Source organism: Leifsonia williamsii (genome assembly GCF_030433685.1).
GTDB lineage: Bacteria > Actinomycetota > Actinomycetes > Actinomycetales > Microbacteriaceae > Leifsonia > Leifsonia williamsii.
On record NZ_JAROCF010000001.1, the window covers coordinates 2,255,816 to 3,164,216 of the forward strand.

Annotated in this window: 842 protein-coding genes, 16 tRNA genes, 1 other RNA gene, 2 pseudogenes and 1 riboswitch (2 of these 862 cut by a window edge); of the genes and pseudogenes, 427 read left to right on the forward strand and 434 right to left on the reverse strand. The window is 71.7% G+C overall.

Annotated features, from left to right (window positions below; all coding sequences use genetic code 11):
- Positions 1–476, forward strand: partial view of an SLC13 family permease gene (locus P5G50_RS10620; RefSeq protein ID WP_301209227.1) — the final stretch only. Its footprint begins 682 nt before the window's first position; only the last 476 of its 1,158 coding nucleotides appear in the window; the start codon falls outside the window, past its left edge; it ends in the stop codon at positions 474–476.
- 64 nt (positions 477–540) lie between these two features.
- Here the strand turns inward: P5G50_RS10620 and P5G50_RS10625 are convergent, their stop codons facing one another.
- Positions 541–2,595 carry a YhgE/Pip domain-containing protein gene (locus P5G50_RS10625; protein ID WP_301209224.1) on the reverse strand — a complete coding sequence of 685 codons (2,055 nt, stop codon included), beginning with the start codon at positions 2,593–2,595 and terminating at the stop codon, positions 541–543.
- On the reverse strand, positions 2,592–5,513 hold the full coding sequence (locus P5G50_RS10630; RefSeq protein WP_301209222.1) for an MMPL family transporter: 2,922 nt from the start codon (positions 5,511–5,513) through the stop codon (positions 2,592–2,594). The genes P5G50_RS10625 and P5G50_RS10630 overlap by 4 nt, the downstream gene beginning before the upstream one ends.
- A 113-nt stretch (positions 5,514–5,626) precedes the next feature.
- Between P5G50_RS10630 and P5G50_RS10635 the strand changes: the two genes are divergently transcribed.
- Both P5G50_RS10635 and P5G50_RS10640 read left to right on the forward strand, forming a co-directional pair.
- Entirely contained in the window at positions 5,627–6,304 is a 678-nt protein-coding gene (locus P5G50_RS10635; RefSeq protein ID WP_301209219.1) for a TetR/AcrR family transcriptional regulator, read from the forward strand.
- A gap of 73 nt (positions 6,305–6,377) precedes the next feature.
- Positions 6,378–7,250 carry an SGNH/GDSL hydrolase family protein gene (locus tag P5G50_RS10640; RefSeq protein ID WP_301209216.1) on the forward strand — a complete coding sequence of 291 codons (873 nt, stop codon included), beginning with the start codon at positions 6,378–6,380 and terminating at the stop codon, positions 7,248–7,250.
- 34 nt (positions 7,251–7,284) lie between these two features.
- Here the strand turns inward: P5G50_RS10640 and P5G50_RS10645 are convergent, their stop codons facing one another.
- A complete protein-coding gene (locus P5G50_RS10645; protein WP_301209214.1) occupies positions 7,285–8,085 on the reverse strand; it encodes a sugar phosphate isomerase/epimerase family protein in 801 nt (266 codons plus the stop codon).
- Between the two features lie 135 nt (positions 8,086–8,220).
- On the opposite strand from P5G50_RS10645, the gene otsA reads away from it, so the two are divergent.
- From otsA to P5G50_RS10680, 7 genes are all read left to right on the forward strand, one after another.
- On the forward strand, positions 8,221–9,741 hold the full coding sequence (gene otsA, locus P5G50_RS10650) for an alpha,alpha-trehalose-phosphate synthase (UDP-forming) (protein WP_301209449.1): 1,521 nt from the start codon (positions 8,221–8,223) through the stop codon (positions 9,739–9,741).
- Positions 9,742–9,785: 44 nt separating this feature from the next.
- On the forward strand, positions 9,786–10,592 hold the full coding sequence (otsB, locus tag P5G50_RS10655; protein ID WP_301209211.1) for a trehalose-phosphatase: 807 nt from the start codon (positions 9,786–9,788) through the stop codon (positions 10,590–10,592).
- A gap of 92 nt (positions 10,593–10,684) precedes the next feature.
- A complete protein-coding gene (ilvD, locus tag P5G50_RS10660) occupies positions 10,685–12,379 on the forward strand; it encodes a dihydroxy-acid dehydratase (RefSeq protein WP_301209209.1) in 1,695 nt (564 codons plus the stop codon).
- A 53-nt stretch (positions 12,380–12,432) separates the two neighbouring features.
- On the forward strand, positions 12,433–14,241 hold the full coding sequence (locus tag P5G50_RS10665) for an acetolactate synthase large subunit (protein WP_301209206.1): 1,809 nt from the start codon (positions 12,433–12,435) through the stop codon (positions 14,239–14,241).
- A 4-nt stretch (positions 14,242–14,245) separates the two neighbouring features.
- The gene (ilvN, locus tag P5G50_RS10670; RefSeq protein ID WP_301209203.1) at positions 14,246–14,755 is read left to right on the forward strand and encodes an acetolactate synthase small subunit; all 510 of its coding nucleotides are present in this window, start codon (positions 14,246–14,248) and stop codon (positions 14,753–14,755) included.
- Between the two features lie 36 nt (positions 14,756–14,791).
- On the forward strand, positions 14,792–15,820 hold the full coding sequence (gene ilvC / locus P5G50_RS10675; protein WP_301209202.1) for a ketol-acid reductoisomerase: 1,029 nt from the start codon (positions 14,792–14,794) through the stop codon (positions 15,818–15,820).
- A 96-nt stretch (positions 15,821–15,916) separates the two neighbouring features.
- Positions 15,917–16,657 carry a copper homeostasis protein CutC gene (locus tag P5G50_RS10680; protein WP_301209199.1) on the forward strand — a complete coding sequence of 247 codons (741 nt, stop codon included), beginning with the start codon at positions 15,917–15,919 and terminating at the stop codon, positions 16,655–16,657.
- Positions 16,658–16,681: 24 nt separating this feature from the next.
- On the opposite strand, the gene P5G50_RS10685 is transcribed toward P5G50_RS10680, so the two are convergent.
- Complete coding sequence (locus P5G50_RS10685; RefSeq protein ID WP_301209197.1) at positions 16,682–17,077, reverse strand: DoxX family protein; 396 nt, start codon at positions 17,075–17,077, stop codon at positions 16,682–16,684.
- 150 nt (positions 17,078–17,227) lie between these two features.
- On the opposite strand from P5G50_RS10685, the gene serA reads away from it, so the two are divergent.
- From serA to P5G50_RS10700, 3 genes are all read left to right on the forward strand, one after another.
- Positions 17,228–18,820 (forward strand): phosphoglycerate dehydrogenase, encoded by a 1,593-nt coding sequence (gene serA, locus P5G50_RS10690; RefSeq protein ID WP_301209194.1) that lies wholly within the window; start codon positions 17,228–17,230, stop codon positions 18,818–18,820.
- Between the two features lie 129 nt (positions 18,821–18,949).
- Positions 18,950–19,315, forward strand: coding sequence for a YciI family protein (locus tag P5G50_RS10695; RefSeq protein ID WP_301209191.1), 366 nt, complete (start codon positions 18,950–18,952; stop codon positions 19,313–19,315).
- Positions 19,316–19,343: 28 nt separating this feature from the next.
- Positions 19,344–20,603, forward strand: coding sequence for an RNA polymerase sigma factor (locus tag P5G50_RS10700; RefSeq protein ID WP_301209188.1), 1,260 nt, complete (start codon positions 19,344–19,346; stop codon positions 20,601–20,603).
- 14 nt (positions 20,604–20,617) lie between these two features.
- Here the strand turns inward: P5G50_RS10700 and P5G50_RS10705 are convergent, their stop codons facing one another.
- A complete protein-coding gene (locus tag P5G50_RS10705) occupies positions 20,618–21,205 on the reverse strand; it encodes a TetR/AcrR family transcriptional regulator (protein WP_301209186.1) in 588 nt (195 codons plus the stop codon).
- Positions 21,206–21,258: 53 nt separating this feature from the next.
- Here P5G50_RS10705 and P5G50_RS10710 point away from each other — a divergent pair, with 53 nt between their 5' ends.
- From P5G50_RS10710 to P5G50_RS10755, 10 genes are all read left to right on the forward strand, one after another.
- The gene (locus P5G50_RS10710) at positions 21,259–22,785 is read left to right on the forward strand and encodes an MFS transporter (protein WP_301209183.1); all 1,527 of its coding nucleotides are present in this window, start codon (positions 21,259–21,261) and stop codon (positions 22,783–22,785) included.
- Positions 22,786–23,013: 228 nt separating this feature from the next.
- The gene (locus P5G50_RS10715; RefSeq protein WP_301209181.1) at positions 23,014–24,081 is read left to right on the forward strand and encodes a 3-isopropylmalate dehydrogenase; all 1,068 of its coding nucleotides are present in this window, start codon (positions 23,014–23,016) and stop codon (positions 24,079–24,081) included.
- 22 nt (positions 24,082–24,103) lie between these two features.
- Entirely contained in the window at positions 24,104–25,237 is a 1,134-nt protein-coding gene (locus P5G50_RS10720; RefSeq protein WP_301209179.1) for a branched-chain amino acid aminotransferase, read from the forward strand.
- A 50-nt stretch (positions 25,238–25,287) separates the two neighbouring features.
- On the forward strand, positions 25,288–26,199 hold the full coding sequence (locus P5G50_RS10725; protein WP_301230597.1) for a ketopantoate reductase family protein: 912 nt from the start codon (positions 25,288–25,290) through the stop codon (positions 26,197–26,199).
- A gap of 116 nt (positions 26,200–26,315) precedes the next feature.
- The gene (locus P5G50_RS10730) at positions 26,316–27,083 is read left to right on the forward strand and encodes a fumarylacetoacetate hydrolase family protein (RefSeq protein WP_301209174.1); all 768 of its coding nucleotides are present in this window, start codon (positions 26,316–26,318) and stop codon (positions 27,081–27,083) included.
- A gap of 75 nt (positions 27,084–27,158) precedes the next feature.
- Positions 27,159–28,676, forward strand: a complete 1,518-nt coding sequence (gene gltX, locus P5G50_RS10735; protein ID WP_301209172.1) for a glutamate--tRNA ligase — start codon at positions 27,159–27,161, stop codon at positions 28,674–28,676.
- 4 nt (positions 28,677–28,680) lie between these two features.
- Positions 28,681–29,634, forward strand: a complete 954-nt coding sequence (locus P5G50_RS10740) for an NAD(P)/FAD-dependent oxidoreductase (protein ID WP_301209169.1) — start codon at positions 28,681–28,683, stop codon at positions 29,632–29,634.
- Positions 29,635–29,692: 58 nt separating this feature from the next.
- A tRNA-Gln gene (locus P5G50_RS10745) sits at positions 29,693–29,764 on the forward strand.
- Positions 29,765–30,023: 259 nt separating this feature from the next.
- A complete protein-coding gene (locus P5G50_RS10750; RefSeq protein ID WP_301209167.1) occupies positions 30,024–30,272 on the forward strand; it encodes a hypothetical protein in 249 nt (82 codons plus the stop codon).
- A gap of 144 nt (positions 30,273–30,416) precedes the next feature.
- A complete protein-coding gene (locus P5G50_RS10755) occupies positions 30,417–31,238 on the forward strand; it encodes a hypothetical protein (RefSeq protein WP_301209164.1) in 822 nt (273 codons plus the stop codon).
- 19 nt (positions 31,239–31,257) lie between these two features.
- Here the strand turns inward: P5G50_RS10755 and P5G50_RS10760 are convergent, their stop codons facing one another.
- The 5 genes from P5G50_RS10760 to P5G50_RS10780 all read right to left on the reverse strand — a co-directional run bounded on the left by P5G50_RS10760 (position 31,258) and on the right by P5G50_RS10780 (position 35,187).
- Positions 31,258–31,533 (reverse strand): hypothetical protein, encoded by a 276-nt coding sequence (locus P5G50_RS10760; RefSeq protein ID WP_301209161.1) that lies wholly within the window; start codon positions 31,531–31,533, stop codon positions 31,258–31,260.
- Positions 31,530–32,693 carry an acyl-CoA dehydrogenase family protein gene (locus P5G50_RS10765; protein ID WP_301209159.1) on the reverse strand — a complete coding sequence of 388 codons (1,164 nt, stop codon included), beginning with the start codon at positions 32,691–32,693 and terminating at the stop codon, positions 31,530–31,532. Before P5G50_RS10765 ends, P5G50_RS10760 begins: the two co-directional genes overlap by 4 nt.
- Positions 32,690–33,886, reverse strand: coding sequence for a CaiB/BaiF CoA transferase family protein (locus P5G50_RS10770; RefSeq protein WP_301209157.1), 1,197 nt, complete (start codon positions 33,884–33,886; stop codon positions 32,690–32,692). Before P5G50_RS10770 ends, P5G50_RS10765 begins: the two co-directional genes overlap by 4 nt.
- Positions 33,887–33,916: 30 nt before the next feature.
- Positions 33,917–34,561: a DedA family protein gene (locus tag P5G50_RS10775; RefSeq protein ID WP_301209155.1), complete on the reverse strand. Its 645-nt coding sequence runs from the start codon at positions 34,559–34,561 to the stop codon at positions 33,917–33,919.
- A 74-nt stretch (positions 34,562–34,635) separates the two neighbouring features.
- Positions 34,636–35,187: an isochorismatase family protein gene (locus P5G50_RS10780; protein ID WP_301209153.1), complete on the reverse strand. Its 552-nt coding sequence runs from the start codon at positions 35,185–35,187 to the stop codon at positions 34,636–34,638.
- A 150-nt stretch (positions 35,188–35,337) separates the two neighbouring features.
- Here P5G50_RS10780 and P5G50_RS10785 point away from each other — a divergent pair, with 150 nt between their 5' ends.
- The gene (locus P5G50_RS10785; protein ID WP_301209150.1) at positions 35,338–35,673 is read left to right on the forward strand and encodes a hypothetical protein; all 336 of its coding nucleotides are present in this window, start codon (positions 35,338–35,340) and stop codon (positions 35,671–35,673) included.
- Between the two features lie 15 nt (positions 35,674–35,688).
- Here the strand turns inward: P5G50_RS10785 and P5G50_RS10790 are convergent, their stop codons facing one another.
- The 9 genes from P5G50_RS10790 to ppk2 all read right to left on the reverse strand — a co-directional run bounded on the left by P5G50_RS10790 (position 35,689) and on the right by ppk2 (position 45,507).
- Complete coding sequence (locus P5G50_RS10790; RefSeq protein ID WP_301209147.1) at positions 35,689–36,540, reverse strand: SGNH/GDSL hydrolase family protein; 852 nt, start codon at positions 36,538–36,540, stop codon at positions 35,689–35,691.
- A gap of 180 nt (positions 36,541–36,720) precedes the next feature.
- Complete coding sequence (locus P5G50_RS10795; RefSeq protein WP_301209144.1) at positions 36,721–37,641, reverse strand: arginase family protein; 921 nt, start codon at positions 37,639–37,641, stop codon at positions 36,721–36,723.
- 40 nt (positions 37,642–37,681) lie between these two features.
- Positions 37,682–38,551 carry a hypothetical protein gene (locus P5G50_RS10800; RefSeq protein ID WP_301209142.1) on the reverse strand — a complete coding sequence of 290 codons (870 nt, stop codon included), beginning with the start codon at positions 38,549–38,551 and terminating at the stop codon, positions 37,682–37,684.
- Positions 38,552–38,684: 133 nt separating this feature from the next.
- Positions 38,685–39,284: a hypothetical protein gene (locus P5G50_RS10805; RefSeq protein WP_301209139.1), complete on the reverse strand. Its 600-nt coding sequence runs from the start codon at positions 39,282–39,284 to the stop codon at positions 38,685–38,687.
- A 36-nt stretch (positions 39,285–39,320) separates the two neighbouring features.
- Positions 39,321–40,556: a multiple monosaccharide ABC transporter permease gene (gene mmsB, locus P5G50_RS10810; RefSeq protein WP_301209138.1), complete on the reverse strand. Its 1,236-nt coding sequence runs from the start codon at positions 40,554–40,556 to the stop codon at positions 39,321–39,323.
- Complete coding sequence (gene mmsA, locus P5G50_RS10815; RefSeq protein ID WP_301209135.1) at positions 40,553–42,082, reverse strand: multiple monosaccharide ABC transporter ATP-binding protein; 1,530 nt, start codon at positions 42,080–42,082, stop codon at positions 40,553–40,555. The genes mmsB and mmsA overlap by 4 nt, the downstream gene beginning before the upstream one ends.
- A 61-nt stretch (positions 42,083–42,143) precedes the next feature.
- Complete coding sequence (gene chvE / locus P5G50_RS10820) at positions 42,144–43,265, reverse strand: multiple monosaccharide ABC transporter substrate-binding protein (RefSeq protein ID WP_301209133.1); 1,122 nt, start codon at positions 43,263–43,265, stop codon at positions 42,144–42,146.
- A gap of 183 nt (positions 43,266–43,448) precedes the next feature.
- A complete protein-coding gene (locus P5G50_RS10825; RefSeq protein WP_301209131.1) occupies positions 43,449–44,471 on the reverse strand; it encodes a LacI family DNA-binding transcriptional regulator in 1,023 nt (340 codons plus the stop codon).
- 130 nt (positions 44,472–44,601) lie between these two features.
- Positions 44,602–45,507 carry a polyphosphate kinase 2 gene (gene ppk2, locus P5G50_RS10830; RefSeq protein ID WP_301209129.1) on the reverse strand — a complete coding sequence of 302 codons (906 nt, stop codon included), beginning with the start codon at positions 45,505–45,507 and terminating at the stop codon, positions 44,602–44,604.
- Positions 45,508–45,660: 153 nt separating this feature from the next.
- On the opposite strand from ppk2, the gene P5G50_RS10835 reads away from it, so the two are divergent.
- Complete coding sequence (locus tag P5G50_RS10835; RefSeq protein WP_301209127.1) at positions 45,661–46,059, forward strand: DUF7144 family membrane protein; 399 nt, start codon at positions 45,661–45,663, stop codon at positions 46,057–46,059.
- 17 nt (positions 46,060–46,076) lie between these two features.
- Positions 46,077–46,364, forward strand: coding sequence for a DUF1905 domain-containing protein (locus P5G50_RS10840; RefSeq protein ID WP_301209125.1), 288 nt, complete (start codon positions 46,077–46,079; stop codon positions 46,362–46,364).
- On the opposite strand, the gene P5G50_RS10845 is transcribed toward P5G50_RS10840, so the two are convergent.
- Entirely contained in the window at positions 46,301–47,203 is a 903-nt protein-coding gene (locus P5G50_RS10845; protein WP_301209123.1) for a helix-turn-helix domain-containing protein, read from the reverse strand. The genes P5G50_RS10840 and P5G50_RS10845 overlap by 64 nt on opposite strands.
- 119 nt (positions 47,204–47,322) lie before the next feature.
- Between P5G50_RS10845 and P5G50_RS10850 the strand changes: the two genes are divergently transcribed.
- The gene (locus P5G50_RS10850) at positions 47,323–48,201 is read left to right on the forward strand and encodes an oxidoreductase (protein ID WP_301209121.1); all 879 of its coding nucleotides are present in this window, start codon (positions 47,323–47,325) and stop codon (positions 48,199–48,201) included.
- 37 nt (positions 48,202–48,238) lie between these two features.
- Here the strand turns inward: P5G50_RS10850 and P5G50_RS10855 are convergent, their stop codons facing one another.
- Positions 48,239–48,436, reverse strand: coding sequence for a hypothetical protein (locus P5G50_RS10855; protein WP_301209119.1), 198 nt, complete (start codon positions 48,434–48,436; stop codon positions 48,239–48,241).
- Positions 48,437–48,508: 72 nt separating this feature from the next.
- On the opposite strand from P5G50_RS10855, the gene P5G50_RS10860 reads away from it, so the two are divergent.
- Together P5G50_RS10860 and sufU are read left to right on the forward strand one after the other, a co-directional pair.
- Positions 48,509–49,786 (forward strand): SufS family cysteine desulfurase, encoded by a 1,278-nt coding sequence (locus P5G50_RS10860; RefSeq protein WP_301209116.1) that lies wholly within the window; start codon positions 48,509–48,511, stop codon positions 49,784–49,786.
- Between the two features lie 14 nt (positions 49,787–49,800).
- Positions 49,801–50,247 (forward strand): Fe-S cluster assembly sulfur transfer protein SufU, encoded by a 447-nt coding sequence (gene sufU, locus P5G50_RS10865; protein ID WP_301209114.1) that lies wholly within the window; start codon positions 49,801–49,803, stop codon positions 50,245–50,247.
- A gap of 32 nt (positions 50,248–50,279) precedes the next feature.
- Here the strand turns inward: sufU and P5G50_RS10870 are convergent, their stop codons facing one another.
- Both P5G50_RS10870 and P5G50_RS10875 read right to left on the reverse strand, forming a co-directional pair.
- The gene (locus P5G50_RS10870) at positions 50,280–50,561 is read right to left on the reverse strand and encodes a hypothetical protein (protein WP_301209111.1); all 282 of its coding nucleotides are present in this window, start codon (positions 50,559–50,561) and stop codon (positions 50,280–50,282) included.
- A gap of 356 nt (positions 50,562–50,917) precedes the next feature.
- A complete protein-coding gene (locus P5G50_RS10875) occupies positions 50,918–51,415 on the reverse strand; it encodes a MarR family winged helix-turn-helix transcriptional regulator (RefSeq protein WP_301209110.1) in 498 nt (165 codons plus the stop codon).
- A gap of 58 nt (positions 51,416–51,473) precedes the next feature.
- Between P5G50_RS10875 and P5G50_RS10880 the strand changes: the two genes are divergently transcribed.
- Entirely contained in the window at positions 51,474–52,433 is a 960-nt protein-coding gene (locus P5G50_RS10880; RefSeq protein WP_301209107.1) for a DMT family transporter, read from the forward strand.
- On the opposite strand, the gene P5G50_RS10885 is transcribed toward P5G50_RS10880, so the two are convergent.
- Positions 52,343–53,311, reverse strand: a complete 969-nt coding sequence (locus tag P5G50_RS10885; protein WP_301209105.1) for a Dyp-type peroxidase — start codon at positions 53,309–53,311, stop codon at positions 52,343–52,345. The genes P5G50_RS10880 and P5G50_RS10885 overlap by 91 nt on opposite strands.
- 344 nt (positions 53,312–53,655) lie before the next feature.
- Here P5G50_RS10885 and P5G50_RS10890 point away from each other — a divergent pair, with 344 nt between their 5' ends.
- The 3 genes from P5G50_RS10890 to P5G50_RS10905 are packed head-to-tail and all read left to right on the forward strand — an operon-like array spanning position 53,656 to position 57,642.
- The gene (locus P5G50_RS10890) at positions 53,656–54,975 is read left to right on the forward strand and encodes a quaternary amine ABC transporter ATP-binding protein (protein WP_301209102.1); all 1,320 of its coding nucleotides are present in this window, start codon (positions 53,656–53,658) and stop codon (positions 54,973–54,975) included.
- Entirely contained in the window at positions 54,972–56,705 is a 1,734-nt protein-coding gene (locus tag P5G50_RS18600) for an ABC transporter permease/substrate binding protein (protein WP_363319467.1), read from the forward strand. Before P5G50_RS10890 ends, P5G50_RS18600 begins: the two co-directional genes overlap by 4 nt.
- Positions 56,706–56,754: 49 nt before the next feature.
- On the forward strand, positions 56,755–57,642 hold the full coding sequence (locus tag P5G50_RS10905; protein ID WP_301209099.1) for an alanyl-tRNA editing protein: 888 nt from the start codon (positions 56,755–56,757) through the stop codon (positions 57,640–57,642).
- Positions 57,643–57,647: 5 nt separating this feature from the next.
- Here the strand turns inward: P5G50_RS10905 and P5G50_RS10910 are convergent, their stop codons facing one another.
- The gene (locus P5G50_RS10910; protein ID WP_301209097.1) at positions 57,648–57,845 is read right to left on the reverse strand and encodes a hypothetical protein; all 198 of its coding nucleotides are present in this window, start codon (positions 57,843–57,845) and stop codon (positions 57,648–57,650) included.
- A gap of 59 nt (positions 57,846–57,904) precedes the next feature.
- On the opposite strand from P5G50_RS10910, the gene P5G50_RS10915 reads away from it, so the two are divergent.
- Positions 57,905–58,168, forward strand: coding sequence for a hypothetical protein (locus P5G50_RS10915; protein WP_301209094.1), 264 nt, complete (start codon positions 57,905–57,907; stop codon positions 58,166–58,168).
- Between the two features lie 22 nt (positions 58,169–58,190).
- On the opposite strand, the gene P5G50_RS10920 is transcribed toward P5G50_RS10915, so the two are convergent.
- Complete coding sequence (locus tag P5G50_RS10920; RefSeq protein WP_301209091.1) at positions 58,191–59,603, reverse strand: cryptochrome/photolyase family protein; 1,413 nt, start codon at positions 59,601–59,603, stop codon at positions 58,191–58,193.
- Positions 59,604–59,613: 10 nt separating this feature from the next.
- Positions 59,614–60,252 carry an MBL fold metallo-hydrolase gene (locus P5G50_RS10925; protein WP_301209088.1) on the reverse strand — a complete coding sequence of 213 codons (639 nt, stop codon included), beginning with the start codon at positions 60,250–60,252 and terminating at the stop codon, positions 59,614–59,616.
- A gap of 87 nt (positions 60,253–60,339) precedes the next feature.
- On the opposite strand from P5G50_RS10925, the gene P5G50_RS10930 reads away from it, so the two are divergent.
- The 19 genes from P5G50_RS10930 to P5G50_RS11020 all read left to right on the forward strand — a co-directional run bounded on the left by P5G50_RS10930 (position 60,340) and on the right by P5G50_RS11020 (position 86,908).
- Positions 60,340–62,424 (forward strand): copper-translocating P-type ATPase, encoded by a 2,085-nt coding sequence (locus tag P5G50_RS10930; protein WP_301209086.1) that lies wholly within the window; start codon positions 60,340–60,342, stop codon positions 62,422–62,424.
- Between the two features lie 145 nt (positions 62,425–62,569).
- Positions 62,570–63,472: a diacylglycerol kinase family protein gene (locus tag P5G50_RS10935; protein ID WP_301209085.1), complete on the forward strand. Its 903-nt coding sequence runs from the start codon at positions 62,570–62,572 to the stop codon at positions 63,470–63,472.
- Positions 63,473–63,556: 84 nt separating this feature from the next.
- Positions 63,557–63,632 (forward strand) — tRNA-Glu (locus P5G50_RS10940).
- Positions 63,633–63,889: 257 nt separating this feature from the next.
- Positions 63,890–64,990, forward strand: coding sequence for a TerC family protein (locus P5G50_RS10945; RefSeq protein ID WP_301209082.1), 1,101 nt, complete (start codon positions 63,890–63,892; stop codon positions 64,988–64,990).
- Positions 64,987–65,796, forward strand: a complete 810-nt coding sequence (locus P5G50_RS10950; RefSeq protein WP_301209079.1) for a PP2C family protein-serine/threonine phosphatase — start codon at positions 64,987–64,989, stop codon at positions 65,794–65,796. The genes P5G50_RS10945 and P5G50_RS10950 overlap by 4 nt, the downstream gene beginning before the upstream one ends.
- A 7-nt stretch (positions 65,797–65,803) precedes the next feature.
- Positions 65,804–67,048, forward strand: a complete 1,245-nt coding sequence (locus P5G50_RS10955) for an FHA domain-containing protein (protein WP_301209077.1) — start codon at positions 65,804–65,806, stop codon at positions 67,046–67,048.
- 5 nt (positions 67,049–67,053) lie between these two features.
- Positions 67,054–68,775 (forward strand): serine/threonine-protein kinase, encoded by a 1,722-nt coding sequence (locus P5G50_RS10960; RefSeq protein ID WP_301209074.1) that lies wholly within the window; start codon positions 67,054–67,056, stop codon positions 68,773–68,775.
- Positions 68,775–69,587, forward strand: coding sequence for a hypothetical protein (locus P5G50_RS10965; RefSeq protein WP_301209071.1), 813 nt, complete (start codon positions 68,775–68,777; stop codon positions 69,585–69,587). The genes P5G50_RS10960 and P5G50_RS10965 overlap by 1 nt, the downstream gene beginning before the upstream one ends.
- Before the next feature lie 90 nt (positions 69,588–69,677).
- On the forward strand, positions 69,678–74,963 hold the full coding sequence (locus P5G50_RS10970) for an Ig-like domain-containing protein (protein ID WP_301209068.1): 5,286 nt from the start codon (positions 69,678–69,680) through the stop codon (positions 74,961–74,963).
- Between the two features lie 67 nt (positions 74,964–75,030).
- The gene (locus tag P5G50_RS10975) at positions 75,031–75,993 is read left to right on the forward strand and encodes an AAA family ATPase (protein WP_301209445.1); all 963 of its coding nucleotides are present in this window, start codon (positions 75,031–75,033) and stop codon (positions 75,991–75,993) included.
- 77 nt (positions 75,994–76,070) lie between these two features.
- The gene (locus P5G50_RS10980; protein ID WP_301209066.1) at positions 76,071–77,390 is read left to right on the forward strand and encodes a DUF58 domain-containing protein; all 1,320 of its coding nucleotides are present in this window, start codon (positions 76,071–76,073) and stop codon (positions 77,388–77,390) included.
- Positions 77,387–79,750, forward strand: coding sequence for a transglutaminase-like domain-containing protein (locus tag P5G50_RS10985; protein WP_301209065.1), 2,364 nt, complete (start codon positions 77,387–77,389; stop codon positions 79,748–79,750). The genes P5G50_RS10980 and P5G50_RS10985 overlap by 4 nt, the downstream gene beginning before the upstream one ends.
- 95 nt (positions 79,751–79,845) lie before the next feature.
- Complete coding sequence (locus P5G50_RS10990) at positions 79,846–80,364, forward strand: FHA domain-containing protein (RefSeq protein WP_301209062.1); 519 nt, start codon at positions 79,846–79,848, stop codon at positions 80,362–80,364.
- A gap of 150 nt (positions 80,365–80,514) precedes the next feature.
- Entirely contained in the window at positions 80,515–82,002 is a 1,488-nt protein-coding gene (gene leuC / locus P5G50_RS10995) for a 3-isopropylmalate dehydratase large subunit (RefSeq protein ID WP_301209059.1), read from the forward strand.
- On the forward strand, positions 82,002–82,601 hold the full coding sequence (leuD, locus tag P5G50_RS11000) for a 3-isopropylmalate dehydratase small subunit (protein ID WP_301209056.1): 600 nt from the start codon (positions 82,002–82,004) through the stop codon (positions 82,599–82,601). The genes leuC and leuD overlap by 1 nt, the downstream gene beginning before the upstream one ends.
- Positions 82,598–83,968 (forward strand): UDP-N-acetylglucosamine 1-carboxyvinyltransferase, encoded by a 1,371-nt coding sequence (murA, locus tag P5G50_RS11005; RefSeq protein WP_301209054.1) that lies wholly within the window; start codon positions 82,598–82,600, stop codon positions 83,966–83,968. Before leuD ends, murA begins: the two co-directional genes overlap by 4 nt.
- A gap of 19 nt (positions 83,969–83,987) precedes the next feature.
- On the forward strand, positions 83,988–84,767 hold the full coding sequence (locus P5G50_RS11010) for a lysophospholipid acyltransferase family protein (RefSeq protein ID WP_301209051.1): 780 nt from the start codon (positions 83,988–83,990) through the stop codon (positions 84,765–84,767).
- Positions 84,760–85,914: an NAD(P)H-dependent glycerol-3-phosphate dehydrogenase gene (locus tag P5G50_RS11015; RefSeq protein WP_301209049.1), complete on the forward strand. Its 1,155-nt coding sequence runs from the start codon at positions 84,760–84,762 to the stop codon at positions 85,912–85,914. Before P5G50_RS11010 ends, P5G50_RS11015 begins: the two co-directional genes overlap by 8 nt.
- Entirely contained in the window at positions 85,811–86,908 is a 1,098-nt protein-coding gene (locus P5G50_RS11020) for a D-alanine--D-alanine ligase family protein (protein ID WP_301209046.1), read from the forward strand. Before P5G50_RS11015 ends, P5G50_RS11020 begins: the two co-directional genes overlap by 104 nt.
- A gap of 85 nt (positions 86,909–86,993) precedes the next feature.
- Here P5G50_RS11020 and P5G50_RS11025 read toward each other — a convergent pair whose 3' ends face one another.
- On the reverse strand, positions 86,994–87,512 hold the full coding sequence (locus P5G50_RS11025) for a DUF3515 family protein (protein ID WP_301209043.1): 519 nt from the start codon (positions 87,510–87,512) through the stop codon (positions 86,994–86,996).
- A 25-nt stretch (positions 87,513–87,537) separates the two neighbouring features.
- Here P5G50_RS11025 and P5G50_RS11030 point away from each other — a divergent pair, with 25 nt between their 5' ends.
- On the forward strand, positions 87,538–88,545 hold the full coding sequence (locus P5G50_RS11030; RefSeq protein WP_301209041.1) for a thiamine-phosphate kinase: 1,008 nt from the start codon (positions 87,538–87,540) through the stop codon (positions 88,543–88,545).
- 235 nt (positions 88,546–88,780) lie between these two features.
- A complete protein-coding gene (locus tag P5G50_RS11035; RefSeq protein WP_301209038.1) occupies positions 88,781–89,107 on the forward strand; it encodes a ferritin family protein in 327 nt (108 codons plus the stop codon).
- On the opposite strand, the gene rsmD is transcribed toward P5G50_RS11035, so the two are convergent.
- The gene (gene rsmD / locus P5G50_RS11040) at positions 89,104–89,670 is read right to left on the reverse strand and encodes a 16S rRNA (guanine(966)-N(2))-methyltransferase RsmD (RefSeq protein ID WP_301209035.1); all 567 of its coding nucleotides are present in this window, start codon (positions 89,668–89,670) and stop codon (positions 89,104–89,106) included. The genes P5G50_RS11035 and rsmD overlap by 4 nt on opposite strands.
- 111 nt (positions 89,671–89,781) lie before the next feature.
- Here rsmD and P5G50_RS11045 point away from each other — a divergent pair, with 111 nt between their 5' ends.
- The 11 genes from P5G50_RS11045 (at position 89,782) to P5G50_RS11095 (ending at position 103,100) form a co-directional block, all read left to right on the forward strand.
- The gene (locus tag P5G50_RS11045) at positions 89,782–90,522 is read left to right on the forward strand and encodes a tetratricopeptide repeat protein (protein ID WP_301209033.1); all 741 of its coding nucleotides are present in this window, start codon (positions 89,782–89,784) and stop codon (positions 90,520–90,522) included.
- On the forward strand, positions 90,519–92,735 hold the full coding sequence (locus P5G50_RS11050; protein ID WP_301209031.1) for an ATP-dependent DNA helicase RecG: 2,217 nt from the start codon (positions 90,519–90,521) through the stop codon (positions 92,733–92,735). Before P5G50_RS11045 ends, P5G50_RS11050 begins: the two co-directional genes overlap by 4 nt.
- Positions 92,736–92,833: 98 nt before the next feature.
- The gene (gene coaD, locus P5G50_RS11055; protein WP_301209029.1) at positions 92,834–93,316 is read left to right on the forward strand and encodes a pantetheine-phosphate adenylyltransferase; all 483 of its coding nucleotides are present in this window, start codon (positions 92,834–92,836) and stop codon (positions 93,314–93,316) included.
- Positions 93,313–94,368, forward strand: coding sequence for an AAA family ATPase (locus P5G50_RS11060; protein ID WP_301209027.1), 1,056 nt, complete (start codon positions 93,313–93,315; stop codon positions 94,366–94,368). The genes coaD and P5G50_RS11060 overlap by 4 nt, the downstream gene beginning before the upstream one ends.
- A 3-nt stretch (positions 94,369–94,371) precedes the next feature.
- Positions 94,372–95,724, forward strand: coding sequence for a DUF58 domain-containing protein (locus tag P5G50_RS11065; protein WP_301209024.1), 1,353 nt, complete (start codon positions 94,372–94,374; stop codon positions 95,722–95,724).
- Positions 95,714–97,978 carry a transglutaminase TgpA family protein gene (locus tag P5G50_RS11070; RefSeq protein ID WP_301209022.1) on the forward strand — a complete coding sequence of 755 codons (2,265 nt, stop codon included), beginning with the start codon at positions 95,714–95,716 and terminating at the stop codon, positions 97,976–97,978. The genes P5G50_RS11065 and P5G50_RS11070 overlap by 11 nt, the downstream gene beginning before the upstream one ends.
- 77 nt (positions 97,979–98,055) lie before the next feature.
- Positions 98,056–98,565: a YceD family protein gene (locus tag P5G50_RS11075; protein WP_301209443.1), complete on the forward strand. Its 510-nt coding sequence runs from the start codon at positions 98,056–98,058 to the stop codon at positions 98,563–98,565.
- A gap of 2 nt (positions 98,566–98,567) precedes the next feature.
- A complete protein-coding gene (gene rpmF, locus P5G50_RS11080; protein WP_011185847.1) occupies positions 98,568–98,771 on the forward strand; it encodes a 50S ribosomal protein L32 in 204 nt (67 codons plus the stop codon).
- A gap of 25 nt (positions 98,772–98,796) precedes the next feature.
- Positions 98,797–99,510: a ribonuclease III gene (gene rnc / locus P5G50_RS11085; protein ID WP_301209441.1), complete on the forward strand. Its 714-nt coding sequence runs from the start codon at positions 98,797–98,799 to the stop codon at positions 99,508–99,510.
- Positions 99,488–100,408: a bifunctional DNA-formamidopyrimidine glycosylase/DNA-(apurinic or apyrimidinic site) lyase gene (gene mutM / locus P5G50_RS11090; protein WP_301209016.1), complete on the forward strand. Its 921-nt coding sequence runs from the start codon at positions 99,488–99,490 to the stop codon at positions 100,406–100,408. The genes rnc and mutM overlap by 23 nt, the downstream gene beginning before the upstream one ends.
- Positions 100,409–100,553: 145 nt before the next feature.
- Entirely contained in the window at positions 100,554–103,100 is a 2,547-nt protein-coding gene (locus tag P5G50_RS11095) for an N-6 DNA methylase (protein WP_301209439.1), read from the forward strand.
- A 101-nt stretch (positions 103,101–103,201) separates the two neighbouring features.
- On the opposite strand, the gene P5G50_RS11100 is transcribed toward P5G50_RS11095, so the two are convergent.
- Genes P5G50_RS11100 through P5G50_RS11115 form a run of 4 tightly spaced genes read right to left on the reverse strand, consistent with a single transcriptional unit; the run spans position 103,202 to position 107,974 of the window.
- Positions 103,202–103,585 carry a RidA family protein gene (locus P5G50_RS11100; protein ID WP_301209014.1) on the reverse strand — a complete coding sequence of 128 codons (384 nt, stop codon included), beginning with the start codon at positions 103,583–103,585 and terminating at the stop codon, positions 103,202–103,204.
- 50 nt (positions 103,586–103,635) lie between these two features.
- Entirely contained in the window at positions 103,636–105,243 is a 1,608-nt protein-coding gene (locus P5G50_RS11105; protein WP_301209012.1) for an N-acyl-D-amino-acid deacylase family protein, read from the reverse strand.
- Positions 105,244–105,254: 11 nt separating this feature from the next.
- Entirely contained in the window at positions 105,255–106,601 is a 1,347-nt protein-coding gene (locus P5G50_RS11110) for an alanine racemase (RefSeq protein WP_301209009.1), read from the reverse strand.
- A 17-nt stretch (positions 106,602–106,618) separates the two neighbouring features.
- Positions 106,619–107,974 carry an MFS transporter gene (locus tag P5G50_RS11115; protein ID WP_301209007.1) on the reverse strand — a complete coding sequence of 452 codons (1,356 nt, stop codon included), beginning with the start codon at positions 107,972–107,974 and terminating at the stop codon, positions 106,619–106,621.
- Positions 107,975–108,087: 113 nt separating this feature from the next.
- Here P5G50_RS11115 and P5G50_RS11120 point away from each other — a divergent pair, with 113 nt between their 5' ends.
- The 5 genes from P5G50_RS11120 (at position 108,088) to P5G50_RS11140 (ending at position 111,725) form a co-directional block, all read left to right on the forward strand.
- Positions 108,088–108,810 (forward strand): helix-turn-helix transcriptional regulator, encoded by a 723-nt coding sequence (locus P5G50_RS11120; protein WP_301209005.1) that lies wholly within the window; start codon positions 108,088–108,090, stop codon positions 108,808–108,810.
- Positions 108,807–109,724 carry a sugar kinase gene (locus P5G50_RS11125; RefSeq protein ID WP_301209002.1) on the forward strand — a complete coding sequence of 306 codons (918 nt, stop codon included), beginning with the start codon at positions 108,807–108,809 and terminating at the stop codon, positions 109,722–109,724. The genes P5G50_RS11120 and P5G50_RS11125 overlap by 4 nt, the downstream gene beginning before the upstream one ends.
- 23 nt (positions 109,725–109,747) lie before the next feature.
- A complete protein-coding gene (locus P5G50_RS11130) occupies positions 109,748–110,362 on the forward strand; it encodes a bifunctional 4-hydroxy-2-oxoglutarate aldolase/2-dehydro-3-deoxy-phosphogluconate aldolase (protein WP_301208999.1) in 615 nt (204 codons plus the stop codon).
- Positions 110,359–110,802 carry a rhodanese-like domain-containing protein gene (locus tag P5G50_RS11135; protein ID WP_301208997.1) on the forward strand — a complete coding sequence of 148 codons (444 nt, stop codon included), beginning with the start codon at positions 110,359–110,361 and terminating at the stop codon, positions 110,800–110,802. Before P5G50_RS11130 ends, P5G50_RS11135 begins: the two co-directional genes overlap by 4 nt.
- Positions 110,803–110,945: 143 nt before the next feature.
- Complete coding sequence (locus tag P5G50_RS11140) at positions 110,946–111,725, forward strand: aquaporin (RefSeq protein WP_301208994.1); 780 nt, start codon at positions 110,946–110,948, stop codon at positions 111,723–111,725.
- 27 nt (positions 111,726–111,752) lie between these two features.
- Here the strand turns inward: P5G50_RS11140 and P5G50_RS11145 are convergent, their stop codons facing one another.
- Positions 111,753–112,820 carry a GNAT family N-acetyltransferase gene (locus P5G50_RS11145; RefSeq protein WP_301208992.1) on the reverse strand — a complete coding sequence of 356 codons (1,068 nt, stop codon included), beginning with the start codon at positions 112,818–112,820 and terminating at the stop codon, positions 111,753–111,755.
- Positions 112,821–113,035: 215 nt separating this feature from the next.
- Here P5G50_RS11145 and P5G50_RS11150 point away from each other — a divergent pair, with 215 nt between their 5' ends.
- The 6 genes and pseudogenes from P5G50_RS11150 to smc form a co-directional block, all read left to right on the forward strand.
- Positions 113,036–114,265, forward strand: a complete 1,230-nt coding sequence (locus tag P5G50_RS11150; RefSeq protein WP_301208989.1) for a branched-chain amino acid ABC transporter substrate-binding protein — start codon at positions 113,036–113,038, stop codon at positions 114,263–114,265.
- Between the two features lie 112 nt (positions 114,266–114,377).
- Entirely contained in the window at positions 114,378–115,388 is a 1,011-nt protein-coding gene (locus tag P5G50_RS11155) for a branched-chain amino acid ABC transporter permease (RefSeq protein ID WP_301208987.1), read from the forward strand.
- Positions 115,385–116,545 (forward strand): branched-chain amino acid ABC transporter permease, encoded by a 1,161-nt coding sequence (locus tag P5G50_RS11160; RefSeq protein WP_301208984.1) that lies wholly within the window; start codon positions 115,385–115,387, stop codon positions 116,543–116,545. Before P5G50_RS11155 ends, P5G50_RS11160 begins: the two co-directional genes overlap by 4 nt.
- On the forward strand, positions 116,542–117,468 hold the full coding sequence (locus tag P5G50_RS11165; RefSeq protein WP_301208981.1) for an ABC transporter ATP-binding protein: 927 nt from the start codon (positions 116,542–116,544) through the stop codon (positions 117,466–117,468). The genes P5G50_RS11160 and P5G50_RS11165 overlap by 4 nt, the downstream gene beginning before the upstream one ends.
- Complete coding sequence (locus P5G50_RS11170; RefSeq protein ID WP_301208979.1) at positions 117,455–118,168, forward strand: ABC transporter ATP-binding protein; 714 nt, start codon at positions 117,455–117,457, stop codon at positions 118,166–118,168. The genes P5G50_RS11165 and P5G50_RS11170 overlap by 14 nt, the downstream gene beginning before the upstream one ends.
- Before the next feature lie 150 nt (positions 118,169–118,318).
- Positions 118,319–121,858: pseudogene (gene smc, locus P5G50_RS11175) on the forward strand (chromosome segregation protein SMC); the annotation flags it as partial.
- Between the two features lie 17 nt (positions 121,859–121,875).
- On the opposite strand, the gene P5G50_RS11180 reads toward smc, so the two are convergent.
- Positions 121,876–122,646 carry a CHAD domain-containing protein gene (locus P5G50_RS11180; RefSeq protein ID WP_301208978.1) on the reverse strand — a complete coding sequence of 257 codons (771 nt, stop codon included), beginning with the start codon at positions 122,644–122,646 and terminating at the stop codon, positions 121,876–121,878.
- Between the two features lie 30 nt (positions 122,647–122,676).
- Between P5G50_RS11180 and ftsY the strand changes: the two genes are divergently transcribed.
- The 3 genes from ftsY to ffh are packed head-to-tail and all read left to right on the forward strand — an operon-like array spanning position 122,677 to position 125,694.
- Positions 122,677–123,552, forward strand: a complete 876-nt coding sequence (ftsY, locus tag P5G50_RS11185) for a signal recognition particle-docking protein FtsY (protein ID WP_301208976.1) — start codon at positions 122,677–122,679, stop codon at positions 123,550–123,552.
- A 25-nt stretch (positions 123,553–123,577) separates the two neighbouring features.
- Complete coding sequence (locus P5G50_RS11190) at positions 123,578–124,078, forward strand: DUF2004 domain-containing protein (protein WP_301208973.1); 501 nt, start codon at positions 123,578–123,580, stop codon at positions 124,076–124,078.
- A 32-nt stretch (positions 124,079–124,110) separates the two neighbouring features.
- Positions 124,111–125,694 (forward strand): signal recognition particle protein, encoded by a 1,584-nt coding sequence (ffh, locus tag P5G50_RS11195; RefSeq protein ID WP_301208970.1) that lies wholly within the window; start codon positions 124,111–124,113, stop codon positions 125,692–125,694.
- A gap of 25 nt (positions 125,695–125,719) precedes the next feature.
- Here ffh and P5G50_RS11200 read toward each other — a convergent pair whose 3' ends face one another.
- The 3 genes from P5G50_RS11200 to P5G50_RS11210 all read right to left on the reverse strand — a co-directional run bounded on the left by P5G50_RS11200 (position 125,720) and on the right by P5G50_RS11210 (position 128,413).
- Positions 125,720–126,445, reverse strand: coding sequence for an SGNH/GDSL hydrolase family protein (locus P5G50_RS11200; protein ID WP_301208968.1), 726 nt, complete (start codon positions 126,443–126,445; stop codon positions 125,720–125,722).
- A gap of 67 nt (positions 126,446–126,512) precedes the next feature.
- On the reverse strand, positions 126,513–127,229 hold the full coding sequence (locus tag P5G50_RS11205) for an SGNH/GDSL hydrolase family protein (RefSeq protein ID WP_301208966.1): 717 nt from the start codon (positions 127,227–127,229) through the stop codon (positions 126,513–126,515).
- Between the two features lie 47 nt (positions 127,230–127,276).
- Complete coding sequence (locus P5G50_RS11210; protein ID WP_301208964.1) at positions 127,277–128,413, reverse strand: glutamate--cysteine ligase; 1,137 nt, start codon at positions 128,411–128,413, stop codon at positions 127,277–127,279.
- Between the two features lie 202 nt (positions 128,414–128,615).
- On the opposite strand from P5G50_RS11210, the gene rpsP reads away from it, so the two are divergent.
- From rpsP to rimM, 3 genes are read left to right on the forward strand one after another with little or no spacing between them, the layout of a single operon-like run.
- A complete protein-coding gene (rpsP, locus tag P5G50_RS11215) occupies positions 128,616–129,098 on the forward strand; it encodes a 30S ribosomal protein S16 (RefSeq protein ID WP_301208962.1) in 483 nt (160 codons plus the stop codon).
- A 4-nt stretch (positions 129,099–129,102) separates the two neighbouring features.
- Positions 129,103–129,333 carry an RNA-binding protein gene (locus tag P5G50_RS11220; RefSeq protein ID WP_301208960.1) on the forward strand — a complete coding sequence of 77 codons (231 nt, stop codon included), beginning with the start codon at positions 129,103–129,105 and terminating at the stop codon, positions 129,331–129,333.
- 1 nt (position 129,334) lies between these two features.
- Entirely contained in the window at positions 129,335–129,976 is a 642-nt protein-coding gene (gene rimM / locus P5G50_RS11225) for a ribosome maturation factor RimM (RefSeq protein WP_301208957.1), read from the forward strand.
- A 63-nt stretch (positions 129,977–130,039) separates the two neighbouring features.
- On the opposite strand, the gene P5G50_RS11230 is transcribed toward rimM, so the two are convergent.
- Positions 130,040–130,702, reverse strand: coding sequence for a GntR family transcriptional regulator (locus P5G50_RS11230; protein WP_301208955.1), 663 nt, complete (start codon positions 130,700–130,702; stop codon positions 130,040–130,042).
- 46 nt (positions 130,703–130,748) lie between these two features.
- Between P5G50_RS11230 and P5G50_RS11235 the strand changes: the two genes are divergently transcribed.
- Complete coding sequence (locus P5G50_RS11235; RefSeq protein ID WP_301208953.1) at positions 130,749–131,957, forward strand: MFS transporter; 1,209 nt, start codon at positions 130,749–130,751, stop codon at positions 131,955–131,957.
- A gap of 13 nt (positions 131,958–131,970) precedes the next feature.
- Complete coding sequence (trmD, locus tag P5G50_RS11240; RefSeq protein ID WP_301208950.1) at positions 131,971–132,654, forward strand: tRNA (guanosine(37)-N1)-methyltransferase TrmD; 684 nt, start codon at positions 131,971–131,973, stop codon at positions 132,652–132,654.
- Between the two features lie 81 nt (positions 132,655–132,735).
- On the opposite strand, the gene map (P5G50_RS11245) is transcribed toward trmD, so the two are convergent.
- Positions 132,736–133,500 (reverse strand): type I methionyl aminopeptidase, encoded by a 765-nt coding sequence (gene map, locus P5G50_RS11245; protein WP_301208948.1) that lies wholly within the window; start codon positions 133,498–133,500, stop codon positions 132,736–132,738.
- 113 nt (positions 133,501–133,613) lie between these two features.
- Here map (P5G50_RS11245) and P5G50_RS11250 point away from each other — a divergent pair, with 113 nt between their 5' ends.
- From P5G50_RS11250 to P5G50_RS18605, 6 genes are all read left to right on the forward strand, one after another.
- Positions 133,614–134,117 (forward strand): hypothetical protein, encoded by a 504-nt coding sequence (locus tag P5G50_RS11250; RefSeq protein WP_301209437.1) that lies wholly within the window; start codon positions 133,614–133,616, stop codon positions 134,115–134,117.
- 197 nt (positions 134,118–134,314) lie between these two features.
- Positions 134,315–134,662 carry a 50S ribosomal protein L19 gene (gene rplS / locus P5G50_RS11255; protein WP_175337439.1) on the forward strand — a complete coding sequence of 116 codons (348 nt, stop codon included), beginning with the start codon at positions 134,315–134,317 and terminating at the stop codon, positions 134,660–134,662.
- Between the two features lie 177 nt (positions 134,663–134,839).
- Entirely contained in the window at positions 134,840–135,568 is a 729-nt protein-coding gene (gene rnhB, locus P5G50_RS11260; protein WP_435870922.1) for a ribonuclease HII, read from the forward strand.
- 47 nt (positions 135,569–135,615) lie between these two features.
- On the forward strand, positions 135,616–135,939 hold the full coding sequence (locus tag P5G50_RS11265; RefSeq protein WP_018190696.1) for a DUF2469 family protein: 324 nt from the start codon (positions 135,616–135,618) through the stop codon (positions 135,937–135,939).
- 119 nt (positions 135,940–136,058) lie between these two features.
- The gene (locus tag P5G50_RS11270; RefSeq protein ID WP_301208940.1) at positions 136,059–136,415 is read left to right on the forward strand and encodes a YraN family protein; all 357 of its coding nucleotides are present in this window, start codon (positions 136,059–136,061) and stop codon (positions 136,413–136,415) included.
- Positions 136,415–138,310, forward strand: a complete 1,896-nt coding sequence (locus tag P5G50_RS18605; protein WP_363319469.1) for a YifB family Mg chelatase-like AAA ATPase — start codon at positions 136,415–136,417, stop codon at positions 138,308–138,310. The genes P5G50_RS11270 and P5G50_RS18605 overlap by 1 nt, the downstream gene beginning before the upstream one ends.
- A gap of 543 nt (positions 138,311–138,853) precedes the next feature.
- Here the strand turns inward: P5G50_RS18605 and P5G50_RS11285 are convergent.
- The gene (locus P5G50_RS11285) at positions 138,854–139,426 is read right to left on the reverse strand and encodes a hypothetical protein (RefSeq protein WP_301208938.1); all 573 of its coding nucleotides are present in this window, start codon (positions 139,424–139,426) and stop codon (positions 138,854–138,856) included.
- A 48-nt stretch (positions 139,427–139,474) separates the two neighbouring features.
- Here P5G50_RS11285 and dprA point away from each other — a divergent pair, with 48 nt between their 5' ends.
- Complete coding sequence (gene dprA / locus P5G50_RS11290) at positions 139,475–140,551, forward strand: DNA-processing protein DprA (RefSeq protein WP_301208936.1); 1,077 nt, start codon at positions 139,475–139,477, stop codon at positions 140,549–140,551.
- A 411-nt stretch (positions 140,552–140,962) separates the two neighbouring features.
- Positions 140,963–142,060: a tyrosine recombinase XerC gene (locus tag P5G50_RS11295; protein WP_301208933.1), complete on the forward strand. Its 1,098-nt coding sequence runs from the start codon at positions 140,963–140,965 to the stop codon at positions 142,058–142,060.
- 61 nt (positions 142,061–142,121) lie between these two features.
- Here P5G50_RS11295 and P5G50_RS18610 read toward each other — a convergent pair whose 3' ends face one another.
- On the reverse strand, positions 142,122–143,219 hold the full coding sequence (locus tag P5G50_RS18610) for a peptidoglycan DD-metalloendopeptidase family protein (RefSeq protein WP_363319470.1): 1,098 nt from the start codon (positions 143,217–143,219) through the stop codon (positions 142,122–142,124).
- Positions 143,220–143,352: 133 nt separating this feature from the next.
- Between P5G50_RS18610 and P5G50_RS11305 the strand changes: the two genes are divergently transcribed.
- From P5G50_RS11305 to P5G50_RS11340, 8 genes are all read left to right on the forward strand, one after another.
- A complete protein-coding gene (locus P5G50_RS11305) occupies positions 143,353–144,789 on the forward strand; it encodes a sugar porter family MFS transporter (protein ID WP_435870873.1) in 1,437 nt (478 codons plus the stop codon).
- 294 nt (positions 144,790–145,083) lie between these two features.
- A complete protein-coding gene (gene rpsB / locus P5G50_RS11310; protein ID WP_301208929.1) occupies positions 145,084–145,974 on the forward strand; it encodes a 30S ribosomal protein S2 in 891 nt (296 codons plus the stop codon).
- Positions 145,975–146,025: 51 nt separating this feature from the next.
- A complete protein-coding gene (gene tsf, locus P5G50_RS11315; RefSeq protein WP_301208927.1) occupies positions 146,026–146,856 on the forward strand; it encodes a translation elongation factor Ts in 831 nt (276 codons plus the stop codon).
- Between the two features lie 118 nt (positions 146,857–146,974).
- Entirely contained in the window at positions 146,975–147,688 is a 714-nt protein-coding gene (gene pyrH / locus P5G50_RS11320; protein ID WP_301208925.1) for a UMP kinase, read from the forward strand.
- Between the two features lie 50 nt (positions 147,689–147,738).
- On the forward strand, positions 147,739–148,293 hold the full coding sequence (frr, locus tag P5G50_RS11325) for a ribosome recycling factor (RefSeq protein ID WP_301208922.1): 555 nt from the start codon (positions 147,739–147,741) through the stop codon (positions 148,291–148,293).
- A gap of 3 nt (positions 148,294–148,296) precedes the next feature.
- Complete coding sequence (locus P5G50_RS11330) at positions 148,297–149,376, forward strand: phosphatidate cytidylyltransferase (RefSeq protein ID WP_435870874.1); 1,080 nt, start codon at positions 148,297–148,299, stop codon at positions 149,374–149,376.
- 12 nt (positions 149,377–149,388) lie between these two features.
- Entirely contained in the window at positions 149,389–149,967 is a 579-nt protein-coding gene (locus tag P5G50_RS11335) for a DivIVA domain-containing protein (RefSeq protein WP_301208917.1), read from the forward strand.
- 72 nt (positions 149,968–150,039) lie between these two features.
- Positions 150,040–150,780, forward strand: a complete 741-nt coding sequence (locus tag P5G50_RS11340; protein WP_301208915.1) for an aggregation-promoting factor C-terminal-like domain-containing protein — start codon at positions 150,040–150,042, stop codon at positions 150,778–150,780.
- 21 nt (positions 150,781–150,801) lie between these two features.
- On the opposite strand, the gene P5G50_RS11345 is transcribed toward P5G50_RS11340, so the two are convergent.
- Positions 150,802–151,452, reverse strand: coding sequence for a hypothetical protein (locus tag P5G50_RS11345; protein WP_301208912.1), 651 nt, complete (start codon positions 151,450–151,452; stop codon positions 150,802–150,804).
- Between the two features lie 38 nt (positions 151,453–151,490).
- Here P5G50_RS11345 and P5G50_RS11350 point away from each other — a divergent pair, with 38 nt between their 5' ends.
- Positions 151,491–151,796 (forward strand): hypothetical protein, encoded by a 306-nt coding sequence (locus P5G50_RS11350; protein ID WP_301208910.1) that lies wholly within the window; start codon positions 151,491–151,493, stop codon positions 151,794–151,796.
- Positions 151,797–151,821: 25 nt separating this feature from the next.
- Entirely contained in the window at positions 151,822–152,544 is a 723-nt protein-coding gene (locus P5G50_RS11355; RefSeq protein WP_301209431.1) for an alpha/beta hydrolase, read from the forward strand.
- Here the strand turns inward: P5G50_RS11355 and P5G50_RS11360 are convergent.
- Both P5G50_RS11360 and P5G50_RS11365 read right to left on the reverse strand, forming a co-directional pair.
- Positions 152,541–153,578, reverse strand: coding sequence for an AI-2E family transporter (locus P5G50_RS11360; RefSeq protein ID WP_301208909.1), 1,038 nt, complete (start codon positions 153,576–153,578; stop codon positions 152,541–152,543). The two genes, P5G50_RS11355 and P5G50_RS11360, sit on opposite strands and share 4 nt — an antisense overlap.
- A 59-nt stretch (positions 153,579–153,637) precedes the next feature.
- On the reverse strand, positions 153,638–156,340 hold the full coding sequence (locus P5G50_RS11365) for a DivIVA domain-containing protein (RefSeq protein WP_301208908.1): 2,703 nt from the start codon (positions 156,338–156,340) through the stop codon (positions 153,638–153,640).
- A gap of 184 nt (positions 156,341–156,524) precedes the next feature.
- On the opposite strand from P5G50_RS11365, the gene P5G50_RS11370 reads away from it, so the two are divergent.
- The 3 genes from P5G50_RS11370 (at position 156,525) to P5G50_RS11380 (ending at position 160,292) form a co-directional block, all read left to right on the forward strand.
- Entirely contained in the window at positions 156,525–158,384 is a 1,860-nt protein-coding gene (locus tag P5G50_RS11370; RefSeq protein ID WP_301208907.1) for a DUF8094 domain-containing protein, read from the forward strand.
- 32 nt (positions 158,385–158,416) lie between these two features.
- Positions 158,417–159,412 (forward strand): tetratricopeptide repeat protein, encoded by a 996-nt coding sequence (locus P5G50_RS11375; protein WP_301208904.1) that lies wholly within the window; start codon positions 158,417–158,419, stop codon positions 159,410–159,412.
- Between the two features lie 94 nt (positions 159,413–159,506).
- The gene (locus tag P5G50_RS11380; RefSeq protein WP_301208902.1) at positions 159,507–160,292 is read left to right on the forward strand and encodes an SDR family oxidoreductase; all 786 of its coding nucleotides are present in this window, start codon (positions 159,507–159,509) and stop codon (positions 160,290–160,292) included.
- Here the strand turns inward: P5G50_RS11380 and glgB are convergent.
- Both glgB and P5G50_RS11390 read right to left on the reverse strand, forming a co-directional pair.
- A complete protein-coding gene (glgB, locus tag P5G50_RS11385) occupies positions 160,273–162,483 on the reverse strand; it encodes a 1,4-alpha-glucan branching protein GlgB (RefSeq protein ID WP_301208900.1) in 2,211 nt (736 codons plus the stop codon). The two genes, P5G50_RS11380 and glgB, sit on opposite strands and share 20 nt — an antisense overlap.
- 62 nt (positions 162,484–162,545) lie before the next feature.
- Positions 162,546–164,534: an alpha-1,4-glucan--maltose-1-phosphate maltosyltransferase gene (locus P5G50_RS11390; RefSeq protein WP_301209429.1), complete on the reverse strand. Its 1,989-nt coding sequence runs from the start codon at positions 164,532–164,534 to the stop codon at positions 162,546–162,548.
- 231 nt (positions 164,535–164,765) lie between these two features.
- Here P5G50_RS11390 and glgP point away from each other — a divergent pair, with 231 nt between their 5' ends.
- Positions 164,766–167,336, forward strand: coding sequence for an alpha-glucan family phosphorylase (glgP, locus tag P5G50_RS11395; protein ID WP_301208898.1), 2,571 nt, complete (start codon positions 164,766–164,768; stop codon positions 167,334–167,336).
- A gap of 27 nt (positions 167,337–167,363) precedes the next feature.
- On the opposite strand, the gene ybaK is transcribed toward glgP, so the two are convergent.
- Positions 167,364–167,852 (reverse strand): Cys-tRNA(Pro) deacylase, encoded by a 489-nt coding sequence (gene ybaK, locus P5G50_RS11400; RefSeq protein WP_301208896.1) that lies wholly within the window; start codon positions 167,850–167,852, stop codon positions 167,364–167,366.
- Complete coding sequence (gene glgX, locus P5G50_RS11405; protein WP_301208894.1) at positions 167,852–169,942, reverse strand: glycogen debranching protein GlgX; 2,091 nt, start codon at positions 169,940–169,942, stop codon at positions 167,852–167,854. The genes ybaK and glgX overlap by 1 nt, the downstream gene beginning before the upstream one ends.
- Before the next feature lie 18 nt (positions 169,943–169,960).
- On the opposite strand from glgX, the gene P5G50_RS11410 reads away from it, so the two are divergent.
- The 11 genes from P5G50_RS11410 to P5G50_RS11460 all read left to right on the forward strand — a co-directional run bounded on the left by P5G50_RS11410 (position 169,961) and on the right by P5G50_RS11460 (position 183,657).
- Positions 169,961–171,145: a cysteine desulfurase family protein gene (locus P5G50_RS11410; RefSeq protein ID WP_301208892.1), complete on the forward strand. Its 1,185-nt coding sequence runs from the start codon at positions 169,961–169,963 to the stop codon at positions 171,143–171,145.
- A gap of 145 nt (positions 171,146–171,290) precedes the next feature.
- Positions 171,291–172,391 (forward strand): tRNA 2-thiouridine(34) synthase MnmA, encoded by a 1,101-nt coding sequence (gene mnmA / locus P5G50_RS11415; protein ID WP_301208890.1) that lies wholly within the window; start codon positions 171,291–171,293, stop codon positions 172,389–172,391.
- 49 nt (positions 172,392–172,440) lie between these two features.
- Positions 172,441–174,804 (forward strand): NAD-dependent DNA ligase LigA, encoded by a 2,364-nt coding sequence (gene ligA / locus P5G50_RS11420; protein WP_301208888.1) that lies wholly within the window; start codon positions 172,441–172,443, stop codon positions 174,802–174,804.
- Between the two features lie 212 nt (positions 174,805–175,016).
- Positions 175,017–176,375 (forward strand): alpha/beta hydrolase, encoded by a 1,359-nt coding sequence (locus tag P5G50_RS11425; RefSeq protein ID WP_301208886.1) that lies wholly within the window; start codon positions 175,017–175,019, stop codon positions 176,373–176,375.
- A gap of 51 nt (positions 176,376–176,426) precedes the next feature.
- Complete coding sequence (locus P5G50_RS11430) at positions 176,427–178,196, forward strand: alkaline phosphatase family protein (protein WP_301208884.1); 1,770 nt, start codon at positions 176,427–176,429, stop codon at positions 178,194–178,196.
- A 65-nt stretch (positions 178,197–178,261) separates the two neighbouring features.
- Positions 178,262–178,558: an Asp-tRNA(Asn)/Glu-tRNA(Gln) amidotransferase subunit GatC gene (gene gatC / locus P5G50_RS11435; protein ID WP_301208882.1), complete on the forward strand. Its 297-nt coding sequence runs from the start codon at positions 178,262–178,264 to the stop codon at positions 178,556–178,558.
- Between the two features lie 6 nt (positions 178,559–178,564).
- Positions 178,565–180,112 carry an Asp-tRNA(Asn)/Glu-tRNA(Gln) amidotransferase subunit GatA gene (gatA, locus tag P5G50_RS11440; RefSeq protein WP_301208880.1) on the forward strand — a complete coding sequence of 516 codons (1,548 nt, stop codon included), beginning with the start codon at positions 178,565–178,567 and terminating at the stop codon, positions 180,110–180,112.
- The gene (gatB, locus tag P5G50_RS11445; RefSeq protein ID WP_301208878.1) at positions 180,112–181,626 is read left to right on the forward strand and encodes an Asp-tRNA(Asn)/Glu-tRNA(Gln) amidotransferase subunit GatB; all 1,515 of its coding nucleotides are present in this window, start codon (positions 180,112–180,114) and stop codon (positions 181,624–181,626) included. Before gatA ends, gatB begins: the two co-directional genes overlap by 1 nt.
- 8 nt (positions 181,627–181,634) lie before the next feature.
- On the forward strand, positions 181,635–182,192 hold the full coding sequence (locus P5G50_RS11450; protein ID WP_301208876.1) for a YbaK/EbsC family protein: 558 nt from the start codon (positions 181,635–181,637) through the stop codon (positions 182,190–182,192).
- 23 nt (positions 182,193–182,215) lie between these two features.
- Positions 182,216–183,148: an oxygenase MpaB family protein gene (locus tag P5G50_RS11455; protein WP_301209427.1), complete on the forward strand. Its 933-nt coding sequence runs from the start codon at positions 182,216–182,218 to the stop codon at positions 183,146–183,148.
- Between the two features lie 53 nt (positions 183,149–183,201).
- Complete coding sequence (locus P5G50_RS11460; protein WP_435870923.1) at positions 183,202–183,657, forward strand: PaaI family thioesterase; 456 nt, start codon at positions 183,202–183,204, stop codon at positions 183,655–183,657.
- On the opposite strand, the gene P5G50_RS11465 is transcribed toward P5G50_RS11460, so the two are convergent.
- Together P5G50_RS11465 and P5G50_RS11470 are read right to left on the reverse strand one after the other, a co-directional pair.
- On the reverse strand, positions 183,654–185,369 hold the full coding sequence (locus tag P5G50_RS11465; RefSeq protein ID WP_301208872.1) for a long-chain-fatty-acid--CoA ligase: 1,716 nt from the start codon (positions 185,367–185,369) through the stop codon (positions 183,654–183,656). The two genes, P5G50_RS11460 and P5G50_RS11465, sit on opposite strands and share 4 nt — an antisense overlap.
- Positions 185,370–185,405: 36 nt before the next feature.
- Positions 185,406–186,071, reverse strand: coding sequence for an SDR family oxidoreductase (locus P5G50_RS11470; protein ID WP_301208870.1), 666 nt, complete (start codon positions 186,069–186,071; stop codon positions 185,406–185,408).
- A gap of 87 nt (positions 186,072–186,158) precedes the next feature.
- Here P5G50_RS11470 and P5G50_RS11475 point away from each other — a divergent pair, with 87 nt between their 5' ends.
- From P5G50_RS11475 to P5G50_RS11500, 6 genes are all read left to right on the forward strand, one after another.
- Positions 186,159–186,464, forward strand: a complete 306-nt coding sequence (locus P5G50_RS11475; protein WP_301208868.1) for a DUF6412 domain-containing protein — start codon at positions 186,159–186,161, stop codon at positions 186,462–186,464.
- 69 nt (positions 186,465–186,533) lie between these two features.
- The gene (locus P5G50_RS11480; protein WP_301208866.1) at positions 186,534–187,331 is read left to right on the forward strand and encodes a YidC/Oxa1 family membrane protein insertase; all 798 of its coding nucleotides are present in this window, start codon (positions 186,534–186,536) and stop codon (positions 187,329–187,331) included.
- Between the two features lie 11 nt (positions 187,332–187,342).
- Positions 187,343–187,885 carry a GNAT family N-acetyltransferase gene (locus P5G50_RS11485; protein WP_301208864.1) on the forward strand — a complete coding sequence of 181 codons (543 nt, stop codon included), beginning with the start codon at positions 187,343–187,345 and terminating at the stop codon, positions 187,883–187,885.
- Positions 187,851–188,171, forward strand: a complete 321-nt coding sequence (locus tag P5G50_RS11490) for a hypothetical protein (protein ID WP_301208862.1) — start codon at positions 187,851–187,853, stop codon at positions 188,169–188,171. The genes P5G50_RS11485 and P5G50_RS11490 overlap by 35 nt, the downstream gene beginning before the upstream one ends.
- A 2-nt stretch (positions 188,172–188,173) precedes the next feature.
- Positions 188,174–188,737: a DUF1697 domain-containing protein gene (locus tag P5G50_RS11495; RefSeq protein WP_301208861.1), complete on the forward strand. Its 564-nt coding sequence runs from the start codon at positions 188,174–188,176 to the stop codon at positions 188,735–188,737.
- A 50-nt stretch (positions 188,738–188,787) separates the two neighbouring features.
- Positions 188,788–189,444 carry a hypothetical protein gene (locus P5G50_RS11500; RefSeq protein ID WP_301208859.1) on the forward strand — a complete coding sequence of 219 codons (657 nt, stop codon included), beginning with the start codon at positions 188,788–188,790 and terminating at the stop codon, positions 189,442–189,444.
- 50 nt (positions 189,445–189,494) lie between these two features.
- On the opposite strand, the gene P5G50_RS11505 is transcribed toward P5G50_RS11500, so the two are convergent.
- Positions 189,495–190,499 (reverse strand): aldo/keto reductase family protein, encoded by a 1,005-nt coding sequence (locus tag P5G50_RS11505; RefSeq protein ID WP_301208857.1) that lies wholly within the window; start codon positions 190,497–190,499, stop codon positions 189,495–189,497.
- 95 nt (positions 190,500–190,594) lie between these two features.
- On the opposite strand from P5G50_RS11505, the gene P5G50_RS11510 reads away from it, so the two are divergent.
- Positions 190,595–191,839 (forward strand): DNA polymerase IV, encoded by a 1,245-nt coding sequence (locus tag P5G50_RS11510; protein WP_301208855.1) that lies wholly within the window; start codon positions 190,595–190,597, stop codon positions 191,837–191,839.
- A gap of 83 nt (positions 191,840–191,922) precedes the next feature.
- Here the strand turns inward: P5G50_RS11510 and P5G50_RS11515 are convergent, their stop codons facing one another.
- Positions 191,923–192,840, reverse strand: coding sequence for an endonuclease/exonuclease/phosphatase family protein (locus P5G50_RS11515; protein ID WP_301208853.1), 918 nt, complete (start codon positions 192,838–192,840; stop codon positions 191,923–191,925).
- Positions 192,841–192,944: 104 nt separating this feature from the next.
- On the opposite strand from P5G50_RS11515, the gene P5G50_RS11520 reads away from it, so the two are divergent.
- From P5G50_RS11520 to P5G50_RS11545, 6 genes are all read left to right on the forward strand, one after another.
- Positions 192,945–193,274, forward strand: coding sequence for a GerW family sporulation protein (locus P5G50_RS11520; RefSeq protein WP_301208851.1), 330 nt, complete (start codon positions 192,945–192,947; stop codon positions 193,272–193,274).
- A 12-nt stretch (positions 193,275–193,286) separates the two neighbouring features.
- Positions 193,287–193,388: riboswitch (TPP riboswitch) on the forward strand.
- A 34-nt stretch (positions 193,389–193,422) separates the two neighbouring features.
- Positions 193,423–194,046 (forward strand): ECF transporter S component, encoded by a 624-nt coding sequence (locus P5G50_RS11525; RefSeq protein ID WP_301208849.1) that lies wholly within the window; start codon positions 193,423–193,425, stop codon positions 194,044–194,046.
- A gap of 4 nt (positions 194,047–194,050) precedes the next feature.
- Positions 194,051–195,595: an ABC transporter ATP-binding protein gene (locus P5G50_RS11530; RefSeq protein WP_301208847.1), complete on the forward strand. Its 1,545-nt coding sequence runs from the start codon at positions 194,051–194,053 to the stop codon at positions 195,593–195,595.
- Positions 195,592–196,371 carry an energy-coupling factor transporter transmembrane component T family protein gene (locus P5G50_RS11535; RefSeq protein ID WP_301208845.1) on the forward strand — a complete coding sequence of 260 codons (780 nt, stop codon included), beginning with the start codon at positions 195,592–195,594 and terminating at the stop codon, positions 196,369–196,371. The genes P5G50_RS11530 and P5G50_RS11535 overlap by 4 nt, the downstream gene beginning before the upstream one ends.
- On the forward strand, positions 196,355–196,987 hold the full coding sequence (locus tag P5G50_RS11540) for a nucleoside/nucleotide kinase family protein (protein ID WP_301208843.1): 633 nt from the start codon (positions 196,355–196,357) through the stop codon (positions 196,985–196,987). Before P5G50_RS11535 ends, P5G50_RS11540 begins: the two co-directional genes overlap by 17 nt.
- A 55-nt stretch (positions 196,988–197,042) precedes the next feature.
- Positions 197,043–197,324 (forward strand): hypothetical protein, encoded by a 282-nt coding sequence (locus P5G50_RS11545; protein ID WP_301208841.1) that lies wholly within the window; start codon positions 197,043–197,045, stop codon positions 197,322–197,324.
- Positions 197,325–197,373: 49 nt separating this feature from the next.
- On the opposite strand, the gene P5G50_RS11550 is transcribed toward P5G50_RS11545, so the two are convergent.
- From P5G50_RS11550 to P5G50_RS11565, 4 genes are all read right to left on the reverse strand, one after another.
- Entirely contained in the window at positions 197,374–197,727 is a 354-nt protein-coding gene (locus P5G50_RS11550; protein WP_301208839.1) for a metallopeptidase family protein, read from the reverse strand.
- Complete coding sequence (locus P5G50_RS11555; RefSeq protein ID WP_301208837.1) at positions 197,727–198,794, reverse strand: hypothetical protein; 1,068 nt, start codon at positions 198,792–198,794, stop codon at positions 197,727–197,729. The genes P5G50_RS11550 and P5G50_RS11555 overlap by 1 nt, the downstream gene beginning before the upstream one ends.
- Before the next feature lie 70 nt (positions 198,795–198,864).
- A complete protein-coding gene (locus tag P5G50_RS11560) occupies positions 198,865–199,683 on the reverse strand; it encodes an aggregation-promoting factor C-terminal-like domain-containing protein (RefSeq protein WP_301208835.1) in 819 nt (272 codons plus the stop codon).
- A 323-nt stretch (positions 199,684–200,006) separates the two neighbouring features.
- On the reverse strand, positions 200,007–201,326 hold the full coding sequence (locus P5G50_RS11565; protein ID WP_301208832.1) for an MFS transporter: 1,320 nt from the start codon (positions 201,324–201,326) through the stop codon (positions 200,007–200,009).
- An 84-nt stretch (positions 201,327–201,410) separates the two neighbouring features.
- Here P5G50_RS11565 and P5G50_RS11570 point away from each other — a divergent pair, with 84 nt between their 5' ends.
- Positions 201,411–201,947, forward strand: a complete 537-nt coding sequence (locus tag P5G50_RS11570) for an ArsR/SmtB family transcription factor (protein WP_301208830.1) — start codon at positions 201,411–201,413, stop codon at positions 201,945–201,947.
- Positions 201,948–202,000: 53 nt separating this feature from the next.
- On the opposite strand, the gene P5G50_RS11575 is transcribed toward P5G50_RS11570, so the two are convergent.
- The 3 genes from P5G50_RS11575 to P5G50_RS11585 all read right to left on the reverse strand — a co-directional run bounded on the left by P5G50_RS11575 (position 202,001) and on the right by P5G50_RS11585 (position 203,608).
- Positions 202,001–202,076 (reverse strand) — tRNA-His (locus tag P5G50_RS11575).
- A 49-nt stretch (positions 202,077–202,125) separates the two neighbouring features.
- The gene (gene orn, locus P5G50_RS11580) at positions 202,126–202,749 is read right to left on the reverse strand and encodes an oligoribonuclease (protein WP_301208828.1); all 624 of its coding nucleotides are present in this window, start codon (positions 202,747–202,749) and stop codon (positions 202,126–202,128) included.
- Positions 202,750–202,759: 10 nt separating this feature from the next.
- On the reverse strand, positions 202,760–203,608 hold the full coding sequence (locus tag P5G50_RS11585) for an SGNH/GDSL hydrolase family protein (protein WP_301208826.1): 849 nt from the start codon (positions 203,606–203,608) through the stop codon (positions 202,760–202,762).
- A 95-nt stretch (positions 203,609–203,703) separates the two neighbouring features.
- Between P5G50_RS11585 and P5G50_RS11590 the strand changes: the two genes are divergently transcribed.
- Positions 203,704–204,009 (forward strand): YbbN family protein, encoded by a 306-nt coding sequence (locus P5G50_RS11590; protein ID WP_301208824.1) that lies wholly within the window; start codon positions 203,704–203,706, stop codon positions 204,007–204,009.
- Between the two features lie 82 nt (positions 204,010–204,091).
- Here P5G50_RS11590 and P5G50_RS11595 read toward each other — a convergent pair.
- A tRNA-Arg gene (locus tag P5G50_RS11595) sits at positions 204,092–204,164 on the reverse strand.
- Between the two features lie 43 nt (positions 204,165–204,207).
- Positions 204,208–205,512 (reverse strand): MFS transporter, encoded by a 1,305-nt coding sequence (locus P5G50_RS11600; RefSeq protein ID WP_301209425.1) that lies wholly within the window; start codon positions 205,510–205,512, stop codon positions 204,208–204,210.
- Positions 205,513–205,683: 171 nt separating this feature from the next.
- Between P5G50_RS11600 and P5G50_RS11605 the strand changes: the two genes are divergently transcribed.
- Both P5G50_RS11605 and nadE read left to right on the forward strand, forming a co-directional pair.
- Complete coding sequence (locus tag P5G50_RS11605) at positions 205,684–206,538, forward strand: LysR family transcriptional regulator (RefSeq protein WP_301209423.1); 855 nt, start codon at positions 205,684–205,686, stop codon at positions 206,536–206,538.
- 58 nt (positions 206,539–206,596) lie between these two features.
- Positions 206,597–207,439 carry an NAD(+) synthase gene (nadE, locus tag P5G50_RS11610; protein ID WP_301208822.1) on the forward strand — a complete coding sequence of 281 codons (843 nt, stop codon included), beginning with the start codon at positions 206,597–206,599 and terminating at the stop codon, positions 207,437–207,439.
- A 93-nt stretch (positions 207,440–207,532) separates the two neighbouring features.
- On the opposite strand, the gene P5G50_RS11615 is transcribed toward nadE, so the two are convergent.
- A complete protein-coding gene (locus P5G50_RS11615; RefSeq protein ID WP_301208820.1) occupies positions 207,533–208,288 on the reverse strand; it encodes a hypothetical protein in 756 nt (251 codons plus the stop codon).
- Between the two features lie 105 nt (positions 208,289–208,393).
- Here P5G50_RS11615 and msrA point away from each other — a divergent pair, with 105 nt between their 5' ends.
- The 5 genes from msrA to P5G50_RS11640 all read left to right on the forward strand — a co-directional run bounded on the left by msrA (position 208,394) and on the right by P5G50_RS11640 (position 212,359).
- The gene (gene msrA, locus P5G50_RS11620) at positions 208,394–208,921 is read left to right on the forward strand and encodes a peptide-methionine (S)-S-oxide reductase MsrA (protein ID WP_301208818.1); all 528 of its coding nucleotides are present in this window, start codon (positions 208,394–208,396) and stop codon (positions 208,919–208,921) included.
- Between the two features lie 133 nt (positions 208,922–209,054).
- Positions 209,055–209,423 carry a single-stranded DNA-binding protein gene (locus tag P5G50_RS11625; protein WP_301208816.1) on the forward strand — a complete coding sequence of 123 codons (369 nt, stop codon included), beginning with the start codon at positions 209,055–209,057 and terminating at the stop codon, positions 209,421–209,423.
- 10 nt (positions 209,424–209,433) lie between these two features.
- Positions 209,434–209,958, forward strand: a complete 525-nt coding sequence (locus tag P5G50_RS11630; RefSeq protein ID WP_301208814.1) for a DUF6993 domain-containing protein — start codon at positions 209,434–209,436, stop codon at positions 209,956–209,958.
- Between the two features lie 210 nt (positions 209,959–210,168).
- Positions 210,169–211,851, forward strand: coding sequence for an energy-dependent translational throttle protein EttA (gene ettA / locus P5G50_RS11635; RefSeq protein ID WP_301208812.1), 1,683 nt, complete (start codon positions 210,169–210,171; stop codon positions 211,849–211,851).
- A gap of 7 nt (positions 211,852–211,858) precedes the next feature.
- Positions 211,859–212,359, forward strand: a complete 501-nt coding sequence (locus P5G50_RS11640; RefSeq protein WP_301208810.1) for an acyl-CoA thioesterase — start codon at positions 211,859–211,861, stop codon at positions 212,357–212,359.
- Positions 212,360–212,459: 100 nt separating this feature from the next.
- Here the strand turns inward: P5G50_RS11640 and P5G50_RS11645 are convergent, their stop codons facing one another.
- Complete coding sequence (locus P5G50_RS11645) at positions 212,460–212,891, reverse strand: QcrA and Rieske domain-containing protein (RefSeq protein WP_301208808.1); 432 nt, start codon at positions 212,889–212,891, stop codon at positions 212,460–212,462.
- A 132-nt stretch (positions 212,892–213,023) separates the two neighbouring features.
- On the opposite strand from P5G50_RS11645, the gene P5G50_RS11650 reads away from it, so the two are divergent.
- A complete protein-coding gene (locus tag P5G50_RS11650; protein ID WP_301208806.1) occupies positions 213,024–213,536 on the forward strand; it encodes a sigma-70 family RNA polymerase sigma factor in 513 nt (170 codons plus the stop codon).
- Complete coding sequence (locus P5G50_RS11655; protein ID WP_301208804.1) at positions 213,533–214,270, forward strand: anti-sigma factor family protein; 738 nt, start codon at positions 213,533–213,535, stop codon at positions 214,268–214,270. The genes P5G50_RS11650 and P5G50_RS11655 overlap by 4 nt, the downstream gene beginning before the upstream one ends.
- 16 nt (positions 214,271–214,286) lie before the next feature.
- Here P5G50_RS11655 and P5G50_RS11660 read toward each other — a convergent pair whose 3' ends face one another.
- Complete coding sequence (locus P5G50_RS11660) at positions 214,287–215,153, reverse strand: acyl-CoA thioesterase (RefSeq protein WP_301208802.1); 867 nt, start codon at positions 215,151–215,153, stop codon at positions 214,287–214,289.
- 39 nt (positions 215,154–215,192) lie between these two features.
- Between P5G50_RS11660 and P5G50_RS11665 the strand changes: the two genes are divergently transcribed.
- Positions 215,193–215,903, forward strand: coding sequence for a DUF8185 domain-containing protein (locus tag P5G50_RS11665; RefSeq protein WP_301208800.1), 711 nt, complete (start codon positions 215,193–215,195; stop codon positions 215,901–215,903).
- 33 nt (positions 215,904–215,936) lie between these two features.
- On the opposite strand, the gene P5G50_RS11670 is transcribed toward P5G50_RS11665, so the two are convergent.
- The 8 genes from P5G50_RS11670 to pepN all read right to left on the reverse strand — a co-directional run bounded on the left by P5G50_RS11670 (position 215,937) and on the right by pepN (position 225,830).
- The gene (locus P5G50_RS11670) at positions 215,937–217,586 is read right to left on the reverse strand and encodes an FAD-binding dehydrogenase (RefSeq protein WP_301208798.1); all 1,650 of its coding nucleotides are present in this window, start codon (positions 217,584–217,586) and stop codon (positions 215,937–215,939) included.
- A 52-nt stretch (positions 217,587–217,638) separates the two neighbouring features.
- Positions 217,639–218,046 carry a globin gene (locus tag P5G50_RS11675; protein WP_301208796.1) on the reverse strand — a complete coding sequence of 136 codons (408 nt, stop codon included), beginning with the start codon at positions 218,044–218,046 and terminating at the stop codon, positions 217,639–217,641.
- Position 218,047: 1 nt separating this feature from the next.
- Positions 218,048–219,301: a mechanosensitive ion channel family protein gene (locus P5G50_RS11680; RefSeq protein ID WP_301208794.1), complete on the reverse strand. Its 1,254-nt coding sequence runs from the start codon at positions 219,299–219,301 to the stop codon at positions 218,048–218,050.
- Positions 219,302–219,366: 65 nt separating this feature from the next.
- Positions 219,367–220,044, reverse strand: a complete 678-nt coding sequence (locus tag P5G50_RS11685) for a response regulator (RefSeq protein ID WP_301208792.1) — start codon at positions 220,042–220,044, stop codon at positions 219,367–219,369.
- Complete coding sequence (locus P5G50_RS11690) at positions 220,041–221,381, reverse strand: sensor histidine kinase (RefSeq protein WP_301208790.1); 1,341 nt, start codon at positions 221,379–221,381, stop codon at positions 220,041–220,043. The genes P5G50_RS11685 and P5G50_RS11690 overlap by 4 nt, the downstream gene beginning before the upstream one ends.
- Positions 221,382–221,424: 43 nt before the next feature.
- Entirely contained in the window at positions 221,425–222,285 is an 861-nt protein-coding gene (locus P5G50_RS11695; protein ID WP_301208788.1) for an ABC transporter permease subunit, read from the reverse strand.
- Complete coding sequence (locus P5G50_RS11700) at positions 222,282–223,193, reverse strand: ATP-binding cassette domain-containing protein (protein ID WP_301208786.1); 912 nt, start codon at positions 223,191–223,193, stop codon at positions 222,282–222,284. The genes P5G50_RS11695 and P5G50_RS11700 overlap by 4 nt, the downstream gene beginning before the upstream one ends.
- Before the next feature lie 90 nt (positions 223,194–223,283).
- The gene (gene pepN, locus P5G50_RS11705) at positions 223,284–225,830 is read right to left on the reverse strand and encodes an aminopeptidase N (protein ID WP_301208784.1); all 2,547 of its coding nucleotides are present in this window, start codon (positions 225,828–225,830) and stop codon (positions 223,284–223,286) included.
- Positions 225,831–225,931: 101 nt separating this feature from the next.
- On the opposite strand from pepN, the gene P5G50_RS11710 reads away from it, so the two are divergent.
- Genes P5G50_RS11710 through P5G50_RS11725 form a run of 4 tightly spaced genes read left to right on the forward strand, consistent with a single transcriptional unit; the run spans position 225,932 to position 229,566 of the window.
- Complete coding sequence (locus P5G50_RS11710) at positions 225,932–226,420, forward strand: ribose-5-phosphate isomerase (protein ID WP_301208782.1); 489 nt, start codon at positions 225,932–225,934, stop codon at positions 226,418–226,420.
- Positions 226,420–227,424 (forward strand): Fpg/Nei family DNA glycosylase, encoded by a 1,005-nt coding sequence (locus P5G50_RS11715; RefSeq protein ID WP_301208780.1) that lies wholly within the window; start codon positions 226,420–226,422, stop codon positions 227,422–227,424. The genes P5G50_RS11710 and P5G50_RS11715 overlap by 1 nt, the downstream gene beginning before the upstream one ends.
- Before the next feature lie 13 nt (positions 227,425–227,437).
- The gene (locus P5G50_RS11720) at positions 227,438–228,076 is read left to right on the forward strand and encodes an FMN-binding negative transcriptional regulator (protein WP_301208778.1); all 639 of its coding nucleotides are present in this window, start codon (positions 227,438–227,440) and stop codon (positions 228,074–228,076) included.
- Entirely contained in the window at positions 228,073–229,566 is a 1,494-nt protein-coding gene (locus P5G50_RS11725; protein WP_301208776.1) for an amidohydrolase, read from the forward strand. Before P5G50_RS11720 ends, P5G50_RS11725 begins: the two co-directional genes overlap by 4 nt.
- Positions 229,567–229,948: 382 nt before the next feature.
- On the opposite strand, the gene P5G50_RS11730 is transcribed toward P5G50_RS11725, so the two are convergent.
- Entirely contained in the window at positions 229,949–230,431 is a 483-nt protein-coding gene (locus P5G50_RS11730) for a Dps family protein (protein WP_301208774.1), read from the reverse strand.
- Positions 230,432–230,636: 205 nt separating this feature from the next.
- On the opposite strand from P5G50_RS11730, the gene P5G50_RS11735 reads away from it, so the two are divergent.
- The 3 genes from P5G50_RS11735 to P5G50_RS11745 are packed head-to-tail and all read left to right on the forward strand — an operon-like array spanning position 230,637 to position 233,009.
- Complete coding sequence (locus P5G50_RS11735; protein WP_301208772.1) at positions 230,637–232,052, forward strand: sensor histidine kinase; 1,416 nt, start codon at positions 230,637–230,639, stop codon at positions 232,050–232,052.
- Between the two features lie 54 nt (positions 232,053–232,106).
- Positions 232,107–232,763 carry a response regulator transcription factor gene (locus P5G50_RS11740; RefSeq protein WP_301208770.1) on the forward strand — a complete coding sequence of 219 codons (657 nt, stop codon included), beginning with the start codon at positions 232,107–232,109 and terminating at the stop codon, positions 232,761–232,763.
- A gap of 33 nt (positions 232,764–232,796) precedes the next feature.
- Positions 232,797–233,009, forward strand: a complete 213-nt coding sequence (locus tag P5G50_RS11745; RefSeq protein WP_301208768.1) for an Rv0909 family putative TA system antitoxin — start codon at positions 232,797–232,799, stop codon at positions 233,007–233,009.
- A gap of 3 nt (positions 233,010–233,012) precedes the next feature.
- Here P5G50_RS11745 and P5G50_RS11750 read toward each other — a convergent pair whose 3' ends face one another.
- The 3 genes from P5G50_RS11750 to P5G50_RS11760 form a co-directional block, all read right to left on the reverse strand.
- Positions 233,013–233,264: a hypothetical protein gene (locus P5G50_RS11750; RefSeq protein ID WP_301208766.1), complete on the reverse strand. Its 252-nt coding sequence runs from the start codon at positions 233,262–233,264 to the stop codon at positions 233,013–233,015.
- A gap of 3 nt (positions 233,265–233,267) precedes the next feature.
- Positions 233,268–234,047: a hypothetical protein gene (locus tag P5G50_RS11755; RefSeq protein ID WP_301208764.1), complete on the reverse strand. Its 780-nt coding sequence runs from the start codon at positions 234,045–234,047 to the stop codon at positions 233,268–233,270.
- 159 nt (positions 234,048–234,206) lie between these two features.
- Positions 234,207–234,277 (reverse strand) — tRNA-Gly (locus P5G50_RS11760).
- Positions 234,278–234,375: 98 nt separating this feature from the next.
- On the opposite strand from P5G50_RS11760, the gene P5G50_RS11765 reads away from it, so the two are divergent.
- The 6 genes from P5G50_RS11765 to clpX all read left to right on the forward strand — a co-directional run bounded on the left by P5G50_RS11765 (position 234,376) and on the right by clpX (position 239,268).
- Positions 234,376–234,450: transfer RNA gene (locus P5G50_RS11765), tRNA-Pro, on the forward strand.
- Positions 234,451–234,510: 60 nt separating this feature from the next.
- Positions 234,511–235,926 carry a trigger factor gene (gene tig / locus P5G50_RS11770; protein ID WP_301208762.1) on the forward strand — a complete coding sequence of 472 codons (1,416 nt, stop codon included), beginning with the start codon at positions 234,511–234,513 and terminating at the stop codon, positions 235,924–235,926.
- Between the two features lie 114 nt (positions 235,927–236,040).
- Entirely contained in the window at positions 236,041–236,424 is a 384-nt protein-coding gene (locus P5G50_RS11775) for a tetratricopeptide repeat protein (RefSeq protein WP_301208761.1), read from the forward strand.
- Positions 236,425–236,514: 90 nt separating this feature from the next.
- A complete protein-coding gene (locus P5G50_RS11780; RefSeq protein WP_301208760.1) occupies positions 236,515–237,111 on the forward strand; it encodes an ATP-dependent Clp protease proteolytic subunit in 597 nt (198 codons plus the stop codon).
- Between the two features lie 28 nt (positions 237,112–237,139).
- On the forward strand, positions 237,140–237,823 hold the full coding sequence (locus tag P5G50_RS11785) for an ATP-dependent Clp protease proteolytic subunit (protein ID WP_301208759.1): 684 nt from the start codon (positions 237,140–237,142) through the stop codon (positions 237,821–237,823).
- A gap of 170 nt (positions 237,824–237,993) precedes the next feature.
- Entirely contained in the window at positions 237,994–239,268 is a 1,275-nt protein-coding gene (clpX, locus tag P5G50_RS11790; protein ID WP_301208758.1) for an ATP-dependent Clp protease ATP-binding subunit ClpX, read from the forward strand.
- On the opposite strand, the gene P5G50_RS11795 is transcribed toward clpX, so the two are convergent.
- Both P5G50_RS11795 and P5G50_RS11800 read right to left on the reverse strand, forming a co-directional pair.
- Positions 239,225–240,523, reverse strand: coding sequence for an ion channel protein (locus tag P5G50_RS11795; protein ID WP_301208757.1), 1,299 nt, complete (start codon positions 240,521–240,523; stop codon positions 239,225–239,227). The two genes, clpX and P5G50_RS11795, sit on opposite strands and share 44 nt — an antisense overlap.
- A gap of 95 nt (positions 240,524–240,618) precedes the next feature.
- Positions 240,619–242,667 carry a M3 family metallopeptidase gene (locus tag P5G50_RS11800; protein WP_301208756.1) on the reverse strand — a complete coding sequence of 683 codons (2,049 nt, stop codon included), beginning with the start codon at positions 242,665–242,667 and terminating at the stop codon, positions 240,619–240,621.
- A 75-nt stretch (positions 242,668–242,742) separates the two neighbouring features.
- On the opposite strand from P5G50_RS11800, the gene P5G50_RS11805 reads away from it, so the two are divergent.
- The 4 genes from P5G50_RS11805 to P5G50_RS11820 all read left to right on the forward strand — a co-directional run bounded on the left by P5G50_RS11805 (position 242,743) and on the right by P5G50_RS11820 (position 245,717).
- Positions 242,743–243,549, forward strand: a complete 807-nt coding sequence (locus P5G50_RS11805; protein WP_301208755.1) for a class I SAM-dependent methyltransferase — start codon at positions 242,743–242,745, stop codon at positions 243,547–243,549.
- A 109-nt stretch (positions 243,550–243,658) separates the two neighbouring features.
- Positions 243,659–244,273 (forward strand): ArsR/SmtB family transcription factor, encoded by a 615-nt coding sequence (locus P5G50_RS11810; protein WP_301208753.1) that lies wholly within the window; start codon positions 243,659–243,661, stop codon positions 244,271–244,273.
- On the forward strand, positions 244,273–245,538 hold the full coding sequence (locus P5G50_RS11815; protein WP_301208751.1) for an MFS transporter: 1,266 nt from the start codon (positions 244,273–244,275) through the stop codon (positions 245,536–245,538). Before P5G50_RS11810 ends, P5G50_RS11815 begins: the two co-directional genes overlap by 1 nt.
- Positions 245,535–245,717 carry a hypothetical protein gene (locus P5G50_RS11820; protein ID WP_301208749.1) on the forward strand — a complete coding sequence of 61 codons (183 nt, stop codon included), beginning with the start codon at positions 245,535–245,537 and terminating at the stop codon, positions 245,715–245,717. Before P5G50_RS11815 ends, P5G50_RS11820 begins: the two co-directional genes overlap by 4 nt.
- 36 nt (positions 245,718–245,753) lie before the next feature.
- Here P5G50_RS11820 and P5G50_RS11825 read toward each other — a convergent pair whose 3' ends face one another.
- The 7 genes from P5G50_RS11825 to P5G50_RS11855 form a co-directional block, all read right to left on the reverse strand.
- Complete coding sequence (locus tag P5G50_RS11825; RefSeq protein ID WP_301208747.1) at positions 245,754–246,020, reverse strand: hypothetical protein; 267 nt, start codon at positions 246,018–246,020, stop codon at positions 245,754–245,756.
- The gene (locus P5G50_RS11830; RefSeq protein WP_301208745.1) at positions 246,020–246,481 is read right to left on the reverse strand and encodes a GNAT family N-acetyltransferase; all 462 of its coding nucleotides are present in this window, start codon (positions 246,479–246,481) and stop codon (positions 246,020–246,022) included. Before P5G50_RS11830 ends, P5G50_RS11825 begins: the two co-directional genes overlap by 1 nt.
- Before the next feature lie 43 nt (positions 246,482–246,524).
- Positions 246,525–246,971, reverse strand: a complete 447-nt coding sequence (locus tag P5G50_RS11835) for a GNAT family N-acetyltransferase (RefSeq protein ID WP_301208743.1) — start codon at positions 246,969–246,971, stop codon at positions 246,525–246,527.
- Positions 246,968–249,580 carry a valine--tRNA ligase gene (gene valS / locus P5G50_RS11840; protein WP_301208741.1) on the reverse strand — a complete coding sequence of 871 codons (2,613 nt, stop codon included), beginning with the start codon at positions 249,578–249,580 and terminating at the stop codon, positions 246,968–246,970. The genes P5G50_RS11835 and valS overlap by 4 nt, the downstream gene beginning before the upstream one ends.
- 166 nt (positions 249,581–249,746) lie before the next feature.
- Positions 249,747–250,307, reverse strand: a complete 561-nt coding sequence (locus tag P5G50_RS11845) for a DUF4276 family protein (protein ID WP_301208739.1) — start codon at positions 250,305–250,307, stop codon at positions 249,747–249,749.
- 17 nt (positions 250,308–250,324) lie between these two features.
- On the reverse strand, positions 250,325–251,569 hold the full coding sequence (locus P5G50_RS11850) for an AAA family ATPase (RefSeq protein WP_301208737.1): 1,245 nt from the start codon (positions 251,567–251,569) through the stop codon (positions 250,325–250,327).
- 148 nt (positions 251,570–251,717) lie between these two features.
- On the reverse strand, positions 251,718–253,037 hold the full coding sequence (locus P5G50_RS11855; RefSeq protein ID WP_301208735.1) for an MFS transporter: 1,320 nt from the start codon (positions 253,035–253,037) through the stop codon (positions 251,718–251,720).
- A gap of 87 nt (positions 253,038–253,124) precedes the next feature.
- Between P5G50_RS11855 and P5G50_RS11860 the strand changes: the two genes are divergently transcribed.
- The 5 genes from P5G50_RS11860 (at position 253,125) to ndk (ending at position 259,538) form a co-directional block, all read left to right on the forward strand.
- Entirely contained in the window at positions 253,125–253,754 is a 630-nt protein-coding gene (locus P5G50_RS11860; protein WP_301208733.1) for a TetR/AcrR family transcriptional regulator, read from the forward strand.
- A gap of 222 nt (positions 253,755–253,976) precedes the next feature.
- Positions 253,977–257,342 carry an isoleucine--tRNA ligase gene (gene ileS, locus P5G50_RS11865; protein WP_301208731.1) on the forward strand — a complete coding sequence of 1,122 codons (3,366 nt, stop codon included), beginning with the start codon at positions 253,977–253,979 and terminating at the stop codon, positions 257,340–257,342.
- Complete coding sequence (locus tag P5G50_RS11870; RefSeq protein WP_301208729.1) at positions 257,339–258,712, forward strand: bifunctional folylpolyglutamate synthase/dihydrofolate synthase; 1,374 nt, start codon at positions 257,339–257,341, stop codon at positions 258,710–258,712. The genes ileS and P5G50_RS11870 overlap by 4 nt, the downstream gene beginning before the upstream one ends.
- Positions 258,709–259,122 carry a DUF4233 domain-containing protein gene (locus tag P5G50_RS11875; protein WP_301208727.1) on the forward strand — a complete coding sequence of 138 codons (414 nt, stop codon included), beginning with the start codon at positions 258,709–258,711 and terminating at the stop codon, positions 259,120–259,122. Before P5G50_RS11870 ends, P5G50_RS11875 begins: the two co-directional genes overlap by 4 nt.
- Positions 259,119–259,538, forward strand: coding sequence for a nucleoside-diphosphate kinase (ndk, locus tag P5G50_RS11880; protein WP_301208725.1), 420 nt, complete (start codon positions 259,119–259,121; stop codon positions 259,536–259,538). Before P5G50_RS11875 ends, ndk begins: the two co-directional genes overlap by 4 nt.
- Positions 259,539–259,605: 67 nt before the next feature.
- Here ndk and P5G50_RS11885 read toward each other — a convergent pair whose 3' ends face one another.
- Complete coding sequence (locus P5G50_RS11885; protein WP_301208723.1) at positions 259,606–260,220, reverse strand: vitamin K epoxide reductase family protein; 615 nt, start codon at positions 260,218–260,220, stop codon at positions 259,606–259,608.
- Positions 260,221–260,518: 298 nt separating this feature from the next.
- Here P5G50_RS11885 and P5G50_RS11890 point away from each other — a divergent pair, with 298 nt between their 5' ends.
- Positions 260,519–263,077, forward strand: a complete 2,559-nt coding sequence (locus P5G50_RS11890; protein WP_301208721.1) for an Rne/Rng family ribonuclease — start codon at positions 260,519–260,521, stop codon at positions 263,075–263,077.
- Positions 263,078–263,099: 22 nt separating this feature from the next.
- Here P5G50_RS11890 and P5G50_RS11895 read toward each other — a convergent pair whose 3' ends face one another.
- The gene (locus tag P5G50_RS11895; RefSeq protein ID WP_301208719.1) at positions 263,100–263,375 is read right to left on the reverse strand and encodes a DUF4031 domain-containing protein; all 276 of its coding nucleotides are present in this window, start codon (positions 263,373–263,375) and stop codon (positions 263,100–263,102) included.
- Positions 263,376–263,611: 236 nt separating this feature from the next.
- Here P5G50_RS11895 and rplU point away from each other — a divergent pair, with 236 nt between their 5' ends.
- The 12 genes from rplU (at position 263,612) to P5G50_RS11955 (ending at position 271,778) form a co-directional block, all read left to right on the forward strand.
- Entirely contained in the window at positions 263,612–263,920 is a 309-nt protein-coding gene (rplU, locus tag P5G50_RS11900) for a 50S ribosomal protein L21 (protein ID WP_301208717.1), read from the forward strand.
- A gap of 29 nt (positions 263,921–263,949) precedes the next feature.
- On the forward strand, positions 263,950–264,207 hold the full coding sequence (gene rpmA / locus P5G50_RS11905; RefSeq protein WP_301208715.1) for a 50S ribosomal protein L27: 258 nt from the start codon (positions 263,950–263,952) through the stop codon (positions 264,205–264,207).
- A gap of 88 nt (positions 264,208–264,295) precedes the next feature.
- Complete coding sequence (gene obgE / locus P5G50_RS11910; RefSeq protein WP_301208713.1) at positions 264,296–265,843, forward strand: GTPase ObgE; 1,548 nt, start codon at positions 264,296–264,298, stop codon at positions 265,841–265,843.
- Positions 265,840–266,682 (forward strand): glutamate 5-kinase, encoded by an 843-nt coding sequence (gene proB, locus P5G50_RS11915; protein WP_301208712.1) that lies wholly within the window; start codon positions 265,840–265,842, stop codon positions 266,680–266,682. The genes obgE and proB overlap by 4 nt, the downstream gene beginning before the upstream one ends.
- Positions 266,683–266,691: 9 nt before the next feature.
- The gene (locus tag P5G50_RS11920) at positions 266,692–267,972 is read left to right on the forward strand and encodes a glutamate-5-semialdehyde dehydrogenase (RefSeq protein ID WP_301208710.1); all 1,281 of its coding nucleotides are present in this window, start codon (positions 266,692–266,694) and stop codon (positions 267,970–267,972) included.
- Between the two features lie 47 nt (positions 267,973–268,019).
- Positions 268,020–268,256 (forward strand): hypothetical protein, encoded by a 237-nt coding sequence (locus P5G50_RS11925; protein WP_301208708.1) that lies wholly within the window; start codon positions 268,020–268,022, stop codon positions 268,254–268,256.
- A 12-nt stretch (positions 268,257–268,268) separates the two neighbouring features.
- Entirely contained in the window at positions 268,269–268,871 is a 603-nt protein-coding gene (gene nadD, locus P5G50_RS11930) for a nicotinate-nucleotide adenylyltransferase (RefSeq protein WP_301208706.1), read from the forward strand.
- Positions 268,868–270,295 (forward strand): hypothetical protein, encoded by a 1,428-nt coding sequence (locus P5G50_RS11935; RefSeq protein WP_301208704.1) that lies wholly within the window; start codon positions 268,868–268,870, stop codon positions 270,293–270,295. Before nadD ends, P5G50_RS11935 begins: the two co-directional genes overlap by 4 nt.
- 61 nt (positions 270,296–270,356) lie before the next feature.
- On the forward strand, positions 270,357–270,734 hold the full coding sequence (rsfS, locus tag P5G50_RS11940; RefSeq protein ID WP_301208702.1) for a ribosome silencing factor: 378 nt from the start codon (positions 270,357–270,359) through the stop codon (positions 270,732–270,734).
- A 74-nt stretch (positions 270,735–270,808) separates the two neighbouring features.
- Positions 270,809–271,108: a TFIIB-type zinc ribbon-containing protein gene (locus P5G50_RS11945; RefSeq protein WP_301208700.1), complete on the forward strand. Its 300-nt coding sequence runs from the start codon at positions 270,809–270,811 to the stop codon at positions 271,106–271,108.
- 116 nt (positions 271,109–271,224) lie between these two features.
- A tRNA-Ala gene (locus P5G50_RS11950) sits at positions 271,225–271,300 on the forward strand.
- A 109-nt stretch (positions 271,301–271,409) separates the two neighbouring features.
- A complete protein-coding gene (locus tag P5G50_RS11955) occupies positions 271,410–271,778 on the forward strand; it encodes a hypothetical protein (protein ID WP_301208698.1) in 369 nt (122 codons plus the stop codon).
- Positions 271,779–271,795: 17 nt separating this feature from the next.
- On the opposite strand, the gene P5G50_RS11960 is transcribed toward P5G50_RS11955, so the two are convergent.
- The gene (locus P5G50_RS11960) at positions 271,796–273,118 is read right to left on the reverse strand and encodes an erythromycin esterase family protein (protein WP_301208696.1); all 1,323 of its coding nucleotides are present in this window, start codon (positions 273,116–273,118) and stop codon (positions 271,796–271,798) included.
- 116 nt (positions 273,119–273,234) lie between these two features.
- Between P5G50_RS11960 and P5G50_RS11965 the strand changes: the two genes are divergently transcribed.
- From P5G50_RS11965 to P5G50_RS11980, 4 genes are all read left to right on the forward strand, one after another.
- Entirely contained in the window at positions 273,235–273,861 is a 627-nt protein-coding gene (locus P5G50_RS11965; protein WP_301208694.1) for a MerR family transcriptional regulator, read from the forward strand.
- The gene (locus P5G50_RS11970; RefSeq protein ID WP_301208692.1) at positions 273,858–274,859 is read left to right on the forward strand and encodes a hypothetical protein; all 1,002 of its coding nucleotides are present in this window, start codon (positions 273,858–273,860) and stop codon (positions 274,857–274,859) included. The genes P5G50_RS11965 and P5G50_RS11970 overlap by 4 nt, the downstream gene beginning before the upstream one ends.
- Positions 274,860–274,921: 62 nt before the next feature.
- Entirely contained in the window at positions 274,922–276,265 is a 1,344-nt protein-coding gene (locus P5G50_RS11975; RefSeq protein ID WP_301208690.1) for an LCP family protein, read from the forward strand.
- Between the two features lie 53 nt (positions 276,266–276,318).
- Positions 276,319–277,710 (forward strand): MFS transporter, encoded by a 1,392-nt coding sequence (locus P5G50_RS11980; protein ID WP_301208688.1) that lies wholly within the window; start codon positions 276,319–276,321, stop codon positions 277,708–277,710.
- On the opposite strand, the gene P5G50_RS11985 is transcribed toward P5G50_RS11980, so the two are convergent.
- Positions 277,692–278,534, reverse strand: a complete 843-nt coding sequence (locus tag P5G50_RS11985) for a UbiA family prenyltransferase (RefSeq protein WP_301208686.1) — start codon at positions 278,532–278,534, stop codon at positions 277,692–277,694. The genes P5G50_RS11980 and P5G50_RS11985 overlap by 19 nt on opposite strands.
- A 77-nt stretch (positions 278,535–278,611) precedes the next feature.
- On the opposite strand from P5G50_RS11985, the gene P5G50_RS11990 reads away from it, so the two are divergent.
- From P5G50_RS11990 to P5G50_RS12020, 7 genes are all read left to right on the forward strand, one after another.
- Complete coding sequence (locus P5G50_RS11990; RefSeq protein ID WP_301208684.1) at positions 278,612–279,628, forward strand: LacI family DNA-binding transcriptional regulator; 1,017 nt, start codon at positions 278,612–278,614, stop codon at positions 279,626–279,628.
- A gap of 155 nt (positions 279,629–279,783) precedes the next feature.
- On the forward strand, positions 279,784–281,511 hold the full coding sequence (locus tag P5G50_RS11995) for a glycoside hydrolase family 13 protein (protein WP_435870877.1): 1,728 nt from the start codon (positions 279,784–279,786) through the stop codon (positions 281,509–281,511).
- Positions 281,512–281,513: 2 nt separating this feature from the next.
- Positions 281,514–282,884, forward strand: coding sequence for an ABC transporter substrate-binding protein (locus tag P5G50_RS12000; RefSeq protein ID WP_301208682.1), 1,371 nt, complete (start codon positions 281,514–281,516; stop codon positions 282,882–282,884).
- Positions 282,885–282,892: 8 nt separating this feature from the next.
- Positions 282,893–283,828 (forward strand): carbohydrate ABC transporter permease, encoded by a 936-nt coding sequence (locus P5G50_RS12005; RefSeq protein WP_301208680.1) that lies wholly within the window; start codon positions 282,893–282,895, stop codon positions 283,826–283,828.
- A gap of 98 nt (positions 283,829–283,926) precedes the next feature.
- Positions 283,927–284,841, forward strand: a complete 915-nt coding sequence (locus tag P5G50_RS12010; protein WP_301209419.1) for a carbohydrate ABC transporter permease — start codon at positions 283,927–283,929, stop codon at positions 284,839–284,841.
- Positions 284,842–284,868: 27 nt separating this feature from the next.
- Entirely contained in the window at positions 284,869–286,083 is a 1,215-nt protein-coding gene (locus P5G50_RS12015; RefSeq protein WP_301208678.1) for a glycoside hydrolase family 3 N-terminal domain-containing protein, read from the forward strand.
- Between the two features lie 111 nt (positions 286,084–286,194).
- Positions 286,195–286,746 (forward strand): YceI family protein, encoded by a 552-nt coding sequence (locus tag P5G50_RS12020; protein ID WP_301208676.1) that lies wholly within the window; start codon positions 286,195–286,197, stop codon positions 286,744–286,746.
- Positions 286,747–286,834: 88 nt separating this feature from the next.
- On the opposite strand, the gene P5G50_RS12025 is transcribed toward P5G50_RS12020, so the two are convergent.
- Genes P5G50_RS12025 through P5G50_RS12035 form a run of 3 tightly spaced genes read right to left on the reverse strand, consistent with a single transcriptional unit; the run spans position 286,835 to position 290,158 of the window.
- Complete coding sequence (locus P5G50_RS12025; protein ID WP_301208674.1) at positions 286,835–288,253, reverse strand: NAD(P)/FAD-dependent oxidoreductase; 1,419 nt, start codon at positions 288,251–288,253, stop codon at positions 286,835–286,837.
- Positions 288,254–288,256: 3 nt separating this feature from the next.
- Entirely contained in the window at positions 288,257–289,672 is a 1,416-nt protein-coding gene (locus P5G50_RS12030; RefSeq protein WP_301208672.1) for an aspartate aminotransferase family protein, read from the reverse strand.
- A 3-nt stretch (positions 289,673–289,675) separates the two neighbouring features.
- The gene (locus P5G50_RS12035) at positions 289,676–290,158 is read right to left on the reverse strand and encodes an Lrp/AsnC family transcriptional regulator (protein ID WP_301208670.1); all 483 of its coding nucleotides are present in this window, start codon (positions 290,156–290,158) and stop codon (positions 289,676–289,678) included.
- Positions 290,159–290,313: 155 nt separating this feature from the next.
- Between P5G50_RS12035 and P5G50_RS12040 the strand changes: the two genes are divergently transcribed.
- The 8 genes from P5G50_RS12040 (at position 290,314) to P5G50_RS12075 (ending at position 305,285) form a co-directional block, all read left to right on the forward strand.
- The gene (locus P5G50_RS12040) at positions 290,314–291,564 is read left to right on the forward strand and encodes an FHA domain-containing protein (RefSeq protein WP_301208668.1); all 1,251 of its coding nucleotides are present in this window, start codon (positions 290,314–290,316) and stop codon (positions 291,562–291,564) included.
- Positions 291,561–292,397, forward strand: coding sequence for a PP2C family protein-serine/threonine phosphatase (locus P5G50_RS12045; RefSeq protein WP_301208666.1), 837 nt, complete (start codon positions 291,561–291,563; stop codon positions 292,395–292,397). Before P5G50_RS12040 ends, P5G50_RS12045 begins: the two co-directional genes overlap by 4 nt.
- Positions 292,398–292,574: 177 nt before the next feature.
- Complete coding sequence (locus tag P5G50_RS12050; RefSeq protein WP_301208664.1) at positions 292,575–294,017, forward strand: serine/threonine-protein kinase; 1,443 nt, start codon at positions 292,575–292,577, stop codon at positions 294,015–294,017.
- Complete coding sequence (locus P5G50_RS12055) at positions 294,014–299,956, forward strand: Ig-like domain-containing protein (protein WP_301208662.1); 5,943 nt, start codon at positions 294,014–294,016, stop codon at positions 299,954–299,956. Before P5G50_RS12050 ends, P5G50_RS12055 begins: the two co-directional genes overlap by 4 nt.
- Positions 299,957–300,059: 103 nt before the next feature.
- Complete coding sequence (locus P5G50_RS12060; RefSeq protein ID WP_301208660.1) at positions 300,060–301,031, forward strand: AAA family ATPase; 972 nt, start codon at positions 300,060–300,062, stop codon at positions 301,029–301,031.
- Entirely contained in the window at positions 301,028–302,368 is a 1,341-nt protein-coding gene (locus tag P5G50_RS12065) for a DUF58 domain-containing protein (protein WP_301208658.1), read from the forward strand. The genes P5G50_RS12060 and P5G50_RS12065 overlap by 4 nt, the downstream gene beginning before the upstream one ends.
- Positions 302,365–304,680 carry a transglutaminase TgpA family protein gene (locus P5G50_RS12070; RefSeq protein ID WP_301208656.1) on the forward strand — a complete coding sequence of 772 codons (2,316 nt, stop codon included), beginning with the start codon at positions 302,365–302,367 and terminating at the stop codon, positions 304,678–304,680. Before P5G50_RS12065 ends, P5G50_RS12070 begins: the two co-directional genes overlap by 4 nt.
- The gene (locus tag P5G50_RS12075; protein ID WP_301208654.1) at positions 304,677–305,285 is read left to right on the forward strand and encodes a zinc ribbon domain-containing protein; all 609 of its coding nucleotides are present in this window, start codon (positions 304,677–304,679) and stop codon (positions 305,283–305,285) included. Before P5G50_RS12070 ends, P5G50_RS12075 begins: the two co-directional genes overlap by 4 nt.
- A 26-nt stretch (positions 305,286–305,311) precedes the next feature.
- On the opposite strand, the gene ald is transcribed toward P5G50_RS12075, so the two are convergent.
- Positions 305,312–306,442, reverse strand: a complete 1,131-nt coding sequence (ald, locus tag P5G50_RS12080; protein ID WP_301208652.1) for an alanine dehydrogenase — start codon at positions 306,440–306,442, stop codon at positions 305,312–305,314.
- A 356-nt stretch (positions 306,443–306,798) separates the two neighbouring features.
- Between ald and P5G50_RS12085 the strand changes: the two genes are divergently transcribed.
- From P5G50_RS12085 to P5G50_RS12100, 4 genes are read left to right on the forward strand one after another with little or no spacing between them, the layout of a single operon-like run.
- Positions 306,799–308,013, forward strand: a complete 1,215-nt coding sequence (locus tag P5G50_RS12085; RefSeq protein ID WP_301208650.1) for an ABC transporter substrate-binding protein — start codon at positions 306,799–306,801, stop codon at positions 308,011–308,013.
- On the forward strand, positions 308,013–309,212 hold the full coding sequence (locus P5G50_RS12090) for an ABC transporter ATP-binding protein (RefSeq protein WP_301208648.1): 1,200 nt from the start codon (positions 308,013–308,015) through the stop codon (positions 309,210–309,212). Before P5G50_RS12085 ends, P5G50_RS12090 begins: the two co-directional genes overlap by 1 nt.
- Positions 309,212–310,135, forward strand: coding sequence for an ABC transporter permease (locus tag P5G50_RS12095; protein ID WP_301208646.1), 924 nt, complete (start codon positions 309,212–309,214; stop codon positions 310,133–310,135). The genes P5G50_RS12090 and P5G50_RS12095 overlap by 1 nt, the downstream gene beginning before the upstream one ends.
- Before the next feature lie 53 nt (positions 310,136–310,188).
- A complete protein-coding gene (locus P5G50_RS12100; protein WP_301209400.1) occupies positions 310,189–311,007 on the forward strand; it encodes an ABC transporter permease in 819 nt (272 codons plus the stop codon).
- Between the two features lie 67 nt (positions 311,008–311,074).
- Here the strand turns inward: P5G50_RS12100 and P5G50_RS12105 are convergent, their stop codons facing one another.
- Both P5G50_RS12105 and gabT (P5G50_RS12110) read right to left on the reverse strand, forming a co-directional pair.
- The gene (locus P5G50_RS12105) at positions 311,075–312,070 is read right to left on the reverse strand and encodes an asparaginase (RefSeq protein ID WP_301208644.1); all 996 of its coding nucleotides are present in this window, start codon (positions 312,068–312,070) and stop codon (positions 311,075–311,077) included.
- An 8-nt stretch (positions 312,071–312,078) separates the two neighbouring features.
- Positions 312,079–313,440: a 4-aminobutyrate--2-oxoglutarate transaminase gene (gabT, locus tag P5G50_RS12110; RefSeq protein WP_301208642.1), complete on the reverse strand. Its 1,362-nt coding sequence runs from the start codon at positions 313,438–313,440 to the stop codon at positions 312,079–312,081.
- Between the two features lie 36 nt (positions 313,441–313,476).
- Here gabT (P5G50_RS12110) and P5G50_RS12115 point away from each other — a divergent pair, with 36 nt between their 5' ends.
- A complete protein-coding gene (locus tag P5G50_RS12115; RefSeq protein WP_301208640.1) occupies positions 313,477–313,950 on the forward strand; it encodes an OsmC family protein in 474 nt (157 codons plus the stop codon).
- Positions 313,951–314,032: 82 nt separating this feature from the next.
- Here the strand turns inward: P5G50_RS12115 and P5G50_RS12120 are convergent, their stop codons facing one another.
- On the reverse strand, positions 314,033–314,272 hold the full coding sequence (locus tag P5G50_RS12120) for a hypothetical protein (RefSeq protein WP_301208638.1): 240 nt from the start codon (positions 314,270–314,272) through the stop codon (positions 314,033–314,035).
- Positions 314,273–314,347: 75 nt separating this feature from the next.
- Here P5G50_RS12120 and P5G50_RS12125 point away from each other — a divergent pair, with 75 nt between their 5' ends.
- Positions 314,348–314,833, forward strand: a complete 486-nt coding sequence (locus tag P5G50_RS12125) for a CGNR zinc finger domain-containing protein (RefSeq protein ID WP_301208637.1) — start codon at positions 314,348–314,350, stop codon at positions 314,831–314,833.
- A 57-nt stretch (positions 314,834–314,890) separates the two neighbouring features.
- Here the strand turns inward: P5G50_RS12125 and P5G50_RS12130 are convergent, their stop codons facing one another.
- From P5G50_RS12130 to gabT (P5G50_RS12140), 3 genes are all read right to left on the reverse strand, one after another.
- Positions 314,891–315,709: a lysophospholipid acyltransferase family protein gene (locus P5G50_RS12130; RefSeq protein ID WP_435870878.1), complete on the reverse strand. Its 819-nt coding sequence runs from the start codon at positions 315,707–315,709 to the stop codon at positions 314,891–314,893.
- 48 nt (positions 315,710–315,757) lie between these two features.
- On the reverse strand, positions 315,758–316,636 hold the full coding sequence (locus P5G50_RS12135) for a hypothetical protein (RefSeq protein ID WP_301208635.1): 879 nt from the start codon (positions 316,634–316,636) through the stop codon (positions 315,758–315,760).
- Between the two features lie 65 nt (positions 316,637–316,701).
- On the reverse strand, positions 316,702–318,048 hold the full coding sequence (gabT, locus tag P5G50_RS12140; RefSeq protein WP_301208633.1) for a 4-aminobutyrate--2-oxoglutarate transaminase: 1,347 nt from the start codon (positions 318,046–318,048) through the stop codon (positions 316,702–316,704).
- A 116-nt stretch (positions 318,049–318,164) separates the two neighbouring features.
- Here gabT (P5G50_RS12140) and P5G50_RS12145 point away from each other — a divergent pair, with 116 nt between their 5' ends.
- From P5G50_RS12145 to ispG, 4 genes are all read left to right on the forward strand, one after another.
- A complete protein-coding gene (locus P5G50_RS12145; protein ID WP_301208631.1) occupies positions 318,165–319,142 on the forward strand; it encodes an FKBP-type peptidyl-prolyl cis-trans isomerase in 978 nt (325 codons plus the stop codon).
- A 344-nt stretch (positions 319,143–319,486) separates the two neighbouring features.
- On the forward strand, positions 319,487–320,581 hold the full coding sequence (locus P5G50_RS12150) for a 1-deoxy-D-xylulose-5-phosphate reductoisomerase (RefSeq protein ID WP_301208629.1): 1,095 nt from the start codon (positions 319,487–319,489) through the stop codon (positions 320,579–320,581).
- 56 nt (positions 320,582–320,637) lie between these two features.
- The gene (locus tag P5G50_RS12155; protein WP_301208627.1) at positions 320,638–321,969 is read left to right on the forward strand and encodes a M50 family metallopeptidase; all 1,332 of its coding nucleotides are present in this window, start codon (positions 320,638–320,640) and stop codon (positions 321,967–321,969) included.
- Positions 321,970–322,064: 95 nt separating this feature from the next.
- Positions 322,065–323,204, forward strand: coding sequence for a flavodoxin-dependent (E)-4-hydroxy-3-methylbut-2-enyl-diphosphate synthase (gene ispG / locus P5G50_RS12160; RefSeq protein ID WP_301209396.1), 1,140 nt, complete (start codon positions 322,065–322,067; stop codon positions 323,202–323,204).
- Here ispG and P5G50_RS12165 read toward each other — a convergent pair.
- Positions 323,185–324,654, reverse strand: a complete 1,470-nt coding sequence (locus tag P5G50_RS12165) for an RNB domain-containing ribonuclease (protein ID WP_301208625.1) — start codon at positions 324,652–324,654, stop codon at positions 323,185–323,187. The two genes, ispG and P5G50_RS12165, sit on opposite strands and share 20 nt — an antisense overlap.
- Before the next feature lie 150 nt (positions 324,655–324,804).
- Here P5G50_RS12165 and P5G50_RS12170 point away from each other — a divergent pair, with 150 nt between their 5' ends.
- Positions 324,805–326,571: a proline--tRNA ligase gene (locus P5G50_RS12170; protein WP_301208623.1), complete on the forward strand. Its 1,767-nt coding sequence runs from the start codon at positions 324,805–324,807 to the stop codon at positions 326,569–326,571.
- 100 nt (positions 326,572–326,671) lie between these two features.
- Here P5G50_RS12170 and P5G50_RS12175 read toward each other — a convergent pair whose 3' ends face one another.
- The 3 genes from P5G50_RS12175 to P5G50_RS12185 all read right to left on the reverse strand — a co-directional run bounded on the left by P5G50_RS12175 (position 326,672) and on the right by P5G50_RS12185 (position 330,059).
- Entirely contained in the window at positions 326,672–327,718 is a 1,047-nt protein-coding gene (locus P5G50_RS12175; RefSeq protein WP_301209395.1) for an FUSC family protein, read from the reverse strand.
- 180 nt (positions 327,719–327,898) lie between these two features.
- Positions 327,899–328,969, reverse strand: coding sequence for a winged helix DNA-binding domain-containing protein (locus P5G50_RS12180; RefSeq protein WP_301208621.1), 1,071 nt, complete (start codon positions 328,967–328,969; stop codon positions 327,899–327,901).
- Between the two features lie 67 nt (positions 328,970–329,036).
- Positions 329,037–330,059: an App1 family protein phosphatidate phosphatase gene (locus tag P5G50_RS12185; protein ID WP_301209394.1), complete on the reverse strand. Its 1,023-nt coding sequence runs from the start codon at positions 330,057–330,059 to the stop codon at positions 329,037–329,039.
- A 288-nt stretch (positions 330,060–330,347) separates the two neighbouring features.
- Here P5G50_RS12185 and P5G50_RS12190 point away from each other — a divergent pair, with 288 nt between their 5' ends.
- From P5G50_RS12190 to P5G50_RS12210, 5 genes are all read left to right on the forward strand, one after another.
- Complete coding sequence (locus tag P5G50_RS12190) at positions 330,348–331,004, forward strand: TetR/AcrR family transcriptional regulator (RefSeq protein WP_301208619.1); 657 nt, start codon at positions 330,348–330,350, stop codon at positions 331,002–331,004.
- Positions 331,005–331,211: 207 nt separating this feature from the next.
- Complete coding sequence (locus tag P5G50_RS12195) at positions 331,212–332,126, forward strand: ABC transporter ATP-binding protein (RefSeq protein ID WP_301208617.1); 915 nt, start codon at positions 331,212–331,214, stop codon at positions 332,124–332,126.
- Positions 332,123–332,812 (forward strand): ABC transporter permease, encoded by a 690-nt coding sequence (locus P5G50_RS12200; protein WP_301208615.1) that lies wholly within the window; start codon positions 332,123–332,125, stop codon positions 332,810–332,812. The genes P5G50_RS12195 and P5G50_RS12200 overlap by 4 nt, the downstream gene beginning before the upstream one ends.
- Entirely contained in the window at positions 332,809–333,555 is a 747-nt protein-coding gene (locus tag P5G50_RS12205) for an ABC transporter permease (RefSeq protein ID WP_301208613.1), read from the forward strand. The genes P5G50_RS12200 and P5G50_RS12205 overlap by 4 nt, the downstream gene beginning before the upstream one ends.
- Before the next feature lie 90 nt (positions 333,556–333,645).
- Entirely contained in the window at positions 333,646–334,575 is a 930-nt protein-coding gene (locus P5G50_RS12210) for an ABC transporter substrate-binding protein (RefSeq protein ID WP_301208611.1), read from the forward strand.
- Between the two features lie 24 nt (positions 334,576–334,599).
- On the opposite strand, the gene P5G50_RS12215 is transcribed toward P5G50_RS12210, so the two are convergent.
- From P5G50_RS12215 to P5G50_RS12225, 3 genes are all read right to left on the reverse strand, one after another.
- Positions 334,600–335,292 (reverse strand): DedA family protein, encoded by a 693-nt coding sequence (locus P5G50_RS12215; RefSeq protein WP_301208609.1) that lies wholly within the window; start codon positions 335,290–335,292, stop codon positions 334,600–334,602.
- Between the two features lie 89 nt (positions 335,293–335,381).
- The gene (locus P5G50_RS12220) at positions 335,382–336,326 is read right to left on the reverse strand and encodes a M56 family metallopeptidase (protein ID WP_301208607.1); all 945 of its coding nucleotides are present in this window, start codon (positions 336,324–336,326) and stop codon (positions 335,382–335,384) included.
- Between the two features lie 5 nt (positions 336,327–336,331).
- Entirely contained in the window at positions 336,332–336,700 is a 369-nt protein-coding gene (locus tag P5G50_RS12225; RefSeq protein WP_301208605.1) for a BlaI/MecI/CopY family transcriptional regulator, read from the reverse strand.
- 98 nt (positions 336,701–336,798) lie between these two features.
- Between P5G50_RS12225 and P5G50_RS12230 the strand changes: the two genes are divergently transcribed.
- The 4 genes from P5G50_RS12230 to cydC are packed head-to-tail and all read left to right on the forward strand — an operon-like array spanning position 336,799 to position 342,711.
- The gene (locus P5G50_RS12230) at positions 336,799–338,211 is read left to right on the forward strand and encodes a cytochrome ubiquinol oxidase subunit I (protein ID WP_301208603.1); all 1,413 of its coding nucleotides are present in this window, start codon (positions 336,799–336,801) and stop codon (positions 338,209–338,211) included.
- Positions 338,212–338,230: 19 nt separating this feature from the next.
- The gene (gene cydB, locus P5G50_RS12235) at positions 338,231–339,256 is read left to right on the forward strand and encodes a cytochrome d ubiquinol oxidase subunit II (RefSeq protein ID WP_301208601.1); all 1,026 of its coding nucleotides are present in this window, start codon (positions 338,231–338,233) and stop codon (positions 339,254–339,256) included.
- 1 nt (position 339,257) lies between these two features.
- Positions 339,258–340,934 (forward strand): thiol reductant ABC exporter subunit CydD, encoded by a 1,677-nt coding sequence (cydD, locus tag P5G50_RS12240; RefSeq protein ID WP_301208599.1) that lies wholly within the window; start codon positions 339,258–339,260, stop codon positions 340,932–340,934.
- Positions 340,927–342,711: a thiol reductant ABC exporter subunit CydC gene (gene cydC / locus P5G50_RS12245; RefSeq protein ID WP_301208597.1), complete on the forward strand. Its 1,785-nt coding sequence runs from the start codon at positions 340,927–340,929 to the stop codon at positions 342,709–342,711. Before cydD ends, cydC begins: the two co-directional genes overlap by 8 nt.
- Before the next feature lie 72 nt (positions 342,712–342,783).
- Here cydC and P5G50_RS12250 read toward each other — a convergent pair whose 3' ends face one another.
- A complete protein-coding gene (locus tag P5G50_RS12250; protein WP_301208595.1) occupies positions 342,784–343,590 on the reverse strand; it encodes an aminotransferase class IV in 807 nt (268 codons plus the stop codon).
- A gap of 69 nt (positions 343,591–343,659) precedes the next feature.
- On the opposite strand from P5G50_RS12250, the gene P5G50_RS12255 reads away from it, so the two are divergent.
- The 5 genes and pseudogenes from P5G50_RS12255 to holA all read left to right on the forward strand — a co-directional run bounded on the left by P5G50_RS12255 (position 343,660) and on the right by holA (position 352,356).
- On the forward strand, positions 343,660–345,075 hold the full coding sequence (locus tag P5G50_RS12255) for an anthranilate synthase component I family protein (RefSeq protein ID WP_301208593.1): 1,416 nt from the start codon (positions 343,660–343,662) through the stop codon (positions 345,073–345,075).
- A gap of 103 nt (positions 345,076–345,178) precedes the next feature.
- A complete protein-coding gene (gene leuS / locus P5G50_RS12260) occupies positions 345,179–347,767 on the forward strand; it encodes a leucine--tRNA ligase (RefSeq protein WP_301208591.1) in 2,589 nt (862 codons plus the stop codon).
- Between the two features lie 127 nt (positions 347,768–347,894).
- Complete coding sequence (locus tag P5G50_RS12265) at positions 347,895–348,596, forward strand: ComEA family DNA-binding protein (protein ID WP_301208589.1); 702 nt, start codon at positions 347,895–347,897, stop codon at positions 348,594–348,596.
- 164 nt (positions 348,597–348,760) lie between these two features.
- A pseudogene (locus P5G50_RS12270) lies at positions 348,761–350,857 on the forward strand (ComEC/Rec2 family competence protein); the annotation flags it as partial.
- A 608-nt stretch (positions 350,858–351,465) separates the two neighbouring features.
- Positions 351,466–352,356 (forward strand): DNA polymerase III subunit delta, encoded by an 891-nt coding sequence (holA, locus tag P5G50_RS12275; protein ID WP_435870881.1) that lies wholly within the window; start codon positions 351,466–351,468, stop codon positions 352,354–352,356.
- Positions 352,357–352,461: 105 nt separating this feature from the next.
- Here the strand turns inward: holA and rpsT are convergent, their stop codons facing one another.
- Together rpsT and P5G50_RS12285 are read right to left on the reverse strand one after the other, a co-directional pair.
- Positions 352,462–352,722: a 30S ribosomal protein S20 gene (rpsT, locus tag P5G50_RS12280; RefSeq protein ID WP_301208585.1), complete on the reverse strand. Its 261-nt coding sequence runs from the start codon at positions 352,720–352,722 to the stop codon at positions 352,462–352,464.
- 154 nt (positions 352,723–352,876) lie between these two features.
- Entirely contained in the window at positions 352,877–353,767 is an 891-nt protein-coding gene (locus tag P5G50_RS12285; RefSeq protein ID WP_301208583.1) for an NAD-dependent epimerase/dehydratase family protein, read from the reverse strand.
- A 116-nt stretch (positions 353,768–353,883) separates the two neighbouring features.
- Here P5G50_RS12285 and P5G50_RS12290 point away from each other — a divergent pair, with 116 nt between their 5' ends.
- From P5G50_RS12290 to hemW, 4 genes are all read left to right on the forward strand, one after another.
- Complete coding sequence (locus P5G50_RS12290; protein WP_301208581.1) at positions 353,884–355,104, forward strand: amidohydrolase; 1,221 nt, start codon at positions 353,884–353,886, stop codon at positions 355,102–355,104.
- 85 nt (positions 355,105–355,189) lie between these two features.
- Positions 355,190–357,040: a translation elongation factor 4 gene (gene lepA, locus P5G50_RS12295; protein WP_301208579.1), complete on the forward strand. Its 1,851-nt coding sequence runs from the start codon at positions 355,190–355,192 to the stop codon at positions 357,038–357,040.
- Between the two features lie 15 nt (positions 357,041–357,055).
- Entirely contained in the window at positions 357,056–357,703 is a 648-nt protein-coding gene (locus tag P5G50_RS12300; RefSeq protein ID WP_301208577.1) for a DUF1990 domain-containing protein, read from the forward strand.
- A complete protein-coding gene (gene hemW / locus P5G50_RS12305; protein WP_301208576.1) occupies positions 357,703–358,932 on the forward strand; it encodes a radical SAM family heme chaperone HemW in 1,230 nt (409 codons plus the stop codon). Before P5G50_RS12300 ends, hemW begins: the two co-directional genes overlap by 1 nt.
- Positions 358,933–358,956: 24 nt before the next feature.
- Here the strand turns inward: hemW and P5G50_RS12310 are convergent, their stop codons facing one another.
- Together P5G50_RS12310 and P5G50_RS12315 are read right to left on the reverse strand one after the other, a co-directional pair.
- A complete protein-coding gene (locus P5G50_RS12310; RefSeq protein WP_301208575.1) occupies positions 358,957–359,340 on the reverse strand; it encodes a DUF4870 domain-containing protein in 384 nt (127 codons plus the stop codon).
- Between the two features lie 83 nt (positions 359,341–359,423).
- The gene (locus P5G50_RS12315) at positions 359,424–359,849 is read right to left on the reverse strand and encodes a DUF4870 domain-containing protein (protein ID WP_301208574.1); all 426 of its coding nucleotides are present in this window, start codon (positions 359,847–359,849) and stop codon (positions 359,424–359,426) included.
- 165 nt (positions 359,850–360,014) lie between these two features.
- Here P5G50_RS12315 and hrcA point away from each other — a divergent pair, with 165 nt between their 5' ends.
- The 15 genes from hrcA (at position 360,015) to leuA (ending at position 378,063) form a co-directional block, all read left to right on the forward strand.
- Positions 360,015–361,034, forward strand: a complete 1,020-nt coding sequence (hrcA, locus tag P5G50_RS12320; protein ID WP_301208573.1) for a heat-inducible transcriptional repressor HrcA — start codon at positions 360,015–360,017, stop codon at positions 361,032–361,034.
- Between the two features lie 44 nt (positions 361,035–361,078).
- A complete protein-coding gene (dnaJ, locus tag P5G50_RS12325; RefSeq protein ID WP_301208572.1) occupies positions 361,079–362,197 on the forward strand; it encodes a molecular chaperone DnaJ in 1,119 nt (372 codons plus the stop codon).
- A 2-nt stretch (positions 362,198–362,199) separates the two neighbouring features.
- Positions 362,200–362,928: a 16S rRNA (uracil(1498)-N(3))-methyltransferase gene (locus tag P5G50_RS12330; protein WP_301208571.1), complete on the forward strand. Its 729-nt coding sequence runs from the start codon at positions 362,200–362,202 to the stop codon at positions 362,926–362,928.
- 72 nt (positions 362,929–363,000) lie between these two features.
- Positions 363,001–363,366, forward strand: coding sequence for a histidine triad nucleotide-binding protein (locus tag P5G50_RS12335; protein ID WP_301208570.1), 366 nt, complete (start codon positions 363,001–363,003; stop codon positions 363,364–363,366).
- Positions 363,356–364,450 carry a PhoH family protein gene (locus P5G50_RS12340; protein ID WP_301208569.1) on the forward strand — a complete coding sequence of 365 codons (1,095 nt, stop codon included), beginning with the start codon at positions 363,356–363,358 and terminating at the stop codon, positions 364,448–364,450. Before P5G50_RS12335 ends, P5G50_RS12340 begins: the two co-directional genes overlap by 11 nt.
- A 10-nt stretch (positions 364,451–364,460) precedes the next feature.
- On the forward strand, positions 364,461–364,922 hold the full coding sequence (gene ybeY / locus P5G50_RS12345) for an rRNA maturation RNase YbeY (RefSeq protein ID WP_301208568.1): 462 nt from the start codon (positions 364,461–364,463) through the stop codon (positions 364,920–364,922).
- Positions 364,923–364,930: 8 nt separating this feature from the next.
- On the forward strand, positions 364,931–366,235 hold the full coding sequence (locus tag P5G50_RS12350) for a hemolysin family protein (RefSeq protein WP_301208567.1): 1,305 nt from the start codon (positions 364,931–364,933) through the stop codon (positions 366,233–366,235).
- On the forward strand, positions 366,232–367,125 hold the full coding sequence (era, locus tag P5G50_RS12355; protein WP_301208566.1) for a GTPase Era: 894 nt from the start codon (positions 366,232–366,234) through the stop codon (positions 367,123–367,125). The genes P5G50_RS12350 and era overlap by 4 nt, the downstream gene beginning before the upstream one ends.
- Before the next feature lie 76 nt (positions 367,126–367,201).
- Complete coding sequence (locus tag P5G50_RS12360) at positions 367,202–369,094, forward strand: sensor histidine kinase (protein WP_301208565.1); 1,893 nt, start codon at positions 367,202–367,204, stop codon at positions 369,092–369,094.
- Between the two features lie 8 nt (positions 369,095–369,102).
- Positions 369,103–369,807, forward strand: coding sequence for a response regulator (locus P5G50_RS12365; protein ID WP_301209392.1), 705 nt, complete (start codon positions 369,103–369,105; stop codon positions 369,805–369,807).
- 104 nt (positions 369,808–369,911) lie between these two features.
- On the forward strand, positions 369,912–370,673 hold the full coding sequence (locus P5G50_RS12370) for an ABC transporter ATP-binding protein (RefSeq protein WP_301208564.1): 762 nt from the start codon (positions 369,912–369,914) through the stop codon (positions 370,671–370,673).
- Positions 370,670–372,109, forward strand: coding sequence for an ABC transporter permease (locus P5G50_RS12375; protein ID WP_301208563.1), 1,440 nt, complete (start codon positions 370,670–370,672; stop codon positions 372,107–372,109). The genes P5G50_RS12370 and P5G50_RS12375 overlap by 4 nt, the downstream gene beginning before the upstream one ends.
- 166 nt (positions 372,110–372,275) lie before the next feature.
- On the forward strand, positions 372,276–373,598 hold the full coding sequence (locus tag P5G50_RS12380; RefSeq protein ID WP_301208562.1) for an alpha/beta hydrolase: 1,323 nt from the start codon (positions 372,276–372,278) through the stop codon (positions 373,596–373,598).
- Positions 373,595–376,132 carry a DUF2156 domain-containing protein gene (locus P5G50_RS12385; protein ID WP_301208561.1) on the forward strand — a complete coding sequence of 846 codons (2,538 nt, stop codon included), beginning with the start codon at positions 373,595–373,597 and terminating at the stop codon, positions 376,130–376,132. Before P5G50_RS12380 ends, P5G50_RS12385 begins: the two co-directional genes overlap by 4 nt.
- Positions 376,133–376,287: 155 nt before the next feature.
- Positions 376,288–378,063, forward strand: a complete 1,776-nt coding sequence (gene leuA, locus P5G50_RS12390) for a 2-isopropylmalate synthase (RefSeq protein ID WP_301208560.1) — start codon at positions 376,288–376,290, stop codon at positions 378,061–378,063.
- Between the two features lie 120 nt (positions 378,064–378,183).
- Here the strand turns inward: leuA and P5G50_RS12395 are convergent, their stop codons facing one another.
- Positions 378,184–378,933, reverse strand: coding sequence for a trimeric intracellular cation channel family protein (locus P5G50_RS12395; protein ID WP_301208559.1), 750 nt, complete (start codon positions 378,931–378,933; stop codon positions 378,184–378,186).
- Between the two features lie 32 nt (positions 378,934–378,965).
- On the opposite strand from P5G50_RS12395, the gene recO reads away from it, so the two are divergent.
- The 4 genes from recO to P5G50_RS12415 are packed head-to-tail and all read left to right on the forward strand — an operon-like array spanning position 378,966 to position 381,458.
- The gene (gene recO / locus P5G50_RS12400; RefSeq protein ID WP_301208558.1) at positions 378,966–379,757 is read left to right on the forward strand and encodes a DNA repair protein RecO; all 792 of its coding nucleotides are present in this window, start codon (positions 378,966–378,968) and stop codon (positions 379,755–379,757) included.
- Positions 379,754–380,566 carry an isoprenyl transferase gene (locus tag P5G50_RS12405; RefSeq protein ID WP_301208557.1) on the forward strand — a complete coding sequence of 271 codons (813 nt, stop codon included), beginning with the start codon at positions 379,754–379,756 and terminating at the stop codon, positions 380,564–380,566. Before recO ends, P5G50_RS12405 begins: the two co-directional genes overlap by 4 nt.
- A 29-nt stretch (positions 380,567–380,595) precedes the next feature.
- Positions 380,596–381,267: a DsbA family oxidoreductase gene (locus P5G50_RS12410; protein WP_301208556.1), complete on the forward strand. Its 672-nt coding sequence runs from the start codon at positions 380,596–380,598 to the stop codon at positions 381,265–381,267.
- Positions 381,264–381,458, forward strand: a complete 195-nt coding sequence (locus P5G50_RS12415) for a hypothetical protein (RefSeq protein ID WP_301208555.1) — start codon at positions 381,264–381,266, stop codon at positions 381,456–381,458. The genes P5G50_RS12410 and P5G50_RS12415 overlap by 4 nt, the downstream gene beginning before the upstream one ends.
- Positions 381,459–381,524: 66 nt before the next feature.
- Here P5G50_RS12415 and P5G50_RS12420 read toward each other — a convergent pair whose 3' ends face one another.
- Together P5G50_RS12420 and P5G50_RS12425 are read right to left on the reverse strand one after the other, a co-directional pair.
- Complete coding sequence (locus P5G50_RS12420; protein WP_301208554.1) at positions 381,525–382,169, reverse strand: endonuclease domain-containing protein; 645 nt, start codon at positions 382,167–382,169, stop codon at positions 381,525–381,527.
- A 357-nt stretch (positions 382,170–382,526) separates the two neighbouring features.
- Entirely contained in the window at positions 382,527–383,063 is a 537-nt protein-coding gene (locus tag P5G50_RS12425) for an aminoacyl-tRNA deacylase (RefSeq protein WP_301208553.1), read from the reverse strand.
- 33 nt (positions 383,064–383,096) lie between these two features.
- On the opposite strand from P5G50_RS12425, the gene dusB reads away from it, so the two are divergent.
- On the forward strand, positions 383,097–384,287 hold the full coding sequence (gene dusB, locus P5G50_RS12430; protein WP_301208552.1) for a tRNA dihydrouridine synthase DusB: 1,191 nt from the start codon (positions 383,097–383,099) through the stop codon (positions 384,285–384,287).
- On the forward strand, positions 384,277–385,557 hold the full coding sequence (locus P5G50_RS12435; RefSeq protein ID WP_301208551.1) for a deoxyguanosinetriphosphate triphosphohydrolase: 1,281 nt from the start codon (positions 384,277–384,279) through the stop codon (positions 385,555–385,557). The genes dusB and P5G50_RS12435 overlap by 11 nt, the downstream gene beginning before the upstream one ends.
- Positions 385,558–385,699: 142 nt before the next feature.
- Here the strand turns inward: P5G50_RS12435 and P5G50_RS12440 are convergent, their stop codons facing one another.
- Positions 385,700–386,269 (reverse strand): hypothetical protein, encoded by a 570-nt coding sequence (locus P5G50_RS12440; protein ID WP_301230601.1) that lies wholly within the window; start codon positions 386,267–386,269, stop codon positions 385,700–385,702.
- 187 nt (positions 386,270–386,456) lie between these two features.
- On the opposite strand from P5G50_RS12440, the gene P5G50_RS12445 reads away from it, so the two are divergent.
- From P5G50_RS12445 to P5G50_RS12510, 14 genes are all read left to right on the forward strand, one after another.
- Positions 386,457–387,392, forward strand: coding sequence for a DUF4282 domain-containing protein (locus P5G50_RS12445; RefSeq protein WP_301208549.1), 936 nt, complete (start codon positions 386,457–386,459; stop codon positions 387,390–387,392).
- Positions 387,393–387,435: 43 nt separating this feature from the next.
- The gene (gene dnaG / locus P5G50_RS12450; RefSeq protein WP_301208548.1) at positions 387,436–389,370 is read left to right on the forward strand and encodes a DNA primase; all 1,935 of its coding nucleotides are present in this window, start codon (positions 387,436–387,438) and stop codon (positions 389,368–389,370) included.
- 170 nt (positions 389,371–389,540) lie between these two features.
- The gene (locus P5G50_RS12455) at positions 389,541–391,172 is read left to right on the forward strand and encodes an ABC transporter substrate-binding protein (protein WP_301208547.1); all 1,632 of its coding nucleotides are present in this window, start codon (positions 389,541–389,543) and stop codon (positions 391,170–391,172) included.
- A 95-nt stretch (positions 391,173–391,267) separates the two neighbouring features.
- Entirely contained in the window at positions 391,268–392,365 is a 1,098-nt protein-coding gene (locus tag P5G50_RS12460; RefSeq protein WP_301208546.1) for an ABC transporter permease, read from the forward strand.
- 1 nt (position 392,366) lies between these two features.
- A complete protein-coding gene (locus P5G50_RS12465) occupies positions 392,367–393,419 on the forward strand; it encodes an ABC transporter permease (RefSeq protein WP_301208545.1) in 1,053 nt (350 codons plus the stop codon).
- The gene (locus P5G50_RS12470) at positions 393,416–395,104 is read left to right on the forward strand and encodes a dipeptide ABC transporter ATP-binding protein (RefSeq protein ID WP_301208544.1); all 1,689 of its coding nucleotides are present in this window, start codon (positions 393,416–393,418) and stop codon (positions 395,102–395,104) included. The genes P5G50_RS12465 and P5G50_RS12470 overlap by 4 nt, the downstream gene beginning before the upstream one ends.
- Before the next feature lie 10 nt (positions 395,105–395,114).
- On the forward strand, positions 395,115–395,960 hold the full coding sequence (locus P5G50_RS12475; protein WP_301208543.1) for an ATP-binding cassette domain-containing protein: 846 nt from the start codon (positions 395,115–395,117) through the stop codon (positions 395,958–395,960).
- A gap of 33 nt (positions 395,961–395,993) precedes the next feature.
- A complete protein-coding gene (locus tag P5G50_RS12480) occupies positions 395,994–397,016 on the forward strand; it encodes a D-isomer specific 2-hydroxyacid dehydrogenase family protein (protein ID WP_301208542.1) in 1,023 nt (340 codons plus the stop codon).
- An 88-nt stretch (positions 397,017–397,104) separates the two neighbouring features.
- Positions 397,105–397,177 (forward strand) — tRNA-Asn (locus tag P5G50_RS12485).
- Positions 397,178–397,300: 123 nt separating this feature from the next.
- Positions 397,301–397,495: a hypothetical protein gene (locus P5G50_RS12490; protein WP_301208541.1), complete on the forward strand. Its 195-nt coding sequence runs from the start codon at positions 397,301–397,303 to the stop codon at positions 397,493–397,495.
- A gap of 93 nt (positions 397,496–397,588) precedes the next feature.
- Entirely contained in the window at positions 397,589–398,794 is a 1,206-nt protein-coding gene (locus tag P5G50_RS12495; RefSeq protein ID WP_301208540.1) for a sensor histidine kinase, read from the forward strand.
- Positions 398,791–399,453 carry a response regulator gene (locus tag P5G50_RS12500; protein WP_301208539.1) on the forward strand — a complete coding sequence of 221 codons (663 nt, stop codon included), beginning with the start codon at positions 398,791–398,793 and terminating at the stop codon, positions 399,451–399,453. Before P5G50_RS12495 ends, P5G50_RS12500 begins: the two co-directional genes overlap by 4 nt.
- 76 nt (positions 399,454–399,529) lie before the next feature.
- Positions 399,530–399,898 carry an SHOCT domain-containing protein gene (locus P5G50_RS12505; RefSeq protein WP_301208538.1) on the forward strand — a complete coding sequence of 123 codons (369 nt, stop codon included), beginning with the start codon at positions 399,530–399,532 and terminating at the stop codon, positions 399,896–399,898.
- 101 nt (positions 399,899–399,999) lie between these two features.
- Positions 400,000–400,902 carry a sensor histidine kinase gene (locus tag P5G50_RS12510; protein ID WP_301208537.1) on the forward strand — a complete coding sequence of 301 codons (903 nt, stop codon included), beginning with the start codon at positions 400,000–400,002 and terminating at the stop codon, positions 400,900–400,902.
- 11 nt (positions 400,903–400,913) lie between these two features.
- Here P5G50_RS12510 and def (P5G50_RS12515) read toward each other — a convergent pair whose 3' ends face one another.
- The gene (gene def / locus P5G50_RS12515; protein ID WP_301208536.1) at positions 400,914–401,480 is read right to left on the reverse strand and encodes a peptide deformylase; all 567 of its coding nucleotides are present in this window, start codon (positions 401,478–401,480) and stop codon (positions 400,914–400,916) included.
- A gap of 41 nt (positions 401,481–401,521) precedes the next feature.
- Between def (P5G50_RS12515) and P5G50_RS12520 the strand changes: the two genes are divergently transcribed.
- The 3 genes from P5G50_RS12520 to P5G50_RS12530 all read left to right on the forward strand — a co-directional run bounded on the left by P5G50_RS12520 (position 401,522) and on the right by P5G50_RS12530 (position 403,919).
- On the forward strand, positions 401,522–402,487 hold the full coding sequence (locus P5G50_RS12520; protein ID WP_301208535.1) for a DMT family transporter: 966 nt from the start codon (positions 401,522–401,524) through the stop codon (positions 402,485–402,487).
- 88 nt (positions 402,488–402,575) lie between these two features.
- On the forward strand, positions 402,576–403,829 hold the full coding sequence (locus P5G50_RS12525; protein ID WP_301208534.1) for a glycosyltransferase: 1,254 nt from the start codon (positions 402,576–402,578) through the stop codon (positions 403,827–403,829).
- A 16-nt stretch (positions 403,830–403,845) separates the two neighbouring features.
- Positions 403,846–403,919 (forward strand) — tRNA-Ile (locus P5G50_RS12530).
- 17 nt (positions 403,920–403,936) lie between these two features.
- On the opposite strand, the gene P5G50_RS12535 is transcribed toward P5G50_RS12530, so the two are convergent.
- Positions 403,937–405,505: a molybdopterin-dependent oxidoreductase gene (locus tag P5G50_RS12535; protein ID WP_301208533.1), complete on the reverse strand. Its 1,569-nt coding sequence runs from the start codon at positions 405,503–405,505 to the stop codon at positions 403,937–403,939.
- 163 nt (positions 405,506–405,668) lie between these two features.
- Between P5G50_RS12535 and P5G50_RS12540 the strand changes: the two genes are divergently transcribed.
- Positions 405,669–406,331, forward strand: coding sequence for a fasciclin domain-containing protein (locus tag P5G50_RS12540; RefSeq protein ID WP_301208532.1), 663 nt, complete (start codon positions 405,669–405,671; stop codon positions 406,329–406,331).
- Between the two features lie 69 nt (positions 406,332–406,400).
- On the opposite strand, the gene P5G50_RS12545 is transcribed toward P5G50_RS12540, so the two are convergent.
- A complete protein-coding gene (locus P5G50_RS12545) occupies positions 406,401–407,444 on the reverse strand; it encodes a cupin domain-containing protein (RefSeq protein WP_301208531.1) in 1,044 nt (347 codons plus the stop codon).
- Positions 407,445–407,605: 161 nt separating this feature from the next.
- Between P5G50_RS12545 and P5G50_RS12550 the strand changes: the two genes are divergently transcribed.
- Both P5G50_RS12550 and P5G50_RS12555 read left to right on the forward strand, forming a co-directional pair.
- Positions 407,606–408,130, forward strand: a complete 525-nt coding sequence (locus tag P5G50_RS12550; RefSeq protein ID WP_301208530.1) for a hypothetical protein — start codon at positions 407,606–407,608, stop codon at positions 408,128–408,130.
- A 92-nt stretch (positions 408,131–408,222) separates the two neighbouring features.
- Positions 408,223–408,900: a 4'-phosphopantetheinyl transferase family protein gene (locus P5G50_RS12555; protein WP_301208529.1), complete on the forward strand. Its 678-nt coding sequence runs from the start codon at positions 408,223–408,225 to the stop codon at positions 408,898–408,900.
- Here P5G50_RS12555 and P5G50_RS12560 read toward each other — a convergent pair.
- The 4 genes from P5G50_RS12560 to P5G50_RS12575 all read right to left on the reverse strand — a co-directional run bounded on the left by P5G50_RS12560 (position 408,825) and on the right by P5G50_RS12575 (position 415,179).
- On the reverse strand, positions 408,825–410,204 hold the full coding sequence (locus P5G50_RS12560) for a M1 family metallopeptidase (RefSeq protein WP_301208528.1): 1,380 nt from the start codon (positions 410,202–410,204) through the stop codon (positions 408,825–408,827). The genes P5G50_RS12555 and P5G50_RS12560 overlap by 76 nt on opposite strands.
- Positions 410,201–414,184: a Pls/PosA family non-ribosomal peptide synthetase gene (locus P5G50_RS12565; protein ID WP_301208527.1), complete on the reverse strand. Its 3,984-nt coding sequence runs from the start codon at positions 414,182–414,184 to the stop codon at positions 410,201–410,203. The genes P5G50_RS12560 and P5G50_RS12565 overlap by 4 nt, the downstream gene beginning before the upstream one ends.
- Positions 414,185–414,245: 61 nt before the next feature.
- Positions 414,246–414,611, reverse strand: coding sequence for a hypothetical protein (locus tag P5G50_RS12570; RefSeq protein WP_301208526.1), 366 nt, complete (start codon positions 414,609–414,611; stop codon positions 414,246–414,248).
- A gap of 97 nt (positions 414,612–414,708) precedes the next feature.
- Positions 414,709–415,179 (reverse strand): NUDIX hydrolase, encoded by a 471-nt coding sequence (locus P5G50_RS12575; RefSeq protein WP_301208525.1) that lies wholly within the window; start codon positions 415,177–415,179, stop codon positions 414,709–414,711.
- Positions 415,180–415,271: 92 nt separating this feature from the next.
- Here P5G50_RS12575 and P5G50_RS12580 point away from each other — a divergent pair, with 92 nt between their 5' ends.
- Positions 415,272–415,730: an NUDIX domain-containing protein gene (locus P5G50_RS12580; protein ID WP_301208524.1), complete on the forward strand. Its 459-nt coding sequence runs from the start codon at positions 415,272–415,274 to the stop codon at positions 415,728–415,730.
- Positions 415,731–415,752: 22 nt separating this feature from the next.
- Here the strand turns inward: P5G50_RS12580 and P5G50_RS12585 are convergent, their stop codons facing one another.
- On the reverse strand, positions 415,753–416,088 hold the full coding sequence (locus P5G50_RS12585; RefSeq protein WP_301208523.1) for a hypothetical protein: 336 nt from the start codon (positions 416,086–416,088) through the stop codon (positions 415,753–415,755).
- 151 nt (positions 416,089–416,239) lie between these two features.
- On the opposite strand from P5G50_RS12585, the gene P5G50_RS12590 reads away from it, so the two are divergent.
- Positions 416,240–417,928 (forward strand): bifunctional 3'-5' exonuclease/DNA polymerase, encoded by a 1,689-nt coding sequence (locus P5G50_RS12590; protein ID WP_301208522.1) that lies wholly within the window; start codon positions 416,240–416,242, stop codon positions 417,926–417,928.
- 94 nt (positions 417,929–418,022) lie between these two features.
- The gene (locus P5G50_RS12595) at positions 418,023–418,877 is read left to right on the forward strand and encodes a DUF1684 domain-containing protein (protein WP_301208521.1); all 855 of its coding nucleotides are present in this window, start codon (positions 418,023–418,025) and stop codon (positions 418,875–418,877) included.
- On the opposite strand, the gene P5G50_RS12600 is transcribed toward P5G50_RS12595, so the two are convergent.
- Entirely contained in the window at positions 418,874–419,452 is a 579-nt protein-coding gene (locus P5G50_RS12600; RefSeq protein ID WP_301208520.1) for a PadR family transcriptional regulator, read from the reverse strand. The two genes, P5G50_RS12595 and P5G50_RS12600, sit on opposite strands and share 4 nt — an antisense overlap.
- Positions 419,453–419,658: 206 nt before the next feature.
- On the opposite strand from P5G50_RS12600, the gene P5G50_RS12605 reads away from it, so the two are divergent.
- The gene (locus tag P5G50_RS12605) at positions 419,659–420,162 is read left to right on the forward strand and encodes a DUF3145 domain-containing protein (protein WP_301208519.1); all 504 of its coding nucleotides are present in this window, start codon (positions 419,659–419,661) and stop codon (positions 420,160–420,162) included.
- A gap of 137 nt (positions 420,163–420,299) precedes the next feature.
- Here the strand turns inward: P5G50_RS12605 and P5G50_RS12610 are convergent, their stop codons facing one another.
- The 6 genes from P5G50_RS12610 to aceE form a co-directional block, all read right to left on the reverse strand.
- Complete coding sequence (locus tag P5G50_RS12610) at positions 420,300–421,535, reverse strand: beta-ketoacyl-[acyl-carrier-protein] synthase family protein (RefSeq protein ID WP_301208518.1); 1,236 nt, start codon at positions 421,533–421,535, stop codon at positions 420,300–420,302.
- Positions 421,536–421,667: 132 nt separating this feature from the next.
- Complete coding sequence (locus P5G50_RS12615; protein ID WP_021765217.1) at positions 421,668–421,919, reverse strand: acyl carrier protein; 252 nt, start codon at positions 421,917–421,919, stop codon at positions 421,668–421,670.
- Between the two features lie 55 nt (positions 421,920–421,974).
- On the reverse strand, positions 421,975–422,979 hold the full coding sequence (locus P5G50_RS12620; RefSeq protein ID WP_301208517.1) for a beta-ketoacyl-ACP synthase III: 1,005 nt from the start codon (positions 422,977–422,979) through the stop codon (positions 421,975–421,977).
- A gap of 12 nt (positions 422,980–422,991) precedes the next feature.
- Positions 422,992–423,912, reverse strand: a complete 921-nt coding sequence (locus P5G50_RS12625) for an ACP S-malonyltransferase (RefSeq protein WP_301208516.1) — start codon at positions 423,910–423,912, stop codon at positions 422,992–422,994.
- An 89-nt stretch (positions 423,913–424,001) separates the two neighbouring features.
- A complete protein-coding gene (locus P5G50_RS12630; protein WP_301208515.1) occupies positions 424,002–425,213 on the reverse strand; it encodes a PucR family transcriptional regulator in 1,212 nt (403 codons plus the stop codon).
- A 26-nt stretch (positions 425,214–425,239) separates the two neighbouring features.
- Positions 425,240–427,966, reverse strand: coding sequence for a pyruvate dehydrogenase (acetyl-transferring), homodimeric type (gene aceE, locus P5G50_RS12635; protein ID WP_301208514.1), 2,727 nt, complete (start codon positions 427,964–427,966; stop codon positions 425,240–425,242).
- A gap of 158 nt (positions 427,967–428,124) precedes the next feature.
- Here aceE and P5G50_RS12640 point away from each other — a divergent pair, with 158 nt between their 5' ends.
- Entirely contained in the window at positions 428,125–428,595 is a 471-nt protein-coding gene (locus tag P5G50_RS12640) for a peroxiredoxin (protein WP_301208513.1), read from the forward strand.
- Positions 428,596–428,632: 37 nt separating this feature from the next.
- Positions 428,633–428,708: transfer RNA gene (locus P5G50_RS12645), tRNA-Val, on the forward strand.
- On the opposite strand, the gene P5G50_RS12650 is transcribed toward P5G50_RS12645, so the two are convergent.
- The gene (locus P5G50_RS12650; protein WP_301209391.1) at positions 428,665–429,291 is read right to left on the reverse strand and encodes a TetR/AcrR family transcriptional regulator; all 627 of its coding nucleotides are present in this window, start codon (positions 429,289–429,291) and stop codon (positions 428,665–428,667) included. The genes P5G50_RS12645 and P5G50_RS12650 overlap by 44 nt on opposite strands.
- 99 nt (positions 429,292–429,390) lie before the next feature.
- Between P5G50_RS12650 and P5G50_RS12655 the strand changes: the two genes are divergently transcribed.
- The 5 genes from P5G50_RS12655 (at position 429,391) to P5G50_RS12675 (ending at position 435,572) form a co-directional block, all read left to right on the forward strand.
- Positions 429,391–430,716 (forward strand): MFS transporter, encoded by a 1,326-nt coding sequence (locus P5G50_RS12655; protein WP_301208512.1) that lies wholly within the window; start codon positions 429,391–429,393, stop codon positions 430,714–430,716.
- Between the two features lie 23 nt (positions 430,717–430,739).
- Entirely contained in the window at positions 430,740–433,019 is a 2,280-nt protein-coding gene (locus P5G50_RS12660) for a glycoside hydrolase family 3 C-terminal domain-containing protein (protein ID WP_301208511.1), read from the forward strand.
- A 99-nt stretch (positions 433,020–433,118) separates the two neighbouring features.
- Positions 433,119–433,871, forward strand: coding sequence for a methyltransferase (locus tag P5G50_RS12665; protein WP_301208510.1), 753 nt, complete (start codon positions 433,119–433,121; stop codon positions 433,869–433,871).
- Between the two features lie 68 nt (positions 433,872–433,939).
- Positions 433,940–435,007: a zinc-ribbon domain-containing protein gene (locus P5G50_RS12670; RefSeq protein ID WP_301208509.1), complete on the forward strand. Its 1,068-nt coding sequence runs from the start codon at positions 433,940–433,942 to the stop codon at positions 435,005–435,007.
- Between the two features lie 139 nt (positions 435,008–435,146).
- Positions 435,147–435,572, forward strand: a complete 426-nt coding sequence (locus P5G50_RS12675) for a VOC family protein (RefSeq protein ID WP_301208508.1) — start codon at positions 435,147–435,149, stop codon at positions 435,570–435,572.
- A gap of 41 nt (positions 435,573–435,613) precedes the next feature.
- Here the strand turns inward: P5G50_RS12675 and P5G50_RS12680 are convergent, their stop codons facing one another.
- Positions 435,614–436,327 carry a M23 family metallopeptidase gene (locus P5G50_RS12680; protein ID WP_301208507.1) on the reverse strand — a complete coding sequence of 238 codons (714 nt, stop codon included), beginning with the start codon at positions 436,325–436,327 and terminating at the stop codon, positions 435,614–435,616.
- Between the two features lie 175 nt (positions 436,328–436,502).
- Here P5G50_RS12680 and P5G50_RS12685 point away from each other — a divergent pair, with 175 nt between their 5' ends.
- Entirely contained in the window at positions 436,503–437,003 is a 501-nt protein-coding gene (locus P5G50_RS12685) for a universal stress protein (RefSeq protein WP_301208506.1), read from the forward strand.
- Positions 437,004–437,042: 39 nt separating this feature from the next.
- Here P5G50_RS12685 and P5G50_RS12690 read toward each other — a convergent pair whose 3' ends face one another.
- Complete coding sequence (locus P5G50_RS12690; protein ID WP_301208505.1) at positions 437,043–437,267, reverse strand: hypothetical protein; 225 nt, start codon at positions 437,265–437,267, stop codon at positions 437,043–437,045.
- Positions 437,268–437,422: 155 nt separating this feature from the next.
- On the opposite strand from P5G50_RS12690, the gene P5G50_RS12695 reads away from it, so the two are divergent.
- Positions 437,423–438,265, forward strand: coding sequence for a class II glutamine amidotransferase (locus tag P5G50_RS12695; protein WP_301208504.1), 843 nt, complete (start codon positions 437,423–437,425; stop codon positions 438,263–438,265).
- Positions 438,266–438,271: 6 nt separating this feature from the next.
- Here P5G50_RS12695 and P5G50_RS12700 read toward each other — a convergent pair whose 3' ends face one another.
- A complete protein-coding gene (locus P5G50_RS12700; protein WP_301208503.1) occupies positions 438,272–438,760 on the reverse strand; it encodes an FBP domain-containing protein in 489 nt (162 codons plus the stop codon).
- A gap of 242 nt (positions 438,761–439,002) precedes the next feature.
- A complete protein-coding gene (locus P5G50_RS12705) occupies positions 439,003–439,464 on the reverse strand; it encodes an iron chaperone (protein ID WP_301208502.1) in 462 nt (153 codons plus the stop codon).
- Positions 439,465–439,582: 118 nt separating this feature from the next.
- Here P5G50_RS12705 and P5G50_RS12710 point away from each other — a divergent pair, with 118 nt between their 5' ends.
- Both P5G50_RS12710 and P5G50_RS12715 read left to right on the forward strand, forming a co-directional pair.
- Positions 439,583–440,875 carry an alpha-hydroxy-acid oxidizing protein gene (locus tag P5G50_RS12710; protein WP_301208501.1) on the forward strand — a complete coding sequence of 431 codons (1,293 nt, stop codon included), beginning with the start codon at positions 439,583–439,585 and terminating at the stop codon, positions 440,873–440,875.
- Positions 440,876–440,925: 50 nt separating this feature from the next.
- Positions 440,926–441,051 carry a hypothetical protein gene (locus P5G50_RS12715; protein ID WP_301208500.1) on the forward strand — a complete coding sequence of 42 codons (126 nt, stop codon included), beginning with the start codon at positions 440,926–440,928 and terminating at the stop codon, positions 441,049–441,051.
- On the opposite strand, the gene P5G50_RS12720 is transcribed toward P5G50_RS12715, so the two are convergent.
- The 3 genes from P5G50_RS12720 to P5G50_RS12730 form a co-directional block, all read right to left on the reverse strand.
- Positions 441,048–441,776 (reverse strand): phosphatase PAP2 family protein, encoded by a 729-nt coding sequence (locus P5G50_RS12720; RefSeq protein WP_301208499.1) that lies wholly within the window; start codon positions 441,774–441,776, stop codon positions 441,048–441,050. The genes P5G50_RS12715 and P5G50_RS12720 overlap by 4 nt on opposite strands.
- Before the next feature lie 141 nt (positions 441,777–441,917).
- A complete protein-coding gene (locus P5G50_RS12725) occupies positions 441,918–442,382 on the reverse strand; it encodes an SRPBCC family protein (protein WP_301208498.1) in 465 nt (154 codons plus the stop codon).
- Positions 442,383–442,471: 89 nt separating this feature from the next.
- Positions 442,472–442,804: a DUF7882 family protein gene (locus P5G50_RS12730; RefSeq protein ID WP_301208497.1), complete on the reverse strand. Its 333-nt coding sequence runs from the start codon at positions 442,802–442,804 to the stop codon at positions 442,472–442,474.
- A 76-nt stretch (positions 442,805–442,880) separates the two neighbouring features.
- Here P5G50_RS12730 and P5G50_RS12735 point away from each other — a divergent pair, with 76 nt between their 5' ends.
- Complete coding sequence (locus P5G50_RS12735; protein WP_301208496.1) at positions 442,881–444,119, forward strand: APC family permease; 1,239 nt, start codon at positions 442,881–442,883, stop codon at positions 444,117–444,119.
- Between the two features lie 12 nt (positions 444,120–444,131).
- Here the strand turns inward: P5G50_RS12735 and P5G50_RS12740 are convergent, their stop codons facing one another.
- On the reverse strand, positions 444,132–444,935 hold the full coding sequence (locus P5G50_RS12740; protein WP_301208495.1) for an MBL fold metallo-hydrolase: 804 nt from the start codon (positions 444,933–444,935) through the stop codon (positions 444,132–444,134).
- Positions 444,936–445,119: 184 nt separating this feature from the next.
- On the opposite strand from P5G50_RS12740, the gene P5G50_RS12745 reads away from it, so the two are divergent.
- Genes P5G50_RS12745 through P5G50_RS12760 form a run of 4 tightly spaced genes read left to right on the forward strand, consistent with a single transcriptional unit; the run spans position 445,120 to position 448,520 of the window.
- Positions 445,120–445,719, forward strand: a complete 600-nt coding sequence (locus tag P5G50_RS12745; RefSeq protein WP_301208494.1) for a dihydrofolate reductase family protein — start codon at positions 445,120–445,122, stop codon at positions 445,717–445,719.
- A 33-nt stretch (positions 445,720–445,752) separates the two neighbouring features.
- On the forward strand, positions 445,753–446,097 hold the full coding sequence (locus P5G50_RS12750; RefSeq protein WP_301208493.1) for a YciI family protein: 345 nt from the start codon (positions 445,753–445,755) through the stop codon (positions 446,095–446,097).
- On the forward strand, positions 446,094–447,368 hold the full coding sequence (locus tag P5G50_RS12755; protein ID WP_435870883.1) for an RNA polymerase sigma factor: 1,275 nt from the start codon (positions 446,094–446,096) through the stop codon (positions 447,366–447,368). The genes P5G50_RS12750 and P5G50_RS12755 overlap by 4 nt, the downstream gene beginning before the upstream one ends.
- Positions 447,369–447,401: 33 nt before the next feature.
- Positions 447,402–448,520, forward strand: a complete 1,119-nt coding sequence (locus P5G50_RS12760) for an epoxide hydrolase family protein (RefSeq protein ID WP_301208492.1) — start codon at positions 447,402–447,404, stop codon at positions 448,518–448,520.
- An 87-nt stretch (positions 448,521–448,607) separates the two neighbouring features.
- Here the strand turns inward: P5G50_RS12760 and P5G50_RS12765 are convergent, their stop codons facing one another.
- Positions 448,608–449,459: a trypsin-like serine protease gene (locus tag P5G50_RS12765; protein ID WP_301208491.1), complete on the reverse strand. Its 852-nt coding sequence runs from the start codon at positions 449,457–449,459 to the stop codon at positions 448,608–448,610.
- Positions 449,460–449,575: 116 nt separating this feature from the next.
- On the opposite strand from P5G50_RS12765, the gene P5G50_RS12770 reads away from it, so the two are divergent.
- Positions 449,576–450,103: a tetratricopeptide repeat protein gene (locus P5G50_RS12770; protein WP_301208490.1), complete on the forward strand. Its 528-nt coding sequence runs from the start codon at positions 449,576–449,578 to the stop codon at positions 450,101–450,103.
- Positions 450,104–450,141: 38 nt separating this feature from the next.
- On the opposite strand, the gene P5G50_RS12775 is transcribed toward P5G50_RS12770, so the two are convergent.
- Genes P5G50_RS12775 through P5G50_RS12785 form a run of 3 tightly spaced genes read right to left on the reverse strand, consistent with a single transcriptional unit; the run spans position 450,142 to position 452,004 of the window.
- A complete protein-coding gene (locus tag P5G50_RS12775; protein WP_301208489.1) occupies positions 450,142–450,504 on the reverse strand; it encodes an antibiotic biosynthesis monooxygenase family protein in 363 nt (120 codons plus the stop codon).
- Positions 450,501–451,406: an EamA family transporter gene (locus P5G50_RS12780; protein WP_301208488.1), complete on the reverse strand. Its 906-nt coding sequence runs from the start codon at positions 451,404–451,406 to the stop codon at positions 450,501–450,503. The genes P5G50_RS12775 and P5G50_RS12780 overlap by 4 nt, the downstream gene beginning before the upstream one ends.
- Positions 451,399–452,004 carry a helix-turn-helix domain-containing protein gene (locus tag P5G50_RS12785; protein ID WP_301208487.1) on the reverse strand — a complete coding sequence of 202 codons (606 nt, stop codon included), beginning with the start codon at positions 452,002–452,004 and terminating at the stop codon, positions 451,399–451,401. The genes P5G50_RS12780 and P5G50_RS12785 overlap by 8 nt, the downstream gene beginning before the upstream one ends.
- Positions 452,005–452,207: 203 nt before the next feature.
- Between P5G50_RS12785 and P5G50_RS12790 the strand changes: the two genes are divergently transcribed.
- The 4 genes from P5G50_RS12790 to P5G50_RS12805 all read left to right on the forward strand — a co-directional run bounded on the left by P5G50_RS12790 (position 452,208) and on the right by P5G50_RS12805 (position 455,160).
- Entirely contained in the window at positions 452,208–452,987 is a 780-nt protein-coding gene (locus tag P5G50_RS12790) for a phosphatase PAP2 family protein (RefSeq protein WP_301208486.1), read from the forward strand.
- Positions 452,984–453,853: a DUF1206 domain-containing protein gene (locus tag P5G50_RS12795; protein ID WP_301208485.1), complete on the forward strand. Its 870-nt coding sequence runs from the start codon at positions 452,984–452,986 to the stop codon at positions 453,851–453,853. Before P5G50_RS12790 ends, P5G50_RS12795 begins: the two co-directional genes overlap by 4 nt.
- 116 nt (positions 453,854–453,969) lie before the next feature.
- Positions 453,970–454,686 (forward strand): class I SAM-dependent methyltransferase, encoded by a 717-nt coding sequence (locus P5G50_RS12800; protein WP_301208484.1) that lies wholly within the window; start codon positions 453,970–453,972, stop codon positions 454,684–454,686.
- 84 nt (positions 454,687–454,770) lie between these two features.
- Positions 454,771–455,160, forward strand: coding sequence for a RidA family protein (locus tag P5G50_RS12805; RefSeq protein WP_301208483.1), 390 nt, complete (start codon positions 454,771–454,773; stop codon positions 455,158–455,160).
- A gap of 48 nt (positions 455,161–455,208) precedes the next feature.
- On the opposite strand, the gene P5G50_RS12810 is transcribed toward P5G50_RS12805, so the two are convergent.
- Both P5G50_RS12810 and P5G50_RS12815 read right to left on the reverse strand, forming a co-directional pair.
- On the reverse strand, positions 455,209–455,793 hold the full coding sequence (locus P5G50_RS12810; protein WP_301208482.1) for a hypothetical protein: 585 nt from the start codon (positions 455,791–455,793) through the stop codon (positions 455,209–455,211).
- On the reverse strand, positions 455,790–458,201 hold the full coding sequence (locus tag P5G50_RS12815; RefSeq protein ID WP_301208481.1) for an ATP-binding cassette domain-containing protein: 2,412 nt from the start codon (positions 458,199–458,201) through the stop codon (positions 455,790–455,792). The genes P5G50_RS12810 and P5G50_RS12815 overlap by 4 nt, the downstream gene beginning before the upstream one ends.
- Positions 458,202–458,363: 162 nt before the next feature.
- Here P5G50_RS12815 and P5G50_RS12820 point away from each other — a divergent pair, with 162 nt between their 5' ends.
- Positions 458,364–458,993 (forward strand): HdeD family acid-resistance protein, encoded by a 630-nt coding sequence (locus tag P5G50_RS12820; protein WP_301208480.1) that lies wholly within the window; start codon positions 458,364–458,366, stop codon positions 458,991–458,993.
- Between the two features lie 74 nt (positions 458,994–459,067).
- On the opposite strand, the gene P5G50_RS12825 is transcribed toward P5G50_RS12820, so the two are convergent.
- Together P5G50_RS12825 and P5G50_RS12830 are read right to left on the reverse strand one after the other, a co-directional pair.
- The gene (locus tag P5G50_RS12825) at positions 459,068–461,065 is read right to left on the reverse strand and encodes an alpha/beta hydrolase family protein (RefSeq protein ID WP_301208479.1); all 1,998 of its coding nucleotides are present in this window, start codon (positions 461,063–461,065) and stop codon (positions 459,068–459,070) included.
- Positions 461,062–461,832, reverse strand: coding sequence for an SDR family oxidoreductase (locus tag P5G50_RS12830; RefSeq protein WP_301208478.1), 771 nt, complete (start codon positions 461,830–461,832; stop codon positions 461,062–461,064). The genes P5G50_RS12825 and P5G50_RS12830 overlap by 4 nt, the downstream gene beginning before the upstream one ends.
- Positions 461,833–461,945: 113 nt before the next feature.
- On the opposite strand from P5G50_RS12830, the gene P5G50_RS12835 reads away from it, so the two are divergent.
- The 4 genes from P5G50_RS12835 (at position 461,946) to P5G50_RS12850 (ending at position 464,679) form a co-directional block, all read left to right on the forward strand.
- Positions 461,946–462,446 carry an NfeD family protein gene (locus P5G50_RS12835; protein WP_301208477.1) on the forward strand — a complete coding sequence of 167 codons (501 nt, stop codon included), beginning with the start codon at positions 461,946–461,948 and terminating at the stop codon, positions 462,444–462,446.
- Positions 462,443–463,396 carry an SPFH domain-containing protein gene (locus P5G50_RS12840; protein WP_301208476.1) on the forward strand — a complete coding sequence of 318 codons (954 nt, stop codon included), beginning with the start codon at positions 462,443–462,445 and terminating at the stop codon, positions 463,394–463,396. The genes P5G50_RS12835 and P5G50_RS12840 overlap by 4 nt, the downstream gene beginning before the upstream one ends.
- A complete protein-coding gene (locus P5G50_RS12845; RefSeq protein ID WP_301208475.1) occupies positions 463,393–464,148 on the forward strand; it encodes a glycerophosphodiester phosphodiesterase family protein in 756 nt (251 codons plus the stop codon). The genes P5G50_RS12840 and P5G50_RS12845 overlap by 4 nt, the downstream gene beginning before the upstream one ends.
- Positions 464,149–464,307: 159 nt before the next feature.
- Entirely contained in the window at positions 464,308–464,679 is a 372-nt protein-coding gene (locus P5G50_RS12850; RefSeq protein ID WP_301208474.1) for an RNA polymerase-binding protein RbpA, read from the forward strand.
- Positions 464,680–464,718: 39 nt separating this feature from the next.
- Here the strand turns inward: P5G50_RS12850 and lnt are convergent, their stop codons facing one another.
- From lnt to P5G50_RS12900, 10 genes are all read right to left on the reverse strand, one after another.
- Positions 464,719–466,257: an apolipoprotein N-acyltransferase gene (gene lnt, locus P5G50_RS12855; RefSeq protein ID WP_301208473.1), complete on the reverse strand. Its 1,539-nt coding sequence runs from the start codon at positions 466,255–466,257 to the stop codon at positions 464,719–464,721.
- 61 nt (positions 466,258–466,318) lie between these two features.
- On the reverse strand, positions 466,319–468,751 hold the full coding sequence (locus P5G50_RS12860) for a DEAD/DEAH box helicase (protein WP_301208472.1): 2,433 nt from the start codon (positions 468,749–468,751) through the stop codon (positions 466,319–466,321).
- Between the two features lie 9 nt (positions 468,752–468,760).
- Positions 468,761–469,513: a twin-arginine translocase subunit TatC gene (tatC, locus tag P5G50_RS12865; protein WP_301209387.1), complete on the reverse strand. Its 753-nt coding sequence runs from the start codon at positions 469,511–469,513 to the stop codon at positions 468,761–468,763.
- A 43-nt stretch (positions 469,514–469,556) separates the two neighbouring features.
- The gene (gene tatA / locus P5G50_RS12870; protein ID WP_301208471.1) at positions 469,557–469,826 is read right to left on the reverse strand and encodes a Sec-independent protein translocase subunit TatA; all 270 of its coding nucleotides are present in this window, start codon (positions 469,824–469,826) and stop codon (positions 469,557–469,559) included.
- 4 nt (positions 469,827–469,830) lie between these two features.
- On the reverse strand, positions 469,831–470,178 hold the full coding sequence (locus P5G50_RS12875) for a hypothetical protein (protein WP_301208470.1): 348 nt from the start codon (positions 470,176–470,178) through the stop codon (positions 469,831–469,833).
- 10 nt (positions 470,179–470,188) lie between these two features.
- The gene (locus P5G50_RS12880; protein ID WP_301208469.1) at positions 470,189–471,163 is read right to left on the reverse strand and encodes a helix-turn-helix transcriptional regulator; all 975 of its coding nucleotides are present in this window, start codon (positions 471,161–471,163) and stop codon (positions 470,189–470,191) included.
- On the reverse strand, positions 471,156–472,208 hold the full coding sequence (locus P5G50_RS12885) for a helix-turn-helix transcriptional regulator (protein ID WP_301208468.1): 1,053 nt from the start codon (positions 472,206–472,208) through the stop codon (positions 471,156–471,158). The genes P5G50_RS12880 and P5G50_RS12885 overlap by 8 nt, the downstream gene beginning before the upstream one ends.
- 56 nt (positions 472,209–472,264) lie before the next feature.
- Positions 472,265–473,170, reverse strand: coding sequence for an FKBP-type peptidyl-prolyl cis-trans isomerase (locus P5G50_RS12890; protein ID WP_301208467.1), 906 nt, complete (start codon positions 473,168–473,170; stop codon positions 472,265–472,267).
- 60 nt (positions 473,171–473,230) lie between these two features.
- A complete protein-coding gene (locus P5G50_RS12895; protein WP_301208466.1) occupies positions 473,231–474,247 on the reverse strand; it encodes a tRNA (adenine-N1)-methyltransferase in 1,017 nt (338 codons plus the stop codon).
- Positions 474,244–474,966, reverse strand: coding sequence for an HAD family hydrolase (locus tag P5G50_RS12900; RefSeq protein WP_301208465.1), 723 nt, complete (start codon positions 474,964–474,966; stop codon positions 474,244–474,246). Before P5G50_RS12900 ends, P5G50_RS12895 begins: the two co-directional genes overlap by 4 nt.
- Before the next feature lie 76 nt (positions 474,967–475,042).
- Between P5G50_RS12900 and P5G50_RS12905 the strand changes: the two genes are divergently transcribed.
- The gene (locus P5G50_RS12905; RefSeq protein ID WP_301208464.1) at positions 475,043–475,984 is read left to right on the forward strand and encodes a proteasome assembly chaperone family protein; all 942 of its coding nucleotides are present in this window, start codon (positions 475,043–475,045) and stop codon (positions 475,982–475,984) included.
- 110 nt (positions 475,985–476,094) lie between these two features.
- Here the strand turns inward: P5G50_RS12905 and mshC are convergent, their stop codons facing one another.
- From mshC to P5G50_RS12920, 3 genes are read right to left on the reverse strand one after another with little or no spacing between them, the layout of a single operon-like run.
- Positions 476,095–477,336: a cysteine--1-D-myo-inosityl 2-amino-2-deoxy-alpha-D-glucopyranoside ligase gene (gene mshC, locus P5G50_RS12910; protein WP_301208463.1), complete on the reverse strand. Its 1,242-nt coding sequence runs from the start codon at positions 477,334–477,336 to the stop codon at positions 476,095–476,097.
- A 5-nt stretch (positions 477,337–477,341) separates the two neighbouring features.
- Complete coding sequence (locus P5G50_RS12915) at positions 477,342–478,205, reverse strand: undecaprenyl-diphosphate phosphatase (protein ID WP_301208462.1); 864 nt, start codon at positions 478,203–478,205, stop codon at positions 477,342–477,344.
- A gap of 39 nt (positions 478,206–478,244) precedes the next feature.
- On the reverse strand, positions 478,245–479,567 hold the full coding sequence (locus P5G50_RS12920) for a M20/M25/M40 family metallo-hydrolase (RefSeq protein ID WP_301208461.1): 1,323 nt from the start codon (positions 479,565–479,567) through the stop codon (positions 478,245–478,247).
- Between the two features lie 134 nt (positions 479,568–479,701).
- On the opposite strand from P5G50_RS12920, the gene P5G50_RS12925 reads away from it, so the two are divergent.
- The 4 genes from P5G50_RS12925 to P5G50_RS12940 all read left to right on the forward strand — a co-directional run bounded on the left by P5G50_RS12925 (position 479,702) and on the right by P5G50_RS12940 (position 483,071).
- Positions 479,702–479,789, forward strand: a tRNA-Leu gene (locus P5G50_RS12925).
- A gap of 71 nt (positions 479,790–479,860) precedes the next feature.
- Positions 479,861–480,820: a cation diffusion facilitator family transporter gene (locus P5G50_RS12930; RefSeq protein WP_301208460.1), complete on the forward strand. Its 960-nt coding sequence runs from the start codon at positions 479,861–479,863 to the stop codon at positions 480,818–480,820.
- A 65-nt stretch (positions 480,821–480,885) separates the two neighbouring features.
- Entirely contained in the window at positions 480,886–481,845 is a 960-nt protein-coding gene (locus tag P5G50_RS12935; protein WP_301208459.1) for a helix-turn-helix transcriptional regulator, read from the forward strand.
- Between the two features lie 104 nt (positions 481,846–481,949).
- Positions 481,950–483,071, forward strand: a complete 1,122-nt coding sequence (locus tag P5G50_RS12940) for a VIT1/CCC1 transporter family protein (protein ID WP_301208458.1) — start codon at positions 481,950–481,952, stop codon at positions 483,069–483,071.
- Here the strand turns inward: P5G50_RS12940 and P5G50_RS12945 are convergent.
- The gene (locus P5G50_RS12945) at positions 483,068–483,619 is read right to left on the reverse strand and encodes a DUF1707 domain-containing protein (RefSeq protein WP_301208457.1); all 552 of its coding nucleotides are present in this window, start codon (positions 483,617–483,619) and stop codon (positions 483,068–483,070) included. The genes P5G50_RS12940 and P5G50_RS12945 overlap by 4 nt on opposite strands.
- Before the next feature lie 139 nt (positions 483,620–483,758).
- Here P5G50_RS12945 and P5G50_RS12950 point away from each other — a divergent pair, with 139 nt between their 5' ends.
- A complete protein-coding gene (locus P5G50_RS12950) occupies positions 483,759–484,049 on the forward strand; it encodes a DUF6504 family protein (RefSeq protein ID WP_301208456.1) in 291 nt (96 codons plus the stop codon).
- A gap of 81 nt (positions 484,050–484,130) precedes the next feature.
- Positions 484,131–484,979, forward strand: a complete 849-nt coding sequence (locus P5G50_RS12955; protein ID WP_301209385.1) for a DUF3097 domain-containing protein — start codon at positions 484,131–484,133, stop codon at positions 484,977–484,979.
- Between the two features lie 3 nt (positions 484,980–484,982).
- On the opposite strand, the gene P5G50_RS12960 is transcribed toward P5G50_RS12955, so the two are convergent.
- Positions 484,983–485,426: an NUDIX domain-containing protein gene (locus P5G50_RS12960; protein WP_301208455.1), complete on the reverse strand. Its 444-nt coding sequence runs from the start codon at positions 485,424–485,426 to the stop codon at positions 484,983–484,985.
- 138 nt (positions 485,427–485,564) lie between these two features.
- Between P5G50_RS12960 and P5G50_RS12965 the strand changes: the two genes are divergently transcribed.
- From P5G50_RS12965 to P5G50_RS12975, 3 genes are all read left to right on the forward strand, one after another.
- The gene (locus P5G50_RS12965) at positions 485,565–486,290 is read left to right on the forward strand and encodes a hypothetical protein (protein ID WP_301208454.1); all 726 of its coding nucleotides are present in this window, start codon (positions 485,565–485,567) and stop codon (positions 486,288–486,290) included.
- An 87-nt stretch (positions 486,291–486,377) separates the two neighbouring features.
- Entirely contained in the window at positions 486,378–487,919 is a 1,542-nt protein-coding gene (locus P5G50_RS12970) for a DNA polymerase Y family protein (RefSeq protein ID WP_301209383.1), read from the forward strand.
- A 29-nt stretch (positions 487,920–487,948) separates the two neighbouring features.
- Entirely contained in the window at positions 487,949–491,338 is a 3,390-nt protein-coding gene (locus tag P5G50_RS12975; RefSeq protein WP_301208453.1) for an error-prone DNA polymerase, read from the forward strand.
- Between the two features lie 10 nt (positions 491,339–491,348).
- On the opposite strand, the gene P5G50_RS12980 is transcribed toward P5G50_RS12975, so the two are convergent.
- A complete protein-coding gene (locus P5G50_RS12980; RefSeq protein ID WP_301208452.1) occupies positions 491,349–492,128 on the reverse strand; it encodes an AMP nucleosidase in 780 nt (259 codons plus the stop codon).
- A 25-nt stretch (positions 492,129–492,153) separates the two neighbouring features.
- Positions 492,154–495,540, reverse strand: coding sequence for a VaFE repeat-containing surface-anchored protein (locus tag P5G50_RS12985; RefSeq protein WP_301208451.1), 3,387 nt, complete (start codon positions 495,538–495,540; stop codon positions 492,154–492,156).
- A gap of 791 nt (positions 495,541–496,331) precedes the next feature.
- On the opposite strand from P5G50_RS12985, the gene P5G50_RS12990 reads away from it, so the two are divergent.
- The 3 genes from P5G50_RS12990 (at position 496,332) to P5G50_RS13000 (ending at position 501,706) form a co-directional block, all read left to right on the forward strand.
- The gene (locus P5G50_RS12990; RefSeq protein WP_301230606.1) at positions 496,332–497,819 is read left to right on the forward strand and encodes a SpaH/EbpB family LPXTG-anchored major pilin; all 1,488 of its coding nucleotides are present in this window, start codon (positions 496,332–496,334) and stop codon (positions 497,817–497,819) included.
- 91 nt (positions 497,820–497,910) lie between these two features.
- Positions 497,911–498,903, forward strand: a complete 993-nt coding sequence (locus tag P5G50_RS12995) for a class C sortase (RefSeq protein ID WP_301208449.1) — start codon at positions 497,911–497,913, stop codon at positions 498,901–498,903.
- 181 nt (positions 498,904–499,084) lie between these two features.
- Positions 499,085–501,706: a helix-turn-helix transcriptional regulator gene (locus P5G50_RS13000; RefSeq protein ID WP_301208448.1), complete on the forward strand. Its 2,622-nt coding sequence runs from the start codon at positions 499,085–499,087 to the stop codon at positions 501,704–501,706.
- Positions 501,707–501,728: 22 nt separating this feature from the next.
- Here the strand turns inward: P5G50_RS13000 and P5G50_RS13005 are convergent, their stop codons facing one another.
- The 3 genes from P5G50_RS13005 to P5G50_RS13015 are packed head-to-tail and all read right to left on the reverse strand — an operon-like array spanning position 501,729 to position 504,874.
- Entirely contained in the window at positions 501,729–502,469 is a 741-nt protein-coding gene (locus P5G50_RS13005) for a VIT1/CCC1 transporter family protein (protein WP_301208447.1), read from the reverse strand.
- Between the two features lie 9 nt (positions 502,470–502,478).
- Entirely contained in the window at positions 502,479–502,964 is a 486-nt protein-coding gene (locus tag P5G50_RS13010) for a DUF2127 domain-containing protein (RefSeq protein WP_301208446.1), read from the reverse strand.
- Positions 502,961–504,874, reverse strand: coding sequence for a DEAD/DEAH box helicase (locus P5G50_RS13015; RefSeq protein WP_435870884.1), 1,914 nt, complete (start codon positions 504,872–504,874; stop codon positions 502,961–502,963). The genes P5G50_RS13010 and P5G50_RS13015 overlap by 4 nt, the downstream gene beginning before the upstream one ends.
- Here P5G50_RS13015 and P5G50_RS13020 point away from each other — a divergent pair.
- On the forward strand, positions 504,873–505,661 hold the full coding sequence (locus P5G50_RS13020; protein WP_301208445.1) for an SGNH/GDSL hydrolase family protein: 789 nt from the start codon (positions 504,873–504,875) through the stop codon (positions 505,659–505,661). The genes P5G50_RS13015 and P5G50_RS13020 overlap by 2 nt on opposite strands.
- Positions 505,662–505,688: 27 nt before the next feature.
- Here the strand turns inward: P5G50_RS13020 and P5G50_RS13025 are convergent, their stop codons facing one another.
- Both P5G50_RS13025 and P5G50_RS13030 read right to left on the reverse strand, forming a co-directional pair.
- Positions 505,689–507,008 carry a D-alanyl-D-alanine carboxypeptidase family protein gene (locus P5G50_RS13025; protein WP_301208444.1) on the reverse strand — a complete coding sequence of 440 codons (1,320 nt, stop codon included), beginning with the start codon at positions 507,006–507,008 and terminating at the stop codon, positions 505,689–505,691.
- 70 nt (positions 507,009–507,078) lie between these two features.
- Complete coding sequence (locus P5G50_RS13030) at positions 507,079–507,882, reverse strand: TrmH family RNA methyltransferase (RefSeq protein ID WP_301208443.1); 804 nt, start codon at positions 507,880–507,882, stop codon at positions 507,079–507,081.
- Between the two features lie 81 nt (positions 507,883–507,963).
- Here P5G50_RS13030 and P5G50_RS13035 point away from each other — a divergent pair, with 81 nt between their 5' ends.
- Both P5G50_RS13035 and P5G50_RS13040 read left to right on the forward strand, forming a co-directional pair.
- Complete coding sequence (locus tag P5G50_RS13035; RefSeq protein WP_301208442.1) at positions 507,964–508,809, forward strand: Sir2 family NAD-dependent protein deacetylase; 846 nt, start codon at positions 507,964–507,966, stop codon at positions 508,807–508,809.
- 67 nt (positions 508,810–508,876) lie between these two features.
- Positions 508,877–509,482 carry a histidine phosphatase family protein gene (locus tag P5G50_RS13040; RefSeq protein ID WP_301230608.1) on the forward strand — a complete coding sequence of 202 codons (606 nt, stop codon included), beginning with the start codon at positions 508,877–508,879 and terminating at the stop codon, positions 509,480–509,482.
- Between the two features lie 16 nt (positions 509,483–509,498).
- Here P5G50_RS13040 and P5G50_RS13045 read toward each other — a convergent pair whose 3' ends face one another.
- Together P5G50_RS13045 and P5G50_RS13050 are read right to left on the reverse strand one after the other, a co-directional pair.
- On the reverse strand, positions 509,499–510,599 hold the full coding sequence (locus tag P5G50_RS13045) for a glycosyltransferase family 4 protein (RefSeq protein ID WP_301208440.1): 1,101 nt from the start codon (positions 510,597–510,599) through the stop codon (positions 509,499–509,501).
- Positions 510,596–511,513, reverse strand: coding sequence for an alpha/beta fold hydrolase (locus P5G50_RS13050; RefSeq protein WP_301208439.1), 918 nt, complete (start codon positions 511,511–511,513; stop codon positions 510,596–510,598). Before P5G50_RS13050 ends, P5G50_RS13045 begins: the two co-directional genes overlap by 4 nt.
- Before the next feature lie 22 nt (positions 511,514–511,535).
- On the opposite strand from P5G50_RS13050, the gene treS reads away from it, so the two are divergent.
- From treS to P5G50_RS13065, 3 genes are all read left to right on the forward strand, one after another.
- Positions 511,536–513,245: a maltose alpha-D-glucosyltransferase gene (gene treS / locus P5G50_RS13055; protein WP_301208438.1), complete on the forward strand. Its 1,710-nt coding sequence runs from the start codon at positions 511,536–511,538 to the stop codon at positions 513,243–513,245.
- A 91-nt stretch (positions 513,246–513,336) separates the two neighbouring features.
- Entirely contained in the window at positions 513,337–514,020 is a 684-nt protein-coding gene (locus P5G50_RS13060; RefSeq protein WP_301208437.1) for a 3'-5' exonuclease, read from the forward strand.
- 70 nt (positions 514,021–514,090) lie between these two features.
- The gene (locus tag P5G50_RS13065) at positions 514,091–514,435 is read left to right on the forward strand and encodes a DUF4190 domain-containing protein (protein WP_301208436.1); all 345 of its coding nucleotides are present in this window, start codon (positions 514,091–514,093) and stop codon (positions 514,433–514,435) included.
- Between the two features lie 80 nt (positions 514,436–514,515).
- On the opposite strand, the gene P5G50_RS13070 is transcribed toward P5G50_RS13065, so the two are convergent.
- From P5G50_RS13070 to glgA, 3 genes are all read right to left on the reverse strand, one after another.
- Complete coding sequence (locus P5G50_RS13070) at positions 514,516–514,767, reverse strand: type B 50S ribosomal protein L31 (protein WP_301208435.1); 252 nt, start codon at positions 514,765–514,767, stop codon at positions 514,516–514,518.
- Positions 514,768–514,885: 118 nt separating this feature from the next.
- Positions 514,886–515,686, reverse strand: coding sequence for an ABC transporter ATP-binding protein (locus tag P5G50_RS13075; protein WP_301208434.1), 801 nt, complete (start codon positions 515,684–515,686; stop codon positions 514,886–514,888).
- 51 nt (positions 515,687–515,737) lie between these two features.
- Entirely contained in the window at positions 515,738–516,919 is a 1,182-nt protein-coding gene (gene glgA / locus P5G50_RS13080; protein ID WP_301208433.1) for a glycogen synthase, read from the reverse strand.
- Between the two features lie 47 nt (positions 516,920–516,966).
- Here glgA and glgC point away from each other — a divergent pair, with 47 nt between their 5' ends.
- Positions 516,967–518,211: a glucose-1-phosphate adenylyltransferase gene (gene glgC / locus P5G50_RS13085; protein WP_301208432.1), complete on the forward strand. Its 1,245-nt coding sequence runs from the start codon at positions 516,967–516,969 to the stop codon at positions 518,209–518,211.
- Positions 518,208–518,867: a phosphoserine phosphatase SerB gene (gene serB / locus P5G50_RS13090; RefSeq protein ID WP_301208431.1), complete on the forward strand. Its 660-nt coding sequence runs from the start codon at positions 518,208–518,210 to the stop codon at positions 518,865–518,867. Before glgC ends, serB begins: the two co-directional genes overlap by 4 nt.
- 28 nt (positions 518,868–518,895) lie before the next feature.
- On the opposite strand, the gene P5G50_RS13095 is transcribed toward serB, so the two are convergent.
- Positions 518,896–519,606, reverse strand: coding sequence for a beta-ketoacyl-ACP reductase (locus P5G50_RS13095; RefSeq protein ID WP_301208430.1), 711 nt, complete (start codon positions 519,604–519,606; stop codon positions 518,896–518,898).
- 61 nt (positions 519,607–519,667) lie between these two features.
- Here P5G50_RS13095 and P5G50_RS13100 point away from each other — a divergent pair, with 61 nt between their 5' ends.
- The 4 genes from P5G50_RS13100 (at position 519,668) to P5G50_RS13115 (ending at position 522,144) form a co-directional block, all read left to right on the forward strand.
- A complete protein-coding gene (locus P5G50_RS13100) occupies positions 519,668–519,979 on the forward strand; it encodes a DUF3099 domain-containing protein (protein ID WP_301208429.1) in 312 nt (103 codons plus the stop codon).
- On the forward strand, positions 519,976–520,230 hold the full coding sequence (locus P5G50_RS13105; RefSeq protein ID WP_301208428.1) for a hypothetical protein: 255 nt from the start codon (positions 519,976–519,978) through the stop codon (positions 520,228–520,230). Before P5G50_RS13100 ends, P5G50_RS13105 begins: the two co-directional genes overlap by 4 nt.
- Positions 520,227–521,084: an SURF1 family cytochrome oxidase biogenesis protein gene (locus P5G50_RS13110; RefSeq protein ID WP_301208427.1), complete on the forward strand. Its 858-nt coding sequence runs from the start codon at positions 520,227–520,229 to the stop codon at positions 521,082–521,084. Before P5G50_RS13105 ends, P5G50_RS13110 begins: the two co-directional genes overlap by 4 nt.
- A gap of 169 nt (positions 521,085–521,253) precedes the next feature.
- Positions 521,254–522,144 (forward strand): patatin-like phospholipase family protein, encoded by an 891-nt coding sequence (locus P5G50_RS13115; protein ID WP_301208426.1) that lies wholly within the window; start codon positions 521,254–521,256, stop codon positions 522,142–522,144.
- On the opposite strand, the gene P5G50_RS13120 is transcribed toward P5G50_RS13115, so the two are convergent.
- The 6 genes from P5G50_RS13120 to sufB all read right to left on the reverse strand — a co-directional run bounded on the left by P5G50_RS13120 (position 522,141) and on the right by sufB (position 527,899).
- Positions 522,141–523,739: an ABC-F family ATP-binding cassette domain-containing protein gene (locus tag P5G50_RS13120; protein ID WP_301208425.1), complete on the reverse strand. Its 1,599-nt coding sequence runs from the start codon at positions 523,737–523,739 to the stop codon at positions 522,141–522,143. The two genes, P5G50_RS13115 and P5G50_RS13120, sit on opposite strands and share 4 nt — an antisense overlap.
- 77 nt (positions 523,740–523,816) lie before the next feature.
- On the reverse strand, positions 523,817–524,146 hold the full coding sequence (locus P5G50_RS13125; RefSeq protein WP_301208424.1) for a metal-sulfur cluster assembly factor: 330 nt from the start codon (positions 524,144–524,146) through the stop codon (positions 523,817–523,819).
- Between the two features lie 29 nt (positions 524,147–524,175).
- Positions 524,176–524,970 carry a Fe-S cluster assembly ATPase SufC gene (gene sufC / locus P5G50_RS13130; protein ID WP_301208423.1) on the reverse strand — a complete coding sequence of 265 codons (795 nt, stop codon included), beginning with the start codon at positions 524,968–524,970 and terminating at the stop codon, positions 524,176–524,178.
- Between the two features lie 2 nt (positions 524,971–524,972).
- Positions 524,973–525,302: a non-heme iron oxygenase ferredoxin subunit gene (locus tag P5G50_RS13135; RefSeq protein ID WP_301209380.1), complete on the reverse strand. Its 330-nt coding sequence runs from the start codon at positions 525,300–525,302 to the stop codon at positions 524,973–524,975.
- Complete coding sequence (gene sufD, locus P5G50_RS13140) at positions 525,299–526,480, reverse strand: Fe-S cluster assembly protein SufD (RefSeq protein WP_301208422.1); 1,182 nt, start codon at positions 526,478–526,480, stop codon at positions 525,299–525,301. Before sufD ends, P5G50_RS13135 begins: the two co-directional genes overlap by 4 nt.
- Entirely contained in the window at positions 526,481–527,899 is a 1,419-nt protein-coding gene (gene sufB / locus P5G50_RS13145; RefSeq protein WP_301208421.1) for a Fe-S cluster assembly protein SufB, read from the reverse strand.
- 315 nt (positions 527,900–528,214) lie between these two features.
- Between sufB and P5G50_RS13150 the strand changes: the two genes are divergently transcribed.
- Positions 528,215–529,162 (forward strand): COX15/CtaA family protein, encoded by a 948-nt coding sequence (locus P5G50_RS13150; protein WP_301208420.1) that lies wholly within the window; start codon positions 528,215–528,217, stop codon positions 529,160–529,162.
- Between the two features lie 12 nt (positions 529,163–529,174).
- On the opposite strand, the gene P5G50_RS13155 is transcribed toward P5G50_RS13150, so the two are convergent.
- Positions 529,175–529,708 carry a GNAT family N-acetyltransferase gene (locus P5G50_RS13155; protein ID WP_301208419.1) on the reverse strand — a complete coding sequence of 178 codons (534 nt, stop codon included), beginning with the start codon at positions 529,706–529,708 and terminating at the stop codon, positions 529,175–529,177.
- A gap of 1 nt (position 529,709) precedes the next feature.
- Positions 529,710–530,630 (reverse strand): heme o synthase, encoded by a 921-nt coding sequence (locus tag P5G50_RS13160; RefSeq protein WP_301208418.1) that lies wholly within the window; start codon positions 530,628–530,630, stop codon positions 529,710–529,712.
- A 305-nt stretch (positions 530,631–530,935) separates the two neighbouring features.
- Between P5G50_RS13160 and tkt the strand changes: the two genes are divergently transcribed.
- The 7 genes from tkt to P5G50_RS13195 are packed head-to-tail and all read left to right on the forward strand — an operon-like array spanning position 530,936 to position 540,078.
- On the forward strand, positions 530,936–533,029 hold the full coding sequence (gene tkt / locus P5G50_RS13165) for a transketolase (protein ID WP_301208417.1): 2,094 nt from the start codon (positions 530,936–530,938) through the stop codon (positions 533,027–533,029).
- A 30-nt stretch (positions 533,030–533,059) separates the two neighbouring features.
- The gene (tal, locus tag P5G50_RS13170; RefSeq protein WP_301208416.1) at positions 533,060–534,190 is read left to right on the forward strand and encodes a transaldolase; all 1,131 of its coding nucleotides are present in this window, start codon (positions 533,060–533,062) and stop codon (positions 534,188–534,190) included.
- On the forward strand, positions 534,187–535,797 hold the full coding sequence (locus P5G50_RS13175; protein WP_301208415.1) for a glucose-6-phosphate isomerase: 1,611 nt from the start codon (positions 534,187–534,189) through the stop codon (positions 535,795–535,797). Before tal ends, P5G50_RS13175 begins: the two co-directional genes overlap by 4 nt.
- Before the next feature lie 32 nt (positions 535,798–535,829).
- Complete coding sequence (gene zwf, locus P5G50_RS13180) at positions 535,830–537,374, forward strand: glucose-6-phosphate dehydrogenase (protein ID WP_301208414.1); 1,545 nt, start codon at positions 535,830–535,832, stop codon at positions 537,372–537,374.
- Positions 537,371–538,333 carry a glucose-6-phosphate dehydrogenase assembly protein OpcA gene (locus P5G50_RS13185; RefSeq protein ID WP_301208413.1) on the forward strand — a complete coding sequence of 321 codons (963 nt, stop codon included), beginning with the start codon at positions 537,371–537,373 and terminating at the stop codon, positions 538,331–538,333. The genes zwf and P5G50_RS13185 overlap by 4 nt, the downstream gene beginning before the upstream one ends.
- Positions 538,330–539,100, forward strand: a complete 771-nt coding sequence (pgl, locus tag P5G50_RS13190) for a 6-phosphogluconolactonase (protein ID WP_301208412.1) — start codon at positions 538,330–538,332, stop codon at positions 539,098–539,100. Before P5G50_RS13185 ends, pgl begins: the two co-directional genes overlap by 4 nt.
- A gap of 33 nt (positions 539,101–539,133) precedes the next feature.
- A complete protein-coding gene (locus P5G50_RS13195; protein WP_301208411.1) occupies positions 539,134–540,078 on the forward strand; it encodes an alpha/beta hydrolase in 945 nt (314 codons plus the stop codon).
- A gap of 85 nt (positions 540,079–540,163) precedes the next feature.
- Here P5G50_RS13195 and P5G50_RS13200 read toward each other — a convergent pair whose 3' ends face one another.
- The 21 genes from P5G50_RS13200 to polA form a co-directional block, all read right to left on the reverse strand.
- Positions 540,164–540,529 (reverse strand): RNA polymerase-binding protein RbpA, encoded by a 366-nt coding sequence (locus P5G50_RS13200; protein ID WP_301208410.1) that lies wholly within the window; start codon positions 540,527–540,529, stop codon positions 540,164–540,166.
- A gap of 23 nt (positions 540,530–540,552) precedes the next feature.
- Complete coding sequence (gene secG, locus P5G50_RS13205; protein WP_301208409.1) at positions 540,553–540,798, reverse strand: preprotein translocase subunit SecG; 246 nt, start codon at positions 540,796–540,798, stop codon at positions 540,553–540,555.
- 144 nt (positions 540,799–540,942) lie between these two features.
- Positions 540,943–541,746 (reverse strand): triose-phosphate isomerase, encoded by an 804-nt coding sequence (tpiA, locus tag P5G50_RS13210; RefSeq protein ID WP_301208408.1) that lies wholly within the window; start codon positions 541,744–541,746, stop codon positions 540,943–540,945.
- Entirely contained in the window at positions 541,734–542,951 is a 1,218-nt protein-coding gene (locus tag P5G50_RS13215) for a phosphoglycerate kinase (protein WP_301208407.1), read from the reverse strand. The genes tpiA and P5G50_RS13215 overlap by 13 nt, the downstream gene beginning before the upstream one ends.
- 15 nt (positions 542,952–542,966) lie before the next feature.
- Positions 542,967–543,971, reverse strand: coding sequence for a type I glyceraldehyde-3-phosphate dehydrogenase (gap, locus tag P5G50_RS13220; RefSeq protein WP_301208406.1), 1,005 nt, complete (start codon positions 543,969–543,971; stop codon positions 542,967–542,969).
- A 109-nt stretch (positions 543,972–544,080) separates the two neighbouring features.
- Positions 544,081–544,707: a superoxide dismutase gene (locus P5G50_RS13225; protein ID WP_301208405.1), complete on the reverse strand. Its 627-nt coding sequence runs from the start codon at positions 544,705–544,707 to the stop codon at positions 544,081–544,083.
- A 106-nt stretch (positions 544,708–544,813) separates the two neighbouring features.
- Positions 544,814–545,794, reverse strand: coding sequence for a DNA-binding protein WhiA (gene whiA, locus P5G50_RS13230; protein WP_301208404.1), 981 nt, complete (start codon positions 545,792–545,794; stop codon positions 544,814–544,816).
- Between the two features lie 58 nt (positions 545,795–545,852).
- Positions 545,853–546,743 (reverse strand): RNase adapter RapZ, encoded by an 891-nt coding sequence (rapZ, locus tag P5G50_RS13235; protein WP_301208403.1) that lies wholly within the window; start codon positions 546,741–546,743, stop codon positions 545,853–545,855.
- A gap of 39 nt (positions 546,744–546,782) precedes the next feature.
- Positions 546,783–548,795, reverse strand: coding sequence for an excinuclease ABC subunit UvrC (uvrC, locus tag P5G50_RS13240; RefSeq protein WP_301208402.1), 2,013 nt, complete (start codon positions 548,793–548,795; stop codon positions 546,783–546,785).
- A gap of 8 nt (positions 548,796–548,803) precedes the next feature.
- Positions 548,804–551,671: an excinuclease ABC subunit UvrA gene (gene uvrA / locus P5G50_RS13245; RefSeq protein WP_301209378.1), complete on the reverse strand. Its 2,868-nt coding sequence runs from the start codon at positions 551,669–551,671 to the stop codon at positions 548,804–548,806.
- A gap of 284 nt (positions 551,672–551,955) precedes the next feature.
- On the reverse strand, positions 551,956–552,480 hold the full coding sequence (locus tag P5G50_RS13250; RefSeq protein ID WP_301208401.1) for a hypothetical protein: 525 nt from the start codon (positions 552,478–552,480) through the stop codon (positions 551,956–551,958).
- Between the two features lie 13 nt (positions 552,481–552,493).
- Complete coding sequence (locus P5G50_RS13255) at positions 552,494–553,807, reverse strand: DUF58 domain-containing protein (RefSeq protein ID WP_301208400.1); 1,314 nt, start codon at positions 553,805–553,807, stop codon at positions 552,494–552,496.
- Positions 553,804–554,931 carry an AAA family ATPase gene (locus P5G50_RS13260; RefSeq protein WP_301208399.1) on the reverse strand — a complete coding sequence of 376 codons (1,128 nt, stop codon included), beginning with the start codon at positions 554,929–554,931 and terminating at the stop codon, positions 553,804–553,806. Before P5G50_RS13260 ends, P5G50_RS13255 begins: the two co-directional genes overlap by 4 nt.
- Positions 554,921–555,484, reverse strand: coding sequence for a hypothetical protein (locus P5G50_RS13265; protein ID WP_301208398.1), 564 nt, complete (start codon positions 555,482–555,484; stop codon positions 554,921–554,923). Before P5G50_RS13265 ends, P5G50_RS13260 begins: the two co-directional genes overlap by 11 nt.
- A gap of 32 nt (positions 555,485–555,516) precedes the next feature.
- Entirely contained in the window at positions 555,517–556,263 is a 747-nt protein-coding gene (locus P5G50_RS13270; RefSeq protein WP_301208397.1) for a DUF4129 domain-containing protein, read from the reverse strand.
- A 47-nt stretch (positions 556,264–556,310) separates the two neighbouring features.
- Positions 556,311–558,377 (reverse strand): excinuclease ABC subunit UvrB, encoded by a 2,067-nt coding sequence (gene uvrB, locus P5G50_RS13275; RefSeq protein WP_301208396.1) that lies wholly within the window; start codon positions 558,375–558,377, stop codon positions 556,311–556,313.
- A 78-nt stretch (positions 558,378–558,455) separates the two neighbouring features.
- Entirely contained in the window at positions 558,456–559,058 is a 603-nt protein-coding gene (gene coaE, locus P5G50_RS13280; protein ID WP_301208394.1) for a dephospho-CoA kinase, read from the reverse strand.
- A 100-nt stretch (positions 559,059–559,158) separates the two neighbouring features.
- Complete coding sequence (gene rpsA, locus P5G50_RS13285) at positions 559,159–560,601, reverse strand: 30S ribosomal protein S1 (RefSeq protein ID WP_301208393.1); 1,443 nt, start codon at positions 560,599–560,601, stop codon at positions 559,159–559,161.
- A gap of 101 nt (positions 560,602–560,702) precedes the next feature.
- Positions 560,703–561,692, reverse strand: a complete 990-nt coding sequence (locus tag P5G50_RS13290; protein WP_301208391.1) for an epimerase — start codon at positions 561,690–561,692, stop codon at positions 560,703–560,705.
- A gap of 125 nt (positions 561,693–561,817) precedes the next feature.
- Positions 561,818–563,491 carry a DUF885 domain-containing protein gene (locus P5G50_RS13295; protein WP_301208389.1) on the reverse strand — a complete coding sequence of 558 codons (1,674 nt, stop codon included), beginning with the start codon at positions 563,489–563,491 and terminating at the stop codon, positions 561,818–561,820.
- 43 nt (positions 563,492–563,534) lie between these two features.
- Complete coding sequence (gene polA, locus P5G50_RS13300) at positions 563,535–566,207, reverse strand: DNA polymerase I (RefSeq protein ID WP_301208387.1); 2,673 nt, start codon at positions 566,205–566,207, stop codon at positions 563,535–563,537.
- A gap of 78 nt (positions 566,208–566,285) precedes the next feature.
- Here polA and P5G50_RS13305 point away from each other — a divergent pair, with 78 nt between their 5' ends.
- A complete protein-coding gene (locus tag P5G50_RS13305) occupies positions 566,286–566,690 on the forward strand; it encodes a hotdog fold thioesterase (RefSeq protein WP_301208385.1) in 405 nt (134 codons plus the stop codon).
- A gap of 21 nt (positions 566,691–566,711) precedes the next feature.
- On the opposite strand, the gene P5G50_RS13310 is transcribed toward P5G50_RS13305, so the two are convergent.
- A complete protein-coding gene (locus tag P5G50_RS13310) occupies positions 566,712–567,317 on the reverse strand; it encodes an ANTAR domain-containing response regulator (RefSeq protein WP_301208384.1) in 606 nt (201 codons plus the stop codon).
- A 37-nt stretch (positions 567,318–567,354) separates the two neighbouring features.
- Here P5G50_RS13310 and P5G50_RS13315 point away from each other — a divergent pair.
- Positions 567,355–567,437, forward strand: a tRNA-Leu gene (locus P5G50_RS13315).
- Positions 567,438–567,465: 28 nt separating this feature from the next.
- Here the strand turns inward: P5G50_RS13315 and P5G50_RS13320 are convergent.
- Together P5G50_RS13320 and P5G50_RS13325 are read right to left on the reverse strand one after the other, a co-directional pair.
- A complete protein-coding gene (locus tag P5G50_RS13320; RefSeq protein WP_301208382.1) occupies positions 567,466–567,966 on the reverse strand; it encodes an FBP domain-containing protein in 501 nt (166 codons plus the stop codon).
- Between the two features lie 65 nt (positions 567,967–568,031).
- Complete coding sequence (locus P5G50_RS13325) at positions 568,032–568,856, reverse strand: MBL fold metallo-hydrolase (RefSeq protein WP_301208380.1); 825 nt, start codon at positions 568,854–568,856, stop codon at positions 568,032–568,034.
- Between the two features lie 85 nt (positions 568,857–568,941).
- Between P5G50_RS13325 and P5G50_RS13330 the strand changes: the two genes are divergently transcribed.
- A complete protein-coding gene (locus tag P5G50_RS13330) occupies positions 568,942–569,961 on the forward strand; it encodes an LLM class flavin-dependent oxidoreductase (protein WP_301208379.1) in 1,020 nt (339 codons plus the stop codon).
- A 125-nt stretch (positions 569,962–570,086) separates the two neighbouring features.
- Positions 570,087–571,022, forward strand: coding sequence for a hypothetical protein (locus P5G50_RS13335; protein WP_301208377.1), 936 nt, complete (start codon positions 570,087–570,089; stop codon positions 571,020–571,022).
- Positions 571,023–571,025: 3 nt separating this feature from the next.
- Here P5G50_RS13335 and P5G50_RS13340 read toward each other — a convergent pair whose 3' ends face one another.
- On the reverse strand, positions 571,026–571,526 hold the full coding sequence (locus tag P5G50_RS13340) for a VOC family protein (RefSeq protein WP_301208375.1): 501 nt from the start codon (positions 571,524–571,526) through the stop codon (positions 571,026–571,028).
- A 57-nt stretch (positions 571,527–571,583) separates the two neighbouring features.
- Here P5G50_RS13340 and P5G50_RS13345 point away from each other — a divergent pair, with 57 nt between their 5' ends.
- Positions 571,584–572,360, forward strand: coding sequence for an SGNH/GDSL hydrolase family protein (locus tag P5G50_RS13345; RefSeq protein WP_301208374.1), 777 nt, complete (start codon positions 571,584–571,586; stop codon positions 572,358–572,360).
- 33 nt (positions 572,361–572,393) lie between these two features.
- Here the strand turns inward: P5G50_RS13345 and P5G50_RS13350 are convergent, their stop codons facing one another.
- On the reverse strand, positions 572,394–574,814 hold the full coding sequence (locus P5G50_RS13350) for a phosphoketolase family protein (protein ID WP_301208372.1): 2,421 nt from the start codon (positions 574,812–574,814) through the stop codon (positions 572,394–572,396).
- Positions 574,815–574,919: 105 nt separating this feature from the next.
- Between P5G50_RS13350 and P5G50_RS13355 the strand changes: the two genes are divergently transcribed.
- Both P5G50_RS13355 and P5G50_RS13360 read left to right on the forward strand, forming a co-directional pair.
- A complete protein-coding gene (locus tag P5G50_RS13355) occupies positions 574,920–575,507 on the forward strand; it encodes a GNAT family N-acetyltransferase (RefSeq protein WP_301208371.1) in 588 nt (195 codons plus the stop codon).
- Positions 575,504–576,388 (forward strand): EamA family transporter, encoded by an 885-nt coding sequence (locus P5G50_RS13360; RefSeq protein ID WP_301208369.1) that lies wholly within the window; start codon positions 575,504–575,506, stop codon positions 576,386–576,388. The genes P5G50_RS13355 and P5G50_RS13360 overlap by 4 nt, the downstream gene beginning before the upstream one ends.
- A gap of 130 nt (positions 576,389–576,518) precedes the next feature.
- On the opposite strand, the gene P5G50_RS13365 is transcribed toward P5G50_RS13360, so the two are convergent.
- The 48 genes from P5G50_RS13365 to P5G50_RS13600 all read right to left on the reverse strand — a co-directional run bounded on the left by P5G50_RS13365 (position 576,519) and on the right by P5G50_RS13600 (position 628,522).
- A complete protein-coding gene (locus P5G50_RS13365) occupies positions 576,519–577,445 on the reverse strand; it encodes an ABC transporter permease (protein ID WP_301208368.1) in 927 nt (308 codons plus the stop codon).
- A complete protein-coding gene (locus P5G50_RS13370; RefSeq protein ID WP_301208366.1) occupies positions 577,432–578,370 on the reverse strand; it encodes an ABC transporter ATP-binding protein in 939 nt (312 codons plus the stop codon). Before P5G50_RS13370 ends, P5G50_RS13365 begins: the two co-directional genes overlap by 14 nt.
- On the reverse strand, positions 578,367–579,425 hold the full coding sequence (locus tag P5G50_RS13375) for a LolA family protein (RefSeq protein ID WP_301208364.1): 1,059 nt from the start codon (positions 579,423–579,425) through the stop codon (positions 578,367–578,369). The genes P5G50_RS13370 and P5G50_RS13375 overlap by 4 nt, the downstream gene beginning before the upstream one ends.
- 197 nt (positions 579,426–579,622) lie before the next feature.
- Complete coding sequence (gene pyk / locus P5G50_RS13380) at positions 579,623–581,038, reverse strand: pyruvate kinase (protein ID WP_301208362.1); 1,416 nt, start codon at positions 581,036–581,038, stop codon at positions 579,623–579,625.
- A gap of 84 nt (positions 581,039–581,122) precedes the next feature.
- Positions 581,123–582,580 carry a glutamate synthase subunit beta gene (locus P5G50_RS13385; RefSeq protein WP_301208360.1) on the reverse strand — a complete coding sequence of 486 codons (1,458 nt, stop codon included), beginning with the start codon at positions 582,578–582,580 and terminating at the stop codon, positions 581,123–581,125.
- Positions 582,573–587,150 (reverse strand): glutamate synthase large subunit, encoded by a 4,578-nt coding sequence (gene gltB, locus P5G50_RS13390; RefSeq protein ID WP_301208359.1) that lies wholly within the window; start codon positions 587,148–587,150, stop codon positions 582,573–582,575. The genes P5G50_RS13385 and gltB overlap by 8 nt, the downstream gene beginning before the upstream one ends.
- A gap of 184 nt (positions 587,151–587,334) precedes the next feature.
- Entirely contained in the window at positions 587,335–588,327 is a 993-nt protein-coding gene (gene lgt / locus P5G50_RS13395; protein WP_301209376.1) for a prolipoprotein diacylglyceryl transferase, read from the reverse strand.
- An 85-nt stretch (positions 588,328–588,412) separates the two neighbouring features.
- Positions 588,413–589,210 (reverse strand): tryptophan synthase subunit alpha, encoded by a 798-nt coding sequence (trpA, locus tag P5G50_RS13400; RefSeq protein WP_301208357.1) that lies wholly within the window; start codon positions 589,208–589,210, stop codon positions 588,413–588,415.
- Positions 589,207–590,448 carry a tryptophan synthase subunit beta gene (gene trpB / locus P5G50_RS13405; protein WP_301208356.1) on the reverse strand — a complete coding sequence of 414 codons (1,242 nt, stop codon included), beginning with the start codon at positions 590,446–590,448 and terminating at the stop codon, positions 589,207–589,209. Before trpB ends, trpA begins: the two co-directional genes overlap by 4 nt.
- Positions 590,448–591,218, reverse strand: a complete 771-nt coding sequence (gene trpC, locus P5G50_RS13410) for an indole-3-glycerol phosphate synthase TrpC (RefSeq protein WP_301208355.1) — start codon at positions 591,216–591,218, stop codon at positions 590,448–590,450. The genes trpB and trpC overlap by 1 nt, the downstream gene beginning before the upstream one ends.
- 3 nt (positions 591,219–591,221) lie before the next feature.
- The gene (locus tag P5G50_RS13415) at positions 591,222–591,452 is read right to left on the reverse strand and encodes a DUF6704 family protein (RefSeq protein WP_301208353.1); all 231 of its coding nucleotides are present in this window, start codon (positions 591,450–591,452) and stop codon (positions 591,222–591,224) included.
- A 113-nt stretch (positions 591,453–591,565) separates the two neighbouring features.
- The gene (locus tag P5G50_RS13420; RefSeq protein ID WP_301208351.1) at positions 591,566–592,336 is read right to left on the reverse strand and encodes a Trp biosynthesis-associated membrane protein; all 771 of its coding nucleotides are present in this window, start codon (positions 592,334–592,336) and stop codon (positions 591,566–591,568) included.
- Positions 592,329–593,882 carry an anthranilate synthase component I gene (locus P5G50_RS13425; protein ID WP_301208350.1) on the reverse strand — a complete coding sequence of 518 codons (1,554 nt, stop codon included), beginning with the start codon at positions 593,880–593,882 and terminating at the stop codon, positions 592,329–592,331. The genes P5G50_RS13420 and P5G50_RS13425 overlap by 8 nt, the downstream gene beginning before the upstream one ends.
- Entirely contained in the window at positions 593,879–594,259 is a 381-nt protein-coding gene (gene hisI / locus P5G50_RS13430) for a phosphoribosyl-AMP cyclohydrolase (protein ID WP_301208348.1), read from the reverse strand. Before hisI ends, P5G50_RS13425 begins: the two co-directional genes overlap by 4 nt.
- Positions 594,256–595,020, reverse strand: a complete 765-nt coding sequence (gene hisF / locus P5G50_RS13435) for an imidazole glycerol phosphate synthase subunit HisF (protein ID WP_301208347.1) — start codon at positions 595,018–595,020, stop codon at positions 594,256–594,258. Before hisF ends, hisI begins: the two co-directional genes overlap by 4 nt.
- Positions 595,020–595,859: an ATP phosphoribosyltransferase gene (gene hisG, locus P5G50_RS13440; RefSeq protein WP_301208345.1), complete on the reverse strand. Its 840-nt coding sequence runs from the start codon at positions 595,857–595,859 to the stop codon at positions 595,020–595,022. Before hisG ends, hisF begins: the two co-directional genes overlap by 1 nt.
- 51 nt (positions 595,860–595,910) lie before the next feature.
- Positions 595,911–596,174, reverse strand: a complete 264-nt coding sequence (locus P5G50_RS13445) for a phosphoribosyl-ATP diphosphatase (RefSeq protein ID WP_301208344.1) — start codon at positions 596,172–596,174, stop codon at positions 595,911–595,913.
- Positions 596,175–596,183: 9 nt separating this feature from the next.
- Positions 596,184–596,876: a ribulose-phosphate 3-epimerase gene (gene rpe, locus P5G50_RS13450; protein ID WP_301208342.1), complete on the reverse strand. Its 693-nt coding sequence runs from the start codon at positions 596,874–596,876 to the stop codon at positions 596,184–596,186.
- Between the two features lie 50 nt (positions 596,877–596,926).
- A complete protein-coding gene (locus P5G50_RS13455) occupies positions 596,927–598,351 on the reverse strand; it encodes an RsmB/NOP family class I SAM-dependent RNA methyltransferase (RefSeq protein ID WP_301208341.1) in 1,425 nt (474 codons plus the stop codon).
- Positions 598,348–599,256: a methionyl-tRNA formyltransferase gene (gene fmt, locus P5G50_RS13460; RefSeq protein WP_301208340.1), complete on the reverse strand. Its 909-nt coding sequence runs from the start codon at positions 599,254–599,256 to the stop codon at positions 598,348–598,350. Before fmt ends, P5G50_RS13455 begins: the two co-directional genes overlap by 4 nt.
- Positions 599,257–599,343: 87 nt before the next feature.
- Positions 599,344–601,332 carry a primosomal protein N' family DNA-binding protein gene (locus P5G50_RS13465; protein ID WP_301208339.1) on the reverse strand — a complete coding sequence of 663 codons (1,989 nt, stop codon included), beginning with the start codon at positions 601,330–601,332 and terminating at the stop codon, positions 599,344–599,346.
- 2 nt (positions 601,333–601,334) lie between these two features.
- On the reverse strand, positions 601,335–602,528 hold the full coding sequence (gene metK, locus P5G50_RS13470; protein WP_301208338.1) for a methionine adenosyltransferase: 1,194 nt from the start codon (positions 602,526–602,528) through the stop codon (positions 601,335–601,337).
- Positions 602,529–602,584: 56 nt separating this feature from the next.
- Complete coding sequence (locus tag P5G50_RS13475) at positions 602,585–603,868, reverse strand: bifunctional phosphopantothenoylcysteine decarboxylase/phosphopantothenate synthase (protein WP_301209375.1); 1,284 nt, start codon at positions 603,866–603,868, stop codon at positions 602,585–602,587.
- A gap of 89 nt (positions 603,869–603,957) precedes the next feature.
- Positions 603,958–604,215 (reverse strand): DNA-directed RNA polymerase subunit omega, encoded by a 258-nt coding sequence (gene rpoZ, locus P5G50_RS13480; protein WP_301208337.1) that lies wholly within the window; start codon positions 604,213–604,215, stop codon positions 603,958–603,960.
- A gap of 63 nt (positions 604,216–604,278) precedes the next feature.
- On the reverse strand, positions 604,279–605,226 hold the full coding sequence (gene gmk / locus P5G50_RS13485) for a guanylate kinase (protein ID WP_301208336.1): 948 nt from the start codon (positions 605,224–605,226) through the stop codon (positions 604,279–604,281).
- Positions 605,219–606,076, reverse strand: coding sequence for an orotidine-5'-phosphate decarboxylase (pyrF, locus tag P5G50_RS13490; protein WP_301208335.1), 858 nt, complete (start codon positions 606,074–606,076; stop codon positions 605,219–605,221). Before pyrF ends, gmk begins: the two co-directional genes overlap by 8 nt.
- Entirely contained in the window at positions 606,073–609,363 is a 3,291-nt protein-coding gene (carB, locus tag P5G50_RS13495) for a carbamoyl-phosphate synthase large subunit (RefSeq protein ID WP_301208334.1), read from the reverse strand. The genes pyrF and carB overlap by 4 nt, the downstream gene beginning before the upstream one ends.
- Positions 609,363–610,541, reverse strand: coding sequence for a glutamine-hydrolyzing carbamoyl-phosphate synthase small subunit (gene carA, locus P5G50_RS13500; protein ID WP_301208333.1), 1,179 nt, complete (start codon positions 610,539–610,541; stop codon positions 609,363–609,365). The genes carB and carA overlap by 1 nt, the downstream gene beginning before the upstream one ends.
- 1 nt (position 610,542) lies before the next feature.
- On the reverse strand, positions 610,543–611,070 hold the full coding sequence (locus P5G50_RS13505; protein WP_301208332.1) for a PH-like domain-containing protein: 528 nt from the start codon (positions 611,068–611,070) through the stop codon (positions 610,543–610,545).
- Positions 611,063–612,385, reverse strand: coding sequence for a dihydroorotase (locus P5G50_RS13510; protein ID WP_301208330.1), 1,323 nt, complete (start codon positions 612,383–612,385; stop codon positions 611,063–611,065). The genes P5G50_RS13505 and P5G50_RS13510 overlap by 8 nt, the downstream gene beginning before the upstream one ends.
- A gap of 4 nt (positions 612,386–612,389) precedes the next feature.
- Entirely contained in the window at positions 612,390–613,340 is a 951-nt protein-coding gene (locus P5G50_RS13515) for an aspartate carbamoyltransferase catalytic subunit (protein WP_301208329.1), read from the reverse strand.
- Positions 613,337–613,918 carry a bifunctional pyr operon transcriptional regulator/uracil phosphoribosyltransferase PyrR gene (gene pyrR, locus P5G50_RS13520; RefSeq protein ID WP_301208328.1) on the reverse strand — a complete coding sequence of 194 codons (582 nt, stop codon included), beginning with the start codon at positions 613,916–613,918 and terminating at the stop codon, positions 613,337–613,339. The genes P5G50_RS13515 and pyrR overlap by 4 nt, the downstream gene beginning before the upstream one ends.
- A 96-nt stretch (positions 613,919–614,014) precedes the next feature.
- A complete protein-coding gene (locus P5G50_RS13525; RefSeq protein ID WP_301208327.1) occupies positions 614,015–614,725 on the reverse strand; it encodes a DsbA family protein in 711 nt (236 codons plus the stop codon).
- Complete coding sequence (nusB, locus tag P5G50_RS13530; protein ID WP_301208326.1) at positions 614,722–615,150, reverse strand: transcription antitermination factor NusB; 429 nt, start codon at positions 615,148–615,150, stop codon at positions 614,722–614,724. Before nusB ends, P5G50_RS13525 begins: the two co-directional genes overlap by 4 nt.
- On the reverse strand, positions 615,150–615,713 hold the full coding sequence (gene efp, locus P5G50_RS13535; protein WP_301208325.1) for an elongation factor P: 564 nt from the start codon (positions 615,711–615,713) through the stop codon (positions 615,150–615,152). The genes nusB and efp overlap by 1 nt, the downstream gene beginning before the upstream one ends.
- A gap of 112 nt (positions 615,714–615,825) precedes the next feature.
- Positions 615,826–616,263: a type II 3-dehydroquinate dehydratase gene (locus P5G50_RS13540; protein WP_301208324.1), complete on the reverse strand. Its 438-nt coding sequence runs from the start codon at positions 616,261–616,263 to the stop codon at positions 615,826–615,828.
- Complete coding sequence (locus tag P5G50_RS13545) at positions 616,260–616,649, reverse strand: hypothetical protein (protein WP_301208323.1); 390 nt, start codon at positions 616,647–616,649, stop codon at positions 616,260–616,262. Before P5G50_RS13545 ends, P5G50_RS13540 begins: the two co-directional genes overlap by 4 nt.
- Entirely contained in the window at positions 616,646–617,725 is a 1,080-nt protein-coding gene (gene aroB, locus P5G50_RS13550; protein ID WP_301208322.1) for a 3-dehydroquinate synthase, read from the reverse strand. The genes P5G50_RS13545 and aroB overlap by 4 nt, the downstream gene beginning before the upstream one ends.
- Entirely contained in the window at positions 617,722–618,240 is a 519-nt protein-coding gene (locus P5G50_RS13555) for a shikimate kinase (RefSeq protein ID WP_301208321.1), read from the reverse strand. The genes aroB and P5G50_RS13555 overlap by 4 nt, the downstream gene beginning before the upstream one ends.
- 4 nt (positions 618,241–618,244) lie before the next feature.
- Complete coding sequence (aroC, locus tag P5G50_RS13560) at positions 618,245–619,453, reverse strand: chorismate synthase (RefSeq protein WP_301208320.1); 1,209 nt, start codon at positions 619,451–619,453, stop codon at positions 618,245–618,247.
- Between the two features lie 50 nt (positions 619,454–619,503).
- Positions 619,504–620,784, reverse strand: coding sequence for a shikimate dehydrogenase (locus P5G50_RS13565; protein ID WP_301208319.1), 1,281 nt, complete (start codon positions 620,782–620,784; stop codon positions 619,504–619,506).
- Positions 620,777–622,393: an endolytic transglycosylase MltG gene (mltG, locus tag P5G50_RS13570; RefSeq protein WP_301208318.1), complete on the reverse strand. Its 1,617-nt coding sequence runs from the start codon at positions 622,391–622,393 to the stop codon at positions 620,777–620,779. The genes P5G50_RS13565 and mltG overlap by 8 nt, the downstream gene beginning before the upstream one ends.
- Before the next feature lie 25 nt (positions 622,394–622,418).
- Positions 622,419–622,880, reverse strand: coding sequence for a Holliday junction resolvase RuvX (ruvX, locus tag P5G50_RS13575; RefSeq protein WP_301208317.1), 462 nt, complete (start codon positions 622,878–622,880; stop codon positions 622,419–622,421).
- A gap of 3 nt (positions 622,881–622,883) precedes the next feature.
- Positions 622,884–625,541 carry an alanine--tRNA ligase gene (gene alaS, locus P5G50_RS13580; protein WP_301208316.1) on the reverse strand — a complete coding sequence of 886 codons (2,658 nt, stop codon included), beginning with the start codon at positions 625,539–625,541 and terminating at the stop codon, positions 622,884–622,886.
- 45 nt (positions 625,542–625,586) lie between these two features.
- Positions 625,587–625,775: a hypothetical protein gene (locus tag P5G50_RS13585; protein ID WP_301208315.1), complete on the reverse strand. Its 189-nt coding sequence runs from the start codon at positions 625,773–625,775 to the stop codon at positions 625,587–625,589.
- A gap of 59 nt (positions 625,776–625,834) precedes the next feature.
- Complete coding sequence (locus P5G50_RS13590) at positions 625,835–626,224, reverse strand: DUF948 domain-containing protein (protein WP_301208314.1); 390 nt, start codon at positions 626,222–626,224, stop codon at positions 625,835–625,837.
- A 141-nt stretch (positions 626,225–626,365) separates the two neighbouring features.
- On the reverse strand, positions 626,366–626,989 hold the full coding sequence (gene rpsD / locus P5G50_RS13595; protein ID WP_435870887.1) for a 30S ribosomal protein S4: 624 nt from the start codon (positions 626,987–626,989) through the stop codon (positions 626,366–626,368).
- Between the two features lie 192 nt (positions 626,990–627,181).
- Positions 627,182–628,522 carry a replication-associated recombination protein A gene (locus tag P5G50_RS13600; protein WP_301208313.1) on the reverse strand — a complete coding sequence of 447 codons (1,341 nt, stop codon included), beginning with the start codon at positions 628,520–628,522 and terminating at the stop codon, positions 627,182–627,184.
- A 167-nt stretch (positions 628,523–628,689) separates the two neighbouring features.
- Between P5G50_RS13600 and P5G50_RS13605 the strand changes: the two genes are divergently transcribed.
- The 3 genes from P5G50_RS13605 to P5G50_RS13615 all read left to right on the forward strand — a co-directional run bounded on the left by P5G50_RS13605 (position 628,690) and on the right by P5G50_RS13615 (position 631,458).
- On the forward strand, positions 628,690–629,493 hold the full coding sequence (locus tag P5G50_RS13605) for a peptidylprolyl isomerase (protein ID WP_301208312.1): 804 nt from the start codon (positions 628,690–628,692) through the stop codon (positions 629,491–629,493).
- 80 nt (positions 629,494–629,573) lie between these two features.
- Positions 629,574–630,803 carry a DUF349 domain-containing protein gene (locus tag P5G50_RS13610; RefSeq protein WP_301208311.1) on the forward strand — a complete coding sequence of 410 codons (1,230 nt, stop codon included), beginning with the start codon at positions 629,574–629,576 and terminating at the stop codon, positions 630,801–630,803.
- A 97-nt stretch (positions 630,804–630,900) separates the two neighbouring features.
- The gene (locus tag P5G50_RS13615) at positions 630,901–631,458 is read left to right on the forward strand and encodes a hypothetical protein (RefSeq protein WP_301208310.1); all 558 of its coding nucleotides are present in this window, start codon (positions 630,901–630,903) and stop codon (positions 631,456–631,458) included.
- Between the two features lie 19 nt (positions 631,459–631,477).
- Here the strand turns inward: P5G50_RS13615 and P5G50_RS13620 are convergent, their stop codons facing one another.
- The 12 genes from P5G50_RS13620 to pdxS all read right to left on the reverse strand — a co-directional run bounded on the left by P5G50_RS13620 (position 631,478) and on the right by pdxS (position 642,637).
- On the reverse strand, positions 631,478–633,730 hold the full coding sequence (locus tag P5G50_RS13620; RefSeq protein ID WP_301208308.1) for a RelA/SpoT family protein: 2,253 nt from the start codon (positions 633,728–633,730) through the stop codon (positions 631,478–631,480).
- Positions 633,731–633,799: 69 nt separating this feature from the next.
- Positions 633,800–634,153, reverse strand: a complete 354-nt coding sequence (locus P5G50_RS13625; RefSeq protein WP_301208307.1) for a rhodanese-like domain-containing protein — start codon at positions 634,151–634,153, stop codon at positions 633,800–633,802.
- 9 nt (positions 634,154–634,162) lie between these two features.
- Complete coding sequence (gene secF, locus P5G50_RS13630; RefSeq protein ID WP_301208306.1) at positions 634,163–635,182, reverse strand: protein translocase subunit SecF; 1,020 nt, start codon at positions 635,180–635,182, stop codon at positions 634,163–634,165.
- The gene (secD, locus tag P5G50_RS13635) at positions 635,182–636,912 is read right to left on the reverse strand and encodes a protein translocase subunit SecD (RefSeq protein WP_301208305.1); all 1,731 of its coding nucleotides are present in this window, start codon (positions 636,910–636,912) and stop codon (positions 635,182–635,184) included. The genes secF and secD overlap by 1 nt, the downstream gene beginning before the upstream one ends.
- Before the next feature lie 64 nt (positions 636,913–636,976).
- Positions 636,977–637,384, reverse strand: a complete 408-nt coding sequence (gene yajC / locus P5G50_RS13640) for a preprotein translocase subunit YajC (protein WP_301208304.1) — start codon at positions 637,382–637,384, stop codon at positions 636,977–636,979.
- Positions 637,385–637,438: 54 nt separating this feature from the next.
- Positions 637,439–638,500, reverse strand: coding sequence for a Holliday junction branch migration DNA helicase RuvB (gene ruvB, locus P5G50_RS13645; protein WP_301208303.1), 1,062 nt, complete (start codon positions 638,498–638,500; stop codon positions 637,439–637,441).
- Complete coding sequence (gene ruvA / locus P5G50_RS13650; RefSeq protein WP_301208302.1) at positions 638,497–639,162, reverse strand: Holliday junction branch migration protein RuvA; 666 nt, start codon at positions 639,160–639,162, stop codon at positions 638,497–638,499. Before ruvA ends, ruvB begins: the two co-directional genes overlap by 4 nt.
- The gene (ruvC, locus tag P5G50_RS13655; protein WP_301209371.1) at positions 639,159–639,770 is read right to left on the reverse strand and encodes a crossover junction endodeoxyribonuclease RuvC; all 612 of its coding nucleotides are present in this window, start codon (positions 639,768–639,770) and stop codon (positions 639,159–639,161) included. Before ruvC ends, ruvA begins: the two co-directional genes overlap by 4 nt.
- Positions 639,771–639,785: 15 nt before the next feature.
- On the reverse strand, positions 639,786–640,550 hold the full coding sequence (locus P5G50_RS13660) for a YebC/PmpR family DNA-binding transcriptional regulator (RefSeq protein ID WP_301208301.1): 765 nt from the start codon (positions 640,548–640,550) through the stop codon (positions 639,786–639,788).
- Positions 640,551–640,628: 78 nt separating this feature from the next.
- Complete coding sequence (locus P5G50_RS13665) at positions 640,629–641,141, reverse strand: AAA family ATPase (RefSeq protein ID WP_301208300.1); 513 nt, start codon at positions 641,139–641,141, stop codon at positions 640,629–640,631.
- Positions 641,138–641,734 (reverse strand): pyridoxal 5'-phosphate synthase glutaminase subunit PdxT, encoded by a 597-nt coding sequence (gene pdxT / locus P5G50_RS13670; protein WP_301208299.1) that lies wholly within the window; start codon positions 641,732–641,734, stop codon positions 641,138–641,140. The genes P5G50_RS13665 and pdxT overlap by 4 nt, the downstream gene beginning before the upstream one ends.
- A 3-nt stretch (positions 641,735–641,737) precedes the next feature.
- Positions 641,738–642,637, reverse strand: coding sequence for a pyridoxal 5'-phosphate synthase lyase subunit PdxS (gene pdxS / locus P5G50_RS13675; protein WP_301208298.1), 900 nt, complete (start codon positions 642,635–642,637; stop codon positions 641,738–641,740).
- 91 nt (positions 642,638–642,728) lie between these two features.
- On the opposite strand from pdxS, the gene P5G50_RS13680 reads away from it, so the two are divergent.
- Positions 642,729–644,039, forward strand: a complete 1,311-nt coding sequence (locus P5G50_RS13680; protein WP_301208297.1) for an aminotransferase class I/II-fold pyridoxal phosphate-dependent enzyme — start codon at positions 642,729–642,731, stop codon at positions 644,037–644,039.
- A gap of 7 nt (positions 644,040–644,046) precedes the next feature.
- Here P5G50_RS13680 and P5G50_RS13685 read toward each other — a convergent pair whose 3' ends face one another.
- Together P5G50_RS13685 and thrS are read right to left on the reverse strand one after the other, a co-directional pair.
- A complete protein-coding gene (locus P5G50_RS13685) occupies positions 644,047–644,616 on the reverse strand; it encodes an HIT family protein (RefSeq protein ID WP_301208296.1) in 570 nt (189 codons plus the stop codon).
- A gap of 2 nt (positions 644,617–644,618) precedes the next feature.
- Positions 644,619–646,583 carry a threonine--tRNA ligase gene (thrS, locus tag P5G50_RS13690; protein WP_301208295.1) on the reverse strand — a complete coding sequence of 655 codons (1,965 nt, stop codon included), beginning with the start codon at positions 646,581–646,583 and terminating at the stop codon, positions 644,619–644,621.
- 211 nt (positions 646,584–646,794) lie between these two features.
- On the opposite strand from thrS, the gene P5G50_RS13695 reads away from it, so the two are divergent.
- Positions 646,795–649,152 carry a cell wall-binding repeat-containing protein gene (locus tag P5G50_RS13695; RefSeq protein WP_301230613.1) on the forward strand — a complete coding sequence of 786 codons (2,358 nt, stop codon included), beginning with the start codon at positions 646,795–646,797 and terminating at the stop codon, positions 649,150–649,152.
- A 77-nt stretch (positions 649,153–649,229) separates the two neighbouring features.
- Complete coding sequence (locus tag P5G50_RS13700; protein WP_301209369.1) at positions 649,230–649,697, forward strand: DUF1990 family protein; 468 nt, start codon at positions 649,230–649,232, stop codon at positions 649,695–649,697.
- 35 nt (positions 649,698–649,732) lie between these two features.
- On the opposite strand, the gene P5G50_RS13705 is transcribed toward P5G50_RS13700, so the two are convergent.
- From P5G50_RS13705 to P5G50_RS13755, 11 genes are all read right to left on the reverse strand, one after another.
- Entirely contained in the window at positions 649,733–650,275 is a 543-nt protein-coding gene (locus P5G50_RS13705; protein WP_301208293.1) for a hypothetical protein, read from the reverse strand.
- A gap of 73 nt (positions 650,276–650,348) precedes the next feature.
- Entirely contained in the window at positions 650,349–651,767 is a 1,419-nt protein-coding gene (locus P5G50_RS13710; protein WP_301208292.1) for an FGGY-family carbohydrate kinase, read from the reverse strand.
- Positions 651,764–653,248, reverse strand: a complete 1,485-nt coding sequence (locus tag P5G50_RS13715; protein ID WP_301208291.1) for an FAD-binding oxidoreductase — start codon at positions 653,246–653,248, stop codon at positions 651,764–651,766. Before P5G50_RS13715 ends, P5G50_RS13710 begins: the two co-directional genes overlap by 4 nt.
- 41 nt (positions 653,249–653,289) lie before the next feature.
- A complete protein-coding gene (locus P5G50_RS13720) occupies positions 653,290–654,066 on the reverse strand; it encodes an SDR family oxidoreductase (RefSeq protein ID WP_301208290.1) in 777 nt (258 codons plus the stop codon).
- A gap of 2 nt (positions 654,067–654,068) precedes the next feature.
- Complete coding sequence (locus tag P5G50_RS13725; protein ID WP_301208289.1) at positions 654,069–655,565, reverse strand: NAD-dependent succinate-semialdehyde dehydrogenase; 1,497 nt, start codon at positions 655,563–655,565, stop codon at positions 654,069–654,071.
- Positions 655,562–656,503: an NAD(P)-dependent oxidoreductase gene (locus tag P5G50_RS13730; protein WP_301208288.1), complete on the reverse strand. Its 942-nt coding sequence runs from the start codon at positions 656,501–656,503 to the stop codon at positions 655,562–655,564. The genes P5G50_RS13725 and P5G50_RS13730 overlap by 4 nt, the downstream gene beginning before the upstream one ends.
- 43 nt (positions 656,504–656,546) lie before the next feature.
- Positions 656,547–657,068 (reverse strand): formaldehyde-activating enzyme, encoded by a 522-nt coding sequence (gene fae / locus P5G50_RS13735; protein WP_301208287.1) that lies wholly within the window; start codon positions 657,066–657,068, stop codon positions 656,547–656,549.
- Positions 657,068–658,006: a glycine betaine ABC transporter substrate-binding protein gene (locus P5G50_RS13740; RefSeq protein ID WP_301208286.1), complete on the reverse strand. Its 939-nt coding sequence runs from the start codon at positions 658,004–658,006 to the stop codon at positions 657,068–657,070. Before P5G50_RS13740 ends, fae begins: the two co-directional genes overlap by 1 nt.
- 83 nt (positions 658,007–658,089) lie before the next feature.
- Positions 658,090–658,863 carry an ABC transporter permease gene (locus tag P5G50_RS13745; protein ID WP_301208285.1) on the reverse strand — a complete coding sequence of 258 codons (774 nt, stop codon included), beginning with the start codon at positions 658,861–658,863 and terminating at the stop codon, positions 658,090–658,092.
- A complete protein-coding gene (locus P5G50_RS13750; protein WP_435870888.1) occupies positions 658,860–659,948 on the reverse strand; it encodes an ABC transporter ATP-binding protein in 1,089 nt (362 codons plus the stop codon). Before P5G50_RS13750 ends, P5G50_RS13745 begins: the two co-directional genes overlap by 4 nt.
- Positions 659,941–660,609: an ABC transporter permease gene (locus tag P5G50_RS13755; protein WP_301208284.1), complete on the reverse strand. Its 669-nt coding sequence runs from the start codon at positions 660,607–660,609 to the stop codon at positions 659,941–659,943. Before P5G50_RS13755 ends, P5G50_RS13750 begins: the two co-directional genes overlap by 8 nt.
- Before the next feature lie 119 nt (positions 660,610–660,728).
- Between P5G50_RS13755 and P5G50_RS13760 the strand changes: the two genes are divergently transcribed.
- The 4 genes from P5G50_RS13760 to P5G50_RS13775 all read left to right on the forward strand — a co-directional run bounded on the left by P5G50_RS13760 (position 660,729) and on the right by P5G50_RS13775 (position 664,924).
- Positions 660,729–661,577 carry an IclR family transcriptional regulator gene (locus P5G50_RS13760; RefSeq protein WP_301208283.1) on the forward strand — a complete coding sequence of 283 codons (849 nt, stop codon included), beginning with the start codon at positions 660,729–660,731 and terminating at the stop codon, positions 661,575–661,577.
- A gap of 137 nt (positions 661,578–661,714) precedes the next feature.
- Positions 661,715–662,914 (forward strand): epoxide hydrolase family protein, encoded by a 1,200-nt coding sequence (locus P5G50_RS13765; RefSeq protein WP_301208282.1) that lies wholly within the window; start codon positions 661,715–661,717, stop codon positions 662,912–662,914.
- The gene (locus P5G50_RS13770; RefSeq protein ID WP_301208281.1) at positions 662,911–663,897 is read left to right on the forward strand and encodes an alpha/beta fold hydrolase; all 987 of its coding nucleotides are present in this window, start codon (positions 662,911–662,913) and stop codon (positions 663,895–663,897) included. Before P5G50_RS13765 ends, P5G50_RS13770 begins: the two co-directional genes overlap by 4 nt.
- Positions 663,887–664,924 carry a redoxin domain-containing protein gene (locus P5G50_RS13775; RefSeq protein ID WP_301208280.1) on the forward strand — a complete coding sequence of 346 codons (1,038 nt, stop codon included), beginning with the start codon at positions 663,887–663,889 and terminating at the stop codon, positions 664,922–664,924. Before P5G50_RS13770 ends, P5G50_RS13775 begins: the two co-directional genes overlap by 11 nt.
- Before the next feature lie 10 nt (positions 664,925–664,934).
- On the opposite strand, the gene P5G50_RS13780 is transcribed toward P5G50_RS13775, so the two are convergent.
- From P5G50_RS13780 to P5G50_RS13800, 5 genes are all read right to left on the reverse strand, one after another.
- Positions 664,935–665,843: a helix-turn-helix transcriptional regulator gene (locus tag P5G50_RS13780; RefSeq protein ID WP_301208279.1), complete on the reverse strand. Its 909-nt coding sequence runs from the start codon at positions 665,841–665,843 to the stop codon at positions 664,935–664,937.
- Positions 665,844–665,846: 3 nt separating this feature from the next.
- Entirely contained in the window at positions 665,847–666,494 is a 648-nt protein-coding gene (locus P5G50_RS13785) for an MEDS domain-containing protein (RefSeq protein WP_301208278.1), read from the reverse strand.
- Between the two features lie 163 nt (positions 666,495–666,657).
- Positions 666,658–666,732, reverse strand: a tRNA-Val gene (locus tag P5G50_RS13790).
- A gap of 21 nt (positions 666,733–666,753) precedes the next feature.
- Positions 666,754–666,824, reverse strand: a tRNA-Cys gene (locus P5G50_RS13795).
- A 69-nt stretch (positions 666,825–666,893) separates the two neighbouring features.
- Positions 666,894–666,966, reverse strand: a tRNA-Gly gene (locus P5G50_RS13800).
- A 188-nt stretch (positions 666,967–667,154) separates the two neighbouring features.
- Here P5G50_RS13800 and P5G50_RS13805 point away from each other — a divergent pair.
- The 3 genes from P5G50_RS13805 to P5G50_RS13815 all read left to right on the forward strand — a co-directional run bounded on the left by P5G50_RS13805 (position 667,155) and on the right by P5G50_RS13815 (position 669,724).
- Positions 667,155–667,230 (forward strand) — tRNA-Val (locus tag P5G50_RS13805).
- Positions 667,231–667,327: 97 nt separating this feature from the next.
- Positions 667,328–668,545 carry a cobalamin-independent methionine synthase II family protein gene (locus P5G50_RS13810; protein WP_301208277.1) on the forward strand — a complete coding sequence of 406 codons (1,218 nt, stop codon included), beginning with the start codon at positions 667,328–667,330 and terminating at the stop codon, positions 668,543–668,545.
- A 171-nt stretch (positions 668,546–668,716) separates the two neighbouring features.
- A complete protein-coding gene (locus tag P5G50_RS13815) occupies positions 668,717–669,724 on the forward strand; it encodes a hypothetical protein (RefSeq protein WP_301230615.1) in 1,008 nt (335 codons plus the stop codon).
- A 51-nt stretch (positions 669,725–669,775) separates the two neighbouring features.
- Here the strand turns inward: P5G50_RS13815 and P5G50_RS13820 are convergent, their stop codons facing one another.
- The 3 genes from P5G50_RS13820 to P5G50_RS13830 all read right to left on the reverse strand — a co-directional run bounded on the left by P5G50_RS13820 (position 669,776) and on the right by P5G50_RS13830 (position 672,964).
- Positions 669,776–670,168, reverse strand: a complete 393-nt coding sequence (locus P5G50_RS13820) for a type II toxin-antitoxin system PemK/MazF family toxin (RefSeq protein ID WP_301208275.1) — start codon at positions 670,166–670,168, stop codon at positions 669,776–669,778.
- Between the two features lie 52 nt (positions 670,169–670,220).
- The gene (locus tag P5G50_RS13825; RefSeq protein WP_301208274.1) at positions 670,221–671,537 is read right to left on the reverse strand and encodes an ammonium transporter; all 1,317 of its coding nucleotides are present in this window, start codon (positions 671,535–671,537) and stop codon (positions 670,221–670,223) included.
- 152 nt (positions 671,538–671,689) lie between these two features.
- Entirely contained in the window at positions 671,690–672,964 is a 1,275-nt protein-coding gene (locus tag P5G50_RS13830; RefSeq protein WP_301208273.1) for an ammonium transporter, read from the reverse strand.
- Between the two features lie 256 nt (positions 672,965–673,220).
- On the opposite strand from P5G50_RS13830, the gene P5G50_RS13835 reads away from it, so the two are divergent.
- Complete coding sequence (locus tag P5G50_RS13835) at positions 673,221–673,493, forward strand: type II toxin-antitoxin system Phd/YefM family antitoxin (protein ID WP_301208272.1); 273 nt, start codon at positions 673,221–673,223, stop codon at positions 673,491–673,493.
- Entirely contained in the window at positions 673,490–673,882 is a 393-nt protein-coding gene (locus tag P5G50_RS13840; protein ID WP_301208271.1) for a PIN domain-containing protein, read from the forward strand. The genes P5G50_RS13835 and P5G50_RS13840 overlap by 4 nt, the downstream gene beginning before the upstream one ends.
- Before the next feature lie 10 nt (positions 673,883–673,892).
- Here the strand turns inward: P5G50_RS13840 and P5G50_RS13845 are convergent, their stop codons facing one another.
- Positions 673,893–674,330, reverse strand: coding sequence for a SufE family protein (locus P5G50_RS13845; protein ID WP_301208270.1), 438 nt, complete (start codon positions 674,328–674,330; stop codon positions 673,893–673,895).
- Between the two features lie 31 nt (positions 674,331–674,361).
- Entirely contained in the window at positions 674,362–675,261 is a 900-nt protein-coding gene (locus P5G50_RS13850) for a sulfurtransferase (protein WP_301208269.1), read from the reverse strand.
- Between the two features lie 131 nt (positions 675,262–675,392).
- Here P5G50_RS13850 and zapE point away from each other — a divergent pair, with 131 nt between their 5' ends.
- The gene (zapE, locus tag P5G50_RS13855; RefSeq protein ID WP_301208268.1) at positions 675,393–676,448 is read left to right on the forward strand and encodes a cell division protein ZapE; all 1,056 of its coding nucleotides are present in this window, start codon (positions 675,393–675,395) and stop codon (positions 676,446–676,448) included.
- 18 nt (positions 676,449–676,466) lie between these two features.
- Here the strand turns inward: zapE and P5G50_RS13860 are convergent, their stop codons facing one another.
- Complete coding sequence (locus P5G50_RS13860) at positions 676,467–677,651, reverse strand: alpha/beta hydrolase family protein (protein WP_301208267.1); 1,185 nt, start codon at positions 677,649–677,651, stop codon at positions 676,467–676,469.
- A gap of 101 nt (positions 677,652–677,752) precedes the next feature.
- Here P5G50_RS13860 and P5G50_RS13865 point away from each other — a divergent pair, with 101 nt between their 5' ends.
- From P5G50_RS13865 to P5G50_RS13880, 4 genes are all read left to right on the forward strand, one after another.
- Entirely contained in the window at positions 677,753–678,349 is a 597-nt protein-coding gene (locus P5G50_RS13865) for a DUF3000 domain-containing protein (RefSeq protein WP_301208266.1), read from the forward strand.
- Complete coding sequence (locus P5G50_RS13870; protein ID WP_301208265.1) at positions 678,342–679,541, forward strand: HRDC domain-containing protein; 1,200 nt, start codon at positions 678,342–678,344, stop codon at positions 679,539–679,541. Before P5G50_RS13865 ends, P5G50_RS13870 begins: the two co-directional genes overlap by 8 nt.
- Before the next feature lie 70 nt (positions 679,542–679,611).
- Positions 679,612–680,823 carry a thiolase family protein gene (locus tag P5G50_RS13875; RefSeq protein ID WP_301208264.1) on the forward strand — a complete coding sequence of 404 codons (1,212 nt, stop codon included), beginning with the start codon at positions 679,612–679,614 and terminating at the stop codon, positions 680,821–680,823.
- Between the two features lie 10 nt (positions 680,824–680,833).
- Positions 680,834–682,972 carry a 3-hydroxyacyl-CoA dehydrogenase NAD-binding domain-containing protein gene (locus tag P5G50_RS13880; RefSeq protein WP_301208263.1) on the forward strand — a complete coding sequence of 713 codons (2,139 nt, stop codon included), beginning with the start codon at positions 680,834–680,836 and terminating at the stop codon, positions 682,970–682,972.
- A 97-nt stretch (positions 682,973–683,069) separates the two neighbouring features.
- On the opposite strand, the gene P5G50_RS13885 is transcribed toward P5G50_RS13880, so the two are convergent.
- A complete protein-coding gene (locus P5G50_RS13885; RefSeq protein WP_301208262.1) occupies positions 683,070–683,684 on the reverse strand; it encodes a TetR/AcrR family transcriptional regulator in 615 nt (204 codons plus the stop codon).
- Positions 683,685–683,763: 79 nt separating this feature from the next.
- Between P5G50_RS13885 and P5G50_RS13890 the strand changes: the two genes are divergently transcribed.
- Positions 683,764–686,757 carry a glycoside hydrolase family 2 TIM barrel-domain containing protein gene (locus P5G50_RS13890; RefSeq protein WP_435870889.1) on the forward strand — a complete coding sequence of 998 codons (2,994 nt, stop codon included), beginning with the start codon at positions 683,764–683,766 and terminating at the stop codon, positions 686,755–686,757.
- Positions 686,758–686,847: 90 nt separating this feature from the next.
- Here the strand turns inward: P5G50_RS13890 and P5G50_RS13895 are convergent, their stop codons facing one another.
- The gene (locus tag P5G50_RS13895) at positions 686,848–687,828 is read right to left on the reverse strand and encodes an aldo/keto reductase (protein ID WP_301208261.1); all 981 of its coding nucleotides are present in this window, start codon (positions 687,826–687,828) and stop codon (positions 686,848–686,850) included.
- A 68-nt stretch (positions 687,829–687,896) separates the two neighbouring features.
- On the opposite strand from P5G50_RS13895, the gene P5G50_RS13900 reads away from it, so the two are divergent.
- Positions 687,897–688,430, forward strand: a complete 534-nt coding sequence (locus P5G50_RS13900) for a dihydrofolate reductase family protein (RefSeq protein ID WP_301208260.1) — start codon at positions 687,897–687,899, stop codon at positions 688,428–688,430.
- 69 nt (positions 688,431–688,499) lie between these two features.
- On the forward strand, positions 688,500–688,949 hold the full coding sequence (locus tag P5G50_RS13905) for a DUF1931 family protein (protein ID WP_301208259.1): 450 nt from the start codon (positions 688,500–688,502) through the stop codon (positions 688,947–688,949).
- Positions 688,950–688,981: 32 nt separating this feature from the next.
- On the opposite strand, the gene dxs is transcribed toward P5G50_RS13905, so the two are convergent.
- From dxs to dut, 6 genes are all read right to left on the reverse strand, one after another.
- Positions 688,982–690,919, reverse strand: a complete 1,938-nt coding sequence (gene dxs / locus P5G50_RS13910; protein WP_301208258.1) for a 1-deoxy-D-xylulose-5-phosphate synthase — start codon at positions 690,917–690,919, stop codon at positions 688,982–688,984.
- 83 nt (positions 690,920–691,002) lie between these two features.
- Positions 691,003–693,816, reverse strand: a complete 2,814-nt coding sequence (gene acnA, locus P5G50_RS13915; RefSeq protein ID WP_301208257.1) for an aconitate hydratase AcnA — start codon at positions 693,814–693,816, stop codon at positions 691,003–691,005.
- 140 nt (positions 693,817–693,956) lie between these two features.
- On the reverse strand, positions 693,957–696,347 hold the full coding sequence (locus P5G50_RS13920; RefSeq protein WP_301208256.1) for an HAD-IC family P-type ATPase: 2,391 nt from the start codon (positions 696,345–696,347) through the stop codon (positions 693,957–693,959).
- 27 nt (positions 696,348–696,374) lie between these two features.
- Entirely contained in the window at positions 696,375–697,166 is a 792-nt protein-coding gene (locus P5G50_RS13925) for a DUF3159 domain-containing protein (RefSeq protein ID WP_301208255.1), read from the reverse strand.
- A gap of 15 nt (positions 697,167–697,181) precedes the next feature.
- Positions 697,182–697,853 (reverse strand): DUF3710 domain-containing protein, encoded by a 672-nt coding sequence (locus tag P5G50_RS13930; RefSeq protein ID WP_301208254.1) that lies wholly within the window; start codon positions 697,851–697,853, stop codon positions 697,182–697,184.
- Positions 697,850–698,308, reverse strand: coding sequence for a dUTP diphosphatase (dut, locus tag P5G50_RS13935; RefSeq protein WP_301208253.1), 459 nt, complete (start codon positions 698,306–698,308; stop codon positions 697,850–697,852). The genes P5G50_RS13930 and dut overlap by 4 nt, the downstream gene beginning before the upstream one ends.
- Before the next feature lie 39 nt (positions 698,309–698,347).
- On the opposite strand from dut, the gene P5G50_RS13940 reads away from it, so the two are divergent.
- Positions 698,348–698,794: a DUF3093 domain-containing protein gene (locus P5G50_RS13940; RefSeq protein WP_301208252.1), complete on the forward strand. Its 447-nt coding sequence runs from the start codon at positions 698,348–698,350 to the stop codon at positions 698,792–698,794.
- 32 nt (positions 698,795–698,826) lie between these two features.
- On the opposite strand, the gene P5G50_RS13945 is transcribed toward P5G50_RS13940, so the two are convergent.
- Positions 698,827–699,120, reverse strand: coding sequence for a DUF4193 domain-containing protein (locus tag P5G50_RS13945; RefSeq protein WP_026307201.1), 294 nt, complete (start codon positions 699,118–699,120; stop codon positions 698,827–698,829).
- 204 nt (positions 699,121–699,324) lie between these two features.
- On the opposite strand from P5G50_RS13945, the gene sepH reads away from it, so the two are divergent.
- Positions 699,325–700,488, forward strand: coding sequence for a septation protein SepH (gene sepH, locus P5G50_RS13950; RefSeq protein ID WP_301208251.1), 1,164 nt, complete (start codon positions 699,325–699,327; stop codon positions 700,486–700,488).
- A gap of 15 nt (positions 700,489–700,503) precedes the next feature.
- Here the strand turns inward: sepH and P5G50_RS13955 are convergent, their stop codons facing one another.
- The gene (locus tag P5G50_RS13955) at positions 700,504–701,634 is read right to left on the reverse strand and encodes an alkaline phosphatase family protein (RefSeq protein ID WP_435870890.1); all 1,131 of its coding nucleotides are present in this window, start codon (positions 701,632–701,634) and stop codon (positions 700,504–700,506) included.
- 66 nt (positions 701,635–701,700) lie between these two features.
- Here P5G50_RS13955 and P5G50_RS13960 point away from each other — a divergent pair, with 66 nt between their 5' ends.
- The gene (locus P5G50_RS13960; protein ID WP_301208250.1) at positions 701,701–704,175 is read left to right on the forward strand and encodes a DNA gyrase/topoisomerase IV subunit A; all 2,475 of its coding nucleotides are present in this window, start codon (positions 701,701–701,703) and stop codon (positions 704,173–704,175) included.
- A 72-nt stretch (positions 704,176–704,247) separates the two neighbouring features.
- Here the strand turns inward: P5G50_RS13960 and P5G50_RS13965 are convergent, their stop codons facing one another.
- Positions 704,248–706,332: a DNA gyrase/topoisomerase IV subunit B gene (locus P5G50_RS13965; RefSeq protein WP_301208249.1), complete on the reverse strand. Its 2,085-nt coding sequence runs from the start codon at positions 706,330–706,332 to the stop codon at positions 704,248–704,250.
- A gap of 209 nt (positions 706,333–706,541) precedes the next feature.
- On the opposite strand from P5G50_RS13965, the gene P5G50_RS13970 reads away from it, so the two are divergent.
- The 3 genes from P5G50_RS13970 to P5G50_RS13980 are packed head-to-tail and all read left to right on the forward strand — an operon-like array spanning position 706,542 to position 708,616.
- A complete protein-coding gene (locus P5G50_RS13970) occupies positions 706,542–706,778 on the forward strand; it encodes a DUF7455 domain-containing protein (protein ID WP_055896232.1) in 237 nt (78 codons plus the stop codon).
- Positions 706,779–706,823: 45 nt separating this feature from the next.
- Positions 706,824–707,543: an alanine racemase gene (locus P5G50_RS13975; protein WP_301208248.1), complete on the forward strand. Its 720-nt coding sequence runs from the start codon at positions 706,824–706,826 to the stop codon at positions 707,541–707,543.
- Positions 707,540–708,616: an alanine racemase gene (locus P5G50_RS13980; protein WP_301208247.1), complete on the forward strand. Its 1,077-nt coding sequence runs from the start codon at positions 707,540–707,542 to the stop codon at positions 708,614–708,616. Before P5G50_RS13975 ends, P5G50_RS13980 begins: the two co-directional genes overlap by 4 nt.
- 54 nt (positions 708,617–708,670) lie before the next feature.
- Here P5G50_RS13980 and P5G50_RS13985 read toward each other — a convergent pair whose 3' ends face one another.
- From P5G50_RS13985 to P5G50_RS14005, 5 genes are all read right to left on the reverse strand, one after another.
- Complete coding sequence (locus P5G50_RS13985; RefSeq protein WP_301208246.1) at positions 708,671–709,387, reverse strand: type 1 glutamine amidotransferase; 717 nt, start codon at positions 709,385–709,387, stop codon at positions 708,671–708,673.
- Positions 709,384–710,658 carry a MurT ligase domain-containing protein gene (locus P5G50_RS13990; protein WP_301208245.1) on the reverse strand — a complete coding sequence of 425 codons (1,275 nt, stop codon included), beginning with the start codon at positions 710,656–710,658 and terminating at the stop codon, positions 709,384–709,386. Before P5G50_RS13990 ends, P5G50_RS13985 begins: the two co-directional genes overlap by 4 nt.
- 4 nt (positions 710,659–710,662) lie before the next feature.
- Positions 710,663–712,018, reverse strand: coding sequence for an RNA polymerase sigma factor (locus tag P5G50_RS13995; protein WP_301208244.1), 1,356 nt, complete (start codon positions 712,016–712,018; stop codon positions 710,663–710,665).
- A 253-nt stretch (positions 712,019–712,271) separates the two neighbouring features.
- Entirely contained in the window at positions 712,272–713,603 is a 1,332-nt protein-coding gene (locus P5G50_RS14000) for an MFS transporter (protein ID WP_301208243.1), read from the reverse strand.
- Positions 713,604–713,663: 60 nt separating this feature from the next.
- Positions 713,664–714,593: a proteasome assembly chaperone family protein gene (locus P5G50_RS14005; protein ID WP_301208242.1), complete on the reverse strand. Its 930-nt coding sequence runs from the start codon at positions 714,591–714,593 to the stop codon at positions 713,664–713,666.
- A 114-nt stretch (positions 714,594–714,707) separates the two neighbouring features.
- Here P5G50_RS14005 and P5G50_RS14010 point away from each other — a divergent pair, with 114 nt between their 5' ends.
- From P5G50_RS14010 to sucB, 3 genes are all read left to right on the forward strand, one after another.
- Entirely contained in the window at positions 714,708–716,216 is a 1,509-nt protein-coding gene (locus P5G50_RS14010; RefSeq protein WP_301208241.1) for a leucyl aminopeptidase, read from the forward strand.
- 107 nt (positions 716,217–716,323) lie between these two features.
- On the forward strand, positions 716,324–717,697 hold the full coding sequence (gene lpdA / locus P5G50_RS14015) for a dihydrolipoyl dehydrogenase (RefSeq protein WP_301208240.1): 1,374 nt from the start codon (positions 716,324–716,326) through the stop codon (positions 717,695–717,697).
- A gap of 64 nt (positions 717,698–717,761) precedes the next feature.
- On the forward strand, positions 717,762–719,312 hold the full coding sequence (gene sucB, locus P5G50_RS14020) for a 2-oxoglutarate dehydrogenase, E2 component, dihydrolipoamide succinyltransferase (RefSeq protein ID WP_301208239.1): 1,551 nt from the start codon (positions 717,762–717,764) through the stop codon (positions 719,310–719,312).
- Positions 719,313–719,342: 30 nt separating this feature from the next.
- Here the strand turns inward: sucB and P5G50_RS14025 are convergent, their stop codons facing one another.
- The gene (locus tag P5G50_RS14025) at positions 719,343–721,082 is read right to left on the reverse strand and encodes a hypothetical protein (RefSeq protein WP_301208238.1); all 1,740 of its coding nucleotides are present in this window, start codon (positions 721,080–721,082) and stop codon (positions 719,343–719,345) included.
- A gap of 129 nt (positions 721,083–721,211) precedes the next feature.
- Between P5G50_RS14025 and lipB the strand changes: the two genes are divergently transcribed.
- The 3 genes from lipB (at position 721,212) to P5G50_RS14040 (ending at position 723,671) form a co-directional block, all read left to right on the forward strand.
- Positions 721,212–721,901 carry a lipoyl(octanoyl) transferase LipB gene (gene lipB, locus P5G50_RS14030; RefSeq protein ID WP_301208237.1) on the forward strand — a complete coding sequence of 230 codons (690 nt, stop codon included), beginning with the start codon at positions 721,212–721,214 and terminating at the stop codon, positions 721,899–721,901.
- The gene (lipA, locus tag P5G50_RS14035) at positions 721,898–722,887 is read left to right on the forward strand and encodes a lipoyl synthase (RefSeq protein ID WP_301208236.1); all 990 of its coding nucleotides are present in this window, start codon (positions 721,898–721,900) and stop codon (positions 722,885–722,887) included. The genes lipB and lipA overlap by 4 nt, the downstream gene beginning before the upstream one ends.
- Positions 722,888–722,972: 85 nt before the next feature.
- Positions 722,973–723,671 (forward strand): DUF4191 domain-containing protein, encoded by a 699-nt coding sequence (locus tag P5G50_RS14040; protein WP_301208235.1) that lies wholly within the window; start codon positions 722,973–722,975, stop codon positions 723,669–723,671.
- Between the two features lie 85 nt (positions 723,672–723,756).
- On the opposite strand, the gene P5G50_RS14045 is transcribed toward P5G50_RS14040, so the two are convergent.
- Positions 723,757–724,179: an RDD family protein gene (locus P5G50_RS14045; RefSeq protein ID WP_301208234.1), complete on the reverse strand. Its 423-nt coding sequence runs from the start codon at positions 724,177–724,179 to the stop codon at positions 723,757–723,759.
- 136 nt (positions 724,180–724,315) lie between these two features.
- Between P5G50_RS14045 and glnA (P5G50_RS14050) the strand changes: the two genes are divergently transcribed.
- Together glnA (P5G50_RS14050) and P5G50_RS14055 are read left to right on the forward strand one after the other, a co-directional pair.
- Positions 724,316–725,740 carry a type I glutamate--ammonia ligase gene (gene glnA, locus P5G50_RS14050; protein ID WP_301208233.1) on the forward strand — a complete coding sequence of 475 codons (1,425 nt, stop codon included), beginning with the start codon at positions 724,316–724,318 and terminating at the stop codon, positions 725,738–725,740.
- A 106-nt stretch (positions 725,741–725,846) separates the two neighbouring features.
- Positions 725,847–726,185: a putative immunity protein gene (locus P5G50_RS14055; protein ID WP_363319509.1), complete on the forward strand. Its 339-nt coding sequence runs from the start codon at positions 725,847–725,849 to the stop codon at positions 726,183–726,185.
- 93 nt (positions 726,186–726,278) lie between these two features.
- Here P5G50_RS14055 and P5G50_RS14060 read toward each other — a convergent pair whose 3' ends face one another.
- From P5G50_RS14060 to glnA (P5G50_RS14070), 3 genes are all read right to left on the reverse strand, one after another.
- A complete protein-coding gene (locus tag P5G50_RS14060; RefSeq protein WP_301208232.1) occupies positions 726,279–727,805 on the reverse strand; it encodes a glycosyl hydrolase in 1,527 nt (508 codons plus the stop codon).
- A gap of 170 nt (positions 727,806–727,975) precedes the next feature.
- Positions 727,976–731,020 carry a bifunctional [glutamine synthetase] adenylyltransferase/[glutamine synthetase]-adenylyl-L-tyrosine phosphorylase gene (locus P5G50_RS14065; RefSeq protein ID WP_301208231.1) on the reverse strand — a complete coding sequence of 1,015 codons (3,045 nt, stop codon included), beginning with the start codon at positions 731,018–731,020 and terminating at the stop codon, positions 727,976–727,978.
- Between the two features lie 41 nt (positions 731,021–731,061).
- On the reverse strand, positions 731,062–732,399 hold the full coding sequence (gene glnA, locus P5G50_RS14070) for a type I glutamate--ammonia ligase (RefSeq protein WP_301208230.1): 1,338 nt from the start codon (positions 732,397–732,399) through the stop codon (positions 731,062–731,064).
- 58 nt (positions 732,400–732,457) lie between these two features.
- On the opposite strand from glnA (P5G50_RS14070), the gene panB reads away from it, so the two are divergent.
- Positions 732,458–733,309, forward strand: a complete 852-nt coding sequence (gene panB, locus P5G50_RS14075) for a 3-methyl-2-oxobutanoate hydroxymethyltransferase (RefSeq protein ID WP_301208229.1) — start codon at positions 732,458–732,460, stop codon at positions 733,307–733,309.
- 25 nt (positions 733,310–733,334) lie between these two features.
- Here panB and P5G50_RS14080 read toward each other — a convergent pair whose 3' ends face one another.
- The gene (locus tag P5G50_RS14080) at positions 733,335–733,547 is read right to left on the reverse strand and encodes an SPOR domain-containing protein (protein ID WP_301208228.1); all 213 of its coding nucleotides are present in this window, start codon (positions 733,545–733,547) and stop codon (positions 733,335–733,337) included.
- A gap of 12 nt (positions 733,548–733,559) precedes the next feature.
- Between P5G50_RS14080 and map (P5G50_RS14085) the strand changes: the two genes are divergently transcribed.
- Entirely contained in the window at positions 733,560–734,426 is an 867-nt protein-coding gene (gene map / locus P5G50_RS14085) for a type I methionyl aminopeptidase (protein WP_301208227.1), read from the forward strand.
- Here map (P5G50_RS14085) and P5G50_RS14090 read toward each other — a convergent pair.
- Complete coding sequence (locus P5G50_RS14090; RefSeq protein ID WP_301208226.1) at positions 734,413–735,891, reverse strand: MDR family MFS transporter; 1,479 nt, start codon at positions 735,889–735,891, stop codon at positions 734,413–734,415. The genes map (P5G50_RS14085) and P5G50_RS14090 overlap by 14 nt on opposite strands.
- Positions 735,892–735,958: 67 nt before the next feature.
- Here P5G50_RS14090 and P5G50_RS14095 point away from each other — a divergent pair, with 67 nt between their 5' ends.
- The 4 genes from P5G50_RS14095 to P5G50_RS14110 are packed head-to-tail and all read left to right on the forward strand — an operon-like array spanning position 735,959 to position 740,687.
- On the forward strand, positions 735,959–736,573 hold the full coding sequence (locus P5G50_RS14095) for a TetR/AcrR family transcriptional regulator (protein ID WP_301208225.1): 615 nt from the start codon (positions 735,959–735,961) through the stop codon (positions 736,571–736,573).
- Between the two features lie 9 nt (positions 736,574–736,582).
- On the forward strand, positions 736,583–737,449 hold the full coding sequence (ppgK, locus tag P5G50_RS14100; RefSeq protein WP_301208224.1) for a polyphosphate--glucose phosphotransferase: 867 nt from the start codon (positions 736,583–736,585) through the stop codon (positions 737,447–737,449).
- A gap of 23 nt (positions 737,450–737,472) precedes the next feature.
- Positions 737,473–740,001, forward strand: a complete 2,529-nt coding sequence (locus P5G50_RS14105) for a DUF4118 domain-containing protein (protein ID WP_301208223.1) — start codon at positions 737,473–737,475, stop codon at positions 739,999–740,001.
- On the forward strand, positions 739,998–740,687 hold the full coding sequence (locus P5G50_RS14110; RefSeq protein ID WP_301208222.1) for a response regulator: 690 nt from the start codon (positions 739,998–740,000) through the stop codon (positions 740,685–740,687). The genes P5G50_RS14105 and P5G50_RS14110 overlap by 4 nt, the downstream gene beginning before the upstream one ends.
- Before the next feature lie 18 nt (positions 740,688–740,705).
- On the opposite strand, the gene rnpB is transcribed toward P5G50_RS14110, so the two are convergent.
- The 4 genes from rnpB to P5G50_RS14130 form a co-directional block, all read right to left on the reverse strand.
- An RNA gene (gene rnpB, locus P5G50_RS14115) (RNase P RNA component class A) lies at positions 740,706–741,076 on the reverse strand.
- Between the two features lie 40 nt (positions 741,077–741,116).
- Entirely contained in the window at positions 741,117–741,851 is a 735-nt protein-coding gene (locus P5G50_RS14120; RefSeq protein ID WP_301208221.1) for a zinc ribbon domain-containing protein, read from the reverse strand.
- A 64-nt stretch (positions 741,852–741,915) separates the two neighbouring features.
- Positions 741,916–742,734 (reverse strand): Nif3-like dinuclear metal center hexameric protein, encoded by an 819-nt coding sequence (locus P5G50_RS14125; RefSeq protein ID WP_301208220.1) that lies wholly within the window; start codon positions 742,732–742,734, stop codon positions 741,916–741,918.
- A gap of 91 nt (positions 742,735–742,825) precedes the next feature.
- Positions 742,826–745,123 (reverse strand): purine-cytosine permease family protein, encoded by a 2,298-nt coding sequence (locus tag P5G50_RS14130; protein WP_301208219.1) that lies wholly within the window; start codon positions 745,121–745,123, stop codon positions 742,826–742,828.
- 66 nt (positions 745,124–745,189) lie between these two features.
- Here P5G50_RS14130 and P5G50_RS14135 point away from each other — a divergent pair, with 66 nt between their 5' ends.
- Both P5G50_RS14135 and P5G50_RS14140 read left to right on the forward strand, forming a co-directional pair.
- Complete coding sequence (locus P5G50_RS14135) at positions 745,190–745,999, forward strand: thymidylate synthase (protein ID WP_301208218.1); 810 nt, start codon at positions 745,190–745,192, stop codon at positions 745,997–745,999.
- Positions 745,996–746,490 (forward strand): dihydrofolate reductase, encoded by a 495-nt coding sequence (locus P5G50_RS14140; RefSeq protein WP_301208217.1) that lies wholly within the window; start codon positions 745,996–745,998, stop codon positions 746,488–746,490. Before P5G50_RS14135 ends, P5G50_RS14140 begins: the two co-directional genes overlap by 4 nt.
- Position 746,491: 1 nt before the next feature.
- On the opposite strand, the gene P5G50_RS14145 is transcribed toward P5G50_RS14140, so the two are convergent.
- A complete protein-coding gene (locus P5G50_RS14145) occupies positions 746,492–747,202 on the reverse strand; it encodes a DUF1345 domain-containing protein (protein ID WP_363319475.1) in 711 nt (236 codons plus the stop codon).
- On the opposite strand from P5G50_RS14145, the gene P5G50_RS14150 reads away from it, so the two are divergent.
- Positions 747,195–748,484, forward strand: coding sequence for an aspartate aminotransferase type Ic (locus tag P5G50_RS14150; protein WP_301208216.1), 1,290 nt, complete (start codon positions 747,195–747,197; stop codon positions 748,482–748,484). The two genes, P5G50_RS14145 and P5G50_RS14150, sit on opposite strands and share 8 nt — an antisense overlap.
- Positions 748,485–748,489: 5 nt before the next feature.
- Positions 748,490–749,005 carry a GNAT family N-acetyltransferase gene (locus P5G50_RS14155; RefSeq protein ID WP_301208215.1) on the forward strand — a complete coding sequence of 172 codons (516 nt, stop codon included), beginning with the start codon at positions 748,490–748,492 and terminating at the stop codon, positions 749,003–749,005.
- A 37-nt stretch (positions 749,006–749,042) separates the two neighbouring features.
- On the opposite strand, the gene dhaM is transcribed toward P5G50_RS14155, so the two are convergent.
- From dhaM to trpD, 4 genes are read right to left on the reverse strand one after another with little or no spacing between them, the layout of a single operon-like run.
- Positions 749,043–749,750 (reverse strand): dihydroxyacetone kinase phosphoryl donor subunit DhaM, encoded by a 708-nt coding sequence (gene dhaM, locus P5G50_RS14160; RefSeq protein WP_301208214.1) that lies wholly within the window; start codon positions 749,748–749,750, stop codon positions 749,043–749,045.
- On the reverse strand, positions 749,747–750,379 hold the full coding sequence (gene dhaL / locus P5G50_RS14165) for a dihydroxyacetone kinase subunit DhaL (protein ID WP_301208213.1): 633 nt from the start codon (positions 750,377–750,379) through the stop codon (positions 749,747–749,749). The genes dhaM and dhaL overlap by 4 nt, the downstream gene beginning before the upstream one ends.
- 44 nt (positions 750,380–750,423) lie before the next feature.
- Complete coding sequence (gene dhaK / locus P5G50_RS14170) at positions 750,424–751,425, reverse strand: dihydroxyacetone kinase subunit DhaK (protein WP_301208212.1); 1,002 nt, start codon at positions 751,423–751,425, stop codon at positions 750,424–750,426.
- A gap of 41 nt (positions 751,426–751,466) precedes the next feature.
- On the reverse strand, positions 751,467–752,516 hold the full coding sequence (trpD, locus tag P5G50_RS14175; RefSeq protein ID WP_301208211.1) for an anthranilate phosphoribosyltransferase: 1,050 nt from the start codon (positions 752,514–752,516) through the stop codon (positions 751,467–751,469).
- Positions 752,517–752,647: 131 nt separating this feature from the next.
- Between trpD and ctaE the strand changes: the two genes are divergently transcribed.
- From ctaE to P5G50_RS14205, 6 genes are all read left to right on the forward strand, one after another.
- Complete coding sequence (ctaE, locus tag P5G50_RS14180) at positions 752,648–753,286, forward strand: aa3-type cytochrome oxidase subunit III (RefSeq protein ID WP_301208210.1); 639 nt, start codon at positions 752,648–752,650, stop codon at positions 753,284–753,286.
- 27 nt (positions 753,287–753,313) lie between these two features.
- Positions 753,314–754,150, forward strand: a complete 837-nt coding sequence (gene qcrC / locus P5G50_RS14185; protein WP_301208209.1) for a cytochrome bc1 complex diheme cytochrome c subunit — start codon at positions 753,314–753,316, stop codon at positions 754,148–754,150.
- Between the two features lie 39 nt (positions 754,151–754,189).
- Positions 754,190–755,263 carry a cytochrome bc1 complex Rieske iron-sulfur subunit gene (gene qcrA, locus P5G50_RS14190; RefSeq protein ID WP_301208208.1) on the forward strand — a complete coding sequence of 358 codons (1,074 nt, stop codon included), beginning with the start codon at positions 754,190–754,192 and terminating at the stop codon, positions 755,261–755,263.
- Complete coding sequence (qcrB, locus tag P5G50_RS14195; protein ID WP_301208207.1) at positions 755,260–756,876, forward strand: cytochrome bc1 complex cytochrome b subunit; 1,617 nt, start codon at positions 755,260–755,262, stop codon at positions 756,874–756,876. Before qcrA ends, qcrB begins: the two co-directional genes overlap by 4 nt.
- Positions 756,877–756,974: 98 nt before the next feature.
- On the forward strand, positions 756,975–757,859 hold the full coding sequence (locus P5G50_RS14200) for a methyltransferase domain-containing protein (RefSeq protein WP_301208206.1): 885 nt from the start codon (positions 756,975–756,977) through the stop codon (positions 757,857–757,859).
- A 95-nt stretch (positions 757,860–757,954) separates the two neighbouring features.
- On the forward strand, positions 757,955–758,302 hold the full coding sequence (locus tag P5G50_RS14205; RefSeq protein ID WP_301208205.1) for a phage holin family protein: 348 nt from the start codon (positions 757,955–757,957) through the stop codon (positions 758,300–758,302).
- Between the two features lie 79 nt (positions 758,303–758,381).
- Here the strand turns inward: P5G50_RS14205 and P5G50_RS14210 are convergent, their stop codons facing one another.
- From P5G50_RS14210 to P5G50_RS14230, 5 genes are all read right to left on the reverse strand, one after another.
- Positions 758,382–758,804, reverse strand: coding sequence for a cytochrome c oxidase subunit 4 (locus tag P5G50_RS14210; RefSeq protein ID WP_301208204.1), 423 nt, complete (start codon positions 758,802–758,804; stop codon positions 758,382–758,384).
- Positions 758,805–758,807: 3 nt separating this feature from the next.
- Positions 758,808–760,556: an aa3-type cytochrome oxidase subunit I gene (gene ctaD / locus P5G50_RS14215; protein ID WP_301208203.1), complete on the reverse strand. Its 1,749-nt coding sequence runs from the start codon at positions 760,554–760,556 to the stop codon at positions 758,808–758,810.
- A gap of 25 nt (positions 760,557–760,581) precedes the next feature.
- Positions 760,582–761,469 carry an aa3-type cytochrome oxidase subunit II gene (gene ctaC, locus P5G50_RS14220; RefSeq protein WP_301208202.1) on the reverse strand — a complete coding sequence of 296 codons (888 nt, stop codon included), beginning with the start codon at positions 761,467–761,469 and terminating at the stop codon, positions 760,582–760,584.
- A 144-nt stretch (positions 761,470–761,613) separates the two neighbouring features.
- The gene (gene erpA / locus P5G50_RS14225; protein ID WP_301208201.1) at positions 761,614–761,970 is read right to left on the reverse strand and encodes an iron-sulfur cluster insertion protein ErpA; all 357 of its coding nucleotides are present in this window, start codon (positions 761,968–761,970) and stop codon (positions 761,614–761,616) included.
- Between the two features lie 93 nt (positions 761,971–762,063).
- Positions 762,064–763,485, reverse strand: coding sequence for a dipeptidase (locus P5G50_RS14230; protein ID WP_301208200.1), 1,422 nt, complete (start codon positions 763,483–763,485; stop codon positions 762,064–762,066).
- 41 nt (positions 763,486–763,526) lie between these two features.
- Here P5G50_RS14230 and P5G50_RS14235 point away from each other — a divergent pair, with 41 nt between their 5' ends.
- Together P5G50_RS14235 and P5G50_RS14240 are read left to right on the forward strand one after the other, a co-directional pair.
- A complete protein-coding gene (locus tag P5G50_RS14235; RefSeq protein WP_301208199.1) occupies positions 763,527–764,123 on the forward strand; it encodes a DUF3043 domain-containing protein in 597 nt (198 codons plus the stop codon).
- A gap of 1 nt (position 764,124) precedes the next feature.
- Complete coding sequence (locus P5G50_RS14240) at positions 764,125–765,066, forward strand: ribonuclease HI family protein (RefSeq protein WP_301208198.1); 942 nt, start codon at positions 764,125–764,127, stop codon at positions 765,064–765,066.
- Here P5G50_RS14240 and P5G50_RS14245 read toward each other — a convergent pair.
- The 3 genes from P5G50_RS14245 to hisD form a co-directional block, all read right to left on the reverse strand.
- Positions 765,034–766,077, reverse strand: coding sequence for a quinone-dependent dihydroorotate dehydrogenase (locus tag P5G50_RS14245; RefSeq protein WP_301208197.1), 1,044 nt, complete (start codon positions 766,075–766,077; stop codon positions 765,034–765,036). The two genes, P5G50_RS14240 and P5G50_RS14245, sit on opposite strands and share 33 nt — an antisense overlap.
- A 61-nt stretch (positions 766,078–766,138) precedes the next feature.
- Positions 766,139–766,612, reverse strand: coding sequence for a transcriptional regulator NrdR (gene nrdR, locus P5G50_RS14250; RefSeq protein ID WP_301208196.1), 474 nt, complete (start codon positions 766,610–766,612; stop codon positions 766,139–766,141).
- Positions 766,613–766,653: 41 nt separating this feature from the next.
- Positions 766,654–767,961, reverse strand: a complete 1,308-nt coding sequence (gene hisD / locus P5G50_RS14255) for a histidinol dehydrogenase (protein WP_301208195.1) — start codon at positions 767,959–767,961, stop codon at positions 766,654–766,656.
- Between the two features lie 79 nt (positions 767,962–768,040).
- On the opposite strand from hisD, the gene P5G50_RS14260 reads away from it, so the two are divergent.
- Complete coding sequence (locus tag P5G50_RS14260) at positions 768,041–768,562, forward strand: flavin reductase family protein (RefSeq protein ID WP_301208194.1); 522 nt, start codon at positions 768,041–768,043, stop codon at positions 768,560–768,562.
- Between the two features lie 79 nt (positions 768,563–768,641).
- Here P5G50_RS14260 and dnaE read toward each other — a convergent pair whose 3' ends face one another.
- The 21 genes from dnaE to P5G50_RS14365 form a co-directional block, all read right to left on the reverse strand.
- Entirely contained in the window at positions 768,642–772,157 is a 3,516-nt protein-coding gene (gene dnaE, locus P5G50_RS14265; RefSeq protein ID WP_301208193.1) for a DNA polymerase III subunit alpha, read from the reverse strand.
- A 24-nt stretch (positions 772,158–772,181) separates the two neighbouring features.
- The gene (locus tag P5G50_RS14270; protein WP_301208192.1) at positions 772,182–773,102 is read right to left on the reverse strand and encodes an RluA family pseudouridine synthase; all 921 of its coding nucleotides are present in this window, start codon (positions 773,100–773,102) and stop codon (positions 772,182–772,184) included.
- Positions 773,102–773,671: a signal peptidase II gene (gene lspA, locus P5G50_RS14275; protein WP_301208191.1), complete on the reverse strand. Its 570-nt coding sequence runs from the start codon at positions 773,669–773,671 to the stop codon at positions 773,102–773,104. The genes P5G50_RS14270 and lspA overlap by 1 nt, the downstream gene beginning before the upstream one ends.
- Positions 773,672–773,702: 31 nt before the next feature.
- Positions 773,703–774,518, reverse strand: a complete 816-nt coding sequence (locus P5G50_RS14280; RefSeq protein ID WP_301208190.1) for a DivIVA domain-containing protein — start codon at positions 774,516–774,518, stop codon at positions 773,703–773,705.
- Positions 774,519–774,669: 151 nt separating this feature from the next.
- Entirely contained in the window at positions 774,670–774,966 is a 297-nt protein-coding gene (locus P5G50_RS14285) for a YggT family protein (RefSeq protein WP_301208189.1), read from the reverse strand.
- 97 nt (positions 774,967–775,063) lie between these two features.
- Positions 775,064–775,591 carry a cell division protein SepF gene (locus P5G50_RS14290; RefSeq protein ID WP_301208188.1) on the reverse strand — a complete coding sequence of 176 codons (528 nt, stop codon included), beginning with the start codon at positions 775,589–775,591 and terminating at the stop codon, positions 775,064–775,066.
- Between the two features lie 65 nt (positions 775,592–775,656).
- Positions 775,657–776,358 carry a YggS family pyridoxal phosphate-dependent enzyme gene (locus P5G50_RS14295; protein ID WP_301208187.1) on the reverse strand — a complete coding sequence of 234 codons (702 nt, stop codon included), beginning with the start codon at positions 776,356–776,358 and terminating at the stop codon, positions 775,657–775,659.
- Positions 776,324–777,502 carry a cell division protein FtsZ gene (gene ftsZ / locus P5G50_RS14300; protein WP_301208186.1) on the reverse strand — a complete coding sequence of 393 codons (1,179 nt, stop codon included), beginning with the start codon at positions 777,500–777,502 and terminating at the stop codon, positions 776,324–776,326. The genes P5G50_RS14295 and ftsZ overlap by 35 nt, the downstream gene beginning before the upstream one ends.
- Before the next feature lie 169 nt (positions 777,503–777,671).
- A complete protein-coding gene (locus P5G50_RS14305; protein ID WP_301208185.1) occupies positions 777,672–778,562 on the reverse strand; it encodes an FtsQ-type POTRA domain-containing protein in 891 nt (296 codons plus the stop codon).
- A 102-nt stretch (positions 778,563–778,664) separates the two neighbouring features.
- Positions 778,665–780,074, reverse strand: a complete 1,410-nt coding sequence (murC, locus tag P5G50_RS14310; protein ID WP_301208184.1) for a UDP-N-acetylmuramate--L-alanine ligase — start codon at positions 780,072–780,074, stop codon at positions 778,665–778,667.
- A 122-nt stretch (positions 780,075–780,196) separates the two neighbouring features.
- Complete coding sequence (locus P5G50_RS14315; protein ID WP_301208183.1) at positions 780,197–781,288, reverse strand: UDP-N-acetylglucosamine--N-acetylmuramyl-(pentapeptide) pyrophosphoryl-undecaprenol N-acetylglucosamine transferase; 1,092 nt, start codon at positions 781,286–781,288, stop codon at positions 780,197–780,199.
- Positions 781,285–782,568, reverse strand: a complete 1,284-nt coding sequence (gene ftsW, locus P5G50_RS14320; RefSeq protein ID WP_301208182.1) for a putative lipid II flippase FtsW — start codon at positions 782,566–782,568, stop codon at positions 781,285–781,287. Before ftsW ends, P5G50_RS14315 begins: the two co-directional genes overlap by 4 nt.
- Positions 782,531–784,075 (reverse strand): UDP-N-acetylmuramoyl-L-alanine--D-glutamate ligase, encoded by a 1,545-nt coding sequence (murD, locus tag P5G50_RS14325; protein ID WP_301208181.1) that lies wholly within the window; start codon positions 784,073–784,075, stop codon positions 782,531–782,533. Before murD ends, ftsW begins: the two co-directional genes overlap by 38 nt.
- Entirely contained in the window at positions 784,072–785,184 is a 1,113-nt protein-coding gene (gene mraY, locus P5G50_RS14330) for a phospho-N-acetylmuramoyl-pentapeptide-transferase (RefSeq protein ID WP_301208180.1), read from the reverse strand. Before mraY ends, murD begins: the two co-directional genes overlap by 4 nt.
- Positions 785,181–786,590 carry a UDP-N-acetylmuramoyl-tripeptide--D-alanyl-D-alanine ligase gene (locus tag P5G50_RS14335; protein WP_301208179.1) on the reverse strand — a complete coding sequence of 470 codons (1,410 nt, stop codon included), beginning with the start codon at positions 786,588–786,590 and terminating at the stop codon, positions 785,181–785,183. The genes mraY and P5G50_RS14335 overlap by 4 nt, the downstream gene beginning before the upstream one ends.
- Complete coding sequence (locus tag P5G50_RS14340) at positions 786,591–788,135, reverse strand: Mur ligase family protein (RefSeq protein ID WP_301208178.1); 1,545 nt, start codon at positions 788,133–788,135, stop codon at positions 786,591–786,593. It lies immediately after the preceding gene.
- Between the two features lie 23 nt (positions 788,136–788,158).
- Positions 788,159–789,901 carry a peptidoglycan D,D-transpeptidase FtsI family protein gene (locus P5G50_RS14345; RefSeq protein ID WP_301208177.1) on the reverse strand — a complete coding sequence of 581 codons (1,743 nt, stop codon included), beginning with the start codon at positions 789,899–789,901 and terminating at the stop codon, positions 788,159–788,161.
- Between the two features lie 52 nt (positions 789,902–789,953).
- Positions 789,954–790,610, reverse strand: coding sequence for a cell division protein FtsL (gene ftsL, locus P5G50_RS14350; protein ID WP_301208176.1), 657 nt, complete (start codon positions 790,608–790,610; stop codon positions 789,954–789,956).
- The gene (gene rsmH / locus P5G50_RS14355; protein WP_301208175.1) at positions 790,607–791,563 is read right to left on the reverse strand and encodes a 16S rRNA (cytosine(1402)-N(4))-methyltransferase RsmH; all 957 of its coding nucleotides are present in this window, start codon (positions 791,561–791,563) and stop codon (positions 790,607–790,609) included. Before rsmH ends, ftsL begins: the two co-directional genes overlap by 4 nt.
- 101 nt (positions 791,564–791,664) lie before the next feature.
- A complete protein-coding gene (gene mraZ, locus P5G50_RS14360) occupies positions 791,665–792,096 on the reverse strand; it encodes a division/cell wall cluster transcriptional repressor MraZ (protein ID WP_301208174.1) in 432 nt (143 codons plus the stop codon).
- A gap of 252 nt (positions 792,097–792,348) precedes the next feature.
- A complete protein-coding gene (locus P5G50_RS14365; protein WP_301208173.1) occupies positions 792,349–792,732 on the reverse strand; it encodes a DUF3040 domain-containing protein in 384 nt (127 codons plus the stop codon).
- A gap of 78 nt (positions 792,733–792,810) precedes the next feature.
- On the opposite strand from P5G50_RS14365, the gene P5G50_RS14370 reads away from it, so the two are divergent.
- Complete coding sequence (locus tag P5G50_RS14370) at positions 792,811–793,929, forward strand: polyprenyl synthetase family protein (protein WP_301208172.1); 1,119 nt, start codon at positions 792,811–792,813, stop codon at positions 793,927–793,929.
- A gap of 29 nt (positions 793,930–793,958) precedes the next feature.
- Here P5G50_RS14370 and P5G50_RS14375 read toward each other — a convergent pair whose 3' ends face one another.
- Positions 793,959–794,303, reverse strand: coding sequence for an Rv2175c family DNA-binding protein (locus tag P5G50_RS14375; RefSeq protein ID WP_301208171.1), 345 nt, complete (start codon positions 794,301–794,303; stop codon positions 793,959–793,961).
- Positions 794,304–794,453: 150 nt separating this feature from the next.
- Here P5G50_RS14375 and P5G50_RS14380 point away from each other — a divergent pair, with 150 nt between their 5' ends.
- Both P5G50_RS14380 and pknB read left to right on the forward strand, forming a co-directional pair.
- On the forward strand, positions 794,454–795,590 hold the full coding sequence (locus P5G50_RS14380) for a LysM peptidoglycan-binding domain-containing protein (protein ID WP_301208170.1): 1,137 nt from the start codon (positions 794,454–794,456) through the stop codon (positions 795,588–795,590).
- Between the two features lie 85 nt (positions 795,591–795,675).
- A complete protein-coding gene (gene pknB, locus P5G50_RS14385; RefSeq protein ID WP_301208169.1) occupies positions 795,676–797,577 on the forward strand; it encodes a Stk1 family PASTA domain-containing Ser/Thr kinase in 1,902 nt (633 codons plus the stop codon).
- Between the two features lie 108 nt (positions 797,578–797,685).
- Here pknB and P5G50_RS14390 read toward each other — a convergent pair whose 3' ends face one another.
- The 3 genes from P5G50_RS14390 to P5G50_RS14400 form a co-directional block, all read right to left on the reverse strand.
- On the reverse strand, positions 797,686–799,017 hold the full coding sequence (locus P5G50_RS14390) for a class II 3-deoxy-7-phosphoheptulonate synthase (protein WP_301209361.1): 1,332 nt from the start codon (positions 799,015–799,017) through the stop codon (positions 797,686–797,688).
- Positions 799,018–799,140: 123 nt separating this feature from the next.
- The gene (locus tag P5G50_RS14395) at positions 799,141–799,830 is read right to left on the reverse strand and encodes a lysophospholipid acyltransferase family protein (protein WP_301208168.1); all 690 of its coding nucleotides are present in this window, start codon (positions 799,828–799,830) and stop codon (positions 799,141–799,143) included.
- Positions 799,831–799,858: 28 nt separating this feature from the next.
- Positions 799,859–800,812, reverse strand: coding sequence for an ROK family glucokinase (locus P5G50_RS14400; RefSeq protein ID WP_301208167.1), 954 nt, complete (start codon positions 800,810–800,812; stop codon positions 799,859–799,861).
- Between the two features lie 178 nt (positions 800,813–800,990).
- On the opposite strand from P5G50_RS14400, the gene P5G50_RS14405 reads away from it, so the two are divergent.
- Complete coding sequence (locus P5G50_RS14405; RefSeq protein ID WP_301208166.1) at positions 800,991–802,820, forward strand: AMP-dependent synthetase/ligase; 1,830 nt, start codon at positions 800,991–800,993, stop codon at positions 802,818–802,820.
- 47 nt (positions 802,821–802,867) lie between these two features.
- Here P5G50_RS14405 and P5G50_RS14410 read toward each other — a convergent pair whose 3' ends face one another.
- The 5 genes from P5G50_RS14410 to P5G50_RS14430 all read right to left on the reverse strand — a co-directional run bounded on the left by P5G50_RS14410 (position 802,868) and on the right by P5G50_RS14430 (position 810,170).
- A complete protein-coding gene (locus P5G50_RS14410; RefSeq protein ID WP_301208165.1) occupies positions 802,868–803,776 on the reverse strand; it encodes a hypothetical protein in 909 nt (302 codons plus the stop codon).
- Positions 803,777–803,948: 172 nt separating this feature from the next.
- Positions 803,949–804,794 (reverse strand): NAD-dependent epimerase/dehydratase family protein, encoded by an 846-nt coding sequence (locus tag P5G50_RS14415; protein ID WP_301208164.1) that lies wholly within the window; start codon positions 804,792–804,794, stop codon positions 803,949–803,951.
- 36 nt (positions 804,795–804,830) lie between these two features.
- A complete protein-coding gene (gene def / locus P5G50_RS14420) occupies positions 804,831–805,322 on the reverse strand; it encodes a peptide deformylase (RefSeq protein WP_301208163.1) in 492 nt (163 codons plus the stop codon).
- A gap of 74 nt (positions 805,323–805,396) precedes the next feature.
- Complete coding sequence (locus P5G50_RS14425) at positions 805,397–806,710, reverse strand: MinD/ParA family ATP-binding protein (RefSeq protein WP_301208162.1); 1,314 nt, start codon at positions 806,708–806,710, stop codon at positions 805,397–805,399.
- Positions 806,711–806,765: 55 nt separating this feature from the next.
- A complete protein-coding gene (locus P5G50_RS14430; protein WP_301208161.1) occupies positions 806,766–810,170 on the reverse strand; it encodes a pyruvate carboxylase in 3,405 nt (1,134 codons plus the stop codon).
- Between the two features lie 70 nt (positions 810,171–810,240).
- On the opposite strand from P5G50_RS14430, the gene P5G50_RS14435 reads away from it, so the two are divergent.
- Positions 810,241–811,062, forward strand: a complete 822-nt coding sequence (locus P5G50_RS14435; RefSeq protein ID WP_301208160.1) for a ParA family protein — start codon at positions 810,241–810,243, stop codon at positions 811,060–811,062.
- A gap of 117 nt (positions 811,063–811,179) precedes the next feature.
- Here P5G50_RS14435 and P5G50_RS14440 read toward each other — a convergent pair whose 3' ends face one another.
- From P5G50_RS14440 to P5G50_RS14455, 4 genes are all read right to left on the reverse strand, one after another.
- Positions 811,180–811,731: a MerR family transcriptional regulator gene (locus P5G50_RS14440; RefSeq protein WP_301208159.1), complete on the reverse strand. Its 552-nt coding sequence runs from the start codon at positions 811,729–811,731 to the stop codon at positions 811,180–811,182.
- A 133-nt stretch (positions 811,732–811,864) separates the two neighbouring features.
- Complete coding sequence (gene ftsR / locus P5G50_RS14445) at positions 811,865–812,557, reverse strand: transcriptional regulator FtsR (protein ID WP_301208158.1); 693 nt, start codon at positions 812,555–812,557, stop codon at positions 811,865–811,867.
- Entirely contained in the window at positions 812,557–813,072 is a 516-nt protein-coding gene (locus tag P5G50_RS14450; RefSeq protein WP_435870893.1) for an FHA domain-containing protein, read from the reverse strand. Before P5G50_RS14450 ends, ftsR begins: the two co-directional genes overlap by 1 nt.
- Entirely contained in the window at positions 813,059–813,712 is a 654-nt protein-coding gene (locus tag P5G50_RS14455) for a CDP-alcohol phosphatidyltransferase family protein (RefSeq protein ID WP_301208157.1), read from the reverse strand. The genes P5G50_RS14450 and P5G50_RS14455 overlap by 14 nt, the downstream gene beginning before the upstream one ends.
- 51 nt (positions 813,713–813,763) lie before the next feature.
- Here P5G50_RS14455 and P5G50_RS14460 point away from each other — a divergent pair, with 51 nt between their 5' ends.
- Positions 813,764–814,588: a DUF1295 domain-containing protein gene (locus P5G50_RS14460; protein ID WP_435870895.1), complete on the forward strand. Its 825-nt coding sequence runs from the start codon at positions 813,764–813,766 to the stop codon at positions 814,586–814,588.
- Here the strand turns inward: P5G50_RS14460 and P5G50_RS14465 are convergent.
- Positions 814,572–815,075: a hypothetical protein gene (locus P5G50_RS14465; protein ID WP_301208155.1), complete on the reverse strand. Its 504-nt coding sequence runs from the start codon at positions 815,073–815,075 to the stop codon at positions 814,572–814,574. The genes P5G50_RS14460 and P5G50_RS14465 overlap by 17 nt on opposite strands.
- Before the next feature lie 32 nt (positions 815,076–815,107).
- On the opposite strand from P5G50_RS14465, the gene P5G50_RS14470 reads away from it, so the two are divergent.
- Genes P5G50_RS14470 through P5G50_RS14480 form a run of 3 tightly spaced genes read left to right on the forward strand, consistent with a single transcriptional unit; the run spans position 815,108 to position 816,797 of the window.
- Positions 815,108–815,620, forward strand: coding sequence for a hypothetical protein (locus P5G50_RS14470; protein WP_301208154.1), 513 nt, complete (start codon positions 815,108–815,110; stop codon positions 815,618–815,620).
- A gap of 2 nt (positions 815,621–815,622) precedes the next feature.
- On the forward strand, positions 815,623–815,988 hold the full coding sequence (locus tag P5G50_RS14475; RefSeq protein ID WP_301208153.1) for an RNA-binding S4 domain-containing protein: 366 nt from the start codon (positions 815,623–815,625) through the stop codon (positions 815,986–815,988).
- A complete protein-coding gene (locus P5G50_RS14480) occupies positions 815,988–816,797 on the forward strand; it encodes a DUF72 domain-containing protein (RefSeq protein ID WP_301208152.1) in 810 nt (269 codons plus the stop codon). The genes P5G50_RS14475 and P5G50_RS14480 overlap by 1 nt, the downstream gene beginning before the upstream one ends.
- A gap of 30 nt (positions 816,798–816,827) precedes the next feature.
- Here the strand turns inward: P5G50_RS14480 and P5G50_RS14485 are convergent, their stop codons facing one another.
- The gene (locus tag P5G50_RS14485) at positions 816,828–817,214 is read right to left on the reverse strand and encodes a VOC family protein (RefSeq protein WP_301208151.1); all 387 of its coding nucleotides are present in this window, start codon (positions 817,212–817,214) and stop codon (positions 816,828–816,830) included.
- A 33-nt stretch (positions 817,215–817,247) separates the two neighbouring features.
- On the reverse strand, positions 817,248–818,198 hold the full coding sequence (locus P5G50_RS14490; RefSeq protein WP_301208150.1) for a DnaJ domain-containing protein: 951 nt from the start codon (positions 818,196–818,198) through the stop codon (positions 817,248–817,250).
- A 152-nt stretch (positions 818,199–818,350) separates the two neighbouring features.
- Between P5G50_RS14490 and P5G50_RS14495 the strand changes: the two genes are divergently transcribed.
- Entirely contained in the window at positions 818,351–818,728 is a 378-nt protein-coding gene (locus tag P5G50_RS14495; protein WP_301208149.1) for a glyoxalase superfamily protein, read from the forward strand.
- A gap of 3 nt (positions 818,729–818,731) precedes the next feature.
- Here the strand turns inward: P5G50_RS14495 and P5G50_RS14500 are convergent, their stop codons facing one another.
- From P5G50_RS14500 to P5G50_RS14525, 6 genes are read right to left on the reverse strand one after another with little or no spacing between them, the layout of a single operon-like run.
- The gene (locus tag P5G50_RS14500) at positions 818,732–819,613 is read right to left on the reverse strand and encodes a prenyltransferase (protein WP_301208148.1); all 882 of its coding nucleotides are present in this window, start codon (positions 819,611–819,613) and stop codon (positions 818,732–818,734) included.
- On the reverse strand, positions 819,610–819,933 hold the full coding sequence (locus P5G50_RS14505; RefSeq protein WP_301208147.1) for a lycopene cyclase domain-containing protein: 324 nt from the start codon (positions 819,931–819,933) through the stop codon (positions 819,610–819,612). Before P5G50_RS14505 ends, P5G50_RS14500 begins: the two co-directional genes overlap by 4 nt.
- The gene (locus P5G50_RS14510) at positions 819,930–820,268 is read right to left on the reverse strand and encodes a lycopene cyclase domain-containing protein (RefSeq protein WP_301208146.1); all 339 of its coding nucleotides are present in this window, start codon (positions 820,266–820,268) and stop codon (positions 819,930–819,932) included. Before P5G50_RS14510 ends, P5G50_RS14505 begins: the two co-directional genes overlap by 4 nt.
- Positions 820,265–821,893 (reverse strand): phytoene desaturase family protein, encoded by a 1,629-nt coding sequence (gene crtI / locus P5G50_RS14515; RefSeq protein ID WP_301208145.1) that lies wholly within the window; start codon positions 821,891–821,893, stop codon positions 820,265–820,267. The genes P5G50_RS14510 and crtI overlap by 4 nt, the downstream gene beginning before the upstream one ends.
- Complete coding sequence (locus tag P5G50_RS14520) at positions 821,890–822,795, reverse strand: phytoene/squalene synthase family protein (RefSeq protein ID WP_301208144.1); 906 nt, start codon at positions 822,793–822,795, stop codon at positions 821,890–821,892. The genes crtI and P5G50_RS14520 overlap by 4 nt, the downstream gene beginning before the upstream one ends.
- Positions 822,792–823,901, reverse strand: a complete 1,110-nt coding sequence (locus P5G50_RS14525; RefSeq protein ID WP_301208143.1) for a polyprenyl synthetase family protein — start codon at positions 823,899–823,901, stop codon at positions 822,792–822,794. Before P5G50_RS14525 ends, P5G50_RS14520 begins: the two co-directional genes overlap by 4 nt.
- Before the next feature lie 95 nt (positions 823,902–823,996).
- On the opposite strand from P5G50_RS14525, the gene P5G50_RS14530 reads away from it, so the two are divergent.
- A complete protein-coding gene (locus P5G50_RS14530) occupies positions 823,997–824,554 on the forward strand; it encodes a MarR family winged helix-turn-helix transcriptional regulator (RefSeq protein WP_301208142.1) in 558 nt (185 codons plus the stop codon).
- Here the strand turns inward: P5G50_RS14530 and P5G50_RS14535 are convergent.
- The gene (locus tag P5G50_RS14535; protein ID WP_301208141.1) at positions 824,535–826,052 is read right to left on the reverse strand and encodes an SDR family oxidoreductase; all 1,518 of its coding nucleotides are present in this window, start codon (positions 826,050–826,052) and stop codon (positions 824,535–824,537) included. The genes P5G50_RS14530 and P5G50_RS14535 overlap by 20 nt on opposite strands.
- Positions 826,053–826,132: 80 nt before the next feature.
- On the opposite strand from P5G50_RS14535, the gene P5G50_RS14540 reads away from it, so the two are divergent.
- Positions 826,133–826,474 carry a DUF7882 family protein gene (locus tag P5G50_RS14540; protein ID WP_301208140.1) on the forward strand — a complete coding sequence of 114 codons (342 nt, stop codon included), beginning with the start codon at positions 826,133–826,135 and terminating at the stop codon, positions 826,472–826,474.
- Between the two features lie 86 nt (positions 826,475–826,560).
- Here the strand turns inward: P5G50_RS14540 and P5G50_RS14545 are convergent, their stop codons facing one another.
- A complete protein-coding gene (locus P5G50_RS14545) occupies positions 826,561–827,472 on the reverse strand; it encodes a sigma-70 family RNA polymerase sigma factor (protein ID WP_301208139.1) in 912 nt (303 codons plus the stop codon).
- Positions 827,473–827,745: 273 nt separating this feature from the next.
- Here P5G50_RS14545 and P5G50_RS14550 point away from each other — a divergent pair, with 273 nt between their 5' ends.
- Positions 827,746–829,182, forward strand: coding sequence for an MFS transporter (locus P5G50_RS14550; RefSeq protein ID WP_301209357.1), 1,437 nt, complete (start codon positions 827,746–827,748; stop codon positions 829,180–829,182).
- Positions 829,183–829,256: 74 nt separating this feature from the next.
- Here the strand turns inward: P5G50_RS14550 and P5G50_RS14555 are convergent, their stop codons facing one another.
- Together P5G50_RS14555 and ku are read right to left on the reverse strand one after the other, a co-directional pair.
- Positions 829,257–830,177 (reverse strand): DNA topoisomerase IB, encoded by a 921-nt coding sequence (locus P5G50_RS14555; RefSeq protein WP_301208138.1) that lies wholly within the window; start codon positions 830,175–830,177, stop codon positions 829,257–829,259.
- 50 nt (positions 830,178–830,227) lie between these two features.
- The gene (gene ku / locus P5G50_RS14560; protein ID WP_301208137.1) at positions 830,228–831,190 is read right to left on the reverse strand and encodes a non-homologous end joining protein Ku; all 963 of its coding nucleotides are present in this window, start codon (positions 831,188–831,190) and stop codon (positions 830,228–830,230) included.
- A gap of 89 nt (positions 831,191–831,279) precedes the next feature.
- On the opposite strand from ku, the gene ligD reads away from it, so the two are divergent.
- Positions 831,280–833,277, forward strand: a complete 1,998-nt coding sequence (gene ligD / locus P5G50_RS14565) for a non-homologous end-joining DNA ligase (protein WP_301208136.1) — start codon at positions 831,280–831,282, stop codon at positions 833,275–833,277.
- A gap of 26 nt (positions 833,278–833,303) precedes the next feature.
- Here ligD and P5G50_RS14570 read toward each other — a convergent pair whose 3' ends face one another.
- Positions 833,304–834,857 carry a bifunctional phosphatase PAP2/diacylglycerol kinase family protein gene (locus P5G50_RS14570; protein ID WP_301208135.1) on the reverse strand — a complete coding sequence of 518 codons (1,554 nt, stop codon included), beginning with the start codon at positions 834,855–834,857 and terminating at the stop codon, positions 833,304–833,306.
- Between the two features lie 135 nt (positions 834,858–834,992).
- On the opposite strand from P5G50_RS14570, the gene P5G50_RS14575 reads away from it, so the two are divergent.
- Entirely contained in the window at positions 834,993–835,442 is a 450-nt protein-coding gene (locus P5G50_RS14575) for a hypothetical protein (protein ID WP_301208134.1), read from the forward strand.
- Positions 835,439–836,809, forward strand: a complete 1,371-nt coding sequence (locus tag P5G50_RS14580) for an MFS transporter (RefSeq protein WP_435870924.1) — start codon at positions 835,439–835,441, stop codon at positions 836,807–836,809. The genes P5G50_RS14575 and P5G50_RS14580 overlap by 4 nt, the downstream gene beginning before the upstream one ends.
- Before the next feature lie 54 nt (positions 836,810–836,863).
- On the opposite strand, the gene P5G50_RS14585 is transcribed toward P5G50_RS14580, so the two are convergent.
- The 3 genes from P5G50_RS14585 to P5G50_RS14595 all read right to left on the reverse strand — a co-directional run bounded on the left by P5G50_RS14585 (position 836,864) and on the right by P5G50_RS14595 (position 839,298).
- Positions 836,864–837,502: a putative glycolipid-binding domain-containing protein gene (locus P5G50_RS14585; RefSeq protein ID WP_301208133.1), complete on the reverse strand. Its 639-nt coding sequence runs from the start codon at positions 837,500–837,502 to the stop codon at positions 836,864–836,866.
- A gap of 5 nt (positions 837,503–837,507) precedes the next feature.
- Positions 837,508–838,020: a mycothiol transferase gene (locus tag P5G50_RS14590; protein ID WP_301208132.1), complete on the reverse strand. Its 513-nt coding sequence runs from the start codon at positions 838,018–838,020 to the stop codon at positions 837,508–837,510.
- Positions 838,021–838,095: 75 nt separating this feature from the next.
- Positions 838,096–839,298, reverse strand: a complete 1,203-nt coding sequence (locus P5G50_RS14595; RefSeq protein WP_301208131.1) for a citrate synthase — start codon at positions 839,296–839,298, stop codon at positions 838,096–838,098.
- Between the two features lie 52 nt (positions 839,299–839,350).
- On the opposite strand from P5G50_RS14595, the gene P5G50_RS14600 reads away from it, so the two are divergent.
- Positions 839,351–840,631, forward strand: a complete 1,281-nt coding sequence (locus P5G50_RS14600; RefSeq protein WP_301208130.1) for a citrate/2-methylcitrate synthase — start codon at positions 839,351–839,353, stop codon at positions 840,629–840,631.
- A 22-nt stretch (positions 840,632–840,653) separates the two neighbouring features.
- On the opposite strand, the gene P5G50_RS14605 is transcribed toward P5G50_RS14600, so the two are convergent.
- Genes P5G50_RS14605 through P5G50_RS14615 form a run of 3 tightly spaced genes read right to left on the reverse strand, consistent with a single transcriptional unit; the run spans position 840,654 to position 843,297 of the window.
- Complete coding sequence (locus P5G50_RS14605; protein WP_301208129.1) at positions 840,654–841,313, reverse strand: methionine ABC transporter permease; 660 nt, start codon at positions 841,311–841,313, stop codon at positions 840,654–840,656.
- On the reverse strand, positions 841,310–842,341 hold the full coding sequence (locus tag P5G50_RS14610; protein ID WP_301208128.1) for a methionine ABC transporter ATP-binding protein: 1,032 nt from the start codon (positions 842,339–842,341) through the stop codon (positions 841,310–841,312). The genes P5G50_RS14605 and P5G50_RS14610 overlap by 4 nt, the downstream gene beginning before the upstream one ends.
- Complete coding sequence (locus P5G50_RS14615) at positions 842,341–843,297, reverse strand: MetQ/NlpA family ABC transporter substrate-binding protein (RefSeq protein ID WP_301208127.1); 957 nt, start codon at positions 843,295–843,297, stop codon at positions 842,341–842,343. The genes P5G50_RS14610 and P5G50_RS14615 overlap by 1 nt, the downstream gene beginning before the upstream one ends.
- A gap of 222 nt (positions 843,298–843,519) precedes the next feature.
- Here P5G50_RS14615 and P5G50_RS14620 point away from each other — a divergent pair, with 222 nt between their 5' ends.
- The 3 genes from P5G50_RS14620 to P5G50_RS14630 are packed head-to-tail and all read left to right on the forward strand — an operon-like array spanning position 843,520 to position 845,974.
- A complete protein-coding gene (locus P5G50_RS14620) occupies positions 843,520–843,711 on the forward strand; it encodes a BatC protein (RefSeq protein WP_301208126.1) in 192 nt (63 codons plus the stop codon).
- A complete protein-coding gene (locus P5G50_RS14625; protein ID WP_301230620.1) occupies positions 843,711–844,964 on the forward strand; it encodes a cupin domain-containing protein in 1,254 nt (417 codons plus the stop codon). The genes P5G50_RS14620 and P5G50_RS14625 overlap by 1 nt, the downstream gene beginning before the upstream one ends.
- Complete coding sequence (locus P5G50_RS14630) at positions 844,961–845,974, forward strand: ferredoxin family protein (protein WP_301230622.1); 1,014 nt, start codon at positions 844,961–844,963, stop codon at positions 845,972–845,974. The genes P5G50_RS14625 and P5G50_RS14630 overlap by 4 nt, the downstream gene beginning before the upstream one ends.
- Before the next feature lie 58 nt (positions 845,975–846,032).
- On the opposite strand, the gene P5G50_RS14635 is transcribed toward P5G50_RS14630, so the two are convergent.
- The 5 genes from P5G50_RS14635 to P5G50_RS14655 all read right to left on the reverse strand — a co-directional run bounded on the left by P5G50_RS14635 (position 846,033) and on the right by P5G50_RS14655 (position 851,484).
- Positions 846,033–846,455 carry a VOC family protein gene (locus P5G50_RS14635; protein ID WP_301212910.1) on the reverse strand — a complete coding sequence of 141 codons (423 nt, stop codon included), beginning with the start codon at positions 846,453–846,455 and terminating at the stop codon, positions 846,033–846,035.
- 83 nt (positions 846,456–846,538) lie between these two features.
- A complete protein-coding gene (locus P5G50_RS14640) occupies positions 846,539–846,952 on the reverse strand; it encodes a helix-turn-helix transcriptional regulator (RefSeq protein ID WP_301212909.1) in 414 nt (137 codons plus the stop codon).
- 2 nt (positions 846,953–846,954) lie between these two features.
- Entirely contained in the window at positions 846,955–850,542 is a 3,588-nt protein-coding gene (locus P5G50_RS14645; RefSeq protein WP_301212907.1) for a TM0106 family RecB-like putative nuclease, read from the reverse strand.
- A 152-nt stretch (positions 850,543–850,694) separates the two neighbouring features.
- Complete coding sequence (locus P5G50_RS14650; RefSeq protein WP_301212906.1) at positions 850,695–851,261, reverse strand: HhH-GPD-type base excision DNA repair protein; 567 nt, start codon at positions 851,259–851,261, stop codon at positions 850,695–850,697.
- 4 nt (positions 851,262–851,265) lie between these two features.
- A complete protein-coding gene (locus P5G50_RS14655; protein ID WP_301212905.1) occupies positions 851,266–851,484 on the reverse strand; it encodes an SCO4848 family membrane protein in 219 nt (72 codons plus the stop codon).
- Between the two features lie 121 nt (positions 851,485–851,605).
- Here P5G50_RS14655 and P5G50_RS14660 point away from each other — a divergent pair, with 121 nt between their 5' ends.
- Positions 851,606–852,826 carry an MFS transporter gene (locus P5G50_RS14660; protein ID WP_301212904.1) on the forward strand — a complete coding sequence of 407 codons (1,221 nt, stop codon included), beginning with the start codon at positions 851,606–851,608 and terminating at the stop codon, positions 852,824–852,826.
- Between the two features lie 165 nt (positions 852,827–852,991).
- Here P5G50_RS14660 and P5G50_RS14665 read toward each other — a convergent pair whose 3' ends face one another.
- The 6 genes from P5G50_RS14665 to P5G50_RS14690 form a co-directional block, all read right to left on the reverse strand.
- Positions 852,992–853,858 (reverse strand): SseB family protein, encoded by an 867-nt coding sequence (locus P5G50_RS14665; protein ID WP_301212903.1) that lies wholly within the window; start codon positions 853,856–853,858, stop codon positions 852,992–852,994.
- Positions 853,842–854,570, reverse strand: coding sequence for a bifunctional 1-(5-phosphoribosyl)-5-((5-phosphoribosylamino)methylideneamino)imidazole-4-carboxamide isomerase/phosphoribosylanthranilate isomerase PriA (priA, locus tag P5G50_RS14670; protein WP_435870925.1), 729 nt, complete (start codon positions 854,568–854,570; stop codon positions 853,842–853,844). Before priA ends, P5G50_RS14665 begins: the two co-directional genes overlap by 17 nt.
- 94 nt (positions 854,571–854,664) lie before the next feature.
- A complete protein-coding gene (hisH, locus tag P5G50_RS14675) occupies positions 854,665–855,306 on the reverse strand; it encodes an imidazole glycerol phosphate synthase subunit HisH (protein ID WP_301212900.1) in 642 nt (213 codons plus the stop codon).
- Entirely contained in the window at positions 855,303–855,905 is a 603-nt protein-coding gene (gene hisB, locus P5G50_RS14680) for an imidazoleglycerol-phosphate dehydratase HisB (protein ID WP_301212899.1), read from the reverse strand. The genes hisH and hisB overlap by 4 nt, the downstream gene beginning before the upstream one ends.
- The gene (locus tag P5G50_RS14685; protein ID WP_301212898.1) at positions 855,902–857,020 is read right to left on the reverse strand and encodes a histidinol-phosphate transaminase; all 1,119 of its coding nucleotides are present in this window, start codon (positions 857,018–857,020) and stop codon (positions 855,902–855,904) included. The genes hisB and P5G50_RS14685 overlap by 4 nt, the downstream gene beginning before the upstream one ends.
- A gap of 110 nt (positions 857,021–857,130) precedes the next feature.
- Complete coding sequence (locus P5G50_RS14690) at positions 857,131–857,508, reverse strand: LysM peptidoglycan-binding domain-containing protein (RefSeq protein WP_435870899.1); 378 nt, start codon at positions 857,506–857,508, stop codon at positions 857,131–857,133.
- Positions 857,509–857,756: 248 nt separating this feature from the next.
- On the opposite strand from P5G50_RS14690, the gene lexA reads away from it, so the two are divergent.
- A complete protein-coding gene (gene lexA, locus P5G50_RS14695) occupies positions 857,757–858,440 on the forward strand; it encodes a transcriptional repressor LexA (RefSeq protein WP_301212897.1) in 684 nt (227 codons plus the stop codon).
- A gap of 69 nt (positions 858,441–858,509) precedes the next feature.
- Here lexA and hflX read toward each other — a convergent pair whose 3' ends face one another.
- Positions 858,510–860,048, reverse strand: a complete 1,539-nt coding sequence (gene hflX / locus P5G50_RS14700) for a GTPase HflX (RefSeq protein WP_301212896.1) — start codon at positions 860,046–860,048, stop codon at positions 858,510–858,512.
- A 58-nt stretch (positions 860,049–860,106) separates the two neighbouring features.
- Between hflX and P5G50_RS14705 the strand changes: the two genes are divergently transcribed.
- Positions 860,107–860,718 (forward strand): class I SAM-dependent methyltransferase, encoded by a 612-nt coding sequence (locus tag P5G50_RS14705; RefSeq protein WP_301212895.1) that lies wholly within the window; start codon positions 860,107–860,109, stop codon positions 860,716–860,718.
- Between the two features lie 124 nt (positions 860,719–860,842).
- Here the strand turns inward: P5G50_RS14705 and dapF are convergent, their stop codons facing one another.
- Positions 860,843–861,721, reverse strand: a complete 879-nt coding sequence (gene dapF, locus P5G50_RS14710; RefSeq protein ID WP_301212894.1) for a diaminopimelate epimerase — start codon at positions 861,719–861,721, stop codon at positions 860,843–860,845.
- A gap of 23 nt (positions 861,722–861,744) precedes the next feature.
- Complete coding sequence (miaA, locus tag P5G50_RS14715; RefSeq protein WP_301230653.1) at positions 861,745–862,665, reverse strand: tRNA (adenosine(37)-N6)-dimethylallyltransferase MiaA; 921 nt, start codon at positions 862,663–862,665, stop codon at positions 861,745–861,747.
- A gap of 127 nt (positions 862,666–862,792) precedes the next feature.
- On the opposite strand from miaA, the gene P5G50_RS14720 reads away from it, so the two are divergent.
- Positions 862,793–862,990 carry a hypothetical protein gene (locus P5G50_RS14720; RefSeq protein ID WP_301230657.1) on the forward strand — a complete coding sequence of 66 codons (198 nt, stop codon included), beginning with the start codon at positions 862,793–862,795 and terminating at the stop codon, positions 862,988–862,990.
- Here the strand turns inward: P5G50_RS14720 and miaB are convergent.
- The 14 genes from miaB to dapA all read right to left on the reverse strand — a co-directional run bounded on the left by miaB (position 862,963) and on the right by dapA (position 878,013).
- Positions 862,963–864,582, reverse strand: coding sequence for a tRNA (N6-isopentenyl adenosine(37)-C2)-methylthiotransferase MiaB (miaB, locus tag P5G50_RS14725; RefSeq protein ID WP_301212512.1), 1,620 nt, complete (start codon positions 864,580–864,582; stop codon positions 862,963–862,965). The genes P5G50_RS14720 and miaB overlap by 28 nt on opposite strands.
- Positions 864,583–864,636: 54 nt before the next feature.
- Positions 864,637–865,500: a regulatory protein RecX gene (locus P5G50_RS14730; RefSeq protein ID WP_301212511.1), complete on the reverse strand. Its 864-nt coding sequence runs from the start codon at positions 865,498–865,500 to the stop codon at positions 864,637–864,639.
- A gap of 31 nt (positions 865,501–865,531) precedes the next feature.
- Positions 865,532–866,605: a recombinase RecA gene (recA, locus tag P5G50_RS14735; RefSeq protein ID WP_301212510.1), complete on the reverse strand. Its 1,074-nt coding sequence runs from the start codon at positions 866,603–866,605 to the stop codon at positions 865,532–865,534.
- Between the two features lie 174 nt (positions 866,606–866,779).
- Complete coding sequence (locus P5G50_RS14740; protein WP_301212509.1) at positions 866,780–867,004, reverse strand: DUF3046 domain-containing protein; 225 nt, start codon at positions 867,002–867,004, stop codon at positions 866,780–866,782.
- A 106-nt stretch (positions 867,005–867,110) separates the two neighbouring features.
- Positions 867,111–867,413, reverse strand: coding sequence for a helix-turn-helix domain-containing protein (locus tag P5G50_RS14745; RefSeq protein WP_301212508.1), 303 nt, complete (start codon positions 867,411–867,413; stop codon positions 867,111–867,113).
- Between the two features lie 134 nt (positions 867,414–867,547).
- Positions 867,548–868,054: a CinA family protein gene (locus tag P5G50_RS14750; RefSeq protein WP_301212507.1), complete on the reverse strand. Its 507-nt coding sequence runs from the start codon at positions 868,052–868,054 to the stop codon at positions 867,548–867,550.
- On the reverse strand, positions 868,041–868,661 hold the full coding sequence (pgsA, locus tag P5G50_RS14755) for a CDP-diacylglycerol--glycerol-3-phosphate 3-phosphatidyltransferase (protein ID WP_301212506.1): 621 nt from the start codon (positions 868,659–868,661) through the stop codon (positions 868,041–868,043). The genes P5G50_RS14750 and pgsA overlap by 14 nt, the downstream gene beginning before the upstream one ends.
- Positions 868,662–868,669: 8 nt before the next feature.
- Positions 868,670–871,561 carry an FtsK/SpoIIIE family DNA translocase gene (locus P5G50_RS14760; RefSeq protein WP_301212505.1) on the reverse strand — a complete coding sequence of 964 codons (2,892 nt, stop codon included), beginning with the start codon at positions 871,559–871,561 and terminating at the stop codon, positions 868,670–868,672.
- 118 nt (positions 871,562–871,679) lie between these two features.
- Positions 871,680–872,171 (reverse strand): GNAT family N-acetyltransferase, encoded by a 492-nt coding sequence (locus P5G50_RS14765; RefSeq protein WP_301212504.1) that lies wholly within the window; start codon positions 872,169–872,171, stop codon positions 871,680–871,682.
- Positions 872,172–872,220: 49 nt separating this feature from the next.
- The gene (locus P5G50_RS14770; RefSeq protein WP_301212503.1) at positions 872,221–873,438 is read right to left on the reverse strand and encodes an ABC transporter permease; all 1,218 of its coding nucleotides are present in this window, start codon (positions 873,436–873,438) and stop codon (positions 872,221–872,223) included.
- Positions 873,435–874,151: an ABC transporter ATP-binding protein gene (locus tag P5G50_RS14775; protein ID WP_301212501.1), complete on the reverse strand. Its 717-nt coding sequence runs from the start codon at positions 874,149–874,151 to the stop codon at positions 873,435–873,437. The genes P5G50_RS14770 and P5G50_RS14775 overlap by 4 nt, the downstream gene beginning before the upstream one ends.
- Positions 874,148–875,221 carry an efflux RND transporter periplasmic adaptor subunit gene (locus P5G50_RS14780; protein WP_301212500.1) on the reverse strand — a complete coding sequence of 358 codons (1,074 nt, stop codon included), beginning with the start codon at positions 875,219–875,221 and terminating at the stop codon, positions 874,148–874,150. The genes P5G50_RS14775 and P5G50_RS14780 overlap by 4 nt, the downstream gene beginning before the upstream one ends.
- 69 nt (positions 875,222–875,290) lie before the next feature.
- Positions 875,291–876,967, reverse strand: a complete 1,677-nt coding sequence (locus P5G50_RS14785) for a ribonuclease J (RefSeq protein WP_301212499.1) — start codon at positions 876,965–876,967, stop codon at positions 875,291–875,293.
- A gap of 68 nt (positions 876,968–877,035) precedes the next feature.
- On the reverse strand, positions 877,036–878,013 hold the full coding sequence (gene dapA / locus P5G50_RS14790) for a 4-hydroxy-tetrahydrodipicolinate synthase (RefSeq protein ID WP_301212498.1): 978 nt from the start codon (positions 878,011–878,013) through the stop codon (positions 877,036–877,038).
- 210 nt (positions 878,014–878,223) lie between these two features.
- Here dapA and P5G50_RS14795 point away from each other — a divergent pair, with 210 nt between their 5' ends.
- Positions 878,224–878,649, forward strand: a complete 426-nt coding sequence (locus tag P5G50_RS14795; RefSeq protein ID WP_301212497.1) for an OsmC family peroxiredoxin — start codon at positions 878,224–878,226, stop codon at positions 878,647–878,649.
- 3 nt (positions 878,650–878,652) lie between these two features.
- A complete protein-coding gene (locus P5G50_RS14800; protein ID WP_301212496.1) occupies positions 878,653–879,555 on the forward strand; it encodes a TIGR01777 family oxidoreductase in 903 nt (300 codons plus the stop codon).
- Here the strand turns inward: P5G50_RS14800 and P5G50_RS14805 are convergent.
- Both P5G50_RS14805 and dapB read right to left on the reverse strand, forming a co-directional pair.
- A complete protein-coding gene (locus P5G50_RS14805; protein WP_435870901.1) occupies positions 879,552–879,998 on the reverse strand; it encodes a tetratricopeptide repeat protein in 447 nt (148 codons plus the stop codon). The genes P5G50_RS14800 and P5G50_RS14805 overlap by 4 nt on opposite strands.
- 10 nt (positions 879,999–880,008) lie before the next feature.
- Complete coding sequence (dapB, locus tag P5G50_RS14810) at positions 880,009–880,788, reverse strand: 4-hydroxy-tetrahydrodipicolinate reductase (RefSeq protein ID WP_301212495.1); 780 nt, start codon at positions 880,786–880,788, stop codon at positions 880,009–880,011.
- Positions 880,789–880,840: 52 nt separating this feature from the next.
- On the opposite strand from dapB, the gene P5G50_RS14815 reads away from it, so the two are divergent.
- Positions 880,841–881,335 carry a GNAT family N-acetyltransferase gene (locus tag P5G50_RS14815; RefSeq protein ID WP_301212494.1) on the forward strand — a complete coding sequence of 165 codons (495 nt, stop codon included), beginning with the start codon at positions 880,841–880,843 and terminating at the stop codon, positions 881,333–881,335.
- Between the two features lie 30 nt (positions 881,336–881,365).
- Here the strand turns inward: P5G50_RS14815 and P5G50_RS14820 are convergent, their stop codons facing one another.
- On the reverse strand, positions 881,366–881,968 hold the full coding sequence (locus P5G50_RS14820) for a histidine phosphatase family protein (RefSeq protein WP_301212493.1): 603 nt from the start codon (positions 881,966–881,968) through the stop codon (positions 881,366–881,368).
- 37 nt (positions 881,969–882,005) lie between these two features.
- Positions 882,006–883,355, reverse strand: a complete 1,350-nt coding sequence (locus P5G50_RS14825) for a M16 family metallopeptidase (RefSeq protein WP_301212492.1) — start codon at positions 883,353–883,355, stop codon at positions 882,006–882,008.
- 177 nt (positions 883,356–883,532) lie between these two features.
- On the opposite strand from P5G50_RS14825, the gene P5G50_RS14830 reads away from it, so the two are divergent.
- The gene (locus P5G50_RS14830) at positions 883,533–884,117 is read left to right on the forward strand and encodes a TetR/AcrR family transcriptional regulator (RefSeq protein ID WP_301212491.1); all 585 of its coding nucleotides are present in this window, start codon (positions 883,533–883,535) and stop codon (positions 884,115–884,117) included.
- Positions 884,118–884,122: 5 nt separating this feature from the next.
- Here the strand turns inward: P5G50_RS14830 and P5G50_RS14835 are convergent, their stop codons facing one another.
- The 8 genes from P5G50_RS14835 to P5G50_RS14870 form a co-directional block, all read right to left on the reverse strand.
- Positions 884,123–885,421, reverse strand: a complete 1,299-nt coding sequence (locus tag P5G50_RS14835) for an aldo/keto reductase (protein ID WP_301212490.1) — start codon at positions 885,419–885,421, stop codon at positions 884,123–884,125.
- Positions 885,422–885,647: 226 nt separating this feature from the next.
- Positions 885,648–886,466: an HpcH/HpaI aldolase/citrate lyase family protein gene (locus P5G50_RS14840; protein ID WP_301212488.1), complete on the reverse strand. Its 819-nt coding sequence runs from the start codon at positions 886,464–886,466 to the stop codon at positions 885,648–885,650.
- Between the two features lie 23 nt (positions 886,467–886,489).
- Positions 886,490–887,029: a MaoC family dehydratase gene (locus P5G50_RS14845; protein ID WP_301212486.1), complete on the reverse strand. Its 540-nt coding sequence runs from the start codon at positions 887,027–887,029 to the stop codon at positions 886,490–886,492.
- Positions 887,026–887,682 carry a CoA transferase subunit B gene (locus P5G50_RS14850; RefSeq protein WP_301212485.1) on the reverse strand — a complete coding sequence of 219 codons (657 nt, stop codon included), beginning with the start codon at positions 887,680–887,682 and terminating at the stop codon, positions 887,026–887,028. Before P5G50_RS14850 ends, P5G50_RS14845 begins: the two co-directional genes overlap by 4 nt.
- Entirely contained in the window at positions 887,679–888,461 is a 783-nt protein-coding gene (locus P5G50_RS14855) for a CoA transferase subunit A (RefSeq protein ID WP_301212484.1), read from the reverse strand. The genes P5G50_RS14850 and P5G50_RS14855 overlap by 4 nt, the downstream gene beginning before the upstream one ends.
- Before the next feature lie 48 nt (positions 888,462–888,509).
- On the reverse strand, positions 888,510–889,769 hold the full coding sequence (locus P5G50_RS14860; RefSeq protein WP_301212483.1) for an acyl-CoA dehydrogenase family protein: 1,260 nt from the start codon (positions 889,767–889,769) through the stop codon (positions 888,510–888,512).
- A 39-nt stretch (positions 889,770–889,808) separates the two neighbouring features.
- On the reverse strand, positions 889,809–891,962 hold the full coding sequence (locus P5G50_RS14865; protein ID WP_301212482.1) for an acetyl/propionyl/methylcrotonyl-CoA carboxylase subunit alpha: 2,154 nt from the start codon (positions 891,960–891,962) through the stop codon (positions 889,809–889,811).
- A 5-nt stretch (positions 891,963–891,967) separates the two neighbouring features.
- Positions 891,968–893,584: a carboxyl transferase domain-containing protein gene (locus tag P5G50_RS14870; protein ID WP_435870926.1), complete on the reverse strand. Its 1,617-nt coding sequence runs from the start codon at positions 893,582–893,584 to the stop codon at positions 891,968–891,970.
- 112 nt (positions 893,585–893,696) lie between these two features.
- Between P5G50_RS14870 and P5G50_RS14875 the strand changes: the two genes are divergently transcribed.
- Positions 893,697–894,314 carry an SACE_7040 family transcriptional regulator gene (locus tag P5G50_RS14875; RefSeq protein WP_301212480.1) on the forward strand — a complete coding sequence of 206 codons (618 nt, stop codon included), beginning with the start codon at positions 893,697–893,699 and terminating at the stop codon, positions 894,312–894,314.
- 89 nt (positions 894,315–894,403) lie between these two features.
- Positions 894,404–897,010 (forward strand): penicillin acylase family protein, encoded by a 2,607-nt coding sequence (locus P5G50_RS14880; RefSeq protein ID WP_301212479.1) that lies wholly within the window; start codon positions 894,404–894,406, stop codon positions 897,008–897,010.
- A gap of 85 nt (positions 897,011–897,095) precedes the next feature.
- Here the strand turns inward: P5G50_RS14880 and P5G50_RS14885 are convergent, their stop codons facing one another.
- From P5G50_RS14885 to P5G50_RS14900, 4 genes are all read right to left on the reverse strand, one after another.
- Positions 897,096–898,433: a citrate synthase gene (locus P5G50_RS14885; protein ID WP_435870902.1), complete on the reverse strand. Its 1,338-nt coding sequence runs from the start codon at positions 898,431–898,433 to the stop codon at positions 897,096–897,098.
- Between the two features lie 132 nt (positions 898,434–898,565).
- Entirely contained in the window at positions 898,566–899,684 is a 1,119-nt protein-coding gene (gene dapC, locus P5G50_RS14890) for a succinyldiaminopimelate transaminase (protein ID WP_301212477.1), read from the reverse strand.
- Position 899,685: 1 nt separating this feature from the next.
- A complete protein-coding gene (fdxA, locus tag P5G50_RS14895; RefSeq protein ID WP_301212476.1) occupies positions 899,686–900,006 on the reverse strand; it encodes a ferredoxin in 321 nt (106 codons plus the stop codon).
- A gap of 52 nt (positions 900,007–900,058) precedes the next feature.
- Positions 900,059–900,436 (reverse strand): hypothetical protein, encoded by a 378-nt coding sequence (locus tag P5G50_RS14900; RefSeq protein ID WP_301212475.1) that lies wholly within the window; start codon positions 900,434–900,436, stop codon positions 900,059–900,061.
- 107 nt (positions 900,437–900,543) lie between these two features.
- Here P5G50_RS14900 and efeU point away from each other — a divergent pair, with 107 nt between their 5' ends.
- From efeU to efeB, 3 genes are all read left to right on the forward strand, one after another.
- Complete coding sequence (efeU, locus tag P5G50_RS14905) at positions 900,544–901,419, forward strand: iron uptake transporter permease EfeU (RefSeq protein ID WP_301212474.1); 876 nt, start codon at positions 900,544–900,546, stop codon at positions 901,417–901,419.
- A gap of 119 nt (positions 901,420–901,538) precedes the next feature.
- Positions 901,539–902,723: an iron uptake system protein EfeO gene (gene efeO, locus P5G50_RS14910; protein ID WP_301212473.1), complete on the forward strand. Its 1,185-nt coding sequence runs from the start codon at positions 901,539–901,541 to the stop codon at positions 902,721–902,723.
- A 7-nt stretch (positions 902,724–902,730) separates the two neighbouring features.
- On the forward strand, positions 902,731–904,074 hold the full coding sequence (gene efeB, locus P5G50_RS14915; protein WP_435870903.1) for an iron uptake transporter deferrochelatase/peroxidase subunit: 1,344 nt from the start codon (positions 902,731–902,733) through the stop codon (positions 904,072–904,074).
- 94 nt (positions 904,075–904,168) lie between these two features.
- On the opposite strand, the gene typA is transcribed toward efeB, so the two are convergent.
- Together typA and P5G50_RS14925 are read right to left on the reverse strand one after the other, a co-directional pair.
- A complete protein-coding gene (gene typA, locus P5G50_RS14920) occupies positions 904,169–906,085 on the reverse strand; it encodes a translational GTPase TypA (protein ID WP_301212472.1) in 1,917 nt (638 codons plus the stop codon).
- Between the two features lie 80 nt (positions 906,086–906,165).
- Entirely contained in the window at positions 906,166–908,022 is a 1,857-nt protein-coding gene (locus P5G50_RS14925) for an ABC transporter ATP-binding protein (protein WP_301212471.1), read from the reverse strand.
- Positions 908,023–908,090: 68 nt separating this feature from the next.
- Here P5G50_RS14925 and P5G50_RS14930 point away from each other — a divergent pair, with 68 nt between their 5' ends.
- Positions 908,091–908,401, forward strand: partial view of a PH domain-containing protein gene (locus P5G50_RS14930; protein WP_301212470.1) — the start only. Its footprint extends 316 nt past the window's final position; 311 of the gene's 627 nt are visible here — the first part of the coding sequence; the start codon lies at positions 908,091–908,093; the stop codon falls past the right edge of the window.

A 908,401-nucleotide genomic window follows, 5' to 3' on the forward strand; every position in this document is an offset into this window, starting at 1 on the left:
CGGTGCTGCTGATCGTGGTGTTCGCGGTGCGCCGGCGCCGGGTGCTGCGGTTCGGGCTGCTGCCGTGGCAGCTGCTCCTGCTCGCGTCCGGGCTGTTCCTCGTGATCGAGGCGCTGCACAACGTCGGGCTCGGCGAGCTCCTGACGACGCTCTCGGGCAGCGGGGAGTCTCCGCTCGCGCTGCTGCGGCTCTCGCTCACCGGGATGGTCGGCGCGAACGCGGTCGACAACCTTCCCGCCTACCTCGCCCTGGAGCCCGCCGCCGAGACGCCGGCCCGGCTCGCCGCCCTGCTGATCGGCGTCAACGCCGGCCCGCTGATCACGCCGTGGGCCTCGCTCGCGACGCTGCTGTGGCACCAGCGCCTCACGTCGTTCGACGTGGAGCTGCGCTGGAGCCGCTACGTGCTTCTCGGCGCGGTCGTCGCCCCCGTCACCGTCATCCTCGCGACCCTCGCCCTCTCCCTGACCGTCGGGTAACCGCCGAGTACGCGGATTCTCTGAGTACTCGGCAGTTTTCGGGCGAATTCGCGCGTACTCGGGGCTACTCGGCGGGGAGGAGTTGGGCCGCGGTGACGATGCGACGGCGCGCGATCGCGAGCAGCGCCAGGGCGAAGCCGAGCGCCGCCCAGAGCAGCAGCCCGCCGAGGCCGCGCCACACGTCGGCGGTGCCGTCCACCACGCCCTGCAACGCGGTGATCGCCGCGTTCGTCGGCAGCCAGGGCAGCACGCCGTCGAAGAAGGCGGGCGCTGTCGAGACGATGCCCGACGCGAGGGTGATCACGACGACGAGCATCGAGACGAACCTCCCGACCCCGCCGAGCAGCGCCGTCAGCCCGTGGTTGACCGCGGCGAAGGCGATGCCGACGACGACCGCGACGCCGGCGAAGGCGAACCAGTGCCCGGCGTCGAGCTTCATCGCCGGCTCCATCACGGCCGAGACGAGCACGCCCTGGATCGCGCCGAGCACCGCGCCGGGCAGCAGCCCGTCGAGCGCGATCCGCCCGGCGGCGCGCGAGGTGAGCAGCGCGCGCCGCGACACCGCCTGCAGCACGAGGAAGGTCGCGAGCGCGCCGAGCCAGAGCGCGACGGAGGCGAACAGCGGCACGCTGGTCGTGCCGAACGCCTCCACCCCCGACGCCTTCTGGGTCACCGGCTGCGAAGCGACCGACGCGAGGTTCGTGCGCTCACCGCTGCTGTAGTTCGGCAGCTGATCGACGGCCTTGTCGAGGCCGGAGGCGAGGGAGGCCGCGCCCGACGCCGACTGCTGCGCTCCGGTCGCGAGCGGCTGCACGCCCGCGCTCAGCTGCGTGATGCCGTCGGCGAGCTGGGAGGCGCCCGACGCCGACTGCTCGGCGCCCGACGCCAGCTGCGAGGCGCCGTCGGCGGACTGCTGGGCGCCCGTGGCGAGCTGCGCCGCGCCGTCCGCGCTCTGCTGCGCGCCTCCGGCGAGCTGCTGTGCGCCGCTCGCGAACTGCTGCAGACCGCCCACCAGCGCGTCCGTCTTCGCGGCGATCTGCTCCGTGCCGGAGGCCGCGCCCGTGGCGTAGCCGATGCCGGTCTGGAGGGCGGGCGTGTTGTCCTGGACGGCCTTGCAGAGCGCACCGAGCTGTGGACTGGTTGCGATCGCGGCCGGCGTGCACTGGGTCGCCGCCGCGGCGCCGATGCCCTGCGCGCCCGTCGTGAGGTTCTGCACGGCCGTGGTCGCCGCTCCGCCGACCTGGCGGATGCCGCCCGGCAGCGCGGCAGCGGCGCTGCTGGTCTCGCCGAGCTTCGACGCGAACTCACCGGTCTGCGTCGAGAGCGTCGAGAGCCCGCCCGACAGCGACGACGCCCCGCCCGCGAGCTGCCCGACGCCGTCGGCGAGCGCAGACGCGCCCGTCGCGAGCCGGCCCGTCCCGTCGGCGAGCGCTGTCGCGCCGGAGGCCAGGGGAGTGACGCCGTCGGCGAGCTGCTGCGTGCCGCTCGCCAGCTGGGTCAGCCCGCCGGAGAGGCTCTTCGCGCCGCTCGCCGCCTGCCCGAGCTGGTCGTGCAGGGTGTTGAACCCCACGTACACGTTCTCGAGGTAGGTGCTCGTGAGCTGCTTGTTGAGCACCGAGGTGGCGGTGGTGGTGACGGCCTGGCTGATGGCCGGATCGACGAGCTTCGATGTGGAGCTGGTGCGCACGTCGATCGTCGCCTGATCCGCCGCGGCGGCGTCGCCTGCGGTCGAGGTGGCCGCACGGGAGAAGTTCTTCGGGATCGTCACCACCGCGACATACGTGCCGTCGGAGAGCCCGGCGTCGGCGTCCTTCGCGTCGGTGAGCACCCACGAGAAGTTGTCCTTCTCGGTGTCGAGCAGCCCGCCGGCGAGCTGGCGGCCGAGCGGCACGGTCTGGCCGTTCACCGTCGCCGGCTCGTCCAGGTTGACGACCGCCGCCTTCACGTCGCCGAGGCGCTCGGTGGGGTTCCAGAGCGCCCAGACCAGCAGGCCGCCGATCACGAGCGGCACCAGGATGAGACCGGCGACGGTCAGCCAGGTGATGCGCTTGTCCGAGCGCACCCGCTCCAGCGAGAACAGCGAGCGCGGGCGGCGCAGCGGGGAGGTGGGGGTCGTCATCGGGTGTTCGCCTTCTCCAGGTGGGCCGCGGCGTGGGCGGCATGGTCGGTGATGTCGGGGGAGCCGGTCGCGGCGGGGCGCGCGACGTCGTCGGCGAGGTCGTCGGCGAGCAGCACCGAACTGGGCTCGATCTCATCGGGCAGGAGGTCGTCGAGCCCGGTGGGGTCGACGCACGACACCACGAGCGCGAACGGCCGCTCGTCGACCCGCGCACGGCTCAGCGCCGCGCTCAGCTCGGAGCGGATGCGGCGCCGCTCGACGGGGTCGGTCACGCTGTCGACGGCGTCGAGCGCCAGCAGCTCCAGCCGCCCGTCGAGCGCCAGGCGCACGTCCTCGACCGGGGTGTCGGTGGCGTCGAGCCGGACGACCGCCGTGCGCGAGCGCACGGCCGAGCCGCGCGTCGGCAGCACGAAGCCGGCCACCTTCATCGTCCCGGCGCTCACCGGCGTGCGGCCGGTGACGGCCATCAGCAGGGCGAGGGAGGCCGTGCGATCGCCGCCGTGGACGACCAGCACCTCCCCGTCGCGCAGACGGAACGAGACGTCGGCGAGCAGCGGGCGGCCCTTCACCTCGACGGCCAGCCCCTCGGCGGCGGCCACGTGGCGCACGCCGGGCTCCGGCCAGTCGGCGAGATCGAGCTCCTTCTGCAGCCCCTCGCCCTCCACATCGAACGAGGGGAGGAGGCGGTCGAGCCAGCGCGGCATCCACCACGCCTTCTCGCCCAGGAGCTGGAGCACCGCGGGCACGAGCGTCATCCGCACGATGAACGCGTCGACGAAGACCCCCACCGCGAGGCCGAGCGCGATCGGCTTGATCGCGGTGTCGCCCTCCGGCACGAACGCGGCGAACACCGAGAACATGATGATCGCGGCGGCGGTGACGACCTTCGCCGAGCCGACGAAGCCGCTCTGGATGGCGCGGCGGGCGTCCTTGCCGTGCACGTAGTCCTCGCGGATGCGGCTGACGAGGAACACCTCGTAGTCCATCGCGAGCCCGAACAGCACGCCCATGAGGATGATCGGCATGAAGCTGATCACCGGCCCGACCTTGTCGACGTGCAGCAGCTCGGCCCCCCAGCCCCACTCGAACACCGCCGCGACGACGCCGAACGCGGCGCCGACCGACAGCAGGTAGCCGAGCGCGGCCTTGATCGGCACCGCGATCGAGCGGAAGACCATGGTCAGCAGCACGAGCGAGAGCCCGACGACGAGGATGCCGAACGGCAGCAGGGCCCCGCCCAGGCGATCCGACACGTCGATCTGCACGGCGGTGGCGCCGGTGACCTGGAGGTCGACCTTGTACTCGTCGAGGAAGTGCTGGTGCTTCGCCCGCAGCTCGGCGACCAGCTCGGCCGTCTTCGGGTCGTCCGGGCCCGTGGTCGGGATGACCTGCACGATGCCCGTGTCGGCGCCCTCGTTCGGCGTGGCGAGCGGCACGGCTGCCACGCCGGGCAGGTCCGCGATCTCGGCGCCGATCTTGTCCATGAGCCCGACCGGGTCGGTGCTCGAGATGATCGAGCCCGTCACGATCAGCGGGCCGTTGAAGCCGGGGCCGAAATGCTCGGAGACCAGGTCGTAGGTGGTCCGTGCCGAGTTGTCCTTCGGGAGGCTGCCGGCGTCCGGCAGCGCCAGCCGCAGTTGCAGGGCGGGCAGGGCGGCGACGCCGAGCGCCACCACCACGGCGATGATCGTCACGAGCGGGAAGCGGGTCACCGCGCGCACCCAGCCGCGGAAGAACCCGGGCGGGATCTCGGCGGCGTGGCCGAAGCCGGGGGTCGAGGAAGTGGAGGGCGTGGAGGGGGAGGCGGGGGCTGGCACGTCGGCCGTCGCCTCGTCGTCGTGTTCGGCAGCCTGCGCCTTCCGCGCCGTCTTCTCCGCCCGCTTCGCCTTCCGCCGCCCCGGCGTCAGCCGCGCCCCGGCGAACCCGAGCAGCGCCGGCGTCATCGTCAGCGCCACCAGCACCGCGATCGCGACCGCGACCGACGCGGCGAGCCCCATCGTCGTGAGGAACGGGATGCCTGCGACCGCGAGCCCGGCGAGCGCGATGATGACCGTGATGCCGGCGAAGGTGACAGCGGAGCCGGCCGTCGCCACCGCCCTGGCGACCGACTCCTCCGGATCGAGTCCGGCCTTCAACTGGCCCTGGTGCCGAGAGATGATGAACAGCGAGTAGTCGATGCCGACCGCGAGCCCGAGCATGAGCGCGAGCAGCGGCGTCGTCGACGAGATGGACCCGAACAGGGTCGCGATGAAGATCAGCGAGATCGAGAGCCCGACGCCGAGCAGGGCCGTGAGCAGCGGCATCCCGGCGGCGATGAACGAGCCGAACGTGACGATGAGCACGATCAGCGCGATCACCACGCCCACGAGCTCCGTGGCCGAGACGGTCGGCAGGCTCTGCGAGAACAGCTCGCCGCCGACGGCGACCTCCGCTCCCTCGGGCAGTGCCTTCTGCAGGTCGGCCCCCGCCTCCTTCAGCGCGTTCCTGGTCTCGGTGGAGACCGTGGTCGCCTGGCCCTTCAGCTGCACGTTGACGATCGCGGCCGAGCGGTCGTCCGAGACGAGGTTCTTCACTGTCGTGCTGTACGGCGAGGTGGCGCCGGAGACGCCCGTGATGTCGCCGATGGCCTTCACCGCGTCCTCGACGGGCTGCTCGATGTCGGCGTCGTCGACCGTGCCGCCCTTCGGGGCGACGACCACGACCTTCGCCGTCGTGCCGCTCACCTGCGGGAAGGTGCGGTTCAGCATGTCGAGCGCCTCTTGCGACTGCGTGCCGGGGATGCTGAAGCTGTTGTCGGTGCCTTGGTTGAGCAACGCGGCGCCGCCGCCGAGGAGCACCAGCAGGGCGACCCAGAGGCCGACGACGAGGGCGCGGGCGCGGAAGGCCCAGCGGCCGATCGAGTACAGGAGCGAGGACACGTGGTCTCCAGCGGTGAGGGGTCGACGGAGTGTTCGATACACCGTTGTATCCGATGAATGAGCGTATCGGATACACTTCTGTATCGGGAACCAGGCTCAGGAAGGTTTCAGCATTGGACAGCACGACACGTGAAGATGAGGCGGCGGCGGAGTCCGCCCCCGCAGAGTCCGCACGCCGGCAGCGCACCCGGTCGCGGCTGCTCGACGCGGCCTTCGACGTCTTCGCCGAGCAGGGCGTCCGCGCGGCCAGCGTCGAGACCATCGCCGAGGCCGCCGGTTTCACCCGCGGCGCGTTCTACTCCAACTTCTCCAGCAAGGAGGAGCTGTTCTTCGCCCTCATGGACCGCGAGAAGACCACCCGCCTGGAGCAGCTGGAGACGGGCGTCGCCCGCTTCTTGACGCCGCTCGTCGGCGACGGCGCGGCCGAGCTGGGCGACGCCGAGGTGGTCGAGATCATCACGCGCATCCTGGAGCTGCAGTCCGACGACCGCCGCTGGTGGCTCGTGCAGACCGAGTTCCAGCTGCTCGCCCTGCGCGACCCCGAGATCGCCGCCGGGTTCGTGCGCTATCAGGACGACTTCTACCGCGAGCTGACCGAGACCGTCGTGGCCGCGCTCACCAGCGCCCGTCGCCGCTTCACGATCGACGCCGAGGAGGCCGTGCGCGTCATCGCCGAGCTGTGCGCCAGCGGGGAGGCCAGGGCCCTGCTCGACGGCGACCAGCGCCGGTTCTCGGAGCGGCTCTCCGAGAGCGTCCCCGCCGTGCTGCTGGCGCTCACGCGGCCGGTCTGACCCCGGCATCCCCTCCAGCTTCTCCGAGTCGCCGCCCAGCGGTTCACCGGGTGCCGGGGGTAGCCTCTGTCGGATGCGACGCAGAGCCCTCCGGACCCTCACCGCCGCCGTGACCGCCGTCCTCCTGGCGGCCGGTGCGTCGGCGTGCTCGGGGCAGGCGGACGACGGGAGGCCCGCTGCCGCCGTGCCGTCGCCCGCGCCGACCGCCACGGCGACGCCCGACCCGTTCCCCACGGAGCCGCTGAGCTCCGGCACCCGCTACGTTGCGCTCGGCGACTCCTTCGCGGCGGGGATGGGCGGTGGCGACGAGCAGGGCAAGTGCCGCACCAGCCCGCACTCCTACCCGTCCGTCTTCACGAAGGAGGCGGGCGTCGACCTGATCGTCAACGCGGCCTGCGCCGGGGCGACCACGGGCGACCTCCTTCGGCGCCAGCTGATCGCGATCGACGACCGCACCGATCTGATCACGCTCAGCATCGGCGGCAACGACCTGGGCGTGGCGGCCGTCGCCGCCGACTGCTCCGCCGGCAAGGCCGTCGCCTGCCGCAACGAGCTCTCGTCCGCGCTGTCGCTGCTCGACGTGCTGCCGCAGCGCCTCTCGACCGTGTACTCGGCCGTGGCGCAGGCGGCGCCGAACGCCCGCATCGTCGTGACCGGGTACGTGGTGATGTACGACCCGGGCAGCACCTCCGGGAAGGACTTCGGGCTCCGCACCGCCATCAACGCCGCCACCGTCGGCCTCAACCAGGTCATCGAGGACGCGGTGGACGCCCAGCGCGCCAAGGGCGTGCCGATGGAGTTCGTGCGCGTGGACTTCGCCGGGCACCTGCTCGGCGACCGCGACCCGTGGATCAACCAGACCGGGGCCGACGCGTTCCACCCGACGGCCGAGGGCTACGCCCAGTACGCGAAGACGCTCGTGAAGGAGCTCGGCACGGCGGAGTGAGCGGGAGACGCGCTCGGATCGCCCCGCCGCTCCGCTACACCGCAGCCCCGGCCGCGTGCTCCCGCGCGAACGACAGCGTCTCCCGCAGCATCGCCGTGCGCTCGTGCTCCGTGCGCGCCTTGCGGGTGTTGACCTCCGCGACCACCGACCCTGTCCACGCGGAGGCGGCGAGCAGCCGCAGCACCTCGGCCACCGGCTGGCCGCCGCGTCCCGGCAGCAGGTGCTCGTCGAAGACGTGCGAGTCGTCCAGCGCCCCCGAGCCGTCGCACAGGTGCACGTGCCGCAGCCGGTCGCCGAGCGCCCGGGCGAGCTTCAGGCCGTCGAGCCCGCTGAGAGCCGCGTGCGAGAAGTCGAGCGTGACCGCGTCGCAGTCCATGCCGACCGGGTTCCAGCCGGGGGAGTATGCCGCCATCGAGCGGCCGGCGACCTTCCACGGGAACATGTTCTCGACCGCGATCGCGACCCCGGAGGCCGCCGCCGTCGAGCGCACGATCGCCAGGAAGTCGTCGACGTACCCCGACTGCCAGCGGAAGGGAGGGTGCACCACGACGGTCTCGGCGCCCACCGCGGCCGCCAGGTCGGCCGAGCGCTCCAGCTTCACCCGCGGGTCGCGGCCCCAGACGAAGTGCGTGAGCAGCAGCACCGGCGCGTGGATGCTGAGGATCGGCATCCCGTAGCGCTCGGCCAGGGCCAGCAGCGGCGCCGCCGACTGGGTCGTCTCGTCGCGGGTGACCATCACCTCCACGCCGTCGTAGCCCAGCTCCGCCGCCGCCGCGAAGGCGGCCTCGGTGCCGAGCGGGTAGACGCAGGACGTGCTCAGGCCGATGCGCATCACGGCCGCACTGTAGCCCCGGTCGCTGAACGGCTCATGACCGGCAGCGGAACGCCCGCCCCGGGCGCGCTGTGAAGGGACGCTGGTACCCTGGCCGGTACCGCCGCGAGGCGCGACCGACGAGGAAGAGGAACGACCATCACTGCGAACCCCGACACCGCGACCGACGCCTACGACCTCGTCATCGTCTCCAACCGGCTCCCCGTCGACCGTGTCGTCGACGAGAGCGGCGAGGCGAGCTGGCGGCCGTCGCCCGGTGGGCTGGTGGCGGCGCTCGAGCCGATGATGCGCTCGCAGGACGGCATCTGGATCGGCTGGGCGGGCGTGGCCGACGAGGAGATCGAGCCGTTCGAGGCCGGCGACATCAACATCCGCCCGGTGATGCTGACCGAGCAGGACCTGCAGGAGTACTACGAGGGCTTCTCCAACGACACCCTCTGGCCGCTCTACCACGACGTGATCGCGCAGCCGAGCTACCACCGCGAGTGGTGGGAGACCTACGTGAAGGTCAATCGCCGCTTCGCGGACGCCGCCGCCGAGGTCGCCGCGCAGGGCGCCGTGGTCTGGGTGCACGACTACCAGCTGCAGCTCGTGCCCGCGATGCTGCGCGAGGTGCGCCCCGACCTCGTCATCGGCTTCTTCAACCACATCCCGTTCCCGCCGTACGGCATCTACTCGCAGCTGCCGTGGCGGCGTCAGATCATCGACGGCCTGCTCGGCGCCGACGTCATCGGCTTCCAGCGCGTCGCCGACGCGGGCAACTTCTCGCGCGCCGTCCGCCGGCTGAAGGGGTACGAGACGCGCGGACCGATCATCGAGGTGCCGATCGACACCGACGACCCGGCGTCCGGCTCGCACCGGCACGTGACCACGGACCGCCGCGGCGGGCTGGTGCGCACGGTGCTCGCCCGGGCCTTCCCGATCTCCATCGACGCCGACCAGTACCAGGACCTCGCCCGCCGGCCGGAGATCCAGGCGCGCGCCCGCGAGATCCGCCAGGAGCTCGGCAACCCCCAGACCGTCATGCTCGGCGTCGACCGGCTCGACTACACCAAGGGCATCGGCCACCGGCTCAAGGCGTTCGGCGAGCTGCTCGCCGAGGGCAGGCTGAACGCCGAGGAGGTGACGCTCGTCCAGGTCGCCAGCCCCAGCCGCGAGCGCGTCGAGACGTACCGTCAGCTGCGCGACGAGATCGAGCTCACCGTCGGCCGCATCAACGGCGACTACGGCAGCCTCGGGCACACGGCCGTCGCGTACCTCCACCACGGCTATCCGCGGGAGGAGATGGTCGCGCTCTACCTCGCCGCCGACGTCATGCTCGTCACCGCGCTCCGCGACGGCATGAACCTCGTCGCCAAGGAGTACGTGGCCACCCGCATCGACGAGGACGGCGTGCTCGTGCTGAGCGAGTTCACCGGTGCCTCCGACGAGCTGCGCCAGGCGCTGCTGATCAACCCGCACGACATCGAGGGCCTCAAGGAGACCATCCTGCAGGCCGTCGCCATGCCCAAGCGCGACCGCACCCGGCGGATGCGCGCCCTGCGCCGCAAGGTGCTCACGAACGACGTGGCCCGCTGGTCCGCCTCCTTCCTCGACGCGCTCACCCGCAGCGCGCACGGCGACCACCCGCTGCAGAACCCGCCGGTGAACCGCCGCTGAGCTCCCGCTCGTCCACGACCGACCGCACCGCTCCCTGAAGGATCATGACCGCTCCCGCACCGCTCCCTCCCGCCTCCGCCGTCGCCCTCGCCTCCGCCGTCAAGCGGCTCGCCGAGACCGACCGCCTCCTGGTCGCCATGGACTTCGACGGCACGCTCGCGCCGTTCGTCGACGTGCCGCGCGGCGCCAGGGCGCTGCCCGAGTCGAAGGCGGCGCTCGACCGGCTCGAGAGGCTGCCGCGCACGTGGGTGGCGTACGTCTCCGGGCGGCCGCTCGACAGCCTTCAGACCGTGACGGAGGCCGACGAGGACGCCCTCCTGATCGGCTCGCACGGCGTGGAGATCCGGTTCGGCCGCGACGGCGTCTCGCTCGACCTGTCCGACGACGAGCGCCGCACGCTGGAGCGGCTCGGTGAGGTGCTCGGCGAGGTGGTCGACTCCCTCCCCGGGCTCAAGCTCGAGGTGAAGCCGGTCGGCTTCGGCGTCCACTACCGGCTGGTCGCCGACGAGCACGGCCCCGATGTGGTGCGGCGCGCCAGGGAGGCCGCGGCGGCGGTGAGCGACCGGCTCACGATCCGCGACGGCAAGGACATCATCGAGTTCTCGGTGCGCGGCGCCGACAAGGGCGACGGCGTGGAGCGGCTGCGCGAGTACACGGGCGCCACCGCCGTGATCTTCGCCGGCGACGACGTGACGGACGAGGACGGCTTCCGCGTGCTGCGCGCGGGGGAGGACGTCGGCATCAAGGTCGGCCGGGGCGAGACCGCCGCGCAGTACCGCGTCGCCGACGAGCACGCGATCGCGACCCTGCTGACCCTGCTGGCGGAGGCGCGCGCGGCCGCCACGGCCTGATCGCGTCTCCACAGGCCCACCCGGCGAACGGCTTCTCCACCGGTTCACATCGTGTGAACGGAGCGGCATCCGAGACGTCCTAGAGTTGATCCATGCCTGAGATCGATTGGAAGCCGCGCTCGCGCGTGGTCACGGACGGAATCGAAGCCACCACCAGCCGCGGCATGCTCCGCGCGGTCGGCATGGGCGACGAGGACTGGGAGAAGCCCCAGATCGGCATCGCGAGCTCGTGGAACGAGATCACGCCGTGCAACCTGTCGCTCGACCGCCTCGCCCAGGGCGCCAAGGAGGGCGTCCACTCGGGTGGAGGCTACCCGCTGCAGTTCGGCACCATCTCCGTCTCCGACGGCATCTCGATGGGCCACGAGGGCATGCACTTCTCGCTCGTCTCGCGCGAGGTCATCGCCGACTCCGTCGAGACCGTCATGATGGCCGAGCGCCTCGACGGCACGGTCCTGCTCGCGGGCTGCGACAAGTCCCTCCCCGGCATGCTGATGGCAGCGGCCCGGCTGGATCTCTCGGCCGTCTTCCTCTACGCCGGCTCCATCGCGCCGGGCTGGGTGAAGCTCTCCGACGGCACCGAGAAGGACGTCACGATCATCGACTCCTTCGAGGCCGTCGGCGCCTGCAAGGCGGGCAAGATGAGCGAAGAGGACCTCAAGCGCATCGAGTGCGCCATCGCCCCGGGCGAGGGCGCCTGCGGCGGCATGTACACCGCCAACACCATGGCGTCGGTCGCCGAGGCCCTGGGCATGAGCCTCCCCGGCTCCGCCGCCCCGCCGTCGGCCGACCGCCGCCGCGACTACTACGCCCACCGCTCGGGCGAGGCCGTGGTCAACCTGCTCAAGCAGGGGATCACCGCGCGCGACATCCTGACCAAGAAGGCGTTCGAGAACGCCATCGCCGTCGCCATGGCGTTCGGCGGCTCGACCAACGTCGTGCTGCACCTGCTCGCCATCGCGCACGAGGCCGACGTCGACCTCACCATCGACGACTTCAACCGCATCGGCTCCAAGGTCCCGCACATCGGCGACCTCAAGCCGTTCGGCAAGTACGTCATGAACGACGTCGACCGCCACGGCGGCGTCCCCGTCGTCATGAAGGCCCTGCTCGACGCGGGTCTGCTGCACGGCGACTGCCTCACGGTCACCGGCAAGACCGTCGCGGAGAACCTGGCCGAGATCAACCCGCCCGCGCCCGACGGCAAGGTCATGCGGAAGCTCGACGACCCGATCCACCCCACCGGTGGCCTCACCATCCTCAAGGGCTCGCTCGCGCCGGAGGGCGCCGTCGTCAAGACGGCCGGCTTCGACGCCGACGTGTTCGAGGGCCCGGCCCGCGTGTTCGAGCGCGAGCGCGAGGCGATGGACGCCCTCACCGAGGGCCGCATCTACGCCGGCGACGTCGTCATCATCCGCTACGAGGGCCCCAAGGGCGGCCCCGGCATGCGCGAGATGCTCGCCATCACCGCCGCCATCAAGGGCGCAGGCCTCGGCAAGGATGTACTACTATTGACGGACGGACGATTCTCAGGCGGCACAACCGGCCTGTGCATCGGCCACATAGCACCCGAAGCGGTGGACGCAGGTCCCATCGCCTTCGTGCGCGATGGTGATCTGATACGGGTCGATATCGCGGCTCGCTCCCTCGACCTACTTGTCGACGAGTCCGAGCTGACCGCCCGCCGAGAAGGCTGGGCGCCTCTTCCTCCGCGCTATACCCGTGGCGTTCTCGCGAAGTACTCCAAGCTCGTGCGCTCTGCAGCAGAGGGCGCGGTCACGGGGTAGTCCTTCGCCCCACCCAGCACTTCACCATTTCGTACGTAAGGGACCGATAAGGCATGTCCTCGGATGCAACCCCCAGCAGTGTGTTGCCCTCCGCGACGCCGGGCAAGGCGTCGCCCGAACAACTGACCGGCTCGCAGGCCGTCGTCCGCACGCTCGAGCTCCTCGGCGTCACGGACGTGTTCGGCCTCCCGGGCGGTGCGATCCTCCCGATCTACGACGCGATCGTCGACTCGGAGAAGATCCGCCACATCCTCGTCCGACACGAGCAGGGCGGCGGCCACGCCGCCGAGGGCTACGCGACCGCGGCCAACAAGGTCGGCGTCGCGATGGCCACCTCCGGCCCCGGCGCGACGAACCTCGTCACCGCGATCATGGACGCGCACATGGACTCCGTCCCCGTCGTGTTCATCACCGGCCAGGTGTTCTCGACCCTGATGGGCACGGACGCGTTCCAGGAGGCCGACATCGTCGGCATCACCATGCCGATCACGAAGCACTCCTTCCTCGTGAAGAGCGTGGACGAGATCCCCGCGACCATCGCGGCGGCGTACCACATCGCCGGCACGGGCCGCCCCGGCCCGGTGCTGGTCGACATCACCAAGGACGCGCAGCAGAACACCGCGCCGTTCGTCTGGCCGCCCAAGGTCGACCTGCCGGGCTACCGGCCGATCACCAAGGCGCACGGCAAGCAGATCCTCGCGGCGGCCCAGCTGCTCGCCGAGGCGAAGAAGCCGGTGCTGTACGTCGGCGGCGGCGTGATCCGCTCCCGCGCCTCCCAGGAGCTGCTGGAGCTGGCCGAGGCCACCGGCGCGCCGGTCGTGACGACGCTGATGGCGCGCGGCGCCTTCCCCGACTCCCACAAGCAGCACCTCGGCATGCCGGGCATGCACGGCACGGTTCCCGCCGTGCTGTCGCTGCAGGAGTCCGACCTCATCGTGTCGCTCGGAGCCCGCTTCGACGACCGGGTGACGGGCAACACCGCGCTGTTCGCGCCCGACGCCAAGATCGTGCACGTCGACGTCGACCCGGCCGAGATCTCCAAGATCCGCGTGGCCGACGTCCCCATCGTCGGCGATGCCAAGGATGTCATCGTCGATCTGACCGCCGCGTTCCAGGACGCGGTCCGCTCCTCCGGCGCGCCGGACACCGCGGAGTGGTGGACGTACCTCGACGGGCTCCGCGAGGAGTACCCGCTCGGCTACACGCCGACGAGCGACGGCCTCCTGGCCCCGCAGCACGTCATCCAGCGGATCGGCGAGCTGACCGGGCCGGAGGGCATCTACACCGCGGGCGTCGGCCAGCACCAGATGTGGGCCGCGCAGTTCATCAAGTACGACCGCCCCAACTCCTGGCTCAACTCCGGCGGCGCCGGCACCATGGGCTACTCGGTGCCGGCCGCGATGGGCGCCAAGGTCGCCCAGCCCGACCGGGTCGTCTGGGCGATCGACGGCGACGGCTGCTTCCAGATGACGAATCAGGAGCTCGCCACCTGCACGATCAACAACATCCCGATCAAGGTGGCGATCATCAACAACTCGTCGCTCGGGATGGTGCGGCAGTGGCAGACGCTGTTCTACGACGGCCGCTACTCGAACACCGACCTCAACACCGGTCACGACACCGTCCGCGTCCCCGACTTCGTGAAGCTGGCGGAGGCGTACGGCGCCCTCGGCATCCGCGTCACCAAGGAGGAAGAGGTCGACGCCGCGATCAAGCTCGCGCTCGAGACCAACGACCGCCCGGTCGTGATCGACTTCGTCGTCAGCGCCGACGCCATGGTGTGGCCGATGGTCCCGCAGGGCGTCAGCAACAGCTACGTGCAGTACGCCCGCGACCACAGCCCGTCCTTCGGAGAGGAGTGACCAGATGAGCACGCATGTTCTGAGCCTCCTCGTGGAGGACAAGCCGGGTCTGCTGACGCGCGTGGCGGGGCTGTTCGCCCGCCGCGGCTTCAACATCCACTCGCTGGCGGTGGGCACGAGCGAGGTCGACGGCCTCTCGCGCATCACCGTCGTGGTCGACGTCGAGGAGCTCCCGCTCGAGCAGGTCACCAAGCAGCTCAACAAGCTGATCAACGTGATCAAGATCGTCGAGCTCGACCCCGCCCAGTCGGTGCAGCGCGAGCACCTGCTGATCAAGGTGCGCGTCGACAACTCCACCCGCTCCCAGGTGCTGGAGGCGGTCAACCTGTTCCGCGCCCGGGTCGTCGACGTGGCGACCGACGCGCTCGTGATCGAGGTCACCGGCGACAGCGGCAAGACCCAGGCGCTGCTCAAGGTGCTCGAGCCGTACGGCATCAAGGAGATGGCCCAGTCCGGGCTGCTCGCGATCGGCCGCGGCTCGAAGTCCATCACCGAGCGCGTCTTCAAGAACTGACTTTTTTCGAGAACCGCACAAGAAGGAGAACCCCCAGTGGCTGAGATCTACTACGACAACGACGCCGACCTCTCGATCATCCAGAACAAGAAGGTCGCCGTCATCGGCTACGGCTCGCAGGGCCACGCGCACGCGCAGAACCTCCGCGACTCGGGCGTCGAGGTCGTCATCGGCCTCAAGGAGGGCTCGAAGTCGAAGCCGAAGGCCGAGGAGGCGGGCTTCCGCGTCCTCTCCGCCGCCGAGGCCGCGAAGTGGGCCGACGTGATCGTCATCCTCGCGCCGGACCAGGTGCAGCGTCACCTCTACGCCGAGGACATCCAGGGCAACCTGGAGGAGGGCAACGCCCTCGTCTTCGGTCACGGCTTCAACATCCGCTTCGGCTACATCGAGGCCCCCGAGGGCGTCGACGTGATCATGGTCGCCCCCAAGGGCCCCGGTCACACCGTGCGCCGCGAGTATGAGGCCGGCCGTGGCGTCCCCGTGATCGTCGCCGTCGAGAAGGACGCCACCGGCAACGCGTGGCCGCTCGTCCTCTCGTACGCGAAGGGCATCGGCGGCCTCCGCGCCGGCGGCATCAAGACCACCTTCACCGAGGAGACCGAGACCGACCTGTTCGGCGAGCAGGCCGTGCTCTGCGGCGGCGTCTCGCAGCTCGTCCAGTACGGCTTCGAGACCCTGACCGAGGCCGGCTACCAGCCGCAGGTCGCCTACTTCGAGGTGCTGCACGAGCTCAAGCTCATCGTCGACCTCATGTGGGAGGGCGGCATCGCCAAGCAGCGCTGGAGCGTCTCCGACACGGCCGAGTACGGCGACTACGTCTCGGGCCCGCGCGTCATCGACCCGCACGTCAAGGAGAACATGAAGGCGGTGCTCTCCGACATCCAGGACGGCACCTTCGCCAAGCGCTTCATCGCCGACCAGGACGCCGGCGCGCCGGAGTTCCTCGCCCTCCGCAAGAAGGGCGAGCAGCACCCGATCGAGGCCACCGGCCGCGAGCTGCGCAAGCTGTTCGCCTGGAACGCCTCGAACGACGACGACTACGTCGACGGCGAGGTCGCCCGCTGACTCAGCGGTACTGAGCCAGCAAGCTAGCCTGGGGGTGTCGCACTCGCACGAGTGCGGCACCCCTTTCGCATTCCGGTTCGCACCCAGGAGGCCCGCATGCCCCGATCCGTCGCCGTCGAGATCGCGGCGCAGGACGTCGCGGGCGTCCGCGTCGCGCTGGCGAAGGGCGCCGACCGCGTCGAGCTGTGCGCGGCGCTCGGGCTCGGTGGGCTCACGCCGTCGGCGGGCCTCGTGGCGGCTGCGGTGGAGGCGGCTGCCGCTGCCGGGCGCGCGGACTACGTCCACGTGCTGGTGCGGCCGCGCGGCGGCGGCTTCCTGTACGACGGCGACGAGGTCGCTACCACGGTGCGCGACATCCGCTTCGCCCGCGACTCCGGCGCCGCGGGCGTGGTCGTCGGAGCCCTCGACGAGCGCGGCCGGGTGGACCTTCCCGCCGTCGAGCGCTTCGTGGCGGCGGCGGACGGCATCTCCGTGACCTTCCACCGGGCGCTCGACATCGTCGCCGACCAGCGCGCCGCGATCGAGACGCTCATCGGGGCCGGCGTGACGCGCGTGCTCACCTCGGGAGGCGCCACCCGCAGTCTCGACGGCGTCCCCGCGCTCCGCGCTCTGGCTGCGGGCGCAGGCGGACGCATCCAGATCATGGCCGGCGGGGGAGTGCGCGTCGAGGACGTCCCCGCGCTCGTCGCCGCGGGCGTGGATGCGGTGCACCTGTCCGCGCGCGACACCGTGCACGGCGCCCCCAGCGGTCCGGGCGGCGGCTCCGCCGATTACGACATCACCGACCCGGTTATGGTCGGCCAGGCGGTCGCCGCGGTCGCGGCCGCGTCGCGCTGAGCCGAGCGTTCCGGCGCGGGCCGGCTACACCGGCAGTGCGCAGAAGACGCAGAGCGCGACCAGCACCACCTGCAGAACAGCCCGCGGCACGACGGGCGTCGCGAAGATCCCGAACCGGTCGGGGAACCGGGCCGCGTACGCGTTCGCCGGGAAGACCGCGATCAGGAACAGCGCGAGGCACACCGCCGCGGCCTCCCGGGTGGCGGGGATCAGCAGCCCGACGCCTCCCGCCAGCTCGCAGACACCCGTGATCGCGACGAGCGCCCGCGGCGACAGCATCCTCCACCCACGCAACGCGGGCGGGATCATCGCCGCCATCGCGCGCGACGGCCCCGGCGCGAAGTGCAGCACCCCCATCGCGACGAAGGCCGCTGCGAGCGCGATGCGGACGGTCAGCTGGACGGTCTCGAGCGCGGGCACCGTACCATCCTGCCCCGCGCACGGCCGAGCGGCGGCGTAACGCGGCGCAAGGCGGCATACGCCGCCCGCTAGAGTTAACCCGACCGCGCCCCAACGCCCGTGGCGCACTTCTCCCAAGCCAGCCCTCGCACCACTGTTAGGAACTGCCACGTGACAAAGCCGGTCGTCCTGATCGCCGAAGAACTCTCGCCCGCCACCGTCGACGCCCTCGGGCCCGACTTCGAGATCCGGAACGTGGACGGCACCGACCGGCCGGCGCTGCTCTCCGCCGTCGCCGACGCGGACGCCATCCTGGTGCGCTCCGCCACCAAGGTCGACGCCGAGGTCATCGGCGCCGCCAAGCAGCTCAAGGTCGTCGCCCGCGCGGGCGTCGGACTCGACAACGTCGATATCAAGACCGCGACCACCGCGGGCGTCATGGTCGTCAACGCCCCGACCTCCAACATCATCTCGGCGGCGGAGCTCACCGTCGGCCACATCCTGAGCCTCGCCCGCCACATCCCCGCCGCCCACAGCGCGCTCGCCCAGGGGCAGTGGAAGCGCTCGAAGTACACCGGCGTCGAGCTCTACGAGAAGACCATCGGCATCATCGGCCTCGGCCGCATCGGCGCGCTCATCGCCGCCCGCCTCCAGGCCTTCGGCACGAACGTCATCGCGTACGACCCCTACGTCACGTCGGCGCGTGCGCAGCAGCTCGGCGTCCAGCTCGTCACCCTCGACGAGCTGCTGGCGCAGGCCGACTTCATCACCATCCACATGCCGAAGACGCCGGAGACCACCGGCATGATCAGCGACGACCAGCTCGCGCTGATGAAGCCCACCGCCTTCATCGTCAACGTGGCCCGCGGCGGCCTGATCGACGAGGACGCGCTGTACCGCGCGCTCACGACGCACAGCATCGCGGGAGCCGGCCTCGACGTGTTCGTCACCGAGCCTCCCGTCGACTCGCCGCTGCTCGCGCTCGAGAACGTCATCGTCACCCCGCACCTCGGCGCCTCCACCGACGAGGCGCAGGAGAAGGCGGGCGTCTCGGTCGCGAAGTCCGTGCGGCTCGCGCTCTCCGGCGAGCTCGTGCCGGACGCGGTCAACGTCGCCGGCGGCGTCATCGACCCGTACGTGCGCCCGGGCATCCCGCTCGTTGAGAAGCTCGGCCAGGTGTTCTCGGGCCTCGCGCACAGCCCGCTCACCAGTGTCGACGTGGAGGTGCGCGGCGAGCTCGTCGACTACGACGTCAGCGTGCTCAAGCTCGCGGCGCTCAAGGGCATCTTCACCAACATCGTCAGCGAGACCGTGTCGTACGTGAACGCGCCGCTCCTCGCCGAGCAGCGTGGGATCGAGGTGCGCCTGATCACCGACTCGGTGAGCGAGGAGTACCGCAACCTGATCACGCTGCGCGGCGCGCTGAGCGACGGCTCGCAGATCTCGGTCTCCGGCACCCTCACCGGCCCGAAGCAGATCGAGAAGATCGTCGGCATCAACGGCTACGACGTGGAGGTGCCGGTCGCCGAGCACCTGGTCGTCATGGTCTACGACGACCGCCCCGGCATCGTCGCGGTCTACGGCCGCGAGTTCGGGGAGTCCCAGATCAACATCGCGGGCATGCAGATCGCCCGCACCTCGGCCGGCGGCAAGGCGCTCAGCGTGCTGACCGTCGACTCCCGCGTGCCGGAGGGCCTGCTCGAGAAGGTACGCGTCGCGATCGACGCCGACCTCATGCAGGAGATCGACATCACGGAGGCCTGAACAGCAGAGCCTGATCGGGGCGACCCGGAGCTGGACGGCCGGCGGGAAGATATTTCTCGCCGGCTGTCGATTCCGGCGGTTGACTGACGTCGTAGGGATATCGCTGTTCATACGACGTGAGGAGACACGATGTCCGACGAGTACATCCTGCTGATCCGGGAGCCAGAGTGGAGCCCGGACACCATGACGCCCGAGGAGTGGAGCGCCGGCATGGCAGGGCACAAGGCCTTCCAGGAGGCGGTGGCCGCGGCCGGAGAGCGGATCGTGGCCAGCAGCGCGCTGCAGGCCGCCGACCGCGCGACGCGCATCGCACCGGGTGCCGACGGCGCACCGGTCTACACCGACGGTCCCTTCGGAGAGACCCGCGAGGTGATCACCGGCTTCTACAGCTTCACCGCCGAGAGCCCGGCGAAGGCGCGCGAGCTGGCCGCGCTCGTGCCGACGGGGGGCTGGGTCGAGCTGTACCCGGTACTGGTGCTCGACCGGGTCGAATGACGCCGGCACCGCCGCAGCCGGGAGCCGCGTGAGGGCGGACACCCGGATCGAGCGCGCGTACCGCGACGACGCCCCGCGCATCCTGGGCGCGGTGGCGCGGACGACGGGCGACCTCCTGCTCGCCGAGGAGGCGGTGCAGGAGGCGTTCGCGCGCGCCCTCGCGGAAGCGGCGCGCGGCCGCGAGCCGGCCAACCCGGCCGCCTGGATCACGACGGTGGCGCGGCGGGTCGCGCTGGATGCGCTCCGGCGAGAGCGGACGGCCGTGCGCGCGGCGCCCGCCTTGGCCGCAGAGGCGGCCCGAGACGCCGACGTCCGTCATGCTGCGGCGCGCGCCGCCGAGACGACCGGAGGGAGCGAGGTGTTCACCGGCGACGAACGGCTGCAGCTGATCCTCCTGGTCGCCCACCCCGACCTCGCTCCCGCGGCGCGGGTGGCGCTCGCCCTGCGCTTCGTGTGCGGAGTTCCCACCGGGCGGATCGCCGACGCCTTCCTCGTGTCCGAACCCACGATGGCCGCCCGGCTGACGCGGGCGAAGAAGCGCATCCACGACTCCGGCATCCGCTTCCGCCTCGACGATCCGGGGGCGGTCGTCGAGCGGATGCCGGACGCGCTCACCACGATCCACCTGCTCTACTCCTGTGCGCACACCGCGGTGGGCGACGACGCGCGGACGGACGACCGCCTGCGTGCGGACGCCATCGAGCTGGCGCGGGACGCCCACCGCGTGGCGCCGGGTTCCGAGAGCGCCGGCCTCCTGGGGCTCCTGCTGCTGACGGAGGCGCGTCAGCCCACCCGGTTCACGGTGGACGGCGACTTCGCGACGCTGCGCGAGGCGGACCGGTCGCGCTGGGACGCCGCGCTGATCGCCGAGGGGGAGCGCTACGCGACGGTCGGGCTGGCGGGCGACGGCCGGTTCGGCCTGCAGGCCGGGATCGCCGGACTGCACGCCATCGCGCCGACCTGGGCCGCCACGGACTGGCCGGCGATCGTGCGGCTGTACGACGGGCTGGTGCGGCTCTGGCCGAGTCCGGCTGCGCGGCTCGGCCGGATCGTCGCGCTCGGCCACAGCCCCGACGCCGGACCGGAAGCCGCGCTCGGCGAGCTCGCCGCGGATCCCGGACTCGGCGGGGGTGCGCTGGCGCAGCAGGTCCACGCGGCACGCGCCGAGCTCCTGCGCCTCGCGGGCCGGCCCGCCGACGCCGCCGTCGAGCTGCGTCTCGCGGTCGACACCGCGCGGGACGACCGGACCGAGCGTTCCCTTCGTCGGCTGCTGACCGCGCTCGACTGAATCGAACGGCCGGGTCAGTCTCGGGCTGCGAGGCGGTGGACCAGCTCCAGCAGCCGCTCCAGGTCGGCCGGTTCGCTGAGCACGCCGCTGCCGGAGGGCAGGAGGGCGGTGTTGTAGTAGATCCCGTCGCCGAGCAGCATGATCGTGCGGGCGACGACCGGGTCTCCGACCGCCTCCTCCAGCACGCCGAGCCAGTCGTGCTGCATGGCGGCGAGGGCGTCGCGCGCACGCTCGTCGGCGCCCTGCGCGAGTCGCGCCACGGCGACGATCGAGCGCTCGAACTCCTGCGACTCCGGTGTCGCGGTCGCGATGGAGGTGCGGATGAAGTAGTCGACCGGCCCGTCCGGGGCCGTTCGCATCCGCTCGACGTCGTCGGCCACGCTCGCGCGCAGCCGCTCCAGCAGGCCGTCGACCAGTGCGTCCTTCGAGGCGAAGTGGTAGAGCAGGCCGCCCTTGGAGACGCCGGCGCGCGCCGCAACGGCGTCGAGGGTCGCCGCCCGCTCGCTCTGCTCGCCGAGCAGCTCCGCGAACGCGTCGAGGATGCGGTCGCGCGCAGGGCGCTGCGCGGGGGAGTGCGCCGTGGAGGAGGGGCTGGCGGGCATGACGTCATGCTAGCCCGGTTGCCACTGTACCGTCCAGACGGTACAGTAGCTCCATGACCACCACCGCCTCCCTGCCTGCCGTCACGAGCCCCCGCGCGGGCGCACGCGGCTGGGCGGCCCTCGCGGTGCTCATGCTGCCGACCCTGCTCGTCTCGGTCGACAACACGGTGCTCAGCTTCGCCCTCCCGTCGATCTCCGAGGCGCTCGCGCCCAGCGCGACCGGCATGCTCTGGATCGTCGACGTCTACCCGCTCGTGCTCGCCGGTCTCCTCGTCGCCATGGGCAGTCTCGGCGACCGCATCGGCCGTCGCCGTCTGCTGCTGATCGGCGCCACCGGCTTCGCCGCGGTCTCCGTCGCCGCCGCCTTCGCTCCGACGGCGGAGCTGCTGATCGGCGCCCGCGCGGTGCTCGGCTTCTTCGGCGCCATGCTGATGCCGTCGACGCTGTCGTTGCTGCGCAGCACCTTCCTCGACCGCGACCAGCGCCGTCTCGCCGTCGCCATCTGGGCGTCCGGCTTCGCGGCGGGCTCGGCCCTCGGCCCGATCGTGGGCGGCGTGCTCCTGGAGCACTTCCCGTGGGGGTCGGTGTTCCTCCTCGCCGTGCCGGTGCTCGTGCCGCTGCTCGTGCTCGCGCCGCTGCTGGTGGCGGAGTCCCGCGACCCGCACCCGGGCCCGGTCGACCCGATCAGCATCCTGTTGTCGCTCGTGACGATGGCGCCCATCGTCTACGGCATCAAGTCGCTCGCGGTCGACGGCGTCTCCGCACTCGCGGTGGTGGCGATCGTCGTCGGCGTCGTCGCTGGCGTGCTGTTCGTGCGGCGCCAGTTGCGGCGACCGGTGCCGATGCTGGATGTGCGGCTCTTCCGCGTGCCCGCGTTCAGCGGCGCCGTGATCATCAACCTGCTGAGTGTCGTCTCGCTGGTCGGCTTCCTGTTCTTCGTGTCGCAGCACCTCCAGCTCGTCATCGGCCTGACGCCGCTGCAGTCGGGACTCGTGCTGCTGCCGGGGCTGGTGACGATGATCGTCGCCGGGCTGGTGGTCGTGCCGATCGCGCGCCGGGTCCGGCCCGGCATCGTGATCGCGAGCGGCCTGACGCTGTCGGCGCTCGGCTACCTGCTGATCGCGCTGACCGGGGGAGCGGTGTCGTGGGGCCTCCTGCTCGCCGCGTTCGTGCTGCTCGGCGCCGGCATCGGCGCGGCGGAGACGGTCTCGAACGAACTCGTGCTCGCCACGGCCCCCGCTGCCAAGGCGGGAGCGGCCTCCGCGGTCTCGGAGACGGCGTACGAGCTCGGCGCCGTGCTCGGGACGGCGACGCTCGGCACGATCATCACCGCCTCCTACCGCGCGTCGATCGTGGTGCCGGAGGGGCTGACAGCCGCGCAGGCCCATGCGGCCCGCGAGACGCTCGGCGGTGCGACGACGGTCGCGGGAAGCCTCCCGCCGAACCTCGCCGATGAGCTGCTCGCCTCGGCGAGGGCCGCGTTCGACAGCGGCGTCGGGGTGACCGCTGCGATCGGGATCGCGCTCGTGGGGGCGGCCGGGGTGCTGGCGCTGGTCGCGCTGCGGCGCATCCGCGCCTGACCCGCGGCGCGGAAAGGGAGGCGCTCGGGTAGCGGCGAGCGGCGTGTCGCAGGGAACGGAGGAGCTCGGCGGGTGTGTGCCGCCGGGCTCCTCCCTTTCGTGGCACCGGTTTGTGTGCACAGGGCGCCGGCTGTGCGCAGGAGTCCACAGATCGCCGGACCGCGCCTCCTGAGGGCCTGGCGGCGGCGATAGGGTGGCAGGACAGCCGATCCACCGACCAGGAGTGCCATGCCTCAGAACGCGCAGACCGTCCGACTCGCCGTCATCCCCGGCGATGGCATCGGCCCCGAGGTCATCGCCGAAGCGGTCAAGGTGCTGGAGGCGGTCACGCGCGACAGCGGCCTGGCGTTCGCGCCGACGCACTTCTCGCTCGGCGCCGACCGCTACCTGGCGACCGGCGACGTGCTGACCGACGACGACCTCGACGCCATCAAGGGGCACGACGCCATCCTGCTCGGCGCGGTCGGCGGCGTCCCCGGAGATCCGCGGCTGGTCGGGGCGAACATCGAGCGCGGGCTGCTGCTGAAGCTGCGGTTCTCGCTCGACCACTACGTGAACCTCCGCCCCACGACGCTGTTCCCCGGCATCGCGAGCCCGCTCGCGAACCCCGGAGAGGTCGACTTCGTCGTCGTGCGCGAGGGCACGGAGGGCCCGTACGTCGGCAACGGCGGCGCCATCCGCCAGGGCACCCCGCACGAGATCGCCAACGAGGTCTCGGTCAACACCGCCTACGGGGTGGAGCGGGTGGTGCGGTACGCGTTCGAGCAGGCCGAGCAGCGCCGCAAGAGGCTCACGCTCGTGCACAAGACCAACGTGCTGACCTTCGCCGGCGGGCTCTGGAAGCGGATCGTGGACGCGGTCGCCGCCGAGCACCCGGAGGTGGCGGTCGACTACCTCCACGTCGACGCGGCGACGATCTTCCTCGTCACCGACCCTGCTAGATTTGATGTGATCGTCACGGACAACCTCTTCGGCGACATCCTCACCGACCTCGCGGCCGCGATCAGCGGCGGCATCGGACTGGCCGCTTCGGGCAACATCAACCCCTCGGGCGAGTTCCCCAGCATGTTCGAGCCGGTTCACGGATCGGCCCCCGACATCGCCGGCCAGCAGAAGGCCGACCCCACCGCCGCGATCCTGTCCGTCGCGCTCCTGCTCCGCCACCTCGGCGCCCGGGAGCTCGCCGAGCGGGTCGAGTCCGCGGTGACCGCCGACCTGGCCGCCCGTACGGGCGCGACGCGCACGACCGCCGAGATCGGCGACGCGATCGCCGCCCGGGTGGCGCAGAATCAGTAGACCGTCTCGTCGAAGGACACCCATGAACGCCTCCACCAGCATCAACCTCACCAGCGGCCCGACCGAGACCAGCGGACTGCTCTGGAACGTCAGCCGCAACGAGGCGGCGCGCGACGCCGCCGAGCGGGCGGCGATCCTGGCCGACCCCGGGTTCGGCAACCACTTCACCGACCACATGGTCGACCTGTGCTGGTCGGCGAAGGGAGGCTGGCACCGGCCGCGCGTCTCGCCGTACGGCCCCATCCAGCTCGACCCGGCCGCCGCCGTGCTGCACTACGCGCAGGAGATCTTCGAGGGCCTCAAGGCGTACCGCCACGAGGACGGCTCGATCTGGACCTTCCGTCCGGAGGCGAACGCGGCCCGCATGCAGCGCTCGGCCTATCGTCTCGCCCTGCCGGAGCTCCCGGTCGAGCACTTCCTCGACTCGCTCAAGCAGCTCGTCGCGGTGGACGGCGACTGGGTGCCGTCGGCGCCCGAGACCAGCCTCTACCTCCGGCCCTTCATGTTCGCCAAGGAGGCGTTCCTCGGCGTGCGCCCGGCCAACAAGGTCGCGTACTACCTGATCGCGAGCCCGGCGGGCGCGTACTTCCCGAGCGGGGTGGCCCCCGTCTCCATCTGGCTCTCCGACCACTGGTCGCGCGCCGGCCAGGGCGGCACCGGAGCGGCGAAGACGGGCGGCAACTACGCCTCCAGCCTCCTTCCGCAGGCGGAGGCTTACGAGCACGGCTGCGCGCAGGTGCTGTTCCTCGACTCGGTCGAGGGCAAGTACCTCGAGGAGCTCGGGGGCATGAACGTCGTGCTCGTCTACAAGGACGGCACCCTGGTCACCCCTGACTCGCCGAGCATCCTCGAGGGCATCACCCTCGACTCGGTGCTGCAGCTGGCGCGCGACCGCGGCCACACGGTCGAGCGCCGCCGCGTGACCATCGACGAGTGGCGCGACGGCGTCGAGTCGGGCGACATCGTCGAGGTGTTCGCTTGCGGCACCGCCGCGGTCATCACGCCCATCGGCGAGCTGAAGTCCGACACCTTCACCGTCGGCGACATCACCGCGCCTCCCGGGGAGCTGACGATGTCGCTGCGCGAGGAGCTGACCGGCATCCAGTACGGCCGCGTGCGCGACCGTCACAACTGGATGTACCGCCTCGACGCCTGAGCGCGTCACCGCATCCGCGTCACCGTTTCCATCCACCGAAGGGCGTCGAAGTGTCGGAATCAGAGACTGAATCCGGCACATCGGCGCCCCTCGGCACGTTCGCGGTCGTGGGGCCCGGGGCAGTGGGCGGGCTGCTCGCGTGGCTGCTCGACCGAGCAGGGCACGAGGTCGTGGCAGTCGGACGTTCGGCGACGGTCGAGGCGATCCGCGAGTACGGGATCGAGGTGCGCAGCGCGCAGTTCGGCGGCGGCCTCCGTCGGGTGGCGGCCGACACCGTCGTGCCGGAGGGCGCGCACGTGATCGTCGCGACCAAGGCGTACGGGCTGGAGGACGTGCTCCCCGGCATCGCGCAGGCCCGGCCCGCCGAGGTCGTCTCGTTCCTCAACGGCGTCGAGCACATGCCGCTGCTGCGGGAGGCGCTGCCCGGCGTGCCCGTCGTCGGCGCCTCGGTCGCGGTGTCGGCGCTGCGCTTGTCGCCTGCGGTGATCGACCACCGCAGCCCGTTCGTGAACATCGAGGCGCCCGAGGTTGCGGCGGACTCCGCGATCGTGCGGGCGCTGCAGGAGGCCGGCCCCCGCGTCCGCGTGCGCGGAACGGAGGCCGAGGTGCTCTGGGGCAAGTTCCGCCTGCTCGCGGCGCTCGCCCTCCTCACCTCCTACTGGCGGCAGCCGGCGGGGCCCGCGCTCAGCGAGGACCCCGAGCTGACGGAGGCCGTGGTCGCCGAGATCGTCGCCTGCTCGGCGGCCGAGGGCGTGCCGGCCTCCGAGCTCGACCTGGTGCGGGCGCTGCACAGCGTGCCGGGCGGGATGCGCACCTCCCTGCAGGAGGATCTCGCCGCCGGCGCGCCCAGCGAGCTCGACGCCCTGGGTGGGGCGCTGCTGCGGGTGGGGGAGCGGCGCGGGCTGGCGCTGCCGGGCGTCGAACGGATCGTGGCCGCGCTGGACGACGCGGCCGGGCGCTGATCAGCCCTCGCGCTGACCGGCCGGGCGCTGACCAGCCCTTGCGCTGACCAGCCGGGCGCTGACCAGCCCGGGCGCCCGCACGCGCTGCCGCCCGCTCCCGGACTAGGCTCGAACGCGTGAAGATCGCACGCTTCAGCCACGACGGCTCCATCGACTACGGCATCGTCGACGAGGACGCGCTCGTCGTCCTCGCCGGCGACCCGCTGTTCACCGGGTTCGACACGACGGGGGAGCGGGTGCCGCTCGGCAAGGTGGGCTCGCTGCTCGCGCCGGTGATCCCACGGTCGAAGGTCGTCGCGGTGGGCAAGAACTACCGCGACCACGCCGCCGAGATGGGCGGGGAGGCGCCGGAGGAGCCGCTGCTGTTCCTCAAGCCGAACACCGCGGTCATCGGCCTGGGCGACCCGATCCTCCTGCCGCCGCAGTCGCAGCAGGTGGATTACGAGGGCGAGCTGGCCGTCGTCATCGGCAAGATCGCCCGCCACGTGACGGCCGAGAAGGCCGCAGAGCACATCTTCGGGTACACCGTGGCCAACGACGTCACCGCGCGCGACCTCCAGCGCACCGACGGCCAGTGGACGCGCGCCAAGGGCTTCGACACCTTCTGCCCGCTCGGCCCCGTCATCGAGACCGAGCTCGACCCGGCGGCCGTGCTGCGCACCCGCGTCAACGGCGAGCTCAAGCAGGAGGCGCCGCTCAGCGACATGGTGCACTCCATCCCCTCGATCATCGAGTACGCCTCCAGCGTCTTCACGCTGCTGCCGGGCGACGTCATCCTCACGGGTACGCCGGCGGGAGTCGGGCCGATCGTCGCCGGCGACACCGTGGAGGTGGAGGTCGACGGCGTCGGCTCGCTGGTGAACCCGGTGCGGGCGGCGAAGTAGCGCGGGCGGCGGATCAGAGCGGGCGGCGAAGTCACGCGGGCGCGGGCGGACGCCGCCCGATAGGATCGAAGCGGTATGTCTGACATCGCTTCGCACCCCTTCTCGACCGCGACCGGCGCCGATGTGCGCGTCCGGTTCTGCCCGTCGCCCACCGGCACCCCGCACGTCGGGCTGATCCGCACGGCCCTGTTCAACTGGGCGTACGCCCGGCACACCGGCGGCAAGCTCATCTTCCGCATCGAGGACACCGATGCGGCCCGCGACAGCGAGGAGAGCTACGCCCAGATCATCGACGCGCTCACCTGGCTGAAGCTCGACTGGGACGAGGGCGTGAACGTCGGAGGCCCGCACGGCCCGTACCGGCAGTCGCAGCGCTACGAGATCTACACCGACATCATCGAGAAGCTGAAGGCCTCCGGCCACATCTACGAGAGCTTCGCCACCGGCGAGGAGATCGAGGCGCGCAACGTCTCGCTCGGCCGCGACCCCAAGCTCGGCTACGACAACTTCGAGCGCGACCTCACCGAGGAGCAGAAGGCCGCCTACCGCGCCGAGGGCCGGCAGCCCGCGCTGCGCCTCCGCGTGCCCGACGACGACCTCAGCTTCGACGACCTGGTGCGCGGCGAGATCACCTTCCCGGCGGGTTCGTTCAGCGACTTCGTCGTCGTTCGGCCGAACGGGCACCCGCTGTACCCGTTCGTGAACCCGGTCGACGACGCCCTCATGGGCGTGACGCACGTGCTGCGCGGCGAGGACCTCCTCTCGTCCACCCCGCGGCAGATCGCGCTCTACCACGCGCTCATCGACGCCGGGATCACCACCTTCGTGCCGCGCTTCGGCCACCTCCCGTACGTCATGGGCGAGGGCAACAAGAAGCTGTCCAAGCGCGACCCCGAGTCGAACCTGTTCCACCATCGCGACCGGGGCTTCATCCCGGAGGGCCTGGTCAACTACCTGGCGCTCCTGGGCTGGTCGCTCAGCCACGACCGCGACGTGTTCTCGATCGACGAGCTGGTCGCCGCCTTCGACGTCGCCGACGTGAACCCGAACCCGGCCCGGTTCGACCAGAAGAAGGCCGAGTCGATCAACGGCGACCACATCCGGCTGCTGGAGGTCGCGGACTTCGCCGAGCGGACCATCCCGTACCTCGTCGCCGCCGGCGTCGTCAGCGAGCCGCTGACGGCCTCGCAGCGCGAGATCCTCGCCGCCGCGGCGCCGCTCGTCCAGGAGCGCGTGCAGCTGCTGGGGGAGACTCCGGGGATGCTCGGCTTCCTGTTCACCACGGCCGATGCGCTCGTCGTGGAGGAGGATGCCCGCGCCTCCCTGCCCGCGAACGCCGGCGAGGTGCTCGCCGCCTCCCTCAACGCCCTCGAGCTGGTGCCGGAGGCGGAGTGGACGCACGACGACATCGAGTCCGCGCTGCGCGACGCCCTGGTGGAGGCGCTGGGCCTGAAGCCGCGCGTCGCCTTCGGCCCGCTGCGCGTCGCCGTCTCGGGCCGCCGGGTGTCGCCGCCGCTGTTCGAGTCGATGGAGATCCTCGGCAAGGCCGAGACCATCGCCCGCCTCGACCGCCTGTCGGCGGCGCTGGCGTAGCGGCATGTCGTCGTCGTCCGCGCGCGAGCGGTACGAGGTCGTCGTCATCGGCGGCGGGCCGGCGGGGCTGTCCGCGGCGCTGAACCTCGCCAGGGCGCGCCGCAGGGTGCTGCTGGTCGACGGCAACCGGCCGCGCCACGCGGCGACTCTGATGGCGCACGGCTTCCTCACCCGCGACGGCATCCCACCGCTGGAGCTGCGCCGCCTGGGCCGCGAGGAGGTCGCCGCCTACGAGAACGCGTCCGTCGTCTTCGCGCAGGTCGGCTCGGTGACGGTCGAGGCGGACGGATTCGCGGTCACCGGCCGCGGCGTGCGCGGCGGCGCCGACGTCGACGTGCTCACGGACGCCGTCGTGGTCGCGACCGGGGTGGCGGAGGCCATGCCGGCCATCCCGAGCCTCCGCGCCTACTACGGCACCCAGCTGCACAGCTGCGTCGAGTGCGACGGCTACGAGAAGGCGGGGGAGCCGCTCGCCCTGATCGGCGAGACGTCCGACCTGGCCGAGCGCGCGCTGCTGCTGACGCAGTGGACCGACGACCTGATCGTCTTCACGAACGGCGTGGCGCCCGTCGCCGAGGACGAGGAGCGCGCCCTTGCGCGGCTCGGCGTGCGCGTGGAGCGGCGACCCATCGACGACGTCGAGGGCGAGAAGGGCGTGATGACCGGCATCCGGCTCGTCGACGGCACGGTGGTACCGCGTGCGGGAGGCTTCCTGCGCCCGGTGTGGACGCCCTCCCTCTCCTTCGCAGCCTCCCTCGACCTGGAGGCGGACGCCGAGGGCTACCTGGTCACCGACCGCCACGGCCGCACGTCGCTGCCGGGCGTGTACGCCGCGGGCGAGACGACGGCTCCCGGCCCGCAGCAGCTCGTCGTCGCGGCCGGCTCGGGAGCGGTGGTGGCGGCCGCCGTCAACCGCGACCTGATCGGTCTGGCCCTGGACGAGACCGCCGTTTTGTAGTCCTGCGTCCGCGTAGGATAGAGTTGTTTCTCGTGCCCGGGCCTTGGCCCGAAGCCCTTGGGGTATGGTGTAATTGGCAACACGGCTGATTCTGGTTCAGTTGTTCTTGGTTCGAGTCCAGGTACCCCAGCTCAAGAGCCCCGGTTTTTCCGGGGCTTTTTTGTTGCCCTCAAGCAGGTCCTCGAATGCTCGATGTTCCGCCGTCAGAGCGGCTGCTGCAACGTCGACGGTGACGCGGGAGGCGAACCGGGATAGAGAGATGTGGCCCCTGCCAAGAAGCTTGGAGGTCTGTTTCACCTTCTGCAGCGCTTCGAGGGTCTGCAGGATCAGAAGGCGACCGGGTACAGGCGGTACGCACACCTCTACGCCGCCTATAAGAAGAACTGGGCGTGCATGATGGCCGCGCGAGCACCCTCTCGGAGACTCTGAACGCTTTCGTGGAGGACCAGCATCGGCAGTACATGCGCGACATGGCCGCAGCTCAGCTGGGGGAGCAGCATCGCGCCACCCGGGTCGCGCAGCTCAACGGCGTCATCAACGCCACCATGCAGGGTGCGATGATCGGGACGGTCGTGGATCAGGGCAGGAAGACGCGGGCCGCTCTGAATGCTCCCGTCACCGTGAGGCTCAAGAAGTAGCGCGAGCTCGACGTCGCCGGAGGGCGAACACCGATCCGCGGAGCTTCACGCACGTCAAGGCAACGGCGCACGAGTCGGGTGTGGTGGTGTCCGAGTGCGCGCGCGGTATCCACCGGGCGCCGTTGCGGGCACTACACTCCCGGCATGGCGTCGGGGGAGTCGCGGCAGCCGGAGTGGCCGCAGACGGAGGAGCTCCGCTCGCGCGTCGGCGCCGTGCGTCTGCTCGCCTGGATCGCCGCGCTTGTCGCGGCGGTGCCGCTGTTCGGGCTGGTCGACCTGGCGACGACGCTCGGCCTCTCGGACCCGCGGTATGCGTGGGCGATGTCGCTGGCGGCGAGCTGGGGGAGCCTCCTCACCTTCGTCGTCGCGGCGGGCTTCGGCTGGGTCGGCGCCGTGCCGCGGCGGCCCGCGCCGGGACTCGGGCTGCTCGGCCTGGCGACCCTCGGCCTGCTGGTCGGCTCTGCGCTGCTGCTCGACGCGCGGCCGCTCGGGCTCGCGGTGCCGCTCGGCGCGGTCACCGCACTGCTGGCGGTGCTCCTGCGACCGTACGTCCGGCCCTCCGTGCCCGCGTGGCGGTGGAGGCCGTCGCCGCCCGCGATCGTGGCGGCGCTGGGGGTGCCGTTGTGGGCCGGCTACGTCGTGAACACGGAGATCGCCGCATTGATCGCGCCGCCCGGCTCCGGCGACGACACCGTGGGGATCGACCACTGGCCGGTGCAGCTGGCGCTCGGAGTGGTCCTGGCGGTCGGATCGGCGCTGCTGACCGGTGCGGTGCGGCAACTGGTTCTCTGGCGCTGGTCGTTCGGCCTCACCGCGGTCGCGGTGGCGTGGGCGACGCTCGCCTACCCGGACCGCGCGGGTGCGATGCCGCATCCGGTGTGGGGCGTGCTGTTCGTCGTGTGGGGTGCGCTGCTGGCGCTGCCGAGCGGGAGGCGGGTGGAGATGCGCCGCTCCGTCAGCGGGTAGCCCGCGACGTCATGCCGACTCAGACCATCAGAGCCACCACCGGCGGAACGACGAGCGCCGCCACGGCCACGATCAGCGCCACGACGGTCAGTCGCGACCGCCGCAGCGCCACCCCGATCAGCGCGACGACCGCCGGGATCCACCCGAAGAGCAGGTGCGTGGCCAGCACGCCCAGTTCCGTCCATCCCGTCGACCGGGTCGCCAGCGACACGTCGTAGCCCACCAGCGCCGTCGCACCGACGAGCGCGACCACTGCGAGGACTGTCGCGGCCGTCGTCCGCCTGTCGCGGGTCATGCGAACGCCGCGATCCCCGTCAGCGCACGCCCGAGCACGAGCGTGTGGATCTCGTCCGTGCCCTCGTAGGTGCGCACCGACTCCAGGTTGGCCAGGTGCCGCATCACCGGGAACGCGTTGGTGATGCCGTCGCCGCCGAGGATCGATCGCGCCTCGCTCGCGATGGTGAGCGCCTCCCGGACGCTGTTGAGCTTGCCCACGCTGATCTGGGTCGGGGTGAGGCGGCCCGCCTCCTTGAGGCGGCCGAGGTGGAGGGCGAGGAGGACGCCCTTCTCGTACTCCACCAGCATGTTCGCGAGCTTCTCCTGCACGAGCTGCCGCGCGCCGATCGGGCGGCCGAAGACCTCGCGGGTCGTGGCGCGCTCGATGGCGACCTCGAGGCAGTCGCGGGCGGCGCCCATCGCGCCCCAGACGATGCCGTAGCGGGCCTCGTTCAGGCACGAGAAGGGGCCGGAGAGGCCGCGCGCGCCGGGCAGCATCGCGTCGGCCGGCACGCGCACCTCGTCGAGCACCACGTCGCACTGCACGGAGGCGCGCATCGAGAGCTTGCCGTCGATCGCGGTCGCCGAGAAGCCGGGGGTGGAGGTCGGCACCAGAAAACCGCGCACGCCCTCGTCGGTCGCCGCCCAGACCACGGCGACATCCGCGAGGGCGGCCAGGCCGATCCAGCGCTTGGTGCCGGTGAGCACCCAATCGCCTCCGTCGCGGCGGGCGCTGGTGCGCATGGCGGCGGGGTCGCTGCCGCCCTCGGGCTCGGTGAGGGCGAAGCAGCCGATGCGCTCGCCCCGCGCCATCGGCGGCAGCCACTCCGCCTTCTGCTCGGGGGAGCCGAACTTCGAGATGGCGCTCATGGCGAGCGAGCCCTGCACCGAGACGAAGGTGCGCCAGCCGCTGTCGGCGGCCTCCAGCTCGTGACAGACCAGGCCGTAGCTCACCGCGCCCGCGCCGGCGCAGCCCTCGTCGTCGAGGTGCATGCCGAGGACACCCAGTGCGCCCAGCTCGGCGACGAGCTCGCGGCGGAAGTGCTTGTCCTCGAAGTCCTGCTCGATGACCGGGCGGATGCGTTCGGCCGCGTAGGCACGCGCGCGGTCGCGCCACCCGCGCTCCTCGTCGCTGAGCAGGTGGTCGATGCTGAACGCCTCATCGAGGGTGGTGGTCACGGGTGGTCCTTCCGGGCGGGGTGGTGGTCGTCGCTGCTGTGGTGGGCAAGGCGGCCCGCATCCCTCCACCGTGCCTCGTGCGCACCGAGGAGCGGGGCGGGCGTGCGGTGCAGCGCGGGGGAGGTGTCGAGGTGGATGGGCGTGGCGGGCTGGCGGGAGGTGCGGCCTGTCTCCGGGTCTGTGGTCGTGACGGCGGCCTCCTGGCCGAGTGCGGCGGCGAAGGCGAACGCCTCCGCGACGCTGTTCACGAGCCCGGCCGGGACGCGCGCCGCCGAGAGCAGGGCGACCCACTCGGCGGCCGGACGCGCCGCCAGGACGGGCGCGACGAGGGCGCGCAACGCCTCCCGATCCCGCACCCGCGCCTCGTTGGTCGCGAAGCGCGCGTCGGAGGTGAGCGCGGGCAGACCGAGCACCCCCGCGAAGGCGGCGAACTGGCGGTCGTTCCCGACGGCCACGACGAGCTCCCGGTCGGCGGCGGCGAACAGCTCGTACGGCGCGATGCTGGGGTGGGCGTTCCCCAGGCGGCCGGGGGAGGTTCCCGTCGCCAATGTGCTCGACGCCTGGTTGGTGAGGGCGGCGAGCAGCGAGCCGAGCAGGTCGACGTCGACGCGGGAGCCGACGCCGGTGCGGTCGCGCTCGCGCAGGGCCAGCAGGATCCCCGAGAAGGCGTTGAGGCCGGTCAGGACGTCGACCAGCGCGACACCGACCTTGCTCGGCTCGCCGTCCGCCGCCCCGGTGATGCTCATGAGGCCGCCGACGGCCTGCACCAGGAGGTCGTAGCCGGGGAGCTCGGCTCCGGCGCCGCGCCCGAAGCCGGTGATGGAGCAGAAGACGACACCGGGGTTCGCGGCGCGCAGGGCCGTCTCGTCCAGTCCGAACCGCTCCATCACTCCCGGACGGAAGTTCTCGACCACGACATCGGCCGACTCCGCCAGCCCGCGGGCGGCAGCGAGACCGTCTGCCGTCGTCAGGTCGCAGACGATCGACCGCTTGTTGCGGTTGACCGCGGCGAAGTAGGTCGACTCGCCCGCCTCGTCCACCGGTGGCCGCCACGAACGGGTGTCGTCACCGCCGGGGCTCTCGATCTTCACGACGTCGGCGCCGAAGTCGGCGAGCATCATGGTGCAGTACGGGCCGGCGAGCACCCGCGAGAAGTCGGCGACGCGGATCCCCGCCAGGACGCCGTCGGCCATGCACGCTCCTTCGCTCGCTGCCGCTCCAGCCTAGCGGGGGCGCCCCGCCTCCTCGCCCGCGGTCCGCCGCGAGCGCCGGTCCAGCACCCAGGCGCGCACGCCCGCGACGATCGACGCCAGGATGACGACACCGGCGACGATGTAGGCCACCGGTCGCACGCTCGGGTCGACCGCGGCGAAGTAGCCGATCACGGTGATCAGCACGCCCCAGCTCAGCGCGCCGACGACGTTGGCCGTGAAGAACCTCCAGTACTTCATCGCGCTGATGCCGGCGATGGGAGGGATGAAGACGCGGCCCCACGGGATGTAGCGGCTGATCACGACGGACCACCAGCCGAACAGCTCGTAGAAGCGCTCGGCGCGGCGGACGCCGGCCTGCACCCACCGGCCGCCGCGGCGCGTCAGGTAGGGCCGGCCCAGCCGGCGGCCGAGCCAGAACCCGACCTGGTCGCCGAGCACGGCCGCGATGCCGACGCCGATCGCGAGCACCCAGATCGACAGCTTCGGGTTGGTGCCCGTCAGCAGTCCGGCGCCGAACAGCAGGGAGTCGCCGGTGATGAACGGGATGAACACCCCCACGAACAGCGCGGTGCCCGCGAACACCAGCCCCCAGACCGCGAGGTAGAAGACGAGGGGGCCGACGTCGCCGAGCAGGTTCGCGAGGTCGTGGGCCATGCTCAGAGCGTATCGGGCGCGGCTGGACGCCGGACGCGCTGCCGGGTCCGCCTCCGCGGGTCAGCCTCCGCGGGTCAGCCGAGCACGACCTCCGCCGCGTCGGCCACCTCGGCGGTGCGGCCCGGCGCGCGGTGGTTCGACCAGTAGAGGTTCGTGTGCGCGATGACGAGGTCGGGCGTCGGGGCACCCCAGTCGCTGAGGTCCTCTGTGGTGTGCGCGTCGCCCACGAGGGTCACATCGTAGCCGCGGACCAGCCCGCCGTGCAGGGTGGAGCGGATGCACTCGTCGGTCTGCGACCCCGCCACCACGATGCGGCCGACCCGTCCGCCCTCGAGCACCTCCTCGAGGGAGGACTCCTCGAAGGCGTCGGCGTAGTGCTTGTGGACGACGGGCTCGCCGGCGGCGGGGGACAGCTCGTCGACGATCCGCCATTCGTCGCTGCCGCGGGCCAGCTCGTCGTCGGAGTGCTGGATCCACACCACAGGGGTGCCCTCCGCGCGGGCGCGGTCCACCAGCCCCCGGATCGTCGCGACCACCTCGTCCTTTCGGTGCGCCCCGCCGATCACGCCGTTCTGCACATCGATCACGAGCAGCGCACTGCCCTCGCGTCCCTGGAGTGTCGTCATCGTCATCCCTCCCGCGCGGCATGGTACTCCGCGGAGTGGGCGGCGGGTGGGCTGCGGGTGGGCTGCGGGTCGGCTTGCGTGCAGGGGTGCTTGGTAGGGTTCCGACCGAACGCAGGACCGACGCAGGACCACACGCACGGGGGAGGCGCGATGGAGGGGGAGGCTGCGGCCGTACGACGGCTGTCCGCGGCGGTGCTCGTGCTGGTCGCCGCCGGGTACGCCGCCTGTCTCGCGGGGGTCCTGCTGTGCCCGGCGATCGTGCCGGAGCCCGCGACGTGGCTCGACGCCTCCACCATCTCCGGCGATCCCCGGCTCGGCGCCATGGCGGCCAACGGCCTCTACTGGCTGGTGGTGCTCGTCGCGGCGGCCCTGATGATCGCGGGGATCACGCTCGCGGGGCGCGCGGCGCTCCGGCAGCTGGCGGACGGCGAGCGGGTGGCGGAGGGACGGTTCCGGCCCGCGCCCGATGCCCGCGGTCATTCCTGACGGCGGCGTGCCGCGTCACTTCCCGTCCAGCGCCAGCAGCCCGCTCGACGCCAGGAGCGCGGCGATCTCGCTGTGGCCGTCCTGGTTCGGGTGGAGGTGGTCGTCGGCCAGCAGCGCCGCGTCGCCGGTGCCGTCGGGCCCGTTGAACGACGGGACGAGATCCACGCACGTCGCGCCCACGGCGGCCGCCTCCTCGCAGGTGGCGGCGTTCCAGGACGAGACCGCGTAGCCGACGACGTCCAGCGCGGCTGCGGCCGTGGCGGCGTCGGCCTCCTCCACCGCGGGGTAGCCGATCGCGATGTTGTAGTGGGTGAGCACTCCGAGGGCGGCGTCGGGGTTGAGGTCCCGCACCTGCCGCAGCACCGAGGCCAGGCCCGTGCGGCTCCGGGCGAGCTGCGCGTCGACGCATGTGCGGGCGGTCGCCGCCGCGATGGCGACCGCCTCCTGGGGGGTGGTGAAGGTGTCGGCCGGCGGAGGGCAGCCGTCCATCTCCGTGTAGAAGGGAGGCAGCTCCTGGTCTCCCAGCGAGACCAGGAGCACGTCGGCCTTCTCGATCGCGTCGGTGAGCCCGGCCGGGGCGAAGCCGAGCACCGACGCCATCCCGGTCGCCGACGCGCCCGCCTTCTCGGAGTAGTTCTCGACCAGGACCGGGCGGCCGGTCACGTCGGTGATGCTCTGCGCGTACAGGTCGGCGAAGCCGGTGCACCGGTCGCACAGCTCGGGCGCGTTGTACGGCAGGTCGTCGCCGATCACGGCGAGCCGGAGCGGTGTGCCGGTGGGCGCCGTCGTGCCGTCGGGCGCGGGGGTTCCGAGGGTGCAGGCGGCGAGCAGTCCCGCCGTCCCGGCGGCCGCTGCCGCTGCGAGCATGGCCCTCCCCACCAGCCGAGCGATGGGTGTCGCTGCTGTGCGTCCGGTGTCACGACGCCGGACCTCTGGCGATGGTGAAGTGGGCATGTCGCATCCCGGTCCGTCGACCGGATGGTACCGCCGCCTGCCACCGGGTGGCTACGGTGGGCCTGCGCGCCGGCGCGGGGACGGCCCCGGTGCTCAGCCGATCCCGGCGACGACGAGGTCGACGTAGGCGCGGAGGGTGGAGGCGTCCGGTGCGTTGCCCGGGTTGACCTCCGTGAGGACGATGCCGGCGAAGCGGTCGCTCGCAGCGAACGTGCGGAGCGCGACCTCGACCTCCGGGATCGCCAGGCCCCAGGGCGGGGCGTCGGGGTTGGGCATGTTGGCGAGCGGGAGGTGCGCGTGGCCGAGCACGTCCACGTCGAAGTGGACGACGAAGCGGTCGCCGGCGGACTCGATGGCGGCCAGCGCGGAGCGGGCGGCGGCTTCCGGGTCGTCGTGGATCCGCGCGGCGGAGAACCGCGGGATGCCCAGGTCGGAGAGCCTTCCGCGTTCGAGATCGTCGCCCTCGTCGGGCAGGGCGTCGCCGAACGACACGACCTCGGCCGAGCGGAGGAGGGGAGGGGCGCCTCCGACGCCCGCCAGCACCGGGTCGCTCTCGGGCAGGGCCAGCATGTGGGCGACGCCCATGGCATCCATGTTGCCGTAGTCGACCGTGCCGGGCGTGTGGAGGTCGGGGCCGCCGTCCACGTACAGCAGCGCCGCGGGGAGGCCGGCTCGGCGGAACCCGGCGACGACGCCGACCGTGATCGTGCAGTCGCCGCCGATCACGAGCGGGAGGGCACCGGTGGCGAGGAGGTTGGCCACCGCCTCCGCCACATCGCCGGCGACCCGCGCCGCCTCGGCGATGTTCTGCCGGTCGAGGTGGTCCGGGTCGGGGCGGCGGCGGAAGCCGGGCACGTCGCCGGCGTCGGACACGGTGTGCCCGCGCTCGCGCAGCCGGTCGGCGAGGCCCGCGGCGCGGATGGCGGCGGGCGCGAGGTCCATGCCGGGCGTGTGCCCGCCCGCGCTCGACGGGACGCCGAGGAGCGTCCAAGGGGCGGACGTCCGGGTGGTCATACCCAGGAGGTCATGTGTCCTAGGTCAGGCGGTCGGGTGGTCAGGCGCCGGAGGTCGTGCGCCGATCGGGCGCGACCGCGACGCCCTCGAGGCCGGCGCGGTCGACGCGGCGGTGGAAGCGCATGCCCGCGAGCCCGCCGAGGATGGCGCCAACGAGGCTCACGATGGCGACCGCGACGGCCGTGATGATGCCGGTGAGCGTCACGTCGCCCTCGGCGAGCGGGATGCGCGGGAAGCTGTTCAGGTTGCCGAGGATGTCGTACTGGCTGCCGAGCACGAGGCTCAGCACGGCGACGACGACCGCGATGATGACGGCCCAGAGCCACACGGCGAGGCCCTGCTTCGCGCCGTCGAACCGCGCCATCCGGCCGGCGACGTAGCCGCCGCAGAAGTACGCCACGAACAGGATCACGATCACCGCGATGGCGCCGACGAACCCGATGGTGGAGGCGTTGCGGTTCGCCTCGCTCACCGCCTCGTCGGTGCTGCCGGTGGCGCCGAGCCCGACGGCGGCGCCCGCGGCGGCGACGATGGCGGTGAGGACCACGGCCATGCCGGTCGCGGTCAGCCAGCCGAAGAAGGCCGAGCCGAACTTCATGCCGCCGAACTCGCTCCGCTCGCGCGCGACGACGTCCTCGCGGAGCGCGCGGCCGGAGGTGACGGGGGCGACGGTGGTGGCGTCGTCGGCGGCGACAGGGCGGTCGCCGACTGTGCGGGGCGTCTCGGTGACAGGACGGGTCTCGGTGACGGGACGGGTCTGGTCGACGGGGCGGGTCTGGTCGACGGGGCGGGTCTCGGTGACGGGGCGCCGGTCGTCGACGGTCCGCCCGTCTCCCACGGTCCGCTCATCTCCGACCGGCCGCTGCTGCTCCGGGATGCGCCGGTCGTCTGCGGGGATGCGATCGCTCATGGTCGTGCCTCTTCCCGTTCGCCCGCTCGTGGCGGGGTGGTCATCGGTCTGCGCGCAGCGTAGACGGATGCCGGAGGGGGATCGAGGAGGTGGACGGGGGCGGCATCCGGGGGTACGAACCGCGGCGCGAGCCCTACGCCACCTCGTGCGGCATCGGCCCGTCGTCCAGCAGGAAGTCGAGCACCGCCGCCGTGTCGGTGCGCAGCTCCGCGCCGTGGCCGAGCCGCCAGGGCGCGTCGATCGGCGCGAGCGTCCGGCCGGCGACGGCGGCGCGCACGCTGACCGGGGCGCGGGTGAGCGCGTAGAGCGCGATGCTGCCGGCGACCATCGGGTCGAGGGCGGGCACCGGGCCGAGGGAGTGGCAGCGGGCCTCGGTGCGGACGACCTCCACCAGCTCCGCGATGCCGTTCGGGCCGCCCCCGGCCCGGCGCGCCGCAGCGACTGCTGACAGCCGGACGAGCGTCGCGTCGACATCGGGCGACGCTCCCGCGACGCCATCGGCGACTCCCACCCGCCGGGCGAGCCGCTGCATCCGCGTCGCCTCCAGCCGGTCGGCGAGAACCGCGAGCAGCGCCGCGTCCGAGGTGGTGAGCGTACCGGTGGAGGGGCCCGTCGCGCGTGCGACGAGCCCCTCCAGCCGGCCGGCCGTCAGCGCCCGCCAGTCGTTGCTCACGCCGGACTCGTCCACGGGTGGACGCTGGCTGAGCGGGAGGTAGCGGGAGAAGTCGGCCATATCGGGTGCGAGCCTACGGTGTCCGGGGCTGTGGCGTCAGCGGCCGCCCGAGCGGCGCTTGTTGTAGACGTCGAACGCCACCGCGAGCAGGAGCACGAAGCCCTTGACAGCCTGCTGCCACTCGATGCCGATGCCCATGATCGACATGCCGTTGTTGAGCACGCCGATGATGAGGCCACCGATGATCGCGCCGCCGATGGTGCCGACGCCGCCCTGCACCGCCGCGCCGCCGATGAACGCCGCCGAGATCGCCTCCAGCTCGAAGCCGTCTCCGGCCTTCGGGCCCGCCAGGTTGAGCCGCGCGGTGAACACCAGGCCGGCCAGCGCCGCGAGGAAGCCCATGTTGACGAACAGCCAGAAGGTCACGTTGCGCGTCTTGATGCCCGACAGCTCGGCCGCGTGGAGGTTGCCGCCGATCGCGTAGACATGGCGGCCGAACACCGAGCGGTTCATGATGATGCCGTAGATCAGCACCAGCACGGCGAGCACGATCAGGGTCACCGGGATGCCCTTGAAGCTGGCGAGCGCGTAGGCGAACAGCGCGATGCCGGCCGAGACCAGCACGAGCTTGGTCACGAACCAGGCCAGCGGCTCCACGTCCTGGTTGTAGCTCTGCCGGCCGCGGCGCACGCGCACCTGCTGCACGACGAACGCGACGATGGCGAGCACGCCGACGCCGAGCGACAGCGGGTCGAGGTCCATGTCGCCGAACAGGTCGGTGAGGAAGCCGTTGCCGAGCGCGCGGTACTCCGACGGGAAGGAGCCGATGTTGGCGTTGCCGAGCACGACGAGAGCGAGGCCGCGGAAGATCAGCATGCCCGCCAATGTCACGATGAACGCGGGTATGCCGACGTACGCGATCCAGAAGCCCTGCCAGGCTCCCACGACGGCGCCGACCGCCAGCGACAGGATGATCGAGAGCCACCAGGGCAGGCCCAGGTTGACCGCGAAGACGCCGGAGATGGCGCCGACGAAGGCGGCGATCGAGCCGACCGACAGGTCGATGTGACCGGCCACGATCACCATCACCATGCCGATGGCGAGGATGAGGATGTAGCCGTTCTGCACGATCAGGTTGGAGACGTTCTGCGGCCGGAGCAGGATGCCGCCGGTCAGGAACTCGAACAGCACCACCACGACCAGCAGGGCGAGGAAGATGCCGTTGCGCCCGAGGTCCGAGATCACGTGCTGGATGCGGCGCGTGAAGGCGTTGTCGGGCGGGTTGACGGCCGCTCCCGCCGCCGTCTCGCTGGTGTTGTCGACCTTGGTCATCGCTGCTTCTCCTGGGTCATGAGGGTGAGGACCGCCTCGGGGGTCGCCTGTTCGATGGGCAGTTCGCCCGTGATGCGGCCCTCCGACAGCGCGTACACGCGGTCGGAGATGCCGAGGAGCTCCGGCAGCTCGGAGGAGATGACGATGATCCCCTTCCCCTGCGCCGCGAGCTCGTTGATGATGTTGTAGATCTCGTACTTGGCGCCGACGTCGATGCCGCGGGTCGGCTCGTCGAGGATCAGCACGTCGGGGTCGGCGTAGATCCACTTGGACAGCACGACCTTCTGCTGGTTGCCGCCGGAGAGCTTGCCGACCTTCGACAGCACGGTCGGCGACTTGATGTTCATGCTCGTGCGGTACTTGTTCGCGACCTCGTACTCGCGGTTGTCGTCGACCAGGCCGCCGGTGGACAGCTTGTCGAGGGAGGCGAGGGAGATGTTCCGCTTGATGTCCTCGATGAGGTTGAGGCCGTAGTGCTTGCGGTCCTCCGTCGCGTACGCGATGCCGTGCCGGATGGCGTCGGAGACGTTCCTGATCCGGATCTCCTTGCCCGCCTTGTAGACGGAGCCGGAGATGCGGGTGCCGTAGGAGCGCCCGAACAGGCTCATGGCGAACTCCGTCCGCCCGGCGCCCATCAGCCCGGCGATGCCGACGATCTCGCCCCTGCGCACGTTCAGGCTGACGTTGTCGACCACCACGCGGGACGGGTCCTGCGGGTGGTGCGCCGTCCAGTTCTCGACGCGGAGGATCTCCTCGCCGATCTCGGGCGTGTGGTCGGGGTAGCGGTGCTCGAGGTCGCGGCCCACCATGTCCTTGATGATGCGGCCCTCGGTCACGTCGCCCTTCGAGATGGTCTCGATGGTGCGGCCGTCGCGGATCACCGTGACGGAGTCGGCCACCTTGCGGATCTCGTTGAGCTTGTGGCTGATGATGATCGAGGTGATGCCCTGCTCCTTGAGCTGGAGGATCAGCCCGAGCAGGTGCGCCGAGTCCTCGTCGTTCAGCGCGGCGGTCGGCTCGTCGAGGATGAGGAGCTTCACGCGCTTCGACAGCGCCTTGGCGATCTCGACCAGCTGCTGCTTGCCGACGCCGATGTCGAGGATCTTGGTGGTCGGGTTCTCCTTGAGCCCGACGCGCGCGAGCAGCTCGGCCGCCGCCGCGTTGGTCTTGTTCCAGTCGATCAGGCCGGCGAAGCCCTTCACCTCGTTGCCGAGGAAGATGTTCTCGGCGATCGACAGGTAGGGGCTCAGCGCGAGCTCCTGGTGGATGATGACGATGCCCTCGGCCTCGCTGTCGCGGATGGAGCCGAACTCCATCACGCGGTCCTCGTAGACGATGTCGCCCTCGTAGGTGCCGTGCGGGTAGACGCCCGACAGCACCTTCATCAGGGTCGACTTGCCCGCGCCGTTCTCGCCGCAGATCGCGTGCACCTCGCCGCGTGCGACCGAGAGGGTGACGTCCTGCAGCGCCTTCACGCCGGGGAACGTCTTGGTGATGCCGCGCATCTCCAGAATGTTGCTGGTCACGTCGTATGCCTTTCTCCGGTGAAAGGCGGGCGGGGCGACCGGACGCCCCGCCCGCGGTCCGTCAACCCTTGATCTGGTCTTCGGTGTAGTAGCCGCCGTCGACGAGGACCGACTGGATCTGGTCCTTGGTGACGATGACCGGGTCGAGCAGGTACGACGGGACGACCTTCTTGCCGTTGTCGTACGTCTTGGTGTCGTTGACCTCCGGCTTGTCGCCGCCGAGCACGGCCTTCGCCATCGACACGGCCTCCTTGGCGAGCTCGCGGGTGTCCTTGTAGATGGTCGCGTACTGCTCGCCGGACTCGATCGCCTTCACCGAGTCGAGCTCGGCGTCCTGGCCCGTGATCGCGGGGAAGGAGTCGCCAGTCGTGTAGCCGGCGTCGGTCAGAGCCGAGATGATGCCGCGGGAGAGGCCGTCGTAGGGGGAGAGCACGCCGTTGACCTTGGAGCCGTCGGAGTACGTCTTGGTGAGGATGTCCTCCATGCGGCTCTGCGCCACCTCGCCGTCCCAGCGGAGCGTCGCGACGGTGTTGAAGTCGGTCTGCTTGCTCTTGACGACCAGGGTGCCCTTGTCGAGGTACGGCTTCAGCGTGTCCATCGCGCCGTTGTAGAAGAACGTCGCGTTGTTGTCGTCGGGGCTCCCGGCGAACAGCTCGATGTTGAACGGGCCCTTCGGGGCGTCGGCCGCGGCCTTGCCCTCGAGGTCGGTGAGGCCGAGACCGGCCAGCAGCGAGTTCGCCTGCTGCACGCCGACCTTGTAGTTGTCGAAGGTGGCGTAGTAGTCGACGTTCTCGGAGTCGCGGATCAGGCGGTCGTAGGCGATGACCTTGATGTCGCTGTCCGCGGCCTCCTGCAGGACGTTGGTCAGGGTCGTGCCGTCGATGGAGGCGATGATCAGGGCCTTGGCGCCCTTGGTGATCATGTTCTCGATCTGGGACACCTGGGTGGGGATGTCGTCCTCCGCGTACTGGAGGTCAACCTTGTACCCGGCCTCCTCGAGCTGCTTCTTGACGTTGTTTCCGTCGGCGATCCAGCGCTCCGACGACTTGGTGGGCATCGCGACCCCGATGAGGCCGCCGTCGCCTCCGCCGGACGATCCCGACGAGGAGGAGCATGCCGCGAGCGACAGGGCGATGGCGCCGGTGGCCAGGCCGGCTGTGATGAGGCGGGTGAGCTTGCGCACTGTGTGTCCTTCTCCGTTGAATGCAGTGGTGTCATGCCGTGTGAGCGGTCACATGAGCGCTCACATGCGGACGATGTTCGCCTATCCGACCCGATCGTGTCAACTGCGGATTCGGCGCGGCGGGCGGCAGCGGGGTCCCGACACGCCGTCACGCGCGCGTCGCGACGGCGTGTCGGGACCCCGCTAGAGCTGGCGGGCCGGGCCGGTGGAGGCGCGCACGATCAGCTCGGGCGCGGCGAACGGCTCGTCGGGGGCCGGGCGGTCCTCGATCGCGGCGAGCAGGGCCGCGATCGTGCGCCTCCCGACCTCGCCGAAGTCCTGCCGGATCGTCGTGAGCGCCGGCACGTAGAACTCCGCCTCCGGCACGTCGTCGAAGCCGATGACGCTGACCTCCTCCGGCACGCGGATGCCCGCCTCGTACAGCGCCCGGATCAGCCCCAGTGCCATATGGTCGTTGCCGGCGAAGATCGCGGTGAACGACCGGGCGCTGATCAGGTCGCGGCCGACGCGGTACCCGCGCGCGGCGCTCCAGTCGCCGAGGAGCGGCGGCCGCGTCTCCAGGTCGGCGTCGGACATCTCGCGCAGGTACCCGGTCATCCGTGCCTCCGCCTCGATCCAGTCCTGCGGGCCGGCGAGGTGCACGATCTCGGTGTGGCCGAGGTCGATCAGGTGCCGCACGGCCCGGCGGGCGCCCTCGATCTGGTCGGCGCCGAGGGCGGTGGGCGAGAGGGCGGGGGAGGCCTGGAGGGTGAAGTGCGGGATGCGCAGCCCTGCCGCCTCGATCACCCGCGTCACGCGGATCTGCGGCGCGATGACGACGAGCCCCTCGACGCCCTGCTGCAGCAGATAGCCCAGCCCGGCGCGGATCGAGTCCTCGTCATGGCCGTCGATGTTGACGGTGACCGAGAGGTACCCGGCCGCGCGCGCCTCCACCTCGATCGCCTTGATGCTCGACGCCGGGCCCCACAACACGCTCTCGGAGGTGAGGATGCCGACCGTGCGGGTACGGCTGGTCACCAGCGCCCTGGCGGCGGAGCTGGGCCGGTAGTCGAGCTCGTCCATCGCGGCGAGCACGCGATCCCTGGTCTCCGCCCGCAGGCTGGGATGGTCGTTGAGCACGCGCGACACCGTCTGGTGCGACACGCCCGCGGCGCGCGCGACGTCGTAGATCGTCGGGGCGCGCTCCGTCGGCGGCGACTCGGACATGCACGGCAACTCTCTGCTCAAGCTACTGGTGCGATCACCCTAGAGGATTCAGCCGTGTGAGCGCTAACGCCGGTCGTGCGACACGCACCCATGGGGCATCTCGCATCCGGGATCGAGGCGGTGCAGGCGCCTACTCGTCCGCCTCCTCGCGCTTGCCGCGCATGACGAGCAGCGGGTCCGGCCGCTTGACGACCTTCGTGTCCTTGCCGTCGTAGTCGAACTGGGTGAGGAAGTAGCGCATGGCGTTGATGCGGGCGCGCTTCTTGTCGTTGGAGCGGATGATCGTCCAGGGCGCATACCGGCGGTCGGTGCGGCGGAACATCTCCTCCTTCGCTGCGGTGTAGTCGTCCCAGCGGTCGAGCGAGGCGAGGTCCATCGGCGAGAGCTTCCAGCGCCGCACCGGGTCGAGCTGGCGGATGGCGAAGCGGGTGCGCTGCTCCGTGCGCGAGACCGAGAACCAGAACTTCGTGAGGTGGATGCCGGAGTCGACCAGCATCTTCTCGAACGCCGGCGCCTGGCCCATGAACTGCTCGTACTCCTCGTCCGTGCAGAAGCCCATCACCCGCTCCACCCCGGCCCGGTTGTACCAGGAGCGGTCGAACATCACGATCTCGCCCGCGGTCGGCAGGTGCTGGATGTAGCGCTGGAAGTACCACTGTCCGCGCTCGCGGTCGCTCGGCTTCGACAGCGCGACCACGCGGGAGGTGCGCGGGTTGAGGTGCTCGGTGAACCGCTTGATGGTTCCGCCCTTGCCGGCCGCGTCCCTGCCCTCGAACACGATCACCGCGCGACGGTCGTTGTCCTCCAGCCAGTACTGGAACTTCAGCAGCTCGACCTGCAGCTTGTACTTCTCGACCTCGTACGCCTCGCGGCTCATCCGCTCCTCGTACGGGTACCCCTCCTGCCAGGTGTAGACGGGGTTGCCCTGCGGGTCGATCAGGTCGGGGTCGGGGGTGTGCCCGCCCTGCACGGTGTACCCGCGCGCCCGCAGATCCTCGATGTACTCGCGGAGGTCGGTGGCGGGGATGTCGGGCACGGGGCGGGCCTCCTGGTCGGTGCTCGGGTGTGTTGGTCCGGGTCGGATGGCCCGGAGCGTACCACCGGCAGGTGCACGGCAGACGACCGGGAAACGCTCTATAGCCGTTCAGCGCGTCACCGATGCATGATGCGCCTGAGAGAGGGAGGCACGATGTCCGAGATCAAGGCAACGGGGTGGGTCAGCTGGGCCTATTTCGCCGCCGTCATGCTGTTCATCGGCGCGGCGATCGACATCTTCTACGGGATCATGGCGATCATCGGGCCGAACACCGCCTACTTCGTGGGCGCGAACGGCACGGCGAGCTTCAACGTGGCCGCATGGGGATGGTGGGCGCTGATCATCGGCGTCGGCCTGCTGCTCGCCGGCATCTTCCTGCTGCGCGGGGCGATGTGGGCGCGCGTCTTCGCGGTCGTGGTGGCGGCGCTCAACGCGGTCACGCAGCTGATGTCGCTGCCCGCGCAGCCGTGGTGGTCGATCGTCATGGTCGGCATCGACGTGCTGGTCATCTACGCGGTGACGGTGCACGGGAGGGAACTGAAGGCGGCGTAGGGCGTATCCTCCCCGCCATGGAGATGCGCTTCCGCGGGGAGCTCTGGTACTGGCGCGGGCCGGCGCCGTTCCACTTCGTGACGGTTCCGGAGGGGGAGGCCGAGCTGATCTCCGAGGTCGCGCCGCGCGTCACCTACGGCTGGGGGATGATCCCGGTGCGGCTGCGCATCGGCCGCACCGAGGTCACCACCTCGCTCTGGCCGAAGGACGGCGGCTACATCGTTCCGGTGAAGAAGCGCGTTCAGGAGGCAGAGGGCCTGGAGCTGGGGGATGTGGTGGAGGTGCGGCTCCGGATCGACGCCTGAGCCGCCTCCCCGTCTCCCTCGACCTCCTCGCGCTCTTCGCGCAGCCGCTGCAGCGCTCGTTCGCTCGCCGAGCCGGGGGCCGCGTGGTAGATGACGAGCAGCTGGCCGTCGGAGCCGCCGACGGGGAGCTTCTCGCGGCTGAGCTCGAGCATCCCGGCGCGCGGATGCAGCATGCGGGCCGTGCCGCCGCCGAGTCCGCGGACGTCGTGGCGGGCCCACAGCCTCCGGAAGTGCTCGCTCGCCAGCGACAGCTCGCCGACCAGTTGCGCGATGCGGGGGTCCTCCGCGGCGCCGGTGCCGATGGAGGCGCGGAAGCTCGCGATCAGCCCCGCGGTCGCCTGCTCCCAGTCCGGGTACAGCTCGCGCTCGGCCGGGTCGAGGAACACCGAGCGGAGGCGGTTCTCGCCGGGCCGCAGCGCGGGGGAGAGGGCGGTCGCGAGGTCGTTGGCCGCGAGCACGTCGAACATGCGGTCCTCGACGAACGCCGGCAGGCCGACCACCTCGAGCAGCTGGCGGATGCCCGCCGGCACCGCCTTCCGCTGCGACGGTCGCGCGCGCACCGGCGAGGCGGCGGCGAGTCCGAGCAGGTACTGCGTCGCCGCCGCATCGAGACCGTAGACGCGCGCCAGGGCCTCCAGCACCTGTGGCGAGGGGTGGCGGTCGCGGCCCTGCTCGAGCCGCAGGTAGTAGTCGGCGCTGATACCGGCGAGCGTCGCGACCTCCTCCCGCCGCAGCCCCGGCGTGCGGCGCACGCCCGTGACGCGCAGGCCGACGGTCGCCGGATCGACCTGCTCGCGCCGGGCGCGCAGGTACTCGCCGAGGGGGTTGGAGGGGCTCACCCGGCCGAGTCTAGGTCGGTGCGGCCCGCGCCAGCCAGGGCCCCCGCACCCCCAGTCACCTCGGGACCAGGATGCGCGGGGCACTCCCTGCCCGCGCCGGCCGCGCGCAGGCTGGACGCATGACACAGAACACCCTGCCCGGCGGCACCTACCGCGCCGGCGACCTCGACCTCACCCGCGTCGGCTACGGCGCCATGCAGCTCGCCGGCCCCGGCGTCTTCGGACCGCCCGCCGACCACGACGGCGCCATCGCCGTGCTGCGCGCCGCGGTGGAGGCGGGCATCACCCACATCGACACCGCCGAGTTCTACGGCCCCCACGTCACCAACGAGCTGATCCGGGAGGCGCTCGCGCCCTACCCGGACGCGCTGCACATCGTCACCAAGGTCGGCGCCGAGCGCGACGCCGACGGCGGCTGGCCGCACGCGCGCTCGCCGCAGCAGCTGCGCGACCAGGTGCACCAGAACCTCCGCTCGCTCGGCCTCGAACGCCTCGACGTCGTGAACCTCCGGGTCGGCGGCTTCGACCGGCCGGAGCCCGGCTCGCTCGCGGAGCAGTTCGGCGCCCTGGCAGACCTGCAGCAGGAGGGCTTGATCCGGCATCTGGGGCTCAGCACCGTCGACCGCGCCCAGCTCGCCGAGGCGCGTGCCATCGCGCCGGTCGTCTGCGTGCAGAACTTCTACAACATCGCCAACCGCGAGGACGACGCCTTCATCGACGAGCTCGCGGCCGAGGGCATCGCCTACGTGCCGTACTTCCCGCTCGGCGGGTTCACGCCCGTCCAGTCCGGCGCCCTCAGCGGCGTCGCGGAGCGGCTGGGAGCGTCGACGATGGCCGTGGCGCTCGCCTGGCTCCTGCAGCGCTCGCCGAACCTCCTGCTCATCCCCGGAACCTCGTCGGTCGCCCACCTGCGCGAGAACATCGCGGGCGCCGGGTTGGAGCTGCCGGAGGACGCGGTGGCCGAGCTCGACGCGATCGGGGCGCGGGCGGCGGCCTGAGCGCGGCGCAGACGGTTGCGGCCGGCGGCCGCGGGCCTCAGCGCCCGCGTCGCCGGCGCAGCCCGAAGCCGATCAGCACGCCGCCCCCGATGGCGACCAGCACGCCGAGACCGCGGACGAGCCACTGCACCTGGCCGGTGACCGTGTCGATGACCAGCGGAGCGGCGAGGCCGACGACGACGAGCAGGATGCCCAGGACGAAGAACCAGGGGGAGCCGTTCGTGCGTTCGACCATGCTCCGAGCCTACCGGCGGGGTTCGTAACGCACGGCGGGATTGCAGGAGCCGCTTGTATGGTTGTCACCCGTATGCGCACCGAAATTCTGGACCCGGCCCGCCTGCGTGCGGACTTCCCGATCCTCGACCGGGAGGTGAACGGGCACCCCTTCGTCTACCTCGACTCCGGCGCCACCTCGCAGAAGCCGCGCCAGGTGCTGGACGCCGAACGCGCCTTCGCCGAGCGGTACACCTCCGCCGTGCACCGCGGCGCGCACACCGTCGCGGGCGAGGCGACCGAGCTGTTCGAGCAGGCGCGCGAGCGTGTCGCCGGGTTCGTCGGCGCCCGCGCGGACGAGCTGGTCTGGACGAGCAACGCCACCGAGGGCATCAACCTCCTCGCGTACGGCATGTCCAACGCCTCACTCGGCCGCGGCGGCGCCGAGGCCGAGCGGTTCCGGCTGGGCCCCGGCGACGAGCTGGTCGTCACCGAGGCCGAGCACCACGCCAACCTCATCCCGTGGCAGGAGCTCGCCGCACGCACCGGCGCGACCCTCCGCGTCATCGGCCTCACCGACGACGGCGCCCTGCGCCTCGACCAGGCCGCCGAGCTGATCGGGCCGCGCACCAAGGTCGTCGCCTTCGCGCACGTCTCCAACGTGCTCGGGGCCGTGGCGCCGGTCTCCGAGCTGGTCGCGCTCGCGCACGAGCACGGCGCGCTCGTCGTGCTCGACGCCTGCCAGTCGGTGCCGCACCTCCCCGTCGACCTCCCGGCGCTCGACGTCGACTTCGCCGTCTTCTCGGGCCACAAGATGCTCGGGCCGACCGGCGTCGGAGCCCTCTACGGCCGCTCCGAGCTGCTGAACGCGCTCCCGCCCTTCCTCACCGGCGGCTCCATGATCACGACCGTGACGCTGGAGGGCGCCGAGTACCTCCCCGCGCCGCAGCGGTTCGAGGCCGGCACGCAGCGGGTCTCGCAGGCGGTCGCGCTCGCCGCGGCCGTCGACTACCTCGACGGCGTCGGCATGGCCGCGATCCAGGAGCACGAGGAGGCGCTCGGCGCGCGGATGCTCGCCGGCCTCGCCGAGATCCCCGGCGTGCGTGTGCTGGGCCCCGGAGCGGGCAGCGCGCGGGTCGGGCTCGCCAGCATGGTCGTCGACGGCATCCACGCGCACGACGTCGGCCAGTTCCTCGACGACCGCGGCATCGCGGTCCGCGTCGGCCACCACTGCGCGCAGCCGGTGCACCGCCGGTTCGGCGCCACGGCCTCCACGCGCATCAGCACCTACCTGTACAACACCGCGGACGAGGTGGATGCGGCCGTCGCCGCGATCGCCGACGCCCGCGCGTTCTTCGGCGTCGTGGCGTAAAGGGGAGTGACGGCATGAGCTCTGCGGACCTCCAGAACCTCTACCAGCAGGTGATCCTCGACCACGCGCGCGAGAAGCACGGCTACGGCCTGCGGCCCGACGCGGCGGCGAGCTCGCACCAGTACAACCCGACCTGCGGCGACGAGGTGACGGTCGCCGTCCATCCCGCCGCCGACGGCCGGGTCGCCGCGATCAGCTGGGAGGGCCACGGCTGCTCGATCTCGACCGCGTCGGCGTCGCTCCTCAGCGACCTCGTGCACGACGTCGAGCCGGAGCGCGTGACGGAGGCGGTCGCCGCCTTCCGCGAGCTGATGCACTCCAAGGGCGCGCTCGAGGGCGACGAGGAGGTGCTGGGCGACGCGGTCGCGCTGGCCGGCGTCTCCAAGTACGTGACCCGGGTGAAGTGCGCGATGCTGCCGTGGGTGGCGCTGGAGGACGCGCTGGCGAAGGCGTCGGTCTGAGCCGGTCGCGCTGAGCCGGTCCGCCCGTTGCGCTATGGCACCGGCGCCAGGTCGACCTCGTCGGCGATGCAGACGAGGGCCGCGGGGAGCGACGGGAACGTCGTCCCGTAGACCAGCCCGGACGGTCCCGCCGCTGTCCAGGCCGTCCCGCCGCGGCTCACCCGGCCGACGAGGTACCTGCGGTGCCCGCCGAGCACCTGGCGCTGCGCGATCGGCAGCGTCAGCGGGAACGCGTACACGTCGCCCTGGGGGCTGACGACCAGCTCCCAGCGGGCGCGTCCCGGGTTGTGCTTGCTCGTGAAGATGCGCGACATGATCGACCGTTTCTACCGCGCCGTGCGGGACCGTCGCCACGAACATGACGGCCTGTTGCGCGGGCGTCACGGAGCGTCACGCGCGCTTGACGGACCGCGGGTGACATTCGTGCCGAATGTGTGGAATGCGGGCGCCGAACCCTGCATTCGTGCCGAATGTGTGGAATGCGGGCGCCGAACCCTGCATTCGTGCCGAATGTGTGGAGCGGGCGCGCCGGAACACGCATCCCGGCCGAGCGCCGTCAGCGACACCGCGGTGTCGCCAATTGGCGCAAATGTCGGGATACCGACAGCGAGAACCGCGATTCGGCGCAAATGTCGCACAGCCGCGGGCGGACGGGCAGGCGGCGCCGACGCTACCCCTCCAGGCGGGCCAGCCAGCGGGTCAGGATGCGCTCCAGCTCGGCGGCGTCGCGGGCGCCCAGCATGTCGACCAGCCGGCGCTCGTTGGCGAGGTGGTCGGTGACCGCGGCGTCGATCGTCTCGCGGCCGCGCTCGGTGAGGGCGACGATCCTCCCGCGTCCGTCGCCGTCCGCTGCGCGGCGGGTGAGGAGGCCCGCGCGCTCGAGCCGGTCGAGGCGCTTGGTCATGCCGCCGGTGGTGATCATGGTGTGCTCGGCCAGCTCGCCCGGGGTGCGCTCGTACGGTGCCCCGGCCCGGCGCAGGGTGGCGAGCACGTCGAAGTCGCCCTCGGCGAGACCGTGCTCGGCGTAGACGGCCACGAGCTCCTCGGTGAGCCGTGCGCCGACGCGGTGCAGCCTCCCGATGACGCCCTGCGGTGCGACGTCGAGGTCCGGGCGCTCGCGACGCCACTCCTCCTGGATGCGGGAGACGCGGACGGTGGTGCTGCTCATGAGCCGAGTTTACCTTCCGGGGAAGCTTTTGCGGCGCCGCGGTACTACGATAGCTTCCATGGAAGCTATCTCACGGCTGCGCTGGGTCGCCGTCACCGCCATCGCGCCCGTCGCCTGGGGATCCACGTACGTCGTGACGCGGGCGGTGCTGCCGCCGGAGCCTCTGTGGGGAGCGGTGCTCCGGGCGCTGCCGGCGGGCCTGCTCCTGCTGCTCGTGGCACGGCGGCGGCCGCGGGGAGCGTGGTGGTGGCGATCGGCGGTACTGGGCGTGCTCAACACCGGCGGCTTCTTCGCGCTCGTCTACGCGGTCGCCCAGCTGCTGCCGTCGGGCGTCGCGGCGACGCTGATGGCGGCGGCGCCCCTCGCGATGACCGCGTTCGCGTGGCTGCTGCTCGGGCAGCGCCCGCGCCTCCTCGCCCTCCTCGGAGGCGTCGCGGGCGTCGGGGGAGTGGCCGTGATGCTGCTCGGCGGGAGGGTCGCCGCCGATCCGCTCGGCGTCGCGGCGGCCGTGCTCGCGATGCTGCTCTCGTCGCTGGGGTACGTGCTCGCCACCCGCTGGGCCAGCGGGATCGACGTGGTCGCGTCGACGGCCTGGCAGCTCGTGGCCGGTGGGCTGATCGTGCTGCCGGTGGCGCTCGTGGTGGAGGGGGCGCCTCCCGCGCTCGACGTCCCGGCGGTGCTCGGGTTCGCGTACGTGACGGTGGTCGCGACCGCGCTCGCCTTCCTCGCCTGGTTCGCCGGGCTCAGGAGGCTGGGGCCGGCGACCGCGGGTCTGGTCGGCCTGCTCAACCCGGTCACCGGTGTGCTGCTCGGGGCGGTGGTGGCGGGGGAGGCGCTCACCGGCCGCCAGCTGCTCGGCCTCGCGATCGTGCTGGCCGCCGTCGCGCTGGGGCAGCTCGGCGCGGGCCGCCGGGCCGGCGCCGCCGGTCAGTCCGCGAGCGCGTCGAGGAAGCCGCGGGTCGGGGCGAAGAACGTGGTGCCGGTGACCGCCGTCGAGAAGTCGAGCATCCGGTCGTAGCTGCCGGCGGGCTCGCCGACGAACATGCGCTCCAGCATCCGCTCGATCACCCACAGCTGCCGCGAGTAGCCGATGAAGTAGGTGCCGTACTCGCCCTGCCCCGGGCGGCCGAACGGCATGTTGTCGCGCAGGATGTCGTGCTCGACGCCCTGCTCGTCGGTGATCGTGGCGAGGGTCTTGTGCGCCTTCTGGCCGTGCTCGACGTCGTCCAGCTCGATGTTCTCGAGCTTGGTGCGGCCGATGATGCCCTCCTGCGCCGGCACGGGGAGGCTGTTCCAGCGCTCGAGGTCGTGCAGGTACTTCTGCACGACGACGTAGCTCCCTCCCGCGTGCTCCGGGTCCTCGTCGCCGACGATCGCGGAGGAGCCGAGGTCGAGCCCCATCGGGTTGGCCGTCCCGTCGACGAAGCCGAGCAGGTCGCGCGAGTCGAAGTACCGGAAGCCGACCACCTCGTCCACCACGGTCACGGCATCGCCCAGCGCCGCGAGCAGCAGGCGCTCGAACTCGAAGGTGAAGTCGTCGCGCTCGGCGCGGATGTGGAACAGCAGATCGCCCGGGGTGGACGGCGCGGTGTGGACGGCTCCGCGCACCTCCCGGAACGGGTGCAGCTCCTTCGGCGGCAGCGCGATCGTCAGCCGCGGCCAGAACTCCGCGCCGATGGCGACGTTGCAGGACAGGTGCGCATTGAGGTCGCGGAACCCCACGGTCTTCACCAGGCCCGAGAGGTCGCCGAGCACGTCCTTCACGGTCGCCAGGGCTTCCGGCGTCTGCGCGACGGTGACGACGAGGAAGACCGCCGCGCGCGAGAGCGGGGCATCGACGCTCTGCGGCTCGATCGGGACGCGCTGCCAGGAGTGATCGCCGGTCGGGTTCGCCATGGAACGAGTCTGCCGCATCCGCCGTCGGTGTGCCGAACCGGCGCGACGCCCGATTTGGCATGCTCCCGGAGGCGTTTGATACGGTCGATGACGCCTCCGCGGCGCTCCGACAGTGCTGCGCGGGGCCGTGAACCCAGCCCGCGGGAGGGGGCGCGTGGCCGCAGAGCGGCCCGCCCCGCACCGTACGGTCGGCTGGCGTGGGCGCACCCCGATGGTCGCGCCGGCGGTGCGATTCGCGCGGAGAGTCCGCGCTGGAGTCGCCGCTTGCCGCAGCACGCCGACGACCCGGGCGCGACCATCGAGCGCGCCGGCGCCCAGCAGGCGCGCGCTGTGGAGAGAAACACGTGTCAGAAACCCTGGCTGTCGAGGCGAGGAACGTCTACAAGGTCTTCGGCCGCAAGCCCCAGGAGGCCGTCCGCCGGCTGCGCGACGGCGCCGCCCGCACCGAGCTCGCCGGGCTCGGGACGGCCGCCGTCATCGACGCGAGCCTGAGCGTCCGCCGCGGCGAGATCTTCGTCGTCATGGGCCTGTCCGGCTCGGGCAAGTCGACGCTCATCCGCCTCCTGAACGGGCTGCTCGAGCCCACCGCGGGCGAGGTGCGGGTGATGGGCGAGCCGATCACCGGCGTGCCCGCCAAGCGGCTGCGGGAGGTGCGGCGCCGGCACATCTCGATGGTGTTCCAGCACTTCGCCCTGCTGCCGCACCGCACCGTGCTCGACAACATCGCCTACGGGCTGGAGGTGCAGGGCGCCCCTGCCGCCGAGCGTCGCGCCCGCGCCACCGAGGTGCTGCAGCTCGTCGGGCTCGACGGCTGGGGCGACAAGCTGCCGTCGGAGCTCTCCGGCGGGATGCAGCAGCGCGTCGGCATCGCCCGCGCACTCGCCGCCGACACCGACGTGTTGCTGATGGACGAGGCGTTCTCGGCGCTCGACCCGCTGATCCGGCGCGAGATGCAGGAGCAGCTGATCGAGCTGCAGGCGAGCCTCGGCAAGACGATCGTGTTCATCACCCACGACCTCAACGAGGCCATGTTCCTGGGCGACCGGATCGCTGTCATGCGCGACGGCCGCATCGTGCAGACCGGCACGCCGGAGGAGATCCTCACCGACCCGGCCACCGACTACGTCGCCAGCTTCGTGCAGGACGTCGACCGCGCCCGCGTGCTCACCGCCGCGAGCGTGATGGAGCCGGCCCGCGCGCTGGTGACCGTGGCGGGCGGACCGCGCGCCGCGATGCGGACGATGCGCGACCTCCAGACCTCCGCCGCCCTCGTCGTCGGGCAGGGCCGCAGGCTGCTCGGAGCGGTCCGCGACCGCGACGTCATGCGCCAGGTGCGCGAGGGCCGCGGCGACCTCTCCGAGGTGATCCGCGACGACGTGGCCGTGGTGTCGCGCGACGACGTGCTCAGCGAGCTCGTGGAGCCGTCGGTCGGCAGCGCCCTGCCGCTCGCGGTGGTGGACGGTCAGCAGCGGCTGCTCGGCGTCATCCCGCGGGTGACGCTGCTCGCCGCTCTCGGCAACGTGTCGAGCGACACGATGGAGATCCCGGTCGTGGTGGAGCCGCCCGCGACCGTGCCCGTCGACGCCATGACGACCGTGTTGCGGGAGACCGCGCCCGATTCCCCCGATGTCCCGGCCGTCGAGCGCGAGGAGGTGCGCGCATGAACGCCGACGCCTTCCGCCTTCCCCTCGGCCAGTGGGCCGACGCGGTCGTGGAGTGGGTGACCGCCACCCTCGGGCCCGTCTTCGACGTCATCCGCGCCGTCTTCACCGCCCTCTACACGGGGATGGACTGGCTGCTGCAGACGCCGCCGTTCTGGGGCGTGATCCTCATCGTCGCCGTGCTCGCCGTGTGGCTGCGCGGCTGGGTGTTCGGCGCGGGGACGGTGATCGGGCTGCTGCTGATCGCCTCCATCGACCAGTGGGCCAACGCCATGGACACCCTGGCGCTCGTGCTGGTCTCCGCGGCCATCGCGATCGCGCTGAGCGTGCCGTTCGGCATCCTCGCGGCGCGCTCCAAGGTCGCTGCGACGATCATCCGGCCGGTGCTCGACCTCATGCAGACCATGCCGGCGTTCGTGTACCTGATCCCGGCGCTCATCCTGTTCCGCGTCGGCGTGGTGCCGGGCATGGTCGCGACCATCGTGTTCGCGATGGCGCCGGGCGTGCGGCTCACCGAGCTGGGCATCCGCGGCGTCGACCAGGAGCTGGTGGAGGCGGGCCGCGCGTTCGGCTCCGCGCCCCGCCGCATCCTGCGCCAGATCCAGCTGCCCCTCGCCATGCCGTCGATCCTCGCCGGCGTGAACCAGGTCATCATGCTGTCGCTGTCGATGGTCGTCATCGCGGGCATGGTCGGCGCGGGCGGCCTCGGCCGCGACATCGTCCAGGCGCTGAGCCGGGTGGATGTCGGTCTCGGCTTCGAGGCCGGCGTCGCCGTGGTCATCCTCGCCATCGTCCTCGACCGGATGACCGCCGCGGTCGGCCGCGCCCGGTTCCGGATGCCGAAGCGCGCGCTCGCCGTGCTCGGCGCCGCGCTGATCGTCGTGGTCGGCGGCACGGCCGTGACCGCGGCCTCCAGCTCCGGCGGCGGCAAGGGGCAGGTGAAGATCGCGGTCTTCAACGGCTGGCCGGAGGGCGAGGCCGTCTCGTACCTGTGGAAGCACGTGCTCGAGAAGAAGGGGTACGACGTCGAGTTCGAGTACGCCGACGCCGGCCCCGCCTTCGCCGGCCTCAGCACGGGCGACTACGACATCGCCTACGACGGCTGGCTGCCCACCACGCACAAGGCGTACCTCGACAAGTACGGCGACGCGCTGACCGACCTGGGCGCATGGAACGAGGAGGCGAAGCTCACCATCGCGGTGAACAAGGACGCCCCCATCGACTCCCTCGACCAGCTCGCCTCCCACGCCGACGACTTCGGCAACCGGCTCGTCGGCATCGAGCCCGGCGCCGGTCTGACCGACGCGACCCAGAACAAGGTGATTCCGGGATACGGGCTGAAGGGGATGGACTTCGTCACCTCCTCCACCCCCGCGATGCTCGCCGAGCTGACCAGTGCCATGAAGGCGCACCAGAACATCGCGGTCACCCTGTGGCGGCCGCACTGGGCGTACGACGAGTTCGACCTGAAGGACCTGAAGGACCCGAAGGGCGCGCTCGGCGCGGCGGAGTCCCTCCACTCGATCGGCTCCAAGCAGCTCGCCACGAAGCTGCCCGAGGTGGCCGGCTGGGCGAAGGACTTCCGGATGGACTCCGACCTGCTGTACTCGCTCGAGAACGCGATGTTCAACAGCGGGACGAAGGACTACGACAAGGCGGTGTCGACGTGGATGGGTCAGCATGAGGAGTACGTGGCGTCGCTGACGGCGGGCGCGCGGGTCGCGTCGCGCTGACCCGGGCGGTGACCCCTGCGGCGGGGCGCTGGTCGCATAGCCTGGAGGCATGAGCCTCCCGACCACGCCGCTCCCGTCCGCCGACACCGTCGTCACCTACCCGGACGGCGCCCTCGTGTCGGCGGGGACGGTGGTCGGCGTGACGGCGCTCCCCGACGGCCGGTCGGCCGTGCTGCTCGACCGCACCGCGTTCCACGCGCTGGATCCGGTGTGGCCCGACCAGCCGGCCGACCGCGGCACGCTGACGGCGGGAGGGGCCTCCCACCCGATCGTGGACGCCGTGGTCGGCGCGACCGACGGCACGCAGCTGTACGTCGGCGACGCGCCCGTTCGGACGGGCACAGAGGGGTGGACGTTCGTCGTGTGCCACCTGGTCTCGGACGGAAGCGGCCTGGAGCCGGGCACGCCGGCGACCGTGTCGGTCGACGCGGACTACCGCCGCGCCCTGTCGGCCGGCCACACCGCCTGCCACCTGGCGTCGCTCGCCCTGAACGACGCCCTCGCCGGCCTCTGGACGAAGGACGTGCCCGGCGACGGCCGCGGCCGCCCCGACTTCGACAAGCTGGCGATCACCTCCTCCCGCATCGTGGAGAACGGCTCGGTGGACGAGTACCGCATCGGCAAGAGCCTCCGCAAGAAGGGCTTCGCCGCCGCCGACCTCGCCGACCGCCTGCAGGAGGTGCAGGACGCGGTGAACGCCGACCTCGCCGACTGGCTCACCACCGACGCCCCGGTCTCGATCGCCCGCGACGGCGAGGGCCTCTCCGAGCGCCGCTACTGGCGCTGCGAGCTCCCCGAGGGCACGGTCGAGATCGCCTGCGGCGGCACGCACCTCACCTCGCTGGGCGAGCTGGCGTCGGTGACGGTGGAGCTCACGCTCACCGAGGGGGAGGGTGCGCTGGAGCTGCGGATGGAGACGCGGGGGCGGGTGCGGTAGCGCCGCTAGTCGTCGGTGCCGGCGCCCTCGTCGGCAGGTGCCCCCTTCGTCCGCGGCAGCTCCTCCTCGCCCGGGAGGCGCTCCTGCAGCGATTCGTTGTGCTCGGCGACCGCGTCGAGGCGGTCCTCGTCGGTGTCGCCGAGCTCGGCGACCTGGCGGGTGAGCTCGTCCGCGTCGCGCGGCTCGTCGTGTCGGTCCGTCATGCCGGGCACTGTACGCGCCGAGCCTCCGGTCGTCACCCGCGGCGGGTAGGGTGCCTGGCATGGCTCGAATCGAAGCAGGAATCGTCTCGTACACCGTCTCCGGCGACTACTTCGCGCGCGTCGGCGCCGACTTCGACACCGAGGCGGTGGATGACGCCATCCTCGCCGAGGTGAACCGCCGCGTGCCAGAGGGCATCGTGGTCGAGCGCAGCGGGCGCGTGCTCGCCGACGAGGACAAGGCCGAGGAGGCGCGCAGCCTCGACTGGGACGCCATCCTCGCGAGCATCGACGTCGACCAGATCCTCGCCGACCACGCCCGCTGACCCGCACGCCGCCCGACCGGCGTCAGTCTGCGGTGCGCGCGCTCTTCACCACGTCGAACGCCGCCAGCGCCGCGCGGCGCGTCTCGGCGAGGTCGACGATCGGCTCCGGGTAGTCGGGCGTGTCCCACTCCGGCACCCAGCGGCGCACGTAGTCGCCCTGGCGGTCGAACTTCTCGCGCTGCAGCTCCGGGTTGAAGACGCGGAAGTACGGTGCGGCGTCCGCGCCGCTCCCGGCGACCCACTGCCAGTTGAACGGGTTGTTCGCCGGGTCGGCGTCGACCAGCGTGTCCCAGAACCACTGCTCGCCGTGCCGCCAGTCGACGAGCAGGTTCTTGATGAGGAACGACGCGGTCACCATCCGCACCCGGTTGTGCATGACGCCCGAATGCCACAGCTCGCGCATTCCGGCATCCACGAGCGGGATGCCCGTGCGGCCGCGCTGCCAGGCGTGCAGGGCGGCGGGGTGGAGGCGCGGCCAGGGGAAGGCATCGTACCGGCGGTGGATGTTCACGGTCGCCATGTCCGGATGCTCGTAGAGCGTGTGGTACGCGAACTCCCGCCAGCCGAGCTCGCTCTGGAAGGTGCTGACGCCCTTCGCGTTCGACCGGTCGCGCGCCGTCGCCGACGCGTGCCACAGCTGGTGCGGGCTCAGCTCGCCCCAGCGCAGCCGCGGCGACAGCCGGGAGGTGGCGTCGACGCCGGGCAGGTCGCGGTCGTCCGCGTAGGCGGCGACGTCGTCGGCGAGGAACCGCCGCAGCTGCTCGTGCGCCGCGCGCTCGCCCGGCTGCCACGTCTCGCGCAGCCCGCCGGCCCAGTCGGGGTGCGTCGGCAGCAGGCCGAGCGCCTCCAGCTCCTCCCCGTCGATGCGGGAGGCCGGGGTCAGCCGGGCGGGCGCGGCCACCGGCTTGCGTGGGGCAGGTGCGGCGAGGCAGGCCCGCCAGAACGGCGTGTACACCGAGAACGGGCCGCCCTGCCCGGTGCGGATCGTCCACGGCTCGAACAGCAGGTTCGCGCCGAAGCTCGACGCCTCCACGCCGCCCTCGCGGGCCGCGGTCTTGATGCGCTCGTCGATGCGCCGCTCCGAGCCGTACCGGCGGTTCCAGTAGACGGCGGCGGTTCCGGTCTCGCGCAGCAGGCCGCCGATCACCTGCTCGGCGGGGCCGCGCCGGATCGTGAGGGTCGCGCCCATCGCCTCCAGCCGCTCCGCCAGCGAGTGGAGGCTGTGGTGCAGCCACCAGCGCGCCGCGCCGCCCGGGGCGCGCACCTCCGGCGACCGGTCGTCCCAGACGTACACGCACAGCACCGGCCGGCCGGAGTCGGCGGCGGCGCGCAGGGCGGGGTTGTCGGCGACGCGGAGGTCGTCGCGGAACCAGACGACAGCGGGGCCGTCGCCGTGCGCGCCGCCGCCGGCGCCGCCCGCGCCGCGCTCGCTCACCGGCCGCCGCTCACAGGTCGAGCGCGTCGCCGGGCTCGAGCGGGAAGAACTGTCCGCCGCCCTGCTCGGTCGCCCAGGCGAGACGGGAGTTGGAGAGGTCCTTGCCGGCGCGCGACAGCACCATCTCGTGCACGGGGAAGCTGCGCTTCGGCTTGACGGCCAGCACGTAGTCGATGGTCTCGGCGACCTTCATCCACGGGGCGCCGGCCGGTGCGGCGAGCACGTCGACCTCCACACCCTCCGGGATGAAGAAGGAGTCGCCCGCATAGTAGAGCTCGTCGTTGATGAGCACGCCCACGTTGTCGACGACCGGGATGCTCTCGTGGATGACCGCGTGCCGCCCGCCGAAGAAGCGGAGGGTGAACGGCTCCGCCTCGACGGCGTCGCCGGGGTGCACCACGGTGATGTCGAAGTCCGCCGCCGCCTTCGCCACGCCCTCCGGCGCGTAGATGGGCACCTCGGGGTTGCGGTCGAGGATGCGGTTCAGCTGCTCGGGCGTCCAGTGGTCGGCGTGCTCGTGGGTGATGACGACGGCCGCGGTGTTCGTGGTGTCGGTGAGCGGCGACGTGAAGCTGCCCGGGTCGACGAACAGCTTGCGTCCCGACTCCTCGAGGAGCAGGGCGGCGTGTTCGAACTTGGTGAGTCTCATGGCTCCAGGAAATACCGGAACAGGGGAGCGCGCAACTCCGCCGGGCCATTGCGGAATATACCCGGTGGGGGTATCGTTCCACGGGTCATGGACGAGACGCACGAGCACCTCAGCACGCACGAGACGCACGACATGCACGCCGGCGACCACACGACGCACGAGATGCACGGCGACCACGACATGCGCGCCGGCCACGGCGACCACGCCGGGCACGATCCCGCGATCTTCCGCCGCAAGTTCTGGCTGACGCTCGTGCTCACCATCCCGACGTTGGTCTTCTCGACCGGCCTGCAGGAGATACTGGGCCTCGACGGGCCGCGGTTCCCCGGCAGCCAGTTGATCCCCGCCGCGTTCGGTGTCGCGATCTTCCTCTACGGCGGCCTCGTCTTCCTCCGCGGCGCCCGCGACGAGCTGCGGGCGCGGCGCCCCGGCATGATGACGCTGATCTCGCTCGCGATCACCGTCGCCTTCGGCTACAGCCTCGCCGTCACGCTCGGCCTCCCGGGCATGGACTTCTGGTGGGAGCTCGCCACCCTGATCCTGATCATGCTGCTCGGCCACTGGATCGAGATGTCGGCCGTGATGGGGGCGCAGGACGCCCTCGGGCAGCTCGCCAGCCTCCTGCCCGACACGGCGGAGCGGGTCGCCGATCCGCACGCCGCCCCCGAAGACGTCCCCGTCGCCGACCTGCGCGTCGGCGACCTCGTGCGCGTCCGCCCGGGCGCTGCCGTGCCCGCCGACGGGGAGATCGTCGACGGCAGCAGCGACCTCGACGAGTCCCTGCTCACCGGCGAGTCCACTCCCGTCACGCGCGGGCCGGGGGAGCAGGTCGTCGCCGGGAGCATCTCCGGCAGCGGCTCGCTCGTCGTCAGGGTGGGCCGCACCGGCGGCGACACGGCGCTCGCGGGCATCATGCGGCTCGTCGCCGACGCTCAGGCCAGCCGCTCGGGCGCGCAGGTGCTCGCCGACCGCGCCGCCGCCTGGCTGTTCTACGTGGCGCTGGCGGTCGCCGTCGTCACGCTCGTCGTCTGGCTCGCGCTGCGTCCGGACGACCCCGGTTTCGTGCTGGAGCGCGTCGTCACCGTGCTCGTGATCGCCTGCCCGCACGCGCTCGGCCTCGCGATCCCGCTGGTCGCGCAGATCTCGACCGCGCTCGGCGCCCGCAACGGCCTCCTGATCCGCGACCGGCACGCCATGGAGGACGCCCGCGCCATCGACGTCGTCCTCTTCGACAAGACCGGCACGCTCACCGAGGGGCGTCAGGGCGTCGCCGCGGTCGTCGCGACCGGGGGAGACGCGGACCAGGATGCGCTGCTCGCGCTCGCCGCAGCGGTGGAGGCGCCGGCCGAGCACCCGATCGGGCGCGCGATCGTGCAGGCGGCCAGGGAGCGCGGCCTCGCGGTCGCCCCGGCGACCGGCTTCGAGGCGCTCGGCGGCCGCGGCGCCGCGGCAGAGGTCGACGGCGAGCGCGTCGTGGTCGGCGCCCCTCGACTGCTCGCCGAGAGCGGGCTGGAGGCGGGGGAGCAGGTCGCCTTGGCCGCCGCCGCCGCCTCCCGAGCCGGGCAGACCGTCGTGTACGTGCTGCGCGGGGGCCGCGTGGAAGGCATGCTCGCCCTCGCCGACGTGGTCCGGCCGGAGTCGGTGGAGGCGGTGCGCGCCCTGCACGACCGCGGCATCCGGGTCGCCATGCTCACCGGCGACGCGCGGCCGGTGGCCGAGGCGGTGGCGGCCCAGCTCGGCATCCGCGAGGTGATCGCGGAGGTGCTCCCCGGCGACAAGGCGGGAGCGGTCGCACGCCTGCAGCAGGACGGCTCGCGGGTCGCGATGGTCGGCGACGGCGTCAACGACGCCCCGGCGCTGGCGCAGGCCGATGTCGGCATCGCCATCGGTGCCGGCACCGACGTGGCGATCGAGTCGGCGGGCATCGTGCTCGCGTCGAGCGACCCGCGCGGCGTCGCGAAGGCGGTGGAGCTGTCGCGGGCGACCTACCGCAAGATGCTGCAGAACCTCGGCTGGGCCACCGGCTACAACGTCGTCGCGCTGCCGTTGGCCGCGGGTGTCGCCACCGGACTCGGCGTCGTCGTCTCGCCGGCGTTCGGCGCGGTGCTCATGTCGGTCTCCACGATCGTCGTCGCGCTGAACGCGCAGCTGCTCCGCCGCCTCCGCCTCTGAGCCTGCTGTGCGGCCTGCCGAGCGCCTCCGCTCGCCGAGGGGCGTCGTTGCGACGGAATCCTGCTCGGATAACGACACAACGGCGGCCCTCGGCGCCGTGTCATGGTGCCGATGCGGGTGGAGCGGTATGCCATAGTCGGGAGGCATGACCGCATCCCGCAGGACCGTGGTGGTCGCGGTCAACCCGATGGCCGCCTTCGGCCACCGTCGCGACGCCGGCCCGCGGACCGTCGAGCGGCTGCGCGCCTCCGGTCGCACCGTGATCGCGGTGGAGCAGGCCAACCGCGAGCTGCTGCGCCGCGAGACCGCCAAGGCCCTCGCCGACGGCCCCGACGCGCTCGTGGTGGTGGGCGGTGACGGGATGGCCAGTCTCGGCATCGACCTGGTCGCCGAGACCGGGCTGCCGCTCGGCATCGTCGCGTCGGGGACCGGCAACGACCTCGCCGACGGCCTCGGCCTCCCCGTCGACGACACGGAGGCCGCGATCGACCGGCTGCTGGAGGCGCTGGACATGGCGCCGCGCGTGATCGACGCCGCCCGCATCCGGCACGGCGAGCTCACCACCTGGTTCGGCTGCGTGCTCTCCGCAGGCTTCGACGCGCGGGTCAACGAGCGCGCCAACCTGATGACGCGCCCGCGCGGCCGCGGCCGCTACGTGCTGGCCATGCTCCGCGAGCTGGCGACACTCCGCCCGCGCCGGTACCGCATCGTCGCCGATGGGGAGCCGATGGAGCTGGAAGCCATGCTCGTCTCGGTCGCCAACAACCCCTCCCTCGGCGGCGGGATGCGCATCGCTCCCGACGCCCGCCTCGACGACGGCCGGCTCGACCTGTTCGTGGTCGCGCGCATGTCGCGCCTGCGCTTCCTGCGGTTGTTCCCGCGCGTGTTCGCGGGCACCCACACCGACCTGCCGGAGGTCACCCTGCGCCGCGTCTCCACGGTGCGGATCGAGGCGGACGACGTGATCGTCTACGCCGACGGCGAGCGCATCGGTCCGCTGCCGGTGGAGGTGACGGTCGTCCCCGCGGCGCTGCGCGTGCTGGCCTGACGAGGGCGGCCCGACACACCCGGGATGCACCCCTCGATTTGGGCTGATCGCGGCCGATGTGGCATGATCATTGAGTTGCAAGACGGCCCCATCGTCTAGCGGCCTAGGACGTCGCCCTCTCACGGCGGTAACGCGGGTTCAAATCCCGCTGGGGTCACCAACCACCAGAAGCCCCTCCGAGCAGTGTTCGGAGGGGCTTCTGCTCTACCCGGACCGGGCCTCCGCCACCGCCGTCCGCTACCATGAGAGTTCGCGAAGGGGAGTATCCCGGACGGCCCGATCGGCGGGCCGGCGCTGTGCACGTCAGCACGGCCCGAGACCGGCCACACGGCCGGGGCAGGGCCCGGACACAGCGGCACCGAACGGTGCGGGAGAGACTTTCGGTCCGTCGTCGACGCCCTCCGAAAGGTCCCCGCTTTGGAACTCGCCCTCCCCGCCTGGTTCGAGATCGGCTCGTTCGTCGTGCTGATCCTCATCCTCGCGTTCGATCTGCTGATCGTCTACAAGCGCCCGCACATCCCCAGCCCCAAGGAGTCGACGCTGTGGGTGTCGTTCTACGTCGGGCTGGCGCTGATCTTCGCGCTGCTGATGCTGCTCGTCGGAGACGCGGAGCATGCCGGCCAGTTCCTCGCCGGGTGGCTGACCGAGTACAGCCTCAGCATCGACAACCTGTTCGTGTTCGTGATCATCATGGGCAGGTTCGCCGTGCCGAGGAAGTACCAGCAGGAGGTGCTCATGGTGGGCATCATCCTCGCGCTGATCTTCCGCGGCGTCTTCATCCTGCTCGGCGCCTCGCTGATCGCGAGCTTCAGCTGGATCTTCTACATCTTCGGCGCGTTCCTGCTCTGGACGGCGTTCAACCAGGCGTTCACCGACCATGAGGACGAGGGGCAGAAGGACAGCTGGTTCATCCGCTTCGCCCGCCGCCACCTCCGCGTCTCCACCCAGTACGAGGGCAACAAGCTGCGCACGACGGTCGCCGGGCGGCGCATGTTCACGCCGCTGATCATCGTGTTCCTGGCGCTCGGGACGACGGACCTGCTGTTCGCGCTCGACTCGATCCCGGCGATCTTCGGCATCACGCGGAGCCCGTTCATCGTGTTCACGGCCAACGTGTTCGCGCTGATGGGGCTGCGCCAGCTGTACTTCCTGCTCGGTCACCTGCTCGACAAGCTGGTGTACCTCAAGTACGGCATCGCGTTCATCCTCGCCTTCATCGGCGTGAAGCTCGTCTTCCACGCGATGCACGAGAACGAGCTGCCCTTCATCAACGGCGGCGAGCACATCGAGTGGGCCCCCGACATCAGCACGTGGACCTCCCTCGCGGTGATCGTGGCGGCCATGGTTGTCGCTACGATTGCAAGTCTGGTGAAGCTGCGGCTCAGCGGCACCACGGTCGCCGAGGCCATCCACGGCGATGACGACGACAGCGAGCCGGACGACGACGCTCGACCGGCCGACCCGGCCACGGCGGACGGCGCCGAGGCCCGGCCCACCCAGGAGGACCCCCGCACATGACCTCACTCGTCGGCGTGAGCGCCCGCACGGACGTCGGAGCGGTGCGCCACGTCAACGAGGACAGTCTGCTCGCAGAGGACCCGGTGTTCGTGGTCGCCGACGGCATGGGCGGGCACGCCAGGGGAGACCTGGCCAGCCGCACGGCCGTCGAGAGCCTGGCCCGTACCCTCGCCTCCGGCACCCGGCCGACGCCCGACGAGGTCGTCCGCGCGATCGACGAGGCGAACGCGGCCGTGCGCGCGCTGTCGGGCGCCGACGAGTCGGGTGCGGCGGTCGCCGGCACGACGCTCGCCGGCATCGTCCGCGTGCGGGTGCCCGAGCTGGCCGCCGAGCAGTGGATGGTCGTCAACGTGGGCGACTCGCGCGTCTACGCGTGGGACGGCCGCGAGCTGCGCCGGCTCACCGTCGACCACTCGGCGGTGCAGGAGCTGGTGGACGCCGGGCTGATCACCGAGCAGCAGGCCGCCGTGCATCCCGAGCGCAACGTCATCACGCGCGCGCTCGGCGCCGAGGACTTCGTCGACGCGGACAGCACGCTCATCCCGGAATCGGGCCGGCAGACCTTCCTCGTCTGCTCGGACGGCCTCACCCGCGAGCTGAGCGACGAGCGCATCGCGCAGCTGCTCGCGGAGGGTCCTGCGGACCCGGCGGCCGCGCTGGTGCAGGCCGCGGTCGCCGCGGGCGGGCACGACAACGTCACGGTGCTCGTGGTTGAATCGGTGAGCGGGGAGGACACCCCCGCCTCTGTCGACACCCGGGACCGGGCCGCGGAGCGCGCGATCGAAGACACGCAACCGAGGGGATAGCGTCCGAGTGTTCGACGTTCAGCAGACGACAGCCGGGGAGTGGGCGGTCGTCGCGGCGGGTGGTCGCGCTCTCCTGGTGGCCGACCGCGACCGCGCGCGGCTCCTCCGCTATCGCGCCGCGCTGCGGGCCGGCTTCGCCGAGACCCTCGACGCGCTGGTTGCCGGCGGCCTCAGCCGGACCCCGGCCTTCGCGCTGCTCGACACCTCCAGCGCCACTGTGCTGCTCGCCGTGCGCGGGCGCGCGTCGGCGACGATCGTGACCGGGGGAGCGAGCCGGGAGGTCCACGCCGGCACCGCCTCCAGCTGGCTCGAGACGCAGGTCGACGGCGCGGACCGGGTCGTGCTCGGCGCCGCAGGCGAGGGCCTGCCGCTCACGGACGGGATCGTCTGGGGCGACGGCGTGGGCTGGGCGGCCGCGGAGGCCGCGAGCGACGCCGAGGCGGCGGAGCCCGAGGGCGCGTCGCGCGGCCAGCGCGACACCGGGCCGGTGGAGCTGGGGGAGGCGCAGGCCGTGGCGGGGGAGACCGTGGCGCTCGTGCCCGAGGCCACGATCACCGGGATGACCGTCACCGGGTTCGCGGAGGAGACCGCGGCCGACGCTCCGGTCGCCGAGGCGGACACGACCGGGTACGACCACCTGTTCGGCGCCACCATGATGCGCTCCGTCGAGGAGGCCGCGGTGCGCCCCGAGGACGAGGGCGAGCCACCCGCGCGCATCGACCTCCCCACCTTCATCACCGACTCCTTCCCGGCCGGCGCAGCGGCAGGCTCCGGTACGGGCGGTGACCCCGCCGCCGCGGGCGACCACGACGGCATGACGGTGTTCAGCGGCGACCTGCCGCCCCGAGCCTCCCGCCCCTCCACCGAGGCGGTCGCTCCTCCGCTGCCCGCACGCCCCACCTTCTCGGTCCTGCTCTCGGACGGCCGCCGCGAGCCGCTCAGCGCCCCCGTCGTCGTGGGCCGCGCGCCGAGCGTCTCGGCGGTCCCATCGCTGCCGGGTGCGCGTCCTGTCACGCTCACGAGCGCGGAGGACGACATCTCGCGCTCGCACGTCGCCGTGTCCGTCGAGGGCGACAGCGTCGTGGTCACCGACCTCCACTCCCGCAACGGCACGCTCATCGTGCTGCCCGGCAAGTCGCCGCAGAAGCTGCGCAGCGGCGAGCCGACGACCGTCGTCGTGGGCACGCTGATCGACCTCGGCAGCGGCGCCACGCTGACCGTGGACGGCGACGCCGCGGAGGCCGGCGCATGAGGCGCATGGCGTCGCAGCCCCCGCAGCTCGACGGCTTCCACTTCATCCGGCTGCTCGGCTCCGGCGGCTTCTCCGACGTGTTCCTGTACGAGCAGGAGCTGCCCAAGCGCAGCGTCGCCGTGAAGGTCCTGCTCACCGACAGCGTCGACGCCACCGCCCGTGCGCGGTTCGTCGCCGAGGCGAACGTGATGGCCCAGCTGTCGGCGCATCCGTACATCGTGACCATCCACCACGCCGGCGTCTCGCCGGACGAGCGGCCGTACCTGGTGATGGAGTACTGCTCCGGCCCGTCGCTCGCCGACCGGCTGAAGCGCGAGCGGATCGGCGTGGAGGATGCCCTGCGCACCGGCGTCCGGCTCTCCAGCGCCGTCGCCACGGCCCATGCCGCCGGCATCCTGCACCGCGACATCAAGCCGGCGAACGTGCTCACCAACGCGCTCGGCTGGCCGGCGCTGACCGACTTCGGCATCGCCTCCGCCCTGGAGGAGCTGCCGGTGCACACCACGACCCTCTCGGAGCTGCGTCGCGACCCGGCCGACACCGGCACCAGCGGCGACCGCTCGGTCGGCCTCAGCGTACCGTGGTCGCCGCCCGAGATGTTCGCGGACGACCCCGCCCCTGACGTGCGCAGCGACATCTTCTCGCTCGCCGCGACCGTGCACACGCTGCTCGCCGGGCGAACGCCGTTCGAGGTGCCGGGGCGCTCCAACGGCACGCTCGACCTGATGGGCCGCATCGAGCGGGGCATGGTCACGCCGATCGACCGCGGCGATCTGCCCGCCTCGCTCGTCGCCTCCCTGCGCCGTGGCATGGCGCTGCGGCGGGAGGACCGGTACCAGACGGCCGTCGACTTCGCCCGCGCACTGCAGCGCGTCGAGCTGGAGCTGGGACTCGCTCCCACCAGTATCGACGTGCCCGACCTCGTGCTCGGCGCCGAGCGGCCCGCACCGGGCGACGGCGACGGCGGACAGGAGACGCGGGCGCGCTCGGTCGCGACCATCCAGGCACAGCCGCCGCGCGAGGCGGCGCAGGGCGGGAGGACGGCCGCAGGCTTCGTCGCCGTGGAGCCTCCGCGTGCCGCACCGGAACGCCCCGCCGCACCGGAACGCGCCGCCGAGCAGGAGCCGACGCGGGTGAGGGGCGTCGTCCCGGTGGAGGCGCAGCCGCCTGCGACCGCGTCGGCTCCACCCGCCGCACGGCCGGTCGAGGAGCACACCATGCTGCGTCCGCGGCGCGACGCCGCGCCTCAGGACCGCACCGACGCCGACGCCGACACCGGCGCCACCTCCGCCGACTCGGTCGAGACCCCGCGCGACCCGCGCCGCCGCGTGCTCGCCTGGGTCGGCGCGGGCGCCGCCGCGGTCGTCGTGCTCGGCGTGGCCGCCGCGATCGTCGCGAACGTGCTGGCGCCGGCCCCGCAGCCGTCGTCCACGGCTCGGCCGGGCGGCGACGATCCGATCGCGGTGAGCGTCGTGCCCGCGCCCACCCTGGTTTCGGCGCAGCGCGGCTCCGGCGGGACGTCCGCGATCTTCACCTGGAAGACCGCCGACCCGCAGGAGGGCGACCAGTACACCTGGGTCCGCGAGGGCACGACGAACCCGCCCACCGTGACCACCCGGCCCACCGCGACCGTCACCGGCATCGCGGCCGGGGCCCCGGTCTGCATCGACGTGTCGACGATCCGCGCCGGCCGCACCTCCGAGCCCCTGAAGGCGTGCGCACCCTGATGACCGACGACGCCGTGACGAACGACACCTCGACGACGACAGCGTCCGCCTCCCGGCAGGCGAAGCCGCTCACCGTCGAGTTCTGCGGCGAGCTGTATCCGGTGGCCCCCGACGCCGAGTTCGGCATCGGGCGCGAGTCCGACCTGACGATCGACGACAACCCGTACCTGCACCGACGCTTCCTCACGCTGAGCCGCGACCACGGGATGTGGTGGCTGGCCAACGTGGGCACCCTCCTCACCGCGACGGTGACCGACGCCACCGGCACCATGCAGGCGTGGCTCGCGCCAGGGGCGAAGCTGCCGATCGTGTTCCAGACCATGCACGTGATGTTCAGCGCGGGGGCGACGACGTACGACTTCACCATCACGAGCGACGAGGACTGGTTCGGCACCGCGGTCGCGGCCGACGGATCCGGCGGCTCGACCACGGTGCTGCCCATCACGCTCACCACGACCCAGCGCCAGCTGATCGTCGCCCTGGCCGAGGGCGTGCTGACGCAGACGGTGCCGGGCCGGGGAACGATCCCGACGTCGGCGGAGGCCGCGGCGCGCCTGGGCTGGAGCATGACGACCTTCAACCGCAAGCTCGACAACGTCTGCGACAAGCTCGACAAGCTGGGGGTGGCCGGGCTGCGCGGCGGCCGCGGCAAGCTCGCGACCAACCGCCGCGCCCGCCTCGTGGAGTATGCCGTGACGACGCGCCTGGTCGGTGTCGAGGACCTCCCGCTGCTCGACGCGGCACAGGATGCGGCGGCGGCCGACGAGGCCGACGAGGGCGAGCAGCCGGGGCGGCAGGGCGCGGAGGGCTGACACCCGAATGGGGAGTCCTCCCCATCTGGCCCCTGTTCGGGAGCGTGTTACCGTAGGCAGCGGTTTTTCCAGGCCGGGGGATATTCGAACGTGGCGTCGTTGAGCAAGTGGGTGCGGGAACGCAAGACCCTCGCTTTCGCGACCGCCCTCGCCGTGGTCGCCGGCGTGCCGCTGACGATCGCCGTGCTGCACAAGGGCTTCCCCGTGAACGCGGTGGAGCTGGACACGCGCGACGTGTGGGTGACGAACGGCGAGAAGCTGCTCGGCGGCCGGCTCAACCATCAGATCGATGAGCTGGACGCCGCGGTCACGGGCTCGAGCTCCGACCTCGACGTGCTGCAGGACGGCTCCTCCTATTTCCTCACCGACCTCCCGCACGGCACGGTCGACAAGATCGACCCGGCGTACGTGTCGCTCGGCGGGCGCATCCAGATCCCCGAGAACTCGCAGGTCGGCTACGGCGATGCGACGCTGTCGGTGCTGTCGCCGACGGGGTCGCTGTGGGTGCTCGACGCCTCCGGCCGCCTCGACTTCGACAAGGCCACGACCAAGCCGGTCGCCAAGGTGGGCACGGGCGCGAAGCTCGCGGTCGCCAAGTCGGGCAAGACCTTCGTCGTCGCGCCGAAGGGCCGCAGGCTCGTCACGGTGGACCACCCCGGCGCGTCCGCGACGACGGCGGCGTTCGCGGTGCCGGGGGAGTTCCAGCTCTCCGCGGTGGGCGACCAGCCGATCGTGCTCGACACGCAGGGCAACAAGCTGATCACCGGCTCGGGCACCACCGTCAGCCTGCCCGCGAAGGCGCTGCGCGTGCAGCAGCCGAGCGCAGAGGGCGACCGCGCGGTGGTCGCGACGGCGAACAGCCTCCTCTCGGTCCCGCTCGGCGGCGGCGAGGTCACCGCGTCGCCGGCCGGCAAGACGTCGACGGGAGGCGCGAAGGCGGTGAGCGCACCCGTCCGCCTCGGCGACTGCTCGTACGGCGCCTGGTCCGGTTCCGCGCGCTACCTGTACGCCTGCGACGGCAAGAAGCCGATCGGCATCGACATCGACCGGTCCGTGAAGGGCGACGACCTCGAGTTCCGCGTGAACCACGGCGTCATCGCGCTCAACAACCTCCGCGACGGCAACGCCTGGGTGGTCTCCTCCGACATGCGGCTGGTGCAGAACTGGGCCCAGCTGAAGCCCAACGACACCACCATCGAGGGCGACACCGGCGAGGAGAAGCCGGTCGTGCAGTCCTTCGCCGACACGCTCGCGCAGCGGACCTCCGTCAACCGCCCGCCGACCGCCGCCGACGACTCGTACGGCGTGCGGCCGGGGCGGTCGACCATCCTGCACGTGCTGAGCAACGACACGGACCCCGACGGCGACATCCTCACCATCACCGATCTCGCCGGCGTGCCGGCCGGTCAGGCCGACGTGCAGCTGGTCGAGGGCGCCCGCGCGGTGCAGTTCACGCCGAAGGCCGGACTGAGCGGCACGATCACCTTCCGCTATGCGATCTCCGACGGCCGCGGCGGCACCTCGTCGGCGCAGGTGGATGCGACCCTGAGGCAGGCGGCCGAGAACGCGCCCCCGGCCTCCACCCGCCCCTCCACCGGCCAGACCGAGGTCGGTCAGTCGTTCACCTACAACGTCCTCAACGACTGGGCCGACCCCGACGGCGACGACCTGTCGCTCGTCGCGGCCACCGCCACCACCGAGGACGACGTGCGGTTCAAGCCGAACGGCGACGTCACCTTCACGAGCAAGACAGGGCAGGCGGGTTCGAAGGAGGTCCGCGTCACCGTGTCGGACGGCCGCGCCTCCGCCACCGGCAGCCTGATCGTGACCGTCAAGCCGACCGGCTCCTTGGAGCCCGTCGCCGTCCCGGACTTCGGCGACGGCTTCACCGGCCGCCCGATCGTCGTGCACCCGCTCGACAACGACCAGACGCCCTCCGGCGACCCGTTGACCCTCGTCGGCGCGGCCCTCGACAGCGGTGGCCGCGCAGAGGTCACGACGGACACACAGCGCGGCACCGTGACCTTCACGGCGAATGCCGCCGGCGAGTACTACGTCGTCTACACGCTCGGGGCCGGGGCCAAGACCACCACGGGGCTGGTCCGCTTCGACATCGCCCAGCAGGGCGCGTCGGAGGCGCCGCCCATCGCGGTCACGGACAAGGCGTACGTGCGGCCGGGCGAGCCGACCTCCGTCGCGGTCCTCGCCAACGATGTCTCGCCCTCCGGCCGGGTGCTCGCCGTGCGCTCGCTGACGATCGACAAGGGCGCCGAGGACCTCAACGTGGAGGTGCTCGACAACGCGATCGTGAAGGTCACGGCGCCGACCGTGCTCACGGGCCAGGTCCAGCTCTCCTACACCGTCTCGGACGGCGTGGCCGAGTCGACCGCAGGGATCACCGTCGTACCCGTCCCTCCGCTCGTGCAGCACCAGCCTCCCGTCGCCGTCGATGACACCGTCACGGTCCGCGCGGGCGACGTCGGCACGGTGGACGTGCTCGACAACGACTACTCGCCCGACAACGCCCCCTTCGAGCTCGACCGCGAGCTGCGGGACGCCAAGGGCGCCGGGCAGGGCGCCACCGCCTTCGTCAGCGGCGAGACCGTCCGGTACCAGGCGCCCGGCACACCGGGGCAGTACAACGTGGTCTACGGCATCACCGACAAGTACGGGCAGAAGGCGCAGGCGACGGTGACCTTCGTCGTCACGGCCGCCGCCAAGGCCGGCAACAAGGCGCCGCAGCCGCAGCCGCTCACCGTGCGCGCCTTCGCCGGCTCGTCGGTGCCGGTGGAGGTGCCGCTCGACGGCATCGACCCGGACGGCGACTCCGTCACCCTCTCCGGGCTCGCCTCGCAGCCGACCCTGGGCCGCATCTCCGCCTCCGACAGCCGCTCGTTCACCTACGAGGCGTACCCCGACTCGGCCGGCACCGACACCTTCACGTACACCGTCAAGGACACCTACGGGAAGGCCGCGACCGGCACCATCACGATCGGCGTCATCCCGCGCCCCGACCAGGTGCGGCCGCCGATCGCGGTCAACGACCCGATCCAGGTCAAGCCGGGGCGCACCGCCGCGGTGCCGGTGCTCGACAACGACTCCGACCCCAACGGCTACGCCATCGCGGTGCAGAAGAAGCTGCTCCAGGTCGACGAGGGCCTCAAGGCGTCCGTCCACGGCAAGCTCGTGCTCGTGGAGGCGCCCAAGACCGAGGGCTCGTATGTCGTCCGCTACCAGATCGGCAACGGCCAGGGCGGGGTGGCCAGCGCGTTCATCCAGGTGACCGTCACGAACAAGGCCAAGGACGTGCCGCCGACCGCGGTCGACCACGTGATCGAGCCCGACGAGGTCGCGAAGAAGGACAGCGTGAAGGTCGACGCGCTCGCCGGCGCGACCAACCCCTCCGGCCTCCCGGACGCGCTGAAGGTCGCGGTCACCGGCCCGAACGCCTCCGCCGCCTCGGTCGGCGACGACGGGACCGTGACCGTCAAGCCGGGCGAGCGCCGCTTCGCCGTCGCCTACACCGTCACCGACCCGGTCACCCAGCTCGTCGGCCACGCGTTCATCATCGTTCCGCCGAAGGGCGAGGCCACGGCTCCGCCGCGGATCAGAGACGGCCTGCCGCAGCAGATCGTGACCATGAACGGGTCGAAGAGCTGGCGCCTCTCCGACATCGTGACGGTGCCCTCGGGCCGTTCGTTGAAGCTGTCCGGGGCCTCGGGAGTCAGCGCGACGAACAGCTCCGGCGACTCCTCCTACGGCGACGACCAGACGCTGACCTTCACGGCGGCCAAGGACTACCGCGGCCCGGCGGCCATCACGTTCACGGTCAACGACGGACGCGAGAGCGGCACCGACGACGACCGCCTGACCAAGCTCGTGCTGCCGCTCACGGTCGGCGACCCCGACCAGTCCGACGTCGCGCCGACCTTCACGTCGCCGAGCGAGAAGATCGAGCCGGGGGAGGCTCCGCTCCCCGTCGACCTGCGCGCGTCTGCCTTCCACCCCAACCCGAAGATCCTCAGCGCCCTGACGTTCACCGGCGGCACCTCCAGCAACCCGAAGATCCAGGCCGCGCTGAGCGGCTCCACGCTCTCGCTCTCGGCGCCGCTCGGGGTGCAGGCGGGGGAGACGGCCACGATCTCCGTGACCATCAGCTCCGGCACCCACACCATCACCGGCACGGTGAACGTGCAGGTCGTCAGCTCCAGCCGGCCCGTCGCGACGCAGAAGAACCCGCCGCAGACGAACGAGCTGCAGCGCGGCAAGACCGTGACGCTCGACGGCGCCTCCAGCGACGCCCAGTGGATCAACCCGTTCCCGGGCAAGCCGCTGACGATCACCGACGCGAAGGCGCAGAGCGCGCCCTCGGGCGTGACCGTCACGCACACCGGCTCGTCCATCACGGTCAGCGCGGCCTCCGGCGCGGCGATCGGCGCGGTCAACATCGTCTACCACGTGCAGGATGCGACGAAGGACCCCAAGCGCACCGCCTCCGCGATCGGCCAGTACCGCGTGACGGTGCACGACGTGCCGTCGAAGCCGAAGGCGCCCGACAACGCCCGCGCGACCGACGGGCAGGCGACGGTCGAGATCGCGGCGCCCGCGAACAACGGCAAGCCGATCGACCAGTACGAGGTGAGCGGCGGACCGAACCCGGTCACGGTGAACGACGTCGGCACGGTGACGATCACCGGCCTCACGAACGGCACGGCGTACGCCTTCGCCGTGCGCGCGCACAACGCGGACGGCTGGAGCGAGCTGTCGCCGCAGAGCGCGTCGGTCACACCGTACGGCACCCCGGCGAAGGTGCAGAACGCGAAGGCCTCGCGCTCCGACCAGTACGCTCCGGCGGACGTGCGGATGAGCTGGAACGCCCTCTCCGGCTCGGCGGAGACCGGCGGCGGGTCCGTCACCTACCACTACCGGTTCAACGGCGGCGGCTGGGTGGACACCAAGAACACCAGCGCGACCGCGGGCAACCAGGGTGTCGGCACCTACTCGTTCGAGGTGTACGCGACCAACGACGGGAGCGGCAAAGCCGGTCCGCACGCGAGCTCGAACAGCGTCCAGATCGACAAGAAGCCGGACCCGCCGCCGTCCATCACGCTGCGGCAGGGCGACAAGGAGCCCGGTTACGACCACAGCTTCACGTACGACGTCACGATCAACCACTTCGCGCCCAACCGGACGTTCACGATCAACTACTACTGCAACGGCGGAAAGCTGTCGTCGGCGTACTCGATCTCGTCCGACGGCAACGGCTCCGGCCACTACCGGGGGACTCCGAACGGGCTCCACCCGTACTGCGGGTACACCGGTGCGTACGTGATCGTGAACGGCGTGCAGAGCGACGTCCAGGACTGGTCGCCGTGATCGCGGCAGCGGGCGTCACGCGGACGCGCACAGGATTCAGCAACGGAAGAGAGGCACAGCAGTGGCAGTGACCCAGGAGCAGGCGGACTGGTTCGCCGGAGCGTTCGCGCAACTCGTCGCGAACGTCGACAAGGCGATCCTCGGCAAGGAGCACAGCATCCGCCTGGTGATCACGGCGATGCTCTCGGGCGGCCACGTGCTGCTCGAGGACGTGCCGGGCACCGGCAAGACCGTGCTGGCAAAGGCGCTCGCGAACACGATCGAGGGCACCCAGTCGCGCATCCAGTTCACACCCGACCTGCTGCCCTCCGACGTGACCGGCGTCACCATCTACGACCAGTCGACCGGCCGGTTCGAGTTCCACCCCGGCCCGATCTTCGCCTCCGTCGTCCTCGCCGACGAGATCAACCGCGCCAGCCCCAAGACCCAGTCGGCGCTGCTGGAGGTCATGGAGGAGGGGGTCGTCACGGTCGACGGCGTCGGCCACCCGGTGGGCTCGCCCTTCATCGTCATCGCGACCCAGAACCCGGTGGAGCAGGCGGGCACGTACTCGCTGCCCGAGGCGCAGCTCGACCGCTTCCTGATCAAGACCTCGCTGGGCTACCCCGACCACGCCACGACGGTCGACCTGCTGCTGGACGCCTCCAACCGCTCCCGGGCCTCCGCGGTCCGTCCGATCATCGCCGCGGACTCGGTGACGACGCTGGCGCAGCTCGCGTCGGAGGTCCACACGGACGCGTCGGTGATGGGCTACCTGAGCGAGATCGTCACCGCCACCCGCGACGACAAGGACTCCGCGCTCGGCGTCAGCATCCGCGGCGCCCTGGCGCTCGCCCGCGCGGCGAAGACCTGGGCGATCGCGGCCGGGCGCACCTACGTGACGCCCGACGACATCCGCGAGCTCGCGCAGCCGGTGCTGGCGCACCGCGTGATCGTCGACCCGGAGGCCGAGTTCTCCGGCGTCCGCTCGGCCGACGTCGTCGAGCGCGCGGTCGCCGCCGCGAACCCGCCCGCGTACCGGGCCGCCTGAGCGACCCCCGGCCCCCGGCCCCACACCGACCGCAGCCCGACCCCGGCCCCCGGCCGCGACCTCCCGGAGACCCCCGCATGACCACGCAGAGCCCGACCGCCCGCGGCCGCCGCCGCCGCGCGTCCGCGCTCGACCAGGCGCGCTTCGCCGGCGCCCAGGTCGCGCGCTCGCTGGGCGGCGCTGCCCGGGCGGGAGGGGCGAAGGTCGCGCCGCTCTGGCGGGCCGTGTCGTCGCGCGTCGCACCCGTGGTCGGTGTCGTCAGCGTGCTCGGCTGGATCGTGCTCGGCACCGCGGTCGTCGCGTTCGCGATCGCGTTCTGGCTGGGCTGGGCGGAGCTGCTCTTCGTCGGAGCGACCCTCCTCGCCGCCCTGCTGATCGCGACCGCGTTCGTGTTCGGCCGCTCGACCTACGCCGTGACCGTGGAGCTGAACCCGCGCCGCGTCGTCGCCGGCGACCGCGCCCTCGGCCGGCTCGGCGTCGTCAACAACGGCCAGCGGCCGGTGCTTCCGACCCGGATGGAGCTGCCGGTCGGGGAGGGACAGGCCGAGTTCACCGTGCCCCGCCTCACGCCCGGCGCCGAGACCGAGGAGCTGTTCGCCGTCCCGACCGCTCGTCGCGCGCTCATCCTCGCCGGCCCCGCGATCTCCGTGCGCGGCGACCAGCTCGGCCTGCTGCGCCGGACCACGCGCTGGACCGACCGGGTCGAGCTGTTCGTCCATCCGCGCACGGTCCGACTCGCCGCCACCGCGAACGGTCTCGTGCGCGACCTGGAGGGTCAGACCACCTCCACCATCACCGACAGCGACCTCTCGTTCCACGCGCTGCGCTCGTACGAGCCGGGCGACGACATCCGCAACGTGCACTGGCGCACCTCCGCGCGCACCGGTCAGCTCATGGTCCGGCAGTACCAGGAGACGCGCCGCTCGCAGCTGCTGCTCGCCTTCGACGCCGAGCGGGAGCGGTTCGCCTCCGACGACGAGTTCGAGCTCGGCGTATCGGTGCTCGCCTCGATCGGCGTGCAGGTCATCCGCGAGGAGACCGAGCTGCGCGCCCTCTGGCAGCGCGGCGCCATGCGCGTCGAGACGCCGACGGCGCTGCTCGACGACTCCTGCCGCATCCAGCCCGTGGAGGCGAGCGGCGCCGGCCTGCGCGAGTACCTGCGGCAGGCGACCCTGCGCCTCGCGCCGCCGAGCCTCGCCATCACCGTGGTGGGCAGCCAGGTCGAGCCGGCCGAGCTGCGGGCGGCGACCACGCTGTGGGGGCTCGACACCGAGACCATCCTCATCCGCGTCGACGAGGCGGGAGAGCCGCGGCTCGGCCGGCTCGGCCGCAGCATGCTCGTCACGGTGTCGGCGCTATCCGAGCTGCCGGCCCTCCTGAAGCGGGCGAGCCGATGACCGCCACGACCGCCTCCGTGCGCCGCGACGGCTCCGGCGCCACCGCCTCCACGCCGCTGTTCGACCGCCCGAGCACGACCACGTGGATCGACGTCGCCGTCATCGTCGGCCTGAGCCTGCTCGCCGTGGTCGGCTTCGAGCCCGCGTTCGGCCACTACGCCTTCGCCGCGGCGGCCGTCGGCGGCATCGTGGTCGGCGGAGGCGTCGCGCTGCTCGGGAGGCTGCTGCGGCTCTCCGTGCCGCTCACGGCGATCATCGCCCTGGCCGCGTACTTCCTGCTCGGGACGCCGCTCGCGCTGCCCGGCCTCGCCCTCTACGGCGTGCTCCCGTCGCTCGACAGCCTCTCCGGCCTGGTGCTGGGAGCCGTCTTCGGCTGGAGCGATGCCGTCACCCTCCAGGCGCCGCTGGAGGCCCCGCCGTACGTCGCCGTCGTGCCGTACGTCGGCGGATGGCTGGTGTCGTTCGTCTCCCTCACACTCGCCGTCCGCTGGCTGCCGCGCATCCGCAAGCCCGCGGTCGGCCGGGCGGCCGTGCTGCTGATCGGGCCCGTGCTGCTGTTCGTGGCCGCGATCCTGCTCGGCACGCGCGACCCGTTCTTCGCCGGAGTCCGCGGCGTCGCCTTCGCGGGCGTCGCCCTGGTCTGGCTGGCCTGGCGCCGCCGCCGGTTCGCGCGCGACCACTTCGGCATGGATGCCGCGGTCCGGCGCAGCCGCCTGCTCGGCGGCGCGGCGGTCGTCGTCGGCGCGGTCGTGGTCGGCGCGCTCGCGGGGACGCTGCTCGCGCCTCCCGCCGCCTCCCGGTTCGTGGTCCGCGACGAGGTGACGCCGCCGTTCGATCCGCTCGACTACCCGAGCCCGCTCGCCGGCTTCCGCAAGTACACGAAGGACCTCCAGAAGACGAAGCTCTTCACCGTCCGCGGCCTCACGGAGGGCCAGGTCGTCCGGCTCGCCACGATGGACAGCTACGACGGCGTCGTGTGGTCGGTGGCCGAGCCGGGCAGCGACACCGACGCCTCCGGCGCGTTCGAGCTGCTCGGCAGCACCATCCCCGAGCCGCCGCTGTTCGAGCCGGGCGCGACCTCCACGGCGACCATCGACATCCTCGACTACTCCGACGTCTGGCTGCCCGCCCTCGGCTACCTCGACCGCCTCGGCTTCGACGCCTACACCGGCACCGACCCGGCCGGCACCGTGCGCGTCAACACCGCAACGGGCACCACGGCGGTGACCAGCGGCGTGAAGGAGGGCCTCCGCTACACGATGCAGGCCACGGCGCAGAAGGTGCCGAACGACCGGCAGTTGCAGAAGGTGCCGCCGGCCCGGCTCACGCTGCCGTCGGTGACGAACGTTCCCGACGTCGTCTCGGCGAAGGCGGAGGAGTACGCGGGGTCGGCGACCACCGCCATCCAGAAGCTCCGCAACATCGAGCGCTCGCTCAAGAACCTCGGCTTCCTGAGCCACGGCCGCGCCTCCGACCCGGTGCCGTCGCGCGCCGGGCAGGGCGCCGACCGGATGACCGACCTGCTCACGAAGTCGCCGATGGTGGGCGACCAGGAGCAGTACGCGAGCGCCTTCGCCCTCATGGCCCGCCGGCTCGGCTACCCGACCCGCGTCGTCATGGGCTTCGCGCCCAAGGTCACCGGCGACACGACGACCGTCACCGGCAACGATGTGACCGCGTGGGACGAGGTCGCCTTCGACGGGGTCGGCTGGGTGCCGTTCTTCCCGACGCCGACCAAGACCGACGCGCCCAAGAACCAGACCACCAAGCCCAAGCTGGAGCCGCAGCCGCAGGTGCGCCAGCCCCCGCCCGCCGACCCGCGCGCCGAGGACCTGCTGACCCCGGTCAAGACCAAGGAGAACGAGAAGAAGGAGCAGAAGCACGCCTTCCAGCTCCCCGCCTGGGTGTGGGTGGTCGGCGGCATCGTCGCCGTCCCGCTCGTGCTGGCGCTCGTGCCGCTGCTCGTGATCACCCTGCTCAAGCGCCGGCGGCGGCGGAAACGGCGCTCGACCGGCCCGCCCGACCGTCGTGCGGCCGGGGCCTGGGACGAGCTGACCGACCGCTACGCCGAGCTGGGGCTCACGCTCCCGGAGCGCGCCACGCGCCTGCAGACGGCCGCAGCGCTGGCGGAGCAGTCGCGCCGCCAGGACCTCCCGCTGCCGGAGGACGGCCTCGACGACCTCGCCCGCCACGTCGACGCCGCCGTGTTCGACGGCAGCGAGGTGGCGGAGGAGCGCGTGGCCGAGGCGTGGAGCTCCGCCGACGCGACGGTGGGAGCCGCGACGAAGGCCGCCGGCCCGCTGCGTGCCCGCCTCGCCGCCTTCCGCTACCGCCGTCGCCCCCGCGCGCGCCGCGCCTGACCTGCCGCGCCTGGCCCGATCGAGTTGGCACGACATGCCGCCAGGGCTCCGCCCGAGACGGCATGTCGTGCCAACGGGATGAATAGAGTGGGGGCGTGGATGACCGTCCCGCCTTCATCGTGCCGCCGCCCGGCCTGATCCCGTCGCGCCCCCAGCAGCCTCCCGCGCCTCCCGCCGCCGAGCCGATCCGGCCGCCCGCCTCGCCCGGCACCCCTCCCGCTGCACCCGGCCGCTCGCTGCCCGCGTTCCACCCTCCGGCGCCCGGCCCCGCGGCGCCGCAGGAGACTCACGTGTGGCGGCTCGTCCTCCCGAACGGCCACCGCGTCCCGGTCACCGGAACGCTCCTGCTCGGGCGCAATCCGTCCGCCGCCGCGCACCCCGGCCCGGCCGACCCTGTCGCGCTCGAGGACCCCACCTCGACCGTGTCGAAGACGCACGCCGCCGTGGAGGCCGTCGGCGCCCTCCTGCGCGTCACCGACCTCCACTCGACCAACGGCGTGACCGTCGCTACCGCCGAGACGCAGACCCGGGCGACGCCGGGGGAGCCGCTGGAGGTGCCCGCCGGCGCCGAGCTGCGCCTGGGCGGATACCGCATGCGCGCCGAGCGCTCCTGAGCAGCACCCGGGAGCACCGGTGCTACCCTGAACAGGTGCACGCGCGTCTCCTCCTCCTTAGCCGCCGCGGCGAGTCCTAGTCTCAGGCCACCCTCGCCGCGGAGTCCGTCGACGGCTGATCCGTACGCAAGCTAGGAGTTCACGAGAACGATGACGACCGACATCAGCACAGAGCACACCGGATTCACGCGATCCGGGCGCACCCTCGCGGAGAAGGTGTGGGACGACCACCTCGTCGCCAAGGGCGAGGACGGCTCTCCCGACCTCATCTACATCGACCTGCACCTGGTCCACGAGGTGACCAGCCCGCAGGCGTTCGACGGCCTCCGCATGGCCGGCCGCCCGGTCCGCCGCCCCGACCTGACGATCGCGACGGAGGACCACAACACCCCGACCATCGGCATCGACCGCCCGATCGCCGACCTGACCAGCCGCACCCAGATCGAGACGCTGCGCAGGAACGCCGAGGAGTTCGGCATCCGCCTGCACTCGCTGGGCGACGTCGAGCAGGGCATCGTGCACGTCGTCGGCCCCCAGCTGGGCTTGACCATGCCGGGCATCACGGTCGTCTGCGGCGACTCGCACACCTCCACGCACGGCGCGTTCGGGGCGATGGCGTTCGGCATCGGCACCTCCGAGGTGGAGCACGTGCTCGCCACCCAGACGCTGCCGCTGAAGCCGTTCAAGACCATGGCCATCACGGTCGAGGGCGAGCTGCGCCCCGGCGTCACGGCCAAGGACATCATCCTCGCCGTCATCGCCAAGATCGGCACGGGAGGCGGCCAGGGCTACGTGCTCGAGTACCGCGGCAGCGCCATCCGCTCGCTCTCGATGGAGGGCAGGATGACGATCTGCAACATGTCGATCGAGGCCGGCGCCCGCGCGGGAATGGTCGCACCCGACGAGACCACCTTCGCCTACCTGAAGGGCCGCCCGCACGCGCCGGAGGGGGCCGACTGGGACGACGCCGTCGCCTACTGGAAGACGCTGCAGACCGACGACGACGCCGTCTTCGACGCCGAGGTCTACCTCGACGCCGCCGACATCGAGCCGTTCGTGACCTGGGGCACCAACCCCGGCCAGGGCGTGTCGCTCAGCCAGACCGTGCCCGACCCCACCGCCATCCAGGACGCCAACGAGCGCGCCGCCGCCGAGCGGGCGCTGGAGTACATGGACCTGGCGCCGGGCACCCCGATGAAGAGCATCCCGGTCGACGCGGTGTTCATGGGCTCGTGCACCAACAGCCGCATCGAGGACCTGCGCGCCTTCGCCTCCGTCATCAAGGGCCGCAAGAAGGCCGACAACGTCCGCGTCATGGTCGTCCCCGGCAGCGCCCGCGTGCGCATCGAGGCCGAGGCGGAGGGCATCGACAAGATCGTCGAGGAGTTCGGGGCGGAGTGGCGCTTCGCCGGCTGCTCCATGTGCCTCGGCATGAACCCCGACCAGCTCGCGCCGGGGGAGCGCTGCGCCTCCACCTCCAACCGCAACTTCGAAGGACGGCAGGGCAAGGGCGGCCGCACGCATCTCGTGTCGCCGCTCGTGGCGGCGGCGACCGCGATCCGCGGCACGCTGTCGAGCCCGTGGGATCTCGAGCATGACGGCGCGGATCTGACGACCGGTGAGAAGGTGGGCGCCTGATGGACAAGTTCGAGACCGTGACCGGCGTGGCCGTGCCGCTGCGCCGCTCCAACGTCGACACCGACCAGATCATCCCCGCGGTGTTCCTCAAGCGCGTCACCAAGACCGGCTTCGACGACGCCCTGTTCCACGCCTGGCGGCAGGACCCGGAGTTCATCCTCAACCAGCCCGCCTACCAGGGCGCGACCGTGCTGGTCGCCGGCGCCGACTTCGGCACCGGCTCCTCGCGCGAGCACGCGGTGTGGGCGCTGCGCGACTACGGCTTCAAGGTCGTCCTCAGCCCGCGGTTCGCGGACATCTTCCGCGGCAACTCCGGCAAGCAGGGCCTCCTCACCGGTGTGATCACCGAGGAGGACGCCGAGCGCCTCTGGCAGGCCATCGAGGCGCAGCCGGGAATAGCGGCGACGGTCGATCTGGTTGCCAAGACTGCGACCGTCGGCGAGGTCCAGGTGTCTTTCGACATCGACGATTACACTCGCTGGCGTTTGCTCGAAGGGTTGGACGACATCGCTCTGACCCTGCGCGACGAGGCGCGCATCTCCGAATACGAAAGCGGCCGCGCGTCATGGCGGCCCACGACCCTCCCGGTGAAACTTTGAACTCACTTCTTCAGGACGCCCAGGCAGCTGGAGCGCGCGTCGGCCTCAAGGGCGACCGCATCACGATCAACGGCGGCATCCCGCTCCGGGGCCGCATCGAGGTCCGCGGCGCCAAGAACTTCGTCACGAAGGCGATGGTCGCCGCGATCCTCGGCGAAGGCCCCAGCGTGCTGCGGAACGTGCCGGACATCAGCGACGTCCGGGTCGTCCGCGGGCTGCTCGAGGTGCACGGCGTGAAGGTGACCGACGGTGCGGAGGAGGGCGAGCTCCTGCTCGACCCCAGCGCCGTCGAGTCGGCGCACATGGCCGACATCGACGCGCACGCCGGCTCCAGCCGCATCCCGATCCTGTTCTGCGGCCCGCTGCTGCACCGGCTCGGCGAGGCGTTCATCCCCGACCTCGGCGGCTGCCGGATCGGCGACCGCCCGATCGACTACCACCTCGACGTGCTGCGCAAGTTCGGCGCGGTGGTCGACAAGCTCCCGAGCGGCATCCGCATGTCGGCCCCCAACGGCCTCCACGGCGCCAAGCTCGAGCTGCCGTACCCGAGCGTCGGCGCGACGGAGCAGGTGCTCCTGACCGCCGTGCGCGCCGACGGCATCACCGAGCTGCGCGGCGCCGCGATCGAGCCCGAGATCATGGACCTGATCAACGTCCTGCAGAAGATGGGTGCGATCATCTCGGTCGACACCGACCGCGTGATCCGCATCGAGGGCGTCAAGAAGCTCGTCGGCTACAGCCACACCGCGCTGTTCGACCGCAACGAGGCCGCCAGCTGGGCCGCGGCCGCGCTCGCGACCAACGGCGACATCTACGTCGGCGGCGCCCGCCAGCCCGAGATGCTGACCTTCCTCAACGTCTTCCGCAAGGTCGGCGGCGCCTTCGAGATCCACGACGACGGCATCCGCTTCTTCCACCCGGGAGGCCCGCTCAAGCCGGTCATCATCGAGACCGACGTGCACCCCGGCTTCATGACCGACTGGCAGCAGCCGCTCGTCGTGGCGCTGGCGAAGGCCGAGGGCGTCTCCATCGTGCACGAGACCGTGTACGAGCAGCGCTTCGGCTTCACCGACGCGCTCAACGACATGGGCGCCAAGATCCAGGTGCACAAGGAGTGCCTCGGCGGCCACCCGTGCCGCTTCGGTCAGCGCAACTTCAACCACTCCGCGGTCATCATGGGCCCGGTGGAGCTGAAGGGTGCCGACATCGAGGTTCCCGACCTGCGCGGCGGCTTCAGCCACCTCATCGCGGCGCTGACCGCCGAGGGCCGCTCGACCGTCAGCAACGTCGGCATCATCAGCCGCGGCTACGAGAACTTCATCACGAAGCTGCAGCTGCTCGGGGCGGACTTCGTCCTCGAGGGCTGATGCCACGGATAATGGGAGGGTGCCTCATCCCGACACCCCCGCTCCCGCTTCCGTGAAGCAGCGCTCCGAGAAGTCCCGTCCGTCGATCTTCTGGGTGCTCGCGGGCATCATCGTGCCCCTCGGCAGCCTCCTCGCCCGATTCCGCATCGTGGACGGGGAGAAGCTGCCGAGGCAGGGCGCCTTCATCGTCTCGCCGAACCACTACAGCGAGATCGACCCGGTGATGATGGGCATGGTGCTCTGGAAGCTCGGGAGGCTGCCGCGCTTCCTGGCGAAGGACAGCCTGTTCCGCATCCCCGTCGTCGGCTGGTTCCTGCGCAAGTCCGGCCAGGTGCCGGTCGCGCGCGGCGGCGCCGCCCGGGGCGCGGCCCCGCTCGACGCGGCGCAGAAGATCGCCGACGAGGGCCGCATCGTGGTCATCTACCCGGAGGGCACGCTGACGCGCGACCCGGACATGTGGCCGATGCGCGGCAAGACCGGCGCGGCGCGCATGGCGCTGGAGACGGGCATCCCGGTGATCCCGATGGCGCACTGGGGCACGCAGCAGGTGATGGCGCGGTACGCGAAGAAGATCTCGCTCTTCCCGCGCAAGACCATCGCGGTGAAGGTGGGCGACCCGGTCGACCTGTCGGCCTTCGAGGGCCGTCCGCTCGACGCGAGCACGCTGAACGAGGCCACCGCCGTCATCATGGACGCGATCACGCACCTGCTCGAGGACCTGCGCGGCGAGACCGCGCCCGCCGAGCGCTGGGACCCGGCCACGCACAACCAGAAGGAGACCGGCCGCTTCGATGGCTAGAGCACAGAAGGCCCGCATCCCCGTTCCCGCGGCGCCCCGCAGGATCGCCGTGCTCGGCGCCGGGAGCTGGGGCACCACGTTCGCGAAGATCCTCGCCGACGGCGGCAACGACGTCACGCTGTGGGCGCGGCGGCCGGAGCTGGCGCGCGAGATCAACGAGGTGAAGCGCAACAGCGACTACCTCGAGGGCATCAACCTGCCGCGCACGCTGCACGCCACCTCCCGGCTGGGGGAGGCGATGCGCGACGCCGAGCAGGTGTTCGTGTCGATCCCGAGCCAGTCCCTCCGCTCCAACCTGGAGGCGATGACGCCGTTCCTCGGGCCGGAGACGATCGTCGTCAGCCTGATGAAGGGCGTCGAGAAGGGCACCGGCCTGCGGATGAGCGAGGTGATCGCGCAGGGCCTCCCGGTCGACGTGGAGCGGATCGCCGTCGCCTCCGGCCCCAACCTCGCGCTCGAGATCGCCCGCGAGCAGCCGACGGCCGCCGTCGTGTCGTCGGCGAGCCTGGAGACCGCGCAGGCGGTCGCGATGGCCGCCACCAACCGCTACTTCCGCAGCTTCGTGAACACCGACGTGATCGGCACAGAGTTCGGCGGCGTGCTGAAGAACCTGATCGCGGTGGCGATCGGCATCGTCGACGGCGTCGGCTACGGCGAGAACACCAAGGCGTCGATCATCACGCGCGGGCTGGTCGAGATGACCGACTTCGCGGTCGCCTACGGCGCGGAGGCGCAGACCCTGTCGGGCCTCGCCGGGCTCGGCGACCTCATCGCGACCTGCGAGTCGTCGCTCAGCCGCAACAACACCGCCGGCCGGCTGCTCGGACAGGGGTACGCCTTCGCCGACGTGGTGAAGCAGATGAACCAGACGGCCGAGGGGCTCGCGTCGGTCGCGCCCATCCTGAGCCTGGCGGAGGCGCGCGGGGTTGACATGCCGATCGTGCGGCAGGTGAGCCAGGTGCTCGCCGGTACGCTCGATCCGAAGGACATCGCACCGCATCTGACCACGGATTCGGACGAGCCGCAGGGCGAGAGGACAACGGATGACGGAACAGGTCGCGGTCGCACTACTCTTCGGGGGGCGCTCAAGCGAGCATTCGATCAGCTGCGCGACGGCGGCGGGAGTGCTCGCCGCGATCGACCGTGACACGTATCGCGTCATCCCCGTCGGGATCACCCACGACGGCGCCTTCACCCTCCAGCCCGACGACGCCGCGCGCTTCGCGCTGAACGCCGAGGAGCTGCCGCAGGTCGAGGACAACGGGTCGCGCATCCAGTGGCCGGACAGCGTCGCCTCGCGCGAGGTTTTCGTCACCGACGCCGACGGCGCGCGCACCTCGCTCGGCGAGGTCGACATCGTCTTCCCGATCCTGCACGGGCCGTGGGGCGAGGACGGCACCATCCAGGGCCTGTTCGAGCTGGTGGGGCTGCCGTACGTCGGCAGCGGCGTGCTGGCGAGCGCGCTCGGGATGGACAAGCACTTCACCAAGACCGTGCTGCAGCAGGCGGGCATCCCCGTCGCGCCCTGGCGGACCGTCACCGCCTACGAGTGGCGCACCGCCGCGGACGAGGTGCGGGAGGCGGCGCGCACGCTCGGCCTGCCCGCCTTCGTCAAGCCCGCACGCGCCGGGTCGAGCGTCGGCGTGACGAAGGTCAAGGACTGGTCGGAGCTCGACGCCGCGATCGAGGTCGCGTTCGCCGAGGACGACCGCGTGCTGATCGAGTCGGCGGTCGTCGGCCGCGAGGTCGAGATCGCGGTTCTCGGCGGTCGTCCGGGGGAGCCGACCCGCGCCTCCGTCGCCGGCGAGATCGTCGTCTCCGGTCGCGACTTCTACGACTTCGCCGCCAAGTACCTCGACGCCCCCGGGATCGACCTGGTCTGCCCGGCCGACCTGACCGACGCCGAGCTCGCCGACATGCGCGACCTCGCCGTCCGGGCGTTCGACGCGATCGGCGGGGAGGGGCTCGCCCGCGTTGACTTCTTCCTCACGGCGGACGGCTTCGTGATCAACGAGATCAACACGATGCCCGGCTTCACGCCGATCTCGATGTTCCCGCGCTGCTGGCAGGAGAGCGGCCTCTCGTACCCCGCCCTGATCGACGAGCTGATCCAGGTGGCCCTGGCGCGAGCCGCCGCCTGACGGCCTACGAGCCGGGGCAACCGCCGAGTACGCGGATTCTCCGCGTACTCGGCGGTTTCTGGCCGAATTCGCGCGTACTCGCCGGTCAGTTGCTGGGTGTGGGCGCCGGAGTCGGGGTCAGGTCGGTGTCGAGGGTGCTGAGGCACTTCTGCGTCTGCTTGACGACGGCGATGGCGGAGGCGAACTCCGGCAGCACCGACGAGTCCGACACGCCCTGCACGTGGTCGATGATGACCTCGGTGGCGGGGGTGCGGCCGAAGGTCTGGTAGACGATCGTCTTCGCCGCCGGGTCGGTCATCAGCACCCAGTCGATGCCGTTGACGCTCACGCAGGGCTTGGTCGTCGCCCCGATCGGCGGCACGCCGCAGCGCAGCAGCACCGCGGTCGGCGACCCCCACGCGCCGGTCGCCTGCGCGTCGGTGACGCGCTTCTGCTGCCCGGCGACGGCGTCAGGGAGGCGCACGGACACCTCGGCGCAGCCGGGGTCGTTCGCGTCGGCGGCGGGCTCCAGCGAGACGGTGGGCGCACACCCGGCGAGGGCGAGGCCGGCCCCGGTGAGGAGCACGGCGAGCAGGGCGGCGAGGGCGGGGCGGCGAACGGACATCGGATTCAGGCTACCGTTTCACCTCATGGGGAACTCTGGGAGCACGACCATCCAGGACGCGTCCGAGCGGGAGGCGCTGCGCCGCATCTTCCCGCGCCTCCCGCAGTCCCGCGCGACGATCGTCGGCCCGGGCGACGACGCCGCCGTGCTCGCCGCCCCCGACGGCCGCTACGTCGTGACGACCGACATGATGGTGCACGGCCCGGACTTCCGGCTCGCGTGGTCGAGCCCGTTCGACCTCGGCTGGAAGGCGGCCGCCACGAACCTGTCCGACGTGGCCGCGATGGGCGCGGTGCCGACCGCGCTGGTGGTCGCGATCGCCGCGCCTCCCACGACCCCGCTGACGGACCTGGAGGCGATCGCCGACGGCTTCCGCGCCGCGTGCGACGCCCTCGCGCCGGGTTGCGGAGTGGTCGGCGGCGACCTCTCGGTGTCGGCGGCGCTCACGTTCGCGGTGACGGCGTTCGGCGACCTAGAGGGGCGCGCCCCCGTGCTGCGCAGCGGCGCTCGGCCCGGCGACGTGGTCGCGGTGTCCGGTCGGCTGGGTGCGGCGGCGGCCGGCCTCCGGCTGCTGTTCGCGGAGGCGGTGGACGCGTCGGGCGAGCCGGACGCCTCCCGCTTCGCCGCGGTGGCGGCCGCGCACCCGGCGGAGGTGGCGGCGCAGCTGCGCCCAGAGCCTCCCGTCGCCGACGGCCCGCTCGCCGCCGCGGCCGGCGCGACCGCCATGCTCGACCTCAGCGACGGCCTCGCCCTCGACGCCCGCCGCGTCGCGGAGGCGAGCGGCGTCGCGATCGACCTCGACCCGTCCCTGCTGCACGCCGCGGCCGCGCCCGGTGTCGACCTGCGGACGGCGCTGACCGGGGGAGAGGACCACGGCCTCCTCGCCGCCTTCCCGCCCGACACGGTCCTGCCCGGCGGGTTCCGGCCGGTCGGGATCGTCCGCGAGGGCGCGGGCCTGCTGGTCGACGGCGCCGTCTTCGACGAGCGCGGCGGCTGGGACCCGTACCTGGAATGGGACGGCGGCCGCGGCTAGCGACTCCGGAGGCGCGCGGCGACACGCCGCCTCACGGCCAGCAACTCCGGAACCCGGCCTCGCTCCGCACCGGCATCTCCGGACGTACGCCCGCGGCAGCAACTCCGGAGAGGCGGCCCGGCCCCGGCCCGATCTCCGTGCGAACCCGCCACGCCCCGGCGCGTCGCCGGAGACCTCCGGAGCTGTCGCGCAGGCTTCCCATGCGCGTACGGTGGCGGCACCGGGAGGAGCGACCATGTCCACTGATCAGTACCACGAGCCGCCCAGCGAGCTGAGCCAGGAGACCCGCACCTTCGCCCGCATGTGCGCGAGCCTGGCCGAGGAGGCGGAGGCGATCGGCTGGTACGAGCAGCGGATCGCGGTCGAGCACGACCCGGTCGCGAAGGCGATCATGCTCGACTCGCTCGCCGAGGAGTACAAGCACTTCAGCATGGAGCTGGAGTTCCTGCTGCGCGCGAAGCCGCAGTGGCGTGCGACGGCGCAGGGCATCCTCTTCACCGACGGCGACATCGTGGAGCACGGCGAGGAGGCCGAGGAGGAGGCCGAGGACGTCGAAGGCTAGGCCCGCCCCACCCACCACAGCGCGGTCTCGCCGTAGTCCTTGCGGCGCTCGACCACGAGGCCCGCGGGGAGGCTCGGCTCGCCCGTGCGCGTGCTGCGCTCCACGCAGACGACCGCGTCGGGGGCGAGCAGCGGCTCCAGCGCGGTCAGCACGGCGAGCAGCTCGGCGTCGTCGACGTCGTACGGCGGGTCGATGAAGACGAGGTCGAACGGTCCGGCAGCGCCCGCGAGGTAGGACTGCACCGACGTTGCCCGCACGTCCACCACCGGCCGGGCGGAGGCGGGAGCCGCTCGCGTGACGGCCGCCGCGTTGCGCCGGCACACCTGCGCCGCCGGAGCGCTCTTCTCGACCAGCGTCACCGCTGCGGCACCGCGGCTCGCCGCCTCCAGGCCGAGCGCGCCCGAGCCCGCGTAGAGGTCGAGCACCCGGGCGCCGCGGATCGCGTCCCGCGCTTCCAGCGCCGAGAAGGCCGCCTCGCGCACGCGGTCGCTGGTCGGCCGCGTGCCGCTCTTGGGCACCTGGAGGGTGAGCGAGCCGGCGAAGCCGGAGACGATGCGGGTCATGGCTCGACGAGCCTACCGGCCGGAGCTCGCTGCCGCCGGGCCCACCGGCGCCCAGCCGCCGGGTCGCCCGATGCACTGGTGCATCGGCCGGGCGACCGCCAGAATGTGCGCATGGAGGATCGCCTCGAGCAACCCGAGCTCGACGCGCTCTGGAGGTTCGACGATCCCGTCGCCTCCGCCGAGCGCTTCGCCATGGCCGCCGCAGAACCGTCCCGCTCCGAGTTGGTGCGCGCCGAGCTCGAGACGCAGCGCGCCCGCGCGCTGGGCCTGCAGGCACGGTTCGAGGAGGCCGAGGCGCTGCTGGAGTCGCTGGAGCCGGCGTTCGGCCGCCTCCACCTCCGCATCCTGCTGGAGCGCGGCAGGCTGCGCAGCGCCGAGGGCCGGCCGCAGGAGGCGGTCCCGCTGTTCGAGGAGGCGCTGCTGACCGCCCGTCGCGACGACGAGGTCTTCCTCGCCGTCGACGCCGCCCACATGCTCGCCCTCGCCGACCCCGAGCGCGGCGAGCAGTGGACGGAGGAGGCGCTGGCCGAGCTGCGTGCGACCGACGACCCGCGCACCCTCCGCTGGGGCGTCGCCGTGCACTCCAACCGGGCCTGGGCGCTCCTGGAGGCGCACGAGGCGGCCAGGGCGCTGCCCGAGTTCGAGGCCGCCCAGGAGTCCGCCGAGCAGTACGGCACGCCTGACCAGCTGTTCGCGACCCGCTGGAGCGTCGCCCGCTGCCTGCGGGAGCTCGGCCGCACGAAGGAGGCGCTCGCGATCCAGCGTGCCCTCGTCGCCGAGCGCCCGGAGGACACGGATGTGGCGGCGGAGCTCGCCGCGCTGACGGAGGAGGCGCATACGATCGAGTCATGACCTCTGCCTCCGCCCCGGCCATCGAGGGCGCCGTCACCCTCGACTCCCGGCTCACGGGCGTGCTCGGCGGCCGCACCGCCGGCGCGTTCGAGAAGGCGTTCGGCATGCGCACGGTCGCCGACCTGCTCTCGCACTACCCGCGCCGCTACGCCCGGCGCGGTGAGCTGACCGCGCTCGCCAACCTCCCGCTCGACGAGCACGTCACGATCGTGGCCGAGGTGCTGCGCGTGCAGGAGCGGCCGATGCGGGCCCGGCGCGGGTCGATCCTCGAGGTCAGGATCTCGGACGGCGAGGGCATCCTCACCCTCACCTTCTTCAACCAGGCCTGGCGGTCGAAGGAGCTGGTGCCCGGCGTGCGCGGCATCTTCGCAGGCAAGGTGTCGGCATACCGGGGAGCGCTTCAGCTGGCCCACCCCGACTACGAGCTGTTCGAGCCCGACGCCGAGAACGCCGTCACGCCGGGGAGCGCCGCCGCGGCCTCCTGGGCGATGACCCCCATCCCGATCTACCCGGCGACGGGCACGGTCGCGAGCTGGCAGGTGCAGAAGGCCGTCGCCCTCGCGCTCGACGCGCTCGGCCCGGTCGCCGACCCCGTCCCCGCCTCCGTCGTCGCCGAGCGCGGCCTGCTGTCGTTCCGGGAGGCGCTGGAGGGCGTGCACCGGCCGCAGAAGGACGCCCAGTGGCAGCGCGCCCGCGACGCGCTCCGGTTCCAGGAGGCGTTCGTGCTGCAGGCGGCCCTGCTGCAGCAGCGCGCCGCCTCGCGGACCGTCGCAGCCACCCCGCGCCGTGCCGCCCCCGGCGGGCTCCTGGAGCGCTTCGACGCGGTCCTGCCGTTCACCCTGACCGACGACCAGGGCGTCGTCGGCGGCGAGATCGCCCGCGACCTGGCGCAGGCCGAGCCGATGCACCGGCTGGTGCAGGGCGAGGTCGGCTCGGGCAAGACGCTGGTCGCGCTGCGCGCCATGCTCGCCGTCGCCGACTCCGGGGGCCAATCCGCGCTGCTGGCGCCGACCGAGGTGCTCGCCGCGCAGCACCTCCGCTCGATCGCCGCGATGCTCGGACCGGATCTCTCGGCCGAGCTCATGCCGACCCTCCTCACCGGCCAGCTGAGCGCCGCCGAGCGCAAGCGCGCGCTGCTGCGCACGGTGTCGGGCCAGGCCCGCATCGTGGTCGGCACGCACGCGCTGCTCGGCGACGCGGTCACGTTCTTCGACCTCGGGCTCGTGGTCGTCGACGAGCAGCACCGCTTCGGCGTGGAGCAGCGGGAGGCGCTGCGGGCGAAGGGCGGCACTCCGCCGCACGTGCTCGTGCTCACCGCCACGCCGATCCCGCGCACGGTCGCGATGACGGTCTTCGGCGACCTCGACGTGTCCACGATCGCGCAGCTTCCCGCCGGCCGCCAGGGCATCGAGAGCTTCGTCGTGCCGCTCGCCGATCATCCCCGCTGGGAGCGCCGCATCTGGGAGCGCGCCGCGGAGGAGATCGCGAAGGGCCGCCAGGTCTTCGTCGTCTGCCCGGCGATCAGTGGCAAGGAGGCGGAGGACGACGGCGAGGAGCAGCAGCCGGACGAGGGCGCAGAGCCCGGCGAGGCCCCGCGCCCGATCGCGAACGTGGAGGCGGTGGCCGCCCAGGTGCGCGCCGATCCGCTCTTCGCCGACTCCCGCATCGGCGTCCTCCACGGCCGGCTCCCGAGCGACGCCAAGGACGAGACCATGCGGGCCTTCGCGGCGGGCGACATCGACCTCCTGATCGCCACGACGGTGATCGAGGTCGGCGTCAACGTGCCCAACGCGTCCGCGATGGTCGTGCTCGACGCCGACCGGTTCGGTGTCTCCCAGCTCCACCAGCTGCGCGGACGCGTCGGCCGCGGCGGCGTGCCCGGTCTGTGCCTCCTCGTGACCGGCGCCGAGCAGGGCTCCCTCGCCCGGGAGCGGGTGGAGGCGGTGGCCGCCACCCTCGACGGCTTCGAGCTCGCCAACGTCGACCTGGAGCTGCGCCGCGAAGGCGACGTGCTGGGCAGCCGCCAGTCGGGCGGGCGGTCGTCGCTGCGGCTCCTGCGTGTCGCCTCCGACGGCGACCTGATCGCGGAGGCGCGCACAGCCGCCGAGGAGGCGCTGGAGGCCGACGGCGGCCTCGCCGCGCACCCCGCCCTCGCCGCCGCGCTGGCCCGCCGCCTCGACGAGTCGGAGCGGGCGTTCCTCGGCAAGTCCTGAACCATCCCGGCCGCTGTCTCGTGGAGTCCGTGGGCGGGTCCGCGAAGATAACGGATTCACAACGAAATGCCGGTTTCCGCGGGATAGTCTGGAGGTCTATGAACAGGATCGCCGTCGTCCCTGGATCGTTCGACCCCGTCACGCTCGGGCATCTCGATGTCATCGAACGCGCCGCGGGCCTCTGGGACGAGGTCCATGTGCTCGTCGTGCACAACCCGGCCAAGACGGCCCTGCTCCCGATCGCGCAGCGCGTGAGCCTGATCGAGAAGTCGATCGAGGACGCGGGGATCGTCGGCAACATCGTCGTCGCCTCCTGGTCGGTCGGCCTGCTCGTGGACTACTGCACCGACGTCGGCGCGCACGTGCTCGTGAAGGGCATCCGCTCGCAGGTCGACGTCGCGTACGAGACGCCCATGGCGATCGTCAACCGCCACCTCGCCGCGGTCGAGACCGTGTTCCTGCTGCCGAACCCCGCCAACGCCCACGTGTCGAGCTCGCTCGTCCGCCAGGTCTCCGCCCTCGGCGGAGACGTGAGCCCCTACGTCCCCTCCGCCGTCTACGAGTACCTGCAGGAGACATGAACAGTTACGCGACGCGCCAGCCCACCGAGTCCTCCGTCGCGCCGGAGGAGGTGGGAACCGCCGCGCCCGGCATGGACCTGGCGGAGCTGCGGCGCGCCGCCGAGCAGATCAGCGCGAACGTCGAGTCGGTGATCGACGGCAAGCACGAGGCCGTGCAGACCGCGCTCGTGGTGCTGCTCGCCGAGGGCCACCTGCTCATCGAGGACGTGCCAGGCGTCGGCAAGACGATGCTGGCGAAGTCGCTGGCGAAGTCGGTCGACTGCTCGGTGAGCCGCATCCAGTTCACGCCCGACCTGCTGCCGAGCGACGTCACCGGCGTCTCCATCTACAACCAGGCGGAGCGCCGGTTCGAGTTCAAGCCGGGCGCCGTCTTCGCCAACATCGTGATCGGCGACGAGATCAACCGCGCGAGCCCGAAGACGCAGTCGGCGCTGCTGGAGTGCATGGAGGAGCGCCAGGTCACCGTCGACGGCACGACCTACCCGCTCGCCGCGCCCTTCATCGTGGTCGCCACCCAGAACCCGGTCGAGATGGAGGGCACCTACGCCCTGCCGGAGGCGCAGCGCGACCGCTTCATGGCCAGGATCGCGATGGGGTACCCCGACGAGGGCTCCGAGCTCGCGATGCTCACCACGCGCGACACCTCAAGCCCGCTCTCCCGGATCGGACCGGTGGTGACCGCCGAGCAGCTCCGGGCGATGATGGTGACCGCACGCAGCGTGTTCGCCTCGCCGCCGGTGAAGCAGTACGCCGTCGACCTGGTGCGGGCCACCCGCGAGGACCGCGACCTGCGGCTCGGCGCGAGCCCCCGCGCCACCCTGCAGCTGGTGCGGGCCGCCAAGGCGATGGCGGCGCTCGACGGCCGCGACTTCGTGCTGCCCGACGACATCGACGCGCTGGCCGTGCCGGTGCTCGGCCACCGGCTGCTGCCCACGAGCCGCGCGCTCGGGCACCACCACGAGAGCGCGCCCGTGATCGCGGACATCGTGCGGCGGATCGTCGCCTCCACGCCGGTCCCGGTCGGCTCCGGCGCCATCGGCGGGCGGCCGTAGCCCATGCCGCGCCGCGCCACGGCGAAGCGGCCCTCCGCTCCCCGGGTCTCAGCATCTCGGGTCTCGTCGCCGCTCAAGAAGCCGCGGCCGACCGCGCGCGGCTGGACGCTGGGAGCGGTGGGAGTCGTGGCGCTCGCGTGCTCGGCGCTGTTCGGGCGCACCGACGTGCTGTTCGTGGGCGCCTTCCTCACCCTCCTCACCCTCGCGGCGATGATCTCGGTCACCTGGGACCGGCCGCGGCTGAGCGTGACGCGCAGCTTCCATCCCGACATCGTGGCCGCCGGTGACACGGCAGCCATCGTCACTACCGCCCGCAACCTGTCGTCGCGGCCCAGCCCGGCGGCCCGCTGGCGCGAGTTCGCCCCGGCGGCCGTCGCCGTGCAGCGCTCCGCGCCCTTCCCGCGGCTCGGCGCCCACCAGCCCGACACCTCCCACGGGCGCGACACGGTGGTGCTGCGGCAGGAGGTCGTGGCCGAGAAGCGCGGCTCGCACCCGGTCGGTCCGCTGATCATCAGCCGCACCGACCCCTTCGGCATCGCCTACGCCGAGTACGCGATCGGCCAGCCCCGCCAGTTCCTGGTCACGCCGCGCGTGACCCCCCTCGACCGCGGAGAACTCGACGTCGCGCACAGCGAGGGCACCGAGCACGAACTGCTCCGGCACAGCATCCCGAGCGCCGACGAGCTGATCGCGCGCGAGTACCGGCCGGGCGATCCGCTGCGCCGGGTGCACTGGCGGGCGACCGCGCGCCACGACCAGCTGATGGTGCGGCAGGAGGAGCAGCGCAGCAACCCCGAGGCCTGGCTGCTCGCCGACACCCGCGCCGGCCTCGCCGACGAGGACGCGTTCGAGGCGCTGGTCGCGCTCTTCGCCTCCGTCGCCGTGCACCTGCTCGACGAGGGCTTCGCGGTCAGCATCGTAGAGACCGCCGCGCGGCAGCTCACCGGCCGCAGCGGCGCCGGACGCACCGGCACGCTCGGCGCCGCCACGCCGACCTACGACACCGGCGGCGCCGACCGGCTGCTGCTCGCCGACCTCGCCGCGGTGGAGCCGCTCGCCGAGGCGCGCGACGACGCCGTCTCCGAGCTGGCCGCCGGCCTGCGCCGCGCCGGCCGCCCGGTGCCGGTCTTCGCCGTGCTGCTCGGCGGCACGCCGGAGCTGGGCTCCCTCGCGTCGCTGCGGCCCATGGGCGACCCGGCCGTCGCCTTCCTCGGCCCCGGCGCCTCGAGCGAGGTGGAGGAGGTGCTCGGCGACGCCGGCTGGCTCTGCGTGCCGTTCGCCGCCGGTGTCGACCCCTCCGAGGCCTGGCAGCGCGCGCTGCGGCGGCAGCGATCGGTGGTGCCCCGTGGTCAGTGAGTCCCTCGCGGTCCCGCTGGCGCGCACGCGCCGGAGGCGGATCGGCTACTGGCGGATCACCGGAGCGCTGGTCCTCCAGCTGCTCGCCGTCAGCATCGCGCTGATCGGGCTCATCCAGGGCTGGGGCTGGTGGTTCGCGCTGATGCTCACGGCCGGCGGCCTGCTGGTGCTCGGCGCGGCGCTGCGCTCGCTGGGCCTGCACCGCGGAGTCGTCCCCGTGGTGCTGCTCGCCGTGGCCGCCGGCATCATGACGGCCGCGTTCGGGCGCGGCAGCGGGCTGTTCGGGCTCGTTCCGACGCCGCGCACGTTCGAGGTCTGGGCCGAGTACGGCCGGCAGGCCCTGCTGTCGATCTACCAGCAGGGCACGCCGGCCGAGAGCCTGCCGGAGTTCCTGTTCCTCGTCGTCGGCGGCGCGTGCCTGATCGCGCTGATCCTCGACACGGTCGCGGTCGCGATCCGCACCCCGGCCTTCACCGCGCTCGGCGTCGGCGCCGTGCTCGTCGTCCCGGCGGCCCTCCTGGGAGACGGACTCGACCCGACGGCTCTCGCCGCGTCCGCCGCCGCCTTCCTCTGGCTGCTGCGCTGCGATGTGCGCACCCGGCGTCCCGGCTCCCCGCGGCCGGTCGCAGCGCTGTCGGTCGGGGTCTCCTCCGTCGCCATCGCCGCCCTGCTCGCGGGCACGGCTCCCGGCTTCGACCAGGGAGGCGCGACCCAGTTCACGGCGGGCGGCATCAACATCGGCGGCACGGTCACGCCGCTCGTCGACCTCGGCAAGGACCTGCGCCGCCCCTCCGCCGTCCGGGCGCTGACCTACACGACGACGGCGGCCTCCGGCCAGTACCTCAAGCTCGCCTCCCTCGACCAGTTCACCGGCTCGGTCTGGAAGCACCGCGCCCGCGACACCAACCGCCTGCAGGACGGCGCCGAGATCGGCCCGGTCACGGGCCTCGCCGACGACGTGCAGCGGGTCGAGATCAGCACCGACGTGCAGATCGACAACATGCTCAGCCGCTGGCTGCCCGCGCCCTACCCGGTGAAGTCGGTGAAGGGGCTCGACGGCACCTGGTCGTGGAACCCGGAGGATCTCACCATCGGCGGCGTCAACGCGACCACCCAGGGTCAGCGCTACACCGTCACCTCGCTGCTGCTGCAGCCCACCGCCGAGCAGCTCAGGAACGCGGGCGGCTTCGTGCCGGAGGAGGCCCAGCGCGACCTCTTCCTGCCCGCGAACCTGCCCGGCATCATCGGCGCGACCGCCCTGGAGGCGACGGCGGGCGCCACCTCGGAGTACGAGCAGGCCGTCGCACTGCAGGACTACTTCCGCGACAACAACTTCGTGTACTCGACGCAGACGCCGCTGCAGCAGGGGTACGACGGCGACGGCGGCCGCGTCATCGCCAAGTTCCTCGAGGTCAAGAGCGGGTACTGCGTGCACTACGCCTCGGCGATGGCGCTGATGGCCCGCTCGCTCGGCATCCCGGCGCGCGTGGCGGAGGGGTACCTCCCCGGTTCCACCAGCGGAGGGACGGCCAGCAACCCCGGCGAGTACACCGTCACCAGCGACGACCTGCACGCCTGGCCGGAGCTGTACTTCGCCGGCGTCGGCTGGGTGCCGTTCGAGCCGACGGTCGGCCGTGGCACCATCCCGTCGTACACGCGGCCCGAGAGCACGATCGTGACGCCGGTGCCGCAGTCCACCTCCGGCGCCACCTCCCAGCCGCAGCGCGTCGTTCCGACCGACCCGGCGCAGGTCGCGGGGGCGCGCGCCGCCACCCCGCCGTCGCCGCTCCAGCCCGTGCTCTCGGGGGCCGGCATCGCCCTCCTCGTGCTCGCCGTCCTGCTCACCCCGGCCGTGCTCAGGCGGGTGCGGCGCCGGTCGCGACTGCGGCGGCTGGGGGAGTCGTGGGGAGGCGCGCCGATCGTCTGGGACGAGCTGCGAGACACCGCGCGCGACCTGGGCTGGGAGGCCCCCGCCACCGAGACCTCGCGTGTCTTCGCGCAGCGGGTCGCCGCCGCCGTCCGCGGCACGCCGGGGGAGGAGGCGATGGGGAGGCTGCTGGAGGTGCGCGAGCGCGACGCGTACGGCCCGCCCACCCGGGCGGTCGCCGTCGGCCTGGCCGACGACCTGAGCCGGGTCCTCTCGGCGCTGGAGGCGCAGGCCGGGCGCGCCAGACGGGTGCGCGCCGTCCTCGTTCCTGTGTCCTTGCTGCCAGCAGGCTGGCCGCCCGCCGTCAACCCGGGGAGAGCCTCGTAGAATAGTCGGTCGTGACCACGTTCAAGAAGACTCCGTACACGGTCAATGTGTACGACCTCATCCGCCGACCCGGCGCGATGAAGGAGCAGCACCTGAGCATCCCGGTCGGCGACAAGCTGGGCGAGGGGCTCATCTCCGTGCCGGAGGGCGCGACCATCGATCTCGACCTCCGGCTCGAGTCGATGCACGAGGGCATCCTCGCCACCGGCGAGGTGTCCAGCACCGCCACCGGCGTGTGCGGGCGCTGCCTGATCGACATCGAGCAGCCCGTCCAAGTCGATTTCCAGGAACTTTTCGCGTATCCTGCTGAGGAAGCTTTCGATCATGAGGTTCACGACGACCACGTGGATCTTGAACCTCTGATCAGGGATGCGGTGGTGCTGTCACTGCCGTTCCAGCCGGTGTGCCGGCCGGACTGCCCGGGTCTCGACCCCGAGACCGGGCAGCGGCTTGCGGATGTACCGGACCACGAGCCCAAGCAGACCATCGATCCGCGCTGGTCTGCGCTCGCGGCTTTCCAGGCTTCCGACACCACCGAATCCACCAGCAGCAGCGCCCCGTCCGACGGGGCCGGAGAAGAGAGATAGACATGGCCGTTCCGAAGCGGAAGCAGTCTCGCGCCAACACCCACGCCCGTCGTTCGCAGTGGAAGGCCGAGGTCCCCACGCTCGTCAAGACCGTCGAGAACGGCAAGGTCACCTACTCCCTGCCGCACCGCGCCAAGGTCGTCGAGGACTCGGCGGGCACCGCCCTGTTCCTCGAGTACAAGGGCCGCAAGGTCGCCGACGTCTGAGCGTCACCCACAGCACGTGAGCACCGTGGTCGGCGAGAACACTGACCGCAGCACACTCTCCGAGAAGCTCGGGGTCGATATCGACCCCGAGCTTCTCGAGCTTGCGCTGACCCATCGCTCATACGCGTACGAGCACGGTGGCATCCCCACCAACGAGCGCCTCGAGTTCCTCGGCGACTCCATCCTCGGGCAGGCCGTCACCGTCAAGCTGTACCGCGAGAACCCCGACCTCGACGAGGGCGAGCTCGCGAAGCGCCGGGCCAGCCTGGTCAGCTCGGTCGCGCTGGCCGAGGTGGCCCGTGGCATCGGCCTGGGGGAGTATCTCCGGCTGGGCCGCGGCGAGAACCAGAGCGGCGGCCGCGACAAGGCGTCGATCCTCGCCGACACGGTGGAGGCGCTGATCGGTGCGACCTATCTCGACCGGGGCGGCGAGGTCGCGACCGCGCTGGTCCTGCGGCTGATCGAGCCGCTGCTGGCCGACCCCGACCGCTTCGGCGCGGCCATGGACCCCAAGACAGCGCTTCAGGAGGCCGCCGCCCGCCGCGGCGCCGGCGCACCCGTCTACACGGTCACGAACACCGGCCCCGACCACTCCAAGACCTTCCATGCGACCGTCGAGGTGGAGGGCGTGGTCACCGCGAGCGGCGAGGGCACGAGCAAGAAGCAGGCCGAGATGGCCGCCGCGCTCACCGCCTGGACCGAGCTGAGCAACCGGCGTGCCCGAGCTTCCCGAGGTTGAGGTCGTCCGCGCCGGGCTCGCCCCGGCGGTGACCGGAGCGACCATCCTCGGCGTGGAGGTGTTCGAGCCCCGCTCGCTCAAGCGTCACGACCCGCTGGCGGGCGCCTTCGAGACCCTGCTGACCGGGCGCGTCATGCAGACCCCGGTGCGCCGCGGCAAATTCCTCTGGATCCCGCTCGTCGGCACGCCGCGCCGCGCGATCGTGGCGCACCTCGGCATGAGCGGCCAGATCCTCCTGCGCGATCCGGGAACGGTGGAGGCCGGACTCCTGCGCATCCGCCTCCACATCGAGCACCCGTCGCACGGTGAGCTGTGGGTGCACTTCGTGGACCAGCGCATCTTCGGCTCGATGGCCGTCGACCAGCTCGTGCCGACCGCGGACGGCGCCCACGGCGGCCTCGGCACGGACGAGCCGCTGATCCCGACCCAGGTCTCCCACATCGCCCGCGATCCGCTCGACCCGGACTTCGACGACGCCGCCTTCGCGGCTGCCCTCTCCCGCAAGCGCACGGGCGTCAAGCGGGCCCTGCTCGACCAGACCCTGATCAGCGGAATCGGCAACATCTACGCCGACGAGTCCCTCTGGGCGGCGCGCCTCCACTACGACCAGCCGGCCGACACGCTGAGCCGGCAGAAGGTGCGCACCCTGCTCGCCGAGATCCGCCACGTGCTCGAGAAGGCCCTGGCCGAGGGTGGCACGAGCTTCGACGCCCAGTACGTCAACGTGAACGGCACCTCCGGCTACTTCGCCCACAGCCTCAACGTCTACGGGCAACAGGGCAGGCCGTGCCCTCGCTGCGGCACCCCGATCGTGCGCGAGCAGTTCATGAACCGGGGGTCGCACTTCTGCCCGCGGTGTCAGCGCCTGCGGGCCCGGCGCGAGCAATCCAGTCGATAGGATAACTCGATGTGCGCGGCGCCTACAGCGGTGCCGTTTTCGCCCCGAGGAGGCCGCAATTTCGACTGCACCACATGACCGGAGTACCGATGTATACCCGATCCTGAATGAAGAAGGAAAGTACATCTGTCTGACTGATGGAGCGCTGCTCCCGGCGACTCCTGAAGAGGCAGTTCGCCAGGGATTCATCGCGGTCTTGCGGAACGAGTACGGATACCCGGCGAACCGCATCCGGCGCGAAGTTCCGATCCATCACGGAAGCAGCGAGCTCACGGGAAAGGACGGCACAGCGGTACGGGCGGACCTCGTTGTCTACGCCGATGCTGTTGCCGCCGCCAAGCGTGACCAGGGTCGGATCACCTTCGTAGTCGAATGCAAGAAGCCTGACGTTAAGTCCGGTTATCAACAGTTGGTCAGCTACATCTTCTCCACGAATGCGCCAGGCGGTGTCTGGACGAACGGCATGGAAGGCGATGGCGCCGACACGAGGTTTTACCGCGTGGACCGGAAAATCGGGCAGCTGTTGCCCGTAGCGGAGCTTCCTCGGGCCGACGAAACCTGGGGCGCGGTCAGTCGGAGAAAGAAAGCAGAACTCGAAAAACCACACGATATCCGCCGCTTGTTCCGCTTGTGCAATAGCAAGTTGTACGGCCGCGGAATGGAGAACTACGACTTCGACCTGACGATGGATATGGTGCGGATCCTCCTCGCCAAAATCCATGATGAGTCGTCCGCCGGCGACTACCCGGACTTCTACATCTCCCAGGACGAGTATGAGAGCGCCGATGGGCGTGCGGCCGCAGCCGCGCGCGTGCGGTCGCTTTTCGAGCAGTTCGCAGAACGAAATCGCGAAGTGTTCCCCGAGGGCGAGAAGATCGAAGTGCCCGACTCGGCGATCGTCGAGGTGATCACAGTTCTACAGCCGTGGTCACTCGTCGTGGGCTATCAAGATGCCGATGATTGGGACGTGATGGGTGCGGCTTACGAGCAGTACACCCACCAAAACCTGAAGCGTCAGCGAGGTCAGTTCTTCACGAACCGGCTCATCGTCTCGGCGATGGTGCGGATCGTGGATCCCATGGTCGGAGAGAAGGTCCTCGATCCCGCCGGGGGTTCCGGGGGCTTCGTAACGGCGGCGTTCCGTTATGTTCGCCAGGCCGTCTTGGAGTCGACGCAGCCTGGCAGTCCGCAGCGTGAGCGACAGCTGGACGACGCGAAGAACGACATCTTCTTGTCCGAGATCACTCCGCGACTCGTTAAGCTCGCTAAGACCGCCATGCTGCTGAACGGAGACGGACATGCAGGCATGACGAGAGGAAATTCTCTCGGTCCGTACGAGGAGCTTGACCCGTGGATCCAGTCGCGTTGCTCCCGTGGCGTTCCGAAGGTGATCCTCTCCAACCCGCCGTTCGCAGGCCAGGGCGAGTCCCGCATCACAGATCCACATATTCTTGCCCAGTACGAGACGGCCAAGCGGACGGTCGTTTCCAGGGTTACCGGAATCCCTAGCGCAGAGCTGATGCCGCACCAGAGCCCGGAGCTTCTCTTCTTTGAGCGTTCGCTGGACTGGCTCGCCGAAGGCGGTCGAATGGGGATCGTCCTGCCCAAGGCGTTCCTCGACACGGCGCAGGCTTCGCGAGCGCGGCAGCTGCTTTTCGACAACGCGTACCTGGATGGCGTTGTCACGCTTCACAAGGACTCGTTCCAGCCCGACACCGGCGTGCGGACCTGCATCGTATTTCTGACGAAGAAGACCGCCGAGCAGCGGGAGCAGCTCGAAGATGATTACGAAATCTTCATGGCCGTCTCTCAGAAGATCGGTCAGACCTCCGAGGGAGTGCCAATCTTCGTTCTCGACGATGATGGTACGGCCACCGCCCGGATCGATCACGACCTCGATGAGATCGTGAGCGATTTCAAGGCGCTCCGTCGCGGAACTCTGGTGCCATCGCAGTTCCGATACGCCGTCAAGCGCTCCGACCTCGACGAGCGTCTGAACATCAACCCGCAGTATTACTCGCCCCACCTCAACGAGTCGATCGCGACTGTTCGCCGTTTCGATGAACTCGACGGATGGTCCGTGGTGACCCTCGGGCAGATCGAGAAAGGCATCTCGATCTTCAAAGGACCGCGTCTGAAAACCGAGAATGTGATCGTTCCGGAGGCCGAAGCCGGCAAGGAGGTTGTGGGGTACTACACGCCATCGGCGATGCTGCAGGACAAACGAGACTCCGCCAAATACGTCGATCTCGCACGAGCCAATGCAAAGCAGTTACGGAACTTCAAGACTGTCACTGTTCGGGAAGGCGACCTTCTGCTCACGCGATCCGGTTCCATCGGCAGGCTAGCCTATGTCTCGAGCGTCATGGACGGGCAGATCGTGTCCGACGACATGATCCGAGTACGCATTCCATCGGAGGAGATTCGGGCGTACGTCGCCGCATTCCTGCTGTCGGATAATGCCGCAGCTCAGATGCTGATGAACGAGTATGGCTCGATCCAGCAGCACCTGGAGCCCGGCCACGTCCGTGACCTTCTGATCCCGGTGCCGGACGACTGGGCCGACGCTGCGGAATTGGTAGCGAACGGACGCGCGTTCATGAAGGCGAAGGAAGTCTCGGATCAGGCGATGCACGCTCTCCGAATCAAGGGGTTCGACAGCGGCATCAGCGACCTTCTCGAAAACGCCTAAAGCTCGTCTGGGGGCGTTCGCAACTGCGTCAGGAACGAAGATGGCCCCCGCCCGAGATCAACGATCTCTGGCGGGGGCCATTGACTTCTCCGAGGAGGGCCTCACCCCTGCGGCAGCGCCGCCACCACGTCGATCTCGACGAGAATATTCGCCAGCTGCGACCCCACGGTCGTCCGCACCGGGTACGGCGCCGTGAAGAACTCCTCGTAGGCCGCGTTGAACTCGGCGAAGTCGGCGAGGTCCTGGAGGTGCACGGTCGACTTCACGACGTCGGCGAACGTCAGGCCGTGCACCGCGAGCACCTTCTCGATGTTGCGCAGCACCTGGCGGGTCTGGTCGCCCACGTTGTCGGCGATCGCGTTGTCGTTCGCGGCGTCCTGCGGGCCGAACCCGGCGGTGTAGAGGAAGCCGTTCGCGACGACGCCGTGGCTGTAGGGTCCGGCGGGGGCGGGTGCGCCCTCGGCGTAGAAGCCGGTCTTCGGCATGGTGTTGTTCCTTTCTGTTGACAACAGGGGTGATCCCCGAGCGGGGACGTTCAGGGGCGCCCGGCGGCGGGCAAGGGGCCGGCCCGGCGCAGGCCGCGGCCGGGCAGAGCGCCGGTCGGCTCGCCGGCGGCGAGGACCCGGACCCCGCCCACGAAGACGTCGTCGATTCCGACGGCCGTCTCGCGCGGACGCTCGTAGGTGGCGAGGTCGGCCACGGCCGACGGGTCCACGACCGCGAGGTCGGCGACCGCTCCCGGCGCGACGGCGCCGCGCCGCTCGAGGCCGAATCGGCGGGCCGGCAGCGCCGAGAGGTGGTGGACGGCGTCGGCCCAGCTCCACGCGCCCAGGTCGCGCACGAACTCGCGAAGGTAGCGGGCGAAGGTGCCGGCCGCGCGCGGGTGCGGGTGCGCGCCGATGAAGATGCCGTCCGAGCCGCCGGTGTGCGCCGGGTGCGAGAAGACGCGGGCGAGCTCGGTGCTGGAGCGCGGGCTCCGCACCGCCATCACCGCGCTGCACTCGAGCCACGACGCCGCGAGCACATCGAGCGCGAAGTCGATCGGGGTGGTGGCGGCGCGCTCGGCGGCGGCGCGCAGCGTGAGCCCGTGCGCCCAGGCGGGGCCGGGGGAGGCGATGTGTGCCAGCGTGATCATGTCGGGCCAGTCGGGGCCGAGGCTGGCGCTCTGGGACGCCCTCCGCTCGCCGACCTCCCGCAGCCAGGCGCGCCGCGACGGGTCCGCGAGCACGGCGACGGCCTCCGCGCGGGGCAGTGCCGACACCTCCGGCGGCAGGAGGGGCATGCCGAGCAGGGTGCAGCCGCGGGTGTACGGGTACGCGTCGAAGGTCGCGTCCACGCCGGCGTCCTCGAGCGCGGCGAGCTGGCCCAGGAGGATGTCGGCGTCGGCGTGGAAGTGCGAGACGTGCACCGGCAACGGCGCGCCGGCCTCCTGCTGCGCCCACCGGGCGATGTCCACGATCTCCGCGATCCCCGCCGCCGTGTTCGACTCGTAGCCGCCGCGCATGTGGGTGACGTAGACACCGCCCGCAGCGGCGACGGGAGCGCAGAGGGCCGCGATCTCGGCGGCGTCCTGGAAGACCCCGGGCACGTAGTCGAGCCCCGTCGACAGGCCGAGCGCGCCCGCGGCCATCCCCTCGGCGACGAGGGCGGCCATGCGTCGCCGCTCGTCGTCGCTCGCCGGGTGGTCGTGGCGGCCGCAGACCTCGAACCGCACGGTCCCGGCTGGCACGAGGTACCCGGCGTTGATCGGGGAGGCGCCGTCGACGGCCGAGAGGAAGGAGGCCGCACCCCCGCCGCGATAGGAGGGGTGCGGCCCGTTGATGGCCGCGAAGTACTCGGTCGCGTATGCGCCGTCGCCGGGCGCGTACGACACGCCGTCCTGCCCGGCGATGACGGAGGTGACGCCCTGGCGCAGCAGCGCACGGGTGACCTCGGGGTCGCCGAGCAGGCCGTCGGCGTGGGAGTGGGCGTCCACGAAGCCGGGGAGGACGAACCGGCCGGAGACGTCCAGCACGTCGTCGGCGGGATCGTGCCCGACCGTCCCGACCTGGGCGATGTCGCCGCCCTCGATCGAGACATCGGCGCGAACGGGCCCGTCGGCGCCGATCACCGATCCGCCGCGCAGCACGATCCGTGTGCTCATGCTGCGCCCCCTCAGAACCACGTGCGGACGAGGTCGACGACGAGGTCGGAGTCCGCCGACGCGACGACGGGCAGCAGGCGCCACTTGTCGAAGGCCGTGCACGGGTGCGACAGGCCCAGCCGGATCTCCGCCCCGATCGGCAGGTGCTCCTCCGAGCGCACGTACGAGTGCTGGTCGTTCATGGCGGACACCGTGGCCTGGAGGGGGCGCCACGGCTCCGACGCGTCGATGCGCCACGCCCGCGGGATGGGGAGCCCCTCGTCGTAGGGGAAGTCCCGCTTGCCCCCGTCGACCAGGGCGAGGCCCGGCTCCGGACTCGACACCACGCGGGCGAACCCGTGCAGGGCGTTGACGAACCGCGGTGCCTCCGCAGTCTCCCCACCCGCGCCGGAGGAGGCTCCCTCATCGAAGGGGGAGATGCCGCGGTAGAAGCCGTCGTCGTGCGTGATGTACGCGCCCGAGCGCAGGGTGAAGCGCGTGCGCCCGTCGCGGGCGGCGCCCTCCCAAACGCGCGCGACGATGTCGAAGTAGGCGCTGCCTCCCGCTGTCACCACGAGGTCGCCGTCGTCGTAGAGCGGGGCGAGCGCGCCGTGCAGGTCGAGCTGCGCCTCGAGGTACGCCGTCACGGCGGAGAGGGAGGCGGGGGAGCGGTCGTGGCCGAGGCTGCCCTCGTAGCCGGAGACACCCGCGAGGCGCAGCACCGGGGAGGCGGCGATGCGCTCGGCGACCGCGACGGCCTCCGCGGCCGAGCGCGCGCCGGTCCGGCCGCCGGCGGCGCCAAGCTCGACGCAGACGTCGACCGCGCGCGGTGCACCGCCGGCGATGAGGCCCGCCTCCATCGCCTCCACCGTGGCGAGGGAGTCGGCCCAGCACACGAACCGGAAGTCCGGGTCCGCCAGCTCGCCGGCGAGCCAGGCCAGCGACCGCGGGTCGACGGCGGCGTTGGCCAACATGATCGACGTCAGGCCGAGGTCGCGCCCGGTGCGCACCTGACCCATCGTCGCGAGGGTGATGCCGGTCGCGCCGGCGTCGAGCTGGCGCTGCCACAGGGCCGGGGCCATCGTCGTCTTGCCGTGTGGCATGAGATCGAAGCCGCGCTCGGCGCACCAGGCCGCCATCGTCGCGATGTTGGCGGTCATCGCGGCGTCGTCGAGAGCGATGAGGGGAGTCCAGAATTCGCGCAGCCGCGGCCCCGTCGCCAGGAACTCGGCGACCGTGCGGCCGACCGCCCGGTCGGGCAGGCCCTTGTCACGCGTGGTCAGCACGTCGCGTGCCGTCAGCACGTCGCGTGCCGTCAGCACGTCGCGTGCCGTCAGCACCTCGTGTGCGGTCGGGTACGCATCCTCGGCGCGGTTCATCCTGGACTCCTCCTCGCTCAGCGGGACTTCTTGACGGTAGCGGTCGCGGCCAGCTCGTGCAGGCGACCCGCGCCCTCGACATCCGGCCGGATCGACGCGCTCAGCGTGGCGATCACGCCGACGATCGAGATGACCGCCGCGTACGCGACCACCGGCCAGAACGACCCGCCCGCCGCAGCGACGAGCGCGGTGCAGATCAGCGGGGCGAGCCCGCCGCCGAGCGTGTTCGACACCTGATATCCGATGTTGACGCCCGTCGTGCGCGCCTCCGGGTCGAACATCTCGGCGAGCATCGTCGACAGCGTCGCCTGCATGGCGACACCGAACACGACGAAGCCGAGGATCTGGCCCAGCCAGATCAGCCACATGTTGCCGGTGCTGAACAGCATGAAGGCCGGATAGACCATCAGGGCGAAGCCGACGCAGCCGATGATGTACACCGTGCGGCGGCCGATGCGGTCCGAGATCGCGCCCCACAGCGGGGCGACGACGATCTGCAGCAGGCCGACGATCATCGTGCCGGCGAAGCCCATCCACGCCGGGAGGTTCTTGTCCGACACCATGAAGGCCAGCCCGTAGGTGAGCACGACGTAGCCCGCGATCGACTGCGGGAGGCCGATCAGGATGCCCATGATCGCGTTCTTCGGGTGCCGGAACGCCTCGACCAGCGGGTTCGCCTTCTTGCCGGTGGCGGCGATCTGGATCGCCTGCGTGTCGAGGAACTCCTCCGACTCCTCCAGGTGCCGGCGCAGCACCACCGCGACGATCGCCAGCACGAGCGAGAACACGAACGGGATGCGCCAGCCCCACTGCAGGAACCACGACTCGGGGGTGAGCCCGAGCGCCGCCATGAACCCGCCGGAGACGACGTTGGCGATGCCGGCGCCGCTGATCAGGAACGCGCCGTAGAGCCCGCGCCGGCCGGTGGGCGCCGCCTCGACGACCATCGTCGCCGCGCCGCCCATCTCGCCGCCGACGAAGAAGCCCTGCAGGAGCCGGAAGAACAGCAGGAGCAGCGGTGCCGCAATCCCGATGGCCTGGTCGGAGGGGATCAGGCCGATGCCGGCGGTCGCGAGGCCCATCCCGATGACGGTGCTCATGAGCACGGTCTTGCGGCCGATCCTGTCGCCGACGAGACCCCAGATGATGCCGCCCACCGGGCGCAGGAAGAAGCCGACGGCGAAGGTCGCGAACGACGCGAGCTGGGCGATCACGGGGTCGTTCGACGAGAAGAAGACCGTCGGGAAGACCGCGGCGGCCGCCAGGCCGTACAGGTAGTAGTCGTAGTACTCGATGAGGGTGCCGATGGCGCCCCCGGCGACCGTCTTGCGTTGCGTGCGGGACAGACCCCGCTGTGCGGTCACAGTCGTCATCCGAGCCTCCTTGCTGGGTGGGGTGTGTTGAGTGGGGACAAGCTAACAGGCGAATAGACATTCTGTCCAACTGCCGTATTATTTGTTCAGTACCCTACCGTCGAGGGAGAGCGATGAGGATCAGAACTGCGGCCGAGCACGCCACGGCGGCCCTCGCCGACGACGCAGCGCGTCAGACCTACGAGAGCGCCGAGGAGGTCCTGCGCCTCTACCGCCCGGTGATGCGGGCGCTCGCCGCGGCCGCCGGCCCCACGACCGAGATCGTGCTGCACAACCTCGACGGCGCCGACGTCGACCTGGGCCACACGATCGTGGCGATCGAGAACGGCCACGTCACCGGGCGCTCCGTCGGCGGCCCCTCCACCTCGCTCGGGCTCGATGTGCTGAAGGACCGCCGAGGCGACCACGACGCGTACGGCTACACCGGTCACACCAGCGACGGGCGCGAGCTGCGCTGCTCCTCGGTCTACTTCCACAACGCCGCGGGCGACATCATCGCCTCGCTGTGCGTCAACGTCGACCTCAGCCCGCTGCAGCAGGCCCGCAACGTGCTCGCCGCGCTCCTGCCGCCAGAAGGGGCCGCCCCCGATGCGCCCCGGGAGCACTTCGGCAGCGACCTGGTGAGCGTCATGGATTCGATGATCAGCGACGCGATCCGCGAGATCGGCCGCCCGGTCGAGAGCATGTCGCGCGACGACAAGATCACCGTCCTCGAGCGGCTCGACCAGCGCGGCGCGACGCAGATGCGCAAGTCGGTGGAGGCCATCGCCAAGCGCCTCGGCATCTCGCGGGTGACCGCGTACAACTACCTGGAGGAGGCGAGGGCGCGACGATGACCGCCTCCGACACGCCCGCCCTGATCGCCCTCGGAGAGACGATGGCGCTGCTCACCCCGCGCGACGCGACACGCCTCGCCGACGCGGACGACCTCCGCCTCACCATCGGCGGAGCGGAGTCGAACGTCGCCGCGCACGTCGCCGCCCACGGCCACCGCACGGCGTGGGTCAGCGCCCTGGGCGACGATGTGCTCGGCCACCGGGTGCACCGCATGGTCGCTGAACTGGGCGTCGACACCCGCTGGGTGGTCTTCGACCCGGATGCGCCCACCGGCGTCTACTTCAAGGACCCCGGCCATGGCGTCCTCTATTACCGCGCCGGTTCCGCCGCGTCGCGGATGACGGCCGAGAGCGTCGCTCGCGTCCCGCTCGACGAGGCATCGATCGTGCACGTCTCCGGCATCACCCCGGCGCTCTCCGGCGGCTGCTCCCGCATGATCGACGCGGTCATCGACCGGGTGGCCGCGGCCGACGGCACCGAGCTGAGCTTCGACGTCAACCACCGCGCGGCGCTGTGGGAGGCTGCCGCTGCCGCGCCGGTGCTGCTCGCGCTCGCGAACCGGTCCGACATCGTCTTCGTCGGGCTCGACGAGGCCGAGACGCTGTGGGGGTGCGCGACCCCGGACGAGGTGCGGGCGCTGATCCCGGCCCCCGCCCACCTCATCGTCAAGGACGGCGACGTCGGCGCGACGGAGTTCACCGCCGACGGCGCGGTGTTCGTGCCCGCCATCCCGACGGAGGTCGTGGAGGCGGTCGGCGCGGGCGACGCGTTCGCCGCGGGCTGGCTCGCGGCGCGGCTCGCGGGGAAGGGCGCGGCCGAGCGGCTGCTGTCCGGCCACCGGCGCGCCCACCTCGTGCTGCAGTCCACCGACGACGTCGTCGGCATCGCCGCAGAAGGAATCGAGACCCGATGAACGTTACAGAGAGAGGGACGACCGTGGACAACGCAGCATTCGAGGAGCTGTTCGGCGCAGCGCCGCTCATGGCGATCCTCCGCGGCATGGGCGCCGAGCGCAGCCTCGCGGTGTCGACGACGGCGTGGGACCTCGGCATCGACGTCGTCGAGCTGCCGATCCAGAGCCTGGACGACGTGGAGGCGCTGCGCGTCGTCGCGGCCGCGGCGAAGGAGCGCGGCAAGGTCGTCGGCGCCGGCACGGTGGTCTCCCTCGAGCACGTGCAGCAGGCCGTCTCCGCAGGGGCCGCGTTCACCGTCAGCCCCGGCCTCGACCTCGACGTGGTGCGCGCCTCGCACGACGCGGGCCTGCTCAGCATGCCCGGCGTCGCGACGGCGAGCGAGGTGCAGCTCGCGATGAAGGCGGGGCTGACCTGGCTGAAGGCGTTCCCGGCCTCGGTGCTCGGCACCTCCTGGCTCGGCGCCATGCGCGGGCCGTTCCCCGCCGCGCGCTTCGTCACGACCGGCGGCATGAGCGCGGCGAACGCGGGCGACTTCCTCCGCGCCGGCGCCCGCGTCGTCGCGGTCGGCTCTGCCCTCGAAGATCCGGAGCAGCTCCCGCAGCTGGCCCGCCTGCTCGACCCTGCGGCGCGGGCGTGAGCAGCGCACCGGCGCCCGCCGACCTGGAGGTGCGGCTGGCGCACGTCGAGGCGCGCCTGGCGTACGAGCTCGACATCGTGGCCGCGGCGGAGGCCGTCGAAGCGGGGGAGGCCGTCCTCGTGGACACGCGCAGGCGCGCCTCCTGGGACCACGGGCACATCGCCGGCGCCCTGCACCTCCCGAGCCCGGAGCTCGACGCGCGCATCGGCGAGCTGCCCCGCGACCGCACCCTGGTCGTCTACGGCTGGGGCCCCGGCTGCAACGGCGCGACGGCCACCGCCCGGACGCTGCTCGCGGCGGGTCTCGACGTACGGGAGCTGCTGGGCGGGTACGAGTACTGGGTGCGCAACGGCTTCCCGACGGAGGCCGCGGGCGTGGTGACGCGCGCCACGCCCGACCCGCTGGTGACGGCCGACGACGGAACAGCACGCGACCACTGAGCGACGCCGACCACTGAGCGACGCCGACCACTGAAGGCCGACCACTGAAGATCGGCGGACGCCCCACGGAGACGCCCGAACGGTCCGGGGCGTCGCGGCTACGCTGCCGAGGTCCCCGACCCCTTCCGTGAAAGCAGTCCGCCGTGTCCGACGCCCCCCTCACCTCCGCCATCCCCGTGATCCGCCCCGCGGATCGGACGCCGGGGCTGCGGCGCCGCCTCGCCGCCGAGGCGGCCGGCACCTTCGTCCTCGTCTTCGCCGTCGTCGGCACCGCGGTGTTCGCGGCAGGGTTCACCGGGGCAGACGGCATGAACGTCGGCTTCACCGGGGTGGCGCTCGCGCTGGGCCTCGGCGTCGTCGTCTCGGCGTACGCCTTCGGCCCGGTGTCGGGCGGCCACTTCAACCCGGCGGTCACCCTCGGGCTCGCGGTCGCCGGCCGGTTCGCGTGGCGGCATGTCGGGCTCTACGCGCTGGCGCAGCTCGTCGGCGCGGTGCTCGCGACAACCGTGCTGCTCCTCATCGCGGCGGGAGGCCCGCACGGCTTCCTCGCGTCCGCGCAGCAGAGCGGGTTCGCCTCCATCGGCTCCGGCCCACTCTCGCCGGGCGGCTTCTCGATCGGCTCCGTGTTCCTCGTGGAGGCCGTCGGCACCTTCGTCTTCGTGGCCGTGATCCTCGGCGTGACGAGCGCCGGCGCCGAGAACGCGTTCGCGCCGCTCGCCATCGGCCTGACGCTGACCATGCTCGCCCTGGTCTCGATCCCGGTCTCCGACACCTCCCTCAACCCCGCCCGCGCGCTCGCGTCCGCGCTCTACGGCGGCCAGGAGGCGCTGGCCCAGGTGTGGCTCGCGATCGTCCCGCCGCTGATCGGCGCCGCGATCGCCGGTGCCGTCATCCCGCGCGTCGTCGCACCGCGCGAGCGCTGACCGACGCACCGGCCGCGTGCGTCGGCCTCACAGCTCCTTCTGCCACGACCCCGTCAGCGCGTGCGGCCGGAAGCCGAACGCGCGGTTGATCGCGAGCATCGGGTCGTTCTCGTCGGCGTTCCAGGTGAGCACCCGGCGCACCCGCGGGGACCGGCGCTGCAGCTCGTGGAGGTTGTGCAGCTTCACGAGCGTGCCGAGCCGGTGCCCGCGGTGGTCGCGGGCGACGAGCGTGTCGTACTGCTCCGCCTTCTCCCCATCGGCCGGGACCGCCAGCTCGGTGTAGGCGGCGAGCTCGCCCGTCGCCAGGTGCTGCGCCGCCGTCACCAGCAGCGGCTCGTCGCGCCGGGCGAGCTCCGCCTCCTGCGCGCGCACCCGCGCGGCCGTCCACTCCTCGCGGTCCACGGCGAGCGCGGCCTGCGGCGCGTCGATCGACATCCGGGCCTTCAGCGCGGCGAACCCGTCCACCAGCTCCGCGGGCGCCGCCCCGAACCACGACACCACCCGGTAGCCCTGGACCGTGGAGGCGGTGCTCGCGAGCGCCGCCTCCCGCGCCGCCGGCAGCGGCAGCGTGAGCTCGCTGGACCGCTCGATCTGACCCAGCCGGTAGCCGTGCCGCAGGGCGAACCGCACCGACGGGTCCGCGCGTGGCAGCCCGGTCGCGCCGACCGGCGCATGCACCCACGGCCCCTCCGCCGGCAGCGACGCCACCGGATGCTCGGTGTACACGTGCACCACCCGCCGGCCGCCGTCGGCCGCGAGCTCCTCCCCGGCGCCGAGCAGTGCGGAGCCGATGCCGCGGCCGCGCAGCGCCGGCGCGACGTCGACCAGCAGGGAGGCGGTCTCCGCCTGCTCGTCGAGGGGGAACTCGGCCAGCACGCGGCCCACGATCGCGCCCTCCTCGATGGCGACCAGCACGATCTTCTCGATGTACTCCTGTGCGCTGAGCGAAGCCAGCGCCTCCTCGGCGGTCTCGACGAAGTCGTCGTTGCCCCAGAGGCCCACGGCGATCCCGTTGAGCACCCCGATCAGCTCCTCGAAGGCGGCCGACTCGGGCGTGCCGCACGCGTCAGGGAGCGGAAGACGGCGGATCTCCACGGCTGGCACCTCCTCGAGCCTCACACGCCCCAGCAGCGTAACCCCGGGACCGCGCGCGTGTGAAAAGCGGCGACCGGTTTCGTTTCGATCGTGTAAATCTGCGCGTCCCGGTCGGTTGCAAATGCTTGCATTCCCTGTAGTCTCAGCACACATATTCGTGGTGCGACGCGGCAACCACGCCGCGTTCGCGACGAATTCACGTCGAGAGGCAAGAGATGCTACGGAAGAAAGTGATCATCGGTGCGGCTGTTGCAGCGTCAGCCGCGCTGTTCCTCGCGGGATGCGCCAACCAGGCGTCGACCGGGGGGTCCACGAGCGGCGGGAGCTCGAACAAGGTCGACATCCCCGCCATCACCTCGGTGGACGTCCCGAAGGACGCCGTCCTCCCCGCGGGCGACGGAAAGGCCACCTGTCCTGCCGGCCTGACCATCGGTTACATCGGCGCGGAGACGGGCCCCAACGCCCAGCTCGGCATCAACATCTACAACGGGATCCAGCTCGCGCTCGACCAGCACAACGAGTCGAACAAGGACTGCCAGGTCGGCTTCAAGAAGTTCGACACCGAGGGCGACCCGAACAAGGCCACCGGCCCGGTCACCCAGGCCGTCAACGAGGCCGACATCATCGGCGTCGTCGGCCTCCCGTTCTCGGGCGAGTCGAAGGCCACCGGCAACATCTTCGAGCAGCAGGGGCTGGTCCACATCACCCCGTCGGCCACCAACCCCGGCCTGACCCAGAACGGCTGGAAGACCTTCTTCCGCGGCCTCGGCAATGACGCCGTTCAGGGCCCGGCGGCGGCGAAGTTCCTCACCGACCAGCTGAAGGCCAAGAAGGTCTACCTCGTCCAGGACGACTCCGACTACGGCATCGGCCTCGGCACCCAGACCTCGAAGGCGCTCGGCGACGCGCTCGTCGGCACCGACAAGGTGACCACCGGCCAGAAGGACTTCTCCGCGGTGATCTCCAAGATCATCAACGCGAAGCCGGACGCCGTGTACTACGCGGGTTACTACGCCGAGGGCGCTCCGTTCGACCAGCAGCTGGTCTCGAAGGGCTTCAAGGGCACCTTCGTCGCACCGGACGGCGTGAAGGACGACCAGTTCATCAAGCTGGCCGGCGACGCGTCGAGCAACGCGTACTTCACCTGCCCCTGCATCCCGGGTGAGCTCATCCCCGACTTCGAGGGCGCGTACAAGAAGCTCGCGAACGCCGAGCCCGGCACGTACTCGATCGAGGGCTACGACGCCACCACCGTCCTGCTCGCGGGCATCGACGCGGGCAAGACCACCCGCGCCGACCTCCTCGCCTGGGTCAAGGACTACGACAAGGACGGCCTGAGCAAGCACTACAAGTGGGACGCCACCGGTGAGCTCCAGGCTCCCGCCGTCTACGGCTACAAGGTCGAGAACGGCAAGATCGTCCCGATCGGAACCATCGGCGAATAACCGGCACGTGAGGGTGCCGCGGGCCACCACCGTGGTCCGCGGCACCCCACCGCGCTCCGCCTCCTCCCGCCGATCGGGTCCGCCCGGCCGGCACTGACCCCTGGAAGCTCGAATGCTCGAAACCCTCGCCATGCATGCCGCTGTCGGCGACAACTCCTGGATCAACTTCGACGTCAACGCCCTCATCCAGAACTTCTGGAGCGCAACCTTCGACGGCCTCACCTTCGGGGCCATCTACGGCCTCATCGCCGTCGGGTACACGCTGGTGTACGGCGTCCTCAACCTCATCAACTTCGCCCACTCCGAGGTGTTCATCGTCGGCGCGTACGGCGTCGTGATCACCCTGACCTCGCTCGGCTTCGGGCCGAGCGCCCCCAACCTCAGCCCGGCGGCCATCATCGGCGACCTCGTCCTCGCGGGACTGGTCGGCATGGTGGCGGCGGCGGCCACAGCATGGGTGCTGGAGCGCGTCGCCTACCGGCCGCTGCGCAAACGGAACGCGCCCCGCCTGGTGTTCCTCATCACCGCGATCGGCGCGTCGTTCACCATCCAGTACCTGATCTTCCTGATCCGCGGCGCGAACGCGGAGCCGGCGGTGACCATGTTCATCCCGACGCCGATCTTCGACGTCTTCGGGACGATCGTGAACAGCCAGCAGTTGATCATCGTGATCGCCTCGGTGATCCTCATGGTCGGGACCGACCTGTTCATCCGCCGCACCCGCACCGGTCGCGGCATCCGCGCCGTCGCGCAGGACGCCGACACGGCGACCCTGATGGGCGTGAACAAGGAGCGGATCATCCAGATCACGTTCATCACCGGCGGCATCCTGGCCGGCGCGGCCGCGCTGTTCTACGTGATGCTCGTTCCGTCCGGCGTCATCTACAACGGCGGCTTCGTGCTCGGCGTCAAGGCGTTCGCCGCCGCCGTGCTCGGCGGCATCGGCAACGTCCGCGGCGCCCTGCTCGGCGGCCTCCTGCTCGGCGTGATCGGCAACTACGGCCAGATCCTGCTGGGCGACTCGCAGTGGACCGACGTCGTCGCGTTCGTGGTCCTCGTCCTGGTGCTGCTGGTGAAGCCCACCGGCATCCTCGGCACCTCGCTCGGAAGGAGCCGCGCATGAGCATGACAGAAGGCCCCAAGGTCCTGCCCGACGGCCGGTCGGAGCAGGCCGACGACGCGATGGAGGCCGCGCGCGGCACCAAGCGCGGCGGGTTCCTGCAGCCGGTCCGCGACCGCTGGAACAACCTCCCGCGCCAGATCCAGTGGCTGTGGCTGCTGATCGTCGCGGCGCTCGCGTACGCCCTGCCGTACCTGAACTTCTTCCCGCTCACGACGGCTCCCGGCAACGACTGGCCGCTGGCGTGCTTCTCGATGGCGGTCTACGCCCTCGTCGCCATCGGCCTGAACGTGGTCGTCGGCTACGCCGGCCTGCTCGACCTCGGCTACGTCGCGTTCTTCGCGGTCGGGTCGTACACGGCCGCCATGCTGACGAGCCCCGACTCGCCGTTCCTCAAGATCCCGTACCTGTGGACCATCCCGGTCGCCATGGCGATCACGATGATCTTCGGCGTGATCCTGGGCGTGCCGACGCTCCGCCTCCGCGGCGACTACCTGGCCATCGTGACCCTCGGCTTCGGTGAGATCGTGCGCATCCTGGCGACGATCATCCCGGCGATGAAGGGCCAGGTCGGCTTCCAGAACGTCGGCCACCCGCCGGGGGAGAACGCGGACGGGGTCCCGATCTTCTCGAACTCGAACGGCGTGCCCTGGTACTGGCTGACGGTGACGGTGATCATCATCATCCTGCTGCTGGTCGGCAACCTGGAGCGCAGCCGCGTCGGTCGCGCCTGGATCGCCATCCGCGAGGACGAGGACGCGGCCGAGATCATGGGCGTTCCCACCTTCAAGTACAAGGTGTGGGCGTTCGCGATCGGCGCCGGCGTCGGCGGCCTCTCCGGAGCGCTGTTCGCCGGCCAGGTCGGCTTCGTGAACAACCAGAAGTTCGACGTGCAGACCTCCATCCTGTTCCTCGCGGCCGTCGTGCTCGGCGGCGCGGGCAACAAGGTCGGAGCGATGCTCGGCGGCGCGATCGTGGCGTACATCCCGCTGCGGTTCACCGCCATCGCGGACTACAAGTACCTGATCTTCGGCATCGCCCTGGTGCTGATCATGATCTTCCGGTCACAGGGCCTGTTCCCGGCGCGGCAGAAACTGCTCGCCTACGGCAGGCATGCCTATAAAGCGGTGGCCCAGGCGGCGAGAGGAGGCCTGCGATGACCGACCAGCGGACCCCCGGCTCGGCGCCCGACGAGGTGCCGGCCACGACAGAGCTCGGTGTGAACGAGGAGGAGCTGGAGGCGGCGGGCATCGACCTCGCCGTCGCCGAGGCGGCCGCCCCCGACCGCGAGATCGCGGTCGAGGTCGGCGAGAACATCGTCGAAGTGCGCAACCTGACGGTCAAGTTCGGCGGCCTGCTCGCACTCGACGACGTGTCGTTCGACATCCGCCGCGGCGAGATCCTCGGTCTGATCGGCCCGAACGGCGCCGGCAAGACGACCTGCTTCAACGCCATGACCGGCGTCTACAAGCCGACCAGCGGCGACGTGCTGCTGGAGGGCGCCTCCATCAAGGGGCAGAAGCAGCACCGGATCACCCGGATGGGACTGGCGCGCACGTTCCAGAACATCCGGCTGTTCGGCGAGATGACGGCGCTCGAGAACGTGGTGGTGGGCCTCGACGCCCGGCACCGCACCTCGGTGCCCGGTGCACTGCTGCGCCTGCCGCGGCACACCCGCGAGGAGAAGTCGGCCATCGAACGCGGCATGGCGCTGCTGGAGTTCGTCGGCATCGCCGACCACGCCGGCACGCTGTCGCGGCACCTCCCGTACGGCTACCAGCGGCGGCTGGAGATCGCGCGCGCCCTCGCCACCGACCCCAAGGTGCTCTGCCTGGACGAGCCGGCCGCCGGCTTCAACCCGGCGGAGAAGGAGGAGCTCATGGAGCTCATCCGCACCATCCGGGCCGACGGCTACACCGTGCTGCTGATCGAACACGACATGAAGCTGGTCATGGGCGTCACGGATCGGATCGTGGTGCTCGAGTTCGGGCGCAAGATCGCGGACGCCGTGCCGCACGAGATCCGCAACGACCCGCGCGTGATCGCCGCCTACCTCGGGGAGCCTGAAGATGACGTTGCTTGAGCTGAAGAACATCCGTGTGGCATACGGCCGCATCGAGGCGATCCACGACATGTCCTTCTCCGTGGAGGAGGGCGAGATCGTGACGCTGATCGGGGCCAACGGCGCCGGCAAGACGACCACGATGAAGACGATCTCGGGCATCCTGAACCCGTCGGCCGGCTCCATCACGTTCGACGGCCAGGACATCACGAAGATGAAGGCGCACATCCGCGTGGTCCGCGGGATCTCGCAGGCGCCGGAGGGCCGGGGCATCTTCCCGGGCATGACCGTGTACGAGAACCTCGACATGGGCGCCTTCGGCCGCAAGGACCGCTCGAACATGGGCGAGGACTTCGACCGGGTGTTCGGCCTGTTCCCGCGGCTCGCGGAGCGGCGCACGCAGCTCGGCGGCACGATGTCCGGCGGCGAGCAGCAGATGCTCGCCATCGGGCGCGCGCTGATGTCGAACCCGCGGCTGCTGCTGCTCGACGAGCCGTCGATGGGCCTCGCCCCGCAGTTCATCCGGCAGATCTTCTCGATCATCACCGAGATCAACAAGCAGGGAACGACCATCCTGCTGGTGGAGCAGAACGCCAACCAGGCGCTGGCCCGCGCACATCGCGCCTTCGTGCTGGAGACCGGGAGCATCACCCGCGCCGGCAGCGGCCGCGAGCTGCTCGCCGACCCCGCCATCAAGGAGGCGTACCTGGGCGTCGCCTAGCCGACCCGTGAAAAGGGAGGAGGTCGCAGCCGCCACGGCCGCGGCCTCCTCCCTTTTCCGTGCTGATGCGGCGTGTCGCGGCGTATCTCCTCCCGTTCCGCGCGGCGCTCCCCGCGGGCGGAGGCGTGAACGTCCGGTAAATTCACCTGCGTGTATCTGAAGAGTCTCACGCTCAAGGGCTTCAAGTCGTTCGCGCAGCCGACGACGTTCGCCTTCGAGCCGGGCGTCACCGCGGTGGTCGGGCCGAACGGCTCCGGCAAGTCGAACGTGGTCGACGCGCTCGCCTGGGTGATGGGCGAGCAGGGGGCCAAGACCCTTCGCGGCGGCAAGATGGAGGACGTCATCTTCGCCGGCACCTCGACCCGCGGCCCGCTCGGCCGGGCGGAGGTGCAGCTCACCATCGACAACGCCGACGGCGCCCTGCCGATCGAGTACTCCGAGGTCACCATCTCGCGCACGCTGTTCCGCAACGGCGGCAGCGAGTACGCGATCAACGGCCAGTCCTGCCGGCTGCTGGACGTGCAGGAGCTGCTGAGCGACTCCGGTCTCGGCCGCGAGATGCACGTCATCGTCGGCCAGGGCCAGCTCGACGCCGTGCTGCGGGCGACACCGGAGGACCGCCGCGGCTTCATCGAGGAGGCGGCCGGCATCCTCAAGCACCGCCGCCGCAAGGAGAAGACCCTCCGCAAGCTGGACGCCATGCAGGCGAACCTGACCCGGCTGAGCGACCTGGCGGGGGAGGTGCGCCGCCAGTTGAAGCCGCTCGGTCACCAGGCCGAGATCGCCAGGGAGGCGCAGTCCATCGCCGCCGTCGTCCGCGACGCCCGCGCGCGCCTCCTCGCCGACGAGGTGGTCGGCCTGCGCCGCACCCTCGATGACCACACCCGCACCGAGGCCGAGCGGCACACCGAGCAGATCGTGCTGCAGGAGCAGCTGGAGCAGAAGCAGCTGCGCCGGTCCCGGCTGGAGCAGGAGCAGGTCGGCGACGCCGTCGACCGTGCCCGCAGCGTCGCGTTCGCGTTGGAGTCGGCGCAGGAGCGGCTGCGCGGCCTCTACACGCTCGCGAACCAGCGGCTCGCGCTGCTCGGCAGCCAGTCGGACGCCCCCGACGACGGCCCGCGCGTCAGCCCGCAGATGGTCCAGGACGCAGCCGACGAGGCCGAGCGCCTGCGCGGCGTCGTCGCCGAGGCCGAGGCGGCCTGGCAGGCGGCGCAGGCCGCGACCCGCTCCGCCCGCTCCCGGCTCGACGCCGTCGATGAGGAGATCGCCGCGCAGAGCGCGCTCGTCTCCAAGCACGACCTGGAGATCTCGACGCTCGGCGGCCGCGCAGAGGCCGCCGCCCAGCGCCTCGCCGCGGTGCGCGGGGAGGTGCTGCGCCAGCAGAACGCGCTCGACGCCGCCGCCGAACGCCGCGACCGCGCCGCCATCGCGTTCGAGGCGCACGAGGAGGAGGCGCAGACCGAGGGCGTCGAGGGCGCCCTCGACGAGGCCTACGACATCGCCCAGGCCGACGTCTTCGAGGCGGAGGCAGAGATCGAGCGGCTGCGCGACGAGCTGCACGCGCTCGAGCGCGAGCGCGACGCCCTCGCCGCCCGCACGAGCGCGCTGTCGATGGCGCTGGACCAGAAGGACGGCTCGGCCGCGCTGGTCGCCGCCCGCCCGGCCGGCGTGCGCGGCCTCGTCGCCGAGCACGTCCGCGTGCACCCGGGCTTCGAGGCGGCCGTCGCCGCCGCCCTCGGCACGATCGCCGACGCCGTGCTGGCCGACGACCGCGACGCCGCTTTCGGGGCCGTCGAGCGCGCCGCCGCCGACGACCTGGGCCGGGTGGAGGTCGTGGTCGCCGACGCCGTCGCGCCTCCCGTCGACCTGTCCGGCGTGGCGGGCGTCGTGCCGGCCGCGTCGGTGGTGGAGGCGCCGGACGGCATCCTCGGCATCCTGGCCTTCACGGCCGTGGCCGACGACGTCGAGGCCGCCCAGGCGGCGTTCCGCGCCTTCCGCGACCGCGGCCTCCCGGCGCCCGCCACGATCATCACGCGAAGCGGCGACGTGCTGAGCGAGTACGTGCTGCGCGGCGGCTCCGGCGCCAAGCAGAGCCGTATCGAGCTGATCGCCGACCGTGACGCCGCGCAGGAGCGGTTGACCGAGGTGCTGTCGCTGATCGACCGGGCCGGCTTCGCGCTGGCCGAGCAGCGCGGTGTGCTGACCGTCGCCAAGGAGCAGTCGCAGGCCGCCCTGGCCGCCCTGCGTGAGCACGACGCACGCCTGGCCGCACAGTCGGAGGCGCAGAGCCGCCTCCGCTCGCAGCTCGAGTCGGCCGACGCCGAGGTGGGCCGCCTGACCAAGGCGCTGGAGCAGGCCGCCGAGCGCGTCGCCGAGGCCGAGACCGCCTCCGACTCCGCGAAGGCGGCGCTGGAGGAGGCACGCTCGCGTCCGCGCCCCATCCTCGACGTCAGCGCCCGCGACGCCCTCTCGGCCGAGCTCGACGCCGCCCGCGAGGCGGAGGTGGAGGCGCGGCTCGCCGTCGAGACCGCCAAGGAGCGCGTGCGCGCCGAGCAGGCCAGGGGAGCGGCCCTCGCGAAGCAGCTGGAGGCCGAGCGCGCCGCCGCCGAGGAGGCCGCCCGTCGCGCCGTCATCCGCCGCCGTCAGCTCGACGCCGCGCAGCGCGTCGTCGACGCCCTCCCGGCCGTGCTCGACTCCGCCGACCGCTCGGTCGCGCAGGCCCGCGTCGAGCTGGCCGCCGCCGAGGCCCAGCGCTCCAGCCAGAACGAGGAGCTCGCGACCGTGCGCCGCGAGGAGAACGCGCTCCGCGAGCGCCTTCACGGCATCACCGAGAGCGTGCACGGTCTCGAGCTGCAGATCTACGAGAAGAAGCTGCACCTCTCCAGCCTGCTGGAGCGCGCGGGCAGCGAGCTCGGCCTGGTGGAGGACGTCCTGGTCGCCGAGTACGGCCCCGAGGTGCCCATCCCGGTCGACCGCGATCGCGATGCGGGTGAGCCCGCCGACGACGAGGAGCCTCCGACCGTCCCCTTCGTCCGCGAGCAGCAGCAGAAGCGGCTCGCCCAGGCAGAGCGCAAGCTCGGCCAGCTCGGCCGCGTGAACCCGCTGGCGCTGGAGGAGTTCGCGGCCCTGGAGCAGCGGCACAAGTTCCTCACCGAGCAGCTCACCGACCTCACGAACACGCGCAAGGACCTCCTCACGATCATCGAGGAGATCGACGAGAAGATGCAGACCATCTTCGAGTCCGCCTTCGCCGACACGGAGGAGGCGTTCAAGCGCGTCTTCCCGATCCTGTTCCCCGGCGGCACCGGCAGCATCTCGCTGACGAACCCCGACGACCTCCTCACCACCGGCATCGAGGTCGCCGTGAAGCCGGCTGGCAAGAAGATCGAGCGCCTGTCGCTGCTCTCCGGCGGCGAGCGGTCGCTCGCGGCGGTCGCGCTGCTGATCGCGATCTTCAAGGCCCGCCCCAGCCCCTTCTACATCATGGACGAGGTGGAGGCGGCGCTCGACGACGCGAACCTCGGCCGGCTGCTGACGATCTTCGAGGACCTGCGCGAGAACAGCCAGCTCATCGTGATCACGCACCAGAAGCGGACGATGGAGATCGCGGACGCCCTCTACGGCGTCTCGATGCGGCAGGACGGCGTCTCGGCGGTCGTCGGCCAGCGCATCGCTCAGGAGCAGGCGAGCTAGCCGAGCTAGCCGAGCTAGCCGAGCAAGTTCTCCAGGGCCTCGCGCGCGCCGTCCAGCGCCTCGTCGGCGCGCTGCTCGCAGCGCTGCGCGAGACTCGGCAGGTCGTGCTCCCGCAGGTACCGCGCGAGCAGGGCCAGGTCGCGGTGGTCGCCGAGCGCGTCCTGCACCGCTTCGGCGGATGCCGACAGATGCACCGCATCGCGCCCGAGGTCGTCGGCGACGGCGTCGGCGGCGTAGCGGAGGCGCCGGGCGGCCTTCCGGGTCTCGTGGCGCTCCTCCAGGCTCTCGCCGTGGGCGTGGCGCACGCGCTTGAGCGCCTTCTTCAGCCCCTTTTTCATGACGCGCCGCGGGTGATCGCGACCGAGGTCGGAGAGCGGCGGCGCGGCGGCGAACGCGATCACATCGGCCAGCAGCCGGCGGTGTCCCCGCGAGCGCAGCCGGCTCAGCAGGTCGCGCACCGCCACCTCGTACTCCGCGCGCACCGACGCGGCCAGCGCCTCGGCGCGGTCGACGACCTCCGGGTCGGTGTCGGCCTCCAGGAGGTCCTCGAGGGCGAGCGCCCGCACCTCCAGATCCCGTGCAGCGCCCAGCCGGTCGCCGAGCTGCTTGAGCCGCTCCCGCAGCCGCGTGGCCTCCTCGCGCTCGAACGCCTTGCGGTACACCGAGAGGATGCTGCGGAGGCGGCGCACGCGCGTGCGCGCCTGATGGACGGCGTCGTCGCCGCCCGTCTCGATCGCCACGAGCTGCTCGGCGAGCTGGGCCGACACCGCCACCAGGGAGAACATGCCGACACGCTACCAACTAGTCTGAAGGGCATGGCCGAACGCACCCCCTGGTCGCTGTCGAACGCCCTCCGCGGGCTGTTCGCCAAGAAGACCATCGACGACACCACCTGGGACGACCTGGAGACGGCGCTCATCACCGCCGACTTCGGCCCGGACGTCACCGAGGCGGTCGTCGACGACCTGCGCGCCAAGGTCGAGCGGTACCACACCACCGACCCGGCGGACCTGCAGCGGATGCTGCGTGAGACGCTGGAGGAGCGGCTGTCGAAGCTCGACACCACGCTCAAGCTCAGCGAGCGCCCGGCCGTCGTCCTCGTGGTGGGCGTGAACGGCGTCGGCAAGACGACGACGATCGGCAAGTTCGCCAAGTTCCTGCGCACCTACGACCGCTCGGTCGTGGTGGGCGCGGCCGACACCTTCCGCGCGGCGGCCGTCGAGCAGCTCGCCACGTGGGCCGAGCGTGCGGGCGCCGCGATCGTCCGGCCGCAGCAGCAGGGGCAGGACCCGGCCTCCGTCGCCTTCCAGACCGTCGAGAAGGCGAAGGCCGACGGCACCGAGATCGTCATCATCGACACCGCGGGGCGCCTCCAGACCAAGGGCGGCCTGATGGACGAGCTGTCCAAGATCAAGCGCGTCGTCGAGAAGCAGGCGCCCATCTCCGAGGTGCTGCTCGTGCTCGACGCGACCACCGGCCAGAACGGCCTGGCGCAGGCGGAGGCGTTCCTGGAGCACGCCGGCGTGACCGGCCTCGTGCTCACCAAGCTCGACGGCTCGGCCAAGGGCGGCTTCGTGCTCGCCGTGCAGGAGCGCACCGGCCTGCCGATCAAGCTCGTCGGCCAGGGCGAGGGCATCAACGACCTCACCGGCTTCACCCCGCACGTCTTCGCCCAGCAGCTCGTCGGCTGAGCCGGCCGGAGGATAGGGTCGTCCCATGGCCATCGAGCACGACTTCTTCGGCGTCATCGACGAGACCGCGAGCGGTGGCCTCGCCTGGGACGACAGCGCGGAGCTCGCCGACCAGACCGTCGACGTGGAGCTGATCGCGGACGACGAGAAGGCGGTGCCTCCGTTCGCGCTCGACGCCGCGGCGGCGCTCCTGCAGGCGCTGGAGGGCTTCGACGCCCGGGCGCGCGACGCCCTCGTCGCGGAGCTGAGCTCGCGCCAATCGGCGACCACGAGCTACATCGACGAGCACGTCGACAAGCTCGGCGACAGCCTGGTCGACCTCCTCGTCTACAACTCCGGCGACATCGCGATCGACGTGCTGCGCTCCCTTCAGCTGCTGCGCGTCGTCCTGCAGCCGGACCACAGCGACGAGGACGAGGTGTTCGCGACCTTCGACTACTCCATCGCCCCGGACGAGAGCGACTCGCTGCTCACGGTGTCGTTCGACGTGCGCGGGGACGTGGTCGCGGTGGAGACGCAGAACTGACGCCCAGCCCGCCCCGGTAGACTGACAGGATCATGGCTACTTTCGGGACGCTGTCCGACCGTCTGGCGGACACCTTCAAGAACCTGCGCACCAAGGGCAAGCTCTCTCCTGCCGACGTGGACGGGACCGTGCGCGAGATCCGGCGCGCGCTGCTCGACGCCGACGTCGCGCTCGAGGTGGTCAAGGACTTCACCGGCAAGGTGCGCGAGCGCGCGCTCAGCGACGAGGTCAACAAGGCCCTCAACCCGGCCCAGCAGGTCGTGCAGATCGTCAACGAGGAGCTCGTCGCCATCCTGGGCGGTCAGCAGCGCCGGTTGGAGTTCGCCAAGCGCCCGCCGACGGTCATCATGCTCGCCGGCCTCCAGGGCGCCGGCAAGACCACGCTCGCGGGCAAGCTCGGCAAGTGGCTCGCGAAGGACGGCCACACGCCGCTGCTGGTCGCCGCCGACCTCCAGCGCCCCAACGCCGTCACCCAGCTGCAGATCGTCGGCGAGCAGGCCGGTGTCGCGGTGTTCGCGCCCGAGCCGGGCAACGGCGTCGGCAACCCGGTGCGCGTCGCCAAAGACGGCCTCAAGTTCGCCGCCGACAAGCAGTACGACACGGTCATCATCGACACCGCCGGCCGACTGGGCGTCGACGCCGAGCTGATGAAGCAGGCGGCCGACATCCGCAAGGCGACCGACCCCGACGAGGTGCTGTTCGTCATCGACGCGATGATCGGTCAGGACGCCGTCGCGACCGCCAAGGCCTTCCAGGACGGCGTCGACTTCACCGGCGTCGTGCTCTCGAAGCTCGACGGCGACGCGCGCGGCGGCGCGGCCCTCTCGGTCGCCTCCGTCACCGGCCGCCCGATCATCTTCGCCTCCACCGGTGAGGGCCTGGACGACTTCGAGCCGTTCCACCCCGACCGCATGGCGTCGCGCATCCTCGACCTCGGCGACATCCTCACCCTCATCGAGCAGGCCCAGCAGGCCTTCGACGAGGAGGAGGCGCGCAAGGTCGCCGAGAAGTTCGCGACCGACAGCTTCACGCTCGACGACTTCCTCAAGCAGATGCAGCAGCTGCGCAACATGGGCTCCATCAAGAAGATGATGGGCATGCTGCCGGGCGCCGGCCAGATGAAGCAGCAGCTCGACAACTTCGACGAGAAGGAGATCGTGCGCACGGAGGCGATCATCCAGTCGATGACGACCGCCGAGCGCACCAACCCCAAGCTGCTCAACGGCTCCCGCCGCCTCCGCATCGCGAAGGGTTCCGGCACGACGGTCACCGAGGTGAACCAGCTCGTCACCCGCTTCGAGCAGGCCGCCAAGATGATGAAGACCGTCGCCAAGGGCGGCGTGCCGAACGTCCCGGGCATGGGTCCGATCCCGGGTGCGGGCTACGCGGGCGGCCGCGGCAAGAAGCAGGCCCAGAAGAAGAAGGGCGGCTCGCGCTCCGGCAACCCGGCGAAGCGCGCGGCCGAGAACGCCCTGCTCGCCAGCGGCGGCAAGCCCGGCGGCGCCTCGACCCCCACGGGCAGCGGCTTCGGCCTCGGCGGCGGAGGGGCGCAGGCCCCGGCCGGTGGCCCCAGCGAGGAGGAGCTGGCGGCGCTGCAGAAGTTCCTGGGGCGGTAGTTACCGGGGCGGTAGGCGCGATCCGCTAGAGCGCCTTCGACAGCGGCGCCAGCTTCTCCTCGATCGCCGCCGCGACCGCGCGCTCGCCGGCCGCGTTCGGGTGGATGCCGTCCTTCTGCACCAGCTCGGGGTGGCCGGCCAGCGGGTAGCCGATGTCGAGGACGTCGCCGTCGACGCCGCGGACCGCCGCGCCGACGATGCCGTTGACCCGTGCGACCTCGGGCGGAGGGGCGTCGGCGCCCCACACCGTCGTGATGCCGATGATGTGCGCCTCGGGGAACGCGTCGCGCAGCTCGCCCAGCAGCCGATCGGCCGACTCCGTCACCTGTGCCGGGTCGGAGGCGCGGTCGTTGCGGGTCGCCGCGACGAGGATGTAGTCGGGGTGCAGCTTCAGCGCCTGGTCGACCTGGTCGGCGTAGGTGGTGCCGTTCCAGCCGGGCTTCACGAAGCCGGAGCCCGAGACCGCGAGGTCGGTGAGGCCCCAGCCGTGCTGCTCGGCGACGACCGCCGGCCACGCCTCGTCGGGTGCGACGCCCTTGCCGAAGGCGATGGAGTCGCCGATCGCGATGACCTGCGGCCGGTCGCTCTCGGCGGGGGCGGCAGCGGCGGCGGCGCCGTCGGCGGCGACGGGCCGCGCGGGTGCCGCGGTGCAACCGGCGGCGGCGAGGGCGACGAGCGCCCCGAGGGCGAGCGCCAGCGAGGCGCTGCGGCGGCGATTCGGGCGCGCGCCGCTGGGGGTTGACGAGGGCACGGTGCGAGGGTAGAACGCGAAACCTGCCAAAACCCTGTGTGCGGTGCGGCGCGTCGTCAGGCGTTGTTCACGGGCTCGGGGTGGAGGAGGCGGTTCCGGTGGTCGTCGTGACCGTCACGCCCGCGGCCGCGAGGGCCGAGCGCACCGCCATCGCAATGGCCCGCTGGCCGGCGGCGGTGGGGTGTTCGCCGTCGTCCTGCACGAGTCCCTCCTGCGAGCGATAGGGCTGGCCGAGGTCGAGCCACACGCCGCCCGCGGCCGTGACGGCGTCGCGCAGGGCCTGATCGACATCGGCGAGCTGCTCGTCCGTCGCCTCACCCGTGAGCGCGCCGTAGCCGACGATCTGCGCGTGGGGGAGACCCTCCCGCAGTTGCTGGACGGCGTCGGCGGTCGCCTGCCGCGCGTCGGCGTCGTCCGCGCCGAGGTCGTTGTCGGAGGCGCCGACGAGGACGAGCTGGGCGTCAGCGGCGATCGCCGCCGTGACCTGGGGACCGAAGTCGTCGCCGTCGCCGTCCGTCGCGACGAAACCCGCGCCGGACGAGCTGAGGTTGGAGAGCCTCCACCCGTTCTCGGCGGCGAGGAGGTCCGGCCAGGCCTCGCCGTCCTCCACGCCGAGCCCGGCGGCGATGGAGTCGCCGATCACGGCCACGCGCAGGCCGTCTGCGGGCCCGGTGGCCGTGGCGCTTCCGCCGTCGGGTGCCGCAGACGCCGACGAGCAGCCCGCGAGCGCGAGCGCGCTCACCGCCGCCAGGGCGAGCGCGGTCAGCGGGCGGCGTGCGGTCATGCGGCGAGCGTAGCCCCACAGGCTATGGGTGAGCCGAGCGGCGCCGCTCAGCCGCCGAGTCCGGAGCGCAGCTCGTGCGTCAGCGAGCTGACGACCGCCTGCAGGCTGCCGCCGTTGGCCTCGGCGACGCTCAGCTGCCGCTGGTAGCTCGCGCCGCCCTCCAGGATTCGCGGGATGGTCTGCAGCTCCTCGACGCAGCCGAGCCGCTCGGCCTCGGGGGCGAGGTCGTCCACCAGCTCGAGCAGGCACTCCGACACCAGGCGCTCGGAGCCGTCGGGCGCGACGATGATCTCGGCGTCGAGGCCGTACCGCGCGGCGCGCCACTTGTTCTCGCGCACGAACCAGGGCTGGAGCGTCATCGGCTCCTCGCCCTCGTCGAGGCGGCCCGACATCCGGTCGGTGAGGCAGTGGATCAGCGCGGCCACCGCGCCCACCTCGTCGGTGGTCGAGAGGCCGTCGCACGCGCGCATCTCCACCGTGCCCCACTTGGGCGAGGGGCGGATGTCCCAGCGGACCTCGCTGTGGTCGGTGACGACGCCGGTGGTCACGAGGTCCTGCACGTACTCCTCGTAGTTCGCCCAGGTGCCGAACTGCCACGGCAGGCCGGCGGTCGGCAGCTGCTGGAACATCAGCGCGCGGTTGGAGGCGTACCCCGTCTTCGCGCCGCCCCAGAACGGGCTGGACGCGCTCAGCGCCTGCAGGTGCGGGTAGTACGCGAGCAGCCCGTTCACGATCGGCAGCGCCTTGTCGCGGGCGTCGATGCCGACGTGCACGTGGATGCCCCAGATCATCATCTGCCTGCCCCACCACTGCGTGCGGTCGAGCAGGCGGTCGTACCGCTCGTTCGGGGTGATCTTCTGGTCGAACCACTGCGCGAAGGGATGCGTCCCCGCGCACATGAGCTCCACGCCCAGCGGGTCGGTGACGCCGCGCACGAGATCGATGAGGCCCTGGAGGTCGGCGATGGCCGCCGGGACCGTGTGGTGGACGGTGCTCACCAGCTCCACCGTGTTCATGAGCAGCTCGTGGGTGATCTGCGGGTGCTCGCGGCCGTCGGGCGTGCCCAGCTCGCGGAGGACGTCGTCGGCGATCTGGACCAGGTCGCCGGTCGTCCCGTCGACGAGGGCGAGCTCCCACTCGACCCCGATGGTGGAGCGCTCCGACGGCGAGAATTCGATCTGCATGGAGGGTATGACGTCCGTTCTCGTCGGCCGGAGGGACTCGATTGGCCCGACCGGGGCGGTATCTGACAGAATAGCTAGTTGAGTTCCCCGTACCCGACCCTCTATCCGGTGCGGCGGGATGACCAAAGACCTCCTGCCGAGTGTGCCCCCACGCCCACGGCAGTCAGCTCGACTTAACATCACTCATCGAAACAGGAGAATTGTGTCTGTCAAGATCCGCCTGAAGCGCCTGGGGAAGATCCGCGCTCCGTACTACCGCATCGTCGTCGCCGACTCGCGCACCAAGCGTGACGGCCGCGTCATCGAGGAGATCGGCCTCTACCACCCGACCGAGGAGCCGTCGCGCATCGAGGTCGACTCCGACCGCGCCCAGTACTGGCTCGGCGTCGGCGCGCAGCCGACCGAGCAGGTCATGGCGCTGCTGAAGCTCACCGGCGACTGGGGCAAGTTCAAGGGCGACAAGAACGCCGTCAGCACCGTCCGCACCGCGGACGCCAAGGCCGAGTTCGTCGCCGACGAGAAGAAGTCGTCCGTCGTGAAGCCGAAGGCCGCTCCGGCCGACGTCACCGCTGAGGCGGAGGCCGTCGTCGAGGCCGAGGTCGAGGCCGAGGAGGCCGCAGAGGCCGAGGTCGTGGCCGAGGCCGAGACCATCGCCGACGACGCCGCCGACGGCGAGAAGGCGTAACACCTTGCTCGCACCCGCGCTCACGCACCTGGTCAAGGGCATCGTCGACCACCCGGACGACGTGCACGTCGTGGCCAAGGGCTCCCCGCGTGGCGAGGTCCTCGAGATTCGTGTGAATCCCGAGGACCTCGGCCGGGTGATCGGCCGCTCCGGCCGGACCGCCAAGGCCCTCCGCACCGTGGTGACCGCGCTGGCCGACGGCCGGCGCGTCCGTGTCGACGTCGTCGACGACTGAGGTGTCGGAGCACAAACTGCCCCGCAAGGAGGTCGCTCCGCGTCCGGGCGAGACCGAGCTACGCGTCGGCCGGCTGACCAAGGCGCACGGCCTCAAGGGCGCCATCAAGCTGGAGCTCTACACCGACGAGCCCGAGAAGCGGTTCGTGCCGGGAGCGGTGTTCACCCTCCAGGTGCCCACCGCCTCCAAATGGCACGGCAAGACGCTGGAGCTGCGCGAGCTCCGCTGGTACAACGGTCACCCGGTCGGCTTCTTCGCCGGCGTGGAGGACCGCACGGAGGCGGAGACGCTCATCAAGGCGATCCTCTGGGTCAGCCAGGACGTCGCCGAGCTGCCTGACGAGGACGACGCCTGGTACGACCACCAGCTGGTCGGCCTGTCCGCACTCCGCGACGGGCAGCCGGTCGGCACGGTGGCGCGCGTCGACCACCTCCCCGCTCAGGACCTCCTGGCCATCAAGACCGACAACGGCGAGGTGCTCGTGCCGTTCGTGAAAGCGATCGTGCCCGAGGTCGACATCGCCGCGGGGACGCTAACGCTCACGCCGCCGGCCGGGCTCTTCGAGGAGCTGCCGGACGACGACGAGGGCGAGGCGCCCGAACGGGACGACTCCGAACCGGACGACCACGAGTCGCAGGACTGAACACACGAAGAGGGCGACCCGCACGGGTCGCCCTCTTCGCATGTCCGGGCTCAGCCCGCGGCGTCACCGCACGATCGCGAGGCCCCGGGCGCGCAGCCCGCGGGCATCCGCGTCGAGCGCCGCGAGCAGGCGGTCGTGGGTCGCGACGATGTGCGCGTGGATGCGCTCGGCGGCGGCGTCCGCGTCCCGACGCCCTACGAGCTCCACGATCGCTCGGTGCTCCTCCCACGCGGCGCGCCGGGTCTCCTCGGTGCGCACCTCCAGCCAGCGCGTCCGCGCCAGGCGGGTCATCGCCGACTGCACGGCGTCGGCGAAGAAGTGGTTGCCCGACAGCGCCGCCAGGCGCACGTGGAAGTCCTCGCCCGCGCGCACCGCCGCGTCGTGGCCGTGCGCGCTCTGCTGCGTGTCGAGCGTGCGTGCGATGGCGGTGATCGCGTCGTCGCCGGCGCGGGCGCAGGTGTGCCGCACCGCCGCCGTCTCGAGCGCGTCCCGCAGCTCGGAGAGCCGCCCGATCTCGCCCAGGTCGATGGGGGAGACCTGCCATCCGCGGCCCTCGTGCGCGATCAGCCCCTCCGCCTCCAGCCGCTGCAGTGCTGCGCGCAGGGGCGTGCGGGAGGCTCCGAGCTCGGCCTCCAGCCCGCGCTCGGTCACCCGCGACCCCGGCAGGCGCTCGAGCTCCAGGATCTGGGTGCGGAGGCGGTCGTAGACGGTCGACGGGTCGGTCATGACGCTCCTTTGGTATACCGACTTGGTATACCGATAGTGTATGGCCATGACCGCCCGAACACGTACCCCGCGCCCCTGGCTGATGCTGGCGTTCGGAGTCGCGGCGCAGGCCAGCTCCACGGTCTTCGTCTCGACGCCCGCGTTCCTCATCCCGCTGCTCCACACGGAGCGCGGGCTCAGCCTCGCGCAGGCCGGGCTGCTGGCCTCCGCCCCGACGCTCGGCCTGGTGCTGACGCTGATCGCGTGGGGCGCGCTGAGCGACCGGATCGGCGAGCGCTGGGTGATCGCGTCCGGGCTCGCACTGACCGCCCTGGCCGGGCTGGGCGCCATGCTCGTGTCGTCGTACCTCGGGCTCGCCGCGCTGTTCCTCGTCGGAGGGATGGCCTCCGCCAGCCCCAATGCGGCCAGCGGGCGCGTCGTGATCGGGTGGTTCCCGAAGGAGCGGCGCGGTCTCGCCATGGGCATCCGGCAGATGTGCCAGCCCCTCGGGGTCGCGATCGCGGCGGTCACCATCCCGACCCTGGCCTCCGTCGGCGGCATCGGGCTCGCGCTGCTCGTGCCGACCGCGCTGTGCGCCGTCTCGGCGGTGCTCTGCGCGGTCGGGATCGTGGACCCGCCGCGCCCGCCGCGGACCGCCGGGGCGGGGGAGGAGGCGCACCCGCAGGCCGTGTGGCGCCCGTACCGCGAGACGACGCTGCTGTGGCGCATCCACGCGGTGTCGATGCTGCTCGTGATCCCGCAGTTCACCGTCTCCACGTTCGGGCTCGTCTGGCTGGTGTCGGGGCTGCACGTGCCCGCGCTGGCGGCCGGCATCGTCATCGGCGTGAGCCAGTTCGCCGGCGCGCTCGGGCGGATCGGCGTCGGCGTGCTGAGCGACCGCGTCGGCAGCCACCTCCGGCCGCTGCGCTGGGTGTCGCTCGCGGCGGTCGTGGTGATGCTGCTCCTCGCCGCCGCCTCCGCCTTCGGCGTGGTCGCGGCGGCCATCATCCTCGTGGTGGCCGCTGTGGTGACGGTCGCCGACAACGGGCTGGCGTACACGTCCGTCGCCGAGATCGCCGGCCCGTTCTGGTCGGGACGCGCCCTCGGCACGCAGAACACCGGGCAGTTCCTGGCCGCCTCGGTCGTGGGGCCCGCGGTCGGTGCGCTGATCGGGTGGCTCGGCTACCCGGTCGCCTTCGCCATCGTCGCCCTCTGCCCGGCGGTCGCGGCGCCGCTCGTGCCGCGGGATCGTGAGCTGGCGGTCGTGCCCGCCTGAATAGACTCGATCCATGCGCATCGACATCGTCACGATCTTCCCGACCTTCTTCGATGTGCTGGACATCTCCCTGCTCGGCAAGGCCCGTGAGGCCGGGCTGATCGAGCTCGGCGTGCACGACCTGCGCGACCACACCCACGACCGGCACCGCACGGTCGACGACACGCCCTACGGCGGCGGCGCCGGCATGGTGATGAAGCCCGAGCCGTGGGGGGAGGCGCTCGACGGCATCCTGTCCGCGAGCGATGACCCGGTGGTGATCTTCCCGTCGCCGGCCGGTGAGGTGTTCACGCAGGCGACGGCGCGCGAGCTGGCGGGGGAGCAGCACCTCGTGTTCGGCTGCGGCCGGTACGAGGGCATCGACCAGCGCGTGTTCGACGACACCGCCTCCCGAGCCCGCGTCCGGCTCATGAGCATCGGCGACTATGTGCTGAACGGTGGGGAGGTGGCCACCATGGCGATGATCGAGGCGATCGGCCGGCTCATCCCGGGCGTCGTCGGCAACCCGGAGAGCCTGGTGCAGGAGTCGCACGAGGACGGCCTCCTGGAGTACCCCAGCTACACGAAGCCCGCGGAGTGGCGCGGCCACGAGGTGCCGCCCATCCTGCTCTCGGGCAACCACGGCGCGATCGCGGCCTGGCGGCACGAGCAGCAGCTCGAGCGCACGCGCCGCGTCCGCCCCGACCTCCTGCCCTGACACAGTGGCAAACCGCCGAGTACGCAGATTCTCCGCGTACTCGGCCGTTTCCGGCCGAATTCGCGCGTACTCGCGGGGTTGCTACGGAGCGGTCAGGATCAGCGGGCCGTCCTCGGTGATCGCGACGGTGTGCTCGGAGTGCGCGCCGCGGGAGCCGTCGGCGCTGCGCAGCGTCCAGCCGTCCGGGTCGGTGAAGATCTCGTCGGTCGTCTGCAGGAACCACGGCTCGATCGCGATGACGAGCCCCGGCCGCAGCGGGTAGCCGCGTCCGGCGCGGCCGTCGTTGGCGACGTGCGGGTCGCCGTGCATCGTGCGGCCGACGCCGTGGCCGCCGAACTGCAGGTTGACCGAGTACCCCTCGGCGTGCGCGACGGCTCCGATGGCCGCCGAGATGTCGCCGATGCGGCCTCCCGGCTGTGCGGCGGCGATCCCGGCCGCGAGCGCGCGCCTGGTCGTGTCGATCAGACGCAGGTCCTCGTCGCGGGGCGTGCCGACGACGACCGACACCGCGGCGTCCGCCACCCAGCCGTCGACCGCGGCGGCGAAGTCGAGGGTGAGGAGGTCGCCGTCGCGCAGCCGGTAGTCGTGCGGCAGTCCGTGCAGCACGGCGTCGTTCACCGAGGTGCAGATCACCTTGCCGAACGGGCTCGCGCCGAACGACGGGTGGTAGTCGATGTAGCAGGACTCGGCCCCGCGGCTGCGGATCATGTCGTGCGCGAGGCGGTCCAGCTCCAGGAGGTTGACCCCCTCCTTCGCGGCGGCCGCGGTCGCGGCGAGCACGTCGGCCACGAAGCGCCCGGCGGGGCGCATCTGCTCGATCTCTGCGGGGGTCCTCAACTCGATCACGCCCCAAGTCTTTCATGCGCCGACGCGCCGCGGGCGGCCTCCGGACGAGGGAGGTGCGCCCACGGCGAACCCGCAGCCCCCGCACAGCCACGCGCGGCTACTCTGGTCGCGTGATGATCCGCAGGGCGTTCTACTGGTGGCTGTTCCCCTCCGCCGTGGTGCTGCCCGCCTGGCTGCTGATCGGCTGGGCGGCGTTCAACCAGGAGAGCGGCTGGTCGCTGCTCGGCCTGCTCATCCTCTGCCCGGCCCTGTTCGTCGCGATGCTCGCGGTCGGCGGCATCGTCGTCGCGCGCCGTGGAGCCCGGCTGCGCCGAGCGGTCTCCTGGCCCATCGCGGGGCTCCTCGCGGGCTGGCATCTCTCCCTGATCGGGTTCGGGTTCTTCCTGCCAGGGGCGACGGGCTGGTTCGCCGTGCTCGCGATCCTGTTCTTCCTGGGCCTGTTCTGGCGCGCCCTCTACGAGGTCGTCACCGAGACGCGGGCGCGCGTCGCCGACACCTTCGCTGCGTACGAGCGCGCCGCCCAGCCGCAGCAGGTCGGGCAGCCGGAGCCCGTGGTCGTCGAGGACGCCGAGGTGATCGTGGTGCAGGAGCGCCGGGAGCCGCGCGCCGAGCGCTGACGCCATCCCGGCTGTTTTTGGCGATCACCCGCTCTCATGGCAGAATTGATCTTCGTGCCGCGGCCAGGCTCTGCCTCAGGGGAGCCAGCATCTCTCGCGCACACCCCAATCGAATGATCGGCTCCACGCCGCGCGTCCGCGCGACAGGAGCCCCGAGTCCGTCCCCGACCTGTGGCGGGTACAGAGAGCGAACAACCATGCACATCCTCGATCAGGTGGACGCGGCGTCCCTCAAGCAGGACATCCCCGCCTTCCGCGCCGGCGACACCGTCAAGGTGCACGTCAACATCATCGAGGGCAGCCGCTCTCGTATCCAGGTCTTCCAGGGCGTCGTCATCGGACGCTCCGGCGAGGGTGTCCGCGAGACCTTCACGGTCCGCAAGGTCAGCTTCCAGGTCGGCGTCGAGCGCACCTTCCCGGTCCACTCGCCGGTCATCGACAAGATCGAGGTCGTCACCCGCGGTGACGTCCGTCGCGCCAAGCTCTACTACCTGCGCGAGCTGCGCGGCAAGAAGGCGAAGATCAAGGAGAAGCGCGAGAACTGAGCAGCGGTCTCCGCAGCCTCTCGCGTCCTCGCGACACAGCACCACGAACTCCCGGTCCGTTCAGGGCCGGGAGTTCGTGCGTTCTGCGCGTGCGTTCCGGGGGCGCGAGCGGTCGGGCGCGTTATCCTGGCCTGGGCGCCGGAGGTCTCGGCGCCGTTGGAGGGAAGCACCGTCATGATGGCACCGGTGACGCCGTCGCTGAGGTTCGAGAAGGGCCTCTTCCGGCAGGGCGTGACGTCGATCGTCGCCGTGGACGAGGTCGGCCGCGGCGCGCTCGCGGGCCCGGTCGCGGTCGGCATGGTCGTCATCGACACCGCGGTCAAGCGCATCCCGCCGGGGCTCCGCGACTCCAAACTGCTGCCGGAGCCGGTGCGGGAGGCGCTGGAGCCGGCCTGCCGCCGGTGGGCGCTCCATCACGCCGTGGGGATCGCGAGCGCGGAGGAGATCGACACGCTCGGCATCATCCACTGCCTCGGCCTCGCCGGCGCCCGCGCCTTCACCCAGCTGCAGCAGCAGGGCGCGCCCGTCGAGGAGGCCACCCTCATCCTCGACGGCAACCACGACTACCTCAACGCGCTGCTCATGCGGCCGGCGCGGGTCGTCACCCGGATCAAGGCCGACCGCGACTGCGCGTCGGTCGCCGCAGCCTCCGTCATCGCCAAGGTCCACAGGGACCGGCAGATGATCGCGCACGACGCCGACTACCCCGGCTACGGCTGGGCGGGCAACAAGGGGTATTCGACGCCGGAGCACTTCGCCGCCATCGACGAGCTGGGTCCCACGGCGCTCCACCGTCTCACCTGGTTGAAGCCGCCGACGCTGGATCTGCCGTTCGACGGGGCCGCCGAGGCGTCGGCGGCGGACGCGGCGGAGGCCGCCCTGCGCGAGCTCGAGCTGCCCGCCTGATCCGGGCGGCACACCTTCCCGTCAGACCGGCATAGACTTGACGGACGATGGATGAGGACGAGTTCGACGACTACGACCGCGAGGTCGAGCTGGCTTTGTACCGCGAATACCGGGACGTCGTCTCGCAGTTCAAGTACGTGATCGAGACCGAGCGCCGGTTCTACCTCGCGAACGAGGTGGAGTTCGTGCGCCGCGACACCGAGCACGACTTCTATTTCGAGCTGACGATGAACGACGTGTGGGTGTGGGACGTCTACCGCGCCGACCGGTTCGTGAAGTCGGTGCGTGTGCTGACCTTCAAGGACGTCAACATCGAGGAGCTCTCGAGCAAGGAGTTCGAGCTGCCCAAGGAGCTAGCGCTCGACGAGTGACCGGCCTCTGCCGTCGGTCCTTCTCCACAGGCGCTCCTGACTTCTGAGTTCTCCACGGATTCGCGCCCGCCGCACCCCCCTGATCCCGCCTCCCGCGAGGCTGGATCCGGGAGGAAGCAATGGCATGGAAAGACGAGTTGGGTCGCCGCGGCGAAGTGGTGGCTGCGCAGTGGTTCGAGGCCCGTGGATTCACGGTGGTGGACCGCAACTGGCGATGTCGGTCGGGTGAGGTCGACCTGATCCTGCGGCGCGACGCCACGACGGTGTTCGCCGAGGTCAAGACGCGCACGTCGGTGGCGTTCGGGCATCCGTTCGAGGCGATCACGGCCGAGAAGGCGGCGCGGCTGCGCCGGCTGGCCGCCGAGTGGTGCCGCGAGCACGGGCCGGTCCCCGGTGCCATCCGCATCGACGCGGTGGCGGTGGTCGACGCGTGGAGCGCGAACCCGCAGGTCGAGCACCTGGCGGGGGTGGCCTGATGGCGCTCGCACGCACCTTCGCTGTCGCGCTCACGGGCATGGACGGCGACATCGTCGAGGTGGAGGCCGACATCTCGGCGGGCCTGCCGGCCTTCGTCCTGATCGGGCTGCCCGATGCGGCGCTCGGGGAGTCGCGCAAGCGGGTGACCGCCGCCGCAGCCAATGCGGGGTGCCCGCTGACGCAGCGCAAGCTCACGGTCAACCTGTCCCCGGCATCCTTGCGCAAGCAGGGGAGCGCGTTCGACCTCGCCATCGCGATCGCCGCGCTGGCGGCCGCCGGTGAGGTGCCCAGCGCCTCCGCCGCCTCCGCCGTCCACCTGGGAGAGCTGGGACTCGACGGCAGGCTGCGACCGGTCCCCGGCGTGCTGCCCGCTGTGCTGGCGGCTCGTGCCGCGGGTTTCCAGCGTGTGTTCGTCCCCACGGGCAACGCCGAGGAGGCCGCGCTGGTCGACGGCGTCGAGATCGTCGCCGTGCCCGGCCTTCGTGCGGCGGCCATCGCCCACGGCGCGGAGCTCGACCCGATCGAGGTGGAGGCCGTGCCCGGTCCACCGGGTGTCGTCGTCGGTCCCGCGGAGCCCGACGTCGTCGACATCGCGGGCAACGACGAGGCGGTGGAGGCTCTGGTCGCCGCCGCCGCGGGTGGTCACCACCTGGCGATGACCGGCCCGCCGGGCGCCGGCAAGACCATGCTCGCGCGGCGGCTGCCGTCGCTCCTACCCGACCTGACCCAGGAGGAGGCGCTCGAGGCGACCTCCATCCGCTCCCTCTGCGGCCTGGGCGTCGGCGGCGCGCTCGTCGTCCGACCGCCCTTCGAGGCGCCGCACCACACCGCCTCGGCCGCGGCTCTGGTGGGCGGAGGCTCGGGGCGCATCACGCCCGGCGCGATCGTGCGCGCGACGAACGGGGTCCTGTTCCTGGACGAAGCGGCCGAGTTCCCCGCCTCCGTCCTCGACGCCCTGCGCCAACCGCTGGAGCAGGGCACCATCAGCATCCACCGCGCCGCGGGTGCCGCGACGTTCCCGGCCCGCTTCCAGCTGGTCCTGGCCGCCAACCCCTGCCCCTGCGGCCGCTACGGCTCGACCGACGACGAGTGCACCTGCACCCCGATGGCCCGCCGCCGCTACCTCTCGAAGTTGTCGGGCCCCCTGCTCGACCGCATCGACATCCGGCTCACCGTCCGCCGCATGGGCCTGGCGGCGCTGCAGGCGTCGGGGGCGGGTGCGGGGGTCGCGGCTGCGCCGGCGGGGAGGGGCGTGCCTGGGGAGGGGACGGATGGCGCCCTGTCGGCGCAGGACTCGGGAGCGGGGTCGGCGGGGTCTGCTGCGTCGGCAGGGACTGCTGCGTTGGCTGCGGCTGCCGCTGCCACTGCTGCATCGGCTGCGGATTCGGGCTCGGCTGCTGCATCGGCTGTGTTATCGGCACGGGCTTCGGACGCGGCTCCGGCGGTGGCATGGGCTTCGGACTCGGATCCGGCTTCGGTCTCGGCTACCGCTTCAGCCTCGGCTCCGATCTCAGTCCCGCAGCCTCAGCATCCTCGACCTCAGACGGCTACGCCTCCACAGGGGGGAGCGATCACCGGCCACCCTCGCACGAGTGCGGCCCTTCGCGCGCGGGTGACGGAGGCCCGCGCCGCCGCCGCGGTCCGCCTTTCCGGAACTGGATGGATCCGCAACGCTGATGCTGACGGCACCTGGCTGCGCTCACCGGACCATCGGCCGGGACCCTCGGCACTGGCACCCCTCGACCGAGCCCTCGAACGCGGCGCACTCACCATGCGCGGCTACGACCGCACCCTCCGCCTCGCCTGGACCCTCGCCGACCTCGACGGCGCCACCTCCCCGACGCCCGACCACATCGGCCGGGCGCTGTTCCTCCGACGAGGGATCGACGCATGAACGCCGGCAACGCCGGGCCGCAGCCCGTCGACGACCACGACGCGGCTGGGTCTGTGGCGATCCATCCGTGCGACGTGTGCCCCCTGATGACAGTGCTCGAAACCGGGGCGCACGCGCGTCCGACAACGCCGCCTTCGGCTGAGCCCGGCTCGCACACCCGGGAGGTGAACCGTGGCTGAGCCGACCCCGCCGGGAACGCCGTGGGACCGCGGCGGCAGACGACGCCCCGCTCCCGACGCGTTCCTCAGCATCCCGTACACCCGCCTGGAAGCGCTGCTCGCCCCGGTCTCCGCTCAGAAGACGATCGAGCGAGAGCAACTGGCCGCCGTCTTCGCCCGCGGAGCCCTGACCACCGTCATCGAGCCGGGCGACACGGACGCCCACCACCTCATCGAGGCGATCGGCCCCGCCGACACCCTCCGAGCCATCGTCGAGGGCTGGGATGCGGAGCACGTCCTCGCCTACGCGGCGGGAACGTGGACGGGCGAGACGCGTGCGGAGGCAGCGTCGGTCTCCCTGGTGACGAGCGCACAACCCCGCTCGTCAGTCGCCGATGGAGCCCATGCTGCAATGGGTGCTGACACGGCGCCGGGCGCCGAGGCTGGTGTGGTTGTTGGCGGCGGTGTCGGCGCCGATGCAGGCGAGGACGTCGGTGCTGGTCCCCATGCAGGCGGAGATGCTCCTGCAGTTTCCGGTGCTGGTGCCTCTGCAGACGGGGACGTCCGTGCAGTTGTCGGTGGTGGTGTCCATGCAGGTGTCGATGTCGATGTCGACTCCGGTGCTCATGCAGGTGTCGATGCCGACTCCGGTGCCGGTGTTGATGTCGATGCCGACTCCGGTGCCCATGCAGGTGTCGATGCCGACTCCGGTGCCGGTGTTGATGCCGATGCCGACTCCGGTGCCCATGCAGGTGTCGATGCCGACTCCGGTGCCGGTGTTGATGCTGGTCCCGACGGTGGCTCCGATGCAGGTGTCGATGCAGGCTCGAGTACCGGTCGTGATCCTGGTCCAGGTGGCGATGTCGGCTCTGGTGTGCGTGCCCATATCAGTCCCGGCGCAGATGCCGGCGACGATTTCGGTGATGGTGCGGATGCTGGTCCCGGTGGTGTCGTCCACGCAGGTGTCGATGCCTCTACGAGTGTCGATGCAGCGGCGGCGCCACGCGTGACCGCGACCACCACCGGCAGTGCGGCGGCCGCTGGCGACCGGCGGGAGGTCGCCGAGAGACGGCGCGCAGTCCGCCGCCTGACGGAGGCCCTGACTCGGTGGCGGGGGCGTTTATCGCAGGGGACGGCGATCCGCGCTTTCGAATCAGCCGCCCACGTCCACGCGTATCTCCTCACGCCCGAATCGGAACGCTGGCCCGAGGGCTTAGGGCTCCTGGACGCGGGCGAACCGCTGGCGCTCTGGATCCGCGGTGACGTGGAGCGGCTGTCGGCACTCCAGCAGTCGATCGCCCTCGTGGGCGCTCGGGCGGCGACCGGCTATGGCGAGCATGTCGCGATGGAGAGCGCCGCCGGCCTCGGCGCCCGCGGATTCGCGGTGGTGTCGGGAGGCGCGTATGGGATCGACGGCGCAGCCCATCGGGCAGCCCTGGCCGCTGGTCACCCGACGATCGCCTTCCTCGCGGGCGGTGTCGACCGCCTCTACCCGGCGGGCCACAGCGACCTCCTCCGCCGGATCGCCGACACCGGCGCGCTGATCGGGGAGCTGCCCTGCGGTTCGACGCCCACACGTTGGAGATTCCTGATGCGCAACAGGCTCATCGCCGCCGTCAGCAACGCGACGGTCGTCGTCGAGGCGGGTCACCGGTCGGGCTCGCTCAACACCGCCGGCCACGCCTCGCAGATGGGCCGGCCACTCGGCGCCGTGCCGGGGCCGGTCACGTCGCCCGCTTCAGCAGGCTGCCACCGCCTGATCCGCGAGTACGCAGCGACGTGTGTCACGACGGTGGACGAGATGGTTGAGCTTGCGGACCCGCTCACGAGCGAGAACAGGCAGCCCAGGGAGCCCGGCAACGACGACCTGGAAGGCGGCGCCGATCTACAACAGGCCCCTCATGGCGACCCGGATGATCGCATCAGGAGGGCGCTCCACCGCACGACCGCGACCAGGACGGAGGATCTCGCCGCCCGCACCGGGCTGCCGTACCAGGACGTGCATGCGGCGCTGGGAAGACTCGAGGCTCTCGGGGAGGTGATCGAGCGTCCGGACGGATGGCTGACGCGACGTCCCCGCTGACCGGGACGTTGGGGTGCCGCTCCACCGTTTCGGTGATGTTCGCTCCCTCCTCTCGTGCGGAGGGCGTGCCGCGCTCGGTCCGCCTGATGGTGGGTCGCTCCGTCTGCTCGCGCGGACGCGGGCGGCGCCGTTGGTCCGCCTAGTTGGTAGGTAGCTCCGTCCGTTCGTGTGATGGGCGTCTTGCGTTGGGCCGGCCTGTTGGTGGCTCACTTCGACCTCTTGCGAGACGGGTGTGGTGTGCATGGGCAGCGTGGTTGGTCGCCTACTCCTCACTCGGCACGGGGCGTGGCGCGATTTGCCCGCCTGGTCGGTGGGTCGCCCCGTCCTCTCGCTCGCCGGGTTGGCGCGCTGAGCCAGCCCCGGTGGTGCGTCGCTCCGTCCGATCACGGCCGCGCGCGGCAGGCTGGGGGTGTGCAACTGCGAGACGCGATCGAGCGCTACCTGCGTCACCTGGAGGTGGAACGCGGGTACTCGCCGCGTACCGTGCAGGCCTACGGCTCCGACCTGGAGGCGCTCGCGGCATTCGTCGGACCTCGCGGCGTCGGAGCCGTCGGCGATCTCACGCTCGACCATTACCGGGACTGGCTCTGGGACGGCTCCCAGCGGCAGCTCGCCAAAGCAACCCTGGCCCGCCGCTCTGCGGCCGCTCGCGGATTCAGCGCGTGGGCAGCCCGCAACATCGGTCCCGCCGCCGGGGGCGGTGCCGGTGCGCGCGCCGCCGATCCCGGCACCAGATCCGGCTCCCCGAGCGGAGTGGCCGCAGAACACCCGGGAGTGAGTAAGGACGATGGCGGGGGAGGAGCCGAGCCGTCGGTGGCTGAGCCGGGCACGCCAGTTTCTGCAGGTGTTCTCCCCGGCGGCTCCGGCGCGGAGCCTGCACCGGTCGACGCCGCTGCGCGTCTCCGCGCGCCGAAGCCGGATAAGACGCTGCCCCGGGTGATCTCCCGCGCGCAGATGGACGGCATCCTGACCTCGCTCGCCGCCCGGGCCGGCGACGGTGACGCCCAGGCGCTCCGGGACGTGGCCGTCGTCGAACTGCTGTACGCGTCCGGCGTCCGCGTCTCGGAACTCGTCGGCCTCGACGTCGACGATGTGGACCTCGAGCGGCTCACGGTGCGCGTGCTCGGCAAGGGATCGAAGGAGCGGGTGGTGCCGTTCGGCGTGCCGGCGCTCGCCGCAATCCGCGCTTACCTGGCGCGCGCGCGTCCCTCGCTCGCCACGCCTCGCTCCGGGCCGGCCTTGCTGCTCGGGGCGCGCGGCGGGCGGCTCGGTCCGCGGGCGGTGTACGAGCTGATCGCTGGGCTGCTCGCCGACGTCCCCGGCGGAGGTCCTGCCGGCCCGCACGCGCTGCGGCACACCGCGGCCACGCACCTCCTCGACGGAGGTGCCGACCTGCGCGCGGTCCAGGAACTCCTCGGCCATGCGAGCCTCGGCACCACCCAGATCTACACACACGTCTCCGCCGAGCGCCTGAAGGAGAGCTACCGCATCGCACACCCGCGCGCCTGACCTCCGATCGCCTCGCCGGTGCCGGAGGGTGTTCGTTGTGGCTCGCCTCGTCTGCCGCAGCTCACCCACTCCTTGTCTTGGCCGCCCGCCCGTCCCCGCTCCGTTCCAGCGGCAGCAGCACCGAGGGCGGTAGCCGGTCGAGGAACAGCAGAGGGGAGACGTATTCGCCGTCCACCCGGACGCCGAGATGGAGGCACGCGTCACAGTGGCCGCCGGCTGCGATCGTTCCGATGGGTTCTCCGCGCTGCACGAAGGTGCCGTCGGGCAGGTCCGTCGCCACCGGTTCGAAGCTCGCGAGCACCCCGCCGCCGACGTCGAGTGTCAGGACGGGGCGGTCGACGACCGTTCCTGCGAAGTGGACCCGGCCGGCCGACGGCGCGGTCACGGTCGCTCCCGGGCCGGCGGCGAGATCGATTCCGCGATGCCCGGCCGCGTATTGCGTCGGGGGAGCGGCGTATGCCCGCGTCACACGCACCGGCGTCACCGGCCATGACCATCGTGGAGGCGCCGCATCAGACACGAAGGCGTCTGCGCCAGCGGCACCCCGCTCCGGAGTTCCGCGAACGCGGCAAGCGGCCAGGTCCGGCTCGGCGAGCACGGTGCCTGGGGCCGGCGCCTCTGCCGCCGGCTTCACGCGGCGCCTGCCGGGAAGCTCCGGCGGTGCGTCGCCGTCAGTGGCCATACCTCCGAGGGCCGGACGTCCGAGAGCACCACGCGCTTCGTCCCCGACCGGTACCCCCGATGCGCCCGGCGCGCCCGATTCGCCCGCCGCACCCCATTCGCCCGGCGCACCCGATGCGCCCGGCGCTCCCGGCGTTCCCGCCACCCCCGCCGCCCCACACACCATCGCGACCACCGCCAGCACACCCAGCAGCGCCCGCACCACCGCCCCCAGCAGCCAGTTCCGAGCCCACCGCCCCGACCACGGCCCCGACCACCGCCCCGACCACCGACCCGGCGCCCACACCCCCACATCCTCGATCACCCCGTGCCACCCCTCCCGTTCGCCACCCAACAACCCCTCCACCATCCCGGCCATCCCGTCCGCCCCGCCCCTCCATCGCCGAACCCGTGGAGAACACCTCTCTCCACACCCCTGTGGAGACCGCGCGGAGTTTCGTACGTTCACCTCGCCCGAAACACGGCGTACCGTATTCATCGCCGGTCGCTCGAAGAGGCCACCAGCCGAGGAGGGCGCCGGCGCACGACAACCGAAAAGGGATGAGATGTCTGAACAACGCAGCAGTCGCCTGACGAGTGAGAACGAACACGTACCGACCCCCACCCCCGCGATGAGGCGACGGGTGACCGGACTGGCGATCGCGGCGGCGGTCGGCGGATTCCTCTTCGGCTTCGACTCGTCGGTGATCAACGGCGCTGTCGACTCGATTCAGGAGCACTTCGCGCTCAACGCTTTCGTGAAGGGCTTCGTCGTCGCGATCGCGCTGCTCGGCTGTGCGCTCGGCGCGTACATCGCCGGCCGGCTCGCCGACCGCTGGGGGCGCCTCAAGGTGATGCTGCTCGGCGCCGTGCTGTTCCTCGTCAGCTCGATCGGCGCCGGCCTGGCGTTCTCCGTCTGGGACCTCGGCCTCTGGCGCGTCATCGGCGGCCTCGGCATCGGCATCGCGTCCGTCGTCGCCCCCGCATACATCGCCGAGATCTCGCCGAAGCAGTCGCGCGGAGGCCTGGCGTCGCTCCAGCAGCTCGCCATCACGATCGGTATCTTCATCGCGCTGCTCTCGGACGCGCTCCTGGCCGGTGCGGCCGGTGCGGCGTCGAACCAGCTCTGGCTGGGCCTCGAGGCGTGGCGGTGGATGTTCCTGGTCGGCGTGATCCCGTCGGTCGTGTACGGCATCCTCGCGCTCACCCTGCCGGAGTCGCCGCGCTACCTGCTCACGACCGGCAAGCGCGACGAGGCGCGGGAGATCTTCCGCACCCTCGTGCCCGCCGAGGACGTCGACCGCCAGATCTCGGACATCGAGCGCGCCATCGCGGAGGACGAGGAGGGCGCCAAGAGCACCCTGCGCGGCAACCGGCTCGGCCTCAAGCCGATCGTCTGGATCGGCATCATCCTGTCGGTGTTCCAGCAGTTCGTCGGCATCAACGTGATCTTCTACTACTCGACGTCGCTCTGGCAGGCGGTCGGCTTCACCGAGGGCAACTCCCTCCTGATCACGGTGATCACCTCGGTGACCAACGTGGTGGTGACCATCATCGCCATCCTGCTGGTGGACCGCGTCGGCCGGCGGCCGATCCTGCTGACGGGCTCCATCGGAATGGCTCTCTCGCTCGCACTGATGGCGCTCGCGTTCACCTTCGCGACGAAGTCGGGCGACGCGGTCTCGCTGCCGAACCCGTGGGGTCCGATCGCCCTGATCGCCGCGAACGCGTTCGTCGTGTTCTTCGGCGCGTCGTGGGGCCCGCTGGTCTGGGTGCTCCTGGGCGAGATCTTCCCGTCCCGGATCCGCGGCGCGGCGCTCGGCGTCGCGGCGTCGGCGCAGTGGATCGCCAACTTCCTGGTGACGGTCTCCTTCCCGCCGATGTCGGACTTCTCGCTGCCGTTCACCTACGGCATGTACGCGGTGTTCGCCGCCCTGTCGTTCTTCTTCGTGTTCTTCAAGGTGCCGGAGACGAAGGGCATGGCGCTGGAGCAGGCGGAGACGCTGTTCACGAACGCCCGCGGTCGCCAGCGCGGTCCGCAGGTCCGATCGAGCGGCGACTCGGCCTGATCCCGGCGGGCGGCCACGACCCGTCGTCGCCTGGTATGCTTTCGGAAGCACTCCGCTCGTCGGAGTGACTACGCGTGCCCGCACGCTCCACGATCCGGTCTTCACGACCCGGTCCGGGGCGAGGCGCGCATCCACCGGTCTCCCTCCCACTCCGAACGGTCCTTCCGCGCGGGGCGAGGGGAGCGGATGCGCGCGGGGCACCAGGTGCGACGGCCGCCGGCCGCCCGCAGAACAACCGCAGAGATCGCCTTCCGTGCCGTGCGCCGGCGCGGAGGCAGAAGAAGGAGAACGGCAATGGCCGTCGTCACCATGCGCCAGCTGCTCGACAGCGGCGTCCACTTCGGACACCAGACCCGCCGCTGGAACCCGAAGATGAAGCGCTTCATCCTCACCGAGCGCTCCGGCAGCTACATCATCGACCTCCAGCAGTCGCTGGCGTACATCGACAAGACCTACGACTTCGTCCGCGAGACGGTCGCCCACGGCGGCACCATCCTCTTCGTCGGCACCAAGAAGCAGGCCCAGCAGGCGATCGCCGAGCAGGCGACCCGCGTCGGCCAGCCGTACGTCAACCAGCGCTGGCTGGGTGGTCTGCTGACCAACTTCCAGACCGTGTCCAAGCGCCTCGCCCGCATGAAGGAGCTCGAGGAGCTCGACTTCGAGGGCACCACCAGCGGCTTCACCAAGAAGGAGCTGCTGATCAAGAAGCGGGAGCTCGACAAGCTGCACAAGTCGCTCGGCGGCATCCGCAACCTGTCGAAGACCCCGAGCGCGATCTGGGTCGTCGACACCAAGAAGGAGCACCTCGCGATCGACGAGGCGAAGAAGCTGGGCATCCCGGTCATCGCCATCCTCGACACGAACTGCGACCCCGACGAGGTGCAGTACCCGATCCCGGGCAACGACGACGCGATCCGCTCCGTCTCGCTGCTGACCCGCATCGTCGCCGACGCCGCGGCCGAGGGCCTCATCCAGCGCCACCAGAAGCCCGAGGAGGGCGCCGAGCAGGCCGAGCCGCTCGCCGAGTGGGAGCAGGAGCTGCTGCAGCAGTCGGCCGGCGAGGTCCAGGCCAGCGCCGAGACCGAGAAGAACGCCGACGCCGACCTCGCCGAGGCCAAGGCGGACTCCGCCGAGGCGATCGCCGAGGGCGAGGCCGACGCGGACGCGGACGCCGAGTCCAAGTAATCGCGATCACGCGAACCACGACACTTCACACGAGAAGGTTCCAGTCAGAACATGGCAAACATCAGCATCGCTGACATCAAGGCCCTGCGCGAGCAGCTCGGCACGGGCATGGTCGACACCAAGAAGGCGCTCGAGGAGGCCGATGGCGACATCGAGAAGGCCACCGAGATCCTGCGCCTGAAGGGTGCCAAGGGCAACGCGAAGCGCGCCGACCGCTCCACCAGCGAGGGCCTCGTCGCCGCCAAGGAGAGCGGCAACGGCTCCGCGACGATGATCGAGCTCGCCTGCGAGACCGACTTCGTCGCGAAGGGCGACAAGTTCATCGCCCTCGCCGACAAGGTGCTCGACGCGACCGCCGCCGCGGGCGCCACCACGGTCGAGGAGGCGCTTGCCGCCCCCGCCGGCTCGCAGACCGTCGCCGAGCTCATCGGTGACGAGGCCGCGATCCTCGGCGAGAAGGTCGAGCTGCGCCGCATCGCCGTCGTGAACGGCGAGCACTTCGCGATCTACCTGCACAAGACCTCCAAGGACCTGCCGCCGCAGGTCGGCGTGGTCGTCGGCTACACCGGCGACGACGCGGAGACCGCCCGCAGCATCGCGCAGCACATCTCGTTCGCGAACCCGACCTACCTCACCCGCGAGGACGTCCCGGCCGACGAGGTCGAGAACGAGCGTCGCATCGTCGAGGAGATCTCGCGCAACGAGGGCAAGCCGGAGGCCGCGCTCCCGAAGATCATCGAGGGCCGCCTCGGCGCCTACTTCAAGCAGGTCGCCCTGCTCGAGCAGGAGTACGCCCGCGACAACAAGCTCACGATCACCCAGGTGCTCAAGGAGTCGGGCCTCACGATCACCGGCTTCGCCCGGTTCAAGGTCGGGGCCTAGCCCATCGAGAAGGAGTCCGGATCGTTTCGATCCGGACTCCTTTTCTGTGCGCAGGGGTCCGCACACGCGGACCCGACGCACTAGCGTTAACGAAACACACGGAAGGACTCACACACGCATGTCGGCAGCAAATTCGAGGCGCAGGGTCCTCCTCAAGCTCTCCGGTGAGGCCTTCGGCGGCGGTCAGCTCGGCGTCAACCCCGACATCGTCAGCAGCATCGCGCGCGAGATCGCGCAGGCGGCTGAGGATGTGGAGATCGCCATCGTCGTCGGCGGCGGCAACTTCTTCCGCGGGGCCGAGCTGTCGCAGCGCGGCATGGACCGCGGTCGCGCCGACTACATGGGGATGCTCGGCACGGTGATGAACTCGCTGGCGCTGCAGGACTTCCTCGAGCAGGCCGGTGCGGAGACGCGCGTGCAGTCCGCGATCTCGATGACCCAGGTCGCCGAGCCCTACATCCCGCGGCGTGCGGAGCGTCACCTCGAGAAGGGCCGCGTCGTCATCTTCGGCGCCGGCGCCGGGCTGCCGTACTTCTCGACCGACACGGTCGCCGCGCAGCGCGCCCTCGAGATCAGCGCCGACGTCGTCCTCGTCGCCAAGAACGGCGTCGACGGGATGTACGACGACGACCCGCGCACCAACCCCGCCGCCCGTAAGATCGACCAGATCTCGCACCAGGAGGCGCTGCAGCAGAACCTCAAGGCCGTCGACTCCACCGCGCTCAGCCTCTGCATGGACAACGGCATGCCCATGCGCATCTTCGGCATCGAGCCCGCCGGCAACGTCACCGCGGCCATCCTCGGCGCCGAGATCGGCACGCTGCTCGGCTGAGCCGCCGGGCCATAGACTAGACACCACCCCATCGATCTGAAGGAGACACCGTGATCGCGGATGTGATTTCCGATGCCCGCCAGCGCATGAGCAAGACCGTGGACGCGGCGAGAGAGGACTTCGGCACCGTGAGCGCGGGCCGGGCGAACCCGGCCCTCTTCCAGAAGGTCCTGGTCGACTACTACGGCTCGCCGACCCCGCTCGCGCAGCTCGCCGGTCTGCAGAACCCGGAGGCGCGCGTGCTCCTCGTGACGCCGTACGACAAGTCGGCCCTCAAGGAGATCGAGAAGGCCATCGTCAACATGCCGAACCTCTCGGCGAACGTCGGCAACGACGGCGAGATCGTGCGCGTCACCCTCCCGGAGCTGACCGAGGACCGCCGCAAGGAGTTCGTCAAGATCGTCCGCGGCAAGGGCGAGGACGCCAAGGTCGCGCTGCGCAACATCCGGCGCAAGGCCAAGGACGACCTCGACGCGCTCAAGGGCGAGGTCGGCGACGACGAGGTGGCTCGCGGCGAGAAGGAGCTCGAGTCCCTCACCAAGACGCACGTCGATGCCGTCGACGAGGCGCTCAAGCGCAAGGAAGCCGAGCTTCTCGAGGTCTAACCGATGACCGAAGGCACCAGTCCCGGCGCGCCGAACCCTCCGGCGCCGGGCACGACGCCGCCAGCAGGGACCTCGGAAGCAGGGATGCCGGCAGGGGGAGCGGCGGCCGGTCCTGCGCGGGGGGAGCGCAGGCGCGGCAAGCCGCGTTCGCGCGACGAGCTGCGCGCTCAGGTGCAGGCGACGCGCGCCGACTTCGAGCGGCAGGTGCTCGCCCGCAAGGCGCAGCTCGACGCGACGAACGAGAAGATCGCCGAGCGCACGGGCCGCAACCTGATCCTCGCGATCATCATCGGACTCGCCGTCGGCGCGCTCGTGGTCGTCAGCCTCGTCTTCATCAAGGAGCTGTTCCTGCTCTTCGGCGTCGCGATGGCCGGCTTCGCGTCGTTCGAGCTCACCCAGGCGTTCCGCGGCGCCGGCCGTCGGGTGCCGCGCATCGCCACGGTCGTAGCGACGGTCGCCATCGTGCCCGTCACCTTCTACCTGCACGCCGGCGGCCTGCTGGTGGCGCTGGCGGCCGGCATCCTGCTGGTCGTGGTGTGGCGGCTGGTGGAGCAGCTGGTCGTGCCCCGGGCGCGGGCGGAAGGGGGTCTCGCTCTCGGCCGCGACCTCACCTGGAGCATCCTGGTGCAGCTCTACGTCGGGTTGCTCGCGGGCTTCGTGATCCTGCTCCTGGCCGAGCCGGGCGGCGAGTGGTGGGTGCTCGCGTTCCTCATCGTCGTCGTCGCCGTCGACACGGGCGCGTACGTGAGCGGCCTGTCGTTCGGCAAGCACCCGATGGCGCCGACGATCAGCCCGAAGAAGACCTGGGAGGGGTTCGCGGGCGCCGCGGCCGCCTCCGTCATCGCCGGCGTGCTGCTGTCGGTCTTCATGATCGGGGAGCCGTGGTGGTTCGGCGTGGTGTTCGGCATCGTCCTGCTGCTGACCGCGACGGCGGGCGACCTGGTGGAGTCGCTGATCAAGCGCGACCTGGGCATCAAGGACATGAGCTCGTGGCTGCCGGGGCACGGCGGCTTCCTCGACCGGCTCGACTCGATCCTCCCGTCGGCGGCGGCCACGTACGTGCTGTACCTGATCTTCCGATGACAGAATGGGGGAGTGAGCACCTTCCCCCGGAGCCCCAAGTCGAAGCTCGGATACGACGTCGAGCAGGTGGACGCGTTCCTCGAGTCCGCCCGCACCGCCTATGACGACCAGAACGGCGACCAGGGCGGCGACCACCGCGGCGACCACCGCGCGTCGCGGCTCACCGCCGCCGAGATCCGTCACACGGCCTTCTCGATGCAGAAGGGCGGCTACTCGACCACGCACGTCGACGCGGCCCTGGAGCGGCTGGAGGACGCCTTCGCCGCCCGCGAGCGGGAGTCCGCGCGCACGGCCAAGGGTGACGGCACCTGGCTCGAGGAGGCCCGCACCACCGCGCAGGAGATCCTCAACCGGCTCGACCGACCGGTCGGCAAACGCTTCGACCGCGTCAGCGTGCTGACCCTCGGCTACAACCGCCAGGACGTCGATCGCTTCGCCAATCGGCTCGTGAAGTACTTCCAGGACGGCCGTCCGATGAGTGTCGACGAAGTGCGGACCGTGACCTTCCGGGAGCAGCGTGGAGGCTACCGCGAGGTCCAGGTCGACCTCCTGCTGGACAGCGTGACCGACGTCATGCTGGCCGTCCGCTGACCCTGGCGATTGCCTGAGTGCCGTGGCGATCGCTTTGGAATCCGGGCCGATCTCCGTTATCGTCTTGTGATCGTGGGTAGACCAGCAGCAGCAGAGATCGTTCCGCTGACCCCGGCCAACCCGGTCGGAGTCGCCTTCAAGCGTCCTCGCCGCCCGCACATCCGTTCGCGGGCCGCGATCTACGGCTTCGCGTTCACCGCGGCCGTCGGCTTCGCGCTCGTCAACGTCGTCGACCCGTACTCGGGCTCCGCGGCGACCCCGGCGTATGCGGAGGCCCTCCCACAGCTTCCGACCACGTCGCGTTTCGGCGACGCCCCCGTGCAGAGCCTCACCGCCCCCGGCTCGTACACCTCGACGGTCACCCGCGAGGAGCTGACCGTGAAGCCGAAGCCCACGCCGACCCCGACGCCCACGCCGACGAAGGCGCCGGTCGCCGAGGAGAGCAGCGACGACTCGTCGGGCGACTCCGGCGGATCGGTGGCCGCAGCGCCTCCGGCCGGCACCCCCGACCCCGGCTCGGCGAAGGCGATCGCGTACGAGATGCTGCAGGCGCGCGGCATGGGCGACGACGAGTACAGCTGCCTCGTGTCGCTGTGGAACCGCGAGTCCGGCTGGAACGTCTACGCGAGCAACTCCTCGAGCGGGGCCTACGGCATCCCTCAGGCGCTTCCCGGCAGCAAGATGGCGTCGGCCGGTCCCGACTGGCAGTCGAACGCGGCCACGCAGATCACCTGGGGCCTCGGCTACATCACCGGCCGCTACGGCACCCCGTGCGGCGCGTGGAGCCACTCCGAGTCGTCCGGCTGGTACTGAGCGCCTCCTCGAACGCGCGCTTCACTCCGACGCGTCCAGCGCGCGGTAGTGCCGCCACATCGCGTTGAAGGTGCGATTCGCTAGCAGGACCGACACGACCGCGTACACCAGCGCGGCCGCGCCACCGATCAGCACGCACGCGTCGACCGGGACGCCCGCGGTGTGCAGCACCGCGCCGACGAGCACGCCCACCAGCGCGGCGTTGACGACGCTCGTGAACAGCATGCTGCTGCCGAGGAACTGGCTCACGGTGCGCCGACCGAGGAAGTAGTAGGTGTGGCGCATCCCCTCCTTGTCGTCGTGCCGCGACGCCATGAGGTAGGGCTCGATCTCCGGCGCGATCCGCACGTACGCGCTGCGCAGCCGGTTCATCGCGAGCACGTACATGAGGTCGTCCATCCCGGCGTTGAAGACGCGGATCTGCGTCATGACGCCCACCGCGGTCACGATCGCCAGCAGGACGTCGGCGAACACGGGGAAGAAGCCGGAGAAGCCGGTCGCCTGCCCGACCAGGGCGATGCTGACGAGCACGGCCGACATGAGCGTGAGGAGCATCCCGATCCGCACCAGCACCTCGCTCTGCGTGGTCGTGCGGGACGCGAGGAGGCTCCAGTGCTCTGTCGCGAGCAGCTGCGCCTGCAGGGCCGGATCGGTGCGAGCGTCGTCGCCCATGCCGAGATGGTAGCGCCGCCGCGACCTAGACTGGAGCCATGCCTCGCTCCAACCGTCCCCGTGGCCGCCACGGGCGCACGCAGCGCGAGGAGGAGCAGGAGAGCGGCCTCGACCGGCTGCTGACCGGCTGGCGCCGCACCGAGGTGAAGCGCGGCGCCACCTGGAACGTGCAGCCCGTGTCCGCCGCCCAGGCCCAGAAGGCGTACGTCTGCCCGGGTTGCGGCGGGGATATCGAGCCGGGGGTGGCGCACGTGGTCGCCTGGCGCGCCGACGGCGTACTCGGCGACGCGGCCGACCTCGCCGCCCGCCGGCACTGGCACGCCGCCTGCTGGAAGATCGCCTGAAGCACGAGGAGGACCCGTGAGCACCATCGAGATCCGCGGCGGCGTGGAGCTGCCCGCCCGGCGTGAGGACATCGAGCTGCACACGCAGGACGGCCTCACGCTCGTCGGCGAGCTGGCCGCGCCCCTGGACCGCGAACCGGTGGCGACCCTCGTGACGTTGCACCCGCTGCCGACCGGCGGCGGGTTCATGGACTCGCACATCCTCCGCAAGGCCGCCGGCCGCCTCCCGGCTCTGGCCGACATCGCCGTGCTGCGCTTCAACACCCGCGGCACCGCGTCGCCGCGCGGGCGCAGCCAGGGCGAGTTCGGTCACGGCATCGACGAGCGCTACGACGTGGAGGCCGCGATGGCCTTCGTGGGCGAGCGCGGCCTCCCGCACCCCTGGCTGCTGGGCTGGTCGTTCGGCACCGAGCTGGCGCTCATGTACGGCCGCGAGTGCCCGGTCGACGGCGTCATCCTGCTGTCGCCGCCGCTGCACCGCGCGAAGCCGGAGCACCTGGCCGCGTGGGCGGGGGACCGGCGCCCGATCGTCGCGCTCATCCCCGAGCACGACGACTACCTGAAGCCGGCGGAGGCGGCGCAGCGGTTCGCTCCGCTGCCCCAGATCGAGCTGATCGATGTGGCGGGCGGCAAGCACCTGTGGGTGGGGGAGAACCAGACCCGCACGGTCCTCAACGAGATCGTCGCGCGGCTCAACCCGGCCGCGCTGCCGCTGCCGACGGAGTGGCCGCCGTCAGCGTCCTCCTAGAGCTCGTTCTGCCGCGGGATGACGACCTGCTTGACGATCAGCAGGATCGCCGCGGCGAACGGGATGGCGACCAGCGCGCCGAGGATGCCGAGCAGCGTGCCGCCGGCCAGCGCCGCGACGACGACGAGGGCTCCGGGCACGGAGACCGCGCGGTTCATGATGCGCGGGCTCAGCACATACGCCTCCACCTGCATGTACACGAGGTAGTAGATCGCGGCCGCGATGGCCGTGGGCGGCCCGGACAGGAAGCAGACGGCGACGATGATCACCGAGCCGGTGATCGTTCCGACGAGCGGGATCAGCGAGAAGAAGAACGCGATCGACGCGAGCAGGATGGGGAACTTCGCGCCGATGACCGTCAGGAAGATCGCGCTGAGCAGGCCGTTGACGAGCGCGAGCGCGAACTGGCCCATGACGTACTTGCCGACGGAGTCCGTGATCTGGTCGCCGAGGTCGGCGACGCGCGCCCGGCGGGAGGCCGGCACCAGCTGGTAGGCCGCGCGCTTGATGCTCGGCAGCGACGCCGTGAAGTAGATGGTGAGGATGATGACGATGATCGCGCCGAAGATGCCCTGCACGATGCCGATCCCGGTCTGCAGCACCTTGGAGGTGATGTCCGGCAGGTTCTGCTGCAGCCACTGCGTGACGGCGTTGATGTTCGAGTCGTTGATGACGCCCGGGAACTGGTGCTGGAGGCTGAGGAACCACTTCTCGGCGTCGCCGTCATTCACCCAGTTGATGGTGTTCTGGACCAGCTGGCTGGCCTGGTCGACCGCGACCGGGACGATCGCCCAGACCAGGGCGACGAACGCGCCGAGGATGACGACGAGCGTGACGATCAGCGCCAGCCAGCGCGGGAACCGGCGCCGTTCGAGGAAGGCGATCAGCGGCTCGATGCCGAGCGCGAGGAAGAGCGCGGCGCCGATGTAGGTGATGATCGTCGACAGGCTGACGATCGACGTCAGGATGAGGATGCCGAGCCCGACTCCGAGGGTGCCGATCAGGCCGAGACGGAACGGGTTCTGGATCTTCATCGGTGCCCCCTGTGCCAGTGCGCCCTCGCGCGGTATGCGCCGGAGCGCGTGGTCGGTCGTCAGTCCTCGGTCGCGGTCACCTTCTCGGCCTGCTGGAGCACTCCGCGCAGGTTCTCGAAGTAGCCGGCGACGGCCTCACGCTCAATCCTAATCTGGGCGAGCCGCTCCTCCGCGTCGGCGACGAGGCGTTGCGTGCGCTCCTCGGCCTCCGCGACGAGGGTCGCCGCGCGCTCCTCCGCATCCCGGACGATGCCCGCCGCGGTGGACTCGGCGTCCTTGCGGGCCTTCTTGACCGTCTCGCGCGCCTCGGTCTCGTAGGCCTCGGCGTCGGTGCGGGCCTGCGCGGTGCGCTTGACGGCGTCCGCGAGCTGCACGTTGGCCTCGTCGAGGTACTTCTGCGTCTGCGCCACGGCCTCCTGGTGCCGGCCGAGGTACTCCTGCTCGGCCTCGTCGCGGCGGGCCTTGAGCTCGACGTCGAGGTCGATGCGCGCCTGCTCGAGCTCGTGCCGGCGGGTCTCCAGGTCGTCCAGGGTGGTGGTGCGGAGGTCGGACAGCTCGCGGTCGAGGGCGGCCCGGCGCTGCGCGGCCTCCTGCTCGAAGGCGGCGGTGCGCTCGGCGATCTCGGCCTCGAGCGCCGTGCGCGCCTCCGCGGCCTCCGCGGCGAGGGCGGTACGGACCTCTGCGGCCTCCTTCTCGAGCGCCAGGCGGGCCTGCTGCGTCTCGTCGGCGAGGGTGACGCGCGCGGCCTCGGCCTCGCGCTCCAGCTTGATGCGCTGCTGCTCGCGGTCGTCGGCCAGCTCGTTGGCGGTCGACGCGCGCTGGGCGGCGAGTTCGGTGGAGGTGCGGCGCACGTCCTCCTCGAGGGTGCTGCGCGTGCGCTCGGTCTCCTCGGCGAGGCGGGAGCGGGTCTGCTCGGCCTCGGCGGCCAGCGCGGACTTGGTCTGCTCGACCTCGGCGGCGAGGGCTGCCTTGGTGGTGGTGACCTCGGTCTCCAGCGCGGACGTGGTCTGCTCGACCTCGGCGGCGAGGGCGGCCTTGGTGGTGGTGACCTCGGTCTCGAGCGCCGACTTGGTCTGCTCGACCTCGGCGGCGAGCGCGGCCTTGGTGGTGGTGACCTCGGTCTCCAGTGCGGACTTGGTCTGCTCGACCTCGGCGGCCAGCGCCGACGTCGTGGACTCGACCTCGGCGGCCAGGCGGGCGCGCGTCTCGGTGACCTCGGCCGCCAGCGCGCTGCGCTCCCGGGTCAGCTCGTCGTCCAGGGCGGTGCGGGCGGCGTCGACCTCGGCGGCCAGCTCGGCGCGGAGCTCCGTGGCCTCGCCGTCGAGCGCGCGGCGCTGGCGGTCGCCCTCGGCGGCGAGCCTGGCGCGGGTCTGCTCGACCTCGGCGGCGAGCTCGCTCGCGGTGCGCTCGCGGTCCGCGGCCAGGCGCGCGGCCGTCGCCTCGCGCTCGGCCTGCAGCGTCGTGCGGGTCTCCGTGGTCTCGCGCTCCAGCGTGGTGCGGGTCTGCACGATGTCGTCGGCGAGCTCGGAGCGGGTGCGCTCCTCCTCCTCGGCGAGGGCCGAGCGCGTGCGCGTGACCTCGTCCTCCAGCTCGGCGCGGGTGCGGGTGACCTGGTCCTCGAGGGCGGAGGTGGTGGACGCCACCTTGTCCGCCAGCTCGGCCTCGGTGCGCTCGACCTCGTCGGCCAGTCCGGCGCGGGTGGAGGCGACCTCGTCCGCCAGCTGGGCGCGGGTCTGCTCCACCTCGGCGGCGAGGGAGGCGCGGGTCTGCTCGACCTCTGCGGCGAGCGACTTCGTGGTCTGCTCGACGTCGGTCGCGAGCTGCTGACGGGTGGTCACGTCCTCGTGGGAGAGGTCGGCGCGCACCTGTGCGGCCTCGGCGGAGAGGGCGGCGCGCTGGCGCTCCACCTCGTCGGCGAGCTCGGCGCGGGCCTGCGCCATCTCGGCGTTGAGCGCGGTGCGGGCGGCGGCCTCCTCGGCGGCGAGCCGGTCGGCGGTCTCCGCGACCTTCTTGTCGAGCTCCAGGCGCGTCTGGGCGGCCTCGCGCTCGAAAGCGGCCCGGTCGTCGGCCAGCGCGTTCTCGAGCTCGGCACGGCGGGCGGCGATGGTGCGGTCGAGGTCGGCGGCCTCGGCGCGGGCGGCCTCGGCCTCGCGCGAGGCGACCGCCTTGAGCTCGGCGGCCTCGCGGTCGGCCTCCGCGCGGACGGCCGCGGCCTCGCGCCGGCTGGTGGCGCGTAGCTCGGCCGCCTCGGTGGCGACGGCGCCGCGGATGGCGGCGGCCTCGCGCATGGCGTCGTTGAGCAGCGTCTCCTTGTCGGAGCGCGTCTTGGCGAGGAGCTCGGTGGACTCGATCTGCGCGTCCTCGAGCATGGTCGTCGCGCGGGCGGTGGCGTCCGCGATGATGCGCTCGGCCTGCTGGGCGGCGCTGCGCTTCACCTTCTCGATCTCGGCGGAGACGCCGGCGCGCAGCTTCTCGGCGTCGATGTCGGCCTGCGCGATGAGGCGGGTGGACTGCTCCTCGGCGACCCGGAGCGTGTTCTCGAGCTTCGTGCCGAGGCCGGAGTAGGTGGGGCTGCCGACCTCCTCCAGCTCAGCGTCGAGCTCCTCGATGCGCGCCTGCAGCCGCTTGATCTCCTTGGAGGAGTCGGCGGCCTGGGTGTTCGCCTTAATCAGGTCTCGGCGCAGCTCCTGGACGGCCTTGTCGACCTCGTCCTTGTCATAGCCGCGGAAGACCTGGGTGAAGTTCGTCTCATCGGTCGCCACTTGAAGTCACTCCTGGGGATGTCTCGGCGGGCCGCTCGCACGCCGCGGACAATCTTACATTTGGACACATGCACCCGCATGGGGGACTACGGTGGCGTGCAGAGAACGGTTAGATGCCTTTCAGGGTGCTCCACTATCGTTGTGTGACTGTGCCGGACCCCACCCCGGCCCACAAGGAGTTTGCTTGCGTTTCGTCCTCGCCATCGTCGCATTCGTCGTGGCCGCCGTCATGATCGTCGCCGGGATCGCCCAGCGCACGGTCTTCGCACCCCCCTCGCAGCTGACGGCGAGCGCCACGATCCCCGGCGACGCCCGATACGTGGTCATCGCCGGCTCCGCCCTGAACGCCCACCCCGGCCAGCAGACGCTGCGCCTGGAGGGCGCTCCCGACCCCGCCAAGCAGGTGGTCGCGCTCGGCCGCACCGCCGACGTCACGGCGTGGTTGAAGGGCGAGGAGTACGTGGCGGTCCGCTGGGACGCCAAGACCGGCACGCTCGTCACACGCACGGTGGAGGCTGGCGGCTCGTCGTCCGGCTCCACCTCCACCCCGACCCCGGCGCCCACCGACGGCACCGGGTCGGGCGCCACCACCGGGGACGCGGGCGCGCAGAGCGCGAATCCTGCAGGCTCCGACCTCTGGCTCGAGGAGTACGACGGGGCCGACGCGACGAAGACCAGGATGAACATCCCGGACGACGTCAGCGTGCTCGTCGCCTCCGACGGCGTCGCTCCGGCGCCGAGCTCGATCGTCCTCACCTGGCCCGTCGACACCAGCACCCCCTGGGCCCTCCCGCTGATCATCGCGGGGCTCGTGCTGCTGGTGATCGGCATCGCCCTCTACCTCTGGGGGCTCTACACGCACCGCAGGTCCCGCGGACCGCGGAGGAAGAGCGGACCGAAGATGCCCAAACTGCCCAAGGCTCCGAAGTACAAGCCGACCGCGTCCGTCGAGGCCTCCCCGCGCGGGAGGCGCTCGTCGCGCCGCGCGCGGGTGATGGTGCCCGCCGTCCTCGCCGGAGCGCTCGCGATCAGCGGCCTCGGCGCCGGCGCGGCCGTCGCCGACCAGACTCCGGCCCCCACCCCGACGCCCACCGCGACCGGGAAGCCGTCGGCCGACCAGCCCGCTCCCGCGGTCACCGTGCCGCAGCTGGAGCGCATCGTCAAGCGGATCTCCACCGCCGCCGCGGACGCCGACGCGAAGGCCGACCCGAACCTCGCCGCGCAGCGCTTCACCGGCCCGGCGCTGCAGCTCCGGCAGGCCAACTACGCGATCCGCGCCAAGAAGTCGGACGAGCCGGCGCTCCCGGCCATCCCCGCCAGCCCGATCGTGCTGTCGCTGCCGCAGGCCACCGACACCTGGCCGCGCACGGTGATCGCCGTGGTCGACACCCCGAAGGACGCGCAGGGCAACGCCCAGGCGCCGCTCGCGCTCACCCTCGTGCAGGACAACCCGCGCGCCAACTACATGGTCGAGTACGCGATCTCGCTGGAGCCGAAGGCGACCGTGCCGAACCTCGCGCCCGCGAGCATCGGCGCCGCCGTCGTGCCGCCGGACTCCAAGCTGCTGAAGCTGCCGCCGGAGAAGGTGGCGGAGGCCTACGGCGACGTGCTGATGAACGGCGACAAGAGCCAGTACGCCGCCCTGTTCAGCAAGGAGGGCGACACCCTGCGCACGGCCGTCGGCGCGGAGTGGAAGGCGAAGCAGATCGCCGACCTCCAGGCCAAGTACGGCGCGACCTCGTCGCTGACGTTCACCTCCGCCGTCGGGCCGGGCCGCGACACCGCCATGGCGACGAACGACTCGGGCGCCATCGTCTGGACCGACCTGCAGGAGTCGCAGGTGCTGAAGGTCGTGGAGGCGGGCGCCGAGGTCAACGCCGGCAACACCGCCGCCGCCCTGAGCGGCATCGCCACGTCGAAGACGGGCATCGAGTCGACCTTCGGCTACCAGCTGGCGTTCTACGTGCCGCCGGCGGGGTCGGACGCCGAGATCACGCTGCTGGGCTTCGCCCAGGGCATGGTGTCGGCCAAGGAGATTCAGTAGCAGACGCCGTCCATATCCGTACAGGAGAACCGATGAGCAACATCCCGCCCACGACGCCCACCAACCTGCGCGGTGCTGTCGATCTCAGCGCGCTCGTGAGCCGTCCGGCCCCCGGGGCGCCCGCCGCAGCGGCCGGCCCCGGTGCTCCCGCGCCGGGCGACGCTCCGGCGGCCGCGGGGGAGGCGCTGACTCTCCCGAGCCTCTACTTCGAGGGCACCGACGCGAACTTCAACGACTTCATCGAGCTGTCGATGCGCGTGCCGATCGTCGTCGACCTGTGGGCGGAATGGTGCGAGCCGTGCAAGCAGCTCTCGCCCATCCTCGACCGCGTCGTGGCCGACTACGCCGGCCGGCTCGTGCTGGTGAAGATCGACGTCGACGCCAACCCCCAGCTGTCGCAGGCGTTCCAAGCGCAGTCGATCCCGACCGTCGCGGCCATCGTCGGCGGCCGGCCGGTGCAGCTGTTCGTCGGCGCGGTTCCGGAGCCGCAGGTGCGCGACGTGTTCGAGCAGCTCCTCCAGCTCGCCGCGCAGAACGGCGTCACGGGAACGGTCTCCGTCGATGCGGACGCCGGCCTCCCGGAGGGGGAGCAGGCGGAGCCGCAGCCGGAGCCGCTTCCCCCGCACCACCAGGACGCGTACGACGCGATCGACCGCGGCGACTTCGACGCCGCGATCGCCGCATACAAGACCGCGATCGCGCAGGACCCGCGCGACACCATGGCGGTCGCCGGCCTCGCGCAGGTCAGCCTCCTCGCCCGCCTCGCCGGGAAGTCGATGGACGAGCTGCGCTCGGCCGCGGCGGCGGACCCGGCGGACGCGGAGGCGCAGCTGGGTGTCGCCGACCTCGACCTGTCGGGCGGGCACGTCGAGGACGCTTTCGACCGCCTCCTGACGCTGTTCCCGAAGCTCGACGCCGCAGGCAAGGACACCGTCCGCGCGCGGCTGCTCGACTATTTCGAGATCGTCGGCGTGGACGACCCGCGGGTCGTGCGGGCCAGGGCTAGGCTCGCCTCGCTGCTGTACTGACGCGATCCCCCTGCGGCGCGCTCTTCCCCCGGAGCAGGCCGAAGCGGCCCGGTGCTGCGGCGATTCCCCTCGTCAGCCTCTGAAAGGCCCGCGCATGCCCCGTGTGCTCGTGGTCGGCGGCACCGGCCTCGCCGGCCGAGCCGTCACCGCCGAAGCCGTCGAGCGCGGTCACGACGTCGTCGTGGCCGCCCGGCGCACCCCCGACGACGACGCCGACGCCTACGTGCCCGGCGCCGTCTACGTCACCACCGACCTCGTCACGGGCAGCGGTCTCGAGGAGGCGGTCGACGGCGCCGACGTGATCGTCGACGCGAGCAACGGCGTGGGGAGGCAGGCCGCGCACGTGTTCGCGTTCGGGGCGCAGAACCTTCTGCACACCGCAGCGCGTTTCGGGGTGAACTCCGCCGTGCTGCTCTCGGTCGCGGGGATCGACGGCTCCGGCTACGCCTACTACCGGGCCAAGGCGGAGCAGGAGCGCGCCTACCTCGACTCGCCGCTCGAGACGCGCGTCGTGCGCGCCACGCAGTTCCACGACTTCGTCACCGCGATCTTCGAGCGCGGACGCCCGTTCGGCACGCTGCTCGCGCCGTCGCGCACCCGATTCCAGCCCATCGCCGTCGCGGACGTCGCGCGCGTGCTCGTGGACGCGGCCGAGGGCGCGGGAGAACCGGGCGTCCGCACCGTCGCCGGCCCGCGCATCGAGTCGGCGCGCGAGCTCGCCGAGCAGTGGAAGCGGCACAGCGGCTCCCGCCGTCCGGTGGTGCCTGTGCGGCTCGGCGGCGCGCTCGGCGCCACCTGGCGTGCCGGGCGCAACCTGGCGCCCGAGCACGCCATCGACGGCATCGGCTACGGGGCCTGGCTCAGCTCACGCGCGGCTTGAGCCAGAGGGCACCGAGCGGAGGCAGGTTCACCACCGCCGAAGCGGGGCGGCCCATCCACGGCTCGTCGACCGCGGTCACCTGGCCGAGGTTGCCGACCCCTGAGCCGCCGAACGCCTCCGCGTCGGTGTTGAGCAGCTCCTCCCACTCCCCGGCGAAGGGCAGGCCGACCCGGTAGCCCTCGTGCGGCGCTCCCGAGAAGTTGAGCAGAACGGCGATGGGGGAGCCCTCGCGGTCCTTCCGGAGGAACGCGATCACGTTGCCGGCCGCGTCGGAGCCGTCGAGCCACTCGAACCCGGCGGGATCGTTGTCGAGCGCCCACAGCTGCGGGTGCGCGCGGTAGAGCGCGTTGAGCTGCGCGACGAGGTCCCAGAGGCCGCGGTGCGACGGTTGGTCGAGCATCCACCAGTCGAGCCCGCGCTCCTCGCTCCACTCGGAGTACTGGCCGAACTCCTGGCCCATGAACAGCAGCTGCTTACCGGGGTGCGCCCACATGAACGCCAGGAACGCCCGGAGGTTCGCCAGCTGCTGCCAGTGGTCGCCCGGCATCTTGCCGATCAACGAGCCCTTGCCGTGCACGACCTCGTCGTGGCTGATCGGCAGGAGGAAGTTCTCGCTCCACGCGTAGACGAACGAGAACGTCAGCTCGCTGTGGTGGTAGCTGCGGTACATCGGGTCCTCGTGGATGTACTGCAGCGAGTCGTGCATCCAGCCCATGTTCCACTTGAAGCCGAAGCCGAGGCCGCCGGAGCTGGTGGGGGCGGTGACACCGGGGTAGCTGGTCGACTCCTCGGCGATCATGACCGTGCCGGGGTTGCGCTTGTAGGAGGTGGCGGTGACCTCCTGCAGGAACGCGATCGCCTCCAGGTTCTCGCGTCCGCCGTGGATGTTCGGCTCCCACTCGCCCTCGTTGCGCGAGTAGTCGAGGTACAGCATGGAGGCGACGGCGTCGACCCGCAGGCCGTCGACGTGGAACTCCTCCAGCCAGTACAGCGCGTTCGCGACGAGGAAGTTGCGCACCTGCGAGTTGCCGTAGTCGAAGATGTACGTGCCCCAGTCCTTGTGCTCGCCGCGCCGCGGGTCGGCGTGCTCGTACAGCGGCCGACCGTCGAAACGGGCGAGCGCCCAGTCGTCCTTGGGGAAGTGGCCGGGCACCCAGTCCATGATCACGCCGATGCCGGCCTGGTGGAGGCGGTCGATCAGGTAGCGCAGGTCGTCGGGCGAGCCGAAGCGGCTGGTCGGGGCGTAGTAGCCGGTGACCTGATAGCCCCAGGAGCCGCCGAACGGGTGCTCGGCGAGAGGGAGGAACTCCACGTGGGTGTAGCCGAGCGCGCCGACGTAGTCGATCAGCTGGTCGGCGGCCTCGCGGTAGCCCGTTCCGGGCCGCCAGCTGCCGAGGTGCAGCTCGTAGATGCTCATGGGGCCGCTGTGCGGGTCGGTCTCGCGGCGGCGGCGCATCCACTCGTCGTCGGCCCACTCGTGGCGGCTGACCGTGATGCGGGAGGCGGTGGCGGGCGGCGTCTCGGCGGTCTGCGCCACCGGGTCGATCTTGCGCACCCAGCCGCCATCCTCGGTGAGGATGTCGTACTTGTAGATCTCGCCCTCGCCGAGACCGGGGACGAACAGCTCCCAGACGCCGGAGCCGCCCATGCTGCGCATCGCGTGCAGGGTGCCGTCCCAGCCGTTGAAGTCGCCGACCACGCGGACGGCGCGGGCGTGCGGCGCCCAGACGGTGAAGGCGGTGCCGACGACGCCGCCGAGGTCGCGCACGTGCGAGCCCAGCGCCTCCCACAGCTGCTCGTGCCGGCCCTCGCCGATGAGGTGCAGGTCGACGGAGCCGATGGTGGGGGAGAAGCGGTACGGGTCGTCCGCGGTCCAGGTGCTGCCGTCCGCGTAGCGGGCCTCGACCAGGTAAGCGCCGGGGCCGACGATGTCGATGCCCTGCCAGATGCCGTGCGCGAGGTGCGCGAGCTCGACGTGCGCGCCGTTCGGAAGCACGGCGAACACGGCCTCCGCCAGCGGGCGCAGGGTGCGGATGACCGTGATCGGGTCGGCGACGCCTGAGGCGTTCACCTGGTGCTGCCCGAGCACCGCGTGCGGGTCGTGGTACGCGCCGGTGGCGACGGCCTGGAGGGTCGCGTCGTCCAGGGCGGGCAGGTCGACGGCGGCAGCGCCTTCGGGGATCGGGGTCATCGGGGTCCTTTCGAGGCGGTGCGGTGGGACGGGCGGTGCGGCGGGGCGTGGGTGGACGGCGACTACAGCGGCTTCACGACCAGGATGTGGACCGGCTGGTCGAAGGCGTCGAGGCGCACGTAGTCGTCGGAGCCCCAGACCCAGCGCTGGCCGGTCACGGCGTCCTTCACCTCGAAGCTCGCGCCGCGCTCGATGCCGAACGCCGTGACGTCGAGGTGGACGATCGTCTCGCGCACCGAGTGCGGGTCGACGTTGGCGACGACGATCACCGCGTCCGGCTTGCCGCTGCGGGTGAACCGGCCCGGCAGGTACTTCGAGTAGACGAGGATGGCGTCGTCATCGCTGGAGTGGAGGCGGAGGTTGCGCAGCTGGCGCAGCGCCGGGTGCTCGCTGCGGACGCGGTTGAGCATCGTCAGGTAGGGCGCCAGGGAGCGTCCCTCGTTCTGCGCGCGGGCGTAGTCGCGCGGACGGTACTCGTACTTCTCGTTGTCGATGTACTCCTCCGCGCCGGGGCGGGCGACGTTCTCGTACAGCTCGAAGCCGGAGTAGACGCCCCAGGTCGGTGCGGCGGTCGCGGCGAGGGCGGCACGGATCTTGAACGCGGCCGGGCCGCCGAACTGCAGGTACTCGGTGAGGATGTCGGGGGTGTTGACGAAGAGGTTGGGGCGCAGGAAGTCGGCCGTGTCGGTCGCGAGGCCGGCGAAGAACTCCTCCAGCTCCTCCTTCGTGTTCCGCCAGGTGAAGTACGTGTACGACTGCTGGAAGCCGGCCTTCGCGAGGGTGTGCAGCAGCGCGGGGCGGGTGAACGCCTCGGCGAGGAAGACGACGTCCGGGTCGGTCGCGTTGACCGTGCGGATCAGCCACTCCCAGAAGTGCAGCGGCTTGGTGTGCGGGTTGTCGACGCGGAAGATGCGGACGCCGAGCGACATCCAGTACCGCACGATCCGCAGCACCTCGTGCCGGAGGCCGTCGTAGTCGTTGTCGAAGTTGATCGGGTAGATGTCCTGATACTTCTTCGGCGGGTTCTCCGCGTACGCGATCGTGCCGTCGGGGAGGGTCGTGAACCACTCCGGGTGCTGCTTCACCCAGGGGTGGTCGGGCGACGCCTGCAGCGCCAGGTCGAGGGCGACCTCGAGGCCGGCTCCCTTCGCCTTGCCCAGGAAGTGGACGAAGTCCTCCTCGGTGCCGAGGTCCGGGTGGATGGCGTCGTGGCCGCCCTCGGCCGACCCGATGGCCCAGGGCGAGCCCGGGTCGTTCGGCCCGGCCTCCAGGGAGTTGTTCGGCCCCTTGCGGAACGTGCGGCCGATCGGGTGGATGGGCGGCAGGTAGACGACGTCGAAGCCCATCGCGGCGATCTCGGGGAGGCGCGCGGAGGCGGTGCGGAAGGTGCCCGACTGCCAGGAGCCGTCCGGCAGCTTCCGCGCCCCCTCCGACCGCGGGAAGAACTCGTACCAGCTGCCGACGCCGGCGCGGGTGCGCTCGACCTGGATCGCACGCGTCTCGGAGAGCGAGGGGAGGCTCACCACCGGGCGCTCGGCGAGGATGGCGGCGATGCGGTCGTCGACGGTCGCGGCGAAGCGCTCCTCGACCGGCTTGGTGGAGTCGGCGGCGGCCTTCGCGGCGGCGCTCAGGTGGCGGCGCTCGGCGGGACTGCGGCGCTTGTCCTTCGCGGCGCCCGCCAGGAGGTCGTGGCCCATCCGCAGCATCAGCTCCACGTCGATGCCGGCCGGGACCTTCACCTCGGCGTTGTGCTTCCAGGTGCCGTAGTCGTCGGCCCAGGCCTGCACCCGGTAGCGCCAGAGGCCCTCGGTCTCGAGCTGCACCTCCACACCCCAGCGGTCGGTGCCCGGCTCGAGCGCGTGCATGCGGTGCTCGGTCTGCTCGCCGGAGGGGTCGAGCAGGATCAGGTCGACGCCGATGCGGTCGTGGCCCTCGCGGAAGGCGGTCGCGCGGAACGGCACGACCTCCCCGCTGAAGGCGACGGCCGGCCAGTGGCCCTCGTCGACCTGCGGGGAGAGCTGGAGGACGGGGATGCGGGTCAGCAGCGGCACGTATTCCTGCGCCGCCGCCTCCTGCGCCGCCGATCCCTGCGCCGCCGCCTCCTGCGCCGCCGATCCCTGCGGCGGGTCGGCCGGCTGTGGCACGGCGGGCGGCTGCGCCACCGCGGTCGCGGCCTGCTGCACGGCCTCGGCGGAACGGATGCTGGTCGGAGCCTTCTTCACCACCCCACGAACGTACACTCATTCACCCGGCCGTCATCAGGCTCCTCTAAGGTGGGCCGGGTGAAGGCCATCCGTAGATTCTCCGTCCGCGCCGTCCTCCCCGAGAACCTCTCCGCTCTGGAGGAGATCGCCGGCAACCTCCGCTGGTCCTGGCACGAGCCCACCAAGGAGCTCTTCGCCCGCATCGCCCCCGAGCTGTGGCAGCAGCTCCGGCACGACCCGATCGCCCTGCTCGGCGCGGTCGAGCCGTCGCGGCTGGCGGAGCTCGCCGACGATCACGGCTACGTCGAGTGGGCGAACCGCGTGCGCGACGACCTGCGCGAGTACCTGCAGGAGCCGCGCTGGTACCAGTCGCTCGGCGACGCCGCGCCGCGCTCGATCGCCTACTTCTCGCCCGAGTTCGGCATCGCGGCGGCACTGCCGCAATACTCCGGCGGCCTCGGCATCCTCGCCGGGGATCACCTCAAAGCGGCGAGCGACCTCGGTGTTCCGCTGGTGGCCGCCGGCCTTTTCTACCGCTCCGGCTACTTCGCGCAGGCGATCTCCCCCGACGGCTGGCAGCTCGAGAGCTACCCGGTGCTCGACCCCGACGGACTGCCGCTCAGCGTGCTCCGCGAGGCCGACGGCACCCCGGTGCAGATCACGCTCGCGCTGCCGGACGGCGAGCTGCACGCGCGGGTCTGGCAGGCCGCGGTCGGCCGGGTGCGCCTCCTGCTGCTCGACACCGACATCCCCGAGAACGAGGAGCGGCTGCGCTCGGTCACCGACCGGCTCTACGGCGGCGGCGGGGAGCACCGGCTGCTGCAGGAGCTGCTGCTCGGCATCGGCGGCGTGCGCGCGGTGAAGGCCTGGGCGGCGCTCACCGGCGCGCCGGACGCGGAGGTGTTCCACACCAACGAAGGCCACGCGGGCTTCCTCGGGCTGGAGCGCATCTCCGACCTGGTGGGCGAGGGGCTGAGCTTCGACCAGGCGCTGCAGGTGGTGCGCGCCGGCACGGTCTTCACCACCCACACGCCGGTGCCCGCCGGCATCGACCGGTTCGACCGGGCGCTGGTGGAGCGCTACTTCTCGACCTCCCTGCTCCCCGGGCTCGACGTGAAGGAGGTGCTCGCGCTCGGCGCGGAGGACTACCCCGGCGGCTCGGGCGACGTGTTCAACATGGCCGTGATGGGCCTGCGCCTCGGGCAGCACGCCAACGGCGTCTCCCAGCTGCACGGCGAGGTCAGCCGGCAGATGTTCAACGGCCTGTACCCGGGCTTCGACCCGCGGGAGGTGCCGATCGACTCGGTCACCAACGGCGTGCACGCACCGACGTGGACCGACCCGATGCTCCGCGCGCTCGCCATCGAGCGCCTCGGCACCGACGACACCACGCACGCGAACTGGGCGGACGCGCACGCCGTCGGCGACGCCGACCTGTGGAGCGTGCGCAACCGGATGCGCGAGCAACTCGTGCAGGACGCGCGTCACCGGGTCGCGGCGGCCTGGGAGCGGCAGAACCCGGGCGGGATCGCGCCGGCGTGGATGGCCGACCTCCTCGACCCGAACGTGCTGACCATCGGCTTCGCCCGGCGGGTTCCGACCTACAAGCGGCTCACGCTGATGCTGCACGACCCCGACCGGCTGCGCCGCATCCTGCTCGACCCGGAGCGGCCGGTGCAGTTCGTGATCGCGGGCAAGTCGCACCCGGCCGACGACGAGGGCAAGCGGCTCATCCAGAAGCTGGTGCACTTCGCCAACGAGGCCGATGTGCGCGGCCGGATGGTGTTCCTGCCCGACTACGACATCGGCATGGCGCAGCTGCTGTACCCGGGCACGGACGTGTGGCTCAACAACCCGCTGCGTCCTCTTGAGGCGTGCGGCACCTCCGGCATGAAGGCGGCCCTCAACGGCGCGCTGAACCTGTCGATCCTCGACGGCTGGTGGAACGAGTTCTACGACGGCGAGAACGGCTGGGCGATCCCGTCGGCGGACGCCGCCGGCGACGGCGCCGAGCGCGACGCACTGGAGGCGGAGGCCATGTACGACCTCATCGAGCACCAGATCGCGCCGCGGTTCTACGACCGCGACCCGGACGGCGTGCCCTCCGCGTGGGTGCGGCAGATCCGGCACACGCTCGCCACGCTCTCGTCGCCGCTGAGCGCCGAGCGCATGGTCCGCGAGTACGTCGAGCGGCTGTACCTGCCGGCGGCGGAGTACGAGAACCGTCTCACCGCCGACGACTTCGCCGCCGCGCGCGGCCTCGCCGAGTGGAAGGAGCGCGTGCGCAGCGCCTGGCCCGACGTGGCCGTCGCGCATGTCGACGCGGGCGGGGTGGACGACACCCCGCAGGTCGGCGACGAGCTGCACGTGCGCGCGCCGGTCCGCCTGGGCGGCCTGCGGCCGGAGGACGTGCGGGTCGAGCTGGTCTACGGGCGCAGCCACGAGGGCGACGACCTGACCGACGTCGCCGTGCAGGAGCTGACGGTCGACCGGGCCGTGCCCGGCGACGAGGCGGGCAGTGCGCACGAGTTCGTCGGGACGGTGCGGCTCGCCTGGGCCGGCTCGTTCGGCTACACCGTGCGCGTGGTGCCGGTGAACGACCTCCTGCTGACCCCCGCCGAGCTGGGCCTGGTCGCCGTCGCCTCCTGACCCGCGCGGCCCGCTAGCGGCTAGGGGCTAGCGGGCGATGGGGGCGTAGGAGGCGGCGGTCGCCCGGAGGAGGTCGGCGGGCGCGAGCTCGATGTCGAAGCCGCGGCGGCCTCCCGAGACGAACACGGTGTCGAAGAGCTGTGCGGTCTCGTCGACGACGGTCACGTGCCGGGTCTTCTGCCCGACCGGGCTGATGCCGCCGACCACGTAGCCGGTGCGGCGCTCGGCCACCGCCGGGTCGGCCATCGCGGCGCGCTTGGCGCCGACCGCCGCGGCGAGCGCCTTGAGGTCCAGCATCCCGGTCACCGGCACGACGCCGACGACGAGACCGAGGTCGGTGTCGGCGAGCAGGGTCTTGAACACGCGGTCGGCCTCGACGCCGAGCGCCTCCGCCGCCTCCAGTCCGAACGACGCCGCTGTCGGGTCGTGCTCGTACGGGTGCGCGGAGAACGGGATGCTCGCAGCGGTCAACGCGACCGTGGCGGGGGTGCCGGCGGCGGGGCGTGCCTTGGCCATCAGCGGGCGCCTGCGCTGTGCTGGTCCTCGTCCACCCGCGGCCCGTTCGCCCGGTACAGCTGCATCGACGTTCCGCCCACCAGCCGCGCGGTGCCGGGGGCCAGCTCGGTCGGGTCCTCCTCGATCGGCACCTCCGTCGCGCTGTCCCACAGCAGCTGGTAGGAGGTGACGCCCGGCGCCGCGGGGAGCGACACCTCCACGTCGTCCTCCACGCCGTGCACGATCAGCAGGATGCGGTTGAACTCCTCCTTGTCGGGCGTCGAGGCCGCGAGGTACTGCAGGGTGCGGTTCTCGGGGGAGTTCCAGTCCTCGTCGTCCATCCGGGCGCCCGTGGCGTCGTACCAGTCCATGTGGCTCGCGTTCGGCGTGTGCTCGCCGTCGACCGCGTACCGGCTCGGCCGCAGGGCGGGGTTGGTGCGCCGCAGCTCCAGGAGGCGCCGGGTCGTCGCCTCCATCTCGCGCTGCTCCCTGGTGCGCAGCCAGCTCAGCCAGGTCAGCTCGCTGTCGTGGCAGTACGCGTTGTTGTTGCCGCGCTGGCTCCGGCCGTACTCGTCGCCGGCCGTGATCATCGGAACGCCCGCCGACAGCAGCAGCGTGCCCATGAGGTTGCGCATCGCCTTGTGCCGGTCCAGCAGGATGCGCTCGTCGACCGTCGGACCCTCCACGCCGTGGTTGAACGAACGGTTGTTGTCGGTGCCGTCGCGGTTGTCCTCGCCGTTGCCGAGGTTGTGCTTCACGTCGTACGCGGTGAGGTCCGCCATCGTGAAGCCGTCGTGCGCGGTCACGAAGTTCACCGACGCGAGCGGGCCCCGCTCGGGCGAGAACGTGTTCGACGACCCCGCCAGGCGCGTCGCGAAGCCGCCGATGCCGACGGGGGCACGCCCGTTGCGTCGCGCCTCCGCGATGTCGGCCAGCCAGAAGTTGCGCACCCGGTCGCGGTAGCGGTCGTTCCACTCGCTCCAGCCATCGGGGAAGTTGCCCGTCTGCCAGCCGCCCAGCCCCACGTCCCACGGCTCGGCGATGAGCTTGACGTCTTGCAGCGCCGGGTCCGACAGCACGGCGTTCAACAGCGGATGGTCACGGCTGTACGCCGCATCCGCCCCACGCCCCAGCGTCGCCGCCAGGTCGAACCGGAAGCCGTCGATCTGCACCTCCTGCGCCCAGTAGCGCAGCGAGTCGAGCACCAGCCGCTGCGGCACCGGGTTCCCGAAGTCGAGCGTGTTGCCGCAACCGGTCACGTCGATGTACGCGCCGTGCTCGTCCTGCCGGTAGTAGGTCGCGTTGTCGATGCCGCGGAAGCTCGTGCGCGGGCCGCCCAGCCCCTCCTCGGCGGTGTGGTTGTACACCACGTCGAGGATCACCTCGAGACCCGCCTGATGGAGCAGCTTCACCATCCCCTTGAACTCCGCCAGCACCGCCTGCGGACCCGCCGCCTGCGCACCCCGCGAGGCATAGGGCGCGTGCGGGGAGAAGAAGTTCAGCGTGTTGTAGCCCCAGTAGTTGGTGAGGCCCTCCCGGATCAGCCGCTGCTCCGACACGAACGCCTGCACCGGCAGCAGCTCGACCGCCGTGACGCCGAGCCCCTTCAGATACCGGATGGTCGACTCGTGCGCGAGGCCCGCGTACGTGCCGCGCAACTCCTCCGGCACCTCCGGGTTCAGCCGGCTGATCCCGCGCACGTGCGCCTCGTAGATCACCGAGTGGTCCAGCGGGATGGCGGGCTTGCGCACATCGCCCCAGTCGAAGTCGTCCGACACCACGGTCGAGCGCCACTGGTCGGGACCCACCCGGGTGAGCCCCCGCGCATACGGGTCGAGCAGCAGCGTCTCCGGGTTGAACACGTTCTGCGGGGAGGTCGGACCCGACACCCGCACCGCATAGCGCCGGCCCGGCGTCAGCGACCGCGAACGACCAGACCAGACCCCGTTGGCATCCCGCGTCATCGGGATGCTGCGCGTCAGCCAGTCGGGATCGCGCTCGTCGAACAGGCACAGCTCCATCGCGTCGGCGTGCGCGGAGAAGACCCTCAGCTCACCCCCGTTGTGACCGATGCGGACGCCCAGATTGCGCAGAGGATCGGCAGAGGTCATGCGATCTAGAGTAATGACATGCCGGTCTACCTCGACCACGCCGCCACCACCCCCCTGCGCCCGGAGGCCGTCGCCGCCTTCACGGAGGCGCTCGGCGTCGTCGGCAACCCCGCCAGCATCCACAGCCAGGGCCAGCACGCCCGGCGCCTGCTGGAGGAGGCCCGCGAGACCGTTGCCGCCACCCTGGGCTGCGACCCGATCGAGGTCGTCTTCACCTCCGGCGGCACGGAGGCCGTCAACCTCGGCATCAAGGGGCTCTACTGGGCCCGCAACACCTCGACACCGCGCCCCCGCCTCCTGGTCCCCGGCGGGGAGCACCACGCCACCGTCGACACCGTCGAATGGCTGGAGCGCGCAGAGGGCGCCCGCCCCGACTGGCTGCCGCTCGACAGCGAGGGGCGCATCGCCGTGCCGGACGCTGTCGACCCCGACACCTCCCTCCTCACCTTCCTCGCCGTCAGCAACGAGGTCGGCACCGTGCAGCCCGTGGCGGCGCTCGCCGCGGTGGCGCGCGCAGCGGGGGTCCCGGTGCATGTGGATGCGGTCGCGGCGTACGGTCACCTGCCGATCGACTTCGCCGGGCTCGGGGTGGAAGCGCTGAGCGTCTCGGCCCACAAGATCGGCGGCCCGGTCGGGATCGGCGCGCTCGTGCTGAGCCGTTCCTCCACGGTCGTGCCGCTGATCCACGGCGGCGGCCAGCAGCGGCAGGTGCGCAGCGGCACGCAGGACGTCGCCGCGGCGGTCGCGTTCGCCGCGGCCGCCCGCGCGACAGAGGCCGAGCGCGAGGTGGAGGCGGTACGCCTCGCCGGGCTTCGCGATCGGCTCATTCGCGGGCTGCGGGAGGCGGTGCCTGCCGCGGTGCTCAGCGGTCCCGACCCGCTCGTGGCGCCGTCGGAGCGCGTGGCGTCGAACGTGCACGTCACCTTCCCGGATGCGCAGGGCGACTCCCTGCTCCTCCTGCTCGACATGGCGGGGATCTCGGTGTCGACCGGGTCGGCGTGCCAGGCGGGCGTTCCGGAGCCGTCGCACGTGCTGCTCGCGATGGGCCGCAGCGAGCGGGAGGCGCGCAGCGCGCTGCGCTTCACGCTGGGCCGGACGACGACCGCCGACGACATCGACGCGCTGCTGGCGGCGCTGCCGGGCGCGTACGCGCAGGCGGCGCGGGCCGGGAGCGCGGACCGGCCGTCGCGGCTGCGTGGCTGAGCGGCGGTCACTTCGGCCGGCTCCGATGGGCGACCGGTCGCACAGGGGTCCCGACACGCCGCCCGGCGGCGCGGCCGGCGGCGTGTCGGGACCCCTGTGCGGGGCTCTCGGGGAGTGGTCGGGCAGGCCGTCGTAGACTGCCGGGGTGAAGGTTCTGGCGGCGATGAGCGGGGGAGTGGACTCCGCGGTGGCGGCGGCGCGTGCGGTCGAGGCCGGTCATGACGTGGTGGGCGTGCACCTGGCCCTGAGCCGGATGCCGGGCACCCTGCGCACCGGCAGCCGCGGGTGCTGCACCATCGAGGACTCGATGGACGCGCAGCGCGCCGCCAACGTGATCGGCATCCCGTACTACGTGTGGGACTTCTCCGAGCGGTTCAAGCTCGACGTCGTCGACGACTTCATCGCCGAGTACTCGGCCGGGCGCACCCCGAACCCGTGCATGCGCTGCAACGAGCGCATCAAGTTCGCCGCGCTGCTCGAGAAGGCGCTCGACCTCGGATTCGACGCCGTCTGCACCGGCCACTACGCCGCCATCGTCACCGACGCCGACGGCAACCGGGAGCTGCACCGCGCCTCCGACTGGGCGAAGGACCAGTCCTACGTGCTCGGCGTCCTTACCGCGGAGCAGCTCGCGCACGCGATGTTCCCGCTCGGGGCGACGCCGTCGAAGGCGGAGGTGCGGGCGGAGGCCGCGGCGCGCGGACTCAGCGTCGCCAACAAGCCCGACTCGCACGACATCTGCTTCATCCCCGACGGCGACACGCGCGGCTGGCTCGCGGAGCGCGTCGGCACCGCGACCGGCGACATCCTCGACCGCGACGGCAACCGCCTGGGCAGCCACGAGGGCGCGCACGCCTACACGGTGGGCCAGCGCAAGGGCCTCAACATCGGCTATCCGTCACCCGACGGCCGCCCCCGCTTCGTGCTCGAGGTCCGCCCGGTCGACAACACGGTCGTCGTGGGCCCCAAGGAGGCGCTCGACATCGCCGAGATCGCGGGCTCCCGCTTCACCTGGGCCGGCCTCCCGCCCGCCGACGCCGCGACGCCGTTCACGTGCGAGGTGCAGATCCGCGCCCACGCCGACCCGGTGCCCGCGGTGGCGTGCGTGCGCGACGGCGAGCTCCTGATCCGCCCGGACGTTCCGTTGAACGGCGTCGCCCCCGGCCAGACCGCGGTCGTGTACGTCGGCACGCGCGTGCTCGGGCAGACGACGATCGACCGCACCGTCTCCGCCGTCCCGGCCTGAGCGCAGTCGGCCACCCGGCCGTGTCGGCGGTCGTCCGTAGAATCGGAGGGTGACCGAGACCTCCGAGACGCGCAGCACCTCCCTCGAGCCGGCCGCGGGCGCCGACGTCGATGGGCTCGACTTCGATGCGGCGCGGGCGGAGGCGGAGCGGCTCACGCAGCGCATCGAGGCCGCGCGCGTCGCGTACTACGGCGACGGCACCTCCACGCTCTCCGACGCCGAGTACGACGCCGACTTCCACCGGCTGGAGGCGCTGGAGCGCGCGTTCCCCGAGCTCGCCGGGCAGGACAGCCCCACCCAGCAGGTCGGCGCCAGCGTCGTCTCCGCCGGGTTCCCCGAGCACGAGCACGCCGAGCGGATGCTCAGCCTCGACAACGTCTTCTCCATCGAGGAGTTCCGCGACTGGGCCGCCAAGACCGCGGCGGCGGCCGGGCGGCCGGTGCGCTGGCTGACCGAGCTCAAGATCGACGGCCTCGCGATCAGCCTCGCCTACCGCGACGGCGTGCTCGAGACCGCGACCACCCGCGGCGACGGCCGCGTCGGCGAGGACATCACCGAGAACGTCGAGCTTATCCCGGCGATCCCCACGCGGCTGACCGGCAGCGGGTTCCCGCCCTTCTTCGAGGTGCGCGGCGAGGTGTTCCTGAAGTCCGTCGACTTCGAGGCGCTCAACGACCGGCAGCGTGCGCTCCAGGCGGCTTTCGAGGCCGAGGAGCGGGCGAAGGGCAAGGCCGAGGAGGCCATCAAGACCCGCTACCCGGAGTTCGCCAACGCGCGCAACACCGCCGCGGGCAGCCTCCGCCAGCGCCGCGAGAACAAGAGCGCGACCGAGCTGGAGCTGATGCGCGAGCGGCTCGGCCGGCTCTCGCTGTACCTCCACGGCATCGGCGCGTGGCAGCACCCCGAGGTCTCCGCCCAATCCGAGATCTACGATCTGCTCGCGGGCTGGGGCCTCCCGGTCTCGCCCCACTCGCGCGTCTTCGGGACGGTCGACGAGGTCGCCGGCTACATCGCCGACCGCGGCGAGCACCGGCACGACGTCGAGCACGAGATCGACGGCATCGTCGTCAAGGTCGATGAGCTGGCGCTCCATGACGAGCTCGGCGCCACCAGCCGCGCTCCGCGCTGGGCCATCGCCTACAAGTACCCGCCGGAGGAGGTGCACACGAAGCTGCTCGACATCGTGGTCAGCGTCGGCCGCACCGGCCGGGCCACGCCGTTCGCGGTGATGGAGCCGGTGAAGGTCGCGGGCTCCACGGTGCGCCAGGCCACCCTCCACAACCAGCAGGTCGTGCGCGCGAAGGGCGTGCTCATCGGCGACACGGTCGTGCTGCGCAAGGCCGGAGACGTGATCCCGGAGGTGCTCGGCCCGGTGGTCGAGCTGCGCGACGGCACCGAGCGCGAGTTCGTCATGCCGGAGGGCTGCCCGGCCTGCGGCACGCCGCTCGCCCCCGCCAAGGAGGGCGACATCGACCTCCGCTGCCCCAACTCCGAGTTCTGCCCGGCGCAGGTGCACGGCCGCGTCGAGCACATCGGCTCCCGGGGCGCGCTCGACATCGAGGCGCTGGGGGAGGTCGCGGCCTCCGCGCTCACCCAGCCCCGCGTGCCAGAGGTCCCGCCGCTGCCGACCGAGGCCGGCCTGTTCGGGCTCACCGTCGCCGACCTGTTCCCGATCGAGGTGGTCGTCCGCGACGCCGAGACGGGGCTGCCGAAGCTGACGGAGACCGGCGAGGAGAAGGTGGTCGCGCCCTTCCGCCGCCGCCGGTCCACCAAGGACGGCCCGTACGACCCGTCCTCCGCCGAGTTCGGCGGCGACGCGCTGTCCGTGCCGTCGAAGGCCGCGGTCGACCTCGTCGCCAACCTCGCCGCCGCGCGCACCAAGCCGCTGTGGCGCATCCTCGTGGCCCTCAACATCCGCCATGTCGGCCCGGTCGCCGCGCGGGCGCTGGCCGACCACTTCGGCTCGCTCGACGCCATCCGCGCGGCCTCGCGCGACGAGCTCGCCGCGGTGGACGGCGTCGGCGGCATCATCGCCGACGCGGTGCTCGCCTGGTTCGAGGTGCCGTGGCACCGCGAGATCGTGGAGCGGTGGAGCGCCGACGGCGTCCAGTTCGCCACCCCCGGCCACCCGGGCCCCGGTCACGCGGCCGCGCAGGGCGGCGTGCTCTCCGGCCTCACGGTCGTGGCGACGGGTTCGCTGGAGGGCTATACCCGCGAGGGAGCGCAGGAGGCGATCATCGCGGCCGGCGGCAAGGCGGCCTCCAGCGTCTCCAAGAAGACCGACTTCGTCGCGGCCGGTCCCGGCGCCGGGTCGAAGCTCGCGAAGGCGGAGGAGCTCGGCCTGCGCATCCTCGACGCCGCGCAGTTCAGAATCCTGGTCGAGCAGGGTCCGGACGCCCTCCCGGCGCCCTGACACCCGTCCGGGGGCCGAAATCGGTCGGCCAAAGCGCGGACAGCCCGAATGTTCTCCCCCTGAATCGGGGGTAGAACGCGCGGCCGTCGGCCATTCGCATCCCGTACATTGGGGGTGTGCGCTCGACCCGTTGCGCACGTGCAAGGGCTTAGCTCGCTGCCTTCTCGGAGGGACCCGGACGAGTGCTGGTCGGCTTTGCAGCTGTTCTGACTGTGACCTCGGTCGTCTCCGGACTGACCGGGGCCACCGCCATGCCCGCAGAGCTGCCGACGGTGCCCGCGGCGGTGTCGAATGCGACAGCCTCGCAGACCGCCACGTCTACCCCCGGCCATGTTGTCGGCGCTGTGTCGCCGAGTGCGGTCTCGACCGCGTTCCTACCGACCGCGTCCGTCGCCACCGCCCTCGGCGACGCGCCCGCGGGTTCGTCGCCGGCCCACGCGCCCGCCATCGCCGCGACCGCGCTGGGCCGCATCGCCGCGCTCGACAGTGCCGACCTCCGCTCCTACGTCAGCACCCACCCGACCGACCTGAACCGCCTGCTGGCCGACCCGCCCGCCGCCGGCGACGTCGGCCGCGTCTGGAGCCTCCTCGGCGCGGAGAAGCAGTCCGTGCTGCTGCGCGAGGCGCCGCACATCGTCGGCAACCTGGAGGGCGTGCCGTACACGGTCCGCGGGGCGGCCAACGCCCTCGACCTCAAGCAGACGATCGCGGGAGCCCGTACGTCGCTGCGCAGCGAGCACGGCAAGGCAGCCCGCATCGCGCTGCAGCACCAGCTCACAACCCTCGGCAATGTCGAGAAGGCCCTCGCAAAGAAGGACGGCGTCACCCGCACGCTCGTCGCGCTCGACACCTCCGAGGACGCGAAGGCCTCCATCGTCGTCGGCGACCTGTCGACCGCGAAGTACGTCAGCGTCCTCGTGCCGGGCATGTACATGTCGGTCGGGGAGCAGATCGAGGCCTGGGCGGAGGTCGCGCAGGACCTGCACGACCAGCAGACCGACTTCCTGCACCGCTTCCTCGGCCCGCGCGGCAAGCAGGGCGGCCCCGGCGTGGCGGTCGTCGCCTGGATCGGCTACCAGACGCCGGTCCTGACGAACATCGGCGGCCTCCAGCTGGCTCAAGAGGGTGCGGACAGCCTCGAGCGCACGCTCGCCGGCATCGAGACCCTCCGCGCCGCCGACCCGCCGTACCTCAGCGTGCTCGCCCACTCGTACGGGTCCACCGCCGCGCTGCTCGCACTGGAGCGCGGCACCGTCACCGTCGACGCGCTCGCGCTGATGGGCTCGCCGGGCAGCGACGCGCAGTCGGTCGCCGGCCTCTCCGTGCGCGACGGCAACGTGTTCGTCGGAGAGGCGCCCATGGACCCGATCGTCGACAGCGCGTTCTTCGGCAGCGACCCCGGCGCCCCGTCCTACGGCGCGAAGCACATGAGCGTCGACGGCGCGGTCGATCCGATCACGCACAGGACGCTCGCCGGCTCCAGCGGGCACAACGAGTACTTCACCGCCGGCACCGAGTGCTCGCGCAACCTGGCGCTGATCGGCATCGACCAGGGCGGGCTGGTGCTCTGACCGTTCGATGTCGGCCCCGCCCGCACTGATGCGCAGGGGATAATGGTCGGGATGGACGGGGAGACCAGCGGCGACGACCGCGCGGACGAGGCGGCACAGCGCCGCTCCTCGCGCCGGAACTTCCTCAAGGGCGCCGGCCTGTTCGCGGCGGGCGCCGTCGCCGGAGGCGCCGCGGGCGGCGCGGTCGGTGCGGCGGTCGCCGGCGGCGTGGCCGCCCAGCAGCCCGTCGCGGAGGAGGGCGAGGAGTACCCGCCGCTGCCTCCGCGCGACCGCCCCGGCTTCGACCACCTCGTCGTGCTGATGTACGAGAACCGCTCGTTCGACAACCTGCTCGGCTATCTCTACGACGAGAGGACCCTGCCGCAGGGGAAGCGCTTCGAGGGGCTGGCGTTCGGCGACCACAGCAACCCCGACCCGGCGGGCGGCCCCGACATCCCCGCGCACCCGCACCAGGGCACGACCGACTACATCATGCGCCAGCCATCGCCCGACCCGGGCGAGGTCTATCCGCACGTCAACACGCAGCTGTTCGGGATCGTCGACCCGCCCTCCAACGCCGACGCGCTCGTCCGCGACATGAAGCCGCCGTACAACGCCCCTCCGGCCGGCATGAAGCCGACCATGAAGGGCTTCGTCAAGGACTACGTCGGGGTGCTGCGCAAGGACGCGGGAGGCCGTGAGCCGACCGCGCAGGAGTACCGGACGGTCATGGGCTCCTTCACGCCCGACATGCTCCCCGTGTTCTCCACGCTCGCCCGCCAGTTCGCGGTCTACGACAACTGGTACTGCGCGGTGCCGTCGCAGACGCTGTGCAACCGCTCGTTCTTCCACGCCTCCACCTCGCACGGCTACGTCGACAACGCCGGCGAGGAAGGGCTGCGCAAGTGGTTCGACGACAAGAACGCCAGCCCGACGGTCTTCAACCGGCTCCAGGAGGCGGGCCACACCTGGCGGGTCTACTACGACGACCGCCAGCTCGTGTCGCTCACCGGCTTCATCCACGCACCCGTGCTGGAGCAGTACTGGAAGACGCACTTCCGCACGATGACGCAGTTCTACAAGGACGTGGCCGAAGGCACCCTGCCGGACTACGCCTTCATCGAGCCGCGGCTCCTCTACGACCACAACGACATGCACCCGCCGGGCGGCCCGATGACGGCCGAGGAGGTCGACGGCGAGGAGATCGTCGGAGGCGCGATCTCGGACGTGCGCGCGGGTGACCTGCTCCTGCACGAGATCTACTCGGCGATCCGGTCGTCGCGGAGCGCAGAGGGCTCCAACGCGCTCAACACCATGCTGCTGGTGACCTTCGACGAGCACGGCGGCACATACGACCACGTGCCGCCCGGCGCGGCGATCCCGCCCGACGACAGCGGGCCGGGGGAGAACGGCTTCACGTTCGACCGGCTCGGGGTGCGGGTGCCCGCCATCGCGATCTCGGCGTACACGGCTCGCAACACGATCATCCACGACGAGATGCACCACGCCGCCGTCATCGCCACGCTGGCGAAGAAGCACCGCCTCGCCCCGTTGACGGACCGCGACCGCGGCGCGCGCACGATCGAGAACGCGGTCAACCGCAGCACCCCGCGGCAGCCGGGCACCTGGCCGGACACCCATCCGGCGTACCTGCCGGCCAATCCGGAGGCGGACGCGCCGGCGCCCGGGGACGAGGACCGGCCGCTCAGCCCGCCCGGGATCGGCCTGATGGGGCTGCTCACGGCGCGCTACGGCGCTCCGGGCGAGACCGAGCCGACGACGTACAAGCAGGCCTGGGACGCCGTCCACCGGCATGGCCTCGGGCTGTTCGGCGGGCAATAGAATCGGTAGTGGCTGCGATCGCGCGGCCCGTCCATCCCGGAACAGCAGAACCAGCACGGAGACGTATGCCTGAAATCAGCGCAGAGCAGGTCGCGCACCTCGCGAACCTCGCCCGCATCGACCTCAGCCCCGACGAGCTCGAGAGCCTCACCAGCGACCTCGGCCAGATCGTGGAGGCGGTGGCCAAGGTGCAGGAGGTGGCCGGTCCCGACGTGCCGGCGACGAGCCACCCGCTGCCGCTGACCAACGTGTTCCGCGCCGACGAGCCGCGGCCGTCGCTGACGGTGGACCAGGCGCTCTCCGGCGCCCCCGCGCGCGAGGGCGACCGGTTCAAGGTCGCCACCATCCTGGACGAGGAGTAGGACCCGATGACCGATCTGACCCGCCTCCCCGCCGCCGAGCTGGCCGACCTCCTCGCCTCGCGCGAGGTGTCGTCGGCCGAGGCCACGCGCGCCCACCTGGACCGCATCGAGTCCGTCGACGCCGACGTGCACGCCTTCCTGCACGTCGCCGCCGAGAAGGCGCTGCGCACCGCCGCCGAGATCGACGGCCGCCGTGCCTCGGGCGACGCGCTCGGCCCGCTCGCCGGCGTGCCCGTCGCGATCAAGGACGTGCTCGCCACGAACGACATGCCGTCCACCTCCGGCTCCAAGATCCTCGAGGGCTGGCTGCCGCCGTACGACGCGACGGTGGTGCGCAAGCTGCGCGAGGCCGACCTCGTGCCCCTCGGCAAGACCAACATGGACGAGTTCGCGATGGGCTCCTCCACCGAGCACTCGGCCTACGGCCCGACCCGCAACCCGTGGGACCTCGAGCGCATCCCCGGCGGCTCCGGCGGCGGCTCGGCCGCGGCGGTGGCGGCCTTCGAGGCGCCGTTCGCCCTCGGCTCCGACACCGGCGGCTCGATCCGCCAGCCCGCCGCCGTCACCGGCTCGGTGGGTGTGAAGCCGACCTACGGCGGGGTGAGCCGCTACGGCGCCATCGCGCTGGCGAGCTCGCTCGACCAGGTGGGCCCGGTCTCTCGGACCGTGCTCGACGCGGGCCTGCTGCACGACGTCATCGCCGGCCACGACCCGCTCGACTCGACCTCGCTCTCGGACACCTGGCCGTCGATGGCCGACGCCGCCCGTGCCGGGCAGCGCGATGGCGCCCTGCGCGGCGTGCGCGTCGGCGTCATCCGCGAGATCGCGGGCGACGGCTTCCAGGCCGGCGTCAAGCAGCGTTTCGACGAGGCGCTCGCGGTGCTGGAGGCGGCGGGCGCGGAGGTCGTCGAGGTCTCGGCGCCGAGCTTCGAGTACGCGGTCGCCGCGTACTACCTGATCCTCCCGGCGGAGGCGTCCAGCAACCTGGCCCGGTTCGACTCGGTGCGCTTCGGCCTCCGCGTCGACCCGGAGCAGCCTCCCGTCACCGTGGAGCGCGTCATGTCGGCCACCCGCGACGCCGGCTTCGGCCCCGAGGTCAAGCGCCGCATCATCCTCGGCACCTACGCGCTGAGCGCCGGCTACTACGACGCCTACTACGGCAGCGCGCAGAAGGTGCGCACGCTCATCCAGCGCGACTTCGCCGCCGCCTTCGAGAAGGTGGACGTGCTGGTCAGCCCGAGCGCGCCGACCACGGCGTTCAAGCTGGGGGAGAAGCTGGCCGACCCGATGGCGATGTACCTCAACGACATCACCACCATCCCGGCCAACCTCGCCGGCGTGCCCGGCATGGGACTGCCGATCGGCCTCGCGCCGGAGGACGGCCTCCCCGTCGGCATGCAGCTCATGGCGCCCGCGCGCGCCGACGCCCGCCTCTACACGATCGGCGCCGCCCTGGAGCGGCTGCTGGAGGAGAAGTGGGGGCACACGCTGCTCAGCCAGGCGCCCGATCTGAGCGCCACCGAGATGTTCGCGAGCGAAGAAGGGGCCGTGTGATGGCCAAGGCGGAACTGATGGACTTCGACCAGGCGCTCGAGCTGTTCGAGCCCGTCCTCGGCTTCGAGGTGCACGTCGAGCTGAACACCAAGACCAAGATGTTCTGCGGCTGCGCCAACGAGTTCGGCTCGGGCGCCAACACGAACACCTGCCCGACCTGCCTGGGCCTGCCCGGCGGACTGCCGCAGGTGAACGAGAAGGCGATCGAGTCGAGCATCCGGCTCGGCCTCGCCCTCGGCTGCGACATCGCCGAGTCGAGCCGGTTCGCCCGGAAGAACTACTTCTACCCGGACACGGCGAAGAACTTCCAGACCTCGCAGTACGACGAGCCCATCGCCCACGACGGCGAGGTCACGATCGAGCTGGAGTCGGGCCGCGTGGTGACCATCCAGATCGAGCGCGCGCACATGGAGGAGGACGCCGGCAAGCTGACCCACGTCGGCGGCTCCGCCGGGCGCATCCAGGGCGCCGACTACTCCCTCGTCGACTACAACCGGGGCGGCGTCCCGCTGGTCGAGATCGTCACCCGGATGATCGAGGGCGCCGAGCAGGACGCTCCGGAGGTCGGGCGCACCTACGTGCGAGCCATCCGCGACCTCGTGAAGGCCCTGGGCATCTCGAACGCGCGCATGGAGGAGGGCAACGTCCGCTGCGACGCCAACGTCTCCCTCCGCCGCCGCGGCAGCACTCAGCTGGGCACCCGCACCGAGACGAAGAACGTCAACTCGCTGCGCTCGGTCGAGCGCGCGGTCCGCTACGAGATCCAGCGCCAGGCGGCCATCCTCGCTGCGGGCGGCACGATCGTGCAGGAGACGCGGCACTGGCACGAGGACACCGGCACCACCAGCGCCGGCCGTCCCAAGTCCGACGCCGACGACTACCGCTACTTCCCGGAGCCGGACCTCGTGCCCGTCGCCCCGAGCCGGGAGTGGGTTGAGGAGCTGCGCGGCACGCTGCCCGAGCAGCCGGCCGCCCGCCGCAAGCGTCTGGCCGCCGAGTGGGGCTTCACCGCGCTCGAGTTCCAGGACGTCGCCAACGCCGACCTCCTGGACGAGGTGGAGGCGACCATCGCCGCCGGCGCGAACCCCGCCGCCGCGCGCAAGTGGTGGACGGGTGAGATCGCCCGCCTCGCGAACGCGCAGAACGTCCCCGCCGGCACGCTCGTGAGCCCGGCGCACGTCGCCGAGCTGGCCGCGCTGGTCGACGCGGGCACGCTGACCGACCGCCTGGCCCGCCAGGTGCTCGAGGGCGTCGTCGCCGGCGAGGGCGCCCCGCAGGAGGTCGTCGACGCCCGCGGGCTCGCGGTCGTCTCGGACGACGGCGCGCTGATCGCCGCGATCGACGAGGCGCTCGCCTCGCAGCCCGACGTGCTCGCGAAGATCCGCGACGGCAAGGTGCAGGCCGCCGGCGCTGTCATCGGCGCTGTGATGAAGGCGATGAAGGGCCAGGCCGACGCCGCGCGCGTCCGGGAGCTGGTGCTGGAGCGCGCCGCGGCGACCGAGCCGGCGGAGTAGGAGCAGCCGTGGGCGTCTTCACCCTCGGCGGCCTGACGACCGAGCCCGCCGCCTCCCGGACCGACCTGCTGGCTCCGGCCACGCTGGCGGCCGTGGAGGCGCTGGGCTGGCTCGACCGCGTCGGCGTGGTGGAGATCGACCCGGCCGTGTCGGACACGGCCGCCACCCAGGAGCGGTTCGGGCTCGACGCCTCCACGCTGGCGAACTGCGTCGTGGTCGGCGGCAAGCGCGAGGGCGTCGAGCGGATCGCCGCGTGCGTGGTGCTCGCCACGACGCGCGCCGACGTGAACAGCACGGTCAAGCGGATGCTCGACGTGCGTAAGGCGTCGTTCCTGCCGATGGATCGCGCGGTGGAGCTGACCGGGATGGAGTACGGCGGCATCACGCCGATCGGCCTGCCCGCGGAGTGGCCGGTGCTGGTGGACGCGCGCGTCGCCGCCTCCGATGTCGTCATCATCGGCTCGGGCGTGCGGCGGTCGAAGATCCTGCTCCCCGGCGCACTGCTCGGCGAGCTGTCCGGTGCGCAGGTCGTGGACGGGCTCGGTGCGGAGGCGGCACCGCGGTGACCTCCGTCCGCGGCGTCGACCGGATGCTGGGGCCCGTGCGGTCTCGGCTGATCGAGACGCTCGCGGGCCGCTCCGACGAGGTGCCCGCCTGGGTGCTGCGGCTGGAGCAGGGGGAGGACGAGGGCTTCTTCACGCCGCAGAGCGCCGCGTGGGCCGTGCACGGCGGCATGCCCACGCTCGTCGCCGGGGTGCGTGCGCTGCTGTTGCAAGCGCTGCATCCGGGCGCGCTCGCGGGCGTGCGCGACCACTCCCGCTTCCGCGAGGACCCGCTGGGCCGGCTGGCGAACACCATCCAGTGGATCCACACCGTCACGTTCGGCAGCCGGGATCAGGCGATCGCGTCGTCCGAGATGGTGCGGAGCCTGCACCGCCGCGTGGTCGGCGCGTACGTCGACGGTCACGGCGTCGAGCGGCCGTACGCCGCGAACGACCCCGACCTGGCGCGCTGGGTGCACCTCGCCTTCACCGACGCCTTCCTGACCGCGCACGAGGGCTGGGGCGCGCCGATTCCGGGCGGTGCGGACGGCTACGTGGCCGAGTGGGCGATCGCGGGGGAGCTGATGGGCGTCGACGACCCTCCGCGCTCGGCCGCCGAGCTGCGCGCGGCGATCGACGCCGTGACGGATGCCGGGGACCTGCGCGGCGGGCCGGAGGTCGACGAGGTCGTGCGGTTCATCCGGAGGGCCCCGCTGCGGCGGATGCTGCGGCCGTCGTACCGCATCGTGTTCCGCGCGGCGGTGTCGACCCTGGAGCCGCGGCACCGGCTGCTGCTCGGGCTCCCGCCGACCGCGCCGGAGCGCATACTGCCCCTCCACGCCGCGACCGGCGCCGTGCTGCGCGGAGCCGGCGTGCTGCTGGGCCCGCGCACGCAGGCCGAGCTGGCCGCCCGCCGTCGGCTCGAACGCCTCGGCGCCCTTCCCCACCCGACGTCGTCCCTGAACGAGGAGACCCCGTGACCGAACGCCGCCGCACCGTCGAGTGGCAGGACCCGGCGCCCGGCGTCGCGGTCATGCCGACGATGACCGGGCTGGAGTACCTGCGCCGGATGATCGGCGGGCAGCTGCCTCCGCCTCCCATCACCGTCCTCATGCGGATGACGCTGGAGGAGGCCGAGGAGGGCCGCGTCGTCTTCGTCTGCGACCCCGACGAGTCGCACTACAACCCCATCGGCACCGTGCACGGGGGCCTGCTGTGCACCCTCCTCGACTCCGCGCTCGGTTGCGCCGTGCAGTCGACGCTGCCGCAGGGGATGGGCTACACCTCGATCGAGATCAACGTGAACTACCTGCGGCCCGTCTACACGCACACCGGGCCGCTGCGCTGCACGGCCACCGTGACGAAGCCCGGCAAGCGCGTCGCCTTCGCCGACGGCGTGGTGACGGACGCGTCGGGCAAGCCCGTCGCGACCGCGACCGGGTCGCTGCTGGTGTTCCCGATCGGCCCGGGGGCCGAGGCGGCCGGCTAGCGCGCCGCTTCCGCCTGGCCCTGCGGCTGCTGCGCGAGCAGCTGGTCCCGCACCTTGCGACGGATCACCTTTCCGACGATCGAGCGCGGCAGCTCCTCGACCGGGATGACGTGCTTCGGCACCTTGTACGGGGTCAGGCAGTCGCGCGCGTAGGCGCGGATCGCCTCCTCGTCGAAGGAGGCGCCCGGCTCCATCACGACCGCGGCCACGACGTCCTCGCCGCCGCGGCGGTGGGGGAGGCCGACCACGGCGACGTCGGCGATGCCCTCGTACGAGCGCAGCGCGTCCTCCACCTCGGTCGGGGAGACGTTGAAGCCGCCGGTGACGATCAGCTCCTTGATCCGGTCGACGATGCGGACGAAGCCGTCCTCGTCCATCGTGACGATGTCGCCGGTGCGGAACCAGCCGTCGGCGGTGAGCACCTTCGACGTCTCGTCCGTGCGGCGCCAGTAGCCGGAGAACACCTGCGGGCCGCGGGCGAGCAGCTCGCCCTCCTCGCCGAACGCGCGGTCGACGGAGGGGTCGTCGGGGTCGGCGACGCGCAGCTCCGTGCTCGGCAGCGGCAGCCCGACCGTGCCCGGCTTGCGGGTGGCGCCGACCGGGTTGGCCATCAGCACCGGCGAGCACTCGGACAGGCCGTAGCCCTCCACGAGGTAGCCGCCGGTGCGCTCCTCCCAGAGGTCGACGATGCTCTGCGGGAGGCTCATGGCGCCTGAGATGGCGATGTCGATGCCCGAGAGCGACACCTTGCGCTTCTCGGCCGCCTGGACGAGCCGCTCGTAGATCGGCGGGACGGCCGGGAGGAACGTCGCCGGGTGCTTCTTGACCACGTCGAGCACGAGGTCGGGGTCGAACTTCGGGAACAGCACGAGCCGTGCGCCCATGCTCATGGCGAAGGTGAGGCAGAGCGTCAGCCCGTACGCGTGGAAGAGCGGCAGGACGGCGTAGACGACCGAGCTCCCGCGTGCGATCGTCGGCACCCAGGCGCGGGCCTGCGCCGCGTTGACAGTCAGGTTGCCGTGGCTGAGCATGGCGCCCTTGGGCTGGCCCGTGGTGCCGCTCGTGTACTGGATCAGCGCCAGGTCGCCGGTCTCGGGGCGGGGGGAGCTGTCCTTGAGGCGGCGGGAGGCGGTGAGCTCCTCCCAACGGATCGTGCCGGACACCTTCGCGGTCAGCTGGTCGCGCGCCTTGCGGGCGGCGGGCACCGGCAGCTTGAGCGCCAGCCGCTTGCTCGCCGGCATGGCGCGGGTGAGGTCGACGGAGACGATGGTGCTGACGCCGAGGTCGGCCGGCAGCTCCTGCACCGTCGCCGCGACCTTGTCCCAGACGATGGCGACCGTCGCGCCGTGGTCCTCGAACTGGTGGCGCAGCTCCCGCGGCGTGTAGAGCGGGTTGTGCTCGACGACGACCGCGCCGAGCCGCAGGGCGGCGTAGAACGCGACGACGTGCTGCGGGCAGTTGGGGAGCACCAGGGCCACCCGGTCGCCCTTGCGGACGCCACGCCTGCGCAGCCCCTCCGCGACACGGGCGATCTGGTCGCCCAGCTCGGCATACGTGGTGGTCGCGCCGAAGAACTCGAGGGCGACGTGCTTGCCGTAGGTGCGGACGGACTCGTCGATGAGGTGCGCGAGGGATCCGGCGGGGACGTCGACGTCGGCGGGAACGCCGTCGGCGTAACCCGCGACCCAGGGACGATCGCTGTAGCTGGTCACGACGGCAAGCCTACGCGGGCGGGTGGCCCGCGCGCCTCAGGCGGCGCCCGCCGCCGCGCGCACGGCCTCCTCGATCGGGGTGTCGCCCGCGACGACCTCCCACTGGCGGCCGATCGACGCCGGCTCGTCCAGGCACGCGGCGATGAGGCGGGCGACGTCCTCCCGGGCGATGCTGCCGCGCGGCACGCTGTCGCCGAGCGTCACCCGGCCGGTGCCCTCGTCGAAGGTGAGCGCGCCCGGGCGCAGGATGGTCCAGTCGAGGCCGGAGTCGCGCAGCGCCGCGTCGGCGTCGCGCTTCGCCTCGACGTACGCGCGCCACTGCGGGTCGGCGTCGGCGTCGACGGGCGCGTCCGTGCCCCACGCCGACACCTGCACGAAGCGCCGGACGTCGGCCGCCTTCGCCGCGTCGGCCGACTTCACCGAACCCGCATAGTCCACCGTGCGCTTGCGCTCGACGCCGGAGCCGCCTCCCGCGCCCGCCGTGAACACCACGGCGTCGCAGCCGGCGAACGCCTCGGCCAGCTGGTCGGAGGAGGCGCGCTCGATGTCGAGCAGCACGCCCTCACCGCCGAGGCGGTACACGTCTTCGGCGTGCTCCTCGTTGCGGACGATGCCGACGAAGTCGTCGCCCCGGTCGTACAGCACCCGCATCAGCTGCTGGGCGACTTTTCCATGGGCTCCGACGATCGCAACACGAGTCATGCCTCCATCCTGCACCCGTCCGGCGCGGATGCGCTCACGGCGAACGGCGCTGGGCCGCGGCTGCCGTGGTCTGTTAGCGTCGTCCCCGTGCACACCCTCCTCGACCTGCTGACGCGGACCATCGCGTCCGTGCTCGGGTCGGTGTGGAGCACGTCCGGCCCGGCCGGTGCGCTCGCCCTCGTCGGCGTCGCCGGAGCGATCGGCCTCGTGGCCGCCGTCGCGCTCGCATCGCTGCGGTCGGTCGCCGCGCTCGCGGCGTCGCTCACCTCGCGCGTCGTGTGGTCGCGACCCGCGGAGCCGCCCGCCGGCTGGCTGGTCGAGAGCGTCGCCGATCCCGATGCCGACGGGCATCCGCGCCCGCGAGCGCCCGGGCTCTCCCTGCAGGCCGCGTAGCGCCGGACCGAGGGTCCCGCGCGCGGTCAGACGACTCCAGCGTCCGTCCGACATGCAGGGAACACACCCATGGACTTCTTCTCGTGGCCGCCGATCGCGGCCGTCCTCGACGCGGCCTACGGCTTCGTCACCGCCCTCTCCGCCGCCGTGCAGCCGTTCGCGGGCACCGCGGCGGGCCTGGTCGCCGTCGTCCTCCTGACGGTCGTCGTCCGGGCCGTCCTCCTCCCGGTCGGCGTCAGCCAGGTGCGCGCCGAGTTCGTGCGCCGCCGGCTCGCGCCCAAGCTCGCGGAGCTGCAGAGCAAGCACGGCCACGACCGCGAGCTGCTCGGCCGCAAGACCATCGAGCTGTACCAGGAGGAGCGCACATCGCCCTTCGCGGGCATGCTGCCGCTGCTCGCGCAGATCCCCGTCATCTCGCTCGTCTACGCGGTCTTCACCCACCCGAGCATCGCCGGGCACGGCAACGCGCTGCTCGACGAGCGGGCGTTCGGCGCACCGCTCGGCACCAGTTTCGTCGGGCTGACCGGCGCGGGCCCGCAGGTGTGGCCCGCGATCGTCGTCTACCTCGTCGTGCTCGCGCTGATCGCCGCCGTGACCACCGTCTCGCGCAAGGTCCTGGCGCTCCCGCAGCAGCCCGCGCCGGGCGGACCGGGCACCGCTGCGACGCCTCCCGCCGGTATGCTGCGTGCGCTGTCGTTCCTGCCGTACGTCACCGTGGTCTTCGCCGCGTTCGTGCCGCTGGCGGCCGCCGTGTACATCCTGACCAGCACCACCTGGACCGTCCTCGAACGGTCGACGCTGCGGCGGCTGCTCGACCCCGAGCGCCGCCGCCCGACCGAAGGAGGCCAGCCATCGATCTCGCACTGAAACCCGTGCCCGTGCTCCGCACCGATCGGCTGCGCCTCGTGCCGCTCGGGCCGGAGCACATCGAGGGGACGTGGGCGGCCCTCCAGGAGCCCGAATCGATGCGGCTGACCGGCACGCACGCGACCTTCACGCGTGAGGCCGTCCAGCGCTGGCTCGCCCGCCTCGCGGAGCAGGACGACCGCGCCGACTGGGCGATCGTGCTGGCCGAGACGCAGGAGCACATCGGCGAGGTCGTCCTCAACGAGCTCGACGGGGACAACCGCTCCGCGAGCTTCCGCATCGCCCTCGCCTCCCCGCGCTGGTTCGGCCGGGGGTACGGCACCGAGGCGACGCGGGCGGTGGTCGAGCACGCGTTCGGCGCCGTCGGCCTCCACCGCATCGAGCTGGAGGTGTACGCCTTCAACCCGCGGGCGCAGCGTGCCTACGAGAAGGCCGGCTTCGTCGTCGAGGGCCGCAGGCGCGACGCGCTGCTGTGGGAGGGCGAGTGGGTCGACGCCATCCTGATGGGATGCTTGAACCATGTGGAATCGCAGCCGAGCCGACCAGACGCCTGACCCCGCCGTCGCCGACGAACGAGCCCCGGGCGGCCTGGGCGTCGGCGTGCAGGTGTGGGTCCGCGAGCACGGGACGCCGTCGGGCGACGACTGGGTCGGCGAGCCGACCGGCGTGATCATCGCGCGCGGCGAGCGCGGCGTGCGGTCGGTCACGCTGCCCTCCGACCGGCTCACGACCTGGGTGGTGGCGTTCAGCGAGCCGCAGCACCGGCGCGACGGGCGCGGCCCATACGCGTCGGCCACCATCCCGGCGTCGCTGCTCGTCGCGGCCGAGCCGGCGGAGTGACCGTGGCGGCCGCGCGGGGGGCCGGCGCCGCGCTCGGCGTCGGGCTGGTGCGGGGCATCAATGTCGGCGCCTCCACCCGCGTCGCCAAGGACGACCTCGCCGCAGCCTTCGCCGACGCCGGGTTCTCCGACGTCGTCACGCTGCTGCAGAGCGGCAACGCCGTGTTCGGCATGACGGGCGCGCCGACCGTCGAGCAGGCGGCGACGGTCGAGGCGGGCATCGAGCGGCGCTCCGGCGTCTCCGCGCGGGTGGTGCTGGTCGGGGAGGAGCAGTTCCGGGAGGTCGTGGCCGCGAACCCGCTGATCTCGGTCGCCGACGACGACGCCCGTCTCCTGGTCACCTTCCTCGACCACGACCTGCCGGCGGACCTCGAGCTCCCCGCCGACGCCGACCTCGCTCCGGAGGTGCTGCGCGCGGGGGAGCGGGCGCTCTACCAGTGGTGCCCGCTCGGCATCTCGAAGTCGGTCGTCCCCGCCGCGTTCTGGCGCGCGGTCGGGCCCGTGGCGACCGGCCGCAACCAGCGCACGCTGGCCCGGATCGTCGCCGAGCTCGACCGCCGCCGCTGACGGCTCCCGGCCCTCTTCTGCCTGTCGGCGGCCGAACCTACAATGTCGGCATGTTCGTCGAGGGGACCCTTCGATGGCAGGTCACCGAGGACTGTCCCTGGGACCTGCTGATGGCCCTCGCCGTGCGCGACCTGGCGGGGCTGCATGCGGTCGGCGACCCGGTCCTCCCGCGGCTGGCGCCGGAGCCCGAGCCGGCCTTGCACACGGCGACGAGCTCTGCTGCCCGCCGCGCGACCGCGGCGGGCACGCCGGCGCCGGGAGGCGCGGAGGCCGGCGACGACATCCTCTCCCGCCAGTGGGCGGCCTGGTTCGAACGTGCGGTGCACCGCGACCGGCGGCCGCTCGGCGGGCTGCTGCACCCGCCGCACTTCGAGGCGTTCGACCGGGCGATCGAGCTGCAGGACCTCATCCTCCGCTACTACGACGTCGCCGCGCACTGGTCGGCGGAGCGGCACGCGGAGTACGCGCGGACCAGTCTGGAGAAGCACGCGCAGCGGGCCGCCGACATCGTCGACGTGGTGCGGGAGCGCGAGCACGAGCTGCGACGGCAGGCCGGATACTTCCGGCTCGACATCGACGTGCTCCCGCTGGCCGAGCCGGGCGCGTGGATCGTGGGGCCGCACACCGTCGTGGTGAGCGGCAGCCTGCGCGACGATTCGCGCGCGTTCCGCGACTGGTTCCAACCGCTCGTCGCCGCGCTGGTGTAGCGGGGGCGGGGCGGAGCGGCCGGAACCGGGTCGCGGGCGGGTGGCCCGACCTAGGCGGGGCGGCGCTCCGGCGACTTCGTCTCGGTCGTGTCGGTCACCGCGACGTCGCCGACGGCCTCGTCGATGCGGGCGAGCACGTCGCCGTCCAGGCGGATGCCTGCCGCGGCCGCGTTCGACGCCACCTGCTCCGGGCGGGAGGCGCCCACGATGGCCCCGGCGACGTTCGGGTTCTGCAGCACCCACGCCACGGCCAGCTGCGCCATCGTGATGCCGAGCTCGTCGGCGATCGGACGGAGGCGCTGCACGGCCTCCAGCACGTCGTCGCGCAGGAAGCTCTTGATGGCGTTCGCGCCGCCCTTCTCGTCTGCGCCGCGGGAGCCCTCCGGCGGCTGCTCGCCCGGCAGGTACTTGCCGGTGAGCACGCCCTGCGCGACCGGCGACCAGACGATCTGCGAGATGCCCAGCTCGGCCGAGGCCGGGACCACAGCGCCCTCGATGACGCGCCACAGCATCGAGTACTGCGGCTGGTTCGAGATGAGCTGGAAGCCGAGCTGCTTCGCCAGCGCATGCCCGGCGCGCAGCTGCTCCGCGGTCCACTCGCTGACGCCGATGTAGAGGGCCTTGCCCTGGCGCACGATGTCGGCGAACGCCTGCATCGTCTCCTCCAGCGGCGTCTCGACGTCGTACCGGTGAGCCTGGTAGAGGTCGACGTAGTCGGTGCCGAGGCGCTGCAGGGAGCCGTCGATCGACTCCATGATGTGCTTGCGCGAGAGGCCGACGTCGTTGTGCCCCTTCGGGCCGGTGGGCCAGTAGACCTTCGTGAAGATCTCGAGGGAGGCGCGGCGCTCGCCCTTCAGCGCGTCGCCGAGCACCTGCTCCGCGACCGTGTTGGCGTACGCGTCCGCGGTGTCGAACGTGGTGATGCCGGCGTCGAGGGCGGCCCGGACGGAGGCGGTCGCGGTGTCGTTCTCGACCTGCGATCCGTGGGTCAGCCAGTTGCCGTAGATGATCTCCGAGATCTTGAGCCCGGACTCGCCGAGGTATCTGAATTCCATGCGGTTCACGCTACTCCGCGCGGAGCGCGGTCCCGGGTGTCGGTCGCGGATGGCAAGCTTGTGGAGTGGGACGAGCGGACGGCACGGATCGGCGGGTGACGACCGCCGACGTCGACGACACCGGCGCCCACATCCTGCACGTCGACATGGACGCCTTCTTCGCCTCCGTCGAGCTGCTCGACCGGCCCGATGCGCGCGGCAAGCCCGCGATCGTCGGGCACGCGGGCGGGCGCGGGGTCGTGACGAGCGCGACCTACGAGGCCCGCCGGTACGGCGTGCGGAGCGCGATGCCGATGGCGCAGGCGATGCGGCTGTGCCCGACCGCGATCATCCTGCCGCCGCACTACGAGAAGTACGTCGAGTACTCGAAGCGTGTGATGGACATCTTCCACGAGGTCACGCCGCTCGTGGAGCCGCTGTCGATCGACGAGGCCTTCCTCGACGTGTCGGGCGCCGGGAGGCTGCTGGGGTCGCCCCGGCGCATCGCCGAGCTGGTGCGCTCGCGCGTCGCGGGCGAGACGGGGCTGACCTGCTCGGTGGGCGTCGCCGCGACGAAGTTCATGGCGAAGCTCGCCTCCGGCCGCGCGAAGCCCGACGGGCTGCTCGTCATCCCGCCGGGCGAGACGATCGCGTTCCTCCGGCCGCTGCCGGTCGGCGCGCTGTGGGGCGTCGGCGCCAGCACGCAGGCGGCGCTCGAGCGGATGGGGCTGCGCACGGTCGCCGATCTGGCCGATGCGCCCCTCCACGTGCTCCAGAAGGCCGTCGGCGACGCGAGCGGGCGCCGGCTGCACGAGCTCGCGAACGGTCGCGACCCGCGCCGCGTCGTCACCGAGTCGCGCGAGAAGAGCATCGGCCACGAGAACACCTTCGGCGTCGACGTCGACGACCCCGACACCCTGCGCCGGGAGCTGCTGCGGCTCTCGACGCGGGTCGGCGAGCGCCTGCGCAGCCACGGGATGCTCGGCCGCACGGTCGCGATCAAGGTGCGGTTCTCCGACTTCCACACCATCACGCGCTCGCGCACGCTGGCCGAGCCGACGAGCGTCGGCCGGCGGCTGTTCGAGGAGGCGTGGCAGATCTTCGAGGCGCTGGAGCTCGACCTGCGCCGCACGCCCATCCGGCTGATCGGCATCCGCGCCGAGCAGTTGATCGACGCGGGCGGCGACGCGCTCGCGCTGTGGGACCCGGACGAGGAGTGGCGCAGCACCGAGCAGACCCTCGACGCGGTGAGCGCCCGCTTCGGCCGAGGCGTGATCGGCCCTGCCTCCCTGGTGCGCCGCACCAAGGAGGCCGACGCCGAGTCGACGGACGGCCGCAACCCGCGCTGGGTCTCCGACTGAGACCGCCGAGTACGCGGACTCTCCGCGTACTCGAGCGTTTCGGGGCGAATTCGTGCGTACTCGGCGGCTGCCGAGGGGCGCGGCTAGCGCAGGCCGACCTCGATGCCGCGGTGGTCGCTGCCGTTGTCGGGCAGCACCGTGCTGCTGACGGTGGTCAGCCCGCGGACGAACGCGTGGTCGAGCCGGGCGAGCGGCAGCGCCGCCGGCCAGGTGAAGCCGAGGCCGAGGGCGCTGTCCGGGTTCTCGGCGAGCACGTCGGTCAGCGGAGACAGCGTGCGGTCGGTGCTCGCGGTGTTGAGGTCGCCGACGACGAGGACCCGGCCGGCGTCGTCCGCGCGGACGGTGGAGGTCAGCGCGGCCAGCATCTCGTCGCGCTGCGCGTTCTCCCCGGGGCGGACGGAGGCCAGGTGCACCGCGTACACGCTCGTCGGCGCTCCGGGCGTCGCGACGTCGACGCGCAGGGCGCGGTCCCAGCCCAGCCCGAGCGAGAGGCGCTCCTCGCCGCTCAGCGGGTAGCGGCTCCAGAGGCCGACCGTGCCGACGACCGACCGGTAGGGGTAGGCGGCGTCGAGCACGCTCTCCACCGCGGGGAGGGTCGTGCCGTCGAGCTCCTGCAGCGCGATCAGGTCGGGGGAGCGGCCGGCCAGGTCGCGTGCGATGGCGGCGGCCGACGGGTTGCCGGCCTGCACGTTCTCGCTCACGACGGTGAACGCGGGCGCTCCCGCGCTCACCGCTGGCAGGGCCGCGGCGCCGAACAGCGACCACCAGATCGCCGCGGCCGTGGCGACGGCGAGACCGGCGAACACCGACAGCCGCAGCAGCGCGCCCAGCCCGAGCAGCACGATCAGCGCGCCCGCCCAGGGGAGGAACGTCTCGATCAGGGAGGCGGCGCCCGCGGTGTCCGGCAGCGCACCGTGCCACAGCAGCAGCGCCCCGACGCCGAGCGCCGCGATCCCGGTCACGAGGCCGCGAGGGCGACGGCGGGCGCGGAGGGATGACACGCGTCCGATTATTCCGGGCGCTCCGCCGAGAACCCGTGGCGGACGCTGGACGTGGTCTGCGAACTGCCCTGGCCAGCCTGGGAGGGGCGCGGTAGCGTGAGCGCATGACCAGCATGTCTCTCCGGCTCGCCGAGACCATCAGCTCCTCCGGCATCAAGTCCGTCTACGGCGAGCCCGTCGTCGTCGACGGCACGACCATCGTCCCGGTCGCGGCCGTGCAGTTCGGCTTCGGCGCCGGCACCGCCGCCGAGGGCGAGGACGCCCCGGGCGGCGCGGGCGGAGGCGGCGTCGCCATCCCGTTCGGCGCGTACGTGAGCGACGAGACCGGTGTGCGCTTCCGGCCCAACCTGATCACGCTGCTCGCGGTCGGCATCCCGTTCCTCTGGGTGGCCGGTCACGCCTGGGCGCGCGTCATCAAGGCGCTCAAGCGCTAGACTGGCGGCGAACACGGGAGTCCGGTGAGCCGGGCTGAGAGGAAGCTGCTCCAAGCTTCGACCGTCGAACCTGATCTGGGTCATGCCAGCGCAGGGAGGCATCTCTATATCCCGTGCCCTCTTTTCCTCGAGTGAAAGGGCACGAACAGTGCAGGACACCATCACGTCCACGAGCGCGCGGCCGACCGCGCGCGTCTTCCGCTGGCGCGTCGTCGACATCGTCGTCGCAAGCGTCGTCGCCGTCGCCGCCGGCGTCGTCTTCTGGGTCTGGGGCCAGGTGCAGAACCCGATCTCGGGTCCGGTCACGGCGGTGCTGCCGGGCTTCCAGGGCATCCTGAACGGCCCGTGGCTGTTCGCGGGCGTCCTGACCGCGCTCATCGTGCGCAAGCCCGGCGCGGCGCTGTACGGCGAGCTCGTCGCGGCGACGGTGTCCGCCCTGATCGGTACGCAGTGGGGATTCGCCACGCTGCTCTCCGGCCTGGTGCAGGGCCTCGGCGCCGAGATCGTCTTCGCGCTGTTCCTCTACGCGAACTGGAGGCTGCTGCCGGCCCTGCTCGCGGGCGCCGGCGCCGGTCTCGCCGAGTCGATCCTCGACCTCCTCTACTGGTACCCGGGCGCCAAGCCGGAGTTCGCCGTGGTGTACACGATCACGACCGTGATCTCGGGCGTCGTCTGCGCCGGGCTGCTGTCGTGGCTGCTGGTGCGCGCACTCGCCCGCACCGGGGCCCTCAGCCGCTTCGCCGCCGGGCGGGAAGCAGCCGGGCGGGTCTGACGCCGTGCCGCACCAGGGACAGCCGGTCCCTGCCGCCGTCCGGGTCGACGGCTGGGGCTGGCGCTACTCCGCACGGGCCGCGTGGGCGGTGCGCGAGCTGACGCTGCGCGTCGAGCCGGGCGAGCGCGTGCTGCTGCTCGGAGCCTCCGGCGCCGGCAAGAGCACCGTGCTCGCCGGGCTGGCGGGCGTGCTGGGCGGCGAGGACGACGGCGAGTCGGCCGGCGCACTGCTGGTCGACGGCCGCGACCCCGCCCGGGCACGCGGGGTGTCCGGGCTGCTGCTGCAGGACCCCGACGCCCAGGTGATCCTCGCGCGCGTCGGCGACGACGTGGCGTTCGGCTGCGAGAACCTCGGCGTTCCCCGGGCCGAGATCTGGCCGCGGGTGCGTACGGCCCTCGACGCGGTGGGGCTCGACCTGCCGCTGGAGCATCCGACCGCTGCGCTCTCGGGCGGGCAGAAGCAGCGCCTCGGGCTGGCCGGTCTGCTCGCCATGCGTCCTGGTCTGCTGCTGCTCGACGAGCCCACCGCGAACCTCGATCCAGAGGGTGTGGCGGAGGTCAGGGAGGCGGTGGGCGCTGCACTCGCGGCCACCGGCGCGACCTTCATCGTCGTGGAGCACCGGGTCGCGGTGTGGCGCGACCTCGTGGACCGCGTGGTCGTGCTGGGCGCGGACGGCGGCGTGCTCGCCGATGGCGCGCCCGACGCTGTGCTCGCGGATGCGGCCGGCGTGCTGCGCGCGGCGGGGGTGTGGCTGCCGGACGCCGCCGTGCCCGAGCCTCCCGTCGTCGTGCCGGGGGAGCGGCTGCTCAGCGCCGAGGCTCTGGCCTTCGGCCGCGGCCCCGCGGTCGTCCGCCGGCGCCGCCGGCGACCCGCCCGCAGCGACCGCTCCGTCGACGGAGCCGCGCTGCACGCGCTGCCCGACCGCGTCGACCTGACGCTCGCCGAGGGCTCCGCCCTCGCGCTCACCGGGAGGAACGGCGCCGGCAAGTCGACGCTGGCCCTCACGCTCGGCGGACTGCTCCCTCCCCTCGACGGGCGGCTGGAGGCGGAAGCACTGCTCGCCGCCGGCGCCGCGCACGAGCCGTCCCAGTGGCGGTCGCGCGAGCTGCTCACCCGCATCGGGAGCGTGTTCCAGAATCCCGAGCACCAGCTCCTCGCCTCCACCGTCCGTGACGAGCTGGCCGCGGGGCCGCGCGCCCTCGGGCTGCCCGACGACGAGGTGCGGCGCCGGGTCGACGAGCTGCTGGATCGGCTGCGGCTGGCAGCGCTGGCCGACGCCAACCCGTTCACCCTCTCGGGTGGCCAGAAGCGGAGGCTGTCGGTCGCGACCGCGCTGGCGACGCGTCCGCGGATCCTCGTGCTCGACGAACCGACCTTCGGGCAGGATGCGAACACCTGGGCCGGGCTGGTGGAGACGATCGCCGGGCTGCGCCGCGAGGGCCACGCCGTCGTCACCGCCACGCACGACGCCGAGTTCGTGGCGGCGATCGGCGCCGAGAGCCTCCGCCTCGGAGCGGGTCGGGAAGCGGGCCAGGGGGTGGTCGCGTGACGCTCCTCGAACCGGTCAGGCAGGGTCCGCTCACGACGCTCAACCCGGTCGCCAAGCTGGGCGCCGCGCTGATCGTGACCGTGGTGCTGCTGGTCTCGATCGATCCGGTGTCCGCGCTGGTGGCGCTCGTGCTGGAGCTTGTGCTGCTGGCCTTCGCGCGCCTCCCCGTCCGGGTGGTGGTCGCCCGCACGGCGCCGCTGTGGATCGCGGCGCCGCTCGCCGGTCTGACGACCGCGCTGTACGGCGCCTCCAGCGGCACGGTGTACCTGCAGTGGTGGGCGGTGGAGGTGAGCCAGGGCTCCCTGGAGCTCGCGCTCGCGACCATGCTGCGCATCCTGGCGATCGGTCTGCCCGCTGTGCTGCTGTTCGTGACCATCGACCCGACCGACCTCGCCGACGGTCTCGCGCAGCTGCTGCGGCTGCCCGCGCGCTTCGTGCTGGGCGGACTCGCCGGCCTCCGGCTGGTCGGGCTGTTCGTGGACGACTGGCGCGCGCTCACTCTTGCCCGCCGGGCGCGCGGGGTGGCCGAGAGCGGTGCCCTGCGGCGGCTGCTCGGCCAGTCGTTCGCGCTGTTCGTCCTCTCGATCCGCCGCGGCACCAAGCTGGCGACGGCGATGGAGGCGCGCGGCTTCGGGGCGACCGGCGCCCGGACCTGGGCACGGCCGTCGACCTTCCGCGGCCGCGACTGGGCGGCTCTGGTGGTCGCGGCGGCGGTCGCGACCGCGGCCGTGTCGGTAGCGGTCGCCGTGGGGAGCTGGAATGCGTTCGGACACTGACCAGCAGGGCGCCGATCTGAGGGGCGTCGAAGCGGCGGAGGCCCTGTTCGCCGGGGTACGGGACGCCGCTCGTCGCGCGGGGAGCCGGCCGGTCGTCGTGCTGATCGACGGTCCGAGCGGAGCGGGCAAGAGCTCGCTCGCGGACGAGCTGGTCGCGGCCTGGCCCGCGGCCGGGACCCCACGCCTGGTGCGCATGGACGAGCTGTATCCCGGCTGGGACGGCCTCGACGCCGGCTCCGCCGCCCTCGGCGGCGACCTCCTCGCTCCGCTGCGCCAGGGCGGCACCGGCCACTACCGGCGCTGGGACTGGGTGCGCGACCGGCCGGCCGAGCCGGTGGCGGTGGACGCGGAGGAGCCCGTCGTGGTGGAGGGCTGCGGCACGCTGGCCGCGGCGAACCTCCCGTACGCCGACCTCACCGTGTGGCTCGACGCCGACGACGCCCTCCGCAAGCGCCGGGCCCTGGAGCGCGACGGCGAGGTGTTCGCGCGAGAGTGGGACCGCTGGCAGGCGCAGTTCGAGCGCTACGTCGAGCGGGAGCACCCGCGGGAAGCGGCGATGCTGCGGCTTGACGTCACGAGCAGGCCGCTCGGCGGGCTGCTGGCCGGTCGGGGCTGAAGGTCCGCGGCCCGGCGACTCCACCATCCGGTAGCGGAGGACTAACGTTGACGTCATGACCGACAGCACGCACTCCGACCCCGAATACATCGTCGAGTTCGCCGACGGCCCCCTGGCCGGGCAGACGGACCGCCGGTTCCTGGTCGACGGCAAGGTGGACGACCGCATCGGCGTCGTCGCCGCCGTCGAGGGCCTGGAGTCCACGTTCTGGTACATCGCGGGCGATGAGCGCACCGTCGGCCAGCTGAAGCACGTCACCTACCACTTCGACGCCCCCGACAGCGACCCGGTCGAGGCCGACCAGGAGGACGAGTCCATCTTCGGCTACGGGGCCTGAGCTCCGCACTCCGACGACTCCGGCGCCTCGCGCGCCCGGCGCCTCCCGGCTAGGCCCAGCCCAGCTCGTGGAGGCGTTCGTCGTCGATGCCGTAGTAGTGCGCGATCTCGTGCACGAGCGTGATGTGGATCTCGTCGCGCAGCTCGTCCTCGTCGGCGCTGATCGTGAGGAGCGGCTCCCGGTACAGGATGATGCGGTCCGGCATCTCGCCGAAGCCGTAGCGGTCGCGTTCGGTGAGCGCGACGCCGTCGTACAGCCCGAGCAGGTCGAGGGAGCCGTCCTCCGGGCGGTCCTCCACGACGAACACGACGTTGTCGAGGCCGTCGACCATCTCGTCGGGGAGCTGATCGAGCTCGTCGGTGACGATCGTCTCGAACGCCTCCTCGTCCAGCTCCAGCGCCATCACCAGGCCCCGGCGACGGCCGCGTGGAGGTCGAGCAGCGCTGCGGTGCGCTCGCTCGGCCCGCGACCGAAGCCGCACTCGGTCGCCACGCCGAAGCGGGGTTGGGCGGTCGCGGCGGCGCGGGCACGACGCCCTGCACCCTCCACACCGTCCTCATGGTGCAGGAGGCCGAGGTACAGCTCGGTGCCCGTCGGCACGTCGACGTCGGCGAGGGGCGCGAAGTACGCGTCGTCGTCGCGGTCGATCGGCACAGGGAGGTGCACCCAGGCGATCGGGCGCGCGGCGCCGTCGAGGATGCCGCGGGTGACGGCCGCGAGGTAGCCGGCGTCGGCCGGCTGCACGAAGTGGTGCTCCTCCACGTCGCCGTAGCAGAGGTGGTAGCCGACGTGAACGTCGTCGGGGACGGCGGCCGCCTGACGGAGCGCGCGCTCGATCACGCCGCCGAGCACGTCGTCGAACCACGGCTCGATGCGGCCCTCGAGGAGCGCGAACTCCACGGCGGTGTCCCACTGGATGGCGAGGTCCTCGTGCGGGATGCCGGCGACGATCCGGTCGAGCTCGCCCAGCAGCGCGCGTTCGTACGCGGGCTCGACGGCGGCGCGGTCCTCGGGGACGATGAAGGCGCCGGTGACGGCGGCGGGCGTCGGCAGCGAGACCTGGAATCGGACTCCCGCCGGGATCGCGCCCTCCTCGCGCAGTCGGGTGAAGGTCGCGTACGAGTCGAGCGCCGCGTCGGCGTAGCCGAGGTCGGGGAAGACCAGCTCGTCCGCCGTGACGCCGTCGTCGAGCCGGAAGGGCCGGCCGTCGAAGATCTCGCGCAGGTAGTAGGGCTCGACGGGGATGCGCGAGAGCCCCGTCATGCTGTCGAAGCGCCTGGTCTGGAACTGGATCCAGTAGAACCGCTCGCCGACCTCCCCATCCGGGATGCGGTGGAGGCGGTCGCCGAGGCGGGCGCTGACGGCGCGGAACACGCTCTCCGCGTCGGGCAGGTTGACGCTGCCGACGAGGTGCGCGCCGCGGATGACGGGGCTGCTGGCGACCGGGTCGGTCGCGTCGGGGGTGCTCACCCGCGGGAGTCTACCGGCGCCGGGCGCCGGCGGACCCCCGCGGATGTCGCGGTGCGGGCGGAGTCGAGGCTCAGTACCAGTTGACGGACTCGGAGTGCGACCAGGCCGAGCACGGCGTGCCGTAGGAGCGCGCGATGTAGTCGAGGCCCCACTTGATCTGCGTGGTCGCGTTGGTGGCCCAGTCGGAGCCGAAGCTCGCCATCTTGCTGCCGGGGAGCGCCTGCGGGATGCCGGTCGCGCCGCTGCCGGCGTTGTACGCCTGATAGTTCCAGCCGGACTCCTTGGCCCAGAGGCTGCTGAGGCACGAGAACTGGTCGCCGCCCCAGCCGTACTGCGAGGAGGCGATGCTCGCCGCGACGGACTTGGCGCTGTCGGGCGTGTTCGCGGCGGCGGCGGCCTCCGCTGCGGCCTGGGCGGCGGCGGCCTCTGCGGCGGCCTTGGCGGCAGCTGCTGCGGCGGCGGCCTCTGCAGCCTTGCGGTCGGCCTCGACACCGGCGGCGGAGAGGGCGTCGGCGGCGGCCTTGGTGCTGTCGATCGACTTGCGGAGCGCGGAGTCGTCGAGCTTGGTGAAGCTGCCGAGCCCGGCGATGGCCAGTTTGGCGGCCGAGGCGTCGGTCTTGGTCTCGTTGGCGGAGACGGTCGCCTGCGCCGAGCTGAGCGTCTGCTGCGCCTCCTTCTCGAGGCGGCTGCGCACGATGGACTCGTAGACGCCGAGCTGGTCGTGGTGGAGGCCGGTGGACTGCGAGAGCTCCCTGGTCTCCTTCTCGTTCTGCTGCGCCGCCATCGCGGGGGCGATGAGGCTGGCGGACATGAGCACCGTGGCGGCGCCGGTGACGATGCGGCCGAAGGTGACGTTGTTCTTGACGGTGTGACGGATCGTGTTGAGCATGTGTTTCCTGGATCGGGCTTCCCCGCATACCGGACGCGCCCGACTCCGGGCGCACGGCGGGACCGCGTGAAGCGGCGTCCCGGCGGGCTGGCAGCCGCACCGGCACGTGCGGAATCGGCGGTGGACCCTGCGGGTCCCGACGAGGCGCGTGCGGCGCGGGTGTGCCGGCCGTCCGGGGGGAGTGGACCCAGCTCAGGGTCTGCGTTCAGTGGTGGGGGTGAGCTGGTGGTCGGCACCGACGGCATCCGATCGCCGTCGAGAAGCCACCCTAGGCGCGGTTTCTGGACGGTTCGGGCACGGAGCCTGGCAAAGTCGTGTACACGTCACCGTTCGTCGGCCGCGGTGGCGGTAGACCCATCGGGTGTTCCTCCAGGTGCGCCGGAGACGCGATCGGCATCCTCCTCCGCGCGGCTCATCGCGCCGTCAGTGACCCAGAACATTCCTGAGAGGAGTGACAGGGTGACGAGGCCGGCGATCAGGAACACGGCCGGAAGCCCCAGGATCTCGGCGATCAGCCCGCCGACGGCCGACCCGAGGGGCATCGTCCCGAACGCCAGCAGCCGGTACGCACTGTTGACCCGGCCGAGCAGGCGAGGGGGCGTCACCCGCTGCCGCAGCGACACGGTGATCACGTTCCAGACCGAGATGGCTGCTCCGCCGAGGGCGAACAGCGCCCCGATCGCCCACAGATTCGTCGTGAACGCGGGGACCGCGAGCATGATGGCGACGGCGAAGACGGTGACGATCAGGGAGCGCGCCCGCCCGAGCACCCGTTCGCACGGCTCGGCGAGGAAGGTGCCGAGCACGCTGCCGATCGCCATGACCGTGAGGAGCAGGCCGTACTCGGGGTCGTTCAACTGCAGCGCTGAGCCCGCTCCGACGGCGTACAGCACGAAGACCGTGAAGACGGCGTTGATCGCGAAGTTGAACCCACCCACCATGACAGCGAGCACGCGCAGCAGGCGGTGCCGCCCGAGGAAGCGGAGGCCTTCGGCGATGTCGGCGCGGATGGTCGTCGTGCGGGGGTGATCGGTCGCATACCGGCCGCGCACGAAGAGCAGCATCACGACGGCCGCCACCCAGAACGCGGCGGGCGCCCCGATGGCGAGCGCGGCGCTCAGGGCCACGAGGAGCCCGCCGAGCGGCGGCCCGACGAACTGGTTGGCGGTGAGCTCGGCGGCGTACAGCCTCCCGTTCGCCCGGGAGAGCGCGTCACGGCCGACGAGCTGGGGCAGGATCGACTGCGCCGAGGTGTCGTAGACCGTCTCGGCCACGCCGACGAGGAAGGCGGCGCCGTAGAGCACCCAGATCGAGCCTCCGCCGAGAAGGGTGAGCACCAGCAGGCCGCCGAGCACCGCCGACCGCGCGATGTTGGCGATCAGCATGAGCCGCCGCCGGTCGAAGCGATCGGCGAGCGCGCCCGCGGTCAGGGCGGTCAGCAGCCAGGGGAGGGTGAAGGCGATGCCCAAGCCGGCGATGAGGGCGGGGGAGTCGGTGAAGCGGATGGCGACCAGCGGCAGGGCGACCTTGAGCACACCGTCGGCGAGGTTGGAGAGGGCGGAGGAGCTCCACAACGTCCAGTACCGTCCGCCGAGGTGGACGCGCGAGCGGGGCTTCGGCGTCGCGGCCGTCTGCGAGGGCATACCGGCAGGATCGCACAGTGATGGAGAAACCTCAATCGGTCGGGGAAACTCTATCGGAGGGTCGTTGCAGGCTAGGCTGCGGGCATGGCTGCTGATCCCGAGTCGAAGCGCCGCCCGGCGACAGTGGCGGAGCTCAAGGCGCTGTCGCACCCGGTGCGGGTGCGCATCCTGCGCCTGTGCGGCGATCGCGAGCTGACGAACAAGGAGCTGGCCGACCGGCTGGACGTCGATCCGGGCACGGTGCACTACCACGTGCGGCAGCTCGTGGCGGCGGGGTTCCTGGAGCCGGCGCCGGTGCGGACGGGGGCGAGCGGCGCGCTGGAGAAGCCGTACCGGTCGACCGGGCGGTCGTGGTGGCTCTCGGTGGCGATGGAGGACCTGGATCTCAGTCAGGGCCTCGCGCCGATGGAGGCGTTCCAGCAGGAGCTCGCGGAGGCTGGGCCGGCCTCCATCGCGACGTACGCGCGGTTCTCACTGCACCTGTCGGAGCAGGACGTCGCCGAGCTCGATCGCCGCATCGTCGCCGTGCTGGACGAGTTCATCGAGTCGGACGCGGAGCGGGCTCGGGCGGGTCGTCCGGCGCACGGCGGGATCTTCCTGCTGCACCGCTCGGTGGAGTGACGCTCAGCGGAAGGACGAAGGCCCCGTCGCTTCTCGCGATCGGGGCCTTCATTTGGGGTGAGTAACGGGGCTTGAACCCGCGACCTCCTGGACCACAACCAGGCGCTCTACCAACTGAGCTATACCCACCATGTCCTGCGTCCGGCTTCAGCGAGCCGGTCGAGGCAACTCGTCGATTCTAGTACATCCGCGGGGTCCATTTTTCCACCACGGACGCGGCGGTCGCCTGCGTCTGCTCGGTGGTGGGCCCCGGCGGGGCGACGAAGGCGGCAGAGCGGTAGTAGTCGAGCTCGCGGATCGACTCGAGGATGTCGGCGAGGGCGCGGTGGCCGCCGTTCTTCTCGGGGGCGTTGAAGTAGATGCGCGGGAACCAGCGCCGGGCGAGCTCCTTGATGGAGGACACGTCGACGTTGCGGTAGTGCAGGTGGTTGTCGAGGCGCGGCATGAACTTGGCGATGAACATGCGGTCGGTGCCGATGGTGTTGCCGGCGAGGGGAGCGGTGCGCGCGGTCGGCACGAACCTGTGCACGTACTCCAGCACTTCGTACTCGGCCTCGGCGAGGCTCTTGCCGTTCGGGATCTCCTCGATGAGCCCGGAGGTGGTGTGCATCTCGCGGACGAAGTCGCCCATGTTGTCGAGCGCGGTCGCGTCGGGCTTGATCACGATGCTGAGGCCCGGGTCGAGCACGTTGAGCTCGAAGTCGGTGATGACGACCGCGATCTCGACGAGCTCGTCGACCTCGAGGTCGAGTCCGGTCATCTCGCAGTCGATCCAGACCAGTCGATCCGAGGAGGTAGCCATGTCACCGAGTCTAGTGCCGCCCTCCGACAGCCCCCGGCGCGCCGGCCCGGCCGCCGACGGGCAGCGGCTGGGGGAGCTTCGGCCCCATCCCGTCGCCGAGCGAGATGTGGCGCAGCCGGCGGGCCACCCAGGGGAGCGCGTGGAGGCGCAGCCAGGCGCCGAGCGGGAGGTCCGGCTCGTCGCGGTCGTCGTCGTGCGGCGGAACGGGGGCGGGGGAGGCGGCGGTGCCCGTGGCGGCCGAGGTCACCTCCGCGTACGGCACGCCGAGGGTGTGCGCCGCGTGGCTGGCGAGCAGCCGGTGCCCGCGGGCGCTCAGGTGGACGCGGTCGGCGGCCCACATCCCCGGGTCGCGGAACTCGCGCACGCCCCAGACGTCGAGCACGGTGGCCTGGTGGTCGCGGGCGATGCTCCAGATGTTCGCGTTGAAGACGGCGGCGCGCCCGCGGAACGGCTTGAGGAAGAACGCGAACTGCGGGTCGAAGAGATTGGCCAGGAGCACGGTGGCGCCGCTGCGGCGGAGGGCGCCGACTCCCGCCTCCAACCGCGCCGCGAGCTGGTCGGGGTCGGCGGAGGGGCTCATCAGGTCGTTGCCGCCGATGAGCACCGAGACGAGGTCGGGGCCGAGGGTGAGCGCGTGCGGGATCTGGTCGTCGACGACGTCGGCGACCCTCCTGCCGCGCACGGCGAGGTTGGCGAACTCGAGGGTGCCGCCGGCGAGACCGGCGTCCCCGTCGAGGATGGCGGCGAGGCGGTCGGCCCAGCCGAGCCAGCCTCCCGGGCGGGCGGGGGCGGCGTCGCAGAGCCCCTCCGTGATCGAGTCTCCGAGGGCGACGTATCGCGTGAAGGTCGTTCGGCTCACGCTGCGATCCTGCGCCGGGCGGGTGACGGGCGGGTGACGCGCGCGCGGAGCGGGGCCGATCGTCGCCGCGATTTCGCCGGACGTACACTGGCAGCGTGGATTCGACACCGGCCGTTGGCCCTGCGGCAACCGACGCGGAGGTCCGCCTCACCCTCTACACGTCGGCGTTCTGCGAGCCGTGCATGCAGACGCGCGCGGTGCTCGCCGAGGCGGCCCGCCTGGTGCCGCGGCTGCGGGTGACCGAGCGCGACGTCGCCGGCAACCTGGAGTCGGCGGAGGCGGACGGCATCCGCTCGACCCCCACAGTGATCGTCGCCGGCCCCGCGGGCGATGAGGTCTTCCGCGCCGAGGGCGTCCCCACCCTCAACCAGGTCCTGCTGGCGGCGGCGAAGGCCCTCTAGGCAACAGCCGAGTACGCAGAATATGCGCGGACTCGCCACGTTTCGGTCAAATTAGCGCGTACTCGACGGTTGGGCAGTCCGGTGCCCCCGGCAGGAATCGAACCTGCGACCAAGAGATTAGAAGGCTCCTGCTCTATCCGCTGAGCTACGGGGGCGCGTCCTCCACGATATCGCAGCGCGGGAGGGCCGCCGGGCGCGTCAGAGCACGGCGCCGTTCTTGCCGCCCCGGTTGACGATGGCGATGACCGGTCGCCGTCCGCGCAGCCCGAACCGCAGCCGGAGGCTGGCGTGCCGGGCGATCAGCAGCGCCACCACGACCGCGGCGACCGCCGGGACCACGCCGGAGAGGATCATCGCGTCGTGCGGGCCCGCCGCCTCCACGATCCAGCCCATGAGCGGTCCGCCGATGGCCTGGCCGCCGAGCAGCACGAGGATGTAGAGGGAGATGACGCGTCCGCGGATCTGCACGTTCGACGACATCTGCACGAGCGAGTTGGCCGCGGTGATGAAGAGCAGGTTGCCGACGCCGATGCCGACCAGCAGCAGCGAGAAGGCGATCTCGGTGGGCGCGAACCCGGCGGCGGCCTGCACGATCCCGAGCGCTGCTGCGGTGCCGACGACCATCGACAGCCGCACGCTCGTCCGGCGGGTGGAGGCGAGGGCTCCGGCCAGCGCGCCGGCCGCGACGAGCGCGTTGAACAGCCCGTAGCCCTGCGCGCCGACGTCGAACACGTCGTTCGCGTATGCGGCGAGGAAGACCGGCATGTTGAAGGCGAAGACGGCGACGACGGCGACCATCACGATCGTCCAGAAGATCACCGGCTTGCGGCGCACGTAACGCATCCCCTCGACCAGCTGTCCCTTGCCGCGCGGCGCGGCGGGGGAGGCGTGGAGGGCCGAGCGGTCGAGCGAGCACAGCGCGGCGACCACGGCGAGGCATGCGGCGGCGTTGATGGCGAAGGACCAGCCTCCACCGACCGCGTTGATCAGCAGACCGCCCACCGCGGGGCCGATCAGCCCGCCGAGCTGGAAGATCGACGAGTTGAGGCTGATCGCGTTGCGCAGGTAGCGCGGCCCGACCAGCTCGTTGACGAAGACCTGCCGGGCGGGGTTGTCGACGACCGTCACCATGCCGAGCAGGAAGGAGATGACGTAGACGTGCCACACCTGCGTCGTGCCCGTGAGCGTGAGCGCTGCGAGGACGGCGGCGAGGAGGGCCGCGGCCGACTGGCTGGCGATCAGCAGCTTCTGCTTCGAGTACCGGTCGGTGAGCACGCCGCCGTAGAGTCCGAACAGCAGCATCGGCGTGAACTGCATGAAGACCGTGATGCCGACGGCGGCGACGCTGCCGGAGAGCTGCAGCACCAGCCAGTCCATGGCGATGCGCTGCATCCACACGGCGGTGTTGGCGACGAGGTTGCCGGCGGCGAAGCGGCGGTAGTTCGGCACCCGGAGCGAGGCGAAGGTCTCGCGCCACGGCGGCCGCGCGCTCAGCACGGGCATGGGTCCGGTCGGCGGGGCGGCTGCTGCGTGGTTCGCCACTGTGTTCCTTGCGTGTCGTATGGGTGGTGTCTGGTTCCGTAACGGGCGGCTCTTCGACCATACGCATCGGTCGGCTATTCTGTGGGCGAATTGCAGTTATAACTCCCATTGGCTTTCCGAATGGATGTGCTCGTGTTCGATCCCGTGCTCCTGCACACGTTCCTCGCCGTCGCCGACACCCGCTCGTTCACCCGTGCGGCCCAGCGGCTCGGCATCAGCCAGCCCACAGTCAGCCAGCACGTGCGCCGCCTCGAGGAGGCCGCCAAGCGCCAGCTCGTCTCGCGCGACACCCGCGAGGTGCGGCTGACCGACAACGGCGACGCGATGGCGGGGTTCGCGCGCACGATACTCGCCGCCCACGCCGAGGCCGACCGCTACTTCAGCGGCTCCGCGATGCGGGGGAGGCTGCGGTTCGGCGCGGCGGACGATCTCGCGATCACGACGCTCCCGCGCATCCTCCGGCACTTCCGGCAGCAGAACCCGCAGATCAACCTCGAGCTGACCATCGACCAGTCGGGCCCCCTGCACCGGCGGCTGACGGCCGGGCACCTCGACCTCATCTTCATCAAGCAGAATCCGGGCACCACCGAGGGCGCCGTCGTCGCGACCGACGAGCTGGTGTGGATGGGGCAGGAGAAGACGGTCGTCGAGCCCGACCAGCCCGTGCCGCTGATCGCCTACCAGGGTCCGAGCCTCAGCAGGCAGGTCGCGATCGACGCCCTCGAGCGGGCGGGCCGTACCTGGCGCATCACCTGCAACACCCGGGAGGTGAACGGCGTGCTCGCCGCGGTGCGCGCGGGCATCGGGGTGGCGGTGTTCCCGCGGTCGCTGATCCCCACGGACCTGGTGAAGGTCACCAACCGGTTCAGCCTCCCGGAGCTCGGCCATGTCGACTTCACGCTGCTGTCGAACCCGGCGGCGGCGGCAGGGCCGGTGGAGGCGCTGACGACCGCGATCCTCGCTCGCGCGGTCACCCGCGTGGCGTGACTCCGCGGGCGTGACCGCTGTTCACACTCCCGAAATCCGCCGGGGATATGGTGGGCGCATGCGTGAACTCCAGGCCAGGATCATCGACGAACTGAACGTGAGCGCCGGCATCGACCCGGCCGCCGAGGTGGAGAAGCGGGTCGACTTCCTCGTCCGCTACCTGCGGAGCACGGGCGCCAAGGGCTTCGTGCTCGGCATCAGCGGCGGCCAGGACTCGTCGCTCGCCGGACGGCTGACGCAGCTCGCGGTGGAGCGGCTGGCCGAGCAGGGCACGGAGGCCGAGTTCATCGCCGTGCGCCTCCCGTACGCCGTGCAGCACGACGAGGACGACGCGCAGCTCGCGCTGTCGTTCATCCGGCCGCAGCGGACCGTGACGTTCAACATCCAGCGCGGCACGGACGGCGTCGAGGACGAGTACGCCGACGCCATCGGCGACGACATGACCGACTTCAACAAGGGCAACGTGAAGGCGCGCATCCGCATGGTCGCGCAGTACGCGATCGCCGGCCAGCGCGGCCTCCTCGTCGTCGGCACGGACCACGCCGCGGAGGCGGTGACCGGCTTCTTCACCAAGTACGGCGACGGCGGCACCGACGTGCTCCCGCTGAGCGGCCTGACGAAGCGGCAGGGCAAGGCGTTGCTGCAGCACCTGGAGGCGCCGGCGCGGCTGTACGAGAAGGCGCCGACCGCCGACCTGCTCGACCTGAAGCCCGGTCAGACCGACGAGGAGAACCTCGGGATCAGCTACTCCGACATCGACGACTTCCTGGAGGGTCGGGACGTCGCGGACGAGGTCGCGGAGGCGATCGAGGCGCGCTACCTGGCCACCGAGCACAAGCGCCGGGTGCCGGCCAGCATGTTCGACACCTGGTGGCACGAGCGGGGCGACTTCACGAACTAGGCGGGCATGCAGAAGGGGCGCCGGCGTGATGCCGGCGCCCCTTCTGCGCTTCGGGTGGTGTGCCTCGTCGGCCTGCTGTCAGGCGGGCTGCGGTCAGGCGGGCTGGCCGAGCCGGGTGGTCGGAGCGGTGTCCGAGCCGTCGCCGTCGGCCGGGGAGGTCGTGAAGGCGGCGGTCGGGAGGTCCTGACCGGGCTGCGGCTGCGGAGCCGGGGCGGCTGCGGTCTGGGCCTGTGTCGGCGCGGCCTGGGACGCGACCGCGGGCGCCTGACCGGCGGGCGCTCCCACGAACTGGTCGTGGTGCTGCTGCGCGACCCAGGCGTCCTGCTGGGCGATCAGGGCACGCTCGCCGTCGGTGTTCTCGAAGCGCCAGCGCTCGAGGTCGTTCTGGAAGATCTTGCGGGCGCGGCGCGGGTTGTTCTGCCATTCGATGAGCCGGTCGCGGAACTCCGCGACGGCCGGGTCGAGCTGGTAGCCGAAGGTCGCCGACGCGCGCTTCATCTCGGCCAGCTGGTGGCCGGCCCAGTTGGCGGCGATCCCGGCGCCCTTGATCGGCAGCAGGCGGACCAGGATGTCGGCCTGGCCGACGGCGCGGTCCGAGAGCACCTGCTCGGCGGGCGTCAGCGAGTTCCACACCGACGCCTCCGTGGCCGCGTCGACGAGGGCCGCGATGGCCGACGCCTTCTGCTGGCGGTCCGTGCGCTTGAGGAGGCCGCGGAGGGCGCCGCGGGCGATCCACGCCGCGAGCAGCCCGGAGACGATGACGGCGACCGCGAGGACCGCCGCGTTGAAGAGCGCCGGCTGTGCGGCCGGCGACGTGAGCCAATCGACGAAGTCATTCCACCACTGCATGCGGCCGATGGTAGCGGCGGCCGGGGCCGCCTCCCGGCAGCCTCCGCGCTGTGTCTCCGAATCGCCGTAGCAGAATGGAGGGACGAGCGGATGGAGGACGTTCCCATGCAGACTTTCGTGCTGGCCGGCGGGTGCTTCTGGTGCCTCGATGCGGTGTACCGGGTGCTTCGCGGTGTGCAGGACGTGGTGTCCGGCTACACCGGCGGCACCGCGGTGGACCCGTCGTACGAGGAGGTGTGCACCGGCCGTACCGGTCACGCGGAGGCGGTCGCGGTCACCTTCGACCCGGAGGTGATCCCGCCGAGCGTCATCCTCGACGTCTTCTTCACCCTCCACGACCCGCGTCAGCTCAACCGCCAGGGCGCCGACATCGGCACCCAGTACCGGTCTGCCATGTTCTACGACGGCGAGGAGCAGCGCGAGCTGTTCGAAGCCGCCCGCGACCGTGCATCCGAGTACTGGGACGGCGGCATCGTCACGACCCTGGAGCCGCTCGGCCCGTTCTACCGTGCCGAGGAGTACCACCAGGACTTCTTCGCGAAGAACCCCGGCCAGGGCTACTGCATGGCGGTGGCGGTGCCGAAGGTGAACAAGATCCGGAAGTCGTACGCGGAGTATGTGATCGCGGCGTAGGGGCGGCCCGGAGTTCTCCACGGGCTGGCGCTCGCGACGGGCTCTCCACAGATCCGGCGACATCCTCCCGGGCGGAGTCCCGGGCCGCGAGGCTGGTCTCGCGCCCCCTCAGCGGGCGCGAGAGGAGGACTCCATGACCGACACCGTCGCCGTCCGCGGCACCATCGCGACGCCGCCGCGGCACGTGGTGACAGAGGGCGGGCTGCCGATCACCAGCTTCCGGCTGGTCACGCGCCGCCGCCGGTACGACCGCGAGAAGCAGGCCTGGGAGGAGGTCGACGGCAACTGGTACACGGTGAGCGCCTTCCGGCGGCTCGCCGTCAGCGCCGCCGAAGACCTTGCGAAAGGCGACCGGGTGCTGGTCGCCGGGAGGCTGTGCATCCGGGAGTGGGAGGGCGAGGGGGAGCCGCGCGGCATCACCGCCGAGATCGAGGCGGAGGGGATCGGGCGCGACGTCACGGCCGCCGATCGCGGTCGGCGGACGGTCAGCCACGACCCCTAGAATGCGAGATATGAGCCGCCGCCCGACCCGACGTCCCGACTCGCCCTCTCCCTCCCGACCGATCGTCGTCGGTGCCCTCGGCGCCCTCGCGCTCGCGGCCGGGCTGGCGCTGAGCGGCTGCGTGGGCGGCGCGAGTCCCGCGCCCACGGCCTCCACTCCGGCGGCGTCTTCGCCGACGGAGGGGACGCCGACCCCGGCGGCGCCCGAATTCGTGCCCGGTGGTACGGCGCAGCAGAACCAGTCCTACTTCGACCAGGTCAACCGGGCGACGCTCGCCGCCAACCCCGACGCGAAGGGGCGCGACTTCATCGACGCGCTCGTGGCAGCCGGGTTCGCGAAGGCCGACATGCAGCTGACCGTCGACACCACGACGATCGGGCTGAAGGCGAACAGCATCCAGTTCTCCGTCAAGCTCGGCGACGGCTGCCTGATCGGCCAGAACGGCGCCGACGCCGGCGGGTACAACAGCATGGTGACGCCGGTGCTCTCGACCGGTGCCTGCCTGATCGGGCAGACCCGCGCGATCGACTGGTAGGGCTGGGCGCGCAGCGCTCGCGTCGCCGCGCGGGTCGCCGCGCGCGCAGCGCTCGGGTCGCCGCGCGGCTTCGCCGACGGCGCAACCGGGATGGGCGGCTACTGACCCGCTGTGCAGACGCACCCGGTATCCTCGTACGGGGCCTCCAGCGGCCGGGCGCGCCTTCCGCGACCCGTGGCCGGGCCCGCAACACAGACTCCAGGGAGAAGAGTGGCCGAATACATTTACTCGATGGTGCGCGCCCGCAAGGCGGTCGGCGACAAGGTGATCCTCGACGACGTGACCATGGCGTTCCTTCCGGGCGCCAAGATCGGCGTCGTCGGCCCCAACGGCGCCGGAAAGTCCACCATCCTGAAGATCATGGCCGGGCTCGACCAGCCCTCCAACGGCGAGGCGAAGCTCTCGCCGGGGTACTCCGTCGGCATCCTCATGCAGGAGCCGCAGCTCGACGAGAACAAGACGGTGCTCGAGAACGTCCAGGAGGGCGTCGGCGACATCAAGCAGAAGGTCGACCGCTTCAACGAGATCTCCGGACTGCTCGCCGACCCGGACGCCGACTTCGACACCCTGCTCGCCGAGATGGGCACCCTGCAGGAGCAGATCGACGCCGCCGACGCGTGGGACCTCGACTCCCAGCTCGAGCAGGCGATGGACGCGCTGCGCTGCCCGCCGGGGGACTGGCCGGTCAACACGCTGTCCGGTGGTGAGAAGCGCCGCGTCGCGCTCTGCCGCCTGCTGCTGCAGAAGCCCGACCTCCTGCTCCTCGACGAGCCCACCAACCACCTCGACGCCGAGAGCGTGCTCTGGCTCGAGCAGCACCTCGCCAAGTATCACGGCGCCGTGCTCGCGGTCACCCACGACCGGTACTTCCTCGACCACGTCGCCGAGTGGATCGCCGAGGTCGACCGCGGCCACCTGTACCCGTACGAGGGCAACTACTCGACCTACCTCGAGAAGAAGCGCGAGCGCCTCGAGGTCCAGGGCAAGAAGGACGCGAAGCTCGCCAAGCGCCTCTCCGAGGAGCTCGACTGGGTGCGCAGCAACGCCAAGGGCCGGCAGGCCAAGTCGAAGGCGCGTCTCGCCCGCTACGAGGAGATGGCGGCCGAGGCGGAGCGCACCAGGAAGCTCGACTTCGAGGAGATCCAGATCCCGCCGGGGCCGCGCCTCGGCCAGGTCGTGATCGACGCCAAGAACCTCGAGAAGGGCTTCGGCGACCGCAAGCTCATCGACGGGCTCACCTTCACCCTCCCGCGCAACGGCATCGTCGGCGTGATCGGCCCGAACGGCGTCGGCAAGACCACGCTGTTCAAGACGGTCGTCGGCCTGGAGCCGCTCGACGGCGGCGAGCTGAAGGTCGGCGAGACGGTGCAGATCTCGTACGTCGACCAGACCCGCGGCGGCATCGACCCCAACAAGAACGTGTGGGAGGTCGTCTCCGACGGGCTCGACTACATCCAGGTCGGCAAGACCGAGGTGCCGTCGCGCGCCTACGTCTCGACCTTCGGGTTCAAGGGTCCTGACCAGCAGAAGAAGGCCGGAGTGCTCTCGGGCGGTGAGCGCAACCGCCTCAACCTGGCGCTGACGCTCAAGCAGGGCGGCAACCTCCTGCTCCTCGACGAGCCGACCAACGACCTCGACGTGGAGACGCTGTCGAGCCTCGAGAACGCCCTCCTGGAGTTCCCGGGTTGCGCCGTGGTCATCACCCACGACCGGTGGTTCCTCGACCGGATCGCGACGCACATCCTCGCCTACGAGGGCACCGAGGAGGACCCGGCGAACTGGTACTGGTTCGAGGGCAACTTCGAGGCCTACGAGGAGAACAAGGTCCAGCGCCTCGGGCCCGACGCGGCGAAGCCGAGCCGGTCCACGTACCGCAAGCTGACCCGCGACTAGGCCCGCCATGCGACTCCACGTGCCGATCAAGCTCCGCTGGAGCGACCTCGACGCGTACGGTCACGTCAACAACGCCGAGATGCTGCGCCTCCTCGAGGAGGCGCGCATCGAGGCGTTCTGGGTGACCGACGACGCGGCCGACAACGCGACCGGCGGCAGCGGCCAGGCCGTCGGCGGGTCCACCGCGGTCCTCGACGGACGGCCGGGCGCCGACACGCTGACGCTCATCGCGCGGCAGGAGATCGAGTACCTCGCGCCCATCCCGTACCTGCGGCAGCCGCTCGACGTGCAACTGTGGCTCGGGAGGCTCGGCGGCGCGAGCCTCGAGGTCTGCTACGAGGTCTGGTCGCCGGAGGGGGTGGAGCCGCGCACGCTGTACTCGCGCGCGGCGACGACCATCGTCCTCGTGGACGCCGCCAGCGAGCGTCCGCGGCGCATCAACGACCGCGAGCGCGAGGCCTGGACGCCGTACCTCGACGACCCGGTGCAGTTCACCAAGCGCGGCTGAACCCCGGCCGTCTCCTCCCGTCGTCACGAAACGCCGTCTCGCCACCGGGCGAGACGGCGTTTCGTGTCAGATGGATGGTCGCGTGGGCCCGACGCGAGACCTACGCGGTCACCGTCACGGTGTCGCCGTCGATCGTCGTCTTCAGCTCCGGCAGCGGGTCCTTCGCCGGGCCGTTGATCACGTCACCGGTCGTGGCGTCGAACTTCGAGCCGTGGCAGGGGCAGTCGAACTCCGTGCCCTGCGGCGCGACCGTGCAGCCGGCGTGCGTGCACACGGCGCTGAAGGCGACCACCTTCCCGGCGGAGGGCTGCGCCACCACGACGGGAGCCGAGCCGATGGAGGCCGAGACGGCGCCGCCGACCGGGATCGACTTCAGCGAGACCGTCGTCGATGCTCCTGCAGTCGGGCTCGCGCCGGAGCCGCTGGCGCCCCCGGGTGTGCAGGCGGTGAGCAGCAGGGCGCCGGTGCCGGCGGCGGCCGCTCCACCGAGGTGGACGAGGGTGCGGCGGGTCAGGGGCGTTGCGTCGGACATGCTGGGATCCTCCCGGTCGGCGTAGCGTTCTCCTACCGTAGACACGAGGGCTGGGCGGGAACGGTTCACCGGCTATGAACTCCGGCTGTGAACCTTTCGGCCGGTTCTCCCGTGTCATCAGTGGAGGTGACCATGCCGGATGAGGACGCGCGCCTGCTGCGCGAGCTGCACGATCAGCACGCGCCGGCCCTGTGGCGCTACGTCGTGCATCTCACCGGCGACCGGGCGATGGCCGACGACATCGTGCAGGAGACGCTGCTGCGCGCCTGGCGCAAGCCGGCCGTCCTCGACCAGTCCCAGCAGTCGGCCCGCGCCTGGCTGTACACGGTGGCGCGCAACCTCGTGATCGACGACAAGCGCAGTGCCCGCAACATCCACGAGTTCGGCACGGACACGCTTCCGGAGCGCGCGGCGGCCGACAGCGAGGCCGACGCCGTGCTCGACGCGTGGCTCGTGAGCGACGCGCTCGCGGAGCTGTCCGCCGAGCACCGCGCCGTCATCGTCCACGCCTACTACGGCGGCCGGTCCGTCGGCGAGATCGCCCGGGAGCTGCAGATCCCGGAGGGCACCGTGAAGTCGCGCCTCCACTACGGTCTGCGGGCCCTCCGGCTCGCCCTGCAGGAGAGAGGAGTGACCGAGCGATGACAACGCACGACGAGTACGCGACCTGGGACGCCGCCTACGTCCTCGGCGCCCTCGCGCCGGCGGAGCGGCGGGAGTACGAGGAGCACCTGCGCACGTGCGAGCGCTGCGCCGGCGCGGTCGGCGAGCTGGCGGGCATGCCGGGCCTCCTGAGCCGGGTGCCGCGCGAGCAGGCGGCCGCGCTGCTCGACGCCGGCGACGACCTCTCATCGACGACCTCCGGCGCCGCCTCCGCTCCCGACGGCCCCTCGGACACGGTGCTTCCGTCGCTGCTGCACCGCGCACGCCGACGCCGCACGCGCACGCGCTGGCTGGTCGCCGGCCTGTCCGTGGCCGCGGCGGCGGTGCTCGTCGGAGTGCTCGCGTTCGTGCTCCCCACGGTCCTGCCGCAGGCGCAGCCGCTGAACGAGGCCGGCCGCGTGACCATGCAGCAGGTGGAGCCGAGCGCCGTGACGGCGGACCTCCGGCTGACCTCCGAGCCGTGGGGCACCCGGATCGAGTCGCGCTGCCGGTACGCGCACGTCGACGACGAGGAGGGATACCACCCCGCGTGGACGTACGCGATGGTCGTCACCGACCGCGAGGGCCGGCAGACCGAGATCTCGACCTGGACCGCCGAGGAGGGCACCACCGCGTGGCCCACCGCGACGACGAGCGTGCCGCTGACCGACATCGCGTCGGTCGACATCCGCACCGCCCGCGACGGCACGGTCCTGCTCCGGCACACCTTCGAGTGACCTGACGGCGCGCGCGTCAGCTCGGGACGCGGATCATCGCCTCCTGCGCGACGCTCGCCACCAGGCGGCCGTCGCGGCTGTAGATCCGGCCGAGGGCCAGACCGCGGCCGCCCTGCGCGGTGGGCGACTCCTGCACGTACAGCAGCCACTCGTCGGCGCGCGCCTCCCGGTGCCACCACATCGCGTGGTCGAGGCTCGCCGCGCGCAGGCCCGGCGTGCCCCAGGCGACGCCGTGGCGGCGCATCACGGACTCCATGATCGTGTAGTCGCTCGCGTAGGCGATGGCCGCGCGGTGCAGGGCGGGGTCGTCCGGCAGCTCGCCGAGCGTCCGGAACCACACGGCCTGGTGGGCGACGTGCTCGCCCTCCACCGACACGTACACCGGGGAGGTCACGTGCCGGATGTCGAAGGGCCGCTCGCCCGCCCAGTACTGCGCCACCGGGTGCGCGACGTCTGCGAGCACGTCCGCCGTGTTGGGCAGCGTCTCGGGGTCGGGCAGCCCCTCCGGCATCGGCACCTGGTGCTCGACGCCCTCGTCCTCGGTCTGGAACGACGCGATCATCGACAGGATCGGGAGGCCGTTCTGGTACGCCTGCGTGCGCCGCGTCGAGAACGAGCGGCCGTCGTGGATGCGGTCCACCGAGAACGTGATCGGCAGGTTCACGTCGCCCGGCCGCAGGAAGTAGCCGTGCATCGAGTGGATGCTGCGGTCGTCCGCCACCGTCCGCGTCGCCGCGACGATCGACTGCGCGAGCACCTGGCCGCCGAACACGCGGCCCAGCGGCATCCACTGCGAGGGACCGGTGAAGATGTCCTCGCTGGTGCGTGCGCCGGTGTCCGTGAGATCGAGCGCGGTGAGAAGGGAAGCCAGGGGCTCGGTCACAGTGTCTCCGTCCGTCGTCTCTAGTAGTTTAGAGAGCAGATGAGCCAGTCGTTTTCTCTCGTGGACCCCCTCGCCGTCGCCGATCTGCAGACCTATCTGTCGAGGGCGGCCCGTGTCGAGGAGGGTTCCGTGCGCCTGATCGCCGGATCCGGCGTCCTCGCCGTGTACACGGCGATCCTGTACCCCCGGGGTCTGCTCGACCAGACGCCGACCGTGCTCGGGCTGCGCACCTTCGCCACCCGCGCCGATGTCGAGTTCGACGCGGTCGTGCCGATCCGGTCGCTGCTCGACCGCCTGGCCCGCGTGCGCGAGCAGGCGGAGGCGGAGGGCGAGTCCGCGGGAGAGGGCTCCGGTGCCGCCTCCGGCCCGGTGGAGGTGCGCCTGCCGCTCGAGGTGTCGACCGTGACGTGGGCCGGCATCTCGCCGCCGCGTGGTGGCTGGCGCAGGGTCGGCGACGCCGAGTACGACCTCCTCGCCGCCACGGCGAAGGCGGGCATCGCCGAGGTCGCTGAAGCGGTACCGGAGGGGCTCGGGGAGCAGCTGGTCCAGCGGGTGCGCGCCGAGGTGTGGGGCCGGCCGATCGAGGGTCTGGAGTGGGTGCCCGCGGGCGCCGCGTTCGCCGCGGAGAGCCTCGGCTTCCTCGACCCGGCCGAGCCGGTGACGCTGCACGAGACCGGCCCGTGGACGCGCATGACGACGCGCCGCGGCCACACCCTCATCCGCAGGCAGGCCTGGACGCTGCGCAGGTAAGCGGCCGCTGCGCCGCTAGCAGCGGCTGTGCCGCTAGCTCTCCCGCGCCGCCGCGCGCCCGGCCTGACGCCCGGAGAACAGGCACCCGCCGAGGAACGTGCCCTCCAGCGACCGGTACCCGTGCACGCCTCCGCCGCCGAAGCCGCTCGCCTCGCCCGCCGCGTACAGCCCGGGGATCGGCTGCCCGTCGGCGCCGAGCGCCCGCGCGTCCAGGTCGGTCTCGATGCCGCCGAGGCTCTTGCGCGTGAGGATGTGCAGCTTGACCGCGATCATCGGTCCGGCCTTCGGATCGGTGAGCTTGTGCGGGCTCGCGACCCGGATCAGCTTGTCTCCGCGGTAGGCGCGGGCCGCGCGCACGGCGGCGAGCTGGAGATCCTTCCCGAAGTCGTTGTCGAGCTCGCGGTCGCGCTGGTGCACGTGCCGGGCGACGAGCTGGGTGTCGAGTGGCACGTCGCTCAGACGCTGCATGCCGGCGAGCAGCTCGTCGAGGGTGTCGGCGACGACGAAGTCCGCGCCCTGCTGCTTGAACGCCTCCACCGGGGCTGGGGCGCCCGGTGAGAGCCGCTGGGCCAGCATCCGCACGTCCTTGCCGGTCAGGTCGGGGTTCTGCTCGCTGCCCGAGAGCGCGAACTCCTTCTCGATGATGCGCTGCGTGAGCACGAACCAGCTGTAGTCGGAGCCGGTGCGGCGGAGGTGCTCCAGCGTCCCGAGGGTGTCGAAGCCGGGGTAGAGCGGCGCGGGCAGCCGCTCGCCGCGCGCGTCGAGCCACAGCGACGACGGGCCGGGGAGGATGCGGATGCCGTGCTGCGCCCACACCGGGTCGTAGTTCTCGATGCCCTCCGTGTAGTGCCACATCCGGTCGCCGTTGATGAGGTGCGCACCCGCCTCCGCTGCGATTCCGAGCATCCGCCCGTCGACGTGCGCCGGCACGCCGGAGAGCATCTCGGCGGGAGGCGTGCCCAGCCGTTCGGGCCACGCCGCGCGGACGAGGTCGTGGTTGCCGCCGATGCCGCCGGAGGCCACGACGACCGCCGGGGCGCGCAGCGCGAAGTCCCGCACGACCTCCCGGTTGCTGGGCGCCCCGCGCCGCGCGGTGTCAGGGGCGAGCACCGCTCCGCGCACGCCGGTCACCCGGCCGTCCTCGACGATCAGCTCGTCGACGCGGTGCCGGTGCAGCAGCCGGGCCCGGCCGGAGGCGGCGGCCGCCTGCACGCGGTGGATGAACGGCTGCAGCACGCCAGGGCCGGTGCCCCAGACGATGTGGAACCGCGGGACGGAGTTGCCGTGCGCGCCCGCCGCGCCGGCTCCGCGCTCGGCCCAGCCGACGACCGGGAAGAACCGGACGCCCTTCTCATGCAACCAGGCGCGCTTCTCGCCCGCGGCGAACTGCAGGTACGCCTCGGCCCAGCGCCGCGGCCACAGGTCCTCCTCGCGGTCGAAGGCGGCCGAGCCGAACCAGTCCTGCCGAGCGAGGGCGAGGGAGTCGTGCACGCCCATGCGGCGCTGCTCCGGCGAGTCCACCAGGAACAGGCCGCCGAACGACCACCATGCCTGCCCGCCCAGGGAGGCAGCGGGCTCCTGCTCGACGATCGTCACCCTCCGCCCCGCATCGAGCAGCTCGCTGGCGGCGACGAGACCGGCGAGCCCGGCCCCCACGACGATCGCATCGGGTTCGGTGGTCATGGCGTGTCTCCTTCGGCACGTCGGGACGCCGCGCACGGGACGCGGGGGAGGATCAGTCCTCGAATGTGTTGACCATAGCGAACGCGGCGCGCTCCAGGTAGCTCCACAGCGTCTCCTCCTGCAGCGGAGGGAGGTGGAGCTCGTCGACCGCGGCGCGCATGTGGCCCAGCCAGCGGTCGCGGGCGTCGGGGTTGACACGGAACGGGTTGTGCCGCATCCGCAGCCGCGGGTGCCCGCGCTGCTCGCTGTAGGTGGTGGGCCCGCCCCAGTACTGCTCGAGGAACATGGTCATCCGCTCGGCGGCCGGGCCCAGATCCTCCTCCGGATACATCGGCCGGAGCACGGGGTCGGCGGCGATGCCGCGGTAGAAGGCGTCGACCAGGCGCACGAACGTCTCGTGGCCGCCGATCTGCTCGTAGAAGGAGGGCCCGCTGGGCGGGCCGACGGGGATCGTGGTCATGTCACTCCGCAGGGGGCCTGGTGGTGGGGGAGTCGGGGTCGTTCGGCGCGGCGGCGGGCGGTGTGCGCGGAGCGCGCGGTGTGCGCGGCCGGGGCGCGGTCGGGGTCGACTCGGAGGCGCCTGCGGCTGACGGGTCGGCGGCCTTCGTGCTCCGCGCGGCCGTCGGCGCCTTCGGCAGGCGCGCCTCCACCGCCGGCGTGATGCGGATCGCGTTCGGGTCGGGGACGGAGGCCGCCTGACGCTTCGCGGCGGCGCGCGCCTTGCGGCCCTTGAGCGGCTTCTGCTCGGTCACCGCCTGGGTCGGCCGGGTGCGCGGCGGCTTGGCCCCGGCGACGCTCGCAGCGCTGTCGAAGCCGCTGAGCACGACCGCCGAGAGCGACGGCAGCTTCACATCCATCTCGTCGAGCGCCTTCTTGAGCTGTGCGCGCAGCTCGCGCGAGACGTCGTCCTTCGCGGTGGTGCGGGTCTTGATCACGATGCGGATGACCATGGCGTCGGCCGAGATCGACTCCAGCCCCCACAGCTCCGGCTTCTCGATGATGCGCGAACGCCACTTGGGGCTCGTGGCGAGCGCGGTCGCCGTCTCCAGCATCTTCGCCTGGACCGCCTCGATGTCGGCGTCGTACGGCACGGCGAGGTCGATGATGACGCGGGCCCAGCCCTGCGACATGTTGCCGACGCGCAGGATCTCGCCGTTGCGCACGAACCAGAGCGTGCCGTTCACGTCGCGCACCTGGGTGATACGGATGCCCACGGCCTCCACCACACCGGTCGCCGGGCCGAGGTCCACCACGTCGCCGACCCCGAGCTGGTCCTCGAGGACCATGAAGAGGCCGTTGAGCACGTCGCGCACGATGTTCTGCGCACCGAAACCGAGGCCGGCGCCGATCGCGGCGGTGAGCAGGGCGAGCGAGCTCGCAGCGCTGGGCGCGACCACGCCGAAGATCATGACGATCGCGATGATGCCGACGGCGACGTTGACGATGTTGGTCAGCACCGAGCCGAGGGTGCGGGTGCGCTGCACCACCCGGACCGCCGCGAGGGGGGAGGCCACGAGCGCCTGCGTGTCGGTGACGTTCTGCTTGTTCTTCACCCCGCTGACGATCTGCTTGACCACGCGCCGGATGACGACGCGGAGGATCCAGCTGAGGAGGAACGCGCCGCCGATGATCAGGGCGACGTTGAGGAGGGTCAGCCCGGCGCCCAGCAGCCACTGGAGCACGCCCGCCCAGAAGTCCGATTCGAATACCTGCATACCGGTTCCAGCGTATCGGGCGGCGCCTTGGGGCGGGCTGGACCAGAGGGACCCGGCGGTCCGGATCAGCGCGCGACGAGCCCGTTGTCGTACGCGAAGATGACCGCGTGCACCCGATCGCGGAGGTGCAGCTTGGCGAGCACCCGACCGACGTGCGTCTTCACCGTCGACTCGGTGAGGAAGAACTTCGCACCGATCTCGCCGTTCGTGAGCCCGTCGGCCATCGCCAGCAGGATCTCGCGCTCGCGCGGCGTCAAGGCGTCGGCCGGGTCGTCGCCGGCCGCTGCGGGCGAGTCGGAGGCGGGGAGGCGGTCGGCGAACAGCTCGAGCATGGCGCGGGTCACCCGACCGGTGACCGCGGCGTCGCCGGCAGCGACCGCGCGGATGGCCGCGATCAGCTCCTCGGGCCGCGCGTCCTTCAGCAGGAAACCGCTCGCGCCGGCACGAAGACCGCCGAACGCGTACTCGTCGAGGTCGAACGTCGTGAGGATGATGATGCGCGCCGCCGGGTTCGCCGCGACGATGCGGCGGGTCGCCTCGATGCCGTCGAGGGTCGGCATCCGCACGTCCATCAGGATGACGTCCGGGCGCGCCTCCACCGCCAGCCGTACCGCCTCCGCCCCGTCGCCCGCCTCGCCGACGACCGCGAGCTCGGGCTCGGCCTCCAGCACCATGCGGAAGCCGAGGCGGACGAGCGCCTGGTCGTCCACCAGCAGGATGCGCAGGGGGCGGGAGTCGGTCATGAGTCCTCCGTCGTGGGTGAGGCGGTCGGTGCGGTCGGTTCGGTCGGTGCGGTTCCCGGCGTCTGCGCGGCCGGCACCGCCTGCCCCTCCGCGGCGGGCAGCTCGGCGTGGACGCGCCAGCCGCCGCCCGGCCGCGGGCCGGTCTCGATCCGCCCGCCGTACAGCGCGACGCGTTCGCGCAGGCCGATCAGCCCGCGGCCCGAGCCCGGCGCGACCGGTCCGTGCATGGCGGCGTCGTCCTCCACCGTGATCACGATGGTGTCGCGGTCGAAGCGGAGGGTCGCCTCCACCGTATCGGCCAGCGGGGCGTAGCGGAGGGCGTTGGTCAGCGCCTCCTGGACCACCCGGAACACCGTGAGCTGCCGCCCGACGTCGTCCGGCGGTGTTCCGGTCACCGTGATCCGCACCGGGAGACCGGCCGCCCGGAACCGCTCGATCAGCACGCCCAGCTCGGCGATGCCCGGCTGCGGCTCGTGCTCGACCGCCGTGCCGTCCTCGGCGGCGCGGAGCACGCCGAGCAGCCTCCGCATGTCACCCAGCGCGCCGCGGCCGGTCTCGGCGACGAGCCGCATGGTCTCCGCCGACCGTTCGGGCGCCGTCTGCGCGAGGCGCGCCGAGCCGTCCGCCAGCGTGATCATCACGGTCAGGCTGTGCGAGACGATGTCGTGCATCTCGCGCGCGATCCGGCTGCGCTCGGCCGCCGTGGCGATCTCGGCCTGCTGGTCGCGCTCGCGGGCGAGCTGGCGGGCGAGGTCGATCAGGGCGGCGAGGTAGCGCCTCCTGCTGCCGACCGAGCTGCCGATCAGCACCGCGAACGCCGACAGCACGAGGACGCCGAGGGCCACGATGATCGGGTCTCCGGGCCGCTGCGACAGGAAGCCGGTGGGCTGCAGCAACCGGGCGGTCAGGATCGCCGCGCCGCTGACCACGGCCAGCACCCCGAAGGCGATCCACGCCGCCCTCGCCGAGCGGTAGGCGGCCAGCGCGTACAGCGCCAGCATCGCGGGGAGGATGTCGGCCGACTCGGCGAAGACGATGGTCGCCGCGAGCGTGCCGATGGTGACGCCGAACACCACCGCCGGGTGGTGGCGCCGCGCGAACAGCGCGACGCCCGCGACCGCGGCCAGGATCGTCGTCGTGATCGTCTGCGGCGTCGGATGCGGGAGCACCGTGGCGATGCCCACCGCGACGGATGGGATCAGGTAGACGAGCGCGACGGCGGCGTCGACCAGCAGCGGATGCGCGGCGAGGAAACGCCGGACGGCCCCGGGCGGCCTCGGCAGTTCGAGGGCGCCCGGGGCCGCGGCGGCAGCGGAGGGGGTGGAGGCGGAAGTCACGCGGTCGGTGCTGTCCTCACGCTGTCGTCGTCACGCGGCGCCCTCAGGCATCCCGGCGCTGCAGCAGCACGCCGCCGACGATCAGCGCGACGAGCGCCCAGACCGCGACCGTGAGGACGTTGGCCCACGGCTCCAGCGAGCCGTTCGCGATGCCGGCCATGCCGCCGCCCGCATTGCTGAGCAGGTAGTGCTCGGCGTCAGCGAGCCACTCGGTCTTGGTCAGGCCCGTGACGATGTTGGCGATGATCGGCAGCACCAGCAGCACGCCGAGCGCTGCGGCGATGCCGCCGGCGCTCGCCTTCACGATGGCGCCGACGCCGAGTGCGAATACCGAGACGAAGCCCAGGTAGGCCCCCGCGCCGAGGATCGCCCAGAGGGTGTCGGCCGACAGCAGGTCGCCCTCGTAGCCCTTGCCGTTGAGCAGGGGCACGGCGATCGCCCAGGAGGCGGCCGACGCGATGATGCCCACGACGAACGAGACGACGAACAGCACCAGCGTCTTGGCCAGCAGCACCGGATAGCGGCGCGGGACGGCCGCGAAGGAGGAGCGGATCATGCCGGTGGAGAACTCGCCCGAGATGACGAGCACGCCGAGCACCGCGACGACGAGCGCCGAGAAGGTCAGGCCCGCGGTGGCCGCGGTGGTCACGAACATGTCGGCCTGCGCCTCCACGGCGGCCTGCTGCGGCCCGGGCACGCCGGAGGTCAGCACGTCCTTCGACGGGATGGAGGCCGACACGAGCGCCGAGACGCCGACGACGAGCACGATCGCGCTCGCGAGCGTCCAGAACGTCGAGCGCAGCGTGCGCAGCTTGATCCACTCGGAGCGGACGACGCGCGGGAAGCTGAGCCGCCCGAGCGACTGGTGGATGTGGCCGGTGGCCGGTGCGGTTGCGGTGCTCATCGGGTGACCTCCGTGCGGTATTCGACCTCGTCGTGGGTGAGTTCGAGGTAGGCCTCCTCGAGGGAGGCGCTGATCGGGGTGAGCTCGTGCAGCACGACGCCGGCGTGCGCGGCGGCCTCGCCCACCTGCGCGGCGGTGAGGCCGGAGACCTCCAGCAGCTGCGCCTCCACGCCGGTGATGGTCACGTCGGCGGAGGCGATCGCGTTGGCGAGCACCTCCGGCTGCGGCGTGCGCACGCGGACGGCGTTGCGGGTGGCCCCGGCGAGGATGTCGCCGACGGGCGCGTCGGCGAGGATGCGGCCGCGGCCCAGCACGATGATGTGGTCGGCGGTCTGCGCCATCTCGCTCATGAGGTGCGACGAGAGGAAGACCGTGCGGCCCTGCCCGGCGAGGTGCCTGGCGAACTGGCGCACCCAGAGCACGCCCTCGGGGTCGAGGCCGTTGACCGGCTCGTCGAGGATCAGCGTCGCCGGGTCGCCGAGCATGGCGGCGGCGATGCCGAGCCGCTGGCCCATGCCGAGCGAGAAGCCGCCGACGCGCTTGCCGGCGACCGCGTCGAGCCCGGTCAGGCCGATGACCTCGTGCACCCGGCGCTTCGGGATGCCGTGGGTCGCGGCCATCGCGAGCAGGTGGGAGTAGGCGGTGCGGCCGGTGTGCACGGCCTTCGCGTCGAGGAGGGCGCCGACCTCGGTCAGCGGGGAGCGGAGCTCCGCGTACCGCTTGCCGTCGATCGTGGCGCTGCCCGAGGTGGGCCGGTCCAGTCCCATGATCATGCGCATGGTCGTGGACTTGCCGGCGCCGTTCGGGCCGAGGAAGCCGGTCACCCGGCCGGGCTGGATGGTCGCCGTGATGCCGTCGACGGCGGTCTTGCTGCCGAACGTCTTGGTGAGGCGGTCGAGTCGGATCATGCGTCCAACGCTAGGGGAGGGGACCCCGTCCCGTCATCGGCCCGTGGTACGAGACCGTGCCGGGACGGGGTCCTTCCGTGGTGCCGTCCGCTACGCCTGCGCGTCCCTGGCCTGAGCGGCCAGCGCGCGCTCGACGCCGGCGAGGTTCTCGATCACGAGGCGGCGGAGCGCTGCGGGCTCCGGGTTGGCGTCCAGCCAGGCCCGGGTGGCGTCGCGCAGCTCCGCGTTCGCGAGCGGCGCCGGGTACATGCCCGCCACCAGGTACTCGGCGATCTTGTACGTGCGCGAGGCCCACACCTCCTGCAGCGCCGCGAAGTAGGGCTCGACGAAGGCCGCCAGCACCTGCTTGTCCGCCGCGCGCTGGAAGCCCATCCCGGTGAACCGCACGATGGTGTTCGGGAGGTCGTCCGACCCGAACACGGAGTCCCAGGCCGCCTGCTTGCCGGCGAGCGTCGGCATGCTCGCGCGCGCCTGGGCGGCGAACTGCGCGCCGTTGGCGGTGTTGTCGGCCGCGAGCGCTGCCGCGACCTCGTCCTCGCCCGCCGCGCCTCCCGCGACCAGCGCGATGAGCAGCTCCCAGCCGAGGTCCGTGTCGACGGTGAGACCGGGGAGGGTCGTGCTGCCGTCGCGCAGGGCGGCGATCGTCGCGAGCTGCTCGGGCGTGGAGGCCAGGGCCGCGAAGAACTTGACGAATTGGAACTGCGCGTCGCTGCCGGCCTCGGCCTGCTGCGCGAGCTCCCACAGCGCGTCGGCCGCGTGCTCCGCCGTCTCCTTCTGGCGCTCCGGGGCGACATAGGCGGTCGCCGCCAGCACCAGCTGGTTGAGCGTCGTGCGGATGGTCGTCGACTCGGTCTCCGGCGCGATGTTGCCGAGCACGAGCTTGACGTAGTCGCTCGCCGCCGTCTCGGCGTCGCGCGTGGCGTCCCACACGGCCCCCCAGACCAGCGAGCGCGCCAGCGGGCTCTCGATCGACGAGAGGTGGTCGATCGCGACTCGCAGCGACTCCTCGTCGAGACGGATCTTGGCGTAGGCCAGGTCGTCATCGTTGATCAGCACCAGCGCCGGGCGGCGGCGGCCGACCAGCTCGGCGACCTCGGTCCGCTCGCCGTCGACGTCGAGCTCGACGCGGTGGTCGCGCACGAGCCTCCCGTCGACCAGCTCGTAGAAGCCGATCGCGAGGCGGTGCGGGCGGATCGTCGGGTAGTCGGCCGGGGCGGACTGCAGCACGGCGAAGGAGGTGATGGTGCCGTCGGCGTCGACCTCCAGCTCCGGCCGGAGCGTGTTGACCCCCGCGGTCTCGAGCCACTTGCCGGCCCAGTCGGTCAGGTCGCGGCCGCTCGTGGCCTCCAGCTCGACCAGCAGGTCCTTCAGCTCGGTGTTCGAGTGCGCGTGCTTCTTGAAGTACTGCGCGACGCCGGCGAGGAAGTCGTCCTGCCCGACCCACGCGACGAGCTGCTTGAGCACCGAAGCGCCCTTGGCGTAGGTGATGCCGTCGAAGTTGACCTGCACGTCCTCCAGGTCGTTGATCGTGGCGACGATCGGGTGGGTGGACGGCAGCTGGTCCTGGCGGTACGCCCAGCTCTTCTCCATCGCGGCGAAGGTCGTCCAGGCCTCCGTCCACTCGGTGGCCTCTGCCGTGGCGAGGGTTGAGGCGTACTCGGCGAACGACTCGTTCAGCCACAGGTCGTTCCACCACTTCATGGTGACCAGGTCGCCGAACCACATGTGCGCCAGCTCGTGCAGGATCGTGACGACCCGGCGCTCCTTGATCGCATCGGTCACCTTGGAGCGGAACACGTACGTCTCGGTGAAGGTCACCGCTCCCGCGTTCTCCATCGCGCCCGCGTTGAACTCCGGCACGAACAGCTGGTCGTACTTCTCGAACGGGTACGCGTAGTCGAACCGCTCCTCGTAGAACGCGAAGCCCTCCCGCGTCTTCTCGAACACGTAGTCGGCGTCGAGGTACTCGGCGAGGCTCTTGCGGGCGTACACGCCGAGCGGGATGGTGCGGCCGTCGCGGCTGGTCAGCTCGCTGTGCACCGACGCGTACGGGCCGGCGATGAGGGCCGTGATGTAGGAGGAGATGACCGTCGTCGGGGCGAACGACCAGGTCTTCTTCCCTTCGCCGGCGTCGACCGGCTCGGGAGTGGGGGAGTTGCTCACGACGGCCCAGTGGGCGGGCGCGGTCACGGTGAAGGTGAACTCCGCCTTCAGGTCCGGCTGCTCGAACACGGCGAACATGCGCCGCGAGTCCGGCACCTCGAACTGCGTGTAGAGGTACACCTCCCCGTCGACCGGGTCGACGAAGCGGTGCAGGCCCTCACCGGTATTGGTGTAGATCGCGTCGGAGACCACGACCAGCTCGTTCTGCTCCTGCAGCCCGTCGAGCCGGATGCGGACGCCGTCGCTCACCTGCGCCGGGTCCAGCTCGACGCCGTTGAGCGTCACCGAGTGCACGGTGCGGGTGATGGCGTCGATGAAGGTGGAGGCGCCGGCCGTCGCGTCGAACCGCGCGGTCGTGGTGCTGCGGAACGTCTCCGGCCCGGTGGTCAGGTCGAGCACGACGTCGTAGCTGCGGGTGCGGACGAGCGACGCGCGCTCCTGGGCTTCGATGCGGGTGAGGTTCTCTCCTGGCAACGCTGACTCCTTGGACGAGGGGATACGGCGTGGATCGTGTCCACCGGATCCACCTTAGTGATCCAGCCTCGAGCGTCGGCGGCCTTCCCTAAACTGTCGCTATGCGCATCCATATCGCCACCGATCACGCCGGCCTCGACTTCAGCAGGCACCTGCAGGAGCATCTGAGCGCGGCGGGGCACGAGGTGGTCGATCACGGGCCGCAGGAGTACGACCCGATCGACGACTACCCCGCGTTCTGCATCAACGCGGCGAAGGCCGTGGTGCGCGACCAGCAGGCCGGGGTGGAGGCGCTGGGCGTCGTGTTCGGCGGCTCCGGCAACGGCGAGCAGATCGCGGCCAACAAGGTTCTGGGGGTGCGCGCCGCCCTCGTCTGGAACGAGAGCACCGCCGTCCTCGCCCGGCAGCACAACGACGCGAACGTCATCTCGATCGGCGCGCGCCAGCACACCGTCGAGGAGGCCACGCACTTCATCGACCTCTTCATCGCCGAGCCGTTCTCGCTGGAGGAGCGGCACGTGCGGCGCATCGCCCAGCTCGCCGAGTTCGAGGCCACCGGCGACATCGCGGGCAAGAACGTGGACCGCTGATGCCAGAGGGCCACTCCGTCCACCGCATCGCGCGGCAGTTCGCCGTCAATTTCGTCGGGCACCGCGTGGCGGTGTCGTCGCCGCAGGGGCGCTTCGCCGAGGGCGCGACACGCATCGACGGGCGGGTCATGACCGACGCCAAGGCGATCGGCAAGCAGATGTTCCTGGAGTTCGACAACGGGCTCTGGCTGCGCGTGCACCTCGGCCTCTACGGCGCGTGGGACTTCGCGGGCAATATCAGCATCGACCCCACGATCGCGAGTGCGAACGGGCGGATGGGGCAGACCAACCAGCGCGGCACCGACCTCGGCGGCGGCTCCGGCGACGACCGGGTCTTCGACGACGCCGGCGAGAACTCCCTCCACTCGATCGGGGCGCCCCGCCGCACCCGGCTGCGCATGGCGGAGTCCGAGAAGGTGGAGGCCGAGATCACGACGTTCCCGCCCGAGCCGATCGGCCAGGTCCGGGTGCGCCTCCTCACCGACACCGCGGTCGCCGACCTGCGCGGCCCGACCGCGTGCGAGGTGCTCGACCGGGCCGAGGTCGACGCGGTGATCGCGAAGCTCGGACCCGACCCGATGGTCGACTCCGGGCCCGAGGCGGAGGAGCGGTTCGTTACGACCGTCCGCAAGAAGCAGACCTCCATCGCCCTGCTGCTGATGGACCAGAGCGTGGTCAGCGGCATCGGCAACGTGTACCGCGCCGAGTTGCTGTTCCGGGCCAGGCAGAACCCGCACACCGCTGGCAAGAAGGTGCCGGTCGAGACGCTTCGCGAGCTCTGGTGCGACTGGGTGCGGCTGCTGCACATCGGCGTCGAGACCGGTCAGATGATGACGATGGACGACCTCGACGACGAGGCCTACCGCAAGGCGATGGCCAGCCGCGACGACCGGCACTGGGTCTACAAGCGCGAGGGCCTGCCGTGCCGGGTCTGCGGCACGCACATCGTCATGGAGGAGCTGGGCGGGCGCAAGCTGTACTGGTGCCCGAAGGATCAGAAGTAAGAGGAGTCGCGCGATGCGCCAGAACCCGAGCTTCACGCTCACCGACCCCGCCGAGCTGAAGCGGCTCGTGCGCGAGAACCCGTGGGCCACCTTCGTGAGCCACACCGCGGAGGGTCTGGTCGCCTCCCACTACCCGGTGATCCTCGACGACACGCGGGACGAGCTCAGCCTCCTCAGCCATGTCGGCCGCCCCGACGAGCAGCTGCACGAGCTGGGCCGGCACGAGCTGCTCGTGATCGTGCAGGGGCCGCACGGCTACATCTCGTCGTCCTGGTACGACGAGAACCCGGCCGTGCCCACCTGGAACTTCATCGCTGCCCACTTCAGCGGCGTGCCCGAGCTGCTCAGCCCGGAGGAGAACCTCGACGTGCTCGAACGCCTCGTCGACCACTTCGAGCGCGAGCTGCCGTCGCCGCGACGGATGCGCGGCACGCTGCAGGACTCGGCCTACGCCGACCGCATCTCGTCGGGCACCGTCGGCCTCCGGCTCACGCCCACGAAGGTGGTCGCCAAGCAGAAGATGAGCCAGAACCGGCCCGACCACATCGTCGACGCGATCATGACCGAGCTGGCCGGTGACGGGCCCTATGCGAGCGCCGGCCTGCTGCGCGAGATGCAGCTGGTGCACGAGCGCCGTCGCGCGGCTCGATGACCGGCGGCGCGACGGAGGTTCCCGGGCCCGACGCTCCCGCGACCCTCGTCCTGACCTCGGCCCGCCTCGTCGGCGCCACAGAGCCGGTCGACATCGTCCTGGCGGAGGGCCGCATCGTCGCGTCCGGTCCGGAGGCGGGCGCCCGCATCGGAGCGGCGGCGGAGCGCGTCGACGTCAATGGCCGCTGGGTCGTCCCCGGGCTGTGGGACGAGCACGTGCACTTCACCCAGTGGGCGCAGACCGCGCGCCGGCTCGACGTGTCGCGTGCGGCCTCGGCAGCGGAGGCGGCCGCTCTCGTTCATCGACGCGCCGCGGCGGAGCCAGGCGAGGAACCCCTGATCGGCTTCGGCTTCCACGACGCCCTCTGGCCCGACGAACCGACGCGGGCGCTGCTCGACGCGGCCGCCGGCGACCGCCCGGTCGTCCTGATCGCGGGCGACCTGCACTGCTCCTGGCTGAACTCGGCGGCAGCGGCGGTGTTCGCGCCGGGCAGCACGGAGGCGCTGCTGCGGGAGGATGCGAGCTTCGCCGTGACGAGCCTCCTCGCCTCCGCCGACGACGCGACCCTCGACCGCTGGGCGGCCGAGGCCGCCACAGCAGCGGCGCGTCGCGGAGTCGTCGGCGTGGTGGACCTCGAGTACGGCTGGAACCTCGACACCTGGGTGCGCCGCATCTCCGCCGGCCAGCAGGCGCTCCGGGTGGAGTTCGGCGTCTACAGCGACGACCTCGAGCGGGCGACCGGCCTGGGCCTGCGCACCGGGAGGATCGTGGAGGGCACCCGCGGCCTCCTCGCGGTCGGCCCCTTCAAAGTCATCTCCGACGGGTCGCTCAACACCCGGACGGCGCTCTGCCGGCACGCCTACCCCGACGGCGGACACGGCGTCGCGAACCTGACGCCGGAGGAGCTGGTCGCGCGCATACGCTTCGCCGCCCGCCACGGTCTGACGCCGGCCGTGCACGCCATCGGCGACGCGGCCAACCGGCTCGCACTCGACGCCTTCGAGGAGGTCGGCGTCGGCGGCCGCATCGAACACGCGCAGCTGATCTCCGCGGAGGACGTGCCCCGCTTCGCCCGGCTCGGCGTGGTCGCGAGCGTGCAGCCCGAGCACGCGATGGACGACCGGGATGTCGCCGACCGGCTCTGGGCGGGCCGCACCTCCGACGCGTTCCCGCTGGCGAGCCTCCTGCGCGCGGGCGCCCGGCTCACCTTCGGCTCGGACGCGCCCGTCGCCCCGCTCGACCCGTGGGCCGCGATCGCGACCGCGGTCGGCCGCACCCGCGATGGCCGCGAGCCGTGGCACCCGGAGCAGGCGATCCCGGTGGAGGCCGCCCTCACCGCCTCCACGCGCAGCACGATCGCGCCGGGGGAGCCCGCCGACCTCGCCGTGCTCGACCGCGACCCGCTCGCGGCCAGCCCCGACGGGCTGCGCACGATGCCGGTGGCGGCGACGCTCCTGGGCGGGCGCTTCACGCACGACGCGCTGGCCTGAGCCGCCGCGCGGCCCCGCAACTCCGGACGCACGCCGCAGAGCCGGCCGGGACTCCGGAGTTGCGGTCGCGCGCCCGGCGTGTCGGGCCGAGGCTCCGGAGTTGTGGTCGCGCGCCCGCGCGCCCCGCCGAGTTTCCGGAGTAGCGCCGCCGCGCCCGTAACTCCGGAGCCCGGCCCACTCTCGCGGCGTGTCGCGCCGCAACTCCGGAGGCGACCCGCCTCGCCGCTCGGATCTCCGGAGTTATGACGCTCCGCGTCTCGCCCCTCCGCAGGAACGCCGGCCCCACCCCGCGAACGCAGAACGGCCGCCACCCGAAGGCGACGGCCCGTTCCGCGACTGCGCGACTGCGCGCGTGTGCGACTGCGCGACTCGTGCGTCCCGCTTACTCGCTGATGTGCGCGAACAGGAACCAGCGGTCCTTGTCGAGGCCGCGGGCGATCTCGATGGCGACGTCCTGGCTGGTCTGGTCGAGCTCGTCCAGCTCCTTCACCGCGGTGTTGACGCTGGCGAGGGCCGCGTCGATCTGGGCGATGACCTCGGCGATCGACTCGTTCGCCGGGCGGAAGCCGGCGGTCAGCTCGGGAGTGGTGCTCTTGGCGGCGACGGTCGCGAGCCGGGCGTCGACGGGGAGGCCGAGGGCGACGATCCGCTCGGCGGCGAGGTCGGCCCAGTCCTGCGCGTGGTCGACGATCGTGTCGAGGAGCTCGTGCACGCCGATGAAGTTGGCGCCGCGCACGTGCCAGTGCGCCTGCTTGCCGTTGACGACGAGCGCCGTCAGGTCGAGCACGACCGGGGTGAGGAACTGCGCGACGCCGGCGGCGACGTCGGGGTTGGAGACACTACGGGGTGCGGCGATGTCGGTCATGAGGGTGCGTCCTTTCGTCTGCCTGCTCCAACGCTAGCGACGCCGCCGTGTTCCCACCACGAAGCGAGGGCTGCGCTAACTAAGGAATGCCTGGCCTCACCGCTGTTCCGCCCGACCTGAGAGGCGCGTCCGGGGGATATCCCCCCACCCGATCGGGCGGGCCGCCGGATACTCCGCGGCGGCCCCGGTCGCGAGGCTGGAGGACATGATCGATTCAGCCGCCTCACCCTCCGACCCCCGCGCCGCCGTCGCGTCTGCCACGCTGGACACCGTGACCACCGCCGCTTCCCCCGCTCCGGCCGCGACGGAGCCGCGCACCACCTACGGCTCGCTGTGGCGCGGAGTGCCGCGCGAGCTCGGCTTCCTCATCCTCACCATGCCCATCGCGATCGTGGGGCTGTCGGTCCTGCAGACCCTGTTCTGGACGGGCGTCGGCACGCTCGTCATCTACATCGGCATCTTCATCCTGGTCGCCACGTTCTACACCGCACGCGCCTTCGGGACCGTCGAGGTCGTCCGGCTGCGCTGGGCGGGCAGGCGCGAGATCCAGCGGCCGCGGTGGGAGCCGGCGGACCGGCCCGCCTCGTTCTGGCGGTCGCTGTTCGGCCCGTTCGTGAACGGCCACTACTGGCTGTACCTGCTGCACGGCCTCCTGATCAACCCGATCGTCAGCATCGTCAGCTGGACCCTCACGATCGTCTGGGTCTCCGTCGCGCTCGGCGGCCTGACCGGGTGGATCTGGGAGCCGTTCGTCCCGCAGGGCGACCGCGACTTCTTCCTCTCCAGCACCATCGTCGACTTCGTGTTCCAGACCCGGTCGACCTTCGACCCGCTCGTCGGCGACCGCGTCCTGTATGTCATCGCGGGCGCCGCCTTCGCGGCCACCCTGCCGTTCCTCACCCGCGGCCTCACCCTCCTGCACGACGTGATCGCCCGCGGGATGCTGGGCGCCTGGCAGTCGGAGGCGTTGAAGCGGGAGGTCGCCGACCTGTCGGCCTCGCGCGGCGCCGCCGTCGCCGCAGAGGACTCGTCGCTGCGCCGCCTCGAACGCGACCTGCACGACGGCCCGCAGCAGCGCCTGATCCGCCTGCAGATGGACATCGCCGCCGCCGAGCGCAAGCTCGCCGACGACCCGGAGGCCGCCGCTACGCTGCTCGCGGAGGCGCGGCAGCAGGCGGGGGACACGCTGGAGGAGCTGCGTGCGCTGTCCCGCGGCTTCGCGCCTCCGCTGCTCCAGGACCGCGGCCTGCAGGCCGCCGCCGAGTCGCTCGCCGCGCGCAGCCCCATCCCCGTCACGGTGGAGTCGTCGCTGGCCCCGGGGGAGCGGTTCGCGCCCGAGACCGAGCGCAACGCGTACTACGTGCTGGCCGAGCTGGCCGCGAATCTGGCGAAGCACTCGGGTGCGACGCAGGCCCGGCTGTTCCTCGACCGCACGAGCGGCGCGACCGGGCCCCTGCTGGAGGTGTGGCTCACCGACAACGGCCGCGGCGGCGCCGCCGAGGTGCCCGGCCACGGCCTGAGCGGCCTCGACGAGCGGGTGCGCGGTCTGCGCGGCGAGCTCGTCGTGGAGAGCCCGGTCGGCGGCCCGACGCGCGTCGGAGCCCGGTTCCCGCTGGGCTGAGCCGGGCCACTTAGCTGCGGAGTGCGTCACCCCTCTCGCCTCTAGGCTGGAGGGGTGACGGACTCCCGCCCCCTGCGCCTCGTGGTCGCCGACGACTCTGTGCTGCTCCGCGAGGGCCTGCTCCGGCTGTTCGACGAGGCGGGCTTCGACACCGTCGGCGCGTTCGGCGACGCGGACACCCTCCTGGAGGCGCTGCCCGACCTCGACCCGGACGTCGCCGTCCTCGACGTCCGCATGCCGCCCACCTTCCGCGACGAAGGCGTGCGCGCCGCCCTCCGCTTGCGTGCCGAGCACCCGCGGTTGGGTGTGCTGCTGCTGAGCCAGTACGTGGAGGGCACGTACGCGCAGGAGCTGCTGGCCGGCGGCAAGGGCGGCACCGGCTACCTCCTCAAGGACCGCATCGCCTCGCTCGACGAGCTGCGCGACGCGATCACCCGCGTCGCCGCCGGCGGCACCGTGCTCGACCCGGAGGTCGTGCGCCAGCTCCTGACCCGCCGCACCGACCCGATCGCCGCCCTGACGCCGCGCGAGCGGGAGGTGCTGACCCTGATGGCGGAGGGCCGCACGAACGCGGCCATCGCCTCCCGGCTCTACATCGGCGTCGGCGCGGTGGAGAAGAACGTGACCTCGATCTTCCAGAAGCTCGCCCTCGAGGACTCGGGCGACGACCACCGCCGGGTGCTGGCGGTGCTGGCCTACCTGCAGCTCTAGCCTCCGGGTGCGCGCCGGGTGTTGTATGACCGCATGGCAGGATTCGACGACATCACCAAGAAGGCCCAGGAGTTCCTGAACGACGACAAGGTGAAGGACGCCCTCACCTCCGAACAGGCCGAGGACATCAGCGACAAGCTCCTCGACGGCGTCGCCGGGGCGGCCAACAAGGTCACCGGCGGCAAGTTCGAGGACAAGATCGAAGGGGCGCGCGACGCGGCGGACAAGAAGGTGGGGGACGAATAGGCCTCACGGTCGGTACAGCGCGAGCGCGAGCAGCACGACGCCGCCGGTGAACCCGACAGCGCCGAGCGTCATGGACCTCTTGTTGGTCGGCCAGGGCTGACGGTTCTCAGCCCCGTCCCGCCCGACCGAGAACACCATGACGCCCACGCCCGTCACGACCGCCGCCAGCGCGAACGGTGCGACGACGAGCAGCATCAGGACGAAGGACAGCGTTCCTCCAACAGTCAGCAGGAGGTTTCTCGTCCGCAGCGTCATCGACTAGCCCAGCGTGATGTTGCACGCGGTCGATGGGATGACGTTGCCCGAGGCCGTGCCGGCCGATCGGGAGCACGGATCGACAACCTGCACATCCCAACCGTTGATGCCCAGGGCGAACTTGTGCTGAACGTACTGCCGCGATTGCCCGTTCACGATCCCGGTCGCTTTGCCGTCGAGCTTCACCCAACGCCACCCGGCGAAGAGCCCGTGCCCGGTGGTGGATTGGAATGCGGCTTTGGTGACCCGACCGTTGGTCACGCAGAGTTGATGCGAATGCGACACCCGCCACAGCGCCCCGCCGAAGGCGTTCGTGCCGGTGAGTCCGCCGGGGACGGACCAGCAACCGTTGGCCGGGACGCCGGCGCGGACAGTGCTGCCCCCGGTGGTGGCCATCGCTGCGCTCACCGTGAGCGCGGCGCGCGGGTCGGATGCGAACGATGCCGCAGCGGCGTCGTCGATCGGAACCGCCGGACCGCCGTCCTCGACCACCCGAACGACCACGTTCATGGCCTTGAAGAGCCTCCGCTCCCTCTTCGAGAGCTTCAAGAACGCTGCGCGCGGGTCGGCGGCCTTCGCAACCGAGCGCGACACGTCCGTCGCGGCTTCGATGTTCAGACTGGTGGGCTCCACCAAGCTCGAATCGGTCTCAGCTAGCATCGCATCGGCTTCGCTCGTGTCCTGGGTGATGGAACCTCGGGCCGCGCCGGACGCGGCGGCGCCGGACGCTCCGACGAGGGCCAAGGCAACAAGGATGGGTGCCAACGGTCTGATGATTCTCATGGTGGTGCTCGTTCCGTGGTGCTGACGGAGCCCCTTCGACCCCGCACGCCCGACCGGGCGCACCATGAGCCAAGCAGCTGACATCAGAAACATCACGTCGTCATTAATGTGGACTCAAACATTTCAGTCGAGTCGCCGACGCGCAGAACGAAGCAACGGAGGGGATGACGGGAATCGAACCCGCGTAATCAGTTTGGAAGACTGAGGCTCTACCATTGAGCTACATCCCCGAGGCGCGTCCTGGCGGACGGCCGACGACCATCGTAGTACACGGCGGGGGTCGGTCCGGTGCAGTAGACTCTTCCGTGGTCTTTCGCACCGTCGAAGCCGGGGCGTAGCTCAGCTTGGCTAGAGCGCCCGCTTTGGGAGCGGGAGGTCGCAGGTTCGAATCCTGTCGCCCCGACGAGGACCTCGTTCCTTGCGAGAAGACCATCGTCCGCAGACCCAGGAGAACCCAGACATCGTGAAGACCACGGTCGAGAAGCTCAGCCCCACCCGTGCCAAGCTCACCATCTCGGTGACGCCGGAGGAGCTGAAGCCGTCCATCGCCCACGCGTACGAGCACATCGCCGAGCAGGTGACCATCCCCGGTTTCCGCAAGGGCAAGGTGCCGCCGCCCATCATCGACCAGCGGGTCGGCAAGGCCGCCGTCCTCGAGCACGCGGTCAACGAGGGTCTCGACGGCTTCTACCGCCGTGCCATCGAGGAGAACGACGTGCGCCCGCTCGGCCGCCCCGAGGCCGACATCACCGAGTGGCCGGACGAGAAGGACTTCTCGGGCGACCTGCTGCTGACCATCGAGGTCGACGTGCGGCCGGAGGTCAGCCTCCCGTCGTTCGACGACATCACCCTGACCGTCGACGCGGCCGAGGTGGCCGACAGCGACGTGGAGGAGGAGCTCGACCGTCTGCGCAGCCGTTTCGGCACGCTCGTGACCGTCGACCGCCCGGCCAAGACCGGCGACTTCGCGCAGATCGACCTGGTCGCCACCATCGGCGACGAGGAGGTCGACACCGCGGCGAACATCTCGTACGAGATCGGCTCCGGCGAGCTCATCGAGGGCATCGACGAGGCGCTCGACACGCTGACCGCCGGCGAGACCACCACGTTCGAGGCCCCGCTCATGGGCGGCGACCACGAGGGCGAGAACGCGCAGATCACCGTCACCCTGAACGCCGTGAAGGAGCGCGAGCTCCCGGAGGCCGACGACGAGTTCGCGCAGATCTCCTCCGAGTTCGACACCATCGCCGAGCTGCGCGACAGCCTCCGCACCCAGGTGGAGCGCGCCAAGTCGTTCGGCCAGGGCACCGCCGCTCGCGACCAGCTGGTCGACAAGCTGCTGGAGCTCGTCGAGATCCCCGTTCCGGAGCAGCTCGTCGAGGACGAGGTGCACCGCCACCTCGAGCAGGAGAACCGCCTCGAGGACGACGTGCACCGCGCCGAGGTCAAGGAGTCCAGCGAGAAGACGTTCCGCACGCAGATCCTCCTGGACGAGGTCGCGCAGCAGGAGGACGTCAAGGTCAGCCAGGACGAGCTCACCCAGTACCTCGTGCAGGGTGCCGCGCAGTACGGCATGGACCCGAACGAGTTCGTGAAGATTCTCAGCGAGAACGGCCAGATCCCGTCGATGGTCGGTGAGGTCGCCCGCAACAAGGCGCTCGCGATCATCCTCGGCAAGGTGAAGGTCGTCGACACCGACGGCAAGGCCGTCGACCTCAGCGAGTTCGTCGCCGTCCCCGGCGAGGACGAGGGCGACGAGGCCGCCGACAGCGCCGCCGCCGACGCCCCTGCCGAGGAGGCCGCCGCCGAGGAGGCCCCCGTCGAGGAGAAGCCGAAGAAGAAGTCGACCTCCCGCAAGAAGAAGGCGGACGAGGAGTAAGACCGACGATGACAGGAGGGCCGGGCACCGCGAGGTGTCCGGCCCTTCTGCCATCCTGAAGCCCTGACGAGAGAAGCCCTGACGAGAGAAGCCCTGACGAGAGAGGGGAACGCGATGGCGCACGATCCGGTGGCCCTGTTCGAGGAGGCCGGCGAGCACGATGCGGCGGGCCGCGAGGAGGAGGCCGAGCCCCTGTACCGCCAGGCTCTGGCCGAGGGGCTCCCCGAGCCGTACCGCTCGCAGGCGGTCATCCAGCTCGCGAGCACCGTCCGCAACCTGGACCGGCCGGACGAGACCCTCGAGCTGCTGCGCGACCTGCTCGCCGAGCACCCCCGGCACGAGCTCGCCGACGCGGCCCACGCGTTCGCCGCGCTCGCCCTGTTCGACCAGGGTCTCCCGGCCGAGGCGCTGCGGGAGGCGCTCACCGCGCTGGCACCGCACCTCCCGCTGTACCGGCGGTCCGTCATCGCCTACGCCGCCGAGCTCGAGGACCGCTGACGGCGCGCTCTCTGCCCAGGGCGAACAGCGCCGAAACGGCGACGGCGCTCCGATAGATTCGATTCCAAGCGACAAGGAAACGGAGCGAACATGGCCGACATGGCTGCCCCCCAGCCCAGTGTTTTCGACAGACTTCTGAGAGACCGCATCATCTGGCTCGGATCCGAGGTGCGTGACGAGAACGCCAACGAGATCGCCGCCAAGCTGCTGCTCCTGGCCGCCGAGGACCCGAAGCGCGACATCTACCTCTACATCAACTCGCCGGGCGGCTCGATCACGGCCGGCATGGCGATCTACGACACCATGCAGTTCGTGCCGAACGACATCGTCACGGTCGGCATCGGCATGGCGGCCTCGATGGGCCAGCTGCTGCTCACCGCCGGCACCAAGGGCAAGCGCTACATCACCCCGAACGCGCGCGTCCTGCTGCACCAGCCGCACGGCGGGTTCGGCGGCACCGCGAGCGACATCCAGACGCAGGCCCAGCTGATCCTCGACATGAAGAAGCGGCTCGCCGAGATCACGGCGAACGCGACCGGCAAGTCGGTCGAGCAGATCAACGCCGACGGTGACCGCGACCGCTGGTTCACCGCGCAGGAGGCGCTGGAGTACGGCTTCGTGGACCACATCCGCGAGTCGGCCCTCGACGTCTCGGGCGGCGGCGGCACCGAGCAGGACAAGCAGTAGCGAACGCCGGAAGGACAAGGACAACAGAATGAACATCCCCATGCTCGGCGGTCAGACCGCCGGCGTCCAGGCCGGTGGCGGCCTGCAGGCGCCCGGCTCCCGCTACATCCTGCCCAGCTTCGAGGAGCGCACGGCCTACGGCTACAAGCGCCAGGACCCGTACGCGAAGCTCTTCGAGGACCGCATCATCTTCCTCGGCGTGCAGGTCGACGACGCCTCGGCGGACGACATCATGGCTCAGCTGCTCGTGCTCGAGAGCCAGGACCCCGACCGCGACATCGTCATGTACATCAACTCGCCCGGTGGCTCGTTCACCGCGATGACGGCGATCTACGACACGATGCAGTACATCCGCCCGCAGATCCAGACGGTCGTGCTCGGCCAGGCCGCCTCGGCCGCCGCCGTTCTGACCGCCGCCGGCACGCCCGGCAAGCGGCTCGCGCTGCCGAACGCCCGCATCCTGATCCACCAGCCGGCCGTCGGCCAGGCCGGTCAGGGGCAGGCGTCCGACATCGAGATCCAGGCGAACGAGATCATGCGCATGCGTTCGTGGCTGGAGGAGACGCTCGCGAAGCACTCCAACCGCTCGGTGGAGCAGGTCAACAAGGACATCGACCGCGACAAGATCCTGTCGGCGGACGAGGCCCTCGAGTACGGCCTGATCGACCAGGTGCTGACCAGCCGCAAGACGCTGCCGGCGCTCGTCAAGTAGCGTCAGGCTCCATCGGGAGGGGCGGCCGTCGACTGCGACGGCCGCCCCTTCCGCATGCCGGAGGACGGCCGGGCCGCGGCGCGCGACGCGAAAGGACACCGGGTGCGCGCCAATGTCGCCCGCACGGGTTAGGCTCGGACGAAGACACCCGTAGAAGGAGGGGGAGAGGGATGGCACGCATCGGGGAGAGCGCCGATCTGCTCAAGTGTTCCTTCTGTGGCAAGAGCCAGAAGCAGGTTCAGCAGCTCATCGCCGGTCCTGGCGTGTACATCTGCGACGAGTGCGTCGAGCTCTGCAACGAGATCATCGAGGAGCGGCTCGCCGAGGCGGGCGAGGAGGCGTCGAGCGAGTTCGACCTGCCGAAGCCGAAGGAGATCTTCGGGTTCCTCGAGGAGTACGTGATCGGCCAGGAGCAGGCCAAGCGCGCCCTGGCGGTCGCCGTGTACAACCACTACAAGCGCGTCCGCGCCAAGCAGACCATCACCTCGGCCGACGCCATCGACGACGTCGAGATCGCGAAGAGCAACATCCTGCTGATCGGCCCCACCGGCTGCGGCAAGACCTACCTGGCGCAGACGTTGGCCCGCCGGCTCAACGTGCCGTTCGCCGTCGCCGACGCCACCGCCCTCACCGAGGCCGGCTACGTGGGCGAAGACGTGGAGAACATCCTCCTCAAGCTGATCCAGGCCGCCGACTACGACGTCAAGCGCGCCGAGACCGGCATCATCTACATCGACGAGGTCGACAAGATCGCCCGCAAGGCCGAGAACCCGTCGATCACGCGCGACGTCTCGGGCGAGGGCGTGCAGCAGGCGCTGCTCAAGATCCTGGAGGGCACCGTCGCCTCCGTTCCGCCGCAGGGCGGCCGCAAGCACCCGCACCAGGAGTTCATCCAGATCGACACGACGAACGTGCTGTTCATCGTGGCCGGCGCCTTCGCCGGGCTGGAGGAGATCATCTCGTCCCGCGCGGGCAAGAAGGGCATCGGCTTCGGCGCCCCGCTGCACTCCAAGGGCGACGACGTCAACCTCTTCAGCGAGGTGCTGCCGGAGGACCTGCACAAGTTCGGGCTCATCCCGGAGTTCATCGGTCGGCTCCCGGTCGTGACCACGGTGACGCCGCTCGACCAGGACGCCCTCATGCAGATCCTCACCGAGCCGAAGAACGCGCTGGTCCGCCAGTATCAGCGCATGTTCGAGCTCGACGGCGTGCAGCTCGAGTTCGAGCACGCGGCGCTGGAGGCCATCGCCGACCTGGCCGTGCTGCGCAAGACCGGTGCCCGCGGGCTCCGCGCGATCATGGAGGAGGTGCTCGGGCCGATCATGTTCGAGGTGCCGTCGAGCTCCGAGGTCGCGCGTGTCGTCGTCACCAAGGAGGCCGTGCTCGAGAACGCCGCGCCGACTATCGTCCCGCACCGCCCGCGGCGCGAGGAGAAGTCGGCCTGACGGCCGGCTTGATCAAGAACTCCGGCGCCCGCGTCACCATCAGCCACGCCGGCAGGATCGCCAGGCACAGGATCGGCAGCACCAGCAGGTTCGACGTCACGGCCACGCCGATGAAGAGCGCGATCCAGCCATCCCTGGTGACCGCCAACGTCATCCCGAGCACGCCGGCCGACACCGCGACCTGCAGCGGGATGGCGGGGATCAGCGCCCACGCCAGGACGCCGATCGCCGCGCCGATGAAGACGGCGGGGAACACCCGCCCGCCGCGGAAGCTCGAGCTCGCCGCGATCAGCAGTGCCGCCAGCTTCACGACGATGATGAGGGCCAGCTCGCCCGGCGGGTAGTCGTCGCGGTTCTGCACCAGGTCGCCCATCTGATCGAGGCCCTTGAAGAGGGTGATCGGGCCGCCGAGTGCGCCGAGCAGGCCGAGCACCACGCCGCCCAGCATCGTCATCAACAGCGGATGCCGGAGCGCATGGAACGCCCGGTGGATCAACGGGAACAGGAACGCCCCGACGATCCCGAGCCCGGTGGCGATCGCGCCGATCACGACCGAGGCCAGCAGGTCCCAGCCCGTGATCGTCGTGTAGGCGGGCATCGGGATGGCGAAGTGCGGATGCGCGAGGAACGTCATCGTCAGCGACCCGGCGGCCGCGGCGACCAGCGGCAGGAACAGCTTGTCCCAGAGCGCGCCTCCGCCTTTCACCGCGGCGACGACCCCGGTGAAGACGAGCGCCGCGGCGACGGGCGTGCCGAAGAGGGCGCCGATGGTGCCGGAGGCCGCCATCAGCATGACGAGCTGTGTGGGCACCGCCTTCCACAGCCGGGCAGCGAGCGCGACGAGCAGGCTCGTGTTGATGGCGATGATCGGGTTCTCCGGGCCCAGGCTGACGCCGCCGGCCAGCGCGAGCACCGCGGCCAGTGCGAGGGAGGGCACGATGCCCGGGCGCAGGGGGGCGGCGACCAGCTCGGTCGTGGCCGAGTCGGGTCCCGCGTGGCCGGGGACGAGCCAGACCACCAGCCCGACTGCCACCCCGGTGAACGTCAGGACGAGGAAGATCCACCAGCCCGAGTGCGGGTCGACGCCGAGCATGTGCGGCAGCGCGGTCCAGATGCCGTCCTCGAGCAGGCCAGCGACCTCGTCGACGGCCCAGAGCGCGAAGGCGCTGACGACCCCGATGATCACGGCGGGCAGGCTGAGCAGCACCAGCGTGCGCGCGGTGGGCGCCGCCAGCTCCGGCTGCGTCGAGGTCATGCCCGCCCCCTCCCGCGACCCCGCTCCGGGGCGCTGGCGCTCACGTTAGAGCGTGCCGCGGGAGCGCGGCTAGGGTGCGGAGGCGGACGCCCGGCTCAGCCGTCGAGTCCGCGCCGCTTCAGCAGCGGCTCGATGACCGCGTCGCGGCCGCGGAAGTCGCGGTACGCCTCCAGCGGGTCCTTCGCGCCGCCGACGCCGAGGAGCCGCCGGCGGAACCGGTCGCCGTTCTCGCGGGTCAGGCCGCCGTTCTCCTTGAACCACTCGACCGTGTCGGCGTCGAGCACCTCGCTCCAGATGTAGGAGTAGTAGCCGGCGTCGTAGCCGCCCGAGAAGGTGTGGGCGAAGTAGGTGCTGGCGTACCGCGGCGGCACGGCGGGGTTGTCGAGCCCCACGGCCGCGAGGGCGTCGGCCTCGAACGCGGCGACGTCCGCGACGGTGTCGTCGGCGGTGATGCTGTGCCACGCCTGGTCGAGCAGGGCGGCGGCCAGGTACTCGCTGGTCGCGAAGCCCTCGTTGAACGACTCGGAGGCGTGGAGACGGTCGATCAGCTCCTGCGGCATCCGCTCGCCGGTCTCGTGGTGCACGGCGTAGTGCTCCACGATCTCCGGCCACAGCATCCACATCTCGTTGACCTGGCTCGGGAACTCCACGAAGTCGCGGAACACGTTGGTGCCGGCGAACTTCGGGTAGGTCACCCGGGCGAACAGGCCGTGCAGCGCGTGCCCGAACTCGTGGAAGAGCGTGTTGGTCTCGTCGTAGGTCAGCAGCGTCGGCGAGCCGGGGGCAGGCTTCGGCACGTTGAGGTTGTTCACCACGACGGTCGGCGTGCCGAGCAGGTCGGACTGCGCGACGAGCGGGTTCATCCAGGCGCCGCCGCGCTTGGAGTCGCGGGTGTAGAGGTCGAGGATGTAGAGGCCCAGCGCGGACCCGTCCTCGTTGCGCACCTCGAAGACGCGCGCTTCGGGGTGGTAGGCGACGAGGTCGGTCCGCTCCTCGAAGGTGATCCCGTACAGCCGCGTCGCCGCGTAGAAGACGCCGTCGCGCAGCACGCGCTCGGCCTCGAAGTACGGCCGCATCGCCGCCAGGTCGACGTCGTACTTCGCGGCGCGGACCTTGCCCGCGAGGTAGGCCCAGTCCCACGCCTCGACGGTCGCGGATCCGCCGGCCGTGTCGAGCTGCTCGGAAAGGTCGGCCTGCTCGGCGCGCGCGTTGCGGGCGGCGGGAGGCGCGAGCCTGCCCAGCATGTCGGCGACCGCCTGCGGGGTGCGGGCGGTCTCGTCCGCCGTCACGAAGGCCGCGTGCGTGTCGAAGCCGAGCAGCCGCGCGCGCTCGGCGCGGAGCCGGGTGATCTCGAGCACCAGCGGGCGGTTGTCGTTGTCGCCGCCGCGGATGCCGCGTGCGCGGGAGGCCGTCATGATCCGCTCGCGCACCGAGCGGTCCGTCAGGGTGGCGAGCCACGGGTGCCCGGTCGGCAGGACGAGGGTGACGACGTACTTGCCGTCGAGGCCGCGCTCCCGTGCGGCCTCCGCGGCGGCGGAGAGCTCTCCGGGGCCGAGGCCGGCGAGCTCCTCCGCCGAGTCGAACACGACGGCGAGCTCGTTGGTGTCGGCGAGCAGGTTCTTCTCGAACCGCGTGGTGAGGGTGGAGAGGCGCTGGTTGTACTCGCGCAGCCGCGCCTTGTCGTCGTCGCTGAGGCCGGCGCCGGCGAGCGTGAACTCGGTGCGGTAGCGCTCGATCAGGTAGCGCGACTCGGCGTCGAGGCCGAGCTCGTCCCTCCGCCCGTACAGGTCGTCGATGCGGCGGTACAGGTCGGGATTCAGCCGGATCGCGTCCTGGTGGGCGGCGAGGCGCGGCGCCATCTCCTCCTCCAGCGCGTTGGTGAAGTCGGTGGAGTCGGACGAGCTCTTGTTGAAGAACACCTCGGCGACGCGCTGCAGCGTCTGCCCCGACCGCTCCAGCGCGATCATCGTGTTCTCGAAGGTGGGGGCCTCGGGGTTCGCGGTGATCGCTTCGACCTCGGCCAGCTGCTCCGCGAACCCGCGCTCGAAGGCCGGGCGGTAGTGCTCGTCGCGGATGTCGGCGAAGGGCGGCAGCTGATAGGGGAGCGTGCTGGGCGAGAAGAAGGGGTTCGAGGAGTCTGCCATCGCCCCAGCCTACGGCCACCGGACGTTCACGTAACGTGGCCGGGAGGCCGTCGCGGCGCTCCCTAGGATGGCCGCATGGACCTCCACGAACGGTATACCCACGGCCACCACGAGAGCGTGCTGCGTTCGCACGAGTGGCGGACGCTCGAGAACTCCGGCGCCTACTTCGCCGGGCTGCTGCGGCCGGGGCTGAGCGTGCTCGACGTGGGGAGCGGGCCGGGGACGATCACGTTCGACCTGGCCCAGCGGGTCGCGCCGGGGACGGTGGTCGGCGTCGACTACAGCCACGACATCGTGGAGCACGCCAGGCGGTCCGCGGCGGAGCGGGGTGTCACGAACGTGCGGTTCGAGCAGGGCGACGCCTACGCGCTCGACGTCGCGGACGACACGTTCGACGTCGTGCACGCGCACCAGGTGCTCCAGCATGTCGGCGACCCGATCGCGGTGCTGCGCGAGTTCCGCCGTGTCACGCGCCCCGGCGGCATCGTCGTCGCGCGGGACGTCGACTGGGGCGGCACCATGTGGGCGCCGCTGCTCCCTGGCCTCGGCGAGTGGATGCGCGTCAACCAGGCGGTGCAGCGCGCCAACGGCGGCGAGCCGTTCGCGGGCCGGCTGCTGCGGTCGTGGGCGCTGGAGGCGGGCTTCGCGCGGGTCGACAGCAGCGCCTCCATCTGGTGCTTCGCCTCCGACGAGGAGCGCCGCTGGTGGGGGGAGTCGTGGAGCGTGCGCGTCACCGAGTCGGACTTCGGCCGCCACGCCCGCGACGAGGGCATCGCAGACGACGCCGCCCTCGCGGAGATCTCGGCGGCCTGGCTGGAGTGGTCGCGCCACGCGAACGGCTGGTACGGCATGCCGCACGGGGAGATCGTCGCGCACGTGTGAGGGGCGGCGATGACGACACCGCAAAGGAACCATTGCAAAGAAACTGATGCAAAGACATCGATGCAAAGAAACAGTTGCAAAGATGCCTTTGCATAGCTAACCTGGGGTCATGTCCGAAACCGACCCCACCACCGGCCACCTCTGGGACGACGCCCTCGACATGGCGGCGCTGCGCGCGCTCGCCCACCCGCTCCGCGTCGAGCTGATGAACGAGCTGTCCGACTTCGGGCCGGCCACCGCGAGCACACTCGCCGAGCGGCTGGGGGAGTCGAGCGGCTCGACCAGCTACCACCTCCGTCAGCTCGCACGCCACGGCATCATCGTCGAGGACACGGAGCGCAACTCCGGCCGCGAGCGCTGGTGGAAGATGGCCCCGGGCGGCGTCACGATCGGCTCGCCGGAGACGCTGGCCTCGCCGGCCGGCCGCGAGGCGAACGAGCTCGTGTCGCACGCCTGGCACCAGAACAACGAGCGCCGGTTGAGCAGCTTCCTGCGCCGGGGCATCGAGACCTTCGGCATGGAATGGATGGAGGCGAGCACGCTCTCCACCGCCCACCTCGAGTTGACGCGCGAGCAGCTGGTCGAATTCGGCCGCGAGTACTACGCGCTGCAGACCCGCCTCAAGGAGAAGTGGGCCGCCGACGGCGAGGCGGAGCCCGGCGACCGCAAGCGCGTGCAGGTCCAGTTCAACGCCTTCCCGCTGGTCGAGCAGGAGGACCGGTGATGGCCTCTCGCCTGGGCGCCGGCTTCGGGAGGCTGTGGACCGCCGCAATCGCGAGCAACCTCGCCGACGGCATCCTCCGCACGGCCGTCCCGCTGATCGGCACGACGCTGACCCGCGACCCGGCGCTCATCGCCGGGCTGACCGCCGTGACCTTCCTGCCATGGCTGCTCTTCGGCATCCCCGCCGGCATGCTCCTCGACCGGGTCGACCGCAGGGTCGCGATGGCGGCGGCGAACGGCCTCCGCTTCGCCGTCGCCGCCGCACTCGCGCTGCTGACCGCCGCGGGCGGGCTCACGATCTGGTGGCTCTACGTCGCGGTCCTCGTCTTCGGGCTGGGAGAGACCGTCTTCGACAACGCGACGACGACGGTGGTGCCGAGCCTGGTCACCCGGTCACAGCTGGACCGGGCGAACGGCCGGATGCAGTCGGCTGAGATCGTGGTGCAGAACTTCATCGCGACTCCCGTCGCCGGCTTCCTGTTCGCGGTCGCCCTGGTGCTGCCCGTATGGCTGACCGGTGCCGGGTTCCTGATCGCGGGCCTGCTCGCGCTCAGCATCCCGGCGGCCGCCGCCCACGCGCACGACCTCGCGGCAGAGGGGGGAGCTTCGCAGCCCCGGCCGAGGTTCGGTGCGGTGGTCGGCTTCCTCGTCCATCACCGGTTCCTGCGCGCGATGATCGTGCTCACCTCCCTGACGGCGTCGGCGCTCGCCTTCGCGCAGGGAAGCGTGGTGCTCCTGCTGCTGCAGACCTTCACGGTGCCCGCTGCCTTGATCGGCGTGATCACCGCGGGCGTCGGCGTCGGCGCTCTCGTCGGCGCGCTGGTGTCGAGCAGCCTCGTGGCGCGCTTCGGTCGCGGCCGCGTGATGTTCTGGTCGGTGCTCGTCAGCGGTGTCGGCATCCTGGGCGTCGGCGTGACCTCGAACGTGGCGATCGCCGTCTCGTCCTACGCGATCGGGGCCTTCGGCGTCGCGGTCTGGAACGTGCCGTGGGGCGCGCTGCGCCAGGCGCTCGTGCCGAACGCCATGCTCGGTCGGGCCATGGGCATCGTCCGCACCATCGGCTGGGGGCTCACCCCGATCGCCACCGTGCTCGGCGGGTTCGTCGCCCGCATCGACCTCCGGCTGCCGTTCGTCATCGGCGGCGGCGCCGTGGTCGTCCTCACCCTGGTCGCGACCCGGCTGCTGCTGGGCGCCGACCGCCACGTGCCGCGTGATGACGCGGCACCCGCCATCGAGATCCCCGTCGGAGAAGGAAGGGCATCATGACCGCCTTCGCAGCACCCGTCCGCCGCCCGTTCTCGCACCGGATCGCGCTCCGCGCCGGCCGCGCCCTCACCACGTGGGGAGCGCGCGCGCCACGGCCGCAGCACGACGCCGAGCGCGTCTCCACGATGGAGGCCGCCCGCGATCACGCCGCTCGCACGCTGCCGCAGCTGCCGCGCTGACGGCCGCTCGATCGCGGCGGCCGGGTGGAGGCGCGCTCAGACCTCGCCGAAGTCGCCAGCGTCGGTCTCGACCGTCTGGGTGATGGTGGCGGAGTCCTCGGCCGGGTTGTAGCGGATGACCGTGCCGTCGTCGAGCTCGACGACCGGCTTGCCCTCCAGCCAGGTGAGCGTCCAGCTCCAGCCGGCGGTGTCCACGTCGGTGGCGACCAGCTCCTCCTCGACGGTGGAGACGGCGTAGCCGACCACCTCCGGCAGGTTGGCGGGGGCCTGCTCGCCGACGGCCCAGCGGGTTCCGAGCTGCATCAGGCGCTCCGCTCCGCCGCGAGCGGCATCTCGTAGGTGACCCACTGGGTGCGCTCGGCCACGCTGTCGTACACGCGCTGCGCGTCCGCGTTGTCGTTCGCGGTGATCCACTGCACGACGCCGAGGCCGCGCTGCTGGGCCAGCGAGCGCGCGTGCTCCAGCAGAGCTGTGCCGACGCCGTGCTGGCGGGCGTCCTCGGCGACGAACAGGTCGTCGACGAAGAGCCCGCGGTCGCCCTCCAGCGGCCGCGCGAACTCACGCACGTGGGCGAGCCCGACGATGCGGTCGCCGTCGACCGCCACGTAGCCGCTCTCCTCGTGCTCGGGAGACGTCAGCCACGACCAGAGCAGCAGCGCCTTCTGATCGGTCAGCTCGGTGTCGTAGAACTTCGCGTACTCACCGTAGAGATCCAGCCAGGTGAAGAAATCGCCGTCCCTGACCGGTCGGATCTCGATCGACATGGGTCCCTCCGTTCGCCGTGTCTCGACCATATCCCGTCCCCGATCAGGGGACGAGGTCGTAGGTCACCCACTTGGTCTTCTCGGCGACCGCGTCGTAGAGCCGCCGGGCTGTCTCGTTGTCCTTGGCGGTGATCCACCGGACGACCGTGAGGCCGCGCTCCTTCGCCGTCTCCTTCAGCTGCGTGAGGAGGGCCGTGCCGGCCCCCGCCCCGCGCGCGTCGGGCGTCACGAAGAGGTCGTCGAGGTACAGGCCCTTGCTGCCGTCGAGCGGCCGGACGAACTCCCGCACGTGGGCCAGCCCGATCGGGGTGCCCTCCTCATCGACGGCGAAGTAGGCCTCCAGCTCGTTCTCCGGGTCGGAGATCCAGCTCCAGACCAGCAGCGCCTTCTCGTCGGTGACCGGCTGCTCGTAGAACTCGCCGTACCCCGCGTAGAGGTCGAGCCAGGTGAAGAACTCGTTGTCCTCCACACGCCTGACCGTAGCCGTCATCGTTCCTCCTCGCTCGGGGCCTGAGCAAGCAGAATATCGGTCACGGTCAGCTCGTCGGCGGAGGCGAACCGCAGTTCCGCGATTCTGCCGACCGAGCGGAGGTCGCCGGCGGCCGCCTCGACGGCCGCGATCTCGTCGGCGGGGCCGGAGATCACGGCGGAGTCGACGGGCGTGCGCTGCGAGGCCTTCGCGGCGGTCTTCGCTCCGCGAACACCGGTGAGGGCGCGACCGACGGTCGCAAGGACCTTCCGCGTGTCGGGCCAGTCGGCGGAGGCCGTCTCGGCGGCCTGCGGCCAGTCGGCGACGTGCACGGAGCCCTCCTCGAACCAGCTCCACGCCTCCTCGGTGGCGAAGGGCAGCACGGGGGCGAACAGCCGGAGGAACGCGGACAGCGCGACCCGGAGGGCCACGACCGCGGAGGCCTGCTCCGGAGTGGCCTCGCCGTACGCGCGCTCCTTCACGAGCTCGAGGTAGTCGTCGCAGAACGTCCAGAAGAACGTCTCCGCGACCTCCAGCGCCCGGGCGTGGTCGTAGTTCTCGAGCGCGGCCGTGGCGTCGGCGATCACCTCGGCCAGGTTCTGCAGCATGCTGCGGTCGAGTGGCGCGGTGACGAGCGCCAGGTCGAGCGCGGCGGGCGCCTCGAAGCCGAGGATGAACTTCGCCGCGTTGAGGACCTTGATCGCCAGGCGGCGGCCGATCTTGATCTGCGTCGGGTTCTGCGGGTCGAAGGCCGCGTCGGTGCCGAGCCGCGAGGAGGCCGCCCAGTAGCGCACGGCGTCCGAGCCGTGCTTCTCGAGGATGTCGGCGGGCGTGACGACGTTGCCCTTCGACTTCGACATCTTCTTGCGGTCGGGGTCGACGATGAAGCCGGAGATGGCGGCGTTGCGCCACGGCGCGACATCGCTCTCGAGCTTCGAGCGGAGGAGCGTCGAGAACAGCCAGGTGCGGATGATGTCCTGCCCCTGCGGCCGCAGGTCGAACGGGAACACCGCGCCGAACAGCTCGTCGTCGCGCTGCCAGCCGCCGGCCAGTTGCGGGGTGAGCGAGGAGGTCATCCAGGTGTCCATCACGTCGTGCTCGCCGACGAAGCCGCCGGCGTGACCGCGCTGCGCCTCGTCGAAGCCCGGCGCGGTGTCGGAGGACGGGTCGACCGGGAGCATCCCCTCGGTCGGCAGGATCGGCTGGTCGAAGACCGGGTTGCCGTCGCCGTCGAGCGGGTACCAGACCGGGATCGGCACGCCGAAGAAGCGCTGGCGCGAGATCAGCCAGTCGCCGGTGAGGCCGCCGACCCAGTTCTCGTACCGCACGCGCATGAAGTCGGGGTGCCAGCCCAGCTCGCGGCCGAGCTCGATCAGGCGGGCGCGGAGCGCCTCGTCGCGGGCGCCGTTCTTGACGTACCACTGCCGGGTCGAGACGATCTCGAGCGGCTTGTCGCCCTTCTCGAAGAACTTGACCGGGTGCTGGATGGGCTTGGGGTCGCCGATGAGGTCGCCGGAGGCGCGCAGCAGTTCCACCACGGCCTGCTTGGCCGAGAACACCGTCTTGCCGGCGAGCTGCGCGTACGCCTCGCGTCCCTCGGCCGACTCGATGGCCGACGGAGGCTCGCTGAGGATGCGGCCGTCGAAGCCGATGATCGCGCGGTTCGGGAGGTCGAGCTCGCGCCACCAGGTGACGTCGGTGATGTCGCCGAAGGTGCAGATCATCGCGATGCCGGTGCCCTTGTCGGGCTGGGCGAGATGGTGGGCCACGACCGGCACCTCCACGCCGAAGACGGGCGTGCGGACGGTCTGGCCGAACAGCCCCTGGTAGCGCTCGTCGTCCGGGTGCGCGACCAGGGCGACGCACGCGGGCAGCAGCTCCGGGCGGGTGGTCTCGATGTACACCGGGCCGTCGGCGCCGTGGAAGGCGACGCGGTGGTAGGCGCTCGGCTGCTCGCGGTCCTCGAGCTCGGCCTGGGCGACCGCGGTGCGGAAGGTGATGTCCCACAGGGTCGGCGCCTGCGCCTGGTACGCCTCGCCGCGCTCGATGTTGCGCAGGAACGCCAGCTGGGAGGTGCGGATGGAGTCCTGCCCGATGGTCCGGTAGGTCTGCGACCAGTCGACCGAGAGGCCGAGGCTGCGCCAGAGCGCCTCGAACTGCTTCTCGTCCTCCTCGGTGAGCCGCTCGCACAGCTCGATGAAGTTGCGGCGCGAGATCGGCTTCTGGTCGGCCGCCTTGGTGCTCTTGTTGTCGCCGCCCTCGAACGGAGGCACGAAGTCGGGCTCGTACGGCAGCGACGGGTCGCAGCGCACGCCGTAGTAGTTCTGCACGCGGCGCTCGGTCGGGAGGCCGTTGTCGTCCCAACCCATCGGGTAGAACACGTGCTCGCCGCGCATGCGGTGGAACCGCGCGACGACGTCGGTGTGCGTGTAGCTGAAGACGTGGCCGATGTGCAGCGATCCGGAGGCCGTGGGCGGGGGAGTGTCGATGGAGTAGACCCCGTCGCGGCCGGCGGCGAGGGCGCCGTCGCGGTCGAAGCGGAAGGTGCCGTCGGCCTGCCAGTGGTCGCCCCACTTGGCTTCCAGTCCTTCGAGGGCGGGCTTGTCGGGCACGGGGCCGAAGGCGCTCATGGTTCTCCGATCGATATGTGCGGCACCGTGTCCTCGAGGTGCCTGAGTATGGGGATCCCTCCCAGGCTACCCGAGAGCACGGTGCCGCCGCCGATCAGACCTCGTCGACGATGGGCGCCCTCCTCGCCGCGACGAGCGACGCGACGAGGGTGGCTCGTGGGCCCACCTATGTTGAAATCAGTTGTCCGATCGCATCCACGAGCCGAGCGAAAGACCGGGACCGCTTCGTGGCGGTGTCCACGTCGATGAGAGATGCGTAGCGTTTTTGGTCGACTGACTCCGAGTAGACCCCATTGATCAGAAGCGACGCAAAGTGGTTTTTGGGGCCTTTGAGAAGTTCAGGATTTGTCTGGAACTGTGCGTCTGGCTTGACCGCCTCGCGTCCCGCCATGGTGTCGATCGACGCCAGGAACCAAGCTTCGAACTCCCGAACCGCGGGAGCGACGAGCACCCGGCGATGGGACACGCACTCGGATGCTCGCGCCTCAAGGTCGCTGGCAAGTTGCTCGGGGTCGTCGTCGTCGCTGTCGAGGACCACCAGCACGGATTCATGTGCGACAGAGACGAGCTGAAGCGCCCGTTCATAATCACTGAATCTAGGCGAGAACCTCCCGCGCTTGACTCTCATCGGTGAGTGTTGCGGAACAATGTCGAACCTTCCGTACGCCTCGCGCGCGACTCTGGCGACCAGCGACGGCATTGCCAGGACTTCGCCGTGGCCCTCCACGATCAATCCCAACGAATTCAAAACAGGCTCGCTGGCTTCTGAGTTGTCTTGGCGAACACATCCGGCTTGACTTGTTCCAGGCGGAGGAGCTCGCCGACTGTATAGAGGTTCTCTTTTGCTGCCATACGGGTCGCTGGATCGACTTGGCCGATCGTTGTCTTTCCTCGGTCCGACTGAACTGCCAGGACGGAATCGACGTCGATGCTTGGGTGGTCGAGAAGATCGGGACTGTGCGTGGTGAGAAGAAGCTGGTGCTTCTTCGACCGCTCCAGGAGGGCGTCCATAAGGCGGTGAGCCGCTCCGGGATGAACAGCGGTCTCTGGTTCCTCAATGCTCACGAGAGGGGTGTTCTCCTGGAAGGCCGCCACCAGAACGCATAGGGCGCGCAACGTGCCGTCAGACACGTTCGAAGCCAAGAAGCTCCATGCGCGCTGATCGCCCACCACGTCCTGCTTGAATTCGACAGTCTCCTTCGGGCCGAAGGACCGAGGTGCGATCGAACGAATTCCCGGCACAACTGCTCCTAGGTACTCCGTGACGCGATCGAGCGATCGCGGAGACATCTCCCTCAGACGACGGATCACGGACGCCAGGTTGCTGCCATCCTCAGTGAGGATCTCTCCCATGTCGGGGCTCTGCAGATCTCGCACATGGTTCGGGTTGAAATTGTAGAAGCCGAAGTCTCGTAGCCCGACAGCTACCTCTTCGTATTCGGTAAGTCCACCGATTACGGAGAGGGCCAAAGAATTGCGCGCGACTCGGACGGTCGCCAAGCTGGGGCCGGTGGAACTGATGACACCGTCCACCGATTGGAAGGATGCGACCAATTCTTCGCGGCGGTAAACGCGGCAGACTTCTTTTTGAACCTCGAACGTGAAGTCCTTTTTCGCAGACACTTGATAGGCGTACTCGGCGTGTCCGCTCGGTGTGTCAATGTCGTACCGCACCCCGAAATGCGTTGGGTGGCCCGTACTACGTCGGCGAACGTCAACGATTCCGCCTCGATCGCGAATTGCATTCTCGAGGTTTGTCTGCAGCGCGTCCCGAGTGAGTCTGATCCCGTCAATGAAGTTGCTCTTGCCGGATCCGTTCGGGCCCACCAGGAGGGTCAGCCGGCTGAGTGGTACATCGCAAGCTTCGATGCTCTTGAAGTTCTTGAGAACCACACGGCGAATCGTCGGGCTCGGCCACACGCTCCCGGGAATAGGCATTTTGGCGTCCGCCAGCCCTTCTATTCCGTCATGCAAGGTCTCCAATGGCATGACACCGAATGTTACATATCGAAGATCGAATTGCAAGAGCTCTCGTTCTCGCCACCCGTCAGGCGTGATCCTAACTGTTGATCGCCGTCTTTCGGACTCGGTGTACCCGACGTCACGGTGCCACCGCCGATCGGCCGCGTGCCGCCGATCAGACCTCGTCGACGATCGGCGCCCTCCTCGCCGCGACGAGCGACGCCACCAGCGTGATCGCCGACATGATCGCGAGCACGATGCCCGGGTGCCACCAGGCGTTCCCGGTCGCCTGGCCGAACACCAGCGTCAGGGCGGGGACGAAGGAGGTCAGCAGCGCCGCGATGCTGTACGCCACCGAGAGTCCGCTGTATCGCACCTCGCTCGGGAACAGGTCGGACATCATGCCGCCGAGCCCGGCCCACGAGAGCGTGGGCAGGATCCCGCCGATGATCATGCTCGCGACCAGGATGCCGAAGGAGGCGTACTGCAGCAGGAAGTACATCGGGAACGCGACGATCAGCGTGCCGATCGCGCCGATGGCGACGACCCTCGCCGACCCGATCTTCACCGCCCAGAGCCCGAACAGCGGGATGGTCACGAGCTGCAGCAGGCCGCCGATCGTCGTGGCGACGAGGAGGTCCTGGTACTGGAAGCCGAGCACGGCCGTCCCGTAGTCCACCATGTACGTGTTCATCAGCGAGTACGAGCCGATGCCGAGCACAGCGGCGCCGATGCCGATGACGAAGCCGGAGGGCGCCTTCCGGAAGACGTCGAGCACCGGGAACCGGTCGCGAGTGCCGGTCTCGACCAGGCGGCGGAACACCGGCGTCTCGTCGATCGACCAGCGCAGGTAGAGCGAGACGAGCAGCAGCGGGAACGCGGTCAGGAACGGGATGCGCCAGCCCCATGCGGCGATGTCCTCGGTCGACAGGGTCAGCGTGAGCACGATGAAGACGACGGCGCTGAGGATGGAGCCGACCGGCGAGCCGAGCTGGGGCAGCGCCGCGTAGAACCCGCGCCGCTTGGGGTTCGAGTACTCCGTGGCGAGCGCGATCGCGCCTCCCCACTCCCCGCCGACCGACGCGCCCTGCACGAGCCGCAGCAGCACGATGGCGATGCCGCCGAACCAGCCCGCGGCGGCATACGTCGGCAGCACGCCGACGAGGCCTGTGGAGATCCCCATGAGGAGGATCGTGATCAGCAGCGTCGGCCGCCGGCCGATCCGGTCGCCGAGGTTGCCGAAGATGATCGCGCCCACCGGGCGGATGACGAAGCCGGCTGCGATGGCCAGGAAGCCGGCGAGCACGCCGCCGAAGGTGCCGAGCGGCGCGAAGAACAGCGGGCCGACGAAGAACGCGGCGAAGTACGCGTACAGGTAGAAGTCGTACGACTCGAGCGCGGTGCCGACGAACGAGGCGACGGTCACGCGGCGGGCGGTGCCCGGGGTGATGCCCGGCCGGTCGGTCTCGACGGCGGGCGCTGCTGTGGAGGTCACGGGTGTCCTTCTTGGGAGAATGGAGGAGGCGGTCTGACGGGTTCTTATCTAGACCGGGTCCAATAATGGCATGAGGGAGAACACGCGGTGGCAGACAGGCATTCCCCGGGCCGCGCGTCCGCCTCCGGCCGGCCCCGCGCCTCGTCCCGGCAGATGCTCGCGGAGGCCGCGGGCGAGCTGTTCCTCGAGCAGACGTACGCCGGCACCTCCATCGACGAGATCGCCCGGCGGGCCGGCGTGAGCCGTGCGACCTTCTTCAACTACTTCCGCGGCAAGTCCGACCTGCTCTGGCTGGAGGTGGACGAGTCGCTGGCCGGGTTCGGCGCGGTCCTCGCCGCGCAGCCCGACGACCTGGGCCCCATGGACGCCGTGCTCGCCGCGATGCTGACGCTCGCCGAGGGGTTCGGGCCGAACCGCCTCCCGCTCGCCGTGACCCAGGTGGAGGCGATGGGCACCGACGAGGAGCTCCAGGCCTCCGCCCTCCCGCGCTTCCTGCGCCTGGTCGCGCAGGTGGCGACGGCGATCGCCGCCCGCACGGGCGCCGACCCCGACGCGCTCCTGCCGCGCAGCGCGGCCACCGCGGTCGTCGGCGCGGCGGTCAGCGCCGCGGTGGTGTGGGCGCGCTCGGGAGTCGGCCGCGGGCCGCTGGCCCCGCTCGTCCGGCGCGCCGTCGAGCCGGTCTGCCGGGGCTACGCCACCGCCCTCGCGAACGGATAGAATGGACGGCACAGACTGCGACCCGGCCATCACCGGCGAGTCTTCGGAAGAACGGCGCGGCCCCGGCGGCGCCCAGTAGAACCGAACGGGTACGGCCCGTCACAGCCGACGACGAGAGGTCCCGTCCGCCACCGCAGGCGCCCGGGGCAAGCGGGGTGGTACCGCGACGGGCGTGCGAGCGTCCGGCGTCCTCGTGCAGCACATCCATCTGCCAGGAGAGAGATGCCGTACCCCAAGTCGGTCCCGTCACCCGAGGAACAGAGCGGGCAGCAGAATGCCGCCGAGGTCACGCCGAGCCCGTCGTTCCCCACGATCGAGGAGGGCGTGCTCGCTTTCTGGGAGCAGGACGGCACCTTCCGCGCCTCCATCGACAACCGCGCCGACGCCGAGGAGTGGGTGTTCTACGACGGCCCGCCCTTCGCGAACGGCCTGCCGCACTACGGCCACCTGCTGACCGGGTACGCGAAGGACGTCTTCCCGCGCTTCCAGACGATGCGGGGCAAGAAGGTGGAGCGCCGGTTCGGCTGGGACACCCACGGCCTGCCCGCCGAGCTCGAGGCCGAGCGGCAGCTGGGCATCACCGACAAGAGCCAGATCGAGGAGATGGGCCTCGCCGCCTTCAACCAGGCCGCGAAGGACTCCGTGCTCAAGTACACCCGCGAGTGGCGCGAGTACGTGACCCGCCAGGCGCGCTGGGTCGACTTCGACAACGACTACAAGACGCTAGACGTCACCTACATGGAGTCGGTGCTCTGGGCCTTCAAGCAGCTCCACGAGAAGGGGCTGGCGTACGAGGGCCACCGCGTGCTGCCGTACTGCTGGCGCGACCAGACGCCGTTGTCCAACCACGAGCTGCGGATGGATGACGACGTCTACAAGATGCGTCAGGACCAGACGGTCACGGTGACCTTCCCGCTCGTGGGCGAGAAGGCGGAGGCGCTCGACCTGACCGGCGTGCGCGCGCTCGCGTGGACGACGACGCCGTGGACCCTCCCGACGAACCTCGCGCTCGCGGTCGGACCCGACATCGAGTACGCCGTCGTGCCGTCGGGTCCGAACGGGGCCGCGGACACGCAGGGCGCGCCGGAGGTGCCGGTCCTGAGTGGCGAGTACCTGCTCGCGACCTCCCTCGTCGGCAACTACGCCAAGGACCTCGGCTACGACTCCGCCGCCGACGCCTTGGCCGCCGTGACGCGCACGTACCGCGGCGCCGACCTCGCCGACGTCGAGTACGACCGGCTGTGGGACTACTACGCCGACACCGAGAAGTGGGGCACGCAGAACGCGTGGCGCATCCTCGTCGACGACTACGTCACCGTCGAGGACGGCACCGGCATCGTCCACCAGGCCCCCGCCTACGGCGAGGACGACCAGCGCGTCACCGAGGCGGCCGGCATCCCGGTCATCATCTCGGTCGACGACGGCGCTCGGTTCCTCCCCGACGTGGAGGACGTGGCCGGGCTCCAGGTGTTCGAGGCGAACAAGCCGCTCATCCGGCTGCTCAAGGAGCAGGGCCGGCTGCTGCGCCAGGCGAGCTACGAGCACTCGTACCCGCACTGCTGGCGCTGCCGCAACCCGCTGATCTACAAGGCGGTGTCGAGCTGGTTCGTGCGCGTCACCGACTTCCGCGACCGGATGGGCGAGCTCAACCAGCAGATCAACTGGGTGCCAGAGAACGTCAAGGACGGCCAGTTCGGCAAGTGGCTGGCCGGCGCCCGCGACTGGTCCGTGTCGCGCAACCGGTACTTCGGCTCGCCGATCCCGGTGTGGAAGAGCGACGACCCCGCCTACCCGCGCGTCGACGTGTACGGCTCGCTGGAGGAGCTGGAGCGCGACTTCGGCCGGCTGCCGCTGAACGCGGCGGGCGAGCCGGACCTCCACCGCCCCTTCATCGACGAGCTGACCCGGCCGAACCCCGACGACCCGACCGGCCGTGCGACCATGCGCCGCATCCCGGACGTGCTCGACGTGTGGTTCGACTCGGGCTCGATGCCGTTCGCCCAGGTGCACTACCCGTTCGAGAACCACGACTGGTTCGACAGCCACAACCCGGCCGACTTCATCGTCGAGTACATCGGGCAGACGCGCGGCTGGTTCTACCTGCTGCACACGCTCGCGACGGCGCTGTTCGACCGGCCCGCGTTCAAGAACGTGATCAGCCACGGCATCGTGCTCGGCAGCGACGGGCAGAAGATGTCGAAGTCGCTGCGCAACTACCCGGACGTCAACGAGGTCTTCGACCGCGACGGCTCCGACGCCATGCGCTGGTTCCTCATGTCGAGCCCGGTGCTGCGCGGCGGCAACCTCGTCGTCACCGAGGAGGGCATCCGCGAGGGCGTCCGCCAGGTGCTGCTGCCGCTGTGGAGCACGTGGTACTTCTTCTCGCTGTACGCCAACGCCACCGGGTACGAGGCGAAGCGCTCGCTGACGTCCACCGACGTGCTCGACCGCTACCTCCTCGCCAAGACCCGCGACCTCGTGGAGGCCGTGACGGCCGACCTGGACGGGCTCGACTCCACCCTGGCCGCGGCCAAGCTGCGCGACTTCGCCGACGTGCTCACCAACTGGTACGTGCGTCGTTCGCGCGACCGGTTCTGGGAGGGCGTGTCGGAGGGCGACAGCAGGAGCACGGAGGCGTTCGACACGCTGTACACGGTCCTCGAGACCGTCACCCGCGTCGCCGCGCCGCTCCTGCCGCTCGTCAGCGAGCAGATCTGGAAGGGCCTCACCGGCGGTCGCAGCGTCCACCTGACCGACTGGCCCGAGGCGGCCGAGTTCCCGGCCGACCCGGCGCTGATCGACGCGATGGACCGCATCCGCGCCATCAGTTCGACCGCGCTGTCGCTGCGCAAGCAGGCCGGCCTGCGCGTGCGCCTCCCGCTCGCCTCGTTGACCGTGGTCGCGCACGACGCGGCCGCGCTGCAGCCCTTCGAGGGGATCCTCCGCGACGAGCTCAACGTGAAGGCGGTCAGCCTGGTCGAGCTGCAGGAGGACAGCGCCGCGCAGTACGGCATCACCTCCAAGCTGACGGTGAACGCCCGCGCGGCGGGTCCGCGCCTCGGCAAGCAGGTGCAGCAGGTCATCAAGGCCGCGCGCGATGGCGACTGGAGCGAGGCCGACGGCGTCGTGACCGTCGGCGGCATCGAGCTGGTGGCGGGGGAGTACGACCTCGTGCTCGAGACCGCGCAGGCCGACGGCGACGCCACGACCGCGCTGGCGCTCCTCCCGGGCGGCGGCTTCGTGCTGCTCGACACCGTGACGACGCCGGAGCTGGAGGCCGAGGGCCTGGCGCGCGACATCATCCGCGCCGTGCAGGACACCCGCAAGGCCGCCGGGCTCGACGTGAGCGACCGCATCGAGCTCTCACTCAGCTTCGAGAGCCCGGAGGACGGGGCCGCGGTCGAGGCGGCGGCGGCGGCCGTCGACATCGCGGCGGAGACGCTGGCCGGGCTGGTCGGCATCGCCGCGGGCGGCGTGGTGGAGACAGGCGCCGACGGCGAGTTCCGCAAGGAGTTCGCCGCCGGTCAGTTCGCGAACGCGGGCGCGTTCACGGTCGGCGTGGCGAAGGCGGAGGTGACGGTGCGATGAGCGACGAGTTCGACGACGACGTCCGCGAGCAGGCGGAGGCGGTCTACCAGGCGCTGCTCGCCCGGGTCGGCGAGGGGGCGCCCGAGCGGCGGCTCGACGCGACCCGGCGCGCGGTGGAGCTCCTGGGCGACCCGCAGCGCGCCTACCCGATCGTGCACATCACCGGGACCAACGGCAAGACCTCCACGAGCCGGATCACCGAGAGCCTGCTGCGCGCCTACGGCCTGCGCACCGGACTGCTGACCAGCCCGCACCTCGTGCGCTTCAACGAGCGCATCGTGATCGACGGCGAGCCGATCAGCGACGAGGACCTCGTGCGCAACTGGGAGGACGTCGCCCCATACCTCGAGATGACCGACGCCGAGCTGATCGAGGCGGGCAAGCCTCCGCTCACCTTCTTCGAGGCGCTCACCGCGCTCGCATACGCGGTGTTCGCGGACACACCCGTCGACGTCGCCGTCGTCGAGGTCGGCATGGGCGGCGAGTGGGACTCCACGAACGTCGGCGACGGGCAGGTCGCGGTACTCACCCCGATCTCGCTCGACCACACGAAGGCACTCGGCGACACGGTCGCCGAGATCGCGCGCACCAAGTCGGGCATCATCAAGCCGTCGGCCGACGTCGTCACCGCCGTGCAGCCTCCCGAGGCCCTCGATGCGATCCGGGAGGCCGTGGCGCTCAGCGAGGCCTCGCTCGCCGCCCAGCCGCGCGACTTCGACGTGGCCGCCACCCGCGTGGCGGTCGGCGGGCAGCTCGTCACCGTGCGCGGCCGTGCGGCGACCTACGAAGACGTCTTCCTGCCGCTGTACGGCGACCACCAGGCGCAGAACGCCGCGGTCGCCGTCGCCGCGGTCGAGACCTTCCTCGGGCGCGGGACGCAGCCGCTCAAGACGGACCTCGTCGAGGAGGGCTTCGCCACGGCGACCTCGCCCGGCCGGCTCCAGCTGATCGGCATCGAGCCCACGGTGCTCGTGGACGCCGCGCACAACCCGGCAGGCGCCGAGACGCTCGCCCAGGCGATGCGGAGCTACTTCGACTTCGACGAGCTGACCTTCGTCATCGGCATCCTGCAGGACAAGGACGCACGCGGCGTCGTCCGCGCCCTCGCGCCGGTAGCGACCCAGTTCTTCGTGACCGAGCCCGCCTCCGAGCGCGCGCTGCCCGCCGACGACCTCGGCGAGCTGCTGCGGGAGGAGGTCGGCGACGAGGCGACGATCGTCTACGGCGACACCATCGACGCCCTCGAGGCGGCGCGCGAGTGGGCGGCCGAGGAGCCGCGACGTGCTGTCGTCGTCACCGGCTCCATCGTTCTCGTCGGCAGCGCCATGGCGTACGCCGAGGAGCAGGGCTGGAAGCAGGCCGCGCAGTGACCGACGCTCCCGACGCCGGCGCGCCGGCTCCGGCGCCGCGCCCGCGTCGCGCCCGCGGGCTCCGCGAGCTGCTCGGCTCGATCGTGCTCGGCTTCGAGCTGATCGTGGTCTTCCTCGGCGCGCTCGTGCTGTTCGGCCTGAAGGCGCTGCCGCCGGCGGTCGCGCTCGGCGGGGGAGCGGCGCTCGTGCTGCTCATGATCGTCGCGATCGGCACGCTGCGCTGGCCGGTGGGCGTCGTCCTCGGCTGGCTCGTCCAGCTCACCGTGGTGGCCGCCGGATTCCTGGTGCCCGCCTTCTTCATCGTCGGCGCGATCTTCACCGCCATGTGGACGTACTGCATGATCGCCGCCGCACGCATCGACCGCAACAAACCGGCCGCCCCGGCCGAGAACGGAACGGAGAACCCATGACCGACGTCGAAGAGACCCTCGTCCTCGTCAAGCCCGACGGAGTCGCCCGCAGCCTCACGGGCGAGATCCTGCGCCGCATCGAGGCGAAGGGCTACTCCCTCGTCGACATCCGGATGCTGCAGGCCGACCGCACGCTGCTCGCCCAGCACTACGCCGAGCACGAGGGCAAGCCGTTCTACGAGCCGCTGGTCGAGTTCATGGAGTCGGGCCCGATCGTCGCCCTCCGCGTCGCGGGCAACCGCGTCATCGAGGGCTTCCGCTCGCTGGCCGGCACGACCGACCCGACGACCGCTGCGCCCGGCACGATCCGCGGCGACCTCGCCCGCGACTGGGGCCTGAAGGTGCAGCAGAACCTGGTGCACGGCTCCGACTCGCCCGAGTCGGCGCAGCGCGAGCTGGCCCTCTGGTTCGGCTGAGCGCCTCCCCGCAACGCACGACGCCCCCCACGGATTGCCGTGGGGGGCGTCGTCCGTTAAGGGTGGATCAGATGAACGCTCGGTGGATCCAGTCGAGCTGGATCTGCGCCAGCACGGCCACGATGGCGTAGCTGACGATGGTGATCAGCGGCACCCAGCCGTAGAGCGTCGCGAACAGCTTCCGCGCCCGCTCGCCGACCGGGATGTGCCCCTCTTTGAGGTTGTAGAGCGTCACGGCCCAGAAGGTCGGGATCGTGACCGCCCAGGTGACCATGCACCACGGGCACAGCACGTTGAGGACCGTGATCGACTGCGTGATCAGGAAGATCACGAGCGCCAGCGCGAGCACCACGCCGAGGTTGAGCAGCAGCCAGTACCAGCGCGCGAAGCGGCCGGCGGCGAACAGCCCGACACCGGCCGCGATCGTCGCCGTCCAGCCGCCGATGCCCAGCAGCGGGTTCGGGAAGCCGAGCAGCGAGCCCTGCCACGAGTTGAGGTTCTTGCTGCATCCGACCAGCACGCTGAAGTTGCAGGAGAGCTGGGCTCCCGGGTCCTCCAGCAGGTGGAACTTGTCGACGGTGAGCATGAACGCGGCCCACAGGCCGATGGCTCCGGCGACGATGAGAAGGATGGCAAGGGCGGTCGGGCGGCGGTATGGCACCGCATCGAGACGGTCTGACACCCTCGGATTATGGCATGCGCCACGCGGGCCGGACTGGGAGCGCCCAGTGGTCGCGCCCGCTCGTGCGATAATCGTCTGCAGAGTCGTCCGGCACCGCCGGTCGACGCCGACAGAAGGCTTGACGGCGCCACGCGCCGAGGAAGACCGGTCGAAGAGACCGGCACAGACAATGAGCCGGATGCCCGCCGCGCCACCAGCCGGCAGCGTCCGCGAAGGATTACGGAGGGGCCGAGCGCCTCTCCGACGGAGAGTACCCGGTGTGCGGGGGCCCGCCCACCGGTCGAGGAGTGCACCAGCGATGGTGGAGAACGAGAACAGCGACAACACGAACAGCAACGGGACCGACGCGGGGGGACGCAAGCGCAAGGGGCTCTTCGGAGCCCGTCGCGCGGTGAAGCGGACCTTCGAGCCGGTGGAGCGGGCGCAGGCGCCCGGCGGAGCCGACCCAACCGAGGTCGAGGACGTCGAGGCCGTCGAGGTCGCGGTGGAGCAGACCGCGGTCGAGGAGGCCGCCAGCGTGCCGGACGCGGAGCAGACCGCTCCGGCCGGCGACGCGCATGCTCCCGTCGACGCGGGCGGCCAGCACCTGCCGCCGGCGCTGCCCGAGCAGCACGGCCGTCACGCCGCGCCGGCGTCGGCGAGCGTCCCCGGCCTCCCGCCGACGACGCTGCTGTTCCAGGCGCCCGACCTGCCGGAGCTCCCTCCGGCGCCCCCCGCCGACGAGGAGCCCGCCGGCAGCGTCCGCCGCCGCTCCCGCCGCCGCGCAGGCGAGTCCGGCCGCGACGGCGCGGGCGACCCCGCCAACACCGTCGTCAAGGTGCGCACGCCGCGCGAGCCCGAGCTGATCACCGAGCCGCAGAAGGTCAAGGGCTCCACCCGGCTCGAGGCCAAGAAGCAGCGCCGCCGCGACGGCCGCGACGCCGGCCGGCGCCGCCCGGTCATCACGGAGGCCGAGTTCCTCGCCCGCCGCGAGTCCGTCGATCGTCAGATGATCGTCCGCTCCAAGGGCGGCCGCATCCAGATCGGCGTGCTCGAGGACAAGGTGCTCGTGGAGCACTATGTCGCCCGCTCGCAGGAGGCGTCGCTGATCGGCAACGTCTACCTGGGCCGCGTGCAGAACGTCCTTCCCAGCATGGAGGCCGCCTTCGTCGACATCGGCCGCGGCCGCAACGCCGTGCTGTACTCGGGCGAGGTCGACTGGGACGCCGTCGAGACCGGCAACCAGCCGCGCCGCATCGAGCTGGCGCTGAAGGCCGGCGACCGCGTGCTCGTCCAGGTCACCAAGGACCCGGTCGGCCACAAGGGCGCGCGCCTCACCAGCCAGATCTCGCTTCCCGGCCGCTACCTCGTCTACGTGCCGAACGGCTCCATGAACGGCATCAGCCGCAAGCTGCCCGACACCGAGCGCTCGCGCCTCAAGAAGATCCTCAAGGAGGTGCTGCCCGAGAGCGCGGGCGTGATCGTGCGCACCGCCGCCGAGGGCGCCACCGAGGACCAGCTGACCCTCGACGTCAACCGCCTCACGGCCCAGTGGGCCGACATCAGCAAGCAGGTCGAGACCGTCCAGGCGCCTGCGCTGCTGCACAGCGAGCCGGACCTGCTGATCAAGATCATCCGCGACGTCTTCAACGAGGACTTCCAGAAGCTCGTGATCCAGGGCGACGACGCGCGCCAGACGATCGAGAGCTACCTGCGCTCGGTCGCGCCCGACCTGCTCGACCGGGTGGAGGCGTACGAGGGCGAGCGCGACGCGTTCGACGAGTACCGCATCACCGAGCAGATCGAGAAGGCGCTCGAGCGCAAGGTCTGGCTGCCGTCCGGCGGCTCGCTGGTCATCGACCGCACCGAGGCGATGACCGTCGTCGACGTCAACACCGGCAAGTTCGTCGGTTCCGGCGGCAACCTCGAGGAGACCGTCACCAAGAACAACCTGGAGGCGGCGGAGGAGATCGTCCGCCAGCTGCGGCTGCGCGACATCGGCGGCATCATCGTCGTCGACTTCATCGACATGGTCCTGGAGTCGAACCGCGACCTCGTGCTGCGGCGCCTGATCGAGTGCCTGAGCCGCGACCGGACCAAGCACCAGGTGGCAGAGGTCACCTCCCTCGGGCTCGTGCAGATGACCCGCAAGAAGCTCGGCCTCGGCCTCCTGGAGACCTTCAGCGAGGCGTGCGAGGTCTGCGCGGGCCGCGGCGTCATCGTGCACCACGACCCGGTCGTGAAGCACCGCCAGCCGCAGGCGCCGCAGAACGAGCGCCGGCGCGGACGCGGCGCCAGCTCCAACGGGAGCGGCACCGGCAACGGCAACGCCGGCAACGGGCACGCGAACGGCCAGGCCGCGCACAGCACCACCGGCACGCACGCCATCACCGACGACGCCAAGAACGCGCTCGCGCAGATCGCCGCGTCGACCATCCACGCGCACGCGGAGCACGCGGAGGAGGCCGCTCCGGCCGCCGCCGTCGAGCCGCCCGCCGAGGCGCCGGCCAAGAAGCGCCGCCGCAAGGGCAAGGGCGGCCAGACCGCCGAGCAGCAGCCGCCGGCTGCGCAGGAGGAGCAGGCCACCGAGGTCACCGAGCTCGTGGAGGTCGAGGTCGAGGTCGACGTCGAGGAGGTCGCGGTGTTCGCCGAGGCGTCGGAGACGCCCGCCGAGCCGGTCCTGCCCGTCATCGACCTGCCGGAGCCCGCGCCGGTCGTGGCAGCAGCCCGGCCGTCCGCCGAGGAGACGGAGCTGCTGCTCGACTCCGTGCTCGACGCGCTCCCGCAGCCGAAGGCGCCCGGTCAGGGCCGCAGCCGCAGCCGCCGCGCCAGCACGACGGTGATCGCCGGCGGCGAGCTCGCCCCGAAGTCCGAGTAACGCGCTCCGCCACGCGCCGGCGTCAGTGCCGGCGCGTGCGGTCGCGCGCCTTCACGCGCAGTCCGCTCGCGATCAGCCGCGCCACCAGCTCCTTGCCCGGCACGGGCGTCGCCCCGGCCGCCACGAGCTCGTCGTGGCGACGGTCGGGCACGTCGTAGTGGTCGAGGTCGAAGGCGCGCTCCGGCACGTCGTTGGCCGCGGCGAAGGCGTGCAGCTCCTCCAGCGACGCGTCGCTGACCAGGTGCGACCACAACATGCCGTGGGCGGGCCATGCCGGGGGATCGATCAGGACCGTCATAGAATGATTGTAGGAACCGGGAGCCGAATTGACCGGCTGCCCGGGCCTCGGGTAAAGTAGACCGTTGGTGTGTGCCGGGCGTTGATCCGCACCGCCGTCATGGTTTTCTGAGAGCCGCTCCCGCCTCGGGCGAGCGGGCGGACTCGACAGTGATCCCCAGAACAGTGAAGAGCAGGACCAGGTCCGGGCTGAGAAGCCGCCGGGAGCTGTTCCCCGACGAAAAAAGGTACGTGAAAGTGGTTTACGCAGTTGTGCGCGCCGGTGGCCGGCAGGAGAAGGTCGAGGTCGGCACCATCGTGACGATGGACCGCATCAAGGCCGACAAGGACGGCACCGTCGAGCTGGCTGCTGTGCTGCTGGTCGACGGCGACACCATCACCTCCGACGCCGCCGCGCTGTCCAAGGTGAAGGTCACCGCGGAGGTCCTCGGCGACCTGCGCGGTCCGAAGATCGTCATCCAGAAGTTCAAGAACAAGACCGGCTACAAGAAGCGCCAGGGCCACCGCCAGGAGCTCACGCGCGTCAAGATCACCGGCATCAAGTAGCCGATACCGGACCTCGAGGAGAAGAAGACATGGCACACAAAAAGGGAGCGAGCTCCACTCGCAACGGCCGCGACTCCAACGCGCAGCGCCTCGGCGTGAAGCGCTTCGGCGGCCAGACCGTCAACGCCGGCGAGATCCTCGTCCGCCAGCGCGGCACGCACTTCCACCCCGGTGTGAACGTCGGCCGCGGCGGCGACGACACCCTGTTCGCCCTCTCGGCGGGCGCGGTGGAGTTCGGCACCAAGGGCGGCCGCAAGGTCGTCAACATCGTGGCCGCCGAGGCCTGAGCCTCCGCGCCACGCGCAGCATCATCCGGATGGGCGGGCTTCGGCCCGCCCATCCGCCGTTTCAGACACCGTAGGGAGCACCACCATCATGGCGACGTTCGTGGATCGCGTGACGTTGCATCTGCGCGCCGGCAACGGCGGCAACGGGTGCGTCTCCGTGCGGCGGGAGAAATTCAAGCCGCTGGCCGGCCCTGACGGCGGCAACGGCGGCAACGGCGGCGACATCGTCCTCGTCGCCGACCCGCAGGTCACGACCCTGCTCGGCTACCACCGCCACCCGCACCGCTCGAGCGACAACGGCGGCTTCGGGATGGGCGACCACCGCAGCGGTCAAACCGGCGAGGACCTCGAGCTGGCGGTGCCGGTCGGCACGGTCGTCAAGAGCCCGGACGGCGACGAGCTCGCCGACCTCACCGAGCCCGGCATGCGCTTCGTCGCGGCGCCCGGCGGCCTCGGCGGCCTCGGCAACGCCGCTCTCGCGACGACCAAGCGCAAGGCTCCCGGCTTCGCGCTCCTCGGCACGCCCGGCTGGGAGGGCGATGTCGTCCTCGAGCTGAAGACCGTCGCCGACGTGGCGCTGGTCGGCTACCCGTCCGCGGGCAAGTCGAGCCTGATCGCGGCGCTATCCGCTGCGAAGCCGAAGATCGCGGACTACCCTTTCACGACCCTCCACCCCAACCTCGGCGTGGTGCAGGCGGGCGACACCCGCTACACCGTCGCCGACGTGCCCGGCCTCATCGAGGGCGCGAGCGAGGGCAAGGGCCTGGGCCTGGAGTTCCTGCGACACGTCGAGCGCTGCTCCGCGCTGCTGCACGTTCTCGACTGCGCGACGCTGGAGCCCGGCCGCGACCCGCTGAGCGACCTGGATGTCATCCTCCGCGAGCTGGCCGCGTACCCGGTGCCGGAGGGCCAGCTCCCGCTCCTCGAGCGCCCGCAGCTGATCGCGCTCAACAAGATCGACGTGCCGGAAGGCCGCGAGCTCGCCGACTTCGTGCGGCCGGACCTCGAGGCGCGCGGCTATCGCGTGTTCGAGATCTCCACGGTCAGCCACGAGGGCCTCCGCCCGCTGTCCTTCGCTCTGGCCGAGGTGGTCGAGCAGGCACGTGCGCAGCAGGCAGAAGAGGAGGCCGTGCGCCCGCGCATCATCATCCGCCCGAAGGCGGTCGACGACAGCGGCTTCGTGGTCAAGGTCGAGGGCGGCTCGGACGGCCCGGTCTACCGCATCCTGGGCGCCAAGCCCGAGCGCTGGGTCGCCCAGACCGACTTCGCCAACGACGAGGCCGTCGGCTACCTCGCCGACCGGCTCGCGAAGCTCGGCGTCGAGGACCAGCTGTTCAAGTCGGGCGCCGTCGCCGGCTCGACGGTCGTCATCGGCCGCGACAACGGCGTGGTGTTCGACTGGGAGCCGACCCTGACCTCCACCGCCGAGCTGATCACCTCGCCGCGCGGCACTGACGTGCGGCTCGACGCCAACCAGCGGCCCACCCGCAACCAGCGCCGTGAGGACTACTTCGAGCGCATGGACGCCAAAGCGGAGGCGCGGGCCGAGCTGCTGCGCGAGCGCGAGGCCGGCCTCTGGCAGGACGACACCTACGACGAGAACGCGACGGAATCCGAGGAGACCGACCGGGCATGACCATCGACGACCGCAGCCAGATCCCCGCCGCCCGCCGCATCGTCGTCAAGGTCGGCAGCTCGTCCATCAGCGGCGAGAACGCGGGGCAGATCGGCCCGCTCGTCGACGCCCTCGCCGAGGCGCACGGGCGGGGCGCCCAGGTCGTGCTCGTGTCGTCGGGTGCAATCGCCACCGGCATCCCCTATCTGGCGCTGGAGTCGCGCCCCTCGGATTTGGCGACGCAGCAGGCCGCCGCGGCGGTCGGCCAGAACGTGCTCATCTACCGCTACCAGGACAGCCTCGACCGGTACGACATCGTCGCAGGACAGGTGCTGCTCACGGCGGGTGACATGGAGAACCCGACCCACCGCAGCAACGCCCGGCGGGCCATGGAGCGCCTGCTCGAGCTCCGCATCCTGCCCATCGTCAACGAGAACGACACCGTCGCCACGCACGAGATCCGGTTCGGCGACAACGACCGCCTCGCCGCGCTGGTGGCGATCCTGCTCGACGCCGACCTCCTCGTGCTGCTCTCCGACGTCGACGCGCTCTACACGAAACCGCCGCAGGAGCCGGGGGCCGAGCGCATCGAGCACGTCGCCTACGACGACGCGCTCGAGGGCGTCACCATCGGCGCGACGGGGCTCTCCGGCGTCGGCACCGGCGGCGCGCTGACCAAGGTCTCCGCCGCGCGCCAGGCCGCCGAGCGCGGCACCGCCGTCGTGCTGACCGCGACGACCCTCGTGACCGAGGCGCTGCGGGGGGAGGCCGTGGGCACGTGGTTCGCGCCGGCTCCGGTCGCCGCGTCCGGCGCCATGACGTTCCCGGTGCCCGCGTCCGAGGCTGCGGCCGCGTCCTAGACTGAGGGCATGTCCTCGACCATCGCCGCCCCCGTGTCGCTCGACGAGAAGCTTGCCGCCGCGAAGCGCGCCTCGATCGCCCTCGCCACCGCGACGACCGACCGCAAGGACACGGCCCTCCGCGCCATCGCCGACGGGGTGCTCGCGGCCTCCGCCGAGATCATCGCCGCCAACGAGCTCGACCTCGCCAACGGCCGGGAGAACGGCCTCTCCAGCGGCCTGCTCGACCGGTTGTCCCTCACCCCGGCCCGGCTGCAGGGCCTGGCCGACGCTGTGCTGCAGATCGTCGGGCTCGCCGACCCGGTCGGCCAGGCCGTGCGGGGCAGCGCGCTGCCCAACGGCGTTCACATCACGCAGGTGCGCGTGCCGTTCGGCGTGGTCGGCGCCATCTACGAGGCCCGCCCCAACGTGACCATCGACATCGCCGCCCTCGCGATCAAGAGCGGCAACGCCGCCGTGCTCCGCGGCGGCAGCGCGGCGATCGAGACCAACCGCGTGCTCGTCGGCGTGATCCAGCAGGCGCTCGCCTCCACCGGGCTCCCTGCCGACGCCGTGCAGACCATCGACGAGTTCGGCCGCGACGGAGCCGCGCAGCTGATGAAGGCGCGCGGGCTGGTCGACGTGCTGATCCCGCGGGGGAGTGCGGACCTCATCCGCACGGTGGTCACCGAGTCGACGGTGCCCGTGATCGAGACCGGCGCCGGCGTCGTCCACGTCGTGCTCGACGAGAGCGCCCGCGAGGACTGGGCCGTCGACATCGTCCGCAACGCCAAGGTGCAGCGCCCGAGCGTCTGCAACGCCGTCGAGACGCTGCTCGTGCACCGCTCCGCCGCCGACCGGCTGCTCCCTCCGGTGCTCGCCGCGCTGACGGAGGCCGGGGTCACCATCCACGCCGACGAGCGCTCCCTGCCGTACGCCGCCGACGCCTCCACCACCTCCGTCCCGGCGACCGACGAGGACTGGGCCACCGAGCACATGAGCCTCGACATCGCCGTGAAGGTGGTCGACGACCTCGACGAGGCGATCGAGCACATCCGCCGCTACTCCACACAGCACACCGAGTCGATCATCACGAACGACCTGGCGAACGCCGAGCGCTTCCTGGCCGAGGTCGACTCCGCGGTCGTGATGGTGAACGCCTCCACGCGCTTCACCGACGGCGGGGAGTTCGGCTTCGGCGCCGAGGTCGGCATCTCGACCCAGAAGCTGCATGCGCGCGGACCGATGGGCCTGCCCGAGCTGACGAGCACCAAGTGGATCGTCCGCGGGTCCGGCCAGATCCGCGGCTGAGCGGCCACTAGACTGGACTGCGGGCCTCGCCCGGAAAGGAATCACCGATGTCTCACCTGACGACCGTCCTCGCCGCTGCGGAGACCCATGTCGAGCTGCCGATCCCCGCCTGGGCGTTCGGAGCCATCGCCGCCGCCGTCTTCCTGGTCCTCCTCATCGTGGGCTGGAGCTACAAGGACGTCGCCAACCGTCACGGCCACCGCGCCGCCCCCGACGCCGCCTCGCACGCCGGCGCCCCCGGCGCGACCCACCACGGCACCGGTCACCCGACGCAGGGACACTAGTCCTCGCAACGCATGGAGCTGACGGAGAAGAGCCGCCCGCGCATCGGCGTGATGGGCGGCACCTTCGACCCCATCCATCACGGCCACCTGGTCGCCGCGAGCGAGGTCGCGCAGTCGTTCGACCTCGACGAGGTGATCTTCGTCCCCACCGGGCAGCCCTGGCAGAAGGGCGAGGTCACGCCGGCGGAGCACCGCTATCTGATGACGGTGATCGCCACGGCCTCCAACCCCCGGTTCACGGTCTCCCGCGTCGACATCGACCGCGACGGACCGACCTACACCCGTGACACGCTGCGCGACCTGCACGAGGAGCGCCCGGACGCCGAACTGTTCTTCATCACCGGCGCCGACGCCATCGCGCAGATCCTCAGCTGGCGCGATGTCGACGAGCTCTGGAAGCTCGCGCACTTCGTTGCTGTGAGTCGTCCGGGACACGACTTGAGTATTTCTGGATTGCCGCAGCAAGACGTAAGCTTGTTGGAAGTTCCGGCCCTGGCGATCTCGTCGACCGATTGCCGGAGCCGGGTGAGCAGGGGATTCCCGGTCTGGTACCTCGTACCCGACGGAGTGGTCCAGTACATCTCCAAACACCACTTGTATCGGAGCGTGGCATGACTTTGTGGCCTGATCAGCCCAACGATGCGAGCGCGCAGCCGCAGACCAGGCGACAGGCGCGCGAGAAGGAGCGCACCGCGTCGCGTCGCGCCGGCACCGCCGAGTCGACGCCGGCCGGTGAGATCCCCGAGATGACGGCCACCGCCGGCTCCGCCCAGCAGAATGCGCAGCAGCAGGCGGCCCAGCAGCAGGCTTCCCAGCAGCAGGAGTCCGCGCAGCCTCAGCCCGCGGCGCCCGAGCGTCCCGCCATCCCCGCGACCGCGTTCGCCGAGCCGCTCGTGACGCCGCCGTCACGCCCAGCGTCGGCGCAGGGTGGAGCGACGCAGGGCGCAGCACCGCAGGCCGCGCAGCAGCGACCGGCCGCCGGCTCGCCGGGCGGGCTGTTCCAGCGGGCGTCCGACCCGAAGGTGCCCGAGCCGGTGACGCAGCCGGTGTCGGTGCTCACGTCCGACCAGCCGGCCGCCTCCGGTGCCGCTCCCGAGCGCACCCTCACCCGCCGGGAGCTGCGCGCGATGCTGCAGGCGCAGGAGGCCAACCAGGCCAGCCAGAGCCCGCAGATCGCGGAGCCGGTCGCCCCGGTGGCCTTCGCATCGCCGGCATCGCCGCGCCCGCAGTCGTCCGCGCCCCAGCAGGCCGCCGCTCCGGCGCCCGCGCCGGAGGCCGAGACCCCGTCCAGCTCTGCGAAGTCGGCGTGGCCGTTCGCCCCGCTGGCCCCGTCGGCCGCACCCGCTACGGCATCCGCCGCGCACGGCGATCGCACCGACACCACGGTGACGCAGACCGCGGCCTCCGAGTCCCCGTTCACCGCGTTCGGGCTCTCGACGCCCGCGCCGGGCAGCGCGGGGGCGGCAGCCCAGCCGTCCGCAGCCCAGCCGTCCGCGGCGCAGTCGTCCGCCGCTCGACCGGCGCCCGCCGCCGACCGCGACGCCGCTCAGGAGCGTCGCCCGTTCACGCCGCCGACCGGTCACTGGTCGACGGCGGCCGAGCTCGACGACAAGAACGAGCCGATCATCTCCCGCAACGTCGGGCAGTCGACGGCCGCGACCACGACGAACGCGCTGATCCTGCCCGCGATCCCGCAGCCCGACGCGACCGCGCCGCTGACGAGCACGGGTGAGATCCTCGTCACCGGCTCGATCGACCTGCCGCGCGGAATGGGCGCCACCGGCGCGAACCCGCAGCACCTCGACTCGTCCGACATCGACCGTCTGCTCGACGGCGAGGAGAACGAGTTCAACACCTCGGAGGTGGCTCCGGTCCGTGCCTCGCGCGCGATCAGCAGCCACTCCTCGACCCGCGGGGTCATCACGCCGCCGAAGAAGCGCGGCAACACGCTCCCGGTCGTGCTCATGGTCACCGCCGGTGTGCTCGCGGTCGGCGTCATCGGCCTGCTCATCGCCGCCTATGTGCTGAGGGTGTTCTGATCTTCCTGCCCGCCGCACCGCACCCCGTACCCGTCACCGCCCCGCGACCGGAGGACCGCTCGTGACCGCATCCCCGCACGCCCTCGAACTGCTGCAGCTCGCGGCGGCCGCAGCCGATTCCAAGGGCGGCGAGGACCTCGTCGGCCTCGACGTCTCCGGTCCGCTGCCCCTCACCGACGCCTTCCTGCTCGTCACGGGCCGTGTCGAGCGCAACGTCGTCGCCATCGCGAGCGAGGTGGAGGACCGGCTCAACGAGGCGGGCGTCCGCACGCTGCGCCGCGAGGGCAAGGCCGAGGGCCGCTGGGTGCTGCTCGACTTCGGCGACCTGGTCGTCCACGTCTTCCACGAGGAGGACCGGATGTACTACTCGCTGGAGCGGCTCTGGAAGGACTGCCCCGTCATCCCGATCCAGCTCCCGGTCCCGGAGCGCGCAGAGTAACATCCGACGCCGCACTCGGCGTTCTCCCGGCTTCGCCTGAGAGTTCTCTCATGCGGAGCCGGTTCACTGTGGGCATGAAGTGTCCCACCGACAACGCGACCCTCGTCATGAGTGAGCGCAGCGGCATCGAGATCGACTACTGCCCCGAATGCCGAGGGGTGTGGCTCGACCGCGGAGAGCTCGACAAGATCATCGACCGCGCCGGCGCCGGCAGCACACCCGCCCAGCCGCAGCAGGGCTACCCGCAGCACCAGGCGCCGGTCCCGCCGGCCTACCCGCAGCAGGCGTACCCGCAGCAGCACCAGTACCCGCAGGAGGGCCAGTACCCGTACAAGAAGAAGCGCGAGAACTGGCTCAGCGAGCTGTTCGACTGATCGCTGACGCGGGCCGGGACACGCGACGCGCCCGGCCCGCGCGACCGTTTTCGCTCTGCGCCCGCCCATGTAGTACGATCGTTGAGTTGCTTCGGGAGGCCGAAGGAACACCGTACGGGTCTGTGGCGCAGCTGGTAGCGCACCTGCATGGCATGCAGGGGGTCAGGGGTTCGAGTCCCCTCAGATCCACCAACAGAAGGCCGGTCACCGCGAGACGCGGGGCCGGCCTTCGTCGTTCCTGCGCAGAGCGGAACACGCTGTCCAGCTGACGCCGTGACGAGGAGCGGCGGACGCTGGGGTGGTGAGCACCACCTCCGGTCGCCGGGCGGTCTGGGTGCGACCCCTCGGGGCCGTGGCCTGCGGCCTCCTCGCGGTCATCGTGGTCGGCTCGCTCTGGCGCTGCCCGCCGCGACGCGTCGAATCCGGCGGCGTCGCCTACGACTCCAGCAGCTACGTCGTGAGCCCGTTCAGCCGCCCGTCGGCGCAGTGCACGAGCGCGCTGCCGTGGCCCGACGACTGGTGGGCGCCCTGGGTGCTGCTCGTCGCGGTCAGCCTCGTGGCGTGGGCGCTCTTCGTGGTCGTCGGGATGCTGGCCCATTCCGAGCCGGAGCAGCCCGAGCCGGAGCAGCGCGGGCCCGGGGAGCGCGGACCCGAGGAGCGTGACCGCTGACGGGCCGCCGGCGGGAGTCAGCGCGGTGTCTCGATCCAGGTGTGCCATGGGGTGACGGTGCCCACGAAGGCCATCGCGTCGAAGGCCGCGCGCGCGTCCACCGGCTGCAGCTCGTCCCCGTTGAGGGTGCCGCTCGTCGCGTCGAGCAGGGCAGCCGCCTCGCCATCGACGCCGCGGAGGTCGACCAGGTAGGGCTCCGTCGACGCACTCGACAGGGCACCATCCAGCGACGACGGCGCGGCCGGGTTCATTCGCTGGACGAAGGGGGTGGAGTGGCCGGGCCGGTCCTCCGGCCGCGGGCGGTGCAGCCACGCCTCGCCGCCGTCGAACGCGCTGCCGATGACCACGTAGTCGGTCCCGAGGCGGTCGGCGAGATGCTCGCCGACCGTTGTCATGGGGGAGGGGACGAACGGCGGGGCGAGGAACGGCCGCTTCTGCACATGCCCGTTCGCTGCTCCGATCACCACGCGCGGCTCCCGACGCAGGATCCACTCGACGGTGTCCGCCATGGTCGCATCGCGGAGGTTCGCGCCCGGCCAGGTGCGGGTCGGGCCCGCGGTCATCGCCGCGAGGAAGGCGTCGGTCGCCTGGGCGACCTCTGCCGCACGCAGGGCCGTCTCGACCCGCTCGGGATCGGCGAGCGTGCGGAACTCCGGCCGTCGGGCGCGGAGCCGGGCGACGAGGTCGCCGATCCGCGCCGTGAGCTCGTAGCGAATGGCTGCGGGGAGGGCCAGGTACGCCTGGATGGTGATGGCGGCCTGCGCGATCCCGCTGCGGTCGCGCGGCAGATACGCGAACAGGGGGAGCAGGGTGCTGTGCGCGTGGGCGGCGTACGCGGGGTCGAGGTCGTCCAGCAGCCCGAGAGCGGTCTCCACCCCGGTCAGGGCGCTGGCGGCGGAATCGGCGAGGTCCATCCCGGAGAACCGCAGGGGCAGGCCCGAGCGGAGACGCTGCTCGCGCATCCTTGCCAGCTGGTCGAGCTGCTCCTCGCAGCGGCCGAAGCCGTACGAGATGCCGCGCTCGAGGACGCCGCGCACGCCCGCACCGCCGTCGCGGAGCCACCCGTCGACGATCGCGCCCTCGGGGAACCCGCTCTCGAGCACGAGCGCGGTGAAGCCCGCGCGGCGCGCCAGGAAGCGGAACACCCGGTGGCGCAGCTGGAGGAACTCGTGCGCCCGGTGCATCGACTCGCCGATGGCGACGACGCGGGCGTCGCCCACGATGTCGAGGAGCGGCTCCAGGTCGGTGTCGTCCTCGGCGTCCGGGTCGAGCGTGGAGAGGCGGGCGGCGTGCGCGCGCAGCCAGCGCGTGAGGGCGTCGGGGGAGTCCTGCTCGGTCACCCGACGATCGTGCCAGCAGACGTGGGCGGTGCGCCCGGGCGCAGGCGGGACGTTCGCCGACGGCGGAGACGACAAGCACTGGTAGCAGCACTACCGGTAGTGGTACTATCAGCGACATGCAGATCGGAGAGCTGTCGGAGCGGACGGGAGTCGCGCCCGCCACCATCAAGTACTACGTGCGCGAGGGCCTCCTGCCCGCCGGGGAACGGCTCGGGGGCAACCGCACGGAGTACTCCGACGCGCACGAGCAGCGGCTGCGGCTCGTGCGGGCGATGCTCGAGATCGGCCAGCTCTCGGTCGCCTCCGTGCGCGACGTCCTCGCCGCGCTCGACGAGCCGGGGGCTCCGATCGCGGCCACCTTCGACGTGGCGCAGCAGGCGCTGTCGCGCGCGGCGGTGCCGGACGTGTCCGAGCCGACCGCGGCCTCCCTGGCCCGCGTTGATGCGCTGGTGGCGCGCGCCAGCTGGGGCGACTGCGACGACAACATCGGGCGCGACATCGCCGCGCGCGTGCTCGACGGGTTCGAGCGCGCCGGCTTCCCGCTTCCCGACGACTACCTCGACCGGTACGCGGAGGCGGCGCAGGTGCAGGCGGAGGCCGACCTCGGCGCCGTCGGCCTGCTGCCCGACCGCTCGCGGATGACCGAGCTCATGGTCGTCGGCACCATCCTGGGCGACCCGCTCGCCCTCGGTCTGCGCAGGATCGCGCAGGCCGTCGTCACGAACCGGAGGAGCACGCCATGAGGACGACGTGGAAGTCGGTGTTCGCCTGGCACCGCCCGCTGATGACGGTGGCCGCGCTGATGGCGGTGTGCGCCGCGGTCAGCCTGGTCGGCCTCCTGGTCGACCATCGCGAGGTCACCGGGCTGGACGCGTGGACCAAGCCGCTCAAGTTCTCGCTGTCGATCCTGCTCTACAGCGTGACCTGGGCCTGGCTGATCGCACAACTGCCGCGCTGGCGGCGCATCGCGCACGCGACCGGGACGGTCATCGCGGTCGCCCTGATCGTGGAGCAGGCGGTGATCGTCGGCGCCGCGGCGGCCGGCACGACCAGCCACTTCAACGTGTCGACGCCGCTCGCGACGGCGCTCTGGGCGGTCATGGCGGTGTCGATCACCGTGCTCTACGTCTGCACGTTCGTCACGACGTTCACGGTCTTCTTCCTGCGGCTGCCGACCCGCTCGGCGACGCTCGCGGTGCGGGCGGGCGGCGTGATCGCCCTGGTGGGGATGGGGCTCGCGTACCTCATGACCGGTCCGACGGCGCAGCAGCTCGCGGACTTCCGCGGCATCGCGGGCGCCCACACCGTCGGGCTCGCCGACGGCGGTCCCGGGCTGCCGCTGCTCGGCTGGAGCACCGTCGGCGGCGACCTGCGCATCCCGCACTTCGTCGGGATGCACGCGCTGCAACTCCTCCCGCTGCTCGCGATCGTGCTGGCCTGGCTCGGCCGACGGGTACGGGTGCTCGCCGACGACCGCGTGCGTGTGCGGCTGATCGTGATCGCGAGCGCGGCATACGCCGGAGCGCTGGTGGTCGTCACGGCGCAGGCGCTGGCGGGGGAGTCGATCGTGCGGCCGACCGGCGTTTTCCTGGCGAGCGGCGCGACCGTGCTGATCGGCACGGTGACGGCCGTCGTGATCCTGCTGCTGCGGGCGCGGACGTACGGTTCGTGGACGGACCTTCAGCCGGTCGCGCGTCGTGGAGACCCGACCCTCAGCGGCTCGAAAGCTTCTCCTCGGTAGTATTTCGGCATCCCTGCCCACCGTCACGGCGCCCCGGGCGCGCTCGACCTCGAAGGATGCGCATGACCGACTCACCGCGCCGACAGCAGCGCCCGCGCGGACCGGCGCCGGTCCGGCACGGGCGCCTGCCCCGGCGACGCGCCGCCGGGCTGGTCCTGCGGATCGTGGCGCTGGTCGCCGCCGTGGCCGTGGTGAGTGTCGGGTCGGTGGCCGGGTACGCGGTGTGGGATGTGGCCCACTCGGTGAAGAAGGGTGTCGCCCTCGTCACGCGGTCGGGGCAGACGCAGCAGCCGGTGCCGAACGTCGGTGCGATCGAGGGCGGCGTGAATCTGCTGCTCGCGGGGACCGACAGCCGGAGCGACCTCGGCGGCATCTACGAGACGCAGGAGGAGCAGGACGCCAGCAGCGGCGCCGGCAACAACGACGTCACGATGCTGCTGCACATCGCTCAGGACCACAAGAGCATGATGGTCGTCAGCTTCCCGCGCGACCTGATGACGAAGATCCCGGACTGCCCGTCGCCGGACGGCAACGGCACCGTCGACGGCAGCTCGTACGCGCAGTTCAACACGGCGCTCTCGCGCGGCGGGCTGGCGTGCGTGGTGCTGACCGTGGAGGAGCTGACCGGCCTGAACATCCCGTTCGCGGCCACGATCAACTTCGCCGGGGTGAGTGCGATGTCGAACGCGGTCGGCGGCGTGACCGTGTGCCTGGCGTCGCCCGTGAAGGACGACTACACGAACCCGCCGCTCGACCTCCAGGCCGGGCAGCAGGAGCTGGTGGGGGACACCGCGCTGTCCTTCCTGCGCAGCCGCCACGGCGTGGGCGACGGCAGCGACCTCGGCCGCATCTCCAACCAGCAGGTGTTCCTGTCGGCGCTCGCGCGCAAGATCGTCAGCGGCGGCGTGCTCTCGAACCCGGTGCAGCTCTATGCGCTCGCGAAGGCGGCGGTGGCGAACGTGACGCCGTCGGAGTCGCTGAGCAACCCGACGACGCTCGTGCAGATCGCGATGGCGGTGAAGGACACCGGTCTCGACAACATGGTGTTCGTCCAGTACCCGACCGTCGAGGATCCGGACGACGTGAACCGCGTGGTGGTGCAGAGCGACGCCGCCGACGCGCTCAACGAGGCGCTCGTGAACGACCAGCCGGTGCGGCTCACCGGGACGACGGGCGTGGCGTCGGAGGACCCGACCGCCACGGCGACGCCGACCCCGGGCAGCACGGACGGCGGCGGCACGGACGCGGCGACCCCCGATTCCGGCGCGCCGGCAGCGCCCGGCACCGAGCAGCCGGCGGCCCCGGGCGCCACGCCGACGCCGACCGGCACGGGCGCGGTCGACCTCCCGTCGACGATCACCGGCCAGACGGCTGCACAGCAGACCTGCACGAAGGGCAACGACTAGCGGCCGTCGCGCCGCTCATTGCTTTCGTCGGTGGTGGGCGCTTGGATGAGTCCATGCCCACCACCGGACGGATGACGTCGCTGCAGCTGCGGGTCCTCCTCATCGCGATCCTCGCCAGCTTCGTCGCCTTCCTCGACGGCGCGGTCATCAACGTCGCGCTGCCCGCGATCTCGGAGGAGCTGGGCGGCGGGCTGCCGCTGCAGCAGTGGGTGGTCGACGGTTATCTGATCACGCTCGGGTCGCTCATCCTCGTGGCGGGGTCGCTGTCGGACGTGTTCGGCCGCAAACGCGTGCTCTACGCGGGGCTGATCGGCTTCCTGATCACCTCGCTGCTGTGCGCCTTCGCGCCGACCGGGGTGTTCCTGGTGGTCGCGCGGGCGCTGCAGGGCGTCGCCGGGGCGCTGCTGGTGCCGAGCTCGCTCGCGATCATCATCTCCACCTTCGACGGTCCCGCCCAGGCGAAGGCGATCGGCCGGTGGACGGCGTGGACGGGTGTCGCGATGATCGCCGGCCCGGTCGTGGGCGGCGTGTTCGTGGACGCGCTGTCGTGGCGCTGGGTGTTCGTCATCAATGTGATCCCGATCGCGATCACGCTCGTCCTCATGTTCACGCTGGGGCAGAGCGACAAGGGCAGCGGCGGGAGCGTGGATGTCGTCGGCGCGGTGCTGGGCTCGCTCGGTCTGGCGGGCACCGTCTATGCGCTGATCGAGCAGGGCGTGCAGGGCTGGTCCAGCCCTGGAGTGTGGATCCCGCTGCTGCTGGGCGTGCTCGCGCTCGTCGCCTTCTTCGTGGCCGAGACGCGGATCAAGCGGCCGATGCTGCCGCTCGGACTGTTCTCGGTGCACAACTTCTGGGTGGGCAACCTCGCGACCGCCTTCGTGTACGGCGCGCTCGCGTTCGGGCCGCTCGTCGTGACGCTGTTCCTGCAGCAGGTCGCCGGGTTCCCGGCGACGGTCGCCGGGTTCGTGTTCATCCCGTCGACGCTGTGCATGCTGCTGCTCTCCGGCTTCTTCGGCGGACTGGCCGGCCGGTACGGGCCGCGCCTGTTCATGGGCGCAGGGCCGATCGTCGCCGCCTGCGGCTTCCTGTGGCTGCTGATGCTCGGCGATGACGTCGACTACTGGCTGGAGCTGCTGCCGGGCGTCCTGCTGTTCGGGATCGGGCTCTCGATCACGGTCGCTCCGCTCACCAGCGCGATCCTCGGCTCCATCCACCACGAGCAGGCGGGCATCGGGTCGGCGGTGAACAACGCCGTCTCGCGCATCGCCGGCCTGATCACGGTCGCCATGGCGGGCCTGATCATCGGGCAGCAGCTCGACGCGGCCGGGCTGCACCGGGCGCTGCTGTGCACGGCCGGACTGCTGATCGCGGGCGGCGTGGTGTCCGCCATCGGCATCCGCAACCACGAACCCGCGGCGGAGCCGATTCAGACGGCGACGGACTGACCCGCGAGGGCGAGCATCACGACGTCGATCACGGCGCAGGCCATGACGAGCTGCATGAGCAGCCGGGTGGGGCTCCGGCGCAGGAGCAGCACCACGCCGGTGATCGCGGCCGCCAGCCCCAGCACGAGCCCGACGATCAGGACCGGGCGCACCGGGAAGCCGGGGCCGAACGTGATCAGGAGCGTCGCGGCGGCGAGACAGCCGAAGGCGACGAGGCCGCCGCGGCGGGCGCCGAGCATGTGCGGGAAGCCCCGGATGCCCGTGCGCGCGTCGTCCTCCAGATCCGGGAGCACGTTGGTCACGTGCGCGGCCACCCCGAGCAGGGCCCCCGCCGCGTAGACCCACGGCTGGGCGAGCGCCGGCTGCTCCTGACCGAGCGTCGCGACGGCGGGGAGGGCGCCGAAGCTGACCACGAAGGGCACGAACGAGAACACCGTCGACTTCAGCCCGAGGTTGTACGCCCAGCCTCCCGCGATGACGACGAGGTGGGCGAGGAGCGCGGCCCAGCCCAGCAGCAGGGTGACGACCACCGCGAGCGCGAGGGCGACGAAGGCCGAGGCGCGCACGGTCGAGACGGAGATGTCGCCACGGGCGGCCGGCTTGTCGGCGCGCTGGACGGCGCGGTCGCGAGGGGCGTCGAGCCAGTCGTTCGACCAGCCGATCGACAGCTGGCCCAGCAGTACCGCGACGGCGAGCAGCAGGAGGCGGCCGGGCGGGTAGCCGAGGCCGAGACCCACCCCGGTGGCGATCACGGTCACCACCACCGTCGGCCCGGGGTGGCTGGCCAGTAGCAGGGAGGTGGCCTTCGCCACGGGAGTCGCCATGCCGGTCATCGTAGCCGCGGCGGATGATTCCGCAAACGACTTGCGCGATCCTGCAACGCCTTGCGTACACTGTCGCCATGTCGAAGCGACTCGCCGAGGTGGCGCGCAAGGTCGGTGTCAGTGAGGCCACGGTCAGCCGGGTGCTCAACGAGAAGCCGGGCGTCTCGCAGGCGACACGTCAGGCCGTGCTGACCGCGCTCGACGTGCTCGGCTACGAGCGGCCGACGAAGCTGCGGGGTGAGCGGGCCCGGCTGGTCGGTCTCGTGCTGCCCGAGCTGCAGAACCCGATCTTCCCGGCCTTCGCGGAGATCCTCGGCGGAGCGCTCGCGCAGAACGGGTACACCCCGGTGCTGTGCACGCAGACCGCCGGCGGGATCACGGAGGCCGACTACGTCGACCTCCTGCTGCAGCAGCAGGTCTCCGGCGTCGTCTTCGTCGGCGGCGCGTACGCCCAGGAGGACGCCTCCCACGACCACTACGCCCGGCTGACCGAGCTGAACCTGCCCACCGTGCTCGTGAACGCGCCGGTGGACGCGCTGCGCTTCGCGACGGTCTCATGCGACGACTCGGTCGCGACGACGCAGGCGCTCACCCACCTGCGATCGCTGGGTCACGAGCGCATCGGGCTGCTGCTCGGCCCGCGCGATCACGTGCCGTCGCAGCGCAAGCTCGCCGCGGCGCAGCGCCTCGCGGAGAGCTGGGGGAGTCCGCTGGAGGACGGCTTCATCGTCCACTCCCTCTACTCGCTGGAGGCCGGGCAGGCCGGCGCGACGCGCCTCCTCGCCGCCGGGGTCACCGCCATCGTGTGCGCCAGCGACCCGCTCGCGCTCGGCGCGATCAGGGCGGTGCGCCGGGCCGGGCTGTCGGTGCCGGGCGACGTGTCGATCGTCGGGTACGACGACTCGGCGCTGATGAACTGCACCGAGCCTCCGCTCACGACCATCCGGCAGCCGATCGAGCCGATGGGCCGCACGGTGATCGAGCTGCTGCTGCGGCAGATCTCGAGCGATTCGGCGCTGTCGGACGAGCTGCTGTTCGAGCCGGAGCTGGTGGTCCGCGGGTCCACGGGACCGGCTCCCGCGCCCGTCGCCTGACGCAAATCCGCGCAAGAATGCGCAAGGGAATTACTCACTGTCGAGTTCTTGCGCAATCCTGTCGAGTACCTGCATGCTGAGGCGCAGCGACGAGGCCGACGCCCCGCCGCGCACCCGCGGCCCGCTGAGGGGCCGCCCGATGCGAAGGGCTCACCGTGGACCTCTCCGTGCTGGCTCCGGCCGACCGCGTGGCACCGCCGACACCTCCCGCCGACGACCCGGCGTGGTGGCGCAGCGCCGTCATCTACGAGGTGTACCTGCGCAGCTTCGCCGACGGGAACGGTGACGGCGTCGGCGACCTCGCCGGCCTCCGGCAGCACCTCGGCTACCTGCACGACCTCGGCGTCGACGCGATCTGGATCACCCCGTGGTACGCGTCGCCGCTGGCGGACGGCGGCTACGACGTGGCCGACTACCGCACGATCCACCCGGCCTTCGGCGACCTCGCCGAGGCGGAGGCGCTGATCCGCGAGGCGCTCGCCCTCGGCATCCGCACCATCATCGACGTCGTCCCCAACCACGTCTCCGACCGGCACCCGTGGTTCCGGGAGGCCCTGGCCGCCGGCCCCGGATCGCCGGAGCGCGAGCGGTTCTGGTTCCGGCCCGGCCGCGGCGAGCGCGGCGAGCAGCGGCCGACGGACTGGGTGTCGAACTTCTCGGGCGACACCTGGACGCGCGTGACGGAGGCCGACGGCCGCCCGGGCGAGTGGTACCTCCACCTGTTCAGCCCGGAGCAGCCCGACCTCAACTGGAACCACCCCGACGTGCGCCGCGAGCACGAGGACATCCTGCGGTTCTGGTTCGACCGCGGGGTCGCCGGCGTGCGGATCGACTCGGCCGCGCTGCTCGTCAAGGACCCGGCGCTGCCCGAGGTGCCGGAGGCTCCCGGGCCGGGCGAGCACCCGAATCAGGACCGCGACGAGCTGCACGCGATCTACCGCTCCTGGCGGCAGGTCGCCGAGGAGTACCCGGGCACGCGGGTGCTGGTCGGGGAGCTGTGGCTGCCGGACATCGACCGGTTCGCCCGCTACCTGCGTCCGGACGAGCTGCACACCGCGTTCAACTTCGACTTCCTGGCCCGGCCGTGGGAGGCGGGCGAGCTGCGTGCCTCCATCGAGCAGACGCTGGCCGCGCACGCTCCTGTCGCCGCGCCGAGCACATGGGTGCTCTCGAACCACGACGTGACGCGGCCGGTGACCCGGTACGGCCGGGCGGACACCGCCTTCGCGTTCGCGACGAAGCGGCGGGGCACGCCGACCGACCTGCCGCTCGGCCGTCGTCGAGCACGGGCGGCGGCGTTGCTCACCGCCGCGCTCCCCGGATCGCTCTACGTGTACCAGGGCGACGAGCTGGGACTCCCGGAGGTGGAGGAGCTCCCGGCCGACCGCATCGAGGACCCGATGCACTTCCGCTCCGGCGGCGTCGACCCCGGCCGCGACGGCTGCCGCGTCCCCCTGCCATGGCGCGGGACCGAGCCGCCGTTCGGCTTCAGCCCGGAGCTGTCGAGAGCCGAGCCGTGGCTGCCGCAGCCTCCCGAGTGGGCCGCGCTCACCGTCGAGGCGCAGCAGAGCGACCCGGCGTCGATGCTCTGGCTGTACCGGCAGGCGCTGCGGCTGCGGCGGGCGGAGCCGGGTCTCGGCGACGGGCCGCTGGAGTGGCTGGAGGCGCCGGAGGGCGTGCTCGCCTTCGCCCGCGGCGACCGGTTCGTGTCGGTCACCAACCTGTCGGACCGCGCGGTGCCCCTCCCGGAGCACACCGCCGTCCTGCTCAGCAGCAGCCCGCTCGACGCGGGACTGCTGCCACCCGACTCCACGGTCTGGCTGCGCACGGCGCAGCGGCCGGCGGAGCACCTCACCAGCAACGCACAGCGAAAGGAACACTGACGATGAAGTCACGACACACGGTCGCCGCGGTGGCGGCGGTCGCGATCGCCGGAGCGGGGCTCCTGGCCGGATGCTCGTCCTCCGGCCAGGACTCCGGCGACGGAAAGGTGCGCATCACGGTCGCGAGCCTGATCCCGGGCAGCGACAAGGCGGCCTTCACCGCCTTCGACGACCGGGTGAAGGAGTTCGAGAAGGCGAACCCCGACATCGACATCACGGCCGAGGAGTACCAGTGGACGGGGCCGACGTTCGCGACGCAGCTCGCGGGCGGCACCCTCCCCGACGTCTTCAACGTGCCGTTCACCGACTCCCAGTCGCTGCTGCAGGCGGGCCAGCTCGCCGACATCACGGCCGAGGTCGAGAAGCTGCCGTACGCCGACAAGTTCAACGAGAACGTGCTCGCGGTGGCGAAGGACGGCGACAAGATCTATGGCATCCCGTACGGTCCGTACGCCATGGGCCTGTCGTACAACCGGCAGCTGTTCCAGCAGGCCGGGCTCGACCCCGACAAGCCGCCGACCACATGGGACGAGGTGCGGCAGTACGCGAAGACCATCTCGGAGAAGGTGCCGGGCGTCGCGGGCTACATGCAGATGACCCAGGGCAACACCGGCGGGTGGGAGCTGACCACCACCGTGTACGCCCGCGGCGGCCGCATGGAGACCACGGACGGCGACAAGACCACCGTCACCACGAACAACCCGGTGACGAAGGAGGCGCTGCAGTGGCTCCATGACGTGCGGTGGGAGGACAACGCGGCCGGCAGCAACTTCCTGCTCGACTGGAGCGGCATCAACCAGGCGTTCGGCGCCGGGCAGGTCGCGATGTACCCGTCGGGATCGGACGTGCTGACCTCCCTCGTGCAGCAGAACAACGTCGACCCGGCGAACTACGGGCTGACGATGCTCCCGGTGGCGGACGACGCGGACGCCGGCGTGCTGGTCGGCGGCAACGTCGCGGCGGTCAGCCCGAAGTCGTCGCAGAAGCAGAAGGAGGCCGCGGTGAAGTGGATCGACTTCTACTACATGCAGAAGCTGCTCGACCAGGATCAGGCCGTCGCCGACGCGAAGGTGCTGGCGAAGTCCGACCAGCCGGTCGGCGTGCCGACGCTGCCCGTGTTCGACAAGGCGACCTACGACCAGAACATGGAGTGGATCAAGGGCGAGGTCAACATCCCGCTCGAGAACGTCGCACCGTTCACCGGCCCGATCTTCGACGCGAACCTCGTGCCGGAGCCGAACAAGCACACGCAGGAGCTGTACGGCGCGCTCGACTCGGTCGTGCAGGCGGTGCTGACCGACAAGAACGCGGACATCGACGCGCTGCTGACGAAGGTCGACACCGACATCCAGAAGCTCGTCGACGCCGACTGAAAGCCGTCATGACCGCGATCGACCGACCGCGTGCGCAGGTCCGCCGCCGCCGCAGCCCCCTCACCTGGCTGCGCGGCGGCGGCCTCAGCACGCTCGTCTTCCTGCTGCCGATGCTCCTGATCTTCGGCGTGTTCTCGTGGTGGCCCATCCTGCGCAGCGTGGTGATGAGCTTCCAGCACACCAACCTGGTGTCGCCGCCGACCTGGGTCGGCTGGGACAACTTCGTGCAGGTGGTGAACGATCCGCTGTTCTGGACGGCGGTCGGCAACACCGCCTGGTTCGCCCTCCTCGCGTTGATCCTCGGCTACCCGGTGCCGCTCGTCGCCGCGGTGCTCATGAGCGAGGTGAAGCGGGCGAAGGGGCTCTACAGCGCGCTCGCCTACCTCCCGGTGGTCGTGCCGCCGGTGGTGGCGGTGCTGCTGTGGAAGTTCTTCTACGACGCACGGCCGACCGGCGTCTTCAACACGATCCTCGGCTGGGTGGGCATCCCGCCGCAGCCGTGGATCCAGGATGCGGCCCAGGCGATGCCGTCGCTCGTGGTCGAGGCGACCTGGGCGGCCGCGGGCGGCACGATCATCATCTACCTGGCGGCGATCACCGGGGTCGCTCCCGAGCTGTACGACGCGGCGGAGGTCGACGGCGCCGGGATCTGGCGCAAGATCTGGCACGTCACCCTCCCGCAACTGCGGAGCGTGCTGCTGATCACGCTCATCCTGCAGATCATCGGGACGGCGCAGGTGTTCCTCGAGCCGTTCCTGTTCACCGGGGGAGGCCCGGTCGACTCGACCGTGACGATCCTGCTGCTGATCTACCGGTACGCGTTCCAGAACTCCCTGGGCGGCGACTACGGAGCGGCGACGGCGCTCAGCCTGATCCTCGCCGCGTTCCTCGCCGTCCTCTCCCTCGTCTACTTCCGCCTCACCAAGTCCTGGAGCCAGAGTTGAGCACCTCCACCCAGCTGCCGCCCGAGGTCCGCACGGTCGTCGCGGACGTGGTCGAACCCGGTGCCGTGCCGGAACCGCCCGGGCCGCCGCGGCGCGGGCTGCGCGGACCGTGGCGGCGGGCGCGGCAGGACGACGACGGTGGCCGCGGCATCCTGTCGGTCTCCGAGCGGCGCCGTCCCGGCATCCGCTGGACCACCCGGGCCGTGCACGGCGCGCTGCTGGCCCTGCTGATCGTCGTCGGGCTGGGCCCGCTGCTCTGGCTGGCCAAGGCGGCGATCACACCGACCGAGGACACCCTCCGGACGCCGATGGCGCTGTTCCCGAACGGGGTCGACTGGGCGAACCTGTCGGAGGCGTGGTCGACGGTCCACATCGACGTGCAGTTCGTCAACACGATCTGGGTCGCGGCCGGCTCGTGGGCGGTGCAGATCGTCGTCGCGACGACCGCCGGCTATGCGCTGAGCGTGCTCCGGCCGCGGTACGGAGCCGTGCTGTACGGGCTCATCCTCACGACGCTGTTCGTGCCGGCGGTGGTGCTGCTCGTGCCGCTGTACCTCACCATCCTGCAGCCGCCGCTGCTCGGGCAGTCGCTCATCAACACCTTCTGGGCGGTGTGGCTGCCGGCCGGGGCGAGCGCGTTCAACGTGGTGCTGGTCAAACGGTTCTTCGACAACCTGCCGCGCGAGATCTTCGAGGCGGCGCGGACCGACGGGGCGGGTCCGTTCCGGCTGTTCTGGTCGATCGTGCTGCCGATGTCGAAGCCGATCCTCGGCGTGGTGTCGGTGTTCGCGGTGATCGCGGCCTGGAAGGACTACCTGTGGCCGCTGCTCGTGCTGCGCGACCCCGACCTGCAGCCGCTGTCGGTGCGGCTGCCGACCCTCCAGGCCGCCATCCAGCTCGACGTGTACCTGGCCGCGCTCGCGATCTCCACACTGATCCCGATCGCGCTGTTCCTGGTCTTCCAGGGGCTGTTCCTGCGCAGCGCCGGACTCGGAGGCGCCGTCAAGGGTTGAGGGAGGGGCGCGGGCTAGCATCGAGGGATGCCCTCCCGCCCCCGCACCTCCGGTACGCGTCCGCGTCGCCCCGGCATGCGCCGCTGGGCGAGCGCCGTCGTCGCCGCCGGCCTCGTCGCGGTGCTGGCCGGGTGCAGCGGTGCCGGGGCGGCGGCCCCGACGGGGTCGGCGGGCGCTCGGCACACGGCGACCGCGACGCCGACGCCCACGCCGACGACCGACCCGGTCACGGCGTTCGCGAAGGCGCGGCTCGCCCGCATGACCCTGCAGCAGAAGGTCGCGAGCCTGTTCGTCCTCCACCAGCCGGGCACCGACGGCGCCGCGCTCGGCGCGTACGCCTCCGCGCACGGGCTGGGCGGCATGATCCTGATGGGCGACAACGTCCCGCCGACGCCGGAGGCCCTCGCGGCGCAGACGGCGGCGATGGGCGCGAGCGATCCCGACCTCCTGCCCCTCATCGCGATCGACGAGGAGGGCGGTGACGTCACCCGCCTGCCGTGGGATGCGCTGCCCGGTGCGGACACGCTCCGCGGCCAGGACCCGGCCGCCGCGACCGCGGCGTTCCGCCAGCGCGCGGCGCTGCTCGCGCAGGGCGGCGTGAACGTGAACTTCGGGATCGTCGCGGACGTGACCGCCGATCCGTCCTCCTTCATCGCGAGCCGCGTGCTGGGCGGCGATCCCGGTTCGGCGGCCGCACGCGTTGCGGCAGCGGTCGCGGGGGAGCGGGGCGCCGTGGCGAGCACGCTCAAGCACTTCCCCGGCCACGGCGAGACCGACGCCGACTCGCACCTGACCGTGCCCACCGCACCGCTCGGGCACGACGACTGGGCAGCGCGCGACGCCGCGCCGTTCCGCGCCGGGGTGGGGGCCGGGGCCGAGCTGGTCATGTTCGGGCACCTGGTCTACAGCGGGGTGGATGCGGCGCCCGCGTCGCTCTCACCCGCCTGGCACCGCATCCTGCGCGAGGAGCTCGGCTTCGATGGGGTCGCCATCACCGACGACCTCCGCATGCTGGAGGACACCGGGCTGCCGGAGTACCGGAACGCGGGCGAGAACGCCGTGCGGGCGATCGCGGCGGGCAACGACGTGGTGCTCGACGTGCTGCCGGCCGGCGCGGACCCGGCCGCGCTGATCGACCCCGTCGTGGCGGCGGTGCAGCAGGGCCGCATCCCGGCCGCGCAGGTGGACGCGAGCGCGCTGCGGGTACTGGAACTGCGCCGGTCGCTCACCGTAAAAGAGTGACACGTCAACTTTTTCTCGCCATTCCGGAATAGGATCTGGACCTATGCGCTTGCATGTACCTGTGCGGCGCGTGCCGCCCCCGCGACGGACCGATCCACAAGGAGACAGCGAATGACCATCGACATCCCCGGTTACAAGGCCGGCACCTGGACCATCGACCCCGCCCACAGCGAGGTCGGCTTCAGCATCCGCCACCTCATGATCAGCAAGGTGAAGGGCGTGTTCGAGAACTTCGACGCCACCTTCGTCACCGCCGAGAACCCGCTCGACTCGAAGGTCAGCGCCAAGGCCGACGTCGCCTCCATCAACACCAAGGACAAGAACCGCGACGCGCACCTGCGCACCGGCGACTTCTTCCTCGCCGAGGAGCACCCGACGATCGACTTCGTGTCGACCGGCGTGCGCCACGAGGGCGGCGAGTTCCTCGTCGACGGAGACCTCACCATCAAGGGCGTGACCAAGCCCGTCACGTTCGAGTTCGACTTCGGCGGCTTCGGCCAGGACCCGTACGGCAACTACAAGGCCGGCGCGACCGCCAAGACCAAGATCAACCGCGAGGACTTCGGCCTCACCTACAACGCGGCCCTCGAGACCGGCGGCATGCTGCTCGGCGACGAGGTGACCATCACCCTCGAGCTGCAGGCGGTCCTGAACCAGGCCTGATCGCTCCACCCTCGGCAAACCGCCGAGTACGCGGATTCTCCGCGTACTCGGCGGTTTTTCGTGTACTTCGCGCGTACTCGGCGGATGGTCAGTGGCCGATGAGGGGGGCGACGACGCGCGCGAGAACGGAGGGGCGGCCGGTGAGGCTCTCCTCCACGTCGGCGGCCTCCATCGCGGCGAGGCCCGCGTTCGCGCCCGCGAAGCGCAGCGGCTCGGGCTCCCAGGGGCGCGAGCGGTGGCCGACCCAGGGCAGGGCGGTGAGCGCGGTCTCCCGTCCGGTGAGCAGGTCGGCCAGCGTGCGCCCGGCGAGGTTGGTCGTGCTCAGGCCGTCGCCGACGTAGCCGCCCGCCCACGCCTCCTGCGCCTCCCTGTCGTAACCGACGCTCGCGTGCCAGTCGCGCGGGACGCCCAGCGGCCCTCCCCAGTGGTGGGTGATGCGCGCGCCTGCGGCATCCGGCAGCAGGTCGAACAGCGTGCGGACGAGGTGGTCGCGCACCCGCCGCGAGCGGTCGTACGCGGGGTCGACGGCGCTGCCCAGGTGGTACCGCGCGCCGCGGCCGCCGAACGCGATGCGGTCGTCCGCGGTCCGCTGACCGTAGACGATGAGGTTGCGGAAGTCGGTGAAGGTCTGGCCGTGCGCGATCCCGATGCGGTCCCAGACGGCGGCGGGCAGCGGCTCGGTCGCGATCATGAGCGAGTAGAGCGGGAGGATGCGCCGGCCGACCTGCGGCAGCTGCGATCCGAAGCCCTCCGTGGCGTTGACGACCGTGCCCGCGGTGACGCGGCGGTCGACCCCGCCGGATCGGGCATGGACGACCCCGTCGCGCCAGCCGACGACCTCCGTCTGCTCGGCGATCGTGACGCCCCGGGCCTCCACCACGCGGGCGAGGCCGCGGACGAGCTTGCCGGGGTGCACGCGGGCGCAGTCCGGTGTGAAGGTCGCCGCGACGGCGTCGGGCACGCCGAACCGCGACCGCACCCGCGGGGTGCCCCAGAGCGCGACGCGGTCGACACCGAAGCGTTCCGACTCCTCGTACTCGGCGCGTGCGGCGGCCAGCTGCGCCGCGCCCCGCGCGAACGTCACCGTGCCGCCGAGCGCGTAGTCGCAGTCGATGTCCTCGGCGGCGACGACGCGGCCGACCTCGTGCACGGTGTCGACCATCGCGCGGCGCTGGGCGACCGCCGCGTCGAAGCCGTAGCGCGCCTCCAGCCGGGACGCCGACCAGGGGAACAGGGCGGAGCACCAGCCGCCGTTGCGCCCGGAGGCACCGAACCCGGCGACCTCCTTCTCCAGCAGCAGGATGCGCAACCCGGGGTCGTGCTGCTGCAGGTAGTACGCGGTCCACAGGCCGGTGAGGCCTGCGCCCACGATCGCGACGTCGACCGTCGCGTCGGAGTCGAGGCCGGGGCGGGGACGATATCCGTCCTCCGCCCCTGCACCCGACGCTGCGGCACCCGACGCTGCGGCGATCGAGTCGAACCAGAAGCTGGTGCCCCGGTAGTCCATCCGTTACAGGTGGTTCGTCGCCTCGGTGAGCACCGACTCCAGGATCTGCCGGATCTCCACGAACTCGTCCGGCCCGATGGTGAGCGGCGGCGCGAGCTGAACGACGGGGTCGCCGCGGTCGTCGGCGCGGCAGTACAGGCCCGCGTCGAACAGCGCCTTGGACAGGAAGCCGCGCAGCAGGCGCTCCGACTCGTCGTCGTTGAACGTCTCGCGGGTGCCCTTGTCCTTCACCAGCTCGATGCCGAAGAAGTAGCCGTCGCCGCGCACGTCGCCCACGATCGGCAGGTCGAGCAGCTTCTCGAGCTCGGCCCGGAACAGCGGCGAGTTCTCGCGCACGCGCTCGTTGAGCTTCTCCTCCTCGAAGATGTTCAGGTTCTCCAGCGCCACCGCGGCCGACACCGGGTGGCCGCCGAAGGTGTAGCCGTGGTAGAAGGACGTCGAACCGTGCTTGAACGGCTCGTAGATCCGGTCGCTGATGATCGTCGCGCCGATGGGGGAGTAGCCGGAGGTCATCGCCTTCGCGCAGGTGATCATGTCGGGCACGTAGCCGTACTCGTCGCAGGCGAACATGTGGCCGATGCGGCCGAAGGCGCAGATGACCTCGTCGCTGACCATGAGTACGTCGTACTTGTCGCAGATCTCGCGCACCCGCTGGAAGTAGCCGGGAGGCGGCGGGAAGCAGCCGCCCGAGTTCTGCACCGGCTCGAGGAAGATCGCGGCGACCGTCTCCGGCCCCTCGAACAGGATCATCTCCTCGATGCGGTTGGCCGCCCAGACGCCGAACGCCTCGAGGTCGTCCGCCGGGGCGCCCATCTCGGCCGCGCGGTAGAAGTTCGTGTTCGGCACGCGGAACCCGCCCGGGGTGAGCGGCTCGAACATCTCCTTCATGGCGGGGATGCCCGTGATCGCCAGCGCGCCCTGCGGGGTGCCGTGGTAGGCGACGGCGCGGGAGAGCACCTTGTGCTTGGTGGGCCGGCCCTGCAGCTTCCAGTAGTACTTGGCCAGCTTGAAGGCGGTCTCGACGGCCTCGCCGCCGCCGGTGGAGAAGAAGACGCGGTTGAGGTCGCCCGGCGCGTACTCGGCGAGCCGGTCGGCCAGCTCGATCGCGTTCGGGTGCGCGTACGACCAGATCGGGAAGAAGGCGAGCTCCTCCGCCTGCTTGGCCGCGACCTCCGCGAGCCGCTTGCGGCCGTGCCCGGCGGCGACGACGAAGAGGCCGGAGAGGCCGTCGATGTAGCGCTTGCCCTGGCTGTCCCAGATGTGGTGGCCTTGGCCCTTGGTGATGATGGGGACGCCGTGGCCCTCCTCCATCACCGACTGCCGGGCGAAGTGCATCCAGAGGTGGTCCTTCGCCTTGGCCTGGAGGGCGGCGTCGCCGGAGGTGATGGGCTCGCCGAAGGTTTCTACGGTTGTCGTCATGAGTTATCGCGTTCCCCAGTTGTAGAACTGCTTGTGGAGTTTGAGATAGACGAACGTCTCGGTGGACAGCACGCCGTCGAGGGTCCGGATCTCCGAATTGAGCATGTGGATGAGGTCGAGATCGTTCTCGCAGACGACCTCGGCGAGGATGTCGAAGGTGCCGGCCGTGAGCACCACGTAGTCCACCGCCGGCATCGCCGCCAGCCGGTCGGCGACGACCCGGGTGTCCCCGCTGACGCGGACCCCGATCATCGCCTGGCGGTAGAACCCGAGCTGCATCGGGTCGGTCACCGCCACGATCTGCATCACACCGGACTCGGTCAGCTTCTGGACCCGCTGCCGGACCGCCGCCTCGCTGAGACCGACGGCCTTGCCGATCTCGGCGTACGAGCGGCGGCCGTCGACCTGCAGCTGCTCGATGATCGCCTTCGACACGTCGTCGATCTGCGGCGCCTTCGCGCCGTTCGCCGTACGAGGGGTGCTCATGGAGCGATTGTGTCAGTGGGCATGCGGTCCTGCAAGCGATTCCGCACATTCTCGGCCGATCGGCTGACGGAATCCGCAGGCGGCTGTGCGCAACGCTGAGCGGATGGAGGGCGTGGGACCGTGTCGCACGGCGGCGCGCGACTACACTCGACCGGGTGACCGCCGGCAGCTCCACCCCCTCGGCGCGCCCGGCGCGTCCCGGCGGCTACGCCCGCTACGCGCCCACCGGCGGCCCGGCGCGCTGGCTGCTGATCGCCGGGCGCCGCTTCGTGGCCGCGGTCGAGAGCACCGTCTCCGACCAGATCGTCGATGCCGTCTGGTGGCTCGCCGAGTCGGAGCTGGCGACGATCGAGTCCGTCGTCGGCGCCTTCCCGCTCTCCGGTCCGGACAGCGTCCGTTCGTTCGCGGTGGCCGAGCTCGGCGCCGCCAACGACCGCGGGGAGCGTGTCGTCACGGCTGTCGTGCGCGGTTCGGCGGCCGTCGACGTGTTCTCGGTCGGAGGCTCGCGACGGTTCTCCGCCGGCGGCGTCCAGCCGTGGGTGCTCGCCGAGTTCCGCAACGTGACCGGTCTCGTCGTCGGCGGCGACGATCACGCCACGGGGCCGGTCGCCGCGCTCACCATCGGCTCGCTGCCGCTCGGGCTCGGCGTCGTGGACGGCGAGCTGCTCGCCTGGAGCGTGGCGCCGATCGAGCGCGTGCCGCGCGCCTCTGCCGAGGCTCCTGCCGGTTCCGGCCCGGCGGCCGAGGAGACCGTGCTGCGCCAGCGCGCGCGCAGCTCCAGCGTGTTCGGCCACGTCGGCGGCGCAGGCGAGAACCCCGGCGCCGGTGAGGCGCGGCCGGTCGCGCACGAGCTGCCGGGGGCGGTCGACATCGCGGCGCCTCCCACCGCCACTCCGCCCGCACGCGCAGTCGTCCCGCCGCCCGCGCCGCGACCCGGCGGCGTGCCCGGTCCGCAGGACGCCTTCCCGCCCACCGAGCCCGTCGTGCTGCCTCCTGCCCCTCCCTCGTTCGCGCTGCGGATCGGTTCCGCGCCGGTGATCGTGCTCGACACGCCGGTGCTCGTCGGCAGGAGGCCGGCCCCGCTCCGGCTCGACACCGGCGCGGAGCCGCGCCTCGTCGCGGTCGACTCGCCGACCCAGGAGGTCTCTGGCACGCACGTCCGCATCGAGCAGGAGGGCGAGGCGGTCGTCGTGACCGACCTGCGCTCCACCAACGGCACCGTCGTCGTCTCGCCGGCCGGGCACACGACCCGGCTGCGCCCGGGGGAGTCGGTCGCCGTGCTCGCCGGGACCACGATCTCCATCGGCGACGGTAATATCATCGAGATCACCGCCGCCTCGGCCGGGCTGTGGGGGACGGACCGGCCGCCGATGCGGGAAGACCGCCGAGAAGAAGGACGCCCGTGACCCAGATCGGTCGCAGCAACAGGCGCCACACCGTCACCGTCCCCGGGACGCAGGACGCGCGCATCAGCCTCGCCTGGGCCGCGCTCAGCGACAAGGGGTATCGACGCAGCGTCAACGAGGACAGCCTGCTCGCCCGCTCGCCCATCTTCGCCGTCGCCGACGGCATGGGCGGCCACACCGCGGGCGACTTCGCCAGCACGGCGGTCGTCACCCGGCTCGCCGAGCAGGTGTCGACCGACTTCGTCGACCAGGGGGCGCTGACCGGAGCATTGCGCGCCGCCGTCGACGACATGGGCCGCGGCGTCGGCCACACCGACCTCGGGACGGGCACCACCGTGACCGGTATCGCCCTGACGCTGGCGGACGGAGCCCCGTACTGGCTCGTGTTCAACATCGGCGACTCCCGCGTGTACAGCTACCGCGACGGCACCCTGGAGCAGCTGACGCTCGACCACTCGATCGTGCAGGAGCTGCTTGATGCGGGCGCGATCACGCCGGCGGAGGCCGAGGTGCACCCGCACAGCAACGTCATCACGCGTGCCGTCGGGTTCAACGAGGACCCGGTGCCCGACTACTTCCTGCTGCCGATCGTGGCCGGCTCCCGGCTGCTGGTGTGCTCGGACGGGCTCACGAAGGAGCTGACCGAGCACGGCATCCGCTACTTCCTCGCCGAGGGCGCCTCGCCGGCGGACGCGGCGCAGCAGCTCATGGACGCCGCGCTCGGCAACGGCGGCCGCGACAACGTGACCGTCGTCGTGGTGGATGTGCTCGCGACGCCCGAGTCCGGGGCGCACCGCGAGGGCACGCCGCGGCGGGCCGCGCGGCGGCACTAGAGCCGCCGGAACTCTCCACAGGGCCCCTCGGTCCCGGTGCGATGACCCCCGAGTTGGGGGTGATTCGGTTGTCCCCAGACCAGGTCTGGGCAGCCGAGGGGCGAGGTGCCGCTGCCTACAATTGTCAGACCGTTTCCACAGCAGCGGATGCCGTCCGCGACGACCGGGAGGAGCAACGTGGCCCGGCGCCTGCCGTCACAGCCGCCGAACCTCCCCGGCTTCTCGTACGTCCGGGTGCTCGGTTCGGGCGGCTTCGCCGACGTCTTCCTGTATGAGCAGAACATGCCGCGACGCCAGGTCGCGGTCAAGGTCATGCTCGCCGAGGTGGTGACCAGCCAGGTCAAGCAGATGTTCCAGGCCGAGGCCAACCTGATGGCGCAGCTGAGCACGCATCCGTCGATCCTCACGGTGTACCAGGCCAGCGTCTCCGCCGACGGCCGGCCGTATCTCGTCATGGAGCTGTGCTCCTCCGCGATCGGGCAGCGCTACCGCTCCGAGCCGCTGGCCGTCGCCGACGCGCTGAGCGTCGGGGTGCGCATCGCGAGCGCGGTCGAGACGGCCCACCGCGCCGGCGTGCTGCACCGCGACATCAAGCCGTCGAACATCCTCACCACGGCTTACGGACACCCCGTGCTCAGCGACTTCGGCATCGCCGCCACGCTCAGCGAGGCCGACGTCACCGAGGCCATCGGGCTCAGCATCCCGTGGTCCGCCCCGGAGGTGCTGCTCGACGAGACCAGCGGCACCATCGCGAGCGAGGTCTGGTCGCTCGGTGCGACGCTGTACTCGCTGCTGGCGGGCCGCTCGCCGTTCGAGGTGCCCGGCAAGGAGAACACGTCGGCGGAGCTCATCCACCGGATCACGAAGGGCCGCCCGCTGCCGATCGGCCGGGCCGACGTGCCGCCGCGCTTGGAGCAGGTGCTGCTGCGGGCCATGTCGCGCAAGCCGTCGCAACGGCAGCGCAGCGCGCTGGAGCTGATCAGGGAGCTGCAGTCGGTCGAGGTCGAGCTCGGACTGCCGCAGACGCCGATCGAGGTCGCGATGGACGACTGGGCGCTGGCGACCGCCGACGACCCCGAGGACAGGACCCGCGTGCGCGGCGTCGTCGCCGTCGACCCCGGCTCGTCGCGGCGCCGACGGCGACGCGCTCCCGTCGAGGCGTCGTCGGGCGCTCGCGGGCCGACCCGCGCGCCCACCCGCACGATCGTGCGCGAGAGCGGGAGCGCGCCCAGCACGCGACCCAGCGCGCCGGCCCGCACGCCGCGCGCTCTCGTGGTGTCGCTGATCGCGTGCGCGGCGCTCGTCGTGGTCCTGGCCGTCATCGCGGGCGTCGTGCTCGTCAGGGCCGGTCAGGCGGGCGACATCCCCGCCGTCCGCGACCTCAGCGGCCGGGTCGCCGGGAGCACGATCGTGTTCACCTGGAGCGACCCCGGCCTCCAGGACGAGGACACCTATCAGGTCGCCGTCGACGACGCCCCGCCGAGCAGCCAGCGCTCCACGGAGTTCCGGGTGGACGCGAAGCCGGGGCAGACCGTGTGCGTCACCGTGACCGTCAACCGCTCCGGCCGCACGGGTGACCCGAGCGGCCAGAAGTGCGTCGAGCGGACGGACGGCCCGTGAGCAGGCTGGGCGCGGCGTGGTCGTGGGTCGCCGGGCACAAGTCCGTCGCCGCGACCGCGGTCTCCGGGACGGTGGTCGCCGCGCTGGTCGCGACGCTGGCCGTCGTCTCCGGCGGCTACAGCGCCCAGCACATGATGCTCGACGACGCCGCGGTCTGGGTCGCCAGCGACGCCAAGAAGTCGCTCGGCCGCGCCAACACCGAGATTGAGAAGCTCAACTCCGTCGTCGCCGGCACCGGGGAGGCGCTGGACGTCGTGCAGGACGGCGAGAACGTGCTCCTGCTCGACCGGGAGGCCAGCACGGTCGCCGCCGTCGACCCCGCGACGGCGGAGGCGGGCAAGTCCGTCGCACTGCCGCCGCGGTCGCCGCAGGTCGCGGTCGCCGGCGATCACGTCGCCCTCCTGTCGCAGACGACGGGCCAGCTCTGGCTCACCACGATGGACCAGCTCGACCAGTACAACTCCGGGTCTGCGGCGACGATCGACCTCGGCGGTCGGGCTGTCGCGGCGCTCGACCCGTCCGGCGTGCTGTTCGCCTACCAGCCGGGAACGCGCTCGGTGGTGCGCATCGACCTCACCGGTCCCGACCCGGCGACCACGACCCACAAGGTGCCGACGACGGGAGAGGGGGAGGATGTCGCCATCACCTCCGTCGCGGGGCACTGGGCGGTCTTCGACCCGGCCGAGCGGACGCTGTGGCTCGACGGACGCACCGTGAGCCTCGGCCGCCAGCTGGAGGGCGCCTCCGACATCGTGCTGCAGCAGCCGGCGGCGACCGGCTCGGCCGTCTGGCTCGCGGCGAGCACGGGTCTCGTGCGGGTTCCGCTCGACGGCTCGGACCCGAGCCGCCCGGTGACGGGAGCCTCCGGGGCTCCCGCAGCACCGGTCACGGTCGCGGGCTGCACGTACGCGGCCTGGACGGGCGGCGCGGTGTGGAGCTCGTGCGGCGGCGATGGCAAGGGGGCGCAGAGCACGCTCGAGAAGGTGCCGGGCGGGGCGCAGCTCGCGTTCCGCGTCAACCGCCAGCGGGCCGTGCTCAACGACGCGCGGTCCGGCGTCTCGTGGGCCGTGCAGAGCGGCAACACCCGCATCGACAACTGGGACGAGCTGGTCTCGAAGAAGACCACGCAGGAGCTCGTCGACCAGTCGAAGACCGACAGCGCTCCGCAGTACGAGAAGCAGGAGGAGCCTCCCGTCGCCGTCGACGACGCGTTCGGCGCCCGGCCGGGTCGCGTCACTCCGCTGCCGGTGCTGCTCAACGACTACGACGCCAACGGCGACGTGCTGACGATCGACTCGTTCACCGCCGTGCCGGAGGAGCAGGGCACGATCGAGCTGACGAACGCCGACCAGCAGCTGCAGATCTCGCTGCCGGAGACGGCGACCGGCACCATCGACTTCGACTACACCATCTCGGACGGCCGCGGCGGGACCGCGACGGCGCACGTCACGGTGACCGTGCGGGCGCCCGGCGAGAACGCGCCCCCGGTGTGCGTGCGCAACGCGAAGGCCGTCGTGCAGACCGGCGGCCGCGTCACCACCGCCGTGCTCGGCGACTGCTACGACCCGGACGGCGACTCGTTCTACCTGGCCGGAGCGAGCATCCCCGCGCCCGATCTCGTCACCTTCACGCCGCAGGGCCAGGTCGCCTACTCGGACCACGGCGACGGCGGCTCCGTCAAGGACGTGTCCCTCGTGCTCTCCGACGGACTGGCCGAGGGGACGGGCCTGCTCGCGGTGACGGTGCGGCCGCCCGGCCAGGTGCCGATCATCGCCGACCCGTTCGCCGTGCAGGCGTACGAGGGGCAGGAGGTCACGGTCCGCCCGCTCGACCACGTGCGCGGCGGCAACGGCACCGTGCGGCTGAGCACGGTCCCGACCAAGGCCGACGCCACGCTCACGCCGGACTACCAGGGCGGCACGTTCCGGTTCGAGTCCGACCAGCCGGGGACCCACAACATCGAGTACTCGGTCACCGACGGCGTGGTGACGGCCACCGGACTCGTGCGCGTGGAGGTGAAGGCGCCCCCAGGGGCGAAGACCGCCCCGATCGCGGTGCCGCACACGGCCTTCATCCGCGAGCAGTCCAGCCAGGACGTGGACGTGCTCTCGACCGACATCGACCCGTCCGGCGGTGTTCTGCTCGTCACAGGCGTGACGCCGCCCGACGCGTCGTCGGGCGTGTCGGTGCAGGCGCTGCAGCAGCGCACCCTCCGCGTCACCCTCGGCCGGCCGCTCGCCGGCCCCGTCGACTTCCACTACCGGCTCAGCAACGGGCTGGCCGACACGATCGGCACGGTCACGATCGTGCAGCTCCCGCCCCTCGCCGTGCACCAGCCGCCCATTGCGGCGCCGGACGCGATCGCGGTGCGCGTGGACGACGTGGTCGACATCCCGGTGCTGGCCAACGACGTGCAGCCCGACGGCGACGAGCTGACGCTCGACCCGACGCTCGCGACGCCGCTGCCGGCCGGAGCGGGACTGCTGTTCGCGAGCGGCGACCAGCTGCGCTACCTCGCCCCCTCGAAGCCGGGCAACTACACCGCCGCGTACCGGGTGAACGGCGAGGACGGCCAGTGGGCCACCGCCGAGGTCACCATCGCGGTGCGCGAGCGCGACGCGGCCACCAACAACCCGCCGGTGCCGAAGACGGTGACCGCCCGGGTGCTGGCCGGCGACGTCGTACGCGTCACCGTGCCGCTGTCCGGGATCGACCCCGACGGGGACTCCGTCCAGTTCATCGGTCAGGAGACCAACCCGCAGAAGGGCGCCGTCGTCGCGTCGGGTCCGGACTGGATGGACTTCCAGGCGGGGGACTACGCGGCAGGGACCGACACCTTCTCGTACGCGGTGGTCGACGCCCTGGGCGCGCGGGCCACCGGCACGGTCCGCGTGGGCATCGCGCCGCACGTCGAGGGCGCGCGCAACCCCGTCGCCGTCGAGGACGACGTGACGGCCCGCCCCGGCAAGAAGCTCAGCGTGCAGGTGCTCGCCAACGACAGCGACCCCGACGGCAGCCCGCTCACGGTGAGCGGGGTGACGCCGCTCGAGGGCACGGCGAAGGCGAAGGTCATCGGCGATCTGGTGCAGGTGAGCACCCCCGAGGCCGAGGGCACCTACGGATTCCTCTACAGCATCCAGAACGCGCGGGGAGGGACGAGCCAGGCGTTCCTCCGCGTGACGGTCAGCAAGAACGCGCCGCCCGCGCGGCCGGTGGTCGACGACACGACGCTCGGGCTGTCGGACATCCTCGGCAAGGAGCATGTCGACGTCAACGTGCTGGCGAACGTCTTCTTCGCCGACGGCGCGGTGTCTTCGCTGAAGCTGTCGCTGGTGCAGGGGTACGGCTCGGGCGCCAAGGTGACGGCCGACAAACGCGTGCGCGTGGCGATCGCGGCGGACAGCCAGATCATCCCGTTCCGGGTCGCCAACCCCGAGGACGAGTCGATCGTGGCGTACGGCTTCGTGCGCGTCCCCGGGTACGACGACGCTCTGCCGCAGCTGAAGCGCGGAGCGCCGGCGCTGACCGTCGTCAGCGAGAAGACGCTGACCATCCACCTCAACGACTACATCGTCGCGGTCGGCGGCCGGAAGGTGCGCCTGACGGATGCGGCGACCGTGCGCGCGACGCACGCCGACGGCGGCGACCTCGTGGTGAACAGCGACACCCTGCAGTACACGTCGTCGGCGCGCTACTTCGGCCCCGCCTCCATCTCGTTCCAGGTGACCGACGGCACGAGCGCCAACGATCCCAAGGGCAACGTCGCGACCATCGTGCTGCCCATCGACGTCACGGCGCGCGAGAACCAGCCGCCCGTGTTCACCGGCGCGCTGATCGACTTCGAGCCGGGGCAGTCCAAGACCGTCGACCTGGCGAAGCTGACCCGTTACCCATACGCGCAGGACCAGGACGAGCTGCAGTACAGCATCCAGGAGCCGCGTCCGCAGGGCGTCACGCTCGCCCTCAACGGGCAGAAGCTCACCGTCACCGTCGCCGCCGGCACCGCGAAGGGGGCCCGACCGTCGATCGCGATCGGTGTGAAGGATGCGGTCAACCCCGGTCAGGCCGGGCGGATCGACGTGAACGTGGTGCCGTCCACCCGGCCGCTCCCGAGCCCGCAGTCGGATCGGGTGATCGCTCCGCGCGGCAAGACGAGCACCGTCGACGTGCTGGCCAACGACCAGGCCACCAACCCGTTCCCGGGCAAGCCGCTGCGCGTGGTCGCGGTCCGCGCGGCCAGCGGGGGCCTGCCCGACGGCGTGAGCGTCACGCCGAGCGCGGACAACGCCACGCTGTCGATCACGGTGTCGCCGACCGCGGCGCCTGCCGACGCCACGCTGCAGTACGAGGTCGCCGACGCGACCGGCGACGCCGACCGCTACACCTGGGGCACCGTCGTGGTGTCCGTGCAGGACCGGCCGGCTCCGGTCTCGAACGTCCAGATCGGTGCGATCGGCGACCGCAGCCTCGCGCTGAGCTGGGTGCCGGGCGCCTTCAACAACTCGCCGATCACCGGGTTCGACGTGACCATGGCCTCCGCGGCCTCCGGCGCGGTGCTGTCGACGACCGAGTGCTCGACGACCACGTGCACGATCCAGACGCCGGGCAACGGCCCGGAGAACGCGGTGACGCTCACGGTGCGCGCGAAGAACGCGCTCGGCGCCTCCGACCCGACCTCCTACGCCGAGCCGGTGTGGTCGGACGTCGTGCCGAACGCGCCGGCGGCCGTCGGCTCCACGCCGCTCGATCACGGGCTGCGCATCACCTGGACCAAGCCGGCCGAGGCCCCCGGCGCCAGCGCGATCACCTCGTACTGGGTGACCCTGGGCGGCGTGACCAACTCGCTGCAGGTATCCGGAGCGGACCCGGTCGGCACACCCTACTCGCTGTCGATCTCCGACGCGGGCATTGCGAACGGCGCCTCCATCGGCTTCGCGGTCTCGTCGCGGAACGGCTTCTACCAGGGCCGCACGACATGGAACCAGACCCAGGGGAGCGGCGTCCCCGCCGGCGCGCCGCTCACGACGGGCGTGGCCCCGGTCGCGACGCCGAGCGAGCAGGACGGGACCACGGCCACGCTCAGCTGGTCGGGGGTCTTCAGCGACAACGGCAAGCCGGTCACCGACTACTTCGCCGCGGTGTTCCAGGGCGGGGCGATCCCCAACTGCACCGTGACCGGGGTGGAGGACGGCGCCCCGGTGCTGCGCCACGACCCGCTCTCCGGCTCGTTCAAGCAGGTCCAGGGCGGGCAGGTCCAGTTCTCGGGTCTCCAGCCGAACCAGACCTACGGCTTCGCGGTGTACGCGTACAACGGGCAGGGCTGCACGCGCAGCTCCGTCAGCACCGCGACGGTGCGGCAGGCGCCGGGCGGGGTGACCGGCGTGGTCGTCACGACCCCGGCGCAGCGAAACGGCGAGAGCACCTACGACTTCCAGGTCGACGTCAACTACCGGCACGGCAGCGGGAACAGGCCGGTCATCGACTACTCGCTGGTCCTGCCGGACGGCTCCACCGAGCCAGGGCGCTTCAACAACACGACGAGCGGCCTGGCGTCCGGCCAGAACGGCTCCCACTACGGCGTGCCCCTGCAGATCCGCATCGACAGGATCTGTGAGACGTATCCCGACGGGTCGCAGCTGTGCTCGACTCCCGGCTTCACCCAGAAGCTCGGCGTGGCGGTGAGCACGGAGATCGGCGGCACGCGGTACGACCCCGCCACGCGCACCTTCACGTGGACGTCGTGGCCGACCGGTTCGGGCTACAGCAGTGTCACCTACAGCTGCGACGGCGGCGTGACGACCGCACCGATGCCGGCCGTCGGCCAGACGGCGTCCTGCGTCGCTCCGGAGGACGTGCTCAGCCCGGAGCTGCAGGTGCGCGTGATGGTGGACGGCGACGAGTACACGCAGACATATCCCGCTTCCGGCATGGCGGGATGATGGCCCGCCATACTGTCGGAGGGGGAACCCGAGCCTCCCGACCGCAACGCCCCGACCGAACCCACCCGCATTCCGCACCCGACCGACTCCGAGGAGCCGCAGCATGACGATGACCCCCGAGCAGGCCAGCTGGTTCTCGGGCGTGTTCGACCGCCTGGTGCAGAACATCGACCGCGTCCTGCTGGGCAAGACCCACGTCATCCGGCTCGCGCTGACCGCGATGCTGAGCGAGGGCCACCTGCTGCTCGAGGACTACCCGGGCACCGGCAAGACCTCCCTCGCCCGGGCCATCGCCGAGAGCGTGCGCGGCACCACCAACCGGGTGCAGTTCACGCCCGACCTGCTGCCCGGCGACATCACCGGGGTCAACATCTACGACCAGCGGACCGGCGCCTTCGAGTTCCACCGCGGCCCGATCTTCGCCAACATCGTGCTCGCCGACGAGATCAACCGGGCGAGCCCGAAAACGCAGTCGGCGCTGCTGGAGGTGATGGAGGAGCAGCAGGTGACCGTCGACGGCGTGCGCCATCCGGTGGGCGCGCCGTTCATGGTGATCGCCACGCAGAACCCGATCGAGCAGGCCGGCACCTACCGGCTGCCGGAGGCGCAGCTCGACCGGTTCCTCATGAAGGCGTCGATCGGCTACCCCGACCACGAGGCGACGCTGCGCATCCTCGAAGGCGCGGAGCGCCGGGCGCACGAGGTCGTGGTGCCGGAGGTCGTCTCGGCGGCGACGGTCGTCGAGATGGCGACGATGGCGCGCGGCGCTCACGTCGACCCGACGATCAACGACTACGTCTCGCGGCTCGTGGAGGCCAGCCGCGACGCCGACGAGATCCGCCTGGGCGTCAGCGTCCGCGGGGCGCTCGCCCTGGTCCGTGCGGCGAAGACGCTCGCCGCCGCCTCCGGCCGTTACTACGTGACCCCCGACGACGTGAAAGCGCTGGCCGAGCCGGTGCTCGCCCACCGACTGGTGCTCGACCCCGAGGCGGAGTTCGAGGGCGTCACCGCCTCGAGCATCGTGGGCCAGCTGCTGATCGAGGTGCCGCCGCCGAGCGATCGGGCCGCCGTGTGACCACGGTCACCCGGACGCAGGCGGAGCTCACCAACGCGCGGGCCCGCATCGTCGGCGAGCGCGAAGGCGTCCTCGCCGACGCGATCGTCTGGACCGTCCGGACGAGCGCGGTGGTCGGCCATGCGGTCGCGCGCGTGGCGCGCCGGGTGAGCGGCGTCGTCACGCCGCTGGGCTGGGCCATGGCGCTCCTCACGGTCCTCGCGCTCGTCGCCGGGTACGTCTTCGGCTGGGTGGAGGCGGTGGTGCTCGGCTGGGCGGCCCTCGCGCTGCTGATCATCGCGTCGGGTTACCTCGCCGGCCGCCTCGCGTACAACGTGCGGCTGTCCCTCCCCGCCAACCGGGTCGTCGTCGGCGACCGCGCCCCGGGCGGCGTGGCGGTCCGCAACCCGCTGCGCCGCCGCCTTCCCGGCGTGCGCGTCGAGGTCCCGGTCGGCCACGGCCTCGCCGAGTTCGCCGCGCCGTCGCTGGGCGCGGGGGAGGAGCACGCCGACGTCTTCGTCGTGCCGACGCAGCGCCGCGGCATCGTGCCGATCGGCCCCGTGCGCACCGTGCGCGCCGATCCGATCGGGCTGCTGCGGCGCGAGGTGGTGTGGGCGGAGTCGCTCGATCTGTTCGTGCACCCCCGCATCATCGCGATCCCGAGCATGAGCACGGGGTTCGTGCGCGACCTGGAGGGGGCGCCGACCCGCGACCTCACCTCCAGCGACATCGCCTTCCACGCCCTTCGCGAGTACCAGCCTGGGGACGAGCGGCGCTACATCCACTGGAAGAGCACGGCGAAGACCGGCAGCTACATGGTGCGCCAGTTCGAGGAGACGCGCCGCAGTCACCTGCTCGTCGCGCTCAGCCTGTCCGAGGCCGACTACGCGACGGACGAGGAGTTCGAGATCGCCGTGAGCGTCGCCGGGTCGCTCGGCGTCCGCGCGATGCTCGACGCGCGCACCGTGTCGGTGGTCGCGAGCGCCGAGACGCCCGAGTTCGCCAAGCGGATGGTGTTCAGCTCGCGCCGGCTGCGCACCGTCAACCGGGGCTCCCTGCTCGACGACCTCTCCGGCGTGGAGCGTGCCACCGCGGCTCTGCGACTGCCCGAGCTGGCACAGGTGGCGGCGGAGGACGCGGCCGGCATCTCCATCGCCTTCCTGGTGTGCGGCTCGACGTCGACGCCGGCCCAGCTGCGTGCGGCCGCCTCGCACTTCCCGCTCGGCGTCGACGTCGTCGCGATCGTGTGCGACGAGAATGCCGTGCCATCGCTTCGGCGGGTCGCCGACCTGAGCGTGCTGACCATCGGCTACCTGGAGGACCTCCAGCGGAGCCTGGCGAAACGGCTCGCGACATGAGCCGCTTCGCCCGGCTGCGCGCCGCCGCGGTCGACATCGGTTTCGCCCTCCTCGCCGTCGGCCTCGCAGGCTGGTCGTTCTGGCCGGTGTACCAGTCGCCGGAGTTCATCATCATGCTCGCGGGGGCGCTCGTCCTCGGCGCGGCCGTCGCCGTTGCCGCGGCGCTGTTCCGCTGGCCGAGCATCGTGGTCGCGGGACTGTTCGTGCTGGTCTTCCTCGCGGCCGGCGTGCAGCTCGCCGTGCCGAGCCTGGCCGCGGCCGGCGGCCTCCTGCCCACCGCGGACGGCTTCGTGACACTCGTGCAGGCGACCTGGCTGAGCTGGAAGCAGCTCGTCACCATCACCGTGCCGGTCGGCTCGTACCAGGCGCTGCTGGTGCCCGCCTTCCTGCTGACCCTCCTGGCCACGGTCGTCGCGGTCTCGACGGCGGTGCGGTCGAAGCGGCCGGAGCTCGCGGCGATCGTCCCCGTCGTACTGCTCGTGACCGGCGTGCTGTTCGGCTCGGCAGTGGCACCCGTGCCGATCGCCCTCGTGCTCGTGCTCGGCGCGGTGCTGGTGGTCTGGCTGATCCGCTTCCGCCTGCGCCGGCGCTCCGCCGCCATCCGCGCGCTCCGCGAGCAGAGCGGCATCCGCGTGGAGACGGCCCGCGAGCGGCGCTCGACGGTGCTGCTGACGGCAGCGGGCGCCACCGTCATGATGCTCGGCGCCGGGGCGGTCGGCATCGCGGCGGCAGCGCTCGCTCCGCCTCCCGGTGACAGACAGGTCGTCCGCACGGCCGTCGAGCAGCCGTTCGACCCGCGCGACCACCCGAGCCCGCTGAGCGGGTTCCGCCGCTACCTGCAGGAGCCGGTGTCCGACCGGCCGATGCTCAGCGTCACGGGCCTGACCGGCGACAGGAGGCTGCGGATCGCGACCCTGGACACGTACGACGGCGTGACGTACTCGGTCGGCAGCGGCGACGTGACGAGCGCCTCCGGCTCGTTCACCCGGCTGCCGTACCGGCTCGACCAGTCGGAGGTGCGCGGCACGAAGACGGAGCTCACGGTCACGATCCGCGGCTACCGCGGCCCGTGGGTGCCGGGGTCGGGGCAGCTGGAGCAGCTGTCGTTCCTCGGATCCGGGGGCGCCGCGCTCGACGACGCCTTCTACTACAACGACGTCACGGGGACCGGAGCGGTGACCACGGATCTCTCCGACGGCGACATCTACACCGCCGACTCGGTGGTGAAGCCGCAGCTGACCGCCTCCCAGCTCGAGCGCGTCCAGCCGGGCTCCGCCGCCGTCCCGCGCCCGTCGGTCGTGCCGGACGAGCTGCAGTCGACCCTGCAGAAGTACACCGCGGGCATCACCGCGCCGGGCGCCCGGCTCGCCGCGGCGCTGAAGGGGCTGGCGGCCGACGGCTACATCAGCCACGGCGTCGGGCCCGACGAGCCCGCCAGCCGCTCCGGCCACGGCGCCGACCGCATCACCGAGCTGTTGACGGACGTGCCGATGCTGGGCGACCAGGAGCAGTACGCGGTCACGGCCGCGCTGATGGCGCGGCAGCTCGGCTTCCCTGCGCGCGTCGTCGTGGGTTTCGTGGCGCCGGGCGACGTGGCGGTGAACGGCCCAGTCACGTTCGTCGGCTCCGACATCTCCGCCTGGATCGAGGTGCAGACGACCACCGGCTGGGTCACCGTCGACCCGACCCCTCCCGAGCGGCCCGTGCCGCCGAAGCAGCCGGAGCAGCCGACCCAGATCTCCCGGCCGCAGACGAACGTGCAGCCCCCGATCGACGAGAACCCGCAGCGCAAGGACGAGCCACCGCAGTCGCAGGTCGACAGCGCCGACCAGAAGCCGCCGAACCCGGCGCTGGAGACGCTGCTCGGCATCCTCACGGCCGTCGGCTGGACGCTGCTGGTGCTGTGCGTGCTCGTCTCGCCGTTCCTCGCCGTCATCGCGGCCAAGTGGAGGCGGCGGTCGCTGCGCCGCTCCGCCCGCACCGCCTCCGAGCGCATCGTCGGGGGCTGGCGCGAGTTCGCGGACGCGGCGGTGGACCACGGCTACGACCCTCCGCCCTCGGCCACCCGGGTGGAGTTCGCCCAGACGATCGGCGGCGCCCGCGCCTCCGCCCTCGCCAAGGTCGCCGACCGCGCCGTGTTCAGCCCGATCGCGCCGACGCCCGAGGAGGCCGACACGGTCTGGAAGGCCGTCGACGACCTCCGCGCCCAGCTCGCGAAGCGCGACACGCGGTGGAAGCGGCTGCTCGCTGCCGTCTCCCTGCGTTCGCTCGGTTACCGTGGAGGAACACGGGAGAGGAAGGTCAGGCGATGAACTGTCGGGTGTGCGGCGCTGAGCTGGCGGAAGGCACCCTGTTCTGCGGCAACTGCGGGAGCTCGGTCACGGCCTCCCGGGTGCGGCCGCCCGAGATCGCCGACCCGCGCCCCTCCGACACGTCGATCATCTCCGAGCGGCTGCCGTCCGTCGACGACCTCCCGCCTGCGCCCGCGGTCGCGGGGCGGTTCCCCGCTGCCGATGACCTCGACGAGGACGGCCTGCCGCCGACGGAGGCCATCGTGCTGCCGCTCGAGGCGGCGCCGCCAGCACCGGCCGTCCGGCCGTTCACGCTGAGCTTCTCGACCGGGGAGTCGGTGGAGGTCGTGGGCTCCGGCCTCGTCGGCCGCCGGCCGATCACGCAGCCGGGGGAGAGGGTCGACCAGCTCGTCGCCATCTCCGACCCGGCCCGGAGCGTCTCGAAGACCCACCTGGAGTTCGGCGTCGAGGCGGGCGAGCTGTGGATCTGCGACCGCTACTCCGGCAACGGCACCGTCGCCCACCCGCTCGGTGGCGTGGCCCGCCTGTGCGAGGCGGGCCGCCGCTACCGTGTGACGCGTGGGACCCGGGTGGAGATCGGTGACCAGTGGTTCGACGTCAGCTGAGCTTCGACGTCAGCTGACCGTCTCGGTCAGCTGAGCGCCCGCTCCGCCAGCGCGTCCGCGACCTCGACCGCCTCCAGCCCATGGGCCTCCGCCACGCCGGCGTTGGTCACGCGGCCGTCGTGCACGTTGAGCCCGAGGGCGAGCGACGCGTCGGCCGCCAGCGCCGCGTGCCAGCCGCGGTTGGCGATGGCGCGGGCGTAGGGCAGGGTGGCGTTGGTGAGCGCGTAGGTGGAGGTGTGCGGCACCGCGCCCGGCATGTTTGCGACGCAGTAGAACAGCGACTGGTGGACCGTGAAGGTCGGGTCGGCGTGCGTGGTCGGGTGCGAGTCGGCGAAGCAGCCGCCCTGGTCGACCGCGATGTCGACGAGGACGCTGCCCGGCTTCATGCGCGAGACGAGCTCGCTGCTGACCAGCTTCGGCGCCTTCGCCCCGGGCACGAGCACCGAGCCGATGACGAGGTCGGCGGCGACGACGGCCTTCTCGATCTCGAAGCTGTTGGAGGCGATGGTCTTGATGCGGCCGGCGTACAGCGCGTCGAGCTCGCGCAGCCGGGCGATGTTGGTGTCGAGCACGGTGACCTCGGCGCCGAGGCCGACCGCGACGTGCGTGGCGTTCGTGCCGGCGACGCCGCCGCCGAGCACGGTCACGACGGCCGGGTGCGTGCCGGGGACGCCGGGCACCAGGAGGCCGGGGCCGCCGTTGGGCTTGAGCATCGTGTTCGCCCCGACGATGGGCGACAGCCGCCCGGCGACCTCGCTCATGGGGGCGAGCAGGGGGAGGCTGCGGTTCGGCAGCTGCACCGTCTCGTACGCGATCGCGGTGACCCGGCTCTCGACCAGCGCGCGGGTCAGCGCCTCGTCGGCGGCGAGGTGGAGGTACGTGAACAGGACGAGCCCCTCGCGGAAGTAGCCGTATTCGCTCTCGATCGGCTCCTTCACCTTGAGGATCAGGTCGGCCGCCTCCCAGGTGCTCGCGGCGTCGGGGAGGATCGTCGCGCCCGCGTCCGCGTACAGCTGGTCCGGGATGGAGGAGCCGACGCCCGCGCCCGTCTCCACGAACACCTCGTGCCCGTTGCCGACCAGATCGTGGACGCCCGCGGGGGTGATCGCCACCCGGAACTCGTTGTTCTTGATCTCGCGGGGGATCGCGACCTTCATGGGGTTCCTTCCACTCGAGGGGATTCGGCTCCACCCTAGCGACGTTGACGGACGATTTCGATAGTCCTGTCCATACTCTTCTGCTGAATCCGTCATGTCGATGGGGGTGGAGGGCGGATTCGGTCAGTCCGCCCGGTCCGGCGGTGATCCCGAGACGGACGGGTGCGGTTTCGCGCCCGAATCGAGCGATCCGGCACGGATTTCGTAAAGATCATGTTTCAAGATGGACGATCTGCCCTCGATCTGGTGCGAATACCGAAGCGGTGTGCCAGGATCGACCCACCGCGACGGCACGCCGATGTGCGTCGGCGGAGCGTCGCCCGTGGTCCGTGTTCGATCCCCGAAGGAGCACCCCCGTGAAGCCCAGGCCCCTCCCGCAAGACCCGATGGTCCGCCGCCTCGTGCTGGCCGCGCAGCAGTCGCAGCTCACGCGTCGCGGACTCCTCGCCGGCGCCACGGCCGGCGCCGCCGCCCTGGCCCTGGCTGCCTGTTCGACCGGGGGAGCCGGCAGCAAGCCGACCGCGGCCAAGGACCAGTCCGCGACCGACAAGACGATGACCTGGGCGAACTGGCAGGCGTACCTCGACCAGGACGACTCGGGCGGCTACCCGACGCTCGAGGCGTTCGAGAAGCAGTCGGGCATCAAGGTCAAGTACGACGTCGCCGTCGACGACAACAACACCTACTACGCCAAGGTCAAGGATCAGCTGGCGCTCGGCAAGGACATCGGCGCCGACACCGTCTGCCTCACCGACTGGATGGTCGCCCGGTGGATCCGCCTCGGCTACGTGCAGGAGTTCGACGCCGACGCCATCCCGAACAAGAAGAACCTCGTCTCGAACCTGGTCGACGTCGACTTCGACAAGGGCCGCAAGAAGTCCCTGCCGTGGCAGAGCGGCTTCGCCGGCATCTGTTGGAACAAGTCCAAGCTCCCGAACGGCCTGAAGTCGGTCGACGACCTCTGGAAGCCGGAGCTGAAGGGCAAGGTCGGCGTGCTCAGCGAGATGCGCGACACGATGGGGCTGATCCTGCTGCAGCAGGGCGTCGACATCTCGGGCGACTTCTCCGACGCCGACTTCGACAAGGGCATCGAGAAGCTGACCAAGGAGGTGAGCGACGGCCAGATCCGCAACATCAAGGGCAACTCGTACCTCAACGACCTGAAGTCGGGCGACACCCTCGCGGCCATCTGCTGGTCGGGCGACATCACGCAGCTCAACGCCGAGGCGGGCGACAACTGGCAGTTCGCGCTCCCGGAGGCCGGCGGCACCCTGTGGAGCGACAACTTCCTGATCCCGATCGGGTCGACCCGCAAGGCCAACGCCGAGAAGCTGATCGACTACTACTACCAGCCCGAGGTCGCCGCGGAGGTCGCGGCCTGGGTCAACTACATCACCCCGGTGCAGGGCGCGAAGGAGGCGGCGACGAAGATCGACCCGTCTCTCGCGGACAACCAGCTGATCTTCCCGGACGACGAGACGCTGTCGAAGGCGCACGTGTTCCGCACCCTCACCCCGGCGGAGGAGCAGAAGTACCAGGCCGCCTTCCAGAAGGTCATCCTGGGGGCCTGATGCCGAAGGGAGTCTTCGCCGAGTCCGGCGCCGACCTGCAGCTGGCCGGCATCACCAAGCGCTTCCCTGGCTTCACCGCCATCGAGGACCTGAACCTCACCATCCCCGCCGGGTCGTTCTTCGCCCTCCTCGGGCCGAGCGGCTGCGGCAAGACCACGACCCTGCGGCTGGTGGCCGGCTTGGAGGAGCCGACCGCCGGGCAGGTGCTCATCGGCGGCAAGGACGTCACCAAGACCAAGCCGTTCCAGCGGCCGGTGAACACGGTGTTCCAGAGCTACGCGCTCTTCCCGCACATGACCATCCTCGAGAACGTCGCGTTCGGCCTCCGCCGCCGCCGCATCTCCGACCCCGTCGCGAAGGCGCACGAAGCGCTCCGGCTGGTCGAGCTCGATCATCTTGCCGCCCGGCGCCCTGCGCAGCTCTCCGGCGGCCAGCAGCAGCGCGTGGCGCTCGCCCGTGCGGTCGTCAACCGGCCCGCCCTGCTGCTGCTCGACGAGCCGCTCGGCGCGCTCGACCTCAAGCTGCGGCGGCAGATGCAGCTGGAGCTGAAGGCCATCCAGACGGAGGTCGGCCTCACCTTCGTGCACGTCACGCACGACCAGGAGGAGGCCATGACCATGGCCGACACGGTCGCGGTCATGAACAAGGGCCGGATCGAGCAGATGGGCGCGCCGGAGGTGCTGTACGAGCTGCCGTCGACGGTGTTCGTCGCGAACTTCCTCGGCCAGTCCAACCTGTTCGCCGGGCCGGTGGTCGAGACCTCGACGGCGACGCTCGGCATCGAGGTCGCCGGCGCACGCATCCAGGTGCCGCGATCGCGGGCGCAGCGCGAGACCGGAATGGTGACGGTGGGCGTCCGGCCCGAGAAGCTGACCCTCCACGCCACCCCCGAGACCATCCCGCCCGGTGCCAACCGGCTCGGCCCCGGCCGCGTCACCGACGTATCGTTCAGCGGGGTGAGCACGCAGTATCTGGTCGACATCCCGGGCGCCGGAACGATCGTCGTCTTCGCGCAGAACCTGACCAGCGGTCCGGTCGCGGGGCTGGGCGCGAGCGTCTGGGTGGCGTGGGAGGCCGACCACACCTTCGTTCTCGCCGACCAGCCTCCCGCCGACGGCCGCTTCGTGGACGACGCCGACACGCAGGCCATCGCCGCCCAGGCGCGGGAGCGGATGCTCAACGAGCTCGAGGGGGCGTAATGGCCATCGCCGCCTTCACGGGGAGCGCGCCCCCGGCGCAGGACCAGGAGCCGGCGGTCCGGCGGCGCAGCGGCATCGCGCTGGTGCTGCTGCTCCCGGGTGTGCTGTACCTCGTCCTGTTCTTCCTCACGCCGCTGATCTCGCTCATCATCACGTCGTTCCAGGCGCCGGTGCTCGACGGCGATATCGGGCAGTACCAGACGGCGTTCCAGTGGTCGAACTACACCGACTCGATCTCCGAGTACTGGCCGCAGATCCTCCGGTCGTTCGTCTACGCGCTGATCGCGACGGCGGCCGCCCTGGTGATCAGCTACCCGCTGGCGTACTTCATCGGCGTGAAGATGCGCGGCCGGCCGGTGCTGCAGAACCTGCTGATGACGCTGGTCATCGCGCCGTTCTTCATCAGCTTCCTGCTCCGGACGCTGGCGTGGAAGGCCATCCTCAGCGACGACGCCTGGGTCGCCAGCACCCTCAAGGGGCTGTCGATCCTCCCTCCGGACGCCCACATCACCGGGACGCCGTTCTCGGTGATCTTCGGCCTCACCTACAACTTCATCCCGTTCATGACGCTGCCGCTGTACGCGACGCTGGAGCGGCTCGACACCCGGCTGCTGGAGGCGGGGCAGGACCTGTACGCGAGCAACTGGACCACCTTCCGCAAGGTCACCGTGCCGCTGTCGATGCCGGGCATCGTGTCGGGGACGCTGCTCACCTTCATCCCCGCCGCCGGCGACTACATCAACGCCTCGCAGGACTTCCTCGGCGCCGCGGACACCTCGATGATGGGCAACGTCATCGAGAGCAACTTCCTGGTGCTGCAGAACTACCCGACGGCCGCCTCCATGTCGGTGATCCTGATGGCCGTCATCCTCGTCATCGTCGGCGTCTACGTGCGCAGGAGCGGAACGGAGGACCTGCTGTGACCACCGACACCACCTCGAACATCGTCCGGCCGAGCGAGATCACGCCCGCTCCGGTGCCCGCGCGCCCCGCCCGGTTCCGGTTCAAGGGGCTCGGCCTCGGCGTGTACGCGTTCCTGGCGCTGGCCTTCCTGCTGATCCCGATCGTCTACACGTTCGTGTTCTCGTTCAACGACGCGATCAAGAACAACATCGCCTGGCGCGGGTTCACCTTCCGCAACTGGACGAACGTCTGCGACGCCGCCGGCATCTGCGACGCCTTCATGGCGAGCATCATCATCGGCCTGATCTCGACGGTCGTGGCCACGGTACTCGGGACCATGATCGCGCTGGCGCTGATGCGCTACCGGTTCCGGTTCCGGTCGCAGACCAGCCTGCTGCTGTTCCTGCCGATGGCGAGCCCGGAGGTCGTGCTCGGCGCCGGCCTCGCCGCCCAGTTCCTGAGCCTCGGCGTCAACAAGGGCTTCGGCACGATCATCATCGCGCACGTGATGTTCTGCATCAGCTTCGTCGTGGTGACGGTGAAGGCTCGCGTCGCCTCGCTCGACCCGGCGCTGGAGGAGGCGGGGCGCGACCTCTACGGCTCGCCGATCGCGGTGTTCTGGCGGATCACGTTCCCGCTGCTGCTGCCCGGCATCCTGTCGGCGGCGCTGCTGTCGTTCTCACTGAGCTTCGACGACTTCATCATCACGAACTTCAACGCCGGAGCGGTGACGACGTTCCCGATGTACATCTACATCGCGGCGTCGCGCGGCATCCCGGCGCAGGCCAACGTGATCGCGAGCGCCGTCTTCATCATCACGATCCTGGTGGTGCTGATCGCCCAGCTGACGGCGGCCGCCCGCGCCAAGCGCCTGGCGCGGACGACCGCCTAACACGACGGAGAGGTCCCGACTCGCCGTCCGAGCATGTGCCCGGCGGCGAGTCGGGACCTCTCTGCGTCTAGTAGGCGGCGCGGATCGCGCCCACCGGCTGCCCGCCGCCGAGCACGGCCAGGTCGAGCTCCGGCAGCACGGCCTCCACCGCCGCACGGTCGATCGCGCCCGCGTCGGCGAGCAGCGACAGGCCGACGACGGAGGCGGCGCGGAGGCTGCCGTCCAGCATCTTGAGCGCGACGGTCGTGCCGTCGGGGGCGGCCATGACCATGACGCCCTCGGCGCCGAGCTTGGCGAAGACATGCAGCTCGTCGATCACCACGGTGTTGGCGCGGCCGGGGCCGTCGAGCGCCCAGCCGTTCGCGAGCACGGCGTTCTTGAGCAACGCTGCATTGCGGAAGAGCTGGAACGGCGAGCCGTCGGAGGCGGTGGCGATCCGCTGGATGCCCCGCGCGAGCGCCGTCAGCGGCAGTGCGAACACCGGGGCCCCGCACCCGTCGACGCCGGTCACCGCGACCTTCTCGCCGGTGAAGCGCTCGACCGTGTCGCGGATGTGGTGCTGCAGCGGGTGCTGCGGGTCGAGGTAGCTCTCGGTCGGCCAGCCGTTCGTGCGGCAGGCGACGAGCATCGCGGCGTGCTTGCCCGAGCAGTTCATGTAGATCGGCCGCGGGCCCTCGCCGGCCCGGACGAGCTCGTCGCGGGAGGCGGAGTCTCCCGGCCAGTCGGCCGGGCAGCCCAGGGCGTCCTCGGTGAGGCCGCCCTGCGCCAGGATCGTCCGCACGACCGAGACGTGCGCAGGCGTGCCCGCGTGGCTCGCCGTGGCGAGCACCGCGCTGGTGCCCTCGAGCGCGACACCCGCGCCCATGACCGCGACCGCCTGGAACGGCTTCATGGTCGAGCGCGGGAAGACCGGCCGCTCCGGCGCGCCGAGCGAGCGCACGACGGCGCCGTCGGGGCCGAGGACGACGGCGGAGCCCACGTGCCGCGACTCCACGAATCCGCTGCGCTCGACGACGGCCAGCTCGACGGCCTCCTCGCCGGTGAAGACGGCGCTGCTGTTCACGCCGCCGCTCACAGCGAGGCGAGCGCGTCGTCGATGACCGACACGGCGTCCGCGATGAGCTCGTCGCTCACGGCGAGGCTCGGCAGGAAGCGGAGCACGTTGCCCCAGGTGCCGGCGTTGAGGAACAGGACGCCCTGCTGCGCGGCGTGCGCCACGATCGCGCTGACCGCCTCCGGATTCGGCTCCTTGGTGGTCTGCGCGGTGCCCGGCTTGACCAGCTCGATCGCGAGCATCGCGCCGACGCCGCGGACGTCGCCGATGATGTCGTACTTCTGCTGCAGCGCCAGGAGGGCCGGCTTGAGCGTGCGCTCGATGCGGGCGCCCTCGGCGAGGAGGTCGTTCTTCTCGATCTCGTCGAAGACCGCGATCGCCGCGGCGGCGGCGACCGGGTTGCCGCCGAAGGTGCCGCCGAGGCCGCCGGGCTGCGCGGAGTCCATGATCTCGGCGCGGCCGGTGACGGCGGCGAGCGGCAGGCCGCCCGCGATGCCCTTCGCGCTCAGTACGAGGTCGGGGACCAGGCCGAAGTGCTCGCTGGCGTAGTAGGCGCCGGTGCGCGCCATGCCGCTCTGGATCTCGTCGGCGATGAAGACGACGCCGTTGGCGGTGCACCACTCCTGCAGGGCGGGGAGGTAGCCGTCGGCCGGGACCATGAAGCCGCCCTCGCCCTGGATCGGCTCGACCACGAGGCAGGCGAGGTCGGACGCGCCCACGACCTTCTCGAGGTATGCGATCGTGCGAGCCGCCGCCTCCTGACCGCTGAGGCCGTCGCGGTAGGGGTACGAGCTGGGCGCGTGGTAGACGTCGCCGGCGAACGGGCCGAAGCCGGAGGCGTACGGCATGGCCTTGTAGTTCATGGCCATCGTGAGGTTGGTGCGGCCGTGATACGCGTGGTCGAGCACGGCGACGGCGCGGCGACCGGTGTGCTTGCGCGCGATCTTCACGCCGTTCTCGACGGCCTCGGCGCCCGAGTTGACGAGCACGGTCTTCTTGGCGTGGTCGCCGGGGGTGTGCGCGGCGAGCAGCTCGGCGACGCGCACGTACTCCTCGTACGGTGTGATGGTGAAGAGCGTGTGGATGACGTCCTGCAGCTGGGCGGCCGCGGCCTCCACGACGGCGGTCTCGGTGTGGCCGATCGTGGTCACGCCGATGCCGGCGCCGAAGTCGACGAACTGGTTGCCGTCGACGTCGACCAGCACGGCACCGTTCGCCTTGGCGATGTAGACGGGCAGGGCGGACGAGACACCGGTCGGGACGACGGCCAGGCGGCGCTCGTGCAGCTCCCGCGACTTCGGGCCGGGGATGGTGGTGACGATGCGGCGTTCCTGCTTCACCGAGTAGACGGGCGCGGAGGTGCTGAGGGTGTCGGTCATGATGTCCGAGTGTAGCCGGGGTGCCAGAATCGGAGCATGAAGCTCGAGCACTCGTACGCGATCGATCTGCGCTGGACAGGGGACCGGGGGAGCGGCACCAGCGGCTACAAGGCCTACGGCCGCGAGCACGTCGTGAGCGCCGAGGGCAAGCACACGATCGAGGGCTCGGCGGACCGCGTCTTCTTCGGCGACCGCGAGCGCTGGAACCCGGAGGAGCTGCTCCTGGCCGCCCTCGCGCAGTGCCACATGCTCAGCTACCTGGCGGAGGCCGCGGGGGCGGGCGTCGTGGTCGTCGGGTACACCGACGCGGCCACCGGCGTGATGGAGCAGACCGGGAACGGAGGCGGCCACTTCACGAGCGTGACGCTCAACCCGCGCGTCACCGTCGCCGACCCGGCGCAAGCGGCGCTGGCGGAGTCGCTGCACGCGCCCGCCTCCGAGAAGTGCTTCATCGCGGCGAGCGTGAACTTCCCGGTGCACCACCGCCCGGAGATCCTGACGCTGGTCTGACCCGTCACGGCCCTCCGTCGAGTTGTCACGACACGCCGTCAGGCGACGTGCCGAGACGGCGAGTCGCGCCAAATGGATGTCGTCAGGCGCAGCCGAGGCGAGGTGCGGCCGACGCGGCGGGCGCGGGAGGGGCGAGCGGCGCGGCCTGCTGCTGCGGCTCGGCGGCGGCCCAGCGGTGGATCGCGGCGACCCAGCGTTCGTCGCGCGTCAGCGGCGGTGGCTGCGGGATGCCCGACTCGTGCTGCGTGCGCAGGAGCTGCGCCTCCCGCTCCCGCTCCGCGAGGCTGTTCGTCGCGATGGCCCAGATGGTCAGCGGATGCATGATAACCCCCTATCAGCGTTGACCAGTTACTGAGGCACACGTTACCGTAACCGCCTATCGCGTTACAATGGTTGCATGCAGACGAATGCTCCGGCGGGTGCGCCCGCGGTCGGCCCCGACCTCCTGGTCGACTTCCTCAACACGCTCGACGTGGAGGACGGCACCGACCAGCTCGCCGAGGCGGCGTCGTTCCGCACCTGGGCCGACGCCCACGGCCTCGAGCCGGGGGAGCGGGAGGAGGCGCGCCGAGTGCGCGACGCGCTGCGCACCCTCGTCGACGGCGGGCAGGGATCGCTGCCCGGCATGAGCCTTCCGGTCACCGCTGCCGCCGGCGGCCTCGCGCCCGCGGCGACCACCGTGGCGGAGGCCGCCGTCGCCAGCGCGCTCGTGCTCAGCATCCAGGGCCGCCTGAGCCGCGTGAAGCTGTGCGGCGGCGAGGACTGCCGCTGGGCCTTCTACGACGCGTCCCGCAACGGCTCGCGGCAGTGGTGCAGCATGGAGGTCTGCGGCAACCGGCAGAAGGCGCGCACGTTCCGCGCCCGCAAGCAGTCCGGCGACTGACGCGGGCCAGAGCTGCTAGAGCGCCATAGCTGCTAGAGCGCCAGAGCTGCTAGGGGGCTAGAGCCGCTCGGGCCGCAGTGCCCGCTTGACTCGCTCCACGGCGCCGGCGGGCGGCGACTCGTTGTACGTGCCCGCGAGCTCCTGCCCGGTGAGCGCGTGGATGGCCGCCATGATCTCGTCGGTCGCCTGCCGGCGGGCGCGGCCCGAGTCGGCCGGGCCGAGGTGCGCGAGGTCGAGCGGCTCACCGAAGGCGACGGTGACGCGGCGGACTCGCGGGAACTTCGCGCCGACCGGCTGCATCTCGTTCGTGCCGATCAGCCCGACCGGGACGACCTTCGCGCCGGTGGTCAGGGCGAGCCAGCCCACGCCGGTACGGCCCTTGTAGAGGCGGCCGTCGAGCGACCGGGTGCCCTCGGGGTAGAGGGCGAAGGCGGCTCCGGTGTCGATGATCCGTCGTGACTGCTCCAGCGCCTCCTGCGCGGCCTGGCCCGCCCCGCGCTTGACGCCGACGGCGCCGATCGCGGTGAAGAACGCGCGAGAGACGGCGCCGCGGAAGCCGGTGCCCTCGAAGTAGTGCGACTTGGCGAGGAACTGCACCCGGCGCGGCGAGGTGATCGGGATCAGCACCGAGTCGATGAACGAGAGGTGGTTGGAGGCGAGGATGACCTTGCCGTAGCGCGGGACGTTCCGCTTGCCGACCACGTGCGGGCGGTAGACGAGCTTCGCGACGGGGGCGACGATCCAGCGGGCCACGAAGTAGAGCAGGCCGGGACGCTGGACGTCTGCGTCGGCCCGGTTGTCGGCGGCTGCAGCGCCCTCGGCGTCGTGGATGCTCACCCGTCGAGCGTAACGACGGCCACATTCCGCCGGAGGCATGGGCGCCCGCCGGAGGCATGGGCGCGGCCCGAACGCGGCATGAGCCGCTCAGCCCGGGAACGCCTTCGGCGCGTCGCAGCCGTAGCCGCCCGCGTAGAGCAGGCACGGCGGCACGAAACCGCCGAAGCGCACCGCGAGGGGGTCGCCGAACCACGTCGTGTAGAGCCGCGAGAAGTTCAAGTTGCCGTAGGTGGAGCAGTCGCCCGCCGGCCCGCTGGCGTGCGCCAGCGTCTCGTCGTTCGGCTGGTACGGCGTGTAGTTGTAGAGGTTCGCGGTCGCCTGGTTGGCGATGCGCACGCTGCTCGCGCCACAGGTGGCGTCGGGGTGGAACTGGATGCGGTTCGCGCCGATCCGGTACCGCCAGTCCCCGGGGTGCGCGGTGTACTCCCGGAACTGCCACGCCGCCCGGTAGACCTGGTTGAAGAAGCCGAAGTAGCGCTTGTCGCACTCCGCGGTGTCTGGGCAGGCGTAGCCGGTGGCCTTCTGGTAGCCGGAGGCGCTCGGCGCGGTCAGCAGCGACTGCTCCTTCTGCAGCAGCACCAGGAGCACGCGCGGGCTGATCGTGCACGCCTTCGCCACCCGGGCGATGATGCTGCTGGCCCGCTCCTTCTTCGCACCGGGGATGGCGTCGCAGCGCTCGGCGGAGGCGGGGGTGTCGGGCGTCGTCATCCGGAACTCGTCGAGACACGGCGAGTCGTCCTTGGGCCGGCAACGCCGCTCCTCCAGGAACCGCTGGATCTGACCGGCCGTCATCGCGTCGGGGTTGTAGAAGCTGTCGTCGCTGATGATCTGCCCGGGATCGAAGGGGGCGCGCTCGGCCCCGAAGGCGCCCGTCGCCGGCACGACGCCGAGCGCCGCGGCGAGCACCGTCGCCGCCGCCGCCAGGCGTGCGAGCGCAGCGGTGCGGAACGCGCCGGTGCCGAACACGCCGGAACCCCGTGAACCCGAGCGCCGTCGCCGCATCCCCCTCATGCCTCTGATCCCGGTCACGCCTAGCCGAGCCGGCCCAGCGCCTCCTCCAGCACGGTCGCCGCGTCGTCGATGAGCTCGTCGCTGATGACGACCGACGGCAGGAGGCGCAGGACGCTGTCCCAGCTTCCGGCGTCGAGCGGGATGACGCCGTTGCTGGTCGCGTGGGCGAGCACCTGCTTGAGCGCTTCCGGGTTGGGCTTCTTCGTGCCGGGCACCACGAGCTCCACGCCGAACATCGCGCCCTTGCCGCGGACCTCGCCGACGACGGGGAAGCGCTCGGCCCAGTCGCCGATGCGGGCGAGGAGGCTGCGCTCGACGCGCTGCGCCTCCGCGATCAGGCCCTCCTGCTCGATCACGTCGAACACGGCCAGCGCGGCCGCCGTCGAGACCGGGTTGCCGCCGAAGGTGCCGCCGATGCCGCCCGGCTGCACGGCGTCCATGATCTCGGCGCGGCCGGTGACCGCGGCGAGCGGGAAGCCGCCGGCGATGCCCTTCGCGGTCGTGACGAGGTCGGGCACGACGCCGTGGTGCTCGATCGAGTACCAGGCGCCCGTGCGGGCGATGCCCGCCTGGATCTCGTCGGCGACGAAGACGATGCCGTTCTCGGTGCAGAACTCCGAGAGCCGCTTGAAGTAGCCGGGGGCGGGGATGACGATGCCGCCGTCGCCCTGGATCGGCTCCACGAACAGGGCGGCCAGCTCGGTCGCGCCGATGTGGGTGTTGATGTAGTCGATGGTCCGCTCGGCGGCCTCCTCGCCCGTCATGCCCTCGGGGTCGCGGAACGGGTAGCTGATCGGGAGGCTGTAGATCTCACCGGGGAACGGCCCCATCCCGGCGCGCTCCGGCCAGGGGCGGTACGTCATCGCCATGGTGAGGTTGGTGCGGCCGTGGAAGGCGTGGTCCAGCGTCGCGATGGCGCGGCGGCCCGTGAACTTGCGGGCGATCTTCACCGCGTTCTCCACCGCCTCCGCGCCGGAGTTGACGAGGATGCTGTGCTTCTCGAAGTCGCCGGGCGTGATCTGCGCGAGCTTCTCGGCGACCTTCACGTAGTTCTCGTACGGGGTCACGGTGAAGAGCGTGTGCGTCAGCTTGCCCGCCTGCTCGGCGGCGGCCGCGGCGACCGCCGGGTGCGCGTGGCCGATCGTGGTGACGCCGATGCCGCAGCCGAGGTCGATCAGGCGGTTGCCGTCGACATCGACCAGGATGGCGCCGGAGCCGGACTCCATGTAGATGTTCGCGAGGGTGCCGGCGCCGCGGCTGACCGAGGCCACGCGGCGCTGCTGCAGCTCCACCGACCGCGGGCCGGGCAGCTCGGTGACGAGGTGGCGGGACTGGGGCACGGAGAATTCGCGGGTCATGCCCTCCATCGTAGGCGGCGCTCCCGAGCCGGCCCTCCACGGCGGGGCCGTTCGCACGGACGATCCGGCCGTTGCACGGCGGACTGTCAGCGGGCCCCTAACCGGATGGGGCAGACTTGTGCGTCGTGCGCAAGACTCTCTCCCTCCTCACCGCCGCCCTCGTCGTGACCGGGCTGGCCGCCTGCAGCTCCTCGTCGGGCGAGCCGAGTGCGAGCTCCACCCCGACCGCCGCTGCCGCCGCCTGCGAGAACGTCAAGGCGGGCGACGCCTCGAAGTCCGTGAAGGTGGAGGGCGCGTTCCGCAAGGCCCCGACGGTCAGCATCCCGTCGCCGCTCAACACCAGCGACATCGAGCGCAGCGTCGTGATCACCGGAACGGGCCAGAAGGCACAGGCCGGAGCGAGCGTCGACGTCGCCCTCGCCGCGTACAACGGCACCACCGGCAAGGAGCTGACCCCCGCCGCCGGCTTCGACGACCAGGCCGCCCAGACGGTCACCCTCGACGACAAGCAGTACGTCCCCGGCCTCGTCCGCGCGGTCGAGTGCCTGCCGGTCGGCTCGCGCGTGGTGCTGACGGCGCCCGCCAAGGACGCCTTCGGCAGCGCCGACATCTCCCAGCTGAGCCTCACCGACAAGGACTCGGTCGTCTTCGTCGCCGACCTGGTCGACGTGCTCCCCACGAAGGCGAACGGCACGACGGTCGAGCCGCCCGCGGGCCTGCCGAAGGTGACGCTGGCGAAGTCCGGCGAGCCGACCATCGCCATCCCGAAGACCGACCCGCCCACCGAGACGAAGATCGCGGTGCTGAAGCAGGGCGACGGGGACACGGTCCAGGCGAACGACACGGTGACCATCCAGTACAAGGGTGCCCTGTGGCGCAACGGGAAGGTCTTCGACGCCACCTGGACGCGGGGCCAGCCGTACACGAACAACGCCTCGCAGTTCGTCCCCGGCTTCACCAAGGCGCTGATCGGCCAGAAGGTCGGCTCGCAGGTCATCGCGGTCATCCCGCCGGCCGACGGCTACGGCTCGAAGGGCAACGGCGACATCAAGGGCACCGACACGATGGTGTTCGTGGTCGACGTCCTCAAAACAGTGCGTTGATGCCCTGGTATCTGAGATCGCGGTAGGCACGCCCGCTGCGGCGAACGCGGCGGTGTACTGGACGAGTCCAGGGTGCTCGTCCACCGGGGTGTGCATGTACCGCGGCGACGGGACGCCGATCGGCTACGACGGCACCGGGTCGCTGACCATCAAGCAGGGCAGCATCCGTTCGGTCGCCGCGGGCGAGGACGACGACCGTGAAGCTCGCTACGGGGACGACGTATGTGATCGCCGCGACGATGATGATCACCTTCCCCAACGGGCTTCAGACAGTGGTGTCGATCTCGCGCTGAGGGCGCGGCCTGCTGTCGTCCTGATGACGACGCCCCTCCTACGATGGGGGGATGGCCGACATCTCCTCCCGCCGCGTCGTCATCCTCGGGTCCACCGGGTCGATCGGGACGCAGGCGCTCGACGTCATCGCGGCGAATCCGGAGAGGTTCGAGGTCGTCGGGCTGACGGCCGGGCGCAACGCGGACCTGCTCGCCGAGCAGGCGGAGCGGTTCGGGGTGCGGGAGACCGCGCTCGGGGCCGAGGACGCCGAGCGGCTGGTGCGGTCGGTGGAGGCCGACGTCGTGCTCAACGGCATCACCGGCTCCGTCGGGCTCGGCCCGACGCTGGCTGCGCTCGAGACGGGCGCCATGCTCGCGCTCGCCAACAAGGAGTCGCTGATCGTCGGCGGCGAGCTCGTCAAGCGGGCCGCCGCTCCCGGGCAGCTGGTGCCCGTGGACTCCGAGCACTCGGCGATCGCGCAGGCGCTGCGGTCCGGGTTCCCGCACGAGGTGCGCCGGCTGGTGCTGACCGCGTCGGGCGGGCCCTTTCGCGGGCGCAGCCGGGCGTCGCTGCGCGACGTGACCCCGCGGGAGGCGCTCGCGCACCCGACCTGGGACATGGGCCTGGTCGTGACCACGAACTCCTCGACCCTCGTCAACAAGGGCCTCGAAGTGATCGAGGCGCACCTGCTGTTCGACGTGCCGTTCGAGCGGATCGATGTCACCGTGCACCCGCAGTCGGTCATCCACTCGATGGTGGAGTTCGTCGACGGCTCCACGATCGCCCAGGCGTCGCCGCCGGACATGCGCCTCCCGATCTCCCTCGGCCTGGGCTGGCCCGACCGGGTGCCGGGAGTCGGAGCCCCACTCGACTGGACGCAGGCGCATACCTGGACCTTCGAGCCGCTCGATGACGCCGCCTTCCCCGCGGTCTCGCTGGCCAAGCGGGTCGGAAGCGCGGGAGGCACGTATCCCGCGGTGTTCAACGCCGCCAACGAGCAGGCGGTCGCGGCCTTCCACGCCGGGGCGATCGGCTACCTCGGCATCCTCGAGACGGTCGAGCGGGTCGTCGACGCACACACGCCCGACGGCGAGCTGACGCGGGAGTCGCTGGCCGAGGCCGAGCGCTGGGCGCGCGCGGAGGCCGACCGGCTCATTGCCGCATAGGGCGCACCGAGCAATCACGCGGCTGCTTCCAAGGCGGTCGCGGCTACCCTGAGTCCGTGGATTCCGTGCTCCTGTTCATCCTCGGCGTCGTCATCATCCTGATCGGGCTGGCGCTGTCGATCGCGTTGCACGAGATCGGCCACCTGGTGCCGGCCAAGCTGTTCGGCGTCAAGGTCACGCAGTACATGATCGGCTTCGGCAAGACGCTGTTCTCGTTCCGCCGCGGCGAGACCGAGTACGGCGTGAAGGCGATCCCGCTCGGGGGCTACATCTCCATGATCGGGATGTTCCCCCCTGGCAAGGAGGGCGGGCAGGGCCGCAACGCCACCACCGGCTTCATGCAGGGCCTCGCGCAGGACGCCCGCCAGGCGAGCGCCGAGACCGTGCTGGTCGGCGAGGAGGACCGCACCTTCTACCGCCTCCCGGTCTGGAAGCGGATCATCATCATGTTCGGCGGCCCGTTCATGAACCTCGTCATCGGCATCGTGCTGTTCGGCGTGCTGCTCATGGGTTTCGGCGCGCCCCAGAACTCCACCACCATCGCCACGGTGAGCCAGTGCGTGCTGCCGGCGACCAGCAGCAGCCAGACGTGCTCGTCCGACGACCCGAAGGGGCCCGCGGCGGCGGCGGGCATCGAGCCGGGCGACCGGATCGTGTCGATCGACGGCACCCGCATCTCCACCTGGGCGCAGTCGACCGCGATCATCCGCGAGTCGGCCGGGAAGTCGCTCTCCGTCGTGGTCGCGCGCGACGGCGCCGAGCGCACCGTCACGGTGAGCCCGATCAGCAACAAGGTCGCGAAGACCGACGACCAGGGCAAGGTCGTCAAGGACGCCGGCGGGAGCATCGAGACGCTCACCGTCGGCTTCGTCGGCATCGGCCCGGTGCAGCAGCTCGTGCCCCAGCCGGCGACGGCGGTCCTGCCGGCGGTCGGGGCGCAGACGGAGGCGGTCTTCAACGTCTTCCTGCACCTCCCGCAGCGCATGGTCGACGTGTGGAACGCGGCGTTCGGCTCGGCCGAGCGCGATCCGAACGGCCCGATCAGCGTCGTCGGCATCGGCCGGGCGGCGGGCGAGCTGACCGCGCTCGACGGGGTGCCTGTGGTCGACAAGGCCTACACGATGATCGGGATGCTGGCCTCCCTCAACATCGCGCTGTTCGTCTTCAACCTGGTGCCGCTGCTCCCGCTCGACGGCGGGCACATCGCCGGGGCGCTGTGGGAGGGGCTGCGCCGCACGTTCGCGAAGATCTTCCGCCGCCGCGACCCGGGCCCCGTCGACATGGCCAAGCTGATGCCGCTGACCTTCGCCGTCGTGATCGTGCTGGGCGGGATGAGCGTGCTGCTGATGTACGCGGACATCGTCAAGCCGGTCAACCTCTTCGGCTGAGCGCGCCCCACGCGCAGGGCGCGCTCCCGAGCAACGCCCAGACGGTTCCCAATCGGCCGCGTAGGATTGAGGACGTGGCAGCAATCAATCTGGGGATGCCCAAAGTCCCCGAGACCCTCGCCCCCCGTCGCAAGTCCCGGCAGATCCGCGTCGGCAAGGTGCTGGTCGGCGGCGACGCCCCGGTCAGCGTCCAGTCGATGACCACGACGCCCACCACGAACATCAACGCGACCCTGCAGCAGATCGCGGAGCTCACCGCCTCCGGCTGCGACATCGTCCGCGTCGCCGTGCCCAGCCGCGACGACGCCGAGGCGCTGCCGATCATCGCGAAGAAGAGCCAGATCCCGGTGATCGCGGACATCCACTTCCAGCCCAACTACGTCTACGCGGCGATCGACGCCGGGTGCGCCGCCGTGCGCGTGAACCCGGGCAACATCCGGAAGTTCGACGACCAGGTCGGCAAGATCGCCGCCTACGCGAAGGCCGCGGGCGTCTCCCTGCGGATCGGCGTGAACGCGGGCTCGCTCGAGCCCAGCCTCCTTCAGAAGTACGGCAAGCCGACCGCGGAGGCGCTCGTCGAGAGCGCCGTCTGGGAGGCGAGCCTGTTCGAGGAGCACGACTTCCACGACTTCAAGATCTCGGTCAAGCACAACGACCCGATCGTCATGGTGAAGGCGTACCGCCAGCTCGCCGAGCGGGGCGACTGGCCCCTCCACCTCGGCGTGACGGAGGCCGGGCCGGCCTTCCAGGGCACGATCAAGTCGGCGACGGCGTTCGGCATCCTGCTCGGCGAGGGCATCGGCGACACCATCCGTGTGTCGCTGTCGGCGCCTCCCGCCGAGGAGGTCAAGGTCGGTCTGCAGATCCTGCAGTCGCTCAACCTCCGCGAGCGCAAGCTCGAGATCGTGTCCTGCCCGAGCTGCGGCCGCGCCCAGGTCGACGTGTATTCGCTCGCCGACAACGTGACCGAGGGCCTGCAGGGCATGAGCGTTCCGCTGCGCGTCGCGGTCATGGGCTGCGTCGTGAACGGCCCGGGGGAGGCCCGCGAGGCCGACCTCGGCGTGGCGAGCGGCAACGGCAAGGGGCAGATCTTCGTGAAGGGGGAGGTCATCAAGACCGTCCCGGAGTCCGAGATCGTGGCGACGCTGATCGCCGAGGCCAACCGCATCGCCGAGGAGATGGGCGACGCGGGCGCCGCCTCCGGCGAGCCGACGGTCACGGTCGGGGCGCACTGACCGCCGGGACGGGCTCGAACTCGACCTTCCCCGTCGCGATGTCCGCGGCGGTGAGCCGCACGCGCACGCGTTCACCCGGGCGCACGCCGTCCGTCCTGGGTGCCGAAGCGACCACCGCCGGCTCCTGCAGCTGGATCAGGATCGAGCCGTTCCGCACGCCGAGCACGGTCGCGTCGAACTCGGCGCCGACGTGCGCGGCCAGGAGCGCCGCCTCCACCCGCGCGATCGCCTCCGCGTCGAGACGCGACGCCAGCCTCCCCGAGGCGCCCATGATCGAGGGGAGCTGGCCGAGCGATGCCCGCGCCCAGTCCGGCACCGGACGCCCCGCGCAGAGCGCCTCGCAGACCACGAGCACCCAGCGGTCGACGAGTCGGCGCAGGGGAGCGGTGGTGTGCGCGTACGGCGCCGCGATGGCCGACTGGAGCGGGTCGGCGGGGGGCTCGCCGTCCATGACGACGTAGCCTGCGCCCCGGAAGAGCCCGGTCGCCGCCTGCAGCACGGCTCCGGCCCGCGGGTCGGCGTGGTCGAGCGTGCGCAGGTACTCGCCGTAGCCGACATCCTCGGGCCAGGGGAGGCCCAGCGCCTGCGTCTGCGTCCGGAAGGACGCGAACGCCTCGGCGGAGGGCGCCGGCATCGTACGCAGGATGCCAACCCGGGCGTCGAGCATCAGCCTGGCGGCCGCCATGCCGGTGAGGAGCGAGAGCTGCGCGTTCCAGTCCTCGACCGGCAGCGGGACGCGGCGTTCGAGGGTGTACGCGCCGTCGCGCAGCACGATCTCCTCGTCGGGCGCGTTGAGGCTCGCGCCGCCGCGGGCGCGCTCCTGCTCGATCCGCAGCGGGCCGACCTCCGCCAGCAGCGCCAGCGGCTCGGGCGCAGAGCCGTCGTCGAGGGACGCCTGCGCCTCCGCGTAGCTCCACTGCCGCTGCGAGCGGATGCGCGCTCGTGCGACCGTCACGGACGTCTCTGCGCCGTCGGCGGCGAGCCGCACGTCCCAGACGAAGGCGCTGCGCACGACGCCCGGCAGCAGCGAGCCGGCGTCCTCGCCGATCGCGGCGGGATGCAGCGGCACCCGGCCGTCGGGCGCGTAGTACGTCTCGCCGCGTCGGCGCGCCTCGGCGTCGACGGCGCCCCCGGGCGCCACCAGGGCGGGTACGTCGGCGATGGCGTAGCGCAGCCGGAAGCCGTCGCCGTCGCGCTCCAGATGCAGTGCCTGGTCGAGGTCGGTGGAGCCGGCCGGATCGATCGTCAGGAACGCGACCTCGGTCAGGTCGGCCGCGGGCACGGCGGGCGAGCCCGGCGTTGTCTGGGCCTGCGCCGCGCGGGCGGCCTCGGCCTCCGCCTCCTCCGGGAAGCCCTCCGGCAGCCCGAGCTCGTGGCGGAGGGCGGCGAGGGAGGCGCTCAGCTCGCCCTGCGCGGCCGAGGCGGTGATGCGGGTGCGGCGGTCGGGCATGTCAGCACCCTACGCTCGGCGGCGGGAGGCTCGGCGGTGGATGGGCTCGACGGCGGATGGGCTCGACGGCGGGTGGGCTCCGCGGCGGGTGGGCTCGGCGGTCGCGGCACACCGGCCCGGCGCCCCTCCCGCGCCCTCTAACATGGAACGGTGCCTACACGCCTGAGCAACTACTTCCTCCGCACCCTCCGTGAAGACCCCTCCGACGCCGAGGTCACCAGCCACCGCCTGCTGGTCCGCGCCGGGTACATCCGCCGCCAGGCGCCGGGCATCTTCGCGTGGCTGCCGCTGGGGCTGCGCGTGAAGGGCAAGATCGAGGCGATCATCCGCGAGGAGATGACGGCCGCGGGCGCGCACGAGGTGCACTTCCCTGCGCTGCTGCCGCGCGAGCCCTACGAGGCGACCGGCCGCTGGGAGGAGTACGGCGACGCGCTCTTCCGGCTGAAGGACCGCAAGGACGCCGACTACCTGCTCGCGCCCACGCACGAGGAGGCGTTCACCCTGCTGGTGAAGGACCTGTACTCGTCGTACAAGGACCTCCCGCTGACGATCTACCAGATCCAGGACAAGTACCGCGACGAGGCCCGGCCGCGCGCCGGCCTGCTGCGCGGCCGCGAGTTCACCATGAAGGACGCCTACTCGTTCGACGCGACCGACGCCGGCCTCGACGCGAGCTACCAGGCGCAGCGCGACGCGTACGAGCGCATCTTCAGCCGGCTCGGGCTCGACTACGTGATCGTGCAGGCCGACGCCGGGGCGATGGGAGGCTCGCGCAGCGAGGAGTTCCTGCACCCGACCCCGGTCGGCGAGGACACCTTCGTCCGCTCGGCCGGCGGCTACGCTGCCAACGTGGAGGCGTTCACCACGCTCGCACCGCCGACCCGCTCGTACGAGAAGCTCACCCCGCCGGAGGTGCTCGACACCCCGAACACGCCGACGATTCAGACGCTGGTCGACGTCGCGAACGCGAAGCACCCGCGGCCGGACGGGCGCGCGTGGACCGCCGCCGACACGCTGAAGAACGTCGTGCTCGCGCTCACCCACCTCGATGGCGCCCGCGAGCTGGTCGTCGTCGGACTGCCGGGCGACCGCGAGGTCGACCTCAAGCGCGCCGAGGTCGCCTTCGCACCGGCGGAGGTCGACGCGGCCACCGACGAGGACTTCGCGAAGCACCCCGGCCTGGTGAAGGGCTACATCGGTCCCTGGTCGGCCGAGGGTCCGGTGCTGGGCGAGGAGGCCTCCACCGGCATCCGCTACGTCGTCGACCCCCGCGTGGTCGACGGCTCGGGCTGGATCACCGGCGCGAACGTCCACGGCAAGCACGTCTTCGGCCTCGTCGCCGGGCGCGACTTCGGCTGGGACGGCGTCGTGGAGGTCGCCGAGGTCAAGCCGGGCGACCCCGCTCCCGACGGCTCCGGCCCGGTGGAGCTCGCCCGCGGCATGGAGATCGGCCACGTCTTCCAGCTCGGCCGCAAGTACGCGGAGGCCCTGGGGCTGAAGGTGCTGGACGAGAACGGCAAGCTCGTCACCGTGACGATGGGCTCCTACGGCATCGGCGTCACGCGCATCCTCGCGATCATCGCCGAGGAGAACAACGACGACCGCGGCCTGATCTGGCCGGAGGCGGTCGCGCCGTTCGACGTGCACGTGGTCGCCGCCGGACGCGACCAGGTCGCCTTCGACGTGGCCGAGCAGGCGACGGCGGAGCTGGAGGCCGCCGGCCTCGACGTGCTCTACGACGACCGCCCCAAGGTGTCGCCCGGCGTGAAGTTCGGCGACGCCGAGCTGCTCGGGGTGCCGCGCGTGCTGGTCGTCGGCCGCGGCGCCGCCACCGGCGAGGTCGAGCTGTGGAACCGCCGCACCGGCGACCGCCGCACGCTCCCGCTGACCGAGGCCATCGCCGAGCTGACCCGCTGACCCCGTTCGGCCGCTTAGCCGCCGAGCACAGGAAGAACGTCGCCCTTCCCCCGGATCGGCGACGTTTTTTCTGTGCTCGACGGCTGGCGGCCGGTGGCGGCTAGGCGGCGGGGTCGCCGGTGAGCTCCGAGTGGATGCGGCGGAGGTCCTCCATCAGGGAGCCGAGCAGGATCCAGTGCCGAGGGTCGGGCGTCGCGATCACCAGCGGTGCGGTCAGTGCCGGGATGCCAGCGGTCTCCGTCGACGGCTCGGTGACCGGGGCGTCGGGGTCGCGCGAGATCAGGCGCACGTCGTGCGCGGCGCGGCGCAGCTCCTCGGCGATGGCGACGAGGGTCGGCTCGCCCGCGAGCCCGTCGTCGTAATGGTCGTGCAGGGCGCGGGTCATGCCGATCGACCGGGTGAGCAGCGGTTTCAGGCGCGCGAACAGCTCGTCGTCGTGCTCGAGCTCCGCCCGGTGCCGGCCCTGGCGGGGGTTGAGGGTGAGGCTCTCGCGCGCCGCTGTGAGCGCCTGGTCGGCCTTCGCCTCCATCGGCCGCAGCAGCCGCGCCTCCAGCAGGAGCCCGTGGAGATCCGCCGCGGTCTGCGGGGTCGTCAGCGCGGTGGCCAGCCGGTCGAGCGTTGCGGCGATCTCCGCGCCGAGGCCGGTGACCGCCACGCGCGCCGGTCCGGTGAGCACGGGCGGGACGAGCGCGATGTTGACGATGACGCCGATGATCGCGCCGACGATGGTCTCGCCGATCCGCGCGAAGGCGTACTCGGGGTCGGAGGCGCCGATCGCGAGCACGAGCATGGCGCTGATCGGCACCTGATTCGCCGAGCCCGGGGTGAGCTTGAGCGCCCATGCGAGCAGCACCGAGATGACGACAGCGACGAGCACGATCCAGCTGTTCGTCCCGAAGAGCAGCGCGACGGCGTAGGCGACGACCACGCCCACGACGACCCCGATCGACCGCTCGATGGCCCGGCCGATCGACTGGTTGACGCTCGGCTGCACCACGAGGAGGGCTGCGATCGCCGCGAACACCGGCAGCTCGCCCGGGACCAGGAAACCGGCGACCAGCCAGGCGATGACCATGGCGACCGCGCTCTTGACGACCTGCAGGAACGGCGTCCTGCTGGCGGCGCGGATGCCGACGGGGAGTCTCAGAGCCACTGCTCCAGGCTAGTCCGCGCGGGCGGGCCGGCCGGGCGCGTCGCTCAGCCGTGGCGGCCGCCCGGGAGCGTCGCTCTGGGGGGACGGTCGGACGCGTCGAGCATCGGTGGCGGCGGCTCCGGGCGCGTGCGTGGGCGGGGCGGCCCCGCGCGGGCGGCCGGCCGGGCGCGTCGCTCAGCCGGCGTACCTCCGGTACGCGGCCGCCGAGCGGGCGACGGCGCGCTGCTGCGCGGCCGTGAGCGGCGTGAACGGCTCCGGCACGACCTCTGCCCCGGAGCGGCGCCAGGTGCCGGCGACGCGGCCGCGCGCGACGAGGATGGGCTGGAAGATGCCGTTGCCGCCCGGCACGATCCTCTCGAACAGCTCCTCGTCGAGCACGGCGGAGCGGTCCCGGTAGCCGAGGAGGTACTCGTCGAAGGCGGGGAGCAGCGGCACGGCCTCGCGCTCGGCGCGGGTCTCGGCCGTCGCGGCCGCGCGGTTGGCGAGCTCGGCCGTGACGAGGTACTCGGTGCCATCGACGGTGAGGGTCGTGAGCGCGTCCGCGAGGAGGGCACGGGCCGCGCGGGCACCCGTGATCGTGCCCTTGATCCACCAGACGAAGTCCTGGAGCGTCGCCGGGCCGTGGCCCGCGAGGTAGCGCAGCAGGAACTCGGCCAGCGCCTCGTCGCCGGTGAGATCGCGGCGTCGCGGAGCCCACTCGTCGAGCAGCACGAGCGCCTGCTGGGTGCGGTGCGTCGGACCCCAGCACAGCACGCCCGTCTGCGCGAGGTAGTAGATGAGGTGGTAGCCGCGCTGCCCGGTGGTGGCGATACCGGCGCGCTCCCACACCTCCTGCATCTCGGCGCGGCCCAGGCTCCGGCCGCCGCTGAGCGCGTCGACCGCGATATCGCGGGCGCGGGTGAGGTCGGCGGTGTCGAGCTCGAGCTGCCGGTGCCGGTTCGCCAGCCCCTGCACCATGCGCGCGGTCGTCACGCCGAGCATCCAGCGGAGGTCCTCCGGCGGGACGAAGTGGAGGGTGCCGCGCATCGGCCACGACCGCACGATGCGGCCGGCGTCGAGGTCGGCGAGCACGTCGGCGCGCGTTGCGCCGCCGGTGCGCACGGCCAGCGCCCAGCAGCCGGCAGCGAAGTCCTGCGCCTGCACGGCGAGGAGGCGACGGGCGACGGCGGCCGGGTCGGCCTCCCGCTCGCCGTCGATCGCGTGCGCGAGGCGCCGCATCCGGAGGAGGTCCGCTCGGCTGGCCATTGCCACAGTATGCCGTCCACCACCGACATCCGGGCTCGGATGTGCGTGGCCCAGCGGGATCCGCGGGCTACGGCAGGATGTCGAGCGCCTTCAGCTGCTCGCTGATGCCCTGGCCGTCGTTGGCGTACACCCATGGCGCGCCGAAGAGCTCGCTGTGCTTCTCGGCCTTCGAACGTCCGCCGGCGAGCACCGCCTCCCCGCTGGAGAGCTGGCGGATGGCGACAGCAGCGACGTTGCCGGGATGCGCGGTCGTGAACTCGCCGTACAGCTGCTCGTCGTGCTGGCCGTCGTCGCCGATCAGCAGCCACTTGAGGCCGGGGAACTCTTCGGCCAGCCGGGAGAGGCTCGTGCGCTTGTGCTCGCGGCCGCTGCGGAACCAGCGGTCGTGCGTCGGCCCCCAGTCGGTCAGCAGCAGGGGACCGGCGGGGAACAGGTTGCGCGACAGGAAGCGGGTGAGCGTCGGCGCGACGTTCCAGGCGCCGGTAGAGAGATAGAAGACCGGGGTTCCGGGATGGGAGGCGGCGAGCCGCTCCAGCAGCACCGACATGCCGGGCGTGGGGACGCGGGCGTGCTCGTCGAGCACGAAGGTGTTCCAGGCGGCGAGCAGCGGCCGGGGGAGCGCGGTGACCATGACCGTGTCGTCGATGTCGGAGATGATGCCGAAGGTCGCCTTCGGGTCGACCACGAACACCGGCGCCTCGAACACGCGGGTCGACTCGGGCGTGGTCAGCCGCACGGTGTGCCAGCCGGGCGTCAGCGAGACGGGGATGACCGTGTCGATCACTCCGCCGCGGTCCGGCCGGACCTCGTGCCGGTCGCCCTCGATCTCGACCGTCACCGTCACGTCCGAGACGGGCACGCTGATGAACGACCTCCAGCCCCTGATCGACTCCTCGCGCTTGCGGTGCTTGCGCTCGGCGCGGCTGCCCGGCTTCGGCTCCTTCGCCAGGACCACGCGGCCCAGGATGCGGACCCAGGTGGGAGCGCCGTAGCCGGTGTACGGCACGACCGTCGCGAGGAACCCGCGCTTGCGCGCGCGGCGGGCGCGGAACTCGTGGAAGGCGTCCTCGATGCGCGCGGCGCGGTGCATGATCGGCTCGACCGCCCGGGCGACGGGAGCGCCGGAGGCGGGGCCGCCGTGCTCCTGGCCGTGGGGGTCGGGGGTTGCGGTCATAGAGCTTCAAGTCTCTCATGGAGTGCAGGAAGACGATCACCAGCCCCCGATTTGGGGCCGATTCTGCGACGAGTTCAAGGCGATTCCCGTGCAGAAGTGAGGTTTCCCCGAATATGATCCGTTGTGTAGCGATAGGGAATCGTCGCCACACTGGGCTGGGGACCCATCACGAGAACGCAGAAACGCAGAGAAGGAGCCGCCCTCGTGCCCATCAACGATCTGGTCGCCGGTCAGAACACCGTCGGAGCCGCGCTCGTGCGCACCGAGCCGATCCAGGAGCGCAGCGCCGCCCGGATCGACGCGCTGCTGGACGCGGCCGCCGAGGTGGTCGACGAGATCGGCTTCGACCGGCTCACCACCGCGATGGTCGCCGAGCGCGCCGGCGCCTCCATCGGCACCGTGTACCGCTACTTCCCGGACCGGATCGTCCTGCTGCAGGCCCTGCGCGACCGCGCGCTGCTGCGCTACCGCCGCTCGGTGGTCGCGGCCATCCACGAGCAGAACCCCGCGCACTGGTGGAACGCGGTGGAGTGCGCGATCGACGCCTTCGTCGACATGTTCCGCACCGAGACGGGCTTCCGCATCATCCGCTTCACCGACGCCGAGCGCTCGGGAGTGCCGGAGGAGGAGGTGGCCCGCGACGTGTCGTTCGCGCGGCAGTTCGCCGACATCCTCTCCGACGAGTACGGCCTCCCCGCGGGCGAGGACCTCGCGTTCCGCCTCGAGATCGTGGTCGAGATCATGGATGCGCTGATCAACCGCGCTTTCCTCGACGACCCGGCCGGCGACGAGAAGTACATCGCCGAGGCGCGCACGGTGGCGCGCGACTACCTCGAGAAGCGGTACTCGTCGGAGGGCTGAGCACCGCCTCCGCACCGGTTCCTCCCGTCCGGGAATGTCGGCGGTCCGTGCGACGCTGCATCCGAAGAGCGTTCGGCGCCGAACACAATTCGACGCAATCGTTGTGCAACGCGACGAACGCTGTTTGGGTAGAAGGGATGGCGCCCGCCGTCCCGCCCGGGCCGAGCCGCCTGAGAGGGCGGCGCACACGAGAGGATCGGACCCGCGATGATCGAGTTCCGCTCCGTGACCAAGCGTTTCCCGGACGGCACGCTGGCGGTCGACGACTTCTCGCTCGTCGTCCCGTCACGTCGGATCACCGTGCTGGTCGGTTCGTCCGGCAGCGGCAAGACGACCATCCTGCGCATGGTCAACCGCATGGTCGACCCGACGAGCGGCGTCGTCGAGATCGACGGCGAGGACGCGCAGCGGCTGAAGCCCGTCGCACTGCGTCGCAGCATCGGCTACGTCATGCAGAACTCGGGCCTCCTGCCGCACCGCAAGGTCGTCGACAACATCGCGACGGTCCCGCTGCTGAACGGCGTGAAGAAGAAGGAGGCGCGGGCGAGGGCGCTCGAGCTCATGGACACGGTCGGCCTCGACCGGTCGATGGCCGACCGCTATCCGAGCCAGCTCTCCGGCGGCCAGCAGCAGCGCGTCGGCGTCGCCCGCGGCCTCGCGGTCGACCCCAACATCCTGCTGATGGACGAGCCGTTCGGCGCCGTCGACCCGATCGTCCGCGACGAGCTGCAGAACGAGCTGCTGCGGCTGCAGCGCGACATCGGCAAGACCGTGCTGTTCGTCACCCACGACATCGACGAGGCCTTCCGGCTCGGCGACCAGGTCGTGATCTTCCGGACCGGAGGGATCGTCGCCCAGCAGGGCACTCCCGCCGAGATTCTCGCGCACCCGGCCGACGAGTTCGTCGCCTCCTTCATCGGGGCCGACCGCGGCCGGCGCGCGCTGCACGTGGAGTCGACGCCGACGGGCTCCGTGCTCGTCGACGCCGACGGGCGTGCGGCAGGACGGCTGGCCGACGCGCCGGCGTCCAGCACCGACGGCGCCGCCGCCGGTGTCTCCGGAGCAAAGGCCGCGACCCTCCCGGTCGCGGGTGCTGCGGCGCAGGGTGAGGGCCGGACGTGAGCTGGCTCTGGTCGAACCTCGACCTGGTGTGGGGGCTCACGCTGACCCACGTCTGGTTGAGCGCGCTGCCCATCGTCATCGGCTTCGTGCTGTCCCTCCCGATCGGGTGGCTCGCGAACCGCTACGCCCTCAGCCGGCCGGCGCTGCTGACCATCGGCGGCATCCTGTACGCGATCCCGTCGCTGCCGCTGTTCGTCGCGATGCCTGCGCTGATCGGCACGCGCATCCTCGACCCGATCAACGTGGTGGTCGCGCTGAGCATCTACGCGCTCGCGCTCATGGTGCGCACGACGGCCGACGCGCTCGCCTCGGTCGAGGGCGACGTGCTGCAGTCGGCGACCGCCGTCGGCTTCTCGACCTGGCGCCGGTTCTGGGCGGTGGAGCTGCCGCTCGCCGGACCGGTGCTGCTCGCGGGCCTGCGCGTCGTCTCCGTCAGCACGGTCAGCCTGGTGAGCGTCGGGTCGCTGATCGGCGTCTCCAATCTCGGCACGCTGTTCGTGGAGGGGCTGAACCGCTACTTCCCGTTCGAGGTCGGCGTCGGCATCGTCGCCATCATGATCGTCGCGCTGGTCTTCGATCTGGTGCTCGTGCTGCTCGGGAGGCTGCTGCTGCCGTGGTCGCGGACCGACCGGCGCACGGGGCGGCTGAAGCGGTCCGCCGCCATGAAGGCGGTGACCGGCGCATGACCGACATCCTCGCCGCCTTCGGGTGGATCTTCGACCCCGCGCACTGGGCGGGCGCCAACGGCATCCCGGCGCGCACGCTCGAGCACATCTGGTACTCGTTCCTGACCCTCGTGCTCGCGTCGGCGATCGCGCTGCCGATCGGCTTCGCGATCGGGCACTCCGGGCGGCTGCGCGGGATCGCGATCGGCGCCTCCGGTGCGCTGCGCGCGCTCCCGACGCTCGGCCTCGTCGTGTACCTGGCGCTGATCATGGCGAACATCTCGATCGTGCCGCCGTTGATCGCGCTGACCATCCTCGCCATCCCGCCGCTGCTCGCCGGCGCGTACTCGGGGCTGGAGTCCGTCGACCGGCGCACGATCGACGCCGCCCGCGCGGTGGGGATGACGAGCTGGCAGGTGTTCACCAAGGTGGAGCTGCCGCTCGGTCTGCCGCTCGTGATCGGCGGCGTGCGCTCGGCGGCGCTGCAGGTGATCGCGACCTGGACCGTCGCGGCGATCCTGCCGGTCGGCGGCCTCGGCCGCTACCTCATCGACGGGCTCCCGGTGCAGAACTACGCCGAGATGCTGGGCGGCTCGATCATCGTCGTCGCCCTCGCCCTCGTCGTCGACGGGCTGTTCGCGCTGCTGCAGCGCGTCGTCGTCCCGCGCGGCGTGGCCGCGGGGCGCGTGCGCGACGTGCGCAGCAAGCAGAAGGACCCGTGGCGCCCGCTCGGTGTCACCACTCCCGGTCGGGAGCCCTTCTGAGCTCCTGAACCCGGACCTCCCGAACCCGGACCTCCTGAACCCCTACGACTTTCCCGACCCGACGCACCACACCACAGAAGAGAGAAGATCATGTTCGCATCCAGAAAGGGCCGCATCGCCGCCGGCGTGCTCGCGGCCGGCGCCCTGCTCGGGCTCAGCGCCTGCTCCTCCGGCGGGGGCGGCGCCTTCAGCACCGAGAGCGCGTCGTCGTCCGGCGACACCGTCACCGTCGGCTCGGCCGCGTTCGGCGAGTCCGAGATCCTCATGCAGATCTATGGCCAGGCGCTCGAGGCCAACGGCGTCAAGGTGGCATACAAGCCGAGCATCGGCCAGCGCGACGTCTACCTCAAGGCGCTGCAGGACGGCTCCATCGACCTGATCCCGGAGTACAGCGGCAACCTGCTGCAGTTCTACGACAAGAACAGCACCGCGACCTCGAGCGAGGACGTCTACGCCGCCCTCAACGACGCCCTGCCGAAGGGCTTCGAGGTGCTCGACCAGTCGAAGGCGCAGGACGCCGACTCCTACAACGTCACCAAGGAGTTCTCGGAGAAGTGGGGCGTCACGAGCCTCGCCGACCTCTCCAAGGTCACCGAGCCGCTCAAGGTGGGCGCGAACCCCGAGTTCGAGACCCGGCCCTACGGCATCCCGGGCCTCAAGGCGGCGTACGGCGTCTCGGCGACGCTGACCCCGATCAACGACTCGGGCGGCCCGCTGACCGTCACGGCGCTGAAGAACGGCGACGTGCAGCTGGCGGACATCTACACCACGACCCCCGCGATCAAGGACAACGGCTTCGTCACCCTGAAGGACCCGAAGAACCTGATCGCGGCGCAGAACATCCTCCCGCTGATCAACAGCGAGAAGGCGTCGTCGAAGGTCAAGGAGGTGCTCAACAAGGTGTCGGCCGAGCTCACCACCGAGGACCTCATCGACCTCAACGCAGACAACCAGGGCGACAGCAAGACGCAGCCCGACGCGGCGGCGAAGAAGTGGCTGGAGGACCACCCGATCAAGTAGGCGGGAGGCTCCTTCCGGCGGGCGTCAGCGCTCGTCGACCTGCGGCGGCTCGGGATTCCGGGCCGCCGCAGTCGTGTCCTCTGCGGCCATGTGCCGGGCCTCCCGCTTCTGCAGGATCTTCTTCACCAGGAAGACGATCACGATGAAGGCGGCGATCACGGCGACGAAGACGTAGCCCGCCCAGTGCAGCTCGCGCGAGAGCTCGCGATAGCCGCCGGCCGCGGCCGAGCCCACGCTCACGTAGGCGAACGCCCAGATCACGCAGGCCGGCGCCGTCCAGGCCATGAAGGTGCGGTAGCGCATCGGGCTCATGCCGACGGTGAGCGGGATGAGCGAGTGCAGCACCGGCAGGAAGCGGGACAGGAAGACCGCGATCCCGCCGCGCCGGGCGAGGTACGCCTCCGCGCGGTCGAAGTTCTGCGGCCCGAGCCGCCGCCCGAGCCGGCTGGCGCGGATGCGCGGCCCGAAGAAGCGGCCGAGCGCGAAACCGATCGACTCGCCGCACAGCGCCCCCACGATGACGGCGACCACGAGCCCGACGTACTCGACTGGGTTGCCGACCGCCGTGCTCGCGACCAGCACCACGGTGTCGCCGGGAACGATCAGCCCGATCAGGATGCTCGTCTCGAGCATGATCGCGACACCGGCGAGGATCGTGCGCAGCAGCGGGTCGACCCCCTGGATCAGGTCGAGCAGCCAGGTGAGCGCGTCGTTCATGAGGAGGCGGCGGTGTCGTCGCGCGGGCCGCGCGGCTGGGTGGGCATAGCGACGATGCTACTGGGCGGCACCCGGGCGGAGGCTGCGCGCTAGCTGAGCAGCACCAGCAGCGGTGGCACCGCGACCAGGAGTGCAGTGGTGGCGATCACGGTCGCGCGCAGCATCGGTCCGACGGTGCGGTGGCCGGCGACGAGCCGCTCCTCGCGGGCCAGCAGGGCTTGGCGGCGCTGTTCGGGGGTGCGCTGGTCCTTGGGGGCGCCGAGGGCCGTCCCGGCCGTGCCGGTCTCGTCGACGATGCGGATGGCGTGGGCCAGCACGGCGTCGCCCTCGGCGCGGCGCGCGGTGTCGTCGGCCAGCATCTCCAGCAGCAGCGCCACGGCATCCTGGGCCCGGGTCGCGATGGGGAACCAGGGGAGGGACCGCTTCCACGAGCGGAACGCGTCGAGCAGGAGGTGGTGCTTCTGCCGCAGGTGAGCGCGCTCGTGCGCGACCACGGCCTCCAGCTGCTCGGGGCTGAGCAGCGCGATCATGCCCTCCGAGAGCACCGTGACGCTGCGGGCGCCCGGCAGGCAGTAGGCCGCCGGTGCCGGGTGGTCGATGACCCGGGTGGCCGGCGCGTCGGGCAGGGGAGAGCTGAGCAGGGTCAGCAGCTCGAGGTGGCGGTGCCGCTGCCGGCGGCTGCGGGCGGAGGTCAGGGCCAGGTTCAGCAGGAGGTGCGCGGTGAGCAGCACGGCGGCGCTGAGCAGGAAGGCGTTGAGGAGGGTGGCGTCGGCCGGCAGGGGACCGTGGAACACCGACGCCGCTGCGCCGCCGATCCGGCTCCACAGGTCGTCGCCGAACGGCTCCAGCCCGGCCACCAGCAGCGATCCGATCATGGAGATGCCACCCGCGAGCGCGATCGACTGCCAGAGTGCGACGGCGAGCACGGGCGCGGCCGCCGGCCACTTCGCACGCGCGAGCAGCAGCGGCACCGGCCAGGCGAGGGCGATCGCGAGCAGTCCCAGCACCACGGCGGTGCCGTCGACGGCGGTCACCGGCGCTACGACGACCGGGCGTCGAGCAGGCGGCGCAGCATCTGCGCCTCCGACTCGTCCACCGACCCGACGAAGTACGCGAGCGCCTCCGTGCGGTCGGAGGAGGACTCCAGCACCTCGTGCATCAGCTCGGCGACGTGGCCGGCGCGGGTGAGGGCGGCGGAGTAGAGGTGCGGGCGCGCGTCGCGGTCGCGCGACACGAAGCCCTTCTGCTCGAGGCGGGAGAGCACGGTGAGCACGGTCGTCAGCGCCGGGGTCTTGCCGCCGTCGCGCGCGCCTGCCAGTCTGTCGCGCAGTTCGCCAGCGCTGAGCGGGGTCTCCACCGCCCAGAGGGCGTCCATGACAGCCCGCTCCAATTCTCCGAGATTCGCCACGATCCCAGGATAACCCGGCGCGGCTGGAAATGTTCTACACTCTGTAGAAGAAGAGCTTCTACGACGTGTAGAAGTTCGATCCGCGAAGGGTGTGCCGTGTGAACGAGCTCCTGGATCCGCTGCTGCTGGCCCGCTGGCAGTTCGGACTGACGACGATCTACCACTTCTTGTTCGTGCCGCTGACGATCGGCGTCGTGACCTGTGTCGCGATCTTCCAGACGGCCTGGTACCGGACGGGCAAGCCGCACTACCTGCAGCTGACCCACTTCTTCGGCAAGATCTTCCTGATCAACTTCGCGATGGGCGTCGTCACCGGCATCGTTCAGGAGTTCCAGTTCGGCATGAACTGGTCGGACTACTCCCGCTTCGTCGGCGACGTGTTCGGCGCCCCGCTGGCCCTGGAGGGCCTGCTCGCCTTCTTCCTGGAGGCGACCTTCATCGGGCTCTGGATCTTCGGCTGGGACAAGCTGCCGAAGGGCCTGCATCTCGCCACCATCTGGGTCACCGCGGTGGGCAGCGTGCTCTCGGCGTACTTCATCATCGCGGCGAACGCCTTCATGCAGAACCCGGTCGGCTACACGCTCAACGAACAGCGCGGACGCGCGGAGCTCAGCGACATCTGGGCCGTGCTGACCAATAAAGTCGCGCTGGCGGCGTTCCCGCACACGATCTTCGCCTGCTTCATGGTCTCGGCCGGCCTGATCATCGCCGTCGCCGCCTGGCATCTCTCGCGGAATCAGAATCTCGAGACCATGCGCCCCGCGCTGAAGTTCGGCGCCTGGCTCATGATCGGCGCCGGACTCGGCACGGTGCTGAGCGGCGACCAGCTCGGTCTCGCGATGGTCGAGACGCAGCCGATGAAGATGGCCGCGGCGGAGGCGCTCTACAAGACCTCGACCGGCGCCGACGCGTCGTTCTCGCTGTTCACCCTCGGCACCCCCGACGGCGTGCACGAGCTGTTCTCCATCCGCATCCCGTACCTCCTCTCGTTCCTGTCGACCCACACGCTGAACGGCACGGTCGAGGGCATCAACGACCTCCAGGCGCAGTACGTGCAGCTGTACGGACCGGGCGACTACACCCCGATCATCTGGGTCACCTACTGGTCGTTCCGCTGGATGATCGGCCTCGGGATGCTGCACATCCTCGTCGCCGTCGTCGGCCTCTGGCTGACCCGCAAGGGCCGCACCCCGAAGTACCGCTGGATGTGGCGGATCGCGATCTGGGCGATGCCGCTCTCGCTCGCCGCCATGATCGTCGGCTGGATCTTCACCGAGATGGGCCGCCAGCCGTGGATCGTGTTCAGCCTGATGAAGACGGCCGACGGCGTCTCACCCGGCACCACGGGACTCGAGGTGCTGATCTCGCTGATCGCCTTCACCGCGGTGTACGGCGCCCTGGCCGTCGTCGAGTTCAAGCTGATCAAGCGCGCAGCGCAGAAGGGCCCCGCCCCCATCGACGAGCACCTGGACGAGGCCGGCAAGCCGGTCCCGGTCGCGACGGTCTACTGAGGAAGAAGGAGCACACGACATGGATCTCGCAGTTCTCTGGTTCGGCATCGTCGCCTTCTTCTTCGTCGGCTACTTCGTGCTCGACGGGTTCGACTTCGGCGTCGGGATGTCGCTGCCGTTCCTCGGCCGCGACGACACCGACCGGCGCGTGCTGATCAACACCATCGGCCCGGTCTGGGACCTCAACGAGACGTGGGTGATCGTGGGAGGCGCCGCCCTCTTCGCGGCGTTCCCCGAGTGGTACGCCACCCTGTTCAGCGGCTTCTACCTGGCGCTGCTGCTCATCCTGATCGCGCTCATCCTGCGCGGGGTGTCGTTCGAGTACCGGCACCAGCGGCCGGAGGCGGCGTGGAAGCGGCGCTTCGACACCATGATCGTGATCGGCTCGGCCCTTCCCGCCTTCCTGTGGGGCGTCGCCTTCGCGAACATCGTGCAGGGCGTGGCGCTCGACGCGAACCACGACTACACGGGGACGCTGTTCGACCTCCTGAACGGGTACGCGCTGCTGGGCGGCCTGACGACCCTCCTGCTTTTCTTCACGCACGGCGTGGTGTTCGTCTCGCTCAAGACCGACGGCGCGATCCGCGAGCGGGCGCGCCGGCTGGCGACCCGCTCGGGAGCCGCCGCGATCGTGGTCGCCGCCGCGTTCCTCCTCTGGACCGGCATCGCGCACTTCTCGCCGCTGTTCCTGCTTCTCGCGGGGCTCGCAGCGCTGGCTCTCGTCGGCTCGTGGATCGCCAACCTGCGCGGGCTCGAGGGCTGGTCGTTCGGCCTCATGGCCGCGACGATCGCGCTGGCCGTCGTGTCGCTCTTCTCGGCCCTGTTCCCGAACGTCATGCCGTCGTCGCCGAACCCGGAGAACAGCCTCACGATCGCGAACGCGTCGAGCACCGACACGACGCTCACGGTGATGACGTGGGTCGCGGTGATCTTCCTGCCGCTCATCCTGCTGTACCAGGGCTGGACCTACTGGATCTTCCGCAAGCGGGTCACCCGCTCGCACATCCCGCAGGACGCCGGCGCGGCGGAAGCCGTGGAGGCCTGACGTGCGTCCGCTCGACCCCCGGCTGCTGCGCTATGCCACGGCCACCCGCGGCACCCTCGCCGCCGGTGCGGCGCTGACGTTCGCGCAGACCGCGCTCGTCATCGCCTTCTCGTGGCTGGTGACGCAGCTGGTGGTGCGGGCGATCGCGGGGGAGCCGCTCACGGCGCTCACGCCGCTGGTCGCCGGCCTGGCGGTCGTCGTCGCGGCGCGCGGCGCGGTGGTCTGGGCGGTCGACGCGGTCGCGGCGCGCGGCGGGGCCGCGGTGGTCGGGCAGCTGCGCGAGCGGCTCATGGCGGCGGTCGGGCGGCTCGGCCCCGCCTGGCTGCGACAGCGCTCCAGCACCGATGTCGCCCTGGTCGCCGGGCGCGGGCTGGACGCCCTCGACGGCTACTTCGGGAAGTACCTGCCCCAGCTGGTCGCGACCGCGGTGGCGATGCCCGTCCTCGTGCTCGTCATCGGCTCGCAGGACCTCACCAGCGGGATCATCGTGGTGCTGACGCTGCCGCTCATCCCCGTCTTCATGATGCTCGTCGGCTGGGCGACCCAGGCGGCGCAGCAGCGGCAGTGGGAGGCGCTGGCCGGGCTGTCCCGCGGGTTCCTCGACGTCGTGGGCGGCCTCTCCACGCTGAAGCTGTTCGGCCGGCAGCACCGGCAGGAGGCCCGCATCCGGGCGATCAGCGACGACTACCGGGTGCGGACGATGAAGGTGCTGCGCATGTCGTTCCTGTCGGGCTTCGTGCTCGAGCTGGCGGCCAGCCTCTCGGTCGCGCTCGTCGCGGTGACGATCGGCCTGCGCCTGGTCGGAGGCTCGCTCGACCTGTCGGTGGGGCTGTTCGTGCTGCTGCTGGCGCCGGAGGCGTTCCTGCCGCTGCGCAACGTCGGCGCGAGCTACCACGCCGCCGCCGAGGGCATCGAGGCGGCAGGCCGGGCCTTCGCGGTGCTGGAGGCGGCGGACGCTGCCGCCTCCGATGCCGGCGGGCGGCCGGTCTCCGTCGCCGCCACGGGGCTGGTTTTCGAGCGGGTCTCCGTCGCGTACGACGACCGTGTCGCGGTGGGGCCGTTCTCGGCGGAGGTCCGTCCCGGCGAGGTGGTCACGCTCACCGGGCCGAGCGGAGCGGGCAAGTCCAGCCTCCTGGCGGCCGTGCTCGGCTTCGCGTCGTACGCCGGTCGCATCGGTGCGGGCGGGCGCGAAGACCCGGCGGGGAGGCTCGACGCCGTCGCCTGGGCCGGTCAGCGCCCCGGTCTGATCGCCGGATCGATCGCGCAGAACGTCGCGCTCGGCGCCGCGGAGCCCGACATCGCCCTCGTGCGGCGGTCGCTGTGCGACGCGGCCGCGCCCGAGCTCGACCACGAGCTGGTGCTGGGCCCTGCCGGAGCCGGGCTGTCCGGCGGGCAGGCCCAACGGGTCGCCGTCGCCCGCGCGCTGTACCGGCTGCGGGCGGGTGGATGCCCGGTGCTGCTGCTCGACGAGCCGACGTCGGCCCTCGACGCGGAGGCGGAGGCGCGCCTCCTGGCCTCGCTGCGGCGGGTCGCCGAAAAGGGAGCCGCGGTGCTGGTCGTCAGCCATCGGGAGGCGGTGGCGGCGGCCGCCGACCGGGTGATGCGGGTGAGCGGCGCGGAGGTCATCGCGTCTCCCGCCGGGTCGAACGTCGAGCGGAAGGATGTCGCGCATGTCTGAGCACCGGGCCGGGAGCGCCGCCGTCAGCGGGAGCGCCGCCGGGCGCGGGTCCGCCCGCCTCTCGGCCGACGCCCGCGGCATCCTGCGGCAGGCGCTGCCCCCGGCGCGTCGGCTGTGGGGCGCCATCGCCCTCGGTGCGCTCAGCGCCCTGAGCGCCGTGGCCCTGCTCGGCGTCTCGGCGTGGCTGATCACGCGGGCGGCCGAGCAGCCGCCGATCATGTACCTGACGGCCGCCGTGGTGGGCGTGCGGGCGTTCGCGCTCGGGCGCGCCTTCTTCCGCTACCTGGAGCGGCTCGCCGGGCACGACGCCGCATTCCGGCAGCTCCCCGGCATCCGCACGGCCCTGTACACGCGGCTCGTGCCCCTCGCGCCGGACGGGCTGCGCGGACGCGCGGCGGGCGGGGTCGAGGTCGGCGCCGGGCGCGCTCGTGGCGACGGCGACCTCCTCTCCCGGCTGGCCGACGATGTGGACGACCTGCAGAACCATGCGCTGCGCGTCGTCCAGCCGCTGGCGACCTCGGCCGTGGTGGTGCTGGTGAGCGTCGTCGCCGCCTTCCTGGTGCTGCCGGAGGCGGGAGCCGTGCTCCTGCTGACGCTGGCCGGCGCCGCGGTGGTGGGGACGCTGATCAACCGCTGGGCGGCGGGCAGCGCCGAGCGCTCTATCGCCCCGCTGCGCGCCGACCTGTCGGCCCGCATCCTGGACCTCGTGCGCTCGGCCGACGTGCTGACCGCGTTCGGCGCGCTCGGCTCGGCGCAGCGTGGGGTCACGGATGCGAGCGACCGGCTCACCCGCGCGGTCCGGCGCCGGGCCGCCGGGCTGGGGCTCACCGCCGCCGCGGTGTCCGTCCTCGCGGGCGGCGCGACCCTGCTCGGCCTGGTCGCCGGCATCCCCGCGCTCGGCGACGGGCGGATCGACGGCCCGCAGCTCGCCGTCGTCGCGCTGCTGCCGCTGGCGGTGTTCGAGGTGTTCGGGATGGTGCCGACCGCCCTCGGCGCCTGGCGCCAGGTGCGCACGAGCGCCGAGCGCATCGCGGCGACCGCCCCCGCGGAGCTGCCGTCCGGAGTGCCCGTCGACCGCTCGGAGGCCCTCCCGCTGGCTGCTGACGGCGTGCCAGAGGTGCGCTTGGAGGGCGTATCCGCGCACTGGCCCGACGACGAGGGCGTCGACGTTCTGCGCGATGTCGACCTCGTGCTGCGGCCGGGGGAGCGGGTGCTGCTGACCGGACCGACGGGAGCGGGCAAGACGGCGCTCGCGCACCTCCTCGTCCGGTTCATCGACTACGACGGCCGGTACACGATCGGCGGCGTGGAGGCACGCGACGCTCGCCAGGACGACGTGCGCCGCATCGTCGGGCTGTGCGAACAGCAGCCCTTCCTGTTCGACGCCGACCTGCGGCAGAACCTCCTGTTCGCCAGGGACACCGCCACCGACGACGAGCTGCTCGCGGTGCTCGACCGGGTCGGGCTCGGCGACTGGGCACGCTCGCGCGTCGGGCTGGACACGCCGCTCGGGGAGCGGGGAGCGCTGGTCTCCGGCGGTCAGGCGCAGCGGATCGCGCTGGCGCGGGCGCTGCTGGCGGACTTCCCCGTGCTCGTGGTCGACGAGCCGACGGCGAACGTCGACCCCGGCGCGGCCGACCTGGTCGTGCGCGACATCCTCCGCACGGCGGCGGAGGACGGCAGGACCGTGCTGCTCATCTCGCACACGGAGGTGCCGCGCGACCTCATCACGCGCACCGCCCACCTGAGGGCCGGGACGCTGACCACTGCCGCGTGACGCCCGCCGCCCGATACTTGTCACGACACGCCGCCTCCATCCCCGTCCTGGCGGCGTGTCGTGGCAACTCGATCACCGTTCGGGGGTCGGGGAGGCCGGGAGGGGCCGCGCGAGCGTCGTGAAGCGGGCGCGCCAGGCGTCGGTGCGGGCCGGGTCCTGCGCGAGGCGCGGGCCGTCGACCCAGCGCGTGACCGCCCGGATGCCGTGCAGAGCGTTCACCGCCCACAGCACGACGCCGTCGAGCTGTGCGGGCGAGGCCTCCTCCTCGTCGACCACGACCCCCAGCGCGGCCGCGATGCCGCGGACCGTGCGGGCCGCGACGCTGTCGACCCGGGCGAGGGAGAGCGGAGGGGCGAACAGCGTCTCGCCGCGCCACCAGAGCAGCGCCGTTGTCGCGCCGTCGGAGACGAAGCCCTCGTCGAGGATCACCGCCTCCTGCGCACCCTTCCGCTGGGCGCGCTGGCGGAGCACGGAGAGCCGGTCGATGTCGGGCCCCTTCAGGTGCGGCGTGCGGCGCGGATCGTCGGCGGCGGTGGCCACGACGACCTCCCTGTGCAGCTCCGGAGCCGGCCGCAGCCGAGCGCGCAGCCGCAACGCGTCGCGCTGCCGGACCAGCTCGAGGCGCGGGAACCAGTCGCCATCGCGGGGCAGGGAAGCGATCGCGGCCTCCCAGAACCGGTCGAGGTCGGCGCGATCGCGCCAGCCCTGCTCGCGCGCCGACTCCACGAACCGGGACCGGTGCAGCGGCAGTGCGAGCACGCGCCCGCCCGAGAGGAGGAACGAGTCGGCGACCAGCAGCTCCGTCTCGACGACCTCGCAGCTGTCCTGGACCACCAGCGTGCCGCCGGCCCAGTCGGAGAGTGTGCTGACCGCATCCATCCCGCCAGGCTAGCGGCCCCGGCTGACGGCGCATTCGGCGCGGCTGCGCGCGCGCCCTAGGCTGAGTCGGTGGTCGCCCCGCTCCGCGTGCAGCAGCTCGGCGCCGGGATCGACCCGGCCGACGCGTTCGTCGTGCTGTTCGGGGACGCGGGAGGCTCGTCCGCACCAGCCACGGGCGACGCGGTGTGGCTCGACGCCGGTCCTGGCGCGACCCACGGCCGCAGCATCCTCGGCACCGGGAGGATCGTGCTGACCTCCTCGGTCGCCGACGGCACCGTGACGCTCGACGGACGCACCGGGCCGGGCGACATCCTGTCCGCGCTCCGCGAGGACCTCGCCTCCCGCCCCCGCCACGCCCCGGGGAGTCCGCTCGGCTGGTTCGGCGTACTCGGCTACGAGGCCGGCGCCGCGGCGCTGGGCATCCCGGTCGCGGCGACGGCCGCGCCGGATGCGGCCTTCCTGCTGGTGGACCGCGCCGTCGTGTTCGATCACACCACCGGCACGGCGGCGCTGATGACCACCGACGATCCGGAGGCGCTCGCCTGGGGTGAGGATGCCTCCCGCCGGCTCCACACCCTCCGCGCCACTCCCGGCACCGCCGCCGCCTACGAGCGCGCCCACCCCGTCCCTCCCGCCTCCGCGACCTGGCGCCACACCGACGCCGCGTACCTCGACCTCCTCGCCGCCTGCCAGAGCGCCATCCGCGCGGGCGACGCCTACCAGCTTTGCCTCACGAACACCGCGACCGCGGCCACCGCCGCCGACCCGCTCGCCGTGCACCTCCGCCTGCGGCGGACGAGCCCCGCGCCGCACGCCGGCCTCCTCCGGATCCAGGGCCGCACCCTGGTCAGCTCGTCACCGGAGCAGTTCCTCCTGGTGACGCCCGAGGGCCGGGTCCGCACGCGGCCGATCAAGGGCACCCGCCCGCGCGGCGCGACCGTCGCCGCCGACCTCGCCCAGCGCGCCGAGCTCGAGGCGAGCGAGAAGGAGCAGGCCGAGAACGTCATGATCGTCGACCTCATGCGCAACGACCTCGGCCGGGTGTGCGAGGTGGGCTCCGTCGCCGTGACGCGGCTGCTCGCCGTCGAGAGCTACGCCCAGGTGCACCAGCTGGTGAGCACGGTCGAGGGGAGGCTGCAGCCCGGACTCGGGGCGGTCGACGCGGTCGCGGCGTGCTTCCCCGCCGGGTCGATGACGGGCGCGCCCAAGCTCAGCGCCATGCGCATCCTGCACGACCTGGAGGCGGGCCCGCGCGGCGCCTACGCCGGCTGCTTCGGCCGGTTCGGGCTCGACGGCGGAGCCGAGCTGGCGATGGTCATCCGCAGCGTCGTCCTCGACGGCCGCACCGCGACGATCGGCGCGGGCGGCGGCATCACAGCGCTCTCCGTCCCCGCCGAGGAGGTGGCGGAGGTCCGGGTCAAGGCGCGCGCCCTGCTCGCGGCCATCGGTGCCGGGAACGCGACGGAAGCCTCCCGCGTTGACTGAGGTGAACCTTTAGTAGTCTGGATGCTCGGGCCACCCCTGCCCGACGTCTTCTCCTGCCCGCCGCGCACCGGCCGGCAGCGCAACAACACATCTTGGGAGTCACGTGGCACACCAGCAGGATTCAGGGAGCACGGCCGCGGCGGAGGCGCAGTACGACTTCGCGGCCATCCAGAGCAAGTGGCTGCCCGTCTGGGACGAGCTCCGGCCGTTCGCGACGGACGACCCGGCGGACAAGCGCCCGCGCAAGTACATCCTCGACATGTTCCCGTACCCCTCCGGCGACCTGCACATGGGTCACGCGGAGGCGTACGCGCTCGGCGACGTCATCGCCCGCTACTGGCGCCAGCAGGGCTTCAACGTGCTGCACCCGATCGGCTGGGACTCCTTCGGCCTGCCGGCCGAGAACGCCGCGATCAAGCGCGGTCTCGACCCGAACGGCTGGACCAACGACAACATCGCCCAGCAGAAGGCGAGCATGCGCCGCTACGCGCCCAGCTTCGACTGGGACCGCGTGCTGCAGACGAGCGACCCCGGCTACTACCGCTGGAACCAGTGGCTGTTCCTCAAGCTGTACGAGAAGGGCCTGGCGTACCGCAAGGCGAGCCAGGTCAACTGGTGCCCCTTCGACCAGACCGTGCTGGCCAACGAGCAGGTCGTCAACGGCCGCTGCGAGCGGTGCGACAACCTGGTCACCAAGAAGAAGCTGACCCAGTGGTACTTCCGCATCACCGACTACGCGGACCGCCTGCTCGACGACCTGAAGCAGCTGGAGGGCGCCTGGCCGTCCAAGGTGATCAGCATGCAGCGCAACTGGATCGGCCGCTCCACCGGCGCCGACGTGCAGTTCGCGATCGAGGGCCGCGAGGAGCCGGTGACCGTCTACACGACGCGTCCCGACACCCTGTACGGCGTGACCTTCATGGTCGTCGCCCCCGACTCCGACCTGGCCGCCGAGCTGGTGCGGGACGCCCGGCCGGAGGTGCGCAAGCGGTTCGAGGACTACCTGGAGGTCGTGCGCGGCACGACCGAGATGGACCGGCTGAGCACCGAGCGCGAGAAGACCGGCGTCTTCCTGGAGCGGCACGCCGTCAACCCGCTGACCGGCGAGCGCATCCCGATCTGGGCGGCCGACTACGTGCTGAGCGACTACGGCCACGGCGCGATCATGGCCGTGCCGGCGCACGATCAGCGCGACCTGGACTTCGCCCGCGCCTTCGACCTCCCCGTGCGGGTGGTCGTCGACACCACGCAGCCGGTGACGGGCGCCATGCCGATCATCCCGGTCGACCCGGAGACGGGCGAGCCGGTGCTGCCGGACGACGTGCAGCTGGAGAGCCCGGTCGAGACCGGCGTCGCGCTGACCGGAGAGGGCCGGCTGATCAACTCCGGCCCGTTCGACGGGCTGAGCAAGTCGAACGCGATCCGCCGCGTGACGGAGGCGCTGCAGGGGTCCGGCCTCGGCGCGCCGGCGAAGAACTTCCGCCTGCGCGACTGGCTGATCTCGCGTCAGCGGTACTGGGGCACGCCCATCCCGATCATCCACTGCGAGCAGTGCGGCGAGGTGCCGGTGCCGGAGGATCAGCTGCCGGTCACGCTGCCGCCGGCGGAGGGCCTGGACCTGCAGCCGAAGGGGACCAGCCCGCTGGGCGCCGCCTCCGACTGGGTCAACGTCTCCTGCCCGAACTGCGACGGGCCGGCGAAGCGCGACACCGACACGATGGACACCTTCGTGGACTCGTCGTGGTACTTCCTGCGCTTCCTGTCGCCGAACGACGCCACGCAGGCGTTCGACCCGCGCGAGGCCGAGAAGTGGGCGCCCGTCGACCAGTACGTCGGCGGCGTGACGCACGCGATCCTGCACCTGCTGTACTCGCGGTTCATCACCAAGGTGCTGTTCGACATGGGCTCGATCAGCTTCACCGAGCCGTTCACCGCGCTGCTGAACCAGGGCCTGGTGCTGATGGACGGCTCCGCGATGAGCAAGTCGCGCGGCAACCTGGTGAAGCTGTCGGAGCAGCTCGACGAGCACGGCGTCGACGCGGTGCGCCTGACGATGGCGTTCGCCGGCCCGCCGGAGGACGACATCGACTGGGCGGACGTGTCGCCGGCCGGCAGCGCCAAGTTCCTGGCACGCGCCTGGCGCATCGCCCACGACGTGACCAGCGCGCCCGATGTGGTGTGGAAGACCGGGGACCCGGCGCTGCGCCGCGTCACCCACCGCTTCCTCGCCGACGCGCCGGGGCTGGTGGAGGCCTTCAAGTTCAACGTCGTCGTCGCTCGCCTGATGGAGTTGGTGAACGCCACCCGTAAGGCGATCGACACCGGCGCCGGGCCGGCCGACGCGGCCGTCCGCGAGGCCGCAGAGGTCACCGCGATGGCGCTGAACCTGTTCGCGCCGTACACCGCGGAGGACATGTGGGCGCAGCTGGGCTACGAGCCGTCCGTGGCGCTGGCCCAGTGGCGCAAGCCCGACCCGACCCTCCTGATCGAGGAGTCGGTGACGGCCGTCGTCCAGGTCGACGGCAAGGTCCGCGACCGGCTGGAGGTGTCGCCCAAGATCAGCGCGGACGAGCTGGAGGCTCTGGCGCGCGGGTCGGAGGCGGTGACGCGCAGCGTCGGCGACCGGGAGGTCGTCAACGTGATCGTGCGGGCGCCGCGGCTGGTGAACATCGCGACGCGGGCGCGGGGGTAGGTCTCCGGTTCTGCTTCGGGCGGCGGTCTCGGGCGGCGGTCTCTCCACAGGAGGGCCGCCGCCCTTCGTTCTCCACGGATCCGTCGGTGGTGGCGTTTCGTGGTGCGCGGGTTCCTAGCGTGAGGGGATGCGTCATCGAGCGGAGTCCCCGGAGCCGGAGGGGGAGGTGGAGGCGGAGCTCCCACCTCCACGGTCGGCGCGCGTCCGGCTGGGGGTCGGGGCCGTCGTGGTGCTGCTGCTGGCGGGGCTTGTCGTCGCGGTGGTGCTGGCTGCGCTGGGGCAGCAGGGGAGCACGGTGTCCTACGGGGAGGGGAGCGCCGGGCCGGTGGCGTCGCCGGGCGCGCACGTTTCGGCTTCGGCCGGGCCGACGGCTGCCGAGCTGCTCGTGCATGTCGCGGGCGCGGTGCGTACGCCGGGCATCGTCAGCCTTCCACCCGGGGCGCGTGTCCTCGACGCGGTCGCCGCGGCGGGAGGGCTCACCGAGGGCGCCGATCCGGCTGGCGTGAACCTCGCCCGGCCGGTGGTGGACGGGGAACAGCTCGTGGTGCCGAAGGTGGGGGAGGCGCCCGCTCCGGCTGCGGCGGGTGGCGGTGGTGGTGCCGGGGGCGCTTCGGCGGGTTCGGCCGGTGGTGCTGGCGCCGTCGTCGACCTGAACACGGCGACGCTCGCAGACCTCGACGGCCTCCCGCGGATCGGCCCTGCCCTCGCCCAGCGCATCCTCGACTGGCGCGAGGCGCACGGCCGCTTCGCCTCCGTCGACCAGCTCCGCGAGGTGACCGGCATCGGCGACAAGATCTTCGCCGACCTGAAGGATCGGGTGCGCGTGTGAGCGGCGACGGCCCCGACCTCCGGCTGGCAGCACCGGCGGCCGCGATGTGGCTGGCGGCGGGCCTCGGTGTCGGGATGCCGCTGGAGGGTGCGAGCGGGCCGCTGTGGTGGGCGGCAGGCGGGTGCGCGCTGGTGTGCGCGGTGCTGGTGTGTCTGATGCTGCTCATGCAGAGGCGCGAAACGGCACGGCATGCTGCTGGGCGGCGGCGGCGGCTGCGTGCGGTTTCGTTCGCCGCGGTGGCGGCGCTCGGGGCGGGTCTGGGGTGCGCTGCGACCGCGGCGGCGACTCCCGGCCGGACGTCGGCCGTCCTCGCCTCGGCGGCCCGGGCGCGAGAGGAGGTCACGGTCGACGTGCGGGTGGATACGTCGGCCCGCCGTGTGGCGTCCGGGTTCGGAGGCGAAGCCCGCTGGCGCTGGCGGGGGACCGTGGTGCGGGTGGCCGTCGGTGGTGCCGAAGTCGCGGGCCTGGCGGTTCCGGTGACGGTGACATCAGAGGGTAGGGAGGCTCTGGGTGCGGCCGGCACTGCCGCTGGGCCACGCGACGATGCCCGCCGAGTCACGGCCTCCGTTGTCGCCCCCACCTCGAAGGACGCCCTCGTAATCGGCTCCGTCCTCCACCTCCACGGCTTCCTGACCCCGGAGCCGCCCGGCGAGCCCACCTCCTTCCGCCTCCGCGCAGGCGACGGCGGCCACGTCGTCGACCCGCCCCCGTTCTGGCTGTCGTGGGCGAGCCCGGTGCGGCAGGCGTTCGCCGACGCCGCCGCGCGCACTCCGGGCGACGGCGGTGCCCTCCTCCCGGGCTTGGCGATCGGCGACGAGACAGCGGTCCCCGTGGCGCTCGACACCGCCATGAAGGAGAGCTCCCTCAGCCACCTCACCGCCGTCTCCGGCGCCAATTGCGCGCTCGTCACCGGGCTGGTGCTCCTCGGGGCGTCATCGCTCGGTCTCGGCCGCCGGACCCGGGTCGTGATCGCGGGCTGCGCTCTCGCGGCCTTCGTCGTGCTCGTGGGGCCCAGCCCGAGCGTGGTCCGGGCGGCCGCGATGGCGGTCGTCGTACTGCTCGCGCTGATCCGCGGACGACCGGTCGACGCGCTGCCGACGCTCGCCCTGGCGGTGATCGTGCTGCTGCTGCACGACCCGTGGCTGTCGCGCGACTACGGCTTCGCGCTGTCCGTGCTCGCGACGGCGGGCCTCCTGCTGTTCGCCGCGCCGCTCGCACGGGCATTGTCGCGGTGGATGCCGCGTCCCCTCGCCTTCGTCCTGGCGGTCCCGGCGGCTGCCCAGCTCGCGTGCCAGCCGGTCCTGCTCCTGCTGTCGCCGACGATCCCGCTCTACGGCGTCCTCGCGAACCTGCTCGCCGAACCGGCGGCTCCGATCGCCACGGCGCTGGGATGCGTCGCCTGCCTCCTGCTGCCGTGGGCGCCGGCACTCGGACAGGCCGCCGTCTGGCTGGCGTGGGCACCCGCCGGCTGGATCGCCGAGGTGGCCCGGGTCGCGAGCGCGCTGCCCGGGCACGCGCTGCCCTGGCCGGACGGGTCGCTCGGCGTCCTGCTCTGTGTGGGGCTCGCCTCCGCGCTCGTGCTGGTGTGTGTGCGGCACCAGCTTCCGCGCGCTGTGGGCGTGACTGCCGCGGCAGCGATCCTGTGTGCCGTTGTCGCGTACGCGGGCACGCTCGGGGGAGGAGCCATCGGCCGCGTCGTGGCGCGCCCCGGTGACTGGGCGGTCGCGGCGTGCGATGTGGGCCAGGGCGACGCGCTGCTGCTCCGTGACGGCGACGAGGTCGCGATGATCGATGTCGGGCGAGAGCCGGAGCCCGCCACCGCCTGCCTCGACCGCCTCGGCATCGGCCGGCTCGCCCTCCTCGTCCTCACCCACTACGACGCGGACCACGTCGGCGGCCTGGCCGGCGTCGTCGACCGGGCGAAACGTGTACTCGTCGGGCCGGCGGTTCGCGATGCCGACGAGGCGATCCTCTCCCGGCTCGACGCAGCAGGCGTCCCCGTCGAGCAGGGCACGGCCGGTATGAGCGGCGCCCTCGGATCGACAAGATGGCGACTCCTCTGGCCGCCGTCCGCCCCCGCACGTCCTGGCGAACCGGCGAGCGGCGGACCGACGGGCAACGAGGGCAGCATCGTCGTCGCCGCCGACGGTCATGGCCTCCGCACCCTCTTCCTGGGCGACCTCGACGAGCGCGCCCAGGACCGGCTTCTGGCGACCGGAGCGATCCAGCCGGTAGACGTCGTCAAAGTCGCGCACCACGGCTCCGCCGACCAGAGCCCGTCCTTCTACGCCGCCATCCACGCCCGGCTGGGCCTCGTCTCGGTGGGCGCCGACAACGGCTACGGCCATCCCACCCGCCGTGCCCTCCACATGCTCGCCGAGGCGGGCACGGCGGTCGCCCGTACCGATCAGCAGGGCCTCCTGCTGGTGTCGCCGGGCGACGGAGGCCCTCGACTCTGGTCGGAGCGGCCGGCCGCGGTCTCGTCCCCGGCTGCAGCCTCGGCCCCGGCAGCGGTCCCGACGCCGGCTACAGTATCGACGCCGGCCGCTGAATTGATGCCGGCCGCTGTATCGACGCCGGCCCCCTGGCCGCAGTCTCGACCCCCGCGCAATCTCGACGCCGCGCACGCGGCCGCCCGTACCGCCCGTGCCGCCACTGACGGTGGCCCCCCGTATCCTGGATGCGGACGAGGAGGAACGTGGCGACCCGAAACACCGGCCGTGCCGGCGCGAGCCGAGGCGGCAGCAGCAGAGGCGGCGCAGCGCGCGCGGCGAGCGCGATCCCGCAGCTGCCCTGGAACCGCATTCGGGCGGCGCCCGTGGTCCTCGTCACCGGGCCGGAGGGCTTCCTCGCCGACCGGGCCACGCGGATGCTACGCGACCAGCTCAAGGCCGCCGATCCGAGTCTCGAGATCAGCGACCTCTCCGCCGCCGACTACGCGCCGGGGGAGCTGCTCACGCTCGCGAGCCCCTCCCTGTTCGGGGAGCCACGGCTGATCAGGGTGGAGGCGGTCGAGAAGTGCGGAGACGCGTTCCTCGCCGAGATGCTCGACTACATCACCGCTCCCGCGGAGGGGACAACGGTGGTGCTGCGGCACGCCGGCGGCGTGCGTGGCAAGAAGCTGCTCGACGCCATCCGCTCCGGCACGGGCGACGGCGTCGAGGTGGTCTGCTCCGAGCTCAAGAAGGACTCCGAGAAGTACGAATTCGCGCAGGCGGAGTTCGCCGCGGCCGGGCGCAAGATCACCCCGGGCGCGCTGCGGGCGATCACCTCCGCGTTCGCGGACGATCTCGCCGAGCTTGCCTCCGCCTGCCAGCAGCTGCTGTCCGACTCGGCCGAGCAGATCACCGAGGCCACCGTCGACAAGTATTACGGCGGGCGCGTGGAGACCAACGCGTTCCAGGTCGCCGACGCGGCGATCGCGGGGCGGCACGGGGAGGCGCTGGTCACGCTGCGCCACGCGCTGGCGTCGGGTGCGGATCCCGTCCCGATGGTGGCGGCGTTCGCGAGCAAGATCCGAACCATGGCGAAGCTGTCGGGGGCGCGTGGAGGCTCCGGTCAGCTCGCGCAGCAGTTCGGCCTCGCCCCCTGGCAGGTCGACCGCGCCCGGCGCGATCTGCAGGGCTGGACCGAGGACGGCCTCGGTCGCTGCATCGAGGTGCTCGCCGAGACGGACGCCAACGTGAAGGGCGGCGGCCGCGACCCGGTGTTCGCCCTGGAACGGATGGTCCGCATCATCAGCTCGCGCGGACGCGAGTAGCGGGCCCTCGCAGAAACGAGTACCCGGGCAAACGAAAACCCCCGCTCCGGACGGATCCGGGAGCGGGGGCTCGGTATGCGGGTCAGCACCCGCGCTGATCGACGATCAGAGCGCGGCGACCTGCTTGGCGATGGCCGACTTGCGGTTCGCCGCCTGGTTCTTGTGGATGACGCCCTTGCTGACGGCCTTGTCGAGGCGCTTGGAAGCGAGGCTGAGGGCGGCGACCGCCTTGTCCTTGTCGCCGGCGGCGACGGCCTCGCGGGTGGCGCGGACGGCGGTCTTGAGCTGGCTCTTGACCGCCTTGTTGCGCTCCTGCGCCTTCTTGTTGGTGCGGTTGCGCTTGATCTGCGACTTGATGTTTGCCACGGATGGTTACTTTCGTTCGAAGTGAGTATCGGAGGTGCCGCTCAGCGGGAGAGGGCCGCCGGTGCGGCGTCGTGCGGGACACCCACACGCAAGCCAACAAACAACTTTAGCAGCGGCCCGGCCTCCCGACCAAAACGCGGGCCGAAGCGCTGCGTCAGTCGGCCGTCACGGCCTCCGGCGCGTACGACCCGCTGGTGAGCTCGTCGAGCAGCGTGGGCCCGTTCGGCTCCCAGCCGAGGTCGATCCGCGCCTTCGCGCCGCGGGCCTGCTGGTCGAGCAGCAGCGCCTCGGCGAGGCCGGCGCCGAGCCGCTCCTCCGTCTCCGCCACGGGCTCCGCCTCCACGCCGCCGACGATCCGCGCAGCGGTGGCCGCCGCCTCGCCGAGCTGGCGCACGGTGGGGTTGGCACCGCTTGCGCCGATGTAGGTCGCGCCGGCGTCGCCCTGCTCGAGAGCGAGCACGTACAGCGCTGCGAGGTCGTCGACGTGCACGGTCGCCCAGTGTTGCGAGCCGTCGCCGATGAGGCGCAGCGCGGGGGCGACGCCCTCGCCGCGGGGCGCGTCGACGATGACGTTCGGCAGGCCCTTGCCGTGGCCGTAGACGATCGAGGGCACGACGACCATGCCGCGCACGCCCTCCGCGCCCAGCACGCGCGCCTCGTTCGCGCCCCGCCAGGCGGTGATCGCGGGAGGCGCGGCGGGGGAGTCCTCGGTGATGTCGCTGCTGCTTCCGTACGTCCAGATGCCGCCGGTTTGCACGAACGGCTTGTCGCTGCCCTCCAGCCCGCGCAGCACGGCGTCGATCAGCACCGGGTCGACGTCCTGGGCCGAGGCCAGGTGGATGACGCCATCGCTGTCGAGCGCCGCGCGGGCGACGAGGTCTGCATCCGTCGCGTCGCCGATCAGGGCGACCGCGCCGGCGGCCTCCACGATCGCGGCCTTCTCCGCGTCGCGAACGAGCGCGGTCACGCGGTGCCCCTCCTCGATGAGGCGGGGGAGGACGGAGGTGCCGATGAAGCCGGTCGCGCCGGTCAGAAGGATGCTCATACGAGAGGTCAACGCGCGATAGACGGCTGCATTCCACAGAACGCATGCGTCGGTGACTTCTCCACGGATTCGCGGGCGCCCGGGCCCCGCGGTGCCGCGAGCGTAGGCTCGAAGCCATGACCGGATCCACCATCGCCATCGTCAACGCCTACGTCGTCCCCGTCTCCGCCGAGCCCATCGAAGGCGGAACCGTCCTGATCGAGGAGGGCCGCATCGCCGCCGTCGGGCCGGCCGACGCGATCACCGTCCCCGACGACGCCCAGACGGTGGACGCCGCCGGCAAGTGGGTGCTGCCCGGCTTCGTGGAGGCGCACGGTCACGTCGGCATCCACGAGGAGGCCAACGGCCCCGCCGGCGACGACACGAACGAGATGACGACGCCCAACACGGCCGCGGTGCGCGCGCTCGACGCCATCAACATCGACGACGAGGGCTTCCGCGACGCCCTCTCCGGCGGTGTCACGTCGGTCGTGGTCAAGCCGGGCTCCGGCAACCCGATCGGCGGCCAGACCGTCGCCATCAAGAGCTGGGGCGGCCGCACGATCGACGAGCAGATCATCCGGGAGGCCGTGAGCGTCAAGTCGGCGCTCGGCGAGAACCCGAAGCGGGTCTACGGCGGCAAGAACCAGACGCCGAGCACCCGGCTGGGCATCGCGATGATCATCCGCGAGGCGTTCGTGGAGGCGCAGAACTATCGTGCGGCGCGTGCGGAGGCGGAGCGCGACGGCAAGGCCTTCGCCCGCGACCTCACGAAGGAGACCCTCGCCCGCGTCCTCGACGGCGAGCTGTACTGGGACCAGCACACGCACCGCCACGACGACATCGCGACCGCGATCCGGCTCGCCGACGAGTTCGGCTACAAGCTGGTCGTCAACCACGGCACGGAGGCGCACAAGATCGCCGACGTGCTGGCCGAGCGCGACATCCCGGTGATCTTCGGCCCGATGTTCACCTCGCGGTCGAAGGTCGAGCTCCGCGACCGCGCCATCGCGAACCTCGCCGCCATCGCCGCGGCCGGGGTCCGGGTCGCGATCACCACCGACCACCCGGTCGTGCCGATCAACTTCCTCGTCCACCAGGCGTCGCTCGCCGTGAAGGAGGGGCTGCCCCGGCAGACCGCGCTGGAGGCCCTGACGGTCAACCCGGCGTCGTTCCTCGGCCTCGACGACCGCGTCGGCTCGCTGACCGCGGGCCTCGACGCCGACGTCGTGATCTGGTCGGGCGACCCGCTCGACGTGAACGCGCGCGCGGAGCGCGTCTTCATCGGCGGCGCCGAGGTCTACCGCTGGGAGGACGGCGCCGGCCACGTGGTCGAGCGGTCCGAGCGCTTCGCCTGACGCGGCGCACCGAGACGACGACCCGGGCGGCGGGGCGGCGCAGGTGGCGTCGCCTCGCGCCCCGTCATGGGAGAATGGCCGCACGATGTCACCACGAGCTCTGAAGGCCCTCGAGCCGGCCGCCACCGACCCGGCCTCCATCCGCAACTTCTGCATCATCGCCCACATCGACCACGGCAAGTCGACGCTGGCCGACCGGATGCTGCAGATCACCGGCGTCGTCGCCGAGCGTGACATGCGCGCGCAGTACCTCGACCGCATGGACATCGAGCGCGAGCGCGGCATCACCATCAAGAGCCAGGCCGTGCGGATGCCGTGGGAGGTCGACGGGCAGACCTTCGCGCTCAACATGATCGACACGCCAGGGCACGTCGACTTCACGTACGAGGTGTCCCGGTCGCTCGCCGCGTGCGAGGGCGCCATCCTGCTGGTCGACGCCGCGCAGGGCATCGAGGCGCAGACGCTCGCGAACCTCTACCTCGCGCTCGAGAACGACCTCACCATCGTCCCCGTCCTCAACAAGATCGACCTCCCGGCCGCCGACCCCGAGAAGTACGCGGCCGAGCTGGCGAGCCTGATCGGCGGCAAGCCGGAGGACGTGCTCCGCGTCTCCGGCAAGACCGGCATGGGCGTGGAGGCGCTGCTCGACCGCGTCGTGCAGGAGATCCCGGCGCCCGTCGGCGTCGCCGACGCGCCCGCCCGCGCCATGATCTTCGACTCGGTCTACGACAGCTACCGCGGCGTGGTGACCTACGTCCGCATGGTCGACGGCAAGCTCCAGCCGCGCGAGCGCATCCAGATGATGTCGACGAAGGCGACCCACGAGATCCTCGAGATCGGCGTCTCGTCGCCGGAGCCGACCCCGTCCAAGGGCCTCGGCGTCGGCGAGGTCGGCTACCTGATCACCGGTGTGAAGGACGTCCGCCAGTCCAAGGTCGGCGACACCATCACGACCGCGTCCAAGCCCGCGACGGAGGCGCTGCCCGGTTACACCGAGCCGAAGCCGATGGTCTTCTCGGGCCTGTACCCGATCGACGGCAGCGACTATCCGGAGCTGCGCGAGGCGCTCGACAAGCTCAAGCTCTCCGATGCGGCGCTCGTGTACGAGCCGGAGACCTCGGTCGCGCTCGGCTTCGGCTTCCGGTGCGGGTTCCTCGGCCTCCTGCACCTCGAGATCATCACCGAGCGGCTCTCCCGCGAGTTCGGCCTCGACCTGATCACCACCGCGCCGAGCGTGATCTACGAGGTGACCACCGAGGACAAGAAGACGGTCACCGTCACGAACCCGAGCGAGTTCCCCGGCGGCAAGATCGACAGGGTGGAGGAGCCGATCGTCAAGGCGGCCATCCTGGCGCCCAAGGATTACGTCGGCGTCATCATGGAGCTCTGCCAGAGCCGCCGCGGCACCCTCCTCGGCATGGAGTACCTCGGCGAGGACCGCGTCGAGATCCGCTACACGATGCCGCTCGGCGAGATCGTGTTCGACTTCTTCGACCAGCTGAAGAGCCGCACCGCCGGGTACGCCTCGCTCGACTACGAGCCCGCCGGCGAGCAGGAGGCCGACCTCGTCAAGGTCGACATCCTCCTCCAGGGCGAGACGGTCGACGCGTTCAGCGCGATCGTGCACCGCGAGAAGGCCTACGCCTACGGCACGATGATGGCCGGGCGGCTGCGCGAGCTGATCCCGCGGCAGCAGTTCGAGGTCCCCATCCAGGCCGCCATCGGCGCCCGCATCATCGCCCGCGAGAACATCCGCGCGATGCGCAAGGACGTCCTCGCCAAGTGTTACGGCGGTGACATCACCCGCAAGCGCAAGCTGCTCGAGAAGCAGAAGGAGGGCAAGAAGCGCATGAAGATGGTCGGCCGCGTCGAGGTCCCCCAGGAGGCGTTCATCGCCGCGCTGTCGGGCGACACCGAGAAGAAGGACAAGAAGTAGGGCGAGAATAGACCCATGCGCCGCTCCTCCTTCACCGACCAGCCCGTCACGTACGGCGCCGTCGGCGGCACCCAGGCCGCGGACCTGCTCTACTACCCGCCGAAGGGCTACCGGCCGCTCGAACGCAGTGTGCGCCTCGGGTCGGGCGAGGAGCGGTTCGAGACAGCGGCGTCGGCGCTCCTGGCGTGGGGCGTGCAGCGCGGCAGCGGCATCCTCGTGACGAATGTCGAGGAGGGCACCGGCGTCCAGTACGAGGGCATCGAGTACAACGCCGACGGGTCGCCGCGCGGCATGCGCGAGCACCGCGTCGAGGAGCACGTCTTCGCCGACGACGGCACGCCCTTCATCCGCAACGGGATGACCGCGCTGCTGAAGATCCCGTTCGGGCCGTTCAAGGTCGGTGCTCCGGTCCGCGTCGTCTACGTCATCGACGAGCCGGAGCGGAAGGGCTTCGCCTACGGCACCCTGCACGGCCACCCCGAGAGCGGCGAGGAGGCGTTCCTCGTCGAGCTGCGTTCCGACGGCACGGTCTGGTTCGTCCTGCGTGCCTTCTCGCGCCCGTCCAACGCGTTCTACCGGCTCGTGGCGCCGATCCTCTCGCTCGTGCAGCGCAGCTACACCAAGAAGTACCTCCGGTCGCTGCTGCCGGCGCGCTCCGTCTGATGCCCAGCACGCTTCCCCTCGGCGATCCCGCCCCCTCCGACGGCCTCCTGCCCGCGACCACCGCCCTCGGCGCCGGCGAGCGCGACTTCGGCGTCTACCTGCACGTGCCGTTCTGCCGGGTGCGGTGCGGTTACTGCGACTTCAACACCTACACGGCGACGGAGCTCCGCGGCGTCTCGCAGTCCGACTACGCCGGCCACGCCATCCGCGAGGTGGCGTTCGCCGCGGAGGCGCTGCAGCGCTCCGGCGTTCCGGCGCGGCCCGCCTCCACCGTGTTCTTCGGCGGCGGCACCCCGACCCTCCTGCCGCCGGGCGACCTGGGCGCGATGCTGAGCGCCGTCCGCGACGCGTGGGGCTTCGCTCCCGGCGCCGAGGTGACGACCGAGGCGAACCCCGACTCCGTCGACGCGGAGGATCTGCAGCGGCTCGCCGACGCCGGCTTCACCCGGGTGAGCTTCGGCATGCAGTCGGCCGTCCCGCACGTGCTCGAGACGCTGGAGCGCACGCACGACCCGGCCCGTGTCCCGCTCGTGGTCGGCTGGGCGCGCGAGGCCGGCCTCGACGTGAGCCTCGACCTCATCTACGGCACGCCGGGGGAGTCGCTGGCCGACTGGCAGCGGAGCCTGGAGACGGCGCTCGCCTGCGAACCCGACCACCTCTCCGCGTACGCGCTGATCGTCGAGCCCGGCACGAAGCTGGCCCGGCAGATCCGCTCCGGACAGGTGGCGGAGCCCGACGACGACCTCGAGGCCGACATGTACGAGCTGGCGGACCGCACGCTCGCCGCCGCCGGCTACGACTGGTACGAGGTCAGCAACTGGTCGCGCGGCGCGGAGCACCGGTCGCGGCACAACCTGTCGTACTGGCTCGGTCACGACTGGTGGGGCGTCGGTCCTGGCGCGCACAGTCACGTCGGCGGCGTGCGCTGGTGGAACGTCAAGCACCCCGCGGCGTACGCGCAGCGGGTGCTGGCGGGGGAGTCGCCCGCGGCCGGGCGCGAGACGCTCGACGACGAGACGCGCCGCGTGGAGCGCGTGCTGCTGCTGACGCGCATCCGGGAGGGCATCCGCACCGCCGAGCTGGATCCGGAGGGTCGCCGCGCGGTGGCCGGGCTGATCGCCGACGGCCTCGTGGACGCGAAAGCCGCCCTCGCCGGGTCGGTGGAGCTGACCCTGCGAGGGCGGCTGCTGGCGGACGCCGTCGTCAGGCGGCTGCTGCCGGAGGACTGACGGCGCCCGCGAAGACCGCGAGCCTCAGCTCACGAACTTGATGGCCACCGGGTAGGTGTAGTACTCGCCCTGGTTCGCCTTCACGGCCGCGATGATCGCGAACACGATGCTGACGACCCACGCCGCGAGCACGATGAACAGGCCGACCACGACGATCGACAGGATCCAGCCCACGATGTACGCGATGAAGATCGTGATCTGGAAGTTCAGCGCGGTCGCGGTGTGCGCGCGGATGAACGGGCCGCGGTCCTTGAGGACGAGGTAGCCGATGAGCGCGGGGATCCAGCCGAACAGGATCCCCCCGATGTGGATCAGGGTGGCCCACAGCTTCTCGTCGGCCGGGCTCAGCTGCTGTGCGGCACCTCCGTACGGCGGCTGCTGGGGCGGCGGCGGGGGTGTAGCGGACATGATCTCTCCTTGGAGTGGTCGGTCGGACGCTGCTCAGCCTAGGGGTGTCGGCCGCAGTCTGAGAAGAAGCCGAGAGCGATTCGTCACTTGATGAAGCGGAAGTTCATCGGGTAGCGGTAGGTTCCGCCGCCGTTGACGCGGATGAACCCGAGGATCGACAGCACGAGGTTGACCACGTACAGCGCCCACGGGATCAGCAGGCTGAACAGCAGGTAGCCGATCCCGCCGACGAGCGGGATGGCGCCGAGCACGAGCCCGATCATCTGGGAGAGCACCCAGCCGATGATCCAGGTGATCTGCCAGTTGAGCGCCTCCTTCGACTCCTGCGCGGTCAGCCGGCCGCGGTCCTTGAAGACGAGCCAGATGATGAGGGAGGGCAGCAGCCAGAGGATGCCGCCGAGGTGGGCGAACGACGCCCACTGCTTGTCCTGCGCCGCGTCGAGCGGCGCGGGCGGGGTGGATCCGCCGTACGGCTGTTGATCGTAGGGTCTGTCGTCGGGGTGGGACATGGGCATGCCTCCTTCGCGGCCGCAGCGCTGCGAGCCGGTGCGCATACGGTAGCGCCGGGCGTGTCGCCCCGCAATCACCGATTGTCATCTGTGCGCGATATGATTAGCACTCCAGAGCATTGAGTGCCAGTTCCAGCGGATGACGAGTCGACAGGAGGGGTTCGCATGGTCTCGGAACGCAGCCTCGAGGTCCTGCGCGTGATCGTCCAGGACTACGTGGCCTCCCGCGAGCCCGTGGGGTCGAAGAGCATCGTCGAGCGGCACGCGTTCGGCGTGTCTGCGGCGACCATCCGCAACGACATGGCGGCCCTCGAGGAGGAGGAGCTGATCGCGGCCCCGCACACCTCCTCCGGCCGCGTGCCCACCGACAAGGGCTACCGCCTGTTCGTCGACCACCTGGCGGAGGCCCGGCCGCTGACCCCGGCGCAGCGCACCGCGATCGAGGCGTTCCTCGGCCAGTCGGTCGACCTCGACGACGTGCTCTCGCGCACGGTGCGCCTCCTCTCGCAGCTGACGAACCAGGTCGCGCTCGTGCAGTACCCGTCGGTGCAGCGCTCGCGCATCCGGCACGTGGAGCTGGTGCAGCTCGCTCCGCGCCGCCTCCTGAGCGTGCTCATCACCGACTCGGGCGCCGTCGAGCAGCGCGTGATCGAGCTGGCGGGCGAGCTCACCGACGAGGAGATCGCCGAGGTGCGCGGCGCGGTGAACGGCGCCGTCGCCGGCCTCTCGCTGGTCGACGCCGCGGCGCGGCTGCGGCTGCTGCCCGGCGCGCTCACCGAGCGCACGCGCACGATCGTCGAGCCCGTGGCGAGCGCGCTGCTCGACCAGATCGCGGCCAACCGGCAGGAGAAGCTCATGATGGCCGGCGCCGCCAACCTGGTGCGCACCGAGACCGACTTCCCCGGCACCATCACCCCGGTGCTGGAGGCGATCGAGGAGCAGGTGGTGCTGCTGCGCCTGTTCGACGAGATGGCGCACGAGCAGCACACCGTCGCGGTCAGCATCGGCCGCGAGAACCCCGTGATGGGGCTCGCGGAGACCTCTGTGATGTCCAGCGGGTACAGTGCCGCGGGGTCCGACGTGGCCCGCGTCGGGCTGCTCGGCCCGCTCCGCATGGACTACTCCGGCAACATGGCGGCCGTCCGCGCCGTCGCACGCTACCTCTCGCGCCTGCTCGGCGACTAGCCGCCCCGCGAGAGACAACCCACGACAAGAAGGAACAGCCTTACGTGGCCGACCACTACGAAGTCCTCGGCGTTGACCGCAACGCCACCCCCGACGAGATCAAGAAGGCGTACCGCCGCCTCGCGCGCGAGCTGCACCCCGATGTGAACCCGAGCTCGGAGGCGCAGGAGCGCTTCAAGCTCGTCACCCATGCTTACGACGTGCTCAGCGACCCGCAGCAGCGGCAGCAGTACGACCTCGGCGGCTCGGGAGGCCCTAGCGGCTTCGGCGGCGCCGGCGCCGACTTCGGCGGGTTCGGCGACATCTTCGAGACGTTCTTCGGCGGCGGGGGAGGCGCGACGCGCGGCCCCCGGTCGCGGCGCGAGCGCGGGCAGGACGCCCTCATCCGGGTGGAGGTCGACCTCGACGAGGTCGTGTTCGGCACCCACCGCGACCTGGAGGTCGACACGGCCGTCGTCTGCGAGACCTGCAACGGCTCGTGCTGCCAGCCCGGCACCGCGCCGGTCACCTGCGACATCTGCCACGGGACGGGCAGCATCCAGCGGTCCGTCCGGTCGCTGCTCGGCAACGTCATGACCTCCAGCCCGTGCGGCACCTGCCGCGGCTACGGCACCGTCATCGCGACGCCGTGCGTGACCTGCCAGGGGCAGGGCCGCGTGCGCGCGCGCCGGACCGTCCCGGTCGACATCCCCGCTGGCGTCGACACCGGCCTGCGGCTGCAGATGCCGGGCTCGGGCGAGGCCGGCCCCGCCGGCGGCCCGAACGGCGACCTCTACCTCGAGATCAAGGTCAAGCACCACGACGTGTTCAGCCGCGACGGCGACGACCTGCTCTGCACGCTGGAGCTGTCGATGACCGACGCGATCCTGGGCACGACGGCGACCGTCCACTCGCTCGACGGCGACATCCGGCTGGAGCTCAAGCCGGGCACCCAGAGCGCGGACATCATCACCGTGAAGGACCGCGGCATCACGCACCTGCGCGGCACGGGCCGTGGCGACCTGCGCGTCGGCATCCAGGTGGTCACGCCCACGAAGCTGGACCACAAGGAGAAGGACCTGATCAAGAAGTTCGCGGCCGTGCACAAGGGCCCCGAGCCGTCGCTCGCCCGGTTCCAGCAGGGGCTGTTCTCGAAGCTGCGCGACCGGTTCCTCAACCTCTGATCATGAGCTCGCTCTACCTGCGGGAGGATCTCGACGACGTCGTGGCCGGCGCGCGGCTGTCGCTGACGGGCGCCGAGGCGAAGCACGCCGCGACCGTCAACCGCACCCGGCCGGGCGAGTCCGTGCTGATCGGCAATGGTCGCGGGCTGGTCGCCACCGGCGAGGTGATCGTCGCGACGAACACCGAGCTGACCATCGACGTGGAGGCGGTGGAGCGCGTGCCGCGTCCGTCGCCGCAGGTCACGCTCGTGCAGGCGCTCGCGAAGGGCGACCGCGACGAGCTGGCGGTCCAGGCGGCCACCGAGCTCGGCGTCGACCGGGTGGTGCCCTGGGCCGCCGCGCGCTCGGTGTCGCGCTGGGAGGGGCAGAAGGTCGCGAAGGGCCGCGACCGCTGGGCGACGATCGTCCGCGAGGCCGCCAAGCAGTCGATCCGCGCCTGGACGCCCGAGGTCACCGAGCTGGCGACCTCGAAGCAGGTGGCCGCGCTGTCGGCGGGCTCGCGCCTCCTCGTGCTCGAGCCCGGCGCAACCACGCCGCTCACGACCGTCGAGCCGGACGGCCGCGACCTCGTGCTCGTGGTGGGCCCGGAGGGCGGGATCGCGCCGCAGGAGCTCGACCTCTTCCGCGAGGCGGGAGCAGAGGCGGTGCGCCTCGGCGACACCGTGCTGCGCACCTCGACCGCGGGCCCCGCCGCCCTCGCCGTGCTGAACGCGGCGCTCGGCCGGTGGTGAGGGCCGCGATCGCGCTTCCGCCGAGGGTGAACGGCCGCCCCCGCGTCGGCGGTCACCCGTAGGATGGAGGCCATGGACACTGCGGAGCCCTCGATCTTCTCGCGCATCATCGCGCGCGAGATCCCGGCCGACATCGTCTACGACGGCGAGCGGATCGTCGCCTTCCGCGACATCGCGCCCAAGGCGCCCGTGCACCTGCTCGTCGTGCCCAAGACGCAGGAGTACCGCGACGTCGTCGAGCTCGCCGCCGGCGACCCGGAGCTCCTGGCCGAGCTGGTGGCGACCGCCAAGCGGCTCGCCGACGAGCACGGCGCCGGCGACTTCCGGCTCGTGTTCAACACCGGCGCCGGCGCCGGCCAGACCGTGTTCCATGTGCACGCCCACGTACTGAGCGGAGACGCCGAGCGCCCGCTCGAGGAAGGAAGCCTTGCCGACTAGCGAACCGACGCCCGCTGCGGGCACCCCCGCCGACGGAGGGGCCGAGGCCCGGCTCAGCGTCGACGGCGTCCAGATGGTCCGGCTGCTCGGGCCCCAGGACCGCCTCCTGACCACGCTGGAGCGCCAATACCCGCAGGTGAGCGTGCACGTGCGCGGCAACGAGATCAGCCTCACCGGCGACCCCGCCCAGGTGGAGTCGGCGCGACGCCTCATCGAGGAGCTGCTGCAGATGGTCCGCAACGGGCAGGAGATCAGCCCGGCCGAGGTCACCAGCTCGGCCCGCATGCTCGAGACCGACCTCAACCTGAGCCCGTCCGACGTGCTCAGCCAGGCCATCCTCACCGCGCGCGGCAAGAGCATCCGGCCGAAGACCCTCGGGCAGAAGAACTACGTCGACGCGATCGACCACAACACCATCGTGTTCGGGATCGGGCCCGCGGGAACCGGCAAGACGTACCTGGCGATGGCGAAGGCGGTGCAGGCCCTCCAGCGCAAGGAGGTCAACCGCATCATCCTGACCCGTCCGGCGGTGGAGGCGGGGGAGCGGCTGGGCTACCTGCCCGGAACCCTCACCGACAAGATCGACCCGTACCTGCGCCCGCTGTACGACGCACTCAACGAGATGATGGACCCCGACCTCGTGCCCAAGCTGCTCGCGGCGGGCACGATCGAGGTGGCGCCGCTCGCGTACATGCGCGGACGCACGCTCAACGACTCGTTCATCATCCTCGACGAGGCGCAGAACACCACGCCCGAGCAGATGAAGATGTTCCTCACCCGCCTCGGCTTCGGCTCGAAGATGGTGGTGACCGGCGACATCACGCAGATCGACCTCCCGAACGCTGCCAGCGGCCTGCGGCTCGTGACCCGCGTGCTGAACGACATCGACGACATCCACTTCGCCCGGCTCACCAGCGAGGACGTCGTGCGGCACACCCTCGTCGGCCGGATCGTGGACGCCTACACCGACTACGACGCCCGCCAGCAGGCGCGGCACTTCGAGCGCGAGCAGGCGGCCGAGTTCGCCAACCGCGCCGAGCGCCGCCAGGGCATGACGCGCGACCACCTCCCGAAGCGACGATGAGAGCGATCCTGTGAGCATCGAGATCAACAACGAGTCCGCCATCGAGGTCGACGAGGCCGCCCTGCAGCGGCTGGCGGGCTTCGCGCTCGACATCATGCACGTGCATCCCGACGCGGAGCTGGCGATCGTGCTCGTCGACGAGGCCGCCATGGAGCAGCTGCACGTGCAGTGGATGGACGAGCCGGGCCCGACCGACGTGCTGAGCTTCCCGATGGACGAGCTGCGCCCCGGGACCGAGGACGAGCCGTCCCCGGCGGGCCTCCTCGGCGATGTCGTGCTGTGCCCGCAGGTCGCGCAGATGCAGGCCGAGACGGCCGGGCACACGCTGATGGACGAACTGCTGCTGCTGACCACGCACGGCATCCTGCACCTGCTCGGCTTCGACCACGCCGAGCCGGCCGAGGAGCGCGAGATGTTCGGCATCCAGCGCGACATCCTCGTGGGCTTCGCCCGGTACGACCGACAGCGCTAGGCGGCAGCATGCTCGCAACGCTGTTCTTCGTCGTCGCGTTCCTGCTCGTCGCGTTCGGCGGTCTCATGGCCGCGGTCGATGCGGCCCTCTCCGTGCAGTCGCGCGCCGACATCGCCGACCTCGCCGAGGGCTCCCGCGCCGAGAAGTCGCTGACGGCGATCGCGGCCGATCCCGACCCGCACTTCAACGCGGTCAACTTCAGCCGCATCATCGCGGAGACGACGGCGGCGGTGCTCGTCACCCTCGCCTTCGAGCAGATCTTCGAGGAGTGGTGGATCTCGCTGATCCTGTCGGCGCTGATCATGACGGCCGTGTCGTTCGTGCTCGTCGGCGTCAGCCCGCGCAGCGTCGGTCGCGCCAACTCGCAGCTGCTGCTGCGGCTGACGGCGCCGCTCGTGCGGTTCGTCCGCGTGGTGCTCGGCCCGATCCCGGGCGGCCTGGTCGCGCTCGGCAACAGGGTGACGCCGTCGCGGGCCCGGTCGGCGCCGGTCACCAGCGAGGAGCAGCTGCTCAGCATCGTCGACGAGGCCACGGCCTTCGACGTGCTCGAGGAGGACGACCGCGAGCTGATCCACTCGATCTTCGAGTTCAACGACACCGTGGTGCGCGAGGTCATGATCCCGCGCACCGACATGATCGCGGTCGACGCCTCCGCGAGCATCGGCACCGCGATGGGCCTGTTCTTCAGCAAGGGCGTCTCGCGCATGCCGGTGATCGACGGCGATCCTGACGAGGTCGTCGGCATCCTCTACCTGCGCGACGTCGCCCGGCTGAGCTTCGAGAGCACGCGCGGCGCCGACACCGTCACGCTGACCGAGCTGGCCCGGCCGGCGCTGTTCGTGCCGGAGTCGCAGAAGGCCGACGCCCTGCTGCGGGAGATGCAGCGCGAGTCCAACCACCTGGCGATGGTCGTCGACGAGTACGGCGGCATCGCCGGGCTGGTGACTCTGGAGGACCTCATCGAGGAGCTGGTCGGCGACATCTCCGACGAGTACGACCACGAGCTCGCGCTCGTCCAGGAGCTCGGCGACGGCCGCTACCGCGTCGCCACGCGCATGCCCATCGACGACCTCGGCGAGCTGTTCGACGAGGAGATCGAGGAGGACGACGTCGACAGCGTCGGCGGCCTGGTCGCGAAGGCGCTGGGCCGGCTGCCCGAGGTGGGGTCGACGGTCGCCGTGCACGGCCTCCGCTTCACCGTCGACCGGGTGGAGGGGCGCCGCCGGCACGTGAGCACGGTCCTGGTCGAGCGCGACCCGCACCGCGTCAAAGACCGCGAACACCACCGCCAGCACCAGGAGGAGCGCCCGTGACCGAGTACCACGCCGGCTTCGTCTCGTTCGTCGGCCGCCCCAACGTGGGCAAGTCGACCCTGACCAACGCCCTCGTCGGCGAGAAGGTCGCGATCACCAGCTCGAAGCCGCAGACGACCCGCCGCGCCATCCGCGGCATCGTGCATCAGCGCGACGGCCAGCTCATCCTGGTCGACACCCCCGGCATCCACCGCCCGCGCACCCTGCTCGGCGAGCGGCTGAACACGCTCGTCCAGTCGACCCTGGGCGACGTCGACGTGATCGGCTTCTGCGTCCCCGCCGACGAGAAGATCGGCCCCGGCGACCGCTTCATCAACGAGCAGCTCGACGACTACCCCAACGCCAAGAAGGTCGCGATCGTCACCAAGATCGACCGCGCGAGCCGCCCGCAGGTCGCCGAGCAGCTGCTCGCCGTGTCGGCCCTGCGCGAGTGGGAGGCGATCATCCCGATCTCGGCGACGAGCAGCATCCAGCTCGACACCCTGACCGGCGAGCTGATGAAGCTCCTGCCCGCGTCTCCTGGCCCGCTCTATCCGGAGGACGCGGTCACCGACGAGGGCCTCGAGGACCGCATCGCCGAGTACATCCGCGAGGCCGTGCTCGAGGGCGTGCAGGACGAGCTCCCGCACTCGCTCGCCGTCACCATCGACGACATCGTCGAGCGCGACGACAAGGACCTCGTCGAGGTGTACGCCAACCTCTTCGTCGAGCGCGACAGCCAGAAGGCGATCGTGATCGGCAAGGGCGGCAGCCGGCTCAAGGAGGTCGGGGCCGCCGCGCGCGCCCCGATCGAGCAGCTGCTGGGCCGCCACGTGTTCCTCTCGATCCGCGTGAAGGTCGCGAAGGACTGGCAGCGCGACCCGAAGCAGCTGGGCCGCCTGGGCTTCTGAGCCCGGCCGTACATCCGGAGGATGATTCCGGCCGCCCGGCGCGGTGGCGCCCACGACCTCCCCGTACCGTAGAGACATGCCCGATCGCAGCCGCCTCCTGAGCGCCGTGGCCCCGCGCCGCTGGGTGCTGGAGCCGGCGCTCGCCCTCGTGCTGTTCGTCGCGTGGCTCGCCACCGGGCTGCCCTTCGACGTCGCGGCCGCGCTCGCGCTGCTGTTCTACGGCGCTGCGGTCGCGCTCTCCCGGGTGCTGCCTGGCGTCGCGCTGGGGCTCGTCTGCCTGGCGGTGGTGGTGGAGCTGACCGAGGGGGAGGCCCTTCCCGGCGCGTTCCGCATCATCGCCGCCATCGCCGTGCTGGCGACCCTGATCGGCGTCACCGCGCACGGCGGCCGGGTGCTGCGCTGGCTCGCCCTGGCCTCCACGCTGCTGCTCGGACCCGCGATGGCGTACCTGTTCACCGTGCGCGGCGAGCTGAAGTTCGCGCAGTTCGGGCCCGTGATCGCGGGGTACTACACCAGCCAGGGCGTCGGCGTGCTGCTGATGAGCGTGCTGATGATCGTGGTGTTCGCCGCGGGCTGGCTGCTCGGCTTCCTGATCGCGCGGCAGCGGGCGGCGGCGCAGGCGGAGGCCGCTGCCGGAGGCGGTCAGGGTCAGGCCGGCAGCTCCGTGCTGCTCTGGCTCGCCTCCTCCGGCGGCGCGGAGGTGTCGGAGGACGAGCCGGACAGGCCCGGCCTCGTCCGCCGGTTGACCCGGCGCGAGCTCACGTTCGACATCGTCGGCGCCGCGCTGCTGGCGCTGTTCTGCCTGCTGGCCGACTCCACGATCCTCGTCGGGCTGACGGACACCGGAGGCGACCGGTCGGGCTTCCTGGTGCTGATCGTCCTCGTCGTGGCCGTCGCGCTGCGCCGGATGTCGCCGCCGGTCTCGCTCGCCCTCGCCTGGCTGGGCGCGGTGCTGCAGATGACCACCGGCCACAACATCCTGATCAGCGACCTCGCGATCCTCCTCGTGCTCTACGCCACCGCTGCCTACGGCGACCGGGTGGTGCGCTACGCCGGACTGATCTCGGCCGGACTCGGCGCCTTCGTCGCAGCCCTCTACCTGACCCTGACCTCGGCGCTCGGGCAGGACTACTTCGACCTGCTGTCCACCTCGCTGACGAGCCTCGCGCTGCAGTTCGCATTCCTGTTCATCGTGAGCGTCACCGTGCTGGCGCTGTCGTGGGTGCTCGGCCTGCTGATGCGCACCTGGCGCACGGCCCGGTACTCCCGCCGCGCCCGCGCCGCCGCCGAGCTCGACCGCGCGCGGGCCGTGGAGGACGTGGTCGTCGAGCAGGAGCGCACCCGCATCGCGCGCGACATGCACGACGTGGTCGCGCACTCCCTCGCCGTCGTCATCGCCCAGGCCGACGGCGCCCGGTACGCCAGGCACGCCGACCCGGAGGCCGTCGACCAGGCGCTCACCACCATCGCGGCGACGGCCCGTTCGGCGCTGACCGACGTGCGCGTGCTGCTCGCCGAGCTACGGCATTCGCAGGCCGAGGGCCCGCAACCGACCCTGGAGGACGTCGACCGGACGGTCGAGCAGATCCGCGCCGCGGGCCTCCCGGTCACCCTCGAACGCACCGGCACGCCGGCGGGCCTCGGTTCCGCCCAGCAGATCGCCGCATACCGGATCGTGCAGGAGGCGCTGACCAACGCCCTCCGGCACGGCGACACCACCCGCCCCGCCGAGGTCGTCCTCGCCGGGGTCGACCAGGGCGCCGGGGGACCGGGGCTCGCCATCACCGTGAGGAACGCCATGAAGCCGCAGCCCGCAGAACCGCCGACCACCGCAGGAGTGCCCCGCGTAGGCCACGGCCTGCCCGGGATGCGGGAGCGCGCCTCCCTCGCCGGCGGCAGCTTCAGCGCGGGGCCGGAGGGGTCGGGCTTCGTGGTGTCGGCGTTCCTGCCCGCGGGAGGGGCGGCGTGAGCGGCGGCATGAGCGGCGAGCGGGTGGAGGCCGCGGTCGAGCCGCGCATCCGGGTGCTGCTGGTCGACGACCAGGCCCTGTTCCGGGCGGGCGTGCGCATGCTGGTCGGGTCGCAGCCCGACCTGGAGCTCGCCGGGGAGGCGGCCAACGGCGCGGAGGGCGTGGAGCTGGCACGCAGCCTCCGGCCCGATGTGGTGCTCATGGACATCCGCATGCCGGTCATGGACGGGATCGCGGCGACCACGACGATCGTCGCCGACGCCGAGCGCGAGGGCCGCACGCCGCCGCGGATCGTGGTGCTGACGACGTTCGACCTCGACGAGGCGGCGGCGCGGGCGATCCGCGGTGGGGCGAGCGGCTTCGTGCTCAAGGATGCCGAGCCGGAGTTCCTGCTCGCCGCCATCCGCACTGTGCACGCGGGCAGCGCGGTCATCGCCGCGGGCGCGACGCGCGAGCTGTTCCAGTACTTCTCGGACGACCGTCCCGCGAAGCCGGAGCCCGCGGAGTTCGCGACGCTCACCTCCCGGGAGCGCGAGATCTTCGTGCTCGCCGCGCGCGGCCTCAGCAACGCCGAGATCGCGGGCAGCGAGTACCTCAGCGAGGCGACCGTGAAGACGCACATCAGCCGCATCCTCGCCAAGCTCGGGCTGCGCGACCGGGTGCAGATGGTCGTCTACGCGTTCGAGCACGGCCTCACCGGCGCGACCGAGTAGCCGTCTCTCGGTCGCGGGGCGCCGCAGGATCATCCTCGCGGCGGACCCGGGATGGCTCTCGCGCCCGATCCGCCGCCCGCGGGGCGCTCCCTAGCGTTGAGAGCATGCACACCACAACGACAGGGACGCGGCACGTCGCCCGCGTCGAGGACGCGACCAGGGTCTACGGCAGCGGGGCGGGCCGGGTGCACGCCCTCGCCGGCGTGACCCTCGGCATCCCGGCCGGCCGGTTCACCGCGATCATGGGGCCGAGCGGCTCCGGCAAGTCCACGCTGATGCACGTCATGGCCGGGCTCGACGGCGTCACCAGCGGCCGCGTCTTCCTCGGCGACACCGAGATCACCGGGCTGGGCGATACCGAGCTGACCCTGCTGCGCCGGCGGCGGGTCGGGTTCGTCTTCCAGTCGTTCAACCTGGTGCCGACGCTGGACGTGGCCGTCAACCTCCGCCTGCCGTTCGAGCTCGACGGCCGCCGCCCGAGCATCGAGGAGACGGAGTGGATGGACCACCTCGTCGACATCCTCGGCCTCGGCGACCGCCTGACGCACCGCCCGCACGAGCTCTCCGGCGGGCAGCAGCAGCGCGTCGCGATCGTCCGCGCGCTGGCGACCCGGCCCGACCTCGTCTTCGCGGACGAGCCCACCGGCAACCTCGACTCGCGCACTGGCCGCGAGGTGCTCGCCGTGCTGCGGCAGGCCGCGAGCGAGTTCGGCCAGAGCATCGCCATGGTCACCCACGACCCGGTCGCGGCGAGCTACGCCGACGGCATCGTGTTCCTCGCCGACGGCCGCGTGGTCGCCGAGCGCGAGCGCTCCACCGCCGAGGAGATCTCCGCCTACATGCTCGGGATGGAGGCGCGCGCGTGATCCGGGCCTTCCGCGCCAACGCCAGGGACCATCGCGCGACCATCCTCGTCGCCGCGCTGAGCGCCGCCTTCGGGGTCGCGCTGCTCGCCTGCACCAACATCCTCGGCGCGTACATCGGCGCGACGCAGCTGGGCGAGCACGGCTCCGTCCAACTGGCCCTGCTGCTCGTCGCCGGGGTCTTCTTCGTGATCGCCGCCTACGTCGGCGCGGTCGTGACGACCAACACGGTCGCGACCATCATCGCCGGCCGGGTGCGCACGATCGCGCTGCTGCGCCTCCTCGGCTCCACCGCCCGGGACCAGCGCCGCGCCGTCGCCGGCGAGGGCTTCGTCGCCGGGACGATCGGCGCCGCCGCCGGGGGAGCGGCGGCCGCCGCGCTCTCGCTGCTCGCCGTGCGGCTGTTCACGCTCGCCGGGGTGCTGCCGGACGTGCCGTACCCGGTGCTCACGCCCTCCCTGCTGGTCCCGGTCGTCGTGGTGATCGCGACGACCTGGCTCGCGTCCTGGGCGGGCGGCCGCCGCGTGCTCACGGTCACTCCGCTGGAGGCGCTGGGCGCGGCCCAGGAGCCGCCCGCGCGCTCGGTCCGCCGGCCGGGGCGCCTGGCCGCGTCGCTGCTGCTGCTCGTTCCCGGGCTCGCGCTGCTGGTGTTCGGCCTGCTGCTGGGGCTCGGCGTGTTCGCGGGGTCGAGGATCGACCTCCTGATCGTGCTCGGCTTCCTGGCCGTGCTGGTCGCACTGGTCGGCGGCGTGCTCTCGTTCACCGGGATCGTGCTGGCGGCGCCGTTCTTCCTGCCCGCGATCCTCCGCGCGACCGGTCTGCTGCTGGGCCGGGGCGCGGCGGGGAGGCTCGCGGCCGCCAACGCGTCCCGCAACCCCGAGCGCAGCTCCCGGACGGCGATCGGGCTCGTCATCGGCGTCACCCTGATCACCATGTTCGTCGTCGCGTCGGAGACCTGGCTGCACGTCATCCGGGTGGCCGCCGCGGCAGAGCCGGGGATGTACGCGGGCGCGGAGGAGGTGCTCACCGTCGCGATGATCGTCTTCACCGTGCTCGTCGGCTTCTCGGCGGTGATCGCCGCCGTGGGCGTCGTGAACAGCCTCTCGCTCAGCGTGCTGCAGCGTGCTCGTGAGCTGGGGTTGCTGCGCGCGCTCGGCTTCACCGCCGCGCAGGTCAAGCGGATGATCCTGGCGGAGTCGGCCCAGCTCACGGTCGCCGCGGTGCTGACCGGTCTCGTGCTCGGCACCGCCTACGGCTGGATCGGAGCGGAGTCGCTGCTCGGCAGCATCCCGGGCGGCGGCCTCCTGCCGCCGGTGGTCCCGTTGCCGTTCCTGATCGCGGTCGTCGCCGCCACCGCCGCGTTGGCGGTGTGCGCCTCGATCGCGCCGACCCGGCGCGCCACCCGTGTCGCGCCTGTGGCCGCGCTGGCCGTCGACTGAACGCCCGCTCAGACGACGGCCCGGCCGGGCAGCGCATCCCGAGGACCGGCTGCGAGTCGGCTGGAGGAGGCTGTGGTCCGGCCTGTCCGTCGGCTGTGCGAGCTATCGTGAATCGCCCTCACCGATCCGGGGGCCGCCCGACCGGAGGAAGACCCTGGACTCGCTCATGACACTGCGGATCGACGCGCCGGCGTTCCTGGCCGTCGTGTACGCCATCGCCGCCGCGCTCGCGCTCTACCTGCTGGCGCGGCGGGGGCGCCGCCGCCTGCTGGCCGGCGTGCTCGCGGCCGTCGGTGGGGCGCTCCTCGGCTGGCTCCTGGTGTGGCTGCTGGACGACGTGTTCGACGTGTTCGGCGTCGGACTCACGCCGACCACGACCGCCTGGGTCGCCGCGGGCGTCGCCGGGGTGGCGCTGGCGGTCGCGAACCTGGTCGGGTCGCGGTGGTGGCGCAAGGTCGTGGCGATCGCGAGCATCCCGCTGTTCGTCCTGGCGGCCTTCGCGGGCGTGAACGTCGACTTCGGCGCGTACCGCGACCTCGACGACGCGCTGGGGGTCGTGCCGTACCGCGGTCTCGACCTCCACCACGAGCGGGGGGAGGTCGTGGCCGGGCGCGACTGGACGCAAGCGGCGGCCGTTCCCGCCGGTGACCCGTCCGCCGGTCCCTCCGCCGATCCCGCGGGAGACCCGCCCGCGAAGGGCGAGGTGGGCACCGTGCGCATCCCGGGCGTCCGCTCCCACTTCCCGGCCCGCGAGGCGGTCGTCTACCTGCCGCCGGTCGCGCTGGGGGCGAACCCGCCGGTGCTCCCGGTGATGTACGCCTTCTCGGGCCAGCCGGGCGCTCCGTCGGACATGTTCACCGCCGGGCGCGTGGCGCAGGTCATGGACGCCTTCGCGCGCACCCACCGCGGGTACGCGCCCATCGTCGTCGCCGCCGACCAGCTCGGCGGCCCCGGCCGCAACCCGATGTGCGTGGACTCGCGCGCCGGCGGGAACGCCGCGACCTACCTGCTCACGGACGTGCGGCAGTGGATCACGTCGCACCTGCGGGTGAGCTCCGACCCGGCAGCGTGGAGCGTCTTCGGCTACTCGGAGGGCGCGACCTGCGCCGTGCAGTTCGCGACAGGGCATCCGGAGCTGTTCGGCTCGGCACTCGCCTCCTCGAGCGAGCTCGGCCCGACGCTCGGCGACGAGCGCACCACCATCGCCAGCGGCTTCGGCGGGTCGAGGGCGGCGTACGAGGCGGCCCAGCCCGCCGCCCAGATGGCCGCGCACACCCCGTACCGCGACTCCCTCGTGATCTTCGGCGTCGGGCAGAACGACGCGCGCTACCTCGCCTACGCCCGCACGCTGCACGCCGACGCCGAGAAGGCCGGCATGCGCACCGAGCTGCTGGTGTCGCCCGGGAGCGCCCACGACTGGAACACCGTGCGTTACACCCTCCGCAACGGTTTCCCCGCCATCGCCGCCCACCTGGGGTTGGGCTCGTGAGCGCGGAGCAGGTGGACGCCGGCACGGCCACCGCGCCCGCCCCCTGGTGGAGCCGCGTCTCGAGCATCGTGCGGGCCCATCCGTTCACGGCGGCGCTGATCGCGGTGCTGCTCGTGCTCGCCCTCGCCACCGGCCCGCTGCACGGGCCGCACCGTCCCCTCAGGCTCTGGCTCGGCACCGGACTCGCCCAGCTCGCCGACGGCCACTGGTGGTCGCCGTTCACGGCGGTCCTCTTCACCGACAACCTCGCGGAGCTGATCGTCGCGCTGATCGGGGCCGCCGTGCTCGTGGGGTGGGCGGAGCGGCTGATGGGCTCCTGGCGCACGGCCGTCGCCTTCGTCGTGACGCCGGTCCTCGGCGTCGCCGCCGGAGCGCTGCTGCAGGCGCTCGGCAGTGGTGCGGAGCAGATGTGGTCGCGCGGCGTGCGTGAACTGGTGGTGCTCGACGTCTTCAGCGGGATCGCGGGCACGATCATGGCGGCCAGCGCCTTCGCCGGCGTGCTCTGGCGACGGCGCATCCGCGTCATCACGCTGCTCGTCGCCGCGGTCTACCTGTTGTACTCCGGTCTCCCTGCCGACCTGTACCGGATGCTCGCGGTGCTCGCCGGCCTCGGGCTCGGCGTGCTGCTGCGGCCGGGGAAGGGACTGCAGGGGTGGAGGCGCAGCTCCCACCACGAGGTGCGCGTGCTCCTCGCCTCCGCCGTCGGCATCACCGCCCTCGGCCCGGTGATCGGGCTGCTGTCGCCCTCGCGCTACGGCCTGCTCTCGCCGGTCGGCCTGCTGTTCACCGACGCGATGCCCGACCGCGACAGCGTGATCGAGCGCTGCCAGGCGTTCGCCGTCACCCGGGAGTGCGTGCGCGCGCTGACCCTGACCCGGATGGACGGGCCGGGCCCGGTGCTGCTGTCGCTCCTGCCCCTCCTCGTGCTCCTGGTGGCAGCGGCCGGGCTGCTGCGGGGGCGCCGGTTCGCCGTCTGGCTCGCGGCGATCGTCAACGGCCTGCTGGGGCTGCTCGCGGCGCTCTACTACGGAATCCTGCCGCTCGCCGGTCAGCGACTGGCCGCATCCGGCCGGTACTGGGAGGTGTCGCTGAGCTTCGCGCTCGCGGTCGCCGTCCCGCTGAGCATCGCGGTGGCGCTCGTGGTGCTGCGACGGCACTTCCCGGTGCTGCCGTCCGGGCGCGCGGTGCGACGCTACCTGCTCACGGTCGGCGGGACCGGCGTCGGCCTGGCGCTGCTCTACGTGCTGGTCGGCTGGCTCCAGCGCGACACGGGCTTCACCCGTCCTGTCGACCTCTCCGACCTCCTCGGCGACGTGTTCGAACGGTTCGTGCCGGTCGCCTTCCTGCGGCACGAACCGGTGCAGTACCTGCCGACCACACCGCTCGCCGCCGCGGTCTACCACAACATCGGAACCGTGTTCTGGCTCGTCGCCGTCCTCGCGGCGATCCCGCCCGTGCTCGGCCGCTCGCCCTGGCAGCGCGGCGCGGCGGACACCGCGCGGGTGCGGCGCCTGCTGCGGCGCGGGGGCGGCGACGCGCTCGCCTTCATGGCGACCTGGCCGGGCAACAGCCACTGGTTCGACCCGGCGGGGGAGGGCGCGGTCGCGTACCGCGTCGTCGGCCGGGTCGCGATCACCACGGGCGGTCCCTTCGGCGCTCCGCCGCCGCATGACCGCGTGATCGAGCGGTTCGCGCGGTTCTGCGACGACAACGGCTGGACGCCCGTGTTCTACAGCGTGGAGGACGACCTCCTGCCCGTCTTCGAACGGCTCGGCTGGTCGACCATGACCGTGGCGGAGGAGACCGTCATCCGCCCCCAGCAGTGGGCGACCACGGGCAAGAAGTGGCAGGACGTCCGCAGCTCGATCAACCGCGCCCAGCGGGCCGGCATCCGCGCCGAGTGGACCGCGTACGCCTCCCTCCCGCTCGCGGTCGCCGTGCAGATCACCGACATCTCCGAGCAGTGGGCGGCCGACAAGGAGCTGCCCGAGATGGGCTTCACCCTCGGCGGCCTCGACGAGCTGCGCGACCCCGACGTTCGGCTCATGCTCGCGATCGACGGCGACGGCCGGGTGGAGGCGGTCACGAGCTGGCTGCCGACCTGGCGCGACGGCGTCGTGGTCGGCTGGACGCTCGACTTCATGCGCCGCCGCCCCGGCAGCATCAACGGCGTGATGGAGTTCCTCATCGCCGAGGCCGCGACCAGGATGAAGGCCGAGGGCGCCGAGTTCCTCAGCCTGTCCGCGGCCCCGCTCGCGCACACCGCGGGCGCTCCCGCTGACGACGCGGGCACGATGGACCGCCTCCTCGGCCACCTCAGCTCGTCGCTGGAGCCGGTCTACGGCTTCCGCTCGCTGTTCGCGTTCAAGCAGAAGTTCCAGCCCGAGCTGCACCCGCTGCTGATGGCCTACCCGGACCCGCTGGCGCTCCCCGAGATCGGCGCTGCGCTCGCGAGGGCCTACCTGCCGGGGCTGTCGGTGCGGCAGGCGGCACGGTTCGTACGACCCCAGCAACCGGCCGCCAGCCGCGCCTGAGTCGATCATCCGCCGGGCCGAGCGGCCGTGGTACCGTGTTCTCTGTGTACGGTCTGCTCCTCCTTAGCTGCCGCGACGAGTCCTAGTTCCGGGCCTCACTCGTCGCGGAGTTCGTCGTCGGCTCTCCACACCACACCGCGACCAGGAAGCAGACCATGAAGAACACGCAGGCGCCGAGCGCCATGCCGATCCACAAGTACCGCCCGTTCCACGAGCAGATCCGCGTCGATCTGCCCGACCGGACCTGGCCCTCCGCCCGCATCACCGAGGCGCCGCGCTGGTGCGCGGTCGACCTGCGCGACGGCAACCAGGCCCTCATCGACCCGATGAGCCCCGAGCGCAAGCGCATCATGTTCGACCTGCTGGTCCGCATGGGCTACAAGGAGATCGAGGTCGGCTTCCCGAGCGCGAGCCAGACCGACTTCGACTTCGTCCGGAGCCTGATCGAAGAGGACGCGATCCCGGACGACGTCACCATCCAGGTGCTGACCCAGTCCCGTGACCACCTGATCAAGCGCACGTACGAGTCGCTCGTCGGCGCCAAGCAGGCCATCGTGCACCTGTACAACTCGACCAGCATCCTGCAGCGCGAGGTCGTGTTCCGCACCGACCAGCAGGGCATCATCGACATCGCCCTGAGCGGCGCCCGGCTGTGCAAGCAGTACGAGTCGCTGGTCCCGGGCACCGAGATCTACTACGAGTACTCGCCGGAGAGCTACACCGGCACCGAGCTGGAGTTCGCGGCCGACATCTGCAACCAGGTGCTGGAGGTGTTCGAGCCGACGCCCGAGCGCAAGGTGATCATCAACCTCCCGGCGACCGTCGAGATGGCGACGCCCAACGTCTACGCCGACTCGATCGAGTGGATGTCGCGGCACCTGAACCACCGCGAGAACGTCATCCTCTCCCTCCACCCGCACAACGACCGCGGCACCGCCGTCGCCGCCGCCGAGCTGGGCTACATGGCCGGCGCGGACCGCATCGAGGGCTGCCTGTTCGGCAACGGCGAGCGCACCGGCAACGTCGACCTGGTGACCCTGGGCGTCAACCTGTTCACGCAGGGGATCGACCCGCAGATCGACTTCAGCGACATCGACCAGATCAAGCGCACGGTCGAGCACTGCAACCAGCTGCCGGTCGGCGAGCGCAGCCCGTGGGGCGGCGACCTGGTCTTCACCGCGTTCAGCGGCTCCCACCAGGACGCCATCAAGAAGGGCTTCGAGGCGATGGCCGCGCAGGCCGAGCGCGAGGGCGTCTCGGTCGACGACCTGGTGTGGGCGGTGCCCTACCTGCCGGTGGACCCGAAGGACCTGGGCCGCAGCTACGAGGCGGTCATCCGCGTCAACTCGCAGTCCGGCAAGGGCGGCGTCGCATACCTGCTGAAGGCCGACCACGCGATCGACCTGCCGCGCAAGCTGCAGATCGAGTTCTCCGGCGTCGTGCAGGCGAAGACCGACGCCGAGGGCGGCGAGGTCACCAGCGACCAGATCTGGGAGATCTTCCAGGACGAGTACCTCCCGGCGCCGGCCACCGACCCGGACGCCAAGTGGGGCCGCTTCGAGCTGGGCAGCACGAGCACGACGAACGAGTCGGGCGACCACGTCAGCCTCAGCGTCACGCTGCGCGACGGCGACACCGTCACGAAGGCCGAGGGCGAGGGCAACGGCCCGATCGCGGCGTTCTTCGACATCCTGAACGCCCGCGGCATCCAGGCGCACCTCTACGACTACTCGCAGCACACGCTGTCGGCGAGCGAGTCGGCGTTGGCCGCGGCCTACGTCGAGGTGGATGTGGACGGCGTGCGCCGCTGGGGCGTCGGCATCGACGCGGACACGACCACCGCCTCCTTCAAGGCGGTCGTCTCGGCCGTGAACCGGGCGATCCGCTCGGGCGCCGGTTCGTCGGCGGAGGCGGAGCTGGTCACGGCCTGACCCGCGCCTCCCGTCCCGTCTCCCGCAACTCCGGAGTCCCGCGGCCCTCGTGCCCGGTTCTCCGGAGTTGCGGCGTTTCCGGCGGCGTGTCGGCCCGGAGTTCCGGAGTCGCCGACCGGCCTATTGGTCCGGCTTCTCGATCCGGTACTGCGGGATCGCCCCGGTCTCGGTGCGCTCCGCGGTGCGCTGCGGGCTCGGCCGGCGGCCGAACCGCGGGAAGCGGGGCCGACGCAGCGTGCCCAGCTCGCGCTGCTCCGGCAGACTCCAGCCGAACCGCACGGCGAGCAGCCGGATGATCAGCGTCGCCACGACGCAGACGACGACCGCGATCGTGAGCGGCACGCCGATATCGAGCAGCACGACGAGGATGACCGTGCCCGCCCCCGCTGCGACCGCGTAGAGCGACCCGACGTGCATCACGGCGATCGGGAGGTTGAGCAGCACATCCCGCAGCACCCCGCCTCCCACGGCCGCCACAACGCCGACGAAGACGGCCGGCACTTCGGGCAGCCCGAGCGCCAGCGCCTTGCTCGCACCGATCGCCCCGAACAATCCGATGGTGAGCGCGTCGAGGAACGTGATCAGCGGGTCGAGCCGCCGGAACAGCCTCCCGAGCAGCATGCCGAACAGGGCGGCGACGACGGTGGCCGGCAGGTACCAGTTCGACTGCAGCGCCACGGGCGTCACGTTGAGCAGCAGGTCGCGCAGGAGGCCGCCCCCGAGCCCCGTCGCCACGCCGATGATCGCGACGCCGAGCAGGTCGAGCCTCCTGTCGCGGAACCCGGAGGCGAACAGGGCGCCCTGGAGGCTGCCGACGCCGACCGCCAGCAGGTCGCCCCAGAGCGGGATCGAGAAGGCGGCGGTCGTCACCAGTCCCTTGTATCACGCGGGATACTGGAGGGGTGCCAACCTACCGTGATGAGGCCGTCGTGCTGCGTACCCACAAGCTGGGCGAGGCCGACCGCATCGTCACCATGCTCAGCCGCCAGCACGGCAAGATCCGTGCCGTGGCGAAGGGCGTGCGGCGCACCTCCTCGAAGTTCGGCGCGCGGCTGGAGCCGTTCATGGTCGCCGACGTGCAGCTGTACGAGGGCCGCTCGCTCGATGTCGTGACGCAGGTGGAGTCGCTCGGCTCGTACGGCGCGCTCATCGCCGACGACTACGCGAGCTACACCGCCGCCAACGCGATGGTGGAGACGGCCGACCGGCTCACCGACGCCGAGGCGTCGCTGCAGCAGTACCTCCTCCTCGTCGGCGCGCTGCGGTCGCTGTCGCGGCACGAGCACGGCCCCGGGCTGACCCTCGACTCCTACCTGCTGCGCGCGCTGTCGCTGGCCGGCTGGGCGCCGAGCTTCCAGGACTGCGCCCGCTGCGGCACTCCGGGCCCGCACGACCGGCTCGTGGTGCAGCTCGGCGGCGTCGTCTGCGCCGACTGCGCGCCTCCCGGCGCCCCGCACCTCGACATGGCCACGATCGACCTGCTCGCCGCGCTGCTCACCGGCGACTGGGAGGCGGCGGAGGCCGCCGACGACGGCACGCGCTCGAAGGCCAACGGGGTCGTCGCCGCCTACACGCAGTGGCACCTGGACCGCGGGCTGCGCTCCCTGCAGCACGTGCAGCACGACCGCCGGGACGAGCGCCCGGACGACCGCTCCGCCGCCCGCCCGGGCGCTGGAGCAGAGGGAGGCGCATGAGCCCGAAGCCGTACACGCACAAGGACGCGGTCGAGTACCGCCCGCTGGACTGGACAGGGCTCTACCCGCCGGACCTCCCGCGTGCCGCGGTGCCCGAGCACGTCGCCATCGTGATGGACGGCAACGGCCGCTGGGCGAACCGTCGCGGCCTGACGCGCATCGAGGGGCATCGCGCGGGGGAGGCTGCGCTGCTCGACGTGGTGGCCGGCGCCATCCAGATCGGGGTCAAGCACCTCAGCGTGTACGCGTTCTCGACCGAGAACTGGAAGCGGTCGCCCGACGAGGTGCGCTTCCTCATGGGGTTCAACCGCGATGTGCTGCACCGCCGCCGCGACCAGCTCAACGAGTGGGGCGTGCGGGTGCGCTGGGCCGGACGCAAGCCGCGGCTGTGGTCCTCCGTCATCAAGGAGCTGCAGTTCGCCGAGCGGCTGACCGCGGGCAACGACGTGCTCACGCTGACCATGTGCGTGAACTACGGCGGCCGCACGGAGCTCGCCGACGCCGTCCGGGGGATCGCGGAGGAGGTGGCCGCTGGCCGCGTCAAGCCGTCCGCGGTGAGCGAGAAGCTGATCCAGCGGCACCTCTACATCCCCGACATGCCGGACGTCGACCTGTTCGTCCGCAGCTCGGGGGAGCAGCGCACCAGCAACTTCCTGCTCTGGCAGAGCGCCTACGCCGAGATGGTGTTCCTCGACACGCTCTGGCCGGACTTCAGCCGCACGGATCTGTGGGAGGCCGTCGCGACGTACGCGGGCCGCAACCGGCGGTTCGGCGGCGCGATCGACACGCCCACCGCAGCCGCGGAATAACTGCAGCGCTGCAGGTTGTTGCCCCTGACGTGAGCGAACCCATCAAGATCGACGTCTGGTCCGACATCGCGTGCCCCTGGTGCTTCATCGGGAAGCGCCGCTTCGAAGGCGGCAGTGGCCTCTTCGCCGGAGCCGGTGAGGGCAGGGCTGTCGAGGTCGAGTACCACTCCTTCGAGCTGTCGCCCGACACCCCGGTCGACTTCGACGGCAGCGAGGTCGACTTCCTCGCCGGCCACAAGGGCATCCCGGCCGAGCAGGTCGGGGAGATGCTGGAGCGCGTGACCGGCATCGCCTCCTCCCTCGGGCTGAACTACGACTACGACAACCTCAAGCACACCAACACCGTGAAGGCGCACGAGCTGCTGCACTTCGCGAAGGCCAACGGCAAGCAGTTGGAGCTCGCCGAGCGTCTGTTCTCCGCGTACTTCGAGCAGGGCCGCCACGTCGGCCGCATCGAGGACCTCGCCGACCTCGCGGCCGAGGTCGGCCTCGACCGCGCGGAGGCCCTGGCCGCCCTCGAGTCGTCGCAGTACCTCGAGGACGTCCGCGCCGACCAGCGCACCGCCGCCGAGTTCGGCATCAACGGCGTCCCCTTCTTCGTCATCGATGGCAAGTACGGCGTCTCCGGCGCGCAGGAGGCCCAGACCTTCGCCCAGGTGCTGGAGCAGGTCTGGACCGAGCGCCAGGCGGTGACCGCGTGAGTGCGGAGGCCGCCGGTACCGGTGCGGCCGTGGTCGGCGGTGCGCCCGCTGGCGCTGTGCCTGCCGGCGCCGAAGCCGCTGGCGGTGCGGCCGCAGGCGGTGCGGTCGCGCCGTCGCTGACGCTCCTCCCGCTCGGCGACGCCTCCGCCGCCGCCTGCGAGGGCGACTCCTGCGCCCTCCCGCAGCCCTGACCCGACCCAGCTTGATCCATTTGTCACAACACGCCGTCTCGCCCTCCGGCGAGGCGGCGTGTTGCGTCAACTCGATCGGAGAGCGGCCCGTACGCGCCTGATGGCCTCGCCGCCGCTTCCCAGCAGGTGCGACTTGTTGATACGGATGACGCGCCATCCTCGTGCCTCGATGCGCCAGAGGCGGTCGATGTCCCGCTCGTACTGGCGCGCGTCGATGCGATGCTGGTCGCCGTCGTACTCGACCGCCAGACGCTCCTGCGGATAGGCGAGGTCGGCGTGGAGCAGGCGCTCTCCGACGTCGATGGCATAGTTCACGACCGGTTCGGGGAGCCCTGCCCGCACGATGGCGAGCCGCAGGACCGTCTCCATCGGCGAGTCCGTGCGTGCTCGGATCAAGGGGAGCGCCTCACGAAGCCGGCGGACGCCGGGTCGCCCAGCGGCCGACTCCACCGCCGCAGTCAGCTCCTCATGGCGGGAGAGGGGACGCTGCCTGCGCAGGAGCGCGTCTCCGGCCAGGATCAGCTCATCCGCGGTGGCGAGCGCCGCCGCCTGACACCACGCCTCCACCGCACCGGCGACAGGAAGGCCGCGCAGATCCTCCACCGCCGCCAAGCACTGGTGACCGACGACGCCGCGACGACGTGGAGCGCGGTCGGGCCGTGCCACGGTGACGTGAAGGAGGTCGTCGATCAGTCGCGTGGCGACGGCCACACCGTGGAGTCGAAGTGCCGTGGTGTGACTGAAGCACCCTCCCGGAGGCATGACCGGGAGGTACTCGCGGCAGCGTGCGTCGAGGTCCGTTGCCCGCGCCTCCACCGACACCCGGACACCGTGGTGCGGGCGCACCAGATCGGTCCGCCGGAGGCGTTGCCGATCGACGCCGACGCGCCGCGCCTCCCTGGTGCTGAAGGGAGCGGCAACGAGAGTGCGGGGGAGAGGTGACGGTTGCATGCCGGTCACCCTGGCAGCTGAGGCCGCCGGCCGCAGAAGTTCTCCACAGGCCCACCCACGAGTTGGCACGACATGCCGTCAAGCAGCGCCTTCAGACGGCGTGTTGCGCCAAATGGATCACTCGGGGTCGGTGATGTCGGCGACCGTCGCGTCGTAGGCCGTGATCAGGGCGTCGGCGTCCACGAAGAGCGAGTAGCCGTGGGCGCCCGCGCCCATCGAGACGCGGCGGCCCGGGATCGTCGCGTCGGCGACGACCGGCCACGCCGTCGTGCTGCCGAAGGGCGTGATCGTGCCGCGCTCGTAGCCCGTCGCCGCGAGGGCGACCGAGGCGTCGGGCAGCTGCAGCTTGTTGACGCCGAGGAGGCCGCGCAGCTTCGGCCACGAGATCTTGCGGCCGCCGGGCACCAGGGCGAACACGAACGTGTCGTCGCTGCGCTTCACCACCAGCGTCTTCACGATGTCGGAGGGCTGGAGGCCGAGGAGGCTCGCCGCCTCCTCCAGGCTCCGCGCGGCGGGCCGCTCGACGATCTCGACGTCGACGCCGCGGGCGGAGGCGTCCGCAAGCACGCGCGAGCGGCCGTCGGCGGGCGATCCCGCGTTGTCCACAGGAGTCTCGGCGGTCGGGTTGTCCACGGATTCGGGGCTCTCGGCCATGCTTCAGCACGCTTTCTGGGAGAATCGAGTCAGATGTCTACCACAGCCACCCTAAGCCCAGCGCCCCAGCTGACCATCGGTCCGCTGGCTCTCGACGTGCCGGTCGTCCTCGCGCCCATGGCCGGGATCACCAACACCGCGTTCCGCCGGCTCTGCCGGGAGTTCGGCGCCGGCCTCTACGTCAGCGAGATGATCACGTCGCGCGCCCTCGTCGAGCGCACGCCCGAATCGCTGCGGCTCATCACGCACCACGAGTCGGAGACGCCGCGCTCCATCCAGCTCTACGGCGTCGATCCCACGACCGTGCGCGAGGCCGTCACGATGCTCGTGGCGGAGGATCGCGCCGACCACATCGACCTCAACTTCGGCTGCCCGGTGCCCAAGGTCACCCGCAAGGGCGGGGGAGCGGCGCTGCCCTGGAAGCTCGGGCTGTTCCGCGAGATCGTCGAGCAGGCGGTGAAGGCGGCCGGCGACATCCCGCTCACCGTCAAGATGCGCAAGGGCATCGACAGCGACCACCTCACCTACCTCGAGGCCGCGAAAGCCGCCGAGGGAGCAGGGGTCGCCTCCATCGCGCTGCACGCCCGTACCGCGGCCGAGTTCTACTCGGGCCACGCCGACTGGTCAGCGATCACGAAGCTGAAAGAGACGATCACCGGCACGCCGGTGCTCGGCAACGGCGACATCTGGTCGGCGGCCGACGCGATCCGCATGGTCGACGAGACCGGCTGCGACGGAGTCGTCGTCGGCCGCGGCTGCCTCGGCCGGCCGTGGCTGTTCGGCGACCTCGCCGCCGCGTTCCGCGCCCGCGCCGGGGAGCTGACCGCCGAGGAGGCCGCGGCGGCCCAGGCGCACCCGACGCTCGGGCAGGTGGCGGCGACGTTCCGCCGCCACGCCGAACTGCTGGTCGAGTTCTTCGACAGCGAGGAGCGCGGCTGCCGCGACATCCGCAAGCACGTCGCCTGGTACTTCAAGGGCTACCCGGTCGGCGGCGACCTGCGCGCGAGCCTCGCGACCGTCGACACGCTCGCGCACCTCGACGACCTCCTCGCCACGCTGGACTGGGAGCAGGAGTACCCGGGCGAGGCCGCGGAGGGGCAGCGCGGCCGCGCCGGCTCGCCCAAGCGCACCGCGCTCCCCGAGGGCTGGCTCGACAGCCGAGAGGTCGATGGCGCGACGCGCGCCCAGGTCGCCGAGGCGGAGGTGCACAACAGTGGTGGATAGCCTCACGACCCCCGCCGACACCCGCTCGTCGTCCGGCTACACGGAGCACGACCGCGAGCGCTGGCACCCGGAGCACCATTCCAACCGGCGCAGCGACTTCGCGCGCGACCGGGCGCGGCTGCTGCACTCGAGCGCCCTGCGCAGGCTCGCCGCCAAGACGCAGGTGCTCAGCCCCACCGCCGGGCTCGACTTCGCACGCAACCGGCTGACGCACTCCCTCGAGGTCGCGCAGGTCGGCCGCGAGCTCGCGAACGCGCTCGGGCTCGACCCCGACATCGTCGACACCGCATGCCTGGCGCACGACATCGGCCACCCGCCGTTCGGCCACAACGGCGAGCGGGCGCTCAACGCCTGGGCGAGCGACATCGGCGGGTTCGAGGGCAACGCGCAGACGCTGCGCCTGCTCAGCCGCCTCGAGCCGAAGGTGTTCGGCCGCGACGGGAGGCCGTACGGGCTCAACCTCACCCGCGCGAGCCTCGACGCGAGCTGCAAGTACCCGTGGCCGGCGACCTCCTCGGTGGCCGACCCGAGCGGTCGCGCCAAATTCGGCTTCTACGACGACGACCGCCCGGTGTTCGAGTGGATGCGCGCCGGCGCCCCCGAGCGGCAGCAGTGCATCGAGGCGCAGGTGATGGACCTCTCCGACGACATCGCCTACTCCGTGCACGACTTCGAGGACGCGATCGTCAACGGCTACATCGACGTCGCCGCCCTCAGCAGCAGGGTCGACCACGACGACCTCGTCCGCTCGATGCACGACTGGGTCGGCGGCGAGATCGGCCACGACGACCTGATCGCGGCCTTCGACCGGCTCGACAGCCTCGACATCTGGCTCGACGGCTGGGACGGCAGCCGCCGCGCCCAGGCGCACCTCAAGAACCTCACCAGTCAGCTGATCGGGCGGTTCGCGCACGCGGCCGTCCACGCCACGAAGGAGACCGCCGGGGGAGCGGACCTGATCCGCTTCGGCGCCGACGTGGTGGTGCCGGCATCGATCCGGGCCGAGATCGCGGTGCTCAAGGGCATCGTCGCCACCTTCGTGATGTCGCGGAACACGCGGCAGCCGATCTACGCGCAGCAGCGCGAGATCCTGAAGACGCTGGCCGACCTTCTCTACGCTCGCGGCCCCGAGCAGCTCGACCCCGGCTTCGCCGAGGACTGGCGCCTCGCCGCGACGGACGAGGAGCGCAAGCGCGTCGTGGTCGACCAGGTCGCGAGCCTGACCGACCAGTCGGCGCTGAGCTGGTACGAGCGGCTGGTGCAGCACTGAAGGGGGAGCACTGACGGGCGAGCGCTGACGGGCGAGCGCTGACGAGCGCGGCCGGTTCGCGGCGACGGACGCCTCGCTGAGCGTCCGGTCAACCCGTGGCCGCCGGGGTTGTATCCCCGGGCCGGGTGCAGAACGATGGAAGTCACGGCAGCGGAGGGAGACGCATGAGCACGCCACAGCCACCGTCGGAGGGCGACCGGCCGGAGGAGCCGCAGTCCGCGGCCTCGCCGAGCACCGGTGCGCCGGACGCCGCCGCCGGCGGCGCGACGGAGGGTGCGGCGGGCGCAGCTGCGGGTGCTGCACGCGCCCCGCGCAATCGTGCGGCCGCCGCGAAGCCGGTAGCTGGGTCTTCGGCCGCCGGGTCTCCGGACACCGACGCCGAGAAAGTTCCGACCTCGGGCACGCGGCGCACCTCCGCGTCGAAGCCGGTGACCGCCGGGTCGACGGCGGCAAGCGGCGCGGCGAAGCCTGCGGGTACCGGCGCGACGAAGGCCGCGAGGGCCGGCGCGGCCAAGGCTGCGGGTTCCACGGCGAAGCCTGCCGCTTCCGCGTCGAAGACCGCCGCGAGCGCCTCGAAGGCCGCTGGAGCCGGCGCGGCGAAGGCTCCCACTCCTGCGAAGACCCCTGCCAAGACTCCGGCCAAGACGACGCGCAAGCGACCCACGGTGAAGCCGGCTCCGATCTCTCCGATCGGAGAGGCTCCGGACATCATGGACGCCACCCTCTCGGCACGCACCCCGCTCGCGGGCGACGCGGCGGCGGCAGCAACGGCCTCGGCGGTGCCCGACACCTCCGCGTCCCCGGCCGAGCCGGTAGCGGCGGCGCCCGCTGCACCTGACACGACACCCCAGACCCCAACGGCACCTGAAGCCCGGACGGCACATGAGAAGGTAGGCGACGTGGTCCCTGAATCCCCGAGCGCGGCAGAGCCCCTGGCCCAGCCGGTCACCGAGCCCGCCGACGAAGCGGCTGCGGATCCCGGGATCACGGTCCCCCTCCCTGCCGGCGGCACCGCACCGGAGGCGAAGGAGCCGATCGCTGCCGGGAGCAGCTTCGGGAGCACCGGCACCACCGACAGCGTCGAGAGCGGTGACGCGGCGACGACACCGCTTCCGGTGGACGAGCAGCCCGCAGCGGTACCCGCGTCCGGGACCCGCACGGGCGTCAGCGCCAGGAACCGCTTCGCCTCCATCCTGAACTCGGCCACGCATCGTCGTAACCACACCCCGGCCGAGGAGCCCGGTTCCGCGCCCGCCGGCGCGGTCCCTTCCGGCGCTCCGGCCGTCCCCGCCACCGAAGGGCAGGAGGCGCCGACCGAGGTGCTGGTGGAGGCGCAGGCCTCCGCAGCCACGACGACCACCCCGCCGCAGGACACGGCCTCCGCCGCCACTGAAGGCGCTCCCGCCGCCACCGCGGACACCCCGGCCACCAGCGCCGGCGCCCCGGCCGCAACCGCCGCCTCCGCGTCGTCCGCCCACCCCGGCTACCCCCGCAGCGTGAACGACCTCGCCGACCGGCTCGACGACTCGCGGTTCTTCTCGTCGCTGTTCGACTTCACGTTCACCAGCTACGTGACGCGCAAGCTCGCCGGCCCCGTGTATGTGGTCGGGCTGGTGCTGATCGGGCTCGCGATCGTCGTCGGCTTCTCCAACAGCCTCGCCATCGCGATCTCGACGCATTCGCCCGCCGGGGCGTTCGTTTTCCTGCTCGGGGTGCTGATCACCCTGGTCGGCGCCATCCTCGCGGTGCTGCTGCTGCGGGTCGGCATCGAGGTGTTCTGCGCCATCATCGAGATCGCCCAGAACACGCGCCGGAGGCAGCCGCCCCGAGAGTGAGGCCCCGCGCCGTCCTGTCGGTGCGGCTCGATAGACTCGGAGCATGGCCGGCCGGATTCGACAGAGCGACATCGAAGAGGTCAAGGCCCGCACCAACATCGCCGACATCGTCGGCGACTACGTCAGCCTGAAGACCGGCGGCGTGGGCGCGCTCAAGGGGCTCTGCCCGTTCCACGACGAGAAGAGCCCCAGCTTCTACGTGCGCCCCGGCGTCGGCCGCTACCACTGCTTCGGCTGCGGCGAGGGCGGCGACGTCTACGAGTTCCTGCTCAAGCTCGACCACGTCTCGTTCACCGACGCCGTCGAGCGGCTCGCCGCCCGGCTCGGCTACCAGCTCCACTACGAGGAGGGCGGGGGAGGCCCGAGCGAGTCCGGCGCCAACCGCGCCCGGCTGCTCGCGGCCAACGCGGCGGCCGAGGCCTTCTTCCGGGAGCGCCTCGTCGCCCCCGACGCGGAGCCCGGCCGGCGCTTCCTCGGCGAACGCGGCTTCGACGCGAACGCCGCAGCGCAGTTCGGGGTGGGGTACGCGCCCAAGAGCTGGGACGAGCTGACCAAGCACCTCAAGACCAAGGGCTTCACCCAGGAGGAGCTGCTCACGGCCGGCCTCGTCTCGCAGGGCGACCGCGGCGTCTACGACCGGTTCCGCGGCCGGCTGATCTGGCCGATCCGCGACGTGACGGGGCAGACGATCGGCTTCGGCGCGCGCCGCCTGCTCGAGGACGACAAGGGCCCCAAATACCTCAACACCCCCGAGACCCCGGTGTACAAGAAGGCGCAGGTGCTCTACGGGCTCGACCTCGCCAAGCGCGACATCTCGCGCAACGACCAGGTCGTCGTCGTGGAGGGGTACACCGACGTCATGGCGTGCCACCTCGCCGGCGTCACCACGGCCGTCGCCACATGCGGCACCTCGTTCGGCGTCGACCACATCAAGGTGATCCGCCGCGTGATGGGCGACGACAACAGCCAGGGGTCGGTCATCTTCACCTTCGACCCCGACGCCGCAGGGCAGAAGGCGGCGGCGCGGGCGTTCGGCGAGGAGCAGCGCTTCTCGGCCCAGACCTACGTCGCGGTCGGCCCCGACGGCCTCGACCCCTGCGACCTCCGGATCGCCCAGGGCGACGACGCCGTGCGGCGCATGATCGACAGCCGCAAGCCGATGTTCGAGTTCATGATCCGTCAGGTCGTCGAGCGCTTCGACCTCGACACGGTGGAGGGGCGCGCAGGCGCCCTGCGCGCCGGCGCTCCGATCGTCGCCACGATCCGCGACCCCGCCTCGCAGAGCGGCTACACGCGCGAGCTCGCCCGCCTGTCGGGCGCCGACCTCCAGGACGCGACCAGAGCCGTGCGCGCCGCGCAGCGCTCGGGTCGCGACGGCTCGCGCGGCGGCGCGGGCGGCGGTCAGGAGCAGAGCCGCGGCCGCGAGGGCGCTCGCGACGGGGGCGGTCGCGGCTACGGCGGCGACGCGATGTCCGACCGCTCCGGAGGGGCCCCCGACCTCGCACCTCCTCTCGCGCCGCCGGTCGATCCGACCGACCCGACGCAGCGGACCGAGCGCGAGTGCCTGATGGTGCTGCTGCAGGTGCCGACCGAGGTCGGCGCCGAGCGCGCGGCCCGCGTCGTGCAGGTGCCGTTCGTCAACCCGACGCACGCGGTCGTGCGCGACGCCATCGCCAGCCAGCTGGCCACGCTGGAGCAGCCGGGCTGGGTCGACCGCATCCTCGCGGAGGTGCCGGTGGCGTACGCGCCGACCGTCAACGCCCTCGCGGTCGCCGCGCTGCCGCAGGCGGGCGACAACGTCGGCGGGTACGCCCGCGGGATCGTCGACGGGGTGATCGACCGCGACCTGCTGCGCGAGAAGGCGGAGCTCACCGCCCGCTTCGCGCGCACGGACCAGCAGGAGGCGGAGCTGCGCCGGTCGCTGCAGCTCGCCATGGCCTCCATCGACCGCGAGCGGATGCGGCTGCGCGGGGAGTAGGCACCCGCCGGCGATTTGTTGCGTCGGTGTAAAGATCAGGACTCGTTTCGCTCGCGGATGCGGCTTCCTGGCGCATTTCGTGTTAGGACTGACTCACGCGAGTCGGCGATGGGGCACCCGTTTGCCCCGCCGGTCTCGGTGACCCCCACACCAGGAAGAGGTATACGGATATGAGATCCGCACACAACGGCGGTCGGCGCCTGCTCGCCGTCTCCGCCGCGTTCGCGGCCACGGCGCTGGTGCTCGCCGGCTGCTCCGGGAGCAACAGCGGCTCCGGCGGCGGCGGCGGTGGCACGCTCACCATCGGCACGACCGACAAGATCACGTCGATCGACCCCGCCGGCTCGTACGACAACGGCTCCTTCGCCGTCATGAACCAGGTCTACCCGTTCCTCCTGAACTCCCCGTACGGCAGCCCCGACGTGAAGCCGGACATCGCCGAGAGCGCCGAGTTCACCTCGCCGACCGAGTACACGGTGAAGCTCAAGTCGGGTCTGAAGTTCGCGAACGGTCACGACCTCACCTCCTCCGACGTGAAGTTCACCTTCGACCGCCAGAAGAAGATCAACGACCCGAACGGCCCCTCGTCGCTGCTCGCCAACCTCGACAGCATCGACACGCCGGACGACACCACCGTCGTCTTCAAGCTGAAGATCCCGAACGACCAGACCTTCGCCCAGGTGCTCTCGAGCCCGGCCGGCCCGATCGTCGACGAGCAGGTCTTCTCGGCCGACAAGGTCACCCCCGACCAGGACATCGTCAAGGGCCACGCCTTCGCCGGCCAGTACGACATCACGAGCTACGACTTCAACAACCTGATCGCGTACAAGGCCAACCCGGACTACAAGGGCCTGCTCGGCAAGCCCGCGACCGAGAAGGTCAACGTCAAGTACTACGCGCAGTCGTCGAACCTCAAGCTCGACATCCAGAAGACCGCGATCGACGTCGCCTACCGCAGCCTCTCGGCGACCGACATCGAGAGCCTCGACGGCGACAAGAACGTGAAGGTCGTGAAGGGCCCGGGCGGCGAGACCCGCTACATCGTCTTCAACTTCAACACGCAGCCGTACGGCGCCACCACGCCGGAGGCCGACCCCGCGAAGGCGCTGGCCGTGCGCCAGGCCGCTGCCGACCTGGTCGACCGCGAGACGATCGCCAAGCAGGTCTACAAGGGCACCTACACCCCGCTGTACTCCTTCGTGCCCGAGGGCCTGACCGGCGCCACCACGGTGCTCAAGGACCTGTACGGCGACGGCAACGGCGGCCCGAGCCTCGACAAGGCGAAGGAGACCCTGCAGAAGGCCGGCGTCACCACCCCGGTCGCGCTCAACCTCCAGTACAACCCGGACCACTACGGCCCGTCCTCCGGCGACGAGTACGCGCTCGTCAAGGAGCAGCTGGAGCAGGGCGGCCTGTTCAAGGTGAACCTGCAGTCGACCGAGTGGGTGCAGTACTCCAAGGACCGCACCAGCGACGTGTACCCGGCCTACCAGCTCGGCTGGTTCCCGGACTACTCCGACGCCGACAACTACCTGTCGCCGTTCTTCATCAAGGAGAACTTCCTCGCGAACCACTACGACAACCCCGAGGTCCAGGCTCTGATCGAGAAGCAGCTCGGCACCACCGACAAGGGCGAGCGCACGAAGCTGATCGAGGAGATCCAGGCCAAGGTGGGCGCCGACCTCAGCACCCTGCCGCTGCTGCAGGGCTCGCAGATCGCGGTCGTCGCGAAGGGCGTGTCCGGCGTCGACAAGACGCTCGACCCGTCGTTCAAGTTCCGCTACGCGGCGCTCTCGAAGTAGGCGCTCCGCAACAACCCGCCGGGTCACCGGCACACGGGGGAGGCTCGCCGCTGCGCGAGCCTCCCCTCTCCACGAACCATCCACGATCGGACCCCATGACCACGACCGTCAGTTCCCCGGCGCCGGGCACCACCCCCGGCGCGGAACGAACGAAGACGAAGCGCCGGTCCGGCGGCGGCCTCGGCCGCTATCTGCTGATCCGCGCGCTTCTGATCATCCCCACGATCTTCATCCTCGTCACCGTCGTCTTCTTCCTCATGCGCTCGACGGGCGACCCCATCACCGCCGCGCTCGGCGGCAAGCTGCCTCCTGCGCAGTTGGCCCAGCGCATCCACGAGGCCGGCTACGACCGTCCGCTCTTCGTCCAGTACGTCGAGTACCTGGGCGCCCTGCTGCGCGGCGACTTCGGCACCACGTTCACCGACAACCGGCCCGTGACGGAGGTGCTCGTCACGTACGGCGCCGCGACCCTCGAGCTCGCGTTCTACGCGCTCGTCATCGCGTTCATCGTCGGCATCCCGCTCGGTCTCGTGGCCGCGTACTTCCGCGACAAGCCCGCCGACGCGACCCTGCGCGTCTCGGCGATCCTCTTCTACGCGACCCCGGTGTTCTTCGTCGGCCTGGTGCTGAAGCTGGTCTTCTCGATCTGGCTCGGCTGGCTGCCCGTCGCGGGCCGCGCCTCCACCAGCTCCGAGATCGCGATGCAGACGCTGGAGAACAAGACCGGCATCTACCTGATCGACGCGTTCCAGACCGGCGACCCGGAGGTCATCGGCGACGTCCTGTCGCACGCGATCCTCCCCGGCATCGCGCTCGGCCTGCTGACGGCCGGCGTGTTCCTGCGGCTCGTGCGCACGAACGTCATCGGCACGCTCGGCACCGACTACGTCGACGCCGCCCGATCGCGGGGCGTGAGCGAGTCGCGGCTGCTGCGCAAGCACGCGTACCGGCCGGCGCTGATCCCGATCGTGACGGTCATCGGCCTGCAGATCGCCCTGCTGCTGGGTGGCGCCGTCCTGACCGAGCGCACCTTCGAGTGGAAGGGGCTCGGCTTCCAGCTGGTCCAGTACCTGCAGGCGCGCGACTTCGTCGCCGTGCAGGGCATGGTCGTGCTGCTGGCGGTCATCGTCACGCTGACGAACTTCATCGTCGACGTGATCGCGGCGCTCATCGACCCGAGGGTGAGGTACTGAGATGGCCCGCAAGCGCAGTCTCTGGGAGCGCATCCCCGTCGTCCACCAGCTCCGGCAGAGCGTCGGCCTGCAGCGCGGCATGCTCGTGGCCGGCCTGGTGCTCACCGCCGTCTTCGTCCTGGTCGCGATCTTCGCGCCGCTGATCGCGCCGTACGGGTTCGCGCAGCTCCGCAGCGACGGCGAGGCGTTCGGCGCGCAGCAGCCGCCGAGCTCCGCGCACATCTGGGGCACCACCTCCGGCGGATACGACGTGTTCTCGCGCGTGATCTGGGGCGCCCAGACGGCGATCCTCGTCATCATCGTCGCGGTGATCCTCTCGATCGTCATCGGCGTGCTGCTCGGCCTGATCTCCGGCTACTTCGGCGGCTGGCTCGACCGCGTGCTCGTCGTCGTCTGCGACGCGATCTACGCGTTCCCGTCGCTGCTGCTGGCCATCGTGCTCGCGATCGCGATCAGCGGCGGGCAGTCGAGCCTCTGGGGCGGCATCCTCGCCGCGGCCGGCTCGATCACGGTGGTCTACATCCCGCAGTACTTCCGCGTGATCCGCGCCGAGACGGTCCGCATCAAGGCCGAGGCGTACGTGGAGGCGGCGAAGGTGATCGGCGCGAGCAACGGCCGGATCATGTTCCGCCACGTGTTCCGCAACGCCACCCGCACGCTCCCGCTGATCTTCACCCTGAACTCGTCGGAGGCGATCCTCACGCTGGCTGGCCTGGGCTTCCTCGGCTTCGGCATCGAGCCGACGGCGGCGGCCGAGTGGGGCTTCGACCTCAACAAGGCCATCGACGACGTCACGAGCGGCATCTGGTGGACCTCGGTGTACCCGGGTGTCGCCATCGTGCTCGCGGTGCTCGGCATCACGCTCGTCGGCGAGAGCCTCAACGACCTGGCGGACCCGCGACTGCGTGCGCGCCGTCGTGCGGCCGTCGCCTCCGGCCAGGTGGCCGAGACCTCCGTCGTCCCCGGCGGCCCGCTCGCGGCGGGCCCGGGCGGGGTCGACGGCCTGGAGGGCGGAGAGTCCTTTGACGAGCACGGAATCGAGGTGCGTCCATGAGCGACGTCGTCCAGATCGAGAACCTGTCGGTGACCTTCGCCTCCGACGCCGGCGCCGTGAAGGCCGTCGACGACGTGAGCCTGCGGGTCGCGCCCGGCGAGGTGCTCGCCATCGTCGGCGAGTCCGGCTCGGGCAAGACCGTCACGGCGAAGACCATCCTGGGCCTCCTGCCCGAGACGGCCACCGCCTCCGGCGCCGTCGTGCTGCGCAGCAAGGACGGGTCGAGCCAGGCCGACATCGTCTCGCTGAGCAGGCGGCAGCTGCGCGAGGTGCGCGGCACCGACGTGGCGATGGTGTTCCAGGAGCCGTCCACGGCCCTCAACCCGGTGTACCCGGTCGGCTGGCAGATCGCGGAGGGCCTGCGCGCCCACGAGAAGCTGTCGAAGAAGGCCGCGCAGGAGAAGGCGGTCGACATCATGCGCCGGGTCGGCATCCCGGAGCCGGAGAAGCGGGTCAAGTACTACCCGCACCAGTTCTCCGGCGGTCAGAAGCAGCGCATCGTGATCGCGATGGCGCTCGTGCTGAACCCCGGGCTGATCGTCGCCGACGAGCCGACCACCGCGCTCGACGTCACCGTGCAGGCCGAGATCCTCGACCTGCTGCGCCGCTGCCGCGACGAGTTCGGCGCTGCGATCGTGCTCATCACCCACAACATGGGCGTGGTCGCCGACCTGGCCGACCGCGTCGCGGTGATGTACCAGGGCAAGCTCGTGGAGGAGGCGGACGCGCGCACGCTGTTCGCCGACCCGCAGGCGGAGTACACGCGGCAGCTCCTCGGCTCCGTCCCGAAGATCGGGCAGGGCACGCTCGCCACGCGCGAGCGCGCCATCGCCCGCGCCGAGCGGCCGATCGAGGCGCCGGTGGTGGAGGCGCGCGACCTGCGCATCCAGTATCCCGGCCGCCTCGGGCGCCCCGGCTTCGTGGCGGTCGACGGCGTGAGCTTCGCCATCCGGCCGGGGGAGGTGCTCGGCCTGGTGGGCGAGTCCGGCTCCGGCAAGACAACGATCGGGCGCGCCATCGCGGGCCTGAACAAGGTCACCGGCGGCTCGCTGAGCGTGCTCGGCGTCGAGATGAACGGGGTGCGCGAGCGCCAGTTCCGCCGCGTCCGCACCGACATCGGGTTCGTCTTCCAGGACCCGGCGTCGAGCTTCAACCCGCTGCTCACCATCGCCGACGCGGTGGCGGAGCCGCTCGTGGTGCACGGCCGCGCCTCCTCTCCGGAGCAGGCGCGCAACCGCGTCGACGAACTGCTGGAGGCGGTGCAGCTGCCGCGTGCGTACGGCGACCGGTTCCCGCACGAGCTCTCCGGCGGCCAGCGGCAGCGGGCGAGCCTGGCGCGGGCGCTGGCGCTCGAGCCGAAGCTCCTCATCGCCGACGAGCCCACCTCGGCGCTCGACGTGTCGGTGCAGGCCCGCGTGCTGGAGCTGTTCGCCGACCTTCAGGCCGAGTTCGGCTTCGCGTCGCTGTTCATCAGCCACGACCTCGCCGTCGTCGACCTGCTCGCCGACCGGATCGCGGTGCTGCACCGCGGGCGGCTGGTCGAGGAGGGGACCGGCGAGGAGGTGCTGGGCAGCCCGCGCGAGGCGTACACGCAGCGGCTGCTGGCCTCCCTGCCCGTCCCCGACCCGGCGGAGCAGGCCGACCGGCGGGAGGCGTTGCGGGCCCTCACGGGTTCGAGCGCCTAGGCTCGGGAGGGTGACCTCCCAGCCCGCCATCGTCGTCAGCGACCTCTCGGTCGAGTACCCCGCGCGGGGCGTCAGCCCGTCGTGCGTCGCCCTGCGCGGGGTCAGCTTCCGGCTCGAGCCGGGGGAGATCATCGGGGTGCTGGGGGAGACGGGCTCCGGCAAGTCGACCCTCGCGTCGGTGCTCGCCGGCCGCGGGCTGCCGCTGCGCTCGTCGCTGCCCGGCCCGCGGATCAGCGGAGGCGACGCGACCGTGCTCGGGCACTCGCTCCGCAAGGCCCGCAAGCGCGACCTGGCCGAGGTCACCTTCGGCGTCGGCTACCTGCCGCAGGAGGCCGCGAGCACCCTCGAGCCGACGCTGTCGGTCAAGGACAACGTCGCGCTGCCGATCTTCGAGCGGGACGAGCACTATCCGCGCCGCGCCGCGGGGGAGCGGGCCGCGACGATGCTCGACACCGTGCACCTCCCGCTGAGCGTGCTCGACAAGTACCCGTACGAGCTGAGCGCCGGCCAGCGGCAGCGCGTCGCGCTCGCCCGCGCCCTCGTGCTCGGTCCGACCGTCCTCGTCGCCGATGAGCCGACCGCCGGTATCGACGCCACCGTCCGCGACGCGGTGATCGACCTGCTCGCGCAGCTGCGCCGGCTCGAGGGGTTCTCGGCCGTGATCGTCAGCCACGACCTGTCCGTGCTGCGCCGCGCCACCGACAAGGCCATCGTGCTGCAGGGCGGACGGCCGGTCGGCTTCGGACCGATCGCCGACGTGCTCGCGGACCCGACCCACCCCTTCGTCGCCGGTCTCGCGAAGGCGCTGCAGCCGCCGCAGCGCCGCACCGAGCGCCGGCCGCAGCGCGCGGACTGAGCCGAGCCCGCCTCCACTCACGGAATGAGGATCATGACGAACGAGACCAGCAGCCCCGCCGACCGCGCCGCCCAGCACCGCGCGGTGCTCGCCGTGGAGGCCGAGGCGCTCCTGGCCGACCGCCGCCCCGAGCCAGGCCCCATCGCCGTGCTGCCGAACGCCGAGGACCGCTTCGTGGAGGCCGTGGAGGCCGCCGGCGGCACCGTGGAGCCGCTCTCGGACCGCACGCGCGGCGTCGTGTGGCTCTCGTACCGCGAGGCGAAGGACTTCCCGGAGATCCTGCGCGAGCACCCGGGCATCGGCTGGGTGCAGCTGCCGTACGCGGGCGTCGACGCCTTCTCCGAGATCTTGGCGGAGGAGGACCGGCCGGGACTCGTCTGGACGAGCGCCAAGGGCGCATACGCGCAGCCGGTCGCCGAGCACGCGCTCGCGCTGACGCTTGCTCTGCTGCGCGTGCTGCCGAAGCGCGTGCGCGCCCGCAGCTGGGCGACCGAGCAGGAGGGCCGCTCCCTCTATGGGCTCGACGTCGTCATCGTCGGCGCGGGCGGCATCGCGCTGGAGCTGATGCGGCTGCTGGAGCCGTTCGGCGCCCGCGTCACGATCGTGCGCCGCTCCGCTGACCCCGTTCCGGGCGCCGAGCGCACCGTGACCGCCGACCGGCTGGAGGAGGTGCTCCCCACCGCAGACGTCGTCGTGATCGCCGCCGCGCTCACCGGCGGAACCCGGCACCTGTTCGACGCCCGCCGCCTCGCCGCGATGAAGCCCACCGCGTACCTGGTGAACATCGCGCGCGGCGGCCTGGTCGACAGCGACGCCCTGCTGGAGGCCCTCCGAGCCGGGACCATCGCGGGCGCCGCCCTCGACGTCACCGATCCCGAGCCGCTGCCCGACGGCCACCCGCTGTGGGACGAGCCGAACTGCCTGATCACGCCGCACCAAGCGGACACCCCTGAGATGACAGCGCCGCTGCTCGCGGAGCGCATCCGGCTGAACGTCCACGCCTTCCTCGACGACGGCCGTTTCGTCGGGATCGTCGACCCGAGCGCGGGGTACTGAGCGCCCCGGAACGCGACGCGCGCGGGATGCGCCGCCGATTTTCACCCGCGCCCGAAATGTTGCTAGAGTGGCTTCGCTGATCAAGCATTCCTCGATAGCTCAATTGGCAGAGCAGCCGGCTGTTAACCGGCAGGTTCTTGGTTCGAGTCCAAGTCGGGGAGCTGCGGGCCCTCACCCTCCGGGGTGGGGGCCTTTCCCGTTCCAGGGGCCATGCCTGTTGCGGCATACAGGCCCTGTCGACCGCACCGTCGCCTCGGCGGCCGGGCCGGACGTACGATGCGCGCATGAGCAAGCACGCGCGCACCCCCGAGAACCCCGACGACGACGAGACCGCCTACGAGAACGACGCCGACGACATCCGCCGGGCCCGGGAGCGGGAGGCGGGACTCACCGCCCTCGGCGGACCCACCTTCGGAGCCAGCCCCTACCCGGGCGGCTGGGACGACGACGGCGACTTCGACGCCCAGCACAATCCGTGAGCCCGCCGCGTACTCCCGGGGGAGTAGCCGAGAGTCGCCGGGAGCAGCCCGCGGGCGCAGCCGGGGCCGCCCGGCCGTGATTAGCATGGGGAGATGCCCTGGAACCCGCCCGCCACCAGCACGGGTTCCACGCGCCTCCCACCCTGGTTCGACCGGATGGAGGGGCGTCGCCCGCGCGGTTCGCGCTGGTTCCCCGTCGCGCTCGCGGCCCTGATCCAGCTGCCGGGGCTGCTGATCGCCCTCGCCACCGCGCGGTTCGCCGTGGTGCCGCTGATCGCGGTCGTACTCGCGTTCCTGTCGTCGGTGCTGCTCGCCTTCACGCGGCAGCGGCCGGGAACCGTGCTCGTGGCCGTCGCCGTGCTCTGCGCACCCGCGGTCGCGCTCTCGGTCGGGCCGCCCTTCGCCGCGGCACCGCTCGCCATCGCGGTCGTCGGCGCCGTCGCCCGCGGAGCCCGCGCCTGGGCGTGGTGGACACTCGCCGGGTTCGCCGTGGTCGCCCCGACCATCGCGCTGGCCGTCACCGCCAGCCTGGTCTCGATCATCCGCCCGCTCATCGTCGCGCTCGTGCTGCTGCTGCTGGTCGGCGTCGGCGAGGCGATCCGCAACCGCACCGAGCGCTACCGCGAGTTCTCGCGCCAGGTCGCCGCCCGGCGCGAGGCCGCCGCCGAGGCCGAGCGGCTCCGCATCGCGCGCGAGCTGCACGACGTGCTCGCGCACTCGCTGTCGCAGATCAGCGTGCAGGCCGGCGTCGGCCTCCACCTCTTCGACTCGCGGCCCGAGAAGGCGCGGGAGAGCCTGGAGGCGATCAAGGCCACCAGCGGCCAGGCGCTCGAGGAGGTGCGCGGCGTGCTCGGCTTCCTGCGCTCGGGCAGCGCCGGCGAGGACGGCTACGCCGCCCGGGCGCCGGAGCCCGACCTCGCCCGCATCCCCGTCCTGGTCGACACCTACCGCCGAGCCGGACTGGATGTCGCCTACCGCAACGACATCACCGGCACGCCGACCGCCGCCGCGCAGCTCGCGCTGTACCGCATCGTGCAGGAATCGTTGACGAACGCCGGCCGGCACGCGCAGGCGACCGCGGTCGACATCCATCTCGGCGAGACGGCGGGGGAGTACGTGCTCACCGTCGCCGACGACGGCCGAGGGCTGCCCCAGGACGGCCCCACCGGGGGCGGACGCGGACTGCTCGGGATGCGCGAGCGCGCCGAGCTGCTCGGCGGCAGCTTCGAGACCCGCCCCGCCGACGGCGGAGGACTCGTGGTGGAGGCGCGTCTGCCCGCCCGCGAGGCCGCCCCGTGATCCGCGTGCTGCTCGCCGACGACCAGCACCTCGTCCGCGCCGGCTTCCGCGCCCTGCTGGAGGCCGAGCCCGGCATCGAGGTCGTGGGAGAGGCCGCGACGGGGCGCGAGGCGGTCGACCTCGTGCGCCGGTTCCGTCCCGACGTCGTGCTCATGGACATCCGGATGCCCGACGGCGACGGCCTCTGGGCCACCAGCGAGATCGTCGCCGACGCCCGGCTCGCCGGCACCCGCGTCGTCATCGTCACCACCTTCGAGCTCGACGAGTACGTGGCCCAGGCCATCGTCGCCGGCGCGAGCGGGTTCCTGGTGAAGGACACCGAGCCGGTCGACCTCCTCCGCGCCGTGCGGGTCGTGGCCGCGGGGGAGGCGCTGCTCTCTCCCGGCGTCACCCGGCGGCTGATCGAGCGGGTCGCCGGCGGCCTCCGCCCGGCCCCCGACGACACGGCCACCGCCGAGCTCACGGAGCGCGAGCGGGAGGTGCTGACGCTCGTCGGACACGGCCTCACCAACACGGAGATCGGCGAGCGGCTCTACCTCAGCCCGCTCACCGCCAAGACGCACGTCTCGCGGATCATCGCGAAGCTCGGCGCGCGCGACCGCGTCCAGCTGGTGGTCATCGCGTACGAGACGGGCCTCGTGCGTCCGGGAGACGTCTGAAACGCCTCCCGCGGGAGTAGGCGGGTCACTCCGCCGGGCGGATTCGGCGGACGCCCCGGATCACGAGAGTGGTGGCATGGTCCGCGACGGTCGCGGACACCTCACGAAGGGGAAGCCCATCATGCTCGCTCTGCTCACCACCGCCACCGCCGCCACCACGGCCGCCGTGCCCTGCGTCGCCTGGGCCGGGCCGCCGTTCGGCTTCTGGTGGATCCTCATCCCGATCTTCTGGATCGCGTTGTTCGCCCTGATCTTCACCTTCGCCGGCCGCCGCTGGCGCCGGGCCGCCCGCGCCGGGTACGGGCCGTACGGGTACGGCCCGGCCGCCGCGACGCGCTCCGCGGAGCAGACGCTCGCCCAGCGCTACGCGAACGGCGACATCACCGAGCAGGAGTACCGCGCCCGGCTGGAGGTGCTGCGCGCGAACCGCGGCGACACCGCGTAAGCGCGGCGCAGGTCGCCGTCCCCCGTCGGCGGGGCGGTGCGGCCCGGATAGGATCGTCCGGGTCGCGCCGCCCCGCCGCGGTGCGCTCCCGGAAGGACCACATGCCCACGCTCCCCACCGCGTTCTCCACGACCGCCGTCGTCATCGCCGCGGCGGTCTGCGCCGTGCTCGCGGCCCTGTTCCTCGTGCTCTGGCTGACCGAGCGCCGAGGGCACCGCCGCCTCCGCGACGCCCGCGAGGAGTCCGAGTGGGACCGCATGGACCGCGAGCTGGAGCTCGCCGAGCAGGCGGGCCGCTTCCGCATCGCCGGCGAGCTCGGCGACGTCACCGTGCAGGCGGTGGGCCGGCTCGCGACGCAGGCCGAGGGCATCCGGTACGCCGCCGCCTCCGACCCGGCCGCGGCCCTCCGCTCGACGGAGGCGCTCGAGACCGGGGCGCGCGAGGCGCTGGCCGACCTGCGGCGGCTGCAGGACGTCATCCGCGACGGCGGCCTCGCCGGGCTGCCGCAGCCGAGCCTCCCGTCGGTCCGTGATCTGTTCCGGATGATGCGCGAGGCCGGCATCGCGGTGTCGTTCACGGAGGCGGGCGAGCGGTTCGCGCTGCGGCCGGGCGCCGAGCTGGCGCTGTTCCGCATCCTCCAGGTGAGCCTGGAGAACGCGCTCACGCACGGCGGGCCCGGCACCGCCGTCACGGTGGCGTTCTCATGGACCGGCGACGGCCTCCAGGTGGGCGTGGACGACGACGGGATCCGCGCGGCGGCCCGTCGGCGCGGGCTCGACCGGGAGGGCGTCGACCAGGCGACCGCGTACTCCATCGAGGACGACCTGCGTGCCGTCACCGCGCACTACGAGGGCGCCGGGCTCAACGAGCTGCGGGAGCGCGCCGCCCTGTTCGGCGGTGTACTGACCGCGAAGACGGTCCCCGGCATCGGCTTCTCGCTCACCGTGGTGTTCCCGGCGCTCCGCCACCACAACGGCATCCACGGGGTCGCGCTGCGGCGTTAGGGACTCGGGGGTCAGTCCTCCAGGTGGTCCCGGCCGGGCAGCCAGCTGAGCCCTGGCACGCCCCAGCTGTTCTTGCGCTGCGCCTTCTGCGCCGCCTTGGCGTACGGGTGGCCCAGCCGGTCGACGTAGAGCACGCCGTCGAGGTGGTCGTACTCGTGCTGGAAGATGCGCGCGAGCCAGCCCTCGGCGTGCACCTCGAAAGGCCGCTGGTCGAGGTCGACGGCCTGCAGGATCACGCGGTCGGCGCGGCGCAGTGGGAACCGCTCGCCCGGGAACGAGAGGCACCCCTCCGACTCGGAGTCCTCGTCCACCTGGCCCACCGCGAGCGGGCTCTGCCACAGCACCGGGTTGATCGCGACGCCGCGGTGCAGCACGTCGTCGTCGTCCGTCCAGCCGTAGACGAACAGGCGCAGCGGCACGCCGACCTGGGGGCCCGCGAGACCGACGCCAGGGGCCTCGTCCATCGTCTCGAACATGTCCTCCACGAGCGTGCGCAGCTCGTCGTCGAACGCCGTCACCGCGGCGGCGGGGGAGTGGAGGACGGGGTCACCGGTGATCCGGATGGGAAGGACGGCCATTCCAGAAGACTATCCGGATGATCTTTGGGTAGGGTCGTGGGGTGGGCACGGAACTGATGGACGCGCTGGACCTCTCGTACCAGCCCAGCCAGCTCCTGGGCATCCCCGTCGCGCTCGTCGGCGCGTGCTTCCTGTCCATCGGCGCGCAGCTGCAGCACCACGGCGTCGCCAAGGTCGAGGCCAACACCAGGAACGCCGAGGGAGGCCTCAGCGGCCGCCAGCTCGGCCTCCTGCTCGCCCGCCCCTCCTGGGTCGTCGGCACCCTGCTGCTCGGCCTCGCCATCGTGTTCCAGCTGGTCAGCCTCAAGCTGTCGCCGATCATCCTGGTGCAGCCGCTCGGCGTCGTCGGCCTCGTCATCACGAGCATCCTCAACGCCAAGGTCAGCGGAGTGCGGCTCAACCGGCAATCGGTGTTCGCCGTCAGCCTGTGCGTCAGCGGCGTCGGCGCGTTCGTGCTGATCGCGGCGGTGTTCGCGCGCGACCTGCCGGTCACGAGCCGGGCGCTGGTGGTCATCCTGATCGTCCTGGCAGTCGTGCTGATCGCGTTCGCGCTGCTGTTCTGGTTCCTGCGCCACCGGTTCAAGGCGATCATCTACATCGTGGGCGCCGGCGTGCTGTACGGCTTCGTCGCCACGCTCGCGAAGGTCGTCATCGACCGCGTCTCCAACGCCGAGTGGGACTGGCTGCTCGTGCTCTGCATCGTCGCCCTGCTGGCGGCGGCGGCGCTGGGCGCGTACTTCGTGCAGAACGCGTACTCGTCGGGGCCGCCGGACCTCGTCATCGCGGGCCTCACGGTCATCGACCCGCTGGTCGCCGTCACCATCGGCATCGTCGTGCTCAACGAGGCCGCCGGGGCGCCCTGGTGGGCGATGGTGGGCTTCGCCGTGACGGGCGCCATCGCGATCTACGGCGTCTTCCTGCTCGCGAAGCACCACCCGCAGACCGGTTCCGACGCGCCGGTGGCCGACCGGGTGGCGGACGCCACGCGGGAAAGCACCCTAGACTAGGCCGTTGAATCGGCCGAGCCGAGGGGTTCGGCATGCGAAGACCATCGCCGGTTCCACATCCTGGCCCACGACCGTAGGGATACACCACGTGCCTGATCCGAGCGGAACGAACAGTACCCCGCCCGCCCCGGCTCCGAAACCGCCGCTGACCATCGTCATGGGCTGCGACACCTTCCCGCCGGATGTCAACGGCGCCGCCCGCTTCGCGGAGCGCCTCTCGGCGGGCCTCGTCGAGCGCGGCCACGACGTCCACGTCGTCGCGCCCGCCGCCAGCCGCACGCACGGCACCTGGGTGGAGGAGCACGAGGGCGTCACGATGACGGCGCACCGACTGCGCAGCTGGCGCTGGTACCCGCACGACTGGCTGCGCTTCGCCCTGCCCTGGATGAGCAAGGCGAACGCGCGCCGCATCCTGGACGAGGTCAAGCCGGACGTCGTCCACATCCAGTCGCACATCGTCGTCGGCCGCGGTCTCGCGGCGGAGGCGCAGAAGCGCGGCATCCGGATCGTCGCGACGAACCACGTGATGCCAGAGAACATCGTGGAGTTCAGCCTCCTGCCGAAGTTCCTGCAGAAGACCTTCGTGAAGATCGCGTGGCGCGACGGCCGCAAGAGCTTCGACCGCGCCGAGTCGGTCACGACGCCGACCCGCCGGGCGGCGCAGTTCCTCGAGGGCGCCACCGGCCTCCGGGGCGTGCACGCCGTCTCGTGCGGCATCGACGCGCACAACTACACCCCCGACTTCACGCCGCGCACGGCGAACCGCATCCTGTTCGTCGGCCGCGTCACCGGCGAGAAGCAGCTCGACGTGCTGCTCAACGCCGTCACGCTCCTCCCCGCCTCCCTCGACGCCCGGCTCGAGATCGTCGGCGGCGGCGACCAGCTCAAGAACCTGCAGACCATGGCCGAGACGCTCGGCATCGCCGACCGGGTCACCTTCACCGGCTACGTCTCCGACGAGGAGCTGCGCCAGGCGTACACGCGCGCCACCGTGTTCGCGATGCCGTCGGTCGCCGAGCTGCAGTCGATCGCGACGATGGAGGCGATGGCCTCAGCCCTGCCGGTGGTCGCCGCCGACGCGATGGCGCTGCCGCACCTCGTCCACGACGGCGAGAACGGCCACCTGTTCCGCCCGGGAGACGCGCAGGACCTCGCCGACAAGCTCGAGAGCGTGCTCACCCTGCCCCAGGAGGAGCTGGACACGCTCAAGAACGCCTCCCTGCGCATCGTCGCCTCGCACGACATCCAGCGGACGATCAGCACCTTCGAAAGCCTGTATCGTGGGGAGCCGGTGGCCGACCCGGTGACGGACGCGGCCCCCAGCGTGCCCGCCCCGGAGTGACCGGGCGAACGCATCCGGGGCGGTAGCTCAGCTGGTCAGAGCATCGGACTCATAATCCGCCGGTCACGGGTTCAAGTCCCGTCCGCCCTACTTCTACCTTCGGGCATTCACTCGACCCGCACCAGCGTCGAGTGCCAGCCCGTCGAGCCGTTCGGGGCGATCGGGGCGCGCTTCTCCTCCTGCAGGCGTCCGTCGCGGTCGGTCGCGCGGACCGAGAGGGTGTGCGTGCCGGGGCGGGCCTCCCAGTCGAGCGCCCACTGCACCCAGGTGTCGCGGTTGACGGGGGTCGAGAGGCGCGCCTGCTGCCAGTCGCCGCCGTCGATGCGCACTTCCACCTTCCCGATCCCGACGGTCTGCGCCCAGGCGACCCCGGCGACGGTGGTACGCCCCGCCGCGACGGGCTTGTCGACGCGCGGGGTGTCGATGCGGCTGGAGAGCTTGATCGGCGCCTTCGCGCTGTAGCCGCGTGACGTCCAGTACCCCTGGTCCGCGGCGAATGTCGTGACCGTGAGCTCGCTGAGCCACTTCGTCGCCGAGACGTAGCCGTAGAGCCCGGGAACCACCATCCGCACCGGGAAGCCGTGCTCGAGCGGCAGCGGCTCGCCGTTCATCCCCACGGCGAGGATGGCGTCACGGCCCGCATCGGTGAGCGCCTCCAGCGGCGTGCTCGCGGTGAAGCCGTCCACGCTGCGCGAGAGGACCATATCGGCCGAGCGCCGCGGACGCGCGAGGGCGAGCACGCTGCGCACGGGGACCCCGAGCCAGCGTGCCGTGCCCGTCAGCGAGCCGCCGACCTCGTTCGACACGCAGGTGAGGGTGATCGCGTACTCGTCGACGCCGAGCCGCAGCAGGTCGTCGAAGCCGAGGTCGACCTCCCGCTCCACCAGGCCGCCGACCCGCAGCCGCCAGTTCGCCGGGTCCACGGCCGGGATGCTGAGCGCGGTATCGACCCGGTAGAAGTCCGCGTTCGGGGTGAAGAGCGGGGTGAGGCCCGGCACCTCCAGTTCCGCGCCGCTCGGCACGGTGACGCGCTGGGCCGGAGCCGGCAGCCGGAGCGCTTTGCGCACCGAGGCGATGGACGACGTCGCCGCCGACACGATCCGTCCGCCGACCCCTCCCGCCACCGCGAGCACCGCTCCCGCCGCGGTGAGCAGCAGGAAGCGGCGACGGTCGACCGTCGCCACGGCGTCGGATGCCGCGCCGCTCCGCCAGCGCCGCAGCCGCCCGACCAGCAGACCGACGGCGATCACCGCCACGACGCCACCGAGCAGGGCCGGCACGGCCCCGACGAGTCCGAGGCCGGAGCGGGTGGCGGCCGCCGCGGCGGCGGTCACGGCGAGGAGTCCGAAGACGACGCGCCCGGCCAGAGGGCGCCGGAGCTCCAGCAGACCCGCGACCGCGGCCACCACGACGGCCGCGAGACCGAGCGAGCCGAGCAGGAACAGCTTGTCGGACGAACCGAAGAGCTGAATGGCCAGCTCCTTCGCCCAGCGCGGCACGATGTCGATGACGAACGAGCCCACCGCGAGCAGGGGACCGGCGGCCGGGGCGATGAACGCGGCCGCCAGCTCCGCCACCCCCAGCAGCAGTCCGCCGCTCACGATGCCGGCGAGTGCGGCCCAGCCCCGCGTCGCCCACCCCCCGGTCCGGCCGCTCTGCTTCTGCGTCGTGTTCACACCGGGTGTTCGGCGCCGCGGGACGGGCGGATTGGCGGGCCGGAGTCCCGCGGCGCAGAGGCCGCGCAGAATCCCGTTCCAATCCGATCCGGCGCGGGGGCCGAACCACCGTCGAGACCTGCACCGGTCTCCCGATCGTCACCACCCTCGAAGGAGAAGCATCATGCGATCCACCGCACGACTCGCCGCGGCCGGCCTCCTCGCCGCCGCCGCCCTCGCCCTCACCGCCTGCTCGTCGGGCACCGGCTCGTCGATGTCGTCCAGCGACTCCGCCTCCGACGCGCCGATGAGCTCCAGCCCCACCGCCTCGGCGATGGACCCGGCCGCGGACCTCGTCGGCCCCGGCTGCGCGGCCTACGCCAAGCAGGTCCCGGACGGCGCCGGCTCGGTCGCCGGGATGGCGGAGGCGCCCGTCGCCACCGCGGCGAGCAACAACCCGCTGCTGAAGACGCTCGTCGCCGCGGTCTCCGGCAAGCTCAACCCCAAGGTCGACCTGGTCGACACGCTCAACGGCGGCGAGTTCACCGTGTTCGCGCCGGTCGACGACGCGTTCGCGAAGATCGACCCGGCCACCATCGACACCCTCAAGACCGACGCCGGCGCCGACACGCTGACCAAGGTCCTGACGTACCATGTCGTCCCCGGCCAGCTGTCGCCGAAGGAGGTCGTCGGCACCCACAAGACGGTCGAGGGCCAGGACGTGACCGTCTCGGGCTCCGGCGACGACCTGAAGGTGAACGACGCGAGCGTGATCTGCGGCGGCGTCCACACCGCGAACGCCACGGTGTACCTCATCGACTCGGTGCTGATGCCTCCGGCGCAGTGACCCTCGCCGCATCGCACTGACCGGCGGCGGACGTCCTCCAGGGCGCCCGCCGCCGTTCGCCGCCCGCGGTCAGGACCCGGACGGGTCCCGCGGGTTGCTGCGCGCCACGATCAGCGGGTCGACCGGCGTCTCCGGGAACCGCGGGAGCTGCCGCTCCGGGACGCCGAAGGCGGCCGACAGCACCTCGCGCGAGAACGCCGAGGCCGTGGCGCGATAGCCGATGTCGCCCGGCATCGGCTGGTCGAAGAAGATCAGGAAGTGGATGCCCTCGTCGCCGAGCGCCTCGATGTGGTGCGGGTAGGCGCGCGGGATGAAGTAGGCGTTGCCCGGCTCCAGCTCGTAGGTGTCGAGCGTGCCGTCCGGGTCGAGCACGGTCATCCTGGCGTGTCCGCTCTGCACGTAACCGAGCTCGGCCGTGACCGGGTGCCAGTGCGGCTCGCGCATCCCGGTGCCGCCGATCTCCAGGGAGTACATGGAGAGGTCCTCGAGCGCTGCCCAGAACTGCTTGCGGCCCAGCCGTGCGCTGCCGTAGTCGTAGGAGAGCGGAGGGTGCTGGCCGGCGAGGTCGAACAGGTGGGCGTTCGGGAGCCCTGCCGTGTCCGGGATGCGCGCCGGCCCCTCCCGCCGCACGATCTGCTGCGCCTGGTGCCGGTCGAATGCCGCGAAGGCGGAGGAGGGGAGGTCGTAGGTGTTGCCGAGGACCGCATCCGACATCGCGTTGAAGCTGTTCTGCAGCGAGAAGTGCTGCGGCCGATCCGACCGCAGGGCGGCGATCAGCTCAGCCGTGTCGTCGCCGACGTTCTCGATGTGGTAGATCGCGCCGGACTCCACGTGATACATCTGGCCGGCCTGCACGACGAAGCTCGCGAACTCGTCGGCGTTCGCGAGCATCGACACGAGCACGGTGCCGCGGACCACGTACGCGATCTGGTTGGCGTTGACGTTCCACTGCGGCTCGCGCACCGCGCCGGGCGCCAGCACGATGCGCTTGAGCGACATCCCGTTCAGGATGGGGAAGTCGGAGCCGGTGAGCTGGGAGATGCTGCCCGACTCGTTCTCGTAGGTGTCGGCGGCGCCGACGAGGGATGACACATGCGGTGAGCTGCTGGACATCGGTGGTCTCCTTCGCGTTTATCGTCATGACGTCTGTCATTCGACCATCGCCCATTCGACCGGCCGCGGGCAACCGTCGGGTGACGAACGCGCGAACGGCTCCGGCAGACGCGGGAGTACGCCCCTGGGCGCGGACGCGGCCCAGGGGTACCGTTCACCGCATGAACACAACCGGATGGATCGTTCTGATCGTCGTCGTCGTGGTGGTCATCGTCGTGATCGCCGTGATCGCGCTGCTGGTCGCACGCCGGCAGCGCGCCGAGGCCGGCCGCCGCAAGGCGGAGGAACTGCGCCAGTCGGCCGCCGAAGACGACCTGGCCGCCCGCGAGCGCGAAGCCAAGGCGGCCCGCGCTGCCGCGGACGCCAAGCAGGCCGAGGTGGAGGCGGAGCGGCTGCGCCGCGAGGCCGACGCCCGTCAGTCCTCCGCCGCCGAGGTGCGCACGCAGGCCGACGAGAAGCTGCGCCGCGCCGACAGCGCCGACCCGGACGTGCGGACCGACCGCCACGGCAACCGCGTCGCGGACACCGACGGAGACGGCCGCGCCGATACGACGGTGGACGGGCGCACGGCCGCGGACGGCGGCACCGCCGCGCCCGGGACGACCGGCACCGCCGCCGACGACCCGCGCCAGGGCCGCCACGAGGCCCCGCGGCTCGACGACGGCAGCGGCGGTCCCGCGCGGTAAAGGCTGACGGCCGCAGCGGACGCCGCACGCGACGGGCGCCTCGCGTCGCTACGATGACCTCCGTCGGCATCCGGCCGAGGAGGAGGTGCGTCGTGCGCGTCGTCGTCGTCCGGCACGGCTCGGCAGCCGCCTCCGAGGTCGCCCGGCGGCTCTCCGCCGGTGACCGCGAGCGACTCGCGTCTCTCGCCGACGATCCGGAGGCGGTCGCCCGCTTCCTCGCCGGGCGGCAGGCGCTCCTCACCGCCGCCGAGCGGTCCGGCTTCCCGGAGGTCGCGATCGACGCGACCTGCCCCGACTGCGGGCGCTCGCACGGGCGGCCGCGCGCGAAGGGCGAAGCCACTCTTCACCTGGCGCTGAGCCACGCGGCGGGTCACGCGTTCGCGGTCGCCGCCTCCGCCCCCGTCGGCATCGATGCGGAGGCCCTCGACACCGACCCGGCGCGGTTGCGGGAGGCGGCGGCGCTGCTCGCCCACCCCGTCGATCGGCCCCGGGCTGCGCTGCGCGCGTGGACGGCGACCGAGGCCGTGCTCAAGGCGGACGGCCGCGGCCTGCGCGTCGACCCGTCAGCGGTCCGGCTCGGCCCGCGGATCGCCGTGCTCGACGGCAGCCTCTACCGGCTCTCCTCGCGGCAGCGCGCGGGGTGCCGGGTGGCGGTCGCGCGACTGCTGGCGGCGAGCGTGCGCGTGGGGGAGGCTCAGGCCGTGAGCGAGGGGAGGCGGCGCTCGCGCAGCCAGGCGTCGAAGAAGTCCGTCAGCCCCTCGCCGGCATAGCGCGCGGCGAGGCGCTCGAAATCGGCGCTCGCCACGACGCCGAACCGGTGCTCCGCCGTCCACTCCCGCAGCATCCCGAAGAACCGGTCGTCGCCGAGGCGCAGCCGCAGCGCGTGCAGCAGGCAGGCGCCGCGCTTGTAGACGCGGTCGTCGAACATGTCGTCGGGGCCCGGATCGCCGAGCAGGAGGTCGTGCGGGGGCAGCCGCAGCCGCGCGTGGTGCGCGCGTGCCAGGGTGTTGGCGGACGGGCCTCCCGACGCCTCCGACCACAACCACTCGGCGTAGCAGGCGAAGCCCTCGTTGAGCCAGATGTCGCGCCAGCTGCCGAGGCCGACGCTGTTGCCGAACCACTGGTGGGCGAGCTCGTGCGCGATGAGCCGCTCGGAGCCGCCGCGGCCGTCGGCATGGTTGGCGCCGAAGGTGGCCATCGCCTGCGCCTCGAGCGGGATCTCCAGGGGGTCGGCGGTGACGACCACCGTGTACGACGGGAAGGGGTATGGTCCGAACAGCTCGCCGAACCGCTCCAGCATCCGCCCGACCGGGGCGAAATCGGCCAGGACGCGGCGGGCCAAGGGAGCCGGGTACGCGATGACCCAGTCGACGCCGGCGGCCCGGCGCGGCTCGACCACGTACCGCCCGATCTGCACGGCGGCGAGGTAGGTCGCGGTCGGCTCCGGTCGCTCGAAGACCCAGCGGCCCCGGCCTCCGCTCACGGCGTGGTCGATCAGCTCGCCGGTCGCGCGCACCGTGTACGCCTCCTCGGTGGTGACGCGGATGCGGTACGACGCCTTGTCGGCCGGGTGGTCGTTGCAGGGGAACCAGCTGGGCGCCCCCGACGGCTGGGCCGCGACGATGACGCCGTCGGTGAGCTCCTCCCAGCCCAGCGTGCCCCAGCGGGTGCGGCGCGGCTGCGGCGACCCGTCGTAAGACACCTCGACGCTGAACGCGTCGCCGGCGGCCAGCGGGGCGGAGGGGCGGATGCGGAGGTGCGTCTGGTTCTGCGTGAAGCGGGCCCGCTTGTCCCCGGCGACGCGCACGCGCTTCGCGCGCAGGTGCACCAGGTCGAGCACGATGGTGGTGAGCGGGTTCACGGCACGGCCGGTGATGACGGCGGTGGCGTCGAGCCGGTTCGTCGCGACCCGGTACGACAGGTCGAGGTCGTACGAGAGCACGGTGTAGTCGGGCGTCCCGGAGCGCGGGAGGTAGGCGTGACCCGGCGCGTCCGCGACGGCATAGGCGGGGCCGATCGGGCCGTGCGGTGCGGCGGAGCCGTCGGCGGCGGTGCTGGCCGCGTCGCCGGTCATCGGTCCGCCCGCGGCCGCTCGGCCCGCTGCCGGTCCGCCCGCTGCCGGTAGTCGCGGATGACGACCTCCCGCCACGGCCCGATGGGGTTGCCGCTCCAGCGGCTCCTGTCCGGCACGGTCTCGCCGCGCATGACCAGCGACGCGGGCCCGACGGTGGCGTCGGAACCGATGGCGGCGGCGGGGAGGATGACGCTGTGCGGGCCCAGCGTGCCCCCGCGCTCGATCGTGACGTGGTCCATGCTCATGATTCGATCATGGAACAGGTGCGTCTGCACGACGCACCCGCGGTTGACCGTGGAGGCGTCGCCCAGTTCGACCAGGTCGGCCTCCGGCAGCCAGTAGCTGTCGATCCACGCCCCGCGCCCGATCCGCGCTCCCAGGCTGCGCAGCCACCAGGCCAGCGCCGGGGTTCCTGCTGCGGCGGAGGCGAACCAGGGCGCGGCCACCATCTCCGTGAACGTGTCTGACACCTCGCTGCGCCACACGAACGACGACCACAGGGGGTGCTCGCCGGCCCGCAGCCTCCCGATCAGCGCCCACTTCGCCGCCGTGCTGACGAGGGCGGCCACGGCCCCCGCCACGAGCAGGACCGGTCCGCTCAGCACCACGGCCCAGACCAGCCCCCACGACTCGACCCAGGCCAGCATGAGGAACACCGCCAGGCCGATCGCGCACGTCACGAACACCGGCACGATGCGCATCAGCTCCCAGGCCGCCCTGGCCACGCGCAGCGCCGTCGGCGGGTCGTAGGTGCGGCTGAGGTCGGCGTCCTGCGCGTGCCTGCGCAGCCGCACGGGCGGCGAGCCGAGCCACGAGGAGCCGGCCTTCGCCTTGCGCGGAGCGAACGACAGCACCGCGACGAGCCCGTCGCGCGGCACCTTGTTGCCCGCGCCCGCCATCCCCGAGTTGCCGAGGAACGCACGCGCTCCGATGTCGACCGCCGCCACGCGCACGTAGCCGCCGCCCAGCTCGTACGGCGCCACGAGGGTGTCGTCGGCGAGGAAGGCGCCGTCGCGGATGCGGGTCATGGCGGGGAGGAGGAGCACGGTCGACGCCTCCACGTCGCGCCCGACCGTCGCGCCCAGCATCCGCAGCCACACCGGCGTGAACAGGCTGGAGTACAGCGGGAACAGGATCGTCCGCGCCAGGTCGAGCAGCCGCTCCGTCGACCACACCTGCCAGCCGATGCGGCTCCGGACCGGGTGCACCCCCTCCGACACCCCGAGGCCGAGCAGGCGCACGAGCACGACGACGAGCCCGGCGAGCACCGCGCCGGCGGCGAGCGTCCCCGGCACCAGCCCGAGGGCGGCGCGACCGGCGAGCTCGGGGAGCGTCGCAGCGCCCCGCGCGATCGCGGCCACGACCGCGCCTCCCGCCGCCAACGCCACCACGGGGACGAGCGAGACGACCAGCGACGCCGCCGCATAGGCGGGCACCCAGCGCGTGCGACGCGCGGGGCGCTCCGCGGGCCACCACTCGTGCGAGCGGCCCACCCGGACCGCGGGCGACCCGGCCCAGTTCTGACCAGCCGGAACCCGACCGAACACGGCCGAACCGGGCGCCACCGTCGCGTTCCGGCCGATCTTCGCGCCGGGCATCAGCGAGCTGCGGGCGCCGACCGAGCTGCCGGCGCCGATCCGCACCTCGCCGATACGCACCAGGTCGCCGTCGATCCAGTACCCGGCGAGGTCGACCTCCGGCTCGATGGACGCACCGGCGCCGATCCGCAGCATGCCGGTGACCGGCGGGAGGGTGTGGAGGTCGACGCCCGGCCCGATCGTCGCGCCGAGGGCCCGCGCGTAGTAGCTGATCCAGGGCGCGCCCGCGAGGCTGGCAGCGCCGATCTGGTGGGCGACCTGCTCGGCGAGCCAGAGCCGGAGGTGCACCCCGCCTCCGCGCGGATAGTCTCCCGGCTTCACGCCGGCGAGCAGCAGCCGCGCGGCGACGACCGAGATGGCCATGCGGCCCCACGGGGTGACGAAGACGACGAGCCCGACGATCAGCCAGCCGAGGTCCGCCTCCGGCAGCACGTCGAACCCGCCGAGCGGCCGTAGGAGGGCGGAGGCCGTCAGCAGCAGGAGCAGCCAGCGGATGCCGCTCAGGATGAACAGCGGCACGCCCAGCAGCGTCTGCAGCACCTGCATGCGCAGCGGCGTCGGCGGGACGACGTGCGTCGAGTCGGCGGACGACGACGGCGAGCTCTCGGCCAGCGCCTCCGCCATCGCGGCGAAGCGGGGATGCGCGTAGATGTCGGCGACGGTGACATCGGGGTGGCGGCGGCGCAGAAGCGAGACGAGCTGGGCCGCCGCGAGAGACCCGCCGCCGAGGTCGAAGAAGTTGTCGTCGGGCCCCTCCACCGGCAGCCCGAGCACGCTGCGCCAGTCGGCCGCCAGCTGGGCGGTGAGCGGGTCGACGTCGAGCAGGGTCTCCTCGTCGTCGCCCTCGAGCGGCCAGGGCAGCGCGGCGCGGTCGACCTTGCCGGAGGTGCGCACAGGGAGGTCGTCGACGACCGCCAGCAGCGGCACCAGCGCGGCGGGCAGCTCCTCGCGCAGCTGCTCCAGCGCATCGGCGCGGTCGAAGGCGCTGCGGTCGGGGACGGCGAGGTAGCCGACGAGGATGTCGTTGCCCGCTGTGCTCCGGCGGACCGCCGCGGCGGCGCCGGAGACGCCCGGCAGCTGCTGGAGGGCCGCCTCCACCTCGCCGAGCTCGATGCGCCGGCCACCGACCTTCACCTGGTCGTCGGCGCGGCCGAGGTAGAACAGGCCGTCGGGGTCGAACCGGACCAGGTCGCCGCTGCGGTAGGCGCGCTCCCAGCCGAGCGTCGGGAAGGGCGCGTACTTCTCGGCGTCCTTCGCCGGGTCGAGGTAGCGGGCCAGCCCGACGCCGCCGATGATCAGCTCGCCGGACTCGCCGTCGGCGACCGGACGGCCCTCGGCGTCCACGACGGCCAGATCCCAGCCGTCGAGCGGCAGGCCGATCCGCACGGGCGCGCCCGCGGTGAGGGCGGTGCCGCACGCGACGACGGTCGCCTCGGTCGGGCCGTACGTGTTCCAGACCTCGCGGCCCTCCACGGCCAGCCGGTTGACCAGCTCGGGCGGGCACGACTCGCCGCCGAAGATCAGCAGCCGCACGTTGTCGAGAGCCTCCGGGGGCCACAGTGCGGCGAGCGTCGGCACGGTCGAGACGACCGTGATCCGGTGCGCGGCCAGCCATGGCCCGAGGTCCATGCCGGTACGCACCAGCGAACGCGGCGCGGGCACGAGGCAGGCGCCGTGGCCCCACGCCAGCCACATCTCCTCGCAGGAGGCGTCGAAGGCGACCGAGAGCCCGGCCAGCACCCGGTCCTGCGGGCCGATGGGCTCGTCCTGCACGAACAGCCGCGCCTCCGCGTCGACGAAGGCCGCCGCCGACCGGTGCCGGACGGCCACGCCCTTCGGGGTGCCGGTCGAGCCGGAGGTGAAGATGATCCAGGCGTCGTCGTCGATCGCCGGCCCGTCCACCACGGCGAGCGCCGACGTGCTCGGGTGCGGGGCGTCGCCGCCGAAGAGGGGGACGGCGGGGGAGGCGGGGGCCGCCGCGTGGGACAGGTACCCGTCGTCGCCGATCACGCCGCGCACCCCGGCCTCGCCGAACACCAGCTCCGCGCGCTCCTCGGGGTCGTCGGCGTCGACGGGCACGTAGGCCGCGCCCGCCATGAGCACGCTGAGGATGGCGAGGTACAGCTGCCGGCTGCCCGAGGTCATCCGCACGCCGACGCGGTCGCCGCGCCGCACGCCGGCCTCGCGCAGCCGGGCGGCCCCGGCGATGACCCTGGCGACCAACTCGCGGTAGCTCAGGGCGCCGGCCGGGTCCTCGATGGCCGAGGCCTCGGGATGCGCGGCGGCGGTCGCGCGGAGCACGTCGATCAGGGTGCGCGGGGCGGGCGCGGCGGGGGAGCGCAGCAGCAGGGCTGCCGTGGCCGGTGCGGGGGCGTCAGTCACGGGTGGTCACGGTACGAGCGACCGGTTACCGGGAGGTGAACGCCGCCGGTGCCGGGCGCGGTCAGCCCTCGCCCAGCGCGTGCAGCAGCTGGGCCTTGTTCATCCGCGAGTAGCCCTGGATGCCCCGGGCCTTCGCGCGGTCGCGGAGGTCGCGGAACGTGGGGATGCCGGTCCCGGGACCCGTCCCCGACCCGCTGCCCGATGCTCCGGCCGGCGTGCGGTCCTTCGCGCGCTGCGCGGTGTCCTTCGCGCGCTGGGCCGCCTTCTTCGCGTCCTTGGCGGCGTGCTCCAGCTCGCGGGCCAGCGCGTCCGCCTCCTTGCGGGTCTGCTTGTCCAGCTTCTTCACCGCCTGCTGCGCGTCGGCCACCGCCTCCTTCGCCGCGGCGAGCGCCTTGTCGGCCGCCTTGTGCGCCTTGCTCTTCGCCACGACTCCTCCTCGGGTCTCGCGGGAACCTGCGCTCACGATACGTCCGGCCGGGGGTGTTGCGCGCTACCCGATCTGCACGGGCGACCGGGCGCGCGCCTCAGGAGGCACCGAGGGAGGCGAGCAGCGCGTCCAGAATGGGCCGCTGCCCCTTGCTCAGCTTGAGCCGCGCCTGCTCGATCGTGAACCAGCCCGCGTCGTCCACCTCGGGGAACTCCTGGCGCCGGCCCGAACGCGGCGGCCACTCCAGCTCGAAGGTGTTGCTGCGCAGCTCGCCGAGGGCGAAGTCCGGCGTCTCGGCGGCGAACACCACGATGGTCTTGGCGGAGGCGCGGAAGTCGCCCAGCGCGGCGTACGGCGCGTCCGGGGCGGGAACGCCCATCTCCTCCGCGAACTCGCGGCGGGCGGCGGTCAGCTCGTCGTCGTCGCCGGGCTCCACGAGACCCTTCGGCAGCGACCACGCGCCCTCGTCCTTGCGGGCCCAGAACGGGCCGCCCATGTGCGCGATCCACACCTCCACCCCGTCGTCTCCGGTGCGGTGGAGGAGGAGGGCGGCGCTGCGGACGGGCATGCGGCCAGACTATGCCCGGCTCCGGGCCCCGGCGCGTCCCGCGGCCCGGCCCTCGCGCGTCATCGCGACCGGCCGCGGACTAACGTGGAGGCGTGGACTCGGGAGACGCGTGGGTGGAGGGGCCGGACGGCCGGCGGTTCTGGGGGCGCTTCGGCGCGGCGGGACTGCTCGTGCACGACGCCCGCCGCGGGATCCTGCTGCAGCACAGAGCCGACTGGAGCCACTTCGGCGGCACCTGGGGCCTTCCGGGCGGCGCTCGGCACGCGGACGAGACCGCCGTCGAGGGCGCGCTGCGCGAGGCGGCGGAGGAGGCGGCCGTCCCTCCCGACGCCGTGAGCGTACTGTTCGAGAGCGTGCTCGACCTCGGCTTCTGGTCGTACACGACGGTCGTGGCGGCCGTGACGCGGCCGTTCGAAGCGCACATGGCCGATGTGGAGAGCATCGAGCTGCGCTGGGTGCCGGTGGAGCAGGTGGCCGAGCTGCCGCTGCATCCCGGCTTCGCGGACTCCTGGCCGCAGCTGCGGGCGCGGCTCGGCGGGCTCGCGGACTGAGACGATCAGGCGCCGGGGCGCCTCAGGAGGCGAGCTGCGGCCAGAGCAACGACCCCGGCACGTCCTCGCAGCCGTCGGGGAGGCAGGCGTACGTCCCCGCGCCGGGGTACGGCACGGCCGGGCTGTGGGCAGGCGCACCGGGATAGCCGGGGTCGCCCCGGTACCCGTGGTCCGCCTCCACGTAGAGCCGGTCGCCGCGGACGGTCCCGAGGTAGCCGCCCGACGGCGTGACGGCCTCGTCGTCGCCCCAGGGGAACCAGCCGATCCAGTCGCCGTCGGAGTTGTACAGCCAGGGCGAGCGCGGGTCGCTGCGGAAGGCTATCCACACGCCCTGGCTGTCATGCAGGTAAACGGTCATCGTCGATCGCCTTTCGGGTCGGCATCGTCGTCGTTTCGATGAATTATCCTCACGGGTCAGGCACCCTGCAAGGCGTACCGACCGCTCTCCTGAGCGCGTGTTCGATACCCGTGCAACGGGCGATGTCCGCGGTCGGCCGGAGAATGGGAGGGTGCACATCGTCCTCGACGCCTCCGGCCCCGACGCGGTCCAGGCATCGACCATCGGCGACGACGTGTCCCCGCCTCCGGCGGACCGACGCGTGCTCGCCCGCTCGGAGCTGGCGGCGTTCGTCCGCGCCCGCGAGGCGGAGGAGCCGCGGCCGCGCTGGGTGTGGAGCGACAGCCGGGTCTGGTACGCGCCGCTGCTCGCGGCCGGGGTGCGCGTGGAGCGGTGCGTCGACCTCCGGCTGTGCCACGCCATCCTGCGCGCGTCGTCGTTCACCGCGGGCACGGCACTCGCCGCCGCTCCGGTCGGCCCCTGGGACACCGCCGTGACGATCGAGCAGGAGGCCCACCCCGACGCCCACACCGCGCTGTTCGAGCTCGACGCGCCCGCGCCGGGCGCGACTCCGTCTGCCCTCGACGAGTTCCGGCAGCAGCAGGAGGCGGTGGCCGCGAGCAGCGATCCCGGCCGGCTGCGGCTGCTGCTCGCCGCCGAGTCCGCCGGTGCGCTGATCGGGGTCGAGCTGCGGCACGCGGGGCTGCCCTACAGCGCCGAAAGGCACGACGACCTCCTCACCGAGCTGTTCGGCGCCCGCCCCGCGTACGGCCGACCGGCGGTCCTGGAGGCGCTCGTCGCCGAGATCCGCGCCGGCCTGGAGGCCCCCGACCTCAATCCGGACAGCCCGCCCGACCTGCTGCGCGCCCTCCAGCGCGCCGGGATCATGGTCACCTCGACCCGCTCGTGGGAGCTGCGGCGCATCGAGCACCCCGTCATCGCACCGCTGCTGCGCTACAAGAAGCTCTCGCGCCTCCTCGCCGCCAACGGCTGGGCCTGGCTGGACAGCTGGGTGCGCGACGGGCGCTTCCGCCCCGACTACGTGCCGGGCGGCGTGGTCACCGGCCGCTGGGCCACCCGCGGCGGCGGCGCGCTGCAGCTGCCCAAGCAGGTCCGCGGGGCCGTCGTGGCCGACCCCGGCTGGAAGCTCGTCGTGGCGGATGCCGCCCAGCTCGAGCCGCGCATCCTCGCGGGGCTCTCCGGCGACCAGGCGATGGCCTCCGCCGGACGCGGCAAGGACCTGTACGAGGGCATCGTCGCCTCCGGCGCCGTCGAGGAGCGCGCCCAGGCCAAGGTCGCCATGCTCGGCGCGATGTACGGCGCCACCTCGGGCGAGAGCGGCCGGCTGATGCCGCGGCTCGCGCGCTCCTTCCCCCGGGCGGTGCGGCTCGTGGAGGAGGCTGCTCGCGCGGGGGAGCGCGGCGAGATCGTCACCTCCCGGCTCGGGCGCAGCTCGCCGCCGCCCGGCGGGTCGTGGCGCGCCGCCCAGGGCGCCGCCTCCGCCTCCGACTCCACCGCCGCCGACGAGCGCCGCGCCCGCACCCTCGCGCGCGACTGGGGCCGCTTCACCCGCAACTTCGTCGTGCAGGCGAGCGCCGCCGAGTGGGCGCTGTGCTGGATGGCCGAGCTGCGCAACCGGCTCGCCGCCCTCGCGCCCGGCGCGGAGCTGACCGACGCCCCGCACCTGGTCTACTTCCTCCACGACGAGGTGATCGTGCACACGCCGGAGGCGCTGGCCGCGGCGTCGGCGGAGGCGGTCGTGGCCGCCGCGCAGCAGGCCGGGCGGCTGCTCTTCGGCGGGTTCCCGGTCGACTTCCCGGTGACGGCCGCCGTCGTCGACAGCTACGCGGAGGCCAAGTGAACCCGCCGCGCCCGGCCGGGCCGGGATGCGCAGGGCCGGAATGCAGGAGTGTCGGTGGTGGTTCTCACCAGCGACCTGTCAGAGGATGGAGACCATGACCGAGACCGCAGCTTCCGCCGCCACCGTCGACCCGAACGAGGTGCTCGCCCGCTACCGGCGCCGCCGCGAGGAGGTCGTGACGGCTCCCCAGGGCAATCTCGCGCTGGTCAACACCCAGTGGATCACCGGCGACCCGGAGGCGCCCGCACAGCCGGTCTGGGGTGTGCCAGGGCTGTGGGCTCCGCTGCCCGCCGGCCAGTCGGGACTGAAGCTCACCGCGACGGCGGCCGACGGCATCACCGTCGACGGCGCCCCGGTCGACGGGGAGGTCGTGGTCCGCGGCAAGGACGACCCGAACCCGAGCGCCATCGTCTTCAGCGACACCGTCACCGGCTTCGTCATCGCGAGCGAGCAGGGCGAGTACGCGCTGCGCGTGTGGGACGCGAACTCGGAGGCCATCCAGGAGTTCGGCGGCATCGACGCCTTCCCGTTCAACCCGGAGTGGATCATCCAGGCCCGGTTCACGCCCATCGAGGGCGGCAAGACGGTCGGCTTCGAGCACCTGAAGGACGACGGCGCCACCCGCGAGAAGGTCATCCCCGGCGAGATCACGTTCACGAAGGACGGCGTCGACTACTCGCTGGCCGCCTTCCAGGCCGGCCGCGCGCTGCAGCTCGTGTTCGCGGACACCACCAACGGCGACTCCACCTACTCGGTCGGCCGCTTCCTGTTCGTCGTGCCCAACCCGGACGGCACCATCACGCTCGACTTCAACCTCGCCGTGCTGCCGCCCTGCGCCTTCAGCTACAACTTCAACTGCCCGCTGCCGCCGGCGCAGAACCGCTTCGCGGTGCCGATCGAGGCGGGCGAGAAGAACGTCCTGAACAAGCAGGGCGGCCTGCTCCACTAGTCGGCGGCGACGTCCTCGCGGTCGGCGGGGCGGCGGCCGCGGCGCGGGCGCTCGGGGGAGCGGGGCTGCACGAGCGCGCCAGGATGCGCCTCCAGCGCCGCCGCCACCTCGTCGAGCCATTCGATCGCGGCCTTCGCCCCCAGCTCGGCCGCGCGGTTCGCCGCCAGCAGCGCACGCGAGTCCGCCTCGTGCGTGAGCTCGCGGATGCGCTCGGCGAACGCCGCCCGGTAGTCGGCGACGACGGCGACCGGGTCGGCGCCCGCGATCGAGGCGGCGACCAGCACCTGATCCTGCATCTCGTCCCAGTCGGGCCGTGTATCGGACGGGCCGACCGTGAGCCACGCCCGCGCCGCCTCCTCGCCCGCTGCGGTGAGGGCGTAGAGGGGGAGGCCGTCCTCGGTGGCGCCCGCGGCCTCCACCAGACCCTGGTCCATCATCCGGTCGAGGGTCGAGTACACCTGGCCGGCGTTGAGCCCGCGGCGGTGCGCCGCGCGGGCGAGGAACTCGTTCTGCAGCTGCGAGCCGTAGGCGGCCCCCTGCGTGAGGATGGCGAGGAACCCGTACTGTACCGACATACTCGGTATGCTATTCCGCCGCGACGCGCCCGGGTGTGCGCGAAGCGCGGGAATCGCCGAATCACAATCTTGTAACTCCCGCGGGTCTCGGGCATGATGGTGGCAGCGACCGCGAGGTCGCCTCACAATTTCACATGCCGCGCATGCGGCTCCGGCACACCCGTTCCTGGTCGTAGGGGAAGACGCACCAACGAACGGAGGAGACCATGGCGGCACACGCAACTCGAGGAGTGCTCTACGTGCACTCCTCTCCCAGCGCGCTCTGCCCGCACATCGAATGGGCGGCCGGACGCGCTCTCGGTCGCGCCGTCAACTTCACGTGGGAAGCGCAACCGGTACTGAAGGGCGCCCAGCGCACCGAGTTCTTCTGGGACGGTCCGCAGGGCACCGGAGCGCGCCTCGCGTCCGCGCTGCGCGGGTGGGAGCACCTGCGCTACGAGGTCACGGAGGACGCCGGCCTCGGCAGCGACGGCGGGCGCTGGATGCACACGCCCGATCTCGGCGTGTTCTTCGCGCAGACAGACACCGCCGGCAACATGGTCATCCCGGAGGACCGCGTGCGCTACGCGATGGAGATCGCGGGCTCGAACGCGCTCGAGCTGCACCGCGAGCTACGGCTCGCGCTGGGCCAGGCGTGGGACGACGAGCTGGAGCCGTTCCGGCACGCGCACGACGACACGTCCGTCCTGTGGCTGCACAGCGTGGGCTGATGCCCCGAGTCTCCCGCGGCGGGCCCGGCAGCACTGCCGCCCGCCCGCGGTGACAACGACGAAGGCCCCGGTCGCAGGACCGGGGCCTTCGTCGTGCGCGTGATCAGCACTCGTGCACGATCAGCGCGCGCGTGAGATCAGTACGACCGGATCGCGACGACGGCGTTGTGGCCGCCGAAGCCGAACGAGTTGCTGATCGCCAGCTGCGGCCCGTCGCCGAGCGGCTGCGGGTCGCCCGAGACGGTGAGCGGGATCGCCGGGTCGAGCTCGGTGATGTTGATCGTCGGGGGAGCGACACGGTCGCGCACCGCGAAGATCGTGAACACGGCCTCCAGCGCTCCGGTCCCGCCTAGCAGGTGACCGGTCGACGCCTTAGTCGCCGAGACCGGGATCGTGTTCACCCGCTCGCCGAACACCTCGCGCAGCGCCACGTACTCCGACGGGTCGCCGACCGGGGTGCTGGTCGCATGCGCGTTGATGTGGGTGACCTCGTCGGGCTCGGCGCCCGCCTGGGCCAGCGCGAGGCGCACGGCACGGCTGGCGCCGCGGCCCTCCGGGTCGTTCGCGGTGATGTGGTACGAGTCGGCGGTGACGCCGCCGCCGGCGATCTCCGCGTAGATGCGGGCGCCGCGGGCGAGCGCGTGCTCCTCGGTCTCGAGCACCAGGCTGGCCGCTCCCTCGCCCATGACGAAGCCGTCGCGGTCGACGCTGTACGGGCGGGAGGCGTGCGCCGGGTCGTCGTTGCGGCGCGAGAGGGCCTGCATCGACGAGAACGACGCGACGGTGATCGGGTGGATGGCCGACTCGGTGCCGCCGGCGATGACGACGTCGGCGAGGCCCGCCTGCAGGTGCTCGTAGGCGTTCACCAGCGACTCCGTGCTGGAGGCGCAGGCCGACGCGACGGTGCGGGCGAACGCGCGCGCCTCGAAGTGCATCGACACGGCCGCGGAGGCCGCGTTCGGCATCAGCATCGGCACGGTCATCGGCAGCACGCGGCGCGGGCCGCGCTCGCGCAGGGTGTCCCACGCGTCGAGGAGGGTCCAGACGCCGCCGATGCCGGTGGCGAAGTCGACGCCCAGGCGCTCGGGGGCGACCTCGGGGCGTCCGGCGTCCTCCCAGGCCTCCATCGCCGACACGAGGGCGAACTGGCTGGACGGGTCGAGGCGCTTGGCGACGGGGCGCTCGAGCACGGTCTCCGGGCGCACCTTCGCCTCGGCGGCGAAGGTGACGGGCAGTTCGTACTGCGCGACCCACTCGTGCTCGAGGGCGCGGGCGCCCGACTCGCCGGCCAGCAGCGCCTGCCAGCTCTCAGGGGCGGTGCCACCGAGCGGGGAGGACGCGCCCACGCCGGTGACGACGATCTTCTTGGTCATAACGGCAACTCTCCGTGAAAAGGGGACATGGGCGGGCGTGGATGCCCGCCCCTCGCGCGGGCGACCCGGAACCCTCCGGCTCAGTGCCGGCCGGTCGTCGGCCGCCCGCGCGGGGAAGAATCCTGCGCGGTCCTAGGCGTCCTGCGCCTTGACGATGAACTCGACGGCGTCGCCGACGGTCTTGAGGTTCTTGACCTCCTCGTCGGGGATCTTGACGTCGAACTTGTCCTCGGCGTTGACCACGATGGTCATCATCGAGATGGAGTCGATGTCGAGGTCGTCGGTGAACGACTTGTCCAGCTCGACCGTGTCGGTCGCGATGCCGGTCTCGTCGTTGATGAGCTCGGCCAGGCCGGCGAGGACTTCTTCGGTGGACAATGCCATGGTGATATCTCCTTGAGGGGTGTCGTTGTGACCGCTGATCAGTCTAGGGCAGGCCCTAGGGGAGGACGACGACCTGGGCGCCGAAGACGAGCCCGGCGCCGAAGCCGATCTGGAGCGCCAGACCGCCGGAGAGCTCCGGGTTCTCCTGGAGCAGACGGTGGGTCGCGAGGGGGATGGAGGCGGCGGAGGTGTTGCCCGTCGTCTCGATGTCGCGGGCGATCGCGACGGTCTCCGGCAGCTTCAGCTGCTTGGCGAACTCGTCGACGATGCGCATGTTGGCCTGGTGGGGGATGAAGGCGGCGAGCTGCTCGGGCGCGACGCCGGCGGCGTCCAGCGCCTCCTTGGCGACCTTCGCCATCTCCCACACCGCCCAGCGGAAGACCGTCTGGCCCTCCTGGCGGAGCGTCGGCCACGGCTTCTCGCCGTCGCGGAACTCGGCGAGCGTGCCGTCCATCCCGACCGCGTCGGCCTTCGAGCCGTCGGAGCCCCAGATCGTCTTCGCGATGCCCGGGTACTCGCTCGGGCCGATGACGACCGCGCCTGCGCCGTCGCCCAGCAGGAACGAGATGGTGCGGTCGGTCGGGTCGACGACGTCGGAGAGCTTCTCGGCGCCCACGACGAGCGCGTAGTGCGCGACGCCGGTGCGGATCAGGGCGTCCGCCTGGGCCACCGCGTAGGTGTAGCCCGCGCAGGCCGCGTTCATGTCGTACGCCGCGGCGGGGTTCGCGCCGACGCGGTCGGCGAGCACGGCCGCCAGCGACGGGGTCTGCCGGCCGTTCGAGATCGTCGCGACGATCACGGCATCGATCAGCGCCGGGTCGACGCCCGACTTCCGGATCGCCTCCTTCGACGCCTCGGTGGCGAGGTCGACCGCGAGGACGTCGTGGCTCGCCCGCGTGCGCGTCACGATGCCGGTGCGCTGGCGGATCCACTCGTCCGACGAGTTGATCGGCCCGACCAGGTCGTCGTTCGGCACGACCAGGTCGCCGCGCGCGGCGCCGATCGAGAGGATGCGGGTGTACTGCGGCCCGTGGGACTGCTGCAGGGTGGGGTGGGTCATGCGGTGGTTCTCCTAGGCGGCCTGGTCGATGAGCTCGAAGGCGGCGGGCAGGTCGTCCGGCGTCTTGATCGCGACGCTCGGCACGCCCTTCAGGCCGCGCTTGGCGAGGCCGACCAGCGCACCGGCGGGCGCGACCTCGATGATCCCGGTGACCCCGGCCTCCTGGAACGACTGCATCGTCAGATCCCAGCGCACGGGCGACGACACCTGGCCGACGAGGAGGCGCAGGTACTCCGCCCCGTCGCTCACCAGCGAGCCGTCCTTGTTGGTCCAGAGCGGAAGCGTCGGGTCCTGCGTGCTCAGGGTGGAGGCGAAGCCCTCCAGCACCGGGACCGCCGACGCCATGTAGCGGGTGTGGAACGCACCGGCGACCTGCAGCGGGATCACCCGCGCGCGGGCCGGCGGGTTCTCGGCGAGCTGCGCGAGCGCGTCGAGGGCGCCCGCGACGACGATCTGGCCGCCGCCGTTGTAGTTGGCGGGGGAGAGGCCCAGCTCGTCGAGGCGCGCGAGCAGCTCGGCCTCGTCGGCGCCGATGACGGCGCTCATGCCGGTGGGCGTCTCGGCGGCGGCGCGCGCCATGGCGGCGCCGCGCTCGCGCACGAAGGCGACGGCGTCGGTCTCGGACAGCACGCCGGCGCCCGCGGCCGCGGTCAGCTCGCCGACCGAGTGCCCGGCGATGCCGCCGACGCGGTCGCGGCGGCCGTCGGCGAACAGCGCCGAGAGCGTGAGCAGGCCCGCCGAGACGATCAGCGGCTGGGCCACCGCGGTGTCGCGGATGGTGTCCGCGTCGCTGACCGTGCCGTGCGCGACGAGGTCGATGCCGACCGCGTCGGAGATGCCGGTGAGCTGATCGCGGAACGTCGACTCGGTGAGCCAGGGGTCGAGGAAGCCGGGGGTCTGGGAGCCCTGCCCCGGGCATACGATGACGATCACGGGTTCCAGTCTGCCAATCTTCCGCCGCGCGGAGGTGTCGGTCTCATACGAAGTTGTGTCGGGAATGACTGTGGAGGTCTACAAGCGGGTCAGCCCCGCCGCTGCGGCTCCGGCTCGCTGATCGAGCCGACGATCAGCGCCGCCTGGAGGATCAGCGCCTCCCGCGCACCGGTGGCGTCCCAGCCGATCACCTCGGAGACGCGCTTCAGCCGGTAGCGCACCGTGTTCGGGTGCACGAACAGCTCGCGGGCCGTTGCCTCCAGCGACCGGCCGTTGTCGAGGTAGCACCAGAGCGTCGTGAGCAGCTCGGTGGAGTAGGCCTGCAGGGGGCGGTAGATCCGGCTGATCAGGGTGGCGCGTGCCAGCCCGTCGCCCGCGAGCGCCCGCTCGGGGAGCAGGTCGTCGGCGTGCACCGGCCGCGGGCAGTTGCGCCACGCCTTCGCGACGGCGAAGCCGGCGAGGGCGGCCTTCGCGCTCTTGGAGGCGTCGACCAGGCTCGGCACCTCGTGGCCGAGCACGAGGTGCCCCGAGCCGAAGCCGGGCTCCAGCTGCTGCGCGATCTCCATGAAGCTGACGACGGGGGCGGCCCCGATGGCCTCCTCCGGAGGATCCGCGCTGGGGAACGCGCGCCCGATCACGAGCACGAGCCGGCTGCCCTGGACGCCGATCAGCACGTCCGCCGACATGTGCCGCGCCGTGCGGCGCAGTTGGTCGACGTCGAGGAGCTTCGGCGCGGTGCCGACGAGCACGCTGACCTCGCCGTGGCCGTGCCAGCCGAGCGCGGCGATCCGGCTCGGCAGCTCGTCGTCGTACTCGCCGGTGAGGATGCTGTCGACGACCAGCGCCTCCAGCCGGGCGTCCCACAGGCCGCGGGCCTCGGCGGCGCGCGCATACACGTCGGCCGCGGCGAACGCGATCTCGCGGGAGTACAGCAGGATGGCCTCCCGCAGCTGCTCGCCGCCGCCGGCCTTCACGCGCTCCTCGACCACCTCGACGGTGATCTTGATGAGCTGCAGGGTCTGCTGCAGGCTGACGCTGCGGAGCAGCTCGCGCGGAGCCGCCCCGAACACGTCGGCCGCGATCCACGGCGTCGACCGCGGGTCGTCGAACCACGAGATGAACGACGAGATGCCCGCCTGCGCGACCAGCCCGACGGCGCTCCGCCGGCCCGGCGGCATGTCGCGGTACCAGGGGAGCGTGTCCTCGAGCTTCTTCAGCGTCGTCGTGGCGAGCTCGCCGGAGATCTTCCGCAGCCAGGCGAGAGTCTCCGCCTTGCTGCGGCCCGCCGTCGAGCTCGCCACGCGTCCGCTGCCTGTGCCGGTCGTCGTCAGGACTCGCCGCCCGCGGTGCCGGTGGTGCCGGCGTTCACGTCGTGCAGCAGGTACTTCTCGATCGCCCACGCGGGAGCGTTCGGGTCGACCTGGCCGCGCGCCGCGAGCAGCTCCAGCGTCCGGACCACCATCGACGGGCCGTCGATCTTGAAGAAGCGGCGGGCCGCCGGGCGGGTGTCCGAGAAGCCGAAGCCGTCGGCGCCGAGCGTCGCGTACTCGCCGGGGACGAACTGCCGGATCTGGTCCGGGATCGCGTGGGCGTAGTCCGTGACGGCGACGAACGGGCCGTCGGCGCCCTCGAGCTTGCGGGTCACGTACGGGACCTGCTTCTCCTGCTGCGGGTAGAGGAAGTTGTGCTCTTCGGCCGCGAGGCCGTCCTTGCGCAGCTCGCCCCACGAGGTGACGCTCCACACGTCGGCGGAGACGCCCCAGTCCTGCTCGAGCAGGTGCTGCGCCTCCAGGGCCCACGGCACCGAGACGCCAGAGGCGAGCAGCTGGGCCTTGGGGCCCTGCACCTCTGAGCCGCGGAGCTTGTAGATGCCGCGGACGATGCCGTCCACATCCACGCCCTCCGGCTCGGCCGGCTGCACGATCGGCTCGTTGTACACCGTGAGGTAGTACATGACGTTCGGGTCAGGGTGGTTGCCGCCGTACATGCGCTCGAGGCCGGCGCGCACGATGTGGCCGATCTCGTAGCCGTACGCAGGGTCGTACGAGACGACCGCCGGGTTGGTCGACGCGAGCAGCGGCGAGTGGCCGTCGGCGTGCTGCAGGCCCTCGCCGGTCAGCGTAGTGCGGCCGGCGGTCGCACCGATCAGGAAGCCGCGCGCCATCTGGTCGCCGGCCGCCCACAGGGCGTCGCCCGTGCGCTGGAAGCCGAACATCGAGTAGAAGACGTAGACCGGGATGAGCGGCTCGCCCTGCGTCGAGTACGACGTGCCCACGTTGGTGAACGCCGCGAGGGCGCCCGCCTCGTTGATGCCGACGTGGATGATCTGGCCCTGCGGGCTCTCCTTGTAGGCCAGGAGCAGCTCGCGGTCGACCGACGTGTAGTTCTGGCCGTTCGGGTTGTAGATCTTCGCGTTCGGGAAGAACGCGTCCATGCCGAAGGTGCGGGCCTCGTCCGGGATGATCGGGACGATGCGGTGGCCGAAGTCCTTCGAGCGCAGCAGGTCCTTGAGCAGGCGGACGAACGCCATGGTCGTGGCGACCTCCTGCGTGCCGGAGCCGCGCTTGGAGATGGCGTACGCCGAGTCGTCCGGGAGGTTCAGCTGCGTGTACTTCGCGCGGCGCTCCGGCACGTAGCCGCCGAGCGCGCGGCGGCGGTCGTGCAGGTACTGGATCGTCTCGTCCTCGGCGCCGGGGTTGTAGTACGGCGGGAGGTACGGGTTCTCCTCGAGCTGCGCGTCCGTGATCGGCACGCGCATCGCGTCGCGGAACGCCTTGAGGTTGTCGAGCGTCATCTTCTTCATCTGGTGGGTCGCGTTGCGGCCCTCGAAGCTCGGACCGAGGCCGTAGCCCTTGATGGTCTTCGCGATGATGACGGTCGGCTGGCCCTTGTGCTCCATGGCCGCCTTGAACGCCGCGTACACCTTGCGGTAGTCGTGGCCGCCGCGCTTGAGGCCCCAGACCTGCTCGTCGGTGTAGTCCTTGACGAGCTCGAGGGTGCGCGGGTCGCGACCGAAGAAGTTCTCGCGCACGAAGGCGCCGCTCTCGGTCTTGTAGGTCTGGTAGTCGCCGTCGGGCGTCTGGTTCATGAGGTTGACCAGCGCGCCGTCGGTGTCGCGGGCGAGCAGGTCGTCCCACTCGCGGCCCCAGATGACCTTGATGACGTTCCAGCCGGCGCCGCGGAAGTAGCTCTCCAGCTCCTGGATGATCTTGCCGTTGCCGCGCACCGGGCCGTCGAGGCGCTGCAGGTTCGCGTTGATGACGAAGGTCAGGTTGTCGAGCTTCTCGTTCGCCGCCACCTGGAGCTGGCCGCGCGACTCCACCTCGTCCATCTCGCCGTCGCCGAGGAACGCCCAGACGTGCTGGTCGGAGGCGTCCTTGATGCCGCGGTTGGTGAGGTACTTGTTGAGCTGCGCCTGGTAGATCGCGTTGATCGGGCCGAGACCCATCGACACGGTCGGGAACTGCCAGAACTCCGGCATGAGCCGCGGGTGCGGGTACGACGACAGGCCGCCGCCGGCGTGCGACTTCTCCTGGCGGAAGCCGTCGAGCTGGTCGGCGCTCAGCCGGCCCTCGAGGAACGCGCGGGCGTAGGGCCCGGGGGAGGCGTGGCCCTGGAAGAAGACCTGGTCGCCGCCGCCGGGGTGGTCCTGGCCGCGGAAGAAGTGGTTGAAGCCGACCTCGTACAGCGTCGCGCTGGACGCGTAGCTCGACAGGTGGCCGCCGACGGCGATGCCGGGGCGCTGCGCGCGGTGCACCATGACGGCCGCGTTCCAGCGGATCCAGGCGCGGTACCGGCGCTCGATCTCCTCGTCGCCGGGGAACTCCGGCTCGTTCTCGGGGGAGATGGTGTTGATGTAGTCCGTGGTGGGGACCATCGGGACGCCGAGGTGAAGGTCCTTGGAACGCTTCAGCAGGCTCAGCATGATCTCACGAGCGCGCTCGTGGCCCTGGGCGGCAACCAGTGCGTCGAGGGATTCCCGCCACTCGGCGGTCTCCTCGGGGTCCGAGTCAGTGTTATTCACCGAGTACGGGTCCTGGTCGTTTACAGTCACCCTCGACCTCTTTCTTGTGTCGGATGGATCGTGGACGGCGTCATAGGCTGTCGGGTCACGACAACGAGTGCGCACCATCCTTCAGCCTAGCCTCAGTCGGAGGGCGTCGTTGACCGCGCGGTTGGCACCCGGCGCGGCCCGGTCTAAGCTGTCTCCTCGTGGCTCTCGAGAACGACACCCAGGCACCCGACTTCGAGCTCGTCGACCAGCACGGCCGGTCGGTGCGGCTGAGCGACTACCGCGGCAGCAAGGCGGTCGCGCTCGTCTTCTTCCCGCTCGCCTTCTCGGGCACGTGCACGGGGGAGCTGTGCGCGCTCCGCGACAACCTCGCCCTGTTCGAGGACCACCGCGTCGAGCTGCTCGCCATCTCCGTCGACTCCAAGTACACGCTGCGCGCGTGGGCCGAGCAGGAGGGCTACGACTTCCCGCTGCTCGCCGACTTCTGGCCGCACGGCGAGATCGCCAAGGAGTACGGCGTCTTCCTGCCAGAGAAGGGCTTCGCGAACCGCGCCACCTTCGTGATCGACGAGCGCGGCATCATCCGCGCCTCCTTCATCACCGCCCCCGGCGAGGCCCGCTCGATCGAGTCGTACCGCGCCGCACTGGAGCTGCTGCCCGCGCACGTCTGACGCTCGGTCGCCCGGCCGCTAGGCTGGGGCCGCACCAGGGCCTTTAGCTCAGCTGGTAGAGCGCCACGTTTACACCGTGGATGTCGTCGGTTCGATCCCGGCAGGGCCCACCATTCCCAGCAGCGTGAAGGCGGCGTCGACGGTCGCGGCCATGTCGACCGTCGGGTCCTGCAGCCACTGCAGCTGCATGCCGTCGGAGACCGCCTGCACCAGCCGGGCGAGCGTCTCGGGGTCGACCACGGGGGAGACGCGACCCGCCTCCTGCTCTCCGGCGAGGGCCTGCGTGAACATGTCGCGCAGAGCGGCGCTCCGCTCGACGAAGTAGTCGTGAGCCGGATGGGAGGGGTCGCCCGCCTCCACCGCCAGACGAGAGAAGAGCTGCACGAGCCCGGGTACCTGAGCGTTGTGCCGCACGATCCCGACGAAGCCCTCGCGCACAGCCGGTAGCGACTCGGTGCCCGTCACCTCCCCGAACCGCCGCGAGTCCACCTCGTCACGCTTGCGCAGGATGGCCGTGAACAGCTCGTCCTTGCTGTCGAAGTAGTGCAGCAGGCCGGCCTGCGACAGACCCACCGCGTCGGCCAGCTCCTTGACGGAGGCCCCGTGCCAGCCCTCGCGCGCGATCACGTCGAGCGCGGCCTCCAGGATCTCCTCCCGCTTCGCCACACCCTTCGCGTACGCGCCTCGTCGTGCCATGCCCCGAGCATAAACCCGAACGACGCTTGCTTTTGGAAAACCGAGTGACGTATGGTTTTCCCACCATTCATGGTGGATGGTGAGAGGACCCCCACGACAATGACGTCAGACACCTCCGTGCCGACCGGCGAGACCCTGCCGGAACCCGGGCCCACCGCACCCGTCACGACCAACACCTTCGTCGGCACCGCCTCCGGCAACGACGATCCGCCCGCGCCCATCAAGGGCCTGCGGCGGCTGATGGTGTGGATCATCCCCGCCAACCTCGGCATCTACCTGATCTGGGGAGCGCTGCCCGGCATCCTGCTCCCGCAGCAGATCACGGTGCTGTTCGGCCAGAAGGACCAGGTCGCCAACCTCGCCATCGTCGCCACCATCGGCGCCTTCGCGGCGATGATCGCGCAGCCGATCGCCGGGCAGATCTCCGACCGGACCCGGTCGCGCTTCGGCCGGCGCGCGCCGTGGATCATCATCGGCTCGCTGGCGGGCGGCCTTTCGCTGATCGGGCTCGCCTTCGCGAACTCGTTGGTCGGCGTCATCATCGCGTGGACGCTCGTCCAGATCAGCTACAACTTCGCGCAGGGTCCGCTGACGGCGGTCATGCCCGATCGCGTGCCGCTCAAGCGCCGCGGCACCTTCGCCGCCCTGTCCGGCATCGGCCTGATGGTCGGCGCGCTCGGCGGCTCCATCATCGGCTCGCTGTTCTTCAACAGCGTCGCGGTCGGCTACGTCTTCTTCGCCGTGTTCTCCGTCGTCGTGCTCAGCCTGTTCGTCCTCGTCAACCCGGACTACTCGAGCGCCCGCATCGAGCGCGAGCCGTTCACCCTAGTGGAGTTCCTCAAGACGTTCTGGGTGAACCCGGTCGCGCATCCCGACTTCTTCTGGGCATTCACCGGCCGGCTGCTGCTCTACACCGGCTACTTCGCCGTCACGGGCTACCAGCTCTTCCTGCTCTCCAACTACTTCAAGGTCGCCCACCCGGAGCAGATCATCCCGCTGCTCGGGATGCTGAGCCTCGTCGGCATCATCGTCTCCACCGTCATCGCCGGGCCGCTCTCCGACAAGGTGGGCCGGCGCAAGCCCTTCGTCTTCGCCTCCGCCGCCGTGGTCAGCCTGGCCTTCCTGCTGCCGTGGATGTGGCAGGACGTGACCGCCTGGATCATCATGACCGTCATCGCGGGCTTCGGCTTCGGCATGTTCCAGGCGGTGGACACCGCGCTGATGAGCGAGGTGCTCCCGTCGGCCAAGTCGTTCGCGAAGGACCTCGGCGTCGTGAACATCGCGGCCACCCTCCCGCAGACGCTCGCCCCCGGCGTCGCGGGCGCCATCATCCTCGCCTTCGGGTACTCCGCGCTCTTCCCGATCGCGATCGTCCTCGGCATCCTGGGGGCGCTGGCCGTGTGGCCGATCAAGGCGACCCGCTGACCATCACCATCGAAAGGAACCCCATGACCGACACCACGACCGGCGCGCGCGCCGATCTGACCGGCCTGACCGTCGAGGAGAAGGCGGCGCTGACCAGCGGCGAGAGCTTCTGGCGCACCAAGGCCGTCGGCGACATCCCCTCCGTCATGCTGACCGACGGGCCGCACGGCCTGCGCAAGCAGCGGGAGGGCGGCGACCACCTCGGGATCGGCGACAGCGTCCCGGCCACCTGCTTCCCGCCGGCGGTGGCCCTCGGCTCCTCGTGGGACGCGGAGCTCGCCGAGCGGGTCGGCACCGCCCTGGGCGTCGAGTCGTCCATCGAGGACGTCGCGGTCATCCTCGGCCCCGGCATCAACATCAAGCGCTCCCCGCTGTGCGGCCGCAACTTCGAGTACCTCAGCGAGGACCCGATCGTCTCGGGCGTGCTCGGCGCCGGGATCGTGCGCGGCATCCAGTCGCAGGGCGTCGGCGCATCGCTCAAGCACTTCGCGGCGAACAACCAGGAGGACGACCGGATGCGGTCCTCGTCCGACGTGGACCCGCGTCCGCTCCGCGAGATCTACCTGCGCGGCTTCCAGCGCGTGGTCGAGGACGCCCAGCCGCACACGGTGATGTGCTCGTACAACCGCATCAACGGCGTGTTCGCCTCCGAGAACCCCTGGCTGCTGACGGACGTGCTGCGCGGCGAGTGGGGCTTCGAGGGGCTCGTGGTCTCGGACTGGGGAGCGGTGAACGACCGCGTCGCCGCGCTGCGCGCGGGGCTCGACCTCGAGATGCCCAGCTCCGGCGGCATCACGGACGCGCAGGTCGTCGCGGCGGTGCGGGACGGCAGCCTCGACGAGGCGGTGCTCGACGCGTCGGCGCAGCGCAACGCCGACCTCGCCGTCCGCTGGGCGGCGACCGAGCGGGTGGAGGGTCCGCTCGACGTCGACGCGCACCACGCGCTCGCCCGCGAGGCGGCCTCCCGCTCCATCGTGCTGCTCAAGAACGACGCGGTCGACGGCGCCCCGCTGCTCCCGCTGCGCGACGACCAGTCCCTCGCGGTCATCGGCGCGTTCGCCGAGAAGCCGCGCTACCAGGGCGCCGGCTCGTCGATGATCCACCCGACCCGCCTGGACGACGCGCTCACCTCGATCCGCGCCGTCGCTCCGCAGGCCGCGTACGCCCCCGGCTTCTCGCTCGCGATCGACGCGAGCGAGGAGGAGACGCGACGGCTGCGCGAGGAGGCGGTCGCCGCCGCGGCCGGCGCGACGGTCGCGGTCGTGTTCGCCGGGCTCCCGGCGCGGCTGGAGTCGGAGGGGTACGACCGGGAGGACATCGACCTCCCGGCCGACCAGCTCGCCCTCATCGACGCTGTCGTCGCGGTCAACCCGCGCACGGTGGTCGTGCTGTCGAACGGCGGCGTGGTCGCCCTCCCGTTCGCGCAGTCGGTGCCGGCGATCGTGGAGGCGTGGCTGCTCGGTCAGGCCGGCGGCTCCGCCACGGCGGACGTGCTGTTCGGCGCCGTCTCGCCGTCGGGCAAGCTCACGGAGACCGTCCCGCTGCGGCTGGAGGACACCCCTGCGTTCCTCAACTTCCCGGGAGAGGAGGGACACGTCCGCTACGGCGAGGGCCTCTTCGTCGGCTACCGCTGGTACGACGCCCGCCGGATGGAGGTCGCGTTCCCGTTCGGCCACGGCCTCTCGTACACGACCTTCGGCTACGGGGAGGCGACGGCTGCGCCCAGGGCGGACGGCGGCATCGAGGTCCGCGTGACCGTCACCAACACCGGGGACCGCGCGGGCCGCGAGGTCGTGCAGATCTACGCGTCGCTGCCCGGCTCCCGGGTGCAGCGCGCGCCGCGCGAGCTGAAGGGCTTCGCGTCGGTGGAGCTGGCGCCGGGGGAGTCGCGAGAGGTCGCGATCACGGTCCGCCGCGAGGACCTCGCGTACTGGGACGTGCGCGCCGACCGCTGGATCGTGGAGGGCGGCGAGTACGTCGTCGAGGTCGGCGCATCCAGCCGCGACCTCCGCACGTCGGCGACGGTCGCGGTGGCGGGCGACGAGGTCCGCCTCCCGCTCACGCGCGAGTCGTCGCTCGCCGAGGTCATGGCGCATCCGGTGGCGGGGCCGATGGTCCAGCAGGCGCTGGCCGGGATGTCGCAGATGCTCGAGGGGGCGTCGGCGATCATGCCCGAGGGCGTGTCGATGGACAAGATGATGGGCTCGTTCCCGATCGGCCGCATCGGCATGATGGCCGGCGGACAGGTCAGCCCCGAGATGATCGACGGTCTGCTCGCCGCGGCGAACGCGCCGCAGCAGTAGCGCCTCCACGGGGCGCGACATGCCGTCACAGCACCCGCGTGACGGCGTGTCGGGACCCTCGCGTTCCGGCGGGGTGGGCCGTGGGGCTAGCGTGGCCGCATGCCCGACGGCCCTTACCGCTGGTTCGTCTACGCCGAGCTCGCCCTCGCCGCGGTGACCTTCGTCGCCCTCCAGTTCGTGGTCGCGCCGTACGGCGGGCGGCACGGACGGACGGGCTGGGGGCCGACCGTGCCCTCCCGCGTCGGCTGGGTGGTGATGGAGGCGCCGGCCTCCCTGCTGTTCCTGGCCTTCTACCTGCTGGGGGAGCACCGCGGCGAACTCGTGCCGCTGCTGCTCCTGCTGCTGTGGCAGGCCCACTACGTACAGCGCGCCTTCGTGTACCCGTTCCTCATGCGGTCGGGGTCGCGGATGCCGGTGCTGGTGATGGTGCTGGCCATCGGCTTCAACCTCCTCAACGCCTGGGTCAACGCGCGCTGGGTCTCGCAGTACGGCGACTACCCGGTCGGCTGGCTCGCCGATCCGCGGTTCTGGGTCGGCGTGGCGCTGTTCGCTGGCGGGTACGTGCTGAACGTGTCGTCGGATCGGAGGCTGCGGAGGCTGCGCCGGCAGGGCGACGGCTACCGCATCCCGCGCGGGGGCGGGTTCCGGTTCGTGTCGAGCCCGAACTACCTCGGCGAGATGATCGAGTGGACGGGCTGGGCCGTGGCGACCTGGTCGCTCGCCGGAGCCGCCTTCGCGCTGTACACGATCGCGAACCTGGCGCCGCGCGCGATGGCCAATCACCGCTGGTACCGCGAGACGTTCGACGACTATCCCGCCGACCGGAAGGCGCTGGTGCCGTTCGTGCTGTAGCCGCCTCGACCCCGCGATGTCGGTGGTCGCGTCTAGCGTCGGCCGGAGCAGGTGAGGAGGTGGAGGCGGTGCCCGAGAGCGTCGAGCAGTGGTGGGCGCGCCGCCAGTGGTCGAAGGGCGTGGCCGTCCCGTACGCGATCGGCACCTACCGGAGCGACTGGGAACGGTACCCGACGCTGATCCGGCAGTACCATCCCGACCTCAACCACGGCATCGTGCTCAGCCAGGTGCCGCCCGCCGCCGACGTGTACCTGCTGTGGGAGTGCGACGCGGGCCACCGCTTCATCGCGACGCCCGAGGAGCAGCGGTCCCGCCCCGGCGGCACGCGCCGACGCTCTGTGTGGTGCCCGCGCTGCACCGAGCTGGCCGTGCCGAAGCGCATCCACCTGCCGCAGCCCGACGCGGGCGTGCACATCTGCGGCCACGAGCGCGACCCGCGGAGGATCGAGGCCGACCCCGGCGACGACCGCTGCTACCTGTGCCGGCGGCTCGACCGCACCGAGCTCACCCGCGAGCAGCTCGTCAGCATGGCCGCGCCCGGCTCCCGCGTCGCGCTGTCGGCGGAGAACGGCACGGCGGCGACGTATTCGTGGCAGTGCCCCGCCGGGCACCCGGTGTACCGGGCGACGGTCGAGCGCATCCTCGGCGGCCGGCGCTGCCCCACCTGCCGCCACGCCCGCGGGGGAGCGGACGCGGTCGCTCCCGGCGAGGCGTTCGTCAGCCGCTGGGCCCCTGCGCCCGCTTCCGCGGCCGAGCCCGAGCTCAAGCGCCTGCTGGCGGAGCGGCTCGACGTCGACCTCGGACGCAACGCGGTGCGGACGGCGCGGCCGTTCCACTCGCACCTCGAGGTGTGGCCCGACATCCTCATCCCCGAGCTGCGGGTCGCCGTCGAGTACGACACGACCGGCCGGCACGGTCTCGAGCACGTCGGGCCGCGGGAGGCGTCCGACCGCGCCAAGGACCGGCTGCTGCGCGCCGTCGGCTGGGAGGTCGTGCGGGTCCGCTGCGGCAAGCTCCAGCCGATCGGTCCGCACGACCTGGTCGCCGGCGGGGTGACGGCCACGCTGGCGCAGCGGATCGTGGACCGGCTCGGCGAGATCCGGGGGGAGCTGTTCGTGGCGGCGTACCTGCGCTGAGCACCCCACTCGTGCGTGAGCACCCCACTCGTGCGTGAGCGCCCCACTCGTGCGTGACCACCCCACTCGTGCGTGTCGGGGCCGCTGGGTACTCTGGGCCGCGTACGGCTCGATCGGACCTCACGAAGGAGAACGCGTCATGCCCACGATCCTCAACCCCTACCTCAACTTCCGCGGCCAGGCGCGGGAGGCGATGGACTTCTACCAGTCGGTGTTCGGCGGCACGGTGCAGCGCAGCACGTTCGCCGACTTCCAGATGAGCGAGGACCCGTCGGAGGCCGACCAGATCATGCACTCGCAGCTCACCACCGACACCGGCTTCACGCTCATGGCCGCCGATGTGCCCGCGCGGATGGACCTCAACGAGGGCTCGTCCATCTCCATCTCGCTGAGCGGCGACGACGAGGCGCAGCTCACCGGCTTCTACGACCGGCTGGTCGACGGCGGCACCGTGATCGAACCGCTGGCGAAGGCGCCGTGGGGCGACAGCTTCGGGATGCTGGTGGACCGGTTCGGCGTGCAGTGGCTGGTGAACATCGCCGGGAGCCCGGCGCAGCCCGCCTGACCCCGCAGCCCGCCTGACCCCGTGGGCCGGGGGCGGCGCGCTCAGGCCGCGCCGTGCGCGCTCAGCCAGGCCAGCGGCTCGATGGCGGCGCCGTTGCCCGGGCGGACCTCGAAGTGGAGGTGCGCTCCCGTCGAGACGCCCGTGTTGCCGACGGCGGCGATCGCCTGACCCGCGGTGACGGCCTGCCCGGGGGAGACGAGGACCGAGCCGACCGCGAGGTGGCAGTACACGGTGGTGACGTTCTCGCCCTGCAGGTCGTGGTCGATCCGCAGGGACACGCCGCAGCCGCCGTCGTCGGAGAGGACCGCCTCGCGGACCACGCCGGCGGCGGCCGCGTGCACGGGCACGCCGGCGCCCGGCGCGAAGTCGACACCCTGGTGGTTGGTCGAGGCGCCCGCCGTCGGGGCGCTGCGCGCGCCGAACCCGTCGCTGATCGTCGCGCCGGCACCGACCGGCCAGAGCACGGCCGGAGGCGGGGGCGGCGGCGGCGTGTAGGTCGCCGTCAGGCCGTCGCGGCTGACGGCGCTCAGCTCGACGTCGGAGGCGACGGCCAGCGTCTGCGGCGAGCGCCCGTCCACGAGCGCGACGGGCGCGACGCCGGTGGACGCATGGTTCGGCGTCGCGGGCGAGGCAGCCGTCGATGCGGCCGCGGTCGCGGCCGGCGGCGCGGCATGGACCGGCGGCACGAGTGCGGTGACGGAGGCTCCGATGAGGAGTGCGGACAGGGAGATGTTGCGTGCAGTGGCAGAGATCACGAAGAAGAGGGGGGGGGGGGATCGGGTGCGGGGGGAGGATGCCCACGATGTCGGGTGCGGGCGGATGCCGACGGGAAGCGGCGTTACTCCAGTCTGACATTTCACCCTGGCCGCTCCCTGGGCGGAGCCGCAAAGAACCCTGGTGCCGTCGCTGCCGAGCCCGCACAATGAGCCCATGGACCAGCCTGCCGAACCGTCCGGGCCCGTGCTGGTGGGCGTCTGCCCCGGCCAGCCCCTCCCGGTGGTGCAGGAGGCCGCACGGCTCGCCGCGGCGCTCGACCGCCCCCTCCTCTGCGCGTACGTCACCGCCGACAGCTACCTGACGGAGTGGGACCGCGCGGCCCTGCGCGACGACGCCTCCCTGCATCCGGGCCCGCTCGACGAGGAGGACGGCCAGCACGCCCTGCACCTGGCGCGCGCCATCGACGAGGTCGCGGCCGGCGCCGGAGCGGCGTGGACGTTGCGCGTGCTCGGCGGCGACCCTCCGCACGCCCTGATGCGCCTCGCGGACGAGGCCGACGCGCGGCTCGTCGTGGTCGGCACCCGTCGCCGCGGCCCCGGTCACGCCGTCGAGAGCTGGCTCGCCGGCTCGGTCGGGACCCGGATCGCGCACGACCAGACCCGCCCGGTCGTCGTCGTGCCGGTGCTGGGCTACCGGGGACCGACGCTCACCTGAACGGGCGCAGGCTGCGCCTTCCCGCTCAGTGCTGCCGGCTCAATGCCGCAGCTCGCGCAGCGCCGCGTCGAAGTCGCGGTAGTAGGTGCGGCGGCCCGGCCGGCCGATCTCGGTGACCTCGAACATGCTGTCGAGCGCTCGGATGAACCCTCGCACCGGCGGCTCGCCGAGGGACATCACCGCGGTGTCGGAGATGCGCCACTCGCGCTCGGAGATCTCCAGCACCTCCAGCCCCAGCCGGACGAACCGCGTGCGCGTCTTCATGCCACCGATGCAACAGCACGGAGCGGGGGCGCGGGAAGGGGTTGACGGGCCCCGCCCGCCGTGATGACCGCCTCCTCCCTCCGCCCGCGATCACCCATTCCCGCGAGGGGCACCCGGCCGCTATGGTCGAGCCGACTCGAACCGGGAGGTGTCGCATGTGCCGTTGGCTCGCGTATTCGGGGGAGCCCCTGAAGCCCGCCGTCCTCATCCTGGACGCCCAGCACTCGCTGGTCGCCCAGTCGCTCAACTCCCCGCTCGGCGTGGAGACGGTCAACGGCGACGGCTTCGGCTTCGGCTGGTACCCGGAGGGGTCCGCGGCCGGGAGCGTGCCCGCGCTGTTCCACAGCATCGAGCCTGCGTGGCACGACGAGAACCTCCGCGAGCTGACGAACAACATCGCCAGCCCGCTGTTCTTCGGCCACGTGCGCGCGGCCGCCGGGCCGCCCATCCAGCAGACGAACTGCCATCCGTTCCGGTACGAGAACTGGCTGTTCATGCACAACGGCTTCCTCGACGGCTTCTCGCTGATGAAGCGCGACCTCGTGCTCGCGGTCGACGAGTCGCTGTTCCCGCTGATCCACGGCACGACCGACTCCGAGGTGATGTTCTACCTCGCGATCACGTTCGGCCTGGCGGACGACCCGATCGGCGCCATGGCCAAGACCGTGCAGTTCATCGAGCAGACGGGGGAGGCGAAGGGAGTGCACTTCCCGATGCAGGGCACGCTCGCGCTGTCGGACGGCGCGACGCTGTGGGCCTTCCGCTACTCCACCGCGCACCGCACGCGGAGCCTGTTCCACTCGGTGGAGATCCCGGCACTCCGCGAGATGTACCCCGATGCCGAGCGGCTGCAGGTGTTCGGCGACAAGGCGAAGGTCGTGGTCTCGGAGCCGCTCAACGACGTCCCCGGCGCCTTCGTGGAGGTGCCGGAGTCGACGGTCGCGATCCTCACCGACGACGGGTACAGCCACCAGCCGTTCGGCACGCCGGCCGACTGAGCGGGCTCAGCCTCCCTCGACCACCCGGCGGGCGAAGGTCGTGACCCGGTCGCGAAGCACGTCGATGCGCTGCTGCCGGGCCGCCTCCACGTCGAAGCCGAGGTAGGCGACCGGCGGTCGCTTGCGCACGTTGGCCGAGCACTCGAACCCGGCGCAGACCAGGGTGCCGAGCGTGTTGCCGTCACGGCCGGCCTTCCCGGCGCGTTTGGCGATGAAGAAGACGACCTCGTTGGGCAGGTGCACGTCCTCGCACCAGGAGCACTGCGGGCGGGCCCGCACGCCGCCGTCGGCCTGGCGCAGCATGATGCCGACCGGCCGGTCGTCGACGATCGTGACGACGTAGCCGACGGTGGGCAGCTTGCGGTCGCGCCAGCCGAGATAGTCGAGGGCGTTCCAGTCGACGGCGTCGAGGTCGGGCATCGCGATGGCGGCGCGCTCGCGCTGGGAGGTGTTGACGAAGGAGGCGCGCAGCTGCGCCTCGGTGAGGGTGAGCATGATCGTTGCCTGTCCGCTCCGCGCCCGCGGAGCCGTTGAGATGAGCACTGGGTGTGAACGATCGCGCCGCGGACCACCGGCCCGGACGGGCGTGCGGCGGAGGGGCGCGCGGTATCGCAGGCCCGGCCATACGGGCCGGGCGGGGGCAGTGCTATCTCACGCCGGCGCGTGACGCGCCGACGACCTCCAGACGCCCGACGGGCAGCGAGGGAGGGAGGGTGGACATGACAGCCAGTATAGGCTCAGCCGGCGGCGCGCTTCACGAGCGCGATCACCGCCTCCTCGTCGGCCGGCGCCAGCGCGGTGATCGCGTACGCGACGGGCCACATCGCGCCGTCATCCAACTGCGCGGCGTCGTTGAAGCCGAGGGTCGAGTAGCGGGCCTTGAACTTGGAGGCCGGCTGGAAGAACATGACCACCTTGCCGCCGAGGGCGTAGGCGGGCATGCCGTACCAGGTGCGCGGCTCCAGCTGCGGGGCGTGCTCGGCGACGATCGCGTGGATGCGCTCGGCCGCAGCGCGCTCCGCGCCGGTCAGCTCCGCGATCTTCTCCTGGACGTCGCGCTCGCCCTCCTCGCGGGTGTCCTTCTTGGTGCTGCGGCGGCGCGTGGCGGTCTTCAGCTCCTTCGACCGCTCCTTCATGGCGGCGCGCTCCTCCTCGGTGAAGGTCTCGCGCTCCGCGGGCTGCTCGGTGGTCGGGGTCATCGTCGTCTCCTCCGGTTCGGCGTGTGCCCCCAGTCTGGCGGAGGGGATGCGGTCGTGGCTTCTCCGAAACCGCTCGACCGTGCCGGAGTCGCGGCGTTCACGGGTGGAGGATGGCGGCATGACGTCGAGCCCAGGTCGCGAAGCCCAGTCCGAGGTCTACCGGGCGGGTGTGGCCGGCAGGCGGCCGCGCGTCCCGGTGTCCGGGGCCGCGCTGGAGCACGCCGCGCGGCAGCGGATGAGCCGCGCGGGGTTCGCGTACATCGCCGGCTCCGCCGGGCTCGAGCGCACCGCCGACGCCAACGCCGAGGCGTTCCGGCGCCACCGCATCGTGCCGCGGGTGCTGCGGGACGTCAGCAGCCGTGATCTCTCCGTCGAGCTGTTCGGCGTCCGCCGGCCGACCCCGCTGCTGCTCGCGCCGATCGGGGTGCTGGAGCTGGCCCGGCGCGGCGGCGACGCAGCCGCGGCCAGGGCGGCGGCAGCGCTCGGCATACCGGCGGTCCTGTCGAACCAGGCCTCGGAGCCGATGGAGGCGGTGGCCGCCGCGATGGACGCGGTGACGCCCGGCGCCTCCCGCTGGTTCCAGCTGTACTGGAGCTCGTCGCGCGAGCTGGTGGCGAGTCTCGTGGAGCGGGCGGAGGCCGCCGGCTGCGAGGCGATCGTCGTCACCCTCGACACGCATCTGCTGGGCTGGCGGCCGCGCGACCTCGGTCTCGGCTACCTGCCGTTCAGTCATGGGCTGGGTATCGCGCAGTACACGAGCGACCCCGTGTTCCAGGGGCTCGTGCGGGAGCGGGTCGCACGCTCGCGGGCGAGCGGGGAGACGCGCGCTCGCACCTCGCCGACGCCCGCGGCGGTGGCGGCGTTCGCGAGCATCCTCCGGCACCATCCCGGCGCGTTGCGTGCGAAGCTGCGGTCGGGCGAGCCCCTGGCCGCGGTGGAGACCTTCCTCGATGTCTTCGCCGATCCGTCGCTGACCTGGGACGACCTCGCCTTCCTGCGCGAGCGCACCCGCCTCCCCATCGTGCTGAAGGGCGTGCTGCACCCCGACGACGCCCGCCGCGCGCTGGACGCCGGCATCGACGGTGTGCAGGTCTCCAACCACGGCGGCCGGCAGATCGACGGGGAGGTCGCGGCGCTGGACGCCCTCCCCGCGGTGGCGGAGGCGGTCGCGGGTCGCGTGCCGGTGCTGTTCGACAGCGGGGTGCGCGGGGGCGCGGACGTGCTGATCGCCCTGGCGCTGGGCGCGACCGCCGTCGCGATCGGTCGTCCGTACGCCTACGCGCTGGCGGTCGCCGGGGAGGCCGGCGTCCGCGAGCTGCTGCGCAACACCATCGCGGAGCTCGACATCACCCTGGGCCTCACCGGGTTGCGCAGCGTGGCGGAGGTGGACGCCTCCGTACTCGGGGCGTAGTGTCGCGCGGCGGCCGACGTGGCCGCACTGATCGACGGAAGAGGAAGCCCATGAGCGACCGCGACGACAGCAAGCGCCCCGACCCCGACGACCTGCCCGACGGCACCGGCACCACGTCGGAGGACCCGGACGACGGTAAGGACACGGTCTCGGGCGGCGGCGCGGACGACCGCTAGAGACGTGCCTCGGGGTCCGGTCCGAGCGGCCGGGCCCCGGCGAGCCGCGGAAGCAGCCTCCCTGCGAACCGGTTCCAGAGGCCGCAGAAGACGATCGCGGCCGTGAGGGCGACGAGAACCGAGCCGATCACGTCTGTGAGGTAGTGGGCGCTCACGTACAGCCGGGAGGCCGCCATGACCGCCACCGCGAGCGTTCCTGCGACCGCTGCCGCCCGCTCCCAGCGCCCGCCACGGGCCAGCACCCAGCAGGCGATGGCGTAGGCGGCGACGAACGCGGTGTGCCCGCTCGGGAAGCTGTCGTGCCCGGCCTCGGCGAGCAGCGGGTGGTCCAGGAGGGCGGCGTCCGGACGCGGCTCGCCGACGAGCACCTTGAACACCTCGGGGGAGAGCCAGCCGGCCGCCGTGATGCCGCCGAAGGCCAGGGCATCCATCGGCGCCCGGCGGACGAGCAGCAGCCAGGTGCACGAGACGGCGAGGATGACCGCTGCGCCGACCGGCGAGAACACCGTGGAGAGCACCACTCCCACGATGTTCAGCAGCGTGTGCTGGTGGTCGGTCAGCTCCTCGTCGAGCGCGAGCTCGGTCCCGAGGACGCCGGGGAGCAGCTTCACCGCGAACCCGAGGGTCAGCACCGCCAACGCGCCGAGCGCGCTCAGCAGCACCCAGTGCCGCGGCTGCGGGAGCCGCCGGACGGTGCCCGTGGCGAGCGTGTTCCGTGGTGCCATGCCGTGCGCGCCTCCTGCGTCGATCCGACCGGGTCGATCCGGACGGGTGGATCCGGACGGGTCGTCCGGACGGTCGTTCCGACGCTACCGGCGGGCGCATGCGGGGGCGCCGGGAGAACGGCCGGTTGTCTGCTGAAGCGCTCAGCCTTCGTGCCGTGCGGTGGGGCTGGCGGGCGGTGCCGCCTCCACATGCGCCTTCAGCGCCGCCATCGTGCGGCGGCTCTCGGCGGCCGCCATGCGCACGAGCACCGGTTGCACGGCGCGCAGGACACCGTGCGTGGTCAGCTCGCCGATGCGGGTGACGCGCGTCAGCTCCGTCGTGCCGTCGTCGGCGACGTCATACTCGATCACCGCGTCGAGCGCGCCGGACGGCTTGCGCTGGTGGAAGCGGAGCTCGTGGTCGGGCGTGTCCGCGATCAGGGAGCCCGGCATCCTGCCCAGCATGGTGGAGTCCTGATATGTCGGATCCGCCCCCGCCTTCGTGGTGGTGCCGCGGTACACCAGCGAGTGCCGGAGCCAGGTGGGGTAGGTGCCGAGGTCGCGGAGGGCCGCGTAGATCGCGTGCGGGGACGCCGCGATGTCGATGGTGTTCACGATGCGTCTCATGGCGCCGGTCTACACCCGGCGTGCGGCCTCCGCACCAACGGGTCGTCCGCCTGAGCGGACTCGCAGACGGAGGCCCTCGGCGCCTCCGTTCAGAGCAGCTTCTCGTGCGTATGCCCGGGCGCCGGCTCCCCGTCCTCGTCGGTGACGAGCAGCCCCGACGAGCTGGAGGCGGAGGAGAGCAGCCGTTCGACCCAGTCGCGGTCGAGCTTGGGCGGCCGCGAGCCCTCGTACCGGAAGCGCAGCGGGATGCTGACGTCCATCCACACCGTGCTGCGGCCGTTGCCGCCGTCGGAGGACTCCCGCCAGCTCAGTGCGAACGACTCGCGGCGGCGCAGCTTGCTGATGATGGCGACCTCGATGTGCGCCAGGACGCGATCCTCGAAGTCGATGCGGGTCGTGCTGTCGTACATCAGGTAGCCCACGGTCGCTCCTCTCCGTCCGACACCGTACTCCCGGCTCCGCCACCGGCACGTCATCCCGCACCGGTAGGGTTCGCTCGTGGAGACGCGTCTGGCCCGCCGGTTGACCCTCGGCGACGCCGTCGTCATCGGCCTCGGCTCGATGATCGGCGCCGGCGTCTTCAGCGCCTTCACGCCCGCCGCCGCGGCCGCGGGCGCCGGTCTGCTCGTCGGGCTGGCGATCGCGGGGTTCATCGCCTTCTGCAACGCGACGTCCTCCGCACAGCTCGCCGCGCAGTATCCGACCTCTGGCGGCACCTACATCTACGGCCGGGAGCGGCTGGGCGAGTGGTGGGGCTTCTTCGCAGGGTGGTCCTTCGTGGTCGGCAAGACCGCGAGCTCCGCCGCGATGGCGCTCACCTTCGCCACCTACCTCGTGCCGGACGCGGTGGTGAAGCCGGTCGCGGTGGCGGCCGTCGTCGCCCTCACCGTCGTGAACACGCTCGGCGTCACGCGCACGGCGCTGCTGACGCGCATCCTCGTCGCGATCTCCCTCATCGCCCTCACGGTCGTGGTGGTGATCGGGCTGACGAACAGCACGCCGTCCGCCGCGGTCGCCGGGCCGCCGCTCACGGTCTCCGGCATGCTGCAGGCCTCCGGGTTCCTGTTCTTCGCCTTCGCCGGGTACGCCAGGGTGGCGACGATGGGGGAGGAGGTGGTGCGCCCCGCGCGGACGATCCCGCGCGCGATCGTCATCGCCCTGGGCATCGTGCTCGTCGTCTACGCGCTGGTGGCCGTCGCCGCGCTGCACGCCATCGGACCGGCCGGGCTCGCCGCGTCGCGGGCGCCGCTGGCCGAGGTCGCGGCCTCGGCCGGCATCCCCGGGCCCGGGTTCGTGGTCCAGCTCGGCGCGGCGGCGGCCGCGCTCGGCGCCCTGCTCGCGATGATCGCCGGCATCGGCCGGACCGGTCTCGCCATGGCCAGGCACGGCGACCTGCCGGTCTGGTTCTCGGCCGTGCACCCCCGGTTCCGAGTGCCCTACCGCGCCGAGCTCGCACTCGGGGCGGTCGTCTGCCTCCTCATCGTCATCACCGACCTGCGGGGCGCGATCGGCTTCTCCTCGTTCGGGGTCCTGCTCTACTACTTCGTCGCCAACGTGTCGGCGTTGACGCAGAAGAAGGACCATCGACGCTACCCGCGCATCCTCGCCGTCGCGGGCGCGGTCGGCTGCGTCGTGCTTGTCGCCGCGCTCCCGCTCCCGTCGATCGTGGCGGGGGTGGCCGTGGTGGCGGCGGGCGTGCTCTACCGGGCGGTCCGGCTCGTGGTCGCGCGCGGGTGACGACGCCGTCCGCTAGTCGCGCTGCGCCAGCCGCTGCACCTGCCATTCGTTGACGGCCGGCAGCCAGTCGACCGGCGCATCCGGGCCGATGCGGGGGTCGTCGGGCGTCTCGCCCGCGGCGAGCGCTCGCACGTACGCGCGGTCGAGGTCCAGCCGCTCACGCAGGGCGCGGGCGTCGCCGACGTTCCCGTGGCCGGGGACGACGACCTCCACCCCGCCGGCGATCGAGTCGAACAGGTCGAGCGCCGCGCTGTAGTCGCCGAGCGGGTCGTCGGCGCTGAGGTCGAGGAACGGCATCAGGAGGTCCGAGAGCATGTCGCCGGCGATCAGGACTCGCGCCTCCGGCAGCAGCAGCGCCGCGTGACCCGCCGCGTGACCGCGGTGCTCGAGCACCCGAGCCTCCGGGCCGTCCCAGGGGAGGCGGTCGGCGCCGTCCGGCAGCGCGGTGATCGCGCCCAGCCCCTCGACCGGGATCTCATCGGCGTACTCGGGCGGCAGGAAGGGGACGAGCTGCGAGCGCCAGTCCGGCTGGGCGAGGAACGCGGCCATCGTCTCCGCCCCCAGCGCCGTGCCGTACCGCGGCGCGTCGCCGAGGTCGGGATGCCACAGCACGTGGTCCCAGTCGGGATGGGTCGAGAAGCCCGCCACGACCGGCCTGGAGCGCTCGCGGAGGTCGTGCGCGAGGTCGGCGAGCTCGTCCGCGGTGATCCCGGGGTCGACGAGCAGCACGCCGTGCGCGCCCTCGACGACGACCGTGTTGCTCCGGATGAATGCGCTCTGGTGCACGTGAACGCCGTCGGCCACCTGATGCAGCATCCGCCGCCTCCTCTTCCCCCGCGCCTCGTCGGCTGCGTTGACGCGACCGTAGCGGGCGGCGCCGGTGAGGACAAGAGGACGGTGGAGAACACGAGAGATGTATACCTGTTGTCGAAATCGACCGACCGGCTTCGTAGCAGGAGTGAGACCGCCCGCAGGGGGCGGCGCGACAGGAGGATCACCCATGAGCACCACGCTGACAGTCGACTTCTTCTGCACCCTCGACGGCTACGGCTCCGCGAACGGCTGGCCGGGCTACTGGGGCAAGGAGGGGCCGGAGATCCGGGAGGACCGCGTGCGCACGCTGGAGGAGGACCAGGTGCTCGTGTTCGGCGCCACCACCTTCCGGCTGTTCCGGGAGTTCGTGACCGCGTTCGACGAGCCGTACTACGACCGCATGAACGCGCTGCCGAAGATCGTCTTCTCGCGCACGCTCGAGGAGCCGCTCGGCTGGGCGAACTCGACCGTGCTCCGCGAGGACGCCGTGACGGCGATCGACCGGCTCAAGCGCACCACCGATGTGCCGCTGCGCTCGCACGGCAGCATCGCGCTGAACCGCGCGCTGCTGGCAGCGGGACTGGTCGACCGGCTGGAGGTGACCGTGTTCCCGGCGATCACCGGACGCGCCGGCTACGCCGCGCTCTTCCACGACGGCGCCGAGTTCGACCTCGATCTGCTCGACACGACCGTGCTCGACGGCCGCACGGTGAAGCTCGTCTACGCCCCGCACCTCCACGAGGCCGTGCCGGAGGGCGCCGGCCCGCGGCCCCGGGCATCGCGCTAGGCCGGCGACGGCAGGGGAGAGGAGAATCCGATCATGCAGTACCTCGTCAACGTCATCGACAACCGCAGCGAGTCCGGGACGGAGGAGGAGGCGGTCGCGATCGACGCCTTCAACGACCGGCTCCGCGCGGGCGGCCACTGGGTGTTCGCGGCCGGGCTCGCCGACCCGTCCGTCTCGACCGTCATCGACAACCGCGGCGACGCCCCGCTGATCACCGACGGGCCCTTCGTCGAGACCAAGGAGTGGGCGGCCGGCTTCTGGATCATCGAGGCGCCGGACCTCGACGTCGCGCTGCGGCTGATGGTCGACGGCTCGAAGGCGTGCAACCGGCGGCTGGAGGTGCGGCCGCTGCTGGCGGAGCCGGCACCGCGCTCGTGACGGGCGCACGCGCGACCGGCGCCCGCGACGCACAGACCCACGCCGCCTTGGCGCGCGCTCACCGCGAGGAGTGGGCCCGGGTGGTCGCAACGCTCGCCAAGCGCTTCGGCAGCCTCGATGTCGCCGAGGAGGCGGCGGCCGAGGCGTTCGCGACCGCCTCCGCCCGCTGGCCCGCCGACGGCGTGCCGCCGAACCCGGGCGCCTGGCTCACCACCACGGCGACCCGCACCGCCATCGACCGCTTCCGCCGCGAGAGCATCCGCGACGCCCGGCACAGGGAGGCCATGCTCGTGCACGGCGCAGACCCCGAACCGCTCGGCGCGATCGACGACGACCGGCTGCGGCTGATCTTCATCTGCTGCCACCCCGCGCTCGGGATGGAGGCCAGGGTCGCCCTGACCCTGCGGATGGTCGGCGGTCTGAGCGTGCCGGAGATCGCCCGCGCCTTCCTCGTGCAGGACACGACCATGGGCGCCCGCATCACTCGCGCCAAGGCGAAGATCGCCGCGGCCGGCATCCCGTACCGCATGCCGGACGCCGCGGACCTCCCGGCGCGCGTCGACGGCGTGCTCGCGGTGCTGTACCTGATCTTCAACGAGGGCTACCTCCCCGGAGCGACGGGAGCGACGACGGCGACGACGGCGACGTCGCCGATGCGCGAGGAGCTCACCGGCGAGGCGATCCGGCTCACCCGGCTGGTGCATGCCCTCCTCCCGGCCGACGGCGAGGTCGCGGGCCTCCTCGCGCTCATGCTGCTGACCGAGGCGCGCCGTGCCGCGCGCGTGTCGGGGGCGGGGGAGCTGGTGCCGCTGGGGGAGCAGGACCGCACCCGCTGGGACCGCGCCATGATCGCCGAGGGCCACGCGATCGTCCGCGCGCGGCTCGACGCGGGTGAGCCTCCCGGCCGTTACCAGCTCCTCGCCGCCGTCAACGCCGTGCACACCGACGGCGCCGCGACGGACTGGGCGCAGGTGGTCGCGCTGTACGACCAGCTCACGCGGCTCGACGGCTCGCCGATCGTGCGGCTCAACCGCGCGTTCGCGGTGGGGGAGCGGGACGGCCCGGCGACCGGGCTCGCGCTCGTCGACGACCTGGCGCCCCCGCTCGACGGCTACCACGCCTTCCACGCTGCCCGTGCGGAGCTGTTGCGGCAGCTCGGGCGCACCGAGGAGGCGGCCGCGGCCTACGACGCCGCCCTCGCGCTCGCGGGGAACCCGGCCGAGCTGGCGTACCTGCGGCGGAGGCGGGAGGAGTGCGGGCGGGAGGCGTGACAGCGGTATGCACCCGGCATTACGGTGCACGGGATGACGCCAACACCGTTCCGCCTCCATGTGCCCGACGCCGTACTCACCGAGCTGCGCGAGCGTTTAGAGCACACCCGTTATGTACAGAGCATCGGCGGCGCCCGCGGGCCTTCGCCTGCCCGTCCGGCCGGGCTGGGCGGTGACCGCCTCCGGGCGCTGGTCGACCGCTGGCTGGCGTTCGACTGGCGGGGCGAGGAGGCGCGGCTCGCCGGCTACGAGCAGTACACGGCGGAGGTGCGCGGCCACCGCCTCCACTTCGTCCGGGTACGGCCGGAGCGCCCGGCGGCGGTCACCGTACCGCTCCTGCTGCTGCACGGGTGGCCCAGCGCCTTCACCGAGTACCTGCCGCTCGCGGACGCGCTGGCGGAGCGCGCGACGGACGACCTCGCCTTCGACATCGTGGTGCCGTCCCTTCCCGGCTTCGTGTTCTCCGAGCTGCCCGCCGAGCCGCTGACGCGCCGCGCGATCGGGGAGGACCTGCACGCCCTCATGACCGTAGCGCTCGGCTTCGAGCGCTACGCCGCGTTCGGCGGAGACATCGGCGGGGGAGCGGCCACCTGGCTCGGCGCGCTGCACCCGGAGGCCATCATCGGCCTCCAGCTGATCCATCCGCCGTTCCCGGACGACGAACCGCAGAGCGACGAGGAGCGCGTGTTCCTCGAGGCGTTGGAGGCGTACGACGAGTCGGACAGCGGCTACAGCGAGATCATGGGCACGCGGCCCGACACCATCGCCGCGGCCCTCGCGGACTCGCCGGCGGGCCTGCTGGCGTGGATCGCCGACAAGTGGGACGACTGGGCCGACGGCGGCCTGGCCGCGGTCGACGAGGCCGAGCTGTTCCGCGTCGCGACGCTGTACTGGGTGACGGGCACGATCGGCACGTCGTTCCAGCAGTACTTCGACTGGCCGTTGAACGAGCGACGGCCGCCGATCACCGCACCCGTCGGCGTGCTCCTCAGCAAGGAGCCGTTCCTGCGGGACTACCCGCGCTCGCTGGTCGAGCGCGCCGTCGCCGACCTCCGCTCGTTCGAGGTGCCGGAGACCGGCGGGCACTTCCTGGGCGCGGAGCAGCCGGCGGCGACGGCGGAGGCGATCCGGCGGTTCTTCGGGGCGTTGTGAGCGGAGTGCCGACCCATCGGGCCGGACGACGAGGAAGGGCGCAGGGAGAGTCCCTGCGCCCTTCTCACGTGCTGAGCAATTCGCCCGCTACACCCCGAATGTCGCCAGCCAGGCGTCGACCACGGGGATGTCGAGTCGCTGGTAGCCGCCGAGGTACCGGCAGTTCGCGGTGTACCCGTAGCTCGTCACGGCGACGATCCTGTCGCCGAGGAACACGGGGCCGCCCGAGTCGCCGAAGCAGGTCCCTCCGGTCCCGCGGGTGTCGTTCGGGTTGCCGTTGGTCTGCAGGATCTGCGGCGTGAGCTTCTGGCCGGGCATCTCCACGTAGCGGCGGAGGAGCGGGTAGGTCATCGGCTGCGGCTTCTGCGGCCCGGTCTCGGGCTTGCGCACCTCCGTGCCGTAGCCCACCGCGGTGAACAGCGTCTTCGAGAGGTTGCTGGTCTTGATGGCGTCGAGCGTGCCGACCGGCGCGATCTGCGGGTAGCCGGAGCCGAACGAGGGCACCGGCTGGTCGAGCACGATGACGCCGACGTCGTTCCAGTTGTCCTTGTCGGTGAAGTCCGAGTACGCCGGGTGGGTGTACGCCGTTCCGGAGTAGTAGCCGGCTGCGGTGATCTCGGCGGCCGTGTAGCCGGCGGCCGGGTCGGCGGCGACGGGGAAGGGCGTCGGCGGCTGCTCGGCGATCACGGAGTCGAACGTGACGAGCGTCTTGCCGAGCGTCCCCGAGGTGCAGTGCGCGGCGGTCACCACGACGGTCGGCGACACCAGCGTCGCCGAGCACCGGAACCGCCCGTCGGCGTCGTAGAACAGGATCAGGCCGACATCGGGATGTGTGTTCCCGTCGGCGGTGCCACCCGTGCTGGCGAGGGCGGGTGCGCCGACGGCCAGCCCGGCGAGTGTGGCCAGCGCGATCGCAGCGGCCAGGATTCGTTTACGCATGGACCCTCCATTGGATCTCGAAGCGGGATCGATTCTTCGAGTATGCACATCCCCTGAATGGGGGCCAAGAGCCGGTCTGCGCAGAACGAACGCGCCGGGCCTGCAAGGATACGGTCATGACGACTCCGCCCGCCGCGCAGATCGACGACGACCTCCAGCGCGCGATCGATCGGGGCTACGCCGAACGCGACCGCGACGACATGGCCCCGACGATCCGGTACTTCGAGGACCTCCTGGCCGCACATCCCGGGAATCCGGTGCTGACGTACGAGGTCGCCGGCGCCTACGACACCGCCGGCCGTGAGGCGGAGGCGCGGGTCCACTACGAGGAGGCGTTGCGGCTGGGCCTGTCGGGGGAGCCGCTGCGGAAGTGCCTCTGCCAGTACGCCAGCACCCTGCGCTGGCTCGGGGAGCTCGACGCCTCGCTCGCGACGCTCGAGCGCGCACGACGCGAGTTCCCCGACTCCGACGCGGTGCGCGTCTTCGAGGCCCTCACCCTGAACGAGCTGGGTAGAACCGACGAGGCGGTCGGCACGCTGCTGGCGGTCATCGCGCTGCACGGAGACGCGACCGACCTGGGCCGGTACGCCGTCGGCCTCGGCGGCCTCGCGGAGTGGCTGAAGGCGGGCCGGCCGGGGGAGTGACTCGCCGCTGATGCCGGAGCGGGCGCACCTGAGCCGGCTCAGCCGTCGACGGGACGGTGCTCCAGGCCGAGCGTCGGGTCGCCGTAGACGCTCCTCACCTCGGAGATCACGACCCGGTACGCGCCGAGCCACTCCTCGTTCCGCACCTTGGCGATCCGGTGCGTGTCCATCCCGACGAGCTGATTCAGGGCCTCCCGGTCGGCCCAGTAGTAGACCTCGGCGTGCAGACCGGTCTCCTCGTTGTGCCACGCCTCCTCGCCGAGGAACCCGTCGATCGCGCGGGCCCGCTCCGCGATCTCGTCGTTGAGGCGGTGGAAATCGTCGTCGAGGTCACCGATCTCGAAGATGAACGTGGAGGTGTAGGCGGGCCTGCGGGTCGCGGCCGCTGCTTCCGTGCTCATGAGCTCTCCTTCGTCGTAGCGGCTGGGACATCGGTCGTGACGGGGAGCGCGTCGCGTCTGCCGCCGCGTTGGGCGGCCGCGCCGGCGGCGACCACGATCGCGACACCGACGAGCTGCAGCACGGACGGTGTCTGTGCGAGCACGAGGAACCCGATGACGGCGCCGAACGCGGGCTCGATGGACAGCAGGGTGCCGAAGGCCGTGTGCGTCATCCGCCGCAGAGCCAGCATCTCAAGCGCGAAGGCGATCACCGGCGTCACGAGCGCGATCCCCGCCGCCGCCGGCAGCACCCACCAGGTGAACTCGCCGCCGAGCACCTGGGGGAGTCCGACCGGCAGCGTGGCGATCGCGGCGACGGGGATGGTGAGCGAGAGTCCGCTGATCCCGGCGAAACGGTCCCCGACGTGCTGGGTCAGGACGTTGTACAGCCCCCAGCACGCGCCCGCGGCCAGGGCGAACCCCACGCCGATCAGGTCGATGCTCCCGTGCCAGGGCTCAGTGAGCAGCAGCACTCCGACGAAGGCCGCGGCCGGCCACACGAGGGCGCTGCGCCGCTTGCTCATCACGCCCGCGACGGTGAGCGGCCCGAGGAACTCGATCGCGACGGCCGTCCCGAGCGGGATGCGATCCACCGCCGAGAGGAAAAAGGTCGTCATGAAGCCGGTCACGACACCCAGCGCCAGCAGAGCGGGGAGGTCCCTGCGACGCAGCGAGCGGATCGCCGGCCGGGCGACGATCCAGAGCAGCGCCGCGCCGAAGCACATCCGCAGCCACGCCGTCCCGGCAGGGCCGACCTGGGCGATCACGGGCACCGAGACGGCGTTGGACAACTGAACCGCGAGCATCGCGGCGATCGCCAGCGTCCACGGCGGCGCGACCGGCCGGCTCCGTGCCTCACGCATCGCCGCGCTCCGCGCCGGGTGCCTGGCCGACTCCCGGCTCGTAAACGCACAGCGTGAAGCGCGCGGGCGCGTCGCCGAGGTTGACGTACGAGTGGTCGTCGTCACCGAAGAAGGTCAGCGCGTCCCCGGGCCCGAGAGTGTGAGCGACCCCGTCGGACTCGACGGTGATCGACCCCTCGATGACCTGCAGCAGCTCACGGGTGCCGGGGGAGTGCGCCTCGCTCGCGTGGCGCTCGCCCGGCGCGAGGGTCCAATCCCACAGCTCCACGACGTTGGGAGGCTCCGTGCCCGCCACGAGCACTCCGCGGCCTCCCTGTGTACCGGTCCACAACGCTGCGCCGTCGCCCACACGCACCACCTTCGCCGCACGAGGCGCCGGCCGCTCGACGAGAGCGGGCAATCCGACACCGAGAGCGTCGGACAGTCGCAGCAGCGTTCCCACACTGGGGTTGACTGAGCCCTGCTCGACGTTGACCACCATCCGCCGGCTGACCTGAGCCCGCTCGGCGAGCTGATCGAGCGTCCAGCCCCGCGAGTTCCGCTCCTGCTTGACCCGCGCACCGATGACGCGCGCCAGGGTCTCCGCGTCCGCATCCATCGGTGCAGCATAGTGCACTGCGGGAGGCAACGGCAATGGGGAGTGATTTGCACATCCTCATACGTTCAAGCTGACATAATGTGCATTATCGGCGTACACGAGCGGGGTCCTGAGAGCTGCCCGAAACCGCGTCTCCCGCGTACAGTGCACAACGCCCGTCCCACGGGTCGCTGTTGCTCGCTTTCCCGAAAGGCCCGAATCCTGTGCCCGCAGCCGCCGACCTCCGCACGAGCCGTCTGTCCGACTGGAACAAACGGTTCGTCGTCGAAGAACGCTACGTCCCGGCCGCGACGCGGCGACGACTCTACGCGACGTCCGTCGCGCTGGTGGCCGTCGGACTGATCGCCTTCGTCGTGCTTGCGGCGAACGTCATGACGCACACTGGATACGAGCGCCTCGACGTACCGGTCGAGCGCTGGTTCAACGCGCAGCGCTCCGCCGAGACGACCGGGTTCATGACCGTGCTGGCGATCATCTTCGGCCCGGTGGCCATGCCGTTCATCGTGCTGATCACCGTCATCGTCTGGGCGCTGACGGCACGACATCTGTGGCGCCCGTTCCTCCTGGCGGCCGGGATGCTGACGGGCGTCCTGCTGGCGCAGCTGCTGGCGCCGCTGATCCGGCATCCGCGCCCGCCGGTGTCGCTCATGCTGATGGGACCGGATCACACGTTCTCGTTCCCGTCCGGGCACGTGCTCGGCGCCTCCGACTTCTTCCTCATCTTCGCGTTCCTGCTCGCGAGCCGGATCCAGCGGCGCTGGTTCACCGTGGCCGCCTTCGTGGTCGCCGCCGCCCTCGTCGTTCTACAGGTCGCCAGCCGTTTGTATCTGGGATATCACTGGATCAGCGACACCACCGGCTCGGTCGCACTGTCACTGGCGGTCGTCGGCGGCGTCATCGCGCTCGACACGCGCCGCACGGTCCGCGTGGAGGGCGAGCGGATCGAAGGCGGGCTCTCGCAGCCGCAGGTGGACGGCACATGACCGCAGGAAGCACCAGCGACGTCAGCGGCACCGCCGGAACCGCCGGCACCGTGCAGGCTGCCGGCGAGCACGTGCGGAGGGTCGCCCGCGGCGCCCGCGACAGCACCATCCTGCACGTCCTCGCGCGGGTCGGCTTCGCCGCCAGCGGGTTGGTGCAGGTCCTGCTCGGCGCGCTCGCCATCCAGCTCGGCGTCAACCACTTCGCCGACGCCGACCAGTCGGGTGCCCTGGAGCAGCTGGGCCGCCTGCCCGGAGGATTCGTCCTGCTGTGGGTCAGCGCCATCGGGCTCCTCTCGCTCGCGATCTGGCTCGTGGTCGAGGCGGCGGTGCTGCGCGCGGCGAAGACCTCAACGCTGTGGGCCCGCCGGCTGCGCAACCTCGGCAAGGCGGCCGCGTACGCCGCCCTCGCCCTAACCGCGCTGGGCGTCGCGCAGGGCCATCCCAGCGACGCCAGCTCCTCCACGCGGTTGCTGAGCACGCAGTTGCTGGCGCTGCCGGGAGGCGCGGCGCTGCTCGTGCTCGTCGGCCTGGCCGTGATCGGGGTCGGCGGCTACCTGGTCGTCAAGGGCGTGCGCCGGCGCTTCCTGCGCGACATCGAGCTCCCCGACCTCACCGGGATGGCCACCGTGCTGACCCTGCTCGGCGTCGCCGGCTACCTCGCCAAGGGGTTCGTGCTCGGCGTCGCGGGCTCGCTGTTCATCGTCGCCGCGGTCACCGTGCGCCCGGATGCCGCCTCGGGGCTGTACGGAGCCTTCGAGTCGCTGCTGACACTCCCCCTCGGCGTCGTCCTCCTGATCGCCACCGGCGCCGGGCTGATCGCCTCCGGCGCGTACAACGCGCTCCGCGCCTGGGTGGCGCGCTTCTGAGCGAGCGGGCGCCGCACTCCCCCGGCACCGCGCCCGGCTGGCACCGCGCCGAACCCCGCCGGCACCGCACCGCCCCGCATCCACCGCACGGCCGACCCCCGTGGCACGATCGTGGCATGACCCGTGCCTACGACGCGATCGCCGAGGGCTATGCGGCCCTGAACGCGACCAGCCTCCTCAACGAGTACTACAACCGTCCCGCCATCGCCGAGCTCGCCGGCGAGGTCGCCGGCCGGCGCATCCTCGACGCCGGCTGCGGCTCCGGCCCGATCAGCGCCGATCTGCGCGACCGCGGGGCCGTCGTGACCGGCATCGACGCCAGCGCGGGAATGCTCGACCAGGCGCGCCTCCGGCTCGGCCCGGACGCCGACCTCCTGGTCGCCGACCTCGCCGAGCCGCTGCCGTTCGCCGACGACAGCTTCGACGACGTCATCGCCTCCCAGGCGCTGCACTACCTCGAGGAGTGGGGGCCGACGCTCGCCGAGTTCCGGCGCGTGCTGCGGCCGGGCGGCCGGCTGATCGTGTCCGAGGAGCACCCCGCCGCGATCTTCCTGGCCGACCGGCTCGGCGGCGGTTCGGCCGAGTACTTCGGCGTCCGCGCCCGCACGGAGGAATGGAGTCTCGGCGGGCAGACCGCGCAGCTCGTCTTCTGGGACCGCCCGCTCCACGCCATGACCGACGCGTTCGCCGCGGCCGGGTTCCGGATCACCGCGATCAGCGAGCCGGCGCCCTCCCCCGCCGCGTACGAGCGATTCCCGGAGGCGTTCGTGGACCGCCCGAGTGGTCGGTTCCTCGCCTTCCTCCTGTTCGTGCTGGAGGCCCCGGGGGCCTGATCGCAGGTGGGGGCTCCCCCGGTGTCGGTGGTGTCCGGCACAATGCTCGGCAACCACGACCGACGACCGCGAAGGAGCGCAGCCATGTCGAGTCTCCCCACCCCCGTCGATCCCCCGACGATGCAACGCAGTCCCGCCTTCGCGCAGGCGATGATCGCCCCCGCCGGGCGCACCCTGTACGTCGGCGGCCAGAACGGCATCGACGGCGACGGCACCCTGCTCGACGGCCTGCGCGCACAGACCGAGCAGGCGCTGCGCAACGTGCTGACCGTGCTGGAGGCGGCGGGCACCGACGCCGACCACGTCGTCAAGCTCACGATCTTCCTCGCCGCCGGTGAGGATGCGAACGACGGCTACGCCGCGGCCGCGTCCGTCTGGGGCGCGCACCGCACTGCGATCACCGTCGTCGCCGTGACGCCGGTGCGGCCGGGCGTCCTGGTCGAGATCGACGCCGTCGCGACCATTCCGGAATGACCGGAGTGACAGGAATGACCGCGTTCAGCGAGCACTCCGGCTGATATTTCAGCCGCGGGTCCCCTCTCCGCGCCGCGCGCCCCTCTTGCGGCCCAGATTGGCGTCCCCCGGCCGCTCCGACTCCCCCTGCGTGTACACGCGCGGAGACCCCAGGAACGGCAGCTGGAGCCACATCGGAACCTTCGCCGCGAAGCCGACCAGCCAGAACCCGATGCCGCAGCCGACGATCAGCACCACGCCGGCCCAGAACGCGGCCGGCGCCCATGACCCGTAGAACCCGCGGGTCGCCTCGGCGAGCGTCGTCGCCAGCAGCAGCACCCCGAGGATCAGCCCGAAGCCGATGAACCCGGCGCCCGGCTTGAGCGCCTCCCCGCCGAGGATCGCCGCCACCATCAGCGGGAGCACGAACCCGGCGACCACGACGGCGATGGCGGCGTTCGCCAGGGTCTCCCCCGCCTCCCCCGACACCTCGTCGCTGAGGAAGCCCATGACGAACCCCGCGACGACGATCACTCCCATCGCGACCAGCAGGATGGCCGTCCAGCGCTTGATGAACCGGTCGCTGAACCGGTAGCGGCCCTCCGGCCGGTCTCCCGGCCGTGCGACGCTGCCGGTGGGTCGGCTCTGCTTCACGAATGCGCTCCCTTCAGGCCGGCGCCGTCGACGCCGGCTCCGCTCACGTATGCGGCCAGGTGCTGACCGGTCAGGGTGGAGGCGTCCGCGACCAGCTGCGCGGGCGTTCCCTCGAACACGATACGACCGCCGTCGTGGCCGGCTCCCGGGCCGAGGTCGATGATCCAGTCCGCGTGGGCCATCACCGCCTGGTGGTGCTCGATCACGATGACCGACTTGCCCGCATCGACCAGCCGGTCCAGCAGGCCGAGCAGCTGCTCCACATCGGCCAGGTGCAGGCCCGTGGTCGGCTCGTCGAGCACGTAGACGCCGCCCTTCTCCGCCATGTGGATGGCGAGCTTGAGCCGCTGCCGCTCGCCGCCCGAGAGCGTGGTCAGCGGCTGGCCCAGCGTCAGGTAGCCGAGCCCGACATCCTCCAGCCGCTGCAGGATCGCGTGCACCGCGGGCACGCGACCCTCCCCCGTCGAGAAGAAGTCCTCGGCCTCGCTCACCGGCATGGCGAGCACCTCGCTGATGTCCTTGCCGCCCAGCTTGTACTCCAGCACCGATGCCTGGAACCGCTTGCCGCCGCACTCTTCGCACGTCGTCGCGACGCCCTGCATGATGCCGAGGTCCGTGTAGATGACGCCGTTGCCGTTGCACACCGGGCAGGCGCCCTCGGAGTTCGCGCTGAACAGCGCCGGCTTGACGCCGTTGGCCTTGGCGAACGCCTTGCGGATCGGCTCCAGCAGTCCCGTGTAGGTCGCGGGGTTGCTGCGACGCGAGCCGCGGATCGCGCCCTGATCGACCGACACGACGCCCGCCCCCGCAGGCACCGAGCCGTGGATCAGCGAGCTCTTGCCCGATCCGGCAACCCCGGTGACGACGACGAGCACGCCGAGTGGGATGTCCACGTCGACGTCCTGCAGGTTGTTCGCCGTGGCGCCACGGATCTCCAGCGCGCCGGTCGGCGTGCGGACCTCCTGCTTCACCGTGGTGCGATCACCCAGGTGCCGCCCGGTCAGCGTGCCGCTCGCCGTCAGCTCCTCCACCGACCCCTCGAAGCACACAGTGCCGCCCGCCGGCCCTGCGCCCGGTCCGAGGTCGACCACGTGGTCGGCGATCGCGATCGTCTCCGGCTTGTGCTCGACCACGAGCACGGTGTTGCCCTTGTCGCGCAGCTGCCGCAGCAGCCGGTTCATGCGCTGGATGTCGTGCGGGTGGAGGCCCGCCGTCGGCTCGTCGAAGACGTACGTGATGTCGGTGAGCGCCGAGCCGAGGTGCCGGATCATCTTGGTGCGCTGCGCCTCCCCGCCCGAGAGCGTGCCGGAGGGCCGGTCGAGCGACAGGTAGCCGAGCCCGATCTCCACGAACGAGTCGAGGGTCTGGCGCAGCGTCGCGAGGAGGGGCGCCACGCCGGGCTCGTCGAGACCGCGCACCCATTCGGCGAGGTCGCTGATCTGCATCGCGCACACGTCCGCGATGTTGACGCCGCGGATGCGGGAGGAGCGGGCGCCCTCGTTGAGTCGCGTGCCGCCGCAGTCGGGGCAGGCGGTGTAGGTGACCGCCCGGTCGACGAAGGCGCGGATGTGCGGCTGCATCGCCTCCTTGTCCTTCGACAGCATCGACTTCTGCACCTTGGGCACCAGGCCCTCGTACGACATGTTGATGCCGCTGATCTTGACCTTGACCGGCTCCTTGTACAGGAAGTCGTGGAGCTCCTGCTCGCTGAAGTCGCGGATCGGCTTCGCCGGGTCGACGAACCCCGACTCGGCGTAGATGCGCACCGACCAGCCGTCGGCGGTGTAGCCGGGTACCGTGATCGCGCCCTCGGCCAGCGACTTCGTCTCGTCGTACAGCTCGGCGAGGTCGATGGAGGTGACGCTGCCCATCCCCTCGCAGCGCGGGCACATGCCGCCTGTGATGGTGAAGCTGTCCTGCAGCTGCGTGTTCGACCCGCGCTCGATCGTGACGGCGCGGTCGCCGCGGACCGACGCCACGTTGAACGAGAACGCGTTCGGGGAGCCGATGTGCGGCTCCCCCAGCCGGCTGAACAGGATGCGCAGCAGCGCGTTCGCGTCCGTCGCCGTGCCGACCGTCGAGCGGGCGTTGGCGCCCATGCGCTCCTGGTCGACGATGATCGCGGTGGTCAGGCCCTCGAGCAGGTCGACGTCGGGCCGGGCGAGCGTCGGCATGAAGCCCTGCACGAAGGCGCTGTAGGTCTCGTTGATCAGCCGCTGCGACTCCGCGGCGATCGTGCCGAACACCAGCGAGCTCTTGCCCGAGCCGGAGACGCCGGTGAAGACCGTCAGCCGGCGCTTCGGGAGGTCGACGCTGACCTCCTTGAGGTTGTTCTCGCGGGCGCCCTGCACCCGGATCAGGTCGTGCGTGTCGGCCGCAGCCGGCTCCGTCGTCGGCGCGATGGTCATCGGCTCCCCCTCGTGGTCGTCGCAGCCTCCACCGTAGTTCACACCGCCGACGGCCGGGGCGCGCCACCGCGCCGCGATTGCCCCCTGACAGGCGGCGCCCGCGCGCACTAGCCTCGGCCCTGAGGGGCCGCATGCGGCGGCCCGCCACGAAAGGGGTGTGCGATGACCTTCACCGATCCCGCCGACGCCGTCCTCCACGACCTGCAGCTCGACGCCAGGAGCATGACGCGGTCCGCCATCAACGGCATCCGCGCCGCGCTCGGCATCAGCGGCGGAGTCGCGGTCGTGCTCGGCGTCGTGCTGCTGTTCTGGCCGGAGAAGACGCTCGCCGTGCTCGCGATCTTCCTCGGCATCTACTTCCTCGTCGCGGGCATCATGCGCATCGGCATCGGGGTCTTCAGCCGCGGCATCGGCGGGGGCATCCGGACGCTCAACATCATCCTCGGCGTGCTGCTCGTGATCGCCGGCATCGTCGCGCTCAAGAACGTGACGGCGGCTGCGACCACGCTGGTGATCCTCGCGGTCGCCTTCATCGGCATCGGCTGGATCATCGAAGGCGTCATGGCGCTGGTGGAGTCGGGGCGCGCCGCGTCCTCGGGCTGGGCGATCGCCTACGGCATCATCAGCATCCTCGCCGGACTGGTCGTGCTCGTCCTGCCCGTGTCCTCGGCGGCATTCCTCCTGCTGTTCGCCGCGATCGCGCTGATCGTGCTCGGGATCATCGGGATCGTCCGCGCCTTCACCTTCGGTCGCGACGCCCTGCGCGCCACCTCCCCCGCCCCGGCGACCTGAGCAGCCGCCGACTACGCGCAGAATGCCCCGTGGGTTCGATCCCGCGGGGCATTCTTCGCGTACTCGATGGTTCGCTACGCGCGGTTGACGGGGCTCGGGAGGTGGTGCGCCCACCAGTCGAGGATCACGTCGAAACGCTGCCGGCGGTGGCGCGGACGGCCCGACCGGCTCAACTCGTGGTCCTCGCCCGGGAAGACGACGAGCTCCGCCTCCACGCCGTTGCGCTTGAGGGCCGCGTAGTACCGCTCCGCCTGGCTGAGCGGGCAACGGAGGTCCGCGGCCGAGTGCAGCACCAGCGTCGGAGTGGAGACCTGCCCGACCACGGCCTGCGGGCTCTGCGACCGCATCAGCTCGGGGTCGGTTCCGACGTACTCGTCGCCGAAGAAGCTGCCGATGTCGCTCGTCCCGACGAAGGCCTCCGGGTCGAGGAAGCCGCGCTCCACGATCGCCGCGGCGAACCGGTGGTCGTGCGCGATGGTCCACGCGGTCAGGTAGCCGCCGTACGACCCGCCCATGATGCCCACCCGCTCGCCATCGAGGCCGGGGACCCCGGCGATCGCCCCGTCGAGGTAGTCGAGCACGTCGTCGAGGTCGACCGTGCCCATCCGCTGCCGGATGACGCGCCCGTGCTCCTGGCCGTAGCCGGCTGCACCGCGCGGATTGCACATGACGACCGCATAGCCCGCCGCCGCGTACACCTGCGCCTCGTCGAACAGCGCCGCGGTGTACGACGCGTACGGCCCGCCGTGGATGTTGAGCAGGACCGGGTGCGGCCCCTCCCCCTCCGGCACGACGACCCAGCCGTGGATCGGGTAGCCGTCGCGGCCCGTCACGGTGAGCTCGCGCTGCGCGAGGATACCCGCCTCCCGCAGCTCCCGTGAGAAGTCCGTGAGGGTGCGGAGGCCGTCACCGGTCACGAGCGCGACGTCGCCGGCCGTCCGCGCGTCCGAGACGCTCGCGACGACGATCTCGCCGGCGACCCCGACACCCGTGACCACGGTGCGCTCGTCCGTCAGCACGCGGGACTCCCCGGCCGCGTCGACCTCGGTCAGCACGAGCGCGCCGCGCCGCCGGTCGCGGACGAGCACGGCGTCGTCGCGGGAGGCGACGATGTCGGACTCCGTCAGGTCGACGGTCTCCGGGTCGGTCAGCCGGCGCGGGGCGGCCCCGCCGGGCTCGATCGCATACAGGGCGGCGTTGCGGGCCACGAAGTCGCGCCCGGTCTCCCCCAGCTCCTGCGCCGCGTAGTACAGCACCCCGTTCAGTCCGTAGGCGACGGCCGAGGCGGAGACGGCGCCGTGCTCGCCGGTGACGTTCCGCGGCTCGGCGGAGCCGTCCACCGGCAGCAGGTACACGTCGGCGCGGAGGTCGTCGTCGCGCGTCTCGTGCCGCGCCGACACGAAGGCCAGCGTGCGACCGTCGGGCGAGAACGCGATGGTGCCGTCCTCCCCATCGCCGGTCGTCAGCTGCGCCGCCTCCGGCACGGTGGGCTCGGGAGCGGTCGAGCCGTCCGCCTCGGCCACCGGCTTCACCGGCGGCTCGCCCCACACGTCCGGCACGGCCACCACGAAGACGTGCGCCCGGCGGTCGTTCGTGTAGCCGACGCCGTTGGCCTGGTACTTGAGCGTGCGGATGCGCCGGGCGGGCTCGCTGTTCGCGTCGATGCCCTCGACGGTGCCGTAGCGCCCCTGCTCCGGCACGCGGCTGACGAAGGCCAGCGAGCGCCCGTCGGGCGCCCACGCGAACTCGGTCACGCCCAGCTTTCGGTCGGTCACGGCGACGGGCTCGCCGCCGGCGGCGTCCATCACGACGAGCTGCGGAGCAGCCGAGGGGGCCGCCCGCAGGAACGCGAGCAGCCGCCCGTCCGGCGAGAACTGCGCCGCCGTGTCGCGGAAGCCGCGGGTCAGCCGGCGCGGGGCCGCGTGCCCGGTGAGCGGGACGGTCCACAGCTGCCCGACGGTCGCGTCCGCCTCCAGCGAGGGGTGCGTGACCGAGACGACCGCGCGCTGACCGCCCGGGTGGACCGTCGGGGCGGAGACGCCGGTCAGCAGTCCGAGGTCGGCCGCCCTCATTCGGCGACCGGCGTGAAGCTCGACACGTCGCCGACGAGGCGGGTGTGGTCGGCCGGGATGGGGTCGACCGCCGCCGCGGCGATCTCGGCGGCGAACTCGCCGACGTTGTAGAGCTTGCCCGCCGCCTCCTTGCGGGCGTCGATCGCGCCCGGGTTCAGCCGGTTGAGCAGCGTCGCGGTGATGGTGCCCTCGATCATGTCGCCGGAGACGACGACGAACTCGACGCCCTTCTCCTCCAGCGTCGGGAGGAGCGCGCGGAGGGCGTCCTCGCCCGCGCGCTTGCTCAGCGCCACGGCCTCGTACTCGGGCATCGTCGGCGTCGTGCGGATGAAGTGCGCCTGGTGGCTGGTCACGAACACCACTCGCGAGCCCGCGGCGAGCAGCGGCAGTGCCGCGGTCAGCGTGTTCACCTGTGCGTCGCGGTTGAGCTGCATGGCGTAGTCCTCCGCCATGCCGGACTCCATGCCGCCGGAGGCATTGAGGACGAGGAGGTCGAGGCCGCCCCACTCGCGCTGCACGGTGTCGAACATCGCGGCGACAGAGGCCGGGTCGGTGAGGTCGGCGCCGACGACGAGCGCCGTGCCGCCCTGCTCGCGGATGGCGTCGGCCAGCTTGACCGCGCGCGCCTCCTTGTTGCGGTAGTTGATGACGACGCTCGCGCCGGCCTCGGCGAGGTACTGCGCGGTGTCGGCGCCGATCCCGCGCGACGATCCGGTGACGAGCGCGCGTTTTCCGTCGAGGGACCCGGAGGCGAGGGGGTTGGTCACGTAAGACTCCTTGAGACGTTGGGGACTGCTCCCTGAGACTACCAAGTGGGTTCCGTCTCCCGGCTGGCCCACCTGCTACGGTCGAGGCAGCAGCGCAGTGAAGGGAGCCCGTCATGGACATCCAATCCTTCGCGTGGATCGGGTGGCTCGTCCTGATCCTGATCTTCGTCGTCATCGAGATGCTGACGCTCGACCTGGTCTTCCTCATGATCGCGGTCGGCAGCGTGGGCGGCCTGGTCTCCGGCGCGTTCGGCGCGCCGTGGTGGCTGCAGCTGCTCATCGCGGCGGCGCTCTCGATCGTGCTGGTCTTCTTCATCCGGCCGCCGCTGCTGCGCGTGCTGCGGCGCGGCGGCGATCCGGCCAAGAGCAACGTCGCCGCGCTGATCGGCATGGGCGGGATCGTCGTCTCGACCGTCTCGCGCACCACCGGCCAGGTGAAGCTCGCCATCGGCGAGACCTGGACGTCGCGGCTCGCGCAGCCGCACACCGGGCCGGACGAACTGGTCCCCGGCGAGCACGTCGTCGTCGTGTCCATCGAAGGGGCGACGGCCGTCGTCGCGCCCTCCCCCGTGTCGTCGGGCGCCGACGGCATCACCGAAAGGAGCGCGTCGTGAGCGACGCCGGTCAGCTGACCACGATCATCGTCGTCTCGGTGATCGTGCTGGTCATCGTGATCTTCGTGCTGGTCACCCTGTTCAAGGCGATCCGCATCATCCCGCAGGCGCGGGCGGGGGTCGTGGAGCGGCTCGGCCGGTACCACAAGACGCTCAACCCGGGCCTCAACGTCGTCGTGCCCTTCATCGACAAGGTGCGCCCGCTGATCGACATGCGCGAGCAGGTGGTGTCGTTCCCGCCCCAGCCCGTGATCACCGAGGACAACCTCGTCGTCTCGATCGACACAGTCGTCTACTTCCAGGTGACCGACGCCCGGGCCGCCACGTACGAGATCGCCAACTACCTCGGCGCGGTCGAGCAGCTCACCACGACCACCCTCCGCAACGTCGTCGGCGGCCTCAACCTGGAGGAGGCGCTGACCAGCCGCGACAACATCAACGGCCAGCTCCGCATCGTCCTCGACGAGGCGACCGGCAAGTGGGGCATCCGCGTCTCCCGGGTCGAGCTCAAGGCGATCGACCCGCCCGCGTCCATCCAGGACTCGATGGAGAAGCAGATGCGCGCCGAGCGGGACCGCCGCGCGCTCATCCTCACCGCCGAGGGCACCAAGCAGTCCGAGATCCTCAACGCGGAGGGCCTGCGTCAGGCCGCCATCCTCCGCGCGGAGGGCGACGCCAAGGCCGCGGTGCTCCGCGCCGAGGGCGAGGCGCAGGCGATCACCACGGTGTTCGGCGCCATCCACGAGGGCAACCCCGACAACCTCCTGCTCGCCTACCAGTATCTGCAGACCCTGCCCAAGCTGGCGGAGGGCGCGTCGAACAAGCTCTGGATCATCCCGAGCGAGCTGACCGAGGCGCTCAAGGGCATCGGCCAGGCGTTCGGCGAGCGTGGCGCACGTCCGGAGGGCGACCCCGCCGCAGCAGCGCCCGGGCAGGCACCGCAGGCATGACCTTCCTCGACGGCCCGCGGCCGCGCGTCATCGCGCACCGCGGGCTCGCCCTCGACGCGCCCGAGAACACGCTGCTGGCGTTCCTCAAGGCGCTCGCGGCGGGCGCCACCCACCTCGAGACCGACGTCCACGCCTCCGCGGACGGCGTCGCGGTGATCAGCCACGACCCCGATCTCCGCCGGGTCGCCGGCCGTGAGGCCGGCGTCGGCCACCTCACCATGAGCGAGCTGCGCCGGATCGACCTCGGGCACGGGCAGGGCTTCTGCTCCCTCGCGGAGGCGCTCGAGGCCTTCCCGCAGGCGCGCTTCAACATCGACGTGAAGGACGAGCGCGCCGCGGCCCCGACCGCCGCCGCGATCCGCGACGCCCGCGCGACCGACCGGGTGCTGATCACGAGCTTCGCGAAGTCCCGGCGTGAGGCGGTCGAGCGGGAGCTGCCCGGCGTGGCCACCTCCCCCTCTGTCGCCGAGGTCGCGCCGGCCCTCGCCGCGGCGAAGGCCGGTCTCGGCTCGGCGGTGCGCCGGACGCTGCGCGGCTTCGACGCCGTGCAGATCCCCGAGCGGCGCGGTCCGGTGCAGCTCGTCACCCCGCGCACGGTGGCCGCGATCCAGGCCGCCGGCGTGGAGGTGCACGTCTGGACGGTGAACGACGCCGCCGACATGATCCGACTCCTCGACCTCGGCGTCGACGGCCTGGTCAGCGACCGCTGCGACCTGCTCAAGGCGCTGGTCGACTCCCGCACCCTCGGCTGAGCGGCCAGGAGCCGCCAGGAGCCGCCACGCGCCGCGCGCGCCCCCTGTGAGGGCACCGTGCGTTCTGTGAGAGGGCTGGGAGAACCCCGCCCCGGGAAAGAGAATCCCCAGCTTGACGGTTTATAACGGTGAGGATTCGCGCGAAGAGGAGACCACACAATGGCAGATCGCAGCTTGCGCGGAATGAGGCTCGGCGCCCAGAGCTTACAGAGCGAAGAAGGCGTCGTTTATTCACCGCGTACCCGTTATTCGTACAAGTGCACCGTGTGCGGCCAGGAGACCGACATGGTCTTCTCCGCCGAGGCGGAGGCCCCTGAGACCTGGGAGTGCAAGCACTGCGGCCACGAGGCCCGGCTGCTTGTCAACGACACCCCCGTCGAGGTGGACCACGGCGACGTGAAGACGCCGCGCAGCCACTGGGACATGCTGCTCGAGCGCCGTACGCGCGCCGAGCTGGAGGAGCTGCTCGAGGAGCGGCTGCAGTACCTTCGGGCCCGCCGCGGGACCAGCGAGCACAAGCACACCGCCTGATTCAGGCGCGCGCCTGACGTCAGGCGTCCGAGGCCGTCCTCACCGCAGGGTGAGGGCGGCCTCGTCGCGTGAGCGGCGGGCACCGGCGGCGATGAGCAGCCCGAACAGGCCGAGACCGGCGACGAGGTACTCGATCCCCCGGCTCAGGAGCGTCGCCGGCGTCGTCGTGGTGCCGAGCGGCACGTCCGCGACCATGTGACCCGGCTTGAACGGCGGGATCTGGGAGATGGTGCTCCCGTCCGGCGCGATGATCTGGCTGCTGCCCACGGTCGAGATGTTGACCAGCGCGCGCCCGGACTCGATCGCGCGCAACCGAGCGATCGCCAGCTGCTGCTGATTCTCGTCGGTCTGGCCGAAGTCGGCGTTGTTCGTCTGCGCCAGGATGACCTGGGCGCCGCCCTGCATCATGTCCGTCAATAGCTGATCGTCGACGATGTCGAAGCAGATCGAGATGCCCGCCCGCACCCCGTTCACGTCGAAGACGTTGTCCCGGGTGCCCGGCGTGTACTCCCGCTGCACGAGGTCGATCAGGTCGGGCGCGAACGGCCGCCAGAAGGCGCGGTCCGGGATGTACTCGCCGAACGGCACCGGGTGCTTCTTGTCGTAGTAGTCGACGGCTCCCTCGCCCGCCTCCCACTGCAGCGACGTGTTGAAATACTCGCCGTCGCGGTACGTGATCGTGCCGACGATGAAGGGCGCGTCCATACGGCGGCTCAGCGCGTCGAGGATCGCGGCGGTGTCGGGGTCGCGGGTCGGGTCCGGCTGGGCGGCGCCCTCGGGCCAGACGACCATGTCGACGTCCTCGTCCTCGATCTTCTGCGTCTCGGCGATCTGGCTGTCGAGCACAGCACCGGGAGGCGCGTTGTCGAAGTAGCCGGCCGGGCCGTTGCCCTGCACCGCCGCGATCCGGGTGGTCCCGGAGGTGGTCGCCGGCCAGGCCGGGATCGCCAGTACCAGCGCCACCGCACCGAGGGCGATCGCCCCGCGCCACCACAGCTGCACCCGCGTCGCGAAGGCCAGCTCGACGATCAGCGCCACCAGCCACACCATCACGAAGCTGACGCCCGAGATGCCCAGCCAGGCGACGAGCGGTGCGAACGGGCTCTGCGACTGCGATTCCGCGACCCGGCCCCAGGAGAACCCGCCGTACGGCCAGGTCCCGGTGACGTACTCGCGCAGCACCCACAGCCCGGAGACGATCACGGGCAGGAGGCCCAGCCTCCCCAGCCGGGTCGGCCACGCCCGCGGCACCCAGCGGTAGGCCAGGGTGATCAGGATGCCGCCGACGCCCCAGAACAGCGCCTCGAGCGTCGAGAGGGCGATCCACGGGATCGGGCCCAGATAGAGCGCGGTCCACGCGACGTGCACGAGGTAGAACGACTCCCCCGCCAGCCACCCGACGAGGAACGCCGAGCCGGCCCGCCGGCCGCGCTGGGCGAGGAGCACCATCGCGATCCCGACGAAGGTCAGCGGCCACCAGTCGCGGTCCGGGAACCCGGCGTCGAGCACGGGGCCCGCCGCGGCGGCCACGAGCACCGCGAGCCACAGCGGAAGCGGGGCGCGGGGCGATCGGGTCACGAAGGGAGAGCCTAAGGCATCCTGCCGAGGCCGCCTCTCAGGCCACCTCTCAAGCCGCCTCTCACGCCACAGACGAGTACGCCACGATCCCGCGGCGGATGGCCTCCAGCGCCTGCCGCGCCGTGCGGCCGACGTTGCCCTGTGCGACGAGCGAGAGCTGATCGAGCAGGTCGATCGTCTGCTTGGCCCAGCGCACGAAGTCGCCGGCCGCCATGTCGGCCTCCGACAGCACGGCGTTGAGGCTGCCTCCCTTCGCCCAGAGGTGCATCGCGAGCGCCAGCGCGGTCGACGGCGGCTCGCTGCCCGGGAGGCGGTGCTCCCGCTCCAGGTCGTCCAGCCGGCTCCACAGGTCGGTGGTGCGGTCCAGGGCGGGCCGGAACGGTCCGCGCGGCAGGTTGCGGTCGTGCGCGAGCCCCTCGTCGCGCCGCGGCTCGAACACCAGCGCGCAGGCCATCGCCGCGAGGCTCGGCGCGTCCAGCTCCTTCCACACCCCGCGGCGCAGGCACTCGGCGACGAGGAGGTCGCGCTCGCCGTAGATGCGCTTGAGCGTGCGTCCGTGCACGGTCAGGGCGGTCTGGCCGTCCTCCTCGGTCAGGTAGCCGAGCTCGCCCAGCACGTCGGAGACGCGGTCGAACACCTTGGCGACCGCGCCCGTGCGCGACTGGATCTGGGCGCTCAGCCGGTCGGTCTCGCGACGCAGCTTCCAGTACCGCTCCGCCCACCTGGCGTGCTTCTCGCGGTCGGGGCAGCGGTGGCAGGGGTGCTCCTTCATCCGCTTGCGCAGTGCGTTGAGCCGGCGCTGGCGCTTCTCCCGGTCGGCGCGCGAGGCGTGCTCCATGCTCGCGCCCTTGCGCTCCAGGTCGGTCAGCTCGCGGCGGATGCCGGAGTACTCCTTGAAGTCGCCGAGGTGGCAGGTCATGGCCTCCTCGTAGCCGGCGAGCGACTCCTCCTGCTGCCGCACCTTGCGCGCGAGGTCGACGACAGCGCGGTCGGCCTGGAACTGCGCGAACGACGACTCGAGGATCTCGCGCGTGCGCTGCCGGCCGAACTGGTCGATCAGGTTGACGGCCATGTTGTACGTCGGCCGGAAGCTGGAGTTCAGCGGGTAGCTGCGGCGGGAGGCGAGGGAGGCGACGGCTTGCGGGTCGAGCCCGTCCTCCCACTGGATCACCGAGTGCCCCTCGACGTCGATGCCGCGGCGGCCGGCGCGCCCCGTCAGCTGGGTGTACTCCCCCGGCGTGATCGGCACGCGCGCCTCGCCGTTGAACTTCTCCAGCTTCTCCAGCACGACCGTGCGGGCCGGCATGTTGATGCCCAGCGCCAGTGTCTCTGTCGCGAAGACGACCTTCACCAGCTTGCGGCGGAACAGCTCCTCCACCACCTCCTTGAAGGCCGGGAGCATGCCCGCGTGGTGCGCCGCGACGCCGCGCTCGAGGCCCTCGAGCCACTCCCAGTAGCCGAGCACAGCGAGGTCCTCGTCGAGCAGGGTGCGGCAGCGCTCTTCCACGATCGCGCGGATCTCCTCCCGCTCGTGCGCCTCGGTGAGCCGCACGCCGGCGCGCAGGGTCTGCCGCACCGCCGCGTCGCAGCCGTTGCGGCTGAAGATGAAGAAGATCGCGGGCAGGAGGTTGCGCTCGTCGAGCAGGTGCACGAGCTCGGCGCGGTCCATCCGGAAGGTGTCCGGCCGGCCGCCGCGCGAGTGGTAGCGGCCGACGTCGCGCATCTGCCGGCTGCTGAGCACCCGGCCGCCGTAGCGCGCCATCTGAACCAGCTCCGGGTTCACCCGGTTCGTGGCGGCCAGCCCCGACGAGTCGAACAGGTCGATCAGCTTGGTCCGCATGAGGATGTGCTGCTCCAGCGGCACAGGGCGCTCCTCCGACACGATCACGTCCGTGTCGCCGCGGACCGCCTGCAGCCAATCGCCGAACTCCTCGGCGTTCGACACGGTGGCGCTGAGCGAGACCATCCGCACCTCGGACGGAAGGTGGATGATGACCTCCTCCCACACGGCGCCGCGGAACCGGTCGGCCAGGTAGTGCACCTCGTCCATGACCACGTAGGCGAGGTCGGGCAGGAGGTCGGAGTCGGCGTAGAGCATGTTGCGCAGCACCTCGGTCGTCATGACCACGATGCGCGCGTGCGAGTTGATGTTGGTGTCGCCGGTCAGGAGGCCGACGGACTCGGCGCCGTACGCCTCCACGAACTCCTGGAACTTCTGGTTGCTCAGCGCCTTCATCGGAGTCGTGTAGAACACCTTGGCATACGGGTCGCGCATCGCGAGGAACACCGCGAACTCGGCGACGATGGTCTTGCCGGCGCCGGTGGGCGCGGCGACCAGCACGCTGTGGCCGTTCTCGAGGCTGGCGCACGCCTCCCGCTGGAACGGGTCGAGGTCGAACCGCAGGCCGGCCCGGAACGTCTCGAGCAGGGGCTGATTGGCGCGCTGCCGGGAGGCGGCGAAGCGCTCGGCCGGGGAGAGCTGCTGGTCGGTCACGCGTCCAGACTATGCCGCCAGTTCGGCTTCCAGCCGGGCTTGCGCCTTGACGGCCCGTCGGTCGTGCAGCCAGGCCACCCCGTAGGCGGCGAAGTACAGCAGCACCATCGGGATGGCGAGCAGGAACATCGACAGCACGTCGGCCGCCGGAGTGGCGATCGCTGTGAAGAGGACGATCAGGATGAGCGCCCAGCGCCACGACGCGATGATCGACTTCGCGCTGAGCACGCCGACGAAGTTGAGCAGCACGAGGAACACCGGCAGGACGAACGCGATGCCGACGGCCAGCACCAGCTTGAGGATGAAGTCGAAGTAGGTCTTGGCCAGGATGATCGCGGCATCCTGCTCCGGGGCGAAGCTGGTGAGCAGGCTGACGATGTGCGGCACGAGCAGCCAGCCGACCACTCCCCCGGCGATGAACAGCGGGACGGCCGTGAAGAAGAACCCGAACGCGTACTTCAGCTCTTTGCGGGTCATCGCCGGCACGAAGAACGCCCAGATCTGGTACAGCCAGACCGGGCTGGAGATGACGGCGCCGATCGTGATGGCGACCTGCATCTTGAGGTCGAAGGCGCCGGTGATGCTGTCGTAGTTGAGCATCGCATCGCGGCCCTGCTGCTCGGCGATCGCGGTGATCGGGCCCCGCAGGGCGTTCATCACGAAGTCGGCGAGGAACCAGCCGATGACGGCGCCGACCAGGAGGGCCAGCGCGGAACGGAAGAGGCGCTTGCGAAGCTCGATGAAGTGCTCGGCGAGCGACATCCGCCCTTCGCTGTTCGTGCCTCGCTTCTTGGAGGCCACCGGGCTACTTCGGCTTGGACTCGGTGGAGCTGTCGGTGCCGGTGGGGGCGGCCGGGGCGACACCCGGCGTCGCGGTGCCCGGAGTCGTGTCGCCCGTGGTGGCCGCTGCGTTATCGCTCTTGCCGTCCTTCTTCAGCTCGTCGACCTCGCCCTTGAAGATGCGCATCGACTGGCCGATGCTCTTGGCGAGGGCCGGCAGCTTGGGCGCGCCGAACAGCAGCAGGATCACGGCGAGGATGATGAGCAGGTGCCATCCGGTGAGTCCGCCGAGCATGGGTTCACGTCCTTCGAGTCGGAATCGCGATGCGGTGAGGGTCCGCACGCACGAGAAGTTTACCGCGTAGGACCCTGGCGTCCCTGCGAGCTTGCCTTGCGCGGGCACGCTCGGTCTTCGCTTGCGTGCGCTCGGCCCCGAGATGCGTGGCGTCGGCGAAGACGGCGGGGTGGAAGTCGTCGGCGAGCTCCTCGGCCCGGCGGCTCAGCACCTCCGTCTTCTCGAACAGGGCGGAGGCCTCGTCCGCGGCGGCCATGAGCTTGCGGAACAGCCACCATGCGAAGAACCCGAGCATGCCGAGCAGACCGAGCACGAGCACGGTCCAGATGAGGAGCCACGACCACCAGGGCATGCGAGCGAGCTTAGCGGTAGCGGTCGGCGCCGGCGCGGGCCCACTCCGCGACGACGCGCCGCGCCTCGGGCGGGTCGAGCACGGTCAGCACCCCGGACAGGCCGGCGACCAGACGCTTGAGGCCGTGGAAGTGGGCGACGCGCACGCTGGTGCGCACGATCCCGTCGCGCTCATCGCGGGCGGCGCCCTCCGGGATGTAGTCCTCGATCAGCGGGATGGCCGACGCCGACACCTCGACGGTGACGAGCTGATCCTCCGGCGTCCCGGTGAACAGGGTCTCGGGGAGCTTCACGTCGCCCGGCCGGTAGGTGATCGGCTCGTCCGTGGTCACCAGTCCGTCGATCCGGTCGAGGCGGAACGTGCGGATGGCGGTGCGGAGGTGGTCCCAGCCGCGCAGGTACCAGTCCTGGTCGACCGACTCGACGCGCAGCGGGTCGACGCGGCGACGCTCCCGCTCGCCGCGCGAGCTGAGGTAGTCGAACTCCAGCTGCGTGCCCGCGATCACGGCCTCGCGGATGGTCGCGAGGGCCGCGTCGGTCTCCGAGCTGGCCACGGCGACCTGGCTGGGGGCGGCGGAGGCCCCGCGCGCGAGCTTCGCCATCAGGGAGCCGATGACGTCGCGGTCGGCGTTCTCCGGCAGCGCCGTGAGGTACTGCAGGCCCGCGATCAGCGCCGCCGCCTCGCGGGCGGAGAACCGCGGCGAGTCGTCGATCGCCACCTGGTGGGTGAGGATGATCTGGTCGTTCTCCTCGAAGTCGTCCCACGAGATGTCGAACAGGTCGCCCGGCTGGTAGGCGTTCGTCTCGCCGGGGATGCCGGACACCGCGATCAGGCGCACGGCGTCGCGCAACTGGTCCTCGTCGACGCCGAAGTGCTCCGCCGCCTCCGCCACACCGACCCGGTCGCGGTCCATCAGGTACGGCACGAGCGCGAGCAGGAAGGCGAGCTTGTCCTGCGCCTGCATCGGGCGCCTGCGCTCAGCCATGCGCGGCCTCCCGTTCGTGGTCCGGTCCATCGCCCTCGTGGGCCCGCGCCGTCGCGAGGAGGCGCTGCAGCACGTTCTCGCGCAGTGCGGGCGGCGACAGCACCAGGACCTCCGGCCCGAAGGCGGCGAGCTGGTCGGCGAGGATGTTGAGGTCGGAGAAGTTGACGGTCAGCCGGAACGAGCCGGCGCCGGCGTCCGCGGGCACGGCGTCGCCGTAGCGCTTGCGCAGCCGGGTCGCCGCGTCGGTGCCGGCGGTGACCTCGATCTCGGCGACGTTCGCCTCCCAGATGCGCTCCAGCTCCGCAAGGGCCTTGGCGGCGAAGTCGTCGCCCTCCGGCTCGAAGGTGCGCGCGGTGACCTTGACCGGGCCGACGATGCGCGAGAGCAGGAAGGTGCGCGACTCCCCCGCCTCCTGGTCGATGCCCTGCAGATGCCAGCGGCCCTGGTGCTGCACGAGCGCGAGCGGCGCCACCGTGCGCAGGCGGGACGCGCTCTCGCCGGGCTTGAGGTACGGGAACTGCACGAGCGCGTGCCGTTCGAGCGCCTGGCTGAGCGGGTCGAAGGCGCTCTCGCGCACGCGCAGCCGGGGCGCGTAGCCGACCACCGGGTCGTCGGCCTCGACGCCCAGCGAGCGCAGCTTCATGAGAGCGCGGCGCGACTCCCCCGACAGCGACCCCTCCCGCCAGACGGCGGCGGCGAGCCCGAGCAGCGTGATCTCGGCCGGAGAGAAGACGACGTCCTGCGGGAGGTCGTACGCGCCCTTCGGGATGCGGTACCGCAGCAGCTGGTTGTTGCCGGCGGCCTCCGGCGACTCGACGGTCTCGAGCGGGACGCCGAGCTCGCGGATGTCGTCCTTGTCGCGCTCGAACTGCCGCTCGAGGCTGGAGTTGTCGCCGTGCGGCGCGTAGCGCTGCCGGTAGCCCTGGACCGTCGAGAGGATCTCGCTCTTGGTCAGGCCGTTCTCGGTCGCCAGCAGGGCCAGCACGAGGCTGAACAGGCGCTCCTCGACCGGGACGCGCGACGGCGAGGACGAGGATCGGGACACCCGACCATCCTAGTGCTCCGGACGCCGCGGTCAGCGGCTCGAGGGCCTCCCTGTGATCAGCGGACGCCGAGGATGTCGACCACCCAGGCGGCGGCGGGCACGTTGCCGTTCTCGGGCGCCTCGATGACCACCTGCGAGCCGACCTTCTCGCCGACCAGCGGCTTCAGGATCTCCTGCGGCAGCGCCTGGTTGAGCTGGCTCGCGCCGGTGTCGATGGTGACGATGTCGGGCGTGCCCTGCTGCCAGGTGCTGGTGACGACGTTCTTCTGGTCCCAGCCGACGGCCGTGTAGTGCAGGACGACCTCGCTGTCCTTCTTCACCGTCGCGCCGGAGCCCGCCTTCAGGACCTCGCTGCGGACCTCCTTCGGAGCGCCGCTCTGCGACGGGATGGTCACGCCCGGCTGACCGGTCGGGGCGAGCACGACGGTCGGGAATCCGTTGGCGCTCGGGCGCACAGCGCCGTTCGCGGCCGGGAGGTACGCCTTCAGCACGTCGATGACGATGATGCCGGAGGTGCTCGCTCCGCTGCCGCCCGCGTCCTTCGGCGAGAGCACGATCGCGACGCGCGAGCCGACCGGCACGCACTGCAGGCCCTTGCTGAGGGCGGCGTTGCCGCCGCCGACCGCGAGCGGGAAGGTGTCGCCGGCCTTGTACGAGCTCTGCTGCTGCACCTCGCCGTTCTCGCCGTCGAGGATCGTGTACTGCACTTCGAGCAGCTGCCCCTTGTGCACCTGCTCGCCGGTGCCCTCGCTCACGATGGTGCGCTGCGACGTGGTGGTGTCGATCGGCGTCGGGAGGTCGAAGGTCGGCTTCTCGCCCAGCTTCCCGGTCGCCGAGATCAGGTCGGACGCGGGGCCCGCCTTCAGGGCGTCGCCGCAGTCCGCGTTGGGGTTCGACGAACATCCGGTGAGCGCGACGGCCAGGAGGCCGGCGGCCACGACGAGTGCGGTTGCTCTGCGCACGGGTCCTCTTTCGATGCGATCGGTGGGGGCGCGAGGCGCTCGGCCTCACGAGTGTTCATGCTAGTCGACGGGCGGAGCGTCCTCGTCCGCTGCGTCGTCCCGGCCCTTGGCCAGGTCGGCGCTCGCGGCGGCCTCGCGCATCCGCTTCCGGAGGCTCTTCGGGCTGGACTGGCGCTCGCCGAGGGCGCCCGGGGTCCAGGCCTCGACGTCCTCGTCGGAGTAGTCCGACTTGGAGGGGCGCCGCTTCAGCTCCGGCAGCACCGTGTCCGGCGCGAGGCGGCGGGCCGTCAGCAGGAAGCCGGTGTGCGCGATCATGCGGTGGTCGGGCCGCACGGCCAGGCCCTCCACGTGCCAGCCGCGGACCATGGTCTCGTTCGACTGCGGGTGCGTGTAGTGGCCGGTGGCGCGGATCGCCTCGGCGACGCGCGAGAGCTGGGTCACGGTAGCGACGTAGCAGAGCACGACGCCGCCCGGCTTGAGCGCCCGCGTGACGACGTCGAGCGTCTCCCACGGCGCGAGCATGTCGAGCACCACGCGGTCGACGGTGCCCGGCTCGACCGCGGCGGGCAGCGCCTCCTGCAGGTCGCCGACGGTGACGGTCCAGTTCTCGGGGTCGGCGCCGAGGAAGGTGGCGGCGTTGTCGCGGGCGACGTCGGCGAACTCCTCGCGGCGCTCGAACGAGTGGAGGCGACCCTCCGGCCCGATGGCGCGGAGCAGCCACAGCGACAGGGCGCCGGAGCCGACGCCCGCCTCCACCACGGTCGCCCCGGGGAAGATGTCGGCGAGGGCGAGGATCTGGGCGGCGTCCTTCGGGTAGACGATGGCGGCGCCGCGCGGCATCGACATGACGAAGTCGGTGAGCAGCGGGCGGAGCGCGAGGTGCTCCACGCCGGCGTTGTTGGTGACGACCGAGCCGTCGGGCAGGCCGATGATCGCGTCGTGCTCCAGCACGCCGCGGTGGCTGTGGAACAGCTTGCCGGGCACGAGCGTGATGGTGTTCATCCGGCCCTTGGGCCCGGTGAGCTGCACGCGGTCGCCCGCGCGGAAGGGGCCGGAGCTGCGGCGGGTCTCGTTCATCGGGCCTCGGCCTCCGTCGAAGCGGCGCCTCTCGCGGCGGCGACGGCGGCGATGTCGTCGGCGGTGCGGCCGGCGAGCGTGTCCCACAGGGTGTGCTCGTCCGATGTGGGAAGCGGGACGATGTGCGGCACGCCGATGGCGGCGGCGCCGGAGGCGACCGCGGCGGCCAGGCCGACCAGCGAGTCCTCGATGGCGACGGCGTCGCGCGGGTCCACGCCGAGCTGCTCGGCGGCGCGCAGGTAGGGCTCGGGATGCGGCTTCGGCTGCTCCACCTCGTCGCCGCTGACGATCAGGTCGAAGGCGTCGAACGGGATGTTCTCGACGATCTGCTCGGCCATCCGGCGCACGGACATGGTGACGAGCGCCGTACGCACGCCGCGCTCGCGCAGCTCGGAGAGCAGCTCGCGCGCCCCCGGACGCCACGGCACGCCCTCGGTGGCCAGCTTCTCCTGCACGCGGTCGGTCAGCCGGTGGACGATGTCGTCGGCGGGGAGGTCGACGCCGTGCTCCCGGAGGATCTCGGCGGACGTCCACAGGCCCTGGCCGACGAGCAGCAGGCCGTCGTCGTGCGTCCATGTGCCGCCGAAGGAGCCGACGAGCTCCTTCTCGGCGGCCATCCAGTACGGCTCGGTGTCGACGAGGGTCCCGTCCATGTCCCAGAGGACGGCGGCGGGGAGCCCGGAGGAGGCCGGCACGGCGGCGGAGGTGGGTGGTGTCACGACGGACAAGTCTATCGGGACGGTCGCGGGCCTATCCTTGAGGGATGGCGGTGACGAGAGGACGAGGTGCAGCCACGTGACTGACGCGAACGGCATCCTGAGCGGTCGCATCCTGGTGGTGGCCTTCGAAGGCTGGAACGACGCCGGAGAAGCGGCCAGCGGCGCGGTGAGGACGCTCAAGGAGCAGCTCGACGTCGCGCCCATCGCCGAGGTCGACCCCGAGCTGTACTTCGACTTCCAGTTCAACCGCCCGGTGATCACCGACGACGACGGCCGCCGTCGCCTGATCTGGCCGTCCGCCGTCATGTACGGCCCCGCGCGGCAGGGCGGCACCCCGGAGGACCTCGCCGGCGACGCCGACCTGACGGTCACCGGCGAGAACGCCGACAACATCTACCTGCTGCTCGGCACCGAGCCCTCGCGCAGCTGGCGCAGCTTCACGGCCGAGATCATGGACGTCGCGCTCGCCGCCGACATCGGCGTCATCGTCTTCCTCGGCGCGATGCTCGCCGACGTGCCGCACACCCGGCCGATCTCGGTCTTCGTCTCCAGTGAGAACGCGGGCGTGCGCGCCGAGCTCGGCGTCGAGCGCTCGACGTACGAGGGCCCTGTCGGCATCCTGAGCGCGCTCGGCGAGGGCGCGGAGGACGTCGGAATCCCCACGGTCACGATCTGGGCCTCCGTGCCGCACTACGTGCACAACGCGCCGAGCCCCAAGGCGGTGCTGGCGCTGATCGACAAGCTGGAGGAGCTGGTCGACGTGACCATCCCGCGCGGCACGCTCGTCGACGATGCGGCGGCGTGGGAGGCGGGCATCGACGCGCTCGCGGCCGACGACGAGGAGATGGCGGCGTACATCCAGCAGCTGGAGCAGGCCCGCGACACCGTCGACTCGCCGGAGGCGAGCGGCGAGGCCATCGCCCAGGAGTTCGAGCGCTACCTGCGCCGCCGCGACGGCCGGGACGGCCGCGACGGCCCCGGCACCGCACGCGGCCCCGAGGACCCGCGCCGCGGCTGACGCACGCCGGTCGAGAACTCCGGTGGTCGCCTCCGGCAACGCGGCGTGTCGCGCGTCCGTCCGGAGAACGGGGCGCGGAGCGGCCGCGACTCCGGAGTTGAGAGCGCGAGCTAGAGGCGGATGCCGAGCAGCGCGTCGATCGCGTCCGGCAGCAGCGGCGTGACCGCGGCGGGCCGCGTGGCGACCCACCGATCGATCGCCGTCAGCGCGCCGGGCGTGTCGAGGTCGTGCCGCACGGCCGCACGGAGGTGCGCGAGCGCCGTGCGCTCCCGCTCGGCGGCCTCGGCGTCGACCGCGTCGGCGCGCGTCGCCGTGGCCTCCGTCCAGCGGCGGAGCCGTTCGCTCGCGTCGTCGAGCGCGTCGTCGAACCACTCCCAGTCGTCGCGGTAGTGGTGCGCGAGCAGCGCGAGGCGGAGCGCGCGCGGGTCGACGCCCTGCTCGCGCAGCCGCGAGACGAGCACGAGGTTGCCGAGCGACTTGCTCATCTTCTCGCCCTGGTAGGCCACCATCCCCGCGTGGCTGTAGACCCGGGCGAGTGGATGCCCGCTGAGCGCCGCCGCGTGCCCCGCGCTGAGCTCGTGGTGCGGGAAGACGAGGTCGGAGCCTCCACCCTGCACCGTGAAGTCGCGGCCGAGGTGCATGAGCGCGATCACCGAGCACTCGATGTGCCAGCCCGGGCGGCCCTCCCCCGCCTCCGACGGCCACGAGGGCTCGCCGGGCCGCGCCGCGCGCCACAGCAGCGGATCGAGCGGGTCGCGCTTGCCCGCGCGGTCGGGGTCGCCGCCGCGCTCGGCCGAGAGGGCGAGCATCGTCTCTCGGTCGAGACCGCTCTCCTCGCCGAGCACCCAAGCGGTCGACGTCTGCGCGGCGGCGATGTCGAAGTACACGTCGTCCTCGACGCGGTACGCCAGATCGCGGTCGAGCAGGATGCGCGTGGCACGGCCGATCTGCTCGATCACCTCGGTGACGGCCGCGTAGTCCTCGGGCGGGAGGATGCGGAGGCTCTCCATGTCGTCCCGGAACAGCTGCACCTGCTCCTGCGCCAGCTCCCGCCAGTCGACGCCGGTCTGCGCGGCGCGCTCCAGCAGCGGGTCGTCGACGTCGGTGACGTTCTGCGCGTAGTGCACGCGGTATCCGGCGTCGAGCCAGACCCGCTGCAGCGTGTCGAATGCGAGGTAGGTGGCGGCGTGGCCGAGGTGCGTGGCGTCGTACGGCGTGATGCCGCAGACGTAGAGGCGCGCGACGTCGTCGGGTCGCGCCTCCACCAGCAGGCCGGTCGCCGTGTCGTGCAGCAGCGGTGCGATGCCGTCACCGGGGACGCGCGGGATGTCGGGACGGTTCCAGGACTGCATCCGGTTCAGGCCGCCAGCACGCCGGTGGCGAGCAGGATCATCAGCAGCACGCCGAGCGCGATGCGGTAGATGACGAACGGCAGGAAGCTGCGCCGCGAGATGTAGCCCATGAAGAACGCGATCACGAGCAGGCCGACGACGAAGGCCACGGCGGTGGCGGCGGCGGTCTCGACCGGGCCGAACACCTCCGGCGCGCACGAGCCGGCGGCCGCTGCCGCCTGCGAGCACGGCTCCTTGACGGCCTTGTAGAGCTGGTAGAGCCCGCTGCCGAACACGGCGGGGATCGCGAGGAGGAACGAGTAGCGCGCAGCGGCCCGGCGCTGGTAGCCCATGAACAGACCGGCGGTGATCGTGCCGCCCGAGCGCGAGACGCCGGGGATCAGCGCGAGCGCCTGCGCGAAGCCGAAGATGATGCCGTGACCCCAGGTGAGGTCGCGCAGCCGCCGGGTCTTGGCGCCCACCCAGTCGGCGATGCCGAGCAGGATGCCGAACACGATCAGAGTGGTGGCGACGATCCACAGCGAGCGGAAGGTCGTCTCGATCGCGTTCTGGAAGAACAGCCCGAGCACCACGATCGGCACGCTGCCGATGATGACCAGCCAGCCCATCCTGGCGTCGGGATCGTTGCGCGGGATGCGGCCGAACAGCGCCAGGAACCAGCGCGACACGATCCGCGCGATGTCGCGCCAGAAGTACAGCAGCACGGCCGCCTCGGTGCCGAGCTGGATGATCGCGGTGAACTGCGCGCCCGGGTCGGCGCCGGTGCCGAGCAGCTCTCCGACGATGCGGATGTGGGCGCTCGACGAGATCGGCAGGAACTCGGTGAGTCCCTGGACGAGCCCGAGGATGAGGGCGTTGAGGAGGTCCATGCGTCCCTTCCGGAGGTGCTTTCGGTTGGTGCGGGGACGTCAGTAGCTGCGCAGCAGGTCGCGCAGGACGGTCCTCCCGAACACTAGCGCGTCGAGCGGCACGCGCTCGTCGACGCCGTGGAACATGCCGGGGAAGTCGAGGTCGGCGGGCAGCCGCAGCGGCGCGAATCCGTAGCCGGTGATCCCCAGCTTGCTGAGCGCCTTGTTGTCCGTGCCGCCCGACAGCAGGTACGGGAGGACAGGGGCTCCGGGGTCGTGGCGGTTCAGCGTGCCGGTGATCGCGTCGATCAGCTCGCCACCGAACTCCGCCTCAAGGCCGATGTCGCGGTGCATGATCCGCACCTCCACGTCGTCGCCGACGAGCGCCTGCACCTCGGCAAGCACCGCGTCCTCGTCGCCGGGCAGCGTCCGGATGTCGACCAGGGCCTCCGCGGTGTCGGGGATGACGTTGTGCTTGTAGCCGGCGTCGAGGAGGGTCGGGTTCGTCGTCGTGCGGAGGGTCGCCGTGATGAACCCCGCGGCGGTCCCGGTCCGCAGCACGATCGCGTCCGGCCCGACCTGCTCCGGATCGACGTCGAGCAGCCGGCCGACCTCGGCGATCAGCCGGGAGGTGGTCGCGGTCAGCTGCACCGGCCACTCGCGGCGGCCGATGGCGACCACGGCCTCCGCCAGCCGTGTGATCGCGTTCTCGGCGATCAGCCGGGAGCCGTGGGCGGCCCGGCCGCGGGCGATCAGCTTGATCCAGACGAGCGACTTCTCACCGGTCTGCAGCAGGTAGGCGCGCCGGCCCTCCAGGTCGATGGAGTAGCCGCCGACCTCGCTGATGGCCTCCGTCGCGCCGGCGAACAGCTCGGGGTGGTTGTCGACGAGGTGGTGCGAGCCGCGGCGGCCGCCGTCCTCCTCATCGGCGAACAGGGCGACGACGAGATCGCGCTCGGGCTGCTCCCCCGCCCGGAGGATGTCGCCCACCGCGGACAGGATCATCGCGTCCATGTTCTTCATGTCGACCGCGCCCCTGCCCCACAGCAGGCCGTCCTTGACGACGCCGCCGAACGGGTCGACGGTCCAGTTGCGCGGGTCGGCCGGGACGACGTCGAGGTGGCCGTGGACGACCAGCGCCGGCTTGTCCGGGTTGCGGCCCTCCACCCGTGCCACGACGCTCGTGCGGCCCGGGTCGGAGTCGAACAGCTGCGGCCTCAGCCCCAGCGCGGCGAGGCGCGCCTCCACGTACTGCGCCGCCTCGGTCTCGCCGTTCGACTTGCCCTCGCCGTAGTTCGTGGTGTCGAAGCGGATCAGGTCGCGGGCGATGACGGCGGTCTCGTCGAGTTCGCTGCCGTCTGCGGTGGTGGAGGCGTCGGTCATGCCTCCACGCTAACCCGGCCGCGCGGGCCGCCGCCCCGCCACGCCCGGGATGCGCGGCCGATGTGATTCGGGGGTGCCGTTTCGTGCTAATGTCTTTCTTCGGCAGCCGGGAACACCGGAAGCCGGGATCACCTGTCCGGGTGGCGGAAATGGCAGACGCGCTAGCTTGAGGTGCTAGTGCCCGTATAGGGCGTGGGGGTTCAAGTCCCCCCTCGGACACCAGCAGCACGAAGGCCCCGATCGATACGGTCGGGGCCTTCGTCGTTCCCCCCTTCGGGCATAGTGTGACCGCCGTGGCGAAGCCTCCCTCCTCCAGCCTGTTCACCGTGCTGCTCGCGCTCGGCGCCAACGTGCTCGTCGCGGTGGCCAAGTCGGTCGCCGCGGCCCTCACCGGCTCGGCGTCGATGGTCGCCGAGGCGGCGCACTCGTGGGCGGACGCCGGCAACGAGGTGTTCCTGCTGCAGGCCGAGCGCTCCTCCGCCAAGCCGAAGGACGACCGGCACCCGGGAGGCTACGGCCGCGATTCCTACGTCTGGTCGCTGTTCGCCGCGGTCGGCCTCTTCACCGCGGGCGCCGTCGTCTCGATCATGCACGGCGTCTCGCAGCTGGGCGCGGAGGAGCCGGAGACCGACTACCTCGTCAACTACATCGTGCTCGCGCTGGCGTTCGTCTTCGAGGGGGTGTCGTTCATCCAGTCGCTGCGGCAGGCCCGGTCGGGCGCGGCGGCGCGCGGCACGGGCACCGTCGAGCACGTGCTCAGCACCTCCAACCCGACCCTGCGGGCCGTGTTCTTCGAGGACGCCGCCGCGCTCGTCGGCCTGGTCATCGCGTTCCTCGGCGTGCTGCTGCACGAGCTGACCGGCAACGCGGTGTTCGACGCGCTGGGCTCCATCCTGGTCGGCGTGCTGCTGGCGGTCGTCGCCGTGGTGCTGATCGAGCGCAACCGGCGGTTCCTGCTGGGCGAGCCGGGCTCCGCGCGGGGGCAGGAGGCCGTGCTCACCGCCCTGCTCGAGCATCCGGAGGTGCAGGCGGTCAGCTACCTGCACCTCGAGTTCGTCGGCCCCGAGCGGCTGTTCGTCGTCGCCGCGGTCGACCTGGTCGGCGACGACCGCGAGTCCGATGTCGCGGCCGACCTCGCGGCGATCGCCGACGAGCTGGAGCGGGACGTCCGGATCGTGGAGGCCGTGCTGACGCTCTCGCGCCCGGGCGCTCCGTCGCTGACGCTGCCCGAGGGGGCGACCGCGCGTCTCTAAGGCGCCCGCACAGGCGGGCGGAGTTGCGGTCACCTTCCGGCCGCATCCCGCGCCACACTGGGGGCATGGCAAGCACGGGCTCCCGCATCCTCCAGCTGCTCTCGCTGCTGCAGACCCACCGCTACTGGCCGGGACCGGAGCTCGCCGACCGGCTCGGCGTCTCGACGCGCACCCTGCGCCGTGACGTGGACCGGCTGCGCGACCTCGGCTACCCGGTCGACGCGACGCGCGGGGTCGCTGGCGGGTACCAGCTCGCGGCCGGCGCCTCCCTCCCTCCGCTCGTGGTGGACGACGAGGAGGCGGTGGCCCTCGCCGTCGGGCTGCGCACGGCCGCGCAGAGCGGCATCGCGGGGGTAGAGGACGCGTCGATCCGCGCCCTCAGCAAGGTCGTGCAGGTGATGCCGTCGCGGCTGCGCCGACGCGTCGATGCCCTCCGCGTCGCGACCCTTCCCGGCCCGGTCCGCCCCGGGCCGCTCGTCGACGCGGACACGCTCACCACGGTCGCGCAGGCCTGCCGCGACGAGGAGCGGATCACGTTCCACTACACCGCCCGCGACGGCGCCGAGACCGTGCGCACGGCGGAGCCGCACCGCCTCGTCGCGGTCGGCCGGCGCTGGTATCTCGTCGCGTACGACCTCACGCGCTTCGACTGGCGCAGCTTCCGCCTGGACCGGCTGAGCGAAGCCAAGACGACCGGGGCTCGGTTCCGTCCGCGCACCCTCCCGGCGGACGACGCGGCCGAGTACGTGCGCGCCTCCCTCGCCGGTGCCGCCGACACCATCGTGATCGAGGGCGTGGTGGAGGCTCCGCTCGCCCGTGTCGCCGAGGCGATCGGCCGCTGGGCGCAGCTCGAACCGGTGGGCGACGACCGCACCCGGGCACGCATCACCGCCGACGGCCCGGAATGGGGGCTGTTCGCGCTCGCGGCGACGGGCGCGCCCTTCCGGGTGGAGGGGCCGGAGGCGGCGGTGGCGCTCGCCGCGGACTGGGGCGAACGGTTCGCGTCGGCGGCGCGAGGCCGGTGATCGGGCCTGCAGGCAGTCGAGCCGTCACCCCGAGTGCGCTGAGCGACCTCCAGCGCCGCCCGTTCCCGGCCGCGCCGGGACCGCTCCCGTAGAATCGGGGACCGATGACGACTCCCGCCGACGCCCGCACGCCCTCCGCCGCCGACCTCCGCCGCTGGCGCCGCTACCTGGCCGACGAGCGCGCAGAGGCCGCCGTGTACCGCGACCTGGCGCAGCGCCGCAGCGGTGAGGAGCGCGAGATCCTGCTCGCCCTCGCCGAGGCCGAGCGGCGGCACGAGCAGCACTGGCTCGACCTGCTCGGCGACCAGGTGGGCCGCCCGCTGCGCGGCGACCTGCGCACCCGGCTGCTCGGCTGGCTCGCCCGCCGCTTCGGCTCGGTGTTCGTGCTCGCGCTCGCGCAGCGCGCGGAGGCCCGGTCGCCGTACGCGGCCGACGCCGACGCCACCCCGCAGATGGCCGCCGACGAGCAGGTGCACGAGGAGGTGGTGCGCGCCCTCGCCGCGCGCGGCCGGCAGCGGCTCTCCGGCACCTTCCGCGCCGCGGTCTTCGGCGCCAACGACGGCCTGGTCAGCAACCTCGCCCTCGTGCTCGGCGTGAGCGCGAGCGGTGTCGCGACGCACGTCGTCCTGCTCACCGGCATCTCGGGCCTCCTCGCCGGCGCGTTGTCGATGGGCGCCGGGGAGTACGTGTCGGTGCGGTCGCAGCGCGAGCTGCTCGACGCCTCCACGCCGAACCCCGCCACCCGGTCGGCGCTCCCCCAGCTCGACGTGGACGGCAACGAGCTGGCCCTGGTCTACCGGGCGCGCGGAATGTCGCCGGAGGAGGCCGCCACGCACGCCGCCGAGGTGCTCGGCGCGCAGCGGCCGTACACGGCGCCGATACCGGTGGCCGCGGCCCCCATCTCGGCCAGCATCGCCGCCGAGGAGGCCGAGGACGAGCACGAGGCCATCGGCAACGCCTGGGGCGCGGCGATCTCGAGCTTCTGCTTCTTCGCCTCCGGTGCGCTGATCCCGATCCTGCCGTACCTGTTCGGGCTCGGCGGTCTGACCGCGGTCATCGTGTCGGCCCTGGTCGTCGGCGTCGCGCTACTCGGCACGGGTGCGGTCGTCGGCCTGCTGTCGGGCGCGTCGCCGCTCAAGCGCGCGCTGCGCCAGCTCGCCATCGGCTACGGCGCGGCGGCCGCCACCTATCTGCTCGGACTGCTCTTCGGGACGACGATCGGCTAACGCCGGCGTTGGGCGCCGCCGACGCCGTAGACGAGCGCGCCCGCGAGCGGGATCAGCAGGAACCACAACCAGCTGAACTGGTAGCCCCAGACCATCCCGGTGAGGAAGAACAGGATCACCGCGATGAACGGCATGATCGACACGACCAGCAGCCCCCAGCGGCTGCCCGGCTGCTCGGGCTGCGGGGCGCCGTAGCCGTACGGGGCGTTCTGAGCGGGCTGGCCGTACTGCCCGCCCTGGGCGTACGACGTCTGGTCCTGCGGAGTCTGCGGGAAGGCGGCTGCCGGCTGCGCGCCTCCCGGCTGCTCCGCCGCTCCGGGGTGGTGCCCGCCCGCCGGGTCGAGGTGGAGGCCGCCGGGCAGGTCGGTGAACAGCGGAGCGAGGTCGCCGCGGGTCACCGCCGACCGTGCGGCCGCGCTGCGCGACTGGAGCTCGGCGTCGTCCAGCCTCCCGGCGGTCGCGTGCGTCTGCAGGGCCGCGACCGCGCGCTCGCGCTCGTCGTTGCTGAGGCGCAGCGAGGCGCCGGCGGGATCGCTGATGTCGGACATGACGCTCAGTATGGCAGCAGGACCGGGCGGCCCGACAGGCCGTGTTCGGGGTGCGGGAGGCGCGATGCGGGGGTGCGGCCGTCGAGCGTTCGCCGTACACTGGTGTTCGAACATATGTTCGAGCAAGGAGGTGGTGCCGGTGACCGAGATCGACGAGGCGGTCGCCGTCTGGACGACGGACGACGGCGTCCCCACGCGCCTGGTCTGGCGCGCCACACGGTACCGCGTGAGCGACACGCCGACCGTGTGGGCGGAGGTGTGCACCTGGTGGCGGCCGTTCGGGGAGCATCGCTACGGCGTCGGAGCGCTGCCGCGTGAGATCGGCGGCTGGCGGTTCCAGGCGACCAGCGACACCGGCGACGCCCACGTGTTCGACGTGCGCCACGACGCCCGGGACCGCAGCTGGCGGCTGGTGCGCGTCTTCGACTGACGCGAGGCAGCGCACGGCCTTGCCCGACCAGGGCGAGCCTCCACCGCCTCCCCGCCCCGATCGCCTACCCTCGCTCGGGTGATGGACGACCGCTACGGGACCGACGTGCTGGCCGGCGACTGGAGGAACGCGGGGCGCAAGCCCGTTCCCGAGGTGGAGGCGGTGCGCGACCTCGTGATCGAGGAGGCCGGCACCGGCTTCTGCGGCGCGATCACCCGGCTGGAGACGCAGACGGTCGAGCTGGAGGACTACTTCGGCAAGAAGCGCGTCTTCCCGCTGAGCGCGGCGTTCCTCATCGAGGGCGAGCCGGTGCGGCTGGTCGTGCCGAAGCGGAACCAGGAGGGACGGACGCGCACGGCCTCCGGCTCCTTCGCCGTCGGCGAGCAGCGGGCCAGGGTCGCGCGGGCGAGCCGCATCTTCGTGGAGGGCCGGCACGATGCCGAGCTCGTCGAGCGGGTGTGGGGCGACGACCTCCGCGTCGAGGGCGTCGCCGTGGAGTACCTGGAGGGCGTGGACGACCTCGACGCGATCGTGCGCGATCTCGCCCCGGACCGCCGCCGCCGCATCGGCGTGCTGGTCGACCACCTGGTGCCCAACTCGAAGGAGAGCCGGATCGCGGAGGCCGTCGCGCGCGGTCCGTACGGGCAGCACGTGCTCGTCGTGGGCCATCCGTACGTCGACATCTGGCAGGCGGTCAAGCCCGAGCGGGTCGGGCTGAAGCAGTGGCCGACGATCCCCCGCTCGGTGCCGTGGAAGCACGGGATCTGCGCCGCGCTCGGCCTGCCGCACGAGACGCAGGCCGACATCGCGCGCGCCTGGAAGCGCATTCTCGGTCAGGTGCGCACGTACGCCGACCTGGAGCCGCAGCTGCTCGGGCGCGTGGAGCAGCTGATCGACTTCGTGACCGAGCCGGAGGCGGGTCCGCGCTAGCCGCTAGGCGTCGCCCCAGCCGTATTCGGTGTAGGTCTCGCCGCGGGCGAGCGCCTCGAGGGCGTTCCTGATGACCGGGACCACGTCGGCGGGAAGCTCGTCGAGCGGCGCCCAGAGCAGCTCGCTCGCCTTGTCGGGTTCGGCGATGCGCGGCCGCATTCCCCGCGCGAGTACGGCGGCGAAGACGAAGTCGACGTACGCCAGCCCGTCGGCGATGCCGTGCTGCACGAGCACCATGCGCACGGCGTCGGCGGGGAGGTCGAGGCCGAGCTCCTCGCGGGTCTCGCGCAGCAGCGCGGCGGTCGCGGACTCCCCCGGCTCGATGTGGCCGGCGGGGAGGGCGAGCTCCCCGTCCCGGTACCCGGTGCCGGCGCGCCGCAGCAGCAGGACGCGCCCGCGGTCGTCGCGCAGGCACAGGTAGACGGCGGCGGGATAGGTGGCGCGCATGCGCCCATTCTGCGCCGCCGCGCCCTCCATGCGTGCCGAATCCGCGGGTGTCGGCGGCCCGGGTTACCATGTTCGCCCGACGCGTCAACGGCGGAAAAAGCATTTGCCAGATTCGAACATGTGTTCGAAAATAGAGGGGTGTCCCTCGCTGTCGCATCCGCTCCCGCACCGGTCTCCGACCGGGCGCAGCAGGGCGGCCGCGGGCAGGCCGACCGCGCCCAGGTCCACGAGCTCCAGACGCGCATCCGGCAGATGCAGGCGACCAAGCTCGAGAGCCGCACCCTGGAGACGCACCCCGCGCTCGCCCCGCTGCTGCCGGGCGGCGCGCTCAAGGCCGGCGCCGCCTACGCCGTGCACGGCTCCACCACCCTGCTGATGGCGATGCTCGCCGGTCCGAGCGCCGCCGGCGCGTGGTGCGGGGTCGTCGGCATGCCCGACTTCGGCGCCGAGGCCGCCGGGCGGTTCGGCATCGACCTGGAGCGGCTCGTCCTGGTGCCGCATCCCGGCGACCAGTGGCTGACCGTGACCGCTGCCGTCGCCGACGTGCTCAGCGTCGTGGTGGTGGCCCCGCCCTCCCGCCCCCGTGACGGCGACGTCGCCCGGCTGAGCGCCCGGCTGCGGCAGCGCGAGAGCACGCTGATCGTCGCGGGCGACTGGCCGCAGGTGGAGGCGTCGCTCACCGTCGCGCGCAGCGGCTGGGACGGCCTCGGCACCGGCACCGGCTACCTCTCGGCCCGCCGGGTCACCGTCGAGGCGGCCCCGCGCGGCGGCTCAGGTCCGCGCCGCCGCGCCGAGCTGTGGCTGCCGGCGATGGACGAGAGCTTCCGCACCTCGGGGCCCACCCGGCTGGAGGCGGTGAGCTAGGTGGCGCCCGCGACCTCCCGCTCCACCGGCTCCTCCCGCTCCACCGGGGTCACCGGCGCCGCCGCCCCCGCCGTCACCCGCGCGATCGTGCTCTGGTGCCCCGACTGGCCGGTGCTCGCCGCCCGCCAGGCGCTCGACCTGCCGGAGGAGGCCCCGCTCGCCCTGATCGACAAGGGCATGGTCTACGCCTGCTCGGCCGCGGCCCGCGCCGACGGCGTCAAGCGCGGGCTGCGGCTGCGCGAGGCGCAGGCCCGCTGCCCGCAGCTCGAGACCGCCCCGTACGACCCGGTGCTCGACGCCCGCGCCTTCGAGCCGGTGCTGGAGGCGATCGAGCAGATCACGCCGGGCGTCCAGCCGGTGCGCCCCGGCACCTGCGTGCTGCGCGCCCGCGGGCCCGCCCGGTACTACGGCGGCGAGGAGGCTGCGGCGGCCGAGCTGCTGCGCTGCCTGGAGGGACTGGGCGCTCCGCACATCCGGATCGGCGACGCCCGCGTCGGCATCGCCGACGGCCCGTACGCCGCCGAGCAGGCCGCGCGCTCGACCGGCTCCTCCCGGGTGCGGATCATCCCGGCCGGAGGCTCCCCCGCCTTCCTCGCGCCCCTCCCCGTCGCGCAGCTCGGCCTGACCGACCTCACCCCGCTGCTGCGCCGGCTCGGCCTGCACACCCTCGGCGACCTGGCCGCGCTCGCCCGCACCGACGTGCGCGAGCGCTTCGGCGAGCGCGGCGAGCACGCGCACGATCTGGCGAGCGGGCGCGACGGCGCCGCGGTGGTGCCGCGCACGCCGCCGGAGCAGCTGGAGCGCGAGATCGCGTTCGAGCCTCCGCTGGACCGGGTGGATCAGGTGACCTTCGCCGTGCGGGCGACCGCCGAGCAGTTCGTGGCGGGGCTGACGAAGGCGGGGCTGGTGTGCACGTCGCTGCGGGTGGAGGTGACCGACGACGATGGCCGGGCGAGCGAGCGCACCTGGCTGCATCCGCGGCTGTTCTCCGCGCCGGACGTGGTCGACCGGGTGCGCTGGCAGCTGCAGGGCTCCGGCGCGATCGATCCCGGGCTGGCCTCCCCGATCGCCCGGGTGCTGCTGGCGCCGGAGGCGGTGGACGACATCGGGCACCACGAGGACGGCCTGTGGGGTGGAGGTGCGGACGAGCGCATCCATCACGGCCTCACCCGGGTGCAGAGCATGCTGGGGCACGACGCGGTGCTGACGGCGGCGATCGGCGGCGGGCGGGCGCCGGCGGAGCGGCAGGTGCTGGTGCCGTGGGGCGACCGGCCGGTGGGGGTGGCGCGGTCGGACCGGCCCTGGCCGGGGTCGTTGCCGGCTCCTGCGCCGTCGACGGTGTTCGAGGTGCCGCGGCCGGTCGCGGTGCTGACGGAGGACGGCGAGCCGGTGCAGGTGACCGGGCGCGGGGAGGTGACGGCGCCGATCGCGCTGTTCTCGGCGACCGGGGCGGAGCGCGACGCGCGTCCGGTGGACTCGTGGGCGGGGCCGTGGCCGGTGCGGGAGCGGTGGTGGGATGCGGCGCGTTCGAGCGCGGTGAACCGGTTCCAGCTGGTCGACGCCGCCGGCACCGCCTGGCTGCTGATCCTGACCGGCTCGGCGTGGTTCGCGGAGGCCCGCTATGACTGAGCCGGCATCGTGGCGGGAGGTGCGCTGACATGGGCTGGAACAACCCGCCGATCCCGTGGGCCGAGTTCGAGCGGCGGCTGTCGGGTCGGCGCACGACCGAGCAGAACGACGAGCGGCCCTCCTCCCGCAAGCGGCAGAAGTACGTCGCCCGGCCGCTGGAGCCGGCCGAGCCGGCAGAGGCCCACGTCCCGTACGCCGAGCTGCACGCGCACAGCACCTTCAGCTTCCTCGACGGCGCGAGCTCGCCGGAGGAGCTGATGGAGGAGGCGACCCGGCTGGGCCTCACCGGCCTGGCGCTGACCGATCACGACGGCCTGTACGGCGTCGTCCGGCTGGCGGAGGCGGCCGAGGCGTACGACAGGGTGCAGACGGTGTTCGGCGCCGAGCTGTCGCTGTCGCTGTCGAAGCCGCAGAACGGCGAGGCCGACCCGGAGGGCTCGCACCTCGTCGTCCTCGCGCGCCGGCAGGAGGGCTACCACCGGCTGGCCGCGGCGCTCACCGCCGGGCAGCTGGCCGGTGAGGAGAAGGGGCGGCCGGTGTACGACCTCCCGTCTCTGGCCGAGCAGGCGGCCGGAGACTGGATGGTGCTGACCGGCTGCCGCAAGGGCGACGTCCGGCAGGCGCTCGCGGCGCAGGGCGAGCGGGCGGCCGAGCGGGAAGTGGCGCGGCTGGTGGAGCTGTTCGGCGCGGACAACGTGCTGGTCGAGCTGATCGACCAGGGCGGCCCGCGCGACAGCACCGACAACGACGTGCTGGCCCGCATCGCCTCGCGGCTGGCGCTGCCGGTGGTGGCGACCAACAATGTGCACTACGCCTCCCCCGCCCAGTTCCCGCTCGCGACCGCGGTGTCGGCGGTGCGCGCCCGGCGGAGCCTGGACGAGATGGACGGCTGGCTGCCCGCCGCGGGCTCCGCGCATCTGCGCAGCGGGCGGGAGATGGCCGCGCGGTTCGCGCGCTTCCCCGGTGCGGTGGAGCGCACGGCCGAGATCGCCGACGATCTCTCGTTCCGCCTCCGCAGCGCCCGGCCGAAGCTGCCGAAGCAGGAGGTGCCGGAGGGGCACACCCCGATGAGCTGGCTGCGCGAGCTGACCTGGCGCGGCGCCGCCGAGCGCTACCCCGACCTCGACCGCGACCCGGCCAAGCGGGAGCGCATCCAGCGCGAGCTCGACGTGATCGAGGCGAAGGACTTCCCCGGCTACTTCCTGATCGTGCACGACATCGTGCAGTTCGCCCGCAGCCGCGGCATCCTCTGCCAGGGCCGCGGGTCGGCGGCGAACTCCGCGGTGGTGTACCTGCTCGGGATCACCGCGGTCGACTCGATCAAGTACGACCTGCCGTTCGAGCGGTTCCTGTCGAGCATGCGCGAGGAGGAGCCGGACATCGACGTCGACTTCGACTCCGACCGGCGCGAGGAGGTCATCCAGTACGTCTACGCCAAGTACGGCCGGCACAACGCGGCCCAGGTGGCGAACGTCATCAGCTACCGGCCCAAGAACGCGGTGCGCGACATGGCGAAGGCGCTCGGCTACTCCACGGGCCAGCAGGACGCGTGGAGCAAGCAGATCGACTCCTGGGGCGCGGTGCCGACCACCGACCACGACATCCCCGACGAAGTGGTGGGGCTCGCCCAGCAGGTGCTGAAGTTCCCACGGCACCTCGGCATCCACTCGGGCGGCATGGTGCTCACCGACCGCCCGGTGGGCGAGGTGTGCCCGATCGAGCACGCCCGCATGGAGGGCCGCACCGTGCTGCAGTGGGACAAGGACGACTGCGCGTGGATGGGCCTCGTGAAGTTCGACCTGCTCGGCCTCGGGATGCTGAGCGCTCTCGACTACTCGATGCGCACCATCGCGGCCTCCCTCGGCGAGGAGTGGACGCTCGACACCATCCCGAAGGAGGAGCAGGGCGTCTACGACATGCTCTGCCGGGCCGACTCCATCGGGGTGTTCCAGGTGGAGAGCCGGGCGCAGATCGGCACGCTGCCGCGCCTCCAGCCGCGGAGCTTCTACGACCTCGTCATCGAGATCGCGCTGATCCGGCCCGGGCCGATCCAGGGCGGCGCCGTGCACCCGTACATCCGGCGCAAGCTCGGCAAGGAGCCGGTGACGTACCTCCACCCGTCGCTCGTGCCGGTGCTGGAGCGCACGATGGGCGTCCCGCTGTTCCAGGAGCAGCTCATGCAGATGGCGGTCGCGGTCGGCGACTGCACAGCGGAGGACGCCGACCTGCTGCGCCGGGCCATGGGCTCCAAGCGCGGGGTCGAGAAGATCGACGCGCTCAAGGCGAAGCTATACGACGGGATGGCGCACAACGGCATCACCGGTGAGGACGCCGACGCGATCTACTCCAAGATCGAGGCGTTCGCGAACTTCGGCTTCGCCGAGAGCCACGCGATCAGCTTCGCGCTGCTCGTCTACGTCAGCTCGTGGGTGAAGCTGCACTACCCCGGAGCGTTCCTCGCCGGGCTGCTGCGCGCCCAGCCGATGGGCTTCTACTCGCCGCGCACCCTCACCGCCGACGCCCGGCGACACGGCGTCGTGGTGCAGCGGCCCGACATCCAGCTCTCCGGGGTGTTCCCGCTGCTGGAGCCGTTACAGGAAGGCAGGGAGGCGCCCACCGGCACCGACCCGTGCCTCGAGCGCGACCAGCCTCCCGTCGCCGCCTTCGACCCGTCGGCGCCCCTCGACTTCGCCGCCCACCGCCGCGACGCCGGGCACGCGGTGCGGCTCGGACTCGCCGGGGTCACCTCCGTCGGCGAGCGGCTCGCCGAGCGCATCGTCGCCGAGCGCGAGGCGAACGGCGCATACGCGAGCCTCGCCGACCTCAACCGCCGCGTCGGCCTCACCGTCGCCCAACTGGAGGCGCTCGCCGCGGCCGGCGCGTTCGAGGGCTTCGGCCTCAGCACCCGGCAGGCGATCTGGGAGGCCGGCAACGCTGCGCAGGAGCGGGCCGAGTACCTGCCGGGCACCGTCGTCACCGTGCAGCCGCCGCTGCTGCCGATGCTCTCCCCCGCCGAGCAGCTCGCCAGCGACCTCTGGTCGACCGGCATCTCGACCGACGACCACCCCATCCGCTATCTGCGCCCCGCCCTCGCCGCGCGCGGGGTGCACACGGCCGACGCGCTCGCCGCGGGCGAGTCGGGGCGGCGCATCGAGATCGGCGGCCTGGTCACGCACCGGCAGCGCCCGGCGACCGCTGCGGGCGTCACCTTCCTCAACATCGAGGACGAGACCGGGATGGTGAACGTCGTCTGCCCGGTCGGCGTCTGGAACCGCTACCGCCGGGTCGCCAGGACCGCTCCCGCGATGATCGTGCGCGGCATTCTGGAGCGCAGCGAGGAGGGCGTGGTCAACATCGTCGCGGACCGCCTCGAGTCCCTCGAGACCGGCGTCCGCACCACCTCGCGCGACTTCCGCTGACCGCCCGTTCTCAGTCGTCCTCGAACCGCAGGTGCCGCACGCTGCGTCCGCGGCGCCGCACCAGCCGCAGCGCCTCCACGCCGATCCGGATGTGCCGCTCCTGGAACTGCGTCGTCACGCCGCGATCGCTCTCGGCCGTCTTCACGCCCTCCGGGATCATCGGCTGGTCCGACACCAGCAGCAGCGCCCCGCTCGGGATGTGGTTGGCGAACCCCGCCGCGAAGATCGTCGCCGTCTCCATGTCGACCGCCATGCAGCGGGTGCGCCGCAGGTACGTCTTGAACGTGTCGTCGTGCTCCCACACCCGCCGGTTCGTCGTGTAGACCGTCCCGGTCCAGTAGTCGTGCTGGGCGTCGCGGATAGACGTGGAGACCGCGCGCTGCAGCTGGAAGGCGGGCAGCGCGGGCACCTCGGGCGGCAGGTAGTCGTTCGAGGTGCCCTCGCCGCGGATCGCCGCGATCGGCAGCACGAGGTCGCCGAGCTGGTTCTTGCGCTTGACGCCCCCGCACTTGCCGAGGAACAGCACCGCCTTGGGCGAGACCGCGCTCAGGAGGTCCATGACCGTCGCCGCGTTCGGGCTCCCCATGCCGAAGTTGATCATGGTGATGCCGTCGGCGGTGGCGTTCGGCATCGACTTCTCCCGGCCGCGCACCTCCGTGCCGTACCACTCCGCGAACCGCTCGACGTAGTCGCCGAAGTTGGTGAGCAGCACGTGCTCCCCGAACCCCTCCAGCGGCGTGCCGGTGTACCGCGGCAGCCAGTCCCGGACGATCTCCTGCTTCTCCTTCACGCGGGCTCCCCTCTCCTTGGCATAACTACACCACGAGTCGGCGGCGGCGGAGCACGACGGCACCGATGGCGACCGCGAGCAGCAGGAGGACGCCGCTGAGACCATAGCCCCAGCCCGCGTTCGCGCCGGTGAGCGGGAGGACGATCGCGGCGGCGTCGGTGATGACCAGCCTGCTCCCGGACGCCGCCGCCTCCGGATGGAAGCCCGCCTGCTGGACCGTGATCGCCTTGCCTGCGTCGATGGTGAACGGGACCGGCTCCGCCAGCAGCGCGTGACCGGTCGGCGCCACCATCTCGACGAGCAGGTACACCGTTCCGCTCGCGAGCCCGGCGAGCCTGACCGTTCCGACGGGAACGCTCGCGTCGGCCGTGAAGGTGATCTGCCAGCCCGGGTGCGCGCTCTGGATGCGCTGGTACGCGGACACGTTCGCCGGGTTCATCCGATACCAGACTCCCGCGACGGGAGACGCATCGGGCTGCACGACCACGTGAGCCGTGGAGTCGAGGCCCGCATACGGGAACACGAGGAAGCCGGCGCCGTTCAGAGGGACGTCCGTGCCTCCGTCCGAGCCGACCTTGACCACCTCGACCGGCACCGGGACGTTCCTCACGGTGATGGTCTGGCCGCTCAGCGTCACGTTCGGGTCCGTGGACATCAACACGATGCCGCCGTCGGTGAGAACCGTGAACCGCACGGGCTGGGAGAGCGGGACGTATCCGGCCGGCGCCTTCGACTCCTTCAGCTGGTAGACGCCGGAGTCGAGCTTCGCGATGCTGAACACCCCGGGAGCGGTCGAGGTGAAGCCGGGCTGACCAGCGCAGATGACCTCGGCCACGACCTCCTTGCAGACGTCGAAGGCGGCGCCGTCGATCAGCCGCCCGGTCTCGTCGATCTTGTTGACGATGAGCGGCTTGGTCGAGAGCGTCACGGTCTGGTTGCTGTCCGAGAGGTCCTCGTGGGAGGCGACCAGCCGGCCGCTGCCATCCGTCAGCCGCTCGAACGCCACGAGGGCCGCCCCGCCGTAGCCGTCGGGCACCGTGAATTCCACGGTCACCGTGCCGGATCCGGACGCCGACGCGGTGAACGTCTTCGTCGCGACGACACCGGTGGACTGGCCGGTCGCCTTGTTCATGAGCGTTCCGCTGACCGTGTAGGTCGCACCGACGACGAGATTCGCATAAGTGACGGTATCGACGACGACCCCGCCGGCCGCGTCGAGCGTGTGATCGCCGTCCGCCTTGTCCACCGCGACCGTCGCGAGACTCGCGAGCGAGACGGTCTGCGCTGTGTCGGTGATGTCCTCGTGGGCGGCGACGAGCGTGCTCGTCGCGTCGTACACCTTCTCGAACGCCACCAGCGATTTCCCCGCATACCCCGCAGGAACGGAGAATGTCACCTCGACCGACCCCGAGCCGGAAGCGGCGGCCGTGAAGGAGGCCTGCGCGGTGATCCCGGTGGAGGTCGCCGACGCCTTGTCCATGAGCGTTCCCTTGACGGTGTACGCGGCGCCGGGGGTGAGGTTCGTATAGGACACGGTGTCCTTCACCGTGCCGCCGGTCTGCACGAGCTGGTGGTCGCCATCGACGACATCGGTCGCGACCGTGGCGATCTCGGGCGTCATCGGCAGTCTGCTCACGCAGGCGAGGCCTTTGCCGCCGGCGCCGCCGGTCGCGGTCGCATACCCGTTCTTAGGGTTGACGATCGGGTTTCCCGCCGATCCGCCGTTGATCTGGAAGCTGACGTTCGGAGCCGTCGTCGCCGGGCAGGATGCCGCTGCATCTGCGAGCTCCAGCCAGATGCCGCCTCCGCCGCCGGAGCCGCCGGCCACTCCGCCGTGGTAGTTGTTCGAGGTCGCGGCACCACCGGTGCCGCCGTTCGCCGCGAGCGTGAGCCCGGCAGCCACGGTCGCGGCACGGACCCGCATCTGACCGCCGGCGCCGCCGCCGGAGCCGGAGTGAGCGCCGCCGCCGGCGGCGCTCACGCCGTTCGCGCCGTTCGTGCGGATCTGACCGCCCGAACTCGAGATGGTCGCGAAGTCGACATACACGATGCCACCGCCGGCGCCTCCCGCGCTCGACCCGGAGTCCTGCGATCCTGTGCCGCCGCCGCCGCCCATCATGAGGAGGGGGTTGGCCGCGCTGAGTCCGTTCCTGTCGTCGGGGACGGGCTGGTTGACGGCCGTGTTCCCTGCTCCGCCCGATGCGTTGTAGGGGATGTCGCCTCCTCCGGCACCGGCGCGCCCGCCGCCGAACCAGCCGCCGCCGCCACCGCCGCCGGCACCGTCGTCGCCGCCGGCAGAATTGGAGGCGGCGCCTCCACCGCCCCCGTACGACCCGCCGCCCGCACCGGCGCTGCCCTCATTCTGGGACCAGGTGGGTGACGTGCCCGTCGGACCGCCCCGCAGGCCGTCCCCGCCGTTTCCGACGCTCCGCGTGCCGCCGCCGCCCGCGCCAACCGCGTAGGTGACGTTCTTGTAATCGTCGGTGGATCCCGCTCCGCCGCCGTCGGTTCCACCGCCGCCTCCGCCGGCACCACCGCCGCCGCCTCCGCCGCCGCCGAGCATGCCGCCGCCACCGCCGGCGCCGCCGCCCGAGCCGCCGTGCAGGTCGACCGTCCAGCCGGTGGCCGCGCCACCGTTCACACCGGCAGCGGGAACGCCGTTGCCATCGGTGGCGCCGCCGGCCGCACCGCCGCCCTTGGACGTCGCGGTCGAGCCGCCACCGCCGCCGATGCCGCCGCCGGGCGCACCGCCGGTGCCCTTGTAGCCGTCGAGCCAGGACGGGACGTCGGCAGCCTTGGAACCGCGGCCTGTCGTCTGCCCGGCTCCCGACGATCGTGCGGCGACGACGGCGCTGGTGGGCGCGTTCGCTGTGGTGAATCCGGAACCGGAGGCGTCGATGTTCTTGGTGAGGGTGAGCGTCTCGCCGGCCATGGCGATGACTCCGCCCGTCCGCCCGTCCCAGGCAGCGGCCTTCACATCCGCGCTGACCGTGGTGCCGGCCCCGCCCTGCATCCGCACGAGCTGCACGGCCTCGGCCGAGGGGCTGTAGCTCGTGGTGATGGCCGACAGGGTGATGGCCGCCCCGGCGACGGCGGTGACCGTGGCGACGTCGTAATGTCCGAAGTTCGAGCCGGGCACGGAGGGCGAGACACCGGTCATCTGGATCAGCATCACCTCATCGCCGACGGCGAAGGGCAGCCCCGATCCGCGGAGCGCCCCCGTCACGGTCACCGTCGTGCCCGACACGGCGGAGACGGCTTGATACGAGTTGATGACGCCCGAGACGGACGTGTTCGCGAAGGCGGGCGGAGTCGTGACGAAGTCAGCGGTCACCGTGCCGCCTCCGAGGACGACGCCGCAGGCGAGGGAGAGCGCCAGGCTGCGGCGCAGGTGCTTGGAGTGATGGTTCATCGACGTGTTCTCTGAGATCCCGGCGGAGCGGGCGTGGTTACGGGTGGTGCGAACGGGGGTGTGGTGACGCGATCACATGGTCATCGACATCCGCGACGAGGAGCGGGCACCCCGCCTGCGCAACGCCAGCACTCCCGCTCCGGCGGCCAGGGTTGCGGAGCGGAGCAGCCGTTTCGGATTCTTCACGAAGTCCTCCTCTTCTCAACCGCGCGCGACGACGACGGATCGCCCCGCGGGAGGGCAGAGCGGGTTCGACGTTATGCCAGCCCTTCCGCCCCGTCGGCCGCTCCACGTCGCGGTACGCGCGAGGAGCGGAGAGATACGCACCACCGCCGGTACGCGCAGATCGGTACGGGTGTTCACCTATCCGCGGCGGAGGCACCGATCGCCCCGCGTCCGGGTCCTAGGATCGGGATTCTCGCCCCGTTCGGGGGTGATCGGGCGCGCCGGTGACCCTCTCGACGGTCGTTCCGCCGGCCGCCCCGGCACCGCGGCATGGCCGGCCTGACCTACGCGGGCGATGGAGCGTGCGTACACATACCGAATATCACGTACACCGCTACGATCGCGGACGTATGTCGCGAGGGATGGGGCTGCTGCATCCCCGCGTATTCCTAGGCTCGCCACGGCCCGGAAGGTCTCGCCCGGCTGTTCGCCGGTCGATCCGCGCATCCTGACGCGCACCTGACGATCACGGCACGCACCAGTACACGAACGAGTCGAAGGAACCCCTTTGCAATCACACATCACCCGGCGGGCCGTCCAGCTCGTCGCGGCCACCGCGGCCAGCGGTGCTGGCCCTCGGAATGGCCTCGGTCGCCTCGGCCGCCGTCACTCCGTCGACGATCGACGCCACCAAGAAGGGCTCGATCACGATCCACAAGTACGAGATGCCCGCCGCGGGCCCCGGTGTGGAGGCCGACGGCGCCGACCACGGCGACCTCGCGGGTCTGACCCCGATGCAGGGCGTCGAGTTCACCATCACGAAGGTGAACAACGTCGATCTCACGACGAACGCCGGCTGGAAGACCGCGACCACCCTCACCCCCGCACAGGCGCAGAGCCAGCTGTCGGCCACGAAGTCGGTGGTCACGACCGCCAGCACGGGCATCGCCAAGGCGAGCAACCTCGACCTGGGCCTCTACTACGTCACGGAGACCAAGTACCCGGCGGGCGTCACCCCTGCCGCGCCGTTCCTGATCACCGTCCCGATGACCGACCCGGCCAACCTCGACAAGTGGATGTACGACGTCCACGTCTACCCGAAGAACTCCAAGGTCGGCGGCTCCAAGACCGTCAAGGACGCCACCGAGATCGCGATGGGCGGCCCGGTCGACTGGACCATCCTCGCCGACATCCCCGCGGGGCCGGCCACCGACGGCTACCGCATCGTCGACCCGCTGGACTCGCGGCTCACCTACTCGAAGGCCGACGTGTCGCTGACGTCGGGCGGCACGCTCACCACCTCCGACTACACGGCGACCCTCGACGCCGCCACCAACACGGTCACGATCGACGTCAACGCCGCGGGCCGCGCCAAGCTGGCCGCCGCGAAGACCGCCGACGCCTCCGCCCAGGTGAAGATCGTCCTCCACACCATCGTCAACGCCGTCAGCAACGGCATCGGCGAGGACGGTCACATCATCAACGTCGGCTGGGTCTACCCCAACCAGGCCAGCTTCGTCATCAAGCCGGGCAAGCCCGGCGAGACCACCCCGGGCACCCCGACCGACCCGAACGTCCCGACCACGCCGATCCCGGTCGGCCCGGTGGACACCAAGCTCGCCGCGATCAAGATCCACAAGCGCGCCGCCGAGAACCAGAGCATGTCGCTGGCCGGTGCCCAGTTCAAGCTCTACGCCACCGCGGCCGACGCCGCGGCGGGCACCAACCCGATCACCATCGACGGCACCAGCACGTGGACCACCGGGGCCGACGGCACCGTCTCGATCATCGGTCTGCGCCAGTCCGACTACGCCGACGCCGCCCAGCTCACCTCCACCACGGACCCGAAGTACCAGTACTTCTGGCTGGTCGAGACCAAGGCCCCCACGGGCCGTGAGCTGCTCGCCGAGCCGATCAAGACCACCGCGATGGGCCTCGGCGCCAACGCCACCACCCTCGAGATCGACAACGCCAAGCACAACGACGGCTTCACGCTCCCCTTCACCGGCTCCACGCTCAGCGCCACCCTGTTCTACGGCGCTGGCGCACTCGTCCTCGCGGGCATCGTGATCGTCCTGATCCGCGCCCGTCGCAAGACGACGCAGGAGAGCTGAGTCCGTCTCCGGACCCAGCCTCCCTCCGGGGGGAAGGCCGTACGGCCTTCCCCCCGGTCCCGTTCCCTGCCCGATGAGAGGAGTGGTGATCGTGCGAGCGACCATCGTCCGGCCCCAGGGCCTGCTGATCCGGCTGCTGCTCCTGCTCGGCGTCGCCATCGGCCTCGGCCTCATCCTTTACCCCGCCGCGGCCACCTGGTTCTCGGACCGCGCCCACGCCGCACAGCTGCAGAGCTATGCCACGACCGCCGCCGGCCTCGGCGAGGCCCGCACCAACGCCTTGCTGCGAGAGGCGGCCTCCTACAACGAGCACCTTCCCTACGGGCAGCTGCGCGATCCGTACTCGACCACGGCACCCGGCACTCCCGCGACCTCCGCCTCCACGGCGTACGCCGCCTACGCCGGCCAGCTCACGGTGGCCGGCAACCAGGTCATGTCGCGCATCACCGTCCCGGCGATCGGTCTCAGCCTGCCGATCTTCCACGGCACCAGCACGCAGACCCTCGACAAGGGTGTCGGCCACCTCTTCGGTTCCTCGCTTCCGGTCGGCGGACCGGGCACCCACGCCGTTCTGACCGCGCACTCCGGCCTCGTGGACGCGACGATGTTCACCGACCTGCACGAGCTCCGGCGCGGCGACACGTTCATCGTCACCACGCTCGGCCGGGCGCTCACCTACCGCGTCGACCGCATCGACATCGTCAAGCCCGACGACATCAGCCTGCTCCGCATCGTCCCCGGCGAGGATCACGTCACCCTCGTCACCTGCACGCCCATCCACGTGAACTCGCATCGGCTCCTGGTCCGCGGCACGCGCGTCCCCGACTCCCCGGAGACGGCCCGCAGGGTCGCGGCAGCCACCGCCCCGGACGCCGGCTTCCCGTGGTGGCTGCTCCTGCTGCTGGCGCCTCTGGCGGCCAGCGCGGTCTTCCTGCTGCTTCCACAGCGACGCACCCCCGCCTCCACCCTCCGGACGCCCGCGGGTTCCGCGGAGCCCCCGGGCGTCCTCGAACAGGCCGCCTTCCCGGCCGCACTCGTCGACACGGCGCCGACGCCCGTCCAGCCGGCGTCCCTTCGCGTATGAGACCGGCCTGAGCGGCGGCGCCCGTGGAGCACGCAGTGCGCCGGCTGCCGTCGCCGCCTCCGCCGTCCCTCCCGCCCATCGTGCCGGCGGGAGCCGCCCAATCCGGCGGCGGCGGACCCTCGGCCGCCGCCCGGACGTCCGATCATCGACCCGATACCGCCCCAACTGAAGACAGAGCGAGATGTTCCTGACACCCACCCCGCCCGGCCGACCGTTCGACAAGGGGCACCGATCCCCCGACACCCGCTCCGCCGACCCGGACGCAGCAGTAATCGCCGTCCGCGAGCGACAGGCGCGCGACGCGTTCCGGCACCTCACCGAAGGGGTGTCCGTCGATGTCATCGGACCGCGCCTGTCGGGGCGCTCGACCATCGTCGACCGCGTCGAGCGGTTGTGCGCGGGCGCCGGGATGTCGACGCTCACCGTGTCGGGCGTGGCGGACGCCCTCCCCTACGACGGCGTGCGCGCCGCGCTCGCCAGGGCCGGTGCCGGGCAGCCGGCCGCGCCCGTGCCCTCGTCCGCGCTCGTCCAGCGCCTCGGGGAGCTGGGCGTCCGCGCGATCCTCGTCGATGACGCCGATCTGCTCGACGCAGCCTCGTGGAGCGCCGTGCGGCTCGCGCACCGGGCCTTCGGCATCACGCTGCTCGTCACCACCGCACCGGTGAACGGCCGCCCGGCCCGCTCCACCGCGGAGGTCGCCGGGGCCTCCGCGCACCTCCGTCTCGAGCCGCTCGACGGCAGCGCCGTGCACGACCTGCTCCAGGCGCACCTCGGCGGACAGGTGGCCCCGTCGCTGGTGGGCGGCGTGCTCATGAAATCCGGCGGCCTCGTCGGCGTCGCCTGCGCCCTGGTCCGAGCCTCGATCGGGACGGGCCGCGCCCGCCAGGGCGACGGCGCCGGGCTCGACGCCGTCGAGCCGTGGGACGACGGCCTGGCCGCGGTCTACGGCGCACTGCTCTCCGATCTGGATCCGATGGAGGTCGACGCCGTCGAGCTCCTCGCCACGATCGGGACCGTCGAGGTCGAGGCGGCGGCACGACTGGTCGGCGGCGAGCTGCTCGAACGGCTCGAGAGCGCCGGACGCGTGCAGATGTTCACCCCGCACGGCGTCCCGCTGGTCGCGGTGAACCCGCCCGGCCTCGCCGACTTCTTCGCCCGCAGCACACCCGGCATCCGTCGCCGGCGGATCATGGCGGCGATGGCGGCGCACGGCGCGGAAGCCGGTCGGATCGCGATCGATCCCCGCGCCACGGCGACGCCGGAGCCTGCGGGCGACGACCAGCTCCCCTTCATCGCCCGCATGTTCTCCGAGACGGGCGCTGCGCGGTTGCAGCGGGCACTGACGCGATGGAACTCGGCCCCGTCCGTGCACACCGCGCTGCCGGTGATCACGCTCGGGCTGGGCAGGAGCGGCGACCGTCACCTCCTGGACCGCGTCATCGCAGGAACACCGATCGACGAGTGCGCCCCGCGGGACGAGCTGACCTTCCGGTATCTCCGTTCCCGCTGGGCCGTCCAGGTGTCGCCGGAGCCGGCCGAGGCCGAGGCCGCGCTCGTCGGAGGCTGCGCCGGCTCCTTCCGGTTCCGCGACGCCCTGACCGCCCTCCTCATCGCGCTGCGCATCGAGCGCACCGGGATCAGCACGGCGGCCCTCGACGAGCTGACCGAGCTGAGCCGCGGCGACGGCGCGAACGGACAGCTCGCGCGACTCGCTCTTGCCTTCGCCCTCAGCTGCGGCGGCGACGCCGAGGAGGCCTTGCGGCTGCTGCCGGCCGACGACGCCGACGGCTCCGAGCTGCTGATCGCCCACCTCCAGGTGGGGCGCGGGCTGGCGCTCTGCGCGGCAGGGCGGTTCGTCGAGGCGTCGACGTGGGCCTCGCTGCACGTCGACGCGTCCGTCGCAGGCGGCGAGCGGATCGCGCTGGCCGGCCACGCCTACGTCGCCGTACTGTCCGCCGCGGCGATGGGGCAGCTCGACAAGGCGCTGGCGACGGCGAAGCTCGCCATCAGTCTCGGGGCGTCCGCCGGCTGTCTCCTGTTCGACACCGACAGGGCGCTGCTCAACCTGACGTCGATCATCGCGCTGCAACTCGGCAAGGATGCCGCGGCGGAATCGTTCGCCGCCCATGCCCGCTCGCTCCGGGGCGGCAGCGACGCGCTGCCGTTCAACGCCCCCGGGTTCGTGGAGGCCGCACGCCAGCTCCATCGCGGCTCCCCCGCGAAGGCGGCGGCCATGCAGCGCGTGCTGGCGGACGACCTGCACGGGCGGGGCCTGACCTTCGCGGCCGACTTCGCCACGATGCTGTCGCTCAACGCCGAGTTCGACCGTGACCTGGCCGCCCGCTTCCGCGAGCGGGGAGAGGTGCTGGGTGGTGCGCGCTACCTGGCCTACCTCGACGGCCGGTCCGCGCTCGAACGTCAGGACGCCGACGGACTGCTCGACAGCGTCCGCCGGCTCCGCGCCCACGGCGCCAGGGACGAGGCCCTCATGCTGGCGACGCACGCTCGGCGCATCCTCCGCGACAACGGGCGGAACGAGGAGGCGGAGGCGGCGGCGGCCGAGATCAGCGCCCTGCTCGAGGCGGGCGCGTCCGGCGCCACCGAGCTCGGCCGCACCCGACTCGAGCTGACCAGCAGGGAGCTGGAGCTCGTCCGGCTCGTCGGCGCGGGGCTCAGCAATGCGGACATCGCCGCGCATCTCCACATCAGCGTGCGGACGGTCGACACGCACCTGCGGAACATCCGCAAGAAGGCGGGCGCCAGCTCGCGCGACGATCTGGGGATGCTCGCGACCGGCGACTGATCGCCCCAGGCAGACGCCCGGGTCAGACGACCCCGGTGGTCCCCAGCAGCGCGCCGATGACGAACGTCGCGAGCAGCGCCAGCGCTCCTCCGATCACCAGTCGCAGGACGGACCGGCCGCGGGCGCTGCCGCCGATCCATGCGGCCACGTAGCCCGTCACCGCGAGCGCAGCGAGCACGATCACGAACGTGAGCGGGATGCGGATGACCTCCGGCAGCAGGATGGTCAGCAGCGGGAGGATGCCGCCGATCGTGAAGGCGACCGCCGACGCGATCGCCGCGTGCCAGGGGCTCACCACGTCGTCCTGGTCGATGCCGAGCTCCGCGGACAGGTGCGCGGCGAGGGCGTCGTGCTCGGTGAGCTCGAGCGCGACCTGGCGGGCCGTCTCCGGGCGCAGGCCCTTGGCCTCGTAGAGGCCGGTCAGCTCGGCGAGCTCCTCCTCGGGCATCGTGGCGAGCTCCCGGCGCTCCTTCGCGATGAGGGCGTGCTCGCTGTCGCGCTGGCTGCTGACCGACACGTACTCGCCGAGCGCCATCGAGATCGCGCCGCCCACCAGGGCCGCGAGGCCGGCCGTGAGGATGGCCGGCACCGCAGGCGTCGCGCTCGCGACGCCGACGACGACCGCCGCGACGGACACGATGCCGTCGTTCGCGCCGAGCACGCCGGCGCGCAGCCAGTTCAGCCGCTGCGCGAGCCCTTCCCGGTGCGGCTCGTCGGGATGCGCCCCGGCCACGCTGTTGTCGGGCATCTTCTCGTCGGCCATGCCCTCAGCCTAGGAAACCCGGCGGCGGATCCGGTACTCCCGCACCGTCAGCGCGACCACGAGGAGGTCGAACACCGTGAGCGCGAGCATGGTCCAGGTGAAGTGCACAACCATGCGGTAGCACTGGAACACGATGAACAGCCCGAGGAAGCCGATCATCCACGGGTAGGCCCAGAGCCGCTCGCGCAGCACCGCCCACACCAGCACGACCTTCACGATGCCGTGGGCCAGCAGGTACAGCGCGCCGAACAGCGTCGCCGAGCCGGTGAGGTGCTGGCTCGCCGTGACGAGGAGGTTCGCGAACCGGTCGTGCGGATCCTCGGCCAGCTCGTGCTGCGTCGCCCAGCGCACCACCGCGTGCACCCTCTGGGGTGACGCGAACAACAGCAGCACGCCTCCCACCAGCTCCAGCACGCCGTCGAGGCCCTTGAGGATCACCGTGATCCGGAAGGTGCGCTCCAGCGCCGCGTCGCGGCGGGAGGGCGCGGCCGTCATCCCCGGCCCAGCCGCTTCCGGAGGTACTCGATGCGCGCCTGCAGCTGCGACACGCTCGCCTGTGCGACCGCGGGGCCGCCGCAGACGCGGCGCAGCTCGGCGTGGATCAGTCCGTGCGGCTCCCCCGAGTTCTTCGAGTAGAGCCCGACCAGGCTGTTGAGCAGCTGACGCTGCTCCTTGAGGTTGCGGTGCAGCGGCGCAGGCGGGTGCCCCTCGGCCGCCGCCGGGCGCGACGAGTGCCGCCGCGCCTGCCGCTGCTGGCGCTGCATGAGGAGCTCGTGCACCTGCTCCGGTTCGAGAATGCCGGGGAGGCCGATGAAGTCGAGCTCCTCGTCGGTGCCGGGCACGGCGAAGGTGCCGAACTCCTTGCCGTCGTACACGACGCGGTCGAAGTTCGCCTCGGAGCCGAGCGCCTCGTACGCGAACAGCTCGGTGAGGGACTCGGAGGCGCGGTCCTCGCGGTTCGCCTCGGCCATCATGGCGTCCTCGGGGTTCCACAGGTCGCCCTCGGCGTTCTCGTCCGTCGGCCGGTCGAGCGCGTGGTCGCGCTCCAGCTCCAGGGCGTTCGCGAGCGCCATCAGGTTCGGCACGTTCGGCAGGAACACCGACGCCGTCTCGCCGCGCCGGCGGGCACGCACGAAGCGGCCGATCGCCTGCGCGAAGAACAGCGGGGTGGAGGCGCTGGTCGCGTAGACCCCGACCGCGAGCCGGGGCACGTCGACGCCCTCCGACACCATGCGCACGGCGACCATCCAGCGCGAGGTGCCCTTGGCGAACTCCTCGATGCGGTCGCTCGCCTCCTTCTCGTCCGAGAGCACGACCGTGACCGGCTCGCCGGAGATCTGCTGCAGGAGGTCGGCGTACGCGCGGGCGGCGTAGTGGTCGGTCGCGATGACGAGGCCGCCGGCGTCCGGGATCGCGTTGCGCACCTCGGTGAGGCGGCGGTCCGCCGCGCTCAGCACCGCGGGGATCCATTCGCCCCGCGGGTCGAGCGCCGTGCGCCACGCCTGCGCGGTGATGTCCTTGGTGTTGCCCTCGCCGAGCCGCGCCTCCATCTCGTCGCCGGTCTTGGTGCGCCAGCGCATCTGGCCGGCGTAGACCATGAAGATGACGGGACGGACGACGCCGTCCTCGAGGGCGCGGCCGTAGCCGTAGTTGTAGTCGGTGAGGGAGGTGCGGATGCCCTGCTTGTCCGGCAGGTACGTGACGAACGGGATCGGCGCGGTGTCGGAGCGGAACGGCGTACCGGTCAGCGACAGCCGCCGCTCCGCGCGTTCGAACGCCTCCCGGATGCCGTCGCCCCAGCTGAGCGCATCGCCGCCGTGATGCACCTCGTCGAGGATGACCAGCGTCTTCGCACCCTCGGTGATGTCCTTGTGCAGGCTCGGCCGCATCGCGACCTGCGCGTAGGTGACGGCGACGCCCTTGTAGTGGCGGGCGTAGCGGCCGTCGGCGTTCTTGAACTCGGGGTCGATGTGGAGGCCGACACGCGACGCCGCCTCCGCCCACTGCCGCTTCAGGTGCTCGGTCGGCGCCACGACGGTCACCCGCTCGACGACGCGGCGGTTGATCAGCTCGGTCGCGAGCCGGAGCGCGAAGGTCGTCTTGCCGGCGCCGGGCGTCGCCGCCGCGAGGAAGTCCTTCGGCTCGGTGCGGAAGTACTCGTCGAGCGCCTCCGCCTGCCAGGCGCGCAGCTTGCCCGCGGTGCCCCATGCGGCGCGCTCGGGGAACGACGGGGACAGGTGCTCTGCGGCGAAGCTGCCGGCGTGCGCGCCCGGACCGGTGCCTTCGTCGGGTGCCGGGCCCGCATCGGGCTCTGGCAGTGCTGTCGTCTCCACTTGACCCGAGTTTACCGTGCCCCCACCGACACCCCCGCCGGGCGCCGCCGCCGCGAGGCAGAATGGAGGCATGGTCGAAGCGCAGCATCCGTGGTCCCGCTACGTCGCCCTCGGCGACTCGTTCACGGAGGGCATCGGCGATCCGGAGCCGGCGAGCCCGGGCGGCCACCGCGGCTGGGCGGACCGCGTCGCCGAGGTGCTCTCGCAGCAGACGGAGGACTTCGCGTACGCGAACCTCGCCGTGCGCGGCAAGCTCATCAAGCAGATCCTCGACGAGCAGGTGGAGCCGGCCGTCGCCCTCCGCCCGGACCTCATCACGATCTCGGCGGGAGGCAACGACGTCATCCGCCCCGGCACCGACCCCGACCAGATCGCGGCGCTGTTCGACGAGGCCGTGCGGCGGCTCAGCGTCGACGGCGCGACGATCGTCGTCTTCACCGGCGTGGACGTCGGATTCTCGCCCGTCTTCCGCGGCATCCGCGGCAAGGTCGCGATCTACAACGAGAATGTGCGCGCCATCGCCGCCCGCTACGACTGCATCGTCGCGGACCAGTGGGCGCTGACCGACATCCAGGACCAGCGGATGTGGGCGCCCGACCGCCTCCACCTCGCCCCGCTCGGCCACCACACGGTCGCGAGGATGGTGCTCGCGGCGCTCAACGTCGAGAATGACCTGCAGCCCCAGCAGCCGGAGCCGCTGCCGCCGCGCACGTGGCGGCAGGCCCGCTCCGAGGACCTCTCGTGGGCGCGGGAGTACCTCGTGCCGTGGGTGCTGCGGCGCATCCGGCACCAGTCCTCCGGCGACCACATCACGGCGAAGCGGCCGCAGGCGGGGCCGTTCCTGATCAGCGGGGACTGACGCGGCCGGCGGGCGCGACGGGGTCGCTCAGGCGCCCAGCCCGCCCGGGTGCGCGAGCCTCCAGCCGAGGCCGGGGTCCGGCACGTCCTTCGCGAGCGCGAGCGGGGCGGTCTGCGTCTTCCCGTCGAGGGTGAACGACACCGAACCGACCTCGTCGCCGGCGAATCCCGCCTGCACCTGCGCCGTCTCGACCTTCACCGACACCGGCGTGTCCGACCAGACGACGAAGGTGGCCGCCTTCGTCGCGACCAAGTCGGAGGAGGCGCCCCACGGCGTCGAGTAGGAGCCGAACTTCTGCCCCTTCGCCGCGACCGTCACCTCGTGGAAGCCGGCCTTCACGCTGGTGAGCAGCGACTGCACGCCCGCCCACAGGTCGTCGTGGGTCGGCGCGCCGAGCACGACGCCCAGCACCCGCACCTTCGCCGTGCCGACCCCGACCTCCGCCGAGAAGAGCAGGCAGTTGCCGGCCTCGTCGGTGTTGCCGGTCTTGATCCCGTCGATGCCCTCGACGCCGAGGAGCACGTTCGTGTTGTCCTGCGCGCCGGCGCCCGGGAGCGTCGCGGTCTTCTGCGACACGATCGACGACAGCGCCGGGGAGGCGAGCACGAGCTTGCCGAGGCCGATCAGGTCCTTCGTGGTGCTCACGTTGCCGGGGTCGAGGCCGTCGGGGGTGGTGATCCTGGTGCCGCTGAAGCCCTTCTCGGAGAGCCAGGCGTTGGCGGCCTTCACGTAGGAGGAGGTCGAGCCGAACGCCCAGTTCACGAGCGAGATCGCGTAGTTGTTGGCCGACGGGAGGAGCATCGCGGTGAGCGCCTCCTTCTCGGTCATCGAGGTGCCGGCCTCGACCGGCGCCCACGAGCCGCCCGCGCCGACGACCTGGTTCCAGATGTCGACGTCCTCCTGCGTGAAGGAGATGCTGGGGCCCTGCTCGCCGCCGGTCAGCGGCTTCTTGTCGAGCACGACGAGCGCCGTGATCGTCTTCGTGATGCTCGCGATCGGGACGCTCTGGTCGCTGCCGTGGTACTGCGTCGCCCCCTCGTAGTCCGGCGCACTGATCGCGGCCGAGCCGTAACCGGGCCACGCGAGCTGCGCGGCGGGCTGGGTGATCGTCCCGGCGGTCGCGTTGGAGTCCAGTGCGGCGGCCGTCGCGGGCAGCGGCGCCACCATGGCGCCGAACACGTACAGCAGCAGCGCGAGCACGACCCCGGCCGAGCCGAACACCACGATCCGGCGCCGCCGGTAGACGGCCCTGCTGCGCGCGGAGGACGCGCCCCGGGGTCCTGTCTCCCGCTCCGCCTGCGTCACGGTCGGACGGCGCGGATCGGTGACGGGAGGCAGTTGTGGCACGCAGGAATTCTAATCGGGGGTCGGTATGCGCCCCCTGAGAACGCGCCAGGGGCGGCGCGACCCGTCCGGCTCACACCCGCAGCGCCCACAGCGCCACGGCGCTCGCCGACGCCACGTTGAGCGAGTCGACGCCGTGCAGCATCGGGATGGTCACCACGGTGTCGGCCGCCGCGAGCGCGTGCCGGCTGAGGCCGTCGCCCTCCGAGCCGAGCACCATCGCGACGCGCTCGGGCGGCGCCGCCGCGTAGGCGTCGAGGCTCACGGCGTCGTCGGCGAGGGCGAGCGCAGCGATGTCGAAGCCGGCCTCGTGGAGGAGCGGCGCGGCCTCCGTCCACTCCGGCAGCCGGGTCCAGGGCACCTGCAGCACCGTGCCCATGCTGACCCGCACGCTGCGGCGGTACAGCGGGTCGGCGCAGCGCGGGGTGACGAGCACCGCGTCGGCGCCGAGCCCGGCGACGCTGCGGAAGATGGCGCCGACGTTGGTGTGGTCGACGATATCCTCCAGCACCACGACGCGCCGGGCGTCGCGCAGCAGCTCGCGCGGGTCGGGCAGCGGCGGCCGGTGCATCGCCGCGAGGGCGCCGCGGTGGAGGTGGTAGCCGGTGAGCCGCTCCAGCACCTCCGCGTCGCCCACGAAGACCGGGACGTCGGGGTACGGCGCGAGCAGCGGCTCCACGTCCGGCAGCCACTGCTCCTGCAGCAGGACCGAGCGGGGGCGGTGGCCCGCTGCCAGCGCGCGCGTGATGACCTTGGTCGACTCGGCGATGTACAGACCGCCCTCCGGCTCGGTGACGCGGCGCAAAGCGACGTCGGTGAGACGGGAGTAGTCGGCGAGGCCGTCGGCGGAGAGATCGTCGATGCGGTGCAGCTGCATCGCTCCAGACTGCCAGGCGCCGGAAACAATTCCGAAAACTGGGGCGTTTAGACTGCAGGAACTGCCATCCGGAGGTCATACGTGAACACGCTGACGACGTCGCTCCCGCCCGAGCTGGCCCGCGACCTCGACCGGGCCGCCGACCTGCTGGCCGGCCGCACCTTCGCGGTGCTGACCGGCGCCGGCGTCTCCACCGACTCCGGCATCCCCGACTACCGGGGCGAAGGCGCGCCGAAGCGCACGCCGATGACGTTCCAGCAGTTCCTGAGCGACGACGGCTACCGCAAGCGCTACTGGGCGGGCAGCCACCTCGGCTACCGGCGGTTCGCCGCCGCCCGGCCGAACGACGGGCACCGCGCACTGGCGGCGCTGGAGGCGGCGGGCGCCACCAACGGCGTCATCACGCAGAACGTCGACGGGCTGCACAAGCAGGCCGGCTCGCGCCGCGTGGTCGACCTGCACGGCGCGATGGACCGGGTGCTGTGCCTGGTCTGCGGCCAGATCTTCGCGCGCGAGGCGATCACCGCCCGCATCGACGCGGCCAACCCTTGGCTCGACACCGAGGGCGCGGTCGAGATCGCGCCCGACGGCGACGCGATCGTGCACGACGTCGACGCCTTCATCGTCCCCGACTGCACGGTGTGCGGCGGCCACCTCAAGCCCGACGTGGTGTTCTTCGGCGAGTTCATCCCGCCGGAGAAGTACCGGGAGGCGAGCGCGCTGGTCCGCTCGGCCGACGCCCTGATGATCGCGGGCTCGTCGCTCGTGGTCAACTCCGGCATCCGGCTGCTCGAGGAGGCCCGGCGCCGCAAGCTCCCCATCGTCATCGTCAACCGCGGCGAGACGAAGGGCGACGGCCGCGCGACCGTTAAGCTGAACGGTGGGACGACGGAGACGCTCGTCGAGCTCTCCCGCCGGCTCGCCTAGCCGCTCCCCCGGCCGACCGGGGCCGGGCCGACCGGGGCCGGCGCGCCGCGCGTCCTGCGACGGAAGGATGCGCGTGACCCTCATCTCCCTCGTCCGCCACGGCCAGACCGACTGGAACCTCGCCAAGCGCATCCAGGGCTCCAGCGACATCCCGCTCAACGGGACGGGCCGCGCGCAGGCGGAGGCGACGGGCCGCGCGCTCGCCGGCGGCTCCTTCGGCGCGATCTACGCCAGCCCGCTGAGCCGCGCGCTCGACACCGCGCGCATCATCGCGGGCCACATCGGTCTCGGGGAGCCGCGGCCGCTGCAGGCGGTGGCCGAGCGACGCTACGGCGACGCCGAGGGCCTGACCGGCGCCGAGATCCTCGCGCGTTGGCCGGAGGGGACGCCCGTGCCCGGTCGCGAGTCGCGCGACCAGGTCGTCGAGCGCGCCCTGCCCGCGCTGCTGGAGCTCGGCGAGCGCCACGACGGCGACCACGTCATCGTCGTCAGCCACGGCGGCGTGATCGGCTCGCTCGTGCGCCATGTGACGGCGCACGCGCTCCCGGGGCCCGGCGAGGTCATCCCGAACGGCTCCGTGCACCGGTTCGTGTACGACGACGGAGAGCTGACGCTCGACCGGTTCAACCTGGGCCCGGAGGACCGGGACCTGCTGACCGCGTCGGTGATGTAGCGGCCGACCGGACGCGCTAGCGCCGCTTGCGCCGATGCGCCTCCGCGCGCCCGACCGTCGCCGTGAGCACGGTGAGCAGGTGCTCCGCCGAGGCCGCCCACGAGTAGCGGGCCGCCTGCTCGCGGGAGGCCGCCGAGCGTGCCGCCCACACCCCCGGCTCCTCGAGGTGGCGCACCCGCGCTGCCACGTCGTCCGGCGACTCGGCGTCGAAGTACAGGGCCGCGTCGCCGCCGATCTCGCGGAAGATCGGGATGTCGCTGACGACCGCCGGCGTGCCGAGCGTCATGGCCTCCAGCAGCGGGATGCCGAAGCCCTCGTCGCGCGACGCGGTGACCAGTGCGGTCGCCGCTGCCAGCGTCTCCGCGTACTCCTCGTCGCTCGCGCCGCCGTGGAACACCAGCCGCGCGCGCGGAGCGAGGCGCTCCAGCCGCTCCCGCTCGCTGTCGGAGACCCTGCTCATGAGATGGAGCTCGTACTCCGGCAGCAGCGCCGCCGCGCGCACGAGCGTGTCGACGTTCTTGTACGGCATGAACGAGCCCATGTAGACGAGCGACTTCGTCTCGGGAGCGGTCCGGGAGGCGCGCTCCTCGGCGATCTCGGGCATGTCGGCCGCGTTCGGCACGACGTAGACGGGCTTGCGGGTCAGCCGGTGGTCGGCGATCAGCTTCTTGGTCGTCTGCGACACCGTCACGACCGCGTCGGCGCGGTTGAGGAGCAGCCGCTGCGGCCACCAGGCGAGGTGGTAGAGCCGCCACAGGCCGCGCACGAAGGCGGGCAGGTCGCGCGGCGGCGTGGGGTGGCTGTAGTAGATCAGGTCGTGGACGGTCAGCACCAGCCGGTACCGCCTCCCGAAACCGCCCATGGTCTGCATCGGCGTGAAGACGACGTCGGGCTCCAGGCGGTTGACGTGCCGGGCCACCCACGGCTCGCCGACGGCGGTCGGCGACGGGATCAGCTCCCACGGGAGGTCGGGCAGCAGCTCCAGCTGGCGGTGGTCGCTGATCAGCATCGTCACGGGATGCCGCTTCGCGAGCTCGGTGACGACGCCCGCGGTGAAGCGGCTGATGCCGTCGTGCCGGCCGATGCGCGTGTAGCGGCAGTCGAACAGGATCTTCACGACGCGAGCCCTTCCGCCGCGAGGAACGCCTCGATCGCGCGCGCGGCCTCCACCGGCTTCTCGTAGTGGATCAGGTGCCCGACCCCCGGCAGCTCGACCAGCCGCGCCTGCGGGAACAACGTGCGCAGCCTCCGCTCGGCGGCGATCGGCGTGATGTCGTCGTTCACCGCGGCGACCAGGAGGGTCGGCTCGGGGATGCGCGCCGCGTACTCGCTCACGTCGTGCGACACCGAGGCGCGGAACGCCTCCAGCACCACCCGCCGGTCGCTGAACGCCGAGAAGTACCGGTCGTGCTGGTCGTGGATGAAGCGACGCAGCGCCGGGTCCTTCGTCTTCGCCATCGCGATGCTCATGACGCGCACGATCACGCGGTTGCGCAGCAGCCCGAAGCCGAGCCGCTCCGGCAGCACCGCGGCGAGCCAGTAGTAGAAGATCGCGAGCCGGGTCAGGATGCCGCGCGGGCCTTCCAGCGCCGGCTGCCCGATGGGGTTCACCAGCACGACGGCGTCGGGCCGGAGCAGGTCGTCGCCGGAGCGGGACGCGAGCGCGCCCGAGACCACGATCGAACCGAACGAGTGGCCCAGCAGCACCAGCCGGCCCTCGGGGGCCAGCGCCTCGACGAAGGCGCGCAGCCAGGCTCCGTAGCCGTCGATGTCGTGGGCGGCCTCCGTCAGCGGCGTCGACTCCCCGAAACCGGGCAGGTCGGGCGAGATCAGGCGCACGCCGCCCAGCTGCGCCACCACCGGCTCCAGACCGTGGTGGTCGCCGCGGAAGCCGTGCACGACCACGATGGTCGTCGCGGCCTCCTGGTCTCCGTAGTCCCAGTACCGGGTGGTGCCGCCGAGGAGGGGCAGCTCGCCCGTGCGGACGGGCACGCGCTGCAGGGCGTCGGCGTAAGGTGAGGGTGCGCTCATCGCCTCAAGTCTAAGGAGAACAGTGAGTTTCACCGCGCCCATCACGCTGCCAGGACTCACCCTCGACCCTCAGTGGTACCGCCGCTCCGTCTTCTACGAGGTGATGGTTCGGTCGTTCGTCGACAGCAACGGCGACGGCTCCGGCGACATCGCGGGCCTGATCTCCAAGCTCGATTACCTGCAGTGGCTCGGCATCGACGCGCTCTGGCTGCCGCCGTTCTTCCAGTCGCCGCTGCGCGACGGCGGGTACGACGTCTCCGACTTCACCGCGATCCTGCCCGAGTTCGGCACCATCGACGAGTTCCGGGAGCTCGTGACGAAGGCGCACGAGCGCAACATGCGCATCATCATCGATCTGCCGATGAACCACACCTCCGACCAGCACGAGTGGTTCCAGCAGTCGCGCTCCGACCCGGAGGGTCCGTACGGCGACTTCTACGTCTGGAACGACACCGACGACAAGTGGCCGGACATCCGCATCATCTTCGTCGACACCGAGGACTCGAACTGGGCCTTCGACGAGGCCAGGCGCCAGTTCTACTTCCACCGCTTCTTCTCGCACCAGCCCGACCTCAACTTCGAGAACCCGGCCGTGCACGAGGCCATGTTCGACGTCGTGAAGTTCTGGCTCGACATGGGCGTCGACGGCTTCCGGCTCGACGCCATCCCCTACCTGTACGAGTCCGACGAGGGCAACGGCGAGGGCGAGCCCAAGACCCACGAGTTCATCAAGCGGCTGCGGGAGTGGGTCGACCGCGACTACCCCGGCCGCGTCATGATCGCCGAGGCCAACCAGTGGCCCCGCGAGGTCGCGGCCTTCTTCGGCACCGAGGAGGAGCCGGAGTGCCACATGGCGTTCGACTTCCCGGTCATGCCGCGCATCTTCTACGCGCTGCGCTCGCAGCAGGCGAGCGAACTGGTGCGGGTGCTGTCGGAGACGACCGACGTGCCGGCCGGAGCCGCGTGGGGCGTGTTCCTGCGCAATCACGACGAGCTGACGCTCGAGATGGTGAGCGAGGAGTACCGGCAGGCGATGTACGGCTGGTACGCCTACGACCCGCGCATGCGCGCCAACATCGGCATCCGCCGCCGCCTGGCGCCGCTGCTCGACAACTCGCGCGCCGAGCTGGAGCTGGCCCACGCCCTCCTGTTCTCCCTCCCGGGCAGCCCGTTCCTCTACTACGGCGACGAGATCGGGATGGGCGACAACATCTGGCTGCCCGACCGCGACTCCTCCCGCACCCCGATGCAGTGGACCCCCGACCGCAACGCCGGCTTCTCGACCGCCGACCCCGGCAAGCTGTTCCTGCCGGTCGTGCAGTCGCTCGTCTACCACTACAACCAGGTCAACGTGGAGGCGCAGCTCGCGCAGTCGCGGTCCCTGCTGCACTGGATCCGCAACGTCATCCACGTGCGCAAGGCGCATCCGGTGTTCGGCCTCGGCAGCATCCGCGTGCTGCCGACCGACCACGAGTCGGTGCTCGCGTTCGTGCGCTCGTACGAGGGCAGCGGCACGCACTTCGGCGACCAGCCGGAGGACGTGCTGTGCGTCTTCTCGTTCGCGCACAATCCCGTCTCGGTCACCCTGGAGGCGCCCGAGCTGGCCGGGCGCACGCTCTACGACCTGTTCGGCGGCGCGGAGTTCCCGACCGTCGCCGAGGACGGCCGCTTCACGCTCACCCTCGGCACGCAGAACTTCTACTGGCTGCACCTGGAGCCGCGGCGCGACTGAGCCGGGGCATGGCCGGCTGTGGAGGGCGCGTTCCTCCACAACCGGCGCGTCGCTCCCTCGCGTGTCGGAGGGGCCTGCCTAGCCTGAGGGCATGAGCTGGCACCAGGAACTCGGCGTCTTCGATCTCGAGACCACGGGCATCGATGTGGAGTCGGCCAGGATCGTCACCGCGCACGTCGGGCTGCTCGACGCGGAGGGCGAGGTCGTCCACCGCCGCGACTGGCTGCTCGACCCGGGCGTCGAGATCCCGGCAGAGGCGACCGCCGTGCACGGCATCACGACGGCGCAGGCGCGCGAGCTCGGCATGGACCCGGCGCGCGGCGTGGCGGCGATCGTGGCCCAGCTGCGCAGCCTGTTCGACCGCGGCATCCCGGTGGTCGCCTACAACGCGCCGTACGACTTCACCCTGCTCGACCGGGAGGCGAACCGGCACGGCGTCGCTCCCCTCGTCTCCCCCGGCCCGATCATCGACCCGCTCGTCATCGACCGCGCCGTCGACAAGTACCGCCGCGGCAAGCGCACGCTCACCGTCACAGCGACGCATTACGGCGTCAGCCTCCTGGAGGCGCATGACGCCGGCGCCGACGCCATCGCCGCCGGCCGCGTGGCCCAGGCGCTGGCCCGCATCCACGCCGACGTGCTTGCCGTGGAGGCCGCCGAACTGCACCGCCGCCAGGTCGACTGGTGCAACGAGCAGGCCGCCGACTTCCAGGAGTACATGCGCCGGGTGCGCGATCCCGAGTTCACCACCTCGGGGGCGTGGCCGATCCGCTGACCCCGGCTGAACCGTGCCCGCCGGAATCGGGTCTGATGCCGAGCGCGGGAGGCTCGCTAGAGTGCGCGCCATGAGCGACACGAACAACCCTCCGCCGCCGGACCCGGCCGCCCAGCCCGGTTACGGCCAGCAGCCGTCGCCGTACGGCTACGCCCAGCAGCCGTACCCCGCCCAGCCGCACTACAACACGATGGCCATCATCGGCTTCGTGCTGTCGATCGTCGTCAGCGTGGTCGGCATCGTGCTGAGCTTCATCGCGCTGTCACAGATCAAGCGCACGGGCGAGCAGGGCCGCGGCCTCGCGATCGCCGGCATCATCATCGGCTTCGCGCAGGTCCTCATCGGGATCATCGTGACGGTCATCGTCTTCATCGCCCTCGGCGTCGCGGCGACCCAGTACCAGTACAACCCCTAGGCCCGGGCCACCGCCGACAGCAGAAGGCCCCCGCTTCGTGCGAAGCGGGGGCCTTCTCGGCGTGCGTTGGGGCCGGAGCCTTACTTGCCGAAGTTCTTGTAGCGCGAGTTGAACTTCTCGACGCGGCCGGCCGAGTCGAGGATGCGCTGCTTGCCGGTGTAGAACGGGTGCGACTCCGACGAGATCTCGACGTCGATCACCGGGTACGTGTTGCCGTCCTCCCACTCGATCGTCTTCTCGCTGGAGACGGTCGAACGGGTGAGGAAGGTCGCACCCGAGGCCAGGTCGCGGAAAACCACCGGGGCGTAGGCGGGGTGGATGTCAGTCTTCATCAGGACTTCCTTGTTGCGTAGTGTTCGGTCGGTCGTGTCCGCGCTGAACGCGAGGACGGGAAGCGTCACGGTCGCGCCGGACACGACGGTTCGGGGACCAGCTATCGAGTCTAGCAGATCAGTCGGCGATCGCCTGACGCGCGCGGGCGCTGTAGCGGCCGTCGATCTCGGTGAGCTCGACCTCGACGCCGAAGGTCTCGCTGAGGCTCTCGCTGGTGATGACCTCCTGCAGCGGGCCCTGCGCGGTGATGCGGCCCTCCTTGAGCAGCAGCGCGCGGTTGAAGCCGAGCGGGATCTCCTCCACGTGGTGGGTCACCATGACGATGGCGGGCGACTTGGGGTCGCTGGCGTAACCGCCGAGCAGCTGCAGCAGCTCCTCGCGGCCGCCGAGATCGAGGCTGGCGGCCGGCTCGTCGAGCAGCAGCATCTCCGGGTCGGTCATCACCGAGCGGGCGATCTGCACGCGCTTCTGCTCGCCGTCGCTGAGGCTGCCGAAGGTGCGCTCGGCCAGGTGCTCGAGGTGCCACTCGGCGAGCACGCGGCGGGCGCGACGCTCGTCGATGTCCTCGTAGAGCTCGTTCCAGCGGCCGGTGACCGCGTACGCGGCGGTCATCACGACGTCGACGACGCGCTCGGTACGCGGGATGCGGCGGGCCAGCGCGCTGGAGGCGAAGCCGAGCAGCGGTCGCAGTTCGGCCAGGTCGCTCTTGCCGACGGTCTCGCCCAGCACGGTCGCCTCCCCCGAGCTCGGGTGGAGGGCCGCGGCGGCCACCTGCAGCAGCGTCGTCTTGCCCGCGCCGTTCGGCCCCAGGATCACCCAGCGCTCGTCCGGCTCCACCGCCCAGTCGGCTCCCTGGAGGACGGGGTTGCCGTCCCGAGTCACGGACACGTCACGAAGTCGGAGAACGCTGCTGGCCATGGCCTCTAGCCTACCCATGCGGCGGGGCCGGGGTGACGCCGACGGACCCCCTCACACCAGGGACCGGTAGATGTCCCTGGTCTGCTCGGCGATCGCGGTCCAGCTGAAGGACGTCTCGGCGCGCTCGCGCCCCGCGGCTCCCATCTGGGCGGCGCGGGCAGGATCGCTCGCCACCTCGGTCAGGGCCGCGGCGAGATCGTGCACGAACGCCTCCGGGTCGGTCGGCGTGCCCGTGCCGTCCTGGAGCTGCTGGATGGGGACGAGCCGGCCGGTGACGCCGTCGACGATCACCTCGGGGATGCCGCCTGTCGCGGTGCCGACGACCGGCAGCCCGCACGCCATGGCCTCCAGGTTCACGATCCCGAGCGGCTCGTAGATCGACGGGCAGACGAAGACGGTGGAGGCCGTGAGCACGGCCCGCAGCTCGTCGTTCGGCAGGAGCCGCTCGATCCAGACGACGCCCTGGCGCTCGGCCTGCAGCTCCTCCACCAGCGCGGTCACCTCGGCGAGGATCTCGGGCGTGTCCGGAGCGCCGGCGCAGAGGATCAGCTGGACCTCCGGCGGCAGGAGGCGCGCGGCGCGCAGCAGGTACGGCAGCCCCTTCTGCCGCGTGATGCGCCCGACGAACACGACCGCGGGACGCGTCGGGTCGACCCCGAGCGAGCGGGCGAGCTCCTCGTCGGGGTTGGGCCGCCAGCGCTGCAGGTCGATGCCGTTGTAGACGGTGACGACCTTCGTGGGATCCAGGGCCGGGTAGGCCTTGAGGATGTCGCGGCGCATGCCGTCGCTCACCGCGATGACGGTGTCGGCGGCCTCGAAGGCGGTCTTCTCCGCCCAGCTGGAGACGCGGTAGCCGCCGCCGAGCTGCTCCGCCTTCCACGGCCGCAGCGGCTCCAGGCTGTGCGCGGTGACGACGTGCGGCACGCCGTGCAGCAGCTTGGCCAGGTGGCCACCCTGATTCGCATACCAGGTGTGCGAGTGGACGACGTCCGCTCCCCCGCAGTCCTGCGCCATCTGCAGGTCGACGCCGAGCGTCGTGATCGCGCCGTTCGCGCCGGCGAGTTCCGCCGGTATGCGGTACGCGAACGTGTCGGCCTCCTCCCGCGGCTCGCCGAAGCAGCGCACGAGCACCTCGGTGTCGGCCCGCAGGGCACGGACGAGTTCGGTGACGTGGACCCCGGCTCCGCCGTAGATGTCCGGCGGGTACTCCCTGGTCAGAAGATCGACGCGCATGTCGAGAACGCTAGTACAGCCCCCCACTTGCCTCTACTGTGGTGCTCATGGCAGCAGGCAGGAAGATCTTCGGCATCGTACTAGCGGGCGGGGAGGGCAAGCGGCTGATGCCGTTGACAGCCGACCGGGCGAAGCCGGCGGTCCCCTTCGGCGGCCAGTACCGCCTCATCGACTTCGCGCTGTCCAACCTGATCAACTCCCAGCTGCGCCAGATCGTCGTGCTCACGCAGTACAAGTCGCACAGCCTCGACCGGCACGTGTCGCAGACCTGGCGGCTCGACGGCATCACGAACTCGTACATCGCCTCGGTGCCCGCGCAGCAGCGCCTCGGCAAGCGCTGGTTCAGCGGGTCGGCCGACGCGATCCTGCAGAGCCTCAACCTGCTCCGCGACGAGAAGCCCGACATCGTCGTCGTGGTCGGCGCCGACCACGTCTACCGGATGGACTTCGGCCAGATGATCGAGGCGCACATCGCCTCGGGGGCGCCGGCCACCGTCGCGGCGATCCGCCAGCCGATCTCGCTCGCCGACCAGTTCGGCGTCATCGAGGTCGACGCGGCCCGGCCGGACCGCATCGCCGCCTTCCGCGAGAAGCCGAGCGACCCGGTGGGCCTGCCCGACTCGCCGGAGGAGGTGCTGGCCTCCATGGGCAACTACGTCTTCGACGCCGACGCGCTGATCGACGCGGTGATCCGCGACGGCGACCGGCCCGACTCCAACCACGACATGGGCGGCGACATCATCCCGGACTTCGTCTCGCGCGACGAGGCCGCCGTGTACGACTTCAACAACAACGACGTGCCGGGCTCGACCGACCGCGACCGCTACTACTGGCGCGACGTGGGGACGATCGACTCGTTCTTCGAGGCCCACCAGGACCTCATCTCCACCCTGCCGATCTTCAACCTCTACAACGACCAGTGGCCGATCTTCTCGCAGGTGGTCAACTCGCCGCCCGCGAAGATCGTCCGCGACGGCCGCGGCGCCCTCGGCACCACGATCGACTCGATCGTGTCGCTCGGCTCGGTGATCTCGGGCGCGCACCTCGAGCGCAGCGTGCTGGGCCCCTGGGCGAAGGTCGACTCGGGCGCCAAGGTCATCGACTCGGTCGTCTTCGACCGCGCGGTGATCGGGCCGAACGCGTTCGTCGGCCGGGCCATCCTCGACAAGGAGGTCGTGGTCGCCGAGGGCGCCCGCATCGGCGTCGACCCGGCCCGCGACCGGGCGCGCGGCTTCACCGTGACCGACTCGGGCATCACCGTGGTCGGCAAGGGCGTCCACGTCGTTCCATGACGAACGCGCATCACAGACCCGCACGCTGGCTCGTCGTCCTCGACGCCGACTCCACCCTGATCCACGACGAGGTGATCGAGCTGCTCGCCGAGGAGGCGGGCTCGCGCACCGAGGTCGCCGCGATCACCGAGCGCGCGATGCGCGGCGAGCTCGACTTCGAGCAGAGCCTGCGCGAGCGCGTCCGCACGCTCGAAGGGCTGCCGGTGGAGGTGTTCGCCCGCGTGGGCGAGCGCATCCGCGTGACCGACGGCGTGCCCGAGCTGGTGGCCGGCGTGCAGGCGGCCGGCGGCCGCATCGGCGTGGTCTCCGGAGGCTTCCACGAGATCCTCGACCCGCTCGGCGAGCGGCTCGGCCTCGACCACTGGCGGGCCAACCGGCTGGAGGTGCGCGACGGCGTGCTCACCGGCGAGGTGGAGGGTCCGGTGGTCGACGCCGCCGCGAAGGCGCAGGCGCTGCTCTTCTGGGCGGCTGACGCCGGCGTGCACCTGTCGCAGACGATCGCGATCGGCGACGGCGCCAACGACCTGCGGATGATGGCGGAGGCCGGCCTCGCCATCGCCTTCAACGCCAAGCCGAAGGTGCGACAGGAGGCCGACCTCGTCATCGACCGTCAGGACCTCGCGCAGGTGCTCCCGCTGCTCGGCCTGCGCGGCTGAGTCCGGCCTGCTGCCGCTCAGCGGTCGGTCAGTGCCCCATCCCGAGACCGCCGTCGACCGGGATGACCGCACCGGAGATGTAGGCGGCGTCGTCGCCCGCGATCCACGTGACGACCCGCGCGACCTCGGTCGGAGACGCGAACCGGCCCGCGGGGATGTTGCGCTTGTACTCCGCCTGCTGCGCCTCCGGCAGCTCCGCGGTCATGTCGGTCTCGATGAAGCCGGGCGCGACGACATTCGCGGTGATCCCGCGGCCGCCCAGCTCGCGCGTGATCGAGCGTGCCATGCCGACCAGGCCCGCCTTGCTGGCCGCGTAGTTCACCTGGCCGGCCGAGCCGTAGAGGCCCACCACGCTCGAGATGAGCACGATGCGGCCGAACCGCGCCTTCAGCATGCCCTTGGAGGCGCGCTTGATCACCCGGAAGGAGCCGCCGAGGTTGGTGTCGACCACCGCGTCGAAGTCGTCGTCGGACATGCGCATGAGCAGCGTGTCGCGGGTGATGCCCGCGTTGGCGACCACGACCTCCACCGGGCCGAGCTTCTCCTCCACCTCGGTGAAGGCGGCGTCCACGCTCGCGGCGTCCGTCACGTCGGCGCGCACGGTCAGGGAGCCCTCCGGCCCCTCGCCGGAGCGGGCCGTGACCGCGACGCGGTGCCCCTGCGCGACGAACTCCTGCGCGATCGCGTAGCCGATGCCGCGGTTGCCGCCGGTGACGAGCACGGTGCGGGGTGTGGTCATGGGTATTCCTTCCGAATCGAAACGGGTTCCAGTCTATGGACGTACTCTTGAGTCAACGCATATGAAGACCACACGCCCGTCTCTCACGAGCCTCCCCATGTCCCCGGACGAGGAGCGCCGACGCCGAGTCATCAAGTACTCGGTCGCCATGGGCATCCGTGTGGTCTGCCTCATCGTCGCGGTGATCGTGCCGGGGTGGTGGGCGGCCGTGCCGCTCATCGGTGCGATCTTCCTGCCGTACTTCGCCGTGGTCATCGCGAACGTCGGTGCGGAGCCGCGTCGAGACGACGTCCAGCGACCGGGCAGTATCCTGCCGATGAACCCCCCGCCTCCCCGTCCCGGTGCGGGTGACGACCGGCAGGAGGAACGGTGATCGGACTCGGCGGCGAACCGGAGCCCCTCACCTGCTCGCGCGCCGGCTGCCGCGAGCAGGCGGCGTGGCGGATCGAGTGGCGCAACCCGCGCATCCACACGGCCGACCGGGTGAAGGTGTGGCTCGCGTGCGGCGAGCACGTGGACTTCCTGCGGGAGTTCCTGGCGGCGCGCGACTTCCCGCTCGCGGTGGTGGCGCTCGACGGCGGCGCGCTCGACGACGGCGCGCTCGACGACAGGACCACCGCGTGAGCGCCCGCGAGGGCTGGCGGTTCGCGTTCTCGCGCCGCTGGCTCGGCTACCTGGCGTTCGCCATCGCGTTCGCGATCGCGTGCGGCTTCCTCTCGAACTGGCAGCTCGCCCGGAGCAAGGAGGCGGCGGCCGCCAACCACCTGATCTCGGCCAACTTCGACTCCACCCCGGTGCCGCTCGCGCAGGAGCTGCCGACGCTCGCCTCCTACTCCCCGAAGCAGGAGTGGCGGCGGGTCACCGTGACCGGCACGTACGAGCGCGACAAGGAGCTGCTCGTGCGCAACCGGCCCTTCAACGGCAGCCCCGGCTTCGAGGTGCTGACGCCGCTGCGCACGGCGGACGGCGCGCTGTTCATCGTCGACCGCGGCTGGGTGCCGACCGGCAACGACACCGACGCACCGGACTCCGTCCCGGCCGCGCCCGCCGGAACCGTGACCGTCGTGGCACGGTTGAAGGCCAGCGAGCCGGCCATCCAGGGCCGTACCGCGACGGGCGATCAGGTGGGCACCATCCAGCTCTCGGTCGTGAAGCAGAAGCTCGACGACGCCGACGTCTACACCGGCGCCTACGGCCTGCTCGACTCGCAGAAGCCGTCGCCGGCCGACGCGCCGACCCCGACCGTGACCGCGCCGCCGACCAAGGACGAGGGCCTGCACTGGTCGTACATGATCCAGTGGATCATCTTCGCCCTGATCGGCTTCTTCGGTCTCGGCTACGCCCTGCGCACCGAGTACCGGCGCCGCAACTCCGACGACCCGGCCGAGCGCGAGCGCGCCGCCGAACGGGAGCGGCGCCGCGCGCGCAAGCGGACGGACGCCGATGTCGAGGACGAGCTGCTCGACGCCGCCCGCTGAGCGGTCGGCGCTCCGGGGTGCTATCGTCGTCCCGATCGTGTTCCGACCTCAGGAGGTGAGACCCATGTACGCAGCAGCACAGTGGGCGCTCCCCTCCAGCCCACGATCGCGCGGCTGACACCTTCGCCGCCGGGAGCGCCATCCAGCGACATCGCGAAAGGCGACTCCCATGAACATCTCCTCTTCTTCGACACCCGCCCATGAGCGCGCGCTCGTCCTCGGCGGCGGCGGCGCGACCGGCAACGCCTGGCTGATCGGCGTGATCGCGGGCCTGTTCGAGGCCGGCATCGACGTCACCTCTCCGGACCTCACGATCGGCACCTCGGCCGGATCGACGGCCGCGGCCCAGCTCGGGACGGCGAGTCCGGCCGAGCTGTATGCCGCCGCGCTCGCACCGATTCCGCCGCGATCGGCGCCGAGTGGAGGCGCGCCCGCCCGCCCGGCCGTCTCCGGCCTCCAGCGCCTCACCGACCTCATCGCCGTGTCGGAGGACGCGGCGGACTACCGGCGCAGGCTGAGCGCGGCCGCGCTCGCGCAGGACCCGGCCGACCACGGCGCCTGGACGGAGCGCTGGCGCGCCATCGTGGGCCAGCGCCTGCCGCACGCGACCTGGCCCGAGCGCGCCGTCGCCATCACCGCCCTCGATGCGCACACGGGCGAAGGCGTCGTCTTCGATCGCGGCAGCGGGGTCGGACTGGTCGACGCGGTCGCCGCCAGCACCTCCAGCGGCCTCCCCTACCGGATTGGCGACGGCCTGTTCCTCGACGGCGGCTTCCGCTCGAACGCCGAGAACGCCGACCTCGCCGCCGGGTACGCACGGGTCCTCGTGCTCGCGCCCTTCGGCGGTCGCTCGCTCGCGCCCGACGCGTGGGGGATCCGCCTGGCGGACCAGGTCGACGCCCTGCGAGCAGGAGGCAGCGCGGTGGAGACCATCTTCCCCGAGTCGGAGGAGCTGTTCGGCGAGAACGCGACGGACGTCACTCTGCGCCCCGCCGCGGCACGCGCCGGCTACGAGGTCGGCCGCGCCCGCGCCGACGACCTCGTGCCCTTCTGGGACTAGGCCAGGGAGATCAGGTCCAGATAGTCCCTGTTCCAGTGGTCCTCGACCCCGTCCGGGAGGATCAGCACCCGCTCGGGGTTGAGGGCCTCCACCGCGCCCTCGTCGTGGCTGACGAGCACGACGGCACCCTCGTAGTGCGCGAGCGCGTCGAGGATCTCCTCGCGGCTGGCCGGGTCGAGGTTGTTCGTCGGCTCGTCGAGCAGCAGCACGTTGGCGCCGGAGACGACGATCATCGCCAGCGCGAGCCGCGTCTTCTCACCGCCCGAGAGCACCCCAGCGGGCTTGTGCGCGTCGTCGCCGGTGAACAGGAACGACCCCAGCACCTTGCGCGCCTCGGTCTCGGTGAGGTTCGGCGACGACGACACCATGTTCTGCAGCACGGTGCGGTCGACGTCGATGGTCTCGTGCTCCTGCGCGTAGTAGCCGATGCGGAGGCCGTGGCCGGGCTCCACCTGCCCGGTGTCCGGCTTGTCGACGCCCGCGAGCATGCGCAGCAGCGTGGTCTTGCCCGCACCGTTCAGACCGAGCACGACGACCTTCGAGCCGCGGTCGATCGCGAGGTCCACCGCGGTGAAGATCTCGAGCGACCCGTAGCTCTTCGACAGGTCGGACGCCTGGAGGGGCGTGCGGCCGCACGGCGCCGGCGTCGGGAAGCGCAGCTTGGCGACCCGGTCCACCTGGCGCACGTCGTCCAGCCCGGCGAGCAGCTTCTCGGCGCGAGCGACCATCTGGTGCGCGGCCGCCGCCTTCGTCGCCTTGGCGCCGAACTTCGCCGCCTGCAGCTGGAGGGCGCCCGCCTTCTTCTCGGCGTTGGCGCGCTCCTTCTTGCGGCGCTCCTCGTCGGCGGCGCGCTGGCGCTGGTAGTTCTTCCAGCCCATGTTGTAGATGTCGATGACCTGGCGGTTCGCGTCGAGGTAGAAGACGCGGTTCACGGTCTCGCCCACGAGGCCGACGTCGTGCGAGATGACGATGAAGCCGCCGGTGTAGCTCTTGAGGAAGTCACGCAGCCACACGACCGAGTCGGCGTCGAGGTGGTTGGTCGGCTCGTCGAGGATCATCGTGCGGGCATCCGAGAACAGGATGCGTGCCAGCTCGATGCGCCGCCGCTGACCGCCCGACAGCGTCTTGAGCGGCTGGTCGAGGATGCGGTCCGGCAGGTTGAGATTGGAGGCGATGGAGGCCGCCTCCGCCTCGGCCGCGTACCCGCCGTGCAAGTGGAACTGCTCCTCCAGCCGCCCGTACTTCTTCATCGCGGCGGCGGAGACGGCGGGATCGTCGCTCGCCATGTCCATCGTCGCCTGCTGCATGCCGAGCACGATGGAGCCGAGGCCGCGGGCGTCGAGGATGCGGGTGCGCGCGAGGTCGTCGAGGTTGCCGGAGCGCGGGTCCTGCGGGAGGTAGCCCAGCTCGCCGCTGCGCTCGACCTTTCCGGCCGTCGGCAACAGGTCGCCGGCGAGCACCTTGGTGAGCGTGGTCTTGCCCGCGCCGTTGCGGCCGACGAGCCCGATCTTGTCGCCGGCGGCCACGCGGAAGCTGACGTCCTCCATCAGCAGGCGGGCGCCGACGCGCAGTTCGAGATCGTGCACGGCGAGCACAGTGGTGTCCGTTCTTCAGTGGGTGGTCTCACACGAGAGTCCCGGCACTCGCGTGCCGGGACCCGTCGGTGATCGTTCTAGATGGCGAAGCCGAGGGCGCGCATCATGTCGCGCCCGTCGTCGGTGATCCGCTCGGGACCCCACGGCGGCATCCACACCCAGTTGATGCGGAACGCCTCGACGATGCCGTCGAGCGCCTCTGCGGTCTGCTCCTCGAGCACGTCGGTGAGCGGGCAGCCGGCGCTGGTGAGGGTCATCGAGATGATGAGCGCGTTGTTCTCGTCGTCCCAGGCGAGGTCGTAGATCAGCCCGAGGTCGACGACGTTGATCCCGAGCTCGGGATCCATGACGTTCTTCAGCGCCTCCTCGACCTGGTCGAAGAGCGCCGGGCTCAGCGTGGCGGGCATGCCCATCCCCTTCCGGTCAGTGATCCAGCTTACGCCTCGGCCAGGTCGCCGGCGCGGGCGCTGGCGGACTCGGGGGCGCCGACGTAGCGGTCGTAGCCCTCCTCCTCCAGGCGGTCGGCGAGCTCGGGGCCGCCCTGCTCCGCCACTTTGCCGGCGACGAACACGTGCACGAAGTCCGGCTTGATGTAGCGGAGGATGCGCGTGTAGTGCGTGATCAGCAGGATGCCGAGACCGGTGTTGGCCTTGGCGCGGTTCACGCCCTCCGACACGATCTTGAGCGCGTCGACGTCGAGGCCGGAGTCGGTCTCGTCGAGCACGGCGAACTTCGGCTTCAGCAGCTCGAGCTGGAGGATCTCGTTGCGCTTCTTCTCGCCGCCCGAGAAGCCCTCGTTGACGTTGCGCTCGGCGAACGACGAGTCCATGCGGAGGTTGCCCATGGTCTCGCGGACGTCCTTCACCCAGCCGCGGATCGCCGGCGCCTGGCCGTCGATCGCCGTCTTGGCGGTGCGGAGGAAGTTGGTGTTGGTGACGCCGGGGATCTCGACCGGGTACTGCATGGCGAGGAACAGGCCGGCGCGGGCGCGCTCGTCGACGCTCATGGCGAGGACGTCCTCGCCGTCGAGCGTGATCGTGCCGCCGGTGACCGTGTACTTCGGGTGGCCGGCGATCGTGTAGGCGAGGGTGGACTTGCCGGAACCGTTCGGGCCCATGATCGCGTGGATCTCGCCCTCGTTGATGGTCAGGTCGACGCCGTTGAGGATGGGCTTGGTGCCCTGGTCCGTCTCGACGGTGACGTGCAGGTCGCGGATCTCAAGAGTGGACATGATTACTGAATCGCTTTCGTAACGCTCGGGTCGATGTAGACGTCTCCGTCGATGAGTTCGACCTCGAAGACGGGGACCGGCTCGTACGCCGGGAGGTTGAGGGGCTTGCCGGTGATCAGGGAGAACTGGGAGCCGTGCGCCCAGCACTCCAGCGTCTCCCCCTCGACGAAGCCTTCCGACAGCGAGATCTCGCCGTGCGTGCAGGTGTCGCCGATGGCGTGGATGTCGCCGGACGAGTCCTTGACGACGGCGATCGGCACGCCGTCGACGAGCACCCGGGTGGCCTGGTTCTCGACCAGCTCGGCGCTGGAGCAGACGCGCGTGCCCATCAGCTCGCCGCCGCGACGGATGTGGTGAGCTCCGCCTCGATGGCGGCCTGCAGCCGATCCTGCAGCGCGGGCGAGCCGATCCGCTGCACGATCTCGAACAGGAAGCCGCGCACCACGAGACGGCGGGCCTCCTCCTCGGTGATCCCGCGGGACTGGAGGTAGAACAGCTGCTCGTCGTCGAACCGGCCGGTGGCGCTGGCGTGGCCGGCGCCGACGATGTCGCCGGTCTCGATCTCGAGGTTCGGCACCGAGTCGGCGCGGGCGCCGTCGGTGAGCACGAGGTTGCGGTTCTGCTCGTAGGAGTCGGTGCCGACGGCCTTCGGGCCGATCAGCACGTCGCCGATCCAGACGGTGCGCGCGCCCTCGCCCTGCAGGGCGCCCTTGTACGTCACGCGGCTGCGGGTCTCCGGGCCGTCGTGGTGCACGTAGACCTGCTGCTCGAGGTGCTGCGTCGCGTCGGCGAAGTAGGCGCCGAGCAGCTCGGCGTCCGAGCGCGCCCCGGCGAGGTGCGCCGACGGGTTCAGCCGCACCACGCCGCCGCCGAGGGTGATGGCGACGTGCTTGAGGCGGGCGCCCTCGGCGAGCTCGGCGAAGTGGGCGGCGACGTGGAGGGCGTCGTCGTCCCACTCCTGCACGCTCACGACCGTGAGGTCGGCGCCGGCGCCGAGCAGGAACTCGACGTTCTCTGCGAGGTGGGCGGAGCCGGAGTTCTGGAGGATGAGGGTCGCGTTGGCGCCCTCCGCCACCTCGACCACGGTGTGCGCGGCGCGCGCGGCGCCGCCGAGCGCGGAGCGGGTGAGGGTGACCTCCTTGTGCTCGGCGCCCGCGATGCGGACGAGGAGCGCCTGCTGGAAGTGCGTCCAGGCGTTGGCGGAGGCGCGGTCCTCCGGGGTGCCGGCGGTGCCGATGCGGGCGTCCTCGCGGCCGACCCACTCGGTGCTGACGCCGGAGGCCGTGGTCGCGTCGTAGACGTACGGCGAGCCGTCAAGCTCACCCGTGAGGAGGTCGGCGAGGCGCGCGACGGGCGTGTACTTCCACATCGCCTCGCGGCCGGTGACCTCGGGGAAGTCGGTGACCTCGGTGGAGGTGAACCGCTCGGAGCGGGTCTGGACGGGGACGGGCGCGCGCATGTGCTTCGGCGCCGACTGCTCGGCCTGCGCCGGAGTGGTAGCTGACATCATCTATCCGACAGAGCCTTCCATGCCCATCTCGATGAGCTTGTTGAGTTCGAGTGCGTATTCCATCGGGAGCTCGCGGGCGATCGGCTCGATGAACCCGCGGACGATCATGGCCATCGCCTCGTCCTCCGGGAGCCCTCGGGACATCAGGTAGAACAGCTGCTCCTCGCTGACCTTCGAGACCGTGGCCTCGTGCCCGAGCTGCACGTCGTCCACGCGGATGTCGATCGCGGGGTACGTGTCGGAGCGCGAGATGGTGTCGACCAGCAGCGCGTCGCAGCGCACGGTGTTGGCGGCGTGGTGCGCGTTGGCGTCGACCCGGACCTCGCCTCGGTAGCCGGCGCGGCCTCCGCCGCGGGCGATCGACTTCGAGACGATCGACGACTGCGTGTACGGCGCCATGTGGATCATCTTGGCGCCGGCGTCCTGGTGCTGGCCGGGGCCGGCGAAGGCGACGGAGAGGGTCTCGCCCTTGGCGTGCTCCCCCATCAGGTAGATCGACGGGTACTTCATCGTCACCTTGGAGCCGATGTTGCCGTCGATCCACTCCATGGTGGCGCCCTCGGCGGCGGTGGCCCGCTTGGTCACGAGGTTGTAGACGTTGTTCGACCAGTTCTGGATGGTCGTGTAGCGCACGCGGGCGTTCTTCTTGACGATGATCTCGACGACCGCGGAGTGCAGCGAGTCGGACTTGTAGATCGGCGCCGTGCAGCCCTCGATGTAGTGGACGTAGCTGCCCTCGTCGGCGATGATCAGCGTGCGCTCGAACTGGCCCATGTTCTCGGTGTTGATCCGGAAGTAGGCCTGCAGCGGGATCTCGACCTGGACACCCTTCGGCACGTAGACGAAGGAGCCGCCGGACCACACCGCGGTGTTCAGCGCGGCGAACTTGTTGTCGCCGGCCGGGATGACCGTGCCGAAGTACTCCTCGAAGAACTCGGGATGCTCGCGCAGCGCGGTGTCGGTGTCCATGAAGATGACGCCCTGCGCCTCGAGGTCCTCGCGGATCTGGTGGTACACGACCTCGGACTCGTACTGCGCGGCGACACCGGCGACGAGGCGCTGGCGCTCCGCCTCCGGGATGCCGAGCTTCTCGTACGTGTTGCGGATGTCCTCCGGGAGGTCCTCCCAGCTCTGCGCCTGCTTCTCGGTGGAGCGGACGAAGTACTTGATGTTGTCGAAGTCGATGTCGGAGAGGTCGGCGCCCCACGTCGGCATCGGCTTGCGTTCGAAGAGCTGGAGGGCCTTGAGTCGGCGCTGCAGCATCCAATCGGGCTCCTTCTTGAGCCCCGAGATGTCTTTCACCACCTCGGGAGAGAGCCCGCGACGCGCGGATGCACCCGCAGCGTCGGAATCCGCCCAGCCGAACTCGTACTGCCCAAGGCTCGCGAGTTCAGGCCGGTCGATCAGGATGTCTGACATATCTACCTCGTTTCCTACCACTCTCAACCGGATATCAGTCCGGCTCATTCCTCCGGGCGACGGCGTGCGCCGACCGCTCGGGCGTCCTGATTGTGCGGGTGGCTGGTGTGCGTACCTAAACTGATCGAGGACACGGGCGACGATGCCCCGGCCGTCGTTGCAGAAACGGCAACGCGGCACGCGCAGGATCGCGCGTTTCTCGAACCCATCGATTCTACAGGTGCGGGACGGTAATAGTAGAGGCGCGCCTGCACGTTGGCCGAGTATCCGATCCGCACGCCCCACTGCATCACCGCGAGGAGCCGCACGAACACCATGAACCGCATCATCGCCTGGCTCCCCGACCGCATCGACCGGCGCACCCGGGTCGTCGCGTGGATCTACCTGGCCGCGCAGGTGATGCTGGTGGCGACGGGCGGCGCGGTGCGGCTCACCTCCAGCGGCCTCGGCTGCCCGACCTGGCCGAAGTGCACCGCCGACTCGCTGGTCAACACGCCCGAGATGGGCATCCACGGCGTCATCGAGTTCGGCAACCGGCTGCTCGGCGGAGTCCTCGCCGTGCTGGCGATCGTCGCCTTCCTGCAGGTCGTCCGGCTGTTCCGCAGCCGTCGCGACCTCTTCCTCCTCACCCTGATCGCGGGCCTCGGCGTGCCCTTCCAGGCGGTGCTGGGCGGCATCACCGTGCTGACCGGCCTGACCTGGTGGGTCGTGGGGATGCACTTCGTCGCGTCGATCGTGCTCGTCACCCTCACGACGACGTACGTCATCCGGCTGTACGCGACCCCCGGTCCCCGCGCCCGCGCGGTGCCGGCCTGGTACGCGATCACCGCCCACGTCACGAGCCTCGCGGTCGCCGTCACCATCCTCGTCGGCATCGTGACGACCGGCGCCGGTCCGCACGCCGGCGACGCCGACACCCCGCGCAGTGGGCTGAACCCCGAGATCCTGCAGCACGTCCACGCGATCCCGGCGTACGTCACGTTCGCCCTGACCCTGGTGCTCGTGCTGGGCTCGTTCCGCTACCGCGGGACGCCCGTCCACCGCTACGCGCTGTACCTGCTCGCCGTCGAGGTGCTGCAGATCGCGGTGGGGCTGATCCAGGCCAACACCGGCCTCCCCGGCATCCTGGTCGGCGTGCACATGACCCTCGCCGCCCTGCTGGCCGCTGCGATGACCGCCGTGATCCTCTCGCTGAAGGCGCCCGTCCCCGCCGAGGGCGAGGGCGACCGTGCCTCCACGGTGAGCGGCGCCGTCCGCGCCTAGGACGCCGCGCTTCTAAGAGGCAGCGCGGAGCACGCCCGACAGCGTATCCCGCGACTCCCCGCGGAAGGGCAGCGTCCTGTGCTCGCCGGCGTCGAAGGCGAACCCCACCGCCTCCCCCAGCCTCCTGCTGCGCAGGTTGCCCGGCAGACAATCCCAGCGCAGCTCGGTGCACGCGAGGCCCGCGGGGTCGAGGGCGTACCCGATGACCACGCGCACGGCCTCCCGCATGTACCCGTGCCCGCGGGCAGAGGGGCGGAGCCAGCAGCCCAGTGAGGCCGCCCCCGCCGTCTGGTCGCGCCGCACCTCCACCGTGCCCAGCAGCGGTTCGCCTGGCGCCGTGCGGAGCGCCCAGACGAGGTAGCGCCCGCTCAGCTCGCCGTGCGGGCAGTAGCTGCGGACGAAGTACTCGGCGTCCGCCCGCGTGTACGGCGACGGGACCGGCACCCCGCGCTGCGTCTCGGGGTCGGTGCAGGCGTCGAGGACGGCGTCGACATCGTCCTCGCGCGGCGCGTCGAGGATCAGCCGGGCCGTCCTCAGCGCATGCACGTCAGAACGGTAGCAGCGGGTCGATCGCGACGGCCAGGAAGATCAGCGTCAGGTAGGCGATCGAGCCGTGGAAGACGCGCATCGGCGACACGGACTCGTGCCGGATGGCGAGGTTGTAGAGACGGTGCGACTCGTACAGGAACCATCCGCCGGCGACGAGCGACACGGCGATGTAGACGAGACCCATGTGCGCGACCGGGATCAGCAGCAGCGAGCAGGCCACCATCGCCCACGCGTAGAGGATGACCTGGAGGCCGACCACCGCGCGGCCGCGGACGACCGCGAGCATGGGGACCCCGGCCTCCTTGTAGTCCGAGCGGTACTTCATCGACAGCGGCCAGTAGTGCGGCGGGGTCCAGAGGAAGATGATGCCGAACAGGATGAACGGCGCCCAGTCGAGCGAACCGGTCACGGCGGCCCAGCCGATCAGCACCGGCATGCAGCCGGCGATGCCGCCCCAGACGATGTTCTGGGGGGTGCGGCGCTTGAGGATCAGCGTGTAGAAGACGACGTAGAGGAGGATCGCGACGACCGACAGGGCAGCGGCGAGCCAGTTCGTGAAGAACCCGAGCACGAGCACCGACGCGATGCCGAGCGCCCACGAGAAGACGAGCGCCTCCCGGTCGGACAGCTCGCCCGTGACCAGCGGCCGGTTCTTCGTGCGGCGCATGACGCGGTCGATGTCGCGATCGATGTAGCAATTGAACGCACCGGCGGAGCCCGCCGACATGTAGCCGCCGACCACGGTGGCCAGCACGACCAGCAGGTTCGGGATGCCGTGCGCGGCGAGGATCATCGTCGGGACGGTCGTCACCAGCAGCAGCTCGACCACGCGCGGCTTGGTCAGCGCGAAATACGCCTTGACCTTGCGAGCGACGCCGATGCGGCCCGGTTCGACACGGCTCTCTACAGCGACGTCCATTGCTCCTCGGTCATCCGATCGGTTGGGGGGTTCCCTCCGAGTCTACGACACGTCGTAGAGGTGCCGCCCTGCCCTACCCCGCCGCGAGGAGGCTCGCAAGCGGCTGCGGGAAGACCCCACGTTTCGTGCGTGTTACCTATACTTGGAGATGCTCGCCAGCCGAAGCCGTCGCGTGCGCGCGGTTCGTTGTAGGACTCGCACGCATTCCGCGGCCCGGCGCCGATGACGTCCACGGCGCGCACTACCTCAACCGGTGCGGGTTCCACAGACGGCCCTCACCACTTCGACGAAGGGTCAGTTTTCACGTGGCAGCTCTGCAGTGGGATCCCATTGACGACAAGGCAGTAGACACGGTCCGCGTCCTCGCGGCCGACGCGGTGGAGAAGGTGGGCAACGGTCATCCCGGTACGGCGATGAGCCTGGCCCCGGCCGCGTACCTGCTGTTCCAGAAGGTCATGCGCCGCGATCCCCGCGACCAGCACTGGCTGGGCCGCGACCGCTTCATCCTCTCGGCGGGCCACAGCTCGCTGACCCAGTACATCCAGCTGTACCTCGGCGGCTACGGTCTCGAGCTCGACGACCTCAAGACGCTCCGCACCTGGGGCTCGCTCACCCCCGGCCACCCCGAGTACGGACACACCGACGGCGTGGAGATCACCACCGGACCTCTCGGTCAGGGCATCTCCTCCGCCGTCGGTTTCGCGTATGCGCAGCGTTTCGAGCGCGGCCTGTTCGACCCGGACGCGGCGCCCGGCACCAGCCCGTTCGACCACCACGTCTACGTCATCGCCTCCGACGGCGACCTGGAGGAGGGCATCTCCAGCGAGGCCTCCTCGCTCGCCGGCCACCAGGAGCTCGGCAACCTGATCGCGATCTACGACGCGAACCAGATCTCCATCGAGGACGACACCGACATCGCCTTCACCGAGGACGTGGCGGCCCGCTACGAGGCGTACCACTGGCACGTCCAGGTCGTCGACTGGAAGAAGACGGGCGTCTACCAGGAGGACGTCCACGAGCTCCACCAGGCGATCGAGAACGCCAAGGCCGTCACCGACAAGCCCTCGCTGATCGTGCTCAAGACGATCATCGGCTGGCCGTCGCCCAAGAAGCAGAACACCGGCAAGATCCACGGCTCCGCCCTCGGCGCCGACGAGCTGCGCGCGGTCAAGGAGGTGCTCGGCTTCGACCCCGAGAAGACCTTCGAGGTCGCCGACGAGGTCATCGAGCACACCCGCAAGGCCGTCGAGCGCGGCGCGCAGGAGCACGCCGAGTGGCAGAAGGGCTTCGACGCCTGGGCCGAGGCGAACCCGGAGCGCAAGGAGCTCCTCGACCGCCTGCTGACCGGTGAGGCGCCCGCCGACCTGGAGTCGGTGCTCCCGATCTTCGAGCCGGGCAAGGACGTCTCCACCCGCGCCGCCAGCGGCAAGGTGCTCAACGCCATCGCGCCGATCATGCCCGAGCTGTGGGGCGGCTCCGCCGACCTCGCCGAGTCGAACAACACGACCATCGAGGGCGCGGCGTCGTTCGTGCCGACCGACCGCTCCACCCACGAGTGGACGGGCAACCCGTACGGCCGCGTGCTGCACTTCGGCATCCGCGAGCACGCGATGGCCGCGATCATCAACGGCATCGTGCTGCACGGCCCGACGCGCGCCTTCGGCGGCACGTTCCTCATCTTCAGCGACTACATGCGCCCGGCGGTCCGCCTGGCGGCGCTGATGAAGGTGCCCTCGATCTTCGTCTGGACGCACGACTCCGTCGCGCTCGGCGAGGACGGCCCGACGCACCAGCCGATCGAGCAGCTCTCGACCCTCCGCGCCATCCCGAACCTCGACGTGGTGCGCCCCGGCGACGCCAACGAGGTCGCCTACGCGTGGAAGACCATCCTCGAGCGCCGCGAGGGCCCGGCCGGCATCGCGCTGACCCGCCAGAACATCCCGGTGTTCGAGCGCGGCGACGGCGACGCCGAGGGCGACACCCTGGCGTCGGCGAAGAACGTCGCCAAGGGCGCGTACGTCCTGGCCGAGGCGCCGGGCGGCACGCCCGACGTGCTGCTGATCGCCACCGGCTCCGAGGTGCAGATCGCGCTCGAGACCCGCGAGGTGCTGAAGGGCGAGGGCGTCAACGCCCGCGTCATCTCGGCTCCGTGCCTCGAGTGGTTCCACGAGCAGCCCGCCGAGTACCAGGAGGCCGTGCTCCCGTCGTCCGTGAAGGCCCGCGTCTCGATCGAGGCCGGCCTCGCGCTCGCCTGGAACAAGATCGTCGGCGACCACGGCCGCAGCGTGTCCATCGAGCACTTCGGCGCCTCGGCGGACTACAAGACGCTGTTCCGCGAGTTCGGCATGACCACCGAGCACGCCGTCGCCGCCGCGAAGGAATCGCTCGCGTCGCTCTGAGCGCGGGCACATAGAGGAGATAGAAGAAGAATGACCGACACCACTCCCACCGCCCAGCTCTCCGCCGCCGGCGTCAGCATCTGGCTCGACGACCTGTCGCGCGAGCGCATCAACACCGGTGGCCTGCAGAGCCTCATCGCCGAGAAGAACGTCGTCGGCGTGACCACCAACCCGACGATCTTCGCCGCGGCGCTCGCCAAGGGCGAGGCCTACGACGAGCAGGTCCGCCAGCTCGCCGCCTCCGGCGCGTCCGTCGACGAGGCGATCTTCGAGATCACGACGGACGACGTCGCCAACGCGAGCGACATCTTCCACGACATCTACGAGCGCACGAACGGCGTCGACGGCCGCGTCTCCATCGAGGTGGAGCCCGGTCTCGCCCACGACGCGAAGGCGACCGTCGAGACCGCCAAGAAGCTGGCCGAGAAGATCGGCAAGCCGAACGTCCTGATCAAGATCCCCGCGACCGTCGAGGGCGTGGAGGCGATCGCCGACACCATCGCCGCCGGCATCAGCGTCAACGTGACCCTGATCTTCAGCCTGCAGCGCTACCGCGAGGTCATCAACGCGTACCTCACCGGCCTCGAGCGGGCCAAGGAGGCGGGCATCGACCTCGCCGGCATCCAGTCGGTCGCCTCGTTCTTCGTGTCGCGCGTCGACACCGAGATCGACAAGCGCCTGACCGCCATCGGCACCGACGAGGCGCTCGCGCTCAAGAGCAAGGCCGGCATCGCCAACGCCCGCCTGGCCTACCAGGTGTACGAGGAGTCGTTCGCGACCGAGCGCGCGAAGGCGCTCGTCGCCGCGGGCGCCAACGAGCAGCGCCCGCTCTGGGCGTCGACCGGCGTGAAGGACCCGAGCCTCCCCGACACCCTGTACGTCACCGAGCTCGTCGCCCCGAACACGGTCAACACCATGCCGGAGAAGACGCTCGACGCCACCTTCGACCACGGTGTGATCACCGGCGACACGGTCACCGGCAGCTACGCCGAGTCGAACGAGGTCCTCGACAAGCTGGCGGCCCTCGGCGTCGACTACGACGACGTGACGGCGACCCTCGAGCGCGAGGGCGTGGAGAAGTTCAACGTCTCGTGGGGCGAGCTCGTCGAGACCGTGACCAACGCCCTCGAGGGCGCGAAGTCGCAGGCGGCCGCCAAGTGACCTTCCGCATCCACGTCACCGGTCCGGCCGCGGAGGCCGTGAAGACGGTGGTGCCGCAGCTGGTGGCCGACAAGGTCGCCTCCGGCATCACCGCCCAGGACCCGGCCCTCTGGGGGCCGGCCGCCGAGTCCGAGGCGTCCAAGCGCCTCGGCTGGGTCGAGGCGGTCGCCATCTCGCGCCCGCTGGTCGCCGAGATCGACGCCCTGCGCGAGGAGCTGCACGCCAAAGGCGTGAACCACATCGTGCTGGGCGGCATGGGCGGCTCCTCCCTCGCCCCCGAGGTCATCACCCGGACGGCGGAGGCCGAGCTGACGGTGCTCGACTCGACCGACCCCGGCCAGGTGCTCGACGCGCTGCGCGACCGGCTGGAGGCGACCGCGGTCGTCATCTCGTCGAAGTCGGGCTCCACGCTCGAGACCGACAGCCAGAAGCGCATCTACGAGAAGTGGTTCCGCGACGCGGGCATCGACCCGCGCGAGCGCATCGTCGTCGTCACCGACCCGGGCTCCCCGCTCGACCAGTCGGCGCGCGAGGCGGGCTACCGCGTGTTCAACGCCGACCCCAACGTCGGCGGTCGCTACTCGGCGCTGACCGCGTTCGGCCTGGTGCCGTCCGGCCTCGCCGGCGTGGACATCGGCGAGCTGCTCGACGAGGCCGAGGCGACGCTCATCGAGCTCGCCGTCGACAACGACGAGAACCCGGGCCTCGTGCTCGGGGCCGCCATCGCCGGCACGAACCCGCTCAAGGACAAGCTCGGCATCGTCGCGGACGGCACCCACATCGTGGGCTTCGCCGACTGGGCGGAGCAGCTGATCGCCGAGTCCACCGGCAAGGAGGGCACGGGCCTCCTCCCGGTCGTGCTCGACAAGCTGGCCCCGGAGCTCGATTTCAAGCCCGCCGACCTGCAGGTCGTCCGTCTCGTCGCCAACGCCGAGGCGCACCACCTGTTCCCGGCCGACCGGCACGAGGGCGAGATCCTCGTCTCGGGCAGCCTCGGCGCCCAGCTGATCGTCTGGGAGTACGCCGTGGCCGTCGCGGGGCGCCTGCTCGGCATCAACCCGTTCGACCAGCCCGACGTGGAGGCCGCGAAGGCCGCCGCGCGCTCCCTCCTCGACAACCGGCCGGAGCCGGCCGCCCCGGCCTTCACCGCCGGCGGCATCGAGGTGCGCACCACGGGCTCGTTCCTCGGTGACGCCACGACGCTCGACGCCGCGGTGGACGCGCTGCTCGCGCAGCTCGGCCCCGACGGGTACGTGGCGGTCCAGGCGTACGTCGACCGCATCGCGCTCCCCCAGCTCGCGGGCATCCGCGATCTGCTCGCCGCCAAGGCGAAGCGCCCGGTGACGTTCGGCTGGGGCCCGCGGTTCCTGCACTCGACCGGCCAGTTCCACAAGGGCGGCCCCGCCGTCGGCGTGTTCCTGCAGATCACCGCGACGGCTCCGGAGGACCTCGAGATCCCGGACCGCCCCTTCACGTTCGGTCAGCTCATCCAGGCCCAGGCCGCGGGTGACGCCAGCGTGCTCGGCGAGCACGGCCGTCCGGTGCTGACCCTCACGCTCACGAACCCCGAGGCGGACGTCGTCTCGCTGTTCGAGGCCGTCAACTGACCAGCGGCGCGCCGCGCCGACCAAGGAGATCGATGTCCCCGGTGGAAATCACCCCGGAGTTCAACCCGCTGCGGTTGCCCTCCGATCGCCGCCTCAACCGCATCGCGGGCCCCAGCAGCCTCATCATCTTCGGTGTGACGGGAGACCTCTCCCGCAAGAAGCTGATGCCAGCGGTGTACGACCTCGCCAACCGCGGCCTCCTGCCGCCCGGGTTCTCGCTCGTCGGGTTCGCCCGGCGCGACTGGGAGGACCAGGACTTCGAGAAGGTCGTCTACGACGCGGTGAAGCAGTACGCCCGCACCCCGTTCGAGGACGACGTCTGGAAGCAGCTCGCGCAGGGCATCCGGTTCGTCCCTGGCGAGTTCGACGACGACGACGCCTTCATCCGGCTCAAGGAGACGGTGGAGGAGCTGGACCGCGAGCGCGGCACGATGGGCAATCACGCGTTCTACCTGTCCATCCCGCCGAAGGCGTTCCCGCTCGTCACCGAGCAGCTCAAGAAGTCGGGGCTCGCCGACCAGTCCGGCGACGGCTGGCGGCGCGTCGTGATCGAGAAGCCGTTCGGTCATGACCTGCAGTCGGCGCGCGAGCTCAACGCGGTCGTCGAGACGGTGTTCCCGCCGGACTCGGTGTTCCGGATCGACCACTACCTCGGCAAGGAGACGGTCCAGAACATCCTGGCGCTGCGCTTCGCGAACGAGCTGTACGAGCCGATCTGGAACGCCAACTACGTCGACCACGTGCAGATCACCATGGCCGAGGACATCGGCGTGGGCGGTCGCGCGGGGTACTACGACGGCATCGGCGCGGCGCGCGACGTCATCCAGAACCACCTCCTGCAGCTGATGGCCCTCACGGCGATGGAGGAGCCGATCTCGTTCAACGCGGCGGACCTCCGCGCCGAGAAGGAGAAGGTGCTCGCCGCCGTCCGGCTGCCGAAGGACCTCGCCACGGCGACGGCCCGCGGACAGTACTCCAGCGGCTGGCAGGGCGGCGAGAAGGTCGTCGGCTTCCTGGAGGAGGACGGGATGAACCCGGACTCCACCACCGAGACCTACGCGGCCATCAAGCTCGAGATCGGCACCCGCCGCTGGGCGGGCGTCCCGTTCTACCTGCGCGCCGGCAAGCGCCTCGGCCGCCGCGTCACCGAGATCGCGGTCGTCTTCAAGCGTGCTCCGCAGCAGCTTTTCGCGGAGTCGCAGACCAGCGCGCTCGGCCAGAACGCGCTCGTCATCCGCGTGCAGCCCGACGAGGGCGTCACCATCCGCTTCGGCTCCAAGGTGCCGGGCGCCGGCATGCAGGTGCGCGACGTGAGCATGGACTTCGGCTACGGCCACGCCTTCACCGAGGCGAGCCCGGAGGCGTACGAGCGGCTCATCCTCGACGTCCTGCTCGGCGACCCGCCCCTCTTCCCCCGCCACGAGGAGGTCGAGCTCTCCTGGAAGATCCTCGACCCGATCGAGGAGTTCTGGGCGGCCGAGGGCGGCCGGCCGGAGCAGTACCGTCCAGGAACCTGGGGGCCGCGCTCGGCAGACGAGCTGCTGGCCCGCGACGGCCGCGTTTGGAGGCGTCCATGATCGTCGACCTGCCCGCAACCACTGTCAGCAACATCTCGAAGGCGCTGGTCAAGATCCGCGAGGAGGGCGGCGCCGTCGCCCTCGGCCGCGTGCTCACGCTCGTGATCGCCACCCACCTCGGTCAGGAGGAGGAGGCCATCGAGGCCGCCAACGACGCCTCCCGCGAGCACCCGATGCGCGTCATCGTGGTCTCGACCGAGGAGGAGCGCGACGCGGGCGGCGAGGGCCGCCTCGACGCGCAGATCCGGGTCGGCGGCGACGCCGGCGCGAGCGAGGTCATCGTGCTCCGCGCCTACGGCGAGACCGCGAGCGACGAGGAGGGGCTGGTCACCGGCCTGCTGCTGCCCGACGCCCCCGTGGTCGTGTGGTGGCCCGGCGTCGCGCCGGCCAAGGTCTCGTCCTCTCCCCTGGGCCGCATCGCCACGCGTCGCATCACCGACGCGTCGGCGCAGCCGAACCCGCAGGAGGCGCTGTACCACCTGGCCGAGACGTACGCCCCCGGCGACACCGACTTCGCCTGGACCCGCCTCACCCTGTGGCGCGCCCAGCTCGCGGCGGTGCTCGACCAGCCGCCGTACGAGCCGGTCACCTCGATCGAGGTCGCCGGCGCGGCGGACTCGCCCTCCACGCTCCTGCTCGCCGCGTGGCTGCGCCTGCAGCTGCAGGCGCCGGTGCAGTACGACCTCGCGTCGCGCGCCATCGGCTCCGGCGGCATCCACGGGGTGAAGCTCGAGCGCGCCTCCGGCACGATCGAGCTGGAGCGCGAGGTGCCGAACGTCGCGAAGCTCTCCCAGCCCAACCAGCCCTCGCACGACCTCGCGCTGCCACGTCGGAACCTGCGCGACTGCCTCGCCGAGGAGTTGCGTAGGCTTGACCCCGACGACCTCTACGGTGAGGTCATCACCAAGGGTCTCGGGCTGCTCGAGGCCTCCGAAGAGGGAGCGGGCTCCAAGGCATGACGAACGAACGGCGGGTGCTCGTCCACCCCGACAAGGAGGCTCTGGCGGCGTCGGTGGCCGCACGGTTCCTGACCAAGACCATCGACATCCTCGACGACCTCGACGGGGCGAACATCGCACTCACCGGCGGGACGATGGGCATCGCGGTGCTGGAGGCGGTCAACTCCTCCCCCGCCCGCGACACCATCGACTGGACGAAGGTGCACTTCTGGTGGGGCGACGAGCGGTTCGTGCCGCGCGACGACCCGGAGCGCAACGAGCGCCAGGCCCGGGAGGCCCTGCTCGACCACATCGCGGTCCCGCCGGAGAACATCCACCCGTTCCCCGCGTCGGACGACATCGCCGACATCGACGAGGCGGCGCGCGTCTACGCCGCCGAGCTCGAGGCGTTCGCCTCGGAGGACCAGCGGTTCCCGCGGTTCGACATCACCTTCCTCGGCGTCGGGCCCGACGGCCACATCGCGTCGCTTTTCCCCGACCGCGCCGGCATCCGCGAGACGGAGGCGACGGTGATCGCCGAGCGCGAGTCGCCCAAGCCGCCGCCGCAGCGGCTGAGCCTGACCCGGCCGGTGCTGAACGCCTCCGACCGCATCTGGCTCGTGCTCTCCGGCACGGACAAGGCCAGTGCGCTGGGGCTCGCCCTCGCCGGCGCCAGCTTCACCGAGGTCCCGGTCGCCGGGGCGAAGGGTCGCAAGCGCACGGTGTTCTTCGTCGACAAGGACGCCGCGGTCGATGTGCCCGAGAACCTCATCGCACCGAGCTACTGATCGTGAGGACCACCTCCTGACCAGGCACGAACCATGACGGGCCGAGTGTCCCGGATCGCCACCGCCGCGCTGCTTGCGACGGTGGCGATCCTCATGTCCGGGTGCTCGTTCGCCGGACCGCAGCCCGCAGACACGGCGACCGGCCCGGCAACGCCGACGCCGACTCCCACCGCCAGCGTCGTCACCGGCCTCCCGTACGCCCCCGCGAGCCCGGCCGGCACCAGCGGTCACCTGCTCGACCTGTACCTCCCGGCGCCGTCCGGCCGGCCCGCACCCGTCGTCCTCTGGACGGGCGGGAGCGCCTGGCGCGCGGACGACGGCGGCAAGACCGCCCTCATGCTGGCGGAGGTGCTCAACCCCGAGGGGTACGCCGTCGTCGGCGTCAACGTACGCGCGAGCAGTCAGGCGCGCTTCCCCGCGCAGCGGAACGACCTGGCGGCCGCCATCCGCTACCTCACGTCCGTGGGGGCCCGTTACGGTCTCGACACCGACCGCATGGTGGTCTCGGGCGACTCCTCCGGCGGCTGGGCCGCGCTGCAGGCGGGGCTGACGGGGCAGCCGGTGAAGGCCGTGGTCGCGTTCTACCCGCCGACCGACTTCGCGACGTTCGACGCCCAGCTCGCCGCCTGCCGACCAGGAGGCGCGGGCTCGATCATGTGCATGACGAACCGGGGCTCCCCGATCGCCGCGGAGCTCGGCTGCGTGATGCCCGCCTGCCCGCCGGCCCGGTTGGCCGACGCGTCGCCGGTCACCCACGTCGACGCGGGCGATCCGCCCGTCCTGCTCTTCCACGGCATGCGCGACGACGTGGTGCCGTACCAGCAGAGCGTCGAGCTGGCCAACCGCGTCACGCGTGCGGGCGGCTCCGCGCAGCTCGTCCTGGCCTCGCAGCTCGGGCACGCGACGGCGCAGGACATCCTCGACGACGCGGGAGACCGCTCCCTGCTGCTCGACTTCCTCGCCGACGCCGTGCGGTGACGCGTCCGGATCCAGCCTCGCAGCGGACAGCGAAGAGCCCCGCCGGTCGATGACCGGCGGGGCTCGCGTCTGAAGCGGTGTGCGCCTAGTTGCTGGTGGGGCGGCCGCGGCGGGCGCGGAGCTGGTTGAGGGCGTCCTCGAGCAGCTGCTCCGCCTCCTCCTCGGAGCGGCGCTCCTTCACGTAGGCGAGGTGGGTCTTGTACGGCTCGGTCTTGGCGACCGACGGCGGGTTCTCCTTGTCGCGGCCGGCCGGCAGACCGGTCGACGGCGAGTCGATGACCTCGGGGATCTCCTCCTCGGGGAGGTTCGCCGCGAAGTACCGGACGGTCTCGTTGCCGAGAGCATCCCAGTACGAGATGGCGATGCGGTCCGCGTGGAAACCGCGATCCTGCTCGCCCATGGGGCCCGCGCCGACGCGCGAGCCGCGGATTGCACTTCCTCCGGATGCCATTGCTCTCCTTGGTGAGGCGCCGGTCAGGCGCTGAACTTGGTGATCAGCCCGAGGACGACGATGCAGACGATCCACACCAGTCCGAGAACGACCGTGATCCGGTTGAGGTTGCGCTCCGCGACCCCGGACGCGCCGAGGTTGGAGGTGACGCCGCCGCCGAACATGTCGGACAGACCGCCACCGCGGCCCTTGTGCAACAGGATGAGGAGCGTCAGCAGGAGGCTGGTGATGCCCAGCAGCACCTGCAGGACGACCTGGAGAATCTGCACGAGTTACCTTTCGCAATGCATCCGGACCGCGCCGGCCCGGACAAAACCAACAGCCAGTATAACCGGCCGGAGCCGCTGGGGACCGACCGATCGGTGCACGGCCGTGTCCCCGGACCGGTTCTTACGCCGGTCCGGGGCCCGTGATCAGAGGCCGACGTGCTTCTGGTAGCGGATGATCGCCGCGAACTCGGCGACGTCGAGGCTCGCGCCGCCGACGAGGGCGCCGTCGACGTTCGGCTCGCGCATGAAGCTCGCGATGTTGCCGGACTTGACGGAGCCGCCGTAGAGGATGCGCGTCTTCGCCGCGACGTCGTCGCCGAGCAGCTCGGCGATCGTCGCCCGCAGCGCCGCCGCCACCTGCTCCGCCTGCTCGGGCGTCGCCGCCTGGCCGGAGCCGATGGCCCAGACCGGCTCGTACGCGACCACGAAGTCGGCGGCCGAGTCGACCTTGGCGAGCGCTGCCTTGAGCTGGGCGACCGGCACCGCGCTGGCGCCGTGCGTCTCCAGGTCCTCCGCGGTCTCGCCGACGCAGATGATCGGCGCGATGTCGTGCTTGAGCGACGCCGCGACCTTCGCCGCCACCTGCTCGTCGGTCTCGCCGTGCAGCGTGCGCCGCTCGGAGTGGCCGATGATCACGTAGCGCGACTCCAGCGCCTGCAGGAACGCCGCCGAGATCTCGCCGGTGTACGCGCCAGACTCGTGCTCGGAGACGTCCTGACCGCCGAAGGCGATCGGGAGCTTGTCGGCCGACACGAGCGTCTGGACGCTGCGCAGGTCGGTGAACGGCGGGAACACCGCCACCTCCACCGCACTGAAGTCGTGCCCGGCGTCCTTGAGGGTCCAGGCGAGCTTCTGCACCGTGGCGATGGCCTGGAGGTGGTCCAGGTTCATCTTCCAGTTGCCGGCGATGAGCGGCACGCGCCGCACCGAGGGGCTCACTGCTGCCATCCGAGGACCTCCAGACCCGGGAGGCGCTTGCCCTCGAGGAACTCGAGGCTCGCTCCGCCACCCGTCGAGATGTGACCGAACTGATCGTCCGAGAAGCCGAGCGCGCGGACCGCGGCGGCCGAGTCGCCGCCGCCGACGACGCCGAGGCCGTCGACCTCGGTGAGCGCCTGCGCGACGGCCTTGGTGCCCGCCGCGAACGGCGCCAGCTCGAACACGCCCATCGGACCGTTCCAGAACACCGTGCGCGCGCCGCGGATGTACTCCGCGAACAGCTCGCCGGTCTCCGGGCCGATGTCGAGCCCGAGGCCCTTCGAGCCCCAGTCGGTGTCCTCGATGCCGTCGATCGGGCGCACCACGTGCTCCGCGTCGGCGCCGAACGTCGAGGCGACGACGACATCGCGCGGGAGCACGATCTCGACGCCGAGCTCCTCGGCCTTCGCCAGGTAGCCCTTCACCGTGTCGAGCTGGTCCTCCTCGAGGAGGCTCGAGCCCACCTCGTGGCCGAGCGCCTTGAGGAAGGTGAACAGCATGCCGCCGCCGATCAGCAGCGCGTTCACGCGCGGCAGCAGGTGGCCGATCACGCCGAGCTTGTCCGACACCTTGGAGCCGCCGAGCACGACCACATAGGGCCGCTCGGGGTTCTCGGTGAGCCGGTCGAGCACGTCGAGCTCGGTCGCGATGAGCGTGCCGGCGGCGCTGGGGAGCGCCTTCGCGAGCTCGTACACGCTGGCCTGCTTGCGGTGGACGACACCGAAGCCGTCGGACACGAAGGCGTCGCCGAACGCGGCGAGCTTGGCCGCGAAGGCTTCGCGCTCCGCCTCGTCCTTGCTGGTCTCGCCGGGGTTGAAGCGGAGGTTCTCGAGCAGGGCGACGTCGCCGTCGTTCAGGCCGGCGACGGCCTCCTCCGCTCCCCCGCCCACGGTGTCGCGGGCGAAGGTCACCGGCTTGCCGAGCAGCTCGGAGAGCCGCTGGGCCACCGGCGCCAGGCTGTACTTCGCGTCGGGCGCGCCCTCGGGACGACCGAGGTGCGAGACGACGACGACCCGGGCGCCCTGATTGATCAGGGCGTTCAGGGTGGGAATCGACGCCCGCACACGCCCGTCGTCCGTGATCGCGCCGTCCTTGAGGGGGACGTTGAGATCACAGCGGACGACGACGCGCTTGCCTGCGAGCGAACCGAGTGAGTCGAGTGTGCGGAGCGTCACGCCGGTTCCCGTCGGTCAGAGACGCTCGGCGACGTACTCGGTCAGGTCGACGAGACGGTTGGAGTAGCCCCACTCGTTGTCGTACCAGCTCGAGAGCTTCACCTGGTCGCCGATGACGCGCAGCAGACCCGAGTCGAAGATCGAGGAGTGCGGGTCGGAGACGATGTCGCTGGAGACGATCTCGTCCTCGGTGTACTTGAGGATGCCCTTCAGCGGGCCCTCGGCGGCGGCCTTGTAGGCGGCCTTGATCTCGTCGACGGTGACCGGGCGCGAGGCGGTGACGGTCAGGTCGGTGATCGAGCCGGTGGGCACCGGGACGCGGAGGGCGAAGCCGTCGAGCTTGCCCTTCAGCTCCGGGAGGACCAGGCCGATCGCCTTGGCGGCGCCGGTCGAGGTCGGGACGATGTTGATGGCGGCGGCGCGGGCGCGGCGGAGGTCGCTGTGCGGGCCGTCCTGGAGGTTCTGGTCGGCGGTGTAGGCGTGGACCGTGGTCATCAGGCCGCGCTCGATGCCGAAGTTGTCGTTGAAGACCTTGGCGAGCGGCGCGAGGCAGTTCGTGGTGCACGACGCGTTGGAGATGATGTGGTGGTTCTCCGGGTCGTACAGGTACTCGTTGACGCCCAGCACGAAGGTCGCGTCCTCGTCGGTCGCCGGGGCCGAGATGAGCACCTTCTTGGCGCCCGCCTCGATGTGCTTGCGCGCGTCGGCGGCCTTGGTGAAGCGGCCGGTCGACTCGATGACGATGTCGACGCCCAGGTCGCCCCACCCGAGGTTGGCGGGGTCGCGCTCGGCGAGGACCTTGATCGGCTTGCCGTTGACGACGATGTTGTCGCCGTCCAGCTCCACCGTGGCGTCGAGCCGGCCCGTGATCGAGTCGTACTTGAGCAGGTGGGCGAGGGTCTTGTTGTCGGTGAGGTCGTTCACCGCGACGACCTCGAGGTCGCTGCCCTTGGCGAGGGCCGCCCGAAGGTAGTTGCGACCAATGCGACCGAACCCGTTGATACCGATCTTGACGGACACAGATGTCTCCAGTTGCGTGATGGGGCGCCGAAGGCGGCGCTGTATGGGTGGGTGGTGGTACCGGACGGCGGCGTCCCGGGAGGGCTCCCTCCCGGGACGCCGCTCCTGGTTACGACAGTAGCAGCAGGCCCGAGGTCTTCTCGCGCGCCTTCAGGAAGCGGTCCTGGACGTCCGCCCAGTTGGTGATGTTCCAGAACGCCTTCACGTAGTCGGCCTTCACGTTGACGTAGTCGAGGTAGAAGGCGTGCTCCCACATGTCGAGCAGGAGGAGCGGCACGGTGGCGGCGGCCAGGTTGCCCTGGTGGTCGTAGAGCTGCTCGATGATGAGCTTCTGGCCCAGCGAGTCCCAGGCGAGGATCGACCAGCCGGAGCCCTGGATGCCGAGCGCCGAGGCGGTGAAGTGGGCGCGGAACTTGTCGAACGAGCCGAAGAACTCGTCGATCGCGGCCGCCAGCTCGCCGGTCGGCTTGTCGCCGCCCTCCGGGGAGAGGTTGTTCCAGAACACCGTGTGGTTGACGTGACCCGCGAGGTTGAACGCGAGGTCCTTCTGGAGCTTGTTCACGTAGGTCAGGTCGTCGGCGTCGCGCGCCTCGGCCAGCTTGGCGAGCGCCGTGTTGGCCCCGTCGACGTACGTCTTGTGGTGCTTGTCGTGGTGGAGCTCCATGATCCGCCCGCTGATGTTCGGCTCGAGCGCCGAGTAGTCGTACGGAAGGTCAGCCAGCGTGTAGTCAGCCATTAACTCATCTCCTCAAATGGGTCCCGGCGCGAACGACTCCCGCCGGGAGCGACTTTCTCAGTCTAGTGACGGGTAACCGGGGAGGCAGGGGGTTGCTTCCCGGACGTTACACCTCGTCGAGATCGGCAGGCAGGTTCGCCTCGGTGCCCGGGATGCCGAGGTCGGTGGCGCGCTTGTCGGCCATCGCGAGGAGGCGGCGGATGCGGCCGGCGACGGCGTCCTTCGTCATGGGCGGGTCGGCGTGGTGGCCGAGCTCGTCGAGGCTGGCGTCGCGGTGTGCGAGGCGCAGGTCGCCCGCGTAGCGCAGGTGCTCCGGCACATCGTCGCCGAGGATCTCGAGCGCGCGCTCGACGCGGGCGCAGGCGGCGACGGCGGCCTGGGCGGAGCGGCGGAGGTTGGCGTCGTCGAAGTTGACCAGGCGGTTGGCGGTGGCGCGGACCTCGCGGCGCTGGCGCAGCTCCTCCCAGTTGGCGACGGTCTGGGCGGCGCCCATGTGCACGAGCATCGCGCTGATCGCCTCGCCGTCGCGGATGACGACGCGGTGCACGCCGCGCACCTCGCGCGCCTTCGCCGGGATGCCGAGGCGACCGGCGGCGCCGACGAGGGCCATGGCCGCCTCGTTGCCGGGGCAGGTGATCTCCAGCGCGGCCGAGCGGCCAGGGTCGGTCAGCGAGCCGTGGGCGAGGAACGCGCCGCGCCAGACGGCGGCCAGCTCCTCGCGCGAGCCGGTGGTGAGGCGGTTCGGGAGGCCGCGGATCGGCCGGCGACGGGCGTCGAGGAGCCCGGTCTGCCGCGCCAGGGTCTCCCCGCTCTCCAGCACCCGCACGAGGTACTGGTTGGTGCGCCGGATGCCGGACGCCGAGATCACCGACACCTCGCTGCGGACGCCGTACAGCTCCGCCAGGTCCTTGCGGACGCGGCGCGCGAGCTCCGGGGTGTCGAGCTCGCTCTCGACGGCGATGCGGCCGCCGATCAGGTGCAGGCCGCCGGAGAAGCGGAGGATCGTCGCGAGCTCGGCGGCCCGCACGGTGGTCTTGCCGACCTCCACGCGGGTGAGCTCGTCCTTGACGTCGGCGGTGAGAGCCAATCGGTGTCCTATCTGTGGGAACGGCGGAGGGTGGTCGCCGTGAAACGGTGGGCCGGCATCATTCACGGCCCAGGTCGCGGTGCTTGGTGTTCACCGCCAGTCCGGGGAAGCTGCGCAACCGTGCCGCGAGCTCTTCGGCTATCGCGACGGACCGGTGCTTTCCCCCGGTGCAGCCTATCGCGATCGTGGCGTGCCGCTTGTTCTCACGCTGGTAGCCGCGGAAGATCGGGCGCAGCGCGGTGACGTAACCGGCGATGAACTCCTCGGCGCCGTTCTGCTCCAGCACGAAGTCGCGCACGACCTCGTCGAGACCGGTGTGCGGCCGCAGCTCGGGGTTCCAGAACGGGTTCGGGAGGAAGCGGGCGTCGGCCACCATGTCGGCGTCGGGCGGCAGGCCGTACTTGAAGCCGAAGCTCATGACGGTCAGCTGCACGTCGGCGGTGCCCTCCGAGGCGAACGTCTCGGTGATGTTGGTCGCCAGCTGGTGGATGTTGAGGTCGGAGGTGTCGACGATGATGTCGCTCGCCTCCCGGATCTCGCGCAGCCGCGCCCGCTCGGCGGTGATGCCGTCGAGGATGGTGCCGTTGCCCTGCAGCGGGTGCGGCCGGCGCACCTGCTCGAAGCGACGCACGAGAACGGCGTCGGACGCCTCCAGGAACAGCACGCGCACCTGGGTGCCCTCGCGCAGGCTCTGGATCATCTCGCGCAGGTCGGCGAAGAAGTTGCGGCCGCGCACGTCGACCACCGCCGCGATCCGCGGCAGCCCCGACTCGGCCCGGTTCGCGAGCTCGATCAGGGGCCGGAGCATCTGCGGCGGGAGGTTGTCGACCACGTACCAGTCGAGGTCCTCCAGCGCGTTCGCGACCGTCGAACGGCCGGCACCGGACATGCCGGTGACGATGAGCACCTCCTGCTGTTCTGTGCCGGCGCGCTCGCTGTCGTCGGTCATGGGTGCGTGCTCCTCGGGTCGCTGGTGAGTCCCTCCAGCCTACCGACTGGCGAGTCGCTCATGGACGGCGGCGGCAAGCCTCGGACCGACGCCGCGCACCTCCGCGATCTGCTCCGGCGTGGCCTGGCGCAGCTGCGCGACCGAGCCGAAGTGCTTGAGCAGCTCCTTCACCCGGGAGGGTCCGAGGCCGGGGATCTCGCCCAGCACGCTGGTGATGTCGCGCTTGCGGCGGGCGCGCTGGTAGGTGATCGCGAACCGGTGCGCCTCGTCGCGGAGCCGCTGGATGAGGAACAGCGCGTCGCTGTTGCGCGGCAGGATGACCGGGAAGTCCGAGTCGGGCAGCCAGATCTCCTCCAGCCGCTTGGCGATGCCGGCGAGCTGGATGCCCTGCACGCCCGACTCCTCGAGCGCCCGCTGGGCGGCAGCGACCTGCGGCTGGCCGCCGTCGACGATGAGCAGCTGCGGCGGGTAGGAGAACTTCTTGCGGCGCTTCTCGGCGGCGGACTCGGCCAGCTCGGCGTCGACGTCGATCGCGGGGTCGTCGCCGGCGAGGTCGGCATCGGCGACGGCGACGCTGTCGGCGTCGGCGTCGGCGTCCGCGACGAGCTCGGGCAGCTCCTCCTCCGGGCGGTCGCGCAGGTACGCCAGCCGGCGCGAGATGACCTGGTAGATCGACTCGGTGTCGTCGGTGGACTCGGGGATGCTGAACCGGCGGTACTGGTCCTTGCGCGGCAGGCCGTCCTCGAAGACCACCATCGAGGCGACGATGTTCGTGCCGCTCAGGTGCGACACGTCGAAGCACTCCATGCGCAGCGGGGCCTCCGCCATACCCAGGGCGTCCTGGATGTCGTTGAGCGCCTTGGAGCGGGTGACGAAGTCGGAGCTGCGCCGGGTCTTGTAGAGCACCAGCGCGTTCTTCGCGTTCATCGCGACCGTCTGCGCGAGGGCGGCCTTGTCGCCGCGCTGGGCGACCCGCAGCTCCACCCGGCCCGCGAGCCGGCCCCCACGCGGAGCGCCGGGGTCGCCGACCTCGCGGCGGCGCTCGGTGAGCCACTGCTCGAGCTCGGCGGCGTCCTCCGGGAGCTCGGGGACGAGGATCTCGCGCGGAGGCGCGTCCGGGCCCTCGTAGGCGTTCTGCACGACGGTCTCGACCAGGTCGCCCAGCTCGACGTCGAGCTCCTTGTCGACCACCCAGCTGCGCACACCGCGGACGCGTCCGCCGCGGACGATGAACTGCTGCACGGCGGCGGCGAGCTCGTCGTGGGCGATGCCGAACACGTCGGCGTCCACGTTGTCGGTGAGCACGACCGCGCTCTTGCCCATCGCGCCCTCGAGCGCCTGGATGGCGTCGCGGTGGCGGGCGGCGGCCTCGTAGTCGAAGACGCTCGCGGCCTCCTGCATCTTCTGCGTCAGGTCGCGGATGTAGCCGCTGTCGTTTCCGGCCATGAACGAGACGAAGTCGTCGGCCAGCTCGCGGTGCTCCTGCGGCGTGACCCGCCCCACGCAGGGCGCGGCGCACTTGCCGATGTCGCCGAGGAGGCACGGCCTCCCGGTCTGCTCGGCGCGCTTGTACACGCCGTCGGAGCAGCTGCGCACCGGGAACGCCTTGAGCATCAGGTCGACCGTCTCGCGGATGGCCCACACCTTCGTGTACGGGCCGAAGTAGCGGGCGTCCTTGATGTTGCGGTTGCGCGTGATCATCACACGCGGGATGGTGTCCCCCATCGTCACCGCCAGGTACGGGTACGTCTTGTCGTCCCGGAACTTGACGTTGAACGGCGGGTTGAACTCCTTGATCCAGGTGTACTCGAGCTGCAGGGCCTCGAACTCGCTGGCGACGACGGTCCACTCGACCGATGACGCCGTGGTGACCATCCGGCGCGTGCGTTCGTGGAGGCTGCGCAACGGCTGGAAGTAGTTGCTCAGCCGCGCGCGCAGGTTCTTCGCCTTGCCCACGTAGAGCACGCGCCGGTTCTTGTCGCGGAAGCGGTAGACGCCCGGCTGCGTGGGGATCTCGCCGGCCTTCGGCCGGTAGCTGACGGTGTCGGCCACGGCGCCCCTCAGGCTGCGCCCCGGGCGCTCTCGCCCTGGAGGATCTCCTTCAGGAAGTAGCCCGTGTGGCTGCCGGCGGTGTCGGCGACCTTCTCGGGCGTCCCGGTCGCGATGACCGTGCCGCCTCCTGCGCCGCCCTCCGGCCCCATGTCGATGATCCAGTCGGCAGACTTGATCACGTCGAGGTTGTGCTCGATGACGATGACCGTGTTGCCCTTGTCGAGCAGCCCGTTCAGCACCAGGAGGAGCTTGCGCACGTCCTCGAAATGGAGGCCCGTGGTCGGCTCGTCGAGCACGTACACGCTGCGGCCGTTGGTGCGGCGCTGCAGCTCGGTCGCGAGCTTGACGCGCTGCGCCTCTCCGCCCGAGAGCGTCGTGGCGCTCTGGCCGAGGCGCACGTAGCCGAGGCCGACGTCGACCAGGGTCTGCAGGTAGCGGTGGATGGCCGAGATCGGCTTGAAGAACTCGGCCGCCTCGCTGATCGGCATGTCGAGCACCTCGGCGATGTTCTTGCCCTTGTAGTGCACGGCCAGGGTGTCGCGGTTGTACCGCGCTCCCCCGCAGACCTCGCACGCGACGTAGACGTCGGGCAGGAAGTTCATCTCGATCTTGATCGTGCCGTCGCCCGAGCACGCCTCGCAGCGCCCGCCCTTGACGTTGAAGCTGAACCGGCCGGGCAGGTAGCCGCGGGTCTTGGCCTCCGGCGTCTCCGCGAAGAGGTTGCGGATGCGGTCGAACACACCCGTGTACGTCGCCGGGTTGGACCGCGGGGTGCGGCCGATCGGCGCCTGGTCGACGTGCACGACCTTGTCGAGGTTCTCCAGCCCGGTGACCGTGCGGTGCTTGCCCGGCAGCTTGCGGGCGCCGTTGAGCTTGTTGGCGAGCACCCGGTACAGGATGTCGTTGACGAGCGACGACTTGCCGGAGCCGGAGACGCCGGTGACCGCGACGAAGGTGCCGAGCGGGAAGTCGACCGAGACCTTCTTGAGGTTGTTCGCCTCCGCGTCGACCACCCGGATCATGCGCTTCTTGTCGATCGGCCGGCGCTTCTCGGGGATCGGGATCTCGCGACGGCCGGCGAGGTAGTCGCCGGTCAGCGAGTCGGTGTTCTCGAGCAGCTCGTCGTACGAGCCGGAGTGCACGACGTGGCCGCCGTTGACGCCGGCGCCGGGGCCGATGTCGACGATCCAGTCGGCGGTGCGGATGGTGTCCTCGTCGTGCTCGACAACGATCAGCGTGTTGCCGAGGTCGCGCAGGGCGACCAGGGTGTCGATGAGGCGGCGGTTGTCGCGCTGGTGGAGGCCGATGCTCGGCTCGTCCAGCACGTACAGCACGCCGGTGAGGCCGGAGCCGATCTGCGTCGCGAGCCGGATGCGCTGCGCCTCGCCGCCGGACAGCGTCGCCGCCGCGCGGGCCAGGTCGAGGTAGCTCAGGCCGACCTGGATGAGGAAGTCGAGGCGCACCTTGATCTCGCGGAGCACCTGGGCGCCGATCCGCGCCTCCCGCTCGGTCAGGTGCAGCTTCTCCATGAACGACCGGGCGTCGCTCAGGCTGAGCAGGGCGGCGTCGGCGATGCTCTTGCCGTGCACGAGGACCGAGAGGACCTCGGGCTTGAGCCGCTTGCCCTTGCACACCGGGCACGGCACCTCGCGCAGGTACTCGGCCCAGCGGGCGCGCTGCGTGTCGGTCTCGGCCTGGAGGTACTGGCGCTCGATGTACGGCACCACGCCCTCGAAGCCGGAGGTGTAGCTCATCTCGCGGCCGTAGCGGTTCTTCCACCGCACCTTGACCTCGAAGTTGTCGCCGTGGAGGACGGCGTCGCGGACGTTCGCCGGCAGCTTGTTCCACGGGGTCTTCAGCGAGAACTTGAGATCGCGGGCGAGGCCGTCGAGCAGCTTCTCGTAGTACTGGAACAGGCCCTTGCCCTGCGTGGTCCAGGGCACGATGACGCCCTCGGCGATGCTGGCGGTGTCGTCGCCGAGCAGGAGGTCCTCGTCGACCGCCATCCGGGTGCCGAGGCCGGAGCACTCGGGGCACGCGCCGAACGGGGCGTTGAACGAGAAGGTGCGCGGCTCGATCTCGGTCAGCTGGATGGGGTGGCCGTTCGGGCAGGCGAGCTTCTCGCTGAACGACTGCCACGCCTCCGGACCCTCGCGGTCGACGTAGTTGACCTGGACGATGCCGTCGGTCAGGCGCAGCGCGGTCTCGAGCGAGTCGGTGAGCCGGGTGAGGATGTCGGGACCGGCGACCAGGCGGTCGACGACCACCGAGATGTCGTGCTTGTACTGCTTCTTGAGCGTCGGCGGCTCGGAGAGCTGGATCTGCTCGCCGTCGACCAGCGCGCGCGAGTACCCGCTCGCCGCGAGCTCCTTGAAGAGGTCGACGAACTCGCCCTTCTTCTGCGAGATGACCGGGCTGACGACCATGTACCGGGTGCCGGCCTCCAGCTCCATCAGCTGGTCGGCGATCTGCTGCACCGTCTGGCGCTGGATGCGCTCACCGCAGACCGGACAGTGCGGCACGCCGATGCGCGCCCACAGCAGGCGCATGTAGTCGTAGATCTCGGTGATCGTGCCGACCGTCGAGCGCGGGTTGCGGTTGGTCGACTTCTGGTCGATGGAGACGGCCGGGCTGAGGCCCTCGATGAAGTCGACGTCGGGCCGGTCGACCTGGCCGAGGAACTGGCGCGCGTAGGCGGAGAGCGACTCCACGTACCGGCGCTGCCCCTCCGCGAAGATCGTGTCGAAGGCGAGCGACGACTTGCCGGAGCCCGAGAGCCCGGTGAAGACGACGAGCGAGTCGCGCGGGATCTCGAGGTCGACGTTGTGGAGGTTGTGGACGCGCGCGCCGCGCACGCTGAGGTGCGCACCGGCCATCGGTGCCGTCCCCCGCCCGCTGCTGGAACCGCTGCTGGTCACTCGGCTGTTGCTGCTCACTCGTTCCATTCTCCGCTATTCCCCGTCGTCCCCTGGCGCCTGTTCGCCCAGCGCGCACCCTACTCGGCGCACCGTGGCGTCATCGGTCGCGTCGAAACAATGTTCGATTCTATCGGACGCCGGCTGATGGTCGGCTGCGCGTCTCGTCGCCTCCGGCGCGAGTCTAGAACGGACCACCGACATGGATTGTTCCCGGGCACTCCGCGCACTCTGGTCGGGGCCGCTCAGCGCGGCGGCCGGCGCAGCAGAGGCGCCGCGAGGAGCGCCACCAGGCCCACCATCATGGCGTCGGAGACCATCGCGAGCTGGGGCAGCGGCGTCGACCTGTCCACCACGAGCAGCACGATCGCGAGCGCTTGGACCGGCAGCTGGATCAGCGCGAAGCGGCGCAGGGTCGGCAGCAGCACCGCGGGCTGCAGGCGGGCGCTCGCGGGCACGACGAGCATCCATGCGCCCATCAGATGCAGGGCGTGGAGCCCGGCGATCAGGGCGAGCACCCGCGGTGACGGCCCGCCGCTCACGAGGAGCGACGAGAACGCGAGCACACCGATCAGGACCCAGGCTGTCATCCAGCGCGGGAAGGCCACGGTGACGCCGGCCAGGGCGGCCGCGATCGCGGTCCAGGGGCGCTCCGGCACGCCGACCAGCGCGAGCCCGAGCGCGACGGCGACGAAGAGCACGCGGAGCGCCCAGCCGGGAAGCGTGGGCGTGCCCGCTGACGGCGCCTGCGTCCGCAGCGTCCCGCTCACCGCCGCCTCCCGCTCACCGTCGCCGCCCCGGCGTCGCGAGCCGCCGCAGCCGGGCGGCGCGGTCGGCGGGGTCCGCCCAGACGACCAGTTCGGCCCCGGAGGCCGCGAGCTGCTCGAGGCGCAGCCTCCGCTCGACCTCGACCGTGCGCAGCGCCAGCCGTTCGCGGACCGTGAGCTCGTGGCTGTCGCGCGGCGGGAGCACGTCGACCGCGATGACACGATGACCGGAGGCGCGCCAGGCGAGCGCGAGGTCGACCGGCTGGTCGTCGAGGAACGTCGACAGCAGGTAGACCAGGGCGCCCGGCGCGAGCCGCGGCGGGCGCACGCGGTCGGAGGCGAGCCCGGTGGCGCGGGTGCGTTCGACCGCCCGCAGCACGCGCTCGCGGTGCCGCGCGCCCGCGCGGGCGGGGACGACGCGGGAGGCCGCCGTCGCGTCGTCGAAGCCGACCCGGTCGCCGGCCGCGCTGTACGCACGGGCGAGCGCCGCGGCGGCCTCCCTGGCCAGGTCGAGGGACGAGGCGGCGGCGCGGGGATGCGGGCGCGGCCAGTCCGCGACCACGCCGGTGACGTCGTCGCGCGCGTCGAGCACCAGCTGGATCGCGGCGTCGGAGGTCGCGGTGGTCCGCCGCACGAACAGGTCGCCCTCCTGCCCCGCCCTGGCCGTCGCCCGCCAGTCGATGCGCCGGAGCCGGTCGCCCGGCCGGAACCGGTCGATGTCGCGGAACTCTCCCCCGTCGCCGGGCCTGCTGGAGACGTGCTGGCCGGTCAGCCCGAGCAGCCGCGAGGGCAGCGGGAGGCTGCGCACAGCGATCCGCGGCGGCCGCACGACGCGCTCCACCGACGCCTCGGGACCGGGCGCGCCGACCCAGGCGGCGTCGGGCCCGATCACGCGGGCGGCCAGCCCGAGCAGCCGCTGCGGCCCGGAGTGGACGGCCGACACCTCCACCCGGAGCTGCTCGGCGGCGCGCGGGGTGAGCACCGCGTCGAAGGCGGGCCGGTCGGCGGGCTCGATGCGCACCTGCAGGGCGTCGGCGCGGGCGTCGGTGCGAGCAGAACCGGCCACCGCGACGGTGGAGGCGGAGGCCGGCCGCTCCTCGTCGGTGCGGACCAGCACCTCCACCTCGACCGCGTCCGGCCCCGTCCGTGCCGGTCGCCGGTCCCAACCGAGGGCTGCGGCGAGAAGGAGCGGCGCACCGACCAGCGCGGGTTCGAGCCGGGAGAGGACGAAGGCCGCGACGAGACAGATCAGGCCGACGACGACGGCGCCGACGATCGCGGGGCTGAGCGTCCACGGCCCTCTGCTCGTACTGCGGGTGCGGTCGGTCACCGCGGCGCCGCCGCCCCGGCTTCGGCCTCGGCCGCTTGTGCGGCGCCCGTGCCGCTTCCCCGCTCGCGGAGGCCCACGGCGGGCGGACCGGCGACGGTGTTCACGACCTCGGTGACCACCTGCTCGGCGGTGACCCCGCTCGTCCACGCCTGCACGGTGAGGGTGAGCCGGTGCGCGAGCACGGGCACGGCCACCTTCTTCACGTCGTCCGGGATGACGAAGTCGCGTCCGTCGAGCACGGCCAGGGCGCGGGCGACCAGCAGCAGGCCCTGCGATCCGCGCGGAGACGCCCCGACCTCCACCGACCGGTGCCGCCGGGTGGCCGCCGCGAGGTTCACGCAGTACGCGGCGATGTCGGGGTCGACGTCCACCGCCTCCACTCCGGCCTGCATCGCGAGCAGCGTGGCCGCGTCGGTGACCGGTTCGACGGTGGCGACCTCGTGCCGCCGGGCGACACGCGCGAGCAGGATGCGCGACTCCCCCTCGGTGTCCGGGTACCCGACGCCCAGCCGCACCATGAAGCGGTCGAGCTGCGCCTCCGGCAGCGCGTACGTGCCCTCCGACTCGATCGGGTTGGCCGTCGCCATCACGTGGAACGGACGCGGGAGGGCGAAGCTTCGTCCCTCCACCGACACCTGCCCCTCAGCCATGGCCTCGAGCAGCGCCGACTGCGTCTTCGGGGAGGTGCGGTTGATCTCGTCGGCCAGGAACAGCCCGGTGAACACGGGCCCCGGCCGGAACTCGAAGTCGGCCTGCGCCGGCACGTACACGAACGACCCGGTGATGTCCGACGGGAGCAGGTCGGGCGTGCACTGCAGCCGCCGGAAGTCGAGCCCGACGGCGGCGGCCATGCTGCGCGCGGCGAGGGTCTTGCCGAGCCCCGGCACATCCTCGAACAGCACGTGACCGCCCGCGAGGAGGGTCGCGAGGGCGACGCGCAGCGGCTCCCGCATGCCGACGACGACGCTGCCGACCCGGTCGAGCACGAGGGCGCCGAGCCGGGCGACCTCCGGGACGGGGAGGGGTGCGGGTGCCGCGGATACCGGGTCGGCGGTCGTGGCGGAGGCCGGGTACGCGTCGGCAGCGGTGGTGCTGCCGTCGGTCGGGGCGGCGTCAGTGGGCATGGCGGGTGTCCTCCGGGGTGGCACGGTCGGCGGGCGGGGAGGCGGTGGTGGCGGGTCGGGAGGCCGGCGCGGCGACGTCAACAGGCCGGACGGCCGGATCCGCCGAGGGTGGCGCCAGCGCCTCCAGGCGGTCCAGCAGCGCGAGCACCTGGGGTCGCTTGGCGCCGTTGGCGGCGCCGCGGCGGAGGATCGCGGAGGCCTCTGGGCCGAGCAGCTCCGCCACCCGGGGCGCGGCGGCCGGGTCGTCGGGGTCGATGCCGCGGAGGGCGAGCGCACGGGCGGCGATCAGGCGGAGACGGCGCACGCCCTCACCCGACACCTGCCCGCCGCGCCCACCGAGCGACCACCCGAGCTGCACCACGTCGCGCCGCGAGCCAGGGCGGAGCGGCGGCTCGTCCACCCGCCAGACCATCGACGCGGCCTCGCCGAGCACGGAGAGGCAGGCGACGAGGGCGAGTACGGCGGCACCCAGTCCGGCCGCGTGAGGCGCGTCCATGCCGAGATACCAGGCGGCGACGCCGATGGCGGCGCCCAGCACGGCGCTGAGGATCAATCGCGTGAGCAGACGAGGGGGGAGGCGCCGGGTCATCGTCGACCTCCGGGCGCGGCCGCGCTCCAGGAGGCGCGCAGGCGCTCGACCGCGCCGCGCGCGGTGGCGACGTCGGCGGCGGTCACCTCTGCCTCCGAGAAGCGGACGCGGAGGTAGAGCTTCAGGAGGGTGTCTGCCGCCTCCCGGTCCGCGGCCACCCGGGCCACGACCCGCGCCGCGAACTCCGAGGGTGTCTCGGCAGGCAGGCGGCGCAGCCCTGAGTCGGCGGCGCCCTCCTCGAGTCCGACCCAGGCGCGCTCGATCGCGTCGCGCGGTTCGCGCGGCTCGGCCAGCGTCTCCAGCGCCCGGTCGAGGCCGCGTCGCACGACCGCAGGCTCCGGTTCGTTCGCGGGATCCTCCGCGTCGGGCGTGAAGCCGCCCGCGTCGGTCAGCGGCGGGAGGGGCGCCAGCGCGGGGCGGTCGAGCGCCCGTCGCATGCGGCGCCACAGCAGTGCAAGCACGACGATGATCGCGAGCGCGATGGCCGCCCACAGCAGCCAGCTGAGGTCGATGCGGACCGCGTGCAGCGCGTCCTGCTCCCCCGGCGCGTCGGTCGCGCGGCCGGTGCTCGTCGGCAGGTCCCGCATGAGCGGCGCCTCCGGGAAGAGGACGCGCGGCCCGCTGAACTCCGGCGCACCCTGGAACGCCACGGCGACGACCGCGATGGCGAGCACGGCGCCGCACCCGGCCAGCGTCCACCGCCGTCCGCCCCGCGCAGCCCTCGTCGGCCCGTCTGCACCCACCCTGCCACCGTAGCCGCTGCGACCGGCCCGCGCGTCGGGCCGACCGGTCAGCCCAGGTGACCCGCCTTCTCCATCTGGCGGAGGTCGCGCTTCAGGTCGCCGAGCTCGTCGCGCAGGCGGGCGGCCAGCTCGAACTTGAGCTCGCCGGCGGCGGCCAGCATCTGCTGGTTGAGGTCGGCGATCAGCGACTCCAGCTCGGCGGCTCCCTGGGCGGCGATACCGCCGTTGCGGAGGTTCGGCGTCGGGCTCTTGCGCTTCTGCTCGCGGCCGGCCAGGATGCGAGCCGTGTCGGCCTCCTCGCGGGCCAGCACCTCCGTGATGTCGGCGATGCGCTTGCGGAGCGGCTGCGGGTCGATGCCGTTGACGCGGTTGTACTCGATCTGCTTCTCGCGACGCCGGTCGGTCTCCTCGATGGCGCGCTGCATCGAGTCGGTGAGCACGTCGGCGTACATGTGCACCTCGCCCGAGACGTTGCGCGCAGCACGGCCGATCGTCTGGATGAGCGACGTGGACGAGCGGAGGAAGCCCTCCTTGTCGGCATCGAGGATCGCGACGAGCGACACCTCTGGCAGGTCGAGACCCTCACGGAGCAGGTTGATGCCGACGAGCACGTCGTACACGCCCGCGCGCAGCTCGGTGAGCAGCTCGACACGGCGGAGCGTGTCGACGTCGGAGTGCAGATAGCGCACCTTCACACCGGCCTCGGCGAGGAAGTCGGTGAGCTCCTCCGCCATCTTCTTGGTGAGCGTGGTGACGAGGATGCGCTCGTCGCGCTCGACCCGCAGCCGGATCTCCTCGAGGAGGTCGTCGATCTGCCCCTTCGTCGGCTTGACGACGATCTCGGGGTCGACCAGTCCGGTCGGGCGGATGATCTGCTCGACCACGCCGTCGGCCACGCCCATCTCGTACTGCCCGGGCGTCGCCGAGAGGTACACGGTCTGGCCGACGCGGTCCTTGAACTCGTTCCACTTGAGCGGCCGGTTGTCGAGCGCGCTCGGGAGGCGGAAGCCGTGCTCCACCAGCGTGCGCTTGCGCGACGCGTCGCCCTCGTACATCGCACCGATCTGCGGGACCGTGACGTGCGACTCGTCGATGACGACGAGGAAGTCGTCGGGGAAGTAGTCGAGCAGGCAGTTCGGCGCCTGCCCGGGGGCGCGGCCGTCGATGTGCCGCGAGTAGTTCTCGATGCCGGAGCAGAAGCCGATCTGCTCCATCATCTCAAGGTCGAACTGCGTGCGCATGCGCAGCCGCTGCGCCTCCAGCAGCTTGCCCTCGCGCTCCAGCTCCTGGAGGCGCTCGCGCAGCTCGTCCTGGATGGTGACGATCGCGCGTTGCATGGTCGCCGGGCTCGCGGCGTAGTGCGTCGCCGGGAACACCGACACGGCATCCATCTTGGTCAGCACCTCGCCGGTGAGCGGATGCAGCGAGTACAGCGCCTCGATCTCGTCGCCGAACATCTCGATGCGGATCGCGTGCTCCTCGTACACCGGGATGATCTCGATCGTGTCGCCGCGCACGCGGAACTTGCCGCGCGAGAAGTCGACGTCGTTGCGCTCGTACTGCATGTTGACGAAGCGGCGGATGAGCGCGTCGCGGCCGATGGTCTGGCCGACCTGCAGGGCGACCATCGCCTCCAGGTACTCCTCGGCCGCACCGAGGCCGTAGATGCACGACACGGTCGAGACGACGACCACGTCGCGCCGGCTCAGCAGGGAGTTCGTGGTGGAGTGCCGCAGCCGCTCGACCTCCGCGTTGATCGACGAGTCCTTCTCGATGAAGGTGTCGGTCTGCGGGACGTACGCCTCGGGCTGGTAGTAGTCGTAGTACGAGACGAAGTACTCGACGGCGTTGTTCGGCAGCAGCTCGCGGAACTCGTTGGCGAGCTGTGCGGCGAGCGTCTTGTTGTGGGCCAGCACGAGGGTCGGCCGCTGCACCTGCTCGATGAGCCAGGCGGTGGTCGCCGACTTGCCGGTGCCGGTCGCGCCGAGCAGCACGACGTCGGTCTCGCCCGCATTGATGCGCCCTGCCAGTTCCGCGATCGCGGTCGGCTGGTCACCGCTCGGCTGGTACTCGCTGACGACCTCGAACGGACGGACGGCACGGGTGGGTTGCATGCTTTCCAGTCTAGGAAGGACCACCGACACCGGAACCGGCTCTCGCTGAGAGCGGAACCTGTACTGGCTGTGAAGGCGTCATGGCCGCGCGCGCAGCTCCTCCCACAGCGCGTCGACCTGCTCCAGCGTGTGCTCCAGCGTGCCGTCGGTGTCGATCACGACGTCGGCGACGGCGAGCCGCTCGTCGTCGGACGCCTGCGAGCGGATGCGGCGCTCGGCCTCCGCCCGATCCATCCCGCGCAGCTCGACCAGCCGGCGGATGCGCGTGTCCGCGGCGGCGTGCGCGACCACGACCAGCTCGAACGGGTACTCGTTGGCCGACTCCACCAGCAGCGGCACGTCGTAGACGACGATGGCGTCGGGATCGGCGTCGCCCGCCGCGCGGAAGCGGGCCGTCGACTCGCGCAGCACTGCCGGGTGGGTAATAGCGTTGAGGGCGAGCCGCGCCTCCTCGTCGGCGAACACGATCGCGCCGAGGGCCGCGCGGTCGAGGCTGCCGTCGGCCGCGATCACCCCGTCGCCGAAGCGACGCGCGATCTCGGCGAGGCCCGGCGTGCCGGGCTCCACGACCTCGCGGGCGATGCGGTCCGCGTCGACGACGACGGCGCCGTGCTCGGCGAAGCGGGAGGCGATGGTCGATTTGCCGGAGGCGATGCCCCCCGTGAGTCCGATCAGCTGCACCCGACCAGCCTAGCGACGGCCGCGCCCGTTAACGCCGGAACGGCCGGCCCCCGAAGGGACCGGCCGCTCACGGATGAGACGAGGCTGTGCTGCCCGGGTCTCAGTTGTTCGAGCTGAGCTTCTCGCGCAGCGCGGCGAGGGACTCGTCGTCGGCGAGGGTGCCGCCGGAGCCCGAGTCGCTCGAGAACGAGCTGCTGCCGGTGTCGGCCGCGGCCTCTTCGATGCCCTTCGCGACCTGGCGCTTGTGGGCCTCCCAGCGAGCCTGGGCGGCAGCGTACTGCTGCTCCCACTCGTCGCGCTGGGACTCGAAGCCTTCCTTCCACTCGTTGGTCTCCGGGTCGAAGCCCTCGGGGTACTTGTAGTTCCCCTGCTCGTCGTACTCGGTGACCATGCCGTAGAGGGCCGGGTCGAACTCGGTGCCCTCGGGGTCGACGCCCTCGTTCGCCTGCTTGAGCGAGAGGGAGATGCGGCGACGCTCGAGGTCGATGTCGATGACCTTGACGAACACCTCGTCGCCGACCGACACGACCTGCTCGGCGAGCTCGACGTGCTTGCCGGAGAGCTCCGAGATGTGGACGAGGCCCTCGATGCCGTCCGCGACGCGGACGAACGCACCGAACGGGACCAGCTTCGTGACCTTGCCCGGCGCGACCTGACCGATCGCGTGGGTGCGGGCGAAGACCTGCCACGGGTCCTCCTGGGTCGCCTTGAGCGACAGCGAGACGCGCTCGCGGTCCAGGTCGACCTCGAGGATCTCGACGGTGACCTCCTGGCCGACCTCGACGACCTCGGAGGCGTGCTCGATGTGCTTCCAGGACAGCTCCGACACGTGGACGAGACCGTCGACGCCGCCGAGGTCGACGAACGCACCGAAGTTGACGATCGACGAGACGACGCCCTTGCGGACCTGGCCCTTGTGCAGGTTGTTGAGGAAGGTGGTGCGCGACTCGGACTGCGTCTGCTCGAGCAGGGCGCGGCGCGAGAGGACCACGTTGTTGCGGTTCTTGTCGAGCTCGAGGATCTTGGCCTCGATCTCCTGGCCCAGGTACGGGGTCAGGTCGCGGACGCGGCGCAGCTCGATGAGCGACGCCGGCAGGAAGCCGCGGAGCCCGATGTCGACGATGAGGCCGCCCTTGACGACCTCGATCACGGTGCCGGTGACGACGCCGTCGGCCTCCTTGATCTTCTCGACATCGCCCCAGGCGCGCTCGTACTGGGCGCGCTTCTTGGACAGGATGAGGCGACCCTCCTTGTCCTCCTTCTGGAGAACGAGGGCCTCGACGGTGTCGCCGACCTCGACGACCTCGGTGGGGTCGACGTCGTGCTTGATGGAAAGCTCGCGCGAGGGGATGACACCCTCGGTCTTGTAACCGACGTCGAGGAGGACCTCGTCGCGGTCGATCTTGACGACAGTGCCCTCGATGAGGTCTCCGTCGTTGAAGAACTTGAGCGTCTTCTCGACCGCGGCCAGGAAGTCCTCAGCGGACCCGATGTCGTTGACGGCGACCTGCTTCAGGGCCTTGTCGGTCGTTGCGGTTGTCATGTAGTGGATGCTCCGTAATGGACAGGAATCAGGCCGGGCGCGTTCGATGTGAGTGGTTTCCGCGCTCGGCAGGCGGATGTGGATGTCACAGAAGTGACGTTCTAGTCTAGCGAGCCGGAGGCGGGCGCAGCAACCCGGCGCTCGCCGGCGATGTCACGCAGCGCGGCCTCCAGGTCGGGGAAGGCGAATGCGTACCCGGCATCGAGCAGGCGCTCGGGCACCACCCAGCGACTTTTGAGCACGAGCTCGGTCTCGGTACGGATGACGGCCGAGCCGAGCTCCAGCATCCACCGCCTCGCCGGCAGCCCGAACCGGACGCCCAGCACCCGGCGGAGGGTCGCCATCATGGTGCGGTTGTCGGTCGGGTTCGGCGCCGCGATGTTGACCGGGCCTGCGATGTCAGGGCGACCGCGCAGAAACTCGATGGAGCCGAGCACGTCGGCCAGGTGCACCCAGCTGAACCGCTGCCTCCCTCCCCGCGCCCCGAAGGTGTGGAACGTCCCCGCCCGGCGCCGCGCGGCGGTGGAGAACCAGCGCCCGTCGACCTGCGGTCCGCCGAGCCCGGCGCGCGTCAGCATGCGCAGCGGCCCCAGCGCGCTGCCGTCGCCGAGCACGATGGCCATCCGGAGTGCGACGCGACGGGTGGCGGGCAGCTCGCCCGCGAACAGCTCGTCCTCCCAGGCGCGGGCGACGTCGACCGAGAAGCCGGTGCCGAGCTCGCCGGTCGCCTCGGTCATCGGCCGGTCTTCTGCGTGCCGGTAGATGGTCGCGGTGGAGGCGTTGAACCAGACGACGGGCGGCGCGTCGCTCGCGGCGACCGCCTCCCGCAGCTCACGTGTGGTCTCGACCCGCGACCGCAGGATCTCGGCGCGGTTGGCCGGCGTGTAGCGGCAGTTCACGCTCTTGCCGGCGAGGTTGATGAGGACATCGGCGCCGGTGACCGCGCGGCGCACCGCGTCGGCGTCACCCCAGCGCGCGTCGGCGCCCGCCCGCCCGATCAGGCGGACCGTCGCCCCTGCGGCACGGTAGTGCTCGGCCAGGTACCGCCCGACGAAGCCGGACGCACCGGCCAGCACGATGGTCTCCCCCACGCTCACTCCCCTCGTCGTCTCCGATCAGAACGGAGGAATCCTCTTGCGACACACCGCTGCGCGGCAGGGAACGGAGGAGATCCCAGCGCGCTCGCGCCGGACCTCCTCCGCTTCCCGCCGACCCCTCAGTCGAGCAGCGCGGCCTTCAGCGTGTCGAGGCCGACGCCGCCGATGTCGAGGGCCTTCTTGTGGAACGCCTTGATGTCGAAGGAGGCGCCCTCGCGGCGGGCGTACTCGTCGCGCAGCTGCTCCCAGATCCGCTGGCCGATCTTGTACGACGGCGCCTGGCCCGGCCAGCCGAGGTAGCGGTTCACCTCGAAGCGGACGAAGCCCTCGTTCATGTTCACGTTCTCGCCGAGGAAGCCGAACGCGTACTCGCCCGTCCAGGTGCCGGAGCCGTCGGGCAGCGGCTTCTCGAGGTGGACGCCGATGTCGAGCACCACGCGCGCGGCGCGCATCCGCTGGCCGTCGAGCATGCCGAGGCGGTCGGCCGGGTCGTCGAGGTAGCCCAGCTGCTCCATCAGCCGCTCGGCGTAGAGCGCCCAGCCCTCGGCGTGACCCGAGGTGCCCGCGATGCGCCGCCACGAGTTCAGCTGCGCCTTGTTGTACGTCGCCTGCGCGATCTGGAGGTGGTGGCCCGGGACGCCCTCGTGGTACACGGTCGTCAGCTCGCGCCAGGTGTCGAACTCGGTGACGCCCTCGGGGACGCTCCACCACATCCGGCCGGGGCGGGCGAAGTCGTCGCTCGGGCCTGTGTAGTAGATGCCGCCCTCCTGGGTCGGCGCGATCATGCACTCGAGGCGGCGGATCTCCTGCGGGATGTCGAAGTGCGACTTCCCGAGCTCGGCGATCGCGCGGTCGCTGGTCTCCTGCATCCACCGCTGCAGCGCGTCGGTGCCGTGCAGCTTGCGGGAGGCGTCCTGGTCGAGGAACGCGATCGCCTCGCGCACCGAGGCGCCCGGCTTGATCTCGCGCGCGATCGACTCCTGCTCGGCGACCATGCGCGCGAGCTCCTCGATGCCCCACTCGTAGGTCTCGTCGAGGTCGACGGTCGCGCCGACGAAGTCGCGGGAGGCGAGCTGGTAGAGGTCGCGGCCGACCGCGTCCTTCTCCGGCGCGTGGGGCGCCAGCTCGTCCTGGAGGAAGGAGGCGAGCTTCGCGTACGCGTCGGCGGACTCCTGCGCGCCCTTCGCCAGATCGGCCTTCAGGCTCTCGGGCAGGCTGCCGTCGCCGACCGCGGCGTTCTTCGTGAAGTCGAAGAAGAAGCCGGTGTCGGCGACCTGCTTCTTCGCCTGGGCGACCACCTCGCGCACCTGGCGGATGGCCGGCACGTTGCCCGAGCCGATGCCGCTGCGGAGCGTCTCGATGTACCCGTCCATGGCGGCGGGGAGGTTGTGCAGCCGCTTGGCGACGTTCGCCCAGTCGTCGGCCGTGGCGGTCGGCACGAGGTCGAAGATGTCGCGCAGCTCCTGCGCGGGCGACGCGATCACGTTCAGGTCGCGCTGCTCGAAGCCGGCCTCGTGCTTCTCGACGGTCAGCTTCAGCTCGCGGGCGAGGTCCATCTTGGTGATGCGGTCGATCTCGTCGACCGGCTCGGCTGCCTCGATCTTCGCGAGCGCCTCCTTCACCTTGGCGACGGCCTCCTCGGCGCCGGCGGGCGAGTAGTCGCCGTACTCGCCCTCGCGGCCGGGGCGGCCCAGGTAGACGTGGTACTCCGGGTGGAGCTCGAGCTGGGTGTCGACCCACTCCTCCGCGATCGTGTCGACCGGGGTGGGTTCGCGCTTCTCTGCGTCAGTCATGCTCCGAGCCTATTCGGCCCGGAGCACGACCGGCCAGCGCCGGCTAGTGCGCGGCGGCGTCCCAGTTCGCGCCGCGGCCCACCTGCACGTCGAGCGGAACGCGGAGGTCGGCGGCGCCGGCCATGCGGGTGCGGACGATCGCCTCGAGCGCGTCCCACTCCCCCGCGGCCACCTCGAAGATCAGCTCGTCGTGCACCTGCAGCAGCATCCGCGACTCGAGGCCCTGGTCGATCAGGTCGCCCGCGATGCCGAGCATCGCCACCTTCATGATGTCGGCGGCCGAGCCCTGGATCGGCGCGTTGAGCGCCTGCCGCTCGGCGTTCTCGCGCAGCACGCGGTTGGTCGAGGTGAGGTCGGCGAACGGGCGGCGGCGGCCGAAGATCGTCTCGGTGAAGCCGTCGACGCGCGCCTGCTCGACGACGTTGCGCAGGTAGTCGCGCACCGCGCCGAAGCGCTCGAAGTAGTCCGCCATCAGCTGGCGCGCCTCCGACGTCTCGATGCGCAGCTGCTTCGACAGGCCGAACGCGCTGAGCCCGTAGGCGAGGCCGTACGACATGGCCTTGACCTTGGTGCGCATGGCCGGGGTGACCTCGGCCGGATCGACGCCGAAGACGCGCGAGCCGACGAAGCGGTGCAGGTCCTCGCCGCCGTTGAACGCCTCGATCAGGCCCGGGTCCTCGGAGAGGTGCGCCATGATGCGCATCTCGATCTGCGAGTAGTCGGCGGTCAGCAGCGTCTCGAACTGCTCGCCGTAGCGGAACGCCGAGCGGATCTCGCGCCCCTCCTCCGTGCGGATCGGGATGTTCTGGAGGTTGGGGTCGTTCGACGAGATGCGGCCCGTGCTCGTGCCCGTCTGGTCGTACGTGGTGTGGATGCGGCCGTCGCCGTTCACCGACCGCTCCAGCGTCTCCACGATCTGCTTGAGCTTGGTCGCGTCGCGGTGCTGCAGCAGCAGGCCGAGGAACGGGTGCGGGCTCTTCTCCTGCAGGTCGGCGAGCGAGCCGGCGTCGGTGGAGTAGCCGGTCTTGGTGGCGCGGGTCTTCGGCATCCCGAGCTCCTCGAAGAGCACCTGCTGGAGCTGCTTCGGCGAGCCGAGGTTGAGCTCGTGGCCGACCTCCGCGTACGCCTGCGCGGCGAAGTCGTTGGCCTTGTCGGTGAGCTGGCCGCGCAGCCGCGCGAGCACCTCGGTGTCGATCGCGACGCCGTCGAGCTCCATGCGCGCCAGCACGGCGACGAGTGGCAGCTCGATGTCGACCAGCACCCCGCGGGTGCCCTCGTCGAGCGCGATCAGTTGGCCCTCGGCGACCCGGCGGATGTACCAGGCCTCGGTGGCGGGGCTGACCGCGTCGTTGATGGGGACGAGCTGGTTCGGGTCGGAGACGGGCAGCGTCTCACCGAGGACCTCGTACACCTGCTCGGCGAGCGACTGCGGCGCGGCACCGGGCTTCACGAGCCAGGAGGCGATGCGGGTGTCGAAGGCGAGGCCGTCGACCACGAAGCCGGCACGGCTGAGCGCCTTGAACTGCGGCTTGGCGTGGAAGAAGTACTTGGGAGCGCTGCTCGCGAGCCACGCCTCCAGGGCTTCGTAATCCTTGCGACCGGCGACCCACGGCACGTACACGGTGTCGTCGCCCGTCGCGAGGCCGAAGCCGGTGATGCCGGCCGGGCCGACCTCCAGCTGCACGGCGACGGGTGCGTCGCCGGCGGACGCCTTGGACAGCCAGTTGGCGAGCTCCTCGTCGACCATCGTGCGCACGACCGGCGCCGACACGGCGCCCGCGTCGCCGGCGTCGACGACGCCAGCACCGCCTCCGGTCAGCCCCTCCTCGGCCGCGGTCTTCAGCAGCCGCTCCAGGAGGGTCTTGAACTGCAGGCGGGCGAAGATGTCGCGCACCGCGTTCTCATTGAGCGGCTTGCGCTCGAGGTCGGCCGGGCCGACCGGCAGCTCCACGTCGTCGAGGAGCTTGTTGAGCCGGCGGTTGCGGAGGGCGTTCTCCTTCTGGTCGCGCAGGTTCTGCCCGACGACGCCCTTGATCTCGTCGGCGTGCGCGACGATGTTCTCGACCGTGCCGTACTGCTGCACCCACTTGACCGCGGTCTTCTCGCCGACCTTGTCGATGCCGACGAGGTTGTCGCTGGTCTCGCCGACGAGCGCGGCGATCTCGGGGTACTGGTGCGGCTCGATGCCGTAGCGGTCGCGCACCGCTGCCGGGTCGTAGACCTTGAGCTCGGAGACGCCGCGGACGTTCGGGTAGAGCAGGGTGACGTCGTCGGTGACGAGCTGGATGGTGTCGCGGTCGCCCGAGACGAGGAAGACCTTGAAGCCCTCCTCCACGCCCTTGCGCGCGAGCGTGGCGAGGATGTCGTCGGCCTCGTAGTCCTCCTTCGCGATGGTCGTGATGTTCATCGCGTGCAGGGCCTCTTCGAGCAGCGGCACCTGCCCGGCGAACTCCGACGGCGTCTCGCCGCGGGTGCCCTTGTACTCCGGGTACTCGCGGGTGCGGAACGAGTAGCGGGAGATGTCGAACGCGACCGCGATGTGGGTCGGCTTCTGCTGCTGGAGCAGATTGATCAGCATGGCGATGAAGCCGTGGATCGCGTTCGTGTGCTGCCCTTCGCGGTTGACGAAGCTGTCCACCGGCAGGGCGTAGAACGCCCGGAATGCCAGCGAATGGCCGTCGATCACGAGCAGGGTAGGCTTTTCGGAGTCTGACACCGGTCCAGCCTACAAGGGGCCGCGGACACTCCGGCGGGGCCGGCGGGAGCGGCCACGACGGCCGCGGAGAGGGCGACGATGACCGAGGACGCACTGGCCTACGTGCAGCAGAGGGGGCTCGGCCGCCTGGCCGAGAAGATGGGCATCGAGATGCTGGAGTTCAGCGTCGAGCGGTCCGTCGCCCGCATGCCGGTGGAGGGCAACACGCAGCCGGCCGACCTCCTGCACGGCGGCGCCTACGTGGTGCTCGGCGAGTCGCTCGGCTCCATGTCGGCGAACCTCTACGCGGGCGAGGGGAGGCTCGCGGTCGGCATCGAGATCAACGCCTCTCACACGCGCTCGGCGACCTCCGGCTACGTCACCGGCGTCTGCACGCCCATCCACCTCGGCCGCACGCTGACGACCCACGAGATCGCCGTGACGGACGAGCAGGGGCGCCGCTGCTCCACGATCCGGATCACGAACCTGATCAAGGAGCTGTAGCGGCCGCGCCCGCTCGGGGGACTACTTCTTGGGCGCGAGCTGCTCGATGATCGCCTGGGCGACGTCGTGCATCGTGAGGCGGCGATCCATCGACGCCTTCTGGATCCAGCGGAACGCCTCCGGCTCGGACAGGCCCATCTTCTCGTTGAGCAGGCCCTTGGCGCGGTCGACGAGCTTGCGGGTCTCGAAGCGCTGCACCATGTCGCCGACCTCGGCCTCGAGCGCGATGATCTGCGCGTGCCGGGCGAGGGCGATCTCGATGGCGGGGAGGAGGTCGTTGGGCGTGAACGGCTTGACGACGTAGGCGAGGGCGCCGGCCTCGGTGGCCCGCTCGACGAGCTCCTTCTGGCTGAAGGCGGTCAGCAGGACGACGGGCGCGATGTGGCCCTTCGACAGCCGCTCGGCGGCGGAGATGCCGTCGAGCTGGGGCATCTTGACGTCCATGATGACGAGGTCGGGGCGCAGCTCGGTCGCCAGGGCCACCGCGGTCTCGCCGTCTCCGGCCTCACCCACGACCTCGAATCCGTTGTCGCGCAGGATCTCGACGATGTCGAGGCGGATCAGGGACTCGTCCTCCGCCACGACGACGCGGCGGGGAGCAGTGGGGGTGGTTTCCTGGTCAGTCACGCGTAAAAGCCTACGGTATTGTTCAGGTGGTTCGTGCGCCGCTGTGGCGGAATGGCAGACGCGGAGCACTCAAAATGCTTTGTCCGGAAGGGCGTGTGGGTTCGAGTCCCACCAGCGGCACGACAGTCTCCGGCAGGGGCACGACGGCTCAGTTGTGGACGCCGACCACGTTCGCGGCGAAGCGCCGGGCGCGCGCGGCGAGGCCGGCGATCCGCTCCTCCACCACCGCGTCGACGTCGAAACCGACGAACTGGGGCGGCGGCGTGCGACGCACGTTCTCGCTGCACTCGAAGCCGCCGCAGACCAGCGTGCCGACGGTGTCGCCGTTGCGCCCGGCCTGGCCGGCACGGCGGGCCGACCAGAAGTAGACGTCGCGGGGATGGTGGACGTCCTGACACCACCCGCACATCGACGGGGCGGTCGACCGCATCGAGGCCTCGGAAGCACGCAGCACGATGCCGACGGGCCCGTCATCGGTCGGGACGACCACGTAACCGCGCTGCGGGAGGCGGGGGTCGCGCCAGCCGAGGTATTCGCGTCGGGACCAGTCCACCTCGTGCATCCCGGGCGGGAGCGGCAGCTCCTCGGCTTCGCTGCGCGAGCAGTTGACGAAGGACTCGCGCAGCTGCTGCGGGGTCAGGCTCTCCATCTCCACCTCCTCCTCCCATGCTTGCACAGGATCGGGAGGACGCGGCCGGAGGCGGCCGACCCCGCTCAGGTCAGGTGGTCGAAGGCGCCGCTCACCCAGCCGATGTAGCGGTCGGCGGAGCGGAGCACGGCCTCCCGCGCCTCCGTCGGGACGACGTTGCCGAGATTGCCGTACATGCGCTCGAAGGGCCGGTCGCACACCCGGTCGGCGACGCGCCGCACGACCGCCGCCGAGAGCGGGATGTCGTTCGGGAAGCTGCGCTGGAAGGTCACCCAGCGCTGCGACGGCCCGGGGAAGACGGTGTCGCCACTGAGGACGACAGCGCCGTGCACGACGCCGCGGTCCCAGTGCACGACCGCGCTGCCGGGGAAGTGCCCGCCGATCGTGCGGAGCGTGACGCCGGGCAGCACCTCCACCTCCCCCTCCCACGTCTCGATGCACGGCTCCTCGCGCTGCACCCACGCCCGGTCGGCGGCGTTCACGAGCACGGGCGGGTCGCCGAGCATGCGCGACCAGGAGGTCTGGGCTCCGAACATGTGCGGGTGGCTGGTCGCGATGACGGCGACGCCGCCGAGGTCCTGCACCGCGGTCGCGGCCGCCTCGTCGACGTACCCGGTCGGATCCCAGAGGAGGTTGCCCTCCGGCGTCCGCAGCAGCATCGCCTGCTGGCCGATGCCGAGCTTGGGCTCGCTGCGCAGCCCGTACAGGTCGGGCTCGAGCTCGTCGACGACCACGCGCTCGCCCTCGCGCTGGAGCCGCTGCAGGCTGGTCCAGCGCTGGCCGTCGGGCGGCACGTACTGCCGCTCGTCCTCGCAGATCGGGCAGGAGGCGGGAGGGTGCTCCCCCGCCGGGTACTCCACCGCGCACGCGGTGCACAGCCAGTCCGCCATGCGGCGACTCTAGCCGCCGGACCGCGCACGATGGCAGCATCGACCTGGCCGGAATACCGTCGCGACCGAGAGGATTGTCACAAGGGTGAAACGCATCGGCTTCCTCTCCTTCGGCCACTACCAGGCCGTGCCAGGCTCCACCTCCCGCACCGCGGGCGATGCGCTGCTGCAGGCGATCGACCTCGCGGTGGCGGCCGAGGAGGTCGGGGCCGATGGCGCGTACTACCGCGTGCACCACTTCGCTCCGCAGCTGGCGACCCCGTGGCCGCTGCTCGCCGCCGTCGGCGCACGCACCAGCCGCATCGAGATCGGCACGGGCGTGATCGACATGCGGTACGAGAACCCGCTCGCCGCCGCCGAGCTCGCCGCCTCCGCCGACCTGATCAGCGGCGAGCGGCTCCAGCTCGGCATCAGCCGGGGGTCACCCGAGACCGCGCTGCGCGGCTACGAGAGCTTCGGCTACGTGCCGGGCGAGGGAGAGACGGACGCCGACATGGCGCGGCGGCACACGGCGATCTTCCGCGCCGCCATCGCCGGTGAGGCGATGGCGAACGCCAACCCGCAGATGACCGGCACGACGGGCGGCCTCGCCATCGAGCCGCAGTCGCCGACCCTCCCCGACCGCATCTGGTGGGGCGCCGGCACGCGCGCGACGGCGGAGTGGACGGCCGAGCAGGGCATGAACCTGATGTCGTCCACCCTGCTCACCGAGGACACGGGCGTGTCATTCGACCGCCTGCAGGCCGAGCAGATCGAGCGGTTCCACGCCACCTGGGCCGAGATGGGCTGGGAGCGCACGCCGCGGGTCAGCGTCAGCCGCAGCATCATCCCGATCGTCGACGACGAGTCGCGCCGCTACTTCGGCGCCCGCGCCCAGGTGGAGGGGCGCGACCAGGTCGGCCACCTCGACGGCGGGCTCGCCCGCTTCGGCCGCTCCTTCATCGGCGAGCCCGAGAAGCTCGTGGCCGAGCTCGCCGAGGACGAGGCGCTCACACTCGCGGACACCGTGCTGGTGACGGTGCCGAACCAGCTCGGCGTCGACTTCAACGCCCGGCTGCTGGAGGCCGTGGTCGCGATCGGAGCGGAGCTGGGCTGGCGGGACTGACGACCGGCGCGTTCGTGCCCCGAACAGGGAACTTTGCGTCTCAGCGTTACCGGACGAAGATTGCAGTGCTGCACACCCGAAATGCAGTGCGTTATGCATGACGTCGTTCGTCCGAAGGGTGTGCCGTGCCTCGCTCCGCTCTCCGCTCCCTGCTCCCCGCCGCACTGGCGGTCGCCCTCGGGTTGTCAGCGCTGAGCGCCGCGCCCGCGTCGGCGCACGCGGTGACCGACGGCACCGCTCCCTCCGCCGTCACCGGCATGTGGGCGTGGGGCAACCCGATCGATCCCGCGACGGACGCGCGCGGGCTGGGGCAACCGGAGTTCGAGCCGGAGGCGCTGGCCGCCTTCGCACAGCAGCGCGGACTCCGCACCGTGTATCTGTCCGTGCCGTGGGCCGCGGACCAGGGCGCGTTCGCGACCTGGCTCCCGGAGGCGGTCGACGCCCTCCATGGCGCTGGTGTCACGACGGTCGCGGCGCTCGGCGGCGACCCCGCCTGGGCCGATCAGCCCGACCTCGCGGCGACCTGGACCCGCGCCGCCCTCGCGACCGCGCCCTTCGACGCCGTTCAGTTCGACGTGGAGCCGTGGATCGGTGCCCAGGACGACCAGCTGCCGGGGATCGTGGCGAAGCTCGCGACCATGTACGACACGGCGGCGGCCGCCGCGGGCGGTGTCCCGGTCGGCGCCGACCTGCCGTGGTGGCTCGCCGCGAAGCCGGGGGTGCGCGGCGCCACGCTCTTCGACGGGCTGCTGACCCACCTCGACTCCGTCGCGATCGTCGCGTTCGTCGACCACGCCGGGGGCGACGACGGCATCCTCGCGCTCGCGACGCCGGCGGCGACCGCGGCCTCCGACGCCGGAGTGCCGTTCAGCATCGGCGTCGAGACCGACACCCCGGAGGTGGCGGGAGGCCCGGCGGCGACGTTCGGCGACGACACCGCCGGCGCGCTGGAATCGCAGACGGGACTCGTCCGCCAGGCGCTGGCGAGCCTCCCAGGCTACCGCGGCGTCACGGTCGAGCACCTGCTGAGCTGGCAGTCGCTGCTCGCCCGCCAGCCGTAGCAGTCAGGCCGGCTGCCCCGCCTCGGCGGCGGCGAGCAGGCCGGCGATGTCGAGCTTGCCCATCTGCAGCATCGCCTCGTTGACCCGGCGGGCGCGGGCGCGGTCGGGGCCGGCCTGCAGCTCGAGCAGCACGCGTGGCACGATCTGCCAGCTCAGGCCCCAGCGGTCGGAGAGCCAGCCGCACTGGCTGGGCGCGCCGCCGTCCGCGATCAGCGCCTCCCAGAGCCGGTCCACCTCCTCCTGGTCCTCGCACAGCACCACGAGAGAGGCCGCCCAGGTGAAGGGGTGGCCAGGCCCGCCGTCGAACGCCTGGTACTCGACACCGCCGAGGGTGAACCGCACGACCGCGGCGCCGCCCTCCGACCCGCCGATCTCGTCGCCGAACCGCGCGACGTCGACGATGCGGGAGTCGGGCAGGAGGGACACGTAGTAACGCGCCGCCTCCTCCGCCCCCGACTCGTACCAGAGGAATGTGGTGACCTTCTGCGTCAACGGCTCCGCCATGACCGCCCCCTCGCTGTCGATGGCGTCATGCTAGCGCCGGACGGGTAGCGTTGGCATGTGTTCAGCAGCTACATCGCGATCGGCGACAGCTTCACCGAAGGGGTCGGGGACGACCTCCCCGACGGCAGGACCCGCGGCTGGGCGGACTTCGTCGCCCTCGGCTTCGCGCTCGCCTCGCCCGAACCGTTCCGCTACGCCAACCTCGCCGTGCGCGGCAAGAAGCTCGCGCCGATCGTCGCCGAGCAGATCGAGCCGGCGCTGGCCCAGCACCCGGAGCTGGTGAGTCTCAACGGCGGCGGCAACGACATCCTCCGGCCCCGCGTCTCCATCGACGAGGTCGCCCAGGTGCTCGTCGACGCGGCCGACCGGATCGTCGCCTCCGGCAGCCACATGCTGCTGCTGAGCGGCGCGAACCCGAGCGCGCACGTGCCCCTCGGCGGGCTGGTCCGCAAGCGCGGCGACGCTCTCGCGCACGCCGTGCACCGCATGCTCCCGAGGGAGAACGTGACCTTCGTCGACAACTGGTCGGACGAGGGGCTGGGCGATATCCGCTACTGGTCGGCGGACCGCCTCCACCTCAACCCGCTGGGCCACGCGCGCGTCGCGAGCAACGTGCTGACGGCGTTCGGCATCCCGGTGCCCGAGGAGTGGGGCGTCGCGGAGGTCGCGGCGACGCCGCCGGGCGAGCGCACGCGTCGCACAGCCGAGTACTACCGCACGTACGTGCTGCCGTGGGTGGGCCGCCGCCTCACCGGGCGCTCGTCGGGGGACGGCCGCGCCGCGAAGATCGCGACGCTGACGGTGGTCGACCCGACCATGCAGACACCGCTGTAACCGCTGCGGCCCGCGCGCCGGCCTCAGCCCGCGTCAGTCGTTGTCCCCGCCCGTCGTGTCGATCCGGGTGGTCCGCGTGCCGCCTCCCCACCGCCATTCGGCGACCACGGGGATGTCCTCGCCGCGCTCGCGCGTGTACTGGCGGGCCGCGAGCCGGGCGTCCTGCAGCTCCTGCCGCAGCGCCGCCTCCCGCGAGGCCAGTCCCGGTATGCGGTCGATGACGTCGATGGCCAGGTGGTAGCGGTCGAGGTCGTTCAGCATCACCATGTCGAACGGCGTGGTCGTCGTGCCCTCCTCCTTGTACCCGCGCACGTGCAGGTTGGCGTGGCCGGCGCGGCGGTAGGTGAGCCGGTGGATCAGCCACGGGTAGCCGTGGTAGGCGAAGATCACCGGCTTGTCCGTGGTGAAGAGCGCGTCGTACTCGCGGTCGTTCAGGCCGTGCGGGTGCTCGCCCTCGCTCTGCAGCCGCATGAGGTCGACGACGTTCACGACCCGCACCTTCAGCTCGGGGAGGCGCTCGCGGAGGATGGAGGCGGCGGCCAGCACCTCGAGGGTCGGGATGTCGCCCGCGCACGCGAGCACGACATCCGGCTCCTCCCCCTCGACCTCGGTGCCCGCCCAGTCGAAGATGCCGATGCCACGCGTGCAGTGCGCGATGGCCTCCTCCATCGTCAGCCAGTTCGGTGCCGGCTGCTTGCCCGCGACGACGACGTTCACGTAGTCGGTCGTGCGCAGGCAGTGGTCGTAGGTCGACAGCAGCGTGTTGGCGTCGAACGGGAGGTAGACGCGCACGACGTCCGCCTTCTTGTTCACGACGTGGTCGATGAAGCCGGGGTCCTGGTGCGAGGCGCCGTTGTGGTCCTGGCGCCAGACGTGCGAGCTGAGCAGGTAGTTGAGGGAGGCCACGGGTCGCCGCCACGGGATGCCGCGCGAGCTCTTCAGCCACTTCGCGTGCTGGTTGAACATCGAGTCGACGATGTGGATGAACGCCTCGTACGAGGTCAGCACGCCGTGCCGTCCGGTCAGCAGGTAGCCCTCGAGCCACCCCTGGCACTGGTGCTCGCTGAGCACCTCCATCACCCGGCCGCTCGGCGCGAGGTGGTTGTCGCTGTCGATCGGGAGGTACTCGGCGTTCCACTGCTTGGCGGTCACCTCGTACACGGCCTGCAGACGGTTGGAGGCCGTCTCGTCGGGCGCGAACAGGCGGAAGTCCCGCGGGTTGGCGGCCATGACATCCCGCAGCCACTCGCCGAGCACCCGCGTCGCCTCGGCCACGGTCTCGCCGGGAGCCGGCACGTCGACGGCGTAGTCGCGGAAGTCGGGGAGGCGCAGGTCCTTGCGCAGCAGGCCGCCGTTCGCGACGGGGTTGGCGCTCATCCGGCGGTCCCCCTCCGGCGCGAGCGCCGTCACCAGCGCGACGGGGGCGCCGGAGTCGTCGAACAGCTCGTCGGGCCGGTACGACAGCAGCCAGTTCTCGAGCAGCCGCGTGTGCGCCTCGGTGTCCCGCGCGTCGGCGAGCGGCACCTGGTGCGAGCGCCAGTTGTTCTCGGCGGGATGGCCGTCGATCTCCGCCGGGCAGGTCCAGCCCTTCGGCGTGCGGAGGATCAGCATGGGCCACGCGGGGCGGCCGGGCAGCTCCCCCGCCGTCGCGGCGGCCTTGATCTCCGCGATGCGGTCGAGGATCTCGTCCATCGTCGTCGCCATGCGCTCGTGGACCGCTCGCGGGTCCTCGCCGTCGAAGCCGCCGGAGACGATGTACGGCTCGTAGCCGTAGCCGCGCATCAGCGCGAGCAGCTCCTCCTCGGGGATGCGCGCCAGCACCGTCGGGTTGGCGATCTTGTAGCCGTTGAGGTGGAGGATCGGCAGCACGACCCCGTCGGTCACCGGGTCGAGGAACTTGTTCGAGTGCCAGGCGGTCGCGAGCGGGCCGGTCTCGGCCTCCCCGTCGCCCACCACCGCGGCCACCAGCAGGTCGGGGTTGTCGAAGGCGGCGCCGTAGGCGTGGGAGAGGGAGTAGCCGAGCTCGCCGCCCTCGTGGATCGATCCCGGGGTCTCCGGCGCGGCGTGGCTGGGGATGCCGCCGGGGAACGAGAACTGCTTGAACAGCCTCCGCAGGCCGTCGTCGCTGCGGTCGATCGTGCTGTAGACCTCGCTGTAGGTGCCGTCGAGGTAGGCGCTCGCGACGACGCCGGGGCCGCCGTGGCCGGGGCCGGCGATGAAGATCGTGTCGAGGTCGCGGTCGCGGATCACGCGGTTCAGGTGCGCGTAGATGAAGTTGAGCCCGGGCGTCGTGCCCCAGTGGCCCAGCAGCCGCGGCTTGATGTGCTCCTTCGCCAGCGGCTCGCGCAGCAGCGGGTTGTCGAGCAGGTAGATCTGGCCCACCGAGAGGTAGTTCGCGGCGCGCCACCAGGCGTCCAGGCGGTCCAATGTCTCGGCGTCGATCGATGCGGTCACGGTGACTCCCCTCTTCTCCGCCGCATCCTACGCGGGGGCCTTCGCAGCAGGGAGACGCGGAGGTGAACGATGACGGCGTCGGAGGGCTCCGGTATCGTCGCGGGCATGACGGACAGCGACGTGGTCATCCGCTCGGCGGGGCCCGACACGTGGGAGGCGCTCGAGACCGTCTTCGGCGAGCGTGGCGACCCGGCCGGGTGCTGGTGCCAGTGGTTCAAGCAGCCCCGCAAGGAGTGGGACGCGACCCCGCGCGAGGGCAAGCGCGACCTGCTCCACGCGCAGGTGCACGACGGCTCGCCCGGCGTGATCGCGTTCGTCGACGGCGAGCCGGCGGGCTGGTCGGCGGTGGAGCCGTTCTCGGCGTACCCGGGGCTCGCCCGCTCGCCCATCACCCGGCGGCAGGCCGACGACCCGGCGGACCCGTGGGCGGTGACGTGCTTCGTGGTGCGGCTCGACTTCCGGCGCCGCGGCGTCGCCCGGGCCCTCCTGCGCGGCGCGGTCGGCCACGCGCGCGAGCGTGGAGCGGAGGTGGTGGAGGGGTACCCCGTCGACCCGGAGGTGCGCCCCTCCCTCAGCAGCGCCGAGCGCTACCACGGGACGGTCGGCCTGTTCCGCGACGGCGGCTTCGAGGTCGTGCGGCGCCCCTCCGCGACCCGGGCGGTCATGCGGCTGCGGCTAAGCTCGACGGAGTGAGTTCACGTCGCGACCGTCTCGTCGGAGCCGGTACCCAGGTCGCGACGGAGGTCAGCATCAACTTCGGCTCGGCGCTCGCCGGACTGCTCATCCCGGTCGTCGGGGCGGTCGTCGTCGTGGCCGCCCGGCAGATCGTGACGGCGGTCGCCGTGCTGCCGTTCTACCGGCCGCGACGGGCGGAGCTGACGTGGCGTCGGCTGTGGCCTGCGCTCGCGCTCGGTGTCGTGCTGGCGGCGATGAACCTCAGCTTCTACGAGGCGGTCGGCCGCCTCGGGCTCGGGATCGCGGCGACCATCGAGTTCCTCGGCCCGTTCGCGCTCGCGCTGCTGGGCTCCCGCCGGCTGCTCGACGCGGGCTGCGCCGTCGCGGCCGCGGGCGGGGTCGTGCTGCTCACCGGGACCGAGGGAGCCATCGACCCGCTCGGCGTCGTGCTCGCACTCGTGGCGGCGGCCTCGTGGGCCGGGTACATCGTGCTGACGCGGCGGGTCGCGGTCGGGCTGCCGGGACTGGAGGGACTGAGCGTCGCGAGCGTCGTCGCGACCGTGCTGACCCTCCCGATCGCCCTGGTCGTGGTGGACTACACGCGGATCGACTGGCGGGTGGTCGGACTGCTGCTGGCGCTCGGCGTGCTGTCGTCGGCGGTGCCGTACAGCCTCGACACGTTCATCCTGCGCCGCATCACGCCGCGGCTGTACGCGGTCATCACCAGCTTCGGGCCGGTCGTCGCCACGGTGTTCGGCGTGCTGGTGCTGGGCGAGCGCTTCTCGCTCCTCCAGCTCGCCGGCATCGTCGTGGTGTGCCTGGCGGCGGGCATCACGATCGCGACGCAGCGCGACCACCCCCGGTCGGAGCTGGAGGCCGCGGCCGAGACGGTGCCCTGAGCCGCTGGGCCTCCTCCTCCACCCCGGCCCTCCCCGGCCATCCGTTTGGCGCAACGCGCCGTCAGGCAACGTCCGGAGACGGCATGTCGTGACGCATCGTTGAGGGGAAGTGACGCCGGGCGGAGGGTTGTCAGGACAGGATGTCCTTGGTCGTGAAGCGGCCGATGGCGAGGGCGCCGAAGACCGCGACGTAGCCGAGTTGCAGGAGGGCGTTGGAGGCGAACGAATCCCAAGCGATCGGGTCGCGCAGCAGGTCGCCGAAGCCCAGCCAGTAGTGGCTGAACAGCCACGGGTGCAGCGCGGAGAGCTGGGGCAGCTGGTCGAGCACCTGCGAGACGATGGCGAGCACGGCCGTCGCCGCCATCGCTCCCACCGGGACGTCGGTCAGCGTTGAGATGAACAGCCCGATCGCGCACAGCCCCGCCAGCGACACCGCGATGTAGGCGGCGATGAGCAGGATGCGCAGCAGAGCCTCCCCCTGGCTGACGGTCGCGCCCGACAGCAGCGTCACCGGTCCGATCGGGAACAGCGCGGCGCCGATGGCCGCGCCCGCCACACCGACCGTGAGCGCCGCCGCCGCGCTGAACACGAGCGCACCCGCGTACTTGACCGCCAGCAGGCGCAGCCGGCCGGCCGGGGCGATCACGAGGTAGCGCAGCGTGCCGTGGCTCGCCTCCCCCGCGATCGTGTCGCCCGCGACGACGCCCACGGTCAGGGGCAGGAACAGCGGGACGCACACGACGAGCGCCGTGAACGCGACGAACAGGCCGTTCGCGGTGATGTCGCTGAGGAACGCGGGGCCGCGGCTGCTGCCGCCGGTGATCCGCACGGCGACCGCGATCAGGACGGGGATGGCCGCGAGGGCCGCGAGCATCGCCCACGTGCGCCAGCGCCGGAACAGCACCGACAGCTCCGAGCCGAGCAGGGCCCAGCCGCCGGAGGGGCGCTCGCGGCGGGCCGTGACCGAGGCGGACGCGGTGGCGCCGGGTGCGACCTGCTGGTCAGGAGCCGCCGCAGCGCCCGGGCCACTCTCCGACGCGGCCTCACTGCTCGACATCGAAGCCCTCCCCGGTCAGCTCGACGAACCGCTCCTCCAGGCTCGACGAGCGCACGGCGAGGCCGCGCAGGCGCACACCGGCGCCCACGAGTGCGGCGGCCAGCTCCTCGACCGGGGGCGCCTCCGTCGGCAGGGGCGCTTCGAGTCCGTCGTCCCTCACCACGGCCGCCAGGCCCCGGGCGGCGAGCACGGAGGCTGCGAGCGGCCCGTCGGGCGTCTCCACGGCGATCCGGGGTCCGGAGGCGGCGCGCAACTCGTCCAGGGAGCCCTGGGCCACCAGCCGGCCCGCCCGCATGATCGCCGCGTGCGTGCACACCTGCTCGATCTCGGCCAGGAGGTGGCTGGAGACGAACACCGTCGTTCCGCCGTCCGCCAGCGAGCGCACCAGATGCCGCACCTCCCGCGTCCCCTGCGGGTCCAGGCCGTTTGTCGGCTCGTCGAGCACGAGGAGGTCGCGGTCGGTCAGCAGCGCCCCGGCGATCCCGAGACGCTGCTTCATGCCCAGTGAGTACGCGCGCACATGCTTGCCTGCGGCGTGCGAAAGACCCACCCGCTCCAGCGCCGCCGCCACGCGCGCGCCGCGCGTCGCGCCCGGCGCGTACCGGTCGGCGGTGTCGCGGCGCACCAGGTTGGCCATGCCAGACAGGTACGGCGCGAACGCCGGGCCCTCGACCAGGGCGCCGACCCGCGGCAGCACACCGGCAGCGCGGTCGGGCATCCGCTCGCCGAGCACCTCGATGGCACCCGCCGACGGCGATACCAGGCCGAGCAGCATCCGGATGGTCGTGGTCTTGCCCGAGCCGTTCGGACCGAGGAAGCCGAACACCGATCCGCGCGGGACGAGGAGGTCGAGGCCGTCGACCACCGCACGTCCCCGGAAGCGCTTGGTCAGGCCGCTCGTCGCGATGGCGGCGGCGTCGCTCACTTCGTCGCGGACTGCTGCGCCGCGGACTGGAGGGCCGACACCGGAACCGCGCCCGCGAAGACCCGGCCGTCGTCGGTCACGAACGCCGACATCAGCGACGTGCTCAGCGCACGCCCGCCGTCGACCGGCTGGGTGAGCTGTGCGAAGAGCGGGTCGCTCGTCGCCTCCGTCGGGAACGAACCGGCGGGAAGCTGCACCACCGTGGCCCAGCCCGTGCCCGTGACCGTCGGCTCCGGGTGCGGCACCGCGCCGTCCGCCGGGCGCCCGTGCAGCGACTTCTCGGTCACCGACGCACCCGCGGGCGGCGTGAACGAGAACACGTCCGCCGCGGGCCGCTTGTCGCTGAACGAGCGGAACCCGGCCTCGAAGGCGGGAGCGGAGGCGCCTCGCGCAGTCACCTGCACGCGCAGCGGGATGCCGGTCTGGCCGTCCACCGCGATCGAGACGCGTCCGACGAGGGTCGCGTCGGTGCGCGGGGTCAGCACGAGGTCGTAGGCGTCGCGGCCGGCGACGGACGTCGGCGAGCCGAGCGTCACCTCCGTCGACGGGTCCACGGCTGCCAGGAAGCGCTGCGCCAGGGCGGAGGGCGTCGTCGCCGTCGCGTCGGGCGTCGGCGCCTGCTCGCCGCGCTCGGGGACCGTCGCGTGGACGACCTTCTTGCCGGTCGACTCGTACAGCCACAGGTCGGAGCCGTCGCGGATGGCGTCGCGCTCCGCCAGCCGGTCGAGGATCTGCACCCGCAGGTGCGCAGGACCATCGGCCCAGACCTTCGCCGTGTGGTCGGCGGTCACGAGTTCGAGGACGCTGTCGGCGCTGTCATCGGCACCGCCGGTCCTGCCGGTTGTCGGAAGCTCCGGCAGCCCGAGCTCGGAGCTCTGCTCCAGCGTGCCGGAGAACGCGCGGGCGTCGCTCGCCGCGACGAGCTCGAGCACGTCCTGCGGCGAACGGGCGGGCAGATCCGCTGCGCCGGCGGCGAGCGGCGCGACGATCGCACCGGCGGCGATCGCCGCGGGAACGGCCACGGCCGGCAGCCAACGGACCCAGCGGTGCTTCATGGGTCGAGGATACCTCCGCTCCCGGCGCGCCGACCCTGCGAACTCCGTGGGAAAGCCGGAGTTCATCCCACCGGACGACCGGTGTCATCCCCTCGGTGGACACGGCCGGTGGACCGGGCAGACGGACCGCCGCGCGGAACGACGAAGGGCCCCGCACGAGGCGGGGCCCTTCGCTTCCGGCACGCCGGCGGACGGTCCTAGAGGACGTCGCCTACGCGGTGCACGCGGATGTCGTTGGTGGTGCCGGGGATCCCGGGAGGGGATCCGGAGATGATGATGACCTTGTCGCCGTTCACGGCGCGGCCGGTCGACTTCAGGGCCTCGTCCACCTGCGCGACCATCTGGTCGGTGTGGGTGACGCGGTCGACGACGAACGACTCCACGCCCCAGAACAGCGCCATCCGGCGACGGGTCGACTCCTCCGGCGTGAAGGCGAGGATCGGGATCTTGTTGCGCAGGCGCGCCATGCGGCGGGCCGACTCGCCCGACTCGGTGAACACGCAGAGGTACTTGGCCTCGACGAAGTCGGCGACCTCCACGGCGGCGAGGGTGATCGCGCCGCTCTGCGTGCGCGGGCGCGTGCCGAGCGGGGCGATGCGGTCGAGACCGTGCTCCTCGGTGGAGGAGACGATGCGCGCCATGGTCTGGACGGTGACCGTCGGGTACTCGCCAACGCTGGTCTCGCCCGAGAGCATGACCGCGTCGGCGCCGTCCAGGACGGCGTTGGCGACGTCGGAGGTCTCTGCACGGGTCGGGACCGGGCTCGAGATCATCGACTCCAGCATCTGCGTCGCGACGATGACCGGCTTGGCGCGACGACGGGCGAGCTCGACCGCGCGCTTCTGCACGATCGGGACCGCCTCCAGCGGCAGCTCGACGCCCAGGTCGCCGCGGGCGACCATGATGGCGTCGAAGGCGTCGACGATGTCCTCGAGGGCGTCGACCGCCTGCGGCTTCTCGATCTTGGCGACGACGGGGACCTTGCGCCCCTCCTCGGCCATGATCTCGTGCACGCGCTCGATGTCGGCGGCGTTGCGCACGAACGACAGCGCGATCAGGTCGGCGCCGAGCTTGAGGCCCCAGCGGAGGTCCGCCTCGTCCTTCTCGGACAGCGCGGGCACGTTGACCGCGACGCCGGGGAGGTTGATGCCCTTGTTGTTCGACACCGGGCCGGCGACGACGACCTCGGTCGTCACGACGGTGCCGTCGGTGTCGAGCACGCGCACGCGCACCTTGCCGTCGTCGATCAGGAGGAAGTCGCCCGGCTTGACGTCCTGGGGCAGGCCCTTGAACGTGGTGGAGGAGATCTCCTTGGTGCCGATGATGTCCTCGGTGGTGATCTTGAAGATGTCGCCCTCGGCCAGCTCGTAGGGACCGGCCTCGAACTTGCCGAGGCGGATCTTCGGGCCCTGGAGGTCGACGAGCACGGCGACGGGCTTGCCCGCGTCGTCGGCCGCCTTGCGCACATTGGCGTAGACGCCCTCGTGCACCTCGTAGCTGCCGTGGCTCAGGTTCATGCGCGCCACGTCCACACCCGCGTCGATGATCGCGCGGATGTTCTCATAGCTCGAGGTCGCCGGCCCGAGGGTCGCGACGATTTTGGCCCTTCTCATGCTTTACGTTCGCTCCGTGATTTCTGCGCCGTGGATCGGCGCGGGTGATTCGGTGGATTGTCCCCCGCGTCCGCGGGCTCGCGTCTAGACGAGGATGCCGCGGTCCGTGGGGCGGACCGGAGCCGGCAGCTGCGTCTCCCCTTCAAGATACCGGTCGACGGCCGCCGCCGCCGCCCGGCCCTCGGCGATCGCCCACACGATGAGCGACTGGCCGCGGCCCGCGTCGCCCGCCACGAAGACGCCCGGCTGGCCCGTCTGGTAGTCGCCGGCGCGCTGCACGTTGCCGCGCTCGTCGAACGGGAGGCCCAGCTGCGACGACAGATCGGCCTGCTCGGGGCCGGTGAAGCCCAGCGCGAGGAGGACCAGGTCTGCCGGGATCTCGCGCTCGGTGCCGGCCTTGGGGACGCGGCGCCCGTCGAGGTACTCGGTCTCGGCCACGCGCAGTGCGCGGACCTCGCCGAACTCGTTCGCGAGGAACTCGACGGTCGACGCGAGGTACTCGCGCTGACCACCCTCCTCGTGCGCCGACTGGACCTCGAACAGGGTCGGGGTCATCGGCCACGGCTGGTGCGACGGACGCTCCGACGGCGGCTGCTTGCCGATCGCGAGGTTGGTCACGCTGGCGGCGCCCTGGCGGTGCGCGGTGCCGATGCAGTCGGCGCCGGTGTCGCCGCCGCCGAGCACGACGACGTGCTTGCCGTCGGCCGTGATCTGGCCGGCGACGTCGTCGCCCGCGCCCGCCTTGTTCTGCTGGACCAGGTACTCCATCGCGAAGTGCACGCCGGCCAGGTCGCGGCCGGGGATCGGCAGGTCGCGCGGCACCATCGCGCCGGTGGCGACCACGACCGCGTCGTAGCGTGCGCGCAGGTCGTCCCAGGTGATGTCGACGCCGATGTTGACGCCCGCGCGGAAGCGGGTGCCCTCGGCCATCATCTGGTTGAGGCGGGCCTCCAGGTGCTTCTTCTCCATCTTGAAGTCCGGGATGCCGTAGCGCAGGAGGCCGCCGATGCGGTCGTCGCGCTCGTACACGGCGACCGTGTGGCCGGCGCGGGTGAGCTGCTGCGCGGCCGCGAGGCCGGCGGGGCCGGAGCCGACGACGGCGACGGTCTTGCCGGTGAGTCGCTCCGGCGGGTGCGGCTGCACCCACCCGTTCTGCCACGCCTGGTCGATGATCGACACCTCGACCTGCTTGATGGTCACCGCGGGCTGGTTGATGCCGAGCACGCACGAGGACTCGCACGGCGCCGGGCACAGCCGTCCGGTGAACTCCGGGAAGTTGTTGGTCGCGTGGAGGCGCTCGATCGCCTGGCGGCCCTCCCCGCGCCACATCAGGTCGTTCCACTCGGGGATCAGGTTGCCGAGCGGGCAGCCCTGGTGGCAGAACGGGACGCCGCAGTCCATGCAGCGGCCGGCCTGCCGGCGCAGCTGCGCCGGGTCCTGCGCCTCGTAGACCTCTTTCCAGTCCATGAGCCGGACCGAGACGGGGCGCCGCTTCGGCAGCTCCCGCTCCGTCACCTTCAGAAAGCCCTTAGGGTCAGCCACCGGTCACCTCCAGAATCCGGTTCCAAACGATCTCGCCGTCGGGGTCGAGCCCCTCGTCGACGGCCTCCTGGCGCATCTGCAGCACCGCCGCGTAGTCGCGCGGGAGCACCTTCACGAACTTCGCCACCGTGGCGTCGAAGTCGTCGAGCATGCGCTGCGCGAGCTCCGAGCCCGTCTCGGCGACGTGCTGCTCGAGCAGGTCGCGCAGGATCTCGATGTCGCCGCTGCCGAGCGGCAGCAGCTCCAGCTCGCCGCTCGCGAGCGAGTCGCGGTTGACGCGGCCCTCCTGCAGCTCGTACACGTAGGCGGTGCCGCCCGACATGCCGGCGCCGAGGTTGCGGCCCGTGCTGCCGAGGATCACCGCGAGCCCGCCGGTCATGTACTCGAGCGCGTGGTCGCCCACGCCCTCCACGACCGCCGTGGCCCCGGAGTTGCGGACCAGGAACCGCTCGCCCACGATCCCGCGGATGAACATGCTGCCCTGCGTCGCGCCGTAGCCGATGACGTTGCCGGCGATGACGTTCTCCTCGGCGGCGAAGGCGCTCTCGCGCGGCGGGCGGACGACGATCCGGCCGCCGGAGAGACCCTTGCCGACGTAGTCGTTGGAGTCGCCCTCCAGCCGCAGCGTGATGCCGGACGGGAGGAACGCGCCGAGCGACTGGCCGGCCGACCCGGTGAGCGTGATGTCGATCGATCCGGCCGGGAGGCCGTTCTCGCCGTGCCGCACCGTCACCTCGTGACCGAGCATGGTGCCGACGGCGCGCTCGGTGTTGCGGATCGGGAGGCTGAGCTCCAGCGTCCCGCCGTTCGCCAGCACGTCCTGGGCCGCGTGGATGAGCTGGTTGTCGAAGTGCTCGTCCAGCTCGTGGTCCTGGGCGCGGCCGTTGCGGCGCGGGGCGCTCTCCGGGAAGGAGGGGCCGTGCAGGATCGGCGACAGGTCCATCCCCGACGCCTTCCAGTGCTCGACGGCGCGGTCGACGTCGAGCAGCTCGGCGTGGCCGATCGCCTCGTCGAGCGAGCGGAAGCCCAGCTCGGCGAGGTACTCGCGCACCTCCTGGGCGATGAACTCGAAGAAGTTGACCACGAACTCGGGCTTGCCCGAGAACCGGGAGCGCAGCTCCGGGTTCTGCGTGGCGACGCCGACCGGGCAGGTGTCGAGGTGGCAGACGCGCATCATGATGCAGCCGGAGACGACCAGCGGCGCCGTGGCGAAGCCGAACTCCTCCGCCCCGAGCAGCGCGCCGACGATGACATCGCGGCCGCTCTTCAGCTGACCGTCGACCTGCACGACGACGCGCTCGCGCATGCCGTTGAGCATGAGCGTCTGCTGCGTCTCGGCGAGGCCCAGCTCCCACGGCGTTCCCGCGTGCTTCAGCGAGTTCACCGGCGAGGCGCCCGTGCCGCCGTCGTGGCCGGAGACCAGGATGACGTCGGCCAGCGCCTTCGCCGTGCCGGCAGCGACCGCGCCGATGCCGGACTCGCTCACGAGCTTCACGTGGACCCGGGCGCCGGGGTTGGCGCGCTTGAGGTCGAAGATCAGCTGCTTGAGGTCCTCGATCGAGTAGATGTCGTGGTGCGGAGGCGGCGAGATCAGGCCGACGCCGGCGGTCGCGTGCCGGGTACGCGCGACCCAGGGATAGACCTTGGTCGGCGGCAGCTGACCGCCCTCACCGGGCTTCGCGCCCTGGGCGAGCTTGATCTGGATGTCGTCGGCGTGCGTCAGGTACATCGACGTGACGCCGAACCGGCCGGAGGCGACCTGCTTGATGGCGCTGCGCCGCTCCGGGTCGAGGAGCCGGTCGAGATCCTCTCCGCCCTCACCGGTGTTCGACTTGGCGCCGAGCCGGTTCATGGCGATCGCGAGGGTCTCGTGCGCCTCCTTGGAGATGGAGCCGTAGCTCATCGCGCCGGTCGAGAACCGCTTGACGATCGACTCCACCGGCTCGACCTCGTCGAGGGGCACCGGCGGGCGCTCGCCCGACTTGAGGCGGAACATGCCGCGCAGGGTCATCAGCGACTCGGACTGGTCGTCGACGAGCTTCGTGTACTCGCGGAAGATGTCGTACCGGCGCGTCCTGGTCGCGTGCTGGAGGCGAAACACCGTCTCCGGGTTGAACAGGTGCGGGGCGCCGTCGCGGCGCCACTGGTACTCGCCGCCGGTCGCCAGGCGCTCGTGCGCGACGACCGCGCCGTCGGCCGGGTACGCGCTGGTGTGCCGGGCGAGGTTCTCGGCCGCGATCACGTCGATGCCGACGCCGCCGAGCTTGCTCGTCGTGCCGGTGAAGTACTGGTCGACGAACTCCTGGCTGAGGCCGACGGCCTCGAACGCCTGGGCACCCGCGTACGACGAGACGGTCGAGATGCCCATCTTGGACATGATCTTGAGCACGCCCTTGCCGAGCGCCTTGATGACGTTCTTGACCGCCTTCTCGGGCGAGACGCCGGCGATCATGCCGGAGCGGACGAGCTCCTCGCAGGTCTCCATCGCGAGGTACGGATTGATTGCCGAGGCGCCGTAGCCGATCAGCAGCGCGATGTGGTGCACCTCGCGCACGTCGCCCGCCTCGACGATCAGGCCGACCTTCATGCGGTTCTCGGCGCGGATCAGGTGGTGGTGCACCGCGGCGAGCATGAGCAGCGACGGGATGGGCGCGAGGTCCTTGGTGGAGTCGCGGTCGCTGAGCACGATGAACTGGGCGCCGGCCTCGATCGCCTCGTCCACCTCGTCACACATCTCGGCGAGACGGTTCTCCATCGCGTCGGGCCCGGCGTCGAAGCGGTACAGGCCGCGCACGGTCGTGGTGAGCCTGCTACCGGGGCGCGGGTCGATGTGCTGGATCTTCGCCAGCTCGTCGTTGTCGATCACCGGGAAGTCCAGCACGACCTGGCGCGCGTGCTCCGGGCCGGCGTCGAGGAGGTTGCGCTCCGGGCCGAGGCCCAGCTTCATGGTCGTGACGACCTCTTCGCGGATGGAGTCCAGCGGCGGGTTCGTCACCTGCGCGAACTGCTGCGTGAAGTAGTCGAACAGCAGGCGCGGGCGCTCCGAGAGCACCGCGACCGGCGTGTCCGAGCCCATCGCGCCCAGCGGCTCCGCACCCGTGGTCGCCATCGGCTTGAGGAGGATGCGGACCTCTTCCTCCGTGTAGCCGAAGGTGCGCTGGCGGCGCGTGATGGACGCCGGGGTGTGCACGATGTGCTCGCGCTCCGGCAGGTCCTTCAGATTGATGCGGCCCTGGTCCAGCCAGTCGCCGTAGGGGGCGCCGGAGGCGAGCTGCGACTTGATCTCGTCGTCCTCGATCAGGCGGCCGGCCTCCGTGTCCACGAGGAACATGCGGCCGGGGCGGAGGCGGCCCTTGCGCACCACACGGCTCGGCTCGAAGTCGAGCACGCCGATCTCGCTCGCGAGCACCACCAGGCCGTCGTTGGTGACGACGTAGCGGCCCGGGCGCAGGCCGTTGCGGTCGAGCGTGGCGCCGACGAGGGAGCCGTCGGTGAACACGATCGCGGCCGGGCCGTCCCACGGCTCCATGAGCATGGAGTGGTACTCGTAGAAGCTGCGCCGGGCCGGGTCGATCTCGGTCTGGTTCTCCCACGCCTCCGGCACCATCATCATGACGGCGTGCGGGAGGGAGCGGCCGGAGAGCGAGATCAGCTCGACGACCTCGTCGAAGGACGCCGAGTCGCTCGCGCCGGGCGTGACCACGGGGAACACGGGCGCGAGGTCGCCGAGCAGCTCGCTCTCGAGCTGCGACTGACGGGCGCGCATCCAGTTGCGGTTGCCCTGCACGGTGTTGATCTCGCCGTTGTGCGCGATCATGCGGAACGGCTGCGCGAGCGGCCACGACGGGAACGTGTTGGTCGAGTAGCGCGAGTGCACGAGCGCGAGCTTGGAGGCGAAGCGCTGGTCAGAGAGGTCGGGGTAGAACGGCTCCAGCTGGAGCGTCGTCACCATGCCCTTGTAGACGAGCGTGCGGCTCGACAGCGACGAGAAGTACAGGTCGAGCTCGCGCTCCGCCCGCTTGCGCAGGAAGAACGTCTGGCGGTCGAGCTGGATGCCGGAGACCGGCTCCCCCGCCTCGTCCAGCCGCGTGCTGGTGACATAGAGCTGCTCGATGACCGGCATCGCCTCGCGGGCCAGCGTGCCGAGCTCCTCCGGGCGGACAGGGACGACGCGCCAGCCGAGGACCGTCAGGTCCTGCTCGGCGGCGATCGCCTCCACCGCCGTCTTCACGCGACCGCGCTCGCCCTCGTCGGTCGGCAGGAACGCGTTGCCGACGGCGTAGCGGCCGGCGGCGGGCAGTTCGACGCCGGAGACCGCGCGCAGGAAGGCGTCCGGCACCTGCGTGATGATGCCGGCGCCGTCGCCCGTGCCGGCGTCGGAGCCGACGGCACCGCGGTGCTCCAGGTGACGCAGCGCCTCGAGCGCGGCGTCGATGATGTCGTGCCCGGCGGTGCCGCGCAGCGTCGCCACCATGGCGAGACCGCACGCGTCCTTCTCGTCGGCGGGGTCGTAGAGGCCCTGCTTGCCGGGAAGGGTGCCGAAGCGGTGATGGGGAGGCGTGAGCGCCATCTGTCGACCGTCCTCACTGTTCGTGGATGCGGGGGGACGCCATCGGCCCAGGGGAGGTGGGAGGGGTTCCGACGCGATCCGAGCTGTGTGCGGCCCGGAGATACGGTGCGGTGGGGAGGGAGGGTGCTTGCGGGTGTCGCCTCGGATGTTCTTTCGTGGCCCGGCTTTTCGTCGGGCCCGCGATCTACTTCGAGCCGTGTCCGCTTGTGGCGGAGGCTGCGGAGGACCCGGCGGGCACTCCGTCGTCATCGGCGGAGACCTCGTCATCCGGGTCGGTGTCGTCCGAGTCTACCTCAGCATCGGGCCGGACCCACTCACGCCCCGGCCGGTACGGGCTCGGCTCGAGTCCGGTGTGCCGGCGCGACTGCACGATGAAGATCACGACGCCCAGCACGACGGCGACGAAGGCGGCCCAGACGTTGGTCGGGATGCCGAGGAACGAGAATTCGCTCGGGTCGATCCTGATCGACTCCAGGTACGAGCGGCCGAGGCCGTACCAGATCAGGTACAGGGCGAACACCTTGCCCCACTGGAGGCGGAACTTGCGCTCGAGCCACACGATCACGATCACGCCGATGACGTTCCAGATGATCTCGTAGAGGAACAGCGGCTGGAACAGCGTGTCCTCGGGGAGGCCCACCGGGATCGCCTTATTGGTCGGGTCGATCTCGAGGCCCCACGGCAGGCTCGTCGGCAGGCCGAAGAGCTCCTGGTTGAACCAGTTGCCGAGGCGGCCGATCGCCTGGGCGAGCAGGAGCGCAGGGGCGAGGGCGTCGGCGAAGGTCCAGAACCGCAGCCCGGTCCAGCGGCAGCCGATCCAGGCGCCCACGGCGCCGCCGATCAGCGAGCCGAAGATGGCGTTGCCGCCCTCCCAGATGTAGAGCACGGCCCAGGGGTTCGCACCCTCGTAGAAGTAGTCGTTGGGGTGGGTGACCACGTGGTACAGCCGGGCGCCGATGATGCCCAGTGGCACCGCCCAGAGCAGGATGTCGAGCACCACGCCCGGCTCGGCGCCGCGCTTGGTGAGGCGGCGCGACGTCCAGATCGCGGCCACGATGATGCCGATCAGGATGCAGATCGCGTAGGTCTGGATCCGCCAGTGCAGCCCGAAGATGTCGATCGGGATCTGCTGCCACTCGGGCCCCGGGCTGGGGATGCCGGCGTACCAGCTGCTCAAGGTCGCAACCACCCGTGACTCACCTTCCGTGTCGTTCCGCCGCAGCGCCGACGGCGCGCAGCCTCAATAGTCTAGAACGCCGCCGCTAGCGCGACGTGCGGGCCGCCGCCGTGCCCCGGGCGAGGTCGGCAGCGGTGCGGCCTGCCGCCTCCACTCCCCCGTCCGCCAGCGCTTTGACGAGGGCGGAGCCGACGATCGCGCCGTCGGCGTACCCGAGCACCTCGGCGACCTGCGCCGCGCTGGAGATGCCGAGCCCGACGCAGGTGCTCGTGGCCCCCGCGTCGCGTAACCGGCCGACCAGCGTACGCGCCGCCGAGTCGACGTCGCTGCGGGCACCGGTGATACCCATGGTCGAGACCGCGTAGACGAAGCCGCGGCTCTTCTCGACGGCCTGCCGGAGACGGGCGTCGGTGGAGCTGGGCGCCGCCAGGAAGACGCGATCGAGGCCCACCCGGTCGGAGGCGTCGAGCCAGGCGCCGCCCTCGTCCGGGATCAGGTCGGGCGTGATGAGGCCCGCTCCCCCGGCGGCGGCGAGGTCGTCGGCGAAGCGGTCGACACCGTACTGCAGCACCGGGTTCCAGTAGGTCATGACGAGCACGGGGATCTCGACCTGGGCGGTGATCTCGCGCACCGCGGTGAAGCCGTCGCGCAGGCGGAACCCGTTGCCGAGCGCCTGCTGCGTCGCGGCCTGGATGACCGCGCCGTCCATGACCGGGTCGGAGTACGGCAGGCCCAGCTCGATGACGTCGACGCCGTTGTTCGCGAGCGCCACGGCGGCGTCGATGCTCGTCCGCAGGTCGGGGAAGCCGGCCGGGAGGTACCCGATCAGGGCGCCGGCGGCCTCCGTGTTGCGGCGGGCGATGGTGTCGGCGACGCGGCTCACGACTGCACGGCTCCTTCGTCGATGAGGCCGAAGTAGCGTCCGGCGGTCTCCATGTCCTTGTCGCCGCGGCCGCTGAGGTTCACCAGGATGACCGCGTCGGGTCCGAGCTCGCGGCCGAGCTCCAGCGCGCCGGCAAGGGCGTGCGAGGACTCGATGGCCGGGATGATGCCCTCGGTGAGGCTGAGCAGGCGCAGCGCCTCCATCGCGGCGTCGTCCGAGACCGGGCGGTACTCGGCGCGGCCGATGGCGGCGAGGTGGGAGTGCTCAGGGCCGACGCCCGGGTAGTCGAGCCCGGCCGAGATCGAGTGCGACTCGATGGTCTGGCCGTCCTCGTCCTGCAGGAGCATCGTGCGGGCGCCGTGCAGCACGCCCGGCCGGCCCTTCGAGATGGTCGCGGCGTGGCGCGGGGTCTCCGCGCCCTCTCCCCCGGCCTCGTAGCCGATGAGGCGCACGTCCTCGTCGTCGAGGAAGGCGTGGAAGATGCCGATGGCGTTGGAGCCGCCGCCGACGCAGGCCACGACGGCGCTCGGCAGGGCGCCGGTCAGCTCGAGCACCTGCTCGCGGGCCTCCTCGCCGATGATCTTCTGGAGGTCGCGGACCATCGCCGGGAACGGGTGCGGCCCCGCGGCGGTGCCGAAGATGTAGTTGGTCGTCTCGACGTTGGTCACCCAGTCGCGCATGGCGTCGTTGATGGCGTCCTTGAGCGTGCGGGAGCCGGTCTTGACGGCGATGACCTCGGCGCCGAGCAGGCGCATGCGGGCCACGTTGAGCGCCTGGCGCTCGGTGTCGACCTCACCCATGTAGATGGTGCAGTCGAGGCCGAACAGCGCGGCGGCGGTCGCCGTGGCGACGCCGTGCTGGCCGGCGCCGGTCTCGGCGATCACCCGGGTCTTGCCGATGCGGCGCGTGAGGATCGCCTGGCCGAGCACGTTGTTGATCTTGTGCGAGCCGGTGTGGTTGAGGTCCTCGCGCTTGAGGATGATGCGGGCCCCGCCCGCATGGGCGGCGAACCGCGGCACCTCGGTGATGATCGACGGGCGGCCGGTGTAGCTGCGGTGCAGCTCGTCGAGCTCGGCGTGGAACTCGGGGTCGGCCTTGGCGGCCTCCCAGGCCTCGGTCAGCTCGTCGAGCGCGGCGACCAGCGACTCGGGGACGAACCGGCCGCCGAAGTCGCCGAAGTACGGACCCGTGGCGTTGCGACGCGAGTCGTGCTGCGCGTCGGGGGTGGGGGTGGACATCAGGCTCCCAGGAACTCGTGGAGGGTGGCGACCGGGTCGCTCGTGACGAGCGCCTCGCCGACGAGGACGACGTCGGCGCCGGCGGACCGGTAGTGGGCGACGTCGTCGGCGGTCTTCACGGCGGACTCGGCCACGCGGATCGTGCCGGCCGGGTAGCGGTCGGCGAGCCGGCCGAAGAGGTCGCGGTCCAGCTCGAAGGTGGAGAGGTTGCGGGCGTTCACGCCCACGAGGCGCGCCCCGGTGTCGAAGGCGCGGCTGAGCTCGTCGGCGGTGTGCGCCTCCACCAGGGAGGTCATCCCCAGTTCGGTGACGAGCGCGTGCAGCTCGGTCAGCTGCGGCTGGTCGAGGGCGGCCACGATGAGCAGAACCAGGTCGGCGCCCGCCGCGCGGGCCTCGAACACCTGGTACGGGTCGCTGACGAACTCCTTGCGGAGCACCGGCAGCGACACGGCCGCACGGACGGCCTCGAGGTCGGCGAGCGAGCCGTGGAACCGGCGCTCCTCGGTCAGGACGCTGATCGCGCTCGCGCCGCCCGCCTCGTACAGCGCCGCGTGCGCGGCGGGGTCGGGGATCTCGGCGAGGGCGCCGCGGGACGGGCTCGCGCGCTTCACCTCGGCGATGATCTTGACGCGCTCGGCCGGGGCGAGCGCCGCGAGGGCGTCGATCGCCGGAGCCTGCGCGAGCGCGGCGGACTCGACGACGGCGAGCGGGCGCTCGGCCCGGCGCCGCTCGGCGTCCTCACGTGCGCCGGCGACGAGGTCGGCCAGCACGCGTCAGTGGCCCTTCGGGGTGTACTTGGAGCCGCCGACGCCGTACCCGGCGCGCTTCATGATCCAGCCGACGATGAGGCCGACGATGGCGAGGCCCGCCGCCGCCCACACGATGATCGGCGCCTCGAAGAAGAACGCGACCGCGCCGATGGCGAAGGCGATCAGCATGATGATCACGGCCGTCCACGCCGCCGGCGAGTGACCGTGGCCTGGCTCGACTGAATCGCTGCTCATGGGACTCCTGCACGTCTGGTGCGCGCGGATCACAGCGCGCACGGTTTTCGGAACGGACCCAGTCTAGTGGCTGGGACCGGGAGGGCCGGGTCGGCTCAGCGGGTCGAGTCGGCTCAGCGGGTCGGGTCGTCGCCGCGGCTGAGGTCGTCCCAGCTGTCGATCGCGGTGTCGCGGTCGAGGGAGGCCGGTCCTGCCTCGGTCTCGCCCTCGGCGACCGCGCGGGCCTCTGCGTCGTCCGAGACGGCCGCGTCGGCGGCGCGCTCGTCGGCCTCCGCGGCCGCGGCTGCGGCTGCCAGCGCGGCAGCGGCATCCCCGCCCTCCGTCGTCTGGAACCGCGTCTCGTACTTGCGGGAGGAGCCCGGCCAGAGCCGCGACAGCACCACCGCGGCCGCGCTGCCGAGGATGAGGAGCACGCCGCCCAGGATCGCCGCCCACGGCCAGAGACTGGTGTCGACGCCGTGCACCAGACGGGCGACGGACGACTCGCCCGCGACTCCCGTCGCCGTCGTCACCGCCGAGGAGGAGGCGCGCAGCGGGTCGGCCAGCGCGCTGCCGGCGGAGAACAGGATCGAGCCGCCCAGCAGCACACCGAGCAGGGCGAGCACGATGCGGAAAACCGGTCCCGCGATCGCGAGCGCCGCGGTGAGCGCGAGCCCGGCCAGCGCCAGCGCGGTCAGCGCGGGCGCCGCGGCCGACCCGGCGACGGTGAGGGTCGCGCCGTGCTCGGCGGTGTCGGTCAGCGCGACGCTGAACCAGGTCTGGGTCGCGGCGAGGAGCACCAGGCCGCTCGCGACGACGATCACGAGCAGCGTGAGGTACTTCGCACGCCGACCGCGGATGCGGGCGGCGCGCTCGGCGGAGGGTGCGGGAGCCGGCTCAGCCATCTCCGGTCACCCTCTTCATCGCGGCAGCGACGGCGACGGCGCGCAGCGGGGCCGCCGCCTTGTTCTGCGTCTCCTCGAACTCCGTCTCCGGCACGGAATCGGCGACCAGCCCGGCGCCCGACTGCACCAGCGCGCGGCCGTCGATGAGCGTGGCCGTGCGGATCGCGATGGCGAGGTCGGCGTCGCCGGCGAAGTCGAAGTAGCCGATCACTCCCCCGTATACCCCACGCTGCGCGGGCTCCAGCTCGTCGATGATGCGCAGTGCCATCGGCTTCGGCGCGCCCGAGAGCGTCCCGGCCGGGAAGGTGGCGCGGAACACGTCGATCGCCGAGGCATCGTCGCGGAGGTCGCCCTCCACCGACGAGACGATGTGCATGATGTGGCTGAAGCGCTCCACGCGCATGAACTCGGTGACCTCCACCGACCCGGCGGTGCAGACCTTGAGCAGGTCGTTGCGGGCCAGGTCGACCAGCATGAGGTGCTCGGCGCGCTCCTTGTCGTCGGCGAGGAGGGACGCCTCCAGCTCGAGGTCCTCCTCCGGCGTCGCGCCGCGCGGCCGGGAGCCGGCGATCGGGTGCGTGAAGGCGCGGGACTCCTGCACCTTCACCAGCGCCTCGGGCGACGAGCCGACGATCTGGTAGGCGGCGCCGTCCGGACGCTCCAGCGACAGCAGGTACATGTACGGGCTGGGGTTGAGCGCGCGCAGCACCCGGTACACGTCGAGGGCGTCGGCGGTGGACGCCAGCTCGAAGCGCTGCGAGAGCACCACCTGGAAGATGTCGCCGTCCACGATCCGCTGCTTGGCGGTGACGACGGAGGCGAGGAAGTCGTCGCGGGGCGTGCGCGACTCCGGCTCGGCGGGCGTGCCGAGGTCGACCTCCGCCAGAAAGGCCTCGGTCGGCTGCGCCAGCTCGCGCTGCATGCGGTCGAGCCGTGCTTGCGCATCCGCCCACAGCTCGTCGGCCGGTGCGGCGCCGTCGCAGAGTGCGTTGGCGACGAGCTTGACCGTGCCGGTGCGATGGTCGACGACGACGAGGTCGGCGACGAAGGCCAGCGCCTGGCCCGGCACCTCGTGATCGGCGGGCGGGCGGCCGGGCAACCGTTCGAGCTGGCGGATCGCCTCCCAGCCGATGAAGCCGACGAGCCCGCCGGTGAGCGGAGGGAGGCCGGGGATGCGCGGCGTCTGCCAGCGTGCGTGCAGCGCCGCGAGGGCGTCGAGCGGCCGCACGCCGGACGCGGCCAGCGCGTCGGCGCCGAGAGCGCGCTCGGCGCTCACCCCGTAGTCGAGCCAGCGCACGTCGTCGCCCTGCTGGGTGAGCACGCCGAAGGAGGCGGCGCCGACGAACGAGAAGCGCGACCAGATGCCGCCCTGCTCCGCCGACTCCAGCAGGAAGGTGCCAGGACGGCCCGCCGCGAGCTTGCGGTAGATCCCGACCGGTGTCTCCGAGTCCGCGAACAGCTCCCGCACGACCGGGACGACGCGGTGATCGGACGCCAGCGCGTCGAAGACCTCGCGCGTGGTGGTGCCGGCCGTGCTGGCGATCACAGATCCTCCGGAGCGAGCTCGGGGCTTTCGCCGACGACCGGCTCCAGCTGGTCGTCGTCGAAGCAGGTGCGCGTGCCGGTGTGGCAGGCGGCGCCGATCTGGTCGACGGTCACGAGGAGGGTGTCGCCGTCGCAGTCGAGGGCGGCGGCCTTCACGTACTGCACGTGACCGGACGTGTCGCCCTTGCGCCAGTACTCCTGGCGCGAGCGCGACCAGAAGGTCACCCGGCCCTCGCTCATGGTGCGGCGGAACGCCTCCGCGTCCATCCAGCCCATCATGAGCACCTCACGGGTGTCCCACTGCTGGATGATCGCCGGGACCAGCCCGGCGTCGGTGAAGCGGATGCGCTCGAGGATCGTCGCGGTGGTCTCGCTCATGCGCGGACCTCCCTTCCTGCCTTCTGCAGCTCGGCCTTGACGTCGCCGATGGTCAGCTCGCCCTGGTGGAAGACGCTCGCCGCGAGCACCGCGTCGGCGCCGGCCTCGATCGCGGGCGGGAAGTCGGTGACCTTGCCCGCGCCGCCGGAGGCGATGACCGGCACGGAGCTGATGGCGCGCATCTCCCGGATCAGCTCGAGGTCGAAGCCCTCTTTGGTGCCGTCGGCGTCGATGGAGTTCACGAGCAGCTCGCCCGCGCCGAGCTCGATGGCGCGGGCCGCCCACTCGAGGGCGTCGAGGTCGGTCTCCGTGCGCCCGCCGTGGGTCGTGACGACGAAGCCGGACGGCGTGGCGGCCGAGCGCTTCACGTCCAGCGACAGCACGAGCACCTGGGCGCCGAAGCGGCCGGCGATCTCGGCGATCAGCTCGGGGCGCGCGATGGCCGCGGAGTTGACGCCCACCTTGTCGGCGCCGCTGCCCTGCAGCCGGGCCACATCCTCCACACTGCGGATGCCGCCGCCGACCGTGAGCGGGATGAAGACCTGCTCAGCCGTCGCGCGCACGACGTCATACGTGGTGGAGCGGTCGTCGACGGTCGCGGTGACGTCGAGGAACGTCAGCTCGTCGGCGCCCTGCTCGAAGTACCGTCTGGCCAGCTCGACCGGGTCGCCCTGGTCGCGCAGGTTCTCGAAGTTGACGCCCTTGACCACGCGGCCGGCCGCCACGTCGAGACACGGGATGACCCTGACCGCGACGGACATCAGATGCGCGCCGCGTGGATCGACGTGACGAGGATGGCGCGGGCGCCCAGCTCGTACAGGGCGTCCATGATGTGGTTCGTCTGGTCGCGCTTGATCATGACGCGGACCGCGACCCAGTCCGGCTCGCCGAGCGGCGACACCGTCGGGGACTCGACCCCGGGGGTCAGTGCCACGGCGCGGTCGAGGAGCACGGCGGGGAGGTTGTAGTCGATCAGCACGTACTGCCGGGCGACCATGACGCCCTGCAGCCGGCGGACCAGCGTGTCGACGCCGGAGGCGCCGGCCGGAGAGGAGATGAGCACGGCCTCCGACTCGAGGATCACCGGGCCGAAGATCTCGAGCCCCTGCTTGCGCAGCGTGGTGCCGGTCTCGACCACGTCGGCGACCGCGTCGGCCACGCCCAGCCGGACCGCGGACTCCACCGCGCCGTCGAGCTTGACCAGGGTGGAGCCGATGCCGTTCTCGGCGAGGAAGGCGCCGACGAGGCCGGGGTAGCTGGTGGCGACGCGCTTGCCGTCGAGGTCGGCCAGCTCGCTGAACTGCCCGGCCGGGCCGGCGAAGCGGAACGTGGAGGCGGCGAAGTCGAGCGCCGCGATCTCGGCCGCCGGCGACTCCGAGTCGAGCAGCAGGTCGCGGCCGGTGATGCCGACGTCGAGCGCGCCGGAGCCGACGTAGGTGGCGATGTCGCGCGGGCGCAGGTAGAAGAACTCGACATCGTTGCGCGGGTCGGCGACGATCAGCTCTTTGGGGTCGCGGCGGCCGTTGTAGCCCGCCTCGGCGAGCATCTGCGCCGCGGTCTCGGACAGGGAGCCCTTGTTGGGGACGGCGATTCTCAGCATCGGTGACGTCTTTCGTGTACGGGGTCGATCGGTGGCGTGGGGGTCCTCACGTCACAGATGTCGGTACACGTCGGCCGGGGTGAGGCCCTTGGCGAGCAGCAGCACCTGCAGGTGGTAGAGCAGCTGCGAGATCTCCTCGGCCGTGGCCTCGTCGGTCTCGTACTCGGCGGCCATCCAGACCTCGGCGGCCTCCTCCACGATCTTCTTTCCGATGGCGTGCACGCCCGCGTCCAGCTCGCGCACCGTCCCGGAGCCCTCCGGGCGGGTCGCGGCCTTCTCGCTGAGCTCGGCGAAGAGGTCGTCGAAGGTTTTCACCGTTACAGCCTACTGGTCGCCGGGGGCGGCGTCGGCCGGGGAACCCGCGTGCACGTGCCCGGCCACGGCCTCCCGCAGCGCCTGGATCTGCTCGGCGGGCTCGCCGCGGAACACACTGGAGCCGGCGACGAAGGTGTCGGCGCCGTTGTCGGCGGCCGTGACGATGGTCTCGGTGGTCACGCCGCCGTCGACCTGCAGCCAGACGTCGAGGCCGGAGCCGTCGACGGCCTCGCGCAGGCGACGCAGCTTCGGCATCGTCTCGGGCATGAAGGACTGGCCGCCGAAGCCGGGCTCGACGGTCATCACGAGCACCTGGTCGAACTCGGGCAGCAGCTCCAGGTAGGGCGTCACGTCGGTGCCGGGCTTGAGCGCGATGCCGGCGCGGGCGCCGATGGCCCGCAGCCTCCGGGCGAGGGCGACCGGGTCGGCGGCGGCCTCGGCGTGGAAGGTCACGGAGTAGGCGCCCAGCTCCGCGTAGCCGGGGGCCCAGCGGTCGGGGTCGTCGATCATCAGGTGCACGTCGAGCGGGATCGTGCTCACGTCCTGGATGCGGCCGACCATCTGCGGGCCGAAGGTCAGGTTGGGCACGAAGTGGTTGTCCATGACGTCGACGTGCACGAGGTCGGCGGTCGAGATCCGATGGAGGTCGCGCTCCAGGTTGACGAAGTCGGCGGCCAGGATGCTCGGGTTGATGCGTGCCATGCCTCCAGCCTATGGGGCGACGGTACCGGGAGGCGCCGGCCGCGCCTCCCCTACGCCCGCTTGGTCAGCAGCGCGATGAACATGGCGTCGGTCACGTGCCGGTGCGGCCAGAGCTGCACCCGGTCGCCGTCGCCCGCGAGGTCGAGCCGCTCGGAGGCGAGCGACTGCACGACCCCGGCGGTGCCGACGGGTTCGAGGAGGCCGTCGTTCCGGTCGAGGGCGTTGTCGACGATCGCGTGCGTCTCCGCCAGGTGCGGCGAGCACGTGACGTAGGCCAGCAGGCCGCCGGGCTTGAGCGCGACGATCGCGGCGTCGAGCAGCGCCTCCTGCAAGCGGGTGAGCTCGGCGACGTCCTTCGGCTGCTTGCGCCAGCGCGCCTCGGGGCGGCGGCGCAGCGCGCCGAGCCCGGTGCAGGGCGCGTCGAGCAGGATGCGGTCGAACTCCCCCGCGTGCTCGCGGCCGAGCGCGACACCGTCGCGCTCCCACACCGGCACGTCGAGCGGCACGGGCGCGAGGGCGCGGCGCACGAGCTCGGCGCGCGCCGGGACGACCTCGTTGGCGACGAGGGTCGCACCGCCCGCCAGAGCCTCGGCCGCCAGCAGCGCCGCCTTGCCGCCGGGGCCGGCGCAGAGGTCGAGCCAGCGCTCCCCCGGCTCGACCGGCCGGGCGCGCGTGAGCGCCAGGGCGGCCAGCTGGGAGCCCTCGTCCTGCACGCGCAGGGCGCCTCCCGACGCCTCCATCAGCTCCTGCGGGTCTCCGCCGCCCGCGGTGAAGCCCACGGGCGAGTAGCGATCGGGCCGCGCTCCCGACGGCGGGTCGGCGAGACCGGGCAGGGCGACCAGATTGACGCGCGGCGCGGTGTTGTCGGCGTCGAGGAGGTCGGGCAGCTCGGCCTCGCGGCCCTCCGCCTCCAGCGATCGCCGCAGCGCGCGCACGATCCAGGCGGGGTGGGAGGTCAGCGCGGCCAGGCGCTCGTCCTCGTTCTTGGCATCCCCGCCGACGCGCTGCTGCCACTCCTCAGGGGTGTGCCGGCCGATCTCGCGCAGCACGCCGTTGACGAACCCGGTCCCGGACCGGCTGCCGACGGTGCGGGCCAGCGCGACCGACTCATTGACTGCGGCGTGCGGCGGCACGCGCGTGGCGAGCAGCTGGTGGGCGCCGAGGCGCAGCACGTCGAGCAGCGGAGGGTCGATCCGGTCGACCGTGCGGCCCGCGGCCCGCGCGATGACACGGTCGTAGTAGCCCTCCATGCGCAGCGTGCCGTACGTCAGCTCGGTCGCGAGCGCGGCGTCGGCGGGTGAGAGCTGCGCCCGCGCGATGCGGCCGGGCAGCAGCAGGTTGGCGTAGGCGTCGGACTCGCGGACCGCCTGCAGCACGTCGAGCGCGACCTGGCGGGCGGGCTGGGCGCGGCCGGGGTTGTGGGAGGCGGTGCGGGACGGGCCGCGGCGGCCCTGCGACGGTCGGCGGTCGCTCATGACAGCACCACCTCTCCCTGGGCGCCGCGCCACCAGTCGGCGGCCGGCATCGCCTTCTTGCCGGCCTGCTGGACGGTGATCAGCTCCAGCGGCTCCGTGCCGGTGCCGACGACGATGCTGCGGCCGCGCGCCTCCACCTCGCCGGACCGGAGCGCCTCGCCCTCGGAGCGTGCGGCGCGGATGATCTTGAACCGCTCGCCGTTCAGCTGCGCGTGCGCGCCGGGCTCCGGGGTCACGCCGCGCAGCCGCGCGTAGACCTCGTCGGCCGCGAGCGTGAAGTCGAGGCGGCCGTCCTCGATGCCGAGCTTGGGAGCGAGTGTGGGCTCGCCGGTCTGCGGCGTGGCGACGGCCGTGCCCGCCTCCAGCGCATCCACTGTCTCCGCGAGCAGCGCGGCGCCGTCGACCGCCAGGGCGTCCAGAAGCTCGCCGGCGGTCTCGTCGGGACCGATCGGGCGACGCAGCTCGGCGAACACGTCGCCCGCGTCGAGGTCGGCGACCAGCTGGAACACGGCGGCGCCCGTCTCGCGGTCGCCCGCGATCACCGCGTGCTGCACCGGGGCCGCTCCGCGCCAGCGCGGCAGCAGCGAGAAGTGGAGGTTGATCCAACCGAGTCGCGGGAGGGACAGGAGCGGCTCGCGCACCAGTCCGCCGTACGCGACGATCACGCCGAGGTCGGGCGCCAGCCCGGCGACCCGCTCGGTGACCTCCTCACGGAGCCGGTTCGCCCGGATGACGGGCAGCCCGCGCTCCTCGGCGGCCGCGGCGACCGGCGACGGGGTCAGCACGCGCTTGCGTCCGAGCGGGGCGTCCTCCCGGGTGATGACAGCCGCGATGTCGTGCCCGGAGGCGAGCGCTGTGAGGGACGGGACGGCGACGGCGGGGGTGCCGGCGAAGACGAGGCGCATGGCGAAGGTTCTTTCGGTACTGGTCGTCGCCCACTGCGGGGACGCCCGGAAGTCTACCCGCGGCCGATGGGTCGGGAGATCGACGGGTCAGAGGATCTCGGGGTCGTCGAACCGCACCCGCAGGGTCGGCGCGGGCCGGTAGCCGCCACGGCCCGCGGGAGCCTTGCGTCGGCGGGTCGCGTTCTTGACGACGGCCGCACGCACCGCCGCGGCGACCTCCGCCCCCTTCGCGTACTCGAAGCGCAGGATGGCGCGCACGAGCCGGTCGTCGACGGGCGCCGGGCCGAGCACGTCGATCAGGAGGTCGGGGTCGACGGCCGCGACCACCTCCCGCACCACCTCGTCGGCCCCGGTGACGGAGGCCAGCCGGACCGCGGGCGGGAACCGCAGCGCGCGGCGGTCGACCAGCTCGGCGTGCGCGAAGGCGGCGAGCCGGCCCGTGGCGAAGTCGCGCGCGAGCGTCCCCGATACCCCGACCAGCACCGTCGGAGCGCCGGGCGCGGCGAGGGAGGCGGCGCTCGCCCACCAGCGCAGGCAGTCCTCGGCGACGTGCAGCGTCTCGCGGGCGAGCATCCGCTCGCCGTCGAGGAGGAGCACCGCGCGGTAACCGCCCTCGGCGATCGGCTCGGCTCCGCGGGTCGCGACGACGAGCGCGGGAGCGGCGCCGACCCGGAGGACCGGATGGTCGCCGTCCGCGAGGACCACGCGCGTGCCGGGGAAGGCCCGCCCCAGCTCCTCCGCGGTGCGGCCCGAGCCGACCGTGACCATGCGGAACCGGTCGTGCTCGCAGTGGTCGCACCGCCAGTCGGTCGCCAGTGCGCCGCACCAGGCGCACGCCGGCGTGGCGCCGGCACGCGACTGACCGAGCGGACCGGTGCAGCGGTTGCAGCGCGCCGCCTGGCCGCACTTCGCGCAGGCGAGGACCGGTGCGTAGCCCGGGCGGGCGACCTGCACGAGCACCGGGCCGGCCGGGCGGCCCTCCCCTCCGGTCAGCGCCTCGCGCGCCGCCCGCCACGCGCTCGACGGGATGCGGGCGGCGCGCGCTGCGGCCTCCTCCGCCTGCTGGTTGGCGGTCAGCACCACCTTGGGCGTGTAGGCGCGCTCGGGGCCGATGTCGCGCAGCCAGCCGAGCTCGACCAGGCGCTGCGCCTCCACGCTGCGGACGAGGCCGCCGATCACGAGCGCGCACCCCTCCAGCTCCTGCCGTACGAGCGCCGCGTCGCGGGCGTGCACGTAGGGGCTGAGCGGCTCGGCGTGGAGGGGGTCGCTGTCCTCCCAGACGACGAGGAGCCCCAGCCGCTCGGCGGGGGCGTAGACGACCGAGCGGTTGCCGATGACGATGCGCGGCCCGCTCAGCGCCTCCAGGAACCCGCGGTACCGGTCGGCGTTCGCCTGTCCGGCGTCGGCGCGGACGACTGCGGCGGGAGGGACGACGGCGGTGAGGGCGGCCGCGAGCTGTTCGAGGTCGCGATGGTCGGGAACGGCGATGATCGCGGTGCGGCCCTCGCTCCACGTGGCGGCGGCGAGGGCGGCGAGCGTGATCGCCCACTCGCCGACCCAGGTGCCGTCGGGCAGCGCGCTCGGGAACGACAGCGGACGGAGGGCGAGCCGCTCGTTCGCGGCGACCGCGGCCTCCAGCACGCCGTCGCCGTAGCCGCGGACCGGGTGGGCCGGCGGCGTGGGGCGGACGTCGGCCTCACGATCGCGGGCGAGCCACGCCTTCTCGACGCGGACCATGCGCGACGGCACCGCCAGACGCAGGATGTCGCTCGCCGTACCCGCGCTGCGGTCGGCGAGCCGGCGAGCGAGCCGCCAGACGCCGTCGGTGAGCACGCGCGCGGGCGAGACGACCGCCTCCAGCGGGCTGAGCGTGCCCTCGTACTCGTCGCCGGGCTCCGCCAGCTCGACCAGGTAGCCGTCGGCGATACGCCCGGCCGTCCGCAGCGGGACGCGCACACGCACGCCGGGTTGCGCCTCCGCCGCCAGCTCGTCGGGAACGGCGTAGTCGAAGAAGTGGTCCAGCTGCGGCAGCGGCGAGTCGAGGACCACCCGGGCGACCCGGCCGGCCGCCGCCATCGCTACAGCCCCGCGGCCGACCGCAGGTCGTCGACGCGATCCAGCCGCTCCCACGTGAACTCGGGCAGCTCGCGGCCGAAGTGGCCGTAGGTCGCGGTCTTCGCGTAGATCGGGCGCAGCAGGTCGAGGTCGCGGATGATCGCGGCAGGGCGCAGGTCGAACACCTCGCGGATGGCGGCGATGATCCGCTCGTCGGGCACCGTGCCCGTGCCGAAGGTCTCGACGTACAGGCCGACCGGCGCCGCCTTGCCGATCGCGTAGGCGACCTGCAGCTCCAGCCGGTCGGCGAGGCCCGCGGCGACCGCGTTCTTCGCGACCCAGCGCATGGCGTACGCGGCGGAGCGGTCGACCTTCGACGGGTCCTTGCCGGAGAAGGCGCCACCGCCGTGGCGGCTGGCACCGCCGTAGGTGTCGACGATGATCTTGCGGCCGGTGAGGCCGGCGTCGCCCTTCGGGCCGCCGATCTCGAAGCGCCCGGTCGGGTTGATCAGGGTGCGGATGTGCGACGACTCGAGGCCCGCGGTGTGCAGGACGGGCGCGATGACCTCCTCGATCACCTCCGCCTGGAGCTGCTCGGACGAGACGTGCGGCGCGTGCTGCGTCGAGAGCACGACGGTCTGCACCGACTTCGGCACGATGCCCTCGTAGCCGACCGTCACCTGGGTCTTGCCGTCGGGGCGGAGGTAGTCGAGCGTGCCGTCCTTGCGCACCTCGGCGAGGCGCTCGGCCAGCCGGTGGGCCAGCCAGATCGGCAGCGGCATGTACTGCGGCGTCTCGGTCGTGGCGTAGCCGAACATGATGCCCTGGTCGCCCGCGCCCTGGCGGTCGAGGTCGTCGTGGCTCTGCTCGGCGCGGGTCTCGAGCGCGTTGTCGACGCCCTGCGCGATGTCGGGCGACTGCGCGCCGATCGAGACGGAGACGCCGCACTGGGTGCCGTCGAAGCTGACGTCGGACGAGTCGTAGCCGATCTCGACGATCTTGTCGCGGACCAGCGCCGGGATCTCGACGTACCCGTTCGTGGTCACCTCGCCGGCGACGTGCACGAGCCCGGTGGTGACGAGCGTCTCGACCGCGACCCGGCTGTGGCGGTCGACGGCCAGGAGCGCATCGAGGATGCTGTCGGAGATCTGGTCGCAGATCTTGTCCGGGTGCCCTTCGGTGACCGACTCGGACGTGAACAGGCGCAGATCTGCCAATGGTTCTCCCTTGCTCGGGCGGGGATGCGGCGCGTTCGCAAGCGGAACGCGAGCCGTCAGACGATGACGTCGAGGATACGGTCGGCCACCGACAGCTTCGAGCCCGAGGCCTCCATCACTATATCCCCGCCCTTCCGGAGCACGACGACCTCGTTGCTCTCCGTTGCGAAGCCCTGCGACCAGCCGACCTGGTTGAGCACCAGGAAGTCGCTGCCCTTCGCGGCGAGCTTGTTGCGGCCCAGCTCGATGAGGGCGGAGGGGTCGGGCTCGGTCTCGGCGGCGAAGCCGACCAGCACCTGGCCGTCGCGCTTGCGCGACGCGAGTCCGGCGAGGATGTCGGGGTTGGCGACCAGCTCGAGGGTGAGGGTCTGCCCGGCCTCCGACTTCTTGATCTTGGCGTCACGGGTCTCGGCGGGCCGGTAGTCGGCGACGGCGGCGGTCATCACGACGATGTCGGCGGCGCGGGAGGCCTCGGTCACCGCCTCTTCGAGCTCGAGCGCGGTCTGCACCTCCACCAGCTCGACGCCCTCGGGGGGCTCGACCTCGAGGTGCGCGGCGATCAGCACGACCTCCGCTCCCCTGGCCTGCGCGGCGCTCGCGATGGCGACGCCCTGGCGGCCGCTGGAGCGGTTGCCGAGGAAGCGGACCGGGTCGAGCGGCTCGCGCGTGCCCCCTGCGGTGACGACGACGCGCTTGCCGGCGAGGTCGACGCCGCCGCGCGGGGCGCGCGCAGCCTCGTTGGCGCGCCGTCGCTCGGACAGCACCACCACGTCGGCGACGGGCTCGGGCGCCGCGGCGAGAGCGGGGCGCGGCGAGACACCGGCGGCGCGCAGGGCCGCGCGGGCGATGACGTCGGGCTCCTCCATGCGGCCCGGGCCGGAGTCGGCGCCGGTCAGCTGGCCGCTCGCCGGGCCGACGACCGTCACGCCGCGGCTGCGCAGCGTCGCGATGTTGGCGACGGTGGCGGGGTTGCGCCACATCTCGGTATGCATCGCCGGGGCGATCACCAGCGGGGCGGTGGAGGCGAGAACGGTGTTGCCGAGCAGGTCGTCGGCGATCCCGGCGGCGAGTTTGGCGATGGTGTTGGCCGTCGCGGGGGCGATGACGATGAGGTCGGCGGACTGGCCGATGGCCACGTGCCGCACCTCGGCCACGCCCTCGTAGAGGTCGGTGGCGACGGGGTTGCGGCTGATCGCCTCCAGGGTCGGCCGGCCGACGAAGCGCAGCGCCGCCTCCGTCGCGACGACGTGCACCGAGTGCCCGTCGAGGACCAGCGCCCGGATGACGCCGACGGCCTTATACGCGGCGATGCCGCCGGTCACTCCGACGACGACGGTCAATCGTGTGCTCACGGCGGCACCCCCTCCTGGCCGGGCCGTGCCCGGCTGCGGTCGCTCTGCGCTGCGGTTCTTACTCGGCGATGCGGTCGTTACTCGGCGATCGGCTTGACGACGAGCTTGTCCTCGTTGATCTCGTGCAGGGCCACCGACAGCGGCTTGTCGTCGACGGAGGAGTCGACCAGGGGGCCGACGTTGTCGAACAGGCTGCCCTCGTGGAGGTCGGCGTAGTAGTCGTTGATCTGGCGGGCGCGCTTCGACGCGAAGATGACGAGCGCGTACTTCGACTCGACCTTCGCAAGGAGGTCGTCGATGGGCGGGTCGATGATGCCGTTGTTGCTGGTAGCCATGCGGGAGGAGCTCCTTGCCGTGGTCGGTCGGATGGGCGCCGGAGTCGGCGCGACGATGGCGGTCTACGGACGCGACGGCGCCGCGCGGACCTTCATCAAGTCTACGACCTCGCGAGCGGCCTCTGCGACGTCGTGGTTCACGACCTTGTGGTCGAACTCGTCCTGCGCCGCCAGCTCGACCTTCGCGGTCTCCAGCCGGCGCTGCTGCTCGGCGGAGTCCTCGGTGCCGCGGCCGATCAGCCGCCGGACGAGCTCCTCCCAGGTGGGAGGCAGCAGGAAGATGAGCCGTGCCTCCGGCATCGACTCGCGCACCTGGCGCGCGCCCTGCAGGTCGATCTCGAGCAGCACGGAGCGGCCCTCGTCGAGCGCGTGCTCGATGGGCCCGCGCGGGGTGCCGTAGCGGTAGGAGTTGTGCACGGTCGCGTGCTCCAGCAGCTCGCCGTCGCGGATCATCCGGTCGAACTCGGCGTCGTCGACGAAGTAGTAGTGCACACCGTCGACCTCGCCGGGACGCGGGGCCCGCGTGGTCGCGGAGACCGACAGCAGCACCTCCGGGTAGTGCTCCCGGATGTAGGTCGAGACCGTGCCCTTGCCGACCGCGGTCGGACCGGCGAGCACGACGAGCCGGTTGCGCCGGCGCTCCACCTTGCCCTCGCGCTCGATCAGGTAGTCGCGCAGCCGCAGGCGCTGGTGCCGGCCGAGGCCGCCCAGGCGCTTCGCGGGCGAGATCTGGAGGCGGCCCAGGGCCTCCTGCATCTTGGTCGTCCCGATCGCGGGCACGCTGAGCAGGAACTCCGTGACCCGGAGGCGGCCCTCGACGCCGTCCGGCTCGGCCGTCGCCCGGTCGAGCACGGTCAGCGGGGACAGCTCGCGGGAGGCGATGGCGGCCTTCACCGCTGCGCGGGCGCGGCGGGCGGCGACGGCGGCCTGCGAGGCGGCGGCGCGGTCGACCTCGGGCGGTGCCGGGCGCCGCGACGCTTCGCGGGACGACTCGTGGGCGGGCTCAGCCATGGCTGGCGCGCACCTCCTCGGCGCGGCGGTCGATCGCGTCGGCGAGACCCGACGGGCCGGCGTTCAGCAGCCCGCGGGACTCGCTCACGATCACGCCGGGGGCGTACGAGCCGAAGATGCGCGGCGCGTCGGCGACGAGAGCGCCCTGGTGGCCGAAGCCCGGGGCGAGCACGGGGAGGACGGGCGTGCGCGGTGCGGTCGCGACGTCGATGCCGTAGTCGGCGAGGTCGACGGTCGCGCCGAGCACGAGCCCGGCGGTCCCGAGCGCGTGCTCCGGCTGCGCCTGGTTGAAGGAGTGCACGTCTTCGATGATGGCACGTGCGACCGTCAGCCCGGCCCGCTCCCCCGACGCGACGACGGCCTGCTGGATCGCGGCGGCCTCCGGATTGGAGGTCGCGGCCAGCACGAACAGCCCCTTGCCGTGCTGCTCGCCGAGCCGCAGCGGCTCGGCGATCGAGCCGACGCCCTGGAACGCGGCGACGGTCATCGCGTCGGCCTCCAGCGGCGATCCGGGCGTCAGCCATGCCTCGGCGTACGCGGTGACGCTCGTGCCGATGTCGCCGCGCTTCGCGTCGGCGATCACCAGGAGCCCGGCCGCGCGGGCGGCGGCGAGCACCTCCTCCAGCGCGGCGTACCCGGCGGAGCCGAACCGCTCGAAGAAGGCCACCTGCGGCTTGACGATCCCGGCGCGGCCCGCCGCCGCCTCCACGACGGCCAGGCCGAAGGCGCGCACGCCGTCCGCCGAGTCGCTCAGCCCCCAGGCGTCGAGGAGGTGCGCGTGCGGGTCGATGCCGACGCACAGCCTCCCCCGGCCCGCGAAGACGGCGGCCAGCCGGTCACCGAAGCTCACGCGCGCGCTGCCCTCTGCCTCGCGTACTCCTGCAGCGACGTGACCTCGAAGCCCTCGCTGATCGCGTCGATCGACGCCACGGCGGCGCTCAGCTCGGCGATCGTCGTGAACAGCGGCTTGTCGCCGGCCACGGCGGAGGCGCGGATCTCGTACCCGTCGGCGCGCGCGGAGCGGCCGCTCGGGGTGTTGATCACGACGTCGACCTCGTTGCGCACGATCAGGTCGACGATGGAGTCGCCCTCCCCGCTCGCCTGCGCCTCGCTGTACTTGGCCACGACGCGGGCGCCGATGCCGTTGCGGTTCAGCACCTCCGCCGTGCCCTCGGTGGCGAGGATCTCGAAGCCGAGCTGCTGGAGGCGCAGCACCGGCAGCACGATGGCGCGCTTGTCGCGGTCGGACACCGACACGAAGGCCGTGCCGCCGAGCGGCATGCCGCCGTAGGCCGCGGCCTGGCTCTTCGCGAACGCCCGCGGGAAGTCCTTGTCGATGCCCATGACCTCGCCGGTGGAGCGCATCTCCGGGCCGAGCACCGAGTCGACGACGACGCCCTCGCGGGTGCGGAAGCGCTTGAACGGGAGCACCGCCTCCTTCACCGCCACGGGCGAGTCCATCGGGATGACGGAGCCGTCCTGGGCGGGCAGCAGTCCCTCCTCGATCAGCCCGGCGATGGTCTCGCCGACCATGACCCGCGAGGCGGCCTTCGCGAGCGGGATGCCCAGCGCCTTGGAGACGAACGGGACCGTCCGCGAGGCGCGCGGGTTGGCCTCCAGCACGTAGAGCACGCCCGCACCGATCGCGAACTGCACGTTGAGCAGGCCGCGGACGCCGATGCCCTCGGCGATCAGCCGGGTGGCCTCGCGCACGCGGTCGACCTCGCGGCGGCCGAGCGTGATCGGCGGCAGGGTGCAGGACGAGTCGCCGGAGTGGATGCCGGCCTCCTCGATGTGCTCCATCACGCCGCCGATGTAGAGCCGCTCGCCGTCGTACAGCGCGTCGACGTCGATCTCGATCGCGTCGTCGAGGAAGCGGTCGACCAGCAGCGGGTGGGCCGGGCCCACGATGCCCTGGTTGGCGACACGCTCGAAGTAGTCGGCGAGGGAGGCGTTGTCGTAGACGATCTCCATGCCGCGGCCGCCGAGCACGAAGCTCGGGCGCACCAGCACCGGGTAGCCGATCTGCTCGGCGACGTGCGCGGCGCTCGGGTAGTCGACCGCCGTGCCGTTGCGCGGGGCGAGCAGGCCGGCGTTCTCGAGGATCTCGGAGAACTGGCCGCGCTCCTCCGCCAGGTCGATCGCCTCGGGCGTGGTGCCGAGGATCGGGACGCCCGCGGCCTCCAGGCCCTTCGCGAGACCCAGCGCAGTCTGGCCGCCGAGCTGCACGACCACGCCGACCAGCTCGCCGCTCTGCGACTCGGCGTGGATGACCTCCAGCACGTCCTCCAGCGTCAGCGGCTCGAAGTAGAGCCGGTCGCTGGTGTCGTAGTCGGTCGACACCGTCTCGGGGTTGCAGTTGATCATGATGGTCTCGAACCCGGCGTCGTGCAGCGCGAACGAGGCGTGCACGCACGAGTAGTCGAACTCGACGCCCTGGCCGATGCGGTTCGGGCCGGAGCCCAGGATGACGACCTTGCGCTTGTCGCTCGGCTCCACCTCGGTCTCCAGGTCGTAGCTGGAGTAGTGGTAGGGCGTCAGCGCCGGGAACTCGCCCGCGCATGTGTCGACCGTCTTGTAGACCGGGCGGACGCCGAGGATGTGGCGCACCTCCCGCACGTCCGCCTCGCCGAAGCCGCGCAGCTCGCCGATCTGGGCGTCGGAGAAGCCGTGGTCCTTGGCGTAGCGGAGGGTGTCGGTGTCGAGCGTCTCCGCGGTGCGGATCTCCTCGGCGACCTCGTTGATCAGCACGATCTGGTCGATGAACCAGGGGTCGATCTTCGTGGACTCGAAGACCTGCTCCGGGGTCGCGCCGAGGCGCAGCGCCTGCTGGACGTCGACGATGCGGCCGTCGGTCGGGGTCTTGATGGACTCGAGCAGCTCCTCCACCGACCGGGACTCGGCGCCCCAGTGAAAGGACGAGCCGCGCTTCTCCAGGCTGCGCAGCGCCTTCTGCAGCGCCGACGAGAAGCTGCGGCCGATGGCCATGGCCTCGCCCACCGACTTCATGGTCGTGGTCAGCGTCGGGTCGGCGGCCGGGAACTTCTCGAACGCGAACCGCGGCACCTTGACGACGATGTAGTCGAGCGTCGGCTCGAAGCTCGCCGGGGTGACCTTGGTGATGTCGTTCGGGATCTCGTCCAGGCGGTAGCCGATCGCCAGCTTCGCCGCGATCTTCGCGATCGGGAAGCCGGTCGCCTTCGACGCCAGCGCCGACGACCGCGAGACGCGCGGGTTCATCTCGATGACGATGATCCGCCCGTTCTCGGGGTTCACCGCGAACTGGATGTTGCAGCCGCCGGTGTCGACGCCGACCGCGCGGATGATGTCGATGCCGATGTCGCGCAGCCGCTGGTACTCGCGGTCGGTGAGCGTCAGGGCGGGCGCCACGGTGATGGAGTCGCCGGTGTGCACACCGACCGGGTCGACGTTCTCGATCGAGCAGACCACGACCGTGTTGTCGGCCGTGTCGCGCATGAGCTCGAGCTCGTACTCCTTCCAACCGAGGATCGACTCCTCCAGGAGCACCTCGCTGGTCGGGCTCTGATGGATGCCGTCGCCGACGATGCGGCGCAGCTCCTCCGGCGTGTACGCGAAGCCCGAGCCCAGGCCGCCCATGGTGAAGGAGGGGCGCACGACCAGCGGGTAGCCGAGGTCCTCCGCGTACTCCAGCGCCTCGTCGACGGTGTGCGCGATGTACGAGCGCGCCACCTCGGCGCCGGCCTCGATCACCAGGTCCTTGAAGATCTGGCGGTCCTCGCCCTTCTGGATGGCCTCGAACTTCGCGCCGATCAGCTCGACGTCGTACTTCTCGAGGATGCCGTGCTCGTGCAGCTGCATGGCCGCGTTGAGCGCGGTCTGGCCGCCGAGGGTCGGCAGGATCGCGTCGGGGCGCTCCTTGGCGATGATCGCCTCCAGCACCTCCCACGTGATCGGCTCGACGTAAGTGGCGTCGGCGAAGTCGGGGTCGGTCATGATCGTCGCGGGGTTCGAGTTCACCAGGATGACCCGGACGCCCTCGGCCTTCAGCACGCGGCAGGCCTGGGTGCCCGAGTAGTCGAACTCGACGGCCTGGCCGATGACGATCGGGCCGGAGCCGATGACGAGGACGGAGTGGATGTCGTCGCGTTTGGGCATCAGTCGTTCTGCTCCTGGTCGGCGGCGGAGGCGGGGGCCGCATCCTGCGCATTGCGCTCCCTGACCATGTCGAGGAAGCGGTCGAAGAGGTAGTTGGCGTCGTGCGGGCCGGCGGCGGCCTCCGGGTGGTACTGCACGCTGAAGGCGTTGAGGTCGAGGCAGTTGAGCCCCTCCACCACCTGGTCGTTGAGGCTGAAGTGGCTCACCTCGACCTTGCCGAAGCCGGCCGGCGAGTCGAAGGTCGCGTCGATCGGCGCCTTCACCGCGAAGCCGTGGTTCTGCGAGGTGATCTCGACTCGGCCGGTGCGCTTGTCGAGCACCGGCTGGTTGATGCCACGGTGGCCGAACGGCAGCTTGTAGGTATCGAGGCCGAGGGCGCGGCCGAGCAGCTGGTTGCCGAAGCAGATGCCGAAGTACGGCACCCCGGCGCGCAGCGTCTCCTGCAGCAGGGCGACGTGGCGGTCGGAGGCGGCCGGGTCGCCGGGGCCGTTCGAGAAGAACAGCGCGGAGACGCCGAGGTCGAGGATGTCCTGCGCAGTCACCTGCTGCGGGAGCACGTGCACATCGAGGCCGCGGGCCGCGAGGTTCTCGAGCGTCGACTTCTTGACGCCGAGGTCGAGCACGGCGACCGAGCCGACCTTCTCCCCCACGGCGGGGACCGTGTACGGCTCGATGGTCGAGACCTCGGCCGAGAGGTTGCGGCCCGTCATCTTCGCGCCGTTCTGCACGAGGTCGAGCTGCTCGCTGTCGCTGAGGTCGAAGTCCTCCCCAGAGAACACGCCGGCGCGCATCGCCCCCGCGGAGCGGATGTGCCGCGTGACCGCGCGTGTGTCGATGCCGCTGATGCCGACCACGCCCTGCGCGACGAGGTCGTCGTCGAGCGAGCGCTGCGAGCGGAAGTTGGACACGACGCGGCTGGGCTCGCGGACGACGAAGCCCGCCACCCAGATCTGCCGCGACTCCATGTCCTCGTCGTTCGCACCCGTGTTGCCGATGTGCGGCGCCGTCATGAGCACGATCTGGCCCGCGTACGACGGGTCCGTCAGCGTCTCCTGGTAGCCGGTCATGCCGGTCGCGAACACGGCCTCTCCGAGCGTGCGCCCGATCGCGCCGTACGCCCGGCCCACGTACCGCGTGCCGTCCTCGAGGACGAGCACCGCCTTCTGTGCTGCGGTCACGTCACACCTCGCTTTCCGTCGAGCCGCCTGCGGCCTGCGCCGGGCGGATGATGTCCTGGATGGCCGCGGACACGGGGCCCGGGCCGGCCGGGTCCACGACCCGGAAGTAGCTGTCGGCGGCCGCGCCGCCGCTGGTCGTCCAACCGAGCCGGAGCAGGCCGTCCCGCTCCACCGCCCGGTCGATCGTGTAGGAGGCCGCGCCGACGTCGCTGAGGGCTCCGGCCGGCACGAACACCGGCTCCTCGCCCGCGACGCGGATGGTCACGCCGTCGGTCGCGACGCTGAGTGCGCCTTTGCCGCGGAACGACAGACCCGGCAGCGCCAGCCGCTCGAGCTGCTGGCCGGCCTTCGTCGTCGCGACGTAGAGCACGTCCGCCACGACACCCGGCACCGCGGCCCCCTCGGGCAGCGGGTAGCCGCCGCCCGCCGGCGCATCGCGGCGCACCCGTCGCCGCCAGCCCCACACGGCCAGCAGGACCAGCACGAGCAGGACGACGACCGTCACCACGGTCGGGAGGAGGCTATCCACGGGCCACCTCCGCGAGCTGCTGCTGATCCACTACGCGGCCGTCGAGCACGGTCGGGCGGCCGCGGTGGAAGGTGGCGACGACGCGGCCCGGCAGTGTGCGGGTCAGGTACGGCGAGTTGACGCCCTTGCCGGCGAGGTCGCCGGTGGAGAACTCGCGCGACGCGGCCGGGTCGTAGAGGAACAACTCGGCGGGCGCCCCGGCCTCGAGCGGGTGGCCGTGGCCGGCGAGCCGCCCGATGCGCGCGGGCGTCGCCGAGAGCACGCGGGCGATGTCGGCCCAGCCGAGCCTCCCGTCGTCCACCACCGACGCCTGCACGACCGACAGGGCCGACTCGAGGCCGACCATCCCGAACGCGGCGGCGTCCCACTCGCAGTCCTTCGCCTCCACCGGGTGCGGGGCGTGGTCGGTCGCGACGATGTCGATGGTGCCGTCGGCGAGGCCGGCGCGCAGCGCCTCCACGTCCTCCGCGCGGCGCAGCGGCGGGTTGACCTTGTAGCGCGCGTCGTACCCGGCCACCAGATCCTCGGTGAGCAGGAGGTGGTGCGGCGTGACCTCGGCCGTCACGTCAATGCCGCGGGCCTTCGCCCAGCGGATCACGTCGACCGAGCCGGCCGTCGAGACGTGGCAGACGTGGAGGCGCGAGCCGACGTGCTCGGCGAGGAGCACGTCCCGCGCGATGATCGACTCCTCGGCGACCGCCGGCCAGCCGGCGAGGCCCAGCTCGCCCGAGAGCGCGCCCTCGTTCATCTGGGCGCCCTCGGTGAGCCGCGGCTCCTGCGCGTGCTGGGCGATCACGCCGTCGAACGCCTTCACGTACTCCAGCGCGCGGCGCATCAGGAGCGGGTCGGAGACGCACTTGCCGTCGTCCGAGAACACCCGCACCTGGGCGCGGGAGTCGGCCATCGCGCCGAGCTCGGCGAGCCGCTCACCCGCGAGCCCGACCGTCACCGCGCCGATGGGCCGTACGGTCGCGTACCCGGCGGCCTCGCCCAGGCTGAGCACCTGCTCCACCACGCCGGCGGTGTCGGCCACCGGCGAGGTGTTGGCCATCGCGAACACGGCGGTGAAGCCGCCGGCCGCTGCGGCGCGCGTGCCGGTGAGCACGGTCTCGCTCTGCTCGTAGCCCGGCTCGCGCAGGTGCGTGTGCAGGTCGACCAGGCCGGGCAGCGCCAGCAGGCCGTCCGCGTCGATCACGGTGGCGCCCGCGGCGGAGAGCCCTGAGCCCACTTCGGCGATCCGTCCGCCGTCGATCAGGAGGTCGGCGCGCCGGCCGTCGGCCAGCGTTGCGCCGCTGATCACATGCTTCTCGTTCATCGTCCTACGCCTCCCGATCGCCACCGGACAGCAGGAGGTACAACGCGGCCATCCGCACGGAGACGCCGTTCGCCACCTGCTCCCTGACCGTCGAGCGGGGCGAGTCGGCCGCCGCTGCTGAGATCTCCAGCCCCCTGTTCATGGGGCCCGGGTGCATCACAATGCTATCGGTGCCGAGCCGGCCGAGTCGTTCGTCGTCCAGTCCCCAACGCCGCGCGTATTCGCGTTCCGTCGGGAAGAAGGCCGCCTTCATGCGCTCGGACTGGATGCGGAGCATCATCACGACGTCCGGCCGGGCATCGATCGCGGCGTCGAGGTCGTAGCCGATCGCGGCGGGCCAGCCCGAGACGTCGACCGGCAGGAGCGTGGGAGGCGCGACCAGCGTCACGTGCGCCCCCAGCGTGCGCAGCAGCCAGACGTTGGACCGCGCGACGCGCGAGTGCAGGATGTCGCCGACGATCGCGACCGAGACCCCGTCGAGGTCCTTGCCGCGGGATGCTGAGCCGTGGAGGCGGCGGCGCATCGTGAACGCGTCCAGCAGCGCCTGCGTGGGATGCTCGTGCATCCCGTCGCCCGCGTTGACGATGCCGGCGTCGATCCAGCCGCTGGTCGCCAGCGTGTGCGGGGCCCCGGAGGCGCTGTGCCGCACCACGACGCCGTCGGCGCCCATCGCGGCCAGGGTCTGCGCCGTGTCCTTGAGGCTCTCGCCCTTGGAGACGCTCGACCCCTTCGCCGAGAAGTTGATCACGTCGGCCGAGAGCCGCTTGGCCGCCGCCTCGAACGAGATGCGCGTGCGGGTCGAGTCCTCGAAGAACAGGTTCACGACGGTCCGGCCGCGCAGCGTCGGCAGCTTCTTGACCTCGCGCTCCTGCACGTCGGCCATGTCCTCGGCGACGTCGAGCAGGCGCAGGGCGTCCTCGCGGGAGAGGGTCTTGGTGGAGAGGAGGTGCCTCATGCGCCGGCCTCCCCGTCGCCCTGGTCGCTCGGCCCCTCGATCGACACCGACTCCGTCTCGACGCCGTCGACGTCGGCGAGCCGCACGAAGATGCGCTCGGAGGCCGCGGACGGGAGGTTCTTGCCCACGAAGTCCGCCCTGATCGGCAGCTCGCGGTGTCCGCGGTCGACCAGAACGGCGAGCCGCACGGCCCGCGGCCGGCCCAGGTCGTTGAGCGCGTCGAGCGCGGCACGGATGGTGCGGCCCGAGTAGAGGACGTCGTCCACCAGCACGACGGTCTTGCCGTCGATGGAGCCGGGCAGCGCGGTGGGCTGCGGCGTGCGGGTGGGGTTCCGCGACAGATCGTCGCGGTACATGGTCACGTCCAGCGAGCCGACGATGGCGGCCGCATCGGCGACCTTCTGCGGCTCGATGCGCTGGATGCTCTCGGCGATCCGCCGGGCGAGCACGACGCCGCGCGTCGGGATGCCCAGGATCACCAGGTCGTCGGTTCCCCGGTTCGACTCCAGGATCTCGTGGGAGATCCGGGTCAACGCCCGGGCGATGTCAGCCTGCTGCAGCACGGTGCGCGCTGTCATGCCGACCTCCTTCCCCGCCTCACAGGACGGCTGTTAAAGGATGTCTGTCGACGGACGAGCCTATCAGTGCTCCGACGACGATCAGCGCTCCGACGATCAGTGCGACGAGAGGAAGTCCTCGAACTTCTTGGCGTCGCTGATGCTGCCGGTGTACTGCTTGCCGTTCACCAGTACCGTCGGGGTGCCCTCGATGCGGTCGAGCACCTTCGTCCCGTCGACCTCGATCGGGCCCTCCTGCGACTGCGCGGTGTTCGCCTGCGCCCAGGCCTGGTACGGCCCGCTGCGGTCGAGGCAGCCGCTGATGTCGGCGATGCCGAGGTCGGAGGCGCGCTTCGCGAGCTGCTCGTCGGTGAGGCCGTTGGACCCCTCCTCCGGCTGGTCGGTGAAGAGGGCCTGGTAGTAGTCGAGCACGCGCGTGGAGTCGTGCACGCCGACGCAGACCAGGGCCGCAGCCGCGCGGGTGGAGTACCCGGTGCCGTTGGAGGCGCGGTCCAGGAACGTCAGCGGGTGCAGCCGCAGCGTGACCTCGCCGTCGTTCACGGCGTTCGCGAGCGTGTCGCCGTTGGCCTTCTCGAACGCGCCGCACACCGGGCACATCGCGTCGAACCAGATGTCGACCGTCTTCTCCCCGCTGCCGGCGGCGAGGAAGCGACCGTCGAAGTCGACGGCGCCGTCCGTGCCCGTCGGCGGCTTGGCGGTCGCGACCGGGACCGACGAGTTGCCGCCGAGCAGCGCGCAGCCGGCGGTGCCGGTCAGCAGCGCCGCAGCGACGGCGACGGCCGCGAGGGCGCGGCGGGCGGCCCTCACTGCGCCTTCTTCTTCGGCTGGGACTGCGCGATCTTCGCCAGGAGCCCGTTTACGAAGCCGGCGGAGTCGTCGGTCGACAGCACGGTCGCCGCCTCCACCGCCTCCGAGATGGCGACGCCGTCCGGCACCTCGTCGTTGAACAGCAGCTCCCACACGCCGATGCGGAGGATGGCGCGGTCGACGGCGGGCATGCGGGCGAGCGTCCAGCCCTGCGCGTACGTCTCGATCTGCTCGTCGATCTCGTCCTGGTGGTCGACGATCCCGTCGAGGATCTCGCGGGCGTACAGCCACGACGCCTCACGTGCGGGCTCGTTGACCGCCCGCTCGGCGGCGACCGCCAGGGCCTGCGGCAGCGGCTGCTGACGCAGGTCGGCGCTGTAGAGCACGTCGAGCGCGCGCTTGCGCGCCTTGGTCCTGGCGCTCACTAGTCGTTGACGCGGCCGAGGTAGTCGCCGGTGCGGGTGTCGACCTTGACCTTGGTGCCGGTGTTGAGGAACAGCGGGACCTGGATCTGGTAGCCCGTCTCCACGGTCGCCGGCTTGGTGCCGCCGGTGGAGCGGTCGCCCTGCAGGCCCGGCTCGGTGTAGGTGATCTCCAGAACGACGGAGGCCGGGAGCTCGACGTAGAGCGGCGAGCCCTCGTGCAGCGCGACCGTAACGTTCTGGTTCTCGAGCATGAAGTTGGCGGCGTCGCCGACGACCGGGCCCGGGATGGTGATCTGGTCGTAGTCGCTGGTGTCCATGAAGACGAAGTCGGCGCCGTCCTGGTACAGGTACTGGTAGTCGCGACGGTCGACGTTGGTGATCTCGATCTTGGCGCCGGCGTTGTACGTGCGGTCCACGGTCTTGCCGGTGGTGACGTTCTTCAGCTTGGTGCGGACGAAAGCTCCGCCCTTGCCCGGCTTGACGTGCTGGAACTCGATCACGCTCCAGAGCTGTCCGTCGATGTTGAGGACGATGCCGTTCTTGATGTCAGCGGTCGATGCCATGCGCAGGTTCCATTCACGTATGCGGTATGCGGGAAGATCCGGGTGGATGCGGCGCCCTCAGCACCGTCCACGGCGGGCCACGGCGAGCGGCGGCCCCCAGAGATTCTAGACGTCAGCGGGCGTTTCGGCGAATGTACGCGAGCGCCAGCCGGTACGACTCGAAGCCGAGTCCGGCGATGACGCCGGTCGCCACGGGGGTGATCACGCTGGTGTGACGGAACTCCTCGCGGGCGTGCGGATTCGACAGGTGCACCTCGAGGACGGTGCCCCCGGCCTTCGTCACGAGCGAGACGGCGTCGTGCAGCGCATACGAGTAGTGCGTCCAGGCTCCCGCGTTCAGGATGACCGGTGCGCCGCTGTCGGCCGCCTCGTGCAGCCAGCCGATCAGCTCGCCCTCGGTGTCGGTCTGGCGGAGGTCGATCGTCCAGTCGGGCGCATCCTCCTGCAGCACCGAGCGGAGGTCGTCGAGCGTCCCCGAGCCGTAGACGTCGGGCTCGCGGGTGCCGAGCCGGCCGAGGTTGGGTCCGTTGAAGACCAGGACGGTGCTCACTCCTCGCCCTCCTTCAGCGGACGCACCCGGATGGCCGACCACACGTCGTCCACGGCGAGGTTGCTCACCGCGCGCCAGCCGAACGCGCGTGCCTCCGCGGCGACACCGTCACGATTGATGTCGGCCTTGTTGCCCTTCGGGTACAGGTACCAGACGGCCTTGGCCCCCGCGAGTGCGGGGAGCTGCTCGCCGTAGCGCTGCACCAGCTCGGCCCGGGAGCGCGCGAACGTGACGACCACGGCAGCGGCGTCGACCGCCTCCGTCTCCGTCGCGCCCGTGGGCAGGGGCCCGACGACGGCGCGCTCCTCCGCCGACGCGGCGCCGATCACCGCGACCGCGTCGCCCGGCTTCGCCTGGAAGCGCTCGAGCGGTGTCTTCGTCGTCATGATCCGATCTCCTGGTAGGCGGCGAACAGCAGGCTCTGGTCGGGGCCGGCCAGCACGGTCGGCCGCGCCACGTCGTCGAGCACGATGAAGCGCAGCATACTGCCTCGCGCCTTCTTGTCCCGCTGCATGGTCGCCAGGAGGGTCTGCCAACGGCCGAGCGGGTACGACGTCGGCAGTGTCAGCGACTCCAGGATGCGGCGGTGCCGGTCCACGACCTCGTCCGGGAGACGGCCGCTCAGCCGGCCCAGCTCGGCCGCGTAGACCATGCCGACCGAGATCGCGGCGCCGTGCCGCCACTGGTACCGCTCCGCGTGCTCGATGGCGTGGCCGAGGGTGTGCCCGTAGTTGAGGATCTCGCGGAGGCCCTGCTCGGTGAAGTCCTCCCCCACCACGCGCGCCTTGATCCCGATCGACAGCTCCACCAGGCGGCGCAGCTCGGGCGACTCCGGGTCGGTGGCGCGGTCGACGTCGCGCTCGATGATGTCGAGGATCTCGGGCTCGGCGATGAAGCCGTACTTCACGATCTCGGCGAAGCCGGCGAGGATCTCGTTGCGGCCGAGCGAGGTGAGCGTGTCGAGGTCGCAGACCACCGCCGCCGGCGCGTAGAAGGCGCCGACGAGGTTCTTGCCCTCCGCCGTGTTGATACCGGTCTTGCCGCCGACCGCCGCATCCACCATCCCCAGCACGGTGGTCGGCACCTGCACGAGCTTGACGCCGCGCAGCCAGGTCGCCGCGACGAAGCCGGCGAGGTCGGTGACCGCTCCGCCGCCGAAGCCGATGACGGCGTCCGAGCGGGTGAAGTCGGCCTGGCCCATGATGCCCCAGAGGAAGGAGGCGACCTCGACGCGCTTGGCGGCCTCCGCGTCCGGCACCTCCGCCAGCAGCACCTCGTACTGCCCGAGCAGCGACTCGCGCAGCTCGGCCGCGGCCGCGCCCAGCGTCGGCGGGTGCACGACGAGGACCTTCGCGACGCCGGTGCCGAGGTACGGCGCCAGGTCGTGGCGGAGGCCGCGGCCGACGACGACCGGGTACGGCCGGTCCCCCGGGACGAGGATCTCGGTGGGGGCGTCGGTCATGAGTGTCCTTCCGTGTCCGGCTGAGCCGGCTGCTGATCCTCCACCCACGCGGCGATCTCTTCGACGATCGTCTCGATCGGGCGGCGGGAGGTGTCGGCGGTGTAGTCGGCGAGCGACTCGTACAGCGGCCGGCGCTCGGCGACGAGCCGCTTCCACGACTCCAGGTCGGTGACGAGCGGCCGCTTGGCGTTGTTGATCCGGTCCGCGATGGCCTCGGGCTCGACGGTGACGAGCACCACCCGCTTGTCCGCCAGGTCGGCACGGGTGTCGGGGTCGAGGATGGCGCCGCCGCCGAGCGAGACGACGCCGGGGTCGACCAGCGCCTCGGCGACCGCCGCGCGCTCCAGAGTGCGGAAGTGCGCCTCCCCGTGCTCCGCGAAGATCTGCGGGATCGGTCCGTGCTGCGCGACCACGACGGCGTCGGTGTCGACGAAGGGCAGGTGGAGGCGCTTCGCCAGCCGTTTGCCCACCCGCGTCTTGCCGGCTGCGGGCGGCCCGATGAGCACGACCGTCATCGGATCAGGCGGAGGGCGCGCTGACGCGCTCGGTGGCGAGGTTCTGCGGGATGCTGTCGAGGTAGCCCTGCAGGTTGCGGGCCGTCTCGGGAAGCGAGTCGCCGCCGAACTTCTCCAGGACCGCGTTGGCGAGCACCAGTGCGACCATCGCCTCCGCCACGACGCCCGCCGCGGGCACGGCACAGACGTCGGAGCGCTGGTGGTGCGCGGGGGCCGCCTCGCTCGTTGCGATGTCGACCGTGCGCAACGCGCGCGGCACGGTCGCGATCGGCTTCATGCCGGCACGGACGCGGAGCACGCTGCCGGTGCTCATGCCGCCCTCGGTGCCACCGGCCTTGTCGCTGGTGCGGACGATGGTGCCGTCCTCGGCGACGAGCTCGTCGTGCGCCTCGGAGCCGCGGCGCGTCGTCGTCAGGAAGCCGTCGCCGACCTCCACACCCTTGATCGCCTGGATGCCCATGAGCGCGGCCGCGAGCTGCGCGTCGAGCCGGCGGTCCCAGTGCACGTGCGAGCCGAGCCCCGGCGGGAGGCCGTACGCGAGCACCTCGACGACGCCGCCGAGGGTGTCGCCGTCCTTGTGCGCGGCGTCGACCTCGGCGACCATCCGCTCGGAAGTGGCGGGGTCGAAGCAGCGCAGCGGGTCGGCGTCGAGGGTGTCGACATCCTCCGGGCGCGGCAGCGGCGAACCCTCCGGCACGCGGACGGGGCCGATGGAGAGGGTGTGGCTCACGAGCGTGATCCCCAGCTCGCGCAGGAACGAGCGCGCCACCGCGCCGAGCGCGACGCGGGCAGCGGTCTCACGGGCGCTCGCGCGCTCCAGCACCGGGCGCGCCTCGTCGAAGCCGTACTTCTGCATGCCGACCAGGTCGGCGTGCCCGGGGCGCGGACGGGTGAGCGCGGCGCCGCGGCCGCTGTTCAGCACCTCCGGGTCGACCGGCTCCGGGCTCATCACGTCGACCCACTTCGGCCACTCGGTGTTGCCGATGCGGAGGGCGATCGGGCTGCCGAGGCTGAAGCCGTGGCGCACGCCGCCGGAGACGTCCAGCGCGTCCTGCTCGAACTTCATCCGCGCGCCGCGACCGTAGCCGAGCTTGCGACGGGCCAGGTCGGCACGCACCTCGTCGAGCGAGACGGGGACCCCGGCGGGGAGTCCCTCCAGGACGGCGATGAGTTCGGGACCGTGGGATTCCCCGGCCGTGAGCCAACGAAGCATGCTTCGATTGTGGCACAGCGCGGTGACCCGGTCCGCCCGGGTGGAGGCGCTCAAGCCTCGAGCGGAACCCCTGCCGCGTCGATCCCCGCGGCGTCGAGCATCGCCTCGAGCACGCCCTCCTCGTCGGGCAGCGGCTGCAGCACATCGCCGGAGACGAAGACGCGCACCTGCAGCAGCGCCTGGTGCACGAGCATGGCAAGTCCGGAGACGACCGTGCCGTCGACGGACGCCCACGCCGACGCGAGCGCGCTCGGCCACGGCTCGTACGCCACGTCGAGCAGCACGGCCCTGCGCCGGGTGCTGTCGGTGTACAGCGCCTCGGTGCTCGTGCCGCCCGGGAGGGTGCTGATCACGAGGTCTGGGACGTCGAGCGAGCGGTCGGCCTGGCTGAACGAGCGCAGCCGGATCATCAGCCCCAGCTCGTGCGCCAGCGGCTCCAGCCACGACGACTTCTCCAGGTCGCGCACATGCACGTCGACCCGCTCGGCGCCGAGCTCGGCGACGGCGGCCAAGGCGGACGCCGCTGTCGCTCCCCCGCCCAGGATGTGGACGTAGCGCGCCTCCGTCAGTCCGGCGCCCGCGAGCGCCCGCACGATGCCGGCGACGTCGGTGTTGAAGCCGGCGACGGCCTCCCCATCGAACAGGACGGTGTTCGCGGCGCCCGTCTGCTCGGCGACGCGGTCGCGCTCGGTGAGCAGCGGGAGCACGGCCTGCTTGAGCGGCATCGTCAGCGAGAGACCCCGCCACTCGGGACCGAGCCCGTCGATGAAGTCGGCCAGCCCGCCCTCCGGCACGTCGACGGCCTCGTAGGACCAGTCGAGGCCCAGCGCGTCGTAGGCCGCGGCGTGGAGCTCGGGCGAGCGGGAGTGCGCCACCGGGGAGCCGAGCACGGCGAGGCGATAGGAGGGGGTGTCTACGGGTTCGTCTTCTTCGTCGTCGTCGTCGTCGGGCTCGGCGTCGCCCTTCTCGACCGCGATCTCCTCCGCCACCTCGACGTCGAGCGCGATGTCCTCGGCGACCTCCGGCGCGACGGCCTCGACGCCGCCATCCCCGGGAACGCCGTCGTCGTCCGATTCGTCGTCGTCCCCGTCGGCGTCGTCGTCCGCCTCCTCGAGCCCCACCTCGTCGAGGTCGTCGTCGTCCGGCTCCTCGCGCTCCTCGGCCTCCTCGGCCTCTTCGACGGCGCGCTCCTCCGCCTCGGCGGCGCGCTCCGCCTCCACGAGTTCAGCGATCTGCGCCTCGGCCGACGCCTCGGAGACGCCGTCCTCCTGGGCGGGGCGCTCGTCGGCGTCCGCGCGGCTCGTACGGGGGTTCTTACCGGTGTCACTCATACTCGGGGTGATCCTTCATCCACTGCTGCCACTTCTCCACCGCTGCCTCGTGCTCCGCGTCCGTCGTGGAGAAGATCGTCTCGCCGGTCTCCAGGTTCCAGGTCACGAAGAACATCCACGGGCCGTCCGCCGGGTGCACCACCGCGTTGATCGCGAGGTCGCCCGGGTTCGAGATCGGCCCGACAGGGAGCCCCTCGTGCGCGTACGTGTTGTAGGGGTTGCTCGCGTCCGCGCGCTCCGCGTCGGTGGTCTCCACCCGGTGGGTGTTGCCCGTGCCGTAGGCGACGGTCGCGTCGGACTGCAGCTTCCACCCCTGCGCGAGCCGGTTCAGGAAGACGCGGGCGACCTTCGGGTAATCGTCCTTCAGGCCGGCCTCACGCTGCACGACGGAGGCCAGGATGATCGTCTTCCAGCGGTCCGCCGGTGCGACGCCGGCCTCGTCGAGCGCCTGGAACATGCGGTCGACCATCGTCTTGATGGCGTCGTGCGCGGTGGTCCCCGGCCCGAAGGTGTAGGTCGCCGGGAACAGGAAGCCCTCCAGCGACTTCGCCTCCGCCGGCAACCCGAAGTCCGCCGGCTTCGCGGCGGCGGCCTTCAGCTCGTCGAGCGAGATGCCTGCCTGCTCCGAGACGATCTGCAGCGCGTCCACCGCTGCCGTCCCCTCCGGGATGACCGCGGTGTTCTGGACGCGGCTCGCCGGGTCCTGCAGCGCGACGAGCGCCGAGCTCGCGCTCATCTGCTTCGCCAGCTTGAAGACGCCGGGCTGGAACTCCACCTGGGTGCTCTGCCGGAGCAGCAGCGAGTAGAAGGCGTCGTAGCTCTTCGTGACGCCCGCCTTGTGCAGCTTCGTGGCGATGTCGGAGCCGGTGTCGCCCGAGACGATGGTGAACATCACCTCGCCGGTGCCGCTGCCGCTGTAGTCGTCGTCCTTCGGTGCGAACTTGTCCACCAGCGCGGCCACCTGCGGCTGGAACACGGCGTAGGCCGCTCCGGCCATCCCGCCGAGCACGGCGAAGATCACGACGAAGACGATCAGCGGGCGCACCCAACGGCGCTTCCGCTTGGGCGGGTCCTCGTGCGAGAGGTAGTTCTGCTGCCGCCACGCGAGCGGAGACCCGCCCTCCTCGGGCGTCTCGTCGTGGTCGGCGAAGGCGCCGAACAGCGCACGGGCGGGATGGTCGTGGTCGTGGTCTCGCGCGTCCGAGCCGTGACGGCGCGCTGCGGCGCCCACCGGCTCCGGCTGCTCCACCTGCGCGATCGGCCCGGTGATGACGGCGTCGAAGTCGAGCCGGTCGAGCGCGTCGCGGTCGGTCGAGGTCTCCGGGACGGCCGGAACGGGGCCGCTCTGCAGCAGCGGCGGATGCTCCGCCTCGGCGGCGGCCCGCGCCGAGCGCGGCGGCGGCGCGGCCTCGGTCGGCTGCTCCCTGTGTTCCTCGGGCTCTTGGAGCTCCCGGGGCTCCTCCTGCGCGGCCTGGCCTTCACCCGGCGTCTCGGCGGGCTGCGCCTCCTGCGCCTCCCGAGCCAGTCGGGCCTCCCGGCGGGTCATCGGCTGCCGGTTGACGGCAGGGAACGCGGGCGGCTCCGGCTTCTCGTTCGGATTCTGGGACAAGGGGGAGGTCCTCTGCTCGCTTCGGTCAGATGCTCGGATCGACGGGATCGCCAGGCGGACGGCCGGAAGCGCGCTCCGCGTCGAGGGCGTGCTGCAAAATTATCGCGGCAGCCACCTGATCCACCACCGGACGCGCCTTTTTCGTGTTCTTGCCGCCGGCCCGCAGCGCGGTGTGCGCCGAGACGGTCGTCAGCCGCTCATCCATCAGCCGCACCGGAACGCCCAGCTCGGAGGCGAGGGCCTCCGCGAAGGCGATGGCGTCGGCCGTCGATGCGGTGTGCGCTCCGGAGAGCGCCAGCGGCAGACCGACGATAATCTCCGAAACTCCGAGTTCCCCCACGATCTCGGCGATCCTGCGGCGATCCGCAGCATCTTCGGAGCGTTGCACCGTCTCGTACGGCGTCGCCAGCAGCCCGCCGGCGTCGGAGCGGCTCACGCCGACACGGACCTTGCCGACGTCGATCCCGAGCCGCACCCCGTCGCGCACGCGTCAGCCGATCGCCGAGACGACCGCGCCGAGCGCCGCGGGGATCGCGTCCGCGTCGGTGCCGCCGCCCTGTGCGAGGTCGGCCTTGCCGCCGCCTCCGCCGCCGAGGATGCCGGCCGCCGTCTTCGCGAGCGCGCCCGCATTGACGCCGGCGTCCCGCGCCGCCTGGTTGGTGGCGACGATCACGACGGGCTTGCCGCCGGCGCGCGCCGCGAGGGCGACCGCCGCCGGGTCGGAGCCGAGCCGCTCGCGCACGGTGGTGACGAGGAGGCGCAGGTCGTCCGCCGAGTTGAGCGTCCCGGCGTCCTCCGCGACGACTCGCACGGAGCCGCGGCGCGTGGCGGACTCGAGCAGCGCGGGCACCTTGTCGAGCACCGCGCGGGCCTCGAACGCCTGGATGCGCTTCTCGGCCGCCTTGAGGTTCGCCATCAGGTCGGCGATCTTCTCGGGCAGCTGCTCCCGCGGCGTCTTCAGGGAGCTCGACAGCTGGGAGACGATGGTGCGCTCGACCGCGAGGTCGCGGAACGCCTCCAGACCGACCAGCGACTCCACGCGCCGGTTGGTGGAGCCGACGGACGACTCGCTGACGAGGTTGATCATCCCGATCTCGGAGCTGCTGGACACGTGCGTGCCCGCGCAGAGCTCGCGCGACCACGGGCCGCCGATGTCGACCACGCGCACGACGTCGCCGTACTTCTCGCCGAACAGCGCCATCGCGCCGAGCGCCTTGGCCTCGGCCAGCGGCAGCTCGCGCGTGGTGACCTCGAGGTTCTGCCGGATCGCGTTGTTCGAGATCTCCTCGATCTCGCTGCGGGTCTCGGGCGAGAGCGCCTGGTTCCACGAGAAGTCGAGCCGCAGGTAGCCGGCCTTGTTGTACGAGCCCGACTGGTGGGCGTTCGACCCGAGCACCTCGCGGAGAGCCGCGTGGATGATGTGCGTGCCGGAGTGCGCCTGCCGCGCGCCGCGGCGGTACTCCGCGTCGACGAGGCTCGTCGCCGGAGCGCCGACGCCGACCTCGCCGCTGCGCACCTGCACCTTGTGGCTGATGAGGCCCTTCACGGGCTTCTGCACGTCGAGCACCTCGAGCTCGTAGCCGGGTCCGACGATCGTGCCCGCGTCGGCGTCCTGGCCGCCCGACTCGGCGTAGAGAGCCGTCGCGCCGAGGATGATCTCGGCGATCTGCCCCTCGCTCGCCTTGTTCACCGACCGGCCGTCGACGATCAGCCCGAGCACGCTCGACTCCGTCTCCAGCTCGGTGTAGCCGGTGAAGACGGTCTCGCCCTGCGCGCGGAAGTCGCTGTAGACCGACAGGTCGGCCAGCGCGGTCTTCTTCGCCTTGGCGTCCGCCTTGGCGCGGGCGCGCTGGTCGGCCATGAGGGTGTCGAAGGCGGCGCGGTCGACGCTGAGCCCGGCCTCCTCCGCCATCTCCAGCGTGAGGTCGATCGGGAAGCCGTAGGTGTCGTGGAGGAGGAAGGCGGTGTCGCCCGCGAGCTCCTTCTTGCCGGCCGTGCGGGTGTTCGCCACCGCCGTGTCGAGGATGGTCGTGCCCGACGCGAGCGTGCGGAGGAACGTCTCCTCCTCGGCGTACGCGAGCTGCGACACACGGTCGAACTCGGTCGCGACCTCCGGGTAGGCGGCCTTCATCGCGTCACGGGAGGCGGTGAACAGCTCCGGGAAGGTCGGCGTGTCCACACCCAGCAGGCGCATCGCACGAACGGTGCGGCGCAGCAGGCGCCGGAGCACGTAGCCGCGACCCTCGTTCGACGGCGTGACGCCGTCGGTCATCAGCATGAGCGCGCTGCGCACGTGGTCCGCGACCACGCGGAGCCGGACGTCGTCCTCGTGCGCCTCGTTGCCGTACGGCTTGTTCGCGAGCTCGGCCGCGCGGTCGAGGACCGGGCGCACCTGGTCGATCTCGTACATGTTGTCGACGCCCTGCTTGATGAACGCGACGCGCTCGAGACCCATGCCGGTGTCGATGTTCTTCTTCGGCAGGTCGCCGAGGATCTCGAAGTCCTTCTTGCCGGTGCCCTCGCCGCGGAGGTACTGCATGAAGACGAGGTTCCAGATCTCGACGTAGCGGTCGTCGTCGGTCGCGGGACCGCCGTCGATGCCGTACGCAGGACCGCGGTCGAAGAAGATCTCCGAGCACGGGCCGGCCGGGCCGGGCTGACCGGTGGACCAGTAGTTGGTGTCCTTGCCGAGGCCCTGGATGCGCTCCTCCGGGAGGCTGGAGACGCGACGCCAGATCTCGCGCGCCTCGTCGTCCTCCTCGTAGACCGTCACCCAGAGGTCGTCGGGCGAGAAGCCGAGGCCGCCCTCGTCCTCGGAGGTGGTCAGCAGGTCCCAGGCGAACGTGATCGCCTGCTCCTTGAAGTAGTCGCCGAACGAGAAGTTGCCGCACATCTGGAAGAACGTGCCGTGCCGCGGGGTCTTGCCGACCTCGTCGATGTCGAGCGTGCGGATGCACTTCTGCACGCTGGTCGCGCGCGGGAACGGCGCGGGGACGACGCCCGTCAGGTACGGCACGAACGGCACCATCCCGGCCACCGTGAACAGCAGGGAGGGGTCGTCGCTCACCAGCGAGGCGGAGGGGACGACGGTGTGGCCGCGCTCGGCGAAGAAGTCGAGCCAGCGGCGGTGGATTTCAGCGGTCTGCATGGGTTCCGGTCGTTCGGGGCGTGTGCGTGGGATGAAGGAGGGGGTTCAGTCGCCGATGGCGGAGCGCAGCTCGGCCTCGCGCTGGCGGTAGCCGTCCGAGACGGCCTCGCCGAAGTCGCGCGCCTTCTGGTCGAGCGAGCTGAAGAACTCGCGACCCTTCTGCGTCTCGTTCACCCGGTGCGCGACGACGAAGCCGAGGCCGACGCCCACGAGGAGCCACAGGAAACTCTTCATTGCTGATCTTCCCTCCTGGATGCGTGCGCGCCGCAGCGCGTCTGGAGCACCTGTCGAGTCTAGTGCGTGCCGCGGCGGGAGCGCCGGGAGCCGCCCGCGGCAGCACCGGCCGCCGTGAAGGCGGCCTTCACGGCGGCGCTGAAGCCGGCCAGCTTGATCAGCGGGCCGCCGACGGTGGCGGCGAACAGGGCGACCAGGGCCGACACGTTGCCGGTCACATCCGCGACGTTGCGGGTGATCGTGTCGACGCGTGCGAGCTGCTTGTTGGTCTCCTGCAGGGTGGTCGCCGTCTCGTCGAGGATCGGCGTGATGCCGTCGCTCGCCTCCTTGATCGCCGCGCGGGTCTGGTCGAGCACCCGGCCGAGCTTGAGCAGGGGGACGGCGATGAAGCCCACCAGCACGGCGAAGACGCCCGCCGCGATCAGTCCTGCGATGTCGCCACCAGACACGAGAGGTCCTTCCATTCCGTCGCCGCCATATATGCGCGAAGCGCCGTCCCAGCCTAGCGCTGAAACCGCGGCCGCCCGCGGAGACGACGAACGGGGCCGTGGCCGGAGCCACGACCCCGTCCGGGAGTCTCGCGCGGAGTCTTAGCGGGCCGCGTAGTACTCGACGACCAGCTGGACCTCACAGGTCACAGGGACCTCGACGCGCTTCGGGCGACGGAGGAGGCGGGCCTGGAGCTTGTCGATCTCGACGTCGAGGTAGCCGGGCACCTTGGGGAGCACGTCGACGTGACCGCCGGCGGCCGCCACCTGGAACGGCTCGGTGCCCTCGGAGCGGGCCTTGACGTGGATGAGCTGACCCGGCTTCACGCGGAACGACGGGCGGTCCACGATCTTGCCGTCGACCAGGATGTGGCGGTGCACCACGAACTGGCGGGCCTGGGAGATGGTGCGGGCGAAGCCGGCGCGGAGGACGAGGGCGTCCAGGCGCATCTCGAGGATCTCGACCAGGTTCTCACCGGTCAGGCCCTGCGTGCGGCGGGCCTCCTCGAACGCGATGCGCAGCTGCTTCTCGCGGATGCCGTACTGGGCGCGCAGACGCTGCTTCTCGCGCAGACGCACGGCGTAGTCGGAGTCGGCCTTGCGCTTGGTGCGGCCGTGCTCACCCGGGGCGTAGGGGCGCTTCTCGAGGTAGCGCGCTGCCTTCGGGGTGAGCGCGATGCCGAGGGCACGCGACTCGCGGGTCTTGCTACGGGCTCGTGAGGACACGATTTCCTTTCAATGGTCTCTCTAGTACGAAAACTGCGGAACGCGACAAGGCGTCCGCGCGCACGACGAGTGCGCTGAGAGAGGGATTCTTGCCGGGAGCGCCCGGCTACAGGGCCGCTCCGTCGAGAGCGCGTTCCGGGCAGCCGCACCCTGAACGCGCTTCTAGGCCCATCGAGTCTAGCAGACCGCGGGTCAGCGTCCGCGCACGATGCGGCGCAGCTTGGCGAGGCGCGACGACACGTCGCGCTCGTTCCCGTGCTCGGTCGGCGTGTAGTACGTCGTGTCGGCGAGCTCGTCGGGGAGGTACTGCTGCCGCAGCACGCCGAGCGCGTCGTCGTGCGGGTACTTGTAGCCCTTGCCGTGGCCGAGTCGCTTCGCCCCGGGATAGTGAGCGTCGCGGAGGTGCTTGGGCACCCTCCCGATCTTCCCGGCGCGCACGTCGGCGATGGCCGCGTCCAGCGCCATGTACGAGGCGTTCGACTTGGGGGCGGTGGCGAGGTGGACGACGGCCTGGGCGAGCGGGATGCGCCCCTCCGGCATGCCGATGTACTGCACGGCGTCGGCGGCCGCGATGGCGACGACGAGCGCCTGCGGGTCGGCCATCCCGATGTCTTCCGAGGCTGACACGATGATGCGTCGGGCGATGAACCGCGGGTCCTCCCCCGCCTCGATCATCCGGGCCAGGTAGTGCAGCGCCGCGTCGACGTCGGAGCCGCGCACCGACTTGATGAAGGCGCTGATCACGTCGTAGTGCTCGTCGCCGTTGCGGTCGTAGCGCAGCAGGGCGCGGTCGACGGCCTGCGCGACGAGCTCCGCGGTGATGACGGGCTTCTTCTTGGACGTCGCCGGCGTCGCGGAGGCGGCGGTCACCGACGCGGCCTCGAGCGCGGTCAGCGCACGCCGCGCGTCACCGGACGCGAGCCGGATGAGCACGGCCCGAGCCTCCCCCTCCAGCTCGTACTGCCCGGCAAGCCCGCGGTCGTCGGCCACGGCGCGGTCGATGACGACGCCGAGGTCGTCGTCGCTCAGCGTCTCGAGCGTGAGCAGCAGCGAGCGCGACAGGAGCGGCGAGATCACCGAGAACGACGGGTTCTCCGTGGTGGCCGCGACCAGCGTCACCCAGCCGTTCTCGACGCCGGGGAGCAGGGCGTCCTGCTGGGCCTTGGTGAAGCGGTGGATCTCGTCGAGGAAGAGCACGGTCGAGATGCCGTACAGGTCGCGGGTGGAGAGCGCCTCGTCCATCACCAGGCGGACGTCCTTGACGCCGGCCGTCACGGCCGAGAGCTCGACGAACCGCCGGCCCGACGAGTGCGCGATGGCCTGCGCCAGCGTGGTCTTGCCCGTGCCCGGAGGACCCCACAGGATCACCGAGACCGAGCCGGAGCTCCCCTCCTTGTCGGAGGCCAGCGCCACCAACGGCGACCCCGGCTTCAGCAGGTGCCGCTGACCCGCCACCTCGTCGAGCGAGGTGGGCCGCATGCGCACGGCGAGCGGCGTCGCTCCCGTACGGAGCCCAGGTTGCACATCGACCACCCGACAAGGCTAGTCGCTGCCACTGACACTCCCCCGACACTCCACGGAGGCCGTTTGTCGCTCATAGGCGTGCCCGCTAAGGTTCTCCATGACTCGCGGGCCGGCGCCCGCGCTACCCCCTTTCCCCCGCCCGGCGGCACGGCCGAGGCGCCTGACAGAGGACAGACGTGGCACCCAGCAAGCAGAACGACCGCGAGGCCCGCCAGGCGAGGGAGCGCCTGCGCGCCTATCAGGCCAGGCAGAGCGTGCACGAGCGCTCGATCGCCCGCCGCAGGCGCGACAACTGGATCGCCGGCATCGCGGGCGTCGTGATCGTCGCCCTCGCCGTCGGCGCGCAGCTGCTGTACTTCGGGGCCGGACCCGGCGCGGTCAGCGCCTCCCCCTCGGCCTCCGCCACGCCCGCGCCGACCCCGACGCCGACGGCCACCGGCCAGAACTCGGGCGACGTGCCCCCGGCCTCCCTCTCCGAGAACCGCACCTGGAGCGGAAAGCTCGTGATCAACGGCATCGATCTCGGCGTCTCGCTCGACGGCAAGGCGGCCCCGCAGGCGGTCGCCTCCACCGTCTCCCTCACGCAGAAGGGCTTCTACGACGGCCTCAGCTGCCACCGCCTGACCAACGGCGGCTTCTACGTGCTCCAGTGCGGCGACCCGGAGGGCAACGGCTCCGGCGGCCCCGGCTACTCCTACGGCCCGATCGAGAACGCGCCGGCCGACAACGTGTACAAGGCCGGCACCATCGCGATGGCCCGCCAGGGCGGCAACGCCAACAGCCAGGGCAGCCAGTTCTTCGTCGTCTACAAGGACACCACCATCCCGTCCGACGGGGCCGGCGGCTACACCGTCATCGGGAAGGTCACCAGCGGGCTCGACACGCTCGTCACCGACGTCGCCGACAAGGGCGTCGAGGGCGGCTCCTCCGACGGCGCCCCCGCGGTGAAGACGACCATCGACAGCTTCACGCTGCAGTGACCGCGGCGTGTGCAATAGGCTGATTCCGACCGTCGGGCGGGTCTCCCCCGCCCGCCCAGCACTGCAGCAAGGTGAGGCTCTTGGCTACTTCTGATCAGCACCCGTGGGGTCGCGTCGACGAGGACGGCACCGTCTACGTGCGCGAGGGCGACGGCGAGCGTGCCGTCGGCCAGTACCCGGACGGCACGCAGGAGGAGGCGCTCGCGTACTTCGAGCGCAAGTACACCGATCTCGCCGGCCAGGTCTCGCTGCTCGAGCAGCGGGCCCGCCGCGGCGCGCCCGCGAACGACATCGCCAAGTCGGTGGCGAACCTCCGCTCCGCCGTTGAGGGCGCGAACGCCGTCGGCGACCTCGCCTCGCTGTCGACGCGCCTGGACGCGCTCGGCGGCACCGTGGAGGAGCTGACCGAGCAGCAGAGCGCCGAGGCCAAGGCCGCCGTCGAGCAGGCCGTCGCCGAGCGCACCGCGATCGTGGAGGAGGCGGAGGCCCTCGCCGCGCAGGACCCGGCGCGCACGCAGTGGAAGCAGACCACGGCCTCCCTCGACGCGCTGTTCGCGCGCTGGCAGGCGCACCAGCACGACGGCCCCCGGCTCCCCAAGGCCAAGGCCGACGAGCTCTGGAAGCGGTTCCGCGGCGCCCGCTCCACCATCGAGCACAACCGCAAGGCGTTCTTCGCCGACCTCGACAACCAGCACCGCGACGTGCGCTCCCGCAAGAACGCGCTCATCGAGCAGGCCGAGGCGCTCATCCCGCAGGGCGCGGACGGCGTGCCGGAGTACCGCCGCCTCCTCGACCAGTGGAAGCTTGCCGGTCGCGCCGGCAAGAAGAACGACGACGCACTGTGGGCCCGCTTCAAGGCGGCCGGAGACGCGATCTACTCGGCGAAGGCCGAGGTCGACGCCCGCGACAACGTCGAGTACGAGGCCAACCTCCAGCAGAAGCTCGCCCTCCTCGAGGAGGCGGAGCCGATCCTGCAGGAGAAGGACCGCGAGAAGGCCCGTGCCGCGCTGCTCTCGGTGCAGGAGCGCTGGGACGCCATCGGCCGCGTCCCGCGCGACCAGGTGCGCCCGATCGAGGACCGCCTCCGCAAGGTCGAGGCGGCCGTCCGCCGGCTCGACGAGGAGCACTGGGAGCGCAACAACCCCGAGAAGAAGGCCCGCTCCGAGGGCCTCGCCAGCCAGCTCAACGCGGCCATCGCCAAGCTCGAGCAGGAGCTCGCCGACGCGGAGGCGAGCGGCGACCAGTCCAAGGTGAAGGCCGCCCAGGAGGCGCTCGACGCCCGCCGCATCTGGCTCGACGCGCTGGGCTAGCCGACACTCTTCCGCACAGCCGCCGCGGCCGGATCGGTTCTCCACCGATCCGGCCGCGGCGTTTCTGCGGGCGCCTGCTCCCGCGAGGCTGGAGGGCATGACGACACTCTGCCCTCCACTCCTCGACGGGAGCGTGATGCCCCTCGCCGAGCTGCTGGCGCTCTGCCTCGACGGTCAGCTCTTCCGCGTCGGGGACGCGTTCGCATGCCCCGACACCCCCGACACTCCGGAGCTCCGGGCACGGTCTCTGGACGGGCAGCTCCCCGCAGACGCCATCCTCGAACGCGGAACGGCCGCCTGGGTCCACGGAACCCGGAGCTCACCGCCGGGCGTGCCGCAGGTGTGCCGTCGGCCCGGGGCGGTGGGCGGCAAGCCGCCGGCGCCCGTCGATCTGCGCCGACGCATGCTCGCGCCCGACGAGGTCACGGCCGTCGGGTCCGTGGCGGCGACCACTCCCCTGCGCACGGCCGCCGACCTGCTGCTCCAGGAGCCCTTCGGCGGGCAGGAGGCCCTGGAGGTGCGGCATCTGCTCCGCCTGGCGGGCGCGCCACCCGGGGCCCTGCTTCCGCTGGTCCCGTGCGGCCGCCGTGTCATGAGACAACGCGTGGAGGAGCGCGTGACGGCTGTGCGCCGTGCCCGGCTGCCGCGTGAGTGAGCGGTGGAGGGGCGGACCCTCAGCCGCCGCTGACGCGGTAGACGTCGTACACGCCGTCGATGCGGCGCACCGCGTTGAGCACGCGGTCGAGGTGCGTCGTGTCGCCCATCTCGAACACGAACCGGCTGAGCGCCAGCCGGTCGCTCGAGGTGGTGACCGTCGCGGAGAGGATGTTCACGTGATGCTCGGACAGCACACGCGTCACGTCGGAGAGCAGCCCCGAGCGGTCGAGCGCCTCCACCTGGATCTGCACCAGGAAGACGCTCTTCGAGCTGGGCGCCCACTCGACCTCGATCATCCGGTCGGGCTCCTGCAGCAGCGACTGCACGTTGTGGCAGTTCGCCTGGTGCACCGAGACGCCCTGGCCGCGCGTGATGAAGCCGACGATCGGATCACCCGGAACGGGCGTGCAGCACTTGGCGAGCTTCACCAGGATGTCGGGCGCCCCGCGGACGAGCACGCCGGAGTCGCTGCTGCGCAGCTGACGCCCACGGCCCTTCACCGGGATCTCGAGCTCGGTGTCGGACTCGACCTCCGTCTGCAGGGAGGCGACGACCTTCTCGATCACCGACTGCGTCGAGATGTGGCCCTCACCGACGGCCGCGTACAGGCTGGAGACGTCGGCGTGCTTGAGCGACGACGCGACCTCCACCAGGGCGTCCTGGGTCATGAGCTTCTGCAGCGGGAGGTTCTGCTTGCGCATGGCGCGCGCGATCGCGTCCTTGCCCTGTTCGATCGCCTCGTCGCGGCGCTCCTTGGTGAACCACTGCCGGATCTTGTTGCGCGCGCGGGGGCTCTTGACGAAGTTGAGCCAGTCCTGGCTGGGCCCGGAGTCCGGGTTCTTCGACGTGAAGATCTCGACGACGTCGCCGGTCGACAGCGTCGACTCGAGCGGCACGAGGCGGCCGTTGACCTTGGCGCCCATCGTGCGGTGGCCGACCTCGGTGTGGACGGCGTACGCGAAGTCCACCGGGGTGGCCCCGGCCGGGAGGCCGATGACGCGGCCCTTCGGCGTGAAGACGTACACCTCCTTGGCGCCGATCTCGAACCGCAGCGAGTCGAGGAACTCGCTCGGGTCGGCGGTCTCGGCCTGCCAATCGGAGATGTGCGCGAGCCAGGCGAGGTCCGTGTCGTTCTTCGACGGTCCGCCGGCGCTCCTGCCGGTGGTCTGCTCCTTGTACTTCCAGTGCGCGGCGACACCGAACTCGGCGCGCTGATGCATCTCCTCGGTGCGGATCTGGATCTCGACCGGACGGCCCTGCGGACCGATCACCGTGGTGTGGAGCGACTGGTACAGATTGAACTTCGGCGTCGCGATGTAGTCCTTGAACCGGCCCGGCATGGGCGTCCAGCGCGCATGGATCTGCCCGAGCACGGCGTAGCAGTCGCGCACGGTGTTGACCAGCACGCGGATGCCGACGAGGTCGTAGATGTCGTCGAACTCGCGGCCCCGCACGACCATCTTCTGGTAGATCGAGTAGTACTGCTTCGGCCGGCCGACCACCTTGCCACGGATGCGGGCCGCCTTGAGGTCGTCGTTGATCGTGTCGATGACGTGCTGGACGAGGCGCTCCCGCTCGGGCGTGCGCTGCTTCACGAGGCTCTCGATCTCGGCGTAGAGCTTCGGGTAGAGCACGGCGAACGACAGGTCCTCGAGCTCCCACTTGATGGCCTGGATGCCCAGGCGGTGCGCGAGCGGCGCGTAGATCTCGAGGGTCTCGGTGGCTTTGCGCGTCGCGTTCGCGGCGGGGACGAAGCCCCAGGTGCGCGCGTTGTGCAGGCGGTCGGCGAGCTTGATGATCAGCACGCGGATGTCCTTCGACATCGCGACGATCATCTTGCGCACGGTCTCGGCCTGCGCGCTGTCGCCGTACTTGACCTTGTCGAGCTTGGTCACCCCGTCGACCAGCATGGCGATCTCGTCGCCGAACTGCTCGCGCAGCTCGTCGAGGGTGAACTCCGTGTCCTCGACCGTGTCGTGCAGCAGCGCCGCGGCGATCGTCTTCGCACCGATCCCCAGGTCGGCGATGATCTGCGCGACAGCCACCGGGTGGGTGATGTAGGGCTCGCCGGAGCGGCGCTTCTGGCCGCGGTGGGCGCGCTCCGCCACCGTGTAGGCGCGCTCGATGAGCGACAGGTCCGCCTTCGGGTGATGCAGGCGGACCGTCCGCATCAGGGTGTCGACGGCGCCGGCGGGCTGCGATGCCCGGGAGAAGATGCGCGGTACGAGACGGCGCAGGGAAGCGGCCTGTGGTGTCGATGTGTCAACCATGTGCGCGCCTCCTGTCGTCCATTATCGCTGCTGCGCGGGACTCCCCGCGCACCGCGAGGAGGCCTGCCTTCAGGCGACCGTACCCGCAGATCCGTCCGTGCGCTGCACCGGCGACCCATCGGCCTGCCAGGCGGACATGCCGCCCGAGACGTTGGCCGCCGGATAGTCGGCATCGCAGAGGGCGTCCGTCGCCATCCGCGAGCGGTACCCGGAGTGGCAGATCACGAGGATCTGCTCGTCCTCCGGCAGCTCGTCCTGGCGCAGACCGAGTTGCGAGAGCGGGATGTGGTGGGCGCCAGGGGCGTGCCCGGCCTCCCACTCGTGATCCTCACGGACGTCGAGCAGCCAGGCCGAACCCGACCTCACGAACTCGCGCGCCCGCGCGGCGCTCACCTCGTCTTCAGAGAGAAAAGAACCGCTCACGCTCCCCCGCTATTCCACGGTGACGGCGTCGACGGCCGGAGTGGTGGACGCCTTCGGGCGGATGGAGCGCACCTTCAGGTCGTGCTTGCGGATGGCGGCCTCGCCCTCGCGGAACTGCGAGTACATCGGCGCGGCCAGGAAGATCGTCGAGTACGTGCCGACGATGATGCCGATCAGCAGCGCGAGCGAGATGTCGCGCAGCGTCGCCGCACCGAGCGCGTACGCGCCGATGAAGAGGATCGACGCCACCGGGAGCACCGCGACGACGGCCGTGTTGATCGACCGCACGAGCGTCTGGTTCACGGCGAGGTTGACCGACTCGGCGAACGTGCGCCGGGTCAGCTCCATCTCTTCGCGGGTGTTCTCCCGGATCTTGTCGAACACCACGACGGTGTCGTACAGCGAGTAACCGAGGATCGTCAGGAAGCCGATCATGGTCGCCGGCGAGACCTCGAAGCCGACGAGCGCGTAGATGCCCGCGGTGATGATGAGGTCGTGGAACAGCGAGATGATCGCCGACGCCGACATCTTCCAGGTGCGGAAGTACAGCGCCATCGCGATGAACGCGAGCAGGAGGAAGACGACCAGACCCTGGATCGACTGCTGCGTGACGTCGGCGCCCCACGACGGGCCGATGAACGTGGAGGCGACCTCGTCGCTCGGCACGCCGTAGGCCTTGGCGAGGGCGGTGGCGACCGAGCGCGTCTCCGAGTCGGAGAGCTGGTCGGTCTGGACGCGGACGGCGTCGTTACCGACGACGCTCACGTGCGAGACGGCGTTGGGGACGACGCTCGCGACGGCGTCCTGCGCCTTCGCGGTGTCGGTGCTCTCGACGTTCGTGACCTGGAACTGGGAGCCGCCGCGGAACTCGATCGAGAAGTTGAACCCGCCCTTGACGATCGGGATCAGGATCGAGAGCACGACCATGACGATCGCGATGGAGTACCAGATCTTGCGCTTGCCGACGAAGTCGAAGGAGCGCGCCCCGGTGTAGAGGTCGTTGCCGAACCTGGTGAGACGGCTGGCCATCAGGAGTCCTTCCCCTCGGTCGATCGATCCGAGGACGTCGTCGCGCCGGCGAGCTCGGCCGCCTTGCGCTCGGCGATGGTCTGGCGGCGAGCCGCCTCCTTGCTGCTGCGTGCTGCGGTGCCGGCGCCGACCGTGACGGCCGGCGAGCGGAACTTCGCAGCGCCGCGGTACACCGCTCCGAGCGCCTGCGGGTCGAGACCCGAGGCCGGGTGCCCGCTGCTGAAGAACCGTGTGCGGGCGAGCAGCTGGAGCGTCGGATGAGTGAACAGCAGCACCACGATGACGTCGATGACCGTCGTGAGGCCGAGTGTGAACGCGAAGCCGCGGACGTTCGCGGCGGCGAGCACGTACAGCACGATGGCGGCGAGCAGGTTGGTGGCCTTCGACGCGTAGATCGTGCGGCGGGCGCGGCTCCAGCCCGCCTCGACGGCGGACTCGAGGCCTCTTCCGTCGCGCAGCTCGTCACGGATGCGTTCGAAGTAGACGATGAACGAGTCCGCTGTGAAACCGATCGCGACGATCAGGCCGGCGACGCCCGCGAGCGAGAGGCGGTAGTCGTAGTGCCACGACAGCAGGGAGATCGTCAGCCAGGTCAGCACGCCGGCCACGACCAGCGAGACGATGGTGACGAAGCCGAGCAGCCGGTACTGGAAGAAGGTGTAGATCGCGACCAGGATCAGGCCGATCAGACCGGCGACCAGACCGCTGATCAGCTGCGAGGTGCCGAGGGTGGCCGAGATGTCGTCCTGACTCTGCACCTTGAAGCTGAACGGCAGCGCGCCGAACTTCAGCTGGTCGGCCAGCGCCTTCGCGCTCGCCTCCGTGAAGTTGCCCGAGATCTGCGGCTTGCCGTCGGTGATCACCGCGTTGGTGGTCGGCGCCGAGATGACCTTGCCGTCGAGCACGATCGCGAACTGGTTCTGCGCGCCCTGCAGGGCGTTGAGGCGGGTGGTGACGTCGGCGAACGCCTTCGTCCCGGCGGCGTTGAAGACGATGTTGACCGCCCACTGGCCGTTGCTCACGCCCTGCGAGCTGGTCATGATGCCGGCGTTGGCGTCGGAGATGTCCTGGCCCTTGACCTCGACCGGGCCGAGCAGGTACTTCGCCTGGTTCTGGTCGTCGCAGGTGATCAGCGGCTTGTCCGTCGGGGCGGCGTTCACGTTCTGCGTGTTCTCCGCCGTGCACGAGAACGCGTTGAACTGCGCCTGCAGCGCCGGGGTGACCCAGGCGAGGTCGCTGCCGTTGGTCGGCGAAGTCGACGGCGTCGACTGGAGGCCCGGCTCCGGCGTCGGGGCGGGCGTCGACTTGCCGTCGGCGCCGACCACTTCGTTGCTCGGGCCGCCGGCGATCAGCACGGGGCGGAAGTCGAGGCGCGCACTCGACTTGACGCGGTTCAGCGTCTCCTCGTCGGGCTTGCCCGGGAGCGACACCACGATGTTGCGCGAGCCCTCGGTCGAGATCTGCGCCTCGGACACGCCGGAGGCGTCGATGCGCTGGCGGATGATCGAGACGGCCTGATCGAGCTGCTGCTGCTGGATCGACTGCCCGTTCTCGACCTGCGGCGTCAGGATGACCTGCGTGCCGCCTTCGAGGTCGAGCGCGAGCTTGGGCAGCCACGTCGCATTGCTGAACAGGACGCCGGCCGTGAGCGTCCCGAGCAGGACGAGCACGATGACGCCGAGCCACGAAAGGGAACGCCAGGCCTTCTTGACCGGGGTCGACTTTGCCACCTAGGAACTCAGCTTTCTACGAGCGATCCGCCGCCGGCACGGCGCGCGGAGCACAGGGATGCTATCAGTCGTCGCTCTTGGCGCCGGGCTTCTTGGGTGCCTCGTCGAGGCGCTCTCCGTACTCGGGCTCCACGGCCGAGGTGTCGGCGGCCGGGCGCTCGTCGGCGAGGGCCGGCTCCGAGAGCTCGGAGTCCACCGGAGCGGTGGTCGGCTCGACGACGCGCGCGAGCACCTGGCGGTGCACCTTCACGACGTGTCCGGGGCTGGTCTCGATGAGCGCGGTGTTGTCGTCCTCGTCGATGGACAGCAGGGTGCCGTAGAGACCGAAGTTCGTCATCACCTCGGCGCCCGGCTGCATCTTCGAGCGGGTCTCCGCCTGCTCCTTCTGCCGCTTGCGGCTGTTCCGGAACATGAAGAAGATGAGGGCCGCCAGGATGACGACCATCACAATGGTCAACGGGTCGATGGGCATGACGTCTGCCGAGCCTTCCGATGGGATGCGTGAGGGGCCGAGTGGCCGATTGAATTATAGGTCATCCATCAACGTCGGTTGCTGTGAGACCGCCTGCCGGCCGCCGTGCAGCCGCTCGTGAAGACCTTCCGGCATCCCGAAATGGCGCCAGGCGGCGGCTGTGGCCACGCGACCGCGTGGCGTCCGCGAGAGCAGGCCGATGCGCACGAGGAACGGCTCGACGACCGACTCGATGGTCTCCGCCTCTTCTCCGACCGACACCGCGAGGGTGTTGAGGCCGACCGGGCCGCCCTCGAAACGCTCCAGGATGGCCTGCATGACCGAGCGGTCGAGGCGGTCGAGACCGAGCTCGTCCACGTCGTACAGCTCCAGGGCGGCGCGCACCGCCTCCACGTCGGCGCGTCCGCCGTGGACCAGGGCGTAGTCGCGGACGCGGCGCAGGAGGCGGTTCGCGATGCGCGGGGTGCCCCGGCAGCGTCCGGCGATCTCGGCCAGGGCCTCCCTGTCGACCTCGAAGTCGAGCATGGTGGCCGCGCGGGCGAGCACCTGCGCGAGCTCCTTCTCGTCGTAGAACTCCAGGTGCGCGGTGAAGCCGAAGCGGTCGCGCAGGGGGTTGGGCAGCAGGCCGGAGCGGGTCGTGGCGCCGACGAGCGTGAACGGCGCCAGGTCGAGCGGGATGGAGGTGGCGCCAGCGCCCTTGCCGACCATGATGTCGATGCGGAAGTCCTCCATCGCGAGGTACAGCATCTCTTCGGCGGAGCGCGCCATGCGGTGGATCTCGTCGATGAAGAGGACCTCGCCGGGGGTCAGCGACGAGAGCAGCGCGGCGAGGTCACCGGCGTGCTGGATGGCGGGGCCGCTGGAGAGGCGCAGCGGGCGGCCGCTCTCGTTCGCGACGATCATGGCGAGTGTGGTCTTGCCGAGCCCGGGCGGCCCGGCGAGGAGGATGTGGTCGGCGGTGCGCTCCTGCATGCGCGCCGCGGTGAGCAGCAGCTGCAGCTGGCCGCGCACCTTCGCCTGGCCGACGAACTCGCCCAGCGAGCGCGGACGCAGCGCGCCCTCGAACGCGAGCTCGGACTCCGACTCCAGCTCGGGGGTGGTGAGGTCGTCGCTCATCGGCCACCGCCTCCTGCGCCGGAGCCTGCCGCCGCACCCGCGCCGGCCGGGCTCGCCGGGCCGAGACGCGCGAGGGTGAGGCGCAGCAGGGCCTGGACGGTGTCGCGCTGGGCCTCGTCCGTCTCGTCGACGACGGCGGAGACCGCCTCCGCCGCCACCTTCTCCGGCCAGCCGAGGCCGACGAGGGCGATCAGGACGCTGTCTCCGACGCTCGACGGCCCACCGCCGGCACGGCGGGCCGGGGCCGCGGGCGCGCGGCGGGTGACGACGAGCTTGCCGGTCAGGGAGAGGACGATCAGCTTCGCGGTCTTGGGGCCGATGCCGGACACCTTGCGGAACGGCGCGTCGTCGTCGGCGGCGACCGCGTCGGCGATCTGGTCGGGCGACAGCACGGACAACACGCCGATCGCGGACTTGGGGCCGACGCCCGAGACGCCGTTGAGCAGCTCGAACACCTGCAGCTGCTCCAGGTCGGCGAAGCCGAACAGCTGGAGCGCGTCCTCACGGACGATGAGCGAGGTGTGCACGAACGCTTCGTCGCCGACGCGCAGCGAGAGCACGTGGTCGGGGGTGAGCTGGACGGCGAAGCCGACGCCGCCCACCTCGATGACGGCGGAACCGCCGCTCGCCGAGAGGACGGTGCCGCGCAGGGAGGAGATCACCTGGCCAGCCTACGTGGGGCCGCCGACCCTCGCGTGGAGCGCTCGGCGGCGAGCCACGCCGCCTGCGCGGGTGTCAGCCCGGCACCCTTCGCGGGAGCGCCGGAGGCCGCCGCCGGCGCAGTGGGGGCGGCCGGCACTCCCCCGCGCCACGCATGGCAGATCGCGATGGCGAGGGCGTCCGCGGCGTCGGCGGGCTTGGGCAGCTCGGCCAGCCCGAGGATGCGGGCGACCATCGTCTGCACCTGCTTCTTCTCCGCCGAACCGTAGCCGGTGATCGCCGCCTTCACCTCGCTCGGCGTGTGCAGGCCGACGCGCAGACCGCGCTTGGCGGCCGCGTGCAGCGCGATGCCGCTGATCTGGGCGACGCCCATCACGGTGCTGAGGTTGTGCTGGGCGAAGACGCGCTCGATCGCGACGACCTCCGGCCGGTGCTCGTCGAGCAGCTCCTCGATGCCGTTGCCGACCGTCAGCAACCGCTCCTCGAGCGGCATGGACGGCGGGGTGCGGATGACCGTCACCTCCACCAGCGCTGCGCGGCGGTCGGGGCGCACGTCGACGACCCCGACCCCGCAGCGCGTGAGACCCGGGTCGATGCCGAGCACCCGGATCGCCATGAGGTGAGGCTACTCGTCGTCCTGGTCGAGCTGCGCCTGAACCTCCGGGGTGAGGTCGAGATTCGTGTAGACGTTCTGCACGTCGTCCGAGTCCTCGAGGGCGTCGATCAGGCGGAACACCTTGCGGGCGACCTCGGCGTCGGCCTCCACGTTCACGGTGGCCACGAACTCGGCGTCGGCCGAGTCGTAGTCGATGCCGGCCTCCTGCAGCGCGGTGCGCGCGGCGACCAGGTCGGTGGCCTCGGTCTGGACCTCGAAGGTCTCGCCCCGGTCGATGACCTCCTCGGCGCCCGCGTCGAGCACGGCCGCGAGGACCGAGTCCTCGTCGACGCCCTCGGCGTGCGGGACGACGATGACGCCCTTGCGGTGGAAGTTGTATGCGACGCTGCCCGGGTCGGCCATGGTGCCGCCGTTGCGGGTCATCGCGGTGCGGACCTCCGCCGCCGCGCGGTTCTTGTTCTCGGTGAGGCACTCGATCAGCAGGGCGACGCCGCCCGGGCCGTAGCCCTCGTACATGATCGTCGTGTAGTCGATGGACTCACCGGTGAGACCCGCGCCGCGCTTGATGGCGCGGTCGATGTTGTCGTTGGGGACCGAGGTCTTCTTGGCCTTCTGCACGGCGTCCACGAGCGTCGGGTTGCCGGAGAGGTCGGCGCCGCCGGTCTTGGCCGCGACCTCGATGTTCTTGATGAGCTTGGCGAACGACTTGGCGCGGCGGGCGTCGATCACCGCCTTCTTGTGCTTCGTCGTGGCCCACTTGGAATGCCCGGACACTGGTGCTCCCTCGTCGTACGTCTCAAAAGATCCTGACCATTCTAGAACGTGGCCGCCGGGTGCCGCCGCACGCCGCGGCTACGGGAGCGGGCGCCCCGGCGAGAGTCCGGCCTCCGCGATGATGCGCTCTGCGAGCTGCTCCGCGGTGTCAGCGGGGCCGATCCGCTGCTCCTGCACGCCGGGAAGGGGCTCGTACGGGGTGAACCAGCGGCGCAGCTCCTCCTCGCCGAAGGACGCCCCGAGACCGCGCGTCGCGTGGCGAGCCACGGTCTCGTCGAGGGAGAGGTCGAAGGCGTAGAACCAGGACTGCACGCCGTCCAGGACCGCCAGCCGGCGCAGCATCTCGCCGTAGCGCTCGGGCGACAGGATGCCCTCGAGCACGACCGCGGGGGCATCGCGCAGGGCGTGGCCCGTCACCAGCTCGATGAGGTCGGCGTTCGTGCCGTCGTCGGTGAGCCGGGTGCCGAGCGCAGTGCGGCCGAGGTAGTCCTGCTCGACCAGCGCGACGCCGTGCCCGAGGCGTCGCCGCAGCTCACGGGCGACGGTGGACTTGCCGGAGCCCGAGTTGCCGCGCAGAACGATCAGCTTCACGCCGCGCGCACCCGGCGCAGGAAGTACTCGTGGAAGCGCGTGTCCCCGGTGATCTCGGGGTGGAAGGAGGTGCCGAGGAGGTTGCCCTGCTCGACCGCGACGACGCGGCCGTCCGGCACGCGGGCGAGCACCGTGGCGGCCTCCCCGACCTCCTCCACGATGGGCGCGCGGATGAAGACGGCGTGCATCGGCTCCTGACCCACCGCCGGGATGTCGAGGTCGGTCTCGAAGGAGTCGACCTGGGAGCCGAACGCGTTGCGGCGCACGGCGACGTCGAGGCCGCCGAGGCTCTGCTGGCCCGCGATTCCGTCGACGATGCGGTCGGCGAGCATGATCAGGCCCGCGCAGGTGCCATAGACGGGCATCCCGGAGGCGATGGCCGCCTTCAGCGGGTCGGCGAGGCCGAACGCGCGGGACAGCTTGTCCATGACGCTCGACTCGCCGCCCGGGATGACCAGGCCCTCCACGGCCTCCAGCTCCTCGGGCCGGCGCACCGGGACCGCGTCGGCGGCGAGGCCGCGCAGGACCGCGAGGTGCTCGCGGAAGTCGCCCTGCAGGGCCAGGACGCCGACGCGGGATGTCGCTCCCGCCACGGGCTACCAGCCGCGCTCGGCGAGGCGGTGCGGCGCGGCGAGGTCGGCGACGTTGATGCCGACCATCGCCTCGCCGAGGCCGCGGGACACCTCCGCGATGACCTTCGGGTCGTCGTAGAAGGTGGTCGCCTTGACGATCGCGGCCGCGCGCTGCTCCGGGTTGCCGGACTTGAAGATGCCGGAGCCGACGAACACGCCGTCGGCGCCGAGCTGCATCATCATCGCCGCGTCGGCCGGGGTGGCGACGCCGCCCGCGGTGAACAGCACGACGGGGAGCTTGCCGGTCTCGGCGATCTCGGCCACCAGCTCGTACGGCGCCTGGAGCTCCTTGGCGGCGACGTAAAGCTCATCCTTCGTCATCGAGCGGAGCGCGTTGATCTCGGCCGTGATCTTGCGGATGTGCTTGGTCGCCTCCGACACGTCGCCGGTGCCGGCCTCGCCCTTCGAGCGGATCATCGCGGCGCCCTCGTTGATGCGGCGCAGCGCCTCGCCGAGGTTGGTCGCGCCGCAGACGAACGGCACCGTGAAGCGCCACTTGTCGATGTGGTTCACGTAGTCGGCGGGCGAGAGCACCTCGGACTCGTCGATGTAGTCGACGTCGAGCGCCTCGAGCACCTGCGCCTCGACGAAGTGGCCGATACGGGCCTTCGCCATGACCGGGATGGAGACCTCGGCGATGATCGCCTCGATGAGGTCGGGGTCGCTCATGCGGGCGACGCCGCCCTGGGCGCGGATGTCGGCGGGCACGCGCTCCAGCGCCATGACCGCGACGGCGCCGGCGTCCTCGGCGATGCGGGCCTGCTCGGGCGTGACGACGTCCATGATGACGCCGCCCTTCAACATCTCGGCGAGGCCGCGCTTGACGCGGCTGGAGCCGGTGAAGGTCTGGGTGCTGTCTGACATCGTCGCCTCTCGTACGGTACAAACGGATTTTTGGCCTATGCCGAACGATAGCATCCCGCCGCACGCTCGATAGACTCGCGGCTGGAGGGTCATGGACACGCAGAGCATCACCGGAGCGACGGCCGCGGAGATCGCGGACAGCATCCGCACCCTCCACGAGCGCGGAGAGCTGCGCGCCGGAGATGCGCTACCGCCCGTCCGGGAGCTGGCCACACGGCTGAGCGTCAACCGCAACACCGCCGTCGCCGCCTACCGTCTTCTCGCCCAGGCCGGGGTCGTCGTCGCACGCGGCCGAGCCGGCACCGTCATCGCCGGGATGGAGGCGGTGGCCCAGGAGGGCTACGCCGCCGGCAGCGTGCTGCGCGACATCGGCACCGGCAACCCCGACCCGCGCCGCATCCCCGACGCGTCGACCGCGCTGGCCGGCGCGCTCGGCCGTCCGGTGCTCTACGGCGAGCCGGTGATCGACCCGGCCCTCGAGCAGCGCGCGCTGGAGTGGGTGGGCGCCGACCTGCCCGGCCGCGACCTCCGCATCACGGTCACCAGCGGCGCTGTCGACGCGGTGGAGCGGCTGCTCGCGCAGGCGCTGCTGCGCGACGACGCCGTGGCGCTGGAGGATCCGTGCTTCCTCGCCAGCATCCACACCGTCCGGCTCGGCGGCTACCGGGCGGTCCCGGTGCCCGTCGACGTCGAAGGGATGACCGTCGAAGGCCTTCGTGCAGCCCTGGCCGCCGGGGTCCGCGCGATCATCTGCACGCCCCGCGCTCAGAACCCCACCGGGGCGACCCTGTCGCCGGGAAGGGCGGCGGAGCTGCGTGCCGTGCTGGCCGACCATCCGTACGTGCTCATCGTCGAGGACGACCACTTCTCGATGCTGTCCCAGCGGCCGTACGAGACGCTGATCGGGCCGGAGCACCGGCGGTTCGCGCTCGTGCGCTCGGTCTCCAAGTCGCTCGGCCCCGACATGTGCCTGGCCGTCGCCGCGACCGACCCGGAGACGGCGGAGCGTCTTTCGCTGCGGCTGAGCCCGGGCACGACCTGGGTGAGCCACATCCTGCAGCGCCTCGTCCTGGCGCAGTTGACGGACGCGACGGCGCTTCAGGCGGTCGCCGAGGCCGGGCGCCACTACGCCGAGCGCAACGCGGCCTTCGCCGGCGCGCTGACGGACCGCGGCCTCCCCGCGACAGCGGCGGACGGGCTCAACCTGTGGCTGGAGCTGCCGCTCGAGGCGAAGACGGTCGCCGACCGGCTGATGCGCCGGGGCTGGCTGGCGCGCACGGGAGACGAGTTCGTCCTCGGCGAGCAGCGCTCGGCCTCCCGGCACCTCCGCCTCACCGTGCACGATCTCACGGACGAGGAGGCGGAGCGCCTGATCGACGACCTGGTGGACGCCAGCCGCTGAAGGGGGCTCAGCCCTTCGGCCACGCCTCCGCGAGGGCGGCGCGCACCTCGCCGAGCAGCTGCGGCAGCGCCTTCGTCTTCGCGATGATCGGGAAGAAGTTCGCGTCCTGCGCCCACCGCGGCACGATGTGCTGGTGGAGGTGGGAGGCGATCCCGGCTCCGGCGATCGCGCCCTGATTCATGCCGATGTTGAAGCCGTCGTTGTGCGAGACCTCGCGGATGACCCGCATGGCGGTCTGCGTCATGCTCCCGATCTCGGCCACCTCCTCCGGCGTCGCCTCGTCGTAGAGGGCGATGTGACGGTACGGGCAGACCAGCAGGTGGCCGCTGTTGTACGGGAACAGGTTGAGCAGCGCGAAGGCGTGCTCGCCGCGGGCGACGATCAGCGCGTCCTCGTCGCTCAGGGTCGGCGCGACGCAGAACGGGCAGCCCTCGTGGCCGGGGTCGGCCTGCTGGATGTAGACCATGCGGTGCGGGGTCCACAGCCGCTGGAACTCGTCCGGCACGCCGACGAGGTACGACGGGTCGTCGACGCGGACGGGCTCCTCGCCCGCTGCGCCGGCGCCGCCGTCACCCACCGTCAGTCCTCCCACGCGGTGTCGACCAGCTCGTGGCTGCGGATGCTCGACACGATCCGCTCGATCGCCTCGTCCACGGTCACGCCGTTGCGCTGCGTGCCGTCGCGGAAGCGGAAGCTGACGGTGCCGTTCGAGGCGTCCTCCTCGCCGACGATGAGCTGGAAGGGGACCTTCGCCTTGGTGTGCGTGCGGATCTTCTTCTGCATGCGGTCGTCGGAGTGGTCGACCTCCGCCCGGACGCCTTGCGCCTTCAGCCGCGAGATGACGTCGTCGAGGAACGGCGCGTACTGGTCGGCGACGGGGATGCCGACGACCTGCACCGGCGACAGCCACACCGGGAACGCGCCCGCGTAGTGCTCCAGCAGGATCGCGAAGAACCGCTCGATCGAGCCGAGCAGCGCGCGGTGGATCATCACCGGCTGCTTGCGCGTGCCGTCGGCCGCGTTGTACTCGAGCTCGAACAGCTCCGGCTGGTTGAAGTCGAGCTGCACGGTCGAGAGCTGCCAGGTGCGGCCGATCGCGTCGCGCGCCTGCACCGAGATCTTCGGCCCGTAGAACGCCGCCCCGCCCGGGTCGTCCACGAGCTCCAGCCCGGAGTCGACCGCGACCTCGCGAAGGGTCTCCGTCGCGGTCTCCCAGACCTCGTCGCTGCCGACGGACTTCTCCGGGTCCCTCGTGGACAGCTCGAGGTAGAAGTCGGTCAGGCCGTAGCCGCGCAGCGTCTCGAGCACGAACTCCAGCTGCCGGGCGACCTCGTCCTTGACCTGGTCGTCGGTGACGTAGATGTGCGCGTCGTCCTGCGTCAGGCCGCGCACGCGGGTGAGACCCGAGAGCGTGCCGGACTTCTCGTACCGGTACACGGTGCCGAACTCCGAGAGGCGCAGGGGCAGCTCGCGGTAGCTGCGGCCGCGGGCGCGGAAGATCAGGTTGTGCATCGGGCAGTTCATCGGCTTGAGGTAGTAGTCCTGCCCCTGCCGGGTGATGTTGCCCTCGGCGTCGCGCTCCTCGTCGAGGTGCATCGGGGGGAACATGCCCTCCTTGTACCAGTTGAGGTGCTGGCTGGTCTCGAAGAGGTGCGCCTTGGTGATGTGTGGCGTGTTGACCAGCTCGTAGCCGTTCGCGATCAGGCGATCGCGCATGTAGTCCTCGATCTCCTTGCGGATGATGCCGCCCCTGGGGTGGAACACTGCGAGGCCGGAGCCGATCTCGTCGGGGAAGGAGAACAGGTCGAGCTCGGCGCCGAGCTTGCGGTGGTCGCGCTTGGCGGCCTCCTCCATCCGGGTCTGATAGGCCCGCAGCTCGTCCTTGCTGGGCCAGGCCGTGCCGTAGATGCGCTGCAGCTGCGGGTTCTTCTCGGACCCGCGCCAGTAGGCCGCGGCGACGCGGGTGAGCGCCCAGCCGTTGCCGATCATGCGGGTGTTCGGGAGGTGCGGGCCGCGGCAGAGATCCTTCCAGACCGTCTCGCCGGTCTTCGGGTCGACGTTGTCGTAGATGGTCAGCTCGCCGGAACCGACCTCCACCGACTCGTCTGCGGTCTCGGCGCTCGAGCCCTTGAGGCCGATCAGCTCGAGCTTGTACGGCTCGTTCGCGAGCTCGGCGCGCGCCTCATCGTCGGTGACGACCCGGCGGATGAACCGCTGGCCCGCGCGCACGATGCGCGACATCTCCTTGTCGAGCGCCTTGAGGTCCTCCGGGGTGAAGGGCTCGGCGACGTCGAAGTCGTAGTAGAAGCCGTCGGTGATGGGCGGGCCGATGCCGAGCTTCGCCTCGGGGTTGATCGCCTGAACCGCCTGCGCGAGCACGTGCGCGGTGGAGTGGCGGAGGATGCTCAGCCCGTCGGGCGAGTCGATGGTGACCGGCTCCACGACGTCGGCCTCGGTGACCGTGGTCGCGAGGTCCTTCAGCTCGCCGTTGACGCGCATCGCGACAACGGAACGGTCGGTGAAGAGCTCGAAGCCGTCGGCCACCTGTCCACTCCTAGGTGTTGTGATGAAAGGGAACGGGACAACTCTATCGAGCCGGCAGCGCCTCCCGCCCCGCTCAGTGCCCTCCGCCCCAGTCATGGGGACGCGCGAACACGGATACCCCACCAGTCCACCCCTTACGGGTAGACTCCACCCACCTCCGCACGAACGTGCACCTTCTCGCCGACCACGCCACCGCCCGGAGAATCCCCGCATGATGAAGAAGACCGCACTCGCCACCATCGTCGTGGCCGCAGTGCTCGCCGTCACGGTCGGCGCGCCCGCGTACGCAGACGAACCCACCCCCGACTCCGCCCCTGCGGCGACCGCGACACCGACCCCGTCGCCGTCCGCCGACCAGGGAGCGCCCGCCGAGCCGGCCGCGCCGGCCGCCGCCGACCCCGCGCCGACCGCCGATCCGGCGGACCCCGCGACGCCGACGGCTCCCGCCGACCCGGCTCCGACCGCCGAGCCGACGCCGACGCCGGCCACCGGCACCGCGGTCCCCGGCGCCGACGCCGCGCCCGAGGCCGCCAGCGATGCCGACCCGTCGCTCGACGTGATGGACGCGGCCGGCAACCACACCATGGGCTCCACCATCCCCGACAGCGACCCCGCCTCGCCGAAGCAGCGCAAGGCCGGCGTCGTGCAGCCGTTCCTCGGCGTGAGCGGCATCCTCGGCCAGGACGTCAGCGGCTGGCAGGAGAACGTCAACTGGCCGGCGCAGTGGGCGGCAGGGTCCCGCTTCGCGTACGTGAAGGCGACCGAGGGCACGACCTACTTCAGCCGCAACCAGTTCGCCCAGCAGTACAACGGTTCTGCCAGCGTCGGCATGTTCCGCGGCGCGTACCACTTCGCCAACCCGAGCACCGCGCCGGGTGACGCCGCCGCCGAGGCGCGCTGGTTCGTCGCGAACGGCGGAGGCTGGTCGCCCGACGGCCGCACCCTCCCGCCGCTGCTCGACATCGAGTACGGCAACGCCTCCCAGGGCGGCACCTGCTGGGGCATGTCGGCCGGGGCGATGACCTCGTGGATCCGCGAGTTCGTCACCACCATGCGGTCGCTGACCGGCATCAACCCGGCCATCTACACGACGACCAACTGGTGGAACACCTGCACCGGCTCCAACAACACCTTCGGCGCCTACCCGATGTTCGTCGCCCGCTACGGCACGAACACCCCTGGCACGCTGCCGGCCGGCTGGCTGAACTGGACGATCTGGCAGTTCCAGGCGGCCGGGACGCTCGCCGGTGACCAGGACATCTTCAACGGCGACATCGCGCTGCTGCGTCAGTACGCGCTCAACGGCACGAGCATGCCGCCGACCGGCGTCTTCGACACGGCGACCGTCGCCAAGAGCGGACCGTTCACGGTCACCGGGTGGGCCTTCGACCAGGCCAACGTCGCGGCCGCGGTGAAGGTGCGGATCGAATGGAACACCCCCTCCGGGATCCGGACGACCACCGTCTCCGCCAACGCGAGCCGGCCCGACGTCGGGGCGGCGTATCCGGGCGTCGGCAACAACCACGGCTTCACCACGACGGCCCCGTGGGCCGGCAACGGACAGTACCGCGCCTGCCTGACGGCACTCGGCGTCGCGACCTCCGGCGCCCGCAACCTCTCGCTCGGCTGCAAGGCGGCCTTCGTGTCCGACGCCATCGCCTCGGCGCCGGCGTCGAAGCGCGTGGCCGGCTCGGACCGGTTCGAGACCGCTGTCGCGACCTCCAAGGCGTCGTTCCCGACGGCCGGCGTGCCGGTCGCGTACGTCGCCTCGGGTCTCGACTTCCCGGACGCGCTGGCCGCGGCTCCCGCCGCCGCCAAGCAGAAGGGCCCGGTCCTCCTCAGCACGGCCGTCTCCATCCCGCAGAGCACGCTGAACGAGCTCAAGCGGGTGAAGCCGTCGCGCATCGTCGTGGTCGGCGGTGAGAAGGCGATCAGCGCCTCCGCGTACCGGCAGCTCACCGGGCTCGCCGCGTCCGTCGTCCGCGTGGGCGGCGGCGACCGCTACGAGACGTCGCGCAAGCTCGCCGACTTCGCCTTCCCGTCGTCCGGCGGCGCGTACGTGGCGACCGGCTGGGGCTTCGCCGACTCGCTCGCCGCCGGACCGGTGGCGGCGAAGCGGGGCCAGCCGCTCATCCTCGTGGACGGCGCCAAGCTCGACGCAGGCACGTCCTCCTACCTCTCGGGGCGCTCGATGCGCTCGCTGACGGTGGTCGGCGGCACCTCGGTGATCTCGGGAGGCTGGGCCTCCGCTGCCTCGGCGGCCGGCTTCAGCGTGACCCGCGTCGGCGGCAGCGACCGCTTCGAGACGAGCGCCAAGCTGGCCTCCACGGCGTTCCCGTCCAACGGGGCGAAGAACGTGTACCTCGCGTCCGGCCTCAACTTCCCCGACGCCCTGGTGGCGGCCGCCGCCGCGGGCGCCGCGACGAAGCCGCTGATGCTCGCCGTCGGCACGTGCGTGCCCCGCTCGGTGGGCGACCAATTCGTGCGGCTCGGCACCACCTCCATGCAGGTCACCGGCGGCACGACCGTGCTGAACAAGGACGTCGACCAGCTGGCGGTCTGCTACTAGACGGATCGGCTGCAACGGGCCCCGGCGTGCGCGAGCGCGACGGGGCCCGTTCCGTTCGGAGGAGGTGTCCTGTGACCATGCCGTCGGCGCCCGTGTGGGGTGCGAGCGATGCGGCGTTCCGCCTGTCGGAGGTCTCGGCCGTCATCGGTCGCGGTGACGACTGCTGGCGACGTGCCGCCCACGACGTGCTGCGGTGGCGGGTGAAGACGCGCAGCGGCTTCCAGGTCGACGACCAAGGGCCGGTGCAGGCGGGACAGCATCTGCTGATCCGGGCGCGCGTCCTGGGTGTCACCATCGTCGAGCCGGTGGAGGTGGTGGCCGTGGTCGAGGAGCACGACCGGGTCGGTTTCTCGTACCGCACCCTGCCCGGGCATCCCGTGGACGGCGAAGAGGCGTTCATCGTGCACCGCGAGGAGGCCGGGGAGGTCGTGCTCACCGTGCGCTCGCTCACCAAGCGGGCGCCGCAGCAGCCGTGGCGGGCGCTGCATCCGCTGCTCCGGGTCGCGCAGCGGGTGGCCCGGCGGCGGTACCTGCGGGCGCTCTGAGGCGCGGGCCGGCCGCGGTGCCGCTCAGCCGCCGGTCAGCCGCCGGTGGGCGGCTCCATCGGCGTGATGGTCATCGTGCCGCTGCCGAACGGGAACGGGAAGAACACGGTGCCGTCGGTCGGAGCAGGCGACACGAAGATCCACACGGTCGCAATCACCATCGACACGACCGCGATGGCGACGACGAGGATGGTGGCGCGGTTGAGCGTCCGCAGCGCGCGGTCGAGGTCGGTCGCCCGGGCCGCCCGGGTCACCGCGACGATCACGGTGACCGCGATGGCGAGGTAGACGACCGGGCTCGGGTGCAGGGTGGCCTGGAAGCACTGCGGTGCGACATCCGTGGGATCGCCCGCGGCGTCCACGTAGCCGTCGGCGGAGAAACCGCCAGGGCAGCTGCCCTTCGAGCCGCTCAGGGTGGAGTAGACGACCGCGGCACCGAGCGCCCAGAGCAGCAGGGTGCGGGCGCGCCGGAGTAGTGGAGCGGCGGGCAGCGGAGCAGCCGCCAGTTGCGTGGTCGGCGGCGGCTGCATGAGTGTCTCCGCGGCGTCCTGCTGCTCAGCCTGCGCGTCCTCCGCCATCGGCTCCCCCTCCGCTCGATGGTGCCATCCTGGCACAGGAGCAGGGCGCGGCGGCGCGGTGCGGCCCCCGGGTTCAGTCGACCGCGCTGTCGCTCAGCTCCTCGCTCAGTGCGCGGACGCCCTCGCGCGCGCGGCGGTGCAGCGGGCGCAGACGCGCGTACTCCCCCGCATCCGACGATGGCAGGACCGGGTCCGTGAGCCGGACCATCGCATCGAGCGCGACGTCCCAGCCGGCGTGCATCCCCGACCCCACTGCGGCGCACACGGCGGCGCCGAGGCCGGCGGCGTCGTCCAGGGCGGCGCGTCGCACCGGCCGTCCGGTGACATCGGCAACCAGTTGCGGCAGGACCCGCGAGCGGGCGCCGCCGCCCGTGACCAGCACCTCCGTGAAGGCACTCCCCAGCTCCGCCGCCATGGCGTCGGCGTTGTCCGCCATCTCGAACGCGATCCCCTCCAGGATGGCGCGGTAGACGTGGGCGCGACCCTGCGCTCCGGAGAAGCCCAGCAACGCGCCGCGACGGCCGGGATGGTCGGCCGGAGCGAGCCAGTCCAGCACCGCCCGGACGCCATCGCTCCCCGGCGGCAGCAGCGCCGCCTCCCGGTCGAGCTCCGCCTCCAGGTCGTACATGGCGTCGTCGCGCGGCCCGGCGCCCTGCAGCAGCGACCGGAACCAGCTCACCGTCCACATCCCGCGCCGGATCCCCCCGCTCTCCGCCAGGTACTGCCCCGGACGGGAGCCGAAGTTGACCCAGTGCGCGGCCCCGCCACCCGGCGCCGCCGCGACGGTCATCGAGGAGATGTAGGTGCCCAGCGAGAGGAGCAGCTGGTCCGGACGCGCCAGCCCGGCGCCCAGCGCCTCCACCGCCTTGTCGTTGGCCGTGGCGAACACCGGCACGCCCGGCGGCAGACCCGTGGCCGCAGCGGCGGCCTCCGTCACGGTGCCGAGCCGGTCCCCCGGGTCGACGAGGTCGAACAGCAGCTCGCGCGGCATCCCGGTGGCCTGGTACGCCGACGGATCGTCGGACCACCGCCAGGTCGTCTGGTCGATCGGCCAGACGCCCTGGTAGTTGGCCGCGGTGTCGACGAAGCGTCCGGTGAGGCGATGCGCGATGTAGCCGGAGGAGGTGGTGACCCGCGCGACCCGGGGGTCGTCGTGCCGGTAGGGGCGGCCGACCCGCTCGTCCATCCAGCTCAGCAGCGGCTCCGCCAGGTCGCCGCTCTCCGTGAGCAGTGCGCGGCAGAACCGGATCGTGCAGAGCCCGACACCCACGATGCGGGACGGGTCGCCCTCGAAGCGGTCGAGGGCGATCCGGCAGGCCGCGGCGATCGAGGTCCACACGTCGTCGTCGGGATGCACGGCCCGGCCGGGGCCGGGATGCCGATACGGCAGCAGTCCGACCCTCGCCGACGCATGCACGACGCCGCGCTCGTCGACGACGAGCACCTTCGTGCTCTGCGAGCCGTTGTCGATGGCGACGACGTACGAGGTCACGCGTCCGCGCCCTCCGGCGCCGCGGCGAGCGGGAGGATGGTACCGGGGTTCATGATCCCGTTCGGGTCCAGCGCCGCCTTGAGCCGCACGAGCAGCTCGTAGGCGGAGCCGTGCTCCTCGGCGGTCCAGTCGGTGCGGTACTTGCCGATGCCGTGGTGGTGCACCATGGAGCCGCCCAGCCGCAGCGCCTCCTCCACGATGATGGCGTTGAGGGGCTTGTGGTAGAGCTCGATCTCGTCGCGGGGCTCGCAGCGGATGTCGTAGTCGTACACGAAGTACAGGTTGGTGCCGGTCTGGTAGCTGTGCGAGGAGTGCGCGCCGAGCATGGTGAGATCGGCAGCCCGGTCGAAGGTGGTCCGGATGCGGTCCATCACCGCCGTGTACAGCGCGTCCACGCGGGACCAGTCGATGGAGACCTCGGTCGTGTACCCCAGATGATTCGTCTCGAGCATCTGGCGCTTCTCGGCGTCGATCTTGTCCTGCCCCCAGTTGAGCTGGTCGAACCACGTCCGGATGCGCTCGTCCGGGACCCGCTGGAACAGCGGCTCGGTGAACAGCTCCTCGATCGCGTCGGCGGTGGCGTCCGCCAGGCGGCGCGGCCCCTCGGCGACCAGGACGACGACGTTCTTGCCGTCGGAGACGTCCGCGAAGTGCTGCCGGGCGTCCTCCGGCGAGTACAAGCGGCAGACGGAGGGGCGGTAGCCCTCGGCGATCAGCTCGCGCAGGGCGTCCACCCCGGCCGCGAAGTCATCGGTCAGGAAGCCGAAGAAGCGGTAGTTCTCCGGCTGGAACCGGAACACCTTCACGGTGACCTCGGTGATGAAGAACAGCGCGCCCTCGTTGCCGATGACGAGGTGCCGCAGGTCGGGGCCGGCCGCACGGCGCGGCACGTTCTTGATCCGCGTGATGGTGCCGTCGGCGAGCACCGCCTCCAGTCCCACCACCATGTCCTCGATGCCGCCGTAGAGCGTCGAGAACTGCCCGATCGACCGGGTGGCGGTGAGGCCGCCGTACTGCGCCAGCGGCTTCGACTGGGGCGAGTGGCCGGTGGTCAGCCCGCGCTCGCGCAGCTCGTCCTCCAGCCGCTGCAGCGGGACGCCGCACTGCACGGTGACCATCAGGTCGGTCTCGTTCACCGACAGCACCGCGTCCATCCGCGAACCGTCGAGGACGATGGAGTCGGCGATCACCGTCTCCAGACCGCCCTCGGTGGCGGTGCGGCCGGTGCGCGGGACGACGGCGACGCGGTTCTCGTCGGCGAAGCGGAGCACGGTCGAGACGTCGTCCGTCGAGCGCGGGTAGGCGATCGCCGCGGGGAACGGCCCGTCGAAGATGCCGTGCACGGCCGTGTACTTCTTGAAGCGGTCGACGCTGGCCTCGCGGAGCGCGGCCTCGTCGGTGTCGACCTGAGCGGCGCCGAGGAGCGCGGTCAGGCGCTCGGCGATCTGCTCTCGGGAGAGGGCGGAGCGGGAAGCGGGCATGGATCGGTTCCTTGCGTTCGGGAGCGGATGGTCGGGGTGCGTCAGCGGAGGAGGTAGCCGCCGTCGACGACGAGCGTGTGCCCGGTGACATAGTCGGCCGCGCGGCTGGACAGGAAGACGAGCGCGCCCATGAGGTCGGCCGGGTCGCCCCAGCGGCCGGCGGGCACGTGGTCGACGATGCGCGCGTTGGCGACGGCGTCCGACCGGGTGCGCTCGGTCAGCGCGGTCGCGAAGTAGCCGGGCGCGATGGCGTTGACCTGGATGCCGTACTCCCCGAGCTCGTCCGCGTACGCCTTCGTGAAGCCGACGATGCCGGCCTTCGATGCGGCGTACGCCGGCGACTGCTTGCCGCCGAGGAACGAGAACAGGGAGGCGATGTTGACGATCTTGCCCGAGCGCTGCGGGATCATCGCCCGGGCGGCGGCGTGCGCGAAGTCGAAGGCGGCGGTCAGGTTGACCGCGAGCATCGGATCCCACTTGTCGCGGCCGAACGCGGTCACGTCGTCGAGCAGGTTGATGCCCGCCGAGTTGACCAGGATGTCGAGGCCGCCGAGCGTCTCGACGCACTGCCCGACCATCTCCTGCGGAACGCCCGTCCGCGTGATGTCGGCGGCGGCGAAGGCGTAGCGCCGGCCGTGGCCCTCCACCAGCCGCGCCGTCGTCCCGTCGTCGTCGGCCAGGCTGGGCACGAACACGTCGGCGCCGGCCGCGGCGAGCGCGACGGTGAACGCGCGGCCGAGGCCGCCGTTGCCGCCGGTGACCATCGCCCGCTTGCCTTCGAGCGAGAACAGGGCGGTGCTGAAGTCGGTGATCTCCACGGTCAGCCCTCCGTGCTCTCAGCGTGGACGGCGGCGGCGAACGGGTCGGCGATGCCGACGTACCGGGTCTCGAGGTACTCCTCGATGCCTTCGAAGCCGCCTTCGCGGCCGAGCCCGGACTGCTTGACGCCGCCGAAGGGCGCCGCGGGGTTGGAGACGACGCCGGCGTTGAGCCCGAGCATGCCGCTGTCGAGCTCCTCCGCCAGGCGCAGGCCGCGGTTCAGGTCGCGGGTGTAGACGAAGGCGACCAGGCCGAACTCGGTGGCGTTGGCGAGGCGGACCGCCTCCTCCTCGGTGCGGAACGTCGTGATGGGAGCGACCGGGCCGAAGATCTCCTCGCCCAGGATGCGGGCGTCGGCGGGTACGTCGGTGAGGACGGTCGGCTGGTAGAAGTATCCGGCGCCTGAGACGCGTTCGCCGCCGACGGCGATCCGGGCACCATCGGACACGGCCTGCTGAACAAGCGACTCCACCTTGTCCCGGGTGGCGGCGTCGACCAGGGGGCCCATGGTGACGCCCTGCTCGGTGCCACGACCGACCCGGTAGGCGGCGATGCGCTCGGCGAACGCCGCGGTGAACTCCTCGGCGATGGATTCGTGGACGAGGAAGCGGTTGGCGGCCACGCAGGCCTCTCCCCCGTTGCGCATCTTCGCGAGCACGGCTCCGTCGACGGCGGCGGGGAGGTCGGCGTCCTCGAAGACGAGGAAGGGCGCGTTGCCTCCCAGTTCCATGGAGACGCGCAGCACCTGGTCGGCGGAGGCCGCGATCAGGCGGCGTCCGACCTCGGTGGACCCCGTGAACGACAGCTTCCGCAGCCGCGGGTCGGCGATCAGGGGTCCGGTGACGGCGCCGGCACGGGTCGTGGGGATGACGTTGAGCACTCCGGCGGGCAGACCGGCCTCCTCCAGCACGCTCGTGAGCAGCAGCGCGGTGAGCGGGGTGAGCGCCGCGGGCTTCAACACCATGGTGCATCCGGCGGCGATGGCCGGCGCGATCTTGCGGGTCGCCATCGCGAGCGGGAAGTTCCACGGGGTGATGAACAGGGAGGGGCCGACCGGCCGCTTGACGACCAGGAGCCTGTTGGCGCCGTCGGGAGCGGTGGCGTACCGGCCGGAGACGCGCACGGCCTCCTCGGAGAACCAGCGCAGGAACTCCGCGCCGTACGCGACCTCGCCGCGGGCCTCCGCCAGCGGCTTGCCCATCTCCAGGGTCATCGCGAGGGCGAATTCGTCCGCTCTGGCCGTGACCAGCTCGAAGGCCCGCCGCAGGATCTCGGCGCGCTCGCGCGGCGCGGTCCTGGCCCAGCCGCGCTGGGCCGCGTGCGCCGCGGCGAGGGCGGCGTCGCCGTCCTCGGGCGCGGCATCGGCCACGCGGGCGAGCACCTGCTCTGTGGCGGGGTCGATCACGTCGAAGCGCGCGCCGGAGGCGGAGTCCCGCCAGGCGCCGTCGATGTAGAGCCCGGTAGGCAGGCGGTCGAGCAGCTCGCGCTCCGCGATCACCGGGCCACCCCCTCGGGGGCGGCGTCCGCGACGAGGCGCAGCGGTGTGCCGATCAGGTCCTCGTACAGCTGGAACGGCGCCATCTCGCCCGCGCGGTCGCCGTACTGGGCACGCCCGCGGCGGAACACCTGGTCGACCAGCGCGGACAGCTCGACCGGCACCCCGACCGAGCGGGCGAGGTCGATGGACAGGCCCAGGTCCTTGCAGGCGAGGGCGAGCGCGAAGCCTTCGTCGTAGTCGCCGTGCTCCAGGATCGAGAGCACGTCCCGCTCGACGAAGGTGCTGTTCGCCGGGCTTGCGACCAGCGAGTCGCGCAGCACGCCGAGGTCGACGCCGGCCTTCACGCCGACGGCCAGCACCTCCGCCGTGGCCACGAGGTGCGAGAACCACAGCTGGTTGATCATGAGCTTCACCGCGTAGCCGGCGCCGTTCCCGCCCACGTGGAGGATGCGCTCCGGGTCGCCCATCGCCTCGAACACCGGGCGCAGCCGCTCGACGTCCGCGGCCTCCCCGCCGACGAAGATCTGCAACGTGCCGTTGGCCGCTCCCACCGACATCCCGCTCACCGGGGCGTCGAGGATGTGCAGCCCGCGGCCGGCGTTCGCGGCACGGACGGCGTCGGCCACCTCCGGCACCGAGGTCGACATGTCGATCCAGGTGCCGCCGTCGCGGATGCCCTCGAGCACGCCGCCCGGCCCGCTCACCGCGTCGGAGACGTGGCGCGGGGTCGGGAGCATCGTGATGACGAGGTCGGAGGCGGCGGCCACCTCGGCCGCGGTGGGCGCCCAGCGGGCGCCGCCGGCGATGAGCTCGGCCGCTGACTCGGGCCGCAGGTCGGTCACCACCAGCGGGAAGCCGGCCCGCTGGAGGTTGCGGGTCATCCCGCCTCCCATGCTGCCGAGGCCGATGAAGCCGACGGTGGGGTTCTGTGCTGTCATGTTCCTTTTCCTCAGGAGGCCGCGTGCCGTCGTCGCCGGCGGTTCAGGCGGGGGCGGTGTAGAAGGGGTTGGCCGGGCGGTGGCGCGCGGCCAGCACGTCGTCGAGGGCGGGGAGTCCGGCGACGCCGTTGCGCAGCGCGGTCGCCGTGGCCTCGCGGTTGTTGCGGTACACGGCGTCGGCGTCGTCGGCGCCGGGGTTCACCCAGACGGCCGCGACGATGACGTCGGTGTCGGCCGCCTCCCGGGGGATGACGCCCTCGGCGACCGCGTCGGCCACGCCCGCCGCGACCCCGGCCTGCGCCGGGCCCCAGATGAGGGTGCCGTGCTCGTCGCCGGCGGGGGCGGACTTCGTGACGAACAGGGTGAGCGGCTTCACCGGCAGCGACGGCGCGAGCACCGCCACGAAGGGCACGTGTCCGGCGCTCGGGGAGGCGAGGGCCGAGGCCCACGCCACCCCCGCCGGCCCGGTGCGCGGGCCGGCGACGGTGTTGATGTGGGCGGCGTTGACGCCGTCCCCGACGAAGCTCTCGCCGATGCGCAGCACGCCCTCTCGCGCGTCCGTCATCAGATCAGGCCCTCGTCCTTGAGGAACTCCTCGGCGACGTCGGCCGGCTCGTCGCCGTCGACGTCGACCTTGGCGTTCAGCTCCTGCATCTTCTCGGTGGTCAGCTTGGAGGAGACCTTCGCCAGGATGTCGGCGATCGCCGGGTACTTCTTCAGGATCGACTCCTGCATGGAGAACGCGCCCTGATACACGGGGAAGAACTTCTTGTCGTCGTCCATGACGGTGAGGTCGAGCGCCTTGATCCGGCCGTCGGTCGCGAACACCTCGCCGAAGTTGCAGTCGCTGCCCTTCTGGGTCGCGGTGTAGATGATGCCGGTGTCGAGCATCTTGACGTTGGAGTCGGGCACGTCGAGTCCGTACGCCTTCTTGAGCCCCGGCCAGCCGTCGTCGCGGGTCGAGAACTCGCTCTCGATGCAGAAGGTCTTGTCGCTCGCCTTCAGCTTCGCGACGTCGCTCAGCGTCTTCACGCCGAGCTTCTTGCCCTCGGAGGAGCGGATCGCGAAGGCGTAGGTGTTGTTGAGCGGCGCGGGGTCGAGCCAGGCGATGCCCTTGTCGGCGTCGGCCTTCTTGACCGCGTCGAACTGCTCCTGCGGGTCGGTGATGGGGGCGGTGTTGCCCTGGTAGGTGATCCAGGCGGTGCCGGTGTACTCCCAGTAGCCGACGAACTGCTTGTTCTCGAGCGCCTGGCGGACGTTCTGCGAGCCGACCAGCTTGGTGTTCGCCTCCAGGTCGGCGCCGTGGGCGTTGAGCAGGTCGGTGGTGATGTAGGCCAGGATGTACTGCTCCGAGAAGTCCTTCGAGCCGATCTGGCCGGTCAGGCCCTTCAGCTCGTCGCCCTTGGCCCCGGACGATCCGGCGCTGCTTCCCGAGCAGCCGGTCATGAGCAGGGCCGCTGCGGCGGCGACCGCCGCGACGGAGAGGTGCCTCTTGGTGAACATGGTTCTCCTTCAGTGTGAATGCGGTGCGGGTGTGCGTGATGACGCCGTGACGCGGCTCTGCGTGCGCGGCGGGTGGAAGCGGCTCAGAGGCCGCGGGGACGTACGAGGTCTTCGACCAGCCCGGCGAGCCAGTCGATGAGGATGGCGATGGCGGCGACGAGGACCGCCCCGACCAGCAGCACGGGGAAGCGCTGGAGCTTCAGGCCGTTCACGATCATGTCGCCGAGACCGCCGGCGTTGATGAAGGTGGCGACGGTGGCGACGCCGACGCAGAACACCAGCGAGGTGCGCAGGCCGGCGAGGATCGTCGGCGACGCGAGCGGCAGTTCGATCCGGCGCAGCACCTGGCCGGGCGTCATGCCCATGCCGCGCGCCGCCTCCTTCGCGTCGGCGCTCACCTGCTCCAGCCCGATCAACGTGTTCCGCAGCACCGGGAGGAAGGAGTAGGCGACCAGCGCCACCAGCGCCGTGAGGAACCCGGTCTGCCAGACGATCGCGAGCAGGATCACCACACCGACGGCCGGCGTCGCCTGGCCGATGTTGCCGAGGCCGAGCACGATCGCGCGGAACCAGCCCGCCTTCACCCGATGCACGGCGATCCCGGCCGGAATGGCGAGCAGGGCCACGAGTGCGGACGCCACGACCGTCAGGACGAGGTGCTCGCGGATGCGCGCCGAGATGTACTCGGGGTTCAGGGTCCGCTGCTCGATCGAGTCGAGGGTGAGGGTCGAGATCCAGAGGAACACCAGGCCGACCAGCACCACGACGACGACGGGGGCGGCGAACCGGCGGGCCGCGGCACCGACGCGGCGGCCGGTCGACACCCGGCCGGTACTCCAGTCGAGTGCGGCGGTCATCGCGGCTCCTCCCCGAGGTTCACCCTGGTCGGCTGCGCCTCGCGCGTCGCCAGCGGGCCGCCGAGCACTGCCGAGATGGCCGCGTGGTCGAGCGCACCCTGCGGAGCGCCCGCCGTGTCGACGACGGTGACCGTCGGGCTCCCCGTGAGGACGATCAGATCCAGCGCGTCGCGCAGCGTCGCGGTCACGGCGATCTGCGGCGCGCGGTCGTCGATGCTGTTCGCGAGCCGCGCCTCCCCGACCGGGATCAGCGCCAGCCGCTTGATGGCCGCGCCCTGGCCGATGAACGAGGCCACGTAGTCGTTGGCCGGGTTCGCCAGGATGTTGGCCGGCGTGTCGAACTGCTCGATCCGGCTGCGCTCGCTGAGCACGGCGATACGGTCGCCGAGGCGGACGGCCTCGTCGAAGTCGTGGGTGACGAAGATGATCGTCTTGCCGATCTCCGCCTGCAGCCGCAGGAACTCGGCCTGCAGCCGCTCGCGGGTGATCGGGTCGGTCGCCCCGAACGGCTCGTCCATCAGCATCACGGGCGGGTCTGCCGCGAGCGCCCTGGCGACGCCGGCCCGCTGCTGCTGGCCGCCGGAGAGCTGGCGCGGGTAGCGGCGGGCGAAGGTGCCGGGGTCGAGCTGGACGGTGCGCAGCAGCTCGTCCACCCGCTCGGCGATGCGGTCCTTCGACCAGCCGAGCATCCGCGGCACGGTCGCGATGTTCTCGGCGATGGTGCGGTGCGGGAAGAGGCCGATCTGCTGGATCACGTATCCCACGTGGCGGCGCAGCTGGTTGGGGTCGAGGGAGAGGACGTCCTTACCGTCGATCCGGATGCTTCCCGAGGTGGGCTCGATCAGCCTGTTAATCATCTTCATGGTCGTCGTCTTGCCGCAGCCGCTCGGGCCGACGAACATGACGAGCTCGCCCGGCTCCACGCGCATCGAGAAGTCCTCGACGGCGGGAGCGGGCTGCCCGGCATAGTTCTTGGTGACACCGTCGAGCTCGATGGCGACGCCGGCGGACTGGCGGGCGATGGCGGACAGGAAGCCGGTGTTGGTCAGGGCGGCGGCGTCCGGGGTGGTGGTCGACTCAGGCACGGAGACCCCTCGAGGTGGTGTGGCGGGAGATGAGGATGAAGGCGCCGTCGACGAGCAGAGCGAGCACGATGATCGCGACCGTGCCGGCGACGGCGTAGTTGATGGCGTTCTTGGAGCCGATGGACGAGAGCCCCTTGAAGATGTACTGACCGAGCCCGGGCCCCGCGACGTAGGCGGCGATGGCGGCGATGCCGATGGTCAGCTGGGCGGCGACGCGTACGCCGGTCACGATGACGGGCCAGGCAATGGGCAGCTGGGTCGTGATCATGATGCGGCCCCGGCCCATGCCCATCCCGCGCGCCGACTCGACGACCTCGGCCGGCACCTCCCGCAACCCGACGACGGTGTTCCGGATGATCGGAAGGAGCGAGTAGAACACCAGCGCCACGATCGTCGGCCCCCAGCCGAGACCGAGCAGCGGCGACAGCAGGGCCAGCAGCGCGAGCGACGGGATGGTGATGGCGATCCCGGCCGCCGTGAGGGCGGTCGCCCGGGACACGGGTCGGTTCCAGACGGCGACGCCGATGACGACCCCGACCGCCATGGCGACGATCAGGGAGATCAGGACCACGGCCAGGTGCTGAGCGGTGAGGTCGAGGATGTCGCTCCAGCGATCGCCGAGGAATTCGGCGAACGAGGCGAAGCTGAAGCCGGCGTTCATGCATCGTCCCTTCTCTTCGTTGAGGGGCTTCGGGTGGTACCCGCTCACCATAGAGCCGGGGGATGCCATTTCGCCAATAGTGGTTGTGCATATGGCAACAGGCGCCCTAGGGTGACGCCATGTCCCCCACCGCCGAACCGCGCCGGAACGCCTCGGGCCTCGCCCGCGACATCGAGCTCCTCGAGCTGCTCGGAGGCTCGGAGGCCATGCAGAACAACGGCCTCGGCGTGCTCCGCATCGCCCAGCTCAGCGGGCGCGACAAGGCGGTCGTCTCGCGCACCCTGGCAACGCTGGCCGACGCCGGCCTGCTGGAGCGCGACGACGCCACCCTCAGCTACCGGCTCGGTCCGCGCCTGTTCGCCCTGGCCGCGCGCACGACCGAGAGCCGCCTGGTCGCGGAGGCGCGGTCGTACCTGCGCCGGATCGCGCAGTCGACCCGCGAGACCACGCACCTGTGCGTGCTGCGCGGCGGCAACGTGCTCACCATCCTCAGCGAGCTGAGCCCGCACGAGTTCCGGACCACGGGATGGGAGGGTGTCACGACCGCGGCCTGGCGGACCCCGTCGGGCCGGGTGCTGCTGAGCGACTGGGACACGGCCTCCCTCGAGCGCTGGTATGCGGAGCACGGCACGGATCTCCCGATCGTCGGCCCGGCGGACCCGATCATGGCCGCCTCCGGCTTCTCGGTTCTGAGCGCCCCGCCCGAGGACAAGGCGGTGGTCACCGACTTCGAGAGCCTTGTGGCCGAGCTCGCGCGCATCCGCGCCAGGGGGTACGCCCTGCTCGACGAGGAGCTGGAGCACGGCGTCGTCGGCGCCTCCGCGCCCGTCCGCGACCTGACGGGCCGGATCATCGCCGCTGTCAACGTCAGCGCCCCCAAGGGGCGCATCGGCGACCGGCTGGAGGCGCTCGGCCGCTATGTCGCCGCGGCTGCGGCCGAGCTCTCCGGGCGGCTGGGGGCCCCGTGACGCGGTGACGCCGTGAGGCCGTCCTCCGCCGGTTTCCCGCCGTCCTCGCGCCGGAGGTGAGGGGTTTCCCTGATGCCGCGCAGCCGACCCCAGCGGCAGGGTGGCGTACGTCGCACACCATCACCGGAGGAGACCCCATGACCATCGCCGATCCGCGCCCGGACACGACCGTGCGCCCGTACACCGTCGAGATCCCGCAGGAAGACATCGACGACCTCAAGCGCCGCATCCGCAACACCCGGTTCCCCGAGCGGGAGACCGTCGACGACACGTCGCAGGGCGTGCGGCTGGAGGTGATGCAGGCGCTCGCGACCTACTGGCTGGAGCAGCACGACTGGCGGAGGGTCGAGGCGCAGCTCAACGCGCTGCCGCAGTTCATCACCGAGATCGACGGCCTCGACATCCACTTCATCCACGTGCGGTCGAAGCACGAGGGTGCGCTGCCGATGATCGTCACCCACGGCTGGCCGGGGTCGGTCATCGAGCAGCTGAAGATCGTGGGGCCGCTGACCGACCCGACCGCCTACGGGGCGGACGCCGCCGACGCGTTCGACCTCGTCATCCCGTCCCTCCCCGGCCACGGGTTCTCCGGCAAGCCGGACAAGCCGGGCTGGGATCCGATCCGCATCGCCCGCGCCTGGGCCGAGCTGATGACGCGGCTGGGCTACGACCGGTATGTCGCCCAGGGCGGCGACTGGGGCAACGCAGTCACCGAGCAGCTGGCGCTGCAGCAGCCTCCCGGGCTGGTCGGCATCCACACCAACATGCCGGCGACCGTGCCCGACGAGATCCAGACCGCCCTCGATGCCCACGAGCCGCCTCCCGGCGACCTCGACGCGGAGGAGCGTGGTGCGTGGGACCAGCTCGCGACCTTCTACGCCCACGGCCTCGGCTACGCACAGGAGATGGGCAACCGGCCGCAGACCCTCTACGCGCTGGCCGACTCCCCCGTCGGTCTCGCCGCGTGGATGCTCGACCACGATGCCGCGAGCTACGATCTGATCGCGCGGGTCTTCCTGGGCGGGTCGGAGGGGCTCACTCGTGACGACATCCTGGACAACATCGACCTCTACTGGTTCACGAACACGGCCGTGTCGTCGGCGCGGCTGTACTGGGAGAGCAAGCTGGCGTTCTTCGCGCCGAAGGGCGTTCCCCTGCCGACGGGTGTGAGCGTGTTCCCGGACGAGATCTACGCGGCGCCGCGCAGCTGGGCGACGCGCGCCTACCCGAACCTGATCCATTTCAACCGCCTCGAGCGCGGGACCCACTTCGCCGCGTGGGAGCAGCCCGAGCTGTTCGCGCAGGAGGTCAGGGCCACCTTCAGGACGCTGCGGTGACCGCGGAGCTCGGGCCCGTCGTCCAGGTCGAGGCCGGCGCGCTGAGCGTCGGCCTCGTCGACCTCGGCCCGTCGGACGCCCCGGCGGTGCTGCTGCTCCACGGCTGGCCGTACGCGATCGATGCCTTCGCTGAGTGCGCGCCGATGCTCGTGGAGGCGGGCTTCCGTGTGATCGTGCCGCACCTGCGCGGGTACGGCAGCACGCGCTTGCTGCGCTCGGACGCCGTGCGCAACGGCGAGCCGGCGGCGCTGGCGGCCGACGCGATCGACCTGCTGGACGCGCTCGGGGTGCAGAGCGCGGTCGTGGCCGGCTTCGACTGGGGCGCCCGCACCGCCAACGTCCTCGCTGCGCTGCATCCCGAGCGCTGCCGCGCCCAGGTCGCGGTCAGCGGGTACCTGCTGAGCAGCCAGGAGAGCAACGCCACGCCGCTGCCGCCGGCGGCCGAGCTCGCCTGGTGGTACCAGTTCTACTTCGCCACCGAGCGCGGGCGCCGCGGCTACGAGACCTTCCGCGACGACTTCGCGCGGTTGATCTGGCGGACGGCGTCGCCGCGCTGGGCGTTCGACGATGCCGCCTTCGCCCGGAGCGCCGCCGCGCTCGACAACCCCGACCATGCCGCGATCGTCATCCACAACTACCGATGGCGCCTCGGACTGGCGGAGGGCGAGCAGCGGTTCGCGGAGGTCGAACGCCGCCTCGCCCAACGGCCGGTCATCGCGGTGCCGACGATCACGATGGAGGGCGACGCGAACGGCGCAGCGCATCCCGAACCGGCCGCCTACCGCGACCGGTTCACGGGCCCGTACGAGCACCGCGAGCTGACCGGCGGCATCGGCCACGCCCTCCCTCAGGAGGCTCCGCGCGCGTTCGCGGACGCGGTGATCGACGCCGACCGGATGGCACCGACCCGGATGGCACCGACCGGGATGGCGCCGGGCAGCGCACGGCGCGGCACGAGCGAGGGAGCCGCCCATGCCCGCTGACGCGCTCCGGCGCCGGTTCTGGTCGGTCGCGCACCGCGGAGCGGACGCCGCCGACGCCCTCCCCGACGAGGGCCGCCTCGGATCGTTCGACAGGGCGACCGGCTGGCTGAACTCCGGCCCGCTGACCGCGGAGTCACTGCGCGGCCGCGTCGTGCTCGTCGGCTTCTGGACCTACACCTGCGTGAACTGGCTGCGCACCCTCCCCTACCTCCGTGCCTGGCACGCGGCCTACGCCGACGCCGGACTGACGATCGTCGGAGTGCACACCCCCGAGTTCGGCTTCGAGCACGACGTCGCGAATGTGGAGGCGCGGACACGGGCGCTCGGCATCGAGTACCCGGTCGCGCTGGACGCCGACTACGGCGTGTGGAACGACTTCGCCAACCACTACTGGCCGGCCGTCTACCTCGCCGACGCCTCCGGGCGCCTCCGCTATCACCACTTCGGCGAAAGCGACTACGCGATGACCGAGATGGCGGTGCAACAGCTGCTGATGGCGGCGGGCGCGGCGGAGGTCGACCTCGGCCTGGCCCAGCCGCAGGCGCACGGGCTGGAGGTCGCTGCGGACTGGTCCACCCTCCGCTCCCCCGAGACCTACCTCGGCTACGGGCAGAGCGACGGGTTCGCGTCGGAAGACGCCGCACAGTACGACCGCCCGCGCCGCTACAGCGTCCATCCCGAGCTGCCCCTGAACGCGTGGGACCTGGCGGGCGAGTGGACGCAGACCCGGACGGCCGCAGTGCTCCACGAGGCAGGAGGCCGTCTCGCTTACGCGTTCCACGCGCGGGACGTGAACCTGGTGATGGGCCCTTCCGTGCCCGGAACCGCGGTCCCCTTCCGGGTGCTGCTCGACGGCCAGCCCGTCGGGGACGCGCACGGGACCGACGTGGACGAGGGAGGCCACGGCCTGCTCGACCGCCAGGACACCTACCAGCTGGTCCGGCAGCGCGGGCGGATCGCGGACCGGCTGGTCGAGGTCGAGTTCGAGGAGGACGGCGTGGAGCTGTACTGCGTGACGTTCGGTTGAGCGTCCTTGCTTAGACGATCCCATGGCGCAGGGCGAAGGCGGTGGCCTCGCTGCGGCGGGCGACGCCGATCTTGCGGTAAAGGCTCGTGACGTGACGCTCGACGGTCCGGTCGCTCAGCCAGAGGATGCCCGCGATCTCCTTGTTGCTGAGTCCCTGCGCGAGCATGCCGAGCACCTGCACCTCGCGCGGCGTCAGCGGGAGGGGCGCCTGCGGAGGGGAGGGCCGGTTCCCGATGTCCGTTGTGGGCGCGGGACCAGGCCGCCCCGACGCGCCGTCGGAGGCAGGAGGCTCCTGCAGCAGCCTCTCCGCCTCCCGGATCCGCTGTGCGGCGCGTTCGATCGGAGGCCCCACCTCCCCGAGCACGCTGCTGAGCAGCGCGCGCTGAAGCCGCAGCCGTTCCTCCGCCGCCGCGCGGGCCGCGTGCTCCTGCGCCAGCCGTCTGCCCGTATGGATGGCGATCGCGGCCTGGCCGACCGCCACTCGCAGCAGGTGGGTCTCCATCGCCGTCGGGAAGTCGCCGCGCTCCGCCGAGGCGAGCACCAGCCCCCTCTCCCACGGCAGCGTCACCGGCACCGAGGCGACGCGCAACCGCTCACCCGCGGCACCGGTCGCGGACTGCACCGTCAGCCCGGTCGCGACCTCATCGTCGGCGTGCGCAGCGAGCGCCGCGCGGAACTCCGGCGGGACCGGCCCTGAGGAGGGCCGCCACACCTCCAGCGGTGCTCCGTCGTCGCCGAAGCTCGCGTAGGCGCCGTGCAGCTGCACCATCCCGACGAGCACGCTCAGCAGGCCCGTCGCGACCTCCCGGGGCTCGTGGTCCAGCCACAGCGCCGGCAGCGCGATCAGAGCGCCCAGTTCGCGGAGCCAGCGCCGGGTGTCGAGCTGCGACACGTCGAGCGGGTCCGGCTGGGCGGTCACGGCTCACTCCCACCCGGCGGAGCCGTCGCGCTCGCGCAGGAGCTCGTCCGGCGCGACGAAGAACGGGTTCTCGTGCAGCACTCCGCCGATCAGGACCATGGGGTGGGTGCGCAGGATCTCCACCACGAACGCCCCGTCGAACTGGCCGACGTCGTACGCGCAGATCACCACGTGCCGATGGCGAGCGTGGAGGAAGTTGGCGCGGGCCTCGAACTCGATCAGGTCGTCGGCGACGCTCGGCAGCCCTGCCGCCCAGCCCATGTCGGCCACCATGCGGATGCGCGGCCCGGCGCTCGCGGTCAGGACGCCGTCGAGGAGCTGGAGCATCGCATCCGGGTCGAACGCGCCGCCGCGCAGATAGGTGTCGGTCCAGGTGCGCACCTCGGCGAGCCGCCGCTCCAGCAGCCGCCCGGCGTCGAAGCCGAGCTCACGCAGCCGCCGCACCGGGGCGGCGGACTCCGCAGGATCGACCAGGTACAGCAGCCGGTCGCCGTGCTCGACGCCGCTCCGCACGAACGGGTCGAGGAGGGCCTCCTCCTCCGCGTGCCCGTTGACGAACGCGCACACGTGCCGGTACCGGTCCAGCACTCCCCCCGCAAGCGTCACGGGCTCGTCCGCGCGCTCGCCCACGCGCCGGCCGCCTGATGCCATGTCGTCTCCGCTCGGGTCGAGGCGAGGCGAGGCTAACCCAACGGAGGGAGCGGACACAACGACCTGCTGGGTCGACCGGCGTCGTCGACCGGCTCAGCGCTGAGCGCCGCCGGAAACGACGAAACCCCCGGTCTCCCGGGGGTCTGCTTCGTTCGGTTCTCTGTGGTGGGCGATACTGGGATCGAACCAGTGACCTCTTCCGTGTCAGGGAAGCGCGCTACCGCTGCGCCAATCGCCCGAACCTGAATCATCAGGATCGAGGTGGATACGGGATTCGAACCCGTGTATACGGCTTTGCAGGCCGCTGCCTCGCCTCTCGGCCAATCCACCGAAGCCACAACACGGACTGAACCGTACCGTATTCGAGAGGCCCGGATCGTTACCGACCGGGCCGACTCGAGCGGATGACGAGACTCGAACTCGCGACCCTCACCTTGGCAAGGTGATGCGCTACCAACTGCGCTACATCCGCATTCCGTTCCGCGGTCTCCCGCGGCACTTGAATGACTTTAGCCGATCCCCGCGCCGATGACAAAACCGGGCGTGACATCCGGGTGTGTCGCGCCTGAACGGCCGCTGGACGCACGGTTGCGCCACGCCGGGCCGCACCCCCGATGTGCATTCGGCCCTCGCGGTCGGCTAGTATCGAATCTCGCAAGCGGGCGATTGGCGCAGTTGGTAGCGCGCTTCCTTCACACGGAAGAGGTCATCAGTTCGAGTCTGGTATCGCCCACCATCTCCGCAGAGGCCGCGGCTCCCGACAGGAGCCGCGGCCTTCGTCGTTTCGCGTCACATCGGAGAGCGCGACCCGGATGCGCCGGTACCCTGACCCCATGGCCACCGTCTCCGTCCCCGTCACCCACGCCGGCTCCCTCCCCCGCACGCCCGAGCTGATCGCGGCGAACGATGCGCGGCCGGTCGCCGCCGACGGGTTCACGCTCGAGCATGATGCCGCCTTCGACGAGCTGCTCGCCGGAGAGGTGGCGGCGCTGGTGCGGCGCCAGCAGGAGACCGGGATCACCGTTCCCGGCGACGGCGAGTACGGCAAGGCCATGTCGCGCGCCGTCGATTACGGGGCGTGGTGGTCGTACTCGTTCCAGCGGGTCGGCGGGCTCTCGCTGACCGGCAAGGACCACCACAACCAGCAGCCGGTGCGCAGCGAGCCCGGGCGCATCCGGCTCACCACCTTCCCCGACCGGCGGGACTGGGTGCGGTTCCGCGACGCGTACACCGACCCGGCCTCCGGCATCTCGCTCGGGGAGAAGGCGACCGTCTTCCCCACGACCACCGGGCCGCTGACCTATCGCGGGCAGGAGCTCATCGCCGCGGACGCCCGCAACCTCCGGGCCGCACTCGACGCCGCCGGCATCCAGGACGGGTTCATCACCGCCCTCTCCCCCGGCTCCGGCGCCCGCATCGCCAACGAGTACTACGCGACCGAGGAGGAGCACATCTGGGCGTGGGCGGAGGTGCTGCGCGACGAGTACACCGCCATCATCGACGCGGGCCTGCTGCTGCAGATCGACGACCCCTCGATCGCCGAGAACTGGGACCAGATCAACCCCGAGCCGAGCGTCGAGGACTACCAGGCCTTCACGCGGATCCGGGTGGAGGCTCTCAACCACGCGCTGCGCGGCCTGCCACAGGACCGCATCCGCTTCCACCTCTGCTGGGGCAGCTGGCACGGGCCGCACACCACCGACCTGGAGTTCCGGCACATCGTCGACCTGATGCTCGCGATCGACGCCGGCGCGTACTCGTTCGAGGCCGGCAACGTGCGGCACGCGCACGAGTGGCGGGTGTGGGAGGACGTGACGCTGCCCGACGGCAAGGTCATCCTCCCCGGCGTGGTCAGCCACTCCACGAACGTGGTCGAGCACCCCGACCTCGTTGCGGACCGGCTCCTGACCTTCGCGTCCCTGGTCGGCGCGGAGCGGGTGCAGGCGTCCACGGACTGCGGCCTGGGCGGCCGCATCCACCCCTCCATCGCCTGGGCGAAGCTGGAGACGCTGGCCGAGGGGCGCCCGGCGCGCGTCGCGGCGGCTGAGTGAGGATGCGGTCGTCCTGTAGTACACGGCACGCATGACGCAGCCGCAACGGCCAGCGCGGCCGAGTATGCTTGTATTATTTTGCATTTCGCATTTCTCGCCTTCTAGGCTGTGGGAGCCGGTCGGACGTCGACCGGAGGGGATGCCCCTAGCCGCACGCCGAGAAGGAACACCATGCAGCGACCCATTGCGATCCTGGCGACCGTCGGCACTGTCCTTGCGCTTTTTGTCAGCGGCGGAACCGTGGCGAGCGCAGCCGTGAGGACGCAAGGCGGCGTCGGGTGCGGTCCCGTCGTCACCACCATCAAGAATGTGCGCTCGGCAGGTACTGCCATCCAGTCGCCGAGCGGCCCCAATTGGTCGGTTGCCGGAAGGGGCCCTGGCACGCTGACACTCAGTAAATCGGTGGCCGTCGGCAACTCGATCTCAGGTGCCACCGGCATCTCAGGCGCCGTCGCGAGCGCGAATGTCGGCTTCAACGTCACGGCCACCTTCACGACCGCGACCGGCTACTCCGTCAGCGTGCCGTCCGGGCAGACACGGGTCCTGCGCGCCGACGAGCTGTTCTCGGTCAAGAAGTTCGATTGGACGACGAAGCAGTCGTGCAACACGACGGGCCTCCGGACCGCCTCGGGCGCGCGCCTCTCGCTGCCTGCCACCGCCGTCATCCTGGCGATCACCGCGGGTCTGCTCCTCTCCGGGTGCACTCCGAACGGGTCCGACGCCGCGTTCAGCCGCGATCCAGCGGTCGACACCCTGCCGACGGTGGGAATCTCCGACGGACTCCTGACCAAGCTCCCGCGCGACCTGCAATCGCACGTGGTCGCTTCAGCGGTCGGCGATGCCGCAGAGTTCGCCGTTGCTCTCCACGCGGGCGAGTGCGCGATCGCGGCGTCCTCGAACGGGGAAGCGGCAGCTGCCAAGACCAGCGCCCCGTCCGCGGCAGGCGACCCCGTCTCGTCTCCTCCGTGGGCCGGTGCTCGGAACACACTCGGTCCGACCAGCAGTGTGGATGCGGTCGTCGGTGACACCACGTTCACGCTCTTCTGCGGACCCAAGGGCGCCGGTGTCCGCATCCAGCCGGGTGCGATCACATCCCGCACGGGTGCCATCTCGACGGCGCCCGAGAGCACCGATGGTCACCAGAACTTCGTCGTCGGTCCCAGCGCAGACGGCTCCTGATACGAGCCCTCTGGCGGGCTGCACCACGGCACCGCGAGGCCGTTCAGAGCCTCAGCTCCAGCCGTACCTCCCGCGCAGCTCGGCCCGCACCCGGTCGTAGGGGCGCCGGGCGAGCGCGGCGCCCTCGCGGCGCATGCCGCGCTGGTGCACGCGGTACACGCGGTCGACGCGGGCGTAGCTCGGGCGGCCCCGGCCGTCCCAGGCGCCGGAGCCGACCGGCACGTACTCCGGGCGGCCCGGGTGCTCCTGGCTCGTGAGCGCGATGGCGAGCACCGTTCCGGCCGGCTCGGCGGCGACGACGAGCACCGGGCGGTCCTTGCCGCGGCCGTCCGCCTCCTCGAACGGCACCCAGGTCCACACGACCTCGCCCGGGTCCGCGTCGCCGTCCGTGCTGGGGACGTAGGAGGTGCGGATCGGCCCCAACCGCCGGGGGTCGACCTGCACCGTGGCGGTGGCTCCGGCCGCACCTCTCGCATCGGCCGCGGGCGGACGCCGGTCAGCGTCGCGCGCGCGGGTCGCGGGCGGCGTGGTCGCTGTCGCGCCCGGCCGGAGCAGCCGGCCGAGGGCTCCCAGCAGTCTCCGGGCTGTCGAGGGTCGGGCTGCGCTCATCACGCCCCGAAGGATAGCCGACCGCGCCCGGGCGGACGCCCTGGGAGGCGACGCCGCCCGTGCCTCCACCCCGCCCGCGCGTCCTGGTCAGCCCGATCGTGAACCGCAGGCCGAGCGCGATCAGCGCCGACACCGCAGCCGAGTACAGCAGCACGACGAGCCCGGCGATGCCCTGGCCGATGAAGAGGTCGAAGTTGCCGCTCTCGACCATCCCGCCGCCGCTGGCGAACAGGCCGACGTAGAGCAGGCCGACGAGCCCGCCCACCGACACCGTGACGCACAGCGTCAGGGCAGGGCCGAACCGGGCGCGGGCGGCGAGGTCGACCATCGTGGCGCACGCGAGCGCTGCCAGCGCGCCCAGCAGCAGCGACCAGCCGAGGGTCAGCACACCGGAGGCCGGTGTCGCGGCGACCAGGCCGGCGAAGGCGCCGAGCAGCCCGCTGGAGACCGTCGGCCGGCGCAGCAGCACCCGGTCGACGAGCAGCCACATCAGGCAGCCGCCCGCCGACGCGAGGAAGGCGTTCATCGCGATGAGGGCGGTGAAGTCGTCGAGCGCGCCCTCCGACCCGGTCGCGAGGCCGAGCCAGCCGAGCCAGAGCAGCGCGCCGCCGATCGCGACGAGCGGCAGGCTCCTCCGCCCCTCCACCTGGTGCTCCCGGCGGCCGCAGGCGAGCACGACACCGGCAGCGCCTCCTCCCGCCGCGACGCCGATCGGGAGGATGCCGCCGAAGTCGACCACGCCGAGCCCGGCCACCGCCCAGCCGTCGTCGAGAGCGAAGACGGCGTAGCCGACCGGGAAGAGCACCAGGACGCTCCAGAGCACGCAGAACACGATCCACGCGCGCGTCGTGATCCGCGACGCCAGCGCGACGCCGACCACGGCGACGCCGACGCCGCACACGGCGATCAGGGAGCCGGCGCGTGCGAGGCCGTACATGCCGGTGATGTCGGCGAGGCCCGGGTCGGGGCGGCCGACGACGCCGGGGACCAGCGGCGCGCCGGCGAGCATCCCGTAGCCTCCTGCGACCGCCAGCAGGACGACGACGGCGACGCCGAGGAGCGCGAACCGGGCGGCTCTGGCGACACGTGCTCCCCCGCCGAGCCCGCCGATCAGGAACGCGAGGCCGGGCGGGACGAGGAGGGTCAGCGCGCCGCACACGAACAGCAGCAGGGCGTCCAGCTGCTCGCTCGTGGCGTTCGCCATCCCCGCTCCCTCTCTGGACCTCCGCTCCGGGCGCGCCGGAATGCATGCATTAGATTACGGGACGGCGGAGCGCCGGGCCCGGAGACGCGGAACGGGGCGCCGCCCGAAGGCGGCACCCCGTTCGCGATGCGCTGTGTGCTGTGCTGCGGCCGTCAGACCGTCTCGAGCGAGTAGCCCTCTTCGCCGTGCACGACGGTGTCGACGCCGGCCAGCTCGTCCTCGTTCTTGACGCGGAAGCCGATCGTCTTCTGGATGACCCAGCCGATCGCGTATGCCAGGACGAAGGAGTAGATCAGCACCGCGAAGGCGCCGACGAACTGCACGCCCAGCTGGGCGAAGCTGCCGCCGTAGAGCAGGCTCGAGAACGGCTTCTCGGCGTCGCCGTCGATGTGGGTGAAGCCGAAGACGCCGATCCACAGCGTTCCGATGATGCCGCCGACGAGGTGGATGCCGACCACGTCGAGCGAGTCGTCGAAGCCGAGCTTGAACTTGAGGTCGATCGCGAGGGCGCAGACGGCGCCGGCGACCACGCCGAGCAGGATGGCCCAGCCCGGGGTGAGGATGTTACAGGCCGGGGTGATCGCGACCAGACCCGCGACGGCGCCCGAGGCCGCACCGATGGAGGTGGCCTTGCCGTCCTTCAGCTTCTCGACGATCAGCCAGCCGATGATGGCGGCGGCCGGAGCTGCCAGGGTGTTGACCCAGGCGAGGGCGGCCACGCCGTCGACCGCGGCCTCCGAGCCGGCGTTGAAGCCGAACCAGCCGAACCACAGGAGCGCGGCGCCGAGCAGGGTGAGCGGCACGTTGTGCGGCTTGTTCATGCCCTTCTGGAAGCCGACGCGCTTGCCGAGGACGAGCGCGAGGGCGAGCCCGGCCGCACCGGCGTTGATGTGCACCGCGGTGCCGCCCGCGAAGTCGTTGACGTGCAGGCCGGCGGCGATCCAGCCCTCGGAGAGGTTGAACACCCAGAACGCGACCGGGAAGTAGACGACGGTGACCCAGACGCCGGCGAAGATCATCCACGCGCCGAACTTGGCGCGGTCGGCGATGGCTCCGGAGATCAGCGCCACGGTGATGATGGCGAAGGTCGCCTGGAAGCCGGCGAAGGCGAGGCCGCCCAGGTCCGGCGTGATTCCGTCCTTGCCCATCAGGCTCGACAGGAACCAGTCGGGAGCGCCGAGCACGCCCGGGATGACCGGGGTGCCGAAGGCGAGGCCGTAGCCGTAGACGACCCAGAGGACGCCGACGAGCGCCATCGCGCCGAAGCTCATCATCATCATGCTGATGACGCTCTTGGCCCTGACCATGCCGCCGTAGAAGAACGCGACGCCGGGGGTCATCAGCAGGACGAGGGCTGCGGCGACCAGCAGCCACAGGGAGTTGACGGTCCCTGCCTCTGCGTAGTCCGCTGCTGTGTGGAGCACCATGCGAATCTCTACCTCTCTGTGCGTGCCCCCGGATCTGGTGACCGCCGCTCTCGGGTGCGGGGGTTCGGGGTGGAGCCAGTCTGATAGCGAGAGGTTTCGGTGGCAGGCCGCCTGTGTTTCACGCCTGTTACGCGTCGTGTGGGCGTGTAAACAGTGTGTTTCGTGGTGCTTTGAGTGTTCGGGATGCGGTCTAAGGGCTCCGCCGTGCGACAGAATGCAGTGTAGACATTTGTCTAGGACCCGCTAGCGTGAAGGGATGCTGCTCATGACCCCGCCAGAGGAACGCTCCATCACCGTCGGCCAGTTGCGCCAGAACCCCACGCGCATGCTGAGCGACGTGCAGGAGGGCGAGACCTACACCATCACCAACCACGGCCGCCCCATCGCCGACGTCGTCCCCCACCGCGAGTCCGCCTGGGTCCCCGTCGACGCGGTGCGCGAGCTCCTGGCGGCGCCCGTCGAGCCGACCTGGGCGGCCGAGCTGCAGGAGCAGCGCCGCGACGACGACCTCCGGGACCCCTGGGCATGAGGGCGCTGCTCGACACGAACGTGCTGATCCGCGGCCGCTACGAGGCGCCCGTGGCGATCAGCGACTTCGCGGTGTCCTCCATCAGCTACGCAGAGCTCGAGCAGGGCGTCGCACGGCCGGGTCTCGACGGTGCGACGGCTGCCGAGCGCCGCCTCCGGCTGCTCGAGCTGCGCCGTGCCTTCGGCCGCGGCCTTCCGTTCGACGACGTGGCGGCGCAGTATTACGGGCGCATCGTGGAGGCCGTCTACGCCACCGGCCGCACGCCCCGCGGCCGCGTGGCCGACCTCATGATCGCCGCCACGGCCCGCGCGCACGACGCGGCGATCGTCACGCACAACGTGGACGACTTCGCCGGGCTGGAGCGGATGGTCCGGGTCATCCCGGCGTGACCGCCACCGACTACGCAGCCACGACCTTCGCCCGCACCTGCCGCTTCGTCCGGCCGAGCAGCGCCGACATGCCGCGGATGCGCAGCGGCGACACCGCCTGCGTCAGGCCGAGGGTCTGCGGGAAGTCGTCGGGGACGGCCAGCACCTCGTCCGCCGTGAGGCCGGCGAGGCCCTGCACCAGGATGGAGGCGAACCCGCGCGTCGTCGGCGCCTCCCGCGGTGCCGTCGCGTACAGGTGCACGATGCCGGCCGCGTCGACCTCCACGAAGATGAAGACCGGCGCCTGACACTCCTCCACCCGCTCCAGCAGGTCGGGGTGGTCGGCGTAGCGGGCGGGCAGCTCCGGCAGCTCGTCGGCGAACTCCAGCAGCAGCTGCAGCCGGTCGGGCTGCTCCAGCGCCTGGAAGTCGTCGCGGATCTCCGCGAGCGTCCCGGTCAGTTCGGTCATGCCTCCAGGCTAACCCGCCCGCGCCACGCCATCAGCGGGCGGGCACCTCGCCGGGCTCGCTGCCGGTGACGATCGGCACCCGCACGGCCGAGCCCCACTCCGTCCACGAGCCGTCGTAGTTGCGGACGTTCTCGAAGCCGAGGAGGTGGGTCAGCACGAACCAGGTGTGGCTCGACCGCTCGCCGATGCGGCAGTACGCGATCACGTCGTCGCCCGGCTTCAGCCCGGCCTCGCCCAGGTAGATGTCCTCGAGTTCGCCACGGCGCTTGAACGTCGCGTCCGGCGCGGCCGCCCGCGCCCACGGCACCGAGGCGGCGGACGGGATGTGGCCGGCGCGCAGCGCGCCCTCGGTCGGGTACCCGGGGATCTCGGTGCGCTCCCCGCTGTACTCCTCCGGCGACCGGACGTCGATGAGGGGCTGCCCGAAGTGGGCGAGCACGTCCTCCTTGAACGCGCGCACGCGGGAGTCGTCGCGCTCCACCACCGGGTACTCGACCGGCTGCACGGCGGAGGCATCGCGGGTGAGCTCTCGCCCCTCCGCGATCCACTTGTCGCGGCCGCCGTCGAGGAGGCGGACGTCCTCGTGCCCGAACAGGGTGAACACCCAGAGCGCGTACGCCGCCCACCAGTTGTTCTTGTCGCCGTAGATGACGACGGTCGTGTCGCGCGCGATGCCCTTGGAGCCGAGCAGCTCGGCGAACCGCTCCGCGCTGACGTAGTCGCGCACGACCGGGTCGTTGAGGTCGGTGTGCCAGTCGATCTTCACAGCGCCGGGGATGTGGCCGGTCTCGTACAGCAGCACGTCTTCATCGGACTCCACCACCACGAGCCCGGGCTCGCCCCGGTGCGCGGCCAGCCACTCCGTGCTCACCAGGCGTTCCGGGTGGGCGTAGTCGGCGAAGGCGGGCGACGGATCGATCTCGACGGGCATGCGGATGCATCCTTCCGGATTAGGCTGGAGCCCTGCGGCAGCAGGAACGCAGTATCAGGCTACGCGGCCGACCGAGCCTTCCGCCTCCGCCTTCGACACACACTTCGACACAAAAGGGTGCAGCCTCCTCCATGACGATCGACCAGACCGGAGCCCTCCCCCGCCTCGCGGACCGCTCGCCCCAGATCACGGGCGCCGAGATCGCCTCCAGCCTGGTCCCACCGTCGCAGTTCGAGCACGCGACCTTCGAGTCGTACCGGCCCGACCACGACTATCCGTCGCAGGCGGAGGCCGTCTCCACCCTCAAGCTGTTCGCGAAGGCGTGGGAGCCGCAGCGCCCGGCCGGCCTGTTCAGCCGCAGCCGCAAGAAGGTCGACGCGATGCGCCCCGGCGTCTACCTCGACGGCGGCTTCGGCGTCGGCAAGACCCACCTCCTGGCCGCGCTCTGGCACGAGGCGCCCGGGCCGAAGTACTTCGGCACCTTCATCGAGTACACCGCCCTCGTGGGCGCGCTCGGCTACGCGGGCGCCGTCGACCTGCTGCGCGGCTCCACGCTGATCTGCATCGACGAGTTCGAGCTCGACGACCCGGGCGACACGATGATGATGACGAGGATGCTCGGCGAGCTCGTCGCCTCCGGCACCCGCATCGCCGCCACCAGCAACACCCCGCCGAACGCGCTGGGCGAGGGGCGCTTCGCCGCGAGCGACTTCCTGCGCGAGATCCAGTCGCTGTCGAGCAACTTCGAGACCATCCGCATCGACGGCCTCGACTACCGCCGCCGCGACACCACCGGCAGCGCCATCACGGTCGACGCCGGCGAGTACGAGCGCGTGCTGGGGGCGCTCGCCTCCCGCGGCGAGGCCGCCACCGACGACTCCTTCGATGGCCTGATCGCCCACCTCGCCACCGTGCACCCGTCGCGCTACATCAAGATGCTCGACGGCGTCGACGTGATCGGCCTGCGCGACGTCGCGGTGCTCCACGACCAGATGGCGGCGCTGCGCCTCGTCGCCTTCATCGACCGTGTCTACGACGCCGAGATCCCGATCGTGCAGACCGGCGTGGCCCTCAACGACGTCTTCGACGAGGAGATGCTGGGCGGCGGCTACCGCAAGAAGTACCTCCGCTCGGTCTCGCGCATGATCGCGCTGACCGCGGGAGAGCTGCCGCCGCACGACGAGTAGAGGCAGTCCCCCCGCCCGTCACCCCACGTGCTCGCGGAGCCACTCCGTGATCGCCGTCGTCCACTTCTGCTCGTCGTAGTTCCAGAGCTTGGTGTGCAGCGCGACCGTGAACGGCACCAGCGTCACGATGTCGCTGCGGGCCGCGGCGAGCGCGCGGGAGGCCGTGGAGGGCACGAAGCCGTCGTCGTCGCTGTGCAGGATCAGGGTCGGGAGGCTGAGGTCGGCCGCCCGCGAGACGAAGTTCATGCTGGCCAGGTCGATGGCGGCGGCCTGCCCGGTGATGGGCCCGCTCCAGGTGGCGCCGATCAGCCGCATGGCGCCCTGGGCGATGGGGTCGGGAAGGCGGAGCAGGTTGGCCTGGTACTCGAGCGTGTCGATCCAGTCGATCACGGGCGACTCCAGCACGACGCCGCGGACGAGGTCGAGCGCGGTGGAGCGGGTGATGGTCTGCAGCACGACAGCGCCTCCCATCGACCAGCCCATGAGCACGATCGAGCGGGCGCCGTTGGCGGCGGCGTACCGCAGGGCGGCGTCGACGTCGTGCCACTCGGTCCCGCCGAGGCCGTAGCGGCGGTCGGCGCTGTCGGGGGCGTCGCCGTCGTTGCGGTAGGAGGCGAGGAGGCTGGTGTAGCCGGCGGCGTGGAAGGCGCGGACCGCGCGCAGACCCTCCTGGCGGGTCGCGCCCCAGCCGTGCACCTGGATGACCCAGCGGCCGTCGTCGGCGCCCTCCGGCGCGGGGAACAGCCAGGCGGGCGCCTCCCCCAGCTCGCTGGGCACGGTGACGCTGGAGACGGGGAGGCCGAGCTCCTCCGGCTCCAGGTAGTAGTAGCCGCTGATGCGGGCGCGGCCGGGCCGCAGGTCGCCGAACTCGACGCGCTGCAGCTCGCGCGTGACCTCGCCGCCGCCGGTGGCGAGCAGGCCGCCGACCTTGGCGTAGCCGGTCTCGCCGTCGAACCAGACGCCGAACCGTCCCGGCATGGCCGCGTCGGGGGTGTCGGCGAAGGTGATGGTGCCGAGCTCGTGGTCGACCGCGCGGATGGTCTGGTTCAGCGGGCGCCGCCGCACCGGCGTGATCACGGTGCGGGCGACGCGGGCCACGACGTACGCGGCCCCGGCCGCCGTCAGCGCCACCAGCCCCGCGCCGACCGCACCGGTCGTGAGGAGTGCTTTGCCGATGCGGGGACGGGAGCCGGTCGTCGTCATGGCGCCAGCGTACCTGCGGCGTCCGTGGAGCGACGCTCAGGACTTCCTCAGGCGGCGTGCCTTACTCCCGCGAGCGCGCAAAGGCTTCTAGTGTTCGTAGCGTGCCGACACCAACCTCCACCCCGCACGTGCCCGGGGAGTTCGCCGCGGCGCTCGCGTCCGTCCGGGCCGCACAGGCCCGTCCGGAGCTGGTCGTGACCGAGATCCCGGCGCCGGGGCAGCTGGCGCCGCATGCGGTGGCGCTGGCCGCCGACGTGCGGCCGGCCCGGCACGGCGACGACTCCGAGCTGGGCACCGGGCGCTTCATCCTGCTGTACGACCCGGAGGAGCCGGAGGCGTGGGGCGGCCCGTTCCGCGTGGTCTGCTTCGCGCAGGCGCCGCTGGAGACGGACATCGGGCTCGACCCGTTCCTCGCCGACGTGACGTGGTCGTGGCTGGTCGACGCGCTCGACGCCCGGCACGCCCGCTACACCGCCGCGAGTGGAACGGCGACCAAGATCATCTCCACCGGGTTCGGCGAGCTGGCCCGGCAGGGCGATGGCTCGCAGATCGAGCTGCGGGCGTCGTGGAGCCCGCTCGAGACGGACATCTCGGCGCACGTGGAGGGCTGGGGCGAGCTGCTGTGCATGCTCGCGGGCCTGCCCCCGACCGGAGAGGGCGTCAGCCTGCTCACGTCGAGGAAGTCGCCGCGTGGCTGAGCTGCACCACGTCATCGATTCCCGCGCGGAGTACCTCGACGCCGTCGAGCGCATCGCCCAGGGCACCGGCCCGATCGCCGTGGACGCCGAGCGGGCCAGCGGGTTCCGCTACTCCCAGCGCGCGTACCTCATCCAGGTCTTCCGGCGCGAGTCCGGCACGTTTCTGTTCGATCCGCCGGCGATCGGGAGGTTCGACGAGCTCGACGAGGCCATCCACGACGACGAGTGGGTGCTGCACGCGGCGACCCAGGACCTGACCTGTCTGCGCGAGGTCGGCCTCGACCCGGCGACGATCTTCGACACGGAGCTGGCGGCGCGCCTGCTCGGCATGCCGCGCGTCGGGCTCGGGACGGTCGTGGAGGAGCTGCTCGGCATCCACCTGGCCAAGGAGCACTCTGCGGCCGACTGGTCCACCCGGCCGCTGCCGGAGCCGTGGCTGAACTACGCCGCCCTCGACGTGGAGCTGCTGCCCGATCTGCGTGACGCGATCGCCGGCCTCCTGCACGAGGCGGGCAAGGAAGAGATCGCGCGGGAGGAGTTCGCCGACGAGCTGACTCGCGAGCTGACGATCGTGCGGAGCGAACCGTGGCGGAGGCTGTCGGGCATCCACTCGATCCGCGGTCTGCGCAACCTGGCGGTCGCGCGCGAGCTGTGGCTGAGCCGGGACGCGCTGGCCCGCGAGCTCGACACCGCGCCGGGCAGGCTCGTGCCCGACGCGTCGCTGACGGCCGCCGCCAAGGCCATGCCTGAGAGCAAGCGCGCCCTGGCCGGGCTGCGCGAGTTCACCGGCCGCGCGAGCCGCAGCGAGCTCGACCGCTGGTGGGCCGCGATCGAGGCCGGCCGCACGACGGACGACCTGCCGGTGCTGCGCGGGAACGGCGACAGCCTCCCGCCGCCCCGGGCCTGGGCCGACCGCAACCCGGAGGCCGACGCCCGGTTGAAGGCCGCCCGCACGGCCCTGACGACGCTGTCGGAGGAGCGCAGCATCCCGCTGGAGAACCTGCTGACGCCGGAGACGCTGCGCCGCGTCGCGTGGACGCCGCCCGCCGAGATCACCCCGGCGACCATCGGCGACGCCCTCGCCGCGCACGGCGCCCGGCCCTGGCAGATTGAGGCAACCTCACAGGCGATCGCCGACGCGTTTGTGGGAAGCGTGCAAAGCCCCGACGACACGTCCGAGCCGGATTCGTAGGAACGACCAAACGATTCCGCGCCCCGGCGGACCCCTCCTTAGGATCGTTGCGACCTGATTGGGAGGCACTGTGGCCGAAAAGACCGAAGTCGTGTTCGTCGACGGAGTCCGTACTCCGTTCGGGCGGGCCGGCGAGAAAGGGCAGTACTGGAACACCCGGGCGGACGACCTGGTCGTGAAGGCGATCATCGGTCTGCTCGAGCGGAACCCCCAGGTGCCCAAGGACCGGATCGATGACGTGGCGATCGCCGCGACGACGCAGCAGGGCGACCAGGGGCTGACCCTCGGCCGCACGGCGGCGCTGCTCGCCGGGCTGCCCAAGTCCGTGCCGGGCTTCGCGATCGACCGGATGTGCGCCGGGGCGATGACGAGCGTCACGACCCTCGGTTCCGGCATCGCGTTCGGCGCGTACGACCTCGTCATCGCGGGCGGTGTCGAGCACATGGGCCGCCACCCGATGGGCTTCGGGGCCGACCCGAACCCGCGCTTCCTGTCCGAGCGGATGGTCGCGGAGGACGCGCTCAACATGGGCATGACGGCCGAGCGCATCCACGACCGCTTCCCCGCGCTCACCAAGGAGCGCGCCGACCGGTTCGCGATGCGCAGCCAGCAGAAGCTCGCCGCCGCGTACGGCAGCGGCGACATCCAGCCCGACCTCGTGCCGGTCGCCATCCGCTCCGAGAGCGGCTGGGGCCTCGCCACGCAGGACGAGGGCATGCGCCCGGAGACCACGATGGAGGGGCTGGCGACGCTCAAGACGCCGTTCCGCCCGCACGGCCGCGTCACGGCCGGCAACTCGTCGCCGCTGACGGACGGCGCGACGGCCAGCCTCCTCGCCTCCCACGACGCCGTGAAGGAGCTCGGCCTCGCCCCGAAGATGCGCATGGTGAGCTTCGCGTTCGCCGGCGTCGAGCCCGAGATCATGGGCATCGGCCCGGTGCCCTCGACCGAGAAGGCGCTGCGCAAGGCCGGCCTCACGATCGACGACATCGGCCTGTTCGAGCTGAACGAGGCGTTCGCCATCCAGGTGCTCTCGTTCCTCGACCACTTCGGCATCGACGACGAGGACCCGCGGGTCAACAAGTGGGGCGGCGCGATCGCGATCGGCCACCCGCTGGCCGCGAGCGGCGTCCGCCTGATGATCCAGCTCGCCCGCCAGTTCGAGCAGCACCCGGAGGTGCGGTACGGCATCACCGCGATGTGCGTCGGCCTCGGCCAGGGCGGCACCGTGATCTGGGAGAACCCCAACTTCGACAAGCGCGCCGCGCGGAAGGCGAACTGAGGACAGCGACGTGACGGATTACACCACCATCGACTTCACCCCCCTGCTCGCCTTCTCGGACGACGAGGTCGTCACGCACGCCCTCACGAAGGACGTGCCGCTCCCCAGCGGGCGGACGCTCGCCCTGGTGACACTCGACAACGGGCGCGACCACACCCGCCCGAACACGCTCGGCCCGGCGACCCTCCTCGAGCTCGGCACCGTCTTCGACGAGCTCGCCGCACGGGCGAAGCGCGGCGAGATCGACGCGGTCGCGGTGACGGGCAAGCCGTTCATCCTGGCGGCCGGCGCCGACCTCAGCCGGGTCAGCGACATCCCCAGCAGGGAAGCGGCCAAGCTGCTCCCCCAGCTGGGCCACCACGTCCTCGGCAAGCAGGCGTCCCTCGGCGTCCCGTCGTTCGTCTTCACGAACGGCCTGGCGCTCGGCGGCGGCGTGGAGATCGGCCTCAACGCCGACTACCGCACCATCGACCGCAACGTGGCCGGCTTCGCGCTGCCCGAGGTGTTCCTCGGCCTGATCCCGGGCTGGGGCGGCGCGACCATCCTCCCGAACCTGATCGGCATCGAGAACGCGCTGAAGGTCGTCGTCGAGAACCCGCTCAAGCAGAACCGGATGCTGAAGGCGCAGGAGGCGTTCGACATGGGGATCGCCGACGCGATCTTCGACTCCGCCAACTTCCTCGAGGACTCGCTGAAGTGGGCCGACAAGGTGCTCGGCGGCGAGATCGAGGTCAAGCGGCCGAATGTCCCGGGCAAGCTCGAGCGGATGGTCAAGTGGGACGCGGCCATCGGCATCGCCCGCAAGATGCTGGAGAGCCGGATCGGCACCGTCCCGAAGTCGCCCTACAAGGCACTGGACCTGCTGAAGGCCGCGAAGTCCAACGACCGGGCCGCCGGCTTCGAGCTCGAGGACGACGCCCTCGCCGAGCTCATCTCCGGCGATCAGTTCCACGCCAGCATCTACGCCTTCAACCTGGTGCAGAAGCGCGCCAAGCGCCCTGCAGGAGCCCCGGACAAGAAGCTGGCGAAGAAGGTCACCAAGATCGGTGTCATCGGCGCCGGCTACATGGCCAGCCAGTTCGCCCTCCTGTTCGTGCGCCGCCTGCGGGTGCCGGTCGTCATCACCGACCTCGACCAGGCGCACGTCGACAAGGGCGTGCAGTACATCCACGACGAAATCGGCAAGCTGCAGGAGAAGGGCCGCATCTCGCCCGACGAGGCGAACCGCCTGCGCGCGCTCGTGACCGGCACGACGGACAAGGCCGACTTCGCCGACTGCGACTGGGTGATCGAGGCCGTGTTCGAGGAGCTGACGGTCAAGCAGAACGTGTTCGAGGAGGTCGAGCAGCACATCTCCGACGAGGCCGTGCTGGCGACCAACACCTCCTCGCTCTCGGTCGAGCAGATCGGGGCGAAGCTGAAGCACCCGGAGCGGCTGGTCGGCTTCCACTTCTTCACCCCGGTCGCGGTCATGCCGCTGATCGAGGTCGTGAAGACGCCGCACACCGACGAGGCGACGCTCTCGACGGCGATGGTGACGGCCGCTGCGCTCAAGAAGAACGCGGTCATCACGGCCGACACCCCCGGCTTCGTCGTCAACCGCATCCTCGCCAAGATCCTCGGCGAGGCGATGCACGCTGTCGACGACGGCACGCCGTTCGAGGTCGTGGACGAGGCCATCGCCCCGCTGGGCCTGCCGATGCCGCCCTCCCAGCTGCTCGACCTGGTCGGCCTGAAGGTCGGCGCGCACGTGCTCGACACGCACCACGCCGCCTTCCCCGACCGGTTCTACCGCAGCGAGAACCTCCACAAGCTCGCCGAGTACGGCACGCTGCTGGAGAAAGACGGCAAGGGCAGGATCAAGGGCGTCGACAAGGGCGCGGCCAAGATCGTGGCGGGCGGGACGAACCCGTGGACGAAGGAGGACATCCTCCGCCGCCTCGAGGACGGCCTCGCCGACGAGATCCACCGCATGCTCGTGGACGACCACGTCGTGGAGGCGCCGGAGGACATCGACCTCTGCATGATCCTCGGTGCGGGCTTCCCGTTCCAGATGGGCGGCATCACGCCGTACCTCGACCGGGTCGGCGCGTCCGAGCGCGTCTTCGCCGACACGTTCCACCACCCGCCGATCCGCGGCGTGGAGTAACCGGGTCGGCCCGCCGGCCGCCGAGCACAGGAGAAATGCTCTCGATCAGCGCGATCGGGAGCATTTTTCCTGTGCTGGTGGGCTGCGGGCTCGTGGGCTAGGTCAGGACGAGGTCGAGGTAGGCGCGCAGGGCGGCGGGGGCGTCGATGCGGTCGGGGGCGTAGAGCCACTGCAGCTCGACGCCCTCCCACAGGGCGATGACCGTGGCCGCGGCGAGCGCCGGGTCGACGCCGTCGCGCAGGTGACCGTCCTCGCGCAGCGCGGTGAACTCGGCGGTGTAGGCGTCGCGGAGGCCGTCGTAGCGGTCGACGAAGTAGTCGCGTCCGGGGTGGCCGGCGGTGACCGCCTCCGCCGACAGCACGGCGTAGAGGGCGATCAGGCCGGGGATGCGGCGGTTGGCCTCCGCCTGGCCGACGATGTGCTCGGCGAACGGGAGGCGGGCCGCGGAGTCGCTCCAGCCTCCGCCCAATTCGTCGCGCCGGGCGAGCACGGCGACCAGCAGCTCCTCCTTGGACGAGAAGTGGTGCTGGAGGCTGCTGAGGCTCACCCCGGCGGCGGCGGCGATCTCACGCAGCGAGCCGGCGTGGTAGCCGCGGCTGGCGAAGACGGTGTACGCCTGCTCGACGATGTGCTGCCGACGGGCGGCGGACTTCGCGTAGGGGCCGCGGCGGCGGGGCGACGCGGGATCGGGCGCGGGGTCGTGCTCGGACACGCTCCTCCAAATTAGGTCACTCGAACTGTTTTCGGCTACGGTCGACACTATCCGACGCCGAAGGAGCCGTGACAGAGCCGTGACCGCCATTCTTCCTCCCGCCTACCTCGCCGACACCGCGCCGGGCCGCGGCGCCCGTCTCGCGCCGCGCTCCTGGCTCCGCACCGATGCGCCGACGCTCTCGCTGAGCGGCGAGTGGGCGTTCCGCTACTCGCCGCATGCCGCGCTCCCCGACGACGTCGCCGTGCCCGGCCTCGACGACACCGGCTGGGACCGCCTCCCGGTTCCCGCCCACTGGGTGCTGCAGGGCGACGGCGCGTACGGGCGCCCGGCCTACACGAACGTGCAGTATCCCTTCCCGGTGGACCCGCCGCACGTGCCCGACGAGAATCCGACGGGCGACTACCGCCGCCGGTTCGACCTCCCCGCCGACTGGCCGGCCGGGGCGCAGGTCGCGCTGCGCTTCGACGGCGTCGAGTCGCTGTACCGCGTCTGGCTGAACGGCGAGGAGGTCGGCGTCGCCACCGGCAGCCGGCTCGCGCAGGAGTTCGACGTGACCGGACTCGTGCGGCCCGGTGAGAACCTCCTGTCGGTCCGCGTGCACCAGTGGTCGCCCGCCAGCTACCTCGAGGACCAGGACCAGTGGTGGCTGCCCGGCATCTTCCGCGACGTGACCCTGGTGGCCCGGCCGCTCGACGGGCTCGGCGACGTCTGGCTGCGCACCGGGTGGGACGCGGAGACGGGCTGGGTGGACCCCGAGATCGTCGCCGAGGAGGCCGCCTTCCCGGTGACCCTGCGCATCCCCGAGCTCGGCGTGGAGGCGGTGTGGGACTCCCCCGCCGCCGTCGCCCGCATCGAGGTGGGCCCTGCCGAGCCGTGGAGCGCGGAGTCGCCGCGCCTGTACGACGCGACCGTGGCCTCCCGCGGCGAGACCGCCTCCCTGCGCATCGGCTTCCGGACGGTCGAGATCCGCGGCGATCGGCTGCTCGTCAACGGCCGGCGGGTCGTGTTCCACGGCATGAACCGGCACGAGACGCACCCGGAGCGCGGTCGCGTCTTCGACGAGGCGCACGCCCGCGAGGACCTGGCGCTGATGAAGCGCTTCAACGTGAACGCCATCCGCACGAGCCACTATCCCCCGCACCCGCGGCTGCTGGAGCTGGCCGACGAGCTGGGGCTCTGGGTCGTGCTCGAGTGCGACCTGGAGACGCACGGCTTCGGCATGCACGACTGGGCCGGCAACCCGAGCGACGACGCCCGCTGGCGCGACGCGTACCTCGATCGCATCGAGCGGACGGTCGAGCGCGACAAGAACCACCCGAGCGTCATCGTCTGGTCGCTCGGCAACGAGGCGGGCACCGGCTCCAACCTCGCCGCGATGGCGGCCTGGGTGCACGCACGGGACCCCGAGCGACCGGTGCACTACGAGGGCGACTACACCGGCGAGTACACCGACGTGTACTCGCGCATGTACCCGTCGCTGCTGGAGACGCGCGAGATCGGCACCGACGGCTCGCTCGCCCCGCTGCTCGGCTGCTCGCCCGCGCAGGGCGCCCGCCAGCGCACCAAGCCCTTCCTCCTGTGCGAGTACGCCCACGCGATGGGCAACGGGCCCGGTGCGCTGGACCGCTACGAGGCGCTGGTCGACGAGCTGCCGCGCCTGCACGGCGGGTTCGTGTGGGAGTGGCGCGACCACGGCCTCCTGACCCGCACGGCCGACGGCACGCCGTTCTACGGCTACGGCGGCGACTTCGGCGAGGTCGTGCACGACGGCAGCTTCGTGATGGACGGCATGGTGCTGAGCTCAGGCGTCCCGACGCCGGGCCTGCACGAGTTCAAGGCTGTGGTGCAGCCGGTCCGGTTCGCGTTCGCCGGCGGTGCGCTCGTCGTGTCGAACCACCGCCACAGCGCGAGCACCGCCGATCTGCGGCTCGTCTGGCGCGTGGAGCACGACGGCCGCCCGGTGGCCGACGGCGTGCTGGAGGTGCCGGAGGTCGCCGCCGGGTCGTCGGCGACGGTCCCCGTGCCCGGCCTCCCGGTCGCCGAGACGGGCGAGACCTGGTTCACCGTGGAGGCGGTGCTCGCGGAGGACGCGTCGTGGGCGCCTGCCGGACACGTCGTGGCGACGGCGCAGCTCGACGCCGGGCGTGCGGCGTCCGCAGCAGCACCGGCGCCGGCGCCGGCGCGGGTGCGCGGGTGGCAGCCCGCGGCAGGCGACCTGAGGCTGGGAGCGGCTGAGTTCGCCGGCGGCCGCCTCGTCCGCCTCGGCGGGCGCGTGGTGAGCGGCCCGCTGCTCGAGCTCTTCCGCGCCCCCACCGACAACGACGAGGGCGGCTACAGCAACCCGGAGGGCAGCGACGCGAGCATCCCCGGCACCTCCAGCGCGCAGCTGTGGCGGGCACAGGGCCTCGACCGGCTGGTGCACCGGCTCGTCAGCGTGGAGGAGGCTCCCGGCGCCCTGCGCACCGTCACCCGGGTCTCCGCGGCCAACGCCACGGCCTCCGTCACGGTCGAGCAGGTGTGGACGCTCTCCGACGGAGAGCTGGAGCTGCGGGTCGAGATCGAGCCGTCGACCGGCTGGCCGTCGGTGTGGCCGCGCGTCGGCGTGCGCTTCGAGCTGCCCGACGACGACCGGGGGCCGGCCGTCTCCGGTGTGGAGTGGTTCGGGTTGGGCCCGCTGGAGTCGTACCCCGACAGCCTCCGCGCCGCGCAGGTCGGCCGCTACACGGCGACGGTCGACGAGCTGTCGGTGGAGTATGCGCGCCCGCAGGAGACCGGCCACCGGTCGGAGGTGCGGAGCCTCGCGCTCGGCGGGCCCGACGGCGCGGACCTGCGCTGGGACTTCCTGCCGGACGGCCGCGGCCGCCTCCCCGGCTTCACCCTGAGCCGCCACACCCCGCAGCAGATCGCCGCCGCGGGCCACCCGCACGAGCTTCCCGCCTCGACCACCACGCACCTCATCGTCGACGCCGGGCAGCACGGTGTCGGCTCGGCCGCCTGCGGCCCCGACGTCTGGCTGGAGCACGCGCTGCGTCCGGAGGCACGGACACTCAGGATGCGCCTCCGCGCCTAGCTGCAGGACAGGAGGGTCCCGACACGCCGTTCCGCGCTTCAGCGCGCGGCGTGTCGGGACCCTCCTGCGGCAGCGCCGGGGCCGTGACGATCAGCGGTTCACGGACGACATGTCCGGGTAGCGGTCGCCCACCGGCGTCGCCACGTCGTCGAGCTGCTCGATCTGCTCGGGGCTGAGCTCGAGCGCGTCGGCGGCGACGTTCTGCTCCAGGTTCGCGACCTTCGTGGTGCCCGGGATGGGCGCGATGTCGTCGCCCTTCGCGAGCAGCCACGCGAGCGCCACCTGGCCCGGCGTCGCGCCGACCTGCCGGGCGACCTCGTCGACCTGCTCCACGATGCGGATGTTCGCCTCGAGGTTGTCGCCCTCGAACCGCGGGTTGAAGCGGCGGAAGTCGTCGTCCGACAGCTGGTCGATCGAGCGGATCGAGCCGGTCAGGAACCCGCGGCCCAGCGGCGAGTACGGCACGAAGCCGATGCCCAGCTCCCGGACGGTCGGCAGCACCTCCGCCTCGGGGTCGCGCGTCCACAGCGAGTACTCGCTCTGGATGGCCGTGACCGGGTGCACCGCGTTGGCCCGGCGGATCGTCGCGGCAGCGGCCTCCGACAGGCCGTAGTGGAGGATCTTGCCCTCCTTCACCAGCTCGGCGAGGGCGCCGACGGTCTCCTCGATGGGCGTACCCGGGTCCATGCGGTGCTGGTAATACAGGTCGATGCGGTCGGTGTTCAACCGGCGCAGCGACCCCTCCACTGATCGGCGCACGTTCTCGGGCGAGCCGTCGAGGACGCGGCGCTGCGGGTCGTCGGGGTCGGGCCGCATGCCGAACTTGGTGGCGACGACCACCTCGTCGCGGTGGCCGGCGAGCGCGCGGCCCACCAGCTCCTCGTTGGTGTGCGGGCCGTAGATCTCGGCCGTGTCGAACAGGGTGACGCCGAGGTCGATGGCGCGGTGGATGGTGCGGATCGAGCCCGCTTCGTCCTGCCCCGCGCCCGTGTAGAACGCCGACATGCCCATGCAGCCCAGGCCGAGCCGCGAGACGGCGAGCTTCTCCGTACCGAGTGTGATCGTCTTCATACGGCAACCCTACGTCCGCCTCCGAGCCGGCGGTCAAGAGTGTCGGAGCCTCCTGCTAGCGTCCTCCCATGGCCCTCACGAAGTACTACGTCGCCTCGTCCATCGACGGCTTCATCGCCGACACCGACGACCGCATCGACTGGCTGCTGCAGTTCGGTTTCGAGGAGTTCGACGAGCACTATCAGACGTTCCTCTCCGGCATCGGCGCGCTGGTCATGGGCGCCCGCACCTACGAGTTCATCGTCGCCGAGCCGGGCGAGTGGCCCTACCCCGGGCTCCCGGTCTGGGTGGTCACGCACGGCAGCCCGCCTGTGCGCGAGGGCGCCGACGTCACCTTCTTCTCCGGCGACATCGAGCAGCTCGACGCCGAGGTGCGGGAGGCGGCCGGCGACCGCGACGTGTGGCTGGTCGGCGGCGGCGCGCTCGCCGGGCAGTTCGCCGACCGCGGGCTGATCGACGAGCTGCACGTCACCTACGTGCCGGTGCTGGTCGGCTCCGGCAAGCCGCTGCTGCCCGTCTCGGGCGCGAGCCGACCGCTCGTGCTCTCCAGCACGATGACCTTCCCGAGCGGCGCCGTGGAGCACGTGTACCGGTTCGCCTGACCGCGCGCACGGGCGCGCGCCGCACATCCCCCCTGCCGTCGCCGACGGTGGAGGCGGTACCGTTCGCCCATGCACCTGTTCGGTCTGAGCGGCTTCGAGTGGTTCTTCCACCGGGCGGCGAACCTCGACGTCGACAAGAACGACTTCCGGAGGTTCGACGACTTCCTCAGCGGCAAGCTCCAGGACCTGCTGCTGCGCGCGGTCGAGAACGCCGCCGCCAACGGCCATGACGCGGTGCAGCCGCAGGACCTCCCCATCACCGAGGGCCTGCAGGAGTCGATCGACGCCTTCACCACGCTCGGCGAGACGGTGTCGCGGGACGCCGTGCTCGAGGTCGTCAGCCGCGGCACGCCCCTCGACCTCCCGCTCGCCGAGGAGACGCAGGCGCTGCTCCCCGGCATCGTCGGCGGAATCGGCGTCGCCCTCGTCCGCAGCTTCCGCATCGTGGACGAGAAGCTGAAGACCCCGCAGGCGACCCACTGGGACCGCGTCACCCGGATCTTCGACCAGCTGCTCTAGCGGCCGGTGCGCGGGCGGCCGGGCGCGGCCCCTCACGCGTCCAGGTTGCGCCGGCTCAGCTCCTCCTCGGGCAGCGGGCGCGCGATGGGCACGCGGCTGCCGAGCACCTGGGCCACCAGGTCGCGCGCGATCTTCTGCGGCGTGAGACCGGCCTCCTCGAGGATCTCCTCGCGGGTGGCGTGGTCGATGAAGGCGTCGGGCAGCCCCAGCTCGTCCACAGCCGTGTCGATGCCGGCCTCGCGGAGATCCTGGCGCACGCGGGTGCCGATGCCGCCGACGCGGATGCCGTCCTCCAGCGTCACGACGATGCGGTGCTCCGCGGCGAGGTCGAGGATGCTGCGGGGCACGGGAACGACCCAGCGCGGGTCGACCACCGTGGCGCCGATGCCCTGCGCGGCGAGCCGGTCGGCGACCTTCAGCCCCAGTTCGGCCATCGGGCCGACCGTGACCAGCAGCACGTCCTTCGAGTCGCCCTCGCGCAGCACGTCCACGCCGTCCTCGAGCCGCCGGACCGCGTCGATGTCGGGCTGCACGTTGCCCTTCGGGAAGCGCAGCACGGTCGGAGCGTCGTCGACCTGCACGGCCTCCCCCAGCTCCTCCCGGAACCGGGTCCCGTCGCGCGGCGCCGCGAGCCGGATGTTCGGCACGACCTGCAGGATGGCGAGATCCCAGATGCCGTGATGGCTGGGCCCGTCGGGGCCGGTGACACCGGCGCGGTCGAGCACGAACGTCACGCCCGCCTTGTGCAGGCCCACATCCATCAGCACCTGGTCGAAGGCGCGGTTCATGAACGTGGCGTAGATCGCGACGACCGGGTGGAGGCCGCCGTACGCGAGTCCGGCGGCGCTCGTAACCGCGTGCTGCTCGGCGATGCCCACGTCGTGCACGCGGTCCGGGAACCGCTCGGCGAACTTGTGCAGACCGGTCGGCCGCAGCATCGCGGCCGTGATCCCGACGAGCTTCGGGTTCTTCTCCGCCAGGGCGACGATCTCGTCGGCGAAGACGCCGGTCCAGCTCGGCTTGGAGGAGCTGCTCACCGGCTCCCCCGTCTCCGGGTCGATCTGCCCGACGGCGTGGAACTGGTCGGCCACGTCGCGCAGGGCGGGCTCGTAGCCGCGGCCCTTCTGCGTGATGGCGTGCACGATGACGGGCGCGCCGTAGTTCTTCGCCTGGCGCAGAGCCTCCTCCATCGCCTCGATGTCGTGGCCGTGCACCGGCCCGATGTACTTGATGTCGAGGTTCGAGTACAGCGCCTCGTTGTTCGAGAACCGGCTGAGGAAGCCGTGGAGGCCGCCGCGCACACCCCGGTAGAACGAGCGACCCGGGGTGCCGAGCTTGTCGAACGCGCGGCGGCTCGTCAGGTACAGGCTGCGGTAGCCGCGCCGGGTGCGGACGGTGTTGAGGAACCGCGCCATGCCGCCGATCGTGGGCGCGTAGGAGCGGCCGTTGTCGTTGACGACGATAATCAGCCGGCGGTTGTTGTCGTCGGTGATGTTGTTGAGCGCCTCCCACGTCATCCCGCCGGTGAGGGCGCCGTCGCCCACCACGGCCACGACGTGCCGGTCGTTCTGCCCCGTCATCTCGAACGCGCGCGAGATGCCGTCCGCCCACGACAGCGACGAGGAGGCGTGCGAGCTCTCGACGATGTCGTGCTCCGACTCGGAGCGCTGCGGGTAGCCGGCGAGGCCGCCCTTCTGCCGCAGCTGCGAGAAGTCCTGGCGCCCGGTCAGCAGCTTGTGCACGTACGACTGGTGCCCGGTGTCGAACACGACGGCGTCGCGCGGGGAGTCGAAGACGCGGTGGATGGCGATCGTCGTCTCCACCACGCCGAGGTTCGGTCCCAGGTGACCGCCGGTCTTCGCGACGTTCGCCACGAGGAACGCGCGCACCTCCGCTGCCAGCCGCTCGAGCTCCCGCTCCGTGAGCCGGTCGAGGTCGCGCGGCCCGTGGATGGTCTCGAGGATGCTCATACGTTCGAGTGTAGGCTCGCCGGAATCCGAGGAGGCTCGGAACCTGTCGATTCCGAGCCTCCTCGTGCGGTGCGGCCGATCGCTCAGACCAGGCTCCGCAGCACGTACTGCAGGATGCCGCCGTTGCGGTAGTAGTCCGCCTCACCGGGCGTGTCGATGCGGACGACCGCGTCGAACTCGATGGTCTGCTTGCCGGCGGGCGAGTGCTCGCTCGGCTCGGCGACCACGTGCACGGTCTTGGGCGTGCGGCCCTCGTTCAGCTCCTCGAGGCCCGTGATCGACACGACCTCCGTGCCGTCGAGGCCCAGCGACTCCACGGTCTCACCGGCCGGGAACTGCAGCGGGACGACGCCCATGCCAATGAGGTTGGAGCGGTGGATGCGCTCGAAGCTCTCGGTGATGACGGCGCGGACGCCGAGGAGGCTGGTGCCCTTGGCCGCCCAGTCGCGCGACGAGCCGGAGCCGTACTCCTTGCCTCCGAAGATCACGAGCGGGGTGCCCTGCGCCTGGTAGTTCTGCGACGCGTCGTAGATGAACGCCTGCGGGCCGTCCGGCTGGGTGAAGTCGCGGGTGTAGCCACCCTCCACGCCGTCCAGGAGCTGGTTCTTGAGGCGGATGTTCGCGAACGTGCCGCGGATCATGACCTCGTGGTTGCCGCGGCGCGAGCCGTAGGAGTTGAAGTCCTTGCGGTCGATGCCGTGCTCGGTCAGGTAGCGGCCGGCCGGGCTGTCCGCCTTGATGGAGCCGGCGGGCGAGATGTGGTCGGTGGTGACCGAGTCGCCCAGCTTGGCCAGGACGCGCGCGCCCTGGATGTCGGTGACCGGCGTGGTCTCGAGCGTCATGCCGTCGAAGTACGGGGGCTTGCGCACGTAGGTCGACTGCTCGTCCCACTCGAACACCGAGCCGGTCGGCGTGGCGAGCGACTTCCAGCGCTCGTCGCCCTCGAAGACCGAGGCGTACTGCGTGGTGAACATGCCCTCGTTGATCGACGAGTCGATGGTCTGCTGCACCTCGGCGGCGTCGGGCCAGATGTCCTTGAGGAAGACGTCGTTGCCGTCGGAGTCCTTGCCGAGCGCGTCGACCTCGAAGTCGAAGTTCATCGAGCCGGCGAGGGCGTACGCGATGACCAGCGGCGGGCTCGCCAGGTAGTTCATCTTCACGTCGGGGTTGATGCGGCCCTCGAAGTTGCGGTTGCCCGAGAGCACCGCGGTGACGGCGAGGTCGTTCTGGTTGACCGCCTCGGAGATCTCGTCGAGCAGCGGGCCCGAGTTGCCGATGCAGGTGGTGCAGCCGTAGCCGACCGTGTAGAAGCCGAGCGCCTCGAGGTCCTGCGTGAGGCCGGCCTTCTCGTAGTAGTCGGTGACGACTTTGGAGCCGGGGGCGAGCGTGGTCTTGACCCACGGCTTGGCCTTGAGGCCCTTCTTCGCCGCGTTGCGGGCGAGGAGCCCCGCGGCGAGCATGACCGACGGGTTGGAGGTGTTGGTGCAGGAGGTGATGGCCGCGATCGCGACGGCGCCGTGGTCGAGGACGAAGTCCTCGCCCTTGTCCTTCAGCGTGACCGGGGTCGGGTTGGAGGCCGCCTTCGGTGCGTGGCTGTGGTGCGTGTGCACGTGCGTGCTGTGGTCGTCCTCGGGCTGGAGCTCGCCGGGGTCGGACGCCGGGAACGACTCCGAGATGGTCAGGTCGACCAGGTCGTGCGAGATGTCGGCGTAGTCGACGAGGTCCTTCTCGAACTGCTCCTTCGCGACGCTCAGCTCGATGCGGTCCTGCGGGCGCTTCGGGCCGGCGATCGACGGGACGACCGTCGACAGGTCGAGCTCGAGGTACTCGGAGAAGACCGGCTCGTTCGCCGGGTCGTGCCACAGGCTCTGCGCCTTCGAGTACTCCTCGACGAGCTTCACCTGCTCCTCGCTGCGGCCGGTGAGGCGCAGGTAGTCGAGGGTGACGTCGTCGATCGGGAACATGGCGGCCGTCGAGCCGAACTCGGGGCTCATGTTGCCGATGGTGGCGCGGTTGGCGAGCGGGACCTCCGCCACACCGGCGCCGTAGAACTCCACGAACTTGCCGACCACGCCGTGCTTGCGCAGCATCTGCGTGATGGTGAGCACCACGTCGGTCGCCGTCACACCGGTCGGGATGGCGCCGGTGAGCTTGAAGCCGACGACCTTGGGGATGAGCATCGACACGGGCTGGCCCAGCATGGCCGCCTCGGCCTCGATGCCGCCGACGCCCCAGCCGAGCACGCCGAGTCCGTTGACCATCGTGGTGTGGGAGTCGGTGCCGACGCAGGTGTCCGGGTAGGCGAGGAGCTCGCCGCCGACCTCGCGGGTCATGGTGACGCGGGCCAGGTACTCGATGTTGACCTGGTGCACGATGCCGGTGCCCGGCGGGACGACCTTGAAGTCGTCGAAGGCCGTCTGGCCCCAGCGCAGGAACTGGTACCGCTCGCCGTTGCGCTCGTACTCGATGTCGGTGTTGCGCTCGAGCGCGTCCGGCTGGCCGAAGAGGTCGGCGATGACGGAGTGGTCGATGACCATCTCGGCCGGCGCGAGCGGGTTGATCCGCTTGGGGTCGCCGCCGAGCGCCGACACGGCCTCGCGCATGGTGGCGAGGTCGACGATGCACGGAACACCGGTGAAGTCCTGCATGATCACGCGGGCGGGCGTGAACTGGATCTCGGTGTTCGGCTCGGCCGCCGGGTCCCAGCCGCCGAGGGCGCGGATGTGATCGGCGGTGATGTTCGCGCCGTCCTCCGTGCGGAGCAGGTTCTCGAGCAGCACCTTGAGGCTGAACGGGAGCTTCTGGTAGCCGTCGACGGTGTCGATCCCGAAGATCGTGTAGTCCTTCGACCCGACCGTCAGGGTCCTCTTGGCCCCGAATGAGTTCACAGCAGACACGATGCCCTCTCCTTCATCGGCAGGCGATGTTCACGCACGCCTTGTTCATCTTCGTCGTCCGTCGAAGCGTGTTTCCAGCAAGGCAAGCCTAAGTCCTGCTGGCCGAAATTTATCTTGACGTCAAGATAAAACTACCACGGTCAGAGGCGGTCGAACACCAGGGCGCGCCGCTTGGCGAACCGGTAGAACGCCTCCACCCCTGCCGCGCCGGCGACGCCGACGAGCACGCCCCAGGCCAGCTCCCACGACAGCGTCACGTGCATCTCGAAGAACGAGGCGGTGAACGGGATGACGCACACCAGCACGAACGCCGCGGCGACCGCGCCCAGCAGGCCGACGCGGGCGCCGGTGAGCGGGCGCGTCAGCACCGCGAGAATCCACAGCGACACCACGAACAGGGCGACCGTCGTGACGCTGCGCGCCTCGTGCAGCGGCACCGACCGGTACAGCGGGATGTACGCCACGACCGCGGTCAGCCCGGCGATGATGCCGGTGGGGATCGAGTAACGCAGCACCCGATGCAGCACGCCCGGCGTGTAGATGCGCCGGTTGGGCGCGAGCGCCAGGAAGAAGGAGGGGATGCCGATGGCGAGCGTCGACACCAGCGTGAGCTGCCGCGGCAGGAACGGGAACGGCCACAGCACGATCGCGCTCACCAGGGCGAGCAGGATGCCGTACACGGTCTTCGCCAGGAAGATGTTCGACACCCGCTCGACGTTCGCGATCACCCGGCGCCCGGAGGCGAGCACGTTCGGGAGGCGGTCGAACCGGTCGTCCAGCAGCACCAGCCGCGACACCGCCTTCGTCGCGGCCGTCGCGGACCCCATGGCGATGCCGAGGTCGGCGTCCTTCACGGCCATCGCGTCGTTGACGCCGTCACCGGTCATCGCGACCGTGCGCCCCTGCTGCTGCAGCATGCCGACCGCGGCCCGCTTCTGCTGCGGCGACACCCGGCCGAAGACGCTGGCGGTCTCCAGCGCCCGCGCGAGCTCCTCGTCGGTGGTCAGCGTGGAGGCGTCCACCGCCTCCCCCTGGAGGCCCAGCTCCTGTGCGATGGCCGCGACCGTGAGCGGGTTGTCGCCCGACATCACCACCACGCGCACCGACTCCTCGCCGAAGTAGCCGAGCGTTGCCGGCGCCTCCGCGCGCAGGGTCTCCCCCAGCACCACCAGGCACGCCGGCTCCATGCGGACGCCCGTGAGCGGCACGTGCGCTCCCTCGGGCAGGGGGTCGACCGTGCGGGCGAGCGCGAGCGTGCGACGGCCGGTCGCCGCGATCTCGGCCGCACGGGAGGCCGCGGCCGGGTGGTCGGCGAGCACGCGCTCCGGCGCGCCCAGCACCCAAGCGCTCTGCACCGGCGCACCGCCGGCGCCGTCCGACTCGATCATCACGCCGCTGTACTTCGTGGCCGAGCTGAACGGCACCCGGCGCAGCACGCGGTAGCCCTCCGCGCGGAAGCGGCTGCTCAGGATGCCCGCCGTCGCGTTGCCGGCGTCGTCCGAGCCGAACGCGGCGAGCGCGAGGTGGGCGTGCTCCTCCGGCACCGGGCCGTCGAGCGTCTCCGTCCGCTCCAGCACCAGCTCACCGGTCGTCAGCGTGCCGGTCTTGTCGAGGCACAGCACGTCGACGCGCGCGAGCACCTCCACCGCCGCCAGCTCCTGCACCAGCACCTTGCGGGCGGCGAGCTGGATGGCCGCCACCCCGAACGCCAGGCTCGTGAGCAGCACGAGCCCCTCCGGGATCATGCCGACCACGGCGGCGACCGCGTCGAGCAGCGCCCGCCGCCACCGCTCGTCCACGAACAGCTCCGAGAAGCCGCCGTACGCCAGCACGCGGCCGATCAGCGTCAGCAGGATCAGCGGGCCGAGCACCCAGGAGAGGTAGACGAGGATGCGGTTGGTCGCCTCCCGCAGCTCCGACCGGACGAGCGAGTGCCGCCGGATCTCGCCCGTCAGCCGGCCGGCGTACGAGTCGGCGCCGACCGCCGTGACAAGCGCGTACCCGGTGCCCGCGACGACGTGGGAGCCGGAGAGCAGCCGCGAGCCCTCGTCGGCGAAGATCGGCTCCGACTCACCGGTGAGCAGCGACTCGTCCACCGCGAGACCGGTGCTCTCGAGCACCTCAGCATCGGCCGGCAGCTGATCCCCCGGGCGCAGCACGAGCAGGTCGTCGAGCACCACGTCGTCCAGCGCCACGGTCACGACCTCACCGTCGCGCCGCACGCGGCTCTCGGGGGCGGCGAGCAGCGCGGCGCGGTCGAGGACGAGCTTGGCGCGCACCTCCTGCACGATGCCGATCAGCGCGTTGACCACCACGACGCCGAAGAAGAAGCCGTCGCGCAGGTCGCCCAGCAGCACGACGGCGACGAAGCACGCGGTGAGGATGCCGTTGAACAGCGTGAAGATGTTCTCGCGGAGGATGTCCGCGAGCGACCGCGACGTCGGCCGGCGTTGCGCGTTCACCCGTCCGTCGGCGCGCCGCTCGGCCACCTGCGCGCCGGCGAGCCCCTCTCTCATGCGCGCGTCGAGCATCCCCGTTACTCCCCCGGCCCCGTGCCGCTAGCCCTGAGCGGGTTTCTCACCCTGAGCGGGCTTCTGGCCGGCCGGCCCCTGGCCCGCGGCCGGTGTCTGCGGGAACTGCCCGCGCACCACGAAGTACGTGATCAGCAGCAGCGGCGCATAGAGCGGCACGCCCATCAGGAGCTTGGCGAGGCCGAGCGCGCTGGTCGCCTCGGGCGTGTGCGCGAGATAGAGCGGCACCTGGACGAGCAGCCGGGCGGCGAAGAGCAGGAACCAGAGGAAGGTGAGCGCCTGCATGACGCGGAACTTCGAGCGCACCGACCGCCAGGCCAGCCCATCGCCCATCAGGTACCCCGCGGCCAGGCCGATCAGCGGCCAGCGCACGAGGATGGAGATCAGGAGGGCCGCCCCGTACGCGACGTTGGTCCAGATCCCGAGCACGAAGTTGTCCTCGCCGCGGCCCGTGATCAGGGCGAGGATCGCGGAGGCGCCGACGCCGATCAGCCCGGCGATCGCCTGCGTCACCGGCGTCCGGCCGATCACCCGCACGACCGTGAAGACGATCGCGACGGCGACCGAGCAGCCGATCGACAGCGGGACGTTCTGGGTGAACGTGAACAGGATCAGGAAGACGAGCCCGGGCAGGATCGTCTCGAGCAGTCCGCGCACGCCGCCGAGCGCGCCGAGCAGCGCGGCGCCGGTGGGCGCGTCGGAGTCGGTCAGTTGGCCGAGGCCGGACTTGCGCGCGGCGCGGGCGAGGTTCTCGCCGATGCCCGCGGCGACGGCGTCGCCCTCGTGGGCTCCCTGCTCGGGGCGGTCGTGGTCGGTCATGCGGTGCTTCCGGCCTTAGAGAGAGGTGTACGAGTCGTTGCCGCCCGCGACCGGAGCGGCGGGCATGCGCAGCGGGATGAGGTCGCGCGGAGGCATCGGCACCGAGCCGCGCACGACGACGATGCTGCGGAAGAGGTCTTCGACGAGGGCCGCGGCCTCCGGCTTCACGGCGCCGTCACCGGCGATGACGCCGCGGAGGAACCAGCGCGGGCCGTCGACGCCGATGAAGCGGGCGACACGCGTCTCGCCGGGTGCGCCCTGCGGCGCGGCGACCGGGATCTCGGCGATCAGCTCGGGGCCGAACACCCCGTCGCGCTCGGTGATGCGACCGCCCTGCCGCTGCACCTGCTCCGCGATCTGGCCGCGGATCTCGTGCCAGAGGCCCGTGGAGCGGGGAGCGGCGAAGGGCTGGACCTGCAGCGTGGAGCCCGCGTAGTCGAGGCCGACCGCGACGACGCGCTGGGTCTCCTCCTCGACCTCCAGCCGCAGGTGGAGGCCCTCGCGTGGGAGGATCTTCACTCCGCCCAGGTCGACGTAGGGGCGGACCGGGTTGGCCTCGCTCTCGTCGAGCGGCCCCTCGGTCTCGCGGTCCTCGGGAGCCGACTTCTCGTCGGGAGCGGTCTGCTCGAGGTCGCCGTCCTGCTCCTGCTGCTCGAGCTCGGCCGGGTTCTCGGTGCTGTCGCTCACGCGTGGTCTCCTGACTGGGTGACGGTGTAGCCGGACGAGCCGAAGCCCGCTGTGCCGCGGTGGCTGTCCGGGAGGCTGTCGACGGGGATGAACCGGGCGCGCGTGACCGGCATGACGATCAGCTGGGCGATCCGGTCGCCGACGGCGATATCGTACGGCATCGACCTGTCCGTGTTGAGGACGGTCACCCGGATCTCGCCGCGGTAGCCGGCGTCGACCGTGCCGGGAGCGTTGACGATGGTGATGCCGTGCCGCATGGCGAGCCCGCTGCGCGGCACGACGAACGCGGCGTATCCCTCCGGCAGGGCGATCGAGACGCCGGTGGGCACCGTGTGCCGCTCCCCCGGGCCGAGCGTCACGGCCTCCGCCGCGCACAGATCGGCCCCGGCGTCGCCCGGGTGGGCGTAGGCGGGGACCCGCTCGGCGATGATCGGGACGTCGACGGTATCGGTCACGTGTCGAGGGTAGTGCAGAAGTCTGGTCGAATAGGGAGCATGGACCTCTACCGCGAACGGCTCTGGGCGACCCCCTGGCTCTTCATCGCCTCCCTGCTCGTCATCCCGGCCGTCATGCTCGTCTTCGCACCGATCAACTTCACGGTCGGCGTGGTCCTGGCGCTCCTCTTCTATGCGGCCATCGTGGTGGCGCTGCTCGTCTCCGCCCCCACGATCCGGGTGACCGAGGAGGAGCTGGTCGCCGGCAGCGCGCGCATCCCGCTCGGCCTGATCGGCGACCCGGCCGCCTACACCGGCGACGCGGCGACCCTGCAGCGCGGGCAGCGTCTCGACGCGCGGGCCTGGCTGCTCATCCGCGGCTGGATCAAGCCGGTCGTCAAGGTGCCGGTCACCGACCCCGACGACCCGACGCCGTACTGGCTCCTCTCAACAAGAAACCCGGACCAGCTGGTCCGGGTTCTCGGTGAGGCGCGCCCCTCCCTTTAAGAGGAGCGACATCGTCGGTGCGGTGCGTCGGCTCAGGCGGCGCACTCCACGCAGATCGGTCCGAGCTTCGTCTCGTGGTCGATCTGCGACCGGTGCTTCACCAGGAAGCAGTTCACGCAGGTGAACTCGTCAGCCTGGGGAGGCAGCACGACGACGTCGAGGTCGAGGTCCGACAGGTCGGCGCCGGGGAGCTCGTAGCCACCCGGGTTGTCCGCGTCCTCGACGTCCACGACACCGGACATCTTGTCCGGAACCCGCTCCTTGAGGGCCTCGATCGACTCGGAGTCGTCCTCGGTCTTCCGCGGTGCGTCGTAATCCGTTGCCATGCCCATCCACTTCTCGTACGTAACGGCCGATTCTCGCAATCGGCGGCCATAGTTTGCATCAATCGCCTGCGAATAGCAAAACCGTTCAGCGGGCTCTCAGTGCAGGCTCACCGTTCGACTTCCGGCACGCCCGGGCTATTCCCCGGACTCCCCCCGTTCTCGTGGCATCCTGGCCCGGTACGTACGAGCTCGGAAGGCATGCACATGCAGGATTTGAAGGTCATCGGGGTCGAGAACGGCGCGATCGTCGCCGTCGGCGACGACGGTGAGCGATTCCGCATCGCCGTCGATGAGACGCTGCAGTCGCGCATCCGTCAGGTGAGGCAGCAGGCCTCCGCCGAGGCGCCCAAGCTGTCGCCGCGGGAGGTGCAGGCGCACATCCGCGCCGGCATGTCCGCTGAGGACGTCTCCGCCGTCACGGGTGCGCCGCTGGAATACGTCCAGCGCTTCGAGGGACCGATCATCGCCGAGCGCGAGCACATCGTCGCGAGCGCCCTCAGCGTCCCTGTGCACACCGCGGTCGAGGTCGACCCGCTGGGCGAGCCGGACACGTTCGGCTCGGTCATCCGGGACCGCCTCGCCTCCCTCGGCGTCGCCGGGGAGCGCTGGGCGAGCTGGAAGGACAGCGAGACCGGCTGGATCGTCAAGCTGGAGTTCACCGCCGACGCGATCGACCACGACGCGCGCTGGTCGTACGACGCGCGCAAGCACGCGCTCGCGCCGATCAACTCGGAGGCGACCACGCTCTCGCAGGCGGGCGAGCTCCGCGGCGGCGCCCTCATCCCCCGGCTGCGCGCCGTGCTGCCGCACGAGGGCGAGCCGGACACGTCACGCTTCGACAGCGGCGCGTTCACGTTCCCCGAGCCTCCCGCCGACCTCCTCGGCCCCGAGATCACCCAGCCGCTCGAGCCGCTGCACGGCCGCGCGAGCGCCAACAACGCGATCGCCGTCTCCGCCATCAACCGGGCCGACGACGACACCCCGCGCGGCACGCAGCACACCGCCGACCTGCTGGAGGCGCTGCGCCGACGCCGGGGCGAGCGCGAGGCCGCGAGCTACGACGACCAGCCGGCCGAGCCGCCCGCGCCGTCCGTGCCCGAGCAGCGCACCGAGCCGCTGACGCCGCTGCCGTTCCGGCTGGTGGAGGAGTCGATCACCTTCATCGAGGAGACGCCGGCGCAGGCGCCCACGCGCACGCCCGCCGCCTCCACGCCCGCCGCCTCCACGCCTGCCGGTCCTGCCGACGACGCGCCGTCGGGCTCGTCGAACACCGGCCCCGCGCCGAGCAGCCGCAAGAAGGGCCGCGCCGCGATGCCGAGCTGGGACGAGATCGTGTTCGGTGCGCGCACCGACGACGACCTGGCCTAGCCGCGCCCGACGCCGTCAGGCGGCAGCACCGAACCGCAGCAGCGGGACCCGCGTCTCCTCCGGCGTGAGCGAGCCGTGCTGACCGACCATGTTGCGACCGGTGCGCTGCGGATCGCGGGAGTCGTAGTACGCGATCCGCTTGCGGGCGGCGACGAGCACGTCGCCGATCCGCGGGGCGACCTCGGGAGCGACCCCCTGGCCGAACCATCCCGCCGCGACGGCCTGTTCACGCGTGGCGACCCAGGCGCGCTCCCCCTCGGCCTCCTGCCACCGCGCGGCCACGGCCTCCGCCGCTCCCTCGCGGGTATAGAGGTGCAGGAGGCGCGGCTCGCCCGCGATGTCGGCCACACCCTCCAGCAGCTCCGGCGCGGTGTCGAAGAGCACGTGGCCCGACTCGGGGACGTCGACCACGCCGTGGTCCGCGGTCAGCAACGCCGCCCGGCCGGGGCCGAGGCCGCGCGCGAATCCGGCGACCAGGGCGTCGAGCGTCTCCAGCGCGGTGGTCCACTCCGGCGACTCCCAGCCGCGGGCGTGGGCGAGCTGGTCGAGCTCGGCGACATAGAGATAGGTGAGGCCAGGGCCGGAGGTGGCGGCCACCTCCGCGCCGATGGCGAAGCGGTCCGCCATCGTCCGCCCGCCGAGGAACTCGGCGCCGCGCAGCACCGCGGCCGTGAAACCGGAGTCGGCGTACTTCGCGAGGCCGATCGCGCGCGTCGTCACGCCCTCTGCGGCGGCGGTCTGGAAGACCGTGCGCGAGCGCTGCCAGGTGGCGGGGTCCATCCGGTCGTCCCAACCGTTCAACTGGTTGGTGAGGCGGCCGGCGGCGTCGCGGACGCGGTAGCCGACCATCCCATGCTCCCCCGGCGTCGTACCGGTCGTCAGCGTCGTGAGCGCCGCGGCCGTCGTCGTCGGGAAGCCGGCGTCGATCGTCGTCGCCTTGCCGAGCAGCGGCGCCATCGTGCGCGCGTGCCCGGCACGCGCCCGCAGCGCGGCCGCGCCGAGCCCGTCCACCACGATCACGACCACGTGCTCCAGCGGCGGCAGGTCCAGCGCGTTCCCCTCGCCCCGCAGCGCGGCCAGCGAACTCGGCAGAACCGTGGCGAGGCTCGCTCTGGTCGTGAACGCGGCCGGTAGCATGGGGGACATCCGGCCCAGTCTGTCACAGCACGCCCCGTCCCGGATCGATCAACCGTCCCTCCCGAGAACACGCGAATGACACCAGCAGACGACCAGGCCCCCGCGGGCACCACCGAGCGCATCGAAGACGTCGACGTCACGACCGAGATGCAGGGCTCCTTCCTCGAGTACGCCTACTCGGTCATCTACTCCCGGGCCCTGCCCGACGCGCGCGACGGCCTCAAGCCCGTCCAGCGCCGCATCCTCTACATGATGAGCGAGATGGGGCTGCGGCCCGACCGCGGGCACGTCAAGTCCGCGCGCGTCACCGGCGAAGTGATGGGAAAGCTGCACCCGCACGGCGACAGCGCCATCTACGACGCGCTCGTGCGCATGGCGCAGGACTTCACCCTCCGCGTCCCGCTCGTCGACGGGCACGGCAACTTCGGCTCGCTCGACGACGGGCCCGCCGCCGCGCGGTACACGGAGGCGCGCCTCGCCGCCGCCGCGCTCGCGCTCACCGAGGACCTCGACGAGGACGTCGTCGACTTCGTCCCGAACTACGACAACCAGCTGATGCAGCCGGATGTGCTGCCCGCCGCCTTCCCCAACCTGCTGGTCAACGGCGCGAGCGGCATCGCGGTCGGCATGGCGACCAACATGGCGCCGCACAACCTGGTGGAGGTCGTGGGCGCCGCCCGCCACCTGCTCGACAACCCCGACGCCACACTCGACGACCTCATGGCCTACGTGCCGGGCCCCGACCTCCCGAGCGGCGGCACCATCGCCGGCCTCGCGGGCGTGCGCGACGCGTACGCGACGGGCCGCGGCAGCTTCCGCATGCGGGCCAAGGTGTCGGTCGAGTCGATCACCGCGCGCAAGAGCGGTCTCGTGGTCACCGAGCTGCCCTACGGCGTCGGCCCCGAGAAGGTCATCGAGAAGATCAAGGACGGCGTCAACGGCAAGAAGCTCAACGGCATCTCCGACGTCACCGACCTCTCCGACCGGCAGAACGGCCTCCGCCTCGTGATCGGCATCAAGACGGGGTTCAGCCCGGAGGCCGTGCTGGAGCAGCTCTACCGGCACACGCCGCTCGAGGAGGGTTTCGCGATCAACAACGTCGCCCTCGTCGAGGGCGGCCCGCAGACGCTCGGCCTGCGCGAGCTGCTCAGCGTCTACCTCGACCACCGCGTCAGCGTCGTCACCCGGCGCTCGCAGTTCCGGCTGGCGCGGCGCAAGGAGCGGCTGCACCTGGTGGAGGGTCTGCTCATCGCGATCCTCGACATCGACGAGGTCATCCAGGTCATCCGCAGCTCCGACGACACCGATGCGGCCCGCACGCGCCTCATGCAGGTGTTCGACCTGAGCACCCTGCAGGCCGACTACATCCTCGAGCTGCGGCTGCGCCGGCTCACGAAGTTCTCGCGCATCGAGCTCGAGACGGAGCGCGACCAGCTGAAGGCCGAGATCGCCGAGCTGGAGGAGATCCTCGCCAGCCGCCAGCGCATCAACCAGCTGGTCTCCGACGAGCTGGAGCAGGTGGCCGTGCGCTTCGGCACGCCCCGCCGCACCCTCCTCACCGAGGCGAAGCCGTCGATCGCGACCGCCGGGCGCGGCAAGGCGCAGGTGCAGCTGGAGGTCGCCGACGTCCCGTGCCGCGTGTACCTGTCGACGACGGGCCGCATCCTCCGCGTCGACACCGGAGCCGGGGAGGACGCGGGCCTCGACCGCATCCAGCCACCGGCCCGCCGCAGCAAGCACGACGCGATCCTGTCGCAGCTCGACACGTCGAGCCGGGCCGAGATCGGCGCCGTCACGAACAAGGGCCGGCTGCTGCGCTTCTCTCCCGTCGACCTGCCCGCGGCGCCGGTCAACTCCATCCAGCTCGGCGCGGGCGTGAAGATCGGCGACTACCTGGCGCTCCCCGACAAGAAGGAGCGCATCCTCGCCATCGTGTCGCTGGAGGCGCAGCGCAGTATCGCGCTCGGCACCCGCCAGGGCGTCGTGAAACGCGTCGTCCCCGGCGACTGGGCCAACAAGCCCGAGTTCGAGATCATCGCGCTCAAGGCCGGCGACGAAGTGGTCGGCGCGCTGCAGGGCGACGATACGGACGAGCTGGTGTTCGTCACGAGCGACGCGCAGCTCCTCCGCTTCCCCGCCGCCTCGGTGCGTCCGCAGGGCCGCGCCGCCGGTGGCATGGCCGGCATCAACCTCGGAGCCGACGCCCGCGCCATCTACTTCGGCGCGGTGCCGGCCGGCCACAAGGAGGAGGCCGTGGTCGTGACGATCGCGGCGAGCGACGCGACGCTCCCCGGAGCCGACCCCGGCAGCGGCAAGGTGAGCGACTTCGCCGAGTTCCCGGCCAAGGGCCGCGCAACGGGCGGCGTCCGCGCCCAGCGCTTCCTCAAGGGCGAGAGCGAGCTGGTCCTCGCCTGGGCCGGCCCGGCCCCCGCGCACGCGGTCGCCCCGGACGGGGTCGCGCGGACGCTCCCCGAGGGCGGCGCCCGCCGCGACGCCTCCGGCACCCCGCTCGACATGGTGGTCGGCTCGATCGGCCGCCGCATCTCCTGAACTCCCCGAACCGTGTGACGCAACACGCCGCCTGACCGATCGGTCAGGCGGCGTGTTGCGTCAAACGGATGATCAGGCGTCGATGCGCGACCGGCTCAGGTCGTCGGCCCCCGCGATGATGAACTCCTTGCGGGGCGCGACCTCGTTGCCCATGAGCAGCTCGAACACGCGCGAGGCCGACTCCGCGTCGGGCACCCGCACGCGGCGCAGGGTGCGGTGGGCACGGTCCATCGTCGTCGTCGCCAGCTGATCCGCGTCCATCTCGCCGAGGCCCTTGTAGCGCTGGATCGGCTCCTGGTAGCGCTTGCCGCGCTTCTTGAGGTCGGCGAGGACCGCCTGCAGCTCCGCCTCCGAGTACGTGTAGATCGTCTCGTTCGGCTTCGAGCCGGGGTTGATCGCGACCACCCGGTGGAGGGGCGGGACCGCTGCGAAGACACGGCCCTCCTCGATCATCGGCCGCATGTACCGGAAGAACAGCGTGAGCAGCAGCGTGCGGATGTGGGCGCCGTCGACGTCCGCGTCGCTCATGATGATGACCTTGCCGTAGCGCGCCGCCGACAGGTCGAAGCTGCGGCCGGAGCCCGCGCCGATCACCTGGATGATCGCGGCGCACTCGGCGTTGGACAGCATGTCCGACACCGACGCCTTCTGCACGTTGAGGATCTTGCCGCGGATGGGCAGCAGGGCCTGGTACTCGCTGTCCCGCGCCCGGCGGGCGGTGCCGAGGGCCGAGTCGCCCTCCACGATGAACAGCTCGCTGTTGGCCACGTCGTTCGAGCGGCAGTCGACCAGCTTCGCGGGGAGGGAGGAGGTCTCGAGCGCGTTCTTGCGGCGCTGCGTCTCCTTGTGGGCGCGGGCGGAGATGCGCGACTTCATCTCGGCCACGACCTTGTCGAGGACGAGCGCCGACTGCGCCTTGTCGTCGCGCTTCGTCGACGAGAACCGCTCCGCGAGGGCCTTCTGCACCACCTGCGCCACGATCGCGCGCACAGCGGGCGTGCCGAGGATCTCCTTGGTCTGCCCCTCGAACTGCGGCTCCGGGAGGCGGACGGTCAGCACGGCGGTGAGGCCTGCCATCGCGTCGTCCTTCTCCAGCTTGTCGTTGCCGGCCTTCAATCGCCGTGCATTCAGCTCGACCTGCTGGCGGAGGAACTTCAGCAGCCCCTGGTCGAAGCCGGCCTGGTGGCTGCCGCCCTTGGGCGTGGCGATGATGTTGACGAAGCTGCGCATGACCGTCTCGTAGCCGGTGCCCCAGCGCAGCGCGATGTCGACCTGGCAGTCGCGGCGCAGCTCGGTCGGCACCATCGCGCCGCTGTCGGACAGCACGGGGACGGTCTCGGTGAAGTGGCCCTCTCCGGTGAGCCGCCACGTGTCGGTGATCGGGCTGTCGGGCGCCAGGAAGTCGACGAACTCCGAGATGCCGCCCTGGTACTGGAAGGTCGTCGACTCGCCCTCCGGAGTGCGCTTGTCCTCGATGGTGATGGCGAGGCCCGGCACGAGGAAGGCGGTCTGGCGCGCGCGGCCAACCAGGTCGTCGACCGAGAACTCGGCGCCCTTGGTGAAGATCTGGCGGTCGGCCCAGTAGCGGATGCGGGTGCCGGTGACGCCCTTCTTGACCTTGCCGACGACGCGCAGCTCGCTGCCGCTGACGAACGGCGAGAAGGCGTTGTCCGGTCCCGGCGCGCCGCCGCCGTCGTCGAAGGTGCCCGGCTCGCCGCGGTGGAACGACATGGCGTACGTCTTGCCGTCGCGGTCGACCTCCACGTCGAGCCGCTCGGAGAGCGCGTTGACGACCGAGGCGCCCACACCGTGCAGCCCGCCCGACGCGGCGTAGGAGCCGCTGCCGAACTTGCCGCCCGCGTGCAGCTTGGTGAACACGACCTCCACACCGGTCAGCCCGGTCTTGGGCTCGACGTCGACGGGGATGCCGCGGGCGCGGTCGATGACCTCCACGCTGTCGTCGGCGTGCAACACCACGTCGATGGCCTCGCCATGACCGGCGAGCGCCTCGTCGACCGAGTTGTCGATGATCTCCCAGAGGCAGTGCATGAGGCCGCGGGAGTCGGTCGAGCCGATGTACATGCCCGGGCGCTTGCGCACCGCCTCCAGCCCCTCCAGCACCGAGAGGTGCCTGGCCGAATAGTCTGAGCTCGCCACGAGCGCTCCTTGTGTTCCTGGTCCGCGCGGTGCGGACGACATGCTTCCTCCAGCGTAAGCAGTCCGGCTGTATGCTCCCGCACGACCCGCGGGCGGGGCCGCGCGTCTTCCGCGTTGAGCGAAATGACAGCTAATACGCGCCTTGTTGCCCGGCATCCGTGGTTCTATAGACGTACCGATTCACTGGTTGCGACTGGAAGGAGCATCACATGTCGACGATCACCACAGAGAACGGTGCCGTGGACGAGCTCGCATCGGGGCCGCAACTGACGGCGGCCGACCGTTGCGACAGCTGCGGGGCCCAGGCCTACATCCGCGTCGTCGTGAACAACGGCGAGCTCCTGTTCTGCGCCCACCACGGCAAGAAGCACCAGGAGAAGCTGTCCCAGATCGCTCACAGCTGGCACGACGAGACGGCTCGTCTCTTCGAAGAGCAGCGCGCGTAACGCGGCCGCGACCGATCCGCCGGCCGAGACGGAGCTGACAGGACGATGCCACCGGCACCGGGCGTGCGCAGGCGCGCCTTCGTCGACCTCGCCGCCATCCGCTCCACCGCCAAGCGCCTCGGCGCACCGCTTCCCGACTGCACCGCCGACCTCCGCGCCGACGCGTACGGCCACGGGCTCATCCCCGTGGCACGTGCGCTGACCGACGCGGGGGCCGGCGGTTTTCTCGTCTCCCGGGTGGAGGATGCCGCCGCACTCGCGGACGACGGCATCCCCGTGCCCGCACGGGTCGCAGCCGGGGGCTCGCTCCCGGCCGGCCGCACCGTGCTCGGCCCGGAGCTTTTCGGCCTCGACCCCGCTCGCGAGACGCCGCCGGTCATGCGGCTCGAAGCAGAGGTGGTCGCGGTCAAGCGCGTTCCCGCGCATCGCGGCGTCTCGTACGGGTACACGTACCGCACCTCGCACCCGACCACGCTCGTGCTGGTCGGTCTCGGCTACGCCGACGGCATCCTCCGCGTCGCCTCCAACAAGGCGCCCGTTCAGGTCGGGGCCACGCGCGGCCGCGTGACCGGCCGCATCGCGATGGACCAGTTCGTCATCGACATCGGCGACGGCGAGGCGGCGCCCGGCGACCCGGTCGTTCTCTTCGGCGACCCCGCGCGCGGCGAGCCGACCGTGCTCGACTGGGCGGACGCCCTCGGCGTCGCCGCTCCCGTCATCACGAGCCGGCTGGGCCGGCGGATCGAGAGGGTGCACACCGCATGACGATCGTCGACGCCGTCGCCGAGCCGCTCCCCCGCGCCGTGATCGACCTCGCCGCGTTGCGTCGCAACGTGGCGCACCTCGCCGCGATCGCCGCTCCCGCCGAGACGATGCTCGCCGTCAAGGCCGACGCCTACGGCCACGGCCTGCTGCCGATCGCCGAGGCCGGCCTGGAGGCGGGAGCGACCTCGCTCGCGGTGCTCGAGGTCCCGGCGGGGCTCGTGCTGCGCCGCGCGGGCATCCGCGTCCCCATCCTCGCCTGGCTGCACGGCCAGGACACCGAATGGCGGGCCGCGATCGAGCACGACATCGAGCTCGGCATCTCCGCGGTCTGGCAACTGGAGGCGATCGCCGCCGCCGGAGCGGACCGCCCGGCCGTCGTGCACCTCAAGGTCGACACCGGCCTCAGCCGCAACGGTGCCACCCGCGAGGAGTGGCCCCGTCTCGTGGATGCGGCGCTCGCCCTGCAGGAGCGCGGCGTCGTCCGCCTCCGCGCCGCCTGGTCGCACCTCGCCGACGCCTCCATCGCGGACGACGAGGCCGCCCTCGCCGAGTTCCGTGACGCCGTCGCCGAGGCGGAGGCGCGCGGCGCCCGGTTCGAGATCCTGCACCTCGCGGCGAGCTCGGCCGGCATCCGGATGCCGGAGGCGCGCTTCGACCTCGTCCGGTTCGGCATCGCCGCCTACGGCTACTCCCCCTTCGACGACACCACCGGCACCGAGCTGGGCCTGATCCCGGTGATGCGGCTGGAGGCTCCGGTCGTGGAGGTCCACGTCGGCGGCACTACGCACGCGCGGCTGGCGATCGGCTACGGCGACGGCGTCCCGACCCTCGGGATCGCCAAGTCCGCGGTTCAGCTGAACGGTCGCCGCTGCCCGGTGATCGCGGTGGAGGCGGACGCGATGCTGGTCGATGTCGGCAACCAGCGCGTGAGCGTGGGCGACACGGCCATCCTGTTCGGCTCGGGCGCCTCCGGCGAGGTCACGGCCGAGCAGTACGCCGACTGGGCCGAGACGATCGCCGACGAGATGGTGACCGGCGTCACGGCGCGGGTGCCGCGCGTCTACGTCGGCTGACGCTCCGGCACGCGGTCCGACGCCCTCCAGCGAGACGCCCTCCAGCGAGACGCTCTACAGCGAGACGCCCAGGCGCTCCGCGATCGCGCGCCGCGCGTTGGTCGCGTAGCGGTCGACGCGCTCGGTCTGCGCGACCGGTGCGACCTCGCCGCGCAGCGCGGTGCCGAGGATGCGGTCGGCGAGGACCGGGTTCATCGGGAGCACGGGGCCGTGCAGGTGCGTGCCGATGGCCGAGCCGACGACCACGCCCTCCTGGCCACCGCCGTTGCCGGTGCCGCTGACCACGCGGCCCAGCGCCTCCGCGCCCTCCAGCTCGGTCGTCGCCGAGTGGTTCTCGAAGCCGGCCAGCGTGGTGCCGTCGGTGAGCCGCACGACGATCTCTCCGACATGGCGCTTCGCCGAGAGCGTCGCACGCGTCGGGAACACCTCCGCCCCCGCCAGCGTCTCGCCCTCGGGCGTGACCAGCTCGCGGCCGAGCAGCTGCCAGCCTCCTGCGATCGCGAGGATCGGCACGCCGGCGTCGCGCCACTCGCGCAGCCGGGGCGCGATCGCGAGCACGTCCTGGTGGACGGCCCGCTGGGCTGAGAGCGGGCCGGAGCCGATGTGCACGATGTCCACGCCTGCCGGCAGCTCGGCGCCGGGAGCGTGGTGCACGACCTCGGCGTCGATGCCGCGCCAGCGGGCGCGCTCGGCGAGGGCGGTCACGTTGCCCGCGTCGCCGTTGATGCCCAGCTCACGCGAGTACAGGTGCAGGATGCGGAGCACGCTCATCGCTCGCCGCCCTCCAGGTCGAGGAACCCGAGCTGCTTGCGGATCAGCATCATCTGCTCGTAGTTGACGATCATGGTCTTGGTGCCGCGGGCCGGCTTCGGCAGCGCGAGGAACGCGTTCAGCGCCGGCTTCAGCTCGGGCACCACCTGGTCGACCTCGATGCCCGCGTAGGCGAACCGGGTCGCGAACTGCCATGCCTTCGTGCCGGAGACGACGTCGACGTGGGTCAGCTTCGAGAGGTCGATGTCGTACACCCAGGACGGGTCGGGCGTGCCCTCGTCGACCGAGACGAACACCTGCTCCGGCGGCTCGCTCAGGTAGTCGAGGTTGAGCTGCAGGCTCGGCGGGTTCTTCATCATGATGATCTCGATGTCCTCGTCGCCGACCCGCAGGGTCTCGCCACGGCCGTACACCGTGCGCAGCGAGGCCATCGCGGCGACCACGGCCGTCGGACGGAATGCCTCGCCGAGGAGGCGCCTGGCCATCGCGGTCGCGCCGGCGGCGTCGACCGCGTAGTGCAGGCCGCGCGCGGGCAGGCCGATGCGCACCTGCTCCCCGCCGATGGTCAGCTCGGCGCTCTGAGACTCGAGCTTGCTGACGAACACGCCGGGGACCGGGAGGGTCGCCGTCACGCGTCCCGACAGGTCCTGCACGTTGGCGAGGCCGTTGGGCGACGCCTCGATCAGCGACGGGGCGACCGCGAAGGTCGTCACGTCGCCTCCGGCGGCGGCGAGCTCGGCTCCCACCCCCGCCAGGCTGTCGTCGTCGGCGTTCACGACGACGAACTCGGACGAGCGGTCGGCGATCGTGCGCAGCATCCCGATCACGCGCGTCGGCTCGAAGAACCGGTTGAGCTGGTCGATCTGGACGTTGAGGAGCAGGGAGCCGCGCGGCTTCAGCACCGTCGCGAGGTCGACGCCGTAGGCCTCGTCGACCTCGATGACGCCCACGTCACCGCGCACGAAGCCGTCGAGCGGCACGTCGGCGAGGAGGGCGGAGGCGATCCCCTGCGGCAGGTTGCCACCGGAGGGGTTCGTGAAGACGTTGAGGCCGTGCTCGCGCAGGATCGCGGTGAGCATGTTCGTCGTCGTCGACTTGCCGTTCGAGCCGGAGACGAAGACGACGCCGAGCGGCAGCCGGCTGACCGCACGCTCCAGGAACCTCGGTGCGATCGCGAGCGCGACCCGGCCCGGGACCGCCGAGCCGCCTCCCCGCAGGCGCAGGAGCGCGCGGGCGAGGCGGCCGGCGAGGACCGCCAGTCGGTAGCGCACCGGTTTACTCGAGGTAGTCGCGGAGCGACTGCGAGCGGGACGGGTGGCGCAGCTTCGCCATCGTCTTCGACTCGATCTGGCGGATGCGCTCACGCGTCACGCCGAAGGTGTCGCCGATCTGGTCGAGGGTCTTGGGCATGCCGTCGCCGAGGCCGAAGCGCATGCGGATCACGCCCGCCTCGCGCTCGGACAGCGAGTCGAGCAGGCTCTCCAGCTGCTTCTGCAGCATGGTGAAGCCCACCGCGTCGGCCGGGACGACCGCCTCGGTGTCCTCGATCAGGTCGCCGAACTCGCTGTCGCCGTCCTCACCGAGCGGGGTGTGCAGCGAGATCGGCTCACGACCGTACTTCTGCACCTCGATGACCTTCTCCGGGGTCATGTCGAGTTCCTTCGACAGCTCCTCGGGGGTGGGCTCGCGGCCCAGGTCCTGCAGCATCTGGCGCTGCACGCGGGCGAGCTTGTTGATGACCTCGACCATGTGCACCGGGATGCGGATGGTGCGCGCCTGGTCCGCCATCGCGCGCGTGATCGCCTGGCGGATCCACCAGGTGGCGTACGTGGAGAACTTGAAGCCCTTGGTGTAGTCGAACTTCTCGACCGCGCGGATGAGACCGAGGTTGCCCTCCTGGATCAGGTCCAGGAACTGCATGCCGCGGCCGGTGTAGCGCTTCGCGAGCGACACCACGAGGCGCAGGTTGGCGCCGAGCAGGTGGCTCTTGGCGCGCTGGCCGTCGCGGGCGACCCACTTCAGCTCGCGCTCGAGCTCCTTGGTGAGGTTGGGCGTGTTGGCGAGCTTGTCCTCGGCGAACAGGCCGGCCTCGATCCGCATCGCGAGCTCGACCTCCTCCGCCGCGTTCAGCAGCGGGACCTTGCCGATCTGCTTGAGGTAGTCCTTGACCGGGTCGGCCGTGGCGCCGGTGATCGTCGTGGAGTAGACGGGGATGTCGTCCTCCTCGTCGACCGCGCGGAGCACGAGGGCGTCCTGAGGGAGCTGCTCCTCGGCTGCGGGAGCGGCGGCCGCAGGAGCGGCGCCCTCGGCCTCGGTCGTCTCGGCGTCGTCGTCGGAGGCCTCGGCGTCGGTCGCCTCGGACTCGTCGTCGCCCTCGGCCGTCTCCTCCTCGTCGATCTCGACCTCGGCGTCGTCGTCGATCTCGTCGTCGTCCTCGTCCGCCGCACGGCCCTTGCCCTTGGTCGAGCCCTTGGCGGCCTTCTTCGCGGCCGGCTTCGTCGCCTTCGCGGTCTTGGCGGCCGTCGCCTTCGTCGCCGTCTTCGTGGCGGCAGGCGTCGTGGCCGCGTCGTCCGTCACGGTCTCGTCGACCGCGGCGGCCTCGCGGGCCTTGGTTGCTGCACGGGTTGCCATGTGAACACCTTTCATACCAGGCGGTGGGCCGGATCCCCGGGCGTCCTGGCCTGGCTGAGGTTGCGTGCGGACATTACTAAGACCCGAGTCAAGTCCTGCGGTACAGCGTCGGGCACCATCGAATGCTCCGACCCTCAGGATATGAACGGGTCCAGACTCCAATTATCGCACATCCCCCAGGGATCCCCGACCATGGCCGGGGACTCGGCAGGACGCTCGTGATCGCGGATCAGACGACCTCCTCCGGCACCCCCTATTGCGCCGTGCGATCGCCTCGCCTCCGCCATGCGTCTACCAGTGCAACCCAGAGCGGGGCCACATCTATTCCCTCGTCCTGCTTGAGCCGGCGGCGCGTGCGGCGCCGGGCGTGCAGCAGGAAGCCGACGCCCGCGCCGATGATCACGTACTGCACGGCGAAGGCCCAGCGGAAGTGATCGAAGGCGTAGAGCGAGCCGGGCCCGGCACCGGTGGTGTCCTCCAGGTCGAGCACCACCCCGATCAGGAACATCATGACGAAGCTCGCGAGGAAGCCTCCCACGTTCACGATGCCGTTGGCGGAGCCGAGGCTGTGCAGCGGGTTGAAGGTGCGGGCGAAGTCGAAGCCGATGAGCGACCCGGGGCCGCCGACGCCGATCGCGACGAGCAGCACGATGATCAGCCAGTCCGGCGGCGTGCCCGGCCACAGCAGCACCACCGTCCAGACGACCGCCATCATGCCGACGATGCCGAGCACGAGGTTGCTGCGGCGCAGTGGGAACCGCGCGGTCAGCAGGCCCAGGATCGGGCCGGAGACGAGGCCGGCGAGCACCGACACGATCAGCAGCCCCGACGCCTCCGCCGGGTCGATGCCGATGGCGTACACCATGAACGGCAGGCCCCACATGAGGCTGTACACGGTGCCGGAGGACTGGGTCACGAAGTGCGACCAGAACCCGAGCTGCGTGCCGGGGCGGGCGAGGCTGATGCGCAGCTGGCGCATGGAGTCGGCCCACGTCGCCGGGCGCGGGCCCTCGGTCGAGCCGACGGGACGGTCGGCGATGGCGGCGAGGATGCCGACCAGCGCGACGACCGACAGGGAGGCGGCGCTCAGGAAGGCGACCGTCCAGCCGGCCTGGTGCAGCAGCAGCGCGAACGGGATCGACGAGAGCACCTGCCCGAGCTGGCCGATGTTGCCGATCCACTGCGAGAGCTGGGGCACGATCCTCCCGCGGAACCACGAGTTCACCAGCCGCATGAGCGACGTGAAGACGGTGGCGTCGCCGACGCCGACGAGGATGCGGCCGACGATCGCGATGCCGATGGTCGGCGCGAACGCGACGGTCACCTGGCCGATCACCATGAGCGCGGTGCCGACCGCCATGAGCACGCGCGAGCCGATGCGGTCGATCAGCACGCCGACCGGGATCTGCATCGCCGCGTAGACCATGAGCTGCACGACTGCGAGCGTGGACAGCACGGAGGCGGAGCTGTGGAAGCGCTCGGTCGCAGCGACGCCCGCGACGCCGATGGTCGTGCGCTGGGTGACCGCCACCAGGTAGGCGAAGACGCCGATCCCGAAGATGACCCAGGAACGACGCGAATTCACTCTTCGAGCGTAGACCCGCCCGCGACGGGGGCCGGACGGGTCGCGGGCGCAGGCGCTCGGCTAGCGGTCGCCGCGGCCGTTCTCCTCGTCGCCGTGGCGGCGGAAGGCGAGGAAGTTCTCGAGCTCGGCCGCGATCTCGTCGGCGGTCGGCAGCTCGCCGTCGCGGTCCGTGAGCGGGGAGCGCAGCTGCGTGTCCTCCATGTAGGAGTCGTGCCGCTCCTCCAGCGTGCCGACGAGGCGGCCCAGCTCGGCGTTGCCGGCGACCTGCTCGTCGATGTTGGCCACGAAGTCGCGGTCCTCCTGGCGGAGCCGGTCGGTCGGGAAGATGAGCCCGGTGGCCGCGCTGATCGCGTCGAGCCCGGCGATGGCCGCTGCGGGGTACTCGGTGTCGGCGAGGTAGTGCGGGATCAGGAGGACGAAGCCGGCCGTGGGGTGCTCCAGCCGCTGGAGGCGGTACTCCAGCAGGTGCAGGGCGTTCGACGGGACCTGGGTCTGCGGCTTCCAGATCGACATGGTCTCGATCAGGTCGGAGCGGTTGCCGCTGACCGTGACGCCGATGGGCCTGGTGTGCGGGACGGGCATCGGGATCGAGTGCACCCACGTCACGGTGCCGACCCGGAACCGGTCGATCAGCCCCAGCACGGCCTCGCTGAACGCCTCCCAGCGGAAGTCGGGCTCGAACCCGCTGAGGAAGAGGAACGGCTGACGCAGCTCGTCGTAGGCGAGGTACAGCTTCAGCGTGAGCGGGGTGTAGTCGGCCAGGTGGTCGCGGTCGAAGTAGACGAGCGGGCGACGCGCCCGGTAGTCGAGCAGGATGTCGGCGTCGAACGTCGCGACGACCTCGCTGTCGAGCGTGCCGAGAAGATAGGTGCCGAGCTGCGTGACGCCGGCGCCCGCGTCCGCGAACCCGGTCAGCCCCGCGACGAGCGGGAGCCCGGCCGGTACCGTGACGGCCGGATTGAGCTCGAACAGTTCGCCGGGGTCTCGCATGTTCCAACTCTAAGACGACCGGGCGGCGAGGGCGTCAGAACGCGGCGGGTCCCGGCACGCCCACAGCGAACAGCCAGGACGGGGCCGCGGCGGGTCAGCGGTTATGGTCGGAGCATGACGACTCCCGCGCTCTCGCTCTCGTCCGCCCCCTCCCCCTCCGCCGAGGTCCTCGTGCTCGGCGCGCGCGTGCAGCGCGACGCCGTCACAGTGCTGAGCGGGCAGGCGGGCGGATCGTCCTCCCCCTCCGTCGATGCGGAGGCCGTGGCCGCGCAGCTGCGCGCCGTCGGCTTCGGCGGCGGTCGCGACGAGCTGGTGCGGCTGCCCGGGGCGGCGGACGGCCCCGCCCTGGCGGTCATCGGCCTGCCGGAGGAGCTCGACGACGACGCCCTCCGCTACGCGGCGGGCAGCGCGGTGCGGCAGCTCGCCGGTGTCGGCGCTGTGGCTCTCGACCTGCCCGCAGAGGGCGGCACCGCGCTCGGCGCCGTGCTCGAGGGCGCGGCGCTCGGCTCCTACGCCTTCACGGAGTACCGCGAGAAGAGCCTCCCCGGGGTCAAGGCGCCCGTCGCATCGATCGACGTGCTGGGAGCCGCAGAGGACGCCGACGCGCTCGTCGCCCGCGCGAGCGCCGTCGCCGAGGCCGCGGCACTCGTCAAGGACCTCGTCAACACGCCGGCGATCGACCTCTACCCGCAGTCGTTCGCCGAGCGGGCGCAGGAGGCTGCCGGCGACCTCCCTGTCACCCTGACGGTCTGGGACGAGGAGCGCCTCGCGGCCGACGGCTTCGGCGGCATCCTCGGCGTCGGCCAGGGCTCCACCCGTCCGCCGCGCCTCGTGAAGGTGGAGTACGCCCCCAGCGGGGCAACGCGCCACCTCGCGCTGGTGGGCAAGGGCATCACGTTCGACTCGGGCGGCCTCTCCCTCAAGCCGCCGTCGGGCATGGTCGGCATGAAGTACGACATGACCGGGGCCGCGACCGTGCTCGCCGTCACGCTGGCCGCGGCGCGGCTCGCGCTCCCCGTGCGCGTCACGGCATGGCTGTGCCTGGCGGAGAACATGCCGTCCGGGTCGGCGATCCGGCCCAACGACGTGCTGCGCATGCGCGGCGGGCGCACCGTGGAGGTGCTGAACACGGACGCCGAAGGTCGCCTCGTGCTCGCCGACGGCCTCGTCGCCGCGAGCGAGGAGCAGCCCGACGCGATCGTCGACGTCGCGACGCTGACGGGCGCCGCCATGGTCGCGCTCGGCACCCGCTACGTGCCGGTGATGGGCTCTGACGACCTCGTCGCCGACGTCGTCGCGGCGGCGAAGGCGAGCGGCGAGCTGCTCTGGCCCATGCCGCTGCCGGGCGAGCTGCGTGCGAACATCAACTCCGACGTCGCCGACATCGCCAACGCCAACCCGGGCAACACCGCGGGCGGGATGCTGCTGGCCGGCGTCTTCCTGCAGGAGTTCGTCGGCCGCGCCGGCGACGCGGACGACGCGCCGCGCATCCCGTGGGCGCACCTCGACATCGCCGGCCCCGCGAAGGGCCCCGCTGCTCCCTACGGCTTCACCGGCAAGGGCCCGTCCGCCGTCAGCGTACGGGCGCTCCTGCGGTTGGCCGAGGACATTTCGCGGAAGTAGTAGGGTCGTATGGGCGAGAAAATCTCGCCGTTAGCAACGCCTGCCGCGAGGCACCCCTCGCGGCGGGATCGTGTCACGAATCCTGGGATGCGCGAGGGAGTAGCTGGGTGTCTGAGCAGAACTTTGACATTGTCGTGCTCGGTGGTGGAAGCGGAGGCTACGCGGCAGCGCTGCGTGCAGCCGAGCTCGGCTTCACCGTCGGCCTGATCGAGAAGGACAAGGTCGGCGGCACGTGCCTCCACCGCGGATGTGTCCCCACCAAGGCGCTGCTGCACGCGGCCGAGGTGGCCGACTACTCGCGCGAGTCGTCGAAGTTCGGCATCGTCACCGAGCTGCAGGGCGTCGACATCAACGGCGTGTCCGAGTACCGCCGCGGCATCGTCGCCAAGAAGTACAAGGGCCTGCAGGGCCTCGTGAAGGCCCGCGGCATCACCACGATCGAGGGCGAGGGCCGCCTGGTCTCCCCCACCACCGTGCAGGTCGGCGAGGACACGATCGTCGGCAAGAACGTCATCCTCGCCACCGGCTCCTACTCCCGCAGCCTCCCCGGCCTCGAGATCGGCGGCCGCGTCATCACCAGCGAGCACGCTCTCGAGCTCGACTTCGTGCCGCGCAAGGTCGCGGTGCTCGGCGGCGGCGTCATCGGCGTCGAGTTCGCCAGCGTCTGGAAGTCGTTCGGCGCCGAGGTCACCATCATCGAGGCCCTCCCGCACCTGGTCCCCAACGAGGACGAGGCCATCAGCAAGCAGCTGGAGCGCCAGTTCCGCCGCCGCGGCATCGACTACCGCCTCGGCGTCCGGTTCTCCGGGGTCACCCAGGACGACAACGGCGTGGTCATCACGCTCGAGAACGGCGACACCGTCGAGGCCGAGCTGCTGCTCGTCGCCGTCGGCCGCGGCCCGCTCACCCAGGGCATGGGCTACGAGGAGGTCGGGGTCACCATGGACCGCGGCTTCGTCATCACCGACGAGCGCCTGCAGACCAGCGTCCCCGGCGTCTACGCGGTCGGCGACATCGTCCCCGGCCTGCAGCTCGCCCACCGCGGCTTCCAGCAGGGCATCTTCGTCGCCGAGGAGATCGCGGGCCTGAACCCGATCGTCATCCCGGATGTCAACATCCCCAAGGTCACCTACTGCGACCCCGAGGTCGCGTCGATCGGCCTCACCGAGGCCAAGGCCGTCGAGCAGTACGGCGCCGACAAGGTGACGAGCTACGACTACAGCCTCGCGGGCAACGCCCGCAGCGAGATCATCGGCACCAACGGCTCCGTCAAGGTCGTGCGCGTCAACGACGGCCCCGTGGTCGGCGTCCACATGATCGGCGCCCGCGTCGGCGAGCTGATCGGCGAGGCCCAGCTCGCGGTGAACTGGGAGGCGTACCCCGAGGACATCGCCCCGCTCATCCACGCGCACCCGACGCAGAACGAGTCGATGGGCGAGGCGTTCCTGTACCTCGCAGGAAAGCCGCTGCACACCCTCTAAGTCCGCCGGCCGCACGCGCGGCCCGACAACCACTGAATGATCAGGTTTTGAAGGAGAGAAGCTCATGAGCGAATCCGTCAGCCTCCCGGCGCTCGGCGAGAGCGTCACGGAAGGCACGGTCACCCGCTGGCTGAAGAACGTTGGCGACCGTGTCGAGGTGGACGAGCCCCTGCTCGAAGTCTCGACCGACAAGGTCGACACCGAGATCCCCTCGCCCATCGCGGGCGTCATCGAGGCGATCCTGGTGCAGGAGGACGAGACGGTCGAGGTGGGCACCGCGCTCGTGACGATCGGCGACGGCTCCGGCTCGGCCGCGGCCCCCGAGGCCGCCCCGGCCGAGTCGGCGGCGCCCGAGGCGCCGGCCGCTCCGGCGGAGCCCGCCGAAGCGCCGGCCGCTGCTGCGCCTGCTGAGGAGGCTCCGGCCGCCGCTGCTGCTCCCGCCCAGGAGGCTCCGGCCCAGGAGGCTCCGGCCCAGGCCGCTGCGCCTGCACAGGAGGCTCCGACCCCCGCGCAGGCGGCTCCGGCCGCCCCGGCGCAGGCTGCTCCCGCCGCCCCCGCGCCGGCTGCTCCGGCTCAGGCTGCTCCCGTCGCTCCAGCGCAGGCTGCTCCCGCTGCCGCGCCCGCGCAGGAGGCTCCGGCCCCCGCCCAGGCTGCTGCTGCCGCCGCCCCCGCGCAGCAGGAGCAGGCTCCGGCCGCCGGCGGCGCGCACGCCGGCAACGCCGGATACGTCACCCCGATCGTCCGCAAGCTCGCGAACGAGCAGGGCGTCGACCTGTCGACCGTGACCGGCACCGGTGTCGGCGGACGCATCCGCAAGGAGGACATCCTCTCCGCCGCTCAGCCCGCCGCCTCCGAGTCCGCTGCCGCCCCGGCTGCCGCGCCCGTCGCCGAGGTCTCGCCGCTGCGCGGCACCACCCAGCCGATGTCGCGTCTGCGCAAGGTCGTCGCCGAGCGCGCCGTCGTCTCGATGCAGTCGACCGCGCAGCTGACGTCGGTCGTCGAGGTCGACGTCACCAAGGTGGCCGCCCTGCGCGACCGCGTGAAGAAGGACTTCCAGGCCAAGACGGGCGTCAAGCTCTCCTTCCTGCCGTTCTTCGCCCTGGCCGCCTCCGAGGCGCTGAAGACCTACCCGGTCATCAACGCCACGGTCGACGGCGACAACATCGTGTACCCGGACCACGAGAACCTCTCGATCGCCGTGGACACCGAGCGCGGCCTGCTCACCCCGGTGGTACGCAACGCCTCGGAGCTCGACCTCGCCGGCCTCGCCGCGCAGATCTCCGACCTGGCGGAGCGCACCCGCGACAACCGCCTCAAGCCGGACGAGCTCGCCGGCGGCACGTTCACGCTGACCAACACCGGTTCGCGCGGCGCGCTGTTCGACACCCCGGTGGTGTTCCTCCCGCAGGTCGCCATCCTGGGCACCGGCATCGTGACCAAGCGCCCGGTCGTCGTCACGGCGGACGGCACGGACTCGATCGCCATCCGCTCCACGGTCTACCTGGCCCTCTCCTACGACCACCGCATCGTGGACGGCGCCGACGCGGCCCGCTTCCTGGTGGCCGTGAAGAACCGCCTCGAGGCCGGCGACTTCGAGGGGAACCTCGGCATCTAGTCCCCGCCGCGAGTTGTCCCGTCACACCACTCACGGGAACACCTCACGCAACCGCCAACCGGCCTCGCCCCTCACCAGCAGGAGCGAGGCCGGTTCGCGTTTGATCGACCCGGCTGAGCCCGGCGCGCCGAGTCCGCCTGGCCCGCCGGGCGCGCCAGGCTCGACCGTGACCAGGGCCGCTCGCGCCCATCGCTGCACGAGCGTGACGTCCGCCGCTCCGTAGTCGCGTGCAGAGGCAGCCCCGCGTTCGCCGAGCCCAGCCTCCTCCGTCCGAAGCAGCTCGCTCCCCTTCTGCACTACCGCCTCCAGACACCCGGCCGACGGTCTCCGAGCCGCGAAGCATGCGTGGCGCCTTTCCACGAGCACGCGCGCAGCCGCCACCGGATCGTCGCCGAGAAGCGGATCCCTCCCCACCACGCCAGTACTCGTGTCGCCGGACGCCCGCGCTGAAGGCGGGGAGGGCGACGGCGACGAGGCTGCGCCTGGCGAAGGCGACGGCGACGAGGCCGCTGGCGGCGAGGGCGATGTCGACAAGCCTGAGGCCGGCGAGGGGGACTGCGGCGAAGGTGGGCTCGCCGTCGCGATTGGCTCGGAGGGCGTCTGCGGCGCGTTCGACCTGTCCACCGCTGCCGACGCGGACGTGGCCAGTTCCGATGGCGATCCGTGCGCGCCGCTGTCGGTCCCCGGCAGCAATACCAGCAGGGCCCCCGCGAGCGCTGCGGGCGCGAGCGCCACCACGATCAACCCCGGTCTTCGTCGCACCCGTTCGCTTACACCGCGGATCCAGCGCACAAGCGGGCGGGATTCGATCGTCGCCAGCATCCGCTCCGGCCACGCTGGTCGACGATCGTCCGCCGGCGTTATGAGGCCGCCGCCCGCCGCCCCGCCAGACGACGCCGCACCATACTCATGCGGATCGTCCGTCTCGGCACCATCCGACCCGGCAGCGTCCGCCCGCGCGTGAGGCGCCTTCCCGAGCGGGCCGCGCGCCGGCACGCTCACGACACCGGGCTGCGCCTCGCGCAGGAGCGCCCCGCGGAGGCGCTCCCAGCCTCGTAGCGCCGTGACGTCGGCGACGGTCTCGAGCAGGCGGCGTCCTTCGTCGCCGGGGATCGCGTCACACACTGCCCGGCTCAACGAGCGAAACGCACGGCGGTCCGCGGCCTCCGCATCGTCGTCCAACGGGACGGGGCGCTCCAGCCAGGCGAGCACCGGGCAGCCGTCCGTGCGGAAGGCCACATACGCCGGCCGGGTCAGCGCGCCTCCCCAGCCGGCGGCGTGGAGGTCCGACAGGGCCGTCGCGACGCCGAGAAGGATGGTGACCGCTTCCCCGGCCCGCAGCGGCGGCCCCGCACCGAGCCGTTCCTCCAGGGTGCCGCCGCCCGGCCGCTCCAGCAGCAGGGCGTGCACGGGTCCGACTCGGCTCCTTCGCTCCGGCAGCCGGCGCAGCACCCGGGTGATGTGCTCCGAATCGGACGCCCGCCGCGCGTCGGCGTCGTGAGCGAGCGACTCCGTATGCACCCAGAGGATGGCGCCGGCGGTCAGATCGTCACCGATCACCTCGAGCGCGTGCCCGCCCACCTGGGCCTCCGCGCCCGCAGAGGCCCAGGCGCGCGTCGCTTCGCCATGCGTCGCTCCCCCGCGCGTCCAGCTCTCGGCACGCCACCCGTTCGCGGCGGCGATCGCGGCTGCCGGGCGTCGCAACGCATCACCTCCTGCCCGTGTGCGGAAGGCGGAGGGCGGCTGGCCGGTAGTGCGATCGACGTTCATGCCTCCACTTCAGCGCGTCGGCTCGGAGGCGGAGAGGCAATCGCAGGATCAGTGGAGAAGCGCCCGCCACCACCCACCCTGTGGACACCGAAAAGCGATTAATAGACTCAGTCCAGATATGCTGGTCGCATGCTCACCGTCGACACCTCCGGCCTCCGCGCACCGGTCCCCTATCCCGACGCCTTGGCCCGCCAGCGCTCCCTCCACGCCGACGTCGTCGCCGGGCGCTCGGCCGGCTCCCTCCTGCTGCTCGAACACGAGGCCGTCTACACCGCCGGCCGCCGGACCGAGCCCGACGAGCGTCCGACCGACGGCACCGCCGTGATCGATGTCGATCGCGGCGGCAAGCTCACGTGGCACGGCCCCGGCCAGCTCGTGGGCTATCCGATCGTGCGGCTCTCCGACCCGGTCGACGTCGTCGCGTACGTGCGCCGCCTCGAGGCCATGCTGATCGAGGTGCTCGCCCGGTTCGGCGTCGCCGGCGTGCAGGTGCATGGCCGTTCGGGAGTGTGGCTGCCGGCAGGTGGCGCGCGGAGCCAGGACGAGAAGATCGCCGCGATCGGCATCCGCGTCGCCGAGGGCGTCACCATGCACGGCTTCGCCCTGAACTGCTCGAACAGCACCGACGCGTACGAGCGGATCGTCGCGTGCGGCATCCGTGACGCGGGCGTGACCACGATCTCGCGTGAGACCGGCGCCACCGTCACCCCTCAGGACGTGGCCCCCTTCATCCCGGAGGCGCTGGAGGCCGCGCTCAGCACCGAGATCCTCAGCACCACCACCTCCACGCCCGCCACCACGACAGGAGCCGCCGCATGACCGCCGCACCCGAGGGCCGCCGCATGCTGCGGCTGGAGGTCCGCAACGCCGAGACCCCGATCGAGCGCAAGCCGGCGTGGATCAAGACGCGCGCCCGCATGGGCCCCGAGTACCGCCAGCTGCACCAGCTCGTCACGGGCGAGGAGCTGCACACGGTCTGCCAGGAGGCCGGCTGCCCGAACATCTACGAGTGCTGGGAGGACCGGGAGGCGACCTTCCTCATCGGCGGCTCGCAGTGCACGCGCCGATGCGACTTCTGCCAGATCGACACCGGCAAGCCGGCCGAGTTCGACCGCGACGAGCCGCGGCGCGTGGCCGAGTCGGTCGCGCGGATGGGGCTGCGCTACTCCACGGTGACCGGCGTGGCCCGCGACGACCTGCCCGACGAGGGCGCGTGGCTGTACGCGGAGACGATCCGCGCCATCCACGCCGCCAGTCCGGGCACCGGGGTCGAGATCCTCGTGCCCGACTTCTCCGGGAACCCCGACCACCTCGGCCAGGTGTTCGAGGCGCGGCCGGAGGTCTTCGCGCACAACGTGGAGACGGTGCCGCGGATCTTCCGCCGCATCCGGCCCGCCTTCCGCTACGAGCGCTCGCTCGACGTGCTGACGCAGGGAGGGGCGGCCGGTCTCATCACCAAGTCGAACCTGATCCTCGGGATGGGCGAGGAGCGGCAGGAGATCACCCAGGCGCTCCACGACCTCCACGAGGCGGGGACGGACATCCTCACCATCACCCAGTACCTGCGGCCGAGCCCGCGGCACCTGCCGGTCGCCCGCTGGGTGCATCCGGACGAGTTCGTCGAGCTGAAGGAGGAGGCGGAGGCGGTCGGCTTCCTCGGCGTGCTGGCGGGCCCGCTCGTGCGGTCGTCGTACCGGGCCGGGCGGCTGTACGCCCGCTCGATGGCGGCGAAGGGACGGCCGCTGCCGGAGTCGCTCGCGCACCTCGGCGAGGAGCGGGAGGCGTTCGCGCAGGCCGTCTCCTGAGCCGCGCCACCCCTCCCGCCGGAACCCCTTCTTCCTGCGGCGAACGGCGCATCCCGGACGCGGCCGACCCGGTATCCTAGGAACCATGGCACGCAAGGACAAGTCCACCAAGGAGCCCGGTCGGCTGAAGCAGATGTGGCAGGTCTTCCAGATGACCCGCCGCTACGACAACCGGGCGGTGCTGTACATCGTCCTCGGCATCGCGCTGCCCATCGTCGCGGGCGTCCTGCTGGCCGTGTTCCTCTCCGGCGGCAACGTCTTCACGATGGTGCTGTGGATCGTCGCGGGTGTGCTCGCCGGCGTGCTGATCGGCCTCATCATCCTCGGCCGTCGTGCCGAGCGGGCTGCCTACTCGCAGATCGAGGGCCAGCCGGGTGCCGTCGGCGCCGTCCTGCGCTCCTCGCTGAAGCGCAGCTGGCGCGGCTCGGAGATGCCGGTCGCCGTCAACGGCAAGACGCAGGACGCGGTCTACCGTGCCACCGGCCGCGGCGGCGTCGTGCTGATCAGCGAGGGCCCGCAGACCCGCACCCGCCGCATGGTCGAGGAGGAGCGCCGCAAGGTGACCCGCGTGCTGCCGAACGTGCCCGTGACGACCATCAGCGTGGGGCCGGACGCCGACTCCGTGCCGCTGCACAAGATCCCGCGCACGCTGGCCAAGATCAAGCCGACGCTGACCAAGGCGGAGGTGCTGGCCATCAGCAACCGCCTCCAGTCGCTCGAGAACGCCATGCCCATCCCGAAGGGCATCGACCCGATGAAGGTGCGGGCGCAGCGGGCCCGCTAGGCAACAGCCGAGTACGCAGAAAGTCCGCGGGTTCACGTCGAGTCCGCGGACTTTCTGCGTACTCGCGTGTTTGCGACGGGGAGGGTCAGGCGCGGAGGAGGACCGTGCCGGCGATCTTGTCGTGGAAGCCGCGCTGGTCGGAGTCCCAGACGAGCGCCGGGATCACGACGCACAGCAGCGCGGTGCGCACGATCGGACGCCAGACGCCGACCCAGCCGCCGCGGATCGGCACCACGCGCATCCCGAACAGGCGGTGGCCGATGCTGCCGCCGATCGTCGGGATGAACACGATCTGCATCACGGCGAAGATCAGGATGTTCGCCAGCGGGTCATAGCGGAAGAACGCGGCCGAGATCACCGACGCCAGCGCCCAGTCGACGACGATCGCGCCGATGCGGCGACCGGCGCGGCCCACAGACCGCGGACCGGCCTCCGGCAGCCCGAGGCGCTCGCCAGGATAGCGGCTGGGGGCGATGTCGCCGGAGCGGGAGGAGGGGTTCTGGGGCACCCGTCGAGCCTACCCGGCCCGGGTACGCGTAACATCCTGGAAACATTTGCGTCACGGGAGGGAAACGGCCTCCCCCTAGCGTGGATCGTGGCTGCACGTGCAGCCGCTCACCCGCAAGCCATTGGGAGTCCTCCGCATGTTCCGTGATTCTTCCGAGGTGCTCAAGTTCATCAAGGACACCGACGTGAAGTTCCTTGATATCCGCTTCACCGATCTGCCCGGTGTGCAGCAGCACTTCAACATCCCCGCCTCGACCGTCGACGAGGAGTTCTTCTCCGTCGGCCAGCTGTTCGACGGCTCCTCGATCCGCGGCTTCGCGTCGATCCACGAGTCGGACATGCAGCTCATCCCGGACGTCTCGACCGCCTACATCGACCCGTTCCGAGTCGAGCGGACCCTGATCATGGTCTTCGACATCTACAACCCGCGCAACGGCGAGATCTACGCGAAGGACCCGCGCCAGGTGGCCAAGAAGGCCGAGAAGTACCTGGCCTCGACCGGCATCGCCGACACGGCCTTCTTCGCCCCGGAGGCGGAGTTCTACATCTTCGACGACGTGCGCTACGAGGTGAACCAGCACTCCTCCTTCTACGCGGTGGACTCCGAGGAGGGCGCGTGGAACTCCGGCCGCACGGAGGACGGCGGCAACCTCGGCAACAAGACCCCGTACAAGGGCGGCTACTTCCCGGTGAGCCCGGTCGACAAGCAGGCCGACCTGCGCGACGACATCTCACTGAAGCTCATCGACGCCGGCCTCATCCTCGAGCGCGCGCACCACGAGGTGGGCACCGGCGGCCAGGCCGAGATCAACTACCGCTTCGACACCATGGTCCACGCGGCGGACGACATCCTGAAGTTCAAGTACATCGTCAAGAACACGGCCGAGCAGTGGGGAAAGACCGCCACCTTCATGCCGAAGCCGCTCTTCGGCGACAACGGCTCGGGCATGCACACCCACCAGTCGCTGTGGAACGACGGCAAGCCGCTGTTCTACGACGAGGCGGGCTACGGCGGCCTCTCCGACATCGCGCGCTGGTACATCGGCGGCCTGCTCAAGCACGCCCCGGCCGTCCTGGCGTTCACGAACCCGACGGTGAACTCGTTCCACCGCCTGGTCCCCGGCTTCGAGGCCCCGGTCAACCTGGTCTACTCGGCCGGCAACCGCTCGGCGTCGATCCGCATCCCGATCACGGGCACCAACCCGAAGGCGAAGCGCATCGAGTTCCGCGCGCCCGACGCCTCCGGCAACCCGTACCTCGCCTTCGCCGCCCAGCTCATGGCCGGCCTCGACGGCATCAAGAACCGCATCGAGCCGCACGAGCCGGTCGACAAGGACCTCTACGAGCTGCCGCCCGAGGAGGCCAAGAACATCCCCCAGGTTCCGGCGTCGCTCGGCGAGGCCCTCGACGCGCTCGAGGCCGACCACGACTTCCTCACCGCGGGCGGCGTGTTCACCCCCGAGCTCATCGAGACGTGGATCGAGTACAAGCGCGAGAAGGAGATCAAGCCCCTCGCGCAGCGCCCGCACCCGTTCGAGTACGAGCTGTACTACGGGGTCTGAGCCGCAGGGTTCGACACAGCAGGAGGGCCGCATCCCGGATTCGGGGTGCGGCCCTTCCGCGTTCACGGCCGCGTGACCCGCGTGATGCGGTGCGTGCGGTGGAAGAGTGAGCGCATGGCCCTCTCTCCGCAGACGCTCGACGACCGACCGCCGCGCCGTCGCGGCCAGGGCCGCCGCGCAGGCATCCGGGGTGGCGCACATGGGAGCGCATGCCCTCGGAGCGGCCGCGTATGCGGCGAAAGCGGCGGCACTCGCCACGCCCGACGATCCCGGGGCGTTCGACGCCGAGCTGGAGTGGCAGCTCGCCCGGCTCGATCCCTCCGCCCGCGAGGCGCTGCGCCGTCTGCCGCAGCTGGGTGAAGACGGGTCCGGCCCGCTCGGGACGGGCCTGCTCACCACAGGGACGCTCGGGGAGGCCATCCGCACCCTTCAGGCGCGCCTCTGAGCAGAGGCGGGAGAGGGCGGGAGCGGAGAAGGGCCTCGCCGCCGGCGGAGGGGTCGGGCCGCCGGCGGCGCGCCGGTCTCGGGGCGTTCCCGCCTAGTCCGCCGGGATCAGGGTGAAGTCGGCCGCCGGGTCGGCGATCCCCTCGGCGAAGGCGGCCAGGCTGTCGGAGCGGGAGTCGATGCGCCAGTCGTTGGTCGAGCGCTCGCCTCCGACGTAGCTCGTGATCGCGAGGCTGAACCAGGAGAAGCCGATGATGTCGGCGTTCTTCGAGTCGTGGAACTGCTCGAAGAACGTCTTCACCCAGCCCGGTTTGTGGCCGTCGGTCTCCGAGGCTCCCACCTCCGCCAAGAAGATCGGTTTGCTGGTCAGCGTGCGCAGCTGGTCGAGGCTGCGGTCGAAGGTGTAGCCGGCGGTGAAGTCGTTGCCGGCGCGCCAGGGCGGGCGCAGGTACCCCGACAGGCCGACCCAGTCCACGTAGTCGTCGCCCGGATAGTAGCCGGCCAGGAACTCCTGCGTGGTGTGCGAGGACGGCTGCATGTTGTTGATGATGTTCGGCGCCCAGACCCAGATGACGAGCGCGTTCGCGCCTTCGGCCTGGAAGATGTCGTGGACGTGCCGCCACATCTTCACGTAGTCGCCCACGTTGTTGCCGTTGATCGCCTTGCCGCTGCCGTTCAGCTCCGACCACGGGTACCAGGTGCCGTTCATCTCATGGTCGAGGCGGATGGCGAGCGGGAGGCCCGTGGCGACGATGTCCTTCGCGTACTGGTGCAGATAGGCGTCGAAGCCGCCACCGATGATGGTCGGGAGGGAGTACTCCGGCGCGCTGTTGGAGTTGTTGCCGGCGGCGATCGGGCGCGACTCCCAGGTCATGAGCGGGAGGCGGCCCTGCTGCCAGGCGCGCTGCACGGCGCTCACCCGGAAGTCCTCGTCCCAGCCGCTGAAGTAGCCGACGACGTTGGGCTCGACGCCGATCTTCTTCGCCGTCGCGTCGAGGGTCGCCCAGTTGAAGGGCGCCTGCTCGGTGTACATCCCGAAGTAGCGGTGCTCGGGGTGGAGGAGGGAGTCGCGGCTCGGCGCGGTGATGACCGCCGCGGGGTCCTCGTCGGGCTTCTCGGTCCCTCCGGGGGTGGAGTCGCCGCCGGGCGACCCGGCGGCAGGGACCTTGGGCGGCTTGGTGGCGTTCGTCGTCTTCGAGCCGGAACCCTTCCCGCCGCTCGAACCCTTGTCGCCGCTGCCGGTGCCGGTGTCGGACTCCGCCTCCAAGGCGCCCAGCTGGTCCTGGGTCCGGGCGAGCTGCTGCTGCAGGGAAGCGACCTGCTTCGCGTGCGCGGCGGCGGAGGCGGCGGCTGCGGCCGCGGCGTTCTTCAGCTTGCCGTTCTGCGACGCGACCTGACCCTTCGCGGTCTTCAACTGCTGCTGCAGCAGGGCGTTCTGAGCGGTCAGCGGGTTGGCCGCAGCCACCACTGTGTCCGCGGCCTCCCGGACGGGACTGTCGGGAGACGACCAGACGAACCACGACACCGCGCCGAGCGTGACGACGAGTGCGGAGGCGGCGATGGCCGTGAGGCGCGCATTGGTGCGGTTGCGGGCCCAGAAGCGGAGTGATCGGTTCGACATGGGTGCCCTCCTGTCGGGGAGTCCGGTCGGGAGAAGGTCGCGCATCCACGTCATCGGGGATCGAGTGGCCCCAGTCTGGGGGTCACGCTCCGAGGCGGCAAGGCGAGGAGAAGCGATTTAACCTCACCGAAACCCGAGCATTACTCCGCCGACATCTGCGGCGAAGGCCGCTACACGCTCGGCGTGGGCCGCTGCGGCGGGCCGTAGAAGGCGCGCTCGAACACGGCGCGCGCCCGGCGGGTGACGCCGAGGTAGTCCTCCTCGAGGCGGGAGGCGGAGCCGGGCGGGTACTCCATCAGGCGGGCGACGCCGTCGAGGGCGACGCGGTCGGAGGGGAGGACGTCGGCCGTCTTGTTCGTCCAGAGGGTCATCGCCGAGCGGACGCGGGAGGCGAACACCCACGCCTCGCGGAGCTTCGCGGCGTCGTCCGGCTCGACCAGCCCCTCCGCCGCCGCAACGGCCAGGGCGTCCAGCGTGGAGGTGGTGCGCAGTGCGGGGATGGCAGCGGCGTGCTGCAACTGGATGAGCTGCACGAACCACTCCACGTCGCTCAGCGAGCCGCGGCCGAGCTTGAGATGGCGGGACGGGTCGGCGCCCTGCGGGAGCCGCTCGTTCTCGACCCGGGCCTTGATGCGCTTGACCTCGCGCACCTCCTGCTCGCCGATGCTCACCGGATAGCGGATCTCGTCGGCCAGCGCGGTGAAGTCGTCGAGCAGCGGGCTATCCCCCGCCACGCCGCGGGCGCGCAGCAGGGCCTGCGCCTCCCAGGTCAGCGACCAGCGGCGGTAGTAGGCGCGGTACGACTCCAGCGAGCGCACGGGCGGCCCGTTCTTCCCCTCGGGGCGCAGGCCGATGTCGAGGTCGAGCGGGAGGCGGTTGTCCTCGGTGAGCCGGTTGAGGTCGGAGACGATGGCGAGCGCGGCGCGGTGTGCGGCCTCCGGGTTCACCGGGTCGCCGTCGGCGTTCACGTCGAGCGGGCGGAAGACATGCATGACGTCGGCGTCCGAGCCGAAGCCGAGCTCCCTCCCGCCGAACCGCCCCATGCCGATGATCGCGAACTCGATACGGTCGGCGTCGCCGCGGGCGGAGCGGATGGCGGCGAGCACGCCCTGCAGCAGGTTCTCGTTGACGTCGGTCAGGCCGCGGGCGAGCTCCTCGATGGTGGCGAAGCCGAGGATGCCCGAGAACGCGAGCCGCAGCACCTCGCGCCGGCGTACCGCCCGCAGCGCGGCCGCGGCGGTCTCGGGCGAGGCGTGCCTGGCGAGGATCGCGAGCGTCTCCTCGCGCAGCAGCTGGGGTGAGCGCGGGCGGAGCTCGTCCTCCGACTCCAGCCAGGCGACGGCCTCGGGGATGCGCCCGAGCAGCTCGCCGGCGTAGCGCGAGCCCGACAGCACCCGGGTCAGCCGCTCGGCGGCGCCGGTGGAGTCGCGCAGCATCCGCAGATACCAGTGCGTCGAGCCCAGCTCCTCACTGAGCCGGCGGAAGGTGAGGAGGCCGTAGTCCGGGTCGGCGCCGTCGGTGAACCACTGCAGCAGCACCGGCAGCAGGTGGCGCTGGATCGTGGCGCGGCGGGAGACGCCGGCGGTGAGCGCCGCGATGTGGGCGAGGGCGCCCCGCGGGTCGCGGAAGCCGATCGCGGCGAGACGCGCCTCCGCCTGCTCGCTCGTCAGTTCTGCACCTCCGCCCAGGCGGGCGTCCTCGGCGGAGGTGGTGGCGACGGCGCTGAGCAGCGGACGGTAGAACAGCCGCTCGTGCAGCCCGCGGACCCGCAGCTTGACCTCCGCCCACTGCGCCAGCAGCCGCTCGGCGCTGGTCGCGAGGCCGGTGGCCCTGGCGAGGATGCGCACGTCGCCCTCGTCGCGCGGCATGAGGTGCGTGCGCGACAGCCGGCGCAGCTGGAGGCGGTGCTCCATGAGACGCAGGGTGCGGTAGTCGTGCGAGAACGCGGCCGACTCCTCCCGGCCGATGTAGCCCTGCTCGGCGAGAGCGCGGAGGGCGGGGAGGGTCGCGCGCTGGCGGACCAGCTCGTCGGTCTGGCCGTGGACCAGTTGCAGCAGCTGCACGGTGAACTCGACGTCGCGCAGCCCGCCCGGGCCGAGCTTGAGCTGGTACTGCACCTCGTCGTCGGGGATGTGCTCGGTGACGCGCTCGCGCATCCGCTGCACCGACTCGACGAAGTTCTCGCGCGAGGCGCTGCTCCACACCTTCGGCGCCAGCGCGGCGACGTACCGCTCCCCCAGGTCGCGGTCACCGGCGAGCGGTCGCGCCTTGAGCAGGGCCTGGAACTCCCATCCCTTCGCCCAGCGGTCGTAGTAGGCGATGTGGGAGTCGAGGGTGCGCACCAGGGCACCGTCCTTGCCCTCGGGCCGGAGGTTCGGGTCGACCTCCCACAGCCCCGGCTCGATCGCCGGCTCGTGGATGCCGCGCATGGTGAGCATCGCCAGCCGCGTCGCGATGTCGACGGCCCGGCCGGAGGAGAGCCCGGCCTCCTCGACGCCCTCGGTCACGAAGATCACGTCGACGTCGCTGACGTAGTTGAGCTCGCCCGCGCCGGCCTTGCCCATGCCGATGACGGCGAACGGCGTCGCGCGCACCTCCTTCTCGGGGTAGCGGCCGGGGCCGGCGCCCGCGGTCTGCGCGCGTGCGACGGCGAGCGAGGCCTCCAGCGCGGCGGCGGCGAGGTCGGAGAGCGCGGCGGCGACGCCGTCGAGCCCGGCGACCGGGTCCTCCTGCTCGAGGTCGAAGCTCGCCAGCTGCACGAGCCGGCGGCGATAGCGGACGCGGAGGGCCGTCCAGGCCGGCTCATCGGTGATCGCCGCGAAGCCGTCGACCGCGCCGACGCTGTCGAGCAGGTCGGCCCGCAGCTCCTCCGCCGTCGGCAGCGCGGTGATCGGGTAGTCGAGGGCCGCGAGCTCGGCCGGCTGCCGCAGGAAGAACTCGGCAGCGCCCTCCGACGCTCCGATGACGCGCAGCAGCCGCCGGGCGTCGTTGAGCGAGGGCACGTACCGCGTCGTCTGCACGGGCGCGTGCCGCAGCAGCCGCAGGATGAGCGCCAGCGCCGTGTCGGGGTCGGCGGCCGCCGAGAGCGCGGGCAGCAGGTCGTCGACCGGGAGGCCGGTGAGCTCGACCAGCTCGTCCAGCTCGGCGCGCACCGAGCTCAGCCCGACGAAGCCCGCACGCGCGAGCGTGGTGAGGGGGAGCTTCTCGCGCGTCACGACGTCGGCCTCCTCACAGCGCTCGGGCGATCAGGCGCGGCTCAGAGGATCTCGAGGTTCGTGCGCAACTCGAACGGCGTCACCTGCGACCGGTACTGCGCCCACTCGCGCCGCTTGTTGGCGAGCACGTAGTTGAACACCGACTCCCCCAGGGTCTCTGCGACGAGCTCCGAGTCCTCCATCAGCGAGATGGCGTGGTCGAGGCTGGCCGGCAGCGGGTTGTAGCCGAGCGCGCGCCGCTCGGCGTCGCTCATCTCCCAGACGTTGTCCTCCGCCTCGGGCGGCAGCTCGTACTGGTTCTCGATGCCCGTGAGGCCGGCGGCCAGCATGAGCGAGAAGGCGAGGTACGGGTTGGCGGCGGAGTCGATGGCCCGGTACTCCACGCGCGAGCTCTGGCCCTTGTTGGGCTTGTAGAGCGGCACGCGCACGAGCGCCGACCGGTTGTTGTGCCCCCACGAGACGAAGCTGGGAGCCTCGTCGCCGCCCCACAGGCGCTTGTAGGAGTTGACGAACTGGTTGGTGACGGCCGTGATCTCGGGCGCATGGCGCAGCAGGCCGGCGATGAACTGGCGGCCGATGCGCGAGAGCTGGTACTGGGCGCCTGCCTCGAAGAACGCGTTCGTGTCACCCTCGAAGAGCGACATGTGGGTGTGCATCCCGCTGCCGGGCTGGCCGGAGAGCGGCTTGGGCATGAAGGTCGCGTACACGCCCTGCTCGATCGCCACCTCCTTGATGACGGTGCGGAAGGTCATGATGTTGTCCGCGGTGGTCAGCGCGTCGGCGTAGCGGAGGTCGATCTCGTTCTGGCCGGGGCCGGCCTCGTGGTGGCTGAACTCGACCGAGATGCCGAGATCCTCCAGCATCCGCACGGACCGGCGGCGGAAGTCGTGCGCGGTGCCGCCCGGCACGTTGTCGAAGTACCCGGCGGAGTCGACCGGCTCCGGCCCCTCCGCGCCGAACGACGACGACTTGAGCAGGTAGAACTCGATCTCGGGGTGCGTGTAGAAGGTGAAGCCGCGGTCGGCCGCCTTCTCGAGCGCGCGCTTGAGCACGTTGCGCGGGTCGGAGACGGCGGGCTGGCCGTCGGGCGTCGTGATGTCGCAGAACATGCGCGCGGTGGGGTCGATCTCCCCCCGCCACGGCAGGATCTGGAACGTGGTGGGGTCGGGGTGCGCGAGCAGATCGGACTCGTACGCGCGGGTCAGGCCCTCGATGGCCGAGCCGTCGAAGCCGAGACCCTCGGCGAACGCGCCCTCGACCTCGGCCGGGGCGAGCGCCACCGACTTGAGCGTGCCGACGACGTCGGTGAACCAGAGCCTCACGAACTTGATGCCACGCTCCTCGATCGTACGAAGAACGAAGTCGCGCTGCTTGTCCATCCTGCCCCTTTCGTCAGCCCTCCCAGACTAGTGGAACGGCCGCCCTAGACTGGGGCGCATGAGCGAGCAGTCCCCTGTGCCGAGCGTGCACCCCGCCACCCCGTCGATGCAGGCGCTGAAGCGCGTGCGCACCCGGCACTTCCAGGCGGCGAAGGAGGAGGGCGCTCCCTTCACCGGCCTCACCAGCTACGACATGCTCACCGCGCAGATCTTCGACGAGGCGGGCATCGACTTCCTGCTCGTCGGCGACTCGGCCGGCAACAACGTGCTCGGCTACGACACGACCCTCCCGGTGACGGTCGACGAGCTCATCCCGCTGACCAGGGCCGTCGCGCGGGCGGTCAAGCGCGCGTTCGTCGTCGCGGACATGCCGTTCGGCTCGTACGAGAACGGGCCGCGCGAGGCGCTGCACACCGCCATCCGCTTCATGAAGGAGACGGGCGCGCACGCGGTCAAGCTGGAGGGCGGGGAGCGCAGCGCCGACCAGATCCGCCGGATCGTCGACGCGGGCATCCCCGTCATGGCGCACATCGGCTTCACCCCGCAGAGCGAGCACGGCCTCGGCGGCCACCTCGTGCAGGGCCGGGGAGCCGGCGCCGAGAAACTGCTCGCCGACGCGCGCGCGGTGGAGGCGGCGGGGGCCTTCGCGGTCGTGCTCGAGATGGTGCCCGCCGACGTCGCCCAGCGGGTGACGCAGGAGCTGCGGATCCCGACGATCGGCGTCGGCGCCGGCCCGCACGTCGACGGCCAGCTGCTGGTGTGGACGGACTGGGCCGGGCTCTCCACGGGCCGCATCCCGCGCTTCGTCAAGCAGTATGCCGACCTGAAGGGCGTGCTGTCGGAGGCGGCGCGCGCCTACAAGGAGGACGTGCAGGGCGGGCAGTTCCCGACCGCGGAGCAGAGCTTCTAGCAGCCCGGCCGGATCGGCGGAAGGCTCAGCGACCCTCCTCGGCGTCCTCCTCGGCCCACTTGGCGCTGTTCTCGCGCAGCTTCTCGAGCGCGTGCTCGGCCTCGGCGCGGGTGTCGAACGGGCCGACGCGGTTCGGGGCCGGCGACTGGAAACCCTGCTCCACCTCGCCGGTCTTCATGTTGTACCAGTACTTGTGCTCGGCATCCTGCTGGATCCCGTAGTCGTTCTCGCCGGTCATAAGCTTGATCCTATGCCCAAGGATTCCGCCGGTCACCTGGTCCCCGGCCGCGTCAGCGCGCGGCGTCCCGTGCCTTCGCGCATCCGCCGGCCGGAGTACGTCGGCAAGCCGGGGCCGACGCCGAGCGACCGCGGCGACGTGTACTCGGCCGACGAGATCGCCCTGATCCGCGAGTCGGGCCGGATCGCCGCGCAGGCCATCGAGCTGGTCGGCCGGGCGGTGCGCCCTGGTGTGACGACGGAGGAGCTCGACGCGATCGGCCACGAGTTCCTGATCGAGCACGACGCCTATCCCTCCACCCTGGGCTACCGCGGGTACCCCAAGTCGATCTGCAGCTCGGTCAACGAGGTCGTCTGCCACGGCATCCCCGACGACACGGTGGTCGAGGAGGGCGACATCGTCAACATCGACATCACCGCGTACAAGAACGGGTTCCACGGCGACAGCAACCAGACCTTCATCGCCGGCACCGCCTCCGAGGAGGTGACGCTGCTGGTGGAGCGGACGCGGGAGGCGCTGAACCGCGGCATCAAGGCCGTCGCGCCAGGCCGGCAGGTCAACATCATCGGGCGGGCGATCGAGTCGTACGCCAAGCGGTTCGGCTACGGCGTGGTGCGCGACTTCACCGGCCACGGCGTCGGCGCCTCCTTCCACTCCGGGCTGATCATCCCCCACTACGACTCGGCGCCGGCGTACCACGACGTGATGGAGGTGGGGATGGTCTTCACGATCGAGCCGATGCTCACCCTCGGCACGCACGAGTGGGAGATGTGGGACGACGACTGGACCGTCGTCACCCGCGACCGCAGCATCACCGCGCAGTTCGAGCACACGATCGTGGTGACCGAGCGCGGGGCGGAGATCCTCACCCTGCCCTGACCTCGGTGGCCGGGGCGCCGGAGGTGGCCGGAGCGCCGGACGTCGCCGGGGCGGGCGGAGTGGCAGCACCGGCGGCCTGCGCGGGGGCCGCTCCCGGCGCGGGCAGCACGAAGGCGATCGCCACGCACAGCGCTGTGAGCGCGGTCGCCACCCAGAACGACGCGCCGAACGCCGCGGAGAGGCTCGCGCCTCCCGCCACCGCCGCCTGAAGCAGCACCGCGAACACGGCGGTGCCGAACGCGCCTCCCAGCTGCTGGGCCGTCCTGGTGAGGATGCTCGAGTGCGCGATCTGCTCGCCCTGGAGCTGCTGGTACGACGCGACCATCAGCGGCATGGTCACCGCGCCGAGACCGAAGCCGCGCACGAACAGCGCCACGATGAGCAGCGGGTCGAACGCGGCCGAGGGCGCGAAGGCGAACGGCAGCGTGCCGACGGTCACGATGACGAAGCCGGCGACGGCGACCCAGCGGGTGCCGATGCGGTCGGTGAGACGACCGACCAGTCCGCGGCTGGCGAGCGTGCCGAGCCCCTGCGACACCAGGAGGAAACCAGCGCCGAGCGCGTCCAGGCCGCGCACCTGCTGGTAGAACAGCGGCAGCAGCAGCATCGCGCCGTAGAGGACGACGCCGGAGAGGAACAGCAGGGACGAGCCCGACCAGACCGAGCGGACCTTCAGCAGGCGCAGGTCGACCAATGCCGTGTCGCGCCGCTGCAGCGCCCACCCCGTGAACCCGGCGAGGAGGACGGCGCCCAGAGCGAGCGGGAGCCAGGCGTCGGTCCGGGCGAAGCCGCCCTGCAGCACGGAGTCGGAGAGCCCGAGCAGGATGCCCACCAGGCCGGGGACCAGCAGCACCACGCCGACGATGTCGAGGCGGCGGCGCGGGTCGCGACCAGGGCCTCCCACCAGCATCCGCCAGGCCAGGAGCAGGCCGACGAGGCAGAAGGGGATGTTGACCCAGAAGACCCAGCGCCAGTCCCCCAGTGCGAGGATGAGGCCGCCGAGCACCGGCCCGAGGATCGGCCCGGCCATCGCGGGAAGGCCGACGATGGCCGAGACGCGGCCCAGCTGGCGGCCCCCGGCGACCTCGATGACCATGGTGGTCATCACGGGGAGCATGAGGCCTCCGCCGACACCCTGCAGGACGCGGAAGGCGATCAGGCTGTCGGCGTCCCAGGCGAAGCCGCAGAGCACGGAGCCCAGGAGGAAGATCCCGAGCGCCGTCATCCACACCCGCTTGCCGCCGAACCGCGCCAGGCACCAGGCCGACAGCGGGACGGTCGCCGCGAGGGCCAGCAGATACCCCGTGGTGACCCATTGGATGTGCGCGACGTCGGTGTGGAGGTCGGTGGCCAGCGCGTGCAGGGCGATGCTCAGGATGGTCGTGTCGAACACCACCGCGAGCGCCCCGATGACGAGGGCGGTCGCCGTCCTGACCACGGTCCTGTCGAGTTTCTCGGTCGCCATGTGCGTCTCCTTAAGATGCGTAGCTGTATCTTACCGAGACGATAGCGCTCCGAGATAAGATGCACAAATGGACTCTCAGCCCTCCCCCAGCCGACGCCGCCGCGGCGCCGAACTGGAGGCCGCTCTGCTCGACGCGGCGTGGCAGGAGCTCGACGAATCGGGCTACTCCGCGCTCACGATGGAGGCCGTCGCCGCCCGCGCGGGCACCAGCCGCCCGGTGATCGCCCGCCGCTGGCCCTCGCGCAGCGACCTCGCGATGGCCGCGATCCGGCACCACCTCGGCACCGACCCTGTCGACATCCCCGATCACGGGAGCCTGCGGGAGGACGTGCTCGACCTGCTCCGGCAGTCCAACGAACGGCGGAGCGGCATCGCTGCTCCCCTGCTGCTGCGCTTCTCCGGCATCCTCGGTGAGGCCGAGGGCGGCATCGCGGGGCTCCGCGAGCGCTTCCTCGGCGAGCGGCCGGAGTGGATGCGGACGCTGCTCGAACGGGCGCAGGAGCGCGGCGAGGTCGATCTCGACCGGCTCCCTCCCCTCGTGGTGCAGCTGCCGCTGATGCTGCTGCGGCACGAGCTGCTGCTGCGGATGGCGGCCGTCGACGACGCGATGATCGTCTCGATCGTCGACGACGTGTTCCTGCCCCTGGCGACCGCCTCGGTGGGCGGCGCCGATGCGCGGTAGATTCGAGGCATGACTGCGCAGAAGCATGCGATCGGCATCGACATCGGCGGAACGGGGATCAAGGGGGCGCTGGTCGACCTCGAGTCCGGTGAGCTGCTGAGCGACCGGATCAAGCTGCCCACCCCCGACGGCGGCAAGCCGGACGGGATCGTCGAGGTGACGAAGGAGATCGTCGACCAGCTCGCCGCCCAGGCGCCCGACGTCCCGGTCGGGGTGTGCTTCCCGGCGATCGTGAGCCACGGCGTCACGATGTCGGCGGCGAACGTGTCGAAGAAGTGGATCGGCCTCGACGCCGAGGAGCTGTTCGAGAAGTCGCTCGGCCGCGACATCCACTTCGTCAACGACGCCGATGCGGCCGGGTACGCCGAGACGCGGTTCGGGGCGGCGAAGGACAAGGACGGCCTGGTCATCATGACCACGCTCGGCACCGGCATCGGATCGGCCCTCATCTACGACGGCGTGCTGATCCCGAACGCGGAGCTCGGGCACCTGGAGATCGACGGCCACGACGCGGAGTCCCGCGCGGCCTACTCGGCGAAGGAGCGCGAGGACCTCAGCTGGGAGAAGTGGGCGAAGCGCCTGCAGAAGTACTACTCGACGGTCGAGTTCCTGTTCACCCCCGACCTGTTCATCGTGGGCGGCGGCGTCTCGAAGAACTACGAGTCGTTCCTCCCGCTGCTCGACCTGAAGACGCCGATCGTGCCGGCCGTGCACCGCAACAACGCGGGCATCCTCGGCGCCGCGGCGCTCGCGGTCCGCGGCGAGCGCCGGGAGGCCGGCGCGCGCGGACGCACGGCTGAGGTCGGCACTCCGTCCGAGGGCGAGGCGGAGAAGGACAACGCGGAGAAGGGCAAGGCCGAGAAGGCCACTGCCTGAGCACCGACGTACGGGTATCGACGATGCCTCGTGGCCGCCTGCGGGTGATGCTCGGCGCCGCGCCCGGTGTGGGCAAGACCTACGCCATGCTCGAGGAGGGCAGGAGGCTGCGCGACCTGGGCACGGACGTGGTCGTCGCCGTCGCCGAGACGCACGAGCGCGCCGCGACCGCCGCCCTGCTCGACGGGCTGGAGGTGCTCCCCCGCCGCCGCATCGATCACCGCGGCGTCACGCTCGCCGAACTCGACCTCGACGCCGTGCTCGCCCGTCGGCCGCAGCTCGCCCTGGTCGACGAGCTCGCGCACACCAACGCGCCCGGCTCGGCCAACGAGAAGCGCTGGCAGGATGTGGAGGCGATGCTCGCCGCGGGCATCGACGTCACCTCCACCGTCAACATCCAACACATCGCGTCGCTCATCGACGTGGTCGAGCAGATCACCGGCGCGCGGCAGCGTGAGACCGTTCCCGACGCGGTGCTGCGCGCCGCCGATCAGATCGAGCTGGTCGATCTCGCTCCGCAGGCGTTGCGCGACCGGCTCGCCGAGGGGCTGGTCTATCCGACCGCCCGCATCGACGCTGCGCTGTCGAACTACTTCCGGCTAGGCAACCTCACTGCGCTGCGCGAGCTGGCCCTGCTGTGGCTGGCCGACGAGGTGGACAGCGCCCTGCAGCGCTACCGCGCCGAACACGGCATCGCGGGCACCTGGGAGGCGCGCGAGCGCGTCGTCGTCGCCCTCACCGGCGGCCCGGAAGGGCAGACGCTGCTGCGCCGCGGCGCCAGGATCGCCGCGCGTGCGGCGGGCGGCGAGCTGCTCGCGGTGCACGTCACCGGCCAGGACGGCCTGCGCGAGTCGACCCCCGGTGCGCTCGCGGAGCAGCGCGCCCTTGTGGAGCAGCTCGGCGGCACCTACCACCAGGTCGTCGGCGACGACATCCCACGCGCCCTGGTGGCCTTCGCCAGGGCCGAGAACGCGACTCAGCTCGTCATCGGCGTCTCCCGCCGCAGCAGGCTCTCGGCGCTGCTGACCGGGCCGGGCATCGGCGCGACCGTCATCCGGGAGTCCGGCGACATCGACGTGCACATCGTGTCGCACTCGCGCGCGGGCGGGAGGTTCAGCCTCCCGCGTCCCCGCGGCGGACTGACCGTGCGGCGGCGCGTGTACGGCTTCGTGCTGGCCGTGATCGGCGGGCCGCTGCTGACCCTGCTGCTGACGAGCCTCCGCTCGCCGGAGTCGATGACCGCCGACGTGCTGAGCTACCAGCTGCTCGTCGTGGTGGTCGCCCTCGTCGGCGGGATCTGGCCGGCGGTCTTCGCCGCGCTGCTCTCGGGGCTGACCCTCGACTACTTCTTCGTGGAGCCGCTCTACACGATCACCGTCGGGGAGCCGCTGCACGTGGTGGCGCTGCTGCTGTACGTGGTGATCGCCGTGCTCGTCAGCATCGTGGTCGATCAGGCGGCGCGCCGGACGCGGGTCGCACAGCGCGCGGCGGCCGAGGCCGAGCTTCTCGCGACCGTCGCCGGCGGGGTCATCCGCGGCGAGGACGCGCTGCAGGCACTCGTCACGCGCACCAGGGAGGCGTTCGGGCTGGCCGGCGTGCGCCTCCTCGTCGGCGGCGAGGTGGTCACGGCCGACGGCGAGCCCGCCGAGCCCGCGCTCACCCGCACGGTGCCGCTGGGCGACCGCGGCACGCTGGAGCTGTCGGGCCGCGAACTCGAGGCCGCCGACCGCCGCCTCCTCGCCGCCATCGTCGCGCAGCTCGACGCGGCGCTCGAACACCGGGACCTCGCGGCGACCGCCGGCGAGCTGGCCCCGCTGGCCGAGGCCGACCGGGTGCGCAGCGCGCTGCTCGCGGCGGTCGGGCACGACTTGCGGAGCCCGCTCGCCTCCGCCACCGCGGCGGTCAGCACGCTCCGGCAGACCGGGCTCGCGCTCAGCGACGCCGACAGGGACGAGCTGCTCGCGACCGCCGACGAGAGCCTCCACGGCCTCGCAGCGCTCGTGACGAACCTGCTCGACGCGAGCCGGGTGGAGGCGGGCGTGCTGGGGGTCTCGCTCGCCCCGACCGAGCTCGACGACGTCGTGCCGCCCGCCCTCGACGAGCTCGCTCTCGGCCCCGGGCAGGTGGAGCTCGACCTGCCCGCCGACGTGCCGCCGCTCCTCGCCGACGGCGTGCTGCTGCAGCGCGTGCTCGTCAACCTGCTGGGCAACGCCGTCCGCTACTCCCCCGCCGACCGCCCTCCGGTCATCGCCGCGAGCGAGTTCGGCGGCACGGTGCAGCTGCGGGTGATCGACCACGGCCCCGGCATCCCCGCCGAGCGTCGCGACGCCGTCTTCCTGCCGTTCCAGCGCCTCGGCGACACCGACAACGACAGCGGCATCGGGCTCGGCCTCGCGCTGTCGAAGGGCTTCGTGGAGGGCATGGGCGGCACCCTCGAGGCCGAGGACACCCCGGGCGGCGGCCTCACCATGGTCGTCGCCCTGCCCGCGGCGGCCGGCCCGACCGCGACGCGATCAGCACCCCCAGCGACCGACGGAGAGGACCAGGCGTGAAGATCCTCATCGCCGACGACGACGGCCAGATGCTCCGCGCCCTGCGCATCCTGCTCAGCGCGCACGGCTACGAGGTGCTCACCGCCGCGACCGGTGCGGAGGCGCTGGCCCAGGCGGTCGAGCACCACCCCGATCTCGTCATGCTCGACCTGGGCATGCCAGAGCTCGACGGCATCGAGGTCATCCAGGGGCTCCGCGGCTGGACGGCGGTGCCGATCCTCGTCGTCTCCGGACGCACCGGTTCGGCCGACAAGGTCGACGCCCTCGACGCCGGCGCCGACGACTACGTGACCAAGCCCTTCGCGGCCGACGAGCTGCTGGCGCGCATCCGTGCCCTGACCCGGCGGCAGGCCGGCCCGGCCGACGAGCCGGTCGTGCGCTTCGGCGACGTCGCCGTCGACCTCGCCGCCCGCCAGGTGACCAGGGCGACGCCCGACGGCGAGCAGTCCGTGCGGCTGACGCCGACCGAATGGGCGCTGCTGGAGGTGCTGCTGCGCAACCCGCGCCGGCTCGTGACCCGCCAGGCGCTGCTGACCCAGGTGTGGGGGCCGCAGTTCACGCGCGACACCGGGTACCTCCGGCTCTACCTCGCACAGCTGCGCAAGAAGCTGGAGCCGGAGCCCTCGCACCCGCGTTACCTGCTGACGGAGGCGGGGATGGGGTACCGGTTCGTGCCCGACGCCTGAGCGGCACGAGGCAGGAAGGGAATGGGCCGGCTGATACGCCGGGTTCTGTCACGGCGCGGGAAGCGCCGCGGACGGCCATCTATCTCGGAGCGACGTTGCCGCCGCCCTCCAGCGGTCTACCCGGGGACTCGGCGAGCAGCCTCGTCGTCCCCTGTCTGACCTTGCTCCGGGCGAGGTTTACACAGCCGGCCGGGTCACCCCGGTCGCTGGTGGTCTCTTACACCACCGTTTCACCCTTACCGCGGGCCGAGGCCCGTGGCGGTCTGCTCTCTGTTGCACTGTCTCGCGGGTCACCCCGGGTGGGCGTTACCCACCGCCCTGCTCTGCGGAGCCCGGACGTTCCTCGGCGGCCCGCTCACGCGGACCGACGCGACCGTCTTGCCGACCCATTCCGCCATCAACGATAGCGCAGCGGGCTCGGGAGGCCGCCTACAGGCCCGAGTCCTCGCCGCGCACCAGGATGGCGCCGCTGTCCGGGCACAGCACGACGTCGTCTGCGGCGGCACGTCGGATCTCGGACAGGTCGGACTCGGTCAGCTTGACGTTCGAGCCCATCGAGACGCCGCGCACCAGCGCCGCGGCGCCGAGCCCGTACCGCGCGCGCTGGCGCTCGTAGAGCTCGATCAGGTCGGCGGGCAGCGCGCCCGCGATGGTGGCACGGTCCGTCGCCAGCGCCTCCCGCTGCGCGTTCAGCTTGCCGGCCTCCTCGTCGCGTGCGGCCTCCAGCGCGGCGATCCGCTCGTCCTGCTCGGCACGCTCGGCGTCGACCGCGGCGAGCGCCTTCTCGAGGTCCTCGACGCGCTGCATCACGGTCAGCTCGATCTCCTCGAGGTCGCTCTGCCGCTTGGCGAGGGAGGCCAGCTCGGCCTCGAGCGCCTGCACGTCCTTGACCGAGGCGGTGTGCTGCACACGCTCGTTGTCGCGGGCGACCCGCGCCTCCACCAGCTTCACGTCGGACTCGACGCGGCCGAGTTCGGCGCGGGCGTCCTCCAGCTCGCCGGTCGCCGCGATCCAGCGGGCGCGGAGCGCCTCGACCTCGGGCTGCAGGGCGGCCAGCTCCTTCGCCTGCGGGAGGCTGGAGGCGGCGTGGGCGAGCTGCGCGAGGCGCGTGTCGGCGGCCTGGAGGCGCAGGAGCTCGTTCTGGTCGGCGGGGCTGGCTTTCACGGTGCGGTGCTCCCTGGTCGGGGTGGATCTGGATCGTATGGAGTTCTGGAGGCCGCGCGAGCGGTCATTGCAGGATCGCGAAGTCCCACGGGTCGGTGCGCAGCTCGCTGACGACGACCTCGACGCCGGGGAGCGCCGCGCGCAGCTGCTCGGCCGCGGTGTCGAGCCACAGCCACTCGCTGGCCCAGTGCGACACGTCGAGCAGGGCGGGGCCTCCGCCCATCGCCGCCTGTTCGCGGGCCTCGGACGCCGGGTGGTGCCGCAGGTCGGCGGTGATGTAGACGTCGGAGCCGCGCACGGCCTCCGATCCGAGCAGCGAGTCGCCCGCACCGCCGCAGACGGCGACGCGCGAGACCGGCTGGTGGTAGTCGCCGGACGCACGGACGCCGCCGGCGGTCGGAGGAAGGATGTCGGCGAGCGCCCGCGCCAGCGCGCCGAGCGTGGTCGGCTCTGCCAGCGTGCCGACGCGACCGATGCCGGTCACGCCGTCGGCGGCGGGCGCGATGGGCGCGGTGTCGTGCAGGCCCAGCCGGCCGGCGAGGACCGCACTCGTGCCGTCGGCGACCACGTCGGCGTTGGTGTGCGCGGCGATCAGGGCGCAGTCGTTGCGGATCAGGCGGGCGAGCAGCGCGCCCTTGTAGCGGTCCTCCGCGACGCTCGTCACCCCGCGCAGCAGCAGCGGGTGGTGGGCGAGGAGGAGGTCGGCGTTCGTCTCGACGGCCTCGTCGACGGTCGCGGCGACGGCGTCGACGGCGAGCAGGATGCGCTCGACCGGGGCAGCAGGGTCGCCGGCGACGAGACCGGGCGCGTCCCAGCTCTCGGCGCCCGAGAGCGGCCACAGGCGCTCGACGGTCTCGCGGACGGAGCTGACGGTGTGCGGCACGGGATAGAGCCTACGGGATGCGCCCCGGACGAGTACCCCTCGACCGTGCCGTTCAGCGTGCCCGGTCGGCATGCCCGTGCGGCCTGCCCGTTCAGCCGAGCACGCGCTCCTGTCGGCGCACGGCCGGGATGCCCGCGACCATCGGCGTCAGCAGGCCGAGCGCGAGCGCCGCTGGCACGCCGATGTCGGTCGCGCCGAGCCCGGCGGTGGTGTCGACGCCCGCCAGCCGGAAGAGGTATCCCTCCCACGCCAGCCACGGCACGTCGGAGGAGACCAGGCCGAAGCCGACGACGCTCCCGACGACGAGCATCCCCAGGTTCACCCAGCGCCAGTCGGGATAGACCCCGCCCCGCTCGAGCAGCGACGGCTGGTGGAAGCGCCGCATCCGCAGCATCATCTCCCCGGCGAAGATGCCCGACCAGGCCGCGATCGGCACCGACAGCGCGGTCGGGATGCCGCGGATCAGCCCGGCGAGGTCGGTCACCGTCAGCGCGAGGCCGGCGCCCGCGAGCGCGATGGCGCCCGCCGTGACGAGCGTGCTCCACCGTCTCCCGAGCCGCACCCCGAGTGCGTCGAGGGTGAAGCCGGCCGAGTAGCAGGTGAGCACGAGCGCCGAGATCAGGCTGAGCACGACCGACAGGAGCAGCGCCACGGCGAACCACCAGGGCAGGCCGAGCCGGGCGAGCGCGCCGACCGGGTCGCGGGCCAGGCCGACCGCGAGCTCGGGGCTCGACGCGGCGAGGAGGCCGCCATACGACACCAGGACGAGCGGCGGCACCGCGGCGCCGAAGGTCGCCCACAGCATCCCCGTCGCCCCCGACGACGTCGGCCGCTGGTAGCGGGCGACCTCGGCGCTGCTCATGGCCCACGCCAGTCCGAGGTAGCTGAACACGATGACGGCGCCGGTGATGACGTGCGTCCACAGCGCGTCGGGGAAGGCGAGGGCGCTTCCCACGTCGACCTGCGGCCAGGTCGCCGCGATCACGATCACGATGAGCACCGCGGAGGCGATGGTGAGCACGAGCTGCACCCGCGCGACGAGCGCGTACCCGAACCAGGCGATCACCCCCGCGACCGCGATCGCGAGGACCAGCGCGACGGAGGTCCACACGACCGGCCCGCTCGCCCAGCCCTGGGCGACGGCGAGCGAGCCGGCGGCCGTCCCGGCGAGCCACAGCAGCACGGCGCCCCAGAAGAGCTTGACCAGGAGAGCCAGCACGGTCGGCACGATGTTGCCCAGCATCCCGAAGGTCGCCCGCGACACCACCATCGTCGGCTGCCCGCTCCACTTGCCGGCGAGCGTCCCCAGCCCGAGGGGCAGGAACGAGAGCGCGACGCCGACGAGCGTGGCGACGAGCAGCTGGCGGAGGCTCAGGCCCAGCGTGAACAAGGTCGCCCCGACCCCGACCGAGATGAGGGAGGAGGTCGCGGCGAACCACAGCCAGAACAGCCGGGAGGCCCGCCCCACCCGCCGGTCGAGCGGCGACGCCTCCAGGTCGGTGGTCTCTGGCACGAACAGCGGCGGCGGCGTCGGCTCGACCCCCGAGAGCACGGCCTCGTCGTCGAGGAGCCGGCGGGAGGCCAGCGGCGCGTGCTCGGCCTGCGCGACGTCGTCGGCGTCGTCGGCCACGTCGCGGTCGATGTGGTCGCCGGGCGCGGTGGCGGGGCCAAGCGTGTGCGTCGTGATCGGGCCGGAGGCGGTGGAGGTGGAGGTGGCGGTCGCGGTCGCGGCGGACAGCGGGACCGGCTCGACGGACTCGGGCGTCGGTGCTGGCGCGGCAGGCGGCTCGGCGCTCGCGGTCGTGGCGATGCTCAGCGAAGGGACGTGCGGAGGCTCGACCTCGGCGGGCGGCTCCGGCTCGGACTCCACCGCAGCTTCAGGCCCCACCGCAGCTTCAGGCTCGACCGCAGGTTCAGGCTCGACCGCAGGTTCAGGCTCGACCGCAGGTTCAGGCTCCGGCGCCGGTGGCACCACCGGGATGACACCTGTCGCACCCGCGACCCACGGGCTGAAGGTCGGCTGCGGCCCGGTCCGCTCCCGCCGCACGGGCAGATCCTCGAAGCTGATGGCCACCGTGGGCGGCCCGACCCAGCTCTCCCCGTCCTCCTCGTCAGCCTCCTGCACCTCCTCAACCGGCGCGTCCTCCACCGGCTCGGGCTCCGCCGCCAGGTCCACCGGCTCCGGTTCCGGCGGCGCCACAGCCGCCACCGGCTCGGCCTCGCCCACCGCCTCCGGCCCGGGAGCCGTCGCCGCATGCCGCGGCTCCCGCCGCAGCGCGTACGCGCCCGTGATGATGGGGATCGCCGAGGTGATCCGCGCGACCTCCTGCTCGAGGGCGCTGGCCAGCTCGTCATCGCTGTGACGATCGCCGCCGGGTGCCCGCTCCATACCGAAACCCTACGACGCGCACCCGCACGGGGTCAGGGGGCCGTGTTCGGAAGTAGCATTCTCTCGATGAGCGCGACGATCCCGACCCCGTACGAAGACCTGCTGCGCGATGTCCTCGCGACCGGCAGCCGCAAGTCCGACCGCACCGGCACCGGGACGCGCAGCGTCTTCGGCCGTCAGCTGCGGTTCGACCTCGCCGAGGGGTTCCCCCTCATCACGACCAAGCGCGTCCACTTCAAGTCGATCGCGTACGAGCTGCTGTGGTTCCTCCGCGGCGACAGCAACGTCCGCTGGCTGCAGGAGAACGGCGTCAGCATCTGGGACGAGTGGGCCGACGAGAACGGCGAGCTCGGACCGGTCTACGGCGTCCAGTGGCGGTCGTGGCCGACCCCGGACGGCGGTCACATCGACCAGATCCAGCAGGTGATCGACACCCTCCGCCGCGACCCGGACTCCCGCCGCATCATCGTGTCGGCCTGGAACGTCGCCGAGATCCCGGACATGGCGCTCGCCCCCTGCCACGCCCTGTTCCAGTTCTACGTTGCCGACGGCAAGCTCTCGTGCCAGCTCTACCAGCGCAGCGCCGACCTGTTCCTCGGCGTGCCGTTCAACATCGCCAGCTACGCGCTCCTCACGATGATGGTCGCCCAGCAGGTCGGCCTCGAGCCCGGCGAGTTCGTCTGGACCGGCGGCGACTGCCACATCTACGAGAACCACATGGAGCAGGTCGCCGAGCAGCTCACGCGCGACCCGTTCCCGGCTCCCCGCCTCCGCTTCGCCCGCACGCCGGAGAGCATCTTCGACTACCGGTACGAGGACTTCGTCGTCGAGGACTACCAGCACCACCCGGCCATCCGCGCCGCCGTCGCCGTATGAGCGTCGCTCTCATCTGGGCGCAGGCCGACGACCGGGTGATCGGCGCCGGCGGCGTCATGCCGTGGCACCTGCCGGAGGACATGCGCCGCTTCCGCGCCCTGACCTCCGGCTCCCCGGTGGTGATGGGCAGGCGCACGTGGGAGTCGCTCCCCGAGCGCTTCCGCCCGCTGCCCGGCCGCCGCAACCTCGTCGTGACCCGGCAGCCCGGCTGGAGCTCCCCCGGCGCCGAGGTCGTGCACTCCGTCGAGGAGGCTCTGGCCGCCGAGCCCGCCGACGGCACCCTCTGGGTGATCGGAGGCGCCGAGCTCTACCGCCAGACCCTCCCGTCCGCCGACCGCATCGAGCTGACCGAGCTCGACCTCGCCGTCCCCGGCGACACCCGCGCCCCCGAGCCGGGCCCGGACTGGCACCCCGACCCGGCGTCCTCCCCGGAGTGGCTCACCGCCGAGAACGGCATCCGTTACCGGTTCACGACGCTGCGCCGCGACTGACCTAAAGCCCCGCCACCAGGTTCACGGTCGTCGCGAGGATCACCGACCCGAACAGGTACGACAGCAGCGTGTGCCGGAGGATCGCCCGGCGGATGTACGAACTGCTCACGTCCGTGTCCGACACCTGGAACGTCATCCCGAGCGTGAACGCCAGGTAGGCGAAGTCGCTGTACTGCGGCGGCTCGTCCTGGTTGAAGTCGATGCCGCCGTCCTTCAGGTAGTACATCCGCGCGTACCGCAGCGTGTAGAGCGTGTGGACGAGCAGCCACGACAGCGCGACGCTCACGACCGCGAGCAGGGCCACGACGAGCTGGCGGCCGCCCGACAGGTGCCGGGCGTCGACCACGATGTACACGACGGCGACGACGCTCGCGAGGCTGGCCAGGAGCAGCAGGAGGTCGCTGACGCGCCTCCCCGGGTCCTCCAGCGTCGCGTGCAACCGGGTCTCCGTCGCGTCGAGCCGCCAGACGCGCAACCACACCCACAGCACGTACACGATGCACGCGCCCGCCCAGCCCGCGATCACCGCGTAGCGCCACTCATCCGCCACGCCGACCACGACACCGGTCAGCACGCCGGCGCCGAGCGCCACCGCCATCCGCAGCCGCGACCTGCCGCGCCCGCGCTCCACCTCATCCGTCACACTCGGATGCTCGCACACCGCGCCGCCGGTGACGCTCGCCGCGCGCCGGTACGATCGGATCGTGACCACCGCCGCCTCGCCCCTCGCCGACCTCGACACCCCGGCCCTCCTCGCCGCCCGCGACGCCTTCTCGGCCGCGTACGACGAGCTGAAGGAGGCCCGCCTCACCCTCGACCTGACCCGCGGCAAGCCGTCGGCCGAGCAGCTCGACCTCTCGAACGACCTGCTCCACCTGCCCGACGGCGAGCACCGCGACGCGTCCGGTCTCGACCTGCGCAACTACGGCGGCGCCGAGGGGCTGCCCGAGCTGCGCGAGATGTTCTCCGACGCGCTGCGCGTGCCCGTCTCGCGCCTCCTCGCGCTCGGCAACTCCAGCCTCACCCTGATGCACGACACCATCGTGCAGGCGCTGCTGCACGGCGTCCCCGGCGGCGACGCGCCCTGGTCCAGCCGCCCGATCAGCTTCCTCGCGCCGGTGCCCGGCTACGACCGGCACTTCACGATCTGCGAGCGCTACGGCATCCGGCTGATCCCGGTGCCGACCAACGACGACGGGCCCGACGTGGAGGCCGTGGCCTCGCTGCTCGCCGCCGACGACTCGATCAAGGGCATGTGGTGCGTGCCCGTCTACTCCAACCCGACCGGCGCCGTCTACAGCGAGGAGGTCGTGCGCGCCCTCGTCTCGCTGCCCGCCGCCCCCGACTTCCGCCTGTTCTGGGACAACGCCTACGCCGTCCACCACCTCACCGACGAGCGGGCGGAGCCCATCGACGTGCTCGCGCTGGCCGCCGAGGCCGGCAACCCGGACCGCCCGCTGATCTTCGCCTCCACCTCGAAGGTCACCTACCCGGGCGCCGGCGTGGCGTTCGTCGGGGCGTCGGAGGCGAACATCGGCTGGTACAAGCACAACCTGTCGGCCCAGAGCATCGGCCCGGACAAGATCAACCAACTGCGCCACGTGCGGCTGCTCGAAGACGCCTCGGGTCTCGCGGAGCACATGGAGAAGCACCGCGCCATCCTCGCCCCCAAGTTCGACGCCGTCGACCGCGTGTTCCGCGAGCGGCTCACGCCGTGGGGTGCCGGCGCATGGACGGCGCCGAAGGGCGGCTACTTCGTCAGCCTCGACGTGCTGGAGGGCGCCGCGGCCCGCGCGGTCCAGCTCGCCAAGGAGGCCGGCATCGCGGTGACCCCGGCCGGCGCGACGTTCCCGTACGGCGACGACCCGCGCGACGCCAACATCCGCATCGCCCCGACCTTCCCGCCGCTCGGCGAGCTGACGACGGCACTGGAGGGGCTGTGCACGGCGATCCTGCTCGCGGAGGCGGAGACGCTGCTCGCCGCCCGGAGCTGACCGCCATGCAGGAGTCGCCGCACGAGTGGACCGTCCGCGCCAGCGTGGAGGCCGACTGGCGCGCCTACCGCGACCTGCGGCTCGAGATGCTGGCCGACACGCCGATGGCGTTCCTCGAGACCGTCGACGACGCCCGGCGTCACTCCGAGGAGCACTGGCGCCGCCGCGCCGCGAACGCCTCCCCGACCGGGCGGCTGTTCGCCGCGGTCGCGCCGGACGGCAGCTGGCTGGGCAGCATGGGCGGGTTCCAGGCGGTCGGCGCGCCGGATCCGCACCTCGTCGGCGTCTACGTCACGCCCGAGTTCCGTGGCCGCGCAACAGGGCTCACCGACGCACTGCTCGACGCGGTGATCGACTGGGCGCGCGGGCGCGGCGAACGCCTGCTCCTCGACGTGCACGAGGACAACGCGCCCGCCATCCGCTACTACGAGCGGCGCGGCTTCGCCTTCACCGGCCGGACGCAGCCGTACCCGCTCGACCGCAGCGCGAACGAGCGGGAGATGGCGCTGCCGCTCGGCTGAGCCGCCGGGCGGCAGCGACTCCGCCACCGGGGTCGGACTAGACCTCGCCGAAGCCGGTCTCGACCAGAGCGACCAGAGCGTCCACGGCTGCGCGGCCCTCCGGGTCGTCCGAGGCGATCTTCGCCGTCGCGCCCGCGATGAGGCCGAGCGACATGACGCCGAGGAGGCTCTTGGCGTCCTTGCCGTTGACGGTCACCTTCGCCGGGAACGTGTTGGCGAGCTTGACGAAGTCGGCCGCGGGTCGCGCGTGCAACCCCTGCGGGTTGCGCACCAGCACCTCGCGCTCGTACCGCCCGCCGGTCTGCTCCGCGGCCGGAGGGGTGGAGACGGGCGCGCTCTGCGCCTCCTCCCCCGCCCACGCCGTCCGCGCCCCCTCGGCCGCCGAGGCGACGCCGGCCAGGTCGGCGCCGGTCTCCGCCGCGACCGCCGCCGCGACGCCGCCCTCGACGAAGGGGACGTCGACCACGCGCACGCGGGCGCGCTCGTCCTCCGGCAGCATGTCGAGAACGGTCTCGGCGGTGAGCAGCGCCGAGCCGAGGTCGCTGATCACGACGACGCCGGCGCCGGTGTCGGCCTCGCCGACCGCCGCCATCACCTTGGTGAAGCTCGTGCCGATGCCGCCGTCGTCCGTCCCGCCCGCGGCGAGCAGCCGGACGCCCGGCGCCATCTGCCCGGCGAGGGCGACGGCGCCGGCGGCCAGCTGCTCGCTGTGCGAGACGAGGACGAGGCCGACCCTGTCGGTCATCCCGTGACCTCCGCCGCGGCGCGCAGGAGCAGTGCGGTCGACTGGGCCCCGGGGTCGCGGTGACCGGCCGACCGCTCGCCGAGGTAGCTGGCGCGGCCCTTGCGGGCGACCAGCGGCTCGGTGGCGACGGCGCCCTGCTCGGCCGCGTCCGCGGCCGCCACCAGGATGTCGTGCGGCGACGCTCCGCCCTCCTGCGCGGCGGCCGCGGCGTCGACCGCGGGTGTCCAGGCGTCGACCATCGTCTTGTCGCCCGGCTCGGCCTTGCCGCGGGACACGATCCCGTCGCGCGCCGCCCTGAGCATCGCCACGAGCGTCGCTCCGTCGATCTCGTCGGCCGCGCCCGCCGGCTCGGCCGCCTTGAGGAAGGCCGTGCCGTAGAGCGGGCCGGAGGCGCCGCCCACCGTCGAGATCAGCGTCATGGCGATCGAGCGGAAGGCCGCTCCCGGGTTCGAGCCCTCCGGGAGGCCGTCGAGCGCGGTGACGGCCGCGCGCACGCCGCGGTCCATGTTCTCGCCGTGGTCGCCGTCGCCGATCTCCCGGTCGAGGGTGTTCAGCTCCTGCTTGTGCTCGCCGATGGCCGCCGCAGCGGCGGTCATCCAGGCCCGCACCCAGTCCGTGTCCAGCGTCATCGACGCGTCCTTCCTCTCAGCTCCGGTGGTCTCGGTCTGCGCCGTCAGAGTCCCCAGCGGAGCGCGGCGGTGTGCACCGGCGCGTCCCACAGGGCGGTCAGCTCGTCGTCCAGCTTCAGCACCGAGATGGAGGCGCCCTGCATCTCCAGCGAGGTGACGTAGCTGCCGACCAGCGACCGCGACAGCGTGATGCCGCGTTCGTCGAGGATCTCGGCGGCACGGCGGAACAGGATGTACAGCTCCGACAGCGGGGTTCCCCCCATCCCGTTGACGAAGAGGAGCACCTGGTCGCCGGACGCGAACGGCAGGTCGCCGAGGACCGCCTCCATCATCCGGTCCACCAGCCGGTCCGCCGGCTCGAGCTTGATCCGCTCGCGCCCCGGCTCGCCGTGGATGCCGACGCCGAACTCGATCTCGTCCTCGGGGAGGACGAAGCCCGGCTGGCCGGCGTGCGGCACCGTGCCGTCGGTGAGCGCGAGACCGATCGAGCGCACGTTCGCGTTGACGCGCTCGGCGACCGCCGTGACGGCGTCCAGGTCGTCTCCGCGCTCGGCGGCGGCGCCCGCGATCTTCTCGACCAGCACCGTGCCGGCGACGCCGCGCCGGCCCGCGGTGTAGAGCGAGTCCTGCACGGCCACGTCGTCGTTCGTGACGACCGAGCGCACCTGGATGCCCTCCGCCCCGACCAGGTCGGCGGCCGTCTCGAAGTTGAGGACGTCGCCGGTGTAGTTCTTGACGATGTGGAGCACGCCTGCACCGCCGTCGGCGGCCTTGGTCGCCTCCACGATCGGTATCGGGGTCGGCGAGGTGAACACCTCGCCCGGGACGGCCGCGTCCAGCATGCCCCTGCCGACGAAGCCGGCATGGAGGGGCTCATGGCCGCTGCCGCCGCCGCTGACCAGGCCGACCTTGCCGCTGACCGGGCCGTCGGCCCGCGCCACGAATTTCGGATCCTGCGACACCCTCACGATGTCGGCGTGAGCACGGCCGAACCCCGCGAGGGACTCGGTCACGACGTCGGGCACGTCGTTGATGAGCTTCTTCATCGAAACCCTTCCTTCCATCCCGGTGGGTCCACCCCACCGTGTCAGTGCGTCGCCGCCACCCACTCGTCGAGCTTCGCGGCCGCAGCCCCGGAGTCGATGGCCTGGGCGGCGACCGCCATGTGCGAACGGAACCGATCCAGGATGGACTCCTGGACCCTCGACGGGTCGGACGCGAGCTCGTACGACACGAGCCCGGCCGCCGCGTTGAGCAGGACGATGTCGCGCACGGGACCCTCTTCGCCCGCGAGCACGGCACGCACGACCGCCGCGTTGTACGCGGCGTCCTTGCCGAGCAGGTCCTCGATCCGCGCCCGGGGCAGGCCCAGGTCGCGCGGATCGATGTCGTGCTCGGTGACGAGGCCCCTCGAGACCTCCCAGACGTGGCTGTGACCGGTGGTCGACAGCTCGTCGAGCCCGTCGTCGCCGCGGAAGACCAGCGCGGTGGCGCCGCGGGTCTGGAACACGCCGACGATGAGCGGGATGCGGTCGAGCGTCGCGACGCCGACCGCCGACGCCTCCGGCCGCGCCGGGTTGCACAGCGGGCCGAGGTAGTTGAAGACCGTGGGGACGCCGAGCTGCGACCGCACGGGCCCGGCGTTCGCGAACCCGGGGTGGAACGCGCTCGCGAAGGCGAACGTGATGCCGGTGCGCTGCAGCACCTCCGCCACCCGCTCCGGCGGCAGCGTCAGGTCGATGCCGAGCGCGGCCAGCACGTCGGATGACCCCGACGACGAGCTCGCCGCCCGATTGCCGTGCTTGATCACGGGCACGCCGGTGGCCGCGGCGATGATGGAGGCCGTCGTCGACACGTTCACCGTGCCGAACCGGTCCCCGCCGGTGCCGACGATGTCGAGCGCCATCGGGTCCACCGGCAGCGGGACGGCGTGGTCGAGGATGGCGTCGCGGAAGCCGACGATCTCGTCGACCGTCTCGCCCTTGGCCCGCAGAGCGACCAGGAACGCCGCCAGCTGGGCCTCCGTCGCCTCCCCCGTCATGACCTGGTCCATGGCCCACGCGGCGTCCGCGACGCTGAGGTCTTCGCCCGCGAGCAGGGCGGTGAGCACGGAGGACCAGGACTGGGATGGGGCCATGTCACGATCCTATGGGGAGCCGACACGCCACGGGGAGCACCCGTCCTGGCACCGCGCCACACGGCGCTAACCGGAATCAAGGCGGATTCAAGCCCCCCAGGTGAGAAAACCACGGCTTCTTTTCAGCCATAATGGGTTACGTGACGAGCACCTCAATTTCTCCCGCTGCGACCGCGCCGGCCATCAACCGGCCCAACGTCGTCGCCGTCGGCACGATCGTCTGGCTCGGCTCCGAGGTGATGTTCTTCGCGGGTCTCTTCGCGATCTACTTCACGCTCAAGTCGACCTCTCCCGATCTGTGGGCGGCGGAGACCCAGCACCTGAACATCCCCTACTCGCTGACGAACACGATCATCCTGGTCGCCAGTTCGTTCACCTGCCAGTTCGGGGTGTTCGCGGCCGAGCGCCTGCAGCCGCGCCGCACGGGCTGGAGCCCGGCCAAGTGGGGGATGGTCGAGTGGTTCACGCTCTCGTACATCCTCGGCGCGATCTTCGTCTCCGGGCAGATCCTCGAGTACGCGACGCTGGTCTCCGAGGGCATCTCCCTCAGCTCCAACGCCTACGGTTCGGCGTTCTACCTGACCACCGGCTTCCACGGCCTGCACGTGACCGGCGGCCTCATCGCCTTCCTGCTCGTCATCGGCCGCGCGTTCGCGGTCAAGACCTTCGGCCACAAGGAGGCGACCAGCGCCATCGTCGTCTCCTACTACTGGCACTTCGTCGACGTCGTGTGGATCGGACTGTTCGCGGTCATCTACATCATCCGTTAGTAGAAACTCAGGAGCTGACCTCACCCCATGCGTCCCCGACTCTCCGGTAAAGCACCGAACGGCACCGCGGCGAAGCCCGTCCGCAAGACAGGCCGTCGTCACCCCATCGCCACGGTCGCGCTGCTCGTCGTCGGCCTCGGCCTCACCGGTGGCGCCTACGCCGCCGTCACCACCACGACCGCGTCCGCCGAGACGGCCCCCGCCGCCGCGTCGCAGGCCAGTGTCGACGAGGGCAAGAAGCTGTTCCAGGCCAACTGCGCCACCTGCCACGGCATGGAGGCCCAGGGCACCGAGGTCGCGCCCAGCCTGATCGGCGTCGGTGCGGCCTCCGTCGACTTCCAGGTCGGCACCGGCCGCATGCCGATGCAGATGCAGGGCCCGCAGGCCCAGGAGAAGCCGGTCCAGTTCACCGACGAGCAGGTCTCGGCCCTGGCCGACTACGTCGCCTCGCTCGCCCCCGGGCCCTCCATCCCCGAGCAGAAGTACCTCGACGGCAAGGGCGACGCCGCCCGCGGCGCCGAGCTCTTCCGCATCAACTGCGCGATGTGCCACAACGTCGCCGGCGCGGGTGGAGCGCTCACCGAGGGCAAGTACGCCCCGGCCCTCACCGGTGTCAGCGCCCAGCACATCTACGAGGCCATGATCACGGGCCCGCAGAACATGCCGGTGTTCAACGACCTGAACATCAACCCGCAGGGCAAGGCCGACATCATCACGTACCTCAAGTACATCGAGAACACCCCGTCCCCGGGTGGCTTCGAGCTGGGGAACCTCGGCCCGGTGGCCGAGGGCCTGTTCCTCTGGATCTTCGGCCTGGGCGCCATCGTCGCCCTCACCGTGTGGATCACGGCGAAGTCCAACTAGCCGGTACTCGAGCGTAGAAACAGCGTAAGAAGGAGAACAATGGCACAGGACGAGAACGGCGGTCACGAGCTGACGCCTGCTGGATCGTCAGCCGTCGAGGTGCACCGGTCCGGTGATGTCGGGACCGCGGTCGTCATCCGTGACGCCGTCGAGAACCCCGGCTTCCCGCCGCACCGCCCGCGGGTCACCGACCTCGACCCCAAGAAGGAGCGCCGCGCCGAGCGCACGGTCTACACGCTGTTCTACCTGTCGATCGTCGGCAGCGTCTGGGCCGTCGCGGCCTACCTGGCGTTCCCGATCAACGAGAGCGACATGGGCTCGGTCCGGCTGAACAACCTGTTCATCGGCATCGGCGGCGCGCTCGCCCTCCTCGCCATCGGCATCGGCGCCGTGCACTGGGGCAAGGCCCTCATGCACGAGAAGGAGGGCGTCGACCTCCGTCACCCCGTCCGCGGGACCGAGCAGACCACCGAGCGCGCGGCGGAGATCTTCCGCCAGGCCGACGAGGAGTCCGGCTTCAGCCGTCGCACGCTCGTGCGCAACAGCCTCATCGGCGCGCTGATCGCGTTCCCACTGCCCGCCGTCGTCCTGTTCCGCGGCCTCGCACCGCAGGGCGAGGATCCGGCCGAGCTGCTGGCGAACACCATGTGGAAGAAGGGCATCCGCCTCACCCGCGACCCCTCCGGCACCCCCATCAAGGCGTCGGACGTCACGCTCGGCTCCGCCTTCCACGTGATCCCCGAAGGGCTCAACGAGTCCGAGAACATGCTGGAGGAGAAGGCCAAGGCGGCCGTGCTCCTCATGCGCCTCAAGCCCGAGGACCTGCACGTCTCCAAGGGCCGCGAGAACTGGAACTACGACGGCATCGTCGCGTACTCCAAGATCTGCACGCACGTCGGCTGCCCGGTGGCGCTGTACGAGCAGCAGACCCACCACCTGCTCTGCCCGTGCCACCAGTCGCAGTTCGACATCACGCACGAGGCGCAGGTCATCTTCGGACCGGCGAAGCGACCCCTGCCGCAGCTGCCGATCACCGTTGACGCCGACGGTTACCTGGTCGCCCGCAGCGACTTCACCGAGCCCGTCGGCCCGAGCTTCTGGGAGCGTCATTGAGCACCACAGCCGCCGCACCCGCGGCAACCACGACGGCCTCGAAGGGCGGGTTCACGGCAGCGGCCGCGAACTACCTCGAGGACCGCACCAGCATCTCGGGCGCCGTCAAGGAGTTCGGACGCAAGATCTTCCCCGACCACTGGTCGTTCCTGCTGGGTGAGGTGGCGCTCTACAGCTTCATCGTCATCCTGCTCTCCGGCACCTTCCTGACGTTCTTCTTCCAGGCGTCGATGGCCGAGGTCGTGTACCACGGCTCGTACGTGCCGCTGAAGGGCATCCAGATGTCGGCGGCCATGGAGTCGACGCTCAACATCTCGTTCGAGGTGCGCGGCGGCCTCCTGGTCCGGCAGATCCACCACTGGGCGGCGCTGCTGTTCGTGGCGGCCATCGGCCTCCACATGCTCCGCATCTTCTTCACCGGCGCGTTCCGCAAGCCGCGCGAGCTCAACTGGGTGATCGGCTTCGTCCTGTTCATCCTCGCGATGGCCGAGGGCTTCACCGGCTACTCGCTGCCGGACGACCTGCTCTCGGGCAACGGCCTCCGCATCATCGACGGCCTGATCAAGGGCCTGCCGGTGGTCGGCACGTGGATCTCGTTCCTCCTCTTCGGCGGCGAGTTCCCGGGCACCGCGATCGTCGGCCGCCTGTACACGCTGCACATCCTTCTGCTCCCCGCGCTCGTGGTCGCGTTCATCGCGCTGCACCTGATGTTCGTGGTCATCCACAAGCACACGCAGTATGCGGCGCCGGGCCGGACGCAGGGCAACGTCGTCGGCTACCCCGTCCTCCCGGTGTACGCGGCGAAGGCCGGCGGCTTCTTCTTCATCGTGTTCGGTGTCGTCGTCCTGATGGCGTCGCTGTTCACGATCAACCCGATCTGGAACTACGGACCGTACGACCCCTCCCCGGTGTCGGCCGGTACCCAGCCCGACTGGTACATCGGCTTCGCGGACGGCGCACTGCGTCTCGTTCCGCCGGGCTGGGAGTTCGTCTGGCTGAACCGGACGTGGTCGTTCAACATCATCGTCCCGGTCGCGATCCTCGGCCTGTTCATCGTCACGGTGATGATCTACCCGTTCATCGAGGCGTGGATCACGGGCGACAAGCGCGAGCACCACATCCTGGACCGTCCGCGCAACGCGGCGACCCGTACGGCCATCGGCGCCGCCGGCGTCACGTTCTACGCGGTCTTCTGGGCGGCGGCGAGCTCGGACCTGATCGCGACGCACTTCAAGCTGACGATGGAGGGTGTCATCCACACCCTGCAGGCCCTGCTGTTCCTCGGCCCGCTGATCGCCTTCGTGGTGACGCGCCGCGTCTGCCTCGCGCTGCAGAAGAAGGACCGCTCCATCGCCCTCCACGGCTACGAGTCGGGCCGCATCGTGAAGCTCCCCGGCGGCGAGTTCATCGAGGTGCACGAGCAGCTCAGCGACTACGAGCGCTGGCGCCTGGTCAGCTTCGAGGCCTACGAGCCGCTGATGCTGCGCCCGAACAAGCGCGGCAAGATCACCGTGGGCAACCGGATGCGCGCGGGTCTCTCGCGCTGGTTCTTCGAGGACCGCATCCTGCCCCCGACCAGGGGCGAGCTCGAGTCGGGACACGGTCACCACTGACCTCTCCCGCCCTCGTGGAAGCGCCGGCCGCGTTCATCGCGCCGGCGCTTTCGCGTATCCGCAGACCTGCCCCTCCAGCGTCATGAGAGGACGTCCCCATGCCCGCGCTCCCTGCCGATCGCCTGAGCCGTCTCGCCTCCTGGCTGCGCTGTCCGGTGTGCGGGGAGGACCTCTCCCCCGTCGACCGGCTGACGCTGGGCTGCGAGAACGGCCACCGCCACGACGTCAACAAACGCGGGTACGTCTCGCTGCTCGGCGGCGGCTCGAAGCTGGCGGGCGACACGGCCGAGATGCTGGATGCGCGCGACGCCGTGCTGGAGAGCGGCGTCTACTCCCCCATCGCCGAGGCGGTCGCCGCGCGCGCGGTCGCTGCCCACGCGGAGACGCCGGTCGAGCGGGTTCTCGATGCGGGAGCCGGCACCGGCTACTACCTGCGGTCGACGCTGACCGCCCTCCCGGATGCCGACGGCCTGGCCATGGACCTCTCCCCCGCCGCCGTCGCACGCGCGGCGCGCCCGTCCGGTGCTGCCGAGGGACGGATCGATGGCCTGGTCGCCGACACCTGGCGCCCGCTCCCGATCCGGTCGGCCCTCTGCGACGTCGTTCTCGATGTGTTCGCCCCGCGCAATCTGCCCGAGTTCCACCGCGTCCTGCGCCCCGGAGGGTCTCTCATCGTCGTCGTTCCCCGCGCAGACCACCTGGCCGAGCTGCGTGCGGCAGGCACGATGCTCGACGTACCCGGCGACAAGGCGGAGGAGCTGATCGCCGCCTCAGCGCCGCTGTACGCCCTCCAGACGCGCGAACACGTCGCGGCCGACCTGCACCTCACTACCGAGGTGCGCGCTGCCCTGATCGCGATGGGACCCTCCGCCCACCACGCCGCCTCACGCGCCGCCGAGGACGCCGCGAGCATCACCGCCACGGAACTCCCGGACACCACGCACCTCTCCGTCGACGTGCTGCACCTGAGCGCGCGTCCCTGACTTACGATTCGTGTCCCTGTCGAGAACACGCACACCGACGCTATGGTGGCGCTAGAGCGGCGCGCGATGGAGCTGCGCCGAGGAGGGCGGTCACCATGAGCTCACTCATGGCGCAGTACGAGCTCACCGAGCGCCGTCGGCGACGCGTCGCCGGGCTCGTCGTGCTGGCGATCGTGGCCGGCCTCGGAGCCTGGCTCACGGTGCCGTACGGGATCGTCCTCATCCTCGCGGGTCAGTGGCCCGGCTGGATGCTGGTCGCGGTGGGAGCCATCGCTCTCCTCGGCTGCGCGGCCGCGATCGTCGCCGCCATCCGGATGCGCCGGCCTGTGGCGCCGCAGAGCCGGCCCGGCAAGCCGAACCCCGGCTTCGACGAGCCGGTCCCCTCCCAGGACCCGGTACCGGGCTACTCCTGGGGCGGTTCCTCCTTCATCGGTTCCCCCTGACTTGCCCGCCGAGGTTTTCGGCCAGGACATGCAGAAGGGGCCGCCTCCCGAAGGAGACGGCCCCTGGCAGCTGCGTGACTCAGCGGGCGAAGTAGCCGCGGTAGTACTCGTAGACCCAGCCGACGATGCAGATCAGGCTGAAGGCGACGCCGATGAAGCAGATCCAGAATCCGACGGCGAGGCCGAGGATCACGAGACCAGCGCCGAAGGCGAGGGACACCGGCCACCAGCTCCACGGGCTGAAGTGCCCGAGCTCCGGGTCGCCGTCGTCGATGTTGGCGTCGAGACGGTCCTCGGGCAGCTCGCCGCCCTGTGACGCGTGCGAGCGGCCGACGTAGAACGCCAGGAAGGCCGCGAGCACCGCGCTCAGGACGAGGGCGACCGTGCCCACCCACTCCACACGCTGGTGGAACGGGTCGAGCAGGTTCCAGATCGTGTAGACGATCGCGGAGAGGATGAAGAAGGCCGACAGGATCCAGAAGAGGATGGCATTTGCTCTCATGGGTTACTTCACCTCGTCGTTCGCGACATCGAGCACCGGGGCGTCCGGGGCGTCCTTGGCTCCACCGACGCCGACCGGGATCCCGGCCTCCGGGTGGTTCAGGTCGAACGCCGGCGACTCCGAACGGATGCGCGGGATCGACGTGAAGTTGTGCCGCGGCGGCGGGCAGCTGGTCGCCCACTCGAGCGAGCGGCCGTAGCCCCACGGGTCGTTGACCGTGACCTTGGGCGCGTTGCGGGCCGTCAGGTACACGTTCACGAAGAACGGGATCATCGAGATCGCGAGGATGCCGGCGCCGATGGACGAGATCTGGTTCATCCAGGTGAAGCCGTCGGAGGGCAGGTAGGTCGCGTACCGACGCGGCATGCCGACGACGCCCAGCCAGTGCTGCACGAGGAAGGTCGTGTGGAAGCCGATGAACAGCAGCCAGAAGTGCCACTTGCCCAGACGGTCGTTGAGCATCTTGCCCGTCCACTTCGGCCACCAGAAGTAGAAGCCGGCGAACATCGCGAACACGACGGTTCCGAAGACGACGTAGTGGAAGTGCGCCACGACGAAGTACGTGTCGGACACGTGGAAGTCGAGCGGCGGCGAGGCCAGGATGACGCCCGTCAGACCACCGAAGGTGAACGTGATCAGGAAGCCGATCGACCACAGCATGGGCGACTCGAAGGTGAGCGAGCCCCGCCACATCGTGCCGACCCAGTTGAAGATCTTCACACCGGTCGGGACGGCGATCAGCATCGTCATCAGCGAGAACCACGGCAGGAGGACGCCGCCGGTGACGTACATGTGGTGAGCCCACACCGTCACGGACAGGGCGGCGATCGCGATCGTCGCGTAGATCAGCGTCTTGTACCCGAAGATCGGCTTGCGGCTGAACACCGGGAAGATCTCGGAGACGATGCCGAAGAACGGCAGCGCGATGATGTACACCTCGGGATGGCCGAAGAACCAGAACAGGTGCTGCCAGAGCAGCGCACCGCCGTTGGCCGGGTCGTAGATGTGGGCGTCGAAGACGCGGTCGGCGGCCAGCGCGAACATCGCGGCGGCGAGTACCGGGAAGGCCATCAGCACGAGGATCGAGGTCACCAGGGTGTTCCAGGTGAAGATCGGCATGCGGAACATGGTCATGCCCGGTGCGCGCATCGTGATGATCGTGGTGATGAAGTTCACGCCACCGAGGATGGTGCCGAAGCCCGACAGGCCGAGGCCGAGCACCCAGAGGTTACCGCCGATGCCTGGCGAGAACGTCGTGCTCGACAGCGGTGTGTAGGCGAACCAGCCGAAGGACGCGGCGCCCTGCGGGGTGAGGAAGCCGGCCACCGCGATCAGCGAGCCGAAGGAGTAGAACCAGTACGCCAGCGCGTTCAGTCGCGGGAAGGCGACGTCGGGGGCGCCGATCTGCAGCGGCATGAGCACATTGGCGAAGCCGGCGAAGAGCGGCGTCGCGAACATCAGCAGCATGATCGTGCCGTGCATGGTGAACAGCTGGTTGTACTGCTCCTTGGTGGCCACCACCTGCAGGCCCGGCTCGAACAGCTGGGCCCGGATGATGAGGGCCATCACGCCACCGATGAGGAAGTAGACGAACGACGAGACGAGGTACATGTACCCGATCGTCTTGTGGTCCGTCGACGTGATGTAGTTCACGAGGATGTTGCCCTTGCGCTCCACTCCGTTGGCGGAGAGGATCGTGGGCCTCGGCGTGGGCGCCGCGGTCGCGCCGGGTGCCGGTGCAGTCGTCGTCATGATCTGTCCTACTCGTTACCCGGGGTCACTCGTCGCCCTTGGGGGCGCCCGTGCCAGGCAGGTTGCTGTTGCGGTCGTACTCGGAGCCCAGCTGGCCCTCGTAGCCTCGGTCGCGCAGGCTCTGGATGTGGGCGTCGTACTCGTCCTGCGACACGATCTTCACGTTGAAGAGCATCGCCGAGTGGTACTCACCGCAGAGCTCGGCGCACTTGCCGACGAAGGTGCCGGTGCGGCCCGTCGTCTCGAAGTACATGTAGTTGGTCTTGCCCGGGATGACGTCCTTCTTGTAGAGCATCGCCGGCACCCAGAAGGAGTGGATCACGTCGCGCGAGTCCAGCTGGATCTGGATCGTCTTGTTCTCGGGGAGGTACAGGGTCGGGATCTCGCCCTCCTGCACCGAGCCGGGGGTGGCGCTGTTGTCGTCCGGCTGCACCTGCACGCCCGGGTCGTAGACGTTGTCGTCCACGTAGTTGAAGTCCCACGCCCACTGCTTGGCGTAGACCTGGATCTTGAGGTCCGGGTTCTTGTACGGCGTCTCGATCTCGGCCTGGTCGCGCGCGGTGAAGGCGAAGAAGCCGAGCACCAGGATCAGCGGCACGATCGTGTAGAAGATCTCGATCGGCATGTTGTACCGCAGCTGGACCGGGAGGCCGGTCTGCCCCTTGCGGCGGCGGTAGACGATGACCGCCCACAGGATCAGGCCCCAGACGATGAGGCCGACGATCAGCAGGACGATCCAGCTGGTCACCCAGAGGCCGCTGATCCGCTCGGTGTGGTTGGTGACGGGCTGCTCGCCCTCCACGAAGCCGGGCAGGAATCCGTGCAGCTGGGCCTGGGTGCATCCCGCGAGCACGATGACGAGTGTCGCTGCGATCGGGATGGCTGCCCATCGAAGACGGCGATTGTGACGCACCGGTGACCTTTCGAGTGACTCTTGGACGGTTCACAGCCACACGTGGGTGACTGCTTCTACCCTACTCCGACTGAGCACCCGATCCGAACACGACGGGCCGCCCACGAGGGGCGGCCCGAAGTGATTCCGTGTGCTATGAGAGCGTCAGTGGAACGAGTCCCCACAGGCGCACGAGCCCGTCGCGTTGGGGTTGTCGATCGTGAAGCCCTGCTTCTGGATCGTGTCCTCGAAGTCGATCGTCGCGCCGTCCAGGTAGGGCACGCTCATCTTGTCGACGATGACCTCGACGCCGTCGAAGTCGACGGTGGCGTCGCCGTCGAGCATGCGCTCGTCGAAGTACAGCTGGTAGATCAGGCCGGAGCAGCCGCCGGGCTGCACGGCGACGCGGAGACGCAGGTCGTCGCGGCCCTCCTGCTCGAGCAGGCTCCTGACCTTGCCTGCTGCGGCGTCGGTCAGGCCGACGCCGTGGGCCTTGGTCGCGGTGAGCGTTGTGTCGGTCATGGGACTCCAATACGGATGCGTTGGGGACTCCGGTGCGGAGTCAGAAGGATTGTACGTCGGTTTTCCGGAAACGTGCCGTGTGCGCTGCGCGGTTCAGCTCGCGCGGCCGTCGAGGCGCGCGAGCAGCAGCGCCTCGGTCAGCGCGGCGCGCTTGAACACCCCGAGGTGGAGCGACTCGTTCGGGCTGTGCGCGCGCGTGTCGGGGTCCTCCACGCCGGTCACGAGGATCTGCGCCTCCGGGAACTCGCGGACGAGGTCGGCGATGAACGGGATGGAGCCGCCGATGCCGGTCTCGACCGCCTCCGTGCCCCACGCGTCGGCCATGGCGTGCTTGGCCTCGACGGCCGCCCAGCCGGTCGTGTCCACGAGGAACGGGTCGCCGAGGTCGACGTCGCTGATCTCGATGTGCGCGCCGAACGGGGCGTGCGCGCGGAGGTGCCGCTCCAGCGCCGCGTACGCGTCCGCGGCCGGCTGACCGGGTGCGACGCGCGCGCTGACGCGGACGGCCACGCTCGGCAGCAGCGTGTTGGAGGCGTTGGCGACGCTGGGTGCGTCGATGCCGGTGATGGTCACGGTGGGCTTGTCCCACATCCGGGACAGGATCGGGCCGGTGCCGATCGGCGTCACGCCCTCGAGCAGGGCGGCGTCGGTACGGAACTGCTCCTCGCTCAGCTCCGGCGGCTCCTGGCCGCTGTCGTAGGAGAGGAAGCCGTCGACCGCGACGGAGCCGTCGTCGTCGTGCAGCGTCGCGAGCAGCTTCATCGCGGCGAGCATGGCGTCGGGAGCGGCGCCGCCGTACATCCCCGAGTGGGAGGCGTGCGCGAGGGTGGAGACGGTCAGCTTGAAGGTGACGTTGCCCCGCAGGGAGACGGTGAGGCCGGGGGTCTCGGTGTCGACGTTGTCGGAGTCGGCGACGATGATGACGTCGGCGGCCAGCGCCTCCTTGTTCTCCGCGAGGAAGTTCGCGAAGGAGCGGGAGCCGAACTCCTCCTCCCCCTCGATGAACACCGCGAGGCCGAGGTCGAAGTCGGTGCCCAGCGCCTCCACGAGCGCCCGGACGGCGGCGACATGCGCCATGACGCCCGCCTTGTCGTCGGCGGCGCCGCGGCCGTACAGCCGGTCGCCACGGACGGTGGGCTCGAACGGTGCGGTCTCCCAGTTCGCCGCGTCGCCCTGCGGCTGCACGTCGTGGTGCGCATAGAGGAGGACGGTCGGGCGGCCGTTCTTCGCGGCACGGGTGGCGAGCACGGCGGGCTGACCCAGCTCGGAGCCGCGGATCGGCGCCTGCTTCACGGTCACGCTCTCGAAGGCGCCGGTCGCCTCGAACAGCGCGGCGACCGCCTCCGCGCTCTCACGCACGTGCTCCGGGTCGTAGGCCGCCCAGGAGACGGAGGGGATGCGGACCAGCCGGGACAGGTCGGCGAAGGCGGCGGGCAGGCCCGCCTCCAGCGCTTCCCTGACGCGGACCTCGGTGTCGCTCTGATCGGTGACGGGAGTCGGCTGCGAGTCTGTCATGCGGGTAATCTTAAGCGGACCCCACAACCGAAGGCTGACCGTTGGCGAAACGACAGAACCCGGAGACCGAGGCGCAGACGCCCGTCGCCGAGACCCCAGAAGAAACGGCCGAGCGGCTCAGGCAGGGCAAGAACGCCCCGACGCCGAGCCGCCGTGAGCAGGAGGCCGCCCGCAAGCGGCCGCTCGTGCCGAACGACCGCAAGGAGGCGGCCCGTCAGGCGCGGGTGAAGACGCAGGAGGCCCGCGAGAAGGCCCGCGTCGGCATGGCGAACGGCGACGAGCGCTACCTGACCCAGCGCGACCGCGGCCCGCAGCGCCGCTACGTGCGCGACTATGTCGACGCCCGGTTCTCCATCGGCGAGTTCCTGATCCCCGTGATGCTCGTCGTCATCGTGCTCAGCTTCCTGCCGTGGGCGTTCCTGCAGGTGTGGGCGCTGTTCGCGCTGTGGGGCTTCTTCCTCATCGCGGTCATCGACTGCATCATCCTCGGCTTCATCGTGACGCGCCGCATCGGCGACAAGTTCGGCAAGACCAAGGTCGAGCGCGGGCTGCGCTGGTACGCGGCCATGCGCGCGCTGCAGCTGCGCGTCATGCGCCTGCCGAAGCCGCAGGTCAAGCGCGGCCAGTACCCGAGCTGACGTGACGATCGTCGCTGCCGCCGACGGCTCCGCCCTCGGCAATCCCGGCCCGGCCGGCTGGGCCTGGTACGTCGACGACGACCGTTGGTCGGCCGGAGGCTGGCCGCACGGCACCAACAATCAGGGCGAGCTCATGGCGGTCATCGACCTCCTCGAGTCCACCGCGCACGTCGACGACGACCTGCGCATCCTGTGCGACAGCCAGTACGTCATCAACGCCGTCACCAAGTGGATGGCGGGCTGGAAGCGCAAGGGCTGGCGCAAGGCCGACGGCGCCCCCGTGCTCAACCGCGAGCTGCTGGAGCGGCTCGACCGCGCCCTCCACGGCCGCAGCTACACGTTCGAATGGGTGAAGGGGCACGCCGGCCACGAGCTGAACGAGGCCGCCGACCAGCGCGCCCGCGCCGTCGCGACCGCGTACCAGAAGGGCGACCCGATCCCGATCGGACCCGGCTGGCCGAACGCTGCCGAGGAGGCTGCCCTGGGCCGCGGCTCATCGGCCGCTGCTCCGGCGCCTGCGCCTGCTCCGACCGGCACGGACGACGCCGCGCTCGAGTTCGACCTCTTCGACGGCCTCCCTCCCGAGGAGATCGGCCGCCCGGAGTCCGAGGAGGCGCTCGTCGCGCGGCTGGAGCGGGAGCTGCTCGAGCCCGCGGTGCGCAGCGACGCGTCGCGGCTCGCCGAGCTGCTCCACCCCGACTTCGAGGAGATCGGGCGCAGCGGACGACTCTGGGGGCGCGACGCGCTGATCCAGGCCCTCGGCGACGAGCGGCCTTCCGCCGTCGGGATCGAGGTCCTCGGCACGGAGCGCGTGGCCGACGGGGTCATCCTGCTCACGGCCCGCACGAGCGACGACCGCGGCGACAGCCTCCGCAGCTCCCTCTGGGTGCGGACCGGGTCGCGTTGGCGCCTACGCTTCCACCAGGGGACGCCGGAGGCGTAGCAGGCCGCGGTTGATCTGCCGCGCCCACAGCGGACCGCGGTAGAGGAACGCCGTGTAGCCCTGGACCAGGGTCGCTCCGGCGTCGAGTCGCTCCTGCACGTCTTCTGCGGTCTCCACGCCCCCGACCGAGATGACGCACAGCTCGGCGGGCACGTTGGCGCGGATCAGGCGCAGGACCTCCAGCGAGCGGGCGGCGAGCGGTGCGCCGGAGAGCCCTCCAGCGCCGGCTGCGTCGACGACGGCCGGGTCGGTGCGGAGTCCGTCGCGCGCGATGGTCGTGTTGGTCGCGATGATGCCGGCGAGGCCCAGGTCGACGGCGAGGCCCGCGATCTTCGCGACCTGCTCGTCGGTGAGGTCGGGCGCGATCTTCACCAGCAGCGGGGTGTCGCACGCCACCTCCTTCACGGCCGTCAGCAGCGGGGCGAGGAGGTCGAGCTCCTGCAGCCCGCGCAGCCCGGGCGTGTTCGGCGAGCTGACATTGACGACGAGGTAGTCGGCCACCGGAGCGAGCGCGCGGGCGCTGGTCAGGTAGTCGGCGGTCGCGTCCTCGACGGCGACCACGCGGCTCTTGCCGATGTTCACGCCGAGCACAGGGCGGCGCCGCGCGCGGCGGACCCGCAGCAGGCGGTTCGCCGCGGCGCCCGCACCGTGGTTGTTGAAGCCCATCCGGTTGATCACCGCACGATCCGGGATCAGGCGGAACAGCCGAGGCTTGTCGTTGCCCGGCTGCGGGCGCGCGGTCAGCGTGCCGACCTCCACATGGCCGAATCCCAGAGCGCCGAGGCCCAGCACCCCTTCGCCGTCCTTGTCGAAGCCGGCCGCGACGCCGAACGGCGAGTCGAACCGCAGCCCGAGCGCCTCCACCGCCAGCGACGGGTCGGGCGCGGTGAAGCGGCGCACCACTCCCCCGAGGCCGACAGCCGGCAGCGCCCGGATCACGACGAACGCGAGATGGTGCGCCTGCTCGGGGTCGAGCTTGGACAGGACGTGGGTGAAGAGTGCGCGATACATGCCAGCTACGAGACTAGCGGGCGGCGCGCCACCGCTCCGTCACGCGCACGATGCGAGGCGATCAGGCCTGCGCGTCGACGGGCTCGCCGTGGTGCGACAGGCGGAGCTGGCCGATGGCGGTCTCGAAGTCCTCGAGCGAGTCGAACGCCTGGTAGACGCTCGCGAAGCGCAGGTAGGCGACCTCGTCGAGCTCGCGCAGCTCCGGAAGGATGGCCAGCCCGATGTCGTTCGCGTCGATCTGCGAGGCGCCGGTGGAGCGGATGGTCTCCTCCACCTTCTGCGCCAGCACCGCCAGGTCGGAGTCGGTCACCGGACGGCCCTGGCACGCCTTGCGCACGCCGAGCACGATCTTCTCGCGGCTGAACGGCTCCACGACGCCCGAGCGCTTGATCACGCTGAGGCTCGCGGTCTCGGTGGTCGAGAAGCGGCGGCCGCACTCGGGGCACTGCCGCCGGCGACGGATGGAGAGTCCGTCGTCGCTCGTCCGCGAGTCGATGACGCGGGAGTCGGGGTGGCGGCAGAAAGGACAGAACATGGCTGGATTCTACCGGCCGCGGCTGGGGATCGGGCGGAGGGTCAGCCGTTGAAGCGCACGGTCACGGCCTCGCCGTGCGCGGGCAGGTCCTCGGCCCCCGAGAGCGCGACGATGCGGTCGGCGACGCCGCGCAGAGCCTCCCGGTCGTATCGGATGACCTGCTGCGGGCGCAGGAACGAGTACGCGCCGAGGCCCGGCGAGAACCGCGCCTGTCCGCCGGTCGGGAGCACGTGGTTCGAGCCGGCGAGGTAGTCGCCGAGGCTGACCGGCGAGCTCGGGCCGACGAAGATCGCGCCCGCGTTCTGGATCAGCGCGAGCAGCGCGTCGGTGTCGGCGGTCTGCAGCTCGAGGTGCTCCGGACCGTAGGCGTTGCTGAAGGCGGCCGCGGCGGCGAGGTCGTCGACCAGCACGACGCCGGACTGCTGTCCGCCCAGCGCCGTCCGCACGCGGTCGGCGTGGCGGGTCGCGGCGACCAGCGGCTCCAGCTCGGCGCGGACGCGGTCGGCGAAGGCGGGGCTGTCGGTGACCAGCAAGGAGGCCGCGGCCTCGTCGTGCTCGGCCTGACTGATCAGGTCGGCGGCGACGTAGCGGGCGTCCGCGGTGTCGTCGGCGATCACGAGGATCTCGGTGGTGCCGGCCTCGGAGTCGATGCCGGTCTGGCCGCGCACCACGCGCTTCGCGGCGGCGACGTAGATGTTGCCGGGGCCGGTGATCACCTGGACCGGGTCGAGGCCGAGGCCGTCGACACCGTAGGCCAGCGCGCCGATCGCTCCGGCGCCTCCCATCGCGTAGACCTCGTCGATGCCGAGCAGGCCTGCGGCGCCCAGGATGACGGGGTGCACGGCGCCGCCGAACGCGCGCTGGGGAGGACTCGCCAGTGCGACGGAGGCGACGCCTGCGACCTGAGCGGGGACCGCGTTCATGACGACCGACGACGGATAGACGGCCTTGCCACCCGGAACATACAGGCCGGCGCGCTCGACCGGCTGCCACCGCTGCGCGATGACGGCGCCGGGTCCGATGCGCGTCTCGGCGGGCGGCGGTACCTGCGCGGCGGTCGCCTGCCGGACGCGGGCGATCGCCTCCTCCAGAGCCTCGCGCACCTCGGCCGGCAGCGCCTCCACCGCGGCGGCGATGTCGGCGGCCGGGACGCGCACGGAGGCAGGCACGACGCCGTCGAACCGGGACGCCTGCTCCGCGAGGGCCGCCGCGCCGCGGGCGCGCACATCGTCGATGAGCTCAGCCGCGACATGCATGGCCGCCTGCACGTCCACCACGGGACGCGGGACGAGGCGCTCGAAGGCGGCGCGAGTAGGCTGGACTCCGCGGAGGTCGATGGTCTGCATCATGGCCCGTCAAGCCTAACGGCAATCACCGGGCGGCCCCTCCCGGGAATATCCCCTCGCGAACGGCCCTTCTCACCAACGTATGAACAGCGCAGCCCCCGTGCCTCCGACCGACCCGACGCCCGACCTTTCCGCGTTCCGCCAGGCCTTCCGCCGGCACGCCGCGGGGGTCGCGATCGTCACGGCCCTGACGCCGGAGGGCGAGCCGGTCGGGTTCACGGCGACGTCGCTGGCCTCGCTCGCGGCGGTGCCGCCGCTCGCCACGTTCAACATGGCCCTGTCGGCATCGAGCTGGCCGGCGATCGCCGAGACCGACCGCGTCGTCATCCACATGCTGGGGGCGGGCAACAAGCCGACAGCCGAGATCCTGTCGGCCGACAACAGCCGCCGCTTCGACGGCGACCACTGGTACCGCGGGCCGCACGGCCTCCCAATCATCAAGGACGTGACGGCGTGGATGGTCGGCCGCATCGTCGAGCGCGTCGCCGTGCACAACAGCGCGGTCGTCGTCGTGCAGATCGAGGGCGGCGAGCTGGGCGCGGAGGACGCACCGCTGCTGTACCACGAGCGGCGCTACCACCGCCCGGCCGAGCTCGACGACTGACCCTCCGCCGCCCTACATTCGTGCCGAATGTACGCTTTGGGGCCGCCAAAACGCACATTCGGCACGAATGTAGGCGGGATTAGACCAGGCAGTTCGGGCCGAGGAGGCCCTTCAGCTCGCCGTACAGGTCGGGGCTGACCTTCACCGGGCGCGGCACCTCGAAGACGCGCGCGACCGGACCCTTGACCAGCCGCAGCCGCACCTCGCTGTCGCCCGGGTGCCGCGAGAGCACCTCGGCGAGCGACGTGACGGTGTCGGTGGTCGCGCGCTGGTCCGCCATGGTGATCATGAGCGGCCCGTGGTCGTCGGCCTGGCCGAGGTCGGGGGTCATCAGGCTGAACGCGTGCAGGTTCATCCCGTCGTCGCGGAGGCTGACCCGGCCGCGCACGACGACGATCGCGTCGCCCTGCAGCATCGGCGAGAACTCCTGGTACGCCTTGCCCATGAACATGACCGTGAGCTCGCCGCCGAAGTCCTCGACCTGGATCATGCCGTACTGGTTGCCCGACGCCTTCGCCACGCGGTGCTGCACGCTGGTCACGAGGCCGGCGATCGTCACCGTCTCGCCGTCCTGGATGTTGTCGGACCCGACCAGATCGGCGATGGAGGTGCTCGCCAGCTTCGCGAGCGGCAGCTCCAGCCCGGCGAGCGGGTGGTCGGAGACGTAGAGGCCGAGCATGTCGCGCTCGAAGGCGAGCTTGTCGCGCTTGGCCCACTCGGGCCGCTCCGGGATGTGGTGCTGGGTCTGGCCGACCTCGTCCTCGGCCCACAGGCTGTCGAAGTCGAAGCCCACGTCGCCGTTGGCCTCGCTGCGCTTGATCTTGACCGCGGACTCCACCGCGTCCTCGTGCACCTCGACGAGCGCACGGCGGGTGTGGCCGAGCGAGTCGAAGGCGCCCGCCTTGATCAGCGACTCGACCGTGCGCTTGTTGGCGGCGTGGATCGGCACCTTGTTCAGGAAGTCGTGGAACGACTCGAACCGCCCCTTGGTCTCGCGCGCCTCACGGACGCCCTCGACCACGTTCGCGCCGACGTTGCGCACCGCGCCCATGCCGAAGCGGATGTCCTGGCCGACCGCCGCGAAGTACAGGTTGGACTCGTTGACGTCGGGCGGCAGCACCTTGATGCCCATGCGGCGGCACTCGTTGAGGTAGAGCGCCATCTTGTCCTTGGAGTCGCCGACGCTGGTGAGCAGCGCGGCCATGTACTCCGCCGGGTAGTGCGCCTTGAGGTACGCGGTCCAGTACGAGATGACGCCGTACGCGGCCGAGTGGGCTTTGTTGAACGCGTAGTCGGAGAACGGCAGGAGGATCTCCCACAGCTTGTTGACCGCGTCCATCGAGTAGCCGTTGTCGACCATGCCCTGCGAGAAGCCGGCGAACTGCTTGTCCAGCTCGGACTTCTTCTTCTTGCCCATCGCGCGGCGGAGGATGTCGGCCTGTCCGAGCGAGAAGCCGGCGACCTTCTGCGCGATGGCCATCACCTGCTCCTGGTAGATGATCAGGCCGTAGCTGGTAGACAGGATGTCTTGCAGCGGTTCCGCCAGCTCGGGGTGGATCGGCGTGATCTCCTGCAGCCCGTTCTTGCGCAGGGCGTAGTTGGTGTGCGAGTTCGCACCCATCGGGCCCGGGCGGTACAGCGCGATCAGTGCCGAGATGTCCTCGAAGTTGTCCGGCTTCATCAGGCGCAGCAGCGAGCGCATCGGCCCGCCGTCGAGCTGGAACACGCCGAGCGTGTCACCGCGGGAGAGCAGCTCGTAGGCCGGCCTGTCGTCGAGCTCGAGGTCCTCCAGGACGAGGTCCTCGCCGCGGTTGTCGCGGATGTTGTCGAGCGCGTCGTTGATGATCGTGAGGTTGCGCAGCCCCAGGAAGTCCATCTTGATCAGGCCGAGCGACTCGCACGCCGGGTAGTCGAACTGCGTGACGATCTGGCCGTCCTGCTCGCGCTTCATGATCGGGATGATGTCGATCAGCGGATCCGACGACATGATCACGCCGGCGGCGTGCACGCCCCACTGGCGCTTGAGGTTCTCGAGCCCGAGCGCGGTGTCGAAGACGGTCTTGGCCTCGGGGTCGGTCTCGACGACCGCCCGGATGTCGACGGCCTCCTTGTAGCGCGGGTGGTTCTTGTCGAAGATCCCGGTGAGCGGGATGTCCTTGCCCATGACGGGCGGCGGCATCGCCTTCGTCAGCTTCTCGCCCATCGAGAACGGGAAGCCGAGCACGCGGCCGGAGTCCTTGAGGGCCTGCTTGGCCTTGATCGTGCCGTAGGTGACGATCTGCGCGACGCGCTCCGAGCCGTACTTCTCGGTCACGTACTTGATGACCTCGCCGCGGCGGCGGTCGTCGAAGTCGACGTCGAAGTCGGGCATGGAGACGCGGTCGGGGTTGAGGAAGCGCTCGAAGATGAGGCCGTGCTGCAGCGGGTCGAGGTCGGTGATCCGCATCGCGTACGCCGCCATCGAGCCCGCGCCGGAGCCACGGCCCGGGCCGACCCGGATGCCGTTGCGCTTCGACCAGTTGATGAAGTCGGCGACGACGAGGAAGTAGCCGGGGAAGCCCATCTGCGAGATGACGCCGATCTCGTAGTCGGCCTGCTTGCGCACGTCCTCCGTGATGCCGTTCGGGTAGCGCTCGTGGAGGCCCTTCTCGACCTCCTTCACGAACCAGGACTGCTCGGTCTCGCCCTCGGGGACGGGGAAGCGCGGCATGTAGTTGGCCGCCGTGTCGAAGCGCACGTCGCAGCGCTCGGCGATGGCGAGCGTGTTGTCGCACGCCTCCGGGTAGTCGCGGAACAGCTGCCGCATCTGCTCGGGCGTCTTGAGGTAGAACTCGTCGGCGTCGAACTTGAACCGGTTGGGGTCGTCGAGCGTGGAGCCGGACTGCACGCACAGCAGCGCGGCGTGGCTCTGGGCGTCGCCGGCGTGCGTGTAGTGGAGGTCGTTGGTGGCGACCAGCGGCAGGCCGAGGTCTTTCGCCAGCCGGATGAGGTCGCTCATGATGCGGCGCTCGATGCCGAGACCGTGATCCATGATCTCGGCGAAGAAGTTCTCCTTGCCGAAGATGTCGCGGAACTCGGCCGCCGCCTTCACGGCCTCGTCGTACTGGCCGAGCCGCAGCCGCGTCTGCACCTCGCCCGACGGGCAGCCGGTGGTGGCGATGATGCCCTTGCCGTAGCGCTCCAGCAGCTCCCGGTCCATGCGGGGCTTGAAGTAGTAGCCCTCCATGGAGGCGTACGACGACATCCGGAACAGGTTGTGCATGCCCTCGGTCGTCGCCGCGAGCATGGTCATGTGCGTGTACGCGCCCGAGCCGGAGACGTCGTCGCCGCCGCCGTCGCCCCAGCGCACGCGCGTCTTGTCGGTGCGGTGCGTGCGCGGGGTGAGGTAGGCCTCCGTGCCGATGATCGGCTTGATGCCGGCGTCGGTCGCGGTGCGCCAGAAATCGAACGCGCCGAACATGTTGCCGTGGTCGGTGACCGCGACGGCGGGCATGCCCTGCTCGACCGCCGCCTCGACGAGCGGCTTGACGCGCGCGGCGCCGTCGAGCATCGAGTACTCGCTGTGGACGTGGAGGTGGACGAAGGAGTCGCTCATGAGTGAGACAAGCCTACGTCGGACCTACGACTCTCGGAGGACGTCCAAGGCGTGTTGCAGGTCGTCCGGATACGTCGTCGTGAACGTCACCCACTCCCCCGTCGCCGGGTGCTCGAAGGCGAGCTGGACGGCGTGCAGCCACTGCCGCGTGAGACCCAGCCGGGACGACAGCGCGGGATCGGCGCCGTACATCGCGTCGCCGACGCAGGGGTGCCGCTGCGCCGCCATGTGGACGCGGATCTGGTGCGTGCGGCCCGTCTCGAGGTGGATCTCCAGCAGGCTCGCCGCCGGGAACGCCTCGATGGTCTCGTAGTGCGTGACGGACGGTTTGCCGCCGGCGACGACGGCGAACTTCCAGTCGGAGCGCGGGTGACGGCCGATCGGGGCGTCGATGGTGCCGGTGAGCGGGTCGGGGTGGCCCTGCACCACGGCGTGGTAGATCTTCTCGACGGTGCGGTCGTGGAAGGCGCGCTTCAGGTGCGTGTATGCGCGCTCGGACTTGGCGACCACCATCAGACCGCTGGTGCCCGCATCGAGGCGGTGCACGATCCCGGCGCGCTCGGCGGCGCCCGACGTCGAGATGCGGAAGCCGGCGGCGGCCAGCGCGCCGAGGACCGTCGGGCCCTCCCAGCCGACCGAGGGATGGGCGGCGACGCCCACCGGCTTGTCGATGACGACGATGTCGTCGTCGTCGTGCACGATCGTGAGCTCCGGCACGGCGATGGGGACGATCCGCACCTCCTCGCGCGGCTGCCACGACACCTCGAGCCACGAGCCGCCGGGCAGGCGGTCGGACTTGTCGACCGCACGGCCGTCGACGGTCACGCCGCCGGCCTCCACGATCTCGGCCGCGAAGCTGCGCGAGAAGCCGAGGAGCTTGGCGAGCCCCGCGTCGACGCGCGAGCCGTCCAGTCCGTCGGGGATGGGGAAGCTGCGCGACTCCACTAGCTCTGCGGCTTCTCGGGGTTCTCGGAGGGCACGGGGTTCTCGGAGGCCGCGGGCTCGTCCACCGCGTCGTCGCCGTCGACCGGGTCGACGTCGCGGTCGGAGCGGCGCCCGTCGAGTCCGATGCCGCGGATGGTGAGGATCAGGAACAGCACCATGCTCGACACGATCGCGACGTCGGCGAGGTTGAAGATCGCCGGCAGGAGCGGGATCTGCAGGAAGTCGACGACGTGGCCGACGCCGAAGCCCGGCTCGCGGAACAGCCGGTCGGTCAGGTTGCCCAGCAGTCCGCCGAGCAGGAGCCCGAAGAGGATCGCCCAGGCGACCGAGCGGATGCGCGGCGCGTACCAGATGACGAAGCCGAGCACGCCGACGCCGACGATGGAGAAGATCCAGGTGGAACCGCTGCCGATCGAGAAGGCGGCACCGGCGTTCTTGACGAAGTGGAACTGGAGGAGCTGGCCGAGCACCTCGACCTGCTGGCCCTCGTACAGGTTCGAGACGACCAGGACCTTGGCGACCTGGTCGACGAGGTACACGCAGAGCGCGACCACCGCCAGGATCGCCAAGGCCCGGGCGCTGACCTTGGGCCGGGAGGGACTAGCCTCCAAAGCCGGGGAAGACCGGGGGCTGCGTGCTGCCCTCGTTCTGGCTGGAGCTGTCGGAGCCCGCGGAGACGGGAGCAGGCAGGGAGGCGCCGGCGTTCACCGAGGCGGTCTGGCGGTTCTGGCCGAAGCCGGAGCCCCCGCCGACCGACTGGGAGTCGAGGTCGCGCAGCTGGCCCTCGATGTAGCCCTTGAGGCCCTGGCGGTAGTCGCGCTCGAAGCTGCGCAGTTCGTCGATGCGGCGCTCGAGTTCGGTGCGCTGCTGGTCGAGGGCGCTGATCTGGGCGCGCTGCTTCGACTCGGCCTCGGCGACGATGCGGGCGGCGGTGGCGTGCCCCTCCGCGATGAGCGCGTCGCGCTTCTCGACACCCTCGCGCACGTGCTCCTCGTGGAGGCGGCGCGCGAGCTGGAGCAGGTTGTTCGTCGCGTTCGGGTCGTTGGCGTCGGTCGCGCCGAAGGCCGGCGCGGGCGCGGCGGCGGCGGCAGGGGCGGGAGCGGCGGCGGCCTGCTGCTGCGCGGCGGCGAGGCGCTGCTTGAGCTCGTCGTTCTCCTGCTTGAGGCGGTTGAGCTCGCCGGAGTCGACGGCGGGGGCCTGGGCGGCGGCGGCGGAGCCTCCGCTGCGCTGCAGCTCGGCGATGCGGGAGTCGGCGGCCACGAGACGCTGCTTGAGCTCCTCGTTCTCCTGGTTCAGGCGACGCAGCTCGACGACGACCTCGTCGAGGAAGTCGTCGACCTCGTCCTGGTCATAGCCCTCACGGAACTTCGTCGGTTGGAACCGCTTGTTGACTACATCTTCCGGAGTCAGCGCCATGGCAAGCCACCTTAGATCTTGAGAATGACGAACAAAGAGTGCGTTCAGCCAACGCTAGCAAAGTGCGCCGCGGGTGCGCACTCCGCGCCCCTCGCGGCGCGTCGGCCCATTCACCCTATAACGGGGCTCACTCACGCAACCGGAGCGACGCTCAGCTGAGTCCCAGAGTCACGTACAAGCCGATGATCACGACCAGCATGGTGAGGCTCCAGCCGAAATCGATCGCGACCGGCCCGAGCGACAGCGGGGGGATGATCCGGCGGAAGAAGCGGATGGGCGGGTCGGTCACCACGTACGTCGACTCCGCGAGCACGAGCCCGAACCCCTTCGGCCGCCACTGGCGGGCGAACGTGCGCACCAGGTCGAGCACGAACCGTGCCCACAGCACGAAGAAGTAGATCAGGAGGACGAAGTAGAGGACGTTCGCGATGATCGAGACGACGAGCACCTCTCCAGTATGGAGTACCGCGGAGACGCGAAAGCGCGCCCTCGCTGGGAGGGCGCGCTCGCGCGGCGTCGGGACCCGGCTCGGCCGGGGCGACGACTCAGGCCTGGGCGAAGAAGGAGGCGTCGACCTCGGCGTCCGCACCGCCGTGCTCGCCGGAGACGACCACGTGCGACGGGGACAGGAGGAAGACCTTGGGGGTGACGCGCTCGATCTTGCCGTAGAGGCCCTGCGACAGGCCGCTGGCGAAGTCGATGAGCCGGCGCGCGTCTCCCTCGCTCATCTGGGAGAGGTTGATGATGACCGGGATCCCCTCGCGGAACGACTCGGCGATCGCCTGCGCGTCGCGGTACTGGCGGGGGTGGACCGTGAGGATCTCGTTCATTTCCTGTACCGATGCATTCCGTGCGGTGGACGACGACGACTTGCGCAGCGGGGTCACCGGTGCGCGGCCGGCCACGGGGGCGACCGGAGCGGGATGGGGGACGGCCTGCACCGGCGCGGGCGCCGGGGCTGCGGTCTCGCGGCGCGGCTGGTGCTGCGCCTGCTCCTGGGGCTGCTCGTCGAACTCGAGCTCCTCGTCGGCGAGGCCGAGGTAGACCATCGTCTTCTTCAGCGGGTTGGCCATGCGCTTCCTCCGTGTGAACCTGTGCGCCGACGCCTCGCACGCACTCTCGAACCTTGTCTTCGAGATTAACGAAGGCTGGGCCGATTCCCGGTAATGGCCGTCCCGATGCGAAGGTGTGTCGCGCCCGCGGCGATCGCTTCGGGGTAGTCCTGCGACATCCCGGCCGAGATCGAGGTGGCCTCGGGAGCGAGACTCCGCACGCGCTCGCTCGCCGCGCGCACCCGCTCGAACGCGCGTGCCGGCTCCTCGTCCAGGGGCGCGACGGCCATCACACCGAGCAGCCGGAGGCCCGGGGTGGCGAGCACGTGCTCCACCAGCGGTTCGAGGTCGCGGTCGGCGACTCCCCCGCGCTCGGGGTCGTCGGTGAGGTTGAGCTGCACGAACGCGTCGACGTCCGCCTCCTCGCTCCGCAGCGCGTCCACCAGCGAGAGCCGGTCGACCGAGTGGATGACGGAGGCGTACCGCCGCACCTGCCGCGCCTTCTTGCTCTGCAGCTGGCCGACGAAGTGCCAGGTGAGGTCGAGGTCGGCGAGCTCCTCCGCCTTGGCCTGGGCCTCCTGATGGCGGTTCTCCCCCACGTCGCGCACGCCGAGCGCCGCCAGCTCGCGGACCAGCGACGCCGGATGGAACTTGGTCACGACGATCGTCGTGAGCTCCTCCGGCGAGCGGCCTGCCGCGCGAGCGGCGTCGGCGACGCCGCTCCGCACGGCCTGGAGCCGCTCGGCGAGCGGGCTACTTGAGGAAGTCGGGGATGTCGAGGTCGTCATTCTCGTCGTCGAACGCCGGGTCCTTGGGGGCGGCCTCGGCGACCGGCGCCTCGCCGGTGGCCTGCCACGTGCTGGTCTGCGGAGCGGGGATCTCGCCCGCCTCGACCTCGGCCGAGGACTGCACCTGAGCCTCCTCGGAGCCGGCCTCCACGTACGTGGTGCGACGGCTCTCGACCGCGGCGGGGCGCGCGTTCGGCTCGCCGCCGTCGAAGCCCGCCGCGATGACCGTGACGCGCACCTCGTCGCCGAGGGTGTCGTCGATGACGGCGCCGAAGATGATGTTCGCCTCGGGGTGCACGGCCTCCTGCACCAGGCGTGCGGCGTCGTTGATCTCGAAGATGCCGAGGTTCGAACCGCCCTGGATGGAGAGGAGCACGCCGTGCGCGCCGTCGATGCTGGCCTCGAGCAGCGGGGAGGCGACGGCCAGCTCGGCCGCCTTGATCGCCCGGTCGGCGCCGCGCGAGGAGCCGATGCCCATGAGCGCCGAGCCCGCGCCCTGCATGACCGACTTCACGTCGGCGAAGTCGAGGTTGATCAGGCCGGGAGTGGTGATCAGGTCGGTGATCCCCTGGACACCGGCGAGGAGCACCTGGTCGGCGGTGGAGAACGCCTCCAGCATGCTGATGCCGCGGTCGCTGATCTCGAGGAGGCGGTCGTTCGGCACCACGATGAGGGTGTCGACCTCTTCCTTGAGCCTTTGCACGCCGGCCTCGGCCTGCTGCTGGCGGCGCTTGCCCTCGAACGAGAACGGCTTGGTGACGACACCGATGGTCAGCGCGCCGATCGACTTCGCGATGCGCGCGACGACCGGGGCACCACCGGTGCCCGTGCCGCCGCCCTCTCCGGCGGTGACGAAGACCATGTCGGCGCCCGCGAGCGCCTCCTCGATCTCCTCGGCGTGGTCCTCGGCGGCGCGGCGGCCGACCTCGGGGTCGGCTCCGGCGCCGAGGCCGCGGGTGATCTCGCGGCCCACGTCGAGCTTCACGTCGGCGTCGCTCATGAGCAGCGCCTGGGCGTCCGTGTTGATGGCGATGAACTCGACGCCGCGCAGGCCGAGCTCGATCATGCGGTTGACGGCGTTCACGCCGCCGCCGCCGATGCCGACGACCTTGATCACGGCGAGGTAGTTCTGGTTAGCTGTCACGTCCGGCCTCCACGGGAACCTTCAACCTCAACTCGAGGCTTAAAGTTATGCTGAGTATGCAATTCTCGATCCGACGTTAGGTGCGCGGCGCCCGCGGCCCGGGGAGCCTGCGGGCGTGTCGGGAAATCGTGGCGCGGATCGACGCCGCCGCACCCTCCATGCTGCTCCCTCACCCTGTCGTCACGCTGTGCGGGGACGAGACGTCATAGCGGTTCGCCCCGCTCGCCCCGGCGAGGAGCGCGGTGAGGTCGGCGGCCTTCAGGTCGGAGTCCTCCGCGCTCCCCCACACCACGGTCGCACCGCTACCGCGCAGAGTGAAGCTCACATCGTCCTTGGTCTTGGCCGAGATCGTGTCCACCTGCGCCAGCACCGTCGGCGGGAGGGCGCTGAGCACCCCGGCCGCTGCGGCGAAGGCGGAGTCGGCGTCGGTCTCGGCAGAGCCTCCGGCCGCCGTGACCAGCGGGTAGCCCTCCGGCCGGGTCTGGCTGCTCGAGATGGGCACCTTGGCAGCGTCGACAAGGGTGAAGACGCTCCCCTTCTGGATCACGCCGACGGGCTGCCGCTCCTCGATCCGCACCACGAGGGTGTCCGGCGGGTGGCTCTCCAGGCTGTAGCTGCGGATCAGCGGGAAGGCGGCGAGGTCGCTGGAGATCGCCGCCTGGTCGAGCATCGGCAACGGCGTGCCGAGCTGATCGCCGAGCTTCGCCCGGATGTCGGCGGCGTCGAGGCGCGAGGCGCCGGTGATCTCGATATGACGCAGCGCGAGGAGCGGCGAGACGGCGACGCCGGCCACGCCCAGCACGAGCAGCGCGACGACCCCCGCGGCGGCCAGCCAGGCGAGCCTGCGGCGGCGCGAGCGCTTGGTGAACCGTCGCACCTCGCCGCGCTCGATGCGCCGGCGCTCCTTGCGGGCGGCGCGGAGCGCCTTCGAGATCTCGCGGTTGGTCGGCAGCGCGTCGTAGGGGCTGTGGGTGGAGGCTGCGTCGGTCGCCTGCGGGGCCTCGCGGGCCTCCTCCCCCGCCGGCCGCACCAGCGGGATGGGCGCGGTCACGGTCTGCACGCGCCGCGACTCCCGCCGCGCCTCCGCCCGGGGCTCAGGGGACGTCGCGGGCGGGGCCGCCGGAACCGGCGGCCGGTCGTGGCCCTGGGGACGCTTCACCGGCTATCCGCGCACGCGACGGAGCGAGTCCAGGAGCTGGGGGACGATGCGGTACACGTCGCCGCAGCCGAGCGTGATGACGAAGTCGCCCTCGCGCGCGATCTCGGCCGTGTGGTCGGCGGCTTGCTGCCAGTCGGCGATGAAGGCGACGTTCTCGGGGTGCTCGAAGCGCTCGGCGACCAGCGCACCGGTGACCCCAGGCTCCGGGTCCTCGCGGGCGCCGTAGACGTCGAGCACGACGGTCTCGTCGGCGTACTGCTCGAGGGTCTCCGCGAACTCTTTCGCGAACAGCCGGGTGCGGCTGTAGAGGTGGGGCTGGTGCACCGCGATGATGCGGCCCTCACCGACGACCGTGCGGGCGGCCGACAGCGCCGCGGCGACCTCGGTCGGGTGGTGCGCGTAGTCGTCGTAGACGCTCACACCGCCGACGGTGCCGTGCAGCTCGAAGCGGCGCTCGGTGCCGCCGAACTCGGCGATCGCGGCGAGCGACGCCTCCGGGTCGAAGCCGAGGCCGGTGAGCACGGCGAAGGCGCCGGCCGCGTTGATCGCGTTGTGACGACCGGGCACGCGCAGCTGGGCCGGGTACTCCTCGCCGTCGAAGCTCAGCGTGAAGGCGACCGGACCCTCCGTGACGATGGAGTGGACCCGCACGTCGGCGCTATCGGCCTCGCCGAACGTGACGATGCGCTTGTCGCCGCCCTCCTCGAGGAGGCGGTTCGTCACGTGCACGGCGCCGGGGTCGTCGGAGGAGACGACGACGAGCTCGCTCGCCTCGCGGGCGAAGGTGACGAAGGCGTCCTCGAAGGCCTGCAGCGATCCGTAGTGGTCGAGGTGGTCCGGGTCGACGTTGGTGATCAGCGCGACCGCGGTGTCGTAGAGCAGGAACGAGCCGTCCGACTCGTCCGCCTCCACCACGAACAGCTCGCCGGCTCCGGATTGCGAGCTCTTGCCGAGGGACGCGATGACGCCGCCGTTGACGAAGCTCGGGTCCTCGCCGAGACCGAGCAGGCCGGTCACGATCATGCCCGTGGAGGTGGTCTTGCCGTGCGCTCCCGCGACGGCGACGAGGCGCTTGCGGTTGATCAGCCACGCGAGCGCCTGCGACCGGTGCAGCACCGGGAGGCCCTTCGCGAGGGCGAGCTGGTACTCCGGGTTGTCCTGCCAGAGCGCGCCCGTGACGACCAGGGTGTCGGCGTCGCCGACGTTGGCCGCGTCGTGGCCGATCGCGATGGTGGCGCCGAGGTCGCGCAGCGCGTCGATGTTGGCGGAGTGGCGTACGTCCGACCCGGTGACCGTGTACCCGGCCTCCAGGAACAGGCGCGCGATGCCGCTCATGCCCGAGCCGCCGATGCCGACGAAGTGCAGTCGGCCGAGCTCCTCGGGGAGCGGCATGGAGAGGTCGGGTTTGATCACAGGTACTGCCTTCGGTCGGTGCGGTCGGGCTCCATCAGGGCGCTTCCATTGTCACACGGGGTCGGGGACGGGCCGGGGAGGTCGGGACGGGAGGTCGGGGCCGCGAGGCCGGGCCCCGGAGGTCACGGCCGACCCGGGTCCGCTCCTGCCAGCGCGGCGCGGATCAGCGCGACCATCCGGTCGGAGCCGTCGCGCACTCCGGCGCTCGCGGCCCGCGCGGACATGTCGGCGACCGTGGTGCGGTCGGCGAGGAGCGGGAGCAGGTCGCTGTCGACCCACCCGGGGAGGAACGCGGCGTCGTCCACGAGGATTCCCCCTCCGGCCTCCACCACGCCCGCGGCGTTGAAGCGCTGCTCGCCGTTGCCGATCGGGAAGGGCACGTAGACGGCGGGGATGCCGAGGGCGGCGAACTCGGACACGGTCGCCGCTCCGGCCCGCGCGACGGCGAAGTCGGTGAGGGCGAAGGCGAGATCCATCCGGTCGCAGTAGTCCAGCAGGCGGTAGTGCTCGATGCCGGGGTCGCTCAGCTCGCCGCGGCCGCCCTGGATGTGCAGCACCTGCCAGCCGGCGGCGGTCAGCTCCCGCGCCCGTTCGGCGATGGTGCCGTTCAGGCGGCGGGCGCCCAGCGAGCCGCCGGTGACGAGGAGGGTCGGCCGGTCGGCGGCGAGACCGAACTCGGCCAGCGCCTGCGGCCGGGCGGAGGCGCGGTCGAGCTCCTCGATCTCGACACGCAGCGGCATCCCGACGAAGCGGGCGTGCCGGAGCCGGGTGCCCTCGAAGGCGACGCCTACCCACGGCGTGTAGCGCGCACCGAGTCGGTTGGCGAGCCCAGGGCGGGCGTTCGCCTCGTGCAGCACCAGCGGGATGCGCTCGGCGCGTGCCGCGGAGTAGGCCGGCGCGGAGGCGTAGCCGCCGAAGCCGACGACGACGTCGATGCCGCGGTCGCGGATCAGCGAGCGCACCGTGCGGATCGACCGGCGGTACTCCCCCGGGAACCGCAGCGCGGCCGCGTTCGGGCGCCGCGGGAACGGCAGCTTGGGGATGGTCGCGAGCTCGTAGCCGCGCGCGGGGACGAGCCGCGCCTCCAGCCCCTCCTTGGTGCCGAGCACGACGATCTCGGCGTCGGGCTCGTCGCGGCGGATGCGGTCGGCGACGGCCAGCAGCGGGTTCACATGGCCGGCGGTGCCACCGCCGGCCAGCAGGTAGCGGGTCACTGCACGGCCCCCTGGCCGAGCCCCTTGGCGCGGCGGGCGTCCTTGGAGGACTGGCGGGCGAACGACAGCACGATACCGATGGCGACCATGGAGAAGATGATGGCAGTCCCTCCCCTGGAGATCAGTGGGAGCGGCACGCCGAGCACCGGGATGACCCCGAGCACGACGGCGATGTTCACGAACGCCTGCCCGATGATCCACACCATCACGGCCGCCGTCGTGACCCGCGGGAACAGGTCGGACGAGGCGTGGATGATGCGCAGGAACACCACCGCGAGCAGCACGAACAGCAGCAGCACGACGATCGCGCCGATCAGGCCGAGCTCCTCCCCGATGATCGCGAAGATGAAGTCCGTGTCCGCGGCCGGAAGCCACGACCACTTGGAGTGGGAGTTGCCGAGGCCGACGCCGAACACGCCGCCGGAGGCGAGGGCGTAGAAGCCGTTGTCGATCTGCCAGTTGACGTCGGGGTTCGCGGCGCTGGTGCCGCCGAACATCGCGGCGATGCGGCCCAGCCGGCTGGCGCTGGAGATCGCGACGAAGAACGCCATCACGGCGACCGCGCCGATGCCGGTCAGCAGGTAGCGCAGGCGGACGCCGGCGAAGTACAGCCCGCCGAGCACGATCGCCGCCATGATCATGGTCGTACCGAGGTCGCCGCCGAGCAGCACCAGGCCGATGGCGCCTCCCGCGACCGGGAGCACCGGGACGACGACGTGGCGCCAGTCGTCGAGCATGTCCTTCTTGCGCGAGAGCACGACGCCGAGCCAGACCACGAGCGCGAGCTTGATCGCCTCGGACGGCTGGACGGAGAACCCGCCGATCCGCAACCAGTTGCGGTTGCCGCCGATCTCGACGCCGAGCGGCGTCAGCAGCACGAGCACCTGCAGGAAGCAGGCCCCGGCGAGCAGGAACCAGATCGTCCGCCGCCAGAAGGTCAGCGGCAGACGCGACACCAGGAACATCAGCGGCAGGCCGATGAGCGCGTACGCGCCCTGCGACCAGAAGGCCGCGAAGAAGTTGTTGCTGTCGTTGTGCGACTCGACCGCCGAACTCGACAGCACCATCACCAGGCCGAACACGACCATGAACAGCGTCGTGCCGGCGAGGAGGAAGTAGTTGGCCGACTCCGACGACACCGCCCGGCCGAGCGAGATGCGCGCGGTCAGGCCGGCGAGGCGGGAGGCATGGGCCGCGTCCTGCTCCTGCGGTTGCGCCGGGTGCGGGGTGCGGGTGGTCCGCTCAGTCCGCGTCGGGACGCGAGGCGGGCTGGTCGTCATCCGCCTCACCTCCCAAGAACTCGTTGACGGCCGCCTGGAAGAGGCGCCCCCGCTCCGCATAATCGGCGAACTGGTCCATCGACGCCGCGGCAGGCGCCAGCAGGACGGTGTCGCCCTCTCGGGCGAGTCCTCCGGCCAGACGTACCGCCGTCGGCATGACTCCTTCAGTCTCGTCGGCGTCGACCTCGAGCACGGGCAGCTCGGGCGCGTGTCGCCGGAATGCCGCGAGCACGGCCTCCCGGTCCACCCCGATGAGCACAGCGCCGCGCAGCCGCTCGACATGCGCGGCCACCAGCGCGTCGATGTCGACGCCCTTGAGCAGCCCGCCGAGCACCCACACCACCGACGGGTAGGCGCGCAGCGACGCGTCGGCCGCGTGCGGGTTGGTCGCCTTGGAGTCGTCGACCCAGCTCACGCCGCCGACCACCCGGACGACCTCGATACGGTGCGCGTCGAGGCGGAACGCCGTCAGCACGTCGCGGATCGTCTGCGGCTCGACGCCGTACGACCGGGCGAGGGCGCTGGCGGCGAGGATGTTCGCGACGACGTGCGGGGCGGCGAGGCCGGCCTCGCGCAGCTCGTCGAGCGTGGTCAGTTCGAGGGCGCTCGTGAAGCGGTCCTCGAGGAACGCCCGGTCGCAGAGGATGCCCTCGACGATGCCGAAGTCGCTCGGGCCCGGCACATCGAGGCCGAAGCCGATCGCGCGAGCGCCCTCGACGACCTCCGCCTCCTCGACCATGCGCAGGGTGGCCTTGTCGGCGCGGTTGTAGACGCAGGCCACGCGCGTGTTGTCGTAGACCTTCGCCTTCGCCGCGGTGTACGCCTCCAGCGAGCCGTGCCAGTCGAGGTGGTCGTCGGCGATGTTGAGGCAGGCGGCGGAGAACGGCGAGAGCGCACCCTCCTCGTTGCGGTTCACCCAGTGCAGCTGGTAGCTCGACAGCTCGACCACGAGCACGTCGAAGCCCTCCGGGTCGCGGATGGCGTCGAGCACCGGCACGCCGATGTTGCCGCACGGCGCGACCCGGTGGCCGCCCGCGAGCAGCATCGTGGCCGTCAGCTGCACGGTCGTCGTCTTGCCGTTGGTGCCGGTGACGCAGATCCAGTCGGCGGGCCCCTCGGCGCCGTCGGGCCGGGCGACCTTGTCGCGCAGCCGCCAGGCCAGCTCGATGTCGCCCCAGACGGCGGTGCCGCGCTCCTGCGTCCAGAGCAGCAGCGGGTGATCCCAGTGGAAGCCGGGAGAGACGATGACGAGCTCGGGGTCGAACGCGGTCAGCCGCTCGGGCGGGGTGGAGAGGTCGGCCTGCTCCACGAGCTCGGCGCCGATGACCTCCAGCAGCATGGCCCGCTCGCCGTCGGCCTTCGCCGCCACCACGAGCACCTCGGCGCCCAGCTCGGCCAGGGTGTCGGCGACCGAGAACCCGGTCACCCCGAGGCCGTAGACCGCGACCCGCAGCCCACGCCAGTCGGCGTGCCAGCTCGTGAGCCCGGCGAGACGCTCCGCGCTCATGTCGCCAGCCATTCGAGGTAGAAGGAGCCGACTCCGGCCGCGACCAGCAGCCCGCCGATGATCCAGAAGCGCACGACGACCGTGACCTCGGCCCATCCCTTCAACTCGAAGTGATGGTGGATCGGACTCATGAGGAAGATGCGTTTGCCGTGCGTGAGCTTGAAGTACGCCCGCTGCACGATCACCGACCCGGCCTCGATGACGAACAGGCCGCCGATCAGGACGAGCAGCAGCTCGGTGTGGCTGAGGATGGCGAGGGCCGCGACCGCGCCGCCGAGCGCGAGCGAGCCGGTGTCGCCGAGGAAGATCTGCGCCGGCGAGGTGTTCCACCACAGGAAGCCGACGACCGCGCCGACGATCGCCGTCGCGACGATCGCGAGGTCGAACGGGTCGCGCACCTCGTAGCACTTGGGGACGTTGGCCGGGTTGAGGTTGATGCTCGCGCACGACTGGATCGACTGCCAGAAGCCGATGATGATGTACGCGCCGATCGCGAGGATCGAGGCGCCGGAGGCGAGACCGTCGAGGCCGTCGGTCACGTTCACGCCGTTCGAGGCGGCGGCGACGATGAAGTTGATCCAGATCAGGTACAGGCCGTACCCGACGATGACTCCTATGGCGCCGAACTTCGTGATGGACATGAAGTCGATCGGCAGGTCGCGGATGAACGACACGCTCATCGTCGCCGGGGTGTAGCCGTTGCCGTTCGGCCACATGAGCGCCAGCAGCGCCCACACCGTCGCGACGATCACCTGTCCGGCGACCTTCGCCCAGCCGGTGAGGCCCAGGCTGCGCTCGCGCCGGGTCTTGAGGAAGTCGTCCACGAACCCGACGACGCCCAGCCCGACCATGAGCAGCAGCACGAGCAGGGCGGAGACGCTCGTCTGGTCCCCCGTCAGCAGCAGCGCGACGAAGTAGCCGAACAGCGTGCCGAGGATGACGACGATGCCGCCCATGGTGGCGGTGCCGCGCTTGGCGTGGTGGCTCTGCGGGCCGTCGTCGCGGATGAACTGGCCCCACTGCAGCCGGTGGAAGAGCTTGATGAACAGGGGCGTCAGGAACAGCGTGAACGCCATCGCCAGCGCACCGGAGGTCAGCAGGGCTCTCACGAGAACAATTCTCCCAGTCGGTCGCCGAGGAAGCGCAGCCCCGCCGAGTTGGACGACTTGACCAGCACGGTGTCGCCGGGGCGCAGCGCGCCGGCGAGGTGCTCGTACGCCTCGTCCTGGGTGTCGAAGTAGAGCGACTCGCCGTTCCACGAGCCCTCGTTGATGGCGGAGATGTGCATGCGGCGCGCGGCCGGCCCGACGATCACGAGCTGATCGATGCCGAGGCGCACGGCGAGCAGGCCGATGCGGTCGTGCTCCTCGCCGGAGAACTCGCCCAGCTCGCTCATCTCGCCGAGGACGGCGATCGTGCGGGTTCCGGGCTCCGCGATCTGGGCCAGCGTCTTGATCGCCGCGGCCATCGAGTCGGGGCTGGCGTTGTAGGCGTCGTTGATGACGGTCACGCCGTTGCCGCCCATGACCTCCATCCGCCAGCGCTCGGCGCGCTGCACGGTCTGCAGGGCGGAGACGATGAGGTCGCCGTCGACGTCGAGGGTGAAGGCGGCGGCCGCGGCGGCGAGTGCGTTCCACACGTGGTGCTCGCCGAGCACGCGGAACTGCACCGTGCGGGCGGAGCCGTCGGGCAGGTGGAGGGTGAACGACGTGCCGCGCGCGGTCGACGCGATGTCGGTGGCGCGCACCTCGGCGCGCTCGTCGGTGCCGAACCACAGCACCCGTGCGACGGTCTTGTCGGCCATCGTCGCGACGCGGGGGTCGTCGAGGTTGAGCACGGCCACGTCGGTGTCGAGCAGGTCGGTGACCATCTCGGTCTTCGCGGCGAGGGTCTTCTCGATGCCGCCGAACTCGCCGGCGTGCGCGAGGCCGACCTTCAGCACGATGCCGATGTCGGGCCGGGCCATCCGCACCAGGCGGGCGATCTCGCCGATGCCGCTCGCGCCCATCTCGGCGACGAGGAACTGCGTCTCCTCGGTGACCTGCAGCATCGTGACGGGGGCGCCGACCTCGTTGTTGAAGGAGGCGCGCGGCGCGATCGTCGGGCCGACCTGCTCCAGGATCTCGCGCAGCAGGTTCTTGGTCGTCGTCTTGCCGTTGGAGCCGGTGACGCCGACGATCTTGAGCCGGCCGAGCGCCCGCACGCGGGCGATCACCTCGGTGGCGAGGTCGCCGAGGGCGACCACGGTGTCCTCCACGAGCAGCTGCGGTACGGGCAGGTCGAGCTCGTGGTCCACGACGACGAGCCCGGCGCCGGCCTCCGCCGCCTGCGGAGCGAAGAGGTGGCCGTCGGTGAACTCGCCCGGCTTGGCGAAGAAGATCGTGCCGGGCACGACCTCCCGCGAGTCGGTGGTCGAGAGCCCGTCGACGACGGTCTCGGGCGTCGCGCCCGTGCCGTCGAGCAGGAGCGTGCCCCGGGTCGCCGCGGCGATCTCGGCGAGGGTCATCGCGATCATCTACAGCCACCCGGCCTCTCGCAGCGCCAGCCGCACGTCGTCTCGGGCGGAGTACGGGAGGCGCTGGCCCGCCACCTCCTGGTAGTCCTCGTGGCCGGGGCCGGCGTAGAGGACGACATCGCCCTCCCCCGCCAGCGACAGGGCGGTGCGGAACGCGGCGCGCGGGTCCGGTACCTCGTACAGCTCGAGCTCGGGCACGGCCGAGCGGGCGCCCTCGAGGAGGGCGGCGCGGATCGCGGCCGGGTCCTCCCAGCGCGGGTGGAAGTCGGTGATCACGACGGCGTCGGAGCCGCGCGCGGCGATCGCGCCCATGTCGGTGCGCTTGGTGGTGTCGCGGTCGCCGTCGGCGCCGAACATCATGACGATCCTGCCGTCCGTCACCTTGCGCAGCGCGCTGAGGGTGGAGAGGAAGGCGTCGGGGCTGTGGCCGTAGTCGATGAAGACGGTCGGGCCGCGGTCGCCCGAGAGCCGCTCGGCGCGGCCGGGGATGTAGGCGTCGATGCCGCCGTCGCGCTCCAGCGCGGCGCCGATGGCGTCGAGGTCGTACCCAGACTCGACCAGCATGACGATCGCGAGCGCGGCGTTGCCCGCGTTGTACGCCCCGAGCAGCGGCACGCGCGTCTCGATGCGGCGACCCTCCGGGCCCTCCAGCGCGAACGCGGTGTGGTCGATGGTCTCCTCGAGAACGGTCAACGTCCACTCGGCGTCCGAGCCGGGCGAGCTGGAGAGCGTGGTCACCGGGATGCGCGACTGCTCGACCAGGGCGCGGCCCCAGTCGGAGTCGACCGTCACGACGCCGCGGCGCGCGCGGTCGGGCTGGAACAGCTCCAGCTTGGCCTCGAAGTAGTCGTCCATCGCGGCGTAGTCGTCGAGGTGGTCGTGGCTGAGGTTGGTGAAGCCGGCGACGTCGAAGACGATCCCGTCGACGCGGTGGCGGCTGAGCGCCTGCGCCGAGACCTCGATCGCCACGGCGCGGACGCCCTCCTCGCGCATCCGGGCGAGGAGCGCGTGCAGCTCGCTGGCCTCGGGCGTCGTGAGCTTGCTGGTGATCGCCGTGTCGCCGATGCGGCGCTCTGCGGTGGAGCTGAGGCCGGAGACGACGCCGAGCTGGCCGAGGATCGCGGTCAGCAGGTAGACGACGCTCGTCTTGCCGTTGGTGCCGGTGACGCCGAACAGCGTCGCCTCGTTCTCGTCGGTGCGGTAGATCCAGGCGGCCACGGCGCCGAGCGCGGCGCGCGGGTCGGGCGTGACGATGATCGGGAGGCCGGCGTCGGCGGCGAGGTCGGCGCCCGCCTCGTCGGTCAGGACGGCGACGGCCCCGGCCTCCGCGGCGGCGGCGGCGTAGCTCGCGCCGTGCGCGTTGCGCCCTGGCACGCCCACGTACAGGTCGCCCGGCTCGACCGCCGAGGTGGCGAGCGCGGCGCCCGTGACCTCGACGGCGTCGAGGTCGCCGCGCACGTCGAGCCCGAACTCGGCGACCAGCTGGGCGAGCGGACGGGCGACGGGATGCTCGGGGCGCAGAGTGGAGGGCGCCGGTCCTGTCACGGGGCTCACTTTCGTCGGGGTTCTCAGTAGTAGGGCGGGTAGTCGGCCGGACTGGAGGTCGACGGCTTCACCCGGTAGGTCTTCAGCACCTGGCTCATGATCGTGTGGAACAGCGGAGCGGCGGCTGCCGACGAAGTAATGGTAGTCGGGTATCCGAGGTTGACCGAAACGACGTACTGCGGATCGTCGACCGGCGCGACGCCCATCACGGACACGTAGTACGAGGGCAGGTAGCCGCCCTTGCCGTCCGGCTGCTGGGCCGTTCCGGTCTTCGCGGCGATGCGGTAGCCGGGGATCTGGAGCTGCTTCTTGAGCTCGCCGTCGGTGACGACCGACTCCATCATCCCGAGCGTCGTGGCGGCCGCCTGCGGGCTCACGACGGGCGTCGCCGTGGCCGACGGCACGTCGGTGACGGTGCCGTCCGGGTGCGTGCAGCCCTCGACCATCGTGAGCGGGATGCGGACGCCGCCGTTGGCCAGCGCCTGGTACGCGCCGACCATCTGCACCTGCGTTGTCGAGACGCCCTGTCCGAACATGGTCGCGTACTTGGTCTGGTCGTCCCACTCGGACACCGGGTGCAGGAGGCCGGAGGACTGCCCGGGGTACGGCAGCCCGGTGTCCTCGCCGATCCCGAACTTCTTGAGGTAGTCGTACCGGGTCTGGTCGCCGAGGGCCTTGCCGAGCTGCGACATGCCCGTGTTCGAGGAGCGCATGAGCACGCCGGTCAGCGTCAGCTGCTCCGGCTCGTGGTAGGCGGAGTCGTGCAGGTCGGCGCCGTTGCCGGACTTCCACTCGTACGGAGCGAGGACCGGGGAGGTCGGCGTCGCCTTGCCCTGGTCGATCAGCATCGCGGCGGTGAGGGCCTTGAAAGTCGAGCCCGGCTCGCGCGGATCGGTGAGCGACTGCAGCCGCCAGTACGACGGGTCGGTCGCGTCGATGTCGTTGGGGTCGAGCGCCGGCCACTGCGCGATCGCCTTGATCTTGCCGGTCTTGGCCTCGGCCACCGTGACGAACCCGAACTTGGAGCCGGTGCCCGCCACCTGCTGGGCCAGCGTCTGCTCGGCGAACCACTGCAGGTCGCTGTCGATCGTGAGCTTGAGCGTTCCGCCGTCCTTGGCCTGCTTGGTGACGACCGTGCTGCCGGGGATGGCGACGCCGTCGGCGCCGCGCTGGTAGGTCTCCACGCCGTTGTCGCCGGCGAGGCAGCCGTTCTCGCTGGACTCGAGACCGCCGTTCCCCGCTTCGGACACGTAGCCGAGCAGGTTGCCGCCGACCGCGCCGTTCGGATAGCTGCGGGCCTGCGTCTTCGTGAAGGTGAGCCAGGGGTACGGGAGGGCGTTCAGCTTGTCGAAGGTGCCCACGTCCATCCCGGACTTGATGAGCACGTACTTCGACTTCGGATCGTCTTTGAGCGCCGCGTCGAACAGCGCGACGACCGCGTCGCCGCCCTGGCCGGTGATCGCGCCGATCTTGGCCGCGGCCTCCACCATCTTGTCGCGGCCGCCCGCGATCGCGTCGGACGGCGACGCCTGGGCGGTGTACTTGTACACCGTCGTCGCGAGCACGGTGCCGCCGGCGTCGACGATGTCGCCGCGATCGCCGTACAGCGTGGTCGACTGCTCCTTGGCGTTCACCGACTGCTTCTGCAGCTCGTCGGCGCGCACGACCTGGATGTCGACCAGCTTGGCGCCGAGGATCCCGACCGTCGCCGCGACCGCGAGCACGGTGAGGGCCGTGCGCCGCCGCAGCATCTTCCGGTTCGCCATTCCCCGTCCCGTCGTCGCTCGCTGGTCTGTGTGCTGATCCCGCTGGTCCCGCTCAGTGCGTCACCGGCGTCGGCAGCGCTCCTTCCAACGGTACGGTCGGCGCGGCCGGAGTCCCGGTCGCCGCACCAGGACCCGTGGAATTCGCCTCCTGGCCGTTCGCCTGTGCAGAGTTCTGCTGGGCGGAACCGGTGCCCTGCTGCCCCGCCAGTGGCACCCCGGCCAGCAGCGAGTTCGGCACCAGGTTGCCCTGGCCTCCGGTGACCGTGCCGGCCGCGCCGTCGGCGGCGATCGGCGCACCGAGCACGGCGCCGTCCGAGAGCCGCAGGTAGGCGGGGTTGCTGTTGCTGACCATGCCGAGCGCGTTGGCGTTGGCGGCGAGGTTCTGCGGCGACGAGATGCGGGTCAGGTCCTCCGACGCCGCCTGCACCGACCGCTGCAGGGTGGTCTGCTTCTGCTGCAGCGTGTCGAGCTGGTAGGCGCCCTGCGAGATCCCGATGCTGAGCAGCAACTGGGCCACCACGATCGTGAGCAGCGACGCCACCGCCACCACCGCGTACAGAGCGCGCGGACGTGCGCGGCGCTGCGCCCGGGTCGGGACGACTTCGAGGTGGCTCCTGCGCTCCTCCGGCGCCTCCACCGGCTTCGCCGCGGGGTGCGCGGCCAGCCAGGAGGGACGACGGGCGATCGTTGCGGCCGTGCTGGTGCTCACGAGGCCCTCCTCACTCGTTCCGCCGCGCGCAGGCGCACCGGCGTCGCCCGCGGGTTGCGGGCCTTCTCGTCGTCGTCCGCCAACTCGGCTCCGCGGATCAGCAGCTTCAGCTCCGGGCGGTGCTCCGGCAGCTCCACCGGCAGTCCGGGAGGCGCGCTCGAGGTGGAGCGGGTCTGCAGCTCGCGCTTGACGATGCGGTCCTCGAGCGACTGGTACGCCTCCACCACGATCCGGCCGCCGACCCGGAGGGCGTCGACCGCGGCGGGGATGGCGCGCTCCAGCACGGCCAGCTCCTGGTTGACCTCGATCCGCAGGGCCTGGAAGACGCGCTTGGCGGGGTGGCCCTGGCGCTGCTGGGCGGCCGGCGTGGCCTTCGTGATCAGGTCGACGAGCTGACCGGAGCGGGTGAGCGGTGCGGTCTCCCGTGCCTCCACAATCCGGCGGGCGTAGCGGGCGGCGAGCTTCTCCTCGCCGTAGTCGCGGAAGATGCGCCGCAGGTCGGCCTCGCTGTACTCGGCGAGCACCACCTCGGCGGTCAGCTCGCTCGTGCCGTCCATCCGCATGTCGAGCGGCGCGTCCTTCGAGTACGAGAAGCCCCGCTCCACCCGGTCGAGTTGGAGGGATGAGACGCCCAGGTCGAACAGCACGCCGTCGACCTCGTCGATGCCGAGGCCGTCGAGCGCCTCCCCGATGCCGTCGTAGACGGTGTGCACGAGGTGGATGCGGTCGCCGAACCGCGCGAGCCGCTCCCCCGCGATGGCGAGCGCCTCGGGGTCGCGGTCGAGTCCGACCAGCGTGACCTCCGGGAAGCGCTCCAGGATGCCGGCCGAGTGCCCGCCCATGCCGAGCGTGGCGTCGACGAAGACGGCGCCGGGCCGCTGGAGGGCGGGCCCGAGCAACTCGATGCAGCGCTCGAGGAGGACCGGGGTGTGGATGTCGTCGTGTTCTGCCATGGCCTCGGTGGGACGAGCCCCTGATTCCGGATCCCCATCCATTCCGACCTGACACCGGGGAAGTGCGTCAGGGCGAATGGCTGGGAGTCCGGCGCCAGGCGCTAGAACAGTCCCGGGATCACCTCCTCCTCCGTGCTCGCGAACGCCGCCTCCTGCTCCGCCAGGTAGGTCTCCCAGGCCTGGGAGTCCCAGATCTCGGCGCGGCTGCCCGCACCGATCACGACCAGGTCGCGATCCAGTCCCGCGTACGAGCGCAGCGCCGGGGGGACGGTCACCCGGTTCTGCTTGTCCGGGACCTCTGCGCTCGCCCCCGAGAGGAACACGCGCAGGTAGTCGCGGGCCTGCTTGCTCGTCACCGGCGCCTGGCGGATCTTCTCGTGCAGCGATTCGAACTCGCGCTGACTGAAGACGTAGACGCAGTGCTCCTGGCCACGGGTGAGGACGAGTCCGGACGCGAGCTCATCCCGGAATTTGGCCGGCAGGATGACGCGCCCCTTCTCGTCGAGCTTGGGGGCATAGGTACCGAGGAACATCGGATCCTCCCCCACTCTCCCGGCCAAGGTTGCGGTGTGCCTCCACTTTACTCCACTTTCAACCACGTTTTCGAGGCATTGGGGCGAATTGCCCCGAAATGGGTACGACGATGCCCGGAATCACGCGGAAATAGCCGGTGGAGGGAAATGGAGGAGATGGGGCGCGGCGGGGAGGAATCCGGGCGCGAAAAAGGGCCGATCAATTCGATCGGCCCTTACGTGGAGGGAGGTGGAGCGCCTAGCGCTCCCGGCTCAGTGCTCGCCGTCCTGACGCTTGTCCCACCGGTCGTTCATGCGGTCCATGAACCCGGCCTGTCGCCCGCGAGCGGCCTTGGCGGTGCGGGCGGAGGTCGGCGTGGCGTCGTCGAGCGAGACCCGCTTGCCCGGGGCGATGGCGACCAGCACGCCGGCGAACATCACGACGAAGCCGAGGATGCCGACGATGGGCTGCTGCACGAACACGCCTGTCACGAGCACCGCGACACCGACGACGGCGATCAGCACGCCGAGCACGATCGAGCGGTAGGCGGGCCGTGCTCGCTTGCCCCCGACCTTCGCGACGAAGTCGGCATCGTTCTGATAGAGGCTGCGCTCCATCTCTTCGAGGAGGCGCTGCTCATGTTCCGAAAGCGGCATCCGTTTCCCCCTCTTTCTTGCGGGTCCGGGGCGGTGTGTGGCTGATTCTAGTCTGGCGGCTCTGGCTAGGCTAGGCGTGTGTCAGAAAGCATCCGATTCGTCGACCTCATCCAGTCCAGAATCGATGGGTTCCTCGATGCGCGCGCCTCCATTCTCGTCTCCATCGCCGACGAGCTCTCGCCGATCGCGGCGTTCTCAAGGGATTTTCTCAGCGGCGGCAAGCGGTTCAGGGCCCTGTTCTGCTTCTGGGGCTGGCAGGCCGTGCGCACGGCGGGCGACGATGCCGGCGACGCGCCCGTGCTGGCCGGCGGGCCGCTGGACGCGGTCGTCTCGGTCGCGTCGGCGCTGGAGCTGTTCCACGCCGCCGCGCTGGTCCACGACGACCTGATCGACAACTCCGACACGCGCCGGGGCAAGCCGTCCGCCCACCGGCGCTTCCAGGCCCTCCACGACGAGGAGGGCTGGCAGGGCTCCGGCGAGAGCTTCGGCTTCGGTGCCGCCACGCTGCTGGGCGACCTGATCCTGATCCTCAGCGACGAGCTGTTCGACGAGGGGCTGCAGCAGCTGGTCAGCCCGGCCGCCCGGCGCTCGGCGCGCGCGGAGTTCAACCGGATGCGGATCGACGTCACCGCCGGCCAGTACCTGGACATCTTCGAGGAGATCGGCTGGGCCGGCCGCCCCGACGCCGACCAGCTCGCCCGCGCCGAGCGTGTCATCGTCTACAAGTCGGCGAAGTACAGCATCGAGTCGCCGCTCCTGATCGGCGCGAGCCTGGCCGGGGCGACGGTCGGTCAGCTGGAGGCGCTGCGCGCCTTCGGCCTGCCCCTCGGCATCGCCTACCAGCTGCGCGACGACCTGCTCGGGGTCTTCGGCGACGCAGAGGTCACCGGGAAGCCCAGCGGCGACGACCTCCGCGAGGGCAAGCGCACCGTGCTCATCGCGCTGACCCGCGAGGCGGTTCCCGCCGGTGCGCGGGCCGCGCTCGACGAGCTGCTGGGCGACCCCGACCTCACGCCGCAGCAGATCCAGACCTTACAGATGACCATCCGGGAGTCCGGGGCGGTCGACACGGTCGAGGGGATGATCGCGCGCAACGTCGAGCGGGCGATCGCCGCTTTGGAGGAGGCTCCGATCGGCGATGCGGCGAAGGCGCACCTGCGCGAACTCGCCGTCACGGTGACGCGGCGGACCGCCTAGCGGCACGCACGCCGCTCCCAGAGGCTCGGCTAGGCCAGCGCCTGGGCGACGCGGCGCACCTCGGCCTTGCGGCCGGCGCGCAGCGCCTCGATGGGAGGCGCGCCGAGGCTCTCCTCCTCCTCGAGCAGCCAGTCGACGGCCTCCTCGTCGCTGAACCCGGCGTCGCCGAGCACCACGAGCGTGCCGTGCAGCTCGCCGAGCGGCTGGTCGTCCCTGAGGAAGACGGCGGGCACCTTCAGCACACCGTCGATGCGCTTGGCCGCCAGGTGGCGATCCTCGATGAGGCGGCGGACGCGGCTGACGCCGAGGCCCAGCCGGTCGACGAGATCCGGGATGGTGAGCCACTCGGTGGTGGCCTGGACGCGGTCGTTCACCCTTCAAGCGTGCCATGACCCGGGCGGGTTCGAGGCACCGGTCGATTGTTACGATCATGTTAACTGGTGTCACACGCGTCACGCTGGTTGACTCTGTGCGCATGCTGTGTCACGGTGGAGGCTCGCTGAGCAACACGAGGTGGGGGTCCCATGTCACTGGCCGACGCCGCCGCATCGGCGGGCGACGAGCGAGGCAGACGGCGTACGCGCGGCCGCCTCGGAACCGTGCCGATCGCGCTCGTGAGCTCGATCGCCATGACGGTCGGCGTGCTCGCGCCGGCGGCGAACGTGCAGCAGCCCGAGACGGACCGCGCGAAGGAGAAGGCGCCGGAGACGGGGTCGCGCGACACCATCCGCGGTGCGCTTCCCGCCTCGGCTCCCAGCGCCTCCCCCGCCGCCACGTCCACCGCCGCCGCACCGGCGACCTACCGCGTGCAGACCGGAGACACCGTGTCAGGCATCGCGGCCCGCTTCGGGATGTCGACGGCGAGTGTGCTCGCGCTCAACGGCCTCAGCTGGAAGAGTCTGATCTTCCCCGGCCAGGTGCTCGCGCTCTCCGGCGGCCGCGCGCCGACCGCTCCCGCTCCCGCGCCGGCAGCTCCCGCTCCCCCTGCCGCGACCAAGTACACCGTCGCCAAGGGCGACACCATCAGCGGCATCGCCGCGCGCTTCGGCGTGCCGACGAAGGCGGTGCTGAGCGCCAACGGGCTCGGCGCCTCCAGCCTCATCTTCCCCGGACAGCAGGTGACCATCCCCGGGATGACGCAGGCGGCGGTCAACACCCCGACGCCCGTCGCCCCGGCGCCGGCCGCTCCCGCACCCGTCGTGTCGGCTCCCGCTCCGGCGCCCCGGCCCAGCATCGCGCCCGGCCAGGTGATCGCCCTCACCGACGAGATGCGCGCGAACGCGGCACTGATCGTGCGCATCGGCCGCGAATCCGGCGTGCCGGACCAGGGCATCGTGATCGCCCTCGCCGCCGCTGCGCAGGAGTCGGGTCTCCGCAACGTCCGGTACGGCGACCGGGACTCCCTCGGGCTGTTCCAGCAGCGGCCCAGCACCGGCTGGGGAACGCCGGAGCAGGTGCTCGACCCCGTGCGGGCCACCCGCGCCTTCTACGGCGGGCACGGCAACCCGAACGCCGGGCGTACCCGCGGCCTCCTCGACATCCCGGGCTGGACCTCGATGTCGGTCACGCAGGCCGCTCAGGCCGTGCAGATCTCGGCCTTCCCCGACGCGTACGCGAAGTGGGAGCCCTCGGCGCGCGCCTGGCTCGCGCAGCTGGGCTGAGCGGAATGTCACAGCCCGGTCACGGCCGCACGGAAGTCCGGTGTTTTGCAGGGATCGCGCGGGTGTCGTTCCCTAGACTCGACTCGTGACCACCAGCCAGACCGACCCCATGATCGGCCGTCTCATCGACGGCCGGTACCAGGTGCGCTCACGCATCGCCAGGGGCGGCATGGCGACGGTCTACCTCGCCACCGATCTGCGCCTCGAGCGCCGCGTGGCCATCAAGATCATGCACGGCCACCTGGCCGACGACAGCACGTTCAAGAGCCGGTTCGTGCAGGAGGCCCGCTCGGCCGCGCGCCTGGCCCACCCGAACGTCGTCAACGTGTTCGACCAGGGGCAGGACTCCGACATGGCCTACCTGGTCATGGAGTACCTCCCCGGCATCACGCTGCGCGACCTGCTCAAGGACTACGGCCGGCTCACGCCCGAGCAGACCATCGACATCATGGAGGCCGTGCTCAGCGGTCTCGCGGCGGCGCACAAGGCGGGCATCGTCCACCGCGACCTCAAGCCCGAGAACGTGCTGCTCGCCGACGACGGCCGCATCAAGATCGGCGACTTCGGGCTGGCGCGCGCCGCCTCCGCCAACACCGCCACCGGCCAGGCGCTGCTCGGCACGATCGCCTACCTCTCCCCCGAGCTCGTCACCCGCGGCGTCGCCGACGCCCGCAGCGACATCTACGCGCTCGGCATCATGATGTACGAGATGCTCACCGGCCAGCAGCCGTTCCAGGGTGAGCAGCCGATGCAGATCGCCTACCAGCACGCGAACGACGCGGTGCCGGTGCCGAGCAGCAAGAACCCGGCCGTGCCCGCGGAGCTCGACGAGCTGGTCCTGTGGGCGACCGAGAAGGACCCTGACCGCCGTCCCAAGGACGCGCGCGAGATGCTCGACCGGCTGATCGAGGCCGAGAAGTCGATCCGCGGCGAGGCGACGCTGCAGCCGACGATGGTTCTCCCTCCCGCGTTCGACGTGGTCGAGGGCGACACCCAGATCATCAACCCGGCCATCCGCCAGCAGGTCGCCGCGAACACGCCGTCCGCGGCCGAGTCGCTGACGACGGCCACCAAGCGCCGCCGCGCCAAGGGCTGGTGGCTGTTCGCGCTGGTCATCCTCCTGGCGGGCCTGGCGGGAGGCACGGGCTGGTACTTCGGCGCCGGCCCCGGCTCACTCGTCGACGTGCCGAACGTCGTCAACCAGGCGCCAGACAAGGCCACCGCCACCCTCACCGACCTCGGCTTCACCGTGAAGCAGGCCCAGGAGTACAGCGTCACGGTGCCGACCGGTCAGGTCTCGAGCACCGACCCCGGCGCCGACACGCCCGTCAACCGCGGCGGCCAGGTCACCCTCCGCATCTCCCAGGGCCCGAAGCCGATCGAGCTGCCCGCCCTCGCCGGCCAGCCGCTCGACGCGGTCAAGGCCGCCATCACCGGCCAGGGCGCGAAGGTGGGCGAGACGGCGGAGCAGTTCGACGGCAAGGCGCCCGCCGGCACCGTTCTCGCGGCGACGCGCGCCACGGACGGCACCGACATCTCCGGCGGCGGCTCGTACTTCGAAGCGGCCACCGTGAACCTCGTCGTCTCGCTCGGCGCCATCCCGGATGTGACCGGTAAGAACGTCGAGGACGCGACCGCGACCCTCCGCGACGTCGGCCTCCTCGCGCAGTCGGGCCCCGAGAGCTACAGCGACAGCATCGACAAGGGCGACGTCATCTCCGCCCAGCCGCAGTCCGACCCCGTGCACAAGGGCGACACCCTGGTCCTCGAGATCTCGAAGGGGCCGGAACCGGTCCCGGTACCGGATGTGGTGGGGAAGACGTGGGACGTCGCCAAGAAGGCGCTCACCGACGCAGGCTTCAAGCTCAAGTACAGCGCGATCGCGGACGTGGTCCCGACTGCGTTCGTCGTCGCCAAGGTGAACCCCGGCGTCGGCGAGCGGGTCGAGAAGGGCTCCGAGATCACGGTCAACTTCGCCGGCTTCTAGCCCGCACGCTCCCCCACTCGCTCCCGCACGCACCCACCTGCGCTGAGGGGCGTCGTTGCGTCGCTATCCGGGCGGAATAACGGCACAACGACGCCCCTCGGCGGACTGTCAGTCCTGGTGCGACAGCTCCTCGGCCACCAGGAAGGCGAGCTCCAGGGACTGCATGTGGTTGAGGCGCGGGTCGCAGAGGGACTCGTAGCGGGTGGCCAGCGTCTCCTCGTCGATCTGCTCCGAGCCGCCGAGGCACTCGGTGACGTCGTCGCCGGTGAGCTCGACGTGGATGCCGCCGGGGTTCGTGCCCGCCGCGCGGTGCGCCTCGAAGAAGCCCTTGACCTCGTCCACGACGTCGTCGAAGCGGCGCGTCTTGTAGCCGGTCGGCGTCGTCAGGCCGTTGCCGTGCATCGGGTCGGTGACCCACAGCGGCGTCGCGTCGGAGCGCTTGATGGCCTCCAGCAGCGGCGGCAGGGCGTCGCGGATCTTGCCGGCGCCCATGCGCGTGATGAAGGTCAGGCGACCGGGCTCGCGCTCGGGGTCGAGCTTGTCGATCAGCCGGAGCATGTCGTCGCGGGTCGTCGTCGGGCCGAGCTTCACGCCGATCGGGTTGCGCACCCGGGACAGGAAGTCGACGTGTGCGCCGTCGAGGTCGCGCGTGCGCTCCCCGATCCAGATGAAGTGCGCCGACGTGTTGTACGGCGTCCCGGTGCGCGAGTCGATGCGGGTCATCGGGCGCTCGTAGTCCATCAGCAGGCCCTCGTGGCTGGAGTAGAACTCCACCCGCTTGAGCTCGTCGAAGTCGGCGCCGGCGGCCTCCATGAACTTGATGGCCCGGTCGATCTCGCGCGCGAGGCCCTCGTAGCGCTGGTTCGCCGGGTTCGCGGCGAAGCCCTTGTTCCAGCTGTGCACCTGCCGCAGGTCGGCGAAACCGCCCTGGGTGAAGGCGCGGATGAGGTTCAGCGTGGAGGCGGCGGTGTGGTAGCCCTGCACCAGCCGGCGCGGGTCGGCCTGGCGCGACTCCGGGGTGAAGTCGTAGCCGTTGACGATGTCGCCGCGGTACGCCGGCAGCGTGACGCCGCCGCGGGTCTCGGTGTCGCTGGAGCGCGGCTTGGCGAACTGGCCGGCCATGCGGCCCATCTTGATGACCGGCACCGAGGCGCCGTAGGTCAGCACGACCGCCATCTGCAGCACGGTCTTCACGCGGTTGCGGATCTGGTCGGCGGTGGCGCCGGCGAACGTCTCGGCGCAGTCTCCGCCCTGCAGCAGGAACGCCTCGCCCTGCGCGGCGCGGGCCAGCCGCATGCGCAGCTGGTCGACCTCGCCGGCGAAGACGAGCGGAGGGAGGGTCGCGATCTCGGCGGAGGCGGCCGCGGCGGCCTCCGGGTCCGGCCAAGCCGGCTGCTGCTTGATCGGCAGCGTGCGCCAATAGTCCAGGCCCTCGATCACGGACGCGTCAGGGGTGACGACGGGGTCGGTGGTCGTTGCAAGCAGGTGCTGGGACACTGGTCTTCCGCTCGGATCGAGGCGCCGGCACTGCCGCGCGCCGGTGGATTGGGGTGACTTCCGAGCCTACCGTGAAAGCTGGGCCCGCTTCTCCTTCACGGTGGACGCGTAGACGTCGAGATACTCCTGGTCGCCGAGGCGGTGCAGCTCGTACATGATCTCGTCGGTGACCGAGCGCAGGATGAAGCGGTCGCCCTCCATCCCCTCGAAGCGGGAGAAGTCGAGCGGCTCGCCGATGATGATGCCGATGCGGCCGATCTTCGGCAGGCGCGTGCCGATCGGCATGATCTTCGCCGTGTCGACCATCGCGACAGGGACGACCGGCACGCCGGCCTCCAGGATCATCCGCGCGACGCCGGTGCGGCCGCGGTACAGCTTGCCGTCGGGGCTGCGCGTGCCCTCGGGGTAGATGCCGAGGATCTCGCCGCGCGCGAGCACCCGGAGGCCCGTGTTGAGCGAGGCCTCCGACGCCTTGCCGCCGGAACGGTCGATGGGGAGCTGGCCGGTGGCGTTCATGAACGCCTTGGTCGCCCATCCCTTCAGCCCCTTGCGGGTGAAGTAGTCGCTCTTGGCGAGGAAGGAGACGTGCCGGTCCACGACGAGCGGCAGGAAGATCGAGTCGATGAACGACAGGTGGTTGCTGGCGAGGATGACCGCGCCCTCCGCGGGCACGTTCTCGAGACCGACGACCCAGGGGCGGAAGATGCCCTTGAGGATCGGCCCCGCGATCACGTTCTTCATCAGCCAGTAGAACATCGACTCAGAGCCTAACCCGCTGCGGGCCTCAGAGGGAGGCGGCGTGCAGGCGCGCCAGGTCGGCGGCCCCCACCACCCCGGCGTCGTTGACCAGCTCGGCGATGGTGAACTCGGGCTCGGGGTGGAACCCGCGCGCCGGGAGGTTCTCGAGGTACGCCAGCCGGATCGGCTCGAGGAGCAGCTCGCCGGCCTGGGCGACGCCCCCGCCGAACACGAACACCTGCGGGTCGAGGATGGCGCCGAGGCTCGCGCACGCCTGACCGAGCCAGTCGCCCAGCTGGCGCAGCGCGGCGAGGGCGCCGGGGTCGCCGGCCATGATCAGGGCGGAGATGTCGGAGCCGCTGAGCACGCCGCCGTTGCGCGCGCGCACGTCGGCGAGGGCCTGGCCGATGCCTCCGGCGTCCGCGAACTCGTTGGCCATGCGCTGCAGCGCGCGCCCGGAGCCGTACTGCTCGATGCAGCCGTGCGCGCCGCAGCCGCACGGCAGGCCGCCGGGGACGACGCGCATGTGGCCGATCTCGGCGCCGGCGCCGAATCCGCCGCGGAACAGGCGGTCGTTGCTGACGATCGCGCCGCCGACTCCGGTGCCGATGGTGAGGATGACCATGTCGCTGACGAGCCGCCCGGCACCGAAGCGGAACTCCGCCCAGCCGGCCGCATTGGCGTCGTTCTCGATCAGCACGGGGATGTCGAGGCGGCGCTCGAGCTTCTCCCGGAAGGGCTCGTGCCGCCAGTTGATGTTGGGGGCGTAGTACACGGTCGACTGCGCCGCGTCGATGAAGCCGGCCGCCGCGACGCCGACGCCGACGATCTGCTCGGGGCCCTGCTGCAGGCGCTGCACCATGCCGACCACGGCGTCCTCGATCAGCGCCGGGCTGCTCGCATCGGTCGGCACGCGCTCCTCGCGCACGATCACGCCGAGCTCGTCGACCACGGCGCCCGCGATCTTGGTCCCGCCGATGTCGATTCCGATCGCGTGCACAGGCGGGCCTTCCTCAGGAGACGGGTGGAGACGCCCTCCGGACGGGCGGAGGGCGGAAGGTGGGGCGCCGGCTCACGCTCGCGGGTGACTCCCGGCCGCACCATCTAGAGTGTAGTTATCTCGTGCGGCCGAAGCCATTCGGTCGCACCGCCCGTCCGCCGGTACCGAGGGAGCTACCGTGATCCAGTTCGAAACACCCGCCGTCGTCCCCGCCGACCCCGAGGCGAACGCCACCGATCTGCTCGTGCAGCGCGTGGCCGCGACCCCGGACGCGCCGTTGTTCGCCCTCCCCGACGGAGCCGGCTGGCGCGACATCTCGGCAGCGGAGTTCCACCGGCAGGTCGTCGCGCTGGCCAAGGGCCTGGTCGCCGCCGGCATCCAGCCGGGCGACAAGATCGGCCTCATGTGCCACACCCGCTACGAGTGGACGCTGATCGACTTCGCGACCTGGTTCGCCGGCGCCGTGCTGGTGCCGGTCTACGAGACCTCCTCCCCCGCGCAGATCCAGTGGAACATGGCCGACTCGGAGGCCGTGGCCATCATCCTAGAGACCGCGGAGATGCACGCGCGCTTCGACGAGGTGCACCCCGACCTCCCGCTCATCGGCAATGTCTGGCAGCTCCACCTCGGCGACCTCGACAAGCTCGTCGCGGCCGGTGCCGGCATCCCCGACGAGGAGATCGAGCGGCGGCGCCGCATCGCCAAGGGCTCCGACCTCGGCACGCTGATCTACACCTCCGGCTCGACCGGGCGGCCGAAGGGCTGCGTGCTGACCCACTCCAACTTCGTGGAGCTCTCGCGCAACTCGGCCGAGGCGCTCACCGAGCTCGTCAACCAGCCGGGCGGCGCCTCCACCCTCCTGTTCATCACGACCGCGCACGTCTTCGCCCGGTTCATCGCGGTGCTCTCCGTCACCGGCGGCGTGAAGGTGGGGCACCAGGCCGACACCAAGCAGCTGCTCCCGGCGCTCGAGAGCTTCAAGCCGACCTTCCTCCTCGCCGTTCCGCGCGTGTTCGAGAAGGTCTACAACTCGGCCGAGCAGAAGGCGGAGGCCGGCGGCAAGGGCAAGATCTTCCGCGCCGCCGCCGAGGTCGCCGTCGCCCACTCGAAGGCGGTCGAGGCCGGCTCGGTGCCGCTGGGGCTGAAGCTCAAGTTCGCCCTGTTCGACCGGCTCGTGTTCTCGAAGCTGCGCGCGGCGATGGGCGGCCGGGTGCGTTACGCGGTCTCCGGCTCCGCTCCGCTCGGGTCGCACCTCGGGCACTTCTTCCACAGCCTCGGCATCAAGGTGCTCGAGGGCTACGGGCTCACCGAGACGACCGCGCCCGCGACGGTCAACCTCCCCTCGAAGTTCAAGATCGGCACGGTCGGCCCTGCCCTCCCCGGCGTCTCCATCCGTCTGGTCGACGACGGCGAGATCGAGGTGAAGGGCGTCGACGTCTTCAAGGAGTACTGGAAGAACCCGGAGGCGACCGCCGCCGCGTTCGACGACGGCTGGTTCAAGACCGGCGACCTCGGCTCCTTCGACGCCGACGGCTTCCTGACGATCACCGGCCGCAAGAAGGAGATCATCGTCACGGCGGGAGGCAAGAACGTCTCCCCCGCCGCGCTCGAGGACCCGATCCGCTCCAACCCGCTGGTCGGCCAGGTGATCGTGGTCGGCGACCAGAAGCCGTTCATCTCGGCCCTGGTCACCCTCGACACCGAGATGCTGCCGACCTGGCTCGCGAACAACGGCGAGGACAAGGACATGACCCTCGCCGAGGCGTCGGTGAATCCGGCCGTGCACGCGGAGATCCAGCGCGCCATCGACGTGGCCAACGCGGGCGTCTCCCGCGCCGAGAGCATCCGCAAGTTCGTGGTGCTGGCCACGGAGCTGACGGAGGCGAGCGGCCACCTGACGCCGAAGCTCAGCATCAAGCGCAACGTCATCCTCGCCGACTTCGCCGACGTCATCGACGGCATCTATAGCGACAACCCGACGACGCAGGGCTTCTCGCTGGCGCACTGAGCGCGTCACCCCGCCCACTCCCCACGATTTGCGCCAAATCTCGGTTCTTAGACCTGGATTCCCGAGCTTTGGCACAAATCGATAAGCCGGGCGGCGAATGCTCCGCGGTTGCGGAAGAGGTCGTCGGCTGTGACCCGCACGACCCGCCAACCAGCGGCTTCCAGCAGGCCCTGCCGCTGGATGTCGAGGAACCACTGCCGACGATCCACCCGATGACCGTCGCCCTCATACTCGAAGGCGATGCGCGGCTCCGGCAGGGCGAGATCGGGGTGGAGCACTCCCACTGCGCCTCCGACGTCGACCGGCCGATTCACGTCGAGGTCCACCAGCCCGAGATCCTCAAGGAGCAGGCGAAGCAGCGTCTCGGGCCGCGAGTCGGCGCCGAACCGGATCCGCGGCAGAGCCTCGGCGCGCGCCTTGCCGCCCTTCGTCCGTCGGACACGCGCGCTGAGCGTTGACAGTTCGTCGATGGTGACGAGCGCCGCACGCGAGCGCGAACCGACAAGGTGGTCGCCGGCGGCGATGAGATCGTCCGTCCCGATCATCCCAGCCAGCTGACTCCAGACGTGCGACGGTGCGGTGATCGGCAAGCCATCGATCCACGCGCCGTTCACGGTTCTGAGACTGTGGCCGACCACACCCCTGCCGCGCGGCGCCGTCCGGGGCGAACCCACCGACACGTGGAGCGGATGCTGACTGGCATCGATCGGGAGAGGGACGCCGAGCAGTGCCGCGGCGGTGGTGTGGCTGAAGTACGCGTGCGCCGGCATCACGCGCAGATAGGCCCGGCACCGCTCACTGAGCCCGTCAGGAGCGCCAGACAGGTTCACTCCGTGAAACGGATGATGGATGTCGCGCGCTCGAAGGCGGAGGGCGTCGACACCGTACCGCTGGGCGTCTGGGAGGGTGAACGGGCCGCCGACAAGCGCCGGCGGGAGCGGTTGTGGAGTGCGCATCCCCTCATCGTGGGGAACTCCCCCGCGTGCGAAGTGCGTCCCGGCACGTTCTGTGGACAACCGACACTCTCCACAGTCGGTCCGGTGCGGTGCGACGATTTGTGCCAAATCTCGGTTATGGCGCGCTAATAATCGAGATTTGGCGCAAATCTTCAGCAGGGCGGGGCGGGGGTTAGGCGTGGGTGCGCCAGGAGTGCTGCGGGGCGTAGCCGAGGAGGCGGCGGGCCTTCGCGATCGAGAGGAGGGTGTCGTTGGTGCCCAGGTCGCCCTTGAGCTCGACGCCCGGGAAGACCTCCGCCACCAGTTCCGCGTTGGGGCGCGTCATCACGGTGTCGGCCGCCGCGATGATGAAGCGGTCGAAGCCGGTGGTGTCCCACTCCAGCGCCTTCTGGATGGCCTGGGCGCCGTCGCGGGCGTCGATGTAGCCCCAGAGGTTCCACTTGCGCAGGCGCGCGTCGGCGTCGAACGACGGGAACGCGGCGTAGTCGGCGGGCTCCATCACGTTGGAGAAGCGCAGCGCGACGATCTTCAGCGCCGGGTCCCAGCGCACCAGCTCGATCGCCATCTGCTCCTCGAGGTGCTTGACGAGCGAGTACGTCGACTCGGGACGGGCCGGGTACTCCTCGTCGACCGGGATGTACGGCGGCGGCACGTCGAACGGGAGGCCGAGCACGGTCTCGCTCGACGCGTAGACGATGTTGCGGACACCCGCCCGCCGGGCCGCCTGGAAGACGTTGTACGTGGCGCGGATGTTGTTGTGGAACGTCGCGGCATCCGGCGCGATACCCGGAGCCGGGATCGCGCCGAGGTGCACGATAGCGTCGAATCCGGTGTGCTGGTCCTCGACCCCGAGGATCGCGTCGAGCACCTGGCCGAAGTCGGTCAGGTCGACGCGGACGAAGCCGGGGCCGCGCTCCCCGTTGGCGTCCAGGTTGACGACGGTGTGGCCTGCTGCGCGCAGCTCGCGCACGACGGTGCGTCCGAGCTTGCCCGATCCTCCGGTGACGGCGATGTCCATGCCGTCGAGTCTAGAGGAGGCCCGAGCGGTGGCCCGTCAGAACCAGTCGCTCTCGCGGACCTGCTTCATGGCCTCGCGTCGGGTGTCCTTGTCCAGCCGGTCGAGGTACAGCATCCCGTTGAGGTGGTCCGTCTCGTGCTGCAGGGCCTGGGCGAGCACGCCCGTGCCGGAGATCTCGATCTCCTTGCCGTCGAGGTCGATCCCGCGCACCCGCGCGAAGGGGTAGCGCGCGGTCTTGAACCACAGTCCGGGCACCGAGAGGCAGCCCTCGTCGACGAGCTCGGGCTCGCCGGACACCTCCACCAGCTCCGGGTTGATCACGTAGCCCACCTGGCCGTCGACGTTGTAGCTGAACACCCGCTGGTTCACGCCGATCTGCGGCGCGGCGACACCGGCGCGGCCAGGAGGCAGCACGCTGTCCACGAGGTCCTCCACGAGTCCGCGCACGCCGTCGTCGATCTGGTGGACCGGCTCGGACGGCGTCTTCAGCACGGGGTCGCCGAACAGGCGGATCTGGCGTTCGGTCACGGCTACTCCTCGGAAAGTGGTGGTGGTGCGTCGGGCGGCACGCGCGCGTGCGCCCCGGTCAGTCGGGTTCTTGGTCAGTCGCGCTCGGCCGGGAGCCCCTCGACCACGAGCGCGGCGAGCGTGCGGGCCGAGAGCTGGGTGAGCGGCTTGAGGTTCTTCCACGACACCACCGAGCCGGCCGCCAGCTGGGGGTCGTACGGGATGCGGACGATCTCGCGCACCCGCGAGCGGAAGTGCGACTCGATCTCCTCCAGCTTCACCAGGTTGGTCCCCTGGGTCGCCGTGTTGAGCGCGACGACGGCGTTGCTGACGAGCTCGCCGTAGCCGTTGGCCTCCAGCCAGGTCAGGGTCTCGGAGGCCAGCCGCGCCTCGTCGACGCTGCCGCCGGACACGATGACGATCTCGTCGGCGCGCTGGAGGGTCGCCCGCATGACCGAATGGACGATGCCGGTGCCGCAGTCGGTGAGCACGATCGAGTAGAACCGGGCCGCGAGGTCGGCGACGACGTTGTAGTCGTTCTCGTCGAACGCCTCCGAGAGCAGCGGATCGGTGTCGGAGGCGAGGATGTCGAGCCGCGTCTCGTCGCGCGACACGAGCGCCGAGAAGTCGGTGAAGCCGCCGATGCTGGCCGCCTTGTGCACGACGTCGCGGACGGTCGCCCGCGTCTGCTTGGGCACGCGCTCGGAGAGCGTGCCGCGGTCGGGGTTCGCGTCGATGGCGACGATGCGGTCCTCGCGGGCGCTCGCGAGCGCCATGCCGAGCAGCGTCGTCACCGTGGTCTTGCCGACCCCGCCCTTGCGGGTGAGGACCGGCACGAACCGCGCGCCGCCCTCGAACTGCTTCTGGATGCGGTGGTCGAGCTCCTTGCGCGCCCGCACCTTGGCCGAGTCGCCGAGGTTCACACCGTGAAAGGTCGTGTTGTACACGAAGCGCTGCCAGGTACCCTCGGGTCCGGGGCGGGTCTTGCGATTGACCTCCAGCAGCCGGTCTGCGGTCAGCATGGCCGCCGACTCGGGCTGCGGGGAGGTCTCGCCGCGCAGGCGGTCGCGGCGCGAGACGCCGTCCCGCGCCGCCGGCGGTGGGACGTCCGCGGCGGCAGGCTGCGCCGGCGTCGTCCCGCTCGTCTCGGTCGTCGGGGTCGGCCCTGTCGCCAGCCGCGACGCCACGATCGCGACGGAGGTGGTGGTCGGCTCGGTCGGCGACGCGACGAACCCCGGGTCGACCGGCACGTCGTCGATCGCGACGGCCGCCTCGTCGGCGGGGACCTCGCGCGGCGGCGCCGGCGGGAGGTCGACGGCGATCCTCAGCGTCTCGGACGGGGTGAGCGTCAGCTCCTCGTCCGTGGGCGCGAGGGCGCCGCGTTCGGGCTCCTCCGGCTTGTCTGCCACGGTGCTGGTGTCTCCTTCCGCCTCCTTCCGGAGGCGACGGGCGCCATTGTAGGCGCTAGGCGGGGGTGATCACGACGAGCAGGTCGCCGGCGTCGACCTGCTGGGTCTTCGGGATGGCGAGGCGCTCGACCGTGCCGCCGACGGGGGCGGTGATCGCCGCCTCCATCTTCATGGCCTCGATCGAGGCGACCGCCTGGCCGGGCGCGACGACGTCGCCGACCGCGACCTGCAGGGTCACGACGCCGGAGAACGGCGCGGCGATCTGGCCGGGCTTCGCCGTGTCGGCCTTCTCGGCGGCCTTGGTCTCGACGGTGATGCCGCGGTCGCGGACGAACACCGGGCGGAGCTGCCCGTTGAGCGTCGTCATGACCGTGCGCATGCCCTTCTCGTCCGCCTCGCCGATCGCCTCGAGCCCGATGTAGAGCCGGACGCCCTTGCTGAACTCGATGACGTGCTCCTCGCCGGGGGCCATGCCGTAGAGGTAGTCGAGGGTGTCGACCACCGACAGGTCGCCGAACAGCTCGCGCATCTGCTCGTAGATGCGGGTCGGAGCCGGGAACAGCAGGCGGTTGAGGGTCGCGCGGCGCTCGGCGCTGTCGCCCTCGAGGGCGCTCGCGTCGTCGGCGGAGAGGTCCTCGACGCCGACCTTGACGGTCTTGCCCTCGAGCACCTTGGTGCGGAACGGCTCCGGCCAGCCGCCGGGCAGCTCGCCCAGCTCGCCCGCCATGAAGCCGACCACCGAGTCCGGGATGTCGTAGTTCTGCGGGTTCTCGGCGAAGTCGTCCGGGTCGGCGTGCACGGCGGCGAGGTGCAGGGCGAGGTCGCCCACCACCTTCGACGACGGGGTCACCTTGGGGATGCGGCCGAGGATGCGGTTGGCCGCCGCGTACATGTCCTCGACGAGCTCGAAGTCCTCTGCGAGGCCGAGCGCCTTCGCCTGCTGGCGCAGGTTCGACAGCTGGCCGCCGGGGATCTCGTGCTTGTACACGCGGCCCGTCGGCCCGGGGAGGCCGGACTCGAACGGCGCGTAGACGTGGCGCACGGCCTCCCAGTACGGCTCGAGGTCCTCGACGGCGCCGAGCGAGATGCCGGTGTCGCGCTCGGTGTGCGCGAGCGCGGCGACGAGGGCGGAGGCGCTGGGCTGGCTGGTGGTGCCGGCCATCGGAGCGCTCGCCACGTCGACCGCGTCGGCACCCGCCCGGGAGGCTGCGAGGAGCGTCGCGAGCTGGCCGCCCGGCGTGTCGTGCGTGTGCACGTGCACGGGGAGGTCGAACCGCTCGCGGAAGGCGCCCACCAGCTTCTCGGCGGCGCCCGGTCGCAGCAGGCCGGCCATGTCCTTGATGGCGAGGATGTGCGCGCCCGACTCGACGATCTGCTCCGCGAGGCGCAGGTAGTAGTCGAGCGTGTAGAGGTCCTCGTTCGGGTCGAGCAGGTCACCCGTGTAGCAGACCGCCACCTCGGCGATGGAGGAGCCGGTGGCGAGCACCGACTCGATCGCCGGGCGCATCTGCGACACGTCGTTGAGCGCGTCGAAGATGCGGAAGATGTCGACGCCGGTGGTGGCGGCCTCGCGCACGAACGCGTCGGTCACCTGCGTCGGGTACGGCGTGTAGCCGACCGTGTTGCGGCCGCGGAGCAGCATCTGGATGTTGATGTTCGGCAGCGCCTCGCGCAGGGCGGCCAGACGCTCCCACGGGTCCTCGCCGAGGAAGCGGAGCGCGACGTCGTAGGTCGCGCCTCCCCACGCCTCCACCGACAGCAGCTCTGGCGTCATCCGGGCGACGTACGGGGCCACCGCGAGCAGGTCGCGGGTGCGCACGCGGGTCGCGAGCAGCGACTGGTGCGCGTCGCGGAACGTCGTCTCGGTCACGGCCAGCGCGGTCTGGTTGCGCAGGGCGTCGGCGAAGCCCTTCGGGCCGAGCTCCAGCAGGCGCTGGCGCGACCCCGAGGGCGCCGGCGCGGACAGGTCGATCCGCGGGAGCTTGTCGGCCGGATCAGCGGTCTCGGGGCGGGGGCCGTTCGGCTGGTTGACGGTGACGTCGGCGAGCCAGTTGAGCACCTTGGTGCCGCGGTCCTTGGAGGCGCGGCCGCGGAACAGCTCGGGGCGCTCCTCGATGAAGGAGGTGGAGACGTTGCCGGCGATGAAGTCCGGGTCCTCCATGACGGCCTGCAGGAACGGGATGTTCGTGGCGACGCCGCGGACGCGGAACTCGGCCAGCGCGCGGCGCGCGCGGAGCACGGCGGCCGGGAAGTCGCGGCCGCGGGTGATCAGCTTCGCCAGCATGGAGTCGAAGTGCGGGCTGATCTGCGCGCCCGGGTTGATGGTGCCGCCGTCGAGGCGGATGCCGGCGCCGCCCGGCGAGCGGTACGTGGTGATCTTGCCGGTGTCGGGGCGGAAGTTCGCCGTCGGGTCCTCGGTGGTGATGCGGCACTGGAGGGCCGCGCCGCGCATCTGCACCGTCTCCTGGCTGAGGCCGAGGTCGGCGAGGGTCTCCCCCGCCGCGATGCGGATCTGCGACTGGACGAGGTCGACGTCGGTGATCTCCTCGGTGACCGTGTGCTCGACCTGGATGCGCGGGTTCATCTCGATGAACACGTGCTGGCCGGCGCGGTCGCCCGCGGTGTCGAGCAGGAACTCCACGGTGCCGGCGTTCTCGTACCCGATCGACTTCGCGAACGCGACGGCGTCGCGGTAGAGGGACTGGCGGATCTCGTCGGAGAGGTTCGGCGCGGGGGCGATCTCGACCACCTTCTGGTGGCGGCGCTGCACCGAGCAGTCGCGCTCGAACAGGTGCATGGTCTCGCCGGCGGAGTCCGCCAGGATCTGCACCTCGATGTGGCGCGGGCGCAGCACGGCCTGCTCGAGGAACATGGTCGGGTCGCCGAACGCGCTGTCGGCCTCGCGCATGGCCTCCTCGAGCGCACCGCGCAGGTCGGCCTTGCTGTTCACCCGGCGCATGCCGCGGCCTCCGCCGCCGGCGACCGCCTTGGCGAAGATCGGGAAGCCGATCTCGTCGGCGCCGGCGAGCAGCTCCTCGATGTCGCGCGACGGCGGGGTGGACTTGAGCACCGGGACGCCCGCGGCGATCGCGTGCTCCTTCGCGGTGACCTTGTTGCCCGCCATCTCGAGCACCTCGGCGCGCGGGCCGATGAAGGCGATGCCGGCAGCACGGGCGGCGTCGGCCAGCTCGGGGTTCTCGGAGAGGAAGCCGTAGCCCGGGTAGATGGCGTCGGCGCCCGACTCCTTGGCGACGCGGATGATCTCCTGCACGTCGAGGTAGGCCCGCACCGGATGCCCGGGCTCGCCGATCTGGTACGCCTCGTCGGCCTTCAGCCGGTGCATGGAGTTGCGGTCCTCGTAGGGGAAGACGGCGACGGTCCGAGCACCGAGCTCGTAGGCGGCCCGGAAGGCCCGGATGGCGATTTCACCGCGATTGGCAACGAGGATCTTACGGAACATGCGGACCTTTCGAGCAGGGGTCGACACCACACAGCAAACGGTTAGGTTCTCCAAGACTAGTAAAGGTAACGTGGCTCTCGTGCACGTACTCAGCGTTAGCTCCCTCAAGGGCGGTGTCGGAAAGACCACGGTGACGCTCGGACTTGCCTCGGCGGCGTTCGCGAAAGGACTCCGCACCCTGGTCGTCGACCTCGATCCGCAGTCCGACGTCTCGACCGGCATGGACATCCAGGTCGCCGGTCACCTCAACGTCGCCGACGTGCTCGCGTCCCCGAAAGAGAAGATCGTCCGCGCGGCGATCGCGCCCTCGGGCTGGACGAAGGGCCGCTCCGGCAAGATCGACGTCATGATCGGCAGCCCGTCGGCGATCAACTTCGACGGACCGCACCCCAGCATCCGCGACATCTGGAAGCTGGAGGAGGCGCTCGCCAACGTCGAGCACGACTACGAGCTCGTGCTGATCGACTGCGCGCCCTCCCTCAACGCCCTGACCCGCACCGCGTGGGCGGCGAGCGACCGCGTCGCCGTCGTCACCGAGCCCGGCCTGTTCTCGGTCGCGGCCGCCGACCGCGCGCTGCGCGCGATCGAGGAGATCCGCCGCGGTCTCTCGCCGCGCCTCCAGCCGCTCGGCATCATCGTCAACCGCGCCCGCGTGCAGTCGCTGGAGCACCAGTTCCGCATCAAGGAGCTGCGCGACATGTTCGGCCCGCTGGTGCTGTCGCCGCAGCTGCCGGAGCGCACGTCGCTGCAGCAGGCGCAGGGAGCGGCCAAGCCCCTCCACGTCTGGCCCGGCGAGAGCGCGCAGGAGATGGCGCACAACTTCGACCTGCTGCTGGAGCGCGTGCTGCGCACCGCCCGCATCGGCGAGTACGCGACGCAGCCCACTGCCTGACGCTTCGTCGGTCGCCCGCTCATGCCCGCCCTGGGCAGCACGCGAGTACGCGCATACTCGCGCAAAAACCGCCGACCACGCGGAGAATCCGCGTACTCGACGGTCTGTGGGTGAGGACTAGGAGGCGCGGGTGCGGGCGGCGCGGCGAGCGGCGAGCTCGTCCATCGCGTCGGTCTGGGTGTCGAGCTCGACGAGGCTCGACTCCACCTCGCGGAGCACCTTGCCGACCGCGATGCCGAAGACGCCCTGCCCGCGGCTGACCAGGTCGATGACCTCGTCGTCGGAGGTGCAGAGGTAGACGCTCGCGCCGTCGCTCATCAGCGTGGTCTGGGCGAGATCGTTGACGCCGGACTCGCGGAGTTGGTTCACCGCGGTGCGGATCTGCTGCAGCGAGATGCCGGTGTCGAGGAGGCGCTTCACGAGCTTCAGCACGAGGATGTCGCGGAAGCCGTACAGCCGCTGCGAGCCCGAGCCGGCGGCGCCGCGAACGGTGGGCTCCACCAGTCCGGTGCGCGCCCAGTAGTCGAGCTGGCGGTAGGAGATGCCGGCCGCGCGCGCGGCGACCGCGCCGCGGTAGCCGTTGGTGTCGTCCATCTCGGGGAGGCCGTCGGTGAACAGCAGGCCCAGGTCGTAGCGGGCGACGCCGCCGTCACGACTCAGTTCGCTCATGGTGTTCGCCTCTCGACCGTTCGGATACCGCACACCGAGATGTCCGGCGCTCCATCAACGGTACCCACGTGGAGGGCACCGGGCAACGACATCCGGACAATCGGCCTCGGCGTGTCGGGGGTCGGCGCCGGGCTCAGGGTCGCAGCCGCGCGAGCGCGGTGCGGATGATGCTGCCGCGCACCACGTCGAGCTGCCCGGCGATCTCGCGGGCGAGCTCGGCGGTGCGCGCCTGGCTCGACACGTCGTTGCGGCGGGCGATCGGCACCAGTGCGGTCTCGATCAGGCCGATCTCGCGCTCGGCCGCGGCGCGGAAGCCGCGCAGATGGCGCGGCTCGATGCCCGTGCGGCTCAGCTCGGCCAGCGCCTTCAGGACGGTGAGGGCCTCCTCGCCGTAGACGTCGCCGGGAGTGATCAGGGAGGCGCTGATCGCGTCCTGCAGGAGATCGGGCGTTGCGCCGGCCTCCTGCAGCAGCTCATGACGCTGGAGCCGGGTGCCCTTGTCGAGGATCGAGGGAGCGCGCCCGGTGCCGGGCATCGCCGGCTGCAGGCCCGCGTCGAGGTCGGCGAGGTACTTCTTGATGACCTTGAGCGGGAGGTAGTGGTCGCGCTGCATGCCGAGCACGGTCCGCAGCCGCTCCACGTCGGCGGGCGAGAACTTGCGATACCCCGAGGCGGTGCGCGACGGGGACACCAGACCGCGCTCCTCGAGGAAGCGCAGCTTCGACGAGGACAGGTCCGGGAACTCCGGCGTCAGCCGCGCGAGGACCTGGCCGATGCTGAGCAGGGCGGGGGACGCGGGCTGCGACCTCGCTGCCGGCCGGGCCACTAGCCGTTCGCCGCTGCGGCGAGGTCTTGGCGCGAGGCGTAGAAGGTCAGGCGGAACTTGCCGATCTGCACCTCGGCGGAGTCGGACAGGAGGGCGCTCTCGATGCGCACGCCGTCGTAGTACGTGCCGTTGAGCGAGCCCAGGTCGCGGACCTCGAACGCGGTGCCGCGGCGGGTGAACTCCGCGTGCCGGCGCGAGACCGTCACGTCGTCGAGGAAGATGTCGGCGTTGGGGTGGCGGCCGGCGCTCGTCACGTCGGCGTCGAGGAGGAACCGCGCACCGGTGTTCGGGCCGCGCCGCACGATGAGCAGCGCCGATCCGGACGGGAGCGCGCTGATGGCCTCCTGCTCCTCGGGCGAGATCTCCCCGTCGACCGGGAACATCTTGGACACGAACTCCTCGCCGAAGCGGGCCGTCGTGTCCTCGTTCCCCGCGGCGCGCAGGGGGTTGCGCTCGGCGTCGCCGTCGGCGGGGCCGCCCGTGGGCTCGTTGTTGGTCTCGTCAGGCACCGTCAACCTCCTTCTCGTCCAGCGTATCGGAAAGCGGCCGCCTGTCATCGGCCGGAAGGCGGATTACGCGGGCGGTTTCGCGGATGTACACGATTCCGGCCCACCAGTAGAGGAACGCGCCCCAGAGCGCGAAGGCCCAGCCCAGCGGCAGCGACCACGGCGCAAGCGGAGCGAACGCCTCCCCCAGCATCAGCAGCGGGAGCGCCCAGAACAGGCAGAACGTCGCGACCTTGCCCAGGTGGTGCACCGGGAGCGGGCCGAAGCCGTGGTTCGCCAGGACGACGCCGAGCACCGCCAGCATGACGTCGCGGGCGACGATGACGGCGACGAGCCACCACGGGATCACCTCGCGCCAGGCCAGGCCGATCAGGGCGGCGAAGATGTAGAGCCGGTCGGCCGCCGGGTCGAGCAGCTGGCCCAGCCGCGAGACCTGGCCGAGCCGGCGCGCGAGCCAGCCGTCGAGGAAGTCGGTGATGCTGGAGACGACGAGCACGAGCAGCGCGAGGGCGTCCTCCCCCGTGATCACGAGCACGAGGAAGACGGGCACGAGCGCGAGCCGGAAGAAGCTGAGCACGTTCGGGATCGTCCAGATGCGCGAGCTCACCCCGTCGGGCGGGACCGCTGCCTGGGCGCCGACACCATCCACTCCTCCACTCTACCGAGCGGCACAGTGCGGCCTGCGCCCTAGGATGTGGCCGTGGACCCGATCATCGTCTGTCTCTGGCTGCTGGCGGCCGTCTGCGCCGCGACCTGGGTGCTCTCGCTCGTGACGAAGGAGCACTCGTGGGTCGACCGCATCTGGTCGATCGTCCCCGTCGCCTACGCGTGGATCTTCGCCGGGGCGGCCGGGCTCGCCGACGCACGGCTCGACCTGGTCGCCGCGCTGATCACGCTGTGGGGCATCCGGCTCACCTTCAACTTCGCGCGCAAGGGCGGCTACGCTCCGGGCGGCGAGGACTACCGGTGGCAGGTGCTGCGCGGGCGCATGAGCCGCGGGCTGTTCGAGGTGTTCAACCTCCTCTTCATCGTGATCTACCAGAACGTGCTGCTGCTGCTGATCACGCTGCCGATGTGGACGATGTCGCAGCACCGCACGCCGCTGAACCCGCTCGACCTGGTCTGCGCCGCGCTGTTCCTCGCGTTCCTCGTCGGCGAGACCGTGGCCGATCAGCAGCAGTGGGAGTTCCACCGCTGGAAGAAGGCGGAGGCGGCGGCCGGGCGCGCGCCGAGCCCGCGGTTCCTGCAGACCGGGCTGTTCCGCTCCTCCCGGCACCCCAACTTCTTCTTCGAGCAGGCGCAGTGGTGGGTGGTGTTCCTGTTCGGCTGCGTGGCGGCCGGCTCGCTGCTGCAGTGGACCGTGATCGGGCCGCTGCTGCTCACCGGGCTCTTCATCGGCTCCACCGTCTTCACCGAGAGCATCTCGCGCTCGCGCTACCCGGAGTACGCCGAGTATCAGCGCAGGGTGTCGCCGATCGTGCCGTGGCTCCCGGCGCGCGGCGAGGTCGTCAGCGCGCCGCAGTGACCGGTCCGCGCCGCGGCGGCTTCGGGAACGCCGAGCGCATGTGGTCGGAGTCGAGGTAGTCGGCCACGCCGATCAGGATGAGGCTGAACACGATCTGTTCGGTCACCATCCACAACGGGTACAGCCCGGGGACCGCGGCGATGACCAGCGTGACGACCGGGAAGATCTTGGAGAACAGCCGCAGCCGCGAGTAGGCCCAGTAGTAGCCCTTCGTCGCCCGCCAGGCGAAGTAGAACAGCGTGACGGTCATGCCGAGGACGACGACCGACCGCATCCACACGGGGAAGGGCACCGTGACGCCGTCCATCGCGAGGACGACGGCCACCGCCACGGCGGCCGTGCCGATCAGCAGCTCGACGACGAGGAGCCAGGCGATGACGTGGAAGGCGCGGCGGGTGCGCGGGTGGTCGAGCCCCTCCTCGGGCACCGTGTATGCCGCGTGGCGGCCGCCGGCGAGGCGGTCGAGACGCGACAGGAGGGCTTCCACCCCTCCACCGTAACCCGGACTACGGTGGAGGCATGTCGTGCATCCGCTTCAACACCCCCGCCCAGCGCCAGGCCATGCGGGCGGCCCGCCCGGCCATGCTCACGGCGGAGGAGGCGGCGGCGCTCCACCCGGCGCCGGAGGTGACGGAGAGCAAGATCCGTCGGCTCCGGCTGCTCGCAACCGACCCGAACCCCAAGATCCGGGAGGCCGTCGCCAGCAGCTACAACACGCCGGCCGACCTGTTCGAGACGCTCGCGAAGGACCCGGACGAGGGCGTGCGCGGCTGCGTCGCCAAGAACGAGGCGACGCCGTGCGACATCCTGCGCGCGCTCGCCTCCGACCGATCGGAGACCGTGCGCGGCTGGGTGGCCGTCAACTACTTCGTTCCCGCCGATGTGATGGAGCAGCTCGCCGCGGACAGGAGCCGCACCGTCCGCAGCCTGGTGAAGTGGAAGGCGTCGCTGGCCGAGGAGGCCGCGGGCGCGGAGGGCGCGGAGGGCGCGGCCGAGCTCGCGGGCGCGGAGCGCGAGGCCGCGAGGGTCTGACCGTGGCCGAGAGCGTGCGGGTCGACTCCTGGGCGTGGGCCGTCCGGCTGTTCAAGACGCGCTCGGCCGCCTCGGACGCGTGCAAGGCCGGGCACCTCAAGGTCAACGGGGAGCGGGCCAAGCCGTCGCAGCCGGTGAGGGTCGGCGATGAGGTGCGCGCCTTCGTCGCCGGGACCGAGAAGATCTACATCGCCCGCCGGCTGATCGTGAAGCGCGTCGGCGCAGCGGTGGCGGCCGAGTGCTTCGAGGACCGCACACCGCCTCCCCCGCCGAAGACGGAGGCGCCGCTCGCCGTGCTGCGCGATCGCGGCGCCGGGCGGCCCACCAAACGCGACCGCAGGCTCCTGGACCAGCTGCGAGGACACTGATGGCGCGGGCGCGCATCGGCATCTCGGGCTGGACGTACGCGCCGTGGCGCGGGGTCTTCTACCCGAAGGGGCTGCCGCACCGGGCCGAGCTGGCCTACGCCGCAGAGCGCCTCGACTCGATCGAGATCAACGGGAGCTTCTACTCGCTGCAGCGCCCCTCCAGCTACCGCACCTGGGCCGAGCACACCCCCGACGACTTCGTCTTCGCGGTCAAGGGCGGCCGGTACATCACGCACATCCTCCGGCTGAAGAACGCCCGCACCGCGGTGGCGAACTTCTTCGCATCGGGCGTACTGGCGCTGGGGCCGAAGCTCGGGCCCCTGCTCTGGCAGCTGCCACCCACGCTGCCGCTCGACCCGGAAGAGCTGGACGCGTTCCTGACCCTGCTCCCCCGCACCACGGCGGCCGCCGCGACGCTCGCGGGCGAGGCGACGCTCGACGAGGACCGCACCCACACCGCCATCGCCGCCGACCTGCCGCTGCGGCACGCGGTGGAGGCGCGGCACCAGTCCTTCACCGATCCCGCGTTCGTGCGGGTGGCCCGCGAGCACGGCGTCGCGGTGGTCGTCGCCGACACCGCGGGGCGCTACCCGGTGATCAGGGAGGTGACCGCCGACTTCATGTACGTCCGCCTCCACGGCGACGAGGAGCTGTACACCAGCGGGTACGACGACGAGGCCCTCGACCGCTGGGCCGGCGACATGCGCGGCTGGCTGGCCGAGGGCCTGGACGTCTACGCGTACTTCGACAACGACGTGAAGGTGCGCGCGCCGTACGACGCGATGGGGCTGCGCGAGCGGCTGCGCTGAGCCGGGCACGCTGAGCCGGGCGCGGCTCCGTCAGTTTTGCAGTACCGAGAGCACGTTGCCCGCGGGGTCGCGGAACCAGGCGATGTCCGGACCGCGGTCCTGGCTGCGGCCCCGCATGACGCCCCTGTCGTCGGTGGGCAGCTCGTCGCCGTAGATCTTCGTCGCGACTCCGCGGCCGTTGAGGTCGTCGACGGCGGCGTCGATGTCGTCGACGACGAGGTTCAGGATGGTGAAGCTCGCCGGCGTGTGATCCGGCTTCGCGTAGACGAAGACGTGCCCGCCGGCCGGGAGCGCGATGTCGAGGTTGTCCATCGGGCCGTCCGTGACGTCGAGGCCGAGGGTGTCCCGGTAGAAGGTGCGGGCCGCGGCGATGTCGTCGACGCTGAAGCCGCTGAAGATGTCGAGTGGGGTGACCATGGGGTCATGGTGGCGCGGATGCGCCGCCCGCGTCTAGACGAACCGCAGCGACTCCTGCAGGCGGGTGCGCAGGTCGAAGACGCGGTCGACGCTCTCGCGGCCGGCCGCGCTGGCGCCGTCGCGGAGGATGGACGGGAGGAGGGAGCGGCGCACGAGCAGGGAGCCCGACAGCCTTCCGCGCTGCACCACGTCGGACGGCACCGCCAGGTCGTCGTCGGGCACGACCACGATGAGGCCGGTGAAGCGGACGCCCGCCTGGCGGCCGACCGCCTTCGCCGCTCGGTGCAGCTCGTGGAACGGCTCCTCGTCGGGGGCGAGCGACGGGCCGACGATCTCGCCCTTGGCCAGCTTGACCTCGCCGCCCCAGTCGGCCGAGCGGACGGCGAAGAGGCCAGCCGGGCCGAGCACGATGTGGTCGAGCTTGCCGTCGGAGTGCGGCACGGCGATGTCGTTCCAGATGGTGAAGCCGATGCCCAGGCCGGAGACGGCGCGGGCGGTGGCCTCCTCGGCGAGCGCCTCCGCCAGCAGGCCGCGGATCTCGCGCGGCGCCGAGCGGACGAGGGCGGGGTCGTACGGGTCGTCGAGGTCGGTGCCGCGGCCCATCCATTCGCGCATGAGGGAGAGGTAGCGCTCGCGGGCGCGGCCGCCGGGGTGGCCGTAGGAGCGGGCGCGCACGCTCGCGCCGCCGCTTCCGCCGCGCGGGCGGGTGGGGTGGACGGTGGCGCTGAACCCGCCGGCCCCCGCGTCGCCGGAGACGGCGTCGACGACGACGCCCTCGCCGCGGTCGTAGCGGGCGCGGTCCTCGGGGTCGCCGATCAGCTCCCACGCGTCCTGCACGGCCTGGAAGGCGGCGGCCGAGCCTCCGGTGTCCGGGTGGGTCTCGCGCAGCAGGCGACGGTAGGCGCGGCGGAGGTCGTCGTGGCTGACGGTCGCGCTGACGCCGAGCACCTCGTAGGGGGTGGGCGAGGCGGGACTGTCGCTCATCGTGCTCTCGGGTCTGGTCGGGACGGGGGTCGAACACCGAGACTAGCGCGCGGATCCGCGAATTCGCTCGATATGCGTGGTCGCTCGATTGCGGCCGGTAACTGACCGCATGCGGGTGGAGAGTGGAGGGACACCGACAGAGAGGGACGAACATGGCCATCACCGACTGGCGCATCGAGCTGATCACGCTCCCCGTGGCCGACGTGGACCGCGCGAAGGAGTTCTACGTCGACAAGCTGGGCTGGAACGCGGACCACGACCACCGCGTCTCCCCCACCCTGCGCTTCGTGCAGGTCACGCCTCCGGGCTCCGCCTGCTCCATCGCGTTCGGCGAGGGGCTGACGGAGCGCGCGCCGGGCACGGTGTCCGGCCTGCAGATCGTCGTCCCGGATGCCGACGCGGCACTGGCGCACCTCCAGGAGCACGGTGTGACGGCTCAGGGCGTCGCCGACCTGGACTGGGGACGCTTCGTGACCTTCGCCGACCCGGACGGCAACGAGTGGGCGCTGCAGGAGCTGCCGCCGCGCTGACCGTCAGGCGTTCCACTCCCAGATCAGCAGCATCGTCACGACGAACCCGCACGCGTAGTTGATCCACAGGAAGCGCCGCCAGCCCCGGTTGGCGGCGCTCGCGCCTTCGTCGGGGACGGTGAGGTACGGCGCCGCGGTGGCGATGTACGGGATGGCCAACACCGCTGCGAGCGGTCCGGGCCAGGGCGTGAACAGCATGGCGACGCCCGCGAGCGCCCAGGCCGTCACGGCGAGCTGCGTGGTGCGCGCTGCGCCGAGCACCGTGGCGATGGAGGCGATCCCGCCCTCCCGGTCCGGGACGACATCCTGCACGGCGCCGAACGCGTGGCTGCCGACCCCCCACAGGAAGAAGGCGACCAGCACGAGCCACAACCCGGGGGTGAACACCGCGCCGGCGAGCACGAGGCCGTACAGGGCGGGGCTGACGAAGTGGAAGCTGGAGGTCGCCGAATCGAGGAACGGCACCTCCTTGAACCGCAGACCCTTCACCGAGTAGGCGGCCACCGCGAACAGGCTGAGGGCGAGCACCAGCCAGGACAGCGGGGAGCCGACGACGACCAGGTAGACGACGAACGGCACGCACAGCGCGACGGCCGCGACGAGCGTGCGGCGGTGCATCGACCGGTCGAGCAGTGCGCCCTCCGCGCCTCCCTTGCGCGGGTTGCGGAGGTCGGACTCGTAGTCGAAGACGTCGTTGATGCCGTACATCGCGAGGTTGTACGGGACGAGGAAGAAGAGGGTGCCGACGATCAGCGTGACGTCCACCTGCCGTGTGGTCAGGAGGTAGGCGGCCGCGAACGGGAAGGCGGTGTTGATCCAGCTGACCGGGCGGGAGGCGAGCAGCAGCTGGCGGAGCGGAGAAGTGGCGGCGGCCTGCGCGGTCATGGGCGGGTCCTCCTCCGCCGCAGCAGCAGCCAGACCGCGGGGAGCAGCAGCAGCGCGGCCAGCGGGTAGGAGAAGTCCTCGAGCGGGACGAGGCCGAGCCGGGCGCCGCTGATGCGATCTGTGGAGTACGTCATCAGGCCCGCGCCGATCATGAGGTTGTCGAAGATCGCCGTCAGCGCGAGGACCACCACAGCGGCGATCGCCACGGGGAGCGTCCAGCGCCGGAGCAGCTCCTTGCGGTCGCGGGAGACGGCGAGCGCGATGCCGAGGGCGACCGCCGCGACCGCGATGAACGCCAGGCTGAGCAGGAGGTAGGTCACCGCTCCTCCCCCCGCCGCTCCGAGACGCGGTCGAGCACCAGCCGGGCGCCGAAGATCAGCACCAGCGTGAGGTAGCAGAGGAAGACGAGGAAGAAGACCTCCTCCAGCGGCAGCTCGGGCGCGACCTCGATGCCGGTCATCGCGGGCGATTCGCCGCGCGCGAAGACACCGAGGGCGATGCCCGCCGCGTCCCAGGCGAGGAAGAACGCGAGACCGACGGCGAGGGTGATCGACGCACGGCGTGCGTCGCGCCAGAACACCAGCCGGAAGCGGCGGTCGAGCAGCACCATCGCGGCCAGCGCGACGAGCACGCACGCCAGGTAGGCGAGGCTCACGACACGGGCTCCGGGTGCGGGACGGGCCGCAGCGGCTCGGGCAGCGGGCCAGCGGTGAGGTCGCCGCGCAGCCGCTTCACGACCAGCTCAGCGCTGATCAGGCACATGGGCAGGCCGATGCCCGGGATGGTCGAGCACCCCGCGTAGTAGAGGTCGTCGACCCGCTTCGAGGCGTCGCCCGGGCGGAAGAAGGCGCTCTGCTGCAGCGTGTGCGCGGGGCCGAGCGCGCCTCCGCGCCAGGCGTTGAAGGAGGATGCGAAGTCGTCGGGACCGACCGTGCGGCGCAGGATGACCCGGTCGGCGAGGTCGGGCACGCCCGCCCAGGAGGCGATCTGCGCGATGGCTGCGTCGGCCGTGCGCTCGACCAGGCGGTCGCCGGCGCCGTCGATGCCGCCGGCGCCGATCGACACGTCCGCGGGAACGGGGACCAGCACGAACAGATTCTCGCAGCCGGCGGGCGCGACGGACGGGTCGGTCTGGCTCGGCTTGCACACGTACAGCGACGCCGGGTCGGGGATGCCGGGGTCGGCGCCGTAGATGCGCTCGAAGTTCGCGGCCCAGTCCGTGGTGAACAGGAGGTTGTGGTGGGTGAGCTGCGGCAGCCTCCCCTCGACGCCGAGCATCGCCAGCACCGCGCCGGGGCCCGGATCGCGGCGCTCCCAGGCGCTCTCGGGATGGCTGCGGAGCGCCGGCGGCAGCAGGCGGGTCTCGGTGAAGTGGAGGTCGGCGGCCGAGACGACCACGTCCGCCTCCACCTCGTGCAGTGCACCGTCGCGGCTGACGTACGCGACCCCTGTCGCGCGGGCACGCGCGTTGGAGAGCAGCGACCGCCCGGCGGGCGGTGCGGTGCGGATCGCGGTCACCCGGGCGCCGGTGATCAGCTGCGCGCCCGCCTGCTCGGCGAGCGCGGCGATCCGCTCGATCAGCGTCGTGAAGCCGCCCAGAGGGTAGCGGACCCCGTCGTCGAGGTCGAGGTGGCTCATGAGGCTGTACATGCTCGGCGCGCGGTCCGGCGAGGTGCCGAGGAAGACCGCGGGGTAGCCGAGGATCTGCCGCAGCACGACGTCGTCGACCGTGCGGGCGGCGTGGCTCTCGAGCGAGCGGAGCAGGAGGCGGGCCAGCGTGCCCAGGCGGCGCACGACCTCCCCGCTCAGCAGCGGCCGGTAGGAGGCGAAGGTGCCGTAGAGGAAGCGGTCGACCGCCAGCCGGTAGGTCTCGCCCGCCTCGGCGAGGTAGCGGTCGAGGGCGGCGCCCGCGCCCGGCTCCACGCTCTCGAACAGGGCGCGGTTGGCCTCCCCGGACTGCCGCACGTCGAGCGGCGGCCGCCCGTCCTCGGCGAAGACGCGGTAGCCGGGGTCGAGCGTGACGAGGTCGAGCTGCTCGGCCGTGCTCGTGCCGAGCAGGCGGAAGAAGTGGTCGAACACCTCCGGCATCAGGTACCAGGAGGGGCCCGTGTCGAAGCGGAACCCGTCGTGCTCCCAGAGGCCCGCGCGGCCGCCGAGGTCGCTGTTCTGCTCGAGGAGGGTGACCGCGTGGCCCTCGCGCGCGAGAAGCGCCGCGGTGGCGAGGCCGGCGATGCCGCCGCCGACGACGGCGACGCGCTTCATCGCAGGAGCTGCGTTCATCGGAGGAGCCCGGTGCCGGCGCGCACGACGACGGCGAGCTTCGTGCGGTTCGGCACGCTGACCCTGCGGCGCAGGAGCTCGCTCGCGGGGGTGGCGCGGATGCGGTCGCTCAGCTCGGCGAAGAGGCCGTGCGCGGCGGCGATCGCGCGGCGGCAGTTGTCGGGCAGCTCCGGGATGGCGTCGGCCGCCGCCCCGAGGTCGCTGTCGATGTCGACCACCAGGGCGAGCTTCTGCCGTTCGGTCAGCCGCGCCGGGTCGATCCCCGGGAAGTAGCTGCGGCCGAGCTCGGTGTAGTCGACGGCGAGGTCGCGCAGGAAGTTGATCTTCTGGAAGGCGGCTCCGAGCCTCCGCGCCCCCGCCTCCAGCCGCCGCCGGGTGGCGTCGGGCACCGGGTGGTCGGAGAGGAAGACCGCCAGGCACATCAGCCCGACGACCTCGGCCGAGCCGTAGATGTACTCGCGCAGCTCCTCGGCCGTGAAGTCGACGGGGCTGAGGTCGCGGCGCATGGAGGCGAAGAACGGCCGGGTGAGGTCCGTCCCGATGCCGGCGGCCCTGGCGGTGACGGCGAAGGCGTGCACGACCACGTTGGCGCTGTAGCCGGTGCGCATGGCGCGCTCGGTGTCGGCCTCGAGCGCGTCGAGCAGCTCGCGCTGGTCGTCGAGGGTCAGGCCGGCCTGCGCGGCGGCGCCGTCGACGACCTCGTCGGCGATGCGGACCAGCGCGTACACGTCCTCGACGCGGGGGCGCACCTCGGCGCCGAGCAGGCGGGTCGCCATCCCGAACGAGGTGGAGTACTCGCGGATGATGGTCGCGGCGCCGCAGTGCGCGGCGCGCGTGTACAGCGCGAGGTCGGTCGGGTGGGCGCCGGCCGGTGCGGCGGGCGCCTCGGGTGCGCGGGTCATGCTGTCCTCCCGATGCAGCTGCGGGCGAGGTCGGCGAGGGGCGCGGCGAGCCGCTGCGGCACCTCGGGGCTGTCGAGCAGCGCGAGGGCGGCCGAGACGTGGTCGCCGAGGAGGTCCTCGACGAAGCGGCGCGCACCGCAGGTCTCGAGGGCGGCGGCGAGCGCCTCCGCGTCGTCGTGCCCGGGGTCGTGGCGTTCGAGCACGGCGGAGACGGCCGGCCAGCCCGTGGTGCTGCGGGCGTATGCGATGAGCGTGGTCTCCTTGCCCTCGCGGAGGTCGCTGAGGATGCTCTTGCCGGTGACGTCGGGCGTGCCGAAGACGCCGAGGATGTCGTCGCCGAGCTGGAAGGCGATGCCCACCAGCCGGCCGTACTCGGCGAGGCGGTCGAGCAGCTCCCCCTCGGCCCCGGCGAGGATGGCGCCGGCCAGCAGAGGGCCGGCCACCGAATAGGCGGCCGTCTTGTGCTCGGTCATCCGGAGGACGTCGGCGAGCTCGGGGCTGCCGAGGCCGGTGGAGAGCCGGACGTCGGCGAGCTCGCCTGCGGCCGTGACGAACACCGAGTGGTCGAGCACGTCGAGCAGCCGGCCGCGGATGGCGGCTGGAACGTCGAGCCGGGCGACGAGCGAGGAGGCGGCGTGGATCAGCAGGTCGCCGGCGAGGATGGCCGCCGACTCGCCCCACAGCTGCGCGACCGCGCCGGGGGCGCCGCGCTCTGCCGCGTCGGCGGAGAACTCGCCCGCGATGTTGGGGCGGCCCCGGCGCACCGTGTCGCCGTCGATGACGTCGTCGTGCAGGAGGAACGCCGTGTGCAGCAGCTCGAAGGCGACGGCCGTGTCGAGGGCGGCGTCGGCGAGTGGCGCGGTCTGCGCAACCTCCCCTGCTCCGGAGAGGGCGCGGAAGGCTGAGAGCACGAAGCGGGGCCGGATGCGCTTGCCGCCGTCGGCGGCGGCGCGGGCGCTGCACCAGAGCCGGAGGTACTCGTCGCCGTAGCCGCCGGCGCGGGCGATGCGCTCCGCGAAGAAGGCGGCGATGCGACCGTCGACCGCGGCGAGGTCTGCGGCGCCCTGCTGCTCGGCGAGCTCGATGCGCGGCTGGAGCTGAGTCATCGTGGCCTCCGTCTCTCGCGTCCGCTGACGTCATTGTCTAGCTTGGTTAGCAAATAACTTAGCATGCTTCTCGCGAATCGGAATAGGATGTCCGCATGGCTTCCAGGGATGACGCGCGCCGCATCACCGGATCGCTCACCGACCCCCGCGTCATCGACCCCCGGCAGGAGCTCGTCCGCCACGACGATCTCAGCGAGGAGGAGCTCGCGCAGGTGATGGGCGTCCTCGATGCCGTGCGCCACTGGCGCGAGGCGGAGCAGCGGCTGAGCTTCGAGTCGCGCAGCCGCATGAAGCTCAACGAGACCGACATGAAGGCGCTGCGGTACATCATCGCCTCCACCAACGCCGAGGTCGCGGTGACCGCGGGTGCGCTCGCCGAGCACCTCCACATCTCCACCGCCTCCACCACGAAGCTGCTCGACCGCCTGGAGCGCGCCGGCCACATCGTGCGCCGGCCGCACCCGACCGACCGCCGCGCGGTGACGGTCGAGATCACGCCGGAGACCCACCGCGAGGTGCGCCGCACGATGGGCCTGCAGCACGCCAGGCGGTTCGAGGTCGCGCGGGCCCTGACGCCGGAGGAGCGGGAGATCGTGATCCGGTTCCTCGACGGGCTGAGCGCGACCACGCTGGTCACGGCGCCCCGGGAGTGACGCCCGCCCGCTGAGCGGCACCGGCGCGCTCGGCCTCGGCGACGATCCGGTTCGCCATGCCCTCGAACACGATGCCGTGGAACGGCAGGATCGCGAACCAGTAGAGCCGGCCGGAGAGCCCGCGCGGGAAGAAGACCGCGCGCTGGCGGTAGCGCGAACCGCCGCGCTGCGGGTCGGCCGGGTCCGCCGGCTCCACGTGCATCTCCAGCCAGGCGAGGCCGGGAACCCGCATCTCCGCACGGAGCCGCAGGTCGCTCCCCCGGCGCAACTCCTCCACCCGCCACCAGTCGAGGGCCTCTCCGGTGTGCAGGCGGTCGGCGTCGCGGCGCCCGCGGCGCAGCCCGACGCCGCCGACGAGCTTGTCGAGCCAGCCGCGCAGCGCCCACGCCAGCGGGAACGAGTACCAGCCCCGCTCGCCGCCGATGCCCTCGACCACGCGCCACAGCGCGTCCGCGTCGGCCGTGCTCGTGCGCTCGCGCACGTCGGTGTAGACGGTGTGACCCGACCAGTCGGGGTCGCTCGGCAGGGCATCGCTCGGCGCTCCGGCGACCGAGGAGTTGAGCCAGCTGGTCTCGACGTCGCCCGCCCGCATCTTCGCGAGGGCCAGCCGGACGGAGGCGCGGTAGCCGGTGAGTCCTCCGGCGGGAGGCGGGATCACCGCGTCGATGTCGTGCTCGCGCACCACGCAGTCGTACTGCAGCGATTCGATGATCGGAACGGCGAGGCTGCGCGGGATCGGCGTCACGAGGTTCACCCACTGCGAGGCGAGCCACGGCGTGAACACCGGGAGGGAGGCGATCGGCCGCTGCGGCAGGCCAGCCTCCACCGCGTAGCCGTTCATCATCTGGCCGTAGCGCAGGATGTCGGGGCCGCCGATGTCGAACGCGCGCGACACCTCCGGCGGCAGCTCCGCGGCCTCCAGCAGGTAGTGCAGCACGTCGCGCACGGCGATCGGCTGGATGCGGTTGCGCACCCAGCGCGGCGCCGGCATGTACGGCAGCACCTCGGTGAGGTGCCGGATCATCTCGAACGAGGCCGAGCCGGAGCCGATGACGACGCCCGCCTGCAGCACAGCGGTCGGCACACCGGACGCGAGCAGGATGCGGCCCACCTCCACGCGGGAGCGCAGATGCCGCGAGAGCGGGCCATCGGGGTGCAGAGCGCCGAGGTACACGATGCGTGAGACCCCGGCCGCGGCCGACGCCTCGGCCACCGAGCGGGCGGCCGCCGCCTCCTCCTGCTCGAAGTCGCCGCGGGCGCGCATCGAGTGCACCAGGTAGTAGACGACGTCCATGCCCTCGACCGCCCGGGCGACGGCGGCGGGGTCGCCGAGGTCGCCCTCCACCACCTCCACCTGCCCGGCCCACGGCACGTCGGCGAGCTTCTGCGGCGAGCGCGCCAGCACGCGCACGATGTGCCCGCGCGCCAGCAGCCGGGGCACCAGCCGGCCGCCGATGTAGCCTGTGGCTCCGGTGACGAGGATGCGGCGCGCGGTCATGCGCCGACCATACGCCTCGGCGCGCGCGGGCGGCGTACAGGAATACCGGTTGTCAGGGGCGGTCCCGTACGCTGTGACGCATGGGCAAGCTCGTTTACGGCGGGACCACGGAGATCGGCTTCGACGACCGTGTCCTGGCGCACCTCCAGATCGTCATCGGCCTCAAGCTCCGCCGCAAGGAGGGGTTCTTCTTCTCCTGGCGCGACGAGCAGAGCGTGGGCGACGGCCGCAGCGCCATCTGGATCGACGCCGCCGTGCCGCTGCTGTTCCGCTACAGCGGCGGACGCCCTCCCCGCATCAACCGGGAGTGGCTGGAGCAGCTGACGCTCTCGTCGAACAGCGCGCAGGGGCTCCAGCTCACCGAGGAGATCGGCGCGATCGGCGCCGACGAGGTGCAGGCGGACACGCCGCCCGGGCGCTGACGCCCCCTGAACGTCGAAGAACCCCGCGCTCCCGAAAGCGCGGGGTTCTTCTGGTCTGTACCGCTCGTGGCGTACCGCTCGTGGTGTCAGCGGAGGTACTCGAGCAGCTCCGGGCAGCGCAGGCGCTTGAGGCTGCGGGTCTCGAGCTGGCGGACGCGCTCGCGGGTGATGCCGTAGACCTCGCCCACCTCGTCGAGGGTCATCGGCTTCTGGCCGTCGAGGCCGAAGCGCATCCGGATCACCTTGGCGTCGCGCGGGGGCAGCTCGCGCAGGCGGTCCTCGAGGTCGCGGTGGCGGAACTCCACCTCGACGGTCTCGGAGGGGCCGGGGGCGTCGCCGTCCTCGATCAGGTCGCCGAGCTCGGCGCCCTCGTTCTCGCCGACCGGCACGGCCAGCGACACGGTCTCGGAGTCGCTCATCTGGAGCTTGTGCACCTCCGCCGGCTCGAGGTTGGCCGCCTCCGCCATCTCCTCGAGGGTGGGCGTGCGGCCGAGCTCTCCGCCCAGGTCGCGGCGGATGCGGTCCAGCTTGTCGATCTTCTCGACGGTGTGGACGGGGATGCGGATGAGCCGCGCGGTGTCGGCGATGCCGCGGAGGATCGACTGGCGGATCCACCAGGTGGCGTAGGTGGAGAACTTGTTGCCGGTGCGGTAGTCGAACTTCTCGACCGCGCGCACCAGGCCGAGGTTGCCCTCCTGGATCAGGTCCATCACCGGCAGGCCGCGGCCGGCGTAGCGCTTGGCGATGCTCACCACCAGGCGGAGGTTGGCCTCGATGAAGCGCTCGAACGCGCGCTTGCCGTCGTCGGCGAGGTACTGCAGCTCGCGCTTCTCGCGCGGGGTGAGGCCGGGGCGCTTCGCAAGCCGCTCGCCGGCGAGCACGCCGACCTCGATGCGCTTCGCGAGAGCGACCTCTTCGTCCGCCGTCAGGAGGCGGGTCCGGCCGATCGAGTTGAGGTAGTCCCGTACCGGGTCACTGGTCACTTCGAGCACAGTCATGTTGCATCCCATTCAGCTCGTCTGTCGGTCGATCCACCCTGCCCGGCGTCTCCGCATCAGCAGTGTGGTCGTTAGCCAGAGTAAGCAAGGAGCCCACTGCCCCAACAAGGGGTTGACACGCTAGCCCCGCATGCGCTAGCTGTACATCCCTGCGCTTTTCGCATCGTTTGTCAAGGTCCTCCCGGGGCATTCCGGGCACTCGTACAGTCCTGCTTCGTGAGTGCGCAGACATCCGACTCCCGGGCGGGGTCGCTGAAGACCATCCGGACGACCATACCCGCGCGGCTCGACCGCCTCCCCTGGTCCCGATTCCACTGGCTCGTCGTCCTGGGCCTCGGCACGGTGTGGATCCTCGACGGGCTCGAGGTCACCATCGTCGGCGCGATCGGCAGCCGGCTCACCGAGCCCGACTCCGGCCTGGGCCTGACCACGGCGGAGGTCGGCCTCGCGGCCGCGATCTACGTCGCCGGCGCCTGTACCGGCTCCCTCGTGTTCGGCTATCTGACCGACCGGTTCGGCCGCAAGAAGCTGTTCATCCTGACCCTCGGGCTGTACCTGGTGGCGACCGTGCTGACGGCCTTCTCGTTCAACCCGGTCATGTTCTACATCTTCCGGTTCTTCACCGGCGCGGGCATCGGCGGCGAGTACGCGGCGATCAACTCCGCGATCGACGAGCTGATCCCGGCGCGGCGCCGCGGGCTGGTCGACCTCGCGATCAACGGCTCGTACTGGCTGGGCACCGCGTTCGGCGCGGTCCTGACCGTCTTCCTGCTCAATGAGAACCTGTTCGCGCCCGAGATCGGCTGGCGCATCGCGTTCGGCCTCGGCGCCGTCCTCGGTCTCGTCATCCTCCTGGTGCGCCGCAACGTGCCGGAGTCGCCGCGCTGGATGTTCATCCACGGGCGCGACGAGGAGGCCGAGAAGGAGGTCGCCGAGATCGAGGAGGGCGTCGAGAAGGAGACCGGCACCTCCCTCGACCGCGTCCCCGACGACAAGGGCATCGAGATCCACCAGCGCCGCTCCACCGGCTTCGGCGAGATCGTGCGCGTCGCGGTGACCCAGTACCCGAAGCGCTTCGTGCTCGGCCTGTCGCTGTTTATCGGCCAGGCGTTCCTGTACAACGCCGTGTTCTTCACCTACTCGCTCGTGCTGACGAAGCTGCTCGGCGTGCCGGACGACGTCGCGCCCTGGGCGCTGGTGCCGATCGCGATCGGAAACTTCCTGGGGCCGTTCCTGCTGGGGCACCTGTTCGACACCGTCGGCCGCCGGTTCATGATCACGCTGTCGTACGTCGGCTCGGGCGTGCTGCTCGTCGGCACGGCGATCATGTTCGACGCGGGCCTGCTCGACGCCTTCTGGCTGACCGCGTGCTGGATGGTCGTGTTCTTCTTCGCCTCGGCCGGCGCCAGCGCCGCGTACCTCACGGTGAGCGAGATCTTCCCGATGGAGACCAGGGCAATGGCGATCGCATTCTTCTACGCGGTCGGCACCGGCATCGGCGGCATCATCGGCCCGATCCTGTTCGGCAAGCTGATCGAGGGTGGCATCCACGACGTCGTCATCGGCTACTACATCGGCGCCGGCCTGATGATCGCCGCGGGCCTGGTGGAGCTGTTCCTCGGTGTGGATGCGGAGGGCAAGTCGCTGGAGGAGATCGCCTCCCCGCTCTCCGCTCAGACCCCCGCGCAGAAGCCGGCCGCGAAGGCCTGACGAGGCCGCAGAGGGGTCCCGACACGCCGCGCCAGCACCGGGCGCACGGCGAGTCGGGACCCCTCTGCGTGTGTTCAGTCGGCGTGGAGCAGTTCCAGAAGGGCGGGCTCCGGGGTCCGCCCTCCTGACACGTCGATGACCTCGCCCTGGCGGTAGCGGTCGAAGATGCGCGGATCGATGTAGCTGTTGCGCGCGATCGCCGGGGTGTTGCCGAGCGCGGCCGCCGCCTCGTTGACCGCCGCGCTGATGCGCTTCTTGCGCTGCGAGTCCGAACCTCCGGGCCCCAGCTCGGCGAGCGCCTTCGCCGCGGTGATGGTGCCGTGCAGGGTGCGGAAGTCCTTCGCGGTGAACTCGCCGCGCGTCTGCCGCCGGATGTACTCGTTGAGCGACGCCGGGCGGATGGTGTGCCAGGTGCCGTCCTTCCACGACAGCAGGCGCGACCGCTGCCCGCGCAGCGCGACGATCGAGGCCAGCAGCTCGGCGAGGTCGGCATCCGTGATCGTGCTCGCCCACTTCTGCGCCGACTTCGCCGGGAAGGTGAGGGTGATGTCGTCGCCGTCGATGCGCACGTGCCGGCACAGCAGCGTGGTGAGCCCGCGGCTCCCGTTGGCGTGCAGGTACTCCTCGCTGCCGATGCGGATGCTGCCGAGGTCGATGATCCGGAAGGCGGCCGCGAGGATCCGGTCGCGGCCGAACCCCTCCTCCCGCAGATCCATCGTCACCTTGCGGCGCGCCGACGGGAGCGTCTCGGCCAGCAGTGCGGCGCGCTCGAACTTGACCCGGTCCTGATGCAGCCGCCAGGTGTCGTGGTAGCGGTACTGGCGGCGGCCGGCCTGGTCGGTGCCGACCGCCTGGATGTGGCCGCGCGCATCCGGCGAGATCCACACGTCCTCCCAGGCGGGAGGGAGCACGAGCGAGCGGATGCGCTCCAGCTCGCGCTCGTCGACGATCCTGTTGCCGGCCTCGTCCTCGTAGACGGGCCCGGAGTCGGTCATGCGCCGGTGGTAGCCCGGCCCGGACGGGTTGCTCCGCTTCAGCCGCGGGCTCACGCGGGCTTCTTCGCCGTCTTCTTCGCCGGCGCCTTCCGCGTGGTGGTGGACTTCGCGGTCGTCTTCGAGGACGACGTGGAGGAGGTGGATTTCGAGGCGGTGGACTTCGACGCCGTCTTGCGCGCCGGCTTCTCGTCGTCCTCCTCCGCACCCCCGGAGGACCGCGACGACCGGCTGCGCTCGACGCTGCGCTGCAGCGCCTCCATCAGGTCGATGACCTCGCCGCCGCCCTTCTTGCCGCCCTCGGCCTCCTCGCCGAAGGTCTCGGCGGTGTCGACGCTCTCGCCCTGCTCGAGCTTCGCGTCGATCAGCTTGCGCAGCTCCTCCTGGTACTCGTCGCTGAACTTCTCGGGCTCGAAGTCGCCGGCGAAGCTCTCCATCAGCGCCGCAGACAGCTTGAGCTCGCGCTCGGTGATCCGCGGGGAGGAGTCGAGGGCCGGGAAGTCCGCCTCCCGGATCTCGTCGTGCCAGAGCAGCGTCTGCAGCACCAGGACGTTGCCGCGCACACGCAGAGCGCCGAGCCGCGTCTTCTGCCGCAGCGCGAAGTTGACGATCGCCGTGCGGTCCTCGTCCTCCAGCGTCTTGCGCAGCAGCGCGTACGCCTTGAGCGACTTGGAGTCGGGCTCGAGGTAGTAGCTGCGGTCGAACATCAGCGGGTCGAGCTGCTCGTTGGGCACGAACTCCACCACGTCGATCTCGCGGCTGCGCTCCGCCGGCAGGGAGGCGATGTCCTCTGCCGTCAGGATGACCGTCTTGTCGCCGTCGTCGTACGCCTTCACGATGTGCTCGTACGGCACGATCTTCCCGTCGATCTCGCACCGCCGCTGATAGCGGATGCGCCCGCCGTCGGCGTCGTGCACCTGGTGCAGCGGAACGTCGTGGTCTTCGGTCGCGCTGTAGACCTTCACCGGCACGTTGACCAGTCCGAAGGTGATGGCGCCCGTCCAAATGGCCCTCATGCCGTACATGGTGTCCGTGCACGGCCCGGTTTTCAAGCCTGACCGGGCCGGGAGGGCGCCGCCGTCCGCTGCGGGCGTACGGTGTGGCCATGGCTGCCCAGGACTCCGCCACCCCCACGAGCACCCGACGAGCAGGCGCCGAGGAGGTGCGCGTCGACGGCCACCGGATCGCGCTGACCAACCTCGACAAGGTCATGTACCCCGAGACCGGCACCACCAAGGGCGACGTGATCGACTACTACAGCGCCATCGCCGATGTCATGCTCCCGCACGTGCGCGACCGCATCGCGACGCGCAAGCGCTGGGTCGACGGCGTCGGGACGCCGGAGCATCCCGGCCAGGTCTTCTTCCAGAAGAACCTCGACCAGCGCTCGACGCCGAGCTGGGTGCGGCAGCGGGAGTTCGCCCACAAGAACAGCGTCAACTCCTACCCGCTCGTCAACGACAGGGCGACGCTGATCTGGCTCGCGCAGACGGCCTCCCTCGAGCTCCACGTGCCGCAGTGGCGGGTCGGACGGAGGCCCGGCTTCCGCAACCCCGACCGATTCGTCATCGACCTCGACCCCGGCGAGGGCGTCACCCTCGCCGAGTGCGCCGAGGTCGCCCGGCTCGCGAAGGCGATCCTGAGCGACATGGGCCTGTCGCCGGTGCCCGTCACCAGCGGCTCCAAAGGGATCCATCTCTACGCGGGCCTCGACGGCTCGCAGACCGGCGAGCAGGTCGCCGCAGTCGCCCATGAATTGGCGCGGGCGTTGGAGGCCGACCATCCCGACCTCGTCGTCAGCGACATGAAGAAAGCGCTGCGGGCGGGCAAGGTCCTCATCGACTGGAGCCAGAACAACCCGGCCAAGACGACCGTCGCCCCCTACTCACTGCGCGGCCGGTTCCGGCCGACCGTCGCGGTGCCGCGCACCTGGCGCGAGCTCGCGGCGAAGGACCTCCGCCACCTGGAGTTCGACGAGGTGCTGCAGCGCATGAAGCGGCGCGCCGACCCGCTCGCCGGGCTGGCGGCGGGCCGGCTGGACGAGGAGGAGCTGCCGGCGCCGGCCGAGGAGCCGCCTCGCGGGCGGTCACGCGAGCGGATGGAGGCCGCCGCCTCCGCGTCCTCGTCGGCGGCCCCGTCTGCGCCGGTCTCCCCCATGCTCGCCACCCTCGGCTCGGCGGCCGACATCTCCGACGAGTCCGAGTGGGCGTTCGAGATGAAGTGGGACGGCATCCGCGCGGTCGCCGAGGTGCGCGACGGCGGCCTCCGCCTCACCACCCGCAACGGCAACGACGTCACCGTCACCTACCCCGAGCTCGACGGGCTGGTCGCCCTCGCCGACGGGCACGACCTCGTGCTCGACGGAGAGGTCGTCACGCTGGACCCGTCCGGCCGCCCCGACTTCGGCCTCCTGCAGACCAGGATGGGCCTCACGCGCCCCGCCGACGTGAAGTCTGCGCTCACCCGGGCGCCGGCGCACTACATGGTGTTCGACATCCTGGAGCTCGACGGCGCCGACCTGCGCAGACGCACCTACGACGAGCGGCGGGAGACGCTGCTCGCCACCCTCACGCCGCCGGCGGACGACCCGATCCAGGTCCCGCCCGCGTTCGACGGCGACCTCGCCCATGCCGTCTCCTCCAGCGCCCGGCTCGGGCTCGAGGGCGTGATGGCGAAGCAGCGCGACAGCACCTACGCGACCGGCCGCCGCTCCCGCGCCTGGATCAAGATCAAGCACCACAAGACCCAGGAGGTCGTGATCGGCGGCTGGACGCCCGGCACCGGCCGCCGCGCCGGCGGGATCGGCGCCCTGCTGCTCGGCCTCCCCGACGGCGAGGGCCTGCGCTACGTCGGCAAGGTGGGCACCGGCTTCACCGACGCGGTGCTGGACGACCTGGCCGCGCTGCTCGGCGGCATCGAGACGGACGACAGCCCCCTGCGCGACGTGCCACGCCCGGACGCCAAGGCGGCCCACTGGGTGGAGCCGAGACTCGTCGGCGAGGTCGAATTCGCCGAGTGGACGAGCACCGACCGGCTGCGGCAGCCCAGCTGGCGCGGGCTGCGGCCGGACAAGGCGGTGCAGCAGGTGGTGCGGGAGGGGTAGCCGGCCCCGTCACTCCGCCGACCCCCTCACTCCCCCGGCGAATACACCCGCAGCGCCCCCGGCAGCACGCGCAGCCGCAACCGCTTCGGGTCGCCCGGGGTGTGCGTCGACGCCTCGCCGTCGTGGGCGTAGCCGGGGTCGTCGCCGGCGGCGGCGATCGTGAGGTCGTCGGTGGTGTACTGGTCGATCGCGGGCGGCCCCTGGAGGACGGGGAGGCGGGCGACCAGGGCGTCCGCCGTGCCGCCCAGGGCGAGGGCGACAGCGCCGCGGGTGCGCGGGGTGCCGTCGGCGAAGAGGACGCGGACGTCGAGGAGGCCGTCGTCGAGCCTCCTGCGCTCGATCGGGGCGACCGTGACCGGGTAGTAGCGGTCGACGCCGACGAAGACCGACCACACGCGGCGGCGGCGGCCGTCGAGCTCCACGTCGAGCGGAGTGCCCCTGCGGACCACCCGGATCGCCGCGACGAGGGCGGCGAGCGGCTTGCCGAGGCGCTTCTCGTGGCGTTCGCGCTCGGCGACGAAGGCGGGGTAGATGCCGACGGAGGCCGTGTTCAGCACGGTCTTCGGCTCGCCGCCGGCGAAGGCGAGCTCCGCCACGTCCACCTCGCGCCCGGTGCCGGCCGAGAGCGCGGCGAGGGCGACGTCGACGGTGTCGAGCAGCGCGGCCTTCGCGAAGTGGTTGAAGGTGCCGCCCGGGAGCACCAGCAGCGGCAGATCCGCGCGCCGGGCCTGGTGCGCCACGGCGGCGACCGTACCATCGCCGCCGGAGACGCCGAGGATGCGAGGAGGGTCGTCGGAGGCCGTGCGCGCGTCGATCAGGGCCGCCAGGTCGTCGGCCTCCTGCAGCACGTGCATCTGCGCGCGCGGCAGCCGGTCGCGCAGCAGCTCGACCGCGTCGGGGCGGCCCAGGCCGGCGCCCGAGGAGCGGTTCACCACGACGAACAGGCCGTCGCCGTCGGTTGAGGCGGGAAGGTCGATCGTGCGGGCCGTCGGCGGCTCGCGGCGCGCCTCCGTGAGCGCCTTGCCGACCGGCAGCGCTGCCCGCAGGGCGAGTGCGGCGCCGGCGCCGATGGCGGCTCCGCCGACGACGTCCGACAACCAGTGCGCGCCCGTGTGCAGCCGCGAGTAGCCGACGCCCGCCGCCAGCGGGGCGAGCGCGGCGCCCGCGAGCGGAGCCTCCAACGCCACCCCGGTCGCGAACGCCGCAGCGCTGGCGGTGTGGCCGGACGGGAACGAGGGCGAGGTGGGCGAGCGCTGCAGCCGGCGCGAGACCGGGATGGAGGTGAGCGCGGGCCGGTCGCCTCCCACCAGCCGCTTGCCGACGACGTTGGCGACGAGGCTGGCGATCCCCAGCGACGCGAGGCCGCGGAAGGCCGCCCGCGGCTTGCCGAGCAGCATGAGCACCCCCGCGGCGGCGAACCACAGCTTGCCGTGGTTCGCGGCGCGCGTCAGCAGCGTCCAGAAGGTGTCGGAGGCCCGGCCGGTCGTCCGCGCGTTGATGCGGGCTGCGACCGCCTCGTCGGCCCGCTTGATGCGGGCCGGGATCGGGATGCGGCGGGACGGACGACCGGAGGCTGCCATGCCCGCCAGCGTACGCCCGGGCGTGCGCCCGGTCGCCCGGACTCCCGCCCGGCCCATCCGCCGCCCAGCCGTCGGCCCGACCCGCCACGGCGCCGGTTTGCCGCGGTGCGCGGCGACGGCGGTAGGATCGTCAGCGTGAGCAGCACGCACGTCACCGCCCCCCGCCCCGCATCCGCCGACGACGAGGCCGTCGCCGGCGACGAGAACGGCTCGCTGGTCCGCAGCCTGAGCGCCACCCTCCCCGGGCCGCTCGGCAAGGCGATCGCGACCGTTGTCGTGCTGGTCTCCCTCGTCTTCTTCGTGTGGAGCCTCGTCGCCACGTGGAGCGGCAACGAGCACTCGGCCCTGCCGCTGTTCCAGGTGACCGTGGCGGGCACGATCGTGTCGCTGAACGCGCTGTACGCCTACCGCACCTTCAGCTACGTCATCACGCTGATCGGCGCGGTGCTCTGGCTCTGGGTCTCCGTCACGCCGTTCGCCCCGTTCTGGCAGGTGCTGCTGCAGGGGGTCACGTTCACGATCATGGTGGCGGGCGTCGTCTACTCGGCCGCGGCCGTGCAGCTGAGCAAGAAGCCGCGGTTCTGACCCCGGAGCCCGCTCAGCCCGAGCAGGAGACCCGCCCGGGCGTCGCGACTCCCGACGACACCACCCTCGCCCGCCGCCGGCACTTCGTCGACCTCACCCCGCTGAAGCACTCCCCCGCCTTCGCGCGGCTGTGGCTCGGCGGCGCCATCTCGGGCATCGGCGGGCAGATGACCGTCGTCGCCGTCGGCCTCCACATCTACGACCTCACCGGCTCCACCCTCGCGGTCTCGCTCGTCGCCCTGTTCGCGCTCGGGCCGATGATCGTGTTCGGCCTCTACGGCGGGGTGCTGGCGGACGCGTTCGACCGGAGGCTGGTCGCACTCGTGACCGCGGTCGTGGCCTGGGCCTCCACCGCCGGCATCGCCCTGCTCGCCTGGCTCGACGTGCCCGTCGTCTGGCCGCTGTACGTGCTCACGACGGTGAACGCCGTCGCCACCGTGATGATCGGCGCGACCCGGCAGGCGATCACACCGCGACTGATCCCCGACCGGCTGCTGCCGGCGGCGAGCGCGCTGGGCGGCATCTCGATGGGCGTCATGGTCACCGTCGGCCCCGCGCTGGCGGGCGTGCTGGTCGCGACCGTCGGCATCCCGTGGACGTACACGGTTGATGTGATCCTGTTCACCGCCGCGTTCCTCGGCATCTTCACGCTGCCGCCGATCGTGCCGGAGGGCGAGCGGCAGGGAGCGGGCTTCGCGTCGGTGCTGCAGGGGCTGCGCTTCCTGCGCACGGCGCCGAACCTCCGCATGACGTTCGTGCTCGACATCATCGCGATGACGTTCGGCCAGCCGCGGGCGCTCTTCCCGGCGGTCGGTGCGGTGCTGATCGGCGGCGGGCCGGTGACGGTCGGCATCCTCACCGCGGCGGGTGCGGTCGGCACGCTGCTGTCGAGCGTGTTCTCGGGGAGGCTCGGACACGTCCGCTGGCAGGGGCGCGCGGTCGAGCGGGCGATCGTCGTCTACGGCGCGAGCATCCTCGGCTTCGGGATCGTGCTCGCCGTCGTCGCGTTCGCCGGGCTCACCGGTGGACCTGACTCGATCGCCGAGGCGAACCTGCCCGCGCTCATCGTCGCGACCGTGCTGCTGGCGGCCTCGGGCGCCGCGGACAACGTCAGCTCGATCTTCCGCATGACGATCCTGCAGGCCTCGGCGCCGGACGTCATGCGCGGGAGGCTGCAGGGCGTCTTCACGGTCGTGGTCACCGGCGGACCGCGGCTCGGCGACCTCTACATCGGCGTGCTCGCGCTCACCGGGGCGCTCTGGTTCCCGCCGCTGCTCGGCGGGCTCGTGATCGTGGTGCTGGTCGCGACGATCGTGCGGGTGCAGGGCGCGTTCCGGCGCTACGACGCGCTGGCGCCGACGCCGTAGCGGCTGCGGCGGTGGCCCCGGCTGAGGCTGAGGCTGAGGTGGCGGTCGCGGTGCTCAGCGCGGGCGCACGCGCCGCGCCAGGCGCGGGTAGTCGACCACGAGGCCGTCCTCGTCGACGGTGAGGTCGGCCATGAAGTCGCGCGTCTCGCTGCGGTAGCGCACCACTCCCCTCCCCGAGGCGCGGTCGAGCGGCGCCGCCGAGCTGTACAGCTGGCCGCTCGGGAGTACCGCCAGCGAGGGCAGGTCGATCCAGGCCATCAGGAGGCGCGTCTCCGGCAGCACGTCGTCCAGCGCCCCGAGCCGCAGGATCGGCATGGTGTTCGTCACCGGGCAGAGCGCGAGATCGCAGTCGTCCGCGCCGGCGAGCGCCGCGGGGTCGGCAATGCCGGGCACGGCCATCCGCTCGCCGTGGAAAGTGTCGTCGCCGCGCGCCTCCGCCTCCGCCTCCCACCGGCCGTCGGCGTGGCGCACGAGTTCGAGCACGCGCGTGAAGCCGCGGCCGCGCACCGTCACGTCGAGTCTCTCGGTCACCCAGCCCGCACCCGTCTGCAGCGTCCACGCCGTGACGTAGTCGGTGGTGCGGGAGGTGCCGAGCGCGTCGAGCCGATCGGGCGCCAGCGTGACGGTGGCCGCCTCCAGCCGCTCCGGGTCCTCGTCGCCGACCCACTCCACGTGCCGTACCGCTCCGCGCACGGCGATCACCTCCGCTCGAGGACACCCTTCACGTAGGACGCCTGCCCGGCATGCTGCAGGTCGTCCGAGATGACGCTGACGAGGCGCACGCCCAGGGTGACCGGCGGGTCCCACGAGCGGTCGACCACGCGTCCGAGGTCGTCGTCGCCGAGCGTCTCCAGGTAGGCGACCGTGCGGTCGTGCACGGCCTGGTGATACCCGATGAGGTCCTCGGCGCGCGCCGATCCGAGTGCCGCCACCTCGTCCGAGCTGTGCCCGTACCCGGTGTCGGCATCGGAGAAGGGGAGGCCGAAGCGCGCCGACCAGCCGTCCTCCGTCCACGCCTGTTCGCGGCCCGCGACCTCGGAAACGTGGTCGTCCTGCACCCGGGTGAGGTGCCACACGAGCCACGCGATCGAGTTGGCGTCCGGGTCGATGCGCGCGCCGAGCGTGTCGGCGTCCAGGCCGCGCACGGTGCTGCGCACGATGTCTGCGATCCTCCCGAAGGCGTCGGTCAAGAGCTCGGTGCTGACGGTCACGTGTCCTCCTCGTCGCCCGGCGCCCGCCGGGGCGCGCGCGGGCGCGCGCGGTCGCGCGCACTGAGCACGATACGCTCACCGGCCTCCCGCGCCGACGCCCGCTTCCGACTCCGCGGTCGCGCGGCGAGCAGGCAGCGGCTGCGGCGCGGCCGGCCCCACGTAACGCGCCGACGGACGCAGGATCTTGCCGTCGGCGGCCTGCTCGAGCGCGTGCGCCGTCCAGCCGACCGTGCGCGCGACCGCGAACGTCGGGGTGAACATCGATCGCGGGAGGCCGCACAGCTCCATCACGACGCCCGCGTAGAACTCGACGTTCGTGTGCAGCTCGCGGCCCGGCTTCAGCTCGGCGAGCGCCTCCTGCACCCGCTGCTCGACCGCGACCGCCAGCTCGACGCGCGGGCCGCCGAAACCCTCCGCGACCTCCCGCAGCATCCGCGAGCGCGGGTCCTCTGTGCGGTACACGGCGTGCCCGAAGCCCATGACCCGGCCGCCGCCCGCGACCGTCCGGCGGACCCACTCCTCCGCCCGGTCGGGGGTGCCGATCTCGTCGAGCGTGTCGAGGGCGCGGCTCGGAGCGCCGCCGTGCAGCGGGCCGGACAGCGCGCCGAGCGCGCCGTCGACGGCCGCGGCGAGGTCGGCCCCGGTGGAGGCGATGACGCGGGCGGTGAACGTGGAGGCGTTGAAGCCGTGGTCGACGGCGGCGGTCAGATACGCGCTGAGCGCATGCTCGTGGGCGGCGTCGGGGACGCTGCCGGTCACGAGGTAGAGGTAGTTCGCCACCTGCCCGAGGTCGTCGCGCGATGCGCGCGGCGCGCGGCCCTCGGCGAGGGCATGGAGGCTCGCGAGCAGCACCGGCGTCGCGGCGGCCAGGCGGATCGCCTGCTCCACCCGGGCGGCCGGCGGCTCGTCGTAGAGCGGGCGGAAGCCGTCGGCCGCGGCGAGCGCGGTCAACGCCATACGCAGGCCGGCGAGCGCGTCGCCTCCCGCGGTGAGACGGGCGAGCGCCGGGAGCACGGCCTCCACCTCCTCCGGCACCTGGCGTGCGGCGACGATGCGGGCGCGGAAGGCGGCGAGCTCGGCGTCGTCGGGAAGGCGGCCGAAGAGCAGGAGGTGCCACGCCTCCTCGAAGGTCCGCTCGCGCGCCAGGTCCACCGCCGAGTACTGGCGGTAATGGTAGAAGCCCTCGTGCCCGCGCACGTCTCCCAGCTCGGTGCGGGCCGCCACCACGTTGGTGAGGCCGCGGGGTACGTCGATCAGGGTGTCGTCCATCCGGTCCATGCCGCTAGTGTGAGCGTGTACTCGACCAGTCGTCAACGTTGATCGGATCAATGTGAAAGCAGACGCGCGCGCCACCGACGGGCTCCCCCGCCTCACCGCCGACCAGACCGCCGAGCGGCTCGGCGTCAAGCTCGAGACGCTCTACGCCTACGTGGCGCGCGGACGGCTCCAACGGGTGCGCACGGCCGAGGGTTCGCTGTTCGACCCGCTGGAGGTGGAGGCGTTCGCCGCGTCCCGCCGCCGCCGCGCCGCGCCGCCGACGCACGCGGAGGGGTCGCCGCTCATGGTGATCGACACCTCCTTCGCCCACATCGAGGACGGCGAGCTCTGGTACCGGGAGCGGCCCGCGCCCGAGCTCGCACGCGCCGGGTTCGAGACGGTCGCGCGCTGGGCGCTCACCGGGCGGTGGGAGGAGTCCGCGGGGTTCTCGCCGGGGGCGGGCGTCGACGTGGCGCGCCGGGTCGCGGAGGCGCTGCCCGCTTCTGCGGGCGACCGCGACCGGGTCGCGGTGGCGGTCGTCGCGCTGGCGGCCGCGGACCCGCTGCGCACCTCCCTCGACCGGGCGGTGGTCGCGTCGGCGGTCGAACGGCTGGTGGCGGGGATGGTGGAGGTGCTGCCGACGCGGGGTGCAGGCGCGCCGAGTGCAGGAGAGCCGGGTGCCCCGAGTACCAACGAGCACGACGCCGGCACCCTCGCCCACCGTCTCTGGCCGCGCCTCACCGCCACCGCCCCCACTCCCGAGGCGGTCGCCGTGCTCGATGCGGCGCTCGTGCTACTGATCGACCACGACATCGCCGTCTCGACCCTCGCCGCCCGGGCCGCGGCCTCCGCCCGCGCGACCCCGTACGCGGTCGTCAGCGCCGGTCTCGGTGCTCTCGACTCCCCGTTGCACGGCAACGCCAGCCGCGCGGCGCACCGGATGCTGGCCCGCGTCCTCGGCGGCGAGGAGCCGGCGCGCGTGGTCGCGGGCACGGTCCTGTCGACGGCCGGGCCGGTCCCCGGCTTCGGGCAGCCGCTCTATCCCGAGGGCGACCCGCGCGCGACGGTGCTGCTCGCCCTGCTCGCGGCCGTGCCGCAGGCGGCGCCGGTGCTGGAGGCCGTGGAGGTTCTATCCGGCATCCTGCACGAGCGCACCAGCGCACGCCCCAACGTCGATCTGGCACTCGGCGCGCTGTCCCTCGCCGCGGGCATGCCGGACGACGCGGGCGAGGTCGTCTTCGCGATCGCCCGCACCGTCGGGTGGACCGTGCACGCGCTGGACGAGTACGCGCAGCCTCCCCTGCGCCTCCGCCCCCGCGGCCGCTATGCGCCCACGCTCGCGCCGCCCGCCTGAACACCATCGAGGTCAGCGGCGACTAGCGGCGCAGCGCCTTCCGGGCCAGCCAGTTGCCGAGGAACTGCGCGACCTGCACGAGGATCACGATCGTGATCACTGCGAGCCAGGTCACGGCCCAGTTGTACCGCTGGTAGCCGTACGAGATCGCGAAGTTGCCGAGGCCGCCTCCACCGATGCTGCCCGCGATGGCCGACAGGTCGACGATCGCCACGAAGATGAACGCGTAGCCGAGGATGAGCGGCCCGAGCGCCTCCGGGATCAGCAGCGTCGTGATGATCCGCCACGGGCTCGACCCCATCGCGCGGGCCGCCTCGATGACGCCCGGTTCGATGGTGACGAGGTTCTGCTCCACGATCCGGGAGATGCCGAAGGTCGCCGCGATCGTCATCGGGAAGATCGCCGCCGGCGTGCCGAGGAACGTCCCGAGCACCGCCTGCGTCAGCGGCGCGATCGCGGTCATGAAGATGATGAACGGGATGGGCCGAACGAAGTTCACGAGCACGTTCAGCACCGTGAACAGCGCCCGGTTCTCCAGCAGTCCGCCGCGCCGCGTGGTGTACAGCAGCACGCCGAGCGCGAGGCCCAGGATGCCGCCGAGGACGAGCGTCGCGACGACCATCCACAGGGTCTGCCCGATGGACTCGAAGTACACCGGCCAGAGATTGGTCCAGTCGTTCACGCGGCCACCTCCTCGACCTCGGTCACCGTGCGCAGCTCGGCGATCAGCGCGTCCACGTCGGCGGGCTCGCCGACCAGCTCGAGGGTGAGCGAGCCGAACGAGCGGCCCTGCAGCGCCGAGATGCCGCCGTAGACGATCTCGAACCGCACGTTGTGGCGGCCGACCGCGTCCGACAGCACCGAGCCCAGCCGGCCGTCGTCATGGATGCGGGCCGACACGATCCGGCCGGCGTGCTTGCCGCGCAACCGCTCGACGTCCGCCTCCCCCGGCTGGTTGCGCAGCACCGTGCCGACGAACCGCTGCGCCGTCGGGGTCTGCGGGTTCGAGAAGACCTCGAACACGGTCCCGGTCTCGATCACGCGGCCGGCGTCGAGCACCGCGACGCGGTCGGCGATCGAGCGCACGACCTCCATCTCGTGCGTGATGACGACGATCGTGACGCCCAGCTCGTCGTTGACCCGCTTGAGCAGCGCCAGGACGTCGGAGGTCGTCTCCGGGTCGAGCGCGCTCGTGGCCTCGTCGGCCAGCAGGATGTCGGGGTTCGTCGCGAGCGCCCGCGCGATGCCGACGCGCTGCTTCTGGCCTCCCGACAGCTGGTCCGGGTACGCCCACGCCTTGTCGGTGAGCCCGACGAAGGCGAGCAGCTCGGTCACCCGCTGCTTGCGCTTGTCGGCCGGCCAGCCCGCGACCTTCAGCGGGTAGGCGATGTTGCCGAAGACGGTGCGCGAGCGGAACAGGTTGAACTGCTGGAAGATCATGCCGATGTTGGCGCGCACCGGGCGGAGGTCGCGCTCCTTCAGCGTGGTGAGGTCGCGTCCGTCGACCACCACCGAGCCCGAGGTCGGGTGCTCCAGCGCGTTGATCAGCCGGACGAGCGTGCTCTTGCCGGCGCCCGAGTAGCCGATGATGCCGAAGATCTCGCCGCGGCGGATCTCCAGGTCGACGCCGTCGACCGCCGGCGCGGCGCCACCCGAGCCGAAGCTCTTGGTGACGCCGCGGAAGGCAATGATCGGATCGCTGTCGGGCACTACTGCGCCGCCTGGATGGTCTTCTTGAGGTCGTCCAGGACCGCGATCAGATCCTTCTGCGGCTTGTCGACGATGACCGCGGTGTTCTTCGACTCGGCGAGCACCGCGTCGGTGACCTCCTTGGAGTGGTACAGCTTCGCGACCTCGAGGTAGGTCTCGTTGTCCTTGTCCTTGTCGCGGGCGACGAAGGCGTTGATGTACGGCTCGGCGGTCTCGCTCTTGGGGTCGTCCTGGAACAGCGCCGACTTCGGGTCGAGGCCAGCGGTGAGCGCGAAGTTGTTGTTGACGATCGCGCCGTCGGCCGAGTTCAGCGCCGGAGCGGTCTGAGCCGCGTCGACCGGGATGACGGTGACCTTGCTGGCGGCGGCGTCGATGTCGGCCGGGGTGGCGAGGGTGCTGCCGCCGTTCTTCAGCTTCAGGAGGCCGGCCTTCTGCAGCACGAGCAGCGCACGGGCCTGGTTGGTCGGGTCGTTCGGGATGGCGATCTTGGCGCCCTGAGGGATGGCGTCGACGGCGTCGTACTTGTGCGAGTACAGCGGCAGCGGCACGACCAGGGTGGAGGCGATCGGCACGAGGTCCTGCTTGGCCTGCACGTCGTAGTTCGCGAGGAACTGGAGGTGCTGGAACAGGTTGAGGTCGATCTGGCCGTCCGCCAGCGCCGGGTTCGCCTGGGTGTAGTCGCTGAAGCCGACGACCTGCAGGTCGATGCCCTTCGCAGCGGCCTTCTTCTTCAGGATCGGCCAGTACGGCGCGGACTGCTCGGTGGTGCCGATCTTCACGACGGTCTTCTTGCCGCCGTCGGCCTGCGACGAGCCGGAGGCGGTGACGTTCACCACGATGAGGACGACGGCCACGACCACGGCGATGGCCGCGATGACGATGCCGGTGATCCAGCCGGCGCGCGACTTCTTGGGCTTCTCCGGCAGGGAGGGGGTGGGCGGGGTGGCGTCGGACATGGCTGTGCCTCTCTTGTGAAAAGGGGATGTGATGCCGGCGGACGGTTGGCGGCTCGTTCAGCCTCTCAACCGGGCGGCGGAGGGTCAAAAAGCGTTCCGAAATGTGACGGCCCGCCGTCGCGCGCGGGTCTTGGAGGCCTCCTGCCGCACGCGTAGTGTGAGCCGTGTCAGCGCCGGAGCGACCCGCGCGGCGCGGCACAGGCGGCACGACAAGGAGGCTCCATGAGCTCGATCGACGACGACGACATCACCACGAGCGCGGCCGGCGGCGGCGAGGGCCCCGCGGACGGCGGCGCCAACCCCGGCGGGCACGACGGCGGAGCCGACGGCTCGGCCGGCGGATCCGGTGAAGGCCCCGCGGACGGCGGCGCCAACCCGGGCGGCCACGACGGCGGAGCCGACGGGTCCGCTTGATGGCGACGGACGGGCGCGGGCCGGGCGACCGGCCCGCGCTTTCGCGCTGCACGACGCTCGATCGAGACTCCTTCGCGCGTGACCACTGGGCGCAGCGCCCGCTGTTCACGCGCGCCGCCGAGCTCGGGCAGGACTTCTCCGACCTGTTCAGCAGCGACGACGTCGACGAGCTCGTGTCGTCGCGTGCGCTGCGCACCCCCTTCGTCCGGATGGCGAAGGAGGGCGAGGTGCTCCCGCCCGCGCGTTTCACCGCGCCCGGCGGCTTCGGCGCCGAGGTCGGCGACCAGCTGTCGTCCGAGAAGGTGCTGGCCGAGTTCTCCGACGGCGCGACGCTCGTGCTCCAGGGCCTGCACCGCACATGGCCCCCGATCGCGGAGTTCACCCGCCGGCTCTCGGCGGAGCTCGGACACCCGTGCCAGGTGAACGCGTACATCACGCCCGCCTCCTCGCGGGGCTTCGACCCGCACTACGACGTGCACGACGTGTTCGTGCTGCAGATCGCGGGTGAGAAGCACTGGCGCATCCACGAGCCCGTCCACCCCGACCCGCTGCGCGATCAGCCGTGGAGCGATCATCGGGAGGCCGTCGCGGCGCGTGCGACGGAGGCGCCCGCCATCGACGCGGTGTTCCGGCCCGGCGACGCGCTCTACCTGCCGCGCGGCTGGATCCACTCGGCGGAGGCGCTGGGCGGCGTCTCCGTGCACCTCACGATCGGCGTCGCCGCCTATACGCGGCACGAGGTGGTGCAGGAGGCCATCGCACACGCCGCCGACGCGGTCGCGCTGCGCGCCTCCCTCCCCCTCGGCTTCGACCCGGACGATGTGGAGGCGCTGCGCCCGATCGTCGACGACACCCTCGACGCCCTCCGCGCCGCCCTCGACGACCCGTCGCTGCGGCCGGCGCTCGCCACGGCGGTGAGCGAGCGCCTGTCTGCGCGGCGCCGCAGCGACTCCCCGCCGGCGCCGGTACGACCACTCGCGACGGTGGAGGCCGCCGGCGCGCTGTCGACGGACACCGCGGTCGTGGTGCGGCCCGGCCTGCGGCCCCGCGTCACGACCGAGGTCGAGACGGTCACCGTGCGGCTGCCGCGGAAGGCGATCGCGCTCCCGATCGCGGCACGTGCGGCGGTCTCGCGGCTGGTGGACGGCACCGCCGTCCGCGTGGGCGACCTGCCGGAGCTCGACGAGGCCTCGGCGGTCGTGGTCGCGCGGCGGCTGCTGCGCGAGGGCGTCGTCGTGCTCGCCTCCACGTGAGCGGAACGGAGGCGACGGGCGCGGACGCACCCGCGGCCGGCGCACCCGCGGCCGGCGCAGGCGCGCGCGCTGCCGGCGAAGCGGCGCGTTCCTCCGGGGCTCCGCCTCCACCCGGCACACCCGGCTGGCTGCCGTGCAGCGACCGCGCCCGCGACCGTGGTGACCCGCTGCCCGGCACCGCCGGCCGCGGCGACCGCTGGCTGCTGGTCGAGATCGAGAGCGGTTGGGGAACGCACGCGTTCGTGGGGTCGGCGCTCGACCCGGCCCTCGGCGCCCGGATCGTCGGGCGGGCGGAGGCCGCGGGCATCCGTCCGCTGGCGATCCGCCGCACCGGGCTGCGCGCGGACGAGCGCCGGGCGCAGTCGTCGTGGCGCTGGGCGCTGGTGGACGCGCGGCCGGGCCGGGAGGGGATCCGCTGGGGGCGGGTGGACGACCCCGCCGACCTCCTCGACCTGCCGCTCGACGGCAGCGCGGGCGAGCCGAGCGACGAGCCGGTGTACTGCGTGTGCACGCACGCCCGGCACGACCAGTGCTGCGCGGTCCGCGGACGCCCGGTCGTGGAGGCGCTGGCCCGGATGCACCCCGATCACACGTGGGAGTGCTCCCACCTCGGCGGCGACCGGTTCGCGGCGACCATGGTGCTGTTCCCGCACGGCCTGCTCTACGGGCGCGTGCCCGCGGAGGAGGTCGGCGCGGTGGTGGAGCGGCAGGCCCGCGGCCTCGTCGAGCCACGCTACCTGCGCGGCCGCACCGCACTCAGCACGGTCGCGCAGGCTGCCGAGGCGTTCGCGCGGGACCGCTCGGGCGACGACCGGATCGACGCCTACACGGTTGTCGCCGAGCGCCCGCACCCGCACGGCTGGACCGTGGAGCTCGCCCACGACGGCGGGCACATCGTCGTCGTCGAGGTGGGCGAGCGCATGTCGGAGCCGCTCCTCAGCACCTGCGCGGCCAGCGTCGCGCACCCGGTGCGGGAGTTCGTCCCGGTGTCGGTGCAGCCGGTGGGGTAAGCGGACGGCGGCTCCGACCTGCTGCGATCAGGCGTGCTGCGATCACGCGTCCTGCTGCTCAGGCGTGCTGCGGCTCCGGCGCCGACTGCAGGATGCGGACCATGTTGCCCGACGGGTCGCGGAAGGCGCAGTCGCGCGGCCCCCACGGCTGGTCGATGGGCTCCTGCAGCACCTCGGCACCCGACGAGCGGACCCGCTCGAACGTGGCGTCGAGATCCTGCGCGCGGAACACCACCGGCGACAGGGCGCCCTTCACGATGAGCTCCTGCAGGGCGTCGCCGTCGGCCTGCGAGCGCCCGGCGTACGGGTCGGAGAGCACGATCTCGGTCCCAGGGGCGTCGAGGCTCCCGAGCGTGATCCAGTGGTGGCCTCCGGAGGCGACGTCGTTGAGGACGTCGAGCCCGAGCGCGTCGCGGTAGAACGGCAGCGACGCCTCCGGGTCGAGGACGGTGATGTGTGCGAACTGGAGTGAGATGGACATGGCTGTCACTCTAGGGACGCCGTCACCGCTCGGGCTTCTCGAAAACTGCTCGATCGCGCGCTGCCCCGGCCGCCGCCGCCCGCTCAGGAGGCCGACGCGCGCCGGCGCACGGGCCGGGACCGCTGCTTCGCGATGCAGTCCGGCATCGCCGCGACGGCCGCGTGCTCCCGCGCGCGGTACGCGCTCGGCGTCTCCCCCACCAGCTCGGTGAACTTCGAGCTGAACGACCCGAGCGAGGTACAGCCGACCGCCATGCAGGCGTCGGTCACGCTCATCCCGCCGCGCAGCAGCATCATCGCGCGCTCGATGCGCCGCGTCATCAGGTAGCTGTACGGCGTCTCCCCGTACGCCGACCGGAACCGGCGCGAGAAGTGGGAGGGCGACATGAAGGCGCGCGCGGCCATGGTCGGCACGTCGAGCGGCTGCGCGAAGTCGCGATCGATCAGGTCGCGCGCGCGGCGGAGCGCGGCGAACGTCTCGAGCTCTTCGGGTGACACGGTCACGAGCGTAACGCGCCGGCCGCCTCCGCGACAGGCTGCACGTGGCGCGGCCGGTGGGCGCTTTCCGGCTCCACCAGGCGGATGAAGGCGCTCAGCTCCCCCACGCCGGCCGGCGTGGTCGGCAGGAACTCGGTCAACTCCGGCGAGTGGACGAGGTAGGCCGCCCACTTCGCGCGCGAGATGGCGACGTTGAGCCGGTTCTTCATGAGCAGGAACGACATCCCACGCGGCACGTCCGCCGCCGCCGACGCCGCCAGCGAGACGATCGCGATGGCGGCCTCCTGCCCCTGGAACTTGTCGACCGTGCCGACGCGCACCGCCGTGAGCCCGTCGGCGTCGAGGGCCGCGCGCACCTCCGCGAGCTGCGCGTTGTACGGCGTGACGACGATGATCTGCTCCGGGCCGAGCGGCTGATCCTCCGCACCGTCGGACGGGTCGTTCCACGAGCGCCCCAGCGCATCGCGGACGAGGTCGACCACGACGTGGGCCTCCTCCGGCGAGGCTGTGGAGTTGCCGACGTGCTCGACCGGCACCGGGTGCAGCCCGGGCGTGATGCCGGTGAGCTGCCGTTCTGCCGCGCACGGGTGGGCGCGCAGCCTCCCCTCGTACGACAGCACCGACACCGCGGAGGCGAGCGCCGGGTGCATGCGCCGGCTCTCGGCCAGGAAGTAGCCGTACTCGGCGGGCAGCACGTCGTGCCCGTCGCTCACCCAGCCCAGGGCGGAGCCGTCGACCGGCTCGGGATGCCGCCCCTGGCTGACCTGTGGCAGCTGTTGCGGGTCTCCGAGCAGCAGGAGGTTGCGGGCCGCCACCCCGACGGCCACCGTCGACGCGAGGGAGAACTGCCCGGCCTCGTCGATGACCAGCAGGTCGAGGCTGTCGCGCGGGATGCGCGCCGGGTTGGCGAAGTCCCAGGCGGTGCCGCCGATCACGTACCCGGTCGCCTCGTTCTCCTGTGCGAAGGTCAGGTGCCCGTTGGCGCGGAGAGGCGTGAAGGCCGGAGGCTGGGAGGGGTCGTTCGGCACCTTGCCGGCCCGGGCGGGGTCGAGCCCGGCCGCGACGACCCGGTCGAGAAGGTGCTCGACCACCGCGTGCGACTGCGCGACCACGCCGATCCGCCAACCGTGGTCGGCGACGAGCCGCGCGATCACGTGTGCGCCGAGGTACGACTTGCCGGTTCCGGGAGGGCCCTGCACGGCCAGGTAGGAGCGGTCGAGGTCGAGCAGGCTGGCCACCACGGCGTCGATGCGGCCGTCGCCGTCGCGCCCGTCGCCTCCCGAGCCGTCGCCATCGGACCCGTCGGAACCGAAGCCGCCGCCGTCCGCCCCGGTGGCGACCGTCGGATCGGGCGCGAGCGCCTCGGACCGGGTGCGCGGCGGCGTGCGCCGCAGCAGGTCCACGGTCGCGTCGACCGGCCACGCGTCGGCCTGCCGGGCGGCGAGCAGGGCGCCGCCCCATTCGCGGATCGCCTCGGCGAGCGCCCGCGTGTTCGGCGGCGCGGCCGGGGTGAGCGCACTGGGCAGGTCGGCGTACGCCGGCACGTCCTCCGGCAGCGTCTCGCGCACGACGACCGAGCCGTCGTCGTTCGCAGCCACGACCGCGACCGTGCGCGTGGTGCGCGCCCCGGGCTGCGAGCGCGCCTGCCGGTAGGGCCCCGGGTACTCGTAGAGCAGGAAGGGCCCTGACCGCTCGCTGACGCGGACCGCGCTCCCTGCTCCCCACTGCCCGCTGAGCAGCAGCTCGCGCCGCTCGACCCGCTGCCCCTCGTCGAGGTACCAGTCGCGAAGCACGCGCACGCGGTCGACCACCAGGACGTCGCGGGTCTCCGCCCACTCCTCCACCGGCTGGATGAGCCGGGCGAAGTGCGCCTGCCAGAAGCTCTTCTGCTCGCGGCGGTGGAAGTCGATCGCCGCCGCCGCGAGCGCCATCGCCTCGCGGTCGGGCGTGCGGTGCGGGTCGAGCGGATCACCGGCGAAAGCGAGCAGCCCGGCGCGCAGCGGCGACTCCTCGGGGGTGACCTCGGTCTCGTCCATCGGCGCCGAGCCGATCGGGATGCCGTTCTCCTGCGCGCGAGCGATCAGCCAGTCGCGCAGCCGCAGCGTGGAGACGCAGTCGTAGCGGTTGTAGTCGCCGATCTCGTCGAGCAGCGGCTGGGCCTCCGCCTCACGGCCGAGCGCGATCAGGTCGCGCGCGTTGGCGTACTCGGTGATCGAGTCTGCGCCGTTCTTGACCTCGCTCTGCCGCAGCTCTGTGCCCATGTACAGCGGTTCGAGCTTCTTGATGGAGTAGGAGCGGGAGCCGACGCGCACGGCCTTGCGCACGAGCGGGTACAGGTCGACCATCACGTTGTCGCGCAGGAGGCCGTCGACCTCCTCCTCACCGACCCCGTGCCGCGCCGCGAGGGCGAGCAGGTGCGTCTGCTCGTAGGCCGCGTAGTGGTAGATGTGCATGGCGGGGTATTGGGCGCGGCGCTCCCGCACGAACGCGAGGAACGCCTCCAGCGCCACCCGCTCGGCCGCGAAGTCGTGCGCCCAGAACGCCGTGAAGCGCTCCTCGTTGTCGACCAGCCCGAACAGGTAGTCGAGGTTCCAGCGCTCCCCCGCGCCCTCGGTGTAGAGCGGGTCGCCCTCGAAGTCGAAGAAGATGTCGCCCTCGTCGGGGTGCGGCAGTGCGGCCAGCACCGGCGCGTTGTAGACGCGCACCGGCGGCGGCGCCCCCTCGACGGCGCTCAGCTGCAGTCGGGCCTGCTCGCGCAGCCCGTCGAGCGTGCCATCGGGGAGGCCGTCGACCGGACCGGTGGAGGCGGCGAGCGCGTCGATGGTCGTGATGCCGGCCGCGACGAGGTGCTCGCGCTGGGTGATGCGCATGCCGGCGACGAGGAGAACGTCGTGCGCCGCCTGGACCTCGGCGTCGCAGGTGTCGCAGCGCCCGCAGACCGTGAACCGCGGATCGCCCCACGCGACCGGGCCCTGGTCGGCGAGGTGCTCGTCGAGGATGCGCAGCAGGCGGGAGCGCCGCTTGCGGTACACCGGCTCGATGTCGGAGAGCCGGTGCCGGCTGACCGACCCGTCACCGAGCAGCAGCTCGACGGTGTCGTCGACCTCGACGCCCATCCGGCGCAGCTGCTCCGCGTACGCGGCGAGCTGGAGGAGCGCGGTGACGCGGGCGCTGCGGGCCAGCTTGGAGTCCTGCACCCGGTAGCGGCCGTCGGGAAGGCGCACGACGAAGTCGGCGAACCCGACGAACGCGCCGTCGAAGAACGTCGCCTGGAACACCACCTCGGCCCCGCTCGCGAACGCCTCCGCGGTTCGCCGGACCGCCTCGGCGAGACTGTCGGCCGTGAGCGATTCCGGTCGCTCGATCTCGGCGACGCCTGCGCCGAACTCCTCGCGGTAGCGCTCGAGGATGTGGTGCTCGTGCTCGTCGCCCAGCCGGGAGGAGCGCACGTACATCGGGTCGTCGACGACCTCTGCCTTCTCGATGCGCCCGAGCTTCTCGTCGACGGTGCGCAGGAACGCGAACTCGCACTTGGAGGCCTCGGTGAGGTCGCTCGCGCTGGTCACGATCACGCCGTCGAGGAGGAACACCGGCGCCTCCCTTGCTTGACGGCGGCCGTCCGGCCGCGGTGGACGCGGCCCCGTGCCCCGGCCGCTCCTCGAAGCGTACCGGCGACCACCGACACCGCCGTGGACCAGGGCGCGGCCCCGGGCGGGGCGCAGCCCGGCGCCCGCGCCCCCGCTCAGCCCTTCTTCGCCGCCGCCTTCATCGCCTTCTTGTGCTCGCGCACCTTCGTCAGCGAGTCGGCGTCGACGATGTCGGCCACCGAGCGGTACCCGTCGAGGCCGTAGTCGCCCGCCGCCTCGCGCCAGCCCGGCGCCGCCAGCTCCTTGCGCTTGCCGAGCAGCGCGAGGAAGATCTTCGCCTTCTGCTCGCCGAAGCCGGGCAGCGCCTTCAGCCGCCGCAGCACCTCCGCGCCGTCGGGGTCGCCCTGCGTCCAGATCGCGGCCGTGTCACCGCCCCAGTCGGAGACGATGGCGGCGGCGAGCGCCTGCACCCGGCCTCCCATCGATCCGGGGAAGCGGTGGACGGCGGGAGGCTGCTTCATCACCGCGGCGAGCTCGTCCGGGTCGATCGCCGCGAGCGTCGCCGGGTCGAGGCCGCCGAGCCGGTCGCGCAGCTTCGCCGGACCGGCGAAGGCGGTCTCCATCGGCACCTGCTGGTCGAGCAGCATCCCGACGAGGAGGGCGAACGGGGACTGGTCGAGCAGGGCGTCCGCCTCGGCGTCGCCGGTGATGTTCAGTGCCATACCCTCAGCCTGCCACCAGGAGCAGGATGCCCGCCACGAGCGAGAGCGCCGCGAGCAGCAGCGCGACGCCGAGCAGCGCGGCGTGCACCCGGAGGAACGGCGTCGCCTTCCCGGCCGCGTCGCGCGCCCGCGCGTCGGTGCGGACCCGCTGGAAGAACCGCGGCCAGGCGATGACGTTGAAGACGGCGTTGAGGAGCAGGACGACGGCGGCGAAGACGGTCATGGTCCCTCCAGCGTAGGCGACCACCGCAGACAGTGGGCGCAGACGGTTGGCGCAGACAGTTGGCGGAGACAGGAGGCCGAGAGGATGGCCGCGGCCCCACCGCGGGGAGCACCATCTCCCCGTGAGCTCTCCCGCGCGTCCCGTCCGGCGCCCGCGGCGCGGCATCGGCCACGCCGCGGGCTTCTGGACGGTCGCCGCCGCATTCCTGACGGTGATGGCGTTCGCGACCCTCCCCACGCCGCTGTACGCGCTCTACCAGCGGCGCGACGGCTTCCCGACCTGGGTCATCACGGTGATCTTCGCCGCGTTCGCCGTCGGGGTGCTCGGCAGCCTCTACCTCATCGGGCATCTCAGCGATGTCGAAGGCCGGCGCAGGATGGTGCTGCTGGCGCTGCTGCTCGAGCTCGCCTCCGCCGTGGTCTTCATCGTGTGGCCGGAGGTGCCGGGCCTCGTCGTCGCCCGCGTGGTCTCCGGCATCGGGGTCGGGGCGCTGACCGCGAGCGCCACGGCGCATCTCGCCGAGCTGCGCGCCGTGACGCACCCGGAGGAGGGGTCGCGGTTCCCGGCCATGGTCGCGACCGTGGTGAGCACCGGCGGGCTCGCGCTCGGGCCGCTCATCGGCGGCGTGTTCGCGCAACTGCTCCCGGCGCCCCTGTTGCTTCCCTACCTGGTGTTCGCCATCCTCCTCGCCGTCGCCGCCGTCGCCGTGAGCCGCGTGCCGGAGACCGTGCACCGGCCCGAACCTCGGCCGCGGTACCGTCCTCAGCGGGTGTCGGTGCCGCCCGCAGCCCGCGCCGGCTTCACCGCCGCGGCGGTGGCGGCCTTCGCAGCCTTCTCGGTGTTCGGCCTGTACACGTCCCTCGCGCCGAGCGTGCTCGCCGGCACCCTGCGCGAGCCCTCGCACCTCGTGGCCGGAGCCGTCTCGTTCTCGGTGTTCGCCGCGTCGACCGCCTCCCAGCTGCTCCTCGTCCGCGTCGGCGATCGCGCCCAGCTGGTCGTGGCGCTCGTGCTCGTGCTGGTCGGGCTGCTCGCCCTGGGCGCCGGCGTGCTGCTCAGCTCCCTCGCCGTGTTCGTGGCCAGCGCGCTGCTGACCGGCGGAGGCGTCGGCCTGCTGTTCCGCTCGGCCATCGCCGCCGCGGCCGCCCTCGCCGAGCCGCACCGGCGCGGGGAGGTGCTGGCCACGATCTTCCTGGTCGGCTACCTGGGACTCGCCCTCCCGGTGCTCGTGGTCGGCGCCGCTCTGCTGGTGTGGCCGCTCGTGCCGGTGCTCGTCGTCTTCGCCGCCGCGGTCGCGGCGCTCACGCTCGTCGGCGGGATGCGGATGCTGCGGATCGAGCGCTGACATGGAGCCCGAACCGAGTGCGGCCCGGGCGCCCCGCGGAGATGGCGCCCGCCTGACCCCGAGCGGCCGCGAGCCACCGGGCCCGCAGACGGCCACCTGCGAGCCGTCCATGTCAGCCCGCTTGCACCAGCCCCACCCCCAGCAGGCTACGCGCAGGCCCCCGTGTCAGCCCGCAGCGACCAGCTGCACCCGCAGCGAGTCCACCCGCGTCGCGATGACGTCGTCGGCCGCCCAGCGCTGGGCCAGCCGCGCCAGGATGGCGTCCAGCTCCTGCCGGGTCAGCCCCTCCGCGAGGACGAGTCGGACGACCAGCTCCTCGGCCACCAGCCGGCAGCCCGGATCGCCCGCGACCAGCTCGACGGCGTGCACGCCCAGCTCGGAGCCGATCGACGCGTCGAAGGCCGCGGCCACGACCGGGTCGCGGTCGCTGGGGATCCACCGCTCGCCCTGTGCGACCGCCCAGACGGCCGGGCGCCGGAGCACGAACTCGGTCTCCGACGTGGGGTCGAGCACCACGAGCTCCGTGTCCTCGCCGGCCGCCGCCAACGCGACGCGACGCCCGTCGGCGGGCACCGGGCGGGCCAGCGGGTTCCAGGTCTGCATGGCCGTCACCGACGAGAACACCGGCAGCACCGAGCGCCCGTCGGGACCACCGACGGTCACGATGGAGAGCTCCTGCGACTTGTCGACGCGGAGGCCCGCCTCCGTCTCCCCCTCGTCGCCGAGCTCGGCCACCAGTGGGATCAGCAGCCGGGAGGTGCGGAGGGCGTCGACCACGGCCTCCGGCCCCACCTCGCCCGCGCTGAACGCCGCCAGGGCGCCGAGCAGGGCGGGAGGAGCGGTGCCGTCGTCGTCGCCGAACGGGTTGTCGTCGAAGTGGCGTCCCTCCCACGGCTGACCGGCGGAGTCGGCCGGCCCGTCGCCGAGGGAGGCCGCGAACTGCCGCAGCCGCTCCGACCCCTCCGCGCTCGGGCTGCTGAGGTCGCGCCGGCGGCCGTCGTCGCCGGAGCCGGGCTCAGTACCCTGCGACATCCAGCGCCTCGGGGAGCGTGAACGCGCCGGAGTACAGCGCCTTGCCCACGATCGCGCCCTCCAGCCCGAGCGGCACCAGCTCGCGCAGGGCGGCGATGTCGTCGAGGCTGGAGATGCCGCCCGAGGCGACGACGGGTCGCTCGGTGCGGTCCATCACCTGGCGCAGGAGGTCGAGGTTCGGTCCCTTGAGCGTGCCGTCCTTGGTGACGTCGGTGACGACGTACCGTGCGCAGCCGGCGTCCTCGAGACGGTCGAGCACCTGCCAGAGGTCGCCGCCCTCCCTGGTCCAGCCGCGGGCGGCGAGCGTCGTGCCGCGCACGTCCAGGCCGACCGCGATGGCCTCGCCGTACTGGCCGATGACGTTCGCCGCCCACTCGGGGTTCTCGAGCGCCGCCGTGCCGAGGTTGACGCGGGAGGCGCCGATCTCGAGCGCCTGCTCCAGCGACTCGTCGTCGCGGATGCCGCCGGAGAGCTCGATCTTGACACCGCGCACCTGGCGGATGACCTTCTTCAGCAGCGAGCGGTTGCTGCCGCGGCCGAACGCCGCGTCGAGGTCCACCAGGTGGATCCATTCGGCGCCCGCGTGCGCCCATTCCTCGGCCGCGTCGACCGGGTCGCCGTAGCTGGTCTCGCTGCCGGCCTCGCCCTGGGTCAGCCGCACGGCCTTGCCGTCGGCCACGTCGACCGCCGGCAGCAGCACGAGCTTGGGCATGGTGTTGAATTCGCTCACGATCATTCCTCGTTCTGGTCCGCGGCGCGGACGGTGGCCGGCGGCTCCGGCGACGCGCGCCGGGCCGCTGGGGCCGTTACAGGGTGCCGATCCAGTTGCGCAGCAGCCGGATGCCGGCGCGGCCGGACTTCTCGGGGTGGAACTGGGTCGCGCTCAGCGGGCCGTTCTCGACGGCGGCGACGAAGCGGCTGCCGTGCTCGGCCCAGGTGACGCGGGGCTTCGGGAACGGGCCGCTCGGCTCGAGCGTCCAGTCCTGGGCGGCGTAGGAGTGCACGAAGTAGAAGCGCTCGTCGTGCAGCCCCTCGAACAGGACCGAGTCCTCCGGAGCCTGCACCGTGTTCCAGCCCATGTGCGGGACGACGTCGGCCTTCAGCTGGTCGACGACGCCCGGCCATTCGCCGAGCCCCTCGGTGTGGAGGCCGTGCTCGACGCCCTGCTCGAACAGCACCTGCATGCCGACGCAGATGCCCAGCACCGGCCGGCCGCCGGCGAGGCGGCGGTCGATGACCTCGTGGCCGTGGGAGGCGCGGAGCGCCTCGATGACGGCGGTGAACGCCCCGACACCGGGCACCAGCAGCCCGTCGGCCTCGAGCGCGCGCTTGCGGTTGCCGGTCAGCTCGACGTCGGCCCCGGCCTCCTCGAGCGCCTTGACCGCGGAGTGCACGTTGCCCGTACCGTAGTCGAAGACCACGACATCGGGACGGCGGCTGTCGCTCACAGCGCCCCCTTGGTCGACGGGATGCCCGTGACGAGCGGGTCGAGCGCCTTCGCCTGCCGGAACGCGCGCGCGAACGCCTTGAACTCGGCCTCGGCGATGTGGTGCGGGTCGCGTCCGCCGACGACGGTGATGTGCGTCGTGATGGCGGCGTTGAAGGCGATCGCCTCGAACACGTGCCGCACCATCGAGCCGGTGAAGTGACCGCCGATCAGGTGGAACTCGAACCCGGCCGGCTCGCCGGAGTGGACGAGGTACGGGCGGCCGGAGATGTCGACGACCGCCTGCACCAGCGCCTCGTCGAGCGGGACGAGCGCGTCGCCGTAGCGCGAGATGCCGCTCTTGTCGCCGAGCGCCTGCCGGATCGCCTGGCCGAGCACGATGCCGACGTCCTCCACGGTGTGGTGCACGTCGATATCGGTGTCGCCGGTGGCGCGGACGCGCAGGTCGGTGAGCGAGTGCTTCGCGAACGCGGTGAGGAGGTGGTCGTAGAACGGCACGCTGGTGCGGATCTCGGACACGCCCGTCCCGTCGAGGTCGAGGCTCAGCTCGATGCTCGACTCGCTGGTCTCCCGCTGGATGGTCGCGGTGCGGTTGCTCATGACCGAGAGTTTACCGGGGGCAGGGAGGCCGCCTCCGCCGGTCGGCCGAGCGCCGCGAGGGCTTCGAGGAACGCGGTGGTCTCGGCCTCGGTCCCGGCGGTGACGCGGAGGTGGTTGGGGATGCCGACGTCGCGGATCAGGATGCCCCGCTCCAGCAGCGCCTCGAACACGGCGTGCGGGTCGTCCACCCCGCCGAACAGCACGAAATTGCTGCCGCTGCGGTGCGGGCGGTACCCGAGCCGCGCGAGCTCGGACACCAGCCGATCGCGCTGGGTGCGGATCTCGCCGACCATCGCGAGCATCTCGTCGGCGTGCGCGAGCGCACCGAGCGCGGCCGCCTGGGTCAGCGCGGACAAGTGGTACGGCAGGCGCACGAGCCGCAGCGCGTCGACGACCGCGGGGTCGGCGGCCAGGTAGCCGACGCGCGCGCCCGCGAACGCGAACGCCTTGCTCATCGTGCGGGAGATCAGGAGGCGCGGCCGCCCCTCCAGGAGGGTGAGGGCCGACGGCTGGTCCTCCGGCATGAACTCGGCGTACGCCTCGTCGACGATCACGATGCCGCGGCTCGCGTCATAGGCGGCCTCGATCGTCTCCAGGCTGAGCGGAGTCCCGGTCGGGTTGTTGGGCGCGCAGAGGATGACGAGGTCCGGGTCGCTGCGGGCGATCTCGGAGGCCGCGGTCTCGGGCGAGAGCTCGAAGTCGTCGTCCCGGGCGCCCGCGATGTACTCGGTGCCGGTGCCCGCCGCGAGCAGCGGGTACATGGAGTAGGTGGGCGCGAAGCCGAGGAGGCTGCGGCCGGGCCCGCCGAACGCCTGCAGGATGTGCTGCAGGACCTCGTTGGAGCCGTTCGCCGCCCAGATCTGCTCGGCCGTCAGGCCGTGGCCGAGGTACCCGGCGAACGCCTCGCGCAGCGCCGTGAACTCGCGGTCGGGATAGCGGTTGACACCGGTGACCGCGGCGGCGACCCGGGCGACGATGTCGGCGGCGACATCCTCGGGGATCGGATGCGTGTTCTCGTTCACGTTCAGCGCCACCGGCACGGCCTTCTGAGGCGCGCCGTACGGGGTCCTCCCCCGCAGATCGTCACGGATGGGCAGATCGGAAAGAGATGTCACCGTTCAATCGTAGTCAGCGCACCCGGGCGCTTCCTCCGCGCCGGTCAGCCGCGTGCGTCCGTTCAATGCGGGGCGCCTGCTGCGCCGAGTGGGCTACCGCACCGAGGCGCCTAGCGCGCGGAGTACTCCAGGGGCACGGCGAGCTGCTGGCCCGGCGAGACCACCGCGGAGTCGAGGCCGTTGAGGGTCACGAGCTCGGCGATCACATCACGCGGGTCGGCGTTGGGTGCGAGCTCCTCGGCGATCGACCAGAGGGACTCGCCGGACTGCACGGTGACGTGCTGGAAGGAGACGTGCGCCTGGTCGCCGCTCGCGGCTGCGACACCGCCGTTGAGGGCGAAGACGAGAGCGCCGATGACGAGCGGCAGCGCGATCAGGGTCGAGAGGACAGCGCGCCCGCGTCGGGTGATGCGCAGCCGCACGCGGCCGTTCGCCTGCCCCTTGAACGACGCCTGGCCGTTGAAAGACGACATCGTGACCGTGCTCATGGTCGTGACCTCCTCTGACTCCGCGGATGCGAAGCTGTGTTCCGAATGTATCTTCGAATGTTCGAAACCGCAACCTCCGCATTCGGGCCGATCCGGGTGCCGATTTCGCGACACACTCGAACGAACCTTTGTCTGGCACGCCAGGGGCGGATACAGTTTCGACTGTCTGAGAACAGACAACCAGGCACCACCGACATTCGTTCCGGATGGGCGGCGGGCCGGGCGACGAAGGCCGTGAAGGGACGAGCGTGTCGAACGAGAACCAGGCTCCGCGCGGCGGCACGCGCCGCCGCAAGAACCTCAGCGAGAAGCAGCTCGCGATCCTCGACGTGATCCAGCGCTCGGTGAGCCAGCGCGGCTATCCGCCGAGCATGCGCGAGATCGGCGACGCCGTCGGCCTCTCCTCCCTCTCCTCCGTCACCCACCAGCTCAACCAGCTCGAGCTCAGCGGCTACCTGCGCCGCGACCCCAACCGTCCGCGCGCGCTCGAGATCCTGATCGACCTGCCGGCGAGCTCCTCCGAGAGCGTCGACTACGAGAACCAGACCCCGGTCGGCGACGCCGCCATGGTCCCCCTGGTCGGCCGCATCGCCGCCGGCGTGCCGATCACCGCCGAGCAGCAGGTCGACGAAGTGTTCCCGCTCCCCCGCCAGCTGGTGGGCAACGGCGAGCTGTTCATGCTGAAGGTCGTGGGCGAGTCGATGATCGACGCCGCCATCTGCGACGGCGACTGGGTCGTCGTCCGGGCCCAGAACACCGCGGAGAACGGCGACATCGTCGCCGCCATGCTCGACGAGGAGGCCACGGTCAAGGTCTTCCGCCAGCGCGACGGCCACACCTGGCTGCTCCCCCGCAACTCCAACTTCGAGCCCATCCTCGGCGACTACGCCCAGGTGCTCGGCAAGGTCGTGGCGGTCCTCCGCGCGGTCTGAGCGCAACCCGTCGAGACACGAAGAAGGCCGGGCGGAATTCCGCCCGGCCTTCTCTCGTCATGACCGCGCTCAGCCCGCCGCGGTCACCTCGAACGGCTCGAACACGGCCTGATACTCCGGCATGATCCGGGCCCGAACGCGCGTGCCCTCCTCGGCGTACTCGGTCGACAGCACGCGGCCGCGCTCGTGCAGCGCCGAGATCAGGTCGCCGCGGTCGTACGGCACCACGAGCTCCACCTCGACGGAGGGGTCGGGCAGGAGGCGCGCGATGGCGGCGAGCACCTCGTCCACGCCCTCGCCGGTCCGGGCCGACGCGAAGATCGCGCCCGGCTCCAGCCCGCGCAGGACCAGCCGGTCGTCCGCCGGGATCAGGTCGGCCTTGTTGAAGACCACGATCTCGGGGATATCCCTGGCGCCCACTTCGCCGATCACGTCGCGGACGGTGGCGAGCTGCGACGCGGGGTCGGGGTGCGAACCGTCGACGACGTGGAGGATCACGTCGGAGTCGGCCACCTCCTCCAGCGTCGAGCGGAACGCCTCCACCAGCTGGTGCGGCAGGTTGCGCACGAACCCGACCGTGTCGGCCAGCGTGTACAGCCGGCCGTCGGCGGTCACCGAGCGGCGCACGGTCGCGTCGAGCGTCGCGAACAGGGCGTTCTCGACGAGCACGCCCGCCTTCGTCACCCGGTTCAGGAGGCTCGACTTGCCCGCGTTCGTGTAGCCGGCGATCGCCACCGACGGCACCGAGTTGCGGTTGCGGTTGGCGCGCTTCGCCTCCCGAGCGGGCTTGAACCCCGCGATCTGGCGGCGGAGCTTCGCCATGCGCGAGTGGATGCGGCGACGGTCCAGCTCGATCTTCGTCTCACCGGGTCCGCGCGATCCCATGCCCGCTCCGGCGCCGCCGACCTGGCCACCGGCCTGCCGCGACATCGACTCGCCCCAGCCGCGGAGGCGCGGGAGCAGGTACTCGAGCTGCGCGAGCTCGACCTGCGCCTTGCCCTCACGGCTCTTGGCGTGCTGGCTGAAGATGTCGAGGATCACGGCCGTGCGGTCGATCACCTTGACCTTCACCACGTCTTCGAGCGCACGGCGCTGGCTGGGGGCCAACTCGGTGTCGGCGATCACGGTGTCGGCGCCCAGCGCTGCGACGATGCCCGCCAGCTCCTCCGCCTTGCCGCGCCCGAGGTACGTGCTCGGGTCGGGGTGCGGTCGGCGCTGGAGCAGGCCGTCGAGCACCACGGCGCCCGCGGTCTCGGCGAGGGCGGCGAGTTCGCGCAGCGAGTTCTCGGCGTCCTGCAGCGAGCCCTGCGAGTAGACGCCGATGAGCACGACGTTCTCGAGGCGCAGCTGCCGGTACTCGACCTCGGTGACGTCTTCGAGCTCGGTCGAGAGGCCGTTCACGCGGCGCAGGGCCGCGCGCTCCTCCCGGTCGAACTGCTCGCCGTCGTGGTCGCCGGTGTCGAGGCCGCTCGTCTGGAGCGCCTGCGCCTTCTGAGCGGCGGCGCCTGCGCCGAACAGCGTCACCGAGGCGCGGTTCGCCTCGGTCGCCAGAACGCGCGCGACGACGTCGTCGGCGGTGGTGTCCTGGATGTCTGTCTTATCGGTCAAAATTCATTCCCCTGATCCGGGTTAACCCTAGTTCGTCGGTGTCTAGTACGTTCCTCTTATGGGCAGCGGAGATCACTACTTTTCCCCAGCGCCCGAGAGCGAGACGAACCTTCGGCCGTTCACCGTACGCCTGGCGGGCCAGACGTACGAGTTGGTGACGGCGAGCGGGATCTTCAGCCCCGAGCGCATCGACATGGGTACACGAGTGCTCCTCGACCATGTCCCCCCTGCACCGCCGGGAGGTCAGCTCCTCGACATCGGCAGCGGCTGGGGGCCGCTCGCTCTCACACTTGCTCTCGAATCCCCTCACGCGACGGTCTGGGCCGTCGACGTCAACACCCGAGCCCTGGATGTGCTGCGCAGGAACGCGCAGAAGCTCGGTCTCACCAATCTCAACGCTGTAGGGCCCGACGATGTTCCCGACGATATCGGGTTCACGACGATCTGGTCCAACCCGCCCATCCGCGTCGGCAAGAACGAGCTCCACTCCATCCTGGAGCGCTGGCTCCCCCGCCTCGAGCCCGGATCGGACGCCTGGCTGGTCGTGCAGCGCAATCTCGGCAGCGATTCGCTCCAGCGGTGGATGGACGCCACGTTCCCCGAGCTGACGACGACGCGCGCCGCGACCGCCAAGGGCTACCGGGTCCTCCGCTCGCGCCGCCGCTCCTGACCCCGGTCTCCCCGCCCTCGGCAACCGTCGAGTACGCGGGAATTCGGCCGGAAACAGCCGAGTACGCGCAGAATCCGCGTACTCGCGGGTTCGAGGGGTTCGAGGGGTTCGGCGGGACCGGTGGTCAGGCCAGTTCGAGGGTGCCGGTGTAGACGAGTTCGGCCGGGCCGGAGAGCGCGACGTGCTCGCCGTCCTCCGTGGCGAACATCCGCACTCCCACCGTGCCGCCCGGGACCTCCACACGCCACTGGTTCGGTGCGCCCTGTCCCGCCCAGTAGCGGACGGCCAGCGCGGCTGCCGCCGCACCCGTGCCGCAGGAGAGCGTCTCCCCGCTGCCGCGCTCGTGGACGCGCATGCGGATGCGGCCGACCCCGTCCTTGATGAGCGGCTCGAACGGCACGACGAACTCGACGTTCGCCCCGTTGGCCGGCGCCGGCTCGATGTGCGGGATGTAGCTGAGGTCGGCGGCGTCGAGCTCGGCGTCGTCGGCCACGGCGACGACGACGTGCGGGTTGCCGAGGTCGAGACTGAGGCCGGGGCGCGCCACCGGCAGCTCCCGCGCGCGCACGAGCGGCTCGCCGCCGTCGAGCCGCCAGCGGCCGAGGTCCGCCTGGAAGCCGGTGAGGTTGCGCTGCACGTCCTTGACGCCCGCGCGGGTGCCGATCGGAAGCGTGTCCCCATCGGCCAGCTCGACCAGACCGGTCTCGAGCAGGTAGCGGACGTAGACGCGGATGCCGTTGCCGCACATCTCCGCCGGCGAGCCGTCGGCGTTGTAATAGTCCATGAACCACTCCGCGGCCGGGTCCTCGGCCAGCGCCTCCGCACCCTCGGGGAGACGGCTGGACTTCACCGCACGGATCACGCCGTCGGCGCCGACGCCGAAGTGGCGGTCGCAGACCTCCGTGATCTGGGCGGCGGTCAACGGCATCCGGCCGTCGGGGTCGGAGTAGAGCACGAAGTCGTTCCCCGTGCCCTGACCTTTGGTGAAGTGGAGGGTCGCCATGCTCCCAGCCTAGCGAGCGGCGCCTATCGAGCGGCGCCGAGCCCCGTCCTGGCCAGCGCCTCGGTGACGAGGGCGGGGTGGTCGTAGTCGAGCCAGTGGAGTCCGGGGTAGCGCTTGAACCAGCTCACCTGGCGCCGGGCGTACCGGCGGGTGAGGTGCTGGGTCTGCGCGATCGCCTCCTCGCGGCTCAGCTCGCCACGCAGCTCGGCCAGCGCCTGGGCATAGCCGATCGCACGACTGGCGGTCACGCCGCGTTCGAGTCCCCGCGGGAGGAGTCCGCGGACCTCGTCGAGGAGGCCGGCCTCCCACATCCGCTCCACCCGTGCGTCGAGCCGTTGCACCAGCTGCTCGCGCGGCGCTGCGACACCGAGGAGGTGCACCGGGCGCCACGGCACGGGCTCGTCCGGGAGCGTGCCGCTGACGGGCTGCCCGGTGAGCTCGGCGACCTCCAGCGCCCGCACGATGCGCCGGCCGTTGCTCGAACCGATGCGACGCGCGGACTCGGGGTCGACCTCGGCGAGGCGGCGGAACAGCATCCCCGGCCCCTGCTCGGCGAGCTCCTGCTCCAGCCGCGCCCGCAGCTCCGGGTCGGTGCCGGGGAAGCGGAAGTCGAACACGACGCTGGACACGTACAACCCGGACCCGCCGACGAGGATCGGAACCGCCCCACGCCGCTGGATGGCGTCGATCGCCGCGCGCGCCTCCGGCTGGTACCGCGCCACGGTCGCCTCATCGGTGACGTCGAGCACGTCGAACATGTGGTGCGGCACGCCCCGCCACTCGGACGGGTGCAGCTTCGCCGTGCCGATGTCCATGCCCCGGTAGAGCTGCATGGCATCGGCGTTGACGACCTCGGCGGCGGTGCCCCGCTCGCGCAGCGCGTCGGCGAGAGCGAGGGAGAGGTCGGTCTTGCCCGTGCCGGTGGCGCCGACGATGGCGACGATCGGAGGGGTGGCGGTGAGGTCGGCGGCGGGATCCCCCCCCCCCCCCCGCGCGGGGGGGGGGGGGGGGGGGGGGGCGGGCCCCCCCCCCCCCCGCGGCGGGCTCGGCAGAGTGTCCGGCGGCGGCCGGATGGCCGGCGCGACCGGCGTCGTCGCGACGAGGCGCGGCGGGATCGGCGGCGGCGAGACGACTCGCGGCGGAGTCGGCGGCCTGTGCGGCGTCGACATGGCGCGCGGCGAGATCGGCGGCGCCGGGGTCGGCGGCGTCGACGGGGCCGCCGACCGCGGCGGGCGGGGTGCTCAGCGCTGGCCGTCCGTCGGGTCGTAGATCGGCATGGTGCCGACGCCCGGGGAGGTCAGCGGCTCACGTGTGCGGAGGGTGGGCAGGCCGAGCGACACGCGGCCCGCGCCCGCTCCTGCTCCCGCCGCGCCGGTCGAGCCGTGTGCGGGGACGGCGCAGGAGTCCGCCTGGTCGCGATCCCACGCGTCGCCTGCGCGCGTACGGCGGACCCGCAGCGGCGCGCCGTCGACGGCGTCGGCGATCAGATGGTGCGGAGCGGCCTGCGTGATGTTGACCGTCACGACGTCGCCGGGACGCGGCGTCTCCGATCCCTCCGGCAGCTCGAAGTGCACCAGGCGGCTGTCGCGGGCGCGTCCGCTCAGGCGGCGGGTGTCGGCATCCTTGCGGCCCTCGCCGTTGGCGACCAGCAGCTCCACCTCCGAGCCGATGAGCTTCTGGTTCTCCTCCAGGGAGATGCGCTCCTGCAGGGCGATCAGCCGGTCGTAGCGGTCCTGGACGACCTCCTTCGGCACCTGGTCCGCCATGGTGGCGGCGGGCGTGCCCGGCCGGATGGAGTACTGGAACGTGAACGCGGAGGCGAAGCGCGCCGCCTCGACCACCCGCAGCGTCTCCTGGAAGTCCTCCTCGGTCTCACCCGGGAAGCCGACGATGATGTCGGTGCTGATGGCCGCGTGCGGCAGCCGGGCGCGCACGCGGTCGAGGATGCCGAGGAACTTGTCGGAGCGGTACGAGCGGCGCATGGCACGCAGGATGCGGTCCGATCCGGACTGCAGCGGCATGTGCAGCTGCGGCATGACGTTGGGCGTCTCCGCCATGGCGTCGATGACGTCGTCGGTGAACGCCGCCGGGTGGGGGCTCGTGAAGCGGATGCGCTCCAGCCCCTCGATCTGGCCCGCGGCGCGAAGCAGCTTGCTGAACGCCTGCCGGTCGCCGAACTCGACGCCGTAGGAGTTCACGTTCTGCCCGAGCAGGGTCACCTCGATCGCGCCGTCGTCGACGAGCGACTGCAGCTCGGCGAGGATGTCGCCGGGCCGGCGGTCCTTCTCCTTGCCGCGGAGCGACGGGACGATGCAGAAGGTGCAGGTGTTGTTGCAGCCGACCGAGATGGAGACCCAGCCGGAGTAGGAGGAGTCGCGCTTGGTCGGGAGGGTGGAGGGGAAGGTCTCGAGCGCCTCCAGGATCTCGATCTCGGCGGCGTCGTTGTGCCGGGCGCGCTCCAGCAGGCTCGGCAGGGCGCCCATGTTGTGCGTGCCGAAGACCACGTCGACCCAGGGGGCCTTCTCGAGGATGACGTTCTTGTCCTTCTGGGCGAGGCAACCGCCGACGGCGATCTGCATGCCCTCGTGACGCCTCTTCACGCCGGCGAGGTGACCGAGATTGCCGTACAGCTTGTTGTCGGCGTTCTCGCGCACCGCGCAGGTGTTGATGACGACGATGTCCGCCTCTTCGCCGTTCGCGGGGACGTACCCGGCGGCCTCCAGCGATCCGCTCAGCCGCTCGGAGTCGTGCACGTTCATCTGACACCCGAAGGTGCGCACCTCGTAGGTGCGGGCGCGTCCATCCGGTCGGACGGCGGCGGCCGACGGCTCGATGACGCTGCGCTGCTCGATGATGCTCATGATGGGTTCGATTCTACGTTCGCCGCCGCGCTGATCCGAACCCCGTGCGGGCCGCTACTGGAAGCGGACTCCCCCGCGCCGCCGCGTCGCGAACGCCGCGTCCATCGCCTGACGGACGACGCTCGACCCGTACCCCTTGCGGGCGAGGAAGCCGTGGAGGCGCCGTCGCGCCGTCTCGTCGTCGTACGAGGAGAGCTGCCCGATGCGCTTGACAGCCAGCTCCGTCGCCCGATCGAGCTCGTCCTCGTCCGCGATGTCGGCCAGAGCGGCCTCGATCAGGACGGGGTCGATGTGCCGCCGCTTGAGCTCCTGCTCGATCGCGGACCGTCCGAGGCCCTTGCGACTGTGCTGCGTGAAGGCGAGGCTCACGGCGAGCGACGCGTCGTCGATCACGCCCATCGCCTCCAGCCGGTCGAGCTCCGGGCCGAACACCTCCGGCTCGATCTCGCGCTTGAGCAGCACCTGCTCCAGCTCCCAGCGCGACATCCCCCGCCGGGCGAGCTGCCGGATGGTGACAGCGGTCACCTTCTGCGACTGCCGCTCGGACTCCTCGTCGGACTCGTCCGCGTCGGCACCGCCGACGGCGCGAGCACCCGAGCCCGAATCAGCTGCTCGGCGTCGGCCGGCGGACGACTCGGCGTCACCCCAGGTGTTGTTCCACCGTGTGGCGCCGGGCAGCTCGACGACGGGCCGCGTGGTGACCGGCTCCTCCGGGTCGTCCGCCTCGCCGGCCGCTGACGGCGCCGACACCGACTGCGGCGACACCGACTGCGGCGACGCCGCCGACCGCGGCGACGCCGAACCGGCGGCGCCCCGTGACACCGCGGCACGGCGCAGCGGCGTCACGGGAGCGAGCCGGTCGTCACCGGCGGGCGTCGGGTCGTGCCCCTCATCCGCTGATGGGAATCTCACGACCATGCGGACCTCCTCGGGAGTCGGGTCACCGCGCTCAGGCGCCCTTGCGCGCCTGCAGCTTCTCCTCGATCGAACCGACGTTGTCGGCCGGGGCGGCCTCCGCGTTCGGGTCGGGGATGATGCCGAGCTTGATCTTGATCCGGTTCTCGATCTCGGCCGCGATGTCGGGGTTGGCGATCAGGAAGTTGCGCGAGTTCTCCTTGCCCTGACCGAGCTGGTCGCCCTCGTACGTGTACCAGGCGCCGGACTTCTTGACGATGGCGTGCTCCACGCCGAAGTCGAGCAGGCTGCCCTCGCGCGAGATGCCGACGCCGTACAGGATGTCGAACTCCGCCTGCTTGAAGGGCGGCGCCATCTTGTTCTTGACGACCTTGACCCGGGTACGGTTGCCGACCGCGTCGGTGCCGTCTTTCAGGGTCTCGATCCGGCGGATGTCGAGGCGGACGGAGGCGTAGAACTTGAGCGCCTTACCACCGGCGGTGGTCTCGGGGCTGCCGAAGAACACGCCGACCTTCTCACGCAGCTGGTTGATGAAGATCATCGTGGTGTTGGTCTGGCTCAGCGCACCGGTCAGCTTGCGGAGCGCCTGCGACATGAGGCGCGCCTGGAGGCCGACGTGCGAGTCGCCCATTTCACCCTCGATCTCGGCACGGGGCACGAGCGCCGCCACCGAGTCGATGACGATGAGGTCGATGGAGCCGGAGCGGACGAGCATGTCCGCGATCTCGAGCGCCTGCTCACCGGTGTCGGGCTGCGACACGAGCAGCGCGTCGATGTCGACGCCGAGCTTGCGTGCGTACTCGGGGTCGAGGGCGTGCTCGGCGTCGATGAAGGCCGCGATCCCGCCGGCCCGCTGAGCGTTGGCGATGGCGTGGAGGGTCAACGTCGTCTTACCCGACGACTCCGGACCGTAGATCTCGACGATGCGGCCACGCGGGAGGCCGCCGATGCCGAGCGCGACGTCGAGCGCGATGGACCCGGTCGGGACGACCTCGACGGGGGCGCGCTCGTCGCTGCCCAGTCGCATGACCGAGCCCTTGCCGAACTGACGGTCGATCTGCGCGAGCGCGGTCTCGAGCGCCTTCTCGCGGTCTGCGGGTGATGGCATTGCGGTTCTCCTTCTGAAGGCTTCGGTGACGAGATCGACTGTAGGGGCGACGACCGACACTGGAGCCGCCGGTCACGCACATTGTGGACAAGTCGTCTTCGATGTGCCGCTGTGAAGAAGTCTAGCCAGTTCCGAACATATCTTCGAGGAAATCGCAGCGGCGTGTCGGCCGCGTCAGCGCTTGGGAGCAGGGATGCCCGCGCCGTACCAGCGGGACTGCGGCACGCCGGTCTCGCGGCAGAGCGCGAGCCACACGTCCCGCGGAGGGACCCCCGCATCGAGCGCCTGCTGACCCGTTCGGCCACCGAGCTCCCCGAGCACCAGGTCGGACAGCAGCGTCTGCCCGTAGCCGGACCCGAACTCGTCGGCGATCGCGCGCTGGAACTCGCTGAGCTTCATGGGGTCCTCTCGAACGGGGTGCCGGCGACCGGGGCGCCGGTGGCGGTCAAACGAAGGACGCCCCGCGCGTGCGGGGCGTCCTGTACGGCTCGTGCGGTCCGCGCGATCAGCGCGAGACCAGGTTGGTGTCGAGGAAGTCGTCGGGCACCGTGTCGGGGATGACCGGCTCCAGACCCTCGAGGACCGCGATGCGGTCGCCCACCTCGCGCATGATGACGGACACCGGGGTGTCGAGGGCTTCGGCGACCGAGGCGAGGATCTCGCTCGACGCCTCCTTCTGGCCTCGCTCGACCTCGCTGAGGTAGCCCAGCGCGACACTCGCCTTACTGGCGACCTGTCGCAGCGTACGGCCCTTCTGCAGGCGGAAGTCCCTGAGCACGTCGCCGATTTCCTGACGTACAAGAATCATTCGGAGCCTCCTTCTCTACCCTGCCGGTCCTGTCGATGGGATGCCAACTGTACCTCATCCGTGATGCTCACGATATCGGCGACGACTGGGGTTTTCTTGTGAACGCACCGGTTGTAACGTGACCGAAACGCACGCTATTCCGCGGGGATGTCGAGGGCCGGATCGGCGAGCGTCTCGGCGATCGCGCGGTCGACGACGAGCCTCCGGATGGTGGCCCTGTCACCCTGCAGGGCGAGTTCGACGACGCGTGTGCCGGCGGGGGTCGAGATGCCCACGAACACCGTCCCGACCGGACGCCCGCCCTGCGGGTCCGGGCCGGCCACCCCGGTCGTCGCGAGACCGATGTCGGCCGGCCGGCCGTCCACGGCGAGCCGCTGCCGGACACCGTCGGCGAGTTGGCGGGCGACCTCCGGGTGCACCGGGCCTTCGGCGTCGAGCAGGTCGGCGTCGACACCGACCAGGGTGTGCTTGAGGGCCGTCGCGTAGACGACGACGCCGCCGAGCACGACCGCGGAGGCGCCCGGCACCCGCGTGAGCTCGGCCGTCAGCTCCCCGCCGGTCAGCGACTCCGCCGCCGCGATGGTGAGCTGCCGGTCGCGGAGGAGCCGGATCAGCTCCGCGGTCGCGTCATCCGAGGGCACGGCGCGCGCGGCGGCCCTTGTAGGCCTGCCAGAGGTAGTCGAAGCCGGTGACCACGGTGAGGATGACCGCGATCGTCATCAGGATGCCGTTGAGCCAGAAGATCCAGTCGCCGACGATCGTCCAGAGCGGGAACAGCGCGAACGAGATGGCGACCGACTGCGCGATGGTCTTGAGCTTGCCGCCGCGGGAGGCGGCGATGACGCCCTGCCGGATGACCACGAACCGGTACAGCGTGATGCCGACCTCGCGGACGAGGATCACGACGGTGATCCACCACGGCAGCTCGCCGAGGATGGACAGCGCGATGAGCGCTCCGCCGGTGAGCACCTTGTCGGCGATCGGGTCGAGCAGCTTGCCGAGGTCGGTGACGAGGTTGTTGCGCCGGGCGATCGCGCCGTCGACCCCGTCGGTCGCGATCGCGAGCACGAACAGCACGGCCGCCGCCCAGCGCAGGCCGCCGTCGTGACCGGCGTCGGCCAGCAGCATCCAGACGAACAGCGGAGCCAGCAGGATGCGGACGACCGTGATCACGTTCGGGACGTTCCAGTTGCTGGCGCGCCCCTGGCGGCCCTCCGCCGCGGCCGGTGGAGGGGTCTCGGACGACATCGCGGTCACTACTCCCTGCCGGTCAGCTGCCAGGCGTCCTCGTCGGAATCGCCCTCGACCTCAGGATAGCCCGCGGTCATCTCCGCGACGGGGTCGGCGCCGTAACGGTCGCCGTCATCGTCGACGCCCGCGGGGGCGGCCGGGGCTGCGGCGGGAGCCGATGCTCCCGGTGGCATGCCCGAGGGCGCCGGACCGCTCGGGGAGGCAGAGCCTCCGCCGCTCCCTCCGCCCGGGGGCTCCTCGCCGCGCAGCCGCGCCAGGACGCCCGGCAGCTGCTCCACGGTGACGAGCACGTCGCGCGCCTTCGACCCCTCGGACGGGCCGACGATCTCGCGCGACTCGAGCAGGTCCATGAGACGCCCCGCCTTGGCGAAGCCGACGCGCAGCTTGCGCTGCAGCATGGAGGTGGAGCCGAACTGCGACGACACGACCAGCTCGGCGGCGGCGAGCAGCAGCTCGAGGTCGTCTCCGATGTCGGAGTCGATCTGCTTCTTCTCGGCGCCGGCCGTGACGTCCTGCCGGTACTCGGGACGCGCCTGCCGCGTGACGTGGTCGACGACCTTCTGGATCTCGTTCTCGTTGACCCAGGCGCCCTGCACGCGGATGGCCTTGGAGGCACCCATCGGCAGGAACAGCCCGTCGCCCTGGCCGATCAGCTTGTCGGCGCCCGGCTGGTCGAGGATGACGCGGGAGTCGGTGACGCTGGTCACGGCGAACGCGAGCCGCGACGGCACGTTGGCCTTGATCAGACCGGTGACGACATCGACCGACGGGCGCTGCGTCGCCAGCACGAGGTGGATGCCGGAGGCGCGCGCCAGCTGCGTGATGCGCACGATCGAATCCTCGACGTCGCGCGGGGCGACCATCATCAGGTCGGCGAGCTCGTCGACCACGACGAGCAGGTAGGGGTAGGGCTTGAGCTTGCGCTCGCTCCCCTCCGGCAGCACGATCTCGTTGTTGACGACCGCCTTGTTGAAGTCGTCGATGTGCCGGAAGCCGAAGCTCGCCAGGTCGTCGTAGCGCATGTCCATCTCTTTGACGACCCACTGCAGCGCCTCGGCGGCCTTCTTGGGGTTCGTGATGATGGGCGTGATCAGGTGCGGGACGCCGCCGTAGATGGTGAGCTCGACGCGCTTCGGGTCAATCAGCACCATGCGCACCTCGGACGGCTTCGCGCGCATCAGCAGGCTGGTGATCATCGAATTGACGAAGCTCGACTTTCCGGAGCCGGTGGAGCCGGCCACCAGGAGGTGCGGCATCTTCGCGAGGTTCGCCACGACGAAGCCGCCGCCCACATCCTTGCCGACGCCGATCGTCATCGGGTGCACGCTCTTGGTCGCAGCCGGCGAGCGGAGCACATCGCCGAGCGACACGATCTCGCGGTCGCTGTTCGGGATCTCGACACCGATCGCGCTCTTGCCCGGGATGGGCGAGAGGATGCGGACCTCGTTGCTCGCGACCGCGTACGACAGGTTCTTGCTGAGGGCGGTGACCCGCTCGACCTTGACGCCGGGGCCGAGCTCGATCTCGTACTGCGTCACCGTCGGGCCGCGGGAGTACCCGGTCACCTTGGCGTCCACGCCGAACTGGGTGAGCACCTCTGTGATCGCGGCGACGATCTCCTCGTTGGCGCTCGACCGGGTCTTGGCGGGCGTGCCCTCCGACAGCATGGAGGCGGCGGGGAGGTCGTACGGAGCAGCGGGCCCCTCGTCGGACGGGACGGACGACGTCTCGTCGAAGTCGTCGGCCGACCCCGCCTGGAACCCCGGCAGCACCGCTGAGGCGCCAGGGACGCCGGCTGCACCCGGCACGCCGCCCAGAGGCGCGCCCGCCTTCGCCGTCTCCGGGATCTCTCCGGTGAAGCGCTGGAGGGCGTTCTCGGCCTGGGCGAGCTCGCTCAGGACCTCGGTGTTGTAGTGATCGCTCTCGGGATCGGGCTCCAGAGCCGTGGCGAACTCGCCCTTGCCTCGCTCGGGCTTTCCGAAGACCTCGGTGAGGCCGTCCTGCGGGGCGTCGCCGTAGTCCGGGTCCTCCTCGCGCTGGGACTTGTTGCGACGCCACCAGGGCAGCGCCGCGGCGTCCTCCTCGGCGTCGTCGTCGATGCCGTCGAGCTCAACCTGGCGGGTCTTGGCCTCCTTGGCGGCTTCGCGGGCCTCCTTCGCCTCCTGCCGCTCCTCCTCCGTGCGCAGCTGCGCGCCGAAGAGATAGGAGTAGAGCTCGCGGATGCGGGAGGGCAGCTTGTTCGGCGGCGTCTTGGTGATGATGAAGAGACTGAGCAGCAGCAGCAGGATGATCACCGCTCCCGCGCCCCACGGCGTGATCACGAGCGACAGCGGCGCCGCGATCAGCCAGCCGAGCACGCCGCCCGCCTGGGCCAGCGCGGCCATGCCGTCGGTCGGGGACGGGTGGTGGCTGAAGAGGTGGCAGAGCGAGGAGATCATGAGCAGCAGCAGCCCGACGCCGATGCCGATGCGGGTGTTGTCGTGCACCGAGCTGGGGTGGCGGAACAGCCAGGCGGCCATGAGCACCATGATGACCGGCAGCGCGAAGGCGACCCGCCCGAACAGCATGCCGAACGTCCACGCATCGAGCATGCGCGCGACCTTGTCGTTGATCAGGAACCACTCGACGACCGCGCCCGCGACCGCGAGCAGGACGAGGAAGAACGGGAAGCCGTCGCGCCGCTCCTCTTTGCTGAGCTGCTCGGGCCCGAGCGCGCGGAACGCGGCGCCCGTGAGGTGCGCCAGCCCCATCCAGGCGCGAACGAGCGGACTCGGCCCCGCGTCGGCGGCCGGGTAGGCGACCGTCTTCTGTGCGGCCGTGCCTGCCGGCTTGCGCGCGGTCGAGCCGCCGCGACCGGAGTTCCGGGCGCGCGATGTCGACTTGGTGCTCGTAGCCATAGGCATCACGGTACTTCGCAGCGACGACACCGGCCGGTTCCCGCGCTGAAATGTGGAAAATCCGTGGCCCGCGTACGGGTGGGGACGACAGCGGACTCCGTGCTGTCGACGGGATCGCTCAGCGCAGCGTCCGCACCATCGTGTCCGCCGTCTCGCGCTGCCGCGCCGTCGTGAAGCCCTCGCTCACATACAGCCGGTGGGCGAAGTTCCCGCGTTCGACGCTGAGGCTGACGCGCGTCGCGCCTGCCTCGGCGGCCATCCCGAGCAGCTCCTGCAGCAGCGCCCGGCCGGCCCCGCGGGCGCGCCACACCGGGTACACGCCGAGGGTGAGCTCGGGGACCCCGACGGCGACGAATCCGGCGCCGGGCGCGTTGGCCGGGAAGAGACGGGCCCAGCACGCGCCGACGGCGACGCCGTTCGCGTCCTCCGCCACGCAGCCCAGGTCGCCGGGACGCCGCCAGCCGGCGATGTAGCGGAGCACGGCGGGGTCCTCCAGGACGGTGAGGCGCGCACGGGACCGCGCAGCATCCCAGTTCGCCGCCTCCACCAGCATGTCGGTGAGCACCCGGGCGTCCGCGCCGGTCGCCGGGCGGATCCGGAACCCGCTCATGGCGGAAACCTACTCGGCCTCGTGTTTCGCGCGGGTAACGGCGCTGCCGCTAGAAGCGGATCGCGTCGATCACCTTCACCCGCACCGCCACGAGCGCCGGCAGCAGTCCGGCCAGCGCCCCGACCGCGGTGGCGGCGACGAGTCCGACCACCGCCGCCTCGACGGGGAACGGCGGCGGGTCCGCGATCATGCCCTGCCCGAGCAGCTCCTCCACCCAGGGGCTCTTCACGATCAGGATGGACGCGCCGACCCCCGCCGCACCCGCGACGACCGTGGCGACCACGCTCTCCATCATCACCGCGAAGAACACGCGGGGAGCCGTCGCCCCGAAGCTGCGACGCACGCCGATCTCTCGGATACGGTGACGCACTGTCACCAGCGCGATGTTGACCAGCCCGAGCGCGCCGAGCAGCAGGATCAGCACGGCGATGCCGGTGACGAGGAGCTTGAGGACCAGCAGCGGGTCGTCACCCTGCGAGGCGAGGTAGTCCTGCCGGTTGACGCTCACCGCCCCCGGCCCCAGCGCCTGCTCGAACTCCCGCGTGATGGCCGCTGTCAGGTCGTCGCCGAGCTCGGGCGGGACCCAGGCCTCGAGCGTCGGCGATCCGTACTGCTGCGGATCGGCCGACGAGAGCGCGCCGGCCGTCGCTCCGAGGAGGAAGGCGGCCGGCTGGTCGTCGTAGCCCGGTGACGCCACGACGCCTCTGATGACGGCAATGACGCTCTGCTCACCGCGCAGGACCGTCGCCGTCGGGTGGCTGTCGAGCGGCGGGTTGCCGAGCTGCGCCCAGAAGGCGGCGTTGACGACGATGGAGGGCGCCAGCAGCTCGCGGTCGGCGGGCACGAACCAGCGGCCCTCACGCATCACCGTGCGGTGCATCACCGCGTACGGCTGATCGACCGTCTGGGTGGAGACCTGGACCACTCCGGTGCGGAACTGCACACGCATGGCGCCAGGGGCGTTCTGCGAGCTGTAGCGGATGTCGTGGCGCGCGAGGATCGTCGCCCACGCGCCGTCGAGGCGCTCCTGGCTCGCCGTCGCCGGGTCGCCCGACGGGTAGACCGCGATGAGGGCAGGACGGCCCCCGTACCGCTCGTTGTTCTCGCGGATGCCCTGCTCGGCGATTCCGGCGAGGCCGACGACGGAGCTCAGCGCGCACACCGCGACGCCGACGCCGAGGAGCGAGAGGAGGACGCGGGTGCGGTGGATGCGCAGCTCCTGCCACGCTTCGACGACCGCTCCCCACACGGCCGCGACGACGTTCACGCGGCGACCTCATCGGATTCGGCGACGCCCGGCTCGTCCGGTCGCAGCCGCCCGGCGTCGAGCCTGTACCGGCTCGCCGAGCGCGCGGCCACCGCAGGGTCGTGCGTGATGACGACGAGCGCGGCGCCGTTCTCGGCGGCGACCTCCTCGAGCAGATCGATGACGGTCGCGCCGGTGTCGACGTCGAGGGCGCCGGTCGGCTCGTCGGCCAGGATCAGCCGGGGGCCGCGGACGAGCGCCCGGGCGATGGCCACGCGCTGCTGCTCGCCGCCCGACAGCACCTCGGGACGGGAGTCGAGCCGGTGCCCGAGACCGACCCGGTCGAGCATCTCGGCGGCGAGCGCGCGGCGGCGCCAGAATGCGCGGCCGGATGCGTAGAGCAGCGGCGTCATGACGTTCTCCAGCGCGGTGCGGCCGGAGAGGAGGTTGAACTGCTGGAACACGAACCCGACGGAAGCCCCCCGCGTGCGATCGCGGGCGCGGCCGCGGAGCCGCTCGACGGGCACGCCGTCGAACGCGAAGCTCCCGCCCGTCGGCGCGTCGAGCAGCCCGAGGATGTTGAGCAGCGTGGACTTGCCGGAACCGGAGCGACCGACCACCGAGACCCGCTCCCCCGCCGCGACGTCGAGTTCGATCCCGCGCAGGATCGTCAGCGGCTCGGCATCGGGGATGCGGACCGTCTTCTCGACGCCGTCGAGGCGCAGGAGGCTCACGGCGCCCCCGCCTGGCCGCACAGGGTCACGCCGGTGCCCGCCTCCGTGCAGGGGCCGCCGGTCTCCGTCGCGTCGGCGCCCGGGACGAACTGGAGGATGGCGTCGCCTTCTGCGAGCCCGTCCTTGATCTCGACCGAGGTGCCGTCCGTGAGACCGAGCACCACCGGATGCTCCTTCGGCGCGGCGCCCTTCTCGTCCGGGAGGTAGACGACGCCGGTCCCCGCCGAGCCCTTCACCGCCGTCGTCGGGACCGTCAGCACTCCTTCGGCCTTGCCCGCGGCGATGGTGATGTCGGCGCTGAGACCCGCGAAGACCGTCGTGTCCGCAGGCACGGCACAGCGCACGGTCGTCGTCGGAGTCGACCCGCCGCCTCCCCCGCCCGTCGCGGCGTCTGGCGCCCCGCCCGAGGGCGGCGCTGCTGCGGCGGTCGCGGGCGGGGTCGTGATGGTGAGGCCCGTGCACGTGAATGGCGCTGGCCCTCCCTTCACCGTCACCGTCGCCGACTCGGGGCGGGCGACCAGGCGGTACTGCAGCTCTGGCGACAGGGTCGCCGTGGCGGAGAAGGTGGACGGCGCCACCGCGCCGACCACGTCGCCGATCGCGACGGTCTGACCACTCAGAACGGGGAGTTCCGAGACGATGCCCGCGATGGGCGCGGTCACCTCCGAGTACTGGACGAGCGGCTCGCGCTGCTGCACCGTCTGGGAGCCGTCCGGGGCGGTGGACACCACGGGGTCGCGGGGCGTCTCGGTCTTCACGTCGAAGAGCACCGTCCCGGCGTCGACGTGCTGGCCCACCGCCACCTGCACCTCGTCAACGGTGCCGGCCGTGGTCGCACGGGCGGGCGTGGCATCGTCCGCGACGATCGACCCGGTCACCCGGACGTCGTTGAGGATGGTGCCCGTCTGCACGGTCGTGACCGGATCGCTCAGCTCACCGGTCGGCACGGCCGGATCACTCGCCGCGGCCTCCCCGGAAGGGAAGAACGCGAGCTTGACGAGCGCGGCCGCGATGACGGCGATGAGCACGATCCTGAGCGCGGGCAGCACCCAGCGACGCATGACCCCCATGTCGAATGTCCCCCTGACTCGACGCGCGTCGGCGCCGACTCCCCCAGTATGTCAGATATTAAGGAAGCGTCACGCCTCGATCACCAGCGGCACGATCATGGGCCGGCGACGGTAGCTCGTGTTCACCCAGCGGCCCACCGTGCGACGGACGACCTGGGACATCGCGTGCGAGTCGCGGACGCCGTTCTGCGCCGCGTCGGCGAGAGCGGCCGCGATCTTCGGCTTGACGTCGTCGAACACGGCGTCGTCCTCCGCGAAGCCGCGGGCGTGGATCTCCGGCCCGGTGACGATGCGGCCGGTGGCGGCCTCCACCACGACGATGATCGAGATGAAGCCCTCCTCGCCGAGGATGCGGCGGTCCTTGAGGTCGGCGTCGGTGATCTCTCCGACGCTCGACCCGTCGACGTAGACGAAGCCGAGATCGAGCTGGCCGACCACGCGTGCGACACCGTCGCGCAGGTCGACGACCGTGCCGTCCTCCGCGAGGATCGTGTTGCGCTCCGGCACGCCGGTGTCCATCGCGAGCTTCGCGTTCGCGACGAGGTGGCGGTACTCGCCGTGGACCGGCATGACGTTGCGGGGCTTCAGGATGTTGTAGCAGTAGAGCAGCTCGCCCGCGGCCGCGTGGCCCGAGACGTGGACCTTCGCGTTGCCCTTGTGGACCACGTTGGCGCCGAGCTTGGTCAGGCCGTCGATCACGCGGTACACGGCGTTCTCGTTGCCCGGGATGAGGCTGGAGGCCAGGATCACGGTGTCGCCGTGGCCGACCTCGATCTGGTGGTCGAGGTTCGCCATGCGCGCGAGGACGGCCATCGGCTCGCCCTGGGAGCCCGTGGACATGTAGACGATCTCGTCGTCGGGGAGGTCGTTGGCCTTCTTGTAGTCGATCAGCACGCCCTCCGGCACCTTGAGGTACCCGAGCTCGGCGGCGATCGTCATGTTGCGGACCATGGAGCGGCCCAGCAGCGCGACGCGACGGCCGTTGGCGGCGGCGGCGTCGAGCACCTGCTGCACGCGGTGCACGTGGCTGGAGAACGAGGCGACGATCACGCGGCGCGGGGCCCGCGCGATGACGGTGTCGAGCACCGGGCCGATCGAGCGCTCCAGGGGCGTGAAGCCGGGGACGTCGGCGTTGGTGGAGTCGGCCAGGAACAGGTCGACGCCCTTCTCCCCCAGGCGGGCGAAGGCCCGCAGGTCGGTGAGCCGGTCGTCCAGCGGCAGCTGGTCCATCTTGAAGTCGCCCGTGTGCAGGACGACGCCGGCCGGCGTCGTGATCGCTACCGCGAGCGCGTCGGGGATGGAGTGGTTGACCGCGACGAACTCGAGGTCGAACGGGCCGAGCTGCTCGGTCTGCCCCTCCTTGACCGTGAGCGTGTACGGCTGGATGCGGTGCTCCTTGAGCTTCGCCTCCACCAGCGCCAGGGTCAGGCCGGAGCCGATCAGCGGGATGTCCTTGCGGAGCTTGAGCAGGTAGGGCACCGCGCCGATGTGGTCCTCGTGGCCGTGCGTCAGCACGACGCCCAGGACGTCGTCGAGCCGGTCGCGGACCGGTCCGAAGTCGGGGAGGATGAGGTCGACGCCGGGCTGGTCTTGCTCGGGGAACAGCACGCCGCAGTCGACGATGAGGAGCTTGCCCTCGTACTCGAAGACGGTCATGTTGCGGCCGATCTCGCCGAGACCGCCGGTGGGGATGATCCGGAGCGTCCCCGGCTGAAGCGCCGGGGGCTCGGAGACCTGGTTGGGCATCTGCCCTCCTTGTCGGATTCGCTGCAATGAGGGCGCGCGAGCGCCCGGGGCCGGTGGTGCGGCGGCCCCTACCGCGTGGTCCCGGCGATTCTGGGCAGTGCTCCACCGGCGGCCGCGTTGCGGTCGGGCCGGAAGTTGGAGAAGTCCACGCCGGGGATGTCTTTGACGAGGTCGAGCTCGTCCTCGATCTGGGCGGCCTCCCACTCCTCCGGCCCGACGAGCGGCAGGCGCACGCGCGGGCTGGAGATGCGACCGAGGCCATGAAGGATGTACTTGGCGGCGACCGTACCCGGCACGTGCGTCATGACGGCGCGCACGAGCGGTTCGAGCTTCTGGTGCGCCGCTGTCGCGGTCGCGAGGTCGCCCGCGTTGACCGCGTCGACGATCTGGCGGTACGGCGTCGCCGCGACGTTGGCCGTCACGCCGATGAGGCCGGTGGCGCCGATCGCGAGGTGCGGGAGCACGTTCGCGTCGTCGCCGGAGAAGTACATCAGGTCGGTCTGGTTGAGCACCCGGCTCACCTCGCTGAAGTCGCCCTTGGCATCCTTGATCGCGAGGACGTTCGGGTGCTTGGCGATGCGCAGGATGGTCTCGTACTTGATCGGGACGCCGGTGCGGCCCGGGATGTCGTACAGGATGACCGGGAGGTCGGTCGCGTCCGCGATCATGCGGAAGTGCGTGAGGATGCCGGCCTGGGTCGGCTTGTTGTAGTACGGCGTGACGACCATCACGCCGTCGGCGCCGGCCTTCTCGCTCTGCTGGTAGAGCTGGATGGCGTGCGCGGTCTCGTTGGAACCGCCGCCGGTGATGATCTTGGCGCGGCCGCCGGCGACCGACTTGCCGACCTCGACCAGCCGGAGCTTCTCGGGGTCGGTGAGGGTGGAGGTCTCGCCGGTCGTGCCGGTGACGACGATGCCGTCGGCCCCGGCGTTGATGACGTCGTCGATGTGCTTCTCCACGCCGGCCCAGTCGACCTCGCCATCGGCGGTGAAGGGCGTGACCAGGGCGACGAGCACCTGGCCGAACGGATTCTCGTGGGACGACATGGCACCAGGCTATCGGGTCGCGCCCCGCCGTCGCCTCCCGGCCGCAGAATGTGGAGAACCCGCCGCGAGCCGCTCCCTGTGGAGGCGCACGCGGCGAAACCGGGAATCAGCCGAGCGCCCGCCGAGCGTGTCGGAGCCCGACAGTAGTCTGGTGCGATCCGCCCGGCCGGCGACCGGCCCGGCCAGCGGCGGACCGACGAAGGAGGCCCCATGGCAGTCACCAGCGAATCCACCACCGTCTGGAACGGCGACCTCACGTCCGGCTCGGGCCGGGTCACCCTCGACTCGTCGCACGCGGCGGAGCTCGACGTCAACTGGAAGGCGCGCTCGCAGGGCGGCGCCGAGGTCACCACGCCGGAGGAGCTGCTCGGCGCCGCGCACGCCGCCTGCTTCTCGATGGCGTTCTCGAACGTCCTCGCCGGCTTCGGAACGCCGCCCGAGAGCATCCAGACCACCGCGGCCGTCACCTTCGACCCGGCGCAGGGCATCACCGGCAGCCACCTGCTCGTGAACGCGCGCGTCCCCGGCCTCGCGGAGGACGACTTCGAGCGGCTGGCCGACGAGGCGAAGCGCACCTGCCCGGTGTCGAGGGCGCTGGTCGGCATCCCGATCACCCTCGAAGCGACCCTGGCCTGAGCCATGCGCGTGCTCGTCTCCGGGGCCTCGGGCATGATCGGCACCGAGCTGGTCCGTCAGCTCACGAGCGGCGGCCACGAGGTGCGCCGGCTGGTCCGCGGCGAGCCGCACGGCGCCGACGAATTCGCCTGGGCACCCGCGACGCGCACGATCGACGACCGCGCGCTCGACGGCGTCGACGCGGTCGTGAACCTCTCCGGCGCCTCCCTCGCCCGGCTGCCCTGGACGCGCTCACACCGGCGGCGCATCCTGTCGTCGCGCATCGACACGACGGGCACGCTGGCCGACGCGCTGCGCCGCCGCGAGCAGCCTCCCGCCGTGCTGATCAACGGCTCGGCGGTCGGCTTCTACGGCGACCGGCCCGGGCAGACGCTGACCGAGCAGTCGCCGAAGGGCAGCGGCTTCCTCTCCGACGTGGTCGAAGCGTGGGAGGCGGCGGCGCACCTGGCGCCGGAGACCACGCGCGTCGTGACGCTCCGCACGGGCGTGGTCGTCGGCCCCGGCGGTGCGATGAAGCCGCTCCTCCCGATCGCGAAGCTCGGGCTCGCGGGGCCCATCGGCGGAGGCAGGCAGTACTGGCCGTGGGTGAGCCTGCATGACGAGGCCGCGGCGATCGTCCACCTGTTGACGTCGTCGCTCTCGGGGCCGGTCAACGTGGCGGGTCCCGAACCGGCGACGGCCGGCGAGGTCGTCGCCGCGCTCGCGCACGCGCTGCACCGGCCCTCCGCTGTCCCGGTCCCCCGGTTCGCGATCGAGCTCGCCCTGCGCGACGCCGGCCGCGAGATGCTGCTGTCGAGCCAGCGGGTCGTGCCGCAACGGCTGCTCGATGACGGCTTCGTGTTCCGCGACCGCACCGTGAGCGAGGCGATACAGGCTCTGGTGCAGCAGAACGAGGAGGCGGCCTAGCGGTCGCTGGTCCGGTACAGCCGGATCGCCCGCCGCAGCGCACCGCGTGCGCGCCGCCGGTCGCCGGACGCGTCGTAGGCCAGGCCGAGCCGGAACCAGGCGCGCCAGCTCTCGGGCTCCGCCTCCACCTCGGCCTTGTAGCGGGGGAACTCCTCGTCGGCGGCGTCGCGCAGCGGCCGACCGCTCGTGCGGGTGGGCAGCTCCTCCACCGGGAGGTTGCCCTCCGCGTCGAGGATGCGGACCAGCTTCTCGGTCTGCGCGCCGAACAGCAGCTCGCGCCCGATCGCCCAGGCCGCGATCACCGGCAGCACGAGCAGCGCCACGCCCATGACGACACCGACGGCCTCGCCGGTCTGCATGAGCATGACGGCGCGCTGGAACACCAGCACCAGGTAGACGAGCAGGATGAGCGCCATCACGATGGCGGCGATGCGGTTCCTCACCGGGCGCTCGTCACTGCTCGCGGACGGTGCGACGCGGCGGCTCGCCGTTCGGCTCGGCGATGCCGAGGTCGACGAGCTTGTCGAGGCCGACGATCACGCCGGTCGTCGTGGCGGCCGCACGGAGTGCGAGCAGGATGCCCGCCTCGTACGCCTCCGGGCTCACGGTGTCGTGCGTGATGGTGAGCGTCTCCCCCGCCCCGCCGAGGATCACCTGCTGCTGGGCGACGACGCCGCGCATCCGGAGGCTGTGGATGGGGACGCTCGCGACCTGCTGGCCGCGAGCCCGCTGGTCGGTGTGCGGCGCCTCCACCGGTCCGATCGCGGCGCGCGCCGCGCCGATGAGCTCGGCCGTGCGCACGGCGGTGCCGGAGGGCGAGTCGACCTTGCCGGCGCCGTGCGCCTCCACGATCTCGATGGAGTCGAAGAAGCGCGCGGCCACGGTCGCGAACGCGGTACCGAGCGCCGAGCCGAGCGAGAAGTTGGGGATGACGACCGCGCCGCGGCCCTCGTGCTGAGCGACGCGTCGCTCCAGGTCGAGGATGCGGTCGGCGGACCAGCCGGAGGTGCCGACCAGCACGTTGAGGCCGTTGTCGATCGCGTAGGCGACGATCTCGGGGCTCACCTGCGGCAGCGTCATGTCGACGAGGACGTCGGCGCCGAGCATCTCGTCGAGGGAGGAGCGGGAGCCGAGCCTGGCCACCAGCTCCAGGTCGTCCGCCTGCTCGATCAGCCGGGCGGCGACGCTGCCGAGTCTTCCGCTCGCACCGGCGAGGGCCACGCGTATCGTCACCCGTCCACCCTAACCCCCGGCCGCGGCGGGCACCGCGGGCTACGCTGGGCCGATGGTGTCCTTCGCAGATGTCAGCGTCACGGACGCGTCCGCCCATCGGATGCTCGCCGACTACTTCGCCGAGCGGGCGGCGACCTTCCCCGCCTCGCAAGGCGCGTACCGCACGACGTTCCCGGACCCCGGGCAGTTCGTCCCGCCGAAGGGCGTCTTCCTGCTCGCGTACGACGAGGACGGCGAGGCCGGCTGCGGCGGCATCCGCGAGCTGCCGGTGTCGATCGCCGACGCCGAGGAGGGTCAGGCCGTGGTGCGCTACGAGATCAAGCACCTGTGGGTGGCGCCCGGCCACCGCCGCCGCGGCCTCGGCCGGGCGATCCTCGCCGAGCTGGAGCACCGCGCCCGCGGCTTCGGCGCGACCGAGGTCGTGCTCGACACGAACAGCAGCCTGGAGGCGGCGGGAGCGCTCTACCGCACCCACGGCTACGAGAGCATCCAGCCCTACAACGACAACCCGAACGCGACCGACTGGTTCCGCAAGCCGCTGGCCTGAGCCAGGTCGCCGGCCCGGAGCGAGCGCGACTCAGACGGGCTGCAGCTCCGGGAGGCCGGTGCGTAGCTCCACGGGCAGGTGGCCCAGGTCGTTGTGCACCACGAGCACGGGAGGCTTCGCCGAGCGCACGCGGATGATCGTCAGGCCGCAGTTGGCCTGGTTGAGGCCCAGCCAGCGCCAGGCGGGCGCGTCGAAGACGTGCCGCACGAACCAGCCGATGACGAAGTTGTGGGTGACCAGGAGGTCGTGCCGGTCCCCCATCGCCGGCGTGAGGAACTCGTGCACCGCGTCCTCCATCTGCGCCCGGCCGGCCTCGATCTCGGCCTCGGTCACCGGGCCGAAGAACGACTCGAACGCCTTGGGCATGTCCGGCGTCGGGCCCGACGGGATGCAGTCGAACAGCAGGCTCGACGGCTCGGGCGAGAGCGCTGGCATCCGCTCGGCCATGATCGCCGCCGTCTCGGCGGCGCGGTTGAGCGGCGAGTGGTACATGGCGGTGAACGGGATGCCGCTCAGCCGCTCCGCGATCAGCTGCGCCTGGCGCTTGCCGCGCGGCGACAGCGGGCCGTCGGGGAGGCCGTGCTCGGCATCCTGCTGCTCGCCATGACGCACGAGGTAGAGGTAGTGGGGCACGGGAAGCCTTTCAAGGAGTGTGGTCGGGAGCGGCGGATCAGGGAGCGAGACCGGCGAACATGTCGTCGGTGACGCTCCCCACCGCAGAGACGGAGACCGGCCGCCCGGCGAGGTCGCCGGCGAGGGCCCGCACGTCGTCGGCGCTGACGAGGTGGAGGCGGCGGAGGCTCTCGTCGAGGTCGGCGAACTCGCCCAGGCTGATCTCGGCGCGTCCGAGCCGCGACATCCTGGTGTCGGAGTCCTCCAGGGCGAGGGCGGCCCCGCCGGAGAGCTGGCCGACGGCGCGGCGCAGCTCCTCGGTGGTGACGCCGTCGTCGGCGAGGCGGTGCAGCTCGGCGAGCATGAGCTCGGCGACCTGGCGGGCCTTGGCAGGCGAGCAGCCCGCGTAGAGCCCGAAGATTCCGGCGTCGGAGTACGAGCCGGAGAACGAGTAGACGGAGTAGGCCAGGCCGCGCTTCTCGCGCACCTCCTGGAAGAGCCGGCTGGACATCCCGCCGCCGAGCACCGAGTTGAGGACGCTCATCGTCGTGCGGCGCTCGTCGGTGGCGACGATGCCGGGGAGCCCGATGAGGAGGTTGGCCTGCTCGGTCGGGCGCTGGACGGTGACGACGGAGGCGGCGCGGCTGATCTGCGCCGCGACCGTCGGGCGGCGCTCCACCGGGCTCGCGGTCTGCTGCGGGTCCCAACCGGCGGCCGCGAGCGCGCGGGCGACGCCGTCGACGAGGAGGTCGTGGTCGACCGCGCCCGCCGCCGTCACGACGAGGTCCTGCGGGCGGTAGTTGGCGCGATAGTGCTCCCACACGGCGTCACGGGTGGCGGCGCGGATGGTGTCGGGGCGGCCGCCGATCGGCCGGCCGAGCGGGTGGTCGCCCAGCACGGCCGAGAACAGGCGGTCGTTGGCGACGTCGGCCGGGTCGTCCTCGGCCATCGAGAGCTCTTCGAGGATGACGCCGCGCTCGTTCTCGAACTCGGCCGGGTCGAGCACCGAGGACGTCAGCATGTCGCCGATCACCTCGACGGCCATCGCGAGGTCGCGATCCTGCACCTTCGCGTAGTAGCAGGTGTACTCCTTGGCCGTCATCGCGTTGTGCTCGCCGCCGACGGAGTCGAAGGAGACGGCGATGTCGAGGGCGGTGCGCCGGGACGTGCCCTTGAACAGCAGGTGCTCGAGGAAGTGCGTGGACCCGAGGCTGCCGGGCGCCTCCTCCCTCTCGTCGCGGGAGCCCACGGCGACCCAGTAGCCGAGGGTCGCGCTGCGGGCGCCCGGCACCTGCTCGCTGAGCACGCGGACGCCGCTCGGCAGGACGGTGCGGCGCACGAGCGCCTCGCCGGACGCGGCGAACGACAGATCGGCCACACCGAGCGGGAGGTCGACTGCGCTGTTCATCCCCTCCACCCTACGCCAGAGGCCCGGCGCGCCTCGTCGCGAAAATGGGGACAGAAAGACTGGTCTGTCCATCTGTATACTGAGGGGACCACCGGGCGCTCCCTCCCCCTGGACCCGCCCGGTGGACCCCCTGAATCCTGGAGGCGCGCCGCCTCCCAGCCCGAAGGAGCCGACCGGATGGTCGTAACCGCCCGAGCGACCATCCGGCCGCCAGCGCCCTCGAAGATCAAGATCCTCGCCACCGCGGACGAGCTCTTCTACCAGGAGGGCATCCACACCGTCGGCGTCGACCGCATCATCGCGGGCGCCCGGGTCACGAAGGCCACCTTCTACAAGCACTTCCGCTCGAAGGACCTGCTCATCATCGCCTACGTGGAAGGCCGCGACCGCCAGGTGCGCGAGTGGTTCGCCGCGCAGGAGGCCGAGGGCAGGAACCCCCGCGACATCGCCCGCGCCCTCGTCGACTCGATCAACGAGCAGGCGATCCGGCCCGGATTCCGCGGCGACCCGTTCATCAACGCGGCCGCGCAGTTCGCCGACGAGTCGCACCCGGTGCGCGTCGCCGTCACAGCGCACCGCGACTGGTACGCGAAGCGGATCGAGGAGCTGTTCCGGCAGATCGGCCACCCGCACCCGGGCGACGCGGCCGACGACCTGATCCTCGCCCGCGACGGCGCGCTCGCCGGCGGCTACGTCGGCGACCCGATCGCGGCCGGAGCGGCGCTGCACCGCTCGCTCGACCGCATCCTCGCCGAGGCGTAGGGCGGCTACTCCGAGACGCGGTCCAGGTCGAGCATCTGGGCGCGGGTGAGGCGGATGCCCGCCGCGGCCATCAGAGCGTCCACCTGCTCGGGGCGGCTGGCGCTGGCGACGGGTGCCACGATCGTGCGCTTGGCCAGCAGCCAGGCGATGGCGATGCTCGCCGGGGTCGACGCGTGCTCGGCGGCGATGCGGTCGAGGGTGGCGAGCACGCGCTGACCGCGGCGGTTGACGTATGCAGACGCCCGCACGCTGCGCGCGTCCGCCGTGAGGTCGGCCTTGCTGCGGTACTTGCCCGTCAGGAAGCCGTTGGCGAGCGCGTAGTACGGCATCACCGCGAGGCCCTGCGCGGCCGCGACGATGCGCAGCGCGCTCTCGAACTCGGTGCGGTGCACGAGGTTGTACTGGTTCTGGATCGCGACGAACTTCGGCAGCCCGGCGGAGGCCAGGATGCGCGCCTCGATCAGCCGGTCGGCGCTGAAGTTGGAGGCGCCGAGGTAGCGCACCTTGCCGGTCTCGATCAGCCACTCGGCGGTCGCGAGGCTGTCCTCCAGCGGCACCTCCGGGTCGTCGTCGTGGAAGTAGAGGAGGTCGATGCGGTCGGTCTGCAGACGCTCCAGCGACGCCTCCACCGCCCGGACGATGCTCACCGAGCCGAGGCCCGGGTTGTCGTGGTGGCGGCCGACCTTGGTGGCGACGACCAGGTGGTCGCGCACGCCGCGGTCGCGCATCCACTTGCCGATCAGCACCTCGCTGCGACCGCCGACGTAGCTGTCGGCGGTGTCGATGAAGTTGCCGCCGCGGGCCGCGAACCGGTCGAGGATGGCGAGAGAGGTGTCGCCGTCGGCGGTCCAGCCGAAGACGCTCGCGCCGAGCGACAGCGGGAAGACGGTCAGGTCGCTCTCGCCGATACGCCGCGGGGCGATGATCGACAGCGGACCCGTGCGCTCGAGCAGCGGGTCGATGTCCAGCGGCCCGCCGGTCGCCGTCGACGGCTCGGTGAAGGCGCGGGCGGCAGCCGTCGAGGCGCCTGCCGGGGCTGCGGTGGTCGCTGTGCCGATCGCTGCGGCGGCGCTCAGCCGGACGGCGTCGGAGGCGGCAGCGGCGTCGAGCGCGGCGGCGGCGTGCGACGCGTGCGCGGCGTCGAGGGCGGTGGCCGCGTCGACAGCGGCGGCGGCGTCGGAGGCGGCGGTCAGCGCAGCGGCGTCGGCGGCAGCCGTGCCGGCGGAAGCTGTATCGGTGGCGGTGGCATCGGCGGCGGTGCGGCCGGCCCCCCGGCGGAGGCGGAGCGGCAGCAACTGTGGCATCGCGTCCCCTCCCTCCGCGGCACGACCTCCGCGGTACGACCTTCACATCCGGCTCGACCATGCACTCGAATCGATTCGGAATCCGTGGATTCTCGAATCCTCACTTGCAGGGTACGGCAAACCTCTGACGCGCCCGGGACCGAATCGGTGAACACGACCGGAATGGACCATCACGATCTGATCACGGCGGCGGGTCGCCTCCCCCGGCCTGATCCGGGCCTCCGGATCAGGCCCGCCGCAGCACGGCTCGCGCGTGGGCGAGCACCGGTCCGTCGACCATCCTGCCGTCGTGCCGGAACACTCCCCCGCCGGCCTGCTCGGCGGCGGCGAGCAGCGCTCGCGCGGCCTCGACGTCGGCGGCGTCCGGACGGTAGGCGGCCCTGATCGTGTCGACCTGACCGGGGTGGATGCACGCGGTCGCGGCGAAGCCGACGGCGGCGGCGTCCTCCGCCTCGGCGGCGAGCCCGTCGAGATCCGCGATGTCGAGGTGCACGGTGTCGATCGCGTGCCGTCCGGCCGCGCCCGCGGCGAGGAGCACGGTCGAGCGCGCGTGCACGGCCACGTCGCGGTAGCGGCCGTCGGCATGGCGGCTGGAGGTGCCGCCGAGCGAGGCGACCAGGTCCTCCGCCCCCCACATCAGCGCGAGCACGCCCTCGGCCTGGGCCAGATCGCGGGCGGCGAGCACCCCGCCGGCGGTCTCGCAGAGGGCGATGACGTCGTACCGGATCAGCCCGGCCAGGTCGTCGACGTGCTCCGCCTTGGGCAGCATGACCGTGCGGTACGGCGTCCGGGCGAGCGCGGCGAGGTCGGCGTCGTGGTCCGCGGTGCTCGCGGGGTTCACGCGCACGATGACGCGCGTGGGGTCGAGGGTGTCGGCGGAGGCGGCGAGCCCCTCCCGCGCTTCCGGCCGCCGGGCGGGATCGACGGCGTCCTCGAGGTCGAGGATGACGGCATCGGCGCGCTGCAGCGCCTTCTCGTAGCGCTCGGGCCGGTCGGCAGGGCAGAAGAGCAGCGCCGGGCCCCACGGGAAGTCGGCCCCAGTCATGTCGGCCCCAGTCGACTCCTCCGTCACTCCCGCTCCTCCTGCGGCTCGCCCACCGGCTCCGCCGCGGCGGACGCGCCTTCGGCGGCGAGGCCCTCGTGCGCGTCCCTGCACCACACCATCACCTGTCGCACGGCCGTGGCGACGACGACGCCGTCCTGGTTGCGGCCGGTGTGCTCCAGCGTCACGATGCCCTGGCCGGGGCGGGACGCGGAGAGCCGCTTGGCGAGCACGACCGTCTCGGAGTACAGCGTGTCGCCGTGCCGCAGCGGGTGCGGGAACGCCACCTCGCTGAAGCCGAGGTTCGCGACGATCGTGCCCTGCGTCAGCTGCGCGACGGAGGCCCCGACGATGGTGGCGAGCGTGAACATGGAGTTCACGAGCCGGCCGCCGAACGGCTGCCGGGCCGACCAGGCCGCGTCGAGGTGCAGTGCCTGGGTGTTCATGGTGAGGGTCGTGAAGAGGACGTTGTCGGCCTCCGTCACCGTACGACCCGGGCGGTGGAGGTAGCGGGTGTCCGGCTCGAACTCCTCGTAGTAGAGGCCGCGCTGCTCGATCTCCTTCATCCGCGCACCTCCTCGGCATCCAGCGCGACCGTGAGCGGCGCGCCGGTCGCGGCGACGACCTCCTCGACCGTCGCCCCGGCAGCGAGCTCGCGCAGCACGAGCCCGTCGCCTGTCACGTCGATGACGGCGAGGTCGGTGATGATGCGGTCGACGCAGCCGGTGCCGGTGAGCGGGAGGCTGCACTCCCGGACGATCTTGGGCCGCCCCTCCCTGTCGACGTGCTCCATCATGACGATCAGCCGCTTGGCGCCGAAGACGAGGTCCATCGCCCCGCCCATGCCCTTCACCATCTTGCCGGGGATCATCCAGTTGGCGAGGTCTCCGGTCTCCGACACCTCCATCGCCCCGAGCACCGCGAGGTCGACGTGGCCGCCGCGGACCATGCCGAACGACAGCGACGAGTCGAAGAAGGCGGCTCCCGCGTTGACAGTGACGGTCTCCTTGCCGGCGTTGATCAGATCGGGGTCGACGGCGTCCTCGGCCGGGTACGGGCCGACGCCGAGCACGCCGTTCTCGGAGTGCAGGATGACCTCCACGCCCTCCGGGATGTAGTTCGGGATCAGCGTCGGCATGCCGATGCCGAGGTTGACGTACTGGCCGTTCTCGAGCTCGCGCGCCACACGGGCGGCGAGTTCGGTGCGGGTGAGGCTCATCGGGTGCTCCCTTCGGAGGTGCCTGCGGGTGCGGCGGCGACGGTCCGCCGCTCGATCCGCTTCTCGACGCCGGGCGCGTGCACGACGTGCTGGACGAAGATGCCCGGGCAGTGCACGGCGCCGGGGTCGAGCGCGCCCGGCTCGACGAGCTCCTCCACCTCGGCGATGGTCACCCGGCCCGCCATCGCGGCGAGCGGATTGAAGTTCATCGCCGCCGCGTGGAAGACGAGGTTGCCGTGCCGGTCGCCCTTCGCGGCGTGGACGAGCGCGAAGTCGGGCCGCAGCGAGCGCTCCAGCACGTAGCGGGCGCCGTCGAAGTCGCGGACCTCCTTCGGCTCGGAGGCCACCGCGACCGACCCGTCGGCGGCGTAGCGCCGGGGCAGGCCGCCCTCCGCGATCTGCGTGCCGACGCCGGCCGGGGTGTAGAAGGCGGGGATGCCCGCTCCCCCGGCCCGCAGCTTCTCGGCGAGGGTGCCCTGCGGGGTGAGCTCGACCTCCAGCTCGCCGGAGAGGAACTGCCGCGCGAACTCCTTGTTCTCGCCGACGTACGAGCTGATCATCTTGCGGATGCGGTGCTCGGCGAGCAGCAGGCCGAGACCCCAGTCGTCGACGCCGCAGTTGTTGCTGACCACTTCCAGATCAGTCGTGCCGGCCTCCAGCAGCGCCTGGATCAGCGCGCTCGGGATGCCGCACAGCCCGAAGCCGCCGACCGCGAGGGTGCTGCCGCTCGGGATGCCGGCGACCGCCTCCGCGGCGCTCGCCACCGTCTTGTCGATCACTGAGTCCTCGCTTTCCAGTTCGTCGAGTGCGCAGGAATCCGGTCGCGGTCAGGACGCGAAGCCGAGGGAGCGCGCGATGATCATCTGCTGGACCTCGCTCGTGCCCTCGCCGATCTCGAGGATCTTGGAGTCGCGGTAGTGCCGGGCGACCGGGTTCTCGTTCATGTAGCCGTAACCGCCGAAGATCTGCACGGCGTCGCGCGCGTTCTCCATGGCCGCCTCGCTGCCGAGCAGCTTCGCGATCGACGCCTCGGTCTTGAACGGCTTGCCCGCCATCAGCTTGAAGCAGGCGTCGTAATAGGCCAGGCGCGCGGTGTGCACCTTGGCCTCCATCCTGGCCAGCTTGAAGGCGATGTGCTGGTTGGAGCCGATGGGCCGGCCGAACACGTTGCGGCTCTTGGCGTACCGCAGCGCCTGCTCCAGGCAGCCCTGCGCGGCGCCGGTGCAGAGGGCGGCGAAGGCGACCCGGCCCTCGTCGAGGGTGGCGACGAAGTTCGCGTAGCCGCGACCGCGCTCGCCGAGCAGGTTGGCCTCCGGCACCCGCACGTCGGTGAGGGTCAGCGGGTGCGTGTCGGAGGTGTGCCAGCCGACCTTGTCGTACGGCTCGTGCGCGACGAATCCGGCGGTCGGGACCGGGACGAGGATGGCCGACAGCTCCTTCTTCACGGAGCCGTCGGGGCGCTGCTGCTCGCCGGTCACGGCCGTGATCGTCACCAGCTTGGTGATCTCGCTGCCGGAGTTGGTGATGAACTGCTTGCTGCCGTTGATCACCCACTCGCCGTCGACCAGCTCCGCCGTGGTCTTGGTGCCCGAGGCGTCGGAGCCGGCGTCGGCCTCCGTGAGCCCGAACCCGGCGAGCGCCTCGCCGCGCGCGAGCATCGGCAGCCACTCCTGCTTCTGCTCCTCGGTGCCGCTGCGGAAGATCGGCATCGCGCCGAGGCCGACGCCCGCCTCGAGCGTCACGCCGATCGACTGGTCGACCCGGCCGAGCTGCTCGACCGCGAGGCAGAGCGACAGGTAGTCCTTGCCCTGGCCGCCGTACTCCTTCGGGAAGGGGAGGCCGAACAGGCCCATCCGCCCCATCTCGGCGATGATGCCGTACGGCAGCTCGCGCTTGGTGTCGTACTCGTAGGCGGCGGGTGCGACGACGGTGTCGGCGAACTCGCGCACCTCGTCGCGCAGGCGGCGCTGCTCGTCGGTGAGCGGGAACGCGTCGAGGTCGGTCAGCGCGAACTCGGCGGAGGCGGCGCTTGCGGCGGTGGAGGCGGCGCCCGCGGCGGTGGGGGTGCCGGTCATCTGCATGGTCATGGTTCCTCGTCCTTCGTGAGCCTTCGTGAGGCGGTGGGATCAGTGGGGTTCTTCCGGGCCGGCCGAGGGTGTCAGCACGGCCTCGTCCGCGGGCGCGGGTGGCGCGGGCGGGACGTCGGTGGTGGAGCTGGTGTCAGGGGTGGAAGCGGTGGAGGCGTCGGCCGTCTCGTCCGCGTCGACCTCCGCCACGAGCTGGTCGAGGCGCACCAGGTCGCCGGGCGCGACGTGCAGCCGGACCACCCCGGCGACGGGCGCGAGGAGGCGGTGCTCCATCTTCATCGCCTCCACCACGGCTACCGTGTCCCCGGCCGCCACGGTCGAGCCGGACTCTACGGCGACGGCGATCACCGTGCCGGGCATGGGCGAGCGCAGCTCGGGGTGCGCGGCCGCGTCGCCGCGGTCGAGCGCGGCGAGCCGCTCCGCGAGGCGCTCGGCGCGGTCGCGCAGCCGCAGAGCGCGGGCGCGCCCCTCACTGCCGAGCCAGACCGTGTCGCCGTCGCGGGCGAGGTCGAAGCGGGTGGTCACGCCGTCCAGGGTGAGCAGCACTGCCTCAGGAGCGCCGGGGGTGGCGGGCAGGAGGCGCAGCGACGCCTCGTGCTCCTCGCCGTCGATCGAGACCCGCGATCCGGCGACCGCGACCTCCGCATCCGCGACGTCGTAGTGGACGGGACGCGGTGACCCCAGCCGCCAGCCGGTCGGGGCTCCCCACACGGCGCCGACGCCGGCAGGAGGCCGCTGCTCGCGCTCGCCGTGGGCGAGCAGCGCCGCGGCGACCCGTTCGGCGAGGGAGGGACCGTCGTCGCCCTGCGCGCCCTGCTCGGCGACCCGGCGGTCGATCAGCGTCGTGTCCATCGTTCCCGCGCGCACCTCGGGGTCGGCGAGAAGATCGCGCAGCCAGCCCACGTTGGTGACGGCGCCGAGGATCGCCGTGCCGGCGAGCGCCCGGTCGAGCCGCGCCAGCGCCTCCGGCCGGTCCGGGCCCCAGGCGATGACCTTCGCGAGCATCGGGTCGTACTCGGTGACCACCGGAAGCCCCGGCGCCAGGCCGCTGTCGACCCGCACGCCCTCACCGGCCGGCTCGCGCAGCGCGAGCACGCGGCCGCCCGCAGGCAGGAAGCCCCGGCTCGGATCCTCCGCGTACACCCGCGCCTCCACGGCGTGCCCGGTCAGGCGGACGTCCTCCTGCGCGAACGCGAGCGGCTCCCCCGCCGCGATGCGCAGCTGCTGCTCGACGAGGTCGACACCGGTGACCAGCTCGGTGACCGGATGCTCGACCTGGAGGCGCGTGTTCATCTCCATGAAGAAGAACTCGTCGGGCGCCTCCGCCGACACCAGGAACTCCACCGTTCCCGCACCGACGTAGTCGACGCTCGCGGCGACCCGGCAGGCCGCCTCGCCGATCCGGGCACGGGTCGCGGCGTCGAGGAGGGCGGACGGCGCCTCCTCGATCACCTTCTGGTGGCGGCGCTGGAGGGAGCACTCGCGCTCTCCCAGGTGCACGACGCCGCCGTGCCGGTCGGCGAGCACCTGCACCTCGATGTGCCGCGGCGCGCTGACGAGCCGTTCGAGGAAGAGCGTGTCGTCACCGAAGGCCGCCGCCGCCACGCGCCGGGCCGTGCGCAGCGCCTCCGGCAGCTCGGCCGCCGAACGGACCGCCTGCATCCCCTTGCCGCCGCCGCCCGCCGACGGTTTGACGAGGACCGGGTAGCCGACCTCCTCGGCGGCGGCGATGAGCTGCTCGTCGGTCAGGCCGGGCTCCGCAATGCCGGGGATGGTCGGCACGCCATGCCGGGTGACCTCGGTCTTGGCGGCGATCTTGTCGCCCATCACCTCGAGAGCGCGCACGCCGGGGCCGACGAAGACGATGCCCTCACGCTCGCAGGCCTGCGCCAGCGCCGGGTTCTCGGAGAGGAAGCCGTAGCCGGGGTGGACGGCCTCCGCGCCGGTCGCACGCGCGGCGGCGACCACCGCCTCCACATCGAGATAGCTCTCGCGGGCGGGCGCAGGGCCGAGCCGCACGGCCTCGTCGGCGAGCGCCACATGCGGAGCACCGGCATCGGCGTCGCTGTAGACGGCGACCGCGCGGATGCCGAGGCGGCGCAGCGTGCGGATCACGCGGCAGGCGATCTCCCCGCGGTTCGCGACGAGCACGGTCCCGAACAGCGCCGGGCCGGAAGTGGAGTCTGCGAGCATCGCGATCACATCCGGAAGAGGCCGAAGGCCGGGTCGGGAAGCGGGGTCCTGGAGACGACGTCGAGCGCGAGCCCCAGCACGGTCCTCGTCTCGGCGGGGTCGATCACCCCGTCGTCCCAGAGCCGCGCGGTCGAGTAGTACGGGTTGCCCTGCTCCTCGTACTGCGCGGTGATGGGCGCGCGGAACGCGGCCTCGTCGGCGGCGCTCCACTCCTCACCGCGGCCCTCGAGCTGGTCGCGCTTGACGGTGGCGAGCACGCTGGCCGCCTGCTGGCCGCCCATGACCGAGATGCGCGCGGCCGGCCACATCCACAGGAACCGCGGCGAGTAGGCCCGCCCGCACATCGAGTAGTTGCCGGCGCCGAACGAGCCGCCGATGACGACCGTCAGCTTCGGCACGCGCGTGGTCGCGACAGCGGTCACCATCTTCGCGCCGTGCTTGGCGATGCCGCCGGCCTCGTAGTCGCGGCCCACCATGAAGCCGGAGATGTTCTGCAGGAACAGCAGCGGGATGCCGCGCTGGTCGCAGAGCTCGATGAAGTGCGCGCCCTTCTGCGCCGACTCGGCGAACAGCACGCCGTTGTTCGCGACGATGCCGACCGGGTGGCCGTGGAGACGCGCGAAGCCGGTGACCAGCGTCGTGCCGTACTCGGGCTTGAACTCGCTCCAGCCTCCCGCGTCCACCAGTCGCGTGATGACCTCGTGCACGTCGTAGGGCGCCTGCACGTCGACAGGGACGACGCCGTACAGCTCGGCGGGATCGGCGGCCGGCTCGCGGGCGGGCAGCACCTCCCACGCCGGAGCGGCGGGAGGCGGCAGCGTCGCCACGATGTCGCGCACGATCGCGAGCGCGTGCTCGTCGTCCTCGGCCAGGTGGTCCACCACGCCGGAGGTGCGCGCGTGCAGATCGCCGCCGCCCAGCTCCTCCGCGGTGACGACCTCGCCGATCGCCGCCTTCACGAGCGGAGGCCCACCGAGGAAGATCGTGCCCTGGTTGCGCACGATCACCGTCTCGTCGCTCATGGCGGGGACGTAGGCTCCACCCGCCGTGCACGAGCCGAGCACCGCCGCGATCTGCGGGATGCGCGCCGCCGACAGCCGGGCCTGGTTGTAGAAGATCCGGCCGAAGTGGTCGCGGTCGGGGAACACCTCGTCCTGCATCGGCAAGAAGGCTCCGCCCGAGTCGACGAGGTAGATGCAGGGGAGGCGGTTCTCGAGCGCGACCTCCTGCGCACGCAGGTGCTTCTTGACCGTCATCGGGTAGTAGGTGCCGCCCTTGACGGTGGCGTCGTTGCAGACGATCATCACGTGCCGCCCGGCGACCAGGCCGATGCCCGCGATCACGCCGGCGGCCGGGCACTCACCGTCGTACATGCCGGTCGCCGCGAGCGGCGCCAGCTCGAGGAACGGGCTGCCCTCGTCGAGCAGCGCGTCGATGCGGTCGCGCGGGAGGAGCTTGCCGCGGGCGACATGCCGCTCGCGTGCGCGCTCCGGGCCGCCGGCGGCCGCGACGGCGAGGCGGCGGCGCAGGTCGTCGGCGAGCGCGCGCTGTGCGGCGTCGTTCTGCGCGAAGCCGTCCTCTGCAGCGGCGCCCTGCGTACCGGTCGCCTGTGCGCTGGTCATCAGGGTCGTCATGACCCTCCCTCGTCCTCATCGACAACGGGTTAGTGACTGCTAACCGAGATTCAGGTTAGTGTTCATTAACCGGAATGTCCAGACCCTCCCGGAGCCGACGATGACGACGACCCGCCCCACGACGACCCGCCCCACCCAGCGCAGCCAGGCCAAGGCCGACCGCCGCGCCACCCTGCTGACGGCCGCCGCCGGCCTGTTCGCGCAGCGCGGCTTCAACGGCGTCTCCATCGAGGACCTCGGCGCCGCCGCCGGGGTCAGCGGCCCGGCGGTGTACCGCCACTTCCCGTCCAAGCAGGCCGTGCTCGCCGCGCTCCTCGTCGGCGTCAGCGAGTCCCTGCTGGAGGGCGGCGCCGCGGTGGAGGCGCAGGCGGCCGGACCGGCGGAGGCCCTGCACGGACTGATCGCCTTCCACGTCGACTTCGCGCTGAGCGAGCCCGACACCATCCGCGTGCAGGACCGCGATCTCGACGCGCTCCCCGACGCCGAGCGCCGCGAGGTGCGCCGGCTGCAGCGCCGTTACGTCGAGCTCTGGATGGGCGTGCTGAGCGCCCTGCAGCCCGCCCTCTCCCCCGACGAGCTGCGCGTGCGGGTGCAGGCGACCTTCGGCCTCATCAACTCCACCCCGCACTCGGCGCGCATCGGCTCCGCCCCGGTGGACGCGGCCGCGGTGCGACCGGTGCTGGAGGCGATGGCGTGGGCGGCGCTCACGTCGCGCTGACCCGTGTCGTCATCCGCATGCGTTAGGGTCCGAAGCACGGCAGGTCCCGAGCCTCTCGGGCCCGCGCAGAGCGAGCTCGAGGGAGAGACGTGGGCGAAGACAGACCCCGGCTGACACGGCAGCGCAGCGCCTTCCGCGCGCTCGGCATCGTGCTCGCCGTCGTCGTGCTGCTCGTCGCGGCGGCCGGCGGCATCGCCGTCTGGACCGTGGCGCGCTCGTTCCCACAGACCTCCGGCACCGTCGACGTGCCCGGCCTCACCGCGCCGGTGACCGTCCGCCGCGACAGCGCGGGCGTCCCGCAGATCGAGGCGGCGACCGCGCACGACCTGTTCCGCGCGCAGGGCTACGTGCACGCGCAGGACCGGTTCTGGGAGATGGATTTCCGTCGCCACGTCACTTCCGGCCGGCTGGCCGAGCTGTTCGGCGCGAGCCAGGTGCCGACCGACACGTTCATCCGCACCCTCGGCTGGCGGCAGGTCGCCGAGCAGGAGGTGAAGCTGCTCGACCCGGCCGCCCTGCGGTACTACCAGGACTACGCGGACGGCGTGAACGCCTACCTCGACCGGCACTCGGGCGCCGAGCTGTCGCTGGAGTACGCCGTGCTCGGCCTGCAGAACCCCGGGTACAAGCCCGAGCACTGGACGCCGGCCGACTCCGTCGCCTGGCTCAAGGCGATGGCCTGGGACCTGCGCTCCAACCTCGAGGACGAGGTCGACCGCGCCCTGCTCGCGACGAAGCTCAGCCCCCAGCAGATCGCCGACCTCCATCCCGCCTACCCCTACGACGCGCACCCCACGATCACCGACCTGGGTGGAGGCTCGCCCGAGCGCGCGACGCCGCAGGCCGCTCCCGAGTCGAAGGAGGCGAAGAGCGGCGCCGCGGCGGACGGCACCGGCGGGGTCGACGCGGAGGCCTACCGCTCCCAGCTGGAGCAGGTCGCCGCCTCCGTCGACGCCCTCCCCCGCCTCATGGGCCCGGCGGGCGACGACATCGGTTCGAACTCGTGGGTCGTCTCCGGCGCGCACACCGACACCGGCAAGCCGCTGCTCGCCAACGACCCGCACCTCGGCGCCTCCATGCCGTCGGTCTGGTACCAGGTCGGGCTGCACTGCACGACCGTCGGGCCGGAGTGCGCGTTCGACGTGAGCGGCTTCGGGTTCTCCGGCTTCCCGGGCGTCGTGATCGGCCACAACGATCGCATCGCCTGGGGCTTCACGAACCTCGGGCCCGACGTCGCCGACCTCTACCTCGAGAAGGTCACGGGCGACACGTACGAGTACGACGGCAAGCAGGTGCCGCTCGCGATCCGCACCGAGCGCATCCGCGTCGCCGGCGGCAAGGATGTGGAGGTGCGGGTGCGGTCCACCCGGCACGGCCCGCTCGTCACCGGCATCAGCGACGGCTACCGCGCCATCGCGAAGGATCAGGCGGGCAAGCTCGGCGTGCCCGCGCAGCAGTTCCAGCTGTCGCTGCAGTGGACCGCGCTGACGCCGGGGCCGACCGCCGGCGCGATCTTCGCCTTCGACACCGCCCGCGACTGGCCGTCGTTCCGCGCGGCCGCCGCCCAGTTCCAGGTGCCGTCGCAGAACCTCGTCTACGCGGACGTCGACGGCAACATCGGCTACCAGGCGCCCGGCAGCGTCCCGATCCGGGCGAAGGGCAACGGCACGATGCCCGTGCCGGGCTGGACGAGCGAGTACGGCTGGGTGGGCACCATCCCGTACGACCAGCTGCCCTCGGTGCTCAACCCGCCCTCCGGCATGATCGTCACCGCCAACAACGCGGCGGTCGGCCCCGGCTACCCCGCGCTCATCACGGCCGATTGGGATTACGGCTACCGCGCCAACGAGCTCCAGGTGCGGCTGCACGCGATGATCGCCGACGGCAAGAAGGTCACAGCGGCGGATCTCAGCGCTCTGCAGCAGGACACGTACGACGCGAACGCCGCAGCGCTCGCGCCGCTGCTGGTCCGGCTCGGGGGCGCCGCCGACCCGGACTCGGGCGTGGCCCACGCCGCCCGGCTGCTGGCCGAGTGGGACTATCGCGACGACGGCGACAGCGCCGCAGCCGCATACTTCGCCGTGTTCTGGCGCACCCTCCTCACCGACGCCTTCGCCACGAAGCTGCCGAAGTCGACCGCGCCACAGGGAGGCGATCGCTGGTTCGCCGTCGTGCAGAACCTCCTCGAGCGACCCGACTCCGGTTGGTGGACGGATGCGAAGCTCGGCGCGACCGACCGCGACTCGATGCTCACCGCGGTGGCGAACGCCGCCTGGACGCAGACGCGGGACCTGCTCGGCCGCGACACGTCGTCGTGGCGCTGGGACCGCCTCCACACCCTCGAGCTGCGCAACGCCAGCTTCGGCGAGTCGGGCGTCCCGGTGATCGAGTGGCTGTTCAACCGCGGCCCCTACCCGGTCGGTGGAGGCTCGAGCATCGTCAACGCGACCGGCTGGGACGCCGACCAGGGCTACCAGGTATTGCGCGTGCCGTCGATGCGCATGGTCATCGACCTCGCCGACTTCGACCGCAGCCGCTGGATCAACCTCACCGGTGCCTCCGGGCACGCCTTCGACCCGCACTATGCCGACCAGACCGACCTGTGGGCGCGGGGCAAGACGCGTCCGTGGCCGTTCACGCACAAGGCTGTGACGGCCGCCGCGGCGCAGACCCTCACCCTCCGCCCGCGCCCCTGATCACCCGTCGAGTACGCGCGGATTCACGCGAAAACCGCCGAGTACGCAGAAAGTCTGCGTACTCGGCGGTTTGCGAACGGACGAGTCAGCGGGTGGTCGGCCAGGAGCGCTCGGCGCTGCCGACGTAGAGCTGCTGCGGGCGGCCGATCTTGGTCTGCGGGTCCTGGATCATCTCGCGCCAGTGGGCGATCCAGCCCGGAAGGCGGCCGATGGCGAACAGGACCGTGAACATCCGTGTCGGGAAGCCCATCGCCTTGTAGATGACGCCCGTGTAGAAGTCGACGTTCGGGTAGAGCTTGCGGTCGATGAAGTACTGGTCGGCGAGCGCGACCTCCTCCAGTTCCTTCGCGATGTCGAGCAGCGGGTCGTGCACGCCGAGCGCCTGCAGCACCTCGTCGGCCGACTGCTTCACGAGCTTCGCGCGCGGGTCGAAGTTCTTGTAGACGCGGTGACCGAAGCCCATGAGCTTGACGCCCGACTCCTTGTTCTTCACCCGCTCCACGAACTTCTGCACGCTCTCGCCGGAGTCGCGGATGCCCGCGAGCATCTGCAGCACGGCCTCGTTGGCGCCGCCGTGCAGCGGGCCGTAGAGCGCGTTGATGCCGGCCGAGACCGACGCGAACAGGTTGGCCTGCGTCGAGCCGACCAGACGGACGGTCGAGGTGGAGGCGTTCTGCTCGTGGTCCTCGTGGAGGATCAGGAGGCGCTCCAGCGCCCGCGAGAGCACCGGGTTCACCTCGTACGGCTCGGCGAGGGTGCCGAAGTTGAGCCGCAGGAAGTTGTCGACGAAGCTCAGCGAGTTGTCCGGGTACAGGAAGGCCTGCCCGAGGCTCTTCTTGTGCGCGTACGCCGCGATGACGGGGAGCTTCGCCAGGAGGCGGATCGTCGAGAGCTCGATCTGCTCCGGGTCGTGGACGCTCAGCGAGTCCTGGTAGAAGGTCGACAGCGCCGACACCGCGCTCGAGAGCACGGACATCGGGTGCGCGTCGTGCGGCAGCGCGCTGAAGAAGCGGCGCAGGTCCTCGTGCAGCAGGGTGTGCCGGCGGATGCGCTCGTCGAAGTCGGCCAGCTCGGCCGGCGTCGGCAGCTCGCCGTGGATCAGCAGCCAGGCCACCTCGAGGAAGGTCGAGTGCTCCGCGATCTGCTCGATCGGGTAGCCGCGGTAGCGCAGGATGCCCTGCTCGCCGTCGATGTACGTGATCGCCGAGCGGGTGGCCGCGGTGTTGACGAAGCCGTAGTCCAGGCTGGTCAGCCCGGTCTGCTTGGTCAGGGAGGAGAGGTCGATGCTCGACGCGCCCTGGGTGCTCGCCAGGATGGGGAACTCGGCCGTGCCGCCCGGGTAGGTCAGCGAGGCGACGGGCGCCTCACCGCCGGCGGAGCCGTTGCGCTCCGCTGCTGCCGTCTCGGTGCCGAGTCCACTCACAACGCCTCCAGGTTCTGGGTCAGCTTCGACTGCTCGCTGCCGATGATGTGGCGGCGCTCAGAAAGTCGTGCTGGTACAGCCTAACGAACGCTCGCGGCAACTGTCGCATCGGGCAAAGGAGCCTCGATCCGGTTAGAGGGAGTCTCCAAAGGCGCGCAGCCGCTGGGCCGCCGCGGCGATCCGCTCGTCGGTCGCGGTGAGCGAGAGCCGTACGTGCTGCGGGTAGGAGTCGCCGTAGAAGTGCCCCGGGCCGCCGAGGATGCCGATGTCGGCGAGCCGGCCGATGCTCTCCCAGGCGTCGCGCCCCTCCGTCGCCCAGAGGTACAGCCCGGCCTCGCTGCGGTCGATGCGGAAGCCCGCCGCCACGAGCGCCGGCTTGAGCAGGTCGCGACGCGCGCGGTACCGCTCCTTCTGCGCGGCGACGTGCTCGTCGTCGCCGAGCGCGGTCACCATCGCGGCTTGCAGCGGCGCCGGAAGCATGAGGCCGGCGTGCTTGCGCACGTTGGTGAGCCGTGCGATCACCGTGCGGCAGCCCGCGACGAACGCGGCCCGGTACCCGGCGAGGTTGGACTGCTTCGACAGCGAGTACACCGCCAGCACGTCGTGCCTGTCCTGCCCGATGACGCGGGGGTCGAGGATGCTCGGCACGCGCTCGGCGTCCCAGGGCGACTCCCAGCCGAGCTCCGCGTAGCACTCGTCGCCCGCGATGACGGCGCCGAGCTCGCGCGCCCGCGCGACCGCGGCCCGCAGCTCCGGCACGCCGAGGACGCGGCCGTCCGGGTTTCCCGGGCTGTTCAACCAGACCAGCTTCGTGTTCTGCGGCCACTCGGCGGGGTCGTCGCTCGCGAACGCGTCGGCGCCCGCCATGGCGGCGCCGATGGCGTACGTCGGGTAGGCGGCGCGCGGGTGCACGACGACATCCCCCTCCCCCAGTCCGAGGAGGAAGGGGAGGAACGCGACCAGCTCCTTCGAGCCGATGGTCGGGAGCACGTTGTCGACGGTCAGCCCGCGCACGCCGCGGCGACGCTCGAACCAGGCGACGATCGCCTCGCGCAGCGCGGGGGTGCCGACCGTCTGCGGGTAGGCGTGGGCGTCGGTCGCGGCCGCCAGCGCCTCCCGGATCAGGTCGGGCGTGGGGTCGACCGGCGAGCCGATCGACAGGTCGACGAGACCGCCGTCGTGCTCACGGGCGCGCGCCGCGTACGGCGCCATGAGATCCCAGGGGTAGTCCGGGAGCTCCTTCAGCGCCACGTCAGTGCGCCTGCGGCGGCAGCGCGGCGACCAGCGGGTGGTCCTTGGCGATCACGCCGACCTTCGCCGCTCCGCCGGGCGAGCCGATGTCGTCGAAGAACTCGACATTGGCCTTGTAGTAGTCCGCCCACTCCTCGGGCAGGTCGTCCTCGTAGTAGATCGCCTCGACCGGGCAGACCGGCTCGCAGGCGCCGCAGTCGACGCACTCGTCGGGGTGGATGTACAGCGACCGTTCGCCCTCGTAGATGCAGTCGACCGGGCATTCGTCGATGCAGGCCCGGTCCTTCACATCGACGCACGGGAGGGCGATGACATAGGTCACGGTGGATCTGTTCCCTTCGGGAGAGTGGCGAGCGGTGAGGCTCACACCTAGCTTATTCCGAAACGGCGACGGGCCGACGCCCCCGGACGTCCGGCCAGGCGACCACGACGGCCGCGATCAGGATCGGCGCGACCAGCCAGATCTGGCCGAGCAGGTCGTTCGGGATCAGCACCGACCCTCCAGCGCTCTGCTGGGTGAACAGCAGCACGACACCGATGGTGCCGATCGCGGCGAGGAGCGCAGGCACGCGGCTGCGGCCGAGCAGGCGCAGGCCGACGAGCAGAGCGGTGTACGCCAGCAGCGAGCCGATCAGGCCGAGCGGGATGGAGACGCCCCAGGTCACGGTGATCTGGTGCGCCACCGTGCCGATCCCGCCGATCACGGCCCCCGCGAGGAGGAGGAGCACTCCGTTCAGGATCCGGCTGAGCATTCTCGCATCCTATCTGGACAGGTTCGCCGGGCTGATCTAGGCTCGACGCCGGTAAGGTTAGCCTTACCGAACCATCCATCCCCTCCCGCAACCCCAGCAAGGTCACCGTGCTCGCGAACTACCTCATCGGCCTCCGCGAAGGCCTCGAAATGGCGCTGATCGTCACGATCCTCATCGCGTACGTCGTGAAGGTCGGCCGCCGCGACGTGCTCTCCAAGCTCTGGGTCGGCGTCGGCATCGCCCTCGTCGTCCCGCTCGGCATCGGAGCCGCGCTCACCTGGGGCCCGTACGGTCTCAGCTTCGAGGCGCAGGAGATCGTCGGCGGCACCCTGTCGCTCGTGGCGGTCGGCTTCGTCACCTGGATGGTGTTCTGGATGGGCAGGACCGCCCGCACGATGAAGTCCACCCTCCAGCACCGCATGGACGCCGTGCTCGTCGGGGCCGGCTGGGGCGTCGTGCTCCTCGCCATGCTGAGCGTCGGCCGCGAGGGCATCGAGACCGCGCTCTTCGTCTGGGCGACGGTCGCCAGCGTCGGGGGCGGCTGGGAGCCGGTCGCCGGCGCGCTGCTCGGCCTCGCCAGCGCGGCGGTGCTCGGCTTCCTGCTCTACCGCGGCATGGTGAAGGTGAACCTGGGGTCGTTCTTCGCCTGGACCGGCGCCTTCCTCATCGTCGTCGCGGGCGGCGTACTCGCCTACGGCGTGGGCGACCTGCAGGAGGCCGGGGTCATCCCGGGCGCGAACGTGCACGCGTACGACATCAGCGGCGTCATCCCCGCCTCCAGCTGGTACGGCACCCTGCTCGCCGGCATCCTCAACTTCAACCCGTCGCCGACCGCCCTGCAGGTCGCCGTCTGGGTCGGCTACGTCGCGGTCGTCGGCGCGCTCTACGTGCGCCAGCACGTGGGGGCCACCCGGCCCGCCGCCCCGCGTCAGCAGCCCGCGGCGCCGGAACCGGTCGCCGCCGCGACGCGCACCGCCTCCTGACGCCGGGCCGGACAGCACCGCCCCATCAGCACTCCCCCGTCAGCACTCCGCCGCACCTCCCCACCACTCCCGTCTGCATCACCCTTCCGAGCCCGCACTTTCCGAGAGAGAGCCCGCCCATGACCCGACTCCGCCCGCTCGGCGCGATCGCCGGCACCCTCGCCGGCGCCGCCGCCCTGGCCGCCGCGCTCACCGGCTGCGTCCCCAACACGCCCGCCGACGCCAAGGCCGAGGCCATCGCCGTCACGCTGAAGGACGAGACCTGCACGGTCGACACCGCGACGGCACCGGCCGGGGCGGTCACGTTCCAGGTGACCAACACGGGCTCCGACGTCAACGAGTTCGAGGTGCTCGCCGAGGACAAGCTGCGGATCGCCGGCGAGAAGGAGAACATCGGGCCGGGCACGACCGTCAACTACGTCGTCCAGCTGCCGGAGGGCTCCTACTTCACCGCCTGCAAGAAGGGCATGGTCGGCACCCCGACCTCCCTCGCCGCGTTCACCGTCACGAAGGGCTCCGGCGCGAAGACCTCCGCCAGCGAGAGCAAGCAGGTCGCCCAGGCGGTCACCAACTACACGTCGTACGTGAAGGACCAGACCGGTCAGCTGCTCGCCGCGACCAAGGCGTTCGCGGCCGACTACGCGGCGGGTAACGACGACGCGGCCCGCGCGGCCTACGCGAAGTCCCGCGCCTTCTACGAGCGCATCGAGCCGACGGCGGAGCAGTTCGGCGACATCGACCCGGCGCTCGACCTGCGCGAGGCCGACCTCGAGCAGGGCCAGGACTGGACCGGCTGGCACCACATCGAGAAGGACCTGTGGGCGCCCGCCGGCTACACACCCTCCGACGCGGCCGCCCGGACGAAGCTCGCCGACAAGCTGGTAGCCGACACGCAGAAGCTCTACGACCTCGTGTACGCGAAGGACTTCTCGCTCACCCTCGACCAGATCTCCAACGGAGCGAGCGGACTCATGGAGGAGGTCTCGGCCAGCAAGATCTCCGGCGAGGAGGAGATCTTCTCCCACACCGACCTCTCCGACTTCAAGGCCAACGTCGAGGGCGCCGAGGTCGCCTACGGGACGGTCCGCGACCTCCTGAAGGCCAAGAACGCCGACGGCGCCGCCCTGGTGAAGAAGCTCGACACCGAGTTCGCCGGCATCGACAAGCTGCTCGCGCAGTACGCGAAGGGTGACGGTTACGTCAGCTACACCGAGCTCAGCACCGACCAGGTGAAGGAGCTGTCCGACGAGGTGAACGCCGTGAGCGAGCCGCTCAGCCAGGTCACGGCCGTCCTCGTGAAGTAGCGGCCGCGTGAACGCAGAGCGTCCGGCCGAGCGCCCGGAGTCCGACGACCCGAAGTCCGACGGCCCAACGTCCGACGGCTCGGGGCGCTCCGGCCTGTCCCGGCGCGGACTGCTCGGTCTCGCCGGCGCCGCCGTCGGAGCGGGCGTCGTCGGTGCCGGCATCGGGGTCGCGGCCGACCGTGCGATCGCGGGCGCGACGGCGTCGTCGGCGGCGGTCTACCCGTTCTACGGCGAGCACCAGGCCGGCATCACGACCCCCGCTCAGGACCGCCTCCACTTCGCCGCCTTCGATGTGGCTGCCGACCTCGACCGCGCCGGGCTGATCGAGCTGCTGCACGACTGGACCGCCGCGGCCGCCCGCATGACCCAGGGCCGCCCGGCCGGGAAGTACGGGCCCGCCTCCGGCCCCCTCGACGTGCCACCGGACGACACCGGGGAGGCGCTCGACCTGCCGCCCGGCGGCCTGACGCTGACCTTCGGGTTCGGGCCGACGCTCTTCACGACGGCGGACGGGAAGGACCGCTTCGGGCTCGCGTCGAAGCGGCCGGAGGCGCTGGTCGACCTCCCCCACTTCCCCGGAGACGCGCTGATCGACCAGCTCACCGGCGGCGACCTCTGCGTGCAGGCCTGCAGCGAGGACCCGCAGGTCGCCGTGCACGCCATCCGCAACCTGTCGCGCATCGCGTTCGGCCGCGCCTCGATCCGCTGGTCGCAGCTCGGGTTCGGGCGCACCTCCTCCACCTCCCGCAGTCAGGTGACGCCGCGCAACCTGTTCGGCTTCAAGGACGGCACCGCGAACATCAAGTCCGAGGACACCGCGGTCGTCGAGGACCAGGTGTGGGCCGCGGCGAAGGACGGCGCCGGCTGGATGGCGGGAGGCTCGTACCTGGTCGCCCGCAAGATCCGCATGGTCATCGAGACCTGGGACCGGCAGCAGCTCGGCGAGCAGGAGCGCATCGTCGGCCGCGACAAGGGCGAGGGCGCCCCGCTCTCGGGCGGGACGGAATTCACCGAGCCGAACTTCCTCGCGCTCGCGAAGAGCGGCGGCGGCACCGCCATCGACCCGGACTCGCACGTGCGGCTCGCGCACCCGACGAGCAACAACGGCGCGCAGCTGCTGCGCCGCGGCTACAACTTCGTCGACGGCAACGACGACCTCGGGAGGCTCAACGCGGGCCTGTTCTTCATCGCGTTCCAGCGCGACCCGCGGGCGCAGTTCATCCCGATCCAGACCCGGCTCGCCAAGAACGACCTCATGAACGAGTACCTCCGCCACGTCGGCTCCGCCGTCTTCGCGGTGCCGCCGGGCGCTCGAGAGGGCTCCTACATCGGGGCGGGGCTCTTCGCATAGCCGCCGAGCACAGGAAAAAGGCTCCGAATCACGACGATTCGGAGCCTTTTTCCTGTGCTCGGCGGCTGCCGTGCGGGAAGTCGGGAGACGCGGGTTACGCGTCCTGGCGCTTGAGGCGCGCGGCGGCGCGGCCGCGGGCGGTCGCGTCGAGCTCGACCTTGCGGATGCGGACGGCCTCGGGGGTGACCTCGACGCACTCGTCCTCGCGGGCGAACTCCAGGCACTCCTCGAGCGTGAGCTGGCGCGACGGCGTCATCGACTCGAACGTGTCGGCCGTGGAGGAGCGCATGTTGGTGAGCTTCTTCTCCTTGGTGATGTTCACGTCCATGTCGTCGGCGCGCGAGTTCTCGCCGATGACCATGCCCTCGTAGACCTCCTCCGTGGGGTTCACGAAGAAGCTCATGCGCTCCTGCAGGGCGATGATCGCGAACGGCGTCACGACGCCGGCGCGGTCGGCGACGATGGAGCCGTTGCTGCGCGTGACGATCTGCCCGGCCCACTCGTCGTAGCCGTGCGAGATCGCGTTCGCGATGCCGGTGCCGCGGGTCGTGGTGAGGAACTCGGTGCGGAAGCCGATCAGGCCGCGCGACGGGACGATGAACTCCATGCGGACCCAGCCGGTGCCGTGGTTCGTCATGTTCTCCATGCGGCCCTTGCGCGCGGCGAGCAGCTGGGTGATCGCGCCGAGGTACTCCTCGGGGGCGTCGATCGTCAGGTGCTCGTACGGCTCGTGGGTCTTGCCGTCGACCTTCTTGGTGACCACCTGCGGCTTGCCGACGGTCAACTCGTAGCCCTCGCGGCGCATCTGCTCGACGAGGATGGCCAGCGCCAGCTCGCCGCGGCCCTGCACCTCCCACGCGTCGGGGCGGCCGATGTCGAGCACGCGCAGCGACACGTTGCCGATCAGCTCGCGGTCGAGGCGGTCCTTGACCATGCGCGCGGTCAGCTTGTGGCCCTTCACCTTGCCGACGAGCGGGGAGGTGTTGGTGCCGATGGTCATCGAGATCGCGGGCTCGTCGACGTGGATCGCCGGGAGCGGGCGCACGTCGTCGGGGTCGGCCAGGGTGTCGCCGATCATGATGTCGGCGAACCCGGCGACGGCGACGATGTCGCCGGGGCCCGCGGACTCGGCCGGGTAGCGGTCGAGCGCCTTCGTCATCAGCAGCTCGGTCACGCGCACGTTGTGCACGTCGCCGTCGTGACGCACCCAGGCCACGGTCTGGCCCTTCTTGAGCGTGCCGTTGAAGATGCGGAGCAGCGCGAGGCGGCCGAGGAACGGCGAGGCGTCGAGGTTGGTGACGTGCGCCTGCAGCGGCGCCTCCGGGTCGTAGGACGGCGCCGGGATGTGCTCGAGGATCGCCTCGAACAGCGGCTCGAGGTCGTCGTTGTCGGGCAGCTCGCCGTTGGCGGGCCGGTTGCGGCTCGCGGCGCCGGCGCGGCCGGACGCGTACACCACCGGCACGTCGAGGATGGCGTCGAGGTCAAGGTCGGGCACGTCGTCGGCGAGGTCGCTGGCGAGGCCGAGCAGGAGGTCCTGGCTCTCGCCCACTACCTCCTCGATGCGGGCGTCGCCGCGGTCGGTCTTGTTGACGGCGAGGATCACCGGGAGCTTCGCCTCCAGCGCCTTGCGCAGCACGAAGCGGGTCTGCGGCAGCGGGCCCTCGCTCGCGTCGACGAGCAGCACGACGCCGTCGACCATGGACAGGCCGCGCTCGACCTCGCCGCCGAAGTCGGCGTGGCCGGGGGTGTCGATCACGTTGATGGTGATCGGGCCGTTCGCGGCGTGCTTGCCGTTGTACGAGATCGCCGTGTTCTTGGCGAGGATCGTGATGCCCTTCTCACGCTCCAGCTCGTTCGAGTCCATCGCCCGCTCCTCGACGTGCGCGTGCGCGTCGAAGGAGTTGGTCTGCTTGAGCATGGCGTCGACCAGCGTGGTCTTGCCGTGGTCGACGTGCGCGACGATCGCGACGTTGCGCAGGTCGTCCCGGTGGGCGACGGCGTTTTCGGACATGCGTGAGGACTCGACTCTCGTCAGGGAGGAAGGGGAACGTTACATCCTATCGCAGGTTCCCCCGCCTCCCGCTGAGAGCCCTACAGCCCCTGCGCGACCGGCGGCTCCGGCTCCTGCGGCAGGCCCTCGTTGACCGGCACGACCTCGTCGGAGCCGGCGGCGAGCAGCTGGAGGCGCAGCTCGCGGCGGGCGCGCTGCTGCTCGGGGTCGGGCAGCGGTACCGCGGCGAGGAGGCGCTGCGTGTACGCCTCCTTCGGGTAGCGGAGGATCTCGTCGCGCGTGCCGACCTCGACCAGGTGGCCGTGGTGCATCACCGCGATGCGATCGGCGAGCACGTCGATGACCGCGAGGTCGTGGGTGATGAACAGGCACGCGAAGTTCATCTCGCGCTGCAGCTGCTGCATCAGCTCCAGCACGCGGGCCTGCACCGAGACGTCGAGCGCGGAGGTCGGCTCGTCGGCGATCAGCACCTGCGGCTCCAGCGACAGTGCACGGGCGATGCCGACGCGCTGCTTCTGGCCGCCGGAGAGCTCGTGCGGGAACCGGCTGCGGTAGGCGCGCGGCAGCTCGACGCTGTCGAGGAGGCGGTCGACCTCCTTCGCCAGCTCGGCGCCCTTGAGCTTCTTGGCCAGCCGGAGCGGCTCGCCGATGGAGTCGGCGATCTGGAGACGCGGGTTCAGCGACGACGACGGGTCCTGGAACACGATGCCGACGTTGCGGTGCAGCTTGCGGATGTCGTCGCGGCCGGCGTTGCTGATGTCCTGACCGGCGACGACGAGCTTGCCCGAGTGGATGGGCAGCAGGCCGATCGCGGCGCGGCCGAGCGTCGTCTTGCCCGAGCCCGACTCGCCCACGAGGCCGACGACCTCGCCCTCGTGGATCTGCAGGTCGATGTCGCTCGCGGCGCGGAACGCGGGGACGCGGCCGTGCTTCGGGTACTCGATCGCCACGTTCTGGAAGTCGACGACCACCGGGCGGCGGTCCATCTCGGCCTTCTCGTGCTCGGCCTGCGCCAGGCGCTCGTTGACGCGGATGCGCTCGGCGAGCTCGGCGTCGACCGACTCGGTGCCGAGCGCGAGCGCGGCAGTGGTGTCGATCTCCTCGTCCTCGCGCTGGCCGAGGTGCGGCACGGCGTCGAGAAGGGCGATCGTGTACGGGTGCTGCGGCGCCTCGAAGACCTGGGCGACGGTGCCCGACTCCACGATGTCGCCCTTGCGCATCACGACGATGTTGTCGGCGAGGTCGGCGACGACGCCCATGTCATGGGTGATCAGCAGGATCGCGCTGTCGAGCCGGTCGCGGAGGCTGCGCAGCAGCTCCAGGATCTCGGCCTGCACGGTCACGTCCAGAGCGGTGGTCGGCTCGTCGGCGATGAGGAGCTTCGGGTCGCACGAGATCGACTGCGCGATCATGGCGCGCTGCCGCTGACCGCCGGAGAGCTGGTGCGGGTAGGAGTTGAACGCCTTCACCGGGTCCGGCAGCTCGACCATCTCGAGCAGCTCGAGGGCGCGCTCCTTGGCCTCGTGCGGCGACATCCCGAAGTGGATGCGGAGCGTCTCGACGATCTGGGAGCCGACCGTGTAGACGGGGTTCAGCGCGGTCATCGGCTCCTGGAAGATCACCGACACCTGACGGCCGCGGACGCGGCGCATCTGCTGCGGGTTCAGGCCGGTGAGCTCGCGCCCCTCCAGCTTGATCGAGCCCTGGACGCGGGAGTTCGTGGGCAGCAGGTCGAGGATCGCCATCGAGCTCGCGCTCTTGCCCGAGCCGGACTCGCCGACGATGGCGAGCACCTCGCCCGCCTTGATCGCGTAGTTGAGCTTCTTGGCTGCTGGCACCCAGACGTTGTCCACGCCGAAGTCGACGGAGAGGTCGGTGACCTCCAGCACGGGGGCGTCGGTGACGACGCCGGCCTGACCGGGGGTGGTGGCGGTCATGATTCGTGGTTCCTTTCGCGGGCGCGCATCGGCCGGGCGGCTTGTGGCCGGGGTGAGAGCATGGAGCCATGCCCCTCGACCCCTCCGCCGATGGCGACGTCTTCGTGTCCCGGTTCAACCGGGTGCTTGCGATCCTGATCTGGGCGGCGTGCGCCGCGCTGGCCGTCGGCCTGGCGCTGAGCGTGCACGACGCCCGCCTGCTCTACCTGGTGCCGGTGGCCCTGTTCGCCTTCATCGCCTGGGCGACGCTGTGGCGTCCGCTCCTGGTCGTCGGCGACGCGGCCATCACGGTGCTGAACGTGACGCGCACCGTCCGCATCCCGTGGGAGGCGCTCATCCACGTCGACACCAAGTACGCGCTGACGCTGTACGTGCCCGG

What these genes read in the sequence shown, in the direction of transcription:
- mmsB (WP_301209138.1), bottom strand. Translation starts at nt 40,556, where the DNA reads ATGACCAAGGTCGACAACACCAGCGAGACGGCGGCGGGAGCGGCCGTC.
- P5G50_RS13695 (WP_301230613.1), top strand. Translation starts at nt 646,795, where the DNA reads ATGATGAAGAAGACCGCACTCGCCACCATCGTCGTGGCCGCAGTGCTC.
- P5G50_RS13850 (WP_301208269.1), bottom strand. Translation starts at nt 675,261, where the DNA reads ATGCCCGTCGAGATCGATCCGTCGCCCGCCTTCGCCGACTACGCCCAC.
- P5G50_RS11925 (WP_301208708.1), top strand. Translation starts at nt 268,020, where the DNA reads ATGTCTCACCTGACGACCGTCCTCGCCGCTGCGGAGACCCATGTCGAG.
- P5G50_RS11360 (WP_301208909.1), bottom strand. Translation starts at nt 153,578, where the DNA reads ATGAAGATCCAGAACCCGTTCCGTCTCGGCCTGATCGGCACCCTCGGA.
- P5G50_RS11540 (WP_301208843.1), top strand. Translation starts at nt 196,355, where the DNA reads ATGCGTTCGGACACTGACCAGCAGGGCGCCGATCTGAGGGGCGTCGAA.
- P5G50_RS14545 (WP_301208139.1), bottom strand. Translation starts at nt 827,472, where the DNA reads ATGACTGTGCTCGAAGTGACCAGTGACCCGGTACGGGACTACCTCAAC.
- P5G50_RS11035 (WP_301209038.1), top strand. Translation starts at nt 88,781, where the DNA reads ATGTCCACTGATCAGTACCACGAGCCGCCCAGCGAGCTGAGCCAGGAG.
- P5G50_RS12035 (WP_301208670.1), bottom strand. Translation starts at nt 290,158, where the DNA reads ATGAGCACCCCTCGTACGGCGAACGGCGCGAAGGCGCCGCAGATCGAC.
- P5G50_RS13970 (WP_055896232.1), top strand. Translation starts at nt 706,542, where the DNA reads ATGTCGACGATCACCACAGAGAACGGTGCCGTGGACGAGCTCGCATCG.
- P5G50_RS13995 (WP_301208244.1), bottom strand. Translation starts at nt 712,018, where the DNA reads ATGGCAACCCGTGCAGCAACCAAGGCCCGCGAGGCCGCCGCGGTCGAC.
- P5G50_RS12150 (WP_301208629.1), top strand. Translation starts at nt 319,487, where the DNA reads ATGGCCGACATCTCCTCCCGCCGCGTCGTCATCCTCGGGTCCACCGGG.
- hemW (WP_301208576.1), top strand. Translation starts at nt 357,703, where the DNA reads ATGCCCAGCACGCTTCCCCTCGGCGATCCCGCCCCCTCCGACGGCCTC.
- P5G50_RS11810 (WP_301208753.1), top strand. Translation starts at nt 243,659, where the DNA reads ATGTCCGAAACCGACCCCACCACCGGCCACCTCTGGGACGACGCCCTC.
- P5G50_RS14130 (WP_301208219.1), bottom strand. Translation starts at nt 745,123, where the DNA reads ATGGAGCGGGCACCCGGCGGCGATCGTCACAGCGATGACGAGCTGGCC.
- lipB (WP_301208237.1), top strand. Translation starts at nt 721,212, where the DNA reads ATGCTCACCGTCGACACCTCCGGCCTCCGCGCACCGGTCCCCTATCCC.
- recA (WP_301212510.1), bottom strand. Translation starts at nt 866,605, where the DNA reads ATGCCATCACCCGCAGACCGCGAGAAGGCGCTCGAGACCGCGCTCGCG.
- nrdR (WP_301208196.1), bottom strand. Translation starts at nt 766,612, where the DNA reads ATGTTCTGTCCTTTCTGCCGCCACCCCGACTCCCGCGTCATCGACTCG.
- P5G50_RS13845 (WP_301208270.1), bottom strand. Translation starts at nt 674,330, where the DNA reads ATGACCGAACTGACCGGGACGCTCGCGGAGATCCGCGACGACTTCCAG.
- msrA (WP_301208818.1), top strand. Translation starts at nt 208,394, where the DNA reads ATGCAGACTTTCGTGCTGGCCGGCGGGTGCTTCTGGTGCCTCGATGCG.
- P5G50_RS11480 (WP_301208866.1), top strand. Translation starts at nt 186,534, where the DNA reads ATGGACTTCTTCTCGTGGCCGCCGATCGCGGCCGTCCTCGACGCGGCC.
- P5G50_RS10835 (WP_301209127.1), top strand. Translation starts at nt 45,661, where the DNA reads ATGTCCGAGATCAAGGCAACGGGGTGGGTCAGCTGGGCCTATTTCGCC.
- P5G50_RS14530 (WP_301208142.1), top strand. Translation starts at nt 823,997, where the DNA reads ATGGCTTCCAGGGATGACGCGCGCCGCATCACCGGATCGCTCACCGAC.
- P5G50_RS11815 (WP_301208751.1), top strand. Translation starts at nt 244,273, where the DNA reads ATGGCCTCTCGCCTGGGCGCCGGCTTCGGGAGGCTGTGGACCGCCGCA.
- P5G50_RS14415 (WP_301208164.1), bottom strand. Translation starts at nt 804,794, where the DNA reads ATGGACATCGCCGTCACCGGAGGATCGGGCAAGCTCGGACGCACCGTC.
- P5G50_RS11520 (WP_301208851.1), top strand. Translation starts at nt 192,945, where the DNA reads ATGACCAGCATGTCTCTCCGGCTCGCCGAGACCATCAGCTCCTCCGGC.
- otsB (WP_301209211.1), top strand. Translation starts at nt 9,786, where the DNA reads ATGACCGCTCCCGCACCGCTCCCTCCCGCCTCCGCCGTCGCCCTCGCC.
- P5G50_RS12550 (WP_301208530.1), top strand. Translation starts at nt 407,606, where the DNA reads ATGAACACAACCGGATGGATCGTTCTGATCGTCGTCGTCGTGGTGGTC.
- ffh (WP_301208970.1), top strand. Translation starts at nt 124,111, where the DNA reads ATGGCTACTTTCGGGACGCTGTCCGACCGTCTGGCGGACACCTTCAAG.
- P5G50_RS14470 (WP_301208154.1), top strand. Translation starts at nt 815,108, where the DNA reads ATGTCGTGCATCCGCTTCAACACCCCCGCCCAGCGCCAGGCCATGCGG.
- P5G50_RS10780 (WP_301209153.1), bottom strand. Translation starts at nt 35,187, where the DNA reads ATGACGACACTCCAGGGACGCGAGGGCAGTGCGCTGCTCGTGATCGAT.
- P5G50_RS13340 (WP_301208375.1), bottom strand. Translation starts at nt 571,526, where the DNA reads ATGGCGGAGCCGTTGACGCAGAAGGTCACCACATTCCTCTGGTACGAG.
- tatC (WP_301209387.1), bottom strand. Translation starts at nt 469,513, where the DNA reads ATGTCGCTCGCCGAGCACTTCATCGAGCTTCGCAAGCGCCTCTTCCGT.
- cydB (WP_301208601.1), top strand. Translation starts at nt 338,231, where the DNA reads ATGGATCTCGCAGTTCTCTGGTTCGGCATCGTCGCCTTCTTCTTCGTC.
- P5G50_RS13515 (WP_301208329.1), bottom strand. Translation starts at nt 613,340, where the DNA reads ATGAGGCACCTCCTCTCCACCAAGACCCTCTCCCGCGAGGACGCCCTG.
- P5G50_RS12945 (WP_301208457.1), bottom strand. Translation starts at nt 483,619, where the DNA reads ATGTCCGACATCAGCGATCCCGCCGGCGCCTCGCTGCGCCTCAGCAAC.
- P5G50_RS10880 (WP_301209107.1), top strand. Translation starts at nt 51,474, where the DNA reads ATGGAAGCTATCTCACGGCTGCGCTGGGTCGCCGTCACCGCCATCGCG.
- P5G50_RS11685 (WP_301208792.1), bottom strand. Translation starts at nt 220,044, where the DNA reads ATGACCGACTCCCGCCCCCTGCGCATCCTGCTGGTGGACGACCAGGCG.
- serB (WP_301208431.1), top strand. Translation starts at nt 518,208, where the DNA reads ATGACGAACGCGCATCACAGACCCGCACGCTGGCTCGTCGTCCTCGAC.
- P5G50_RS12665 (WP_301208510.1), top strand. Translation starts at nt 433,119, where the DNA reads ATGCCCGACGGCCCTTACCGCTGGTTCGTCTACGCCGAGCTCGCCCTC.
- P5G50_RS14090 (WP_301208226.1), bottom strand. Translation starts at nt 735,891, where the DNA reads ATGGCGACCGAGAAACTCGACAGGACCGTGGTCAGGACGGCGACCGCC.
- glnA (WP_301208233.1), top strand. Translation starts at nt 724,316, where the DNA reads ATGTTCCGTGATTCTTCCGAGGTGCTCAAGTTCATCAAGGACACCGAC.
- dhaK (WP_301208212.1), bottom strand. Translation starts at nt 751,425, where the DNA reads ATGAAGAAGCTCATCAACGACGTGCCCGACGTCGTGACCGAGTCCCTC.
- qcrC (WP_301208209.1), top strand. Translation starts at nt 753,314, where the DNA reads ATGCGTCCCCGACTCTCCGGTAAAGCACCGAACGGCACCGCGGCGAAG.
- P5G50_RS11550 (WP_301208839.1), bottom strand. Translation starts at nt 197,727, where the DNA reads ATGGCGCTGGAGCTGGACGAGGAGGCGTTCGAGACGATCGTCACCGAC.
- P5G50_RS11920 (WP_301208710.1), top strand. Translation starts at nt 266,692, where the DNA reads ATGTCCTCGACCATCGCCGCCCCCGTGTCGCTCGACGAGAAGCTTGCC.
- P5G50_RS10785 (WP_301209150.1), top strand. Translation starts at nt 35,338, where the DNA reads ATGGAGGGGGAGGCTGCGGCCGTACGACGGCTGTCCGCGGCGGTGCTC.
- P5G50_RS13095 (WP_301208430.1), bottom strand. Translation starts at nt 519,606, where the DNA reads ATGACCACACCCCGCACCGTGCTCGTCACCGGCGGCAACCGCGGCATC.
- P5G50_RS14865 (WP_301212482.1), bottom strand. Translation starts at nt 891,962, where the DNA reads ATGCTCGCAGACTCCACTTCCGGCCCGGCGCTGTTCGGGACCGTGCTC.
- P5G50_RS12265 (WP_301208589.1), top strand. Translation starts at nt 347,895, where the DNA reads ATGCGTCATCGAGCGGAGTCCCCGGAGCCGGAGGGGGAGGTGGAGGCG.
- P5G50_RS11780 (WP_301208760.1), top strand. Translation starts at nt 236,515, where the DNA reads ATGGCCGACATGGCTGCCCCCCAGCCCAGTGTTTTCGACAGACTTCTG.
- efp (WP_301208325.1), bottom strand. Translation starts at nt 615,713, where the DNA reads ATGGCATCGACCGCTGACATCAAGAACGGCATCGTCCTCAACATCGAC.
- P5G50_RS13745 (WP_301208285.1), bottom strand. Translation starts at nt 658,863, where the DNA reads ATGACCGCCGCACTCGACTGGAGTACCGGCCGGGTGTCGACCGGCCGC.
- ku (WP_301208137.1), bottom strand. Translation starts at nt 831,190, where the DNA reads ATGAGGGCCATTTGGACGGGCGCCATCACCTTCGGACTGGTCAACGTG.
- P5G50_RS10710 (WP_301209183.1), top strand. Translation starts at nt 21,259, where the DNA reads ATGACCACCACCGCCTCCCTGCCTGCCGTCACGAGCCCCCGCGCGGGC.
- P5G50_RS11155 (WP_301208987.1), top strand. Translation starts at nt 114,378, where the DNA reads ATGCTCGAAACCCTCGCCATGCATGCCGCTGTCGGCGACAACTCCTGG.
- P5G50_RS10840 (WP_301209125.1), top strand. Translation starts at nt 46,077, where the DNA reads ATGGAGATGCGCTTCCGCGGGGAGCTCTGGTACTGGCGCGGGCCGGCG.
- P5G50_RS14380 (WP_301208170.1), top strand. Translation starts at nt 794,454, where the DNA reads ATGTCACTGGCCGACGCCGCCGCATCGGCGGGCGACGAGCGAGGCAGA.
- P5G50_RS12090 (WP_301208648.1), top strand. Translation starts at nt 308,013, where the DNA reads ATGCCGAAGGGAGTCTTCGCCGAGTCCGGCGCCGACCTGCAGCTGGCC.
- P5G50_RS14745 (WP_301212508.1), bottom strand. Translation starts at nt 867,413, where the DNA reads ATGATTCTTGTACGTCAGGAAATCGGCGACGTGCTCAGGGACTTCCGC.
- P5G50_RS12685 (WP_301208506.1), top strand. Translation starts at nt 436,503, where the DNA reads ATGGACCAGCCTGCCGAACCGTCCGGGCCCGTGCTGGTGGGCGTCTGC.
- P5G50_RS12575 (WP_301208525.1), bottom strand. Translation starts at nt 415,179, where the DNA reads ATGCCCGTCCGCAGCGCCGCCCTCCTCCTCCACCGCACCGGAGACGAC.
- gatA (WP_301208880.1), top strand. Translation starts at nt 178,565, where the DNA reads ATGACCGATCTGACCCGCCTCCCCGCCGCCGAGCTGGCCGACCTCCTC.
- rsmH (WP_301208175.1), bottom strand. Translation starts at nt 791,563, where the DNA reads ATGGCAGAACACGACGACATCCACACCCCGGTCCTCCTCGAGCGCTGC.
- P5G50_RS14205 (WP_301208205.1), top strand. Translation starts at nt 757,955, where the DNA reads ATGAGCTCACTCATGGCGCAGTACGAGCTCACCGAGCGCCGTCGGCGA.
- P5G50_RS11490 (WP_301208862.1), top strand. Translation starts at nt 187,851, where the DNA reads ATGTGGAATCGCAGCCGAGCCGACCAGACGCCTGACCCCGCCGTCGCC.
- P5G50_RS13065 (WP_301208436.1), top strand. Translation starts at nt 514,091, where the DNA reads ATGAGCGACACGAACAACCCTCCGCCGCCGGACCCGGCCGCCCAGCCC.
- P5G50_RS11820 (WP_301208749.1), top strand. Translation starts at nt 245,535, where the DNA reads ATGACCGCCTTCGCAGCACCCGTCCGCCGCCCGTTCTCGCACCGGATC.
- ileS (WP_301208731.1), top strand. Translation starts at nt 253,977, where the DNA reads ATGCCGTACCCCAAGTCGGTCCCGTCACCCGAGGAACAGAGCGGGCAG.
- P5G50_RS11640 (WP_301208810.1), top strand. Translation starts at nt 211,859, where the DNA reads ATGCGACTCCACGTGCCGATCAAGCTCCGCTGGAGCGACCTCGACGCG.
- P5G50_RS12250 (WP_301208595.1), bottom strand. Translation starts at nt 343,590, where the DNA reads ATGGATGCGGTCAGCACACTCTCCGACTGGGCCGGCGGCACGCTGGTG.
- P5G50_RS10915 (WP_301209094.1), top strand. Translation starts at nt 57,905, where the DNA reads ATGGCTCGAATCGAAGCAGGAATCGTCTCGTACACCGTCTCCGGCGAC.
- P5G50_RS14800 (WP_301212496.1), top strand. Translation starts at nt 878,653, where the DNA reads ATGCGCGTGCTCGTCTCCGGGGCCTCGGGCATGATCGGCACCGAGCTG.
- ispG (WP_301209396.1), top strand. Translation starts at nt 322,065, where the DNA reads ATGCCCAAAGTCCCCGAGACCCTCGCCCCCCGTCGCAAGTCCCGGCAG.
- P5G50_RS12800 (WP_301208484.1), top strand. Translation starts at nt 453,970, where the DNA reads ATGACCCGTGCCTACGACGCGATCGCCGAGGGCTATGCGGCCCTGAAC.
- P5G50_RS11375 (WP_301208904.1), top strand. Translation starts at nt 158,417, where the DNA reads ATGAGCAACATCCCGCCCACGACGCCCACCAACCTGCGCGGTGCTGTC.
- P5G50_RS12505 (WP_301208538.1), top strand. Translation starts at nt 399,530, where the DNA reads ATGGTCCGCGACGGTCGCGGACACCTCACGAAGGGGAAGCCCATCATG.
- P5G50_RS13010 (WP_301208446.1), bottom strand. Translation starts at nt 502,964, where the DNA reads ATGACGGCCGCGCCCTCCCGCCGCGACGCGGCGCTGGAGCGCACCTTC.
- fae (WP_301208287.1), bottom strand. Translation starts at nt 657,068, where the DNA reads ATGACGGACGCGCGAGAGGGCGTGCTGCGCATCGGCGAGAGCTTCGTC.
- gatC (WP_301208882.1), top strand. Translation starts at nt 178,262, where the DNA reads ATGCCTGAAATCAGCGCAGAGCAGGTCGCGCACCTCGCGAACCTCGCC.
- rpoZ (WP_301208337.1), bottom strand. Translation starts at nt 604,215, where the DNA reads ATGGCTACCAGCAACAACGGCATCATCGACCCGCCCATCGACGACCTC.
- P5G50_RS14825 (WP_301212492.1), bottom strand. Translation starts at nt 883,355, where the DNA reads ATGAACAGCGCAGTCGACCTCCCGCTCGGTGTGGCCGATCTGTCGTTC.
- P5G50_RS12605 (WP_301208519.1), top strand. Translation starts at nt 419,659, where the DNA reads ATGGCGGCACACGCAACTCGAGGAGTGCTCTACGTGCACTCCTCTCCC.
- P5G50_RS12490 (WP_301208541.1), top strand. Translation starts at nt 397,301, where the DNA reads ATGAGCAAGCACGCGCGCACCCCCGAGAACCCCGACGACGACGAGACC.
- P5G50_RS12690 (WP_301208505.1), bottom strand. Translation starts at nt 437,267, where the DNA reads ATGAAGACGCGCACGCGGTTCGTCCGGCTGGGGCTGGAGGTGCTGGAG.
- P5G50_RS10795 (WP_301209144.1), bottom strand. Translation starts at nt 37,641, where the DNA reads ATGACCACCCGGACGTCCGCCCCTTGGACGCTCCTCGGCGTCCCGTCG.
- P5G50_RS12115 (WP_301208640.1), top strand. Translation starts at nt 313,477, where the DNA reads ATGAAGCTCGAGCACTCGTACGCGATCGATCTGCGCTGGACAGGGGAC.
- leuA (WP_301208560.1), top strand. Translation starts at nt 376,288, where the DNA reads ATGAAGAACACGCAGGCGCCGAGCGCCATGCCGATCCACAAGTACCGC.
- lipA (WP_301208236.1), top strand. Translation starts at nt 721,898, where the DNA reads ATGACCGCCGCACCCGAGGGCCGCCGCATGCTGCGGCTGGAGGTCCGC.
- uvrB (WP_301208396.1), bottom strand. Translation starts at nt 558,377, where the DNA reads ATGCAACCCACCCGTGCCGTCCGTCCGTTCGAGGTCGTCAGCGAGTAC.
- P5G50_RS13980 (WP_301208247.1), top strand. Translation starts at nt 707,540, where the DNA reads ATGACGATCGTCGACGCCGTCGCCGAGCCGCTCCCCCGCGCCGTGATC.
- P5G50_RS14010 (WP_301208241.1), top strand. Translation starts at nt 714,708, where the DNA reads ATGACGACTCCCGCGCTCTCGCTCTCGTCCGCCCCCTCCCCCTCCGCC.
- P5G50_RS13920 (WP_301208256.1), bottom strand. Translation starts at nt 696,347, where the DNA reads ATGCTCGACGCGCGCATGAGAGAGGGGCTCGCCGGCGCGCAGGTGGCC.
- orn (WP_301208828.1), bottom strand. Translation starts at nt 202,749, where the DNA reads ATGGCTACCTCCTCGGATCGACTGGTCTGGATCGACTGCGAGATGACC.
- tsf (WP_301208927.1), top strand. Translation starts at nt 146,026, where the DNA reads ATGGCAAACATCAGCATCGCTGACATCAAGGCCCTGCGCGAGCAGCTC.
- P5G50_RS11720 (WP_301208778.1), top strand. Translation starts at nt 227,438, where the DNA reads ATGCGCCAGAACCCGAGCTTCACGCTCACCGACCCCGCCGAGCTGAAG.
- P5G50_RS12120 (WP_301208638.1), bottom strand. Translation starts at nt 314,272, where the DNA reads ATGCATCCGCTGACCATCTGGGCCATCGCGACGAACAGCCTCGCGGAG.
- P5G50_RS12460 (WP_301208546.1), top strand. Translation starts at nt 391,268, where the DNA reads ATGACCACGACCGTCAGTTCCCCGGCGCCGGGCACCACCCCCGGCGCG.
- P5G50_RS12795 (WP_301208485.1), top strand. Translation starts at nt 452,984, where the DNA reads ATGACCGCAGGAAGCACCAGCGACGTCAGCGGCACCGCCGGAACCGCC.
- ndk (WP_301208725.1), top strand. Translation starts at nt 259,119, where the DNA reads ATGACCGACGTCGAAGAGACCCTCGTCCTCGTCAAGCCCGACGGAGTC.
- P5G50_RS10980 (WP_301209066.1), top strand. Translation starts at nt 76,071, where the DNA reads ATGACCACGCAGAGCCCGACCGCCCGCGGCCGCCGCCGCCGCGCGTCC.
- P5G50_RS12315 (WP_301208574.1), bottom strand. Translation starts at nt 359,849, where the DNA reads ATGTCCCACCCCGACGACAGACCCTACGATCAACAGCCGTACGGCGGA.
- P5G50_RS11545 (WP_301208841.1), top strand. Translation starts at nt 197,043, where the DNA reads ATGACCGACAGCACGCACTCCGACCCCGAATACATCGTCGAGTTCGCC.
- P5G50_RS12940 (WP_301208458.1), top strand. Translation starts at nt 481,950, where the DNA reads ATGACGACTCCCGCCGACGCCCGCACGCCCTCCGCCGCCGACCTCCGC.
- P5G50_RS12030 (WP_301208672.1), bottom strand. Translation starts at nt 289,672, where the DNA reads ATGACGACAACCGTAGAAACCTTCGGCGAGCCCATCACCTCCGGCGAC.
- rpe (WP_301208342.1), bottom strand. Translation starts at nt 596,876, where the DNA reads ATGGCACGCATCAACCCGAGCATCCTGGCCGCCGACTTCGTCAACCTG.
- P5G50_RS13620 (WP_301208308.1), bottom strand. Translation starts at nt 633,730, where the DNA reads ATGGTTGACACATCGACACCACAGGCCGCTTCCCTGCGCCGTCTCGTA.
- pgsA (WP_301212506.1), bottom strand. Translation starts at nt 868,661, where the DNA reads ATGTCGTCCGAGACCCCTCCACCGGCCGCGGCGGAGGGCCGCCAGGGG.
- trmD (WP_301208950.1), top strand. Translation starts at nt 131,971, where the DNA reads ATGCGCATCGACATCGTCACGATCTTCCCGACCTTCTTCGATGTGCTG.
- P5G50_RS10760 (WP_301209161.1), bottom strand. Translation starts at nt 31,533, where the DNA reads ATGACCCGCGACAGGCGGACGACGGCCGCGACAGTCCTCGCAGTGGTC.
- P5G50_RS11670 (WP_301208798.1), bottom strand. Translation starts at nt 217,586, where the DNA reads ATGACCACCGAACCCGATGCGATCGTCGTGGGGGCCGGGCTCGCCGGT.
- P5G50_RS11125 (WP_301209002.1), top strand. Translation starts at nt 108,807, where the DNA reads ATGACCGCCTCCGACACGCCCGCCCTGATCGCCCTCGGAGAGACGATG.
- P5G50_RS10930 (WP_301209086.1), top strand. Translation starts at nt 60,340, where the DNA reads ATGGACGAGACGCACGAGCACCTCAGCACGCACGAGACGCACGACATG.
- glgX (WP_301208894.1), bottom strand. Translation starts at nt 169,942, where the DNA reads ATGACCTCTGCCGATCCTCTGCGCAATCTGGGCGTCCGCATCGGTCAC.
- P5G50_RS12615 (WP_021765217.1), bottom strand. Translation starts at nt 421,919, where the DNA reads ATGGCATTGTCCACCGAAGAAGTCCTCGCCGGCCTGGCCGAGCTCATC.
- pyrR (WP_301208328.1), bottom strand. Translation starts at nt 613,918, where the DNA reads ATGACAGCGCGCACCGTGCTGCAGCAGGCTGACATCGCCCGGGCGTTG.
- hisF (WP_301208347.1), bottom strand. Translation starts at nt 595,020, where the DNA reads ATGTCCGTCGCGGTCAGGGTCATCCCGTGTCTCGACGTGGCGGCCGGC.
- P5G50_RS13565 (WP_301208319.1), bottom strand. Translation starts at nt 620,784, where the DNA reads ATGAGTGACACCGGTAAGAACCCCCGTACGAGCCGCGCGGACGCCGAC.
- P5G50_RS11045 (WP_301209033.1), top strand. Translation starts at nt 89,782, where the DNA reads ATGGAGGATCGCCTCGAGCAACCCGAGCTCGACGCGCTCTGGAGGTTC.
- P5G50_RS11460 (WP_435870923.1), top strand. Translation starts at nt 183,202, where the DNA reads ATGCCGACGATGACCGGGCTGGAGTACCTGCGCCGGATGATCGGCGGG.
- P5G50_RS12000 (WP_301208682.1), top strand. Translation starts at nt 281,514, where the DNA reads ATGAAGTCACGACACACGGTCGCCGCGGTGGCGGCGGTCGCGATCGCC.
- ctaE (WP_301208210.1), top strand. Translation starts at nt 752,648, where the DNA reads ATGGGTTACGTGACGAGCACCTCAATTTCTCCCGCTGCGACCGCGCCG.
- P5G50_RS12210 (WP_301208611.1), top strand. Translation starts at nt 333,646, where the DNA reads ATGTTCGCATCCAGAAAGGGCCGCATCGCCGCCGGCGTGCTCGCGGCC.
- ilvD (WP_301209209.1), top strand. Translation starts at nt 10,685, where the DNA reads ATGCCTGAGATCGATTGGAAGCCGCGCTCGCGCGTGGTCACGGACGGA.
- P5G50_RS12715 (WP_301208500.1), top strand. Translation starts at nt 440,926, where the DNA reads ATGAGCGACCGCGACGACAGCAAGCGCCCCGACCCCGACGACCTGCCC.
- P5G50_RS14760 (WP_301212505.1), bottom strand. Translation starts at nt 871,561, where the DNA reads ATGGCTACGAGCACCAAGTCGACATCGCGCGCCCGGAACTCCGGTCGC.
- P5G50_RS14620 (WP_301208126.1), top strand. Translation starts at nt 843,520, where the DNA reads ATGAGCTCGATCGACGACGACGACATCACCACGAGCGCGGCCGGCGGC.
- P5G50_RS14485 (WP_301208151.1), bottom strand. Translation starts at nt 817,214, where the DNA reads ATGGTCACCCCACTCGACATCTTCAGCGGCTTCAGCGTCGACGACATC.
- P5G50_RS13615 (WP_301208310.1), top strand. Translation starts at nt 630,901, where the DNA reads ATGACGACACTCTGCCCTCCACTCCTCGACGGGAGCGTGATGCCCCTC.
- valS (WP_301208741.1), bottom strand. Translation starts at nt 249,580, where the DNA reads ATGAGCGCCTTCGGCCCCGTGCCCGACAAGCCCGCCCTCGAAGGACTG.
- P5G50_RS14410 (WP_301208165.1), bottom strand. Translation starts at nt 803,776, where the DNA reads ATGCGCACTCCACAACCGCTCCCGCCGGCGCTTGTCGGCGGCCCGTTC.
- P5G50_RS11560 (WP_301208835.1), bottom strand. Translation starts at nt 199,683, where the DNA reads ATGCTCAACACGATCCGTCACACCGTCAAGAACAACGTCACCTTCGGC.
- P5G50_RS12215 (WP_301208609.1), bottom strand. Translation starts at nt 335,292, where the DNA reads ATGAACGACGCGCTCACCTGGCTGCTCGACCTGATCCAGGGGGTCGAC.
- P5G50_RS13985 (WP_301208246.1), bottom strand. Translation starts at nt 709,387, where the DNA reads ATGAGCGTGCTCCGCATCCTGCACCTGTACTCGCGTGAGCTGGGCATC.
- P5G50_RS12335 (WP_301208570.1), top strand. Translation starts at nt 363,001, where the DNA reads ATGGACACTGCGGAGCCCTCGATCTTCTCGCGCATCATCGCGCGCGAG.
- P5G50_RS13825 (WP_301208274.1), bottom strand. Translation starts at nt 671,537, where the DNA reads ATGGCGAACGCCACGAGCGAGCAGCTGGACGCCCTGCTGCTGTTCGTG.
- P5G50_RS14005 (WP_301208242.1), bottom strand. Translation starts at nt 714,593, where the DNA reads ATGCGAGACCCCGGCGAACTGTTCGAGCTCAATCCGGCCGTCACGGTA.
- P5G50_RS10715 (WP_301209181.1), top strand. Translation starts at nt 23,014, where the DNA reads ATGCCTCAGAACGCGCAGACCGTCCGACTCGCCGTCATCCCCGGCGAT.
- P5G50_RS13375 (WP_301208364.1), bottom strand. Translation starts at nt 579,425, where the DNA reads ATGAAGCACCGCTGGGTCCGTTGGCTGCCGGCCGTGGCCGTTCCCGCG.
- P5G50_RS11330 (WP_435870874.1), top strand. Translation starts at nt 148,297, where the DNA reads ATGACCGAAGGCACCAGTCCCGGCGCGCCGAACCCTCCGGCGCCGGGC.
- glgA (WP_301208433.1), bottom strand. Translation starts at nt 516,919, where the DNA reads ATGCGCGTCGATCTTCTGACCAGGGAGTACCCGCCGGACATCTACGGC.
- P5G50_RS14635 (WP_301212910.1), bottom strand. Translation starts at nt 846,455, where the DNA reads ATGTCCATCTCACTCCAGTTCGCACACATCACCGTCCTCGACCCGGAG.
- P5G50_RS12600 (WP_301208520.1), bottom strand. Translation starts at nt 419,452, where the DNA reads ATGTCGGTACAGTACGGGTTCCTCGCCATCCTCACGCAGGGGGCCGCC.
- P5G50_RS18605 (WP_363319469.1), top strand. Translation starts at nt 136,415, where the DNA reads ATGGCGCTCGCACGCACCTTCGCTGTCGCGCTCACGGGCATGGACGGC.
- P5G50_RS12960 (WP_301208455.1), bottom strand. Translation starts at nt 485,426, where the DNA reads ATGCGCGCCACCTATCCCGCCGCCGTCTACCTGTGCCTGCGCGACGAC.
- P5G50_RS11630 (WP_301208814.1), top strand. Translation starts at nt 209,434, where the DNA reads ATGAGCCGCCGCCCGACCCGACGTCCCGACTCGCCCTCTCCCTCCCGA.
- P5G50_RS14925 (WP_301212471.1), bottom strand. Translation starts at nt 908,022, where the DNA reads ATGACCGCCACCACCCCCGGTCAGGCCGGCGTCGTCACCGACGCCCCC.
- P5G50_RS12710 (WP_301208501.1), top strand. Translation starts at nt 439,583, where the DNA reads ATGACGTCGAGCCCAGGTCGCGAAGCCCAGTCCGAGGTCTACCGGGCG.
- P5G50_RS11015 (WP_301209049.1), top strand. Translation starts at nt 84,760, where the DNA reads ATGGCTAGAGCACAGAAGGCCCGCATCCCCGTTCCCGCGGCGCCCCGC.
- rnhB (WP_435870922.1), top strand. Translation starts at nt 134,840, where the DNA reads ATGGCACCGGTGACGCCGTCGCTGAGGTTCGAGAAGGGCCTCTTCCGG.
- P5G50_RS12675 (WP_301208508.1), top strand. Translation starts at nt 435,147, where the DNA reads ATGCCCACGATCCTCAACCCCTACCTCAACTTCCGCGGCCAGGCGCGG.
- P5G50_RS10905 (WP_301209099.1), top strand. Translation starts at nt 56,755, where the DNA reads ATGAGCCTCCCGACCACGCCGCTCCCGTCCGCCGACACCGTCGTCACC.
- P5G50_RS14705 (WP_301212895.1), top strand. Translation starts at nt 860,107, where the DNA reads ATGGGCAGCGGAGATCACTACTTTTCCCCAGCGCCCGAGAGCGAGACG.
- def (WP_301208536.1), bottom strand. Translation starts at nt 401,480, where the DNA reads ATGGCCGTCCTTCCCATCCGGATCACCGGTGACCCCGTCCTCCACTCC.
- P5G50_RS11050 (WP_301209031.1), top strand. Translation starts at nt 90,519, where the DNA reads ATGACCTCTGCCTCCGCCCCGGCCATCGAGGGCGCCGTCACCCTCGAC.
- P5G50_RS14295 (WP_301208187.1), bottom strand. Translation starts at nt 776,358, where the DNA reads ATGACGACCTCGACATCCCCGACTTCCTCAAGTAGCCCGCTCGCCGAG.
- P5G50_RS12935 (WP_301208459.1), top strand. Translation starts at nt 480,886, where the DNA reads ATGGCAAGCACGGGCTCCCGCATCCTCCAGCTGCTCTCGCTGCTGCAG.
- P5G50_RS12310 (WP_301208575.1), bottom strand. Translation starts at nt 359,340, where the DNA reads ATGTCCGCTACACCCCCGCCGCCGCCCCAGCAGCCGCCGTACGGAGGT.
- P5G50_RS11230 (WP_301208955.1), bottom strand. Translation starts at nt 130,702, where the DNA reads ATGACCGACCCGTCGACCGTCTACGACCGCCTCCGCACCCAGATCCTG.
- P5G50_RS13940 (WP_301208252.1), top strand. Translation starts at nt 698,348, where the DNA reads ATGGACCTCTACCGCGAACGGCTCTGGGCGACCCCCTGGCTCTTCATC.
- ftsW (WP_301208182.1), bottom strand. Translation starts at nt 782,568, where the DNA reads ATGACGACCAGCCCGCCTCGCGTCCCGACGCGGACTGAGCGGACCACC.
- P5G50_RS14155 (WP_301208215.1), top strand. Translation starts at nt 748,490, where the DNA reads ATGCAGGAGTCGCCGCACGAGTGGACCGTCCGCGCCAGCGTGGAGGCC.
- dusB (WP_301208552.1), top strand. Translation starts at nt 383,097, where the DNA reads ATGTCTACCACAGCCACCCTAAGCCCAGCGCCCCAGCTGACCATCGGT.
- P5G50_RS12455 (WP_301208547.1), top strand. Translation starts at nt 389,541, where the DNA reads ATGAGATCCGCACACAACGGCGGTCGGCGCCTGCTCGCCGTCTCCGCC.
- P5G50_RS10665 (WP_301209206.1), top strand. Translation starts at nt 12,433, where the DNA reads ATGTCCTCGGATGCAACCCCCAGCAGTGTGTTGCCCTCCGCGACGCCG.
- P5G50_RS12620 (WP_301208517.1), bottom strand. Translation starts at nt 422,979, where the DNA reads ATGACCCACCCCACCCTGCAGCAGTCCCACGGGCCGCAGTACACCCGC.
- P5G50_RS13325 (WP_301208380.1), bottom strand. Translation starts at nt 568,856, where the DNA reads ATGGCGGACTGGCTGTGCACCGCGTGCGCGGTGGAGTACCCGGCGGGG.
- P5G50_RS11075 (WP_301209443.1), top strand. Translation starts at nt 98,056, where the DNA reads ATGAAGGAGCAGCACCTGAGCATCCCGGTCGGCGACAAGCTGGGCGAG.
- P5G50_RS11835 (WP_301208743.1), bottom strand. Translation starts at nt 246,971, where the DNA reads ATGACGGCTACGGTCAGGCGTGTGGAGGACAACGAGTTCTTCACCTGG.
- P5G50_RS13840 (WP_301208271.1), top strand. Translation starts at nt 673,490, where the DNA reads ATGAGGGCGCTGCTCGACACGAACGTGCTGATCCGCGGCCGCTACGAG.
- carB (WP_301208334.1), bottom strand. Translation starts at nt 609,363, where the DNA reads ATGCCCAAACGCGACGACATCCACTCCGTCCTCGTCATCGGCTCCGGC.
- P5G50_RS12920 (WP_301208461.1), bottom strand. Translation starts at nt 479,567, where the DNA reads ATGACCGACGCCTCCACCACCGCAGACGGCAGCGAACTCGACGAGACC.
- P5G50_RS14280 (WP_301208190.1), bottom strand. Translation starts at nt 774,518, where the DNA reads ATGGCGCTGACTCCGGAAGATGTAGTCAACAAGCGGTTCCAACCGACG.
- ilvN (WP_301209203.1), top strand. Translation starts at nt 14,246, where the DNA reads ATGAGCACGCATGTTCTGAGCCTCCTCGTGGAGGACAAGCCGGGTCTG.
- P5G50_RS14135 (WP_301208218.1), top strand. Translation starts at nt 745,190, where the DNA reads ATGAGCGCGACGATCCCGACCCCGTACGAAGACCTGCTGCGCGATGTC.
- leuD (WP_301209056.1), top strand. Translation starts at nt 82,002, where the DNA reads ATGGACAAGTTCGAGACCGTGACCGGCGTGGCCGTGCCGCTGCGCCGC.
- P5G50_RS13305 (WP_301208385.1), top strand. Translation starts at nt 566,286, where the DNA reads ATGACCGAGGACGCACTGGCCTACGTGCAGCAGAGGGGGCTCGGCCGC.
- P5G50_RS13115 (WP_301208426.1), top strand. Translation starts at nt 521,254, where the DNA reads ATGAACATCTCCTCTTCTTCGACACCCGCCCATGAGCGCGCGCTCGTC.
- P5G50_RS12290 (WP_301208581.1), top strand. Translation starts at nt 353,884, where the DNA reads ATGACCGGATCCACCATCGCCATCGTCAACGCCTACGTCGTCCCCGTC.
- P5G50_RS14520 (WP_301208144.1), bottom strand. Translation starts at nt 822,795, where the DNA reads ATGACCCGCGCACCCGAGGCGCCCGCCGCACCGGCCGGCGCCCACCCG.
- P5G50_RS10755 (WP_301209164.1), top strand. Translation starts at nt 30,417, where the DNA reads ATGGCGTCGGGGGAGTCGCGGCAGCCGGAGTGGCCGCAGACGGAGGAG.
- P5G50_RS12720 (WP_301208499.1), bottom strand. Translation starts at nt 441,776, where the DNA reads ATGGCACCACGGAACACGCTCGCCACGGGCACCGTCCGGCGGCTCCCG.
- P5G50_RS13465 (WP_301208339.1), bottom strand. Translation starts at nt 601,332, where the DNA reads ATGGCGGCGGCCGGCCGGGTCGCCCGGGTGGTCCTCGACTCGCCGCTG.
- P5G50_RS13320 (WP_301208382.1), bottom strand. Translation starts at nt 567,966, where the DNA reads ATGGAGAGCCTGACCCCGCAGCAGCTGCGCGAGTCCTTCGTCAACTGC.
- P5G50_RS14870 (WP_435870926.1), bottom strand. Translation starts at nt 893,584, where the DNA reads ATGACCAGCGCACAGGCGACCGGTACGCAGGGCGCCGCTGCAGAGGAC.
- gatB (WP_301208878.1), top strand. Translation starts at nt 180,112, where the DNA reads ATGGCCAAGGCGGAACTGATGGACTTCGACCAGGCGCTCGAGCTGTTC.
- P5G50_RS11785 (WP_301208759.1), top strand. Translation starts at nt 237,140, where the DNA reads ATGAACATCCCCATGCTCGGCGGTCAGACCGCCGGCGTCCAGGCCGGT.
- P5G50_RS13415 (WP_301208353.1), bottom strand. Translation starts at nt 591,452, where the DNA reads ATGAGCAGCGATTCAGTCGAGCCAGGCCACGGTCACTCGCCGGCGGCG.
- P5G50_RS11350 (WP_301208910.1), top strand. Translation starts at nt 151,491, where the DNA reads ATGCCTCGCTCCAACCGTCCCCGTGGCCGCCACGGGCGCACGCAGCGC.
- P5G50_RS13830 (WP_301208273.1), bottom strand. Translation starts at nt 672,964, where the DNA reads ATGGTGCTCCACACAGCAGCGGACTACGCAGAGGCAGGGACCGTCAAC.
- P5G50_RS13455 (WP_301208341.1), bottom strand. Translation starts at nt 598,351, where the DNA reads ATGAGCGACCGCCGACCGTCGCAGGGCCGCCGCGGCCCGTCCCGCACC.
- P5G50_RS12915 (WP_301208462.1), bottom strand. Translation starts at nt 478,205, where the DNA reads ATGGACCTCCTCAACGCCCTCATCCTCGGGCTCGTCCAGGGACTCACC.
- P5G50_RS12650 (WP_301209391.1), bottom strand. Translation starts at nt 429,291, where the DNA reads ATGGCACGACGAGGCGCGTACGCGAAGGGTGTGGCGAAGCGGGAGGAG.
- P5G50_RS11680 (WP_301208794.1), bottom strand. Translation starts at nt 219,301, where the DNA reads ATGCAGGTATTCGAATCGGACTTCTGGGCGGGCGTGCTCCAGTGGCTG.
- P5G50_RS12585 (WP_301208523.1), bottom strand. Translation starts at nt 416,088, where the DNA reads ATGACCGTTTACCTGCATGACAGCCAGGGCGTGTGGATAGCCTTCCGC.
- P5G50_RS12070 (WP_301208656.1), top strand. Translation starts at nt 302,365, where the DNA reads ATGAGCCGCTTCGCCCGGCTGCGCGCCGCCGCGGTCGACATCGGTTTC.
- P5G50_RS13585 (WP_301208315.1), bottom strand. Translation starts at nt 625,775, where the DNA reads ATGAAGAGTTTCCTGTGGCTCCTCGTGGGCGTCGGCCTCGGCTTCGTC.
- P5G50_RS11180 (WP_301208978.1), bottom strand. Translation starts at nt 122,646, where the DNA reads ATGTTCTCCCTGGTGGCGGTGTCGGCCCAGCTCGCCGAGCAGCTCGTG.
- P5G50_RS18610 (WP_363319470.1), bottom strand. Translation starts at nt 143,219, where the DNA reads ATGAATACGGTACGCCGTGTTTCGGGCGAGGTGAACGTACGAAACTCC.
- coaD (WP_301209029.1), top strand. Translation starts at nt 92,834, where the DNA reads ATGAACAGGATCGCCGTCGTCCCTGGATCGTTCGACCCCGTCACGCTC.
- rpmA (WP_301208715.1), top strand. Translation starts at nt 263,950, where the DNA reads ATGGCACACAAAAAGGGAGCGAGCTCCACTCGCAACGGCCGCGACTCC.
- P5G50_RS11060 (WP_301209027.1), top strand. Translation starts at nt 93,313, where the DNA reads ATGAACAGTTACGCGACGCGCCAGCCCACCGAGTCCTCCGTCGCGCCG.
- P5G50_RS13775 (WP_301208280.1), top strand. Translation starts at nt 663,887, where the DNA reads ATGCCCGCTGACGCGCTCCGGCGCCGGTTCTGGTCGGTCGCGCACCGC.
- dhaL (WP_301208213.1), bottom strand. Translation starts at nt 750,379, where the DNA reads ATGACGCTGGACACGGACTGGGTGCGGGCCTGGATGACCGCCGCTGCG.
- P5G50_RS11830 (WP_301208745.1), bottom strand. Translation starts at nt 246,481, where the DNA reads ATGTCGATCGAGATCCGACCGGTCAGGGACGGCGATTTCTTCACCTGG.
- P5G50_RS12440 (WP_301230601.1), bottom strand. Translation starts at nt 386,269, where the DNA reads ATGATGTCCGGAGCCTCTCCGATCGGAGAGATCGGAGCCGGCTTCACC.
- P5G50_RS11725 (WP_301208776.1), top strand. Translation starts at nt 228,073, where the DNA reads ATGACCGGCGGCGCGACGGAGGTTCCCGGGCCCGACGCTCCCGCGACC.
- P5G50_RS13005 (WP_301208447.1), bottom strand. Translation starts at nt 502,469, where the DNA reads ATGGCCGACGAGAAGATGCCCGACAACAGCGTGGCCGGGGCGCATCCC.
- P5G50_RS12165 (WP_301208625.1), bottom strand. Translation starts at nt 324,654, where the DNA reads ATGCCCGACCGCCGCACCCGCATCACCGCCTCGGCCGCGCAGGGCGAG.
- P5G50_RS12660 (WP_301208511.1), top strand. Translation starts at nt 430,740, where the DNA reads ATGACCGACACCACGACCGGCGCGCGCGCCGATCTGACCGGCCTGACC.
- yajC (WP_301208304.1), bottom strand. Translation starts at nt 637,384, where the DNA reads ATGCCCATCGACCCGTTGACCATTGTGATGGTCGTCATCCTGGCGGCC.
- P5G50_RS12785 (WP_301208487.1), bottom strand. Translation starts at nt 452,004, where the DNA reads ATGGATGCGGACGCGGAGACCCTGGCGCGCGTCATCGGTGCGCGGGTC.
- mraZ (WP_301208174.1), bottom strand. Translation starts at nt 792,096, where the DNA reads ATGTTCCTCGGTACCTATGCCCCCAAGCTCGACGAGAAGGGGCGCGTC.
- fmt (WP_301208340.1), bottom strand. Translation starts at nt 599,256, where the DNA reads ATGCGCCTCGTCTTCGCCGGCACCCCCGCCGTCGCCGTCCCGTCCCTC.
- P5G50_RS13160 (WP_301208418.1), bottom strand. Translation starts at nt 530,630, where the DNA reads ATGGACGTCGCTGTAGAGAGCCGTGTCGAACCGGGCCGCATCGGCGTC.
- rpsB (WP_301208929.1), top strand. Translation starts at nt 145,084, where the DNA reads ATGGCCGTCGTCACCATGCGCCAGCTGCTCGACAGCGGCGTCCACTTC.
- P5G50_RS14200 (WP_301208206.1), top strand. Translation starts at nt 756,975, where the DNA reads ATGCCCGCGCTCCCTGCCGATCGCCTGAGCCGTCTCGCCTCCTGGCTG.
- rpsA (WP_301208393.1), bottom strand. Translation starts at nt 560,601, where the DNA reads ATGACAACCGCAACGACCGACAAGGCCCTGAAGCAGGTCGCCGTCAAC.
- P5G50_RS11805 (WP_301208755.1), top strand. Translation starts at nt 242,743, where the DNA reads ATGGACCTCCACGAACGGTATACCCACGGCCACCACGAGAGCGTGCTG.
- P5G50_RS13700 (WP_301209369.1), top strand. Translation starts at nt 649,230, where the DNA reads ATGCCGTCGGCGCCCGTGTGGGGTGCGAGCGATGCGGCGTTCCGCCTG.
- zapE (WP_301208268.1), top strand. Translation starts at nt 675,393, where the DNA reads ATGACGATCGACCAGACCGGAGCCCTCCCCCGCCTCGCGGACCGCTCG.
- P5G50_RS10770 (WP_301209157.1), bottom strand. Translation starts at nt 33,886, where the DNA reads ATGGCCGACGGCGTCCTGGCGGGGATCCGCGTCGCCGACTTCTCGCGG.
- dnaG (WP_301208548.1), top strand. Translation starts at nt 387,436, where the DNA reads ATGGCCGGCCGGATTCGACAGAGCGACATCGAAGAGGTCAAGGCCCGC.
- P5G50_RS13070 (WP_301208435.1), bottom strand. Translation starts at nt 514,767, where the DNA reads ATGAAGACTGACATCCACCCCGCCTACGCCCCGGTGGTTTTCCGCGAC.
- ybaK (WP_301208896.1), bottom strand. Translation starts at nt 167,852, where the DNA reads ATGGCCAAGGCACGCCCCGCCGCCGGCACCCCCGCCACGGTCGCGTTG.
- P5G50_RS13945 (WP_026307201.1), bottom strand. Translation starts at nt 699,120, where the DNA reads ATGGCAACGGATTACGACGCACCGCGGAAGACCGAGGACGACTCCGAG.
- P5G50_RS11120 (WP_301209005.1), top strand. Translation starts at nt 108,088, where the DNA reads ATGAGGATCAGAACTGCGGCCGAGCACGCCACGGCGGCCCTCGCCGAC.
- P5G50_RS10960 (WP_301209074.1), top strand. Translation starts at nt 67,054, where the DNA reads ATGGCGTCGCAGCCCCCGCAGCTCGACGGCTTCCACTTCATCCGGCTG.
- P5G50_RS12545 (WP_301208531.1), bottom strand. Translation starts at nt 407,444, where the DNA reads ATGTCCAGCAGCTCACCGCATGTGTCATCCCTCGTCGGCGCCGCCGAC.
- P5G50_RS12825 (WP_301208479.1), bottom strand. Translation starts at nt 461,065, where the DNA reads ATGAGGGCGGCCGACCTCGGACTGCTGACCGGCGTCTCCGCCCCGACG.
- crtI (WP_301208145.1), bottom strand. Translation starts at nt 821,893, where the DNA reads ATGAACGCAGCTCCTGCGATGAAGCGCGTCGCCGTCGTCGGCGGCGGC.
- P5G50_RS14430 (WP_301208161.1), bottom strand. Translation starts at nt 810,170, where the DNA reads ATGTTCCGTAAGATCCTCGTTGCCAATCGCGGTGAAATCGCCATCCGG.
- P5G50_RS13705 (WP_301208293.1), bottom strand. Translation starts at nt 650,275, where the DNA reads ATGGCGGAGGACGCGCAGGCTGAGCAGCAGGACGCCGCGGAGACACTC.
- P5G50_RS11455 (WP_301209427.1), top strand. Translation starts at nt 182,216, where the DNA reads ATGCTGGGGCCCGTGCGGTCTCGGCTGATCGAGACGCTCGCGGGCCGC.
- P5G50_RS12015 (WP_301208678.1), top strand. Translation starts at nt 284,869, where the DNA reads ATGCCCTCCCGCCCCCGCACCTCCGGTACGCGTCCGCGTCGCCCCGGC.
- P5G50_RS14555 (WP_301208138.1), bottom strand. Translation starts at nt 830,177, where the DNA reads ATGACCGACTCCGGGCCCGTCTACGAGGACGAGGCCGGCAACAGGATC.
- sufB (WP_301208421.1), bottom strand. Translation starts at nt 527,899, where the DNA reads ATGTCAGACATCCTGATCGACCGGCCTGAACTCGCGAGCCTTGGGCAG.
- P5G50_RS14535 (WP_301208141.1), bottom strand. Translation starts at nt 826,052, where the DNA reads ATGACCGCGCGCCGCATCCTCGTCACCGGAGCCACAGGCTACATCGGC.
- P5G50_RS13060 (WP_301208437.1), top strand. Translation starts at nt 513,337, where the DNA reads ATGAGCTGGCACCAGGAACTCGGCGTCTTCGATCTCGAGACCACGGGC.
- P5G50_RS14615 (WP_301208127.1), bottom strand. Translation starts at nt 843,297, where the DNA reads ATGTCCGACGCCACCCCGCCCACCCCCTCCCTGCCGGAGAAGCCCAAG.
- P5G50_RS14140 (WP_301208217.1), top strand. Translation starts at nt 745,996, where the DNA reads ATGAGCGTCGCTCTCATCTGGGCGCAGGCCGACGACCGGGTGATCGGC.
- P5G50_RS13755 (WP_301208284.1), bottom strand. Translation starts at nt 660,609, where the DNA reads ATGAACGCCGGCTTCAGCTTCGCCTCGTTCGCCGAATTCCTCGGCGAT.
- P5G50_RS13000 (WP_301208448.1), top strand. Translation starts at nt 499,085, where the DNA reads ATGTTCCTGACACCCACCCCGCCCGGCCGACCGTTCGACAAGGGGCAC.
- P5G50_RS12370 (WP_301208564.1), top strand. Translation starts at nt 369,912, where the DNA reads ATGCACACCACAACGACAGGGACGCGGCACGTCGCCCGCGTCGAGGAC.
- P5G50_RS12540 (WP_301208532.1), top strand. Translation starts at nt 405,669, where the DNA reads ATGCGATCCACCGCACGACTCGCCGCGGCCGGCCTCCTCGCCGCCGCC.
- P5G50_RS14650 (WP_301212906.1), bottom strand. Translation starts at nt 851,261, where the DNA reads ATGGCACTGAACATCACCGGCGACGCCGAGGCGGACGCCCTGCTCGAC.
- P5G50_RS13680 (WP_301208297.1), top strand. Translation starts at nt 642,729, where the DNA reads ATGGACACGCAGAGCATCACCGGAGCGACGGCCGCGGAGATCGCGGAC.
- tal (WP_301208416.1), top strand. Translation starts at nt 533,060, where the DNA reads ATGACCGACACCACTCCCACCGCCCAGCTCTCCGCCGCCGGCGTCAGC.
- gabT (WP_301208642.1), bottom strand. Translation starts at nt 313,440, where the DNA reads ATGACCGACACCCTCAGCACCTCCGCGCCCGTCTACTCGGTGAAGCAG.
- P5G50_RS12775 (WP_301208489.1), bottom strand. Translation starts at nt 450,504, where the DNA reads ATGAGCACGGAAGCAGCGGCCGCGACCCGCAGGCCCGCCTACACCTCC.
- P5G50_RS12655 (WP_301208512.1), top strand. Translation starts at nt 429,391, where the DNA reads ATGACGTCAGACACCTCCGTGCCGACCGGCGAGACCCTGCCGGAACCC.
- P5G50_RS10680 (WP_301209199.1), top strand. Translation starts at nt 15,917, where the DNA reads ATGCCCCGATCCGTCGCCGTCGAGATCGCGGCGCAGGACGTCGCGGGC.
- P5G50_RS11205 (WP_301208966.1), bottom strand. Translation starts at nt 127,229, where the DNA reads ATGACCGCACGCCGCCCGCTGACCGCGCTCGCCCTGGCGGCGGTGAGC.
- P5G50_RS12955 (WP_301209385.1), top strand. Translation starts at nt 484,131, where the DNA reads ATGGACGACCGCTACGGGACCGACGTGCTGGCCGGCGACTGGAGGAAC.
- priA (WP_435870925.1), bottom strand. Translation starts at nt 854,570, where the DNA reads ATGCCCAAGCTCGTGCTGCTGCCGGCGGTCGACGTGGCCGACGGCAAG.
- P5G50_RS11410 (WP_301208892.1), top strand. Translation starts at nt 169,961, where the DNA reads ATGCCGGTCTACCTCGACCACGCCGCCACCACCCCCCTGCGCCCGGAG.
- P5G50_RS14830 (WP_301212491.1), top strand. Translation starts at nt 883,533, where the DNA reads ATGGTCGTAACCGCCCGAGCGACCATCCGGCCGCCAGCGCCCTCGAAG.
- P5G50_RS12815 (WP_301208481.1), bottom strand. Translation starts at nt 458,201, where the DNA reads ATGACCATCGCGCCGACGACGGAGCCGGCTGCGGCCGACACGCACGAC.
- gmk (WP_301208336.1), bottom strand. Translation starts at nt 605,226, where the DNA reads ATGGCTGAGCCCGCCCACGAGTCGTCCCGCGAAGCGTCGCGGCGCCCG.
- P5G50_RS11890 (WP_301208721.1), top strand. Translation starts at nt 260,519, where the DNA reads ATGGTGGAGAACGAGAACAGCGACAACACGAACAGCAACGGGACCGAC.
- P5G50_RS11755 (WP_301208764.1), bottom strand. Translation starts at nt 234,047, where the DNA reads ATGAGAATCATCAGACCGTTGGCACCCATCCTTGTTGCCTTGGCCCTC.
- P5G50_RS11895 (WP_301208719.1), bottom strand. Translation starts at nt 263,375, where the DNA reads ATGACGGTCCTGATCGATCCCCCGGCATGGCCCGCCCACGGCATGTTG.
- P5G50_RS14080 (WP_301208228.1), bottom strand. Translation starts at nt 733,547, where the DNA reads ATGACCGGCGAGAACGACTACGGGATCCAGCAGGATGCCGAGCACAAG.
- P5G50_RS11025 (WP_301209043.1), bottom strand. Translation starts at nt 87,512, where the DNA reads ATGTCCGTTCGCCGCCCCGCCCTCGCCGCCCTGCTCGCCGTGCTCCTC.
- hisD (WP_301208195.1), bottom strand. Translation starts at nt 767,961, where the DNA reads ATGATGCAGACCATCGACCTCCGCGGAGTCCAGCCTACTCGCGCCGCC.
- P5G50_RS11825 (WP_301208747.1), bottom strand. Translation starts at nt 246,020, where the DNA reads ATGCAGCTCGGAACCCGCTGGGCCGTCGGCGAGCAGGCCCCCGCCAAC.
- P5G50_RS10625 (WP_301209224.1), bottom strand. Translation starts at nt 2,595, where the DNA reads ATGACGACCCCCACCTCCCCGCTGCGCCGCCCGCGCTCGCTGTTCTCG.
- P5G50_RS11970 (WP_301208692.1), top strand. Translation starts at nt 273,858, where the DNA reads ATGAGGACGACGTGGAAGTCGGTGTTCGCCTGGCACCGCCCGCTGATG.
- holA (WP_435870881.1), top strand. Translation starts at nt 351,466, where the DNA reads ATGCTACGCGACCAGCTCAAGGCCGCCGATCCGAGTCTCGAGATCAGC.
- P5G50_RS13715 (WP_301208291.1), bottom strand. Translation starts at nt 653,248, where the DNA reads ATGCCCGCTTCCCGCTCCGCCCTCTCCCGAGAGCAGATCGCCGAGCGC.
- P5G50_RS12470 (WP_301208544.1), top strand. Translation starts at nt 393,416, where the DNA reads ATGAGCGACGTCGTCCAGATCGAGAACCTGTCGGTGACCTTCGCCTCC.
- P5G50_RS13860 (WP_301208267.1), bottom strand. Translation starts at nt 677,651, where the DNA reads ATGACGACGACCGGCTCCCGTCCCCGCATCGGCAAAGCACTCCTCACG.
- hisI (WP_301208348.1), bottom strand. Translation starts at nt 594,259, where the DNA reads ATGAGCGAGACCACCGCGACGATCCTCGAGCGCATCCGCTTCACCGAC.
- dnaE (WP_301208193.1), bottom strand. Translation starts at nt 772,157, where the DNA reads ATGAGCGACTCCTTCGTCCACCTCCACGTCCACAGCGAGTACTCGATG.
- P5G50_RS10850 (WP_301209121.1), top strand. Translation starts at nt 47,323, where the DNA reads ATGACACAGAACACCCTGCCCGGCGGCACCTACCGCGCCGGCGACCTC.
- rsmD (WP_301209035.1), bottom strand. Translation starts at nt 89,670, where the DNA reads ATGACCCGCATCGTCTCCGGCTTCGCCGGCTCGCTCACCCTCCAGGTG.
- P5G50_RS12780 (WP_301208488.1), bottom strand. Translation starts at nt 451,406, where the DNA reads ATGCGTGAGGCACGGAGCCGGCCGGTCGCGCCGCCGTGGACGCTGGCG.
- ppgK (WP_301208224.1), top strand. Translation starts at nt 736,583, where the DNA reads ATGACTGCGCAGAAGCATGCGATCGGCATCGACATCGGCGGAACGGGG.
- P5G50_RS12180 (WP_301208621.1), bottom strand. Translation starts at nt 328,969, where the DNA reads ATGGCCAGCCGAGCGGACCTCCTCCGGATGCGGCGCCTCGCGCACGCG.
- P5G50_RS14440 (WP_301208159.1), bottom strand. Translation starts at nt 811,731, where the DNA reads ATGAGCGAACTGAGTCGTGACGGCGGCGTCGCCCGCTACGACCTGGGC.
- P5G50_RS13355 (WP_301208371.1), top strand. Translation starts at nt 574,920, where the DNA reads ATGACGGACAGCGACGTGGTCATCCGCTCGGCGGGGCCCGACACGTGG.
- P5G50_RS12820 (WP_301208480.1), top strand. Translation starts at nt 458,364, where the DNA reads ATGACCTTCACCGATCCCGCCGACGCCGTCCTCCACGACCTGCAGCTC.
- P5G50_RS11700 (WP_301208786.1), bottom strand. Translation starts at nt 223,193, where the DNA reads ATGATCCGACTCGACCGCCTCACCAAGACGTTCGGCAGCAAGACCGCC.
- murD (WP_301208181.1), bottom strand. Translation starts at nt 784,075, where the DNA reads ATGAGCGCGGAGCGTCTCGCCGGGCTCACGAGCTGGCACGCCGACTGG.
- dapF (WP_301212894.1), bottom strand. Translation starts at nt 861,721, where the DNA reads ATGGCGACCCTCCACTTCACCAAAGGTCAGGGCACGGGGAACGACTTC.
- P5G50_RS14690 (WP_435870899.1), bottom strand. Translation starts at nt 857,508, where the DNA reads ATGAGCACGGTCACGATGTCGTCTTTCAACGGCCAGGCGTCGTTCAAG.
- P5G50_RS12850 (WP_301208474.1), top strand. Translation starts at nt 464,308, where the DNA reads ATGGCAGATCGCAGCTTGCGCGGAATGAGGCTCGGCGCCCAGAGCTTA.
- P5G50_RS14875 (WP_301212480.1), top strand. Translation starts at nt 893,697, where the DNA reads ATGACGACGACCCGCCCCACGACGACCCGCCCCACCCAGCGCAGCCAG.
- rapZ (WP_301208403.1), bottom strand. Translation starts at nt 546,743, where the DNA reads ATGACCGACGACAGCGAGCGCGCCGGCACAGAACAGCAGGAGGTGCTC.
- P5G50_RS13760 (WP_301208283.1), top strand. Translation starts at nt 660,729, where the DNA reads ATGTCCCCCACCGCCGAACCGCGCCGGAACGCCTCGGGCCTCGCCCGC.
- P5G50_RS13050 (WP_301208439.1), bottom strand. Translation starts at nt 511,513, where the DNA reads ATGAGCGCACCCTCACCTTACGCCGACGCCCTGCAGCGCGTGCCCGTC.
- P5G50_RS14095 (WP_301208225.1), top strand. Translation starts at nt 735,959, where the DNA reads ATGGACTCTCAGCCCTCCCCCAGCCGACGCCGCCGCGGCGCCGAACTG.
- P5G50_RS12020 (WP_301208676.1), top strand. Translation starts at nt 286,195, where the DNA reads ATGACCATCGACATCCCCGGTTACAAGGCCGGCACCTGGACCATCGAC.
- P5G50_RS12350 (WP_301208567.1), top strand. Translation starts at nt 364,931, where the DNA reads ATGCTCGCAACGCTGTTCTTCGTCGTCGCGTTCCTGCTCGTCGCGTTC.
- P5G50_RS13420 (WP_301208351.1), bottom strand. Translation starts at nt 592,336, where the DNA reads ATGGCTGAGCCGGCTCCCGCACCCTCCGCCGAGCGCGCCGCCCGCATC.
- P5G50_RS18600 (WP_363319467.1), top strand. Translation starts at nt 54,972, where the DNA reads ATGAACGCCGACGCCTTCCGCCTTCCCCTCGGCCAGTGGGCCGACGCG.
- P5G50_RS12360 (WP_301208565.1), top strand. Translation starts at nt 367,202, where the DNA reads ATGCCCGATCGCAGCCGCCTCCTGAGCGCCGTGGCCCCGCGCCGCTGG.
- P5G50_RS11160 (WP_301208984.1), top strand. Translation starts at nt 115,385, where the DNA reads ATGAGCATGACAGAAGGCCCCAAGGTCCTGCCCGACGGCCGGTCGGAG.
- P5G50_RS12005 (WP_301208680.1), top strand. Translation starts at nt 282,893, where the DNA reads ATGACCGCGATCGACCGACCGCGTGCGCAGGTCCGCCGCCGCCGCAGC.
- trpB (WP_301208356.1), bottom strand. Translation starts at nt 590,448, where the DNA reads ATGTCCACCCCCACCCCCGACGCGCAGCACGACTCGCGTCGCAACGCC.
- P5G50_RS13740 (WP_301208286.1), bottom strand. Translation starts at nt 658,006, where the DNA reads ATGTTCACCAAGAGGCACCTCTCCGTCGCGGCGGTCGCCGCCGCAGCG.
- sepH (WP_301208251.1), top strand. Translation starts at nt 699,325, where the DNA reads ATGCAGGATTTGAAGGTCATCGGGGTCGAGAACGGCGCGATCGTCGCC.
- sucB (WP_301208239.1), top strand. Translation starts at nt 717,762, where the DNA reads ATGAGCGAATCCGTCAGCCTCCCGGCGCTCGGCGAGAGCGTCACGGAA.
- P5G50_RS13015 (WP_435870884.1), bottom strand. Translation starts at nt 504,874, where the DNA reads ATGCCTCCATTCTGCCTCGCGGCGGCGGCGCCCGGCGGGGGTGTCGGT.
- P5G50_RS14595 (WP_301208131.1), bottom strand. Translation starts at nt 839,298, where the DNA reads ATGGACCGGATGGACGACACCCTGATCGACGTACCCCGCGGCCTCACC.
- P5G50_RS11655 (WP_301208804.1), top strand. Translation starts at nt 213,533, where the DNA reads ATGACAACGCACGACGAGTACGCGACCTGGGACGCCGCCTACGTCCTC.
- dhaM (WP_301208214.1), bottom strand. Translation starts at nt 749,750, where the DNA reads ATGACCGACAGGGTCGGCCTCGTCCTCGTCTCGCACAGCGAGCAGCTG.
- P5G50_RS11345 (WP_301208912.1), bottom strand. Translation starts at nt 151,452, where the DNA reads ATGGGCGACGACGCTCGCACCGATCCGGCCCTGCAGGCGCAGCTGCTC.
- ftsY (WP_301208976.1), top strand. Translation starts at nt 122,677, where the DNA reads ATGGCCGAACGCACCCCCTGGTCGCTGTCGAACGCCCTCCGCGGGCTG.
- ctaD (WP_301208203.1), bottom strand. Translation starts at nt 760,556, where the DNA reads ATGACGACGACTGCACCGGCACCCGGCGCGACCGCGGCGCCCACGCCG.
- P5G50_RS11235 (WP_301208953.1), top strand. Translation starts at nt 130,749, where the DNA reads ATGACCGCCCGAACACGTACCCCGCGCCCCTGGCTGATGCTGGCGTTC.
- ald (WP_301208652.1), bottom strand. Translation starts at nt 306,442, where the DNA reads ATGAAGGTCGCGATCCCCCGCGAGATCAAGAACAACGAGTTCCGGGTG.
- P5G50_RS12895 (WP_301208466.1), bottom strand. Translation starts at nt 474,247, where the DNA reads ATGAACGAGACCCGCCGCAGCTCCGGCCCCTTCCGCGCGGGCGACCGC.
- dapA (WP_301212498.1), bottom strand. Translation starts at nt 878,013, where the DNA reads ATGTCGTCCCACGAGAATCCGTTCGGCCAGGTGCTCGTCGCCCTGGTC.
- P5G50_RS12750 (WP_301208493.1), top strand. Translation starts at nt 445,753, where the DNA reads ATGCAGTACCTCGTCAACGTCATCGACAACCGCAGCGAGTCCGGGACG.
- miaB (WP_301212512.1), bottom strand. Translation starts at nt 864,582, where the DNA reads ATGAGCATCATCGAGCAGCGCAGCGTCATCGAGCCGTCGGCCGCCGCC.
- P5G50_RS11030 (WP_301209041.1), top strand. Translation starts at nt 87,538, where the DNA reads ATGGGGAACTCTGGGAGCACGACCATCCAGGACGCGTCCGAGCGGGAG.
- P5G50_RS11695 (WP_301208788.1), bottom strand. Translation starts at nt 222,285, where the DNA reads ATGAGCACCGCAACCGCACCGGCCACCGGCCACATCCACCAGTCGCTC.
- P5G50_RS14655 (WP_301212905.1), bottom strand. Translation starts at nt 851,484, where the DNA reads ATGACCGTCTTCGCCGCCGTCGTCCTGCTCCTCAACGCCGTCTTCAAC.
- P5G50_RS11430 (WP_301208884.1), top strand. Translation starts at nt 176,427, where the DNA reads ATGGACGGGGAGACCAGCGGCGACGACCGCGCGGACGAGGCGGCACAG.
- P5G50_RS14060 (WP_301208232.1), bottom strand. Translation starts at nt 727,805, where the DNA reads ATGTCGAACCGATCACTCCGCTTCTGGGCCCGCAACCGCACCAATGCG.
- P5G50_RS14500 (WP_301208148.1), bottom strand. Translation starts at nt 819,613, where the DNA reads ATGACCGCGCAGGCCGCCGCCACTTCTCCGCTCCGCCAGCTGCTGCTC.
- P5G50_RS11675 (WP_301208796.1), bottom strand. Translation starts at nt 218,046, where the DNA reads ATGACCACGATCCCCGTCGGCCCGCCCAGCGGGCCCTCCTTCTACGAG.
- P5G50_RS14480 (WP_301208152.1), top strand. Translation starts at nt 815,988, where the DNA reads ATGGCGCGGGCGCGCATCGGCATCTCGGGCTGGACGTACGCGCCGTGG.
- P5G50_RS10985 (WP_301209065.1), top strand. Translation starts at nt 77,387, where the DNA reads ATGACCGCCACGACCGCCTCCGTGCGCCGCGACGGCTCCGGCGCCACC.
- P5G50_RS10950 (WP_301209079.1), top strand. Translation starts at nt 64,987, where the DNA reads ATGACCTCACTCGTCGGCGTGAGCGCCCGCACGGACGTCGGAGCGGTG.
- P5G50_RS11945 (WP_301208700.1), top strand. Translation starts at nt 270,809, where the DNA reads ATGAAGTGTCCCACCGACAACGCGACCCTCGTCATGAGTGAGCGCAGC.
- P5G50_RS13295 (WP_301208389.1), bottom strand. Translation starts at nt 563,491, where the DNA reads ATGACTGACGCAGAGAAGCGCGAACCCACCCCGGTCGACACGATCGCG.
- pyk (WP_301208362.1), bottom strand. Translation starts at nt 581,038, where the DNA reads ATGAGAAGGGCCAAAATCGTCGCGACCCTCGGGCCGGCGACCTCGAGC.
- P5G50_RS11570 (WP_301208830.1), top strand. Translation starts at nt 201,411, where the DNA reads ATGGCTGCTGATCCCGAGTCGAAGCGCCGCCCGGCGACAGTGGCGGAG.
- P5G50_RS13815 (WP_301230615.1), top strand. Translation starts at nt 668,717, where the DNA reads ATGCAGCGACCCATTGCGATCCTGGCGACCGTCGGCACTGTCCTTGCG.
- P5G50_RS14345 (WP_301208177.1), bottom strand. Translation starts at nt 789,901, where the DNA reads ATGGCGAACCGGAAGATGCTGCGGCGGCGCACGGCCCTCACCGTGCTC.
- P5G50_RS13125 (WP_301208424.1), bottom strand. Translation starts at nt 524,146, where the DNA reads ATGCCCGCCACGCTGAGCCCGGCGCTCTTCGACCAGGTCGAGGAGGCG.
- P5G50_RS12405 (WP_301208557.1), top strand. Translation starts at nt 379,754, where the DNA reads ATGAGCCCGAAGCCGTACACGCACAAGGACGCGGTCGAGTACCGCCCG.
- tpiA (WP_301208408.1), bottom strand. Translation starts at nt 541,746, where the DNA reads ATGGCAGCAGTGAGCCCCTCGGTGCGGCGCGTGCCGCTCATCGCCGGC.
- P5G50_RS11985 (WP_301208686.1), bottom strand. Translation starts at nt 278,534, where the DNA reads ATGGCGACTCCCGTGGCGAAGGCCACCTCCCTGCTACTGGCCAGCCAC.
- P5G50_RS14540 (WP_301208140.1), top strand. Translation starts at nt 826,133, where the DNA reads ATGGGCAAGCTCGTTTACGGCGGGACCACGGAGATCGGCTTCGACGAC.
- P5G50_RS14490 (WP_301208150.1), bottom strand. Translation starts at nt 818,198, where the DNA reads ATGAGCGACAGTCCCGCCTCGCCCACCCCCTACGAGGTGCTCGGCGTC.
- P5G50_RS13075 (WP_301208434.1), bottom strand. Translation starts at nt 515,686, where the DNA reads ATGGCCAGCAGCGTTCTCCGACTTCGTGACGTGTCCGTGACTCGGGAC.
- P5G50_RS12700 (WP_301208503.1), bottom strand. Translation starts at nt 438,760, where the DNA reads ATGCTCACCCTCACCGAGGCGCAGCTGCGCGCCTCCTTCGTCAACACC.
- P5G50_RS12560 (WP_301208528.1), bottom strand. Translation starts at nt 410,204, where the DNA reads ATGACCGGCGACGCGGCCAGCACCGCCGCCGACGGCTCCGCCGCACCG.
- P5G50_RS12425 (WP_301208553.1), bottom strand. Translation starts at nt 383,063, where the DNA reads ATGGCCGAGAGCCCCGAATCCGTGGACAACCCGACCGCCGAGACTCCT.
- P5G50_RS11600 (WP_301209425.1), bottom strand. Translation starts at nt 205,512, where the DNA reads ATGCCCGTGCTGAGCGCGCGGCCGCCGTGGCGCGAGACCTTCGCCTCG.
- P5G50_RS13200 (WP_301208410.1), bottom strand. Translation starts at nt 540,529, where the DNA reads ATGGCATCCGGAGGAAGTGCAATCCGCGGCTCGCGCGTCGGCGCGGGC.
- P5G50_RS12740 (WP_301208495.1), bottom strand. Translation starts at nt 444,935, where the DNA reads ATGCTGCATCAGGTGGCCGACGGCGTTCACGTGCACCAGAGCGCATTC.
- obgE (WP_301208713.1), top strand. Translation starts at nt 264,296, where the DNA reads ATGGCGACGTTCGTGGATCGCGTGACGTTGCATCTGCGCGCCGGCAAC.
- P5G50_RS14260 (WP_301208194.1), top strand. Translation starts at nt 768,041, where the DNA reads ATGAACAGCGCAGCCCCCGTGCCTCCGACCGACCCGACGCCCGACCTT.
- P5G50_RS13900 (WP_301208260.1), top strand. Translation starts at nt 687,897, where the DNA reads ATGGCCCTCACGAAGTACTACGTCGCCTCGTCCATCGACGGCTTCATC.
- rpmF (WP_011185847.1), top strand. Translation starts at nt 98,568, where the DNA reads ATGGCCGTTCCGAAGCGGAAGCAGTCTCGCGCCAACACCCACGCCCGT.
- P5G50_RS11665 (WP_301208800.1), top strand. Translation starts at nt 215,193, where the DNA reads ATGAGCCAGTCGTTTTCTCTCGTGGACCCCCTCGCCGTCGCCGATCTG.
- P5G50_RS11935 (WP_301208704.1), top strand. Translation starts at nt 268,868, where the DNA reads ATGACTTTGTGGCCTGATCAGCCCAACGATGCGAGCGCGCAGCCGCAG.
- P5G50_RS12845 (WP_301208475.1), top strand. Translation starts at nt 463,393, where the DNA reads ATGACCTTCCTCGACGGCCCGCGGCCGCGCGTCATCGCGCACCGCGGG.
- P5G50_RS11505 (WP_301208857.1), bottom strand. Translation starts at nt 190,499, where the DNA reads ATGGAATTCAGATACCTCGGCGAGTCCGGGCTCAAGATCTCGGAGATC.
- P5G50_RS12880 (WP_301208469.1), bottom strand. Translation starts at nt 471,163, where the DNA reads ATGGCTGAGCGCAGGCGCCCGATGCAGGCGCAGGACAAGCTCGCCTTC.
- sufD (WP_301208422.1), bottom strand. Translation starts at nt 526,480, where the DNA reads ATGATGTCAGCTACCACTCCGGCGCAGGCCGAGCAGTCGGCGCCGAAG.
- P5G50_RS11775 (WP_301208761.1), top strand. Translation starts at nt 236,041, where the DNA reads ATGGCGCACGATCCGGTGGCCCTGTTCGAGGAGGCCGGCGAGCACGAT.
- P5G50_RS11470 (WP_301208870.1), bottom strand. Translation starts at nt 186,071, where the DNA reads ATGACTCGTGTTGCGATCGTCGGAGCCCATGGAAAAGTCGCCCAGCAG.
- P5G50_RS12985 (WP_301208451.1), bottom strand. Translation starts at nt 495,540, where the DNA reads ATGAACCATCACTCCAAGCACCTGCGCCGCAGCCTGGCGCTCTCCCTC.
- efeO (WP_301212473.1), top strand. Translation starts at nt 901,539, where the DNA reads ATGACCCGACTCCGCCCGCTCGGCGCGATCGCCGGCACCCTCGCCGGC.
- glgC (WP_301208432.1), top strand. Translation starts at nt 516,967, where the DNA reads ATGGCAGCAGGCAGGAAGATCTTCGGCATCGTACTAGCGGGCGGGGAG.
- P5G50_RS13040 (WP_301230608.1), top strand. Translation starts at nt 508,877, where the DNA reads ATGCGCGTGACCCTCATCTCCCTCGTCCGCCACGGCCAGACCGACTGG.
- dxs (WP_301208258.1), bottom strand. Translation starts at nt 690,919, where the DNA reads ATGAGCATCCTCGAGACCATCCACGGGCCGCGCGACCTCGACCGGCTC.
- P5G50_RS12610 (WP_301208518.1), bottom strand. Translation starts at nt 421,535, where the DNA reads ATGACCAAGAAGATCGTCGTCACCGGCGTGGGCGCGTCCTCCCCGCTC.
- P5G50_RS11380 (WP_301208902.1), top strand. Translation starts at nt 159,507, where the DNA reads ATGCCCCGTGTGCTCGTGGTCGGCGGCACCGGCCTCGCCGGCCGAGCC.
- P5G50_RS14720 (WP_301230657.1), top strand. Translation starts at nt 862,793, where the DNA reads ATGGCCGGCGCGACCGGCGTCGTCGCGACGAGGCGCGGCGGGATCGGC.
- P5G50_RS10925 (WP_301209088.1), bottom strand. Translation starts at nt 60,252, where the DNA reads ATGAGACTCACCAAGTTCGAACACGCCGCCCTGCTCCTCGAGGAGTCG.
- P5G50_RS12875 (WP_301208470.1), bottom strand. Translation starts at nt 470,178, where the DNA reads ATGCCCTGGTGGTCGTGGCTCCTCATCTGGACCGTGCTCGTGCTCGGT.
- P5G50_RS11615 (WP_301208820.1), bottom strand. Translation starts at nt 208,288, where the DNA reads ATGCAGTGGTGGAATGACTTCGTCGATTGGCTCACGTCGCCGGCCGCA.
- P5G50_RS14395 (WP_301208168.1), bottom strand. Translation starts at nt 799,830, where the DNA reads ATGTTCTACTGGCTGATGAAGAACGTGATCGCGGGGCCGATCCTCAAG.
- P5G50_RS12195 (WP_301208617.1), top strand. Translation starts at nt 331,212, where the DNA reads ATGATCGAGTTCCGCTCCGTGACCAAGCGTTTCCCGGACGGCACGCTG.
- P5G50_RS13030 (WP_301208443.1), bottom strand. Translation starts at nt 507,882, where the DNA reads ATGCAGCTGCACCGCATCGACGATCTCTCCGCCGACGGCCTCGCCGAC.
- qcrA (WP_301208208.1), top strand. Translation starts at nt 754,190, where the DNA reads ATGGCACAGGACGAGAACGGCGGTCACGAGCTGACGCCTGCTGGATCG.
- P5G50_RS11980 (WP_301208688.1), top strand. Translation starts at nt 276,319, where the DNA reads ATGCCCACCACCGGACGGATGACGTCGCTGCAGCTGCGGGTCCTCCTC.
- P5G50_RS11745 (WP_301208768.1), top strand. Translation starts at nt 232,797, where the DNA reads ATGGCAGGATTCGACGACATCACCAAGAAGGCCCAGGAGTTCCTGAAC.
- P5G50_RS11795 (WP_301208757.1), bottom strand. Translation starts at nt 240,523, where the DNA reads ATGACCTCGACGCAGCCGGAGCTGGCGGCGCCCACCGCGCGCACGCTG.
- pdxS (WP_301208298.1), bottom strand. Translation starts at nt 642,637, where the DNA reads ATGTCAGACAGCACCCAGACCTTCACCGGCTCCAGCCGCGTCAAGCGC.
- P5G50_RS14290 (WP_301208188.1), bottom strand. Translation starts at nt 775,591, where the DNA reads ATGGCCAACCCGCTGAAGAAGACGATGGTCTACCTCGGCCTCGCCGAC.
- P5G50_RS11265 (WP_018190696.1), top strand. Translation starts at nt 135,616, where the DNA reads ATGGATGAGGACGAGTTCGACGACTACGACCGCGAGGTCGAGCTGGCT.
- alaS (WP_301208316.1), bottom strand. Translation starts at nt 625,541, where the DNA reads ATGCAGACCGCTGAAATCCACCGCCGCTGGCTCGACTTCTTCGCCGAG.
- P5G50_RS10870 (WP_301209111.1), bottom strand. Translation starts at nt 50,561, where the DNA reads ATGTCGCGCATCTTCACGAGCAAGCACAACCCGGGACGCGCCCGCTGG.
- P5G50_RS12300 (WP_301208577.1), top strand. Translation starts at nt 357,056, where the DNA reads ATGCGCCGCTCCTCCTTCACCGACCAGCCCGTCACGTACGGCGCCGTC.
- P5G50_RS13785 (WP_301208278.1), bottom strand. Translation starts at nt 666,494, where the DNA reads ATGGCATCAGGCGGCCGGCGCGTGGGCGAGCGCGCGGACGAGCCCGTG.
- P5G50_RS13555 (WP_301208321.1), bottom strand. Translation starts at nt 618,240, where the DNA reads ATGACGGTCGTGCTCATCGGGCCGCCCGCAGCCGGCAAGACGCGGGTG.
- P5G50_RS10860 (WP_301209116.1), top strand. Translation starts at nt 48,509, where the DNA reads ATGCGCACCGAAATTCTGGACCCGGCCCGCCTGCGTGCGGACTTCCCG.
- P5G50_RS14795 (WP_301212497.1), top strand. Translation starts at nt 878,224, where the DNA reads ATGGCAGTCACCAGCGAATCCACCACCGTCTGGAACGGCGACCTCACG.
- hrcA (WP_301208573.1), top strand. Translation starts at nt 360,015, where the DNA reads ATGGTCTCGGAACGCAGCCTCGAGGTCCTGCGCGTGATCGTCCAGGAC.
- P5G50_RS13260 (WP_301208399.1), bottom strand. Translation starts at nt 554,931, where the DNA reads ATGCCCACTGACGCCGCCCCGACCGACGGCAGCACCACCGCTGCCGAC.
- P5G50_RS14665 (WP_301212903.1), bottom strand. Translation starts at nt 853,858, where the DNA reads ATGTCGCAGGGTACTGAGCCCGGCTCCGGCGACGACGGCCGCCGGCGC.
- P5G50_RS13955 (WP_435870890.1), bottom strand. Translation starts at nt 701,634, where the DNA reads ATGTCCCCCATGCTACCGGCCGCGTTCACGACCAGAGCGAGCCTCGCC.
- P5G50_RS12760 (WP_301208492.1), top strand. Translation starts at nt 447,402, where the DNA reads ATGACGCCAACACCGTTCCGCCTCCATGTGCCCGACGCCGTACTCACC.
- P5G50_RS10875 (WP_301209110.1), bottom strand. Translation starts at nt 51,415, where the DNA reads ATGAGCAGCACCACCGTCCGCGTCTCCCGCATCCAGGAGGAGTGGCGT.
- P5G50_RS12285 (WP_301208583.1), bottom strand. Translation starts at nt 353,767, where the DNA reads ATGAGCATCCTTCTGACCGGCGCGACCGGCTTCATCGGCACCTCCGTC.
- P5G50_RS11270 (WP_301208940.1), top strand. Translation starts at nt 136,059, where the DNA reads ATGGCATGGAAAGACGAGTTGGGTCGCCGCGGCGAAGTGGTGGCTGCG.
- P5G50_RS13545 (WP_301208323.1), bottom strand. Translation starts at nt 616,649, where the DNA reads ATGACGACGAAGACACCGCTCGAGCGCTTCCAGGCGAAGCCGGGCGAC.
- P5G50_RS12725 (WP_301208498.1), bottom strand. Translation starts at nt 442,382, where the DNA reads ATGAGACGCATCGTGAACACCATCGACATCGCGGCGTCCCCGCACGCG.
- typA (WP_301212472.1), bottom strand. Translation starts at nt 906,085, where the DNA reads ATGTCCGAAAACGCCGTCGCCCACCGGGACGACCTGCGCAACGTCGCG.
- erpA (WP_301208201.1), bottom strand. Translation starts at nt 761,970, where the DNA reads ATGACCGACACAACGCTCACCGCGACCAAGGCCCACGGCGTCGGCCTG.
- P5G50_RS14730 (WP_301212511.1), bottom strand. Translation starts at nt 865,500, where the DNA reads ATGGTCGTGAGATTCCCATCAGCGGATGAGGGGCACGACCCGACGCCC.
- P5G50_RS14570 (WP_301208135.1), bottom strand. Translation starts at nt 834,857, where the DNA reads ATGGCAGCCTCCGGTCGTCCGTCCCGCCGCATCCCGATCCCGGCCCGC.
- P5G50_RS13975 (WP_301208248.1), top strand. Translation starts at nt 706,824, where the DNA reads ATGCCACCGGCACCGGGCGTGCGCAGGCGCGCCTTCGTCGACCTCGCC.
- P5G50_RS12185 (WP_301209394.1), bottom strand. Translation starts at nt 330,059, where the DNA reads ATGCACCGCGCCGCGCGCATCGAGGACGCCTTCCACGAGTTCCGCGCC.
- P5G50_RS12745 (WP_301208494.1), top strand. Translation starts at nt 445,120, where the DNA reads ATGAGCACCACGCTGACAGTCGACTTCTTCTGCACCCTCGACGGCTAC.
- P5G50_RS13150 (WP_301208420.1), top strand. Translation starts at nt 528,215, where the DNA reads ATGAACCGCATCATCGCCTGGCTCCCCGACCGCATCGACCGGCGCACC.
- trpD (WP_301208211.1), bottom strand. Translation starts at nt 752,516, where the DNA reads ATGGCCCCATCCCAGTCCTGGTCCTCCGTGCTCACCGCCCTGCTCGCG.
- P5G50_RS12125 (WP_301208637.1), top strand. Translation starts at nt 314,348, where the DNA reads ATGCAGACGAATGCTCCGGCGGGTGCGCCCGCGGTCGGCCCCGACCTC.
- P5G50_RS11870 (WP_301208729.1), top strand. Translation starts at nt 257,339, where the DNA reads ATGAGCGACGAGTTCGACGACGACGTCCGCGAGCAGGCGGAGGCGGTC.
- P5G50_RS11990 (WP_301208684.1), top strand. Translation starts at nt 278,612, where the DNA reads ATGTCGAAGCGACTCGCCGAGGTGGCGCGCAAGGTCGGTGTCAGTGAG.
- P5G50_RS12075 (WP_301208654.1), top strand. Translation starts at nt 304,677, where the DNA reads ATGAACTGTCGGGTGTGCGGCGCTGAGCTGGCGGAAGGCACCCTGTTC.
- P5G50_RS14105 (WP_301208223.1), top strand. Translation starts at nt 737,473, where the DNA reads ATGCCTCGTGGCCGCCTGCGGGTGATGCTCGGCGCCGCGCCCGGTGTG.
- gltB (WP_301208359.1), bottom strand. Translation starts at nt 587,150, where the DNA reads ATGGCGCTCACGCCTCCCCATCACCGCTTCGGCACCCTTCCCGGCAAG.
- P5G50_RS11710 (WP_301208782.1), top strand. Translation starts at nt 225,932, where the DNA reads ATGCGCATCCATATCGCCACCGATCACGCCGGCCTCGACTTCAGCAGG.
- P5G50_RS13905 (WP_301208259.1), top strand. Translation starts at nt 688,500, where the DNA reads ATGCACCTGTTCGGTCTGAGCGGCTTCGAGTGGTTCTTCCACCGGGCG.
- P5G50_RS10695 (WP_301209191.1), top strand. Translation starts at nt 18,950, where the DNA reads ATGTCCGACGAGTACATCCTGCTGATCCGGGAGCCAGAGTGGAGCCCG.
- P5G50_RS14780 (WP_301212500.1), bottom strand. Translation starts at nt 875,221, where the DNA reads ATGGGGGTCATGCGTCGCTGGGTGCTGCCCGCGCTCAGGATCGTGCTC.
- zwf (WP_301208414.1), top strand. Translation starts at nt 535,830, where the DNA reads ATGTCCCCGGTGGAAATCACCCCGGAGTTCAACCCGCTGCGGTTGCCC.
- sufU (WP_301209114.1), top strand. Translation starts at nt 49,801, where the DNA reads ATGAGCTCTGCGGACCTCCAGAACCTCTACCAGCAGGTGATCCTCGAC.
- P5G50_RS10965 (WP_301209071.1), top strand. Translation starts at nt 68,775, where the DNA reads ATGACCGACGACGCCGTGACGAACGACACCTCGACGACGACAGCGTCC.
- P5G50_RS12595 (WP_301208521.1), top strand. Translation starts at nt 418,023, where the DNA reads ATGACCGAGACCGCAGCTTCCGCCGCCACCGTCGACCCGAACGAGGTG.
- P5G50_RS12495 (WP_301208540.1), top strand. Translation starts at nt 397,589, where the DNA reads ATGCCCTGGAACCCGCCCGCCACCAGCACGGGTTCCACGCGCCTCCCA.
- P5G50_RS10720 (WP_301209179.1), top strand. Translation starts at nt 24,104, where the DNA reads ATGAACGCCTCCACCAGCATCAACCTCACCAGCGGCCCGACCGAGACC.
- nadD (WP_301208706.1), top strand. Translation starts at nt 268,269, where the DNA reads ATGGAGCTGACGGAGAAGAGCCGCCCGCGCATCGGCGTGATGGGCGGC.
- P5G50_RS12480 (WP_301208542.1), top strand. Translation starts at nt 395,994, where the DNA reads ATGACGAACGAGACCAGCAGCCCCGCCGACCGCGCCGCCCAGCACCGC.
- P5G50_RS12835 (WP_301208477.1), top strand. Translation starts at nt 461,946, where the DNA reads ATGGACATCCAATCCTTCGCGTGGATCGGGTGGCTCGTCCTGATCCTG.
- P5G50_RS10790 (WP_301209147.1), bottom strand. Translation starts at nt 36,540, where the DNA reads ATGCTCGCAGCGGCAGCGGCCGCCGGGACGGCGGGACTGCTCGCCGCC.
- P5G50_RS13185 (WP_301208413.1), top strand. Translation starts at nt 537,371, where the DNA reads ATGATCGTCGACCTGCCCGCAACCACTGTCAGCAACATCTCGAAGGCG.
- P5G50_RS10885 (WP_301209105.1), bottom strand. Translation starts at nt 53,311, where the DNA reads ATGGCGAACCCGACCGGCGATCACTCCTGGCAGCGCGTCCCGATCGAG.
- P5G50_RS11650 (WP_301208806.1), top strand. Translation starts at nt 213,024, where the DNA reads ATGCCGGATGAGGACGCGCGCCTGCTGCGCGAGCTGCACGATCAGCAC.
- P5G50_RS14335 (WP_301208179.1), bottom strand. Translation starts at nt 786,590, where the DNA reads ATGATCGCGATGACCCTCGCCGAGATCGCCGCGGCGACCCGGGGCACG.
- P5G50_RS11150 (WP_301208989.1), top strand. Translation starts at nt 113,036, where the DNA reads ATGCTACGGAAGAAAGTGATCATCGGTGCGGCTGTTGCAGCGTCAGCC.
- P5G50_RS12805 (WP_301208483.1), top strand. Translation starts at nt 454,771, where the DNA reads ATGTCGAGTCTCCCCACCCCCGTCGATCCCCCGACGATGCAACGCAGT.
- pgl (WP_301208412.1), top strand. Translation starts at nt 538,330, where the DNA reads ATGACGAACGAACGGCGGGTGCTCGTCCACCCCGACAAGGAGGCTCTG.
- P5G50_RS11625 (WP_301208816.1), top strand. Translation starts at nt 209,055, where the DNA reads ATGACCGACACCGTCGCCGTCCGCGGCACCATCGCGACGCCGCCGCGG.
- P5G50_RS13100 (WP_301208429.1), top strand. Translation starts at nt 519,668, where the DNA reads ATGAAGACCACACGCCCGTCTCTCACGAGCCTCCCCATGTCCCCGGAC.
- P5G50_RS12975 (WP_301208453.1), top strand. Translation starts at nt 487,949, where the DNA reads ATGGGCTGGAACAACCCGCCGATCCCGTGGGCCGAGTTCGAGCGGCGG.
- P5G50_RS13765 (WP_301208282.1), top strand. Translation starts at nt 661,715, where the DNA reads ATGACCATCGCCGATCCGCGCCCGGACACGACCGTGCGCCCGTACACC.
- P5G50_RS10805 (WP_301209139.1), bottom strand. Translation starts at nt 39,284, where the DNA reads ATGGCCGACTTCTCCCGCTACCTCCCGCTCAGCCAGCGTCCACCCGTG.
- P5G50_RS12365 (WP_301209392.1), top strand. Translation starts at nt 369,103, where the DNA reads ATGAGCGGCGAGCGGGTGGAGGCCGCGGTCGAGCCGCGCATCCGGGTG.
- P5G50_RS12060 (WP_301208660.1), top strand. Translation starts at nt 300,060, where the DNA reads ATGACGATGACCCCCGAGCAGGCCAGCTGGTTCTCGGGCGTGTTCGAC.
- glnA (WP_301208230.1), bottom strand. Translation starts at nt 732,399, where the DNA reads ATGGACAAGCAGCGCGACTTCGTTCTTCGTACGATCGAGGAGCGTGGC.
- P5G50_RS13020 (WP_301208445.1), top strand. Translation starts at nt 504,873, where the DNA reads ATGGTCGAAGCGCAGCATCCGTGGTCCCGCTACGTCGCCCTCGGCGAC.
- P5G50_RS13195 (WP_301208411.1), top strand. Translation starts at nt 539,134, where the DNA reads ATGACGGGCCGAGTGTCCCGGATCGCCACCGCCGCGCTGCTTGCGACG.
- P5G50_RS10855 (WP_301209119.1), bottom strand. Translation starts at nt 48,436, where the DNA reads ATGGTCGAACGCACGAACGGCTCCCCCTGGTTCTTCGTCCTGGGCATC.
- P5G50_RS14850 (WP_301212485.1), bottom strand. Translation starts at nt 887,682, where the DNA reads ATGAGCCTCACCCGCACCGAACTCGCCGCCCGTGTGGCGCGCGAGCTC.
- P5G50_RS10800 (WP_301209142.1), bottom strand. Translation starts at nt 38,551, where the DNA reads ATGAGCGATCGCATCCCCGCAGACGACCGGCGCATCCCGGAGCAGCAG.
- P5G50_RS11850 (WP_301208737.1), bottom strand. Translation starts at nt 251,569, where the DNA reads ATGCCATTGGAGACCTTGCATGACGGAATAGAAGGGCTGGCGGACGCC.
- P5G50_RS12130 (WP_435870878.1), bottom strand. Translation starts at nt 315,709, where the DNA reads ATGCCTCCGGCGGAATGTGGCCGTCGTTACGCTCGACGGGTGAGCATC.
- hisG (WP_301208345.1), bottom strand. Translation starts at nt 595,859, where the DNA reads ATGCTGAGAATCGCCGTCCCCAACAAGGGCTCCCTGTCCGAGACCGCG.
- P5G50_RS10935 (WP_301209085.1), top strand. Translation starts at nt 62,570, where the DNA reads ATGACCGCATCCCGCAGGACCGTGGTGGTCGCGGTCAACCCGATGGCC.
- P5G50_RS13730 (WP_301208288.1), bottom strand. Translation starts at nt 656,503, where the DNA reads ATGACAGCACAGAACCCCACCGTCGGCTTCATCGGCCTCGGCAGCATG.
- P5G50_RS11645 (WP_301208808.1), bottom strand. Translation starts at nt 212,891, where the DNA reads ATGTCCGACGCAACGCCCCTGACCCGCCGCACCCTCGTCCACCTCGGT.
- P5G50_RS10775 (WP_301209155.1), bottom strand. Translation starts at nt 34,561, where the DNA reads ATGGCCCACGACCTCGCGAACCTGCTCGGCGACGTCGGCCCCCTCGTC.
- P5G50_RS11500 (WP_301208859.1), top strand. Translation starts at nt 188,788, where the DNA reads ATGTTCGTCGAGGGGACCCTTCGATGGCAGGTCACCGAGGACTGTCCC.
- P5G50_RS13925 (WP_301208255.1), bottom strand. Translation starts at nt 697,166, where the DNA reads ATGACCGACCACGACCGCCCCGAGCAGGGAGCCCACGAGGGCGACGCC.
- P5G50_RS11730 (WP_301208774.1), bottom strand. Translation starts at nt 230,431, where the DNA reads ATGACCGACATCGCCGCACCCCGTAGTGTCTCCAACCCCGACGTCGCC.
- leuC (WP_301209059.1), top strand. Translation starts at nt 80,515, where the DNA reads ATGACGACCGACATCAGCACAGAGCACACCGGATTCACGCGATCCGGG.
- clpX (WP_301208758.1), top strand. Translation starts at nt 237,994, where the DNA reads ATGGCACGCATCGGGGAGAGCGCCGATCTGCTCAAGTGTTCCTTCTGT.
- P5G50_RS14740 (WP_301212509.1), bottom strand. Translation starts at nt 867,004, where the DNA reads ATGAAGCTCAGCGAGTTCCAGCGCGCGATCGCCGACGAGTTCGGGTCC.
- ruvB (WP_301208303.1), bottom strand. Translation starts at nt 638,500, where the DNA reads ATGAGCGACGACCTCACCACCCCCGAGCTGGAGTCGGAGTCCGAGCTC.
- P5G50_RS11110 (WP_301209009.1), bottom strand. Translation starts at nt 106,601, where the DNA reads ATGAACCGCGCCGAGGATGCGTACCCGACCGCACACGAGGTGCTGACG.
- P5G50_RS12765 (WP_301208491.1), bottom strand. Translation starts at nt 449,459, where the DNA reads ATGCGTAAACGAATCCTGGCCGCTGCGATCGCGCTGGCCACACTCGCC.
- aroB (WP_301208322.1), bottom strand. Translation starts at nt 617,725, where the DNA reads ATGACCGACGCCCCCACCGAGATCCTCGTCCCGGGGGACCGGCCGTAC.
- P5G50_RS14765 (WP_301212504.1), bottom strand. Translation starts at nt 872,171, where the DNA reads ATGAGCGGGTTCCGGATCCGCCCGGCGACCGGCGCGGACGCCCGGGTG.
- P5G50_RS14525 (WP_301208143.1), bottom strand. Translation starts at nt 823,901, where the DNA reads ATGACTCAGCTCCAGCCGCGCATCGAGCTCGCCGAGCAGCAGGGCGCC.
- P5G50_RS14840 (WP_301212488.1), bottom strand. Translation starts at nt 886,466, where the DNA reads ATGACTGGGGCCGACTTCCCGTGGGGCCCGGCGCTGCTCTTCTGCCCT.
- P5G50_RS11565 (WP_301208832.1), bottom strand. Translation starts at nt 201,326, where the DNA reads ATGCCCTCGCAGACGGCCGCGACGCCGAAGCCCCGCTCGCGCGTCCAC.
- P5G50_RS11115 (WP_301209007.1), bottom strand. Translation starts at nt 107,974, where the DNA reads ATGACGACTGTGACCGCACAGCGGGGTCTGTCCCGCACGCAACGCAAG.
- cydC (WP_301208597.1), top strand. Translation starts at nt 340,927, where the DNA reads ATGTCTGAGCACCGGGCCGGGAGCGCCGCCGTCAGCGGGAGCGCCGCC.
- secF (WP_301208306.1), bottom strand. Translation starts at nt 635,182, where the DNA reads ATGGCCAGCCGTCTCACCAGGTTCGGCAACGACCTCTACACCGGGGCG.
- panB (WP_301208229.1), top strand. Translation starts at nt 732,458, where the DNA reads ATGAGCGAGCAGTCCCCTGTGCCGAGCGTGCACCCCGCCACCCCGTCG.
- P5G50_RS10640 (WP_301209216.1), top strand. Translation starts at nt 6,378, where the DNA reads ATGCGACGCAGAGCCCTCCGGACCCTCACCGCCGCCGTGACCGCCGTC.
- glgB (WP_301208900.1), bottom strand. Translation starts at nt 162,483, where the DNA reads ATGACCCCGATCCCCGAAGGCGCTGCCGCCGTCGACCTGCCCGCCCTG.
- tatA (WP_301208471.1), bottom strand. Translation starts at nt 469,826, where the DNA reads ATGCTCGGCGGACTCACCGGATGGCACCTGCTCATCATCCTCGCCGTG.
- gltX (WP_301209172.1), top strand. Translation starts at nt 27,159, where the DNA reads ATGTCTGACATCGCTTCGCACCCCTTCTCGACCGCGACCGGCGCCGAT.
- ligD (WP_301208136.1), top strand. Translation starts at nt 831,280, where the DNA reads ATGGCTGCCCAGGACTCCGCCACCCCCACGAGCACCCGACGAGCAGGC.
- mshC (WP_301208463.1), bottom strand. Translation starts at nt 477,336, where the DNA reads ATGCAGTCCTGGAACCGTCCCGACATCCCGCGCGTCCCCGGTGACGGC.
- P5G50_RS11750 (WP_301208766.1), bottom strand. Translation starts at nt 233,264, where the DNA reads ATGACGCTGCGGACGAGAAACCTCCTGCTGACTGTTGGAGGAACGCTG.
- P5G50_RS11250 (WP_301209437.1), top strand. Translation starts at nt 133,614, where the DNA reads ATGATCCGCAGGGCGTTCTACTGGTGGCTGTTCCCCTCCGCCGTGGTG.
- P5G50_RS14245 (WP_301208197.1), bottom strand. Translation starts at nt 766,077, where the DNA reads ATGTATCGCGCACTCTTCACCCACGTCCTGTCCAAGCTCGACCCCGAG.
- P5G50_RS11735 (WP_301208772.1), top strand. Translation starts at nt 230,637, where the DNA reads ATGATCGATTCAGCCGCCTCACCCTCCGACCCCCGCGCCGCCGTCGCG.
- P5G50_RS12330 (WP_301208571.1), top strand. Translation starts at nt 362,200, where the DNA reads ATGAGCTCGCTCTACCTGCGGGAGGATCTCGACGACGTCGTGGCCGGC.
- P5G50_RS11020 (WP_301209046.1), top strand. Translation starts at nt 85,811, where the DNA reads ATGACGGAACAGGTCGCGGTCGCACTACTCTTCGGGGGGCGCTCAAGC.
- P5G50_RS14040 (WP_301208235.1), top strand. Translation starts at nt 722,973, where the DNA reads ATGGCACGCAAGGACAAGTCCACCAAGGAGCCCGGTCGGCTGAAGCAG.
- P5G50_RS11305 (WP_435870873.1), top strand. Translation starts at nt 143,353, where the DNA reads ATGAGGCGACGGGTGACCGGACTGGCGATCGCGGCGGCGGTCGGCGGA.
- map (WP_301208227.1), top strand. Translation starts at nt 733,560, where the DNA reads ATGCCCAAGGATTCCGCCGGTCACCTGGTCCCCGGCCGCGTCAGCGCG.
- sufC (WP_301208423.1), bottom strand. Translation starts at nt 524,970, where the DNA reads ATGTCCACTCTTGAGATCCGCGACCTGCACGTCACCGTCGAGACGGAC.
- P5G50_RS14785 (WP_301212499.1), bottom strand. Translation starts at nt 876,967, where the DNA reads ATGCCCAACCAGGTCTCCGAGCCCCCGGCGCTTCAGCCGGGGACGCTC.
- P5G50_RS14625 (WP_301230620.1), top strand. Translation starts at nt 843,711, where the DNA reads ATGGCGACGGACGGGCGCGGGCCGGGCGACCGGCCCGCGCTTTCGCGC.
- P5G50_RS10825 (WP_301209131.1), bottom strand. Translation starts at nt 44,471, where the DNA reads ATGTCCGAGTCGCCGCCGACGGAGCGCGCCCCGACGATCTACGACGTC.
- P5G50_RS11065 (WP_301209024.1), top strand. Translation starts at nt 94,372, where the DNA reads ATGCCGCGCCGCGCCACGGCGAAGCGGCCCTCCGCTCCCCGGGTCTCA.
- nadE (WP_301208822.1), top strand. Translation starts at nt 206,597, where the DNA reads ATGCGTGAACTCCAGGCCAGGATCATCGACGAACTGAACGTGAGCGCC.
- P5G50_RS13895 (WP_301208261.1), bottom strand. Translation starts at nt 687,828, where the DNA reads ATGAAGACGATCACACTCGGTACGGAGAAGCTCGCCGTCTCGCGGCTC.
- P5G50_RS14365 (WP_301208173.1), bottom strand. Translation starts at nt 792,732, where the DNA reads ATGCCGCTTTCGGAACATGAGCAGCGCCTCCTCGAAGAGATGGAGCGC.
- P5G50_RS14860 (WP_301212483.1), bottom strand. Translation starts at nt 889,769, where the DNA reads ATGACCATGCAGATGACCGGCACCCCCACCGCCGCGGGCGCCGCCTCC.
- P5G50_RS12510 (WP_301208537.1), top strand. Translation starts at nt 400,000, where the DNA reads ATGCCCACGCTCCCCACCGCGTTCTCCACGACCGCCGTCGTCATCGCC.
- uvrA (WP_301209378.1), bottom strand. Translation starts at nt 551,671, where the DNA reads ATGGCCGGTGCGCACCTCAGCGTGCGCGGCGCGCGCGTCCACAACCTC.
- P5G50_RS11105 (WP_301209012.1), bottom strand. Translation starts at nt 105,243, where the DNA reads ATGAGCACACGGATCGTGCTGCGCGGCGGATCGGTGATCGGCGCCGAC.
- hisB (WP_301212899.1), bottom strand. Translation starts at nt 855,905, where the DNA reads ATGAGCAACCGCACCGCGACCATCCAGCGGGAGACCAGCGAGTCGAGC.
- P5G50_RS11170 (WP_301208979.1), top strand. Translation starts at nt 117,455, where the DNA reads ATGACGTTGCTTGAGCTGAAGAACATCCGTGTGGCATACGGCCGCATC.
- P5G50_RS13510 (WP_301208330.1), bottom strand. Translation starts at nt 612,385, where the DNA reads ATGAACGAGAAGCATGTGATCAGCGGCGCAACGCTGGCCGACGGCCGG.
- P5G50_RS12205 (WP_301208613.1), top strand. Translation starts at nt 332,809, where the DNA reads ATGACCGACATCCTCGCCGCCTTCGGGTGGATCTTCGACCCCGCGCAC.
- P5G50_RS13810 (WP_301208277.1), top strand. Translation starts at nt 667,328, where the DNA reads ATGGCCACCGTCTCCGTCCCCGTCACCCACGCCGGCTCCCTCCCCCGC.
- P5G50_RS11800 (WP_301208756.1), bottom strand. Translation starts at nt 242,667, where the DNA reads ATGGCAGACTCCTCGAACCCCTTCTTCTCGCCCAGCACGCTCCCCTAT.
- proB (WP_301208712.1), top strand. Translation starts at nt 265,840, where the DNA reads ATGACCATCGACGACCGCAGCCAGATCCCCGCCGCCCGCCGCATCGTC.
- P5G50_RS14210 (WP_301208204.1), bottom strand. Translation starts at nt 758,804, where the DNA reads ATGAGAGCAAATGCCATCCTCTTCTGGATCCTGTCGGCCTTCTTCATC.
- P5G50_RS12705 (WP_301208502.1), bottom strand. Translation starts at nt 439,464, where the DNA reads ATGACCCCGACCACCGAGCAGCCCGCGGAGCGCGAGACCTTCACCGAG.
- lepA (WP_301208579.1), top strand. Translation starts at nt 355,190, where the DNA reads ATGTCACCACGAGCTCTGAAGGCCCTCGAGCCGGCCGCCACCGACCCG.
- P5G50_RS10910 (WP_301209097.1), bottom strand. Translation starts at nt 57,845, where the DNA reads ATGACGGACCGACACGACGAGCCGCGCGACGCGGACGAGCTCACCCGC.
- P5G50_RS14845 (WP_301212486.1), bottom strand. Translation starts at nt 887,029, where the DNA reads ATGAAGGAGATCGAGCAGCGCGGCCTCTACTACGAGGAGTTCGAGCCG.
- P5G50_RS13960 (WP_301208250.1), top strand. Translation starts at nt 701,701, where the DNA reads ATGACACCAGCAGACGACCAGGCCCCCGCGGGCACCACCGAGCGCATC.
- P5G50_RS11975 (WP_301208690.1), top strand. Translation starts at nt 274,922, where the DNA reads ATGACCGACTCACCGCGCCGACAGCAGCGCCCGCGCGGACCGGCGCCG.
- P5G50_RS13365 (WP_301208368.1), bottom strand. Translation starts at nt 577,445, where the DNA reads ATGTCGAGCAGTGAGGCCGCGTCGGAGAGTGGCCCGGGCGCTGCGGCG.
- P5G50_RS10740 (WP_301209169.1), top strand. Translation starts at nt 28,681, where the DNA reads ATGTCGTCGTCGTCCGCGCGCGAGCGGTACGAGGTCGTCGTCATCGGC.
- P5G50_RS12025 (WP_301208674.1), bottom strand. Translation starts at nt 288,253, where the DNA reads ATGGACTACCGGGGCACCAGCTTCTGGTTCGACTCGATCGCCGCAGCG.
- P5G50_RS11100 (WP_301209014.1), bottom strand. Translation starts at nt 103,585, where the DNA reads ATGCCGAAGACCGGCTTCTACGCCGAGGGCGCACCCGCCCCCGCCGGA.
- P5G50_RS13835 (WP_301208272.1), top strand. Translation starts at nt 673,221, where the DNA reads ATGCTGCTCATGACCCCGCCAGAGGAACGCTCCATCACCGTCGGCCAG.
- P5G50_RS12770 (WP_301208490.1), top strand. Translation starts at nt 449,576, where the DNA reads ATGACGACTCCGCCCGCCGCGCAGATCGACGACGACCTCCAGCGCGCG.
- P5G50_RS14230 (WP_301208200.1), bottom strand. Translation starts at nt 763,485, where the DNA reads ATGACAGACTCGCAGCCGACTCCCGTCACCGATCAGAGCGACACCGAG.
- P5G50_RS11210 (WP_301208964.1), bottom strand. Translation starts at nt 128,413, where the DNA reads ATGCAGATCGAATTCTCGCCGTCGGAGCGCTCCACCATCGGGGTCGAG.
- P5G50_RS11190 (WP_301208973.1), top strand. Translation starts at nt 123,578, where the DNA reads ATGGCCATCGAGCACGACTTCTTCGGCGTCATCGACGAGACCGCGAGC.
- P5G50_RS11965 (WP_301208694.1), top strand. Translation starts at nt 273,235, where the DNA reads ATGCAGATCGGAGAGCTGTCGGAGCGGACGGGAGTCGCGCCCGCCACC.
- P5G50_RS10705 (WP_301209186.1), bottom strand. Translation starts at nt 21,205, where the DNA reads ATGCCCGCCAGCCCCTCCTCCACGGCGCACTCCCCCGCGCAGCGCCCT.
- pyrH (WP_301208925.1), top strand. Translation starts at nt 146,975, where the DNA reads ATGTCGGCAGCAAATTCGAGGCGCAGGGTCCTCCTCAAGCTCTCCGGT.
- P5G50_RS12095 (WP_301208646.1), top strand. Translation starts at nt 309,212, where the DNA reads ATGGCCATCGCCGCCTTCACGGGGAGCGCGCCCCCGGCGCAGGACCAG.
- gabT (WP_301208633.1), bottom strand. Translation starts at nt 318,048, where the DNA reads ATGGAGGGCATGACCCGCGAATTCTCCGTGCCCCAGTCCCGCCACCTC.
- P5G50_RS14900 (WP_301212475.1), bottom strand. Translation starts at nt 900,436, where the DNA reads ATGCTCAGCCGGATCCTGAACGGAGTGCTCCTCCTCCTCGCGGGGGCC.
- P5G50_RS12465 (WP_301208545.1), top strand. Translation starts at nt 392,367, where the DNA reads ATGGCCCGCAAGCGCAGTCTCTGGGAGCGCATCCCCGTCGTCCACCAG.
- P5G50_RS11165 (WP_301208981.1), top strand. Translation starts at nt 116,542, where the DNA reads ATGACCGACCAGCGGACCCCCGGCTCGGCGCCCGACGAGGTGCCGGCC.
- P5G50_RS12695 (WP_301208504.1), top strand. Translation starts at nt 437,423, where the DNA reads ATGTGCCGTTGGCTCGCGTATTCGGGGGAGCCCCTGAAGCCCGCCGTC.
- aroC (WP_301208320.1), bottom strand. Translation starts at nt 619,453, where the DNA reads ATGCTTCGTTGGCTCACGGCCGGGGAATCCCACGGTCCCGAACTCATC.
- P5G50_RS13225 (WP_301208405.1), bottom strand. Translation starts at nt 544,707, where the DNA reads ATGGCTGACTACACGCTGGCTGACCTTCCGTACGACTACTCGGCGCTC.
- P5G50_RS14815 (WP_301212494.1), top strand. Translation starts at nt 880,841, where the DNA reads ATGGTGTCCTTCGCAGATGTCAGCGTCACGGACGCGTCCGCCCATCGG.
- P5G50_RS11715 (WP_301208780.1), top strand. Translation starts at nt 226,420, where the DNA reads ATGCCAGAGGGCCACTCCGTCCACCGCATCGCGCGGCAGTTCGCCGTC.
- P5G50_RS12380 (WP_301208562.1), top strand. Translation starts at nt 372,276, where the DNA reads ATGACACTGCGGATCGACGCGCCGGCGTTCCTGGCCGTCGTGTACGCC.
- P5G50_RS14025 (WP_301208238.1), bottom strand. Translation starts at nt 721,082, where the DNA reads ATGAACGTCGATCGCACTACCGGCCAGCCGCCCTCCGCCTTCCGCACA.
- rplS (WP_175337439.1), top strand. Translation starts at nt 134,315, where the DNA reads ATGCACATCCTCGATCAGGTGGACGCGGCGTCCCTCAAGCAGGACATC.
- P5G50_RS14495 (WP_301208149.1), top strand. Translation starts at nt 818,351, where the DNA reads ATGGCCATCACCGACTGGCGCATCGAGCTGATCACGCTCCCCGTGGCC.
- P5G50_RS14835 (WP_301212490.1), bottom strand. Translation starts at nt 885,421, where the DNA reads ATGCCACAGTTGCTGCCGCTCCGCCTCCGCCGGGGGGCCGGCCGCACC.